General features: G+C 60.8%; 800 protein-coding genes, 10 tRNA genes, 1 other RNA gene, 20 pseudogenes and 1 riboswitch (1 of these 832 running past the window's edge). Of the genes and pseudogenes, 439 read left to right on the top strand and 392 right to left on the bottom strand.

Annotated features, from left to right (window positions below; all coding sequences use genetic code 11):
* The first annotated feature begins 154 nt into the window (after positions 1-154).
* From ACYCFC_RS10390 to ACYCFC_RS10360, 7 genes are all read left to right on the top strand, one after another.
* Positions 155-940: a response regulator gene (locus ACYCFC_RS10390; protein ID WP_459653927.1), complete on the top strand. Its 786-nt coding sequence runs from the start codon at positions 155-157 to the stop codon at positions 938-940.
* A gap of 3 nt (positions 941-943) precedes the next feature.
* Positions 944-3,379 (top strand): hybrid sensor histidine kinase/response regulator, encoded by a 2,436-nt coding sequence (locus ACYCFC_RS10385; protein ID WP_459653926.1) that lies wholly within the window; start codon positions 944-946, stop codon positions 3,377-3,379.
* The gene (locus ACYCFC_RS10380) at positions 3,373-5,727 is read left to right on the top strand and encodes a TonB-dependent receptor (protein WP_459653925.1); all 2,355 of its coding nucleotides are present in this window, start codon (positions 3,373-3,375) and stop codon (positions 5,725-5,727) included. Before ACYCFC_RS10385 ends, ACYCFC_RS10380 begins: the two co-directional genes overlap by 7 nt.
* A gap of 694 nt (positions 5,728-6,421) precedes the next feature.
* Positions 6,422-8,203, top strand: a complete 1,782-nt coding sequence (locus tag ACYCFC_RS10375) for a TolC family outer membrane protein (RefSeq protein WP_459653924.1) — start codon at positions 6,422-6,424, stop codon at positions 8,201-8,203.
* A 69-nt stretch (positions 8,204-8,272) separates the two neighbouring features.
* Complete coding sequence (locus ACYCFC_RS10370; RefSeq protein ID WP_459653923.1) at positions 8,273-10,408, top strand: type I secretion system permease/ATPase; 2,136 nt, start codon at positions 8,273-8,275, stop codon at positions 10,406-10,408.
* Complete coding sequence (locus ACYCFC_RS10365) at positions 10,405-11,844, top strand: HlyD family type I secretion periplasmic adaptor subunit (RefSeq protein WP_219852713.1); 1,440 nt, start codon at positions 10,405-10,407, stop codon at positions 11,842-11,844. The genes ACYCFC_RS10370 and ACYCFC_RS10365 overlap by 4 nt, the downstream gene beginning before the upstream one ends.
* 52 nt (positions 11,845-11,896) lie before the next feature.
* Positions 11,897-22,762 (top strand): T1SS-143 repeat domain-containing protein, encoded by a 10,866-nt coding sequence (locus tag ACYCFC_RS10360; protein ID WP_459653922.1) that lies wholly within the window; start codon positions 11,897-11,899, stop codon positions 22,760-22,762.
* Between the two features lie 163 nt (positions 22,763-22,925).
* Here ACYCFC_RS10360 and ACYCFC_RS10355 read toward each other — a convergent pair.
* The 3 genes from ACYCFC_RS10355 to ACYCFC_RS10345 form a co-directional block, all read right to left on the bottom strand.
* Positions 22,926-24,145, bottom strand: a protein-coding gene (locus ACYCFC_RS10355) for an IS3 family transposase (protein ID WP_181087218.1) whose coding sequence is annotated in 2 segments (ribosomal slippage) — positions 22,926-23,797 and positions 23,797-24,145 — 1,221 coding nt in all. Because the reading frame shifts where the segments join, the coding sequence is not laid out codon by codon here.
* 531 nt (positions 24,146-24,676) lie between these two features.
* Positions 24,677-24,752 (bottom strand) — tRNA-Asn (locus ACYCFC_RS10350).
* A gap of 53 nt (positions 24,753-24,805) precedes the next feature.
* A complete protein-coding gene (locus ACYCFC_RS10345; RefSeq protein ID WP_459653921.1) occupies positions 24,806-26,002 on the bottom strand; it encodes an amino acid aminotransferase in 1,197 nt (398 codons plus the stop codon).
* Positions 26,003-26,239: 237 nt separating this feature from the next.
* Here ACYCFC_RS10345 and uvrB point away from each other — a divergent pair, with 237 nt between their 5' ends.
* Positions 26,240-28,255 (top strand): excinuclease ABC subunit UvrB, encoded by a 2,016-nt coding sequence (gene uvrB / locus ACYCFC_RS10340; protein ID WP_459653920.1) that lies wholly within the window; start codon positions 26,240-26,242, stop codon positions 28,253-28,255.
* 11 nt (positions 28,256-28,266) lie between these two features.
* Here uvrB and ACYCFC_RS10335 read toward each other — a convergent pair whose 3' ends face one another.
* The 6 genes from ACYCFC_RS10335 to ACYCFC_RS10310 all read right to left on the bottom strand — a co-directional run bounded on the left by ACYCFC_RS10335 (position 28,267) and on the right by ACYCFC_RS10310 (position 35,426).
* Positions 28,267-28,644, bottom strand: coding sequence for a MerR family transcriptional regulator (locus ACYCFC_RS10335; protein ID WP_459653919.1), 378 nt, complete (start codon positions 28,642-28,644; stop codon positions 28,267-28,269).
* A 22-nt stretch (positions 28,645-28,666) separates the two neighbouring features.
* Positions 28,667-29,569: a hydroxymethylglutaryl-CoA lyase gene (locus tag ACYCFC_RS10330; RefSeq protein WP_459653918.1), complete on the bottom strand. Its 903-nt coding sequence runs from the start codon at positions 29,567-29,569 to the stop codon at positions 28,667-28,669.
* Positions 29,570-29,677: 108 nt separating this feature from the next.
* Positions 29,678-31,585 carry an acetyl/propionyl/methylcrotonyl-CoA carboxylase subunit alpha gene (locus ACYCFC_RS10325; RefSeq protein ID WP_459653917.1) on the bottom strand — a complete coding sequence of 636 codons (1,908 nt, stop codon included), beginning with the start codon at positions 31,583-31,585 and terminating at the stop codon, positions 29,678-29,680.
* Positions 31,582-32,388: a gamma-carboxygeranoyl-CoA hydratase gene (locus ACYCFC_RS10320; RefSeq protein ID WP_459653916.1), complete on the bottom strand. Its 807-nt coding sequence runs from the start codon at positions 32,386-32,388 to the stop codon at positions 31,582-31,584. The genes ACYCFC_RS10325 and ACYCFC_RS10320 overlap by 4 nt, the downstream gene beginning before the upstream one ends.
* A gap of 96 nt (positions 32,389-32,484) precedes the next feature.
* A complete protein-coding gene (locus ACYCFC_RS10315; protein ID WP_459653915.1) occupies positions 32,485-34,092 on the bottom strand; it encodes a carboxyl transferase domain-containing protein in 1,608 nt (535 codons plus the stop codon).
* Between the two features lie 170 nt (positions 34,093-34,262).
* Positions 34,263-35,426: an isovaleryl-CoA dehydrogenase gene (locus ACYCFC_RS10310; protein WP_459653914.1), complete on the bottom strand. Its 1,164-nt coding sequence runs from the start codon at positions 35,424-35,426 to the stop codon at positions 34,263-34,265.
* A gap of 313 nt (positions 35,427-35,739) precedes the next feature.
* Here ACYCFC_RS10310 and ACYCFC_RS10305 point away from each other — a divergent pair, with 313 nt between their 5' ends.
* On the top strand, positions 35,740-36,927 hold the full coding sequence (locus ACYCFC_RS10305) for an acetyl-CoA C-acyltransferase (protein WP_459653913.1): 1,188 nt from the start codon (positions 35,740-35,742) through the stop codon (positions 36,925-36,927).
* A 289-nt stretch (positions 36,928-37,216) separates the two neighbouring features.
* Here the strand turns inward: ACYCFC_RS10305 and ACYCFC_RS10300 are convergent, their stop codons facing one another.
* The gene (locus tag ACYCFC_RS10300) at positions 37,217-37,600 is read right to left on the bottom strand and encodes an ArsR/SmtB family transcription factor (RefSeq protein ID WP_459653912.1); all 384 of its coding nucleotides are present in this window, start codon (positions 37,598-37,600) and stop codon (positions 37,217-37,219) included.
* 152 nt (positions 37,601-37,752) lie between these two features.
* On the opposite strand from ACYCFC_RS10300, the gene ACYCFC_RS10295 reads away from it, so the two are divergent.
* From ACYCFC_RS10295 to ACYCFC_RS10280, 4 genes are read left to right on the top strand one after another with little or no spacing between them, the layout of a single operon-like run.
* Entirely contained in the window at positions 37,753-38,172 is a 420-nt protein-coding gene (locus ACYCFC_RS10295) for a rhodanese-like domain-containing protein (protein ID WP_459653911.1), read from the top strand.
* 46 nt (positions 38,173-38,218) lie between these two features.
* Positions 38,219-39,190 carry an aliphatic sulfonate ABC transporter substrate-binding protein gene (locus tag ACYCFC_RS10290; RefSeq protein WP_459653910.1) on the top strand — a complete coding sequence of 324 codons (972 nt, stop codon included), beginning with the start codon at positions 38,219-38,221 and terminating at the stop codon, positions 39,188-39,190.
* A gap of 10 nt (positions 39,191-39,200) precedes the next feature.
* Entirely contained in the window at positions 39,201-39,992 is a 792-nt protein-coding gene (locus tag ACYCFC_RS10285) for an ABC transporter permease (RefSeq protein ID WP_459653909.1), read from the top strand.
* A 9-nt stretch (positions 39,993-40,001) separates the two neighbouring features.
* Positions 40,002-40,790, top strand: a complete 789-nt coding sequence (locus ACYCFC_RS10280; protein ID WP_459653908.1) for an ABC transporter ATP-binding protein — start codon at positions 40,002-40,004, stop codon at positions 40,788-40,790.
* A gap of 39 nt (positions 40,791-40,829) precedes the next feature.
* On the opposite strand, the gene ACYCFC_RS10275 is transcribed toward ACYCFC_RS10280, so the two are convergent.
* The gene (locus ACYCFC_RS10275) at positions 40,830-42,068 is read right to left on the bottom strand and encodes an ABC transporter substrate-binding protein (RefSeq protein WP_459653907.1); all 1,239 of its coding nucleotides are present in this window, start codon (positions 42,066-42,068) and stop codon (positions 40,830-40,832) included.
* Positions 42,069-42,339: 271 nt separating this feature from the next.
* Here ACYCFC_RS10275 and ACYCFC_RS10270 point away from each other — a divergent pair, with 271 nt between their 5' ends.
* Positions 42,340-44,115 (top strand): PQQ-dependent methanol/ethanol family dehydrogenase, encoded by a 1,776-nt coding sequence (locus ACYCFC_RS10270; RefSeq protein WP_459653906.1) that lies wholly within the window; start codon positions 42,340-42,342, stop codon positions 44,113-44,115.
* Positions 44,116-44,205: 90 nt separating this feature from the next.
* On the opposite strand, the gene ACYCFC_RS10265 is transcribed toward ACYCFC_RS10270, so the two are convergent.
* The 6 genes from ACYCFC_RS10265 to pqqA (ACYCFC_RS10240) form a co-directional block, all read right to left on the bottom strand.
* Complete coding sequence (locus tag ACYCFC_RS10265; protein WP_459653905.1) at positions 44,206-44,967, bottom strand: beta/alpha barrel domain-containing protein; 762 nt, start codon at positions 44,965-44,967, stop codon at positions 44,206-44,208.
* Positions 44,960-46,069 carry a 3-phosphoserine/phosphohydroxythreonine transaminase gene (gene serC, locus ACYCFC_RS10260; RefSeq protein ID WP_181087182.1) on the bottom strand — a complete coding sequence of 370 codons (1,110 nt, stop codon included), beginning with the start codon at positions 46,067-46,069 and terminating at the stop codon, positions 44,960-44,962. Before serC (ACYCFC_RS10260) ends, ACYCFC_RS10265 begins: the two co-directional genes overlap by 8 nt.
* Entirely contained in the window at positions 46,050-46,547 is a 498-nt protein-coding gene (locus tag ACYCFC_RS10255) for a urate hydroxylase PuuD (protein WP_459653904.1), read from the bottom strand. Before ACYCFC_RS10255 ends, serC (ACYCFC_RS10260) begins: the two co-directional genes overlap by 20 nt.
* A gap of 84 nt (positions 46,548-46,631) precedes the next feature.
* Positions 46,632-47,777, bottom strand: coding sequence for a pyrroloquinoline quinone biosynthesis protein PqqE (gene pqqE, locus ACYCFC_RS10250; protein WP_459653903.1), 1,146 nt, complete (start codon positions 47,775-47,777; stop codon positions 46,632-46,634).
* The gene (gene pqqD, locus ACYCFC_RS10245) at positions 47,746-48,039 is read right to left on the bottom strand and encodes a pyrroloquinoline quinone biosynthesis peptide chaperone PqqD (protein ID WP_459653902.1); all 294 of its coding nucleotides are present in this window, start codon (positions 48,037-48,039) and stop codon (positions 47,746-47,748) included. Before pqqD (ACYCFC_RS10245) ends, pqqE (ACYCFC_RS10250) begins: the two co-directional genes overlap by 32 nt.
* Positions 48,040-48,098: 59 nt before the next feature.
* Positions 48,099-48,173 (bottom strand): pyrroloquinoline quinone precursor peptide PqqA, encoded by a 75-nt coding sequence (gene pqqA / locus ACYCFC_RS10240; RefSeq protein WP_181087187.1) that lies wholly within the window; start codon positions 48,171-48,173, stop codon positions 48,099-48,101.
* Between the two features lie 415 nt (positions 48,174-48,588).
* Here pqqA (ACYCFC_RS10240) and exaC point away from each other — a divergent pair, with 415 nt between their 5' ends.
* The 21 genes from exaC to queF all read left to right on the top strand — a co-directional run bounded on the left by exaC (position 48,589) and on the right by queF (position 72,348).
* On the top strand, positions 48,589-50,109 hold the full coding sequence (exaC, locus tag ACYCFC_RS10235; RefSeq protein WP_459653901.1) for an acetaldehyde dehydrogenase ExaC: 1,521 nt from the start codon (positions 48,589-48,591) through the stop codon (positions 50,107-50,109).
* A 627-nt stretch (positions 50,110-50,736) separates the two neighbouring features.
* The gene (gene pqqA / locus ACYCFC_RS10230) at positions 50,737-50,808 is read left to right on the top strand and encodes a pyrroloquinoline quinone precursor peptide PqqA (protein WP_074436856.1); all 72 of its coding nucleotides are present in this window, start codon (positions 50,737-50,739) and stop codon (positions 50,806-50,808) included.
* Positions 50,809-50,857: 49 nt separating this feature from the next.
* On the top strand, positions 50,858-51,769 hold the full coding sequence (pqqB, locus tag ACYCFC_RS10225; protein WP_181083932.1) for a pyrroloquinoline quinone biosynthesis protein PqqB: 912 nt from the start codon (positions 50,858-50,860) through the stop codon (positions 51,767-51,769).
* A gap of 81 nt (positions 51,770-51,850) precedes the next feature.
* Positions 51,851-52,603: a pyrroloquinoline-quinone synthase PqqC gene (pqqC, locus tag ACYCFC_RS10220; RefSeq protein WP_459653900.1), complete on the top strand. Its 753-nt coding sequence runs from the start codon at positions 51,851-51,853 to the stop codon at positions 52,601-52,603.
* Positions 52,600-52,881 carry a pyrroloquinoline quinone biosynthesis peptide chaperone PqqD gene (gene pqqD / locus ACYCFC_RS10215; RefSeq protein ID WP_181083927.1) on the top strand — a complete coding sequence of 94 codons (282 nt, stop codon included), beginning with the start codon at positions 52,600-52,602 and terminating at the stop codon, positions 52,879-52,881. The genes pqqC and pqqD (ACYCFC_RS10215) overlap by 4 nt, the downstream gene beginning before the upstream one ends.
* Entirely contained in the window at positions 52,853-54,004 is a 1,152-nt protein-coding gene (gene pqqE, locus ACYCFC_RS10210) for a pyrroloquinoline quinone biosynthesis protein PqqE (protein ID WP_459653899.1), read from the top strand. Before pqqD (ACYCFC_RS10215) ends, pqqE (ACYCFC_RS10210) begins: the two co-directional genes overlap by 29 nt.
* Positions 54,001-55,914, top strand: coding sequence for an alpha/beta hydrolase family protein (locus ACYCFC_RS10205; RefSeq protein ID WP_459653898.1), 1,914 nt, complete (start codon positions 54,001-54,003; stop codon positions 55,912-55,914). The genes pqqE (ACYCFC_RS10210) and ACYCFC_RS10205 overlap by 4 nt, the downstream gene beginning before the upstream one ends.
* A gap of 40 nt (positions 55,915-55,954) precedes the next feature.
* Positions 55,955-57,118, top strand: coding sequence for an alcohol dehydrogenase-like regulatory protein ErcA (ercA, locus tag ACYCFC_RS10200; protein ID WP_459653897.1), 1,164 nt, complete (start codon positions 55,955-55,957; stop codon positions 57,116-57,118).
* The gene (locus ACYCFC_RS10195; protein WP_459653896.1) at positions 57,102-58,787 is read left to right on the top strand and encodes a PAS domain-containing hybrid sensor histidine kinase/response regulator; all 1,686 of its coding nucleotides are present in this window, start codon (positions 57,102-57,104) and stop codon (positions 58,785-58,787) included. The genes ercA and ACYCFC_RS10195 overlap by 17 nt, the downstream gene beginning before the upstream one ends.
* A 57-nt stretch (positions 58,788-58,844) precedes the next feature.
* Complete coding sequence (locus ACYCFC_RS10190) at positions 58,845-59,201, top strand: hypothetical protein (RefSeq protein ID WP_459653895.1); 357 nt, start codon at positions 58,845-58,847, stop codon at positions 59,199-59,201.
* An 89-nt stretch (positions 59,202-59,290) separates the two neighbouring features.
* Entirely contained in the window at positions 59,291-60,541 is a 1,251-nt protein-coding gene (locus tag ACYCFC_RS10185) for a TolC family protein (RefSeq protein ID WP_459653894.1), read from the top strand.
* The gene (locus tag ACYCFC_RS10180; RefSeq protein WP_459653893.1) at positions 60,538-62,058 is read left to right on the top strand and encodes an efflux RND transporter periplasmic adaptor subunit; all 1,521 of its coding nucleotides are present in this window, start codon (positions 60,538-60,540) and stop codon (positions 62,056-62,058) included. The genes ACYCFC_RS10185 and ACYCFC_RS10180 overlap by 4 nt, the downstream gene beginning before the upstream one ends.
* Entirely contained in the window at positions 62,055-65,183 is a 3,129-nt protein-coding gene (locus tag ACYCFC_RS10175; RefSeq protein ID WP_459653892.1) for an efflux RND transporter permease subunit, read from the top strand. Before ACYCFC_RS10180 ends, ACYCFC_RS10175 begins: the two co-directional genes overlap by 4 nt.
* A gap of 277 nt (positions 65,184-65,460) precedes the next feature.
* Positions 65,461-66,105 (top strand): response regulator transcription factor GacA, encoded by a 645-nt coding sequence (gene gacA / locus ACYCFC_RS10170; RefSeq protein WP_181083910.1) that lies wholly within the window; start codon positions 65,461-65,463, stop codon positions 66,103-66,105.
* Complete coding sequence (gene uvrC, locus ACYCFC_RS10165; protein ID WP_181083942.1) at positions 66,102-67,925, top strand: excinuclease ABC subunit UvrC; 1,824 nt, start codon at positions 66,102-66,104, stop codon at positions 67,923-67,925. The genes gacA and uvrC overlap by 4 nt, the downstream gene beginning before the upstream one ends.
* 33 nt (positions 67,926-67,958) lie before the next feature.
* The gene (gene pgsA, locus ACYCFC_RS10160) at positions 67,959-68,516 is read left to right on the top strand and encodes a CDP-diacylglycerol--glycerol-3-phosphate 3-phosphatidyltransferase (RefSeq protein WP_181083908.1); all 558 of its coding nucleotides are present in this window, start codon (positions 67,959-67,961) and stop codon (positions 68,514-68,516) included.
* Between the two features lie 69 nt (positions 68,517-68,585).
* Positions 68,586-68,661, top strand: a tRNA-Gly gene (locus ACYCFC_RS10155).
* A gap of 249 nt (positions 68,662-68,910) precedes the next feature.
* Positions 68,911-69,318 (top strand): PA2817 family protein, encoded by a 408-nt coding sequence (locus tag ACYCFC_RS10150; RefSeq protein ID WP_181082288.1) that lies wholly within the window; start codon positions 68,911-68,913, stop codon positions 69,316-69,318.
* A 413-nt stretch (positions 69,319-69,731) separates the two neighbouring features.
* Positions 69,732-70,661 carry an ABC transporter ATP-binding protein gene (locus ACYCFC_RS10145; RefSeq protein ID WP_181082287.1) on the top strand — a complete coding sequence of 310 codons (930 nt, stop codon included), beginning with the start codon at positions 69,732-69,734 and terminating at the stop codon, positions 70,659-70,661.
* Positions 70,658-71,437, top strand: a complete 780-nt coding sequence (locus tag ACYCFC_RS10140) for an ABC transporter permease (RefSeq protein ID WP_181082286.1) — start codon at positions 70,658-70,660, stop codon at positions 71,435-71,437. The genes ACYCFC_RS10145 and ACYCFC_RS10140 overlap by 4 nt, the downstream gene beginning before the upstream one ends.
* Before the next feature lie 80 nt (positions 71,438-71,517).
* Positions 71,518-72,348: an NADPH-dependent 7-cyano-7-deazaguanine reductase QueF gene (gene queF, locus ACYCFC_RS10135; protein WP_459653891.1), complete on the top strand. Its 831-nt coding sequence runs from the start codon at positions 71,518-71,520 to the stop codon at positions 72,346-72,348.
* A 54-nt stretch (positions 72,349-72,402) separates the two neighbouring features.
* On the opposite strand, the gene ACYCFC_RS10130 is transcribed toward queF, so the two are convergent.
* Positions 72,403-72,669, bottom strand: coding sequence for a DUF4404 family protein (locus tag ACYCFC_RS10130; protein ID WP_181082284.1), 267 nt, complete (start codon positions 72,667-72,669; stop codon positions 72,403-72,405).
* Positions 72,670-72,859: 190 nt separating this feature from the next.
* On the opposite strand from ACYCFC_RS10130, the gene ACYCFC_RS10125 reads away from it, so the two are divergent.
* Positions 72,860-73,561 (top strand): MlaA family lipoprotein, encoded by a 702-nt coding sequence (locus ACYCFC_RS10125; protein WP_459653890.1) that lies wholly within the window; start codon positions 72,860-72,862, stop codon positions 73,559-73,561.
* Between the two features lie 19 nt (positions 73,562-73,580).
* On the opposite strand, the gene ACYCFC_RS10120 is transcribed toward ACYCFC_RS10125, so the two are convergent.
* Positions 73,581-73,880: a PilZ domain-containing protein gene (locus tag ACYCFC_RS10120; protein ID WP_181082282.1), complete on the bottom strand. Its 300-nt coding sequence runs from the start codon at positions 73,878-73,880 to the stop codon at positions 73,581-73,583.
* A 204-nt stretch (positions 73,881-74,084) separates the two neighbouring features.
* On the opposite strand from ACYCFC_RS10120, the gene rssB reads away from it, so the two are divergent.
* Together rssB and rssC are read left to right on the top strand one after the other, a co-directional pair.
* A complete protein-coding gene (rssB, locus tag ACYCFC_RS10115; RefSeq protein WP_459653889.1) occupies positions 74,085-75,269 on the top strand; it encodes a two-component system response regulator RssB in 1,185 nt (394 codons plus the stop codon).
* Positions 75,266-75,748 carry an anti-sigma factor antagonist RssC gene (gene rssC, locus ACYCFC_RS10110; protein ID WP_181082280.1) on the top strand — a complete coding sequence of 161 codons (483 nt, stop codon included), beginning with the start codon at positions 75,266-75,268 and terminating at the stop codon, positions 75,746-75,748. The genes rssB and rssC overlap by 4 nt, the downstream gene beginning before the upstream one ends.
* A 27-nt stretch (positions 75,749-75,775) precedes the next feature.
* On the opposite strand, the gene tal is transcribed toward rssC, so the two are convergent.
* From tal to dusA, 3 genes are all read right to left on the bottom strand, one after another.
* A complete protein-coding gene (gene tal, locus ACYCFC_RS10105) occupies positions 75,776-76,702 on the bottom strand; it encodes a transaldolase (RefSeq protein ID WP_181082279.1) in 927 nt (308 codons plus the stop codon).
* Positions 76,703-77,072: 370 nt separating this feature from the next.
* Entirely contained in the window at positions 77,073-78,023 is a 951-nt protein-coding gene (locus ACYCFC_RS10100) for an IS110 family RNA-guided transposase (RefSeq protein WP_181082092.1), read from the bottom strand.
* Positions 78,024-78,392: 369 nt separating this feature from the next.
* On the bottom strand, positions 78,393-79,418 hold the full coding sequence (gene dusA / locus ACYCFC_RS10095; RefSeq protein WP_459653888.1) for a tRNA dihydrouridine(20/20a) synthase DusA: 1,026 nt from the start codon (positions 79,416-79,418) through the stop codon (positions 78,393-78,395).
* A gap of 86 nt (positions 79,419-79,504) precedes the next feature.
* Between dusA and ACYCFC_RS10090 the strand changes: the two genes are divergently transcribed.
* Positions 79,505-80,611, top strand: a complete 1,107-nt coding sequence (locus ACYCFC_RS10090; RefSeq protein ID WP_459653887.1) for a tyrosine-type recombinase/integrase — start codon at positions 79,505-79,507, stop codon at positions 80,609-80,611.
* Positions 80,612-80,613: 2 nt separating this feature from the next.
* Here ACYCFC_RS10090 and ACYCFC_RS10085 read toward each other — a convergent pair whose 3' ends face one another.
* From ACYCFC_RS10085 to ACYCFC_RS10075, 3 genes are read right to left on the bottom strand one after another with little or no spacing between them, the layout of a single operon-like run.
* The gene (locus ACYCFC_RS10085; protein ID WP_459653886.1) at positions 80,614-80,895 is read right to left on the bottom strand and encodes a pyocin activator PrtN family protein; all 282 of its coding nucleotides are present in this window, start codon (positions 80,893-80,895) and stop codon (positions 80,614-80,616) included.
* Positions 80,896-80,897: 2 nt separating this feature from the next.
* Positions 80,898-81,200, bottom strand: a complete 303-nt coding sequence (locus ACYCFC_RS10080) for a hypothetical protein (protein ID WP_459653885.1) — start codon at positions 81,198-81,200, stop codon at positions 80,898-80,900.
* Positions 81,201-81,224: 24 nt separating this feature from the next.
* On the bottom strand, positions 81,225-82,040 hold the full coding sequence (locus tag ACYCFC_RS10075) for a DNA cytosine methyltransferase (RefSeq protein WP_459653975.1): 816 nt from the start codon (positions 82,038-82,040) through the stop codon (positions 81,225-81,227).
* Positions 82,041-82,317: 277 nt separating this feature from the next.
* Here ACYCFC_RS10075 and ACYCFC_RS10070 point away from each other — a divergent pair, with 277 nt between their 5' ends.
* From ACYCFC_RS10070 to ACYCFC_RS10035, 8 genes are all read left to right on the top strand, one after another.
* Complete coding sequence (locus ACYCFC_RS10070) at positions 82,318-82,614, top strand: hypothetical protein (RefSeq protein WP_459653884.1); 297 nt, start codon at positions 82,318-82,320, stop codon at positions 82,612-82,614.
* A gap of 45 nt (positions 82,615-82,659) precedes the next feature.
* Positions 82,660-83,040 carry a helix-turn-helix transcriptional regulator gene (locus ACYCFC_RS10065; protein WP_459653883.1) on the top strand — a complete coding sequence of 127 codons (381 nt, stop codon included), beginning with the start codon at positions 82,660-82,662 and terminating at the stop codon, positions 83,038-83,040.
* A 27-nt stretch (positions 83,041-83,067) separates the two neighbouring features.
* Positions 83,068-83,868: a hypothetical protein gene (locus tag ACYCFC_RS10060; protein WP_459653882.1), complete on the top strand. Its 801-nt coding sequence runs from the start codon at positions 83,068-83,070 to the stop codon at positions 83,866-83,868.
* A gap of 103 nt (positions 83,869-83,971) precedes the next feature.
* A protein-coding gene (locus ACYCFC_RS10055) for an IS3 family transposase (RefSeq protein WP_459652135.1) occupies positions 83,972-85,134 on the top strand; the annotation gives its coding sequence in 2 pieces (ribosomal slippage) (positions 83,972-84,227 and positions 84,227-85,134; 1,164 coding nt in all).
* Positions 85,135-85,235: 101 nt separating this feature from the next.
* Complete coding sequence (locus tag ACYCFC_RS10050; RefSeq protein WP_459653881.1) at positions 85,236-85,472, top strand: DUF551 domain-containing protein; 237 nt, start codon at positions 85,236-85,238, stop codon at positions 85,470-85,472.
* Between the two features lie 224 nt (positions 85,473-85,696).
* Positions 85,697-86,014 (top strand): hypothetical protein, encoded by a 318-nt coding sequence (locus tag ACYCFC_RS10045; protein ID WP_459653880.1) that lies wholly within the window; start codon positions 85,697-85,699, stop codon positions 86,012-86,014.
* Entirely contained in the window at positions 85,996-86,184 is a 189-nt protein-coding gene (locus ACYCFC_RS10040) for a hypothetical protein (RefSeq protein ID WP_459653879.1), read from the top strand. Before ACYCFC_RS10045 ends, ACYCFC_RS10040 begins: the two co-directional genes overlap by 19 nt.
* Before the next feature lie 118 nt (positions 86,185-86,302).
* Positions 86,303-86,938 (top strand): ERF family protein, encoded by a 636-nt coding sequence (locus ACYCFC_RS10035; protein WP_459653878.1) that lies wholly within the window; start codon positions 86,303-86,305, stop codon positions 86,936-86,938.
* On the opposite strand, the gene ACYCFC_RS10030 is transcribed toward ACYCFC_RS10035, so the two are convergent.
* Together ACYCFC_RS10030 and ACYCFC_RS10025 are read right to left on the bottom strand one after the other, a co-directional pair.
* Positions 86,919-87,203, bottom strand: coding sequence for a hypothetical protein (locus ACYCFC_RS10030; RefSeq protein ID WP_459653877.1), 285 nt, complete (start codon positions 87,201-87,203; stop codon positions 86,919-86,921). The genes ACYCFC_RS10035 and ACYCFC_RS10030 overlap by 20 nt on opposite strands.
* Before the next feature lie 36 nt (positions 87,204-87,239).
* On the bottom strand, positions 87,240-87,476 hold the full coding sequence (locus tag ACYCFC_RS10025) for a hypothetical protein (protein ID WP_459653876.1): 237 nt from the start codon (positions 87,474-87,476) through the stop codon (positions 87,240-87,242).
* A gap of 1,058 nt (positions 87,477-88,534) precedes the next feature.
* Between ACYCFC_RS10025 and ACYCFC_RS10020 the strand changes: the two genes are divergently transcribed.
* The 15 genes from ACYCFC_RS10020 to rpsA all read left to right on the top strand — a co-directional run bounded on the left by ACYCFC_RS10020 (position 88,535) and on the right by rpsA (position 109,935).
* Complete coding sequence (locus ACYCFC_RS10020; RefSeq protein WP_181082277.1) at positions 88,535-90,337, top strand: thiamine pyrophosphate-requiring protein; 1,803 nt, start codon at positions 88,535-88,537, stop codon at positions 90,335-90,337.
* On the top strand, positions 90,334-91,443 hold the full coding sequence (locus ACYCFC_RS10015) for an enolase C-terminal domain-like protein (RefSeq protein ID WP_459653875.1): 1,110 nt from the start codon (positions 90,334-90,336) through the stop codon (positions 91,441-91,443). Before ACYCFC_RS10020 ends, ACYCFC_RS10015 begins: the two co-directional genes overlap by 4 nt.
* 10 nt (positions 91,444-91,453) lie before the next feature.
* Positions 91,454-92,425 carry a hypothetical protein gene (locus ACYCFC_RS10010; RefSeq protein ID WP_459653874.1) on the top strand — a complete coding sequence of 324 codons (972 nt, stop codon included), beginning with the start codon at positions 91,454-91,456 and terminating at the stop codon, positions 92,423-92,425.
* Complete coding sequence (locus ACYCFC_RS10005; RefSeq protein ID WP_459653873.1) at positions 92,425-93,066, top strand: gluconate 2-dehydrogenase subunit 3 family protein; 642 nt, start codon at positions 92,425-92,427, stop codon at positions 93,064-93,066. The genes ACYCFC_RS10010 and ACYCFC_RS10005 overlap by 1 nt, the downstream gene beginning before the upstream one ends.
* Positions 93,056-94,714 carry a GMC family oxidoreductase gene (locus ACYCFC_RS10000; protein ID WP_459653872.1) on the top strand — a complete coding sequence of 553 codons (1,659 nt, stop codon included), beginning with the start codon at positions 93,056-93,058 and terminating at the stop codon, positions 94,712-94,714. The genes ACYCFC_RS10005 and ACYCFC_RS10000 overlap by 11 nt, the downstream gene beginning before the upstream one ends.
* Positions 94,715-94,826: 112 nt before the next feature.
* Positions 94,827-95,471: a glutaredoxin 2 gene (grxB, locus tag ACYCFC_RS09995; protein ID WP_459653871.1), complete on the top strand. Its 645-nt coding sequence runs from the start codon at positions 94,827-94,829 to the stop codon at positions 95,469-95,471.
* Positions 95,472-95,771: 300 nt separating this feature from the next.
* Positions 95,772-97,217, top strand: a complete 1,446-nt coding sequence (gene ccoN, locus ACYCFC_RS09990; RefSeq protein ID WP_181086754.1) for a cytochrome-c oxidase, cbb3-type subunit I — start codon at positions 95,772-95,774, stop codon at positions 97,215-97,217.
* 293 nt (positions 97,218-97,510) lie between these two features.
* Positions 97,511-98,587: an S-methyl-5-thioribose-1-phosphate isomerase gene (mtnA, locus tag ACYCFC_RS09985; protein WP_459653870.1), complete on the top strand. Its 1,077-nt coding sequence runs from the start codon at positions 97,511-97,513 to the stop codon at positions 98,585-98,587.
* Positions 98,588-98,752: 165 nt separating this feature from the next.
* The gene (gene gyrA, locus ACYCFC_RS09980; protein WP_459653869.1) at positions 98,753-101,557 is read left to right on the top strand and encodes a DNA gyrase subunit A; all 2,805 of its coding nucleotides are present in this window, start codon (positions 98,753-98,755) and stop codon (positions 101,555-101,557) included.
* 144 nt (positions 101,558-101,701) lie between these two features.
* A complete protein-coding gene (gene serC, locus ACYCFC_RS09975) occupies positions 101,702-102,787 on the top strand; it encodes a 3-phosphoserine/phosphohydroxythreonine transaminase (protein WP_459653868.1) in 1,086 nt (361 codons plus the stop codon).
* Entirely contained in the window at positions 102,787-103,884 is a 1,098-nt protein-coding gene (gene pheA, locus ACYCFC_RS09970) for a prephenate dehydratase (RefSeq protein WP_181086728.1), read from the top strand. Before serC (ACYCFC_RS09975) ends, pheA begins: the two co-directional genes overlap by 1 nt.
* A gap of 165 nt (positions 103,885-104,049) precedes the next feature.
* The gene (gene hisC, locus ACYCFC_RS09965; RefSeq protein ID WP_459653867.1) at positions 104,050-105,159 is read left to right on the top strand and encodes a histidinol-phosphate transaminase; all 1,110 of its coding nucleotides are present in this window, start codon (positions 104,050-104,052) and stop codon (positions 105,157-105,159) included.
* Between the two features lie 14 nt (positions 105,160-105,173).
* On the top strand, positions 105,174-107,399 hold the full coding sequence (locus ACYCFC_RS09960) for a bifunctional prephenate dehydrogenase/3-phosphoshikimate 1-carboxyvinyltransferase (RefSeq protein ID WP_459653866.1): 2,226 nt from the start codon (positions 105,174-105,176) through the stop codon (positions 107,397-107,399).
* Complete coding sequence (gene cmk / locus ACYCFC_RS09955; protein WP_459653865.1) at positions 107,396-108,082, top strand: (d)CMP kinase; 687 nt, start codon at positions 107,396-107,398, stop codon at positions 108,080-108,082. Before ACYCFC_RS09960 ends, cmk begins: the two co-directional genes overlap by 4 nt.
* Before the next feature lie 167 nt (positions 108,083-108,249).
* On the top strand, positions 108,250-109,935 hold the full coding sequence (gene rpsA, locus ACYCFC_RS09950; RefSeq protein WP_181086732.1) for a 30S ribosomal protein S1: 1,686 nt from the start codon (positions 108,250-108,252) through the stop codon (positions 109,933-109,935).
* 83 nt (positions 109,936-110,018) lie between these two features.
* Here the strand turns inward: rpsA and ACYCFC_RS09945 are convergent, their stop codons facing one another.
* Positions 110,019-110,462, bottom strand: coding sequence for a MarR family winged helix-turn-helix transcriptional regulator (locus tag ACYCFC_RS09945; RefSeq protein ID WP_058074906.1), 444 nt, complete (start codon positions 110,460-110,462; stop codon positions 110,019-110,021).
* Between the two features lie 80 nt (positions 110,463-110,542).
* Between ACYCFC_RS09945 and ACYCFC_RS09940 the strand changes: the two genes are divergently transcribed.
* Both ACYCFC_RS09940 and ACYCFC_RS09935 read left to right on the top strand, forming a co-directional pair.
* Positions 110,543-111,709, top strand: a complete 1,167-nt coding sequence (locus ACYCFC_RS09940) for an aminotransferase-like domain-containing protein (protein ID WP_459653864.1) — start codon at positions 110,543-110,545, stop codon at positions 111,707-111,709.
* 30 nt (positions 111,710-111,739) lie between these two features.
* A complete protein-coding gene (locus ACYCFC_RS09935; RefSeq protein ID WP_181086735.1) occupies positions 111,740-112,342 on the top strand; it encodes a glutathione S-transferase family protein in 603 nt (200 codons plus the stop codon).
* 198 nt (positions 112,343-112,540) lie between these two features.
* Here the strand turns inward: ACYCFC_RS09935 and folE (ACYCFC_RS09930) are convergent, their stop codons facing one another.
* From folE (ACYCFC_RS09930) to ACYCFC_RS09915, 4 genes are all read right to left on the bottom strand, one after another.
* A complete protein-coding gene (gene folE, locus ACYCFC_RS09930) occupies positions 112,541-113,086 on the bottom strand; it encodes a GTP cyclohydrolase I FolE (RefSeq protein WP_459653863.1) in 546 nt (181 codons plus the stop codon).
* Between the two features lie 146 nt (positions 113,087-113,232).
* The gene (locus tag ACYCFC_RS09925) at positions 113,233-113,790 is read right to left on the bottom strand and encodes a Smr/MutS family protein (RefSeq protein WP_459653862.1); all 558 of its coding nucleotides are present in this window, start codon (positions 113,788-113,790) and stop codon (positions 113,233-113,235) included.
* A 98-nt stretch (positions 113,791-113,888) separates the two neighbouring features.
* Positions 113,889-114,206 (bottom strand): hypothetical protein, encoded by a 318-nt coding sequence (locus tag ACYCFC_RS09920; protein ID WP_459653861.1) that lies wholly within the window; start codon positions 114,204-114,206, stop codon positions 113,889-113,891.
* Between the two features lie 84 nt (positions 114,207-114,290).
* Complete coding sequence (locus ACYCFC_RS09915; protein WP_181086739.1) at positions 114,291-114,884, bottom strand: cysteine hydrolase family protein; 594 nt, start codon at positions 114,882-114,884, stop codon at positions 114,291-114,293.
* Between the two features lie 191 nt (positions 114,885-115,075).
* Here ACYCFC_RS09915 and prmB point away from each other — a divergent pair, with 191 nt between their 5' ends.
* Positions 115,076-115,996 (top strand): 50S ribosomal protein L3 N(5)-glutamine methyltransferase, encoded by a 921-nt coding sequence (prmB, locus tag ACYCFC_RS09910; RefSeq protein WP_459653860.1) that lies wholly within the window; start codon positions 115,076-115,078, stop codon positions 115,994-115,996.
* 12 nt (positions 115,997-116,008) lie between these two features.
* Here prmB and ACYCFC_RS09905 read toward each other — a convergent pair whose 3' ends face one another.
* The gene (locus ACYCFC_RS09905) at positions 116,009-116,794 is read right to left on the bottom strand and encodes a hypothetical protein (RefSeq protein ID WP_459653859.1); all 786 of its coding nucleotides are present in this window, start codon (positions 116,792-116,794) and stop codon (positions 116,009-116,011) included.
* Between the two features lie 253 nt (positions 116,795-117,047).
* Between ACYCFC_RS09905 and aroC the strand changes: the two genes are divergently transcribed.
* The 8 genes from aroC (at position 117,048) to ACYCFC_RS09865 (ending at position 122,560) form a co-directional block, all read left to right on the top strand.
* On the top strand, positions 117,048-118,139 hold the full coding sequence (aroC, locus tag ACYCFC_RS09900; protein WP_459653858.1) for a chorismate synthase: 1,092 nt from the start codon (positions 117,048-117,050) through the stop codon (positions 118,137-118,139).
* A gap of 106 nt (positions 118,140-118,245) precedes the next feature.
* Positions 118,246-119,397 carry an MFS transporter gene (locus tag ACYCFC_RS09895; protein ID WP_459653857.1) on the top strand — a complete coding sequence of 384 codons (1,152 nt, stop codon included), beginning with the start codon at positions 118,246-118,248 and terminating at the stop codon, positions 119,395-119,397.
* A gap of 79 nt (positions 119,398-119,476) precedes the next feature.
* Positions 119,477-120,022, top strand: a complete 546-nt coding sequence (locus tag ACYCFC_RS09890; RefSeq protein WP_459653856.1) for a 1,2-dihydroxy-3-keto-5-methylthiopentene dioxygenase — start codon at positions 119,477-119,479, stop codon at positions 120,020-120,022.
* A gap of 133 nt (positions 120,023-120,155) precedes the next feature.
* Positions 120,156-120,464 carry a hexameric tyrosine-coordinated heme protein gene (locus ACYCFC_RS09885; protein ID WP_459653855.1) on the top strand — a complete coding sequence of 103 codons (309 nt, stop codon included), beginning with the start codon at positions 120,156-120,158 and terminating at the stop codon, positions 120,462-120,464.
* Between the two features lie 158 nt (positions 120,465-120,622).
* Positions 120,623-120,832 carry a PLD nuclease N-terminal domain-containing protein gene (locus ACYCFC_RS09880; RefSeq protein ID WP_181086746.1) on the top strand — a complete coding sequence of 70 codons (210 nt, stop codon included), beginning with the start codon at positions 120,623-120,625 and terminating at the stop codon, positions 120,830-120,832.
* A gap of 3 nt (positions 120,833-120,835) precedes the next feature.
* Entirely contained in the window at positions 120,836-121,024 is a 189-nt protein-coding gene (locus ACYCFC_RS09875; protein ID WP_181086747.1) for a PLDc N-terminal domain-containing protein, read from the top strand.
* A 117-nt stretch (positions 121,025-121,141) separates the two neighbouring features.
* On the top strand, positions 121,142-121,993 hold the full coding sequence (gene speE, locus ACYCFC_RS09870; protein ID WP_459653854.1) for a polyamine aminopropyltransferase: 852 nt from the start codon (positions 121,142-121,144) through the stop codon (positions 121,991-121,993).
* Between the two features lie 225 nt (positions 121,994-122,218).
* The gene (locus ACYCFC_RS09865) at positions 122,219-122,560 is read left to right on the top strand and encodes a ribonuclease E inhibitor RraB (RefSeq protein WP_459653853.1); all 342 of its coding nucleotides are present in this window, start codon (positions 122,219-122,221) and stop codon (positions 122,558-122,560) included.
* Between the two features lie 5 nt (positions 122,561-122,565).
* On the opposite strand, the gene ACYCFC_RS09860 is transcribed toward ACYCFC_RS09865, so the two are convergent.
* Positions 122,566-123,522, bottom strand: a complete 957-nt coding sequence (locus ACYCFC_RS09860; protein ID WP_181086750.1) for a LysR family transcriptional regulator — start codon at positions 123,520-123,522, stop codon at positions 122,566-122,568.
* A 109-nt stretch (positions 123,523-123,631) separates the two neighbouring features.
* Here ACYCFC_RS09860 and ACYCFC_RS09855 point away from each other — a divergent pair, with 109 nt between their 5' ends.
* Positions 123,632-124,387 carry a sulfite exporter TauE/SafE family protein gene (locus tag ACYCFC_RS09855; protein ID WP_459653852.1) on the top strand — a complete coding sequence of 252 codons (756 nt, stop codon included), beginning with the start codon at positions 123,632-123,634 and terminating at the stop codon, positions 124,385-124,387.
* Here ACYCFC_RS09855 and ACYCFC_RS09850 read toward each other — a convergent pair.
* Entirely contained in the window at positions 124,356-125,756 is a 1,401-nt protein-coding gene (locus ACYCFC_RS09850) for an MATE family efflux transporter (protein WP_459653851.1), read from the bottom strand. The two genes, ACYCFC_RS09855 and ACYCFC_RS09850, sit on opposite strands and share 32 nt — an antisense overlap.
* Positions 125,757-125,865: 109 nt before the next feature.
* On the opposite strand from ACYCFC_RS09850, the gene pdxB reads away from it, so the two are divergent.
* The 8 genes from pdxB to ACYCFC_RS09810 all read left to right on the top strand — a co-directional run bounded on the left by pdxB (position 125,866) and on the right by ACYCFC_RS09810 (position 133,871).
* A complete protein-coding gene (gene pdxB, locus ACYCFC_RS09845; RefSeq protein WP_459653850.1) occupies positions 125,866-127,008 on the top strand; it encodes a 4-phosphoerythronate dehydrogenase PdxB in 1,143 nt (380 codons plus the stop codon).
* An 85-nt stretch (positions 127,009-127,093) separates the two neighbouring features.
* Positions 127,094-129,115 carry a DNA polymerase III subunit gamma/tau gene (gene dnaX, locus ACYCFC_RS09840; RefSeq protein ID WP_459653849.1) on the top strand — a complete coding sequence of 674 codons (2,022 nt, stop codon included), beginning with the start codon at positions 127,094-127,096 and terminating at the stop codon, positions 129,113-129,115.
* A 19-nt stretch (positions 129,116-129,134) separates the two neighbouring features.
* A complete protein-coding gene (locus tag ACYCFC_RS09835) occupies positions 129,135-129,461 on the top strand; it encodes a YbaB/EbfC family nucleoid-associated protein (RefSeq protein WP_459653848.1) in 327 nt (108 codons plus the stop codon).
* A gap of 164 nt (positions 129,462-129,625) precedes the next feature.
* Positions 129,626-130,225, top strand: a complete 600-nt coding sequence (gene recR / locus ACYCFC_RS09830) for a recombination mediator RecR (protein ID WP_181086285.1) — start codon at positions 129,626-129,628, stop codon at positions 130,223-130,225.
* 313 nt (positions 130,226-130,538) lie between these two features.
* Entirely contained in the window at positions 130,539-131,528 is a 990-nt protein-coding gene (locus ACYCFC_RS09825; protein ID WP_459653847.1) for an ABC transporter substrate-binding protein, read from the top strand.
* 119 nt (positions 131,529-131,647) lie between these two features.
* Entirely contained in the window at positions 131,648-132,394 is a 747-nt protein-coding gene (locus tag ACYCFC_RS09820; protein ID WP_459653846.1) for an ABC transporter ATP-binding protein, read from the top strand.
* Positions 132,391-133,164: an ABC transporter permease gene (locus tag ACYCFC_RS09815; RefSeq protein WP_181086288.1), complete on the top strand. Its 774-nt coding sequence runs from the start codon at positions 132,391-132,393 to the stop codon at positions 133,162-133,164. The genes ACYCFC_RS09820 and ACYCFC_RS09815 overlap by 4 nt, the downstream gene beginning before the upstream one ends.
* An 11-nt stretch (positions 133,165-133,175) precedes the next feature.
* Positions 133,176-133,871 carry a type 2 periplasmic-binding domain-containing protein gene (locus tag ACYCFC_RS09810; RefSeq protein WP_459653845.1) on the top strand — a complete coding sequence of 232 codons (696 nt, stop codon included), beginning with the start codon at positions 133,176-133,178 and terminating at the stop codon, positions 133,869-133,871.
* A gap of 8 nt (positions 133,872-133,879) precedes the next feature.
* Here ACYCFC_RS09810 and ACYCFC_RS09805 read toward each other — a convergent pair whose 3' ends face one another.
* From ACYCFC_RS09805 to hemN, 4 genes are all read right to left on the bottom strand, one after another.
* Positions 133,880-134,488 carry an SCO family protein gene (locus tag ACYCFC_RS09805; protein ID WP_459653844.1) on the bottom strand — a complete coding sequence of 203 codons (609 nt, stop codon included), beginning with the start codon at positions 134,486-134,488 and terminating at the stop codon, positions 133,880-133,882.
* Positions 134,489-134,822: 334 nt separating this feature from the next.
* Positions 134,823-135,371 carry an adenine phosphoribosyltransferase gene (locus ACYCFC_RS09800; RefSeq protein ID WP_459653843.1) on the bottom strand — a complete coding sequence of 183 codons (549 nt, stop codon included), beginning with the start codon at positions 135,369-135,371 and terminating at the stop codon, positions 134,823-134,825.
* 11 nt (positions 135,372-135,382) lie between these two features.
* Entirely contained in the window at positions 135,383-136,117 is a 735-nt protein-coding gene (gene fnr / locus ACYCFC_RS09795; protein WP_181086292.1) for a fumarate/nitrate reduction transcriptional regulator Fnr, read from the bottom strand.
* 103 nt (positions 136,118-136,220) lie between these two features.
* Complete coding sequence (gene hemN, locus ACYCFC_RS09790; RefSeq protein ID WP_459653842.1) at positions 136,221-137,606, bottom strand: oxygen-independent coproporphyrinogen III oxidase; 1,386 nt, start codon at positions 137,604-137,606, stop codon at positions 136,221-136,223.
* A 456-nt stretch (positions 137,607-138,062) separates the two neighbouring features.
* On the opposite strand from hemN, the gene nadE reads away from it, so the two are divergent.
* Positions 138,063-138,899 carry an ammonia-dependent NAD(+) synthetase gene (gene nadE, locus ACYCFC_RS09785; protein ID WP_181086294.1) on the top strand — a complete coding sequence of 279 codons (837 nt, stop codon included), beginning with the start codon at positions 138,063-138,065 and terminating at the stop codon, positions 138,897-138,899.
* A gap of 181 nt (positions 138,900-139,080) precedes the next feature.
* On the opposite strand, the gene ACYCFC_RS09780 is transcribed toward nadE, so the two are convergent.
* From ACYCFC_RS09780 to ccoN (ACYCFC_RS09725), 12 genes are all read right to left on the bottom strand, one after another.
* Positions 139,081-139,764 carry a sulfite exporter TauE/SafE family protein gene (locus ACYCFC_RS09780; RefSeq protein WP_459653841.1) on the bottom strand — a complete coding sequence of 228 codons (684 nt, stop codon included), beginning with the start codon at positions 139,762-139,764 and terminating at the stop codon, positions 139,081-139,083.
* Positions 139,757-139,963, bottom strand: a complete 207-nt coding sequence (gene ccoS / locus ACYCFC_RS09775) for a cbb3-type cytochrome oxidase assembly protein CcoS (RefSeq protein WP_181086296.1) — start codon at positions 139,961-139,963, stop codon at positions 139,757-139,759. Before ccoS ends, ACYCFC_RS09780 begins: the two co-directional genes overlap by 8 nt.
* Positions 139,964-140,012: 49 nt before the next feature.
* Positions 140,013-142,451 carry a heavy metal translocating P-type ATPase gene (locus tag ACYCFC_RS09770; protein WP_459653840.1) on the bottom strand — a complete coding sequence of 813 codons (2,439 nt, stop codon included), beginning with the start codon at positions 142,449-142,451 and terminating at the stop codon, positions 140,013-140,015.
* 8 nt (positions 142,452-142,459) lie between these two features.
* Positions 142,460-142,963 (bottom strand): FixH family protein, encoded by a 504-nt coding sequence (locus ACYCFC_RS09765; RefSeq protein WP_459653839.1) that lies wholly within the window; start codon positions 142,961-142,963, stop codon positions 142,460-142,462.
* An 11-nt stretch (positions 142,964-142,974) separates the two neighbouring features.
* Positions 142,975-144,387 (bottom strand): cytochrome c oxidase accessory protein CcoG, encoded by a 1,413-nt coding sequence (gene ccoG / locus ACYCFC_RS09760; RefSeq protein WP_459653838.1) that lies wholly within the window; start codon positions 144,385-144,387, stop codon positions 142,975-142,977.
* Between the two features lie 136 nt (positions 144,388-144,523).
* Entirely contained in the window at positions 144,524-145,441 is a 918-nt protein-coding gene (gene ccoP / locus ACYCFC_RS09755; RefSeq protein ID WP_459653837.1) for a cytochrome-c oxidase, cbb3-type subunit III, read from the bottom strand.
* Positions 145,442-145,624, bottom strand: a complete 183-nt coding sequence (locus tag ACYCFC_RS09750; RefSeq protein WP_103454524.1) for a cbb3-type cytochrome oxidase subunit 3 — start codon at positions 145,622-145,624, stop codon at positions 145,442-145,444.
* A 6-nt stretch (positions 145,625-145,630) separates the two neighbouring features.
* A complete protein-coding gene (gene ccoO / locus ACYCFC_RS09745; RefSeq protein ID WP_181086301.1) occupies positions 145,631-146,242 on the bottom strand; it encodes a cytochrome-c oxidase, cbb3-type subunit II in 612 nt (203 codons plus the stop codon).
* Between the two features lie 11 nt (positions 146,243-146,253).
* Complete coding sequence (gene ccoN, locus ACYCFC_RS09740; protein WP_459653836.1) at positions 146,254-147,681, bottom strand: cytochrome-c oxidase, cbb3-type subunit I; 1,428 nt, start codon at positions 147,679-147,681, stop codon at positions 146,254-146,256.
* A gap of 395 nt (positions 147,682-148,076) precedes the next feature.
* Positions 148,077-149,012: a cytochrome-c oxidase, cbb3-type subunit III gene (ccoP, locus tag ACYCFC_RS09735; protein WP_181086303.1), complete on the bottom strand. Its 936-nt coding sequence runs from the start codon at positions 149,010-149,012 to the stop codon at positions 148,077-148,079.
* Between the two features lie 100 nt (positions 149,013-149,112).
* Positions 149,113-149,724 (bottom strand): cytochrome-c oxidase, cbb3-type subunit II, encoded by a 612-nt coding sequence (gene ccoO / locus ACYCFC_RS09730; RefSeq protein ID WP_459653835.1) that lies wholly within the window; start codon positions 149,722-149,724, stop codon positions 149,113-149,115.
* Between the two features lie 11 nt (positions 149,725-149,735).
* Positions 149,736-151,160 carry a cytochrome-c oxidase, cbb3-type subunit I gene (ccoN, locus tag ACYCFC_RS09725; protein WP_459653834.1) on the bottom strand — a complete coding sequence of 475 codons (1,425 nt, stop codon included), beginning with the start codon at positions 151,158-151,160 and terminating at the stop codon, positions 149,736-149,738.
* An 82-nt stretch (positions 151,161-151,242) separates the two neighbouring features.
* Between ccoN (ACYCFC_RS09725) and ACYCFC_RS09720 the strand changes: the two genes are divergently transcribed.
* Entirely contained in the window at positions 151,243-151,920 is a 678-nt protein-coding gene (locus ACYCFC_RS09720) for an alpha/beta family hydrolase (RefSeq protein ID WP_181086306.1), read from the top strand.
* A gap of 41 nt (positions 151,921-151,961) precedes the next feature.
* Here ACYCFC_RS09720 and ACYCFC_RS09715 read toward each other — a convergent pair whose 3' ends face one another.
* The 3 genes from ACYCFC_RS09715 to ACYCFC_RS09705 all read right to left on the bottom strand — a co-directional run bounded on the left by ACYCFC_RS09715 (position 151,962) and on the right by ACYCFC_RS09705 (position 157,016).
* Positions 151,962-153,530 carry a methyl-accepting chemotaxis protein gene (locus ACYCFC_RS09715; RefSeq protein ID WP_459653833.1) on the bottom strand — a complete coding sequence of 523 codons (1,569 nt, stop codon included), beginning with the start codon at positions 153,528-153,530 and terminating at the stop codon, positions 151,962-151,964.
* 227 nt (positions 153,531-153,757) lie between these two features.
* Entirely contained in the window at positions 153,758-156,433 is a 2,676-nt protein-coding gene (gene acnA, locus ACYCFC_RS09710; protein WP_459653832.1) for an aconitate hydratase AcnA, read from the bottom strand.
* A 232-nt stretch (positions 156,434-156,665) separates the two neighbouring features.
* Positions 156,666-157,016 carry a helix-turn-helix domain-containing protein gene (locus ACYCFC_RS09705; protein ID WP_459653831.1) on the bottom strand — a complete coding sequence of 117 codons (351 nt, stop codon included), beginning with the start codon at positions 157,014-157,016 and terminating at the stop codon, positions 156,666-156,668.
* Positions 157,017-157,246: 230 nt separating this feature from the next.
* Between ACYCFC_RS09705 and ACYCFC_RS09700 the strand changes: the two genes are divergently transcribed.
* The 3 genes from ACYCFC_RS09700 (at position 157,247) to tusA (ending at position 158,878) form a co-directional block, all read left to right on the top strand.
* Positions 157,247-157,960: a hypothetical protein gene (locus ACYCFC_RS09700; protein WP_459653830.1), complete on the top strand. Its 714-nt coding sequence runs from the start codon at positions 157,247-157,249 to the stop codon at positions 157,958-157,960.
* Positions 157,957-158,496, top strand: a complete 540-nt coding sequence (locus tag ACYCFC_RS09695; protein ID WP_459653829.1) for a FlgO family outer membrane protein — start codon at positions 157,957-157,959, stop codon at positions 158,494-158,496. Before ACYCFC_RS09700 ends, ACYCFC_RS09695 begins: the two co-directional genes overlap by 4 nt.
* 130 nt (positions 158,497-158,626) lie before the next feature.
* Positions 158,627-158,878 (top strand): sulfurtransferase TusA, encoded by a 252-nt coding sequence (gene tusA / locus ACYCFC_RS09690; RefSeq protein ID WP_459653828.1) that lies wholly within the window; start codon positions 158,627-158,629, stop codon positions 158,876-158,878.
* 156 nt (positions 158,879-159,034) lie between these two features.
* Here the strand turns inward: tusA and ACYCFC_RS09685 are convergent, their stop codons facing one another.
* From ACYCFC_RS09685 to coxB, 4 genes are read right to left on the bottom strand one after another with little or no spacing between them, the layout of a single operon-like run.
* Positions 159,035-159,862 (bottom strand): cytochrome c oxidase assembly protein, encoded by an 828-nt coding sequence (locus ACYCFC_RS09685; RefSeq protein ID WP_459653974.1) that lies wholly within the window; start codon positions 159,860-159,862, stop codon positions 159,035-159,037.
* Entirely contained in the window at positions 159,859-160,218 is a 360-nt protein-coding gene (locus ACYCFC_RS09680; RefSeq protein ID WP_459653827.1) for a hypothetical protein, read from the bottom strand. Before ACYCFC_RS09680 ends, ACYCFC_RS09685 begins: the two co-directional genes overlap by 4 nt.
* A complete protein-coding gene (gene ctaD / locus ACYCFC_RS09675) occupies positions 160,218-162,749 on the bottom strand; it encodes a cytochrome c oxidase subunit I (protein ID WP_459653826.1) in 2,532 nt (843 codons plus the stop codon). Before ctaD ends, ACYCFC_RS09680 begins: the two co-directional genes overlap by 1 nt.
* Positions 162,746-163,639: a cytochrome c oxidase subunit II gene (gene coxB, locus ACYCFC_RS09670; RefSeq protein WP_459653825.1), complete on the bottom strand. Its 894-nt coding sequence runs from the start codon at positions 163,637-163,639 to the stop codon at positions 162,746-162,748. The genes ctaD and coxB overlap by 4 nt, the downstream gene beginning before the upstream one ends.
* Before the next feature lie 279 nt (positions 163,640-163,918).
* Between coxB and ACYCFC_RS09665 the strand changes: the two genes are divergently transcribed.
* The gene (locus ACYCFC_RS09665; RefSeq protein WP_181086314.1) at positions 163,919-164,383 is read left to right on the top strand and encodes a DUF2231 domain-containing protein; all 465 of its coding nucleotides are present in this window, start codon (positions 163,919-163,921) and stop codon (positions 164,381-164,383) included.
* A gap of 52 nt (positions 164,384-164,435) precedes the next feature.
* On the opposite strand, the gene ACYCFC_RS09660 is transcribed toward ACYCFC_RS09665, so the two are convergent.
* On the bottom strand, positions 164,436-164,849 hold the full coding sequence (locus ACYCFC_RS09660) for a CopD family protein (protein ID WP_181086315.1): 414 nt from the start codon (positions 164,847-164,849) through the stop codon (positions 164,436-164,438).
* A 184-nt stretch (positions 164,850-165,033) separates the two neighbouring features.
* On the opposite strand from ACYCFC_RS09660, the gene moaA reads away from it, so the two are divergent.
* The 4 genes from moaA to ligA all read left to right on the top strand — a co-directional run bounded on the left by moaA (position 165,034) and on the right by ligA (position 173,498).
* On the top strand, positions 165,034-166,029 hold the full coding sequence (moaA, locus tag ACYCFC_RS09655; protein WP_459653824.1) for a GTP 3',8-cyclase MoaA: 996 nt from the start codon (positions 165,034-165,036) through the stop codon (positions 166,027-166,029).
* A 366-nt stretch (positions 166,030-166,395) separates the two neighbouring features.
* Complete coding sequence (gene smc / locus ACYCFC_RS09650) at positions 166,396-169,881, top strand: chromosome segregation protein SMC (RefSeq protein ID WP_459653823.1); 3,486 nt, start codon at positions 166,396-166,398, stop codon at positions 169,879-169,881.
* A 178-nt stretch (positions 169,882-170,059) separates the two neighbouring features.
* Positions 170,060-170,881: a cell division protein ZipA gene (gene zipA, locus ACYCFC_RS09645; protein WP_459653822.1), complete on the top strand. Its 822-nt coding sequence runs from the start codon at positions 170,060-170,062 to the stop codon at positions 170,879-170,881.
* A gap of 247 nt (positions 170,882-171,128) precedes the next feature.
* Complete coding sequence (gene ligA / locus ACYCFC_RS09640; protein ID WP_459653821.1) at positions 171,129-173,498, top strand: NAD-dependent DNA ligase LigA; 2,370 nt, start codon at positions 171,129-171,131, stop codon at positions 173,496-173,498.
* 134 nt (positions 173,499-173,632) lie between these two features.
* Here ligA and mntA read toward each other — a convergent pair whose 3' ends face one another.
* Entirely contained in the window at positions 173,633-173,929 is a 297-nt protein-coding gene (mntA, locus tag ACYCFC_RS09635) for a type VII toxin-antitoxin system MntA family adenylyltransferase antitoxin (protein ID WP_459653820.1), read from the bottom strand.
* Positions 173,930-174,100: 171 nt separating this feature from the next.
* Here mntA and ACYCFC_RS09630 point away from each other — a divergent pair, with 171 nt between their 5' ends.
* From ACYCFC_RS09630 to ACYCFC_RS09540, 19 genes are all read left to right on the top strand, one after another.
* The gene (locus ACYCFC_RS09630; RefSeq protein WP_459653819.1) at positions 174,101-175,048 is read left to right on the top strand and encodes a DUF4351 domain-containing protein; all 948 of its coding nucleotides are present in this window, start codon (positions 174,101-174,103) and stop codon (positions 175,046-175,048) included.
* Positions 175,049-175,168: 120 nt separating this feature from the next.
* Positions 175,169-175,507, top strand: coding sequence for a hypothetical protein (locus tag ACYCFC_RS09625; RefSeq protein ID WP_459653818.1), 339 nt, complete (start codon positions 175,169-175,171; stop codon positions 175,505-175,507).
* A 446-nt stretch (positions 175,508-175,953) separates the two neighbouring features.
* Positions 175,954-176,601, top strand: coding sequence for a PDDEXK-like family protein (locus ACYCFC_RS09620; RefSeq protein ID WP_459653817.1), 648 nt, complete (start codon positions 175,954-175,956; stop codon positions 176,599-176,601).
* On the top strand, positions 176,598-177,134 hold the full coding sequence (locus ACYCFC_RS09615; protein WP_459653816.1) for a hypothetical protein: 537 nt from the start codon (positions 176,598-176,600) through the stop codon (positions 177,132-177,134). Before ACYCFC_RS09620 ends, ACYCFC_RS09615 begins: the two co-directional genes overlap by 4 nt.
* Before the next feature lie 113 nt (positions 177,135-177,247).
* The gene (locus ACYCFC_RS09610) at positions 177,248-178,903 is read left to right on the top strand and encodes a hypothetical protein (protein WP_459653815.1); all 1,656 of its coding nucleotides are present in this window, start codon (positions 177,248-177,250) and stop codon (positions 178,901-178,903) included.
* Between the two features lie 10 nt (positions 178,904-178,913).
* Positions 178,914-180,083 (top strand): polysaccharide pyruvyl transferase family protein, encoded by a 1,170-nt coding sequence (locus tag ACYCFC_RS09605; protein ID WP_459653814.1) that lies wholly within the window; start codon positions 178,914-178,916, stop codon positions 180,081-180,083.
* Between the two features lie 21 nt (positions 180,084-180,104).
* On the top strand, positions 180,105-180,998 hold the full coding sequence (locus tag ACYCFC_RS09600; RefSeq protein ID WP_459653813.1) for an N-acetylneuraminate synthase family protein: 894 nt from the start codon (positions 180,105-180,107) through the stop codon (positions 180,996-180,998).
* A gap of 3 nt (positions 180,999-181,001) precedes the next feature.
* Positions 181,002-182,228: a cytidylyltransferase domain-containing protein gene (locus ACYCFC_RS09595; RefSeq protein WP_459653812.1), complete on the top strand. Its 1,227-nt coding sequence runs from the start codon at positions 181,002-181,004 to the stop codon at positions 182,226-182,228.
* Between the two features lie 93 nt (positions 182,229-182,321).
* Positions 182,322-183,017: a TylF/MycF/NovP-related O-methyltransferase gene (locus ACYCFC_RS09590; RefSeq protein ID WP_459653811.1), complete on the top strand. Its 696-nt coding sequence runs from the start codon at positions 182,322-182,324 to the stop codon at positions 183,015-183,017.
* Positions 183,018-183,048: 31 nt separating this feature from the next.
* Positions 183,049-183,507: an adenylyltransferase/cytidyltransferase family protein gene (locus ACYCFC_RS09585; protein ID WP_459653810.1), complete on the top strand. Its 459-nt coding sequence runs from the start codon at positions 183,049-183,051 to the stop codon at positions 183,505-183,507.
* Positions 183,508-183,558: 51 nt separating this feature from the next.
* The gene (locus tag ACYCFC_RS09580) at positions 183,559-184,857 is read left to right on the top strand and encodes an RraA family protein (RefSeq protein ID WP_459653809.1); all 1,299 of its coding nucleotides are present in this window, start codon (positions 183,559-183,561) and stop codon (positions 184,855-184,857) included.
* A gap of 10 nt (positions 184,858-184,867) precedes the next feature.
* A complete protein-coding gene (locus ACYCFC_RS09575) occupies positions 184,868-186,505 on the top strand; it encodes a hypothetical protein (RefSeq protein ID WP_459653808.1) in 1,638 nt (545 codons plus the stop codon).
* 9 nt (positions 186,506-186,514) lie between these two features.
* Positions 186,515-187,630, top strand: coding sequence for a DegT/DnrJ/EryC1/StrS family aminotransferase (locus ACYCFC_RS09570; protein ID WP_459653807.1), 1,116 nt, complete (start codon positions 186,515-186,517; stop codon positions 187,628-187,630).
* Positions 187,631-187,641: 11 nt separating this feature from the next.
* Positions 187,642-188,325, top strand: a complete 684-nt coding sequence (locus ACYCFC_RS09565; protein WP_459653806.1) for a WbqC family protein — start codon at positions 187,642-187,644, stop codon at positions 188,323-188,325.
* On the top strand, positions 188,322-189,593 hold the full coding sequence (locus tag ACYCFC_RS09560) for an ATP-grasp domain-containing protein (RefSeq protein WP_459653805.1): 1,272 nt from the start codon (positions 188,322-188,324) through the stop codon (positions 189,591-189,593). The genes ACYCFC_RS09565 and ACYCFC_RS09560 overlap by 4 nt, the downstream gene beginning before the upstream one ends.
* Positions 189,590-190,876 (top strand): CDP-glycerol glycerophosphotransferase family protein, encoded by a 1,287-nt coding sequence (locus ACYCFC_RS09555; protein WP_459653804.1) that lies wholly within the window; start codon positions 189,590-189,592, stop codon positions 190,874-190,876. Before ACYCFC_RS09560 ends, ACYCFC_RS09555 begins: the two co-directional genes overlap by 4 nt.
* 44 nt (positions 190,877-190,920) lie before the next feature.
* Positions 190,921-194,412 (top strand): glycosyltransferase, encoded by a 3,492-nt coding sequence (locus ACYCFC_RS09550; RefSeq protein WP_459653973.1) that lies wholly within the window; start codon positions 190,921-190,923, stop codon positions 194,410-194,412.
* A 271-nt stretch (positions 194,413-194,683) separates the two neighbouring features.
* Entirely contained in the window at positions 194,684-195,055 is a 372-nt protein-coding gene (locus ACYCFC_RS09545) for an MbcA/ParS/Xre antitoxin family protein (RefSeq protein WP_459653803.1), read from the top strand.
* Positions 195,052-195,570 carry an RES family NAD+ phosphorylase gene (locus tag ACYCFC_RS09540; protein ID WP_459653802.1) on the top strand — a complete coding sequence of 173 codons (519 nt, stop codon included), beginning with the start codon at positions 195,052-195,054 and terminating at the stop codon, positions 195,568-195,570. Before ACYCFC_RS09545 ends, ACYCFC_RS09540 begins: the two co-directional genes overlap by 4 nt.
* A gap of 144 nt (positions 195,571-195,714) precedes the next feature.
* Here ACYCFC_RS09540 and ACYCFC_RS09535 read toward each other — a convergent pair whose 3' ends face one another.
* Together ACYCFC_RS09535 and ACYCFC_RS09530 are read right to left on the bottom strand one after the other, a co-directional pair.
* Entirely contained in the window at positions 195,715-196,209 is a 495-nt protein-coding gene (locus ACYCFC_RS09535) for a hypothetical protein (RefSeq protein ID WP_459653801.1), read from the bottom strand.
* 74 nt (positions 196,210-196,283) lie between these two features.
* Positions 196,284-197,831, bottom strand: coding sequence for a Fic family protein (locus ACYCFC_RS09530; RefSeq protein WP_459653800.1), 1,548 nt, complete (start codon positions 197,829-197,831; stop codon positions 196,284-196,286).
* A gap of 586 nt (positions 197,832-198,417) precedes the next feature.
* Between ACYCFC_RS09530 and ACYCFC_RS09525 the strand changes: the two genes are divergently transcribed.
* From ACYCFC_RS09525 to fliT, 5 genes are all read left to right on the top strand, one after another.
* The gene (locus tag ACYCFC_RS09525; protein WP_459653799.1) at positions 198,418-199,599 is read left to right on the top strand and encodes a flagellin; all 1,182 of its coding nucleotides are present in this window, start codon (positions 198,418-198,420) and stop codon (positions 199,597-199,599) included.
* A gap of 35 nt (positions 199,600-199,634) precedes the next feature.
* A complete protein-coding gene (locus ACYCFC_RS09520) occupies positions 199,635-200,048 on the top strand; it encodes a flagellar protein FlaG (RefSeq protein ID WP_459653798.1) in 414 nt (137 codons plus the stop codon).
* A gap of 66 nt (positions 200,049-200,114) precedes the next feature.
* Positions 200,115-201,500, top strand: a complete 1,386-nt coding sequence (gene fliD, locus ACYCFC_RS09515) for a flagellar filament capping protein FliD (RefSeq protein ID WP_181086489.1) — start codon at positions 200,115-200,117, stop codon at positions 201,498-201,500.
* A 607-nt stretch (positions 201,501-202,107) separates the two neighbouring features.
* A complete protein-coding gene (gene fliS, locus ACYCFC_RS09510; RefSeq protein WP_181086490.1) occupies positions 202,108-202,488 on the top strand; it encodes a flagellar export chaperone FliS in 381 nt (126 codons plus the stop codon).
* A 66-nt stretch (positions 202,489-202,554) separates the two neighbouring features.
* Positions 202,555-202,842 (top strand): flagellar protein FliT, encoded by a 288-nt coding sequence (fliT, locus tag ACYCFC_RS09505; protein ID WP_459653797.1) that lies wholly within the window; start codon positions 202,555-202,557, stop codon positions 202,840-202,842.
* A gap of 84 nt (positions 202,843-202,926) precedes the next feature.
* Here the strand turns inward: fliT and ACYCFC_RS09500 are convergent, their stop codons facing one another.
* The 4 genes from ACYCFC_RS09500 to ACYCFC_RS09485 all read right to left on the bottom strand — a co-directional run bounded on the left by ACYCFC_RS09500 (position 202,927) and on the right by ACYCFC_RS09485 (position 204,478).
* On the bottom strand, positions 202,927-203,625 hold the full coding sequence (locus ACYCFC_RS09500) for an RES family NAD+ phosphorylase (RefSeq protein WP_459653796.1): 699 nt from the start codon (positions 203,623-203,625) through the stop codon (positions 202,927-202,929).
* A complete protein-coding gene (locus ACYCFC_RS09495) occupies positions 203,619-204,023 on the bottom strand; it encodes an antitoxin Xre-like helix-turn-helix domain-containing protein (protein ID WP_459653795.1) in 405 nt (134 codons plus the stop codon). Before ACYCFC_RS09495 ends, ACYCFC_RS09500 begins: the two co-directional genes overlap by 7 nt.
* Before the next feature lie 131 nt (positions 204,024-204,154).
* Positions 204,155-204,231, bottom strand: a tRNA-Met gene (locus ACYCFC_RS09490).
* A gap of 170 nt (positions 204,232-204,401) precedes the next feature.
* Positions 204,402-204,478, bottom strand: a tRNA-Met gene (locus ACYCFC_RS09485).
* A 201-nt stretch (positions 204,479-204,679) separates the two neighbouring features.
* On the opposite strand from ACYCFC_RS09485, the gene ACYCFC_RS09480 reads away from it, so the two are divergent.
* On the top strand, positions 204,680-204,982 hold the full coding sequence (locus ACYCFC_RS09480) for a hypothetical protein (protein WP_181086494.1): 303 nt from the start codon (positions 204,680-204,682) through the stop codon (positions 204,980-204,982).
* Positions 204,983-205,050: 68 nt separating this feature from the next.
* Positions 205,051-206,019, top strand: coding sequence for a tRNA dihydrouridine synthase (locus tag ACYCFC_RS09475; protein WP_459653794.1), 969 nt, complete (start codon positions 205,051-205,053; stop codon positions 206,017-206,019).
* A gap of 82 nt (positions 206,020-206,101) precedes the next feature.
* Here ACYCFC_RS09475 and ACYCFC_RS09470 read toward each other — a convergent pair whose 3' ends face one another.
* Positions 206,102-206,848 (bottom strand): SDR family oxidoreductase, encoded by a 747-nt coding sequence (locus tag ACYCFC_RS09470; RefSeq protein ID WP_459653793.1) that lies wholly within the window; start codon positions 206,846-206,848, stop codon positions 206,102-206,104.
* 115 nt (positions 206,849-206,963) lie between these two features.
* Here ACYCFC_RS09470 and ACYCFC_RS09465 point away from each other — a divergent pair, with 115 nt between their 5' ends.
* On the top strand, positions 206,964-207,413 hold the full coding sequence (locus tag ACYCFC_RS09465; protein ID WP_181086497.1) for an Hsp20 family protein: 450 nt from the start codon (positions 206,964-206,966) through the stop codon (positions 207,411-207,413).
* A gap of 30 nt (positions 207,414-207,443) precedes the next feature.
* Here the strand turns inward: ACYCFC_RS09465 and ACYCFC_RS09460 are convergent, their stop codons facing one another.
* Together ACYCFC_RS09460 and ACYCFC_RS09455 are read right to left on the bottom strand one after the other, a co-directional pair.
* Positions 207,444-210,350, bottom strand: coding sequence for an EAL domain-containing protein (locus ACYCFC_RS09460; protein WP_459653792.1), 2,907 nt, complete (start codon positions 210,348-210,350; stop codon positions 207,444-207,446).
* 72 nt (positions 210,351-210,422) lie between these two features.
* Positions 210,423-211,334, bottom strand: a complete 912-nt coding sequence (locus ACYCFC_RS09455) for a LysR family transcriptional regulator (RefSeq protein WP_181086499.1) — start codon at positions 211,332-211,334, stop codon at positions 210,423-210,425.
* Positions 211,335-211,555: 221 nt separating this feature from the next.
* Here ACYCFC_RS09455 and leuC point away from each other — a divergent pair, with 221 nt between their 5' ends.
* From leuC to ACYCFC_RS09385, 14 genes and pseudogenes are all read left to right on the top strand, one after another.
* Entirely contained in the window at positions 211,556-212,983 is a 1,428-nt protein-coding gene (leuC, locus tag ACYCFC_RS09450) for a 3-isopropylmalate dehydratase large subunit (protein WP_459653791.1), read from the top strand.
* An 11-nt stretch (positions 212,984-212,994) separates the two neighbouring features.
* Positions 212,995-213,645 (top strand): 3-isopropylmalate dehydratase small subunit, encoded by a 651-nt coding sequence (leuD, locus tag ACYCFC_RS09445; protein ID WP_181086501.1) that lies wholly within the window; start codon positions 212,995-212,997, stop codon positions 213,643-213,645.
* A 125-nt stretch (positions 213,646-213,770) separates the two neighbouring features.
* On the top strand, positions 213,771-214,853 hold the full coding sequence (gene leuB / locus ACYCFC_RS09440) for a 3-isopropylmalate dehydrogenase (RefSeq protein ID WP_181086502.1): 1,083 nt from the start codon (positions 213,771-213,773) through the stop codon (positions 214,851-214,853).
* 64 nt (positions 214,854-214,917) lie between these two features.
* On the top strand, positions 214,918-216,030 hold the full coding sequence (asd, locus tag ACYCFC_RS09435; protein ID WP_181086503.1) for an aspartate-semialdehyde dehydrogenase: 1,113 nt from the start codon (positions 214,918-214,920) through the stop codon (positions 216,028-216,030).
* A gap of 138 nt (positions 216,031-216,168) precedes the next feature.
* A pseudogene (locus ACYCFC_RS09430) lies at positions 216,169-216,264 on the top strand (aspartate-semialdehyde dehydrogenase); the annotation flags it as partial.
* 131 nt (positions 216,265-216,395) lie between these two features.
* Complete coding sequence (locus tag ACYCFC_RS09425) at positions 216,396-219,170, top strand: FimV/HubP family polar landmark protein (protein ID WP_459653790.1); 2,775 nt, start codon at positions 216,396-216,398, stop codon at positions 219,168-219,170.
* Positions 219,171-219,172: 2 nt separating this feature from the next.
* Positions 219,173-220,033, top strand: coding sequence for a tRNA pseudouridine(38-40) synthase TruA (gene truA / locus ACYCFC_RS09420; protein ID WP_459653789.1), 861 nt, complete (start codon positions 219,173-219,175; stop codon positions 220,031-220,033).
* A gap of 76 nt (positions 220,034-220,109) precedes the next feature.
* Positions 220,110-220,733 carry a phosphoribosylanthranilate isomerase gene (locus tag ACYCFC_RS09415; protein ID WP_459653788.1) on the top strand — a complete coding sequence of 208 codons (624 nt, stop codon included), beginning with the start codon at positions 220,110-220,112 and terminating at the stop codon, positions 220,731-220,733.
* Positions 220,734-220,958: 225 nt separating this feature from the next.
* Positions 220,959-221,852, top strand: a complete 894-nt coding sequence (accD, locus tag ACYCFC_RS09410) for an acetyl-CoA carboxylase, carboxyltransferase subunit beta (RefSeq protein ID WP_181086507.1) — start codon at positions 220,959-220,961, stop codon at positions 221,850-221,852.
* On the top strand, positions 221,849-223,153 hold the full coding sequence (gene folC, locus ACYCFC_RS09405; RefSeq protein WP_459653787.1) for a bifunctional tetrahydrofolate synthase/dihydrofolate synthase: 1,305 nt from the start codon (positions 221,849-221,851) through the stop codon (positions 223,151-223,153). The genes accD and folC overlap by 4 nt, the downstream gene beginning before the upstream one ends.
* Entirely contained in the window at positions 223,119-223,769 is a 651-nt protein-coding gene (locus ACYCFC_RS09400; RefSeq protein WP_459653786.1) for an SPOR domain-containing protein, read from the top strand. The genes folC and ACYCFC_RS09400 overlap by 35 nt, the downstream gene beginning before the upstream one ends.
* 716 nt (positions 223,770-224,485) lie before the next feature.
* Positions 224,486-224,998 (top strand): CvpA family protein, encoded by a 513-nt coding sequence (locus ACYCFC_RS09395; protein ID WP_181086510.1) that lies wholly within the window; start codon positions 224,486-224,488, stop codon positions 224,996-224,998.
* Between the two features lie 88 nt (positions 224,999-225,086).
* Entirely contained in the window at positions 225,087-226,592 is a 1,506-nt protein-coding gene (gene purF, locus ACYCFC_RS09390; protein ID WP_459653785.1) for an amidophosphoribosyltransferase, read from the top strand.
* Between the two features lie 46 nt (positions 226,593-226,638).
* Positions 226,639-227,850: an O-succinylhomoserine sulfhydrylase gene (locus tag ACYCFC_RS09385; RefSeq protein ID WP_459653784.1), complete on the top strand. Its 1,212-nt coding sequence runs from the start codon at positions 226,639-226,641 to the stop codon at positions 227,848-227,850.
* 13 nt (positions 227,851-227,863) lie between these two features.
* Here ACYCFC_RS09385 and gspD read toward each other — a convergent pair whose 3' ends face one another.
* Together gspD and ACYCFC_RS09375 are read right to left on the bottom strand one after the other, a co-directional pair.
* On the bottom strand, positions 227,864-230,131 hold the full coding sequence (gspD, locus tag ACYCFC_RS09380; RefSeq protein ID WP_459653783.1) for a type II secretion system secretin GspD: 2,268 nt from the start codon (positions 230,129-230,131) through the stop codon (positions 227,864-227,866).
* Between the two features lie 4 nt (positions 230,132-230,135).
* Positions 230,136-230,744 carry a type II secretion system protein N gene (locus ACYCFC_RS09375; RefSeq protein ID WP_459653782.1) on the bottom strand — a complete coding sequence of 203 codons (609 nt, stop codon included), beginning with the start codon at positions 230,742-230,744 and terminating at the stop codon, positions 230,136-230,138.
* Positions 230,745-231,090: 346 nt separating this feature from the next.
* Between ACYCFC_RS09375 and ACYCFC_RS09370 the strand changes: the two genes are divergently transcribed.
* The 5 genes from ACYCFC_RS09370 (at position 231,091) to ACYCFC_RS09350 (ending at position 234,142) form a co-directional block, all read left to right on the top strand.
* Positions 231,091-231,167, top strand: a tRNA-Asp gene (locus tag ACYCFC_RS09370).
* A gap of 181 nt (positions 231,168-231,348) precedes the next feature.
* On the top strand, positions 231,349-232,788 hold the full coding sequence (locus tag ACYCFC_RS09365) for a cytochrome ubiquinol oxidase subunit I (protein WP_459653781.1): 1,440 nt from the start codon (positions 231,349-231,351) through the stop codon (positions 232,786-232,788).
* Positions 232,789-232,790: 2 nt separating this feature from the next.
* Positions 232,791-233,798 (top strand): cytochrome d ubiquinol oxidase subunit II, encoded by a 1,008-nt coding sequence (cydB, locus tag ACYCFC_RS09360; RefSeq protein WP_181086515.1) that lies wholly within the window; start codon positions 232,791-232,793, stop codon positions 233,796-233,798.
* Positions 233,799-233,821: 23 nt separating this feature from the next.
* A complete protein-coding gene (locus ACYCFC_RS09355) occupies positions 233,822-233,971 on the top strand; it encodes a DUF2474 domain-containing protein (RefSeq protein ID WP_459653780.1) in 150 nt (49 codons plus the stop codon).
* Between the two features lie 18 nt (positions 233,972-233,989).
* Positions 233,990-234,142 (top strand): hypothetical protein, encoded by a 153-nt coding sequence (locus ACYCFC_RS09350; RefSeq protein ID WP_181086534.1) that lies wholly within the window; start codon positions 233,990-233,992, stop codon positions 234,140-234,142.
* A gap of 2 nt (positions 234,143-234,144) precedes the next feature.
* Here the strand turns inward: ACYCFC_RS09350 and ACYCFC_RS09345 are convergent, their stop codons facing one another.
* Positions 234,145-235,182 carry an AraC family transcriptional regulator gene (locus ACYCFC_RS09345; RefSeq protein ID WP_459653779.1) on the bottom strand — a complete coding sequence of 346 codons (1,038 nt, stop codon included), beginning with the start codon at positions 235,180-235,182 and terminating at the stop codon, positions 234,145-234,147.
* Positions 235,179-236,189, bottom strand: a complete 1,011-nt coding sequence (locus ACYCFC_RS09340; RefSeq protein WP_459653778.1) for a carbon-nitrogen hydrolase family protein — start codon at positions 236,187-236,189, stop codon at positions 235,179-235,181. Before ACYCFC_RS09340 ends, ACYCFC_RS09345 begins: the two co-directional genes overlap by 4 nt.
* A 221-nt stretch (positions 236,190-236,410) precedes the next feature.
* Between ACYCFC_RS09340 and ACYCFC_RS09335 the strand changes: the two genes are divergently transcribed.
* The 3 genes from ACYCFC_RS09335 to ACYCFC_RS09325 all read left to right on the top strand — a co-directional run bounded on the left by ACYCFC_RS09335 (position 236,411) and on the right by ACYCFC_RS09325 (position 241,021).
* On the top strand, positions 236,411-238,441 hold the full coding sequence (locus ACYCFC_RS09335) for an oxidoreductase (RefSeq protein ID WP_459653777.1): 2,031 nt from the start codon (positions 236,411-236,413) through the stop codon (positions 238,439-238,441).
* A gap of 273 nt (positions 238,442-238,714) precedes the next feature.
* Positions 238,715-240,067 (top strand): chromosome partitioning protein ParA, encoded by a 1,353-nt coding sequence (locus tag ACYCFC_RS09330; RefSeq protein WP_459653776.1) that lies wholly within the window; start codon positions 238,715-238,717, stop codon positions 240,065-240,067.
* Positions 240,068-240,070: 3 nt separating this feature from the next.
* Entirely contained in the window at positions 240,071-241,021 is a 951-nt protein-coding gene (locus tag ACYCFC_RS09325) for a 1-aminocyclopropane-1-carboxylate deaminase/D-cysteine desulfhydrase (RefSeq protein WP_459653775.1), read from the top strand.
* A 41-nt stretch (positions 241,022-241,062) separates the two neighbouring features.
* Here ACYCFC_RS09325 and chrA read toward each other — a convergent pair whose 3' ends face one another.
* On the bottom strand, positions 241,063-242,274 hold the full coding sequence (gene chrA, locus ACYCFC_RS09320; protein ID WP_459653774.1) for a chromate efflux transporter: 1,212 nt from the start codon (positions 242,272-242,274) through the stop codon (positions 241,063-241,065).
* A 67-nt stretch (positions 242,275-242,341) separates the two neighbouring features.
* A complete protein-coding gene (locus tag ACYCFC_RS09315; RefSeq protein ID WP_459653773.1) occupies positions 242,342-243,286 on the bottom strand; it encodes a DUF1853 family protein in 945 nt (314 codons plus the stop codon).
* A gap of 165 nt (positions 243,287-243,451) precedes the next feature.
* Between ACYCFC_RS09315 and ACYCFC_RS09310 the strand changes: the two genes are divergently transcribed.
* The 8 genes from ACYCFC_RS09310 (at position 243,452) to ACYCFC_RS09275 (ending at position 253,918) form a co-directional block, all read left to right on the top strand.
* Entirely contained in the window at positions 243,452-244,339 is an 888-nt protein-coding gene (locus ACYCFC_RS09310; protein ID WP_181086524.1) for an NAD(+) kinase, read from the top strand.
* Entirely contained in the window at positions 244,339-245,298 is a 960-nt protein-coding gene (locus tag ACYCFC_RS09305; protein WP_181086525.1) for a metallophosphoesterase, read from the top strand. The genes ACYCFC_RS09310 and ACYCFC_RS09305 overlap by 1 nt, the downstream gene beginning before the upstream one ends.
* Positions 245,299-246,153, top strand: coding sequence for a rhomboid family intramembrane serine protease (locus ACYCFC_RS09300; RefSeq protein ID WP_181086526.1), 855 nt, complete (start codon positions 245,299-245,301; stop codon positions 246,151-246,153). It begins immediately after the preceding gene.
* A 209-nt stretch (positions 246,154-246,362) separates the two neighbouring features.
* Positions 246,363-246,638 carry a YeaC family protein gene (locus ACYCFC_RS09295; RefSeq protein ID WP_181086527.1) on the top strand — a complete coding sequence of 92 codons (276 nt, stop codon included), beginning with the start codon at positions 246,363-246,365 and terminating at the stop codon, positions 246,636-246,638.
* Positions 246,638-247,477, top strand: coding sequence for a DUF2797 domain-containing protein (locus ACYCFC_RS09290; RefSeq protein WP_459653772.1), 840 nt, complete (start codon positions 246,638-246,640; stop codon positions 247,475-247,477). Before ACYCFC_RS09295 ends, ACYCFC_RS09290 begins: the two co-directional genes overlap by 1 nt.
* Before the next feature lie 72 nt (positions 247,478-247,549).
* Positions 247,550-250,207, top strand: a complete 2,658-nt coding sequence (gene pepN, locus ACYCFC_RS09285) for an aminopeptidase N (protein WP_459653771.1) — start codon at positions 247,550-247,552, stop codon at positions 250,205-250,207.
* Positions 250,208-250,442: 235 nt separating this feature from the next.
* Entirely contained in the window at positions 250,443-251,546 is a 1,104-nt protein-coding gene (locus ACYCFC_RS09280) for a YCF48-related protein (protein ID WP_181086530.1), read from the top strand.
* Positions 251,543-253,918, top strand: a complete 2,376-nt coding sequence (locus tag ACYCFC_RS09275; protein ID WP_459653770.1) for an efflux RND transporter permease subunit — start codon at positions 251,543-251,545, stop codon at positions 253,916-253,918. Before ACYCFC_RS09280 ends, ACYCFC_RS09275 begins: the two co-directional genes overlap by 4 nt.
* A 458-nt stretch (positions 253,919-254,376) precedes the next feature.
* On the opposite strand, the gene nuoN is transcribed toward ACYCFC_RS09275, so the two are convergent.
* From nuoN to ACYCFC_RS09210, 13 genes are all read right to left on the bottom strand, one after another.
* Positions 254,377-255,846 (bottom strand): NADH-quinone oxidoreductase subunit NuoN, encoded by a 1,470-nt coding sequence (gene nuoN, locus ACYCFC_RS09270; protein WP_459653769.1) that lies wholly within the window; start codon positions 255,844-255,846, stop codon positions 254,377-254,379.
* Positions 255,847-255,853: 7 nt separating this feature from the next.
* Positions 255,854-257,383 (bottom strand): NADH-quinone oxidoreductase subunit M, encoded by a 1,530-nt coding sequence (gene nuoM, locus ACYCFC_RS09265; RefSeq protein ID WP_459653768.1) that lies wholly within the window; start codon positions 257,381-257,383, stop codon positions 255,854-255,856.
* Between the two features lie 21 nt (positions 257,384-257,404).
* Entirely contained in the window at positions 257,405-259,249 is a 1,845-nt protein-coding gene (gene nuoL, locus ACYCFC_RS09260) for an NADH-quinone oxidoreductase subunit L (RefSeq protein WP_459653767.1), read from the bottom strand.
* Positions 259,246-259,554, bottom strand: coding sequence for an NADH-quinone oxidoreductase subunit NuoK (gene nuoK / locus ACYCFC_RS09255; protein ID WP_181085916.1), 309 nt, complete (start codon positions 259,552-259,554; stop codon positions 259,246-259,248). Before nuoK ends, nuoL begins: the two co-directional genes overlap by 4 nt.
* 3 nt (positions 259,555-259,557) lie before the next feature.
* The gene (nuoJ, locus tag ACYCFC_RS09250) at positions 259,558-260,058 is read right to left on the bottom strand and encodes an NADH-quinone oxidoreductase subunit J (protein ID WP_459653766.1); all 501 of its coding nucleotides are present in this window, start codon (positions 260,056-260,058) and stop codon (positions 259,558-259,560) included.
* 103 nt (positions 260,059-260,161) lie between these two features.
* Positions 260,162-260,710, bottom strand: coding sequence for an NADH-quinone oxidoreductase subunit NuoI (nuoI, locus tag ACYCFC_RS09245; RefSeq protein ID WP_181085920.1), 549 nt, complete (start codon positions 260,708-260,710; stop codon positions 260,162-260,164).
* A 12-nt stretch (positions 260,711-260,722) separates the two neighbouring features.
* The gene (gene nuoH / locus ACYCFC_RS09240; protein ID WP_459653765.1) at positions 260,723-261,718 is read right to left on the bottom strand and encodes an NADH-quinone oxidoreductase subunit NuoH; all 996 of its coding nucleotides are present in this window, start codon (positions 261,716-261,718) and stop codon (positions 260,723-260,725) included.
* Positions 261,715-264,438: an NADH-quinone oxidoreductase subunit NuoG gene (nuoG, locus tag ACYCFC_RS09235; RefSeq protein ID WP_459653764.1), complete on the bottom strand. Its 2,724-nt coding sequence runs from the start codon at positions 264,436-264,438 to the stop codon at positions 261,715-261,717. Before nuoG ends, nuoH begins: the two co-directional genes overlap by 4 nt.
* A gap of 132 nt (positions 264,439-264,570) precedes the next feature.
* Entirely contained in the window at positions 264,571-265,917 is a 1,347-nt protein-coding gene (gene nuoF / locus ACYCFC_RS09230; RefSeq protein ID WP_459653972.1) for an NADH-quinone oxidoreductase subunit NuoF, read from the bottom strand.
* Positions 265,918-265,919: 2 nt separating this feature from the next.
* On the bottom strand, positions 265,920-266,414 hold the full coding sequence (gene nuoE / locus ACYCFC_RS09225) for an NADH-quinone oxidoreductase subunit NuoE (RefSeq protein ID WP_459653763.1): 495 nt from the start codon (positions 266,412-266,414) through the stop codon (positions 265,920-265,922).
* A 1-nt stretch (position 266,415) separates the two neighbouring features.
* Positions 266,416-268,197 (bottom strand): NADH-quinone oxidoreductase subunit C/D, encoded by a 1,782-nt coding sequence (gene nuoC, locus ACYCFC_RS09220; RefSeq protein ID WP_459653762.1) that lies wholly within the window; start codon positions 268,195-268,197, stop codon positions 266,416-266,418.
* A gap of 64 nt (positions 268,198-268,261) precedes the next feature.
* Positions 268,262-268,936, bottom strand: a complete 675-nt coding sequence (locus ACYCFC_RS09215; protein WP_014852512.1) for a NuoB/complex I 20 kDa subunit family protein — start codon at positions 268,934-268,936, stop codon at positions 268,262-268,264.
* Between the two features lie 10 nt (positions 268,937-268,946).
* Positions 268,947-269,354: an NADH-quinone oxidoreductase subunit A gene (locus ACYCFC_RS09210; RefSeq protein WP_459653761.1), complete on the bottom strand. Its 408-nt coding sequence runs from the start codon at positions 269,352-269,354 to the stop codon at positions 268,947-268,949.
* Between the two features lie 479 nt (positions 269,355-269,833).
* Between ACYCFC_RS09210 and ACYCFC_RS09205 the strand changes: the two genes are divergently transcribed.
* Complete coding sequence (locus ACYCFC_RS09205) at positions 269,834-270,142, top strand: class I SAM-dependent methyltransferase (RefSeq protein ID WP_459653760.1); 309 nt, start codon at positions 269,834-269,836, stop codon at positions 270,140-270,142.
* Positions 270,143-270,221: 79 nt separating this feature from the next.
* Here the strand turns inward: ACYCFC_RS09205 and ACYCFC_RS09200 are convergent, their stop codons facing one another.
* On the bottom strand, positions 270,222-270,602 hold the full coding sequence (locus ACYCFC_RS09200) for a helix-turn-helix domain-containing protein (RefSeq protein WP_181085936.1): 381 nt from the start codon (positions 270,600-270,602) through the stop codon (positions 270,222-270,224).
* Positions 270,603-270,801: 199 nt separating this feature from the next.
* Between ACYCFC_RS09200 and ACYCFC_RS09195 the strand changes: the two genes are divergently transcribed.
* The gene (locus ACYCFC_RS09195; protein WP_459653759.1) at positions 270,802-272,430 is read left to right on the top strand and encodes a methyl-accepting chemotaxis protein; all 1,629 of its coding nucleotides are present in this window, start codon (positions 270,802-270,804) and stop codon (positions 272,428-272,430) included.
* A gap of 103 nt (positions 272,431-272,533) precedes the next feature.
* The gene (locus ACYCFC_RS09190) at positions 272,534-274,321 is read left to right on the top strand and encodes a putative bifunctional diguanylate cyclase/phosphodiesterase (protein ID WP_459653758.1); all 1,788 of its coding nucleotides are present in this window, start codon (positions 272,534-272,536) and stop codon (positions 274,319-274,321) included.
* A gap of 59 nt (positions 274,322-274,380) precedes the next feature.
* On the opposite strand, the gene ACYCFC_RS09185 is transcribed toward ACYCFC_RS09190, so the two are convergent.
* From ACYCFC_RS09185 to ACYCFC_RS09160, 6 genes and pseudogenes are all read right to left on the bottom strand, one after another.
* On the bottom strand, positions 274,381-276,000 hold the full coding sequence (locus ACYCFC_RS09185) for a BatD family protein (RefSeq protein WP_459653757.1): 1,620 nt from the start codon (positions 275,998-276,000) through the stop codon (positions 274,381-274,383).
* A 7-nt stretch (positions 276,001-276,007) separates the two neighbouring features.
* The gene (locus ACYCFC_RS09180; RefSeq protein WP_459653756.1) at positions 276,008-277,714 is read right to left on the bottom strand and encodes a VWA domain-containing protein; all 1,707 of its coding nucleotides are present in this window, start codon (positions 277,712-277,714) and stop codon (positions 276,008-276,010) included.
* Complete coding sequence (locus tag ACYCFC_RS09175; RefSeq protein WP_459653755.1) at positions 277,711-278,721, bottom strand: VWA domain-containing protein; 1,011 nt, start codon at positions 278,719-278,721, stop codon at positions 277,711-277,713. Before ACYCFC_RS09175 ends, ACYCFC_RS09180 begins: the two co-directional genes overlap by 4 nt.
* A complete protein-coding gene (locus ACYCFC_RS09170; RefSeq protein ID WP_181085944.1) occupies positions 278,714-279,208 on the bottom strand; it encodes a DUF4381 domain-containing protein in 495 nt (164 codons plus the stop codon). The genes ACYCFC_RS09175 and ACYCFC_RS09170 overlap by 8 nt, the downstream gene beginning before the upstream one ends.
* A complete protein-coding gene (locus tag ACYCFC_RS09165; RefSeq protein WP_181085947.1) occupies positions 279,205-280,176 on the bottom strand; it encodes a DUF58 domain-containing protein in 972 nt (323 codons plus the stop codon). Before ACYCFC_RS09165 ends, ACYCFC_RS09170 begins: the two co-directional genes overlap by 4 nt.
* Positions 280,176-281,160 (bottom strand): annotated as a pseudogene (locus ACYCFC_RS09160) (AAA family ATPase). The gene ACYCFC_RS09165 and the pseudogene ACYCFC_RS09160 overlap by 1 nt, the downstream one beginning before the upstream one ends.
* A 196-nt stretch (positions 281,161-281,356) precedes the next feature.
* On the opposite strand from ACYCFC_RS09160, the gene ACYCFC_RS09155 reads away from it, so the two are divergent.
* The gene (locus ACYCFC_RS09155) at positions 281,357-286,201 is read left to right on the top strand and encodes an NAD-glutamate dehydrogenase (RefSeq protein WP_459653754.1); all 4,845 of its coding nucleotides are present in this window, start codon (positions 281,357-281,359) and stop codon (positions 286,199-286,201) included.
* Between the two features lie 632 nt (positions 286,202-286,833).
* Here the strand turns inward: ACYCFC_RS09155 and ACYCFC_RS09150 are convergent.
* A complete protein-coding gene (locus ACYCFC_RS09150) occupies positions 286,834-287,754 on the bottom strand; it encodes a DUF6685 family protein (RefSeq protein ID WP_459653753.1) in 921 nt (306 codons plus the stop codon).
* Between the two features lie 158 nt (positions 287,755-287,912).
* On the opposite strand from ACYCFC_RS09150, the gene ACYCFC_RS09145 reads away from it, so the two are divergent.
* Both ACYCFC_RS09145 and ACYCFC_RS09140 read left to right on the top strand, forming a co-directional pair.
* The gene (locus tag ACYCFC_RS09145; RefSeq protein ID WP_459653752.1) at positions 287,913-288,152 is read left to right on the top strand and encodes a DUF2835 domain-containing protein; all 240 of its coding nucleotides are present in this window, start codon (positions 287,913-287,915) and stop codon (positions 288,150-288,152) included.
* A 72-nt stretch (positions 288,153-288,224) separates the two neighbouring features.
* Entirely contained in the window at positions 288,225-289,265 is a 1,041-nt protein-coding gene (locus ACYCFC_RS09140) for a quinone-dependent dihydroorotate dehydrogenase (protein ID WP_181085957.1), read from the top strand.
* A 98-nt stretch (positions 289,266-289,363) separates the two neighbouring features.
* Here ACYCFC_RS09140 and rmf read toward each other — a convergent pair whose 3' ends face one another.
* Positions 289,364-289,579 carry a ribosome modulation factor gene (gene rmf, locus ACYCFC_RS09135; RefSeq protein WP_037022861.1) on the bottom strand — a complete coding sequence of 72 codons (216 nt, stop codon included), beginning with the start codon at positions 289,577-289,579 and terminating at the stop codon, positions 289,364-289,366.
* A gap of 318 nt (positions 289,580-289,897) precedes the next feature.
* On the opposite strand from rmf, the gene rlmKL reads away from it, so the two are divergent.
* Entirely contained in the window at positions 289,898-292,078 is a 2,181-nt protein-coding gene (gene rlmKL / locus ACYCFC_RS09130; protein WP_459653751.1) for a bifunctional 23S rRNA (guanine(2069)-N(7))-methyltransferase RlmK/23S rRNA (guanine(2445)-N(2))-methyltransferase RlmL, read from the top strand.
* A 220-nt stretch (positions 292,079-292,298) separates the two neighbouring features.
* On the opposite strand, the gene ACYCFC_RS09125 is transcribed toward rlmKL, so the two are convergent.
* Positions 292,299-292,583, bottom strand: coding sequence for a metal-sensing transcriptional repressor (locus ACYCFC_RS09125; protein ID WP_181085973.1), 285 nt, complete (start codon positions 292,581-292,583; stop codon positions 292,299-292,301).
* A gap of 179 nt (positions 292,584-292,762) precedes the next feature.
* Between ACYCFC_RS09125 and ACYCFC_RS09120 the strand changes: the two genes are divergently transcribed.
* Entirely contained in the window at positions 292,763-293,692 is a 930-nt protein-coding gene (locus ACYCFC_RS09120) for a ZIP family metal transporter (protein ID WP_181085975.1), read from the top strand.
* Positions 293,693-293,694: 2 nt separating this feature from the next.
* Here ACYCFC_RS09120 and ACYCFC_RS09115 read toward each other — a convergent pair whose 3' ends face one another.
* The 3 genes from ACYCFC_RS09115 to ACYCFC_RS09105 all read right to left on the bottom strand — a co-directional run bounded on the left by ACYCFC_RS09115 (position 293,695) and on the right by ACYCFC_RS09105 (position 296,321).
* Entirely contained in the window at positions 293,695-294,432 is a 738-nt protein-coding gene (locus tag ACYCFC_RS09115) for an OmpA/MotB family protein (RefSeq protein WP_459653750.1), read from the bottom strand.
* Position 294,433: 1 nt separating this feature from the next.
* The gene (locus ACYCFC_RS09110; RefSeq protein WP_181085979.1) at positions 294,434-295,243 is read right to left on the bottom strand and encodes a motility protein A; all 810 of its coding nucleotides are present in this window, start codon (positions 295,241-295,243) and stop codon (positions 294,434-294,436) included.
* Between the two features lie 91 nt (positions 295,244-295,334).
* Complete coding sequence (locus tag ACYCFC_RS09105; RefSeq protein WP_459653749.1) at positions 295,335-296,321, bottom strand: NAD(P)/FAD-dependent oxidoreductase; 987 nt, start codon at positions 296,319-296,321, stop codon at positions 295,335-295,337.
* Between ACYCFC_RS09105 and ACYCFC_RS09100 the strand changes: the two genes are divergently transcribed.
* Positions 296,320-296,523 (top strand): hypothetical protein, encoded by a 204-nt coding sequence (locus tag ACYCFC_RS09100; RefSeq protein ID WP_181085982.1) that lies wholly within the window; start codon positions 296,320-296,322, stop codon positions 296,521-296,523. The two genes, ACYCFC_RS09105 and ACYCFC_RS09100, sit on opposite strands and share 2 nt — an antisense overlap.
* A gap of 177 nt (positions 296,524-296,700) precedes the next feature.
* An RNA gene (gene ffs / locus ACYCFC_RS09095) (signal recognition particle sRNA small type) lies at positions 296,701-296,797 on the top strand.
* Position 296,798: 1 nt separating this feature from the next.
* Here ffs and ACYCFC_RS09090 read toward each other — a convergent pair.
* On the bottom strand, positions 296,799-297,023 hold the full coding sequence (locus ACYCFC_RS09090) for a hypothetical protein (protein WP_181085984.1): 225 nt from the start codon (positions 297,021-297,023) through the stop codon (positions 296,799-296,801).
* Here ACYCFC_RS09090 and earP point away from each other — a divergent pair.
* The 5 genes from earP (at position 296,998) to ACYCFC_RS09065 (ending at position 301,058) form a co-directional block, all read left to right on the top strand.
* Positions 296,998-298,137, top strand: a complete 1,140-nt coding sequence (earP, locus tag ACYCFC_RS09085) for an elongation factor P maturation arginine rhamnosyltransferase EarP (RefSeq protein WP_459653748.1) — start codon at positions 296,998-297,000, stop codon at positions 298,135-298,137. The genes ACYCFC_RS09090 and earP overlap by 26 nt on opposite strands.
* A gap of 43 nt (positions 298,138-298,180) precedes the next feature.
* Positions 298,181-298,747 carry an elongation factor P gene (efp, locus tag ACYCFC_RS09080; protein WP_181085988.1) on the top strand — a complete coding sequence of 189 codons (567 nt, stop codon included), beginning with the start codon at positions 298,181-298,183 and terminating at the stop codon, positions 298,745-298,747.
* A gap of 261 nt (positions 298,748-299,008) precedes the next feature.
* Positions 299,009-299,680 carry a DNA-3-methyladenine glycosylase I gene (locus ACYCFC_RS09075; RefSeq protein ID WP_181085990.1) on the top strand — a complete coding sequence of 224 codons (672 nt, stop codon included), beginning with the start codon at positions 299,009-299,011 and terminating at the stop codon, positions 299,678-299,680.
* A gap of 118 nt (positions 299,681-299,798) precedes the next feature.
* Entirely contained in the window at positions 299,799-300,455 is a 657-nt protein-coding gene (locus ACYCFC_RS09070; RefSeq protein ID WP_459653747.1) for a C40 family peptidase, read from the top strand.
* Positions 300,456-300,530: 75 nt separating this feature from the next.
* Positions 300,531-301,058 carry a C40 family peptidase gene (locus ACYCFC_RS09065; RefSeq protein ID WP_459653746.1) on the top strand — a complete coding sequence of 176 codons (528 nt, stop codon included), beginning with the start codon at positions 300,531-300,533 and terminating at the stop codon, positions 301,056-301,058.
* A gap of 20 nt (positions 301,059-301,078) precedes the next feature.
* On the opposite strand, the gene ACYCFC_RS09060 is transcribed toward ACYCFC_RS09065, so the two are convergent.
* The 6 genes from ACYCFC_RS09060 to ACYCFC_RS09035 all read right to left on the bottom strand — a co-directional run bounded on the left by ACYCFC_RS09060 (position 301,079) and on the right by ACYCFC_RS09035 (position 309,374).
* Positions 301,079-301,882, bottom strand: a complete 804-nt coding sequence (locus ACYCFC_RS09060) for a metallophosphoesterase family protein (protein ID WP_459653745.1) — start codon at positions 301,880-301,882, stop codon at positions 301,079-301,081.
* A 222-nt stretch (positions 301,883-302,104) separates the two neighbouring features.
* Complete coding sequence (locus ACYCFC_RS09055; protein ID WP_459653744.1) at positions 302,105-302,440, bottom strand: DUF2149 domain-containing protein; 336 nt, start codon at positions 302,438-302,440, stop codon at positions 302,105-302,107.
* Positions 302,440-302,916: a MotA/TolQ/ExbB proton channel family protein gene (locus tag ACYCFC_RS09050; RefSeq protein ID WP_459653743.1), complete on the bottom strand. Its 477-nt coding sequence runs from the start codon at positions 302,914-302,916 to the stop codon at positions 302,440-302,442. Before ACYCFC_RS09050 ends, ACYCFC_RS09055 begins: the two co-directional genes overlap by 1 nt.
* Positions 302,917-303,129: 213 nt before the next feature.
* Complete coding sequence (gene cobN, locus ACYCFC_RS09045) at positions 303,130-307,071, bottom strand: cobaltochelatase subunit CobN (RefSeq protein WP_459653742.1); 3,942 nt, start codon at positions 307,069-307,071, stop codon at positions 303,130-303,132.
* Between the two features lies 1 nt (position 307,072).
* Positions 307,073-309,034: a TonB-dependent receptor domain-containing protein gene (locus ACYCFC_RS09040; protein ID WP_459653741.1), complete on the bottom strand. Its 1,962-nt coding sequence runs from the start codon at positions 309,032-309,034 to the stop codon at positions 307,073-307,075.
* 82 nt (positions 309,035-309,116) lie between these two features.
* Entirely contained in the window at positions 309,117-309,374 is a 258-nt protein-coding gene (locus ACYCFC_RS09035) for a type B 50S ribosomal protein L31 (RefSeq protein WP_058075932.1), read from the bottom strand.
* A 272-nt stretch (positions 309,375-309,646) separates the two neighbouring features.
* A riboswitch (cobalamin riboswitch) is annotated at positions 309,647-309,865 on the top strand.
* A gap of 119 nt (positions 309,866-309,984) precedes the next feature.
* Here ACYCFC_RS09035 and btuB point away from each other — a divergent pair.
* The 10 genes from btuB (at position 309,985) to ACYCFC_RS08985 (ending at position 320,026) form a co-directional block, all read left to right on the top strand.
* Entirely contained in the window at positions 309,985-311,850 is a 1,866-nt protein-coding gene (gene btuB, locus ACYCFC_RS09030; RefSeq protein ID WP_459653740.1) for a TonB-dependent vitamin B12 receptor, read from the top strand.
* A gap of 30 nt (positions 311,851-311,880) precedes the next feature.
* Positions 311,881-312,453 carry a hypothetical protein gene (locus ACYCFC_RS09025; RefSeq protein WP_459653739.1) on the top strand — a complete coding sequence of 191 codons (573 nt, stop codon included), beginning with the start codon at positions 311,881-311,883 and terminating at the stop codon, positions 312,451-312,453.
* Positions 312,453-313,055, top strand: a complete 603-nt coding sequence (cobO, locus tag ACYCFC_RS09020; protein WP_058075929.1) for a cob(I)yrinic acid a,c-diamide adenosyltransferase — start codon at positions 312,453-312,455, stop codon at positions 313,053-313,055. The genes ACYCFC_RS09025 and cobO overlap by 1 nt, the downstream gene beginning before the upstream one ends.
* Before the next feature lie 166 nt (positions 313,056-313,221).
* On the top strand, positions 313,222-314,514 hold the full coding sequence (locus tag ACYCFC_RS09015; protein WP_459653738.1) for a cobyrinate a,c-diamide synthase: 1,293 nt from the start codon (positions 313,222-313,224) through the stop codon (positions 314,512-314,514).
* Positions 314,511-315,161 (top strand): 5,6-dimethylbenzimidazole synthase, encoded by a 651-nt coding sequence (gene bluB, locus ACYCFC_RS09010; RefSeq protein WP_459653737.1) that lies wholly within the window; start codon positions 314,511-314,513, stop codon positions 315,159-315,161. Before ACYCFC_RS09015 ends, bluB begins: the two co-directional genes overlap by 4 nt.
* The gene (gene cbiB, locus ACYCFC_RS09005; protein ID WP_459653736.1) at positions 315,158-316,069 is read left to right on the top strand and encodes an adenosylcobinamide-phosphate synthase CbiB; all 912 of its coding nucleotides are present in this window, start codon (positions 315,158-315,160) and stop codon (positions 316,067-316,069) included. The genes bluB and cbiB overlap by 4 nt, the downstream gene beginning before the upstream one ends.
* Positions 316,062-317,054 carry a threonine-phosphate decarboxylase CobD gene (gene cobD / locus ACYCFC_RS09000; RefSeq protein ID WP_459653735.1) on the top strand — a complete coding sequence of 331 codons (993 nt, stop codon included), beginning with the start codon at positions 316,062-316,064 and terminating at the stop codon, positions 317,052-317,054. The genes cbiB and cobD overlap by 8 nt, the downstream gene beginning before the upstream one ends.
* Complete coding sequence (locus ACYCFC_RS08995) at positions 317,051-318,502, top strand: cobyric acid synthase (protein ID WP_459653734.1); 1,452 nt, start codon at positions 317,051-317,053, stop codon at positions 318,500-318,502. The genes cobD and ACYCFC_RS08995 overlap by 4 nt, the downstream gene beginning before the upstream one ends.
* 111 nt (positions 318,503-318,613) lie before the next feature.
* On the top strand, positions 318,614-319,135 hold the full coding sequence (cobU, locus tag ACYCFC_RS08990; RefSeq protein WP_459653733.1) for a bifunctional adenosylcobinamide kinase/adenosylcobinamide-phosphate guanylyltransferase: 522 nt from the start codon (positions 318,614-318,616) through the stop codon (positions 319,133-319,135).
* A 342-nt stretch (positions 319,136-319,477) separates the two neighbouring features.
* Entirely contained in the window at positions 319,478-320,026 is a 549-nt protein-coding gene (locus ACYCFC_RS08985) for a glutathione peroxidase (RefSeq protein ID WP_459653732.1), read from the top strand.
* A 36-nt stretch (positions 320,027-320,062) separates the two neighbouring features.
* Here the strand turns inward: ACYCFC_RS08985 and ACYCFC_RS08980 are convergent, their stop codons facing one another.
* The 3 genes from ACYCFC_RS08980 to ACYCFC_RS08970 all read right to left on the bottom strand — a co-directional run bounded on the left by ACYCFC_RS08980 (position 320,063) and on the right by ACYCFC_RS08970 (position 322,587).
* Positions 320,063-321,382 carry an OmpP1/FadL family transporter gene (locus ACYCFC_RS08980; RefSeq protein ID WP_459653731.1) on the bottom strand — a complete coding sequence of 440 codons (1,320 nt, stop codon included), beginning with the start codon at positions 321,380-321,382 and terminating at the stop codon, positions 320,063-320,065.
* 211 nt (positions 321,383-321,593) lie between these two features.
* Positions 321,594-321,980, bottom strand: a complete 387-nt coding sequence (locus ACYCFC_RS08975) for a hypothetical protein (RefSeq protein ID WP_459653730.1) — start codon at positions 321,978-321,980, stop codon at positions 321,594-321,596.
* Between the two features lie 139 nt (positions 321,981-322,119).
* Positions 322,120-322,587 carry an RNA methyltransferase gene (locus ACYCFC_RS08970; protein WP_459653729.1) on the bottom strand — a complete coding sequence of 156 codons (468 nt, stop codon included), beginning with the start codon at positions 322,585-322,587 and terminating at the stop codon, positions 322,120-322,122.
* Between the two features lie 160 nt (positions 322,588-322,747).
* Between ACYCFC_RS08970 and ACYCFC_RS08965 the strand changes: the two genes are divergently transcribed.
* Positions 322,748-323,491 carry a class I SAM-dependent DNA methyltransferase gene (locus ACYCFC_RS08965; protein ID WP_459653728.1) on the top strand — a complete coding sequence of 248 codons (744 nt, stop codon included), beginning with the start codon at positions 322,748-322,750 and terminating at the stop codon, positions 323,489-323,491.
* Between the two features lie 72 nt (positions 323,492-323,563).
* On the opposite strand, the gene ACYCFC_RS08960 is transcribed toward ACYCFC_RS08965, so the two are convergent.
* The gene (locus tag ACYCFC_RS08960) at positions 323,564-324,259 is read right to left on the bottom strand and encodes a GNAT family N-acetyltransferase (protein ID WP_459653727.1); all 696 of its coding nucleotides are present in this window, start codon (positions 324,257-324,259) and stop codon (positions 323,564-323,566) included.
* Positions 324,260-324,406: 147 nt separating this feature from the next.
* Between ACYCFC_RS08960 and ACYCFC_RS08955 the strand changes: the two genes are divergently transcribed.
* The 5 genes from ACYCFC_RS08955 (at position 324,407) to ACYCFC_RS08935 (ending at position 327,953) form a co-directional block, all read left to right on the top strand.
* Positions 324,407-324,865 carry a c-type cytochrome gene (locus ACYCFC_RS08955; protein WP_312299924.1) on the top strand — a complete coding sequence of 153 codons (459 nt, stop codon included), beginning with the start codon at positions 324,407-324,409 and terminating at the stop codon, positions 324,863-324,865.
* A 29-nt stretch (positions 324,866-324,894) separates the two neighbouring features.
* Positions 324,895-325,335 (top strand): hypothetical protein, encoded by a 441-nt coding sequence (locus ACYCFC_RS08950; protein WP_125863494.1) that lies wholly within the window; start codon positions 324,895-324,897, stop codon positions 325,333-325,335.
* A 97-nt stretch (positions 325,336-325,432) separates the two neighbouring features.
* A complete protein-coding gene (locus tag ACYCFC_RS08945; RefSeq protein ID WP_459653726.1) occupies positions 325,433-325,897 on the top strand; it encodes a Spy/CpxP family protein refolding chaperone in 465 nt (154 codons plus the stop codon).
* 20 nt (positions 325,898-325,917) lie between these two features.
* Complete coding sequence (locus tag ACYCFC_RS08940) at positions 325,918-326,613, top strand: response regulator transcription factor (protein WP_125863492.1); 696 nt, start codon at positions 325,918-325,920, stop codon at positions 326,611-326,613.
* Positions 326,610-327,953: a HAMP domain-containing sensor histidine kinase gene (locus tag ACYCFC_RS08935; RefSeq protein WP_125863491.1), complete on the top strand. Its 1,344-nt coding sequence runs from the start codon at positions 326,610-326,612 to the stop codon at positions 327,951-327,953. The genes ACYCFC_RS08940 and ACYCFC_RS08935 overlap by 4 nt, the downstream gene beginning before the upstream one ends.
* A gap of 181 nt (positions 327,954-328,134) precedes the next feature.
* On the opposite strand, the gene eco is transcribed toward ACYCFC_RS08935, so the two are convergent.
* From eco to ACYCFC_RS08915, 4 genes and pseudogenes are all read right to left on the bottom strand, one after another.
* Positions 328,135-328,611: a serine protease inhibitor ecotin gene (eco, locus tag ACYCFC_RS08930; RefSeq protein ID WP_125863490.1), complete on the bottom strand. Its 477-nt coding sequence runs from the start codon at positions 328,609-328,611 to the stop codon at positions 328,135-328,137.
* A 257-nt stretch (positions 328,612-328,868) separates the two neighbouring features.
* A pseudogene (locus tag ACYCFC_RS08925) lies at positions 328,869-329,392 on the bottom strand (REP-associated tyrosine transposase).
* Positions 329,393-329,605: 213 nt separating this feature from the next.
* A complete protein-coding gene (locus ACYCFC_RS08920; RefSeq protein ID WP_459653725.1) occupies positions 329,606-330,016 on the bottom strand; it encodes a BRO-N domain-containing protein in 411 nt (136 codons plus the stop codon).
* A gap of 466 nt (positions 330,017-330,482) precedes the next feature.
* Positions 330,483-331,208, bottom strand: a complete 726-nt coding sequence (locus tag ACYCFC_RS08915) for an FMN-dependent NADH-azoreductase (protein ID WP_459653724.1) — start codon at positions 331,206-331,208, stop codon at positions 330,483-330,485.
* Between the two features lie 117 nt (positions 331,209-331,325).
* Between ACYCFC_RS08915 and ACYCFC_RS08910 the strand changes: the two genes are divergently transcribed.
* The 5 genes from ACYCFC_RS08910 to ACYCFC_RS08890 all read left to right on the top strand — a co-directional run bounded on the left by ACYCFC_RS08910 (position 331,326) and on the right by ACYCFC_RS08890 (position 335,159).
* On the top strand, positions 331,326-332,231 hold the full coding sequence (locus tag ACYCFC_RS08910; protein ID WP_459653723.1) for a LysR substrate-binding domain-containing protein: 906 nt from the start codon (positions 331,326-331,328) through the stop codon (positions 332,229-332,231).
* Positions 332,232-332,452: 221 nt separating this feature from the next.
* Positions 332,453-332,689, top strand: coding sequence for a hypothetical protein (locus ACYCFC_RS08905; RefSeq protein ID WP_459653722.1), 237 nt, complete (start codon positions 332,453-332,455; stop codon positions 332,687-332,689).
* Between the two features lie 20 nt (positions 332,690-332,709).
* Positions 332,710-333,267, top strand: coding sequence for a hypothetical protein (locus tag ACYCFC_RS08900; protein ID WP_459653721.1), 558 nt, complete (start codon positions 332,710-332,712; stop codon positions 333,265-333,267).
* On the top strand, positions 333,257-333,490 hold the full coding sequence (locus ACYCFC_RS08895) for an ABC-three component system middle component 6 (RefSeq protein ID WP_459653720.1): 234 nt from the start codon (positions 333,257-333,259) through the stop codon (positions 333,488-333,490). Before ACYCFC_RS08900 ends, ACYCFC_RS08895 begins: the two co-directional genes overlap by 11 nt.
* Positions 333,471-335,159, top strand: a complete 1,689-nt coding sequence (locus tag ACYCFC_RS08890; RefSeq protein WP_459653719.1) for a DUF2326 domain-containing protein — start codon at positions 333,471-333,473, stop codon at positions 335,157-335,159. The genes ACYCFC_RS08895 and ACYCFC_RS08890 overlap by 20 nt, the downstream gene beginning before the upstream one ends.
* A 57-nt stretch (positions 335,160-335,216) precedes the next feature.
* On the opposite strand, the gene ACYCFC_RS08885 is transcribed toward ACYCFC_RS08890, so the two are convergent.
* A complete protein-coding gene (locus tag ACYCFC_RS08885) occupies positions 335,217-336,464 on the bottom strand; it encodes a ribonucleotide-diphosphate reductase subunit beta (protein WP_459653718.1) in 1,248 nt (415 codons plus the stop codon).
* A gap of 451 nt (positions 336,465-336,915) precedes the next feature.
* A complete protein-coding gene (locus ACYCFC_RS08880) occupies positions 336,916-339,810 on the bottom strand; it encodes a ribonucleoside-diphosphate reductase subunit alpha (protein WP_459653717.1) in 2,895 nt (964 codons plus the stop codon).
* A gap of 734 nt (positions 339,811-340,544) precedes the next feature.
* Between ACYCFC_RS08880 and ACYCFC_RS08875 the strand changes: the two genes are divergently transcribed.
* Both ACYCFC_RS08875 and ACYCFC_RS08870 read left to right on the top strand, forming a co-directional pair.
* Complete coding sequence (locus ACYCFC_RS08875) at positions 340,545-341,264, top strand: response regulator (protein WP_459653971.1); 720 nt, start codon at positions 340,545-340,547, stop codon at positions 341,262-341,264.
* Positions 341,261-342,862 (top strand): ATP-binding protein, encoded by a 1,602-nt coding sequence (locus tag ACYCFC_RS08870; protein ID WP_459653716.1) that lies wholly within the window; start codon positions 341,261-341,263, stop codon positions 342,860-342,862. The genes ACYCFC_RS08875 and ACYCFC_RS08870 overlap by 4 nt, the downstream gene beginning before the upstream one ends.
* A gap of 82 nt (positions 342,863-342,944) precedes the next feature.
* On the opposite strand, the gene ACYCFC_RS08865 is transcribed toward ACYCFC_RS08870, so the two are convergent.
* Positions 342,945-343,658, bottom strand: a complete 714-nt coding sequence (locus tag ACYCFC_RS08865; protein WP_459653715.1) for a 4'-phosphopantetheinyl transferase family protein — start codon at positions 343,656-343,658, stop codon at positions 342,945-342,947.
* Positions 343,659-343,663: 5 nt separating this feature from the next.
* Positions 343,664-344,584: an HTH-type transcriptional regulator ArgP gene (locus ACYCFC_RS08860; protein ID WP_459653714.1), complete on the bottom strand. Its 921-nt coding sequence runs from the start codon at positions 344,582-344,584 to the stop codon at positions 343,664-343,666.
* 119 nt (positions 344,585-344,703) lie between these two features.
* Here ACYCFC_RS08860 and ACYCFC_RS08855 point away from each other — a divergent pair, with 119 nt between their 5' ends.
* Positions 344,704-345,330, top strand: a complete 627-nt coding sequence (locus ACYCFC_RS08855; RefSeq protein ID WP_181082610.1) for a TRIC cation channel family protein — start codon at positions 344,704-344,706, stop codon at positions 345,328-345,330.
* A gap of 94 nt (positions 345,331-345,424) precedes the next feature.
* The gene (locus ACYCFC_RS08850) at positions 345,425-348,178 is read left to right on the top strand and encodes a response regulator (protein WP_459653713.1); all 2,754 of its coding nucleotides are present in this window, start codon (positions 345,425-345,427) and stop codon (positions 348,176-348,178) included.
* A 445-nt stretch (positions 348,179-348,623) separates the two neighbouring features.
* On the opposite strand, the gene ACYCFC_RS08845 is transcribed toward ACYCFC_RS08850, so the two are convergent.
* A complete protein-coding gene (locus ACYCFC_RS08845) occupies positions 348,624-350,420 on the bottom strand; it encodes a gamma-glutamyltransferase family protein (protein WP_459653712.1) in 1,797 nt (598 codons plus the stop codon).
* Positions 350,421-350,594: 174 nt separating this feature from the next.
* Between ACYCFC_RS08845 and cysM the strand changes: the two genes are divergently transcribed.
* The 6 genes from cysM to ACYCFC_RS08815 all read left to right on the top strand — a co-directional run bounded on the left by cysM (position 350,595) and on the right by ACYCFC_RS08815 (position 357,176).
* Complete coding sequence (gene cysM, locus ACYCFC_RS08840; protein ID WP_459653711.1) at positions 350,595-351,497, top strand: cysteine synthase CysM; 903 nt, start codon at positions 350,595-350,597, stop codon at positions 351,495-351,497.
* 46 nt (positions 351,498-351,543) lie between these two features.
* Positions 351,544-352,899: a 23S rRNA (uracil(1939)-C(5))-methyltransferase RlmD gene (gene rlmD, locus ACYCFC_RS08835; protein WP_459653710.1), complete on the top strand. Its 1,356-nt coding sequence runs from the start codon at positions 351,544-351,546 to the stop codon at positions 352,897-352,899.
* 100 nt (positions 352,900-352,999) lie between these two features.
* Positions 353,000-355,243 (top strand): GTP diphosphokinase, encoded by a 2,244-nt coding sequence (gene relA / locus ACYCFC_RS08830; protein WP_459653709.1) that lies wholly within the window; start codon positions 353,000-353,002, stop codon positions 355,241-355,243.
* A gap of 112 nt (positions 355,244-355,355) precedes the next feature.
* On the top strand, positions 355,356-356,177 hold the full coding sequence (gene mazG / locus ACYCFC_RS08825; RefSeq protein ID WP_181082616.1) for a nucleoside triphosphate pyrophosphohydrolase: 822 nt from the start codon (positions 355,356-355,358) through the stop codon (positions 356,175-356,177).
* Between the two features lie 207 nt (positions 356,178-356,384).
* The gene (locus tag ACYCFC_RS08820) at positions 356,385-356,924 is read left to right on the top strand and encodes a DUF2058 domain-containing protein (RefSeq protein WP_181082617.1); all 540 of its coding nucleotides are present in this window, start codon (positions 356,385-356,387) and stop codon (positions 356,922-356,924) included.
* 93 nt (positions 356,925-357,017) lie between these two features.
* Positions 357,018-357,176, top strand: a complete 159-nt coding sequence (locus ACYCFC_RS08815) for a hypothetical protein (protein WP_181082618.1) — start codon at positions 357,018-357,020, stop codon at positions 357,174-357,176.
* Between the two features lie 135 nt (positions 357,177-357,311).
* On the opposite strand, the gene ACYCFC_RS08810 is transcribed toward ACYCFC_RS08815, so the two are convergent.
* Positions 357,312-358,001, bottom strand: coding sequence for a phosphoribosyltransferase (locus ACYCFC_RS08810; RefSeq protein ID WP_181082619.1), 690 nt, complete (start codon positions 357,999-358,001; stop codon positions 357,312-357,314).
* A 3-nt stretch (positions 358,002-358,004) separates the two neighbouring features.
* Entirely contained in the window at positions 358,005-359,345 is a 1,341-nt protein-coding gene (locus tag ACYCFC_RS08805) for an erythromycin esterase family protein (RefSeq protein WP_459653708.1), read from the bottom strand.
* 189 nt (positions 359,346-359,534) lie between these two features.
* Here ACYCFC_RS08805 and ACYCFC_RS08800 point away from each other — a divergent pair, with 189 nt between their 5' ends.
* Positions 359,535-359,768: a hypothetical protein gene (locus tag ACYCFC_RS08800; protein ID WP_459653707.1), complete on the top strand. Its 234-nt coding sequence runs from the start codon at positions 359,535-359,537 to the stop codon at positions 359,766-359,768.
* Positions 359,769-359,799: 31 nt separating this feature from the next.
* On the opposite strand, the gene pdeM is transcribed toward ACYCFC_RS08800, so the two are convergent.
* From pdeM to ureE, 11 genes are all read right to left on the bottom strand, one after another.
* The gene (pdeM, locus tag ACYCFC_RS08795; RefSeq protein WP_459653706.1) at positions 359,800-360,456 is read right to left on the bottom strand and encodes a ligase-associated DNA damage response endonuclease PdeM; all 657 of its coding nucleotides are present in this window, start codon (positions 360,454-360,456) and stop codon (positions 359,800-359,802) included.
* A gap of 134 nt (positions 360,457-360,590) precedes the next feature.
* Positions 360,591-363,188, bottom strand: coding sequence for a ligase-associated DNA damage response DEXH box helicase (locus tag ACYCFC_RS08790; RefSeq protein ID WP_459653705.1), 2,598 nt, complete (start codon positions 363,186-363,188; stop codon positions 360,591-360,593).
* Between the two features lie 138 nt (positions 363,189-363,326).
* Positions 363,327-364,025, bottom strand: coding sequence for an urea ABC transporter ATP-binding subunit UrtE (urtE, locus tag ACYCFC_RS08785; protein WP_459653704.1), 699 nt, complete (start codon positions 364,023-364,025; stop codon positions 363,327-363,329).
* A gap of 93 nt (positions 364,026-364,118) precedes the next feature.
* Complete coding sequence (urtD, locus tag ACYCFC_RS08780) at positions 364,119-364,931, bottom strand: urea ABC transporter ATP-binding protein UrtD (protein WP_181082625.1); 813 nt, start codon at positions 364,929-364,931, stop codon at positions 364,119-364,121.
* Complete coding sequence (gene urtC / locus ACYCFC_RS08775) at positions 364,928-366,007, bottom strand: urea ABC transporter permease subunit UrtC (RefSeq protein WP_181082626.1); 1,080 nt, start codon at positions 366,005-366,007, stop codon at positions 364,928-364,930. Before urtC ends, urtD begins: the two co-directional genes overlap by 4 nt.
* Positions 366,004-367,575 (bottom strand): urea ABC transporter permease subunit UrtB, encoded by a 1,572-nt coding sequence (gene urtB / locus ACYCFC_RS08770; RefSeq protein ID WP_459653703.1) that lies wholly within the window; start codon positions 367,573-367,575, stop codon positions 366,004-366,006. Before urtB ends, urtC begins: the two co-directional genes overlap by 4 nt.
* A gap of 130 nt (positions 367,576-367,705) precedes the next feature.
* Positions 367,706-368,974 carry an urea ABC transporter substrate-binding protein gene (gene urtA, locus ACYCFC_RS08765; protein WP_459653702.1) on the bottom strand — a complete coding sequence of 423 codons (1,269 nt, stop codon included), beginning with the start codon at positions 368,972-368,974 and terminating at the stop codon, positions 367,706-367,708.
* 236 nt (positions 368,975-369,210) lie between these two features.
* Positions 369,211-369,783, bottom strand: coding sequence for a HupE/UreJ family protein (locus ACYCFC_RS08760; protein WP_181082629.1), 573 nt, complete (start codon positions 369,781-369,783; stop codon positions 369,211-369,213).
* Positions 369,784-369,813: 30 nt separating this feature from the next.
* Positions 369,814-370,428, bottom strand: coding sequence for an urease accessory protein UreG (gene ureG / locus ACYCFC_RS08755; protein WP_181082630.1), 615 nt, complete (start codon positions 370,426-370,428; stop codon positions 369,814-369,816).
* A gap of 62 nt (positions 370,429-370,490) precedes the next feature.
* Positions 370,491-371,168: an urease accessory protein UreF gene (locus ACYCFC_RS08750; protein WP_459653701.1), complete on the bottom strand. Its 678-nt coding sequence runs from the start codon at positions 371,166-371,168 to the stop codon at positions 370,491-370,493.
* Positions 371,165-371,665 (bottom strand): urease accessory protein UreE, encoded by a 501-nt coding sequence (ureE, locus tag ACYCFC_RS08745; RefSeq protein WP_181082632.1) that lies wholly within the window; start codon positions 371,663-371,665, stop codon positions 371,165-371,167. The genes ACYCFC_RS08750 and ureE overlap by 4 nt, the downstream gene beginning before the upstream one ends.
* Positions 371,666-371,959: 294 nt before the next feature.
* Between ureE and ACYCFC_RS08740 the strand changes: the two genes are divergently transcribed.
* Positions 371,960-372,226, top strand: coding sequence for a DksA/TraR family C4-type zinc finger protein (locus ACYCFC_RS08740; RefSeq protein ID WP_181082633.1), 267 nt, complete (start codon positions 371,960-371,962; stop codon positions 372,224-372,226).
* Positions 372,227-372,363: 137 nt separating this feature from the next.
* Here the strand turns inward: ACYCFC_RS08740 and ureC are convergent, their stop codons facing one another.
* From ureC to ACYCFC_RS08715, 5 genes are all read right to left on the bottom strand, one after another.
* Positions 372,364-374,064 carry an urease subunit alpha gene (ureC, locus tag ACYCFC_RS08735; RefSeq protein WP_181082634.1) on the bottom strand — a complete coding sequence of 567 codons (1,701 nt, stop codon included), beginning with the start codon at positions 374,062-374,064 and terminating at the stop codon, positions 372,364-372,366.
* A 103-nt stretch (positions 374,065-374,167) separates the two neighbouring features.
* Complete coding sequence (locus ACYCFC_RS08730; RefSeq protein ID WP_181082635.1) at positions 374,168-374,473, bottom strand: urease subunit beta; 306 nt, start codon at positions 374,471-374,473, stop codon at positions 374,168-374,170.
* Positions 374,470-374,979 (bottom strand): GNAT family N-acetyltransferase, encoded by a 510-nt coding sequence (locus tag ACYCFC_RS08725; protein WP_336509700.1) that lies wholly within the window; start codon positions 374,977-374,979, stop codon positions 374,470-374,472. Before ACYCFC_RS08725 ends, ACYCFC_RS08730 begins: the two co-directional genes overlap by 4 nt.
* Positions 374,980-375,033: 54 nt before the next feature.
* Positions 375,034-375,336 (bottom strand): urease subunit gamma, encoded by a 303-nt coding sequence (locus ACYCFC_RS08720; protein WP_459653700.1) that lies wholly within the window; start codon positions 375,334-375,336, stop codon positions 375,034-375,036.
* Positions 375,337-375,388: 52 nt separating this feature from the next.
* Entirely contained in the window at positions 375,389-376,222 is an 834-nt protein-coding gene (locus ACYCFC_RS08715) for an urease accessory protein UreD (protein ID WP_459653699.1), read from the bottom strand.
* Between the two features lie 357 nt (positions 376,223-376,579).
* Between ACYCFC_RS08715 and ACYCFC_RS08710 the strand changes: the two are divergent.
* Positions 376,580-377,026: pseudogene (locus ACYCFC_RS08710) on the top strand (REP-associated tyrosine transposase); the annotation flags it as partial.
* 94 nt (positions 377,027-377,120) lie between these two features.
* Here ACYCFC_RS08710 and ACYCFC_RS08705 read toward each other — a convergent pair.
* Positions 377,121-378,860 carry an ATP-dependent DNA ligase gene (locus ACYCFC_RS08705; RefSeq protein WP_459653698.1) on the bottom strand — a complete coding sequence of 580 codons (1,740 nt, stop codon included), beginning with the start codon at positions 378,858-378,860 and terminating at the stop codon, positions 377,121-377,123.
* Positions 378,861-379,009: 149 nt separating this feature from the next.
* Here ACYCFC_RS08705 and leuA (ACYCFC_RS08700) point away from each other — a divergent pair, with 149 nt between their 5' ends.
* Positions 379,010-380,683, top strand: coding sequence for a 2-isopropylmalate synthase (gene leuA / locus ACYCFC_RS08700; protein WP_459653697.1), 1,674 nt, complete (start codon positions 379,010-379,012; stop codon positions 380,681-380,683).
* On the opposite strand, the gene ACYCFC_RS08695 is transcribed toward leuA (ACYCFC_RS08700), so the two are convergent.
* From ACYCFC_RS08695 to mfd, 5 genes are all read right to left on the bottom strand, one after another.
* Positions 380,680-381,468, bottom strand: coding sequence for an AraC family transcriptional regulator (locus ACYCFC_RS08695; protein WP_459653696.1), 789 nt, complete (start codon positions 381,466-381,468; stop codon positions 380,680-380,682). The genes leuA (ACYCFC_RS08700) and ACYCFC_RS08695 overlap by 4 nt on opposite strands.
* A 47-nt stretch (positions 381,469-381,515) precedes the next feature.
* The gene (locus tag ACYCFC_RS08690) at positions 381,516-382,547 is read right to left on the bottom strand and encodes a ligase-associated DNA damage response exonuclease (RefSeq protein WP_459653695.1); all 1,032 of its coding nucleotides are present in this window, start codon (positions 382,545-382,547) and stop codon (positions 381,516-381,518) included.
* Positions 382,548-382,736: 189 nt separating this feature from the next.
* On the bottom strand, positions 382,737-383,288 hold the full coding sequence (locus ACYCFC_RS08685; RefSeq protein WP_459653694.1) for a hypothetical protein: 552 nt from the start codon (positions 383,286-383,288) through the stop codon (positions 382,737-382,739).
* Positions 383,289-383,389: 101 nt separating this feature from the next.
* A complete protein-coding gene (locus ACYCFC_RS08680) occupies positions 383,390-385,747 on the bottom strand; it encodes a DEAD/DEAH box helicase (protein ID WP_459653693.1) in 2,358 nt (785 codons plus the stop codon).
* Complete coding sequence (gene mfd, locus ACYCFC_RS08675; RefSeq protein ID WP_459653692.1) at positions 385,744-389,193, bottom strand: transcription-repair coupling factor; 3,450 nt, start codon at positions 389,191-389,193, stop codon at positions 385,744-385,746. The genes ACYCFC_RS08680 and mfd overlap by 4 nt, the downstream gene beginning before the upstream one ends.
* A gap of 158 nt (positions 389,194-389,351) precedes the next feature.
* On the opposite strand from mfd, the gene ACYCFC_RS08670 reads away from it, so the two are divergent.
* On the top strand, positions 389,352-390,803 hold the full coding sequence (locus tag ACYCFC_RS08670) for a glyceraldehyde-3-phosphate dehydrogenase (RefSeq protein WP_459653691.1): 1,452 nt from the start codon (positions 389,352-389,354) through the stop codon (positions 390,801-390,803).
* A gap of 218 nt (positions 390,804-391,021) precedes the next feature.
* Here ACYCFC_RS08670 and dapC read toward each other — a convergent pair whose 3' ends face one another.
* The 5 genes from dapC to purM form a co-directional block, all read right to left on the bottom strand.
* Complete coding sequence (dapC, locus tag ACYCFC_RS08665) at positions 391,022-392,230, bottom strand: succinyldiaminopimelate transaminase (protein ID WP_459653690.1); 1,209 nt, start codon at positions 392,228-392,230, stop codon at positions 391,022-391,024.
* A 192-nt stretch (positions 392,231-392,422) separates the two neighbouring features.
* Positions 392,423-393,091 carry a COG3650 family protein gene (locus ACYCFC_RS08660; protein WP_459653689.1) on the bottom strand — a complete coding sequence of 223 codons (669 nt, stop codon included), beginning with the start codon at positions 393,089-393,091 and terminating at the stop codon, positions 392,423-392,425.
* Positions 393,092-393,137: 46 nt separating this feature from the next.
* Positions 393,138-393,848 carry a DUF3108 domain-containing protein gene (locus tag ACYCFC_RS08655; protein ID WP_459653688.1) on the bottom strand — a complete coding sequence of 237 codons (711 nt, stop codon included), beginning with the start codon at positions 393,846-393,848 and terminating at the stop codon, positions 393,138-393,140.
* A gap of 9 nt (positions 393,849-393,857) precedes the next feature.
* A complete protein-coding gene (purN, locus tag ACYCFC_RS08650) occupies positions 393,858-394,505 on the bottom strand; it encodes a phosphoribosylglycinamide formyltransferase (protein ID WP_459653687.1) in 648 nt (215 codons plus the stop codon).
* On the bottom strand, positions 394,505-395,563 hold the full coding sequence (gene purM / locus ACYCFC_RS08645; RefSeq protein WP_459653686.1) for a phosphoribosylformylglycinamidine cyclo-ligase: 1,059 nt from the start codon (positions 395,561-395,563) through the stop codon (positions 394,505-394,507). Before purM ends, purN begins: the two co-directional genes overlap by 1 nt.
* A 308-nt stretch (positions 395,564-395,871) precedes the next feature.
* Between purM and ACYCFC_RS08640 the strand changes: the two genes are divergently transcribed.
* The 3 genes from ACYCFC_RS08640 (at position 395,872) to hda (ending at position 398,889) form a co-directional block, all read left to right on the top strand.
* Positions 395,872-396,969 (top strand): DUF2066 domain-containing protein, encoded by a 1,098-nt coding sequence (locus ACYCFC_RS08640; RefSeq protein ID WP_459653685.1) that lies wholly within the window; start codon positions 395,872-395,874, stop codon positions 396,967-396,969.
* Between the two features lie 112 nt (positions 396,970-397,081).
* A complete protein-coding gene (locus tag ACYCFC_RS08635; RefSeq protein ID WP_459653684.1) occupies positions 397,082-398,188 on the top strand; it encodes an AI-2E family transporter in 1,107 nt (368 codons plus the stop codon).
* Entirely contained in the window at positions 398,185-398,889 is a 705-nt protein-coding gene (gene hda, locus ACYCFC_RS08630) for a DnaA regulatory inactivator Hda (RefSeq protein ID WP_181082652.1), read from the top strand. Before ACYCFC_RS08635 ends, hda begins: the two co-directional genes overlap by 4 nt.
* Before the next feature lie 83 nt (positions 398,890-398,972).
* On the opposite strand, the gene ACYCFC_RS08625 is transcribed toward hda, so the two are convergent.
* From ACYCFC_RS08625 to arsC, 5 genes are all read right to left on the bottom strand, one after another.
* Positions 398,973-399,809 (bottom strand): hypothetical protein, encoded by an 837-nt coding sequence (locus ACYCFC_RS08625; protein WP_459653683.1) that lies wholly within the window; start codon positions 399,807-399,809, stop codon positions 398,973-398,975.
* A 280-nt stretch (positions 399,810-400,089) separates the two neighbouring features.
* Positions 400,090-401,601: a succinate CoA transferase gene (locus ACYCFC_RS08620; RefSeq protein ID WP_181082654.1), complete on the bottom strand. Its 1,512-nt coding sequence runs from the start codon at positions 401,599-401,601 to the stop codon at positions 400,090-400,092.
* A gap of 318 nt (positions 401,602-401,919) precedes the next feature.
* Complete coding sequence (locus tag ACYCFC_RS08615; RefSeq protein WP_181082655.1) at positions 401,920-402,330, bottom strand: DUF2069 domain-containing protein; 411 nt, start codon at positions 402,328-402,330, stop codon at positions 401,920-401,922.
* Positions 402,323-402,928 (bottom strand): NAD(P)H:quinone oxidoreductase, encoded by a 606-nt coding sequence (gene wrbA, locus ACYCFC_RS08610; RefSeq protein WP_181082656.1) that lies wholly within the window; start codon positions 402,926-402,928, stop codon positions 402,323-402,325. Before wrbA ends, ACYCFC_RS08615 begins: the two co-directional genes overlap by 8 nt.
* Complete coding sequence (arsC, locus tag ACYCFC_RS08605; protein WP_459653682.1) at positions 402,925-403,278, bottom strand: arsenate reductase (glutaredoxin); 354 nt, start codon at positions 403,276-403,278, stop codon at positions 402,925-402,927. The genes wrbA and arsC overlap by 4 nt, the downstream gene beginning before the upstream one ends.
* A 101-nt stretch (positions 403,279-403,379) precedes the next feature.
* Between arsC and ACYCFC_RS08600 the strand changes: the two genes are divergently transcribed.
* On the top strand, positions 403,380-404,636 hold the full coding sequence (locus ACYCFC_RS08600; protein WP_459653681.1) for a virulence factor BrkB family protein: 1,257 nt from the start codon (positions 403,380-403,382) through the stop codon (positions 404,634-404,636).
* A complete protein-coding gene (locus tag ACYCFC_RS08595) occupies positions 404,633-405,091 on the top strand; it encodes a TlpA family protein disulfide reductase (RefSeq protein WP_459653680.1) in 459 nt (152 codons plus the stop codon). The genes ACYCFC_RS08600 and ACYCFC_RS08595 overlap by 4 nt, the downstream gene beginning before the upstream one ends.
* 86 nt (positions 405,092-405,177) lie before the next feature.
* Here ACYCFC_RS08595 and ACYCFC_RS08590 read toward each other — a convergent pair whose 3' ends face one another.
* The 4 genes from ACYCFC_RS08590 to ACYCFC_RS08575 form a co-directional block, all read right to left on the bottom strand.
* Positions 405,178-405,750, bottom strand: coding sequence for a transglycosylase SLT domain-containing protein (locus ACYCFC_RS08590; protein ID WP_459653679.1), 573 nt, complete (start codon positions 405,748-405,750; stop codon positions 405,178-405,180).
* Positions 405,751-405,755: 5 nt separating this feature from the next.
* Entirely contained in the window at positions 405,756-406,709 is a 954-nt protein-coding gene (locus ACYCFC_RS08585) for a hypothetical protein (RefSeq protein ID WP_459653678.1), read from the bottom strand.
* A gap of 8 nt (positions 406,710-406,717) precedes the next feature.
* Positions 406,718-408,433, bottom strand: coding sequence for a proline--tRNA ligase (locus ACYCFC_RS08580; RefSeq protein ID WP_459653677.1), 1,716 nt, complete (start codon positions 408,431-408,433; stop codon positions 406,718-406,720).
* Between the two features lie 163 nt (positions 408,434-408,596).
* Positions 408,597-409,838, bottom strand: coding sequence for an OprD family porin (locus ACYCFC_RS08575; protein WP_459653676.1), 1,242 nt, complete (start codon positions 409,836-409,838; stop codon positions 408,597-408,599).
* Positions 409,839-410,272: 434 nt separating this feature from the next.
* Here ACYCFC_RS08575 and ACYCFC_RS08570 point away from each other — a divergent pair, with 434 nt between their 5' ends.
* Both ACYCFC_RS08570 and ACYCFC_RS08565 read left to right on the top strand, forming a co-directional pair.
* The gene (locus ACYCFC_RS08570; RefSeq protein ID WP_459653675.1) at positions 410,273-410,698 is read left to right on the top strand and encodes an HIT family protein; all 426 of its coding nucleotides are present in this window, start codon (positions 410,273-410,275) and stop codon (positions 410,696-410,698) included.
* Position 410,699: 1 nt separating this feature from the next.
* Complete coding sequence (locus ACYCFC_RS08565; RefSeq protein WP_181082665.1) at positions 410,700-410,906, top strand: SlyX family protein; 207 nt, start codon at positions 410,700-410,702, stop codon at positions 410,904-410,906.
* A 26-nt stretch (positions 410,907-410,932) separates the two neighbouring features.
* Here ACYCFC_RS08565 and ACYCFC_RS08560 read toward each other — a convergent pair whose 3' ends face one another.
* Together ACYCFC_RS08560 and ACYCFC_RS08555 are read right to left on the bottom strand one after the other, a co-directional pair.
* Complete coding sequence (locus tag ACYCFC_RS08560; RefSeq protein ID WP_459653674.1) at positions 410,933-411,568, bottom strand: cold-shock protein; 636 nt, start codon at positions 411,566-411,568, stop codon at positions 410,933-410,935.
* Positions 411,569-411,850: 282 nt separating this feature from the next.
* Positions 411,851-412,321 (bottom strand): Dps family protein, encoded by a 471-nt coding sequence (locus tag ACYCFC_RS08555; RefSeq protein ID WP_181082667.1) that lies wholly within the window; start codon positions 412,319-412,321, stop codon positions 411,851-411,853.
* Positions 412,322-412,683: 362 nt separating this feature from the next.
* Between ACYCFC_RS08555 and aspS the strand changes: the two genes are divergently transcribed.
* From aspS to nadA, 16 genes are all read left to right on the top strand, one after another.
* Positions 412,684-414,459, top strand: coding sequence for an aspartate--tRNA ligase (gene aspS / locus ACYCFC_RS08550; protein WP_125864625.1), 1,776 nt, complete (start codon positions 412,684-412,686; stop codon positions 414,457-414,459).
* Between the two features lie 77 nt (positions 414,460-414,536).
* A complete protein-coding gene (locus ACYCFC_RS08545) occupies positions 414,537-415,283 on the top strand; it encodes a YebC/PmpR family DNA-binding transcriptional regulator (RefSeq protein WP_181082668.1) in 747 nt (248 codons plus the stop codon).
* A 226-nt stretch (positions 415,284-415,509) separates the two neighbouring features.
* A complete protein-coding gene (gene ruvC / locus ACYCFC_RS08540) occupies positions 415,510-416,034 on the top strand; it encodes a crossover junction endodeoxyribonuclease RuvC (protein ID WP_181082669.1) in 525 nt (174 codons plus the stop codon).
* Positions 416,035-416,090: 56 nt separating this feature from the next.
* Positions 416,091-416,696, top strand: a complete 606-nt coding sequence (gene ruvA / locus ACYCFC_RS08535; RefSeq protein ID WP_181082670.1) for a Holliday junction branch migration protein RuvA — start codon at positions 416,091-416,093, stop codon at positions 416,694-416,696.
* 4 nt (positions 416,697-416,700) lie between these two features.
* Positions 416,701-417,753: a Holliday junction branch migration DNA helicase RuvB gene (ruvB, locus tag ACYCFC_RS08530; RefSeq protein ID WP_181082671.1), complete on the top strand. Its 1,053-nt coding sequence runs from the start codon at positions 416,701-416,703 to the stop codon at positions 417,751-417,753.
* Between the two features lie 51 nt (positions 417,754-417,804).
* Complete coding sequence (gene ybgC, locus ACYCFC_RS08525; protein ID WP_459653970.1) at positions 417,805-418,248, top strand: tol-pal system-associated acyl-CoA thioesterase; 444 nt, start codon at positions 417,805-417,807, stop codon at positions 418,246-418,248.
* A gap of 2 nt (positions 418,249-418,250) precedes the next feature.
* A complete protein-coding gene (gene tolQ / locus ACYCFC_RS08520) occupies positions 418,251-418,943 on the top strand; it encodes a protein TolQ (RefSeq protein WP_181082672.1) in 693 nt (230 codons plus the stop codon).
* A gap of 12 nt (positions 418,944-418,955) precedes the next feature.
* Complete coding sequence (tolR, locus tag ACYCFC_RS08515; RefSeq protein WP_181082673.1) at positions 418,956-419,408, top strand: protein TolR; 453 nt, start codon at positions 418,956-418,958, stop codon at positions 419,406-419,408.
* A complete protein-coding gene (gene tolA, locus ACYCFC_RS08510) occupies positions 419,408-420,391 on the top strand; it encodes a cell envelope integrity protein TolA (RefSeq protein WP_459653673.1) in 984 nt (327 codons plus the stop codon). Before tolR ends, tolA begins: the two co-directional genes overlap by 1 nt.
* On the top strand, positions 420,388-421,689 hold the full coding sequence (gene tolB / locus ACYCFC_RS08505; RefSeq protein WP_181082675.1) for a Tol-Pal system beta propeller repeat protein TolB: 1,302 nt from the start codon (positions 420,388-420,390) through the stop codon (positions 421,687-421,689). Before tolA ends, tolB begins: the two co-directional genes overlap by 4 nt.
* Positions 421,690-421,740: 51 nt before the next feature.
* Positions 421,741-422,241 carry a peptidoglycan-associated lipoprotein Pal gene (gene pal / locus ACYCFC_RS08500; protein WP_181082676.1) on the top strand — a complete coding sequence of 167 codons (501 nt, stop codon included), beginning with the start codon at positions 421,741-421,743 and terminating at the stop codon, positions 422,239-422,241.
* Positions 422,242-422,247: 6 nt separating this feature from the next.
* Complete coding sequence (gene ybgF, locus ACYCFC_RS08495) at positions 422,248-423,066, top strand: tol-pal system protein YbgF (protein ID WP_459653672.1); 819 nt, start codon at positions 422,248-422,250, stop codon at positions 423,064-423,066.
* A 119-nt stretch (positions 423,067-423,185) separates the two neighbouring features.
* Positions 423,186-423,833: a 7-carboxy-7-deazaguanine synthase QueE gene (gene queE / locus ACYCFC_RS08490; protein ID WP_181082678.1), complete on the top strand. Its 648-nt coding sequence runs from the start codon at positions 423,186-423,188 to the stop codon at positions 423,831-423,833.
* Positions 423,834-423,877: 44 nt separating this feature from the next.
* Positions 423,878-424,552: a 7-cyano-7-deazaguanine synthase QueC gene (gene queC / locus ACYCFC_RS08485; protein WP_459653671.1), complete on the top strand. Its 675-nt coding sequence runs from the start codon at positions 423,878-423,880 to the stop codon at positions 424,550-424,552.
* A gap of 57 nt (positions 424,553-424,609) precedes the next feature.
* Positions 424,610-424,685 (top strand) — tRNA-Lys (locus ACYCFC_RS08480).
* Between the two features lie 303 nt (positions 424,686-424,988).
* Entirely contained in the window at positions 424,989-426,047 is a 1,059-nt protein-coding gene (gene nadA, locus ACYCFC_RS08475) for a quinolinate synthase NadA (protein WP_181082680.1), read from the top strand.
* Between the two features lie 36 nt (positions 426,048-426,083).
* Here the strand turns inward: nadA and ACYCFC_RS08470 are convergent, their stop codons facing one another.
* Entirely contained in the window at positions 426,084-427,514 is a 1,431-nt protein-coding gene (locus tag ACYCFC_RS08470; protein WP_459653670.1) for a M48 family metalloprotease, read from the bottom strand.
* Positions 427,515-427,623: 109 nt separating this feature from the next.
* Between ACYCFC_RS08470 and ACYCFC_RS08465 the strand changes: the two genes are divergently transcribed.
* The gene (locus ACYCFC_RS08465; RefSeq protein ID WP_459653669.1) at positions 427,624-427,875 is read left to right on the top strand and encodes a sulfurtransferase TusA family protein; all 252 of its coding nucleotides are present in this window, start codon (positions 427,624-427,626) and stop codon (positions 427,873-427,875) included.
* A gap of 51 nt (positions 427,876-427,926) precedes the next feature.
* Here ACYCFC_RS08465 and ACYCFC_RS08460 read toward each other — a convergent pair whose 3' ends face one another.
* Both ACYCFC_RS08460 and ACYCFC_RS08455 read right to left on the bottom strand, forming a co-directional pair.
* Complete coding sequence (locus ACYCFC_RS08460) at positions 427,927-428,400, bottom strand: peroxiredoxin (RefSeq protein ID WP_459653668.1); 474 nt, start codon at positions 428,398-428,400, stop codon at positions 427,927-427,929.
* Between the two features lie 14 nt (positions 428,401-428,414).
* Entirely contained in the window at positions 428,415-428,975 is a 561-nt protein-coding gene (locus ACYCFC_RS08455) for a glycine cleavage system transcriptional repressor (protein ID WP_459653667.1), read from the bottom strand.
* A gap of 218 nt (positions 428,976-429,193) precedes the next feature.
* Here ACYCFC_RS08455 and dapA point away from each other — a divergent pair, with 218 nt between their 5' ends.
* From dapA to ACYCFC_RS08420, 7 genes are all read left to right on the top strand, one after another.
* Positions 429,194-430,072 carry a 4-hydroxy-tetrahydrodipicolinate synthase gene (gene dapA / locus ACYCFC_RS08450; protein WP_181082685.1) on the top strand — a complete coding sequence of 293 codons (879 nt, stop codon included), beginning with the start codon at positions 429,194-429,196 and terminating at the stop codon, positions 430,070-430,072.
* 40 nt (positions 430,073-430,112) lie between these two features.
* Positions 430,113-431,213: an outer membrane protein assembly factor BamC gene (gene bamC, locus ACYCFC_RS08445; protein WP_459653666.1), complete on the top strand. Its 1,101-nt coding sequence runs from the start codon at positions 430,113-430,115 to the stop codon at positions 431,211-431,213.
* 124 nt (positions 431,214-431,337) lie between these two features.
* Positions 431,338-432,207, top strand: a complete 870-nt coding sequence (locus ACYCFC_RS08440) for a phosphoribosylaminoimidazolesuccinocarboxamide synthase (protein ID WP_459653665.1) — start codon at positions 431,338-431,340, stop codon at positions 432,205-432,207.
* Positions 432,208-432,320: 113 nt separating this feature from the next.
* A tRNA-Ser gene (locus tag ACYCFC_RS08435) sits at positions 432,321-432,410 on the top strand.
* A gap of 407 nt (positions 432,411-432,817) precedes the next feature.
* Positions 432,818-433,222 (top strand): RNA polymerase-binding protein DksA, encoded by a 405-nt coding sequence (dksA, locus tag ACYCFC_RS08430; RefSeq protein WP_459653664.1) that lies wholly within the window; start codon positions 432,818-432,820, stop codon positions 433,220-433,222.
* Between the two features lie 10 nt (positions 433,223-433,232).
* Complete coding sequence (gene zigA, locus ACYCFC_RS08425) at positions 433,233-434,438, top strand: zinc metallochaperone GTPase ZigA (protein ID WP_459653663.1); 1,206 nt, start codon at positions 433,233-433,235, stop codon at positions 434,436-434,438.
* A complete protein-coding gene (locus ACYCFC_RS08420) occupies positions 434,438-435,076 on the top strand; it encodes a DUF1826 domain-containing protein (RefSeq protein WP_459653662.1) in 639 nt (212 codons plus the stop codon). Before zigA ends, ACYCFC_RS08420 begins: the two co-directional genes overlap by 1 nt.
* Positions 435,077-435,389: 313 nt before the next feature.
* On the opposite strand, the gene gltA is transcribed toward ACYCFC_RS08420, so the two are convergent.
* Positions 435,390-436,661, bottom strand: a complete 1,272-nt coding sequence (gltA, locus tag ACYCFC_RS08415) for a citrate synthase (RefSeq protein ID WP_181082691.1) — start codon at positions 436,659-436,661, stop codon at positions 435,390-435,392.
* 345 nt (positions 436,662-437,006) lie between these two features.
* On the opposite strand from gltA, the gene sdhC reads away from it, so the two are divergent.
* The 15 genes from sdhC (at position 437,007) to htpG (ending at position 454,916) form a co-directional block, all read left to right on the top strand.
* A complete protein-coding gene (gene sdhC, locus ACYCFC_RS08410; protein WP_181082692.1) occupies positions 437,007-437,393 on the top strand; it encodes a succinate dehydrogenase, cytochrome b556 subunit in 387 nt (128 codons plus the stop codon).
* Positions 437,387-437,755: a succinate dehydrogenase, hydrophobic membrane anchor protein gene (gene sdhD, locus ACYCFC_RS08405; RefSeq protein ID WP_181082693.1), complete on the top strand. Its 369-nt coding sequence runs from the start codon at positions 437,387-437,389 to the stop codon at positions 437,753-437,755. The genes sdhC and sdhD overlap by 7 nt, the downstream gene beginning before the upstream one ends.
* A 3-nt stretch (positions 437,756-437,758) precedes the next feature.
* Positions 437,759-439,531: a succinate dehydrogenase flavoprotein subunit gene (sdhA, locus tag ACYCFC_RS08400; RefSeq protein WP_181082694.1), complete on the top strand. Its 1,773-nt coding sequence runs from the start codon at positions 437,759-437,761 to the stop codon at positions 439,529-439,531.
* Between the two features lie 10 nt (positions 439,532-439,541).
* On the top strand, positions 439,542-440,246 hold the full coding sequence (locus ACYCFC_RS08395; protein ID WP_181082695.1) for a succinate dehydrogenase iron-sulfur subunit: 705 nt from the start codon (positions 439,542-439,544) through the stop codon (positions 440,244-440,246).
* A gap of 286 nt (positions 440,247-440,532) precedes the next feature.
* The gene (locus ACYCFC_RS08390; protein WP_181082696.1) at positions 440,533-443,364 is read left to right on the top strand and encodes a 2-oxoglutarate dehydrogenase E1 component; all 2,832 of its coding nucleotides are present in this window, start codon (positions 440,533-440,535) and stop codon (positions 443,362-443,364) included.
* 68 nt (positions 443,365-443,432) lie between these two features.
* Entirely contained in the window at positions 443,433-444,641 is a 1,209-nt protein-coding gene (sucB, locus tag ACYCFC_RS08385; RefSeq protein WP_181082697.1) for a dihydrolipoyllysine-residue succinyltransferase, read from the top strand.
* 91 nt (positions 444,642-444,732) lie between these two features.
* Entirely contained in the window at positions 444,733-446,169 is a 1,437-nt protein-coding gene (gene lpdA, locus ACYCFC_RS08380; RefSeq protein WP_181082698.1) for a dihydrolipoyl dehydrogenase, read from the top strand.
* 223 nt (positions 446,170-446,392) lie between these two features.
* On the top strand, positions 446,393-447,559 hold the full coding sequence (sucC, locus tag ACYCFC_RS08375) for an ADP-forming succinate--CoA ligase subunit beta (RefSeq protein WP_459653661.1): 1,167 nt from the start codon (positions 446,393-446,395) through the stop codon (positions 447,557-447,559).
* Entirely contained in the window at positions 447,559-448,446 is an 888-nt protein-coding gene (sucD, locus tag ACYCFC_RS08370) for a succinate--CoA ligase subunit alpha (protein ID WP_181082700.1), read from the top strand. Before sucC ends, sucD begins: the two co-directional genes overlap by 1 nt.
* A gap of 309 nt (positions 448,447-448,755) precedes the next feature.
* Positions 448,756-450,063, top strand: coding sequence for a branched-chain amino acid transport system II carrier protein (brnQ, locus tag ACYCFC_RS08365; RefSeq protein WP_459653660.1), 1,308 nt, complete (start codon positions 448,756-448,758; stop codon positions 450,061-450,063).
* A gap of 98 nt (positions 450,064-450,161) precedes the next feature.
* Positions 450,162-450,887 carry a DUF599 domain-containing protein gene (locus tag ACYCFC_RS08360; protein ID WP_181082702.1) on the top strand — a complete coding sequence of 242 codons (726 nt, stop codon included), beginning with the start codon at positions 450,162-450,164 and terminating at the stop codon, positions 450,885-450,887.
* 59 nt (positions 450,888-450,946) lie between these two features.
* Positions 450,947-451,405: a PaaI family thioesterase gene (locus ACYCFC_RS08355; protein ID WP_459653659.1), complete on the top strand. Its 459-nt coding sequence runs from the start codon at positions 450,947-450,949 to the stop codon at positions 451,403-451,405.
* Positions 451,402-451,848 carry a PaaI family thioesterase gene (locus tag ACYCFC_RS08350; RefSeq protein WP_181082704.1) on the top strand — a complete coding sequence of 149 codons (447 nt, stop codon included), beginning with the start codon at positions 451,402-451,404 and terminating at the stop codon, positions 451,846-451,848. The genes ACYCFC_RS08355 and ACYCFC_RS08350 overlap by 4 nt, the downstream gene beginning before the upstream one ends.
* Positions 451,849-451,890: 42 nt before the next feature.
* Complete coding sequence (locus ACYCFC_RS08345; protein WP_459653658.1) at positions 451,891-452,892, top strand: MFS transporter; 1,002 nt, start codon at positions 451,891-451,893, stop codon at positions 452,890-452,892.
* Between the two features lie 116 nt (positions 452,893-453,008).
* Positions 453,009-454,916, top strand: coding sequence for a molecular chaperone HtpG (htpG, locus tag ACYCFC_RS08340; protein ID WP_181082706.1), 1,908 nt, complete (start codon positions 453,009-453,011; stop codon positions 454,914-454,916).
* A gap of 51 nt (positions 454,917-454,967) precedes the next feature.
* Here the strand turns inward: htpG and ACYCFC_RS08335 are convergent, their stop codons facing one another.
* Positions 454,968-455,402 (bottom strand): OsmC family protein, encoded by a 435-nt coding sequence (locus ACYCFC_RS08335; RefSeq protein ID WP_459653657.1) that lies wholly within the window; start codon positions 455,400-455,402, stop codon positions 454,968-454,970.
* A gap of 168 nt (positions 455,403-455,570) precedes the next feature.
* Here ACYCFC_RS08335 and ACYCFC_RS08330 point away from each other — a divergent pair, with 168 nt between their 5' ends.
* The 3 genes from ACYCFC_RS08330 (at position 455,571) to sstT (ending at position 459,801) form a co-directional block, all read left to right on the top strand.
* On the top strand, positions 455,571-456,593 hold the full coding sequence (locus tag ACYCFC_RS08330) for an amidohydrolase family protein (protein WP_181082708.1): 1,023 nt from the start codon (positions 455,571-455,573) through the stop codon (positions 456,591-456,593).
* A 154-nt stretch (positions 456,594-456,747) separates the two neighbouring features.
* Positions 456,748-458,367 carry a methyl-accepting chemotaxis protein gene (locus ACYCFC_RS08325; protein WP_181082709.1) on the top strand — a complete coding sequence of 540 codons (1,620 nt, stop codon included), beginning with the start codon at positions 456,748-456,750 and terminating at the stop codon, positions 458,365-458,367.
* A 189-nt stretch (positions 458,368-458,556) separates the two neighbouring features.
* On the top strand, positions 458,557-459,801 hold the full coding sequence (gene sstT, locus ACYCFC_RS08320; RefSeq protein WP_181082710.1) for a serine/threonine transporter SstT: 1,245 nt from the start codon (positions 458,557-458,559) through the stop codon (positions 459,799-459,801).
* A gap of 77 nt (positions 459,802-459,878) precedes the next feature.
* Here sstT and fabB read toward each other — a convergent pair whose 3' ends face one another.
* Positions 459,879-461,096, bottom strand: coding sequence for a beta-ketoacyl-ACP synthase I (gene fabB / locus ACYCFC_RS08315; RefSeq protein ID WP_181082711.1), 1,218 nt, complete (start codon positions 461,094-461,096; stop codon positions 459,879-459,881).
* Between the two features lie 11 nt (positions 461,097-461,107).
* Complete coding sequence (gene fabA, locus ACYCFC_RS08310) at positions 461,108-461,623, bottom strand: 3-hydroxyacyl-[acyl-carrier-protein] dehydratase FabA (protein ID WP_037022674.1); 516 nt, start codon at positions 461,621-461,623, stop codon at positions 461,108-461,110.
* A 404-nt stretch (positions 461,624-462,027) separates the two neighbouring features.
* Between fabA and ACYCFC_RS08305 the strand changes: the two genes are divergently transcribed.
* From ACYCFC_RS08305 to ACYCFC_RS08265, 9 genes are all read left to right on the top strand, one after another.
* On the top strand, positions 462,028-463,050 hold the full coding sequence (locus ACYCFC_RS08305; RefSeq protein WP_181082712.1) for an NAD(P)H-dependent glycerol-3-phosphate dehydrogenase: 1,023 nt from the start codon (positions 462,028-462,030) through the stop codon (positions 463,048-463,050).
* 21 nt (positions 463,051-463,071) lie between these two features.
* Complete coding sequence (locus ACYCFC_RS08300) at positions 463,072-463,410, top strand: DUF4389 domain-containing protein (RefSeq protein ID WP_181082713.1); 339 nt, start codon at positions 463,072-463,074, stop codon at positions 463,408-463,410.
* Positions 463,407-463,868 (top strand): phosphohistidine phosphatase SixA, encoded by a 462-nt coding sequence (gene sixA, locus ACYCFC_RS08295; RefSeq protein ID WP_181082714.1) that lies wholly within the window; start codon positions 463,407-463,409, stop codon positions 463,866-463,868. Before ACYCFC_RS08300 ends, sixA begins: the two co-directional genes overlap by 4 nt.
* 19 nt (positions 463,869-463,887) lie before the next feature.
* Positions 463,888-464,331 carry a hotdog fold thioesterase gene (locus ACYCFC_RS08290; RefSeq protein ID WP_181082715.1) on the top strand — a complete coding sequence of 148 codons (444 nt, stop codon included), beginning with the start codon at positions 463,888-463,890 and terminating at the stop codon, positions 464,329-464,331.
* 121 nt (positions 464,332-464,452) lie between these two features.
* Positions 464,453-465,262 (top strand): alpha/beta fold hydrolase, encoded by an 810-nt coding sequence (locus tag ACYCFC_RS08285; RefSeq protein WP_459653656.1) that lies wholly within the window; start codon positions 464,453-464,455, stop codon positions 465,260-465,262.
* Positions 465,259-466,125, top strand: coding sequence for an alpha/beta fold hydrolase (locus tag ACYCFC_RS08280; RefSeq protein WP_459653655.1), 867 nt, complete (start codon positions 465,259-465,261; stop codon positions 466,123-466,125). The genes ACYCFC_RS08285 and ACYCFC_RS08280 overlap by 4 nt, the downstream gene beginning before the upstream one ends.
* A gap of 98 nt (positions 466,126-466,223) precedes the next feature.
* Complete coding sequence (locus ACYCFC_RS08275) at positions 466,224-467,072, top strand: DUF4892 domain-containing protein (protein ID WP_459653654.1); 849 nt, start codon at positions 466,224-466,226, stop codon at positions 467,070-467,072.
* 220 nt (positions 467,073-467,292) lie between these two features.
* Positions 467,293-468,369, top strand: a complete 1,077-nt coding sequence (locus ACYCFC_RS08270; RefSeq protein ID WP_181082718.1) for an AI-2E family transporter — start codon at positions 467,293-467,295, stop codon at positions 468,367-468,369.
* A gap of 417 nt (positions 468,370-468,786) precedes the next feature.
* Positions 468,787-469,737, top strand: coding sequence for an IS110 family RNA-guided transposase (locus tag ACYCFC_RS08265; protein WP_181082092.1), 951 nt, complete (start codon positions 468,787-468,789; stop codon positions 469,735-469,737).
* A gap of 152 nt (positions 469,738-469,889) precedes the next feature.
* Here the strand turns inward: ACYCFC_RS08265 and ACYCFC_RS08260 are convergent, their stop codons facing one another.
* Complete coding sequence (locus ACYCFC_RS08260) at positions 469,890-470,882, bottom strand: patatin-like phospholipase family protein (RefSeq protein ID WP_181082719.1); 993 nt, start codon at positions 470,880-470,882, stop codon at positions 469,890-469,892.
* Positions 470,883-471,080: 198 nt separating this feature from the next.
* Between ACYCFC_RS08260 and selD the strand changes: the two genes are divergently transcribed.
* From selD to ACYCFC_RS08225, 7 genes are all read left to right on the top strand, one after another.
* Positions 471,081-472,115 carry a selenide, water dikinase SelD gene (gene selD / locus ACYCFC_RS08255; protein WP_181082720.1) on the top strand — a complete coding sequence of 345 codons (1,035 nt, stop codon included), beginning with the start codon at positions 471,081-471,083 and terminating at the stop codon, positions 472,113-472,115.
* Positions 472,115-473,230: a tRNA 2-selenouridine(34) synthase MnmH gene (gene mnmH, locus ACYCFC_RS08250; RefSeq protein ID WP_459653653.1), complete on the top strand. Its 1,116-nt coding sequence runs from the start codon at positions 472,115-472,117 to the stop codon at positions 473,228-473,230. Before selD ends, mnmH begins: the two co-directional genes overlap by 1 nt.
* A 14-nt stretch (positions 473,231-473,244) precedes the next feature.
* Positions 473,245-473,523, top strand: a complete 279-nt coding sequence (locus ACYCFC_RS08245) for a hypothetical protein (protein WP_459653652.1) — start codon at positions 473,245-473,247, stop codon at positions 473,521-473,523.
* Between the two features lie 157 nt (positions 473,524-473,680).
* Positions 473,681-474,598, top strand: coding sequence for an AAA family ATPase (locus ACYCFC_RS08240; protein ID WP_459653651.1), 918 nt, complete (start codon positions 473,681-473,683; stop codon positions 474,596-474,598).
* 16 nt (positions 474,599-474,614) lie between these two features.
* Positions 474,615-475,568, top strand: a complete 954-nt coding sequence (locus ACYCFC_RS08235) for a DUF58 domain-containing protein (protein ID WP_459653650.1) — start codon at positions 474,615-474,617, stop codon at positions 475,566-475,568.
* Positions 475,568-477,565 (top strand): transglutaminase TgpA family protein, encoded by a 1,998-nt coding sequence (locus tag ACYCFC_RS08230; protein ID WP_459653649.1) that lies wholly within the window; start codon positions 475,568-475,570, stop codon positions 477,563-477,565. Before ACYCFC_RS08235 ends, ACYCFC_RS08230 begins: the two co-directional genes overlap by 1 nt.
* A 118-nt stretch (positions 477,566-477,683) precedes the next feature.
* Complete coding sequence (locus ACYCFC_RS08225; protein ID WP_459653648.1) at positions 477,684-478,481, top strand: acyl-CoA thioesterase; 798 nt, start codon at positions 477,684-477,686, stop codon at positions 478,479-478,481.
* Here the strand turns inward: ACYCFC_RS08225 and ACYCFC_RS08220 are convergent, their stop codons facing one another.
* A complete protein-coding gene (locus ACYCFC_RS08220) occupies positions 478,482-479,279 on the bottom strand; it encodes a TatD family hydrolase (protein ID WP_459653647.1) in 798 nt (265 codons plus the stop codon).
* A gap of 178 nt (positions 479,280-479,457) precedes the next feature.
* Between ACYCFC_RS08220 and ACYCFC_RS08215 the strand changes: the two genes are divergently transcribed.
* Positions 479,458-480,870: an MltF family protein gene (locus tag ACYCFC_RS08215; RefSeq protein WP_459653646.1), complete on the top strand. Its 1,413-nt coding sequence runs from the start codon at positions 479,458-479,460 to the stop codon at positions 480,868-480,870.
* Between the two features lie 92 nt (positions 480,871-480,962).
* On the opposite strand, the gene greB is transcribed toward ACYCFC_RS08215, so the two are convergent.
* The 3 genes from greB to ACYCFC_RS08200 form a co-directional block, all read right to left on the bottom strand.
* Positions 480,963-481,463, bottom strand: a complete 501-nt coding sequence (greB, locus tag ACYCFC_RS08210; protein ID WP_181082729.1) for a transcription elongation factor GreB — start codon at positions 481,461-481,463, stop codon at positions 480,963-480,965.
* Positions 481,464-481,551: 88 nt separating this feature from the next.
* Positions 481,552-484,056, bottom strand: coding sequence for an ABC transporter permease (locus ACYCFC_RS08205; RefSeq protein ID WP_459653645.1), 2,505 nt, complete (start codon positions 484,054-484,056; stop codon positions 481,552-481,554).
* Positions 484,053-484,739: an ABC transporter ATP-binding protein gene (locus ACYCFC_RS08200; RefSeq protein WP_181082731.1), complete on the bottom strand. Its 687-nt coding sequence runs from the start codon at positions 484,737-484,739 to the stop codon at positions 484,053-484,055. Before ACYCFC_RS08200 ends, ACYCFC_RS08205 begins: the two co-directional genes overlap by 4 nt.
* A gap of 10 nt (positions 484,740-484,749) precedes the next feature.
* Between ACYCFC_RS08200 and ACYCFC_RS08195 the strand changes: the two genes are divergently transcribed.
* Positions 484,750-485,355 carry an arylesterase gene (locus tag ACYCFC_RS08195; RefSeq protein ID WP_459653644.1) on the top strand — a complete coding sequence of 202 codons (606 nt, stop codon included), beginning with the start codon at positions 484,750-484,752 and terminating at the stop codon, positions 485,353-485,355.
* 504 nt (positions 485,356-485,859) lie between these two features.
* On the opposite strand, the gene ACYCFC_RS08190 is transcribed toward ACYCFC_RS08195, so the two are convergent.
* The 5 genes from ACYCFC_RS08190 to ACYCFC_RS08170 form a co-directional block, all read right to left on the bottom strand.
* The gene (locus ACYCFC_RS08190; RefSeq protein WP_459653643.1) at positions 485,860-486,879 is read right to left on the bottom strand and encodes a hypothetical protein; all 1,020 of its coding nucleotides are present in this window, start codon (positions 486,877-486,879) and stop codon (positions 485,860-485,862) included.
* 68 nt (positions 486,880-486,947) lie between these two features.
* Positions 486,948-487,334 (bottom strand): hypothetical protein, encoded by a 387-nt coding sequence (locus tag ACYCFC_RS08185; protein ID WP_459653642.1) that lies wholly within the window; start codon positions 487,332-487,334, stop codon positions 486,948-486,950.
* 617 nt (positions 487,335-487,951) lie between these two features.
* On the bottom strand, positions 487,952-488,500 hold the full coding sequence (locus ACYCFC_RS08180) for a hypothetical protein (RefSeq protein WP_459653641.1): 549 nt from the start codon (positions 488,498-488,500) through the stop codon (positions 487,952-487,954).
* Positions 488,501-489,305: 805 nt separating this feature from the next.
* Positions 489,306-489,815 carry a BRO-N domain-containing protein gene (locus ACYCFC_RS08175; RefSeq protein ID WP_459653969.1) on the bottom strand — a complete coding sequence of 170 codons (510 nt, stop codon included), beginning with the start codon at positions 489,813-489,815 and terminating at the stop codon, positions 489,306-489,308.
* A gap of 28 nt (positions 489,816-489,843) precedes the next feature.
* Positions 489,844-491,160: a tyrosine-type recombinase/integrase gene (locus ACYCFC_RS08170; RefSeq protein WP_459653640.1), complete on the bottom strand. Its 1,317-nt coding sequence runs from the start codon at positions 491,158-491,160 to the stop codon at positions 489,844-489,846.
* Between the two features lie 209 nt (positions 491,161-491,369).
* Here ACYCFC_RS08170 and ACYCFC_RS08165 point away from each other — a divergent pair.
* The 3 genes and pseudogenes from ACYCFC_RS08165 to ACYCFC_RS08155 form a co-directional block, all read left to right on the top strand.
* A pseudogene (locus ACYCFC_RS08165) lies at positions 491,370-491,660 on the top strand (SGNH/GDSL hydrolase family protein); the annotation flags it as partial.
* A 44-nt stretch (positions 491,661-491,704) separates the two neighbouring features.
* The gene (locus ACYCFC_RS08160; RefSeq protein ID WP_459653639.1) at positions 491,705-491,986 is read left to right on the top strand and encodes a hypothetical protein; all 282 of its coding nucleotides are present in this window, start codon (positions 491,705-491,707) and stop codon (positions 491,984-491,986) included.
* Between the two features lie 68 nt (positions 491,987-492,054).
* Positions 492,055-493,017 (top strand): L,D-transpeptidase family protein, encoded by a 963-nt coding sequence (locus ACYCFC_RS08155; RefSeq protein ID WP_181082734.1) that lies wholly within the window; start codon positions 492,055-492,057, stop codon positions 493,015-493,017.
* A 110-nt stretch (positions 493,018-493,127) separates the two neighbouring features.
* Here ACYCFC_RS08155 and ACYCFC_RS08150 read toward each other — a convergent pair whose 3' ends face one another.
* Entirely contained in the window at positions 493,128-493,382 is a 255-nt protein-coding gene (locus tag ACYCFC_RS08150; protein ID WP_037022633.1) for an Lpp/OprI family alanine-zipper lipoprotein, read from the bottom strand.
* A gap of 443 nt (positions 493,383-493,825) precedes the next feature.
* Here ACYCFC_RS08150 and ACYCFC_RS08145 point away from each other — a divergent pair, with 443 nt between their 5' ends.
* Positions 493,826-494,113 carry a GNAT family N-acetyltransferase gene (locus tag ACYCFC_RS08145; protein ID WP_181082735.1) on the top strand — a complete coding sequence of 96 codons (288 nt, stop codon included), beginning with the start codon at positions 493,826-493,828 and terminating at the stop codon, positions 494,111-494,113.
* A gap of 53 nt (positions 494,114-494,166) precedes the next feature.
* Here ACYCFC_RS08145 and ACYCFC_RS08140 read toward each other — a convergent pair whose 3' ends face one another.
* On the bottom strand, positions 494,167-495,243 hold the full coding sequence (locus tag ACYCFC_RS08140) for a 3-deoxy-7-phosphoheptulonate synthase (RefSeq protein ID WP_181082736.1): 1,077 nt from the start codon (positions 495,241-495,243) through the stop codon (positions 494,167-494,169).
* Positions 495,244-495,575: 332 nt separating this feature from the next.
* Here ACYCFC_RS08140 and cysB point away from each other — a divergent pair, with 332 nt between their 5' ends.
* On the top strand, positions 495,576-496,550 hold the full coding sequence (cysB, locus tag ACYCFC_RS08135; protein ID WP_459653638.1) for an HTH-type transcriptional regulator CysB: 975 nt from the start codon (positions 495,576-495,578) through the stop codon (positions 496,548-496,550).
* A 92-nt stretch (positions 496,551-496,642) separates the two neighbouring features.
* Here cysB and ACYCFC_RS08130 read toward each other — a convergent pair whose 3' ends face one another.
* Positions 496,643-497,377: a phosphoadenylyl-sulfate reductase gene (locus ACYCFC_RS08130; protein WP_459653637.1), complete on the bottom strand. Its 735-nt coding sequence runs from the start codon at positions 497,375-497,377 to the stop codon at positions 496,643-496,645.
* A gap of 185 nt (positions 497,378-497,562) precedes the next feature.
* Between ACYCFC_RS08130 and thrH the strand changes: the two genes are divergently transcribed.
* Positions 497,563-498,180 carry a bifunctional phosphoserine phosphatase/homoserine phosphotransferase ThrH gene (thrH, locus tag ACYCFC_RS08125; RefSeq protein WP_181082739.1) on the top strand — a complete coding sequence of 206 codons (618 nt, stop codon included), beginning with the start codon at positions 497,563-497,565 and terminating at the stop codon, positions 498,178-498,180.
* Positions 498,181-498,434: 254 nt separating this feature from the next.
* On the opposite strand, the gene pabB is transcribed toward thrH, so the two are convergent.
* The 4 genes from pabB to rloA form a co-directional block, all read right to left on the bottom strand.
* On the bottom strand, positions 498,435-499,781 hold the full coding sequence (gene pabB, locus ACYCFC_RS08120) for an aminodeoxychorismate synthase component I (protein WP_459653636.1): 1,347 nt from the start codon (positions 499,779-499,781) through the stop codon (positions 498,435-498,437).
* A 108-nt stretch (positions 499,782-499,889) separates the two neighbouring features.
* Positions 499,890-500,876, bottom strand: coding sequence for an alpha-L-glutamate ligase-like protein (locus tag ACYCFC_RS08115; RefSeq protein ID WP_459653635.1), 987 nt, complete (start codon positions 500,874-500,876; stop codon positions 499,890-499,892).
* 4 nt (positions 500,877-500,880) lie between these two features.
* Complete coding sequence (gene rloB / locus ACYCFC_RS08110) at positions 500,881-502,407, bottom strand: osmotic stress tolerance membrane protein RloB (RefSeq protein WP_181082742.1); 1,527 nt, start codon at positions 502,405-502,407, stop codon at positions 500,881-500,883.
* Between the two features lie 4 nt (positions 502,408-502,411).
* On the bottom strand, positions 502,412-502,948 hold the full coding sequence (rloA, locus tag ACYCFC_RS08105; RefSeq protein WP_181082743.1) for a retropepsin-like aspartic peptidase RloA: 537 nt from the start codon (positions 502,946-502,948) through the stop codon (positions 502,412-502,414).
* Positions 502,949-503,216: 268 nt separating this feature from the next.
* On the opposite strand from rloA, the gene ACYCFC_RS08100 reads away from it, so the two are divergent.
* The 5 genes from ACYCFC_RS08100 (at position 503,217) to prpF (ending at position 510,087) form a co-directional block, all read left to right on the top strand.
* Positions 503,217-503,942: a GntR family transcriptional regulator gene (locus ACYCFC_RS08100; protein WP_181082744.1), complete on the top strand. Its 726-nt coding sequence runs from the start codon at positions 503,217-503,219 to the stop codon at positions 503,940-503,942.
* The gene (gene prpB, locus ACYCFC_RS08095; protein ID WP_181082745.1) at positions 503,939-504,826 is read left to right on the top strand and encodes a methylisocitrate lyase; all 888 of its coding nucleotides are present in this window, start codon (positions 503,939-503,941) and stop codon (positions 504,824-504,826) included. Before ACYCFC_RS08100 ends, prpB begins: the two co-directional genes overlap by 4 nt.
* 97 nt (positions 504,827-504,923) lie before the next feature.
* On the top strand, positions 504,924-506,051 hold the full coding sequence (prpC, locus tag ACYCFC_RS08090; RefSeq protein WP_181082746.1) for a bifunctional 2-methylcitrate synthase/citrate synthase: 1,128 nt from the start codon (positions 504,924-504,926) through the stop codon (positions 506,049-506,051).
* Between the two features lie 74 nt (positions 506,052-506,125).
* On the top strand, positions 506,126-508,729 hold the full coding sequence (gene acnD / locus ACYCFC_RS08085; protein WP_459653634.1) for a Fe/S-dependent 2-methylisocitrate dehydratase AcnD: 2,604 nt from the start codon (positions 506,126-506,128) through the stop codon (positions 508,727-508,729).
* Between the two features lie 170 nt (positions 508,730-508,899).
* Entirely contained in the window at positions 508,900-510,087 is a 1,188-nt protein-coding gene (prpF, locus tag ACYCFC_RS08080; RefSeq protein ID WP_459653633.1) for a 2-methylaconitate cis-trans isomerase PrpF, read from the top strand.
* 90 nt (positions 510,088-510,177) lie between these two features.
* On the opposite strand, the gene ppsR is transcribed toward prpF, so the two are convergent.
* Positions 510,178-510,996 (bottom strand): posphoenolpyruvate synthetase regulatory kinase/phosphorylase PpsR, encoded by an 819-nt coding sequence (ppsR, locus tag ACYCFC_RS08075; RefSeq protein ID WP_181082749.1) that lies wholly within the window; start codon positions 510,994-510,996, stop codon positions 510,178-510,180.
* Positions 510,997-511,151: 155 nt separating this feature from the next.
* Here ppsR and ppsA point away from each other — a divergent pair, with 155 nt between their 5' ends.
* The 7 genes from ppsA to ACYCFC_RS08040 all read left to right on the top strand — a co-directional run bounded on the left by ppsA (position 511,152) and on the right by ACYCFC_RS08040 (position 518,069).
* Entirely contained in the window at positions 511,152-513,524 is a 2,373-nt protein-coding gene (ppsA, locus tag ACYCFC_RS08070; protein WP_459653632.1) for a phosphoenolpyruvate synthase, read from the top strand.
* Positions 513,525-513,588: 64 nt separating this feature from the next.
* Positions 513,589-514,077: a ribonuclease E activity regulator RraA gene (gene rraA, locus ACYCFC_RS08065; protein ID WP_181082751.1), complete on the top strand. Its 489-nt coding sequence runs from the start codon at positions 513,589-513,591 to the stop codon at positions 514,075-514,077.
* A 64-nt stretch (positions 514,078-514,141) separates the two neighbouring features.
* A complete protein-coding gene (locus tag ACYCFC_RS08060; protein ID WP_459653631.1) occupies positions 514,142-515,131 on the top strand; it encodes a zinc transporter ZntB in 990 nt (329 codons plus the stop codon).
* A 100-nt stretch (positions 515,132-515,231) separates the two neighbouring features.
* Complete coding sequence (locus ACYCFC_RS08055) at positions 515,232-515,477, top strand: CrfX protein (protein ID WP_181082753.1); 246 nt, start codon at positions 515,232-515,234, stop codon at positions 515,475-515,477.
* Positions 515,478-515,479: 2 nt separating this feature from the next.
* Positions 515,480-516,310 carry a mechanosensitive ion channel family protein gene (locus tag ACYCFC_RS08050; RefSeq protein ID WP_181082754.1) on the top strand — a complete coding sequence of 277 codons (831 nt, stop codon included), beginning with the start codon at positions 515,480-515,482 and terminating at the stop codon, positions 516,308-516,310.
* A gap of 101 nt (positions 516,311-516,411) precedes the next feature.
* A complete protein-coding gene (gene sigX / locus ACYCFC_RS08045; RefSeq protein WP_181082765.1) occupies positions 516,412-516,978 on the top strand; it encodes an RNA polymerase sigma factor SigX in 567 nt (188 codons plus the stop codon).
* A gap of 101 nt (positions 516,979-517,079) precedes the next feature.
* A complete protein-coding gene (locus ACYCFC_RS08040) occupies positions 517,080-518,069 on the top strand; it encodes an OmpA family protein (protein WP_181082755.1) in 990 nt (329 codons plus the stop codon).
* Positions 518,070-518,251: 182 nt separating this feature from the next.
* On the opposite strand, the gene acnB (ACYCFC_RS08035) is transcribed toward ACYCFC_RS08040, so the two are convergent.
* Positions 518,252-520,861: a bifunctional aconitate hydratase 2/2-methylisocitrate dehydratase gene (acnB, locus tag ACYCFC_RS08035; RefSeq protein WP_459653630.1), complete on the bottom strand. Its 2,610-nt coding sequence runs from the start codon at positions 520,859-520,861 to the stop codon at positions 518,252-518,254.
* 392 nt (positions 520,862-521,253) lie between these two features.
* Between acnB (ACYCFC_RS08035) and ACYCFC_RS08030 the strand changes: the two genes are divergently transcribed.
* The gene (locus ACYCFC_RS08030) at positions 521,254-521,721 is read left to right on the top strand and encodes a DUF1289 domain-containing protein (RefSeq protein ID WP_459653629.1); all 468 of its coding nucleotides are present in this window, start codon (positions 521,254-521,256) and stop codon (positions 521,719-521,721) included.
* Positions 521,722-521,788: 67 nt separating this feature from the next.
* Here ACYCFC_RS08030 and ACYCFC_RS08025 read toward each other — a convergent pair whose 3' ends face one another.
* Positions 521,789-522,652, bottom strand: coding sequence for a universal stress protein (locus ACYCFC_RS08025; RefSeq protein ID WP_459653628.1), 864 nt, complete (start codon positions 522,650-522,652; stop codon positions 521,789-521,791).
* A 436-nt stretch (positions 522,653-523,088) separates the two neighbouring features.
* Between ACYCFC_RS08025 and ACYCFC_RS08020 the strand changes: the two genes are divergently transcribed.
* The gene (locus tag ACYCFC_RS08020; protein ID WP_181082767.1) at positions 523,089-523,694 is read left to right on the top strand and encodes a MiaE family protein; all 606 of its coding nucleotides are present in this window, start codon (positions 523,089-523,091) and stop codon (positions 523,692-523,694) included.
* Here ACYCFC_RS08020 and lpxH read toward each other — a convergent pair whose 3' ends face one another.
* Both lpxH and ACYCFC_RS08010 read right to left on the bottom strand, forming a co-directional pair.
* Positions 523,695-524,417 (bottom strand): UDP-2,3-diacylglucosamine diphosphatase, encoded by a 723-nt coding sequence (gene lpxH, locus ACYCFC_RS08015; protein WP_459653627.1) that lies wholly within the window; start codon positions 524,415-524,417, stop codon positions 523,695-523,697.
* A gap of 6 nt (positions 524,418-524,423) precedes the next feature.
* Positions 524,424-524,918, bottom strand: a complete 495-nt coding sequence (locus ACYCFC_RS08010) for a peptidylprolyl isomerase (RefSeq protein ID WP_459653626.1) — start codon at positions 524,916-524,918, stop codon at positions 524,424-524,426.
* A 1,154-nt stretch (positions 524,919-526,072) separates the two neighbouring features.
* On the opposite strand from ACYCFC_RS08010, the gene ltrA reads away from it, so the two are divergent.
* The 3 genes from ltrA to cysS all read left to right on the top strand — a co-directional run bounded on the left by ltrA (position 526,073) and on the right by cysS (position 531,058).
* Positions 526,073-527,812: a group II intron reverse transcriptase/maturase gene (ltrA, locus tag ACYCFC_RS08005; protein WP_459653625.1), complete on the top strand. Its 1,740-nt coding sequence runs from the start codon at positions 526,073-526,075 to the stop codon at positions 527,810-527,812.
* Between the two features lie 174 nt (positions 527,813-527,986).
* A complete protein-coding gene (locus ACYCFC_RS08000; protein WP_459653624.1) occupies positions 527,987-529,669 on the top strand; it encodes a glutamine--tRNA ligase/YqeY domain fusion protein in 1,683 nt (560 codons plus the stop codon).
* Positions 529,670-529,672: 3 nt separating this feature from the next.
* Positions 529,673-531,058: a cysteine--tRNA ligase gene (cysS, locus tag ACYCFC_RS07995; protein ID WP_459653623.1), complete on the top strand. Its 1,386-nt coding sequence runs from the start codon at positions 529,673-529,675 to the stop codon at positions 531,056-531,058.
* Positions 531,059-531,118: 60 nt separating this feature from the next.
* On the opposite strand, the gene folD is transcribed toward cysS, so the two are convergent.
* Positions 531,119-531,973, bottom strand: a complete 855-nt coding sequence (gene folD, locus ACYCFC_RS07990; protein ID WP_459653622.1) for a bifunctional methylenetetrahydrofolate dehydrogenase/methenyltetrahydrofolate cyclohydrolase FolD — start codon at positions 531,971-531,973, stop codon at positions 531,119-531,121.
* 268 nt (positions 531,974-532,241) lie between these two features.
* Between folD and ACYCFC_RS07985 the strand changes: the two genes are divergently transcribed.
* The 9 genes from ACYCFC_RS07985 (at position 532,242) to ACYCFC_RS07945 (ending at position 541,354) form a co-directional block, all read left to right on the top strand.
* Positions 532,242-532,318, top strand: a tRNA-Arg gene (locus tag ACYCFC_RS07985).
* A 34-nt stretch (positions 532,319-532,352) separates the two neighbouring features.
* Positions 532,353-532,428, top strand: a tRNA-His gene (locus ACYCFC_RS07980).
* A gap of 47 nt (positions 532,429-532,475) precedes the next feature.
* Positions 532,476-532,560 (top strand) — tRNA-Leu (locus ACYCFC_RS07975).
* Positions 532,561-532,946: 386 nt separating this feature from the next.
* Entirely contained in the window at positions 532,947-534,257 is a 1,311-nt protein-coding gene (gene tig / locus ACYCFC_RS07970) for a trigger factor (RefSeq protein ID WP_181085301.1), read from the top strand.
* A gap of 89 nt (positions 534,258-534,346) precedes the next feature.
* A complete protein-coding gene (clpP, locus tag ACYCFC_RS07965; RefSeq protein WP_181085303.1) occupies positions 534,347-534,985 on the top strand; it encodes an ATP-dependent Clp endopeptidase proteolytic subunit ClpP in 639 nt (212 codons plus the stop codon).
* 98 nt (positions 534,986-535,083) lie between these two features.
* The gene (gene clpX / locus ACYCFC_RS07960; RefSeq protein WP_181085305.1) at positions 535,084-536,364 is read left to right on the top strand and encodes an ATP-dependent Clp protease ATP-binding subunit ClpX; all 1,281 of its coding nucleotides are present in this window, start codon (positions 535,084-535,086) and stop codon (positions 536,362-536,364) included.
* Between the two features lie 129 nt (positions 536,365-536,493).
* On the top strand, positions 536,494-538,890 hold the full coding sequence (gene lon / locus ACYCFC_RS07955) for an endopeptidase La (protein ID WP_181085306.1): 2,397 nt from the start codon (positions 536,494-536,496) through the stop codon (positions 538,888-538,890).
* Between the two features lie 132 nt (positions 538,891-539,022).
* Complete coding sequence (hupB, locus tag ACYCFC_RS07950) at positions 539,023-539,295, top strand: nucleoid-associated protein HU-beta (protein ID WP_003282502.1); 273 nt, start codon at positions 539,023-539,025, stop codon at positions 539,293-539,295.
* Between the two features lie 205 nt (positions 539,296-539,500).
* Positions 539,501-541,354 (top strand): SurA N-terminal domain-containing protein, encoded by a 1,854-nt coding sequence (locus ACYCFC_RS07945; RefSeq protein ID WP_459653621.1) that lies wholly within the window; start codon positions 539,501-539,503, stop codon positions 541,352-541,354.
* 107 nt (positions 541,355-541,461) lie between these two features.
* Here ACYCFC_RS07945 and fabI read toward each other — a convergent pair whose 3' ends face one another.
* From fabI to gloB, 8 genes are all read right to left on the bottom strand, one after another.
* A complete protein-coding gene (fabI, locus tag ACYCFC_RS07940) occupies positions 541,462-542,256 on the bottom strand; it encodes an enoyl-ACP reductase FabI (protein WP_181085310.1) in 795 nt (264 codons plus the stop codon).
* Positions 542,243-543,880 carry an ABC transporter ATP-binding protein gene (locus ACYCFC_RS07935; protein WP_459653620.1) on the bottom strand — a complete coding sequence of 546 codons (1,638 nt, stop codon included), beginning with the start codon at positions 543,878-543,880 and terminating at the stop codon, positions 542,243-542,245. Before ACYCFC_RS07935 ends, fabI begins: the two co-directional genes overlap by 14 nt.
* A 1-nt stretch (position 543,881) precedes the next feature.
* Positions 543,882-544,901, bottom strand: a complete 1,020-nt coding sequence (locus tag ACYCFC_RS07930) for an ABC transporter permease (protein WP_181085314.1) — start codon at positions 544,899-544,901, stop codon at positions 543,882-543,884.
* Complete coding sequence (locus tag ACYCFC_RS07925) at positions 544,901-545,974, bottom strand: microcin C ABC transporter permease YejB (RefSeq protein WP_181085316.1); 1,074 nt, start codon at positions 545,972-545,974, stop codon at positions 544,901-544,903. Before ACYCFC_RS07925 ends, ACYCFC_RS07930 begins: the two co-directional genes overlap by 1 nt.
* 2 nt (positions 545,975-545,976) lie before the next feature.
* On the bottom strand, positions 545,977-547,860 hold the full coding sequence (locus ACYCFC_RS07920; protein WP_459653619.1) for an extracellular solute-binding protein: 1,884 nt from the start codon (positions 547,858-547,860) through the stop codon (positions 545,977-545,979).
* Entirely contained in the window at positions 547,857-549,686 is a 1,830-nt protein-coding gene (locus tag ACYCFC_RS07915) for an extracellular solute-binding protein (RefSeq protein WP_459653968.1), read from the bottom strand. Before ACYCFC_RS07915 ends, ACYCFC_RS07920 begins: the two co-directional genes overlap by 4 nt.
* A gap of 139 nt (positions 549,687-549,825) precedes the next feature.
* On the bottom strand, positions 549,826-551,373 hold the full coding sequence (locus ACYCFC_RS07910; RefSeq protein ID WP_459653618.1) for a lytic transglycosylase domain-containing protein: 1,548 nt from the start codon (positions 551,371-551,373) through the stop codon (positions 549,826-549,828).
* A gap of 293 nt (positions 551,374-551,666) precedes the next feature.
* Entirely contained in the window at positions 551,667-552,443 is a 777-nt protein-coding gene (gene gloB, locus ACYCFC_RS07905; protein WP_459653617.1) for a hydroxyacylglutathione hydrolase, read from the bottom strand.
* 112 nt (positions 552,444-552,555) lie between these two features.
* On the opposite strand from gloB, the gene ACYCFC_RS07900 reads away from it, so the two are divergent.
* The 7 genes from ACYCFC_RS07900 (at position 552,556) to nudC (ending at position 560,383) form a co-directional block, all read left to right on the top strand.
* Positions 552,556-553,314, top strand: a complete 759-nt coding sequence (locus ACYCFC_RS07900; RefSeq protein ID WP_459653616.1) for a class I SAM-dependent methyltransferase — start codon at positions 552,556-552,558, stop codon at positions 553,312-553,314.
* A 14-nt stretch (positions 553,315-553,328) separates the two neighbouring features.
* The gene (gene rnhA, locus ACYCFC_RS07895) at positions 553,329-553,781 is read left to right on the top strand and encodes a ribonuclease HI (RefSeq protein ID WP_181085326.1); all 453 of its coding nucleotides are present in this window, start codon (positions 553,329-553,331) and stop codon (positions 553,779-553,781) included.
* A gap of 11 nt (positions 553,782-553,792) precedes the next feature.
* Positions 553,793-554,539 carry a DNA polymerase III subunit epsilon gene (gene dnaQ, locus ACYCFC_RS07890; protein ID WP_459653615.1) on the top strand — a complete coding sequence of 249 codons (747 nt, stop codon included), beginning with the start codon at positions 553,793-553,795 and terminating at the stop codon, positions 554,537-554,539.
* Positions 554,540-554,617: 78 nt separating this feature from the next.
* Positions 554,618-556,870 (top strand): Orn/Lys/Arg family decarboxylase, encoded by a 2,253-nt coding sequence (locus ACYCFC_RS07885; RefSeq protein WP_181085330.1) that lies wholly within the window; start codon positions 554,618-554,620, stop codon positions 556,868-556,870.
* Between the two features lie 146 nt (positions 556,871-557,016).
* Positions 557,017-557,829, top strand: coding sequence for a crotonase/enoyl-CoA hydratase family protein (locus ACYCFC_RS07880; protein WP_459653614.1), 813 nt, complete (start codon positions 557,017-557,019; stop codon positions 557,827-557,829).
* 37 nt (positions 557,830-557,866) lie between these two features.
* Positions 557,867-559,549: a ferrous iron transporter B gene (locus ACYCFC_RS07875; protein WP_181085334.1), complete on the top strand. Its 1,683-nt coding sequence runs from the start codon at positions 557,867-557,869 to the stop codon at positions 559,547-559,549.
* Positions 559,550-560,383: an NAD(+) diphosphatase gene (gene nudC / locus ACYCFC_RS07870; protein WP_459653613.1), complete on the top strand. Its 834-nt coding sequence runs from the start codon at positions 559,550-559,552 to the stop codon at positions 560,381-560,383.
* Here nudC and ACYCFC_RS07865 read toward each other — a convergent pair.
* The gene (locus ACYCFC_RS07865) at positions 560,351-561,133 is read right to left on the bottom strand and encodes a TSUP family transporter (protein ID WP_181085337.1); all 783 of its coding nucleotides are present in this window, start codon (positions 561,131-561,133) and stop codon (positions 560,351-560,353) included. The genes nudC and ACYCFC_RS07865 overlap by 33 nt on opposite strands.
* Before the next feature lie 40 nt (positions 561,134-561,173).
* On the opposite strand from ACYCFC_RS07865, the gene ACYCFC_RS07860 reads away from it, so the two are divergent.
* Both ACYCFC_RS07860 and ACYCFC_RS07855 read left to right on the top strand, forming a co-directional pair.
* On the top strand, positions 561,174-561,323 hold the full coding sequence (locus tag ACYCFC_RS07860) for a hypothetical protein (protein ID WP_459653612.1): 150 nt from the start codon (positions 561,174-561,176) through the stop codon (positions 561,321-561,323).
* Complete coding sequence (locus ACYCFC_RS07855; RefSeq protein ID WP_459653611.1) at positions 561,323-561,970, top strand: hypothetical protein; 648 nt, start codon at positions 561,323-561,325, stop codon at positions 561,968-561,970. Before ACYCFC_RS07860 ends, ACYCFC_RS07855 begins: the two co-directional genes overlap by 1 nt.
* 52 nt (positions 561,971-562,022) lie before the next feature.
* Here ACYCFC_RS07855 and ACYCFC_RS07850 read toward each other — a convergent pair whose 3' ends face one another.
* Both ACYCFC_RS07850 and ACYCFC_RS07845 read right to left on the bottom strand, forming a co-directional pair.
* On the bottom strand, positions 562,023-562,790 hold the full coding sequence (locus ACYCFC_RS07850) for an SDR family oxidoreductase (RefSeq protein ID WP_181085341.1): 768 nt from the start codon (positions 562,788-562,790) through the stop codon (positions 562,023-562,025).
* Positions 562,791-562,819: 29 nt separating this feature from the next.
* On the bottom strand, positions 562,820-563,887 hold the full coding sequence (locus tag ACYCFC_RS07845) for a phosphotransferase family protein (RefSeq protein WP_459653610.1): 1,068 nt from the start codon (positions 563,885-563,887) through the stop codon (positions 562,820-562,822).
* Positions 563,888-564,065: 178 nt separating this feature from the next.
* On the opposite strand from ACYCFC_RS07845, the gene alkB reads away from it, so the two are divergent.
* The 3 genes and pseudogenes from alkB to ACYCFC_RS07830 form a co-directional block, all read left to right on the top strand.
* Positions 564,066-564,716: a DNA oxidative demethylase AlkB gene (gene alkB, locus ACYCFC_RS07840; protein WP_459653609.1), complete on the top strand. Its 651-nt coding sequence runs from the start codon at positions 564,066-564,068 to the stop codon at positions 564,714-564,716.
* 163 nt (positions 564,717-564,879) lie between these two features.
* A complete protein-coding gene (locus ACYCFC_RS07835; RefSeq protein WP_459653967.1) occupies positions 564,880-565,176 on the top strand; it encodes an Ada metal-binding domain-containing protein in 297 nt (98 codons plus the stop codon).
* A pseudogene (locus tag ACYCFC_RS07830) lies at positions 565,082-565,390 on the top strand (methylated-DNA--[protein]-cysteine S-methyltransferase); the annotation flags it as partial. The gene ACYCFC_RS07835 and the pseudogene ACYCFC_RS07830, both read left to right, overlap by 95 nt.
* Positions 565,391-565,586: 196 nt before the next feature.
* On the opposite strand, the gene ACYCFC_RS07825 reads toward ACYCFC_RS07830, so the two are convergent.
* Both ACYCFC_RS07825 and ACYCFC_RS07820 read right to left on the bottom strand, forming a co-directional pair.
* Positions 565,587-565,901, bottom strand: coding sequence for an SCP2 sterol-binding domain-containing protein (locus tag ACYCFC_RS07825; RefSeq protein ID WP_181085347.1), 315 nt, complete (start codon positions 565,899-565,901; stop codon positions 565,587-565,589).
* Positions 565,902-565,960: 59 nt separating this feature from the next.
* Entirely contained in the window at positions 565,961-566,674 is a 714-nt protein-coding gene (locus tag ACYCFC_RS07820) for a histidine phosphatase family protein (protein WP_459653608.1), read from the bottom strand.
* 177 nt (positions 566,675-566,851) lie between these two features.
* On the opposite strand from ACYCFC_RS07820, the pseudogene sohB reads away from it, so the two are divergent.
* Positions 566,852-567,878, top strand: a pseudogene (gene sohB / locus ACYCFC_RS07815) (protease SohB).
* Positions 567,879-567,889: 11 nt separating this feature from the next.
* Positions 567,890-568,882 carry a YhdH/YhfP family quinone oxidoreductase gene (locus tag ACYCFC_RS07810; protein ID WP_459653607.1) on the top strand — a complete coding sequence of 331 codons (993 nt, stop codon included), beginning with the start codon at positions 567,890-567,892 and terminating at the stop codon, positions 568,880-568,882.
* A 381-nt stretch (positions 568,883-569,263) separates the two neighbouring features.
* On the opposite strand, the gene ACYCFC_RS07805 is transcribed toward ACYCFC_RS07810, so the two are convergent.
* From ACYCFC_RS07805 to ACYCFC_RS07795, 3 genes are all read right to left on the bottom strand, one after another.
* The gene (locus ACYCFC_RS07805; RefSeq protein WP_459653606.1) at positions 569,264-569,764 is read right to left on the bottom strand and encodes a DUF934 domain-containing protein; all 501 of its coding nucleotides are present in this window, start codon (positions 569,762-569,764) and stop codon (positions 569,264-569,266) included.
* Entirely contained in the window at positions 569,748-571,406 is a 1,659-nt protein-coding gene (locus tag ACYCFC_RS07800; RefSeq protein WP_459653605.1) for a nitrite/sulfite reductase, read from the bottom strand. The genes ACYCFC_RS07805 and ACYCFC_RS07800 overlap by 17 nt, the downstream gene beginning before the upstream one ends.
* Positions 571,407-571,749: 343 nt before the next feature.
* Positions 571,750-571,968, bottom strand: coding sequence for a DUF2970 domain-containing protein (locus ACYCFC_RS07795; RefSeq protein ID WP_181085358.1), 219 nt, complete (start codon positions 571,966-571,968; stop codon positions 571,750-571,752).
* Between the two features lie 169 nt (positions 571,969-572,137).
* Between ACYCFC_RS07795 and ACYCFC_RS07790 the strand changes: the two genes are divergently transcribed.
* The gene (locus ACYCFC_RS07790) at positions 572,138-573,205 is read left to right on the top strand and encodes a methyltransferase (RefSeq protein WP_459653604.1); all 1,068 of its coding nucleotides are present in this window, start codon (positions 572,138-572,140) and stop codon (positions 573,203-573,205) included.
* 9 nt (positions 573,206-573,214) lie between these two features.
* Here ACYCFC_RS07790 and ACYCFC_RS07785 read toward each other — a convergent pair whose 3' ends face one another.
* Positions 573,215-573,637: a 3-phosphoshikimate 1-carboxyvinyltransferase gene (locus ACYCFC_RS07785; RefSeq protein WP_459653966.1), complete on the bottom strand. Its 423-nt coding sequence runs from the start codon at positions 573,635-573,637 to the stop codon at positions 573,215-573,217.
* Positions 573,638-573,819: 182 nt separating this feature from the next.
* Between ACYCFC_RS07785 and rloA2 the strand changes: the two genes are divergently transcribed.
* Positions 573,820-574,329 (top strand): retropepsin-like aspartic peptidase RloA2, encoded by a 510-nt coding sequence (rloA2, locus tag ACYCFC_RS07780; protein WP_181085362.1) that lies wholly within the window; start codon positions 573,820-573,822, stop codon positions 574,327-574,329.
* A gap of 60 nt (positions 574,330-574,389) precedes the next feature.
* Here rloA2 and ACYCFC_RS07775 read toward each other — a convergent pair whose 3' ends face one another.
* The 3 genes from ACYCFC_RS07775 to ACYCFC_RS07765 form a co-directional block, all read right to left on the bottom strand.
* A complete protein-coding gene (locus ACYCFC_RS07775; protein WP_459653603.1) occupies positions 574,390-575,706 on the bottom strand; it encodes a leucine-rich repeat-containing protein kinase family protein in 1,317 nt (438 codons plus the stop codon).
* A 118-nt stretch (positions 575,707-575,824) separates the two neighbouring features.
* The gene (locus tag ACYCFC_RS07770; protein WP_459653602.1) at positions 575,825-576,862 is read right to left on the bottom strand and encodes an RNA methyltransferase; all 1,038 of its coding nucleotides are present in this window, start codon (positions 576,860-576,862) and stop codon (positions 575,825-575,827) included.
* A gap of 42 nt (positions 576,863-576,904) precedes the next feature.
* Positions 576,905-578,053 (bottom strand): MFS transporter, encoded by a 1,149-nt coding sequence (locus tag ACYCFC_RS07765; RefSeq protein ID WP_459653601.1) that lies wholly within the window; start codon positions 578,051-578,053, stop codon positions 576,905-576,907.
* A 108-nt stretch (positions 578,054-578,161) separates the two neighbouring features.
* Here ACYCFC_RS07765 and ACYCFC_RS07760 point away from each other — a divergent pair, with 108 nt between their 5' ends.
* Positions 578,162-578,509, top strand: coding sequence for a DUF1883 domain-containing protein (locus ACYCFC_RS07760; protein WP_459653600.1), 348 nt, complete (start codon positions 578,162-578,164; stop codon positions 578,507-578,509).
* 27 nt (positions 578,510-578,536) lie between these two features.
* Positions 578,537-579,439, top strand: coding sequence for a DMT family transporter (locus ACYCFC_RS07755; protein WP_459653599.1), 903 nt, complete (start codon positions 578,537-578,539; stop codon positions 579,437-579,439).
* 130 nt (positions 579,440-579,569) lie between these two features.
* Here the strand turns inward: ACYCFC_RS07755 and ACYCFC_RS07750 are convergent, their stop codons facing one another.
* Both ACYCFC_RS07750 and metH read right to left on the bottom strand, forming a co-directional pair.
* On the bottom strand, positions 579,570-579,896 hold the full coding sequence (locus ACYCFC_RS07750) for a DUF5629 family protein (RefSeq protein ID WP_459653598.1): 327 nt from the start codon (positions 579,894-579,896) through the stop codon (positions 579,570-579,572).
* Positions 579,893-583,603: a methionine synthase gene (gene metH, locus ACYCFC_RS07745; RefSeq protein ID WP_459653597.1), complete on the bottom strand. Its 3,711-nt coding sequence runs from the start codon at positions 583,601-583,603 to the stop codon at positions 579,893-579,895. The genes ACYCFC_RS07750 and metH overlap by 4 nt, the downstream gene beginning before the upstream one ends.
* A 268-nt stretch (positions 583,604-583,871) precedes the next feature.
* Between metH and ACYCFC_RS07740 the strand changes: the two genes are divergently transcribed.
* Entirely contained in the window at positions 583,872-586,148 is a 2,277-nt protein-coding gene (locus ACYCFC_RS07740) for a fatty acid cis/trans isomerase (protein WP_459653596.1), read from the top strand.
* A 111-nt stretch (positions 586,149-586,259) separates the two neighbouring features.
* Here ACYCFC_RS07740 and glgX read toward each other — a convergent pair whose 3' ends face one another.
* From glgX to glgA, 6 genes are read right to left on the bottom strand one after another with little or no spacing between them, the layout of a single operon-like run.
* Positions 586,260-588,422, bottom strand: a complete 2,163-nt coding sequence (gene glgX, locus ACYCFC_RS07735) for a glycogen debranching protein GlgX (protein ID WP_459653595.1) — start codon at positions 588,420-588,422, stop codon at positions 586,260-586,262.
* Positions 588,423-588,474: 52 nt separating this feature from the next.
* Positions 588,475-588,738: a DUF2934 domain-containing protein gene (locus ACYCFC_RS07730; RefSeq protein ID WP_181085391.1), complete on the bottom strand. Its 264-nt coding sequence runs from the start codon at positions 588,736-588,738 to the stop codon at positions 588,475-588,477.
* Positions 588,735-591,548 carry a malto-oligosyltrehalose synthase gene (locus ACYCFC_RS07725; RefSeq protein ID WP_459653594.1) on the bottom strand — a complete coding sequence of 938 codons (2,814 nt, stop codon included), beginning with the start codon at positions 591,546-591,548 and terminating at the stop codon, positions 588,735-588,737. Before ACYCFC_RS07725 ends, ACYCFC_RS07730 begins: the two co-directional genes overlap by 4 nt.
* A complete protein-coding gene (malQ, locus tag ACYCFC_RS07720) occupies positions 591,545-593,632 on the bottom strand; it encodes a 4-alpha-glucanotransferase (RefSeq protein WP_459653593.1) in 2,088 nt (695 codons plus the stop codon). The genes ACYCFC_RS07725 and malQ overlap by 4 nt, the downstream gene beginning before the upstream one ends.
* Entirely contained in the window at positions 593,625-595,361 is a 1,737-nt protein-coding gene (gene treZ / locus ACYCFC_RS07715) for a malto-oligosyltrehalose trehalohydrolase (protein ID WP_459653592.1), read from the bottom strand. The genes malQ and treZ overlap by 8 nt, the downstream gene beginning before the upstream one ends.
* Before the next feature lie 10 nt (positions 595,362-595,371).
* Positions 595,372-596,922, bottom strand: coding sequence for a glycogen synthase GlgA (gene glgA, locus ACYCFC_RS07710; protein WP_459653591.1), 1,551 nt, complete (start codon positions 596,920-596,922; stop codon positions 595,372-595,374).
* Positions 596,923-597,193: 271 nt separating this feature from the next.
* Here glgA and ACYCFC_RS07705 point away from each other — a divergent pair, with 271 nt between their 5' ends.
* Positions 597,194-597,694: a CinA family protein gene (locus tag ACYCFC_RS07705; protein WP_181085406.1), complete on the top strand. Its 501-nt coding sequence runs from the start codon at positions 597,194-597,196 to the stop codon at positions 597,692-597,694.
* Positions 597,695-597,773: 79 nt separating this feature from the next.
* The gene (locus tag ACYCFC_RS07700) at positions 597,774-598,304 is read left to right on the top strand and encodes a ferritin-like domain-containing protein (RefSeq protein WP_181085408.1); all 531 of its coding nucleotides are present in this window, start codon (positions 597,774-597,776) and stop codon (positions 598,302-598,304) included.
* Between the two features lie 16 nt (positions 598,305-598,320).
* On the opposite strand, the gene ACYCFC_RS07695 is transcribed toward ACYCFC_RS07700, so the two are convergent.
* Entirely contained in the window at positions 598,321-598,587 is a 267-nt protein-coding gene (locus ACYCFC_RS07695) for a DUF1652 domain-containing protein (protein WP_181085409.1), read from the bottom strand.
* A gap of 140 nt (positions 598,588-598,727) precedes the next feature.
* Between ACYCFC_RS07695 and ACYCFC_RS07690 the strand changes: the two genes are divergently transcribed.
* Positions 598,728-599,030, top strand: a complete 303-nt coding sequence (locus tag ACYCFC_RS07690) for a hypothetical protein (RefSeq protein ID WP_459653590.1) — start codon at positions 598,728-598,730, stop codon at positions 599,028-599,030.
* Between the two features lie 52 nt (positions 599,031-599,082).
* On the opposite strand, the gene ACYCFC_RS07685 is transcribed toward ACYCFC_RS07690, so the two are convergent.
* From ACYCFC_RS07685 to ACYCFC_RS07675, 3 genes are all read right to left on the bottom strand, one after another.
* The gene (locus ACYCFC_RS07685; RefSeq protein WP_459653589.1) at positions 599,083-599,319 is read right to left on the bottom strand and encodes a DUF2790 domain-containing protein; all 237 of its coding nucleotides are present in this window, start codon (positions 599,317-599,319) and stop codon (positions 599,083-599,085) included.
* 492 nt (positions 599,320-599,811) lie between these two features.
* Complete coding sequence (locus ACYCFC_RS07680) at positions 599,812-601,266, bottom strand: Fic family protein (protein ID WP_459653588.1); 1,455 nt, start codon at positions 601,264-601,266, stop codon at positions 599,812-599,814.
* Complete coding sequence (locus ACYCFC_RS07675) at positions 601,256-601,519, bottom strand: hypothetical protein (RefSeq protein WP_459653587.1); 264 nt, start codon at positions 601,517-601,519, stop codon at positions 601,256-601,258. Before ACYCFC_RS07675 ends, ACYCFC_RS07680 begins: the two co-directional genes overlap by 11 nt.
* On the opposite strand from ACYCFC_RS07675, the gene ACYCFC_RS07670 reads away from it, so the two are divergent.
* From ACYCFC_RS07670 to ACYCFC_RS07620, 11 genes are all read left to right on the top strand, one after another.
* Positions 601,512-603,950: a helicase-related protein gene (locus ACYCFC_RS07670; protein ID WP_459653586.1), complete on the top strand. Its 2,439-nt coding sequence runs from the start codon at positions 601,512-601,514 to the stop codon at positions 603,948-603,950. The genes ACYCFC_RS07675 and ACYCFC_RS07670 overlap by 8 nt on opposite strands.
* Positions 603,951-604,563: 613 nt before the next feature.
* Positions 604,564-605,028, top strand: coding sequence for a GNAT family N-acetyltransferase (locus ACYCFC_RS07665; RefSeq protein WP_459653585.1), 465 nt, complete (start codon positions 604,564-604,566; stop codon positions 605,026-605,028).
* A gap of 300 nt (positions 605,029-605,328) precedes the next feature.
* On the top strand, positions 605,329-605,970 hold the full coding sequence (locus ACYCFC_RS07660) for an HNH endonuclease (protein ID WP_459653584.1): 642 nt from the start codon (positions 605,329-605,331) through the stop codon (positions 605,968-605,970).
* Between the two features lie 100 nt (positions 605,971-606,070).
* On the top strand, positions 606,071-606,406 hold the full coding sequence (locus ACYCFC_RS07655) for a hypothetical protein (RefSeq protein WP_459653583.1): 336 nt from the start codon (positions 606,071-606,073) through the stop codon (positions 606,404-606,406).
* Positions 606,407-606,532: 126 nt separating this feature from the next.
* Positions 606,533-606,958, top strand: coding sequence for a DUF1810 domain-containing protein (locus ACYCFC_RS07650; RefSeq protein ID WP_459653582.1), 426 nt, complete (start codon positions 606,533-606,535; stop codon positions 606,956-606,958).
* A gap of 287 nt (positions 606,959-607,245) precedes the next feature.
* Positions 607,246-608,757: a glycerol kinase GlpK gene (glpK, locus tag ACYCFC_RS07645; RefSeq protein ID WP_459653581.1), complete on the top strand. Its 1,512-nt coding sequence runs from the start codon at positions 607,246-607,248 to the stop codon at positions 608,755-608,757.
* A gap of 46 nt (positions 608,758-608,803) precedes the next feature.
* On the top strand, positions 608,804-610,315 hold the full coding sequence (gene glpD, locus ACYCFC_RS07640; RefSeq protein ID WP_459653580.1) for a glycerol-3-phosphate dehydrogenase: 1,512 nt from the start codon (positions 608,804-608,806) through the stop codon (positions 610,313-610,315).
* Between the two features lie 76 nt (positions 610,316-610,391).
* Entirely contained in the window at positions 610,392-610,673 is a 282-nt protein-coding gene (locus ACYCFC_RS07635) for a peptidylprolyl isomerase (RefSeq protein WP_181084130.1), read from the top strand.
* Positions 610,674-610,925: 252 nt separating this feature from the next.
* Positions 610,926-611,297 (top strand): SpoIIAA family protein, encoded by a 372-nt coding sequence (locus ACYCFC_RS07630; RefSeq protein WP_459653579.1) that lies wholly within the window; start codon positions 610,926-610,928, stop codon positions 611,295-611,297.
* Between the two features lie 75 nt (positions 611,298-611,372).
* Entirely contained in the window at positions 611,373-611,459 is an 87-nt protein-coding gene (locus ACYCFC_RS07625) for a small membrane protein YohP (protein WP_459653965.1), read from the top strand.
* Between the two features lie 77 nt (positions 611,460-611,536).
* Complete coding sequence (locus tag ACYCFC_RS07620) at positions 611,537-611,992, top strand: DUF3597 domain-containing protein (RefSeq protein WP_459653578.1); 456 nt, start codon at positions 611,537-611,539, stop codon at positions 611,990-611,992.
* A gap of 133 nt (positions 611,993-612,125) precedes the next feature.
* On the opposite strand, the gene ACYCFC_RS07615 is transcribed toward ACYCFC_RS07620, so the two are convergent.
* The 10 genes from ACYCFC_RS07615 to ppc form a co-directional block, all read right to left on the bottom strand.
* Positions 612,126-612,941 (bottom strand): inositol monophosphatase family protein, encoded by an 816-nt coding sequence (locus ACYCFC_RS07615; RefSeq protein ID WP_459653577.1) that lies wholly within the window; start codon positions 612,939-612,941, stop codon positions 612,126-612,128.
* A gap of 79 nt (positions 612,942-613,020) precedes the next feature.
* Positions 613,021-613,278, bottom strand: coding sequence for a DUF2789 domain-containing protein (locus ACYCFC_RS07610; RefSeq protein ID WP_181084119.1), 258 nt, complete (start codon positions 613,276-613,278; stop codon positions 613,021-613,023).
* A gap of 179 nt (positions 613,279-613,457) precedes the next feature.
* A complete protein-coding gene (locus tag ACYCFC_RS07605) occupies positions 613,458-613,877 on the bottom strand; it encodes an HPF/RaiA family ribosome-associated protein (RefSeq protein WP_181084118.1) in 420 nt (139 codons plus the stop codon).
* Between the two features lie 153 nt (positions 613,878-614,030).
* Entirely contained in the window at positions 614,031-614,813 is a 783-nt protein-coding gene (locus tag ACYCFC_RS07600; RefSeq protein WP_459653576.1) for a class I SAM-dependent methyltransferase, read from the bottom strand.
* A gap of 43 nt (positions 614,814-614,856) precedes the next feature.
* The gene (locus tag ACYCFC_RS07595; RefSeq protein ID WP_459653575.1) at positions 614,857-615,549 is read right to left on the bottom strand and encodes an extensin-like domain-containing protein; all 693 of its coding nucleotides are present in this window, start codon (positions 615,547-615,549) and stop codon (positions 614,857-614,859) included.
* A 55-nt stretch (positions 615,550-615,604) separates the two neighbouring features.
* A complete protein-coding gene (locus tag ACYCFC_RS07590) occupies positions 615,605-616,402 on the bottom strand; it encodes a DUF72 domain-containing protein (protein ID WP_459653964.1) in 798 nt (265 codons plus the stop codon).
* Positions 616,403-616,476: 74 nt separating this feature from the next.
* Complete coding sequence (locus ACYCFC_RS07585; RefSeq protein ID WP_181084110.1) at positions 616,477-616,827, bottom strand: hypothetical protein; 351 nt, start codon at positions 616,825-616,827, stop codon at positions 616,477-616,479.
* A 63-nt stretch (positions 616,828-616,890) separates the two neighbouring features.
* Positions 616,891-617,562: a tRNA (adenosine(37)-N6)-threonylcarbamoyltransferase complex dimerization subunit type 1 TsaB gene (gene tsaB / locus ACYCFC_RS07580; protein WP_459653574.1), complete on the bottom strand. Its 672-nt coding sequence runs from the start codon at positions 617,560-617,562 to the stop codon at positions 616,891-616,893.
* Positions 617,563-617,690: 128 nt separating this feature from the next.
* The gene (adk, locus tag ACYCFC_RS07575) at positions 617,691-618,338 is read right to left on the bottom strand and encodes an adenylate kinase (RefSeq protein WP_459653573.1); all 648 of its coding nucleotides are present in this window, start codon (positions 618,336-618,338) and stop codon (positions 617,691-617,693) included.
* Positions 618,339-618,604: 266 nt separating this feature from the next.
* Positions 618,605-621,241 (bottom strand): phosphoenolpyruvate carboxylase, encoded by a 2,637-nt coding sequence (ppc, locus tag ACYCFC_RS07570; RefSeq protein ID WP_459653572.1) that lies wholly within the window; start codon positions 621,239-621,241, stop codon positions 618,605-618,607.
* 265 nt (positions 621,242-621,506) lie between these two features.
* Between ppc and ACYCFC_RS07565 the strand changes: the two genes are divergently transcribed.
* Positions 621,507-621,893 carry a DUF4398 domain-containing protein gene (locus ACYCFC_RS07565; RefSeq protein ID WP_181084103.1) on the top strand — a complete coding sequence of 129 codons (387 nt, stop codon included), beginning with the start codon at positions 621,507-621,509 and terminating at the stop codon, positions 621,891-621,893.
* 43 nt (positions 621,894-621,936) lie between these two features.
* Positions 621,937-622,740 carry an OmpA family protein gene (locus ACYCFC_RS07560; RefSeq protein ID WP_459653571.1) on the top strand — a complete coding sequence of 268 codons (804 nt, stop codon included), beginning with the start codon at positions 621,937-621,939 and terminating at the stop codon, positions 622,738-622,740.
* Positions 622,741-622,886: 146 nt separating this feature from the next.
* On the opposite strand, the gene ACYCFC_RS07555 is transcribed toward ACYCFC_RS07560, so the two are convergent.
* The gene (locus ACYCFC_RS07555) at positions 622,887-623,357 is read right to left on the bottom strand and encodes an XRE family transcriptional regulator (RefSeq protein ID WP_181084099.1); all 471 of its coding nucleotides are present in this window, start codon (positions 623,355-623,357) and stop codon (positions 622,887-622,889) included.
* A gap of 126 nt (positions 623,358-623,483) precedes the next feature.
* Here ACYCFC_RS07555 and ACYCFC_RS07550 point away from each other — a divergent pair, with 126 nt between their 5' ends.
* Positions 623,484-625,088, top strand: coding sequence for a methyl-accepting chemotaxis protein (locus ACYCFC_RS07550; protein WP_459653570.1), 1,605 nt, complete (start codon positions 623,484-623,486; stop codon positions 625,086-625,088).
* A complete protein-coding gene (locus ACYCFC_RS07545; RefSeq protein ID WP_459653569.1) occupies positions 625,085-626,854 on the top strand; it encodes a putative bifunctional diguanylate cyclase/phosphodiesterase in 1,770 nt (589 codons plus the stop codon). The genes ACYCFC_RS07550 and ACYCFC_RS07545 overlap by 4 nt, the downstream gene beginning before the upstream one ends.
* A gap of 100 nt (positions 626,855-626,954) precedes the next feature.
* Here the strand turns inward: ACYCFC_RS07545 and ACYCFC_RS07540 are convergent, their stop codons facing one another.
* The 9 genes from ACYCFC_RS07540 to ACYCFC_RS07500 all read right to left on the bottom strand — a co-directional run bounded on the left by ACYCFC_RS07540 (position 626,955) and on the right by ACYCFC_RS07500 (position 636,985).
* On the bottom strand, positions 626,955-627,269 hold the full coding sequence (locus tag ACYCFC_RS07540) for a hypothetical protein (protein WP_181084093.1): 315 nt from the start codon (positions 627,267-627,269) through the stop codon (positions 626,955-626,957).
* A 36-nt stretch (positions 627,270-627,305) separates the two neighbouring features.
* Positions 627,306-628,601 carry a flavohemoglobin expression-modulating QEGLA motif protein gene (locus ACYCFC_RS07535; protein WP_181084091.1) on the bottom strand — a complete coding sequence of 432 codons (1,296 nt, stop codon included), beginning with the start codon at positions 628,599-628,601 and terminating at the stop codon, positions 627,306-627,308.
* Between the two features lie 68 nt (positions 628,602-628,669).
* Positions 628,670-630,172 (bottom strand): lysine--tRNA ligase, encoded by a 1,503-nt coding sequence (gene lysS, locus ACYCFC_RS07530; RefSeq protein ID WP_459653568.1) that lies wholly within the window; start codon positions 630,170-630,172, stop codon positions 628,670-628,672.
* 115 nt (positions 630,173-630,287) lie between these two features.
* Positions 630,288-631,383 (bottom strand): peptide chain release factor 2 gene (gene prfB, locus ACYCFC_RS07525; RefSeq protein WP_181084087.1). Its coding sequence is split into 2 segments (ribosomal slippage): positions 630,288-631,310 and positions 631,312-631,383, totalling 1,095 coding nucleotides; the frame shifts between segments, so codons are not numbered across the junction.
* 119 nt (positions 631,384-631,502) lie between these two features.
* On the bottom strand, positions 631,503-632,231 hold the full coding sequence (locus tag ACYCFC_RS07520; RefSeq protein ID WP_459653567.1) for a tellurite resistance TerB family protein: 729 nt from the start codon (positions 632,229-632,231) through the stop codon (positions 631,503-631,505).
* Between the two features lie 28 nt (positions 632,232-632,259).
* Positions 632,260-633,369: an NADH:flavin oxidoreductase/NADH oxidase gene (locus tag ACYCFC_RS07515; RefSeq protein ID WP_459653566.1), complete on the bottom strand. Its 1,110-nt coding sequence runs from the start codon at positions 633,367-633,369 to the stop codon at positions 632,260-632,262.
* 102 nt (positions 633,370-633,471) lie between these two features.
* A complete protein-coding gene (gene recJ / locus ACYCFC_RS07510) occupies positions 633,472-635,187 on the bottom strand; it encodes a single-stranded-DNA-specific exonuclease RecJ (RefSeq protein ID WP_459653565.1) in 1,716 nt (571 codons plus the stop codon).
* 59 nt (positions 635,188-635,246) lie between these two features.
* Positions 635,247-635,786 (bottom strand): YaeQ family protein, encoded by a 540-nt coding sequence (locus ACYCFC_RS07505; protein ID WP_459653564.1) that lies wholly within the window; start codon positions 635,784-635,786, stop codon positions 635,247-635,249.
* A 59-nt stretch (positions 635,787-635,845) separates the two neighbouring features.
* On the bottom strand, positions 635,846-636,985 hold the full coding sequence (locus tag ACYCFC_RS07500; protein WP_459653563.1) for a GGDEF domain-containing protein: 1,140 nt from the start codon (positions 636,983-636,985) through the stop codon (positions 635,846-635,848).
* Between the two features lie 215 nt (positions 636,986-637,200).
* On the opposite strand from ACYCFC_RS07500, the gene ACYCFC_RS07495 reads away from it, so the two are divergent.
* Positions 637,201-637,419, top strand: a complete 219-nt coding sequence (locus ACYCFC_RS07495; RefSeq protein WP_459653963.1) for a bacterioferritin-associated ferredoxin — start codon at positions 637,201-637,203, stop codon at positions 637,417-637,419.
* 43 nt (positions 637,420-637,462) lie between these two features.
* Here ACYCFC_RS07495 and ACYCFC_RS07490 read toward each other — a convergent pair whose 3' ends face one another.
* Positions 637,463-638,794 (bottom strand): IS4 family transposase, encoded by a 1,332-nt coding sequence (locus ACYCFC_RS07490; protein ID WP_459652377.1) that lies wholly within the window; start codon positions 638,792-638,794, stop codon positions 637,463-637,465.
* Positions 638,795-639,049: 255 nt separating this feature from the next.
* On the opposite strand from ACYCFC_RS07490, the gene bfr reads away from it, so the two are divergent.
* Positions 639,050-639,520 (top strand): bacterioferritin, encoded by a 471-nt coding sequence (bfr, locus tag ACYCFC_RS07485; RefSeq protein WP_459653562.1) that lies wholly within the window; start codon positions 639,050-639,052, stop codon positions 639,518-639,520.
* A gap of 110 nt (positions 639,521-639,630) precedes the next feature.
* Here bfr and grxD read toward each other — a convergent pair whose 3' ends face one another.
* Complete coding sequence (gene grxD, locus ACYCFC_RS07480; RefSeq protein WP_181084071.1) at positions 639,631-639,957, bottom strand: Grx4 family monothiol glutaredoxin; 327 nt, start codon at positions 639,955-639,957, stop codon at positions 639,631-639,633.
* Between the two features lie 286 nt (positions 639,958-640,243).
* Here grxD and argF (ACYCFC_RS07475) point away from each other — a divergent pair, with 286 nt between their 5' ends.
* Both argF (ACYCFC_RS07475) and ACYCFC_RS07470 read left to right on the top strand, forming a co-directional pair.
* A complete protein-coding gene (gene argF, locus ACYCFC_RS07475; protein ID WP_181084069.1) occupies positions 640,244-641,164 on the top strand; it encodes an ornithine carbamoyltransferase in 921 nt (306 codons plus the stop codon).
* Complete coding sequence (locus tag ACYCFC_RS07470) at positions 641,161-642,270, top strand: ABC transporter ATP-binding protein (protein ID WP_459653561.1); 1,110 nt, start codon at positions 641,161-641,163, stop codon at positions 642,268-642,270. Before argF (ACYCFC_RS07475) ends, ACYCFC_RS07470 begins: the two co-directional genes overlap by 4 nt.
* A gap of 154 nt (positions 642,271-642,424) precedes the next feature.
* Here ACYCFC_RS07470 and ACYCFC_RS07465 read toward each other — a convergent pair whose 3' ends face one another.
* Entirely contained in the window at positions 642,425-642,736 is a 312-nt protein-coding gene (locus tag ACYCFC_RS07465; protein WP_459653560.1) for a hypothetical protein, read from the bottom strand.
* 787 nt (positions 642,737-643,523) lie between these two features.
* On the opposite strand from ACYCFC_RS07465, the gene ACYCFC_RS07460 reads away from it, so the two are divergent.
* The 3 genes from ACYCFC_RS07460 to ACYCFC_RS07450 are packed head-to-tail and all read left to right on the top strand — an operon-like array spanning position 643,524 to position 646,848.
* Positions 643,524-645,041 carry a recombinase family protein gene (locus tag ACYCFC_RS07460; RefSeq protein ID WP_459653962.1) on the top strand — a complete coding sequence of 506 codons (1,518 nt, stop codon included), beginning with the start codon at positions 643,524-643,526 and terminating at the stop codon, positions 645,039-645,041.
* On the top strand, positions 645,038-645,943 hold the full coding sequence (locus ACYCFC_RS07455; RefSeq protein WP_459653559.1) for a ParB/RepB/Spo0J family partition protein: 906 nt from the start codon (positions 645,038-645,040) through the stop codon (positions 645,941-645,943). The genes ACYCFC_RS07460 and ACYCFC_RS07455 overlap by 4 nt, the downstream gene beginning before the upstream one ends.
* A complete protein-coding gene (locus tag ACYCFC_RS07450; RefSeq protein WP_459653558.1) occupies positions 645,940-646,848 on the top strand; it encodes a plasmid partitioning protein RepB C-terminal domain-containing protein in 909 nt (302 codons plus the stop codon). The genes ACYCFC_RS07455 and ACYCFC_RS07450 overlap by 4 nt, the downstream gene beginning before the upstream one ends.
* Before the next feature lie 616 nt (positions 646,849-647,464).
* Here ACYCFC_RS07450 and tadA read toward each other — a convergent pair.
* From tadA to ACYCFC_RS07415, 7 genes and pseudogenes are all read right to left on the bottom strand, one after another.
* Positions 647,465-647,956, bottom strand: coding sequence for a tRNA adenosine(34) deaminase TadA (gene tadA, locus ACYCFC_RS07445; protein WP_459653557.1), 492 nt, complete (start codon positions 647,954-647,956; stop codon positions 647,465-647,467).
* Positions 647,957-647,969: 13 nt separating this feature from the next.
* Positions 647,970-649,340 (bottom strand): multicopper oxidase family protein, encoded by a 1,371-nt coding sequence (locus ACYCFC_RS07440; protein ID WP_459653556.1) that lies wholly within the window; start codon positions 649,338-649,340, stop codon positions 647,970-647,972.
* 129 nt (positions 649,341-649,469) lie between these two features.
* The gene (locus ACYCFC_RS07435; RefSeq protein WP_459653555.1) at positions 649,470-651,656 is read right to left on the bottom strand and encodes a xanthine dehydrogenase family protein molybdopterin-binding subunit; all 2,187 of its coding nucleotides are present in this window, start codon (positions 651,654-651,656) and stop codon (positions 649,470-649,472) included.
* A gap of 1 nt (position 651,657) precedes the next feature.
* A complete protein-coding gene (locus ACYCFC_RS07430; protein ID WP_459653554.1) occupies positions 651,658-652,137 on the bottom strand; it encodes a (2Fe-2S)-binding protein in 480 nt (159 codons plus the stop codon).
* Positions 652,138-652,193: 56 nt separating this feature from the next.
* Positions 652,194-653,213, bottom strand: coding sequence for an XdhC family protein (locus ACYCFC_RS07425; protein WP_459653553.1), 1,020 nt, complete (start codon positions 653,211-653,213; stop codon positions 652,194-652,196).
* 12 nt (positions 653,214-653,225) lie between these two features.
* On the bottom strand, positions 653,226-653,801 hold the full coding sequence (locus ACYCFC_RS07420) for a nucleotidyltransferase family protein (protein WP_459653552.1): 576 nt from the start codon (positions 653,799-653,801) through the stop codon (positions 653,226-653,228).
* Between the two features lie 447 nt (positions 653,802-654,248).
* Positions 654,249-655,392 (bottom strand): annotated as a pseudogene (locus ACYCFC_RS07415) (MFS transporter).
* Positions 655,393-655,616: 224 nt separating this feature from the next.
* On the opposite strand from ACYCFC_RS07415, the gene ACYCFC_RS07410 reads away from it, so the two are divergent.
* Positions 655,617-656,531 carry a LysR family transcriptional regulator gene (locus ACYCFC_RS07410; protein WP_459653551.1) on the top strand — a complete coding sequence of 305 codons (915 nt, stop codon included), beginning with the start codon at positions 655,617-655,619 and terminating at the stop codon, positions 656,529-656,531.
* A gap of 275 nt (positions 656,532-656,806) precedes the next feature.
* Here ACYCFC_RS07410 and ACYCFC_RS07405 read toward each other — a convergent pair whose 3' ends face one another.
* The 3 genes from ACYCFC_RS07405 to ACYCFC_RS07395 form a co-directional block, all read right to left on the bottom strand.
* Positions 656,807-657,109: a hypothetical protein gene (locus ACYCFC_RS07405; protein ID WP_181084049.1), complete on the bottom strand. Its 303-nt coding sequence runs from the start codon at positions 657,107-657,109 to the stop codon at positions 656,807-656,809.
* The gene (locus ACYCFC_RS07400; protein WP_336509716.1) at positions 657,106-657,768 is read right to left on the bottom strand and encodes an AzlC family ABC transporter permease; all 663 of its coding nucleotides are present in this window, start codon (positions 657,766-657,768) and stop codon (positions 657,106-657,108) included. Before ACYCFC_RS07400 ends, ACYCFC_RS07405 begins: the two co-directional genes overlap by 4 nt.
* Before the next feature lie 397 nt (positions 657,769-658,165).
* A complete protein-coding gene (locus ACYCFC_RS07395; RefSeq protein ID WP_459653550.1) occupies positions 658,166-658,957 on the bottom strand; it encodes an AraC family transcriptional regulator in 792 nt (263 codons plus the stop codon).
* A gap of 573 nt (positions 658,958-659,530) precedes the next feature.
* Here ACYCFC_RS07395 and ACYCFC_RS07390 point away from each other — a divergent pair.
* Positions 659,531-660,693 (top strand): IS3 family transposase gene (locus ACYCFC_RS07390; protein WP_459652135.1). Its coding sequence is split into 2 segments (ribosomal slippage): positions 659,531-659,786 and positions 659,786-660,693, totalling 1,164 coding nucleotides; the frame shifts between segments, so codons are not numbered across the junction.
* On the opposite strand, the gene ACYCFC_RS07385 is transcribed toward ACYCFC_RS07390, so the two are convergent.
* Positions 660,624-661,160 (bottom strand): hypothetical protein, encoded by a 537-nt coding sequence (locus ACYCFC_RS07385; protein ID WP_459653549.1) that lies wholly within the window; start codon positions 661,158-661,160, stop codon positions 660,624-660,626. The two genes, ACYCFC_RS07390 and ACYCFC_RS07385, sit on opposite strands and share 70 nt — an antisense overlap.
* Before the next feature lie 368 nt (positions 661,161-661,528).
* Here ACYCFC_RS07385 and ACYCFC_RS07380 point away from each other — a divergent pair, with 368 nt between their 5' ends.
* Together ACYCFC_RS07380 and ACYCFC_RS07375 are read left to right on the top strand one after the other, a co-directional pair.
* Entirely contained in the window at positions 661,529-662,140 is a 612-nt protein-coding gene (locus ACYCFC_RS07380; protein WP_459653548.1) for a porin, read from the top strand.
* A gap of 11 nt (positions 662,141-662,151) precedes the next feature.
* Complete coding sequence (locus tag ACYCFC_RS07375) at positions 662,152-662,559, top strand: hypothetical protein (protein ID WP_042928819.1); 408 nt, start codon at positions 662,152-662,154, stop codon at positions 662,557-662,559.
* Positions 662,560-662,890: 331 nt separating this feature from the next.
* On the opposite strand, the gene ACYCFC_RS07370 is transcribed toward ACYCFC_RS07375, so the two are convergent.
* Positions 662,891-663,553: a TetR/AcrR family transcriptional regulator gene (locus tag ACYCFC_RS07370; protein ID WP_212619711.1), complete on the bottom strand. Its 663-nt coding sequence runs from the start codon at positions 663,551-663,553 to the stop codon at positions 662,891-662,893.
* Positions 663,554-664,045: 492 nt separating this feature from the next.
* Between ACYCFC_RS07370 and ACYCFC_RS07365 the strand changes: the two genes are divergently transcribed.
* The 8 genes from ACYCFC_RS07365 to arcC all read left to right on the top strand — a co-directional run bounded on the left by ACYCFC_RS07365 (position 664,046) and on the right by arcC (position 675,888).
* Complete coding sequence (locus tag ACYCFC_RS07365; protein WP_230697611.1) at positions 664,046-665,671, top strand: efflux transporter outer membrane subunit; 1,626 nt, start codon at positions 664,046-664,048, stop codon at positions 665,669-665,671.
* A gap of 14 nt (positions 665,672-665,685) precedes the next feature.
* Entirely contained in the window at positions 665,686-666,765 is a 1,080-nt protein-coding gene (locus tag ACYCFC_RS07360) for an HlyD family secretion protein (RefSeq protein ID WP_042928816.1), read from the top strand.
* Positions 666,766-666,768: 3 nt separating this feature from the next.
* Positions 666,769-669,540 (top strand): ribosome-associated ATPase/putative transporter RbbA, encoded by a 2,772-nt coding sequence (gene rbbA / locus ACYCFC_RS07355; RefSeq protein ID WP_301636293.1) that lies wholly within the window; start codon positions 666,769-666,771, stop codon positions 669,538-669,540.
* 1 nt (position 669,541) lies between these two features.
* On the top strand, positions 669,542-670,672 hold the full coding sequence (locus ACYCFC_RS07350; RefSeq protein WP_126190555.1) for an ABC transporter permease: 1,131 nt from the start codon (positions 669,542-669,544) through the stop codon (positions 670,670-670,672).
* A 561-nt stretch (positions 670,673-671,233) separates the two neighbouring features.
* Positions 671,234-672,679: a YfcC family protein gene (locus ACYCFC_RS07345; RefSeq protein WP_042928813.1), complete on the top strand. Its 1,446-nt coding sequence runs from the start codon at positions 671,234-671,236 to the stop codon at positions 672,677-672,679.
* A gap of 23 nt (positions 672,680-672,702) precedes the next feature.
* Complete coding sequence (locus tag ACYCFC_RS07340; protein WP_042928812.1) at positions 672,703-673,932, top strand: arginine deiminase; 1,230 nt, start codon at positions 672,703-672,705, stop codon at positions 673,930-673,932.
* 17 nt (positions 673,933-673,949) lie between these two features.
* On the top strand, positions 673,950-674,951 hold the full coding sequence (argF, locus tag ACYCFC_RS07335) for an ornithine carbamoyltransferase (RefSeq protein WP_459653547.1): 1,002 nt from the start codon (positions 673,950-673,952) through the stop codon (positions 674,949-674,951).
* A 1-nt stretch (position 674,952) separates the two neighbouring features.
* Entirely contained in the window at positions 674,953-675,888 is a 936-nt protein-coding gene (gene arcC, locus ACYCFC_RS07330) for a carbamate kinase (protein WP_044316085.1), read from the top strand.
* Between the two features lie 290 nt (positions 675,889-676,178).
* Here the strand turns inward: arcC and ACYCFC_RS07325 are convergent, their stop codons facing one another.
* From ACYCFC_RS07325 to ACYCFC_RS07295, 7 genes are all read right to left on the bottom strand, one after another.
* Positions 676,179-677,171, bottom strand: a complete 993-nt coding sequence (locus tag ACYCFC_RS07325; protein WP_044316086.1) for an Lnb N-terminal periplasmic domain-containing protein — start codon at positions 677,169-677,171, stop codon at positions 676,179-676,181.
* Positions 677,168-679,069, bottom strand: a complete 1,902-nt coding sequence (locus ACYCFC_RS07320) for an esterase/lipase family protein (RefSeq protein WP_459653546.1) — start codon at positions 679,067-679,069, stop codon at positions 677,168-677,170. The genes ACYCFC_RS07325 and ACYCFC_RS07320 overlap by 4 nt, the downstream gene beginning before the upstream one ends.
* 166 nt (positions 679,070-679,235) lie before the next feature.
* Positions 679,236-679,406 carry a hypothetical protein gene (locus tag ACYCFC_RS07315; RefSeq protein ID WP_180982717.1) on the bottom strand — a complete coding sequence of 57 codons (171 nt, stop codon included), beginning with the start codon at positions 679,404-679,406 and terminating at the stop codon, positions 679,236-679,238.
* Positions 679,407-679,464: 58 nt separating this feature from the next.
* Positions 679,465-680,448, bottom strand: a complete 984-nt coding sequence (locus ACYCFC_RS07310; RefSeq protein WP_042928803.1) for a lipid A deacylase LpxR family protein — start codon at positions 680,446-680,448, stop codon at positions 679,465-679,467.
* Positions 680,448-681,884 (bottom strand): efflux transporter outer membrane subunit, encoded by a 1,437-nt coding sequence (locus tag ACYCFC_RS07305; RefSeq protein ID WP_459653545.1) that lies wholly within the window; start codon positions 681,882-681,884, stop codon positions 680,448-680,450. The genes ACYCFC_RS07310 and ACYCFC_RS07305 overlap by 1 nt, the downstream gene beginning before the upstream one ends.
* The gene (locus ACYCFC_RS07300) at positions 681,881-683,041 is read right to left on the bottom strand and encodes an HlyD family secretion protein (RefSeq protein WP_459653544.1); all 1,161 of its coding nucleotides are present in this window, start codon (positions 683,039-683,041) and stop codon (positions 681,881-681,883) included. Before ACYCFC_RS07300 ends, ACYCFC_RS07305 begins: the two co-directional genes overlap by 4 nt.
* 3 nt (positions 683,042-683,044) lie before the next feature.
* Positions 683,045-684,655, bottom strand: a complete 1,611-nt coding sequence (locus ACYCFC_RS07295; protein WP_042928800.1) for an MFS transporter — start codon at positions 684,653-684,655, stop codon at positions 683,045-683,047.
* A 157-nt stretch (positions 684,656-684,812) separates the two neighbouring features.
* Here ACYCFC_RS07295 and ACYCFC_RS07290 point away from each other — a divergent pair, with 157 nt between their 5' ends.
* A complete protein-coding gene (locus ACYCFC_RS07290) occupies positions 684,813-685,466 on the top strand; it encodes a TetR/AcrR family transcriptional regulator (RefSeq protein WP_044316090.1) in 654 nt (217 codons plus the stop codon).
* Between the two features lie 128 nt (positions 685,467-685,594).
* On the opposite strand, the pseudogene ACYCFC_RS07285 reads toward ACYCFC_RS07290, so the two are convergent.
* From ACYCFC_RS07285 to ACYCFC_RS07215, 15 genes and pseudogenes are all read right to left on the bottom strand, one after another.
* A pseudogene (locus tag ACYCFC_RS07285) lies at positions 685,595-686,434 on the bottom strand (helix-turn-helix transcriptional regulator); the annotation flags it as partial.
* A gap of 744 nt (positions 686,435-687,178) precedes the next feature.
* Positions 687,179-687,925 (bottom strand): alpha/beta fold hydrolase, encoded by a 747-nt coding sequence (locus tag ACYCFC_RS07280; protein ID WP_264590194.1) that lies wholly within the window; start codon positions 687,923-687,925, stop codon positions 687,179-687,181.
* 43 nt (positions 687,926-687,968) lie between these two features.
* Positions 687,969-688,841, bottom strand: a complete 873-nt coding sequence (locus ACYCFC_RS07275) for a cache domain-containing protein (RefSeq protein ID WP_459653543.1) — start codon at positions 688,839-688,841, stop codon at positions 687,969-687,971.
* 44 nt (positions 688,842-688,885) lie between these two features.
* Entirely contained in the window at positions 688,886-690,010 is a 1,125-nt protein-coding gene (locus ACYCFC_RS07270) for an acyl-CoA dehydrogenase family protein (protein ID WP_102832537.1), read from the bottom strand.
* Positions 690,011-690,055: 45 nt separating this feature from the next.
* Entirely contained in the window at positions 690,056-690,856 is an 801-nt protein-coding gene (locus ACYCFC_RS07265) for a crotonase/enoyl-CoA hydratase family protein (RefSeq protein ID WP_459653542.1), read from the bottom strand.
* The gene (locus ACYCFC_RS07260; protein ID WP_459653541.1) at positions 690,853-691,926 is read right to left on the bottom strand and encodes an acyl-CoA dehydrogenase family protein; all 1,074 of its coding nucleotides are present in this window, start codon (positions 691,924-691,926) and stop codon (positions 690,853-690,855) included. The genes ACYCFC_RS07265 and ACYCFC_RS07260 overlap by 4 nt, the downstream gene beginning before the upstream one ends.
* A 2-nt stretch (positions 691,927-691,928) precedes the next feature.
* Positions 691,929-693,077: an acyl-CoA dehydrogenase family protein gene (locus ACYCFC_RS07255; protein ID WP_312903735.1), complete on the bottom strand. Its 1,149-nt coding sequence runs from the start codon at positions 693,075-693,077 to the stop codon at positions 691,929-691,931.
* A 137-nt stretch (positions 693,078-693,214) separates the two neighbouring features.
* Complete coding sequence (locus ACYCFC_RS07250; RefSeq protein ID WP_042928790.1) at positions 693,215-694,522, bottom strand: amidohydrolase family protein; 1,308 nt, start codon at positions 694,520-694,522, stop codon at positions 693,215-693,217.
* Between the two features lie 232 nt (positions 694,523-694,754).
* Complete coding sequence (locus tag ACYCFC_RS07245) at positions 694,755-696,029, bottom strand: cytochrome P450 (protein ID WP_042928789.1); 1,275 nt, start codon at positions 696,027-696,029, stop codon at positions 694,755-694,757.
* Between the two features lie 162 nt (positions 696,030-696,191).
* Positions 696,192-696,695, bottom strand: a complete 504-nt coding sequence (locus ACYCFC_RS07240; RefSeq protein WP_042928787.1) for a carboxymuconolactone decarboxylase family protein — start codon at positions 696,693-696,695, stop codon at positions 696,192-696,194.
* Positions 696,696-696,719: 24 nt separating this feature from the next.
* On the bottom strand, positions 696,720-697,895 hold the full coding sequence (locus ACYCFC_RS07235) for a thiolase family protein (protein ID WP_459653540.1): 1,176 nt from the start codon (positions 697,893-697,895) through the stop codon (positions 696,720-696,722).
* The gene (locus tag ACYCFC_RS07230) at positions 697,892-698,797 is read right to left on the bottom strand and encodes a 3-hydroxyacyl-CoA dehydrogenase (protein WP_459653539.1); all 906 of its coding nucleotides are present in this window, start codon (positions 698,795-698,797) and stop codon (positions 697,892-697,894) included. The genes ACYCFC_RS07235 and ACYCFC_RS07230 overlap by 4 nt, the downstream gene beginning before the upstream one ends.
* Before the next feature lie 16 nt (positions 698,798-698,813).
* On the bottom strand, positions 698,814-699,668 hold the full coding sequence (locus tag ACYCFC_RS07225) for a fumarylacetoacetate hydrolase family protein (protein WP_459653538.1): 855 nt from the start codon (positions 699,666-699,668) through the stop codon (positions 698,814-698,816).
* Positions 699,668-700,744, bottom strand: coding sequence for an amidohydrolase family protein (locus tag ACYCFC_RS07220; RefSeq protein WP_131648035.1), 1,077 nt, complete (start codon positions 700,742-700,744; stop codon positions 699,668-699,670). Before ACYCFC_RS07220 ends, ACYCFC_RS07225 begins: the two co-directional genes overlap by 1 nt.
* A 342-nt stretch (positions 700,745-701,086) precedes the next feature.
* Entirely contained in the window at positions 701,087-701,815 is a 729-nt protein-coding gene (locus ACYCFC_RS07215; protein ID WP_255962031.1) for a TetR/AcrR family transcriptional regulator, read from the bottom strand.
* 182 nt (positions 701,816-701,997) lie between these two features.
* Between ACYCFC_RS07215 and ACYCFC_RS07210 the strand changes: the two genes are divergently transcribed.
* Positions 701,998-703,629: an ATP-dependent acyl-CoA ligase gene (locus ACYCFC_RS07210; RefSeq protein ID WP_042928782.1), complete on the top strand. Its 1,632-nt coding sequence runs from the start codon at positions 701,998-702,000 to the stop codon at positions 703,627-703,629.
* Between the two features lie 112 nt (positions 703,630-703,741).
* Here ACYCFC_RS07210 and ACYCFC_RS07205 read toward each other — a convergent pair whose 3' ends face one another.
* Complete coding sequence (locus ACYCFC_RS07205) at positions 703,742-704,542, bottom strand: SDR family NAD(P)-dependent oxidoreductase (protein WP_042928781.1); 801 nt, start codon at positions 704,540-704,542, stop codon at positions 703,742-703,744.
* Between the two features lie 103 nt (positions 704,543-704,645).
* Between ACYCFC_RS07205 and ACYCFC_RS07200 the strand changes: the two genes are divergently transcribed.
* Complete coding sequence (locus tag ACYCFC_RS07200; RefSeq protein ID WP_042928780.1) at positions 704,646-705,389, top strand: DUF2889 domain-containing protein; 744 nt, start codon at positions 704,646-704,648, stop codon at positions 705,387-705,389.
* A 57-nt stretch (positions 705,390-705,446) separates the two neighbouring features.
* Here ACYCFC_RS07200 and ACYCFC_RS07195 read toward each other — a convergent pair whose 3' ends face one another.
* The 4 genes from ACYCFC_RS07195 to ACYCFC_RS07180 form a co-directional block, all read right to left on the bottom strand.
* On the bottom strand, positions 705,447-706,022 hold the full coding sequence (locus ACYCFC_RS07195) for an aromatic-ring-hydroxylating dioxygenase subunit beta (RefSeq protein ID WP_042928779.1): 576 nt from the start codon (positions 706,020-706,022) through the stop codon (positions 705,447-705,449).
* 46 nt (positions 706,023-706,068) lie between these two features.
* Positions 706,069-707,475, bottom strand: a complete 1,407-nt coding sequence (locus ACYCFC_RS07190) for an aromatic ring-hydroxylating dioxygenase subunit alpha (protein ID WP_459653537.1) — start codon at positions 707,473-707,475, stop codon at positions 706,069-706,071.
* 184 nt (positions 707,476-707,659) lie between these two features.
* Positions 707,660-708,658, bottom strand: a complete 999-nt coding sequence (locus tag ACYCFC_RS07185; RefSeq protein ID WP_459653536.1) for a fumarylacetoacetate hydrolase family protein — start codon at positions 708,656-708,658, stop codon at positions 707,660-707,662.
* The gene (locus tag ACYCFC_RS07180) at positions 708,655-709,356 is read right to left on the bottom strand and encodes an SDR family NAD(P)-dependent oxidoreductase (protein WP_459653535.1); all 702 of its coding nucleotides are present in this window, start codon (positions 709,354-709,356) and stop codon (positions 708,655-708,657) included. Before ACYCFC_RS07180 ends, ACYCFC_RS07185 begins: the two co-directional genes overlap by 4 nt.
* A gap of 132 nt (positions 709,357-709,488) precedes the next feature.
* On the opposite strand from ACYCFC_RS07180, the gene ACYCFC_RS07175 reads away from it, so the two are divergent.
* Positions 709,489-709,887 carry a Zn-ribbon domain-containing OB-fold protein gene (locus tag ACYCFC_RS07175; RefSeq protein WP_031310968.1) on the top strand — a complete coding sequence of 133 codons (399 nt, stop codon included), beginning with the start codon at positions 709,489-709,491 and terminating at the stop codon, positions 709,885-709,887.
* Entirely contained in the window at positions 709,888-711,078 is a 1,191-nt protein-coding gene (locus tag ACYCFC_RS07170; RefSeq protein WP_021207966.1) for a thiolase family protein, read from the top strand.
* A 4-nt stretch (positions 711,079-711,082) separates the two neighbouring features.
* Here ACYCFC_RS07170 and ACYCFC_RS07165 read toward each other — a convergent pair whose 3' ends face one another.
* The 7 genes from ACYCFC_RS07165 to ACYCFC_RS07135 form a co-directional block, all read right to left on the bottom strand.
* Positions 711,083-711,877 (bottom strand): IclR family transcriptional regulator, encoded by a 795-nt coding sequence (locus tag ACYCFC_RS07165; RefSeq protein ID WP_021207967.1) that lies wholly within the window; start codon positions 711,875-711,877, stop codon positions 711,083-711,085.
* A 90-nt stretch (positions 711,878-711,967) separates the two neighbouring features.
* On the bottom strand, positions 711,968-713,554 hold the full coding sequence (locus ACYCFC_RS07160; protein WP_459653534.1) for an MFS transporter: 1,587 nt from the start codon (positions 713,552-713,554) through the stop codon (positions 711,968-711,970).
* 40 nt (positions 713,555-713,594) lie between these two features.
* Positions 713,595-714,491 (bottom strand): fumarylacetoacetate hydrolase family protein, encoded by an 897-nt coding sequence (locus tag ACYCFC_RS07155; RefSeq protein WP_459653533.1) that lies wholly within the window; start codon positions 714,489-714,491, stop codon positions 713,595-713,597.
* Position 714,492: 1 nt separating this feature from the next.
* Positions 714,493-715,434: a VOC family protein gene (locus ACYCFC_RS07150; RefSeq protein ID WP_212619689.1), complete on the bottom strand. Its 942-nt coding sequence runs from the start codon at positions 715,432-715,434 to the stop codon at positions 714,493-714,495.
* Positions 715,435-715,495: 61 nt separating this feature from the next.
* Positions 715,496-716,254, bottom strand: coding sequence for an SDR family NAD(P)-dependent oxidoreductase (locus ACYCFC_RS07145; RefSeq protein WP_459653532.1), 759 nt, complete (start codon positions 716,252-716,254; stop codon positions 715,496-715,498).
* A 67-nt stretch (positions 716,255-716,321) separates the two neighbouring features.
* Positions 716,322-716,540, bottom strand: coding sequence for a ferredoxin (locus ACYCFC_RS07140; RefSeq protein ID WP_021207972.1), 219 nt, complete (start codon positions 716,538-716,540; stop codon positions 716,322-716,324).
* A gap of 65 nt (positions 716,541-716,605) precedes the next feature.
* Positions 716,606-718,279, bottom strand: coding sequence for a methyl-accepting chemotaxis protein (locus ACYCFC_RS07135; RefSeq protein ID WP_459653531.1), 1,674 nt, complete (start codon positions 718,277-718,279; stop codon positions 716,606-716,608).
* A gap of 158 nt (positions 718,280-718,437) precedes the next feature.
* Here ACYCFC_RS07135 and ACYCFC_RS07130 point away from each other — a divergent pair, with 158 nt between their 5' ends.
* The 5 genes from ACYCFC_RS07130 to ACYCFC_RS07110 all read left to right on the top strand — a co-directional run bounded on the left by ACYCFC_RS07130 (position 718,438) and on the right by ACYCFC_RS07110 (position 723,501).
* Positions 718,438-719,706: an MFS transporter gene (locus ACYCFC_RS07130; RefSeq protein ID WP_459653530.1), complete on the top strand. Its 1,269-nt coding sequence runs from the start codon at positions 718,438-718,440 to the stop codon at positions 719,704-719,706.
* A gap of 24 nt (positions 719,707-719,730) precedes the next feature.
* Positions 719,731-720,051: a 2Fe-2S iron-sulfur cluster-binding protein gene (locus tag ACYCFC_RS07125; protein ID WP_021207975.1), complete on the top strand. Its 321-nt coding sequence runs from the start codon at positions 719,731-719,733 to the stop codon at positions 720,049-720,051.
* Positions 720,052-720,084: 33 nt separating this feature from the next.
* Positions 720,085-721,320 carry an NAD(P)/FAD-dependent oxidoreductase gene (locus ACYCFC_RS07120; protein ID WP_313240987.1) on the top strand — a complete coding sequence of 412 codons (1,236 nt, stop codon included), beginning with the start codon at positions 720,085-720,087 and terminating at the stop codon, positions 721,318-721,320.
* A gap of 45 nt (positions 721,321-721,365) precedes the next feature.
* Positions 721,366-722,202, top strand: coding sequence for an oxidoreductase (locus ACYCFC_RS07115; protein ID WP_459653529.1), 837 nt, complete (start codon positions 721,366-721,368; stop codon positions 722,200-722,202).
* Positions 722,203-722,304: 102 nt separating this feature from the next.
* Complete coding sequence (locus ACYCFC_RS07110; protein ID WP_459653528.1) at positions 722,305-723,501, top strand: MFS transporter; 1,197 nt, start codon at positions 722,305-722,307, stop codon at positions 723,499-723,501.
* Positions 723,502-723,533: 32 nt separating this feature from the next.
* Here the strand turns inward: ACYCFC_RS07110 and ACYCFC_RS07105 are convergent.
* Positions 723,534-724,250: pseudogene (locus ACYCFC_RS07105) on the bottom strand (SDR family NAD(P)-dependent oxidoreductase); the annotation flags it as partial.
* 490 nt (positions 724,251-724,740) lie between these two features.
* On the opposite strand from ACYCFC_RS07105, the gene ACYCFC_RS07100 reads away from it, so the two are divergent.
* The 6 genes from ACYCFC_RS07100 (at position 724,741) to ACYCFC_RS07075 (ending at position 731,027) form a co-directional block, all read left to right on the top strand.
* Positions 724,741-726,135 carry an aromatic ring-hydroxylating dioxygenase subunit alpha gene (locus ACYCFC_RS07100; RefSeq protein WP_459653527.1) on the top strand — a complete coding sequence of 465 codons (1,395 nt, stop codon included), beginning with the start codon at positions 724,741-724,743 and terminating at the stop codon, positions 726,133-726,135.
* Positions 726,136-726,207: 72 nt separating this feature from the next.
* A complete protein-coding gene (locus ACYCFC_RS07095; RefSeq protein WP_459653526.1) occupies positions 726,208-726,783 on the top strand; it encodes a 3-phenylpropionate/cinnamic acid dioxygenase subunit beta in 576 nt (191 codons plus the stop codon).
* A gap of 58 nt (positions 726,784-726,841) precedes the next feature.
* The gene (locus ACYCFC_RS07090; RefSeq protein WP_459653525.1) at positions 726,842-728,149 is read left to right on the top strand and encodes an amidohydrolase family protein; all 1,308 of its coding nucleotides are present in this window, start codon (positions 726,842-726,844) and stop codon (positions 728,147-728,149) included.
* A gap of 70 nt (positions 728,150-728,219) precedes the next feature.
* Positions 728,220-729,140 carry a VOC family protein gene (locus tag ACYCFC_RS07085; protein ID WP_459653524.1) on the top strand — a complete coding sequence of 307 codons (921 nt, stop codon included), beginning with the start codon at positions 728,220-728,222 and terminating at the stop codon, positions 729,138-729,140.
* A 44-nt stretch (positions 729,141-729,184) separates the two neighbouring features.
* Positions 729,185-730,768: a phytoene desaturase family protein gene (locus tag ACYCFC_RS07080; protein ID WP_459653523.1), complete on the top strand. Its 1,584-nt coding sequence runs from the start codon at positions 729,185-729,187 to the stop codon at positions 730,766-730,768.
* 25 nt (positions 730,769-730,793) lie between these two features.
* Positions 730,794-731,027 carry a hypothetical protein gene (locus ACYCFC_RS07075; RefSeq protein WP_312170170.1) on the top strand — a complete coding sequence of 78 codons (234 nt, stop codon included), beginning with the start codon at positions 730,794-730,796 and terminating at the stop codon, positions 731,025-731,027.
* A 116-nt stretch (positions 731,028-731,143) separates the two neighbouring features.
* On the opposite strand, the gene ACYCFC_RS07070 is transcribed toward ACYCFC_RS07075, so the two are convergent.
* The 5 genes from ACYCFC_RS07070 to ACYCFC_RS07050 form a co-directional block, all read right to left on the bottom strand.
* Positions 731,144-731,500: a nuclear transport factor 2 family protein gene (locus ACYCFC_RS07070; protein WP_312170168.1), complete on the bottom strand. Its 357-nt coding sequence runs from the start codon at positions 731,498-731,500 to the stop codon at positions 731,144-731,146.
* A gap of 66 nt (positions 731,501-731,566) precedes the next feature.
* Entirely contained in the window at positions 731,567-732,841 is a 1,275-nt protein-coding gene (locus tag ACYCFC_RS07065; protein ID WP_459653522.1) for an MFS transporter, read from the bottom strand.
* 93 nt (positions 732,842-732,934) lie between these two features.
* The gene (locus ACYCFC_RS07060; RefSeq protein ID WP_312842113.1) at positions 732,935-733,720 is read right to left on the bottom strand and encodes an SDR family NAD(P)-dependent oxidoreductase; all 786 of its coding nucleotides are present in this window, start codon (positions 733,718-733,720) and stop codon (positions 732,935-732,937) included.
* A 67-nt stretch (positions 733,721-733,787) separates the two neighbouring features.
* Positions 733,788-734,816 carry a hypothetical protein gene (locus ACYCFC_RS07055; protein WP_312842112.1) on the bottom strand — a complete coding sequence of 343 codons (1,029 nt, stop codon included), beginning with the start codon at positions 734,814-734,816 and terminating at the stop codon, positions 733,788-733,790.
* Positions 734,817-734,864: 48 nt separating this feature from the next.
* The gene (locus tag ACYCFC_RS07050; protein WP_312842111.1) at positions 734,865-736,142 is read right to left on the bottom strand and encodes a cytochrome P450; all 1,278 of its coding nucleotides are present in this window, start codon (positions 736,140-736,142) and stop codon (positions 734,865-734,867) included.
* A gap of 429 nt (positions 736,143-736,571) precedes the next feature.
* Here ACYCFC_RS07050 and ACYCFC_RS07045 point away from each other — a divergent pair, with 429 nt between their 5' ends.
* A complete protein-coding gene (locus tag ACYCFC_RS07045; RefSeq protein WP_312842110.1) occupies positions 736,572-737,234 on the top strand; it encodes a TetR/AcrR family transcriptional regulator in 663 nt (220 codons plus the stop codon).
* A 56-nt stretch (positions 737,235-737,290) separates the two neighbouring features.
* Here the strand turns inward: ACYCFC_RS07045 and ACYCFC_RS07040 are convergent, their stop codons facing one another.
* Positions 737,291-738,883, bottom strand: a complete 1,593-nt coding sequence (locus ACYCFC_RS07040; RefSeq protein ID WP_312842109.1) for a phytoene desaturase family protein — start codon at positions 738,881-738,883, stop codon at positions 737,291-737,293.
* Between the two features lie 359 nt (positions 738,884-739,242).
* On the opposite strand from ACYCFC_RS07040, the pseudogene ACYCFC_RS07035 reads away from it, so the two are divergent.
* Positions 739,243-740,222: pseudogene (locus ACYCFC_RS07035) on the top strand (IS3 family transposase); the annotation flags it as partial.
* 128 nt (positions 740,223-740,350) lie between these two features.
* Here the strand turns inward: ACYCFC_RS07035 and ACYCFC_RS07030 are convergent.
* The 7 genes from ACYCFC_RS07030 to ACYCFC_RS07000 all read right to left on the bottom strand — a co-directional run bounded on the left by ACYCFC_RS07030 (position 740,351) and on the right by ACYCFC_RS07000 (position 749,923).
* On the bottom strand, positions 740,351-741,169 hold the full coding sequence (locus tag ACYCFC_RS07030) for an SDR family NAD(P)-dependent oxidoreductase (RefSeq protein WP_459653521.1): 819 nt from the start codon (positions 741,167-741,169) through the stop codon (positions 740,351-740,353).
* A gap of 36 nt (positions 741,170-741,205) precedes the next feature.
* Positions 741,206-742,024, bottom strand: a complete 819-nt coding sequence (locus tag ACYCFC_RS07025) for an enoyl-CoA hydratase/isomerase family protein (protein ID WP_459653520.1) — start codon at positions 742,022-742,024, stop codon at positions 741,206-741,208.
* Positions 742,021-742,992 (bottom strand): VOC family protein, encoded by a 972-nt coding sequence (locus ACYCFC_RS07020; RefSeq protein WP_459653519.1) that lies wholly within the window; start codon positions 742,990-742,992, stop codon positions 742,021-742,023. The genes ACYCFC_RS07025 and ACYCFC_RS07020 overlap by 4 nt, the downstream gene beginning before the upstream one ends.
* Before the next feature lie 79 nt (positions 742,993-743,071).
* Complete coding sequence (locus ACYCFC_RS07015) at positions 743,072-745,573, bottom strand: efflux RND transporter permease subunit (protein WP_459653518.1); 2,502 nt, start codon at positions 745,571-745,573, stop codon at positions 743,072-743,074.
* A 30-nt stretch (positions 745,574-745,603) separates the two neighbouring features.
* Entirely contained in the window at positions 745,604-746,743 is a 1,140-nt protein-coding gene (locus ACYCFC_RS07010) for a WD40/YVTN/BNR-like repeat-containing protein (RefSeq protein ID WP_459653517.1), read from the bottom strand.
* A gap of 135 nt (positions 746,744-746,878) precedes the next feature.
* On the bottom strand, positions 746,879-748,237 hold the full coding sequence (locus ACYCFC_RS07005; protein ID WP_459653516.1) for a DUF1329 domain-containing protein: 1,359 nt from the start codon (positions 748,235-748,237) through the stop codon (positions 746,879-746,881).
* A gap of 24 nt (positions 748,238-748,261) precedes the next feature.
* The gene (locus ACYCFC_RS07000) at positions 748,262-749,923 is read right to left on the bottom strand and encodes a DUF1302 domain-containing protein (RefSeq protein ID WP_459653515.1); all 1,662 of its coding nucleotides are present in this window, start codon (positions 749,921-749,923) and stop codon (positions 748,262-748,264) included.
* 363 nt (positions 749,924-750,286) lie between these two features.
* Between ACYCFC_RS07000 and ACYCFC_RS06995 the strand changes: the two genes are divergently transcribed.
* Complete coding sequence (locus ACYCFC_RS06995) at positions 750,287-751,129, top strand: SDR family oxidoreductase (protein ID WP_459653514.1); 843 nt, start codon at positions 750,287-750,289, stop codon at positions 751,127-751,129.
* A 108-nt stretch (positions 751,130-751,237) separates the two neighbouring features.
* The gene (locus ACYCFC_RS06990) at positions 751,238-752,227 is read left to right on the top strand and encodes a DMT family transporter (RefSeq protein ID WP_459653513.1); all 990 of its coding nucleotides are present in this window, start codon (positions 751,238-751,240) and stop codon (positions 752,225-752,227) included.
* Here ACYCFC_RS06990 and ACYCFC_RS06985 read toward each other — a convergent pair.
* Positions 752,131-753,153, bottom strand: a complete 1,023-nt coding sequence (locus ACYCFC_RS06985; protein ID WP_102847600.1) for an amidohydrolase family protein — start codon at positions 753,151-753,153, stop codon at positions 752,131-752,133. The two genes, ACYCFC_RS06990 and ACYCFC_RS06985, sit on opposite strands and share 97 nt — an antisense overlap.
* Positions 753,154-753,389: 236 nt before the next feature.
* On the opposite strand from ACYCFC_RS06985, the gene ACYCFC_RS06980 reads away from it, so the two are divergent.
* Positions 753,390-754,244, top strand: coding sequence for a patatin-like phospholipase family protein (locus ACYCFC_RS06980; RefSeq protein WP_459653512.1), 855 nt, complete (start codon positions 753,390-753,392; stop codon positions 754,242-754,244).
* A 17-nt stretch (positions 754,245-754,261) separates the two neighbouring features.
* Here ACYCFC_RS06980 and ACYCFC_RS06975 read toward each other — a convergent pair whose 3' ends face one another.
* Together ACYCFC_RS06975 and ACYCFC_RS06970 are read right to left on the bottom strand one after the other, a co-directional pair.
* Complete coding sequence (locus ACYCFC_RS06975; RefSeq protein WP_459653511.1) at positions 754,262-755,173, bottom strand: LysR family transcriptional regulator; 912 nt, start codon at positions 755,171-755,173, stop codon at positions 754,262-754,264.
* 206 nt (positions 755,174-755,379) lie between these two features.
* Positions 755,380-756,048 carry a TetR/AcrR family transcriptional regulator gene (locus ACYCFC_RS06970; protein ID WP_459653510.1) on the bottom strand — a complete coding sequence of 223 codons (669 nt, stop codon included), beginning with the start codon at positions 756,046-756,048 and terminating at the stop codon, positions 755,380-755,382.
* A 162-nt stretch (positions 756,049-756,210) separates the two neighbouring features.
* Between ACYCFC_RS06970 and ACYCFC_RS06965 the strand changes: the two genes are divergently transcribed.
* The 3 genes from ACYCFC_RS06965 to ACYCFC_RS06955 are packed head-to-tail and all read left to right on the top strand — an operon-like array spanning position 756,211 to position 758,927.
* Complete coding sequence (locus tag ACYCFC_RS06965; RefSeq protein WP_459653509.1) at positions 756,211-757,647, top strand: phosphotransferase; 1,437 nt, start codon at positions 756,211-756,213, stop codon at positions 757,645-757,647.
* A gap of 52 nt (positions 757,648-757,699) precedes the next feature.
* Positions 757,700-758,110, top strand: a complete 411-nt coding sequence (locus ACYCFC_RS06960; RefSeq protein WP_459653508.1) for a nuclear transport factor 2 family protein — start codon at positions 757,700-757,702, stop codon at positions 758,108-758,110.
* A gap of 31 nt (positions 758,111-758,141) precedes the next feature.
* On the top strand, positions 758,142-758,927 hold the full coding sequence (locus tag ACYCFC_RS06955) for a tyrosine-protein phosphatase (protein ID WP_459653507.1): 786 nt from the start codon (positions 758,142-758,144) through the stop codon (positions 758,925-758,927).
* A 541-nt stretch (positions 758,928-759,468) separates the two neighbouring features.
* Here the strand turns inward: ACYCFC_RS06955 and ACYCFC_RS06950 are convergent.
* A complete protein-coding gene (locus ACYCFC_RS06950) occupies positions 759,469-759,873 on the bottom strand; it encodes a hypothetical protein (protein WP_459653506.1) in 405 nt (134 codons plus the stop codon).
* Positions 759,874-759,881: 8 nt separating this feature from the next.
* Positions 759,882-760,493: a hypothetical protein gene (locus ACYCFC_RS06945; protein ID WP_459653505.1), complete on the bottom strand. Its 612-nt coding sequence runs from the start codon at positions 760,491-760,493 to the stop codon at positions 759,882-759,884.
* A gap of 370 nt (positions 760,494-760,863) precedes the next feature.
* Here ACYCFC_RS06945 and ACYCFC_RS06940 point away from each other — a divergent pair.
* The 4 genes and pseudogenes from ACYCFC_RS06940 to ACYCFC_RS06925 all read left to right on the top strand — a co-directional run bounded on the left by ACYCFC_RS06940 (position 760,864) and on the right by ACYCFC_RS06925 (position 766,346).
* Positions 760,864-762,224, top strand: a pseudogene (locus tag ACYCFC_RS06940) (DUF1329 domain-containing protein).
* Between the two features lie 123 nt (positions 762,225-762,347).
* Positions 762,348-763,151, top strand: coding sequence for an SDR family NAD(P)-dependent oxidoreductase (locus ACYCFC_RS06935; protein WP_021208010.1), 804 nt, complete (start codon positions 762,348-762,350; stop codon positions 763,149-763,151).
* Between the two features lie 60 nt (positions 763,152-763,211).
* On the top strand, positions 763,212-764,942 hold the full coding sequence (locus ACYCFC_RS06930; RefSeq protein WP_021208011.1) for an FAD-dependent oxidoreductase: 1,731 nt from the start codon (positions 763,212-763,214) through the stop codon (positions 764,940-764,942).
* A 75-nt stretch (positions 764,943-765,017) separates the two neighbouring features.
* Complete coding sequence (locus tag ACYCFC_RS06925) at positions 765,018-766,346, top strand: MFS transporter (RefSeq protein ID WP_021208012.1); 1,329 nt, start codon at positions 765,018-765,020, stop codon at positions 766,344-766,346.
* 185 nt (positions 766,347-766,531) lie between these two features.
* Here the strand turns inward: ACYCFC_RS06925 and ACYCFC_RS06920 are convergent, their stop codons facing one another.
* Complete coding sequence (locus tag ACYCFC_RS06920; protein ID WP_021208013.1) at positions 766,532-766,912, bottom strand: nuclear transport factor 2 family protein; 381 nt, start codon at positions 766,910-766,912, stop codon at positions 766,532-766,534.
* Positions 766,913-767,300: 388 nt separating this feature from the next.
* Here ACYCFC_RS06920 and ACYCFC_RS06915 point away from each other — a divergent pair, with 388 nt between their 5' ends.
* Positions 767,301-768,233, top strand: coding sequence for a helix-turn-helix domain-containing protein (locus ACYCFC_RS06915; protein ID WP_102832410.1), 933 nt, complete (start codon positions 767,301-767,303; stop codon positions 768,231-768,233).
* Here the strand turns inward: ACYCFC_RS06915 and ACYCFC_RS06910 are convergent.
* The 13 genes and pseudogenes from ACYCFC_RS06910 to ACYCFC_RS06850 all read right to left on the bottom strand — a co-directional run bounded on the left by ACYCFC_RS06910 (position 768,230) and on the right by ACYCFC_RS06850 (position 784,560).
* Positions 768,230-769,480, bottom strand: a complete 1,251-nt coding sequence (locus tag ACYCFC_RS06910; protein WP_021208015.1) for an MFS transporter — start codon at positions 769,478-769,480, stop codon at positions 768,230-768,232. The genes ACYCFC_RS06915 and ACYCFC_RS06910 overlap by 4 nt on opposite strands.
* Before the next feature lie 130 nt (positions 769,481-769,610).
* Positions 769,611-770,435 carry an SDR family NAD(P)-dependent oxidoreductase gene (locus tag ACYCFC_RS06905; protein ID WP_459653504.1) on the bottom strand — a complete coding sequence of 275 codons (825 nt, stop codon included), beginning with the start codon at positions 770,433-770,435 and terminating at the stop codon, positions 769,611-769,613.
* Positions 770,436-770,493: 58 nt separating this feature from the next.
* Positions 770,494-771,873 carry a phosphotransferase family protein gene (locus ACYCFC_RS06900; protein ID WP_021208017.1) on the bottom strand — a complete coding sequence of 460 codons (1,380 nt, stop codon included), beginning with the start codon at positions 771,871-771,873 and terminating at the stop codon, positions 770,494-770,496.
* Between the two features lie 24 nt (positions 771,874-771,897).
* A complete protein-coding gene (locus tag ACYCFC_RS06895) occupies positions 771,898-772,344 on the bottom strand; it encodes a nuclear transport factor 2 family protein (RefSeq protein ID WP_313405851.1) in 447 nt (148 codons plus the stop codon).
* Positions 772,345-772,396: 52 nt separating this feature from the next.
* The gene (locus ACYCFC_RS06890; RefSeq protein ID WP_459653503.1) at positions 772,397-773,197 is read right to left on the bottom strand and encodes an SDR family NAD(P)-dependent oxidoreductase; all 801 of its coding nucleotides are present in this window, start codon (positions 773,195-773,197) and stop codon (positions 772,397-772,399) included.
* A gap of 110 nt (positions 773,198-773,307) precedes the next feature.
* On the bottom strand, positions 773,308-774,657 hold the full coding sequence (locus ACYCFC_RS06885) for a DUF1329 domain-containing protein (RefSeq protein ID WP_312923769.1): 1,350 nt from the start codon (positions 774,655-774,657) through the stop codon (positions 773,308-773,310).
* A gap of 132 nt (positions 774,658-774,789) precedes the next feature.
* Positions 774,790-776,451 (bottom strand): DUF1302 domain-containing protein, encoded by a 1,662-nt coding sequence (locus ACYCFC_RS06880; RefSeq protein WP_459653502.1) that lies wholly within the window; start codon positions 776,449-776,451, stop codon positions 774,790-774,792.
* A gap of 262 nt (positions 776,452-776,713) precedes the next feature.
* Positions 776,714-778,081 (bottom strand): annotated as a pseudogene (locus tag ACYCFC_RS06875) (DUF1329 domain-containing protein).
* A gap of 25 nt (positions 778,082-778,106) precedes the next feature.
* On the bottom strand, positions 778,107-779,762 hold the full coding sequence (locus ACYCFC_RS06870) for a DUF1302 domain-containing protein (RefSeq protein ID WP_459653501.1): 1,656 nt from the start codon (positions 779,760-779,762) through the stop codon (positions 778,107-778,109).
* Positions 779,763-779,877: 115 nt separating this feature from the next.
* Positions 779,878-781,368, bottom strand: coding sequence for an aldehyde dehydrogenase family protein (locus tag ACYCFC_RS06865; protein WP_459653500.1), 1,491 nt, complete (start codon positions 781,366-781,368; stop codon positions 779,878-779,880).
* Entirely contained in the window at positions 781,365-782,999 is a 1,635-nt protein-coding gene (locus ACYCFC_RS06860) for a GMC family oxidoreductase (RefSeq protein WP_312170108.1), read from the bottom strand. The genes ACYCFC_RS06865 and ACYCFC_RS06860 overlap by 4 nt, the downstream gene beginning before the upstream one ends.
* A complete protein-coding gene (locus ACYCFC_RS06855; protein ID WP_312170106.1) occupies positions 782,996-783,283 on the bottom strand; it encodes a ferredoxin in 288 nt (95 codons plus the stop codon). Before ACYCFC_RS06855 ends, ACYCFC_RS06860 begins: the two co-directional genes overlap by 4 nt.
* Positions 783,280-784,560 carry a cytochrome P450 gene (locus ACYCFC_RS06850; protein WP_459653499.1) on the bottom strand — a complete coding sequence of 427 codons (1,281 nt, stop codon included), beginning with the start codon at positions 784,558-784,560 and terminating at the stop codon, positions 783,280-783,282. Before ACYCFC_RS06850 ends, ACYCFC_RS06855 begins: the two co-directional genes overlap by 4 nt.
* A gap of 236 nt (positions 784,561-784,796) precedes the next feature.
* On the opposite strand from ACYCFC_RS06850, the gene ACYCFC_RS06845 reads away from it, so the two are divergent.
* Positions 784,797-785,423, top strand: coding sequence for a TetR/AcrR family transcriptional regulator (locus ACYCFC_RS06845; RefSeq protein WP_313241010.1), 627 nt, complete (start codon positions 784,797-784,799; stop codon positions 785,421-785,423).
* Positions 785,424-785,488: 65 nt separating this feature from the next.
* On the opposite strand, the gene ACYCFC_RS06840 is transcribed toward ACYCFC_RS06845, so the two are convergent.
* The gene (locus ACYCFC_RS06840; RefSeq protein ID WP_312170100.1) at positions 785,489-786,268 is read right to left on the bottom strand and encodes a hypothetical protein; all 780 of its coding nucleotides are present in this window, start codon (positions 786,266-786,268) and stop codon (positions 785,489-785,491) included.
* 202 nt (positions 786,269-786,470) lie between these two features.
* Positions 786,471-787,397 (bottom strand): quinone oxidoreductase family protein, encoded by a 927-nt coding sequence (locus ACYCFC_RS06835; protein WP_312170098.1) that lies wholly within the window; start codon positions 787,395-787,397, stop codon positions 786,471-786,473.
* Between the two features lie 259 nt (positions 787,398-787,656).
* Here ACYCFC_RS06835 and ACYCFC_RS06830 point away from each other — a divergent pair, with 259 nt between their 5' ends.
* The 14 genes from ACYCFC_RS06830 to ACYCFC_RS06765 all read left to right on the top strand — a co-directional run bounded on the left by ACYCFC_RS06830 (position 787,657) and on the right by ACYCFC_RS06765 (position 804,948).
* Positions 787,657-788,199 (top strand): glutathione peroxidase, encoded by a 543-nt coding sequence (locus ACYCFC_RS06830; RefSeq protein ID WP_459653498.1) that lies wholly within the window; start codon positions 787,657-787,659, stop codon positions 788,197-788,199.
* Positions 788,200-788,438: 239 nt separating this feature from the next.
* Positions 788,439-792,002 (top strand): indolepyruvate ferredoxin oxidoreductase family protein, encoded by a 3,564-nt coding sequence (locus ACYCFC_RS06825; protein WP_459653497.1) that lies wholly within the window; start codon positions 788,439-788,441, stop codon positions 792,000-792,002.
* A 131-nt stretch (positions 792,003-792,133) separates the two neighbouring features.
* Positions 792,134-792,556, top strand: coding sequence for a MerR family transcriptional regulator (locus ACYCFC_RS06820; protein WP_042928733.1), 423 nt, complete (start codon positions 792,134-792,136; stop codon positions 792,554-792,556).
* Positions 792,553-793,734: an isovaleryl-CoA dehydrogenase gene (locus ACYCFC_RS06815; RefSeq protein ID WP_459653496.1), complete on the top strand. Its 1,182-nt coding sequence runs from the start codon at positions 792,553-792,555 to the stop codon at positions 793,732-793,734. The genes ACYCFC_RS06820 and ACYCFC_RS06815 overlap by 4 nt, the downstream gene beginning before the upstream one ends.
* Positions 793,735-793,830: 96 nt before the next feature.
* Positions 793,831-795,438, top strand: coding sequence for a carboxyl transferase domain-containing protein (locus ACYCFC_RS06810; protein WP_459653495.1), 1,608 nt, complete (start codon positions 793,831-793,833; stop codon positions 795,436-795,438).
* Between the two features lie 94 nt (positions 795,439-795,532).
* Positions 795,533-796,339: a gamma-carboxygeranoyl-CoA hydratase gene (locus tag ACYCFC_RS06805; RefSeq protein ID WP_459653494.1), complete on the top strand. Its 807-nt coding sequence runs from the start codon at positions 795,533-795,535 to the stop codon at positions 796,337-796,339.
* Positions 796,336-798,255 (top strand): acetyl/propionyl/methylcrotonyl-CoA carboxylase subunit alpha, encoded by a 1,920-nt coding sequence (locus tag ACYCFC_RS06800; RefSeq protein ID WP_459653493.1) that lies wholly within the window; start codon positions 796,336-796,338, stop codon positions 798,253-798,255. Before ACYCFC_RS06805 ends, ACYCFC_RS06800 begins: the two co-directional genes overlap by 4 nt.
* Positions 798,256-798,488: 233 nt before the next feature.
* Positions 798,489-799,391, top strand: coding sequence for a hydroxymethylglutaryl-CoA lyase (locus tag ACYCFC_RS06795; RefSeq protein ID WP_459653492.1), 903 nt, complete (start codon positions 798,489-798,491; stop codon positions 799,389-799,391).
* Between the two features lie 286 nt (positions 799,392-799,677).
* A complete protein-coding gene (locus ACYCFC_RS06790) occupies positions 799,678-800,859 on the top strand; it encodes an acetyl-CoA C-acetyltransferase (RefSeq protein ID WP_459653491.1) in 1,182 nt (393 codons plus the stop codon).
* Between the two features lie 2 nt (positions 800,860-800,861).
* Positions 800,862-801,557, top strand: coding sequence for a TetR/AcrR family transcriptional regulator (locus tag ACYCFC_RS06785; RefSeq protein WP_459653490.1), 696 nt, complete (start codon positions 800,862-800,864; stop codon positions 801,555-801,557).
* Between the two features lie 90 nt (positions 801,558-801,647).
* Positions 801,648-802,205 carry a GTP cyclohydrolase I FolE gene (gene folE / locus ACYCFC_RS06780; protein ID WP_459653489.1) on the top strand — a complete coding sequence of 186 codons (558 nt, stop codon included), beginning with the start codon at positions 801,648-801,650 and terminating at the stop codon, positions 802,203-802,205.
* 1 nt (position 802,206) lies between these two features.
* The gene (folX, locus tag ACYCFC_RS06775) at positions 802,207-802,581 is read left to right on the top strand and encodes a dihydroneopterin triphosphate 2'-epimerase (RefSeq protein ID WP_102833023.1); all 375 of its coding nucleotides are present in this window, start codon (positions 802,207-802,209) and stop codon (positions 802,579-802,581) included.
* Between the two features lie 415 nt (positions 802,582-802,996).
* Complete coding sequence (locus tag ACYCFC_RS06770) at positions 802,997-804,364, top strand: DUF1329 domain-containing protein (protein ID WP_131647891.1); 1,368 nt, start codon at positions 802,997-802,999, stop codon at positions 804,362-804,364.
* Positions 804,365-804,438: 74 nt separating this feature from the next.
* Positions 804,439-804,948 (top strand): DUF1993 domain-containing protein, encoded by a 510-nt coding sequence (locus ACYCFC_RS06765; protein WP_131648933.1) that lies wholly within the window; start codon positions 804,439-804,441, stop codon positions 804,946-804,948.
* 117 nt (positions 804,949-805,065) lie between these two features.
* Here ACYCFC_RS06765 and ACYCFC_RS06760 read toward each other — a convergent pair whose 3' ends face one another.
* Positions 805,066-805,422: a hypothetical protein gene (locus tag ACYCFC_RS06760; RefSeq protein WP_131647889.1), complete on the bottom strand. Its 357-nt coding sequence runs from the start codon at positions 805,420-805,422 to the stop codon at positions 805,066-805,068.
* Positions 805,423-805,503: 81 nt separating this feature from the next.
* Entirely contained in the window at positions 805,504-806,262 is a 759-nt protein-coding gene (locus ACYCFC_RS06755) for an SDR family NAD(P)-dependent oxidoreductase (protein ID WP_131647887.1), read from the bottom strand.
* Between the two features lie 589 nt (positions 806,263-806,851).
* On the opposite strand from ACYCFC_RS06755, the gene ACYCFC_RS06750 reads away from it, so the two are divergent.
* The 3 genes from ACYCFC_RS06750 to ACYCFC_RS06740 all read left to right on the top strand — a co-directional run bounded on the left by ACYCFC_RS06750 (position 806,852) and on the right by ACYCFC_RS06740 (position 809,404).
* The gene (locus tag ACYCFC_RS06750; RefSeq protein WP_021208043.1) at positions 806,852-808,126 is read left to right on the top strand and encodes a cytochrome P450; all 1,275 of its coding nucleotides are present in this window, start codon (positions 806,852-806,854) and stop codon (positions 808,124-808,126) included.
* 204 nt (positions 808,127-808,330) lie between these two features.
* Positions 808,331-808,552 carry a ferredoxin gene (locus ACYCFC_RS06745; protein WP_021208044.1) on the top strand — a complete coding sequence of 74 codons (222 nt, stop codon included), beginning with the start codon at positions 808,331-808,333 and terminating at the stop codon, positions 808,550-808,552.
* Between the two features lie 171 nt (positions 808,553-808,723).
* Positions 808,724-809,404, top strand: coding sequence for a TetR/AcrR family transcriptional regulator (locus ACYCFC_RS06740; protein ID WP_048512685.1), 681 nt, complete (start codon positions 808,724-808,726; stop codon positions 809,402-809,404).
* Between the two features lie 27 nt (positions 809,405-809,431).
* Here the strand turns inward: ACYCFC_RS06740 and ACYCFC_RS06735 are convergent, their stop codons facing one another.
* The 5 genes from ACYCFC_RS06735 to ACYCFC_RS06715 form a co-directional block, all read right to left on the bottom strand.
* The gene (locus ACYCFC_RS06735; protein WP_230697618.1) at positions 809,432-810,484 is read right to left on the bottom strand and encodes a phosphotransferase family protein; all 1,053 of its coding nucleotides are present in this window, start codon (positions 810,482-810,484) and stop codon (positions 809,432-809,434) included.
* Entirely contained in the window at positions 810,481-811,782 is a 1,302-nt protein-coding gene (locus ACYCFC_RS06730; protein WP_459653488.1) for an acyl-CoA dehydrogenase family protein, read from the bottom strand. The genes ACYCFC_RS06735 and ACYCFC_RS06730 overlap by 4 nt, the downstream gene beginning before the upstream one ends.
* A gap of 28 nt (positions 811,783-811,810) precedes the next feature.
* Positions 811,811-812,548 carry an SDR family NAD(P)-dependent oxidoreductase gene (locus ACYCFC_RS06725; RefSeq protein ID WP_459653487.1) on the bottom strand — a complete coding sequence of 246 codons (738 nt, stop codon included), beginning with the start codon at positions 812,546-812,548 and terminating at the stop codon, positions 811,811-811,813.
* 99 nt (positions 812,549-812,647) lie between these two features.
* Positions 812,648-814,888: a CoA transferase gene (locus ACYCFC_RS06720; RefSeq protein ID WP_459653486.1), complete on the bottom strand. Its 2,241-nt coding sequence runs from the start codon at positions 814,886-814,888 to the stop codon at positions 812,648-812,650.
* A 274-nt stretch (positions 814,889-815,162) separates the two neighbouring features.
* Entirely contained in the window at positions 815,163-816,227 is a 1,065-nt protein-coding gene (locus ACYCFC_RS06715; protein ID WP_459653485.1) for an MFS transporter, read from the bottom strand.
* Positions 816,228-816,521: 294 nt separating this feature from the next.
* Here ACYCFC_RS06715 and ACYCFC_RS06710 point away from each other — a divergent pair, with 294 nt between their 5' ends.
* Positions 816,522-816,947: a VOC family protein gene (locus tag ACYCFC_RS06710; protein ID WP_042926807.1), complete on the top strand. Its 426-nt coding sequence runs from the start codon at positions 816,522-816,524 to the stop codon at positions 816,945-816,947.
* On the opposite strand, the gene ACYCFC_RS06705 is transcribed toward ACYCFC_RS06710, so the two are convergent.
* The 3 genes from ACYCFC_RS06705 to ACYCFC_RS06695 all read right to left on the bottom strand — a co-directional run bounded on the left by ACYCFC_RS06705 (position 816,929) and on the right by ACYCFC_RS06695 (position 819,793).
* Positions 816,929-817,708 (bottom strand): SDR family oxidoreductase, encoded by a 780-nt coding sequence (locus ACYCFC_RS06705; RefSeq protein ID WP_042926808.1) that lies wholly within the window; start codon positions 817,706-817,708, stop codon positions 816,929-816,931. The genes ACYCFC_RS06710 and ACYCFC_RS06705 overlap by 19 nt on opposite strands.
* 70 nt (positions 817,709-817,778) lie before the next feature.
* Positions 817,779-818,822 (bottom strand): aromatic ring-hydroxylating dioxygenase subunit alpha, encoded by a 1,044-nt coding sequence (locus ACYCFC_RS06700; protein WP_042926810.1) that lies wholly within the window; start codon positions 818,820-818,822, stop codon positions 817,779-817,781.
* Positions 818,823-818,851: 29 nt separating this feature from the next.
* A complete protein-coding gene (locus ACYCFC_RS06695) occupies positions 818,852-819,793 on the bottom strand; it encodes a Rieske 2Fe-2S domain-containing protein (protein ID WP_131647870.1) in 942 nt (313 codons plus the stop codon).
* 214 nt (positions 819,794-820,007) lie between these two features.
* Between ACYCFC_RS06695 and ACYCFC_RS06690 the strand changes: the two genes are divergently transcribed.
* The 10 genes and pseudogenes from ACYCFC_RS06690 (at position 820,008) to ACYCFC_RS06645 (ending at position 833,338) form a co-directional block, all read left to right on the top strand.
* Positions 820,008-820,907 (top strand): LysR family transcriptional regulator, encoded by a 900-nt coding sequence (locus tag ACYCFC_RS06690; RefSeq protein WP_459653484.1) that lies wholly within the window; start codon positions 820,008-820,010, stop codon positions 820,905-820,907.
* Positions 820,908-821,074: 167 nt separating this feature from the next.
* The gene (locus ACYCFC_RS06685) at positions 821,075-823,420 is read left to right on the top strand and encodes an FdhF/YdeP family oxidoreductase (RefSeq protein ID WP_181101640.1); all 2,346 of its coding nucleotides are present in this window, start codon (positions 821,075-821,077) and stop codon (positions 823,418-823,420) included.
* A 623-nt stretch (positions 823,421-824,043) separates the two neighbouring features.
* Entirely contained in the window at positions 824,044-826,653 is a 2,610-nt protein-coding gene (gene acnB / locus ACYCFC_RS06680; protein WP_459653483.1) for a bifunctional aconitate hydratase 2/2-methylisocitrate dehydratase, read from the top strand.
* A 27-nt stretch (positions 826,654-826,680) separates the two neighbouring features.
* Positions 826,681-826,929: an OadG family protein gene (locus ACYCFC_RS06675; RefSeq protein WP_131647862.1), complete on the top strand. Its 249-nt coding sequence runs from the start codon at positions 826,681-826,683 to the stop codon at positions 826,927-826,929.
* Positions 826,930-826,948: 19 nt separating this feature from the next.
* Complete coding sequence (gene oadA / locus ACYCFC_RS06670; RefSeq protein ID WP_459653482.1) at positions 826,949-828,730, top strand: sodium-extruding oxaloacetate decarboxylase subunit alpha; 1,782 nt, start codon at positions 826,949-826,951, stop codon at positions 828,728-828,730.
* Positions 828,731-828,740: 10 nt separating this feature from the next.
* Positions 828,741-829,877 (top strand): sodium ion-translocating decarboxylase subunit beta, encoded by a 1,137-nt coding sequence (locus tag ACYCFC_RS06665; protein ID WP_313314363.1) that lies wholly within the window; start codon positions 828,741-828,743, stop codon positions 829,875-829,877.
* A gap of 121 nt (positions 829,878-829,998) precedes the next feature.
* Positions 829,999-830,805, top strand: a pseudogene (locus ACYCFC_RS06660) (IS5-like element ISPst7 family transposase); the annotation flags it as partial.
* 79 nt (positions 830,806-830,884) lie between these two features.
* Positions 830,885-831,034 (top strand): hypothetical protein, encoded by a 150-nt coding sequence (locus ACYCFC_RS06655; protein WP_459654038.1) that lies wholly within the window; start codon positions 830,885-830,887, stop codon positions 831,032-831,034.
* Positions 831,035-831,091: 57 nt separating this feature from the next.
* A complete protein-coding gene (locus ACYCFC_RS06650; RefSeq protein ID WP_459653481.1) occupies positions 831,092-832,300 on the top strand; it encodes an MFS transporter in 1,209 nt (402 codons plus the stop codon).
* Between the two features lie 18 nt (positions 832,301-832,318).
* Positions 832,319-833,338: a LysR family transcriptional regulator gene (locus ACYCFC_RS06645; RefSeq protein ID WP_459653480.1), complete on the top strand. Its 1,020-nt coding sequence runs from the start codon at positions 832,319-832,321 to the stop codon at positions 833,336-833,338.
* On the opposite strand, the pseudogene ACYCFC_RS06640 reads toward ACYCFC_RS06645, so the two are convergent.
* From ACYCFC_RS06640 to ACYCFC_RS06560, 17 genes and pseudogenes are all read right to left on the bottom strand, one after another.
* A pseudogene (locus ACYCFC_RS06640) lies at positions 833,258-833,422 on the bottom strand (TrbI/VirB10 family protein); the annotation flags it as partial. The gene ACYCFC_RS06645 and the pseudogene ACYCFC_RS06640 overlap by 81 nt on opposite strands.
* Positions 833,423-834,027: 605 nt before the next feature.
* Positions 834,028-835,020 carry a P-type conjugative transfer protein TrbG gene (trbG, locus tag ACYCFC_RS06635; protein WP_126190226.1) on the bottom strand — a complete coding sequence of 331 codons (993 nt, stop codon included), beginning with the start codon at positions 835,018-835,020 and terminating at the stop codon, positions 834,028-834,030.
* Positions 835,017-835,721, bottom strand: a complete 705-nt coding sequence (trbF, locus tag ACYCFC_RS06630; RefSeq protein WP_126190225.1) for a conjugal transfer protein TrbF — start codon at positions 835,719-835,721, stop codon at positions 835,017-835,019. The genes trbG and trbF overlap by 4 nt, the downstream gene beginning before the upstream one ends.
* A gap of 9 nt (positions 835,722-835,730) precedes the next feature.
* Complete coding sequence (gene trbL / locus ACYCFC_RS06625; protein ID WP_126190224.1) at positions 835,731-836,915, bottom strand: P-type conjugative transfer protein TrbL; 1,185 nt, start codon at positions 836,913-836,915, stop codon at positions 835,731-835,733.
* Between the two features lie 309 nt (positions 836,916-837,224).
* Positions 837,225-837,956 (bottom strand): P-type conjugative transfer protein TrbJ, encoded by a 732-nt coding sequence (gene trbJ / locus ACYCFC_RS06620; RefSeq protein WP_126190223.1) that lies wholly within the window; start codon positions 837,954-837,956, stop codon positions 837,225-837,227.
* On the bottom strand, positions 837,956-840,397 hold the full coding sequence (gene trbE, locus ACYCFC_RS06615; RefSeq protein WP_459653479.1) for a conjugal transfer protein TrbE: 2,442 nt from the start codon (positions 840,395-840,397) through the stop codon (positions 837,956-837,958). The genes trbJ and trbE overlap by 1 nt, the downstream gene beginning before the upstream one ends.
* A 16-nt stretch (positions 840,398-840,413) precedes the next feature.
* Positions 840,414-840,683, bottom strand: a complete 270-nt coding sequence (locus tag ACYCFC_RS06610) for a VirB3 family type IV secretion system protein (protein ID WP_126190222.1) — start codon at positions 840,681-840,683, stop codon at positions 840,414-840,416.
* Positions 840,680-840,859, bottom strand: a pseudogene (locus ACYCFC_RS06605) (TrbC/VirB2 family protein); the annotation flags it as partial. The gene ACYCFC_RS06610 and the pseudogene ACYCFC_RS06605, both read right to left, overlap by 4 nt.
* A 1-nt stretch (position 840,860) precedes the next feature.
* A pseudogene (locus tag ACYCFC_RS06600) lies at positions 840,861-841,382 on the bottom strand (type IV secretory system conjugative DNA transfer family protein); the annotation flags it as partial.
* A gap of 214 nt (positions 841,383-841,596) precedes the next feature.
* A complete protein-coding gene (locus ACYCFC_RS06595) occupies positions 841,597-841,857 on the bottom strand; it encodes an EexN family lipoprotein (protein WP_255962133.1) in 261 nt (86 codons plus the stop codon).
* Between the two features lie 145 nt (positions 841,858-842,002).
* Complete coding sequence (locus ACYCFC_RS06590) at positions 842,003-842,152, bottom strand: DUF3363 domain-containing protein (RefSeq protein WP_459653961.1); 150 nt, start codon at positions 842,150-842,152, stop codon at positions 842,003-842,005.
* A pseudogene (locus tag ACYCFC_RS06585) lies at positions 842,135-843,445 on the bottom strand (relaxase/mobilization nuclease domain-containing protein); the annotation flags it as partial. The gene ACYCFC_RS06590 and the pseudogene ACYCFC_RS06585, both read right to left, overlap by 18 nt.
* 433 nt (positions 843,446-843,878) lie before the next feature.
* Positions 843,879-844,439, bottom strand: a complete 561-nt coding sequence (locus tag ACYCFC_RS06580; RefSeq protein ID WP_459653478.1) for a S26 family signal peptidase — start codon at positions 844,437-844,439, stop codon at positions 843,879-843,881.
* A gap of 61 nt (positions 844,440-844,500) precedes the next feature.
* Positions 844,501-845,145: pseudogene (locus tag ACYCFC_RS06575) on the bottom strand (replication initiator protein A); the annotation flags it as partial.
* A gap of 11 nt (positions 845,146-845,156) precedes the next feature.
* Positions 845,157-845,450, bottom strand: a complete 294-nt coding sequence (locus ACYCFC_RS06570; RefSeq protein ID WP_399866503.1) for a helix-turn-helix domain-containing protein — start codon at positions 845,448-845,450, stop codon at positions 845,157-845,159.
* Positions 845,451-845,511: 61 nt separating this feature from the next.
* Positions 845,512-846,330, bottom strand: a complete 819-nt coding sequence (locus ACYCFC_RS06565) for a DNA -binding domain-containing protein (RefSeq protein WP_459653477.1) — start codon at positions 846,328-846,330, stop codon at positions 845,512-845,514.
* Positions 846,331-847,007: 677 nt separating this feature from the next.
* A complete protein-coding gene (locus tag ACYCFC_RS06560; protein WP_313304922.1) occupies positions 847,008-847,319 on the bottom strand; it encodes a DUF736 domain-containing protein in 312 nt (103 codons plus the stop codon).
* A gap of 573 nt (positions 847,320-847,892) precedes the next feature.
* Here ACYCFC_RS06560 and ACYCFC_RS06555 point away from each other — a divergent pair.
* The 3 genes from ACYCFC_RS06555 to ACYCFC_RS06545 all read left to right on the top strand — a co-directional run bounded on the left by ACYCFC_RS06555 (position 847,893) and on the right by ACYCFC_RS06545 (position 850,252).
* Entirely contained in the window at positions 847,893-849,173 is a 1,281-nt protein-coding gene (locus tag ACYCFC_RS06555; protein ID WP_459653476.1) for a hypothetical protein, read from the top strand.
* A 511-nt stretch (positions 849,174-849,684) separates the two neighbouring features.
* Positions 849,685-849,864, top strand: coding sequence for a hypothetical protein (locus tag ACYCFC_RS06550; RefSeq protein WP_301636251.1), 180 nt, complete (start codon positions 849,685-849,687; stop codon positions 849,862-849,864).
* Between the two features lie 193 nt (positions 849,865-850,057).
* Positions 850,058-850,252, top strand: coding sequence for a DUF7740 domain-containing protein (locus tag ACYCFC_RS06545; protein WP_021209445.1), 195 nt, complete (start codon positions 850,058-850,060; stop codon positions 850,250-850,252).
* 128 nt (positions 850,253-850,380) lie between these two features.
* On the opposite strand, the gene ACYCFC_RS06540 is transcribed toward ACYCFC_RS06545, so the two are convergent.
* Complete coding sequence (locus tag ACYCFC_RS06540; protein WP_459653475.1) at positions 850,381-851,211, bottom strand: DUF932 domain-containing protein; 831 nt, start codon at positions 851,209-851,211, stop codon at positions 850,381-850,383.
* 587 nt (positions 851,212-851,798) lie between these two features.
* On the opposite strand from ACYCFC_RS06540, the gene ACYCFC_RS06535 reads away from it, so the two are divergent.
* Positions 851,799-852,602, top strand: coding sequence for a hypothetical protein (locus ACYCFC_RS06535; RefSeq protein WP_459653474.1), 804 nt, complete (start codon positions 851,799-851,801; stop codon positions 852,600-852,602).
* 176 nt (positions 852,603-852,778) lie between these two features.
* Entirely contained in the window at positions 852,779-853,288 is a 510-nt protein-coding gene (locus tag ACYCFC_RS06530) for a ProQ/FinO family protein (protein ID WP_131651231.1), read from the top strand.
* Positions 853,289-853,356: 68 nt separating this feature from the next.
* On the opposite strand, the gene radC (ACYCFC_RS06525) is transcribed toward ACYCFC_RS06530, so the two are convergent.
* Complete coding sequence (gene radC / locus ACYCFC_RS06525; RefSeq protein ID WP_044316094.1) at positions 853,357-853,866, bottom strand: RadC family protein; 510 nt, start codon at positions 853,864-853,866, stop codon at positions 853,357-853,359.
* Positions 853,867-854,479: 613 nt separating this feature from the next.
* Here radC (ACYCFC_RS06525) and ACYCFC_RS06520 point away from each other — a divergent pair.
* Positions 854,480-855,076, top strand: coding sequence for a hypothetical protein (locus ACYCFC_RS06520; protein WP_009616212.1), 597 nt, complete (start codon positions 854,480-854,482; stop codon positions 855,074-855,076).
* 97 nt (positions 855,077-855,173) lie between these two features.
* On the opposite strand, the gene ACYCFC_RS06515 is transcribed toward ACYCFC_RS06520, so the two are convergent.
* The 7 genes from ACYCFC_RS06515 to ACYCFC_RS06485 all read right to left on the bottom strand — a co-directional run bounded on the left by ACYCFC_RS06515 (position 855,174) and on the right by ACYCFC_RS06485 (position 865,705).
* A complete protein-coding gene (locus ACYCFC_RS06515; RefSeq protein ID WP_044316095.1) occupies positions 855,174-855,983 on the bottom strand; it encodes a hypothetical protein in 810 nt (269 codons plus the stop codon).
* Positions 855,984-856,066: 83 nt separating this feature from the next.
* Entirely contained in the window at positions 856,067-858,991 is a 2,925-nt protein-coding gene (locus tag ACYCFC_RS06510; protein WP_459653473.1) for a hypothetical protein, read from the bottom strand.
* A gap of 2 nt (positions 858,992-858,993) precedes the next feature.
* The gene (locus ACYCFC_RS06505; protein WP_044316097.1) at positions 858,994-859,743 is read right to left on the bottom strand and encodes a condensin complex protein MksE; all 750 of its coding nucleotides are present in this window, start codon (positions 859,741-859,743) and stop codon (positions 858,994-858,996) included.
* Positions 859,736-861,061: a hypothetical protein gene (locus tag ACYCFC_RS06500; RefSeq protein ID WP_459653472.1), complete on the bottom strand. Its 1,326-nt coding sequence runs from the start codon at positions 861,059-861,061 to the stop codon at positions 859,736-859,738. Before ACYCFC_RS06500 ends, ACYCFC_RS06505 begins: the two co-directional genes overlap by 8 nt.
* 85 nt (positions 861,062-861,146) lie before the next feature.
* Positions 861,147-862,217 (bottom strand): ComEC/Rec2 family competence protein, encoded by a 1,071-nt coding sequence (locus ACYCFC_RS06495; RefSeq protein ID WP_459653471.1) that lies wholly within the window; start codon positions 862,215-862,217, stop codon positions 861,147-861,149.
* Between the two features lie 45 nt (positions 862,218-862,262).
* Positions 862,263-864,512: a Mov34/MPN/PAD-1 family protein gene (locus tag ACYCFC_RS06490; protein WP_459653470.1), complete on the bottom strand. Its 2,250-nt coding sequence runs from the start codon at positions 864,510-864,512 to the stop codon at positions 862,263-862,265.
* Positions 864,512-865,705 (bottom strand): ComEC/Rec2 family competence protein, encoded by a 1,194-nt coding sequence (locus ACYCFC_RS06485; RefSeq protein ID WP_044316101.1) that lies wholly within the window; start codon positions 865,703-865,705, stop codon positions 864,512-864,514. The genes ACYCFC_RS06490 and ACYCFC_RS06485 overlap by 1 nt, the downstream gene beginning before the upstream one ends.
* Positions 865,706-865,868: 163 nt before the next feature.
* On the opposite strand from ACYCFC_RS06485, the gene ACYCFC_RS06480 reads away from it, so the two are divergent.
* The 3 genes from ACYCFC_RS06480 to ACYCFC_RS06470 all read left to right on the top strand — a co-directional run bounded on the left by ACYCFC_RS06480 (position 865,869) and on the right by ACYCFC_RS06470 (position 868,094).
* Positions 865,869-866,699 (top strand): helix-turn-helix transcriptional regulator, encoded by an 831-nt coding sequence (locus ACYCFC_RS06480; RefSeq protein ID WP_459653469.1) that lies wholly within the window; start codon positions 865,869-865,871, stop codon positions 866,697-866,699.
* 6 nt (positions 866,700-866,705) lie between these two features.
* Entirely contained in the window at positions 866,706-867,497 is a 792-nt protein-coding gene (locus tag ACYCFC_RS06475) for a hypothetical protein (RefSeq protein WP_009616203.1), read from the top strand.
* A gap of 225 nt (positions 867,498-867,722) precedes the next feature.
* A complete protein-coding gene (locus tag ACYCFC_RS06470) occupies positions 867,723-868,094 on the top strand; it encodes a helix-turn-helix transcriptional regulator (protein WP_256663218.1) in 372 nt (123 codons plus the stop codon).
* Between the two features lie 14 nt (positions 868,095-868,108).
* On the opposite strand, the gene ACYCFC_RS06465 is transcribed toward ACYCFC_RS06470, so the two are convergent.
* The 7 genes from ACYCFC_RS06465 to ACYCFC_RS06435 form a co-directional block, all read right to left on the bottom strand.
* Positions 868,109-868,633, bottom strand: coding sequence for a helix-turn-helix transcriptional regulator (locus tag ACYCFC_RS06465; protein ID WP_459653468.1), 525 nt, complete (start codon positions 868,631-868,633; stop codon positions 868,109-868,111).
* A 4-nt stretch (positions 868,634-868,637) separates the two neighbouring features.
* Positions 868,638-868,913, bottom strand: coding sequence for a hypothetical protein (locus tag ACYCFC_RS06460; RefSeq protein WP_023087033.1), 276 nt, complete (start codon positions 868,911-868,913; stop codon positions 868,638-868,640).
* 60 nt (positions 868,914-868,973) lie between these two features.
* On the bottom strand, positions 868,974-870,230 hold the full coding sequence (locus tag ACYCFC_RS06455; protein WP_009616197.1) for a tyrosine-type recombinase/integrase: 1,257 nt from the start codon (positions 870,228-870,230) through the stop codon (positions 868,974-868,976).
* A 301-nt stretch (positions 870,231-870,531) separates the two neighbouring features.
* The gene (gene guaA / locus ACYCFC_RS06450; RefSeq protein WP_459653467.1) at positions 870,532-872,112 is read right to left on the bottom strand and encodes a glutamine-hydrolyzing GMP synthase; all 1,581 of its coding nucleotides are present in this window, start codon (positions 872,110-872,112) and stop codon (positions 870,532-870,534) included.
* A 104-nt stretch (positions 872,113-872,216) separates the two neighbouring features.
* Positions 872,217-873,686 (bottom strand): IMP dehydrogenase, encoded by a 1,470-nt coding sequence (guaB, locus tag ACYCFC_RS06445; protein WP_459653466.1) that lies wholly within the window; start codon positions 873,684-873,686, stop codon positions 872,217-872,219.
* Positions 873,687-873,767: 81 nt separating this feature from the next.
* Entirely contained in the window at positions 873,768-874,316 is a 549-nt protein-coding gene (locus ACYCFC_RS06440; protein ID WP_181086898.1) for a sugar ABC transporter ATPase, read from the bottom strand.
* A gap of 71 nt (positions 874,317-874,387) precedes the next feature.
* Positions 874,388-874,846, bottom strand: coding sequence for a multidrug/biocide efflux PACE transporter (locus ACYCFC_RS06435; RefSeq protein WP_459653465.1), 459 nt, complete (start codon positions 874,844-874,846; stop codon positions 874,388-874,390).
* 85 nt (positions 874,847-874,931) lie between these two features.
* Between ACYCFC_RS06435 and ACYCFC_RS06430 the strand changes: the two genes are divergently transcribed.
* Positions 874,932-875,810, top strand: a complete 879-nt coding sequence (locus ACYCFC_RS06430; RefSeq protein WP_459653464.1) for a LysR family transcriptional regulator — start codon at positions 874,932-874,934, stop codon at positions 875,808-875,810.
* A gap of 103 nt (positions 875,811-875,913) precedes the next feature.
* Here ACYCFC_RS06430 and ACYCFC_RS06425 read toward each other — a convergent pair whose 3' ends face one another.
* The gene (locus ACYCFC_RS06425) at positions 875,914-876,900 is read right to left on the bottom strand and encodes a diaminopimelate dehydrogenase (RefSeq protein ID WP_459653463.1); all 987 of its coding nucleotides are present in this window, start codon (positions 876,898-876,900) and stop codon (positions 875,914-875,916) included.
* Positions 876,901-877,054: 154 nt separating this feature from the next.
* On the opposite strand from ACYCFC_RS06425, the gene xseA reads away from it, so the two are divergent.
* From xseA to ACYCFC_RS06405, 4 genes are all read left to right on the top strand, one after another.
* Positions 877,055-878,431 carry an exodeoxyribonuclease VII large subunit gene (gene xseA / locus ACYCFC_RS06420; RefSeq protein WP_459653462.1) on the top strand — a complete coding sequence of 459 codons (1,377 nt, stop codon included), beginning with the start codon at positions 877,055-877,057 and terminating at the stop codon, positions 878,429-878,431.
* A 117-nt stretch (positions 878,432-878,548) separates the two neighbouring features.
* Positions 878,549-879,373, top strand: a complete 825-nt coding sequence (locus ACYCFC_RS06415) for a peptidoglycan DD-metalloendopeptidase family protein (protein WP_459653461.1) — start codon at positions 878,549-878,551, stop codon at positions 879,371-879,373.
* Positions 879,374-879,391: 18 nt separating this feature from the next.
* Complete coding sequence (locus tag ACYCFC_RS06410) at positions 879,392-879,934, top strand: hydrolase (RefSeq protein WP_459653460.1); 543 nt, start codon at positions 879,392-879,394, stop codon at positions 879,932-879,934.
* 104 nt (positions 879,935-880,038) lie between these two features.
* Positions 880,039-881,322 (top strand): mechanosensitive ion channel family protein, encoded by a 1,284-nt coding sequence (locus tag ACYCFC_RS06405; RefSeq protein WP_181086904.1) that lies wholly within the window; start codon positions 880,039-880,041, stop codon positions 881,320-881,322.
* A gap of 173 nt (positions 881,323-881,495) precedes the next feature.
* Here the strand turns inward: ACYCFC_RS06405 and ACYCFC_RS06400 are convergent, their stop codons facing one another.
* Both ACYCFC_RS06400 and ACYCFC_RS06395 read right to left on the bottom strand, forming a co-directional pair.
* Positions 881,496-883,604, bottom strand: coding sequence for a TonB-dependent copper receptor (locus ACYCFC_RS06400; protein ID WP_181086905.1), 2,109 nt, complete (start codon positions 883,602-883,604; stop codon positions 881,496-881,498).
* Positions 883,605-883,658: 54 nt separating this feature from the next.
* Positions 883,659-884,033 (bottom strand): DUF2946 domain-containing protein, encoded by a 375-nt coding sequence (locus ACYCFC_RS06395; protein WP_181086917.1) that lies wholly within the window; start codon positions 884,031-884,033, stop codon positions 883,659-883,661.
* 322 nt (positions 884,034-884,355) lie between these two features.
* Between ACYCFC_RS06395 and leuA (ACYCFC_RS06390) the strand changes: the two genes are divergently transcribed.
* Positions 884,356-886,026: a 2-isopropylmalate synthase gene (gene leuA / locus ACYCFC_RS06390; RefSeq protein WP_181086906.1), complete on the top strand. Its 1,671-nt coding sequence runs from the start codon at positions 884,356-884,358 to the stop codon at positions 886,024-886,026.
* Between the two features lie 393 nt (positions 886,027-886,419).
* Here the strand turns inward: leuA (ACYCFC_RS06390) and ACYCFC_RS06385 are convergent, their stop codons facing one another.
* The 11 genes from ACYCFC_RS06385 to ACYCFC_RS06335 are packed head-to-tail and all read right to left on the bottom strand — an operon-like array spanning position 886,420 to position 902,712.
* Entirely contained in the window at positions 886,420-887,892 is a 1,473-nt protein-coding gene (locus ACYCFC_RS06385; RefSeq protein WP_459653459.1) for a protein kinase domain-containing protein, read from the bottom strand.
* Positions 887,889-888,467, bottom strand: coding sequence for a hypothetical protein (locus tag ACYCFC_RS06380; protein WP_256519001.1), 579 nt, complete (start codon positions 888,465-888,467; stop codon positions 887,889-887,891). Before ACYCFC_RS06380 ends, ACYCFC_RS06385 begins: the two co-directional genes overlap by 4 nt.
* Positions 888,460-890,145 (bottom strand): ATP-binding protein, encoded by a 1,686-nt coding sequence (locus ACYCFC_RS06375; protein ID WP_256519000.1) that lies wholly within the window; start codon positions 890,143-890,145, stop codon positions 888,460-888,462. Before ACYCFC_RS06375 ends, ACYCFC_RS06380 begins: the two co-directional genes overlap by 8 nt.
* A complete protein-coding gene (locus ACYCFC_RS06370; protein WP_256518999.1) occupies positions 890,142-891,284 on the bottom strand; it encodes a hypothetical protein in 1,143 nt (380 codons plus the stop codon). The genes ACYCFC_RS06375 and ACYCFC_RS06370 overlap by 4 nt, the downstream gene beginning before the upstream one ends.
* Before the next feature lie 3 nt (positions 891,285-891,287).
* On the bottom strand, positions 891,288-892,115 hold the full coding sequence (locus tag ACYCFC_RS06365; RefSeq protein ID WP_459653458.1) for a hypothetical protein: 828 nt from the start codon (positions 892,113-892,115) through the stop codon (positions 891,288-891,290).
* The gene (locus tag ACYCFC_RS06360; RefSeq protein WP_312592211.1) at positions 892,112-896,398 is read right to left on the bottom strand and encodes a hypothetical protein; all 4,287 of its coding nucleotides are present in this window, start codon (positions 896,396-896,398) and stop codon (positions 892,112-892,114) included. Before ACYCFC_RS06360 ends, ACYCFC_RS06365 begins: the two co-directional genes overlap by 4 nt.
* Complete coding sequence (locus ACYCFC_RS06355) at positions 896,395-897,711, bottom strand: hypothetical protein (protein ID WP_053069164.1); 1,317 nt, start codon at positions 897,709-897,711, stop codon at positions 896,395-896,397. The genes ACYCFC_RS06360 and ACYCFC_RS06355 overlap by 4 nt, the downstream gene beginning before the upstream one ends.
* Positions 897,711-899,252 carry a restriction endonuclease subunit S domain-containing protein gene (locus ACYCFC_RS06350; protein ID WP_312592210.1) on the bottom strand — a complete coding sequence of 514 codons (1,542 nt, stop codon included), beginning with the start codon at positions 899,250-899,252 and terminating at the stop codon, positions 897,711-897,713. The genes ACYCFC_RS06355 and ACYCFC_RS06350 overlap by 1 nt, the downstream gene beginning before the upstream one ends.
* The gene (locus tag ACYCFC_RS06345) at positions 899,252-901,378 is read right to left on the bottom strand and encodes an HsdM family class I SAM-dependent methyltransferase (protein WP_048329048.1); all 2,127 of its coding nucleotides are present in this window, start codon (positions 901,376-901,378) and stop codon (positions 899,252-899,254) included. Before ACYCFC_RS06345 ends, ACYCFC_RS06350 begins: the two co-directional genes overlap by 1 nt.
* Positions 901,379-901,402: 24 nt before the next feature.
* Complete coding sequence (locus tag ACYCFC_RS06340) at positions 901,403-901,801, bottom strand: hypothetical protein (protein ID WP_048329047.1); 399 nt, start codon at positions 901,799-901,801, stop codon at positions 901,403-901,405.
* Positions 901,798-902,712: a WYL domain-containing protein gene (locus ACYCFC_RS06335; RefSeq protein WP_256518993.1), complete on the bottom strand. Its 915-nt coding sequence runs from the start codon at positions 902,710-902,712 to the stop codon at positions 901,798-901,800. The genes ACYCFC_RS06340 and ACYCFC_RS06335 overlap by 4 nt, the downstream gene beginning before the upstream one ends.
* A 634-nt stretch (positions 902,713-903,346) precedes the next feature.
* Here ACYCFC_RS06335 and ACYCFC_RS06330 point away from each other — a divergent pair.
* Both ACYCFC_RS06330 and ACYCFC_RS06325 read left to right on the top strand, forming a co-directional pair.
* Complete coding sequence (locus ACYCFC_RS06330) at positions 903,347-903,616, top strand: hypothetical protein (RefSeq protein WP_080965143.1); 270 nt, start codon at positions 903,347-903,349, stop codon at positions 903,614-903,616.
* Positions 903,613-903,802, top strand: a pseudogene (locus ACYCFC_RS06325) (LasR-specific antiactivator QslA); the annotation flags it as partial. The gene ACYCFC_RS06330 and the pseudogene ACYCFC_RS06325, both read left to right, overlap by 4 nt.
* Before the next feature lie 94 nt (positions 903,803-903,896).
* Here ACYCFC_RS06325 and ACYCFC_RS06320 read toward each other — a convergent pair.
* From ACYCFC_RS06320 to ACYCFC_RS06300, 5 genes are all read right to left on the bottom strand, one after another.
* Positions 903,897-905,693 carry a UvrD-helicase domain-containing protein gene (locus ACYCFC_RS06320; RefSeq protein WP_256518992.1) on the bottom strand — a complete coding sequence of 599 codons (1,797 nt, stop codon included), beginning with the start codon at positions 905,691-905,693 and terminating at the stop codon, positions 903,897-903,899.
* Between the two features lie 10 nt (positions 905,694-905,703).
* Positions 905,704-907,845, bottom strand: coding sequence for an ATP-dependent nuclease (locus ACYCFC_RS06315; protein ID WP_048329045.1), 2,142 nt, complete (start codon positions 907,843-907,845; stop codon positions 905,704-905,706).
* 287 nt (positions 907,846-908,132) lie between these two features.
* The gene (locus tag ACYCFC_RS06310) at positions 908,133-909,563 is read right to left on the bottom strand and encodes an IS1182 family transposase (RefSeq protein WP_459653457.1); all 1,431 of its coding nucleotides are present in this window, start codon (positions 909,561-909,563) and stop codon (positions 908,133-908,135) included.
* A gap of 180 nt (positions 909,564-909,743) precedes the next feature.
* On the bottom strand, positions 909,744-910,100 hold the full coding sequence (locus ACYCFC_RS06305) for a hypothetical protein (RefSeq protein ID WP_053069162.1): 357 nt from the start codon (positions 910,098-910,100) through the stop codon (positions 909,744-909,746).
* A 25-nt stretch (positions 910,101-910,125) separates the two neighbouring features.
* A complete protein-coding gene (locus ACYCFC_RS06300; RefSeq protein ID WP_459653456.1) occupies positions 910,126-910,911 on the bottom strand; it encodes a GIY-YIG nuclease family protein in 786 nt (261 codons plus the stop codon).
* Between ACYCFC_RS06300 and ACYCFC_RS06295 the strand changes: the two genes are divergently transcribed.
* Positions 910,900-912,062 (top strand): IS3 family transposase gene (locus tag ACYCFC_RS06295; RefSeq protein ID WP_459652135.1). Its coding sequence is split into 2 segments (ribosomal slippage): positions 910,900-911,155 and positions 911,155-912,062, totalling 1,164 coding nucleotides; the frame shifts between segments, so codons are not numbered across the junction. The genes ACYCFC_RS06300 and ACYCFC_RS06295 overlap by 12 nt on opposite strands.
* Positions 912,063-912,065: 3 nt before the next feature.
* On the opposite strand, the gene ACYCFC_RS06290 is transcribed toward ACYCFC_RS06295, so the two are convergent.
* Entirely contained in the window at positions 912,066-913,043 is a 978-nt protein-coding gene (locus ACYCFC_RS06290) for a DUF4041 domain-containing protein (RefSeq protein WP_459653455.1), read from the bottom strand.
* A 346-nt stretch (positions 913,044-913,389) separates the two neighbouring features.
* Here ACYCFC_RS06290 and radC (ACYCFC_RS06285) point away from each other — a divergent pair, with 346 nt between their 5' ends.
* Positions 913,390-913,896 carry a RadC family protein gene (radC, locus tag ACYCFC_RS06285; protein ID WP_256518991.1) on the top strand — a complete coding sequence of 169 codons (507 nt, stop codon included), beginning with the start codon at positions 913,390-913,392 and terminating at the stop codon, positions 913,894-913,896.
* A gap of 36 nt (positions 913,897-913,932) precedes the next feature.
* Here radC (ACYCFC_RS06285) and ACYCFC_RS06280 read toward each other — a convergent pair whose 3' ends face one another.
* Both ACYCFC_RS06280 and ACYCFC_RS06275 read right to left on the bottom strand, forming a co-directional pair.
* A complete protein-coding gene (locus tag ACYCFC_RS06280; RefSeq protein ID WP_459653454.1) occupies positions 913,933-914,745 on the bottom strand; it encodes an NYN domain-containing protein in 813 nt (270 codons plus the stop codon).
* Positions 914,746-915,128: 383 nt separating this feature from the next.
* Complete coding sequence (locus tag ACYCFC_RS06275) at positions 915,129-916,043, bottom strand: viperin family antiviral radical SAM protein (protein WP_256518989.1); 915 nt, start codon at positions 916,041-916,043, stop codon at positions 915,129-915,131.
* A gap of 183 nt (positions 916,044-916,226) precedes the next feature.
* Here ACYCFC_RS06275 and ACYCFC_RS06270 point away from each other — a divergent pair, with 183 nt between their 5' ends.
* From ACYCFC_RS06270 to ACYCFC_RS06240, 7 genes are all read left to right on the top strand, one after another.
* Positions 916,227-918,941, top strand: a complete 2,715-nt coding sequence (locus ACYCFC_RS06270) for an ankyrin repeat domain-containing protein (protein WP_459653453.1) — start codon at positions 916,227-916,229, stop codon at positions 918,939-918,941.
* A gap of 263 nt (positions 918,942-919,204) precedes the next feature.
* The gene (locus ACYCFC_RS06265) at positions 919,205-919,717 is read left to right on the top strand and encodes an antirestriction protein ArdA (RefSeq protein ID WP_459653452.1); all 513 of its coding nucleotides are present in this window, start codon (positions 919,205-919,207) and stop codon (positions 919,715-919,717) included.
* A 504-nt stretch (positions 919,718-920,221) separates the two neighbouring features.
* The gene (locus ACYCFC_RS06260; protein ID WP_459653451.1) at positions 920,222-920,593 is read left to right on the top strand and encodes a helix-turn-helix domain-containing protein; all 372 of its coding nucleotides are present in this window, start codon (positions 920,222-920,224) and stop codon (positions 920,591-920,593) included.
* A gap of 11 nt (positions 920,594-920,604) precedes the next feature.
* Positions 920,605-921,432 carry a replication initiator protein A gene (locus ACYCFC_RS06255; RefSeq protein ID WP_459653450.1) on the top strand — a complete coding sequence of 276 codons (828 nt, stop codon included), beginning with the start codon at positions 920,605-920,607 and terminating at the stop codon, positions 921,430-921,432.
* 244 nt (positions 921,433-921,676) lie between these two features.
* A complete protein-coding gene (parA, locus tag ACYCFC_RS06250) occupies positions 921,677-922,315 on the top strand; it encodes a ParA family partition ATPase (protein WP_459653449.1) in 639 nt (212 codons plus the stop codon).
* Positions 922,312-922,554, top strand: a complete 243-nt coding sequence (locus ACYCFC_RS06245) for a hypothetical protein (protein ID WP_459653448.1) — start codon at positions 922,312-922,314, stop codon at positions 922,552-922,554. The genes parA and ACYCFC_RS06245 overlap by 4 nt, the downstream gene beginning before the upstream one ends.
* Positions 922,551-922,746 carry the start of a S26 family signal peptidase gene (locus ACYCFC_RS06240; RefSeq protein WP_459653447.1) on the top strand. The gene runs 329 nt beyond the window's last position, so only the first 196 of its 525 coding nucleotides appear in the window; it begins with the start codon at positions 922,551-922,553; the stop codon falls past the right edge of the window. Before ACYCFC_RS06245 ends, ACYCFC_RS06240 begins: the two co-directional genes overlap by 4 nt.

Below are 922,746 nucleotides of genomic sequence, written 5' to 3'. Positions count from 1 at the left end.
GGCTCATCATGTCTTCCCTGTTTTGATTGCGCTATCTTGTTGCCCCCTTGCCAGCGAAGCTTTTGCCCGGGCGGATATCGTGTTTGCTTGAAGGGATTAGCATGAATAAAAGAACAGCCACTAACCATTGGGTGGGCATAGGAGCTTCAGATTGATGCGAGATTGCATCCCGCCCGTTGATCATGCCCCGCATATTCTGGTTATCGACGACACCACCGAAGATATCCGTTCATTGCTGGCGCTGTTGCGTGTGCAGTCCTGGCGATTATCGATCGCCAGTGAAGCCAGGCAGGGCTACCAGCGCGCCCTGGCACTGCGTCCCGACCTGATCCTGCTGGATGTGAGAATGCCGGACATGGACGGTTTCACCCTGGCGCGACTGCTGCGCGAGGCTCCGGTTACCCGGCAGGTACCGATCATTTTTCTGACCTCCGCCGGGGCGGTGGATGAACGTCTGGAGGGGTTGTCGCTGGGCGGTGTCGATTACGTGCTGAAGTCCTGCGCACCCGAAGAAGTGCTGGCGCGTATCCGCATCCACCTGCAACTGGCGTGGCGCGAGACGCCGGCGCCCGCTGGAGTGGTCAACGAGGTGCCGGATGCCGAGCAGATGATCCTGCGCGCCGCCATGCGCTTGATCGGCCAGCACCTGGACGAGCTGCCATCCCTGGCCGAGATAGCGCGCAAGGTAGGTACCTATGACAAGCGCCTGTCGAGCATTTTTCGTGAGCGCCTGGGCATGACGGTCTTCGCCTATGTTCGCGAAGCCCGCCTGCGACGTGGACAGGAACTGCTGGCCGACAGCGAAATGGAGATTCAGGATATTTCCGTGTTGGTGGGCTTTCGCAGCGCCTGCAACTTCACCACCGCCTTCCGTGAGCGCCTGGGCATGACCCCGAGCCAGTTCCGTCAGCAGGCACGGGAGCAGTCCGACAGGCTGTAGGGGATGGCATTGAAGCGGGTCTGGCCTGGTGTCATCTGGCGTATCGCCGTAACCATTCTCGCTTTGCTGGGCGCCGCCACGGCACTGGCCGCGAATGACTGTCGGGTACCCGAGCAGGATCTCGCGCCTCGCCTGCAGATCCTCGAAGACCCTGGCAGAAGCCTGGCCGCGGACCAGGTACTGGCCATGCCTGAGCGGCATTTTCAGGCGGCGACACGCGAGAATCTGCTCAGGGAATACAGCAGTTCGGCGTTCTGGCTGCGTTTCGAACTGCACAACAAGGATGAACGGGCCTGTCTGCGCTGGCTGACGGTCGGTGAGCCGCGCCTGGAAGATGTCCGGGTGTATGTCCTGCAGGGTGATGGCTGGCTTGTGCAGCGGGCTGGTAGCGCTCATGCCCTGAAGGATTGGGCGATAGCCGAGCGTCACCCGATTTTCCCGCTGGAACTCCCCGCGCACGAAAGCACCACGGTTCTGGTCCGGGTAGTGAGCAGTACTCTGCTGCTTCTGCAACCGATGCTCTGGGATGAGCTGGTCTTGTTGCAGGAGCGCCAGTGGGCCTCCATGATCGACGGCATCGCCCTGGGCATCGTGCTTTTGGTCGTGCCCTTCAGTCTGATCGTCGGCAGGATTGTGCGTTCGCGGCTGTTGGTGGTGCATGCCGGTGCAGTGCTCAGCTATATCCTCTACACCTGTGCCGTGAATGGCTATCTGATCTTTTTGCCGCAGTTGCTGCCCTGGGCTCAGTTGCTGCAGCTGCTGCTCGGCGGCGTATCGTTGTTGTGCGTTCTTGGCTATCTGCGCGTGTTGCTCAAGGTTCGCCAACTGCCCGATATCTGGGGCCGGCTGTTCACGCTGTTCATGCTCAGTTATGTAGCCGGGCAGTTGTGGGGGCTGGTGGAGCCGGAGCAGGGCAGGCCCTTTGCCGAATTGTCCATGCGCATAGCCCTTTACCTGCTCCTGCCGGCTACCCTGTTGGCGGGTTGGCGGCGCGGGCTCACCTACAACTGGATGGTCTGGCTGGTGCCTGGGCTGTACCTGCTGCAGTTTCTGGTGCGTTATGTGCTGCCTCTGGGGCATGTGCTGCCCTGGCAATCGCGGCAGAACTTCCTCAGCCTGTCATCGACCTTGCCTGGCGTGCTGTTGCTGGTCTGCACCCTGGTCATCGAGGTCAGCCGCAGCCGCCGTCGCGAAAAGCATGCCCTGACCGCTCTGGATCAACAGCGCAAGGCCGAACAGGAGCGCCTGGAAAGCATGGTGGCGTTGCGCACCGGCCAGTTGCGCGAGTCGCTGCAGGCTCGCAGTGCCTTGATGGCCCGGATCAGCCATGACCTGCGCTCGCCTCTGGTGAGCATCATCGACTATGCGGGACGTTCGCAAGGTGCTTCCGGCGACGGTGGCTTCGGCCAGAAGATCGAGCGCAATGCGCGGCATCAACTGGAGCTGATCGACGAGCTGCTGGAGTTCTCGCGCAGCGAGATGCAGCCGCTGGAGCTGATCATTGCGCCCGGTTACCTGTATGGCTTCCTGCGCGAGATAGAAGGAGAGGCCGGCTTTCTCGCCGACAGGCAGAACAACCGCTTCGAGAGTGAGATTGCCGAGGACCTGCCCTTGCTGGTGCGAGCCGATTTCCGCCGGCTTCGCCAGGTTCTGATCAATCTGCTGTCCAACGCCGCCAAGTTCACCCACGACGGCACCTTGAGCCTGAAAGTGAGCTGCATGAGCCGCGATGAGCAACAGGTGCGCCTGCAGTTTTGCATCAGCGATACCGGTATCGGCATCGATCCGAGCGAGCGCGAGCGTCTGTTGCGGCCCTTCCAGCGCGGGAACGACGTCGAGCGCTACGATGGTAGCGGGCTGGGGCTGTCCATCGTCAGCCAATTGCTTGGTCATATGGCGAGCGAACTCGAACTGGAACGCCTCGAACCATGCGGCAGCCGCTTCAGCTTTCAACTCCAGCTCCAGCTCGCAGCAGAGGAGGACATGGACACGACCTTCATCGAAACCCATGCCGTGCAGGTCGAGGGCGCCGGGCGGCGCGTGCTGCTGGTCGATGACATGGAGCAGAACCGCGAATGGCTCGATGATCTGCTGTCGGGTTACGGCTTCGAGGTAGAGACCGCGGAGGATGGCCTGTACGCCCTGGCCTGTCTGCGGAGCCAGCCGGTGGATCTGCTGATCACCGATCAGATGATGCCGGAAATGGACGGTTGGGAACTGCTGCAGAACGTGCGCGAACACTGGCCGAAGATGCCCGTTCTGCTGCTTTCCGCCGCCCCCGCGTTACGCCCGCGGGACACGGCGACGGAGCTGGATTTCGATGCCGCATTGCTCAAGCCGGCTGCCAGTGGCGAGCTGCTGGCCTGTGTCGATGCGCTTATCCAGAGAGCACGGAGCAATCAATCCAATTCTCTGGCGGATGATCCCTTGCAATGCTGAAATTCGTCCACGCTTTGCCACCTACAGGCTGGCTGCTGCTTGGCTGGCTGCTGTGCTCCCAGGCACTGGCCGAGCAGCCGACGAGTGTCGATGGCGAGAAGGGCGTGGTGCTGGAGGCGATGACCGTCACCGCGCGTCACCGCGAGGAGGTCTCGCAGCAGGTGCCCATCGCGCTCAGCGTGTTGGATGGTGACGCACTGGAAGAGGCCGGTTTGCATCGTCTGCAGGACATCCAGCAAAGGGTGCCTGGCCTGGTGGTGTCCGGGCATGGCGCTCGCTACGCGGGCTTCGGGCTGCGTGGTTTCGGGGCGACAGCCTATAACGACGGGCTGGACGGCAGCGTTGGGGTTTTTGTCGATGGCGTCTACCTGGGGCGCCAGGGCATGGCGTTCGTGGAGCTGCTCGATGTAGAGCGTGTGGAAGTGCTACGCGGCCCCCAGGGTACGCTGTTCGGCAAGAACACCAGTGCCGGGGTGGTGAATATCGTGACACGCCCGCCGACGCCGTTTTTCGAGGCGGCGGGCGAGATGACGCTGGGCGAGCGCGGTACGCGCGAGTATCGCGGCAATATTTCAGGGCCGCTGCTGGAGGGCGAGCTGGCGGGCCGCCTGAGCGCTTTTCACAGTGGCCGCGATGGACAGGTGGACAACCTGCATGATGGCTCTTCACTCAACGATCTGGATAGCCAAGGCCTGCGCGGACAACTGTTGTGGACGCCCAATGATCGCTTCAGCGTACGCCTGAGCGGCGAGAACGCCTGGCAGGAAAATCACGGCCCCGTGCTGATGAGCAACCACTACAGCACCCAGACCCGGCAGCGTGCCGACTTCGTCGGCTATCGCCTTTCACCGTCCGCCCCTTACCGGCGGGAGGTGCGCCAGAATTCACCGACCCGCTCACGCACGGAACAGAACGCAACCGCCCTCGAACTCAACTGGGATATGCGCGACGACCTGCGCCTGACCAGTATCACCGCCTACCGCGACTGGGACTTCACCGACCAGCGCGAGGCTGACGGCACCGCCCTGGCCGTGGCGCGGTCAGGCAGCCGTCTCGAGCACAGCCAGTTCAGCCAGGAGTTCCGGCTGTCCGGGGCGGCCAGTGAGCAGCTGGATTATGTGCTGGGCCTTTATTATCTGCGCCAGCGCCTGGGGCGCGATATCGGCGTGCGTTTCGGCGACGAGGCCGCCGCCTGGTTCCTGGGTGACAGGCCCGAGCTTGCATTGTTGGGTATCACCGATCCTGCGCAAATCCCCAGCGAGCTGCTGGCAGGCACGTCCCAGGCATTCGACGGCGAGCAGAAGAGCGACAGCCGCGCCCTGTTCGGTCAGCTCGCATGGAGTCCCTACGAGCAACTGGAGCTGACGGCGGGGCTGCGTTACACCCGTGAGCGCAAGGATGGCTGGATTTCCCGCGAGGTTACGGGTGAGCGCCCGCTTGGTCCCGACATGGTGTCCCAGATCGGTGGGCCGCTGCTGCGCCAGGTGGCGCTGGGCGGCAGCTACTACCGGCGTGACTCCATCGGGGAGAGCAATCTCTCCGGTCTGCTGGGCGCCAGCTACCGTTTCACCGACCAGATGCTGGGCTATGTCAGCTGGTCGCGTGGTCACAAGGCCGGCGGTATCAACTTCGACGTGACTGGCACGCATGTGGGGCCAACCTACGGCGCGGAACGTGCCACCTCGCTGGAAGCCGGTCTCAAGACCCGGCTGTGGGGCCAGCGCGCCACCCTGGACCTTGCCGTCTACCAGACCGATGTCGATGATTACCAGGCGCTGACCTACAGCCCTCCGGCCAATTCCCTGGCGCCGCCGTTGCGTGACAACCTGCTGAACGTGGGCAGGGTGCGGCTGCGCGGCGTCGAGCTGGATTCGCTGTGGCGCCTGCACGAGCAACTCGATCTGCGCCTGGGCGCGGCCTGGAGCGATGCGCGCTACAAGCGCTTCCCCAATGGGCCCTGTGCTCCAGGCAGTGACGCCTATGTCTGCGACCTCGGGGGCAAGCGGCTCTATAACGCGCCCGAGTGGAATGCCAGCGCCGGGCTCGATTATCGTCAACCGCTGACGACGAGGCATGAGGCTTTCGGGGTTCTGGACTACAGCTTTCGCAGCGGCTACTACGGCACGCTCGAAGGCGGAGAGGGCAGCTGGCAGCCGGCCTTCGGACTGACTCATCTGCGTTTGGGGTTGCGTCGTATCGACCGCCGCTGGGAGGTCGAGGCCTGGGTGCGCAACCTGTTCGACAGTGAGTCCATCACCGCCGTCTATGCGCTGCTCGGTGCTGGCGACTATGGCGTCCTGCCGGGCGATCCGCGCACGTTCGGCATGACGCTGAGGGCGCGTTACTAGCGTCCGTTCCATTGCGTCGTGGTCGCGCCGGAGCGACATGCGCAGGCCGGCTGTTTGTTGATGCTGCTGCCCGTTGCATGTCTGGAACGATGAAGTGTGCCCCTATTCCGACGTGCATGGGCCGTCGTTGTGCGACGAAAGGTTCAGACTTTAGGCCCATAGGCCTGTTTTAGAAGCGCTTGCGTTTCCGCCCAGGCAAAAGCAGGGATTAATCCCGTGGCCTTTTGGCATCTTTGTTTGCCGTGATTCCTCCCAATCTTGCTTTTGTTCAAGCGCAAGACCGTTCCCTGTGTGAAACGCTGTTTTCCTTTTGCCGGGCTTCTTACTGCTGCCCTCACTCCCTACATTGCCCACGGCCCGTACAGGGTGGACGGGCACAGGACACCATGACCACAGGGAAGCAGCAATGATTCAAGACGGGATACAGCCGGCGTGTTCGAGGGAAGCGGCGGCTGGTCCTGGGGAGCGCACGGGCTCTCGTCGCCAGCCAGATAGCGCAAGCAGCACCTGTATCCCATTGCGCGTACCGAGATTGCCTGGTGCTGTCCGCTTCAGTGCGCGTGGTTTTCCTGCCTGCTGCTGGCTTCGCAGACGGCCTGGCCATGCCGACGGCAGCCGCTCCAGCCCCAGCCCCAAAGATAATTCCAAGCCCTGCCGGGCACAGCATTGAGCATCAGATTGCTTAGAGGACCTTATGCACGTTGAATTTCCGTTCCGCAAACTCGCGCTTGCCATGTTTTTCGGCCTTGCGCCCGTCGTCGTCAGCGCCTCGGAGCCCAGGGACGACCTGCTGGGTGTCGTCAAGGAAACGCTCGCGTTCAATCCCGAGCTGCAAACGCGACTGGAGGCGTTTCATGCGGCCACGGAAGATCGCCGTGAGGTCTTCGGCGGCTACCTGCCTTCCATTGACATAAGTGCCTCTGCCGGCCAGGCGAACCGCCAGTTCGATGGCCGCAGCGACTATTCGCGCAACTACGCCGAAATATCCCTGACGCAGATGCTGTTCGACGGTTTCCGTGTGCGTAACAGCCTGGCCAGGGCTGATCACACCAGCCGGGTGCGCTATTACGAGCTGCTGGACGAGGCCGAAACCAAGGCGCTGGAAGCGAGCGAAGCCTACCTGAGCGTGCTTCGTCATCGCGAGCTGGTCGCACTGGCGCAGCGCAACCTGGCCAACCACCAGCGTGTGCAGGATCAGATCGGGCAGCGGGCGCAGCGTGGCGTCAGCAACCGTGCGGATCTGGAACAGATCAATGGGCGCCTGTCGCTGGCGCGCTCCAACCTGATGACCGAAATTGCCAACCTGCAAAGCGTTACCGCGCGTTTCCAGCGCCTGGTTGGCCGTACACCGGCTAGCACCCTGGAACCCGTCGATGCGGCGGGTGTTCCGGCTGAGCTGCGGGATGTATTGAAAGAGGGCTATCTCAACAATCCCGCGCTGTATGCCGCGTTTGAAAATATCCAGACGGCGGAAGCCGCCCTGGCGCAAACCAAGGCCAATCGCTACCCGACTCTGGAGCTTGGCCTGCGCCACGGGCTGTACAAGAACAACAACAGCTTCGACAACCGCACCGACCCCGATCCTTACGGCAACGAAAGCATCGTCGAGCTGCGCGCCCGCTATAACCTGTTCCGTGGCGGCAGCGATCGCGCGGCGGAGCGTGCCGCGTTCCGCCGTATCAACCAGGCCGAAAGCCTGCGTGACAAGGCCTGTGTCGATCTGCGCCAGACCGCGACCATCGCCTACGGCGATGTGATGAATCTGCAGGAAAAGCGTGCCTTCCTCGAAGCGCATCGTGACGGTTCGGCCAATGTCGTGGTGGCCTACCGGGAGCAGTTCGATATCGGGCGACGTTCGCTGCTCGATGTTCTCGACTCTGAAAACGAAGCCTTCCAGGCCGAACGTGCCTATGTCGATGGCAATTTCGACCTGCAAACGGCCCGCTTCCGTACGTTGCACAGCATGGGGCGTCTGTTGCAGACCCTGTCGCTCTCCAGCGAAGCGATCCCGACCCTGGACGACCTCTACGCATCCCCGGCTTCCCCGGCCTCCAGCCCGTTCTGCCAGATCTCGCCGGACGCCGGGCTGGACCTGAATCTGTATCTGCCCTCGGTCAAACTGGCAGAAACCATCGATCTCAGTGGCGATGCCCTGTTCGATACCGCCAGCGCTGAAATCAAGCCGGCCTCGATTGTCCGTCTGCAGCACCTGATCCAGCGCGTGGCCGGGCAGGGCGATCTGCTGGCGATCAGCATCGTTGGCCATACCGACAGCACGGGCTCCGCCGCGCTCAATCGCGAGCTGTCCCTCGCCCGCGCGGTTGCAGTGCGTGACTTGCTGGTTTCCAAGGGTGTTGACAGCGCCATTATCGCCGTCTCCGGGGTGGGTGCGGACCAGCCCATCGCCAGCAACGAGACGGCAGAGGGGCGTGCGGAAAACCGCCGGGTCGAACTGAAAATCGACCGCGCGCCGTAACCCCGAACCGACCGGCGCAACCGCCAGCGGTTGCGCCGCGCCCTCAGTTGCACCCGTACAGGACAACCCATGCAAGCCTTGCCAGACGACCCCTTGAGCGCCTGCCTGCTGTGGCTGGCGAACGCCAACGGCACAACGACCAGCCGTGACGCGATCACCGACGGCCTGCCGTTGGTGCAGGGGCGCCTGACACCTTCGGTTTTCCCCAGGGCCGCAGAGCGTGTTGGCATGAACGCCAGCCTGTCGCGGCAGCCGCTGGAAAGCATCAACGGTCTGCTGCTTCCCTGCATTCTCCTGCTCAAGGACGACAAGGCCTGCCTGCTGCAGGAGATGGATCTGGACAAGCAGAAGGTCCGGGTGATCTTTCCCGAGCTGGGCATGCAAGCCCAGGAGCTGGAACTTGAAGCGTTCAGGCCATGCTGTTCGGGTGTCGTCCTCTATTGCCGCCCCGGCTTTCGTCTGGAGGAAGGGCGCAAGAAGAGTGAAGCACGCCAGGATCCGGACGGGCACTGGTTCTGGAGCGTGATCCGCGCCAATCGTCCGGTGTATCGCGACATTCTCATCGCGGCCTTCGTCATCAACCTGTTCGCTCTGGCCATGCCGTTGTTCGTGATGAATGTCTACGACCGCGTCGTGCCCAACCATGCCACCGACACCCTGTGGGTGCTGGCCCTGGGCGCGGCCATTATCGTCTGTGCCGACCTGGCGCTGCGCATGTTGCGCAGCTGGTTCGTCGAGCTGGCGGCCAGTCGTGCCGATATCACGCTTTCGGCGCGCATCATGGAGCGCATCCTCGGGATGCGTCTGGAGCACAGCCCGTCCTCGGTCGGCTCTTTCGCCTCCAACGTGCAGTCTTTCGAGTCGGTGCGCTCGTTCATCGGCTCGATGACCGTCACGGCGCTGATCGACCTGCCGTTCTTCCTGCTGTTCGCGCTGATCATCATGCTGATCTCCTGGGTGATGGCGATCCCGGTGCTGCTCGGCGCGGCGCTGATCATTCTTTACGCACTGTCCGTTCAGGCCAGGATGCGACAGCTGTCCGAAGTTATGAGCCAGGCCAGTTCCCAGCGCAGTTCGGGGCTGATCGAAAGCCTGGCGGCGGCGCAGACCCTGAAGAGCTTCAACGCCACCAGCAGAATGCAGAGCCGCTGGGAGCAGGCGACCCGTTTTCTTTCCGGCTGCTCGGCGAAGTTGCGCCTGCTGGGGGCTTCGGTGGGCTCGGGGGCGTCCTGGATTCAGCAATTGGTCGCCGTGTCGATGATCATCGTCGGCGTCTATCTGGTCATCGACGGGCAGATGAGTCAGGGCGCGCTGATCGCCGCCTATATGCTCTCGTCCCGTGCCATGGCGCCGGTGGCGCAGACCGCCTCGCTGCTGACGCAGTACTACCAGGCGGCAACCGCGCTGGCCTCGCTGGAACAGATCATGGCCAACGAGCAGGAGCGCACGCCCGGCAGGCAACTGATCAGCCGGCCCCGCCTGCGTGGCGAGATCGAGCTGAGGGATGTTTCGTTCAGGTATCCCGACGAGCAACGCGATGCTCTGTCCAGCGTCTCTCTGCATATCCGCGCTGGCGAGCGGGTCGGGATTCTGGGACGTGTCGGCTCCGGCAAGAGCACCCTGGAAAAGCTCGTGCTCGGTCTCTATCGGCCCAGCGCCGGCACTCTTCTGGTGGACGGCGTGCATATCGAGCAGATCGATCCGGCGGAGCTGCGGCGCAACATCGGTTATATCCCGCAGGACGTGCAGCTGCTCAGCGGCACGGTCTACGACAACATCACCCTGGGCGTGGAGAACCTCAGCAACGAAAAGCTGTTGGAAGCCATTCATATCTCCGGCCTCAAATCTCTGATCGGTAGCCATGCCGACGGCCTTTCGATGCCGGTGGGCGAGGGTGGCAGCCGGCTCTCGGGCGGGCAGCGACAAACCATCGCCGTCGCCCGAGCGGTCATGGCCGACAGCAGCATCCTGCTGCTGGATGAACCCACCAGCGCCATGGACAGCGCTCTGGAGAACCATGTCGCCAAGGCGCTGGGGCAATACAGCCAGGGCAAGACACTGCTGCTGGTAACCCACCGCACCAGCCTGCTGGCATTGGTGGATCGGCTGATCGTCGTCGATGGCGGGCAGATCATCGCTGACGGCCCCAAGCATAGTGTGCTGAAAGCCCTGGAGAGCGGTTCCATGCAGAAGGTGGCGCCGTGATCAGCAAGGACGTGACACAAAAACAGACCGAGCAGCTGGCCTTCGAGCACCTGAGCCGGATGGATTCCGTCGGTGTACATGGGCGTCGCGGCATCGACCGGCTATTTCGCCCGTTCTTCTCGGCCTTGCGCAACGGCTCGCATGACTGGCAGCAGGATGCCGAGCAGGCGCTGGAAGGGCAGCGGGTGTTGCGCGCCCGCGGCCTGCTCTACGCAATTGCCCTGACCTTCGTGCTGTTGCTGCTGTGGTCGGCTTTCGCCAGCGTCGATGAAGTCTCCCGAGGGGAAGGCAAGATCATCCCTTCGCGGCAATTGCAGATCGTCCAGTCGGTGGACGGCGGGGTGGTCGAGGAAGTCTTCGTCGAGGAAGGTGACGCGGTGCGCAAGGATGACCTGCTGGTGCGCATAGACCCTACTCGCTTCGTCGCCAGTTACCAGGAAGGCAGCGTTCGGGCCTTTGCCCTCGGGGTCAAGGTCGAGCGTCTGCAGGCGCTGATCGACGATAAGCCGTACCAGCCGCTGACGCCGGAGGATATGAGTGCGACCCAGGCACAGGTCATCGCCCGGGAGCACAACTACTACCAGGAAAGCCTGAAGGAACTCGGCCAGCGGCTGTCCATCGCCCGTGAGCAGCGCACCCAGCGGCAACAGGAACTCAACGAGGTGAAGGCGCGCCTGCGCGCAGCGGAGCAGGCCTGGCAGATGTCCAGCCAGGAGCTGCGAGTGACCCGGCCCTTGCTCAACTCCGGCGCCGTATCGGAGATGGATATCCTGCGCCTTGAGCGCGACCAGGCCAGTGCCGATGGCGAACGGCGTCAGGCCGCCGCGCGGGCGCGGCAGATCGAGGCCAGTATCCAGGAGGCCGATGCGCGCCTGAGCGAAGTGGAGCTGACTGCCCGCAATCAGTGGCGGGCTGAACTGAGCGAGGCCTCCGCGCAGCTCAACAGCCTGGATAAAAACGTCGATGGGCTGGCCGATCGGGTGAAATTCTCGGAAATCCGCTCGCCCGTCAACGGCACCGTGCAGCGCGTACTGTTCAACACCATCGGTGGTGTGGTGCAGCCGGGACATGCGGTCATCGAAGTCGTGCCCAACGACGACCGGCTTCTGGTCGAGGCCAAGATATCGCCCAAGGACATCGCCTTCCTCCGTCCGGGGCTGCCCGCCACGATCAAGCTGCATGCCTACGACTTTTCCATCTACGGCGGCATCGAGGCGACGCTGCAGCACATCAGCGCCGACACCATTACCGATGAACGCGACAACACCTTCTATCTGGTACGTGCCGTCACTACCGACAGTGATTTCGCCCGGCGGTTGTCCGTCATTCCGGGCATGACCGCCCAGCTGGACATCATGACCGGCAAAAAAAGCATTCTGTCCTACCTGCTCAAACCCGTACTGCGCGCCAAGGCCAATGCCTTGAGCGAGCGTTGATCATTTACGTGCCTGACATCATTCAGCATAGAAAACCCGTATCGAGGTCCATATGAACACTCTGGCAATTGTTGTCTCTCTCGTTGGCCAGGCCTGGGCCCAGGCCGCCAATGGCGATCGCCGTGAACTTAGGGTTGGTGACCGCCTGCGCGGCGATGAAGTGCTGATCACAGCGCCGGGCGCCCAGGTGGATCTCGACTTCGGTGACAACCAGCTGCTGAGTTTCATCGGCGAGCAGAATGCCCTGGTCGATGACGCCATCGCCCTGACCACCATGCAGGTTCCGGCGCCTGCCCCGCTGAATATTCGTCAACAGGCCGAACGGCCACTCGATTCGAACGCCCGCGATGATGAGCCGAGGGCCGAAGGCCATAACTTCGTCCAGCTGGTACGCATCGGCGAGATCATCGAAGCCGACGGCATCACCCCGCTTACTGTCGCCCGCATTCAGGAATTGCTGCGCCCGATGGGCATGAGCCTGCCTGATCGTGTATTCGAGCCGGAAGAATGGCGGGAGCATCGGGGCGGCTCTCTGCGTCACGAAGATGATCCCGAGCCGCGCACTCCCGGCGTATCCATCGAGCTGCAGGGCGCTGGTCCTGATGGGATCTATAACGAGGCTGAAATCGGCCCGGACGGCACCGTTGCGGCGCTGATAATCCTGGATGACAAGGTTCGGGTTGGTGACACGCTGGTGGTCACCGACAGGAACGGCAACGAACTGCTCAATCGTCCAGTGACTCAGGACGATCTGGACAATGGGATCATCGTTCAGGTGCCGGTGTCACCGGGTGACACCGATGTGCCGGTTACCGCCACGATCACCGAGCCTTCCGGCAACAGCGGCAGTGCCACTGACAACAGGCCAGTGAATGCCACGCCGCCTTCGGGCATGGTGCCGGACCGGAGCGACGTGGATGCGGATATCATCGATCTGGATCTCTCGCCCCTCGTCAGCGACAACAGCGGCGGTCCGTTGAAGTATGAGGCCACGGGACTCCCGGATGGCCTGACCATCGACCCCGATACCGGCAAAATCACAGGCTCCATCGATCGCTCCGCCAGTCAGAATGGCCCGAATGACGATGGCCGTTACCCGGTCACCCTGACCGTTACCGACCCGTCGGGCAACAGCACCGAGATCACTTTTATCTGGACCGTGACCAATCCCGGGCCAGCAGCCAGGGATGACGATGCGACGACCCCAGAGAGTACTCCGGTCAGTGGCAATGTGCTCACGGGCGCTGGCTCGACCGTTCCGGGTGCCTCTGCCGACAGCGATCCCGACGGCGATCCGCTGACGGTGACGACCTTCGTCGTGGCCGGCGATCCTACACAACATACGGCTGGCAGTACGGCGACGATTCCCGGCATCGGTACGCTGATCATCAATGGCGATGGCAGCTACACCTTCACGCCCGTGCCGGGCTGGAACGGCACGGTGCCGACCGTTACCTACGGCATCAGCGATGGTGAGGGTGGCAGCGACAGGGCGAATCTGGTCATCGAGGTCACGCCGGTGGATGATCCGGTCATCGTCGATGTGCCGGTCGTACACCCCGTCAATCCTCAGGCGGGGAACGTCGAGGACCATGTGGTGTTCGAGAGCGGTCTCGTAGACGGTTCCAATCCGAATACGCCCGATACCCAGGTCATCTCCAGTTTCACCATCAGTGCGCTGGATGGCCTCGATTCGACCGTAGCGCTCACCATCGGCTACAAGGATGCCAGCGGCACCGGTCAGACCCTGACCTTGAACAAGGCTCAGGTGGAAGCGCTTGGCACGACTCCGCAGACTATCACCACCGAATACGGTGAATTGGTACTGGATGGCTACAGCAAAGGCGCCGATGGCCTTGTCCGCATCGACTACAGCTATACGCTGAAAAACGCGCCCGACGTGTCGGCTACTGACATCAGCGATGTATTCGACATTTCGGCTAACGACAGCGATGACGACAGCGACAGCAATATCCTGAATATCAAGATCGTCGATGATGTGCCGGTAGCGGTCGATGACGTCAACAGCATCTGGGAGGACAGTACTCCGAACCCGATCAGCGGCAATGTCCTGGGCGGCAGTGGGGCGAGTGCCGGTGATATGGCAGACAGCCAGGGCGCGGATGGCGCAGCTATTTCGGGTGTGCAGGCCGGCAGAGTAGCCGAGGGTACGCATGTGGCCGATGGAGGCCTGGCCACGGTCATTACCGGCAAGTACGGCACGCTGACGCTCGACGCCAATGGCAGCTACACCTATGAACTGGACAACAGCAATCCGATCGTCAACGCACTCAGGACCGACGAAAGCCTGAACGACGAAGTGTTCAGCTACACCCTTACTGACAATGACGGCGACAAATCCACCGCCACCCTCACCATCACCATCCATGGCCATACCGATGGCATCCCCGTCGTTACCGTCACCGACCATAACGGGCTCGAGGCAGGGGTCAACAGCATTGCCGAGGATGCCGCCACACCGGTGACCGGCGAGTTCCAGATCAGCGCGCCGGATGGTCTCAAGCACATCATTGTCGGCGGGCAGACTGTCACGGCCAGCGAACTGGCGGCGCTGGACACCACGCCCAGAGTGATCCCCGGCTCCGAGGGCACCCTGAGGCTGACGGGCTACGACCCGGCAACAGGAACGGTGAATTACAGCTACCAGCAGACCGGCACCAGCAAGGATCATGGCGGCGGCGATGTGACCGATCGCTTTCCCATTACCGTGACCGACAATGCCGATCAGACCTCCGCTCCTGTGGACCTGATCGTCCTGATCACCGACACCGTGCCTGTAGCCCACCCGGACACCGGAAGCATCACTGAAGATGCCGCAGGGCCGCTGCGAGGCAACGTCGTCACTGACGCGGGCAGCGGAGAGGACGAGCTGGGCGCAGATGCAACGTTTGTTGTAGGCGTCGCCGCAGGCATCGAAACCAGCGAGCTTGCTGGCGGTATTGCGGGCGCCGGGGTGAGCGGGCAGTACGGTCTTCTGGTCCTGAACAGCGATGGCAGCTACAGCTACACGCTCGATAACAGCAACCCTGCGGTCAATGCGCTGAAGGATGAGGATCATTTGATCGAGACGTTCAGCTATACCATCAGGGACAGCGATGGTGACTGGAGCACTACCACCCTCACCATCACCATCGATGGCGTAACCGATGGTTCGCCGAGCATCGTGCCGCAGGATACCAATGGCGCGGCGATCAGCGGCCACGTCACGGTCATGGAAAGCGGCCTGGCGAACGGCAGCGATAGTATGGCTGACAGTGAAATAGCCAGTGGCACCATCAGCATCAATGCCGCTGATGGTTTGCAAAGCATCAGCGTTGGCGGTCAAGTCTTTACGGTGGCCGAGCTCCAGGCGCTTGCAGCCAACCCGTCGGCTCCCATCAACGTCACCGGCGGCACTCTGGTTCTGACCGGTTTTACCGCCACTGCCAGCGTGGGCGAAGTGCCCACTGCTGGCAATCTGAGCTACACCTACACCCTCACCGAGCAGCGTACCCACGGCAGCCCGGGCAATGACACGCTGACGCTGGATATCCCGCTGAGCGTGACGGATGCAGGCAATATCACCAGCAACGGTACCTTGACTGTCCAAGTGGAAGATGACGTGCCGCAGGTGAGTACGGATGCGGCGCAACTCGGCCATCTGGTGGTGGATGAAACGGATTTTGTAGCTGGCTCCGTCAGTGCGATCGATACCGATTTCGTGCAAGACGTATTCGCTATCCACTACGGCGCCGATGGCGCAGCAACCAACAATGCGCTCATCTATGCCTTGGACGTCGCCAGCCCAGGCGTGGCCAGCGGTGTCGTCGATACCGCCACCGGTCAAGGTGTGTACCTGTACAAGGAGGGTAGCGATATTGTCGGTTTGGTCGGCAGTGGCGGTGTGGCCAACGCCTCGGGGACGGAAGCCTTTCGTATTGCCATCGACAGTGAAACAGGCGCGGTGACCCTGACCCAGAAGCGTCCCCTGCAGCATCCGAACGTAAATGATCATGATGATTCGCTGACTCTCGCTTCCGACGCTATCACCCTGACGGCAACGGCCACCGATGGCGATGGCGATGTCGCCTCCAGCACAGCGGTCGAAGTGGGAGGGCGGTTTACCTTCAAGGACGATGGCCCCCGCATCAGCGCCCAGCCCGCGTCGGCGACTGTCGATGAGGCCAACCTGGCCAACGGCAGTGATCCGGATGTGCCGCAGACCACCGTCAGCGCTTCGTTGAATGTGCAGTTCGGCAGCGACGGTGCTGGCGATGCCCAGTTCACACCAGCTACTGCGGCAGCGCTGGAGGCTCTTGACCTGGAATCGAACGGCCAGACGCTGAGCTATGTCGTCAGCGCCGACGGTCACACCTTGACGGCCTATCGTGGTGGCGAGAGCGTGGGTAATGAGGTCTTTACCGTCGTCATCACCAACCCGGCGACCAATCCGGGCTACGAGTTCAGGCTGCACAAACCGCTGGATCACGTCGATGGATCGAATGCTCCGGTTGATGAGTTCGATCTTGTATTCGGCCAGGTGCGTATCACTGATCGGGATGGCGACCAGGTGCATACAAGCTTTACCGTCACTGTCCTCGATGACACACCCGACGCGACTCAGCCACGCCGTGTCGAAGTGGACGAAGACGATGCGATTACCTTCAACACCAACGCCGATGCCGTCGGACCTGTAGGCGGCGTGGGCGGCAATACCACCATCGGTGATGGCAGCAGCGGGACGGTCGCACCTTCCCATGGCACCGCCACGGTCAACCCCGATGGCACCATCACCTACGTTCCGCATGGCAATTACAGCGGCACGGATACCTTCACCTACACCACGGTGACGGATAACGAGACCAAGACCTTCACCATCGAGGTGACGGTCAACCCGGTAGCCGATGCGCCGGATATGGACGGTACGGGGCCCTCGACAGGAGGTGACGTTACCCTTGCCGATGTCAGCACTCTGGAAGATACAGCCGTAGCGCTGGGCCTGAAGGCGCCCATCATCACTGATGCCACCGACCAGAACGTTGCAGCGGTCGGCGATGCAGCCGAACGCCTGGGCGCAATCACCCTGGAGTTGACCGGTGCGCAGGTCAATGGCGTGAAGCTGACGGCGGCAGCTGATGGCTCTTCGGGTGCGGTGGATATCACGTACAGCGGTCCCGTCACCATCTGGCTGACGGACGCGCCGCATCCTGCCGATATGACACCACCGGTTGGCGCCGTGCAGATGACCTCGGCTCAGTTCGAGGCGTTGCAGCTGCTGCCGGTTGTACACCGCGGCGACAATATCGACGTCAGCGTGAAGGCCACCAGCCATGAAGTGGATGATGCAGGCAATATCGCCGTGGTGAACGGTACGCCGGTGCCCGGCGCAACATCCGAGGCCACCTTCAAGGTGTGGGTGCAGGCTGTGACCGATGATGCTGAGCTGGTGTTCGACACTGGCGTGGTTAGCGGCACTGACATCGACAGCGTGACCTATACCGACAATACGCAAGCCACCGTCACGCTCAAGGAAGACACCACCTTCCGCCTCAACGACATCCTGCAAGCGCAGTTTGCCGACCTGGACGGCTCCGAGGTGCGCTCGATCACCATCACCAACACTACCGGGCAGGCGGTCCTGGTCGATGGCACGCAGCTGGCGACGGGTGGTGTCCGGACGATCAACGCTAGGAGCGGCGCCAATGGCCAGACGGGAGACCTCGACAGCTTCCCGGATATCCGCATCGGTGCGGTCGGCGACTTCAGTGGCGATCTGAATGGCATCGTGATTGCCATCAATGCCCAGGACAAGGACGCAGATGGCTTCCAAGGCACTGCGGGCAACGCATCCAATCCGCCGGATGGCGTTGCCGAGGCAGATACCAGCAATAATAGCGTTACGCTGAACCTGCGTGTCGATCCCGTGGCCGGCGATGCCGAGATCCAGGATGTTATCGGCTCGGAAGACACCGCCATCGCATTCCTCAGCGGCATAGCAGTAACGGACAGCAGCACTGGCAGCGGTGGCGAAATCATCACGGCAGTCAGCTTCAGGGTGCCGGCGGGCTGGACGGTCAGCGCCGATGGAGCGAGCTGGACGCATGACACGTTGGGCACCTGGACAGTGAATGTTCCGGCGGATACAGCGGACTGGTCGCTCAGCGTGGATACCGGCACCGGCACCTATACCGTTAGCGCCGATACCGCTGGCTTCGACCTCAAACCGATACTCGATACGTTCACCACCACACCACCGGCCCACAGCAGCCGTGACCTTACGCTGCAAGACGTGACCGTGACCACGGTGGACAGCAACATGGTCGATGGCGCACCTGTCACCAGTGCCCCTGCAACCACATCTCCAGTTACCTTGCGGATCGAAGTCACCCCGGTGGCCGAGCAGGAAGATAAGGACAGCGCCGGGCCGTTTGGCAACGATGTCACACACAACAGCAGTCATCTCTATACGACTGAAGGTGCGGAAGACACTTGGTTCGTCCTGGGGCAGGAAGGTGCTTTCAACCTTAAAACGGGCTGGAGCAACGAGGACGGGGACGAAGAAACCTATGCCTTGCTGACGCCAAGGTTGATTTTTGGTGATGATCTGGCTGAAGCCAAGGGCTCGCAATTCCGGTTCTCCACCAACGGTGACATGACAGAGAATGGCGGTGCCTGGGAAACACGCACCTTCGATGGCACCACGCCGGTAGAAATCCCGGCGCAGTACCTGGATACCCTGCAGTTCAAGGCCGCGAAGAACTTCTCCGGCAAGTTCGAGATCGATGTCCGGGTCAAGACGGTCGACTACGACGATGACAGCGAGGGCAGTGGCACGCCTTCCGTGTACACCAGCGATGTCGTCGCAACGCTGGAAAACATCCTCATCCTGCCGGTGGCCGACCAGGTTACCCTGGCCGTTCACGGTCTTGCCAAGGGTGACGAAGACACCCGTATTCCGTTGACGATCGAGCCACGCAGCGATGATGAGTCGGAAACCTACACCGTCATCATCGAGGATATTCCGACGGGTGCCAGGCTCTTCTATGGCAATGATCCGGACACTGCCATCGAACTGGCTGTCTCGGGCGGTGCGGCCACCATTGCGAACTTCGATAGCAATATCCTGCTGACGGTACTGCCACCGCTCGACAGCAACAGCGACTTTACCCTCACGGTGACTGCGAAGTCGGTGGATACCATGCCCAATCCGGATGATCCGAGTAATCCGTATATCAATGAGTCCCCGATCGAGACCAAGACCATCCAGGTTCAGGTCAAGGGCGTGGCTGATGGTTTCGATCTGCAAACGGACTCAGGCAATACTTACGCCGAATCCGCAGTGGATGGTGTCATGAACAACCTGGTGCCGTTGAGGGAGCTGATCACCGGGCAAGTGGCTCGCGATACGGATGTTTCGGAAACCCTCAACCTGAAGATCACCCTACCGGACGGCTTCTCGCTGGAGGGCGGCACATGGCTTGGCGATGGCTGGTTGCTGAATGAAAGCCAATTGGCCACCGCCTCGATTCGTGTGCCCGAGCATTTCAGCGGGGAGGTCATCGTCGGGGTGGCCATCATCAGCACGGAAATCGATGGTCACAGCATCAGCGAGCCGACCTCGGTGACCTTCACCATCACACCCGAGGTCGAGAAGACCATGCAGGACTCCAGCGCGTTGCTGGAAGACACGCGCGGCCAGGTGCAGTTCGCGATTCCGGGGGGCGGCGATACCAAGGAGACGCTGACCTCAGTATGGGTCGATGTCGACGATGTTGCCAGCGGTAGCGCTGACTATACGCTGTACTACGGCAGCAGCGGCACCATGACGCTGGCCGAAGCTGCGAACGATCCGGGCATCACGGATGTGGTACTGGACGCTGGCTGGTACAAGCTGAGTGGCAGCGCCATCGGTAATGTCTACGCGCAGGGCGCAGCCAACAGCACGGGCACTTATGACTTTGGGGTGGAATACACCATCGTCAACACCGCCACCAACGGCACGGCGACGGATAGCAGTACCGTTGCCGACAGTCATACCCTGACCATCGATCCGGTCACCGATCCGGCAACTCTGGTCATCACGGGCATCACTTCCAGCAGTGTCGGCCATACCGTCATAACTGGTGGCACGGATGTCGAGGTCACCGGCAACACCGTCCTGACCATTGACTTCCAATTGAGCAAGAACCCGGATGCTAAGGCAGGTGGCGCGCAGGATCACGACGGCAGCGAACGCCTGACCAGCGTGGTGATCGATGGCGTACCGCAGGGCGTCACCATCGTCGGCGCCAGCTACATCGGCAACGTACCGGGAGGTGCAGGCTCCGAAAATACCGGGCGCTGGCTGTTGCCGATCAATCAAGCCATTGACCAGGCTGAGGATGGCACGACGTTCTCCATCGAGTTCGAGCTACTGGCCGCAGCCGACATTTTGGCCGGCCTGAACGATACCCTGACGGTGACCGCTATTACCCAGGATGGCAGCGCGGAGGAGGTAAGCGCTTCTGCTAGCTGGACGCTGACCACTCCGGTCGACGCCTCTGATTTCGAGGATGAGGATGTCTCCGCGACCGAGCCGGTCGAGATCACCGGCTGGACGGTGGACAATATGGCCGCTCCTGGCGTCGAAGATACCGGGTTCCAACTGGGGAACGTCGTGCAGGGTACGCTGGACGGCAGTGGTTCGTTCGCCATCACCATCACCGGTTTCAGCGGCGGCTCGATCGACGGCATGAGCGAAACCATGGTCAATGGCGTACCGACCTGGACGCTGTATGGTTCTGGCGACAGCGTGGCACTGCAGGCGCTACTGGACGCCATCACCATCACGCCGCCGGACGACCGTAACGACAACGGCAGTACCCCCTGGACCTTCGACGTTACCCTGACCACCTATGCCCCCAACGGGGAGCGCAATGTGGAGACGCAGGCGGTAACGCCGCCGCTCGCACCCGCCACCGACCCGGCAGCTGTGACGGTGATGACCAGCGACGTAACCGAGGGCGATGCGGTAACCTTCACGGTGAAAGTGGAACCCGGGGTCGATGGCGCTTTCAGCCAGGTGGTGGATGGCAAGTTGTACCTGCGATTGAACGAGGCGGGCGGGCTGGCTTCGGGCACTCTTACCGGACCTGACGGCGAACTAGCTTTGCAACCGGTGACTGGAGTTGATGGTTTGCCTGACGGTGATTACTACGTCATCGAGAACGTCGGCTTTGGCGACGAGGTTATCCTGACTTATCAAGGGGACGAGCATGCCGCCGGCCAGGTCAGCCTGAGCGCGGCATTCCTGACACGGGAGCAGGGCGCCGAAACAAATGACATCCGGTCTGGTTCCGGCAGTGCCACGGCTGTGGTGGCGCCGGAGAACAGCGGTATCGACTTCACCGATGAGCAGGGCGATTCGATCACCGCACTGACCGCGACCGGTATCGAGGATCAGCGGGTGGAACTGAAGGTATCCGCTGGGCTGAACGATCAGGACGGCTCCGAGGCGATGCTGGCGGCCTTCCTGCGCAATGTGCCGTCCGACTTCCTGGTCTTCATCGGCAACGATGCGGGCAGTGCGACGCTGGCCAATAACGCCGGAGACGGCACCTGGTCCATTCCGCTCACGGGCGGGGCATTGCCGGATTACATTGCCGTGCAGCCGCCACGCAACTGGAGCGGTACGGAATCGGATCTGGAGTTGGTGATTCAGGCCACTGATCAGGGATTGGCGGTCGAGGATTCCACCCTACCAGTCACCCTGGTGGTCGAGTCGGTGGCGGATGGCATCAGCATCTCACCGACCCTTACTTTTGGCGCCGAGGGCGACATCATCCCGATCAACCTCAACGCCGCCATGCCCGACAATGACGGTTCTGAGCTTGCCACCCTGACATTCAAGGGGCTGGGCCTGTACGCTGCCTTCTATGCCGGGACGACCCTGTTGGATGCGAATAGTGGAGTCACCATCAGTTACGCTGAGGGAACCGACACTTACACCGTGATCGGCCTGACGCCGGCGCAGGTGAATACCTTGGGCTTCGTTCAGGCAGCGGACAGTGTGGCGTCGACGGTGCAGGTAAGCGCCTACACCGTTGACGGAGGGGCCGATATGAGCGCTACGTCCTCTGGCAGCTTCGACGTGACGATCCAGGCGAAGGAGGCTACCGGCGGCGCTGATGTGCTGCTCTATGGCGGTATGCCAATCGACGGCCTGGCTGGCAATGACACCATTCAACTGCGCTATGGAGAGAGCCTGAGTGGCAGTCAACTGGCCGCCCACCTGAGCAATATCGAGGTGATTGATCTGAGTGTCGCGGGGGCCAACAGCATCACTGATCTAAGCGTCGAGGATGTGTTCGGGATGACCGATCAGGGCAACACGCTGCACATTCTCGGTGATAGTGAGGACTCGGTAACGCTGGGCGAGGGCTGGACGCAGCAGGGAAGCTCCTGGGTTGGCAATCACAGCGGAACCGAAGTGAAACTCGAGGTTCAAGGCATAGCCGTTGGCCTGAGCCCCAGCGGAGCCGACAGCATTTTTGCTCTAAGCGTCGAGGAGATGACCGGTGAGGACGAGGACAGCGCCCTGAGTATTCTTCATGACAATGAAGACCTGGTGCCGCTGGGTGAGGATTTGATACAGGACGAAGACTTCGGAATAAGTGATCACAATGGAACCGAGGTGGAGCTGCCAGTGCAGGACAGCGTCAGCGATGACCCAAGTACCAGCAGCGACAATGACATCCTGGTTCTGAGTGCTGAAGATGTATTCGAGATGCCCGATCAGGGCGACATCCTGAGCATTCTCGGTGATAACGAGGACTCGGCGGCGCTGGGCATGGATTGGGCGCAGCAAGGAAATTCCTGGGTGAGTGGTCACAACGGAACGGAAGTGAAGCTGGAGGCACAAGGCATAGTGATCGACTGATCCTGTCCGGCTGCGATCTAACCCCGTTCCCCATCAGGGGAGCGGGGTTAGATTGTGCCTGCAAGCAAGCTCAGCATTCGGCCCACCCATCATATGCACTTGGGTGGTTTCCATCGTGTCTAGTCCTGAAATAGGTTTACACCGATTCAGCTAGATTTCGGTACTAAAACGCCCGATGCACGGCATCGGGCGTTTTGTATTTCAGAGACAGATGCGGTCGTTCCGTGTTGTAGACCTCGATGGCTTCCCTGACCATTGCTCTTGCCTGCTTCAGGTCACCGGGGCTACGCAGCATCAGTTCATTCTTGAGTGTTCCGTTTACTCGCTCGGCGAGCGCGTTCTGGTAGCAGTCGTATCCGTCGGTCATCGAGCATTGGACGTTGTGGTGCATGTGAAGGGCTTGATACAGCGCTGAGCAATACTGGATCCCGCGATCAGAGTGATGGATCAACACCTGATTGCTGCGGCGCTGCCTCAGGGCATGCCTGAAGGCCATGGCCACGGATTCGGCATGGAGGCTCTCGTGCACGTGATGGCCAACGATCTTGCGTGAGTAGGCATCGGTAACCAAACTCAGATAGAGCGGACCGCTGCGGCTGGGAAGGTAAGTGATATCGGCCACCCAGACATGTTCGGGCGCCGCTGCAGTGATCTGGTCGGGACCAGGTTTGAGCAGATTCGGGTGGCGGTAGAAGCGGTGAAAACTATGGGTTGTCTTGTGGTACGCACGTTTGGGCAGCACCAGTAGACGATGCTCAGTCAGGATCCCGAACAGCCTGTCACGGCCCACTTTCAGGTCATCATTCGATTGGTTGCTCAGCAGATAATGCAGCTTGCGCGTGCCTATGCGCGGCTGACGTAGCCTTACACGCCGGACGTAGCAGGCCACCTGCTCGCTCTGCAGGCGACGCTGATCGGCGCTACGATTACGCTTGTAGTAAGCCTGGCGGCTGATGGACAGAAACTGGCAAGCCCTGACGATGCTCAGTCCTTCAACTTGCTTTTGCGAGAGGACTTGCCGGGTCGCTTTTTTACGATCGAAACACCGTAGTCATTTTTCAGCACATCGACCACGGACTCGAAGAACTGGGCCTTTTGCCTCATGACCTGCAGTTGCTGTTCGAGCTCTTTGATCCGCTGCTCAGGCGTCAGGTTTGCTGGATCGGTCATGACTTCGCTCCTGCCGGGTCGAACCGAAGCCCCCTGACTCCAATCTTGCCGACCATGCTTGCGCAACCATACCAAAACCGTAGACCTGCCCTGGATCCCGTACTGAGCCTGGGCCTGCTTGTAGGTCAGCTCGCCTTTTTCGATCTGGTCGACCACAGCCAATTTAAAAGTCAGTGAGTAATCACGCTGGGTTCGCTTAACACCTTGATCCATCGAGGTCTCCAGGTTCTCGGGGGAAAGGTGTAAACCTTATTCAGGACGGGACATCGCTTACAAAAAAGCCCCAGATTTTCATCTGAGGCTTTCAAATCTCTGGACTCGACTGCGCAGCAGAACGCGCTTCAGCGCGGCCCCGGAGGGGTGAGCGAAGCGAACCACCTGGGACGTAGTCCCTGGTGAGAGTCCTGCAGCCACAAAAAAGCCCGGTATTACCCGAGGCTTTGAATTTGGCTCCGCGACCTGGACTCGACTGCGCAGCAGAACGCGCTTCAGCGCGGCCCCGGAGGGGTGAGCGAAGCGAATCACCTGGGACGTAGTCCCTGGTGAGAGTCCTGCAGCCACAAAAAAGCCCCGGTATTACCCGAGGCTTTGAATTTGGCTCCGCGACTTGGACTCGACTGCGCAGCAGAACGCGCTTCAGCGCGGCCCCGGAGGGGTGAGCGAAGCGAATCACCTGGGACGTAGTCCCTGGTGAGAGTCCTGCAGCCACAAAAAAGCCCCGGTATTACCCGAGGCTTCTGAATTTGGCTCCGCGACCTGGACTCGAACCAGGGACCCAATGATTAACAGTCATTTGCTCTACCGACTGAGCTATCGCGGAACTGCGGTGCGTATCCTACTGTTTATCAAGGGGAAGTCAACCCTGAGCCTGGCTCAAATTACCTGCACGATGGCGTCGGTGACGTGGTCCAGGTTGTTGTGGTTCAGCGCGGCGGCGCAGATGCGTCCGGTGCCGATGGCGTAGACGCCGAATTCCACGCGCAGGCGCTCGACCTGTGCGGCCGTCAGCCCGGAGTAGGAGAACATGCCGCGCTGCTTGGCGACGAAGCTGAAGTCCTGCCGGGCGCCTTTCTCGGCCAGCTGGCGGACCATGCTCAGGCGCATTTCCTGGATGCGGGTGCGCATCTCGCCCAGCTCGGTTTCCCACATGGCGCGCAGTTCGGCGTTGTTGAGCACGGCAGAAACCACGGTGGCGCCATGGGTCGGCGGGTTGGAGTAGTTGGTGCGGATCACGCGCTTGATCTGTGACAGCACGCGGGTCGATTCTTCCTGGCTCTGGGTGACCATCGACAGCGCGCCGACGCGCTCGCCATACAGCGAGAAGGATTTGGAGAAGGAGCTGGAAACGAAGAAGCTCATGCCGGATTCGGCGAACAGGCGCACGGCGGCGGCGTCTTCCTCGATGCCGTCACCGAAACCCTGGTAGGCGATGTCGATGAAGGGCACGTGATCCCTGGCGCGCAGGACTTCCAGCACCTGCTTCCAGTCTTCGGGCAGCAGGTCGACGCCAGTGGGGTTGTGGCAGCAGGCGTGCAGCACGACGATGGAGCGCGGCGGAAGATTGTTCAGGTCTTCGAGCATGGCCGCGCGGTCGACGTCATGGCTGCTTGCGTTGTAGTAGCTGTAGTTCTGCACGGCGAAACCGGCGGATTCGAACAGTGCGCGGTGGTTTTCCCAGCTCGGGTTGCTGATGGCGACCACGGCGTCCGGCAGGAGGCGCTTGAGGAAGTCGGCACCGATTTTCAGCGCGCCGGTTCCGCCCAGGGCCTGGGTGGTGACGACGCGACCCTCGGCGACCAGCGCCGAATCCGCGCCGAACAGCAGGCCCTGGACCGCCATGTCGTAGCTGGCGATACCCTCGATGGGCAGGTAGCCGCGTGGTGCGTTCAGCTCCAGGCGCGCCATTTCCGCCGCAGCGACTGCGCGCAGGAGGGGAATGCGACCTTCTTCGTTGTAATAGACGCCAACGCCGAGATTGACCTTGTTCGCCCGCGTGTCGGCGTTGAAGGCTTCATTGAGGCCGAGAATCGGATCGCGCGGCGCCATTTCGACAGCAGAGAACAAACTCATGGTGGGGAGGCTCGAAGAGAAGAAGGTGAGTGATACAGCACCCTCGCTTCACGCTGAGGGCTGCGGGCAAACGGGCAGGATTATAGCCATCCTGGGCTTTCGTTGCGAATGCCGGGATGGTTTTTCTGCCAGAATCGGTCCGTTCACATGGGCGCACTGCCGACCGTCTTCACTGCCGTGCGGCGCATGAAATGGCACAATCGATACCCCAGCAGGTCCGTCAACCAAGAGGTCCATATGTCGCAGTTCGAATTGGTCACGCGTTTCAAGCCCGCCGGTGACCAGCCCGAAGCCATTCGGCAGATGATCGAAGGCATCGAGGCCGGGTTGTCGCACCAGACGCTGCTGGGCGTGACGGGCTCGGGCAAGACCTTCAGCATCGCCAACGTGATCGCCCACGTACAGCGCCCGACCCTGGTGCTGGCGCCGAACAAGACCCTGGCGGCGCAGCTCTACGGCGAATTCAAGTCCTTCTTCCCACGCAACGCGGTGGAATATTTCGTTTCCTATTACGACTACTACCAGCCCGAAGCCTACGTGCCGTCGTCGGATACCTTCATCGAGAAGGATGCCTCGATCAATGACCATATCGAACAGATGCGCCTGTCGGCGACCAAGGCGCTGCTGGAGCGCAAGGACGCCATCATCGTCACCACGGTGTCGTGCATCTACGGCCTGGGCGATCCGCAGTCGTACCTGAAGATGGTGTTGCACGTCGATCGCGGCGACCGCCTCGATCAGCGTGAGTTGCTGCGCCGCCTGACCGGCCTGCAATACACCCGCAACGACATGGATTTCGCCCGCGCGACCTTCCGCGTGCGTGGCGACGTGATCGACATCTTCCCCGCCGAATCCGACCTGGAAGCGGTGCGCATCGAGCTGTTCGACGACGAGGTGGAAAGCCTGTCGGCCTTCGATCCGCTGACCGGCGAGGTGATCCGCAAGCTGCCGCGCTTCACCTTCTATCCCAAGAGCCACTACGTGACGCCGCGCGAAACCCTGCTGGAGGCGGTGGAGAAGATCAAGGTCGAGCTCAAGGACCGGCTGGATTACCTGCGCAGCCAGAACAAGCTGGTGGAGGCGCAGCGGCTGGAGCAGCGCACGCGCTTCGATCTGGAAATGATCATGGAGCTGGGCTACTGCAACGGCATCGAGAACTACTCGCGCTATCTTTCGGGGCGCGACAGTGGCGAGGCGCCGCCAACCCTGTACGACTACCTGCCGGCCGATGCGCTGCTGGTGATCGACGAGTCCCACGTCAGCGTGCCGCAGGTCGGCGCCATGTACAAAGGCGACCGCTCGCGCAAGGAAACACTGGTGGAATATGGCTTCCGCCTGCCGTCGGCGCTGGACAACCGGCCCATGCGCTTCGATGAATGGGAGGCGATCAGCCCGCAGACCATCTTCGTTTCCGCCACGCCGGGGCCTTACGAGGCCGAGCACGCCGGGCGCGTGGTCGAGCAGGTAGTGCGGCCCACGGGGCTGGTCGATCCGCAGATCGAAGTGCGTCCGGCGCTGACCCAGGTCGATGATCTGCTCTCGGAAATCACCAGGAGTGTGGCCAAGGAAGAGCGCGTGCTGGTCACCACCCTGACCAAGCGCATGGCCGAGGACCTGACCGATTACCTCGGCGACCATGGCGTGCGGGTGCGCTATCTGCATTCGGATATCGACACCGTGGAGCGGGTCGAGATCATTCGCGACCTGCGCCTGGGCGTGTTCGACGTGCTGGTGGGCATCAACCTGCTGCGCGAAGGGCTGGACATGCCCGAGGTGTCGCTGGTGGCGATCCTCGATGCGGACAAGGAAGGCTTCCTGCGTTCCGAGCGTTCACTGATCCAGACCATTGGCCGGGCGGCGCGCAACCTCAACGGGCGAGCGATTCTCTACGCCGACAACATGACCGGCTCGATGCAGCGCGCCATCGACGAGACCGAGCGCCGGCGCAACAAGCAGATCGCCTTCAACGAGGCCCACGGCATCGTGCCGCAGGGCGTGGTCAAGGACGTCCAGGACATTCTCGAAGGCGCCACCGTGCCGGGTTCGCGCAGCAAGAAACGGCGTGGCGAGGCCAAGGCGGCGGAGGAAGCGGCACGCTACGAGAATGAGCTGCGTTCACCCAGCGAGATCACCAAACGCATCCGTCAGCTGGAGGAAAGGATGCTCGCCCATGCCCGTGATCTGGAGTTCGAAGCCGCAGCGCAGACGCGCGACGAGATCCACAAACTGCGCGAGCGACTGTTGCAGGTGTAGGCCCGTCTGTTTCAGCGGCCCGCCAGGGCCTTCAGGCAGCGTTCCTCGGCGGTATCGAGTTCCCGTTGTATCTGCTGGATATCCAGCAGCTGCTGTTCGAGTTGCTGGCGGCGTTCGGCAATCATGTCGAGCATGATCTGCAGTTGTTTCCGGTTGCCGGCCCTGGGGTCGTAGAGCTCGATCAGCGTCTTGCATTCAGCCAGGGAAAAGCCGATGCGCTTGCCGCGCAGGATCAGCTTCAGGGCAACGCGGTCCCTGGGGCTGTAGATGCGTTCCTGGCCACGCCGTGTGGGGGCGAGCATGCCCTGTTCTTCATAGAAGCGAATGGCGCGGGTGGTGACGTCCAGCTCGTTGGCCAGATCGGAAATGCTGTAGGTCTGCTGTGCCATGGCTGTCTTCCTCGAACGCCCGTCAGACCGCGTTCTGCCGCGCCCGCGCGACCCGCGATGCGTTGGTCCGGCCCAGCACATCGCTGATGCGCTGCCCGGCGGCAACCAGCGCATCCAGGTCGATGCCGGTGTCGATACCCAGCCCGTCGAGCATGTACAGCACGTCCTCGCTGGCCACATTGCCGCTGGCACCTCTGGCATAGGGGCAGCCGCCGAGCCCGGCGACCGAGCTGTCGAATACGCAGAGGCCTTCGAGCAGGCTCGCATAGATGTTCGCCAGCGCCTGGCCGTAGGTGTCGTGGAAATGTCCGGCGAGCTTGTCGCGCGGTACGCCGTGGCTGACGGTTTCGATCAGCTGGCGGGTCTTGCCGGGGGTGCCGGTGCCGATGGTGTCGCCCAGGGATATCTCGTAGCAGCCCATGGCGAACAGCTCGCGCGCGACATGGGCAACCTGTGCCGGATCGACCTCACCTTCGTAGGGGCAGCCCAGCACGCAGGAGACATAGCCGCGCACCTGCACGCCATTGGCGCGTGCCATTTCCAGCAGGGGAGCGAAGCGCGCCAGGCTCTCGTCGATGGAGCAGTTGATGTTCTTCTGCGAAAAGGCTTCCGATGCGGCAGCGAACACCGCGACTTCGCTGACGCCCGCTTCGAGGGCCGCTTCCAGCCCCTTGAGGTTGGGCGTCAACGCCGCGTAGGTCACGCCGGGCATCTGTTCGATCCGGGCGAACACCTCGGCGGAACCGGCCATCTGCGGTACCCATTTGGGCGAGACGAAACTGCCGACCTCGATGTACTGCACACCGGCAGCGGAGAGGTCGTTCACCAGCCGCACCTTGTCGGCGATGCTGATCGGCTGCTTCTCGTTCTGCAGACCATCGCGCGGGCCGACTTCGACCAGGCGAACGTGTTTGGGCAGGGTCATACAGACTCCAAATGATTGTTTAACAAGCGTAGGGTGGACAACGGCGCAGCCTTGTCCACCGAGCGGTGATTGGTGGAAAAGCCTTCGGCGTTTTCCACCCTACGATATTCAGGACTCGTCCATCTCCAGCAATAGCGCGCCTTCACTGACCATCTCGCCTTCGCTGCAGAGCAACTGCCTGACCACGCCGGCCTGGGCGCTGCGGATGCTGTGTTCCATCTTCATTGCCTCCAGCACGATCAGCGCGGTGCCGGCTTCCACCGCCTGGCCTTCCTCGACCAGCATGCGGACGATGCTGCCGTTCATGGGGGCGGTCAGCCCGCCCTGATGAGAGTGGTCGGCTTGCGCCTCGGCAATGGGGTCGAAGGCAGTGACCGCCTGCATTTCGCCGTTCCATTGCAGATACAGGACATGACCCTGGCGAATGGCCTTTGGCTGGCGCGAGACCCTTGTGGACGCTGCCCCGAGGCGTACCCGACGGCTTTCACCGTTGCACATCAAATGCATATGGCTTTGCGCAGGCATGCCCAAGCGCAAGCCTTCACGTTTCGCCCAAGGTGAATGCACATCATCGCTGCGTACCCGAGCCGGTTCGGTTTCGACGAACAGCTCGGCAGCCAGCGGCCAGAACTCATCCGTCAGCTCGCCGGCTGTGCGCAGCAATTCATCCGCATGGCGCGGGATGAAGCCGGTGTCCAGCTCGGCGGCGGCAAACGCCGGATGGCCGAGCACGCGCCGCAGGAAGGCGAGGTTGGTGCGAATCCCGCCAATATGGGTTTCAGCGAGCATCGCCAGCAGGCGCAGGCGCGCTTGCTCGCGGTTCTCGCCCCAGGCGATCAGCTTGCCGAGCATGGGGTCGTAGAAGGGCGAGATGCTGTCGCCCTCGCTCACGCCGCTGTCTACGCGCCGACCGGCTCCGGCCTGGGGTTCGCGGTACAGATCAAGGCTACCGGTGGCAGGGAGAAAATCCCTGTCCGGGTCTTCGGCGTACAGCCGCACCTCGATGGCATGGCCGTTCAGCGGCACCTGCTCCTGGTTGATGGGCAATGGCTCGCCACGGGCGATGCGGATTTGCCAGGCCACCAGATCCAGCCCGGTGATCATCTCCGTGACCGGATGCTCCACCTGCAGGCGGGTGTTCATCTCCATGAAGAAGAATTCGCCAGTGGCATCGAGGAGGAACTCCACGGTGCCGGCGCCGACATAACCGATGGCCTGCGCCGCCTTGACCGCCGCTTCACCCATGGCGCGGCGCAGCTCCGGCGTCAGGCCGGGCGCGGGCGCCTCCTCGACGACCTTCTGGTGGCGTCGCTGGATCGAGCAGTCGCGCTCGTTGAGGTAGAGGCAGTTGCCATGCTGGTCGGCGAACACCTGGATTTCCACGTGGCGCGGCTTGAGCAGGTATTTTTCCACCAGCATGTGTGAATCGCCGAACGCCGACTGCGCTTCGCGCCGGGCGGACTGCAAGGCTTCGGCCAGATCGGCCTCGCGCTCGACCACCTTCATGCCTTTGCCGCCACCCCCGGCAGTGGCCTTGAGCAGCAGCGGATAGCCGATGTTTTCTGCGGCGGCGCGGAAGCGCTCCAGCGCCTGATCGTCGCCGTGATAACCGGGCACCAGCGGCACGCCGGCCTGTTCCATCAGTGCCTTGGCGGCGGACTTGCTGCCCATGGCGTCGATGGCGGAGGCGGGCGGGCCGAGAAAGATCAGGCCGGCGTTTTCCACGGCGCGGGCGAAAGCGGCGTTCTCGGACAGAAAGCCATAGCCGGGGTGAATCGCCTGGGCACCGCTGCTGTGCGCGGCGGCAATGATCCTGTCGATCAGCAGATAACTCTCAGCCGGTTTAGCGCCGCCGAGGTCGATACGGATATCGGCTTCGCGGGCATGCCGGGCGTCGCGGTCGATGGCGCTGTGCACCGCCACCGTGGTCAGGCCCATGGTTCTGGCGGTGCGCATCACGCGGCAGGCGATCTCGCCCCGGTTGGCCACCAGCAGGGTGTCGAGGGGGCGGCTCATGACTGTGTCTCCTGCCAGGCGGGGCGGCGCTTTTCCAGAAAGGCATTCAGTCCTTCCTGACCCTCGGGGCTGACGCGAATCTGCGCGATGGCGTTTTCGGTGTAGCGGCGCAGGGCAGGGCTGAGCGATGCGCTGGCCGTTTCGCGCAGCAGGTCCTTGCAGGCGCGCATGGCGTGCGGGCCGTTGCGCAGCAGGTTGTCTGTCCAGCCGCTCAGGCGCTCGTCCAGTTCTTCGTCTGCGTAGATATCCGACAGCAGGCCCAGCTCGCCGGCCTTTTCAGCGCTGAAGCGCTCGCCGGTCAGGGCGTAGCGGCGTGTCGCGCGTTCGCCGATGGCCTTGAACAGCAGCGGGCTGATCACCGCCGGGGCGAGGCCGATACGCACTTCCGACAGCGAAAACTCCGCGCTGCTCGCGCCGATGGCCATGTCGCAGGCGGCAATCAGCCCCAACGCACCGCCGAACGCCGCGCCCTGCACCACGGCCAGCGTCGGCAGTTTCAAATGGTAGAGGCTGTACATCAGTTGGCCCAGCTGGCGCGCATCGCTGAGATTGGCCTCGAAGTCCAGCGCCGCACACTGCCGCATCCAGGCTAGGTCGGCGCCGGCGCAGAAGTGCCGCCCGCGTCCGCGCAGCAGTAGAAAGCGCAGGGACGGGTCCGCCTGCACCTGATCGATGGCGAGCACCAGTTCGCGAATCATTTCGGCATTGAAGGCGTTGTGCTTTTCCGGGCGATTCAGCCAGAGGGTGGCGAAGCCCTGGGCGGAGCGTTCAAGTTCGATGGTCTGAAATGGGGGCGTATTCATATTCGATTTCCTACAGGCGAAGGCCTGCGGCCCTTGGCTTGAGGCTGAAGGCTGGACGTAAAGCCTCCAGCCTCAAGCGCCGTTGTCGGTTTTTTCTTACATACGGAACACGCCGAAGCGCGTCGGCTCGATGGGCGCATTGAGGCTGGCCGAGATTGCCAGGCCCAGCACGTCGCGCGTCTGCGCCGGATCGATCACGCCGTCATCCCACAATCTCGCGCTGGAATACCAGGGATGACCCTGGCGCTCGTACTGTTCGAGGATTGGCTGTTTGATGGCCGCCACTTCATCATCGCCGAGCCTGTTGCCGGCGCGCTCGCTCTGTTCCTGCTTGACCTGCGCCAGTACGCCGGCGGCCTGTTCGCCGCCCATCACGGCGATGCGGGCGTTGGGCCACATCCACAGGAAGCGCGGGTCGTAGGCGCGCCCGCACATGCCGTAATTCCCCGCGCCGAAGCTGCCGCCGATGATCACCGTGAACTTCGGCACCCGCGCGCAGGCCACGGCGGTGACCAGCTTGGCGCCATGCTTCGCAATTCCCCCCGCTTCATACTTTTGCCCGACCATGAAGCCGGTGATGTTCTGCAGGAACAGCAGCGCAATGCCGCGCTGGCAGGCCAGCTCGATGAAGTGCGCGCCTTTCTGCGCCGCCTCGGAAAACAGGATGCCGTTGTTGGCGAGGATGGCGACGGGGTAGCCGTGCAGATGGGCGAAACCGCATACCAGGGTGGTGCCGAATAGTGCCTTGAATTCATCGAACTCGCTGTCATCCACCAGCCGCGCGATCACTTCGCGTACGTCGAAGGGTTGCTTGCTCTGGGCTGGAATGACGCTGTACAGCTCATCGGCCGGATACAGTGGTGCACGTGGCTCGCGTACCTGCAGTTGACCGTGCTTGCGCCAATTGAGATTGGCCACGCAGCGGCGGGCGAGGGCCAGGGCGTGTTCGTCGTTCTCGGCGTAATGATCGGCAACGCCGCTGGTCTTGCAGTGCACCTCGGCGCCGCCCAGTTCCTCGGCCGTCACCACTTCGCCGGTGGCGGCTTTGACCAGCGGTGGGCCGGCGAGAAAAATGGTCGCCTGTTCGCGCACCATGATGGTTTCGTCGGCCATCGCCGGGACATAGGCGCCGCCGGCGGTGCAGGAGCCCATCACCACGGCGATCTGCGCAATGCCCAGGGCGCTCATATTGGCCTGGTTGAAGAAGATCCGGCCAAAGTGCTCGCGGTCCGGGAATACCTCGTCCTGACGGGGCAGGTTGGCACCGCCGGAATCCACCAGATAAATGCACGGCAGGCGGTTTTCCTGGGCGATGGTCTGGGCGCGCAGATGCTTTTTCACCGTCAGCGGATAGTAGGTGCCGCCTTTAACCGTGGCGTCGTTGGCGATGATCATGCATTCGATACCTTCGACCCGGCCTATCCCCGCCACCACGCCAGCAGCGGCTACTTCTTCGGCATAGACCTCGTGCGCGGCCAGGGGCGACAGCTCCAAAAACGCCGAGCCGGGGTCGAGCAGGGCGTCGATGCGTTCACGCACCAGCAGTTTGCCGCGTGACACATGGCGTTGTTGGGCAGTTTCGCCGCCGCCTTTGGCGATGCGCTCAAGCAGGGCAGTCAGCTCGCCCACCTGGGCCCGCATCGCCTCGCTGTTGGTGATGAATTCCGCTGAGCGGGTATTGATCTGGCTGTGCAGGATGGCCATTGCGAGGCTCCGTAGGGTGGAAAACCCGTGAAGCGGTTTTCCACGTGTCCGTGTCCTGGTGGAAAAGGCCTGTGGCCGTTTTCCACCCTACGGTTCGTTCGATTGCTCCACGCTACCGCGTGGGGGCCGGCTCTGGTGGAAAACGCTTCGCGGTTTTCCACCCTACGGCTTTATTTCGTTTCATTGAACAACTCGCGGCCGATCAGCATACGGCGAATTTCGCTGGTGCCGGCGCCGATCTCGTAGAGCTTGGCGTCGCGCAGCAGGCGGCCGGTGGGAAACTCGTTGATATAGCCGTTGCCACCGAGAATCTGGATCGCCTGCAGTGCCATCTGCGTGGCGGCTTCGGCGGTGTAGAGAATCACCCCGGCGGCATCCTTGCGGGTGGTTTCGCCCCGGTCGCAGGCTTGCGCAACGGTGTAGAGATAGGCCCGGCTGGCGTTGAGCTGGGTGTACATGTCGGCGACCTTGCCCTGGATAAACTGGAATTCGCCGATGCTCTGGCCGAACTGCTGGCGGTCGTGAATATAGGGCAGCACCACGTCCAGGCAGGCCTGCATGATGCCGACCGGGCCACCGGCCAGCACCACGCGCTCGTAATCCAGGCCGCTCATCAGCACCTTGACGCCGCCGTTCTCGGCGCCGAGCAGGTTGTCTTCCGGAACCTCGACGTCATCGAAGAACAGCTCGCAGGTGTTGGAGCCGCGCATGCCGAGCTTGTCGAACTTGTTGCCACGGGAAAAGCCCTTCCAGTCGCGCTCGACGATAAAGGCGCTGATGCCGTGGGCGCCCGCGTCCGGGACCGTGCGGGCGTAGATCACGTAGGTGTTGGCGTCGGGACCGTTGGTGATCCAGGTCTTGCTGCCGTTGAGGATGAAACGGTCGCCCTTGCGTTCAGCACGCAGCTTCATCGAGACCACGTCGGAGCCGGCGTTGGGTTCGCTCATGGCCAGCGCGCCGATATGTTCGCCGCTGATCAGTTTCGGCAGGTACTTGGCCTTCTGTTCGGTACTGCCGTTGCGGTTGATCTGGTTGACGCACAGATTCGAGTGCGCACCGTAGGACAGTGCCACCGAGGCCGAGCCCCGACTGATTTCCTCCATCGCCAGCACATGCGCCAGATAGCCGAGGCCGGCGCCGCCGTATTCCTCGGAAACGGTCACACCGAGCAGGCCCATGTCGCCGAACTTGCGCCACATGTCATGGGGGAAGGCGTTGTCGCGGTCGATAGCTGCGGCGCGCGGCGCCAGTTCGCTGGCAACGAAGTGCGCCACCTGGTTGCGCAACATGTCGAGGGTTTCGCCAAGGGCGAAATTGAGACCGGAAGGGTTCATGGGGCGACCTGACTATTGTTGTTCTGATCATTGGATGTCACGCGACTGGCAATAATCGGCGAGCCGTGCTTTACCTTTACGTCAACGAAAGCCGAATGGGGCGGGATTGTCAAATTGCCGTGAGGGCTGTCGGATTACGCCTGCGGCTAATCCAACCTACGAAACGTGACGAGGGTGTAGGTCGGGTCACGCTTCACCGACCCGACGAGCGGAGGCGAGGTTATGTATCGGGCTGTCGGATTACGCCTTCGACACCCGGATTACGCCTTCGGCTAATCCAGGCTACGGTTTGCATAGCGTCGGGAGATAAATGATGGACAGTGATTCGATCGTGATTCTGGGCAGCGCCCGCACGCCCATGGGTGGCTTCCAGGGTGATTTGCACAGCCTGTCCGCGCCGCAACTGGGCGCTGCCGCCATTCGGGCGGCGGTGGAGCGTAGCGGCGTTGCTGCCGACAGCGTGCAGCAGGTGCTGATGGGCTGCGTGTTGGCGGCCGGTGTCGGTCAGGCGCCCGCGCGGCAAGCGGCGCTGGCCGCCGGGTTGGGGCAGGGCACCGCTTGCACCACGCTGAATAAGATGTGCGGTTCCGGCATGCAGGCGCTGATCATGGCCCACGACGCGCTGCGTGCCGGTAGCGTCGAGCGGGTGGTCGCGGGCGGCATGGAAAGCATGTCCAACGCACCCTATCTGCTGGAGAAGGCCCGTGGCGGTTATCGCATGGGGCACGGCAAGGTGCTCGATCACATGTTTCTCGACGGCCTCGAAGACGCCTACGACAAGGGACGGCTGATGGGCACCTTTGCCGAGGATTGCGCGCAGCACCATGGCTTTACCCGCGAGGCGCAGGACGCCTATGCGCTGACCTCGCTGCAGCGCGCCCGCGATGCCATCGCCAGTGGTCGTTTCAGTGGCGAAATCGTTCCGCTCCAGGTTACCCAGGGGCGCGAGCAGCGCGAGATTCGTGACGATGAACAGCCGCCCAAGGCTCTGCCGGAGAAGATTGCCACGCTCAAGCCGGCCTTCCGCGAGGGCGGCAGCGTCACGGCGGCGAACTCCAGCTCCATTTCCGATGGCGCGGCGGCGCTGGTGCTGAGCCGCCATGCCGAAGCCGAGCGGCTGGGCCTGACGCCGCAGGCGGTAATTCGTGGCCATGCGGCATTCGCCGATGCACCGGGCCTGTTTCCGACCGCGCCCATCGGCGCCATCCGCCGCTTGCTGGAGCGTACCGGCTGGCAGCTCGACGAGGTGGATCTGTTCGAGATCAACGAGGCGTTTGCCGTGGTCAGCATGGTGACCATGCGCGAGCTGGGGCTGGATCACGCGAAGGTCAACGTCAACGGCGGCGCCTGTGCCCTTGGCCACCCGATCGGGGCGTCCGGTGCACGCATCCTTGTCACCCTGATCGCGGCATTGCGCCAGCGCGGTTTGCGCAAGGGCATCGCGGCCATCTGCATCGGTGGTGGCGAAGCGACCGCCATGGCCATCGAACGGGTTGGCTGACAGAAGCTATAGCGAGAACTCGTAGGGCCGAACTTGTTCGGCCTTTGACGAATCCGTGGCCGAATGAATTCGGCCCTACGACCGGTGTAGTCCGTAGCCTGGATTAGCCGAAGGCGTAATCCGGGTTTCCGAAGGCGTAATCCGACAACCCGGGGCCTAACCCAAGCGATTACTGCAACGTCAGTTCTTCACCTCGCTCCTGCTGCCAGTCGTCCAGGCTGGGGGCGGCGAAGCGGGTGGCAGAACGGATTGATGGGAAGGACAGCGTTTGAATGCCGCCATTGGTCGATCAGCGTAATGCAAGCAGTTGCTTGCAGCGCTCGACCTCGATCTCAAAACCGACCGCCGGAATCTCCCGTACTGCTGCCAACAGCTGCAGGACGAAACCATTGCCTGCCTTGTTCAGCGTATAGAAAACCCGTGTGCCTTCCCGCTGCGCAACGACTAACTGCGCCTTCTTGAGAATGGTCAGATGTCGCGAGGCGTTGTAGTGCGATGTGCCAAGCACCTTCATGGCCTCGGCAACACAGATGCGCTCGTTGATATGGGCAAGCAGCCAGAAAATCCGCAACCGGCTGGTATCTGCGAGCGCTTTGAACGCCCCCGCGTAGCCGGCAACCGCCACTGGTTGGATCTGACAAATCATTTCACCCCCCTGTTCATAAGCCGCCAAGAACATAACTCGCGAATGAGCACGCTTCCTGTGTAGGTCACTCGACGTCAAGGAATAATCTTATAAAAAAATAATATTTTCGAATTAAAAGATATATGCATAAATTTGCATACATAGACAGCCAATGCCCAACCTTTCTACACGGATATTTTATGGCACACACAGGCTTTAAAGGGGATATCGCTCCGCAAGATGCGTGGTCGGCACTTGTCGCAACGACAGGCGCCGTACTGATTGACGTGCGTACGGCTGCCGAATGGTTCTTTGTCGGTGGCCCGGATGTAACCAGTCTGGACAAGCAGGTTGTGCAAGTCGAATGGCAAACATTCCCCGGGATGGCGCGCAACGAAGGCTTTGTCGACAGCGTCCTGGCCCTCGATCTCGACAAGAACCGCCCGCTGTATTTCATCTGCCGCAGCGGTGTCCGCTCGAAGTTCGCCGCCGAGGCGCTCGCCGAACAGGGTTACACGACCTACAACATCGCTGATGGCTTTGAAGGGCAGCTCAGCGAGGACGGGCGTCGAACGCGCGGCGGCTGGCGTGCGCTTGGCTTGCCGTGGCGACAAACCTGAAGCAACTCCCCATTCACTCCCCCCACTTTGGACAAGGAACGCCCTTATGAAGCGCCCGTCTCATCTTCTCCGTTTGCTCGTCGCCACATTGGCGATTGGCAGCTCCCTGCAGGCTTTGGCAGCGGATGTCCGCATCGGCTACGCCCCGAATACCTTCTATGCTCCCATTCTGATCGCAAAGCAGAAAAAGTGGCTGGAAGAAGAACTGTCGACTGTAGGCAACGGTGCACACACCGTCGAATGGCGATCCTTCTCGGCTGGCCCGATGATGAACGAGGCTATCGCCGCAGGACAGCTCGATGTGATCTTCACCGGCGATTTTCCGGCCATTCTCGGCAAGTCCACTGGCTTCGATGTACGACTGATCGGCATTTCGTCATCGGGTTACCTCTCCCAGGCCGGCGTGGTAGCCGCCAACTCGCCGATCAGCTCCGTTTCTGAGCTCAAAGGCAAGAAAGTCGCGACGTTCAAGGGCACCACAGCACACCATCTTCTGGTGCTCGCGCTCAAGGAGGTCAATTTAAAACCCTCCGATATCGAGTTGGTCAACCTGACCCCGCCGGACATGAACAACGCGCTGCAGCGGGGCGATGTGGATGCCGTCTTTCTGTGGGAACCGTTACTTAGCAAACTCGAGCTTGAGCATTCGGTGAAGGTGCTGCGTGATGGCAAGGGACTGAAAAACGCGATTGCCGTGATTGAGGCAACCGACCGTTTTGCCACCCATCACCCTGCCGAAGCCAAGGCGGTGTTGAAGGCCTACCAGCGAGGCGCCGAACTGATTGCTCGCCATCCTGACGAAGCCGCCAGACTGGTGGCGGCAGAGCTGAACCAGCCGGAGCCGATCATCCGCCGCTCGCTGGACAAATTCATCTACAGCCCAGAGTTCACCGTTGAGGTGGTTGACGCGCTGGTGGCGGCAGAGTCCTTTCTGCAAGAACAGGGCATGATTCGCCAACCAGTAGATATCAACCGCTTCGTCGATCGCGATCTGCTGCGCGACCTGAACGAGCAGTAACGGATATCTCATGGCTCTGCAACACGACACTGTGATCTGCCGCACCCGTTCCATCGCCATGTATTTGTCGATACCGGTCTTGCTTGTCGGGGGGTGGCAGTTGCTATCCACGCTGGGCGTGATACGACCCATGCTGCTGCCCTCTCCGACGCAGGTTGCCGAGATAGTCTGGCAACTTGCGTACAGTGGAGAGTTGGCCAAACACGTCCTGAGCAGCGGTCTCCGGGTACTGCAAGGCTTCTTGCTGGCGGCCCTGTGCGGGTTGATTCTCGGCATAGGTATCGGCTTGTCGCGCACGATGAGGCGCCTGGCCGAGCTGCCTATCCAGTTGATCAAGCCCATACCGCCGATTGCCTGGATTCCGTTGGCCATTCTCTGGTTCGGAATCGGTGAGGGCGCCAAGATCTACATCATCTTTATCGGCGCCTTTTTCCCGATTCTGATCAATACCATTGATGGCATCCGCCAAACTGATGGTCGCTTCGTCGAGCTGGCCCAGATTCTCGAAGTGCCGCGCGGGCGCTTCATTCGCCAAGTGATCCTGCCCGGCGCACTGCCGCAGATTATGACCGGGCTGCGCATCGGCCTGAACATCTCCTGGATGTGCGTCGTGGCAGCCGAGCTGATCGCGGCCTCTAGCGGGGTCGGCTTCCTGATCATGGATGCCCGGCAGCTGTCGCAAACCGATGTCATCCTCGCCGGGATGATCACCATGGGTTTTCTGGGCAAGCTCACAGACGATCTACTGAGCGCTCTCGAACGTCGCTTGATCACCTGGCGCAGCGCGTTTTCAGGTCAATAAGGAAGCCGTATGTCAGACCCCAACGCGAACGAGGCCGGTGCACTGGTCATCCGCGGACTATCCAAGTCCTTTACCCAGCAAGGCGACACAGTACAGGCCCTTTCCAGCATTGATTTGACGATTGCCAAAGGGCAGTTCATCACCATTGTCGGTGGCTCAGGCTGTGGCAAAAGCACACTGCTGCGCATCCTGGCCGGTTTTGAAACCGAGTACACCGGTACGGTCACGCTGGGCGGAAAACCAATCGAAAAGCCGGGTCTGGACCGCGGAATGGTCTTCCAGGAACATCGTCTGCTCCCGTGGCTGACCGTGGAGCAGAACATTGCACTGGGTCTGAACAACATGCCTGCTGACGAAGTCCGACGGCGGATTGACGAGCACCTCGATCTGGTCGGGCTGACCGGCTTTGCCAAGTATTATCCCGGACAACTCTCGGGCGGGATGTCGCAGCGTGTCGCGATTGCCCGCGCACTCGCCAACCAGCCGGACATTCTGCTGCTGGATGAGCCGTTCGGTGCGCTGGACGCGCTGACCAAGATCCAGATGCAGAATGAAGCCCTGCGCATCTGGCAGGCTGAACAGATGACTATGATCCTGGTCACCCACGACATTGATGAGGCCATATTTCTAGGGGATATGGTCGTCGTCATGTCCAGCCGACCCGGTACGATAAAAACGCTTATCCCCGTGCATCTGCCGCGCCCACGCGATCGCTCCAGTCTTGAGTTCATGGCCTTGCGTCGCAGAATCTACGCCGAGTTTTTCACTCAGACCGAAGTGGAAGAGTGTGCGGTCTGAAACTGCTGCTTCGACTGGGGGAAGGCCTAACCCAAGCGATTACTGCAACGTCAGTTCTTCACCTCGCTCCTGCTGCCAGTCGTCCAGGCTGGGGGCGGCTTCTTCGCCATCCAGGCGGTGGATGATGGTGAAGTAATCCTGCTTGAAGCGGTCCTGCATGATTTCGCTGCGCGAGCGCACGCGCACGGCATAGATGCCTTGCACATTCTGGTGATCGAAACCGCGCCAGTACTGCTCGTCCTTGAGCAGGCTGTAGCGATGGTTCTCCAGGGCCTTGATGACCGCCTCGCTGTCGCTGCTGCCCGCCCGCCGCACGGCATCGGCCCACTGCCGGACGATGGCGTAGGCCGAGGCGGCGGTGCTGCCGGGGTAGCCCTGGTGCTGACGGGTATAGGCCTCGACGAACGCCTGGCCTTCGACGCTGCCCGTCTGCGCCGGTACGCGCCAGGTCCAGGCCTTGGTGCCGATGACATGCTCCATGACCTGCGGGCCGGCCTGCTCGATCAGGCTGGCGGTCAGGTTGGGCACGATCACCTGCAGGCGTTTGTCCAGTTGCAGGTCGTTGGCCAGGCGCATGGTCTGTACCAGGTTCTGCCCCAGCAGGATGACCACCAGCACATCGGCGCTGCTGGCCTCGGCTTTTTTCAGCGCCGCCAAGTAATCGTCATGGCGCGCACCGTGGGCCGGGACACGGGCATAGCCGTGGCGCGCACGGTCGCGGCTTTTAGTTGCCTCGCGCAGGGCCTGCTCCATGCTGTGGCCCCAGGCATCGTCGAGGCTGATATAGAAGTAGCGGCGATTGGGCAGGTGCCAACTGAGGTATTCGCCCAGTACCCGCGCGCTCATCCAGGCGCTGTTGGTTTCGCGAAACAGATAGCGATGGCCCTCGCGGCCGGTGATCTCGTTGGCATAGCCCAGCGTCGGGAAATACAGCAGCCCCAGCTCGCGGGCGCGTTTGCCGGCGGCGATGGCCTCTTCGCTGGTGGCCCCGCCGAGCACCATGCGCACTCCCTGCTCGTCGAAGCGCTCGATGTTGGCCTGGGCCTTCTCCTCACGCGCGGCGGAATTGCGGCTGATCAGTTCCAGCGGCAGGCCCAGCACGCCGCCCCGGCGGTTGATCTCTTCGATTGCGAGCAGCGCGCCCCGGCGCAGCTCCAGGCCTTCGGACTTGTAATTGCCGGTCGTCGGGGCGTTGAGCCCCAGGCGGATCGTGTCGCTGGCCTGGGCACTGGCGGCAAGCAGGGCCAGCAACAGGCAATGCAGGAGCGTACGGAGCATGGCTCGTGTCCTTGTGAGCGGAAGAAGGGGCTGTTGTACGGCCTGTGTGTGGTGTGGGAAATACTCTTTTAAGGCAGGAAGGCCGAGACTTCGGAGGCATCTGCCCCGTGAAATGCAGGCTTTTCGCGCCCTTGGGCGGGGTATTGCTACCAAGGAAGGAGATAAATCGGTACTGCGGGCAATTGTTGCGATGGCGGCTTGATCGAAGAATCCCAGCAGACCGGGAAATCTTCCCGGCGACGATAACAATGAACCCGCAGAGGTAGCCGCAATGAAGCACACCGGTCTTCGCAAACCCTTCGCCCTGACAGCCTTGTGCGCCAGCATCGCGCTGTCGAGCGTATCGGCTTGGGCCGTCACCGATAAGGACATCCTTGCTGACGCCAAGACTACCAATCAGATCGTGACCAACGGGCTGGGGCTGCAAGGGCAGCGTTACAGCTCGCTGGATACACTCAATACCCAAAACGTCCAGCAACTGCGCCCGGTCTGGGGCTTTTCCCTGGGGGGTGAAAAGCAGCGCGGCCAGGAATCGCAGCCGATGATCAAGGACGGTGTGATGTACGTCACCGGTTCCTACTCGCGCGTGTTCGCCGTGGACGCCCGCACCGGCAAGGAACTCTGGCAGTACGACGCGCGCCTGCCCGACGGCATCATGCCGTGCTGTGACGTGATCAACCGTGGCGTCGCGCTGTACGGCGACCTGGTGATTTTCGGCACCCTGGACGCCAAGCTGGTTGCGCTGAACAAGGACACCGGCAAGGTCGTCTGGCGCAAGACGGTCGCCGACTACAAGGCCGGCTACTCCATCACGGCGGCACCGACCGTGGTCAAGGGCAAGGTCATCACGGGCGTTGCCGGTGGCGAATTCGGCGTGGTCGGCAAGATCGAAGCCTACGATGCCAAGAATGGTGAGCTGGTGTGGAGCCGTCCGACCGTCGAAGGCCACATGGGCTTCGTGATGAAGGATGGCAAGAAGGTTGACAACGGCATCTCTGGCGGCGAAGCCGGCAAGACCTGGCCGGGCGACCTGTGGAAGACTGGCGGTGCGGCACCGTGGCTAGGCGGTACCTATGACGCGGACACCGACTCGCTGCTGTTCGGTACCGGTAACCCGGCGCCGTGGAACTCGCACCTGCGTCCTGGCGACAACCTGTACTCCTCGTCGCGCCTGGCGCTGAACCCGGACGATGGCTCGATCAAATGGCACTTCCAGACCACCCCGCATGACGGCTGGGACTATGACGGTGTCAACGAGTTGGTGTCCTTCGACTACCAGGAAGGCGGCAAGACCATCAAGGCCGCTGCTACTGCGGACCGTAACGGCTTCTTCTACGTCCTGGATCGCACCAACGGCAAGTTCATCCGTGGCTTCCCCTTCGTGGACAAGATCACCTGGGCCAAGGGCCTGGATAAGAACGGTCGTCCGGTCTATGACGACAGCAACCGCCCCGGTTCGCCGAGCGCAGATGACAAGGGCAAGTCGGTATTCGTCGCGCCGTCGTTCCTGGGCGGCAAGAACTGGATGCCGATGGCGTATAGCCAGGACACCGGCCTGTTCTATGTACCTTCCAACGAATGGGGCATGGATATCTGGAACGAAGGCGTCGCCTACAAGAAAGGTGCGGCCTACCTGGGTGCTGGCTTCACCATCACCCCGCTCAACGAGGAATACATCGGTGTGCTGCGCGCCATCGATCCGAAAACGGGCAAGGAAGTCTGGCGCTACAAGAACTACGCGCCGCTCTGGGGCGGCGTGCTGACCACCAAGGGCAACCTGGTGTTCACCGGCAACCCGGAAGGCTTCCTGATGGCGTTCGATGCCAAGACCGGCAAGAAACTCTATGAGTTCAACACCGGCTCGGGCATCGTCGGCTCCCCGGTCACCTGGGAGATGGACGGCGAGCAGTACGTCTCCGTGCTGTCCGGCTGGGGTGGTGCCGTTCCGCTGTGGGGTGGCGAAGTGGCCAAGCGCGTGAAGGACTTCAACCAGGGCGGTATGGTCTGGACCTTCAAGCTGCCGAAGGATCTTGTCGGCAAGCGTTGATGGCAAGCGTGCGGTAAGTGCAAAAGGCCGGCTGATTCAGCCGGCCTTTTGCCGTTCAGACTCGGCGAATGGCTTGCCGCTGGTCGTTTTTCAGCGGCCTGTCAGCAGCTTGCCGGCAACCTCCAGGCCCTGCTGCAGCACGCTGTGTACCTGCACCAGCTCGGCGCCGGCGGCAAGGCGTGCCTGGAGATGCTCGCGGGTCTGGATGCCGCCCACCGATATCAGCGCCATATCCTGCACACACAGCCGCCGCAGCGCCTCGATCTGCCGGCAGGCCTGTTCCTGATGTGCGGGGGTTTGCCAGTCCAGGTAGCGCTGGCGAGTGGCCGGTGGGCCGGGGTCATGGGCGGCGAGCAGGCCGTCGAAACCCAGTTCGAGGAGCAGCTGCGCCAGCTCCAGCGGAATCTGCCCCGGCAGGCTGCGCACCTTTACGGCCAGCGGTACATGGCGTGTCGTGGTTTGCTCCAGATCGTGCCGCTGAAGTAGAAGTTCACTCAACAGGCGGCGCAGGCGAGGGCGCTCCCGGCTATCGAGCAGCACCTCGCTACCGGGGCCGATCAGGTTGAGCATCAGGTAGTCGGCGTGCGCCCAGGCGCGGGCCAGTCCCTGGCACAGCTGCGCATCGGAGCGGCTGGGGTCGAGTCTCAGGTTGATGCCCAGGCGTGCGCTGCCTTGCTGGTTGAAGGCCAATTCGCTTGGCAGCGCTGCCGCATCCAGGCTGCCGATCTCCGTGAAACCGAAACCTGCCGCCGAAACGCTTCTGCCCAACTGGCCGAGCGGGTCGAAACCGGCGGCGATGCCCAGTACGGACGGAAACGCCAGGCCCATGACATGGATCGCCGGCTCAGCCATGGCGGCGTTCGAATTCGGCCATGAAGTCTCGCAGGCGCTCGACGCCTGCCAGTGGCATGGCGTTGTAGAGGCTGGCGCGAATACCACCGACGACCGTATGCCCGCGCAGGTTGTGTAGGCCCTCGCGTTCGGCCTGGGCGAGAAAGGGCTCCAGCAGGCGCTCATCGCGCAGATGAACGCAGAGATTGATCCGCGAACGATCGTCCACGCGCTGCCTGCATCGATAGAGCCGGCTGGCGTCGATGAAGTCGTAGAGGCGTGCGCTTTTTTCCAGGCTGGCGGTAGTTATCCGTTCCAGCCCGCCCTGGTCCTGAATCCAGCGAAGCATCAGCGCCATGCAGTAGAGGGCGAACGTCGGCGGTGTATTCAGGCGGCTGTGCTGCTGTGCCTGCAAGGCGTAAGAGAAAGGTGATGGCAGTCCCGCTCTGGCCGGCCTGAGCAGGTCGTCGCGAATGATCACCAGGCAGAGCCCGGCGACGCCCAGGTTCTTCTGGGCGCTGGCGTAGATCACCCCGAAGCGTTCGACAGGTATCGGTCGGGTGAGAAAGTCCGAGGTCATGTCCGCCACCAGTGGCACCGACAGTTCGGGGAAATGCTGCATTTGCAGACCATTGGCGGTTTCGTTGCTGGTGACGTGGCAATAACCCGCCTGCGGATCGAGACGCCACTGGTGGCGAGAAGGGATGGTCTGAAAACCACTATCGGCACTGCTGGCAATGACATTCACCGGGGCGTGGCGGCGCGCTTCCGCGATCGCCTTGCGTGACCAGTGGCCGCTTTCCAGATAGTCGGCACTCTGCCCGGGGGCGAGCAGGTTCATGGGCAGCAGGGCGAAATGGGCGCTTGCACCGCCCTGCAGGAACAGCACCCGATAGTTCGCCGGGATCGCCAGCAACTGGCGCAGATCCGCCTCGGTTTGTGCCATCAGAGTCTTGAAGGCATCACTGGTAAAGGGCTGCTCCAGGATCGACTGGCCGCTGCCTTGCCAGTCGGGCAGCTCCCGGCGGATCTGCTCGATAACGGCTTTTGGCAGCATCGCCGGGCCGGCGGCGAAGTTGTAGGCCTCGGCCTGTGCAGGGGCCTTATAGAAGATGCAGGCCATGACCGGAGAGCGCCATCAGGAACAACACGGGAAAGGACAGGATGGTGTTGGTGCGCGAGGACAGAAAGGTGATTCGCGAACAGCGAATGCGTTCCTCCAGGGGCGCCGGGACGAAGCCGAGCAGCTTCTTCTGGTGCGGCCAGAGCACCAGCCACAGGTTCAGCAGCATCAGGGTGCCGAGCCAGGCGCCCAGACCGATGGCCGCCAGCGGGCCTTGCAGCAGCAGCGCATCGACCAGCCAGCCGCGCTGCCAGAGCATGAACAGGCCGCTGAGCCAGACCACCAGCGAGGCGTAGCGGAAGATGCCATGTTCGCGCTTCATGCGTGCTTCAAGATCGCGGTTCAGGGTCTCGACGTCTATGCCGTTGTGCAGGGGGGTGAACCTGGGGTTCTGCACGAAATTGGCGTAGTTGTGCCCGACCCAGACCAGCGCGAAGAGCAGGTGGGCATAGCGGGCCAGCAGATCGGGGAAAGACATGTTGGCTCCTAGACCAAGTAACGCAGCAGCAGATAGCAGAGCAGTGTCAGGCCGATGCCAGCGCTTAGCGTGCCGGCAAAGGAGTCATGGGGTAGTTTCAACATCCACCCCCTGGCTGGCATGCCGTGGTATCAGGGTTTCATCCGGGCGTGCCGGACGCTGTGCCAGCTCCACCGCCTGGCGAATCAGATGGTGGTGGGGCGATTTGCTGCAGGCCGGGTCGGTGTTGTCGCCGGAGCCGGTCAGCAGCAGCGCCTGGCAACGGCAGCCGCCAAAGTCCTTTTCCTTCTCGTCGCAACTGCGGCAGGGTTCCGGCATCCAGGCGTCACCGCGATACAGGTCGAATACGGGCGAGTCGTGCCAGATCTTCTCCAGCGGCTGCCGGCGCACATTGGGAAACGTCAGATTCTTGAAGTTGGCGGCCTGGGAGCAGGGCAGCGCATCGCCATTGGGCGAGATGGTCAGGTGGATCGCTCCCCAGCCGTTCATGCAGGCCTTGGGGCGGCCTTCGTAGTAATCGGGAATCACGAAGAAAATGGTCAGTCGATCGCCGAGGCGCTGACGGGCTTCGCGGACTTGTGCCTCGGCCCGTTCGAGTTCGGCGCGGGTGGGCATCAACTGTTCGCGGTTGAGCAGCGCCCAGTTGTAGTACTGCACGTTGGCCAGCTCCAGGTATTCGATACCCAGCTCGGCGGCGAAGGCGATGATGTCGGGTACCTGTGCGATGTTCTGCCGGGTGATGGGCACGTTGAGCACCATCGGAAAATCCATGGCCTTGATCAGCCGCGCCATGTCGCGCTTGCGTTGCCAGACATCGACCCCCGCCAGCTGCTTCGCGACGCCCGGATCGGTGGACTGGAATCCCAGCTGGATATGCCGCAAGCCGGCCGCTTTCAACGCGCGCAGGCGCGCTTCGGTCAGGCCGAGGCCGGAGGTGATCAGGTTGGTGTAGTAGCCCATGCGGTCGGCTTCGGCAACCAGGGTTTCCAGATCCTTGCGCAACGTCGGCTCGCCGCCGGAGAAGCCGATCTGCAGAGCGCCCAGGGCACGCGCCTGGCTCATCACGTCGATCCATTCGGCGGTGCTCAGCTCGTCCTTGCGATAGTCGGCAAAATTCCTGGGGTTGCTGCAGAACACGCACTGCAACGGGCACTGGTAGGTCAGTTCCAGCAACAGCCAGACCGGGTTGCCGCTGCCATCAAGCCTTAATTCGGATCCAGCCTTTGCCATGGGATACCTCCAGAAAATTCATGACGCCGCTGCGTACTGCGGTCAGGTCCGATGCGCAATACATCACTGCAAGTTTGCCAATCAACTCTTCGACGCTTGTCTGTCCGTCGCAGAAATTGAGAATCTGCCCGCCGGTCTCATTCAACTTCACGATGCCTTCTGGATATAGAAGGACATAAGCCTGCTGAGACGCTTCCCAGCGAAACATGAAGGGTGGACGTATCTCGTAGAGATCCTGGGAACAGATGCGTATTTCTTTCATGGCTGCTCTCCCGAGAGAGCCTGCATGGCCGTAATTGCTGGACATGCAGGCCTTTTCATTTAGCGAACGTAGACGTACGCCGTTACTTCAAAGCCCAGGCGCAGATCGCAAAATTCAGGATTGATCCACTGCATGTCGTATCTCCTTCAATAAGTTCCGGATGGGATGTTGCAACTGGAAGCTAGAACGCTTGAAGGCATTGACTAATACAACTTTGGAAGTGTTTTCGTGCTCAGTTGGTAGTGTGTGGCTTGATTTTGTTAATTATTTTCATGCTTGACGGGCGTTCTTGTCGTTGGTCAATTGCGTCTGGGTAATTGGCGTTAAATTGCTCGGTTTTTTTCAGGCGGATAAGAAGAAGTGGGGCTATCTTTCAGTTTGCCTGGGTTGCTTTTGCGCGCCGGGCCAAAGCCTTCGCGTCTACTACCAAATGAGGACGGCATCTGGTCCTAGGGTGCATTCCGGTGAGAGACTCGGGCTGCCTAAGATCGCTCCATGCCCTGTCCATATCCCGGTCAGGCTCCAACAAGTGAAAGAGAGAGGCCGCTCATGATTTACGCCCAACCCGGTACCGAAGGCGCCATCGTTTCCCTCAAGCCTCGCTACGGCAACTACATCGCAGGTGAGTTCGTGCCACCCGTGAAGGGTGAGTACTTCGCCAACACCAGCCCGGTGGATGGCTCCTTGATCGGCGAATTCCCGCGTTCCGGTGCCGAGGATATCGACAAGGCCCTGGATGCCGCCCACGCCGCCGCCGATGCCTGGGGCAAGACGTCCGTTCAGGAGCGTTCGCTGATCCTGCTGAAGATCGCCGACCGCATCGAAGCCAACCTGGAAAAGCTCGCCGTTACCGAGACCTGGGACAACGGCAAGGCCGTGCGTGAAACCCTCAACGCCGACATCCCGCTGGCCGCCGACCATTTTCGCTACTTCGCCGGCTGCCTGCGCGCCCAGGAGGGCAGCGCCGCCGAGATCAACGAGCACACCGCCGCGTACCACTTCCACGAGCCGCTGGGTGTGGTCGGGCAGATCATTCCGTGGAACTTCCCCTTCCTGATGGCCGCCTGGAAGCTGGCCCCGGCGCTGGCCGCAGGCAACTGCGTGGTATTGAAGCCCGCCGAGCAAACCCCGCTGTCGATCACCGTCTTCGCGGAAATCATCGGCGACCTGCTGCCGGCTGGCGTGCTGAACATCGTCCAGGGCTTCGGTCGTGAAGCGGGCCAGGCGCTGGCCACCAGCACCCGTATCGCCAAGATCGCCTTCACCGGCTCGACCCCGGTCGGTTCGCACATCATGAAGTGCGCCGCCGAGAACATCATCCCGAGCACCGTGGAGCTGGGCGGCAAGAGCCCGAACATCTTCTTCGAAGACATCATGAAGGCCGAGCCGGAATTCATTGAGAAAGCCGCAGAAGGCATGGTGCTGGCGTTCTTCAACCAGGGCGAGGTGTGCACCTGCCCGTCGCGCGCGGTGATCCAGGAGTCGATCTTCGAGCCCTTCATGGAAGTGGTGATGAAGAAGATCCTGCAGATCAAGCGTGGCAACCCGCTGGACACCGAGACCATGGTCGGCGCCCAGGCGTCCGAGCAGCAGTTCGACAAGATCCTCTCCTACATGGACATCGCCCGTGGCGAAGGCGCCGAGATTCTTACCGGCGGCGCCGCCGAGAAGCTCGAAGGCGGCCTGGCGACCGGTTACTACGTGCAGCCGACCCTGATCAAGGGCCACAACAAGATGCGCGTGTTCCAAGAAGAGATCTTCGGGCCGGTGGTCGCCGTGACCACCTTCAAGGACGAGGCCGAAGCCCTGGCCATCGCCAACGACAGCGAGTTCGGCCTGGGCGCCGGCGTCTGGACCCGCGACATCAACCGCGCCTATCGCATGGGCCGCGGGATCAAGGCCGGTCGCGTGTGGACCAACTGCTACCACCTGTACCCGGCGCACGCCGCGTTCGGTGGCTACAAGAAGTCCGGCGTCGGTCGCGAAAACCACAAGATGATGCTCGACCATTACCAGCAGACCAAGAACCTGCTGGTCAGCTACGACATCAATCCGTTGGGCTTCTTTTAAATGAAGCGTTTTTAAACGAAGAGCTTCTAAACCAGCTCGGTGGACCCGGCGCGCTCAGCTCCCGCGCGCCGGTTGACTTGCAGAGCGCCCCGAGGGGCGCGGACATTCCGGCCAGCGGTATCCCACGAGCACGGATGTCCATTGTTGCAGCGCGGCCCAGGCCGCGTTTTTTTTTGTCTGCAAAACGCCTTTGTCCCCGTTATGCCCCCGTTACGTGCTGGTGGAGCAACCCTGCTTTTGTGGGGCGGACTTGTCCGCGAATCGATGCCCGGGCATCGGCGTGGCTCCGTTCGCGGCCAAGGCTCCTCCCACGATAGGCATGTGCATAGGCAGTTCGTAGGCCGGGTCACGCTCCACCGACCCGACGAGCGGTGCCGAGGTTGTTCGCCATATTACGCCTCGTCTTGTCGGATTACGTCTTCGGCTGATCCGACCTACAACAGCCTGCATCCGCCCCGCAACACGTAACGGGGACATGGGCCGCTTGCGGCCCCTCTGGTCAATGCCGAAGGCACTACCAATGCAGGTTGCTGTCTCCTTCCAAAGTACCATTCTGTTTGCAAAGGCATAGGGTGCTTAATGAAGTTGTCGGAATAACTCCGGCATCAACGACAAGAGGAATAAGCCATGTGGACCAAGCCTGCTTTCAGCGACCTGCGCATCGGTTTTGAAGTCACCATGTACTTCGCTAACCGCTGATCGACTAGCCCCGGCCTGGTCGGGGCTTCATCTTTTTCGGGAGCTGCCCATGTTCATCCAGATTCTCGGTTCTGCTGCTGGCGGCGGCTTTCCACAATGGAACTGCAATTGCGCCAACTGTGCCGGCGTGCGTGCCGGTACCTTGCGTGCACAGCCGCGCACCCAGTCCTCCATTGCCATCAGCGACAACGGTGTCGACTGGATTCTGTGCAACGCCTCGCCGGACATCCGCGCCCAGCTGGAGGCTTTTCCCACACTGCAACCGGCACGCAGACCGCGCGACACGGCCATTGCCGCGATCATCCTGCTCGACAGCCAGATCGACCACACCACCGGTCTGCTGACCCTGCGCGAGGGCTGCCCCCATGAAGTCTGGTGCACCGAGATGGTCCATCAGGACCTGACCAGTGGTTTTCCGCTGTTCAACATGCTCGAGCACTGGAACGGCGGGCTGAAGTGGAATCCCATCGCCCTGCAGGGCAGCTTCGTCATTCCGGCATGCCCGAACCTGCTGATCACGCCAATTCCGCTACGCAGTTCGGCGCCGCCGTATTCGCCGCACCGCAACGACCCGCATCCGGGCGACAACATCGGTCTGCTGATCGAGGACCGCCAGAGCGGTGGCAAGCTCTTCTATGCGCCGGGTCTGGGCCAGGTCAGCCCCGAGTTGCTGGAGATCATGCGCGGCGCCGATTGCCTGTTGGTGGACGGCACCCTCTGGCGCGATGACGAGATGCGTGTGCGCGAGGTGGGCGACAAGCTCGGCAGCGAGATGGGGCATCTGCCGCAGAGCGGTCCTGGCGGCATGATCGAAGTGCTCGACGGGTTGCCGGCGACGCGCAAGATCCTCATCCATATCAACAACACCAATCCGATCCTCGACGAGGATTCCGCCGAGCGCGAAATACTCGGCGAACAGGGCATCGAAGTGGCGTTCGACGGCATGAGCATCGAGCTCTGACGCTCGCCCATACGCCCTCCATACGATCATCAGCGCGCCTGTGCGAGCGGCCTGGCGGCGCATAACCAAGGAAGTCCCGTGATGACCCAGCCAGCCATGACCCCTGCCGAGTTCGAGCAGGCCCTGCGCGCCAAGGGCGAGTACTACCATATCCACCACCCTTTCCACCGCGCCATGTATGAAGGTCGTTCGACCCGCGAGCAGATCCAGGGCTGGGTCGCCAACCGCTTCTACTATCAGGTCTGCATTCCGGTGAAGGATGCGGCGATCATGGCCAACTGTCCGGACCGGGATACGCGCCGCGAGTGGATCCAGCGCATCATCGATCACGATGGCAGGCCCGGTGAGGAGGGCGGCATCGAGGCCTGGCTGCGCCTGGCCGAGGCGGTGGGGCTGGATCGCGAGCAGGTGCTGTCGCAGGAACTGGTGCTGCCCGGCGTGCGCTTCGCGGTGGATGCCTACGTCAATTTCGCGCGTCGCGCGGTGTGGCAGGAGGCGGCCAGCAGCTCGCTGACCGAACTCTTCGCGCCCACCATCCATCAGTCGCGCCTCGATGCCTGGCCGCAGCATTACAACTGGATCGACACCTCCGGCTACGACTACTTCCGCAAACGCCTCAAGGAAGCCCGCCGGGATGTCGAGCACGGCCTGCGCATCACCCTCGAGCACTACACGACCTTCGAGGCCCAGCAGCGCATGCTGAACATCCTCCAGTTCAAGCTGGACGTACTCTGGAGCATGCTCGACGCCATGAGCATGGCCTACGAGCTGGATCGCCCGCCCTATCACACGGTTACCCGTGAGCGCATCTGGCACAGGGGTATCGCATCATGACCCATGAAGACGTGCTGCCCCGCGTTCCCGTGCTGCGTCGCGGCTATCGCTTCCAGTTCGAGCCGGCGCAGGGCTGCCACGTGCTGCTCTACCCGGAGGGGATGATCAAGCTCAACGACAGTGCCAGCGAAATCCTCAAGCGGGTCGATGGCGCGCGGACGGTAGGCGGCATCGTTGCCGACCTGCAATCGAGTTTCCCCGGTGCCGAAGGGATCGAGGACGATATCCTGGCGTTTCTGGAGGTGGCCGTTGAACGGTTCTGGATCGAGCTTCGCTAAGCCGGGTGTGGTTGTCGGCCCGCCGTTGTGGTTGCTGGCCGAGCTGACCTACCGTTGCCCGCTGCAATGCCCGTATTGCTCGAATCCGCTGGATTTCGCCCGTAGCCATGAAGAGTTGAGCACCGCCGAGTGGATCGAGGTGTTCCGTCAGGCGCGAGAGATGGGTGCGGCACAGCTGGGCTTCTCAGGTGGCGAGCCACTGGTGCGTGAGGACCTGGTGGAACTGATCGCCGCCGCGCGCGAGCTGGGCTACTACACCAACCTGATCACCTCCGGTATCGGCCTGACCGAAGCCAAGATCGCCGCCTTTGCCGAGGCCGGGCTCGACCATATCCAGATCAGCTTCCAGGCCGCCGACGAGGAAGTGAACAACCTGCTGGCCGGTTCCAAGAAGGCCTTTGCGCAGAAACTGGCCATGGCCCGTGCGGTCAAGGCGCATGGCTATCCGATGGTGCTCAACTTCGTCACCCATCGGCACAACATCGACAATATCGAGCGCATCATCCAGTTGTGCCTGGAGCTGGAGGCGGACTTCGTCGAGTTGGCCACCTGCCAGTTCTACGGCTGGGCCGAGCTCAATCGTGCCGGCCTGCTGCCCAGCAAGGAACAGCTGGTGCGTGCCGAGCGCATCACCAATGAATGGCGCGAAAAGCTGGCCGCCGAAAACCACCCCTGCAAGCTGATTTTCGTCACTCCGGACTATTACGAAGAGCGCCCCAAAGGCTGCATGAATGGCTGGGGCAATCTGTTTCTCGACATCACGCCGGACGGCACCGCCTTGCCCTGCCACAGCGCGCGCCAGTTGCCGGTGCAGTTCCCCAGCGTGCGCGAGCACAGCATCGAGCACATCTGGAAGCACTCGTTCGGCTTCAACAAATACCGCGGCTATGACTGGATGCCCGAACCCTGCCGCAGTTGTGATGAAAAGGAACAGGATTTCGGCGGCTGCCGCTGCCAGGCGTTCATGCTCACCGGCGATGCCGCCAACGCCGACCCGGTCTGCAGCAAGTCGGCCCACCACGGCAAGATTCTCGCGGCGCGCGAGCAGGCCGAGCAGGGCGCACCGCTCGAACAGCTGCAACATCGCAACGAAAAGGCCTCGAAGCTGATCATCCGCGCATGAATACGGGCTCTGTGCTTCCCCACGGCTTCTGGCCCAGCGACTGGAGCGCGGAGAAGGCTGCCTGCGCCAGCCGCGATTTCGCCGAGTTGCGCGCTGGCCACGGCGGGCTGCTGTGGGTCGAATACGACCCGGCGGACGCTCGCTGCACGCTCTGGCACTGGCGTGACGGCACGACCCGTTGTCTGACGCCGCCAGGCATCTCGCTGCGCAGCCGGGTCTACGAATATGGCGGCGGCGCCTTCTGCCTGACCGACGATGGTGTGGCCTATGTCGACGAGCAGGACCAGCAGATTTATCTGCAACGGATCGAAGGGGACGGCACGCCGACCGTGCTGACGCGGTATCCGAACTGCCGTTATGGCGATCTGCAATTCGATGAACGCCACCGCTCCATCCTGGCCGTGGAGGAGAAGAGGGCGGGCGACGGCGTGGAGCATCGCCTGGTCAGCCTTTCGCTCGCCGATGGCCGGCGCGGGGTGCTGGCCGAAGGGGCCGACTTCTATGCATCGCCTACGCTGGATGCCAATAGTGGACGTTTGGCCTGGGTTCAGTGGCAGCGGCCCGAACAGCCTTGGACGGCGACCAGCCTCTGGGTTGCCGAGCGCACAGCGGAGGGGGGCTGCCAAACGCCCTGGTGCCTGGCTGGCGCGCAGGGCGGCGAGTCGTTGCAGCAACCGCGCTTCGCCGCGGATGGCACCCTGTATTGTCTGAGCGATCTCGATGGCTGGTGGCAGCCTTGGCGGGAGCAGGGTGACGGCCTTGTGCCGGTGTTCGGTTCGGCAGAATGCGATCATGCTCCGGCGCCCTGGCAACTGGGTACGGTCAGCTATCTGCCTCTGCCCGAAGGCTCTGTGCTGCTGACGCGCATGCTGGAGGGGCACGGCTTGCTGTTCGAGCAGCACAGCCAAAACGGCGAGCGCCATCTGGCGAGGGAATTCAGCCGTTGCCGCCAACTGGCAGCCGACGAACATCGTTTCTATTGCATTGCCGGCTCGCCAGGTCGGATGCCGGGCGTGCTGTCGATCGATCGAAGCAGCGGCCAGACCCGATTGCTTGCCGGAGGCGAGCAGCCACTGGCGGCTGAACAGCTGTCCAGGCCGCAACCGTTTAGCTTTCCCGGCGGCGATGGCGAGACCGCCCACGGTTTTTTCTATCCGCCGGGCAATGCCCGCTATCGTGCTCCTGCAGGTGAGAAGTCACCGCTGGTGGTGTTTATCCACGGCGGCCCGACGTCGGCCTGCTATCCGGTCTTCGATCCGCGTATCCAGTACTGGACCCAGCGCGGCTTTGCCGTGGCGGATATCAATTACCGTGGCAGCAGCGGCTTCGGGCGTGCCTATCGCCAGCGCTTGCGTGGCCAGTGGGGCGTGCTGGACGTGGAGGATGCCTGCGCCGCCGTGGCCGAACTTGCCCGGCGTGGGCAGATCGACCCGGCGCGTACCTTTATCCGAGGCTCCAGCGCTGGCGGCTATACCGCGCTCGGCGCCCTCGTGGCTGATGCCGGTTTCCGTGGCGGGGCCAGCCTCTATGGCGTCAGCGATCCCCTGGCGTTACGTCGGGTCACGCACAAGTTCGAGGCCGACTACCTGGACTGGCTGATCGGCGACCCGCAGGCCGATGCCGAACGCTACCGGCAGCGCACGCCGCTGTACCATGCCGAGCGGATTCGCGTGCCGGTGATCTTCTTCCAGGGCGGGCAGGATGCGGTGGTGCTGCCGGAGCAGACCGAAACCATGGTGGCGGCATTGCGCGAGCAGGGCGTTGCCGTCGAGTACCGACTTTATCCCGAGGAGCGCCACGGCTTTCGCCAGGCGTACCATCTGGCCGATGCGCTGGAGCGGGAATTTCGTTTCTACCAGTGCCTGCTGAGCGTGGAGGCGACTGATTGCTTTAACAGTGGAAAGCAGTAGTCTTACCGGTCGTAACAAAAAATAACTATAGGCCGTAGTAATGAGCCCCAATCTTAGCCTGCAGCGCAAATTCGTTTCTCCCGAGATCGTCTTCGGTGCGGGTTGCCGACATAGCGCGGGCAACTATGCGAAGAACTTTGGCGCCCGCAAGGTGCTGCTGGTATCTGATCCAGGCGTGGTTGCCGCCGGTTGGGTCTTGGATATCCAGATGAGCCTGGCGCGGCAGAATATCGAGCATCATCTGTTTACCCAGGTCTCGGCCAATCCGCGTGCCGAAGAAGTGATGCTGGGCGCCGAGGTGTATCGCAGCCAGGCCTGCGATGCCATCGTTGCGGTGGGCGGCGGCAGCCCGATGGATTGTGCCAAGGGCATCGGCATTTCAGTCGCGCATGGGCGCAACATCATCGAGTTCGAGGGCGTCGACACCCTGCGCGTACCGAGCCCGCCGCTGATTCTGATCCCGACCACGGCAGGCACCTCGGCGGATGTTTCGCAATTCGTGATCATTTCCAATCAGGACGAGCGGATGAAGTTTTCCATCGTCAGCAAGGGCGCGGTGCCCGACGTGTCGCTGATCGACCCGGAAACCACCCTGAGCATGGACCCTTTTCTTTCCGCCTGCACCGGCATCGACGCACTGGTGCATGCGATAGAGGCCTTCGTGTCCACCGGCAACGGGCCGCTCACCGATCCCCACGCACTGGAGGCGATGCGCCTGATCAACGGCCACCTGGTACAGATGATCGCCAATCCGGCGGATATCGAGCTGCGCGAGAAGATCATGCTCGGCAGCATGCAGGCGGGGCTGGCCTTCTCCAATGCGATTCTTGGCGCGGTACACGCCATGTCCCACAGCCTGGGCGGCTATCTCGATCTGCCGCATGGCCTGTGCAACGCGGTGCTGATCGAGCATGTGGTGGCGTTCAACTACAGCGCCGCGCCCGAGCGCTTCAAGATCGTCGCACAGACCTTCGGTATCGATACCCGTGGCCTGACCCACCCACAGATTCGTGATCGCCTGGTGGCCCATCTGATCCAGCTCAAGCAGGCCATCGGCTTCAGCGAAACCCTGGGGCTGCACGGGGTGAATATCTCGGACATTCCGTTCCTCTCCCGGCATGCCATGCAGGACCCGTGCATCCTTACCAACCCGCGTTCGTCGACCCAGCGTGACGTCGAAGTGGTCTATGCCGAAGCACTCTGAGCCTAACGATGCGCTGGCCGGATTGCTTGGCTTGGGCACCCACTCGGCGCGCAAGAGCCACTATCCGGAATTGCTCAGCCGGCTCGAAGAGCTGGAGGCCGAGCGCAATCGCTACAAGTGGCTGTTCGAGCATGCGGTGCATGGCATCTTCCAGGCCAGTCTGCGCGAAGGCATACGCGCCGCCAACCCGGCCCTGGCGCGCATGCTCGGCTATGACAGCCCGGAGGATGCGCTCTGGGGGCTGACCGATCTTTCCCACCATCTGTTCATTGGCGGGGAAGAGGAGCTGCAGCAGGTTCGCCATGTGCTGAGCACCCAGCTGGGGCTGTTCGGTTATGAAACCCGGCTGCGCCGCAAGGATGGCAGCGCCATCGACGTGATGATGAATCTGCTGCTCAAACCGGACGAGGACGGTCTGGTCGAGGGCTTCGTCGCCGATATCACCGAGCGCAAGTTGGCGCAGTTGCATCTGCAGCATCTCAACGAGCAGCTTGAACAGCGTGTCGCCGAACGCACCCTGGAACTGCGTCAGGCGCGCGATTCCGCCGAGGCGGCCAACCGCAGCAAGGATAAGTATCTGGCGGCGGCCAGTCATGATCTGTTGCAGCCGCTGAATGCCGCGCGCCTGCTGATTTCCACCCTGCGCGAACGGAGCCTGCCGGAGGCGGAGCAGACCCTTGTCGAGCGCGCGAATCAGGCCTTGGAAGGTGCCGAAGACCTGCTCACCGACCTGCTGGATATTTCCAAGCTCGATCAGCAGGCGATCAAGCCTGACATCTATGCTTACCGCCTCGATGAAGTGCTGTTGCCGCTGGTGTCCGAATTCGAGTCGGTGGCGCAAGCGAAAGGGCTTGGTTTTGAGCACTACATCCCGGCCTACGCGCTGCACAGCGATTTCCGGCTTCTGACGCGCATCCTGCGCAACTTTCTCAGCAACGCCTGTCGTTATACCGACCAGGGTCGTGTGCTGCTGGGCGCGCGCAAGCGCGGTGACAACCTGCGCATCGAGGTATGGGACACCGGGCGTGGCATCGCGGCGGATCAGATGCAGTCGATATTCCTTGAATTCAACCAGCTGGGCGTGCAGCGCGCCGCCGAACGCACCGGAGTCGGCCTGGGCCTTGCCATCGTCGACCGTATTGCAGCGATGCTGGACTATCGGGTGCAGGTCCGTTCGCAGCCGGGGCGCGGTTCGGTATTCAGTATCGATGTGCCGCTGGCCGATGCTCCATCGCCAGTGGCAGGTGAAGCGCCAATGCTGTCACTGCCGGGCGATCCTCTGCCGGGACGGCGCTTGCTGGTGCTGGACAACGAGCTGAGCATCCTGCACAGCATGGCCGCACTGCTCGGTCAGTGGGGCTGCGAAGTGCTGATTGCGACCGATGAGGCTGAAGCGAGCCACGTGCTGGCCGGATCGCCGCCGGAATTGATCCTGGCGGACTATCACCTGGATCAGGGGATGACCGGCTGGCAGGCGGTCCAGAAGCTGCGCGCACGTTTCGGCTACTCGATCCCGGCGGTTATGATCACCGCCGACCGCAGCGACCAGTGCCGCCGCGAGTTGCAGGGTGTCGGGGTGCCGGTGCTTAACAAACCGGTCAAGGCCGGCAAACTGCGCTCGGTCCTGAGTCATTTGCTCCATAACAAGGGCCATGGTGGTCCTGAATGATCCAAAGCCGATTCGGATCAAGTATCCGGGCACGATTGAGCAGCTAGAATCCCTGCCATGAAACCTTACCTGCGGCTCTGTCTGATTCTATTGATCAGCTTCTCGCTTCCCGTTAACGGGATGGCGGCTGTTGGGCTGGTTATTGAGGCCTGCCAGATGCAGGACGGCGAAGTAATGATTTCCGCGCCGACAGACCATGCGGCGCACGATACGGGTGTCGGGAACGGGGCAGAGCATTCACATGGGCAGAACCCGCTCTGCAAGAGCGACCACCAATGCAAGACAAGCTGTATGTTGCAGGTGGCTGTAACCAAATCGGTGCTGACAACCACCGCACATCTGCTGATCACCTATATACCCGAGCATATTCCCTCCGGCTCGGGTAACGACCTCTGGCGTCCACCACGCTTCTGATTTCCGCTGACCTGATGCATCCATTGCCGAAACGCTGATGGGTGCCGTGTGCGTGCCTGCATGGCACGCAGGATCTGCAAGGAATCAGAATGATGTTCCCAATCTTGCGCATTATCCGGCCATGCGAGGCCGTGATGTGTTGTGCGTTGGCGTTGCCGGGCCTGGCCAATGCACTGACCTTCGATGACGCGCTGCGGCTCGCCGAGCAGCAGGCGCCTTCTCTACAGGCTGAAGCTGCCAAGCTGCAAGCCGCCCGTAGCGACTCCATACCGGCTGGCGAGCTGCCCGACCCGAAACTGCTGCTCGGCGTGCAGAGCGTACCGATCGAAGGCGCCGAGCGCTGGAGCCTGGATCGGGACGGCATGACCATGAGCATGGTCGGACTGATGCAGGACATGCCCAACCGTGACAAGCGACGTGCCCGTGTCGAAGTGGCGCGCGCCGGAATCGAGCGTGCCGCGGCCGAGCGTGAAATAGAAGCGCTGAATGTTCGCCAGTCCACTGCCCAGGCGTGGATTGTCAGCCATGCCATCGAACGCAAGCTGGAGGCATTCGACGGGCTGTATGCAGAGAACCGCCTGCTCGCCGAGATTGTGCGGGCGCGTATTGCTGGTGGTCGTGGACAGGTCGTCGAGAGCGTCCTGCCGCGCCAGGAAGCGGCGCTGCTCGCCGAGCGCGCCGACGAGTTGCAGCAGCAGCGCCAGCAGGCGCGGGCCACGCTCGAGCGCTGGGTCGGCGATGCGGCGCGTGAACCACTGGATGGCGGCCTGCCGCACTGGCAGATCGATGTCCAGAAGCTGCAGCATCAGCTGCGCAATCATCCTCAGCTGCAGGCCTATGCGCCGATGACGCAGCAGGCGCAGGCGCGTATTCGCGAGGCAACAGCGGAGCGGAAGCCGGACTGGAGCTGGGAAGTCGATTACCTGCGGCGCGGACGCGAGTTCGGTGACATGGTCACTCTGCAAGTCAGCTTCGATCTGCCGATTTTCCAGCGCTCGCGGCAGAACCCGCGCATCGCCGCCCGGCATGCCGAACTCAACCAGCTGGAGGCCGAACGTGAGGCGCTGGAGCGTCAGTTTGCAGAGCAACTGGGCAGCGAACTGGCCGAGCTCGAACGTTTGCAGCGTGCCCTGGCGCGCACCCGTGAAGTGTTCCTGCCTCTGGCGCGCGAACGCGCCGAGCTCAGCCTGGCCGACTACCGTGCCGGCAGCGGCGAGCTGGATAGGGTACTGACGGCGCGTCGCGAACTGATCGAAACCCACCTCAAACAGATTGACCTCGAAGGCCTGCAGGCGATTGCCGCCAGCCGTCTGTATTTCGCCTATGGAGATGCCCAATGAGCCGGATTTTTCTCAAAACAGGCGCGCTATTCATCGTGACTGCCGCTCTGGGGCTGGCCGGCGGCTACTGGTTCGCTCAGCGCCAAGCGCACGTTACCGTCCAGGCTGCGCCTGTCAGCGTACAGAGCGAGCGTCGGGTGCTGTACTGGTACGATCCGATGGTGCCGCAGCACAGGTTCGATCAGCCGGGCCGATCGCCGTTCATGGATATGGAACTGGTGCCGCGCTACGCCGATGACGACGCGGGCGCCTCCGGCGCGCAGACGATCAGCATCGATGCCGGAATCACCAGCAACCTCGGCATGCGCCTGGCCAGAGTCAGCCGTGGGCAGTTGTCGCGTGCTGTCGAGGCGGTCGGTGTGCTGGGCTTCAATGCCCGTGACGTGGCGCTGGTGCAGGTACGATCGGCGGGCTTCGTCGAGCGCGTCTATCGACTGGCACCCGGCGATGTGCTGGAAGCGGGTGCGCCGCTGGTAGACCTGTTGATGCCGGAGTGGGTGGCCGCGCAGGAGGAGTTTCTCGCATTGCGGCGTGTTGGCGACCGCGCTCTGCTCGAGGGCGCGCGTCAGCGCCTGCGCCTGGTTGGCATGCCGGCGGAAACGATCCGGCAACTGGAGCGTTCCGGTCGGGTGCAGGCGCAGCAGACCGTGCGTGCGCCCATAGGCGGCGTTCTGCAGGAGCTGGAGGTGCGTCAGGGCATGAGCGTCGCCGCCGGAGCGCCGCTGGCGCGGATCAACGGCCTGGAGAGCGTCTGGCTGGAAGTGGCGGTGCCTGAGGGGCAGGCCGGAAACATTCGTGTCGGCCAGGCGGTGACCGCCCACTTGCCGGCGCTGGCCGGCGAGCCGGTGCAGGGAACCATCGCCGCAGTGCTGTCCGAAGCCACTGCGGCCACCCGCACCCTGCGTGTGCGGGTAGAACTGCCCAATACCGACGGGCGCTTGCGTCCGGGCTTAAGTGCGCGGGTCGAACTGGTTGCACAGCGCTCGCACAGCGCGCTGCTGGTGCCCAGCGAGGCGGTGATCCGTACCGGCAAGCGCACCCTGGTGATGCTCGCCGAAGCCGGCGGGCGCTACCGCCCGGTGGAAGTACGGGTCGGTGAGGACAGCGGCAGCCAGACCGCGATTCTGCAGGGCCTGGAGGAGGGCCAGCAGGTGGTCGCCTCGGGGCAATTCCTGATCGACTCCGAAGCCAGCCTGCGCGGCATCACCGCCGTGGCCGAGACGATGGCAGACGCGCCAGGGCACGTGCATGAACCTGAGCATGGGCACGAGCAAGCACTTGCCCCCGCACTGCATGAAGCCGAAGGACGTATCGTCGAAATAACCGAGCAGGGTGTGAAAATCGCCCACGGGCCATTCCGGACGCTGGGCATGCCAGGTATGGCCATGCGTTTCGCCGTCGCCAATCCGCACCTGCTGCACGGGATGCACGTCGATAGCCGGGTGCGCTTCGCCGTGCGCGAAACCGGCAGCGGCCTGGTCATCGAGCAACTACAGCTTCAGGAGCAGCAGCCATGATCGCCGCACTGATTCGCTGGTCGGTATTCAACCGGTTCCTGGTGCTGCTGGTGACGTTGCTGCTGACCGCCGTGGGTGTCTGGTCGCTGCGCACCACGCCGATCGATGCACTGCCGGACCTTTCCGACGTGCAGGTGATCATCCGCACGCCGTATCCAGGCCAGGCGCCGCAGATCGTCGAGAATCAGGTGACCTACCCGCTGACTACCACGATGCTCTCGGTGCCGGGGGCCAGGACCGTGCGTGGCTATTCGTTCTTCGGCGACAGCTATGTCTACGTCCTGTTCGAGGACGGGACCGACCTGTACTGGGCGCGCTCGCGGGTACTGGAATACCTCAGCCAGGTGCAGAACCGGTTGCCGGAGGGTGCCAAGCCGTCGCTTGGCCCGGACGCCACCGGGGTCGGCTGGATCTATCAATACGCGCTGGTCGATCGCAGTGGCAACCACGATCTGGCGCAATTGCGCAGCCTGCAGGATTGGTTCCTCAAGTACGAGCTGGTCACTCTGCCCAATGTGGCCGAAGTCGCCACCATTGGTGGCATGGTCAGGCAGTACCAGGTGGTACTCGACCCGTTGAAGATGGCCAGTCTCGGTGTACCGCAGGTCCAGGTGATCGAAGCCATTGGCAGGGCCAATCAGGAAACCGGCGGCGCGGTGCTGGAGTTGGCGGAAACCGAGTATATGGTGCGCGCTTCGGGCTACCTGAAAACCCTCGATGACTTCCGCCGGATTCCGTTGCAACTCAGTGCTGCCGGAGTGCCGGTAACCCTGGGCGATGTCGCGCATGTCCAGCTTGGCCCGGAGATGCGGCGCGGAATCGCCGAACTGGACGGCGAGGGCGAAACCGTCGGCGGCGTGGTGATCCTGCGCAGCGGCAAGAACGCACGGGAAACCCTTGCCGCCGTGCACGTCAAGCTGGAAGAGTTGAAAGGCAGCCTGCCAACGGGCGTGGAGATCGCCACCACCTACGACCGCAGCCAGTTGATCGACCGTGCGGTGGAGAACCTCAGCTTCAAGCTGCTGGAGGAGTTCATTGTTGTCGCGCTGGTCTGCGGTCTCTTTCTCTGGCACCTGCGCTCATCGCTGGTGGCCATCGTCTCGTTGCCTATCGGTGTGCTGATCGCGTTTGCGGTGATGCGCTACCAGGGGGTCAACGCCAACATCATGTCGCTCGGCGGAATCGCCATCGCCATTGGCGCTATGGTCGATGCGGCGGTGGTGATGATCGAGAATGCCCACAAGAAGGCCGAGGCCTGGCGTCATGCCAACCCGAACAGGACGCTGGAGGGAGAAGAACACTGGCGAGTGATGACCGCTGCCGCCGAGGAGGTCGGCCCGGCGCTGTTCTTCTGTCTTTTGATCATCACGCTGTCGTTCATTCCGGTGTTCACCCTCCAGGCACAGGAAGGCCGTCTGTTCGGCCCGCTGGCATTTACCAAGACGTATGCCATGGCTGCCGCGGCAGGACTGTCAGTGACCCTGGTGCCGGTGCTGATGGGGTACTGGATACGTGGGCGCCTGCCCGATGAGTCGCACAACCCGCTGAACCGCTTGTTGATCCGCATCTATCGTCCGGCGCTGGAGAGGGTGCTTGAGCATCCGAAGGTCACCATTGCTGTTGCGCTGCTGGTACTGGCGACTACGTTCTGGCCGATGGCTCGCCTGGGTGGGGAATTCCTGCCGCCGATGGATGAGGGCGACCTCCTTTACATGCCATCGGCGCTGCCGGGGCTTTCCGCACAGAAGGCCGCGCAGCTGCTGCAGCAGACCGACCGGATGATCCGCACGGTGCCGGAGGTCGCCACGGTGTTCGGCAAGGCCGGGCGTGCCGAATCGGCCACCGATCCAGCGCCGCTGGAGATGTTCGAGACCACCATCCAGTTCAAACCGCGCGAGCAGTGGCGCGCCGGGATGACGCCGGAAAAGCTGGTCGACGAACTGGATCGTGCGGTACAGGTGCCGGGCCTGACCAATATCTGGATTCCGCCGATTCGTAACCGCATCGACATGCTCGCCACGGGCATCAAGAGCCCAATCGGGGTCAAGATCGCGGGTGCGACACTGGAGGAGATCGACCGCGTCAGCCAGCAGGTGGAAGCCGTCGCCAAGGGCGTGCCGGGCGTCAGTTCGGCGTTGGCTGAACGTCTGGTCGGGGGGCGCTACATCGATATCGATATCGATCGACAGGATGCCGCACGCTACGGGCTGAATATCGCCGATGTGCAGTCTATCGTCGCCAATGCCATCGGTGGCGAAACCATCGGCGAGACAGTTGAGGGGCTGGCGCGCTATCCGATCAGCGTGCGTTATCCGCGCGAATGGCGTGACTCGCCCCAGACCCTGGAACAACTGCCGATTCTCACCCCGCAGGGCAGCCAGATCACTCTGGGCAGTGTGGCACGGGTGCGCGTCAGCGACGGCCCGCCGATGCTGCGCAGCGAGAACGCGAGGCTGTCCGGCTGGGTGTACGTCGATGTGCGTGGGCGCGACATCGCCTCGGTGGTCGCCGATCTGCGCCAGGCGGTCAGCGACCAGGTTCCATTGCTGCCGGGGATGAGCCTGAGCTATTCGGGGCAGTTCGAATACCTCGAACGTGCCAATGCGCGGCTCAAGCTGGCGGTGCCGGCTACATTGCTGATCATCTTCGTGCTGCTCTACCTGACGTTCGGGCGCTTCGACGAGGCGCTGCTGATCATGCTCACCCTGCCGTTCGCCCTCACCGGCGGCGTCTGGTTCCTCTATCTGATGGGCTACAACCTCTCGGTGGCCACCGGCGTCGGTTTCATTGCCCTGGCCGGTGTGGCGGCGGAGTTCGGTGTGATCATGCTGCTGTACCTGAAGAATGCCTGGAACGAACGACAACAGGCTGGCCGGCACGATGAGACCGCGCTCTGCGAAGCCATCCGTGAAGGTGCGGTGCAGCGTGTGCGGCCCAAGGCGATGACGGTGGCGGTGATCGTTGCCAGCCTGCTGCCGATCCTGCTCGGTGCCGGCACCGGCAGTGAGGTGATGAGTCGCATTGCCGCACCGATGGTTGGTGGCATGCTCAGCGCGCCGTTGCTGTCACTGTTCGTGCTTCCGGCGGCCTACAGGCTGATGCGTCGCGGCAGGGCAAAGCCGTAGCAGCGGTGATGGATGCGCCATGAGGCCACTGCCTCGCAACGTTCGGCGCGCTTCGATGTCTCCCGTCCTGACGGTGCCTTGAAATTACAAGACACCGTCCTCCCCTTGGGCTTGAGTGCGAGAACAACCGATATTCATGCTGCAACCTTCTCCGATTGCTTACGGTTGTGATGCTATATGGCCATATACAGACGTGTGGTCTGGGTATATGGGTCATTTTTTGGTAATGTCTGGCGCTTGTGAAGCGAGCCTTCAATACCAGCAATGAGGTGTCTGATTGATTAGGGTGCTGGTGGTCGATGACCATGACCTGGTACGCACAGGCATTTCCCGGATGCTCGCCGACATAGATGGCCTGCAGGTGATTGGGCAAGCCGACTCCGGTGAGGCGGCGATCAGGAAGTCGCGCGAGCTGAAACCGGATGTCGTTCTGATGGACATCAAGATGCCCGGAATCGGCGGTCTTGAAGCGACCCGCAAACTGTTGCGCAGCCATCCGGACATCAAGGTCATCGCCGTGACCATCTGTGAAGAAGATCCTTTCCCGACGCGCCTGCTGCAAGCCGGAGCCGCCGGCTACCTGACCAAGGGCGCGGCGCTGGAAGAAATGATCCAGGCCATTCGGATGGTGTTTGCCGGCCAGCGCTACATCAGCCCGCAGATCGCGCAGCAGCTGGCGCTCAAATCCTTCCAGCCGAAACTCAATGGCTCGCCTTTCGATCTGCTCTCGGAGCGGGAAATACAGATTGCCCTGATGATTTCCAATTGCCAGAAGGTCCAGGCCATTTCCGACAAGCTTTGCCTGTCGCCCAAGACCGTCAATACCTATCGCTACAGGATCTACGAAAAACTCTCGATTACCAGTGACGTCGAGCTGGCCCTGCTCGCGGTGCGACATGGCATGGTCGACACCATCAACTGATGAGCGCTTTCGACTCTTCGGCATTTCTCGCTTCCTGCAGTGTGCGGCCCGGTGTCTACCGGATGTTCGATGGCGAGGCCAAGCTGCTGTATGTCGGCAAGGCGAAGAACCTCAAGAAGCGCCTGTCGAGCTATTTCCGCAAGACCGGGCAGGCCCCCAAGACGGCGGCGCTGGTGGCCCGGATCGCCCAGATCGAAATCACCATCACGGCGAACGAGACCGAGGCGCTGCTGCTGGAGCAGACGCTGATCAAGCAGTGGCGACCGCCTTACAATATCCTGCTGCGCGACGATAAATCCTACCCTTACGTCTTTCTGTCCAGCGGCGATTTCCCACGCCTGAGCATTCATCGCGGCGCGAAAAAGGAATCCGGGCGCTACTTCGGCCCGTACCCGAGCGCCGGAGCGATCCGCGAAAGCCTGAGTCTGTTGCAAAAGGCCTTTTTCGTCCGCCAGTGCGAAGACAGCTTCTACCGCAACCGGACCCGTCCCTGCCTGCAATACCAGATCAAGCGCTGCAAGGCGCCTTGCGTGGGGCTGGTCGCTGCCGAGGAATATGCCCAGGACGTGCGCCATTCAGTGATGTTCCTCGAAGGGCGCAGCAATGCCTTGGCCGAAGAGCTTTCCGCCAGCATGGAAGCCGCCGCGATGGCGCTTGATTTCGAGCGTGCCGCGGAAATTCGCGACCAGATCGCGCTTCTTCGTCGCGTTCAGGACCAGCAGAGCATGGAAGGCGGCAGTGGCAATGTCGATATCGTCGCGGCGGTGGTAAGCCCCGGCGGCGCCTGTGTCCATCTGATCAGCGTGCGTGGCGGCAGGGTGCTGGGCAGCAAGAACTTCTTTCCCCAAGTGGCCATCGAGGAAAGCGTCAGCGACGTGCTGCAGGCTTTTCTCGAACAGTATTATCTGGGCTCGATGGAGCGGGAGCTGCCTGCCGAGCTGATCGTCAACAGCATCCATGAAGGCTTCGCCACCCTGATCAGCGCCATTATCGAGTTACGCGGCGAGGAGCTTGCCATTACCCATCGCGTCCGTGGAACGCGCGCGCGCTGGCAGCAGCTGGCACTGACCAATGCCGAGCAGGCGCTGGCTGCGCGGCTGGCGAGTCGTCAGCATCTGGCCGCACGTTTTCAGGCGCTGGCCGAAGCGCTGGAGCTTGACGAACCGCCGACGCGGCTGGAGTGTTTCGATATCAGCCATTCCAGTGGCGAGGCGACAGTGGCGTCCTGTGTGGTCTTCGGCCCGGAAGGACCGCTGAAATCGGATTATCGTCGCTACAACATCGAAGGCGTGACGGCGGGCGATGACTACGCGGCGATGCATCAGGCCCTGTCGCGTCGTTTCAAAAAGGCTGCCGAAGGGACGGGCAAGCTGCCGGACATATTGCTCGTCGATGGCGGCAAGGGACAGCTCAACATGGCCCGCGAGGTGTTGCAGGAGCTGGCCGTGCCCGATCTGATCCTGCTGGGCGTGGCCAAGGGCGTCACCCGCAAGCCGGGGCTGGAAACGCTCTACCTCAATGATGCCGAACACGAATTCACTCTGCCGGGAGATTCGCCGGCGCTGCATCTGATCCAGCAGGTGCGCGATGAGGCGCATCGCTTCGCCATTACCGGCCACCGTGCGCGACGCGGCAAGGCACGCACCACGTCAACGCTGGAAGAGGTTCCGGGTATCGGGCCGAAACGGCGTCGCGAGCTGCTCAAGCATTTCGGCGGTCTGCAGGAATTGAACCGCGCCAGCCTTCCGGAAATCGCCAAGGCGCCCGGTATCAGTAAAAAGCTTGCCGAGTTGATTTATGCCACCCTGCACAGTGAGTAGAATCCCCTTCAAATTCGCGGATCGCTGGTATCAATGAACATTCCAAACATTCTCACCGTGTTGCGTGTGCTGCTGATACCAATCATCGTCCTGCTGTTCTATCTCCCCTTCAAATGGAGCTATCTGGCAGCCAGCGCAGTGTTTGCAATTGCCGCCGTGACGGACTGGCTGGATGGCTATCTGGCGCGACGGCTGAAGCAGAGCACCCCCTTTGGCGCCTTTCTCGATCCGGTTGCCGACAAGCTGATGGTGGCGGTGGCTCTGGTGTTGCTGGTCGAGGAGCATGCGAACCTCTGGCTGACCTTGCCGGCGGCGATCATCATCGGTCGCGAGATCGTCGTCTCGGCCCTGCGCGAGTGGATGGCCGAACTGGGCGCGCGAGCGCAGGTGGCGGTGTCCAGCCTGGGTAAATGGAAAACCGCCGCACAGATGGTGGCGCTCATCATCCTGCTGGCAAATCCGCCGCTGATGACGATCTGGGTGGGTGCCGGCTATGCCTTGCTGATCATTGCGGCGGGGCTGACGCTGTGGTCGATGGTCAACTACCTGATGGCGGCATGGCCTCATCTGAGCCCGACAGAAAAGAAATAAAGACTTTTTTAATCAAGGGCTTGACGGCTGGCGCCGAAGATATAAAATGGCGCCCGTCACCAAGACGATGCGGGAATAGCTCAGTTGGTAGAGCACGACCTTGCCAAGGTCGGGGTCGCGAGTTCGAGTCTCGTTTCCCGCTCCAGATACAGGTGCAAAAGATTTAACGTCTTTTACATCCTTGAAAAAGGGACCTTCGGGTCCCTTTTTTCGTTTCGTTATTCCACTTGCCGATCGCCTCCATGCGGATGACTGTTCGGGTCGCCGGCCCTTTTGCCATTGCGCAATCGACGCTCGGGGGCGAACCCGGGCCTTGCCAACGAGTCAACTAGACAAGTCCCACTCGCTGGTGCGTGCACCTATAATCGCGTGCCCACATCAAGACAGGTGAAGCATGGCCAACGCATATCACGATCACAATCTGGCACTCCTGGCCCATTTGCGCGGCATCCTGCTCGCCATGGGTGAAACCGGGCAGGTCTCCGACGAGAGTCATGCGTTGTTTCTCGAGCGCTTCGATGAGCTGGTGATGAATCTGCGCGACATCCCCGAGGAGCGGCATCTGGGGCAGGACCTGATCTGTCAGGTCTTCCACCGTTATCCGCAGATCGCTCATCTGGTGCCGCGCGACCTGCTGTGGTTCTTTGGTGGTGATTGCCTGCATTTCATGCCGGACGAAGAGATTGAAGTGTTCCAGAGGCTGGAGGAGCGCCGCTACGAAGCCGAGAGCAGTGGCGAGCCGTTCGACTGGAACATGGAAAAGCAGCTGCTCAGCATGTCCGAGCACAGCGTCAGGCATTGACAAGGCTATGTCCCCGTACCCCCAGAGGCGGCTTATCACATTGGGTAGGTCGGGTCACGCTTCACCGACCCGACAGGCGGAGTCGAGAACATTTGCCTGGTTGTGCCCCGTATCGTCGGATTACGCCTGCGGCTAATTCGACCTACAACTGCGGATATTCGCGGCTGAAGCCGCTCCCGCAAAGCAGAATGCTTCGCCAATACATGGCCGTTAACGAACTCCGCTATTGCTGGATTGGGCTGAGCGACCGAGTCTGGCCGTCGGCTTATGCGATCAGTATCCGATTGGTGCGACCGTGGCTGAAACGGGCGCGCGGTTGAAAATGCCTGCGCGCGCCCTTATCTAGCTTGTTTCGCCGTTTCGCTCCGCTTGCGAGCGAAAGGCCTTCACTTCCTGCGTTGTGTGCATTTTCTATGAGTACTGCTCTGTCCATTCGGCAGCTGACCAAGACCTATGGCAATGGCTTTCAGGCCCTCAAGGGCATCGACCTGGATGTCGCTGAGGGTGATTTCTATGCCTTGCTCGGACCCAACGGGGCCGGCAAGTCCACCACCATCGGCATTCTCTCGACGCTGGTGAACAAGAGCGGCGGCACGGTGAACGTGTTCGGTCATGATCTGGATCGAGATCCCGCCGGACTCAAGCGTTGCCTGGGCGTGGTGCCGCAGGAATTCAACTTCAACCAGTTCGAGAAGGCCTTCGACATTCTTGTCACCCAGGCCGGCTACTACGGCATTCCGGCGAAGGTCGCCAAGGAGCGTGCCGAGCGTTATCTGAACCAGCTGGGGCTGTGGGATAAGCGTGATGTGTCGTCGCGGATGCTGTCCGGCGGGATGAAGCGGCGGCTGATGATCGCCCGTGCGCTGATCCATCAGCCGCGCCTGCTGATCCTCGACGAGCCCACGGCGGGTGTGGATATCGAGCTGCGTCGCTCGATGTGGTCGTTCCTCACCGAACTCAACCGCGAAGGCATCACCATCATCCTCACCACCCATTATCTGGAAGAGGCCGAGCAGCTGTGCCGCAACATCGGCATCATCGACCACGGCCAGATCGTCAGGAACACCAGCATGCGCGAGCTGCTCAAGCAGTTGCATGTGGAAACCTTCCTGCTCGATCTGAAGGAGTCGCAGCTGGTGCCGCCGGAGTTGGGCAGTTATCCGGCCAGGCTGGTCGATCATCACACACTGGAAGTGCAGGTGGACAAGAGCCAGGGCGTTACCGACCTGTTTCGCCTGCTGTCGGCGCAGGGCATCGAAGTGGTGAGCCTGCGCAACAAGACCAACCGGCTGGAGGAATTGTTCGTTTCGATGGTGGAAAGCAACCTGAAGGAGGCCCAATGAACACGGAGTTTCAGGCCAATCTTGTTGCGCTGCAGACCATCGTGCATCGTGAAATTCGCCGCTACATGCGGATATGGCCGCAGACCCTGTTGCCGCCGGCGATCACTATGGTCTTGTACTTCGTCATCTTCGGCAATCTGATCGGTGCGCGGATCGGCGAGATGGATGGTTTCAGCTATATGGAGTACATCGTGCCGGGGCTGATCATGATGTCGGTGATCACCAATTCCTACAGCAACGTTGTGTCCAGCTTTTTCAGCAGCAAGTTCCAGCGCTCCATCGAGGAATTGCTGGTTTCGCCGGTCTCGCCCCATGTGATTCTCATCGGTTTCGCACTGGGCGGCATCACCCGCGGACTGGCGGTGGCGCTGATCGTCACGCTGTTGTCGATGTTCTTCACCGACCTGCAGGTGCATCACCTGGGCATCACGCTGCTGGTGATCGCCCTGACCTCTGCGATCTTCGCTCTGGGCGGCTTTCTCAATGCGATTTTTGCACGCAACTTCGATGATATTTCCATCATCCCGACCTTCGTGCTGACCCCTTTGACCTATCTGGGCGGGGTGTTCTATTCGATCAACCTGCTGTCGCCGTTCTGGCAGACGCTGTCGCTGGCCAACCCGGTGCTGCACATGGTCAATGCGTTCCGCTACGGCATTCTCGGGGTCTCGGATATCAGCATCGGCATTGCCATCGGTTTCATGGCTGCTGCAGCGGTACTGATGTACCTGTGGTGCATTCGTCTGTTGAAAAGCGGTCGCGGCATGCGCCAGTAATCGCGATAGCGCCACAGCCGCTGGAAAAAACGCCGCGAAGCGTTAAACTTCGCGGCGTTTTCGTTCAGGTTCTTCTCAATATGCAGCATCCCGCCGAACTCTCGCCGCTGGGCAAGTCCAGTGCCTATGTCGCGACCTACAGTCCCGAGCAGCTGTTTCCCATTGCGCGTGCGCCCAAATGGGCCGAGCTGGGACTGACGGTCGAGACGCTGCCCTATCGGGGCGTCGATATCTGGAACTGCTACGAGCTGTCTTGGCTGCTGCCGTCCGGCAAGCCGGTGGTGGCCATCGGCGAGTTCAGGATTCCTGCCGATTCGCCGAACATCATCGAGTCCAAGTCCTTCAAGCTCTACCTCAACTCGCTGAACCAGTCGGTCTTCGAGAGCCGTGAAGCGTTGCTGACGGTGATGGTGAAGGACCTTTCGGCGGCGGCTGGCAAACCGGTCGAGGTGCGTTTGCGCACGCTGGATGACGTCGCCACAGAGGGCGTCGCGCCCTTGCCGGGGCGTTGCATCGATGATCTGGACGTGACGATAGAGCACTACGATTCGCCACAGGCCGAACTGCTGCGTTGCGATGCGTCACGCCAGGTCGAGGAGTGCCTGCACAGCCATCTGCTCAGGTCCAACTGCCCGGTCACGGGGCAGCCGGACTGGGGTTCGCTGGTGGTCGACTATCGCGGCGCGGCGCTGGAGCCGTCGAGTCTGCTGGCATATCTGGTGAGCTTTCGCCAGCATGCCGACTTCCACGAGCAGTGCGTGGAGCGCATCTTCCTCGACTTGCAGCGTCTGCTGAAGCCGGAGCGGCTGAGTGTTTATGCGCGCTATCTGCGCCGTGGCGGGCTGGATATCAATCCGTATCGCAGCACCGAGGCCGTTGCGACCGATAACGGACGTCTCGTCAGACAGTGAGTGGCAGCTGGAGACCGGCGGGGCAATTGCGTCCAGCCTCCAGTACCGTTTTTGCTAGATGCCCATGTTCGCCAGGGTCTGCATGATGTTGCGCAGCGTCATGGCAGTATTCGGATGGCTGACCTCGAAGCGTTCCACGGCGAGGTGAACGCCATCGACCAGTGAATCGTTCTGATCGACGACGCCCTGATTGGCCAGGCGCAGTTCGATGTCCTGGGCAATGGCGTGCAGTGCGGCGCGTTCTTCTTCGCTCAGCGGGGTGTCCTGGGCCAGGTGGCTGCGCAGCTCCGCAAGCTGTGACTGCAGATCATGTTCCGGCATGGTGCTTCCCTCTCGTATGGCCTGTTCGATGAAGGAAGGTTAAACCAGCGGCCTGGGCTTGTCTGTCTCTTTAATGTCGAGCGGCTCGGCAGTGGCCGCATATCTGCCGGCTGCCGACAAAAGCCGGAATGGATTTATACTGCTGCGCCTGTCAGGCGGCGGCGTCATTGGAATAATGAGGGTGTTCAGCATGCAAGTGATTGGCAAGGACTGGGTCGGATACTGCAAGGTTGCGCTGCTCGCTGCGCTGGCCGCGTTGGCTGCGTCGCCCGTGCAGGCCGCCGAGGAAGATCCCTGGGAGGACGTCAACCGTGTGGTGTTCCGTTTCAACGACACCCTGGACACCTACACCCTCAAGCCGCTCGCCAAGGGCTATCAGAAGGTGACCCCGGACTTTCTCGAAGATGGCATCGGCAATGTGTTCAGCAATCTCGGCGACGTTGTCGTGCTGACCAACGACCTGCTACAGGGCAAGATCCGCGATGCCGGCATCGACACCAGCCGCATTCTGTTCAACAGCACCTTTGGCGTGCTGGGCTTCTTCGACGTGGCCACGCGCATGGGGTTGCAGAAGAACGATGAGGACTTCGGCCAGACGCTGGGCGCCTGGGGCCTGGGCAGTGGCCCTTATGTGGTGCTGCCGCTGCTGGGGCCGAGTACGGTGCGCGATGCAGCGGGGCGCGTACCCGACGCCTTCCTGCAGCCTTATCCCTATATGGATCACGTGCCGACCCGCAATGTGACCTACGGAACGGGTGTGGTCGACATGCGCGCCGGCCTGCTTTCTGCGGAGAGGATGATCACCGGCGACAAATATATCTTCGTGCGCAACGCCTATCTGCAGAATCGTGAATTTCGCACCATGGATGGGCAGGTCGAAGACGATTTCTGACCGGTCCGAGCCGCCCGGCTCAGCTCATGGACAGGATGGCCAGCCCGAGAGCCTGGCGGCCATCCTCCTGGACTCCGACACGCACGACTTCGGTCTCTGCATCCAGCCCCTTCAGTTCGCTGTGCGGCGAGGGGATATGGACATGGACCCTGTCACCCAGTTGCAGTGCGGTTTCGGCCAGCACCTGCATGCCCGTGCTTGAAAGGTCCAGACAAACGCCGTTGCAGGTCTGCCCACCATGGGTAAGGCTGATGGCAGTTTCGACCTGCATGCGGATGAAGTCGCGTTTTTCGCTGTAATAGCGGTCACTCTGGGTCATGTTTCTATCCTTTGAATGAGGCTGTACGCGCTCTTATAGCCCCCGTCTGTCGGGCCTGTAAAGCGCGGGCGGGGCTGTCGCGCCCGGCTTGAAACGCTTGTCGTATGGGAGTACCGTCTGCGCCTTGAAAAGATCCCTTTGCCCAGCGCCTGCGCGGGGCCGATGCTTTCGCCAGTAGCCCTGGCGATACAGCCTGGTAGGAACATGCACAACCCAAGCACGACGCTACTGATCATAGATGACGACGATGTAGTACGGGCCAGCCTGGCGGCCTATCTGGATGACAGTGGTTTCAAGGTCCTGCAGGCACAGAACGGGCCTCAAGGGCTGGAGCTGTTCGACGCCGAGCAGCCTGACCTGGTGATTTGCGATCTGCGCATGCCGCAAATGGATGGCCTGGAGCTGATCCGCTTGATCAGTGAGCGTCAGGCCGATCTTCCGGTCATCGTCGTGTCGGGTGCCGGCGTCATGAGCGATGCCGTCGAGGCGCTACGCCTGGGCGCTGCGGACTACCTGATAAAGCCTCTCGAAGACCTGGCGATGCTCGAACATGCGGTTCGGCGAGCCCTGGACCGTTCCCGCCTGCGCCTGGAAAACCGTCGTTATCGCGAGCAGCTGGAAGCAGCCAATCGTGACCTGCAGGCCAGCCTGCATCTGCTCCAGGAAGATCAGGACGCCGGTCGCCAGGTGCAGATGAACATGCTGCCGATCACGCCTTACGCCCTCGACGATTTTTACTTCGATCATCAGATCATTCCGTCGCTGTACCTCTCGGGTGATTTCGTCGATTACTTCAGAATCGATGATCACCGCATCGGCTTTTACCTGGCGGATGTGTCCGGCCATGGTGCGTCCTCGGCATTCGTTACGGTACTGCTGAAATTCATGACGACGCGGCTGTTGTATGAATCGCGGCGTGGTGGCGCCCTGCGCGAGTTCAAGCCCTCGGAAGTGCTCGATCACATCAACCGCGGGCTGATCAATTGCAAGCTGGGCAAGCATGTCACGATGCTCGGCGGGGTCATCGATCAGGAGCGCAATGTGCTGCACTACAGCATCGGCGGACATCTGCCGCTGCCGGTGCTCTATACCGGCGGTTCGGCCAGCTACCTGGAGGGGCGGGGCCTGCCGGTTGGACTCTTTGTCGAAGCGACCTACGATAATCATGAGATCGCACTGCCCGAATCCTTCAGCCTGACGCTATTGTCGGATGGCATTCTGGACCTTTTGCCAGGGGAGACCCTCAAAGAAAAGGAGGCGCAGCTGCCCGGGCTGATTTCCGAGGCGGGTGGCACCCTTGATGGCCTTCGCCAGGCATTCGGTCTGGCCGAGCTGGAGGATATGCCTGATGACATCGCATTGCTGGTATTGAGCAGGAACCTGGCATGAGCACCGGTAAAATCCAGTTCGCCGAGCAGGACGGTACCTTCGTCCTCAAGTTCGTCGGTGAAATACGTCTGACGCTGTGTTCGGCGCTGGATGCGACCATCGAACAGATCTTCTCGTCGCTGAACTTCTCTTCGATCGTCATCGACCTCACCGAGAGCAGCAGCGTTGACAGCACGACCCTCGGCCTGCTGGCCAAACTCTCGATTCTCTCCCGGCAGAAGGTCGGCCTCTTGCCGACGCTGGTTACCACCCACGCCGACATCACCCGCCTGCTGCACTCCATGGGCTTCGATCAGGTCTTCAACATCGTCGATCAGCCGTTGCCGTCACCCGAGCAACTGGCAGACCTGCCGAATCAGGATCAGTCCGAGGATGTGGTCAAGGCCAAGGTGCTCGAGGCTCACCGCATTCTGATGAGCCTCAATGAATCCAACCGCGAAGTCTTTCGGGACTTGGTTATGGCGCTGGAGCGCTCCTAGGGTCTGTTGCCGCCACGTCTGAGCCTGTTAGCGTCTGGCCTGGAGCAGGGCTTCCAGCTTTTCCTGATCCCGTGCGAATTGGCGAATGCCCTCGGCCAGTTTCTCAGTGGCCATGGCATCTTCGTTCAGGCCCCAGCGGAAAGCCCCTTCATCCATCGCCAGGCGCGGCTCGGAAGCACGGCCCGGCACCAGCTGGCGTTCCAGCGGACCTTCTGCCTGGGCCAGCTGGCCGAGCAGCTCAGGGCTGATGGTCAGGCGATCACAGCCTGCCAGCGCTTCGATCTGGCCGATGTTGCGGAAGCTTGCGCCCATCACCACCGTCTTGTAGCCGTGGGCCTTGTAGTAGTCATAGATGCGGCTGACCGATTGCACGCCAGGGTCTTCAGCACCCGCGTAGTCACGGCCTTCATGCTTCTTGTACCAGTCGTAGATACGGCCCACGAAAGGTGAAATCAGGAACACGCCGGCCTGCGCGCAGGCAACGGCCTGGGTGAAGGAAAACAGCAGCGTCAGATTGGTCTGGATGCCGGCCTTTTCCAGCTGCTCGGCGGCGCGTATGCCTTCCCAGGTCGAGGCCAGCTTGATCAGCACGCGCTCGCGGGAGACGCCCACCTGCTCATACAGCTCGATCAGGCGTTCACCGCGCTGGACCATCGCCTGGGCATCGAAGGAAAGCCGTGCATCGACTTCCGTCGAGATGCGCCCGGGAATCAGCTTGAGTATTTCCCCGCCGACCGCGACCGCGAACAGATCGCAACCCAGCCCGATATCGCCGCCGCAACGCGACATGGCCGCCTGCAGATGGTCAGCGTAGCGGGGCAGGGCTGCCGCCTTGAGAAGCAGCGACGGGTTGGTTGTGGCATCCACCGGTTGCAGGTTGGCGATGGCGTCGAGGTCGCCGGTATCGGCGACAACGGTGGTGAATTGCTTGAGTTGTTCCAGCTTTGATGTCATGTGAGCGCTCTGTCTTCTGAGTAGCATGGTCCTGGCCCGAAGCTGACAAGCAGGGGCGGGCGGCCATCATTTGGATTGAAAAGGGTCCCGCGTGTTCCTTTTTCAGTGATGCATGTTTCAGTGAAGCCGGTTTAACAGGTGATTTTTCAATGGCTGTGTCCCCGTTACGTGTTGCTGGAGCACTCCCACAGGTGGTCATCACATCGGGTAGGTCGGGTCACGCTTCACCGACCCGACAGGCGAGCGACCGGACACGTTAAATGCCGAGCGGTCAGGCATGGATGGTCGCATTACACCTTCGGATCGTCGGATTACGCCTTCGGCTAATTCGACCTACAACTGAGCGATGGGTATTCGCTCGTAGGAGATTCTATGTCAACGACGGCCTCACCTCCTGTGGTTGGTAGGCCGTCTGCGTCTGCATGAGGGCAAAGGCAATTCGGGCGAGTTTGCGGGCCAGGATGGTCAAAGCTTCGGTTTTCTTCAGTCCGCGTGCTAGATAGCCCAGATAGATTTCCTTCCATCGTTTGGTGCGGGCTGCAGACATGGCGGCGTTGTGCAGTAGCCGGCGGATCTCCGGATCACCTTGCTTGGTCAGCTTCCGTCGACCGCTGTAACGGCCAGACTCCTTGAGCCGCACGTCCAGTCCCAGAAATGCGATGAAGGCGTCGCTGTTGCGAAAGTACCCTCGCAGAAACGCCAGGTTCAGCGCTGCAGCAGTCAGAGGCCCAATACCCTCGATGGCTTGGCAGCGCTTGCTCTGTTCCTTCAGGCCGGCCTCGTCCAGAGTTGTCTGAATCGCCTTCTCCAAACGCCGCTCCAGGACGGCCATACGCTTGAGGACCGGCTTCAGTGCATTGGCCAGTGTGCGGTCCTGAGAGAAGCTCTGACGCAGCGATGTCGCGCTACGAACGAGCGTTGCCCGACGATGTAACAACGTCTGCAAGCGGCAGTACGCCTTGCTCGGCGGTTGCCAGGGATCCAGTTGAGTCTGCTCATGAGACAGGTAACGGGCCAACAGTTGGGCGTCGCTACGGTCGTCCTTGTTTCGCCCACCAATGCCCTTGCGATAGTTGCTCAGGCGGAAGCCGTTAATGACGTAAATCCGGTGCCCCTTGGTATGAGCCAGGGTCGCAACATCCATGTGGTAGATGCCTGTGGCTTCGATAGCGATGGCGCAGCACCCAGGTAGAGTCTTGAGCCAGGCCTTGATCGTGCGACGGTCATTGGCTAGCTCGAACACCTCACCAGACCGCGTATCGCAGACGCTCAGCGTCTCCTTGGCCACATCGATTCCGATAACTGCAACTTGGCTTGTCATGGCGCTCTCCGACGGGGAAGATGAAGATCACCTGTCGGGGCTCACAATGGCGCAGGCTTGCCGGTATTGTCGGTATGAGCAGCCACTCAATCCGATGGATTCCTTATCGGCGCTTGTCGTGAGCGCGTGGATGGGGGAAGTCTCCCACCGTCTGGCTTGCAGAAGCGGACTTTGTCCCTCCACCCCCGACAGGTTCCTACCCTAACGCCATACAAGCGGGCCATGCCCGCGAACAAGGCCCATGCTTCGGTGTGGAAACACTTCACGGGCATGGCCCGTTCCCACGAGGCGCTACAACTCAACCGCTTCTGCGGTTTTCAGAACTCGAATAATACGTAACCTGGAAAGGAAGCTGTTTTCAATAGCCTGTCAGCGTCCTTCCAGCAGACTGCCCGCCTGATCGAGCAGCGCCAGCGGATCTTTGCACTTGTGGATGTCGACCGAAAGCAGCTGACGGAAACGCCGCGCACCGGGAAAGCCCTGGCCCAGTCCGAGCATGTGCCGGGTGATATGGTGCATTGCGCCGCCAGCCTCCACGTGTCGCTGAATATAGGGCCGCATCCGTGCCAGCGCTTCGGCGCGGCTGATGATCGGCTCAGTTCCGCCGAACAGCCGGGCGTCCACCTGCGCCAGCAGATAGGGATTGTGATAGGCCTCGCGTCCGAGCATCACGCCATCGAAACGCTGCAGATGGGTTTCGCACTCGTCCAGGGTCTTGATGCCGCCATTGAGGATGATCTCCAGCTGCGGAAAATCCTCCTTCAGTTGCGCCGCGACTTCGTAGCGCAAGGGCGGCACATCGCGATTCTCCTTGGGCGAGAGGCCTTCGAGAATGGCGATCCGCGCATGCACGGTAAAGCTGCGGCAACCGGCTTCGGCCACCTGGCCGACGAAATCGCACAGCTCGCCATAACTGTCGCGCCCGTTGATGCCGATGCGATGCTTGACCGTCACCTCGATGTCCACCGTGTCGCGCATGGCCTTCACGCAGTCGGCCACCAGCGCCGGATGTGCCATCAGGCACGCACCGATCATATTGTTCTGCACGCGATCGCTGGGGCAGCCGACATTCAGGTTCACCTCGTCATAGCCGGCGCCTTCAGCCATCTTCGCGCAGGCTGCAAGATCGGCTGGCACACTGCCGCCGAGCTGCAACGCCAGCGGATGTTCGACCTCGTCATAGGCCAGATAGCGCGCCGCATCGCCATGGATCAGGGCGCCGGTGGTGACCATCTCGGTATAAAGCAGGGCGTGGCGGGAAAGCTGACGCAGGAAGAAGCGGCAATGCCTGTCGGTCCAGTCCAACATCGGCGCGACAGAAAACCTCCTATCTACCGTGGTGCCTGTGTTTGCGGCTTTCGTGGCCTGAATTGCCGGCTTTGTCGCTTCGCTCATTTGATACCGTTTCCTGCCGTTTTCGCTTGTTTCTGAAAGTGCGTTGCTACAATGTAGCAAGCCGTCCAGTTCATGTAGCAAAATCAATGGGCACTATCACGACACGTAAGCGCAAGGACGGGGCGACCCGGTATACCGCGCAGATACGCATCATGCAGAAGGGCGCGACAGTTTATACCGAAAGCCAGACCTTTGACCGCAAGGCGACGGCGCAGGCGTGGATAAAGAAGCGCGAGACCGAGCTTGCAGAGCCTGGTGCGATTGCTAAAGCAAAACGCAGCGGCGTGACGGTCAAGGAGATGATCGACAAGTACCTTGAGGAGTACGAGAAGATCCGCCCACTGGGCAAGACCAAGCGCGCCACGCTCAAGGCAATCAGCGAAACCTGGCTCGGCTCGCTGAAGGATATCGAGGTTACGAGTCAGGCGTTGGTCGAGTACGGCAATCGGCGCATGCAGGAGGACGGCATTCAGGCGCAGACGGTCGGCAATGATCTGGCGCACCTTGGGGCTGTCTTGGCTGTGGCGCGGCCAGCATGGGGTTATGAGATTGACCCAATGGCAATGCCTGACGCCCGGCGCGTGCTGCGGAAGATGGGCGCGGTCAGCAAGAGCAAGGAGCGGGCACGGCGCCCGACAAAGGATGAACTTGACCGCCTGCTGAGCTACTTCTGCGAGATGCGCGACAGACGCCAGCAGCAGATCGATATGGTGCGCGTCGTGGTCTTTGCCTTGTTCAGCACCCGCCGACAGGAAGAGATAACGCGCATTCGCTGGGATGCTATGCGCGATGAAGATCAATCAGTTCTGATTACGGACATGAAGAACCCCGGCCAGAAGCTCGGCAATGACGTGTGGTGCCATGTGCCGGATGAAGCGTGGCGCATCCTGCAGTCGATGCCGAAGGTGTCTGAGTTCGTGTTTCCGTACAACGCCCGGTCAGTGTCTGCGTCGTTTACACGAGCGTGCCGGTTCCTTGAAATCGAGGATCTGCATTTCCACGACCTGCGCCACGATGGCGTGAGCCGATTGTTCGAACTGGGTTGGGATATTCCGCGCGCGGCCAGCGTTTCGGGCCACCGGGATTGGAACTCGATGCGGCGCTATACGCACCTGCGGGGGAAGGGCGACCCATACGAAAATTGGGCCTGGCTGGAGCGGGTAATAACGGGCCCCGTGATTGAGGCCCGGTAGGGTCAAGAGACGCGGCGCAAGCCTCGCCCCATCAGCTTGTCGTGCTCGGCGCGCGCCCGGCTGTGCTGGCTATCCAGATACGATGCCAGGTCGCTCAAGTGCACGCCACGGGCTGACTTCTGGCTGCGCTCCATCTGCACCAAAGGAAGGTCGATCTGCCCGGAGGCGACCTTCAGCTTCATCTTCTCCGGCGTCAAGTGGCTGAAGTAATCCGCACAAACTCGCTCAAGCGGAATGATCGCGGCGCCGCTGTACTGCGCCATCAGTAGAAATGCTGTGTTCATTGTCACTCCTTCACTTTCACGCCGACTGCTTCGAGTCGGTCAACCGCTTCATCCCGCATGTCGTTCCAGCCACCCTCATAGCAGGCGTATGGCGGGCAGTCGGCATAGGCGTCCGGCAGTTCAATCGCCAGCGTTGCGCGTGCCGCTTGCCAGACTTGCCATGCAGCATGCAGTCGCTCTGCCTTCAATAGCGCCCATCCGTCTTGCAGACGGCGCGCCTTCAAGAACCCAGGCTCGACGCTTGGTATATGCGTTTTCTCAAACCACGCCTCGAACTCCGCTATCGCCTTGTCTGTGTGCTGCATGTCTATCTCCTCCCGTGTGCGGGGTTAGGCGGTCATCGCGGCTCGGATGAAGACTTCCGCCGCTTTAGCATTGATGGCGTTTCCGTAGGCGCGCAGTCGTCCCACTCGGCTGGCAGCCCCATGAGCCAGCGGGAATGTGCCGGGTTCAACTGGCCGCCACTTTCCATCCCGGCAGAAGATCCAGTCAGCATCTGCCCAGAGGCCGTTAACCGGGCCGGTTGATCCGTCTTGCGGCTGCTGTCGTTGTTGCCCGCTGCGTTGTTCCCGTTCTGCGCTGGCGTCCCAGCCATCGGTGTTGGCCGTCCCGCCAGCTGCACTCGGTCGTTCAAATTCGCCATTCCATGCCCTTGGGCCATCTTGGCAGCAATGTACTGCGGCGAGTGCGCCGGGAAGTGGTCGCGAGCCATCGGAGTTGGCCAACCCGTCAGGCAGGCTGCCGCCGCCAAGTCCGGGCCGTGATTTCGCATTGCCTCGAGCAACCCGCCCTCGAATGTCCTTACACCCTTGTCCGCTAGCGCCGCTGTCGGAGTTGGCCACCCAGAAGAGTCGATCCCTGACGTGCGGAGCACCGACGCCCGCAGACGGGAACGGGACGGCCCCGAAGGCGTACTCCATGGCTTCCAGGTCAGCTTGTACAAGGTCGAGCCAAGGGCCTGCATCGCTGCTTGCAACCTGCTCTCCAAAGACGACTGGAGGGCGGCACTGCTCGATAAGCCAATGGAAAGACGGCCAGAGGTGCCGCTCGTCAGCAAACCCAGCTCCTTTGCCTGCCGCGCTGAAAGGCTGGCATGGGCAACTCCCGGTCCATACAGGAACGTCAACCGGAAGTTCTTTAAGAATTCAAGATCAGCGCGGCGGGGTCTGCTTCGGCATACAGCGCGCTCAACAAATTCCCCGCCCCATGCCAGCTCTGGAACTGGCCTCGGCTCCACATGTAGTCGAGCGAAGTTGCGAAATGTCACCCGGTGCGACGCCAGTAGCGGCAGCGGGAAAGAGACGACTCAGACAAGGAATCGCAGCGGAGAACGGAAATCATCACTGAGCAGCCTTCCAGCGAGGGCTGCTTGGGATGACAACCGAGAGCCCGAGAGCCGGGCATCACTCAAGAGGAAAGGACATGAATAAGATTTTCTGCTTCATCAACGGGGGAGCCCCTGGCCTCTACAGCGCGGTGGCCGTGGCTGAGGACGGCACCTGCTTGGCCGGCCATGCATCCAGCAGTGACGGTTGGGCTCGCCACGATCTCGGCATCGGCTCCAACTGGAAGCACGAACACTACGACGCCCACTACGGCGTCGGAAACTGGGAGCTGGAATGGGTCGATAACCCGCGCGACCACGCCGGCATGGCAGAAGCACTACGCCTCAACCGCCTTCAGGGAGAAGCCGCTGAGAAGGAAGAGCGAGCAGAGTAACCCACCGCCCCGCCGGCACCAAAACACCAACCAAAGGAGCCTCACATGGACACGATCCAGATAGAAGGATGGCAAGGACGCCTAGGCCAAGGCCTGGCTCCTAGGCAGCTGCTGGCAACGATCTACGCGGCGAAGGATATGACGATGAAGGAGATAGCTCGCTGCATGGATTGCGCGCCTTCGACGGCCAAAAAGACTCTCGATCGAGCGAGATTCAATCTAAGCGAAGACGATCGCCCAATTCGCACGGTCCGCGGGCTGTGCCTTGAGGCTGTTAAGCGCGGAATCATCGCCCCGCTAATGGTTGCCCTGCTGATCGGTGGCGGCAACGTCCAACAGATTCAACCGGTTCGCCGTCCCGATGCACCAAGAGCGCAGACGGTAGTGCGGATTCAGCGGCTGGATGAGGTGCAGTTGGCGGCTTGATGAATCACAACCGAAAAGGAATACGGAATGAACAACATTAAGTACACAAGCGACGGCAAGAAGGTTCTTGTAGTCGGGAAGTTGAACGCCGAGCAGACGATCGTTCAGGAGATTTTCGTCAGCAACGGGCAGGAGATACCGAGCGGCGAGAACTTCGTGGTCAAGAGCCTTCACGATCAGCCGGCCGAGTCGTGGAAGGAGAAGAGCCTTCGTGATCTCGAATCGCGCTACGCAGCGCAGAAGGTAAAGCTTGAGCGGGAAATGGACGAACAAGCCCGCCGGCTGCGCATGGCAATGGATAAAGCCAAGGCCAAGACGGATTGCTTGTTGCGCTTCGCCGCCAACTCTGACGACAGCCAGCTGGATACCTTGAAGAAATTCATGTCGGGCGAAATCACCCATCTGTTCGTGGGCGGTTATTCGCCGCAGATAGTCGACTTCACTGATAGCAACGAGCCGTTCGACGTTGATAGCTGGGGCGGTCGCGTCAAGGTCGAAGGCATGAAGCTGGTCTCGTTGCTGGGTCGCTCTGATGGCTCGCTTAGCTACAGGCTTTCCCACTACAGCGATGGAAGTGGCGGCGGAAAGGATGTGAAGCCAGCCGCCGGTTACGAAGAGGCGCTAGCGATGGCGCAGGCTGAGTTTGAAGAGCAATGCGCCGCATATCTGGAAGCCAAGCGCAGCAGTATCGACCTTGCAAGCTGGCAGAAGATCAAGGGCATCGTCGTTCCTGATGACGTTATGGCTAAGTATCAGGAAGAAGCCGACGCCAACCGCAAGGCTCGAATCAAGCAGCTACGCGATGAGTTGGCAAAGCTCGAAGCCTAACCCATGCCCACCCTCCCCGAGCTGTACCTAATGGAAGCCTGTAGTGGTCTACTGATCCCGGACACCGATTTAGGCGAAAATCCTCGCCATTAAGAGGTGTTCGATGAGCAAGCAACGACGTACGTTTTCCGCCGAGTTCAAACGAGAGGCAGCTGCCTTGGTACTAGATCAGGGCTACAGCCATATCGAGGCCTGCCGTTCGCTGGGCGTCGTGGACTCGGCTTTGCGGCGATGGGTGAAACAACTCCAAGACGAGCGCCAGGGCGTTACCCCAAAAAGCAAAGCGCTGACACCCGAGCAGCAGAAGATCCAGGAGCTAGAGGCTAGGATCAACCGGCTGGAGCGGGAGAAAGCGATATTAAAAAAGGCTACCGCTCTCTTGATGTCGGACGAACTCGATCGTACGCGCTGATAGACCAGTTGAGTGAGCGGGAACCGGTAGAAGTGGTCTGTTCAGCCTTCGATGTGACGCGATCTTGCTACTACGCCCATCGCCTTCGACGTCGCCGTGTAGATGCTCGTCGCGTCGCGCTACGTAGCCGGGTCAACGAGTTGTTTAACCAAAGCCGGGGCTCGGCTGGCAGCCGAAGCATCCTGGGTATGCTGCGCGAGGACGGCGTGGAGATCGGCCATTTCCGTGTGCGTCGACTGATGCGTGAGTTGGGGCTGGTCAGCAAGCAGCCGGGCTCGCACGCCTACAAGCAGGCCACGGTTGAGCGCCCGGATATCCCGAATCGACTGAACCGTGAGTTCGCAGTCCAGCGCCCGAACCAAGTGTGGTGCGGCGACATCACCTACGTCTGGGCGCAAGGTCGTTGGCATTACCTGGCCGCGGTGCTGGATCTGCACACGCGTCGGGTGGTTGGCTGGGCGTTCTCCGCCAAACCGGATGCCGAGCTGGTAATCAAAGCCCTCGATATGGCCTATGAGCAGCGCGGCAAGCCACAGCAGGTGCTGTTCCATTCGGATCAGGGTAGCCAGTACGCCAGCCGCTTGTTCCGGCAGCGGCTGTGGCGCTACCGAATGCAGCAGAGCATGAGCCGCCGGGGTAATTGTTGGGACAATTCGCCGATGGAACGCCTATTCCGCAGCCTGAAGTCGGAGTGGATACCGCAGACCGGTTACCTGACGGCACAGGAAGCTCAGCGGGATATCAGCCACTACCTGATGCACCGCTACAACTGGGTCAGGCCGCATCAATTCAACGACGGGTTACCGCCTGCGGTGGCCGAAGAAAAACTTAACCCACTGTCCGGGATGGGTTGACCACTACAGCCGTCCTTCTAGCCACCCTGGCTTATGACTGGCGCCGGGAACGTAAATAACCCAATGCCCCATGGGCACCTATAAGCACATAGGAGGATGAGATGAGCGAATGGATAAGCGTTGAGGATCGGCTGCCCGGCGAACAAGGCCAAGACAGTGAGGAAGTGCTCTGCTTCCTAAACGGTCACTGCAGCTTGTTCGACAGTGAATGCCGCCAGGGCGGTGGCTGGGGGATAAGGCTCGGTTACTTCGACGCAGAGAAACAGATGTTCCGGGTGCACGGCCGACCTGATCAGTTCGTAACCCACTGGCAACCACTCCCCCCGCCCCCGCAATGACCCTCTGGCAAGCACTCATATCCCTCACCGCTATCTGGATCGTATGGATTGTCAGGGAGTGGTGGGGGAGGAATTGGAAAGGAGAGGATGAATGAACGATAAAACAGGCGGGCCGGCGTTTCCGCTGCCGCTAGGAACCGAAACAGCAGCGGGCTCCGAGGGCATGACCCTTCGCGATTACTTCGCAGCTAAGGCGATGCAGGGGATGCTCGGAAACACCAGCCATGACACGAATGACAGCAGATCAAGCGCGCGACAAGGCAAAGGCAAAAGACCCGTCCGCCACGGTTGACGAAATCCTGGCAATGATCGACGCGGCAGCCGGCGACGGAAAGTATGAAATTCAGGTTCGCCAGTTTGGTTTCGGAGATGGTGCCTACTACTCGAATGAGGACAAGTGGCCGGAGTTTGGTAAGGCAATCATCAAGCAACTGACTGCGCTCGGCTATCAGTGCCGGATTCGCTGCCATGAAGGCCAATTCGTCGACATGTGGCTAGAGGTCAGCTGGAAAGGAGCGCAGCCATGGGCGCAGCACCCGTAACCAGCCTGATCGATGAGCAGCTGGCAGAGATCCGAACCCGCTTTCAGGCCTGCAACGTCGGCAACATGTGGCACATCCACGACAGGCTAACCGGCAAGACGGCGGGGTTTTGCGTCAGCCACAAGGCAGCGCTGATTCGCGCCCGGCAGCTTGAGCGGGCACATGGCTAAGACCGCATTCATCCTCGCATCATGCGCCGCGCATTTGGCCTGCTGGGTTTACTGGCTGGCTTGATTCATTACCCAATCAATTCAAAGGCTGCGCGTGGCGCGGCAGGAGAATTATATCGTGAACAAATCCGAGCAAATCAACGAGCTGGCCACCGCGCTAGCCAAGGCTCAGGGCGAGCTGGAGAACGCCAGCAAGTCGAGCAGCAACCCGCACTTCAAAAGCAAATATGCGGACCTCGCCGAGATATTGAACACGGTTCGCCCGGTCTTCGCGAATCACGGCCTGCATGTTCACGCCGACCATGACTGGCTGGCAGCATCGCCGGACGGGCTGGTCGGGCATGACGGGCTGATTGAGGTTAAGTGCCCGTTCCGCGCCACCTACACCAGCATTGCAGAGGTGCCGCACTACGCCGCGCAGATCCAGCTTCAGCTGGCCTGCACGATGCGCGACTGGTGTGACTTCGTGATCTGGCGCGATGGCGAAATCATCGTCGAGCGTGTCGATGCCGATCCAGCCAGCGCGGCAGATTGCCGATCAACCGCCGTGGTTGTCTGGCCGAATTTCTTAAGATCGGCATCAGCCCGGCCAACTTGTGTGCTGTCGACCGCAATTACTAGCCGCGCTGTTTCGGTCATTTCGGATCTCCAGAAACGACGAAGCCCGCACAATGGCGGGCTTTCCGTGGGCAATAAAAAACCGCCCGAAGGCGGCTATGTGGTAGCGACTTCCGTCAGTCGCTCTTCTGCTTGATTCTGAGTTCTAGGGCGGTACGAGAATTTATCGCAGCAATCCGCGCAATGCTCATCAGTGCGGCAAAGAGAAAGCCATAAACCGCACTGGCAGTGCCTCCTAAAATGACGGGCCACACTACTGTGGATTCAGTTATCGGCACATAGCGCCCAACATCAATCTCGGCCGTTCCGAAAGCAATCATCGCAGCGATAGACGCAATGGCGTTGATGAAAGCCATAACCCAGGCCGCGCCAGACCAGAAGTTTATTGCTGAATTACTCACCCCTTTCCCCCTGAACACTTGCCCCGAATCACGGGCTTACTGAATGGAAAGACCTTCGGCCCGCCACTTCTTTTCGTCCGGCAGGTAGATCATGGTCACGCTGTAGCTGCCGCGAAGCATGGCGCCAAACGAGTTCTGCGACTCGAACGTACCGACAATTGAATGCCGGCAATCACCTGCGTAGGTCTGCGTCGTCGGCTTGTATGGAAACTTGGCGCTCGATGGCGCCTTGAGCCGCTGCTTGACGAAGTTTTGAGACATGACGTAGGCCATCCCCTCGCTTCCGCACACTTCAGCCTTCGTTGACTTCGGTGGCGCGTCATCGCTGCTGAAATCCGCCCCGAGCAGTGTGAAGATGCCCCAAGTTGCTAGGCCGATAAAAAGCAGACCGGGAATGGTTCCGATGTGTTTCGGCGGAGGTGGCGCCCCACAGCCAGGGCACCTTTCCGCCTTCGAGGAAACCTGCCCACCGCACTCCTTGCATTTAACTACCGCCATCTCCCCACCCCCGCTTAGTAAAGGGGCGAGAGTACCAAAACGCCAGCACAAACACCCAGCGCTTGGCGGGCCTCTCCTGTCATCCTCGGCGGTTATTGCGCCCCATCACAGGCGGACATGGCTCGTAGGCGCAGCGCACTGTCCGAGATACGCATGACCCTCGCCATGCAGCTATCGTAGACCGATCCTGAAAGTCTCGCAGGAGCCGGCGCAGCAGCTTTACCATCTCTTGCGAGAGGCCCTCCGCCCACGAGCGCTGATTTAACCTTTTCGTCATTTATCGCCGAGCCCAAGGCCTCGCTGCCGGCGGTTAGAAAGTTCGCGATTGGGCCGCTTCCTTTCCTGCGGCTTGAGCCGAGAACCTTGCCTTTTTCATCATAGACTGCAGCTGAGATATCGTAATCGAAGCGAGTGCGCATGTAGGTGTCGCTCTTCCACTCCCCTACTTTTATAAGCAACAGCCGCTGTGTGCACGAGATGGCTTGCGCACTGAGCCTCCCGTCGTCTCATTGTCTGAGTCCGTCTGGCAGATGGGTGGAACTTCACCTGCTTTACCGGCATCGCACAAAAAACGCCCCATCTCGGCGTTCTGGAGTGCCGAGGCACGGCAGCCTGGGCTACTGCGGACCGCGCGCCCACCCAAAGGCGACTCCGCGTACCCAGGTGTTCGCACTGGATCGCGTTCTGGATGTGCCTCCATGGCGCAAGCCGCGCCGACTTGCTGAAAGCCATGCGCAGTCATGCTGGCGAGCGATGGGGATAGGCCGCTTTTCGCGATGAGCTTGGCGGGCTTGTCCTGCCCCAAGCGCATCGATCAACGAGAGGAGTACACGATGAGTGGAATGACAGTCGGAGATTACTTTGTCGAGCGGCTCTACCAATGGGGCGTGCGCCGTATCTACGGCTATCCCGGTGACGGCATCAACGGCGTGCTCGGCGCCTTGAACCGGGCCGGTGGCAAGATCCGCTTTATCCAGGCCCGCCACGAAGAAATGGCGGCCTTCATGGCCTCGGCTGATGCCAAATTCAGTGGCGGCCTCGGTGTCTGCCTGGCGACCTCAGGCCCCGGTGCCTCGCACCTGCTCACCGGCCTCTACGACGCACGCCTCGACCATATGCCCGTGCTCGCCATCTGCGGCCAACAGGCCTGCACTGCGCTGGGCGCCCATTACCAGCAGGAAATCGATTTGCCGGCGATGTTCAAGGATGTCGCAGGTGCCTTCGTCCAGCAGGCCTGCGCTCCGGCCCAGGTGCGTCATCTGGTCGACCGGGGGATTCGCGCTGCCTATGGCGAGCGCAAGGTGGCGGTCATCATTCTGCCCAATGACCTGCAGGAAGCCGAGTACAGCGAACCGCCACGCACGCATGGTGCTGTGCTGTCCGGTATCGGCTACACCCGACCGAAGACGGTGCCTTACGAAGTCGACCTGCAACGTGCAGCCGCAGTGCTCAACGCGGGCAAGAAAGTCGCCATCCTGGTCGGTGCCGGTGCGCTGGATGCGACCGACGAGGTCATCGCCGTGGCTGAGAAGCTGGGCGCTGGCGTTGCCAAGGCGCTGCTCGGCAAGGCAGCGCTCCCGGACGACCTGCCCTGGGTCACCGGTTCGATCGGTCTGCTCGGGACCGAGCCAAGCTACAAGCTGATGACCGAATGCGACACCTTTCTGATGATCGGCTCGGGCTTTCCCTATTCCGAGTTTCTGCCCGAGGAAGGCCAGGCGCGCGGCGTGCAAATCGACATCAAGGCCGACATGCTGAGCATCCGCTACCCGATGGAGGTCAATCTTCAGGGCCAGTCTTCGGAGACCCTTCGCGCGCTACTGCCGCTGCTCGAAGAGAAGACCGACCGCAGCTGGCGTCAGCAGGTCGAGAAGTGGCGCGGCAAGTGGGAAGAGAAGCTGGAAGAGCGGGCCATGGCCACGGCCAATCCGATCAACCCGCAACGCGTGGCCTGGGAGCTGTCGCCACGTCTGCCGGACCAGGCGATCATCACCAGCGACTCGGGGTCCTGTGCCAACTGGTTCGCGCGCGACATCAAGATCCGCCGCGGCATGATGTGCTCGCTATCGGGCGGTCTGGCCTCGATGGGCGCCGCCGTGCCCTATGCCATCGCCGCCAAGTTCGCCTATCCGGACCGCCCGGTGGTGGCGCTGGTCGGCGACGGCGCCATGCAGATGAACAACATGGCCGAGCTGATTACCGTAGCCAAGTACTGGAAGGAATGGGCCAGCCCGCAGCTGATCTGCTGTGTCTTCAACAACGAGGACCTCAACCAGGTGACGTGGGAACAGCGCGTGATGGAAGGCGATCCGAAGTTCGAGGCTTCGCAGAACATTCCCGATGTGCCCTATCACCGCTTCGCCGAATCGATCGGTCTGAAAGGTATCTTCTGCGACCGCGAGGATCAGGTGGCTGCCGCCTGGGAACAAGCGCTCGCAGCAGACCGACCGGTGCTGCTCGAATTCAAGACCGACCCGAACGTGCCGCCGCTGCCGCCGCACATCAAACTGGAGCAGGCCAAGGCCTACGCCTCGGTGTTGCTGCAGGGCGATCCTGACCAGCGCGGAATCATCAAGCAGACCGCCAAGCAGGTGCTCGGCTCGATCATGCCGGGGCACCACAAGGACGAAAAGTGACGCTGTGGTCGGCTGCCGCCATCCGTGCCTTGCGGGTGGCGGCCTACCGAATTCCAACCGACGCGCCAGAGGCTGACGGTACCTTTGCCTGGAACGCCACGACGCTGGTAGTGGTCGAGCTGGACGCTGCCGGTGAGACCGGGCTCGGCTATACCTATGCCGATGCGTCTCTGGTGCGGCTGATCGAGGGGCGCCTTCGCGAGCGAGTCGAAGGCGAGGATGCCTTCGCCATCGGTCGGCTCAACGATCAACTCTGGGCCAGCGTACGCAACCTCGGTCGCTCGGGGCTGGCGGCCTGCGCCATCTCCGCGGTCGACTGTGCGCTCTGGGACCTCAAGGCGCGCCTGCTTGGCTTGCCACTGGCGCGCCTGCTCGATGCACGCCGCGAGCGTATCGCGGTGTATGGCAGCGGCGGATTCACCACCTGCGACGATACCCGTCTGTGCAAGCAGTTCGAACGCTGGGTCCACGAGGACGGCTGTCGCTGGGTGAAGATGAAAATCGGTGCCGATGTGCTGCGCGATGCCGAACGTGTCCGGGCTGCGCGCGAAGCGATCGGCGAGGCTGGACTGTTCATCGACGCCAATGGTGCCCATACGCCGCGCAGCGCCATCGCCTTCGCTCATCGGGTGGCCGAGCAGCAGGTCGGCTGGTTCGAGGAGCCGGTCAGCTCGGATGATCTCGCGGGTATGCGCGAGGTGCATGCGGCGCTGAGTGCCAGCGGTCAGGCAATGGACGTGGCGGCCGGTGAGTACGCCTACACGACGGATGATTTTCGCCGCCTCGTCGAACATGAAACGGTGGATGTGCTTCAGGCGGACCTGACCCGCTGCGGCGGCATAACCGGATTCCTGCAGGCGGCGGCCTTGTGTGAGGCATTCCATCTGGATCTTTCCGCACACTGCGCACCGGCGTTGCACCTGCATGCCTGTTGCGCCGCGTCTCGCTTTCGTCACCTGGAGTGGTTCCACGATCACGTGCGGCTGGAGTCGATGCTGTTCGAGGGGGCGCCGCAGCTCAAGGACGGTCATGTAGCGCCGGACCTGATGCGCCCCGGCCATGGCTTGCGGCTGCGCAAGGCGGATGCCCGACGATACGCCATCTGATGGGGGAAGCATGGTTTCACGTACGCAACTCCGGCTGCTGGCTGTCGGCGCCACTACCGCGCTGGGCATGGCGGCGCTGAGCTGGCAGAAATACGAGAAGCGCGATCACGACCTGTCGTTCCACCCGAGCGAAGGCACTTTGGTCGACGCCGCACGCTCGCTGGACCGCGGCGCCGGATTGCTGGCCACCTCGGTGGCCCTGGACAGCGCCATGGAGCACTACCGCGGAGATTTCCAGAACCGCGCCATGTATACGCCGCTGATCACCTCGATGTTGTCGTTGCTGGCCAGCGGGCAAGGGCAGCAGGCTCCGACCGCTATCGCCAGCAAGGTGCGTACCCCCCTTTACCTGCTGGTCGGACTGACCGGCCTGATGGGTACCGGGTTTCACCTTTACAACGTCAGCAAGCGACCGGGTGGCGTCGGCTGGAGCAACCTCTTTTATGGAGCGCCGCTGGGCGCGCCCTCAGCGTTAGTGCTCTCCGGATTGCTGGGCTACTACGCCGAGAGTTTGCGCAATGCCAGTGGTGATGTCGTGCCGAGAGTGTTCGGCCTGCCAGCGGGCAAGTCAGTGGCGCTGATGGCTGCAGGCGGCCTGATCGGCTCCACCGCCGAAGCCGCCCTGCTGCATTTTCGCGGTTCGTTCCAGAACCCCGCCATGTACCTGCCAGTGACCGTGCCGCCACTCGCCGCCGGTCTGCTGGCCGTCAGTGCCCTGACCAGCCCACACCGTCGGCGGCTGCGCTGGCTGTCGCGCCTGGCCCTGCGCTTCACCGCCATCATGGGGTTCGCCGGTGCCGGCTTCCATGCCTTCGGCATCGCTCGCAACAACGGTGGCTGGCGCAATTGGCGACAGAATCTGCAGGCCGGCCCGCCACTGCCGGCGCCGCCGAGCTTTACCGGCCTCGCACTGGCCGGGCTCGTGGCGCACTCGTTGCTGGATGAGGAAAGGGAACTGGCCCAATACCGATGGTGGAAATAATGACCAACCGTTATCCGGACTATGATGTGTTGCGCAAACGCCAGGGGCCGTCCTGGGACGAGCCGAGCCGTCAGGTCGTCGATCAACGTCTGGCCGTGCCGCGCGAGGCCATGTACTTCGGCGCGGCGCAGTGGCGTACCTTGCAGGCGGTCTGCGCGCGCATCGTGCCGCAACCGGCAGACCGCCCACCGATTCCCGTCGCTGCCCTGGTGCAAATCAAGGTTGCCGAGGGCGCCGGTGACGGCTATCGCGACGCGCGGCTGCCGCCGCTGCAGCAGGCCTGGAAGATCGGCCTCGAAGCGCTCGATCAGGAGTCGAATAAGCGTTATCAACAACCATTCGCCGAGTTGCCCGCCGTGCTGCAGGACGAGCTGCTCGCCGCCATGCAGCGCGATGAACTGAAAGGCCCGGCTTGGCAGGGCATGCCGACCGCTGTCTTTTTCAGCCAACGACTGGTGCATGACATCACCAGCGCTTATTACAGCCATCCGACCTCCTGGAACGAACTCGGCTTTGGCGGCCCGGCCAGCCCGCGCGGCTATGTGCGGCTGGCCGAAGATGCCCGCGACAGCTGGGAAGCGGCCGAAGCCCATGCCGGCAAGGAAGCCAAAGCACGGAAGCTGAACCGTCGTGTCCGCTGATCGCTGGCTCGATGCCCTGCATACCCCGCGTGGCCGCCACGGGCAGGCACCGAATGTCTTCCTCCGTGGCGGCTGGGTACCGATGCGTGAGTACCCGGAGCACGAGTCGGTGGATTTCGCCATCGTCGGTACCGGCGCTGGTGGCGGCACGCTCGCCTGCAAGTTGGCTGAAGCCGGTTTTTCCGTCGTCGCCTTCGATGCCGGCGCCTGGTGGCGCCCACTGGAGGAATTCGCCTCGGACGAAGCGCACCAGGAAAAACTGTTCTGGACCGATGAACGCCTGTGCGATGGAGAAAACCCGCTCAAGCTCGGCACCAATAACAGCGGAAAATCGGTCGGCGGCAGCACGGTGCACTTTGCCATGGTTTCCCTGCGGATGCGCCCGGAGTGGTTCAGGGCGCGCTCGCTGCTTGGCTACGGCTTCGACTGGCCGCTCGATTGGCAGGAAATGTGGCGCTTCTACAAAGAGGTCGAACAGGCGCTGAAAATCTCCGGCCCGGTGCGCTATCCCTGGGGACCGAAGCGGCCACGCTACCCGTATCGCCAGCACGAAATCAACGCCTCCGGCATGGCCCTGGTCAAGGCCTGCGAAGCGATGGGCGTGGCCTGGGCGCCGACGCCCCTGGCGACCCTTTCGGCGCCACGCGACAACGCGCCGCCATGCGTCTACCGTGGCTTTTGCGTCGCGGGTTGTTCGACCAACGCCAAGCAGAGCGTGCTCAATACCTGGATTCCGAGGGCGCTGGCAGCCGGCGCGGAGGTTCGTGATCTCGCCATGGTCGGTCGCATCGAAACGGCCAGCGACGGCCTGGCCAGCGGCGTGCACTACCAGCGTGACGGCCAGTGGCGTTTCCAGCGTGCGCGCAACGTGGTGGTTGCCGGCTATGCCATCGAGACGCCGCGGCTGCTGCTCAACTCGGCTAACGCGCGTTACCCCGACGGCCTGGCCAACAGCAGCGGGCTGCTGGGCAAAAACCTGATGGTGCACACCAACCAGGCGGTATGGGGCGAGGTCGACGAAGAAATCCGCTGGTACAAGGGGCCGCCCTCGCTTGCGGTGTGTGAGCACTGGAACTACGAAGACCGCGGCAAGGATTTTCACGGCGGATACTCGATCATGAGCCAGGGCCCGCTGCCAGCCGCCTGGGCTGCCACCCAGACCGGTAACCACGGTCTCTGGGGCCAGGTGCTTGTCGATGAGATGCAGAAGTACAACCATCAGGTCGGGCTGAAAATCGTCGGCGAGACACTGCCGCAGGAGCGCAACCGGGTGACCCTGGCGGACGAAAAGGACCAATACGGCCTGCCGATTGCCCGCGTCACCTGGTCGATGGGCGATAACGATCGGTACCTGGTCGATCATGCGGTCGACTTCATGCGTCGCGGCCTCGACGGCATGGGCGCGCGCAACCTCTGGAGCGAAGCGGACGGCACCGCGCACCTGATGGGCACCGCGCGCATGGGCTGCGACCCGGCGACCAGCGTGGTGAACGGCGACTGCCGCAGTTGGGACATTTCCAACCTGTGGGTTTGCGACGGCTCGGTGTTTCCGACATCTGGCGGGGTGAACCCGTCGCTGACCATCCAGGCGATCGCCTGCCGCACCGCCGATCGCATTCGTGCGCTGGCGGCACGTGGCGAGTTATGAAGCGGATGACCGCCAACCCGCAGTGCCGCCCCTCTCGTCGGTTCATGGCTGAAAGACAAAACCGCAAACGCTTGTTCCGGTCATTTTCTTTAACCCTGTGCGGAGGTGAACGATGAAGCTCTATTACTACGACCACTGTCCATTCAGTGCCCGAGTACGCATGGCATTGAATCTGAAGGGGATCGAAGCCGAGTGCGTGGTGCTACCAGCCGATGACGAGCAGACCATCACCCATCTGATCGGCAAGCACCAGATACCGGTGCTGGTGCGCGATGACGACACGCCCATGGCCGACAGCATGGGCATCGTCAAATACCTCGATTATCTCGACGGCCAGCCCATGATCCAGGACCCGGATACCGCCGCAGTGAAGCAGTGGCTCGAGCCCTTTGTGCCGAACCTGCAATACCTCGGTTACCCGCGCTGGACGCAGATCGGTCTGGAGGAGTTCGCAAGCCCCTCGGCATACGCACATTTCCGCGAAAAGAAAACCGAAACCATCGGCGACTTCGACGAGGCGATGGCCAACACCGAGGCCAAGGCTCGCGAGGTCGAAGCACAACTGAAGCGCTTGCCGGAGATCATCGACCTGACACCGACCCTCGAGCATCCGCGCTGGGACGACGTCACGCTATTTCCCATGCTACGCAGCCTGAGCGTGGTGAAAGCCATCGAGTGGCCCGAGAAGGTGCGCGCCTACACCGTGGCCCAGGCCCAGCGCTGCGGACTCGACACCTTTTTCGACCGGGCGCTCTGAACACGTGCGACTGAGGGCGCGAACGGCTGCCGGGTGCGGAAAAAGGAGGCGCGCATTTACCGGGTTCGGCTCTTAATGATTTATCGCGCGTGCAGTACGGTGATTTGCACGAAGGCAAGATCATGCCAGACGAATATTTACATGAATATTAATGAGTTAAATGTTCATTAATATTCGTTGGTTTTATTAAAATCTAGGTTGCACACTTTCCAGGCTTGTTTGGTCGTCATTTCACGTGCCTGGCGTTTCCGGTCAGGAATGAGGTGACGAAGGATGATCTTCAACCTGCCTGGAATCGCCATGGTCGACGCTGCTTTTGATGAAACCGCCCCGACATACAACTACGAGGTCGTTCGGCGCTTCACGCTGATGACCCTGTTCTGGGGTGTTGTCGGGATGGGCATGGGCGCGGTCATCGCGGCCCAGCTGGTATGGCCCGAACTCAATTTGGGACTGCCCTGGACCAGTTTCGGACGCATTCGTCCGGTTCATACCAACCTGGTGATATTCGCCTTTGGCGGCGGTGCGCTGTTCGCCACCTCGTTTTACGTGGTGCAGCGCACCTGCAAGGCGCGGCTGATCTCCGATGGGCTGGCGAATTTCGTCTTCTGGGGCTGGCAGATCGCGATCGTGGCGATGCTGGTCAGCTATCCGCTGGGTTTCACCTCGTCCAAGGAGTACGCCGAAATGGAGTGGCCCATCGCCCTGTGGGTCACGCTGGTCTGGGTGGCTTATGCGTACCTTTTCTTCGGGACCATTGCGCGGCGCCGGATGCGACATATCTATGTCGCCAACTGGTTCTATGGCGCTTTCATCGTCGTCACGGCGATGGTGCATGTGATCAATCACGTCGCCATTCCGGTGACGCTGCTCAAGTCCTATTCTTACTATTCCGGGGCGACGGACGCGATGATCCAGTGGTGGTACGGGCACAGCGTGGTGGGCTTCATCCTGTCGGTGGGGTTCCTCGGGATGATGTATTACTTCGTGCCCAAACAGGCCGAACGCCCGGTGTATTCCTATCGTCTGTCCATCGTGCATTTCTGGGCGATCATCAGCCTTTATATCTGGGCCGGACCGCACCATCTGCATTACACCGCGCTGCCGGACTGGGCGCAGAGCCTGGGCATGGCGATGTCCGTCGTGCTGCTGGCGCCGAGCTGGGGCGGCATGATCAACGGCATGATGACGCTGTCCGGCGCCTGGCATAAGTTGCGCACCGATCCGATCCTGCGCTTCCTGGTGGTATCGCTGGCGTTCTACGGCATGTCCACCTTCGAGGGGCCGATGATGGCGATCAAGACCGTCAACGCGCTGTCCCACTACACCGACTGGACCATCGGTCACGTGCACGCCGGCGCGCTGGGTTGGGTGGCGATGATTTCCATCGGGACGCTCTATCACATGGTTCCCGCGCTCTGGGGGCAGGAGCGGATGTACAGCGTCCGGCTGATCAATGCGCATTTCTGGCTGGCGACCATCGGCACCGTCCTTTATATCGCCTCGATGTGGGTCAACGGCATCGCCCAGGGCCTGATGTGGCGGGCGGTCAATGATGACGGCACCCTGACCTATTCATTCGTCGAGGCGCTGGACGCCAGCCATCCAGGGTATGTGGTGCGGCTGGTCGGCGGCGGCACCTTCGTTCTGGGGATGCTGCTGATGGCCTACAACACCTGGCGGACTGTGCGCCAGGCGGCTCCCCGGCAGGTTCTAGAACCTCTGGAAGCGGGTGCGGCGGTATAGATAGAACGTTATCGGCACTGGACAGGCTTTGAGCGGGTCCCGGGATGCGCTGTGCGAAGCCTGCAGCGCAGCGGTGAGCGCCCATCGTGTGCTTTCCTTGTGCCAGGAAAATCAGTCGATTAGGATTCGCCGCCTGTCTGGCGCGTGAGTGTTCGAGTCGCGCGCCATCATCTCTGAAACGCACAAGCCCGGTCCGCGAATGGCCGGGCTTTTCTGTGCGGTTCGCATATTCCGGGCGGCTGGCCGCTTCCACTCCCGATCGTCAGGACGCCAATTTGAAAAGAAGTATTGTCATGCGCGAGCGTTTGCTGAGCGCGGAAAAGGTGAAGGCCATCGAGTGGCGGGACGGCCAGCTGAGCCTGATCGACCAGCGCCGGTTGCCGTTGGCCGAGGTGTGGCATACCTGTGAGTGCGCAGCCGCTGTGGCGACCGCCATTGACGAAGGGGTCGTGCGTGGCGCTGCATCAAGCGAGATCACGGCGGCCTATGGACTGCTGCTGGGGTTGCGTGCGCGGCTGGCCACAGGTGGCGATTGGCGTGCGGCGCTGGAAGAGGATGTTCAGGTGCTGGCTGCTGCGTGCCCGGCGTCGGTCGGTCCCTTCGGCGCGCTGAGCCGGATGCGCGAGCGGCTGGATCGTCTCAAGCCTGGCGAGGACCCTTTTGCCATCGCCGAGGAACAGGCGGCATCCATGCTGGCCAGTGATCGCGAAATCAACCTCGGCATGGCGCAGCAGGGGGGCGAGCTGATCCGCCGGCACCAGGGCAATCTGCAGAACCTGCTGACCCATTGCGGCAACGGTGCGCTGGCCACCGGCGGTTTCGGCACGGCGCTCGGCGTGATCCGCGCAGCGCATCTGGAAGGGCTGGTCGAACGGGTCTATGTCGATGAAACCCGCCCCGATCTGCAGGGCGCTCGGCTGACGGCCTGGGAGCTGGATGCCGAAGGCGTGCCGGTAACGCTGACTGTCGATTCATGCGCGGCACACCTGATGAAGACCCGTGGCATCACCTGGGTCATCGTCGGGGCGGAACGGATCGCCGCCAATGGCGACATTCTCGGCATGATTGGCACCTATCAGCTTTCCGTGCTCGCCATGCACCATGGGACGCGCTTCATGGTGGTGGCGCCGAGTTCGATCATCGACCTGGCACTGGAAAGCGGCGAGGAAATTGCCATCGAAGAGCGGGCTGGCAGCGAGTTGCTGGCGCTCGACGGTCAGCGTTTCGCCGCGGATGTCGAGGCATTCAACCCGGCCTTCGATGTGACACCCGCCGACCTGATCGACGCCATCATCACCGAAAAAGGCCTCGTCGAACGTCCCAATGCGGCGAAGATAGCGGCGTTGATGAGCCACAAGCGGCTGCATTAGCAGGCAAAAAAGCCGGGAAAAGCGGCTGGAGGCTGGGAAGCTGGACGAGTAGCGTCGATCGAGTGCTTTCTTCGTTAAGCCTCCAGCCTCCAGCGCCTCTCTGCCTTGTGATAACATTCCGCGCTTAATCGCAGGACCCTGCTGACTATAAGGAACCAGGCTTCCATGGGCGAACTGGCCAAAGAAATCCTCCCGGTCAATATCGAAGACGAACTCAAGCAGTCCTACCTCGATTACGCAATGAGCGTAATCGTCGGGCGGGCGCTGCCCGATGCGCGCGACGGCTTGAAGCCCGTGCATCGTCGTGTGCTTTTTGCCATGAGCGAGCTGGGTAACGACTGGAACAAGCCGTACAAGAAATCGGCCCGTGTGGTCGGTGACGTGATCGGTAAATACCACCCTCACGGCGACTCGGCGGTTTACGACACCATCGTCCGTATGGCTCAGCCGTTCTCGCTGCGCTACCTGCTGGTCGACGGCCAGGGCAACTTCGGTTCGGTAGATGGCGACAGCGCCGCGGCCATGCGTTACACCGAAGTGCGCATGGCCAAGCTGGCTCACGAGCTGCTGGCCGACCTGCACAAGGAAACCGTGGATTGGGTGCCGAACTACGACGGCACCGAGCAGATTCCGGCGGTCATGCCGACCAAGATCCCGAACCTGCTGGTCAACGGTTCCAGCGGTATCGCGGTGGGCATGGCGACCAACATCCCGCCGCACAACCTGGGTGAAGTCATCGACGGTTGCCTGGCGTTGATCGCCAATCCGGATATCAGCATCGACGAACTGATGGCCCATATTCCCGGTCCGGATTTCCCCACCGCCGGCATCATCAATGGTCGCGCCGGCATCATTGAGGCCTACCGCACCGGTCGCGGTCGCATCTACATGCGCGCCCGCTCGACCATCGAGGACATCGACAAGGTGGGTGGCCGTCAGCAGATCGTCATCACCGAGCTGCCGTACCAGCTGAACAAGGCGCGGCTGATCGAGAAGATCGCCGAGCTGGTGAAAGAGAAGAAGCTCGAAGGCATCACCGAGCTGCGCGACGAGTCCGACAAGGACGGCATGCGCGTCGTCATCGAGCTGCGCCGCGGCGAAGTGCCGGAAGTCATTCTCAACAACCTCTATGCGCAGACCCAACTGCAGAGCGTGTTCGGCATCAACGTGGTGGCGCTGGTCGATGGCCAGCCGCGTACGCTGAACCTCAAGGAGCTGCTGGAAGCCTTCGTTCGCCACCGCCGTGAGGTGGTGACGCGGCGTACGGTATTCGAGCTGCGCAAGGCGCGTGAGCGTGGGCACATCCTCGAAGGGCAGGCGGTTGCGCTGTCCAATATCGATCCGGTCATCGCCCTGATCAAGGCCTCGCCGACCCCGGCCGAAGCCAAGGATGCGCTGATCGCCACGGCCTGGGAGTCCAGTGCGGTGGAGTCGATGGTCGAGCGTGCCGGCGCCGACTCCTGCCGTCCCGAAGACCTCGATCCGCAGTACGGGCTGCGCGACGGTCGCTACTACCTGTCGCCGGAGCAGGCTCAGGCCATCCTCGATCTGCGCCTGCACCGCCTGACCGGTCTCGAGCACGAGAAGCTGCTGAGCGAATACCAGGAAATCCTGACCCAGATCGGCGAGCTGATTCGCATCCTGACCAGCCCTGTGCGTCTGATGGAAGTCATCTGCGAGGAGCTGGAAGGCGTCAAGGCCGAGTTCGGCGATGCACGTCGCACCGAGATTCTCGAAGCGCGTCTGGATCTGACCCTGGCCGACCTGATCACCGAAGAAGAGCGCGTCGTCACCATTTCCCACGGTGGCTATGCCAAGTCGCAACCCCTGGCGGCCTATCAGGCGCAGCGCCGGGGCGGTCGCGGCAAGGCGGCAACCGGCGTCAAGGAAGAGGATTACGTCGAGCATCTGCTGGTCGCCAACAGCCACGCCACGCTGTTGCTGTTTTCCAGCAAGGGCAAGGTGTACTGGCTCAAGACCTACGAAATCCCCGAGGCGTCGCGTACTTCGCGTGGCCGTCCGCTGGTGAATCTGCTGCCACTGGATGACGGCGAAAGCATCACCGCGATGCTGCAGATCGACATCGAGGCGGCGCGTCAGCAGTTGCATGAGGACGATGACGTCGAAGATGCGGAAATCATCGGCGAAAGCGATGAGACGCAAGAGTCGCTCGACGGCGAGGAAGCCGATGATTCGGTGGACGAGCCTACCGGCACCTATATCTTCATGGCGACCGCCAAGGGCACCGTGAAGAAGACCCCGCTGTCGCAGTTCAGCCGTCCGCGCAGCGTCGGCCTGATCGCGCTCGGCCTGGAAGAGGGCGACACCCTGATCGCCGCTGCGATTACCGATGGCGCCCGCGAAGTCATGCTGTTCTCCGATGGCGGCAAGGTCATCCGCTTCAAGGAAAAACACGTGCGCACCATGGGCCGTACCGCCCGTGGCGTCCGCGGCATGCGCCTGCCGGAAGGTCAGCGCCTGATTTCCATGCTGATTCCGGAACCCGAGGCGCAGATTCTTACTGCCAGCCTCAATGGCTATGGCAAGCGCACGGTGATCGACGAGTTCCCGCGGCGCGGTCGTGGTGGTCAGGGCGTGATCGCCATGGTCACCAATGAGCGCAACGGGCCTCTGGTCGGCGCGGTGCAGGTGCAGTCTGGCGAGGAAATCATGCTGATTTCCGACCAGGGCACGCTGGTGCGTACCCGTGTCGATGAGGTCTCATCGCTGGGCCGCAATACCCAGGGCGTGACACTGATCAAGCTGGCCAAGAACGAGCATCTGGTCAGTCTCGAGCGTGTTCAGGAACCTTCCGAGGAGGAGGTGCTTGAAGAGATCGAGGCGAGTCTGGATGACGAGGCGCTAGAAAAGGAAATGCCTGTCGTCAGCACCGAACCCGATGAAGACGAACTGCTCGGTGGTGGCGGTGATGTGCCGCCTGATGTAGTGCCGACCGACGACGAGAACTGATTCGCGCGAAGGCGAGGTCGCAAGGCCTCGCCTTCGTTGCGGATTGCCCGTGCCGCTGGGCCGAAAGCATTGCAAGCGCTGGCCCTTGGCCTTCAGGCGACGGGCGGAGCGAACATGGTATCGACCGTTTTTGAGAGAACGAAGATGAGCAAACGCGCCTTTAACTTCTGCGCCGGCCCCGCCGCGCTGCCCGAAGCGGTGTTGCAACGCGCCCAGGCCGAACTGCTGGACTGGCAGGGTCGTGGTCTGTCGGTGATGGAAATGAGTCATCGCAGCGACGCATACGTAGCGATAGCCGAGAAGGCCGAGCAGGACCTGCGCGACCTGCTGGCGATCCCGTCGAACTACAAGGTGCTGTTCCTGCAGGGCGGCGCGAGCCAGCAGTTCGCCGAGATTCCGTTGAACCTGCTGCCCGAGGACGGCATCGCCGATTACGTCGACACCGGCATCTGGTCGCGCAAGAGCATCGAGGAAGCGCGGCGCTTCGGCAACGTCAACCTGGCCGCCAGCGCCAAGCCTTACGACTACTTCGCCATTCCGGGGCAGAACGAGTGGCAACTGAGCGACAACGCCGCCTACCTGCATTACGCCAGCAACGAGACCATCGGCGGGCTGCAGTTCGACTGGGTGCCGGACCTCGGTGACACGCCACTGGTGGTCGACATGTCCTCGGACATCCTGTCGCGTCCCATCGACGTCTCGAAGTTCGGCCTGATCTACGCCGGCGCGCAGAAGAACATCGGCCCTTCCGGGCTGGTGGTGGTGATCGTCCGTGAAGACCTGCTCGGCAAGGCGCGCTCCAGTTGCCCGACGATGCTCGATTACAAGATCGCCGCCGACAACGGCTCGATGTACAACACGCCGGCGACCTTTTCCTGGTATCTGTCGGGACTGGTCTTCGAGTGGCTCAAGGAGCAGGGTGGCGTCGAAGCGATGGAGCAGCGCAACCGCGCCAAGAAGGAGCTGCTCTACGGTGTCATCGACGCCAGCGAGTTCTACACCAACCCGATTGCCGTGAATGCCCGCTCCTGGATGAACGTGCCGTTCCGTCTGGCTGACGAGCGTCTGGACAAGACCTTCCTGGCTGGCGCCGATGCGCGCGGTCTGCTCAACCTGAAAGGCCATCGTTCGGTCGGCGGCATGCGTGCTTCCATCTATAACGCGGTGGGTCTGGATGCCGTCGAAGCGCTGGTCGCCTACATGGCCGAATTCGAGAAGGAGCACGGCTGATGAGTGAAGCCGATCAGCTCAAGGCCCTGCGCGTACGCATCGACAATCTGGACGAGCGGATTCTCGACCTGATCAGCGAACGTGCGCGTTGTGCCCAGGATGTGGCGCGGGTCAAGACCGCGTCGCTGGCCGAGGGTGAGGAGGTGGTGTTCTATCGCCCCGAGCGCGAGGCGCAGGTGCTCAAGCGCATCATGGAGCTGAACAGGGGGCCGCTGGACAATGAAGAAATGGCGCGTCTGTTCCGCGAGATAATGTCCTCCTGTCTGGCCCTGGAGCAGCCGTTGCGAGTCGCCTATCTCGGTCCGGAGGGCACCTTCTCGCAAGCGGCGGCGCTCAAGCATTTCGGTCAGTCTGTGGTCAGCAAGCCGATGGCGGCCATCGACGAGGTGTTCCGCGAAGTGGTCGCCGGCGCGGTGAACTTCGGCGTGGTGCCGGTGGAAAACTCCACCGAGGGTGCGGTCAACCACACCCTGGACAGCTTCCTCGAACATGACATCGTCATCTGCGGTGAAGTCGAGCTGCGCATCCACCACCACCTGCTGGTGGGCGAAACGACCAAGACCGATCGCATCACCCGCATCTATTCCCACGCACAATCACTCGCGCAGTGCCGCAAGTGGCTGGACGCGCACTACCCGAATGTCGAGCGCGTGGCGGTATCGAGCAATGCCGACGCCGCCAGACGGGTAAAGAGCGAGTGGAACTCGGCGGCCATCGCCGGCGACATGGCGGCACAGCTGTACGGGCTGACCAAGCTGGCGGAAAAGATCGAGGATCGCCCGGACAACTCCACGCGCTTTCTGATCATCGGCAGCCAGGAAGTGCCGCCGACCGGCGACGACAAGACCTCGATCATCGTCTCCATGCGCAACAAGCCGGGCGCGCTGCATGAACTGCTGATGCCGTTCCATGCCAACGGCATCGACCTGACCCGCATCGAAACCCGCCCGTCGCGCAGCGGCAAGTGGACCTATGTGTTCTTCATCGACTGCATCGGCCATCACCAGGACCCGCTGATCAGGGACGTGCTGGAAAAGATCGGCAACGAAGCCGTGGCGCTCAAGGTGCTGGGGTCGTACCCGAAAGCCGTGCTGTAAGCACGGCTTTGGCTGGAGGCTTGAGGCTGAAGGCTCGACGATAAGTATGGTGCGCTGTTGAAGGCAAGCGTGCCGATGAACATGAGGGTGGGCTTGAGGCTGATCGTCCAGCCTCAAGCCTACAGCCTCAAGCGCCGGCTCAGCCGGCTGTGAGCGGAGCTGAACATGAGTGCCGATTTCCTCGCCCTGGCCGTACCGGGCGTACAAAAACTGTCTCCTTACGTGATCGGCAAGCCGATCGATGAGCTGGCGCGTGAGTTGGGTATCGATCCGGCGCAGATCGTCAAACTGGCCAGCAATGAAAATCCGCTTGGCCCGAATCCTCGCGTGCTGGAAGCGATTGCCGCCGAGCTGCCCGAGCTGACGCGTTATCCCGATGGCAGTGGCTACCGGCTGAAAGCCAAGCTGGCCGAGCGTTTCGGCCTCAAGCCCGAGCAGATCACCCTGGGCAATGGTTCCAACGATATCCTCGATCTGGTCGCGCGCTGCTGGCTGGCACCGGGCCGCAATGCGGTGTTCAGTGCTCATGCCTTTGCTGCCTATCCGCTGTGCACGCAAGCCGCGGGTGCCGAAAGCCGCGTGGTGTCGGCCATCGACTACGGTCACGACCTGAACGGCATGCTCGACGCCATCGACGAGCAGACCGGCGTGGTCTTCGTCGCCAATCCGAACAACCCCACGGGCACCTGGTTCGGCCCGCAGGCGCTGGAGGCTTTCCTCGACCGCGTTCCTGCGAGCGTTCTGGTGGTGCTGGACGAGGCCTATATCGAGTTCACCGAGGGCGACGAATTGCCCAACGGCCTAAACTACCTGGATCGCTATCCCAACCTGCTGGTGTCGCGCACGTTGTGCAAGGCCTACGGCCTGGCGGGGCTGCGGGTCGGTTACTCGGCCTCGTCGCCGCAGATTGCCGATGTGCTCAACCGGGTGCGCCTGCCATTCAACGTCAACAGCCTCGCCCTGACGGCGGCCTGCGTTGCGCTGGACGATGAGGACTATCTGGCCGAAGGGCGGCGGGTGAACCGTGCCGGCATGGCGCAGCTGGAAAACGGCCTGCGCGAGCTGGGGCTGGAGTGGATTCCTTCGCGGGGCAATTTCCTGGCAGTCGATCTGGGGCGCGATGCGGCGCCTATCAATGCCGGACTGCTGCGCGAGGGTGTCATCGTCCGACCGATTGCCGGTTACGGCATGCCGACCTTCCTGCGGGTTTCCATCGGCACCGAAACGGAAAATGCCCGCTTCCTCGAAGCCTTGCGTGTAGTGCTCGATCAGTGACCCGGGGCCTCAGCTTGCAACAACAGAAACCTGTCGTCGATCGCCTGGTGGTGATCGGGCTTGGCCTGATTGGCGGCTCGTTCGCCAAGGGGCTGCGCGAGCAGAGGCTGTGCAACGAGGTGGTGGGTTTCGATCCGAATGCCAACAGCCGCCAGCTGGCCGTCGAGCTGGGTGTGGTGGATCGTTGCGCCGAGACGCTGGAGGAGGCGTGCCGTGGCGCCAGCGTGATCCAGCTGGCCGCGCCGATCCTGGCGATGGAAAAACTGCTGGAACAGTTGTCGCAACTGGAGCTGGGCGATGCGGTCCTGACCGATGTCGGCAGCGCCAAGGGCAATCTGGTGCGCTGTGCGACGCGAGCGTTCGGCGCCATGCCGGCGCGTTTCGTGCCGGGCCATCCCATCGCGGGTTCCGAGCGCAGTGGCATCAGCGCCGCCGATGCTTCGCTGTTCCGGCGGCACAAGGTAATCCTGACGCCCGTGGCCGGCACCGATCCGCAGGCGCTGGCGCTGGTCGATCAATTATGGACGGCGCTGGGCGCGTCTGTCGAGCACATGGAAGTCGCCCACCATGACGAGGTGCTGGCGGCCACCAGTCATCTGCCGCACCTGCTGGCGTTCGGGCTGGTGGATTCGCTGGCCAAACGTCATGAGAATCTGGAGATCTTTCGTTATGCTGCCGGCGGTTTTCGCGATTTCACCCGCATAGCGGGCAGCGATCCGGTGATGTGGCACGACATCTTCCTGGCCAATCGTGAAGCGGTGCTGGCTACCCTGGATGATTTTCGTACCGACCTCGACGCCCTGCGCGCCGCAGTCGATGAAGGAGACGGGCATACACTGCTGGGCGTATTCACGCGCGCCAGGGCTGCCCGGGAACATTTCAGCAAAATACTGGCTCGCAGAGCCTATGTGGACGTTATGCATTCCAATGACCTGATCTTCCTCGCCAACCCTGGCGGCAGCCTGACTGGCCAGTTGCGTGTGCCAGGCGACAAATCCATTTCCCACCGCTCGATCATGCTCGGCTCGCTGGCCGAAGGCACCACCGAGGTCGAGGGCTTTCTCGAAGGCGAAGACGCGCTGGCCACCATCCAGGCCTTCCGCGACATGGGCGTGGTCATCGAAGGGCCGCACCAGGGCCGCGTGACCGTGCATGGCGTCGGCCTGCACGGCCTGAAGACGCCGCCCGGTCCGATCTATCTGGGCAACTCCGGCACCTCCATGCGCCTGCTGGCCGGCTTGCTCGCCGCGCAGCCGTTCGATACCACGCTGACCGGCGATGCCTCGCTCTCCAAGCGACCGATGAACCGCGTCGCCAACCCCTTGCGCGAGATGGGCGCGATCATCGAAACCGCCGCCGAGGGCCGTCCGCCGCTGACCATCCGTGGTGGCCAGAAGCTGTCCGGCATGCATTACGACATGCCCATGGCCAGCGCCCAGGTCAAATCCTGCCTGCTGCTCGCCGGGCTCTATGCTGCAGGCCGGACGTCAGTGACCGAGCCTGCGCCCACCCGCGACCACACCGAGCGTATGCTCCAGGGCTTCGGCTATCCGGTTCTGGTGGAAGGCAGCACCGCAACCGTCGAACCGGGCCACACGCTGAGCGCCACGCAGATCGAAGTACCGGCCGATATCTCGTCCGCCGCCTTCTTCATGGTCGCTGCCAGTATTGCCGAGGGGTCGGATGTCACTCTGGAACATGTGGGCATCAACCCCACGCGCACCGGCGTGATCGACATCCTCAAGCTGATGGGCGCCAACATCGAGCTGACCAATCAGCGTGAAGTGGGTGGCGAGCCGGTGGCCGACATTCGTGTGCGGGCCGCGCAGCTCAGGGGCATCGAGATTCCCGAAGCGCTGGTGCCGCTGGCCATCGACGAATTCCCGGTGCTGTTCATCGCCGCCGCCTGCGCCGAAGGCCGCACGCTGCTGCGTGGCGCCGAGGAACTGCGGGTCAAGGAATCGGATCGTATCCAGGTGATGGCCGACGGTTTGCAGACCCTGGGCGTCAAGGCCGAGCCGACGCCCGACGGCATCGTCATCGACGGTGGCCCCATGGGCGGCGGTGAAGTCTGGGCGCATGGCGACCATCGCATCGCCATGTCATTCAGCGTTGCGGCACTGCGCGCCAGTGCGCCGATCCGCATCCACGATTGCGCCAACGTCGCGACTTCGTTCCCCAATTTCCTGGTACTGGCCGGGCGCGCGGGCATGCGGGTTGCCGTGGAGGAGGCTTCATGATCAGGCAGGTTCCGGTCATTACCATCGACGGCCCGAGCGGTTCGGGCAAAGGCACGGTCGCGGCTTTGCTTGCCGGCAAGCTGGGCTGGAATTTTCTCGATTCCGGCGCGCTGTATCGCTTGCTTGCCTTCGCCGCTCGCAACCACTGCGTCGATCTGACCAACGAGGAAGCCCTCAAGGCACTGGCCGCCCATCTGGATGTGCAGTTCGGTGCGGCGCAGGATGGGCATGGCATGCGCATCGTGCTCGAAGGCGAAGACGTCACCGAGGCCATCCGCAACGAGGTCGTCGGTGCCGGGGCTTCCCAGGTCGCAGCCCTGCCGGTGGTGCGTGAAGCCCTGCTGCAGCGGCAGAAGGCTTTTCGTGAGGCACCCGGGCTGGTGGCCGATGGTCGGGACATGGGAACGGTGGTTTTCCCCGATGCTACGCTGAAGATATTCCTCACCGCCAGCGCCGAGGAAAGGGCGCGTCGGCGCTTCCTGCAGTTGAAGGCCAAGGGCGATGATGTTAACCTCGCGAGTCTTCTCGACGAGATACGGGCGCGCGATGAGCGCGATACCCAGCGTGCAGTGGCGCCGCTGAAGCCGGCAGACGATGCCATCCAGCTGGATTCCACTGCACTGTCCATCGAGCAGGTATTGGGACAGATTCTGAGCGAAGTCGACAAGCGCGATTTCGCCTGATGATCAGGCGTCGAAAGGCGTCTCAGCGGCCTGATTCAGGGCCGTCAACAAGGAGGCATGTGGGAGACCAGGTCCAGTCCCGCAGGCCTTTTTTTATATGAATGAACCCACGTTATCTGGGGCGTGGAGATTGGGCGGATTCTCGCCTGAAAACAGCAGGAATAAACATGAGCGAAAGCTTTGCAGAACTTTTTGAAGAAAGCCTGAAATCCCTCGACATGCAGCCGGGCGCCATCATCACCGGCATCGTGGTCGACATCGATGGTGACTGGGTCACCGTCCATGCCGGTCTGAAGTCCGAGGGCGTCATCCCGGTCGAGCAGTTCTACAACGAGCAGGGCGAGCTGACCATCAGCGTGGGTGACGAAGTTCACGTTGCGCTGGACGCGGTTGAAGATGGCTTCGGTGAGACCAAGCTGTCCCGCGAGAAAGCCAAGCGTGCCGAGTGCTGGATTGTTCTGGAAGCGGCTTTCGCAGCTGAGGAAGTGGTCAAGGGCGTTATCAACGGTAAGGTTAAGGGCGGCTTCACGGTCGACGTTAACGGCATCCGTGCGTTCCTGCCAGGTTCCCTGGTCGATGTCCGTCCGGTGCGTGATACCACTCACCTGGAAGGCAAGGAACTCGAGTTCAAGGTCATCAAGCTCGACCAGAAGCGCAACAACGTTGTCGTTTCCCGTCGCAGCGTCCTGGAAGCCGAGAACAGCGCCGAGCGCGAAGCGCTGCTGGAATCGCTGCAGGAAGGCCAGCAGGTCAAGGGTATCGTCAAGAACCTCACCGACTACGGCGCATTCGTCGATCTGGGCGGCGTGGACGGCCTGCTGCACATCACCGACATGGCCTGGAAGCGCATCAAGCATCCTTCCGAGATCGTCAACGTCGGCGACGAGATCGACGTCAAGGTGCTGAAGTTCGACCGCGAGCGCAACCGCGTCTCCCTGGGTCTGAAGCAGTTGGGCGAAGATCCATGGGTTGCCATCAAGGCCCGTTACCCGGAAAACACCCGCGTCATGGCCAAGGTCACCAACCTCACCGACTACGGCTGCTTCGCCGAGCTGGAAGAGGGCGTGGAAGGCCTGGTGCACGTCTCCGAAATGGACTGGACCAACAAGAACATCCACCCGTCGAAGGTCGTACAGGTCGGCGACGAAGTGGAAGTCATGGTTCTGGACATCGACGAAGAACGTCGTCGTATCTCCCTGGGCATCAAGCAGTGCAAGTCCAACCCATGGGAAGACTTCTCCGGCCAGTTCAACAAGGGCGACCGTATCTCCGGCACCATCAAGTCGATCACCGATTTCGGTATCTTCATTGGTCTGGACGGCGGCATCGACGGTCTGGTTCACCTGTCCGACATCTCCTGGAACGAAGTCGGTGAAGAAGCCGTGCGTCGCTTCAAGAAGGGCGACGAGCTGGATACCGTCATCCTGTCGGTCGATCCGGAGCGCGAGCGCATCTCCCTGGGCATCAAGCAGCTGGAAGACGATCCGTTCTCCAACTACGCCGCCGTCAACGACAAGGGCAGCATCGTTCGTGGCACCGTGAAGGAAGTTGACGCCAAAGGCGCCATCATCGATCTGGGCAACGATATCGAAGCCACGCTGAAAGCCTCCGAAATCAGCCGCGACCGCGTTGAAGATGCGCGCAACGTGCTGAAGGAAGGCGAAGAAGTCGAAGCCAAGATCATCAGCATCGACCGCAAGAGCCGCGTCATCAGCCTGTCCATCAAGTCGAAAGACGTCGAGGACGAGAAAGACGCAATGAAGGAACTGCGTACCAAGCAGGACGTAGAACCTTCCGCCGGCCCGACCACCATTGGTGATCTGATCCGCGCACAGATGGAAAACCAGAACTGAGTTCTGATTCCAGCTGAATGAAAAAGGGCGAACTTCGGTTCGCCCTTTTTTGTGCCTGGGATTTCTTGCGTGCGCAGTGGTCTTTAGTTGCGGTGGGCGAGGTTGGTTAGGGCCTGATTGACCGCCAGCCAGCCGCTGACGGCTTCTTCGCCCACCTCGTTGAAGGCCTTCTCGATAAGGCGTATCTGTTCCCGGCGCAGCGCCTGCTCCAGTTTTGCGCCTTCCCTGGTGAAGCGCAGCATGCGTTTGCGCTTGTCGTCCTCGGCAGTGAGACTCTCCACCAGATGCATCTCGATGAGTTGGCGCAGCGGGGTGTTCAACGCCTGTTTGCTGACCCCCAGGTAGCCGAGCAACTGCTTGACGCTCAGGTCGGGGTAGCTGGCGATGAAGAACAGGATGCGGTGGTGCACGCGGGACAGGCCGCGGCGTGCGAGCATCTCGTCCGGCTTGGCGGTGAACGCCTGATAGCCGAGAAAGAAACGCTCCATGATCAGGCGCTGATCGCTGCTTTTTTTTAGGTCAGGCATATTGACGTATTTGTTGGAGTGGGCGTAATTTCGGTCAAGTAGTTTGACTTATTTCTCTCGCCTTCGCATCCGGTACCCCAATGGCCTTCTCCGAACGCATCGACCGCCTGAAAAGCTCGCTCATCCGTGAAATCCTCGCTGCGGCGCAGCGCCCCGAGGTGATGTCTTTCGCCGGTGGCTTGCCGGCTGCGGCGATGCTGCCCAGCATCGAGTGGACGGATATGCCGGTGGACATGGGGCAATACGGGATGAGCGAGGGCGAGCCGGCACTGCGCGAAGCCATCGCCGCCGAGGCACGCGAGCGAGGCGTACCCTGTAGTGCGGAGCAGGTGCTGATCGTCAGTGGCTCGCAGCAGACGCTCGATCTGGCGGCCAAGCTGTTCATCGATCCGGGCACCGAAGTGCTGCTCGAGGCACCGACCTACCTGGCGGCGCTGCAGGCGTTCCAGCTGTTCGGCGCCGACTGCCTGGCGGTGCCGCAAGAGGACGATGGTCCGCAGTTGCAGGTCTTGCGCGAGCGACTGGAGCGTCACAAGCCGGCCTTCGCCTATCTGATCCCGACGTTTCAGAATCCGTCCGGGGTGCGTTACAGCGAAGAGAAGCGCGATGTCGTTGCGGCCTTGCTCGACGAGTTCGGTGTGACCTTGATCGAGGACGAGCCCTACCGTGAGCTGGTTTTCGATGAGGAACTCGCACGGCCTATTGCAGGCCGCTTGCGAAGCGCCAGCTGGATCTATACCGGCACGGTGTCCAAGACGCTGCTGCCGGGGCTGCGCGTCGGTTACCTGATCGCAACGCCCGACCTGTTTCCCTATCTGTTGCGCCTGAAGCAGTCGGCGGATCTGCATACCAACCGTGTTGGCCAGTGGCAGGCCCTGCAGTGGCTGGGCAGTGAGCGCTACCGCGAGCATCTGGCCGAGCTGCGCGGCTTCTACCGGTTACGCCGCGATGCCATGCAGGCAGCGCTGAGCGAGCATTTCGTCGATCTTGCCCAGTGGCAGCTTCCCCAGGGTGGCTTGTTCTTCTGGTTGAAATTGAATCAGCCCGTGGATACGCGCACGCTGCTCGATGCAGCGTTGGAGCAGGATGTGGTGTTCATGCCCGGCGAGCCTTTCTTCGTGAATCCTGACTGCAACCTGGGCTATTTGCGGCTTAACTTCAGCCACGTGGCACCGGAGCGGCTGGCTGAAGGGATATGCCGCCTGGCAGCTGTGGTTCGTCAGGCATCTACCGCCGAAGCGGCCTAGCTTCGACGTGCACTCATAGGGGCGAATGAAATGTACAAGGTTTACGGCGACTATCGTTCCGGCAACTGCTACAAGGTCAAGCTCATGCTGCACTTGCTTGAGCAACCTTATGAGTGGGTGCCGGTGAATATCCTGCGCGGTGAAACGCGCGAAGAGGCGTTTCTCAAGCTTAACCCCAACGGCAAGATACCGGTTTTGCAATTGGAGGATGGCTCCTGCCTCTGGGAGTCGAACGCCATCCTCAACTTTCTCGCTGAGGGCAGCGAATTTCTACCGGGCGAGGCGCGACTGCGTACCCAGGTGCTGCAGTGGCAGTTTTTCGAGCAGTACAGTCACGAGCCGTTTCTGGCGGTTGCCAGGTACATCAAAGTGCATCTCGGTATGCCGGAAGAGCGTCGTGAAGAATATGAGGCCAAGCGCTACGATGGCTATCACGCGCTGAACGTGATGGAGCAGCAATTGCTGCGCACCCCGTACCTGGTGGGTGAGCACTATTCGATTGCAGATGTGGCGTTGTATGCCTATACCCACGTCGCCGAGGAGGGTGGTTTCGAACTGGAAGGCTATCCGGCAATCCGCACCTGGTTGCAGCGAGTTGCGAGCCATCCGCGACATGTGGGCATGTTCGATTAAAGGTAAAAGACGATAAAAGCGCTGGAGGCTGGAAGGCTGGACGAGAAAAGCCGATTAAGAGCGCTGGAAGCTGGAAGGCTGGACGGAAAAGCTTGACGGAGTTTTGGCATTAGGCCGCACGCTGTCCAGCCTCCAGCCTCCAGCCTCCAGCCTCCAGCCTCCAGCCTCCAGCCTCCAGCCTCCAGCCTCCAGCCTCCATTATCTGACCAGGCCGAGAAACTCGCTGCGGGTGGCGGGGTTTTCGCGGAACTGGCCGAGCATCACCGAGGTGACCATCGAGGAGTTCTGCTTTTCCACGCCGCGCATCATCATGCACATGTGCTGTGCTTCGATCACCACGGCAACGCCCCAGGCGCCGGTTACTTGCTGAATTGCTTCGGCGATTTCGCGGGTGAGGTTTTCCTGAATCTGCAGGCGTCGGGCATACATGTCGACGATCCGCGCAACCTTGGACAGGCCCAGCACCTTGCCGTTGGGCAGATAGGCGACATGTGCCTTGCCAATGAACGGCAGCATGTGATGTTCGCACAGCGAGTACAGCTCGATGTTCTTCACCAACACCATTTCGCTGTTGTCGGAGCTGAACAGGGCGTCGTTGGTGACTTCCTCCAGCGTCTGCTGGTAGCCCTTGCAAAGGTACTGCATGGCTTTGGCGGCGCGCTTGGGTGTATCGAGCAGCCCCTCGCGGTTGACGTCCTCGCCGAGTTGACCAAGGATCGCGGTGTAATGTTGTTCCAGTGACATTGAGCTACCTGTGGGCTTCATGTGAGCGCAAGCGCGAAGGGTAGGACGCACCCGCCGCGCTGGCAAGGGGAAAAACCAGCGGCGGGCCGCAAGCCATATGCCGCAAGAGGAGACATGAGGCTCATTCACTGGAAGCTTGAGAGTCTTTACTCGTCTCGTCCGTCGAGCATGGTTCGCTTGAGCAACAGGTAGATCGCGCCAGTACCGCCGTGGCGGGGCAGGCATGAGGTGAAGCCGAGCACCTGGGGATGCTGACGAAGCCAGGTATTCACATGGCTTTTGATGAGAGGCCGCCTGCCATCGATGCGTGCGGCCTTGCCGTGCGTGACGCGCACGCAACGGATTTCGAACTTGCCGGCTTCGGCGAGAAAATCCCAGAGCAGCTCGCGCGCCTTTTCCACGCTCAGCCCATGCAGGTCGAGGCTGCCCTCGAAGGGGATCTGACCGGCCTTGAGCTTGCGTATCTGGCTTTCCTGCACGCCGTCGCGCGCCCAGTAGAGCTCGTCTTCAGCGGCCACGTCGATGACAAATTGATCGGACAGACCATCGATGCGGGTTTCATCGTTGCTGATGCTGGCATTCGCTCGACGGGTGGCGATCTGGGCCTTGTTGCTGCGTGGTTTGCCGGTGTCGGCCCGATCGTGTTCGATGGGTTTGACGCCGCGAACTGCTGCTTTGAAAAGGGAAAAATCGTCTTCTTGCATGCTGCCTCCGCATTTGCCGGCAATTTTATCCCAGGGGTTGGCCGTATGGCACTTGAGATTCGGTCGTTGGCCTTTGCAGATGCAGAAGGTGGACGCTCTCAGCGTTTCCTGCCGAGGCGAGGCGACAGGCTGATGCTGCCCGGGCCGTAGAAGCGGCGGCGTACCCGACGCCTGACAAGCAATCCAATCCAGAGCATAACCAGCCCCGGTAGCAGCGAGGCGATCGCCGTTTCAGGATCAAGCGTCAGACTGCCAAGGGTATCGTTGTTGCCAAGCAGGGATGCGGCACCCGCAAGTGCCAGAAGCATGCCGAGAATGATCAGCAGCAGACCGAGAAGCATGCCGATGCGTGAGCGCCATCGCCGTGGTTCGCGTGGCCGGAGGCGGCGCGCATCGAAGCTATCGGTCAGTTTCATTTCGGTTACCTCTCAGGGGCAGGGCTGTGACCGAGGAAGCCCGGCCAGGTTCACTTGCCCGTCAGGTACGTTTTCCGATTCGATTCAGGCCAACGCTCCGGCATCGGCCACGCAGACAGCGAAATTGTCGGCAAGGATGGTCATTTCCATGCGGTGCACCTGTTCGGCATCGATCGAGCCATCGCCCATTGGCAGGTCGCGGGTGGCGCAGGCCTTGTCGACCAGGGTGCAGCGGTAGCCGTAGTCCTTGGCGGCGCGGACGGTGGTGCTGACGCTGGAGTGAGTCATGAAACCGCAAACGACAAGATCGAGGCGGCCATGCTGCTGCAGCAGTTCATGCAACTGCGTGCCGGCAAAGGCATTGGGGAGCGTTTTGCCTATCACGCCTTCGCCGGCCAGAGGGGCTGCTTCCGGCATGATCTGGCCGCGCAGGCCTTGAGGATCGAACAGGCCGCCAGTGATGCCCAGGTGGTGGACATGCACGATGGGCGTGCCGTTTTTACGGGCAAGCGCCAGCAAGCGGGTAATTTCCTCGAGCGCCGGCGCCAGGTTCGGCAGGGCCATCGCTCCAGTGCGATATTCCTCTTGCGCGTCGATAACCACGAGCGTCGCGTTGGCCAGAGTCGCCGGTGCATAACTGCGGCCACTGAGCTGTAGCAAGGTCTGTGGCTTGGACATGACTGACTCCTTGTTGTGTGAGGGGCCTGATTGTGGCCTCAGATGACGGATATGTGAACCGTCGAAACCCATGATTCGCTCGCTGAATGGATCTTATCCTGGCGATAGGCCAGCGCCGATGGCGAGCAGAAGGCTGAGAAACCTTGCACACTATCGGCTAAACTTTCGCACTTTTGACCGGAGATGCCGACGTGACCGCTTCGCCTTCCCGATTGCGTACGCTGCGCGATTACATACGCTGGGCCGTCAGCCATTTTCATGCCGAACAGCTGTTCCACGGTCATGGCACTGACAATGCCTGGGATGAGGCGCGTCAGTTGGTACTGGGTGCGCTGCATTTGCCTTGGGAAATTGCCGACAGTTACCTCGATTGCCGCCTGGAGGATGATGAACGCGAGCACCTCCAGAACCTGCTGCGACGGCGTATCGAGGAGCGCGTGCCCACCGCCTACCTGCTTGGGCAAACCTGGTTCTGTGGCCTGCCGTTCATCGTCGATGAGCGTGTGCTGATTCCCCGTTCACCCATCGGCGAGCTGATCGAGCGGCGTTTCGAGCCCTGGCTGGCGCAGAAACCGGCGCGCATTCTGGATATGTGCACCGGCTCGGGTTGCATCGGCATTGCCTGCGCCTATGAGTTCCTCGATGCCGAAGTGGTGCTGGCGGATATTTCCTTCGAAGCGCTCGAAGTGGCCAACCGCAACATCGAGCATCATGGTCTGGACGAGCGTGTCTATACGGTGCAGGGCGATGGTTTCGAGGGCTTGCCTGGGCAACGCTTCGATCTGATCGTGTCCAACCCGCCCTATGTGGATGCGGAGGACTTCGCCGATATGCCCGATGAATATCATCATGAGCCTGTGCTGGGGCTGGCCTGCGGTAGCGATGGTCTGGATCTGGTGCGGCGGATGCTGGCCGAGGCGGCGGATCACCTGACCGATAGCGGCAGCCTGATCGTCGAGGTTGGCAATAGCCAGGTGCACGTCAAGGCGCTTTACCCGGAGGTGGACTTCACCTGGCTGGAATTCGCCGAGGGCGGGCATGGGGTGTTTCTACTGGCGGCAAGCCAGTGTCGTGAGCATCAGGCGCTATTTCGCGAACGCAGCAGGCCCTGAGCGGCAGTGCTTTCAGCGGGTCGCGATCCAGATCAGCAGGCCCGCCTGAAACAGTGAAAAGGCGATCAGGCAGGCGATGGTGAAGCGTAGCGTGCCGTCTTCGCGACGAAACCGGTTGAGCCGTTCCTGAATGTCGCGAATGGTGTTTTCCTGTTCGAGCAGGTTGCGGTCGGCCTGTTCGAGCATGGCCGCGGCATCGGTCAGCTCGATGATCTGTACTTTCTCGGCGTTCCAGTCGGGGCGCAGCGTGCTGACGCGCGGCACGCTGTAGAGCGCCTTGAGCTGCTGTGAATCGGGGTAGGTCACGTCGAGGCCCTGGCTCTGTAGGCAATGATCCCGCCGCAGACGCATATCGTCGTTGGCTACATCCCCCGCAGGCAGGACGCCCTCTTTGACCAGGTAGTGCGCCCAGCGTTTCTGCGCCCAGAGCGCGCCCTGGGCCAGCAGAAAGCGTCCGAGGCCACGATTGCTCGGCTCAAGATGCAGACCCGAGTCCGGGCCGAAGCGCAGCTCCTTGGCTTCATGATCCACCCAGATTTCCAGCACATTGTACTTTTTAGACAGGACCTGGCCTGGAAGCCTGATGCTGAGCTTCAGCAGGCTCAGTTGCCGTGAATGCCGTTCGATCTGCCCCAGTTCGACGAAGCGTAGCGGGCGTGCACCGCTGTCACTGTCGGTCGGCAACGGCGCCAGGCGCAGCAGGCGAAAGCGATCCGGTGCGAGTTCTTCCCAGGGATGAGATTGCGGCGAATCAGGCGCCTTGGCGTCGCTATCGGTCGGTGCTGTGCTGTCGGTCATTATGGCGTCCGTGGCCTTGTGGGTATCAGTCGTTACTGACGGGTTAAAGGCCGTAGAAAAACTACCTGCGTGGCAAGACTTCATTTTTCAACGGCTTGTTAAAGTGCGTGTCGGCTGTCGACCTGTCAACTGAAGGGTAGCGATGTGCCATAAACGCTTGCGGAAAGTGGCGTCGGCATCGGACACGACGAAATACGCAGCGGCTCGGGTATACTTTGCGCCCTTTGTTCAGGTCGATCGCGGAGCTCCCTGCATGTCCGGCAACACATACGGCAAGCTGTTCACCGTCACCACCGCTGGCGAGAGCCATGGGCCGGCGCTGGTCGCCATCGTCGATGGCTGCCCGCCGGGGCTGGAGCTGTCTGTGCAAGACCTGCAGCGTGACCTCGACCGGCGCAAGCCCGGCACCAGTCGTCACACCACCCAGCGCCAGGAAGCCGATGAAGTCGAAATCCTGTCGGGGGTTTTCGAGGGGCGTACCACGGGTTGCCCGATTGGCCTGTTGATCCGCAATACCGACCAGAAGTCCAAGGACTATTCGGCGATCAAGGATCAGTTCCGCCCGGCCCATGCCGATTACAGCTACCACCACAAATATGGCGTTCGCGACTACCGTGGTGGCGGTCGCAGCTCCGCGCGCGAGACGGCCATGCGCGTCGCCGCCGGTGCAATCGCCAAGAAATACCTGGCGAGCCTGGGCATCCAGGTGCGTGGCTACATGAGCCAGCTGGGGCCAATCGAGATTCCGTTCAAGACATGGGATTCGGTGGAGCAGAACGCCTTCTTCAGCCCTGATCCGGACAAGGTGCCCGAGCTGGAGACCTACATGGATCAGCTGCGCCGTGACCAGGATTCGGTCGGCGCGAAGATCACCGTGGTGGCCGAGGGCGTACCGCCGGGGCTGGGTGAGCCGATCTTCGATCGCCTGGATGCCGAGCTGGCCCATGCGCTGATGAGCATCAATGCGGTCAAGGGCGTGGAGATCGGCGCCGGTTTCGCCAGCATCGCCCAGCGCGGCACCGAACATCGTGACGAACTGACGCCGGAAGGCTTTCTGTCCAACCAGGCCGGTGGCATTCTCGGCGGGATTTCGTCCGGCCAGCCGATCATTGCCCACCTGGCGCTCAAGCCCACGTCGAGCATCACCACGCCGGGCCGTTCCATCGACACCCAAGGTAATCCGGTGGAGGTCATCACCAAGGGCCGTCACGACCCCTGCGTCGGCATCCGCGCCACGCCTATCGCCGAGGCGATGATGGCCATCGTGCTGCTGGATCATCTACTGCGCCACCGTGGGCAGAATGCCGATGTGCAGGTAACGACGCCGGTGTTGGGGCAGGCCTGACGGTCGACGCCTGTGGCGTGAAGGCTGGACGCTGGAGGGCTGGACAGTACAAGCCGCTTTTTCGTCCAGCGTTCAGCCTCCAGCTTTCAGCGAAATGGCAGATCGCATGTCCTTACAGCTACCCTACTGGCGCCTCTCGGGCTTCTACTTCTTCTATTTCGCGCTGCTTGGCGCGGCGGCGCCGTTTTTCGGTTTGTATTTCGCCCACCTCGGCTTTTCCGCCGAGCGCATCGGCGAGCTGGTGGCGATTCCCATGCTGATGCGCTGCCTGGCGCCGAACCTGTGGGGCTGGCTGGGGGATGCGACGGGGCAGCGGCTGGCTATCGTGCGCCTCGGGGCGCTGTGCACGCTGCTGTCGTTCGGGCTGATCTTCTTCGACAAGAGCAACGCTTGGCTGGTACTGGTGATGGCCCTACATGCGTTCTTCTGGCATGCGGTGCTGCCGCAGTTCGAGGTGATCACTCTGGCGCATCTGCGCGAACAGGCGGCGCGCTACAGCCAGATTCGCCTGTGGGGCAGCATCGGTTTCATCGTTACGGTGGTGGGGCTGGGCATGCTGTTCGAGCGACTCAGCCTGGATGTTTACCCGGTGGCGATCATGGTGATCATGGCAGGCATCGTCCTCAGCAGCGTCTGGGTGCCCAATGCGCAGCCCGAACAGCGACCGGAAGCCGCCGGGCAGGGCGGTTTCCTGCGTCAGCTGCGCCGCCCCGGCGTGCTGGCGTTCTATGCCTGTGTCGGTCTGATGCAGGTCAGCCACGGACCTTACTACACCTTTTTCAGCATCCACCTGGAAGCGCTCGGCTATGATCGAGGCACCATCGGCCTGCTCTGGGCCTTGGGCGTGATCGCCGAGATTCTGGTGTTCCTGGTGATGACGGCATTGCTCAAGCGCTTTTCCCTGCGCCAGGTGCTGGTGGCGAGCTTCCTGCTGGCGGCGCTGCGCTGGCTGCTGCTGGGAACGCTGGCCGATCACCTCGTCGTGCTGCTGCTCGCGCAACTGATGCATGCAGCCACCTTCGGCAGCTTCCATGCCGCCGCGGTGCATTTCGTCCAGCGCAGTTTCGGTCATCGCCAGCAGGGGCAGGGCCAGGCCCTGTATGCGACGCTGGCCGGTATCGGTGGCGCGCTGGGGGCGTTGTATTCAGGTTACAGCTGGACCAGTCTGGGGCCGGTCTGGGTCTTTGCCATCGCCAGTCTGGCGGCCCTGGCCGCAGCCGTTATCATGGCCACCCCTGTGCAGGGCAGTCGGGCATGACCGCCAACGGCTGCCGCCCTGCCAACGAATCATCGATCAGATACCGGGTCAGTCATCGCCCGGCCCGGAGACAGCGACCATGAGCATCCTCAGTGTCTATCACCACAGCACGCCCGAACAGCCCTTCAAGGTGCTCACGCATCACGAGGACGTTGCCGCCACGCTGGCCGAGGTGGGTGTACACCTGGAACGCTGGCAAGCCAGCACAGCCATCGGCCCGGATGCCAGTGATGAAGAGCTGGTCGCCGCTTATCAACCGCAGATCGACCTTTTGAAGAACGAGTACGGCCATGCCGGTGTGGAAGTGCTCAGGTTGACCCAGGAGCGTTACGGGCTGGGCGATTCGCGCGCACAGGAACTGGAAGAGTACGTTCAGTCCGGGGACGAGGTGCGTCTTTTCATTGCCGGAAGGGGGCTGTTCAATTTGCATATCGTAGATCGGGTCTATGCCGTGCTGTGTGAGAAAGGCGACCTGATCCTGATACCAGCGGGCGTTCGTCACTGGTTCGACAGGGGTGAAAACCCGCATCTGGTTGCCATTTGCCTGTTCGTTAATCCGGCAGGTCGTGCTCCGCAGTTCACCGGCGACGATATCGCGAGTCGTTTTCCGCGACTGGAAGATTGATCCAAAGTCGTCACTCCAAAGAGGCATTGAGCTACCCGACGTTTTAGGCCCTTAATGCGACGGCTCCAGCAAGTGCTGGAGCAAACCGCAACCACGAAGCCTCTTTCGTCTGCCAGGGAAATTGGAGAAAACGATGTCCATCAAACGTACTGCCGCAATTGGGTTCGCTGTGCTTGTTCTGGGCTTGCCCTTTTCACTTCAGGCGCAGGACAAGGCGCCTCAGAGCTGGTTGCCCAGCCTGATCACCGAAACGCCGCAAGAGGGCTTCGAGCTGGCCGTCAAGTTGTCCAGAATGGGCGTCAAAAGTACCCAGCCAGACAAGGAAGTGCTGTTCCGGGAACGTGAGAAGTACGCTCAGAAGGGCGAGGCGTTGATGCATGCTTCTGAAGTGGTCGCCATTCACTTCCAGACCGTCGCAGCAGCGAACAATTACTGGAAATAATCCGGTTTCCACCAGTTGAACGCTGTCCACAGGCATGGCCAAAGGACAGGGTGCCGCTCTTTGCGGCGGGCAGATACAGGCCGCTTCGGTCTGCATGCCTGAACCCTCGGGCTTGCCAGGCATCCAAACTGCGAACCCATCGTAATGAGGAGCCACCCATGACCGATGCCTTCGGCGGTATTTTCGGCCTGATCATCCTGCTGCTGGATATCTGGGCCATTGTCAGTGTGGTGCGAAGTGATGCCGCCAGCGGGAAGAAAGTGCTTTGGGTTCTGCTCATCTTCTTCCTGCCGGTGCTGGGCCTGATCCTCTGGGCTCTCATGGGCCCGCGCGGTAACCGGCCAGACGACATGAGCCTGAGGCGCTGATAGATGGAGCTGACTCCATTGTTGGCCGTTCTGGTGCTGATCGCGGACTTTCTGGCGATTCTTCACGTCTGGTTCAGCCGTATCGAGTATGGCCGCAAGATCATCTGGAGCCTGGTGATCGCGCTTCTGCCAGTGGTCGGGTTGATCATGTGGGTCATCGCAGTCGGGCGTTTCGCCAAGGTCAGGTTGTAGCGAAAGCGCCCCGTGGTTTAGCCTGCATTGGACCAAAGTAGAATACGGTGCTTTCCTGAAGGCGAAGGCAGCTTGCCGCTGCGCCTTCTGCAACGCTATCCATCACGGGAGACACCCATGAGTGACTATCAGGAAGCTCTCTATGAGGGATACGGCCAACGCTTCAGCATCGACCGGATGCTGCATGACGCCCGCACCGAGCATCAGCATCTTGCCATCTTCGAGAATGCGCGCATGGGTCGTGTCATGGCGCTGGATGGGGTGATTCAGACCACTGAGGCCGATGAGTTCATTCCTCACGAAATGCTTGTTCACGTACCGATCCTAGCCCATGGCCTGGCGCGGCGGGTGCTGATCATCGGCGGCGCAGATGGTGGCATCGTGCGCGAGGTCGCCAGGCACCGTGAGGTCGAAAGCATCACCATGGTTGCGGCTGATGCCGCCCTGGTGGAAGCGTGCAAGACCTTCCTGCCGGAGCATTCCAGAGGCGCTTTCACCGATTCTCGCCTGAATCTGCTGATCGATGACGGGCTGCACGTTCTCAATACCTGTGAAGAGAAGTTCGATGTGATCATCTGCAGCGCCGATAACGGCGCTGCAGATGAGGCCTTGGAGGGCTTCTATCAGGCCTGCCGGCGCTGCCTGAACAATGGCGGCATTCTGGTCGCCCGCACCGGTACCCCGTTCATGCAGCTCACGCAGGTGCAGGCAGCGGCCAGACGGATGAATGGCCTGTTTGCAGACTGGCATTTCTACCAGGCGGCGGCGCCCACTTGCAGCGGTGGAGCGATGACCTTCGCCTGGGGTGCTTGCGATTCAGCCAGTCGTCGGTTGCCGCTGGAAACCCTTTCCCAGCGTTTTGCCGGCAGCGGGGTTGTGACGCGCTACTACAATCCGCATGTCCATCTCGCGGCCTTTGCGCTGCCCCAGTACGTTTTGCAGGCCATCGGCAAAGCCAGTAACGACTGACTCAGCAGCCTGGCAGGGGGCTTGCGGCATGCACCAAGCGGCAAGTTCATTGCGACACTGATCCAGATACCCTATGTTCGAACCTGTCGGTTGGGCTCCATAACGTTCCGGGCCTGACCGAGCAAATCATCCACACACTCGATTCATCCCTTCAACACCCGCAACGAGGCTCGACAAGAAGGCTTTCTCTGCGAAAGCCATTCCATCCATAAAGGAGGTTGAAAGATGAGTGCCACCTTCCATGAGGATGTCAGCAGCAACGTGCTCTTGAGGATGAAGGAAGGCGGTTTCGATTTCGCCCGCGTTCATCCCATCGAGTTTTATGCCGTGTTTTCCGACCGTGAACAGGCATGCGCAGCCGCCAGCAATTTTCGTGGCGAATGCGTCAATACACAGGTTTTTCCCCGTAACGATGGCGCCTGGAATCTTCAGGTGAGCAAAGTCATGTACGCCACTTTCGATGGCATCGGTGATTTCGAGCAGGATCTGGAGAATCTTGTCGAACCGCTGGGCGGTGTGGTCGATGGCTGGGGCGTGACTCAGGAGCTATCCGGCTGCACTGTCTGACAGCTTCATCCGAAACCCAATCCCCCTTGCAGTGCCTGGTCCCATGGTGGGACCGGGCCGAAGCGGCTCTTCAGGAACTCCAGCAGCAGACGACTGCGCGAATCGGCTTCCCGTGTCAGGCGCAGGGCATAGATGCCGCTGGGCTCGGGCTGGGGTAGCCCGCTTTCGCAGAACAGGGGCAACAACTCGCCGCGCAACAGGTGGTCGGCAATCAGCCAGGTCGGCAGATGTGCGATACCCAGGCCCGCCAGCGTGCCGCTGAGCAAGGCTTCGGCGTTGTTGGCGACCATCCGCATGCGACCGGGGCGCAGCAGTTGCCGCTTGCCGTCATGCTCGAAACGCCATGCATGAGGCGGTGCCAGGGCATCCCAGTCCAGGCCGTCATGCGCTGGCAATTGATTGGCATCCAGTGGTGCCCCGCGCCGCGCCAGATAGTCGGGGCTGGCGCAAACGATGCGCACCAACGGGGCCAGAGGCGTGGCGACCAGTCGGGTATCGGCCATCGGGCCGATGCGCAGCACCAGATCCACTTCGCCCAGGTGTTCACCACGTAGATCGACGAAGCTGTCGATCAGACGCAGCTGGATATCCACCTCGGGATAACTCTGGAGAAATTCTGCCAACGCAGGGGCCAGGTGCCGGCGACCGAAGGGGGCGGGTGCGTCTATGCGAATCCGACCGCGCGGCGCGTTTTGCAGTGAAGTGACTTCAGCACGGGCCAGCTGCAGTTCCTGCACGATACGCCTGGCCCGTTCGGCGAACACCTGGCCTGCCGTGGTGGGCTTGATGGTGTGGGTACTGCGGCTGACCAGTTGGCAGCCCAGGCTGTTCTCCAGAGCATCGATGCGCCGGGCGACGGTGGAGGGCGTCAGGCCATGCAGGCGGCCAGCGGCAGAGAAGCTGCCACTGTCGAGGATATCGAGAAACAGCCTGAACTGATCGGAAAGCGGGTCTGATTGCATACGGGTATCACTGGCTTTGCAAGAATTGCATAGTCATTGTGCATGGCTGTGCATATCCGTAACAGCCTGAGCGCTATAGCATCGTTTTTTTTGACGGAAAAACTAAGAGATGGACTTGCTCAGCATCGCGTTGAATATTGCACTGGGCTTGATGCTGGGCGCATTGGGGGGGCTGTTCGGCATCGGTGGTGGGCTGATCGCGATTCCGGTGCTGGGCGTGCTGTTCGGCCTGGATCAGCACCTGGCGCAAGGTACGGCGCTGGTCATGGTGGTGCCCAACGTGCTGTTGGCGATCTGGCGTTATCACCAGCGCAATCGTATCGATGTCCGCCATGCGGCAGCGCTGGGAATCTCCAGTTTCTGCTTCGCCATCGCCGGTGCGGCACTGGCGGTATCGCTGGATGCGGGGCGAATGCGCATCGCCTTTGTCGGCTTCCTGCTGGCCCTGGCCATCTATACCTTGCTGCGCGTCTTTCTCAGGCCGCAGACCGGTGCTACCGAACTGCGCCACCCCTGGCCCTGGCTGGGTGCCCTGGGGGCCGGCGCGGGCGCTCTGGGCGGATTGTTCGGGGTGGGCGGCGCGGTGCTGGCCACGCCGGTTCTCACTTCGATATTCGGCACTTCGCAAGTCGTTGCGCAGGGCTTGTCATTGTCCTTGGCAGCGCCCAGCACCGGGGTGACGCTGGCGACTTATGCACTCCACGGGCAGGTCGACTGGGCGCTGGGGGTGCCGCTGGCCATCGGCGGACTGCTCAGCATCAGCCTGGGCGTGAAGCTGGCGCACGCCCTGCCGGAGCGCCTGCTGCGCCTGCTGTTCAGCGGCTTTTTGTTACTCAGTGCTGCGTTGCTGGCGCTTGAGGTTTAGGCGCGCGACGTATCTCCTTGCGCGCGCTACGTACCAGACGAATGCTTAACAGCAGCGCCGCGCAACTCAGGCCCGCGATCAGCCCCTGCCAGAGTCCAACCGGCCCGCTGGCGGTGCCGAAGGTATCGGTCAGCCCGAGGGTGTAACCCAGCGGCAGGCCGATTCCCCAGTAGGCGACCAGGGTGAAGACCATCGTCATGCGGGTGTCCTGATAGCCGCGCAGGGCGCCGGCTGCCGTGACCTGGACGACATCGGAGAACTGGAACAGCGCCGCATAGAAGAACAATCCTGCCGCGACCTGGATGACCACCGGATCGGTGGTGTAGATGCGAGCGATCTGTTCGCTGAACAGCAGCATGGCCGTGGCCGAGAAGCAGGCAAAAAGCAGACCGGTAGCGATGCCCAGGCCTGCCACGAAGCGCGCATCGCGCGGCGCGTTGCGGCCCAGCGCCTGGCCGATGCGCACCGTGATCGCCATGCCCAGCGACAGTGGAATCATGAAGATCAGCGAGGTGAAGTTGAGGGCGATCTGATGGCCGGCGACCACGGTCGCGCCGAGCGCGCCGATCAGCAGGGCGATCACCGAGAAGATGCTCGCCTCGGCGAATACCGCGATGCCGATGGGGATACCGACGGCCAGCAGGTGGCTGAGCTCCGGCCAGGATGGCGCGTCGAAACGCTCGAACAGCCGGCTTGGCTGGTAATACCCGGCGCGACGTACCCAGAACAGCATGGCCAGGCACATGAACAGCATCACCAGCGCCGTGGCCCAGCCGCAACCGACGCCGCCCATGGCCGGCACGCCCAGCTTGCCGTAGATGAAGATGTAGTTCAGCGGAATGTTCAGCAGCAGGCCGAGCAGGCCGATCACCATGCTTGGCCGGCTGTGCCCCAGGCCATCGCTGTAGCAGCGCAGTACCAGATACAGCGCCATCGCCGGAAAACCGCAGGCCACGGCGCGCAGATAGGCCATGCTGGGTTCGATCAGATCCGTTTCGACCTGCAACAGATGCAGCAGCGGCTCGGCATTCCACATCAGCACGGCGGAGAAGCCGCCGATCCCCAGCCCCATCCACAACGCCTGGCGCACCACTGGCCCGATCTGCCCGTGCTCGCCGGCACCGAAACGCTTCGCCACGTTCGGCGTGGTCGCCAGGATCACGCCACTGGTCAGCAGGAACATCGGCACCCAGACCGAATTGCCCAGGGCGACGGCAGCCAGATCGCGAGGGCTGACGCGCCCGGCCATCATGGTGTCGACGAAACCCATGGCGGTATTGGCCAGTTGCCCGATCATCATGGGCAGGGCGATGGCGAAGAGCGCACGCAGTTCGCTGCGCACGCGCCTGAGTCTTGGCTCAGCAGGCATTTCCGGGTAATCCGAGTTGTATACAAGAGGCGGCGTAGTCTACGCCCGGCGAAGCGCCCCCGGAAGGTGCGGGCGGTCTAGAATAGGCCTATCACTGATGGAGCCGCACATGCGTATTCTTGCTGACGAAAACATCCCTCTGGTTGAATCCTTCTTCGCCGAATGCGGCGAGATCCGGCGCATGCCAGGGCGCCGCATCAACCGGGCCGCGCTGGAGCAGGTGGACGTGCTCCTGGTGCGCTCGGTGACGCGGGTCGATCGCGAACTGCTGGAAGGCAGTCAGGTGAGCTTCGTCGGCACCTGCACCATCGGCACCGATCATCTGGACCTGGATTACTTTGCGCAAGCCGGCATCGCCTGGGCCAGCGCACCGGGCTGCAACGCCCGTGGCGTGGTGGATTATGTGCTTGGCAGCCTGTTGACGCTGGCCGAAGGTGAGGGCGTCGAGCTGGCCAGCCGGCGTTATGGCGTGGTCGGCGCCGGTGAGGTCGGCGGGCGGCTGGTGGAGGTGTTGCGTGGCCTGGGCTGGGATGTGCGGGTTTGTGATCCGCCGCGTCAGGCGCGGGAGGCCGGTGATTTCGCCAGTCTCGACGAAGTCATCGAGACCTGCGACGTCATCAGCCTGCATGTGCCGCTGACGCTGGAGGGCGAAGATGCCACCTTGCATCTGCTCGACCAGACGCGCCTCGAACAGCTGCGCCCTGGCAGTTGGCTGATCAACGCCAGCCGAGGCGCGGTAGTGGACAACGCGGCACTGCGCGGCCAGCTGGCCCTGCGCCAGGATATCCAGGCCGTGCTGGACGTCTGGGAAAGCGAGCCACAGGTGGATGTCGGGCTGGCCGAACTGTGCTGGATCGCGACACCGCACATCGCCGGCTACAGCCTGGATGGCAAGTTGCGCGGCACCGCACAGATCTATCAGGCGTTCTGCGCCAGCAAAGGGCTGGAACCGACGGTAGCGCTGGCCAAACTGATGCCGCAGGCGCCGCTTCGCGGGCTGTCCTTCGCGAGCAGCGCTACCCCGGAAGAGGTGCTGACGACCCTCTGCCGAGCGGTCTACGACCCGCGTCGGGACGATGCGGCCTTCCGCCGAAGCCTCGGTGGCGATGACGAACAGCGCCGGATGGCTTTCGATCAGTTGCGCAAGGACTATCCGCCACGCCGGGAAATCGATGGGCTGCAGGTCGATGTCGACGGCCAGGCACAGCTTCAGCAGATCGTCCGGGCGCTGGGCTGTAGTCTGAAAGGCTAGCGCGCAGGGTGTGACAGGCCGGATGCAATTTACAGCCTGCTCCGCTAGCATTGCCCGTCTTCCTGCTTTATCCCGCGATGGTGTTATGAGTTATCAGGTTCTAGCCCGCAAATGGCGTCCACGCTCGTTCCGCGAAATGGTCGGGCAGACGCACGTGCTCAAGGCCCTGATCAATGCGCTGGACAGTCAGCGTCTGCACCATGCCTATCTGTTCACCGGCACCCGTGGCGTCGGCAAGACCACCATCGCGCGGATCATCGCCAAGTGCCTGAACTGCGAAACCGGCGTCAGCTCCATGCCTTGTGGCGAATGTTCGGTGTGTCGCGAGATCGATGAGGGGCGTTTCGTCGACCTGATCGAAGTCGATGCCGCGAGTCGCACCAAGGTCGAAGATACCCGTGAGCTGCTGGACAACGTGCAGTACGCACCCAGCCGGGGTCGCTTCAAGGTCTATCTGATCGACGAAGTGCACATGCTTTCGTCGCATTCGTTCAATGCGCTGCTGAAGACGCTCGAAGAGCCGCCGCCGCACGTCAAGTTCCTGCTGGCCACCACCGATCCGCAGAAGTTGCCCGTCACCATTCTTTCGCGCTGCCTGCAGTTCTCGCTGAAGAACATGCCGCCGGAAAGGGTGGTGGAGCACCTGACCCATGTGCTGGGTGCGGAAAACGTACCCTTCGAGCCCGATGCGCTCTGGCTGTTGGGGCGTGCCGCCGACGGTTCGATGCGCGATGCCATGAGCCTGACCGACCAGGCGATCGCCTTCGGTGAAGGCAAGGTGCTGGCCGAGGATGTGCGCAGCATGCTCGGCGCCCTGGATCATGGTCAGGTCTACGGCGTGTTGCAGGCGCTGCTGGAAGGCGATGCCCGTGCGTTGCTGGAGGCGGTTCGCCATCTGGCCGAGCAAGGCCCTGACTGGGGCGGTGTGCTGGCGGAAATACTCAACGTGCTGCACCGCGTGGCTATTGCCCAGGCGTTGCCCGAGGCGGTGGACAACGGCCAGGGTGATCGTGAGCGGGTGCTGGCGCTGGCCCAGGCGCTGCCTGCCGAGGATGTGCAGTTCTATTACCAGATGGGCTTGATCGGTCGGCGCGATCTGCCGTTGGCGCCGGACCCGCGCAGTGGCTTCGAGATGGTCCTGCTGCGCATGCTGGCGTTTCGCCCGGCGGGTAGTGAAAACGCGCCGCGAACACTCTTAAAGAATCAGGGAATCAGTCCGGCCACGACTGATTCCCAGGCGGCGCCGGTGGCCGCCACGATGCTTGCAGCTGCGCCCGCGGTGCCTGTCGCCGCTGCACCTGTGCCATCCAGTGTTGCCGTCGAGCCTGAAGTTCTGGCGCAGCCTGCTTCTGATGCTGTCGCTGAGTCGGCTTTCGAAGAGCCCTCAGATGAGCCTGCGCAGGCGCCCGTTGCCGAGGAACCGGCGGCACAGTTCACGCCCGCAGCGCCGCCCATCGATCCGCCCTGGGAAGAGCGTCCAGCCCCGGCTGTTATGGAGCCGCCCGCCCGCAGCGAACCGGCGCAGGCCGTTACCGAGCCGGTTGAGCCCGCCACTGCGCCGGTTCCGGTCGAAGAGGTGGACGATGACGAGCCACCGTTGAGCGATGAGGATTATTTCGAGGCTGAAACCCAGGCCGAAGCCTATCTGGACACGCTGGAATCATTCGAGCCCGCTGCCGAAATCGCCGAGCCTGCGCTTGCCATGGAGCCGGCCACGGGCCTGGCTGCGGAGTGGCAGAGCATCTATCTCAAGCTGGGCTTGTCTGGCCTGACTGGCAGCATCGCCTCCAACTGCACGCTGATTTCGGTCGAGGATGATCGCTGGCTGATGCACCTGGATCCGGCGCAGAGCGCACTGTTCAATGCAACCCAGCAACGGCGCCTGAACGAGGCGCTCGATCAGTATCATGGCCGGCCCCTGAAGCTGGTGATCGAACTGCAGACACCGCAACAGGAAACCCCGGCTCAGGCGGCGGCCCGGTATCGTACGCAGCGGCAGCAGGCCGCCGAGCAGTCGATCCAGTCCGATCCGCTGGTCCAACAACTGATGCAGCAATTTGCGGCGGTGATCCGCGAGGGCACCATCGAACCCCTGGAACAACCCTGATCGACCCGAGGAAATCCCCATGATGAAAGGTGGCATGGCCGGCCTGATGAAGCAGGCGCAGCAGATGCAGGAAAAGATGCAGAAAATGCAGGAAGAGCTGGCGAACGCTGAAGTGACCGGCCAATCCGGCGCTGGCCTGGTCAGTGTGGTGATGAATGGTCGTCATGACGTCAAGCGCGTCAGCCTTGATGACAGTCTGATGCAGGAAGACAAGGACATCCTCGAAGACCTGATTGCCGCCGCCGTGAACGATGCGGTACGCAAGATCGAGGCGAACAGCCAGGAAAAAATGTCCGGTATGACCGCCGGCATGCAACTCCCTCCCGGCTTCAAGATGCCTTTTTAACCGGGCCGCCCAGCCGACGCGCATAGCTGCGTTGCTAGAAGGCGCGGGCATCCTCATTTACGCGCAGTAAACTCCGGTGCCCACGCCTTCTAGCGCCTTGCTCTGCACGCCGCCTGAACGCCCCTTGCCCCGTGCAGCCTCTCTCCAATAGCGACACTTATCTTATGAGCTTCAGCCCCCTGATTCGCCAACTCATCGACGCATTGCGCATTCTTCCCGGCGTCGGGCAGAAGACGGCACAACGCATGGCCCTGCAGATGCTCGAGCGTGATCGCAGTGGTGGTTTGCGTCTGGCCCAGGCGCTGACGCGGGCGATGGAGAATGTCGCTTATTGCCAGCAGTGCCGCACCCTCAGCGAAGAGGCGCTGTGCGCGCAGTGTGCTGATCCGCGCCGGGACGATAGCCTGCTGTGCATCGTGCAGAGTCCGGTGGATGTCTTCGCGGTCGAGCAGACCGGCTTTCGCGGGCGCTATTTCGTGCTCAAGGGGCATCTGTCGCCCCTCGATGGCCTGGGGCCGGAAGCCATTGGTATTCCCGAATTGCTGACACGTGTTGCTGCAGGCAGTTTCAGCGAAGTGATCCTGGCCACCAACCCGACCGTGGAAGGCGAGGCCACCGCCCATTACATCGCGCAGCTGTTGATCCCCAAGGGGCTGACCCTCAGCCGGATCGCGCATGGTGTGCCGTTGGGCGGCGAATTGGACCTAGTGGATGGCGGCACTCTGGCCCACGCGCTGGCCGGGCGCAAGACCATCCATCTGTAGGCCGGGTCACGCTTCACCGACCCGACGAGAACGATCAGACGGCATAGGGCGAAAGCCTTGCTTGCGGTTGCCTGTGCATCAGTTTGTCGGATCAGGTATCCGGATCGTCGGATTACGCTTCGCTAGCCGACCTACATCAGTGCCAATCACTGCATCGATATAACTTTCCGTCTGGAGCATATGGCCAGTCAAGAGGTGCAGGCTATGCATCAGATCGTGTAAAGTTCTAAGCCAATGAAGATATATAACCAAGTCGAATAATAAGCTTTCTTTTGGTTATATATCGCAAGCGTGCACAGCGTTGAGGTCGAAGATGAAGGCAAGGTACTGGCTGGTCCCCGCTCTGTTGCTGGTGAGCGCATTCGCGCAGGCACAGGAAACATTCAAGGTTGGCTACATCCGCGTCATGGATGATGCCCAGGCGATGGTTGCCCATGAGGCGCAGCTGTACAAGAAGCATGGCCTGGATGTCGAGCTGGTCGAATTCAGTTCCGGTACCGATCTGATCAAGGCCATCGTCGGTGGGCAGCTGGACACCGGGGTGCTGGGTTTCACCAATGCCGTTGCCTGGGCCTCCAAGGGCGCCGATCTGAAGGTGGTTGGCGGAGCCCAGCAGGGCTATCACTCGATTCTGGTGCGCAACGAAACCGGTATCGAGGATGTTGCTGGTCTCAAGGGGCACCGTCTGGCTTCGCAGCGCGAGGGCAGCACTGCCGATTCGGTACTGCGCGGCGTGACGCTGAAGGCTGCCGGGCTGGCGCCCAGCGATGTGAACATCATGGGTGTCAGCCCGGCAGTTGCCGTGCAGTCGCTGGTGTCCGGGCGGGTCGATGCAGCCTTCCTGTTCGAACCCTATGACCGCATCGCCCAACTGGTGGCTCCGGTCAAGCAGATCTACGAGATCGGTGAAGTCTGGCCTTTCCCCTGCATGGTGGTCATCACCTCCGGCGAAACCCTGAGCAAGCGCAAGGAGGCCGTGTGGAAATCCCTCGATGCCCAGCGCGAAGCCATCGAATTGCTGGAGAACCAACCTGCCGAAGCCGCCAGGCTGATCGCCGGCTATTTCATCGCCGAGCCGACGCTCAAGACCCTGGAGCGTGGCGAGCTGCCGCGTGAAGTGGTGATCGAGGAAGCCATCGCCACCCAGGATTTCACTGCGAAACTGGATGAGGCTGATCTGGCGCGCATTCAGGAACTGGCCGATATTCTGCAGGAGCTGGGTTCGCTGAAGACCCGCGACGGCAAGCCGTTCGATACCCGCGCGATCCTGGACCTGTCCTGGCAAGAAGCACGCGAACTCTGATCGCTTCATCAGCGCCCTGTTGACAGGCCGTTGATGCTGCTGATGGCTCATTGCCCGGCCACGTGCCGGGCAGTTTTCATTCTGCCGGCTGTCGCCGGCGAAGTTCTTTCAGGTTTTTCATGCAACTCAGATTCGAAGAAGTAGACAAGCGGTTCGGGCAGCTTGAGGTCATCAAAGGCTTCAATGCCGAGTTCGCCCAGGGCGAACTGGTGGCGTTGGTCGGACCTTCCGGCTGCGGCAAATCGACCCTGCTGCACTTGGTGGCCGGACTGGAAAATCCCACCGCTGGCCGTGTGCTGGCCGATGGCGAGAAGATTCCCGGCCCGAGCCCCCGTCGCACGCTGGTGTTCCAGGAGCACGCGCTTTACCCGTGGCTGAGCCTGCAAGGCAACGTCGCCATGGCGCTGGAGCTGCAGGGCGTGGCCAAGGCCAGCGCTTTCGAGCAGGCAGCGGGCTGGCTGGCGCGGGTGAGTCTGGATGGTTTCGAGCATTACTACCCGCACCAGGTCTCCGGCGGCATGCGTCAGCGCACGGCCTTGGCGCGTGCCTTTATCGCCAAGCCCGAAGTGCTGCTGCTCGATGAGCCCTTCGGTGCACTGGATGCGCTGACCCGTATGGCACTGCAGGACGTGTTGCTGGAACTGATCAAGCAGCACCAGCCCACCGTGCTGCTGGTGACCCATGATGTCGATGAGGCGCTGTACCTGGCCGACCATGTGCTGGTATTCAGTGCGCGCCCGGCGCAGGTGCTGAAAACCTTCAACTTCACCCATTGCGAAAAGAGCCATGATCTGACCGCGTTCGCCGCCGAGCGAACCGAGATCCTGCGCTTGCTGGGCATCAAGACGGAGGTCGGCCAGCCATGAGTCAGCCACGTCGTCTAACCGGCCCGAAAAAATACCTCGCCGTGGTGCTGGCGGTTCTGTTCATCCTGCTGATCTGGCAGGCGGCGGCCTGGAGCCTGCCGTCATTCCTGATGCCGGGAATTCCCACGGTGCTTGAGCGGCTGTTCACCACGGTACAGGAGCCAGCATTTCGCGAAGGCCTGTACGGCAGCATGAGTCGTCTCGGAAGTGGCTACAGCTTTGCCTTGCTGTTCGGTATCGGCTTTGGCCTGGTCGGCGGGGTGCTGTTCTTCTTCCGTGAAATCCTGCGCTCGGCCATCGTCATCCTGCAGTCGATTCCCTCGATTGCCTGGGTACCGCTGTTCCTGATCGTCATGGGCTTTGGCAACCTGCCGATCATCGTGGTGGTGGCGCTGGCCGCATTCTTCCCCATGGCGTTGTCGGTGATGAATGCCACCGAAAGCGTGCAGCCGGTACATGTCGCCGCCGCGCGGGTGATGGGGGCGTCACGCTGGCAGTTGCTGCGCCGTGTCTACCTGCCGGCGGTAATGCCGGAGTTGATCACCGGTGCCCAGCTGGCGTTCGGCAACGCCTGGCGTGCGCTGATTTCCGCTGAAATGCTGATCGGTTTCGGCCAGGGCCTGGGACGTTCGCTGGCGTATTCAGGTGAGATCGCCGACATGAGCGGCGTGATGATGAATATTCTGGTGATCGCCATCCTCGCCACCCTGATCGATCAGGTGGTGCTGGAAAAATTCAAGCAGAGGATGCTGCGCTACCAATACGTCTGAGGTCGCTTGCCGTGCGCGTATTACCGTTTCTAGTCTTGTTGCCGGCCCTGCTGGGGCCGGTCCTGGCATCTGCACAGCCGCTGCAGGCGACGCTGCCGGAATACCGCATCTTGTCGAGCACCGAAACGGACAGCTTCGAGTCGGCACTGCTGGAGGTTTTAGGTGAGGCGCTGGGGCAGGCGGTAACCATTACGCATCAGCCTGACAGCGCCAACCTGCGGCTGGGGCCGGTAGACGCTGGCCAGCTCTACTACCAGTCGGTCCCCGCCGCCCTGACGGCCAACGAAGGCGGTGTCGCCGATTGGCAGCATCTTCGCAACCAGCCGGTCTGTCTCGTTGCGGCCAGCCCTTACGCGCAGTTGGTTACGCAGCGCTTCGGCGCACAGCCGCGTGAATACCCCAGCACCGCACATGCCCTGATCGGCCTCAAGCTTGGTGAATGCCGCTCGGTGGTTGACGACCAGCGCCTGCTTGCGGAAATAGCGAAGCTGCCCGAGTGGCGTCGTTACGACAGCCTGCTGGCGGCTCTGCCCGAAGGCGAGCAGCAGCTGCGTATCAGCACGCCGGATGCCGTGCTGCAGGCGCGCATCGACGGGTTGCTGGCGCAGTGGAAGGAAGAGGGGACGCTGGAAGAACTGATCCGCTTCTGGATCGATGAAGTAGCGTTTCAAGCCTATGTGCTGGCCGATACTCTGGATTGCCACTGAGCTGCCCGTCAGGGTTGTCTCAGGACCTGAGCCAAAGCCTTGGGCAACCCTTCGAGCTTGAACGGCGCTCGGATATGTCCACGCAGGGTGCCGTCGGGGGCGATCAGTGCGAGGTTGCCGCTATGGGCGACACTGTAGTCGCCTTCGGTCATGCTGGCTGGAACGAACGGCAGGCCCAGTGCCTTGGATAACCTTTGCAGTTGCGTCATCTCGCCGGTCAGACCGGTAAAGCCCGCGCGGTAGTAGCCCAGATAGGTTTTCAGCTGGCTGGGCGTGTCGCGTGCCGGGTCGGCGGTGACCATCACCAGTTGCACTTGTTCGCGCAGCTCGTTCGGTAGCTGGGCGAACACCCGACGCATGTCGCTGAGCGTGGTGGGGCAGATATCCGGGCAGGCGGTGAAACCGAAGAAGACAATGTGCCAACGGTTGCGTAGCGCCTGGGTTTCGAAGGGCTGGCCGTCCTGGTCGATCAGTTCGATGTTGGGCAGGGGGCGTTCACGCGGCAGCAGCAACAGATTGGCCTCGTCCAGCAGGGCGTTGCGATCCAGGGCGAATGCCGGGAGGGTGAAGGCGAGCGTGCCGATCAGCAGGCAGCGCAAAAGCAGGGAAGCAAGCATGGCGATCTTGTTCGTCAGAGGGCTTGGCTCGATTGTAGCCCGCCGCAGTGACGGGCCATCACTATTGCCAACGCAGCAGCTTTGCAATAATCGTTAAAAACGTAGGCGAGGCAGGCAAGACAAGGCAAAAACAGGCGAGAAACGTAGCGCAGCGAAGTAACAGCCGCAGGCTGGCCCGCAGGGTGAGCGCAGCGAATCACGCGGAGTTTAGTGGTCTAAATGAGCAGTACTCACTTCGTTCGCCCTTCGGGCCGCGCTGAAGCGCGTTAGCCACAAGCGGCTTGCTGAGCCTGTTTTTAACGCAGTATTGCCAACGCAGCCAGTTTTTAAGCTGTTAACGCTCTTTGAGCTCGAAAGCCGTCAGAGTAAAGGTCGGGATGCCCATATCCTGAAGTTTTTGCGAGCCGCCCAGTTCGGGCAGGTCGATGATCGCTGCGGCTTCGTATATCTGTGCGCCCATGCGCCGCACCAGTTGGGCCGCGGCGATGAAGGTGCCGCCCGTGGCGATCAGGTCATCGAGCAGCAGTACCGAGTCACCTTCGCAGAAGCTGTCGGCATGGACCTCGAGAAAGGCTTCGCCGTACTCGCTCTGGTAGGACTCGACCAGTACATCAGCGGGGAGCTTGCCTTTCTTGCGGAATAGAATCAGCGGCTTGTTCAACTCGTAGGCGATGATCGAGCCGATGATGAAGCCGCGCGCATCCAGGGCGCCGACGTGGCTGAAATCGGTTTCGACGTAGCGCTGGATCAGGCTGTCGGCGACCATGCGCAGGGCCTTGGGCGACTGCAGCAGTGGGGTGATATCCCGAAACACCACACCGGGCCCTGGGAAGTCGGGAACGGGACGAATCAGTTTCTTGATCGTGAATTCATCGAAAATCATGGTGGGCTCCTTCAGGCGTCCATGTTTCCGCCAGCCAGCGCGCACAAGCGGATGGAGTCGAGGATACGCACTTCCTTGCCTTCCGCCTCCAGCAGCCCGCTTGCCTGGCAACGGGTGAAAACCCTGGAAACGGTTTCGACTGCCAGCCCCAGATAGCTGCCGATTTCGTTGCGTGACATGGGCAGGCGGAAGTGGTTGGCAGAGAAGCCACGTGCGCTGAAGCGGGCCGACAGATTGATCAGAAAGGTGGCGATGCGCTCATCGGCGGTTTTCTTCGAGAGCAGCAGCATCATTTGCTGATCGTCGCGGATTTCGCGGCTCATGATACGCATCAGCTGACGGCGCAGCTGTGGCAACAGGACGCTGAGTTCATCGAGACGCTCGAAAGGAATTTCGCAAACCGAAGTGGTTTCCAGCGCCTGTGCCGAGACCGGGTAGGTTTCGGTGTCCATGCCGGAAAGCCCGACCATTTCGCTGGGCAGATGAAAGCCGGTGATCTGCTCTTCTCCGGTGTCGGTGACGCTGAAGGTGCGCAGAGCGCCGGAGCGGATCGCGAACACGGAGTTGAACGTATCCCCCTGGCGAAACAGCATTTCCCCCTTCTTCAAAGGACGTCCACGCTTGACGATCTCATCCAGAGCGTCCATGTCCTGCATGTTCAGCGAAAGCGGCAGGCACAGGCCGGACAGGCTGCAATCCTTGCAATGAGCTTGCCGCTGTGTGCGGGCCTTGATCGACTCGGACATAGGTAATCCTGAAAAACCTTACGAGATTTGCGCAAGGTTAACTCAGGCAGCCGGCTTAGGCCAATTGCACAACAGTCGCAGGGTTATCGATCGGCAATCAGACTCAGAAAGCCTGGGAAAGGCGTTTGGGATGGTGTTCGGGCAGCAGGTAATGATCGAACTGCATGCACAGCGCACGGACCAGCAGGCGACCCGCGGGCAGCACGGCGATGGTGTCTTTGCTCAACTGGATGAGACCGTCGCTGGCCATCTGTTCCAGGGTTGGCCAGGCTGACTTGAAGTAATCCCTGAAGTTGATGTTGAACGTGCGTTCGATCACTTCGAAGCGCAGCTCGAACTCGCAGATGAAGCTCTGAATCACTTGCCGCCGGATGCGGTCGTCTTCGTTGCAGCGCAGGCCTCGGTTGGTGGCGAGCTGCTGCTGATCCAGCGACTGCTGGTAGAGGCTTATGTCAGTGTTGTTCTGGCAGTACAGGTCGCCGATCTGGCTGATGGCCGAGACGCCCAGTCCGATCAGGTCGCAATGGCCATGCGTGGTGTAACCTTGGAAATTGCGGGTAAGGGTGCCGTCTTCCTGGGCCATCGCCAGCTCGTCATCTGGCAGGGCGAAATGATCCATGCCGATGTAGCGATAGCCGGAATGGGTGAGCCCTTCCACGCCGACTTGCAGCATCGCCAGCTTCTCTGCCTCGCCAGGTAGCTCTGCGGCATTGATTCGACGCTGCCCCTGAAAACGTTCGGGATCATGGCTATAGCTGAACAGCGATACGCGGTCCGGCTGCATCGCCATGACGTTCTTCACGGTTTGCGCGAAGCGTTCGGGTGTCTGCAGGGGCAGGCCGTAGAGCAGGTCGATGTTGATCGAACGGTATTGCAGGGTTCGGGCGGCTTCGATGATCGCCTGGGTCTGCTCCAGCGTCTGCATTCGATTGATTGCGCGCTGGACCTCGGGGTCCAGTGCCTGCACGCCGACGCTGATGCGGTTGAAGCCCAGTTCACGGAGCAGGCCCATGGTCGACCAGTCGGCCTCGCGCGGGTCGATTTCGATGCTGAAGTCACCGTGGTCGTCGTCCTGCAGATTGAAATGGGCACGCAGATGCGCCATCAGGCGCCGCAGTTCGTCATGGCTGAGGAAAGTTGGCGTGCCACCGCCAAAGTGCAGCTGTTCGACCACCTGATCAGGCCCAAGGTGGCGGGCGATCATTTCGATCTCCCTTTCCAGGCGTTGCAGATAGGGCAGTGCGCAGCCACGGTCCTTGGTGATGACTTTGTTGCGCACACAGTAGTGGCATGCGTTAGCGCAAAACGGCAGGTGCACATACAGCGAGAGCGGGCGTTTGGCATGGCGACTGCTACGCAGGGCATGCAGAAGGTCGAAGGAGCCGACCTTGTCATTGAACTGGAGGGCAGTCGGATACGAGGTATAGCGCGGCCCGGTCTGATCGTAGTTACGGATCAGGTCGGTATTCCAGCGAATGACGTCGAGCATCGTGCGTTCTCGGATTGACTGCAGTGGCCGGATTCTAGGGGGGGCACACAGGTACAGACTTGACCTGTATCAAGCCAGCCCGGACCCCGTCCGGAGCCTTGTGACGAGTGGCATGAAGGAGGGAGATTTATTGGCGCGTATGGGGTCGGATTGTCAAACTGCGGTCCACAGACCGCAACAGGCCGTTGAAAAACGTAGGCGAGGCAGGCAAGACAAGGCAAAAACAGGCGAGAAACGTAGCGCAGCGAAGTAACAGCCGCAGGCTGGCCCGCAGCGAATCACGCGAAGTTTAGTAGTCTAAATGAGCAGTACTCACTTCGTTCGCCCTTCGGGCCGCGCTGAAGCGCGTTAGCCGCAAGCGGCTTGCCGGGCCTGTTTTTAACGCAGTATTGCCAACGCAGATAGTTTTTCAACAGCCTGTTAACTGAATTGTTCGTTTATCGAAGGAGTAAGCCAATGCAAGGTCGTCAGCAGCAGATCGCTGCCGCACTCGATGTGTGTCCGCCTTTTGACGGGCCCGAGGCTGTTCAGGCTGAAATCAACCGGCGGGTGGCTTTCATCCAGGCATGCCTGCGCGAGTCCGGATTGAAAACTCTGGTGCTTGGCATCAGCGGCGGGGTCGATTCGACCACCGCAGGGCTGCTCGCGCAACGGGCGGTGGAAGGCATGCGTGCGGCGGGTGAAGGCGATGATTATCGATTCATCGCGGTGCGACTGCCTTATCAGGTGCAGCACGACGAGGACGAAGCGCAGCTAGCGGTGGATAGCATCGGGCCGGATGAATGCCATACGGTGAATATCGGCGCGGCGGTCCTGGGGCTTTCGCGCGCGACAGAGGCGCTGGAGCCCCTGGCGGATGCTGCGCGGGATTTTGTGCTGGGTAATACCAAGGCGAGGATGCGCATGGTGGCGCAGTACACCATCGCCAATGCGCGTCAGGGCCTGGTCATCGGTACCGACCATGCGGCCGAGGCGGTGATGGGCTTTTTCACCAAGTTCGGCGACGGCGCCTGCGACCTGACGCCCCTGGCAGGGTTGGTCAAAGGCCAGGTCCGGGAGCTTGCCGCAGCGCTGGGGGCTCCGTCACAACTGGTACACAAGGTGCCCACCGCCGATCTGGAAGAACTCAAGCCCGGCAGGCCGGACGAAGACGCCTACGGCGTGAGCTACGAGCAGATCGACGCCTTCCTGCAGGGCTTCGAGGTCTCGGACGAGGCCGCGCGAATCATTATCGAGACCTATGACAAGTCGCAGCACAAGCGGGAAATGCCGAAAGAGCCGGAGAGGCGATAAAGGCACTGGGGAGTGGATGATCTGACCTCTAGAAGCTGAGGTCTTCTCGTCGGATTACGCCTTCAAGCCGTCGGATTACGCCTTCGGCTAATCCGACCTACAAAATGGCTGGGTTTCGTAGATCGGGTCACGCTTCATCGACCCGACGAGCGGATCGGAAAACAGCGACAAGCTGCAAGCCTCAGTGCCCCATCAGCCACTGCTGATGCGGGCCGGGGAGGGTCCAGAGGCCGAAGAGAATGACCATGATGCCGCCGGCCATGCGCACACCACGCTTGCGCAGCAGTGCGGTCATGCGTTCGGCGGCCAGGCCGGTGGCCAGCAGGACCGGCCAGGTGCCGATACCGAAGGCCAGCATCAGCAGGGCGCTGTCGAGTGCATCGCCCTGGCTCGCGCTCCAGAGCAGGGTGCTGTAGACCAGGCCGCAGGGCAGCCAGCCCCAGAGCGCACCAAGAAACAGCGCCTGCGGCAGGTTACGCACCGGCATGAGGCGACTGGCGATGGGCTGCAGGTGTCGCCACAGGCCGCGTCCCATGGCTTCGATGCGCGTCAGGCCACTCCACCAGCCTGCCAGATACAGGCCCATGGCAATCAGCAGCAGCGCCGCCACGACCCGCAGCGCCATCGCCGCCGGGCTTTTGGCAACCGCCCAGCCGGCCAGACCGACAATCAGGCCGGCGGCGGCGTAGCTCAGTATCCGGCCAAGGTTGTAGGCAATCAGCAAACGCAGGCGCTTGCCGCGCTGTTCGGCAGGAATGGCCATGGTCAGAGCACCCATCAGGCCGCCGCACATGCCCAGGCAGTGTCCACCGCCGAGCAGGCCGAGAACAAAGGCGGACAGCAGCAAGGGCAACAGCTCAGTCACGCTTGGTTTTCTCGTCGTCGTTTTGTGCGGCCTGGTCGATGCCGGCCCGGTGCTTGGGATCTTCGTCGTCGAATAGAATGCTGTGTGCCGGGCTATCGAGGTCCTCGTACTGGCCGGCATCGACGGCCCAGAAGAATACCCAGATGGCCAGAGCCACCAGCACGACCGCGACGGGGATCAGGATATAGAGCGCGGCCATGGAGCCTCCGGAAAATGCTGTGACGCAGGGCAAGCGAGTGTCGCTCATCCTACTTCAGGCTGGTCGGGTTCGGCGCGTCAGGCGCCTTCGGTAGCCGGGTCAGTCTCAGTGCGTTGAGCACCACCAGGAGCGAGCTGGCGGACATACCCAGCGCAGCCCATAGCGGCGTCACCCAACCAATAGCGGCAAACGGCAGGATCAGGCCGTTGTAAAGGGTCGCCCAGCTCAGGTTTTCGACAATGATACGCCGGCTGCGGCGCGCCAGGCTGAAAGCCTGCACCAGGCTGTCGAGGCGGTTGGAGAGCAATACCGCATCGGCGCTGGTCTTGGCCAGGTCGGTGGCAGAACCCATCGCCACGCTGATGTCGGCGGCGGCGAGAACCGGTACATCGTTGACCCCGTCACCGAGCATCAGCACGCGATGGCCTTCGCTCTGCAAGCGCTGCAGATGGTCGAGTTTGTCGGCGGGGGTCAGCCCGCTGCGGGCCTCGTCGATGCCCAGCTGGCGTGCGATATCGGCGACCATCGGCGAGCTGTCGCCAGACAGCAGCAGCGTGCGCCAGCCACGACGATGGCAGGCTTGCACCAGGGCCGGGGCGTCGTCGCGCAGGCGGTCATCGAGTACCAGCCAGGCCAGCGGCCCCCGTGTGTCACCCAATAGCAACCATTGGCCCTGATTGCCGGGAATCTCGGGCGTAGCTCCGGCATAGCCGGCAGCGACGAAGCCGGGCTGGCCGATGCGCAGCAGTCGCCCGCCCACCGAGCCCTGCAGGCCAAGGCCGGGCACGCTGTCCACCGTGTCTGCCGCTTGCGGGGCGCGGCCAAAGGCTTTCGATATCGGGTGTTCGGAGCGGTTTTCCAATGCGGCCGCCAGGGCCAGGCAGGCGTCGGCATCCAGATCGGTCAGGGGACGAATCTCGCTCAGGGTCAGACGGCCTTCGGTGAGGGTGCCGGTTTTGTCGAAGATCACCGTATCGATGTGATTGAGGCCTTCCAGAACGTGCCCACGGGTGAGCAGCAGGCCGAGCTTGTGCAGCGTGCCGGTGGCGGCGGTGAGCGCAGTCGGTGTGGCCAGAGACAGGGCGCAGGGGCAAGTGGCGACCAGCAGTGCGAGCACTACCCAGAAGGCCCGTTGCGGATCGATCTGCCACCAGACGATGCCGACGACGGCGGCAGTCAGCAGTACTACCAGCAGGAACCATTGCGCGACGCGGTCGGCCAGTTCGGCGAGGCGAGGCTTGTCCGACTGGGCGCGTTCCAGCAGGCGGACAATGGCGGACAGCCGGGTATCGTCGCCGAGCGCCTGCACCTGGACCGTCAATGGACCTTCGACGTTCAGTGTGCCGGCGGTGACCAGATCGCCGATGCCGCGCGCCTGCGGCAGGTACTCGCCGGTCAGGACCGATTCGTCGATGCTCGATTGTCCGTTGAGAATACGGCCATCGGCCGGGACGAGGGCGCCAGGTTGCACCAGTATCCGATCACCCACGCACAGCTCGCTGAGCAGGATACGGGCGGTTTGCTCGTCTGCATCCAGTTTCAGGCAGGATGCCGGCAGCAGGTTGACCAGTTGCGCGGTCGCCGCCGCCGTGCGCTCGCGTGCGCGGCGCTCCAGATAGCGTCCGGTGAGCAGGAACAGGGCGAACATGCCCACGGCGTCAAAATACAGCTCGCCCTGGCCGGTCACGGTGGACCAGATGCCGGCCAGGTAGGCGCCGCCGATGGCCAGTGAAACCGAGACGTCCATGGTCAGGTGGCGCGTGCGCAGGTCGCGCAGGGCACCCTTGAAGAAATCGGTACAGCAATAGAACACGATGGGCGTGGTGAGCAGCAGCGCGGTCCAGCGCAGGGTAACGAAGAAGCTTTCCGAAAGGTCCAGGTTGAATTCGGGCCAGGTGGCCATGGTCGCCATCATCACCTGCATCCAGAGCAATCCCGTCACGCCGATCTGGCGCAGGCTGCGGCGATTCTCGCTGGCCAGCCGTTCCGCGACCTGGTCGGCCCGGTAGGGATGCGCGGCATAGCCGATACGTCGAAGCTCGGCGAGCAACTCGCTGAGTGGCAGACGGCTATCGCTCCAGCGCACCTGCAGTCGGTGATTGGACAGGTTCAGGTTCGCCTCGGCGATGCCGTCGAGGCCGAGCAGATGCCGCTCGATCAGCCAGCCGCAGGCGGCGCAGCTGATGCCTTCGATCATCAGCGCGGTGCTGGCGAGATCACCTTCATGTTGCACGAAGGGTTGCTGGACGTCTTTACGGTCGTACAGCGCCAGCTCATCGGACAATGCTTGGGGGAGAGCGCCTGGGTTGGTCGAGGTGTCGCTGCGGTGCAGGTAATAGCTTTCCAGGCCGGCGCTGACGATGGCCTCGGCGACTGCCTGGCAACCGGGGCAGCACATGGCCCGCGTCTCGTCGAGTACGCGGGCGTGCCAGGTGCTGCCGGCGGGAACCGGCAGACCACAGTGATAGCAGGGAAGAGGATTTGCCATCGAATCGGTCAGTGGTTCAGTTCGTAGGTCTGACCGCTGCTGATTTCCATTTCCTCGAACAGGCGCCAGTCCTGTTCTCCTTCACGACCGATCAGTTCAATGAAGCGTCGGCCAGTCACTGAGTCCTGCATCTGCCCCTGGTAAAAGCCTTCTCCCTGGGGTTGCAGGATGATGCGACGGTCACGCTCGGGTTGCGTCGGCGAAAGCAGGTTGAGTACCAGCTGCTGCGGACGGCTGTTGCCACTGAGCTGCAGTTCGGCCAGCCCGCGCTCATCGTTGAGCCTCAGTTGCGCCTGCACCTGAAGGCTCTCGGCGAGCTTCTCGCGCTCCAGCGACTGGTTGATGCCTTTGCCGGCATCGTAGTAGTTGTCCGATACCAGGGTGTCGGCATTGCGGATGGCGATGGTCAGCAGCGAGGTGCCGAGGATCACCGACATCGCCAGGATGCCGATGACGAACCAGGCCCAGAACTGGGTGTACCAACGGGTTTTTTCGTTATCGGATGCGCTCATGTACTACCTGTTCAACGAATGCTCGGGCCGATGAAGCGGCTCTCTGCATCGTCTTTGATTGAGGAATCGTTAGCCGACCTGACATGGAATACGATGTCATTGGTGCTGGAGGGCAGTTTTTCCGGGGAGATGGACAGCTCCACCGGAATGGTGATCAGCTCACCGGCTGCCGCGTGGATTTCGTTGCGACCTTCATAGCGCAGGCCGTCGATGCCGCTGGCCTCGATGATGAAGGTCTGCTCGCTCTGAGCCTTGTTCATCACCTTCAGGGTATAGACGTTTTCCACCATGCCCTGCTCGTTCTCGCGGTACAGCACGCGGTCCTTGAGGACGTCGAGCTTGACCAGTGAGCGGTCGACCACGGCATAGGTGAAGAGGCCCATCATCGCCACCAGCGCCAAGGCGTAGCCAAGCAGGCGCGGGCGGGCCAGGTGCGTCTTCTGTCCGGAAAGGTTGTGCTCGGTGGTGTAGCTGATCAGCCCGCGAGGGTAGTTCATCTTGTCCATGATGGTGTCGCAGGCATCGATACAGGCGGCGCAGCCGATGCATTCGATCTGCAAACCGTCGCGGATGTCGATACCGGTCGGGCAGACCTGTACGCACATGGTGCAGTCGATGCAGTCGCCCAGACCCATGGCCTTGTAGTCGGCATCCTTCTTGCGCGGACCACGTTTTTCGCCACGGCGCGGATCATAGGAGACGATCAGGGTGTCCTTGTCGAACATTACGCTTTGGAAGCGCGCATAGGGGCACATGTAGATGCACACCTGCTCGCGGAGGAAACCGGCGTTGCCATAGGTGGCGAGGGTGAAGAAACCGACCCAGAACAGAGCCCAGCCGCCGACTTGCAGGGTGAGCAGGTCGGGTACCAGTTCGCGGATCGGTGTGAAGTAACCGACAAAGGTGATACCGATGGCCAGGGATACGCCAAGCCAGATGCTGTGCTTGGCCAGCCTGCGGAGGAATTTGTTGGCGCTCATCGGCGCCTTGTCGAGTTTCATGCGCTGGTTGCGGTCACCTTCGGTGACCTTTTCCGCCCACATGAAGACCCAGGTGAAGACGCTCTGCGGGCAGGTATAGCCGCACCACACACGCCCTGCGAATACGGTGATGAAGAACAGGCCGAAGGCGCAGATGATCAGCAGCGCCGAGAGCAGGATGAAGTCCTGTGGCCAGAAGGTGGCGCCAAAGATGTAGAACTTGCGCTCGGGCAGATCCCACCAGACCGCCTGGCGACCATTCCAGTTCAGCCAGGCCGTGCCGAAGTAGAGAATGAAAAGCAGGCCGCCGCCCACAAGACGCAGGTTGCGGAAAAGGCCGGTAAACGAGCGGGTGTAGATCTTTTCGCGAGCAGCGTAAAGGTCCGTTGAGGCCTGGACCTTGGTTGGAGGGGTTACATCATGAACGGGGATTTGCTCAGTCATCGAGTGCGTACCACGGCGGAGGGTGAGTGACCCGGTCGATGCGTGCCGACCGGGTTCATTTGCTGACCTGCTGCGAATGTTACGCCCCGATAGTCGGAGTCAGGTGCGGCGGGAGGTCGCGCCCAGACTCACTGGATCAGTTCTCCGACTGTTGCGAGAGGCTGTACACATAAGCTGCCAGCAGGTGCACCTTGTCATTGCCAAGAATTTCTTCCTGGGCAGGCATGCGACCGTTACGGCCGTAGCGCAGGGTTTGCTGGATCTGACCGAAACTCGAACCGTACAGCCAGACATTGTCCGTCAGGTCCGGTGCGCCCATTGCCTGGAGGCCTTTGCCTTCAGGACCATGACAGGCTACACAGGTGCTGGCGAAGATCTTTTGACCCTGCTCAATGTCGACGTTGATACCCTCCGGCGTATCACGTCCGGACAGGCTGAGCACGTAACCGGCGACATTGCGGATGCCGTCTTCGCCAATCACATTCAGCCAGCCCGGCATGGTGGCCTGACGGCCTGCCAGAATGGTGGTCTTGATGGTTTCAGGCTCGCCGCCCCACAGCCAGTCATGGTCGGTGAGGTTGGGGAAGCCGTAGGCGCCCTTGGCGTCCGAACCGTGGCAGACCGAGCAGTTGGAGGCGAACAGGCGTCCGCCCATTTTCAGGGCCTGCGGGTCCTTGGCGACTTCTTCGACCGGCATGGCGGCGAACTTGGCATAGAGCGGGCCATATTGTTCGTTGGCACGATCCATCTCGCGTTGCCATTCCTTGACCTGGGTCCAGCCACCTTCGTAGCCGGGCAGGATGCCTTTCCAGTTGCCCAGGCCTGGATACAGGACCAGATAGCCGAGGGCGAATACCACCGTGGCGACGAACAGCATGAACCACCAGCGCGGCAGCGGATTGTCATATTCCTCGATACCGTCATAGGAATGGCCGACTGTTTCTTCGGTGCTTTCGTGGCGCTGTCCCTTGCGAGTCGCCAGCAGCAGCCAGACCAGGGCTGCAATGGTCCCCAGACTCAGCAGGGTGATGTACCAACTCCAAAACGAGGTCATTTATTTCTTACTCCTGGACGCTTCTTCATCACGCTTCTTGGCGTCGGGCTCGTCTGCGAAGGGCAGGTTGGCGGCTTCATCGAAGCTGTTCTTGCGTTTGCTGCTATAGGCCCAGAGCACGACGCCAATGAAGGCGACGACAACCAAAATAGTGCCCAGACCGCGAAGAGTCCCGATATCCATGGTGCGTTACCGTTTGTTGGTGAGTGCAGTGCCAAGGACCTGCAGGTAGGCCACCATGGCATCCATTTCGGTCTTGCCCCTTACCGTGTCTCTCGCACCGGCGATGTCTTCATCGGTGTAAGGCACGCCCAGGGTGCGCAAGGCTTTCATCTTCTTGGCAGTGTCGCGACCATCGAGAGTGTTCTCCACCAGCCATGGGTAGGAGGGCATCTTCGATTCCGGTACGACGTTGCGCGGGTTGTACAGGTGCGCGCGGTGCCAATCATCGGAGTAGCGGCCACCGACACGGGCCAGGTCCGGGCCGGTACGCTTGGAACCCCACAGGAACGGATGGTCGTAGACGCTTTCACCAGCGACGGAGTAGTGGCCGTAGCGCTCGGTTTCGGCGCGGAACGGACGGATCATCTGCGAGTGGCAGCCGACGCAGCCTTCGCGGATGTACAGATCGCGGCCTTCCAGTTGCAGCGCGGTGTAGGGCTTCATGCCTTCCACCGGCTCGTTGACTACATCCTGGAAGAACAGCGGGACGATCTGGGTCAGGCCGCCGATGCTCACCGCGAGGATCATGAACAGGGTCAGCAGACCGACGTTCTTTTCCAGTATTTCGTGATTCTTCATTGCTCGGTTCCTCAGGCGATCTGTGCGGCAGCGTTAAAGTCGGCGGCCTTGGCGTGACGCACGGTGCGCCAGGTGTTGTAAGCCATCAACAGCATGCCGATGAGGAAGAATGCACCGCCGATCATGCGAATCACGAAGCCTGGGTGGCTGGCTTCAAGTGCTTCGACGAAGGAGTAGGTGAGGGTGCCGTCTTCGTTGATCGCACGCCACATCAGGCCCTGGGCGATGCCGTTGACCCACATCGAGGCGATGTAGAGCACGGTGCCGATGGTGGCCAGCCAGAAGTGCGCGTTGATCAGGCCGATGCTGTGCATCTGCTCGCGAGCGAAGACTTTCGGAATCAGGTGATACATCGAGCCGATAGTGATCATCGCCACCCAGCCGAGGGCGCCGGCGTGAACGTGGCCGATGGTCCAGTCGGTGTAGTGGGACAGGGCGTTGACGGTCTTGATGGCCATCATCGGACCTTCGAAGGTCGACATGCCGTAGAACGCCAGGGAGACCACCAGGAAGCGCAGGATCGGGTCGGTGCGCAACTTATGCCAGGCGCCCGAGAGGGTCATCATGCCGTTGATCATGCCACCCCAGCTCGGCGCCAGCAGGATGATCGACATCACCATGCCCAGGCTCTGAGCCCAGTCCGGCAGTGCGGTGTAATGCAGGTGGTGCGGGCCGGCCCAGATGTAGAGGGTGATCAGCGCCCAGAAGTGCACGATCGACAGGCGGTAGGAATACACCGGACGCTCGGCCTGCTTGGGCACGAAGTAGTACATCATGCCAAGGAAGCCTGTGGTCAGGAAGAAGCCCACGGCGTTGTGGCCGTACCACCACTGCACCATGGCGTCGGTCGCGCCGGCGTAGATCGAGTAGGACTTGAACCAGCTGACCGGGATTTCCAGGTTGTTGACGATATGCAGCATCGCCGTCACCAGGATGAAGGCCCCGAAGAACCAGTTGCCGACATAGATGTGCTTGGACTTGCGCTTCATGATGGTGCCGAAGAACACCAGAGCATAGGAAATCCAGACCACAGCCAGCAGGATATCGATCGGCCATTCCAGCTCGGCGTATTCCTTGGAGCTGGTGAAGCCTTGCGGCAGCGTGATCACCGCCAGCACGATCACTGCCTGCCAACCCCAGAAGGTGAAGGAGGCCAGGCTGTCGGAGAACAGCCGCGCCTGACAGGTACGCTGCACCACGTAAAAGGATGTGGCCATCAGGGCGCAACCGCCGAAGGCGAAGATCACCGCGTTGGTGTGCAGCGGTCGCAGACGACCGAAGCTGGTCCAGGGCAGGTCGAAGTTGAGTCCCGGCCACACCAGTTGCGCGGCGATAAAGACTCCCAGACCCATTCCAATGATTCCCCACACCACCGTCATGATGGCGAACTGGCGAACCACCTTATAGTTATATGCAGTCTCACTTATTGCTGTGCTCATGCAAGGCTTCCACGCTAAATGGCATATCAAGGGGGGCAAAAACGGCGGCAAGTATGGAGAAAGGAGGGGGGTAATGCAAACGAGCTCCGACCCCATCAGTACCGTTCCGACCCTGATTTCAAGCGTCTTCCCTGCCTGTTACAGGTGCGCCTGGCACACCGCGTCGGCGTGCTGAATCGAGGGCTTCGCCTTGTAGTTCTGCGGGATATTGGCGAGTAGCAGGGAGTATGGAAGCGGTTTGACCGTACGGCAAAGAGGGATGTATCGAGCGGTGTGCGACAGAGCGTCGCATGGGGGCTTTGAGGCGGTGGACTTGATTGGAGACAGGGCGGTTTGGACCGCCCTGTACTAGGCCGCTGAAAATTCTGCATTACATTTTCAGGGCCTTGAAGGTGTTACTGCTTCGCCAGTTGCTCCGGCTTTTGCGACAGGCTGTAGACGTAAGCCGCCAGCAGATGCACCTTGTCGTTGCCGAGGTACTGTTCCTGTGCCGGCATCTGACCGTTGCGACCGTGGCGGATGGTCTGCTGCAGTTGCGGCAGGTTTGAACCGTAGATCCAGGCGGCAGGGTTGGTCAGTTGTGGTGCGCCAAGGGCGGCCATGCCTTCACCGGTGGCACCGTGGCAGACGGAGCAGGTTTGTCCGTACACCTCGGAACCTTTGGCCAGATCGGCCTCGTGCCCTTCGGGCAGCGGCAGGCCAGCCAGTTGGTTGCGCACGTAAGCGGCAACGTTCTTCACGCCCTCATCGCCAATCACCTGGCCCCAGGCCGGCATCGCCGCAATGCGTCCGTGAAGGATGCTCTCCTTGATCGTTTCCGGTGCGCCACCCCAGCGCCATTCGTTATCGGCCAGGTTGGGGAAACCGTTGGAACCCTTGGCGTCGGAGCCGTGGCAGATGGCGCAGTAGTTGGCGTACAGGCGTGCGCCGATTTTCAATGCGCGCTCGTCCTGAGCAACCTGCTCAACACTCATGGCCGAGTATTTGGCGAAGATCGGACCGAACTTGGCGTCGGCCTGATCCACTTCGCGCTGCCATTCCTTTTCTTGGGTCCAGCCGCCCTCATAACCCGGCAGGACGCCTTTCCAGTTACCCAGGCCGGGGTACAGGATCAGGTAGAAGATGCCGAACAGCAGCGTGCCGATAAACAGCATGAACCACCACTTGGGCAGCGGGTTGTCGTACTCCTCGATGCCGTCGAACGAATGCCCCATGGTCTTGTCGGTCGTGCCGGCTGATTCGCCCTTGCGGGTGGCGAAGATCAGCCAGAACAGAGCGACGATGGTGCCCAGCGTCAGCAGGGCGATGTATCCACTCCAGAAAGTGCTCATGTGCTACTCCTGGACAGCCCGAGCCACTCTGGCTGTCCGCGATTGAAGTCCCTGACGGTCGCCGCCACGGCAGACCGTCATCTCTCTAAGGCGTATCGGATCAACGCTTGTTGGTCAGGGCCGTGCCAAGAACCTGCAGGTAAGCCACCATGGCATCCATTTCAGTCTTGCCCTTGACGGCATCCCGGGCACCGACGATGTCTTCCTCGGTGTAAGGCACGCCCAGGGTGCGCAAGGCTTTCATCTTCTTGGCGGTATCCTGTCCATCGAGGGTGTTCTCCACCAGCCACGGGTAGGACGGCATCTTCGATTCCGGTACCACGTTGCGCGGGTTGTACAGGTGCGCGCGGTGCCAGTCATCGGAGTAGCGGCCACCGACACGGGCCAGATCCGGACCGGTACGCTTGGAGCCCCACAGGAACGGATGGTCGTAAACACTTTCACCGGCGACGGAGTAGTGGCCATAACGCTCGGTTTCGGCGCGGAACGGACGGATCATCTGTGAATGGCAACCGACGCAGCCTTCCTTGATATAGATGTCACGACCTTCCAGCTGCAGTGCGGTGTAGGGCTTCATGCCTTCCACCGGCTCGTTGACCGAGTCCTGGAAGAACAGCGGGACGATCTGGGTCAGGCCGCCGATGCTCACTGCGAGGATCATGAACAGGGTCAGCAGACCGACGTTCTTTTCTAGTTTTTCATGACTCTTCATTGCTCGGCTCCTCAGGCGATCTGCGCGGCGGCGTCGTATTCGGCCGGCTTGGCTGCACGCACGGTGCGCCAGGTGTTGTAGGCCATCAGCAGCATGCCGGCGAAGAAGATCGCACCGCCGATCATGCGGATCACGAAGCCTGGGTGGCTGGCTTCAAGTGCTTCGACGAAGGAGTAGGTGAGGGTGCCGTCTTCGTTGATCGCACGCCACATCAGGCCCTGGGCGATGCCGTTGACCCACATCGAGGCGATGTAGAGCACGGTGCCGATGGTGGCCAGCCAGAAGTGACCGTTGATCAGGCCGATGCTGTACATCTGCTCGCGCCCGAACACCTTCGGAATCAGGTGATACAGGGCGCCGATGGATACCATGGCAACCCAGCCGAGAGCGCCGGCGTGAACGTGGCCGATGGTCCAGTCGGTGTAGTGGGACAGGGCGTTGACGGTCTTGATGGCCATCATCGGACCTTCGAAGGTCGACATGCCGTAGAACGCCAGGGAGACCACCAGGAAGCGCAGGATCGGGTCGCTGCGCAGCTTATGCCAGGCGCCCGAGAGGGTCATCATGCCGTTGATCATGCCGCCCCAGCTCGGTGCGAGCAGAATCAGCGACATCACCATGCCCAGGCTCTGAGCCCAGTCCGGCAGGGCGGTGTAATGCAGGTGGTGCGGACCAGCCCAGATGTACACGGTGATCAGCGCCCAGAAGTGGACGATCGACAGGCGATAGGAATACACCGGACGCTCGGCCTGCTTGGGCACGAAGTAGTACATGATGCCGAGGAAGCCGGCAGTCAGGAAGAAGCCCACGGCGTTGTGACCGTACCACCACTGCACCATGGCGTCGGTTGCACCGGCATAGACCGAATAGGACTTCATCGCGGTGACCGGGATTTCCAGGTTGTTGACGACATGCAGAATCGCCACGGTCAGGATGAAGGCCCCGAAGAACCAGTTACCGACATAGATGTGCTTGACCTTGCGTGTGGCCAGCGTGCCGAAGAAGACGACCGCATAGGCTACCCAGACAATAGTGATCAGGATGTCGATCGGCCATTCCAGCTCGGCGTATTCCTTGGAACTGGTAAAGCCCAGCGGCAGGGAGATTGCGGCCAGCAGGATGACCAGTTGCCAGCCCCAGAAGGTGAACGCGGCCAGCTTGGGCGCGAACAGGGTGGTCTGGCAGGTGCGCTGGACGGAGTAGTAGGAAGTCGCGAACAATGCGCAGCCACCGAAGGCGAAAATCACCGCGTTGGTGTGCAAGGGTCGCAAACGCCCGAAACTGGTCCAGGGCAGGTCGAAGTTGAGTCCGGGCCACGCCAGCTGTGCTGCGATGAAAACGCCGAGCCCCATCCCGACGATTCCCCACACCACCGTCATGATGGCGAATTGGCGGACCACCTTGTATTGGTAGGCGGTACTGGTTGCTGTGTTCATGTATGGGCTTCCATCCACGGTAATGAGCGTTTTTTTGTTGCGTGTAAGCAGTTGTTTCTTTCAGTAGAAAGCGGGGGCAAGCATGGGGAAAGGGCAAGTGGCCGGTATTGACGCGGGTCAATACACGCAGGGGGGAGAAATTCCGCTTGTCTGGACTGACCGCCCGCATGGCGCGGCTTCGGCCAGCCTGATACTCGCTCATGGCGCCGGTGCGCCGATGGACAGTCCGTTCATGCAGGCGATGACCGAGCGCCTTGTGGCGCGTGGGATCGAGGTGGTTCGCTTCGAGTTCGCCTATATGGCCGAGCGGCGACTCGATGGTCGCAGGCGGCCACCGAATCCGCAGCCTCGGCTGCTGGAGCGGTGGCGCGAGGTGTATAGGCTGGTGCGACAGCAGACCGCAGGCCGGCTGGCTCTCGGAGGCAAGTCGATGGGCGGAAGAATGGCCAGCCTGCTGGCCGATGAATTGAAGGCTGATGCGCTGATCTGTCTGGGTTATCCCTTCCATGCGGCAGGCAAGCCGGAGAAGCCGCGCGTGGTGCATCTGGCCGAACTGCGCACGCCCACCCTTATCGTACAGGGTGAGCGCGACGCGCTCGGTGACCGCCATACCGTTGCCGGCTACGCATTGTCGCCAGCGGTCGAGGTGCACTGGCTGGCCGCCGCCGACCATGACCTGAAACCTCTGAAGCGCTCAGGGCTGACCCATGAGCAGCACCTGGATAGCGCTGCGGACAGGATTGCCGAGTTTCTGCAATGATCGCAGGCCGTTGAAAAATGTAGGTAGTTTTCAATGGCCTGTCAGCGGTTGAAACGCTCCACCAGTGAATACTGTGCCTGCGCAGTTGCCGCCAGATCCTCGGACAGCAGCGCCGTGCTCTGGGCATCGCCCGAGGTCTGGTCGGCAAGGCGGGCGATATTGCTGACGTTGCGGCTGATCTCGTCGGCTACGGCGCTCTGCTGCTCGGTGGCCGAAGCGATCTGGGTGGTCATGTCGATGACGCTTTCCATCGCAGCGCCAATACCTGCGAGCGCCTTGTCGGCATCGATGACCCGTTCGACACCGGCGCTTGCCTGGGCTTTGCCCTGTCCGGTGGCTTCTACAGCCTGGCGAGCCTGCAGCTGGAGTTTTTCGATCAGCTGATGGATCTGACCAGTGGCTGCGGCGGTACGCTGGGCCAGTTGGCGGACTTCGTCAGCGACCACTGCGAAGCCGCGGCCAGATTCTCCGGCGCGTGCTGCCTCGATGGCGGCGTTGAGCGCGAGCAGATTGGTCTGGTCGGCGATACTCTTGATCACATCCACCACGCTGCCGATCTCGTTGCTGTTGCGGGCCAGTTCGGTAACGGCATCGCCGGTTTCGCTCACGGTGCTGGCCAGCAGCTCGATGGCCTGGCGGGTTTGCGCACTGATCTCGCGACCCTGGGTCGTCAGTCTGTTGGCTTGCCCGGTTGCATCGGCAGCCAGCGCCACATTGCCTGCCACCTCCTGTGTGGTAGCGGCCATCTGATTGATCGCAGTGGCCACCTGTTCGGTTTCATGATGCTGTCGTGCCAGGCCACCGGAGCTACTCTGCGCCAGTTCTTCGGCGCGTTTTGCCTGTTGCTGCAGTTGCACGGCGCTGTCCTGCAGGCGCGTCAGGCAGGTTTTAAGGCGTGCCTGTTCGCTGAGCATGGCCATTTCCAGCCGGGCTTCACTGCCGTGACTGTCCGTATACATCTGTGCGATCAGCGGATCACTCAGTGACTGCTCGGCCAGTTGCAGCAGGCGATTGGTACCGCGCATCTGCCAGTGGCGGCCAGCGAGGCCAAGGGGAATGGAAAGCCCCGCAGCCAGTACAAAGCCCCAGGCGTGATCGAGCCAGGCGCCAACTGCGAAGCCGGCCAGACTGGTCAGGATAAAGGGCAGCCAGCCGACGACCAGAGGCATCCAGGTATCACGCAATGGCACGCCACGCTTGCCGGTGTTGAGCCGTGCATAGAGGGCTTCGGCGCGCTTTATCTGTTCGGAGGTCGGCTTGGTGCGTACCGACTCGTAGCCGATGATCTGGCGCTGTGGATCGAGTACCGGCGTCACATAGGCGTTGACCCAGTAATGGTCGCCATTCTTGCGGCGATTCTTGACGATGCCCATCCAGGGGCGGCCATCCTTGAGCGTCATCCAAAGATGGTTGAATACGGCGGCGGGCACATCAGGATGCCGGATCAGATTGTGTGGCGCGCCTATCAGTTCGCCGCGTTCGAAACCGCTGACTTGGGCAAAGATATCGTTGCAGTAGGTGATTCGGCCTTTCAGGTCTGTAGTGGAAATCAGCCTCTGCTGGTCAGGAAACGGGTAATCGCGTTGCGTGATGGGAAGATTCTTTCGCATGCGTGAGGTGCGCCTGGCAATTGGGATGATTTTTTATATTTATGAATAGCGTACAAGCGCTCTTGCAGAGCATTTATAGAGCGCTTGAGGTTTGACGTCAAAATATAAAGGTTGGTTGTAGCGAAAATTAACGGCTGGAAAACCAAAGGCTTAAGGAAAAAACTGACCAGTGGTTCATAAAAAAACGCCCGCAGCTTCAGCTGCGGGCGTTGTACGGGACGAAGGCGCTAAGCCTTGATCAGTTGTCTCAGCACATAATGCAGAATCCCGCCGGCTTTGAAGTACTGAACTTCATTGAGCGTATCGATGCGACACAGGGCCTGGAACGAATCCCGGGAACCATCGCTGCGTTGCACCTCGACGGTGAGCATTTGGCGCGGCTTGATATTCTCGTCCAGGCCACGGATCGAAAGCGTCTCGCTGCCGTCCAGGCCCAGCGACTGGCGCGTCTGGCCATCGGTGAATTGCAGTGCCAGTACGCCCATGCCGATCAGGTTGGAGCGATGGATACGCTCGAAACTTTCGGCGATCACCGCCTTGATCCCCAGCAGGTTGGTGCCCTTGGCCGCCCAGTCGCGGCTGGAGCCGGTGCCGTATTCCTTGCCGGCGATCACCACCAGCGGCACGCCTTCGCTCTGGTAGCGCATGGCCGCATCGTAGATCGAGAGCTTTTCGCCGCCGGGCTGATACAGGGTATTGCCGCCTTCCTCGTCGCCGAGCATTTCGTTGCGGATGCGGATGTTGGCGAAGGTGCCGCGCATCATCACTTCATGGTTGCCTCGGCGCGAGCCGTAGGAGTTGAAGTCTTCCGGTTGTACGCCCAGTGACTGCAGGTACAACCCTGCCGGCGAGCTGGCCTTGATGTTGCCCGCCGGGGAGATGTGGTCGGTGGTGATGGAGTCGCCGAACAGCGCCAGGATGCGCGCGTTCTCGACATCGGCAGGCGGCGCGGGTGGCTGGCCGATGTTCTCGAAGAACGGCGGATTCTGTACATAGCTGGAGGCGGCGTTCCACTGATAGGTATCACCGGCACTGACCGGGATTTTCTGCCAGTGCTGGTCGCCGCTGAATACGTCGGCATAGCGACTGCGGAACATCTCGCCATCGATACGGCTGACGGCTTCGGCGATCTCCGCGCTGCTCGGCCAGATATCCTTCAGATAGACCGGCTGGTTTTGTGTGTCGTATCCCAGTGGCTCGCGATCCATATCGATACGCGTGGTGCCGGCCAGGGCGAACGCCACTACCAGCGGCGGTGAAGCCAGCCAGTTGGCTTTGACCAGCGGATGCACACGCCCCTCGAAGTTGCGGTTGCCGGAGAGTACCGAGGAGACGATCAGGTCGTTGTCGGTGACGGTCTGGGCGATGGCATTCGGCAGCGGTCCCGAGTTGCCGATACAGGTGGTACAGCCATAACCCACCAGGTTGAAACCGAGCCGATCCAGATATTGCGTCAGTCCGGCGCGTTCCAGGTAATCGGTGACCACCTTGGAGCCGGGCGCCAGCGAGGACTTGACCCAGGGCTGGCGGGTGAGACCGCGCTCCAGCGCTTTTTTCGCCACCAGACCGGCCGCCATCAGCACGCTGGGGTTGGAGGTGTTGGTGCAGGAAGTGATCGCAGCAATGACCACGGCGCCGTGCCTGAGGGCAAAGTCTTCGCCAGCGACGGCAAAGGGCGTATCGGATTGCTGCTTGCGGCCACTGGTCTCCAGCAGCAGATCGAAGCTGGCACCGATATCGCCCAGTGACACCCGGTCCTGTGGGCGCTTGGGGCCGGCGAGAGAAGGCTGTACCTGACTCAGATCCAGTTCCAGGGTGGTGGTGAACAGCGGGTCCGGCGAGTCGCTGTCGCGCCACATGCCCTGGGCCTTGCTGTAAGCCTCGACCAGAGCGATACGCTCTTCGCTGCGACCTGTCAGGCGCAGGTAATCGATGGTGATCCGGTCCACCGGGAAGAAGCCGCAGGTGGCGCCATATTCCGGGGCCATGTTGCCGATGGTGGCGCGGTCGGCCAGTGGCAGATGATCCAGCCCAGGCCCGTAGAATTCGACGAACTTGCCCACCACACCCTGCTTGCGCAGCATCTGCGTCACGGTCAGTACCAGATCGGTGGCGGTGATGCCTTCGTTGAGTTTGCCGCTCAGGCGGAAGCCCACCACTTCCGGTATCAACATGGAAACCGGCTGGCCGAGCATCGCTGCCTCGGCCTCGATACCGCCGACACCCCAGCCCAGCACGCCCAGGCCATTGATCATGGTGGTGTGCGAGTCGGTGCCGACCAGGGTGTCGGGATAAGCGTAGGTCTCGTTGTTTTCATCGCGGGTCCAGACCACCTGGCCGAGGTATTCCAGATTGACCTGGTGGCAGATGCCGGTGCCTGGCGGCACTACCCGAAAGTTGTCGAAGGCCTGCTGACCCCAGCGCAGAAACTCGTAGCGCTCGCCATTGCGCTGCATCTCGATCTCGACGTTCTGCTCGAATGCCTGATCGCTGCCGAAGCGGTCGACCATCACCGAGTGGTCGATCACCAGATCCACCGGCGACAGCGGATTGATCTGCTGTGGATCGGCCCCGGCGCGAGACACCGCATCGCGCATGGCGGTCAGGTCCACCACCGCCGGCACGCCGGTGAAATCCTGCATCAATACGCGGGCAGGGCGGTACTGGATTTCGCGCTCCGAAGTGCGCGCTTGCAGCCAGCTTGCCAGCGAGTTGAAGTCATCGGCACGCACCGTGACGTCATCTTCCCAGCGCAGCAAATTCTCCAGCAGCACCTTGAGCGAGGTCGGCAGGCGGCTGATATCGCCCAGCGTTTTCGCCGCCTCGGGCAGGCTGTAATAAAGGTAGGTCTTGCCGTGCACATCCAGGCTTCGACGGCAATTGAGGCTGTCCAGGGATCGCATTCGTCTCTCCTTGCGCCCGCACGGTCGGGCTGGCTGAGGTCGGGGATCTGGGTTGAATCTAGTCCCTGACGAGGTGTTTGGCCATGTGGCGGGTCGCCAGCGCGCAATGCAGTCTTCAGATAGCGCAGGCGATGCCGGCTGCATGCCAACTGTTCACTGGACAGGGGACATACGCCTGGGTTCCCGAGCGGATTTGGCGGGCGGTGTGAGGCGGGATGCGGAGGAGTTGTCGTTACTTGCGCCGTCTGGCCGCCAGGCGGCAAAAGCGCTTCAGCGTGTCGATGGCGAAGGCGCGCTCCTCTTCGTGCAGGGAGCCGAGCATCACCAGCAGGGCGGTGGAGTCGTCACTGGCTGCTGTTGGCGGCTCCGCATCTTCGGTGAAGAACTGGCTGAGGCTGACGCCGAAGACCTCGCACAGGCGCTGGATGGTGAGCAGCGAGGGCAGGGTAACGCCGCGTTCGAATCGGGAAACGGTAATCGGGTCCACGTCCAGTGCCAGTGACAGCTGGTCCTGGGTGATACCCAGCGCGGTGCGGTGGCGGGCAATGATCCTGCCTACGGTTGCAGCGAGTTCCTGACGCACGGCTAAACCTAAATTGTCATGGCGGAATCCATGCGCGAAATGATTGGGCGTTCACGTTCTGCTCGTTAGGTTCTAATTTGTTTAGATAATGATTTGATCTAATATGCCTAGTTCATGCCGGGAAGAACTGCCGGTCGGGGCTGCGGGGATATGGGCGGCCCGTCGACGGGCATCCGGACATGGCACTGAATGGCCAAGCGGGATTTTTTCCGCGTCTCCAGGGATCGACTATGCGTAAGAAAATAATCATGGGTCTGCTCGCGGGCAGCACGGTATTGGGCGGTTGCGTACAGATCGCGGAAGCACCGCGACCAAGCGGTTTTCCGCTGCAGGATCAGCAGCACGTGCGGGCGGCATCGCACTGGCAGTTGATCGCTGAAGACACTGCTCGCCAGCTGATCGCGGCCCTGCCCGAGAAGCGTCCGCTGCATGTGGTGCGCCAGGACGGCACCGCCAGTCCTTTCGAGGAAACCTTCACTTCACAGCTCGTCACCGAACTGACCCGCGCCGGCTATCCGGTGATGAAACATGCCGACCGCCAGGGAACCCTGCTGGTCGAGGTTTCCGCCAACCCGGTGCGATTCTCCGAAGATCGACGCTATCAGGATTCCTTCCTCGGCTCGAAGACACTGGGCGCCAGCCTGCTGACGGGTGGCCTGCTGGCCGTCTACAAGGTCACCGACAACATCTATGGCAGCGTCAGCAAGACCGGCGCTGCGGCGGGGGCGGTCATCAGGGTGGCAGCCCTGGCCGAGGCGCTGGAGCTGTACCAGGATCAGCAAGGCCGGCACGTCGTGCCACAGACCGAGCTGATCGTTACCACCAGCGTTTCCACTGCCGATCGCTACTTCGCCCAGGTCAGCAGCGCCTACTACACCACCCAGACCGACTGGGGCCTGTATGCCCGCAATGCGCGCCTGCCGCTCAGGGGGGCAGCCCAATGAAGCGTCTTGCCCATTCCCTGCTGGCCCTGTTGCTGGTCGTCGTTGTGTCCGGCTGTGTGCGCAATGCGGCTCCGAACTATGAGAATGCCCGCAATTCGCCGTTCATCCGCGCCAATCACCAGGCCGCCGACGCGCTGTTGCAACAGCTGCCGGGCGGCGGCAGCACCATGATCATCGCGACCCTGGTCAACATCGACGCACTGGAGCGCTCCTCGACCATGGGGCGGCTGGTCTCCGAACAGGTTTCGGCGCGTTTCACCCAGGCTGGCAATCGCATGGTGGAGATGAAGTTCCGCAACAGCGTGTACATCTCGCGAAGCCAGGGCGAGCTGATACTGACACGTGAAATCCACGAGTTGGCCAGTGCCCACAATGCCCAAGCGGTGATCGTCGGCAGCTACGGTGAGAGCAAGGACTATGTGTTCATCAACCTGAAAGTGATCCAGCCGAACACCAATCTGGTGCTCGCGGTGCATGACTATGCGCTGCCGATCGACGAGAACATGCGCACCATGCTGCGCAACAAGCGTTATTGACTACCTTGTACCGCATGAGGCGCGGATGGCCCGGTTGGCTGCCGGGTTGTTCGCCGTCTCTTGCGTCGTCACAGGTGACCGCAAGGGCAGGGGTGCGCGACAATGCCCGTCTGTTTTGCGGAGCCTATTCATGACCGACCCGAACAACCTGTCCCACGATGCCTTGCTCGACGCCACCGGCCTCAACTGCCCGGAGCCGGTGATGATGCTGCACAACAAGGTGCGTGCCCTGAGCGGCGGTGAGCTGCTCAAGGTCATCGCCACCGACCCGTCCACCCAACGTGACATTCCCAAGTTCTGCGTCTTTCTCGGCCACGAGCTGATCGAGCAACAGACACAGGAAGGCGCCTACCTGTACTGGATTCGCAAGAAAAGCGATTGAGGCTTGGGGTTTGGGCTCTGGGGCGCCCGGTAGGAGCGGGCCATGCCCGCGAACCGACATGAGCGCGGACCGACTCCGGCCATCGGTGCGGCTCCGTTCGTGGCCAAGGCCCCTTCTACAATAACCCCACAGCTCGCTGCGGCAGGTTCGGCAATATCACCGCGACAATGCGTTCGCCTCCTGCCGCCGCCACATCCGCGTCAGCCAGCGCCAGGTGATCCAGCCGGCGCCCAGCAGGTAGATCAGACCGCCCGGCACCCACATGATCAGACCGGCCAGTTGCTGGTCGGCCACATCCCGCGATTCGCCATAAAAGGGCGTGCTGGCGAACGTCAGCAGGGCGCCCAGCAGGCCGGTGTGCATCAGTGTCAGGAGGTTGGCCATCAGTGCCTGCGGCACCTGTTTCGGGTTTGCGCGCAGGGTGGACCACCAGAACAGCCAGGCGCTGAATAGAAAGCAGGCATGTTCGACGGCATGCCACCAGAGGTTGTCCAGTGCGAGTTGATACAGCCTGGGCGTGTGCCAGATCCAGATGATCGCACCATGCAGCATCGCCAGCGCCACCGGATATCGACCCCAGCGCAGAATGGCGTTCCACACCGGCTGTGCCACCCGTCCGGTGACCGCGCGCCATTGCGGCAGCGGGCGCGCCAGTGCCCACATGGGGGCGATCACCACGATGAACAGCATGTGCTGGGTCATATGCCAACTGGTGCTGGTTTCCGCCCAGTCGTCGATGGGGCCGAATACGGCGAAGGCCACCAGCAGCATGGCGCCGTGAAACCAGGCGGCTTCGCTACGCCGGGTCGGGATGCGCCGGGCGCCTAGGATATACAACCCCCAGGCCACGGCCAGGACGAGGGCCGTGATGAACAGCGGTGCACGCTCGACAAAATGGCCATCGAACAGGCCGTGGGCCAGCGCCGGTTGCGGCAGTAAGCCCATCAGGAGCAGCGTCAGGGGCCAACGGAGGGTGGAAGTCATACGCATGGTGGTAAAAACGCCAGTTGCAGCCCGATGAACAGGGTGGCCAGGGCCGCGATAAGGTGAATGCCCGCCGCAACCCGGCTGACGAACAACTGGCGTTCGTCCAGCTGGTGCGGCGGGCGTGTCAGCTGCCAGGCGCGATATCCGAGCCACAACAGCAACGCGACCACTGCCAGCGTGACAATGGCGAAGCTCGCGTTCAGCCAGTTGGCGATGCCCTGCGCCGGATCGGGCGGGTTGACCACGCAGGCCACGCCGTGAGCGCCGTAGATGCCGGCGAACCAGACGCTCCAGATGATCAGCCCAAGGACGATCTGTATCGGGTGCAGGGCAGAGAACCAACGCGGCTTCATCAGGCGCCTCCCCAGGTGCTCGGGAACAGGACGATGGCCGCATAAGCGCTCCATAGCACGCCGAGGTTGTAATACCAGAGCTGTTCCACCACGACGGGTTCGTAGGGTGCATGCAGCCCGACGTAACCTTTCACCACCCGCCAGCTCTGCAGGACAGTCAGAATGCTCGCCAGGACGCAGTGGATCAGGCTGTAGCTCAGCATCACGAAGATCACCGCGTCATGCGCGGTTTCGGTTATGGCGAGGCTGGCATCCAGCAGCAGCCACAGCAGTGCCGCACATTGCACCAGACCCAGGCCCGTGGTGATGCACAGGTCGCGCAGCACATGCGTGGAGGTGCCCCGGCGCAACTGTGCCGGCACCCGGCGCATCCACAGGGTGGCGGCTGTCAGCAGCAAGGCGCTGGCGAGCATCAGCCAGCCATTGAGATCGGACCGCTGCGGCACTTGCCACTCGGGCGCAACCGTCCACAGGTAGAACCAGCCGAACAGCAGGCACAGGTACAGCGCGCCATTGGCCAGCAGCGTCACGCCCATGCCCCAGAGGCCGGGGCCGTCGAAAGTGCGAGAATGCAGCGGCGGCTCGCCGGGCTGGGTGCGGGCGTCCGGTGCGGCATTGGGATGCGTGCCGTTTTCCCAGGACCAGCGAAACAGCACCACCAGGGTTGCCAGAGTGGCGGCAAGGGCGATCCAGTACGCCTTGTTCAGCAGGCTCAGGCAGAGCGCGGTGAGAAACAGCGAGGCGATGAAGGGCAGCCAGCTGTTGCCGGGTAGGTGAACGATTTCGCGCACCCTGCCGGTCAGGGGATCGACGCCCCAGGTTTCCCGCCGGCCATGGTCGATCACCGTCAGTGCGTGTTCACCACGGGCGATGCTGTCGGGAAGGTTCGGGTCCTTCCATAGCGGATGACGATCATCGATATCCGGCAGGCTGACGAAATTGTACGGGCTGGGCGGCAGGCTGGTGGCCCATTCCAGGGTGTCGGCATTCCAGGGGTTCTTCTTCGCTGGCTGGCCGAAGCGGAAGTGCAGCAGGATATCCAGCAGAATGGTGCCGATGCCGATGGCCATGATGAAACTGCCGATGGACGACACCAGGTTCGGCATGTCCCAGCCCAGCCCCGTGTCGTAGGTGTAGACCCGCCGCGGCATGCCGATCAGTCCCGTCCAGTGCATGATCAGGAAGGTCGTGTTGAAACCGATGAACACCAGCCAGAAGCCCCAGCGCCCCAGCCGCACCGAAGGCATGCGCCCGGAGAAGTGCGGCAGCCAGTAATAGAGCCCGGCCATCAGCGGGAAGAACATGCCGCCCACCAGCACGTAGTGCATGTGCGCGACCACGAAATGGGTGTCATGCACCTGCCAGTCGAAGGGCACCAGCGCCACCATCACGCCGGTCAGACCGCCGGCGACGAACACGATGAGAAAGCCCACCAGCCACAGCATCGGCACATGATAGACCGGCCTGCCCAGCCATAGCGTGGCGATCCAGGCGAAGATCTGCACCCCCGTGGGGATCGCCACCAGCATGCTCGCAGCCGAGAAAAAGCCCAGCGCCAGCGCCGGAATGCCCACTGTGAACATATGGTGGACCCACAAGCCGAAGCTCAGGAAGCCCGTGCTCAGCACGCCCAGCACCACCCAGCGATAGCCCACCAGCGGCCTTTGGCAGAACACCGGCAACAGCGTCGAGACGATGCCCGCGCCGGGCAGGAAGATGATGTACACCTCGGGGTGGCCGAACAGCCAGAACAGATGCTGCCACAGCAATGGATCGCCGCCCCTGGCGGTATCGAAAAAGGGCAGGCCGGCGGCGCGTTCCAGCTCCAGCAGGATGCTGCCCAGAATCAGCGGCGGGAAACCGATGACGATCATCATCGCCATCACCAGGATGTACCAGGCGTAAATCGGCATCTTGTGCAGCGCCATGCCGTTGGCGCGGGTGCGCAGGATCGACACCACCAGCTCGACCCCGGCGCTCACCGCCGAAATCTCTACGAAGGTGATGCCCAGCAGCCAGAAATCCGAATTGATCCCCGGCATGTGCGCGGCGCTCGACAGCGGCGTGTACATGAACCAGCCGGCCTTGGGCGCCACTTCGAGAAACACGCTCGACAGCAGGATGATGCCGCCGAACAGGTAGCAGAAATAGCCCAGCGCCGACAGCCGCGGAAAGGCCAGGTCCCGCGCACCGAGCATCTTCGGAATCAGGTAGACGGCCAGGCCTTCCATCATCGGTACGGCGAAGAGGAACATCATCACCGTGCCGTGCATGGTGAAGACCTGATTGTAGATGTCCGGCTCCATCAGCACATAGCCGGGCAGCGCCAGCTGGGTGCGGATCAGCATGGCCATCAGGCCACCGATCAGGAAGAACACCCCGCCGGTGATCATGAAGCGCAGGCCGATGCTGGTGTGGTTGACGATGGTCAGCGCCCGCCAGCCACGCGGGTTGCCCCAGACTTCGTTGAACTGGTCGTGCAACTGCTCCGGGTCGGTGGAAGGCGCTTTGCTTCGGTCGAAATAACTCATGGTGCAAGCGTCTCCAGCCAGGCGGCAATCTCGTCGAGAGTTTCTGGCGGCACGTCGTCATGGACCGGCATGGCGTTGCCGAATTTCAGCGTCTTGTGCTCACGCAGCCAGCGGCGCAGGCCCTGTGCATCGTTGTCGATGACCCCGGCGCCGAGGCTGGGGCGGCTCGCCAGGTCGGTCAGGTCCGGTGCGCGGTTCCCTTCGCTGATGCCTGCCACGCGGTGGCATTGCCCGCAACGGTTGGCGAAGACTTCGCCACCTGCGCCAGACGCGGGCTGCTGCACGCTGAAATCCTCCCGCGCCGCGATCCAGTCATCGAAGGCGTCAGCTGTCATCGCCTCGACGTGCAGCTTCATGTGCGTGTGCTGAAGTCCGCAGAATTCCGAGCACTGGCCATGAAATATGCCGGTGTGCCCGGCCTCGATACGGATGACGTTGGTCCGCCCCGGCAGCATGTCCATCTTGCCGCCCAGGCGCGGGACCCAGAACGAATGCACCACGTCGGCACTGGTCACGTGCACGTCGATCAGGCGCTCGGCGGGAATGATCAACTGATTGGCGGTGGTGACGCCGCTGTCGGGATAGTGGACCTCCCACCACCACTGATGGCCGGTGACTTCCACTTTCAGGGGCTGCTCGCCGTCGACCGGCAGCGGGATCATGCCGCGCCCGGTGGGAATGCCGAAGACCAGCAGCACGATGATGCTGACACTTGGCAGTACGATCCCACCGCCGATGATCCAGCGTCGATTGATCCGGCTCGCCTGTTCCTCGCTGACCGTGCGCGGCTTGCGCAGCATGGCGTAGATCCACAGCGCGCTCACCGCCAGCAGCACCAGCGTGGCGAAGGCAAACATGCCCCACCAGACAGTGGCCACCTGATGGGCCATCGGGCTGGCCGGATCGAGCGTGGACAGCGGGCCACCACAGGCACTCAGCCAAGGAACTGCCAGCGTCAGCGTGGTCCATTTAACAGGCCGTTGAAAAACTACCTGCGTTGGCAATACCGCGTTAAAAACAGGCTCAGAATGCTCATTTAGAACACCTAAACTCCGCTTCCTCGCCTGTTTTTGCCTTGTCTTGCCTGCCTCGCCTACGTTTCTCAACGGCCTGTTACAGAGGCCACCGGTTCGCATGGCCCCTTTTTCCGTCTGCCACTGGAGGGCCGAATGGCCAACTACCGAGACTCCATCCATAGCCGCGCCGCGATTGCCGGGCATCCCCTGCATCCGATGCTGATTCATTTCCCGGTCGCCGCATTGACTGCATTGCTGCCGGTCGACCTGGCCCACTTGTGGACGCTGGATGATTTCTGGTGGCGTGCCGGCCTGTGGCTGGCTGGTGTCGGCGCGCTGGGGGGCTGGGTCGCCAGCCTTTTCGGCCTGATCGATCTGCTCACGGTGAACGAGATTCGCCAGAAGATCACCGCCTGGTGCCACGCCATCCTCGCCGTGATGATGCTCTCGCTCGCCTCGCTCAACTGGCTGCTGCGCTACCAGAACGACGGGCAGAACATTTACCTCTGGGGCCTGTACCTGTCGGCCATCACCGCCGTGCTGATCGCCCTGGCGGCCTATCTTGGCGGGCGCCTGGTCTACGAGCATGCGGTAGGCGTCGATCTGGACAAGGTCTGAGGAATGATGTGCCTTGGGTTCGGTCATGAGTGCTTGCCGAGTCATTCGTGAATTAGAAAGGCTTGGCCAGGACCAGCCAGAGCGTCGCCGTGATAAAGGTCGCGATGAACACGCCAAGAATTCGGCACTGGATGCTGGCGCTCTGTTCTGGCGAGCGCTCGATGCGTAACACCAGTACGCCGCACAAGGCATGACACATGACCATGCCGGCGACCGTGGTGAGCTTGACGATCAGCCAACCGGCAACGAGCCCGTCACGCAGGAAGATCGCGCTGCCCGAGCCAATGGCGATCAGCGCCGCTGGCGTCGCAATCAGGTTGAACACCGTGCGCGTCAGATGTGCGTGGTCTCGGTAGAAAAGCGGTTCGCTGCGCCGGGTGCCGGCAGCGATCAGCGCCGGCAGGTACAGCAGGGCGCCGCACCAGCACAACAGGCTCGCGAAGTGCAGCAGTTTGAGCAAGGGCATTCACGTCTCCATCCGGCCCACGGCAAGTCAGAGGTTGTGACAGCCCTGTGTCCCGGCGGTTCGGCTAAGCTCTGGAAGTGGCTCTATGAGTGCCATTCGGCTCCAGGCTTTGCCCTATGCCTCGTTTAGGCATAGCCTTGGCGGTATTGGAAAGCTCATGCGCATCAAGCAGTTGGAGAGCGACATGCCTGAATCACAGTTGGTCGATCCGTTCGGTCGACGCATCACCTATCTGAGACTGTCGGTCACGGATCGCTGCGACTTCCGCTGCACCTATTGCATGAGCGAGGACATGGTGTTTGCGCCGCGCGCGCAGATTCTGACTCTGGAAGAGCTTTATGCGGTGGCCGATGCCTTTATCGGCCTGGGTGTCAAACGCATTCGTGTGACCGGCGGCGAGCCGCTGGTGCGCAAGGGGCTGCCTGATCTGCTGGCGCGCCTGGGCGCCCGTGAGGAGCTGGAAGACCTGGCGATCACCACCAATGGTTCGCAACTGCCGACGCTGGCGCCGATATTGAAAGCCGCTGGCGTCAAGCGGCTGAACATCAGTCTTGATTCCCTCAAGCATGAGCGCTTCGCTGAGCTGACCCGCCGCGACAAGCTCGACCAGGTGCTCGAAGGCATCGACGCTGCACGCCAGGCGGGCTTCCGTCGGATCAAGATCAACAGCGTGATCCAGAAGGGCCGCAACGACGACGAAGTGCTGGATCTGGTGAATTTCGTTGTCGAGCGCGGGCTGGACATCAGCTTTATCGAAGAAATGCCCCTGGGAAGCATTTCCAGCCATCAGCGCGAGATCACCTTTTGCTCCAGCGACGAAGTGCGCGAGCGTATCGAAGTGGGTCACACGCTGGTGCGCAGCAGCCACACCACTGGCGGCCCGTCGCGCTACTGGCAGGTGGCGGGCAGTGAAACCCAGGTGGGCTTCATCTCGCCGCACAGCAACAACTTCTGCGGCAGCTGCAATCGTGTGCGCGTCACCGCTGAAGGCAAACTGGTGCTTTGCCTCGGGCATGAAGGCGCGCTGGACCTCAAGAGCCTGATGCGCCGTCATCCCGGCGACAGCGAACGCCTGCGCCAGGCACTGGTCGATGCGCTGCAGCTCAAGCCGGAAAAGCATGAATTCCGCACCGACGAGCAGGTACAGGTGGTGCGCTTCATGAGCATGACCGGCGGCTGATGCCGTGGCGGCGGGGCGCTGCTGTTTCCGTAGGCCTTGGCCGCGAATGGCTTGCATGATCGGGTTCGCGAGCATGGCTCGAAGGTGGGTGTGCTGTCGCTTTTGTGGGAAGGGCTGGGATGCCGAGTCCATGCCCGCGAAGGACCCAGCGGCATGGTGTCGGCCTTTTTCGCGGGCATGGCCCGCTCCTACAAGGTAATGGCAAACCTATCCGTGAGACCCTGATAACCCTCCTGCAAGACGGCTCGATCAGCGTGATAAACTCCGCCGTTTTCGCGCTCGCGTCCACTCGATGCCAGGAATTGCGATGCTCACGGCGACCCTGCTTGTTCATCTTCCCGCTGACCGCCACGGATAAGGCCCCGCATGCGTCTGAAAAGCATCAAACTTGCTGGCTTCAAGTCCTTCGTCGATCCCACCACGGTCAGTTTCCCGAACAACATGTCGGCGGTGGTCGGGCCGAATGGTTGTGGCAAATCCAACATCATCGATGCCGTACGCTGGGTGATGGGCGAGAGTTCTGCGAAGAACCTGCGTGGCGAGTCGATGACCGACGTCATCTTCAATGGCTCCAACACGCGCAAGCCGGTGACCCAGGCCAGCATCGAGCTGATCTTCGACAACTCCGACGGCAGCCTGACCGGCGAATACGCGGCCTTCGCGGAAATCTCCATCCGTCGCCGCGTCACCCGTGATTCGCAGAACACCTATTTCCTCAACGGTGTGAAATGCCGTCGTCGCGACATCACCGATATCTTCCTTGGCACGGGCCTGGGGCCGCGCAGCTACTCGATCATCGAGCAGGGCATGATCTCCAAGCTGATCGAGGCCCGGCCCGAAGACCTGCGCAACTTCATCGAGGAAGCCGCCGGCATCTCCAAGTACAAGGAGCGCCGCCGCGAAACCGAGAACCGCATCCGCCGCACCCATGAGAACCTGGCGCGCCTGACCGACCTGCGCGAAGAGCTGGAACGCCAGCTTGAGCGCCTGCATCGCCAGGCGCAGTCGGCGGAGAAGTACCAGCAATACAAGGCCGAAGAGCGTCAGCTCAAGGCACAGCTATCGGCGCTGCGCTGGCAGACGCTGAACGAGCAGGTCGGCCAGCGCGAGCAGGTGATCGGCGATCAGGACGTGGCCTTCGAGGCGCTGGTGGCCGAGCAGCGTAATGCCGATGCCAGCATCGAGCGCCTGCGCGATGGCCACCACGAACTGTCCGAACGCTTCAATCAGGTCCAGGGCCGATTTTATTCCGTGGGCGGCGATATCGCGCGGGTCGAGCAGAGCATCCAGCACGGCCAACAGCGCTTGCGCCAGCTGCAGGACGACCTGCGCGAGGCCGAGCAGGCGCGCCTGGAAACCGAATCCCACCTGGGCCACGACCGCACCCTGCTGGCCACCCTCGGCGAAGAGCTGGCGATGCTGGAGCCCGAGCAGGAACTGGCGGGCGCGGCGGCGGAAGAAACCGCCGCGCAGCTGGAAGAAGCGGAAACCGCCATGCAGCACTGGCAGGAGCAGTGGGAGCACTTCAACCTGCAGAGCGCCGAGCCGCGCCGCGCGTCCGAGGTGCAGCAGTCGCGTATTCAGCAGCTCGAACAGAGCCTGGAGCGGCTGGCCGAGCGTCAGCGGCGCCTGGAGGATGAGCGCACCTCGCTGGCCAGCGACCCGGAAGATGCCGCGATGCTGGAGGTGGGCGAGCAACTGGCCATCAGCGAGCTGAATCTGGAAGAGCTGACCGCCGCCCAGGAACACACTGAACAACAGCTGGAGCAACTGCGCGAGCAACTGCAGGGCGCCACTCGGGCGCAGCAGCAGGCGCAGGGCGAACTGCAGCGCCTGAATGGCCGCATCACCTCGCTGGAAGCCTTGCAGCAGGCGGCGCTGGATCCCGGCAAGGGCGTGTCCGAATGGCTGCGTGAGCAACAACTCGACCAGCGCCCGCGACTGGCCGAAGGGCTTCGCGTCGAGCCGGGCTGGGAACTGGCGGTCGAAACCGTGCTGGGCGCGGACCTGCAGGCGGTATTGCTGGACGGCTTCGACGGTCTCGACATGAGTGGCTTCGAACAGGGTGATTTGCGCCTGGTCAGTGCGGCGCATGGCGAGCGCGTTGCCGGCTGTCTGCTGGACAAGGTCGAGTCTGCGACGGACCTTTCGCCCTGGCTGGGTCGAGTACGCCCCGTGGAAACCCTCGACCAGGCGCTGGCCGGTCGTGCTGAGCTGGGCGATGGCGAAAGCCTGATCAGCCGTGATGGTTACTGGGTCAGTCGGCATTTTTTGCGGGTGCGGCGTGCCGCTGAAGCCGAGTCCGGGGTACTGGCGCGCGGACAGGAGCTGGAGCGCCTGCAGGCCGAACGTGATCAGCGTGAAACGGATCTTGAACTACTGGACGAGCGTCTCGACCAGCTGCGCGATGCCCAGCGCCAGCAGGAAGAGGAGCGCGAGCAGCAGCGCCGCCGTCAGCAGGACGAAGCCCGTCAGCAGGCCGAGCTCAAGGCGCGCCTCTCGGCCGGTCAGGCCCGACTGGAACAGCTGAATCTGCGTCGTGGCCGTCTCGATGAAGAGCTGATCGAACTGGCCGCGCAGCGCGTTCTGGAAACCGAACAGCTGGCCGAGGCGCGGCTGCAACTGCAGGACGCCCTCGATGCCATGGCGCTGGACACCGAACGGCGCGAGGTGCTGCTGGCGAGCCGCGATGGCCTGCGCGAACGGCTTGATCAGGTGCGCCAGGAAGCCCGTCAGCGCAAGGATCAGGCGCATCAACTGGCGGTTCGCGTGGGCTCGCTCAAGGCTCAGCATGACTCGACGCGCCAGGCGCTTGAACGCCTGGAGCAACAATTCGAGCGTGCCGTGGAGCGTCGCGAGCAGCTCAGCCTGAACCTGGAAGAGGGCGAGGCGCCGCTGGAGGAGCTGCGCATGAAGCTGGAGGAACTGCTCGAACGGCGCATGGGTGTGGAGGATGAACTCAAGCTGGCCCGGCTTGCGCTCGAGGATGCCGACCGCGAGTTGCGCGAGGCGGAGAAGCGCCGGACCCAGGCCGAACAGCAGGCGCACCTGTTGCGTGGCCAGCTCGAACAGCAACGCCTGGAATGGCAGGCGCTGGATGTTCGGCGCAAGGCGCTGCAGGATCAACTGCAGGAAGAAGGGTTCGATCTGCATGGCGTGCTCGCGACTCTGCCGGATGGCGCGAGCGAGGCGGAGTGGGCGGCGGAGCTGGAGCGTCTGGACACACGCATCCAGCGCCTTGGCCCGATCAATCTGGCGGCCATCGATGAATATCAGCAGCAGTCCGAGCGCAAGCGCTATCTGGACGCGCAGGATGCCGATCTCAGCGAGGCGCTGGAAACGCTGGAAAACGTCATCCGCAAGATCGACAGGGAAACCCGCAATCGCTTCAAGGAAACCTTCGACCAGATCAATGCCGGCCTGCAGGCGCTCTTTCCCAAGGTTTTCGGTGGCGGTAGCGCTTATCTGGAACTTACCGGGGAAGATTTACTCGATACCGGGGTAGCGATCATGGCGCGTCCACCGGGCAAGAAGAACAGCACCATTCACCTGTTGTCGGGCGGCGAGAAGGCGCTGACGGCATTGGCGCTGGTGTTTGCGATCTTCCAGCTCAACCCTGCGCCGTTCTGCATGCTCGATGAAGTGGATGCGCCGCTCGATGATGCCAACGTTGGCCGCTATGCGCGGCTGGTCAAGGAAATGTCGGAGACCGTGCAATTCATCTACATCACGCACAACAAGATTGCGATGGAAATGGCCGACCAGTTGATGGGCGTGACCATGCACGAGCCGGGTTGCTCGCGTCTGGTCGCGGTTGATGTCGAGCAGGCGGTGGCACTGGTGGAAGCATGAAGACGTGCTGCTCTGCCAAGACGGTGTGTAACGGCAGCTTATAAAAGAGAGGCGGCAGCGGTGCACATCTACCGTTCGTCGTGCTAGTTTAGAGCGCAATTTTTACGATGCGCAGATCGGCCTGTTCAGCGGCGGTGAATCTGCGTTTTTATCATCGATTTCAGGGGTTTACGCATTAATGGATATCGGTCTGCGCGAGTGGCTGATCGTCATCGGCATCATTGTCATCGCCGGCATTCTCTTCGATGGCTGGCGGCGGATGCGCGGCAGCAAGGGCAAGTTGAAATTCAAGCTGGACCGCAATATTGCCAATAGTTTCCCCGACGACGATGACAACCATGAAGTGCTCGGCCCGCCGCGCGTCGTCAATCGCGACAGCGAGCCAGCACTGGACGAGGACGATCTGCCATCGATCAGCGCGCGGGACAGCGGCAATCGCCGCAGCAGCGAGCCTCAGCAGGGCGACCTGCATTTTCCCGGTGACGAGCCGGTTCCGACGCTGCTCAATCCCGTTGCCGACGCAGACGACGAAGCGGAAAACAGTGACCCTGAGCAGGAGCTGCCGCCTGTCGAGGAAGTACTGGTGATCAACGTCATCGCCCGCGATTCTTCCGGTTTCCGTGGCCCGGCGCTGCTGCAGAACATCCTGGAAAGCGGCCTGCGTTTCGGCGAAATGGATATCTTCCATCGCCACGAAAGCATGGCCGGCAACGGCGAAGTGCTGTTCTCCATGGCCAATGCGGTCAAGCCCGGCACCTTCGATCTGGACGACATCGACCACTTCACCACGCCTGCCGTGAGCTTCTTCCTCGGTCTGCCAGGCCCGCGTCATCCGAAACAGGCCTTCGACGTGATGGTCGCCGCCGCGCGTAAATTGTCCGCCGAATTGAACGGCGAGCTGAAAGACGACCAGCGCAGCGTCCTGACCGCACAGACCATCGAACACTACCGCCAGCGCATCGTCGAATACGAACGCCGGAAGATGACGGTCAAGCGTTAGGTTCCGTGAGGGATTCCATGCGGCGCGGCTTTTGGTAGGAGCGGGCCACGCCCGCGAACAAAGCCCACACCCTGGCGCGGAATCTTTCGCGGGCATGGCCCGCTCCCACAGAAAGCACACTCTTGGCTGGCGACATGGCCGTAGCCCAGATTAGCTGAAGGCGTAATCCGGGTTTCGAAGACATAATCCGACGTTTCCCGATCGGCTAAAATCCTCACCCTTCATCACCTCGCTACGGCTCCGTCATATGCCTTCCGCCCAAACCGCTGCCGAGCGCATCGCCGAACTGCGCAGCGAAATCGACGCCCACAACTACCGCTACTACGTCCTCGATGAACCCAGCGTTCCCGATGCCGAATACGACCGCCTGTTCAATGAACTGAAAGCGCTGGAAGCCGAGCATCCGGAGCTGGTGACGCCCGAATCGCCGACTCAGCGTGTTGGCGGTGAGGCGCTGGCGGCGTTCGGTCAGGTGCGCCATGAGATGCCGATGCTCAGCCTCGGCAATGCCTTCGAGGAACAGCACCTGCTCGACTTCGACCGCCGCGTTCGTGAAGGGCTGGATCTGCCAGGTGGAGATCTGTTCGGCGATGGTGCAGAGGTCGAATACAGTTGCGAGCCCAAGCTAGATGGTCTGGCCGTGAGCCTGCTCTACGAGAACGGCCATCTGGTGCGCGGCGCCACTCGCGGTGATGGCAGCACTGGCGAGGACATCAGCGCCAACGTGCGTACGGTGCGCAATATCCCGCTCAAGCTGCACGGCACTGGCTGGCCGGCGGTGCTGGAGGTGCGCGGCGAAATCTACATGCCCAGGGCCGGTTTCGAGGCGCTCAATGCACGGCAGCTGGAAAGCGGTGCCAAGCCCTTTGCCAACCCGCGCAATGCCGCCGCCGGCAGCCTGCGCCAGCTGGACTCGAAGATCACCGCCAGCCGTCCGCTGGAGCTCTGCGCCTATGGCGTGGGACGTAGTGACGGCAATTTGCCGGATACCCATATCGGCATTCTCAATGCGCTGAAAGGCTGGGGGCTGCCCGTCAGCCGCGAGCTGAAACTGGCCAAGGGCATTGCCGAATGCCGGGCCTACTACGACGCCATCGCCGAAAAACGCGATGCGCTGCCTTATGAGATCGACGGCGTTGTGTTCAAGGTCAATTCCGTGGCGCAGCAGCGCGAACTGGGCTTTCGTGCACGCGAACCGCGCTGGGCCATCGCTCACAAGTTTCCGGCACGCGAGGAAATCACCGAGCTGCTGGACGTGGAATTCCAGGTCGGTCGCACTGGCGCCATCACGCCCGTGGCGCGGCTCAAGCCGGTGCAGGTGGCGGGCGTCACTGTCTCCAACGCGACCCTGCACAACATGGATGAGGTCGCGCGCCTGGGTGTGATGATCGGCGACACCGTGATAGTGCGTCGCGCTGGCGACGTGATTCCACAGATCCTCGGCCTTATTCCCGAACGCCGCCCAGCGGATGCCCGCGCCGTGCAGGTACCCGAACAATGCCCGGTTTGCGGCTCGGCAGTCGAGCGCACCCAGCTGATCAAGCGCAGCAAGGGCCGTGAGTCGGTCAGCGAAGGGTCGATCTACCGCTGCGTCGGTCGCCTGGCCTGCCAGGCGCAGCTCAAGCAGGCAATCATCCATTTCGTCTCGCGCCGCGCACTGGAAATCGACGGCCTGGGCGACAAGATCGTCGAACAGCTGGTAGACAAGGGCCTGGTCAATTCACCGGCGGACCTCTACTGCCTGACCTATGAACAGATCATCGAACTGGAAGGCTTCGCCGAGGTTTCCACACGCAACCTGCTCAAGGCCATCGATGCCAGCCGCAAACCGACGCTCGCGCGTTTCGTCTATGCGCTGGGCATTCCCGATGTCGGCGAAGAAACCGCCAAGCTGCTGGCGCGCGCCCTGGGCTCGTTGGAGCGTATCGCTCAGGCGTTACCGGATGTGCTTGTCTACCTGCCAGAAGTGGGCCTCGAAGTCGCCCACGAAATCCACAGCTTCTTTCAGGATGGGCACAACCGCACGGTGATCGCCCAACTGCGTGAGCGCGGTGTTGAACTGCAGGAGGAAGGTGAACTGCATCCCGAGTTTGCTGCCTGCGCAACCCTTTCCGGGCTGATCGACAAGCTGAACATTCCCTTTATCGCCAGCACCGGCGCGCAACGTCTGGCCGACCGTTTCGGCAGTCTGGAGGCCATCATCGCCGCTGACTGGCTCGATCTGCGCCAGGTCGAACGCTTCACCGAAAAGGCCGCCCGGTCACTGCGCGATTACTTCGACAATCCTGAAAACGCCACTCGCGCCCGCCTGATCGAGGCGCAACTGCGTGACTTCGGCATGCACTGGCAAAGCGAGCGCAAGGAAGCCGCAGGCCTGCCACTCGCCGGCCAGACCTGGGTTCTGACCGGCACCCTCGAAACCATGAGCCGTGACGAAGGCAAAGCCCGCCTTGAAGTGCTGGGTGCCAAGGTCGCCGGCTCCGTATCGGCCAAGACCAGCTGCGTGGTGGCAGGGCCGGGTGCCGGCTCGAAGCTGACCAAGGCCAATGAGCTGGGGCTGACCGTGCTGGATGAAGAGGCGTTTCTGAAGCGGCTGGCGCAGTTGGAAGGGGGGTAGGTGCTGGGGGGAGCCGGCCAGTTCGGCAATCGGCTAACGCTTGATAATCAACCTATCCACCGCTGCCTCCGCTCGGCGAGCATGCGTTTGATATAGGGCATGAAGTCCTCATTATTGAAAATATGGCGGGTAACTCAATGCGCATGCAGAGCCGCATCGCCACGTATACGGACTCCGTAGCGAAGAATCCAGCCCAGCAGAGGCTCACCGACGGTAGCGAGATCAATCAGGTCAACCGGACGGCCTGTCGCTGAAGCGATCTCCGAAATCAACCGGACCTTGAGTTTCATATCCAGAGGCGCGGCTCCCAGAACGGCAATATCCACGTCGCTATCCGGTCCGGCAGTGTTGTCGGCGATCAAGCCAAAGACATAGGCCAGCTTGATTTCCGGATACTGTGCCAACGCTGCTTCAACTTCGTTGATGGTCATAAAAAACCTGCTTCGATGACTTGGCCAGCAATGGTACAGAAGCCCTGCAATTAGGAGCGTTTACAGTTGCAAGGGCTTCGACAGGATTTGTTATCTGGATGGATATCCAGTATTTTGGGCTGAATGGAGCTAACAGAGCCCCGTGTTCGTACAGGCAATCAGGACGCACTTATGACAAGGAAGAACAGTCATGATCAGAATTTCAAGAACCTCATTCTCGACTATCCTCGCCAGGCCCTGGCTTTCTTCGCTGCCACCGAAGCCGTGGATATCGATGCCTCGACCAGCATCACACCGATTCGCCAGGAGCAACTGAAAAAGCGGCTGAGTGATCGTTTCCACGAGCTGGACATACCGCTGCTGGTGGAGTGGCCCGATGGCCGACGTGAAGCGCTGCTGTTCATCCTCGAAGAGGAAAGTGATCCGGCACGCTTTTCCATCCACCGTCTGGCGCATTACTGCCTGGATCTGGCTGAACTGTGCCAGACACGGCGAGTGGTTCCGGTAGTGATTTTCCTGAAGGGTAATGAGCGCATTCCTGATCGGCTCGAACTGGGTAGCGAGCGCCACATCTATCTCGGATTCAACTACCTGCGCTGCCTGCTGGCCTGCACCCCGGCTGCGGATTATCTGCACAGCGACAACCTGGTGGCCCGGCTCAACCTGCCGAACATGCATTGGGCGGCCCGGCACAAAGTAGATATCTACGCTCAGGCCATTCGTGGCCTGCTGAAACTGGAGCCGGACCCGGAGAAACAGCTCAAGTACATCGACTTCATCGACATCTATTCGGCCCTGGACGACAATGAACGACGTATCTACCGGGATCGCTACCCTCAGGAGGAGCAAGGTATGACTCGACTGACGGAACGCCTGCTGGAGCAGGGCAAGCAGCAGGGGCTTCATCAAGGCATGCAGCAAGGTATGCAACAGGGCATGCAACAGGGCATGCAACAGGGTGAGGTGACTGTATTGAGCCGACTGCTGGTGCGCCGCTTCGGCACCTTGACGCCCGAGATAGAGCAACGCCTGCAACAGGCGGATACCAAGGAGCTGGAGCGCTGGGCAGAGAACATCCTCGATGCCGAAACCCTTGACGACGTCTTCAGCCTGCATTGAAAAAGGCCATGTTCCCGCTACCGGCTGCTGAGCGCTCCTGCTTTTTGCAGGCGCGGATTTATCCGCGCGTTTCGTGGCGCTAATGAGCTGAGGCTTGAAAACCTGCAGGAGGTTGAAACCATGCTGGCCGATCGCATCATCAAGAAATGGGAGCGGGACTTCGAGCGTGCAGGCATGCAGAAATGGATGCAGGAAGGCAGGCAGCAAGGCCAAGCCTCATTGCTGGGCCGTCAACTGAGCGTCCGCTTCGGCCCCTTGCCGGAATGGATAGTGAAGCACCTCGACAGGCCACTCCGGAGCAGATCAACCATTGGGCCGAAGCGATATTCGAGGCGCAAAGCCTGGAAGAGCTGTTTGGTCAGTCAGATACCGCGCCATAGCGATAGGCTACAAGCTGTTGTCGTATTGGCTTTGCCTGTCGCCAATGGTTTTGCGGTAAACGACGGAAGCCCCTGCTAAGGTTCTGGACAGAATCTCTTCGCTACCGGCTACTGAGCGCTCCTGCTTTTGTGGCGGATTCCATGTCCCCCTTCAAGTAACTTCAGCAACTACAGTGGGAGAACGCAGTGCCTGTGGGAGTGGCTTTCAGCCACGAAGCTTTTGCAAGCGCTCGTAGCGGCTCACTGCAGTACACCCTTCTTGAAAGCCTGCCGGCCATGGAAACTCACATGCCAGCCTTGGGGGCGCCATCAAATTGATGGCATTCTTGCGAGCGGAGAAGGCCAAGTTGCTGATTTGGTCTGATCCTTGCTCATGGCTTTAAAGCGACGGCTAACTGACACAGTCGGGAGCAGGCGCAGCCACTTATCTCGTCCCGCCGATCTGCAACAACGTGGCTCATGGCTCCATGGGTGCGGCGTGATGCGATATAAATACAGCGACTGGCCTGGCCGGCAGGACTCTTTATGACAGTGATGACCTGCGACAGCCTCTCACAATTGTTGGATGCCATTGCCCGCCTGCCGGAAAAGCCCCAAGGCGAGCTCAATTTCTTTTCCAGCGGTGGCCGTGGCTATCTGGAAAACCCCACCTCCGACCTGCTGGCCCTGTTCATGGGTGCTACTTCACAGGTGCCCTGCTGGCTGAGCAAAGCCTTGCTGTACTGCCTGGTAGGGCGTGGCCTGATGGAAACCTCGGACCTTGAACAGGTCGATTGGCACAGCGTCACTGCCGAACGTGAAGTCGCCTATAAGGCCGACCAAGCTGAGGTCAGCAAGCGCCTCGATCTACTGGTCGAGGGTAACAACTTCGTCCTTGGCATCGAAAACAAGGTATATGCCAGTGCGACCTCGAATCCTTTCGAGGTTTACCAATCACTGCTCCAGGCCCGCTCGGATAACCGACGAATATTCCAATGCGTCCTGCGCCCCGAAGCGAGGACCGGCGATATACCGCCTAACTGGCCAGTAGTTACCTACGACGAACTGGTGACGCAGGCACTGGCTTTGTACGGAGCGGAGGTTGCCGTTCAGCCTTTCAGCAAATGGCAGGTTTTCTACAGTGAATTCCTGCAACACCTCAGAACACTGGGTCCGCAAGGAGTCGTGTCATGAATCCGGAGACGCGCACACTGGTTCTGCAGAACTTCCAGCTGCTGAAGCAGGCCGGCGAGCTATTGCAGCAGTTCGAGGAAGAGTTGCTGAAGGAAGGTGTGAGCCGGGTGACCAGCGCACTGGCCGGTGACGGAATCGACACCGCCGTAGCCACGCGTAGCCAGACCTGGAGCAATGGCTATCGTGCGCTGCGTTTCTTCCCGGCCAACTGGGCGCAAACGATACCGGAAGCCAACATCACGCTTGCCTATTTTCAGGATATGGACGCAGCGGATGGCGCGGTGGGGTTCGAGATTTTCCTGTATCTGAATCGAGCGTTTATACAGGAAAGGCAGGAGGCGATAGAGAATGCTTTCCATGAGGCTGGAGCTTCGAACCGATATGCCTGGTCCTGTGCCGAAAAGCCTTGGGTCGAAGGAGGCAAGACGTCTTACCTTGGATTCAAGGTATGGGCCAATTCATACACGAGAGAAGGTGCTTTGCAGGCATTGGGAGAGTTTGCGCAGTGGGCTCAGGTAACGGCATTTGGATAGACATTGAGCTTGTTGTTTGTAGCTTGTTTGGTAAAGAGTTCGAGGTATGGTTCATTTGATAAAGATTTTGGTTGTAGATCAACATTTTTAGATTGGTTCCATAAGGAGTATGCATGGAGGGTCTAGAGTCACAAGCAGCGATCTTGGCCATGCAGGAAGGTCGCTGGTATGAAGCGGCACAGCTATGGAATAGCTACATGGAGCATGAACCTTCGCCAGCGGCTAGTGATTACAATGCCTGTGCTCGTGTTTATGAGCGCCTAGCTTGCTGGGACTTGCACTCTGCTCTAGTGGCTCAAGGGGTTAAAGAATTTCCTACTGATAAGGAATTGAAGTTTCGGCAGCAGCATGGATATGCAATGAATTGTATCAGTCATGGTGACTGGGATGGCGCATGGAGTATCTTAGAATCTCAACGGCTTAATAGGATGCAGTGGGAATGGCCATGTGCTACGAACTATTACTGGCATCATGTGCAGCTGTCAAGATGCTTGATGAATACAAAAAACAGAGAGGAGAAACTGAAAAAGATAGAGGAGTTATCTTTTTTCAAGAGTAGTGATGTATTGCCACAGGGTATTGTCGGAATCATGTTGGCCGTTGATTGCTTGGATTGGGGTGAAGATCTGCGAGTGGCTTTCGATGCTCGGCTAAGCCCGTTGATTGCTTGTCTAAGCAGTTATGATCTGCCTGTCAGACTTATTGTTGATGAAACCCTGAGCATAGAAGTGGCGAATGTGGCTGCTTTCTGGCACGAGAATTCTGAAGAACTGACTGGGCTGCCTGCTGGCTATTATGAGTTTTTCTCTCGTTTATTTTTGGCGTTTGGTTATCTAGATCTTTATTTTAAGTTGCGTAGCCATTTCGTGGGGCTGCTTTCGTTATTTCGTACTGAGCCCAAGAGAGTTTTGGCATTTTCTTATCAGGTTTCCTTGGCTAATGAGTTGGGTGATGCTGAACACTATGCGCAACTGGAGAAGCGTGTAGCGAAGCTTGAGGCTAGAAAGAAAGGCGTGCAGCATTATTTTGATTTGTCTGCATTTTATTATGCGGATGAACGTTATTCTGGGTTTGTGTCAGAACAAGATAAGGATTTTTCTGATTACATTAAAAATAGAAGTATTGCTGTCGTCGGCCCGGTTGATGTGGGGTTAGACAGTGGTGCTGAAATTGATAGCTTCGATGTGGTTGTGCGCTTCAATTTTCGTAAGGGGCTGGAATATGCCCCGGTAGTGTTTGGTGAAAGAACTAACATTTCGTACTATTTGCACCCTGTATTGATGAAGGGTGGGATTGATCTGATAGAAGGAATGTCAGCTTTAGACTACATTGTAGTTGATGGTATTTCTTGGCGTGAGTGCCAATGGCTGTCTATGATTGATTGTCGAAAAAGAGAACGGCTGGGGCTGAGGGGATATTTGAAGAACCCCATGCTTGTTGGCTATCCTTGTGCTATACAACGGGCTTTGCTTGATATCTTGCGATTTTCTCCGGCTCGCGTAAAGGTTTTTTCCTCTGATCTCTTTACAAGTATGCGCTATTGCACTGAATATCTGCGGCATTCAACCTTGGGGCGTAATGGAGGAAATGTATTTCCTGGCTTGAGTTTACATGATCCAGTCAGTAATTTTGTTTTTATGCAGCGGCTTGTTTGTGTCGGTAGAATTGAAGTGGATAAAGTTATGGAGGGTATAGTTTCTCTAACGGTTTCAGAGTATATAGAGAGTCTACGGAGTAGTCATACCTGCTTTCTGGCTAAAATAGACTGAGGATATGCATGTGGATCATGAAGGTAACGTAGTTAAAGTCTTGCATGTGGCCTCTTTCCAGGGAAATCTCGGCGATAGTGCCATGCACGATGGTGCCTACCGGACTCGTGCTGAAGATTGCTCAGTGGAATTTATCTATACGCCTCTGGAAATTCGTGAATTCTTTCACTGGGGGCGGCGGTATTTTGATGAAGAATTCATTGATTATTTGAATACCTTCGATCTTGCAATTTTTGGTGGGCTTGGTGGTTATCAGTTATGGCGTGCAGATACTGCTACAGGGACATGTTTTGATTTTTCTCCTGAGTTGTTGAAGCGTATTGAGCGTCCCGTTGCATTCTATGGCCTAGGCTGCGATGCGAGTCGAGGAGTAGATGAAGCGGCTATGCTGAAATTTAGACGCTTCATAGATGTCGCATATCAAAAAAACTTTTTGTTATCTTTGAGGAATGATGGAAGCCAGAAAATATTGAGTCAGGCTGTTGGGGTGAAATATATAGAGCCTATGAGAGTTATTGCCGATGGTGGGTTGTTTTGTAAAATTCAGCCAAGTGGTAATGCGAATTTTTTTCTTGGGGAATCCCTAATTGCTGTGAATCTTGCTGGTGATATGCCGGACTGTCGATTTGATATTTCTGGAAATTTCTTGTCAACTCAGGATGAGTTCGTTCAGGGCATAGCTGATGTGGCAAGCGGGTTGTTGAGTAGAGGGACTACGGTTAGGTTGGTCTTTGTCCCTCATATTTATTCAGATATGGGTATAATTTCTAAGGTCTTGGAAAAAATGCCCGATGAGTATAGGCGAAAGCAAGTAAGTGTGGCGCCATATGTCAATGGAAGTCCGGGTTGGCATGAGGTTTTCGATATTTACCAGAAGGCTGACCTGGTTATTGGTATGCGTTTTCATTCCTGCGTCGTGCCATTGGGGCAGGGTACGCCTGTGATAGGAATTGCAACGCACCATAAGGTTAATGGTTTGTTTGAGGATATGCAGTTATTGGATGATTGTATTTCCCTAACACCCGGCTGGCAGGCTCGCCTAATGGAATGTGCGGAGCGCGTTCTGAACCGTCGTGAGCAAGGTAATAAAGTGACTGTTCAGCGATTGTCGCAGCGGCGGAAGGAGTTAAGGGATTTTCATAGGGATTTTTCATCATGGTATGCAAGCTGGTCAAATTAATTGAGTTGCGTTGGAGCGTTTATGAATAGTGTTCGTGGATTTGATTTCGAGTATATCCAGACTTCACCTTGGCCGATCGTGCGGCGACCTATTGTGATTGCGGAAATTGGCATTAATCATAACGGCTCTATTGAAATTGCCAAACAGTTGATTGATATGGCCGCCGATGCTGGCTGCGACTATGTAAAATTTCAAAAGCGTACTATTGATGTTGTCTATACACAGGAGCAACTAGAGCAGCCGCGTCAAAGCCCGTGGGGTGATACGCAACGTGAACAGAAGGAAGGTCTTGAGTTTGACGAGGAGGCATACAATGAGATCAATGGTTACTGTAAAAGTAAGGGGATTGGCTGGTTTGCATCCGCTTGGGATATTGAAAGTCTGAAATTTCTACGGAAGTACGACCTTCCTTACAATAAAGTGGCCTCGGCAATGCTGACCCATCTGCCTTTCATTGAGGAGATAGCTGGCGAAGGTAAGCCCACCTTCGTTTCTACGGGTATGTCCACCTATGAGCAGATTGATAAAGCGGTGGAGATTTTTGCCAAACATCAATGTCCCATCGTGCTAATGCACTCGGTTTCCGAGTATCCCGCGCCGGTTGAGAGACTTAATCTACTAGTGATCAATTCCTTACGTGAGCGTTACGGTCTGCCGGTGGGATATAGCGGCCATGAAACTGTTATGGCTAACGTGGTGAACTTCGCTACCTTGCTGGGAGCTGTTGCTCTAGAGCGTCATATTACCTTGGATCGTAAGATGTATGGTACGGATCAGTCTGCCTCGCTGGAACGTATCGGCCTGAAGAAAATGCAGACCTACGTTGAGTTCTTGCCATTGATCTTGGGCGATGGCGTGAAGAGAGTGACCGAAGAAGAAGAAAAGGTTGCCAAGAAGCTGCGCTATTGGGAGTAAGGAATGGACGACCGTTCTGCGCATACTGCTACGCATGTGGTTGATGCCGGCGAGGTGGTTGCAATTATCCCTGCCCGTGGCGGCTCCAAGGGAATCCCACGCAAGAATCTGCTGCGGCTCTGCGGGCATCCTCTGGTGGCCTGGAGTATTTGGGCAGCCCGTAATGCAAGGCATGTAACACGGGTGATCGTCAGCACAGATGATGACGAAATAGCCGAGGTGTCTCGCCAGCATGGGGCCGATGTCCTCATGCGTCCGGTAGAGATCAGCGGGGACAAGGCGTCTTCGGAGTCTGCATTGTTGCATGCGTTGGAACAGTTGCAGCAGCAGGGCTGTAATCCTGAATTACTTGTGTTTCTGCAGGCCACTTCTCCGATTCGTCATGCGCGAGATGTGGATGGTGCCGTTGAACGGCTTCTGAACGAGCAGGCCGATTCATGCTTCAGTGTCTGTTCAGAGCACTTCACCGGGCGTTGGCGGTATAGCGGCGGTGATGGAGTCGTTCCCGTCAACTTCCAGCCCGGTGCGCGTCCGATGCGTCAGGACTACCCGATCGAATACCTGGAAAACGGCAGTATCTACGTCATGCGCCCGGATATATTACGCAGGCAACGCAGCCGAATGGGTGGAAAAGTGACGGTGTATCCTATGAACGCCGTGCAGTCACTGCAATTGGATGAGCCAGAAGATGTTTCCCTAATCGAGGCATGCATGAGTGCTTTGTCCATGCGTGAACCGCAATCTTGCGCAGTGAGCAGGCTGCGCAAGATGAAACTATTGGTGTTCGACTTTGATGGTGTGTTTACCGACAACCGAGTGTATGTCAGCAGCACTGGTGAAGAGTCGGTGTGCTGTAGCCGGTCTGATAGTCTGGGATTGGATTATCTGAAAAAAGCCGGGTTGGAAATGTTGGTGCTTTCTACTGAAACCAGTTCGGTGGTGGCCCAGCGCTGTCGGAAGCTGCGGCTGGAGTGTTTACCTGGACAAGGTGACAAGCTGGATGCATTACAGTCCGTACTGATCGAGCGAGGGCTGCAATGGGATCAGATAGCCTACATGGGTAATGACCTGAATGATCTGGAATGCTTGCGTCGGGTGGGGCTGGCCATTGCTCCCAGCGATGCTCACCCTGAAGTGCTGCGTACCGCCGACTTGCTGACCGAGCAGGCCGGCGGTCATGGCGCCATCCGCCAAGTGGCGGACTGGTATCTGGGTGACAAGAGGGAATAGCGATGAGCCAGAACTGTTTATACGCCGTGAACTCCAGCAGGTGCTTCGTAAAGGAGTACTGGAGCACCAGGATGAGCTTCGGCAAGGAGAGTTATGAAACGTATAAGTGATTTTGACCGACCGCACCCGACTGATGTGGATGAGCGTTTTCATGTATTGGACACATCGGCTGTTGGAAGGGTGTTGTATTGGAATTTCTTCTTTAAGTTGGTGAGTAATGTTCCAGGAGCTATTGTTGAGTGTGGTGTTGGGCGCGGGCGTTCACTCTTGATTATTGCAGCACTTAATGCTTTGTATGAACAGGCTGAAGGAGGTCAGCGAGATATCTGGGCTTTTGACAGCTTTGCCGGATTCGATAGTCCGAGCTTACAAGATGATTCTTGGCGCAAGCCTCGCAAAGGCGAATGGGCGAGTTCACCATCGGGCGCTTACGACTATACTCCGGAATTCATTGGGCGAGTGCTCCAAGAAGCTAGTGCGAATCTTACGAAAATTCATTTGGTTAAAGGATATTTGAAAGAAACACTGCCTGGGTATCAGGGAGGGGGAATAGCACTGTTGAACATTGACTGTGACCTCTACGAGCCTTATAAAAATGCTTTGGACTATCTATATGATCAGGTGGTACCTGGCGGTATTATCGTTTTCGATGATTTTAAGATAGAAGCCGATGCCGATGAGCGTTTTCCTGGTGCCCGGAAAGCTGTCTATGAGTTTTTAGGTGACAGGATCGGGGAGCTTCGGGAGAGTATTAAAGGTAGCCCTTATTACGTTAAACCAACGATCTAATTTCTCATTGGTGAAATTGATGGAGGCTGACTTGCCCAGAACCATTATTACCTACGGCACCTTCGATATGTTCCATATCGGGCATCTACGCCTGTTCAAGCGTATGCGTGAGCTGGCGGATCGGGTAATCGTCGGGGTATCCACCGATGAGTTTAATGCTCTGAAGGGAAAGCAGGCGCTAATGCCCTATGCCGAGCGTCATGAGATCGTCGAGGCGTTGAAGTATGTGGATCTGGTAATTCCTGAAAGTTCTTGGGAACAAAAAGTAGAAGATATTTGCCGGCACAAAGTTGATGTTTTTGTAATGGGCAGTGATTGGAGAGGCGAGTTCGACTACTTGGGCGATTTATGCGAGGTGGTCTATCTAGACAGGACTCTTGGAGTATCTTCTACAGAGCTGCGAGGGACGCTTGATAAGTTTGTTTCTAGTGAAATTGATGTTGTAAATGCTTTAGAGTTATTAAGAGCCATTCATCGTGGGCTGAATTGAATCAGGCGCGCCAAGGTTTGGCGATAGCTGTTTTACGATTGCGAGGTGGATATGAAGGTTGTTGCTTTTGTTCCTGCAAAAGGTAGTAGTTCAAGAGTTGAGAATAAAAACACTAAACTGCTGGATGGAAAGCCTCTTTTTTTACATACTTTAGAGAAATTAATATCATGTGATTTTATTGATGAGGTGTATCTCGATACGGAGAGTGAGGATATTATATCTCTCGCGGCTCATTCGGGAGCAAAAATTTTGCGGAGAGATGTCAGTCTAGCTTCTAATGCTACTGATGGAAATAAGTTATTTATGAATGAGGTTTCCCATGTGGAGGCCGATATATATATACAGGTTTTGGGTACTAGTCCTTTTATTAGTCCGCTCAAGATAAAGGAGGGTGTGGATGCATTGCGTGAGTCGGATATTTTCGACTCTGCAGTTTTGGTCCGGCGTGAGAAACAATATGCTTGGGATGAACAGGGGCCTAAGTATGACATAAATAATATTCCAAATAGCGTAGACTTGTCTGATGCTATCGTTGAGACGATGGGGTTGTATGTTGTGAAGCGGGATGCGGCTCTGCGTACTGGGAGGCGTATTGGTGATAAGCCATATCTCATCAATGCTTCGGTGCAAGATGCATTTGATGTGAACTATCCTGATGATTTTGAGATGGCTAACCTACTAGCTGCTGGATTGAGGGAGCGTGATAGACGTCTACTTAACAATATAAAAAGTTTTATGACGTCGCCTATATTGTCGGATATCCTTGATGACCTTGGGTATTGCGGGCAAATTATCTCTGGGTTAACTCCTAATATCTCTGGTGGAAAGCTTCTGGGGCGTGCCAAAACCTTAAAGCTGCGTGAGCTACGTCCCGGAGAGGACTTCAAAGGTATTTATTCTGCCTTGCGTTCCTATGATACTGTCGTTCCTAATGACATTATCATGGTTGAAAATTGCATGGGTGAATATGCTTATTTTGGTGAGCTAAATGCTAATCTGGCTTTGCGAGCTGGTGCTATAGGAACGATAGTTGGCGGAAAGACTAGGGATGGTAATGAAGTCTTGACTCTGGGATATCCTGTTTTTTCTACAGGATACACTTGCCAAGATGTAAGGAGACGTGCAACCGTTGATTCAATTAATGAGCCAATACAGATGTCAGGGGTTCGGGTTGTCGTTGGCGATTTGGTTTTTGCAGATAATGAAGGTGTCATAGTTATCCCTAAGAAAATTGAAAGTAAAGTTATTGAGGCGGTTTATAATAGGGCGGCAAGTGAGAAAAAGATACTGAATGAGATCGCAATGGGGGTTGATGTTGATGTGCTAACTGAGAAGTACGGTTTTTTTTAAAGGTGCCTCTATGAAGAGTATGGCTATCGAGTTGATGTGCCGGCACCATTGGAGGGAGGCAGGTTTGCTCTGGGCGGAGCTAGATGCCGCTGGCGGGCTTGCTGAGCGAGAGGATTATCATGCATATGCCCGTTGCTGTGAGGTTCTGAAAGATTGGGCCGTACACGTAGATATTGTAAATCGCGGGTATGCCTTTTATCCTGATGATAAAAGTTTTTTGTCACGCTCTTCGTTTCGAGAAGCAATGCTGGCCTATGAGGCTGGTTGCTGGAGAGAGACGATGAATTTGTTAGGCGAGGCAAATGCGCTTAAGCCTGATTGCTGGCTATATTCTTCCAGTTATTTTCGTTGGCATGCTTTTTTGATGTCGAATGTCTCTGTGTGTTCCAGTGATAATGAAAAGATTAGCGTTCTTACTTATTGGGCTTATTTCAAGAATGCAAATTTGTTTTCCCGTCAAGCTGCAGGGCTTGATGAGGTGATTTCTCTTACATGGCATGAAGATGCTTGTGACGATTTTCTTGCCGTTCTTTCTCCAGTTATTGAGTTTTTAAAGTTAGTAGATTTTCCTCTTGCTGATATAGAGCAGGATTTGATTGCTGTGCCCGTAGATGAGTTAGCAAATAGGGCAATGTTCTATATCGCAGAAATTTCCAAATTGCCTGGTGGGTACCTGGCTTTTCTATCAAGATTTTTTTTGATGTTTGGCTATGCAGAACTTTATTACTTTCTGCGAACGGCTTTCATTCAGAAGTTACCAGCGGAAATTCATGACAATCGAGACGACTTGAGAGATGTGGAATTATTCTACCGGATCGCTTATGAGTGTGAATTTTCGAATAAATCTGATATATCTGAATTTGCTAAGGTGGCATTAGAGAAAGGTGTAGTCGACCATGAAGTTGCAAGCAAGGTTGTCTCGCTTGGTGGATTATATTCGGGAAGTGTCACGCCCCGGCGAAACCAGCCCTGGATAAATAGTGTAGTTGATGAGGCTTTTGGGGACTACATTAAGGGTAAGCGAGTAGCTATTGTTGGGCCGGTTGATGTGGGTTTACTGAACGGAGCAGAGATTGACGAATTTGATGTTGTAATAAGATTTAATCATCGCCAGTCGTTGATGTTGGATGCGGAAAAATTTGGTACTCGTACTGACGTAAGTTATTATATATATAAAAATCTTGCTCGAGAATGTGACGTAGATTATTTTGATACAATGAACAAGCTGGGTTTTGTGGTTGTGGATGAAGTCAGCATATCTACATATAGCTGGCTTTCTGAGTTGAAGACTCCTGTTAGAACTCGATTGGCGGTTTGGCGGTTTGATAGTTGTCCTTTCCTGTTTGGCAGCCCCAATGCTATCCAGCGTGTGCTGATGGATGTGTTGCGATTTTTTCCCCAGATGGTCAAGGTGTTTAATGTCAATTTCTTTCTAAACCTTAATTTTTCTGGGGGCTATAGGTCTTCTCAGATGAATTTATTTCCTGATTTTTCCATGCATGACCCGTTCAGTAATTTTATTTTTACTAAAAAGGTGGTTGAACATGGCTTGGTTCAGGTAGATGATGAGCTTGGGAAAATATTAAGACTTTCCCCTGATCAATATTTTTCTGAATTGATGAAAGCTCATAGTCAGTATTCTAAATAAGATATCTTGATGAAGAAAGATATAACCGTCACCAGCCCACTGCTCCCGCCACTAGAGGAGTTCATCCCCTATCTTGAGCAGATCTGGACGAGCCGCATTCTTACCAACGGCGGTGCGATGCATCAGCAACTGGAGCAAGCGTTGTGCGACTATCTGGGGCTCGAACACATCGCTTTGTTCGCCAATGGCACTCTGGCGTTGGTTACTGCCTTGCAGTCACTACGCATTACCGGCGAGGTCATTACCACCCCTTACTCATTCGTTGCTACCGCTCATTCGTTGCTGTGGAATGGCATCAAGCCGGTGTTTGTTGATATTGATCCAGCGACTCTCAATCTCGATCCGTTAAAGATTGAAGCGGCCATCACACCTTCCACCACGGCGATCATGCCGGTGCACTGTTATGGCAATCCCTGTGATATCGCGGCTATCGAACGAATTGCGGAAATCTACAACCTGCGTGTGATCTACGATGCAGCTCATGCCTTCGGCGTGCGGGACGAGGGCGGCAGCATTCTGCGCCATGGCGACCTGAGCGTGCTCAGCTTCCACGCCACCAAGGTGTTCAATACCTTCGAGGGCGGCGCCATCATCTGTCCGGATGCGAAAACCTATCGGCGCATCGGTCATCTGAAGAACTTTGGCTTCGTCAACGAAACCACCGTGATTGCGCCGGGAATCAACGGAAAGATGAACGAGGTCAGCGCGGCATTCGGTTTGTTGCAGTTGCAGCATATCGATCAGGCGCTGGCTCGTCGTCGTGAAATTGACCGGCTATACCGAGTCCTGCTCGATGGGTTGTCGGGGGTGCGGTGCGTGGAGAGCCTGGCTTATGAGCACACCAACCATGCCTATTTCCCGATATTGGTCGAGCCTGAGTTCCCCTTGGCGCGCGATGAGCTGTATCAGCGTTTGCGCGAAAATAACATTCTGGCGCGTCGTTATTTTTATCCGCTGATCAGCGATTTCCCCATGTACCGTGCTTTGCCTTCGGCTGAGCCGGCGAATCTGCCGGTGGCGCGTTCGGTTGCCAGCAAGGTGATTTGCCTGCCGATCTACCCTGATCTGGCCGATGAGGATGTCGAGACCATCTGCAACCTGATCATTGAGTCGGGGACGCGGTGATTCTTGCGGTGATGCAACCTTACCTGTTCCCATACCTGGGTTATTTCCAGTTGGCGAGCGGTGTCGATCACTTCGTATTTCTGGACGACGTGGCCTTTATCAAGAAGGGCTTCATCAACCGCAATCGCATTCTGCTGGATGGCCAGCCGTTTGCGTTCAGCATTCCGGTTGGGCGTATCAGCCAGAACCGGCGAATCAATGAGCATTATTTTACTGGCGAGTTCGATACTTTCCTTACGCAGTTGCGCCATGCCTATTCCAAAGCACCCTTTTTCGAGCCTGTATTCACGCTGGTCGAATCGGTCTGTCTGGCTCCCGAACAGAATGTGGCGCAAAAAAATGCGGCTTCGATACAGGCTGTGTTCGATTATTTGCAACTGCCTTTTTCCTGTTCCCTGGCGTCATCCTTACCGAATGAGGGTGTAGGCGGACAGCAGCGTATTCTCGATCTTTGCCGGCATTTTTCTGCAGATACTTATCACAATGCGGCAGGTGGACAAGGCTTGTATGACAGTGAGGACTTTGCAATCTGTGGCGTTCGCCTGCGCTTTTTGCAAAATCACTTTCCTGTTTATGCCCAGCGTGGTGGCAGGTCTTTCGTACCCGGTTTATCCATCATCGATGTGTTGATGAACAATGCCCCCGAACAGGTGCTGGCTATGCTGCGGGACTACGATTTACTGGAGGCCGCATGAGTCGGGTCAATGTCCTGGTCTTTCCCTGTGGCTCCGAAATCGGCCTGGAGATTGCCCAGGCGCTTGGCCTGTCCGTGCATGTGCGTTTACATGGTGCTTCCAGTCGAGAGGATCATGGACGCCTGGCCTTTGCCCGTTACGCCGAAGTACCCAATATCGCCGAGGCAGCTTTCGACCTTCGCTTTGGCGAATTGCTGGCGGAGTGGGGCATCGATCTGATATTCGCCACCCATGACTCGGTAATGGACTATCTGGCGATGCATGTTGCCCGTTGGGGAGTGCATCTGGTCAATGGTGATCCACAGGCCACTCGTATTGCGCGCAGCAAGTCCGCTACTTATAACCTGTTCGAGGGTGAGTTCTGGGTGCCCAGGTGTTTTGCCAGTCTTGATCAGGTAGCCACCTGGCCGGTCCTGATCAAGCCCGATCAGGGGCAGGGGGGGCAAGGGGTGATGCTTGTAGCGGATCGTGTTCAGGCTGAGGCGGCATTGACGCATATGGAGCAGCCGCTGATCTGCGAATACCTGCCGGGAGAGGAACTGACGGTGGACTGTTTCAGCGACTGGCGCGGGCAGTTGCTCCATATCGGTCCGCGTAGTCGTGAGCGCGTTCTGGGGGGGATTGCCATGCGTTCGCAGCGGCGTACCGTCGAGGAAGCTATCCGTCATATTGCCGATCGGATCAATGAGCGCCTGACCTTGCGCGGCCCCTGGTTTTTCCAGGTTAAACGGGATGCCGAGGGGCACTGGAAGTTGTTGGAGATCAGCTGCCGACTGTCCAGCAGTTCCGTTGCGCAGCGGGTGGCAGGGGTCAATTTGCCATTGATGGCGGTGCAGGACTTTATGGGCCGTGATCTCAAGGTGCTGGACGATGCCAGGATCACCTTGATCGAGCGTCGCCTGAAGAGTGTCGCGGTGCTGGACTACGCTTTCGATACGGCCTATCTGGATTTCGACGACACCCTGGTTTGCGATGGACGGGCCAATCCCCAGGCGATGCGTTTCGTTTATCGGCTGCTCGAGATGGGGAAGCGCCTGGTATTGGTGACACGGCATGAGGGTGACGTGCGTACCACCCTGGCAGGCGCTCGGATTGCAGCAGAACTGTTCGATGAGATCATTCATCTGCGCTTCGGCGAGTCGAAGTCCTCAGTCATCCAGGGTGCGGCCATCTTCATTGACAACCATTTTCCCGAGCGTCTGGAGGTGTCGCGTAGTTGCGCTATCCCGGTGTTTGACGTGGATGCGCTGGAGTTGCTGTTTCAATGAAGAGGGTGTGGCACTTGCCGATTCGGCACAAATGGCTGGCGCACTGGCTGATCCTGCCGCTATGGCGTGTCTATGACTGTCTGGCACCGAAAAACCGTCAGCACTGGGCCTTCTTCGTTCATCCGCTCAAAGCGAGCCAGTTCGTGGAAAATTCACGCGCGCTGTTCGAGGCGGTAAAGGCCGATCCGAATATCCATAAACGGGTTTTCACACGTGATCTGCATGCCGATCTGCGGATCGAGGGCGCTTGCAATACCGAGGTGGTCGATGTGCAGAGCCTGCGCGGCCTGGCTGAGTTAGCGCGCTGTGGGGTTTACCTGCTGACCAATGCCATTGCGCTGGATATGTCCTGGCGCTGGCCAAACGGCTCTTTCAGTGTGGTCAAGCCCAGCCTGCGGCGGCGCATTCTGATCAATCTCTGGCATGGCATACCCTTGAAACGACTGTTCGCTCTGGCCAATCCTGAACAACGCCAGCGAGCTGACAGGGTTGCATTCCGCCGCAAGGAGCGGCGCCATTACCACGGTCTGATCGCTTCCTCCGATATTGATAGCTATGCGATGGCGGCAATTTTTCACCCCATCGATTACGAGCGGATCTGGATCACCGGGCTACCACGCAACGATTTCCTCCGTATGCCGGAGCGGACGCTACCGCATTTTCTTCATGAAGAAGTCGAACATATTCGTCGGCTGAAGAAAAACAAACGTTTGGTGGTTTATGCACCAACATTTCGCGAGACTGATTTGCCAGGAGCGGGATGCTACCAATTCAGTGAAGAGCAAGTGAGGCGACTCAAGGAGCTGCTACGCCGGAATGGTGCCGTCCTGGGCTTTCGTATGCACTATTTCCGAAAAGGCGATCAGCTATTCAATCTGGAGCGTTATGTCGATGATGAATCGATCATCGACCTGGGACATGCCGTGATCAGTGAAATCGCACCGGTATTGCGAGAAGCGGACCTTGTATTGACCGACTACTCGTCGGTGTATATCGATGCGCTTTATCTTGATAGGCCGGTGATCAGCTTTGCCTATGATCTGGAACACTATCGCAGCAAGCAAAATGGCTTGTTGTATGACATGGATATCGTATTTCCCGGACCGGTCGTGACCGATTTTGAAGCGTTAATGCTAGCGCTGGAGAAAGAGTTGGTCGAGGGGGATCAGGTATCTTGCGAGCGTTACCAAATCTGCAAGAAGTTCTTTTTCAACCATCTGGATGATCAAAACGCTCAGCGAGTCGTCGAGAGATTGCGCATGCTGAATACGTACGAGGAATGACAGTGATCCAAACGAATGAAGTCAGGCCCCTGGTTAGCGTGGTGATGCCAGCCTACAAGGCTACCTATCTGGAAGAGGCTCTGGAAAGTGTGCTACGCCAGACCTATCGCCCATTGGAGCTGGTGATCTGTGATGATTGCCGCGACGATGATGTGCGCCAGGTTGTGAAGCGTTTTGCCGAGCGTGCGGATTTCAAAGTTAAATATAAACACAACCCGAAGCGTCTGAATGAGATAAAGAATCTGGCCCGCTGCATTCGGGTGGCTACAGGGGAATATATAAAGTTCCTCTATGATGATGATGTGCTTCAACCGAACTGTATAGCGTCGTTGCTGGAACTTATGCAAGGTGATCCTGATGTTTCGCTTGCCAGCTCCCGACGCCGGCGTATCGATGCTCAAGGTGTTCCTATTCTTGACATATATGCCACAGCCTATCCTTTTGACACTGATGTACTGATCGATGGTGAGCAACTCGTTTCATTCTTGGTCGACCATACGATCAACTTCATTGGCGAGCCCAGCTCTGTTATGTGTAGGCGTGCCGATGTATTGCCTATGGGCAAACAGCTAAGCACATTGAATGATGTGAGAGTAAAGTGGGTTGGTGATCTGGCCATCTATGCCAAGTTGTTGCGTAGTGGAAATCTGGCCATGCGCTGCGAGGCCCTATCCGATTTCAGGGTTTCAGAGGAGCAATTCAGCCAACAAGGCCGCGACCAGCCAGGTATCGGCGAAAAAGGCCACGCTGATTTCCGCCAGGCCATTCGCGATCTGGGCTGGTATCGCGCCGACGAGGACAACCGTTTTGTGCGAGTGGCTCCGATCACGCAGCTCAAAGCGCGGGTATTCAAGTCAGTCAATGTGCTCGCAGCCATTCAGCGAGCTGGAGGCCTGGGCAGTGTGCCGTTGTCTGCCTGGCTGGGCGAGCGGTGGCCCAGGGATGTACAGCAGGGGCTGATCGACCAGCGTCTGCAAGCCAATGCTGGCGGACCGCGTATTGCGGTAGTGGTGCTCGATGGCAAAGGCGAGGTGGAGGCGGTCGAGCGGACGCTGCTCAGCCTGGAAAACAAGAACCGATACCGCAATCTGGACGTTCGGGTGCTCTCGCCATTGGCTTTGCCGGGCGTCGAAGGGCGGGCCGAAGTGTTGCCGCTTGCCGATGGCCAGGAGGTGGCGGCACTCAATGCGGCGGCTGTCTCCAGCATGGCTGATTGGCTGCTGAGCGTGGAGGCGGGGGTTGAATTTACTACCAGCGGCCTGCTTATTGCCGCGCTGGATTTGCTAGGCGCGCCAGACTCCTGCCTGGCGGTGTATGCCGATGAGCTGATGCGCCTGGAGGATGGTGAGCACGGGATTGCCCTGCGCCCGGATCTGAACCTGGACTTGTTGCTCAGCTTCCCGGCGGGGCTTTCCCGGCACTGGCTGCTGCGGCGTGACGTTCTGTTGGAGCAAGGCGGTTTTGCAGCGGAGTGTGGCGAGGCGTTCGAGCTGGACTATCAGTTACGCCTGATCGAGCGCCATGGCCTGGCTTGTATCGGCCATATCAGTGAGCCTCTTCTGGCCAGTGACGCCTTCGCGCTACGGGATAGTCTGCAGGAGCGAGCGGTGATCGAGCGCCATCTGCAGGCTCGTGGTTATCAGCAGGCCCGAGTGGGCAGTCGTCTTCCGGGGCGTTACGAGCTGGACTACGGGCATGCACAGTTGGGCTCGGTGAGCATCCTGATCGTAGTCCAGGATCGTTTGCCGCAGATACAGCGCTGTATGGAAACCCTGCTGGAGCATACCGGGTACACCAATTACGAAGTGTTGTTGCTCGATCATGGCAACCAAGCTCCGGAGATGCGCGAGTGGCTGGCGGGTGTGGAGGCAATGGGAGCGGATCAACTGCGGGTGTTGCGCTTCGACTCCGCCTTGTCGCGTTCTGCCCTGTGCAATCAGGCAGCCCAACAGGCGAGGGGGGATTTTCTCCTGTGGTTGGGCGATGGCGCAGGGGTCATGGACAAGGACTGGTTGCAGCAATTGCTCAATCACGGCCAGCGTTCGGAAGTCGGTGCCGTGGGCGGCAAGCTGCTCTCGGCGGATGGCAAGGTGCGCCACGCCGGATTTTTGCTCGGTCTTTGTGGGCCAGCAGGGCGTGCCTTCGAGGGTGCCTCGTTCGACGATCCCGGCTATATGCAGCGTTTACAGGTCGAACAGAACTATTCGGCCCTCAGTGGTGAGTGCCTGATGATTCATCGCGAGGTTTTCCAGCAGGTCGGTGGTTTCGACGAAGCGCCTCTGCTGGCACGCTGGGCGGATGTGGACCTCTGCCTACGGCTGCAACAGGCAGGCTATCTGAATGTCTGGACGCCACGGGTACAGTTGCTGATGGTTGCACCTGCAGAAGTTGCGCCGACGGTGGCGGAAGACGATGCGATGTATGAGCGCTGGTTGCCTGTTATCGCGCGCGACCCGGCCTATAACCCTGGTTTCAGTTTGCAGGTCGAGCAGGGCTTCAAGCTGGCCGATCCGCAATTGTCCTGGCAGCCCTTGCAATCCTGGCGGCCTTTGCCGGTCGTACTGGGCCATCACGCGGATCGACAAGGGTGTGGCCATTACCGGATGATCCAGCCGTTCAACGCCATGCGAGATGCCGGATTGATCGAGGGGCATCTCTCGACGGGCCTGCTGTCGCCTGCAGAGTTGGCCCGTTATGCGCCGGATGTCGTTGTGTTGCAGCGAGCGGTGCTCGATGAGCAACTGGAAAAGATGCGCCGGATGCAGGCGTTCTCTGGGGCCTTCAAGGTTTTCGAGCTGGACGATTACCTGCCGAACCTGCCGATCAAAAGCATCCACCGTCTGCATATGCCCAAGGATATTCTCCGCAGCTTGCGGCGAGGGCTGGGGTATGTCGATCGTTTCGTGGTATCCACCCAGCCGCTGGCCGAGGCCTTCTCCGGGCTGCATGGCGATATCCGGGTGATCGAGAACCGCCTGCCTGCCGGTTGGTGGAAGGGCTTGCAGAGTGAGCGCCGCGTGGGTACGAAGCCCCGTGTCGGCTGGGCTGGAGGGGCAGGTCACACGGGCGATCTGGAGTTGATTGCCGATGTGGTCAAGGAGCTGGCTGATGAGGTCGAGTGGGTGTTCCTGGGTATGTGCCCGGACAAGCTTCGACCCTACATCCATGAATTCCACGCGGGTGTGTTCATCCATCAATACCCATCGGCGCTGGCCAGTCTGAATCTGGATTTGGCCCTTGCGCCGTTGGAGCAGAACCTGTTCAACGAATGCAAGAGTAATCTGCGCCTTTTGGAATACGGCGCCTGTGGTTTCCCGGTGATCTGCAGCGATGTGCGCTGTTTTCAGAGTGATGGCTTGCCGGTCACCCGGGTCAAGAACCGCTTCAAGGATTGGGTGGAAGCGATCCGGGCGCATATTAACGACCTCGATGCCGCCGCCAGGGCGGGGGATGAACTACGCACCGCTGTACTGAACGGCTGGATGCTTGAGGGTGAAAACCTCGAGGCGTGGCGCAAGGCGTGGTTGCCGGATTGAGCTGAGGTCTCGCTGAAGAAAACGCCATATGGGTTTGCTAATTGATATGGCGTTTGAGGATGAAGGAGCAGGTCTATCCCATCGTCCAGGGTAAAAATGAATCCTCAAGATCGTGTGGATTACGAGGCGGTCAGATTGTTTTCTTGCGCAATCCTTACAAGCGTGAGGATTTTTATGAGTTGACTGTCCTCCTTTCAGCCGTAGCATCGTTTGTATAAAGAGTATTTTGAGTGCAAAATAAGTGCGTGCTCTTTGTGCCAGGTGATACATCATGAATACCGTCCTGCAAGAACCCTTCGTTGAGCGGTTTCGCGAACCCAATACCCCATACTTGTCGCCGGCCAAGGTAGGTGACTTCTTCGGCTTTCGGGTACAGGAGCTGGCCGAGCGCGCTCATGTGCATCGCAACACCCCGACTGCCCGGCCCCAGGCCCCGCAGTTGCAGAAGTACCTGCAGGAGATGGTGAAGGTGCTGGCCGTTGCCACCGAGATGACTGGAAACCTGGAGCGGGCTGCCTTCCTGCTCCGCAATGAGCCGCTGCGGGCCTTCGGCTACAAGACTGCCGATGACTTGATTCAAGAAGGGCGGGCCGATGCGGTGATCGCCTATCTGGAGTCCCTCGCTGGCGGTGCTGCTGGATGATTTCGAGAACCCTTGGTGCGGACGAGGCCTGTTACCGGGTCATCGTGCCGGCCTACGCCAGCTCGCCGTTATCCGGTATGGGCGCGGCGCGCCAGGGTGGCCGTTTCAATCGCCCCAAGCAGGAGGCGCTGTACCTATCGCTGGATGAGGCGACGGCGCTGGCGGAGTACAAGCAGGACAATTCATGGCTGCGCCCAGGTACGATCTGCACCTTCTTCGTCAGTGGGCTGCGCGTGGCCGATTTGAGCGCTGGTTTCGATCCCGAGCACTGGTCATCGCTGTGGGCCGATTTCGCAGTGGACTGGCGGGCGGAATGGTTCGGCAGGTACGTCGAGCCGCCGACCTGGTATATGGCCGACGACGTGGTGGCGGTCGGTCTGGACGGCATCCTGTTTCCCTCCCAGGCGCGGCCAGGGGGGACCAACCTGGTGATCTACAGCAGTTCGGCCAGACCACCGGCGCAATTGCGCGTTTACGACCCGGATGGGGCGTTGCATAGGCTCGCTCAGCTCTGAGTAAGCCTTCTTCTGTGTGGCTTCAGCCGCGAAATTCGCGGATAAATCCGCTCCCACAAAAGCAGGATTACTCCACCAACACGTAACGGGGATATAGCCAAACACAAAGCCCCTCGCGGGAGAGCTTTCTTCTTCACGAACGCCTCAGCGGTCAGCGCCAATCTGCTTTTGTATTTGGATGTCCATTTCTTCCATGGCTTTTAAGAGTCCATTTTTCTCCTTGCTCGTGGCAGTAGATGTTGCTAACGCATGCCCCACGGTGTCTTTCGGTATTGTCAGTATGTTCTTGAATGTGACTGTCACCGAATTAGACCTTTTCGATTCTTGCTGAGAATTAACCTCTCCACCAATTCCAGCCCCCTCGCTGATAATCGGGGCTGATAGATCCACTTTCAGTTTGCCGCCATAGCTACTGTCTGCCGAAATATTGAACGTCACAGTCGCTGTATCAGCTATAAGTCCGGTTTTCACGCCACCTTGAGCATTGCGCATCTCGGTCAGCCCTTTTCCCACCTGCCGCATCGCTTCGACTAGGTCAATTGATGAAGCGTCTGTTTTCGTGTTCACGTTCTCCTTGGCTGTATGGTGAAAGCATCCAGTCAGTGGAACCAAGAGCAGCATCCAGATGATTTTTTTCATGACTTGCTCCTTGTGCTATTGAGTGACGATGGCCACACAAAGCAGCGTAGTAGCAAAACAATTTCAATGCTGATTCAGCTTCTCACACGCACCAACCTTCGATGGATTGCTGATGACGCAGGCGGACTCGGCCTCTCCGCCGCTTGCTCGGCCAGCACCTCCCGTGCTCGGTCCTCGATGAAGTCGAACACTTCCTGCGGCACGCTGTACTGGAACTGCTTGCGGCGGTTGCGCGAGACACTGCCGTTGTTGCTCAGGCACATCATTACCAGTTGCGTCAGGTCGCTGCCACGTACGTCGTAGCGTGCGTCGACGGCTTTGAATACCCGGTCGTAGACTTGGAGGAATTCGGTTTCCTCATGCAGTTCGACTTCCAACGCCTGCCTGGCCATTTCCAAGGTGAAAGCCACGCATGCGGTGGCATCCCAGTAGCGATAGATGCCCTCAGCCCCGGTGAACTCGAAGCTCAGGTTGTCTGCATCGAGCCAGAGCACTCGCCAGAACTCGCGGGCTGGTCGCGAAAAGCTTTGCAGGGCGTCGAGATACCGCTGTTCCTCGCGCTTCATCGCGACCGACACGGGCAACAGCAGGCCGTGGCTCATGGCACCGCTTCGGCATAGTGCCTGGTGGATCAGAAAGCGGGACAGGCGACCGTTACCGTCCATGAACGGGTGCAGGAAGACGAAGCCGAAGGCGGTGATGCCGGCGGCGACCAGTGGGTCGATCTGCAAGGGCGCTTCATTGGCGAAGCGCATCAGCTCTTCCATCAGCTCCCGGCAGAGTTCGGCAGGCGGTGGAACGTAGGTCACACCCGCTGCGCCGCGCAGGCCGTTGTTCAAGTGGTTCTGTTCGTGGCGGAAGGCTGCCGCCCGGTCGAACGGATTGCTGATCGTGCCGTTCTGCAGGGCGACCAGATAGACCTCGCTCAGGGGCTGGCGCTCATGGGCCTGCTTCAGGAGCTGGACGAAGCGCTCGGCCTTGTCGGCACTGGGCGCTTCTCGTTCGATGGCGAACGAGTCGTGGGTTTCGTGCAGATAGGCCCAACTCAGGGTCCTGTCCATCATGCCCGTGGGCAGGGCGCCGATGAAGTCCCGAGACTTGCCGAGAATGTCCAGCGCCAGCAGCGCCTCGATCTCGGGTGTCCGCTTCACCGTGGCGCAGTAGCGGAGTGTGCCGAGGCCATTGAAGTCCACCCGCCAGCGGGCATCGCGCCGTGTAGGACCGGTGATGTAGCGAATCGGATCGAACAGCGGCGTCGTGGCACCCCGCGGGCTGGCGTCGTGCTGCAGGCGGGTTCCGTTGAATGCTTCCCAGAGAAAGCAGGCCTTGCGGATATAGGCACCGCCAGGTGCCTTGCGCAGCTCGGTCAGCATGGCATCGGCTGGGATGCGCGGCAGCGCCTGGGCCAGCACGCCCAGGTTGACTCCTTCATGCTTGAGTGCGAACAGGATATGGGCGCAGTAGTCGCCTGATGGTGGCGCAAGGCGCTGGGGCACCGCGAGTTCGCCGCCCAGCAGCTCGATCCGCGTGACGGGCCTGATCACCGCGGGGCAGCGGATTGAGAAGACCTTCAGTTTCATGGCCTCGACCAGAAAGGCGTAGCCGACGAGCTGGCTCTTCATCCGCTGCTCCAGGACAGGATTATTTGAACAGGACGAACATTATTTGAAATATTGGAATCTGGGTATACAAAATTTAGGTCATGCCCTGTTGCGTGCTGGTGGGGTAATCCTGCTTTTGTGTGTGGCTTGAGCCACGAAGCCTTTGCTTGCCAGGTCAGCAGCACGAAGGCATGTGAAATGTGGCCTGTTTCAGCCCTGGCGCCGGTTTTATTCGCAACTGAAATTGCCTACAGGGGGACCAGACACTGTACCGGGCCATCGTGGGAGTGGACTTGTCCACGAGCTTTTAGGCGGGGCGCCATGAAAAGCTCGCGAATGAATTCGCTCCCACAAGGTCGGTGCAATGCCTGTGTAGCTCAAGCCCACCGCTCAGGTTTTCTGCATGCCTGCCGAAATGCTGTATGCATGGCCGGCAGTCATGGGGAAGTCAAGCGAGCAGGAAAATTTTTCTCGCCACTCCCCTAAAGCTTTCGAGGTCAGCGCCGAAATAGAGATTGAATGCGAACTTTATGGGTGCCTGGGTAAGTTCCCTCCCCAAGGTCGCACACTCAGGCAAACAAGCTAGGTCCGATGGAGGACACACATCATGGCTTTGACCGTCAATACTAACGTTGCTTCCCTGAACACTCAGCGCAACCTCAGCAATTCTTCCAGTGCACTGCAGACCACCATGCAGCGCCTGTCCACCGGTAGCCGTATCAACAGCGCCAAGGACGATGCCGCCGGCCTGCAGATATCCAACCGCCTGGGTAGCCAGATCAGCGGCCTGAATGTTGCGGTGAAGAACTCCAACGATGGTATTTCCATGGCGCAGACCGCTGAAGGCGCTCTGCAGCAGTCCACCAATATCCTGCAGCGTATGCGTGACCTGTCCCTGCAGGCGGCCAACGGCTCCAACAGCGACTCTGAGCGTACCGCACTTAACGATGAAGTCACCCAGTTGAAGAAAGAGCTGGATCGTATCAGCAACACTACTACTTTCGGTGGTCGTCAGTTGCTCAATGGCGACTTCGGAACTGCCAGCTTCCAGGTCGGTGCGGCTGCCAACGAGATGATCAGTGTATCCATCGGCGAGATGAGTTCTAAATCGCTTGAGGCCACGCACTTCGAAACGACGCTCGAAGCTGCGACGATTAGCGATACAGGCGGGAAACTGGCTGCAAGTGGTTCAGTCACGGTAGGGTTCTCGGTCAACGGTAAAACGTATAGTGTAGATGCCAATTTGAAGGCCGGTGATACTGCCAAAGACGTCAATCAGAAGATTGCTGCGGCAATCAACGATACCAACTCGGGCGTGGGTGCTTTCGTCAGTGATGCTGGCGAGATAACTATTGTCTCCAAAGGCAGCGATGCAGATGCTACTCAAGCAGCAGTAAGCGGTGTGACCGTTACCACTACCGGAGCTGCAACGGTTACAGCGGGTACCGCGACTGACCCGGTTGACGGTACTCAGACTACGATAAAGGAAATCAATCTGACGACTGCTCAGGGGGCTCAGATTGCCGTATTGGCGATCGACGAGGCGATCAAGTCCATCGACTCACAGCGTGCCGAGCTCGGTGCGGTGCAGAACCGCTTCGAGAACACCATTGCCAACCTGCAGAACATCGGCGAAAACGTCTCGGCAGCGAAAGGTCGTATCCAGGATACCGACTACGCCGCTGAAACTGCTGCGCTGAGCAAGAACCAGATCCTGCAGCAGGCCGGTACGGCGATTCTGGCCCAGGCCAACCAGCTGCCGCAGGCGGTGCTCAGCCTCCTGCAGTAAGCGAACAGGTAGGTCTGCAATAACTGCGGGAGGAAGTGCTTGAGCGCTTCCTCCCGTTTTGCCGTTGCGAGGTGATAAAAATGGATATTGCGATTTCAACCCGGCTACCGACCCAAACGGCACAGGCGCAGGGGCAGCAGGAGGCGCCGCGAGGTGTTACGGGCAGGCAGAGCGATTCCGCGGTTGCCGGTAATGCTGCTTCAGCCGAACAGCAGCAGGCGGTTAGCGTCGAATCGCTTGGTGAAGCCGTTGCGAGCATCAAGGATTTCGTACAGACCATTCGCCGTGATCTGAGTTTCGATCTGGATGATTCCAGTGGCAAGATGGTCGTCAAGGTGACGGATCGTTCTACGGGCGAGGTGGTGCGGCAAATTCCCACTGAAGAAGCGCTGCGTCTGGCCGAAAACCTGGAAGAGGCACGCAGTCTGTTGTTCAAGGCCCAAGCGTAGCGGCGCGATTCTTGCTGTTGCTGGGCTTTGGCTTTAAAACGTCAACCCTATGACGAGGTGATGGAAATGGCAGGTATCACAGGTATTGGCTCAGGCATGGACATCGATGCGATGGTCGGTGCTTTGGTTGCAGCGGAGAAGGCGCCAAAAGAGGCGCAGTTGGCCCGCCTGGAGACTGCCAACACCACCAAGATTTCCGCATTGGGTACGCTGCGTACGGCCTTGAGCAGCTTCCAGACGGCGCTCAAGGATCTGAACGACATCAAACTGTTCGAGAACCGTTCCGCCAAATCGTCCAATACCGATCTGCTGACCGCTACGGCCAGCAAGACTGCCCAGTCGGGCACCTACAACGTCAAGATCGAACAGTTGGCCACAGGTAGCAAAACGGCTACTTCCGCGCTGGCCAGTGATTTCGAAACGTCCGCCGCCGGCACTTTGACGGTCAAGGTGGGTGACGGACAAGGCATTGATGTTGCAATCGGCGAAGGTGCTTCGCTGACGCAAGTGAAGGATGCGCTGAATGCGGCGCTCAAGGATTCGGGCGTTACCGCCAATCTGCTGACCGATCCCAGTTCGGGGGAGACGCGTCTGGTGATGTCTTCCACCAATACGGGGGTGGGCAAGGACGTTTCCATCAGCGCCAGCGAAGGGCTGGAAGAACTGGACATTGATACATCTGAAGGGTCGGCTCATGTGCTGGAGCGCGCGCAGAACGCCAAATTCAGCATTGACGGTTTGGCGATGCAAAGCGCGGCCAACAAGATTGAAAACGCCATTCCCGACGTGACGCTGAATCTGGTTGCGGCGGATGATAAAAAGACGATTAAGGTCACGGTTGCACAGGACAAGGATGGTGTGACCGCCAACATCAAGAAGTTCGTCGATGCCTACAACAATCTGATCAAGACAACCAACTCGCTGACCAGGGTGACCAAGATCGGTGAGGACGGTATACCGTCGACTGGGGGGCTGGTGGGTGACTCCAGCGTTCGCAGCATACTTTCCGGCATCCAGAACGAGCTGATTTCGGTTGGAGGGGAGAATGGCGGCGTGCGGATTTTGTCCGATCTCGGCATCACCACCCAGAAGGATGGTACGCTGGCGATCGATGACAAGAAGTTGAAGACTGCGCTCGAGAATAATTTCGATGCCGTCGGGAGCTTCTTTACCGGTGAAGCAGGGTTGATGAGCCGTCTGAATAATCGGGTCGATGGTTTCAATCAGACCGGGGGTATTCTGGCGCAGCGGGTTTCCGGCCTGGAGGCAACCAAATCCGATATCGCTGCCCAGCGCGAGAAGCTGACGCTGCGGATCGAGTCGATGACTGCTCGTCTCTATTCCCAATTCAACGCCATGGACAGCATGGTCGCGCAGCTTTCCAATACCAGCAGTTGGTTGGAATCTACTCTTTCCAGCCTGCCAGGCGTGGTCAAGAAGAGCAGTAAATAAGCGCTCTCGACCGTAAGGCGTAGCGCCGCTCTTGCCCTTGTAGGCGCGAGCTGGACCGTTCCCACGAAGCCCTGCGCACACCGCACATCCTGTGCAAGCGGAGGCCACTGGGTGCTTGGGCTTTTTATTGTCGCCGCGCAATCTTCGGGTTTTCTGTAGGGCCGAATTCATTCGGCTATGTCCCCGTTACGTGTTGGTGGAGCAATCCTGCTTTTGTGGGAGCGGACTTGTCCGCGAATCGATGCCCGAGCATCGGCGTGGCTCCATTCGCGGCCAAGGCCCCTCCCACGATGGCCGCGTGCATACCGATCCTGTGGCAGCCCGGTAGGGTGGATCACGCTTTACCGATCCACCGAGGCGGAGTCGCGGTGGATGTAAAAAGCGACATCCACCCTACGCGTTTTGTAGGAGCGAGCCATGCTCGCGAACAAAAGCCCATACTTCGATACGGAATCACTTCGCGGGCATGGCCCGCTCCCACGAAGGCAAGAGCCCAGCATGTCTGTAGCGTGAAACCTGCTCCGGAACTTTATTGACCGCCCCGTTAAAGCTACGGTGAGGCATGCCGATAAAGGGTTATTCCCGCCACAAATGGAGCGCAATTCCCATGTATGCAATGGCAGCCATGAAGCAGTATCAATCGGTCAATACCAATGCGCAGCTTGTGGATGCGAGCCCGCACCGTCTCATTCAGATGTTGATGGAGGGTGGCCTTACTCGTCTTGCCCAGGCGCGTGGCGCGATGGAGCGGGGCGATGTGGCGCTGAAGGGCACACTGATCGGCAAAGCAGTGGATATCGTTGGAGGGCTGCGTGAGGCCCTGAACCAGGAGGCGGGCGGCGAAGTGGCGGCTAATCTGGATAACCTCTACGCTTACATGACTGCTCGCTTGCTCGAAGCGAACCTGAAAAACGATTCGACAATTCTCGATGAGGTAGCCGGGTTGTTGCGCGAAGTCAAAGCCGGCTGGGACGGTATCGCCCAGTAGGGCTGGGTATCAGCGACCTGTTAATGACGAGCGCATCGTCAACTGTTGGACTCTCGGAAGGCACGTATGCAACCCATTATTCAGTCACTTGAAGCGCTCCAGGCAGATTTGCGTGAAGCGCTGGCTCAGCTGGACTGGGAAGCGATAGGCGCGCTGGATGTGCAGTGCCGCGAGCTGGTTGGCGAAGTAGGTGACAATGGCGACCCTGCACTGCGCGAGCAGGTCGAGGCCCTGTCGAAACTCTATGCCGAGCTGCAGCACGCAGCTCGGGAAGAGCGTGAAAGAATCGCCGCCGATCTGACCAGGCTCAATCAGTCAAAGCAGGTCAATCGGGCATACGAGAGCCTTGGCTGAAGGCTGCCGAAACTATCGTCCCTGTAGCTCGGATTAGCCGTAGGCGTAATCCGACAGCTATGCCGACTTCAGAGAGATGAAGGTCTACAGGGTCAGTGTCGTGATTTGATTGACACTGATGATTTGGCCACTCCAGATCATCTCGTAATGGGCGGTCTGAATCATCGATGTCACAGACCTTGGGGTCATCAGAGCCCAGCAGACGTTGCCTGGAGAGCGGACCGAGTTGTAGCGCAAGCCAGGGCATCCTTCCCGTTTTGTTTCGTGCCCCAGTCGTCGAGAGTGACTGTAGTCATCCGGGGCGTATACCGGATCGGTCAGCGGTATCACCGTGGCGTCTCTCATCCGGGCATCGCTAAAGCTGCAGCTCAGGCCTCTGAAGGTAAATCTCTCGTAATTCAGACCCTGCACCTTCGACCAGTAGCGCCCTTGGTGATGACGCACCTCGGCAATCGCGGTGTCCATCCTGTCGGCCAGATAGAGTATGCCGAAGCTGCCATCGCTGAAGCGTGACCCGTCCGGGTTTACGTGGGTGAAAGGGGCTGTTGCATAGGAGCAGCCAGGAATGCCGAAAGGGATTTCGTCGCGAGCAACCAGCTCCAGTCGGCCAATTTCGTTCTGCAGCCTTGGGTTCGTGATTGCCTGCAGCTGGTATATCGCGTCGAAGTCCCTGGCATCAGCGACATCATCGAACAAGGCAATGGGCGGAAATCTGGAGTTGACCAGGCGGTAAGCCTGAAGGCTCTCGCCGCTTGAAACGGCGAGGCTGCCAAGAGTCACCATTGAGCGCTCCTCAGGGCGTCGATCCGCCTGAACGTTTCGTACAGGGAGATCATGTCGCCCTGAGCCATGATGTCCAGCGGCGTGCGCCCATTGAAGAATTCATTGTGGTTTTCCATCGTAGGGAAACCATAGACATTTTCGGGATTGTCGAAAATGAGGCGAAGCGCTGCATGGATATTCAACACCATGCTGATGCGCTGCAGTTGGTCGGCGTCCAGTCCGACGGACCACTCGGAATCACGTTGCCTGGCGCGGGTGTAAGTGCTGCGTGAAATACGCAGGATCCGGCAGGCCTGCTCGGAGGAGGCGGTCCATTTGTCCAGGATATGCAGTGCTGCACGCAGGCCGGCAACACATTGCTCTTTTGAAAAGTCGAGAGCTTGAATGGCTGTTGTCATGGCTGCCCCTTGGTAATGCTCTGTAGACTCGAAAGTATATTAAATGAGTCTATAGATCAATTGCCGGGGTGCTCTAGAGTATTCATTGCCCAATAAAAAAGGCCACCCATTTCTGAGTGGCCTTTCGTATTTGGTTGCGGGAGCCGGATTTGAACCGACGACCTTCGGGTTATGAGCCCGACGAGCTACCAGACTGCTCCATCCCGCGTCTGTGGGCCGGCATTTTACAGGCTGCCGTGCTTCTGTCAACTCACTTTCGCCGGAAAGCGTTTCTTCAGGCGCTTAAGCTTAGCGTTCAGTCGGGATGCAGGTGCACTGTTCGACCTGGTGCACCCCAAAATGCAAAAGGCCACTCATTTCTGAGTGGCCTTTCGTATTTGGTTGCGGGAGCCGGATTTGAACCGACGACCTTCGGGTTATGAGCCCGACGAGCTACCAGACTGCTCCATCCCGCGTCTGTGGCCGGCATTCTACAGCTTTCCGAACTGTTGTCACGGTTTATGTTTGGAAAAGTATTTAGCCATCAAATGCTTGGATGATTGCCGAGCCTTCGCTACGGCAAAGTGCTGCGTCGATCAGCCATCCGATCTGGTGCGTGGCGCACTTGCTGGCCGTTTGCTTGCCTAAGCATTCAGGTGAATGGTGGAGGTGTGCTCATGCGACGCTTTCTTGTATGTACGTTTGGCTGTGCAGCGATGCTTGCGGCCATGGGGATAAGCGCTCAGGAGTCTGTGGCCCAGAATACTGGCCCGGTCGACCGTGGGGCAGGCAATGGTTCGATGGGGATGGGGGACGGTATCGGTTATCCCGCCGAATCTTCCAGGGATGCAGATGCCCCTGACAGACAGAAGCCTAAATGGATCGATGCGCAGAATCCTGACCCCAAGGCCGAGACGGGCCATGGTGGTAATGAGACGGATATGGAACATCGTCGTCGCCCGAGATTGGGCGATGACTGAGCGGATGAATTCAATCGTACAGGCAGACCCCGTACAATGCCGCTCTTTTTCGGCGAGCATCGTGACCCATGCAGATTGCCCTGGCGCCCATGGAGGGGCTGGTTGATGAGATCCTGCGCGACGTGCTGACCCGTGTGGGCGGTGTGGACTGGTGCGTAACCGAGTTTATCCGCGTGTCGGATCGGCTGTTGCCGAACTCAAGCTTTCGCAAGCTGGCAGCGGAACTCGATAGCGGTGCGCGAACACGCGCCGGTACGCCAGTGCGGGTACAGTTGCTGGGCTCCGATCCGGCCTGCGTTGCCGATAATGCGGCGCGCGCATGCAGCCTTGGCGCCCCGGCTATCGATCTCAATTTCGGCTGCCCGGCCAGAACGGTGAACAAGTCCCGTGGTGGCGCCGTGTTGCTCAACGAGCCCGAGCTGTTGCATGCGATCCTGCGCGAAGTGCGGCGGGCCGTGCCGGCGGATATTCCGGTTACGGCCAAGATGCGCCTGGGTTTCGACAGCCCGGACGGTGCACTGGATTGCGCGCGTGCCCTGGTTGCCGGGGGCGCCGAGCAACTGGTGGTGCATGCGCGCACCAAGACCGATGGCTACAAGCCGCCGGCGCACTGGGAGTGGGTGGCGAAGGTGCAGGAGGCGGTTGCGGTGCCGGTGTTCGCCAATGGCGATATCTGGTCGCTGGATGACTGGCGGCGTTGCCGGGAAGTGAGCGGCGTGGAGGACATCATGCTGGGGCGCGGGCTGGTCTGTCGGCCTGATCTGGCGCGACAGATCAACGCCGCCAGAAACGGTTTGGAAGTCGAGCCCATGAGCTGGACCTGCCTTCAGCCTTTACTGGCCGATTTCTGGCTGCAGGCGCGGCGCAAGATGTCCCCGCGCTATGCGCCGGGCCGGTTGAAGCAATGGGTTTCCATGTTGACGCGCAGTTATCCGCAGGCCGTTGCGCTGTTCGATCAGTTGCGCCGCGAGAGCGATTGCGAGCGAATCGACCGGCTGCTGGGGCTGGAGGAGAGTCCTGTGGGGCATTACCCGTAGGGTTGAATTCATTCGACCGCAGAGGCGAAGGCCGAACAAGTTCGGCCCTGCGAGCCCTGCCTTAGTCTGCCTTCGGAATCACTTAGCGCCCACCGCTGACATCTAGCAATGCTCCACTGGTGTAGCTGGCCTTTTCGCTGGCCAGCCAGAGAATCGCTTCGGCCACTTCTTCAGCGCTGCCACCGCGACCCATGGGCACGCTGGTGCTGACGCGCGCAACGCGGCCCGGTTCGCCACCGCTGGCGTGAATGTCGGTGTCGATGACCCCCGGTCGCACGGCATTGACGCGGATGCCCTCGGCGGCGACTTCCTTGGCCAGGCCCAGGGTCATGCTGTCGATGGCGCCTTTGGCAGCGGCGTAGTCGATGTATTCGTTGGGTGCGCCAAGCCTGGCGGCGATGGAGGACACATTGACGATGGCGCCGCCGTTGCCGCCATGCCGGCTGGACATGCGTTTGACGGCTTCACGGGCGCAGAGAAAACTGCCGGTGACGTTGACGGCGAAGACACGCGCCAGGCGTGCGGCGTCCATTTCGTCCAGGCGCATCTGGCGCTCCAGCATGCCGGCGTTGTTGACCAGGACGTCGAGCCTGCCGAATTCGGCGTCCAGGGTGGCGAAGAGCCGGATGACCTGAGCTTCGTCTGCCACGTCGGCGGCTACCGCGATGGCGGGTGCGCCGGTGCTTTTCAGCTCTTCGAGCAATTGCTGTGCGGCATCCTGGCGATGATGGAAGTTCAGGCACAGCGCATAACCTTCAGCGGCAGCGCGCCTGGCGGTGGCGGCGCCAATCCCGCGGCTGGCACCTGTGATCAGCATGACTCTGGGCATAAAAAGCTCCGACGAACGGTCTTGAAATGAACCGGGCAGTTCCTATCTAGGGCAACACAGGATGCCGAATTCGGGTTCTGTGGCAACCACTCGCTGAATATCAGGAGATCGCAAAATGACCAGTTTTTCCATGGCTCCACTGTTTCGCCAATCCATCGGCTTTGATCGTTTCAACGATCTGTTCGAGTCTGCCCTGCGCAACGATGCGAACAGCTCATTCCCGCCCTACAACGTGGAGAAGCACGGTGACGACCAGTACCGCATCATCGTAGCAGCTGCAGGCTTTCAGGAGTCCGATCTGGACCTGCAGGTCGAGCGGGGCGTGCTTACCATCAGTGGCGGCAAGCGTGAGAGCGGTGCGGAAAATGTCACCTATCTGCACCAGGGCATCGCCCAGCGAGCCTTCAAGCTGTCGTTCCGCCTGGCCGATCACATAGAAGTCAAAGGCGCAGCGCTCGACAATGGCCTGCTGAGCATCGACCTCGAACGCATCGTGCCGGAAGAGGCCAAGCCCAAGCGCATTCCGATCAGCGCCGCTGGCAAGCGTCCTGCGCTCGAAGGCTGAACTGTCGAAAGGGCGTCGCAAGACGCCCTTTCAGTTTTGAATGTCTGACTGCGTACGCAGCAACTCCGCGAATTGTGTGTATGGCAGCGGGTGGCTGAACAGATAGCCTTGATACAGATGGCAGTCCTGCAATTGCAGCAGGTCCAGTTGCCCCTGCTGCTCGACGCCTTCGGCAATCACTTCCAGCCCCAGGCTTTTGGCCATGCTTACAATGGCGCGGATGATCTCGGCGTCGTTGCCATTGTCCAGTGCGTCACGCACGAAGGATTGGTCGATCTTCAGCAAATCAACCGGCAGCCGTTTGAGGTAGGTAAGGGAGGAATAGCCCGTGCCGAAGTCGTCCATGGCAAAGCTCACGCCGTGCCTGCGCAGGCGATGCATCTTGATGATGGTGTCGTCCAGATTCTCGATGACGATGCCTTCGGTGATTTCCAGTTTGATCATCTGCACCGGCAGGGCGGTTTCATTGATTGCTGCGAGAATCCGTTCAACGAAGTCGTTCTGACGGAACTGGCGCGGGCTGATGTTGATGCACAGGCTGAACGCATCGGCGCGGACCAGACCAGACGCCAATAGCGAGGCCGTCATCCGACAGACTTCGCCGATGACCCAGGCGCCGACCTCGATGATCAGGCCGCTGTCTTCCAGCACATCGATGAAATGCGCAGGTGAGCGCAGACCCTGCTCGGGATGCTGCCAGCGCAACAGTGCCTCGGCTCCGATGATCGTTCCTGAGCGCGAATCGACCTGTGGTTGCAGGAACAGCTCGAACTCGTTGTGCAGCAGCGCCAGGCGCAGTTCTCCTTCCAGCTGCAGACGGGTGCTGGCGGCTTCCTGCATGGTGCTCTGGAACAGTTGAATGGCGTTGCGCCCGGCATCCTTGGCCCGATACAGCGCGATATCGGCTCGTTTGAGCAGGTCAGCCGGCGTCTCGCCGTGATCAGGAATCAGGGCGATGCCGATGCTGGGCGTGACCTGCAGCCGGTTGCCCTCGCAGACCATGGGGTCGGCCAGCAGTTTTCGCAGCTTTTCGGCGACCTCGCGTACGTAGCGAGTGATTTCTGCGCGTTTACCGCTGAGGCCGGTCAGTAGAATCACGAATTCGTCGCCACCGAGGCGGGCAACGGTATCTTCCTGGCGAATGCTGGTTTGGAGGCGTGCGGTAATGGTCTTCAGCACTGCATCGCCAACCGGATGGCCGAGCGAATCGTTGATGTGCTTGAAATGATCGAGATCGAGGAATAGCAGTGCGCCGCGCAGGCTGTGGCGTTTGTGCAGTGCGATCTGCTGCACCAGGCGATCCATGAGCAGCGCACGGTTGGGGAGGTTGGTCAGTGGGTCGTGATAGGCCAGGTGATGAATCTGCGCGTGGGCGGCCTTCAGTTGGCTGGTGTCACGTGCCGTCAGCAGGATGCATTCGGTGCCGTTGAGCTCGATGACTTCTACCGATACCTCGATGTGCTTGAGCTGGCCATGACGGTCCTGGGCATGTATTTCCTGGTTGCATACGCGACCGTCACGCTCAAGCACTTCGAGAATCTGCTGGCGCTGCTCGCCGGGCCAGATGGCGAGTTCGGCGGCGGTGCGTCCGATGACTTCGTGCGGACGGTAGCCGGTGAGGCGATGAAAGCCTTCGTTGACTTCGATGAAACGCCCGCTGCTGCGCTCGCTGATGGTGATGGCGTCGGGGCTGGAATGAAACGCCTTGGCGAATTTGGTCTCGCTGGCCCTGAGCGCTGCCTCAGCCCGTTGCCGCGTGGTGATATCACGAAAAGTGGTGATGATGCAGAGCCGCCGCTCGATGCGAATGAAGCGGCTGGATACCACACAGGTGACGGCAGTCCCATCGCGGGTGCGGAACTGGGCCTCGACGCTGTCCAGATGCTGGTCGCGGCTGAGCTGTTGGTAGAGGACCTGCCGTTGCTCGTCGTCCTGCCAGAAACCGATCTGTGGCGCGTCGAGCCCGATGATTTCGCTGGCTGGCCAGCCGAAGGTCCGGGTGAAGCTGGGGTTGACCTCAAGGAAAATGCCATCGCGAATGCGCGACAGACTGATGGCGTCCGGGCTGCCCTGGAATAGGGTCGCGAACTTGGCTTCCGAGGCTGCCGCTTGCTGTTCGCGCAACACCCGCTCGGTGATGTCCATGACGATACCGGCCATGCGCAGAGGCGCGCCGTGCTCGTCATAGTAGAGTTTGGCGATACTCTCCAGGTGGCGCACCGTACCGTCGCACAGCTGTGCCTGATAGATGACCTGGTAATCCCGGCGCTGACCGGCCAGCAGCTCGCGATAGGTCTGGCGCATGGTCTGACGGTCTTCGGGAAGAATGCAGGCGAAAAAATCCCTGAAAGGCCCGTGATAGGGGCCTTCGATAACACCCTGCAGTTCGGAGGCGCGGGCTGAGGCATAAAGGGTATCGCTGGGAATGTGCCAGTCCCAGGTGCCCAGTTCGACCGAGTTGAGCGCCAGGCTGAGGCGCTCCTGGCTGTCTTCCAGTTCTTGCGCCTGGTGAATTTCTTCGCTGATGTCGCGCACTACACCGACCAGTATGGGCTGGCCAGTTTCGTTGCTCTGACGTTGTCCGCGCAGCTCCAGCCAGCGCTGTGAGGCATCGGGCCAGTGGATGCGGTGACGGATGATGAAATGTGCGTTCTGCTCGCTCAGCGCCATGCGAAAGCGCTCGCGGACCATCGGGCGATCCTCCGCAGCTACCAGGTGTGAATATTCGGTGTCGATGGGGATCTGCCGCTCGGCACCAAACCCGAAGAGCCTCTGGGTGCCTTCAGACCACAACACCGACCCGGTATACGGGTCCCATGACCAGACACCGAGATTGGCCCCATTGAGTACGCTGGCAAGGTGAGCGGTATTCTGAAAAGCCTCGCTTGATCCGGTCGTGCAGAGGTAAGAGCGGGGCGAGCGTTTGTCGAGGGACATGAGTAACGATTCCGTGATGTGCCGCACCAACGCATCCCGGCGGCTACGGCGCGGCCATACGCCATATTTATTCTAGTGCGCGACGTTAGCCGTAGATGATGGCAATATGCAAGCATCCCGTTCAGAGTCGAGCAACGCCATGAATGCTCTGGCAGCATTGGACAGGGTTCGTTCGGTATGAACGATGTAGCCGAGCTGGCGCTCAAGCTGCACGCTGGGGACAGACAGGCGCACCACCTGTTCGTCCAGCATGGTACGCGGCAGCACGCTCCAGGCGATGCCGATGGAGACCATCATCTTGATGGTCTCCAGATAATTGGTGCTCATGGTGATATTCGGTTGCAGCTCTTCGCGCTCGAAAAGTCGTTGAGCGATATGGTGGGTAAAGGTGTTGTCGCCCGGGAAAACCGCTGGATGGTTGGCCACGTCTGCAAGCGAGACCTCGGGCATCCGCGCCAATGGATGTTCGGGCGCCACGACGAAATCCAGCGGATCGTCCCATACCCGGCTCGCACGTACTGGTGGTGCGGTGTGTGGCGCTAGGGTAATGACCGCCAGTTCGGCGCGGCCATGCAGCACGTCCTCATAGGCGATTTCCGAGTCGAGAAAGCGAATGTCCAGCGTCACTGCAGGATGGGCGCGGGTGAAGGTACGCAGCAAGGGTGGCAGGCGATGCAGGCCGATGTGATGGCTGGTCGCCAGGCACAGCCGACCGCTGACGTCACCGTTGAGGTTGGTCAAGGCACGCCGCGTGTCGTCCAGTACGCTGAGAATCCGGTAGGCGCGCGGCAGCAGGGCGCGCCCGGCTTCGGTCAGGCCGATCTCCCGGCCCAGGCGATCGAACAGGCGCACGCCGAGTTGGGATTCCAGGGCCGCAAGACGTTTGCTCACGGCGGGCTGAGTCAGGTGCAGGCGCTCGCCGGCCAGGGAAAAGCTGCCGGTTTCGGCGATGGCGATAAAGGCGTTGAGGTTGGCCAGGTCCATGATTTCCTCGTAAAAACCGATAAAAGCGCTGGAGGCTGGACGATAGTGTTCAGGCCGGGCTTGTTCGTTCAGCCTCAAGCCTATAGCGCTTTTTTCGATTCCTCAAAGGAATGCATCGGATAAAAAATATGAATTTGAGTAATCGCGTGTAAACCCATAGCATCACCCCATAAGCGAAAGGGCTATTTGCCCCGCATAAAAAAGCAGATGAGGAAAGTCCGATGGCCGGCAAAACGCTCTACGACAAGCTCTGGGAAATGCACGAAGTGAAGCGGCGTGACGATGGTTCGTCGCTGATCTATATCGATCGTCACATCCTCCATGAAGTGACTTCGCCGCAGGCGTTCGAGGGGTTGCGTCTGGCCGGGCGCAAGCCGTGGCGCATCGACGCCAACATCGCCACCCCCGACCACAACGTCCCGACCACCAGGGGCGAGCGCCAAGGCGGCCTGGAAGCCATTGCCGATGAGGTTTCGCGTATTCAGGTGCAGACCCTGGACGAGAACTGCGACGAGTTCGGCATTCTCGAATTCAAGATGAACGACGTGCGCCAGGGCATCGTCCACGTGATCGGCCCGGAGCAGGGCGCAACGCTGCCCGGCATGACCGTGGTCTGCGGTGACTCGCACACCTCCACCCACGGCGCCTTCGGTGCGCTGGCCCACGGCATCGGCACGTCCGAAGTCGAGCATGTGCTCGCGACCCAGTGCCTGGTGGCCAAGAAGATGAAGAACATGCAGGTGCGCGTCGAAGGCAAACTGCCATTCGGCGTCACTGCCAAGGACATCGTGCTCGCCGTGATCGGCAAGATCGGCACCGCTGGCGGCAACGGTCATGCCCTGGAGTTCGCCGGTAGCGCCATCCGCGAGCTGTCCATGGAAGGCCGCATGACCATCTGCAACATGTCCATCGAGGCCGGTGCCCGCGTGGGCATGGTGGCCTGTGACGAGAAGACCGTCGCCTATGTCGAAGGCCGTCCTTATGCGCCCAAGGGCGCGGACTGGCAAAAGGCGGTCGAGGCCTGGAAGGATCTGGTGTCCGACGAAGACGCGGTGTTCGACACCGTCATCGAACTGAAGGCCGAGGACATCAAGCCGCAGGTCAGCTGGGGCACGTCCCCTGAAATGGTTCTGGCCGTCGATCAGCAGGTGCCGGACCCGGCTGCCGAAGCCGATCCGGTCAAGCGCGATTCCATCGAGCGCGCCCTGAAGTACATGGGCCTGCGTGCCAGCCAGCCGATCACCGAGATCCAGCTGGATCGCGTGTTCATCGGTTCCTGCACCAACTCGCGCATCGAGGATTTGCGTGCGGCTGCCGAGGTGGCCAAAGGTCGCAAAGTGGCCGCTACGGTCAAGCAGGCGATGGTGGTGCCGGGCTCGGGTCTGGTCAAGCAGCAGGCCGAAGCCGAAGGGCTGGACAGAATTTTCCTCGAAGCGGGCTTCGAGTGGCGCGAGCCGGGCTGCTCCATGTGCCTGGCGATGAACCCTGACAAGCTGGGCAGTGGTGAGCATTGTGCGTCCACTTCAAACCGCAACTTCGAAGGCCGCCAGGGCGCTGGTGGGCGTACCCACCTGGTCAGCCCGGCCATGGCTGCGGCGGCGGCGGTGACCGGCCATTTCATCGACGTTCGCGAACTGATCCAGGCCTGAGGAGCAACAGCATGAAAGCATTCACCCAACACACCGGCCTGGTCTGTCCGCTGGATCGCGCCAACGTCGACACCGACCAGATCATTCCCAAGCAGTTTCTCAAATCCATCAAGCGCACCGGTTTCGGTCCGAACCTGTTCGACGAGTGGCGCTATCTGGATGTCGGCCAGCCGAACCAGGACTGCTCCAACCGCCCGGTGAACAAGGAGTTCGTGCTGAACTTCCCGCGCTACCAGGGTGCCAGCGTGCTGCTGGCACGTGAGAATTTCGGCTGCGGCTCGTCGCGTGAACATGCGCCCTGGGCACTGGATGAATACGGCTTCCGCGCGATCATCGCGCCGAGCTTCGCCGACATCTTCTACAACAACAGCTTCAAGAACGGTCTGCTGCCGATCATCCTCGCCGAAGCCGAGATGGATGAGCTGTTCGAGCAGGCCGAGGCGACCGAGGGTTATCAGCTCACCGTTGACCTCGCCGCCCAGACCGTGACCCGCCCGGACGGCAAGCAGTACGGCTTCGAAGTCGACGCTTTCCGCAAGCACTGCCTGCTCAACGGTCTGGACGACATCGGCCTGACCCTGCAGGACGCCGACGAGATCCGCGCGTTCGAGGAAAAACACCGTCAGAACCAGCCCTGGCTGTTCGGCGCAATCAAGGCGTGAAGCCGAAGCCTTCGGCTTTTAGGGCTGAAGGCTGGAGGCTGGACGAGAACGCGGACAGCTCTTTCGTTCAGCCTCCAGCCTTCCAGCCTCCAGCGACATAACTCATCGAGATGACGGATAGCGATATGGCAAAACAGATTCTGATCTTCCCCGGCGACGGTATCGGCCCGGAAATCATGGCCGAGGCGGTCAAGGTGCTGCAGCTGGCCAACGACAAGTTCCAGCTCGATTTCGAACTGAGCTATGACGAGCTGGGCGGGGCGGCCATCGACAAATATGGCGTGCCGCTGGCTGATGAAACCCTGGAGCGTGCGCGTGCCGCCGATGCCATTCTACTGGGGGCTGTCGGCGGCCCGAAATGGGACACTATCGACCCGGCCATTCGCCCGGAGCGCGGCCTGCTGAAGATTCGATCGCAGCTGGGGCTGTTCGGCAACCTGCGTCCGGCGCTGCTGTATCCGCAATTGGCCGAAGCGTCGAGCCTGAAGCCGGAGATCGTTGCCGGCCTGGACATCCTCATCGTGCGTGAGCTGACCGGCGGCATCTATTTCGGTCAGCCGCGCGAGAGCAAAGTGTTGGAAAATGGCGAGCGCATGGCCTACGACACGCTGCCCTATAGCGAGAGCGAAGTTCGGCGCATCGCCAAGGTCGGTTTCGACATGGCCATGGTGCGCAACAAGAAGCTCTGCTCGGTGGACAAGGCCAACGTGCTGGCGTCCAGCCAGTTGTGGCGTGCGGTGGTCGAAGAAGTCGCCCGGGACTACCCGGAGGTGGAGCTGAGCCACATGTACGTGGACAACGCCGCCATGCAACTGGTCCGTGCACCCAAGCAGTTCGACGTGATGGTCACCGACAACATGTTCGGCGACATCCTCTCGGATGAGGCTTCCATGCTTACCGGTTCCATCGGCATGCTGCCGTCCGCTTCGCTGGATGCCAGCAACAAGGGTATGTACGAGCCATGCCACGGCTCGGCGCCGGACATTGCCGGTCAGGGCGTCGCGAATCCGCTGGCGACCATCCTCTCGGTGTCGATGATGTTGCGTTACAGCTTCAGTCAGGCGGCTGCAGCGGACGCCATCGAGCGGGCAGTCAGCGATGTGCTCGACCAGGGCCTGCGTACCGGAGATATCTGGTCCGAAGGTTGCACCAAGGTCGGTACCCAGGCGATGGGCGATGCAGTAGTCGCGGCGCTCGCGAAGTTGTAATCTCTTGGCCCGCCTCGACGGTCTGTGAAGTGGGCGGGCCACTTTTTATATAGGTGTAGTTGCGATGAAACGTGTAGGTCTGATCGGTTGGCGCGGCATGGTCGGTTCCGTGCTCATGCAGCGGATGCTGGAAGAGCGGGATTTCGACCTGATCGAGCCGGTGTTCTTTACCACTTCCAACGTGGGCGGTCAGGGACCTTCCATTGGCAAGGACATCGCGCCGCTGAAGGATGCCTACAGCATCGAAGAGCTGAAAGGCCTCGACGTTATCCTGACCTGTCAGGGGGGCGACTACACCAATGAAGTCTTCCCCAAGCTGCGTGAAGCCGGCTGGAAAGGCTACTGGATCGATGCGGCTTCCGCCCTGCGCATGCAGGATGACGCAGTAATCGTGCTCGATCCGGTCAACCGCAAGGTCATCGACCAGCAGCTCGATGCCGGTACTCTCAATTATATCGGTGGCAACTGCACCGTCAGCCTGATGCTGATGGGGTTGGGTGGTCTGTTCGAGAATGGCCTGGTCGAGTGGATGAGCGCCATGACCTATCAGGCCGCATCCGGTGCCGGTGCGCAGAACATGCGTGAGCTGATCCGGCAGATGGGCAGTATCAACGCGGCGGTGGCCGACGAACTGGCCGATCCGGCCAGTGCGATTCTGGAGATCGACCGCAAGGTTGCCGAGTGCCAGCGCTCGGAAGCCTTCCCGGTGGACAATTTTGGCGTGCCGCTGGCCGGCAGCCTGATTCCCTACATCGACAAGGAACTGCCGAACGGCCAGAGCCGTGAAGAGTGGAAGGCGCAGGCTGAAACCAACAAGATTCTGGGACGCTTCAAGAACCCGATTCCGGTCGATGGCATCTGCGTACGCATCGGCGCCATGCGCTGCCACAGCCAGGCGCTGACCATCAAGCTGAACAAGGATGTGCCGATCTCGGATATCGAGGGAATGATCAGCCAGCACAACCCCTGGGTGAAGCTCGTTTCGAACCATCGGGACACCAGCATGCAGGAGCTGAGCCCGACTGCCGTGACCGGTACCCTGAGCGTACCGGTAGGGCGTTTGCGCAAGCTCAACATGGGTTCGCATTATCTGGGTGCCTTCACCGTCGGTGATCAATTGCTGTGGGGAGCGGCCGAACCGCTACGCCGCATGTTGCGCATTCTGCTGGAACGATAAAAAACAGTGGTTAACAGAAAAGCGCCCTGGCTTTGCCATGGCGCTTTTTTTATGTGAAGCCGGTCGATAGTTTTTTGCAACCTTGGGGCAGAATGCCATCCCGTAGGGGGCAATGCCTTCCAGTGGTTGTCAGGGCGTGAACTCAATTTGTGGATTGTGTCTGATAACGTGGCAAAAGGCGCAGCGGGCAACGCCGTGCGGTCCGGGCAGTTGTTGATAAAACACTATCTGTAAAAGATACTTGCTGGAAATTCGAAGAAATTTTCTAGCTGACATACTGTTCAGGCTTGTCGCTGGCGGGGACCGTCTCTGGCAGTACAAGGCCCCTCTCGAAAGTCCGAGAAAGCAAAACAAGGGATTACATAATGGTTCGGGTTCGCAATCTGGTGCTGGCAATCGCGGCTGCTACCGCACTGACATCCGAAATGGCATATGCGCTGGGAGTGGGGGAGGTCACGCTGAAGTCGGCGCTGAACCAACCCTTGGTTGCTGAAATCGAGCTGCTGGATGCGAAAACATTGGCCCCAGGCGAAGTGATTCCGGGGCTGGCATCCGTCGAGGAGTTCAATCGGGCGGGTATCGATCGTCCGTATTTCCTGACCGACCTGACCTTTACCCCTGTTTTGCGTCCGGATGGCAAGAATATCATCCGGGTTTCATCGACCAAGCCGGTTCGCGAACCCTATCTGAATTTCCTGGTTGAGGTCCTCTGGCCAAGTGGCCGTCTGCTGCGCGAATACACGCTGTTGCTGGATCCACCGCTCTATTCACCCGAAACGGCTGCAGCTGTCGCGCCCCAGTTGCCTACTGCTGCACCGGTTGCCCGGCCAACAGCAGCGCCGCGGGCAGCGTCTCAGCCAGCTCCGGTCCGCTCATCTGCTGGGGCTTCTTCGCCAACCGGCAATGAGTACCGGGTCACCCCGAATGACACGCTCTGGGAAATAGCCGAACGCACGCGGCAGGGCGGCACGGTCCATCAGGCCATGCTGGCCATCCAGGACCTGAACCCGGACGCTTTCATTGGCGGCAACATCAACCGGATGAAGAATGGCCAGGTGCTGCGCCTGCCCAGTGCCGAGCAGATCGCCAATCGCTCCCAGGCGGAAGCTGTCGAGCAGGTCGCTCGGCAGAATGCCAGCTGGCGTCAGGGGCGTGCCCAGCCTGCTGGCAGTGAACGTCAGCTCGATGCCAGGCAGCGCAGCGCAGCGGGTGCGGCACCAACGCGCAGCGAGACAGGCGACAGCCTGCGCCTGGTGGCACCGGAAACCGGCAGGTCTACTACTGGCAGCGATACCGGCACCGCCGATGATGCCAGGGCACTGCGAGACCGGCTCGCAGGTGCGGAAGAGAGCCTCGATTCCAGCCGTCGCGAGAATCTTGATCTCAAGGATCGCTTGAACGATCTCGAAGGCCAGCTGGAAAAACTGCAACGACTCATGCAGCTCAAGGACGACCAGCTTGCCAAATTGCAGGCACAGCTGGCCGGCGGTGGCGAGCCCGGTGCCGAAGCCGCCATGCCGGAAAATACTGTACCCGACGCTGCCGAAGAGGCCGGAGTGCCATCGGCAGACGGCGCAGCCGAGTCTGAAGCCGCAGCTGAGCCCGAGGCCGGCGTTACCCCTCCCGCGGCAGAGCCGGAGCCAGCCGCCAGGCCCGCACCCGCCGCTACACCAGCCCCGACCACGCCTGTCAGCCCCTCCGCAGAGTCAGCGTCTGACAGTTATCTCCAGCAACTGATGGCCAACCCCTTGCTGCTTGCCGCTCTGGGTGGAGGCGCCCTGCTGCTGTTGCTGGTCGCTTTGATGGCCCTGTCGCGCCGTAACGCCATGAAGGAAGCCGAGCTTCAGGAGAGCCTGCTGGTCGAAAGTGAGCCGGATAACCTTTTTGTAGACAAACCGGCCCTTTCCGTTACTGATCACGAAGTTGCCGCTCAGAGTGCTGTGCCTGCTGCTGATGATGATGATGATGATGATGATGATGCGATGGACTCCATTGCCGGCCTGGCCAATGACCCGATTGCCGAGGCGGATATCTACATTGCCTACGGTCGTTTCAACCAGGCTGCCGACTTGCTGCAGAGCGCACTGAACGACGAGCCACAGCGTAGCGATCTGCGTCTGAAACTGATGGAAGTCTACGCAGAGCTTGGTGATCGCGACGGGTTCGCCCGGCAGGAAGCGGAGTTGCGTGATATCGGTGGCTCTTCCGCAAGTATCGATCAACTGAAAGCCCGCTACCCAGCGATGGGCTTCGCGGCAGTGGCAGGTGTGGCGGCGGCAGCCGCGACCGACAATACCGATTTCGACAGCTTCAATCTGGATGATCTTGAACTTGATCAGCCTGCGCCAGCCGCAGGCCAGGACCTCGATGATTCGTTTGATCTGAGCCTGGATGATCTGGAGCTCAGCGATGACTTTGCAGCGCCGGCTGCACCGCTGGCCGAGACCCGCGACGAGACGCTGGATGCGCTGGACGAACTGAGTTTCGACGAGCTGAATCTTGAAACTGCGGCAGACGAGCAGGCTGCGGACGATTTCTCCTTTGATCTGGACGAGCTTTCCAGTCCCGCCGGTAACGCTTCCCTTGCAGACGAACTGGCCAGCTACTCGCTGGAGCTGGATGAAGACCTGCCGGCTGCATCGGACAGCGATTTCAATCTGGATGATGTTGCTGCTGAGCCTGCTCCGGTGGTATCTGAGCCGGTCGACTCCCTTGACTTCGATCTGCCCGAGCCTGAACAGCCCCAGAGCATGCCCGAGGAGTTCGATCTTTCTCTGGAAGAGGAGTTGAGCGAAGATGCGCAGTCAGAAACTTTCGTCTCCGAGTTCGACGAGATAGAGGCTGAACTTGAGGATATCTCTCGCGATCTGGAAGTGCCGCTCCAGCCGGAAGTCAGTGCCGAACCGGCCCCGATGAATCTGGCTGACGAGCCTGCGAGCGAGCCGCTCGAAGAAATGGGCGACGATGATTTCGACTTCTTCGCTGAAACCGACGAAACCACGACCAAGCTGGACCTGGCTCGCGCCTATATCGATATGGGTGATGCCGAAGGCGCACGCGATATCCTCGATGAGGTGATGGCCGAGGGCAGCGACACACAACAACAGGAGGCGCGCGAGATGCTCGCCAAACTCGCCTGATCATGACTGAAGCAGTACCTGAAGCGGCAGCCACATCGGCTGCCGCTGGCGTTTCCAGAATCGCTCTGGGCGTCGAATACAAAGGCTCGCGCTATCGTGGCTTTCAGCGCCAGCGCGATGGTGTGCCTTCCATCCAGCTGTCGCTGGAAAATGCGCTGAGCAAGGTTGCCGGTGGTCATCCGGTCACCCTGAGCTGCGCCGGGCGCACCGATGCACTGGTGCATGCCTGCGCGCAGGTCGTGCACTTCGATACCCCGGTGACGCGCTCCATGCATGCCTGGGTGATGGGTGCGAACATGAACCTGCCCGGCGACATCAGTGTGACCTGGGCCAAGGAGATGCCGAAGCATTTCGATGCGCGCTTCAGCGCCATGGCCCGACGCTATCGCTATGTCATCTACAACGACCAGATCAGGCCGGCGCACCTGGCCGAAGAAGTGACCTGGAACCATCGCCCGCTGGATGTCGCGCGTATGCGCGAGGCGTCCAGAGCGTTCGTCGGTACCCATGACTTCAGTGCATTCCGTGCGCGCCAGTGCCAGGCGAAGTCGCCGATCAAGACCATCCACCATCTGGAATTGCTGGAGTTCGGGCGGCTGATCGTTCTCGACGTGCGGGCCAATGCCTTTCTGCACCATATGGTGCGCAACTTCGCCGGCGTGCTGATGACCATCGGCGCGGGCGAGCGCCCGGTGGAGTGGGCGCGGGAAGTGCTGGAGACACGCATCAGGCGTACAGGCGGGGTCACGGCGCATCCTTACGGGCTGTATCTGGTCCAGGTGGATTATCCCGAGGAGTTCGAGTTGCCCGAACGCTACCTGGGGCCGCATTTCTTGTCGGGACTACCTGATGTGCGCGGCTGACAGCGGCTGATGATGCCACTTGCAGCAGGCGACGCTTTTGTTACCATCCGGGGTCTTTTCTCGCAGGTATCTGCCGTTGCCTATCGTCCGTAGCAAGATATGTGGAATCACCAGCGTTGCAGACGCGCTTGTGGCTGCCGAAGCCGGTGCCGATGCCATCGGCCTGGTGTTCTACGGCAAAAGCCCGCGTGCCGTGAGCATCGCCCAGGCGCGAGAAATCATCGCCGCGCTGCCTCCCTTTGTGACTACCGTCGGATTGTTCGTCAACGCATCGCGTTGTGAAATCAACGAAACCCTCGATGCCGTTGCGCTGGATTTGCTTCAGTTTCACGGTGATGAAACGCCAGCCGATTGCGAGGGCTTTCACCGGCCCTGGTACAAGGCGCTGCGGGTTCGGGCCGGTGACGATATCCGCGCTGAGGCTGCGCGTTATGCCGGAGCCCGTGCGGTTTTGCTGGATACCTTCGTTGCCGGCGTTCCGGGTGGGACAGGCGAGATGTTCGACTGGTCGCTGGTGCCTGCCGATCTGCCCAGGCCGCTGATTCTGGCCGGTGGGCTGACCCCGCAGAATGTGCAGCAGGCCATCGAGCGGGTGCGCCCGTTCGCGGTGGATGTCAGTGGTGGGGTGGAGTTGCGCAAGGGAGTGAAGGATGCCGCCCGCGTGCGTGAATTTGTTGGCCAGGTTCGCGCCAGTATGTGACGAGCAGGGAGTCCTTGCCGTCCAGTTACCATTCGCTGGTTGGCGAAGCCCTCTGTTTGATTGATACCCGTCATATCCGGCGGGGTCGAGTTTCAGCGATAGCGCCTTCTGGCGTATCGCCCAGGCGACGCAGTGAGCTCCGGTTGGAGGCTGGTCGCGATGATGAATCCGCCTGATGCGTGCAGTGACTACGCGCGGGACTGACAAGCTGTGGAGAATAAGAGCATGAGCAACTGGCTGGTAGACAAGCTGATCCCTTCGATCATGCGTTCGGAAACGCAGAAGAGCTCGGTACCTGAGGGGCTGTGGCACAAGTGTCCATCCTGCGAGGCGGTCCTGTATCGCCCGGAGCTGGAGAAAACCCTGGATGTCTGCCCCAAGTGCGAACATCACATGCGTATCGATGCGCGCGCGCGCCTGGATATCTTTCTCGACAAGGAAGGCCGTGAAGAGATCGCCGCCGACCTTGAGCCGGTGGATCGCCTGAAATTCCGCGACAGCAAGAAGTACAAGGATCGTCTGTCCGCCGCACAGAAGCAGACCGGAGAAAAGGACGCGCTGATCGCCATGCGCGGCACCCTGATGAACAACCCGGTGGTGGCCTGTGCCTTTGAATTTTCCTTCATGGGTGGCTCCATGGGGGCGATCGTCGGTGAGCGTTTCGTGCGTGCGGCGAACGTCGCCCTTGAGCAGCGCTGTCCGCTGGTCTGTTTCTCGGCATCCGGCGGTGCGAGAATGCAGGAAGCACTGATTTCCCTGATGCAGATGGCCAAGACCTCGGCGGTACTGGCACGTATGCGTGAGGAAGGTCTGCCGTTCATTTCGGTGCTTACCGATCCTGTTTACGGTGGTGTGTCGGCCAGTCTGGCGATGCTCGGCGATGTCATCGTGGCCGAGCCCAAGGCGCTGATCGGCTTTGCCGGCCCACGTGTGATCGAGCAGACCGTGCGTGAAAAACTTCCGGAAGGTTTCCAGCGCAGCGAGTTTCTGCTCGACCACGGCGCCATCGACCTGATCATTCCGCGTGCCGAGCTGCGTGCTCGCCTGTCCCGTCTTCTCGCTCAGTTGCAGCGGCTGCCGGCCATCGCCGAACCGGCTCTGGTAACGGCTGACGCATGACCTCCCGGCGTTTGCAGGACTGGCTCGACTATCTCGAGCAGCTGCATCCCACGGCCATCGACATGGGCCTCGATCGCTGTCGCGAGGTGGCGACAAGGCTTGGTCTGACGAGGCCGGCGCCACACGTCGTGACGGTCACCGGTACCAATGGCAAAGGTTCGACCTGTGCCTTCATCGCGCAGATGCTGGCAGGGCAGGGCAAGACCGTCGGTCTCTACAGCTCGCCGCATCTGCTGCGTTATAACGAACGCGTGCGTATCAATGGCGCCGAAGCCGCCGATGAGGCGCTGTGCGAAGCTTTTGCCGCGGTCGAGGCCGCGCGCGGCGAAACCTCTCTGACCTATTTCGAGATGGGCACGCTGGCGGCATTCTGGCTGTTCGAGCGCGCGAGGCTGGATGCCGTGGTGCTGGAAGTCGGCCTTGGCGGACGTCTCGATGCGGTGAATCTGGTCGATGCCGATGTGGCGGTGGTGACCAATATCGGCCTGGATCATGCTGACTGGCTGGGTGACAGCCGCGAAAGCGTCGGTTTCGAGAAGGCGGGGATCTTCCGCTCGGCGAGGCCTGCCGTGTGTGGTGACCTTGAACCGCCTGCAACCCTGATCGACGCTGCGGCCCGTCTGGAAGCACCCTTGCTGCTGCGCGGTCGTGATTTCGATCTGCTGGTCGAGTCGGATCGCTGGCATTGGCATGGCCGTGATCGTTCCGCTCAGCCACTGGAATTGCGTGACTTGCCTCTGCTCGATCTGCCCCTGGAAAATGCCGCGCTGGCGCTGCAGGCCTTTGCCCTGCTCGACATGCCCTGGCAGCCGGGCTCGCTGGCTGCGGCGCTGCTTGCTACGCGGGTTGTCGGCAGGCTCGATCGCCGGGTGATTCAGCACAGGGGCCGCGAGCTGTCGATCCTGCTGGATGTCGGACACAACCCGCATGCAGCGACCTATCTGGCCCACGCTCTGCAAAGACAACCACTGGGCGGGCGGCGGCTTGCGGTGTTCGGCCTGCTGGCGGACAAGGATCTGCACGGCGTGATCGGGCCATTGCTGCCTGTCGTCGATGACTGGGCCGTTGCGCCCCTGTCCACGTCGCGTACGCGCTCTGGCGTGCAATTGAGCGGGGCATTGATGGAACACGGAGCCTCGGTCACTATCTACTCCTCAGTATGCGAGGCGCTCGACGCGCAGTGCGACCGGGCGGTTGCCGGGGACGAAATACTGTTGTTCGGGTCTTTTTATTGCGTGGCCGAAGCGCTGGACTGGCTTGATCGGCATGCGACGGAGCGAGGGCAGGGCATTGGTGGATAAAGGGCTGTTGCAACGTATCGTGGGGGCGCTGGTGCTGTTGGCGCTGGCGGTGATCTTCGTACCGATGTTGCTCAATCGTGAGGATGACGGTCCCCAGGTGAGCATGGATGCTCCGGCGATGCCCGATACGCCCGCAGCCCCGGTTATCGAACCGCAGCCAGTCGAGGTGCCGATACCCGATAGCGAGCCGTTCCCGGAGGAGTTTGAAATCATCGAAGAGGCGCCGGTAGCGGCTGTTGAAGCTCCGACAGCCCCGATTGAGCCGGCTCCGACTCTTGCCGAGCCGCCGGTTGCGCCTGCCGAGCCGCAAGCCACTCCGGCTCCGAGTACTCCGCCAGCGGCCACGACACAGGAGCAGCGGCTGGATGCGGCCAATCTGCCAGTCAGCTGGTCGGTGCAACTGGCCAGCCTGTCCAGCCGCGAGAATGCCGAAAAGCTGCAGACCACCCTGCGCTCCCAGGGCTATAACGCCTACATACGCACAGCAGGTGGGATGAACCGGGTATTCGTCGGCCCGCTGGTCGAGCGCGCCGAAGCCAATCGATTGCGTGATGTGCTGCAGCGCCAGCAGAAACTGGATGGGTTCGTCGTGCGCTTCGAGCCAGAAAAGGGCTGAAGAGCGCTTGTTTTCAAGGCTGCGTCGGCATGTGAGTGTGCACCCCTGTAGGAGCGGGCCATGCCCGCGAATCGATACTCTTCACCGGCCCGACGGGCGGAGTCGAGGTCATTCGCCGGGTTGTGCCCCGCAACGTCGGATTACGCCTGCGGCTAATTCGACCTACAAAGCCAAAGCGGGCTCTGCGCTGTTGTAGGTCGGGTCACGCTTCACCGACCCGACGGGCGGAGTCGAGGTCATTCGCCGGGTTGTGCCCCGCAACGTCGGATTACGCCTGCGGCTAATTCGACCTACAAAGCCAAAGCGGGCTCTGCGTTGTCGTAGGTCGGGTCACGCCTTATCGACCCGACGGGCGGAGTCGAGGTCATTCGCCGGATTGTGCTACGCAACGTCGGATTACGCCTTCGGCTAATTCGACCTACAAAGCCAAAGCGGGCTCTGCGTTGTCGTAGGTCGGGTCACGCCTTATCGACCCGACGGGCGGAGTCGAGGTCATTTGCCGGGTTGTGCCCCCGCAACGTCGGATTACGCCTTCGGCTAATTCGACCTACAGGAGTCTGCACCTCGGATATTCGCGCTTGAAGCCGTTTCCACAAAGAACTCCTCCCTCACAGGCCCGCATCACATCATCGGGACATAGCCTTTTTCAACGACCTGTTACTCCTCGGCAATCGCTCTGCTAAAATGCGCCGCTTTTCCCCTGTGCAGGAAACCCCGTGACGTTCACCTGGGTCGATTGGGCGTTTGTCGCCGTTGTAGTCATCTCCAGCCTGATCAGTTTGAAACGCGGTTTCATCAAGGAAGCGCTTTCCCTGCTCACCTGGATTGTCGCTGGTGTGGTTGCCTGGATGTTCGGTGGTGCGCTGTCTCACCATCTCGCCGCATACATCAGCACGCCTTCGTTCCAGGTCATCGCGGCTTGCGCGATTCTGTTCGTGGTGACACTGCTGGTAGGGGCGCTGATCAATTTTCTCATTGGTGAACTGGTTCGAGTGACCGGGCTGTCCGGCACGGATCGTTTTCTTGGAATGGTTTTTGGCGCGGCCCGAGGCGGGCTGCTGATCGTGGTGCTGGTGGGCCTGCTGAGTCTTGCACCTGTACAGCAGGATCCCTGGTGGCGCGAGTCGGTGCTGCTGCCGCATTTTCTGTTGATTGCCGACTGGTCGAAGAACCTGATTCTCGGGTTCGGTAGCCAGTGGATGACCGGCTCGCTCGATACCTCCGGTTGAGACGAGCATCTTTTTTACCACGGCCTGCCGCCGGGTTTGCGCCCGGCGTCCTGTCCGGATCAGCCTGTAATAACTGAGAGGTCCCTGCATGTGTGGCATTGTCGGCATTGTCGGTAAGTCGAACGTCAACCAGGCGTTGTACGACGCACTCACCGTATTGCAACACCGCGGACAGGATGCCGCCGGCATCGTGACGAGTGACGGCGACAAACTGTTCCTGCGCAAGGACAACGGGCTGGTCCGCGATGTCTTCCAGCAGCGTCATATGCAGCGCCTGGTCGGCAACATGGGCATTGGCCATGTCCGCTATCCCACCGCTGGCAGCTCTACCTCGGCGGAGGCGCAGCCCTTCTACGTGAACTCGCCCTACGGCATCACCCTGGCGCACAACGGCAATCTGACCAATGTCGATCAGCTGACCAAGGAGATCTACGAGTCGGACCTGCGGCATGTCAATACCAATTCCGACTCGGAAGTGCTGCTCAACGTCTTCGCCCATGAACTGGCGGTGCGCGGCAAGCTGCAGCCCACCGAGGAAGACGTGTTCGCCGCCGTGGCCAAGGTGCATGAGCGCTGTGTCGGCGGCTATGCCGTGGTGGCCATGATTACCGGCTATGGCATCGTCGGCTTCCGTGATCCTCATGCGATCCGCCCGATCGTGTTCGGCCAGCGCCACACCGATCAGGGCGTCGAATACATGATCGCCTCCGAAAGCGTCTCGCTGGATGTGCTGGGCTTCTCCCTGATTCGCGACCTGGCGCCCGGCGAGGCGGTCTATATCACCGCCGATGGCAAGCTCCATACGCGCCAGTGCGCGGCCAACCCGCAGTATGCGCCGTGCATTTTCGAGCACGTCTACCTGGCGCGCCCGGACTCTCTGATGGATGGCGTCTCGGTCTACAAGGCGCGCCTGCGCATGGGCGAGAAGCTGGCCGACAAGATTCTGCGCGAGCGCCCCGAGCACGCTATCGACGTGGTGATCCCGATTCCCGATACCAGCCGCACCGCAGCCCTGGAACTGGCCAACCGTCTGGGCGTCAAGTTCCGCGAAGGCTTCGTGAAGAATCGCTATATCGGTCGGACTTTCATCATGCCCGGTCAGGCGGCGCGCAAGAAGTCGGTGCGGCAGAAGCTCAATGCCATCGACCTCGAGTTCCGTGGCAAGAACGTGATGCTGGTGGACGACTCCATCGTGCGCGGCACCACCTGCAAGCAGATCATCCAGATGGCGCGCGAGGCCGGGGCGAAGAATGTCTATTTCTGTTCCGCGGCGCCTGCCGTGCGCTATCCGAACGTGTACGGTATCGACATGCCAAGCGCCCACGAGCTGATCGCCCATGAGCGCAGCACCGAGCAGGTAGCCGAGCTGATCGGTGCCGACTGGCTGGTCTATCAGGATCTGGAGGATCTGGTGGATGCAGTGGGCGGCGGTAAGGTGAAGATCGAGCACTTCGACTGCGCGGTATTCGATGGCAAATACGTGACGGGTGATATCGACGATGCTTACCTGCACCGGATCGAACAGGCCCGCAACGACCTGAGCAAGAGCCAGGCGGCGGTCAGCAGTGCCATCATCGACCTGTACAACAACTGAATGCGAGCGGGCGGTAACCGCGCTCGCTCCTGAGTGGAATGAAATCATGACTGACGAATGGGACGCGGGTCGGCTGGACAGTGACCTGTCGGGCGTCGGCCTCGACACGCTGGCGGTGCGCGCCGGCCAGCATCGCTCGCCCGAGGGCGAACATGGAGAGCCGCTGTTCTTCACCTCCAGCTACGTCTTTCGCAGTGCTGCCGATGCGGCGGCACGCTTTGCCGGCGAGGTTCCGGGCAACGTCTATTCCCGTTACACCAACCCCACCGTGCGCGCCTTCGAAGAGCGCATTGCCGCCATGGAAGGGGCCGAGCAGGCCGTTGCCACGGCATCCGGCATGGCGGCGATCATGGCGATGGTGATGAGCCTGTGTTCGGCGGGCGACCATGTGCTGGTGTCACGCAGTGTCTTCGGCGCCACTGTTTCGCTGTTCGAGAAATACCTGAAACGTTTCGGGCTCGAAGTCGATTACGTGCCGCTGATCGATGTGGATGCCTGGGAACCGGCCTTCAAGGCCAATACCAGGCTTGTCTTCGTCGAGTCGCCTTCCAACCCCCTGGCCGAGCTGGTGGACATCGAGGCGCTGGCGCAGCTGTGCCATGCCAAGGGCGCCATGCTGGCGGTGGACAACTGCTTCTGCACGCCGGCCCTGCAGCAGCCGCTGGCGCTGGGTGCCGACATCGTCATTCATTCGGCGACCAAGTATATCGATGGTCAGGGTCGCTGCCTGGGTGGCGTGGTTGCCGGTCGTGCCGAGCAAATGAAGGAAGTGGTGGGTTTCCTGCGCACCGCCGGACCGACCCTGAGCCCGTTCAACGCCTGGGTGTTTCTCAAGGGGCTGGAAACCCTGCGTCTGCGCATGCAGGCTCATTGCGCCAGCGCGCAGGCACTGGCGCAGTGGCTGGAACAGCAGCCAGGCATCGAAAAGGTCTATTACGCCGGCCTGCCTAGCCACCCGCAGCATGAACTGGCCAAGCGGCAGCAAAAAGGCTTCGGCGCCGTGTTGAGTTTCGACGTGGTCGGCGGCAAGGAAGGGGCCTGGCGTTTCATCGACGCGACCCGGCTGATCTCCATCACGGCCAACCTGGGGGACAGCAAGACGACCATCACCCATCCGGGTTCGACCACCCACGGTCGTCTCTCGCCGGAAGAGCGTGCCACGGCGGGAATTCGCGACAGTCTGATCCGTGTCGCCGTGGGCCTGGAAGACCTGGCCGATCTCAAGGCCGACCTGGCCAGGGGATTGGCTGCGCTCTGATCCCCGGGGTCCGTCAGTCGCTGGCGGGCCCTAGCTTTACGACAAACCCATCCAGCCTCTGCTCGTCAGATAGTTGCGTGCGCAGGCGATTGGCCTCGGCACGTTCGCTGAAGGGGCCGACGAATACGCGATACAGGCCCAGGGATGTCTGGATATAGGCATCGAAGCCCTCTGCGGTCAGCTTGTCCCGAAGCGCTGTCGCATTATCGCGATTCCTCAGGCTTGCCAGTTGTACGGCCCATCCGCTCCGCGCAGCCGCAGGCTCCGCAGAGCGGGCCGGTGGCGGTGGGCTGAAGGCTGGCGCTGCCGGTTGCGTTGCGGGTGCAACGCTGCGGCGCTCGGGCTCGCTGGAACGCAGGTCGATGGCGGGCGCCGGCTGGCCCTGTCCGTCGAAGAGCCTTTCGGGTGTCGCGGGCAGGATGCTCGGGCTGCCGGAATCGGTCTCGATGACCCGTATGTCGCTGTATTTCTTTCCGGACAGCGCCGCCAGTCCTGCGCGGTCGCGGATGACGGTTGGCCGCAGGAACACCATCAGATTGCGTTTGACGTGGGTTTCCTGGGTCGAGCGAAACAGTGCGCCCAGCAGCGGAATGTCACCCAGCAGCGGCACCTTGGAATTGGTCTGGGTCACGTCGTCCTGAATCAGCCCGCCGAGCACGATCACCTGGCCGTCTTCGGCAAGAATGGTGCTCTTGATCGAGCGCTTGTTGGTGACCAGATCGACCGCCTGCGCCGTCAGGCTGGCGCTGGGGGCGATGGATGAGATTTCCTGTTCGATCTGCAGGCGCAGCGTGGCGCCCTCGTTGATATGCGGGGTGACCTTGAGCGTGACGCCGATATCCTGCCGCTCGATGGTGGTGAAGGGGTTGTTCGCTCCGGAGGCGTCGGTGGTGTAGCTGCCCGTCTGGAAGGGGACGTTCTGGCCGACGAGGATTTCCGCCTCCTGGTTGTCCAGCGTCAGCAGGCTTGGGGTGGAGAGCAGGTTGCTTTTGCTGTTGGCCGACAGCGCGGTGATCAGCGCGCCGAAGCTGCGTGTGCCGATGCCGATGATGGCGCCGTCGGGCAGGTTGCTGGGAATCTCGTTGTCGTTGATCGCATTGAGCACGCGCCCGATGGAGAGCCCGGTGTTGCCGAAGCTGACGCCGCCGGCGCCGCCCGTGCCGCCGCGTGCATCCACCGCCCACTGTACGCCGAGGGCGTCGGTGATGTCGCCGGAGACCTCGACGATGGCCGCTTCGACCATGACCTGCGCGCGCGGAATGTCGAGCTGGCGGACGATGGACTCGAGCATGCCGAGCAGCTCCGGTTCGGCCAGCATCACCAGCGCATTGAGGCTTTCATCGGCGCGAATGAGGGTGTTCTGGATGCGTCCACTGGTCATCTCGCCTTCTGCGGGCGCGGCGAGGCTTTCAGAGAAGTCACCGAGGGTTTCCGCCAGCGCCTTCGCATCATTGTGACGCAGGCGGATCACCCGTGTGTTGGCCGAGCGGGTGCTGGGTGTGTCCAGTGTCTGCGCCAGGCTGGCGAGCTTCTGCCGGGCCTGTTCCGGGCCGGTAAAGACCAGCCGGTTGGTGCGTGAGTCCGCGATGATCTGCGCGCCCGCCGTATCCTGGGCCTCGCCGCGCGCCAGGGTGTTGCGCAGCACTTCGGCAATGTCCGTAGCCCAGCCGTATTGCAGGTCGACAATGCTGTGTTCGCCGCTCTGGGCGCGATCCAGTTGGCGAATCAGCTCTTCCAGACGGGCAATGTTCGCGCTGCGGTCGCTGATGATCAGTGCATTGGCGGAGCTGACGGCCGCCAGATGGCCGTATTGCGGAACCAGGGGACGTATCAGCGGTAACAATTCCGCTGCGGAGGAGTGCTGCACCTGGATGACGCGGGTTTCCAGCAGGTCGCCACCGCTTGGCCCGCCGCCCGCTTCGGTCTTGGCCTCGGCATTGGGCAGGATGCGCGCCACGTTGCCCTGGGTCAGCACGCTGTAGCCGTGCGTGGCCATCACCGAAAGAAACAGCTGGTAGACCTCGGCCAGCGACAGCGTGGTCGATGACACCACGCTGACCTGCCCTCTGACACGCGGATCGACAATGAACGTTTGTCCGGTGAGTTGGCTGATATGGTCCACGAAGGCGCGAATATCGGCGTCCTTGAGGTTGATCGTCCAGCCATCCTGCTGTGCTTCGGCAGCCTCGATGCCGGGCTCGGCGGCCAGCGACGGCAGGGGCGCGCAGAGCAGCCCGGCGGCGATCAATGCGATGAGCGAGCGAGAGGAAAAAGGCGGCATCAGTTCAGTCATCTTCCGTGGAGAGTTGATCGGCGGGCGCGTTCTCTGTCGGTGTGGCAACGCCTTCCATCTGCTGGCGAAGGGAATCCAGCAACTGCGCTTGCGGATCCGGTTGCTCCACTGGCATGGCCTCTTCACTGTAGTCCGTCATGGCGGAGGCGGAGCGCGTGCTGGGGAAATGCAAGCTCTCGATTCGACCCTCGCGCAGCACCTCGATCCTGTCTGGATGAACGCTGTGCAGACTCAGGCCGGGTTCAAGTTCTTCGCCGATCCTGTAGAGCTGCGGTGGCTGGCCCGCCCGCTGGATGATGGCTGTGGAGCGCTGAGGGTCGGCATGCACGAAGCTGCCATGCAGGGCGAGTTCGGAGCCGGAAAAGGTGCTGGTGTGGGCCTGTTCGGCTGGTGCTCCGAACAGGCTTTCCATACGCTGGATATCCGGCGCGACGCCTGCTGGCTGGCTGTTGCCGGCGACCGGTGCGGGTGGTGTGCGTTCAAGCTGCAGCCAGTCATTGATGCGGCCTGCGAGGTAGAGGCCGAACAGCACGACGATAACCGCGCTCGCGATCAGCGGCGCGTGCCGGTTTGCCTTGTGCAGTGCCGTAGGGAAAGCCAAGCCGGGCGCTCCGTAAGCCGGATTGTGACAACCCATGCCAGGCAGCCGGGTGCGAGACCGCGCTGACGCTGGAAGAGGCGTGCGGGCATTGCTGGCAATCGAGAGCGAATAGAGGGAACGCTGAAGGTGCTGGCCATGCCAGTGCAACTGACTGTTTTTCCGGCAAAAGGTGCCCGATACAGGGTGAATCCCGGCGGTGATTGCAAAAGGCCGTTGTTTTGAATAAAAAAAACGGTCGGGCTGTTGACTTGGTTCGGGTGGATGCGTACATTGCGCGCCTCACAAGGTGATAGCCAGTTGCAACAGCTGACTGGTCTTGTGAAACGGACGCAAGTCCGACCGACGCGCAGCGGTAGTTCAGTCGGTTAGAATACCGGCCTGTCACGCCGGGGGTCGCGGGTTCGAGTCCCGTCCGCTGCGCCATATTCGCTTTCTCACGCAAGTGTTGGAAGCTACGAAAAAAGCGACCTTCGGGTCGCTTTTTTCGTTTTCCACTTCCCCCATTCATTCCTCTCTGCCTTCGACGGATCGGCGCCTGCGACGCACCCTTGCCGTTTTCCGCTGTCAGTAATGCCTAGATGGCTCACTGACGAGGGGGATGGCAATGTTTGGTTTGGAAGCGCTTGAGCTTGCGCGTGTCCAGTTCGCGTTCACCATTTCCTTTCACATCATTTTTCCGGCGATCACCATCGGGCTGGCGAGTTTTCTCGCCGTGCTGGAGGGGTTGTGGCTCAAGACCCGGCGTGAGGTGTACCGCGACCTCTATCACTTCTGGCTGAAGATTTTTGCCGTCAACTTCGGTATGGGTGTGGTGTCCGGCATCGTCATGGCGTACCAGTTCGGAACCAACTGGAGTGCTTTTTCGGAGTTCGCCGGCAGTGTGACCGGGCCGCTGCTGGCGTATGAAGTGCTGACGGCGTTCTTTCTCGAAGCAGGTTTTCTGGGTGTCATGCTGTTCGGCTGGAATCGCGTGGGGCCGGGACTGCATTTCTTTTCCACGGTGATGGTGGCGGTCGGGACGCTGATCTCCACCTTCTGGATTCTGGCCTCCAACAGCTGGATGCATACGCCGCAGGGGCACGAGATCATTGATGGCATCGTGGTGCCGGTGGACTGGTTCGCGATCATCTTCAACCCCTCGTTTCCGTATCGCCTGACGCACATGGCGATTGCCGCGTTCCTCGCCACGGCCTTCATGGTGGGCGCTTCGGCGGCCTGGCATCTGTTGCGTGGCAACGACAACCCGGCCATCCGCAAGATGCTCTCGATGGCGATGTGGATGGCGCTGATCGTGGCACCGATTCAGGCCTTGGTCGGCGATTTCCACGGCCTCAATACGCTGGAGCACCAGCCGGCGAAGATCGCTGCGATGGAGGGGCACTGGGATAACTCCTCGGGTGAGCCGACCCCCCTGTTGCTGTTTGGCTGGCCGGACATGGAGCGGGAAGAGACCCGCTTCAAGGTGGAGATTCCTTACCTGGGCAGCCTGATTCTCAAACACAGCCTGACCGAGCCGATTCCTGCCCTGAAGGATTTTCCTCCCGAAGACCGGCCCAATTCGACCATCGTGTTCTGGACGTTCCGGATCATGGTCGCGCTGGGTCTGTTGATGATCGTGACCGGCGTGTGGAGCTTCTGGCTACGGCGGCGCGGCAGGCTGTTCGAGTCGCGACCCTTCCTGCGGTTGGCGCTGTACATGGGGCCGTCCGGGCTTATCGCGATACTGGCCGGCTGGTTCACCACCGAGATCGGGCGACAGCCCTGGGTGATCTATGGGCTGATGCGCACTGCCGATGGCGTTTCCAGCCACAGTGCCGAACAGCTGGGACTGACGCTGGCGCTGTTCGTGCTGATCTACTTCGCGGTGTTTGGCGTCGGTTTCGTCTATGTGCTGCGCCTGATCGGCAAGGGGCCGGTGCCACACCAAGGCAAGAGCACGGGCACTGGCGGACCGGGTGAACAACGCACACCGGCCAGGCCTATCTCGGCTGCGGATGAGGCGATTGGCCATGAGCAGGGCGACCAACTGGGCGAGAGGAATTGAGCATGGGTATCGATCTTTCGCTGATCTGGGCCGTGATCATCATCTTCGGCATCATGATGTACGTGGTGATGGATGGCTTCGACCTGGGCATCGGCATTCTTTTTCCCTTTCTGGCCGACAGCTCCGAACGCGATGTGGCCATGAATACCGTGGCGCCGGTCTGGGACGGTAACGAAACCTGGCTGGTACTTGGTGGGGCGGGGCTGTTCGCGGCCTTCCCGCTGGCTTACTCGGTGGTGTTGTCGGCGCTCTACCTGCCGATCATCTTCATGCTCATGGGGCTGATCTTTCGCGGGGTCGCCTTCGAGTTCCGTTTCAAGGCGAGTGCCGCCCGCCAGCATGTCTGGGACAAGGCATTTGTCGGTGGCTCGCTGGTGGCGACGTTCTTTCAGGGGGTCGCGCTGGGAGCCTTCATTCACGGTTTTCCGGTCGTGGATCGCGCCTATGCCGGCGGCCCGCTGGACTGGCTGACGCCGTTCTCGGTGTTCTGCGGCATTGCGCTGATCGTCGCCTACGCCTTGCTGGGCTGTACCTGGTTGATCATGAAGACCGCCGGTGACCTGCAGAAGCGCATGCACGATATCGGCATTCCGCTGGTCTGGGCGGTGCTGGCCGTGACCGGGGTGGTGAGCCTGTGGACGCCCCTGACGCATCCAGACATCGCCGAGCGCTGGTTCAGCATGCCGAACCTGATCTTCTTCATGCCGGTGCCGATCCTGGTGCTGCTCTGTACCTTCGGGCTGCTGCGCTCTATCGCGCGCTACGCTCACTATTCGCCGTTCCTGTACACCCTGGCGCTGATCTTCCTGGGCTACAGCGGGCTTGGCATCAGCCTCTGGCCGAACATCATCCCGCCCTCGGTGAGCATCTGGGAAGCCGCCGCGCCGCCCCAGAGCCAGGGCTTCACGCTGGTGGGGGCGTTGCTGATCATTCCGCTGATCCTGATGTACACCGCATGGAGCTATTACGTGTTTCGCGGCAAGGTCAGCGCCGAGGATGGCTATCACTGATCTGCCTCGTGATGGAGCCTCGTATGTCTGAAAAGCCCCCGAAGAGTGCAAAGCCGCTATGGCAGCGCATGGCCTGGCTGGTAACGATCTGGTGCGCCAGTGTGCTGGCGCTGGGTGTGCTGGCCTGGTTGCTGCGTCAGTTCATGACGGCTGCCGGGCTGACTGCGCCGTGAGCGAATCATGTTTCTGTCATGAAGGTTGGTCAGGATGGCATGGACCTTGTTAGTACCAAGACGACCAACTTGGAGGAATCCACTATGGATGATTATCTTGACGAACTTCTCGAATGGCACGCGGCTGAGCAGGATGGGCCGGAGCCGGCTGAGGATGCCTTCGAGCTGTGAGTTCACTCGGCGCGCCGCTGTGTGCGTCGATAGTCACCGGGCGTCTGCCCGCTCCAGCGCTTGAAGGCGCGCTGGAAGGCTTCGGCTGAAGAGAAGCCGAGCAACCAGGCGATTTCGCCGAATGCCAGTTCGGTATCGCGAATGTAGGCCATCGCCAGGTCGCGGCGGGTGTCGTTGAGAATGGCGCGGTAGCTGCTGCCTTCCTCGGTCAGCCGGCGGCGCAGCGTCCAGGGCGGCAATTGCAGGCGCTGGGCGATCTGCTGCAGATCCGGCTCCTGTCCCTTGAGCATCTGCGCCAGCATCTGTGCGACTCGCTCGCGCAGGCTGGTGGTGCGGGTGCGTTGCTCCAGGGCCGCTTCGCACAGCTCCAGCAGCTGCTGCCAGGTGCCGGGGCAGTGTTCCGGGTTGCGTCGGGCGAGGGCAGCCTTGTCCAGCCGCAGCTGGTTGTGTTCGCTGGCGAAGAGCACGGGCTGCGCGAAAAAGGCCTCGTGGCGGGCGGCGTAATCGGGGCGCTCGAACTCGATCTGTACCGCACTCGGCTGCAGCGGGCAGTCTGCCACAGCACTCAGCTGGGTGATCCAACTGGCCAGTACGGTATCCACCACGAAGCGGTTGTAGCTGTTGTAGGGGCTGATGGAATAGAAGCGCAGCCAGGCACCTTCGGCATCCTCGTGTAACTCCGATGCGCCGCGATAGTTGGAGGCATACAGCAGCTCGTAGCGGATCAGGGCTCGCGCCGCTTCACGCACGGTGGGTGCCTGGGTCGCGGCGATGCCGGCCAGCCCCAGGTGGCCGGCCTTGCGCAGTCGGCCCATTTCCAGTCCCAGCGCCGGGTCGCCGGTCAGTTGCATGGCGGCATGACCGAGGCGCATGTAGCGCGGGATGGATAGCCGCGCATGAGGCTCGGCCAGCCGTGCGGGGTCCAGGCCATAGGCTTCCAGCAATGGCCGCGGGTCGATCTGCCTTTCCCGTAGGGCGCTGTCCAGGCTATGCACGAAACCCACCGAGAGATCGCCGAGGCGTATGCGTGGCTGCTTCATGGCCGCTCCGGCAGCCAGAGGTTGTGCAACTGGACCGGCTCGCCAGAGGTACGCTGTGCCGGCTTTCGCGGTGAACCGAGCAGGTTCCAGGGCAGCCCAAGGGTGCGCACGGCCATGCGCGGCAGGTTCGTATCCTGCGGTTCTAGGGGCACGCAGGCGTTCGCTTCCCGCTCATCGACGCCCGGCAGGGCGAGCAGTTCGGTGGTGGCGGGCAGGCTGCGCGTGTAGCCGTCGCAACCGAGCAGTACCGCCAGGCGCCCCGCCGGGGTATGCAGCAGCGTGACCTCCTGGCTTTCGGGGGCCTGGCTGTAGCGGCGTTCATAACGGCTGAGGGCCGTCTTGTAGTGCAGTGGCCCGATGGGCTCGCCAGCAGGCGTAAAGACCAGGCTGACCTGCCGCAGCGGGCCTGTACCGGCCTTCAGTCGGCCCGCTTGCAGCTGGGGTTCGGGCAGCACGATGGAGCCGGCCACCAGCGTTACACCGTATTCCCTTGCCAGACCGGCGAAGATGCGCTGGTAGTCCTCGGCCATCTGTGGCGCCTTGATACGCAACACCGCTTCGGTGCGGCGATCTTCGCTGGTGTTGTCGAACAGGGCACGCAAGTAGTCCCAGGGATTGCTCAGGGCCATCCATTGCATCGCGTCGCGCAGGGTTCGTGCCTGCTGGACTTCGGGTTTTTCACCCAGGGCGAACAGACCCGTGCCCACATGCTCGGGCAGTACGACGATGGTCCGGGGGCCGAGCAGGCCGGCGTCGCGGGCCTGATCGAGGTAGGTGGCGAACTTCATATGCAGGCGTTCGCGGCTCTGGTAATCGGCGGGCAGCAGACGGGTTTCGATCCCCAGCAGGTTGCCCGCTGCTCCCGGCAGCCCCTGGCTGCTGATCGGCAGGGTGCGCAGGTCCGATAACAGCGGCCCGCTGCGCCGGTCGTCAGTCCAGTTCAGATAGACCATCAGCGCGGCTAAGGCGAGTACGGTCAGGATAAGCAGCTTGGTACGCAGACGCATTGGATCAGGGCTTTTCAGTGAAGGGGATACGGCGAGCCTAGGCACTTGCCTGGCGATTGCCAAGCCTTCCGGCTCGATTGGGTCAGGCAGTTGTCAGTTTCGATCATTGAGCCTGTGGCTGTGGCTGTTTATCTTCGCTGCATGGCGACCATGCCCCGAGAGTCTGGCGCCCAACCGTTGGCTTCTGGCACGAGAGCACGTGCCCTTGATGAGGAATGAACATGAGTGCCTTCCCGCACCTGCTGGCCCCGCTGGACCTGGGCTTCACCACGCTGCGCAACCGCGTTCTGATGGGCTCGATGCACACCGGCCTCGAGGAAATGCCCAATGGCTTCGAGCGCATGGCGGCGTTTTTTGCCGAGCGCGCGCGGGGTGGTGTCGGCCTCATCGTCACTGGCGGCGTTGGCCCCAACGAGGAAGGTTCGGTCCGGGCCGGCGCGGCCAAACTCTCCACCCCGCAGGAGGCCGAAGAACACAGGGTCGTTACCCAGGCGGTACACGAAGCCGGCGGCAAGATTTGTCTGCAGATTCTTCATGCCGGTCGCTACGCCTACAGCCCCAAGCTCGTCGCGCCCAGTGCCATCCAGGCGCCGATCAACCCCTTCAAGCCGCGCGAGCTGGACGAGGCGGGTATCGAGAAGCAGATCCAGGACTTCGTCAATTGCGCCAGCCTGGCGAAGGAGGCCGGCTATGACGGCGTCGAGATCATGGGCTCGGAAGGCTACTTCATCAACCAGTTCCTGGTCGTCCACACCAACCATCGCACCGACCGCTGGGGCGGTAGCTACGAGAACCGCATGCGCCTGCCGCTGGAAATCGTGCGCCGCGTGCGTGAAGCGGTAGGCCCCGAGTTCATCATCATCTATCGCCTGTCGATGCTCGATCTGGTGGAAACCGGTAGCACTTGGGATGAGGTGGTGGTGCTGGCCAAGGCCATCGAGCAGGCCGGCGCGACCATCATCAACACCGGTATCGGCTGGCATGAGGCGCGTATCCCGACCATCGCCACCAAGGTGCCGCGCGCGGCATTCACCAAGGTGACGGCCAGGCTGCGTGGCGAGGTCGGCATTCCGCTGATCACCACCAACCGCATCAATACCCCGGAAGTCGCCGAGCAGGTGCTGGCCGAAGGCGATGCCGACATGGTGTCCATGGCACGGCCCTTCCTTGCCGACCCGGAGTTTGTCAACAAGGCCGCCGCCGGTCGCAGCGATGCCATCAACACCTGCATCGGCTGCAACCAGGCCTGCCTGGATCACACCTTCAGCGGCAAGCTGACCAGCTGCCTGGTCAACCCCCGCGCCTGTCATGAAACCGAGCTGAACTACATCCCTGTCGCTGCAGCGAAGAAGATCGCCGTCGTCGGCGCTGGCCCGGCCGGGCTGTCGGCGGCCAGTGTCGCTGCCGAACGTGGCCATCAGGTGACCCTGTTCGACTCGGCCAGCGAGATCGGCGGCCAGTTCAATGTCGCCAAGCGTGTGCCGGGCAAGGAAGAGTTCTTCGAGACCCTGCGCTATTTCGACGGCAAGCTCGAGCGATCCGGCGTCGATCTGCGCCTGAACACCCGCGTCGGCGCAGGTGATCTGCTGGCCGGCGGCTACGACGAAATCATCCTCGCCACCGGCATCGTGCCGCGCACACCGGAGATACCGGGTATCGGGCATCCGAAGGTGATCAGCTACCTCGATGCGATTCTCCAGCGCAAGCCCGTGGGCCAGCGCGTGGCGGTGATCGGCGCCGGTGGTATCGGTTTCGATGTCAGCGAATTCATCACCCACGATGGCCAGTCCACCAGCCTGGACCGTGAGGCGTTCTGGAAGGAGTGGGGGATCGACCTGGGCCTGCAGGCCCGGGGCGGCGTTGCGGGCGTCAAGCCGATGCTGCAGGCTCCGGCGCGTCAGGTATATCTGCTGCAGCGCAAGAAATCCAAGGTTGGCAGCGGCTTGGGCAAGACCACCGGCTGGATTCACCGCACCGGACTGAAAAACAAGCAGGTACAGATGATCAACTCGGTGGAGTACCTGAAGATCGATGACGAGGGCCTGCATATTTCCATCGCCGGTGGCGAACCGCAGGTATTGCCGGTGGACACCGTCATTGTCTGCGCCGGCCAGGACCCCTTGCGTGAGCTGCAGGCCGAGCTTGAGCAGGGCGGCCTCAAGGTGCATTTGATCGGCGGTGCGGATGTCGCCGCAGAACTGGATGCCAAGCGTGCGATCGACCAGGGCTCGCGTCTGGCCGCTGCCTTGTAGAAGCCACTTCAAGCCACGAGCTTCATGCCTGCGCGGCCTTCAATCGAAGGCGGCAGGCACTGGTTTGCCGGTTGTTGGCAGGCTGGCATCCCGATTCGATCACAGTTTGTGACCGTCCATCTGCCGGCAGCCCCCGTTGCCCGGGTGCCTGCCAACCCAGTCACATTGCCGGTTGCGGCTTTTCCCCTACACTTGTCGGGCATGGGATGGCGACCGTACGCAGTCGCTGCCTCACATATTCACTGCCCCACCGAGCTGTTGAGGATGCCAAGCATGCAGAACAAACCGCAGACGGTCGAAGCCGTTCTGTTCTTCAACGATGCCGGTGTCTGCAAGGAAATGCTCTATCCCGAATTCGAGGCCATGCTCGATGGTGTGGTGACCATGCCCGAATTCGCCGACCAGCAGATGCGTGTCGTCTATGCGCTGGTCAATGCACGCCTGCAGATACGCGCGGCAGTGTTCTTTTATCTCGATTTCAACGAAGACGGTTCGGCGGACAGTGGCTGGAACATTCCACTGCGCAGCCTGGCCGAGCGCACCGGGCGCGGGCCGGACCTGGGTGCCGGGCCGATTCGCCTGGCCTGTCGCAGCCAGTGTCCGGTTGCCTGGCACCAGATGCACCTGTGGGACCCCGAACTGACTCAGGCGCGAAATCATCTGCTCATGCTGCGTGATCGCATCAGGCGCAACCAGCTGGGTTTGCTGGTCGAGGAGGAAACACCGCAGGCGGTTGCCGCCGAGCGCCTGCAGGTGGTCGCCGAGGAAACCTGGTACGCCGCAGATTCCGCCAAGGTGCGGCGGGACGAAAAACTCGAACAGGAACAGCGCCTCAAGGCTGCGCAACTGATCAAGCAGCAGCGGTTGCGTATCGCCAGCCTCGAACGCCAGCGTGAAATGGAACTCGGCAAGCTGCGTGAGCTGGCCGTTCAGCAGCAAGGCAAGCTGCAGCAGGAAAACGCCCGGTTGCGCCATGACCTGCTCGAACAGGAACAGGTCGTCGCCCGCCTGCGTGCGGAACTCGCGGCGCAGGCCGAGGGTTTCCAGAGTACGCGTGAGGAAATGAGCCGACAATTGCGCGCTCTGGAGCGCAACAGTCGGGCTGAAGCCGAGGATGCGCGGATGCAGTTCGACAGCGAGATGCAGGCTCAGGTGGCGGCAGCCGTGGCCGAGGCTCAGGAACAGATCGCCATACGCGATGTCGAACTGGCCTATCGCAATGAGCTCGATGCCCAGTTGCAGGAAGAAATCGAACAGTTGCGCAAGCTATGCCAGACGCTCACCGAAAGCGGCAGCGAGCGGGTGCTGGCGCGGCTGTCGAAGCTTGGTGTGCTGTTCGTCGCCTATCATCCGGGCGCCGGTCACCTGACCATCCCGCTGCAGGATCTGACGCGTTATCAGCACAGTCCGCTGGCCTATGCCGCCGCCAAGTGTGGTGTCTCAGAGGAGCAGTACCGCCAGTGGGTGGAGCATTATCAGCAGCCGAGCTGCGTGGCGATGCTACCAAGCGGCGAGCGTTGCAACATGCCGCTGGACAAGGTGGATTCGCCCAGCCGCTTTGCCATCGGCGAGTCCAACTGCTGCGCCAGGCATCGCTCGCAGGAGCGCTTGCGTACCGGTAGCTGAGTCTTGTTATCCATACCATCCCTTGCCGATTTCCCTGATGCGCCACTGCAGCCAGTCGAGCTGCCCTGGCTGCATCAAGCGGGCGTGCAACTGGCCATTCTGCGTCTGGACCAGATCGACCCGGAGCTTTCCGGCAACAAGTGGTTCAAGCTTGCCCATCATCTGAAGGCGGCGCGTGACGCCGGCGCGTGCGGCCTGATCAGCCTCGGCGGGCCTCACTCCAATCACCTGCATGCCCTGGCTGCCGCTGGCAAGCGCTTCGGTCTGGCTACGGTCGGCCTGTTGCGCGGCACTGCGCAGACGACTCCGACTATCGATGATCTGCAAGGCTTCGGCATGCAGCTGCACTGGCTGGGGTATGGCGGTTATCGCGAGCGTCACCGGTCTGACTTTTTCGAACCCTGGCTGGAGCGCTACCCCGGTTACTACTGTGTGCCCGAAGGCGGCGGCGGGTTGTCCGGCGCCCTGGGCTGCACGCCGCTGGTGTCTTATGTACAGAAGCAGCTGATGGCGCTGGGCTGGGATGACTATGACGGCTGGTGGCTTGCTGCGGGCACCGGCACGACTCTGGCCGGGCTGGTGATCGGTGAACAGGGACGGGGCGAGCATCCGGTTCACGGTGCTCTGGCGGGGCCTGCTGCGCACGGTGTTGCAGAGGAAGTCGGCAGGCTGCTGGGCGACGCGGGGATGACGAATCACGGCTACCGGCTGATCGATGCGAGTCGCGGCGGCTTCGGGTGTTTTGATGCGGAACTTGCGCACTTCATGACCGAAACCGAACACGCGACCGGCCTGCCGCTGGAGCCGGTCTATACGGCGAAAGCGATGATGGCGTTACGCCGTTGCGTGCTGGACGATTACTTCGCCAGGGGGGCGCGAATCATCTTCGTGCACACCGGTGGCCTGCAGGGCCGGAGGGCCGCTCAGGCATCGCTGGACAAGCTGTTGCGCTGATCTGAAAACCCCATGGCTGTGCCGGGCGCAGCGGTCGGGTCTCAGCCCAGCACCCAGCCCATGATCCCGCCGGCCAGTACCACCAGCCAGGGCGGTAGCTTCCAGAGCATCAGCGCCGCCAGGGCGATCAGGCCCAGGGTAAAGTCCTTCAGGCCGTGAATGGCGCTGGTCCAGACCGGATCGTAGAGGGCCGCCAATAGTAAGCCGACGACCGCGGCATTCACGCCGGCCAGGGCCGCCTGTATGCGCCGGTTGGCGCGCAGCCGCTCCCAGAATGGCATGACGCCGAAGACCAGCAGGAATGAAGGCACGAAGATGGCGAAGAGGCACAGGGCTGCGTTCAGCACAGGTCCGTTGCCGCCAGCCATGGAGCCGCCGAGGAAGGCCGAAAAGGTGAATAAGGGACCCGGTACGGCCTGGGCCGCACCATAACCGGCGAGGAAGACGTCATTGCCGACCCAGCCACTGGGTACCACTTCGGCCTGCAGCAGCGGCAGCACCACGTGACCGCCACCGAACACCAGCGCGCCGGCGCGGTAGAAGGCATCCAGCAGAGCCAGTGCCTGGCTGCTCGAAGCGGCGGCCAGCATGGGCAGGACAGCCAGCAGAGCAAAGAACGAAGCCAGCGCCATTACGCCGATCAGGTTGCGGGTACGCGGCTGCAAGGGTGTGGCGGTGACGGGCGCTGCGGGACGAAACAGCATCAGGCCGATGAGTCCGGCCAGGGCGATCACGCCCAGCTGTGCCCATGCACCGGGCAGGGCAAGAATTGCGAGGGCGGCGATCAGCGCCATCGCGATACGCAGAGCGTCTGTGCAGAGGCTGCGTGCCATGCCCCATACCGCCTGGGCCACGACCGCCACCGCGACGATCTTCAGGCCGTGCAGGACGCCTTGCGGCAGGCCATTGCCCCAGCTGGCGATGCCCAGTGCGAACAATAGAAGCGCTATTGCCGAGGGTAGGGTGAAACCGGCCCAGGCGGCTATGGAACCACCGTAACCGCCGCGCAGCAGGCCGATGGCGATGCCCACCTGGCTGCTGGATGGGCCGGGCAGGAACTGGCAGAGCGCGACCAGATCGGCATAGTTGCGTTCGTCGAGCCATTGGCGGCGGTGGACTAACTCCTCGCGAAAATAGCCAATATGGGCAACCGGGCCACCAAAGGAGGTCAGGCCCAGGCGCAGGAAGACCAGAAAGATGCTCCAGGCGCTTGAAGAGTGAAGGCTGTGCGAGGTGTTGGTGAGCGGGGGCATCTGTAGACCGGTGCAGTGGCAGGTGTCCAGTATGCAACAGGCAGATGACAGGCGTATTTGGGCCAGTTCAATCAGGCCAGTCATCAGGTACCAGAAACAGGCGCTCCCGCTCAGTCCAGTACGCCTCGGCATTGACTTCGAGGCGCACCAGCAGCCAGGGCTGCGAGCGGGTCGGGGTGGCATTGACCCAGTTGTCGAAGTCCGACGGCTGCCAGACCGCAGCGCTCTCCAGATGTGCCGGCGCCAGCCAGGCATGGCGAGGCAGCGGCTGCCAGCGTGTTTCCTGATCGCGCTGCGGGTGGTTGCGGGCAAAATCGGGCCAGTCGCGCTGGCGCAACCAGCGCCCGCTCAGGTGCGTGGTATTGGCGCCTACGGGTGAGACCCGGACTTCGCCACAGGGCTGGAACAGATAACCGCCGAGCCAGAACGCACTGTCGATTGCGCAACAGGTGAGCTCGCTGAGGATGCTGCGGGCGCAGGGGGTGGAGCACAGCTGCAGTTGATGCGCGCAGAGGCGCTGCAGCTTGATGGACAGCCGATCATGGCTGCCGGGGCCGAGCCAGTGTTCGTGTCGGCTGCGGTCGCTGTTTTCCAGCCCCAGGTAGAACTTCACCGCCAGTTCCAGATGATGCACACCTTCGGCGTCGCGGAAGATCAGGTCGAGTTCGCCAAGCGTCTGGCCGTCCTGGCGGATCGGCAGGTTGGCGCCCAGCAATTCGATATCTGGCGCCTGGCTCAGCGCGAATTGCCAGAGGCGCTCGTAATACAGCCCCAGCCGACGATTGCTGCGCTGTTCGAGCCAGGCGTACAGCACCGCCGGCTGAGCGTCCAGCAGGTGCAGCCAGCCGGCCAGCTCATCGGGATTGCTGGCCCAGCGGCTGGCCGTCAGCGGATGTCGCTGCGGTGCAGGCGTGTTGCTCAGCAGCGGTGGTGAGAGCAGCGTCCAGGCGAGATCCCGCACCTGCGGGTGCAAGAGTCCGGGCAGCAGTTCGGCAAGGCTGGGCAGGTTCATGCAGCAAGCATAGCCCAGGGTGGGTCGATGCTCCGGCGCACGCAATCGGCAGATAGACTCTGGGTCCGTTTGCCGCCCCTTGCGCCTTTCACCCATAATCGTTCACCGCACTGCGGCGCGAGCAGCCCGCCACCACCCGCCACCTCTGTCCGTCAGGGAGCCTCAATGGATCAGTTCCGCAATATCGGCATCATCGGCCGCCTGGGCAGCTCCCAGGTGCTGGATACCATCCGCCGGCTGAAGAAATTTCTCGTGGAGCGCCATCTGCACGTGATTCTCGAAGAGAACATTGCCGAGGTGCTGCCGGGGCACGGCATGCAGACTTCCTCACGGCAGCGGCTGGGCGAATCCTGCGACCTGGTGATTGTGGTGGGCGGCGACGGCAGCCTGCTCGGTGCGGCGCGGGCCATGGCCAAGCATCGCGTGCCGGTGCTGGGAATCAACCGGGGCAGCCTGGGCTTTCTCACCGATATCCGTCCTGACGAGCTGGAAGAGAAGGTGGCCGAAGTGCTCAGCGGGCAGTACACGCTGGAGAACCGCTTCCTGCTGGAAGCCCAGGTGCGACGCTTCGAGGAGTCCATCGGCGAGGGCGATGCGCTCAATGACGTGGTGCTGCATCCGGGCAAGTCGACTCGGATGATCGAATTCGAACTGTATATCGACGGTCAGTTCGTCTGCTCGCAGAAGGCCGACGGCCTGATCGTCGCGACGCCCACCGGCTCCACGGCCTACTCGCTTTCCGCTGGCGGGCCGATCATGCATCCGCGCCTGGATGCCATCGTCATCGTGCCGATGTATCCGCATACGCTGTCCAGTCGGCCCATCGTGGTCGATGGCAACAGCGAGCTGAAGATCGTGGTGTCGCCGAACATGCAGATCTACCCGCAGGTCTCCTGTGATGGGCAGAACCATTTCACCTGTGCCCCCGGTGACACCGTGACGGTGCGCAAGAAGCCGCAGAAGCTGCACTTGATCCACCCGCTGGGCCACAACTACTACGAGGTCTGCCGCACCAAACTGGGCTGGGGCAGTCGCCTCGGTGGAGGCGAATAGTGATTGTCGATCCGGACCGTAGCTACGACCTGATCGGGGACGTACACGGTTGCGCCCGTACCCTGGCGCGCCTGCTCGATCAGCTCGGCTATCGGCAGCAAGGCGGTATCTGGCGGCACAGGCGTCGGCAGGTGATCTTTCTCGGCGACATCATCGACCGTGGCCCGCGCATCCGTGAGGCATTGCATCTGGTGCATGGCATGGTCGAGGGGGGGCAGGCCCATTGCATCATGGGCAATCATGAGTTCAACGCGCTGGGCTGGTATGCCGAGGCGCCAGCGGAAAGCGGCCAGAAATTCGTGCGTGAACACACGCCGCGCTATGCCATGCTGCTGCAACAGACCTTCGAGCAGTTCGAGCGTTATCCAGAAGAGTGGCAGGCTTTTCGCGAGTGGTTCATGGAGTTGCCGTTGTTCCTGCACAGCGAGCGCTTCCGCGTGGTGCATGCATGCTGGGACAACGCGGTGATCGATCAGCTGCGCCAGCGCCTGCCGCAGGGCCGGATCGATGCCGAGTTTCTGCGGGAGGCGGCCTTCTCCAAGGGGTTCGCCGCCAAGGCGCTGGATCGCCTGTTGCGCGGCACCGACATGCCGCTGCCGGAGGGCCTGACACTGACCAGCGCCGAGGGCTTTACGCGCAATTTCTTTCGCACCAAGTTCTGGGAAGAAAATCCCAAGACCTATGGCGACATTGTCTTCCAGCCCGATGGCCTGCCGGAAAAGGCGGCCTGTCTGCCACTCAGCGAGAGTCAGAAGAGCCGCCTGTTTCTCTATGGCCCCGATGAGCCGCTGCTGTTCGTCGGTCACTACTGGCGCAGCGGGCAGCCGGCGCCGATCCGTCACAACCTGGCCTGCCTGGACTACAGCGCGGTGAAGAACGACAAGCTGGTGGCTTATCGGCTCGATCAGGAAACCCTGCTCGATCCGGCGAAATTCTTCTGGGTGAACGTGGAGCGCTAGATGTCCGCAGTCGAGGCCTTGCGCCTGCCGTTGTCGGTTGATTTGAGCGGTTTCGTCGCGCTGCTGCGACGGCTGCAGGTGCCGTGTCGCGTCAGCGAAGAAGCGGGCGAGCAGGTGCTGCGCGTGCCGGCGGAAACCGCCGAGCAGGTGCGCGAGTTGTACCAGCGTTATCCCCAGGGCGATCAGACCGTGGTGCTCGAACAGCCGCCAAGCCGGCGCGGTGGCTTCGTTGCGAGCCTGCGCCGCAGCCCTCTGACCGCGGCGATGCTACTGCTCACGCTGGTGGCGGCGGCGGTGACGATGCTGGGCGACAACTTCGCTGCCATCCGTTGGCTCAATTTCAGCGATTTTCATATCGAGGGCGAGTACGCCTATTTCGCCACCCTGGAACAGACCCTGGCGACGCATCAGTGGTGGCGGCTGATCACACCGATCTTCGTCCACTTCGGCTTTCTGCATCTGGCGATGAACTCGATGTGGTACTGGGAGCTGGGACGGCGCATCGAGTATCGCCAGGGCGCGCTGATGCTGCTCGGGCTGACGCTGCTCTTCGCGCTGGTGTCCAACACCAGCCAGTATGTGTTCGGCGGCCCCGGCATCTTCGGCGGCCTGTCCGGCGTGCTTTATGGGCTGCTGGGCCATTGCTGGCTGTTCCAGAAACTGGCACCGGACGAAGCCTACCGTCTGCCTTCGGGCGTGGTGGTGCTGATGCTGATCTGGCTGGTGGTGTGCCTGACCGGAGCCATCGAGGTGCTCAGCTTCGGTACTCTGGCCATCGCCAATGCGGCGCATGTCGGTGGGCTGGTAGCGGGTTGCGTCACCGGCATCATCGGCGGCTTGCTGACGCGTAAATAAAACGATGCTGGCATCCACCGTCGTGCGCTTCCGTAGGTCGAATTAGCCGAAGGCGTAATCCGACGATCCGCAGGCGTAATCCGACGATGCGTGGCACAAATCCTTGCGAACGACCTCGACCCCGCCTGCTAAAGCATGACCCGACGGCCTGGCTTCCAGCTTCCGGCTGCCAGTTCCGCTAGAATGCCCATTTTCACCGGGAGCAGGCCATGTCGTCCTTTATCGAAGCCATCGAAAACATCACCCCCGAAATCTATGAAAACCTCAAGCTTGCCGTCGAACTGGGCAAGTGGGGCGATGGGCGCAAGCTGACCGTCGAGCAGAAGGAAACCTGCCTGGCGGCAATGATCGCCTGGGAAATGCAGAACCTTCCCGAAGAGCAGCGCACCGGCTACCTGGGTGGCCAGGAGTGCGGCTCCAAGAGCAAGAACAAGGCGCCCATCGACACCAGCCTGTTCGCCCCCGCTTCAGGGACCCGTCACTGATGGTTGAATTGGGACGCGGCGCACTGAGCAAGATGTCCGTGCAGCTCGAAACCGGCGTGCCGGCGCAGTACGCCTTTCGCCTGAACGACGAACAGGTGCCGGTCAATCCTCTGCTCGGCAAGGCCCTGCGACTGGAATATCTCGGCGCGATCAACTGCACCCATTGCGGGCGCAAGACCAACAAGAGCTTCAGCCAGGGCTACTGCTACCCCTGTTTCAAGAAGCTGCCGCAGTGCGACGTCTGCATCATGAGCCCGGAAAAGTGCCATCATGATTTCGGCACCTGCCGCGACCCGCAGTGGGGCATGGACTTCTGCATGACCGACCATGTGGTCTACCTGGCCAATTCGTCCGGCATCAAGGTGGGCATCACCCGCGCCACGCAGTTGCCAACCCGCTGGCTCGACCAGGGCGCCAGCCAGGCGCTGCCGATCATGCGCGTTGCCACGCGCCAGCAGTCGGGTCTGGTGGAAGACCTGCTGCGTAGCCAGGTCGCCGACCGCACCAACTGGCGTGCGCTGCTCAAGGGTGATGCCGAGGCGATGGATCTGGTGCAGACCCGCGAGAACATTTTCGATGCCTGTGCCGAGGGTTTGCAGGCGTTGCAGCAGCGCTTCGGTCTGCAGGCGATCCAGCCAGTGGCCGATGCCGAAGTCGTTGAGATCCGTTATCCGGTGGACGCCTATCCGACCAAGATCGTCAGCCTGGACCTGGAGAAGACTCCGATGGTCGAGGGCACGCTCAAGGGCATCAAGGGTCAATATCTGATCCTCGATACCGGCGTGATCAACATCCGCAAGTTCACCGCTTATCAGTTAGCCATCAGCTGCACGGCATAAGCTGCAAGCTGACGCAATCCTACTTGCAGCCTGAAGCTCGCCGCTTGCCGCTGCCCAGAAGAGGTCCAACCCATGCGTACCGAACAACCGAAAGTCATTCATCTCAAGGATTATCAGGTACCGGCGTACCTGATCGATGAAACCCACCTGACCTTCGAGCTGTATGAGGACCGTACTCTGGTGCATGCCCAGTTGGTGATGCGCCGCAACCCGGAAGCCGGTGCCGGCTTGCCGCCGCTGGAGCTGCATGGTCAGGATCTGGAGCTGCTGTCGCTGTCGCTCAACGACCGTCAGCTGGAGGCGGGCGATTATCAGATCGGCGAAGAAAGCCTGACGCTGCAACCCGACAGTGAACAGTTCACCCTCGACAGCAGCGTGGTCATCCACCCGGAAACCAATACCGCGCTGGAGGGCCTCTACAAATCCGGCAAGATGTTCTGCACCCAGTGCGAGGCCGAGGGCTTTCGCAAGATCACCTGGTACCTCGACCGCCCGGACGTGATGAGCATCTTCACCACCACGGTCAGCGCCGACAAGCAGCGCTATCCGATCCTGCTGTCCAACGGCAACCCGATTGCCAGCGGCAGCGAAGACGATGGCCGCCACTGGGCGACCTGGGAAGACCCGTTCAAGAAGCCGGCCTATCTGTTTGCGCTGGTGGCTGGCGATCTCTGGTGCGTCGAGGACAGCTTCACCACCCTGAGCGGGCGTGACGTGGCGCTGCGCATTTATGTCGAGCCGGAAAACATCGACAAGTGCCAGCACGCCATGGACAGCCTGAAGAAGTCGATGAAATGGGACGAGGAGGCCTATGGTCGTGAATACGATCTGGACATCTTCATGATCGTCGCCGTCAACGACTTCAACATGGGGGCGATGGAAAACAAGGGCCTCAACATCTTCAACTCCAGCGCCGTGCTGGCCCGCGCCGAAACCGCCACCGACGCCGCGCACCAGCGTGTCGAAGCCATCGTTGCCCACGAGTACTTCCACAACTGGTCGGGCAACCGCGTGACCTGCCGCGACTGGTTCCAGCTGTCGCTCAAGGAAGGCTTCACCGTCCTGCGCGATGCACAGTTCAGCGCCGACATGAACTCGGCGACCGTCAAGCGCATCGAGGACGTGGCCTACCTGCGCACCCACCAATTCGCCGAAGATGCCGGCCCCATGGCCCATTCGGTGCGCCCCGAATCCTTCATGGAAATTTCCAACTTCTACACCCTGACCGTCTACGAGAAGGGCGCGGAAGTGGTGCGCATGATCCAGACGCTGCTGGGCAAGGAAGGCTTCCGCAAGGGCTGCGACCTGTATTTCGAGCGTCACGATGGCCAGGCGGTGACGGTGGATGACTTCGTCAAGGCCATGGAAGACGCCAACGGCGCCGACCTCAGCCAGTTCAAGCGCTGGTACAGCCAGGCCGGCACGCCGCGCCTGACGGTCAGCGAGCGTTATGACGAGGCCGCGCACACCTACACCCTGAACTTCCGCCAGAGCTGCCCGCCGACACCCGGCCAGGACAGCAAGGAACCCTTCGTCATTCCGGTGGGACTGGGTCTGCTGTCCGCCGACGGTTCCGAGATGCCGCTGCGCCTGCACGGCGAGGCTGCACCGGTCGGCACCAGCCGTGTGCTGGCCGTGACCGAAGCCGAGCAGAGCTTCACGTTCGTCGATATCGCCGAGCGCCCGCTGCCGTCGCTGCTGCGCGACTTCTCGGCCCCGGTGAAGCTGGAGTTTCCCTACAGCCGCGACCAGCTGATGTTCCTCATGCAGCATGATTCCGACGGCTTCAACCGCTGGGAGGCCGGCCAGCAACTGTCGGTGCAGGTGCTGCAGGAACTGATCGGCCAGCATCAGCGCGGCGAGCCGCTGGCGATGGACGAGCGCCTGACCGGGGCGTTGCGCAGCCTGCTGCAGGACGAAACCCTCGACCCGGCGATGGTGGCCGAAATGCTCTCGCTGCCCAGCGAAGCCTATCTCACCGAAATCAGCGAAGTGGCCGATGTCGACGCCATCCACGCCGCACGCGAATTCGCCCGGCGCGAACTGGGCAGCCGACTGTTCGAGCCGCTCTACCAGCGCTACATGACTCATCGCGAAGTATCGCGGCAGACGCCCTACGTAGCCTCGGCGGAACACTTCGCCCGCCGCGCGCTGCAGAACATCGCGCTGGCCTACCTGATGTTCAGCGAGCGTTCGGACATCCTCTCGCTGTGCTTGGACCAGTTCGACACCGCCGACAACATGACCGAGCGCCTGTCGGCGCTGGCCTCGCTGATCAACTCGCCGTTCGAAGAGAAGCGCGCGCTGGCGCTGCAGACCTTCGCCGAGCACTTCAAGGACAACCCGCTGGTGATGGACCAGTGGTTCAGCGTGCAGGCGGCCAGTCCGTTGCCCGGCGGCCTGGAGCGCGTGCAGGCGCTGATGCAGCATCCGGCCTTCACCCTGAAGAACCCCAACAAGGTACGCGCGCTGATCGGCGCCTTCGCCGGCCAGAACCTGGTCAACTTCCACCGCGCCGATGGCAGCGGCTACCGCTTCCTGGCCGATCAGGTCATCACGCTGAATGCCATGAACCCGCAAATCGCCTCGCGCCTGCTCGGGCCGCTGACCCGCTGGCGCAAGTACGACAGCAGCCGCCAGGCGCTGATGAAGGCCGAACTGGAGCGCATCCTGGCCTCCGGCGAGCTGTCCAGCGATGTCTATGAAGTGGTGAGCAAGAGCCTGGCTTGAGGTATCGAGCCGGCTTTTCCAGAAGCCAGTGGATCATGGCGATGGCTTGCGCAGCATCGCCAGCCGGTGGGTTTCTGGAGCCGGCACCGTCAACCTGATCCGGTCCTGTGATCAGGTCTCGAGAGTTAACAAAAGATAACGTCCCGTCGATTGTAAGTGCTTTCCAAAGCTGGCTAGGATGGCTGCGCCCGTCGTTGGTTACGGGCCCTTGCTAATAAGAACAAAGGGGATTGTTATGACTGAGCCCGTCTTCTGGCGTGGCCAGGCTGGCCCTGTGCCTGCCGCGTCCTGTAGGCCGAAGCGCAACTGCTTCTCGTCCTTGGTCCGTTTATTTTCGGCATGCAGCCTGTTTGCACTGCTGTGTGGCGGTGCTTCGCTTCATGCACAGCCTGGCGATCCCCAGATTCGCTATTCCATCGAGTCCCCGAAAGCGGCTTCCAGCCTGCTCCTGGACGTAACCCATGCAGGGTCTCGTCTGGTAGTTGCGGGTGACCGGGGCCATATCCTCTACTCCGACGATGGTGGTGCCAGCTGGACCCAGGCGAAGGTGCCCACCCGGCAACTGCTTACCGCCGTCTATTTCACTGATGATCGGCATGGCTGGGCCGTCGGCCACGATGCGCTGATCCTGGCAACCACCGATGGCGGGGAGACCTGGGCACCCCAGTACGAGGATCGTGAGGGCGAAGTGCCTCTGCTTGACGTCTGGTTCGAGAATGCCGAACACGGGCTGGCGGTGGGTGCCTACGGGACGTTGCTGGAAACCCATGACGGTGGTCAGCACTGGGAGGACATCAGGGATCGGCTCGACAATGAAGACGGCTACCACCTGAACGCCATCACCGCGATCAAGGACTCCGGTCTGTTCGTCGTCGGCGAGATGGGTGGAATGTTCCGCTCTCCGGATATGGGGCAGACCTGGGAGCGAGTCGAGTCACCTTATCAGGGCTCGCTGTTCGGCGTGATCAGTGGCAGCGAAGCGGGCCTTGTGGTTGCCTTCGGACTGCGTGGGCACCTGTTCCGTTCGATGGATTTCGGCAGCAGCTGGGAAACGATATCCCTGGGCAACCGCGATAATCCGCTGGAAGCCGGCCTTGCCGACGGCAACGTTCTCGGCGATGGCCGCATGGTGGTTATCGGTCACGGTGGTGTGGTCCTGAGCAGCGATGATCAGGGGCGTTCGTTCGAGATTTACAACCGCCCTGATCGACGCTCCCTGTCCGGTGTCGTGGCCAATGCCCACGGCAACCTGATCCTGGTAGGGCAGAGTGGTGTACGCATCGCTTCGCCGTCGGGCGCGGATCTGCCCAACAAAAACAATAAGCCGGAGCAGCCATGACCAAGCATCAACAGAAACCAGCTTCCTTCCTGGAACGTCTGATTTTCAACAATCGGCCGCTTGTGGTCCTGATCTGCCTGCTTATCAGCGTATTCCTGTTTTATCAGGCCGCGCAGGTACGGCCTTCGACCAGCTTCGAAAAGATGATTCCGCTGGGGCACCCTTATATCCAGAACATGCTCGAGCATCGTGATGATCTGGCCAACCTCGGCAATACGGTGCGTATTTCGGTGGCGGCCAAGGATGGCGACATCTTTTCCAGGGAGTACATGGAAACGCTTCGCCAGATCCATGACGAAATCTTCTATATCCAGGGTGTCGATCGCTCGAACATGAAGTCGCTCTGGAGCTCCAGTGTTCGCTGGACCGAAGTGACCGAGCAGGGCTTCGCTGGCGGTGAAGTGATCCCCCAGACCTACGATGGCTCTGAGGAGAGCCTGGAAGACCTGCGCAATAACATTCTCAAGTCGGGACAGGTCGGGCGTCTGGTCGCTAACAACTTCAAGTCGAGCATCATCGATGTGCCGCTGATGGAGTCCTATTCCGATCCTGAAGATCGCAGCAGACTGATCAACCTCGACTATCAGCAGTTCTCCCATGAACTCGAGGAGAAAATCCGCGACAAGTACCAGACACAGAATCCCAACGTGGAAATCCACATTATCGGTTTCGCCAAGAAGGTTGGCGATCTGATCGATGGGCTGGCGGGCGTGGTGCTGTTCTTCTTCGTCGCCATCGGCATCACGCTGGCGCTGTTGCTGTGGTTCACCCGCTGCGTGAAGAGCACCATCGCGGTGGTGGTGACGACGCTGATCGCGGTGGCATGGCAGCTCGGCCTGCTGCACACCCTGGGTTTCGGTTTGGATCCGTACTCGATGCTGGTGCCGTTCCTGGTGTTCGCCATCGGTATTTCCCACGGCGTGCAGAAAATCAACGGCATTGCCATGGCGTCGGGCGAAACCGACGATCCCCTGATTGCGGCGCGCCTGGCGTTCCGCCAGCTGTTCGTGCCCGGCATGGTGGCGCTGGCTTCCGATGCCGTGGGCTTCGTGACACTCCTGCTGATCGACATCGGGGTGATCCGCGAGCTGGCCATCGGTGCGTCGCTCGGCGTGGCGGTGATCATCCTGACCAACCTGATCCTGCTTCCGGTGGCGATTTCCTACATGGGAATCAGCCAGCGCGCGGTCAAGCAGGCGCGTGAAGACGCCTCGCGCGAACATCCGTTCTGGCGGCTGCTGTCCAATTTCGCCAATCCGGTTGTCGCACCGGTTTCCATCGTGATTGCCCTGCTCGCTGTCGGCGGCGGCCTCTGGTACGGGCAGAACCTGAAGATCGGCGATCTCGACCAGGGTGCCCCGGAACTGCACCCGGACTCGCGCTACAACCTGGATAACGATTTCATCATCAACAATTACTCGACCAGCTCCGATGTGCTGGTGATCATGGTAAAGACGGCGCCCGAGGGCTGTGCCCACTACGACACGCTCGCCGCCATGGATGAGTTGATGTGGAAGATGGAAAACACCGCAGGCGTACAGTCGGCGGTATCGATGGTGACCGTGGCTCGTCAGAGCATCAAGGGTATGAACGAGGGCAGCCTGAAATGGGAAACGCTGTCGCGTAATCAGTTTGTGCTCAACAATTCCATTGCCCGCGCCGAAGGCATGTACAACGGTGATTGCTCGCTGGCTCCGGTATTGGTGTTCCTTAACGACCACAAGGCGGAAACCCTGGATCATGTGGTTTCTGCTGCCAGTGAATTTGCCGAAGCGAACAATCGCGAAGGGCTGGAATTCGTGCTCGCAGCAGGCAACGCTGGTATCGAGGCGGCGACCAATGAGGTTATCGCGGCATCGGAAACCACCATGTTGATTGCCGTCTATGCGGCGGTGAGCTTCATGTGTCTGCTGACCTTCCGATCAGTCGCGGCAACCCTGTGTGTCATTCTGCCGCTGGTGCTGACGTCCATTCTGGGCAATGCGCTGATGGCGTATATGGGTATCGGGGTGAAAGTGGCGACGCTGCCGGTAATCGCCCTGGGCGTGGGTATCGGCGTGGATTACGGCATCTATATCTACAGCCGTCTCGAAACCTACCTGCGTCAGGGTATGACGCTGCAGGAAGCCTACTACCAGACACTCAAATCGACCGGCAAGGCTGTCATGTTCACCGGTGTGTGCCTGGCAATCGGCGTCTTTACCTGGGTGTTCTCGGCGATCAAGTTCCAGGCGGACATGGGCCTGATGCTGACCTTCATGTTCATCGTCAACATGTTCGGTGCCCTGTGGCTGTTGCCGGCGCTGGCGCGCTTCCTGATCAAGCCACAGAAGCTGGAAGGCAAGACGGGAGGGTCGCTGATAGCGCACTGACCCTTTCAGTGATTGGTTGCAACAGAGGCCCGCATCGAAGGATGCGGGCCTTGTTTTTTTACAGGCGGGACCTGTCGTCGTTAGACCGTAGCCTGGATTAGTCGAAGGGGTAATCCGGGTTTCCGAAGGTGGATTCCGACGATGCGTGGCGTACTCCTGCGAACGACCTTGATCTTGCTCGTCGGGTCGGTGAAGCGCGACCCGACCTACGGATTGCGTGTGGACGCCGCTTTCGTAGGTCGGATTAGCCGTAGGCGTAATCCGACGATGCGTGGCGTACTCCAGCGAACGACCTTGACCTCGCTCGTCGGGTCGGTGAAGCGCGACCCGACCTACGGATTGCGTGTGGACGCCGCTTTCGTAGGTCGGATTAGCCGTAGGCGTAATCCGACCTTCGGAGAGCACAATCCACGCGTAACACTTCGGTATTTACCGCGTCTGGCTGTTTGCCGGCGGACTTAGCCGGCGACAAGACCCGCCTGCTGCACCATTTCCAGCAGCGGCTGAGGATAGACGCCCAGCAGGAACACCAGCAGCGCAATCACCAGCAGCATGATGCCGCCCGCCCGCTGGCTCCAATCGAAGGGGGCGTCGTGGCGACGCAGGCCGGGTTCGAGCAGGAACAGGGTGACCATCACCCGCAGGTAGTAGTACAGGCCGATGGCGCTGCCGATGATCAGCGTGCCCAGCAGCCACCACAGCTGTGACTGCACACCGCTGGCGACCACGTAGAACTTGCCGATGAAGCCCGCCGTCAGCGGGATGCCGGCCAGCGACAGCATCATCGTCGCCAGCACCGCCGTCAGGTAGGGGCGCCGCCAGAACAGGCCACGGTACTCATACAGCGCATCCGCATCGCGGCCCTTGAAGGGGCTGGACATCAGGCTGATCACGCCGAACGCGCCGAGGCTGGTCAGCACGTAGGCCGCCAGGTAGACCCCGACGGCTTCTACCGCCAGGCCATCGCTGGCGATCAGCGCCACCAGCAGGTAGCCGAAATGGGCGATGGAGGAATAACCCAGCAGACGCTTGAGGTTGCTCTGGTTCAGCGCCAGCAGGTTGCCGGCCAGGATCGATGCGATGGCGATCAGGCCCAGTGCATCGTCGAGCCAGCCGCCGGCGGTGGCCGGTGACAGCTGGTAGAGCCGCAGCAGCACCACGAATACCGCGACCTTGCTGGCAGTGGCGAGATAGGCCGTCACCGGTGCGGGGGCGCCTTCGTAGACGTCCGGGGTCCACAGGTGGAAGGGCACCAGCGACAGCTTGAAGCCCAGCCCGACCAGCATCATGCCGATCCCGGCCTGCACCAGCAGCGATGAGCCCTGGCTGGCCAGGCTGACGCCGATCTCGCTGAACAGCAGGCTGCCGGATTCGGCATAGAGCAGGGCGATGCCGAACAGCAGGAAGGCGCTGCCGGCGGCGGACAGCACCATGTACTTGATGCCGGCTTCCAGTGAGCGCCTGTTGAAGAAGGCATAGGCCACCAGCCCGTAGACCGGCACCGAGAGCAGCTCCAGGCCGATGAACAGGCTGGCCAGGTGCTGTGCGCTGACCAGCACCAGGCCACCGGCTGCGGACAGCAGCATCAACAGGTACAGCTCTTCGCGGTTGCCGGGGAAGCCGCTGCCCGTCGAACTTTCGCCCAGGTAGGCGTGGGCCAGGGTGACGCAGGCCAGGGTCGCGATCAGGACCAGCGCCGTGTAGAGGTAAGCGAAGTTGTCCATCCGCAGCAGCGCGGTCACGCCGAGCCCGCCGGGCGGGTGGGCCAGCGGAATCGACAGCAGCGCGAGAACCAGACCGATGGCGCTGAGGATGAAACTCTGCTCGTGATTGCGCCGCCAGGCGATCGCCAGCATCACTACGATGGCGGTGGTGCAGACGATCAGCAGCGGCAGCAGGGCGATGAAGTGTTGTTGAGTGAATTCCATGGTGCGGCTACCGGACTGAAGCGAATGGGGAGAAAGCGGCGCCGACCCACTGCTGCACGCCGCTCATGGTCGCCAGCGAGGTGTCGAACACCGGCTGCGGATAGACGCCGAGCAGGACCAGCAGCAGCGCCAGCAGCAGGATCATGCTGACTTCGCGGGCATCCAGTCCTTTCAGTGTCCTCTCGATACGGTTCGCTCCGAAATGCGCGCGGTGGATCATGATCAGCGAGTAGACCGAGGAGAACACCAGGCCGAAGGTGGCGATCACCACGACCCAGGGCCACTGGCCGAAGGCACCGAACAGCACCACGAACTCGCCGACGAAGTTGCCGGTGCCGGGCAGGCCCAGGGAGGCGGCGGCGAAGAACAGGCTCAGCGCCGGCAGCCACGGCAGGCACGACCAGAGGCCGCCCATTTCGCGCATGTCACGGGTATGCAGGCGTTCGTAGAGCTGGCCGCAGAGGATGAACAGCCCGGCGGCGGAAATGCCGTGGGCGATCATCAGCACCACCGCGCCCTGCAGCGCCAGCTCGCTGCCGGCGTAGATGCCGATCAGCACGAAGCCCATGTGCGAGATGCTCGAATAGGCCACCAGGCGCTTGATGTCGGTCTGGGCGAAGGCCAGGAGGGCGCCGTAGAAAATGCCGATCAGGCCCAGCGCCATGGCAATCGGCGCGAACTCCACCGAGGCGTTGGGAAACAGCGGCAGGGCAAAGCGGATCATGCCGTAGGCGGCGGTTTTCAGCAGGATGCCGGCCAGGTCCACCGAGCCGGCGGTAGGCGCTTGGGCGTGGGCGTCGGGCAGCCAGGAGTGCAGCGGCACGATGGGAAACTTGACCGCGAAGGCGATGAAGAAGCCCAGCATCAGCAGCCATTCGATGGCCGGGTCCAGCTCTGCGTTGAGCAGCAGTTCGTAGTCGAAGGTCAGCACGCCAGTGTTGTGGTAGTTCACCAGCACCAGGCCGAGGATGGCCACCAGCATGATCAGGCCGCTGGCCTGGGTGTAGATGAAGAACTTGGTGGCGGCGTGGATCCGCGAGCGCTTGCCTTCGGCGCTGTGCCCCCAGAGCGCGATGAGGAAGTACATCGGCACCAGCATCATTTCCCAGAAAAAGAAGAACAGGAACAGGTCCAGGGCGAGGAACACGCCGACCACACCGCCGAGAATCCACATCAGGTTGAGGTGGAAGAAGCCGACGTGGCGCTGGATTTCTTTCCACGAGCAGAGCACCGAGAGCACGCCGAGCAGGCCGGTGAGCAGGATCATCAGCAGCGACAGGCCATCGAGCGCCAGGTGCAGGTTGATGCCGAAACGCTCGATCCAGACGTGCTTGAACTCCAGTGCCCAGGTCGAGGCGGCGTCGGGCGAGGGCGCCAGGCTGTAGTCGCCGGTGCTCCACAGCCAGAGGCCCAGGCCCAGCAGCAGGCCCATGGTGAACAGGGCGATCCAGCGCGGCAGGGTCTGGTCGAAATGCTCGACCACCCAGCAGAGCAAGCCGCCGATGAAGGGAATCAGGATTAGCCAGGGCAGAATCACGATATCGAATCCTTGGACAAGTCAGAGCAGAACGATGCCGAGCAGCAGCACGGCTCCGCCAACGATGGACAGAGCGTACCAGCGCAACTGGCCGGTTTCGCTGCGACTCAGCAGGGCATGGCTGCCGCGTGCGGTGCGCGGCACCAGGCCGATGCCGGCGTCGATGGGGTCACGCGCAAGCAGGCGGCAGATCAGCAGGTAGGGCTGCACGAAGAGCTTGTCGTAGAGCCAGTCGAAGCCCCAGGCGGCGAACCACCAGGCCGACAGGAAACGTCCCGGCGCGCTCTGTGCGATGGCCGTGGCCAGACTGCGCTTGCCGAGGAACAGCAGCGCGGCGAGCAGGATGCCGGCCACCGCGACCACGCCGGAGAAGATCTCCAGGCCGATCCGACCGTCGCCACCGGCATGCCCGATGCTTTGCGGCAGCACACCGGCCAGCGGCGGCACGATCAGCGCGCCGACGAAGGTGGACAGCACGATCAGCACCAGCAGCGGTAGGTTGTGGGCCAGACCACGCCCGGCATGGGCTTCGGTCTGCGCTTCGCCGTGGAAGGCGATGAAGATCAGCCGGAAGGTGTACAGCGAGGTCAGGAAGGCACCGATCAGGCCCGCATAGAGCAGCCCGCTATGGCCACTGGCGAAGGCCTCCCAGAGAATCTCGTCCTTGGAATAGAAACCGGCGGTGATCAGCGGCAGGGCGGCCAGCGCGGCGCCGCCGACGATGAAGCTGGCATAGGCCAGCGGCAGTTTCTTCCACAGGCCGCCCATCCTGAAGATGTTCTGCTCGTGGTGGCAGGCGTGGATCACGCTGCCTGAGGCGAGGAACAGCAGCGCCTTGAAGAAGGCGTGGGTCATCAGGTGGAAGATCGCCGCGTCCCAGGCGCCCACGCCCAGCGCCAGGAACATGTAGCCGATCTGGCTCATGGTCGAGTAGGCGAGGATGCGCTTGATGTCGGTCTGCACCAGCGCGGCGCAGCCGGCCAGTACCAGGGTCACGCCGCCGACGATGCCGACCAGCTCGTGCACGTCCGGTGCGAGCAGGAACAGACCGTGGGCACGGGCGATCAGGTAGACCCCGGCGGTGACCATGGTCGCGGCGTGGATCAGCGCCGAGACCGGGGTCGGGCCGGCCATGGCGTCGGCCAGCCAGGTCTGCAGCGGCAACTGGGCGGACTTGCCCACCGCGCCGCCGAGCAGCGCCAGGGTCGCCAGGGTGATCCAGAGATCGCCTTCGGCGAATTTCTGCGGCGCCAGGCTCAGCAGTTCCTGGATGTTCAGGGTGCCGAGCTGGACGAACAGGATGAACAGGCCGAAAGCCATCAGCACGTCGCCGACGCGGGTGACGAGAAAGGCCTTGAGCGCGGCGTTGCCGTTCTTGCGCTCCTTGAAGTAGAAGCCGATCAGCAGGTAGGAGCACAGCCCTACGCCTTCCCAGCCGAAGTACAGCAGCAGCAGGTTGTCGCCCAGTACCAGCAGGACCATGCTGAAGATGAACAGGTTGGTGTAGGCGAAGAAGCGCGAATAGCCTTCCTCGCCGCGCATGTACCAGCTGGCGAACAGGTGGATCAGAAAGCCGACGCCGGTGACCACGCCGAGCATGGTCAGCGACAGGCCATCCAGATGCAGGCCGAAGTCCGCCTGGAAGCCGGAGACGTTCAGCCATTGCCAGAGCACCTGGGTGTAGACGCCGCCTTGCGGTGGCGCGGCATTGAACTGCCAGATGATCCAGGCGCTGGTCAGAGCCGACAGGCCGATCGAGCCCACGCCGATGGTCGCGGCGAGGTTTTCCGACAGGCGTCCGCGCGAGAAGGCCAGCAGCAGATAGCCCAGCAGCGGAAAGACGAAGGTGAGCAGTAGTAGGTTCATCCGTGCATCTCGCTTGCGGCATCGACATCGAGGGTGTTGAAGCGGCGGTACAGCTGCAGCAGGATCGCCAGGCCGATGGCGGCTTCGGCGGCGGCCAGGGTGATCACCAGGATGAACATGATCTGCCCATCAGGCTGGCCCCAGCGGCTGCCGGCGACCACGAAAGCCAGGCCGGCGGAATTCATCATGATTTCCAGGCTCATCAGCATGAACAGGATGTTGCGCCGCACCATCAGGCCGACCAGGCCCAGGCTGAACAGCAGGGCGGCGACGGCCAGGCCGTGTTCGAGGGGAATGGCGTGCATGGGTTACTCCTTCGCCTCGTGACGGCCCAGGTGGAAGGCTGCGACCAGCGCGCCGAGCAGCAGCAGCGAGGCCAGCTCGACGATCAGCAGGTAGGGGCCGAACAGCGCGATGCCGACTTCCTTCGGGCCGACCTCGGTCTGCCCCAGCGTCGCGCCCGAAGGTTCGCTGAACAGGGCGTAAAGCAGCTGGGCGAGCAGGGCGGCGGCCAGCAGCGATGGCCCGATCCACAGGCGCGGGGCCATCCAGGCGCGTTCCTGGCTGACCGTGTTGCGCCCCAGGTTGAGCATCATCACCACGAACACGAACAGCACCATGATGGCGCCGGCATAGACGATGATTTCCAGAGCGCCGGCGAAGGGCGCACCGAGGGCGAAGAAGCACATGGCCACCGCCAGCAGCGAGATGACCAGGTAAAGCAGTGCGTGCACCGGATTGCTGCCGGTGACGACCCGCAGCGTGGACACCACGGCCACGCCGGAGGAGAAGTAGAAGGCGAATTCCATCACAAGCTCCTAGAGCGCTGGAAGGCTGAAGGCTGAAGGCTGAACGAAAAAGCCGGGGAACTCGTCCAGCTTTCCAGCCTCCAGCGCTTTTTATCGAAAGGCTTCATGGCAGCAACCCCTTGACGTTGATCGGCTCGGCTTCGTTCTGCGCCGCCCCCTTGGGCTTGCCGGCGATGGCCAGGCCCGAGACGCGGTAGAAGTTGTAGTCCGGGTATTTGCCGGGGCCGGAGATCAGCAGGTCTTCCTTCTCGTACACCAGGTCCTGGCGCTTGTATTCGCCCATCTCGAAATCCGGGGTGAGCTGGATGGCGTTGGTCGGGCAGGCTTCCTCGCACAGGCCGCAGAAGATGCAGCGCGAGAAGTTGATGCGAAAGAACTCCGGATACCAGCGGCCTTCGTCGGTCTCGGCCTTCTGCAAGGAGATGCAGCCTACCGGGCAGGCCACCGCGCAGAGGTTGCAGGCCACGCAGCGCTCTTCGCCGTCTGGATCGCGGGTCAGGACGATGCGACCGCGGTAGCGTGGCGGCAGGTAGACCTGCTCCTCGGGGTATTGCAGGGTGTCGCGCTTGCGAAAGCCATGGCTGAAAACCATTATCAGGCTGCGCAGCTGGGTATAGGTACCGTGCAGTACCGAGCCTATATATCTGAACATCGTATTTTCTCCTTACTGGGCCGCGGCCAGCACGAGCGCGCCGGTCACCAGCAGGTTGATCAGGGTCAGCGGCAGACAGAACTTCCAGCCGAAGGCCATTACCTGGTCGTAGCGCGGTCGGGGCAGCGATGCGCGCAGCAGGATGAAGATCATGATGAAAAAGCCGGTCTTGATCGCGAAATAGAAGAACGACAGCCACGGCAGCGTGTCGAGGAACGGGCCGTGCCAGCCGCCGAAGAACAGCGTGGTCAGCAGCGCCGAGATGGTCACCACTCCGATGTACTCGCCGACGAAGAACATGCCCCATTTCATCCCGGCATATTCGACGTGGTAGCCGTCGGCAATCTCCTGCTCGGCTTCCGGCTGGTCGAAGGGATGGCGGTGGGTAACCGCGACACCAGCGATAAAGAAGGTACAGAAGCCCAGGAACTGCGGAATGATGAACCACAGGTTCTGCTGCTGATACTCGACGATGTCGCGCATGTTGAACGAGCCGGCCTGCGCGACGATGCCCATCAGCGACAGGCCGAGGAACACTTCGTAGGACACCGTCTGCGCCGAGGCGCGCAGGGCGCCGAGCAGGGCGAACTTGTTGTTGCTCGCCCAGCCGGCGAAGAGCACCGCATACACCGTGAGACCGGCCATGGCGAAGAAGAACAGCAGGCCGATGTTCAGGTCCGCCACGCCCCAGGTCGGCGTCACCGGCACGATGGCGAAGGCGATCAGCAGCGAACTCATCGCCACCACCGGCGCCAGGGTGAAGATCAGGCGGTCGGAGAACGGCGGGTTCCAGTCCTCCTTGAAGAACATCTTCAGCATGTCCGCGCCGAGCTGGAACAGGCCGTAGGGGCCGACCCGGTTGGGACCGTGACGGTCCTGCCACCAGCCGAGCAGGCGCCGCTCGACGAAGCTCAGCAGCGCCCCGGCAACCACCACGGCGAGCATGATGACGAGGGATTTGATCACCTGGATGATCACGTCGAGGATTTCGGGCGTCAGCCAGCTCATGCCGTGATCTCCTTCAGTGCAGTGACCGCAGCGCCGGCGATCAGCGCCGGAATGCCGGGCAGGCCGACCGGCAGTCCCACCAGCCCTTCGCCCAGTTCCGGCAGGATGCGCAGCGGCAGGCGCAGGAACTGGCCGTCGACTTCAAGCCCGAGCAGCGTGCCTTCGGCAAGGGCCAGGCGCCGCGCCTCGTCTTCACCCAGGGCGACGTAGGGCGCGGGAATGCGCTGCTGGATCGGCGCGGCGAGCGCGGTGGTTTCCTCGCTGCCGAACAGGTGATGCAGCGGCACCGCCAGCCACTGGCCCGGAGTGGGCGCAGTGGCGCTGTTGGCGGCGAACCAGGGCAACCCTGCATGGGTCGGGTGGATTAGGCGAACGCCGGGATCGCCTGCGCGCAGATGACCGCCCACTTCGTCCTGAAGCTTGTTCCAGGCCTGCGGCGAGTTCCAGCCGGGCGACCAGGCGAAGGGCACCTGCTGACGATCCTCGACGGTGCCGCCATAGCCTTCCATGGAGTAGGCGAAGGGCGAATCCTGATCCTGCGGCTGGCGCGGCTCGTGCACGCTGACGTTGGCGCGCATGGCGGTACGTCCGCTGTAGCGCAGCGGCTGGCGCGCCAGTTTGAGGCCCTTGATGCGGAACGAGGCCAGCGGTGCGGCATCGACGATGGCCGCCAGTGACGGGTTGGCTGCGGCGCAGGCGGCGCTGGCCTGGTCCAGATCGGTCCAGTCCACGGGCTTGTTCTGCAGGGTGCTGTGCAGCGCGTGCAGCCAGCGCCAGCCTTCGCGCACGAGGATCTTGCCGTCGTAGTAGCTGGGCTCGAACACCTGGAAGAAGCGCTGTGCACGACCTTCCTGGCTGACCAGGGTGCCGTCGGCTTCGGCGAAGCTGGCCACCGGCAGCAGCAGATGGGCCTTGGCGCTGGTCTCGGTGCGCTGGTGGTCGGCGACGATCACGGTTTGTGCAGCGGCCAGGGCGGCATCCACCCGGCTGCGTTCGGCACGGCGGTAGAGGTCGTTTTCCAGCACCAGCACGGCATTGGCGCTGCCGGCTTCGAGTGCCTGCAGGGCGGCGTCTGCGGAGTGGTCACGGCTTTCGCCTTCGAGCATCAGGGCCAGGCCCATGCTGTTGGCTTCAGGCACGATCAGGCTGATGGAAGCGTTCTTCTCGCGACTCTTCAGGGACTGGGCGATGTTGGCCGCCGCTTCGATCAGGGCGCGCGAGCCCAGGGAAGCACCGGAGACGATCAGCGGGCGCTTGCCGGCCAGCAGGGCGGCGGCGATGCGTTGCGCCAGCTGCGCGGCTTCGGCGTCCAGGCCGGTCACTGCCGGAGCGCCGGGGTCGATGGCGTGGGCAACGGCGAAGCCGAGGCGGGCCAGATCCTCCGGCGCGGCCTGCGCGCATTCCTCGGCGACATCGTCGAGGCGGGTGGCAGCAAGGCTGGCGATGAATAGCGGGCTGCGGGCATTCTGTGCGACGTTCTGTACCGCCGCCTGGTGCCACTCGGGAATCCTCGCCTGGGCAGCGATCTCGATGGCGCGGCCCTTGACCGACTGGCGCAGGGCCAGGGCCATGCGGGCGGCGGTCTGGGTCAGGTCTTCGCCGAGGACGAACACCGCGTCGTGCTCTTCGATCTCGCGCAGCGCGGGCACCGGCAGCGGGCCGTTGCGCAGGATGTCGCGGATCAGCAGCAGGTTTTCCAGCTCGGCGGCGGCGATGCCGCTGTAGAAGTTGTCCGCACCGACCAGCTCGCGCAGGGCATGGTTGCTCTCCAGGCTGGCGCGCGGCGAGCCGATGCCGATCAGGCGCTTGCCCCTGAGCAGCTCGGCGGCGTCGTCGAGGGCAGCGTCGATACCCAGGGTTTCACCGCCCAGCAGCGGCTGGCGCGGGCGGTCGTCGCGGTTGACGTAGCCGTAGCCGAAACGACCGCGGTCGCAGAGAAAATAGTGGTTCACTTCGCCATTGAAGCGGTTTTCGATGCGCCGAATCTCGCCGTAGCGCTCGCCCGGGCTGATGTTGCAGCCCAGCGAGCAGCCGTGGCAGATGCTCGGAGCGAACTGCATGTCCCACTTGCGGTTGTAGCGCTCGGAATGGGTTTTGTCGGTGAACACGCCGGTGGGGCAGACCTCGGTGAGGTTGCCGGAGAACTCGCTTTCCAGCACGCCATCCTCGACGCGACCGAAATAGACATTGTCGTGGGCGCCGAACACGCCCAGATCGGTGCCGCCAGCGTAATCCTTGTAGTAGCGCGTGCAGCGGTAGCACGCGATGCAGCGGTTCATCTCGTGGGCGATGAAGGGGCCGAGTTCCTGGTTCTGGTGGGTGCGCTTGGTGAAACGGTAGCGGCGCTTGTTGTGGCCGGTCATCACCGTCATGTCCTGCAGATGACAGTGGCCGCCTTCCTCGCACACCGGGCAGTCGTGCGGGTGGTTGAGCATCAGCCACTCGACGACGCTGGCGCGGAAGGCCTTGGCCTCCTCGTCGTCGATGGAAATCCAGCTGTTGTCGGTGGCCGGCGTCATGCAGGACATGACCAGCCGTCCGCGCGTGTCGTTCTCGTCGGAATACTGCTTGACCGCGCACTGGCGGCAGGCGCCGACGCTGCCCAGCGCCGGGTGCCAGCAGAAATAGGGAACGTCGAGGCCGAGGGACAGACAGGCCTGCAAGAGGTTGTCCGCCCCATCGACTTCGTAGTCTTTGCCGTCTACGTGGATAGTGGCCATTTCTAGGTCTTCTCATCCCGCTTGCGCGGGTCTGGCTAAGGAAAAATCTTCGCTAGAGGCTGAAGGCTTGAGGCTGGACGAGGATCGAGTCGCTTTTTCGTCAAGCGTCCAGCCTTTAGCCTCCAGCGTCTTTTAATTCGTCAGCGCCGGCTGTGGCGGTGTGGCGCTCACCTGGGCCACGCCCGCCTCGAACTCCGAGCGGAAGTACTTGATCGCGGCGCCCAGCGGCTCCACCGCGCCGGGCGCATGGGCACAGAAGGTCTTGCCGGGACCGAGGAAGTCCACCAGTTGCAGCAGGATGTCCAGGTCCTGGGAGGTGCCTTGGCCGCGCTCCAGCGCGCGCAGGGTCTTCACGCTCCAGGGCAGGCCGTCACGGCATGGCGTGCACCAGCCGCAGGACTCGCGGGCGAAGAACTCTTCCATGTTGCGCAGCAGCGAGACCATGCTGACGGTGTGGTCGACGGCCAGCGCCAGGCCGGTGCCCATGCGCGTGCCGAACTTGGCGACGCCGCCGGCGTACATCTGCGCCTCGAGGTGTTCGGGCAGCAGGAAGCCGGTGCCGGCGCCGCCGGGCTGCCAGCATTTGAGGGTGTAGCCATCCTTCATGCCGCCGGCATAGTCCTCGAACAGTTCACGCGCGCTGATGCCGAAGGGCAGTTCCCAGATGCCGGGGTTCTTCACCTTGCCGGAGAAGCCCATCAGCTTGCTGCCGTGGTCTTCGCTGCCGCTGCGCGCCAGGGATTTGTACCAGGGCACGCCGTTGCCGATGATCGCCGGCACGTTGCACAGGGTTTCGACGTTGTTGACACAGGTCGGTTTGCCCCAGACGCCGACGGCGGCGGGGAAGGGCGGCTTGGCGCGCGGGTTGGCGCGGCGGCCTTCCAGCGAGTTGATCAGCGCGGTTTCCTCGCCGCAGATGTAGCGGCCGGCGCCGGTGTGCACGAACAGTTCGAAATCGAAGCCGCTGCCGAGGATGTTCTTGCCCAACAGGCCGGCGGCCTTGGCTTCGTCGATGGCGCGGTTGAGGTTGCGCGCCGCATCGACGTATTCGCCGCGCAGGAAGATGTAGCCCCGATACGCCTTGAGCGCGCGCGCGCTGATGATCATGCCTTCCACCAGCAGGTGCGGCAGCTGCTCCATCAGCAGGCGGTCCTTCCAGGTGTTGGGCTCCATCTCGTCCGCGTTGCACAGCAGGTAGCGGATGTTCAGTGATTCGTCGGCGGGCATCAGGCCCCATTTCACGCCCGTGGGGAAGCCCGCGCCGCCACGGCCCTTGAGGCCGGATTCCTTCACCGTCTTCACGATGTCCGCCTGGGCCATTTCGGCCAGCGCTTTGCGCAGCGCGGCGTAGCCGTTCTTCTGGCGATATTCGTCGAGCCAGACCGGCTGGCCGTCGTCGCGCAGGCGCCAGGTCAGCGGATGGGTTTCTTCGCTGCGGGCGATGCGGTTGGCCGGACCGAAGGATGCCAATTGCTTCATGCTCATTGATAGGCCTCCAGCAACTGGGCGACGCCGCCGGGCTGAACGTCACCGAAGGTGTCGTCGTCGATCATCAGGGCCGGGGCCTTGTCGCAGTTGCCCAGGCAGCACACCGGAATCAGCGTGAAGCGGCCATCGCTGGAAGTCTGGCCGGGTTCGATGCCGATTTCGTTACGGATGCTGTCCAGCACGCTTTCATGGCCGCCGATGTAGCAGGTCATGCTGTCGCATACGCGGATGATGTGGCGGCCCACCGGCACGCGGAAGATCTGACTATAGAAGGTGGCCACGCCTTCGACGTCGCTGGCGGGGATGCCGAGAATCTCGCCGATGGCATCGCAGGCGCCGTCCGGCACCCAGCCGCGGGCCTTCTGCACGATCTTCAGGGCTTCGATGCTGGCCGCGCGCGGGTCTTCGTAATGGTGCATTTCGTACTCGATGGCCGAGCGTTCGGTTTCGCTGAGGACGAAACGGTCAGTCTTGATCAGAGTGCTCATATCAGCGGTCCACGTCGGCCATAACGAAATCGATGCTGCCCAGGTAGGCGATCAGGTCCGGGATCATGCTGCCGCGGATCACCGAGGGGATCTGCTGCAGATGCGGGAAGCTGGGCGTCCGAATGCGCGTGCGGTAACTCATGGTGCTGCCGTCGCTGGTCAGGTAGTAGCTGTTGATGCCCTTGGTCGCTTCGATCATCTGGAAGCTCTCGTTGGCCGGCATCACCGGGCCCCAGGAGACTTGCAGGAAGTGCGTGATCAGGGTCTCGATGTGCTGCAGCGTGCGCTCTTTCGGTGGCGGCGTGGTCAGCGGGTGATCGGCCTTGTAGGGGCCTTCGGGCATGTGCTTGAGGCACTGCTCGATGATCTTCAGGCTCTCGCGCATCTCGCCCATCTTGACCATGCAGCGGTCGTAGGCGTCACCGTTGACCGCCAGCGGAACCTCGAACTCGAAGTGCTGGTAGCCGGAGTAGGGGCGTGCCTTGCGAATGTCGAAGTCGCAGCCGGTGGCGCGCAGGCCGGCGCCGGTGGTGCCCCATTCCAGCGCCTGCTTGGTGTTGTAGGCGGCGACGCCCTTGGTACGGCCGATGAGGATGCTGTTCTTCAGCGCGGCCTTTTCGTACTCGTTGAGGCGCTTGGGCATCCAGTCGAGGAATTCACGCACCAGCTTGTCCCAGCCGCGCGGCAGGTCGTGGGCGACGCCGCCGATGCGGTACCAGGCCGGGTGCATGCGGAAACCGGTGATGGCCTCGATCACCTGGTAGGCGCGCTGGCGGTCGGTGAAGGTGAAGAACACCGGTGTCATGGCACCGACGTCCTGGATGTAGGTGCCCAGGTACAGCAGGTGATTCTGGATGCGGAAGAACTCCGCCATCATCACGCGGATGAAGTCGACGCGGTCCGGCACGGTGATGCCGGCCAGTTTCTCCACCGCCAGCACGTAGGGCAGGTTGTTCATCACCCCGCCGAGGTAGTCGATGCGGTCGGTGTAGGGGATGAAGCTGTGCCAGCTCTGGCGCTCGGCCATCTTCTCGGCGCCGCGATGGTGGTAGCCGATCTCCGGCACGCAATCGAGGATTTCCTCGCCATCGAGCTGCAGGATGATGCGGAAGGCACCGTGGGCCGAAGGGTGGTTCGGGCCGAGGTTGAGGAACATGTAGTCCTCGTGCTCGCTGTGGCGCTGCATGCCCCAGTCCTCGGGCTTGAAGCGCAGGGCTTCCTGCTCCAGGTCCTGCTTGGCGGCGTTCAGGCTGTAGGGATCGAATTCGGTGGCGCGTGCCGGATAGTCCTTGCGCAGCGGATGGCCTTCCCAGGTCGGTGGCATCAGCATGCGGGTGAGGAACGGGTGGCCATCGAAGGTGATGCCGAACATGTCCCAGATCTCGCGCTCGTACCAGTTGGCGTTGGGCCAGACGGAGACGGCGGTGGGCAGGTTCAGATCGCCTTCTCGGAGCGCGACCTTGATCATCACGTCACTGTTTCGCTCCAGCGACATCAGATGATAGAAGACGCTGAAGTCGGCGGCGGGCAGGCCCTGGCGCTGGGTGCGCAGGCGCTCGTCGGTGGCGCTCAGGTCGTAGAGCATTACATAGGGCTTGCTCACCTGGCGCAGGAAGCCCAGCACCTCGATGAGCTTTTCGCGGGGCACCCAGAGCACAGGCATGCCGGTCAGGCTGGGTTGCAGCGTGAAGGTTTCGGCGCCGAAGCGCGCGTTCAGTTCGACGACGATATCCTGGTCGTCAGCCTTGTAGGGCGGGATGTACAGAGCATTGCCTGCAGTCATGATCTCGGTCGCTTTCGGTCAACGTTTGGGTGTGCGAAGGCCTTCCGGTCGGGAAAGCCGGAATTCACACGTCGTCGGGGCTGCGCAGGTTGGTGACCTGGATACGCTGTTCGCGTCGCTGTTCCTTCTGCGACGGCATCTCGGCGCGATAGACGCCTTGATCGCCGACGACCCAGGAAAGCGGGCGGCGCTCCTTGCCGATGGATTCCTGCAGCAGTTGCAAGCCTTGCAGGAACGCCTCGGGGCGGGGCGGGCAGCCGGGTATGTACACGTCCACGGGGAGGAACTTGTCGACCCCCTGAACGACCGAGTAGATGTCGTACATACCACCGGAATTGGCGCACGAACCCATGGAGATGACCCACTTGGGTTCGAGCATCTGTTCGTAGAGGCGCTGGATGATGGGCGCCATCTTGATGAAGCAGGTGCCGGCAATGACCATGAAGTCGGCCTGGCGCGGCGAAGCACGGATTACTTCGGCGCCGAAGCGGGCGATGTCATGAGGCGCGGTGAAGGCGGTGGTCATCTCCACATAGCAGCACGACAGACCGAAGTTGTACGGCCAGAGGGAATTCTTGCGCCCCCAGTTGACCGCGCCACTCAGCACGTCTTCCAGCTTGCCCATGTAGATGTTGCGATGAACCTGGTCTTCTAATGGATCGGCAACAGTCTCCTGCTGGCCGATCGGATAACGGTCATTGACCGCATCCGGATCGATCCGGGTAAGTTTGTATTGCATGTGAAGAGCCTCATTGTTTTAGCTTCGCCTGTCGCTCGCGACGGCTGGATGGCGCCCAATCGAGCGCACCCACCCGCCAAAGGTAGACAAGACCCGCCAACAGAATTGCTATGAATACGGTAGCTTCAATGAGGCCCGCCCAGCCGCTTTCGCGCACCGAGACAGCCCAGGCAAAGAGATATAGGGCTTCAACGTCGAAGATCACGAAGAGCATCGCGACCAGATAGAATTTTGCGGAGAAGCGCAGTCGTGCGCTGCCCGTGGGAAGAATGCCGGACTCGAAGGGCTCGTTCTTGGCGCGACCCCAGGCCTTGCTGCCGAGCAGGCTGGAGGCGCCGAGCATGAATGCGCAGAGCGCTGCGACGCCCAGAAGGAATATTGCAAAGCCCCAGTTGTGGGACAGGGACAAATCAGGCATGCCGGACTCCTTGTCGGAACGGCTCGAAGGCTTTACGACGTGTCGCATGTGTGACAACACGTCGCATGTATACAATGTCGCAGCATTCTAGGCCCATCGCTTGAGCAAGTACATGGGCTTATGAAACTTTTTGAAATGTTTTTGCGGCGAATACGACTCGGTCTCAGTTGTGACGTATCGTCGCAGCAAACGTTCAGACTCGCCTTGACCGGCATCATCGCCGGGTCGCCTTTCGCGAGAGTCGAGGGAAACGAATACCAACAGTCTGTCGGGGCGTTTGGCGACGGAAGGAATTGCGAATGCAGTTCTGTCGGTTGACAGAGGCAATACGGCTTCCCTACAGTTTCGTTCATGCGCCGATTTAGTCAGCTACTTGCGGGGCGCCGGGAACCGGGAGGTTCCGAAATACCGCTAAAGCGCTGGTTCCGGTGAAGCCTCCCACCGCTGCCCAGCGGAACAGGTGAGGCGGAATCCCGTATATGAATGCAACTCGCGCACGCTTATCTCTGGCTCCGATCCTCTGCGGGCCGGTTCGCTCCAATCCCAGAGTCCTTCTCGCAGGCATCCATCAGCCATCACTGCTGCGCTATCTCGATGGCTGGCCACGCCGCAACGGCAAGTCCCGTGCCATGCTTGTCCAGTTCGCCGCTGCCGGTGAGTCCCTGACTCGCTTCGCGGATAACAGCTTCGATCTTGCGGTGATCCAGTCGCCTACGGTCGATTGCCTCGAAAGCTGCATTCGCGAACTGACACGGGTTGCACGCCAGGGGTTGATCACCCGTCGCTGAGTGGTTGGGTTGTAGGTTCTAGCGTGCTTTGCCCCTTCGAGGGGCCTGTGTTGGACAGACAAGATTGCGCCCCTCCGTATCACAGGTCGGGCGCATTGCCATCATCTGCACCGCCTGCCGATGCCCTGGCCTTGAATACCTTGACCACCTCGCTGACGAAACTCACTACCAGCATCCGCTCGTTGTCGGGCAGGCCCTGAATCATTTCCCCTATGGACTGGGCATGCTCGGCGGCGTTGGCGGGGGCGGCGCGGAAAAGGTCGCTCGGCGAGCACTCCAGAATATCGGCGATCTGCTGTAGTCGGGGCAGAGTCGGCGATATCACTCCGTTTTCCATACGGCTGATCGTTTCTTTCTCGACGCCCATGATTTCTGCCACCTGTGCCTGAGTCATTCCTTTGGTCTTGCGACGGGCGGCAATCGCCATGCCCACCTCGTACACCAGTCCTTTGCCTTTCATTCGCTTAGCCTCTCACGTCATTGGGTGTGACGTTTTGAGTCATTCTCTAAGCGTCCGTTCGAGAAAAGAATGGCGTTTAACGTTAACAATATAGGCTTTAAACATCATTTTTCATTGACGTTCATCATGCACGCAAGCGATAGTTGTGGCATCAGAGTGCTATCTAGAGCGCTGCCGGAGATTTGCGCGGGGAAATGGAATGCTGGCCAACTTGAAAATACGCACAGGAATATCGATCGTCCTTTTCACTTTGATCGCAGCTCTGCTGGTGTCGACTTTCACCGCCTGGAGAGGTGCCAAGATCAGCATGGAGCAGATTCAGAACCTGCATCTGCAAGGAATCGAACGCGGTGGTCAGTTGCAGAAAGCCTATGCTCGTCTGTTGCGCGCCCGCATCGGTATGGCTGGGGCTTTTCTGGAAACCAGCGCCGGCGATATGGACAAGGCACAGGCCACCCTGGTCATCACCGAAAGATTGATCGACGAGGCGGACACCGCCTTCGCTGCATTCATCCACGACAGCGCCGGGGATTCCTGGCGGAGCCTGGAACAGAACCTGCAACAGGCGTTCACTGTCTATTACGTGGCGCTGGAGGAGCAACTGCAGGTGCTGCACGCCGGGTCTCTGAGTCGCTACATCGAGGTCAACCTGACGGCCCGTGCGGCGAACGACAGCTTCGACAAGGCGTTGCAGGACTATGAGCAGCGCATGGACGCCTATACCACCGCAGTCATGCAGGACGCCCATGACCGTTATGCGCTGGCCTTGACCGAGGCCATTGTGCTGACCCTCATGACCCTGCTGCTGGCGGCTGGCTGCTGGTGGTTCGTCACAACCCGTGTGCTCGCTCCGCTACGTGAAGTCGGAAGCATCTTCGGTCGCATCGCCGAAGGCGACCTGACCAGCCGGATCGAAGTGCGCTCGACCAACGAGATCGGCGTGTTGTTCGCCTCACTCGCAAGCATGCAGGAAAGCCAGCGCGAAACGATCGGCAGGATTTCCACTTCGTCGAGCCAGCTTGCTTCCGCTGCCGAAGAGCTCAGCGCGGTCACCGAGGAATCCAATCGCGGTCTGCATCAGCAACACCAGGAGCTGGAGCAGGCAGCGACGGCGGTGAACGAGATGACCACCGCGGTGGACGAAGTTGCACGCAACGCGGTGTCCACGGCTCAAGCTTCCAATGACTCCAATCAGTTGGCGCAGCAGAGCCGCGTCCAGGTCCAGAGCACCCTCGCCGAGGTGGAGGCCATGACCCAGGATATCGAGCTCACTTCGCAATTGGTGCGGGAACTGGCCGAACAGGCGCACAGCATCGGCAAGGTGCTCGATGTGATTCGGGCCGTATCGGAGCAGACCAACCTGCTGGCACTCAACGCCGCCATCGAAGCCGCACGCGCCGGCGAGGCCGGACGTGGCTTCGCCGTGGTCGCCGACGAAGTGCGTACCCTGGCCCAGCGCACTCAGGAATCGACCGGTGAGATCGAACTGATGATCGGGAGCATCCGCAACGGTACCGACCAGGCCGTCGAGTCGATGGCTGTCAGCACCCGCAGGGCGAAGTCCTCGCTGGATTCGACCCGCAACGCCGGCCAGGTGCTGGAGGATATCTTCCAGCGCGTGATGCAGATCAGCGAGCGCAACCTGGTGATCGCCAGCGCGGCAGAAGAGCAGGCTCAGGTGACGCGCGAGGTGGATCGCAACCTGATCAACATCCGCGACCTTTCCACCAGTGCTGCGACCGGTGCCAACCAGACCAGCGCGGCCAGCAACGAGCTGTCGCGTCTGGCGGTTGGGCTCCATGAAATGGTAAGGCGCTTCACACTCTAGTTTCGTAGCGATCTGCATTGCCGGCCAGGTGATCCAAGGCAAGCCACGCCCCTTAGAACCCCCGACTACTGGCGAACTGTCTATGCCAAGTGCAAGCAATCTCATGGACCTTACCCGGAAGGCGCTCGACAGTCTGCTGACGGACTCCCTGCAAGGGCTGATGGCGCTGATCTGCCAGGAAATAGAACGGATTGCACCGGATGCGCTGGTCTTCATCATGCGCGTCGACGAGCAGGGGGTATTGCGGCTGCTGGTGGGCTCCGGCTTGTCTGTCCGGCAGGTCCAAGTGCTGGAAGAACTGCTCGCCACTACGATGACCGGCTGCAGTGCCATGCAATCCGTGGATACTGCTGGTGTTTCGGTGGCGCAAGGCTTGCGCGCCATCGTCGTGCCCTGGGGTACAAGCTGCTGGGCAAAGACCATTCATTCCGGAAATGGCCGGATGCTCGGGGCTCTCGCCGTTCAGTTGCGTGAAACGTCCACACCCAGCCCGCTGCACCGGAGCCTGATCGATACCTGCGTTCCACTCTGTGCCCTGGCTCTGGAGCGGGAGGAAAGCCGCGCCCGCCTGCACCGCATGGCCTTTTACGATGAGCTCACTGGGCTGCCCAACCGCAGCCTGCTGCTGGTCAGGGCGGGACAGGCAGTCGTCCAGGCGCAGTGCGACAAGGGCACGCTTGCTGTGCTGTTCATCGACCTTGACCGTTTCAAGCGAGTCAATAATTCCCTTGGCCGGACCGGCGGTGACGAACTGCTGTGCCTGGTTGCCCGTTGTCTCGAACAGGGCCGGCGCCGCTCGGACATCGTCGCTCGCCTGTCCGGTGACGAGTTCGTTCTGGTATTGCCACAGTGCAGTGGTCAACAGGCCGCCATGCTGGCCCGGCAACTGCTGGTCACTCTTGGCAAACCCTGCAGGGTTGCCGACGTCCCCCTTGTACCCTCGGCCAGCATCGGCATCAGCCTGTTCCCCGGCGACGGCTATGATATCGACACGCTGATCCATCGTGCCGATATGGCGATGTGCCGGGCGAAAATCGTCGGATCGGGTCGATTCTGCTTCTTCAGCGAGGAGTTGAAGCGGTCAGCCCTGGAGTTGCCCCTGGAAAACGCTCTGCGCGCAGCCATCGAGCAAAACCAGCTGCAATTGTATTACCAGCCGCAGATTTTTTTACGTGAGGGGCTGTTGCATGGCGTGGAGGCTCTGGCTCGCTGGCGGCACCCGCAACTGGGTGATATTTCCCCGGCAAGCTTCGTTCCTCTGGCGGAGCAGTGTGGGCTGATAGACGCGCTTGGGCGATGGGTATTGCATGAAGCCTGCCGCCAACTCGCTGTCTGGCGCCAGCGGGGGTTGGAGATTCCGGCAGTATCGATCAATCTGTCGCCCTCCAATTTTCATGACCTCGACCTGCCAGCGGTGATCGCCAGCACTTTGGCGCAATACGGACTCAAGGGCACTGACCTGACGCTGGAAATAACTGAAAGCGTGCTGATGGATAACACTCCCGGTTTTCGCAAGACCCTCCATCAGATTCATGCCCAGGGCGTCTCGCTGGCGATGGATGATTTTGGTACCGGCTTCTCCAGCCTCAGTCATCTGCATCGCCTGCCCATCGGTGAGCTCAAGCTGGATCGTAGCTTCGTCTACGATCTGGAGCGTGATAACACCAGCCGGACCCTGAGCCGTGCGGTAATCGGCCTTGGTGAAAGCCTGCACTTGACGGTGGTAGCCGAAGGCATCGAAACTGAAGGGCAGCGCCGTATTCTCAAGCAGCTGGGTTATCACGTGGGGCAAGGCTATCTGTTCTCACCGCCGTTGCCTCCTGATGAGCTTGAGATATGGCTGGCTGAGAGGCCGCTCCGGTGTGTTTCTTCGCTCGCTCCGCAAGACTGACTCTGACCCGTTCGCAGGAATCCTATCGGGCGCGCACTCTGATCATTGCGCTGAACTGTTCAGCGGGGGTACAGGGGCGGCAGGGTGATCGTATCCGGTTGGGCGTCAGGGGGATGCGCCGCCGGAAGGTCTTGAATGGCTTGCCACAGTGCTTCGCCCTGCCAGCGTTGACCGGTTTCGCTGTAGAGCGCGCCGTTGAGACCGTCGAGCGCGTCGGACAGCGGTACGAAACGCGCGGCCATGTCGGCCAGGGTTTCCGGCTGTTGCCGCGCCCAGGCGTCGATGGCGTGACGGGTCGCCTGGGTGTCGTTGGCCTGACAGGCGCGTTTGAGGTCATCGAGCAGGCTGCGAGGTGTCGGCCCGGCCTGCACGGTACGAACGATGGCCGGCTGGCTGCGTGCATGCAGCCAGAGGCCGAAGCCGAGCAGGGTGGTCAGGGCCAGCAGCAAACTGCTCAGTTGCCAGGGCCAGAGCAGCTGGGTAGCAGTCGGCGTCGAGTTGGCCGGGGCTTCGATGGCAGGCTGCTGCAGCTCAGGATTGTCCGCCACCTGCAAGGAACGGGCGGGCAGCGAGGTGCGTTCCAGGCGGTCTTCAATGGTGTTCCACCAGACCAGCTCGATGGCGGGCAATTGGAAGTCACCGGGCTGCGTCGCCACCAGCGCCTCGCGCTGTTCACGGCTGCCACTGACGCCATGGGCGGCGACTTCGTTGCGCAGGCCGGGTTGATCGGGGTAGCCACGCAGGCCCGGCACCTGTGTCGAGGGTAGTGGCGGCAACTGGGCGCTGGTCAGGCCGTCGGCCTTGAGCAGCAGGCTGCGCGTCAGGGCTTCGCCGATCCGGGCTTCGGCAGGCTCCGGGCTCCAGGCTTCGACCAGGGTCAGGTTGGTTGCCGGCAGCCAGGGTGCATCCGCCGGGTATTCGGCTGGCTTGGGTTTGACCTGCAGCGGGATGGCCGGCGATTTGACCTGGGTCGAGCGGCCAAAGCGCGAGCCGAAGCGATCACCCGTGGCCGGGGCAACCGCCGTGGCGCTGAACAGTTGCGAGGGAATGGTCAGCGCTCCGCTTTTCTGCGGAAACAGGGCATAGCGGATTTCGATCACGCCGTGGCGGATGCCGTTGATGTCCTTTTCGTAGGTGCGTGGCTCGTCGAGCCGCTCCACCAGCGCATCGCTCATCTGCAGCGGCGAGAGGGTGCTGTCGTCATAGAGCGAAACCGAGTGGTAGATGCGCAGGGTGAGCAGCACCTGGGCCTGCACGTAGACGCTGTCCTGGTCGAGGCTGGCATCGATGAAGATCGGTGCCAGCCGGTCGCCGTCTTCGGCGCTAGTCTCGCGCACGTGCAGGGTGATGGGTTCGCTGTGCAGCTCGCCGACCTGCAAGGGGGGGATCACCACGTAACCGCTCTGCTGGGGCTGCAAGGTGATCAGCCACTGGGTGATGGCGCGTGTCTGGCCGTTGATGCTCGCTAGCTGGTTGAGCTGGCGGCTGCCGAACACCTTGAACAGGCCGTCGAGCGGTTGCAGGTCCGGCTTGCCGAAGATCGTCGCATCGTCGGTTTCCAGGGTGAGCTCCAGCGTCTCATCCAGGCTCAGCTGGGTGCGGTCGACACGTGCCGTCAGGCTCGCCGCGCTCGCCTGCAGGCCGAGCAGCATGAGAAGTAGCAGTGTCAGCAGACGCATGATGGATTCATTCCCGATTCATTTCCTGACGCTTGCGATGTTCATGGAGAAACTTGCGCCGCAGCAGCTCGCCGGGGTTGTCCGGCACCTTGCGCAGCCACTGCTCCAGCGCCTGATCCTGTTCCGGATCGGCGAAGGCGTCCCCGGCCTGGGCAGGCTGTGCATCGGCTTCGGCCTGGGCGGTTTCGTCGCTTGCTTCAGCCGCTGGCGGAGTGGTCGCATTCTGCTCGTCGCCGGCTGCGGCGGGTTCTCCCGGCGCGGTGGCGGCGTCACGGGTCGAGGCTGACTGCTCCGACGATGGGCCACCGTCAGCAGCGTCCTGCGGAGGCTGGTGTTGTTGCGCCTGCTGTTCGCGCTGGCGCAGCAGTTCTTCGACCAGGGTTTTGTTGTGCTGTGCCGCCTGCAAACCGGGGGCCTGTTCCAGCGCCTGGTCATAGGCTTCGATGGCCGATTCGAGCTGTTCGTTGCGTGCCAGTGCATTGCCGCGGTTGTAGTGATCGCTGGCGCTATCGCCCTGGGCGAAGCGCTCGGCGGCGCCAGCGAAGTCACCGGCCTGGTAGCGGGCAAAACCCTGCCAGCGGTAATCCTCGAAGCGTTCGGCGGCCTCGGCGGGACGCCGTTGCTCGAGCAGGCGCATGCCTTGCTGGTCCGGGCGCTGCCAGAGGTCATCCATGTCGAGGGCGCTGGCCGGCGGCGGCAGGACGATCAGCAAAGGCAGACAGAGCAGCCAGCCGCGCCGCCCGGCACAGGCTGCCAGCAGCAGGAGTGGCAGCAACAGCCAGTGGCCCTGATCCAGCCAGATGTCGAGTTGCGTGGTCTCGTCGTCACGCGCCTGCAGGGCGCCGCCGCGTTCCAGCAGGCCCAGGCTGCGCAGGTCCTGATCATCGAGGCGTGCCTGCTGGTAGCGGCCACCGCTGTCGTTGGCGAAGCGCCGCAGGGCGCTGTCGTCCAGGCGTGGAATCAGGATTGCGCCCTTGTCGTCCTTGAGAAAGCTGCCGTCCTCACTGGCGATGGGCGCGCCCTGGCGGGTGCCGATGCCGAGGATCAGCAGGCGCAGGCCGGCAGCCTTCAGCTGTGCCTGGATGTCGTTGCGCTCGTGCTCGTCCAGGCTGCTGCCGATCAGCAGCAGGCGCCCACGGCCACGTGCGCCCTGTTCGAGCAGTGCGATACCTTGGGCGACCGCCAGATCGGCGCGCTGGCCGGTCGCGGGCATCAGGTCGGGGTGCAGGGCATCGAGCAGGTTCTGTGTCGTGGCCAGATCCCGGGTCAGCGGCACCAGGGTATGGGCGCTGCCGGCAAACACCACCACGGCGGTCTGGGCATCCTGGCGCGCCTGCAGCAGATCGAGAATCTTGTGTTTGGCCTGCTCCAGACGGCTGGGCCGTACGTCTGCGGCGAGCATGGCCGGCGTCAGGTCGAGCAGTATCACCAGCGGGTCATCGCGCGACAGGCCGGGCTGTTCGGCCTGCTGCCAGCTCGGGCCGAGCAGCGCCAGGCAGGCCAGCAGCCAGGCGCAGCCGAGCAGCAGCCAGGGCAGCCGGCTGTTGCGCAGCTTGCCGCTCGTCAGCAGTACCGCATGAAAGGCTTCGGGCAGCAGGCGTTGCCAGCGCCCGGTCTGCCGACGGCGATGCCAGAGACGCCACAGCAGCCAGAGCGGCAGCGGCACGAGCAACAGCCAGAAGGGTCTGAGCAGATGCGGCCAGAAGTCGATCACGGCTGTTTCCCGGGCAAGAGCCGCTGCAACGGTGTCGGCCAGAGGCGGCTTGCCACCAGCAACAGGCTGAGCAGCAGGGCCGCCGCCAATGGCCAGACGTACAGGGCATCGGCGACGTGTGCCTGCGCTGGTTGCTGAGCGGTCGGTTCGAGCTGGTCGAGGGCGGCGCCGATGGCTTTCAGCTCGTCGCTGGAGCGGGCGCGGAAATACTCGCCGCCGGTCTGTTCGGCGATGGCGCGCAGGGTCGGCTCGTCGAGGTCGGAGGCGTTGAAGCCGAAATGACCGAGTGCACCATCTGCCGGGACGACGGCGCCGATGCCGATGGTATGCACCTTTACATTCTGCGCGGCTGCCAGGCGTGCCGCGAGCAGGGGCTCTATCTCGCCGCCGTTGTTGGCGCCGTCGGTGATCAGCACCAGCACGCGGCTTTCCGCCGGGCGCTCGCGCAGGCGCTTGACCGCCAGCCCGATGGCGTCGCCGATGGCCGTGTTGTTGCCGGCGATGCCCGGGCTGGCATCGTCGAGCCAGGTGCGTACGGTCTGCCGGTCGAAGGTCAGCGGTGCCTGCAGGTAGGCCTTGCTGCCGAACAGGATCAGCCCGACGCGATCGCCATGACGCTCGATGATGAAGTCGCCGAACAACTGCTTGACCAGTTCCAGACGACTGACTTCATGGCCTTGCCACTGCATGTCGGGGTAGTCCATCGAACCGGACACATCCACCGCCAGCAGCAGGTCGCGACCGCTGGTGGGCAAGGGCAGCGGTTCGCCGAGCCATTGCGGGCGGGCGGCGGCGCACAGCAGCAGCAGCCAGACCAGCGCGTAGGGTATCTGCTGGCGCCAGGCGGGCAGGGCGATGCTGGCGCGGCGACCGGACAGGGCCTGGAGGTCGTCGAGAAAGCTGACCTTCAGCGCGGCATCGCCGCTGTCGGCGGCGGGCAGCAACCCGCGCATGACCCAGGGCAGGGGCAGCAGGAGGAATATCCAGGGCCAGGCCAGCTCAAACATGCTTGCGAATCCAGATCTGCACGGCCTGTTCCAGGCCTGCGATGGCCTTGTCGTCCAGCCGGCACTCGGCGCGATAACCACCCTCGACCAGCACCATCCAGCGTGTCAGCCCCGCTGCCGGGCAGCGGTTGTCGAGAAATGCCAGCCAGGCGCGCCCGCTGAGCGTATGCGAATTGTCATCGGGGTAGCGGATGCGGCAGAGGCGCTTGAGCAGGGCGTTGAGTTGCTGCAACCACTGGTTGGCGGGTTGGCCGTCGTAGGGCTTGCTCAACCGGGCCAGCTCGGCCAGGGCGATATGCCGGTGCGGCTCGATCTCGGTTTCGTGCTCGCTGCTGTCGTTTCGCTGCAGATAGCGCCAGGGGCGCAGACGCACTGCCAGCAGGATGGCGAGCGCCAGCGCAGCGAGAAACCACCAGCCCGGTGCGGGTGGCCACCAGGCAATCGGCGGCGGTGCGATCAGCGGCTGAAGGTCCTCGATGCTGTTCATCGCCTGGCACCGGGTTGTTGCACGCTCAGGTGTTCGCGCAGCTGTTCCACCAGTTCACGCTGGGTGCCCAGCGGCATCAGCGGCGAGCGCAGACGGTCGGCCAGGCGCTGCCAGCGGTCGCTACGCGCCTGGGCCTGCTGACGCCAGGTCTGGCGCAGCGCGGCATCATGGGTATCGAGCTCCAGGCGCGCGTTGCCCTGGGCGAAGCGCAGGTGGCCGGCGGCAGGCAGGGCGTGGTCCAGCGGGTCGGAAAGCGGCATGAGCAGCAGATCGACGTGGCGCGCGAGCAGGGTCAGTTGTTGTTCGGCGCTGTCGCTCAGGGTGCGTTCATCGCAGATGATCACCGCCAGGCTGCCGGGGCGCAGCACTTCGCGGGCTCTTCTCAGGGCCATGCCGAACGCTTCGGGGGTGCTGAACTGGTCGGCGGCCAGTGCGGCGTTGGCACGGGCCAGTCGGTCGAGCAGCTGCAGCAGGCTCTGTTTGCTCCGTCGTGGCTTGATCTCGCGCTGTTCGCCCTGACCGAAGACCAGTCCGCCAACGCGATCATTGTGGCTCAGCGCGGCCCAGCCGATCAGGCTGGCAGTCTGCGCCGCGAGCACTGACTTGAGTGCCAGGCCGCTGCCGAAGAACAGTCGCGGGCTCTGTTCGACGAGGATATAGATGGGCCGCTCGCGTTCCTCGTGAAACAGCTTGGTGTGAGGCTCCTGGGTGCGCGCCGTGACACGCCAGTCGATGGTGCGCACATCATCGCCGGCCTGGTAGATGCGTACCTGATCGAAATCCACGCCGCGCCCGCGCAGCTTGGAATGGTGCAGGCCAACCAGCGGCGCGCGCCGCTGCGGGCTGGAAAACAGCGGGACTTCACGGACCCGGTGGCGCATGTCGATCAGCTCGGCCAGGCTCACGCGAATGCCGGCGCCAGAGGTGCGGGCCGTCTGGGCAGCAGTGTCGGGCGCCGAAGCATGCATCACGCCACCGCGACCACGTCGAGGATGCGCTGCAGGACACGGTCCTGGTCGATGCCGGAGGCCTCGGCCTCGAATGACAGGATCAGGCGATGGCGCAGCACATCGAACAGCATGGCCTGGATATCCTCGGGGCTGACGAAATCGCGGCCCGCCAGCCAGGCGTGGGCGCGTGCGCAGCGGTCCAGCGCAATCGAGCCACGCGGGCTGGCGCCATAGGCGATCCAGCTGGCCAGCTCGGCATCGAATTTGGCCGGCGTACGGGTCGCCATGACCAGTTGCACCAGGTATTCCTCCACCGCATCGGCCATGTACAGGTCGAGGACTTCCTTGCGCGCGGCGAAAATCGCTTGCTGCGAGACGCGATGTTCCGGCGTGGTTTCGCCGTTGATGGCTTCGCCCCGGGCCTGCTGCAGGATGCGCCGCTCCACTGACGCGTCGGGAAAGCCGAGCCGCACGTGCAGCAGGAAACGGTCCAGTTGCGCCTCGGGTAGCGGGTAGGTGCCTTCATGCTCGATAGGGTTCTGCGTGGCCATTACCAGAAAAAGTGGCGACAGGTCGTAGGTGCTGCGACCGACGCTGACCTGGCGCTCGGCCATCGCTTCGAGCAGTGCGGACTGGACCTTCGCCGGTGCGCGGTTGATTTCGTCGGCCAGCACCAGGTTGTGGAAAATCGGCCCCTGCTGGAAGACGAAGCTGCCGGTTTCCGGACGATAGATTTCGGTACCGGTGATGTCGGCGGGCAGCAGGTCCGGGGTGAACTGGATGCGGTGGAATTCGGCTTCCAGGCCGCCTGCAAGCTCCTTGATGGCGCGGGTCTTGGCCAGGCCGGGCGCGCCTTCGACCAGTAGATGACCGTCGGCCAGCAGTGCGATCAGCAGCCGCTCGATCAGGCGTTCCTGGCCAAGAATCTGGGTAGAAAGGAACTGTCGCAAGGCGACCATTGCTTCACGGTGGTCCATCTTCGGGCTCTTCTGAAAAGGGCAGGGCGCGCCGGGTCAGACTTTAATTCATTGGCGGGTTCGAGGCTATGTGCGGCTCGGCAACTTGCTCACACCAGGCAAGCGTTTTATGTGGCCGCGACGAAATGGGGGCAGACCCAGGCCTGGGGTTGAACTAAGGTGTTTCGTCATCAGTCATGTCCGCAAGGGTGTGTCGAACCCTGCCAGAATGGAGCTAACCCATGGCGTTCTTTACCGCAGCCAGCAAAGCCGACTTCCAGCAACAACTGCAAGCGGCGCTGGCGCAGCATGTCGATGAAAAACTCCTGCCACAAGTGGGACTTTTCGCCGAACAGTTTTTTGGAATCGTCGCGCTGTCCGAGCTTGCCGAGCGGCGCATGAGCGACCTGGTCGGCTCGACGCTGGCCAGTTGGCGGCTGCTGGAGCGCTTCGATCCGGCGCAGCCGCAGGTTCAGGTCTTCAACCCCGATTACGAGAAGCACGGCTGGCAATCGACCCATAGCCTGGTCGAGGTGCTGCACCCGGACATGCCGTTCCTGGTCGACTCGGTGCGCATGGAACTGATGCGCCGCGGCTATGCCATCCATACCCTGCAGAACAGTGTGCTGCAGGTACGCCGTGGTGCCGATGGCGAGTTCCTGGAGTTGCTGCCCAGGGGCCAGAGCACCGCTGACAGCCGTGCGGAGTCGCTGATCTTCGTCGAGGTGGACAGGTGTGCCAGTGCCAGCGCCCTGCGTGAGCTGGAGCAGTCTTTGCACGCCGTGCTGGCCGATGTGCGTCTGGCGGTGAGCGACTTTGCCGCGATGAAGGCCAAGGCCGAGGAGCATCACCAGCGCCTGAGCGGGCTGCAGGGGCAGGCCGGCACCGGCCAGCTGGGCGAGATCATGGATTTCGTGCGCTGGCTGGTCGATGACCACTTCACCTTCCTCGGCTACGAGGAATTCACCCTCGATGATCAGGGTGAAAGCGGACGTCTGATCTACGACGAATCATCGCTGCTGGGCCTGTCGCGGCATCTGCGCACCGGTCAGGATGAGGACCAGCTGCCGATGCCGGCGGCGCTGAGTTACCTGCGTGAGCCGCTGCTGCTGTCGTTCGCCAAGGCGGCGACGCCCAGCCGGGTGCATCGCCCGGCCTACCCTGATTATGTCTCCCTGCGCGAGATCGACGAGCAGGGACGGGTGACCAGAGAGTGCCGCTTCCTCGGCCTGTTCACCTCTTCGGTCTACACCCAGAGCGTGCGACGCATTCCCTATATCCGCAGCAAGGTCGCGCAGGTGGTCGAGCGTTCGCAGTTCGATGACTCGGCGCATCTGGCCAAGGAGCTGGTCCAGGTACTCGAAGTGCTACCGCGCGACGAGCTGTTCCAGATGACCCTCGACCAGCTCTTCGAGACCGCCATTGCCATCGTGCAGATCCAGGAGCGCAACAGGCTGCGGCTGTTCCTGCGTACCGACCCCTATGGCCGTTTCTGTTACTGCCTGGCCTACGTTCCGCGCGATATCTACTCGACCGAGACGCGCCTGCGCATCCAGCAGGTGCTGATCGATCGGCTGGGCGCCAGCGGTTGCGAGTTCTCCACCTATTTTTCCGAGTCGGTGCTGATCCGCGTGCAGTTCCTGCTGCGGCTGGACCCGGAAAAACCGCTGCAGATCGATCCGCTGCAACTGGAAAAGGAAGTGGTGCAGGCCTGCCGCACCTGGCAGGACGACTATTCCGGCCTGATCATCGAGCGTTTTGGCGAGGCCCGGGGCACCCGCATTCTCAGTGATTTTCCGAAAGGCTTTCCGGCGGGCTATCGCGAGCGCTTCGATCCGCTTTCGGCGGCTGTGGACATCCAGCATGTGCTGGGCCTGAGCGAAGAGCGCCCGCTGGCGATGAGCTTCTACCAGCCGATCACGACCCTCGAGAATCGCCTGCATTGCAAGCTCTATCATCTGGATACGCCGCTGCCCCTGTCGGACATGCTGCCGATTCTGGAAAATCTCGGTTTGCGCGTGCTGGGTGAATTTCCCTTCCATTTGAAGGGCAAGGATGGTCGCCGGTTCTGGATTCACGACTTCGCCTTTACCTATGCCGAAGGCCTGCACATTGATCTGATGGAGATCAACGAGTCGCTGCAGGATGCCTTCATTCATATCCACAATGGCCTGGCGGAAAACGACTCCTTCAACCGACTGGTGCTGACCGCCGGGTTGACCTGGCGCGAAGTTGCGCTGCTGCGCGCCTATGGGCGTTACCTCAAGCAGATTCGCATAGGTTTCGATCTGGGCTATATCGCCAGTGCCCTGCTCAATCATGTCGATATCGCACGCGAGCTGGTGCGGCTGTTCAAGATACGTTTCTACTTGGCGCGCAAGCTGGGCGAGGAGGACCTGGCCGACAAGCAGGAGCGGCTGCAGCAGGCGATCCTGAGCGCGCTCGATGAAGTGGCAGTCCTCAATGAAGACCGCATCCTGCGCCGTTATCTGGCACTGATCCAGGCCACCCTGCGGACCAACTTCTATCAGGCCGACGCCAACGGCAAGCCGAAGCGTTATTTCAGCTTCAAGCTCGACCCGCGCGCGATCCCGGAGATGCCTCGCCCGGTGCCGAAGTTCGAGATTTTCGTCTACTCGCCACGGGTCGAAGGGGTGCACCTGCGTGGCGGCAAGGTGGCGCGTGGCGGGTTGCGCTGGTCGGACCGTGAAGAGGATTACCGTACCGAAGTGCTCGGCCTGGTGAAGGCCCAGCAGGTGAAGAACGCGATCATCGTGCCCGGCGGCGCCAAGGGTGGCTTCGTACCGCGCCGGCTGCCCAATGGTACGCGCGATGAGGTATTCGCCGAGGGCATCGCCTGCTATCGGATCTTTATCAGTGGCCTGCTGGATATCACTGACAACCTCAAGGACGGTCAGGTGGTGCCGCCGGCCAACGTCCTGCGCTACGACGAGGATGATCCCTATCTGGTCGTCGCCGCCGACAAGGGTACGGCGACCTTCTCCGATACGGCCAACGGCATCGCCGCCGAATACGATTTCTGGCTCGGCGATGCCTTCGCTTCCGGTGGCTCGGCCGGTTATGACCACAAGAAGATGGGCATCACCGCCAGGGGCGCCTGGGTGTCGGTGCAGCGACATTTCCGCGAGCGCGGCATCGATGTGCAGCGCGAAAGTATCAGCGTGATCGGCATCGGCGACATGGCCGGCGACGTGTTCGGCAACGGCATGCTCAGGTCCGAGGCCTTGCACCTGGTGGCCGCCTTCAACCATCAGCACATCTTCATCGACCCCGAGCCGGATGCCGCCCGCAGCTTTGTCGAGCGCCAGCGCCTGTTCGATCTGCCGCGCTCATCCTGGACCGATTACGACACCTCGCTTATTTCCGCAGGCGGCGGTGTCTTCGCGCGTTCGGCCAAGCGCATCGAGATCACTCCGCAGATGAAGGCGCGTTTCGATATCGCGGCGGACCAGTTGACCCCCGCCGAACTCATCCATGCCTTGCTCAAGGCGCCGGTGGACCTGCTCTGGAACGGTGGCATCGGCACCTATATCAAGAGCACGGCGGAAAGCCATGCGGATGTCGGCGACAAGGCCAACGACGGAGTGCGGGTCAACGGTTGCGAAGTACGCGCCAGGGTCATCGGTGAGGGCGGCAACCTGGGCGTGACCCAGCTGGGTCGCGTCGAGTACGGCCTGCATGGCGGCGCCTCGAACACCGATTTCATCGACAACGCCGGCGGCGTCAACTGCTCCGACCATGAGGTCAATATCAAGATCCTGCTCAACGAAATCGTCAGTGCCGGAGACATGACCGGGAAACAGCGCAACCAGCTGTTGTTCCAGATGACCGATGCCGTCGCCGCGCTGGTGCTGCACGACAACTACAAGCAGACCCAGGCGCTGTCTCAGGCCGAGCGCCGGGCCCGCACGGGCGGCGGTGAATATCGGCGCCTGATCGGCGCGCTCGAAGCCGAAGGGCTGCTGGACCGTGCGCTGGAATTCCTGCCGAGCGACGAGGCGCTGGACGAGCGGGCGGCCCAGGGCAAGGGGCTGACGCGCGCGGAGCTGTCGGTACTGATTTCCTACAGCAAGATCGACCTGAAGGAGGCATTGCTGCAATCACGGGTGCCGGATGATGCCTATCTGGCGCGGGAGATGGAGAGCGCCTTCCCACAGGCGCTGGCCGAAGACTATCGCGACGCGATGCTGCAGCATCGGTTGAAGCGTGAAATCGTCAGTACGCAGATCGCCAACGACCTGATCAACAACATGGGCATCACCTTCGTTCAGCGTCTGCGCGAGGCCACCGGCCTGAGCTCGGCAAATATCGCCGGGCTCTATGTGGTCGTGCGTGACATCTTCCACCTGCCGCATTGGTTCCGTCAGATCGAGGCGCTGGATTACCGGGTGTCAGCTGAGCTGCAGCTGCACCTGATGGAAGAGCTGATGCGTCTGGGTCGCCGCGCGACGCGCTGGTTCCTGCGCAATCGGCGCCACGAGCTGGATGCGGCGCGTGATGTGGGACATTTCGGCCCACGGGTGGCGGCGCTCGGGCTCAAGCTCGATACGCTGCTGCAAGGCGGTACGCGCGAGCTGTGGCAGGCGCGCTACGAGCGCTACACCGAGGCGGGCGTGCCGGAATTGCTGGCGCGGATGGTCGCCGGTACGCATCACCTGTACACACTGTTGCCGATTCTGGAGGCCGCTGACGAAACCGGACGGTTGCCGACCGAGGTGGCCGCGGCCTATTTCGCGGTGGGTGGCGCACTGGAGCTGCCTTGGTATCTGCAGCAACTGACCGCACTGCCGGTGGAGAATAACTGGCAGGCGCTGGCGCGCGAGAGCTTTCGTGATGACCTGGACAGCCAGCAACGCGCGATTACCGTATCGGTGTTGCAGATGGACGGAGCGCCGGAAGATATCGATGCGCTGGTGCAGTCTTGGCTGGCACAGCGCCAGTATCAGGTCGAACGCTGGCGGAAGATGCTCGCCGAGCTGCGCAGTGCCAGCAGCGTCGATTACGCGATGTACGCTGTGGCCGGTCGCGAATTGCAGGATCTGGCGCTGGAAAAGCCCCAGCAGTAGGTCGGATCGCGTTTCATCGACCCGATGAGCGAACGGGCAGACGTCTCCAAAGGTCTGCCTCGTTCGTTGGTTTGCGCCTTCAGACCTTCGATTGCGCCTGCGGATCGTCGGATTACGCCTTGGGCTAATCCGACCTACAAATGGCTGGGGTTCGTAGGTCGGGTCACGCTTTATCGACCCGACGGGTGGAGTCGAGGTTGTTCGCCGGGTTACACCGTCTTGTCGGATCACGCCTTCAAGCCGTCGGATTATGCCTGCGGATCGTCGGATTACGCCTTTGGCTAATCCGACCTACAAATGGCTGGGGCTCGTAGGTCGGGTCGCGCTTCACCGACCCGACGGGCGGAGTCGAAGTTATTCGCCGGGTTATGTCCTGACTTGTCGAATTACGCCTTCAGACCGTCTATTGCGCCTGCGGATCGTCGGATTACGCCTTGGGCTAATCCGACCTACAAATGGCTGGGGTTCGTAGGTCGGGTCACGCTTTATCGACCCGACGGGCGGAGTCGAGGTTGTTTGCCGGGTTACGCCCGTCTTGTCGGATCACGCCTTCAAGCCGTCGGATCACGCCTTTGGCTAATCCACCTACAAAAATGGCTGAGGCTGTCGGGTCACGCTTCACCAGGCAAAGGTCAGGCGTCCTGTGTTCGATGGCCGAGGCGAAAGCGGGTGATCTGCGGCAGGTCGCGCAGGTAACGGACCATGTCCGGCGCGCCGGCGAGCTTGAGCCCTTCACCGAGGGCGTTGGCGGCGCTTACGTGCCTGTCGAGCAGGAGCAGTTCGGAGTTGTTGGCATCGCGCAGCAGTTGCAGACGTGCATAAGGCACCTTTGCATCGAGCAGCAGCCTCATGAAGTTGCGATCACTCCAGGCCTGGGCGGGCATGGCGATGGCATGGTAGTCGTCATCCAGCGCCTGCAGGCCGGCGCTATCGAGACGGTAGTCGGTCAGTTCGCACGGCAGCAGGACCTCCAGGCCCCTGAGCCGTGCATAGGCGATGGCGCAGGCGAAGGCCTCGGCGTGATATTCGCCCGCCCAGTAGATCCGCTCGCCAAGCCAGCTGGCCTGACGCAGTTCTATCGGTGCCTGTTTCTCAAAACCGGGCAGGGCGGTGCCGAGGGTGCGCACGAAGTCCTTGTAGCTGATCACGCGAAGCTGGCGACAGGCCGGAGTAGCGGCGAAGGCCTCGAAAGTCGGATAGATGTTGCCGTCTGCGCTCTGACTGCTGATGCCGTCGATCTGACGCAGATCCAGTGCTGGATAAGCGCTGACGTCCTTGCGCACCAGGCGTGTCAGGGCGGCATGGGCCTTGGCCTTGTCTTCCTGGATCGGGCCGGAAAGTGCGCCGCGGGGCAGATCGACGACCCTTTGCAGGCAGGGGCCGTCCTGCCAGAAAATGCTCGGGGCCGGTTCGGCAAGGGGTGCAAAGGGCAAGCGGATCTGACTGGCGTACTCAAGCGTCTGACGCGGCGGTTTTCCGGTCAGTCCAATGTGCTGGGCAAATCTGGCAAGTCGGGAAATCACTGACGGCATCGGCTCGGATTGGCTCATCATCGTGGATGGGCTCGTTGTACTGGAGGCGAAGTGTGCCAGAGCCAGGAAGAACCTGTAATGATTTCAGGGCGTTCATGGCTGCAAGCGAGGCCCGCATGTGCTGGTAGCGAGTCGGGTTGTGGCACTATTGCCGGCGCACTGATCATTGAGGAGCCTCCATGCCAAACCTCGTGCTGGATATCGCATTGCCTGCAGAACGGCTGCTGGCAGTCTATCAAGGGCGGGCCAATCGCATTCTGGTCAGAAGCAGGGATGGAACACGTGTCAGTTTGCCAGCCCACCATTTGCGTCCGTTTACGACAACGGCTGGGGTGTATGGTTCATTCGAGATGGAATTTTCCGATGACGGCAAGCTGGTCTGTCTGCGTCGGCTCGATGGGGCGGGGCGGTTATCGTGATGGGCAAACAGGCGCTGGCGGCATCCTGCCTGCTATACTTTCGCGTCACCCTTTCCCAGGATCTAGCTGCGTATGTATAACCTGGCTCGCCGGCTGCTGTTCAAGTTAACCCCTGAAAATTCCCATGAGTTGTCGCTGGACCTTATCGGGGCGGGTGGCCGGCTGGGGCTGAACGCCATGCTCAGCAAGGCTCCGGCAAGCCTGCCAGTGCGGGTGATGGGGCTGGATTTTCCCAACCCGGTCGGGCTGGCAGCTGGCCTGGACAAGAATGGCGAGGCGATCTGTGGCCTGTCCCAGCTGGGCTTCGGCTTTGTCGAAGTGGGCACCGTGACGCCCAGGCCGCAGCCTGGCAATCCCAAGCCGCGCATCTTCCGCCTGCCGGAAGCGGAAGCGATCATCAACCGCATGGGTTTCAACAACCATGGCGTCGACGCCTTGCTGGAGCGGGTCGATGCGGCACGCTTCAAAGGCATTCTGGGCATCAATATCGGCAAGAACTTCGATACCCCGGTCGAGCGCGCCCAGGACGACTATCTGCTGTGCCTGGACAAGGTCTACCACCAGGCCAGCTACGTCACGGTTAACGTCAGCTCGCCCAACACGCCAGGGTTGCGCAGCCTGCAGTTCGGTGACTCGCTCAAGCAGCTGCTAGACGCGCTGCGCCTGCGTCGCGAGGATCTGGAAGTGCTGCATGGCAAGCGCGTGCCGCTGGCCATCAAGATCGCCCCCGACATGACCGACGAGGAAATCGTGCTGGTGGCCGATACGGTCTTCCAGGCCGGAATGGATGCCATCATCGCCACCAATACCACGCTGGGTCGCGAGGGAGTCGCCGGGCTGGCCCATGGCGACGAGGCCGGTGGTCTTTCCGGCGCGCCGGTTCGTGACAAGAGCACCCACACCGTCAAGGTGCTGGCCGAAACCCTGGGCGGTCGCCTGCCGATCATCGCGGTGGGTGGCATCACCGAAGGGCGTCATGCGGCGGAGAAGATCGAGGCGGGTGCGAGCCTGGTGCAGCTGTACACGGGCTTTATCTACAAAGGCCCGGCATTGATTCGCGAGTCGGTGGACGCCATCGCCGCCATTCGCTCGCGCAAGGATGTGAATTTCTAAGCGGTATGGATTACCCGGTGGGGCTCCATTAAGGAGCCCCTGGGCTTCAGCCCGCCGCCCGGGTGGGGCGTGCCTGTTGAAGTCGGTGTGATCCTGTGTCAGCCGACTGCGTTGAGTTCGTTCAGTCGATGAAGACCGGCGGTGCCGGTCAGACCATCCCAGTTGTCGCCGCGACCCTCCCGCCAGCCGTTAATCCAGGCTTGGCGCACTTCGGGATGGTAGAAGGGGCACAGATCGCGAGATTTGCCGTGTATGCCATGCTGATAACCGCGTAGAAATGCTCGTTCCATCGGATCACGCTTGAGTCTTCTCATTGGGTATTGCCCTCAGTGGTTGACTGGTGTTCCTGTTGACCTCATGGCGAGGTCGGGCAGTTAGACTGCCATCGAAGTCCGCTGCCGGCGTGGCGGAGTTCTTCCGGCAGCATTGCGCTGCCGGACTGAGTCGAGTTCTAACCTAATGGGTCCAAAGCTGGAATGATCGTTTTGTCATAAGGAAGTAACCGAACCCTGATCTCCCCCATAAGGCGCGCCAATCGTGGATTACACGAGGCTCGCCTCCGACGCCTGCCTGAGCCGGTGCAAAAAAGCTGCAGCCCGACTGTCAACGAATCGTATTTTTCTGGACCTACCATGACCGACCGCCACGAACTTATCCTCACCTGCCCCAAGGGCCTCGAAGGCTTGTTGCTCGACGAAGCCATAGGCCTCGGGCTTGAAGAGGCTCGCGAGCAGACCGCAGCCATTCGTGGCTTCGGCTCGATGGAGGTGGCGTATCGGCTATGCCTCTGGTCACGGCTCGCCAACCGTGTGCTGCTGGTGCTCGACCGCTTCGCCACTGAAAATGCCGAAACGCTCTATGACGGCGTTTACCAGATCGACTGGGCTGAGCATCTGGAGGCGACCGGCACGCTGGCGGTGGAGTTCAGTGGCCATGGTTCGGGAATCGACAACACCCATTTCGGCGCGCTGAAGGTCAAGGACGCCATCGTCGATCGGCTGCGCACGTCTGCCGGTGAGCGGCCAGGTGTGGACAAGCTGAACCCGGATCTGCGCGTGCACCTGCGCCTGGATCGTGGCCAGGCGGTGCTGTCACTGGATCTTTCCGGGCATAGCCTGCACCAGCGCGGTTATCGCCTGCAGCAGGGCGCCGCGCCGCTCAAGGAAAACCTCGCCGCCGCCGTGCTGATTCGTGCCGGCTGGCCGCGTATCGCCGCTGCCGGTGGCGCGCTGACCGACCCCATGTGCGGCGTCGGCACCTTTCTCGTCGAAGGCGCGATGATCGCCGCTGATATCGCACCGAACCTGCGCCGTGAGCGCTGGGGCTTCAGCGCCTGGCTCGGACACGTGCCGGCGCTGTGGAACCGCCTGCATGACGAGGCGCAGGCGCGGGCCGAGGCGGGCCTGAGCCGGCAGCCACTGTGGATACGCGGCTACGAGGCCGATCCGCGGCTGATCCAGCCGGCGAGGAACAATATCGGGCGGGCCGGGCTGGCGAACTGGATTCGTGTCTACCAGGGCGATGTGGCGACCTTCGAGCCACGCCCCGATCAGAACCAGAAAGGCCTGGTGATCTGCAATCCGCCCTATGGCGAGCGCCTGGGCGACGAGGCGAGTCTGGTCTATCTCTACCAGAACCTCGGTGAACGCCTGCGCCAGGCCTGTCTCGGCTGGGAGGCGGCGGTGCTGACGTCGGCGCCGGACCTGGGCAAGCGCATGGGCATTCGCAGCCACAAGCAGTACGCCTTCTGGAACGGCGCCTTGCCCTGCAAGCTGTTGCTGATCAAGGTCGAACTGGATCAGTTCGTCACCGGCCAGCGTGCGGCGCCCGCTGCCGGTAATGCCGCTCCGCAACCCGTGGCGGAACTGGCGCGTCTCAGTGAAGGCGGGCAGATGTTCGCCAATCGTCTGCAGAAGAATCTCCGCCAGTTGGGCAAGTGGGCGCGCCGGGAAGGCATCCAGTGTTACCGCCTGTATGACGCCGACATGCCCGAATATGCCCTTGCCATCGACCTCTATGGTGATTGGGTGCATGTACAGGAATATGCGCCGCCACGCTCGATCGATCCGCAGAAGGCCCAGGAGCGTCTGTTCGATGCGTTGAGCGCGATTCCCCAGGCGCTGGGCATTTCCCGCGACAGAGTGGTGGTCAAGCGCCGCGAGCGTCAGAGCGGCACGCGCCAGTACGAGCGCCAGGCCAGTCAGGGCGAGTTTCTTGAAGTGAACGAGGGCGGCGTCAAGCTACTGGTGAACCTCACCGACTACCTGGACACGGGGCTGTTCCTCGATCACCGACCGTTGCGCCTGCGTATCCAGCGCGAAGCGAGCGGCAAGCGTTTTCTCAATCTCTACTGCTACACGGCGACGGCGACCGTGCATGCGGCCAAGGGCGGTGCGCGCAGCACCACCAGCGTCGATCTGTCGAAAACCTATCTGGACTGGGCGCGACGCAACCTGGCGCTGAACGGCCTGTCGGATCGGCAGCGTCTGGAACAAGCGGATGTGATGGCGTGGCTGGAGGAAGACCGTGGGGAATATGACCTGATCTTCATCGATCCGCCGACCTTTTCCAACTCCAAGCGCATGGAAGGTGTGTTCGATGTTCAGCGTGATCATGTCGCCCTGCTGGATCTGGCCATGGCGCGCCTGGCAGCGGGCGGCACCCTGTATTTCTCCAACAACTTCCGCAAGTTCGTGCTCGATCCGGGGCTGAGCGAGCGTTATGCGGTGGAGGAAATCAGCAGCGCCACGCTGGATGAGGATTTCCGTCGCAACAGCAGGATCCATCGTGCCTGGAAGTTGCAGGCGCGCTGACGGGCACCTCTAAAAACTACCTGCGTTGCCATCGCTGCGTTGAAAACAGGCTCGTGCGCGAGTCCGATCAAAATGCTCATTTACAACTCGTAAACTGCGCTTGATTCGCTGTGCTCACCCTTCGGGCCAGCCTGCGGCTGTTACTTCGCTGCGCTACGTTTCTCGCCTGTTTTCGCCTTGCGCTGGCTGCCTCGCCTACGTTTTTAGAAGTGCCCGGAAATCAGGTGTACTTGGTGAAAATCTCGCGCACACGCGCCAGGGCTTCGGCAGTGTCCTGCTCGTTGTCATGCAGGGCCTCTTCGAGCAGGCAGGTGAGCAAAAGTCGATAGGTCTTGTCCAGCGCGCTGCGTGAGGCGGAGAACTGCTGGGCAATCGACTCGCAATCTTCGCCGCGCTTGATCATCGCCTGGATGCCACGAATCTGGCCTTCGATGCGCGCCAGTCGCCGGAGCATTGCCTGTTGCTGATCCTGCATATTGATCGGGGCGGGAGTGTCGTCTTTCATTCGAGTCCTTGGGATCGAGGGTCCGCGATGCATCCTACCGGCGAGTGTTCCCACTGGCTACAGGGCAGCTGGGCAAGCCTGGGCAAAACTCAGCGAGCCGGTTAGGGTCGTAGCAATAGTTGTTCGTCGCGCTTCTGAGCGCGATGACAGCAACAGACCTCCCTTGCAAGGGCCGCATGATGGCAAGTACTCAAAGTGCAACAGCTACGCTGCGCGCGGCATGGCTTGCCCATGCCCAGGCAAACCCGCTCATCGCGCTGGGGCTCGTTGGCACCCTGCTGGTCGTACTGATTCTGCTGGGGACGAGCGGTTACAGCGCCTTCGAGAACAACGAACAGAGCAATATTCGCTACGCCCTGCTGGGGGGGACTGCCGGTTTTGTGGCCACCTCGCTCGGTGCGCTGATGGCTATCGTGCTGCGTAATATTTCCGTGCGCACCCAGGACAGCATGCTGGGTTTCGCTGCAGGGATGATGCTTGCGGCCAGTTCCTTCTCGCTGATTCTTCCGGGGCTGGAGGCGGCCCGTGAGCTTTGGGGTAATGGCCCTGCCGCGGCGGCGACCGTGGTGGTGGGCCTGGGTTTCGGCGTACTGCTGATGCTCGGGCTGGATTATTTCACCCCGCACGAACACGTGAGCGCCGGAGCCTTCGGGCCGGAGCATCGGCGCATAAGCCGGGTCTGGCTGTTCGTCTTCGCGATCATCCTGCACAACATTCCCGAGGGCATGGCGATCGGTGTGGGCTTCGCCGAAGGTGACATGAGCGTGGGTCTGCCGCTGGCCATGGCGATTGCCATTCAGGACATCCCCGAGGGGCTGGCCGTGGCGCTGGCGTTGCGTACCATCGGCGTTTCCGCCTGGCGAGCGGTGCTGATCGCCGCCGCCTCCGGATTGATGGAGCCGCTGGGTGCATTGGTCGGTCTGGGGATTTCCAGCGGGCTCGCCATCGCTTATCCGGTCAGTCTGGGGCTGGCCGCCGGGGCGATGATCTTCGTGGTGTCTCACGAGGTCATCCCGGAAACCCACCGCAACGGCCACCAGACCCCGGCAACCGTCGGGCTGATGGGCGGCTTTGCGGTGATGATGTTTCTGGATACAGCGCTGGGTTGAGGCTATTGTGGCTGGGTCTGCATGACCAGTTCGACGCGGCGATTGCTGGCGCGGCCCTGGTCGCTGGCGTTGTCGCCGAGCGGGCGGGTATCGGCGTAGCCGGTGGCGCTCATGCGTGCGGCCTCGATGCCGGTCAGTTGCAGGTAGCGCACCACGCTGCTGGCGCGGCTGGCCGAGAGTTCCCAGTTGGAAGGGAATCGCTCGGTCTGGATCGGCAGGTTGTCGGTATGGCCCTCGACGAGAATTCGATGCCTGCCCGCTGCCAGTGTCGGGATCAGGCGATCGATCACGTCAAGCCCGGCGTTTTCCAGCTCGGCCTGGCCGGAGTTGAAAAGGATCTCGCTGTTGATACGAAAGCTGATGCTGCCCTCATTGACGATCACTTCGATGTCTTCTCCCAGATCCATTGCCAGCGCCTGCTGGCCAGTCGTATCTGTCGGCGCGTCGGCAGGAACTTCGGTTGGCGGTGCGGCAATGATCGGGGCGATGGGCAGGTGCGAACCCGGCAGTTGCAGCGGGTCGCCGCCCGTGATCGGGGCGGCGAATACGGGTTCGGCTGGTGTGTCGGAATAGCCCTCACTATCGGCCTTGCCCGCGAGGGTGAGCAAGATGACCATCATCACCAGCAGCAGGGTGAGCATGTCGAGGTAGGTCAGCAGCCAGGCGTCCTGTTCCTCTTCCTGGCGCGGCTCGATATGCCATTTGGCGAAGCGACCACCAGGTGCTGATTGCCCATTCATCTCAGGCATCCTGCTGCCTGGCGCGCTTCACGGCGTTGCCGTTTTCGCGAATATCGTCGTCGTGATGGGCGATGAATGATTTCAGCGTCTCGCGCATGTAGGCCGGGCTGCGGCGGTTGCACATCATTGAGATGCCCTGCATCACCAGATTCATCAGGGCGACGCGCTGTTCGGTGCGGCGTTCGAGCTTCACCGCCACCGGCTTGAGCAGTAGGTTGGCCAGCAGGATGCCATAGAAGGTGGTCATCAGCGCCACGGCGAGGCTGCGACCAATCTGCTCCATGTCGCCGCTGCCGAGCATGAACATCAGGTTGATCAGCCCGACCAGGGTGCCGATCATGCCGAACGCGGGCGCATAGCTGGCCATGGCGCGAAACAGTTGCGCCTCGGCATTTTCCCGTGCACGCAGGCGAGCGATGCGCCACTGCAGCACGTCGATGATGTCCTCTTCAGGCGTGTTGTCGATCACCAGCTGCACGCCGGTGCGCAGAAAGGGATTGCTGACCTTTTCCACCGCGCGTTCGACCGCAGGCAGGTCGCCGCTGATCCACAGTCGGGAAATCTGCACCAGCTCTTCGAGATCCTGGTGGGTATATAGGCGCTCGTTGCGCATCACCGTCCAGATCAGCCCGAACACCCGCATGACTTCCCGTAGCGGATAGCTGATGAAGGTTGCAGCCAGGGTACCGACCACGACGATACCGAGGCTGGGCAGGTCGATGAACAGTGACGGATCTTCCGCCGCGAACAGCATCACGACAGCCAGCAGGCCGATGCTCGCGACCATGCCGATCAGGGTTGAGGGATTCATCGAAGCTCCGAACAGGGCAGGGCGAGGAACGCGGCATGATAGCACCGTGCTAGTTGGCCCTGCAGCCTGGTGGGTAGAGCCCGATCTTGCCTCAGAGATTTTCCAGCAATCGGCGCGCGGCTTCGTGGCCGCTCAGCCAGGCGCCTTCGACGCGCCCGGACAGGCACCAGTCGCCGCAGGCATACAGGCCCAGATGCGCATCGGCCAGCGCGCCCCACTCGTGGGACTGGCTCGGGCGGGCGTAGAGCCAGCGGTGGGCAAGGGTGAACTCCGGTGCGGGCACGACGCAGTCGATCAGTTCGGCGAATGCGCCGTGCAACTGCTCGATCACCAATTCTCTGGAAAGGTCCAGATGCTGCCGGCTCCAGGCGCTGGTCGCGTGCAGCACCCAGGTGTCGAGGCGGCCATCGCGTCCGGGTTTGCTGTTGTGGCGGGCGAGCCAGTCGAGGGCGTCATCCTGCACGAAACAGGCGTCGAGCGCCGTCTGTAGTGGTGTGGCAAAGCCCAGTGCGACCGCCCAGGTCGGCTCCATCGCAACGCTGGCGGCGACGGCGGCCAGCTTTGGCGCCGAGGCCAGCAGCGCACTGGCCTGAGGCGCCGGAAGGGCGATGATCACTTGGCTGAAGGGGCCATGGCTGGTGCCCGTGGCATCGACCAGCGTCCAGAATTCCTCGCCGCGAAAGACTTCAGTGATTCGGCAGGAGAGGGTGACCGGTATGTCGCCGAGCAGGCCGCGGGCAATCGAACTCATCTGCGGGACGCCAACCCAGCGCAGCTGCTCATCGGCAGAGGGCGACAACTGCCCACCTCGGGCCTGGTAAAGATTCGGTGACCATTCGGCGGCCCAGCCTTGTGCCTGCCATTGACGCACGGCCTCGGTGAATCGCCGGTCGCGGCTGGTGAAATACTGCGCGCCCAGATCCAGGTGGCCGGCGTCGCTGCGCTTGCTGGACATGCGTCCGCCAAGGCCGCGGCTCTTGTCGAAAAGCTGTACCGACTGCCCGGCGGCATGCAGTATTTGCGCGGCGCAAAGGCCTGCAATGCCGGTCCCGATAATGGCGATTGGAGCTGTGCTCATGCTTACCTCTTCACAGGGGCGCTGTCAGCCTCGGTTGCCCGGCTACTGCGCCGTTTGGTTCGGTTCTGCTGGGGCTCAACAGCAGATTTTGCAGAAGAGCAAAACGCTGATGATTGATGCGTGTTCCATCCACCAACAGACTGTTGCTTCTGCCTGGGGGTTCGGGGTGATTGGAGTTCAAGAAGATTTTTTCAATGGCTGACAGACGGGGCGGGCTGGCCTGTTCGTCATGCATCCGCATCATGCGTTGCCCGTGCGGGCGGCTGCAATCAGCCATTGCGATTGTTATGCCAATCAAGTGATGAAGCAGTTGTAAGTTGGGATCAAGCCGGTACAATGGCGCCGCTCGCCGCCAGGTGGGCTTTGTTATGGTGGGCCCTGCCGGTCCCCTCGCAACGATCAGCCGTGAACCCGGTCAGGCCCGGAAGGGAGCAGCCGCAGCGGTGACATTGTGTGCCGGGGTGTGGCTGGTAGGGTTCACCTCCATAACGAATCGTCATCCCCCTCGCAAGACCTTGCGGATTCAACCCGCTCCTCAAGCAGCACGTTGCTGAACAGCTGCCACGAAAACAATCGCATCGCTTCAAGATCATCCCATTGGGTGAGCCTGTATTCTTCTTTCTTCAGCATGCGGGGCTGGTGCAAGCCTTCCTGAATTTTTGCAGGAGCAATCGATTTGTCCGTCAAGGCGAATTGGGACATTTTCTGCGTCGTGGTGGACAACTACGGCGATATCGGCGTGACTTGGCGTCTGGCTCGGCAACTGGTGGCCGAGCATGGTCAGCAGGTACGTCTGTGGATCGATGACCTGCAGACTTTTGTCCGACTGCAGCCCGGCGCCAGCGCCACGGCCAGCCAGCAGTGGCATGAAGGCGTCGAGATCCGCCACTGGTCGCCCCAATGGCCGGACGCCGAACCCGCCGATGTGGTGATCGAAGCCTTTGCCTGCAACCTGCCGGATGACTACATCGCGGCCATGGCCGCCAACCAGCGGCGCATCCTCTGGCTCAATCTCGAATACCTGAGCGCCGAAGACTGGGTGGTGGGTTGCCATGCGCTGCCTTCGATGCAGTCCGAAGGCCTGCAGAAGTATTTCTTCTTCCCCGGCTTCGAGCAGGGCACTGGCGGGTTGATCCGCGAGGGTGACCTGATTGCCCGGCGTGAGGCGTTCCAGAATGATCCGCTGCTGTGCGAAGCCTTTTTGCAGAGCTTCGATCTCAATGTGCAGCCCGGCACGACGCTGCTATCGCTGTTCGCCTACGAGAACCCGGCCATTGCTGGCTGGCTCGATGCCCTGGCGGCTCAGGCACGACCGTCGCAGTTGCTGGTGCCGGAAGGGCGCGTGCTTGGGGACGTGGCGCGCTGGCTGGAGCTTGAGCAGCTGCGCGCAGGTGATCGGCATCAGCGCGGCAACCTGCAGATCGCAGTGCTGCCCTTCATGACCCAGCACCAGTACGACATGCTGCTGTGGTGCTGTGATTTCAATGCGGTACGTGGAGAGGAATCCTTTATCCGCGCGCAATGGGCCGGGCGGCCACTGGTCTGGCATATCTATCCCCAGGAAGAGGATGCCCATTGGGACAAGCTCAATGCTTTCCTAGAGCTCTATCTGCGCGACCTGTCGCCTGCTGCCAGTGCTGCGCTACGCGGCTTCTGGAATGCCTGGAACAGTGGTGAGGGCAGTGGCGAAGCCTGGTCGGCGATGCTCGAACATGAGGTGGAGCTGAAGGCTCATGCCGAGCGCTGGACTCACAAACAGGTCGCCAATGGCGATCTGGCCGGAAAGCTGGTCTTTTTTTACGCGGATTGGCTATGATACGCGGCCTGTTTTTTGTCTCTAATCCCATTCGGACATTCGTATGAAAACCGCACAAGAATTTCGTGCCGGCCAAGTGGCCGTGATCAACGGCGCACCCTGGATTATCCAGAAAGCCGAATTCAACAAGTCCGGCCGCAACAGTGCCGTAGTCAAGATGAAGCTGAAGAACCTGCTCAATGGTTCTGCTACCGAAACTGTCTACAAAGCCGACGACAAGCTTGAGCCGGTCATCCTCGAGCGCAAGGAAGTGACCTACTCCTACTTCGCCGACCCGCTGTATGTGTTCATGGACGCCGAGTTCAACCAGTACGAAATCGAAAAGGATGACCTCGAAGGCGTCATGACCTTTATCGAAGACGGCATGAGCGACGTCTGCGAAGCCACCTTCTACAACGACAAGGTGATCTCGGTTGAACTGCCGACCACCATCGTTCGCGAAATCGTCTACACCGAGCCGTCCGTACGTGGCGACACTTCCGGTAAGGTCATGAAGACCGCTCGCCTGAAGAGCGGTGCAGAGCTGCAGGTTTCCGCTTTCTGCGAAATCGGCGACTCGATCGAGATCGATACCCGCACCGGCGAATACAAGTCCCGCATCAAGGCCTGATCGCCTCAGCAGGGCTGAAGAAACTTCGGAGCGTGGGTTGTTGTAGGTCGAATTAGCCGAAGGCGTAATCCGACAATCCGAAGACACAACGGCTGTCGGGTCGCTGAAGCGTGACCCGACCCACCAGCCGAAGATGAGTTGAAAACAATGCCTGTATCGACCGATACGGGCATTGTCGTTTATGGCAATCTCTGCGGCTTTCTTCAGTGTGGCTGCCGGGCGCCCGGCAGCGATCCAGAATCCTTTCGGACCGACATGAGCATGCGTGACTACAAATGGCTGCATGAGTACTGCCTCAACCGTTTTGGCTCGGCGGCTGCGCTGGAGAGCCTGTTGCCGCAGCCCCGCAGTGCCGATGAACTGCGAGCGATTCCCGATGACCGCTACCTTTCGCTGCTTGCCCTGCGGATCTTCCGCGCGGGCCTGAAGCACAGTCTGGTGGACGCCAAGTGGCCGGCTTTCGAGCAGGCTTTCTTTGGTTTCGACCCGGAAAAAGTGGTGCTGATGGGCGGCGAGCATATCGAGCGAATGATGCAGAACACGCAACTGATCCGGCATCTGGGCAAGCTCAGGAGCGTGCCGCGCAATGCTCAGTTCGTACTGGATGTGGCGAAGGAGAAGGGCGGGTTCGGCCATCTGCTTGCCGACTGGCCGGTGGAGGATATCGTCGGCCTCTGGCGCTACCTGGCCAAACACGGCTCCCAGCTTGGTGGCCTGTCCGCGCCGGCATTCCTGCGCATGGCTGGCAAGGACACCTTCATCCCCAGCAACGACGGCGTCGTCGCGCTCAAGGCCCAGGGGATCGTCGATCGGGCGCCGAGCAGTCAGCGCGATCAGGCTGCGGTACAGGCCGCCTTCAATCAGTGGAGAGCGGAAAGCGGTCGGCCCTTGTGCCAACTGTCGGCCATGCTGGCATTCACGGTCAATCATTAGGCCGGCGCACCAGACGATTCATCGCGGCCAGTCCGTCACATTTCCTGCGATTGAATTTGCTCATCGGCCTCATAAAAGGCATAGTTGCGCCCACTTTTTTGACTTCCCGTGTTCAGTCATGCGCCAACGTCTCATACCTCTGCTGCCTCTATCGCTCGTCCTGCTGCTGTCGGCCTGTGCCGGACAACCGGAACGACAGGAGCGCATCTCGGCGTCTGACGATTTCAAGTTCGATTTTGCGCCGCTGGTTACAGGCATGAGCGATATCGCGCAAGAGGCGCAAGCCGAGGCGAGCGAACCCAGCGAGCAGCAGCTGCGTGAGCTTGCCGACGAGCAGAGCTATGAACTGCCGCCGCTTGCCGACAGTATTCTCGAGCGTGGCTTTACCCTGGTCGGTACGCCTTACCGCTATGGCGGCAAGTCCATCAGAACCGGTTTCGATTGCAGCGGTTTCGTCGGTTATCTGTTCAGCAAGGAAGCCGGCATCGACCTGCCGCGTTCCACTCGCGAAATGATCGGCCTCGATGCACCGAAGATCAAACGCAGCGAGCTGGAACCGGGCGACCTGGTGTTCTTCAACAATCGTGGCCGTGGCCGTGTCAGTCATGCCGGCATCTATATCGGCGACGACCAGTTCATTCATTCCTCCAGCAGCCGTAGTGGCGGCGTGCGCGTGGACAGCCTGGACGACGCCTATTGGCGTGCCAGTTTCATGCAGGCCAAGCGCGTACTGGCGCTGGCTTCCGCTGCGAGCGACGTGGCTTCACGTCACTGAAGACAACCTTTTCAGGGTTGCATCACGCAGCACATACCGGCAGAGTGATGGCTTCTTTGCCCGGACAGCTCTGCCATGCCCTTTCTGGCCCGCCTCTCGATCCTTCTGCTGACGGCCCTGCTGCTGGGTGCCTGTGCGGGGCGGCAACCTGTCGAGCCACAGGTCATTGCGCCGGCACTGCAGCCTGTATCAGGCGCAGCCGAGGATGTACTGTTTACCGCGCTGGGTCTGGTTGGAACGCCTTATCGCTATGGCGGCAACACGCCCGACAGCGGTTTCGATTGCAGTGGCCTGATCGGCTATGTCTACCGCGGCGCGGCAGGTATCGCTCTGCCACGCACCACACGCGAAATGAATGCCATGCGCAGTGCCAGCCCCGTCAGGCGTGAAGCCCTGCAGGCGGGTGATCTGCTGTTCTTCGCCACCAGCGGCGGGCAGCGTGTCAGCCATGCGGCGATCTATGTAGGAGAGGGGCGTTTCGTGCATGCGCCGTCCAGCGGTGGCACGGTCCGCCTGGACAGTCTTTCCAACAGTTACTGGCAAAAAAACTACCTCAACGCGCGACGCGTGCTTAATGAGGATCAACTGGCACTCAATCCCTGACGAGTGCGCGTGGCTGTCTGCTACCAGTGCAGATTGAAATGCGAAGCCGGCGCAAAGTGATCGCCCAGCAGATCCCAACGCTCCACACAGACCTTCTTGTCCGCGCCCGAATGCAACTTCAATCGGTTGAATGAATTGGGCGAAGTGCCGCGCAGGCGCGACGACAGCGCAGTGCCCGCCTGAACCATCCAGATTTCCCGCGACAGGCCGCTGTACTGCCCGGAAAGCGGCAGCACGTAGGGCAGGTGGATATGCCCGCCCATGACCAGGTCCAATCCATCGTCGGCCCAGCAATGCAGGGCGGCGTCGGCACCGTGCTGCAGGTTGCTCAGGTCGCTCTGCACCATCGCACCGAATGGCTGATGCGCGACCAGAATGCGTACCTTGCCAGGGGCGCAGCCTTTCAGGCGGCGACTCACGGCCTGAACCTGCTCGGTGGTGACCACGCCGTCCTTGTGCCGTCGCGGGTGCGTCGTGTTGAGCCCGATGACCAGCATCTCGTCGCTCTCGAAGATCGGCTCCAGATCGTCTCCGAAATGACGCCGGTAGTTGCGATAGGGCGTGAAGGCACGGGCGAAAAGGTTGTACAGCGGAATATCGTGATTGCCCGGAATCACCAGCGTTTCAGGAATGCCCAGCTCCTGAAGGCGCTGGACGAATGCCTGCGCGGCGGCGAATTGCCCAGCCCTGGCTCGCTGCGTGATATCCCCGGAGAGAATCAGCAGATCAGCGCCATGCGCGCGTACATGCTCTTCCAGGGCGTGTATTACAAGAGGCTGTTCAGTGCCGAAATGGGTATCGGAGATCTGCACGATGGTCGTCATGGGCGGGCGTTTTCTCCAGAGATGGCTGGATGGCGAGTGAGGCTGGTCTGGTATTCGAAGCGGGCAAAGCTCTGCGGGTTCCGCCCGTTGCCTGCAAGATACCCACATTGAGTGCCGTTGCGCCAAGCCCGTTTGGCTTTCGGTTGCGCGGCGCGGAGCCTGAACCAACCTCCGCGTCGCCTCAGGTGCCCTTGGCAAAAGCCGCGTAACGTGACACCTGGGTCATGCCTCGTCTGACGACTGATCGGGCGCTACCTCCGGCACGTAGATCATCCGCCCGTCGTTCAGGCGGTAGGTGACGCCGGCCTTGGCGCCCTGGCCTTCGCCGATCTCGCCGCTGGACTCGTACTGCTTCAGCTCCTGGCCGTCCTTGATCAGCATGCGCATGTTGGCTTCGCCGGGGTTCTGCACGACCACGACCTTGTCCTGGCTGAACGGATTGAGCGGGTTCTGCACGATGACGATGAGCAGGATGCCGATCACCACCAGAAACAGATCGATCAGGTTGACCACCGCGAGCAGCGGATCGTCGTCATCGTCATGATCGAGAAAACGCATCAGTGCATCTCTCCGGCGCGTTCGATGGCGCGCAGCTCCTGCAGCAGCCAGCGGCGGCGCACGGTGAGGACGAAGAAGCTGATGCTGGACGCCACCAGCGCCAGGATCACCGCCGAGAACGCAACGACCAGGTTATTGCCGATGCCCTGGGCATCGCTTTCGGTCAGCGCGAGCAGGGCCGGACCCATGGGAATCATGGTGGCGACCAGGCCCAGCATCGGCGCGCTGCGCGAGGTCACGCGCAGCCATTCCAGGCGCTGCATGATCCACAGTTCGAGATCGTCGCTGGTGCCGCCATGGGCGGCCTGGCGGGCGGCGAGGGCGGACTGGTAGCGACCCCGGCGCCGCTGCCAGCCCTCCATCACGAAGCTGCCCAAGGCGAAAAAGGCATACAGCAGCGCAGCCAGGATCAGCAGCAAGACGGGTACGAGGAAAACACGGGTGAGTTCGTAGAGACTGGTTTCGAGTGCGTTCATTGGGTTCGTTCGTTCGATTCAGGAAAGGAGAGCGACACGGCGGTTGTTAGGGTCTGTTGACGTTTCAGCGCACCCCGCGTTGCAGCGCCAAATGTCGCCAGGCAAGGCGCGGGACGCAGGCAATGGTGGTTCCCTTGCCAAGTTCCGCAACGCCGCATGGCGACATTTGCCGCGCAACCCTTCGGGCCGGGCCTGTTTTTGCGCGATGCGGCGTTATTCGTCGTTCATTTGGAATGCCAAACTTCTCTCCTCATGCCTTGCCTCGCGCAAAAACAGGCTCCGGCGCGGACGCGCTGAAACGTCAACAGACCCTACCGCCTGTCGCAAGGCGCCGAGCAGCAGGCAGACGAGCAGGGCGGTGATGCCGAGCAGGAGTCGCAGCCGGCTCGGCGTTTCGACCGGTTGCTCGACAACCTCCTGCATCACCTGGCCGCGCACCGCTTCGCCAGCGGTCGCGTTCGAAGCGGCAGGCTCGGTAGCGCCAGGTGCCGTGCTGTGGGCGAGGCCGAAACCGCCGGCCATCTGCTCGATGAATTCGCGGGTGAGCGCCTCGCCCTTGTCGGCGCCATGCTCGCTCGTCAGTGCCTGCCAGCGTTCGGCCAGTTCGCGGCGGGTTTCGTCGGAGGCATCCCAGTAGCCCTTGCGGATCGCCTCGGCCATGCGCTCGATCAGCTGCGCCTGGGCGGTGGGGTTGTGCGCTTCGAACCAGCGGTCGAGGCCGAGTTCGCGCTGGTCGTTGACGAAGGTGTCATGCAATGCCTGCCACTGGTCGGCGCGTACCATGCTGCGATCGACCGCCTGCCAGCCCCAGAGGTTGTTGGCCACGTTCAGTATTTCCAGGGTGCCGGCGTAGCCTTCCTGCTGCATGGCGCCGATCCATTGCGGATTCAGGTAGCGGCTGCGCAGCTCGCTGGCCAGGTAGCTCGCCGCGCCGGTGGTGCGCGGCTCGGTCTTGCGCAGGTCGGAGATATAGAGCGACGGACTGGCGCCGTCGAGATGGCGAATGGCGAGCGAAAGGCCACCGAGGAACTCGAAGGGATGGTCGGTCGACAAGACGCCGTTGAGTTCGCTGGAGCGGGCCATGACCGCCACCTGCACGCCCCTGAGCTGTTCGGCGAACAGATTCTGGCCTTCGATCCTTTCGCCCCAGCTGCCACTGCCGTAGCCATATTGCAGCCGCGAGAGAAACTGCTCGGCCAGTTCGGCGTCGTTGTCCCAGCGCGTCGAGTCGAGGGTGAGCTGCGAGACACCGGTGCCGTAGTCACCCGGTTCGTTGCCGAACAGCCGCAGCTGCGACAGGCGCTCGGCGCGCTCGGCATCGAAGCCCTGTTCCTGCAATCGCCGGGCGAGGGCGTGGCTATTAGCGGCGATCAGGTTGCCGGGCTCATCCAGTGCCGCAAGGCGTTCCACCACATCGGCCAGCTGGCGCATGAAGCCGTCGAACTGGTCGCGGTAGACGCTGGTGACCTGGACCACGACGTCGATACGCGGCCGACCGAGTTCAGCTGCCGGAATGATCTCCAGCGAACGCACCCGTCCGCCTGCATCCCACACCGGGCGCACGCCAAGCGCATGCAGGACCTGGCTTTCGAGGATGCCGAGGTGGCGCATGGCTTCGGACGACCAGAGGCTGAAGGCGAGCTTTTCCGGCGGATCGCCGTCATGCTCGTCACGATAGCGGGCGATCAACTGCTCCAGCGCCTTGCCACCCGCCTCGTAAGCTGCGCGGGTCGGCAGTTTGTCCGCCTCGAAGGCGTACAGGTTGCGACCGCTGGGGACTTCCGGGTTGCGCACCGGGTCGCCGCCGGGGCCGGGCGCGACGAAGCCACCGGCAAGACCGGCCAACAGCGCCTCGATTTCGCCGGGTTCGCTTAGATGGGCGTCCAGCAGCCGGGCGCGTTCGAGCTGTTCGCGCAGGCCGGCATCATCGATCGAGTCGAGGCTTTCGCCGTCGCGCAGATAGCGTTGCAGGATGCGATAGGGAAGGCTTGCCTGCAGCCCGGCGAAGTCTTCGGCCAGGGGTTCGTCCCCGGTCAGGTCCAGCGCTTGCAGATAGGGCTCGCCCAGCTGTTGCAACACCGTGGCCAGGCGGTGTTCGGGTGAGGCCGGTTCGCCGAAGGTGTGCAGGCCCAGCGGCATGTTCGCTTCGGCCAGTTCGTGCAGGTGGTCGTGCAGGGCCTGCAGGAATCCCGTCGGCTCGGCGCGCATGCGGGCTTCGTCCCAGCCGATATCCGGCAGCATTGAATTTTGCAGCGCCGCCTGGCGGATGCGTTCGGCGGTGGTTTCGCGCACCGCGCCTTCATCGAGCTGCTGGTATTCGTGGATGAGCGCATGCAGATCGCGCAGTTCGGCGTAGAGGCCGGCAGGCGCAAAGGGCGGCGTCTGGTGGCTGACGATCACGGCGCGGCCACGGCGGCGCGCCTGGATGGCCTCGCCGATGTTGTCCTGGATGTAGGGATAGAACACCGGCAGATCGCCCAGCGCGAGGAAGGGGTAATCGCCCGTGGCCAGACCCCGATCCTTGCCGGGCAGCCATTCCTGGGTGCCGTGGGTGCCGAAGTGGATCAGGGCATCGGCCTCGAACTCCTCGCGAAGTGTCTGGTAGGCCGCCAGATAAAGATGATCGGGCGGGACCTTGCTATCGTGATAGGCCTCGCCCGGACGACCGGCACGGGGTGGTTGCGGCATCAGCAGCAGCTTGCCGAGGCGCGCGGCGGGAATGACGAACTGCGGCTGCCCGTCGATCTCGCGCAAGGCCCAGTGCTCGGCGGGCTCGCCCCAGCGTTCGAGCAACGCCTGTCGGCTCGTATCGGGCAGGGTCGCCAGCCAGCGCTGGTAGGCCGTCAGCGGCAGGGTTTCGGCCAGGTCATCGGCCAGCAATTGGTCGAGCGTGTCCGGTCGGTGGTAGCCGCCGAGCAGGCGCTGGGCCGTTTCGATCAACTGGCTCTCGTCGGTTGCGGGCACCTGGTAACCGGCCTGCTGCAACGCGGCGATCAGATGCGCCAGGCTGCGTGGCACGTTGAGATTGGAGGCGGCGACATTCCTTTCGCCATCGGGATGGTTCCAGAACATCACGGCCAGGCGCTTTTCGGCTGGAGCCAGCCGACGCAGCCGCGTCAGACGGTCGACCTTGGCCAGCAACGCGTCGAGCTGCTGCGGGATCGAAACCGGTTCGCCATTCTCGATGGCGGCAATCACCAGCGGATCGGTCATGCCCCAGCTTTCCGGCACCGTCAGCAGGGTGGCGGCGGTGCGCGGCGAGACGCCGCTGCTGGAGGCTTGCCAGTGTTCTCGGTTCCCGTCGCGCCAGGTGAGGGTCGACAGCACGGGGATGCCCAGTGCGAGAAATTCAGCCTGCCGCGCCGGGCCGTTCTGCATGTGCTGCAGGTTGACCAGCACATCGGTGCGGGCGGGGCCGAGCAGTTTGCCCAGCGCTTGCGGGTCCCGGTCGTCCATCCAGAACGCCATCGGCGCCTGGCCGCGTGCCTCACTGCGGTCGATCAACTCATCGATCAGTTGCAGCTGACCGTCCACCAGTGCGCCGCGGTGAATGGCGAAGGCCACGCGCGGTGCGTCTGCGGCCCAGCGGTCGGCAGCCCAGGCGAGGTAATCCGCGAGGTGCTCGAAGGGTTCTGGCGCAGCAGGGTGGTAGATGCCGGCATGGGCGAGTTCCGCCGGGGGGGGAATCGCATCGGTGGCGATGCCGTCATGCCAGGCACGCAGGTAGGTGAACAGGTGAAGCAGGTTGCGCTCGCCGCCGTTGCCGTAATAGCCGATCAGGCTCTTGGCGACCGCTGCCGGCAGGTTGCCGAAGGCTGGGGGACCGCCGCCGACACGTATCCAGGGCGTGTCGGCAGCTTTGAATCGGTCGCCGAGAAGCTGCTGCACCTGCGCGAGGTCGGCGGGGCGCGGCGTATCCAGGATCAGCAAATCCGGATCGTCGTGCGCGACCTGATCGGTGGCCGATGCGATGCGCACACCATCCAGCGTGACGTTCGACTCGGCTGCCCACGCCGCAAGCCGGTCGAGTTTGCCCTGCAGCACGAACTCGGTCGTCAGCACCCGTACTTGGACGGCGTCTTGTCGTGCGGGATCGGCCGCCGCCGTGTCGTACCCGAACAGCGCCAGCAGCACCAGAAGGCTCAGCTTGCGCATGTCAGAACCTCAGGCTCACGCCGATGTGGTAGGTGCGGCCTGGCTCGGCGAAGGTGAAGTTGTCGGAGGCGTCGCTGAAGTCCTCGTCGGTGAGGTTTTCGATGCCGCCGCGAAGACTGATGTCGTCGGTGATGCGCTGGGTCAGCTCCAGGTGCCAGAGGCTGTAGGCAGGTACTCCATAGGCCGTGTTGCTGGAGTAGGTCAGCTGGCTACCGACGTACTCGCCACGCAGCTGGGCGCTGAAGGCGGCGCTTGGCGACCATTGCAGCCGGGTGTTGGCCAGGTGGCGGGCGCGGTCGCCCAGACGCCGGTCGGCACTGCGGTCGATGGCGTCGAGATAGGTGTAGTTCAGGTCCCAGCGCAGGTTGGCTGGCAGGTCCACGCCGCCGCCCAGCTCGAGGCCGCGAATGCGTGCCTTGTCGACATTGTCGTAGTTGCGCACCTCGCGGCCGCGCTGGCCGCAGTCGGACACGCATACGGTCTGGATCAGGCCACGCACGTTGTTCTGGAACAACCCGGCGTTCAGCGACCAGCCGTCTGCCTGATAGTCCGCGCTGATTTCGTAAGTGGTGTTGGTTTCGGGCTCGAGGTCGGGGTTGCCGTAGATGGTGAACATGCCGCCGCCACCGATGGCCGAGTAGCCCGGTGAAAGCTGTTTGAGCGACGGCGCTTTGAAGCCTCGACCGCCACCGCCCTTGATGGTCAGTGCATCGTTGACATGATGGACGAGGTAGGCGCGCGGGCTGTTGTGCCAACCGTATTGCTCATGCTGATCGAAGCGATTGCCCAGTACCAGCGACCAGGACGGATCGAACTGGATTTCATCCTGCAGAAACAGGGCGCGGTGAATGCTCTGGGCATCGCCGGTGACGAAACCGCCATCCTCCAGCTGTTCTTTGCGCCATTCGCCGCCAAAGGTGACGAGATGGATGTCTGCCAGTGGCAGGCTCAGGCTGCCATCGATGATGTCGTCGGTGAGCTCCTGACGTGGGGACGTCGGAACGACACCGTTGGTGTAGCGCTGGGTGCGCTCCAGCGTGTTGCGGTAGGCGCGCAGGGTGCTGCTGCCCCAAGACCAGTCGCCGCTGTGGGCGATGGAGAAACGCTCACGCTCGATGCGGTCGCTGGACTCATATTCCACCGGTGCGCGGCCTGCGCTGCGGGTGTTGCGCCAGCGATCCTCCAGGCCGTTGGCGTAGCTGAAGTCGATACGCTGCGCCGTGTCCGGGGTCCAGCTGAGGGTGGCGCTGGCGCTTTGCGCGTCTCGGCCTTCGATTTCCGATTGGGAAGCGTCGGCGTGCAGAGGCGTGTCCTGGCGTCGTCGCGTCTCCCCGCTCAGCGACAGCCCGAGCACGCCCGGCACCAGCGGGCCGCCGGCATAGACACCCAGCTGATGTGTCTGACCGCCCCGGTCATCCTCGCGAACGCCACCGTTGAGCTGGGCCGCACCGTGCCATGCGTCGGTGCCGCGCCGCGTAATGACGTTGACCACCCCGCCCAGCGCCTCGGAGCCGTATAGCGACGACATGGGCCCGCGTATGACTTCGATTCGCTCGATAGCCTCCACCGGCACCCAGCCCAGGTCGAAATCGGCATGCGCCACGGCGCCGGCCGCGCTGTTGATGCGTTGTCCGTTCACCAGAATCAACGTGTGCTCGCTGCCCATCCCCCGGATGCTCACCCCACGGCGCGCCATGCCGATGCCGGTGAATTGCAGGCCCGGCGTGCCACGCAGGGCGTCTTCCAGATCCTGTACGGGTCGCAGGGCCAATTCCTCACGGCTGATGACCGTAACGCTCGCCGGTGCGTCGTTCAGCTGACGTTCGGTGGAGGTGGCCGTAACGACCGTGGGTTCGAGATTTATCCGCTCTGCAGCACCGAGCGCCGACAGCGGCAGCAAGGCGAGGGCGGTGATCATTCGTGCGGGCTTGGGCAGGACGTGAAGGCGGGTGCAGCGGGACATCATCATCTTCCTTGGCTGAAAGGGCTGGCCACAAGCGAGCCGCCCGGGCTTCGGGCCGACTCGCTTGTGGCGGTGAGGGAGATCACTTCTTCGCGGTAAACCCGGCGAAGCGTTTGTTGAAACCGGCGATGCGCCCTTCGGCAGTGGTCTTGCGTTGCTTGCCGGTGTAGATCGGATGCGATGCGCTGGACACATCGAGTGCGATGTACGGGTAGGTGTTGCCATCGCTGTGCTGGTGCGTACGGGTGGTTTCGGCTGTCGAGCCGATCAGGAAATACACATCCGCCGCCGTGTCGTGGAAGAGCACGGGGCGGTAATGGGGATGAATGCCTGGCTTCATGACGGGACCTCGCAGTTGATGTGATTAAAGATGTTATATCATAACAATTCAATTGGGCGAGACGATTCTGTGTGGATACAGGGCAATTGCACCCCGGCCTGATTGTTCGATGAAAAGCGCTGGAGGCTGGAAGCTGAACGAGGACACGGGGGCTTGACTCAGGAGCAGGCGGCTATCCGTCGAACGGACCCGGTCCGCCTTCTCGCGATTTACCGATGTTCGTCGCGATCCGGCGCCGTAACTCGCGGTTGCGCGACGCCCGGCCTTGGACTAACCTCCGCGTCGCCTCAGGTGCCCTTGGCAAAAAGCCACATGGGTGAAACAGGGAAGCCGGTCCATTCTCACGAAGATTCCGGCGCTGCCCCCGCAACGGTAGGCGAGTCGAGAAACCGCAACGGCCACTGTGCTCCACGCACGGGAAGGCGCGGTTTCGGGATGCCATGACGCATTCGCTCGCAAGCCCGGAGACCGGCCTGTCGCATTTCACTGACAGTGCGGCGGGCGCTGAGCGGGTGCGTACCTTTGCGGTACTCCCTTCTTTCAAGTTCTTCCGTCTGTCTCCACCGACATTTTGGTCGTGCGGGTGGGCACGACGGAGAACCTCGATCCAATGCGTAATTCCCTTCCCCTGGCCGCGGTGCTGCTGGGCCTTCCTTCCTGTGTCCTGGCCGATCACGGCGATGCCTTGCTGCTGGGCCAGCAGGTGATCACCGCCAGCCGGACCGGCCATTCGCCGGTGTCCATCGCTTCCAGCAGCCTCATCACCCGTGACGAGATCGAACGCCAGCAGGCCGGCAGCGTGCCGGAGCTGCTGCAGCGCCTGGCCGGGGTCAGCGTCACCAGCAACGGCGGGCGCGGCAAGAGCACCTCGGTGTCGATTCGCGGCACCAGCGACAAGCACGTGCTGGTGCTGATCGACGGCGTCCGGGTTGGCTCGGCCACCTCCGGCAGCGCCGCGTTGCAGAGCATCCCGGTGGAGCAGATCGAGCGTATAGAGATCGTCCGTGGGCCGCGCTCCAGCCTGTACGGTTCGGAGGCGATGGGCGGAGTGATCCAGATCTTCACCCGCCGTGGCGGCGCCGAGGGCTTCAAGCCTTATTTCTCGGTGGGCGCCGGTTCGCGCTCGAGCTACAGCGGGTCGGCCGGTGTGGCCGGCAGCCACGGCAACGGCTGGTTCAACCTCGGCGTGGCCAGCGAGTCCACCGACGGCATCAATGCCCGCGCCTATCGCAGTACCGCACCCAATGCCTATGAGCCGGATGCCGACGGCTACCGCGAACTGTCGGCCCAGCTGCGCGCCGGCTATCGCTTCGACAACGGTCTGGAGCTCGACGGCAGCTGGTTGCAGAGCGAAAACCACAGCGACTTCGACTCCCGTTCAAGCAGCGGAGCCACCGGCCGCAATGCCTACAGCGACGGCTCCCTGCAAGCGATCAGCGGCCGTGCGCGCTTCTCGCCGCTGGCCTTCTGGGACGTCACCTTGCAGGCCGGGCACAGCGAAGACCTGGGCGACAACTTCCAGGACGGTCGTTTCTATTCACGCTTCGATACCCGCCGCGACAGCGCCACCTGGCAGAACGATTTCAATTTCGGCGAGGCGCAGGTGCTGAGCCTCGGTATGGACTATCAGACGGACCGCATCGACAGCGACGGCGACTATGCCGAGAACAGCCGCTACAACAAGGGCTACTTCGTTCAGTACCAGGCCGCCTTCGGTCGTCATGGCGTGCAGGCCGGGCTGCGTCGCGACAAGGATGAGTTCTTCGGTTCGCACGACACCGGCAGCCTGGGTTACAGCTTCGACCTGAGCGACGCGCTGACGCTGACCGCCGCCTTCGGCACCGCCTACCGTGCGCCGACCTTCAACGACCTGTACTACCCGGCAAGCGCCTCCACCGCCGGCAACCCGGACGTCAAGCCGGAAGAATCGGAAAGCTACGAGATCGGTATCCGTGGCAGCCACGGCTGGGGCGAGTGGAGCGTCAATGCCTACGAGAACCAGATCGAGGACCTGATCGTCTGGGCGGGCAGCAGCCCCATGCGCCCGGAAAATGTCGACGTGGCGCGCATCCGCGGCATCGAGACCAGCGTCGCCACCGTGCTGGCCGGCTGGGATGTGAACGCCAATCTGACCTTCATGGACCCGCAGGACCGTAGCAAGGCCAACCACGGCCATCTGCTGCAACGCCGCGCCAAGCGCCAGTTCAATCTGGACCTGGATCGCCAGTTCGGCGCCGTCGGCCTGGGCGCGTCGCTGTACGCGGCGAGCGAGCGCTTCGACAAGGCGAGCAACGCCGAGGATTCGCGCATGCCGGGCTATGCCCTGGTGGACCTGCGCAGCGAGTACCGTTTCGACGAGGCCTGGCGCCTGCAGGTCAAGCTGTCGAACCTGTTCGACCGCGACTACGAAACTACCCAGACCTACGAACAGCCCGGTCGCGCGGTGTATTTCACCGTCCGCTACCAGGCTCTGTAACCGGCAACCCCCACAAAGGAGCACCCCCCCATGCACGTCCTGTCCATGCGCGCCCAACTGGCAATAGGCGCCGCGCTGATCCTGCTGATGGCCATGACCCGTGGCCAACACTTCGCCAGCGTCCAGAATCTGCCCAGCGCCAGCTGGTCGATCTTCTTCCTCGCCGGCTTCTACCTGCGCCCGCGCTGGATGTTCGTGCTGCTGTTCGCCCTGGCATCCGTGCTGGACTTCGGCTCCCTGGCCAGCGGCACCATCAGCGACTGGTGCCTGTCGCCGGCCTACTGGGCGCTGGTGCCGGCCTACGGCAGCCTGTGGCTGGCCGGGCGGCTGTTCGCCGGCTGGCAGCGCGACGACCTGCGCAGCCTGGCCATGCTGGCGCTGACGCTGGTGGTGGCGGCTTTCGTGGCCTACCTGTTCTCCGGCGGTGGTTTCTACTTCTTCTCCGGTCGCTACCCCGAACCGACCCTGGCGGGCTTCCTGGCGCGTATCGCCCAGTACGTGCCGCGTCATCTGGGTAACCTGGCGTTCTACGTCGGTACGGCGCTGGTGCTGCATGTGGGTATTCTCTCGGCGCTACGCCTGCGCGCGCGGGAGGTGCACTGATGGACGGGCGCGACGAGCGACACAAGGCGCGCATGCAGCGCAAGAAGGCGGTGGTCGACGCGAAGATCGCCGAGGCCCAGGACGAGTACGGCCTGCTGCTGGTGCACAGCGGCAACGGCAAGGGCAAGAGCAGCTCGGCTTTCGGCATGGTCGCCCGCGCGTTGGGCCACGGCATCAAGGTCGGCGTGGTGCAGTTCATCAAGGGTGCGGCCAGCACTGGCGAGGAAAACTTCTTCCGACGTTTCCCCGAGGAAGTGCGCTATCACGTGATGGGCGAAGGCTTCACCTGGGAAACCCAGGACCGCCAGCGCGACATCGCCAAGGCGCAGGAGGCCTGGGCGGTGGCGCGTGAGCTGCTGGCCGATGAAAGCATCGGTCTGGTGGTGCTGGACGAGCTGAACATCGCGCTGAAATACGGCTATCTGGAGCTGGAGCCGGTATTGGCCGATATCGAGTCGCGGCCAATGCTGCAGCACGTGGTGGTCACCGGTCGCGGGGCACCGCCCGGGCTGATCGAGGCGGCGGATACCGTCACCGAAATGAACCTGGTCAAGCATGCGTTCAAGGCGGGCGTGAAGGCGCAGAAGGGTGTGGAGTTCTGATGCCGGCACTTACAGGGCGGGTAAGGTGGATGACGTCTTTTTTATCCACCGTCCGCGTTGTCGGTGGATGGGTGAAGCGACATCCACCCTACGCCAGACCTCGGAACCGTAGGGTGGATGTCGCTCTTTACATTCACCATGACTCGACTCGCCCTGCGAGGCTGCGATGAATAGCCGAAGCTGCCCGGCATTGCTGATCGCCGCGCCTGCGTCCGGCCAGGGCAAGACCACCGTCACCGCTGCCCTGGCGCGGCTGCATGCGCGCCAGGGCAAGCGCGTGCGGGTATTCAAGTGCGGGCCGGACTTTCTCGACCCGATGATTCTCGCCCGCGCCAGCGGCCAGCCTGTCTATCAGCTCGACCTGTGGATGGTCGGCGAGGAGGAATCGCGCCGGCTGCTCTGGCAAGCCGCTGGCGAAGCCGATCTGATCCTCATCGAAGGCGTGATGGGGCTGTTCGATGGCAACCCCAGCGCCGCCGACCTGGCGCGGCGTTTCGGCGTGCCGGTGCTGGCGGTGATCGACGGCTCGGCCATGGCGCAGACCTTCGGTGCCCTGGCCCACGGGCTGGCGAGCTTCCAGCCGGACCTGCCGTTTTCCGGGGTGCTGGCCAACCGGGTCGGCAGCACGCGGCACGGCGAGATCCTGCGCGACAGCCTACCGGAGGCGATTCGCTGGTACGGCGCGTTGCCGCGCAGCACCAATATCGAACTGCCGAGCCGCCATCTGGGGCTGGTGCAGGCCAGCGAACTGACCGACCTGGATGCACGCCTGGATGCCGCCGCCGATGCCCTGGCGACCAGCGCCGATGTGGCGCTGCCGCCTACGGTGAACTTTGCCGCGCCGCTATCGCGCACGTTCGAGCCGTTGTTGCAGGGCGTGCGCATCGGCGTGGCACGCGATGCGGCCTTCGCCTTTCTCTACCAGGCCAACCTCGACCTGTTGCGCCAGCTGGGCGCCGAGCTGGTGTTCTTCTCGCCGCTCGCCGATACAGCGCTACCGCTGGTGGACAGCCTCTACCTGCCCGGCGGCTATCCCGAGTTGCACCTGCGCGCGCTGGCCGACAACCGGGGAATGACCGAGGCGATCCGCGCCCATCATGCCGCCGGCAAGCCGATCCTCGCCGAATGCGGCGGCATGCTCTATCTGCTCGACGGCCTCACCGACAAGGCGGGCACACACGGCGCCATGCTTGGTTTACTGTCCGGCGAGGCGCGGCTGCAGCCGCGGCTGACGGCGCTGGCGTTGCAGGCAGTTGAACTGCCGGAAGGGCGCTTGCGCGGGCATACCTACCACCATTCGGCGCTGGAAACATCGCTGCAACCGCTTGCGCTTGGCGAATGCCCGAACTATAAGCGCACCGCCGAGGCGGTCTACCGCCAGGGGCGCCTTACGGCGTCCTACATCCATTTCTACCTGCCGTCCGATCCGACCGCAGCCGCGGAGTTGTTGCGTCCATGAGTGAACATGCCTTCAGTCCCGAGGAGCGCGCGGCGGTCTACCGCGCCATTGCCGAGCGCCGCGACATGCGTCATTTCGCGGGCGGCGAGGTGGCACCGGAGCTGCTGGCAAGGTTGCTGGAAGCCGCGCACCAGGCGCCCAGCGTCGGCCTGATGCAGCCCTGGCGCTTTATCCGTATTACCCGCAGTGAGCTGCGCACGGCCATTGCCGGGCTGGTCGAGCAGGAGCGCCTGCTCACCGCCGAGGCACTGGGCGAGCGCGGCGGCGAGTTCATGCAACTGAAGGTCGAAGGCATTCAGGACTGCGCCGAGCTGCTGGTGGTGGCGTTGATGGAGGGGCGCGAAGCGCACGTATTCGGACGGCGCACGTTGCCGCAGATGGATCTCGCCTCGGCGGCCTGTGCGATCCAGAACCTCTGGCTGGCGGCGCGCGGTGAAGGGCTGGGGATGGGCTGGGTATCGCTGTTCGACCCCCAGGCGCTGGCGGAACTCTTGCAGATGCCCAGCGGCGCCATGCCCGTGGCGGTGATCTGCCTCGGCCCGGTCGACGAGTTCTATCCGGCGCCGATGCTGGCGCTGGAAGGCTGGACCCAGCCGCGCCCGCTGGAAGAGTTGCTGTTCAATGACCGCTGGGGGCAGCGCGAGTGAGCCTGGCGCTGACTTGCCTGGCCGGAGTCGGCCTGGATGCATGGCTGGGTGAGCTGCGACGCGGTCATCCGCTGGTGGCCTTCGGGCAACTGGCCGATCGCCTGGAGCGGCATTTCAACGGCCCGGATGGGCGTGGCTGGCGCAGCCACGGCGTGACGGCCTGGTGCATTGCCGTGCTGCCGCTGACAGTGATGGCCTGGCTGCTCAGCCTGTTGCCGGGTGTCGGCTGGCTGGTGGAGATCGCCTTGCTGTACCTCGCATTGGGATTGCGCAGCCTCGGCGAGCACTTGCTGCCGGTGGTGAGCGCCTTGCGCAGCGGCAACCTGCCCGAGGCGCGCCGGCGTGTCGGTTTTATCGTCAGCCGCGATACCTCCGAACTGGACGAAGCGGGCATAGCCCGCGCCGCCACCGAGTCGGCGCTGGAAAACGGCAGCGACGCGGTATTTGCTGCGCTGTTCTGGTTCGCCATTGCCGGTGCGCCGGGTGTCGTGCTCTATCGCCTGAGCAACACCCTGGATGCCATGTGGGGCTACCGCAATGAGCGTTTCGAGCGCTTCGGCTGGGCCGCGGCGCGCATCGATGACGTGCTCAATTTCATCCCTGCCCGGCTGGTGGCGCTGACCTACGCCGTGCTCGGACAGACGCGCAAGGCCTGGCGTTGCTGGCGCCTGCAGGCGCCACTCTGGGATAGCCCCAACGCGGGGCCGGTGATGGCCGCCGGGGCCGGGACGCTGGGCGTGCTACTCGGTGGTTCGGCGATCTACCACGGTGAGCGGCACGAGCGACCGGCGCTGGGCGAGGGCGAAGCGCCGCAGGCGCGTGATATCGAACGGGCGCTGGATCTGGTCTGGGCTGGCGTCGGCCTCTGGCTGCTGGTGATGCTGCTGGGGAGCGGGTTGCATGCTTGAGCATGGCGGACGGTTGCGCGCGGCGGCGCATGACTTCGGCATTCCGCTGACGGATTGGCTCGACCTGTCCACCGGGATCGCGCCTTACGGGTTCGACTTGCCGCCGATCCCGCCGCATGCCTGGAGTCGACTGCCGGAAACCGAAGATGAGCTGGAGACCGTCGCCCGCGATTATTACGGTGTTTCTTCACTGCTGCCGGTCGCCGGCTCGCAAGCGGCGATCCAGATGCTGCCCAGGTTGCGACGGCGGTTGCAGGTCGGCATTGTCTCGCCCTGTTACGCCGAGCATGCCGAGGCCTGGCGCCGTGAAGGGCATCACCTGAGCGAGTTCAGCGAGGGCGGCGTACCACGTGTGCTCGATCGACTCGACGTGCTGGTGGTGGTCAATCCGAACAACCCCACAGGGCGCCTGCTGCCGCCCGCGCAGTTGCTCGACTGGCATGCGCGATTGGCGGAGCTGGGTGGCTGGCTGGTGGTCGATGAAGCCTTTATCGACCCAACACCCGAATACAGCCTGGCGCCATACAGCCACCTGCCGGGGCTGATTGTGCTGCGTTCGTTCGGCAAGTTTTTCGCCATGGCCGGTGCCCGGCTGGGCTTTGTGCTGGCTGAAGACGAGCTGTTGCGTGCCCTGGGTGATGCCCTGGGGCCTTGGCCCATCAGCGGGCCGTCGAGGTTGATCGGCATGGCTTTGCTCGCTGACCGCGAAGGGCAGCGTCGGCAGCGCGAGCAGCTTCTGGCCGATGGCAAGCGACTGATGCATCTGCTGACAGCCCATGGTTTGCCGTCTGCCGGTGGCTGTGCGCTGTTCCAATGGGTCTTGAGCGAAGAGGCCGACCCGTTGTACGAATTTCTCGCCGGTCTGGGCATTCTCGTTCGCCGTTTTCACGCTCCGTCGAGCCTGCGTTTCGGCCTGCCGGCGGATGAGCGGGGCTGGAGCCGGCTGGCAAGCGCGCTGGCGCATTACAGGGAAAGGGCTTCATGAGCACCTTGATGGTTCAGGGCACCACTTCCGATGCCGGCAAGAGCACCCTGGTGACCGCGCTGTGCCGCTGGCTGGCACGCCAGGGCGTGGCGGTGGCGCCGTTCAAGCCGCAGAACATGGCGCTCAACAGCGCGGTGACCGCCGACGGCGGCGAGATCGGTCGTGCCCAGGCCGTGCAGGCACAGGCCGCCGGGCTCGCGCCGCATACCGATATGAACCCGGTGCTGCTCAAGCCCAACAGCGATACCGGCGCCCAGGTGATCATTCATGGTCGGGCCGTCACCCAGATGGATGCCGCCGGCTATCACGATTACAAACGTGTGGCGATGAATGCGGTACTGGAGTCCCATCGGCGCTTGAGCAAGGCGTATTCCGTGGTAATGGTCGAGGGTGCAGGCTCGCCCGCCGAGATCAATCTGCGCGCCAATGACATTGCCAACATGGGCTTTGCCGAGGCGGTGGATTGCCCGGTGATCCTTATCGCCGATATCGACAAGGGTGGTGTCTTCGCCCATCTGGTCGGCACCCTGGCTCTGCTTTCGGAAAGCGAGCAGGCGCGGGTGCGGGGGTTTGTGATCAACCGCTTTCGCGGCGATATCGCGTTGCTGCAACCGGGGCTGGACTGGTTGGAGCGACGCACCGGCAAGCCGGTGCTGGGCGTGCTGCCGTATCTGATGGACTTTCATCTGGAAGCCGAGGATGCCGTCGACGTGCGCCAGTCAGCCAAGGGCGAGCGCACGCTGAAAGTCGTGGTGCCGGTGTTGCCGCGCATCAGCAATCACACCGATTTCGACCCGCTGCGCCTGCATCCGCAGGTGGATCTGCGTTTCGTCGGCCCCGGACAGCCCATTCCGAGCGCCGATCTGATCATTCTGCCCGGCTCGAAAAGCGTCCGCGCCGACCTTGCATGGTTGCGTGAGCAGGGCTGGGCGACGGCCATCCAACGTCATCTGCGCTATGGCGGCAAGGTATTGGGCATCTGCGGCGGATTGCAGATGCTCGGTGAAGGTATCGACGATCCCCACGGGCTGGAAGGCGCGGCGGGGCATAGCGATGGGCTTGGTCTGCTGGCTCTGTCCACGCGACTGGAACGCGAAAAACAGCTGCGCAACGTCCGTGGCCGCCTGACGTTTGCCGATGCCTGTGTCAGCGGCTACGAGATCCATGCCGGGATCAGTCACGGGCCGGCGCTCGGGCGAGCCGCCGTATGCCTTGACGATGGCCGCTGTGATGGCGCCATCAGCGAGGACAATCAGGTGCTGGGCACTTATCTGCACGGCCTGTTCGAGTCACCCGCCGCCTGTGAGGCGCTGTTGCGCTGGGCCGGGCTCGATGACGTCCAGGCAGTCGATTATCACGCCCTGCGCGAGCGCGATATCGAACGCCTCGCCGATCTGGTCGAGATGCATCTGGATACCCGCCTGTTGCGAGAACTGTGTGATGTCTAGCCGTGTCCGCACCAGGCGTAGGAGCGGGCCATGCCCGCGAACAAGACCCACACCCCCGGCGCGGAATCCTTCACAGGCATGGCTCGCTCCTAGAGGATGCTGGAGATCAACATGCTTGAACTGATTCTCGGCGGTGCGCGCTCTGGCAAAAGTCGCCTGGCCGAACGCCTCGCCATGGAAAGCGGGTTGCTCGTGACTTATATCGCCACCAGCCAGCCGCTGGACGCTGAAATGGCCGAACGCATTGCTCATCACCGCGCCCGTCGGCCAGCCGATTGGGGGCTGCTGGAAGAGCCCCTGGCGCTGGCGCGGGTGCTGCGTGAAATCGCGCGTGACGATCACTGCATCCTGGTCGATTGCCTGACGCTGTGGCTGACCAATCTGCTGATGCAGGATGATCCGGCGCGCCTGGTCGAAGAACGTGATGCTTTGCTCGATTGCCTGGCGACACTGCCGGGGCGCGTGCTGCTGGTGAGCAATGAAACCGGCCTTGGCGTGGTACCGCTGGGCGAGCTGAGCCGGCGCTATGTGGATGAGGCCGGCTGGCTGCACCAGGCGGTGGCCGAGCGTTGCCAGCGTGTGACCTTCACCGTGGCGGGCCTGCCAATGGTGCTGAAGGGAGCGCCCATCTGAATGAATACAGCCCCCGACGAGCAGGGCCGAAGTTATTCGCCGGATTACGCCCTGTCTGTCGGATTACGCCTTCGGCTAATCCGACCTACAAATGGTTAGGGTTCGTAGGTCGGGTCACGCTTTATCGACCCGACGAGCGGGGCTGAGGTTATTCGCCGGATTACGCCCTGTCTTGTCGGATTACGCCTTCGGCTAATCCGACCTACAACAGCCTGCACTTCGGGTATTCGCGCCTGAGGTCGTTCCCATCAGGGATTCCTCACCTCTTTCAAAGGCCGGAAGGTGTTGTCGGTCTGCCGTCTCGGGAGTAGCGTAAAGGCGATCCCGCTCGGAGTAGTCGCCATGAAGAACCACCTGCTCGCTGGCTCACTGGCCCTGGTGCTGCTGTCCGGCACTGCGCTGGCGGATTCCTGCCCGGCACTGCTGCAGCATGAGTTGCCGAAGCTTCGCTCCAGGGAAACCATCGATCTTTGCCAGCAGTTTCAGGGGCAGGCGCTGGTAGTGGTCAATACCGCGAGCTTCTGTGGCTTTGCACCACAGTTCGAGGGCCTGGAAAGCCTCTATCAACGTTACAAGGATGAGGGCCTGGTGGTGCTTGGTGTGCCATCCGATGACTTCTTTCAGGAATCCGATGACGCTGCTGAAACGGCTGAGGTCTGTTACGTGAATTACGGCGTGACCTTTCCCATGGCACAGACGCAGCCGGTCAGGGGTAGCGATGCGATACCGCTGTTCAAGGAGTTGGCCAGGCAGGCCGGAGGGGCGCCGCGCTGGAACTTCTACAAGTACGTAGTCGATCGCAACGGGCAGGTGGTCGATTACTTTTCCAGCAAGGTCAAGCCGGATGATCCGAAGTTGATCGCGGCGGTGGAAAAGGCGTTGGCCAAGTAGAGAGGACGCCCCGGCACAAGGCCGGGGCGCTTTTGCTTAGAAGCGGTAGCTCAGAGCAGCGCCGAAGCCGTGGGCGCTGTTTTCGAAGGTCGCGTCATAGTCGGCTGTGAGCATGCCGCCCTGGTAAGACCGGCTCCTGCTCACATCGACTTCTTCCTCCCGCAGGTAGGTATAGGCAAGATCGACGGTGACGTCCTCGGTGGGGTTCCAAGCCAGACCGAAACTGATCGCCGTGCGGTCGCCGGATGGGATGCGCGGCGAACGATGCACATTGTTGGTTGGGCTCTGGTCGAAGGCCAGGCCGGTTCGCAGGGTCCATTCGCGGTTCAGCTTGTAGGCCGCTCCGATGGCGTAGGACCAAGTGTCATGCCAGTCCTGATCTTCGACGATTGGCGCGAGGTTGCCTTGCAAATTGGCGGGAATGCCATCGTTCTCGATGATAATCGCCTCGAAACGGCTCCAGCGCGTCCACATGGCACCCGCGTAGAGGGTCCACTGATCGTTGAGCTCGTGAGTCACGGAGACGTCGATGGACTCGGGGGTATCGAGTTCAAGGGAAGCATCGTATTTGCCGGAAGCGCCTGCGACATCGAAACCGCCGCCGGAAAGTCTGGTGTCGCCCTTGAGTTTGTACTTGACCTTGGAGTGATAGGTCAGGCCCGCACGGGTTTGCGGTGAAAACTCGTAGAGAATGCCGGCGTTGAAGCCCAGCGCCGTATCGTCGCCAGTCACCTTGATTCGGCCATCATTGGCGCCAAGGCTGGTGGGGTTGGGTGATGCGCTCTGCAGTTCGCCTTCGATGTGGTTGAGGGTCGGGCCGAAACCAACGGACAGTTTTTCGTTGAAACGGTAGCTGACGGTGGGCTGCACGGTAATGACGGCTACTTCGCTGTAGTCACCGAAGTAGCGACCCTGATACCCGCTTTCATAGTCGGTCGCCAGGCCAAATGGCACGTAGATGCCGACGCCTACCGCCCATTTGTCGTCAATGGGCTTCACGTAATAGCCCATGGGGACTGCGGTGAAGGGGACCATGTCGCCATCGTTGCTTCCGCCGTAGGGCAGGCTCGCCCCCCCCAGGGCCGGTCCGGAAAATGAGCCGGAACTGTTCTTGATATCCGTTTTGGCATAGATCGCCGCCGCGCCAAAGCTGACTTCCTCGCGCTTGAGGCGGGACATGCCGGCAGGGTTGCCGAACAGGGTGGTGGCGTCTTCGGCAGCAGAGGAGCGACCGGCGAAAGAAGTACCCATGCCGCTGATGCTTTGTTCGTTGAGGGCGAAACCTGCAGCCAGGGCCTGAGTGGAAAGGGCACCTGCTGCAACTGCGATCACGGTCTTCAACCATGTTGTTTTCATTGTTGTCTCCTGGGTAAAAAGCGGTTCGGACCCTAGCAAGCTTTTCTGATTCCCAGCAAACGAAAGAGTGCAGTTTTTCGTAAATATCACGACGATTGGTAGGGATATGCCAGTGATAATCGTGAAAAATGCATGAGCATGGCCCCGTGTTGCGGAAGGGATTAGCTGGTGGAAATCCGCGCCTCAATCAAAGTCCTATTTTGTGCGCCGATCATTTGCCCACCTTGACAAGGTTCTGCAAGCGGCTGCGCACGGGCAGGAGAAGAGCATAAAAGACTGCCATCATGCTCAGGAGCATCTGCGGGATATGCCACCAACTGGCTTCGATCGTGAGGGTTCTGACAACCGGCAGGCAGACAGCCTGAAACGCCAGCAGGGCAATCAGCCAGGCCAGGTCGAGGCGACTGCGAAAAACCCATAACGAGAGGAGCAACAACCAGAGCCCCAGTGCTGCCCCGCCGACCAGAATGTCCTGCGACGGCCAGTGGCCCAGCAGGCTCACCGTCAGCAAGCCAAGTACCCATGCAAAATGGCGACCGCTGTGCTCCAGCAGGTGGATGAAGCGCTTGCGTTGGCGTCTGATCACGACATTCATCATGACGGCTCCTTGCTGATGTCGTCGTTTCCGATCGGGGCCGGCGACGCAGCGGTTTTCCCTGAGCACCGTGGGTATCCGACGTTGCATCGATTGATCATCCCGGACATTCGGCATTCTGGCGTGGCGGTATCCCCATGATTCAGAACCGTGGACCGGAGCGGGTGTTGTTGCCCTTGGCCAGGCGGTCGTAAAGCACCACATTGACCGTTGCCGCGAGGTTCATGCAGCCCTTGGTGGGGATGTAGACCACGTCCTCGCACCAGTCACGGATTTCCTTGCTGAGCGAGCCGTCTTCGGCACCGAAAATGTACAGCGCACGATCGGGGTGGGTGTACTCCGGCAAGGCGCGGGCATTCTCGACCAGCTCCACGGCCACCGGCACGCAGCCGAGCGGCAGGATCTTGCGCAGGTCGTCGATATTGATCAGCGGGATGTCCTGGTGGACCTTCTTGGTATCGGTGATGAAATCCTTGGCGCGGTCATAGCGGGTGCCGGTGTAGAACACCGAGGCGGCGCCATAGCAGCCCGCCGCACGCATGATCGCCCCCACGTTGGAAGGTGATTTCGGGTTGCTCAGGCCGATGCAGGCATATCGTTTGTTGCTCACGGAAAGGACTCGCGGGGAAATGGCGATTATACGGGGCGGAGCTCGCTCGCGGTCGTCTGAGCACCGCAGGCGTGAAAAACGGCTAAGCCTTTTCCACGCCTTGCCTCGGACTCGCTTATGATGCGCCGCCTCAACAGCCCCGCTTAATCGTCAGGTCACCATGTCCGTCAATGCCCTCTATACCGACCTGTCCGGTTATTACGACCTGATGTGCGCCGACATCGACTATCAGGCGCAGAGCCACTGCGTTCATCGGCTGCAGCAGCTTTTCGGTAACGGTGGCTCCAGGCATCTCGATCTGGCCTGTGGAACTGGGCCGCATGTTCGTCATTTCATCGATAACGGCTATGACAGCGCCGGGCTCGACATCAACCAGCCCATGCTGGACAGGGCGGCCATTCGCTGCCCCGAAGCGCGCTTTTCCCTGCAGGATATGTGCGAGTTCAGGTTGAGCGAGCCGGTGGACCTGATTACCTGCTTCCTGTATTCCATCCACTACAGCGCCGGGATCGAGCGGCTGAAAGCCTGCATCGCCAGCGTGCATGGCGCGCTCGCAACCCAAGGGGTCTTCTGCTTCAACGCCGTCGACAAGCACAAGATCGACAACCATCTATTCGTGAAACATACCGCCCAGCATGAGGGCAGCCGATTCACCTTCAGCTCCGGCTGGAATTATTGCGGCGTTGGCGAGAAACAGTCGCTGAGGCTCAGTATTGAAAAGGCGAGCGCGGAGCAGACCCAGGTATGGCACGACGAGCATCCCATGGTCGCGGTGGGTTTTGGCGAACTGATTGGGCTGTTGGAGCCGTACTTCGAAGTGCATGTGCTCGAGCACGACTACGGGAAGATCGTTCCTTGGAACGAAACGTCGGGGAATGCGCTGTTTGTCTGTGTGAAGATCTGATCCGCGCGGCTTCAGCTGCCGAGGCGTCGGGGAATGCGCAGCAGGATCCGTTGGTGCCCGTCCGTCGGGCGATCAATGTAAATGCTTGGCTACCGCATAGGTCTCGGTGAGGTGCAGTGCCTGTCGGGCCAGTTGGTCGAGCAGGCGATCACGCTCTTTCTCCGCGTCGCTCATGGCTTTTTCGCCGTGTTGTTTCACGAGGTAGCCGTGAATCTGCCGGACTTCCTTGGAGTGGAAGATCGGCTCCAGATCCTGCACCGCCAACGCGCCGTTCGAAGCCTGGCTGCGGGTGTTCATCACCACCTGGGGGCCGCGAGCCGCCAGCGGCAGGAAACCCAGGGCTTCGAAGTACGGCACCTTGCCGGCTACGCAGGCCACTTCCGCGTGGGGGTAACGCGCCACCATCTCTTCGACCATGGCCCGACCGATGCCTTGCCGGCGATGGCTTTCCTGCACGGCCAGATAGATCAGCGAGCAGGCGTCGGGATCATCGACGTAGGGCAGGTATAGCGCGAAGCCGAGCAGGCGAGCCGGGTCGTCGGCATCCAGTGCCATGATCAGTTCGGGCTTGCCTGCCTGCGCGCCATCCATGCTATCGAGGTAGCGATGCACCTCGAACCCCACTACGTACTGATACAGCGGGTACAGCGGGTTGCCGGACGTGAGCGAAACCGCGCTGATGTCGCCGAGGTAGTCCACCACCATCTGCAGCACCTGACTTTTCATCGACTCGGGCGGCGGGGTGTCCAGGTGGGTGAGGGTGAACATGCAAAAGCTCCGGTGCGGCGGGGTGGGCATTGTAGCGGGCGGGCCCGGTGTTGAAACGAAACGAAAAGAATCGCTACCTGTTCGAGACCCAATGCGGGGTGCCTACTGGCACGCTGACGGCCAGTTCATATCGCTAAGGAATCTCCTATGACGACGTACCTCCGGCCGATTGCCACTGCTTTAGCCCTGATGGCCGTCGGCCTGTCAGGTCTGGCCTACGCGGCCTCGAACGACCCGGTTGATGAACGCAAGCAGGGTTACAAGGCCGCCAAGAAGTCCGTCGAGCGGATAGCTGAGGCCATCGACGCCGGCGACTGGGTAACGCTGGCATCCTCCGCGCAATCTTTGGCCACGTTTGCCGAGCGTATTCCCGAGCTGTATCCGGCCGGCAGCACCGGCGGTTTTTTCAACCGAGCCAAGGGCGCCATCTGGACAAACTTCCCCGATTTCGTGGAGAAGTCGCAGGCCTTCAAGCAGGCGGCGGACAATCTCCAGCAGTTGGCCGCCCTTCCGCAGTCCGACCGCGAACAGCTGAGCCAGGCGCACCGGGAGTTGGGCGACACCTGCGTGGCCTGCCATCGCGCCTATCGCAGTGGTCCGAACTAACCCCGACAACATCCAAGGGAGCGCACAACGTGAAATCGATACTGCATGGTGTGGCGGGTGCCATCGCGCTCGTCTGTATAGCGACCTTCTGGACCTCGACGATCGTCGCGGAACTGTTTCTGGCGCCGCATGATGTGGCGGCGGTAAAGAACGCCGTACTGACCGGCATGTGGTTGCTGATCCCGGCCATGGCCATGACTGGAGCCAGTGGCTTCGTTAATGCTCGTGGGCGGCGTGGTGGCCTCATCGAGGCCAAGGGTCGGCGCATGAAGGTCATCGCCGCGAACGGCCTGCTGGTATTGCTGCCCAGCGCCTTCGTGCTCGCGGCCTGGGCCAATGACGGCCGCTTCGACACTGGTTTCTATGCCTTGCAAGTTGTGGAACTGCTGGCCGGCGCCGTCAACGTCACCCTGCTGGTCCGCAGCATGCGGGACGGTTTACGGCTGACTGGCCGAGTGGCCGCACGCTGATTCCCTAGATTCTGTTGATTTGCATCAGACGCTGGAAGTCGCTTGCCCGGGTATGTTGGTGGGTAGCGGCTTCGAGCCCAACCGAAGGAGTAGCACCATGAGCCTCAAACGAACCCTGATCGGCCTGGCCGGCACCGCCCTGCTGCTTGGAGGTCTGACCGCCTGCGGCACGCATGGCCCGGGTTACTGGAACGCAGAGCGCAGCGCCGAACGCCACGCCAAGATGATCGAGCGCATCAGCGACAAGCTGGAGCTGAGCGCCGAGCAACGCCTCAAGCTGAACGCCCTGTGCGATGAGCTGAACGCCCAGCGCAAGGCCATGCGCGGGGAGGGCGCCGATATGCAGGCCGAATTCGCCATGCTGATCGCCACCGAGCGGTTCGACCGTGACAAGGCGCAGGCGATGCTGACACAACGCACTGAGGCCCTGCAGACCCAGGGCCCACGGGTGCTGATCGCACTCGCGGACTTCTACGACAGCCTGACTGCGGAGCAACAGCAGCAGGTGCGCGAGCGCCTAGAACGTCGCCGTGGCTGGGGCTGGGGCGGCCCCGGTTTCTGACCGGCGCGACGAGTATCGGCATGAACAGTATTCTTCTGATCGACGATGACGAGCAGCTCGGCCCACCGCTGAGCGCCTACTTTCAGCGCTTCGAACTGCAACTGACGCAGGCGGTGACCCCCAGCGAAGCGCTGGAGCGCCTGCGCGGCGGTGACTTCGATGCGGTGATCCTGGACGTCATGCTGCCGGAAATGGACGGCTTCGAGGTCTGCCGCACCATCCGGCGCGACAGCGATATCCCGGTGATCATGCTGACCGCGCGCGGCGAGGTGATGGACCGTGTGGTGGGGCTTGAGCTGGGCGCCGACGACTACCTGCCCAAACCTTTCGAGCCGCGCGAGCTGGTCGCGCGGCTGCAGACGGTTTTGCGCCGGCTCAAACCGTCACGGCATAGGGAAATCGGCGGCGAAACGCTGGGCTACGAGGGACTGTCGATCGATACCGCCTGCCACAGGGTGTCGCGTTTCGGTGCCGAGGTGGAACTTACCGGCACCGAGTACCAACTGCTGGTGCTGCTGGCCCGCGAACCCGGCCGAGTGTTCAGCCGCGACGAAATCCTCAACCGCCTGCGCGGCAAGGACGCCGAGCTGTTCACTCGTGCGGTGGATATCGTCATCAGCCGGCTGCGCAAGAAGCTCGAACCGCTGGATTGCATCAAGACTTTGCGCGGCGCCGGCTACACGCTGGCGCTGCGTGCACGGACGCCCCAGCCATGAACATCGCACGCCTGCATCAGGCGCGGCGGCGCATCGCGCATTCGATCAAGATGCGTATGGTGTTGGTATTCCTGCTGCTGGCCGCCGCCTTCACCCTGGTGTTCCTGGCCGGTGCGCGCCAGGCAGTGTCCGAAGGCTGGCGCGGAGCCGCGCGTCCGCTGCTGGTCGAATACATCGACCGACTGGCCAGCGATGTCGCCCCTGACGGAAGACCCGACCTTGCCCGAGCGCAGGCGCTGGTCGAGCGGCTGCCGTTGACGCTGTCCATCCGCGGCCCGGCGATCAACTGGGCCTCGTATGATCTTGAAGCGCCTGCGCCGCACCGTGTTGGCCCGCTTGAAGAGATCAACTTGCTGCTGCAACGCAACACGGCCGATGGCCACATTCTGACCTTTGGTATCGACGGATCGGCGGTGGATAGCGGGGCGCAGTGGCGCTGCTACGGGCTGAGCGCCTTGCTATTGTTGACCCTGCTGGCCTGGTTGTACGTGCGGCGTCTTCTCCGGCCGCTGGATATCATCGGCGATGGCGCGCGGCGCTTCGGGGCTGGCGACTTCTCCCAGCCGATAGCCGCACGCTATGCGGACCAGCCCGGCGAGCTGGGCGAGCTGGCCGCCACGCTCAATCACATGGGGCGTGAAATCCACCAGATGCTCGAAGCCAAGCGCGCCCTGTTGCTGGCCATCAGTCATGAACTGCGCAGCCCGCTGACCCGGGCGCGCCTGAATGCCGAGCTGCTGCCCGAGACGGCCGAGATACTGCCGCAACGTGATGCCTTGCTGCGAGATTGTCAGGTTATGGCCCGGCTGATCGAGGACCTGTTGGAGAGCGAACGCCTGGTCGGGCACGTGGCCCTGCAGCGCGAGCCGGTCGATATCGCCGCGCTGACCCGGGGTGTGCTTCAGGAACTGTCAGTGAGCTACGCGGCGGCCGAACAGGTGCGCCTGCACAGTGACGCGGATCTGCCCCGCCTGGAACTGGACTCCAACCGCATACGCGTTCTGCTGCGCAACCTGCTGGACAACGCGTTGCGGCATGGCGCCAGTGGGGCTCAGGCCCCCGAGGTCACGCTGCATCGCAGCTTGCAAGGCGGTCTGGAAATCGAGGTGCGCGACCATGGCCCCGGCGTCCCGGAGCCGCAGCGCTCGCAGCTCGCCCAGGCGTTCTACCGTCCTGACAGTGCACGAACGCGCGCCGCTGGTGGTGTGGGCCTAGGGCTGTACTTGTCTCGCCTGGTGGCGCAGGCGCATGGTGGGACTTTAGAGATACGTGCCGCCCGGCCGGGTCTTGCGGTTCTGGTGGCTCTGCCCGCACCGGTAGAAGAGCCTGCTGGACCGTAGGCCTGCTGAAAACGGCGGGGCGACATGCCCGTCACGCGGTTATTACGGACCGAAATCGTCTCTGGATCGAATGACTCTTCCTACATGGCCGGAATGACAAAGGCGCCCTGATAGTCGATGTAATCCCATTCTTATTGATTCGCACGATAGTCCCCCAGTGGAAAACCGAGGTTCGAACTCTTTACTGGCGCGGGGCGGGGGTGGCGTCTTGCGCCGCGGACCAGATGCGGTAGCGCACTTCCATGTCGGCGGGCGCATAGATCACCAGTGGCAGCTTGCTGTTGTAGCGCACCAGCTGGGGCTCGCCGCCCACCTGCACGAAGGCCTGCTTGCGGCTGTCATCGGGGCAGGCCATCAGGGTGCTGACGGCCGGGCCGACCTGGCCCAGTTCGTAATAGGTATAGCCCCAGCCTTGCACGGTCTTTTCCTGCCATTGGCCACCGAGGCGCTGTTGGTTGCAGTCCACTTCCAGGGTCTTGCCGGCAATGATTTCCACCTTGTGCTCGGCTTCGTTGGCCTGGGGCGGCAGATCGATCACGTGGCGCTGGTAGCCCTCGGCAGCGGTCGGGTAGGGCTTGAGCGCTTCGGGCGTGGCGGCGCAGGCTGCCAGCGGTAGGGTGCAGAGAAGGGCGATCAGAGGCAGTTTGGGCGAGGTCATGAGGAGTCCTTATCGTAGGCCTTGTGGGCCTTCCGTTGATGGCTGTGGCCGGGTTGGCTGAAGCCAGTGACTGTTGTGAGCAATTCCTGAGCCCGGCAAGGCTGCGGTCGTCGGTAGGACACTCGGCACTTGCGGGTGTTCAGGCGCTGATGCGCGATTTCACACGCTTCACTGTGGCAATGCAAGGCGCGGTCATGCCCGGCGTCCTGTAGGGTGGAAAACGGCGAAGCCTTTTCCACGCGTTGCTCAGCATCCACCTACGCATCCTGTCCCGTACCGTCGTCGCCGCACCAACCCCCGGAATAGAAACCAGCCCTGACGGCTCGATGGAAACTGGAATAAGGCCAATCGGCAACGCGGTCCACCAAGCGGTGCTTGCGTGGATTCAAATGCACATAGTCGACGTGATGCCGGTAATCGCGTTCATCCTGGATCAGGTGCTCCCAATAGCGTCGTTGCCAGATGCCTCGCTCACCGCGGGCGTGTTGGGTTGCCGTCAGCACCTCGGTTTTCGGCAACCTCTTGGCGAAACCGAACTTGATCACCTTCCAGCGCAGAGCGAAATCGGCGTCACCGTCCGGTAACGTCCATACGCAATGCATGTGGTCGGGCAGCACGACCCAGGCGTCGATATGAAAAGGATGGCGCGCCAGGGGGGAGCGCGTACCGTATCGCGCAGCAGATCGATATGGCGCACAAGCAGATCGCTTCTGCGGTTCAGCAGATTGACCGTGAAGAAATAGGTTGCACCCGGCACCCGTGCGCGGCGGTATCGAGACATGGCAGCTCATCCTTGAGCGTGGCGTGGTCGGTTGATGCGTATCGGTGGTTAAGCAAAGCGTTATCCACCCTACGTCATGCACACCCCTGATTCCGTCGACGCATCCGCATGTAGGGTGGAAAACGGCGAAGCCTTTTCCACGCGTCCCTTCCAGGCTCCTTTATCGGGTAAATCTCTGCCCCGATACCGATCTAACGCAAACTGAATGTGGGCTCAGCCCCCGTCGTCATGGTCGCTCAGGCTTATCCAGTGCTTGCCTTGCCACCACAACACTTCCACGTAGCGTTTTTCCAGCTTCGGCCCGTCGCTCTGCGATGGCCGCGCGAAATCGACGAAGTGCGGCAAGCAATCCTGGCGTAGCCAGCTCTCGAAGCGTTCCGCCTGGGCGGTTGGGCTGTTGACGATCAGACGGTACACGTTGCCCAGGTCGATCAGGCGTAACGGACGCGTCCCGCTGCCGAAGTTCAGGCCCTGTTGATTGCAGTGACGATGCAGTGCTTCGATAGCGTCCGCATAGCCCAGGAACAGCGCGAGATCGCTGCCGTCGAACCAGGGTTGACCGTCGACGAAATGATGGATGCGAACAGGCTTGCCTTCAAAATGAAGGGTATGAGTGGTAGGCATTTCCTTTACCTCTGTGTGATTGGTCAGCTTTCTTAGGGCTGGCTGGTGCCGGGAGCTAAGAAACCCCACACAGAGGGCCGGACGTATTTCCCTTTCGGGTCTTTTATTAGCCCACTCCCGACGTCGCAGAGGTGTTTTTCTTGCGCGCACGGGCGGGCCGTAGGCACAAAAAAGCCGCGATGTCGGAAGCGGGCAGGCCGCTGTGTGAGGCGTTTCTTAGGCGCCAGCGGCTAGGGTAGGGGGCGTGTGGGAGGTGGTCAAGCTACGAGCCCAGGAACAAGACGTTCGGGGGGAGCGATACTGATGGCTCCCACGCCGGAGCGGCTGATGGCTCCCATGCTCCTGCGTGGGAGCCAATTCGCGGTGCTCTGCGCCAGTAAGTGTTCCAGACCATCCGGTAGCGGGGAGCGCCGGGCAACAAGGCTGCGTTCCCACGCCGGAGCGTGGGAACGATCGATGATCGCTACTAGCAAATGAGTTCGGCCTGCGTCTGGTGGGCCAAGGCCGGAGCGGTGCGCTCAAGTTCCGCCTGCAGCTCTGCCACCAAGACATCAACCCGACGTTGCGCCTGGGCTACCGAGGCAGCCAACAGTTCGCCACCGACTTCCTGGCCTTCGATCGCGATCTGGTGGATGCGAGTGATCCCGATAAACTCAAGCGCTGTCGCCAGGCTGGATTCCAGATGGTTCATATGTGCCATCTCCCCTCCGGCGCCAAAGCCTACGCCGCCCCTGGCGGTGAGGATGACCGCATGCCGTGGCCGCTCTGCGAGCAAGGGGACGTAGGGATCGATTGGTTTGGATTCGTCGACCTCAACCGTCCGGCCCAGACGCACCACCTGATCGACCCAGGCCTTGAGCGCCGCGGGCATGCTGAAGTTGTAAAGCGGCGTCCCGATTACCAGCACATCGGCTGCTATCAGCTCATCCACCAGTTGGTCGCTTTCCGCCAGCGCGTCCTTCATCCAAGGCTCACGGCGCTCTACCGGCGTGAAGGCCGAGGCGATCCAGTCATGGTCGATGAACGAGGGCGGGTTCTGGCCGATGTCTCGATAGGTCACGCTGTCCTGCGTATTGCGGGACAGCCATTGGCTGACGAAACGCTGGCTGAGATTGCGGCTGTGGGAGCCGTGGGCGTCCTTGCCGGCAAGGCCGGGGCGGGCGCTGGCATCGAGGTGCAGAAGGTGCGTCATGGTGGGTCTCCTCTGTAGATGAATTCATCTGTCATTCGCGGTAGACCCAGGCTAGGTTTAGGCTCTGTAAGCGACAAACGATCATTATTTCCGGGTACAGATGAGGAAAACTCAGCCATGGCGAACCGCCGCTTGCCCTCGCTTTCCGCCTTGCGCGCCTTCGAAGCGGCCGCCCGCCATGAGAGCGCCAAGCAGGCGGCGGAAGAACTGTCCGTCACCGCCACGGCCATCAGCCACCAGATTCGCTTGCTGGAAGAGTCGCTCGGCGTGGCGCTGTTCCTGCGCAAGCCCCGTAAGCTGGAACTGACCGACGCAGGGCGCGAACTGCATCAGGTGCTGGAAACGTCGTTCGACTCCATCGCCACAACCGTCGACCGCCTCAGCGCGGGGCCCTGCCGCCAGGCGATCACGCTCAGCACCACACCGGCGATAGCGGTCCGCTGGCTGGTGCCCTGGGTGTGCATGCTGCGCGATTCCCACCCGGAGATTGATCTGCGCTTTCATACCTCCCACGAACCGGTAGCGCTGGATGGCGTCACGGCCGATATCGCCGTCCGCTATGGCGACGGCCGCTGGCCGGGGCTGGTGGCGGAGAAGCTGTTCGACAACACCTTCGTCCCGACCTGCAGCCCGCTGCTTGGCTTGCATGACGTGGCAGAGCTGCCCAAGCACTCCCTGATCCATTTCCGCGCCCAGGGCGCGACGTCCGCCCCGATACATTGGGCGTCGTGGCAGAAACTGGCCAACGTGCCGGGTTTGGACGTCAGCGCCGGGCTGGTCTTCTCCGACGAAACCCACGCCATTTCAGCCGCCATCGGCGCGCAGGGCGTGGCCTTGATGAGTCGCCAGTTGATCGAGGATGAGTTGAGGGAAGGGCGGCTGGTGCAGCCCTTTGGGCCGGTGATGGAGGGGAAGCCGTTTCATCTCGTATATCCGGAGGGCCGGCGGGATGATCCGACGGTTTTGGCGGTGAGGGATTGGGTGATGAAGGTGCCGGGTGGGTTGTGTGAGCTGACTGGCTAGTTCGCCGCAGCGTAGGGTGGAAACGGCGAAGCCTTTTCCTCGCGTCGCTTCCAGGCTGCTCGCTTTTATTCAAAGGGTTATATGATGTCACTGTAGTGGCACAAGGAGGTTTCCCGAGGTATTCTCGCCAAAGTGAAAAATACATAGAAATATGTTGCTAATTGAATTTTGAAAAGTGTCTCCAACTATTGTGTGGTTCTATTTTTAGTAAGGGTGAGCGTATGGATATGATCGTCGAATTTTTTAAGTCTGATGTTGGTGTTTCTATTTCTTGGCTGTGTACCGTAATCGGAACAGTTTTCGGAATTTTGAAGGCTAAAGAGAATAAAGAACTAAGAGTTAAACTTGGAGCTTTAGAGGTTAAATTGGAGAGCATGGGGAACGATAACGTTGCTCTCTCGGGTGATGGGAATGTTTATACTAAGAGGAATTCTGGTGGAATGACAATAAATATGTAGGTTGGACTTTGGGGGTGGTGATGAATGGTGTTACGAAGACAGTAACTATAGAAAATTTAGCCGGTAACGTTAATATAGGTGATTCGCCTGAATACCAGGTCAATTCAGCTATTAGCGAGCTGCTTGTATGTCTTGCAAGTAAAGCATCTTCGTATGTTCGGCTTAATCGAAGGCCGACAGCGGAGACGGTACAAAAAATCCAACATAATAATCTTCGGGCGAGATCAAATATAATAAAGCAGTATCTTGAGCACTCCTCAAAAATAGAAGAGGCTTATAAAGATATGGATGTGCAAGTTCCTTTTGGGAAGGACTTGATTCTGCAGAATCTAAATGGGTTCTATTGCTCGGCTCTGGATGAGTTGGGTATAGATTACGTATGCGGCGCTGTTGATATTGAAAAGATCCGTGAAAACTCTATTTTTATTATTGATTTTGTAATCACGAGGTTGCGGAATTTTGTCTACGAATCGATGAATAAGCCGGCTTATAAAGAAAGCATAGAATTAGGAGTTAATGTGGTTGTGGCGCACGCTTTTATTGAGTGCGTGGTCATGGAGAATCCAGATGCTCCCTAGTCCAGGCTGTGATCCAGAAATAAACGTGTTAGTGCTTGGTGCAAGAATTCTGGAAAAAATTTTATCTGGAAAGGTTGAAATTGACTGGTTGTTAAATGTTTTTCCTTCAGAGGTTGGGGTTTCAGTTGATCATATTATTTTAAGTTTGGACTGGCTTTACATGATTGGTGCAGTTTATATTGAGGGTGAAAGGATTCGCGCATATGAAATTAATCAGTATTGAAATAAAGGTTGATGGCGAGTCGAGGCGTATAGTTGGTTTTCATGATGGACTCAACCTAGTGACAAATCGAAGAGGGGTAGGGCGGTCGGGGAATAGTGTGGGTAAGTCCACCCTCTCGAGAGTTTTTGACTTTTTGCTTTTGGGTTCGATTGACTCGATATATATAGATGAGGAATTTAAACGTCCAAACCAAGAGATTGAGGGTTTGTTTATCTCTCATGATGTTATTGCAGAGTTGGTGTTTTTAGGTGTAGATGGAAAGCTTCATCAATTGGCGCGAAATTTTGCCATAGGTGATAGAAAGCCGCGCTTTGTCTTTGATGGAAGCTTAGTGGAAGAAAGGGAATACGAAAGCAATATACAGAAATTTTGTTTTGATATATCTACGCGTAGGCCAACTGTGCGTTCTGTTGCTGCTAAGTTTGTCAGAAATGACAGTCATCGCATGCTCAATACAACGCACTTTTTAGATGTGCGTGCTGCAGCTAAAGAATACAGCGAATTGTACTTGTATTTGTTTGGGTTTCAGAATACTGAGTTGCTTACTCAGAAGCGAGATGCAAGTAATGCGGTCGGCCGACGTAAGAGGCAATCCCAAGCCCTCAACGCATTAGTTAAAGAGCAAAAGCCGGCGACCGAAATTGGAAATATTAAAAGGCAAGCGATTAAACTTGAGAATGATCTTCTTAAGTTTGATTATTCTCCGGAGTATTCGAATCCTGTGAGTCTTTTGCAGGAAATCCAAAAGGCTGAAGACGATGCTATAGGTCGCCTGCTGGCGGTTGAAAGGAAATTGCTGAACATCGAAAAGACCGTCGAAATTCTCAATGCTGAAAAAGGAGAGTATCTAGGCTCTGAATTAAGATCGATCTATAAGTACGCTGGTGTTAATGTTGATGGTGCTATCAGGGATCTTAATTCTGTACTCGGTCTACATAAAACACTGATCAGTCGGAAAAAGCAGTTCTTAGAAACTGGTTTGTCCGGCTTGGTAAATGAAAAAAATGAATATGGTGATCTATTAAAAAACCTTCAAGAAAAGAAATTGTCGATATTTTCCGATATGAGGTCTACAAGAAGCATAGAGAGTATTACAGAAAAATTGCGGGAGCTGGGGAAAGTAAAGGTTGAACTCGGCAAGCTGGAGGGTTTGCTGCTTCAGCAAAGTAAAGCGAAAAGCGAGTTGACGTCGGCTGAGAGCGTGTTGTCCGAAATTGTTGAGGAGATTGTTAAGGAACTCAAGATTGTCTACGAGTTTGAGGCTGTTTTGAATTCACAGTTTAAGGCTATTACCCGAGCAGTTCATGGGGAAGAGTACGGTGTTGACTTCAGTTTTGATGAGGCGTCGGGTTCTAGCTCTGTAGTTATAGAGAATGAAGTGACGAATCCAGAAGGGGGTAAAAAGAAGGCGGAGGTTATTGCTTTTGATTTTGCTTACATCAAGTCTGTGAGCTTATTGGATATACGTCGTCCTAAGTTTGTTTTTCATGACAGTATAGAAGATATTGATCATAAGCAGATTGATGAAATATTTACCTTCTCGAAGGGCTTGCCGGGTCAGCAGATAATTTCTTTGCTTTCTGACAAGTTTAGCGATGAGATATATAAAAAATATGAAGGAGATGTGGTGCTTTTTTTGGATGATGAAGATAAGTTTTTTAAAATATAGTGCTTTTTTTAAAAAAGGGGCTCTAGAAGAGCCCCTTTTTTAAGAGTTTGTCTGTTTTCAATCCCAGCTCAAAGCCCCACCCGTCTGATACTCAATAACCCGCGTCTCAAAGAAGTTCTTCTCTTTCTTGAGGTCCATGATCTCGCTCATCCACGGGAACGGATTGGTGGTGCCGGGATACTCCTCTTTTAGACCAATCTGCGTCAACCGACGGTTGGCGATGAACTTGAGGTAGTCCTCCATCATCGCGGCGTTCATGCCGAGCACACCGCGGGGCATGGTGTCGCGGGCGTATTCGATTTCCAGTTGGGTGCCCTGGAGGATCATCTGGGTCGCTTCGTCCTTCATGTCGGCGTCCCACAGGTGGGGGTTCTCGATCTTGATCTGGTTGATCACGTCGATGCCGAAGTTCAGGTGCATGGACTCGTCGCGCAGGATGTACTGGAACTGCTCGGCGGTGCCGGTCATCTTGTTGCGGCGGCCCATGGAGAGGATTTGGGTGAAGCCGCAGTAGAAGAAGATGCCTTCCAGCACGCAGTAGTAGGCGATGAGGTTGCGCAGGAATTCCTTGTCGGTCTCGACGGTGCCGGTCTGGAAGGTCGGGTCGGAGATCGAGCGGGTGTACTTGAGGCCCCAGGAGGCTTTCTTCGCGACGCTCGGAATCTCGTGGTACATGTTGAAGATCTCGCCTTCATCCATGCCCAGCGATTCGATGCAGTACTGGTAGGCGTGTGTGTGAATCGCCTCTTCGAAGGCCTGGCGCAGGATGTACTGGCGGCACTCGGGGTTGGTGATCAGGCGGTACACGGCCAGCACGAGATTGTTGGCGACCAGGCTGTCGGCGGTGGAGAAGAAGCCGAGGTTGCGCTTGACAATGCGGCGCTCGTCCTCGGAGAGGCCGTCCGGGCTCTTCCACAGGGCGATGTCGGCGTTCATGTTCACTTCCTGCGGCATCCAGTGGTTGGCGCAACCATCCAGATACTTCTGCCAGGCCCAGTCGTACTTGAAGGGTACGAGCTGGTTGAGGTCGGCGCGGGCGTTGATCATGCGCTTCTCGTCGACCTGGACGCGAGCGGATTCGCCTTCCAGTTCGTTGAGGCCTTCCTGGATGTCGAGGTCGTTCAGGGCCTGCTTGGCGCGGGCGATGGCAGCGGAGTCGTCAGCGGTGACGGCGCGGGCTTCTTCGACGGAGCCGGCGGCTTCGTTGTCCAGCTTGACGGTGTTTTGTTGCGCGGGCTGTGCGGCAGCGGCGGTCGGCGCGGCAGTGGTGGTTTCTTCTTCGTCGAATTCGTCCCAGCTCAGCATGGCGGTTTCTCCTGATTGGGGACCGGTGGTGGCCGGTCGGAAGTGTTCGGGTGGCTTTTGGTTTGCACGCAAAAGCGGGTGTTTTGTCGGGGGGGAGTGGTGCCCTGGTCCCGGTGTTCTGTATTAGGTCGGGGTTTAGGGCCGGCCTTTTGGTTGTCTGGTGGGGCTGCCCCTCACCCTGGCCCTCTCCCCGGAGGAGCGAGGGGATGGGTTTTGAGGTGGCTTCGGCTATGCGTTAACTCAGGTTGTGAGTTGGTGGATAGCGTTTCGCGAACAAGTTCGCTCCTACTGAAGAGCACGCTTATCAGCGGCAGCTCCGTGCGAGCGCGAAACTGAGCGAGTGAGCGCTAGGCGCCGGGTTGCTTTGGCCCCGGAGCGTACTGTTGTACGTGAGGAGCCGAAGCGGCCCGGCAACAACGCGGGCGCCGCTCAGGTTCGTGCGCCAGTTAACTCACTGGCAGGCTTCGCAGTCGGGTTCATCGATCGCACAAGCTTTTGGTACTGGTGCCGGGCCGGCGGACAGTTCAGGTGCCGGAGCCGCTTTTGCCGGACTGCCGCTGAAGCCGTCGCCGCTGCCGTTGGATACGGCATTGAGCTTGCCAGTGTTGACGGTGGATTTCTCGGTGCTGGTCGCGGCCAGGGCACGGAGGTAGTAGGTGGTTTTCAGGCCACGGTACCAGGCCATGCGGTAGGTCACGTCGAGCTTCTTGCCGCTGGCGCCGGCGATGTAGAGGTTCAGCGACTGCGCCTGGTCGATCCACTTCTGGCGGCGGCTGGCGGCATCGACGATCCACTTGGTTTCCACTTCGAAGGCGGTCGCGTAGAGGTCTTTGAGCTCCTGCGGGATGCGCTCGATCTGCTGCACGGAACCGTCGTAGTACTTGAGGTCGTTGATCATCACCGCGTCCCACAGGCCGCGCGCCTTGAGGTCGCGTACCAGGTAGGGGTTGATCACGGTGAATTCGCCAGACAGGTTCGATTTCACGTACAGGTTCTGGTAGGTCGGCTCGATGGACTGCGACACGCCGGTGATGTTGGCGATGGTCGCGGTCGGCGCGATGGCCATGATGTTCGAGTTGCGGATACCGTTCTTGACGCGGGCACGTACCGGGGCCCAGTCCAGGGACTCGGAAAGGTCGACGTCGATGTACTTCTGGCCACGGGCCTCGATGAGGATCTGCTGCGAATCCAGCGGCAGGATGCCCTGGCTCCACAGCGAACCCTGGAAGGTCTCGTAGGCGCCGCGCTCGTCGGCCAGGTCGCAGGAGGCCTGGATGGCGTAGTAGCTGACCGCTTCCATGGACTTGTCGGCGAAATCGATGGCGGCATCGGAGCCGTAGGGGATGTGCTGCAGGTACAGCGCGTCCTGGAAGCCCATGATGCCCAGGCCTACCGGGCGGTGCTTGAAGTTGGAATTGCGCGCCTGCGGCACCGAGTAGTAGTTGATGTCGATGACGTTATCGAGCATCCGCACGGCGGTGCGCACGGTGCGCGCAAGCTTTTCGGTGTCGAGCTTGCCATCGACGATGTGGTTCGGCAGGTTGACCGAGCCCAGGTTGCAGACGGCGATTTCGTCCTTGTTGGTGTTCAGGGTGATCTCGGTGCAGAGGTTGGAGCTGTGCACCACGCCGACGTGCTGCTGCGGGCTGCGCAGGTTGCACGGGTCCTTGAAGGTCAGCCAGGGGTGGCCGGTCTCGAACAGCATGGAGAGCATCTTGCGCCACAGGTCCTTGGCCTGCAGGGTCTTGTGGTTCTTGATCTTGCCGTACTCGATCAGGGCCTCGTAGTACTCGTAGCGCTCCTCGAAGGCCTTGCCGGTGAGGTCGTGCAGGTCGGGTACTTCGCTTGGCGAGAACAGGGTCCACTTGCCGTCGTCGAACACGCGCTTCATGAACAGGTCCGGAATCCAGTTGGCGGTGTTCATGTCGTGGGTGCGGCGGCGGTCGTCACCGGTGTTCTTGCGCAGTTCGAGGAATTCCTCGATGTCCAGGTGCCAGGTTTCCAGATAGGCGCAGACCGCGCCCTTGCGCTTGCCGCCCTGGTTCACGGCCACGGCGGTGTCGTTGACCACTTTCAGGAAGGGCACGACGCCCTGGGACTTGCCGTTGGTGCCCTTGATGTAGGCGCCCAAGGCGCGCACCGGGGTCCAGTCGTTGCCCAGGCCGCCGGCGAACTTGGAGAGCAGGGCGTTATCGCGGATGGAATCGTAGATGCCGCCCAGGTCGTCCGGCACGGTGGTCAGGTAGCAGGAGGACAGCTGCGGACGCAGGGTGCCGGCGTTGAACAGGGTCGGCGTGGAGGCCATGTAGTCGAAGCTTGAGAGCAGGTTGTAGAACTCGATGGCGCGGGCTTCTTTTTGCGACTCATCAATCGCAAGCCCCATCGCTACGCGCATAAAGAAGATCTGCGGCAGCTCGAAGCGGATGTTGTCCTTGTGGATGAAGTAGCGGTCGTAGAGCGTCTGCAGGCCGAGGTAGGTGAACTGCTGGTCCTGCTCGTGGTTGATCGCGGCGCCCAGCTTGGCCAGGTCGAATTCCTTCAGGCGCGGGTCGAGCAGCTCGAACTCCACACCTTTTTCCACGTAGGCCGGCAGCGCCTTGGCGTAGAGGTCGGCCATCTCGTGGTGGGTGGCGGCTTCGGCGACGTCGAGGAAGCCCAGCGCTTCGGCGCGCAGGGTGTCCATCAGCAGGCGGGCGGTGACGTAGGAGTAGTTCGGCTCGCGCTCGACCAGGGTGCGCGCGGTCATCACCAGGGCGGTGTTGACGTCGCTTTGGGCCACACCGTCATACAGGTTCTTCAGGGTTTCCTTCTGGATCAGCGCACCGTCGACTTCGGCGAGACCTTCGCAGGCTTCGTTGATGATGGTGTTCAGGCGGCCCAGGTCCAGCGGCGCCAGGCTGCCGTCGGTACGCTTGATGCGGATGCTCGGGTGGGCGTCGACCGGAGTATCGACGGCACCACGCTTGCGCTCCTGGCTACGCGCTTCGCGGTAGATCACGTAGTCGCGGGCGACCTTCTGCTCGCCGGCACGCATCAGGGCCAGTTCGACCTGGTCCTGGATTTCCTCGATGTGGATGGTGCCGCCCGAGGGCATGCGGCGCTTGAAGGTGGCGGTGACCTGCTCGGTCAGGCGCGCGACGGTATCGTGGATGCGCTTTGATGCGGCGGCGTTGCCGCCTTCCACGGCGAGAAAGGCCTTGGTGATGGCCACGGTGATCTTGTCATCGGTGTAGGCGACGACAGTGCCGTTGCGCTTGATCACGCGCAACTGGCCCGGCGCGGTGGCGGCCAGATCCAGCGTGGTCTCGGCTGCCTGCGGGTTCTCGCGAATGGAATCGTTCTGCATGGGGTCTCCGGATTCTCTCTGTCTCGATGGCACGTAAGGTTCGTACTTGCAATGAATACGCGCCGGCTTGCCGGCGCGGGACAACAAAAGGGAATTTCTCACCTGTCTGGGTGTGGCGAATCGATTGTCCCGAAGGATAGTCATCAGTCGTGAAGTTCACAACCTCAAAACACTACATGTAGTGTGAGCTGGTCCTCGGGTACACCATTTCTGGAATTGAGCACAATCAAGGGCGTTGGCGTCGGGAGCGCAGCCCGAAAGTGGTTTACCGGGTCTTCGAAAGGAGGATTTGGGCGGAAAGGCCGGGCTAAAATTATTTCGCTTGCTTTTGTCGTCAGTTGTGCTTGATGGCTCTTCTCAACCCAACATATGGGGTCTTTATCGTCAGGAGCGACACGATAATGCCGGGTTTCGCTTTGTGCAAGGCGCCAGGATTGAACAAGCTGTGGATAACATGTGGGTCGTTTGTGGGTTAAAAATCACCGGCCCGCACCACTGCCGGGTTAGCCGCCAACCGGACGAAATGCCCTTCGCCGGTGCCCGGTTCGCGGTTGGGAGTGTTTCCGGCCAAACACTACATATAGTGTTTTGTCAAAGTGGGTGGCGTGCCTGCCAAGGCGTTTAAAATGAGGGCTGGCTGGAAATGGGCAAGCCTGGTGCGACGGTTGCGGCGCTGCCCTGCGGTGCCGACGTGACGCTACAATGCCGCCGATGCTTCAGGGGGAGGGCGCATGGTGGATCAAGAGTCGTGGAACATCCTGATTGTCGAAGATGACCGGCGGTTGGCCGAGCTGACCCTGGAGTATCTCGAAGGCAACGGCTTGCAGGTATCGATCGAGGCCGATGGCGCCCAAGCGGTCGAACGCATCATCAACGAGCGGCCCGATCTGGTGGTGCTCGACCTGATGCTGCCGGGCGAAGACGGCCTGAGCGTCTGCCGCAAGGTGCGCGAGCGCTACGAGGGTCCGATCCTGATGCTGACCGCCCGCGCCGACGACCTCGATCAGGTACTGGGCCTGGAAACCGGCGCCGACGATTATGTCTGCAAACCGGTGCGTCCCCGGCTGCTGCTGGCGCGAATTCGCGCCCTGTTGCGGCGCCGCGAACATCTTGAAGCGCCAACCACGCACAGCAAGCGGCTGCAGTATGGCCCGCTGGTGATCGACAGTGCCCTGCGCGAGGCCTGGTTGCGCGGCGAGGGCATCGAACTGACCGGGGCGGAGTTCGACCTGCTCTGGCTGCTGACGTCCAATCCGGGGCGGATCATGTCCCGCGAGGAAATCTTTGCCGAACTGCGCGGTATCGAATACGACGGCCAGGATCGCTCAATCGATGTACGCATTTCGCGCATCCGGCCCCGCATCGGTGACGATCCCGAGCACCCGCGGTTGATCAAGACGGTGCGCGGCAAGGGCTACCTTTTCGTCTCCGAAGCGGCGCAAGCGCTGCAGTGAACTCCATCTTCCTGCGTATCTACGGCGGCATGCTCGCCGTACTGGTGCTGGTCGCGCTGCTGGGCGCGGGCGGTCTGCAGTTGCTCAACGAGGTACGTGCCGACCGCCATCGGGAGACGCTGGCCAGTGGCACCTTCCGCCTGATGGCGCACAACATGCAGAGCATGACGCCCATCGAGCGGCGCCAGGCGGCCAACCTCTGGGGCCGTCTGCTGGGCGTGCCATTGCGGGTGCGTACCCTGGATGACGTCAATCTGGAAAGCCGCCTGGAGGCGCGACTGCTGCGTGGGCAGGTGCTGGTGGAGAAACTGCGCCCGCACAGTACGACCGTCTTTGCGCTGGTCAGCGACACCGACAGGCTGGTGCTGACCGCCGAAGTCGAACAGATCAGCGAGCAACTGGCGCGTGCAACCATCTATCTGCTGATCGACGAACTGATCCGCTTTCCCGAAGACGAACAGCCGCAGCGCCTGGCCGAACTCAAGCAGACCCACGGTTTCGGCTATGCCCTCGAACTGCTCACGCGCGACAGCGCCAGCCTGGATGATGACCAGCGTCGTCGCCTTGACGAGGGTGATACGGTGATGGCACTGGACCGGGGCGGCGAGGCGATTCGCGTATTCGCGGCGGTATCCGGCACCTCCCGGATCATGGCGCTGGGACCGCTGTACCCGTTCAACCCCTATCCGCCGCACCTGTTGCTGCTGATCGGTGCGCTCGGGCTGACGCTGATCGGGCTGACGGTCTATCTGCTGGTGCGCCAGCTGGAGCGGCGTCTGCGCGAGGTGGAAAGTGCCGCCACACGCATCGCCAATGGCAACCTGGCCACGCGCGTGCCGGACGCCGGCACCGATTCGGTGGGGCAGCTGGCGAGGGCCTTCAATGGCATGGCCGTTCACCTGCAACGACTGCTGGCAGTGCAGCGCGAGATGGTCAGCGCGGTGGCCCACGAGCTGCGCACGCCGGTGGCGCGCCTGCGCTTCGGCCTGGAGATGACCGCCGAGGCGCAGAATGCCCAGGCGCGGGATAAATACCTGCAGGGCATGGACGCCGACATCGACGACCTCGACCGGCTGGTGGATGAAATGCTGGTCTATACCCGGCTTGAACGCGGCTCGCCAGCGCTGAATTTCCAGAACATCGACCTGGGCACGCTGGTCGATCAGGTGATCGTCGAGCTGGCGCCGTTGCGCACGGATATCCGGATCGAGTGTGGCGTTCGTGTGACGCTCGGTGATGACAGCCAGGTCGAGGCCGAGCCGCATTATCTGCGTCGGGCGTTGATCAATCTGGTCAGTAACGCCATGCGTCATGCCGAAACGCGGGTGCTGGTGAGCTTTGCACTGGATGCTGAACGGGCGAGTCTGAGCGTCGACGATGACGGGCCGGGCGTGCCGGAGGCGGATTGGGAGAAGGTATTCACGCCCTTCCTGCGCCTGGACGACAGTCGCACGCGGGCCTCCGGCGGGCATGGGCTGGGGTTGTCCATCGTGCGGCGGATTGCCTACTGGCACGGTGGCCGCGCGCAGATCAGCCGCAGTGAGCTGGGTGGCGCCTGCTTCAGCCTGGCCTGGCCGCGCAAACAGATTGTCCCGTAGGGCCGAATTCATTCGACCGCAGGGGGGCACACAGGCCGAACACGTTCGGCGTTGCGGTGTGATCCTCTTGCGAAGCGACGGCCTATCTCGGGATGCTGACGAGGCTCAGCAGGTAATCCTCGAACTGTACGAACTGCCCCTCCAGTTCGGTGCCGCTTTTCCACTCTTGCGAAAGGTCATTCAACAGACGCAGGCATACATGGCCGCTGCTGTCGTGGTGGAGCAACTCGGCTTCCTGGAAATAGAAGCGCTTGTGCACCAGGGGATAGAGCGCCTTGAACAGGCTTTCCTTGATCGAGAAGGTCAGGGTCACCCGCAGCGCACGCTGCGTGTCATCCAGCGCGGCGTAGCCTTCCTGCTCGCGGGGGGTGAGGATTTCGCCGACCAGGCGGTCGGCGCGTGCCACCGGCAGCAGCCTTTCCACATCCAGCCCCAGCCCGCGCCACTGCTCGTTGCGCGCGGCCACCGCTGCCGCCCAGCCAGCACCGTGGGTGATGGAGCCGACCACGCCTGTGGGCCAGCAGGGCGCGCGGTCTTCGCCAATGGCGGGTATGCCCGCTACGCCGGTGACCCTGCGCAGCGCTTCGTGGGCGCAGAGGCGTCCGGCGAGAAATTCGGTCTGGCGCTTGCTCACCGCGTCCGGTATCGGAATGTCCCAACGGCTGAAATCCTCGGCCTCCAGCAGGCTTGGGTCGAAACGGGTGCTGAGCAACCGCACGCCGGGCAGGGCGCGTGGCAGGGGCCAGTGCTCGAGCAGCGGCGAGCAGCAGGCGGGATGGGACGGTTGAGGGCTCATCGGGCTCATGTCTCCGAGGCCACGGCGGCTTCGTCGGGCCGGGCGAGGATCTTCGGGGCGGCTGCGAGAATCTGCCGCGAGAGGTTTTCCATTCTGGGTGATTGCACCTTCCAGGTGTGCCAGTACAGCGAGATGTCCAGCGGCGCAGCGCCGGCCAGATCGACCAGGGTGCCCTGGGTCAGGGCCTCGTGCAGCAGCAGTTCCGGCACCATGCCGTAACCCAGGCCAAAGCGGATGGCATTGAAGCGCGCTTCGGTGCCGGGCACGTAGTGGCAGGGATAGGCGCCTTCCGGCAGGCCCAGCTGGCGCAGCAGGAAGGATGAGGTGAGGCGGTCCTTGCGGGTATAGGCGACCACCGGGGCCTTGCGCGCCGCGTTGCGGGTCAGGCCGTTGGCGAAGTACTGCTGGCGAAATTCGCTTGAGGCCACCAGGCGATAGCGCATGCTGCCCAGCGGGCTTGCGCTGCAGCCACGCATGGGTTTGGGCTCGGTGCTGATGCAGCCGATGGCCAGGCCGGTTTCCAGCAGGCTGTAGGTGTGGTCCTGGTCTTCGACGGTCAGGTCGAGCAGCACCCGTTCGCGCATCAGCACCTCGGCCAGGGCCGGGAAGAACCAGGTGCCGAGGCTGTCGGCATTCAGCGCTGCGACCACCACCAGCGGTGCGTCGCTGCGCTCGGCCAGGTCGGCCAACAGATCGGCCTCCAGCAGGGTGGCGCGCTTGAGGTATTGCAGCAGCCGCTGGCCGATCTCGGTCGGGCGACAGGGACGGCTGCGTACCACCAGGGCGTTGCCCAGGGTGCTTTCCAGGGCGCGCACGCGCTGCGAAATCGCCGGTGGCGTCAGGTGCAGGTGCACAGCGGCCTGCTCGAAGCTGCCAGTCCTGATGACGGCGCGGAAGGCCTCGGTCTGTCGGGGGTCGAGATGCACGGCGCGCTGCTCCGGTTAAGTAAATATTTGTATTGCCTAAATTTGCTTAGCTACAACAGTTCAGGCGCAGTGTGCCTCATAATCGCGCCGCCTTTCACCCTGCCCGTTCTGGAGTTGCCGTGACCCTGTTGCACACTATCTATCTGATCGCGATCACGGCCGAGGCCATGTCCGGGGCCATCATGGGCATGCGGCGCGGCATGGACCTGTTCGGCATCTGCCTGCTGGGCACCGTCACCGCGCTTGGCGGCGGCACGGCGCGTGACGTGTTGCTGGGGCACTATCCGGTGGGCTGGATCGCCAATCCCGAATACCTCAGCTTCACCATCGGCGCGGCCATCGTCACCGCCATGATCGCGCGGCATATGCATCACCTGCGCCAGGTGTTTCTGCTGGTCGATGGCCTGGGGCTGGTGGCTTTCACGGTCATCGGCTGCGGCGTGGCGATGGAAATGGAGGCGCACCCGTCCATCGTGGTGCTGGCCGGGGTGATCACCGGTATCTTCGGCGGTCTGCTGCGCGACATCCTCTGCAACCAGGTGCCGCTGGTGCTGCAGCGCGAACTCTATGCCACGGTGGCGCTGTTCACTGGCGTGTTCTACGTGGGCATGCTCTGGCTGGAGGTCAACAGCTCGGTCGCGACATTACTGGCCCTGGGCAGCGGTTTCCTGTTCCGCGTGCTGGCCATGAGTTTTGGCTGGAAACTGCCGGACTTCAACGGCAAGGACATTCGCGGCCTGGACTGATTCAGCTGACTCCAGCCGTTCGGTCAGGTGACAGGGCAGATTCCCCTTCGTCGAGCCGCTACACTGCCAAGCTGGCAATCATGGGAATGGATCCATGCTCAAGGACCTGGGAATAAAGAGTCGTGTAGTGCTGCTGACGTTGCTGCCGGGGACCGCGCTGGCGCTGGTGCTCGGGGCGTATTTCTCCTGGATGCAGCTGAGCGAGATGCGTCACCAGCTCGATGAACGCGGCCAGCTGATTGCCACGCAGCTGGCACCGCTGGCCGCGCCGGCCATGGCGCAGGGCTATGGTCGGCGCCTGCAGCGTATTCTCAACCAGGTGCTCGACCAGCCGGATGTGCGTGCGGTAACGGTGCTTGGTATCGAGCGCAACCTGCTCGCCCACGCCGGGCCGAACATGGTCACGCCCTCGCCGCCAGCCGACCCCGAAGCCCTGACCCAGGTCAGCAGCCTCGACACCACACGTATTCTGCTGCCGATACTGGGCAAGCATCTGAACCTTGCCGGGGACACCCAGAACAGCGATTTGCGACAGATTGGCTGGCTGGAGCTGGAGTTGTCGCACGAGGGTACGCTGTTGCGTGGCTACCGCAGCATGTTCACCAGCCTGCTGCTGATCAGCGCCGGGCTGGTCATTACCGCAATGCTGGCGCTACGCATGAGCACCGCCATCAGCAAGCCGCTGCATCGGGTCAAGGTGGCTGTGGCGCAACTTCGGGACGGCCATCTTGAAACCCGCCTGCCGGCATTGGGCAGTCACGAGATGGACGAGCTGGCCGCCGGCATCAACCGCATGGCCGAGGCCCTGCTCAGCGCTCGCGAGGAATTGCAGCAGAGCATCGATCAGGCCACCGAGGATGTACGGCAGAACCTGGAAACCATTGAAATCCAGAACATCGAACTCGATCTGGCGCGCAAGGAAGCCCTGGAGGCGAGCCGGATCAAGTCCGAGTTCCTCGCCAACATGAGCCACGAAATCCGCACGCCGCTCAACGGCATTCTCGGCTTCACCCATCTGTTGCAAAAAAGCGACCTGACGCCGCGTCAGCAGGATTACCTGGCGACCATCGAACAGTCCGCCGACAGCCTGCTGGGCATCATCAACGAGATTCTCGACTTCTCCAAGATCGAAGCCGGCAAGCTGATACTGGAAAACGTACCCTTCAATCTGCGTGACCTGATCGAGGAAACCCTGACCATCCTCGGCCCGGCGGCGCATGCCAAGCAGCTGGAACTGGTCAGCCTGGTCTATCGCGACACGCCGCTGTCGCTGGTGGGCGATCCGCAGCGGCTCAAGCAGATATTGACCAACCTGGTCAGCAATGCCATCAAGTTCACCAATGAAGGCACCATCGTGGTTCGCGCCATGGTCGAGGACGAGCGTGCGGATCGTGCGCAATTGCGCATCAGCGTGCAGGACACCGGCATCGGTTTGACCGATCAGGACCTGCGGGCGCTGTTCCAGGCCTTCAGCCAGGCGGACAACTCGCTGTCGCGCCAGCCGGGCGGTACCGGCCTGGGGCTGGTGATTTCCAAGCGCCTGGTGGAACAGATGGGTGGTGAGATCGGGGTCGACAGCATTCCCGATGAGGGCTCCGAATTCTGGATCAGCCTGAGCCTGCCCAGAGCTCACGACGATATTGAAGACTTGCCGCGTCCGGCCCTGCTGGGGCGTCGGGTCGCGCTGCTCGAACAGCACCCGCTGGCCCGCGAGGCGCTGCGGCACCAGCTGGAAAGCTGTGGCCTGAAAGTGCTGCCGTTCGACAGTCTGGATCAGTTGCAGGAAGCGGTAGCCGCGCAGCGAGCAGGCGAACAGCCGGTCGAAGCTGCCGTGCTTGGCGTGACCGGTCGCGAAATTGCGCCTGCGCAACTGCGTCAGCGCCTGTGGGAGTTCGAAGGGCTCGGCTGCAAGTGCATCGTGCTATGCCCGACCAGCGAGCAGGCGCAGTTTCATGAAGCGCTGCCCGAATCCCACACCCATGCCCAGTTGCAGGGCAAGCCTGCCTGCACGCGCAAACTGCAGCGGATACTGCTCGATCTGTTGCATCCGCAGCAGGGCTTGGTCGAATCTCCGCTGGTGAGTACAAGCCGTCCGCCACGGGTACTCTGTGTCGACGACAACCCCGCCAATCTGCTGCTGCTGGAAACCCTGCTGATCCATATGGGTGGTGAGGCTGAGGCGGTGAGCAGTGGGCAGGAAGCGCTTGAGGCCGTCAGGCGCAAAACCTTCGACATGGTGTTCATGGATATGCAGATGCCTGGCATGGACGGTCGCCAGGCCACCGAGGCGATCCGCCAATGGGAGGCCGATAGCGGTCAACCGCCCCTTCCGGTTGTTGCGCTCACCGCACACGCGCTGTCCAGCGAGAAGCGTTCGCTGCTGCAGAGCGGACTGGATGACTATCTGACCAAGCCGATCAGCGAACGGCAGCTGGCGCAGGTGGTGCTGAAGTGGACCGGCTTGCCATTGCCTCGCAGCGTTGGTGTTGCGCCTGTCGAGCAGGCACCACCCGAAAACAACCTCAAGGTGCTGGATACAGAAGAGGGTTTGCGCCTGGCGGCGGGCAAGCCTGATCTGGCGGCAGAAATGATCAGCATGTTGCTGGCCTCTCTGGAGAGTGATCGCCTGTCCATCCGTGAGGCGCGGTTAGGGGATGACCGCCAGGCATTGATCGACCGTGTGCATCGGCTGCATGGTGCTACGCGCTATTGCGGAGTTCCGCAGCTGCGTGCGGCTTGCGAGCGCAGCGAGATCCTGCTCAAGCAGGATCACCCCAACGCCGCCCATGCCCTGGATGAACTGGATATGGCCATTGACCGGCTGCAGCAGGAAACCCGGATCGCCTAGCGCTCAACACGGCATGGGCTGTTCGATCGGGCGCGGACCTTGGCCCAACCTCCATTCGCGGCTTCAGGGCCGTAGGTCGGTCACGCTTCACCGACCCGACAGGTGGGGCCGAGGTGATTCGCCGGATTACGCCTCGCTTTGTCGGATTAGGCCTTCGGAAACCCGGATTACGCCTTCGGCTAATCCAGGCTACGGTCTGTATCCCCACACGTAAGGTGATCCCGGACGTAGGTCGGGTCACGCTTTATCGACCCGACGGACGGGGCCGAGGTCATTCGCCGGATTACGCCTCGCCCTGTGGGATTAGGCCTTCGGAAACCCGGATTACGCCTTCGGCTAATCCAGGCTACGGTCGGTATCCCCACACGTAACGTGATGCCGGATGTAGTTTCGTAGGTCGGGTTACGCTTCACCAACCCGACGAGCGGGCTCTCAGGCACTAGCGCTATTCCCCCATCACCACGCCTTCGCGGCGTGGGTCGGCGCCGCCGAACCAGCCGTTTTCCGTGCGCTGGATGGCTTGCAGGCCGCTGGTCAATGGCGTTTCCGTGACCTTGTGACCGCGTGCTTCAAGCGCTTTGACGGTGCTTGCCGGAAAACGACCGGCCTCCAGCACCGTCGGCCCGTTGAAGCTGCCGAAGTTCGGCAGGTCGATTGCCCGCTGTGCATCCAGCCCCCAGCCATACAGGCCCAGCAGCGTTTTCGCGGTGAAGTGGATGATCGCCGAGCCGCCGGGTGAGCCCACGCTGGCCAGTAGTCGATTATCCTCGGCATCGAAGACCAGCGTCGGGTTCATGCTTGAACGCGGGCGCTTGTTCGCTTCGACGCGGTTGGCCACGGGCCGGCCTTCGGCATCACGCGGGATGAAGGCGAAATCGGTGAGTTCGTTGTTCATCAGATAGCCGCCCGGCAGGCCGGTGCCGCCGTCGTTGAGCAGGCGCGAGCCGAAGGCCTGCTCGATGCTGGCGGTCATCGCCAGCGCATTGCCTTGCGCATCGACGATACTGATATGGCTGGTGCCGTACTCGGGCTGTTCGGGTTGCGCGGCGAACGCGATGGGCATCGATCCCGGCTTGCCGGCTTTGGCCGTTTTCATGCTGCGTTCGCCGATCAGGGCGGCGCGTTGTTGCAGATAGCCGGGTGCGAGCAGGCTGTTCCAGTCACCGCCGGGAGGCGGCACGAAATCCGGGTCGGCCAGATAGTGCGCACGGTCGGCGTAGGCCAGCCGTGCCGCTTCGGTGTAGCGATGCAGAAAGTCGGCGGAAGGCACGCCATGCTCAAGCGCCGGGAGCGGTGACAGCTGCTCCAGCATCCCCAGAATCTGCATTTGGGTGATGTGCCCCGAGGAAGGCGGCGGGAAACCGCAGACCCGGTAACGCTGTTGCCAGAGGGTGCAGATGGCGTCGAGTTGACGGGGCGTGTAGTCGTTCAGGTCAGCAAGCGTCAGGTATCCCGGGTTGTCTGGGTGCTGCCTCACTTGAGCAATCAGTGCTTCGGCGCTGCGCCCACTGTAGAAAGCTGCGCTGCCCTGATCGGCAATCTCTCGGAGTAGCGCGGCGAGAGCGGGATTGCGCAGGCGGTGACCGACCGGCAATGGTGAGCCATCCGCCTGGTAATAGAAGCTGGCAGCCTGCGGGTTGTTGCGCAGTGCCGGGTCGCGTGCGAGCAGGGCGTGCAGGCGCGGACTGATTTCGAAGCCGTTTTCAGCGAGGTCTATGGCGCTCTGGAACAGGTCTTTCCAGGGCAGCCTGCCATGCTCCCCGTGGGCCAGTTCGAGCATCTTCAGAACGCCGGGAACCCCCACCGAGCGGCCACCCGCCACAGCCTGGAGAAAGCCCATCGGCGTGCCATCGGCGCTGATGAAGAGATTTTCATCCACGCCTGCCGGTGCCGTTTCACGGCCATCGAAGGCGGCGACCCGTTCGCCATCCCAGTGCAGCAGGTAGGCACCGCCGCCAATGCCGCTCGATTGCGGCTCGACCAGGGTCAGCACCATCTGCACAGCGATGGCGGCATCCAGTGCGCTGCCACCGGCCTTGAGGATCTCGTAGCCCGCTTCGGTGGCCAGCGGGTTGGCGGCGGCCACTGCGAAACGCTCGACGGCCCAACCGGGCTTGTGGGTGAAGCCGCTGGCGGCTTCAGGGGCAATCCTGGGCGTTTCAGGGGAATGCCGCGGAACATGGCAGGCACTCGCACCGATCAGCAGCAGGCCTGAAAGAAGTGCGATGCGTGCGTTGAACATGGCGATTCACCCATTGGCGATAAGGTCGGCTCGACAGCTTACAGAAAAGCCGCCGGTGTGATCGTTCCCGGCCGGCGGGTGCCGTCGAGCGCTCTCCCGCCTCAAAGCAATGCCCGTTGGCGGTCGTTGCCGGTATCATGTGCGCCTTTTCACGCCGTGCGGTTCTACCACGCCATGACTATTCAGTACGCGACCATTGCCGATTGCGTCGGCAACACACCGCTGGTGCGCCTGCAGCGCCTGCCCGGTGAAACCAGCAACACGCTGCTGGTCAAGCTCGAAGGCAACAACCCGGCCGGTTCGGTGAAGGACCGCCCTGCGCTGTCGATGATTGCCCGCGCCGAAGCACGGGGCGACATCAGCCCCGGCGATACCCTGATCGAGGCGACCTCCGGCAATACCGGCATTGCCCTGGCCATGGCGGCGGCGATCAAGGGTTACAAATTCATCCTGATCATGCCGGACAACTCCAGTGCCGAGCGCAAGGCGGCGATGACCGCCTATGGCGCCGAGCTGATTCTGGTGAGCAAGGAAGAGGGCATGGAAGGTGCCCGCGACCTGGCGCTGAAGATGCAGGCCGAAGGCCGTGGCAAGGTGCTCGACCAGTTTGCCAATGGCGACAATCCCGAGGCGCATTACAGCAGCACCGGCCCGGAAATCTGGCAGCAGACCGGCGGCAGCATCACCCATTTTGTCAGCTCCATGGGCACCACAGGCACCATCATGGGTGTTTCGCGCTACCTCAAGGAACAGAACCCGGCGATCCAGATCGTCGGCCTGCAACCCATGGAAGGCGCGGCGATTCCCGGCATCCGCCGTTGGCCGCAGGAATACCTGCCGAAGATCTATCAGGCCGAGCGGGTTGATCGAGTGGTCGACATGTCCCAGGCCGAGGCCGAGCAGGTGATGCGTCGGCTCGCGCGCGAGGAAGGTATCTTCTGCGGCGTGTCCTCGGGCGGTGCGGTGGCGGCGGCGTTGCGCCTTTCGCAGGAAGTTGAAAATGCGGTGATCGTCGCGATCATTTGCGACCGGGGCGACCGTTATCTGTCGACCGGCGTCTACGACGAACCCCAATGAGCAGCGCTGTCTTGAGTAACGTAAGCCTGATTGGCTGGAGCAACTGATGGCCAGACACGGCGGCGGCTTACGCTTCCAACCCAGCGGTGGCGAGAGAAAGCTGCAGATTCCGGTGGGCAAAAAACAGCGCCTGAACGTCGAACGCCTGTCCAACGATGGGCGCGGCATTGCCTTTGTCGAGGGACGAACCTGGTTTGTCGAGGGCGCCTTGCCCGGTGAAGAGGTCGAGGCGCGTGTGCTGGCGGCGCGCAGCAAGGTGGTCGAGGCGCGTAGCGAGCGGGTGTTGAGCCCCAGCACGCAGCGTCGTGCCGAGCCCTGTGTCCATGCGCGAACTTGTGGCGGCTGCAACCTGCAGCATTTGCCGGCCAGTGATCAGCTGGCGCTCAAGCAGCGCAGCCTCGCAGATCAACTCGCGCGCCAGGCCGGGATCGAGCCGAAGGCCTGGGCGCCTGCGCTGAGCGGTCCCGAGTTCGGTTATCGCCGGCGAGCCCGGCTGGCGGTGCGCTGGGATGCAGGTTCGCAGCGGCTGGACGTAGGTTTTCGTGCCGCTGCCAGCCAGGATATCGTTTCCATCCGTGAATGCCTTGTACTGGTACAACCCTTGCAGGCGCTGTTGCCCGCTTTGCTGGCGACGCTGCGCGCTCTGGAAAACCCCCAGGTGCTGGGGCATGTAGAACTGTTCAGTGGCTTCGCCGATGCCGTGCTGGTTCGCCACACGGCGGCGCTGGCGTCGGCGGATCTGCAACGCTTGACGGACTTTGCGCGGGAGCAGGGTGTTCAGCTCTGGCTGCAGGGTAAAGGTCTGCCGCAGCCGCTTGAGCCGGACTCTGCGCTGGGGTATCACCTGCCTGAATGGGATGTGCAGCTGGACTGGCGACCCGGTGATTTTGTCCAGGTCAACGCCCCGGTGAACGAGGCGATGATCGCCCAGGCGCTCGACTGGCTGGCGCCCGAAGCCGGGGAGCGGGTGCTGGATCTGTTTTGTGGTCTGGGCAATTTTGCTTTGCCGCTGGCACGCAACGGCGCGGAAGTCGTGGCGGTCGAAGGGGTGGGTGAAATGGTCGAACGTGCCCGCACCAATGCGGTGCGTAACGGCCTGCCCAGTGCGCACTTTTACCAGGCGGATCTGTCGAAGCCGCTGCTCGAGGCAGAATGGTCGAATGGCGGCTTTGCTGCAGTACTGCTGGACCCGCCACGTGACGGTGCCTTGGAGCTGGTCAGGCAGATGTCTACTTTAGGCGCACGGCGCGTGGTTTATGTTTCGTGCAACCCTGCGACGTTGGCGCGTGATGCAGCCGAGCTGGTCCGTCAGGGTTATCTACTCGAACGGGCCGGTGTGCTGGACATGTTTCCGCAAACAGCGCATGTAGAGGCGATGGCGCTTTTCGTGCGACCCGTGTAGCGGGTATTTTCGGCGGGCGAGTAGCCTGCCAGTTCAACCGACCGATTCCTAGAAATTCGGCGTATTCGACGCAGATACTGCGTAGAGGGAAGGTAAACAGATGGTTCAGGTCAGAGCACTTCAGCCGATCAATACCGACGGCAGCATCAATCTCGAAGGCTGGCTCGATCATGTGCTGGGCATGGTCCCGGCGCTCGACCGTGACGCACTGAGGAAAGCCTGCGACTACGCCCGCGTGGCTGAGCAGCAGGCCAACGCGGCACAGAACCTGTGGAGCGAAGGCACGTCCAGTTACCAGACAGGGCTTGAGATTGCCGAAATTCTCGCCGACCTCAAGCTCGACCAGGAAAGCCTGGTCGCCGCCGTGATCTATCGCGGCGTGCGCGAGGGCAAGATCCAGCTGGCCGATGTCCATCGGCAATTCGGGCCGGTGGTCGCCAAACTCATCGCCGGCGTGCTGCGCATGGCGGCGATCAGCACCAGCCTGAACCCGCGCGAATCCCTGGTGCTGGGTTCCCAGACCCAGGTTGAAAACCTGCGCAAAATGCTTGTGGCCATGGTCGATGACGTGCGCGTCGCGCTGATCAAGCTGGCCGAGCGCACCTGCGCCATCCGCGCGGTAAAGAATGCCGATGACGACAAGCGCCACCGTGTCGCCCGTGAGGTGTTCGATATCTACGCGCCGCTGGCCCATCGTCTGGGTATCGGCCATATCAAGTGGGAGCTGGAGGACCTGTCCTTTCGCTACCTGGAGCCGGAGCAGTACAAGCAGATCGCCCAACTGCTGCACGAGCGGCGCCTGGATCGCGAGCAATACATCGAAAGCGTGGTACAGCAACTGCGCGACGAACTGACCGCGGCGGGCATTGAACCCGATATAGATGGCCGTGCCAAACATATCTATTCCATCTGGCGGAAAATGCAGAAGAAAGGCCTGCAATTCAGCCAGATCTACGACGTTCGCGCGGTGCGCGTGCTGGTGCCCGAAGTGCGCGACTGCTACACCGCGCTGGGTATCGTGCACACCCTGTGGCGGCACATTCCCAAGGAATTCGACGACTACATCGCCAACCCCAAGGAGAACGGCTACCGCTCGCTGCACACCGCCGTGCTTGGCCCGGAAGGCAAGGTGCTGGAAGTGCAGATCCGTACCAAGGCCATGCACGAGGAGGCCGAGCTGGGCGTATGCGCCCACTGGCGCTACAAGGGCACCGACGTCAATTCCGGTTCTGATCACTATGAGGAAAAGATCGCCTGGTTGCGCCAGGTGCTCGAGTGGCACGAGGAACTGGGCGATATCGGTGGCCTGGCCGAGCAGCTGCGGGTCGATATCGAGCCTGACCGGGTCTACGTCTTCACCCCCGACGGCCACGCCATCGATCTGCCCAAGGGCGCCACGCCGCTGGACTTCGCCTACCGCGTGCACACCGAGATCGGCCACAACTGCCGTGGCGCCAAGGTCAACGGGCGCATCGTGCCGCTCAACTACAGCCTGCAGACCGGCGAGCAGGTGGAGATCATCACCAGCAAGCAGGGCTCGCCGAGCCGCGACTGGCTGAACCCCAACCTGGGCTACATCACCAGCTCGCGCTCGCGGGCGAAGATCGTCCACTGGTTCAAGTTGCAGGCGCGCGACCAGAACGTCGCTGCCGGCAAGGCAATGCTCGAACGTGAACTGGGTCGCCTGGATTTGCCGCCGGTGGATTTCGACAAGCTGGCGGAAAAGGCCAACCTGAAGATTGCCGAAGACATGTACGCCGCGCTGGGCGCCGGCGACCTGCGCCTGGCCCATCTGGTCAACCTGGCGCAGCAACTGGTGGAGCCGGAGCGCGGCTATGACCAGCTTGAGCTGATTCCCCGGCGCTCGGCGCCTCACAAGCCGGGCAAGCGTGGCGACGTGCAGATCCAGGGCGTCGGCAACCTGCTGACGCAGATGGCCGGCTGCTGCCAGCCGCTGCCGGGCGATCCCATCGTCGGTTACATCACCGTTGGGCGTGGCGTCAGCATCCACCGTCAGGATTGCGCCTCGGTACTGCAACTGGCTGGCCGCGAGCCGGAGCGGATCATTCAGGTCAGCTGGGGACCGATCCCGGAGAAAACCTATCCGGTGGATATCATCATCCGTGCCTACGACCGCTCCGGTCTGCTGCGTGATATTTCGCAGATGCTGCTCAACGAACGGATCAACGTACTGTCGATGAACACCCGCTCCAACAAGGAAGACAGCACCGCGCAGATGCAGCTGACCATCGAGATCCCGGGTCTGAACGCTCTGGGCCGCTTGCTGGGACGGATATCGCAGTTGCCCAATATTATCGAGGCCAAGCGGCAAAGGGCCTCGTAGGTGAAGACGATAAAAGCGCTGGAGGCTTGAAAGCTGGACGATAAAGCGCGACGTTCAGCCTCCAGCCTCCAGCCTCCAGCCTCCAGCCTCCAGCCTCCAGCCGAGAATTCCCATGTACCAACTCAACGATCTCTTGCATCTGATGGCCCGGCTGCGCGATCCGCAGCATGGCTGTCCCTGGGATCTGCAGCAGGATTACGCCAGCATCGTCCCGCATACCCTCGAAGAGGCCTATGAAGTGGCCGATGCCATCGAGAGCGGCGATTTCGAGCACCTGCCTGGCGAGCTGGGTGATCTGCTGTTCCAGGTCGTCTACTACAGCCAGCTGGGCCAGGAAGAGGGGCGTTTCGATTTCGCCACCGTGGTCGATGCGATCACCCGCAAGCTGGTGCGACGGCATCCCCATGTCTTTCCCGACGGCGACCTGTACGGCTCGTTCGATCTGCCGCGCCTCGACGAGGCGGCCATCAAGCAGCGCTGGGAAGAGATCAAGGCCGAGGAACGCGCCGAGAAATCCGCCGCGCCCGAGCAGTTGTCCCTGCTCGATGACGTTCCCGGCGCGCTGCCGGCATTGAGCCGCGCCGCCAAGCTGCAGAAACGCACGGCCCAGGTCGGTTTCGACTGGCCGGACGCACTGCCGGTGGTCGATAAGGTGCGCGAGGAACTGGATGAAGTGCTCGTGGCCATGAGCGAGAACGACGCCGAGGCCATGGCCGAGGAGATCGGCGATCTGCTGTTCGTCACCGTCAACCTGGCGCGGCACCTGAAGGTGGACCCGGAAAACGCCCTGCGCGCAGCCAACCGCAAGTTCGAACGGCGCTTCCGTTATATCGAGCAGGCCTTGCGGGAAGCGGGGCGGCCCCTCGACAGCTGCAACCTGGCTGAGCTGGATGAGCTGTGGGAGCAGGCCAAGAAGCAGCTGGACGCTCCGTAGGGTGGATGTCGCTTTTCACATCCACCACAATCCCTTCATGCCTGTAGGGCCGAATTCATTCGGCCACGGTGCCCCAAAGGTCGAACAAGTTAGGCCCTACGCAGGTCCAGCAGCCACGGGGCCGCAGGTAACTGGTGGATGTTGCTTCGCACATCCACGACAATCGACCCTTCGCTTAATTTGAATTCACGACAGACGAGCCGAAACATGAGTCTTTCCCTTCGCGATCAGCTGCTCAAAGCCGGGCTGGTCAATGAGAAGCAGGTCAAACAGGCCGGCAAGCAGCAAAAGAAACAGCAGCGTCTGGTGCACAAAGGCCAAGCCGAGAAAGATGACTCGCAGCGCGAGGCGGCGCTCAAGGCGCAGGCCGAGAAGCAGGCGCGCGATCAGGAGCTCAACCGCCAGCAGCAGCAAAAGGCCGAGCAGAAGGCGCGTACCGCACAGATCAAGCAGCTGATCGAAACCAGCCGCCTGCCCAAGCTGACCACCGAGGATTACTACAACTTCGTCGACGACAAGAAGGTCAAGCGCCTGTCGGTGAACAAGCTGATGCGCGACAAGCTCTCCAGCGGCTCGCTGGCGATCGTCCGTCATGGCGGTGGTTACGAGGTGATTCCGCGCGAGGCCGCCTTGAAGATCCAGGAGCGCGACCCGCGCCGGATCGTGCAGCTCAACGTGCAGACCGAAGCACCGGATGCTGACGACCCCTACGCCGCCTATCAGATTCCCGACGACCTGATGTGGTGAGTCGCCGACGGAAGGAGGGATAGAAAGCGGCCCTCAGCCCTCTACCCATAGACTCGATCGGATCGTCCGATTGCCGCAGTGGAGACTCACGCTATGGGTAACGAATCCATCCGTCATTACGTATTCGACAGGCTCGACCTGCAAGCCGGCGGTGTACCGGGCGATCCGGAAGAGCCCGGTGTACCGGACCTGCCCACCGAGCCGGGTGTGCCAACGGTGCCGGATCAGCCGCCACCCGCACCGGTGGCCTGAGAAGGACACCAGGCACCTTAGGCATCGCATCAGGCCGAACGAGTTCGGCCCTACGGTTTGGCAAGCTCCACCCGTAGGGCCGAGTTCATTCGGCCAGCCGTTGCCCAAGGGCGGACAGGTTCAGCCCACGCAGCCCTAGTCCGCCGCGGTATTCGCTGCCAGGCCCTCGGCCTGCCGCAGCAGTTCGGTCACTTCCTCGTCGCGGGTCTGGTCGAAATTGGCGTAATGCCGGCCGACGCCGATGAAGGGCTCGGGCATGGCCAGGCAGATCAGCTCATCCACTTCACCTTGCAGCACTTCGATGACGTCACGTGGACCCACGGGGGTTGCCAGCACCATTCGCCGTGGGCCGGCCTGGCGCAGGCCCTTGAGCGCTGCCCGCACGGTCGCGCCGGTGGCAATGCCGTCATCGATGACGATCACGCAGCGACCTGCCACCGAAGGTGCCGGACGATCGCCGCAATAATGCTGGCGCCGCCGCTCCAGTTCGGTCAGCTGGCGCTGCATCTCTTCCTCGAACCAGCTCGGCGGCGGGTTTATCTGCTGCAGCAACGCCTGGTTGACCACCCATTGCGGATCGGCACCGTCGATCACCGCGCCCAGCGCCAGTTCCTCATTGCCCGGCGCGCCGATCTTGCGCACCAGCACCAGATCCAGTGGCGCCTTGAGCAGGCTGGCTACCTCGAAGGCGACCGGCACGCCGCCGCGCGGCAGGGCGAGCACCAGCGGCTGTTCGCTCGCCAGGTGCAGGAGGGCTTCGGCCAGTTCCTGACCGGCGTGGACACGGTCGCGGAACAGGCTCGATTCAGGAACGAACATGCGCATGGCTCATTCTCCGAACGGGTAGGTGTCGGGCACGGTGGTTTCGTCGATACGGCGCGGGCCGATGGGTGTAACTGCCGTGGTCTGTTCCAGCCAGAGCAGCGCGTCGAATTGCTCGGCCAGGATCGCCTGGAAGTAGTGGCTCTGGCGTTCGGTCTGGGGCCGGTAGATGACGCCGATCGCCCGTTCCAGGCGTGGCCGCGCCAGTGCCTGGCGCAGCTCGCGATGGTTGTCGCCGCGCCACTCGGTCAGCGAGGCGGGATGGCCGGCCTGCAGGAACAGCTGCTCCCAGCTGTCCGGTCGGGACGGGCGCACCTGCTTGAGCTGCATGGGTTCGTCCCAGTTGTCGGCGGCGGCGACTTCGCCGCGGTCCGTGGCCATGCCGATCAGCACCGCCTCACGACCGAAGGCGGTGCGACAGAGCTCGCCGATGTTGAACTCGCCGCCCCAGCCCATGGAAGTCGCGGCGGCATTACCGATGTGCGAATTGTGCGCCCAGACCACCGCACGGGCGTCCGCGCCGCGATGCTCCAGCAGTGCGCGCAAGGTGTCGAACATGTGCCGGTCGCGCAGGTTCCAGGACTCGGTGGAGCCGCGATACATGGCGCGGTAATAGTGCTCGGCGGCCATCACCACCCGGGCGTTGCGCTCGGCATCGAAAAAGTCGCCGTCGTCGCGGCCCATGTATTCCAGGCGCTGCGCCAGCAGTGCGCTGAGCTGCTCGGTCACCGCCTGTTCGCAGGATGGCTGGCCGAGCATCACGTTGTGGCCGTAGCCGGCCGGTTCTTCGTGCCAGGGGCTCAGACAGCCGTAGCGTCGGCGGGCGGCGCTTGCCGCCGCCGGGTCGACCTGATCGAGATAGCTCAGCACCTCGCGTATCGAGGCGCCCAGGCTGTAGACGTCCAGCCCGCGAAACTCCACGCGCCGCTCGGTCGGCAGCGCATCGTTGTGCTGGCGCAGCCAGCGGGTGAAGTCCGCCACCTCGCGGTTGCGCCACATCCAGGCGGGGAAGCGCTTGAAGGAGTCCTCGACCCAGGTGGCGGGCTGGCGCTGGCGCACGTGGCTGTCGATCTGCGCGGCGTCCGGCCAGTCCGCTTCGGCGGCGACGATGTTGAAACCGTGGCGCTCGATCAGGCGCCGGGTGATGGCGGCGCGGGCGCGATAGAACTCCGAGGTGCCATGGCTGGCCTCGCCGATCAATACCACGCGGGCGTCGGCGAAGCGCTCGAAATGGTCGGCAAAATGCGGGTTGTCGATCGACGGAAGCGCGATTGCATGGGCACGCAGCAGGGCTACCAGTTGTTTTTCGCTGACCTCGGCAGAGGCTCTAAGGCGGGGTTCGCTCATGGCCTCGCTCCTCTTGGTGGGGTGTCTATCAATGACCCGGCCCCACAGGGCCTGTTCATTCGGCTCGACGGAAGGCGGATGTAACCCGAGCCGCCGAACTGAAGCAGGTGACCAGGCCTCTAACAGGCAGACGTCGATGTCGGCGGGCTTTATTCCGGCCGAAGGCGCTTTTTAGAGAGAGGGCTGCCCATGACCACCTGGATCATCGCTTATAACAAGGACGGCAATACCGCCACCCTGAAAACCGAGTCCGATCACCAGCCGGATATCGACGAGGCGGTCGAACTGGTCACCCAGATGGCCCGGCGCGAATTTGGCGAAGGGGATCTGGATCACGAACATGACCCGGACCTGGAGGACACGCCTGCCACCCGCCTGGCCGAGCGCTACGGCATCACCATCACGGGGATTTCCCAGGCCTGAGGCGCGACTCGCGACGAAACGGGAACGGACCCTAGCGCACTCTCCAGACGCTGTCCTCGCCCACCACATAGATGCGCTGAGCGTCTTCGGCGCCGACTTCCAGCATGCCGGTGAAGGCGCCGAAGGCGGGCAACAGGCTGATTCGCTCGCCGATGCAGAAGCATGGCAGGCGCAGGCTTTGCCGGCCGCGCCCCTGCAGGCGAAAGGCAGGATGCAGGTGGCCGGCCAACACGTGGTGGCTGGGATGCGGCTCGGGTTCGTGCTGCAGGGCAAAGGGGCCGAGCAGCAGCGGTTCGGGCACGACGCCGATGTCCAGTTCCTTGGGTGGATCGCCCGCGCGGCGGTCATGGTTGCCGCGTATCAGGGTGATCTCCAGCCGCGGATGTCGTTGGCGCCAGGCGAGCAATTGTGCGTGCGTCGCCGGCGTGCGGGATTCGGGGGCGTGCAGGAAGTCACCGAGGAAGATCAACCGGCAGCTGGGATACTGCGCCAGCAGTGCGTCGAGGCGTTGCAGGTTGGCCTGGGTGGTGCCCTGGGGCACCGGTTGGCCGAGCCTGCGATAGGCCGCGGCCTTGCCGAAGTGAATGTCGGCGATCAACAGCGCCCGTTCGCCCGGCCAGTAGACAGCCTTGTCGGCGAGCAGCCAGAGTTCGGTCTGTTCCAGCTCGATGGGAAGATAGGGGTTCATCGTTGTCCTGTCGCTGGCCGTTTTCGTCACCTATCGGGTCGAACCCGTTCGGTCGGTCGTTGCGTGAGGCTTGTAGGGCCGAATTCATTCGGCCAGCGGTTGTGCCAGGCCGAACAAGTTCGGCCCTACGGTCATCATCTTCGCGGTCTCGGTGTGCCGTCCTTGCGCGTGCGGGGTTTGCGTTTCGGGCCGGTCTCCTTTTCGACGGCGATGGCGGCGTTCCGTTCGGGCTGATAGCCGCCGGGGCCGGCGGCCTTATCCAGCTCGGCGACCATGCGCCGGATGCGGTCGGCCAGCTTTTCCGAAGTCAGGCTTTCGCGAAAACGCTCGACCATCAGCGGGAAGGCCAGCGGGGTGGTGCGTTTGACCTGATGCACGTCCAGCCGGCGCTGCTGCAGGCGCGTCAGGGTCTGTTCCAGCCGCTCCACATCCAGCTCCTGGCGCAGCACTTCTTCCTCGGCCTGGGTCAGCAGCAGGTTGGCCGGGTCGTACTGGCGGAACACGTCGAAGAACAGCCCGCTGGAAGCCTGCAACTGTCGCGCGCTCTTCTGCGCACCGGGATAACCGGAAAAGACCAGCCCGGCGATGCGCGCGATCTCGCGAAAGCGCCGGCGCGCCAGCTCGCCGGCATTGAGGCTGGCCAGCACGTCGTGCAGCAGGTTGCCCGTGTCGAACAGCGCCGGGGTCAGCCCTTGCAGCCAGTCCACTTCGGTGGCCGAGAGCAGTTCCAGGCCGTAGTCGTTCACCGCGATGGAAAAGGTCAGCGGCTGGCGCTGGCCCATGCGCCAGGCCAGCAGGCTGGCCAGACCGAGGTGCACGTGGCGCCCGGCGAAGGGGTAGAGGAACAGGTGCCAGCCCTCGCGAGATTTCAGCACCTCGGCCAGCAGCGTGGTTTCGCTGGGCAGCGCCGACCAGTTCATCTGCACCTGCAACAGCGGTTGCACCAGACGCATCTCCTGGCTGTCGAAGCGTCCCCGCGCGGCGGCGCCCAGCTGCTCCACCACGGCATCGGCCAGTTCGCTGGAAAGCGGCATGCGCCCGCCGTTCCAGCGTGGCACAGCCGCCTTCCTGCCGCTGGCGCGGTTGACGTAGACGGTCATGTTCTCCACCCGCACCAGCTCCAGCAGGCGTCCGGCGAAGAGGAAGTTGTCACCCGGCCGCAGGCGCGCGATGAAACCTTCCTCGACTGAGCCCAACGAACGCCCGGTGCCGCCTCGGGCCCAGAATTTCACCGTCAGGCTGGCATCGCTGACGATGGTGCCGATGCTCATGCGATGGCGCAGCGCCACGCGTTTGCTCGGCACTTTCCACAGGCCGGTTTCGTCCGGCTCGACGCGTTGATAATCGGGGTAGGCCGTCAGCGAATGGCCGCCGTGGCGCACGAACGCCAGCGCCCATTGCCACTGGTCGTCGTCCAGCTGGCGATAGGACCAGGCCTGGCGCACTTCGACGAAGAGTTCTTCGGGGCGGAAACCGCCACCCAGCGCCATGCTGACCAGATGCTGCACCAGCACATCCAGCGGTCGCTGCGGGGCGCTGCGGGTCTCGATCCGGCGTTCGGCGACCGCCACCTGCGCCGCGGCGGCTTCGATCACTTCCAGGCTGTGGGTGGGCACCAGCGTCACCCGTGAGGTACGTCCCGGGGCGTGACCGGAACGCCCGGCGCGCTGCATCAAGCGGGCGACGCCCTTGGGCGATCCGATCTGCAGCACGCGTTCGACCGGCAGGAAATCCACCCCCAGGTCCAGGCTGGACGTGCAGACCACGGCCTTCAGCGCACCCTGTTTCAGGCCCAGCTCGACCCAGTCGCGCACCTCGCGGGCCAGCGAGCCGTGGTGCAGCGCGATCAGCCCGGCCCAATCCGGGCGCGCATCGAGAATCGCCTGATACCAGAGCTCCGACTGCGAGCGGGTGTTGGTGAACACCAGTGAGGTGGCGGCCGATTCGATCTCCTCGACCACCTGCGGCAACATGCGCAGACCCAGGTGCCCGGCCCAGGGAAAGCGTTCGAGGCTGGGAGGCAGCAGGGTGTCGACCCTGAGCGCTTTGTCGATGCGCCCCTGGATCAACCGCCCCTGCCCGGGGTGCAGTAGTACGTCGAGCGCGTGGGGCTGGTTGCCCAGGGTGGCGGACAGGCCCCAGACGATCAGCTCCGGTATCCAGCGGCGCAGCCGCGCCAGCGCCAGTTGCAGTTGCACGCCACGCTTGTTGCCCAGCAGCTCGTGCCACTCGTCCACCACCAGCATGCGCAGGCTGCCGAAGGCCTGGCGGGCATCGGCGCGGGTCAGCAGCAGCGTCAGGCTTTCCGGCGTGGTGATCAGCGCGCTGGGCAGGCGTCGGCTCTGGCGTGCGCGTTCGGCACTGCCGGTGTCGCCGGTGCGCAGGCCGACGCTCCAGGCGATGCCGAGATCGTCCAGTGGCGCCTGCAATGCGCGGGCGGTGTCGGCGGCCAGGGCGCGCATGGGCGTGATCCAGAGGACGCTGAGTGGGGCGGGTTTGGCGGTAGTTTGCGGCTTCTTCTCGGGCAAGCCCGCTCCTACGGAAGCAAAACGATCGAGCGCGCCGAGCCAGACGGCATAGGTCTTGCCCGAGCCGGTGGTGGCGTGGAGCAGACCGGACTCGCCGTTCTGCACGGCTTGCCAGACGTCCCGCTGGAACGCAAAGGGTTGCCAGCCACGGCGGGCGAACCAGGTTTCGGCGAGAGGGCCGGCTTTCAGCGGGGACTGCGTCATGTGCCATTCCGTCTGGTGGGATCTTGCCTGCCGGTCGTTCAGGCCCTCGCAGGGCCTGGCCGGCCATGACGGGCCGGCCTTCCGTAAGCACCACCTGGTCTGACAGCGCGCGGCGCCGCCTGGCTCGACCGCGCTGTCTCAGATTGCCACCAGCCCTCGCACGCCGTCGGCTTCCATGGTTTCGCCCCGGCCCTGCTGGACGATCTCGCCGCGGCTCATCACCAGGTACTGGTCGGCCAGTTCCGCGGCGAAGTCGTAGAACTGCTCGACCAGCAGGATGCTCATGTCGCCGCGGGCTGCGAGCTTTTTGATCACCACGCCGATTTCCTTGATCACCGAGGGCTGGATGCCTTCGGTGGGTTCGTCGAGGATCAGCAGGCGCGGCTTGCTGGCCAGCGCCCGGCCAATGGCCAGTTGCTGTTGCTGGCCACCGGAGAGATCGCCACCACGGCGGTGTTTCATTTCGTCGAGCACTGGAAAGAGTTCGTAGATGAATTCCGGTACTTCCCTGGCCTCCTTGGCGCTGAACCGCGACAGCCCCATCAGCAGATTTTCCTCCACGGTCAGACGCGGGAATATTTCCCTTCCCTGGGGCACGTAGGCGATGCCGGCCTGCACCCGCTGGTGCGGTTTCAGCCCGGTGATCGGCTTGCCTTCCCAGCTCACCGAACCTTCCCTGGCCGGGATCAGGCCCATCAGGCACTTGAGCAGCGTGGTCTTGCCAACCCCGTTGCGCCCGAGCAGGCAGGTGACTTCGCCGATCCTGGCCTCGAACGACAGGCCGCGCAGGATATGACTGCCGCTGTAGTATTGATGCAGATTTTCGATATTGAGCATGCTTTGAATCCTTATAAGCCGCTGAAGACTTTGAGGCTGGAGGCTGAACGAAAAGCAGCTTTTCCGTTCAGCCTCCAGCGCTTTTTCCGGTTTTTAACGCCCTAGGTACACCTCGATCACCCGCTCGTCAGCCTGGACCTTTTCCAGCGACCCTTCGGCCAGCACCTGGCCCTGGTGCAGCACGGTGACGTGATCGGCGATGGAGCCGACGAAGCCCATATCGTGCTCGACCACGATCAGCGAGTGCTTGCGCGCCAGCGATTTGAACAGCGTGGCGGTGAATTCGGTTTCGGCATCGGTCATGCCGGCCACCGGCTCGTCGAGCAGCAGCAGGTGCGGCTGCTGCATCAGCAGCATGCCGATCTCCAGGAACTGTTTCTGGCCGTGCGAGAGCAGCCCGGCAGGGCGGCGCCGCGCACCCTCCAGGCGGATGGTGGCCAGCACCTCGTCGATGCGGTCCTTCTGCTCGCCGGAGAGCTTCGCTTTCAGGCTGGCCCACACTGATTTGTCGGTCTTCTGGGTCAGCTCAAGGTTCTCGAACACCGAAAGCGCCTCGAATACCGTCGGTTTCTGGAACTTGCGGCCAATGCCGGCCTGAGCGATCTCGGCTTCGCTCATGCGGGTCAGGTCGAACTGCTCGCCAAACCAGGCCTTGCCAGTGTCGGGGCGGGTCTTGCCGGTGATCACGTCCATCAGGGTGGTCTTGCCGGCGCCGTTGGGACCGATGATGCAACGCAGTTCGCCGATACCGATGTACAGGTTGAGATCGGTCAGCGCCCTGAAGCCATCGAAGCTGACGTTGATCTCCTCCAGGGTGAGGATGGTGCCGTGGCGGACATTGACGGTCTTGCCGATCAGCTGGCCTTTGTCCGGCGACAGCTCGGCCTGGCAAGTGGTAGCGTTCATTGTTCTTTCTCCTTGCGCAGCAGCCCGATCACGCCCTTGGGCAGGTACAGGGTGACGATGATGAACAGTGCGCCGAGGGCGAACAGCCAGTATTCGGGGAAGGCCACGGTGAACCAGCTCTTCATGCCGTTGACCAGACCGGCGCCCAGCAGCGGCCCGATCAGCGTGCCGCGCCCGCCCAGGGCGACCCAGACGGCGGCCTCGATGGATTGCGTCGGCGCCATCTCGCTGGGGTTGATGATCCCGACCTGCGGCACGTAGAGCGCGCCGGCCAGGCCGCACAACACTGCGCTCAATACCCAGATAAACAGCTTGTAGCTGCGCGGGTCGTAGCCGCAGAACATCAGGCGATTTTCCGCATCGCGCAGCGCCGTCAGCACCCGGCCGAATTTGCTGCGCGCCAGCCGCCAGCCGAGGTACAGGCTGCCGACGAGCAGGGTGACGGTGGCCAGGAACAGCGTGGCGCGGGTGGCGGGCGCCGAGATCGAGAAGCCGAGGATGGTCCTGAAATCGGTGAAGCCGTTGTTGCCACCGAAGCCGGTTTCGTTGCGGAAGAACAACAGCATGCCGGCGAAGGTCAGCGCCTGGGTCATGATCGAGAAATACACACCCTTGATCCGCGAGCGGAAGGCGAAGTAACCGAACACGAAGGCCAGCACGCCCGGCACCAGCACCACCAGGCACATGGCCCAGAGAAAACTGGAGGTGCCGTACCAGTACCAGGGCAACTCGTTCCAGGCGAGGAAGCTCATGAATGCCGGTAGACCATCACCCGCGCTCTGGCGCATCAGGTACATGCCCATGGCATAGCCGCCGAGGGCGAAGAACAGGCCGTGGCCCAGCGACAGCAGCCCGGCGTAGCCCCAGACCAGATCCAGCGCCAGGGCGACGATGGCGTAGCAGAGGATCTTGCCGACCAGCGTCAGGGTGTAGGCCGAGACATGGAACGCGTGGTCAGCCGGCAGCAGGTGCAGCAGCGGCATGGCGATCAGGATGGCGAGCACCGTGCCGAGGGCGGCGGCGGTGAGTGTCGGGCCGGCTTTCTGCGCGGCAGTGATCGTGAGTGGCTGGTTCAATCGATGACCCTCCCCTTGAGGGCGAACAGTCCCTGCGGACGTTTCTGGATGAAGAGGATGATCAGCGCGAGGATGAGGATCTTGCCCAGCACGGCGCCGATCTGCGGTTCGAGGATCTTGTTGGCGATGCCTAAGCCAAACGCGGCGAAGATGCTGCCGGCCAGCTGGCCGACGCCGCCGAGCACCACCACCAGGAAGGAGTCGATGATGTAGCCCTGGCCAAGGTCCGGGCCGACGTTGCCGATCTGGCTCAACGCCACGCCGCCCAGCCCGGCGATCCCCGAACCCAGTCCGAACGCCATCATGTCGATGCGCCCGGTCGGCACGCCGCAGCAGGCGGCCATGTTGCGGTTCTGGGTGACTGCGCGCACGTTCAGGCCCAGGCGGGTCCTGTTCAGCAGCAGCCAGGTCAGCAGCACCACGAACAGTGCGAAGCCGATGATCACCATGCGGTTGTAGGGCAGCACCAGGTTCGGCAGCACCTGCAGCCCGCCGGACAGCCAGGCGGGGTTGGCGACTTCGACGTTCTGCGCGCCGAACACCACCCGCACCAGCTGGATCAGGATCAGGCTGATGCCCCAGGTCGCCAGCAGGGTTTCCAGCGGGCGGCCATAGAGATGGCGAATCACCGTGCGCTCCAGCGCCATGCCGATCGCGGCGGTGACGAAAAAGGCCACCGGCAGCGCCACCAGCGGGTAGAACGCCAGCGCTTCCGGGGCGAGCCGCGCCATCAGCACCTGCACCATGTAGGTGGTGTAGGCGCCGAGCATCAGCATCTCGCCGTGGGCCATGTTGATCACACCCAGCAGGCCGAAGGTGATGGCCAGGCCCAGGGCGGCGAGCAGCAGGATCGAACCCAGCGACAGGCCACTGAAGGCCTGACCGAGCAGTTCGCCGATCAGCAGCTTGCGCTTGACCTGGGCCAGGCTGGCCTCCGCGGCCTTGCGCACCTCGGCGTCGGTTTCCGCTGCGTCGGCCAGCAGGTTTTCCAGGCGTACCCGCGCCAGCGGCGCACCGGTTTCGCCGAGCAGGCGCACGGCGGCCAGACGGATCGCCGGGTCGGTCGCGGTCAGTTGCAGATTGGCCAGCGCCAGGGTCAGGGCTTCGCTCACTGCCGGGTCTTCTTCAGCTTCAAGGCGTTCTTCCAGCAGCCTCAACTGGTCCGGTGTGGCGCTACGCTGCAGGCGTTTGGCGGCGCTCAGGCGTTGCGCCGGATCTTCGGCGAACAGCTGGTGGCTGGCCAGCGCGGTATTCAGCAGGCCGCGCAGGCGGTTGTTCAGGCGCAGCTTCTTCAGCGTGCCGACGGGTTCGGCGGCGCCTTGCAGGGCGCGAAAGCCAGCGTTCTCTTCGATGAAGGGGGCGTTGTCGGCGTCGATAACCACGCGGTTGGCGCGTAGCGCTTCGATCAGCGCCAGCCGCTCGGGGGCGGGCGCGGCGGCCCAGGTTTCCAGCAGTTTTGCCTGTTTGGCCGGGCTGGCCTTGGCGTAATCGGCTGCGTCTCCGGCCTGGGCTGCCCAGGGCAGCGCAAGCAGGAGCAACAGCAATAATCGGTGCAGGGCAGTGGGCATGGCGGTGTCCTGGAAGAGGGGCACTGTAGGAGCGAGCTTGCTCGCGATCACGGTCTACCAGGATGATCGCGCCGCTTCGATCGCCAGCGAGCTGGCTCCTACAGGGTGGATGGGGGCAGGCCCCGAGGGATCAGTTGCTCTTCACCGCGTAATCCGGCTTCTTGTCGTTACCCGGGATATACGGACTCCACGGCTGCGCGCGGACCGGGCTTTCGGTCTCCCAGACCACCGAGAACTGGCCGTCTTCCTGGACCTCGCCGATCATCACCGGCTTGTGCAGGTGATGGTTTTTCTCGTCCATGGTCAGGGTGTAGCCGCTCGGCGCCGCGAAGGTCTGCCCGGCCAGGGCGTCACGCACCTTGTCCACCTCGGTGGTGCCCGCCTGCCCGACCGCCTGTGCCCACATGTGGATGCCGACATAGGTGGCTTCCATCGGGTCGTTGGTCACGGCCTTGTCGGCGCCCGGCAGGTTCTTGGCCTTGGCATAGGCCTTCCACTTGGCGACGAACTGCTCGTTGACCGGGTTTTCCACCGACTGGAAGTAGTTCCAGGCGGCCAGATGGCCGACCAGCGGTTTGGTGTCGATGCCGCGCAGTTCTTCTTCGCCCACCGAGAAGGCCACGACCGGGACTTCGGTGGCTTCCAGGCCCTGATTGGCCAGTTCCTTGTAGAAGGGCACGTTGGAGTCGCCGTTGATGGTGGAGACCACCGCGGTCTTGCCGCCGGCGGAGAACTTCTTGATGTTGGCGACGATGGTCTGGTAATCGCTGTGGCCGAAGGGCGTGTAGACCTCTTCGATCGACGACTCCGGCACGCCCTTGCTGATCAGGAAGGCGCGCAGAATCTTGTTGGTGGTGCGCGGGTAGACGTAGTCGGTGCCCAGCAGGAAGAAGCGCTCGGCGCTGCCGCCGTCCTCGCTCATCAGGTATTCCACGGCGGGGATGGCCTGCTGGTTCGGCGCGGCGCCGGTGTAGAAGACGTTGGGCGACAGCTCCTCGCCTTCGTACTGCACCGGGTAGAACAGCAGGCCGTTCAGTTCTTCGTAGACCGGCAGCACGGATTTGCGAGAAACGGAGGTCCAGCAACCGAAGGTCACCGCGACCTTGTCCTGGGTCAGCAGCTGACGGCCACGCTCGGCGAACAGCGGCCAGTTCGAGGCGGGATCGACCACCACCGGCTCCAGCTGCTTGCCGAGCACGCCGCCCTTGGCGTTGATCTCGTCGATGGCCATCAGCGCCATGTCTTTCAGGGAGGTTTCCGAAATGGCCATGGTGCCGGACAGCGAATGCAGGATGCCGACCTTGATGGTTTCGGCGGCCTGCAGGGTGAAGGGGAACAGGCCGGACAGCATCAGCGCGCTGGCGGCGAGGGTGGACTTCAGTAGAGGACGGCGTTTCATGGTGGGCGGCTCCTTGGCTGTCCATGCGTAACTGTGGGTTGGGTCCATCGGGACGCAAGGAGCAATGGCAGCATCCGTGCCAATTTCCTGAAAGCCTTGTGTGGCAGGGCTTTGCGGGCTTTTTTCGGGTCTGCGCCGCGAGGGGCGGCGCGTTGCTGCAGGGCGAAAACGGGGCGGTGTGAAAGGCTGTGGCAGGGTGCTGCACGTTCATGGTGCGAGAGCGGATGCCGCTTCGCTCAGCCCGCCAGCAGCCAGGCGCCGGCCAGTGCCGAGGCGATCCCGGCGATGCGCACCAGGGGTGCGGCAGCGTCCGGCAGGCTGCGGGCAGCGACATAGCCGGCGGCATGCAGGGCGGTCGTGGCGGCGATGAATCCGGCGGCATAAGCCCAGGGGCTGGCCAGTTCCGGCAGTTCCAGACCGTGGGCCATGCCGTGACCGAGCGCGAACAATGCGGTCAGGCCGGCTGCCAGCGGCAATGCCGGGCGCACCGCCAGCGCCACCAGCAGGCCGAGCGCAAGGACTGAACCGGCGATGCCTGTTTCCATCAATGGCAGCTGAATGCCGGCGAAACCCAGCAGGCCGCCGATAAGCATGGTGACAACGAAGCTCAACGGCAGCGCCAGGCGCGCATTGCCCTGCTGTTGAGAGGCCCACAGGCCGACGGCGAGCATGGCCAGCAGATGATCGAGGCCCAGAATCGGGTGGGCAATGCCGGATATCAGGCCTGAATGGTCGTGTCCCGGATGGGCAAAGGCCAGGGCCGGAGTCAGTAGCAGGGCGCTCATGGCGAGGGGCAGGCGAAGCTTCATCGATGGATCTCCTTGGTTTGGATTGGGGTGTCAGGCTGCGCGGAGCATTCCCTGTTTTTCGATAAAGGCGATGATCTCGTCGAGGCCCTGGCCAACCTTCTGGTTGCTGAACACGAAGGGCTTGTCGCCGCGCATCTTGCGGGTGTCGCGGTCCATGACTTCCAGTGAGGCGCCGACCATCGGCGCCAGGTCGATCTTGTTGATCACCAGCAGATCGGATTTGCAGATGCCCGGCCCGCCCTTGCGCGGCAGCTTGTCGCCGGCAGAAACGTCGATGACGTAGAGGGTCAGGTCGGACAGTTCCGGGCTGAAGGTGGCCGAGAGGTTGTCGCCGCCGGATTCGACGATGATCAGGTCCAGCCCCGGAAAGCGCCGATTGAGCTGCTCCACGGCCTCCAGATTGATCGAGGCGTCTTCGCGGATTGCCGTGTGCGGGCAGCCGCCGGTTTCCACGCCGATGATGCGCTCGGGTGCCAGGGCTTCGTTGCGCACCAGAAACTGGGCGTCTTCCTGGGTGTAGATGTCGTTGGTGACCACGGCCAGGTTGTAGCGCTCGCGCAGCGCCAGGCACAGGGCGAGGGTTAGGGCTGTCTTGCCGGAGCCGACCGGGCCGCCGATGCCGACACGCAGGGGTTGGGTGTTCATGGTGAGGTCCTCTGTAATGGGAGCGGATGCGTGGGTAGCGTTCTAGGCGCTGTCTGCCTCGCTTATGAACGGAACAGGCGGCTGTACTGGCGCTCATGGGCCATGCTGGCCAGCATCAGGCCAAAGGAAGCGCTGCCCCAGTGTTCGGGGGTAATCTCGGTCGCGGTGTGCTGGGCTTGCCGCAGTGTCGGCAAAAGCCCGGACGTCAGGCGCTGTGCGGCCTGCTGGCCCAGCGGCAGGGTCTTCATCAGCACCGCCAGCTGGTTCTCCAGCCAGCCCCAGAGCCAGGCCGTGAGCGCATCTTCGGGCGAGATGCCCCAGGCGCGTGCGGCCAGCCCCCAGCCCAGGGCGAGGCTGGGTTCTTCAATGCGTGCAAACAGGGTGCGGGCAGGCTCGTCCAGTTCCGGCAGATTGCTCAGCAGTTGCTTGAGCGAGTAGCCCATCTGCCGGCTTTCCTGGCGCAATTCCCGGGTTTCGCGGCTGGCGCGATGGCGGGCGGCCAGACGCTCCAGTTCGGCCCAGTCTTCGGCGGCGGCTGTCTCGCAATGGGCCAGCAGGAACGGCATCTCGAAACGCGCCAGGTTCAGCAGCATCTGGTCGGCGAGCCAGTTTCCGGCACTGGTCTCGTCTTGCACGAGGCCCTGTTCCACCGCCATTTCCAGGCCCTGGGAATAGCTGTAGCCGCCGATGGGCAGTTGCGGGCTGGCCAGCCGCAGCAATGCGAACGCCGTGTGATTCACCTGCGCGCACCGAACTGATGCAGGCGTGGCGCATAGCTGAACTCGGCTTCGCCGGCATGGGAGTGATGATGGCCGCCGCCGTAGGCGCCATGCTCCGGCTGAAAGGGTGCTTCGATGGCTTCGACCCGCGCGCCGAGTTGCAGCAGCATGTCCTTGAGTACGTAGTCGTCGAGCAGGCGCAGCCAGCCATCGCCCACCTGCAGGGCCACATGGCGATTGCCCAGATGGTAGGCCGCCCGCGTCAGCTCGAAGCTGTTGGCGCAGGTCACGTGAAGCAACTTTTCGGCGCGGGCGCGCACGATAACGATGCGACCGTCCTGGGCCAGCAAGGCTTCGCCATCCTGCAGCGGCGGCTGGCCGCGTTCGAGAAACAGGCCAACCTCTTCGCCAGCCGTGGAGAAACAGCGCAACCGCGATTTGCTGCGCGCCTCGCAGGTCAGTTCCAGCTCGGCGTCGCCGGTGGCCTGCGCGGTGATACGTTGATGAATGACCAGCATGGGCAGTTCCGCTTGTGTGATGGAACAAGCAGAGCAAGGCCCTTGCCAACCTTGAGGGCGGAAGCGTCGCGCGGGTTTCTCAGGCGGATGTGCCTTGAAAGGGGGATCGGCCCGTTTCGTCATGGTGCGCAGAACGGCTCTGCGCCTAACTTTGGTGCAATGCTTCCGCCATGTGCAGGTTGTGAGTATCTTCAACGCAGCGGCTGGCGACGTGTCCGGCACTGAACGGCCTGTCGCTCCGCGGTTCCAATGTCTTGAATACCCATGGGCTGCCCGAGCAGGCAGGAGGTTGCAATGGCGACTGGTTGGGCGAAGGAAGGTGCGGTGCAGGAACAGATCGACAGCACCATCGATGATGCGGTGCAGCGTGCCCGCAGCAGGCTGGGGCAGGGCGAAAGCCTGACGCACTGCGAGGAATGCGATGCGAAGATTCCCGAGGCGCGGCGCCAGGCGGTGCCGGGCGTACGGCTCTGCGTGGTGTGCCAGGCCGAGCAGGATAAGCAGGACGCACAGTTCAGCGGCTATAACCGCCGCGGCAGCAAGGATAGCCAGCTGCGCTGATATCTTTTGCTGTCTGCCGTGGGCATTGAAAGCGCAGCGATGGGGTCCTGCGTATCTGGACGAATACGCCACGCTCAAGGAGCGTTTCCAAGATACGACCGCCGTACCATGCGGTACGGTTCCTGCGAAGCAGCCCTTCAGAAGAGAAAATAGCGCTGCGCCATCGGCAGCACCTCGACCGGCTCGCACCAGAGCAACTGGCCGTCTGCCCTGACCTGATAATTCTGCGGATCGACCTCGATGTCCGGGGTGTAGTCGTTGTGGATCAGGTCTTTCTTCTGCACCGAACGACAGCCCTTCACCACGCCGATCTTCTTCTTCAGGCCGAGCTGCCCGGGCACGCCGGCGTCGAATGCCGCCTGGCTGATGAAAGTGAAGCTCGACGCATGCAGCGAGCCGCCGTAGCTGCCGAACATCGGTCGGTAGTGCACCGGCTGCGGAGTCGGAATCGAGGCGTTGGCATCACCCATCAAACTGGCGGCGATAACGCCGCCCTTGAGGATCAGCGTGGGCTTGACGCCGAAGAAGGCCGGGCGCCAGAGCACCAGGTCGGCCCACTTGCCGACTTCGATGGAACCCACTTCGTGGCTGATGCCGTGGGTGATCGCCGGGTTGATGGTGTATTTCGCGATGTAGCGTTTGACGCGGAAATTGTCATTGCCCGGCCCGTCACCGGGTAAAGCGCCGCGCTGTTTCTTCATCTTGTCGGCGGTCTGCCAGGTGCGGATGATCACCTCGCCGACGCGGCCCATGGCCTGGCTGTCGGAACTGATCATGGAGAAGGCGCCGAGGTCATGCAGGATGTCCTCGGCGGCGATGGTCTCGCGGCGGATGCGGCTCTCGGCGAAGGCCACGTCCTCGGCGATGCTCGGGTCCAGATGGTGGCAGACCATGAGCATGTCCAGATGCTCGTCGATGGTGTTGCGGGTAAAGGGCCGGGTCGGGTTGGTCGAGCTGGGCAGCACGTTGGGCAAGCCGCAGGCCCTGATGATGTCCGGTGCGTGGCCGCCGCCGGCGCCCTCGGTGTGGTAGGTGTGGATGGTGCGGCCCTTGAATGCGCCGAGGGTGGTTTCGACGAAGCCGGATTCGTTCAAGGTGTCGGTGTGGATCGCCACCTGCACGTCGTACTGGTCCGCGACTGACAGGCAATTGTCGATGGCGGCCGGGGTGGTGCCCCAGTCTTCGTGCAGCTTGAGTCCGATGGCGCCGGCTTTCACCTGTTCGATCAGCGGCTCGGGCAGCGAGACATTGCCCTTGCCGGTGAAACCGATGTTCATCGCAAAGGCTTCGGCAGCCAGGAGCATCCGCGCCATGTGCCACGGGCCGGGCGTCACGGTGGTGGCACAGGTGCCGGTGGCAGGCCCGGTGCCGCCGCCAATCAGGGTGGTGGTGCCACTCATCAGGGCTTCTTCGATCTGCTGCGGGCAGATGAAGTGGATGTGCGAATCGATGCCGCCGGCGGTGAGGATCATGCCTTCACCCGCGATGACTTCTGTCGCCGCGCCGATGGCGATGGTCACGTCTGGTTGAATGTCCGGGTTGCCGGCCTTGCCGATGGCGGCGATGCGCCCGTCCTTGAGGCCCACGTCGGCCTTGACGATGCCCCAGTGATCGATGATCAGCGCATTGGTGATCAGCGTATCGACCACCTCGGTTGCGCACAGCTGACTCTGCCCCATGCCGTCGCGGATCACCTTGCCGCCACCGAACTTCACTTCCTCGCCATAGGTGGTGAAGTCCTTTTCGACCTCGATCCACAGCTCGGTGTCGGCCAGGCGCACCTTGTCGCCAACGGTGGGGCCGAACATGTCGGCGTAGGCCAGACGGGAAATCTTCATGCTTTGAGTTCCTTCCAATTCGCTGGAGGCTAAAGGCTGGAGGCTGGACGAAAAAGCAGATCATCCGTCCAGCTTCTAGCCTCCAGCCGCTCTTGTCGTCTTTTCAGATATTTCCCATCACCCGCCCGGCGAAGCCGAACACCCGGCGCTCTCCGGCCAGCTCGACCAGCTCCACCTCGCGGCTCTGGCCCGGTTCGAAGCGCACTGCGGTGCCGGCGGGGATGTTCAGGCGCATGCCTCGCGCGGCGGCACGGTCGAAGGCCAGCGCATCGTTGGCCTCGAAGAAGTGGTAGTGCGAACCGACCTGGATGGGCCGGTCGCCACTGTTGGCCACGGTCAGGCTCAGGCTGCGGCGCCCGGCATTGAGTTCGATCTCGCCATCCTGGATCTGGTATTCGCCTGGAATCATGGGGCGGACGTCCTGTTCAGGTTCAGTTGCATGAGGGTCAGGTCCAGCCAGCGACCGAATTTGCAGCCGACCTGGCGCATCTGCCCCACGTGAATGAAGCCGAGCTGCTGATGCATATGCACCGAAGCGCGGTTTTCGCTCTCGATTGCCGCGACCATCACATGTTTGTCCAACCGCCGGGCGCGCTCGATCAGGGCTTCCATCAGGCTGCGTCCGACGCCGCTGCCGCGCTGGCCGGGGCGCACATAGACGGAATTTTCCACCGTATGGCGAAAGCCGTCGTGCGGGCGCCAGGGTGCGAAGGAGGCGTAGCCGATCACTTGTTGCCGCTCATCGACGGCAACCAGTACCGGGTAGCCCTGTGCGCGGCGTTCGGCCAGCCAGGCGCGGCGTTCGTCGAGATCGACAAGCCGGTCGTTCCAGATTGCGGTACTGTTCTGCACCGCGTCGTTGTAGATCAGCAGGATGCCTTCAAGGTCGGTGTCCAGGGCGTCACGTAGCTGCACGGTCAAATCCTTCAATACGGTTGGCGATAGGGCGCAGTAGACATCGACCCGTTTTCAGGGAATTGGTTGATGAACGGTGACCAGTTTGGTGCCGTCAGGAAAGGTCGCTTCCACCTGGATTTCCGGAATCATCTCCGGTACGCCCTGCATAACCTGTTCGCGGCTGAGCAGGGTGGTCCCGTAGTGCATCAGCTCGGCGACGGTCTGGCCATCGCGGGCGCCTTCGAGCAGCGCCGCCGAGATATAGGCCATCGCCTCGGGATGGTTGAGCTTCAGGCCACGCGCCAGGCGGCGCTCGGCGACCAGGCCTGCGGTGAAGATCAGCAGCTTGTCCTTCTCTCTGGGTGTGAGGTCCATCGCTTGCTCCATTCGTAGGGTCGGCAACGGCAAAGCCTTGCCCACCAGGGTGTCAGGTATTCCAGATCCGTGGCGGCACGGCCTTGCGCCCCAGCAGTGCCGGGCGCAGCAGGCGCCACAGCTCGATCAGCCAGGCACGCGCATGCAGGGCTTCGCTGGCCAGGCAGCGCCCGATGATCAGCCCCGGCAACTGACTCAGATCGCCGCGAACCCGGCTCGGCAGTGTTCGGCAGCGTTCCAGCAGCTCGCCATCGATCTCGCCGCTGGCGATCAGCGTGGCGAATACGGGTTGGCCATCGAGACCAATCGGTGAATCCAGCAGGCCGTCGTCGCCTGTTATCCGCTGGCATTCGTGCCAGAGCAGCTTGGCGTCACGGCGGATATCCAGTCGCGCCTGGAAGTGTCCGGCGTCGAAGCGCTCGTTCGCCGCCGGGCGGCCCAGTGCGACCATGTCCCAGTAGAACAGCCGGGCGTCAGCTTCCAGTTCGATGGCGGTAGTGAGCTCGGCCTGCGCAGCGGAATAGACGATGGTTTCCTGGGGCAACCATTCCAGCGTGGCGCCGGCTTCGACATGCAAGCGCACCTGCTGAAACGCCGGGCCAGCGGCGCGGTACCACTTGGCCGCGCCGGGGCTGGTCAGCTGCGCCCAGGCGTTGGCGCCTACCTGCGCGCTGATATCCAGACGATCCCCGCCGGCAATCCCGCCGGGTGGATGCACGATGATGTGCTGGCAGACTTCAGGCCCTTCGGCATACAGATGCTTCTGCACCCGCAGGGGGCCGCTGTGCCGCCGCTGTACCGGGCGCGTCGATTCACCGAAACGCGCATAACCGAGTTCCAGCTCGGCGTGCCAGTGAGGGGTGAACAGGGGCGTCAGTGCGGTCATCGCAAACAGAGTTCTTTGATCGTTTGATCGCCATCCAGCAATAGTCGTGCCTTGGTGGGTTTCAGGGCGGTACGGTCGCTATGTAGGATTTTGGGAATTAAACGATTGCACCAGGGTGGTGCTTGATACGTGCAGCTTCCCCATCGCGCGCGCCGGAGTGGTGCGCTAGAGCGACCGAATGAATTCGGCCCTACGGTCGGGGGCGGGGCGGCAGATATGTGCCGTAGTGCCGAACGTGTTCGGTCAAGTCAGGCATGCACGGATGTGGCAGCGATCACAGGCTTGTAGGGTCGAACTTGTTCGGCCAACACGGCCTCCCTATGGTTTGTCTTCCTCCACCGTACGGGACATAAGGACATGTCGCGCGACGCTTTGCGGTTGGGTCGCTATTCCGCGCCCGGTCAGCTTTACCACGTCACCACCTGCACGAAAAACCGCCAGCCATTGTTCTCGGACCCGTCTTGCGCCTGCCTGGTCATTGGCCAGATGCGCGTCTTGAACGACGATGCTTGGGTTTCCACGCTTGCCTGGGTTCTGATGCCCGATCACCTGCACTGGTTGTTCGAGCTTGGCGAGCGGCATGCGCTCGATCAGGTGTTGAAATGCTTCAAGGGGCGCAGCGGGCAAGTCCTCAGTCGAGCGTTGCAACGACCGGGTTCGGTGTGGCAGCCGGGTTATCACGATCATGCCTTGCGCTGCGAAGAAGACGTCCAGGCGATTGCACGCTATATCGTCGCCAACCCGCTACGTGCCGGGTTGGTGGAGCGTATCGGCGATTATCCGTGGTGGGATGCGGTGTGGTTGGCTGGCCGAATGAATTCGGCCCTACGGTCGGGGGCGAGTTGTGGCTGTATTGTAGGGCCGAACGTGTTCGGCCAGGTGTGTCGGTCTGCAGATATTAGGGCGGGGCAGGTTGGCCGAATGAATTCGGCCCTACGCCCAGCAGTTCCTTGAGCGTCTCCAGCGTATCGGCCTCTTCCACTGGCTTGTCATGACGCCAGCGCAGCATCCGCGGGAATCTCACCGCGATGCCGCTCTTGTGACGGCTGCTGGCGGCGATGCCTTCGAAGCCCAGCTCGAACACCAGTGTCGGCGTCACGCTGCGCACCGGGCCGAATTTTTCCACGGTGGTCTTGCGCACGATGGCATCCACCTTGCGCATTTCCTCGTCGGTGAGGCCCGAATAGGCCTTGGCGAAGGGCACCAGCTTGCGTTCGTGATCGCCCGGTTCGCCGTCCCATACGGCGAAGGTGAAGTCGGTATAGAGGCTGGCGCGGCGGCCGTGGCCGCGCTGGGCGTAGATCAGCACGGCATCCACCGAATAAGGGTCGATCTTCCATTTCCACCAGAGACCCACGTCCTTGGTGCGACCGACGCCATACTGGGCAGCGCGCGCCTTGATCATCATGCCCTCGACGCCCAAGGCGCGGGAGGCTTCGCGCTGGCGGGCCAGGTCCCGCCAGCCGGAGCCCGTGACCTGCGGCGAAATCATCAGGCGCGGGTTGGGACATTGCGCGACCACCGCTTCGAGCCGTTGCCGGCGCTCGTGGTGCGGGCGTTGCCGCCAGTCTTCGCCCTGCCATTCCAGCAGGTCGTAGGCGAGCACGGAGACGGGTGCGTCCTGTAGCACCCTGGCGCTGAGGTTCTTGCGCCCGATGCGCTGTTGCAGCAGGGCGAAGGGCTGCACGCCGAAACTTTCGAGGGCGGGCGCCACGGTATCGATGCCGGGCAGCGCGGCGGGTGGTTGCTCGGGCGGGTGTCTCCAGACCAGGATCTCGCCATCGATCACCGTGCCGTCCGCCAGGCAGCCGGCCAGTTCGCACAGCTCGGGAAAGCGCTCGCTGACCAGCTCCTCGCCACGCGACCAGATCCAGATCTGCCCGTCACGCTTGACCAGTTGCGCGCGGATGCCGTCCCACTTCCATTCGACCATCCAGTGCTCCGGCGCTCCGAGCAGCGTGTCGAACTCATCCACCGGCGCCTGCAACGAGTGGGCGAGAAAGAAGGGATAAGGTTGGCCGCCGCGCTGGGCGTGTTCGTGTTCCGATTCGTCGGCGATCAGCGCCAGGTAGCCTTCGGCGCTGGGCCGGTGGGAGAGGTCGGTGTAGCCCACCAGGCGCTGCGCTACCCGTTTCGGGTCGAGGTCGGCCAGCGCGGCCAGGGCACGGGTGACCAGCAGCTTCGAAACCCCGACCCGGAAGGCGCCGGTGATCAGCTTGATGCTGACCATCAGGCTGAGCCGGTCCAGTTGCGCCCAGAGCGCGGGCAGGCGCGCTGCCTGCTCGTCGGGTGGCAGGCCGCGCAGGGGCAGCAGCCTGTCCTGCAGCCAGACGGCCAGGCCTTCGTCGGAGCTGTGGCTAACCTCGGGCACCAGCAGGGAAATGGTTTCGGCCAGGTCGCCGACGGCCTGGTAACTCTCCTCGAACAGCCATTCGGGCAGCTGCGCAACTGTTATGGCTGTCGCGCGCAGCACCTTCGCCGGCACCAGCTGGCGTGGCCGGCCGCCGGCCAGGAAGTACACCGCCCAAGCCGCATCGGCGGGGTCGGCTGCGCGGAAGTAGTCGCGCATGGCGGCCAGCTTGGCGTTGTTCGAGGTGGTGGCATCGAGACGGCTGTAGAGGGTGGCGAAGGCTTTCATCGGATTCTCTGACGATGCAGCGTTGCTATTCAGACGCCCGGGCCCGGGAGGCGTTCGTGTCCGTTTCGCGACGGCGACCGTCCGCTGCGCCTGCGCAGCGAGGCGTCATCCGCGGCGATGCTGTGCTGCCAGCCACTTGGAGCACGCTCATGCTGAAACGACCGCAAGACAAATACCGTCCCTTTCCCGCTGTATCCCTGCCGGACCGCCAGTGGCCGTCCCGTACCCTGACGCACGCCCCGCGCTGGTGTTCCACCGACCTGCGCGACGGCAACCAGGCCCTGATCGAACCCATGAACGCCGAGCGCAAGGCGCGCTTCTTCGATCTGCTGGTCGCGCTCGGCTTCAAGGAGATCGAGGTGGCGTTCCCCTCGGCCTCGCAGACGGACTTCGACTTCGTTCGCCAGCTCATCGAGCAGCGGCGCATCCCCGAGGACGTCTGCATCCAGGTCATCACCCAGGCCCGGGAGGACCTGATCCGCCGGACCTTCGAGTCCTTGCGTGGGGCACCGCAGGCCATCGTCCATCTCTACAACGCCACGGCGCCGCTGTTCCGCGAAGTGGTCTTCCGCCAGGACAAGGCCGCGACCATCGATCTGGCGGTCAGGGGCACGCAGCTGATCCGCCAGTTGTGCGAGGCGCAACCGCAGACCCGCTGGACCTACGAGTATTCGCCGGAAACCTTCTGCTTCACCGAACTGGAGTTCGCCCTGGAAATCTGCGAGGCGGTGGCCGAAGCCTGGCAGCCCGATGCACAACGGCCGCTGATCCTCAACCTGCCGGCGACCGTGGAAGTGTCGCTGCCCAACGTCTATGCCGACCAGATCGAATGGTTCTGCCGTCGGTTCGGCGCCCGCGAGGCGGTGACCATCAGCGTGCATCCGCACAACGACCGGGGCACGGGAGTGGCCTGTGCCGAGCAGGCTCAACTGGCCGGGGCGCAGCGGGTGGAAGGCTGCCTGTTCGGCAATGGCGAGCGTACCGGTAACGTCGACCTGGTGACGCTGGCGATGAACCTCTACACCCAGGGGATCGATCCGGGGCTGGATTTTTCCGATATGCGCGAAGTGGTGCGGCTGGTGGAGGCCTGCAACCAGTTGCCGGTGCATCCTCGTCATCCCTATGCGGGCGAGCTGGTGTTCACCGCCTTTTCCGGCTCGCACCAGGACGCGATCAAGAAGGGCTTCGCGGCGCAGGCCGAACGCAGCGACGGGCTCTGGTGCGTGCCCTATCTGCCGCTGGACCCGGCCGATGTCGGCTGCAGCTATGAGGCGGTCATCCGGGTCAACAGCCAGTCGGGCAAGGGCGGCATCGCCTGGCTGCTAGAGCAGGATCACGGCCTGCGGCTGCCACGCCGGTTGCAGATGGAGTTCAGCCGCATCGTCCAGCTGCGGGCCGACGAGACCGGCCGGGAACAGTCCTCGGCGCAGCTCTGGCAGCTGTTCCGCCAGACCTATGGCTTGCATGGGCAGGCCGAGCTGAGCCTGCTGGATTATCGGATCAGCGGGTCCGGAGACGCCGACCGGCTGCATGGCTTTTCCGGCCAGGTGCGCCGCTGCGACGAGGTCATCTCGCTGCAAGGGCAGGGTAACGGCGCGCTGAGCGCCGCGGTCGATGCCTTGCGCGGCGCCTTCGACCTGCAGCTGGAAATCCTCGATTATCAGGAGCACAGCCTCGGTCGCGAGACCGCCAGCCGGGCGGTGAGCTATGTCGAGTGCCGGGGGCCGGAGGGCCGGAGCCTGTTCGGCGTGGGCATCGATAGCGATGCCACGGCGTCCGCGATTCGTGCGCTGATCAGCGCCACCGCGCGGTTGTTGTCCTAGTCACCCTCGGCGCCATGCGCCGGGGTGTCGCCGAAGTACTGGCTGGGTGGCAAGCCCAGGGTGCGTCGGAACATGGCGCTGAAGGCGCTGGGGCTGTCGTAGCCGAGATCCAGCGCCACCTCGATGATCGGGTGCCCGGCGGCCAGCGCATCGAGACCGGCCAGCAGGCGGGCCCGCTGCAGCCACTGGCTGAAGCTCAGCCCGGTTTCGCGCTGGAACTGCCGGGTCAGGGTGCGTCCGCTGATACCCAGCTGCTCGGCGCTTCGCTGCAGGCTCCAGTCGTCCGCCGGCCGGCGGCGTATGGTCCGGCACAGTTCGGCCAGCGCCGGGTCGATCGGCAGCGGGACGTGCAGCGCGAGGATCGGCAGCACGCGCAGCTCATCGAGGATCAGCTCCATGATCCGTTCGTCCCGACCGCCGGGCGGGTAATGGTGCGCGACCCGCATGGCGGCGATGATCAACTGGCGCAGTAGAGGCGTGATGTCCACCACCCGGCAGGCGGATGGAAGGTCGGCCCTGGCCAGGCTGTCGACGAACAGGGTACGCATGCGCACCCGCCCGGCGAATTTCAGATCGTGCTCCACCTGCGCCGGCAACCAGACGCCGCGACCCGGTGGCACCACCCAGCTGCCCTGCGTGGTATTCACCGTGACCACGCCACTCAACGCATGGACCAACTGCGCCCGGGAGTGCCGGTGTGCCGGCACGCGCTCGCCATGGACATAGTCCTGGGCGATGGCGCAAACCGGACTGGCGAAAGGATCATCGAAGGGATCATGGAGCATCGGGGGAGGGCTTCTCTTGGAACGAGCGCCCATTGTGGACCAAGTGCCTATCGGGCATCACCCGCAGAGGTTCCTTCGTCGGCCTCGGACTCGTCCTCGTCGCCGTACTCGGTCTCGAATGCCTGCGCATCGAGGCCCTGTTCGCGCAAGTAACGCACCAGTATCGGTACCGAACCATGGGTGACCATCACCCGTTCGGCGCCGGTCTGCTCGATGGCCCAGAGCAGGCCCGGCCAGTCGGCGTGGTCGGACAGCACGAAGCCGCGATCCACGCCACGCCGGCGACGGGTGCCGCGCAGCATCATCCAGCCGCTGGCGAAGGCGTCGGCATAGTCGCCGAAGCGACGCATCCAGGTGCTGCCGCCCGCCGAAGGCGGGGCGAGAATGATCGCCTGTTTCAGGCGCGGATCGCCTTTCTTCAGATCGCCGGCATAGACCGTGGGAGGCAGATACACACCGGCCTCACGATAGACGCGGTTCAGTGGCTCGACCGCACCGTGCACCACCACGCTGCCAATGCTTTCGTCGAGACCGTGGAGAATCCGCTGCGCCTTGCCGAAGGCGTAGCAGAACAGCACGCTGGCGCGCCCTGTAGCGGCATTGGCGCGCCACCAGTCGTTGATGTCGCGGAACACTTCGCTTTGCGCGGGCCATTTGTAGATCGGCAGACCGAAGGTCGATTCTGTGATGAAGGTATGGCAGCGCACCGGCTCGAAGGGTGCGCAGGTGCCGTCGGGCTCAACCTTGTAATCGCCCGAGGCGACCCAGATCTCGCCCTTGTATTCCAGGCGCACCTGGGCCGAGCCGAGCACGTGGCCGGCGGGATGGAAGCTGAGCGTTACGCCGTGATGAGTGATGGTTTCGCCGTAGGCCAGCGTCTGCAGCGGCATGTCGGCGGCGATGCGCGAGCGCAGGATGCCTTCGCTGTCGGCGGCGGCAAGGTAATGCCCCATGCCCCAGCGCGCATGGTCGCCGTGGGCGTGGGTGATGACGGCACGCTCCACCGGGCGCCAGGGATCGATGTAGAAATCACCGGGCGGGCAATAGAGGCCTTCGGGGCGGGCGACGACAAGGTCCATGGCTACAGGCAGGTTGAGGGCTTGTAGTCTTGGAACCTGCCGGAACAGCGCGAGTTCGGCGAATCCGTAAGACGGAAATCTTTCCGCCACCGCGAAACATCGCCGGACCGCGCAACCAGGCGGATTGAAATCCGCCCTACGCCTGCAGGCAAGCGGCGGAAACTTTTCCGCCGTTGCCCGAGGCGGCGGTCAGTCCACCAGCTTCAGATGCGAGGTGTCCGGCGCGGGTGCGTCGCTGGCGCGGCGGCGCTCGCTCATGTCGCTGCCCACGGGCGCCAGGCTGAACTGTGACAGGTCCAGCGCCGGTGGCTGGGTCGAGGGGCGGACGTCCTGCAGATCGGCGCCGATGGGTGCGATACCGAAGTCCGGTGCCTCGACATCGACGAAGGCGGCCATGTATTCATCGCGCGGTGCGACTTTCAATGGCTTGGGCGTTGTGCCGGGCTCATGGGTTGGCGGGGTGGCAGGCGCTTCGACAGGCGGCGGCGCCAGTTCGATTTCCTCGACCTCCACCGGCATGGGCCGCACCTCGGCAACCGCCCCGGCGCGGGTCATGGCCTGGCGGTATTTCTCGACGCTGTCGTAGTCCAGGTCCTGCTTGATGACGATGCGGCGACCGGAAAACAGCAGGGCGATGCGCTGGGCGTCGGCCTGGAACAGCCGCGCCAGATTGGCCTCGACCTGCTCCAGCGTGGCACCGGGCGCCAGCTCCCCGGAAAAGGCGATTTCGTAGCGGCTCATGGATATCTCCTTTGTACGGGTAACAGTGTAGGTCGGATCACGCTTCACCGATCCGACGTGCGGAGCCCGGTGGATGTAAAAAAGCGACATCCACCCTACGCTCAACCTTCAATCGGCCCCAGCAGCGCCTCGATATCATGTTCGTCCAGCGCCCAGTCCGTACCCGTCGTGCCTTGCAGCACGCTGGCGGCCAGCTCGGCCTTGCGCACTTGCAGTTGCTGGATCTTTTCCTCCACCGTGCCACGGGCGATCAGCTTGTAGACGAATACCGGCTTGTCCTGGCCGATGCGGTAGGCGCGGTCGGTGGCCTGGTTCTCCACAGCCGGGTTCCACCAGGGATCGTAATGGATCACGGTGTCGGCGGCTGTGAGGTTGAGCCCGGTTCCGCCGGCCTTGAGGCTGATCAGGAACACCGGCACCTCGCCGTTCTGGAAGCGCCGCACCGGGGTGCGGCGGTCACGGGTGTCGCCGGTGATCTGCACGTAGTCGATGCCGCGCTGCCGCAGGCTTTCCTCGATCAGCGCGAGCATCGAGGTGAACTGCGAGAACAGCAGCACCCGGCGACCTTCGGCCAGCAGTTCCTGCAGCATCTCCAGCAGGCTGTCGAGCTTGCCCGAGTTGCCGCCGCGAGCCGCACGTGCGCTTTCGCCCTTGACCAGGCGCAGATCGCAACAGACCTGGCGCAGCTTGAGCAGGGCTTCGAGGACGATGATCTGGCTGCGCGCCAGGCCCCTGCGGTCGATCTCCTCGCGCACCTTGCGATCCATGGCCAGACGCACCGTCTCGTAGAGGTCGCGTTGCGCCGGGCTCAGCTCTACCCAGTGAATGATTTCGTTCTTCGGCGGCAACTCGTGCGCTACTTCTTCCTTGTGCCGGCGCAGGAGGAAGGGGCGGATGCGCTCGTTCAGGTGCTGCAAGCGCAGCGGGTCGCCATGCTTTTCGATGGGCGTGCGATAGGTGCGGGTGAACTCCCTGGCGCTGCCCAGCCAGCCGGGCATGAGGAAATGGAACAGCGCCCAGAGTTCGCCCAGGTTGTTTTCCATGGGGGTGCCGCTCAGGCACAGGCGTTGTCGTGCCTGCAAACGGCTGGCGGCCTGGGCGGCCTTGCTGGTGGCGTTCTTGATGTTCTGCGCCTCGTCGAGGACCAGCACGTGCAGCGGTTGTTCGACCAGCTGTTCGATATCCCTGGGCAGCAGCGCATAGGTGGTCAGCAGCAGGTCGTAGTTGGCCAGTTCGTCGAAGTGCTTCTGCCGGTTCGGGCCATGCAGGGTGAGCACGCGCAGGTCGGGGGTGAAGCGCGCCGCCTCGTCCTGCCAGTTGGGAATCAGGCTGGTGGGCAGAACCACCAGCGCAGGATGATCAAGGCGACCGGCGTTTTTTTCGGTAAGCAGGTGGGCCAGGGTCTGCAGGGTTTTGCCCAGGCCCATGTCGTCGCCGAGAATGCCACCCACTTCCAGTTCACGCAGGGTCTGCATCCAGCACAGGCCCTGCAGCTGATAGGGCCGCAATTCGGCGCGCAGCCCCGCAGGTGGCAGGCAGGGGCGCTGCTGATAGTCGCGCAGGCGCTGGGCGAAATCACGCAGGTGTTCGCCGCCGCGCCATTGCAGGGGCACTGCGTCGAGCTGGGCCAGGCGGGCGGCATCGGCCTGGCCCAGGCGCAGGCTGTCGCCCAGGGACGGTTGCAGATAGAGATCGCCGAGGGTGGCGAGAATCGGCTTGAGCCGGCCAAAGGGCAGCAGCACCTGCAGCGGATATTCGCTGTCGCGGCGTTTGAGGCTGATGCGTAGCACTTCGTCGTCGCCGCGCAGGCTCAGTTGTTCCGGGGCCAGCAGCATCGGCGTCTTGCGGATCACGTCCAGCAGCACCGGCAGCAGACTGATGCGCTCGCCTGCGACGACGATACCCAGTTCCAGCTCGAACCAGCTGTGCTCCGGCGATTCCTCGACCTCGGCGTACCACTGTTCGACCTCGCGCAGATCGTAGGCGAACCCCGGCTGGATCAGGATTTCCCAGCCTTCGTCACGCAATATCGGCAGCTGCACCTGCACGAACTGCAGCCAGGCGCTTTCATTGTGCAGTTCGTACATCTCGGCGGAGTCTTTCGGCAGCGCCAGGCTCTGGCGCAGGGCAGGGCGCAGCCCCAGGTGCTGCAAGCGCTGACGCAAGGCCTGCTCGGCGGCGGGCTGGCGGGCAATGCTGAGGATTTCCCGCTCACCGGGCTGGCGCAGGCGCTCGTCGGCCTTGCCCTTGCCGTGGGTCGCGGTGCGGTCGTAGACGAAGCTGAGCCCGGCGCGGTGCTGCTGCTCGCTGATCATCCGCCCGCTGCCAAGGTGGTAGTTCAGCGACTGATGGCTGCCCAGCGCCAGACGCGGGCGGGGCGCCAGATCATCGATACGCCTTGTCTGCGGGCGGCCCGGTGTGCCGGGCTGTGCCGCGGCATCCCCGGCGACCGGCTTCACGGCTCGGGCGCCGGCGCAAGGCGTTCGAGCAGCGCTTCCAGCGTGTTGAAGCGCTCTTCGGGCCGCTCCATGGGCACCTGGAATTTGAACACCGTCGCTCCCTCGAACTTGTAGCGCTTGGGCTGGGACTGGATCAGCTTGATCAGCGCCATCGGGTCCACCGGCGTATCGGCGGCGAACTCGATGCGCCCGCCCTGTGGGCCGGCGTCGATCTTGGTGATGCCGAGCTTCTCGGCCTGCAGCTTGAGCAGCGTCAGGCGGATCAGGTGCTTGGCGGCATCGGGCAGCAGGCCGAAGCGGTCGATCATCTCCACCTGCAGCTCGTTCAGGCCGTCCTCGTCGGCGGCGTTGGCGATGCGCTTGTAGAGGATCAACCGGGCATGCACGTCCGGTAGATAATCTTCGGGGATCAGCGCTGGAATGCGCAGGTTGATCTCCGGACCGCCGCCCAGTGGCTGGTCCAGGTTCGGCTGTTCGCCTTTCTGGATGGCCTTGACCGCACGTTCGAGCATTTCCATATAAAGGGTGAAGCCCACCGCCTGGATCTGCCCGCTCTGGCCGTCGCCGAGCAGCTCGCCGGCGCCGCGGATTTCCAGGTCATGAGTGGCCAGCACGAAGCCGGCACCCAGGTCCTGGGCATTGGCGATGGCTTCCAGACGCTTTTCGGCGTCCGGTGTCATCTGCTTGCGCGGCGGTGTGAGCAGGTAGGCGTAGGCCTGGTGGTGGCTGCGCCCGACGCGACCGCGCAGCTGATGCAGCTGGGCCAGGCCGAACTTGTCGGCGCGCTCGATGATGATGGTGTTGGCGCTGGGCACGTCGATGCCGGTCTCGATGATGGTCGAGGCCACCAGCACGTTGAAGCGCTTGTGGTAGAAGTCGCCCATCACCTGTTCCAGCTCGCGTTCGCGCATCTGCCCGTGGCCGATGCCGATGCGCGCCTCGGGCACCAGTTCGGCGAGGTCGGCGGCGCATTTCTCGATGGTCTTCACGTCGTTGTGCAGGTAGTAGACCTGGCCACCGCGCAGCAGCTCGCGCAGCAGCGCCTCCTTGATGGTCGGCTTGTTGGCCTCCATGACGAAGGTGCGTACCGACAGCCGGCGTGCCGGCGGGGTGGCGATGATCGACAGGTCGCGCATGCCCGCCACGGCCATGTTCAGGGTGCGCGGGATCGGCGTGGCGGTGAGGGTGAGGATATCTACCTCGCTGCGCAGCGCCTTGAGCTGCTCCTTCTGGCGCACGCCGAAACGGTGCTCTTCGTCGATGATCACCAGGCCCAGGTTGGTGAATTTCACGTCGTCCTGCAGCAGCTTGTGGGTGCCGATGAGGATGTCCACCTTGCCTTCGGCCAGTTGGTCCACCGCCGCCTGGATTTCCTTGCTGGATTTGAAGCGGCTCATCACCTCGACCCGTACCGGCCAGTCGGCGAAGCGGTCGCGGAAGCTGTTGTAGTGCTGCTGGGCGAGCAGGGTGGTGGGCACCAGCACGGCGACCTGGCGGCCACTGTGGACGGCGATGAAAGCCGCGCGCATGGCCACTTCGGTCTTGCCGAAGCCGACGTCGCCGCAGATCAGCCGGTCCATGGGCTTGGGCGCGAGCATGTCGGCGCGCACGGCCTCGATGGCCGCCTGCTGGTCCGGGGTTTCCTCGAAGGGGAAGCCGGCGCTGAAGGTGTCGTAGTCCAGCTGCGGGTCCTGGAAGGCGTAGCCTTCGCGGGCGGCGCGGCGGGCATAGATGTCGAGCAGTTCGGCGGCGACGTCGCGCACCTGCTCGGCGGCCTTGCGCTTGGCCTTCTGCCAGCTTTCCGAGCCCAGCCGGTGCAGCGGCGCCAGGGCGTCGTCGCTGCCGGTGTAGCGGGCGATCAGGTGCAGGCTGGCCACCGGCACGTAGAGCTTGGCTTCCTCGGCGTACTGCAGCTGGAGGAATTCCGCCGACTGGCCTTCGATCTCCAGGGTGATCAGGCCCTGATAGCGGCCCACGCCGTGGTCGATGTGCACCACCGGCGCGCCTTCGCGCAGTTCGGTGAGGTTCTTGATGACGTTGTCGCCGGCATCGCGGATCTTCTCGCGGCGGCGGCGCTGCATGATGCGCTGGCCGAACAGCGGGCTTTCGGCGATCAGCGCCAGCTGCGGCTGTTGCAGCAGCAGACCGTCGTCCAGCGGGGCGATGCTGATCGCCAGGCGCTCCTCGCTCTGCAGGAATGCCGGCCAGCCATCGACTTCCTGCGGGCGCAGTTTCAGCCGGGCCAGCAGTTCCAGCAGTACTTCGCGGCGACCGGCCGATTCGGCGGTGAACAGCACGCGACCGGGGAATTCGTCGAGAAAGCGTCGCAGCGCCCCCAGCGGCTCGCTGGCCTTGGCTTCGATGGCCAGCTCCGGCAGCGGGCTGGCGGGGAAGCGCTCACGGCCGATGCCGGTTTCCACATCCTCCTGGCTGGCGACCACGCGCGGCCACAACTTGAGACGGGCGAAGCAGTCTTCGACCGGGACGAACAGGTCGGCGGGCGGCAGCAAAGGGCGCTCGGGATCGACGCGGCGTTCCTCGTAGCGGTTGCGCACATCCTTCCAGAACTGCTCGGCGGCCTGCTCGATGCCCGGCAGGGAAAACACCTGGGTGTCCTCGGGCAGGTAGTCGAACAGCGTCGAGGTCTCGTCGAAGAACAGCGGCAGGTAGTACTCGATGCCCGCTGGGGTGATGCCGGTGGAGAGGTCCTGATAGACCGGGCAGCGGCGGAAATCCACGTCGAAGCGTTCACGGAAGCGCGCGCGAAAGCCGGTGACCGATTCCTTCTTCAGCGGGAACTCGCGGGCCGGCAGCAGGCGCACGGAGTCTACTTTCTCGATGGAGCGTTGGTTCTCCGGGTCGAAGGTGCGCAGCGTCTCGATCTCGTCATCGAACAGGTCGATGCGGTAGGGCAGGGTGCTGCCCATGGGATAAAGGTCGATCAGCGCGCCGCGCACGGCGAATTCGCCATGTTCGTACACCGTGTCCACGCAGCGGTAGCCGGCGGCTTCCAGGCGCAGACGCATCTGTTCGACGTCGAGCTTCTGGCCGACGTCCAGCACCAGGCTCGATCCCAGCAGAAAGCGCTTGGGCGCCAGGCGGTGTAGCGCGGTGGTGATCGGAACTACCAGTACGCCATGGGTCAGTTCGGGCAGTTGATAGAGCGCCGCGATGCGCTGGGAAATGATGTCCTGGTGCGGCGAGAACACGTCGTAGGGCAGCGTTTCCCAGTCGGGGAAATGCAGCACCGGCAGTTCGGGGGCGAAGAAGGCGAGTTCTTCCTTGAGGCGCTCGGCGCTCTGGCTGTCGGCGGTGAGAAGAAGGGTGAAGCACTCTGCGTGGCTGGCCGATTCGGCGATGGCCAGGCTCAGCGCGGCTCCGGGAAGGTTGCCCCAGGTTTGCTTGCCGCTGGCGGCAGGCATGGGCGGAAGGCGCAATACGGACACGAGTGGACGTGACTCCGGACGGGGAAAAAGATCTCCGGGATTGTAACTATCGTGGAGCGCGGCTGTCAGTGTTTCGTCCGTTGCAATTGCCCGAGTTGGGGCGCGACGGCATAATGTAGCCCTTTTTCTCTGCCCCTACATGTTGGAAGGAACTGCCCGTGACTCAGAAGCCCGACCAGTGTCTTGGTGAATGGATTGACCGCGAAGCGCTCGCTGAAGCGATGATTCCGCTGATTGGCCAGCTGTACCGCAACAACAACGTGGTGACCTCCATCTATGGTCGTGGCCTGATCAATCGCTCGGTGATCGCCATTCTCAAGGCACATCGCTTCGCTCGCCACCGCCAGGCCGATGAGGCGGAACTGTCCGTCCACGAAACCCACCAGATCCTCACCACCATGACCGACATGAACCTGGGCGCCGCTTCGGTCGACCTGGGCAAGCTGGTGGGCAAGTTCAAGGCCGAAGGCAATGGCCGTACTCTGGACCAGTTCGTGCGTGACGAGCTGGCCGAGGTCGCGGGCAAGCGCACCGCAGCCACCGAGCGCAAGGGCACCGACGTGGTGCTTTACGGTTTTGGCCGTATTGGCCGCTTGCTGGCGCGTATCCTGATCGAGAAGACCGGTGGCGGCGATGGCCTGCGTCTGCGCGCCATCGTCGTGCGCAAGGGTGCCGAGAACGATCTGGTCAAGCGTGCCAGCCTGCTGCGCCGCGATTCGGTACACGGCCCGTTCGACGGCACTATCCATATCGATGCCGAGAACAACACCATCACCGCCAACGGCAACCTGATCCAGGTGATCTACTCCAACGATCCGGCCTCGGTGGACTACACCCAGTACGGCATCGAGAACGCGCTGCTGGTCGACAATACCGGCAAGTGGCGTGACGCCGAAGGCCTGAGTCAGCACCTCAAGTGCCCAGGCGTTGCACGCGTGGTGCTGACCGCGCCAGGCAAGGGCGAACTGAAGAACATCGTGCATGGCATCAACCATGGCGACATCACCGCCGATGACAAGATCATCTCCGCGGCTTCCTGTACTACCAACGCCATCGTGCCGGTGCTCAAGGCGGTCAATGACCAGTACGGCATCGTCAACGGCCACGTGGAAACCGTGCATTCCTACACCAACGACCAGAACCTGATCGACAACTTCCACAAGGGCAGCCGTCGTGGTCGTAGCGCCGCGCTGAACATGGTCATCACCGAGACCGGCGCCGCCACTGCTGCCGCCAAGGCGCTGCCGGTGCTCAAGGGCAAGCTGACCGGCAACGCCATTCGTGTGCCAACGCCCAACGTCTCGATGGCGATTCTCAACCTGAACCTGGAGAAGGCCACCACCCGCGAAGAAATCAACGAGTACCTGCGCCAGATGGCCATGCACTCGGATCTGCAGAAGCAGATCGACTTCGTCAACTCGCAGGAAGTGGTGTCGACCGACTTCGTCGGCTCGCGCCATGCCGGTGTCGTCGATGCCGAGGCGACCATCAGCTGCGACAACCGTGTCGTGCTCTACGTCTGGTACGACAACGAGTTCGGCTACAGCTGCCAGGTCGTGCGCGTCATGGAAGACATGGCCGGGGTCAACCCGCCGGCCTTCCCGCGCTGAGGCGACACTGAATGAAAGACGGGAGCTTCGGCTCCCGTTTTTTTTAGCAAAAGCTTCGTGGCTTCAGGGACGATTAATCCGGCGAATAACGTTGACTCCGCCCGTCGGGTCGGTGAAGCGTGACCCGGCCTACGAAGCCCAGCATTTGTAGGTCGGATTAGCCGAAGGCGTAATCCGGCGATTTGAAGGCGTAATCCGACGATCCGCAGGTGTAACCCCTACCTTTCGCTATCCAGGGAAAGGACGAACGCGCGAATCCGTTCGGCGGCTTCGATGCACTCGGCCAGCGGCGCGACCAGCGCTAGGCGCACGCGGCCCGCGCCGGGGTTGAAGCCATCGACTTCGCGCGACAGGTAGGAGCCCGGTACTACGGTCACGTGTTCACGAGCATAAAGTTCGCGGGTAAAGCACTGGTCGTCGATGGGTGTTTTCGGCCACAGGTAGAAGCCGCCATCGGGGCGCTGTACGTCCAGAACCGGTGCGAGGATATCCAGCACGGCAGCGAATTTTTCCCGGTACATCCGGCGATTGGCCTGGACGTGGGCTTCGTCGTTCCAGGCGGCGATGCTGGCCAGTTGCGTCGGCACCGACATGGCGCAGCCGTGGTAGGTACGGTAGAGCAGGAAGGCCTTGAGGATGCGCGCATCGCCAGCGACGAAGCCCGAGCGCAGGCCCGGCAGGTTGGAGCGTTTGGACAGGCTGTGAAAGGCCACGCAGCGGCTGAAGTCATCGCGACCCAGGGCTGCGCAGGCAGACAGCAGGCCGGGCGGTGGCTGGTCTTCGTCGAAATACAGCTCGCTGTAGCACTCGTCGGCAGCGATGACGAAATCATGTTCGTCGGCCAGCGCGATCAGCTTCTTCAGCGTTTCCAGCGGCACCAGGGCGCCGGTGGGGTTGCCGGGCGAGCAGAGAAAGAGAATCTGGGTGCGCTTCCAGATATCGTCCGAAACCTGGTCGAAATCCGGGTTGAAACCGTTCTCCGCCGTGCAGGGCAGGTAATGCGGCGTGGCGCCGGCCAGCAGCGTGGCGCCCTCGTAAATCTGGTAGAAGGGGTTGGGGCTGATCACCAGGGCGTCGGGCTGGCGGTTGACCACGGCCTGGGTAAAGGAGAACAGCGCTTCGCGGGTGCCGTTGACCGGCAGCACATGTTGCGCCGGGTCGAGTGCGCCCTGGTTCAGGCCAAAGCGGCGCTCACACCAGCCGGCGATGGAATCGCGCAGTGCAGGAATGCCGAGAGTGGTCGGGTACACGGCCAGTTGGTCGAGGTTGTCCGCCAGCGCTTGGGCGACGAAGTCTGGTGAGCGATGCTTCGGCTCGCCGATGGACAGCGCGATGGGGCGCTTGTCGCCGGGCGGCTGGGCATCGGCAAGCAGGGCGCGGAGTTTTTCGAAGGGGTAGGGCTGCAGCAGGTTCAGGGCGTCATTCATTGTTGGAGTCTTCGACACGTCGGGAAATAATCTCAAGGGTGCTTCTAAAAACGTAGGCGAGGCAGTCAGCGCAAGGCGAAAACAGGCGAAAAAGCGCAGTTTACAGCTGTAAATGAGCATTTTGATCGGACTCGCGCACGAGGCTTTTTTCAACGCAGCGATGGCAACGCAGGTAGTTTTTAGAGGTGCTCTTCAGTCGTTGCGCGCGCCGCCATAATAGGCGCAGCCGCGAAGGGTCTGGCCGTCGTCGAGGCGCAGTTCGGCGCTCAGGTGGCTGATGGCGCCCGAGGCGCTGTCCACGCAGCGCTGCGGTGCGACCCAGAGATTGAGTCGCTGATTGTCGGCTTCGCTGCTGAAACTGGCCTGCCCACCGGGCAGTTGCTCTTCGAGATAGGGCAGCGCCAGCGGGGGATGATCGGGGCGCTCGAACAGCATGCCCTGGCGGGTGATGCGCAGGCTCCAGAAGGGTTCGTTGCCACTTGCGCGCAGCATCAGGTGCTGGAAATTGTCGGCATTGCAACCGTGACCTTCGCTCTGCAGGCGATAGACGCGGGTCAGTTGCAGCTGGCCTGTGCCGTCAGCTCTGGAAACCAGTTTGCCGCGCACGTCGGCGAACAGGGCCTGACCGCCGTCGCTCCACAGGGCCTGGGCATCGTCCGACAGGTCGGTTGCGGCGGTATCGACGAGTTCCAGCTGGCGCTGACCCTGACAGGTACGCAGCAGGAACTGGCCTTCGCTGCGGGTGATCTCGCCTTGCAGGCGTTCCGTCGGCTGGACCGTGGCGCGCTCATTCCAGCCGAGCATCTGACAGCCGGCGAAGAGTGGCAGCAAGGCAAACAGCAGAGTGCGATGGCTGATCATGGCGTAGCTCGAGGTAGATGAGCGCCAGCGGGCTGGCGCAGAAGGATCAGTTGCCCTTTACGGTTTTGCCGCCGACGATGCCGTCTTCGAGCATGATCTGGTATTCCTTGCCGTCCTTTTCCACCTGATGCAGGCGCACCAGCAGGTAGTCCCAGTCGGTGGCGAACCAGAGAATGGTCTGGCGCTTGCTCTGCGTGGGATCGCGCACGCGCTCGACCTTGATCGCATCGACCTGGCCAGCCTTGGTGCTGACCTGTTCCTCGCCCAGCACGCGGAAGTCGTAGGTTTCGATTTCATCGCCATCGACGACCTGGTAACTCATGCTCCGCTCGCCAGCCGCCACGGCATGTTGCAGCGCAATTTGGTAGGTGGACTTGTCCAGCAGCCCGCGATTGAGCGGCAGCTTGACCGGATCGCCGCGATCCTCGCCGACTACCTGTTTGGCATCCCAGTCGAAGGTGTGCTTGACCGCCTTGCCCTTGCCCAGACCGCTGCGCTTGAGGCGGTAGCTCTGAGGCAGGAAGGTTTCGCCTTCGAGCGCAAAGGTGCTGCGCTCGTTGAGACTGGCGACCAGCATGGAGGCTTCGAAATCGAGCCGCCAGTTGCCATCGTCGAGTTTTTCCAGGCTGCGCTGGGCCGTGCCGCTGACGGGCACCTGTTTCCAGTCCGCCGTGTAGGTGGCGGAGAAGGGCTTGAGGTCCAGGGCGTGGGCCGGCAGGGCCAGTACGGCAAGAGCGAGCAGCAGGGCGCGGCGCATTGGAGTCTCCTAGATTCGTATCAGGTGGCCGGTGACCGGCAGCGGAACGTCGTCCAGCATCGCGCCCTGGGCTGCGAGACGCAAGCGGCCTTCGGCGAACCAGCGAACGGCCAGCGGGTAGATGACATGTTCGGCGGCGTGTACCCGGCTGGTCAGGGCGTCGACGCTGTTATCGCTGCCGATGGTGAAGGCGGCCTGTAGTGCCACGGGGCCACCATCAAGCTCTTCGGTGACGAAGTGCACGCTGCAACCATGCTCACTGTCGCCGGCTTCGAGGGCGCGGCGATGCGTATCCAGTCCCTTGTGCCGGGGCAGCAGAGAGGGATGGATATTGAGCAGACGGCCCTGGTAATGGCGCACGAATGCGGGTGTGAGAATGCGCATGAAGCCGGCCAGCAGCACCAGTTGCGGCGAATACTGGTCGATGATCGCCATCAGCGCGGTATCGAAGGCCTCGCGATCACTGAAGTCCTTGTGCTGCACCACATGGGCGGGAATACCGGCAGCCTGCGCGCGGTGCAGTCCGAATGCTTCGGCGCGATTGGAGATCACCGCGCGGATGCAGGTAGGGTTTTCGTCACCCAGGCTGTCGATCAGGGCCTGGAGGTTGCTGCCAGACCCGGAAATCAGTACGACGACATTGCAGGGTGCGCTCATCAGCGGTTTTTCAGATTGTTCAGCACGACACGCTCGGCATCAGCGCCAGCGGTTGCGATCTCGCCGATGACCCAGGGCGACTCGCCGCTTGCGCGCAGGTTACCGAGAACGCTTTCGACCTGTTCCTGCGCCACGCAGATGACCATGCCGACGCCGCAGTTGAGCACGCGATGCATCTCGTGCTCGTCGACGTTGCCCTGCTGCTGCAGCCAGTCGAACACTGCCGGACGCTGCCAGCTGGCGACGTCGATGACCGCCTGGCTGCCCTCGGGCAGGACGCGCGGGATATTGTCCAGCAGACCGCCGCCGGTGATATGGGCCATGGCCTTGACCGCGCCGGTGTCCTTGATCAGCTTGAGCAGCGGCTTGATGTAGATGCGTGTCGGCGCCATCAGCAGTTCGGTCAGCGGCTTGCCGTCGAGCTGGATCTGCTCGATATCGGCGCCGGCGACTTCGATGATCTTGCGGATCAGCGAGTAACCATTGGAATGCGGGCCGGAAGAGGGCAGCGCGATCAGCGCATCGCCGGCGGCGACTTTCGAGCCATCGATGATTTCGCTCTTTTCCACCACGCCGACGCAGAAGCCGGCCAGGTCGTAGTCTTCGCCCTCGTACATGCCGGGCATTTCGGCGGTTTCACCACCGACCAGCGAACAGCCGGCCAGCTCGCAGCCGGCGCCGATGCCGGTGACCACGGTGGCGGCGATGTCGACGTTGAGTTTGCCGGTGGCGTAGTAATCGAGGAAGAACAGCGGCTCGGCGCCGCACACCACCAGGTCGTTGACGCACATGGCGACCAGGTCCTGGCCGATGCTGTCGTGACGGTTCAGGTTCAGCGCCAGGCGCAGCTTGGTGCCCACGCCGTCGGTGCCGGAAACCAGTACCGGCTGCCTGTAGCCGGCGGGAATTTCACAGAGCGCGCCGAAGCCGCCCAGGCCGCCCATGACTTCAGGGCGCGCGGTGCGCTTGGCGACGCCCTTGATGCGTTCGACCAGCGCTTCGCCCGCATCGATATCGACGCCAGCGTCCTTGTAGCTGATGGAGGGTTGCTTGCTCATAGAGAATCCGGACCTGTGAAGGGAATGCGGGGCGACCAGGTCGGAACGAGGCTGAGCCTCGACGTGGCGAGGGCGCCAGACCGGTCTGCGGAAAGCGCGCGATTTTATCAGGCTTGCCGCATAGCGGCCATCCCGCGCATGATTCCTGACCGGTGAAGTTTTGCCTATCCATCTTTGTTTGTCGCCCAACATGCAGCGCAGCGGTTGCCCTGATTCAGGGGCCTGTTTAAGGTGTGAGCCTGATTCCCGATGGCCTGATGGGCCGTTGCCACCGGGCTTTCCCGTCTGCCCAGCCAGCGAGTACTTTCATGCGTCTTATTCCCCGTCTTTTGACCCTCTGCTGCGCGCTGCTGGCCACTTCTTCAGCCATGGCCGCGCCGCTTGCCGATCTGTACAAGGTGCGTGAAGCGGTTGCCACGCAGCGGTCGGATGAGCGCGAGCATGCGTTGCGCCAGGCATTCGACACATTGCTGCTGCGCCTGACGGGCGATGCGGATACGCCGAGCGAGGCCGTTGCGCAACTGCGCCAGGACCCGCAGCAGCTGGTCAGCCGATATGCCTATGATGAAGGCGCGCTGGTGGTGGACTTCGACCCACTCACGACCGAACGTGCGCTGCGCTCCGCCGGGCTGTCGCTGTGGGGCGCGGAGCGTCCCGGTATTCTGGCCTGGTGGCTGATCGAATCGATCGAGGGTTCCCGGCTCGTGGGTGACGCGCAGGAAGGTACCGCCGATCTGCAGGCTGCCGCCCAGCACCGTGGCCTGCCGCTGCGCCTGCCGCTCGCCGATCTGAGCGAACAGCTCGCCATCACCGCTGAAACCCTGGCCGCGAAAGATCCGCAGGCCCTTCGCGAGCTGTCCGAACGCTACGATGCGGATGGCTTGCTGGCCGTGAGGGCGCGCCAGTCCGGCGAGCGCTGGGAGGCGGACTGGATATTCTGGCTGGCCGACAAGCAGACCCAGGGCAAGGCGAGTGACGATGATCGCGCCGAGCTGGCCGATGCGGTGATGCGGGCGGTCAGCGCATTCCTCGCACCCCACTACCGTGTCGCGCCGGGTGCGACTGCGGAGATCACCCTTGAGGTGCTGGGGGCCGATGTCGAGCGCTTTGCCGAGCTGGACCGTCTGCTGGAGCCCTTCGGCGCGCGTCTGCTGCGGGTGGAAAGTGACCGGCTGGTCTATCAGCTCAACGCCAGCCCGGAGCAGTTGCGAGCGCAGCTTGCCCTGGCGCGACTGCGGGAAGTGCCAGCCGACGAGGTTGCGGCCCCGCTGCCGCTGGACGCCGGAGTATCGGCGGATGTCGAAACGCCGCTGGATGCCGAGGCTGCGCTGGCAGAGCCGGATCAGCCTGCCGCTGAGCAACCGCAGCAGCCCGACGAAGGCGACGTGTTGCGCTATCGCTGGTGATGGACGTTCACTTTTTGGCCGGCGCATGGCGCGCCGCATTCCGATGCGCATGCTGGATTCGCGGCTGCAGCCACCCTGCAGTCTGCGGATATCTGAACAAGGCATACTGAACATGACGATTACACATACCAACCGCTGGCTATGGCTGGCGGCACTCGTATTGCTCGGCTGGCTGATTTATCGGCTTTCGCCGATTCTTTCGCCGTTTCTGGTGGGTATTCTGCTGGCCTATCTGGGCGACCCGCTGGTGGATCGTCTGGAGCGCAGGAACCTTTCCCGTACCTGGGGCGTGATCGTGGTGTTCACGCTGTTTACCTTGCTCTGCATGCTGCTGCTATTGGTGCTGCTGCCGATGCTCGGCAAGCAATTGATGCATTTGTACGAGCTGGCGCCGCAGGGGCTCGACTGGCTGCAGGTCACGGCGTTGCCTTGGGTGCAGACGCGGTTCGGCCTCGAAGAAGACTTCTGGCGCCTCGACCAGCTCAAGAGCGCATTCTCAGGCAACCTCGGCAGCACAAAGGATGTGCTGGCGGTGATTCTCAGCCAGGCGACGGCTTCGAGCCTGGCACTGCTGGCCTGGCTGGCGAATCTGCTGCTGGTGCCGGTGGTCTGCTTCTACCTGCTGCGTGACTGGGACCTGATCATGGCCAAGCTGCGTGGGCTGCTGCCGCGCCGGCGCGAGCAGACCGTCATGCAGCTGATGCGTGAATGCCATGAGGTGATCGGCGCCTTTCTGCGTGGACAGCTGTTGGTGATGCTGGCGCTGGCGGTGGTTTATTCCGTTGGTCTGATGCTGATCGGCGTCGAGCTGGGACTGTTGATCGGGGTGCTGGCCGGGCTCGCCAGCATCGTGCCCTACATGGGCTTCGTGGTCGGCATCGGTGCGGCAATCGTCGCGGTACTGTTCCAGTTCGGCCTCGCTCCCTATCCCTTGTTGGGCGTTGTGGCGGTATTCACGGTGGGGCAGATGCTCGAAGGCATGTTGCTGACGCCGCTGCTGGTGGGGGATCGGATCGGCCTGCATCCTGTGGCTGTGATCTTTGCGGTGCTGGCCGGAGGACAGTTGTTCGGTTTTGCTGGCATTCTGCTGGCATTGCCGGTGGCGGCGGTGATCATGGTTCTGCTGCGTCATGTGCATGATCTCTATAAACTCTCCGATTTGTACGCCGAGCCCGTCGTCGAAGCGCCTGCACCCATCGAGCCGCCAAGTCAGCCATGAAACCCATCCAGCTCCCTTTGGGCATCCGTCTTCGTGACGATGCAACCTTCGCCAACTTCTATCCGGGCGCCAATGCTGCTGCGATGGGCTATGTCGAGCGTGTCTGTTCGCCCGAGGCCGGCTGGTCGGATGAGCTGATCTATCTCTGGGGCAATCTTGGCGTCGGGCGCAGTCACCTGTTACAGGCTGCCTGCCTGCGTGTCGAACAGCGTGGTGAGCGGGCTGTCTATCTGCCGCTGGCTGAGGTAGCCGAGTATGGTCCGGCGCTGCTGGATAATCTGGAGCAATGCGAGCTGGTGTGCCTGGATGACCTGGATGCGGTCGCCGCTGACCCGCTTTGGGAAGAGGCGCTGTTCCATCTGTTCAATCGCCTGCGCGACAGCGGGCGCCGTCTGCTGCTCGCGGCAGATGCCTCGCCGCGTGAAATCGCCGTGCAGCTGCCCGATCTCAAGTCCCGGCTGAGCCTGGCGCTGGTGTTCCAGCTGCAGCAGCTCTCTGATGAGGACAAGCTGCGCGCGCTTCAGTTGCGTGCCTCGCGGCGTGGCCTGAACCTGCCGGATGATGTGGGTCGTTTCATCCTCACACGCGGCGCAAGGAGCATGAACGCACTGTTCGAACTCCTCGACCGCCTCGATCAGGCCTCATTGCAGGCCCAGCGCAAACTGACCATTCCCTTCCTCAAGGAAACGCTCGGCTGGTAAACGCCAAGCCGATCTGAAGGCAGGCTGCTCCACGGGGCGGAGCATTCGTGGAAGCGACTTCAGGCGCGAAGGGTTGTGCCAGCCTATGCGTGGATGGAGAGGCTGCCAGGCATGGGTGCTGTCGTTGCGTTCAGGCTGCTTATGGACTGCTCAACCTGTTTCAGGTCTCTATCAATTTTACTGAGATCTTTCTGGTCTTCGCGGTCGGGTTTGCGCTGGGCTGCCTTGGCGGCAGCCACCAGGGCCTTGAGTTCGCGCAGGGCCTCTGCGAGCAGTTTGGCGTCGGAATGGCGTTGAGATTGCCGGCTTCCTGCAGGGGGCTGGGCGTCGAACGAGGTGGGCTGCGGGTGGGGCGCTTCTTCGTCTTCGTTTTCTTCTTCGGCGCTGGCTTGCTGATCGGTAAGTTCTTGCTGGACTTGTGCGGTGAGCGTCTGGGCTTGCTGTTGTTCGTTGCTCTCCGGCATGGATGAGGTGTCAGGGCTGTCGGTCGGCATGCCGGGCTGGCTGGGCAGGGTGCCTGTCTCGCTGTAGGTAAATGTCGGCGTATTCATGCCGTTGCCGCCTTCGTTCAGCACTTTGGCCGCTGTGGCGAGTGTGCCGGCCAGTTGCTTGAGCTCACGCAGCAGGGCCTTGGAACCGCCAAAGAGCAAAATCATCCGCTTGAGCATCTGGATGCGTTGATGAACCTGCGACACCTGCTCGCGAGCGCTGTTTTTGCGGGCTTCATCGAAGCGGGTGGAGAGTGCGCTGCCAAAGGCGTGGGCGGCTTCGCCTGTTTTCTTCAAGGCTGCGCCGAGGGTCTGGCGTACATCAGGCGTGGACTCATCGGACTCGACAGCGGCCTGGGCGATACGTGACGTGCTCGCATCGGCACGCTGGATGAAAGATGCTCTGGAAGCGGTATCGAGAAAGAGGGTCATGCCTGCACTCCTTGCGCTATCCAACCCTATCGGCTGAACGCCTGGAAAGTTGAAGGGCGGCGGCAAGTTTCGCAGGTCGTGTTAGCCGAAGGCGTAACCCGACGAGGGCGAGCTGCAACTCTCAAGGAAAGTACTTCCTTGCTCGCGAGATACCCACAAAAAATCGCCGGGAGCGATTTTTGACGTCGCGCCAGCGACGGCCCGCAGGGTGGCTGCCAGGGATGGCAGGCCACAAAAAAGGGTCCCTCGCGGGACCCTTTTCAGTTGCTGGCAGTGCCGATTACTTCTTCAGATGCATGGTGCCATGCTCAGCCAGGTTGGCGTGCCAGGAGAAGGCTTTTTCCAGTACGTGCGGAGTGTGGCCGCCGCGCGCCTTGGCCTCTTCCAGATAGTCATAGGCTTGCTGCTTGTAATCGGGATGCATGCAGTTTTCGATGATGCGCTGAGCCGCTTCGACGGGCGCGAGGCCGCGCAGATCGGCATAGCCCTGTTCGGTGATGATGCAGTCCACATCGTGGTTGGTATGGTCGATGTGGGTTGCGAACGGCACGATCGAAGAGATCTTGCCCTGCTTCGCCGTGGAGGTGGTCACGAAGATGCTGATGCGTGCGTTACGGGCGAAGTCACCCGAACCGCCGATACCGTTCATCATGTGGGTACCGCTGACGTGAGTGGAGTTCACGTTGCCGTAGATATCGGCTTCCAGCGCAGTGTTGAAGGAAATGATACCCAGGCGGCGGATGACTTCAGGATGGTTGGAGATTTCCTGCGGACGGAATACCACCTTGCCTGCGTACTTGGCCATGTCGGAAGCCAGGTTGTCGACGCGCTTCTTGGACAGCGAGAAGGCGGTGCCGGCAGCGAACTTCACCACGCCAGCGTCGATCAGGTCGAATACGCCGTCCTGCAGTACTTCCGAAGCCACCACCAGGTCTTTGAACTCGGAGGTGCGCATGCCGTTCAGTACGGCGTTGGCTACGGAACCCACACCGGACTGCAGCGGAGCCAGGCTGTTGGTCAGGCGACCGGCTTTTACTTCTGCGCGGAGGAAGTCCAGCAGGTTGTCGGCGATCTGCTGGGTTTCTTCGTTCGGTTCGAACAGCGGCGACGGGATGTCCGGCTGGCTGGACAGGACGATGCCGCGAACCTTGGCCGGATCAACCGGGATGCCCACGGTGCCGATACGGGTACTGATGTCATAGACAGGGATGTCTTTACGAGCGTTTTCACCGGCAGGGCCAGGCACATAGATATCGTGCATGCCCTCGTACTCGCGCGGAGCGGAGGTGTTCAGCTCGATGATCACGTGCTTGGCGGTCTGTACGAAGATCGGCGAGTTACCCACGGAGCCGGTCGGAATGATCTGGCCGTCTTCGGTAATGGCTGCCGCTTCGATGATCGCGTAGTCGACCTGAGGCAGGACGCCCTGGCGGATCAGCTCTGCCATGTGGGACAGATGCTGGTCGATATAGAGGACTTCACCGGCGTTGATTTTCTTGCGCTGGACCGGGTTGCCCTGATAGGGAATGCGCTTGTTGATGATGCCGGCTTCAGCCATGGATTGGTCAGCGGCAGGCCCCATGGAGGCGCCGGTGAACAGGTTGACCTTGAACTTCTCTTTTTGGCCGCGCTCAGACAATGCTCTGGGGAATTCTTTTGGCTCACCGAACAGAGTGAAGCCACTCATGCCCAGTGTCATGCCGTCTTCGATCCACGATGCAGCTTCTTCTGCGGAAACGACTTTATCCAGGAATGCAGCATTGCGAATGTATTTGTTCAAATCCGTTGTCATGAAGTCACCGTAGAATTCGTCTCATGAATGTCTGTCGAGGTTCTGCATCCGTGATTTACCTGGCGCCCTGAAAGGCGCTGGATGCAGCTGTCTTCCAAACCGGAAGGCAAAAACCCGACTCTTTTACCACCCGCACTTGCGGAAGTCCATTGAGGGTGGCGTGCATGCAATTTTACATTCCCCAAGGGGCTATTCCCGTTTCGTCGAATCACGAGGGAACGGGAGCAGGCCCTACTTGCTCGCCCCATTCTAGGGTTCCCTGCTTTTTTGGCAGTTATACGAAAGTCGATGGTTCAGGTTGCATCGAAATGCTCCCGATCAGCTCTCGCCAGCGGCTTTTCGCTCGTACTGGTAGCCCCAGCGGGTGTAGAGCAGGGCACTGATGAACAAGGTCAGACTGATACTCGCTTCCAGCCAGCCATAGATCATTCGTGCCGGGTCGATGGCAGCAAGTACACCCTGGATAAAGTACAGATTGACGATAAAGCAGGTCCAGGCATGCGCGCGGGGGCTGCCGCCTATCATTCCGGGCGCGACCAGCAGCAAGGGAATCAGCTGAATGCTGATCACCACCCAGGTACGCGCGCCGTAGAGTTCGGCAAATGCCAGATTCCAGACCAGCAGTAATGCGGCGAGGGCGACAAAGCTGACCATGCTGATCGTCCGGCTGATCTTGACTCGCGGTTTCAGCCATTCGAGCGTCGGCAACGGCTTTTTCTTTCTAGCCACGTTTGCACTCCAGTGCGGTTGCTGTGCGGGCCAGGCGTTCGCCGAGAGCACGACACAGAGTAATTTCATGCTCGTCCAGCGGGCGCTTGCCATCCGCTCCGGCGAAATGACTGGGGCCGTAGGGTGTGCCGCCGCCACGTGTTTCCAGCAGTGCGCTTTCGCTGTACGGCAGGCCCATCAACAACATGCCGTGATGCAACAGTGGCAGCAGCATGGAGAGCAGGGTGCTCTCCTGGCCACCGTGCAGGCTGGCGGTGGACGTGAAGGCGCCGGCTGGCTTGCCGACCAGTTCACCGGTCAGCCAGAGACCGCTGGTGCCGTCGAGAAAGTATTTCAGCGGGGCGGCCATGTTGCCGAATCGGGTCGGGCTACCGAGCGCCAGGCCTGCGCAGTTCTTCAGGTCGTCGAGCGTTGCGTATATTGCGCCCTGTTCCGGGATGCTCGGCGCAACGGCCTCACACTCGGTGGAAACGGCAGGCACGGTGCGCAGTCGTGCTTCGAGCCCGACCTGTTCCACGCCACGGGCAATCTGCCGGGCCATTTCCTCCGTGGCGCCGTGGCGGCTGTAATACAGCACCAGAATATAGGGCGCGCTCATGGCAGGATCTCCAGTACCTTTTCCGGCGGTCGACCAATTACTGCTACATCGCCAGCAGTCAGGATCGGACGCTCGATAAGGCGGGGATGAGCGGCCATCGCTGCAATGAGCTGTGCGTCGCTGAGCGCAGGGTCAGACAGGTTGAGGTTGCTGTATTCCTCTTCGCCGCTGCGCAGCAACTGTCGCGGGGTGATGCCCAGGCTGGCAAGGAGCACCCGGAGTTCGCTCGCTGTGGGCGGCGCTTCCAGATAGTGGACGATGGTCGGCTGCAGACCACGCTCTTCGAGCAATTCCAGGGCCTGTCGTGATTTCGAGCAGCGTGGATTGTGGTAAAGGGTGAGTTCGGTCATTTGAGGTTGCTTCGCGCCAATGTAGTTGGTCATTCTAACCTTCAAAGCGGCGATGACTGAAACGCTGGCAGGCAGCAGCAGGCGTTCACCGAGGAGATGGAATGCAGCAACGGATCAACGATTTCGTGGAGTTCTGCCGTTTTCTGGTGCAGCGTTTTCTCGTGGATCACGGGCCTCAGAGCGCGGCGGCGCTGACCTACACCACGCTGTTCGCGGTGGTGCCGATGATGACCGTCACCTTCGCCATGCTTTCGGCCATTCCGGCCTTCCAGGGCGTGGGCGAGCAGATTCAGATGTATATCTTCAACAACTTCATTCCCTCGACGGGCGCAACCATTCAGGAATACCTGGTCGCCTTCACCAATCAGGCGCGGCAACTGACCTGGTTTGGTGTGGGTTTTCTGATGGCGACGGCGCTGATGATGTTGCTGACCATCGAAAAGGCTTTCAACCTTATCTGGCGTGTGCGCCAGCCGCGCCGGGGAATGTCGAGCTTCCTGCTGTACTGGGCGATTCTCAGCCTCGGCCCGCTGTTGCTTGGCGCGGGTTTCGCCATGAGCACCTATATCGCCTCGTTGTCGCTGCTGTCCGGCCCCTACGCGCTGATTGGCGCTGGCACCATGCTCAAGGCGATGCCGCTGCTGCTGAGCATTGCCGCCTTCACGCTGATCTACGCCGCCGTGCCCAATACCCGTGTGCCGCTGCGGCATGCGCTGGTCGGCGGTATTTTCACGGCGGTGCTGTTCGAGGCGGCCAAGCAGGTGTTCGGCCTGTACGTCAGTTACTTTCCCAGCTATCAGCTGATCTACGGCGCTTTTGCCGCCGTGCCGTTGTTTCTGCTGTGGATTTACCTGTCCTGGATGATCGTGCTGTTCGGGGCCGAGCTGGTCTGCGGCCTGTCGTCTTCGCAACAATGGCGGCGTCAGCCGGCGCCTCGCTTGCTGGTGATGCTGGCGCTGCTGAGGATTTTCTACCAGCATCAGCAGGCCGGGCGCGCAGTGCGGCTCAGAGATGCCCATCGCAACGGCTGGTTGTTGCCTGAGGATGAGTGGGACGAGATACTGGAATTCTTCGAGCGCGAGCGTCTGGTCTGTCGCACTGGTTCGTCCGGTTGGGTCATGTCTCGGGATCTGCATCATTACAGCTTCGATCAGTTGCTGCGCAGTAATCCCTGGCCGCTTTCGGGCATGCACGCGCTGCCTGAGCAGTTGGATGAGCCTTGGTACCCGGCTTTGCGTCAGGCCATGGAGTCGCTGCAGGAAGAACGGTCGAAGCTATTCGGCGGTAGTGTTGCCGATTGGCTGCAGGCGGAGTCGACAAGCGCGCCTGCGGGTGATGATGCAAGGAGTCGAGAATGATCAAGCGATCCCTGATGGGGTTGAGTCTGCTGGCTTGCCTGGCGTTGGCGGGCTGCAGTGAAGACTGGGGCCTGGACCAGCATGGTGCGCAAGTGACGGCGCAGCAACTCGACGGCCAGTGGCTGGTGATCAACTACTGGGCGGAGTGGTGTGGACCGTGCCGCACCGAGATTCCCGAGTTGAATGCACTGGATGATGCGCACGGCGACATCACCGTACTGGGCGTCAATTTCGATGGGCTGCAGGGGGAAGAGTTGGCGGCGGCGGCAACTGATCTGGGGATCGATTTCCGCGTGCTCAGCCTCGATCCCGCCGAGCGCCTGGATCTGCCACGCAGTGCGGTACTGCCGGTGACCTATCTCGTCGATAGCGCCGGAAAGGTACGCCAACGGCTGGTGGGTGAACAGACCGCCGAAGGGTTGCAGGCGCAACTGCAAGAGTTAAGGCAGCGTTAAGCGCGGCAAGCCTCAAGCTACAAGTAAAAGCGCCACTCTAGCTCTTGCTCTTAACTTGCAGCTTGTAGCTTGCGGCTTACAGCTGCTTAAGGTCTCACGTACCAGAAGTCCTGCCAGAAGCCGATGACCTTGCTGGGATAGCGGGTCTGGCCGAGGCTGCCGTTGTAGCGGGCGAGGGCGCGGTTGATGTCGCCTTTTTCGCGCTTGAGGTAGTAGCTGAGGATGGTGCAGCCATAGCGCAGGTTGGTCGCGTTGTCGGTGAGGTTGTCCTGCGGGCGACCGAGCTCGGCTTTCCAGAAGGGCATGACCTGCATCATGCCCTGCGCGCCCACGCTGGAGATGGCGAAGCGGTCGAAATGGCTTTCGGCATGGATCAGCGCCAGCACCAGTTCGGGTCTGAGCCCGGCCTTGCTGGCTTCCTGGTGCACCAGGCGCAGCAGGGACAGGCGTTCTTGGGCGTCGGGCAGATAGCGTTTGAGCCGGGCGGACATGTCCACCAGCCAGACTTCGGCCTCGAAGCGATCCTGAAAGCTGTCCGCCTCGGCGACGGTTTTCTGCAGCAGGTCGCGCAGTTCCGGCTCGGGCGCCTGGCGCAGATTCGCCGAGGTTGGCGGCACGAACGCCAGCCACAGCAACAGCAGGCAGGCGCGCAGCTTCATCGTTCTCAGTCGTCTTCGCCGAGGTCGCTGGCCTGGCGACCGGCGTCCTGCAGCAGGCTGCGCAGAAACTCCTGCTGCAGCTCGGGGTCATTGCGCGTCAGCTCCACCAGGCTCTGTTCGAGTTCGCTGGCTTCCTCTTCCAGCCCCAGCTCCGAGAGGCGCTTGACGCGATGCACCCACTGGCCCACATCGTCGCCTTCGAGGTCGTTGAAGATCAGCTCGTGGGCTTCGAGGAGCTTGCTGCGCAGGCTGCGGCTGACCAGCAGCGTGGCATCGGCGTGAGTGGCGTCCTGCGGGTCTTCGACCTGCAGTTGCAATTTGCCGATCAGGCTGATGTCCTGCTCGGCGAAGGGGCCGTCGAGCAGGTTCAGGCGCAGCAGGCCGTTGCGGTCGGTGCTCAATTCATGCGTCTCGGCGCCTGCCGTGACCAGCACCGGGCGTTCGGCCCAGGGCAGGCTGGAGTATTCCAGGCGTGCATCCCGGCGTTGTTCTTCCAGGCTGGCCAGGTTCTGTTGCGAGCGGCCATTGGATTCGACGTTGAGAAAGGGGTTGAGCCCTGCAAAGCCATAGTTGATCCAGCCGCGTGTGGCGCTTTCCGGCAGTTTGCCGAGCATCACCACGTTGAGCACGTTGGCGCCCACACCAGCGACTACGGCAACGGCGCCCAGGGGGATTTCGTAAAGCTTGCGCCATGCCTGGTACGGCGTATAGCGGTCGTAGCGGCGCGTTACCTCGAAGTCGGTGACTTCCCAGGTTTTCTGATCGAGAATGCGGATGCGCCGCTGCGGCAGCTCCAGCAGGGGTTCGCCTACCTCGATACGCAGGCTGTGATCGAGCAGCTTGCGCTCGGTGCGCGCCTCATGTTCGCTGCGTTGCGGCAGATGATTGGCGCAGCCGCCAAGCAGAAGCGCCACGCAAAGCGTGGCGCTGGTGGAAGCCAGAATACTTCGGTTGAGCATGATGTCCGTCAGCGATTGACACGCGAATTGATGAACTCAAGGATGTCGGCGACAGGAACGGCCTGGCTCTGGGCATCGCGACGATGCTTGTATTCCAGGGTGCCTTCAGCCAGCCCGCGATCACCGATGACAATGCGATGCGGGATGCCCACCAACTCCATATCCGCGAATTTGACGCCCGGACTGGTCTTCTTGTCACGGTCATCGAGCAGAACGTCGAAACCGGCGGCGGTGAGCTCGGCATAGAGCTTGTCGGTCGCTTCGCGAACCGCCTCGTTCTCGTACTTCATCGGCACCAGGGCGATCTGGAAGGGCGCCAGGGCCTCCGGCCAGAGAATGCCGCGCTCGTCGTAATTCTGCTCGATGGCGGCGGCGACCACGCGCGATACACCGATGCCGTAGCAACCCATGGTCAGGGTGACCGGCTTGCCGTTTTCACCCATCACGCTGCAGTTCATGGCCTCGCTGTACTTGGTGCCGAGCTGGAAGATATGCCCGACCTCGATGCCGCGCTTGATCACCAGAGTACCCTGGCCATCCGGGCTCGGATCTCCGGCCACCACGTTGCGCAGGTCGGCGATTTCCGGCAGCGGCAGGTCGCGCTCCCAGTTGAGGCCGAAATAGTGTTTGTCATCATTGTTGGCGCCAGCGGCGAAGTCGCTCATCAGCGCCACGGAACGGTCGATGACGCAATCGATCGGCAGGTTCAGCGGGCCGAGCGAACCCGGACCGGCACCGATGGCGGCGCGGATCTCGGCTTCGGAAGCGAACACCAGCGGGCTCGCTACCTGGGCCAGGTTCGCCGCCTTGATCTCGTTCAGCTCATGGTCGCCACGGACGATCAGCGCCACCAGCTGGCCTTCTTCCGCGCCGTGCACCACCAGGGTCTTGATGGTTTTTTCGATGGCGAGTTGGAACTGTTCGACCAGGTCGGCAATGGTGCGGGTGTCGGGTGTATCGACCAGGCGCAGCCCCTCGGTCGCGGCGCCGCGTTCGGATTCGCGTGGAATGGCCTCGGCCTTTTCGATATTGGCGGCATAGTCGGAGCTGTCGCTGAAGGCGATATCGTCTTCGCCGGATTCGGCCAGTACATGGAACTCATGGGAGCCGGTACCGCCGATGGAGCCGGTGTCGGCCTGCACCGGGCGGAAATTCAGGCCCAGGCGCGTGAAGATATTGCAGTAAGCCTGGTGCATGCGGTCGTAGGTTTCCTGCAGCGACGGCTGGTCGGCATGGAAGGAGTAGGCGTCCTTCATCAGGAACTCGCGCCCGCGCATCAGACCGAAGCGCGGGCGGATCTCGTCGCGGAACTTGGTCTGGATCTGGAAGAAGTTGATCGGCAGCTGCTTGTAGCTGTTGAGCTCGTTGCGGGCCAGATCGGTGATGACTTCCTCGTGGGTCGGGCCCACGCAGAAGGCGCGGTCATGGCGGTCGTTCAGGCGCAGCAGTTCCGGGCCGTACTGCTCCCAGCGACCGGACTCCTGCCACAGCTCCGCCGGCTGGATGGCGGGCATCAGCACTTCCAGGGCACCGGCCTTGTTCATCTCGTCACGCACGATGGCTTCGGCCTTGCGCAGCGCGCGCAGGCCCATCGGCATCCAGGTGTACAGGCCCGAAGCCAGCCTGCGGATCATTCCGGCACGCAACATCAGCTGGTGGCTGATGACCACTGCATCGGATGGAGTTTCTTTCAGGGTCGAAAGCAGGAACTGACTGGTGCGCATGAGGGCCGTGGTGTCCTTGCAAGAGCGAAAATTTGGCTGGGCATTGTACGGTGCGGGGAATGCGGCGTACAGAATGCGGGGCTGGATTGGAAAGCTTTGCCGAAACGAAAGAGCCCGGCTTTCGCCGGGCTCCATTTTGCTTCGAATAGCTGAGGCGCCTGGGTTACAGGATGCTCAGGGGGTATTCGATGAACAGACGCCACTCGTTCAGGTCGTTCCAGTATCCGTTGCTGGTACGCAGGATAGAGTTTCGTGCTCTCAGGCTCAGGTCCTTCGCTGCACCGCTCTGTACGGTGTAAGAAACCTGGTTGAAGATTTCCCTGTTGGTTCCTTCGCCAGTGCCGCCGTAGTACTCCATATCGATGTTGCTGCCGCGCAGATAAGCGGTTTTCCAGAACAGGCCCGGCACGCCATACCCGGTGAAGTCCAGCTCATAGCTGGCTTGCCAGGAACGCTCATCCTTGGCATTGAAGTCGGAAAGGAAGGAGTTGGCGACCCAGATCGCGCCGCCGCCGTCACCGTTGTCGTACAGGTAGCCAGTGTCACCCGAAACGCGCTGGTGAGCGACGATGAAAGCGTGTGATCCGACAGAATACTTGGCCGACAGGCTCCAGATGGTGTTGTCGTCCACGCTCTCGCCGGTCGCACCTGCGAAGCGCTGATCGATATCATCTGTTTTGTAATAGTTGAAGTCGAATGCCAGCGATTGATCATCGGACAGCGGCATGACGTAGTTGATGTTGGCGTACTTCTTGTCGTAGGTGTCTTCGACATCGGAGAAGTACAGAGAGGCGCTCAGGTTTTCATTGAAGGCATAGGTGCCGCCAAAAACGTCGAGGCTTTTCAGGCGACCATCATCGCGAGCAGGAGAGCCCATGGGGCTGTCTGCGGTGAAACGACCGGCATTCAGTTCCAGGCCTTCGATTTCGTTGCTGGTGACCAGGGTGCCGGTGAATGCTTGCGGAAGCAGGCGGGAATCATCGGATGCGATTACCGGTAGCCCCACGAACTGATTGCCATACTTGGCAGTGGTATTGGAGAGGCGAAGTTTGATGGCTGCTCCGGCTTCCGAAAGGTCATCTTCCCAGTTTTTCGGTTCGCCTGGGAACATATCGCCCTGGCCGCCATCAAGTTTTACACCCAACAGACCGTAAGCATCGATGCCTACGCCAATGGTGCCTTGAGTGAAGCCAGACTCAAAGGTAGCGATGAAGCCCTGACCCCAAGTATTGACGTCGTCGTTGCCGTCTTTATGGTCGCGATTCCAGTAGGTATTACGCAGCAACAGATCCAGCTTCGCATCTTCGACGAAGCCCTTGGATTCGGATTGCTGGCTGGCGAAAGCCATTTGGGAAGTGCCCGCGGCGACTGCCAGGGCGATTACGCTCCACTTCATCACGCTCATTGTGATTGCTCCTCGGTTTCAAACGGCTGCCTGCTTTCGAGAGAAAGAGACATCTTTTTTGCTATTCGATTTCGGTTCCTGTTGACCCGGCTGATTGCTGTCACGACAGAATCAGAAAAATATTTCCTGAAATTACTGTGTAGCCGGGGAAGCTCGTGACGGCAAGTGTAACCCGGCTCTTCTGCTTTTCTCCTGCCTGTTTTCAGCCTTTACTGACCTACAGCAATAATCATGCACAAAGTCTTAAAAGGTGATTTTGTGCCTCGCACGTGTTGCTGTCCATCCTCTGATCGCGCCAAAGCAGAGCGCTTTTGAGCCATCCGTGCGCTCGTCTGGTGCGAGCCGCTGTGGTGGCTGGTGGAGTATTCTTCACCCGACGATACGGCGCGGCACTCGATGTTGCGTCGATTCCCGACATGAGCAGGAGTGCGATTATGTTCGTTCTTGATTCGCGCCTGGAGCAGGACACTCTGCCGCTGGGTGATTTTCCGTTGTGCCGACTGCTGTTGATGAATGATTCCAGCTATCCCTGGTTCATCCTCGTGCCACGCCGCGAAGAGGTCAGTGAACTGTTTCAACTCGATGGTGCCGATCAGCAATCGCTATGGCGTGAAGCGACGGCGCTGGCCGAGACGCTGAAAGACACCTTCGGCGCCGACAAGATGAATGTTGCGACGCTTGGCAATATGGTCAGCCAGTTGCACATGCACGTCATCGCCCGCCGCCGGGACGATGCGGCCTGGCCGGCGCCCGTCTGGGGGCATCAGCCTGCGCGGCCCTACACTGACGAACAGGTTGAGGCCATCCGGCAGAAGCTCAGGCTTGTGTTGACCGATGATTTTCGTTTTGCGGAGTCATAAGATGGAGCTGGAGCGACGTATCGCCGATCTTGAAACGCGCCTGGCCTTCCAGGACGACACGATTCAGGCGCTGAACGATGTGCTGGTTGCCCAGCAGGCGGCTGTCGAGCGGCTGCAGGCACAATTGAAGATGCTGGCCAGGCGCCAGGAGGATATGCAGAGCGGGATCGGGATAGAGGGGGATGAGGCGCCTCCGCCGCATTACTGAGGTTTCGCGGCGGAGGTGACGAGGGGTCAGTGGTTGGTCTGCACTACGTCTTCGGCTTGCAATCCCTTGTCGCGCATCATGATGGTGAATTCCACGCGCTGGCCTTCAACCAGAATGCGGTGGCCATCGCCGCGAATGGCGCGAAAGTGGACGAATACATCGTCACCGCTGTCGCGTGAGATAAAGCCAAACCCCTTCGAAGTGTTGAACCATTTGACCGTCCCGGTCTCGCGACCGGCGGAAGGTGCGGCAGTGTTCATTGGGGCGCTTTTTGTACGTGCAGCCGTTACGGGAGCGTGGCGCACAGGCTGTACCTGGCCGGTCTGGGCGGTGGCCAGATGCAGTACGACGGCGATAAATGCCGGCAGCAGGCTGGCAAGCGTAGCAGGCTGGCCTGCAATGGCGGCTATCGGGGCCAGCAGCACCAGGGCCTGAATCACGACAGCTGCAATCAGCAATGCGGACACGGCAAGGATGATAGGACGGGTACGATTATTGCTGTCTGGTTGCGCAAACGAAGCGAACTGTGCGTTCAGCAGGCCCAGCAGCAGCAGGCAAAGCGCCTCGGGTTGTATAAGGGGTGACAAGCCGCTGGAAAGGCTGGGAACGAATGACAGCACAAGGGCGGCAACGCCCGTCAATACATGAACGATCTTAAGCATTGTTATGACTCACAGTTGAATAGCACGATGGAAAAAGCGGCAGGAACCGGGCGAAAGGAATGTGCAGACAGACGATAAATCGTTTGCCTGGCTTTGAGGTGCCCAGGCTGCGGCGCGGGCGTATTTAACAGTAAAGGGGAGCGCTGCTCAAATCGCGTGCCTGGTGGGGCGGGGTGGTTCCGGCGGGTGGGGTGGCAAGCCGTATCGTGATCGGGACATTGCCGGCAGGCTCTGGACAGTCGCTTGCGCAACTGTCCAGGATGAACGAGGCGATGCCTTGCCTCAGGCGGCCAGCAGGCTGCGCAGCATCCACGCTGTTTTTTCGTGAATCTGCATGCGTTGGGTCAGAAGGTCTGCAGTCGGCTCGTCGCTGACTTTTTCCAGCAAGGGGAAAATGCCGCGTGCGGTGCGCACGACCGCTTCCTGGCCTTCTACCAGTAGCTTGATCATTTCTTCGGCGGAGGGGACGCCTTCCTGCTCCTTGATCGAGGACAGCTTGGCGTATGCGGCATAGGTGCCGGGAGCCGGAAAGCCCAGGGCGCGAATGCGCTCGGCAATGTCATCCACGGCCAAGGCCAGTTCGGTGTACTGCGTCTCGAACATGGTGTGCAGGGTGTTGAACATCGGGCCTGTCACATTCCAGTGGAAGTTGTGTGTTTTCAGGTACAGCGTGTAGGTGTCCGCGAGCAGTCGGGACAAGCCTTCTGCGATGGCGGCGCGATCCTGTTCGCCAATACCGATGTCGATTTTCATGATTTTTCTCCTGATCGATGAAGTAGCTGTAGTTATGCCAGAAAACATGGCGTGCTGCATATGCGTGTGGCGAGTTCGTTCTTTGAAGTCGCCCGGGGGAATCGGTTTCATTTTCTTGCACATGCTCTCGACGAGGCTAGGGTGTCGCCAGCGGCTGCGTCGGAGCGATTATGTGGATATAATCTCGCGCTTGTGCCCGGCGACCCGCTTTCCTGTGGGCGACGCCAGCGCTTGATCACGATTGCCTGCATCAGTCCGTATAGCGAGTGATGCGGTTCGACAGGATGCTTGTGCGGTGTCCTGTGACCAGTCGCACCTTGCGCGACCCGATGAATTTCAAGATACGAGAAGCGAACCCCACCATGATGCGCAGCCACTATTGCGGCCAGTTGAACGAAAGCCTGGACGGCCAGGAAATCACTCTTTGCGGTTGGGTCCATCGCCGCCGCGACCACGGCGGGGTCATTTTCCTCGACGTGCGTGATCGCGAAGGCATGGCCCAGGTGGTGTTCGATCCCGACCGCGCCGAGACGTTCGCAGCGGCTGACCGGGTGCGCAGCGAGTATGTCGTGAAGATCACCGGCAAGGTCCGCCTGCGCCCGGAAGGCGCGCGCAACCCGAACATGGCCTCCGGCGCGATCGAAGTGCTGGGTTATGAGCTGGAGGTATTGAACGAGGCGGAGACCCCGCCGTTCCCGCTCAACGAATACAGCGACGTGGGCGAGGAAACTCGTCTGCGCTACCGCTTCATCGACCTGCGCCGCCCGGAAATGGCCGAGAAGCTCAAGTTGCGCTCCAGTATCACGACCAGCATCCGTCGTTATCTGGATGAAAACGGTTTCCTCGATGTCGAGACGCCGATCCTGACCCGCGCCACCCCTGAAGGCGCCCGCGATTACCTGGTGCCCAGCCGCACTCATCCCGGCAGCTTCTTTGCTCTGCCGCAGTCGCCTCAGCTGTTCAAGCAGTTGCTGATGGTGGCCGGCTTCGATCGCTACTACCAGATCGCCAAGTGCTTCCGCGACGAAGACCTGCGCGCCGACCGCCAGCCGGAATTCACCCAGATCGACATCGAGACCAGCTTCCTCGACGAATCCGACATCATCGGCATCACCGAAGGCATGGTGCGCAAGCTGTTCAAGGAAGTGCTGGGCGTCGAGTTCGGCGAGTTCCCGCACATGCCGTTCGAGGAAGCCATGCGTCGCTACGGCTCGGACAAGCCGGACCTGCGTATCCCGCTGGAGTTGGTCGATGTCGAAGACCAGCTCAAGGATGTCGAATTCAAGGTATTCGCCGGCCCGGCCAACGATCCCAAGTGCCGCGTTGCCGCGTTGCGCGTGCCGGGCGGGGCGAGCATGCCGCGCAAGCAGATCGACGACTACACCAAGTTCGTCGGCATCTATGGCGCGAAGGGTCTGGCCTACATCAAGGTCAACGAGCGCGCCAAGGGCGTCGAAGGTCTGCAGTCGCCGATCGTCAAGAACATCCCGGAAGCCAATCTCAATGCGATCCTCGATCGTGTGGGTGCGGTCGATGGAGACATCGTTTTCTTCGGCGCCGACAAGGCCAAGATCGTCTCCGAGGCGCTGGGTGCGCTGCGCATCAAGCTGGGGCATGACCTGAACCTGCTGACCTGCGAGTGGGCACCGATGTGGGTGGTGGACTTCCCGATGTTCGAGGAAAACGACGACGGTTCGCTGTCGGCGTTGCACCATCCCTTCACCGCGCCCAAGTGCTCCCCCGAGGAACTGGAAGCCAATCCGGGCGCCGCACTGTCGCGCGCCTACGACATGGTGCTCAACGGCACCGAGCTCGGTGGCGGCTCCATCCGTATTCATCGCAAGGACATGCAGCAGACCGTATTCCGCATCCTCGGCATCGACGAGGCGGAGCAGAACGAGAAGTTCGGCTTCCTGCTCGATGCATTGAAGTACGGTGCGCCGCCGCACGGTGGCCTGGCCTTCGGCCTGGACCGTCTGGTGATGCTGATGACCGGCGCGCAGTCGATCCGTGAAGTGATCGCCTTCCCGAAAACCCAGAGCGCGGCGGACGTCATGACCCAGGCGCCGGGTGCGGTGGACAGCAAGGCACTGCGCGAATTGCATATTCGCCTGCGCGAGCAGCCCAAAGCCGAATAACGGCAAAGCCGGAGCCCAGGGAAACCTGGGCTTCTGCGTTATACCAAGTAGAAAGTTGATCAAAGAGGGGGACAGTTATGGCTGGTCATTCCAAATGGGCCAACATCAAGCACCGCAAGGGGCGCCAGGACGCCAAGCGCGGCAAGATCTTCACCAAGATCATTCGTGAGCTGACCGTTGCCGCCAAGAGCGGCCCGATCCCGGCGGACAACCCGCGCCTGCGCCTGGCCGTGGACAAGGCGCTGGTCGCCAACATGTCGCGAGACGTGATCGACCGCGCCATCGCCCGCGGCGCCGGCAACAACGAGGCCGACAATGTCGTCGAGCTGAGCTATGAAGGTTACGCACCCAGCGGCGTGGCGATCATCGTCGAGGCCATGACCGACAACCGCAACCGCACTGCTGCCGAAGTGCGTCATGCCTTCAGCAAGCATGGCGGCAACCTGGGCACCGACGGCTCGGTCGCCTACATGTTCGACCGCAAGGGGCAGATCAGTTTTGCCGCGGGCGTTGACGAAGATGCGCTGATGGAAGCGGCATTGGAAGCGGGTGCCGATGATGTGGAAATGGGTGATGACGGCTCGGCGCTGGTCTCCACCAGCTTCGCCGATTTCCATGCCGTCAACGAGGCGCTGAGTGCTGCCGGCTTCAAGGGCGAGGAGGCGGAGATCGCGATGATTCCTTCGATTGCCGCACCGCTCGCCGATCTGGAAACCGCACAGAAGGTGCTGCGCCTGATCGACGCGCTGGAAGATCTGGACGACGTGCAGAATGTCTACCACAACGCCGAGATTCCGGACGAGATCGTGGAACAGCTGGATTGAGGCCTTAGGTGAGTCGAAACCGGAAGTACCTCGGTGCTTCCGGCTTTTTGTTGTCGCCGTGCAGTCTTCGGGTTCTGTAGGGCCGAATTCATTCGGTCATGGATTCGAGAAGGCCGAACAGGTTCGGCCCTGCGGGCTCCGTCGCGAGCGCGGAGTTATGTGGCTAGCCGCCGCGCCATGAGCTCCCTATACTTGCCGCTGGATAAATAGACAGTATGGCGGCGGCATGACGCTTATCCTCGGGATAGACCCAGGTTCACGAATTACTGGCTACGGCGTCGTCCGTGATACCGGTCGCAGCTGCGAATACGTGGCTTCCGGTTGCATTCGCACCGGCAGTGGCGAATTGCCCGAACGCCTGCGCGCGGTGTTCGTCGGCGTCAGTGAGGTGATTCGCTTGCATGGGCCGGTAACCATGGGCATCGAGCAGGTGTTCATGGCGCGCAACGCCGATTCCGCACTCAAGCTCGGCCAGGCCCGTGGTGCTGCGATTGTGGCTGCTGCAGAGCTGGGTCTGGAAATCGCCGAATACACCGCCACCCAGGTCAAGCAGGCGATTGCCGGAACTGGTGGCGCCGACAAGCAGCAGGTGCAGATGATGGTGATGCACCTGCTGAAGCTGGTGAAGAAGCCGCAGATCGATGCCTCCGACGCGCTGGCGATTGCCCTGTGTCATGCGCATCATCGGCAGAGCCTGATTCCGCACGGCCTGGCCGGCGCCAAGCGCAGAGGCGGTCGCTTGCGTTTGTAAAAGCGAGCATGCAGGTCATTCGGGCCGCTCGATCGGTCAAGAGAGGAAGCGATACTGTGATTGGACGTTTGCGTGGCACCCTGGCGGAGAAACAGCCGCCGCATCTGATACTGGATGTAAATGGCGTCGGCTATGAAGTCGAAGTGCCGATGACGACGCTTTACCGTCTGCCGGCGCTTGGCGAGCCGGTGACGCTGCACACCCACCTGGTTGTGCGTGAAGATGCGCAACTGCTCTACGGCTTTTCCGAAAAGCGCGACCGCGAGCTGTTTCGCGAGCTGATCCGCCTCAATGGCGTCGGACCCAAGCTGGCGCTGGCACTGATGTCCGGACTCGAAGTGGACGAACTGGTGCGCTGCGTTCAGGCGCAGGACACGTCCGTGCTGGTGAAGATTCCGGGTGTCGGCAAGAAGACAGCCGAACGCCTGTTGGTCGAACTCAAGGATCGCTTCAAGGCCTGGGAAAGCATGCCGTCCATTGCTCCTCTGGTAATGGAACCCCGTGCGAGTATGGCAGTCTCAAGCGCCGAGAATGATGCGGTCAGTGCGCTGATTTCCCTCGGTTTCAAGCCACAAGAAGCCAGCCGTGCCGTATCCGCCGTACAGGAAGACGATTTGAGCAGTGAAGATCTGATTCGCCGTGCCCTCAAGGGAATGGTGTAAGCCCATGATTGAAGCTGATCGTCTGATTACCGCCACCGGTCGTGATCGCGAAGAACAGTTCGACCGCGCCATTCGTCCGCTGAGCCTGGCCGAATATATTGGCCAACCGGTCGTACGCGAGCAGATGGATCTGTTCATCCGCGCCGCGCGTGGGCGCAGTGAAGCGCTGGATCACACCCTGATCTTCGGTCCTCCCGGTCTGGGCAAGACCACGCTGGCCAACATCATCGCTCAGGAAATGGGCGTCTCGATCAAGAGCACTTCCGGTCCGGTGCTGGAGCGGCCTGGTGATCTTGCCGCGCTGCTGACCAACCTGGAGGAAGGCGATGTGCTCTTCGTCGATGAGATTCATCGACTTTCGCCCATCGTCGAGGAGGTGCTGTATCCGGCGATGGAGGATTTTCAGCTGGACATCATGATCGGCGAAGGTCCGGCGGCGCGCTCGATCAAGCTCGACCTGCCGCCCTTCACCCTCGTCGGTGCCACTACCCGAGCGGGCATGCTGACCAATCCGTTGCGTGATCGCTTCGGCATCGTGCAGCGCCTCGAGTTCTATTCCACAGCTGATCTGGCAACCATCGTCAGTCGTTCCGCCGGCATTCTCGGCCTGCCCATCGAGAGCGAGGGCGCATTCGAGATCGCCCGCCGTGCGCGGGGTACGCCACGTATCGCCAATCGCCTGTTGCGACGGGTGCGCGATTTTGCCGAAGTGCGGGGCAATGGCGAGATTACCAGAGCCACCGCCGATCTTGCCTTGAACATGCTCGATGTCGACGAGAGGGGCCTGGACCACCAGGATCGGCGGCTGCTGCTGACATTGATCGAGAAGTTCGACGGTGGGCCGGTCGGTATTGACAGTCTTGCCGCGGCAATCAGCGAGGAGCGACATACCATCGAGGATGTGCTTGAGCCTTACCTGATCCAGCAGGGCTACGTCATGCGCACACCACGCGGGCGTGTGGTCACCCGTCATGCCTATCTGCACTTCGGCCTGAACCTGCCCAAACGCCTGGGCGATTCGCCAGTAGCGGACCTCTTCGACGGCGACACAATGTGATGAAAATATTCTTGTTTCAGCCAATTGGAATTTGCAGTGTCTGGCACTAGTATGCGCGCGGAATCACCTGTTCGGCCGTTCACTCATCGTTGTCGCGTCTATTACGAAGATACCGATGCGGGCGGCATCGTTTATTACGTCAACTACCTCAAGTTCATGGAGCGGGCCCGTACCGAGCGGTTGCGCAGCCTGGGTTTTGCCCAGTCGCAGCTGGCGGGCGAAGACCTGCTGTTCGTCGTGCACTCCAGCGAGGCGCGTTATCACGCACCGGCGCGGTTGGACGATGAATTACTGGTGACTGCCGAGGTAGTCGAGATAAAGCGCGCAAGCCTGCGTTTCAGGCAGCAGGTGAGGCGTGCCAAGGATGATCTGCTGCTCTGCGAAGGGCAGTTTCTGGTGGCCTGTGTACGCGCCGAGAGTTTGAAACCCCGCCCCATTCCCGAAGCGCTGCGGTCAGCCTTCGCCGGGTCGGGTCTACCCCCTGCAGGAGAGTAAGCGTGGAACCCAACGTCGATCATATGTCCATGTGGAGCCTGATCAGCAATGCCAGCTTTGTGGTTCAGCTGGTCATGCTGATCCTGGTGGCGGCCTCGGTGATGTCCTGGATCATCATCTTCCAGCGCGGCAATATGCTGCGTGCCGCCAAGCGCTCGCTGGATACCTTCGAGGAGCGTTTCTGGTCGGGTATCGACTTGTCCAAGCTGTATCGCCAGTCCGGCAGCAACCCGGACCCGGATTCGGGCGTCGAGCAGATCTTCCGTGCCGGTTTCAAGGAGTTTTCCCGTCTGCGTCAGCAGCCGGGCGTCGATCCCGATGCGGTGATGGATGCGGTGAACCGGGCCATGCGCGTCGCCATCTCCCGTGAAGAGGAAAAACTCGAGCAAAGCCTGCCGTTCCTTGCGACCGTTGGCTCCACCAGCCCCTATATCGGCCTGTTCGGCACGGTCTGGGGCATCATGAACTCCTTCCGCGGTTTGGCCCAGGTACAACAGGCGACGCTGGCCACCGTCGCGCCGGGTATCGCTGAAGCGCTGATCGCCACGGCAATCGGCCTGTTCGCGGCGATTCCGGCGGTCATCGCCTACAACCGCTTCTCGGCGCGTGGCGAGCTGCTCATCGGTCGTTACTACACCTTTGCCGACGAGTTCCAGGCGATTCTCCATCGCAAAGTCCACACCACCGAAGATTGAGGCCCCCAGGCCATGGCCAGAATTCGCAATAGACGCAAGCCGGTCGCCGAGATGAACGTGGTGCCCTACATCGACGTGATGCTGGTGCTGCTGGTGATTTTCATGGTGACCGCGCCGATGCTCAATCAGGGCGTCAAGGTCGATCTGCCGCAGGTCAGCAGTGAGGTGTTGCCGCAGGATAACGATGCCCAGGTACTGACCATTTCGATCAAGGCCGACAAGACCTACTTCTGGAACATGGGGACGGAGGTCGACACCGAAACGGTGCAGGACCAGGCGCTGACGCTGGAGGAGATGACCCGGGCGGTCACGGCGATCATGAACCAGAATCGCAGTCAGGGTAAGCAGGTGCAGGTGTTCGTGCGTGGCGACAAGGCTGTGGACTATGGATCGGTCATGTCCGCCATGGGCGGGCTGCAGGAAGCGGGTGTCGGTAACGTCGGCCTGATCACCGAGGCACCTTGATGCGCCAGTCTGATCGTTCGCGCTCGGAGAGCTATTACTGGCCCACGATTCTCGCGGTGGGCCTGCACGTCATCATTTTCGGTACGTTGTTCGTCAGCTTCGCCATGACGCCTGAGCTGCCGCCGTCCAAGCCGATCGTTCAGGCGACTTTGTATCAGCTCAAGTCGCAGAGTCAGGCGACGACCCAGACCAACCAGAAAATCGCTGGCGAAGCACAGAAGACCTCTGCCAAACAGTACGAAGCCGAGCAGATGGAGCAGCGCAAGGTCGAGCAGCAGAAGCAGGCGGCTGCCAGGGCTGCGGAACAAAAGAAGGCCGAGGATGCTCGAAAGGCCGAAGCGGCCAAGGCTGACGCGGCAAAGAAGGCCGCCGATGCGAAAAAGGCCGAAGAAGCCAGGAAAATAGCTGAACAGAAAAAACAGGCGGAAGTCGCCAGGAAAGCGGCTGATGAGGCGGCGAAGAAGAAAGCCGCCGAAGAAGCGAAAAAGAAAGCCGCTGCCGAGGCCGCCAAGAAAAAAGCAGCTGAAGAGGCGAAGAAAAAGGCGGCGGCTGCCGAAGCTGCGAAGAAAAAAGCCGCGGCTGATGCTGCACGCAAGGCGGCGGAAGATAAAAAAGCCCAGGCGCTGGCTGAATTGTTGTCGGAAGATACCCAGCGACAGCAGGCCTTGGCCGATACCCAGGGCGATCAGGTGGCTGGCGACTTCGATGACCTGATCCGTATGCGTGCGGCAGAAAACTGGACCCGGCCACCCTCTGCGCGCAACAACATGTCGGTATCGCTGCGGGTCAATATGCTGCCGGATGGCACCATCACGGCTGTGAGCGTTTCCCGCTCGAGTGGTGATGCACCATTCGACAATTCCGCAGTGGCTGCGGTAAAGAATATCGGTCGGCTGACCGAGATGCAGGGATTGTCTGCACAGGATTTTCAGCCGTACCGCTCGTTCATGATGACATTTACGCCTGAGGATCTTGCGTTGTGATCAATTACCTTCGAGGTTTTATCGTCCTTTCCCTGCTGGTAATGGGCAGTGCCGTTGCCCAGGAAAAGAACATTGTGGTCACCAGCGGTACCGATCGTGCCATTCCCATCGCCGTCGTGCCCTTTGGCTGGCAGGGCGGCAGTGTGCTGCCGGACGACATGGCTGAGATCATCGGTAATGACATGCGCAACACCGGCGTATTCGAGCCCATTCCCAAGCAGAACATGATCAGCCTGCCGACCCGTGGCAGTGAAATCATCTTTCGTGACTGGAAAGCACTGGGTGCACAGTACGTGATGGTGGGCAATATCGAGCCATCGGCCGGCAAGCTGCAGATTCGCTATGAAGTCTTCAACGTCACCACCGAGCAGCAGGTCATGAACGGTACGGTGGGTGGCAGCCAGGATCAAATCCGCGACATGGCGCATTTTGCGGCGGACCAGGCCTTCGAGAAGCTCACCGGAATCAAGGGTGCGTTTTCAACGCGGCTGCTCTATGTCACCGCCGAACGCCTCGGCAGCGCCAATACCCGCTATACACTCCAGCGTTCCGATTATGACGGTGCGCGGGCCGTGACGCTGCTGCAATCGCGTGAGCCGATCCTGTCGCCGCGCTACTCGCCGGATGGCCGTCGCATCGCTTATGTGTCGTTCGAGCAGAAGCGCCCGCGCATCTTTATCCAGCACATCGATACCGGTCGCCGTGAGCAGGTCACCAATTTCGAGGGGCTCAATGGCGCGCCGGCATTTTCGCCTGATGGCAACCGTCTGGCGTTTGTGCTGTCCAAGGACGGCAACCCGGAAGTCTACGTGATGGACCTCAATTCGCGTCAGCTGCAGCGGCTGACCAATCATTACGCCATCGATACGGAGCCTTTCTGGGGAGCCGATGGACAGACCATCTATTTCACTTCCGATCGCGCCGGCAAGCCGCAGATATACAAGCAGCGTCTGGGTAGCAACAACGCCGAGCGGGTGACCTTCGTAGGCAACTACAACGCGAATCCCAAGCTTTCGGCAGATGAAAAGACGCTGGTGATGATCCATCGCCAGGAGGGCTATACCAATTTCAAGGTGGCGGCACAGGACCTGCAGCGCGGCAATTTGCGACTACTCTCTGACACAAGTTTAGATGAGTCGCCCACTGTTGCGCCTAATGGCACCATGCTAATCTATGCGACCCGCCAGCAGGGCCGGGGAGTCTTGATGCTCGTATCAATCAATGGTCGAGTTAGGCTCCCGCTTCCTACTGCTCAAGGCGAAGTCCGTGAGCCATCGTGGTCCCCTTACCTGAACTGATGCGGTATCAACGCTTAACCTAACCAATAAACACACCTGGGGTTGTTACACATGGAAATGCTGAAATTCGGTAAGTTTGCTGCTCTGGCACTGGCTATGGCCGTAGCTGTTGGTTGTTCGTCCAAAGGCGGCGATGACTCCGGCGAAGGCTCTGCCATCGATCCGAACGCCGGTTATGGCGCTGATAGCGGTGCCGTTGACGGCAGCATGAGCGAAGAAGCTGCTCTGCGCGCCATCACCACCTTCTACTTCGAGTACGACAGCTCCGACCTGAAGCCGGAAGCCATGCGCGCTCTGGACGTTCACGCCAAGGATCTGCAGTCCGCTGGCAACCGTGTCGTTCTGGAAGGTCACACCGACGAGCGTGGCACCCGCGAGTACAACATGGCTCTGGGCGAGCGTCGTTCCAAGGCCGTTCAGCGCTACCTGGTTCTGCAGGGCGTGTCTCCTGCACAGCTGGAACTGGTTTCCTACGGTGAGGAGCGTCCGGTTGCCATGGGCAACGACGAGCAGTCCTGGGCTCAGAACCGTCGCGTAGAACTGCGCAAGTAATAAGCCATGCTCAAGTACCGTCATGCTCTGATGCTTCTCGCGCTTGGGCTGCCGCTTGCCGCGGTGGCTCAGGTCCCGATCGTGGAATATGACTCGCGCAGCGGAAATGCTGCGCCTGAGTCGGGATATTCTGCGGGCTCGGATACTGGCGGTGCCTATGCCGGAGGCGGAGCGGTTGCTCCGTCCTCGGCACAGGGCATGCTCTTCGTCCAATTGCAGCAGATGCAGGAAGAAATCGCGCAACTGCGTGGCATGCTCGAAGTGCAGCAGAATGATATCCAGCGCCTGCAACAGGAAGGGCTGGAGCGTTACCAGGATCTGGATCGTCGCTTGTCGCAAGGTGCGTCAGGTAGCCAGGCCAGTCAGAATTCTTCAACCGTTGGCGCCAATAACGCCGGTGGAGCCGCCCAGGCACCCGCAGGTGCTCCGGCGCAAGGGACGGCGAGTGCCGATCCGGAAAAGGAAAAGCTGTATTACGATGCCGCCTTCGATCTGATCAAGGCCAAGGATTTCGACAAGGCCAGTCAGGCCTTTGCTGCGTTTTTGCGCAGGTATCCCGAGAGCGTTTATGCCGGTAATGCCCAGTACTGGCTGGGCGAGGTGAATCTTGCCAAGGGTGATCTGCAGGCTGCCGGCCAGGCTTTTGCCAAGGTCAGCCAGGCCTATCCGCAGCACAGCAAGGTACCGGATTCGCTGTACAAGCTTGCCGATGTCGAATTGCGTCTGGGTAATCGTGACAGGGCTCACGGGATTTTCCGTCAGGTCATCGCCGACTACCCCAGCAGTTCGGCTGCACAGCTGGCCCAGCGTCAATTGAATCGATAGGCAATCAATGGCACGGCTGACAAAACCCGCCTGACAGCGGGTTTTTTCGTTAGAATCGCTGCCTCTAATTCCCGCAACGGAGGCGGACGGCCTGTTTAGCCGTTACGCCCGTGGCTGATATGCACCATACCCTGCGAATATCCGAGATTTTTTACTCGCTGCAGGGCGAGACGCGTACCAGTGGCCTGCCCACGGTATTTGTCCGCCTGACCGGCTGTCCCCTGCGTTGCCAGTATTGTGATACCGCCTATGCCTTCACTGGCGGCGAGATCATGACGCTCGAAGCGATTCTGCAGCGCGTTGCATCCTTCAATCCCCGCTACATCTGCGTCACAGGCGGCGAGCCACTTGCCCAGCCGGGCTGTGTGCCGTTGCTGCGGCAGCTGTGTGATGCCGGTTATGAGGTGTCGCTCGAAACCAGCGGTGCGCTGGATATTTCCGCTGTCGATGAGCGCGTGAGTCGGGTCGTCGATCTGAAGACGCCAGGCTCGGCTGAAATGGGGCGCAATCTCTACGAGAACATCCGCTGGCTGACTCCCAACGACCAGGTGAAATTCGTCATCTGTTCACGGGAGGATTATGACTGGGCAGTATCCAAGCTGATCGAGTACCGGCTGGATGCGCGTGCAGGTGAAGTGCTGTTCTCGCCCAGTCACGGCCAGGTCGATGCACGAGCACTGGCTGACTGGATCGTCAGCGACAACCTCCCGGTGCGCCTGCAACTCCAGTTGCACAAGATTCTCTGGAACGATGCTCCCGGGCACTGATCACTCGGCATCCATCGTCGATGGCATTTGTGAAGGTAATTGCAATGACTGATAAGAAAGCCGTAATCCTGCTCTCGGGCGGGCTCGATTCCGCGACCGTGGTCGCAATGGCCAAGACGCAGGGCTATGCCTGCTACAGCATGAGTTTCGATTATGGCCAGAGGCATCGTGCAGAGCTGCATGCTGCCGAACGGGTTGCCCGGCAGTTGGGTGTGGTCGAGCACAAGGTGATCGGCATGAACCTCAACGGCATTGGTGGCTCGGCACTCACCGACAGCAGTATGGATGTGCCTGAGGAGCTGGCTGACGGCATTCCTGTGACTTATGTGCCTGCTCGCAACACTCTGTTCCTTTCCCTGGCGCTGGGCTGGGCTGAAGTGCTGGGTGCGCGAGACATCTTCATTGGCGTGAATGCTGTCGATTATTCGGGTTATCCCGATTGTCGTCCGGAGTTCGTCGAGGCCTTCGAGCGACTGGCCAATCTTGCGACCAAGGCTGGCGTCGAGGGGCAGGGGTTCACCATTCGCGCGCCTCTGCAGAATCTCAGCAAGGCGCAGATCATCCAGGAAGGTGTCCGCCTGGGTGTCGATTACGCGATGACGGTGTCCTGCTATCAGGCCGATGACATGGGGCGCGCATGTGGCAAATGCGACAGCTGTCGCCTGCGCGCGGCTGGCTTCGAGGCAGCAGGTATCGAGGACCCGACTCGATATCACTGATTTTTTTCAAAAAAACTTTGATTTACTCAATCAAATCAGTATCATGCGCTCCGCATCGGGTCGTTAGCTCAGTTGGTAGAGCAGTTGGCTTTTAACCAATTGGTCGTAGGTTCGAGTCCCACACGACCCACCATATTCTCCTTGTGAGATGCGAAGCCGGATACCGCAAGGTATCCGGCTTTTTTAATGCCTCTGGTTTTCTCAGGGGTATCGGTTTGTCATACGCTGGCAGCTTGCAGGCGCCGACAAAACGCTGATGGAATCGCCTCGCTTTCCCTTTTGTGAATGCTTCGGCTAGTATTCCTGCCCCTTTGACCGGCCAGAGCACGCAAGCCTGCGCGTGGCGCTTGCTTACCGTGTTCTGCCCAGGGTCGACTTCATCGCTCGGGTTATACTCGGCACTTCATGCAATAACGTGCTTGCAGGACCTGTGAACATGACGGACATCCCCGAACGCATTCTGGTGCAGGCTCATCTGGCGGCCAGGCAGGCTGTACCGTTGACGCCCGAACAGGAAGCGCACTTGTGTAACGAGATCACCGCTGAGCTGAAACGGCAGAATGCGGTCCTCGTGGCGCATTACTACACCGATCCGGTGGTTCAGGCGCTGGCCGAGCAGACCGGAGGCTGCGTCTCCGACTCGCTGGAAATGGCACGCTTCGGCAATGAGCATCCGGCGCAAACCGTGGTGGTTGCTGGTGTCAAGTTCATGGGCGAAACCGCGAAGATCCTCAACCCGGAAAAGCGCGTGCTGATGCCGACGCTGGAGGCGACCTGTTCGTTGGATCTCGGCTGTCCGGTCGAAGAGTTCTCGGCGTTCTGCGATCAGCACCCCGAGCGCACGGTGGTGGTGTATGCCAATACCTCGGCTGCGGTGAAGGCGAGGGCAGACTGGGTCGTTACTTCCAGTTGTGCGCTGGAAATCGTCGAGAGCCTGATGGATAACGGCGAGACGATCATCTGGGCGCCGGACAAGCATCTGGGCAGTTATGTGCAGCGCGAAACCGGTGTGGACATGCTGCTCTGGGATGGCGCCTGTATCGTCCATGAAGAGTTCAAGGCGAAACAGCTCGAAGACATGAAGGCGCTTTACCCCGAGGCGGCCGTGCTGGTGCATCCCGAGTCGCCGGAAGCGGTGATTGCCCTGGCCGATGCGGTCGGTTCCACCAGCCAGTTGATCAAGGCGGCGCAAACCCTGCCCAACTCGACCTTCATCGTCGCTACCGACCGCGGCATCTTCTACAAGATGCAGCAGCTGTGCCCGGAAAAGAGCTTTATCGAGGCGCCTACAGCCGGCAGCGGCGCCACCTGCCGCAGTTGTGCGCATTGCCCCTGGATGGCGATGAATACCCTTGAGCGCATCCTGCAGAGCCTGCGTACGGGCAGCAATGAAATACTCGTTGATCCCGTGTTGATTCCGCGAGCGGTCAAACCGCTCAAGCGCATGCTGGATTTCACCAGGGCAGCGCGCCTCAAGCAGGCTGGCAACGCCTGATGCCACCCACGAAGCCCATGCTGCGCGGGTGAGCAATCAGCGTAGCATGTCTTCGATCATGCGCTTTTCATCGGCCAGTTGTTGCTGGCGCGCGTCGATACGGGCGGATGTCTGGAAGGTGCTGGAGCGACGTTTGGCGAAGTCCAGCTGCTCGATGGCCTGGGTGTAGTCGCCAACCAGTGCGAAGAACTCTGCACGGGCCTGGTGCAGGCCGAGGATGTTGCCGGTCAGGCCGCGAACTTCCGATACCTGATACCAGACGTCAGGATCCCTGGGGCGTGCTTCGACCAGCCTGTCCAACTCGTGTTCTGCCCCCTGCAAAAGGCCCTGCTTGATCAGCAAGTCGATGTGCGTCTGACGCACTGGGTAGCTGCCGGGATAGAGTTCGAGTAACTGCTTGGTTCGTTTCTGCGCTTCGCCCATGCGGTTGGCGGTGATGTCGAGCTCGACCTGTGCCAGGTTGTAGGTGATTTCGTTGGGTGCTTTCAGCAGCAGAGGCTGCAGAGTGGCTGCAGCCTCCTGGAGCTGAGCGCTCCTGATCTGCGCCAATGCCAGGCCATAGCGGGCGGAATCCAGGCCTTCATTTTCGCTGAGCATGGCGCGAAAACGCTTGGCGCTGAGGCCGGGCGTGCTCTCGAACTGCAAGTCCACGCGCGCGCGCATCAGTTGATAACGCAAGCTGTCCTGCACGCCGCCCTGAGGGTACTGCTCGGCCCGGTTGCGGGTGTCGGCGATACGCGATTCGCTGACCGGGTGGGTCAGCAGGAATTCCGGCGGTTTCTGATCGTAGCGATACTGGCGCATCAAGCGACCGAACATCTCCGGCATCGCACGCGGGTCATAGCCGGCGCGTTCCAGATTGAGAAGACCGATACGGTCGGCTTCCTGTTCGTTCTGACGGGAAAAGCGTCGTTGCGCCTGGATGGCGGCAGCCTGGGTCGAGACGATGGCGGCGATACCTGCATCGCCAGCACCGGCGGCTGCGGCCACCACCCCGGCGAGCATGGCTGCCATCAACGGCAGTTGCATGCGTTTCTGCGCTTCCAGGCCGCGTGCGAAGTGGCGTTGGGAAAGGTGCGCCAGTTCGTGCGCCATCACGGAAGCATATTCGGCCTCGGTCTGGGCATGAATGAACAGCCCGCCATTGACCCCGATAATCCCGCCAGGGGCTGCGAATGCGTTCAGCTGAGGGCTTTTCAGCAGCACGAACTCCAGGCGTCGATCCTGCAATTGGCTGGTTTCGGCCAGACGGTAGACGCTGCGCTCCAGATAGTCCTTGAGCAGGGGATCGGACAGCTGTGGAACCTGCCCGCGCAACAGGCTGAGCCAGGCGCGCCCCAGCTGGTATTCCTGCTCCGGCGAGACGATCCCCGAGCTGGAGTCGCCCAGGGAAGGCAGGTCGTTGGCCATTGCCGGCTGCCCGATCAGAACGGCCAGTGTCAGCAGGGTAGGGCGCAGCAGTTTCATCCGGACGGGCTCATCGATTCGGGGGATCGCTACTGTAGCCTTGTGCTCGGGTGGCTGGCCAGAGCTGCTTGCGGCTCGGTATCCTGCAGTCCTTTCGAGGAGATGATCAATGACTGAACAGGACGCTTGCGTCACGACTCATGACGCCGAGCTGGACGCCAGCGGGCTTGCCTGTCCGATGCCGTTGCTCAAGGCCAAGCTGGCGCTCAACGGGCTGACCAGCGGCCAGGTGCTGAAGGTGACGGCGACCGATCCGGGCTCGCAACGGGATTTTCGCAGCTTCGCCAGGCTTGCAGGTCATGCGTTGCTGCATGAAGAAATGGAAGAGGGTGTTTATCGCTACTGGCTGCGCAAGACCTGACGGGGGCGCCGGCAAGAGAGACAGGGCCGGATTTTTCCGGCCCGTCGTTCGTTATTGCGGGTTCAGTGCCTGGGCGGCCTGCAATACGGCTTCGACATGGCCTGGGACCTTCACGCCGCGCCATTGCTGGCGAAGAATGCCTGCGCTGTCGATGAGGAAGGTGCTGCGGTCAACGCCCATGTATTTCTTGCCGTACAGCTTCTTCAGCTTGATGACGTCGAACAGCTGGCAGAGCTGCTCGTCCTTGTCGGAAATGAGTTCGAAGGGGAACCCCTGCTTGGCCTTGAAGTTCTCGTGGGTTCTCAGGCTGTCGCGTGAAACGCCGAATACCAGCGTGTTGGCCGCTGCGAATGCTTCGTGCAGATCACGAAAGCCCTGGCCTTCGGTGGTGCAACCCGGCGTGTTGTCCTTGGGGTAGAAGTAAAGCACCACCTGCTTGCCCTGCAGCGCTTCGAGGTTGATCAGCTGGCCGCTGGTAGCCTGGGCCTGGAAAGCGGGTAGCGGTTGGTCGATCTCGACGGACATGATGGTTTCCTCTTTTATGGGTTCTGCGGGCGCCAGGGTTCGATCAGGGCATCCAGATTCAACGCATCGGCGAAGTCGAGGAACTGGTCGCGCAGCCAGCTGATCTGCGTACCGGCCGGCAGGGTGACGGTCAGCGTGGCGTTGAGCATGGTGCCGCCGGTTTGTGGCGCCTGATAGGTGTCACAGGTCAGGCTTTCCAGCTCGACACGATGGTCGATGAAGAACTGGCACAGCTCATTGAGAATGTCCGGACGGTAGACAGAGCTGACGTAAGCCACGTATGGCAGTGCCTGGGGACGGACTTCCAGCGCTTCGCTGCGTACCACGTGGGTGGTGAAGTCATGCTTTTTCGCCAGACCCGGCAGTGCCGTTTCCATGCGTGCGAGGGCGTCCCAGGTCCCGGTGATCTCCAGTACCAGCGCGCAGTATTCGCCATGCCGGGTCAGTCGGGTGTTGACTACGGCGCAGCGATTCTCGTTGCTGGCCCTGCAGAGCACGTTGGTGAGCTCCATTGGGCTGCGGCCCATGGCGCTGATGACGAGAAACTGTTCACGGGGTACGGGAGGGGTGGACATGCAGCATTCCTGGCGGTAATGAATCGGGCGGCCAGCCAAGCCGAAAACGAGCAAGAGTAGCGAAAAGCGCCGCCAGAGGGAAATCTACAGCGATGGCGCAGCCCGGATGGCATCGAATCGAACAGGATTTTCATTGCGCCGGATGCCTCCGGCGTACTCGCAAAGCGCAAAGGAGCCTTGTACCATTACGCCTCTCTTTTTCCGGCAGGAGCGGTTGCATGATTGCGGGCAGTATGGTGGCACTGGTCACGCCCATGGATGCGCAGGGTGGCCTCGATTGGGACAGCCTGAGCAAACTGGTGGACTTCCATTTGCAGGAAGGCACCGACGCAATCGTGGCGGTTGGTACTTCGGGCGAATCGGCGACCCTCGATTACAGCGAAAACATCGAAGTGATCCGCCGTGTGGTCGATCAGGTCAATGGCCGTATCCCGGTGATCGCCGGCACGGGAGCCAACTCCACCCGTGAGGCGCTGGAACTGACCGAAAAGGCCAAGGCCGTGGGTGCCGATGCCTGCCTGCTGGTTACCCCGTACTACAACAAGCCGACCCAGGAAGGTCTGTACCTGCACTTCCGACACATCGCCGAAGCCGTGGCGATTCCGCAGATTCTCTATAACGTACCCGGTCGCACCGCTTGCGACATGCTGCCGGAAACCGTGGAACGGCTGTCCAAGGTGCCGAATATCATCGGCATCAAGGAAGCCACCGGCGACCTCAAGCGCGGCCAGGAAGTGCTCGATCGGGTCAGCAAGGATTTCCTCGTCTATTCCGGTGATGATGCCACCGCCGTGGAACTGATGCTGATGGGCGGCAAGGGCAATATTTCCGTCACCGCCAACGTCGCGCCACGTGCAATGAGCGATCTGTGCATCGCCGCGCTCGCTGGTGAGGCGGAAAAGGCGCGTGCGATCAACGCTCAACTGATGCCTCTGCACCAGGCGCTGTTCATCGAAGCCAACCCGATACCGGTGAAATGGGCGTTGCACGAAATGGGCCTGATACCCGACGGCATTCGCCTGCCCCTGACCTGGCTCAGCCAGCGTTGCCATGATCCCCTGCGTCAGGCCATGCGGCAGTCCGGTGTGCTGGTTTGAACCATTCCGGTGTACCGGTTTTAACAATGAAGGAACACGCATGAAGCGACTGGCCGGACTCTCGACCCTTGCCCTGATCATCTCTGGAACCAGCGGCTGTGGCTGGTTGTGGGGTGAAGAGGGATATTTCCGCGACCGTGGCAGCGATTATCTGCAAGCGCATCAGGTCGCGCCCATGCAAATCCCGGCCAGCGCCGAGCTGCGTTCGGTCGAGTCATTGTTGCCAATTCCCCAGCATATCGCCGACACCCGCTCGACAGGCGAATATGAGGTGCCACGACCACAACGGCTGGTCGTCACCGAAGAAGCCAGTGAATTCAGTCTGCAAACATCTGAAGATGCGCGCTGGCTGGTTGCGCTCCGTGCACCGACGCAAGTCTGGGCTGCGGCGCGGCAGTTCTTTACCGACAACGGTTTCCAGATTGCCGATGAACGTCCGCAGACCGGAGAATTCACCACTGCTTGGCAGACCCGGGATCAACTGACTCCGGCTCTGGTGCGTAACCTTGGCCTGGGCGAAGGCGAAACCCGTGTTCGGGTGCGCGTAGAGCCTGGTGTTCAGCGCAACACCAGCGAAATCTTCCTGCTCAGCGTCCAGCGTCCAGCCGGCAGCACGGCTGATATCGGCTGGCCTGAAAAAACCGTCAATGCCGAGCTTGACCGGGTCCTTCTCGATGAGCTGCAGGCCGATTTGACCAGCAGTGCGGAGCAGGGCGGTTCTACCTCGCTGTTGGCTGAGCGAGCATTTGACGCGCCGAGCCGGGTGACACTCAGCGAAGCCGGCAGCGGCAGCCCGGTGTTGCAGCTCGACACCGACTTCAACCGTGCCTGGTCCAGTGTTGGTCGTGCGCTGGCCGCCAGCGACATTCTTGTTGAAGACCTGGATCGAAGCCTGGGTGTGTACTACATCAACCTGGCCGAAGGCGCAGCGAATCCGGACGACAAACCGGGCTTCTTCTCCAGGCTGTTCGGCGGAGCCCCGGACCGCAAGGAAATCGAAGCCCGCGCCGAGCGCTATCAGGTTCGCGTGACGGAAGTGAGCGGAAACGTTCAGATCACTCTCGACAAGGACCTTGACACAGTAGCTCCGGCCGATGTTGCGCGGCGCGTACTGAACATGCTCAAGGACAGTCTGGGCTGATCGACGCGGCGGCCCGGAATGCCGAAACAGGCGAAACCATTGGTTTCGCCTGTTTCGTTTGATGACAGACCTTCTTTGCTACGGTTGCCGGTTTCGGCAGCGTATCGGAATCCAGAGAATCGACATGACTACTCCAAGTGCCCTCAGCCTGAAGAAAATCTACTCCGGCAAGGTTCGCGACCTTTACGAAATCGATGACAGACGCATGCTCATGGTCGCCACCGACCGGCTCTCGGCATTCGATGTGATTCTCGCCGAACCGATTCCGGAGAAAGGCAAGATTCTCACCGCCATCTCCAACTTCTGGTTCGACAAGCTCAATCACTTGGTGCCCAACCATTTCACCGGCGACAGGGTCGAGGATGTGGTGAGTCCCAATGAGTTGCCGCTAGTGGAAGGCCGAGCGGTGGTTGCCAAGCGTCTCAAGCCGGTTGCGGTCGAAGCCATCGTGCGCGGTTATATCGCCGGCTCTGGCTGGAAGGAATACCAGAAGAGCGGCACCGTCTGCGGGATACAATTACCCGCTGGCCTGAAGGAAGCGGCCAAGCTGCCGCAACCGATCTTCACCCCCTCGACCAAGGCCGCCGTGGGCGATCACGATGAAAACATCTCCTTCGAGCAGTGTGAGGCCATCATCGGCAAGGAGTTGGCTGCGCAGGTGCGCGACGTCTCCATCGCGCTCTATAGTGCCGCCGTGGAATACGCCGCAACTCGCGGCATCATCATCGCCGACACCAAGTTCGAGTTCGGTCTCGATGAAGACGGTAACCTGACGCTCATGGATGAAGTGCTGACACCTGACTCCAGTCGTTTCTGGCCAGCAGACAGCTACCGTGAAGGCAGCAATCCACCCAGCTTCGACAAGCAGTTCGTACGCGATTGGCTCGAATCCACTGGCTGGAACAAGGAGCCACCCGCTCCAGCGGTACCGGCTGATGTCGCCCGGAAAACGGCCGACAAATACCGCGAAGCCCTGACCCGCCTTACGGCTTGAGGCTGCTGTACCTGCGAAAAGCCTTGCGGGCGTGCAATACACTGAAAAACAGGCAAAAAAGCCCTGTCGCAGGGTTCGACAAAAGCGCATGAACTGATATCATGCGCGCCGCTGGAGAGATGCCGGAGTGGCCGAACGGGACGGATTCGAAATCCGTTGAACAGGCAACTGTTCCTAGGGTTCAAATCCCTATCTCTCCGCCACTATTGTAAAATCCCTGTAAATCAAGCATTTACAAGGAAGTCGAAACGGCGATTTGTAGCAACGGTTTGTAGCGTTTTTTGTAGCACAAGCCCGAACCTATGGATCGCCGTTTTCTTTTGCCTGACTGCTCAGGCTTTCCAAGCATTTCTAGGCCGTTCTGGCTAATCCCATAACTTTGTTGCCTGGTCGCTGCTTCTGCGGGCTGGTGGCTTTCTCGGCCTCGTGCGCCCAAGTGGCGCGTGGGCTGCTGGGCAGCGTCGATCATCACCTGTTGCTGCCGACACTCGGGCTGGCGACCGATCTGCTCATGCACTTGCCTTGGAGTCCCCTGAATATTGACGAAAAGCTGTAAGCAGTTTTCAATTCAAATGTTATGTTATAACTTTTGAATTCAATGGTGCTGTCCATGACTGAGCAAGAGCTTCTTCGGCAACCCTCCGATGCCTACATGAACGGGCAGCAGCAGATATTTTTCCGTGAGTTGCTGCTGAACCAGCGATGCAAGCTACAGGAGCGGATATCAGGTGAGCTCGATGCGTTGCGTCAGCTCGAACCGAACAGCGACCCCGTGGATATCGGCTGTGCCGAAGAGCAGCGCCAGTGGCAGCTGCGACTGCTTGAGCGGGAGAAGAAGCTGCTCGACAAGATTGACCAAGCCCTCGAACGCCTGGCCTGTGGCGAATACGGCTGGTGTGAGGAGACGGGCGAGCCGATCGGCCTGCGTCGCCTGCTGCTGCGACCTACCGCGAGCCTGTGCATCGAGGCCAAGGAGCGGCAGGAAAAGAAAGAAAAACACCTACGTGATAGCTGAGGTTTCCCTTATGAGTGTTCAACTTCCCGTCACCGTACTGTCCGGCTTTCTTGGCGCCGGCAAGAGCACGCTGCTCAACCATGTGCTGAAGAACCGCGATAACCGTCGCGTCGCGGTGATCGTCAACGACATGAGCGAAATCAACATCGACGGCAGCGAGGTGCAGCGCGATGTCAGTCTCAACCGGGCCGAAGAGAAGCTTGTAGAGATGAGCAACGGCTGCATCTGCTGCACCCTGCGCGAGGACCTGCTGGAGGAAGTCAGCCGGCTGGCCCGCGAAGGCCGTTTCGACTACCTGCTGATCGAGTCCACCGGCATCGCCGAGCCCTTGCCGGTGGCCGAGACTTTCACTTTCCGCGACGAGCAGGGGCGCAGCCTGTCCGACCTGGCGCGCCTGGACACCATGGTCACGGTGGTCGACGGGGTCAACTTTCTCCGCGACTTCCACGAATCGGAAAGTCTGGCCAGCCGCGGCGAGACCTTGGGTGAGGAGGATGAGCGCTCGATTACCGACCTGCTGATCGAGCAGGTGGAATTCGCCGACGTCATTCTGATCAGCAAGATCGATTTGATCAGCAGTGCCGACCGCGAGGAACTGTCGGCAATCCTGCGCAGCCTCAACACCCATGCCGAGATCCTGCCGATGAGCATGGGGCAGGTAACGCTCGACAAGATCCTCAGCACTGGCCGTTTCGACTTCGAGCGTGCAGCCATGGCGCCGGGATGGTTGAAGGAGTTGCGTGGCGAGCATGTGCCGGAGACCGAAGAATACGGCATCGCCTCGACCGCCTACCGTGCTCGCCGGCCATTCCACCCGCAGCGCTTTCACGAGTTCCTCAATCGCCCCTGGAATAACGGCAAACTGCTGCGCTCAAAAGGCTTTTTCTGGCTGGCAAGCAGGCACCGGGATGCTGGAAGCTGGTCTCAGGCCGGCGGCCTGATGCGTCATGGCCTGGCGGGGCGCTGGTGGCGTTTCGTACCCAAGACTCAATGGCCGACGGATGACGAGGGTCTGCAGGAAATTCTCAGGCACTGGGACGGCCAGATCGGCGATTGCCGGCAGGAACTGGTGTTTATCGGGCAGAACATCGATTTCGAACGGCTGAGCACCGAACTGGATGCCTGCCTGCTCGACGACCAGGAGCTGGCCGCGGGGGTGGAAGCCTGGGAGTGGCTTCCTGATCCGTTCGACGAATGGCAAGAGGTCGTTGCCTGATGCTGGCGATCAAGCCTGGGCTGCTTGCGAGACAGGTTTCCGGGCCTACACCCGAAGTGCTGGCCACAGCGCTGGAGGAGGGAGTCAACCTCTCCGTCTGGGAGCGGCGTTTGCCTGCTTCAGTGAAGGCATTTACCTCGACCTTGATCAATACAGTCACTCATCTGGCTGAAAGCCTTGCCGTGGAGCTGCCTACCGAGGATGCGCAACCCGGCCTGCAAGGCCTGGTTGCAGGCTACCGGCATATCGATGGGTGCGCGGATTTCATGGCGGATGTCGGTTGGCTGGTGCAAGCCTACAGTTGTCTGCTGGGGGCGAGGAGAGTTGGACTACAGCTGCGAGTCCTGGAGCGCACCATGTGTCCTCGCTTTCACGTCGACTATGTGCCCTTGCGCTTGATTACCACCTACGTGGGCGCCGGCAGCCAGTGGCTGGAAGAGGGGGCGATGTGTCGCTCCCAACTGGGCAATCCTGCAGAAGAGCCACGGCACTCCATCCATCAGCTCGGATGTGGCCATGTGGCCTTGTTCAAAGGGGAAAAGTGGTTGGGTAACGAAGGGAGGGGGCTTATTCATCGCTCTCCGCAAATGGAGATGAGCGAGAAACGGCTGGTCTTGACCTTGGATTGGCTTAGCTAGTGACGTTTGCCTGTGCTGCCAGTACGGGCAGCTACGCCGTGGATATGGGCCTGGGCGCTGGTGTGGAAGTGATCATCGAGCGTTCCCCCGGCACAAGCTGGCCAGGAAGCGCCTCGATGCGTTCACGCATGCTCACTCAATACAGCCCTGAAGCATTCTCATCGCCGCTGCACACCTTACCGGCCTTTGGAGCGACCACAATATCGCGACGCTTCAAACCCGGTAGCTCTAAAATCAAAAACCCCGACGAAAGTCGGGGTTTTGGGGGTGATCTGAAAGGCTTTTGGAGAAGCCCTTCATATCGGCGGACGGATCAGAATGGCAGATCGCGCTTGGTGTGGCCGGTGTAGAGCTGGCGTGGGCGACCGATCTTCTGGCCGCTGGCGATCATTTCCTTCCAGTGGGAAATCCAGCCGACAGTCCGCGCCAGGGCGAAGATGACGGTGAACATGCTGGTCGGAATGCCGATGGCCTTGAGAATGATGCCCGAATAGAAGTCTACGTTCGGGTACAGGTTGCGCTCGGCGAAGTACGGATCGTTGAGAGCGATCTCTTCCAGCTTCATCGCCAGATCCAGTTGCGGATCGTTGATGCCCAGTTCGCCCAGGACTTCGTCACAGGTCTGCTTCATGACCTTGGCACGCGGATCGAAGTTCTTGTAGACGCGATGGCCGAAGCCCATCAGTTTGAACGGGTCGTTCTTGTCCTTGGCTTTGGCCAGGAATTTCTCGACGTTCGAAACGTCACCGATCTCGTCCAGCATGGTGAGCACGGCTTCGTTGGCGCCGCCATGAGCCGGACCCCATAGTGCTGCGATGCCGGCGGCAATACAGGCGAAGGGGTTGGCGCCGGTGGAACCAGCCAGGCGTACGGTGGAAGTGGAAGCGTTCTGCTCGTGATCGGCATGGAGGATGAAGATGCGATCCATGGCCTTGGCCAACACCGGGCTGATCGGTTTGATCTCGCAGGGGGTGTTGAACATCATGTGCAGGAAGTTTTCCGAGTAGCTCAGGTCGTTGCGCGGATACATCAGCGGCTGACCCATGGAGTACTTGTAAACCATGGCGGCGATGGTCGGCATTTTCGCGACCAGTCGCACTGCCGAGATTTCACGATGCTTCGGATCGTTGATGTCCAGCGAGTCGTGATAGAAGGCTGACAGCGCGCCGACAACGCCGCACATGATGGCCATCGGGTGAGCATCGCGGCGGAAGCCATTGAGGAAGGACTTCAGCTGTTCATGGACCATGGTGTGGTTCTGGACGGTGCTGAGGAACTTGGCTTTTTCCTCGGGAGTAGGGAGCTCACCGTGCAGCAACAGATAGCAGGTCTCTAGATAATCGCTTTTGGCGGCCAGTTGCTCGATAGGGTAGCCGCGATGCAGCAGGATGCCTTTGTCGCCATCAATGAAGGTGATCTGGGACTCACAAGAGGCTGTAGACATGAAGCCAGGATCGAAGGTAAAGCGACCCGTGGAGGTCAGGCCTCGTACGTCGATTACGTCAGGTCCCATGGTACCGGTTAGAACGGGCAGTTCGACGGCATCTGAGCCCTCGATGATCAACTGCGCTTTGTTGTCAGCCATGTATGGCCTCCTGTTTTATGCTTGGAATCATCATGGCCCCCCACGCAGGGCCCGCATCACTATAGTGAGATAAATCACAAAGTCAATTTGCGCGGAACCCCATCGCAGAGGGGGTTGCGGGGTGAATTCACAATACAGGAAGCCTGTTTACGGCATTTATATAAGGGTCGCTATCCACCTTTAGTGGCACTTCACCACATTGTCATTAGCGACCTAACTGTTTATACTCGGAAACCGACCGGCAGGGGCCTAACAGGCAGTTTCCTGTGGGTTGTCACTCGTGGGTGGCGGGTGCCGCTGAGTACTCTTCCCAACAACTTTGCCCTGCGCCTTGGGGCCTCAAGTGTGAAAAAAGCCGTGAAAAGCCAACGACCTGTAAACCTAGATCTTAGGACAATAAAACTCCCAATCACTGCCTACACGTCGATCCTTCACCGTATCTCCGGCGTCATTCTGTTCGTCGGTGTGGCCGTTCTGCTGTTTGCGCTGGACTCCTCGCTTTCTTCTGCCGAAGGCTTTGAAGAGGTGAAGGCGTGCTTCGGCAGTCCGTTGGCCAAGCTGGTGGTTTGGGCGTTGCTGTCTGCGCTGCTGTATCACCTGGTGGCCGGTACGCGTCACCTGATTATGGATGCGGGGCATGGCGAGACGCTGGAAGGCGGCAAGCTGGGCTCGAAAATCGTTCTGGCCGTTTCGGCGGTGCTGATCGTTCTGGCGGGAGTGTGGATATGGTAACCAACGTCACGAACTTTTCGCGTTCGGGCCTCTATGACTGGATGGCTCAGCGCGTTTCCGCGGTTGTTCTGGCGGTTTATTTCCTCTTTCTGATCGGATACCTGGTTGTCAATCCGGGGCTGGAATATGAGCAGTGGCATGCCCTGTTCTCGGCCAACTGGATGCGCATCTTCAGTCTGCTGGCACTGGTTTCCCTGAGTGTCCATGCATGGGTCGGCATGTGGACCATTTCCACTGACTACCTGACCAACATGGCCATCGGCAAGTGGGCTACCAGCGTACGTTTCCTGTTCCAGGCAGTGTGTGGCATCGCCATGTTCACTTTCTTCGTCTGGGGCGTGCAGATTCTTTGGGGTATCTGATTCATGGCTAGCATTCGTACTCTTTCTTATGATGCCATCATCATCGGTGGCGGTGGCGCAGGCATGCGCGCAGCACTACAGCTGGCCCAAGGTGGCCACAAGACCGCTGTAGTCACCAAGGTATTCCCGACTCGTTCGCATACCGTTTCCGCCCAGGGTGGCATCACCTGTGCCATCGCTTCGGCCGACCCGAACGATGACTGGCGCTGGCATATGTACGATACCGTCAAGGGTTCCGACTATATCGGTGACCAGGACGCTATCGAATACATGTGTTCCGTTGGCCCCGAAGCTGTATTCGAACTCGAGCACATGGGGCTGCCGTTCTCCCGTACCGAGCAGGGCCGCATCTATCAGCGTCCGTTTGGCGGCCAGTCCAAGGACTACGGCAAGGGCGGGCAGGCCGCTCGTACCTGCGCCGCTGCCGACCGTACCGGTCACGCGCTGCTGCATACGCTTTACCAGGCCAACCTGAAGGCCGGTACCTCGTTCCTCAACGAGTGGTACGCCGTCGATCTGGTAAAGAACCAGGATGGCGCCATCGTCGGTGTGATCGCGATCTGCATCGAGAACGGCGAAACCGTCTATATCCGCTCCAAGGCCGTGGTTCTGGCCACTGGCGGCGCGGGTCGCATCTACGCCTCGACCACCAACGCCCTGATCAACACCGGTGACGGCATTGGTATGGCGCTGCGCGCCGGCGTGCCGGTGCAGGACATCGAAATGTGGCAGTTCCACCCGACCGGTATCGCCGGCGCGGGCGTGCTGGTGACCGAAGGTTGCCGTGGCGAGGGTGGCTACCTGATCAACAAGCATGGCGAGCGCTTCATGGAGCGTTATGCGCCGAACGCCAAGGATCTTGCTGGCCGTGACGTGGTTGCACGTTCCATGGTCAAGGAAATCCTGGCGGGCAATGGCTGTGGTCCGAATGGCGACCACGTCATGCTCAAGCTCGATCACCTGGGCGAGGAAGTGCTGCACAGCCGCCTGCCCGGTATCTGTGAGCTGTCCAAGACCTTTGCGCACGTCGATCCGGTCACCGCTCCGGTTCCGGTTGTTCCGACCTGCCACTACATGATGGGTGGTGTCGCCACCAACATTCATGGTCAGGCGATCAGCCAGGATGCCAACGGCAACGACAAGATCATCGAGGGTCTGTTCGCCGTGGGCGAAGTGGCCTGCGTATCGGTGCATGGCGCCAACCGCCTGGGCGGCAACTCGCTGCTTGACCTGGTGGTCTTCGGTCGTGCTGCCGGCCTGCATCTGGAAAAGGCCCTCAAGGACGGCGTCGAGCATCGCGGTGCGACCGAAACCGATCTGGACGTGGCACTCAACCGTCTGGCCAGCCTGAACGAGCGCACCAGCGGCGAAGACGTTGCACCGCTGCGCAAGGAACTGCAGAACTGCATGCAGAACTACTTCGGCGTGTTCCGTACCGGCGAGTACATGCAGAAGGGTATCGCTCAGCTGTCCGATCTGCGCGAGCGTATCGCCAACGTGAAGATTTCCGACAAGAGCCAGGCGTTCAATACCGCACGTATCGAAGCGCTGGAGCTGCAGAATCTGCTGGAAGTCGCCGAAGCTACCGCCATTGCCGCCGAGACCCGCAAGGAGTCGCGCGGCGCGCATGCGCGTGAAGATTTCGAAGAGCGTGACGATGAGAACTGGCTGTGCCACACCCTGTATTTCCCAGGTGAGAAGCGCGTAGCCAAGCGTGGCGTCAATTTCTCTCCGAAGACAGTTCCGACTTTCGAACCTAAGGTTCGGACTTACTGAGGTCGTCGTTATGTTGCAAGTGAGCGTTTATCGCTACAACCCGGAAAAAGACGAAAAGCCCTACATGCAGGACTTCCAGGTCAATACCGACGGTAAGGATCTGATGGTTCTGGACGTGCTGGCGCTCATCAAGGAGCAGGACGAAGGTTTCTCCTATCGTCGCTCCTGCCGTGAAGGCGTCTGCGGTTCCGATGGCATGAACATGAACGGCAAGAATGGCCTGGCCTGCATCACGCCGCTGTCGGCTGTTGTCGCAGGCGGCAAGCTGGTGGTTCGCCCGCTGCCGGGTCTGCCGGTGATCCGTGACCTGGCCGTCGATATGAGCATCTTCTACAAGCAGTACGAGAAGGTTCGCCCTTATCTGATGAACGATACACCGGCACCGGCTATCGAACGTTTGCAGAGCCCGGAAGATCGCGAGAAGCTGGATGGCCTGTACGAGTGCATCCTGTGCGCTTGCTGCTCGACCAGCTGCCCGTCCTTCTGGTGGAATCCGGACAAGTTTCTCGGTCCGGCGGCGTTGCTGCAGGCCTATCGTTTCCTGGCCGATAGCCGTGACACCGAAACCGAAGAGCGTCTGGCTGCTCTGGATGACCCGTTCAGTGTGTTCCGCTGCCGTGGCATCATGAACTGCGTAAGCGTTTGTCCGAAGGGGCTGAACCCTACCAAGGCAATCGGGCATGTGCGCAACATGTTGCTGCAGAGCGCGACTTGATGAGCAAGGGCCTGTGGCTATTCGTGTAGCTATGGGTCCGTAATGTTTTACCGCGATACCTACGGCGCTGAGTTCAACCTCGGCGCCGTAGTTTTAGTAGGAATCCCAGCTTACAAAGCCAGGGTTCCGCTCTGAAAATTTGATGACCAGCAGGAGCATCCGGGGTGGTTCTCGGAAACTATCTGCGCGGTCCGTAGTGGCTTTACCTGGGTCGCTGCTTCAGAACTGGGAAAGTCATGCTGCGGTCTCCACGCTGGTGGTGTCTCCTTATCGAAGGTGACCAGACATGCAAGAAAGCGTAATGCAGCGCATGTGGGACAGTGCCCACCTATCCGGTGGTAACGCTGCCTATGTGGAAGAACTCTACGAGCTCTACCTGCACGATCCCAACGCTGTGCCCGAAGAGTGGCGCACCTACTTCCAGAAGCTGCCCGTCAGCGGCGGCAATACGGCTGATGTTTCGCACGCTACGATTCGCGATCATTTCGTGCTGCTGGCCAGGAATCAGCGTCGTACACAGCCTGTGTCCGCAGGCAGTGTCAGCAGCGAGCACGAGAAAAAGCAGGTTGAAGTCCTGCGTCTGATCCAGGCCTTCCGGATGCGTGGTCATCAGGCTGCACAGCTCGATCCGCTTGGGCTGCAGTCGCGCAAGGCTCCAGCCGACCTGTCGATCAATCACTACAATCTGACTGATGCCGATCTGGATACGGTTTTCCGTACCGGCGATCTCGCCCTGGGCCGGGACGAGGCAACCTTGCGTGAAATTCACCAGGCGTTGCAAGAGACCTACTGCCGCACCATCGGCGCCGAGTTCACCCATATCGTTGATTCCGAGCAGCGCAACTGGTTTATCCAGCGCCTGGAAAGTGTGCGCGGGCGCCCTGAATTCTCGCCGGAAATCAAAAGCCATCTGCTCGAGCGTCTGACGGCTGCCGAGGGGCTGGAAAAGTACCTGGGCACCAAGTACCCAGGCACCAAGCGCTTCGGTCTGGAGGGCGGCGAGAGTCTGATTCCGCTGCTGGACGAGATCATCCAGCGCTCCGGTTCCTACGGCACCAAGGAAATCGTCATCGGCATGGCCCACCGTGGCCGTCTGAACGTGCTGGTGAACACCTTCGGCAAGAACCCGCGTGACCTGTTCGACGAGTTCGAAGGCAAGAAGGTCGAAGGCTTGAGCTCGGGTGACGTGAAGTATCACCAGGGCTTTTCCTCCAACGTGATGACGCCCGGTGGCGAGATTCATCTGGCCATGGCATTCAACCCATCCCACCTGGAAATCGTTTCCCCGGTGGTCGAGGGGTCGGTGCGTGCGCGTCAGGATCGTCGTTGCGACCCGATTGGCGACAAGGTGCTGCCAGTGACCATCCATGGCGACGCGGCTGTCGCCGGCCAGGGTGTGGTCATGGAAACCTTCCAGATGTCGCAGACCCGTGCCTATCGGACCGGCGGCACCATTCGTATCGTGGTCAACAACCAGGTTGGTTTCACCACCAACAAGCAGGAAGACGCGCGCTCCACGGAGTACGCCACCGACGTGGCGAAGATGATCCAGGCGCCGATCTTCCATGTGAACGCGGACGATCCCGAGGCCGTGCTGTTCGTCACTCAGCTCGCTGTCGATTACCGCATGCAGTTCAAGCGCGACATCGTCATTGATCTGATTTGTTACCGTCGTCGTGGCCACAACGAGGCTGACGAACCGAGCGGTACCCAGCCGCTGATGTATCAGAAGATCGCCAAGCAGCGCACCACGCGCGAGCTGTATGCCGATTCGCTGATGCAGTCGAGCGTGCTCGATGAGACGGGCGTGCAGGCGAAGGTCGATGAATATCGCACCGCGCTGGATAACGGCCTGCACGTGGTCAAGAGCCTGGTCAAGGAGCCCAACAAGGAGCTGTTCGTTGACTGGCGTCCTTACCTGGGACATGCCTGGACCGCGCGCCACGATACCCGTTTCGATCTGAAAACTCTGCAGGAACTGTCGAGCAAGATGCTCGCTGTACCCGAAGGCTTCGTGGTTCAGCGGCAGGTGTCGAAGATCCTCGAAGACCGGCAGAAAATGGGTGCCGGCGCCCTGGCCATCAACTGGGGTTATGCCGAGACACTGGCGTACGCCACCTTGCTGTTCGAAGGCCACCCAATCCGTATCAGTGGCCAGGACGTGGGTCGCGGTACCTTCTCGCATCGCCATGCTGCGCTGCACAACCAGAAGGATGGCAGCACCCATATTCCGCTGCAGCACCTGTACGAAGGTCAGCCGCGCTTCGATTTGTACGATTCCTTCCTCTCCGAGGAGGCCGTGCTGGCGTTCGAATACGGCTATGCCACCACCATGCCTAACGCATTGGTGGTATGGGAAGCGCAGTTCGGCGATTTTGCCAACGGTGCCCAGGTCGTGATCGACCAGTTCATCACCAGTGGCGAGCACAAGTGGGGGCGTCTGTGCGGCCTGACCATGCTGTTGCCGCATGGCTATGAAGGGCAGGGGCCTGAGCACTCGTCCGCGCGTCTGGAGCGTTACCTGCAACTCTGTGCCGAGCAGAACATTCAGGTGTGCGTGCCGACCACCCCGGCACAGGTCTACCATATGCTGCGTCGCCAGGCGATTCGCCCGCTGCGCAAGCCGCTGGTAGCGCTTACGCCGAAGTCGCTGCTGCGTCACAAACTGGCCATCTCCACGCTGGAAGATCTGACCGAAGGCTCGTTCCAGACCGTGATCGGAGAAATCGATCAAATCGATCCGGCCAAGGTCGAACGGCTCATCATGTGCAGCGGCAAGGTCTATTACGATCTGCTGGACAAGCGTCGCAACGAAGGCCGCGAAGATATCGCCATCGTGCGTATCGAGCAGTTGTATCCGTTCCCTGAAGAGGATCTGGCCGAGGTGCTTGCGCCTTACCAGAACCTCAAGAACATCATCTGGTGTCAGGAAGAGCCGATGAACCAGGGCGCGTGGTACTGCAGTCAGCACCATATGCGTCGTGTCGCCGTCGCGCACAAGAAAGAGTTGTTCCTGCAGTACGCGGGCCGTGAAGCCTCTGCCGCACCTGCCGTCGGCTATGCCTCCATGCATGCCGAACAGCAGGAAAAACTGCTGCAGGACGCGTTCACCGTTTAATCATTCGAGCAAGAGGCCGCGAAACATCGCGGCCTCGCCGTAGAAACCGAATCAATAGGACCCAGCTAATGGCTATCGAGATCAAAGCCCCTCAATTTCCCGAATCGGTCGCTGACGGCACCGTTGCCACCTGGCACAAGCAGCCGGGCGATGCGGTCAAACGCGATGAGCTGATCGTCGACATCGAGACCGATAAGGTCGTGATGGAAGTTCTTGCCGAAGCCGATGGCGTGCTCACTGAAATCGTCAAGAACGAAGGCGATACTGTCCTCAGCGGTGAGCTGCTTGGCAAGCTTGAAGCCGGTGCCACCGCTGCAGCCGCGCCTGCACCTGCCGCTGAACCAGCCGTCGCTGCTGCTGCCGCTCCTGCTGCCAGCGCCGAAGACGCGATCCTTGCGCCGGCTGCGCGCAAGCTTGCCGAGGAAAACGGCATCGATCCCAACAGCGTGAAGGGCACCGGCAAGGATGGTCGTGTCACCAAGGAAGACCTGGTTGCCGCCATTGAAGCCAAGAAATCCGCGCCGGCTGCCAAGCCTGCCGCCGCTGCCGCCGCACCTGTAGCTGCCGTTGGTGATCGCGTCGAGAAGCGCGTGCCCATGACCCGCCTGCGTGCCAAGGTTGCAGAGCGTCTGGTTGAAGCACAGTCGTCCATGGCGATGCTGACCACCTTCAACGAAGTCAACATGAAGCCGATCATGGAGCTTCGTGCCAAGTACAAGGATCTGTTCGAGAAGACCCACAACGGCGTGCGCCTGGGCTTCATGTCCTTCTTCGTCAAGGCTGCGGTCGAGGCTCTGAAGCGCCAGCCGGGCGTCAACGCCTCCATCGATGGCAACGATATCGTCTACCATGGTTATCAGGACATCGGTGTCGCCGTGTCCAGCGATCGTGGTCTGGTGGTGCCGGTGCTGCGCAACGCCGAGCACATGAGCCTGGCCGAGATCGAAGGTGGCATCAACAACTATGGTAAGAAGGCCAAGGCCGGCAAGCTGACCATCGAAGAGATGACTGGCGGCACCTTCACCATCTCCAACGGTGGTGTGTTCGGTTCGCTGCTGTCGACTCCGATCGTCAACCCGCCGCAGACCGCCATTCTCGGTATGCACAAGATCCAGGAACGCCCGATGGCCGTTAATGGTCAGGTCGTCATTCTGCCGATGATGTACCTGGCGCTGTCCTATGACCACCGTCTGATTGATGGCAAGGAAGCCGTGACCTTCCTGGTCACCATGAAGGACCTGCTGGAAGATCCGGCTCGCCTGCTGCTGGATATCTAAAAAAGCAGCGGCAAGCTGCAAGCGGGAGCTGCTACGAGGCAGCCTCGCTTGTGGCTTGCCGCTTTTCGCTTGAAGCTAGAGAGGATTTGCAATGAGTCAGAAATTCGACGTCGTCGTCATCGGTGCCGGTCCCGGCGGCTATGTGGCTGCCATCCGTGCGGCGCAACTGGGCCTGAAGACCGCCTGCATCGAAAAATACCAGGGCAAGGACGGCAAGACCGCGCTGGGCGGTACCTGCCTGAACGTGGGTTGCATCCCGTCCAAGGCCCTGCTGGACAGCTCCTACAAGTTCCATGAAGCCCAAGAGAGCTTCAATGTGCATGGCATCAGCACTGGCGACGTCAAGATGGACGTGCCGACCATGGTGGCGCGCAAGGACCAGATCGTCAAAAACCTCACCGGTGGTGTTGCCGGGCTGCTGAAGGCCAATGGCGTCACCGTGTTCGAGGGGCATGGCAAGCTGCTGGCCGGCAAGCAGGTCGAAGTCACCAAACTAGACGGCAGCACCGAAACCCTGGCTGCCGAGAACGTCATTCTGGCGTCGGGCTCCAAGCCGGTGGATATTCCGCCCGCTCCGGTCAATCAGAACACCATCGTCGATTCCACTGGCGCACTGGACTTCCAGAGCGTTCCGGCGCGCCTGGGTGTGATCGGCGCAGGTGTCATCGGTCTGGAGTTGGGTTCGGTCTGGGCGCGTCTGGGCGCCGAAGTGACCGTCATCGAAGCGATGGACAAGTTCCTGCCGGCTGCCGATGAGCAAATCTCCAAGGAAGCCTTCAAGGTGCTGTCCAAGCAGGGCCTGAAGATTCTGCTGGGCGCGCGTCTGACCGCTTCTGAAGTCAAGGGCGACGAAGTTACCGTCAGCTTCACGACTGCCGAAGGCGAGCAGCAGCAGACCTTCGACAAGCTGATCGTCGCGGTTGGCCGTCGTCCGGTCACCACCGACCTGCTGGCTGCCGATGCCGGCGTGGACATGGACGAGCGCGGCTTCATCTTCGTCAATGATCAGTGTGCGACCAGCGTTCCGGGCGTCTATGCCATCGGTGACGTGGTGCGCGGCGCGATGCTCGCCCACAAGGCTTCCGAAGAAGGCGTGATGGTTGCCGAGCGCATCGCCGGGCACAAGTCGCAAATGAACTACGACCTGATTCCGTCGGTCATCTACACCCATCCGGAAATCGCATGGGTCGGCAAGACCGAGCAGGCGCTGAAAGGCGAGGGCGTGGAAATCAACGTCGGCACCTTTCCGTTCGCCGCCAGCGGTCGCGCCATGGCAGCCAACGACACTGCCGGCCTGGTCAAGGTCATCGCCGATGCCAAGACCGACCGTGTCCTGGGTGTCCACGTGATGGGGCCGGCGGCAGCCGAGCTGGTTCAGCAGGGCGCCATCGGCATGGAATTCGGCACCAGTGCCGAAGACTTGGGCATGATGGTGTTCTCGCACCCAACCATGTCCGAAGCGCTGCACGAAGCGGCGCTGGCGGTAAATGGCCATGCAATTCACATCGCCAACCGCAAGAAGCGCTAATGGCCATGTGAATGACGAAGCCCGCCTTGTTCTCGCGAACACTGCGGGCTTTTGTCTATCTGGGCGTCTATACCGTTTCGCTGCGCGGCGCGCCGATACGGCTACGGCACCAGATGCATTGAAACATCAGGTCTTTGAAAGGTATCCACGATAGTTTTCAGTGACTTGGGGTGGCGAGGCAGAGATGCCTCGTCTGATGCATATCAACCAATGGTAGCCAAGCATGAATCTCCACGAGTATCAGGGTAAGCAACTCTTTGCCGAATACGGTCTGCCGGTTTCGGCGGGTTACGCGGTAGACAATCCCCGGGAAGCGGCCGAGGCCTGCGACAAGATTGGCGGCACTGAATGGGTGGTCAAGGCCCAGGTGCATGCGGGCGGTCGCGGCAAGGCCGGCGGGGTCAAGCTGGTGCGCAGCAAGGACGAGGCACGTGCATTCGCCCAGCAATGGCTCGGCGAGCGACTGGTGACCTACCAGACCGATGCCAATGGCCAGCCGGTCAGCAAGGTTCTGGTCGAAGCCTGTACCGAGATTGCCAAGGAGCTTTACCTGGGCGCGGTGGTCGATCGCGCCTCGCGCCGGATCGTATTCATGGCCTCCACCGAAGGCGGCGTGGATATCGAGAAAGTCGCCCACGACACCCCTGAAAAGATCCTCAAGGCCACCGTCGATCCACTGGTCGGCGCGCAGCCGTTCCAGGGGCGTGAACTGGCCTTCCAGCTGGGGCTCAAGGGTGATCAGGTCAAGCAGTTCGTGCACATCTTCGTCGGACTGGCCAAGCTGTTCGTCGATTACGACCTGGCGCTGCTGGAAGTCAATCCGCTGGTGATCAAGAAGGATGGCAACCTGCATTGCCTCGACGCCAAGATCAATATCGACAGCAACGCCATCTACCGCCAGCCCAAGCTGCGCGACATGGCCGACCCGTCCCAGGATGACCCGCGCGAAGCCCACGCGGCACGTTGGGAACTCAACTATGTAGCACTCGATGGCAACATCGGCTGCATGGTCAACGGTGCCGGCCTGGCCATGGGCACCATGGACATCGTCAACCTGCACGGCGGCAAGCCCGCCAACTTCCTCGACGTCGGCGGTGGTGCGACCGAGGAGCGGGTTGCCGAAGCCTTCAAGATCATCCTCTCCGATCCTAACGTGGCGGCGGTGCTGGTGAATATCTTTGGCGGCATCGTGCGCTGCGACATGATTGCCGAAGGCATCATCGGCGCGGTGAAGGAAGTGGGTGTGAAGGTGCCGGTGGTGGTACGTCTCGAAGGCAACAATGCCGACCTGGGCGCCAGGATGTTGAGCGAAAGTGGGCTGAACATCATCGGTGCGAACAGCCTCACCGATGCAGCCGTTCAGGTCGTCAAAGCTGCGGAGGGCAAGTAATGAGCATCCTGATCAACAAAGACACCAAGGTTATCTGCCAGGGCTTCACCGGCTCGCAAGGTACCTTCCACTCCGAGCAGGCCATCGAATACGGCACTCAGATGGTCGGCGGCGTGACGCCCGGCAAGGGCGGCAGCACCCATCTGGGCCTGCCGGTCTTCAACACCGTGCGCGAAGCGGTGGAAGCCACCGGCGCCGATGCATCGGTCATCTACGTGCCGGCTCCCTTCTGCAAGGATTCGATCATCGAAGCGGCGATGAGCGGCATCAAGCTGATCGTCTGCATCACCGAAGGCATCCCGACGCTGGATATGCTGGAAGTGAAGATCAAGTGCGACGAACTGGGCGTACGCCTGATCGGGCCGAACTGCCCGGGCGTGATCACACCTGGCGAGTGCAAGATCGGCATTCAGCCGGGTCATATTCATCAGCCGGGCAGGGTGGGCATCGTTTCGCGCTCGGGAACCCTGACCTACGAAGCGGTCAAGCAGACCACCGACGCAGGCTTCGGCCAGTCGACCTGCGTGGGTATCGGTGGCGACCCGATTCCGGGTTCCAGCTTCATCGATATCCTGGCTATGTTCCAGGAAGACCCGCAGACCGAGGCGATCGTGATGATCGGCGAAATCGGCGGTTCCGCCGAGGAAGAGGCGGCGGCCTACATCAAGGCCAACGTCACCAAGCCGGTGGTGTCCTACATTGCCGGTGTGACCGCTCCGCCCGGCAAGCGTATGGGCCATGCCGGCGCGATCATTTCCGGCGGCAAGGGTACGGCGGATGAGAAATTCGCCGCGTTGCAGGATGCCGGAGTGACCACCGTGCGCTCCCTTGCCGATATCGGCAAGGCGCTGGCCGAGGTGACAGGCTGGGAAAGCAAGCAGGCCTGAAACCGTCCTGCCGCGAAAATACCAGTCAGGTTACTGACTGGTATTTCCAGCCATTTGCCGTTGAAGTCGTTCCTACAAGTTCGTTACGAGCATTCCCGTGGAATACAAGCGGCTTCAGCCGCGAAGCTTTCAGCATATTCGGAGTGAAAGTCGTCAGGACCTGACCGCCTGGTCACTAATTCTGTCGCGATAAACTCGTCTGAAGACGGCAATTCCAGTAAGGTGCGACGTCTTTTTTGCGTGCGTTTCTTGCCGCAATTGAACCGAATAGCCTTGGACGCGCTCGCGTCTCCTGCAGTGGTAACTCCAATGACTCGATTGAAAGGCCAGGATCTTCTGGCACTTGGCTTCATGACGTTCGCGCTGTTCCTGGGGGCGGGCAACATTATCTTTCCACCCAGTGCCGGCATGGCCGCCGGCGAGCGGATTGTGCCGGGTGCCATTGGCTTTCTGCTGACCGCTGTCGGCTTGCCATTGTTGACGGTGGTGGCGCTGGCCCGCGTAGGGGGTGGCATGGACCGCCTGACTGCGCCGTTGGGCCGCTGGGCAGGCCTGGGGCTGGCCGTTGCAGTATATCTGGCAATCGGTCCGTTGTTCGCAACACCGCGTACTGCAACAGTGTCGTTCGAAATGGGAATCGCGCCCTTTACGGGTAACTCGGCCGGTCCGTTGTTTGCCTATACCTCGATGTTCTTCGTCGCAGTCCTGCTGCTGGTACTGAACCCCGGACGACTGATCGACCGGATCGGCAAATTCATCACGCCGGTTCTGCTGGCGGCCCTGCTGGTTCTTGGAGGGGCTGCGCTCTTCGCGCCAGCCGGGCCGATTGGCGAGACGGCGGAAAGCTATCGCACCAGCCCGTTGCTCAAGGGGTTCCTCGACGGCTATCTGACCATGGACACCCTCGGCGCGCTGGTATTCGGCATCGTGATCGCCACCGCCATCCGTGACCGCGGCGTAACGGAGCCGGCACTGGTGACCCGTTACTCCATGATCGCAGGGGTGATTGCCGCAACCGGTCTGTCGCTGGTGTATCTGACGCTGTTCTACCTCGGCGCCACCAGCCAGGGTATCGCCGGGGATGCATCCAATGGCGTGCAGATCCTGACGACCTATGTGCAGCACACCTTTGGCAGCACCGGCAGCCTGCTCCTGGCTGTGGTCATTACGCTGGCCTGCCTGACGACTGCCGTTGGCCTGACAGCGGCCTGTGGCGAGTTTTTCAGTGGTGTACTGCCCGTCAGCTATCGCACCGTGGTGGTGGTGTTCACGGGGTTCAGTCTGCTGGTTTCCAATCAGGGTCTGACCCAGCTGATCAGTGTCTCGGTGCCCGTGCTGGTGGGCCTCTATCCGCTGGCGATCGTGCTGGTTGCCCTCAGCCTGCTGGATCGCTTGTGGTTATCGCAGCAGCGGATCTTCATTCCGACGATGGCGGTTACGCTGATCTTCGGTGTGGTGGACGGCTTTGCGGCGGCTGGCTTCGATCAGCTGGTTCCAGAACTGTTCAAGCAACTGCCACTGGCCGCGCAGAGCATGGGCTGGGTGCTGCCGGTGCTGCTCACCTTGTTGGCCACGATCATCGTGGACCGGCTAATGGGCGTGCGCCCGGCGAAGTGAGTTCTGCGCCAGCCGGACCTTTCAGGTTCGGCTGGCAGGCCTCGACAGCCCGGTATCCGTGCTGGCTATAATGCGGCGCAGTGTCGGAGGGAGGCCCGATGTCCATTCCTGAGCATTTGCTGCCGCATCTGATCGCCGTCGTCTGGTTTGTCGTCTGCTGGGTCGGTTATACCCGTTATGCCATCTGGCGCGGACGGGATACGGCCTGTCTGGCCAGTGTGTTGCATCTGTATCGCAAGGACTGGATGCGCCGCCTGATGTTGCGCGACAACCGTATTGCCGATGCCAACGTGATCGGCAATCTGGAGCGCAACGCTTCCTTCTTCGCTTCCAGCACGCTGATTATCCTGGCCGGTATTCTCACGGCATTGGGTGCCTCCGATCGTGCCGTGTCGCTGCTGGCCGACCTGCCTTTCGCCCAGCCGGTGAGCCGCGAGCTTTCCGAAGTCAAGCTGCTCGCACTGGCGGTAGTCTTCGTCTATGCCTTCTTCACTTTCAGCTGGTGCATGCGTCAGTACAACTTTGCTGCCGTGCTGGTGGCGTCTGCGCCTATGGTGGGAGAGCGCAACGTCAGTGACCAGGAACGCAAGTCGTTCGCCGAGCGGGCGGCCAGGGTCATGTCAATGGCCGCCAATCAGTTCAATTTCGGCCTGCGCGCCTATTATTTCGGTATGGCGACCCTGTCCTGGTTCATCAACCCCTGGTTCTTCATGGCGGTGACGACGGGTGTCGTGCTGATTCTCTACCGTCGCGAATTCCATTCCGATGTGCTCAAGGTGATGGTATTCACGCCAACCTTGCCGAGCGAACTGCCCGGGGAATAGGTCGTCCTGCAGTGAGGCGTTACCATGTGCGGCTTGTTTGATTGTCGAGACATCGCCCCATGAGCGACCCCGTGATTCTGGAGCGTACCCAGCGCTTCTTATCCTTCCTGCGGCATTGCCAGGTGCTGGGCATGAGCGTCGAGCGGGCCGACCGAACCGGCCTGACACTGCGCCTGCCTTGCAGCGAAAATATCGTCAGCGATCCTGAAACCGGCATCATTCATGGTGGCGCCATCACCACGTTGATGGATACCACCTGCGGCATCTCCACGGCCTGCGCGTTGCCCGAACTGGAAATCTGCCCGACCTTGGATCTGCGCATCGACTACATGCACTCCGCCGAGCCGGGGCACGATGTATTCGGTTTCGCCGAATGCTACCGAGTTACCCCGACCGTGATCTTTGCCCGTGGCGTGGCCTATCAGCGCGACATCAACGAACCCATTGCCCATGTGGTCGGTGCGTTCATGCGGATGGGCAAGGGGACGGTGATGAGCGAGCGGGGCGCATCTGCATGAGCGACAGGAACCTGAACGAATGGGTGCGTCAGGCCCACGAAAGCAACGACTACGATCCGCTTTTGCAGATGGTGCCCTATGCCCGGCTGATCGGTATCGAGTGCCTGCGCCTGGGTGATGAGATGGTATTCCGCCTGCCCAGCAGCCAGGACAATATCGGTAATCCCACGCTGCCGGCGTTGCATGGCGGGGTCATCGCCGGCTTCATGGAACATGCGGCGATGCTGCATCTGCTGATGTTCATGGGCAGCCCACATTTGCCCAAAATCATCGACTTCTCGATAGATTATCTGCGTGCCGGTCTCTATCGTGACACCTTTGCCGCCTGCCAGGTGTGGCGCCAGGGCCGTCGTGTCGCCAACGTTGCGGTCACTGCCTGGCAGACCAACCAGGCCGAGCCCATTGCTACCGCACGTTGTCATTTCAAGGTCGATGAGCCCTGAAGCGTCAGGCGGTTACCACCGTAGAAGCCTCAAGGAAGTTGAATGGATGCGTTGCTGATACTCGGCGGATTGCTGCTGATCGTTGTCTCTGGCATCTGGCTGGTGGTGCTGGCCTTCGGCACCAGCCTGTTGTGGGGAGTGGGATCCATGATCCCGCCGATCACGCTCATTTATGTCATCGCTCACTGGAAGACCGCACGCAAGGCGGTCGGGCTTTGCGGGTTGGGCATCATCCCGTTGGTGGTGGGGTTCTCGCTGCTGGCCAGCCAGGCACCGGAGCGATTCGAAACCATTGTCGGCCTCAAATGGCTTGAGCCGGACGAGGATATCCAGGGCAGCAGGCTGGCGTTCAACCTGCATGGCCAGTTGTATGGGCGATCTTTCACCCCGAGCGTCGGGACGCTTGTCGATGGTGTGCTGACGTTGCGTGAAGGCCATGATCCCTTTGCCCGGCAGGAGCTGGTCATTCGTCTCGGCAACATTCAGCCCGGCGCCGTGCGCCTCGATGTCCTGCCAGAAGACGCCCATCCTTCAACTGCAATCGAAATCAGCTGGACACGACCGGAGCAGGAGCTGCCCGAGGCGCGGAGAGTCCAGAGTGGTTACACACTGCATCTGGATCTACAGCCGGTGTCGCCCAACAAACTGGCCGGTGATTTTCATCTGGTTCTACCCCTGCATTTGCGCACCAGTATCAGCGGCAGCATCGAATTGCTTACGGATGGCCTGCATGCTCATGACGAGCAGGCCGACCCGCCCCGCGAAGATCAGGCAAGCCGCGAGCAGGCAGTTTCTGCGCAGGGTCCGTCACTCAACGACCGCCGTCATGGTTTTACCTTGCAGCATCTGCTGGGTGATCCGGCGCGCTATGTACAGCTGCGGGTGCGCGCGCATACAGAGCGGGGCGCAATGGCCGAGGGGCGCTTCATCGGTATCGATCCGGAAGGCAACCTGGCCATCAGGCACTTGCTCAAAGGCTCGGGTGAAGCGGTCTACAACCTTACGCCAGACGATATCGTGCTGCTCGAATTGCTTGAGCCTTAGCGTGGGTTTTTCAATGGTCTGTCAGGCGCAGGCTTGAATTTCTCCCCATAGCCCCCATCTGCCTGACATCGCCGCGATCGCGGCCCGTGCCATTGACGATGTGGAGTTCGTAGACGATGAGTGTGGAGACTCAAAACAAAGAAACCCTGGGCTTCCAGACCGAAGTGAAGCAACTGCTTCACCTGATGATTCATTCGCTGTATTCGAACAAGGAGATCTTTCTTCGCGAGCTGATCTCCAACGCTTCCGACGCCGCCGACAAGCTGCGCTTCGAGGCGCTGGCCAAGCCTGAGCTGCTCGAAGGCAGCGGTGATCTACGGATTCGCGTCAGCTTCGACAAGGACGCCAAGACCGTTACCCTCGATGACAACGGCATCGGCATGAACCGCGACGACGTGGTGACCCACCTGGGCACCATCGCCAAGTCCGGCACCGCCGATTTCATGAAGCACCTGACCGGCGACCAGAAGAAGGATTCGCACCTGATCGGCCAGTTCGGCGTCGGCTTCTACTCGGCGTTCATCGTCGCCGACCAGGTGGAAGTGTTCAGCCGCCGCGCCGGTACGCCAGCAGAAGAGGGTGTCTACTGGTCCTCGAAGGGCGAGGGCGAATTCGAGGTCGCCACCGTCGAGAAGGCCGAGCGCGGCACCCGTATCGTCCTGCATCTGAAGGCCGGCGAAGAAGAGTTCGCCGATGGTTGGCGTCTGCGCAACGTCATCAAGAAGTACTCCGACCATATCGCGCTGCCCATCGAGTTGCCGAAGGAATTCCATGGCGAAGAGAAGGACAAGCCCGCCGAGCCGGAGTGGGAAACGGTCAACCGCGCCAGCGCGCTCTGGACCCGTCCGCGCACCGAGGTGAAGGACGAGGAATACCAGGAGTTCTACAAGCACGTCGCCCACGACTTCGAGAACCCGCTGGCCTGGAGCCACAACAAGGTCGAAGGCAAGCTGGAATACACTTCCTTGCTCTATGTGCCAGGCCGCGCGCCGTTCGACCTGTACCAGCGCGAAGCGCCCAAGGGTCTCAAGCTCTACGTGCAGCGCGTGTTCATCATGGACCAGGCCGACGAGTTCCTGCCGCTGTACCTGCGCTTCATCAAGGGCGTGGTCGATTCCAACGACCTGTCGCTGAACGTCTCGCGCGAGATTCTGCAGAAGGACCCGGTGATCGACTCCATGAAGTCGGCGCTGACCAAGCGCGTGCTGGACATGCTGGAGAAACTGGCGAAGAACGAGCCCGAGCAGTACGCCTCCTTCTGGAAGCAGTTCGGCCAGGTGCTCAAGGAAGGTCCCGCCGAAGACTTCGCCAACAAGGAGAAGATCGCCAGCCTGCTGCGCTTTGCCTCCACCCAGGATGCCTCCGGCGAGCAGACGGTTTCGCTGGCCGATTACCTGGGCCGCGTGAAGGAAGGCCAGGACAAGATCTACTTCCTCACCGGCGAGTCCCATGCGCAGGTCAAGAACAGCCCGCACCTGGAAGTCTTCCGCAAGAAGGGCATCGAAGTGCTGCTGCTCACCGACCGCATCGACGAGTGGCTGATGAGCTACCTGACCGAGTTCGACGGCAAGCAGTTCGTCGACGTGGCGCGTGGCGACCTGGATCTCGGCAAGCTGGATTCGGAAGAGGACAAGAAGGCCCAGGAAGAAATCGCCAAGACGAAGGAAGGCCTGGTGGAGCGCCTCAAGGGAGCGCTGGGTGACGCGGTGGCCGAGGTGCGGGTTTCCCATCGCCTCACCGACTCGCCGGCGATCCTCGCCATCGGCGAGCAGGACCTGGGCCTGCAGATGCGCCAGATCCTCGAAGCCAGCGGGCAGAAGGTGCCGGAGTCCAAGCCGATCTTCGAGTTCAATCCGCAGCATCCGCTGGTCGAGAAGCTGGATGCCGAGCCGGACGAAGACCGCTTCGCCGACCTTTCGCACATCCTCTTCGACCAGGCGGCACTGGCGGCGGGCGACAGCCTCAAGGACCCTGCGGCCTATGTGCAGCGTCTGAACAAGTTGCTGGTTGAGCTTTCCGCTTGATCGATCCGCTATAGAAATGCAGAAAGCCCGTCATCGACGGGCTTTCTGCGTTCAGGCCAGCACGCTGACCAGCCGCGTGCCATAAGTCAGGTTGTCTGCGACCGGGCAGCGTTTTTCGATCTGTTCGAGCAGGGCCTGCTTTTCTTCGCGGCTGAGATCCGCATCGATCTCGACCTTGATCCGCAGCTCCTGAAAGCCTGGCCGCACATCTGGATCGCGACCGAGCAGGCCAGCCGGATCGTAGTCGGCTTCAACTTCGAAACGCATGCTGCGTAATTCGATTTTCTTCTGATGCGCGATAAAGCGTCCGATAGTGCCGAAGCAGCCGGCCACCGCCGCGAGAATCGCTTCCAGTGGCGTGGGGCCAAGGTCCTGGCCGGCGGCGTTTTTCGGCTGGTCCATGACCAGGCGATGGTTGCCGCATTGCACCTCGATACTCATGCCGGCATTCATTTCGCCCTTGGCACTGATGGTCTTGATGGCCATGTCTGATTCCGCTCCTGATTGAATAAGTGTCGAGGCCCTAGCCTAACGGTGGGATCGAGGCGCGGCGTTGATCATCATCAATATACCCAGCGGGGTATTTGTGGGACTGAAACCTGAACCCGTCTACCAGGTTGGTGGTCTATCCGCTTGGCTGTCAGGAGGACAACAGTGCTCAACGTTCAGAAATACCTTGCTGCGATCTGTCTGGTCGCATCCATTGCGCCGGCCCAGGCGCGTGATTACCGCTACAGCGATGCGCACTTGCATCTGGTGGATTTCTTCCAGGAAAGTGCCGGCATCGAGAAACTCATCGAGGCGATGGATGAGGGTGGCATCGACCATGTGATGGTCAGTGGCATTCCGGTGGCGAAGAAGTGGCATGAAAACGAGCCGAAAAGACCACGTTATTACGCCGGCGACGATGCTCCCGTGTACTGGTACAGCGCAACTGACATGATCGTCGCGGCTGCCATGGAGGAACTGGATGAACAACAGCGCCTGCGCTTCCATCCCTTCCTGTCCGGATTCAACCCCAACGACAAGAATGCCGCCACGCATATCCGCCGCATGCTCGAACTCAACCCCGGCCTCTGGCAGGGCATCGGCGAGGTCTTTACTCGTCACGACGACATCACCGCGCTGACCGAAGGCGACACGCCGCGCGCCAACAACGAGGCGCTGGCGAAGGTCTATCACCTGGCCGCCGAATTCGACCTGCCGGTGATGCTGCATTCCAACATCACCTCCAAGCGCGAACGCAATCCGCTGTATCTGGGCGAGCTGGAGGAGCCGCTGCGCAACCATCCGCATACCCGTTTCATCTGGGCACATGCCGGTACCAGCATGGAGCTGCATCGTCATCAGGAGCAGCTTGATTTTCTGCTGCCAACGGTTTCACGCCTGCTCGATGATTACCCCAACCTGCATATCGATCTGTCCTGGACCATGCTTAAGCCCTACCTGCTGAATGCTGAAGGAACCCCTCGAAAGGAGTGGCTGGAGCTGGTCGAGCGTCACCCGACTCGATTCATGCTAGGCAGCGATGTGGTGGGGCGTTTTGACAGCCTTGCTGAAGGCATGCAGGCGTTTGTGCCCTTTCTCGATGCCCTGCCGAAGAAGGTTGCCAACCAAGTAGCGCTCGACAACTTCCTCGCCATCCTGCCACGCAAACGTCAGGCTCAGGTGCGCTGAGCCATCCTTCGCGTACCGTCGGTCAGGGTGCGAAGCTAAATAACGTTAATTTGACGTCAATCATTCAAGTAATTAGCCGCCGGTGACGATACTGCGCTCAAGTTGCTGTAAACGTTCGGATACAGCATTTTGTTCCATGGAGTGAGGTTGTCCCATGCTTGTGCGCAATATGAATGTTTCTCGGCGATCAGCGCTGGGATTCGGCCTGATAGGTACTATTCTGGTTCTGCTGGGGCTGTTCGCGCTGCAGAAAATGTCGCAGATGCACAGCGAAGCGAAGGGGCTGAGTGAACACTGGTTGCCGAGCATCGTAGCTTTGGGAGAGCTGAACCAACATACGCTGCGTACCCGTATTTATACTCTGCGCTTGGTACTCGACCCTGCTCGGGCCGAAGCGAATCGCGCAGCTCTTGATGAGTTCCGAAATGGGCTACGTCACTATGAAGAGGCGTATCAGCGCAACATAGTGCTGGCGCGCGAACAGGAACTTTTTGACAACTATCGGAGTACGCGGGAAGCCTACGAAGAGGTCCTCGCAGAGGTCACCAGTCTGGAGCGGCAGGGCCAGACCGGGGCGGCGATTGAAGTGATCGGCTCGAAACTGAATGTGACCGGCAACGCGCTAAACGATTCGTTGCATAAGCTGGTTGTATTCAGTTCTGAACAGTCATCACTTTCGGTCCAGAACTCGGAGAAGATCTTTCAGACCTCTCGGCTGTGGATGATTGCAACATTTGTGGTGTCGGCATTTCTGACAGCGCTGCTCGCCTGGGTATTCACCCGCAGTATCGTCCAGCCTCTGAATGAGGCGGTTGCCATCGCTGAAGTGGTCGCAGCCGGGAACCTGACGCAGCACGTCGAAGTGCTCGGACGTGATGAGCCGGCACGTCTTCTGGCAGCCTTGAAAGTCATGCAGGAAACCCTGCGCAGCACCATCCAGGGTATTTCCGATTCCTCGAATCAGCTGGCATCAGCTGCTGAAGAGCTGAATGTGGTCACTGAGGATTCGACCCGTGGCCTGCATCAGCAGAACCATGAGATCGAGCAGGCGGCGACGGCGGTGAACGAGATGACCGCGGCGGTCGACGAAGTAGCGCGCAATGCCGTGGCGACTTCCGAAGCCTCGCGCGAGTCGGACGCAACTGCGCAGCAGGGTCGCCAGCAGGTCATCAGAACGGTCGACTCGATCAATCTTCTGGACGCTGATGTGAGCGCGACGGCTGAGCAGGTCGAGCGGCTGGCGGGGCAAGTGCGTGATATCAGCCAGGTGCTGGATGTGATTCGCTCGATTGCCGATCAGACTAATCTGCTGGCTCTGAACGCCGCCATCGAGGCCGCACGCGCTGGCGATGCCGGTCGTGGCTTCGCCGTCGTGGCCGATGAGGTGCGGGCACTGGCGCATCGCACGCAGCAGTCCACGCAGGAAATCGAGCAGATGATCGCTGCTGTCCATCAGGGCACAGACAAAGCGGTACAGGCCATGCAGACCAGCAGTGATCGTGCCCACACCACACTGGAGCTTGCGCAGGCCGCTGGCGAGGCGTTGGAAGGCATCACGGCGGCCATCAGCCAGATCAGCGAACGTAACCTGGTGATTGCCAGCGCGTCGGAGGAGCAGGCTCAGGTCGCACGCGAAGTGGACCGCAACCTGGTCAATATTCGTGACCTGTCGCTGCAATCCGCCGCCGGCGCCAACCAGACCAGTGCGGCGAGCCAGGAACTGTCCCGGCTCGCCATCGATCTGAACAACCTGGTCGCGCGTTTCCGTATCTGAACAGGCAGCTGACGCCTCGGGCCAGTCGAGGCGTCACGCACGCTGCAATATCGTTCAGACGTTGCATTGCAAGTGCTGGGCAGATGGGCCGCGGGTGCGTACCATCCGGCGTTTTATCCGGTCGCCCAGCGTGCTCGTGTTGTCCGCCACGCGCCAGTATCCGTAGCCTCTTACGCCGAGACTCTCTTCATGTCCAACCTGTCCACTCGTGTTTTCAGAGCCTATAGCCGTATCAGTCTGGTGGCGCAGATCGTCACGGGGCTGGTTGCCGGCTGCCTGTTGGCCTGGCTGTTTCCCGAAGCCGCGCGTTCGGTCAGCTTGCTGGGTGATCTCTTCGTGGCGGGCCTGAAGGCCGTGGCGCCGGTGCTGGTCTTCGTGCTGGTAACCGCTTCGCTGGCCAACCACAAGCAGGGACAACCCACGCATATTCGCCCGATCCTGCTTTTATATGCCCTTGGAACCCTGAGTGCGGCGGTGGTGGCCGTAATTGCCAGTAGTCTGTTCCCGACGACCCTGACCCTCGTCAACGAGGCAAGCGATGTAGTGGCGCCATCTGGCGTCGGTGCCGTGCTCAAGACGCTGCTGTTCAATATTGCCGACAACCCTGTACATGCACTTATCGAGGGGAACTACATCGGCATTCTGGCATGGGCGATTGGGCTGGGATTTGCCTTTCGCCATGCGCGGGAAACCACGCGCGAGCTGGTCAGCGATATTTCCGAGGGCGTGATGCTTATCGTCAAGGTGGTGATCCGCTTCGCTCCTCTGGGCGTTTTCGGGCTGGTCGCCGGAACGCTGGCGCAATCCGGGTTCGCGGTGCTCGCCAGCTATTTTCAGCTGTTGCTGGTACTGGTTGGCAGCATGCTGTTCGTGGCGCTGCTGATGAATCCATTGATCGTGTACTGGAAGCTTCGCCGCAATCCCTACCCACTGGTTTTCACCTGCCTGCGAGAAAGCGGGATCACTGCATTCTTCACCCGCAGCTCGGCAGCGAACATTCCGGTCAATATGCAGCTGTGCGAACGTCTGGGGCTGCACAAGGACACCTATTCGGTGTCGATTCCGCTCGGGGCAACCATCAACATGGCCGGCGCGGCCATCACCATCACGGTGCTGACCCTGGCTGCAGTCAATACGCTGGGCATCGTGGTGGATGTGCCGACCGCGATTCTGCTCAGCCTGCTGGCGTCAATCTCTGCCTGCGGCGCCTCGGGTGTGGCGGGGGGATCGTTGTTGCTGATCCCGTTGGCGTGCAGCCTGTTCGGAATTCCCAATGACCTGGCGATGCAGGTGGTGGCGGTCGGGTTCATCATCGGCATCGTGCAGGATTCGGCGGAGACCGCACTGAATTCGTCCACCGATGCGCTGTTCACGGCAGCGTCCTGTATCGCCCATGGCGATACCGTCGAGCTGCCGAATGAACCCTGGAGCTGATGATTCCCGCAATTGAAGCCGGAAACGAAAACGCCCCGAACCGGTCGGGGCGTTTTCGTTGGTGCGCTTGAAGCGGATCAGCCTTTCCAGCGCTTGAGCACCAGGGTGGCGTTGGTGCCACCGAAGCCGAAACTGTTGCTCATGACGGTGTCGAACTGTGCGTTCTCGCGCGTCTCGCGGACGATCGGCATGTCGGCGACTTCCGGGTCCAGCTCGTCGATGTTGGCCGAGCCGGCAATGAAGTTGCCCTGCATCATCAGCATGCAGTAGATCGCCTCGTGAACGCCGGCGGCGCCCAGCGAGTGGCCGGACAGGCTCTTGGTCGAACTGATTGCCGGAACCTTGTCGCCGAACATGTTGCGTACGGCCTTGATTTCCGCGACGTCGCCCACCGGAGTGGACGTGCCGTGGGTATTGAGGTAGTCGATCGGACCTTCGACAGTGGCCATCGCCTGCTGCATGCAACGCAGTGCGCCTTCGCCGCTCGGGGCGACCATGTCGTAGCCATCGGACGTGGCGCCGTAGCCGACGATTTCCGCGTAGATCTTGGCGCCGCGCTTGAGCGCGTGCTCCAACTCCTCGACCACCACCATGCCGCCACCGCCGGCGATGACGAAGCCGTCACGCTTGGCATCGTAGGCGCGCGAGGCTTTTTCCGGCGTGTCGTTGTACTGGCTGGAGAGAGCGCCCATGGCGTCGAACAGGCAGCTCTGGCTGTAGTGTTCTTCTTCACCGCCACCGGCAAAGACCACGTCCTGCTTGCCCATCTGGATCTGTTCCATGGCATGACCGATGCAATGCGCGCTGGTGGCGCAGGCCGATGCGATGGAATAGTTGATGCCCTTGATACGGAACGGCGTGGCCAGGCAGGCCGACACGGTGCTGCTCATGGTGCGCGGCACGCGATATGGGCCAATGCGCTTGACGCCCTTGTCGCGCAGGATGTCGATGGCTTCCATCTGATTGATGGTCGAGGCGCCACCGGAACCGGCGATCAGGCCGATGCGCGGGTTGGAGATGTCATCGGCGCTGAGGCCCGAGTCTTCCAGGGCCTGTTGCATGGCCAGATAGGCGTAGGCCGCCGCATCGCCCATGAAACGCAGGATCTTGCGGTCGATCAGTTCTTCCAGATTCAGGTTGACTGAACCGGAAACCTGACTGCGCAAGCCCATGTCCGCGTAGGCCTGGTTGAAGCGAATGCCGGGGCGGCTGGCGCGCAGGTTGGCGGAGACGGTGTCTTTGTCATTGCCGAGGCAGGAAACGATACCCAGGCCGGTGATCACGACGCGACGCATGCGGAAGTCCTTCAGAAGCTATCGGTAGAGGTAAACAGGCCGACACGCAAACCTTCGGCACTGTAGATCTCGCGGCCATCGACGCTGACTGTGCCGTCGGCGATGCCGAGGATCAGCGAGCGGCTGATGGTGCGCTTGATATGAATGTTATAGGTGACTTTCTTGGCGGTCGGCAGGACCTGGCCGAAGAACTTCACTTCGCCAGAACCCAGTGCACGACCACGACCGGGGTTGCCCTGCCAGCCAAGGTAGAAACCGACGAGCTGCCACATGGCATCCAGGCCCAGGCAGCCGGGCATGACCGGATCGCCTTCGAAATGGCAGCCAAAGAACCAGAGGTCCGGATTGATATCCAGCTCGGCGACCAATTCGCCCTTGCCGTACTTGCCGCCCACCTCGCTGATATGAACGATGCGATCGACCATCAGCATGTTCGGTGCGGGCAGTTGCGCATTACCGGGGCCAAACAGCTCGCCGCGGCTGCAACGGAGCAGATCTTCCCGAGTAAAGGCCTGTTGTTTGGTCATGCGTATTCCTCAATGGTCCCTTTTATGGAGGGCTTGCTGCTTTTCATTCGACTCGAAAATCAAGAGTACGATCATAAAAGACTAGTAATAGACTGCCACCCTGCGCCTAAAGTCACAGCGCAAGAACAAGGGCGTCTTCCGTTTCCATCTGGCCACGAGAGGTTACATGACAGAAACGGGGCGCTACTTTACCACTCCTGCGTTGTGACAACGACCTTATGACAAACTGTCCCCCATAGACTATGGGGTAATAGCTGCGTGAGACAGGCGCAAGGGGTTTGTTCGTATAGGCTGGATCTGTAACCTGATGATTCCGTACCCCGGCAGCCTTTGTTCTGGCTGTGCGCCGATGGCTACGTAATAATGCCGGGCATCGCCAGCCGATGGCTCGAAACGGATACCCCATGACTGAACAGCAACCCATCGCGGTGCTTGGCGGCGGCAGCTTCGGTACCGCCATTGCGAATCTTCTGGCCGAGAATGGCCACAGCGTGCGTCTGTGGATGCGCGATCCCGAGCAAGCCGAGAGCATGCGCACCCAGCGCCAGAATCCGCGCTATCTCAAGGGCGTGACCTTACTGGCTCAGATCGATCCGGTCACGGACCTCGGCCAGACGCTCGATGACTGCGAATTGATCTTTGTGGCGCTGCCCTCGGCAGCCCTGCGTCAGGCGCTGTCGCCGTTCGCCGACCGGCTGGCGGGCAAGATGCTGGTCAGCACCACCAAGGGCATCGAGGCCCAGGGCTTTCTGCTGATGAGCCAGATTCTCGAAGAGATCGCTCCGCAGGCCCGTATCGGTGTGATTTCCGGTCCTAATCTGGCGCGTGAAGTCGCCGAGCATGCACTGACCGCCACCGTGGTCGCAAGCCATGACGAAGCGCTCTGCCGGCAGGTGCAGGCCGTGCTGCACGGGCGTACCTTCCGCGTCTATGCCAGCGCCGACCGCTTCGGCGTCGAACTGGGTGGCGCGCTGAAGAACGTCTACGCGATCATGGCCGGCATGGCCGCAGCCCTGGGCATGGGCGAGAACACCCGCAGCATGCTGATTACCCGCGCCCTGGCCGAAATGACTCGTTTTGCCGTCAGGTTGGGCGCCAATCCGATGACCTTTCTCGGCCTTGCCGGTGTCGGCGACCTGATCGTTACCTGTACTTCGGCAAAAAGCCGTAATTTCCAGGTAGGCCAGGCGCTCGGCCAAGGCTTGAGTCTCGATGAGGCCGTCTCGCGCCTGGGCGAAGTAGCCGAGGGCGTCAATACCATTCGGGTGCTGAAGACCAAGGCAGAGGAGTTGCAGGTTTACATGCCGCTGGTCGCAGGGCTGCATGCCATCCTGTTCGAGGGTCGTACGCTGGAACAGGTCATTGGCTTGTTGATGCGTGGTGAGCCCAAGACCGATGTGGATTTCATTTCGACCGACGGCTTTTGAGCCAAGAAAGCGGAGATACAGATGAACTCATCACACAATAATGCCGAGCGCCAGTCGCTGATCATGCGCGCGGTCTGGATGCTGCTGTTCTTTTTCGTCTGGCAGATCGCCGAGGTAGTGCTGCTGATAGTCGTGGTTGCGCAGCTGGTCATGCGGGCGTTGAACGGCAAGCCCAACGAGAGCCTGCGTGGCTTTGGCGACAGTCTAAGTCAGTACGTGGCGCAGATTGGTCGTTTCGGCACCTTCAACACCGACCGCAAGCCATGGCCGATGTCCGACTGGCCGGTGCCGCGTCCTGCCGACATCGAAACGCCCCCGCCGGTTGCGCCCGAAGCGCCGCAGCAGGGGCAGCAGCCATGAGGCTGTGGCTGCTGCGTCACGGCGAGGCCGAACCCAGGGCGCGTACCGATGCTGAGCGCAACCTGACTGATGCCGGCAGGCTTGAAGTGAACAACAGTGCGGCTCATCTGCGCGGACGCCACTTGCAGGCCATTCTGGCCAGCCCTTACAGCCGCGCCCAGCAGACTGCCGAGATCGTCCGGCAGGCGCTTGGCTTCAGCGGCGCGGTGGAGACCGTGCCCTGGCTCACGCCCGAATCCGATCCGGGCGATGCGCTGCTTTATCTCGGTCGCCGCAGCGAAGAGGAAATCCTCCTGGTGACGCACCAGCCGCTGGTCGGCGCGCTGGGTGACCTGCTGGTCAGTGGGCGTCGTGATACGCCGCTGCCCATGGCAACGGGAAGCCTGGCTGAACTGGAAGGCGAGTACCTGGCGGCTGGGCTGATGCAGCTTGTCTTGCTTCGTCATCCGAGCAGATAGTGACCATGAGGAAGCCCCTTTGAGCATCTGGCAGCGCCAACCTGATCTCGAACAGCTCAACGTCAGCGGCAAGCACTCCATCGTCGAGCTGCTCGATATCCGCTTCGAAGCACTCGACGAACAGTCCATTACCGCCAGCATGCCGGTGGATTCGCGCACGCATCAGCCCTATGGGCTGCTGCATGGCGGTGCCTCGGTGGTGCTGGCCGAGACTCTGGGCTCGATGGCCAGTCACTACTGTATCGATCCCGAGCGTTTCTATTGCGTAGGGCTGGAGGTCAACGCCAACCATTTGCGCGGCCTGCGCAGCGGGCGTGTCACGGCGGTGTGCCGCCCGGTGCACCTGGGGCGTTCGACTCATGTCTGGGATATTCGCCTGAGCGGCGAGGATGGCAAACCCAGTTGTATCTCAAGATTGACGGTTGCGGTGGTGCCGCTTGGGTCCGTGCGACCAGGCCGATAGTCAACCGGCGTCGCTGGCGCCTTGTTTGGCGTGACTGCCTTTCATTCTGCCGCCTGGGTCGATTGCCGCATAGGGAAGGGCTGCCAGACAATGGACGTCTTTCCCTTGGCACCTGGAATCCATGACGCAGCGCATTTTCTTCGCCCACGCCAACGGCTTCCCGTCAGGCACTTACCGTAAGCTGTTCGAGTTACTGGCACCTGATTACAGCGTCACCCATCTTGAGCAGCACGGTCACGATCCGCGCTTTCCAGTGGATGACAACTGGCACAATCTGGTGCGTGAACTACTGGAGCAGTTGGAACGTATCGGTGAGCCAGTCTGGGGTGTCGGGCATTCGCTGGGCGGCATGCTGCATTATCACGCGGCGCTGCAGCGGCCCGAGCTCTACCGTGGCGTGGTCATGCTCGATTCGCCCATGCCGACCTGGTTCGACCAGACAGTTATCTGGGTCGCCAAGCGCTGCGGCTTCATCGATCGCCTGACGCCGGCAGGGCGCACCCTGGGACGGCGTGAAGAATTCGCCAACACTGACGAGGCGCGGCAGTATTTTGCCAGTCGGGCATTGTTTCGCAGCTTCGATCCCGAATGCCTGGATGCCTATGTCGAGCACGGTCTGGAGCCGACGGCGCAGGGCGTGCGCCTGCGCTTCGATCCCGATACGGAGATCCGCATCTACCGCAGCGTGCCGCATATCACGCCTGGCTGGCCGCATGCCCTGAAAATCCCGCTGGCAGTCGTGCGAGGCCGGCAAAGTCGAGTCGTGCTGCCGCATCATCTGTATCTGTTGCGTCTGGTTGCGCACGGCGAGGGGCATACATTGCCCGGCGGGCATATGTTTCCGCTGGAGCATCCGCAGGATACGGCAGTCCTGCTCGGGGAGCTGTTCATGCGCTGGGGCGAGGCGAATCAGAAAAGAGGTGTCGCATGACCGTCGCTTTCGAAGAGGTCCGTCTGAGCCTGCCGCATATCGAAGTAGCGGCTCATCTTTATGGCCCGGAAAACGGTCAGCCGGTCATTGCCCTGCATGGCTGGCTCGACAATGCGGCGACCTTCAGCCGACTCGCGCCGCTGCTCGACGGCCTGCGCATCGTCGCGCTGGATCTGCCCGGTCATGGCCATTCCGATCATCGCCCCATGGGGGCCGCCTACAACATCTGGGATTACGCCCATGACGTGCTGCAGACGGCGGAGCAGTTCGGCTGGCAGCGATTCTCGCTGCTGGGGCATTCCATGGGCGCCATCGTTGCGGTCTTGCTGGCCGGCGCCATGCCAGAGCGGGTCGAGCGTCTGGCGCTCATCGATGGCGTGGTTCCCTTTACCGGCGAAGCCGCTGGCGCCCCGCAAAAGCTCGGTGAATCGCTGCGGGCGCTGCTTAAAGTGAAGAACAAGCGCAAGCCGGTCTATGCCACGTTCGAGCAGGCGGTTGCGGCACGCATGAAAGGTGTCGGTGCGGTCAGTTGGGAAGCGGCTGAATTACTGGCCCAGCGTGGCCTGATGCCGGTGCCGGGCGGTTACACCTGGCGTACCGATGCGCGCTTGATGCTGCCGTCGCCGCTGCGTCTGAGCCAGGCCCATGCGCAGGCCTTTATCCAGGCTGTAACCTGTCCGGCAAGCCTGGTGCTTGCCGAGCAGGGCCTGTTGGTCGATCCGGGCCTGCGTGAGCGGGTGCAATCCCTGCCGTTCGACCTGCATCACTTGCCTGGCGGACACCATTTGCATCTGGATGATCAGGCGGGTGCGGCAGCGATTGCGGCTGTTTTCAATCCTTTCTTCGCGACTGTGGCCGGGTAACGGACGACCCGCGCAAGAATCTGTCGCAAAGCCTCGCTTGACACGCTTTTGCCAACTGGTGAGGCTGGGGCATTCGTCTCAGCAGGAAACACAGTGCAATGATCGATTTTCACAGGGCCGCCATGGTCAGGGAGTGCAGACTTTACAGAGCCATAGGGATACTGGGCCTGACCCTGTTTGTCGGTGTGGCAAATGCCGCGGACCTTTCTGCCAGCAGGGGTGTCGAGGTATTGGCGAACTACCCGCAGGCGAAAATCGTCTCCGCCAGGGAACAGCCGACGGTGGAGCGGAGCTATCCGCTGGATGCCATACGCCGTATCAGCGGGCGCCTGAGAGTGAGCGATCAGATCAGTGCCACTGGCCAGCTGGCGGCCATCACTTATCAGTTGCCGGAGACGCATACCGGCATCGAAGCATTCGAGACGACCCGCAATCAGCTGATCGAGACGGGGGCCGAGCTGCTTTTCTGGTGTGAAGGCCGTGAGTGTGGTTCCAGCAGTCTCTGGGCCAACGATATCTTTCAGCGCGCCACGCTCTATGGCCCCGAAGCCCAGCAGGCCTACCTGCTGGCACGCCTGGCGGATGATGCCGGCAGTCTCGTGGCGCTCTACGGCATCACACGTGGCAATGGCCGGCCCTATCTGCACGTGGAGCAGTTCAGCCCGGAACAGCCGCTGGGCGATATTCTGCCGAACCCGGCAACGCTGCTGCGCCAGCTGAAAAGCGCGGGAACCCTGTGGCTACCCCGTTTGCCCGACGCGCCCAGCCAGGAGTGGGCGGCGCTGCTGGCCAATGTCCTGCGGCTCGACAGCACGATACGGGTAGTGCTGGAAGGTCAGGGCGCCGCTGCCTGGCATGAAGCCCTGCTGGCCGAGCGCATTGCGGCTCATCGCCTCGATGGCGAGGCCTCTGCTGAAGAAGGTCTGCGCATCAGACTATTGCGCTGAGAACCTGTTCAACGTCTGCTGCGCGTCGGCACTGCCGCGTTAAAAACAGGCTCGGACTACTCATTTACAGCTGTAAACTCCGTGTCCTCGCCTGTTTTTGCCTTGCATTGCTCTAGCTCGCGAGACTTTGAACAGGTTCTGAGGTGCGTTTCAGACTGCAATAGCCGCCTGATTCAGGCGTGCTGCAGTCGCACCACGTTTTTTCCGGATAGGTAGTCTGATGCTTAACAATGATCGTCTGCTGGTGCAGATCCTGCTTCTGGTGCTGCTCGGTGCCTGTCTCTGGGTGCTGGCGCCATTTGCCTCCGCACTGTTCTGGGCGGCGGTACTGGCGTTTGCCAGTTGGCCGGTCATGCGCCTGTTGACGCGCTGGCTCAATGGTAATTCGACCCTGGCCGCGACGCTGCTGACGTTCAGCTGGATGGTACTGGTCGCCGTGCCTTTGGTCTGGCTGGGGCTGAACATTGCCGATCAGATTCGGGAGGTCAACGTCCTGGTCCACAGCCTTCAGGTCGAAGGGCTGCCGGAGCCGCCGACCTGGCTCGGTGAGTTTCCGCTGATAGGCGACAACCTTCTGGATCTGTGGCACACGCTGGACGAGCAGGGCACGGCATTCTTCGCCACCATCCGCCCCTACGTCGGCCAGGTTGGCAACTGGTTGCTGGTGCGCAGTGCGCGTATCGGTGGCGGCATGCTGGAACTGGCTCTGAGCCTGGTGCTGGTGTTCTTCTTCTATCGCGATGGCCCCAAGCTTGCGGCATTCGTCCATAGCCTGCTGCATCGACTGATCGGAGGCCGTGCCGATCACTATCTGGAACTGGTGGCCGGCACGGTACAGCGCGTGGTCAACGGCGTGATCGGCACGGCGGCGGCGCAGGCGATCCTGGCCTATATCGGCTTCAGCATTGCCGGTGTGCCGGGGGCACTGGTCCTCGGACTGCTGACTTTCGCGTTCAGCTTCCTGATGGTGCCACCGCTGATCTGGGGGCCTGCGGTCGCCTGGCTGATCTGGCAGGGGCAGTACGGCATGGCCGTATTCCTCGGCGTGTGGGGCATGTTCATCATCAGTGGCGTGGATAACGTCCTCAAACCCTACCTCATCAGCCGCGGTGGCAACCTGCCGCTGGTGGTGGTGCTGCTGGGTGTGTTCGGTGGCGTGCTGGCGTTCGGCTTCATGGGACTTTTCCTCGGCCCAACGCTGCTGGCAGTCGCCTACAGCCTGCTGGGTGACTGGGTAGCCAAGGAAGTCCCGGAAATCGCCGCACCGCCGAAAGCGCCGAGGAAGCGCTCCGAGTGATGGCCGAAGGGGCTGCAGCCTGATAAAAGCGCCGGAAGAAAAAACCTAATGCCAGTCAGCTAAGCGGGTTGGCATTTCCACTTGGTTATGTACCCGTAACCTGTTGCGCGAGGTAGGCGCTTTGTAGGAGGGGGCTTGCCCGCGAGCTTTTGGCGGGGGCTGCGTGCCAAGGCAGAAAAGCAAAGCTCGCGGACAAGTCCGCTTGTATGGCGTTAGGGTAGGAACCTGTCGGGGGTGGAGGGACAAAGTCCGCTTCTGCAAGCCAGACGGTGGGAGACTTCCCCCATCCACGCGCTCACGACAAGCGCCGATAAGGAATCCATCGGATTGAGTGGCTGCTCATACCGACAATACCGGCAAGCCTGCGCCATTGTGAGCCCCGACAGGTGATCTTCATCTTCCCCGTCGGAGAGCGCCATGACAAGCCAAGTTGCAGTTATCGGAATCGATGTGGCCAAGGAGACGCTGAGCGTCTGCGATACGCGGTCTGGTGAGGTGTTCGAGCTAGCCAATGACCGTCGCACGATCAAGGCCTGGCTCAAGACTCTACCTGGGTGCTGCGCCATCGCTATCGAAGCCACAGGCATCTACCACATGGATGTTGCGACCCTGGCTCATACCAAGGGGCACCGGATTTACGTCATTAACGGCTTCCGCCTGAGCAACTATCGCAAGGGCATTGGTGGGCGAAACAAGGACGACCGTAGCGACGCCCAACTGTTGGCCCGTTACCTGTCTCATGAGCAGACTCAACTGGATCCCTGGCAACCGCCGAGCAAGGCGTACTGCCGCTTGCAGACGTTGTTACATCGTCGGGCAACGCTCGTTCGTAGCGCGACATCGCTGCGTCAGAGCTTCTCTCAGGACCGCACACTGGCCAATGCACTGAAGCCGGTCCTCAAGCGTATGGCCGTCCTGGAGCGGCGTTTGGAGAAGGCGATTCAGACAACTCTGGACGAGGCCGGCCTGAAGGAACAGAGCAAGCGCTGCCAAGCCATCGAGGGTATTGGGCCTCTGACTGCTGCAGCGCTGAACCTGGCGTTTCTGCGAGGGTACTTTCGCAACAGCGACGCCTTCATCGCATTTCTGGGACTGGACGTGCGGCTCAAGGAGTCTGGCCGTTACAGCGGTCGACGGAAGCTGACCAAGCAAGGTGATCCGGAGATCCGCCGGCTACTGCACAACGCCGCCATGTCTGCAGCCCGCACCAAACGATGGAAGGAAATCTATCTGGGCTATCTAGCACGCGGACTGAAGAAAACCGAAGCTTTGACCATCCTGGCCCGCAAACTCGCCCGAATTGCCTTTGCCCTCATGCAGACGCAGACGGCCTACCAACCACAGGAGGTGAGGCCGTCGTTGACATAGAATCTCCCACAGAGCATCGGCGTGGTTGTTTAGCTTGTACGCGACCCCTCCGACTGCAGCCTTATCTGACCGGCATTATGGCTCGGCCCCGCTTCGTAGGTCGAATTAGCCGAAGGCGTAATCCGACGTAGCAAGCGTTATTCAGCGGCTTGCTAGCACTGGTCCTTCTCGTACTTGTCCAGGGCATCGCTGGCGACGATTCGCCCCAGCTTGATCAGTTCCGGCGCCTTGTAGAACTCGTAGAAGCGGCAGGCGCGCTTGGGGATATTGATCAGGACGTTGGGCGGGTAACCGGCGATCTTGTATTGCGTCAGGGAGGATTGCATCACCTCGAAGCTCTGGTTGATCAGTTCGAGCAGCGACGCCGGGCCGCTCACATCCACCACCATCGAGCCTTCAGCCGATTTCGGCGGGCAACGCCCGGTCGGCGCCGCAGGCGGCTGACCTGCACGGGCTTCTTCGCCGGACTGAAGCTCGGCAAGCTGTTCATCCAGCCCATTATTGTTCTTGCGCCAGAACGGGATATGCGAGCTGATCGAGCTCATCATGCTGTCGAAACGACCCGGTCGGAATATCTCCGGCAAGGGGTACTGACGATGATTGTTGGCGTTGAGGTTGACCGCGATGATGATGTCGCTGTGGCTGGATACTACGGGCACGATCGGTAGCGGGTTGAGTATGCCGCCATCGACCAGCACCCGGTTACCCTGTATGACCGGTGTGAACAGGCTTGGTATCGCCGCGGAGGCGCGCATGGCCAGTTCCAGGTTGCCTTCCTGGAACCAGATTTCCTGCTGGTTGGTCAGGTCGGCGGCGACGGCGGTAAAGGGAATCGGCAGGTCTTCGATATTGATCGAGCCGAGCATGTCGCGAATGCGTCCGAAAATCTTCTCGCCGCGAATGGCGCCGAGGCTGAAGCTCGGATCCACCAGGCGCAGCATGTCGAAATAGTCGAGGCTTTCGATCCAGGCGCGGTATTCGTCCAGCTTGCCCGCCGCGTAGATGCCCCCGACCACTGCGCCCATCGAGCAGCCGGCGATGCACTCGATCTCGTAGCCTCGCAGCGTGAGCTCCTCGATGACGCCGATATGCGCATAACCTCGCGCACCTCCGGAACCCAGAACCAGTGCGACCTTGTTGCCCATGCAATTCTCCCTGTGGCAGGAACGTTAGCATCAAGCCTGCGTGGCTGAGCTTCAAGCGCGGGACAACAATATTTAGTCTGACAAGGCTCTGGATGGAGCCCGCCGCTGAGCGCTTGCTGCTCGATACGGCATGCGCCAGCCTTTCTGCCTTCTTGCTACAATCGGCGCCCATTTTGCGACCGTCATGAGGCTTTCCAGATGAGCGAACCCATCCGCCTTACCCAGTACAGCCATGGTGCCGGTTGCGGCTGCAAGATTTCCCCGAAGGTGCTGGATGTGATTCTCGCTGGCAGCGGCGCGCAGAACCTCGATCCGCGCCTGTGGGTCGGTAATGCCTCGCGCGACGATGCGGCGGTGTATGGCATCGACGGCGAGCGCGGTGTGGTTTCAACCACCGATTTCTTCATGCCCATCGTCGACGATCCTTTTGATTTCGGTCGTATTGCCGCGACCAACGCCATCAGCGACATCTACGCCATGGGCGGCGATCCGCTGATGGCCATCGCCATTCTGGGTTGGCCGGTCAACGTGCTGTCGCCGGAAGTGGCGCGCGAGGTGATCGCCGGCGGTCGCGCGGTCTGCGATGCAGCGGGTATTCCGCTGGCAGGCGGGCATTCCATCGACGCGCCCGAGCCGATCTTCGGCCTGGCCGTGACCGGGCTGGTCAACAAGAGCCAGATGAAGCGCAACGATACAGCCACGGTGGGTTGCAAGCTTTACCTGACCAAGCCGCTGGGCATCGGCATCCTGACCACGGCGGAAAAGCAGGCCAAGCTGCGTGCCGAGGACGTGGGCCGCGCACGAGACTGGATGTGTACGCTGAACACGCCCGGCAGCCGTTTTGGCAAGCTTGCCGGGGTGCATGCCATGACCGATGTCACCGGCTTCGGCCTGCTTGGGCACCTGGTCGAGATGGCTGATGGCAGCGGCGTCACAGCGCGCATCGACTACGCACGGGTGCCGCGCCTCGAAGGCGTCGAATATTACCTTGAGCAGGGCTGCGTGCCGGGCGGCACCGGGCGTAACTTCGACAGTTATGGCGAGCGCATCGCCGCGCTGAACGAGGCGCACAAGCAGCTGCTCTGTGATCCGCAGACCAGTGGTGGCCTGCTGGTCGCCGTGACGCCCGAAGGCGAGACGGAGTTCCTGGCGGTTGCGACCGAGCTGGGTCTGACGCTCGAGCCGATTGGCGAGCTGGTCGAAGCCGGTGCTTTTGCGGTCGAGGTTCGTTGATGCGCGGTGATACCGATAACTACCGAGCGTTGTTTCTTGACGATATTCCGCTGATGGATGCGCGGGCACCGGTGGAATTCGCCAAAGGCGCCTTTCCTGGCGTAGTCAATTTGCCCCTGATGAATGACCTTGAGCGGCAGAAGGTCGGCACCTGCTTCAAGCAGCACGGGCAACAGGCGGCCATCGAGCTTGGCAATCGGCTGGTCAGCGGGCAGATAAAGGCCGAGCGAATGGGAGCCTGGGTCGATTTCGTCCGGAATAATCCGCACGGTTACATCTACTGTTTTCGTGGTGGCTTGCGTTCGCAAATCGTGCAGCAATGGCTCAAGAGCGAGGCGGGCATCGACTACCCGCGCGTGACCGGCGGCTACAAGGCGATGCGCCATTTCCTGCTGGATACGCTCGAACAGGCAGCGACCGGCCTGGATTTCGTGCTGGTCGGCGGCATGACCGGTACCGGCAAGACCGAAGTGCTGGCACGCCTGGGCAACAGCGTGGACCTCGAAGGTCTGGCCAATCATCGCGGTTCGAGCTTCGGCAAGCGTGCCACGCCGCAGCCGGCACAGATCGACTTCGAAAATGCGCTGGCGGTCCGCCTGCTGAAAATGCAGGCGGCAAATGTCAGCCAGTTCGTACTTGAGGATGAGGCGCGCCTGGTGGGGCGCTGCTCGATCCCGCTGCCGCTGTTCCAGGGCATGCAGCATTATCCCCTGGTATGGCTGGAAGACAGCCTTGAGGGGCGTGTCGAGCGGATTCTGAAAGACTATGTGGTCGATCTGTGTGCCGAGTTCATAGCCGGGCAGGGTGATGCCGGCTTTGCTGCCTTCGCCGAGCGTTTGCAGCAGAGTCTGGTCAATATCAGCAGGCGACTGGGCGGCGAGCACTACAGGAAACTGGCTCTGATCATGGATCAGGCGCTGGCCGAGCAGGCCCGCAGTGGCGCGGTGGACCTTCACCGCGACTGGATCGAAGCCCTGCTCACAGACTATTACGACCCGATGTACGTCTATCAGCGTGAGAGCAAGGCGTCCCGAATCGAATTTGCTGGTGAGCAGGACGCGGTGGTCGAGTTTCTTCGCGAGCGTGCTGCACGCAAACACGATGAAAGCCTTTGAAGAAGGAGTTGGTGATGAAGAACCTGATCTGTCTGTCCTTGCTGATGCTGACCCTGAGCGGTTGCGCTGCTAAAACCGCCTATCGCGACAGTTGCGCATCCCTGCTGGATGCGGCTTGGGAGGAGCAGAGCCTGGCCGAAGCGGAAGGTTTCGCCGGCACCGTGAGCTACTCCAAGGCGATGGCCCTGCTGACCGGCGCCAAGACCCAGCAGCAGTTCGAGGCCTATCGAGGCTGTACCCAGAAAGCCAAGAAGGCGCGCTTCTACCTGCGCGAGTCGCGCGCGGGGCGCTAGTTGCCGCTCGCAGGGCCGAACGTGTTCGGCCCTGCGACGACGCTTTTGCGGCTACAGCTCGGTCGCACCCTGGAACTTCATCACAACAGTTTCCCGTGCTTTTGCCTGTGGCTCCCGGTGTCAGTAGCATCAGGGCTGACGAATGAAGGAGAGTGGCATGCGCGCACGATTGGAAGTCTGTCTACGAGCGGTCAATGAAGTCCTGCTCGGCAAGCAATCACAGGTGCAACTGGCAATGGCCTGCCTGCTGGCGCGGGGGCATTTGCTGATCGAGGACCTGCCGGGCATGGGCAAGACCACTCTGAGCCACACCCTGGCCAGGGTCATGGGGCTGGAATTCCAGCGTATTCAGTTCACTTCCGATCTGTTGCCGGGCGATATTCTTGGCACCTCGGTGTTCGACAAGGACAGCGGACAGTTCGTCTTTCATCCGGGGCCGATCTTCGCCGAACTGGTGCTGGCCGATGAAATCAATCGGGCCACACCGAAAAGCCAGAGCGCCCTGCTCGAAGCCATGGAGGAAGGCCAGGTCACTATCGAGGGCGCCACGCGGCCCCTACCTGAACCCTTTTTCGTCATCGCCACGCAGAATCCGGTCAGTTCAGGTGGCACCTTCACCTTGCCGGAATCGCAGCTGGACCGTTTTCTTATGCGCCTGTCGCTGGGTTATCCGGCGAAGGCGGCGGAAAAGGCTCTGTTGCTGGGCGATTCGCGGCGCGATCTGCTGGCACGGCTGGAGCCCGTACTCGACCGCGCCACGCTGGTGGCGATTCAGGAGACCGTGGCCCAGGTCCGCGTCAGCGATGCGCTGGTCGATTATGTGCTGCGACTGGTCGAAGCGACGCGCACGCAGCCGCAGTTCGCCTGGGGATTGTCGCCGCGTGGCAGCCTTGCGTTGCTGGCGGCGGCGCGAGCCTGGGCCTATCTGGATGATCGGGATTACGTGATCCCCGAGGATGTGCAGGCGGTGCTGCCCTCGGTGACAGGGCATCGGCTGCGCGAGCGCGCCGATGCCGGTGGCCATGGTGGCGGTGCACTGGTGCAGTGGCTGCTGCGCGAAGTACCGGCGCTCTGATGGTCTCCTGGGTCCCATGAGGCTGCTACCGCGAACTCGTGAGCGCTGGCTGCTCAAGCGCATCCCGCCAGGGCCGAGCGTACGCCTCGATCAGCGACGAATCTTCATCATGCCCAGCGCGGTCGGCATGGCCTTCATGATTGCTCTGCTGCTGATGCTGGTAGCGGCCATCAACTACCAGAACAGCCTGGCCTATGCGCTGACCTTCCTGCTCGGCTCGGTGTTCGTGGTAACCATCCTGCATACCTGGCGCAACCTGGCCGGCCTGGTGCTGCAGGCGGGTGGTTCGGATGCGGTATTTCTCGGCGAACAGGCGCGCCTGCGCGTCAGGCTGGAAAGCCGTGGCCGTCTGTATCAGGCCGTCGCGCTGGGGTGGCCGGGCGGTGATTTACAACGAGTCGATGTGCCCGTTGGCGGCATCTGCGAGGTCGAACTCAGTCTGCCGAGCGAGCGCCGTGGCTGGCTGCGCCCCGGTCGGTTGCGGGTGGAAAGCCGTTTCCCGCTGGGGTTGCTGGTGGCCTGGAGCTGGGTCGATCTGCAACTGGCGGCGCTGGTCTATCCCCGGCCCGAAGCCGGCGGGCTGCCGCAAACCGCCGGCCTTGACGATGAGGATGAAGGCAGTCGCGCGCTGGGTCATGGGGTAGATGATTATCAGGGATTGCGTGACTGGCAGCCGGGGGATTCGCGGCGGCGGCTGCACTGGAAGGCTTTTTCACGTGGCCAAGGGTTGTTGGTGAAGGAGTTTTCGGCGTTGGTTGGGCAGGAGCCGCTGCTCGATCTGGATGCCCTCGACGGTGAGCTGGAGGCGCGGCTGTCGCGGCTCTGCCATTGGGTCGTCGAGTTGTCGGCCCGACAGCAACCCTTCGCCTTGCGTCTTGCGGAGTTGACGATTGGCCCGGCTGGCGGAGCCGATCATCGCAACCGTTGTCTGCGTGCGTTGGCGCTGTTTGGTCAGCGGGAGAGCGAGTGATGAGTGGCATCCAGCCGATACCCCGCAACGGCCTGGTCTGGCTGCTGGTGGCCCAGGTGCTGGTGATCCTGCCGCATCTGGACCATCTGCCGCTGTGGATCATCGGTCTCTGGCTGGGCTGCGCGGCATGGCGGGTACGGATATTTCGCATGCAGGCGCGTTATCCGCGCGGCTGGATGAAAGCGCTGATGATGATCGGCGCGGGGTTTGGCGTGTATCTGTCTCGCGGCAGCCTGATCGGCCTGGAAGCCGGCGTGGTGCTGCTGATCGCCGCGTTCATCCTGAAACTGGTGGAAATGCGCAGTCGCCGCGATGCGCTGGTGCTGATCTTCCTCGGCTTCTTCACCGTCGTTACCAGCTACCTGTTCAACGACAGCCTGCTGGCCGGGCTCTACAGCCTGTTGCCGATCATCGCGCTGCTGGCGGCGATGATCGGCCTGCAGCAGAGCAGCGCCAGAACCCATCCCTGGCCGACGCTGCGGCTGGCCGGTTCGCTGCTGTTGCAGGCGGCGCCGCTGATGCTGCTGCTGTTCGTGCTGTTCCCACGCTTCGGTCCGCTATGGTCATTGCCACAGCCCAAGGACCGGGCGATTTCCGGGTTGGCCGACAGTATGTCGCCGGGCGATATCGCCGAACTGAGCCGCTCTCCCGCGCTGGCCTTCAGGGCCAGCTTCGAAGGACCGATGCCCGAGCGGGATCGTCTGTACTGGCGCGCCGTCACGTTCGAACGTTTCGATGGCCGACGCTGGTCGCAGTCCTTCGCGGCGCAGGTGCCCCAAGCGCCGGAGTGGAATCCGCAGGGCGCGGCGCTGAACTACAGCATCGTCATGCAGCCCAGTGGTCGTCCCTGGCTGTACGCGCTGGACGTGGGGGAGGTCGATGCGGACGATGTACGCCTGATGACCGACTTTCATCTGCAGCGTCGGCATCCGGTGGACAAGCCGCTGCTCTACGAGGTGACTTCCTGGCCTGACGCCCTGCGTGAACCCAGGCCTGCGCCGGCCACCCTGGAGCGCTCCCTGCAGCTGCCCGCCGAAGGCAATCCACGCGCCCGCAACTGGGCGACACAATTGCGCCGCGAGCATCAGGACCCCGAAGCGCTGGTGCAGGCGCTGCTGCGCCATTTCAACCGGCAGCCCTACGGCTACACGCTGCGACCGCCGCCGGTGGGCAGTGACATCGTCGATGATTTCCTGTTCGAGACCCTCAACGGCTTCTGCATCCACTATGCCGGAGCGATGACTTTTGTGCTGCGCGCCGCAGGAGTACCCGCACGGGTGGTGGCGGGTTATCAGGGCGGAGAGGTCAATCCTGCCGGCAACTACCTGTCGGTGCGTCAGCTCGATGCTCATGCCTGGGTCGAATACTGGGTCACGGAACGCGGCTGGGTCAGCGTGGATCCGACCTTTCAGGTTGCGCCGGAACGCATCGAGTTGGGGCTGGAAGAAGCGTTGGTCGATGAACAGAGCCTGCTTCAGGAATCTCCGATGAACCTGCGCCGCTACCGTGATATTGGCTGGTTGAACGAACTGCGCTTTGGTTGGGACAACCTCAACTACGGCTGGCAGCGCTGGGTGCTCGATTACCAGGGCGAGCGTCAGCTGCGAACCCTGAAGGGGTGGTTTGGTGACATCGATACGCGTCAGCTCGGATTGTTGCTGCTCGTCTGCGCCGCCGTGCTGATTGCGCTGCTGACCCTGTTGCTGCTCAAGCCCTGGCAGTACGAGCGTGATCCGCAACTGCGCCTGTTCCGCCGCTTCGAGCGTTTGCTGGCGCGGCGTGGCGTCATCCGCGAGGATGGTGAGGGCGCGCGTGACTTCGCCGAGCGTGCGGCGCGCGAGTTGCCGGCGCAGGCCGAGGCCATTGGCGATTTTGCCCGCCTGTACGAGCGTGCACGCTATGCCGGCGAGGCGCCGGACAAGGCTGCGATACAGAGCGCGCTGGCGCGGCTCGGGCGACGCCTGCCGTGGCGTACCGGGGGGCGCGGGAAGCCGTAGGACGAGCTCATTCGGCTTCTTCGGCCCTGCAGATTGGCTAATCTCCCCTGTCAGGCCGTGCGCCCGTGTCTCCGGGCAAGGCTAAGATAGCGGCCCATCACCGGCTTTCGAGGCAAGCATGACCCTTTCCGAACTGATACAAGCCGTGCGCGACAACCCACAGGAACTCGTCGTACCCGCCAGCTGGGGGCAGGGCCGGGCGGGCTTTGGCGGGCTGGCGGCGGCGCTGGTGTACGAGGCGATGCGGGCGCAGGTGCCGGAAGATCGCCCGGTACGCTCGCTGGCCATCACCTTCGTCGGCCCGCTGCTGGTGGATACGCCGGTCAGCTTCGAGGCCGAGGTGCTGCGTGAAGGCAAGGCGGTCAGCCAGGTGCTCGGTCGGGCCATGCAGAACGGCCAGGTGGTGACACTGGTGCAGGGCAGTTTCGGCGCCTCGCGTGCGTCCGTCGTCGCGGTAGAGGCGGAGCCGGCACCAAGCATGCCTGCGCTGGAGGCCTGCCAGGAGTTGCCCTACATACCCGGTGTCGCGCCGGAGTTCACTCGGCACCTGGCCATGCGCTGGGGCATTGGTGGCTTGCCGTTCAGCGGCAACACCTCGCGGGAAATGGGCGGCTGGGTGCGCCAGCGTGGCGAGGTCGCGCGCGAACCGCTGACCATTGCCCATGTACTGGCGCTGGTGGACGCCTGGCCGCCTGCCGTGCTGTCGCACCTCAAAGGCTTCGCTCCCGGGAGTTCGCTGACCTGGACCATCGAGTTCATTCAGCCGCAGCCACACGTCGATACCCATGACTGGTGCCAGTACCGCGCCGTGATCGAGCACGCCCGCGATGGCTACGGCCACTGCGCCGCCGCGCTCTGGAGCCCCCAGGGCGAACTGCTGGCCTTGAGTCGGCAGACGGTAACGGTGTTCGGCTGACTACAGCGCTGGAATACGGAAAAACCGCTGCGCGCAGGCTGTGCTGCTTGCAGCCAGTTCCTGTTCGCTCACTTCTCGATGCCGTGCGACTTCGCGCAGGACCTCAGGAAGATACGCCGGCTCGTTGTGCCTGGGCCGGGGACGCAGCGTGCGCGGCAGCAGGTAGGGTGCATCGCTTTCAAGCATCAGACGTTCGCTGGGTATTTCGCGCACCAGCGAATGCAGATGCGTCCCGCGGCGTTCGTCACAGATCCAGCCGGTAATGCCAATATGCAGATCGAGGTCGAGATAGCTGTAAAGAGCACGTTTTTCACCAGTGAAACAGTGCACCACGGCAGCACTGAGCTGATCACGAAAGGACCGGACGATGTCTGCCAGACGCTGATCGGCCTCGCGCTCATGAAGAAAAACCGGCAGACCGGTTTCCACTGCCAGTTGCAGCTGTTCTTCGAGGACTCGCTCCTGCTGCGTGCGCGGCGAAAGATCACGATTGAAGTCCAGCCCGCATTCACCGACTGCGCGTACCTCGGGCTCGTCGAGCAACTGCCGGAGTGCTGCCGCACTCTGCGATGACCACTGGCTTGCCTCGTGTGGATGAATGCCGGCAGTGCAGAACAGTCGCTGGCCACTTTCGTCCAGGTCGCGGCAGAGCGCCAGGGCCGCTTCGCTTTCGCTGAGGCTGGTGCCGGTCAGCACCATCTGCATGACGCCGGCGGCATGGGCGCGGTCGAGAACGGCGCGTGGGTCACGGCTGAAGGTCGGATGTGTCAGATTGACGCCAATATCGACAAGCTGCATGAATAAGCTCACTTATAAGATGAAAATATAACTATATAATTCAATTGGTTAAGGCTGATAGCTAAGGTCATGTGTCGGTAGTTGCTGGCGACTGCTTCTCTGCTGTGAGAACCTTCGCCGCCTTGCGCCAGGGCTGGCCGCACGGCATCTTGTTCCATTCGAGTCGATACCTTCGCCGATGACCCGTTTACTGCCTCTGTTGCTCTGTCTGCTGGTGCTGTTTGCGCCCTGGCCGGCGGTTGCCCGCGTGGTTGGTCCGCAGGCTTGGCAGGCGGCGGATACGGTACGCGATCTGGCGCAGATTCGCCGCAGCGGAGTGTTGCGCGTGCTGGTGAATCAGAGCCGCAACAGCTCCGGTGAGGTGAAGGGGGAGGCGATCGGCGTCGAGTATGTGCGCTTGCGCGCATTCGAGCAGTTTCTCAATCGCGACTCGCAGGGACACACGATCACCCTGAAAGTCATCCCTAAGGCAAAGGATCAGTTGCTCGCCGCCCTGCAGAGGGGAGAAGGCGACCTGGTTGCGCCGGGCGAGTTGCTCGAACGAGGCACCATGCGCCAGGTGAGCCGTACCCGTGCCGTTGTGGAACAGGTTCCGATGGTACTGGTCACGCGTCAGGGCAGTCGACGTTATACGCAACTGCAACAGCTCTCTGGCCGCAGCCTGGCATTGCCGGCAGGCAGTGTCGCCGGCACCACGCTGGAAAAGATCAACCGTGAGCTGATGCAGGCCGGACGGGCACCCATCGTTGTCGAGTGGGTCGACTCGACGCTCGCCGTGGAGGATGTGCTGGAAATGGTCCAGGCCGGCATTTATCCGGCGACCCTCGTTGAGCGGACGATTGCCGAGCGCTGGGCGAAGGTGTTGCCGAAACTTCGTATCGAATCGCAACTGACGCTGGGTAAACACGCGGACATGCACTGGTTCGTGCACAAGGACGCGAGCATGTTGCGCGCCAGCGCTGATCGCTTTCTGACGAGTTATCGTGTCCCGGACAATCAGGATGCCGCTTTCGTGCGAGTGTACCGGCGTCTGTATCGGGTGCAGTATCCGCTGGATTCCATTGGCCGGCAGCGTCTGGAAAAGGTCCGCTCGACCCTGCAGCGTCATGCCCGGCAGCAGGACATCGACTGGCTGAACCTGGCAGCGCTGGCCTTCAAGGAGTCGACCCTCGACCCGGCGGCCCGTGGCGCTTCAGGCGCCACCGGGCTGATGCAGGTGACACCCGCCACGGCTCGCAGTATGGGCGTCACCGATATCGGCAAGCTGGACGACAATGTACTGGCCAGTGCCAGGTATCTGGCCAGTATCCGCCGGGATTTCTTCGCCAGCCCCAGGCTCAACGAGCGTGAGCGCATGGCCTTTATCCTCGCCGCATACAACCTGGGGCCGCAACGGGTGCAGAGCATGCGTGCCGAAGCCCGCCGCCGAGGCCTCAATCCGGATCAGTGGTTCTTCCAGGTCGAACGAATCGCCATGGAAACCATGGGCATGGGCGTGGTGAGTTACGTCAATGCAGTGAACAAGTATTACCTGGCCTACAACCGGGAGCGCAATCTGCTGGAGGCGGGGCCGCAGAGTGCGGCCAGGTAGCCGGGCAGGCAAGACAAGGCGAAAACAGGCGAGAAACGCGCGTCAGTCACAAGCGGCTTGCCGAGCCTGTTATTGCCAACGCAGGTAGTTTTTCATGTCTGATAGTCGATGGCGACGATATACCAGAGCCTCGCCCCGGTCGGCGTCTGTACCTGCACTTCGGCATCCAGTGGCTTGCCTACCAGGGCTCTGGCCAGGGGCGAGTCGATACTGATCAGGCCCTGCCTGAGATCCAGCTCATCCGGACCGACGATGCGATAGCGGGCCTGTTCGCCATCCTCGTCCTCGACGGTCACCCAGGCGCCGAAGTACACCTTGCCTGGATCGCCTGGCCGCTCGCTGACGACCTTGAGCTTCTCCAGCCGCTTGGTGAGAAAACGTACGCGGCTATCGATCTCGCGCAGCATTTTCTTGCCGTAGGTGTATTCGGCGTTTTCCGAGCGATCGCCTTGCGCGGCGGCTTCACTGACCGACTGGGTCACCTGCGGGCGCCTGACGTGCCAGAGTTCGTGCAGTTCGGCACGCAGGCGCGCTTCACCTTCGGGCGTGATCAGCGGGGTGCCGGCAGGGCGCGGCGGACGGTAACGACTCATGGACTATCCGGATCGGCTATCGGGGCCGCACATTGTAAGCTGGTGGCCAGTTTCAGCCAGCAGCATCTGCGGCAGGGCCGATACGGGCTCAATTCTCGCGCAGCACATTGAGCGGGCTGGCGTTCAGCGCACGACGTGTACCTATCACGCCCGCGCCGCCGACCAGCAAGGCGCCGATCACCGGCAAGAGCAGCAGCCAGGGATGCGGCTGCCAGCGCAGGTCGAAGACGAAGTGATAGAGCAGGGCGCTGACCAGTTCGCAGCCCAGCGCGGCCAGCAGGCCGCTGGCCGCGCCGAGTACGCCGAATTCGGCGCGCCGGGCCTTGAGCAGCAGCTTGCGCTCGGCGCCCAGTGCCCGCAACAGCGCACCCTGGCGGATGCGTTCATCGAGGGTCGCCTGCAGGCCGGCGAACAGCACGGCAAGACCCGCTGCCAGCACGAACATCAGCACGTATTCCACCGCCAGAGAGACCTGCGCGAGGATGCTGCGCAGTTGGCCGAGCAGGGCCTCGACCTGCAGGATCGTCGCGGAGGGGAAATCGCGGGCGAGCTGCACCAGTTCGCGATCCTTGCCGGGCGGCAGGTGGAAGCTGGTCATATAGGTGGCCGGGACGTCCTGTAGGGTCTGTGGCTCGAAGATCATGTAGAAATTGGGCTGGAAACTGTCCCAGTTCACTTCGCGCAGGCTGGTGACGCTGACGTCACGGGTAATGCCGCCCACGGTGAAGGTCAGACGGTCACCCAGTCCTACCCTCAGGCTCTCAGCCAGCTCCGCTTCCACTGATACGCCGGGTAGTTCGCCCGGCTTTTCGCTCCACCAGTGGCCTGCCGTCAGGCGGTTGTCCGCAGGCAGTTCCTGCGCCCAGGTCAGGCTCAGGTCGCGGCGGACCGCCCGTTCGCCCTGGCTTTCCTTGCTGACGATCTGCCGTACCGGCTCGCCATTGATGGCCACCAGCCGTCCCGGCACCACCGGATACAGCGGGGCGGCGTGATCGGACAGGACCGTGATGCGCTCACCGAAGGCGGCACTGTCCGCCGGCAGCACGTTCAGCACGAAGTGGTTGGGGGCGTTTTCCGGCAACTGCTCCTGCCAGGTGTCCAGCAGTTCGCCGCGCAGCAGTGCGATCAGCGCCATGGCCAGCAGGATCAGGCCGAAGGCCAGGGATTGGCCGGCAGCGGCCAGCGGATGGCGCAGCAACTGGCCTAGGCCCAGCCGCCAGGGCAGGGAGGCGCCGGACAGCGTCCGGCGCAGTCCCTGCAAAGTCAGTAACAGCAGGCCGCCCAGGACCAGCGTGGCGAGCAACCCGCCGCCGAGCAGGGCCAGAGTGATTTTCAGGTCCAGGCTCAGGCGCCACATGATCAGCCCCAGGGCGACGATGGCCGTGCCGTAGACCAGCCAGGTGCTGGGCGGCACCGGCAGCATGTCGCGGCGCAGCACACGCAGCGGTGGCACGCGGCCCAGTGCGGCCAGCGGCGGCAGGGCGAAACCGGCCAGGGCCACGAGACCCGTGGCGATGCCGGCCAGCGCCGGCCAGAGTGTTGCGGGAGGAATTTCGCTGACCACCAGATCACGCAGCAGAAAAAACAGCCCGTGCTGCGCCGCCCAGCCCAGCAGCGCGCCGGTCATGCTGGCCAGTGCGCCGAGATAGGTCAGTTGCAGGGTATAAAGCAGCAGCGCTTCGCGCCGGGACAGCCCGAGGCAGCGCAGCAGCGCGCTGGCGTCGAAACGACGTGAGGCAAAGCGTGCGGCGGACAGGGCCACGGCAACCCCGGCGAGTAATACCGCCGCCAGGCTGGCCAGGTTCAGGTAGCGCTCGGCGCGACCCAGGGCACCGCCGATCTGGCGATTGCCGTCCTTTGCGGTCTCGATGCGCTGGTGTGGTTGAAGATCCGCCTGGATGGCCTGCTGATAAGCCTGCAACTGTGCCGCCGGGCCGCGCCAGAGTTCGCGGTAGCTCACGCGACTGCCGGGCTGGACGACACCGGTTGCCTGCAGATCGTCAAGGTGCATCAGCACCCGTGGCGTCAGGCTGTAGAAGTCACCCACACGATCCGGCTCGTAGGTCAGTACGCGGGTCAGCTTCAGCTGTTTGTTACCGACTTCGATCAGATCGCCAATCTGCAAATCCAGGGCGGCGAACAGCCGTGCCTCGGCCCAGGCTTCGCCGGGTTGCGGTCCGTCGTCACTGATCTGCTCGGGTTGATAGGGCGCGGCGGCGCTGCGCAGTTCGCCACGCAACGGATAATGGCTGTCGGCGGCCTTGACGCTGGCCAGTTGCAGGTTTTCATCGGTGGCGATGACGCTGGAGAACTCAACCACTCGGGCATGATCGAGCTGCAAGAGGCTGCCCGCTTCGATCTGTTCCGGCGCTGCGGGGGCGCTGCCGCGCACGACCAGGTCGGCGCCGAGGAATTCGGTGGCGCGCAGAAGCATGGCATCGTTCAGGCGCGCGCCGAAATAACCGATGGCGGTACTGGCCGCCACGGCGATCAGCAGCGCAAAGAAGAGTATGCGCAATTCGCCCGCGCGGGCATCGCGCATGAGTTGTCGCAGGGCGAGGGTGGCCAGCCGGCCAATGGTCATGCGCCTCATCGAGTCTGCTCGGCGTCGATCCTGCGGCCACCTTCAAGGCGCAGTAAATGCTGGCAGCGCTGCGCAAGCTGCTCATCATGGGTTACCAGAATCAGCGTGGTCGTGCGCTCGCGGTTCAGCTCGAAAAGCAGTTCCGTGATGTTCGCGCCGGTGTGGCTGTCGAGATTGCCGGTCGGTTCGTCGGCAAACAGCACCTCGGGTTCGGCGGCGAACGCACGGGCGACGGCAACGCGCTGTTGCTCGCCGCCGGACAGTTGCCGTGGATAGTGGTGCAGGCGCGCACCCAGACCGACACGTTCGAGCAGTTCGCTGGCCTTTGCCTGGGCATCGCGACGACCATGCAACTCCAGCGGCAGCATGACGTTTTCCAATGCATTGAGGCTGTCCAGCAGCTGGAAAGACTGGAAAACGAAACCGACATGCTCGGCACGGACCCTGGCGCGCTGATCCTCGTCCAGCTCCCCAAGCCGATGGCCAGCCAGGGTTACTTCACCGGAGGTGGGCAGGTCGAGCCCGGCGAGCAGACCGAGCAGGGTGGATTTCCCCGAGCCGGAAGTGCCGACGATGGCCAGGCTGTCGCCCTTGTCCAGGGTCAGTGACACCGCGTCGAGGATGGCCAGTTCACCTTCCGCGCTGGGTACCACTTTGCTAAGGTTCCGGGCATTGAGAATGCTGTCGCTCATGGAGATTCCGATGCGAATGTGGCTGAAAGGTGGGGTTCTGGTCTTGCTGTGCTGGACCCAGGGCGCCCTGGGCGGGACGGTCCTGGTGGTCGGGGATAGTATCAGCGCCGCTTTCGGCCTGGAAACCAGCCAGGGCTGGGTGCATATGCTTCAACAACGACTGGATTCACAGGCTCTGGAGTATCAGGTGGTAAATGCCTCGATCAGTGGTGACACCACGGCGGGCGGGCGTTCCAGGCTGCCGGCGCTGCTCGATGAGCATGCACCTGAAGTCGTGATTCTGGAGTTGGGCGGCAACGATGGCCTGCGCGGTCAATCACCGCTGCAATTGAAACAGAATCTTGCGGCGATGATTGAAATGTCGCAGGAAGCGGGAGCCAAGGTGCTCATTTTAGGGATGCTTATGCCCCCTAATTTGGGCAAGAGATACACCGAGGCGTTCGCCAAAGTGTTCCCTGAAGTGGCCTCTGAGTACGATGTCCCACTGGTCCCGTTTCTGCTGGAGGGCGTGGCTGGCGTGCCTTCCATGATGCAGGGTGACCAAATCCATCCGACTGCTGAAGCCCAATCGAAACTGCTGGATAACGTCTGGCCTGCTCTCGAACCGCTGCTCTGATTCAACCGTAAGGATTGAGCGAGAGACGCCAAGCGTAGCGGCTTTACGCCCCGAATGTCTAACAGTGTTCTAACAAACTTCTAACACCGAAGGACCTTCACGTGCCTCAGCGATCCAAGGGGACCGAGGGCGGCACGGGGGAATGTGGCTGGTCTTCTTTATTGAGATGAGGTCTCAGATTTTTCTCCCAGATTCTCAAGGCAGACCGAGCGACCAGCGAGACGACCCAAGGAGCAACCACCAGCAGCCAATAAGCAGCCTGTAGCTTGCCCATGTGAGTCTCCTACTGATTTAGTCAGGTATTGCAAAAAGAAGCCCCAAGACCCATTCAGGTCGAGGAGCTTTAAACCGAATCTCAAGGAGACCCAGTGACAGCCAGTTGTCGGCAGAGGATGGCCCCAGGTTTACCCAGGGCTCATTCCTTTGGATTGGAAGGAGGATGGTTATCACAACCACGCCAGCTTACTGGCCACCTCCCGTCCTCTTGGTGCGACTCCCAGGGCCTTACGGCTGCGCTGAGAGGACCAGTTGCTTGATGATCGGCAGGGCTACCGGGGTGGTTTCCCACTCGGAACCACCCAGCTTCACTTCGACCATAGCGGTTGCCATCACGTCCACCACAGCGGAGACCTCAAGGTCCCAGCTCTGGGTCGAAGCATTACGGCTCAGTTCCACCCGCCAGACATCGCCGTTCTGGTCTTCACGGAACGACAACAGGGCGAACGCCTTGGGCACCAGAAAGATGCCACGGTCTGGACCGCTGTAGACCTGAACACGGGTCCCCACCAGCTCGTCGATGTCCTCAAGGCCAGCCCGTTGAGCGGCACGGTTGAGGGTCGGACGAAGAGCCACGGGGATCAGAACGCCGAACTCGGAGACATCACGGCCCCAGAAGGTGTCGAGGTTGACCGCCAGGATGTCCAGTAGGTCCTCAGCCTGGGCAGCAGGGCTACCGCTCAGGGCTCCCGCATATGCCTTGGTGACCGAAGGTTGACCCTCAAGGCTCTGGGCAATCTTACCGGCCAGGGTCAGCTCAAGGTCATCCAGCAGTTTCTCCCCGGTCTGCGCCATGCTGCGCTCAGTGAAGCCGAACTGGACGGTGTGGTCGAAGATCGACACACGACCCGATACCAGAATGCCGACCTCAGGGGCCTCCATCGAGACCAGGGAGCCTGCTTTGGCATCGCCGTGGGTCATCGTTTGCCCATCATAGGTCTGGCGGGGATCGAAGGTAACGGAGCGGTCAGCCATTAGGGCGACCTGGGGAGCGGTCGGCTGGGAGCCGTAGGGGCGAACCTCAGAAGGAAACGCCGTGTTCATGTTGTCGCGCCACTCGTCACCGTTGAGGTGGTCATCAGCAGCCTCATACATGGCCTGGGCATAGACCAGAGGGTCCGTAGCAGCCATGTGATCCGCTCGGATGTCGGAGGTGTGGAAGGTTGCCTGGGTGGCCGTTGAGCCGTGGGCAGTGGTGACGGTCTGGGAGTAGACGCTATCGGGTTTCTTGTACTGGAAAGGTTTCATTGTTGGTAACTCCTTAGAAAAAGTATTGGCGAGTGGTAATCAGGACGAGGACCAGAAGGTCCATAGCGTTAACGTCCACGGGCAGCACGCAGGCGTTCGCCATGCTCACGAATCTCTCGGGCCTTGCGCTCACGCTCAGCGATCTGCTGGGCAATCTCTTGGGGCGTCGGGACGTGGCAACGGCGGGCATGTTCCTGGGCTTCAGCCTTCAGGCGTTCCTGCTCGACTCGCTGCTGGTGCTGGTGGCTCCGATGGAGTCGGGTTGCCTCAGGGGAGCCCTCAAGGCTCAGCCCAGCGGTAGCGAACGCCTCGGCTACCTTTACGATTGCCGGATGGTTCTGGCCTTCAGCCGCGACCAACAGAGGCAGGAGGACCAGCTCGGCATACTCTCGGGCCAGGGTTTGGCCGTGGATGCTTACGGTCTCGGGAGTTACGTTGCTAACGGTAATTTTCATTTGGGTAGGTCTCCTATCCCATAGAGCAAACCCCCAGTCCGCACGGCAGGCGCGACAAGACGCAAGGAGACGTAAACACGCCGACCCTGGGGGTTTGCTCTATGGATTCTTGATTTCAGTGTGTCGCCCGTGGGATGGGCGTTTGGGGGACTTCAGGTGGGGAACTGAAGGGCGTAGCGTTAGTTCGCTACTGGTGTGAGCTTGTAGGGCTTCCAGGTGAGTCGCTGGAGTGGGCGCCAATGGCTGGCGGTTGTCGATAACGGATGATGAAACCTTAAAGACGAAACCCAGCGACTCCCTGGGAGCCCTACAGGCGCTCAATGTGTGGCGTTAAGCGGCTGCTGGTCGCGCTGTGAGGTCGAACCGGACAGGCAACAGCATTGCTTCCTGAAACGTCATAGCGGCTCGCTCAAGGATGCCGTCCAGCTCTCCCAAGGGGAGCCTGAGGGTTTCCTGGAGGTCGGCCTGAAAGGACGCCAGGGTGTGGTCCGTGTGGAGCCTGTAGGCGCTCCGAGCGGCATGATAGACACGGCGGGCGCTTGGGGTTGCCAGAGCGTCGTTGAGTCGGTCACAGAGGGCCTGAGGGCACCCTGGGCCTGGGATCAGTCGATAGCGCATTAGATGCCCTCCCGGCTGACGTTGCGACGAATCCGAGCGGCCAGCTTGGCTTCCTGAGCCTTACGCTGACGGTGGGCCTTGGCGGCTGGGGTCTGGGACTGAGGACCTCGCTTGAGGGCCTTCCAGTCGCACTTATCGTTGAAGGCACTGCGCGCCAGCAGCTCAGCGGACTTCTCTCGCCCCATCTCGGCCATCTTTTGGATGACTACCGTGGCGACCTCAGGCATCTCAAGGATAGCCTCGAAGGCATCGAAGACCATATCCTCGAACTCAGAGGAAACCCAGGCGGCATAGCGGATAACTGCCTGCTTTGCTGCGAGAGTTTGGGAGCCTGCCCGACCACGATTTAACGAGCCGATTTTTCCGGCTTGTTCCAATCGCTGAGCCTCTTTGCGTTCAACGAAGCGTTTCGGCTGCTTACCCTTGGCAAGTTTCAAGGTCTGCCAGATTTCGGTCAGGTCCCATTGGCCCGCATCGTTTGCCTTAAAGGGGTGCCCTTCGATGACGATCAGGTGCCCAGCGTGCTTGTGCTTAATGTCGATATTCATTGTCTGTTTTCCTTTTGATAGCGCCCTTCAGGTCGCACCCACAGCCGGTCATCCAGACCCCAGACAAGGGAACCGGCGTGGCATGAAAGGCGCTATCAGAAAGACTGGATTGGGATTGCCAGAGGAACTGGCGTTTGTGCCCAGCGACGGGCAATGAGGGACAACCGAGGGGTGTGTCCTATTAGTGAGGGTTTTTAACTGAGGTGGACCTATGCAGCTTTTGCACAGGTTGACCGAGAGCCAGACTCAAGGACATTAGGTTGCCTCAAAGGATCAGGATCATGGTCTGGCAAGACCTGTCCCAAACTTGAAGACAACCATGGTTCTCCGAGAGGGAAACCTAAGGACCCAAAGAAAACCTAAGGTTTAGAAGATTATTAAAAGAGTAATAAGAAGATGACCCTTTAGAATCTTTAAGTAACAGCCACCCTTGTGTCTATGAACGAATCAGGGGCCACCACCTCCCTGAGACGACCGAGGAACACTCGGCTTAATTCATAGCTCACCCCGGCTCGACTACCGGGCCCACGGCTGGGTCCCTGTGCTGTAGTCAGCGGCGGGTCATTCCAGTGGAAACAAAAGGGTCACCCTGGTGAGCTGCTTTAAGAGCAACCGCAGGGAAGTCGAATGGGTCGAGGAGGACCCTGAGAATTATTTTCTCTCAGAATCATCGTCTGTCCTATTAGTGAGGGTTTTTAAATAGAAGTTGACCAAGGGGCACCAGCTATGCTTAAGGATTGCCCTTGGTGCCGCCTCGCAGCCCGTCGCTACGCCAAATCCCCAAGGTCAGGACCCAGCGAGCCCTTCAGATTTCACGTAGGAGCGCGAGTATTGCTCCGAAAGATTGACCAGCATCCCCCCTTTGTCTCCTTCGGAGCATCCCCAGGATCGTAGAGTTCTGCTTCAGGAGGCCCGATACAGCGTCACTCAGCGCGGCCAGCTCCCCGGCGAACTGCTGGCCGGTCTCAGTGGTGGACTCATTGACGTTGTACTGGCCGGTCTTGCGGATGGACGGGAGGACCTCCTCGGTGACCCACTTGCGGAATGGCTCGCTGGCCGGTGCGTGGCCCCTGAGGAGCATCTGGTAGGTCTCGGGTTCGGTCATTATTGCTGTTGTGGTGCGGAACGCCCGCCCCAGGTCATCCACTGGGAGACTAATGCAAGAATCTTGTATCAGTGCCCCCAGCGTCAGCTTGAGTCCCGTACCCTGTTTCGTCTTGCGGTACGACGCCACGGAACCGGCAGGGTTCTTCAGGCCAGCCGCTCGGGCGACCTGAGTAGCGATGAACAGGAGGTCATGCTCGGGGTGGCCGATCAGAACGTCCAGCTCGGCAGTAGCTACGCTACCGATCCCCAGTCTTATAGACCTCCCTCAGAACCTCAGCGAGCGCCTTGACTGGGACGCTGTTGCCGTAGGTGTCATACGAGATTGACCCGGAGGCGTGCCCAAGAATCGCCTGGGTATAGATGACCGGCGTGCCTTTGGACTGGAGCCTGGAGGCCATTGAGTGGCGCAGAGAGTGGAGGGTCTGGTTCTGCTCCCGGTCCTCCCCAAGCGCCTCTTTGAGCAAGGCCCCAAGGCCACGACTGGCGTTCATTGCGTTGATCCCATTGTCAGACGGCAGGGCTCCCGCTTTGACTGCCTCAAGGAAGGCCGTTAGGTCGAATCCTAAGGCTCCATCGGTCAACGGGACCAGACGGGTGCTGTAGCGGTTCTTGAGGCTTTTCCCTGGGCCATCCTCGTTAATGTCGATACACCAGCAACCATCGACCTGCTTGATGTCCGCCTTGGTCAACTGAGCGATTTCCCCCACGCGAGCCCCGGTGATTGCCAGGAGGGACAGCCCCCATCGTTGCCAGGAGGTCGCAGGGAGTCCGTTGGCGTGACTCATGGCCTTCGCTACCTGGGACTCGGTGAAGCCCCCCCGCTTGCTCGTGGTGTTCTTGGTGAGCTTGAGCTTAGCGGTGTATGCCTTCTTGATTAGATCATTCGCTTCGGCCCACTTTAGGACCGTCGAGAGGGTGGCGAGTAGGTTATTCACGGTGGACGGCTCTCGGGACTCCAGCAGGCTCGCCCGAACGGCTATCAGGTCCTCCCGCTTGTGCTTGGAGAGGTCAGAGACGCCGACAGCTTCAAAGGCCCTTCCGATGACCGTGTGTTGTGTCCGAAGGGCTCCCAGGGTCGATACCTTCACGTTAACTGAGTGTTCGGCCATGTAGCTGTCCGATAGGTCCTCCCAAGACAAGGGCTTGGGTTCCTCAATGATTGCAGGGTTGGCCGGAGGTGGACTTACAGATAGGGAAACAGAAGCACGCCTGTGTCTATCATAATCCTCATCGTGATTGAGTTCGTCTATGATATCAGCCAATCCCTTGGGGTGCCCTTCGAGCCTTCTCTCCGATTCCCACATGATCCGCTTGCCCATCTCCACGGCTTTCGCTTGGGGCGGTGTCAGCGAGGTGCGGGCGATCCGCTGTAGGTCCCCTCGGATATCTGAGTAAGTCATCCCCACTGCGTCCAGCTCCTCCCAGTCGGTTGAGGTCGCCAGGGTGTCCTCAGCGATTGACCTGAGGTGGTCGCGCAGTTCGTCCCAGGTTGCGTCCGGCTTGTCGAGATGGAAGGCCCTGAGGGTCGATAGGAGCTGTTTGCTGGTGGTCATTGCGGTTGGTCTATCAGTAGAGCGGAGGGAGAGCGTACAGGTGCCCTTGGAGCGCAGAGGGCGGACCCTGAGGTAGTAGACCCCAGATCGGCGGTAATGCCACGGCTTGGCGAGCAAAACTTCTAACACACTTCTAACAGTTGGCTGAATGACCTGAGCGTCCATCGGCTGAAACCCTTGAAATTACTGGGGTCTCGCTTCTTTTCAAACGATTGAAACAGAATCTTGCGGCGATGGTCGAGATGTCGCAGGAAGCGGGAGCCCAAGTAGTGCTGCTGGGCATGCGCATGCCGCCGAATCTGGGCCAGCGTTACACCACGGCATTCGCCAATGCCTTCGACTCACTCGCCGGTGAGCAGGATCTGCCCTACGTTCCGTTCTTTCTCGAAGGGGTAGGTGGCGTCGCGAACATGATGCAGTCCGATGGCATTCACCCCACGGCCATCGCTCAGGAACGGTTGCTGAACAACCTCTGGTCGGTGCTCGAACCCTTGCTTTGAGGCAGCGGCGCGGATAGTGTCGCGCCCCTTGATTGGAGCCTCGAATGCCTCGCCCAGCCTGGTCCCTTTTTGCCTACCGTCTTATCGTCCCGGATGAGCAGTTCGATCTGTTCGCCTGCCGTGAGAATCGCCTGCATCTGGCCCTGCGCCAATTGGAGCTGAACGGCCAGGCTGATCGCACCCTGTGCGGTGGTTTTCTGCCGGCGCAGCCGCGCTGGCAGGATCTGGAGCAGGGCCTGCTGAAGGATCGTCGGCTCTGTCCGGTCTGTCGTGACACGCTCAGCGCACAGCGCCGGCGTCTACCATCGGCTCTCAGTGCCTGGTAGGTGACTCGGAGTTCTTCCTTCCTTCACGTACAATCGCCGACAGCACCACTCACCCCAAGGAACCCTGAATGCTCTCGCGTGCCTCTGCAGTCGCCTCCTGTGTGTCACTCACTGCCTTGCTGCTGGCCGGACAATCGGCGGCGCTCGAATTGCCGCTGCCGCCCGAAGGCGAGGATGTGGTGGGCGAGATTCAGGTCATCAAGGCCAAATACGAAGATACCTTCGCGGCCCTCGGCGAGACCTATGACCTGGGTTACCTGGAGCTTGTCGCAGCGAATCCGGGGGTCGATCCCTGGCTTCCGGGTGAAGGCACCGACATCATTTTACCGACACGCTTCATCCTGCCGCCGGGTCCACGCGAAGGCATCGTGATCAACCTCGCCGAGTACCGTCTGTACTACTACCCGGAAGGTCAGTCCGTGGTGCATACCTATCCGCTGGGCATCGGGAGGGAAGGCTGGGGATCGCCGGTGGGCAATACACGCATTTCAGCCATGACCAGCAATCCGGCCTGGTATCCGCCACAGTCGATTCGTGACGAGCACGCCGCTGATGGCGATCCACTGCCTAAGGTGGTCCCCCCAGGCCCGGACAACCCGCTGGGGCCATACAAGATGACCCTGGCGATGCCGGGCTATCTCATTCATGGGTCGAACAAGAAGTTCGGCATTGGCATGCGTGTCAGCCATGGCTGTTTCCGTATGCTCAATCACAACGTTCTTGAGCTGTCAGGGCGAGTCAAGGTAGGCACGCCGGTGCGTATCATCGACGAGCCATACAAGTTTGGTGTCAGCCAGGGCAAGGTCTACCTGGAAGCGCATACGCCGCTGGAGGAGGAGGACCGGCCCATGACGCTCATGGACAAGCATGCCGTGGTGGTCAATACGTTGCTCAAGCGGGACGATGATGCGGGGACGTTACGGCTGGATTGGGAGATGGTACGCGAGATCATCGCGGGAGAAGATGGCCTGCCCATTCAGATTGCCGAGCAGGGCCAGACCCTGGTGAGCCATGAAGAGCCGGTTTTCTAAGATGTTGAAAAATCTTCGCGCATAAAAAAGCCGACCTGTTTACAGGTCGGCTTTTTAACGCCTGTAATCCGCCCTGAATGGCTTTTCGGCTTTCAGGGCGGCACAGAGACTCACTTGCGGCTGGCGCGTTCCAGCATGCGCAGTGCGCGCTCGTTGGCTTCGTCAGCAGTCTGCTGAGCCTTCTGAGCGGCCTGCAGAGCTTCGTCAGCCTTGCTGTACGCTTCGTCGGCACGAGCCTGGGCGCGAGCAGCAGCGTCTTCGGTGGCGGTCAGACGAGCTTCGCCTTCTTGAGTCATGCTGTTGCTGCAACCAGTAGCCAGAACGGCAGCGAAAGCCAGAGCAGAAAGTTTCAGAACGTTGTTCATCGTGTTCCCCTTGAAATGAAATCCATGGCAACTTCCATTATGGAAAGTTGGCGGGCACATACTACCGATAAGTTTCGCCAAGTAAACTGAGGCAGACACCTGCCAGCACAGTTTTTATGCGAACTCGCCTGTTTTTCAATGGCGGCTGAGCTGTCTGGCTGAAAAACAGCCAAAGCCAGCACTTTTATCCGTTGTATTGACTCTGGCGGAAACTCAAAGTTGCACCATCGTGCCAGTTTGAGCGGCAAGTAACCGATGCTTTTCGAGACTGTGGTTTGTGGCGTCTGGCGGTTGGTTGAACAGCGCAGGCAGGTTTCAGGGGCAAGCAGCAGAGCACTGGCACGCGAGACTGCACAGAGAGATGGCGCGCGCTGTTCGCTGAAGGCATTATCAGCGTTGTACGAGGCAGGCGAGCATGCAGAACTCACATTGAAGGAGGCGTGATGAGCGACACACTGACCATCCACCATGATCGGGCAGGCCACCAGTTCGAGACGACCGTGGATGGTCATCGTGCTTATCTGGCCTATATGGATCTGGGCAAGCAAACCCTAGATATCTATCGAACCTTCGTTCCCGATGCGCTACGTGGTCGAGGCGTCGCGGCTGTTCTGGCCCGGCATGCGCTGGAATACGCCGAACGCGAGGGTTATACGGTGATTCCTTCCTGCTCGTACGTCGAGCGCTACATAGAAAAGCAGGGCAAATCGCAAGGCGGTTCCGACAGTTAGGTTCCCGAATGAAAAAACGCCGCAAGCGGCGTTTTTTCATTCGATTCTTTCAGTCAACCGCGCGCCCGTCTCGGCAGTGCCTCGGCGAGCTTGGCATGCATGCCGAGTATGGCTTTCTCGGTGGTGTCCCAGTCGATGCAGGCATCGGTAATGGATACGCCGTATTTCAAGTCCGCCAGATCCTTGGGAATCGACTGGTTTCCCCAGCCCAGGTGGCTTTCGACCATCAGTCCGACGATGGAGTTGTTGCCTTCCAGAATCTGGTTGGCGACGTTGTCCATGACCAGTGGTTGTAGCGCCGGGTCCTTGTTGGAATTGGCATGGCTGCAATCGACCATGATGTTGTGGCTGATGCCCCCCTTGCTCAGTTCCTGCTCGCATACCGCGACACTGACCGAATCGTAGTTGGGCTTGCCGTTGCCGCCGCGCAGCACCACATGGCCGTAGTTGTTGCCTTTGGTGGTGACGATGGAGACACCGCCCGCCTGGTTGATGCCGAGGAAGCGGTGCGGGCTGGACACCGATTGCAGCGCATTGATCGCCACGGTCAGGCTGCCATCGGTGCCGTTCTTGAAGCCGACCGCCGAGGACAGGCCCGAGGCCATTTCGCGGTGCGTCTGGGATTCGGTAGTACGTGCGCCGATGGCCGACCAGCTGATCAGGTCCTGCAGATACTGCGGAGAGATCGGGTCCAGGGCTTCGGTAGCAGTGGGCAGCCCCATCTCGGCCAGGTCGAGCAGCAGCTTGCGACCAATGTGCAGGCCGTCCTGGATCTTGAACGAGTCGTCCATATAGGGATCGTTGATCAGGCCCTTCCAGCCGACGGTGGTGCGCGGCTTCTCGAAGTAGACCCGCATGATCAGAAACAGGCTGTCGGACACTTTCTCGGCCAGCACCTTGAGGCGTTCGGCATATTCATGCGCGGCCTTGAGATCGTGGATCGAGCAGGGGCCGATCACGATGAACAGGCGATGATCCTTGCCATCGAGGATGTCACGAACGACCTGTCGCCCTTCGGAAACGGTCTTCAATGCGGAGGCGGTGAGCGGGAGTTCCCGTTTCAACTGCTCCGGTGTGATCAGGGTTTCGTTGGAGAAAACGTTAAGGTCGTCGATCGGTAAATCAGCCATCGTGTTACTCGTCAGGGTCACGGTTGCCGTCCGCCAGCCATCCCGGTGCGGCGGAGCAGGGCTTGGGGGCGCAGCGGGGAGGCGGAACCTTATCGCGTATCGAGTCGTTTCGACAATCACCTTGAAGTCGCAAGAGCTGGTCGGACAGCCCGCTTGGTAGTGGTTTCGTACCGGACTGCTAAGATCAAACCAAGCTATCGAATCCTGCTGTGCTTGCGGGCAAAGCGGGCAGGCAGCACATGGATAAATGATCTAGAATCGCGTGCTATCTATGCGCAAGCGTTATAAGAAGTGATGGCTATCGGATGTCACTGCTTTTTTGAGGGATTTCTATGAAGCTTCAGCAACTGCGTTACATCTGGGAGGTGGCGCATCATGACCTCAATGTCTCGGCCACCGCGCAAAGCCTGTTCACTTCGCAGCCGGGTATCAGCAAGCAGATTCGCCTGCTCGAAGATGAACTGGGTGTCGAGGTGTTTGCCCGTAGCGGCAAGCATCTGACGCGAGTCACGCCCGCTGGCGAGCGGATCATCACCACGGCTGGCGAAATTCTTCGCAAGTGCGAAAGCATCAAGCAGATTGCCCAGGAGTTTTCCAACGAAAAGAAGGGCACGCTGAGCATTGCCACTACCCATACCCAGGCCCGTTACGCCTTGCCGAGGGTCATCAGCCGGTTCATCAGTCAGTACCCCGACGTTTCCCTGCACATGCATCAGGGCACACCGCTGCAGATCGCGGAAATGGCCGCCGATGGTACCGTGGATTTCGCCATTGCCACCGAAGGGCTTGAGCTGTTCGGCGACCTGGTGATGATGCCATGCTACCGCTGGAATCGTTGCGTGGTGGTGCCGCAGGGGCATCCCTTGGCGAAACTGGAAAAGCTCACCCTGGAAGCACTCGCCGAACACCCCATCGTCACCTATGTGTTCGGCTTTACAGGGCGCTCCAAGCTCGATGAGGCCTTCAGCCATCAAGGGCTGTCACCCAAGGTTGTGTTCACGGCGGCGGATGCCGATGTCATCAAGACCTACGTGCGGCTGGGGCTGGGAGTCGGCATCGTGGCGCAGATGGCGGTAGATGCCAAGCTCGATCCCGATCTGGTCGTGCTCGACGCCAGCGAACTCTTTGAGGCCAGCGTCACCAAGATCGGCTTTCGGCGCGGTACCTTTCTGCGGGGCTTCATGTGCGATTTCATCGAAGCCTTCGCACCGCATCTGGATCGGGAAATGCTCGACAAGGCCGTGAAGTGCCGCAACAAGCTCGAACTGGAAGAGCTGTTTCAGGACGTCGAGCTGCCGACCTACTGAGCAGAGTATCGCTGTGCTTTTCCGTAGGGCCGAATTCATTCGGCCAAGGCTGCAGCAGGTGTAACGGGTTCGGCTCTGCGAACCCCGCAACCTTATTCCCTGGCGATCAGGTTGCCGGCGTGTAACCCGCATTCCTTCTGCGTGGACTCTTCCCACCACCAACGACCTTCGCGTTCGTGTTGGTTGGGCAGCACCGGGCGTGTGCAGGGTTCGCAGCCGATGCTGATGAAACCGCGCTCATGCAGGCTGTTGTAGGGAATCTCCAGCATGCGGATATAACCCCAGACTTCCTCGCTGGTCATCTGCGCCAGCGGGTTGAACTTGTACAGGGTGTTGTCTGGCGTAGAGAACGCGGTATCGATCTCCAGCACCGAAACCTGACTGCGGGTGCCGGGGCTCTGGTCGCGACGCTGGCCCGTGGCCCAGGCGCGAACGGTGGCCAGTTTGCGCCGCAGCGGTTCGATCTTGCGGATGCCGCAGCATTCGCCATGACCGTCGCGGTAGAAACTGAACAGCCCTTTCTCGTTGACCATCGTCTCCAGCAGCTTCGAATCCGGAGTCATGATCTGGATAGGGATCTTGTAATGGTCGCGCACCTGCTCGATGAAACGGTAGGTTTCGCTGTGCAGGCGACCGGTATCGAGGGTGAAGACCCGGACGTTCCTGTTCAGCTTCCAGGCCATGTCGAGCAGGACCACGTCCTCGGCGCCGCTGAAGGAAATCCACAAGTCATCGCCGAACAGGTCGAAGGCCAGCTTGAGGATCTCTTGGGGTGATTTGCCGGCGTAGGCTTCGGCCAACACGGTAACGTCAATGGATGGGCTCATCGGGCGGCTTCCTTCTATGCGGCGCTTCGGCGCTCTGAGGGCGCGGATGGTATCAAAAGGGTTTTATATCGCTAAATAACCTTTAACTACCAAGATCAAGCATTTCGAATATAAGCCTCGCATTGCTTCGCCCGTGCCGTGCCGTTAGAGTGCCGCCTTCAATTTTATGCATTGAGGAGTGGCCCGTGGAAATAGCCTGTCTCGACCTGGAAGGTGTGCTGGTTCCGGAAATCTGGATCGCCTTTGCCGAGGCCACCGGAATCGAATCGCTGCGGGCGACCACGCGGGACATTCCCGACTACGACGTGCTGATGAAGCAGCGTCTGCGCATTCTCGATGAGCACGGCCTGAAGCTGGCCGACATCCAGAAGGTTATCGCCACCCTGAAACCGCTGGATGGCGCGGTGGAGTTCGTCGACTGGCTGCGCGAACGCTTCCAGGTGGTGATCCTCTCGGACACTTTCTACGAATTCTCCCAGCCGCTGATGCGCCAGCTGGGCTTCCCCACGCTGCTGTGCCATCGCCTGATCACCGACGAATCCGATCGTGTGGTGGATTATCAGCTGCGCCAGAAGGATCCCAAGCGCCAGTCGGTCCTGGCCTTCAAGAGCCTTTACTACCGCGTCATCGCGGCGGGTGATTCGTACAACGACACCACCATGCTCAGCGAAGCCCATGCCGGCATCCTCTTTCACGCGCCGGACAACGTCATCGCCGAATTCCCACAATTCCCGGCGGTGCATACCTTCGACGAGCTGAAGCAGGAATTCATCAAGGCTTCGAACCGCAAGTTGGCGCTTTAACGGCAAGAGCCGATAAGAGCGCTTGAGGCTGGAAAGCTGGATGAGAAAAGCCGATAAGAGCGCTTGAAGCTGGAAAGCTGGACGGAAAAGCTTGATGGGGTTTTGGCATTAGGCTACACGCTGTCCAGCCTCCAGCCTCCAGCCTCCAGCCTCCAGCCTCTGTAGGTCGGCTCACGCTTCACCGAGCCGACGAGCGGAGCCAGGTGGATGTAAAAAGCGGCATCCACCCTACATTGCAGCTTGCAGCTTGCAGCTTATAGCCCCTCCAGCGTCCCCAGCAGCACCTTCACCTTGTCGATCGACTCCTGATATTCGGCTTGCCATTCGGAGTCGGCGACGATGCCGCCACCGCCCCAGCAATTGATCTGTCCGTCCTGGACGAGCAGGGTGCGAATGGCGATGGAGCTGTCCATTTCCCCGCGCACATCGATATACAGCAACGAGCCGCAGTAGATGGCACGACGGGTGGCTTCCAGTTCGTCGATGATCTGCATGGCGCGGATTTTCGGTGCGCCAGTGATCGAGCCACCGGGAAAGCTGCCGGCCAGCAGGTCGAAGGCGTCCTTGTCTTCGGCAAGACGACCGCTGACGCAACTGACCAGATGGTGCACGTTGGGATAGCTTTCCAGCGCGAACAGCTCCGGCGTCTGCACGCTGCCGGTTCGGCAACTGCGGCCCAGATCGTTGCGCAGCAGGTCGACGATCATCAGGTTTTCGGCACGATCCTTCTGGCTGTCGAGCAGCGCTTGCGCCTGTGCGGCGTCGCTTGGCGCGTCCTGTCCGCGAGGGCGCGTACCCTTGATCGGGCGCGTCTCCACCTCGCCCTGGCTCAGGCGCAGAAAGCGTTCCGGTGACAGGCTGGCGATGGCGCCGTGCTCCAGCGCCACAAAGCCCGAATAAGGTGTCGGACAGGCTGCACGCAGCGCCCGGTAGGCGACCCAGGCATCGCCCTGGCAAGCGGCGCGAAAACGCTGGGCGAAATTCACCTGATAGCAGTCGCCGGCCTGGATGTATTGCTGGATGCGTTCGATGGCCTGGCGATAGCCGTCCACCTCCAGATCGGCGGTAAAGGGACCGAGCAGGGCAAAGCCTGTGTTGTCGACAGCGCTCGAAGCGGGTGCGCCGAAGAGGTCGATCAGCCGTTCACGCTCATTGCCTGCCAGCGAAGGATGGAAGACCAACTGACTGCTGCGCTGCTGGTGATCGGTTATCAGCGCCCAGGGATAAAGCCCGAAGCGGGCGGCGGGAAAGTCGATATCAGCCTGCGCCTGCTGCGGCAACCTTTCCAGCAGCCTGCCGAAGTCGTAGCTGAGCAAGCCGAGCAGGCCGCCGATGAAGGGCAGTTCGCAACCCTCGGGTGCGCTGGCCGCGCCCAGTTGCCGCAAGGCCTGGCGTAAACGCTGGAAAAAGTCTGCTGCGGATTCTTCGGCAGTGGGTTGGAGAATCCGCTGCGGCCAGGCGCTCAGCAGATCGTAGCGTCCGCGCTCGGCGACCGGGCGGCCCGAGTCCAGCAGTACCGCGCCGGGGGCGTGGCGAATGCGCTCGAACCAAGACGCGGGGTCGGCTTGATAAGGCAGTGGGTGCAGCGTGCAGATGGGCATGGGCTGGGTCGGTGTGGGGCCGCTCGCAGGCCGTTGGAAAACTACCTGCGTTGGCAATACTTCGTTAAAAACAGCCTGCTGGTCATGGCGCGAGCGGCCCGGTGTGGATCAGTCAGCGTGGGGCGGAACGTGTCCGAACAGCTCCTGGGCGAATTTCACCCGCTCTTCGGGCGTTTCCTTGATGCCTTTTTCCTTGAGTTCCGCCAGCCGGGTTTCCACCGCCTGTGCCCGGTGGGTCAGGCCGCAATCGTTGGCGATCTGGATGTTCAGACCGGGGCGGGCGTTGAGTTCGAGGATCAGGGGGCCTTTTTCCTCATCGAGCACCATGTCGACGCCGATGTAGCCCAGGCCGCACAACTCATGGCAGCCGGCGGCGAGCGTCATGAAACCGTCCCAGTTGGGCAGTTGCACACCGTCCACCGCATTGGTGGTGTCGGGGTGCTTGGTGATCTTGTTGTTCAGCCAGGTGCCGCGCAGGGTGATGCCGGTGGCCAGGTCCACGCCGACGCCGATGGCGCCCTGGTGCAGGTTGGCCTTGCCGCCCGACTGGCGTGTGGGCAGACGCAGCATGGCCATCACCGGGTAGCCCATCAGCACGATGATGCGGATGTCCGGCACGCCTTCGTAGCTGATGCTCTTGAAGATCGGGTCGGGCGTCACGCGGTACTCGATCAGCGCGCGGTCGCGCAGGCCACCCAGCGAGTAGAGGCCGGTGAGTATGTTGGAGATCTGATGCTCGATCTCCTCGTGGGTGATGATCTTGCCCGACACCGTCCGGTAGCGGCCCTCGAAGCGATCGGCGATCACCAGGATGCCGTCGCCGCCGGCACCCTGGGCCGGCTTGACGACGAAGTCGGGGTGATCCTTGACGATCTCCTTGAGCTTCTCGATGTCCTTTTCGGTCTCGATGATGCCGTACATCTCCGGCACATCGATGCCGGCCTCGATGGCGCGCTCCTTGGTGATGATCTTGTCATCGACGATCGGATACAGGTTGCGCTTGTTGTACTTGAGCACGTAGTCCGCGTTGCGGCGGTTGATGCCCATGATCCCTTTGGCTTCCAGCGCCTTCCACGTCTTGATCAGACCGAACATGGGCTCAATCCTTCAGAAAGGCTTTGAAACGAAACAGCTCGGTCAGGCGGTAGCCGCGGTAGCGACCCATCGCCAGCATGAAGCCCACCATGATCAGCAGCACCGCCGGGAAGGTGAAGATGAAGTAGGTCAGCTCTGGAATGTTCATCAGCATGAACGACAGGCTGGCCGCGATCAGAGTACCGACCGCCACCTTGAAGGCGTGGCCGCCGCCGCGTTCTTCCCAGGTGATGGACAGGCGTTCGATGGTCATGGTCAGGATCACCATCGGGAACAGCGATACCGAGAGGCCGCGTTCCAGCCCGAGCTTGTGACTGAACAGGCTGATCACCGCAATCAGCACCACGACGAAGGTCAGCACCACCGACAGGCGCGGCAGCATCTGCAGCTTGAGGTGTTCCAGATACGAGCGCAGCGACAGGCCCAGCGCGGTGATCACGGTAAACAGGATGATGCCGAAACCGATCTGGGTTTCGCGGAAGGCGAGGGCGATCAGTACCGGGGTGAAGGTGCCGAGGGTCTGCAGGCCGCCGAGGTTGCGCAGAATCAGGATCACCAGCACGCCGATGGGGATCATGATCATGATCTGGTAGGTCTGCTGGGTCTGCAGCGGCAGGCCGTAGAGCGAGTATTCGAGGAAATCCGCGTCGGTGTTCTCGTCGGTCAGCTTGGCCAGGCGAATCGCGTTCATCTCGCTGCTGTTGAGGGTGAAGGTCACCTGCGGGTTGCGTCCGCCTTCCAGGGTGACCAGCGGCTCGTCGCCGGTCCACCAGACCAGGCGGTCCTGCGGCAGGCCCTGTTCGCCGGTTTCGGGGTTGAAGTACAGCCACCTGTCGCCATTGAAACTGCGCAGCCACAGCTCCGGCGTTTGCGCCACGTCGGACAGCAGTCGCACCGTATGCACGCGCTCCATGGGCACGTGGGCGATGGACAGCAGCAATTCGATCACGCGGGCCTTGTTCGCCGTGGCCGAGTCGCCGCCGAGGAGCAGTTTCACGTTGTCATCATTGGCATTGTTGACACGCTTGATGGCTTCACTGATGAAGGTTTCGACGTCCGCCGAGTGCTGGCGAATCGGCGAGAGCAGGGCCTCGGCGGCGATTTTCTCCGCGCCTTCGACCGGAATGCTGTCGCGGAAGATCGGGCCGCTGGCCTTGGTCTGTTCGCCGCTATAGCGCTTGGTCAGCACCAGGCGGTAATAGAGTGTCTGCTTGCCCGTGACGCGGCGCGCCGACCAGGTGACCCGGCGGTTGCCATCGGCGCGGTTGATGCTGACGCCATAGTTGTTGGAGATGAAACTCTCGTTGAGGCTGACGAATTCCTGATTCAGCGGCGGCACGTACATCTGCAGCTTGACCGGCTCGCGCGGATTGGCCTGGAACTCGACCTTGGCATCGATATTCCACAGATCATCGGTTTCGTCTTCGGTCACCGGAATGCCGAGAATGAAGATCTGGTAGGCCGTTATCGCAATGCCCAGCGTGACAAGCAGGAAGATCAGAACTTTCAGATGCAGGGTTAGCGCGCGCATGGGGTCACTCGTCAGCGTCGGATTCGGTGATGCAGCCGGGCTTGCCGGCGACGTAAGTAAGGCTTGGATCGACCAGCGCACCGAAGCGGGTCAGGGCATCGGAACCAATCAGAAGTGGGTATTGGAAAGCGCTGCGGTCCGTGAGGTTCACTTCAATGGTGCGCAGTGCCTTGCCCATGCACAGCTCAAGCTCGATGACGGGACGCGCCGTGTAGGTTTTTTCTTCTTCCGGGTCGAAGTCTCCGGCACGCCGCTTGATCTTGCTGATACGCGCCAACGGACGTTCGATGGGGTGGCTGTGCGCGCTGTCGATGGCCAGATAAAAGCGTACCCAGGACTCTCCGTTGCGCTTGAAACGAGTGATGTCGCTTGCGCTGAGCGAAGCCGTCTGGGCGCCGGTGTCGAGCTTGGCGGGCACTTCCAGACCGAAGTCGGGCAGCGCCACATGTTCGTTCAGTCCATAAATGGTCTTGTCGGCGGCCAGGCCAATCGAGGGCGAGAAACATGCGCAGAGCAGCAGGGAGTAGGCTTTGACTCTCATGGAACCTGTGGTCTTCGAGATTGGAAACGAATGGCCGGAACCGGCCCATGCTTTTGTCATTGTTGCCGCAGGCGGGCGCCGACACTGCGAAGGCCAGCATTCTAGCATGCTGGTTTCAGGGTCGCGACAGCGTAACCGGACGGCTCGAACAGCACCTGTGCCATCTCCGACTTTAGTCATATTGTTGACAATTATCCCTGTGCTGATTTGACTGCCGGGCAATCGCGGCGTAATTTGCGGGCATTGAAATGGTCAAGTGTTGACAATCATGCTCGATACACTGGAATTTCCCACGGCAATACAGCAAGCGGACAGCGGCACGCTGTCCGAGCACGTGTTCCGGCTGATCCAGGCGGCCATCGTCAAGGGCGATATTGCGCCGGGCAGCAAGATTTCCGAACCGGAATTGGCGCGTACCTACGGCATCAGTCGCGGTCCGCTGCGTGAGGCGATTCACCGCCTCGAAGGGCAGAAGCTGCTGGTGCGCATTCCCCATGTGGGCGCCCGCGTGGTCTCGCTCAGCCATGCCGAACTGATCGAACTCTATGAAATCCGCGAGTCACTGGAAGGCATGGCCTGCCGGCTGGCTGCCGAGCGCATGAGCGACGCCGAGATCGAAGAGCTGCGCCGCGTGCTGGGTACGCACGAACGCGACGAGGCCTTCCAGGCGGGCGTCGGTTATTACCAGCAGGAAGGCGATTTCGATTTCCATTACCGGATCATCCAGGGCAGCGGCAACCGCACCCTGGCCAAGCTGTTGTGCGACGAGCTTTACCAGCTGGTGCGCATGTACCGCATCCAGTTTTCCACCACGCCGAACCGTCCGCATCAGGCCTTCGCCGAACACCACCGCATCCTCGATGCCATCGCCGAACGCGATGGCGAGCTGGCGGAGCTGCTGATGCGCCGCCATATCGCCGCTTCCAAGCGCAATGTTGAGCGCCACTTCAAGGGCGTTCTCGAACACACACCATATAAAAGGGGTAATGCATGACTCTTCCTTCTGCCGGTCAGCGTTTCCGCGACGCCGTGGCCAGTGAACATCCGCTGCAGGTCGTCGGCGCCATCAACGCCAACCATGCCCTGCTGGCCAAGCGCGCCGGCTTCAAGGCCATCTACCTGTCCGGTGGCGGTGTCGCCGCCGGTTCGCTGGGGCTGCCGGATCTGGGCATCACCGGGCTCGACGACGTGCTGACCGACGTGCGTCGCATCACCGATGTCTGCGATCTGCCTCTGCTGGTGGATGTGGACACCGGCTTCGGTTCCTCGGCCTTCAACGTGGCGCGTACCGTCAAGTCGATGATCAAGTTCGGTGCGGCGGCGATCCACATCGAGGATCAGGTCGGCGCCAAGCGCTGCGGCCACCGTCCCAACAAGGAAATCGTCTCCCAGCAGGAAATGGTCGACCGCATCAAGGCCGCCGTCGATGCCCGTACCGATGACAGCTTCGTGATCATGGCGCGTACCGATGCGCTGGCCGTCGAAGGCCTGAATGCCGCTCTGGATCGCGCCGCTGCCTGCATCGAGGCCGGCGCCGACATGATCTTCCCGGAAGCCATCACCGAACTGGCCATGTACAAGACCTTCGCCGACCGCGTGAAAGCGCCGATCCTGGCCAACATCACCGAATTCGGCGCCACGCCGCTGTACACCACCGAAGAACTGGCCAGCGTCGACGTGTCCCTGGTGCTGTACCCCTTGTCGGCGTTCCGCGCCATGAACAAGGCGGCGGAGAATGTCTACACCGCGCTGCGCCGCGACGGCACGCAGAAGAATGTGGTCGACACCATGCAGACCCGGATGGAGCTGTACGACCGCATCAACTACCACGCCTTCGAGCAAAGCCTCGATGCGCTGTTCGCCCAGAAGAAGAGCTGAGTGGTGGCTGGCTCCGACCGTCATGACGCTCGGAGTCGGCGGGTCTTCATCGATGCAAGTTGAAATATCCCGAATAAATCCAATAAGGAGATAACCCATGGCTGAAGCAAAAGTATTGACCGGGGCAGGCCTTCGCGGCCAGATCGCAGGTCAGACTGCACTGTGCACCGTCGGCAAGACCGGCGCCGGGCTGACCTACCGCGGCTACGACGTGCGCGACCTGGCTGCTGAATGCGATTTCGAGGAAGTGGCCTACCTGCTGTTCTACGGTGAACTGCCCACCGGCGAGCAACTGGTTGCCTACAAGAACCGCCTGAAGACCCTGCGTGACCTGCCGCAGACCCTCAAGGAAGTGCTGGAGCGCATCCCGGCCAGCGCTCACCCGATGGATGTCATGCGTACCGGCACCTCGATGCTGGGCAACCTGGAACCTGAAGTCAGCTTCGAGCAGCAGCGCGATGTCGCCGAGCGCCTGATGGCCGCTTACCCGGCGATCATGTGCTACTGGTACCGCTACAGCCATGAAGGCGTACGCATCAACTGCACCAGCGACGAAGACACCCTGGGCGGCCACTTCCTCGCGCTGCTGCACGGCAAGAAGCCGAGCGACCTGCACGTCAAGGTGATGAACGTTTCGCTGATCCTCTACGCGGAGCATGAGTTCAACGCCTCGACCTTCACCGCGCGCGTCTGTGCCTCGACGCTGTCCGACCTCTACTCCTGCGTGACCGGCGCCATCGGTTCGCTGCGTGGCCCGCTGCACGGCGGCGCCAACGAGGCGGCAATGGACATGATCGAGCAGTGGAAGAGCCCCGAAGAGGCCCGCGAAGCCATCCTCGGCATGCTCGAGCGCAAGGACAAGATCATGGGCTTCGGTCACGCCATCTATAGCGTTTCCGACCCGCGCAACGAGGTCATCAAGGTCTGGGCCAAGCAGCTGGCCGACGAAGTTGGCGACACCGTGCTCTATCCGGTATCGGTAGCCGTCGACGAGACCATGTGGGAGCAGAAGAAGCTCTTCCCCAACGCCGACTTCTACCATGCCTCGGCTTACCACTTCATGGGCATTCCCACCAAGCTGTTCACGCCGATCTTTGTCTGCTCGCGTGTAACCGGCTGGGCCTCCCATGTGTTCGAACAGCGCGGCAACAACCGGATCATTCGGCCAAGCGCCGATTACATCGGTCCGGAACAGCGCAAGGTCGTACCGATCGCCGAGCGTTGATCGGATAAGGGGGAGACCGCGAGGGCTCCCCTTTCCTTGCTTCACGGAACATTACTGGATTGAGTTCTTCCGGCATGAATACAGAACACCGCAAACCTCTGCCTGGCACCCTGCTTGATTATTTCGATACCCGCGCGGCGGTCGAAGCCATCCAGCCCGGCGCCTATGACAAACTGCCCTATACCTCCCGCGTGCTGGCCGAACAGCTGGTGCGCCGTTGCGATCCGGCGATGCTGAGCGATTCGCTGAAGCAGCTCGTCGAGCGCAGGCAGGACCTGGATTTCCCTTGGTACCCGGCACGTGTGGTGTGCCATGACATCCTCGGCCAGACCGCGCTGGTGGACCTTGCCGGCCTGCGTGATGCGATTGCCGAGCAGGGGGGCGATCCGTCCAAGGTCAATCCAGTGGTGCCGACCCAGCTGATCGTCGATCACTCGCTGGCGGTGGAGCATGCCGGCTTCGATCCGGATGCCTTCGAGAAGAACCGCTCCGTTGAAGAGCGTCGCAACGAAGACCGCTTTCACTTTATCGAGTGGACCAAGACAGCATTCAAGAACGTCGATGTGATCCCTGCCGGCAACGGGATCATGCACCAGATCAACCTTGAGAAAATGAGTCCGGTGATCCAGGCGCGCGGCGGCGTGGCTTTCCCTGACACTTGCGTTGGCACTGACAGCCACACGCCACACGTCGATGCCCTGGGCGTGATCGCCATCGGCGTCGGTGGCCTGGAAGCTGAAACCGTCATGCTTGGCCGTCCGTCGATGATGCGCCTGCCCGATATCGTCGGCGTGCGCCTGACCGGCAAGCGCCAGCCCGGCATCACCGCCACCGATATCGTCCTGGCCCTGACCGAGTTCCTGCGTCAGGAGCGCGTGGTCGGTGCCTGGGTCGAGTTCTTCGGCGAGGGCGCCGACAGCCTGTCCATCGGCGACCGCGCCACCATCTCCAATATGTGCCCGGAATACGGTGCGACGGCGGCGATGTTCTACATCGACCAGCAGACCATCGAATACCTCAAGCTGACCGGTCGCGAGTCGGAGCAGGTCGCGCTGGTCGAGAACTACGCCCGGACCACCGGCCTCTGGGCCGATGCGCTGAAGACCGCCGAGTACGAGCGCGTGCTGTCGTTCGACCTGTCCAGCGTCGTGCGCAACATGGCTGGTCCGAGCAACCCGCACCGTCGCCTGCCGACCTCGGCACTGCACGAACGCGGCATCGCCGACGAGGCCAAGCTGGAAGCCGGTAAAGCCGAGGAAGCGGAAGGGCTGATGCCCGATGGCGCCGTGATCATCGCGGCCATCACCAGCTGCACCAACACCTCCAACCCGCGCAACGTGGTCGCTGCAGGCCTGGTGGCGAAAAAGGCCAACGAACTCGGCCTGCTGCGCAAGCCCTGGGTCAAGACTTCCTTCGCTCCGGGTTCCAAGGTCGCCAGGCTCTATCTGGAAGAGGCCGGCCTGCTGCCCGAGCTGGAAAAGCTCGGCTTCGGCATCGTCGGCTACGCCTGCACCACCTGCAACGGCATGTCCGGCGCGCTGGACCCGGTGATCCAGCAGGAAATCATCGACCGCGACCTGTACGCCACTGCCGTATTGTCCGGCAACCGCAACTTCGATGGCCGTATTCACCCCTATGCCAAGCAGGCCTTCCTTGCCTCGCCGCCGCTGGTGGTCGCCTATGCCATCGCCGGCACCGTGCGCTTCGACATCGAGCAGGATGTGCTGGGCCATGACGCCCAGGGCAACCCCGTCACCCTCAAGGATCTGTGGCCGAGCGACGAGGAAATCGACGCTATCGTCGCCGCCTCGGTGAAGCCGGAGCAGTTCCATCAGGTCTACATTCCGATGTTCGACCTCGGCGCAGTGCAGGAGGCCGAAAGCCCGCTGTACGACTGGCGACCGATGTCCACCTATATCCGTCGTCCGCCTTACTGGGAAGGCGCGCTGGCCGGCGAACGCACGCTCAAGGGCATGCGCCCGCTGGCGGTGCTGCCGGACAACATCACCACCGACCACCTGTCGCCATCCAACGCCATCCTGCTGGACAGCGCCGCGGGTGAATACCTGCACAAGATGGGCCTGCCGGAAGAGGACTTCAACTCCTACGCCACCCACCGTGGTGATCACCTCACGGCGCAGCGCGCCACCTTCGCCAACCCGCAGCTGGTCAACGAAATGGCCGTGGTCGAGGGTCAGGTGAAGAAGGGTTCGCTGGCGCGCGTCGAGCCGGAAGGCACCGTCATGCGCATGTGGGAAGCCATCGAAACCTACATGAACCGCAAGCAGCCGCTGATCATCATCGCCGGCGCCGACTATGGTCAGGGTTCGTCCCGTGACTGGGCGGCCAAGGGCGTGCGCCTGGCAGGTGTGGAAGCCATCGTCGCCGAAGGTTTCGAGCGCATCCACCGCACCAACCTGGTGGGCATGGGCGTGTTGCCGCTGGAGTTCAAGCCGGGCACCGACCGCAAGACCCTGGGTATCGACGGCACCGAGACTTTCGATGTGATCGGTGAGCGCACGCCGCGTGCCGAGCTGACGCTGGTGATCCGCCGCCGGAATGGCGAAACCCTCGAGGTGCCGGTGATCTGCCGTCTGGATACCGCCGACGAAGTCTCCGTCTACGAGGCGGGTGGCGTACTGCAGCGCTTCGCCAAGGATTTCCTCGGGCAGGCCTGACGTCGCGATGTAGGGTGGATGTCGCTTCTTACATCCACCGCGCCACCGCTCGGTGGTTCGCCACCCGGTGGATCGCCACCCGGTGAATCGGTAAAGCGTGATCCACCCTACGTCTGCATTCCATTCCCGCTGCCGCCCTCTGGCGGCAACGTTCATGAGGACTCGTTTTCATGGCTCATGCACCCCAGATCAAGATTCCCGCTACCTATATGCGTGGCGGCACCAGCAAGGGCGTGTTTTTCCGCCTGCAGGACCTGCCCGAGCGCTGCCAGGTGCCGGGCAAGGCCCGCGACAAGCTGTTCATGCGCGTGATCGGCGGCCCCGACCCTTATGCCGCGCATATCGACGGCATGGGCGGCGCCACCTCCAGCACCAGCAAGTGCGTGATCCTGTCGAAAAGCAGCCAGCCGGACCACGACGTGGACTACCTCTACGGCCAGGTTTCCATCGACAAGCCCTTCGTCGACTGGAGCGGCAACTGCGGCAACCTGTCCACCGGTGCCGGCGCCTTCGCCATCCACGCAGGCCTGGTCGACCCATCGCGGATTCCCGAGAATGGCACCTGCGTGGTGCGTATCTGGCAGGCCAATATCCAGAAAACCATCATCGCCCATGTACCGGTCAGCAATGGCCAGGTACAGGAAACCGGTGATTTCGAGCTGGATGGCGTGACCTTCCCAGCGGCGGAAATCGTGCTGGAATTTCTCGATCCGTCCGATGACGGCGAAGAGGGCGGTTCGATGTTCCCCACCGGCAGCCTGGTCGATGTGCTCGACGTTCCCGGCATCGGTACGCTCAAGGCGACCATGATCAGCGCCGGCATTCCTACCGTGTTCGTCAATGCCGAAGACATCGGCTATCAGGGCACCGAACTGCGCGAAGACATCAACGGCAATCCCGAGGCGCTGGCACGTCTGGAGGCTATTCGCGTGGCGGGCGCGCTGCGCATGGGACTGATCAAGACGGCAGAAGAGGCATTGACCCGCCAACACACGCCGAAGGTCGCCTTCGTTTCCAGCCCGAAAACCTACGCGGCGTCCAGCGGCAAGAGCATCGAGGCCGGCGAAGTGGACCTGCTGGTCCGCGCGCTGTCCATGGGCAAGCTGCACCACGCCATGATGGGCACCTGCGCGGTGGCCATCGGCACGGCGGCGGCGGTACCCGGCACGCTGGTCAACCTGGCAGCGGGCGGCGGTGAGCGTGAGGCGGTACGTTTCGGACATCCGTCCGGCACGTTGCGTGTCGGCGCCGAGGCGAAGCAGATCGATGATCAGTGGACGGTGACCAAGGCCATCATGAGCCGCAGTGCGCGGATACTGATGGAAGGCTGGGTGCGTGTTCCCGAGGATGCGTTCTGAGGGGCGTCGAGCCCCGAAGCGGATTTATCGCGGCGTGAAAAGCAAAAAGTCCGCACCTGGCGGACTTTTTGTTGTCTAGCGAAGCGGCATTTATTTGAATCGCCGCTCGACGCCTTTTTCCACCAGGATCTTGGCGGAGATTTCCTCGACGGAGAAGTGCGTCGAGTTGATGTAATTGATGTTTTCGCGGCGGAACAGGCTTTCGACTTCGCGCACCTCGAATTCGCACTGGGCGAAACTGGCGTAGCGGCTGTTGGGCTTGCGCTCGTTGCGGATGGCGGCCAGCCGCTCGGGGTCGATGGTGAGGCCGAACAGCTTGTCCTTGTAGGTCTTGAGGGCGCTGGGCAGTTGCAGGCGCTCCATGTCCTCTTCGGTCAGCGGGTAGTTGGCAGCGCGGATGCCGTACTGCATGGCCATATAGAGGCAGGTCGGGGTTTTGCCGCAGCGTGATACGCCGACCAGGATCAGGTCGGCCTTGTCGTAGTAGCGGGTGCGGGCGCCATCGTCATTGTCGAGGGCGAAGTTCACCGCCTCGATGCGCTCCATGTAGTTGCTGCTGTGACCGATGGAGTGGGATTTGCCCACGGAATACGAGGAGCGTGACATCAGTTCATGTTCCAGTGGTGAGAGGAACGAGGAAAAGATATCGATCATGAAGCCGTTGGATTCGGCGAGGATGTCGCGAATTTCCTGATTGACCAGGGTGTCGAATATGATCGGACGCGCACCATCGCTTTCCGCTGCTTTATTGATTTGCTGTACCATTGCCCGCGCTTTTTCGGTCGTATCGATGTATGGCCGGGTCAGCTTGGTGAAGTTGATGGTTTCGAACTGTGCCAGCAGGCTCTGGCCGAGTGTTTCGGCCGTGATCCCGGTACCGTCGGAGATGAAAAAAGCAGTTCGTTTCATTGCCCTTGGAGCCTTAAGTCGAGAACGCTTCTCAGCTATAGTGAAGGCCCCTTGAAGAGCCTCGATTGGCTGGCATTGTCACTTATTTTGCAGAGCCGGGCCACCGTGCCACCTGGGCGCGAACCGAGTTTCCAATACAACGTGGAGAGATCACCTTGGTAGAGTACGTAGTTTCCCTCGATAAGCTCGGCAATCATGATGTTGAGCGTGTAGGGGGCAAGAACGCCTCCCTGGGCGAGATGATCAGCAACCTCGCAGGCGCGGGTGTTTCAGTACCTGGTGGTTTCGCCACTACGGCGCAGGCCTATCGCGATTTCATGGAACTCAGCGGTCTGAACGAGCAGATCCATACGTTGCTCGATGCGCTGGATGTGGATGACGTCAACGCCCTGGCCAAGGCCGGTGCGCAGATTCGCGGCTGGGTCATGGCCGCCGAGTTTCCGCCGCAACTGGATGCCGATATCCGTGCAGCCTTTGCCGAGATGTCCGCCGGTAACGACAACCTGGCGGTTGCGGTGCGCTCTTCGGCAACCGCAGAAGACCTGCCGGATGCCTCCTTTGCCGGCCAGCAGGAAACCTTCCTCAATATTCGTGGCGTGGACAATGTGATCCGTGCTGCCAAGGAGGTGTTCGCCTCCCTGTTCAACGACCGCGCCATCGCCTATCGCGTGCACCAGGGCTTCGACCACAAACTGGTCGCCCTGTCCGCTGGCGTGCAACGCATGGTGCGCTCCGAAACCGGTACTGCCGGTGTGATGTTCACCCTGGATACCGAATCCGGCTTCCGTGACGTGGTGTTCATCACCGGCGCCTACGGCCTGGGCGAGACCGTGGTTCAGGGTGCGGTCAACCCTGACGAGTTCTACGTACACAAGCACACCCTTGAAGCGGGTCGCCCGGCCATCCTGCGCCGCAACCTGGGCAGCAAGGCGATCAAGATGATCTACGGCGAAGAAGCCAGCGCCGGCAAGTCGGTCAAGACCGTCGATGTCGATCAGGCCGAGCGCATGCGCTTCTGCCTCACCGACGAGGAAGTCAGCAACCTGGCGCGCCAGGCGATGATCATCGAAAAGCACTACGAGCGCCCGATGGACATCGAGTGGGCCAAGGACGGTGACGACGGCCAGCTGTATATCGTCCAGGCACGTCCGGAAACCGTCAAAAGCCGCAGCAGCGCCAATGTCATGGAGCGCTACCTGCTGAAGGAAAAGGGCACCGTGCTGGTCGAAGGCCGCGCCATTGGCCAGCGTATCGGCGCCGGTCCGGTGAAGATCATTCGCGACGTCTCGGAGATGGACAAGGTCCAGCCGGGCGACGTGCTGGTATCGGACATGACCGACCCCGACTGGGAGCCGGTGATGAAGCGCGCCAGCGCCATCGTCACCAACCGTGGTGGCCGTACCTGCCACGCGGCGATCATCGCGCGCGAGCTGGGCATTCCGGCTGTCGTCGGCTGCGGCAACGCCACCGAGCTGCTCAAGGATGGCCAGCGCGTCACCGTGACCTGTGCCGAAGGCGACACCGGCCTGATCTTCGAAGGCGAACTGGGCTTCGATATCCGCCAGAACTCCATCGACGCCATGCCCGAACTGCCGTTCAAGATCATGATGAACGTCGGTAACCCCGACCGCGCATTCGACTTCGCCCAACTGCCCAACGAAGGCGTTGGCCTGGCTCGCCTGGAATTCATCATCAATCGCATGATCGGCGTGCATCCCAAGGCGCTGCTGAATTTCGACGGCCTGCCGAGCGATGTGAAGAACAGTGTCGAGAAACGCATCGCAGGTTATGGCGATCCGGTCGACTTCTATGTCGAGAAACTGGTCGAGGGCGTCAGTACCCTGGCTGCAGCCTTCTGGCCGAAGAAGGTCATCGTGCGCCTGTCGGACTTCAAGTCCAACGAATATGCCAACCTGATCGGCGGCAGGCTCTACGAGCCGGAAGAAGAAAACCCGATGCTCGGCTTCCGTGGCGCCTCGCGCTATATCAGCGAATCCTTCCGTGACTGCTTCGAGCTCGAATGCCGTGCCATGCGCAAGGTGCGCGACGAGATGGGGCTGACCAACGTCGAGCTGATGGTGCCCTTCGTGCGCACCCTCGGCGAGGCCTCGCAGGTCATCGACATCCTTGCTCAGTTCGGACTCAAGCGTGGCGAGAACGGTCTGCGCATCATCATGATGTGCGAGCTGCCATCCAACGCACTGCTGGCCGACGAGTTCCTGGAGTTCTTCGATGGTTTCTCTATCGGCTCCAATGACATGACGCAGCTGACGCTGGGTCTGGACCGTGACTCGGGCATCATTGCGCACCTGTTCGACGAGCGTAACCCGGCGGTCAAGAAGCTGCTGGCAAGCGCTATCGAAGCCTGCAACAAGGCCGGCAAGTACGTCGGCATCTGCGGCCAGGGGCCGTCCGACCACCCGGATCTGGCCAAGTGGCTGATGGAGCAGGGCATCGAGAGCGTTTCGCTGAACCCTGACTCGGTACTCGATACCTGGTTCTTCCTGGCGGATGCCGAGATCAACTGATCGCTCACAGGTAAAAAGGGCGAAATTCGCCCTTTTTCGTACCAACAAAACAAGGGGAACACTCATGCAATACGTCACGCCAGATCTGTGCGATGCCTACCCTGAGCTGATTCAGGTCGTGGAACCGATCTTCAGCAACTTCGGTGGTCGTGATTCCTTCGGCGGGCAGATCGTCACGGTCAAGTGCTTCGAGGACAACTCGCTGGTCAAGGAGCAGGTCGAGCTCGATGGTGCCGGCAAGGTGATGGTGGTCGATGGTGGTGGCTCGCTGCGTTGCGCCCTGTTGGGCGACATGCTGGCCGAGAAGGCTGCGCGCAATGGCTGGCAGGGGCTGGTCATCTATGGCTGCATCCGTGATGTGGATATCGTCGCGCAAACCGACCTGGGCGTGCAGGCGCTGGCCAGCCATCCGCTGAAGAGCAACAAGCGGGGTGTCGGCGAACTGAACATCCCGGTGACCTTCTGCGGCGTGACCTTCCGCCCGGGTGAATACCTCTATGCCGACAACAACGGCATCGTGGTTTCGCCAGAAGCGTTGAAAATGCCTGATTGAGTCATGCTTTCGGTTACACGAGCCCGGTCAAGCCGGGCTTTTTTGCAGTCTGAGCGGGGAAGCCATGCTGGCTGATGAGGAAATGGGCCTGTTGCATGCCCTGGTGCTGGATGGGCGGGGTGGCGCCCGTCAACTCACTTATGCGGACATTGCCTCGCTGGAGCTGGTCGAGAGCGAAAGCCTGTGGCTGCACTGGGATCGCAGCCAGCCTCAGGCCCAGGCCTGGTTGCGCGAACGGAGTGGCTTGAGCGGTTTTACCTGTGATGTGCTGCTTGAGGAAAACACGCGCCCACGACTGCTGCCCTTGCCGGCTGACGAGCTGTTGCTGTTTTTGCGAGGGGTGAACCTCAATCCGGATGCCGAACCTGAGGACATGGTTTCACTGCGGGTTTTCGCCGATGCGCGCAGAGTATTTTCGCTGCGCCTGCGACCACTGCGCTCCACCGAGGCGGTTATCCAGCAACTGGCTGCAGGCGTAGGCCCGAAAACGGCTTCCGAGGTGTTGATCAGTCTCGCCGAAGCATTGACCGACCGCGTGGATGATCTGGTTGCGCTGCTCGCCGAGAAAGTGGATGACGAAGAGGATCGCCTCGAAACCGAGCCGCGCTATGCGCCACCGCAGGACAAGTTGCTTGCGTTGCGGCGCCAAGCTGCAAGCCTGCGCCGGTTTCTGCTGCCTCAGAACGAGATCTACGGACAACTGGCGCGCAAACGGCTTCCCTGGTTCGTCGATGACGATACCGTGTACTGGAACGAGCTGAGCAACCGCCTGATCCGCTACCTCGAAGAGCTGGAGCTGGTCCGTGAACGGGCCAATCTGGTACTGGAGGCCGAGGAGCGGCGCATGCGCGAGCGAATGAATCGAACCATGTATCTGCTTGGCATCATCACCGGTTTCTTTCTTCCGATGAGTTTTCTCACCGGGCTGCTGGGTATCAATGTCGGGGGTATTCCGGGCTCGGAGAATCCCTATGGTTTTGCGCTGGCATGTGCGCTTATCGCTGCGGTAGCGGTTTTTCAATGGTGGATATTCCGTCGCCTGAAATGGGTATGAATGTGACTTTTTCATACAGCTGCCGTCTAGGCACTGAAACGTTTCCTCGGTGTGCTGTGAAACGTAAAAGGTTCCCGAGTTGGAGTGTAACGAGGTGAGCATGGGTGATCCCTTTGAAGAATCCCTGCGCGATATGCTCAAGGCGCAGTCCGGGCATGACGATGACGCCTGTCTGGACCGAGTCTTGAAAACGGCCAACCGTCAGGTGGGCGCGGGTGATCTGTTCGGCTTGATGGGACACTGGCTGCAAACGCTGCTGGTTGTGCTCAGCAGCGGCGCTTCCCGCTCTTCAGCTGTCACCCCGCGCCACACGACCCATCCAACCTCTTTCGACAAGGCTGATTGATCATGGAGTGGAGCCAAAGTCTGCTCGCTGCAATGAGTGCGCTCTGGGCACCCATTGCAGCTTTTATCCCACGTCTGTTTGGAGCATTGCTGGTTGTCGCAATTGGCTTTCTCGTTGCCAAATTGCTTGATGCCCTGCTGTCCAAGGGGTTGGCAAAAATAGGCCTCGACCGACTGGTCGCCGGCACGGGTACAACCAAGCTTCTGGGTCGTGCCGGTATTCGTGCGTCGGTATCCACCCTGATCGGTAGAGTCGTCTACTGGTTCGTGCTGCTGATTTTCCTTGTCTCGGCTGCCGAGTCGCTTGGGCTGGCCCGCGTCTCGGCAACCCTCGACATGCTGGCGCTCTATGTGCCGAAGGTTTTTGGCGCGGGACTGATCCTGCTTGCTGGCGTGCTGCTGGCTCAGTTGGTCAGCGGCCTGGTTCGCGGCGCTGCGGAAGGCGTCGGGCTTGAATATGCCAGCGGGCTGGGACGCATTGCCCAGGGGCTGGTAATCATCATCAGCATTTCGGTCGCGATCGGTCAGCTCGAGGTGAAAACCGAGCTGCTCAACTATGTTATCGCCATTGCCCTGATCTCCGTCGGACTTGCCGTCGCGCTGGCGCTGGGGCTGGGTAGTCGCGAACTGGTCAGCCAGATTCTCGCCGGCATCTATGTGCGGGAGCTGTATGGGGTAGGGCAGCGCGTTCGCCTTGACGGATTGGAACTGGAGGGCGAAATCGAGGAAATCGGAACAGCCAAGACCCAGTTGCTGACGGATGATGGCGAGCGGGTCTCGATTGCAAACAGAGTGCTGCTGGAGCAGCGCGTGGACAGCCGCCTGAGCCGATAATCTGTTAAAGTACGCCGCTAATTTTGTTGGTCTTCCATGAATGCTGGCCATGACTTTGACAGCCGGTTCGAAGCGTCTTGACTACAGTCCATCCGCCAACCATGAGCTATGACCCACGCCAGCTTTCCGATGAAGAGTTGGTGCAGCGTGCCCATGGCGAGTTGTTTCATATAACCCGTGCATATGAAGAGCTGATGCGGCGATATCAACGCACTCTTTTCAACGTGTGTGCTCGTTATCTCGGAAACGAACGAGACGCCGATGACGTGTGTCAAGAGGTGATGTTGAAGGTCTTGTATGGCCTCAAGAACTTCGAAGGGAAGTCAAAGTTCAAAACATGGCTATATAGCATTACTTATAATGAGTGTATTACGCAGTATCGCAAGGAGCGACGCAAGCGACGGTTGCTGGATGCTTTGAGTCTCGACCCGGTCGAGGAAGCTTCCGACGACAGCGCGCCTGTCGTGACTGAGAAGAGCGGTCTTGAGCATTGGCTTGTGCATGTGAATCAGATTGATCGGGAGATTCTTGTTTTGCGCTTTGTTGCAGAGCTGGAGTTCCAGGAGATTGCTGACATCATGCACATGGGGCTAAGCGCAACGAAGATGCGTTACAAGCGTGCTCTTGATAAACTTCGCGAAAAATTTTCCGGGATAATTGAAACTTGATGGCTCAAAGTTGTCATAGAGACAGCGAACAGCTTGGGTTTTCAGTTAGCCGGGGTTTCCTTAGATTGTTCTGATACTAACCACCAGATGGGGATTTACGGATGAAGCTTAAAAACACCTTGGGCGTTGCAATTGGTTCCCTGATTGCCGCCACTTCTGTTAGCGCGCTGGCTCAGGGCCAAGGCGCCGTTGAGGTGGAGGCATTCGGCAAGCACTACTTCACCGACAGCTCGCGTGATGTGCAGCGCGACGGTGAGCTCTATGGCGCTGGCGTCAGTTACTTCCTGACCGACGATGTATCGCTTGGTCTGTCCTATGGTGAATACCACGATCTGACGTCCCAGGATCCGTTGGGCGCCGGTGGTCACAAGAACATCAAGGGCAGCCTGACTTCACTTGATGCCACTTATCACTTCGGTCAGCCAGGTGTTGGTCTGCGTCCCTATGTTTCCGCTGGCGCTGCTCACCAGAGCATCGGTCAGGCTGATCGTGGTGGTCGTGACCGCAGCACCTTCGCCAACGTCGGTACTGGTCTGAAGTACTACTTCACCGAGAACTTCTTCGCCAAGGCCAGCGTTGATGGCATGTACAACATCGATGCTGACGAAGCCGAGTGGATGGCTGGCATGGGTGTTGGTCTGAACTTTGGCGGCGGCACCCGCCAGGTTGCACAGGTCGAGCCGACTCCAGAGCCCGCACCGGCGCCCATCGTCGACACCGAGCCGGAGCCAGAGCCGGAACTGGTCCGTGTCGAGCTGGACGTGAAGTTCGACTTCGACAAGTCCCGTGTGCGTGAAGAAAGCTACAGCGACATCAAGAACCTGGCTGACTTCATGCAGCAGTACCCGCAGACCAGCACCACCGTCGAAGGTCACACTGACTCCGTGGGTACCGACCAATACAACCAGCGTCTGTCCGAGCGTCGTGCTCAGGCCGTTCGCGAAGTGCTGGTCAATCAGTATGGCGTAGAAAGCCAGCGCGTCGACTCGGTCGGCTACGGCGAGTCCCGTCCGGTTGCTGACAACAGCACCGAGGAAGGCCGTCAGATCAACCGTCGCGTTGAAGCTGAAGTGGAAGCTCAGGTTCGCTGATACCTGGCTGAACTACTGAACCCGGTCCTGCAGAACATGCAGGACCGGGTTTTTTATTGGCAACAGATAAGTGGGGATGCGTAACCGATCAAGGGCGCATAAAAATGCCCGCATCTTTCGATGCGGGCATTTTCGTCCCTTTGAGCTACCTGTTCAGATAGTTCACCTTGGGAGGTTCAGCCTCAGACTTCAACAACCTGGATCTTGGCCTTTTCCGCAGACTCGCGGAACTCGGCGATCTGGTCGAAGCTCAGGTAGCGATAGACATCAGCAGCCATGGTGTCGATCTCTTTCGCGTACTGCATGTACTCCTCGACGGTCGGCAGCTTGCCGATGATCGAGGCGACCGATGCCAGTTCGGCAGAGGACAGGTACACGTTGGTCGCATCGCCCAGACGGTTCGGGAAGTTACGGGTTGAGGTGGAGACCACGGTCGAACCGGTCTGCACGCGCGCCTGGTTACCCATGCACAGCGAGCAACCCGGCATTTCCATGCGCGCACCGGCCTTGCCGTAGATGCCGTAGTAGCCTTCCTCGGTCAGCTGGTGGGCGTCCATCTTGGTCGGCGGAGCCAGCCACAGACGGGTCGGAATACCGCCCTTGACCTTCTCCAGCAGCTTCCCGGCAGCACGGAAGTGACCGATGTTGGTCATGCACGAACCGATGAAGACTTCGTCGATCTTCTCACCAGCAACGGTGGAGAGCAGACGAGCGTCGTCCGGGTCGTTCGGGGCGCAGAGGATAGGTTCCTTCACGTCTGCCAGATCGATTTCGATCACGGCGGCGTATTCGGCGTCCTTGTCGGCTTCCAGCAGCTCAGGTCTGGCCAGCCAGGCTTCCATGGCCTGGGCGCGACGCTCCAGGGTGCGTGGATCGCCGTAACCTTCGCTGATCATCCAGCGCAGCAGGGTGATGTTGGAGCGCAGGTACTCGGCGATCGCCTCTTCCGGCAGCTTGATGGTGCAACCGGCGGCGGAGCGTTCGGCGGAAGCGTCGGACAGCTCGAACGCCTGCTCGACAGTCAACCCGCTCAGACCTTCGATTTCGAGAATGCGACCGGAGAAGATGTTCTTCTTGCCCTTCTTCTCGACGGTCAGCAGGCCTTCCTGGATGGCGTAGTAGGGGATGGCATGGACCAGGTCACGCAGGGTGATGCCTGGCTGCATTTCGCCCTTGAAGCGCACCAGTACGGATTCCGGCATGTCCAGCGGCATGACGCCGGTGGCGGCGGCGAAGGCCACCAGGCCGGAACCGGCCGGGAAGGAAATACCCATCGGGAAGCGGGTGTGCGAGTCGCCGCCGGTGCCGACGGTGTCGGGCAGCAGCATGCGGTTCAGCCAGCTGTGGATGATGCCGTCGCCCGGACGCAGGGAGACGCCGCCACGGTTCTGGATGAAGTCCGGCAGGGTGTGGTGGGTATTGACGTCGATCGGCTTCGGATAGGCCGCGGTGTGGCAGAAGGACTGCATGACCAGGTCGGCGGAGAAGCCCAGGCAAGCCAGGTCCTTCAGCTCGTCACGGGTCATCGGGCCGGTGGTGTCCTGGGAGCCGACGGTGGTCATCTTCGGTTCGCAATAGGTACCGGGGCGAATGCCCTTGCCTTCCGGCAGACCGCAGGCGCGACCGACCATTTTTTGCGCCAGGGTGAAGCCCTTGCCACTGTCAGCCGGCGCGACCGGCATCTTGAACAGATCAACCGGACCCAGGCCCAGTTCGGCGCGGGCCTTGTCGGTCAGGCCGCGACCGATGATCAGCGGGATACGACCACCGGCGCGGACTTCGTCCAGCAATACGTCAGTCTTCAGCTCGAAGGTGGTGACCAGCTCGTCGCTGCCGTGACGGCGCACTTCACCCTTGTAGGGGTACACGTCGATGACGTCGCCCATGGCCAGGTTGGTGCAGTCGAATTCGATCGGCAGGGCGCCGGCATCTTCCATGGTGTTGTAGAAGATCGGGGCGATCTTGGTGCCGAAGCAGAAGCCGCCGGCGCGCTTGTTCGGCACGTTCGGGATGTCGTCGCCGAAGAACCACAGCACCGAGTTGGTGGCGGACTTGCGGGAAGAGCCGGTGCCGACCACGTCACCGACGTAGGCAACCGGGAAGCCCTTGGCTTTCAGTGCTTCCATCTGCTTGATCGGGCCGACCGAGCCGGGAGCGTCGGGTTCGATACCGTCGCGGGCCATCTTCAGCATGGCCAGGGCGTGCAGTGGGATATCGGGGCGCGACCAGGCGTCTGGAGCGGGGGACAGGTCGTCGGTGTTGGTTTCGCCAGTGACCTTGAACACGGACAGGGTGATCTTCTCGGCCAGCGCAGGGCGGCTCTGGAACCACTCGCCGTCAGCCCAGGACTGCAGCACGGCCTTGGCGTTGGCGTTGCCGGCCTTGGCTTTTCCGGCGACGTCGTGGAAAGCGTCGAACATCAGCAGGGTGTGCTTGAGTTGCTCGGCGGTCGTGGCAGCCAGTTCGGCATCGTCCAGCAACTCGACCAGCGTGGCGATGTTGTAGCCGCCCTGCATGGTGCCCAGCAACTCGACGGCGCGTTGCTTGCTGATCAGCGGGGAAGTCGCTTCGCCCTTGGCGATAGCGGAGAGGAAACCGGCCTTGACGTAGGCGGCTTCGTCGACGCCTGCGGGCACACGGTTGGTGATCAGGTCAACCAGGAAGGCTTCTTCGCCGGCTGGCGGGTTTTTCAGCAGCTCGACCAGGCCTGCGGTCTGCTCGGCGTTCAGCGGCTGGGGCACGACGCCCTGGGCGGCACGCTCTTCTACATGTTTGCGATAGGCTTCAAGCACAGTTTATTACCCTCATCATTGGTCCCTTGGATGTTTCGGGACGCGCATCCGGAAGCTGTTTTCAAAGTTTTACGTCGGCTTGAGGTGCTGGATGCGCTGGTTAGAGGGATCTGCGCATCCAGCAATGGCCGGTTCAACTGTGCTCGTGACGCTTTGAAAACAGCTTCGTACGGATTGTGGCGCCGAAAACGGCGGGCCGATTCTACTGGAACGGGGCCATAAAGTTAAGTGAAGGGCTGCGGCGACTGTGTCTTCCAAGCAGATTCAGGATGTTCTAAAAAGACGCCGAGAGCAGGTCTGGCGCGGCTTCCGGCCTGCTGCGAACGATTCAACGGTGACCCGCCTAGGACAAAAGTCTAAGATATGGGGCTGTTCTTCGATTCATGTCCATCATGTCAAATCAGCGCATCAAAACTCCCTGTGTTGGCCTCTGCTCGACCGTTTATGGCGATCTGGTCTGTCGTGGCTGCAAGCGCTTCAATCATGAGGTGGTGGGCTGGAACGCTTATGCGGAGGATGAAAAGCGCGCCGTCTGGCTGCGCCTGGAGCAGCTTCTGACGCAAGTGATGGCGGCGAAGTTGGAAGTCTTCGATGCCGGCTTGCTACGACAGCAGTTGCTGGCTCGACAGATCCGTTTTGTTGACGGGCAATCACCTTATGGCTGGGCATATCAGCTGATTGCGCGAGGTGCGCGGGTTATCCAGCAACTTGAGGCCTATGGCGTTGTGCTGTTGCCGGAATTTCGCAATTGGTCATTGCCTGAACTGCGCGATGCCATTGATCAAGAGTTCTTTCTGCTCTCGCAGGCTCATTACGAGCGCTACATCGCTCCGCGATTCATTGCCGGGGATATCCGCTGACTGATTACTGGGTACAGGCAACTTTGCCTGCACCCGACTCAGCGCGCCGGGGCGGTGCGCCCGAGGATTATCGCTGCGCTACCAGGTTTTCGAGGTGCTCGATGATATCGTCCGGCTTCAATACCAGAACATCGCTTTCCAGCGCATCGAGCACCACTTCGGCGGTATTGCCCATCAATGCGCCGGAAAGGCCGGTACGGGCGACGGTGCCGATGACGGTCACTACGGCTTGAAGCTGCTTGCAGACATGCGGAATCAGCGCATCAGCCGGACCTTCCTTGATATGCAGCTGGCTGTCGGGGATGTCGAACTCGGCCTGGAACTGCTTGCAGGCATCACGGTAGCGGGCCTCGATGGTTTCCTTCAACTGAAACGCCGGATCTGCCGCGGAGAGCATGGCCGAAGGGTGGGCGCTGATGACATGCAGATTGCCGCCAGCCAGAGAGGCGATTTCGTAACCGTGATTGATGATGCTGGCATGCAGGGTGCGATGTTCGATATCAGCGTTGCCGACATCCACCGCAGCCAGTACTTTGCCGCCGGTCCAGGGGGTTTCCGTCTTGACCATTAGCACGGGGCAGGGGCAGTAACGCAGCAGTTTCCAGTCATCAGGAGTCAGCAGCGCCCGCTTGAGAGGGTTGTCGGGGATATGCTGCTTGATCACCAGGCCACAGCCTTCGGCTTGCTGCACGCTGATGATGGTCTGGTAGATGTTCTCGAGCCACGCCTGTGCAGTACTGACCGTGTGGCCCTGAGTTTCCGTTTCTTCGCGCAGGCGGTCCAGGTATTCGCTGTGATCCTGCTTGCCATCACAGATCAGCAGGTGCAGTCGTGACTGGCTGACACTGGCAATCAGGCAGGCGCGTTTCAGTGCGAGGTTTTCTGGCTGTTTGGGATCGATTATCACGAGAATACAGCGAATGGCTTGCATGATCGGCTCCGTTTCCTGTTCGAGTCACTGGACTATAGACAAGGGGCCGGCGCTGGTCAGTGATGCAAATCAATCAGCGCTGGTCGTGTAGGGTCTGTTGACGTTTCGCTCGCGACCGCGACGGAACCAGTTTTTGCGCGGGGCTAGGCGCGAGACGCGAAGTTTGGTCGTCCAAATGAGCCGTTGAGCAACAACGCTCCGCGCAAAAAACTGGCCCGTCCCTTTGGGTTGCGCGGCAAATGTCGCCATGCGGCGTTGCGGGACTTGGCAAGGGAGCGACCATTACCTGCGTCCCGCGCCTTGCCTGGCGACATTTGACGCTGCAACGCGGCTTGCGCCGAAACGTCAACAGACCCTAGAGAATGCCTCGTATAATGCATCGCCGGCGATGACTAATACGCCATTTTCATTACTTGCCACTATCAAGACGCTCATCATGCTTGCTGAATTGAATGAATTTCTCGGCTGCGCGACTCCCGCGGCCTGGGTCGATGTTGCCTTGCAGAATCAGGACGTGATGCTCATCGATCACGGCAACTGCGAGAAGAAGGCCGCCGGCGCTGCTTTCCAGTTGATGTTTCGTTACATCGACAAACCGGATCTGCAGCACAAGATGTCGCGATTGGCGCGAGAGGAGTTACGGCATTTCGAGCAGGTGCTGTCGATCATCCGCAAGCGGGAAATCGCCCTGCGCAATGTGGGTTCGTCGAGATATGCGGCTGGCTTACGTGAGCTGGTGCGCAACCACGAGCCTTATCGACTGACCGATACGCTGGTGATCGGTGCCTTTATCGAGGCGCGTTCCTGCGAACGCTTCGCCATGCTGGTCCCGCATCTGGACGAGGAACTGGGCAAGTTCTATCACGGCCTGCTCAAATCCGAGGCCAGGCATTTCCAGGATTATCTGAAACTGGCCTATCTCTACGGCGACGCTGCCGATATCGATGCGACCATCGTCCGGGTGCGAGAGCGTGAGCGCGAGCTGATCGAAAGCCCCGATTCCGAGTTCCGCTTCCACAGCGGCATCCCCGAAGCGGCCTGATCAGTCGAGATCGAAAGGTGCCTGGTGCCGGCCCGACTCGTCGATCTGCAAGGCCCAACCCTGCCGATCCCAGTCGCCCAGGACGATACGCTGCGCGACCTGGCCGTCGAGTTGCAGTGAATGTATTGCCGGGCGGTGCGTGTGGCCGTGGATCAGGGTGCGGACCTTGTGCTTGTGCATCATCCGGATCACCTCGTCAGGCGTCACGTCGACGATATCGCTGGCTTTCATTCGGGTTTCTGCTTTGCTGGTCGAACGCAGTTTCTGCGCCAGCTTTTGCCGTTTGGCAAGGGAGAGGTGGTGCAGGATGAACAGGCTGAGCGGGTTGCGCAGCCAGCGGCGCAGGCGCATATAGCCTTCGTCTCGGGTACACAGGCTGTCGCCATGCATCAGCAAAACGCGCTCGCCGCCGAGCATGGCGACATGCGGGTCGGACAGCAGCGTGCAGCCGGCCTCTTTGCAGAACGCCTGGCCGATCATGAAGTCGCGGTTGCCATGCATCAGATAGATGCGTGTGCCGCTTTCGCTCAGGGTGCGCAGCGCGCTGGCGATGCTGCGCTGGTAGGGTGTCATGCCATCGTCGCCGACCCAGACCTCGAAGAAGTCGCCGAGAATATAGAGTGCCTCGGCCTGGGGGGCACGGGTTTCAAGAAAACGAAGAAACGCCCGGCTGATATCCGGGCGTTGCTCTTCCAGATGCAGATCTGAAATCAGCAGGATCAACGAGGCTTACTCGACGATCTCGGCCTTTTCGATGATGACGTCATCCACCGGAACGTCCTGATGACCGGATTTCATGGTGGTGGAAACACCTTTGATCTTCTCGACCACATCCATGCCTTCGACGACTTCGCCGAAAACGGCATAGCCCCAACCCTGGACGGTGGGGGCGGTGTGGTCGAGGAAGTCGTTATCCTTGACGTTGATGAAGAACTGCGCGGACGCCGAGTGCGGCTCCATGGTGCGTGCCATGGCCAGGGTGCCGGTCTTGTTGGAAAGGCCGTTGTTGGCTTCGTTCTTGATCTGGGCGCGGGTGGCTTTCTGCTTCATGCCCGGCTCGAAGCCGCCGCCCTGGATCATGAAGTTGCCGATCACGCGGTGAAAGATGGTGCCGTCGTAATGGCCGCTCTTGACGTATTCCTTGAAATTGGCCGTGGTTTCAGGAGCCTTGTCTTCGAACAGCTTGACGGTGATGACGCCGTGATTGGTATGGAGCAGGATCATGGAAGGCTTCCTTGTATCAAGAAGAGGGATGTCGTTGCTGCAGAGGGCAAGCGCCTGGCTCTGTCAGGGGGTTGACGGGTCCGCTATCATAAGCGCTTTGGTGCGACACGTATGTACGTGTCGTGCTTGGTTTGGTTCACTGCACCATGGCTCCAAACCCTTTGTTTCAAGGGGTTAATGCTTAAAACAGCAGTCAATGTACCCGGCTCAGCCTGGTAATCCTACGCTTCGGACGCTCTGCGTTTTTACGAGGCTAGGCAATGAATCTGCATCAATTCGCACCCAAAATGGGTCCGCAATGGGGTGTAGAAACCAGAAAGTTGCAATCTAGCCTAGCTCGATTGTTACAAATAATGTCTAACCCAGAGGGTGAATTCCGCCCTCTGGGCAGATTTCGTCCCTCACGTTGGGCATCGAGCCTTTATCACCGTCGTGAGACGTTGGGGGACGTTGAACCAAGCACGGAGCGTCAGCTCCGAATCGCATTGCTCAGCTCCGCTTGTTTCAGGGAGTATCGAGCCTGGCGTGTACCCGCCAGTTCATTAGACCGGCATGCGTCAGGGGCCAACCCTGGGGTGTGAAGCCCGGTTAACAATGTCTCGCTCGCAAGAGGGTGTTATCCGGTGACGGAGAACGCCATACGTCCGAATTGCACGGACGTGCTGAGGCTAATGACCCAACCCGCATGGCTAACTCATGTGAATCGTCGCCAGAACCCTCGTAAATATGGACGGGCCTACGGCAATTATCGGCCTCAGCCAAAACGGCAGCGCAGTTGGACATCACAGTCAAAGCTTGTGATGCGGTACCACACAACTGCCGGGGGATAGACGAAGCCTAAACGGGAAATAGATGCGACTCGGGGAACGTGGCAATCCCGACCACTCGCCTGGCCAGTAGCTCGGTCAGGCAGGCAAACCGCAAGGGGCGCTGATGGGTGTGGGGAATGGGAGGATGCAACAAGCGAAGGGCTGCCTGTAATGGGTGGCATACCGGTTGAAACATCACCGGCAGGGGCAACCCTGGCTGACGTGCATCTGGTTTACGAGCGCAAAACATAGCCGCTGATTCCAGCGATAACAAACGACCCTATGGGCGACTACTGCCCATAGGGGAGTAGTCCGTCCTGAATGTCGTGATTTCAGGAGGACAGTATGAAAACGCAACCAGCAGCACCGGTCGCGTCTGCGTCCTTCGACGGGATGAAGAGCTGGCACGATCTTGATTGGGCCAGGGTTCAACAAACCGTTCGGAAAACGCAGCTAAAGATTGCGCAGGCAACTGGGGAAGGCAACTGGCGCAGGGTTAAACGCCTGCAACGACTGCTGACCCACTCGTTCTATGGCCGCTGTCTGGCTGTAAGGCGAGTCACGGAGAACCGGGGTCGCAAGACGCCGGGTGTCGATGGAGAAACCTGGGGAACGCCTCAGGCCAAGCTCCAAGCCGTGGGACGTCTGTCGAAAAAGCGAGGCTATCGGCCCAAGCCGCTACGGCGGGTATGGATACCGAAGCCCGGCAAGCCAGAGAAACGCCCACTGGGTATCCCGACGATGTTGGATCGGGCCATGCAGGCGCTGTATCTGCAAGCGTTGGAACCTGTAATCGAAAGCACCAGCGATCCGAAATCCTATGGGTTTCGCCCGGATCGTTCGACTGCTGATGCGATGGTTGAGCTGTTCCACCTGCTGTCGCCGCAAACGGCGCCGGTCTGGATTCTGGAAGGCGACATCAAAGGGTTCTTCGACAACATCAACCACGAGTGGCTGTGTCGGAATGTCCCGATGGACAGGAGGGTGCTGCGCAAATGGTTGAAAGCCGGGGTTATTGACCGGCGACAACTCATGGCTACGGAGGCCGGGACGCCGCAGGGAGGGATCATCTCGCCTTGTCTGGCAAACGCCACCTTGAATGGCTTGGAGACTCAACTAAAACGCCATCTGGCGCAGAAGTTAGGGGTTAAAAAAGCCAAGACAGCCAAGGTCCAATGTGTTCGTTATGCGGACGATTTCGTCATCACGGCAGCCTCGAAAGAGCTGTTGGAGGAAGAGGTCAAACCCTGGGTAGAGCAATTTCTGTCGGTACGAGGGGTTGCGCTGTCACGGGAGAAAACGCAGATCACGCATATCCACCAAGGCTTCGATTTTCTGGGGTGGAATTTCAGGAAGTACGTGCCGAAATCGCCGTATAGGAAGGCCAAGCTGCTGATCAAGCCCTCGAAGAAGAACGCCTCGGCGTTCTATCGGAAAGTACGTGAGATCATCAAAAGCAGTGGAGCATTGACGCAGGATGCGTTGATCGGCCAGCTGAACCCGGTACTGAAGGGGTGGGCGCAATACCACTCCCCGGTCGTGGCAAAACAAACCTTCAGCAAGCTTGATCACTTGGTGTTCTGGCGGCTCTGGAGGTGGGCGAAGCGCAGGCATCCAAGGAAATCGGCTGACTGGATCAGGAATAAATACTTCCGATCCATAGGCGGACAGAACTGGGTGTTTGCGTATCCCTACAAAAATGGCAAAGGAGAAAAGCAGTACCGACGGCTGTACAAGCTGGCGGAAACCGCAATCGTGTGTCACAAACGTCTACCGGGGGAATATCAGCCCTACGACGTGGCGCATGAGCTGAAGTGGGAGGTTCTGAGGGTTCAACGGATGCAGCACAAGCTGCGTTATCGGGGACAAATACTCAGTATCTTTCGCAGACAGAAGGGGCTTTGTGCCCTGTGCGGGCATGCGATCAGCAAGGAAACCGGTTGGCACGACCATCACGTCATCAAGCGTGTGGACGGCGGGCCGGATACTTTGAGGAACCGCGTGCTGCTTCATCCCAACTGCCATGCGCTAGTGCATAGCCGGCGTGAAAAGGTAACTCTGCGATACGGTGGTCTGGAATGCTAAGATCACGCGTCATTATTGCCGGTCAGCCAGTAGCTGACTTTTCGTAAACTTGAGCCGTATGCGGTGAAAGCCGCACGTACGGTTCTTAGGGGGGGACGGGCCAGTAATGGCCTGTCCCTGCCCGACATTTGGCCGGCCTACCCTGAGCCGCACTCGCTGATCGTTAAGGACACCATGAGCAAGCCTGAGACTACCGTCGCCACCAATTTTCTCCGCCCGATCGTCCAGGCCGACCTGGATTCGGGCAAGCATGCCAGCATCGTCACGCGCTTTCCGCCCGAGCCCAACGGCTACCTGCACATTGGCCATGCCAAGTCGATCTGCCTAAACTTCGGCCTGGCCAAGGAATTCAGCGGCGTATGCAACCTGCGTTTCGACGACACCAACCCGGCCAAGGAAGACCAGGAATACATCGACGCGATCAAGAGCGACGTGCAGTGGCTGGGCTTCCAGTGGGCCGGTGAAGAGCGCTATGCCTCCGACTATTTCGACCAGTTGCATGCATGGGCCATCCACCTGATCGAGGCGGGCAAGGCCTACGTCTGCGACCTGACGCCCGAGCAGGCGCGTGAATACCGCGGCAGCCTGACCGAACCGGGCCAGAACAGCCCGTTCCGCGAGCGTTCGGTCTCCGAGAACCTGGATCTGTTCGCACGTATGAAGGCCGGCGAATTCCCCGACGGCGCTCGTGCGCTGCGGGCGAAGATCGACATGGCTTCGCCGAACATGAACCTGCGCGACCCGATCCTGTACCGCATCCGTCACGCCCATCATCACCAGACCGGCGACAAGTGGTGCATCTACCCCAGCTATGACTTCACCCATGGCCAGTCGGACGCCATCGAGGGCATCACCCACTCGATCTGCACCCTGGAGTTCGAGGATCATCGTCCGCTCTACGAATGGTTCCTGGACAACCTGCCGGTGCCGGCCAAACCGCGCCAATACGAATTCGCCCGTCTCAACCTGAACTACACCATCACCAGCAAGCGCAAGCTCAAGCAACTGGTCGACGAGAAGCACGTGAGTGGCTGGGACGATCCACGCATGTCGACGCTGTCGGGCTTCCGTCGCCGCGGCTATACGCCGGCGTCGATCCGCAACTTCTGCGACATGATCGGCGTGAACCGCGCTGGCGGCGTGGTGGATATCGGCATGCTGGAATTCGCCATCCGCGAGGATCTGGATGCTAACGCGGCGCGGGCCATGTGCGTACTCAAGCCGCTGAAGGTGGTGATCACCAACTACCCGGAAGGCCAGGTCGAAAACCTCGAATTGCCGCGCCATCCCAAGCAGGACATGGGTGTGCGCGTCCTGCCGTTCAGCCGCGAAATCTATATCGACGCCAGCGACTTCGAAGAAGTCCCGCCGGCCGGCTTCAAGCGCCTGATTCCCGGTGGCGAAGTGCGCCTGCGCGGCAGCTACGTGATCCGCGCCGACGAGGCGGTGAAGGATGAACAAGGCAATATCGTCGAACTGCGTTGCTCCTATGACGAGAACACCCTGGGCAAGAACCCCGAGGGCCGCAAGGTCAAGGGCGTGATCCACTGGGTGCCGGCTGCCGAAAGCGTCGAGTGCGAGGTGCGCCTGTACGACCGCCTGTTCCGCTCCGCCAATCCGGAGAAGGCGTCCGTTGAAGATGAAGAGCAGGGCGGCAGCTTCCTCGACAACATCAACCCCGGATCGCTGGTGGTGCTCACCGGTTGCCGCGTCGAGCCGGCGCTGGCCAATGTCGCCCCAGAAGAACGCTTCCAGTTCGAGCGCGAAGGCTACTTCGTCGCCGACCTGAAGGATTCGCAGCCCGGCAAGCCGGTGTTCAACCGTACCGTTACCCTGCGCGATTCCTGGGGAGCCTGATACATGGCCTTGTCGATCTACAACACCCTGAGTAAGACCAAGGAAGCCTTCCAGCCGCTGGAAGGCAACCAGGTGCGCATGTACGTGTGCGGCATGACCGTCTATGACTTCTGCCACATCGGCCATGCACGAGTGATGGTGGCCTTCGACGTGGTCACCCGCTGGCTGCGCCAGTGTGGCTACGAGGTCACTTACGTGCGCAACATCACCGATATCGACGACAAGATCATCCGCCGTGCCAATGAAAACGGCGAGCCGTTCGAGGCGCTGGTGGAGCGCATGATCGCCGCGATGCACGAGGACGAGGCGCGCCTCAACGTACTGCGCCCGGATGTCGAGCCGCGCGCCACCCAGCATATCGACGGCATGTTCGCGATGATCCAGACCCTGATCGACAAGGGCTACGCCTATGCGCCGGGTAACGGCGACGTCTACTACCGCGTCGGCAAGTTCGTCGGCTACGGCAAGCTTTCGCGGCGCAGGATCGAAGACCTGAAGATCGGCGCACGCATCGAGGTCGATGAAGCCAAGGAAGACCCGCTGGACTTCGTCCTGTGGAAGGCCGCCAAGCCGGGCGAGCCCAGCTGGCAGTCGCCCTGGGGCGCCGGGCGGCCGGGCTGGCACATCGAGTGCTCGGTGATGTCCACCTGCTGCCTGGGCGAGACCTTCGATATCCATGGCGGCGGCCCGGATCTGGTGTTCCCCCACCACGAGAACGAGATCGCCCAGAGCGAGGCGGCCACCGGCAAGCAGTACGCCAATGCCTGGATGCACGCCGGTGCGGTGCGTGTGGACGGCGAGAAGATGTCCAAGTCCCTGGGCAACTTCTTCACCATTCGTGAGGTGCTGGAAAAGTATCAGCCCGAAGTGGTGCGCTATCTGCTGGTGTCCAGCCATTACCGCAGCCCGATCAACTATTCCGAAGACAGTCTCAAGGAAGCCAAGGGCGCGCTGGAGCGTTTCTACACCGCGCTCCGGGGCTTGCCCGGGGTGGCCGCAGCCGGTGGCGAAAGCTTCGTCGAGCGCTTCGGTGCGGCGATGGACGATGATTTCAACTCGCCGGAAGCCTGCGCGGTGCTGTTCGACATGGCGCGCGAAATCAACCGCCTGCGCGATGCCGACCCACAGGCGGCCGCGGCGCTGGCCGCTCGCCTGAGGGAGTTGGGTAACGTACTCGGCGTGCTGCAGATGAACCCGGATGTCTTCCTGCAGGCCGGTGCCGAAGGCAAGGTCGATGCTGCCGAGGTCGAAACCTTGATCGCAGCGCGCCTGCAGGCTCGCGCCGAAAAGAACTGGGCGGAGTCCGACCGCATTCGCGATCAGCTCACCGCGATGGGCGTGGTGCTGGAAGACGGCAAAGGTGGCACCACCTGGCGTCTGAGTGAATAACCTGGGCTGAAACAAAAAACGGCACCCGCGAGGTGCCGTTCTTGTTTTGAGTGCCGTGGGTCAATCGTGCAGGTGTTCCGCCGCATGCAGGGTGTTTTCCAGCAGGCAGGCACGCGTCATCGGGCCAACGCCGCCGGGCACGGGTGTAATCCAGCCGGCGCGCTGTACGGCAACATCGAATTCGACGTCTCCGAGCAGCTTGCCATCGGCCTGTCGATTAATCCCGACATCGATGACGATGGCGCCTTCCTTGATCCACTCGCCCTTGACCAGGCCGGTAATACCCGTGGCCACCACGATCAGATCGGCACGCTTGACATGCTCGCTGAGGTCGTGGGTGAAGCGATGGGTAACGGTCGTGGTGCAGCCGGCCAGCAGCAGCTCCAGAGCCATCGGGCGACCGACGATGTTGGATGCGCCGACAACGACAGCATTGAGCCCGTGCAGATCGACGCCGGTGCTTTCCAGCAGCGCCATGATGCCTTTCGGTGTGCAGGGGCGCAGTAGAGGCATGCGCTGGGCAAGCCGGCCAATGTTGTAGGGATGGAAGCCATCCACGTCCTTGTCCGGACGAATGCGCTCGAGCAACTGCGAAGCATCCAGATGCCGGGGCAGCGGCAGCTGCACGAGGATGCCGTCAACAAGCGGGTCATCGTTGAGCTGATCGATAAGCTTCAACAGCTCGTCCTGACCGGTCTCGGCAGGCAGGTCATGAGCGGTGGATTTGAAACCGACTTCCTCGCAGTCCTTGCGCTTGTGCGCAACGTAGACTTGAGAGGCCGGGTCCGTGCCCACGAGAATCACGGCCAGCCCCGGAACCCTGAGGCCTTGCCTGGTGCGCTCGGCAACTTTGCCGGCGATCTGCTGGCGGATGTTGGCAGCGATCGTTTTACCGTCGATCAGTTTTGCGGTCATGACGCTTGATTAACCATCGGAGAGGACTGAAAAAGGACGCGCATTCTCGCACGACGACACGGCCCGGCAAAGACGCTGCGTCAATGAGTTCGCGTAACTCCTTTACCCTGCTGAACTTTTTTTCATTTTGCTGTTGACGGCCTGCCGGCAGAGCCTTAAGATTCGCCCCGCTTGTCGAGCACAGCCTGCTGCTGGGTAAGACGGCTTTTGAAGGTGACTTCAATAGCCGGAGCTTGAAGTCTGCGCTCCGAATCGAATGCAGATAAAAGCGCCCGTAGCTCAGTTGGATAGAGCATCCGCCTTCTAAGCGGATGGTCGCAGGTTCGAATCCTGCCGGGTGCGCCATTCATTTGGTCTCTGGCACAAGCAAAGCAATATGGTGGGCGTAGCTCAGTTGGTAGAGCACAGGATTGTGGCTCCTGCGGTCGTGGGTTCGAACCCCATCGTCCACCCCATATTCCGAAGCGCCAGGCACTGCCTGGCGTTTTCGTTTGAAGCACTCGCGGACGTGGTGAAATTGGTAGACACACCAGATTTAGGTTCTGGCGCCGCAAGGTGTGAGAGTTCGAGTCTCTCCGTCCGCACCATCCGAATGGTTCCCCATGCCCATGCATGAGTCGGAACGCTAGAAAGCCGGCCCTTGAGCCGGTTTTTTTGTGGCTGTCTTTTCTTGAATACTCCCTGCCTATGTCCAGCGCATAAACTCGATTTCCGGAACCTCCTTTCATTTCGTCATGCGCGAAACCCGGATTGCTCTTCGCTGCGCGAACGGGCTTGATGTCGCGCTGCGCCTATCTCCTTATATATAGGCAGTGAGCAGTTTCTCGCATGCTGCAGTCGACCACGCACCGTATGCCCACTTTATACGCACGCATCGTCAGAGCAGGGTGACTTCTGTCATTCGAGCCACTAGAATGCTTGCCCATTCTGGGGCCGGAACGCCCGGCTTATGTCTGTGCAACGAGGAAAATCCATGCAAGTTTCTGTTGAAAGCACCTCCGCTCTTGAGCGCCGCATGACCATTGGCGTGCCGGTCGAGCGCATCGAGACCGAAGTCAACAAGCGTCTGCAACAGACCGCCAGCCGTGCCAAGATCCCAGGTTTCCGCCCCGGCAAGGTGCCGATGAGCGTGATCCGTCAGCGCTACGAAGCCGCGGCTCGCCAGGAAGCGCTGGGCGACCTGATTCAGTCGACCTTTTATGAGGCCGTGGTGGCCGAGAAGCTGAATCCGGCTGGCGCACCCGCTGTCGAGCCGAAAGTGTTCGAGAAGGGCAAGGATCTGGAATACGTAGCGACTTTCGAAGTCTTCCCCGAGTTCAAGGTTGAAGGTTTCGAGGCTATCGAAATCGAGCGCCAGCAGGCTGAAGTAGGCGATGCTGATGTCGACAACATGCTGGATATCCTGCGCAAGCAGAACACCCGTTACGAAAGCGTCGAGCGTGCTGCCGAGGACGGTGATCAGTTGACGATCGACTTCGTCGGCAAGATCGATGGTGAAATCTTCGCCGGCGGTTCGGCCAAGGGAACCCAACTGGTATTGGGTTCGGGCCGCATGATTCCGGGCTTCGAGGATGCACTGCTGGGCGCCAAGGCCGGCGAAGAGCGCGTGATCACGCCAACCTTCCCGGAGGACTATCAGAATCTCGATCTGGCCGGCAAGGCCGCCGAGTTCACGGTTACCGTCAACAGCGTCGCGGCCCCGCAGCTGCCGGAGCTGAACGACGAATTCTTCACTCAGTTCGGCGTTCAGGAAGGTGGCCTCGAAGGCTTCCGCGCCGAAGTGAAGAAGAACATGGAGCGCGAGCTGCGCCAAGCCATCAAGGCCAAGGTCAAGAACCAGGTGATGGAAGGGCTGGTCGCCAGCAACCCGATCGAAGTGCCCAAGGCCCTGATCGACAACGAAGTGGATCGTCTGCGCGTCCAGGCCGTTCAGCAGTTCGGTGGCAACATCAAGCCCGAGCAACTGCCAGCCGAGATGTTCCAGGAGCAGGCCAAGCGCCGTGTGGTTCTCGGTCTGATCGTTGCCGAAGTGGTCAAGCAGTACGAGCTCAAGCCTGATGATGCGCGCGTTCGCGAGCTGATTGAGGAGATGGCTTCGGCCTATCAGGAGCCCGAGCAGGTTGTGTCCTGGTACTACAAGAACGCCGAACAACTGAACGAAGTGCGTTCGGTTGTGCTCGAAGAACAAGTTGTAGATACTGTTCTGCAACAGGCCAAGGTGACCGATAAATCGGTCTCTTACGAGGAAGCGGTCAAGCCAGCGGAGGCACCGCAAGCGGCCTGATCTTCTTCAACCGATCAAGCACAACACTCATAAGCCAGCCTCGTGCTGGCTTATGTATTTTAGGCATGACATAGGGAGTATCGCTGGACATGTCCCGTAATTCATTTATGCAAGCTCCGGATATCCAGGCCGCTGGCGGTCTGGTGCCGATGGTCATCGAGCAGTCGGCACGCGGCGAGCGCGCCTATGACATCTATTCCCGTCTGCTCAAGGAGCGGGTGATTTTCATGGTCGGTCAGGTCGAAGACTACATGGCCAACCTGATCGTCGCACAGATGCTGTTTCTCGAGGCGGAAAATCCCGAGAAGGACATTCACCTGTACATCAACTCTCCGGGTGGTTCGGTGACTGCCGGCATGTCGATCTACGACACCATGCAGTTCATCAAGCCGGACGTCTCGACCATCTGCATCGGCCAGGCCTGCAGCATGGGCGCGCTGCTGCTGACCGGCGGCGCGGCAGGCAAGCGTTACTGCCTGCCGCACTCGCGGATGATGATTCACCAGCCGCTGGGCGGCTTCCAGGGCCAGGCCTCGGACATCGAGATTCACGCGCGCGAGATCCTCACCATCCGCGAACGTCTGAACAAGGTCATGGCCGACCATACCGGTCAACCCATGGAAGTGATCGCACGCGACACCGACCGCGACAATTTCATGAGCGGCGAGGAAGCCGTCAAGTACGGGCTGATCGACCAGGTTCTGAGCCAGCGCCAGCTGGCAGTCTGAACTTCTGATCTGGCGATATCCGGCTAATGCGTGGGCTTGAAAAAGCCCACGATTGCCTTCATCTTGTGTTTCAAGCCTTCCCCGATTGGATCGATCGAATGACTGATACCCGTAACGGCGAGGATTCCGGCAAGCTGCTCTATTGCTCTTTCTGCGGCAAAAGCCAGCATGAAGTGCGCAAATTGATTGCCGGCCCCTCGGTCTTTATCTGCGACGAGTGCGTCGACCTGTGCAACGACATCATCCGTGAGGAGGTGCAGGAAGCCCAGGCCGAAAGCAGCGCGCAAAAACTGCCTGCGCCCAAGGAAATCAGCGGCATTCTCGACCAGTACGTCATTGGTCAGGAGCGCGCGAAGAAAATCCTCGCAGTGGCTGTGTACAACCATTACAAGCGTTTGAACCAGCGCGACAAGAAGGAAGAGATCGAACTGGGCAAGAGCAACATCCTGCTGATCGGTCCTACCGGTTCCGGCAAGACACTGCTGGCCGAAACACTGGCGCGCTTGCTCAACGTACCTTTCACCATCGCCGATGCGACCACTCTGACCGAAGCCGGTTATGTCGGAGAAGATGTCGAAAACATCATCCAGAAACTGCTGCAGAAGTGCGATTACGATGTGGAAAAGGCCCAGATGGGCATCGTCTATATCGATGAAATCGACAAGATTTCGCGCAAATCCGACAACCCCTCCATCACCCGCGACGTGTCGGGCGAGGGTGTGCAGCAGGCATTGCTCAAACTGATCGAGGGCACGGTTGCCTCTGTTCCGCCTCAGGGCGGTCGCAAGCATCCGCAGCAGGAATTCCTGCAGGTCGATACGCGCAACATCCTGTTCATCTGTGGCGGCGCCTTCGCCGGTCTGGAAAAGGTTATCCAGGCGCGTTCGACCCAGGGCGGCATCGGTTTTAATGCCGAAGTGCGCAGCAAGGATGTCGGCAAGAAGATCGGTGAATCGCTGCGCGTGGTCGAGCCGGATGATCTGGTCAAGTTCGGCCTGATTCCGGAATTCGTGGGCCGCCTGCCGGTTATCGCGACGCTCGATGAGCTGGATGAGGCGGCACTGGTGCAGATTCTCACCGAGCCGAAGAACGCACTGACCAAACAGTACGCCAAGCTGTTCGAGCTTGAAGGTGTGGAGCTTGAGTTCCGTCCGGACGCCCTCAAGGCAGTGGCTACGCGCGCACTGGAGCGCAAGACCGGAGCACGCGGTCTGCGTTCGATTCTCGAAGGCATTCTACTCGACACCATGTACGAGATTCCTTCGCAGAAGGATGTCGGCAAGGTAGTGATCGATGAGAGTGTCATCGAGGGGACCTCGCAGCCGTTGCTGATTTACGAAAACAACGAGCCACCCGCCAAGGCTGCGCCGGACGCGTAACGAACAAAGGGGCCTTTTCGGCCCCTTTGCTTTTCTGTCCCATCCTTGTTTTTTGCCCAGCGTGCCCTCATCTTAGCCGGCATGGTGTTTCCCGTTTACCGCCGTATGGCCGTCGTAGAGCTGAATTTTATGAAGACAACCATCGAATTGCCCCTTTTGCCGCTGCGCGATGTCGTGGTCTACCCGCACATGGTGATACCGCTGTTCGTTGGCCGTGAAAAATCCATCGAAGCGCTCGAATCGGCGATGGCAGGCGACAAGCAGATCCTGCTGGTGGCTCAGAAGAACCCGGCGGACGATGATCCAACTGAGGAAGGCCTCTACCGTGTAGGTACGGTGGCAACCGTACTGCAGCTGCTCAAGCTGCCGGATGGGACCGTCAAGGTGCTGGTTGAAGGCGAGCAGCGTGGCGCCATGGAGCGTTTTATCGAGCTCGAAGATCACTGCCGTGCCGATGTATCGCTGATCGATGAGGCGGACATCGAAGCGCGCGAAGCGGAAGTCTTTACTCGCAGCCTGCTGAGTCAGTTCGAGCAGTACGTTCAGCTCGGCAAGAAGGTGCCTTCCGAGGTGCTGTCGTCTCTGGCGAGCATTGTCGAGCCGGCGCGCCTGGTCGATACCATGGCCGCCCATATGGCACTCAGGATCGAGCAGAAGCAGGCCATTCTGGAAGTGACCGATCTGCCGGCCCGGGTCGAGCATGTCATGGCGCTGCTGGATGCCGAGATCGACCTGCTGCAGGTCGAAAAGCGTATTCGCGGTCGCGTCAAGAAACAGATGGAGCGTAGCCAGCGCGAGTACTATCTGAATGAGCAGATGAAGGCCATTCAGAAAGAGCTGGGCGATATCGACGAAGGACACAACGAAATCGATGACCTGAAAAAGCGCATCGAGAATGCAGGCCTGAGCAAGGACGCCCATGCCAAGGCGACGACCGAGCTGAACAAGCTCAAGCAGATGTCGCCGATGTCAGCCGAGGCCACGGTGGTGCGGACCTACATCGACTGGCTGGTCAATGTGCCGTGGAAGGCCGCCAGCAAGGTGCGCCTGGATCTGGCCAAGGCCGAGGAAGTGCTCGATGCCGATCACTACGGGCTGGAGGAGGTCAAGGACCGCATCCTCGAATACCTGGCCGTGCAGAAGCGCGTGAAGAAGCTCAAGGGCCCGGTGCTCTGCCTGGTCGGGCCGCCTGGTGTCGGTAAAACCTCTCTGGCCGAGTCCATTGCCCGTTCCACCAACCGCAAGTTCGTCCGGATGGCGCTGGGCGGGGTGCGTGACGAGGCGGAAATTCGCGGTCATCGGCGTACCTATATCGGTTCGATGCCGGGGCGCCTGATCCAGAAGATGACCAAGGTAGGCGTGCGCAACCCGCTGTTCCTGCTCGATGAAATCGACAAGATGGGCAACGACATGCGTGGCGATCCGGCCTCGGCGCTGCTTGAGGTGCTGGACCCGGAACAGAACCATAATTTCAATGACCACTACCTTGAGGTCGATTACGACCTGTCGGATGTGATGTTCCTCTGTACCGCCAACTCGATGAACATCCCTCCGGCCTTGCTCGACCGCATGGAGGTGATTCGTCTTCCCGGCTACACCGAGGACGAAAAGATCAACATCGCCATCCGTTATCTGGTGCCCAAGCAGGTCCAGGCCAACGGACTGAAGAAGTCCGAACTGCAGTTCGACGAAGACGCGATTCGCGACATCATCCGCTACTACACCCGCGAGGCCGGCGTTCGTGGTCTGGAGCGCCAAGTGGCGAAGGTCTGCCGCAAGGTGGTCAAGGAACATGCTGCCCAGAAGAGCTTCGCGGTAACGGTCACCTGCGAGACGCTTGAGCACTTTCTGGGCGTGCGCAAGTTCCGTTATGGCCTCGCCGAACTGGAGGATCAGGTCGGCCAGGTAACCGGGTTGGCCTGGACCCAGGTCGGGGGCGAACTGCTCACGATCGAAGCGGCGGTGGTGCCTGGCAAGGGCCGGCTGACCAAGACCGGCTCTCTGGGGGACGTGATGGGCGAATCCATTACCGCAGCGCTGACCGTGGTCCGCAGCCGTGCCGCCAGTATGGGCATTGCGCCGGATTTCCATGAAAAACAGGATATCCATATTCATGTTCCGGAAGGGGCAACGCCGAAGGACGGCCCAAGCGCCGGTATTGGCATGTGTACGGCGCTGGTGTCGGCCCTGACACAAATTCCGGTACGCGCGGAGGTCGCCATGACCGGCGAAATCACTCTGCGCGGACAGGTGCTGGCCATCGGCGGGCTGAAAGAGAAACTGCTGGCTGCGCACCGGGGCGGCATCAGAACAGTGATCATCCCTGAAGAGAATCAGCGTGATCTGAAAGAGATTCCCGAGAATATTAAGCAGGACCTGCAGATTAAACCTGTGAAGTGGATTGACGAAGTCCTCCAAATTGCGCTGCAATACGCGCCGGAGCCCTTGCCTGACGCGGCTCCCGATATCGTTGCGAAGGAAGACAAGCGCGAGTCTGATTCCAAGGAGCGAATCAGCACGCATTAGCCTGAAAGGCTTTGTTGACATATTTTCGGCGCCCTTGATATAAACCGGCCCTTCGTGTCGCTGGCGTTTCAGCACCGTTTTGCCTACACCCAAAATTAAAGATACGACTCAACAGAAATAAGGGGACTTAGAGTGAACAAGTCGGAACTGATCGATGCCATCGCTGCATCTGCTGATATCCCGAAAGCTGTTGCTGGCCGCGCGCTGGATGCAGTGATTGAATCCGTCACTGGCGCTCTGAAGGCTGGTGATTCCGTGGTGCTGGTTGGTTTCGGTACTTTCGCTGTCAAGGAGCGCGCCGCACGCACTGGCCGCAACCCTCAGACTGGCAAGCCGATCAACATTGCCGCGGCCAAGATTCCGGGCTTCAAGGCTGGCAAGGCTCTGAAAGACGCGGTCAACTAAGCGCTTTCGATCCGGCCGGTTGTCAGCTCGTTCTGACCCTGCCATGGAGCGGTTACCTGTAGGCCATGCCTGTTGCAGTCGGGCTTGAAACCAAGTCCAACCGCTCCAAAAGCTCCGAGAAGGCGCATCCCCGGATGCGCCTTTCTTTTTATCCGGATTCCACCCGTGCTGCAGTGACTTTGCGCAGCTGACTCCTGGGGGATGCATGCTTCAGAATATCAGGGACAATTCACAAGGCTGGATTGCCAAGACCATCATCGGCATTATCGTCATGCTACTGGCGCTGACGGGCTTCGAAGCCATTTTCAACACATCGGGCAGCAGCCGTAATGCCGCTGAGGTGAATGGCGAGGAAATCTCGCTGGACAATCTCAATCAGGCGATGAATATGCAGCGCCGGCAGCTGGTCCAGCAACTGGGTGGCGATTTCGATCCTTCGCTGCTGGATGATCGACTGGTTCGTGAATCCTCCCTGCGCGGTCTGATCGACCAGACCCTGCTGTTGCAGGGCGCACGCAAGGCTGATTTCGCCTTCTCCGATACAGCACTCGACCAGTTGATTCTGCAAACGCCCGAATTTGCCGTCGATGGCGTGTTCAACGCTGGCCGCTTCGACCAGTTCATTCAGCAACTGGGCTACACAAGGCTTCAGTTCCGCGATCTGCTCCGCCAGGAAATGCTGGTAGGCCAGCTCCAGGCGGGTATCGGCGCTTCCGGTTTCGTTACCGATGAGCAGATCCAGCACTTCGCACGCCTTGAGCAGCAAACCCGTGACTTCGCAATCGTTACAGTGCCTGCAGATAACACTGCGGTCGAGGTGAGCGAGGAGCAGGCACGTGAATACTACGAGCAGAATACGGACCGTTTCCGTTCACCCGAACAGGTTGTGCTGGACTACATCGAGCTGAACAAGGAGTCTTTCTTCGATCAGGTCGATGTCACCGATGAGCAGGTGCAAAGCCTGTATCAGCAGCGTATCGCGAACCTGGCGGAGCAGCGCCGCGCGGCACATATCCTGATCGAGTCGGATGGTTCAGGCGACACCGAGGCAAAGGCGAAAATCGATGAAATCGCCCAGCGCCTGGCTGCTGGTGAAGATTTCGCGGCGCTGGCCAAGGAAGTCTCCGAGGACCCCGGCTCCGCTGGCGAGGGTGGGGATCTGGGCTTTGCCGGTCCTGGCGTTTACGATCCTGACTTCGAGGATGCGCTCTATGCGCTGGCACAGGATCAGGTGTCGGAGCCCGTACGTTCGGAGTTCGGCTGGCATCTGATCAAGCTGCTGGGCATTCAGTCGCCCGAAGTACCGGCACTGGAAAGCCTGAGGCCCGAACTGGTGCGTGAGCTCAAGGCGCAACAGGTCGAACAGCGCTTCGTGGAAGTCAGCAAGCAACTGGAAGACTATGCCTTCGAGTCTTCCGATCTGGCCCAGCCAGCGCAGGAGTTGGCGCTGACCGTGCAGACCACCGAGGCCTTCGGTCGCGAAGGGGGCAACGGCATCGCCGCCAATCGTCAGGTTATTCAGACGGCATTCAGCGATGAAATTCTGGTTGATGGTGCCAACAGCGGCATTATCGAACTGGACCCGGATACCGCCGTCGTCGTGCGGGTCAAGCAGCATCTGCAGCCTGAAGTTATGGCGTTCGATGCGGTGAAGGAGGGTATCATTGCCCAGTTGCAGCAGAGCGAGGCAGCCCAGAAAGCCAGCGAGGAAGGCCAGCGCCTGCTGAACGCACTGCGTGACGGCGAGCAGGTTGAAGGGCAGTGGCAGGCGACAGAGGCCGCCTCACGCAGTCAGGAAGGCGTTGAACCTGCCGTGCTGCAGCAAGCGTTCCGTATGCCACGCCCGGAAGCGAGCGACAAGCCAAGCTATGGCAGCGTTCGTCTCGGTAACGGTGATTTCGTCGTCATTCGCCTGGAGGGCGTCAGCGAACCGAATGCCGAGCTTTCCGAGCAGGACAAGCAGAGCTATCGCCGCTTCCTGGCCTCACGCAGCGGCCAGCAGGATTTCGCGGCCTACCGTGAAATGCAGCATGCCGAGGCCAAGATCGAGACCTTCTGATCCGTATCGGCTGGCCGGGCGCTTACAAGTTCGTAAGCGCTTGGATTGCACAAACAAAAAACCGCACCTGGGTGCGGTTTTTTTACGACTTTTTCCGGCGTGCAGAATCAGTCTTCGATGGCACCCATGGCAGTGGTGTTGAAGCCGCCATCGACATAGAGGATTTCACCGCTGATGCCGGAAGCGAGATCCGAGCAGAGGAAGGCGCCAGCGTTACCAACTTCCTCGATGGTCACGTTGCGACGCAGCGGAGTCTGCTTCTCGTTGGCGGCGAGCATCTTGCGGAAGCTCTTGATGCCGGATGCTGCGAGCGTGCGGATCGGGCCGGCGGAAACCGCATTGACGCGGGTGCCTTCCGGGCCAAGGCTGCCGGCCAGGTAGCGGACGCCGGCTTCAAGACTGGCCTTGGCCATACCCATGACGTTGTAGTTGGGCATGGTGCGCTCGGCACCGAGGTAGGACAGGGTGAGGATGGAGCCGTTGCGGCCCTTCATCATCGGACGCCCGGCCTTGGCCAGGGCCACCAGGCTGTAGGCGCTGATGTCGTGGGCGATCTTGAAGCCGTCACGGGTGGTGACGTCGGTGAAGTCGCCATCGAGCTGGTCGCCCGGCGCGAAGCCCACGGAATGGACGATGCCGTCCAGGCCATCCCACTTCTTGCCCAGTTCGCTAAAGACCTGGGCGATTTCATCGTCGTTGGCCACATCGCAGGGGAAGCACAGTTCCGGACCCGAGCCCCAGCTCGCGGCGAACTCTTCGACACGGCCCTTGAGCTTCTCGTTCTGATAGGTGAACGCCAGCTCGGCGCCTTCGCGGTGCATGGCCGCCGCGATGCCCGAGGCGATCGAAAGTTTGCTGGCAACGCCAACGATCAGTACGCGCTTGCCGCTAAGAAAACCCATGTGCTTGTCCCTCTTCTGGTTGTTCAGCCGCTGGCGCCATGAAGGCGGACTCCAGCAACTGCTGTGTATATGGATGTTGGGGCGCGGCGAAGATGGTCCTGGCCGCACCCTGTTCAACTACCTTGCCTTGCTTGACCACCATCATCTGGTGGCTCAGCGCCCGTACCACCGCCAGATCGTGGCTGATGAACAGGTAGGTCAGGTTGTACTTGGCCTGAAGCGAGCGCAGTAGCTCCACAACCTGCCGTTGTACGGTTCTATCCAGGGCAGAGGTCGGCTCGTCGAGCAGAATCAGCTCGGGTTTGAGCACCAGGGCCCTGGCAATGGCGATACGCTGTCGCTGGCCCCCGGAAAATTCGTGGGGATAGCGATGGCGAGTCTCCGGGTCGAGCCCTACCTCGACCAGCGCATCGATGATCGCCTGCGCCTGTTCCTCGGCGTTGCCCATTCCATGAATGTCGAGGCCTTCGCCAACGATCTGGCCGACGGACATTCGTGGGCTGAGGCTGCCGAAAGGGTCCTGGAACACCACCTGCATCTGCCGCCGCAGGGGGCGTACCGCGCGCTGGGACATCTTCTCCAGCGCCTGGTCCTGAAAACGTATCTCGCCGCGACTGGACAGCAAACGCAGTATCGCGAGCCCCAATGTTGACTTGCCGGAGCCGCTTTCGCCAACAATTCCCAGTGTCTGCCCTCTGGGCAGGCTGAAGGTGACGCCATCGACAGCCTTGATATGGTCCACCGTGCGCCGCAGCAAGCCCTTCTTGATCGGGAACCAGACCCGCAGGTCCTGCACTTCCAGCAGGGGTGGCGCAGGCTCGGCTGGTGCCGGGTCGCCGCTGGGCTCGGCTGCGAGCAATTCCTGGGTATAGGGATGCTGCGGTTTGTGAAACAACTCCTCGCACGACGCCTGTTCGACGATGCGACCGCGCTGCATGACACATACGCGATGCGCAATGCGCCGAACCAGATTGAGATCATGGCTGATCAGCAGCAAGGACATGCCCAGGCGTGCCTGCAATTCCTTGAGCAGCTCAAGGATTTTCAGCTGTACCGTGACATCCAGCGCCGTGGTGGGTTCGTCGGCGATCAGCAGTTCGGGTTCGTTGGCCAGCGCCATGGCGATTACCACGCGCTGGCGCTGACCGCCGGAAAGCTCGTGTGGATAGGCGCGAATGCGTTTTTTCGGTTCCGGTATGCCCACCAGTTCCAGCAGTTCCAGGGTGCGGGCGCTGGCCGCCTTGCCCCTCAGCCCCTTGTGCAGCTGCAGCACCTCGTTGATCTGGGTACCGACCGTGTGCAGCGGATTCAGCGAAGTCATGGGCTCCTGAAACACCATGGCGATGCGATTGCCGCGTATCTGCCGCATGCGTTTCTCGTCCGCCTTGAGCAGGTCCTCGCCCGCATAACGGATTTCTCCGGCTGGGTGCCTGGCAAGCGGGTAGGGCAGCAGTCGCAGTATCGAATGGGCCGTGACGGATTTGCCCGAGCCGCTTTCACCCACCAGCGCCAGGGTTTCGCCCTTGCGAATGTCGAAACTGACGCCTTCGACGACGCGTTGCGCTCTGTCCACGTTGACGAACTCGACGGCCAGGTCGCGCACTTCTATCAGATTCTCAGCCATGCTATTTCCTGGGGTCGAAGGCATCGCGAGCGGCCTCGCCGATGAATACCAGCAGGCTCAGCATGATCGCCAGCACCATAAAGGCACTGATGCCCAGCCAGGGCGCCTGCAGGTTCGACTTGCCCTGGGCTACCAGCTCACCGAGCGAGGGTGCTCCGGGCGGCAGGCCGAAGCCGAGAAAATCCAGGGCCGTCAGCGTGCCGATGGCGCCGGTGAGGATGAAGGGCATGAAGGTCATGGTCGAGACCATGGCGTTGGGCAGGATATGGCGGAACATGATGGCGCCATTGCCCATGCCCAGTGCCCGCGCGGCACGCACGTATTCGAGATTGCGTCCGCGCAGGAACTCGGCGCGCACCACATCGACCAGGCTCATCCAGGAGAACAGCAGCATGATGCCCAGCAGCCACCAGAAGTTCGGCTGCACGAAGCTGGCGAGGATGATCAGCAGATAGAGCACCGGCAACCCGGACCAGATTTCCAGCACCCGCTGGCCGAGCAGATCGACCCAGCCGCCGTAGAAGCCCTGCAGGGCGCCAGCGATCACGCCGATGACCGAACTGATCAGGGTCAGGGTCAGCGCAAACAGCACCGAGATGCGAAAGCCGTAGATGATGCGGGCGAGCACGTCGCGGCCCTGGTCGTCGGTGCCCAGCCAGTTGGTTGTCGAGGGCGGGCCGGGCGCGGGCACCTGCAGATCATAGTTGATGCTGGAATAGCTGAACGGAATCGGCGGCCAGATCATCCAGCCATCCTTCTCCTCGATCAGTTCCTGTATGTATGGGCTCTTGTAGTTGGCCTGCATGGGAAACTCGCCACCGAAGCGGGTTTCCGGGTAGCGCTTGAACACCGGGAAAAACCATTCACCGTCGTAGCGCACTACGATGGGCTTGTCATTGGCGACCAGTTCAGCACCGAGACTGAGAATGAACAATGCGAGAAACAGCCACAGTGACCACCAGCCGCGCTTATGCGATTTGAACAGGGCAAAACGGCGCTGATTGAGGGGGGACAGTGTCATCAGGCCTCCCTGCTTTCGAAATCGATGCGTGGATCGACCAGGGTGTAGGTCAGGTCACCGATCAGCTTCACTACCAGTCCCAGCAGGGTAAAAAGAAAGAGGGTGCCGAACACCACCGGGTAGTCACGGTTGATCGCCGCCTCGAAGCTGAGCAGTCCCAGGCCATCGAGGGAGAAGATCACCTCGATCAGCAGCGAGCCAGTGAAGAACATGCCGATGAAGGCTGCCGGAAAGCCGGCGATGATGATCAGCATCGCATTGCGGAACACGTGCCCGTAGAGCACCCGGTTCTTGCTCAGGCCCTTGGCGCGGGCGGTGATGACGTACTGCTTGTTGATCTCGTCGAGAAAGCTGTTCTTGGTCAGCAGCGTCAGGGTCGCGAAGTTACCGATGACCAGGGCGGTGACGGGCAGCGCCAGGTGCCAGAAGTAGTCGAGGATCTTGCCGCCCAGCGTCAGCTCGTCGAAGTTGCCCGAGGTCAGCCCTCGGAGTGGAAACCAGTTCCAGTAGCTGCCACCGGCGAACAGCACGATCAGCAGGATGGCGAACAGGAAGGCCGGGATGGCATAGCCGATAATGATCGCCGAGCTGGTCCAGACGTCGAACGGGCTGCCGTGGCGCGTGGCCTTGGCGATGCCCAGGGGGATCGAGGCCAGGTACATGATCAGGGTGCTCCACAGACCCAGGGAGATCGACACCGGCATTTTTTCGATGATCAGGTCGGTCACCTTGGCATCGCGAAAGAAACTTTCGCCGAAATCCAGCCGCAGGTAGTTGCTGAGCATGATCCAGAAGCGTTCCGCAGGCGGTTTGTCGAAGCCGTAGAGGCGCTCGATCTCCGCGATCAGGTCGGGGTCGAGGCCCTGGGCACCGCGATAGTTGTTGCCGGCGGCGGCCACTTCCGAGCCGCCGCCGGCGATGCGGCTGGTGGCGCCTTCGAAGCCTTCCAGCTTGGCGATGGCCTGTTCGACCGGGCCGCCGGGTGCGGCCTGGATGATGAGGAAATTGATCAGCAGAATGCCGAACAGGGTCGGGATGACCAGCAGCAGCCGGCGAAAGATATAGGCGAGCATTCCTAGCGCTCCGCGTCTGGTTGGGCAGGATTGCTGGCCTGCGCTTCAGTGAGCGGCTGCTCGTCGCTGGCGTTCGGATCGGGTGCCGCGCTATCGGGCTTGTGCCACCAGGTCATCAGGCCGATATCGCTGCGGGGCGTGATTGCCGGATGCGCCAGATGATTCCAGTAGGCGACCCGCCAGGTCTTGATGTGCCAGTTGGGCACGACATAGTGGCCCCAGAGCAGCAGGCGATCCAGCGCGCGGGTGCGGGTGATCAGCTCTTCGCGCGAGTCGGCGGCGATCAGCTTTTCCACCAGGGTGTCGATTGCCGGGTCCTTCAGGCCGATGAAGTTGCGGCTGCCGGGGTTGTCGGCACTGGCCGAATGCCAATATTCACGCTGCTCGTTGCCCGGCGAGCTGGACTGGCCGAAGCCACTGACGATCATGTCGTAGTCGCGTGAGCGCAAGCGGTTGATGTATTGCGAGACATCCACACGGCGGATTTCCAGATCGATGCCCAGATCGGCCAGGTTGCGCTTGTAGGGCAGCAGCACGCGTTCGAATTCAGCCTGCACCAGCAGAAACTCAAGCTTGACCGGTTTGCCGAGGTTGTCGACCATCCGGTCATCCTGAATCTTCCAGCCTGCGTCGGTCAGCAGCTTGTAGGCTTTGCGCTGCTGTTCGCGAATCACGCCATCGGCGCTGGAACGCGGCAGCTCGAAAGGTCTTTCGAAGAGTTCTGCAGGTATCTGATTTCGCAGGGGTTCGAGCAGGGCCAGTTCCTTCTCGTCCGGCAGTCCCGAGGAGGCCAGTTCGGAGTTGTCGAAATAGCTCCGGGTGCGGTTATAAGCGCCGTTGAACAACTGGCGGTTGGTCCATTCGAAATCGAACAGCAGGGCGATGGCTTCCCGAACCCGAACGTCCTGCAGGCGTTCCCGGCGGATGTTGAAGATGAAGCCCTGCATGCCCTGCGGGTTGTGATTGGCGATCTCGTCCCTGACGATGCGCCCGCTGCGCACCGCTTCGATGTTGTAGGCGGTCGCCCAGTTCTTCGCGGTGCGCTCTTCCCAGAAGTCGAAATGCCCGGCCTTGAAGGCCTGCAACGCCACGGTATTGTCGCGGTAGTAGTCCAGGCTTATCCGATCGAAGTTGTAGAAACCGCGGTTGACCGGCAGGTCCTTGCCCCAGTAGTCCTCGACGCGGGCATAGCGGATCGAACGCCCCGCCTGCACCCGCTCCACGCGGTAGGGGCCGCTGCCCAGCGGTGGCTCCAGGCTGGTGGCGGCGAAATCGCGCTCGGCCCACCAGTGTTTCGGCAGGACCGGCAACTGCCCGAGAATCAACGGCAGTTCACGGTTGCCGGCGTGCTTGAAATCGAAGCGAACCCGGCGTGGCGTCTCGGCGACCACTTTTTCGACGTCGGCATAGTAGCCGCGATAATGTGGCGCACCCTGGCTGATCAGGGTTTCGAAGGTGAATACGACGTCTTCGGCCTTGACCGGCTCACCGTCATGGAAACGCGCTTCGGGGCGCAGGTGAAAGCGTACCCACTGGTTGTTGGGGCCTTTTTCGATCTTTTCCGCCAGCAGGCCATAGACGGTGAAGGGTTCGTCGAGGCTGCTGGTGGCCAGGGTATCGTAGATCAGCCCGATGTCGTCGGCGGCAACGCCCTTGTTGATGAAGGGATTGAGCGAATCGAAACTGCCGAAACCTGCCTGGCGCAGCACGCCGCCTTTGGGTGCATCGGGATTGGTGTACTCGAAATGGCTGAAGTCAGCGGCATATTTCGGTTTTTCGCCATACAGGGTCAGTGCGTGCTGTGGCGCTGCCGTGGCGAAGCTGGCCAGGCAGCAGAGGCTAAGAATGCCTGCTTGCAGGGATGGCCAACGTAAGCTGTTTGTCATTGAGCCTTCTCCAAATCCTTCAACCACCACGCGCGCAACCCGAGGGTGTAGGGCGGTGTGGTGAGATGGGCGAACCGGTTGCGGTACGCCAGACGGTGATTGCTGATGAACCAGTTGGGGATGCTGTAGTGGTTCCACAACAGCACACGATCGATGGCGCGGGCAGCGGCAACTTGCTCCTCGCGCGTTTTTGCGGCGATCAGCCTGTCGAGCAACTGATCGATAACCGGATTGGCGATCCCCGCATAGTTGCGGCCTCCCTTGATATTCACCTGGCTCGAATGAAAGTAGAGCCACTGTTCCAGGCCGGGGCTGAGGCTCTGGCCCAGGGTGGCCAGGATCATATCGTAGTCGTACTGATCCAGCCGCTGCTTGTACTGGGCGGCATCGACGGTGCGCAGGCGCGCCTGGATGCCGATGCGGGCGAGATTGCCGGTATAAGGCTGAAGAATACGCTCAAGACGCGGGTTGACCAGCAGGATCTCGAATTGCAGCGGGCGGCCATTCTTATCGCGCAGGCCTTCGGGCTTCAGTTTCCAGCCGGCGTCCTTGAGCAGTGCCAGGGCCTGGCGCAAGGTATCGCGTGGGATGCCGCGCCCCTCCGTCCTTGGCAGTTCGAAGGGTTCGGTAAAGAGCGCGGCAGGGAGCTGCTCGCGAAACGGTGAAAGCAACAGCCATTCACCGCCTTCCGGGCGGCCTGTCGCGGCAAAATCGCTATTGGGATAGTAACTTTCGCTGCGTTGGTAGGCGCTGTAGAACAGGGCTCGGTTGGTCCACTCGAAATCGAACAGCATGCCCAGTGCCTGGCGAACCCTGATATCGGCAAACAATGGTCTGCGACCATTCATGAACAGGGCCTGGGTCTGGGTTGGGATCTGATGCGGGATCTCGGCGCGCACCACCTCGCCTCTGGACAGCGCCGGAAACTGATAGCCGTTGGCCCAGTTTTTCGCCTGGTGTTCGATATAGAAGTCGAACTCGCCCACCTTGAACGCCTCGAAGGCCACGGTGCTGTCGCGGTAGAACTCGACCTCGACCCGGTCGAAATTGTACTTGCCGCGATTGACTGCGAGCTCCGCGCCCCACCAGTTCTTTACCCGCTCGAACTGGATGCGACGTCCGGGCTGGACGTTGCTGATGCGGTAAGGGCCGCTACCCAGCGGGGGCTCGAACGTCGTGGCGCGAAAATCGCGGTCCTTCCAGTAATGCTGGGGCAGTACCGGCAGCTCGCCAAGCCGCATGATCAGCTGCGTATTGTCGGGCTTGTCGAACACGAAGCGAATCTTGTGGCGGTTGAGGATGTCGACCCGCCTGACGCCTTGCAGGTCGGTGCGATAGCGGGGATGGCCGTCCCTGAGCAGCAGGCGATAGGAAAAGGCGACATCGTAGGCAGTGATGGGATGACCATCATGAAAGCGCGCCGAATCGCGCAGATTGAACACGACCCAGCTCTGGTCGTCGCTGTATTCGATGGTTTCGGCGATCAGCCCGTATACCGAGGCTGGCTCGTCGCCCGAAGGATCATAGAGGCCCGATCCCACCATCAGTGTCTCGTTCAGCTCGCTGATGCCGTATTGAAAGAAGCCCGGTGTGGCGATAGGGCTGGTGCCCTTGAAGGTGTAGGGGTTGAGCGTGTCGAAGCTGCCTGCGGCCATCAACCGTAGCCGCCCACCTTTGGGCGCATCGGGATTCGCCCAGTCGAAGTGGGTAAAGTTCTCGGGATACTTGAGTGTGCCGAACTGGGCATAACCATGACTTTCGCTGATGGCGGCGAAAGATGGGAAGCTCAATCCCAGGCAGATCAATAGCAGCAGGGTGAGGCGCATCAAACGGAAAATCCGATCCATGGCACTTGCGGGCTTTTCGGTCGGCTACAGTAACAGCTTGTATCCGCTGGAAAAAGCTCGCTATCCATCACTCTTTGCGTCAATAGATGACAGCCGCCAGCCACCGCTGCAGCGCCATTCAGGGCGCAAGATACAGCGTCAGTGTCTGGCCGGGCTTGAGCAGGGTGCTGTCCTCGGGATTCCAGCTCTTCAGATGATTGAGCCGCACGTTGAAGCGTTTGGCGATTTCATAAAGCGAATCGCCTTTTCTGACCTTGTAGTAGGTCGGTTCGGAGTTACTGCCACGGCTTTCTTCAACGGCCTGGATGGCCAAGACCTGGCCCACCTTGAGGCTGCTGCCGGAAAGCTTGTTCCAGCGTTGCAGATCGCGAACCGAAACCTTCTGTGCCTTGGCAATTTCCCAGAGATTGTCGCCCTTGCGGACCTGGTAGCTTCCAGATGCCGGCTGGCTTCGGGCAACGGCGTGCAGTAGCTCGCGTGGGCGCGCGTCACGGGGTTGCGGAAGGCTGAGCACCTGGCCGATGCGCAGACGATCATTCTTGAGGTGATTGATATCGCGGATGATGTTGACGGACAGATGATGGCGGTTGGCGATCGCTCCGAGGGTATCGCCGGGCTTTACCCTGTACTGCTGCCAATCGACGGCATCCTGTGGCTTCATCAGTGCCAGGTTGGCAGCCAGCATTTCTGCCTTTGCACTTGGCACCAGCAGATGCTGCGGGCCGTCCAGGGTGATGCGGCGGGTGAAGGCCGGATTCAGCTGGTAGAGTTCATCTTCATCGAGGTCCACCATTTGCGCGACGGTGGCCAGATTCATCCGCTGCTTCAGGGCAACCACTTCGAAGTAGGGCTCATTGGCGATAGGGCTCAGATTGAGTCCGTAGGCTTCGGGGCTCTGGACCATCTGCGAGAGCGCCAGCAGCTTGGGCACGTAATCACGGGTTTCCTTGGGCAGCGGCAGATTCCAGTAGTCGGTTGGCAAATCGAGTTTCTGATTGCGCTCGATGGCGCGGCTGACCGTTCCCTCGCCGGCGTTGTAAGCCGCCAGCGCAAGAAGCCAGTCATCGTTGAACAGCCCGTGCAGATAGGACAGGTAGCGCAGCGCGGCAGCGGTCGAAGCCGTGATGTCGCGTCTGCCGTCGTACCAGTTGGTCTGCTGCAGATTGAAGTGGCGGCCCGTCGAGGGAATGAACTGCCACAGGCCCATCGCCTGGGCCGGCGAATAGGCGAACGGGTTGTAGGCGCTCTCGATGATGGGCAACAAGGCCAGTTCGAGCGGCATGTTGCGCTCTTCCAGCTGCTCGACGATGTAATGGATATAAAGGCTGCCGCGCTCGCCGGCGATCTCGATGGACTGGGGACGACCGGCAAACAGCAGGCGCTGTTGCTCGATGCGTGGATTGCTGTCCAGATGTTCCTGGAGCTTGAAGCCGTCCCTGATACGACCCCAGATGTCCGGGTACTGGAGCTCGGCAGGCTGTGGCTCCAGCCACAGGGTTTTCTGTGTCAGCGATGGGGCCGGGAGGGGCTCGGCACTGATTGCCGGTGCTCGCGAAACAGTGGTGCTCTGGCAACCGGTTATAGCGAGACAGATGGCCAGCGCCAGGACCCGACCGGAGGCTGCCAAGGCGTCCGGAGATGGGCGATTCGAAGAGTCGGACGACATTGGCTGAAGGCTTCCCCTGGCGCAAAATTCGGGGGAGTGTAGAAATGCCGTTCCGGTGGGTCAAGTAAAGGCTGCGGTTTTGCGGACTGGTGCAGGATCTGCTGCCAGGGTGATCGCGCCATGCGCTCAAAGAGCCGAAAACAGCGCTGGAAAGCTGGCGGCTGAACGACAAGCGGTCCAGGTTCGAGCGCAAATGGCGTTTTTTCAGCGTTTTATCGAACCACCATCGCAGAATGGCGCCATAGCGCGATCGCCAGGGATCTGCTGCGAAGCGCAGCAGATCCCTGCCTTTCTCAGAAGTTGTCTTTCCAGGCTCTCAGCGCTGCGAATACGGCTTCGGGGTTTTCGCTTCGATGGCCCTTGTGCTGGCAGGCCGTCACTACGCTCGGTTCGCCGCAGCGCAGGAAGGGATTGGTCGCCCGTTCGGTCAGCAGGTCAGAGGGCAGCGAGATCTGGCCGGCTTCGCGCAGCAGGGTGACCTGTTCGAAGCGCCTGGCGATGTCCCGATTGTCGGGTTCCACGGCCTGGGCGAAGCGCAGGTTGCTCAGGGTGTATTCATGGGTGCAGTACACCAGGGTGCGTGCAGGCAGTGCTGTCAGCCGCTGCAACGATGCGAACATCTGTGCCGCAGTCCCCTCGAACAGGCGTCCGCAACCGGCGGCGAACAGGGTGTCGCCGCTCAGCAGCCAGGGTGTATCGGTATCGTCATGGAAGTAGGCGATATGGCCCAGGGTATGCCCCGGAACTTCGATCACCTCCAGGTCGTGCTCCAGAATGCGGATGCGCTGGCCGTCAGCGAGCCCCTGATCCAGTGCGGGGATCTTCTCGGCGGCGGGACCGTAAACCTTGGCGCCGTACTGCGCCTTGAGCTGCTGCACACCACCGACATGGTCATGGTGATGGTGGGTAACGAGGATATCCGTCAGTTGCCAGCCTGGATGGGCATCCAGCCAGAGCTGAACGGGAGTGGCATCGCCGGGGTCCACCACGGCACAGCGTTGTCGTTGCGTATCCTGCAGCAGCCAGATGTAGTTATCGGTGAAAGCGGGCAGAGCATCTATTTTCAACATGAGTGCGGGTCGCCAAGTCAATCGCAAAAGCGCATCCTAACAGCCAGATTCGAAAGTGGAACCGACCGCAAGTTGCGGCCCTGACGACCGAAGCGATCAATGGAGCCGAGCCATGAGTGATGAGCCGTGCGCCGGGGCCGATAGCCCCTGGCTGGCGCTGATGAGCGAGACCAGCGCCTGGTTTGACGGTCCCGCAGGCCGACAGCTGCTGGAACATGAACAGTATGTGCTGGCTCAGGAGCTCGGACGCTTTTTCGGCAGTTACCTGGTGCATTACGGGCCTTTCGCCAATACCCCCATCGAACCGCAGAAGCTCAAGCGCAGTGTACGACTGGGGCCGCCGCTGCCAGGCGTCGAAATCGTCTGCGAGGAGCAATCCTGGCCGATTGGCGAACATGCGGCTGATGTCGTGGTGGTGCAGCATGGTCTCGATTTCAGCCTGTCACCACACGCCTTGTTGCGTGAAGCGGCACGCAGCGTCAGGCCGGGCGGTCATCTGCTGATAATCGGCGTCAACCCCTGGAGCCCCTGGGGGGCCTCGCACCTGTTGTCACGCAAGGCTTTTCGTCAGGCGCGCTGCATCCGTCCGACGCGGGTCGGCGACTGGCTGAACCTGCTTGGCTTCGCACTGGAGAAACGCCGGTTCGGATGCTATTGTCCGCCGCTTTCTTCGAGCCAATGGCAGGCGCGACTGTCCGCACTGGAAACTATCGGCCAGCGGTTGCAGGCGCCCACGGGCGGTTTCTATCTGCTGGTGGCGCGCAAGCTGATGGTGGGCCTGCGACCCCTGCGGGAAAGTCGTCGCGAGCGCATGGGCCAGCTGTTGCCGATGCCCGTGGCGAAGGTCAGTCGGCGCGATGCCGAACACTAGGGTCTGTAATCTTCATGAGTGATGACGCGGTCGAGATCTATACCGATGGTGCCTGCAAGGGCAATCCTGGCCCCGGCGGCTGGGGCGCGTTGCTGATCTACAAGGGCGTGAGGCGCGAGCTCTGGGGCGGCGAGGCGCAGACCACCAACAACCGTATGGAGCTGATGGCAGCCATTCGTGCGCTGGAAGAGCTGAAAAGACCCTGCCAGGTGCGCCTGGTCACCGATTCCCAGTACGTCATGCAGGGTATCAACGACTGGATGCCCAACTGGAAGAAGCGCGGCTGGAAAACCGCCGCCAAACAGCCGGTAAAGAATGCCGATCTCTGGATGCTGCTCGACGAGCAGGTCAACCGCCATCAGGTGACCTGGCAATGGGTGCGCGGGCATACCGGCCATCCCGGAAATGAACAGGCCGACCTGCTGGCCAATCGCGGCGTGGTACAAGCCAAACGACAAACTGCCTGAGAGAAGGGAACATGCGTAGCGTAGTGCTGGATACAGAAACCACCGGCATGCCGGTGACCGACGGCCACCGCATCATCGAGATCGGCTGCGTCGAGGTCATCGGTCGACGCCTGACGGGCCGGCATTACCATGTCTATCTGCAGCCGGACCGGGAAGTGGACGAGGGCGCCATCGCGGTGCACGGCATCAACAATGAGTTTCTGGTCGATAAACCGCGCTTCAGGGATGTCGCCGATGAGTTCTTCGAGTTCATCAAGGGCGCACAGCTGATCATCCACAATGCAGCGTTCGACGTTGGCTTCATCAACAACGAATTCGCCCTGCTCGGCCAGCGCGAGCGTGCCGAGCTGAGCGATCACTGCAGCATTCTCGATACCCTGCTGATGGCCCGTGAGCGCCATCCCGGCCAGCGCAACAGTCTCGACGCCCTGTGCAAACGTTACGGCGTGGACAACTCCGGTCGCGAGCTGCACGGCGCCTTGCTCGATGCCGAGATCCTCGCCGACGTCTGGCTGACCATGACCGGCGGGCAGACCAACCTGTCCCTGGCCGGAGACGGGGCGGAGGGTGACAACGGCGGCAGGCAGCAGGCCACGCCGATTCGCCGCCTGCCAGCGGGGCGCCCGCTGACTCAGGTGCTGCGCGCCAATGCCGAGGAAATCGCCGCACACTCGGCACGCATGCAGGCCATCGAGAAGGCGGCAGGGGCTCAACCCCTGTGGTTGCAGTTGGAACAGGCAGGCGAGAGGCAGACTTGAGCCAGCACGCATTATTCAGGCTTGGTGCTTGAGGGGCGAAGCTTCTACCCTGAAGGAACGCTCCTTCAGGAAACCCTCATGCACAAAGACCTGAAATTTCCCATTCTCATCGTTCACCGAGACATCAAGGCCGATACGGTAGCCGGTGAACGGGTCCGCGAAATTGCCGCCGAACTGGAGCAGGACGGTTTTCATATCCTGCCCACCGGCAGCGCCGCCGAAGGACGCATCGTGGCGTCCACCCATCATGGTCTGGCCTGCATCCTGGTGGCGGCGGAAGGTGCCGGGGAAAACCAGCGGTTGCTGCAGGACGTGGTCGGCCTGATCCGCGTGGCGCGACGGCGGGCGCCAAAGCTGCCGATCTTCGCCCTCGGCGAGCAGATCACCATCGAGAACGCCCCCGCCGAAGCGATGGCCGATCTCAACGAACTACGCGGGTTGCTCTACTTGTTCGAGGATACGGTGCCTTTTCTGGCCCGGCAGGTGGCACGGGCCGCGCGCAACTACCTGGACGGGTTGCTGCCGCCGTTCTTCCGCGCGCTGGTGCAGCATACCGGCGACTCCAACTACTCCTGGCACACACCGGGCCACGGCGGTGGCGTGGCCTACCGCAAGAGCCCGGTGGGGCAGGCCTTCCACCAGTTCTTCGGCGAGAACACCCTGCGGTCGGATCTTTCGGTGTCCGTGCCGGAACTGGGTTCGCTGCTCGATCACACCGGGCCGCTGGCCGCCGCCGAAGCCCGCGCGGCGCGCAACTTCGGTGCCGACCACACCTTTTTCGTGATCAATGGCACCTCGACCGCCAACAAGATCGTCTGGCATTCGATGGTGGCGCGGGACGACCTGGTGCTGGTGGATCGCAACTGCCACAAGTCCATCCTGCATTCGATCATCATGACCGGCGCGATTCCGCTCTACCTCACGCCGTCGCGCAATGAGCTGGGCATCATCGGGCCGATTCCGCTGGAAGAGTTCACGCCGGCTTCCATTCAGGCCAAGATCGATGCCAACCCGCTGGCGCGTGGGCGACCGCCACGGGTAAAGCTGGCAGTAGTGACCAATTCGACCTACGACGGCCTCTGTTACAACGCCAACCTGATCAAGCGCACCCTGGGCAACAGCGTCGACGTGCTGCATTTCGACGAGGCCTGGTACGCCTACGCGGCCTTTCACGAGTTCTACGATGGCCGCTACGGCATGGATACCCGTGAGCAGGGGCCGCTGGTATTCACCACCCACTCGCCGCACAAGGTACTGGCGGCCTTCAGCCAGGCCTCGATGATCCATGTGCTCGACAGCCAGCAGCGCCAGCTGGATCTCGACCGCTTCAACGAAGCCTTCATGATGCATACCTCCACCTCGCCGCAGTACGGCATCCTCGCCTCGCTGGATGTGGCCTCGGCGATGATGGAAGGTCCGGCGGGACGCTCGCTGATCCAGGAAACCTTCGATGAGGCGCTGAGCTTCCGCCGCGCGCTGGCCAATCTGCGCAGCCATCTGGCGGCGGATGACTGGTGGTTCAGCATCTGGCAACCGGAAACCGCGGATGGCGCGGAGACCCTGGCCACTGCCGACTGGCTGCTGCAGCCGGAGGCGGACTGGCACGGCTTCGGTGATGTCGCTGCGGATTACGTACTGCTTGACCCGATCAAGGTGACCCTGACCACGCCCGGCCTGACCGCCCATGGCAAACTCAGTGAACGCGGCATTCCGGCGGCGGTGGTCAGCCGGTTTCTCTGGGAGCGTGGCCTGGTGGTAGAGAAGACCGGGCTCTACTCGATGCTGGTCCTGTTCACCATGGGCATCACCAAGGGTAAATGGAGCACGCTGCTGACCGAGTTGCTGGAATTCAAGCGGCACTACGACGACAACGTTCCGCTCTGCGATGCATTGCCCAGCGTGGCCCTCGTCGGTGGCAGCCTCTATGCCGGCATGGGCTTGCGCGATCTGTGCGATGCACTGCATGGCTGCTATCGGGAAAATGCCACCGCAAAAGCCATGCGGCGCATGTATACCGCGTTGCCGGAGCAGGTACTGAAGCCGGCTGACGCCTACGACAAGCTGGTGCGCGGCGAGGTCGAGGCCGTACCGATCGATGCCCTGGAAGGGCGCATCGCAGCCGTGATGCTGGTGCCGTATCCGCCGGGTATACCGCTGATCATGCCAGGCGAACGCTTTACCGCCGAGACGCGCTCGATTCTCGACTACCTCGATTTCGCCCAGCGCTTTGCCCTGCGCTTTCCCGGCTTCGATGCCGATGTGCATGGGCTGCAGCGCGAGGATCATCCCGAGGGCCATCGTTATACGGTGGACTGCATCATGCAGGGTTGAACCGGCAATACGGGCTTATGATGTGCCAGGGCGTGGGCTGCATCACACGCTCTCGCATCGACTTTCAGCCGGCTGTTGTTATAGTTGTGCGGCTTGAAACAGGTCCCCGAGAAGGCCTGACAATCTGCCCAGCCGAGGAAGATAGCGTGACTGAATACCAATCCTTTCGTGTGGAGCTGAAGGACAGGATCGCCCATGTGGCGATCAACCGGCCCGAAAAGGTCAATGCCATGAATGCTGCCTTCTGGAGCGAGATCGTCGACATCTTCCAGTGGGTCGACGATACCGACGAGGTGCGGGTGGTGGTGCTGACCGGCGAGGGCAAGCACTTCTCGGCGGGCATCGATCTGCAATTGCTGGCTCAGGCCGCGAGTGGCATGGGCAGCGACATCGGGCGCAATGCCGACCGTCTGCGCCGGCAGATACTCAAGCTGCAGGCCTCCTTCAACGCCGTGGACAACTGCCGCAAGCCGGTAATCGCCGCCATCCAGGGGCATTGCATCGGTGGCGCCATCGACCTGGTCTCGGCCTGTGACATGCGTTACAGCACCTTCGACGCACAATTCTCCATCAAGGAAATCGACATGGGGATGGCCGCCGATGTCGGCACCCTGCAGCGTCTGCCGCGCATCATCGGCGACGGTATCATGCGTGAGCTGGCTTATACCGGGCGCGCGGTCGATGGGCAGGAAGCGCAGGCGATCGGCCTCGTCAACCGGGCCTACCCGGACCAGCCGGCCATGATGGCGGCGGTGCTCGAGCTGGCGACACAGATCGCCGACAAATCGCCCGTGGCCATCCGTGGTACCAAGGAAATGATTCGCTACATGCGTGATCACCGCGTCGATGACGGCCTCGAATATGTCGCGACCTGGAATGCGGCCATGCTCCAGTCGGCAGACCTCAAGGTGGCCATGGCCGCGCACATGAGCAAACAGAAGCCGGACTTCGCCGATTGATGCATCAGCCAAACATTGCGCGGGGGGTGCGCCAGGCATGGTAACCGGAGCGACTTCACTCAGCCTGGTTCGCGATGAACTGTTCGCCACCATGGAAGAGGCCGAGCAGAGCCTCGAACATTTCATCATCGACCGCAATAACGGTGGCTTGCTGCAGCAGGCGGTCGAGAACCTCAAGCAGGTTCGCGGCACCCTCAGCCTTATCGAGCTGACCGGTGCCGAGCTGCTGGCGCAGGAAATTCTGCAACTGGCCACGGATATTCCCGTTGGTGCAGGAGAAGATCGCGACACGCAACTGACGGCGCTGAGCAATGCGCTGTACGTGCTTGCGCGCTATCTGGAAAGTGTCGATGCCAGTCGCCAGGAAATGCCCGAACTGCTTTTGCCCCCGATCAATGCGTTGCGTCTGGCCGGTGCCCAGCCACCGCTGCCGGAAAGCTTTTTCTTCAGCGTCCGTCTCGACCATGCGCGTCCAGCACTAACAGCGCCGGTGCGTGAGCCCGCTGCGCGCACTGCCGAGGCGCGTCGACTGCGGCAGATGTATCAGCTTGGTCTGCTCGGTTTCATCCGTGAACCCAATGCGGCGGCCAGCCTCAAACTCATGGGCCGGGCGCTCAGCCGGTTGGACATGCTCTACGCCAATACGCCAGCTGGGCGCCTGTGCTGGCTGGGCAGCGCCGCGCTGGAAGCGCAGCTCGATGGTCAGCTGCTGCCACGCCAGTCACGCAAACGGCTGTTTTCCAGAGTCGACCGGGAGCTTCGGCAACTGATCGTCAACAGTGGCCATGAGCCGCCGCGCAGCCTGCTCAAGGAGTTGCTGTATCTGGTTGCGCTGGCTGAAAGTGGCGGGCCGATCGCAAGTCAGGTTCGGGAAATATTTTCCCTGGGCCCGTTGCCCTTCACCGATCATCTTCTCGAAGATGAATCCCAGCGCCTGGCCGGCCCCGGTCAGGCCGTGATGCGCTCGCTGTCCGCGGCGATCCGCGAGGAGCTTGCAAGCCTCAAGGACCTGCTGGACCTGATCGAGCGTCAGACCGCGGCAGCGGAATCCTATGCCAATCTGCACAGCCTGCTCGGCAAGCTGGCCAAGACCCTTGGCATGGTAGGCTTATCGTCTGCCTCCAGCGCCCTGCATGCACAGTTGAGTCAGGCCTCGGGCTGGACTGCCGAAAACCCTCCGGCCTCTGAAGCACTGCTCAAACTGGCCGATGCGGTGCTCTATGTCGAAAGCATGGTGGCCAGCCTCGAACGGGGTGAGCGGCGTGATACTCGCCCGCAGACCATTCAATCCGGCCATGAGGCGCAAGCCTTCGCCAACCACCAGCTCACCGAGGCCTGTATCGTGGTGATCGGCGAGGCGACGGCGGGACTGGCCCTGGCCAAGCGGGCCATCACCGCCTATCTGGAGTCCAATGGCGAGAAACTGCATCTGGCCAATGTCCCGTTCAGCCTGATGGCGGTTCGCGGCGGGCTGCGCTTTCTCGAACAGGATCGCGCTGCCGAGCTGATCGGCGCGTGCGCAGACTTCATTCAGAAGCAGATGCTCGAAGGTGTGCAGATGCCTTCGGAGCAGATGCTCGAAACCCTTGCCGATGCCCTGACCAGCCTGGAGTACTACCTCGAAGGGGGTGCGATCCTGCGTCGTGACGATTCGCGCATCAGCGTTCTGGACCTCGCCGCCGACAGTGTGCGCGCGCTGGGCCTGCCGGTAGCCGCCTGAGTGAGTTTGCGCTGGCAACCCGCACGACTCGATCCGAGCGGTGAAAGCGGATGGGCGCTCGTGCATTGCCAGCAGGGCTTTCTTCATGACGACAGCGGCGTACTGTTTCCCAGGGCCTGGCTCAAGCGTCTGGACCTGCCGCTGATCAGCGAGCAGGGCCTCGGCTACTTCGAGGGCGATCCGGTATTCCTGTTCGAGTTGGCCCATCAGGCCGAAGTGCCTGGCGCATCCTGGCAGGGCCTGCGCCAGTTCATGATGCAGGATGAGGATGTCGACCGGTTTCGCATGCTCGGTTTTGCCGCGCAGATCGGTACCTGGGCCAACCAGCATCGCTTCTGCGGTCGCTGTGGCCAGCCGATGCGCCAGCATCCATCAGAGCGTGCGATGCAGTGCGCCGCATGCGGCATCCATCACTATCCACGCATCTCGCCGAGCATGATCGTGCTGGTGACCCGTGGCGACGAGTTGCTGCTCGCACGCTCGCCGCGTTTCGCCCCTGGGGTCTACAGCACCCTGGCCGGGTTCGTCGAGCCGGGTGAGTCGGTGGAGCAGTGCGTGATACGTGAAGTACATGAAGAGGTCGGGGTGGCGATCCACAGGCCGCAGTACATCTGCAGCCAGGGCTGGCCCTTTCCGCACTCGTTGATGCTGGGCTTTCATGCCGAGTACGCGGCAGGGGAAATCGTCATGCAACCGGAGGAAATCGAGGACGCCGGCTGGTTTCATATCGACCGGCTACCGGCCTTGCCGGCGCCGAAATCCATCGCCCGTTACCTGATCGAACTCTATCTGGCCCGGCGTTCAGGCCACGCCGAACCAGTGCTGCCAGGCTAGGCGCAGGCTCAACAGCAACACCACGAAAATGAAGATTGGCCGGATGAATTTCGAGCCGCCACGAATTGCCGTTCGTGCGCCAAGGTAGGCGCCGGCCATCAGCGCCAGCCCCATGCCGAGGCCCAGCACCCAGGCAACCTGACCGCTGATGATGAAAACAGCCAGCGCCGTACCGTTGCTGACGAAGTTCATGCTGCGCGCCACGCCGCTTGCCCTGAGCAAGTCCAGCGGATACAGCAGCAGACTGCTGACTGTCCAGAAGGCGCCTGTACCCGGCCCGGCAATGCCGTCATAGAAGCCGAGCCCCAGTCCCTGTGGCCATTGGCGGTGCTTGCCAATCGGCGCGGTGTTTTCCCTGGGTGTCACCGGAACGGGGTTGAACAGTAGATACAGCCCACAGACGAAAACCACCAGCGGCAGCAGCTGATTAAGCCATTGCGCAGGAATCAGGTGCGCCAGTCCGGCGCCAAGCGCCGCACCGATGGCCGTGGCGACCAGCGCACGTCCCCACTGCCGGGGGTCGAAAAGCTTGCGCCGATAAAAGGTGAAGCTGGCCGTGGCCGAGCCGAAGGTCGCGCACAGCTTGTTCGTACCCAGCACCAGATGCGGCGGCAGGCCGGCAGTGAGCAGAGCAGGCAGGGTCAGCAGGCCGCCGCCACCGGCAATGGCATCGATAAAGCCGGCGAGAAAGGCAACGACCAGCAAGGCTGCCAGTACGGGTAGATCCAGGGTTAATTCGAGAAAGGGCATGGGACACTTGCTAAAGGGAGAGGGCGGAGAAGAATGGCGCATGATGCCGCTTGCATCACGCCAAGCCAACGGCCTGGCAACCGGAAGCAGCGACATAATGTCGACTCGTAATCAGTGTTCCAAGCTGATGCTGGATGCCATGCAGGGTGCCACCGATAATGCTTCACCGATTTTTCAGGAAGGCATGTGATGCAATATCTGGGACTTGCAGTAGGGGTCGGCTTCCTTGCACTGGTAACCGCACTGCTCGCGTTGCGTGTGCTGCTGGGCGGCAACTGGCTGCTGGGATGGTTGCGCGGCACCTTCGGCCTGCTATTGCTCGCACTGGGCGGCGTGATCGCATTGATCGCCTGGGACGTCACGACCTATCGCCCGCTGCCACAGGACAAGCCCCTGGCCCGGCTGGCCTTCCAGGCCGAAGGGCCGCAGCGCTATCAGGCAAGGCTTGAGCAGCATGGGCAGACCCGTTTCGTCACCCTGGAGGGCGACCTCTGGCAGCTCGATCTGCGCGTGCTGCAGTGGAAAGGCCTGGCGTCATTGATCGGCCTTGAAAGCGGCTTTCGACTGCAAAGGCTTTCAGGCCGCTACCTGGCGGTAGAACAGCAGGAGCAGGCACGCAATGTACGGGTCGTGCTGGAGCAGAGCCGGCTGGGGCTGGATTTCTGGGCCTGGCTGCAGCGTTGTCAGTGTGGCTCGCTACTGGTCGAGGCGCAGCAGCACCGGGTCAGTTTCCTGCCCGTCGCGGATGGAGCCGAGTACGCCATCGAGATGACACCGACAGGACCGCTGGCACAGCCAGTGAATGCCGCCGCCGAGCAGGCGATGAAGGATTGGTAACGTACAGGAGCGGTACGTATGGGGAGCCTGAATGGCTCCCTTCCTATTATGATCAGGCCAGATAGCCACCATCCACATTGAGCGACAGGCCCGTGGTGTAGCTGGAGGCATCACTGGCCAGGTAGAGCACAGCGCCGGCCATTTCCTCGGGATTGGCCACGCGATGCAGGGGAATATGGCGCAGCGCTTCTTCACGGATGGCATCGTTGCTGACCAGTGCGGAGGCGAACCGGGTGTCGGTCAAACCCGGCAGCAAGGCGTTGCAGCGGATGCCCAGCGGCGCGCATTCCTTGGCGAAGGCCTTGGTCATGTTGATCACGGCGGCCTTGGTGACGGAGTAAATTCCCTGGAAATGCCCCGGTGTGACGCCATTGATCGAGGCGACATTGATGATGCTGCCGCCACCGTGCTCGCGCATGAGCTTGCCGGCTTCGACGGACATGAAGAAGTAGCCGCGAATGTTCACGTCCACGGTTTTCTGAAAGGCCGAGACGTCGGTGTCGAGGATGTGGCAGAACTGCGGGTTGGTCGCTGCGTTGTTGACCAGGATGTCGAGGTGCCCGAACTGTTCGCGAATATGGGCGAAAACAGCCTGGATCTGCTCCAGTTCGCCAATGTGGCAGGCCATCGCCGTCGCCTTGCCGCCCTCGGCATTGATGGCGTCGGCCACCGTCTGGCAGCCCTCGATCCTGCGGCTGGACACGATGACATGGGCGCCTTGCCGGGCGAGCAGGCGGGCAATGGCCTCGCCAATGCCACGGCTGGCGCCGGAGACGAAGGCGATCTTGCCATCCAGGTCGAAAAGGGTGGTTTTGCTCATGATGAGATTTCCTGTAAGGGCGGGCTGTTCTACAGCTTCGATTTGTGGATGACCTGCAAACACATCTGCTCAAGCAGGGCGTTGAGTTGCACGAACCGGGCGAATCGCTTGTCCTGGGTCTGACCGTGGAAATAGCGGTAGTAGATCTGCTGGATGATGCCGGCCAGGCGGAACAGACCATAGGTGTAGTAGTAATCGAAGTTGTCGATGCGGATGCCGGCGCGTTCGGCGTAGTAGTCAACGAACTGCTGGCGCGTGAGCATGCCCGGCGCGTTGCTCGGCTGCTTGCGCATCAGTTGCACGGGAGGCGGGTCGTCGGCCTCGATCCAGTAGGCCAGGGTGTTGCCCAGGTCCATCAGAGGGTCGCCGAGGGTGGTCATTTCCCAGTCGAGCACGCCGATGATCTGCATCGGGTTGTCCGGGTCGAGAATGACGTTATCGAAGCGGTAATCGTTGTGGATGATTCCGGGCTTGGGGTGATCAGCCGGCATCTTGTCGCGCAGCCAGGCCTTGACCGGCTCCCAAGTCGGCGTATCGGGGGTGATGGCGCGCTCGTAGCGCTCGATCCAGCCGCTGATCTGGCGCTGGACGTAACCCCCGGGCTTGCCCAGGTCACCCAAGCCGCACGCTTGGTAATCGACGTTGTGCAGATCGACGAATTTGTCGATGAAGCTCTTGCACAGGGCACGGGTCTGCTCCGGCGTGAAACCCAGTTCGGGCGGCATGTCTTCGCGCAGGATGATGCCTCTGACGCGCTCCATGACATAAAACTCGGCACCGATAAGGCTCTCGTCGGTGCAATGGACATAAGCTTTCGGGCAGTAGGGAAAACCGGCGTTGAGCTGATTGAGGATGCGGTATTCGCGGCCCATGTCGTGTGCCGATCTGGCCTTCTGGCCGAACGGCGGGCGGCGCAGCACCAGCTCCCGGTCGGGATACTCCAGCAGGTAGGTCAGGTTGGATGCGCCACCGGGAAACTGCGAAATGCGCGGCGTGCCTTCAAGGCCTGGAATATGGGCCTTCAGATACGGGTCGATTGCCTCGGCGGGCAGCTCCTCGCCCTCCCGGATTCGGCTGGTCTGGTCTGTAAGCGCCATGCGTGTCCCTTTTTATGATCGATGCGGCGACGATGCCTGCGAGTGAAGCGCTAATCTAAAGGCTGTGCCCTGACTTCACCAAGTGAAGCGGCTCGTTATTGGCAAAGGTGTTGCCAAGCAATCAAGGGGCCTGATGCCAGGTATTTGCTGACAGCTGTCGCCCGGGAGTCCAGCCGCCATGACAACCCTCGATCTTTTCGCTGACTACCTCATCGGGCAGCGTGAATCCCTCGGACCTTCGGCTTTTATTCTTCGAGGGTTTGCGCTGCCGTATGTCGACGATTTGCTACCTGAAATTGCCAATATCGAAGCGCAATCGCCGTTTCGCAACATGCTCACCCCGGGTGGCTTCACGATGTCGGTCGCGCTCACCAATTGTGGTGAGCTGGGCTGGGTGAGCGATCGACGGGGCTATCGCTATACGCGTACAGACCCCGACAACCAGCGCCCCTGGCCAGCCATGCCGCCAGTCTTTGCACGGTTGGCGCACAAGGCCGCCTTGGCGGCAGGTTTCGCGGAGTTCGAGCCCGATGCATGCCTGATCAACCAGTATCTTCCCGGCTCGCGATTGTCCCTCCACCAGGACAAGAACGAGCGGGATTTCCAGGCGCCCATCGTTTCGGTATCACTGGGCATGACGGCGACTTTTCTGTTCGGTGGGCACAAGCGAACGGACAAGACCGTAAAGGTGGCGCTCCAACACGGTGACGTCGTGGTTTGGGGGGCTGAGGATCGCCTGCGATATCATGCGGTGATGCCTCTCATGGACGCGCCGCATCCACTGCTTGGCAGCAGGCGCATCAACTTCACCTTTCGCAAGGCTGGTTAGTTTTTCAGTCGCCAGAGGCGTGCAGGTCAAGCGGATGACAATTCAACCGCAAGATTCGGAGTGCTTGCGACTGGGATTCTGGCTCAGATTGCCGGCATCACTTGAACAGTCAGGACATTGCCCATGAACACGAGTGTTCCTTCCCTTGCCGGGTACGCAACGGATGAGGCCCGCTGGCAGGCCGTTCAGACACGCGACTGCGCCGCCGACGGCCAGTTCGTCCGCGCGTCTGCCCAGGCGCGAGAACGTCGAGTTCTTCGATAATGCCGAGGCAGCCGAAGCCGCGGGTTACCGAACGAGCCGACGCGTCCAGGGCGATCAGAGCAGCGCGGCTGCCGGGCGTGCGAATCTGGTACTGCTGGCGTGTCGGCTTCATCGAAACGCCATCCCTCGGCCTGAATCTGCCGCTGGATGTACGCGGCACCGCCTTCCAGGAACGTGTCTGGCAGGCATTGCGTGAAATTCCGCCAGGCGGCACGGCAAGTTACACCGAGATTGCCGAGCATATCGGGGCGCCCAAAGCTGTACGCGCCGTCGCGCAAGCCTGCGCAGCCAACCACATCGCCGTCGCCATTCCCTGTCACCGCGTCGTGCGCCGCGACGGTGATATTTCCGGCTATCGCTGGGGCGTGGAGCGCAAGCGTGAACTGCTCCGCCGCAAAGCTGGCGTCTGATTGTGAAGGCCCGTATGGCGCATTCCAGGTGGGAATCACAGCCCTGACCCGCAGCCGTAGGGCCGAATTCATTCAGCCAGGAATTTGCCTGCAAAGGCTGAACAAGTTCGGCCCTACGGTTCAGTTGGAGCGGGGTATGCGGAAATAAAAAACCGAAATCTCTCGATTTCGGTTTTCGTCACATCCGCTCTGGCGATCAGGCCGGGAACAGCTCGCTCAGCTTCAGCGCCAGCATCATGTCGCCTTCGGCGCGCAGCTTGCCTGCCATGAAGGCCTGCATGCCGTCGGTTTCGCCGCTGATCACGCCCTGCATGGTTTCGCTGTCCATGATCAGGGTGACGTTGGCATCAGCCGATTCGCCCTTGTGGAAGTCGCAGGCGCCGTCCTTGACGATGAGGTAATAGTTTTCCGCATCGGTGATGTTGAACTGGAAAACCAGATCCAGACCGGTGGCGGCGCTGGCGTTGAACTTGGCTTTCATGCCCTGAATGGTTTCGTCGACGGTGCTCATGGGTATGTCCTTTATTATCGTGAAAAACATGCGATCTCTGATCGCCGTTGGAATGGAGCCTATCGCCAGGTGATGAGCTCCGGATTCTTTAACAGTTCCAAGTGTGCGTGACTGTTGAAGGACGCCAGGGAAACCTCCCGTTGGCGAAACTTCAGTTGACTGAGAGAAGTGTTGACGATCTGCCAGTTCAATTCGAAAGCCTTGATCGGTTGTACCCCGATGATCAGTTGAAGCAGCGCGGTGATGGTCCCGCCCGAGGTAAAGATCGCGATACGGTCTTTCTGGCCAGCCTGCTCGAGCAGACGGCTCAGGCCACCCTGGACGCGGTCGATAAAACTCTGCCAGCTTTCCAGACCTTCCTTTTCATGCTCGCCCGAGACCCACCGGTGAATCACGTGATTGAACAGACGCTGGAATTCGGCCCGATGATTGGCCGCGTTGCGCAGGATTTGCACGGCGTCGGGTTCGATGCTCAGCAGGTCGTCCATGTGTGCCCGAATCACCTCATCGGCAAGGAATTCATTGAATGCCGGGTCGATTTCGATTTCAGGCTGGCTGTTTTCGCTGCGGGTGGTCAGTCGTTCGAGCGTTGCCTGTGCCGTATCCTGCTGACGCTTCAGTTCGCCGCTGATACAGCGGTCGAAGCGCAGCTCCAGCTGAGCGAAATAATCGCCCAGGGCAGCTGACTGGCGAAAGCCGAGCGGTGACAGGACGTCATAGTTTTTCGCGCCAAAAGACGCCTGACCGTGTCTGATCAGGTAGATACTACCCATGCTCTGCTCCGAACCCCGATTTTCGCGAGGGTAGGGAGAACCACAGGGAGTGTCAACGAAAAATCATACGTTTGTTTGAATTGCTCGGCACTGGCTCCATCGGCCTGACGGTCGGTATGCTTGGCCGGTTTTAGCCATGCCGGAGTTCCGCTGGCGACTGTAATCCGAGGAGGATCTGTGGAGTTTCTTGCTGACTATGCAAGCTTTCTGGCGAAGACCGTGACGCTGGTGGTCGCCATTGTGGTGGTGCTTATCGCACTGGCTTCGCTGCGGCGCGGACGGGGCAGGCCGTCGGGCGGGCATCTTGAGGTGCACAAGCTCAACGATTTCTACAAGGCAATGCGCGAGCGCCTCGAGCAATCGCTGATCGACAAGGATCAGCTCAAGCAGCAGCGCAAAGGCGAAGCAAAAGCTGCGAAGCTGGCCAGAAAAAACCCGCAGGACCGACCGCGCGTGTTCGTGCTGGATTTCGACGGCGACATCAAGGCGTCCGCCGTGGAGAACATGCGCCACGAAATCACCGCATTGCTGACCCTGGCCACACCGCAGGACGAAGTGGTGCTGCGCCTGGAAAGCGGTGGCGGCATGGTGCATGGCTACGGCCTGGCGGCCTCGCAGCTGGTGCGCATTCGCGACGCCGGCGTGCCGCTGACGGTCTGCGTGGACAAGGTGGCGGCAAGCGGCGGCTACATGATGGCCTGCATCGGCCAGAAGATTCTCAGCGCACCCTTCGCCATACTCGGCTCCATCGGCGTGGTGGCGCAGTTGCCCAACCTCCATCGTCTGCTGAAGAAGCATGACATCGACTATGAGATGCTGACCGCGGGTGAGTACAAGCGGACCCTGGTCGGTATTCGGTGAGAATACCGACCAGGGCCGGGAGAAGTTCCAGGAAGATCTGGAAACCACCCATGAACTGTTCAAGAACTTTGTCTCGCGCTACCGTCAGCAGTTGTCCATCGACGAGGTGGCCACCGGCGAGGTCTGGCTGGGTATCGCCGCCCTCGGCAAGAATCTGGTCGACGAACTCAAGACCAGCGATGAATACCTGGCCGCACGCTCGCACGAAGCGGACCTGTTCCAATTGCATTACGCAGAGAAAAAAAGCCTGCCCGAGCGATTCGGCATGGCGGTGGGCTCAGTGATGGAGCACGGTTTGCTCAAGGGCTGGAGCCGGCTGAACGAACAACGATTCTGGCAATAAGGGGATATCACATGACAGCTTTCAAAGCACTGCAGGCCAGCGAGAACGCTGAGGGTCGCTTCCACACACAGGTGGTCGAGCGCAGCACGGCGGACCTGCCGGAAGGCGAGGTGCTGATTCGCGTCAGCTATTCCTCGCTCAACTACAAGGATGCGCTCTCGGCCAGCGGCAACCGTGGCGTGACCCGCAACTATCCGCACACGCCAGGTATCGATGCCGCCGGCACTGTGGCCGAATCCAGCGTCTCGGAGTTCGCGCCGGGCGATGAGGTGATCGTCACCGGCTACGACCTGGGCATGAATACCGCCGGCGGTTTCGGCCAGTACATCCGCGTCCCCGCCGCCTGGGTGATCAAGCGCCCCAGCGGTCTTTCGCTACGTGAGGCGATGGTTCTGGGCACGGCAGGCCTGACCGCCGCGTTGTGCGTCGACAAGCTGGAGCAGGCAGGGCTCGAACCCGGCGAGGCGCCCGTGCTGGTGACGGGCGCTACCGGCGGTGTCGGCAGCATCGCGGTGATGCTGCTGGCCAGCCTCGGTTACAAGGTCGCGGCGGTGACTGGCAAGGCCGATCAGGTTGAGTTTCTGCAAGGCCTTGGTGCCACTCAGGTCGTCGAGCGTGGGGCGTTGCAGAGCGGTGTGGAGAAACCGCTGCTCAAGGAGCAGTGGGCGGGCGCGGTGGATACGGTCGGTGGCGATATCCTGTTCAACGCGGTCAAGTCGTTGCAGCGTGGCGGTAGTGTCGCCTGTTGTGGGCTGACCGCCGGTGTCGGCTTCCAGGCCAGCGTTCTGCCGTTCATCCTGCGTGGCGTCAACCTGCTGGGTGTCGACTCGGTGGAAATCCCGCTGGTGGTCAAGGCTTCCATGTGGGACAAACTGTCCCTGCAATGGAAGCTGCCGAATCTGGACAGCCTGGTGCAGGAGATTGCGCTGGAGGAACTGCCAGAGGCCATCGAACGCATTCTTGCCGGCCAGCAGGTAGGGCGTATGCTGGTTCGTCTGGACTGAGTGCTATCAGCCACATAGTCAGCTTCGCAGGATGGAATCGCCGCAGGCACTTCCAGCATTGGGTTGGCGCAAGAGCTTGGCGTGGGCATGGCGATGGATTATGCCTTCGACCCCGGATTACGCCTTCGGCTAATCCAGGCTACGGTCTATCAGTCACATAGGCAGAATCGATTTCGCTGGCGCGTTCGATTGAGGGAAGCTAAGGCAACTCTTGAACGCAACAGCAGGAATCGATCATGAAAGCACTGGCCAGAAAAATCAGGGAAACCTTCGCCCGCAAGCATTCAGACGACATGACGCCGAACGAGCATCCGAACTTCTGGATGTATCAATAAGAAAAAACCCGCACGCTGCGGGTTTTTTCTTTTGTACGGAAGGCAATCAGCCCTGGCGGCGGCGAAACAGCGGCAGCGGTTCATCGACAGCCGACTGGTAGGTCACCGAGAAGTCCTTCAGACTTTCCAGCGCGTCGTAGGGATCGCGGTCCGGGCGCACGGCAAAGGCATCGAAGCCGCAACGGCGCATGTAGAACAGCTGGTCGCGCAGCACGTCGCCAATTGCCCGAATCTCGCCCTTGTAGCCATAGCGCTCGCGTAGCAGGCGCGCGCTGGAGTAGTGGCGACCATCGGTAAATACCGGGAAGTTGAGCGCGATGACCTGGAAATGCTGCAGATCATCGGCAATCTCTTCCACGGCCTGATCGGCATCCAGCCAGATACCGAGCCCGCCATCGCGGGCTTTCAGTGCGTGAGCATGTTCGAGCCATAGCTGGAAAGGCACGATCAGATCGTCGCAATTGCTCAGCTCGGCCAGGGTCACGTTGCTGGGCAGCAGGTGCCAGCTTTCATCGATGACCTGATCGCCCTTAATGATTCGCTGCATAGACACGCTCCTTGAAGGGGTCGATGCCGATACGGCGGTAGGTGTCGAGAAACTGTTCATCTTCGGTACGTTGCTCCACATAGACACCGATGAGCTTTTCGATCACGTCGGGCATCGCATCCTGGGCAAAGGATGGGCCGAGGATCTGTCCCAGGCTTGCGTTGCGCCCCGAGCTGCCACCAAGGGAAACCTGGTAGAACTCGGCGCCTTTCTTGTCCACCCCGAGGATGCCGATATGGCCCACGTGGTGGTGACCGCAGGCATTCATGCAGCCGGAAATGTTCAGGTCCAGATCACCGATGTCGAACAGGTAATCCAGATCCTCGAAGCGGCGCTGGATGGCCTCGGCGATGGGGATCGACTTGGCGTTGGCCAGCGAGCAGAAATCACCGCCGGGGCAGCAGATGATGTCGGTCAGCAGACCGATGTTCGGGGTGGCCACGCCCAGCTCGCGCAGTTCGTTCCACAGCTCGAACAGACGCGCCTGCTCGACGTCGGCGAGGATCATGTTCTGCTCGTGGGAGTTGCGCACTTCACCGAAGCTGTAGCGATCGGCCAGGTCGGCGATGGTGTCCAGCTGCTTGTCGGTGACATCGCCGGGCGCGACGCCGGTGCTTTTCAGCGACAGGGTGACGGCGGCATAGCCGGGCTTCTTGTGCGCCACCACGTTGCGCTGGCGCCAGCGGGCGAAGCCAGGATGCTCGGCATCGAGCCGGGCGAGGGCGGCACTCTGGTCTTCCAGCGCCTTGTAGGCCGGATCGATGAAGAACTTGCCGACACGCTCGACTTCCGCGTCGGTCAGCGTATTGGGGCCGTCCTTGAGGTATTCCCACTCGGCCTGGACACGTTCGGCGAAAACTTCAGGTGTGAGCGCCTTGACCAGGATCTTGATGCGCGCCTTGAACTTGTTGTCGCGGCGGCCATAGCGGTTGTACACCCGCAGGATGGCGTCGAGATAGGTGAGCAGGTGTTGCCAGGGCAGAAACTCATTGATGAAGCTGCCCACGATGGGCGTACGACCCAGGCCACCGCCGACCGATACACGGAAGCCCAGTTCGCCGGCGTCGTTCTGCACCGCTTCGAGGCCGATGTCGTGGACTTCGATGGCAGCCCGATCACTCACGGCGCCGTTGATGGCAATCTTGAACTTGCGCGGCAGGAAGGCGAATTCCGGATGAAAGGTCGACCACTGGCGGATGATCTCGCACCAGGGGCGAGGATCGACCAGCTCATCCTTGGCCACACCGGCGAACTGGTCGGTGGTGGTGTTGCGGATGCAGTTGCCGCTGGTCTGGATCGCGTGCATCTGCACGGTGGCCAGCTCGGCGAGGATATCCGGTACGTCTTCCAGTTCGGGCCAGTTGAGCTGCACGTTGGTCCGGGTGCTGATGTGGGCGTAACCCTTGTCGTAGTTGCGGGTGATTTCCGCCAGCTTGCGAATCTGGGTAGAGGACAGCAGCCCGTAGGGCACGGCAATGCGCAGCATTGGCGCATAACGCTGGATGTACAGGCCATTCTGCAGGCGCAGTGGCAGGAGCTCGGCATCGGTGAGTTCGCCCGCTAGATAGCGGCGAATCTGGTCGCGGAACTGATGTACGCGATCTTCGATGATGTGTTGGTCGTACTGGTCATAAACGTACATGGAGTGTCCTGTTCTCAGGGCTGTCTACAGCTTGTCGCGCGCACGGTCGCGCACCCATTGAGGGAAGGGCGGCAAGATACCAGTTAGCGGTTATGCGCAAAAGTGATGTTTGGGAATATGTTTAGAACGAAATAGTGCTTTTAGGTATTTGAACCGCCGGGGGGTGGAGAGCCTCGCCTGGGTGGTCTTAACTGCCTTGCAGGTGAGTTTCGACAAAAGGAAAAGAATATGAGCGAACACTCCAATCATGGCAACGACAGCCGGGCTGATGCCACCGCCATTCTCGTGCTGATCATCCTGGCGGTCGCGACGGCGGTTTTCTGGGTCAGCCAGCAGTAGCTGCTTATAGACCAGCCAGATACAGCACCAGTTTGACGATGCCCAGAATCGTCAGAATGAAAAGCAGGGTAAAGCCCACCCCCAGCAGAATGAAATGACTGGGCTTGCCCTGGCCGAAGTCGCGCGCGCGATTCTTGCCACTCTGCACGCCCAGTGCACCCGCCAGGACGCTTTGCAGCATCTGCCTCAAGGTGAGCGTCTTGCGTTCCTGCTTGTCAGCCATGGTCAACCTCGCAAGCATTATGTGCAGTTTGCAGGAAGTCTAGTCGTGGAATGCGGCATCATGCCCGGCGGCTGCCGGCGATCATTTTTTTCAGCAACCGCCGGGCATGGCATGCGCGCGTTCTGCGGTCGCTTATGCGCAGGCTTTCATTCAGGCAAGGAGATGCGATTTGAGTCATTACGATCTGGACCCCCTGACAGCCCTGCAAGCCAAGGAGCAGGCGCAGAAGCTGGCCTTTGCACCGGTGGCCTTCCAGGCGGCACGCTGCCTTCAGGAACTGGGCATCCTGGCGATTCTGGACGAGGCCGGGCCTGCCGGCCTCGGGGTCACGGAGATCGCCGAACAGAGCGGGGTGTCCGAATACGGCGTCAAGGTGCTGCTGGACATGGGCCTGAGTGCGCTGATCGTCACTTTCCAGGCCGGCACCTACCGGCTCGCGCGCGTCGGGCATTTCCTGCTGCACGATGCGATGACGCGCATCAACATGGATTTCACCGCGGACGTCTGCTATCGGGCCATGTCGCACCTGAGCGCGGCGATTCGCAATGGCCGTCCCGAAGGGCTGAAAGAGCTGGGCGACTGGCCCACCATCTACGAAGGTCTGGCGCAACTGCCCGAGCCGGCGCGGCAAAGCTGGTTCGCCTTCGATCATTATTACAGCGACCGGGCCTTTCCCGAGCTGCTCAAGCACGTGTTCGCCCACAGACCGAGGCGGATCGTCGATATCGGCGGCAATACCGGTCGCTGGTCGCTGCAGTGCTGCGCCCACGATAGCGAGGTTGAAGTCACCATCGTCGACCTGCCGCGTCAGCTGGCCCTGGCGATGGAGAACGCCCGCGAACGCGGGTTCGCCGAGAGGATTCACGGGCATCCGATGAATATTCTCGACGAAAGCCAGCCGTTGCCCCAACAGGCGGATGTCTGGTGGATGAGCCAGTTCCTGGACTGCTTCTCGCCCATGGAGATCCTGCACATCCTGCGCAGGGTTCGCGCCGCCATGCAGCCGGATGCCAGCGTCTACATTCTGGAGCTGTTCTGGGATCGCCAGCAGTTCGAGGCGGCGGCCTACAGCCTCAACGCCACTTCGCTGTATTTCACCTGCCTGGCCAATGGCAACAGCCGCTTCTATCGCAGTGATGACTTCCTGGCCATTGTCGAGGAAGCGGGTTTCGTCATTGACGAGCAGGTCGACGATATCGGCCTGGGCCACACACTGCTGAGGCTTGGAGCAGGCTGATGGCTCCGCTCAACGGTTGCCCTTGAACCAATCCCATAATCCAAGGGAGTAATTGGGCAGCAGGTCGATGCCGAGCGCAGACTTCAGCACATAGAGCATGACGAGCCCCAGCAGCGCCGAGAAGAACAGGAACAAGGTGATCGCACCGGCCTTGGCTGCCAGCGACAGCTTCTGCTGCGCGCGTGACAGACCACGTTTGTTGCGCCCTGCGACGATCACGAAATAGTACTGGGTGCGCCAGATGTTGAAGGTCCCGCGCAGATCCAGCTTGTGGCGCGCCCATGAGCGAGTGGCGAGTGCGCTGCGCAAGCCTTGCAATTGTTCATCGGAGAAGCTTTCACGCAACTCTTCGGGGAGCCGCTGCTTCAACCCGATGACGAAGGGATCATGTTCCAGAGGCGTGGCGCTGTGAGTCGAATAGGATGCGGGCATGGTGGGGCCGATGGTGAAGAATGGATGAATGATAGCCGTGCATGCCATGTGTTTGGCCCCGTTACGTCATAAATCACGTGCTGTGCACCCAATGGGCGAAACGTTTTGTAAAGGGGCCGGATGGAACGCTGTGGCTGGGAGGCCATCGATAGTTTTCCACTATCAAAACACAGGAGCTTGTTTTGTCTCGCGTTCTTTTCCTTACGGGGCTGTTGGCGCTTCCAGCGTTTGCGACCGACCCCGTCCTCTATGGTCGTTACGAACATATCAAGATCGAAGAAATCGGCAAGATTCTGCCCGCCAAGATGGACACCGGTGCCATGACCGCATCGCTGTCGGCGCGTGATATCGAACGGTTCCAGCGCGACGGTGAAGACTGGATTCGCTTCCGTCTGGCCGTCAAAGGCGCCGACGACACTCTTTATGAGAGGCCTCTGGTCGGTATCAGCCAGATCAAGTCGCGCGCCGAAGAGGTGGATGAAATTGACCTCGATGACGAGCCGCCACGGGTCGAGCGCCCGGTCATCGGCATGCAACTGTGTATCGGCAGCGAGCTACACGAGGCCGAGGTGAACCTTACTGATCGCAGGCATTTCAGCTATCCACTTCTGATTGGGGCTAAAACCATTCGCGATCTGGGCGCCGCGATCGATCCTGCGGACAAATACACGGCAGGTCAGCCAGCCTGCTGAGATGAGACTGCCAGGTGGAGGCTCCGGGCTCGTGATCGGCCCTTCCAGCCACCTTGAATGCTAGTCAATAGCCGGCAGCTCTTGGACCAGGGTCGTGAAATCGGGGCGTTGCTGCGGGCTGTCCAGGCATTGCCGCTTGAGGCTGGCCATTTGCTGCAGGCGCGGGTCGTGTGCGCTGTCATCACAACGCTCCAGCAACTCTTCCAGCAGATAGCCGAACGCCCTGGCTTCGAGCCGTTGCAGCATTCGGCCCTCATCACTGAGCGGATCATGGAAGGAGGCCGCGCCGAAGTCGCTCAGCAGGCCTTTGCCGGCTGGGTCGACCAGCAGGTTGTGGCCGTAGAGGTCGCCATGAAGAATGCCGCGCTCGTGCAGATGCCCGATGGCGCTGGCCACGCTGGTGGCGATCTTAAGCACCTGCTCGGTGGAATAGCGTTGCTGCGCTGGGTAACAGTCGCGCGTACAGCTGGCGAGCGATGGCGGGCCAGCCAGCACCCTGAAGGACGGATCGATCAGCTCCATCAGCAATCCTGGCGGGGCATCCCCATGAGGGGCCAGCGGCCCGGCGACACGAATCAGGCTGGGATGCTCGCCCGCTGCGATACACGCGGCCATCTCGCTGTGGGGCAGACCGTCGCTGGTCAGGCTGCCCTTGAACAGCTTGGCGGCCATGGGTCTGGTGACCTGTGCGGGAGGCTGCCAGTCGGCACGATGGATAACGCCCGAGGCGCCCTGGCCGAGGATCTCACCCAGAACGAGGTGCTCACGCTCGATTGGCGGCAACGGATGCTGTGCCAGCACTTCGGCCTCGATGGCATCGCTGAACGGATTGCCGGCAAAGGCTAGCCAGCTCAGGCGCGGCATTGTCAGCAGCCAGGCAGGCAGATCGGGCAACTGGTTGGCGGCAATGCGCAGTAATTCCAGCCGATGACAGTTGGCGAGCGATACGGGCAATGATTGCAGACGGTTGCCGGCCAGCATCAGCTTCTGCAACTGCTCGCAACGACCGATTTCTGCAGGCAATTCTTCGAGTTGGTTGTCGGTGAGGATCAGCCAGCGCAGTTTCGGCGGCAGGGCTGCGGCGGGCAGGCGGCGGATGCGATTGGCCTTGAAACCCACCATTTCCAGCACCGGGCACTGGCCCAGAACGGCTGGCACTTCAGTAAAAGCATTGTCCGAGCAGAACAGGATGCGCAGCTTGCGCAACCGTGGCAGGTCGTCCGGCAGGCCGGAGAGCCGATTACCGGAGAGGTTGAGCACTTCCAGGCTGTCGGCCAGGGTGAAGATTTCCTGCGGGAACTCCGTCAGGTCTTCCGAAAGATCGAGCCGGGTGATGCCTGCCAGTTCGCCGCGTCTGAGGCGCTCCAATGTATGCATATCTGTCCTGGTCCTGCCGCTGTTTGCTGCGCGTTCTATGACCTGCAACTGCGCAGGTCGTGCCTTAGAACCTGTTTTGCCTTGCATTGCTCTAGCTCGCGAGACTTTGAACAGGTTCTTAGCCAACAGCGATTTTTCTCGGTGCCTTGAGTGCGTGCTCGGCGCGGGCACGCAGCTGGCCGCAACCGCCGTCGATGTCCTGGCCGGCGGAATTGCGCACCTTGGTCAGCACGCCGTTTTCGTGCAGGTAACGCATGATCTGGTGGATGCGCTCGGCGGCGGGGCGGCGGAAGGCGTCATCGTCCAGGCTGTTGTAGGGAATGACGTTCATGATGGCGAACTTGCCCTTGAGCAGACGAATGATGCCGTCCATCTCCGCCTGGCTGTCGTTGATGCCTTCGAGCAGCGTCCACTGGTACTGGATCGGATAGTCCACCAATCGTGCATAGGTTTCACCCAGCTCGACCAGCTCGGCGGGATCGAACTGCGACGCACGAGGCAACAATACCTGCCGCAGCGCCGCATCGGTGCTATGCAGCGAAAGCGCCAGAGCAGGTTTGACCTTCTGCTGCGGCAGGCGCGCGAAAATCCTCGGATCGCCGACGCTGGAGAACACCAGATTCTTGTGCGCGATACCACCCTCGGTGCCCAGCAGGTCGATGGCTTCGAGCACGTTATCGAGGTTGTGCGCCGGCTCGCCCATGCCCATGAACACCACTTTCTTCACCGGGCGAAAGCGCCGGGCGAGGGCGACCTGGGCCACGATTTCGGCGCTGCCGAGCTGGCGCAGCAGGCCGCTCTTGCCGGTCATGCAGAACACACAGCCCACCGCACAGCCAATCTGGCTGGAAACGCACAGGCCTCCGCGAGGGAGCAGCACGCTCTCCACGAGCTGACCATCGGCCAGCGCCACCAGCAGACGGGCGGAACCATCGGCTGCCGGATGCTCAGCGCTCAGGCTGGCCAGGTTCTCGACGATCTTGCTGATGGCAGGCAGACCGTTGCGTACCGCCAGAGGCAGAAAATCTTCACTTTTCTGATGGCGAATACCGGCATCCAGCGGCTGGCCCTTGAGCCAGGCACGGGTCATCCGACCGATGTGCACGGGCTTGGCGCCGATGTCGGCAAGCTGCTGTTGAACATCTGAAATACGCATAGGGCGCGCATTCTATGCGGGCAACAGGCGCGCCGCCAGAGATCATGACTGGAAGCGACGGCTGCCCAGTACCAGCCCGGCCAACATCAAAGCGACCAGGCCGAAGGCAAAGGTCAGCGATGCGTAATGAGCGATCACCCCCATCAGTGCCGGGCCGGCCAGCACACCGGCAAAGCCGATGGTGGTTGCGGCGGTCACAGCCTGATGCACCGGTACGACCTGTTGCCGGCTCAGTGAGGAAATCAGTACCGGCGAGACGTTGGCGCAGCCCAGCCCGCACAGGCCATAACCCAGCAGCGCAAAGGCCCAGTGCTCGGTGACAAGGCCGATGGCGATGCCGAGGGCTGCCAGCAAGCCGCCGAAGCCGATCACACGCGCCGCGCCCAGGGCATTGACCAGCGGAGCACCGGCGAAACGACCAATGGTCACCATCAGCGCAAAGCTTGCGTAGCCCAGGCCGCCCATCGTCGTATCCAGCGCCTTGCGCTCGGTGAGGTAAAGCGCGCTCCAGTCCAGCACTGCACCTTCGGCCAGATAGACCACGAAACACATGATGCCGACCAGCAGCACCATGCCCGTGGGGCGGACGAAGGCCATGCCACCCGCCGGCCCCCGGTCGCGCAGAAAACCGGGAGCCACCAGCAGGTTCGCCAGCACGATCAGGGTAATCATCAGCAGCGTTGCGGTCTCTGGTGCCAGCCCCAGTGTCAGGGCGAGGGTCAGCGCCAGTGCGCCACAGATCGAACCGAGGCTGAACATGCCGTGAAAATTCGACATGTGACGCCTGCCGGTCTCGCGCTCGATCAGCACGCCCTGGATATTGAGCACCACGTCGATGACGCCCAGGCTGCCGCCGAAACAGAACAGCGCCAGGGCCAGGACCCAGAGCGAATCCGTCAGTGCCACCCCTGCGAGTGCCAGCGCCAGCAGCAGTACGCTGGCGAGCACCACAGGGCGTATCCCGCGACGATTCACCAGCATGCCGGAGAGCGGCATCCAGGTCAGCGAACCGACGCCGATGCACAGCAACAGCGAGCCGAAGAGGGCATCACTCATTTCGATGCGCCCACGCACATAAGGCACCAGCGGCGCCCATATGGACAGCCCGAAACCGGCCATGAAAAAGCCGACACGGGCGGCGCGGCGGGCTGCAGGCAATGCCGCATCGACGGAGCAGGGTGCCGCAGGCATGGGTGACCTCGAAGAAGTGAGCGGGGGGGCATTATCGCAAAGAACCGATGCAACCCGCCGTTTCATCACGGGTCACAGAATGGCAAGCCGCCGAGCCATCCCCGGCGCATGTTAACCTTCCGCCTTGACCAGCAATGCGGCCCGGAGCGGTACATGAAGTTCATTCACCAACGCGAACACCTCAACGAAGATGACTTCGTGATCATCGAGTGCTCGCAGCCCTGCAATATCCGCCTGATGAACGACAAGAATTTTCGCAGCTTCAGAAATGGCGGACGTCACGCCTACCACGGCGGGGCATTCGACAAGTTCCCGGCGAAGATCAAAGTCCCCAACACCGGCTTCTGGAACATCACCATCGACACCGTGACGCGCCGGGCGATCAGCGTGACCCGCAAGCCTGCGCTCACCCATAGCATCAGGATCGTGCGCAACTCACCCTCGCAATTGAAATAGCCCTACGCCCAACCACCGAGCAGGACAATGCCTGAGCAGAAATCGCGCACCACGCTGGCCCACCTCGGCATGCTGCTGTGGGCGCTGTTCGTCGGCCTGTCGTTTCCGGCGGTTGGCCTGCTCAGTGAAGGCCTGCCGCCGCTGCTGCTGACGGCCATGCGCTTTGGCATCGCGGCGCTGGTGCTGGCGCCGCTGGCCTGGCGGCAGAGTGAAGGCAGGCCGGGGCTGGCGACCTTGCTGCTCTATGCGCTGATGGGGCTGTGCCTGGCGGGCTTCTTCGGCACCATGTTCTGGGCTGCCCACCGGGTCAGTGCATTGTCGATGGCGACCCTGTTCGTCAGCGTGCCGCTATTGGCCTACTGCCTTGGAAGAGGGCTGGGCGTCGAGCAGCCGGCAGGGCTGCTGCTGGCCATTCTTGCGCTTGGGGCCAGCGGTGCGCTGGGGCTGGCCTGGGCAGAGAATGGCGGAAGTTTCGCCGGCATGCAGCTGGGGTTGGGAGAGCTTGGGTTTTTTCTAGGCTGCGTGGCGTCGGCGTTGTATCCAGTCCTCAGCAAATGGGGGCTGGCGCGCGGTGTGCTGCCCAGGCAAGCCGGGCTGCGCACCTTCTGGAGCCTGGTCTGCGGCGCTGTCCTGATCGGCTTGATGGGAATGATGTGGGAAGCACCACAAGCGTTGCTGAGAATGAACCTGCTCGACCTGCTGTTGGTGATTTACCTGGGTGTCTTCTCCAGTGCCATGACCTTTTTCCTGCAACAGCGCGCGACGGCAGTGCTCACGCCGGGCGCCGTCACCGCCTACAGCTATCTGGTGCCCTTCGTCTCGATGTTGCTGCTGTTCTTCGACCAGCCCGGGCGCATGGGCTGGCAGTGGATGCCGGGCAGCCTGCTGGTCGTGCTGGCCATCGGTTTGCTGCTGCGGCGCGAGAGATGAGGTTTGTGGCCGGGATCGTCGGATTACACCTTCGAATCCAACGGTCTGCCCGTAGGGCCGAACTTGTTCGGCCAACGAGCCTCGCAAATGGCCGAACGAGTTCGACCCTGCAAAAGTGGAAAGTTGGTGGTTATTCGTCTTCGCTGCTGGCACGGGTGGCGGCGAGGCATTTCAGGCGATGCGGGCCGAGTTGCCAGCTGTCGTCCCCGGCCTGGTATTCGGCTTCCATTACGTCGTTGTAGCTGAAGCGCCAGCGTTTGCGCTCGCGTCCGTCGAGCGCCTCCAGGGTCACGACGATCTCTTCGCTAGCAAACGGCTCGTCGGCTTCGGCAGCGGCGTCGGCCTGATCGAGCAGGGCGTCGTCGAGGCTGAAGTCGAATACGTGCAGGTCATCGATCAGCAGCATGTCGGCGGCTTCGAGCTGGTCGAGCAGGCAGGGCGTCATGGCTTCGCTCATACGTCGTACCCCAGGTTCGGCATCAGCCAGCGCTCGCTGGTTTCGACGTCCTGGCCCTTGCGCTGCGAGTAGCTTTCGATCTGGTCCTTGTCGACCTTGCCGACCGCAAAATATTGCGCCTTGGGATGGGCGAAATACCAACCACTGACGGCGGCGGTGGGGAACATCGCGAAGTGCTCGGTAAGGAACACGCCACTCCGACCGGCCTTGTTGAACTCCGCTTGCGGATCGAGCAGGCGGAACAGCGTGGCCTTTTCGGTGTGATCGGGGCAGGCCGGGTAGCCGGGCGCAGGGCGGATGCCCTTGTACTGCTCGCGGATCAGGTCCTCGTTGCTCAGTTGCTCATCCTTGTCGTAGCCCCAGTATTCGGTGCGCACGCGCTGGTGCAGCCACTCGGCGCAGGCTTCGGCCAGGCGGTCGGCCAGGGCCTTGACCATGATCGAGTTGTAGTCGTCGCCGGCGTCCTGATAGGACTTGGCCACTTCCTCGGCACCGATGCCGGCGGTACAGATAAAGCCGCCCACATAGTCAGTGATGCCGCTGTCCTTGGGTGCGACGAAATCGGCCAGGCTGAAATTCGGCTTGCCGTCGGTCTTCACCGTCTGCTGGCGCAGGTGATGCAGGGTGGCGAGCTGTTCGCCGTTGTCGCCATAGACTTCCAGATCGTCATGGGCCACCTGGTTGGCGGGCCAGAAGCCGAACACGGCGCGCGCCCTGATCAGTTTTTCATCGATCAGCTTGTTCAGGATCGCCTGGGCGTCGCTGAACAGCGAGGTAGCGGCTTCGCCCACCACTTCGTCCTGAAGGATGCGCGGATACTTGCCTGCCAGGTCCCAGGAGATGAAGAACGGCGTCCAGTCGATGAAGTCCACCAGCGTGCGCAGGTCGATATCTTCCAGCACCTTGCAGCCGGTGAAGGTCGGTTTCACCGGGGCATATTCGGACCAGTCGAACTGCGGCCTGGCAGCGATGGCCTGTTCGTAGCTCAGGCGCTCGGTGCGGGCGGCGCGGTTGGCGGTGCGTTCACGGATCATCGCGTACTCTTCGCGAGTCCTGATTGCGTAATCCGGCTTCATTTCCTTGGACAGCAGGGTGGTGGCCACGCCCACGGCGCGCGAGGCGTCGGTGACGTACACCACAGCGTCGTTCTTGTAGTGCGGGTCGATCTTCACCGCCGTGTGCGCCTTGGAGGTGGTGGCGCCGCCGATCATCAGCGGCAGGCTGAAGCCCTGGCGCTGCATTTCGCGGGCGACGTGGACCATTTCATCCAGCGACGGGGTAATCAGGCCGGAGAGGCCGATGATGTCGCACTTCTCCTCGATGGCGGTCTTGAGGATCTTGTCCGCCGGCACCATCACGCCCAGATCGACGATGTCGTAGCCGTTGCAGCCGAGCACCACGCCGACGATGTTCTTGCCGATGTCGTGTACATCGCCCTTGACCGTGGCCATGAGGATCTTGCCCTTGGCTTCCGGCTTGTCGCCTTTTTCCGCCTCGATAAAGGGGATCAGGTGCGCCACCGCCTGTTTCATCACGCGCGCGGATTTGACCACCTGCGGCAGGAACATCTTGCCCGAGCCGAACAGGTCGCCGACCACGTTCATGCCGGCCATCAGCGGGCCTTCGATGACCTCGATGGGGCGCGCGCACTGCTGGCGGCATTCTTCGGTGTCCTCGACGATGTGCGAGGTGATGCCCTTGACCAGCGCATGCTTGAGCCGTTCGACCACGTCCAGGCTACGCCACTCCTCGGTTTCAGCCTCCTTGACGCTGCCGTCGCCGCGGTAGTTGTCGGCGATGGCCAGCAGGGCTTCGGTGCCATTGGCGTTGCGATTGAGCACCACGTCTTCGACCGCTTCACGCAGCTCCTTGGGAATCTCGTCGTAGATTTCCAGCTGACCGGCGTTGACGATGCCCATGCTCAGGCCGTTGCGGATGGCATGGAGCAGGAACACCGAGTGGATCGCCTCGCGCACCGGGTTGTTGCCGCGAAACGAGAAGGACACGTTGGACACGCCGCCGGACGTGAGCGCATGGGGCAGCTCGTCGCGGATATAGGCGCAGGCCTCGATGAAGTCCACCGCGTAGTTGTTGTGTTCCTCGATGCCGGTGGCGATGGCGAAGATGTTCGGGTCGAAGATGATGTCTTCCGGCGGGAAGCCCACTTCATTGACCAGAATGTCGTAGCTGCGCTGGCAGATTTCCTTCTTGCGCGCGGCGGTGTCGGCCTGGCCGGCTTCATCGAAGGCCATCACCACCACGGCGGCGCCGTAGCGCTTGCACAGGCGGGCCTGCTGCTTGAACTGCTCGACGCCTTCCTTCATGGAGATGGAGTTGACGATGCCCTTGCCCTGGATGCATTTCAGGCCGGCTTCGATCACCTCCCACTTGGAGGAGTCGATCATGATCGGCACGCGGGAAATGTCCGGCTCGCCGGCGATCAGGTTGAGAAAGCGCACCATCGCCGCCTTGGAGTCGAGCATGCCCTCGTCCATGTTGATGTCGATCACCTGGGCGCCGGCTTCCACCTGCTGCAGGGCGACTTCCAGCGCCTCGGTGTAGTTTTCCTCGCGGATCAGCCGGGCGAAGCGTGCCGAGCCGGTGATGTTGGTGCGTTCGCCGACGTTGACGAACAGCGAGCTGCGGTCGATGGTGAAGGGCTCCAGGCCCGACAGCCGGCAGGCCTTGGGGATGTCCGGGATAGTACGCGGCGGGTACTTGGCCACAGCTTCGGCGATGGCCTGGATATGCGCCGGGGTGGTGCCGCAGCAACCGCCGATGATGTTGAGGAAACCGCTGGCGGCGAATTCTTCGACCACGACTGCCATTTCTGCCGGGCTTTCATCGTATTCACCGAAGGCATTCGGCAAGCCGGCATTGGGGTGGGCGGAAACGTGAGTCTCGGCCTTGGCGGACAGTTCTTCCAGATAAGGCCGCAGCTCCTTGGCGCCCAGCGCGCAGTTCAAACCGACCGAGATGGGTTTGGCGTGGCGTACCGAGTTCCAGAAGGCTTCGGTGGTCTGGCCCGACAGGGTGCGGCCCGAAGCGTCGGTGATGGTTCCGGAAATCATGATCGGCAATTCGATGCCGGTTTCCTCGAACACGCCCTGCACGGCGAAGATCGCCGCCTTGGCATTGAGGGTATCGAAGATGGTCTCGATCAGGATCAGGTCGGCGCCGCCCTCGATCAGGCCGCGTGTGGCTTCGCTGTAGTTGTCCACCAGTTCGTCGAAGGTAACGTTGCGAAAGCCCGGATCGTTGACGTCCGGCGACAGCGAGCAGGTCCGGCTGGTCGGGCCGAGCACGCCGGCGACGAAGCGCGGTCGGTCCGGGGTCTCGGCGGTCTTGGCGTCGCAGACCTGGCGGGCCAGGCGCGCGCCCTCGACGTTCAGCTCGTAGGCCAGCGCTTCCATGCCGTAGTCGGCTTGGGAAATACGAGTGGCGTTGAAGGTGTTGGTTTCGAGAATGTCCGCGCCGGCATCCAGGTAAGCCTTCTCGATATTGCCAATGACGTCCGGGCGGCTGAGGATCAGCAGGTCGTTGTTGCCCTTCACATCCTGCGGCCAGTCGGCGAAGCGCTCGCCGCGATAATCGGCTTCCTGCAGCCTGTAGCTCTGGATCATGGTGCCCATGCCGCCGTCGAGAATCAGGATGCGCTCCCTGAGCGCTTGCTGGAGGGCCTGGAGACGGTCGTTGCGATTGGACATGGGACTACCTGAAAAAGCGGAATACGAAGGGGTGCGAATGATAGCAAGGCTGCATGTTTTTTGATCGCTCGCGATTTTGCATGAGCAGAATTCATATTGACCAAGCTAAAAAGCTCGCGGGCGAATTCGCTTCGTAGGGCCGAACGTGTTCGACCATCTCGCTGGCCCGTGGCCGAACACGTTCGGCCCTACAATGAAGCCTTTATGCGCCGTTAGCCTGAACGCGACAGGTTTGGCTACCATGCCGCCTGTCATCAAGGAGCTGTCCATGAAGCGTCGCGCCATTTTTGCCGGGCTGTTGCTGGTTGCCTGTGGTTTTGCCCGTGCCGAGCCGCTGTCCTATCAGCGCGACGTACAGCCGATCTTCACGGCCAAGTGCGTAGCCTGCCATGCCTGTTACGACGCGCCCTGTCAGCTCAACCTGGGCAGCGACGCGGGCGTGCTGCGCGGCGCACACAAACAGCCGGTCTACAACGGGACACGCAATGAAGCCCAGATAACCACTCGCCTGTACCTGGATGCCCACGGCGAAGCGGCTTGGCGTCGACGTGACTTCCATTCGGTGCTGGCACCGGCGCACGGGCAGGCGGCGCTGCTGGCACGGATGCTCGAACTGGGCCGCAACGAGCCTTGGCCAGCCAACACCAAGCTGCCGGCCAGCCTGGAGATCGGCATCAACCGCGACAACCAGTGCCCGCAACCTGGCGAATTCGCCGATTACGCGAAGAAGAACCCCCACGGCGGCATGCCCTTTGCCGCAACCGGCCTGACGGACAGCGAATACGCTACCTTGCAGGCCTGGGTCGAGCAGGGCGCACCGACTGACCAGCAGTCGGCACAGCTCTCGCCCAGCGAGGCAGCACAGATTGCCCAGTGGGAAGCGATGCTCAATGCTCCCGGCGAGCGTCAGGCGCTGGTCAGCCGCTGGCTGTATGAACATCTGTTCATCGCCCATCTGTATTTCGATAGCGGCAACAGCGGGCGCTTCTTCCAGCTGGTGCGTTCACGCACGCCAGCCGGCCAGCCGGTCGATCCGATTGCCACGCGCCGGCCCAACGACGATCCGGGTACCCGTTTCTTCTATCGTATCCGCCCCGTGGAAGGGGTAATCGTGCACAAGACACATATCACCTATCCCCTCAACGGGCAGAAACTGGCGCGCATCGACGAGCTGTTTTTCGGCGAGAACTGGACCCTAGACGCCTTGCCAGGCTATGGCACTTACCACCGCGCCAATCCGTTCGATACCTTCCAGGCGATTCCGGCGCGGGCGCGCTATCAGTTCATGCTGGATAACGCCGAATACTTCGTGCGCACCTTCATACGCGGGCCGGTGTGCCGGGGACAGATCGCCACGGACGTTATCCGCGACAACTTCTGGGTGCTGTTTCAGGACCCGCAGCATGACCTTTACCTCACCGACGCCGATTACCAGCGCCAGACCACGCCGCTGCTGGCGATGCCGGGGCAGATCGATAACCTCGGCGGGTTGATGGACTTCTGGCGCATCTATCAGGAAAAACGCAATCAGTACGAGACACTACGCTTGCAGGCCTACACGCAGATGCCCGCGCGCTGGGAGCATATCTGGCGCGGCAACGACAACGCGCTGCTGAGCGTCTTTCGCCAGCACGACAGCGCTTCGGTGCGCAAAGGCCTGATCGGGGAAATTCCGCAGACACTCTGGTGGATGGATTTCCCGCTGCTGGAGCGCACCTACTATCAACTGGTGGTGAATTTCGACGTATTCGGCAACGTCTCGCATCAAGGCCAGACCCGGCTGTATTTCGATCTGATCCGCAATGGCGCTGAATTGAATTTCCTGCGCCTGCTGCCCGCCGACTCGCGTCAGGGCATTCTCGATGACTGGTACGACAAGAGCGGCCAGCTCAAGCTGTGGTTGGCTTATACGAAAATCGATACGGCCACCCCGACGGCCCTGTCACTTGAACGCGATGCGCCGAAAAAGAGTTTCGCCTGGCAATTGCTGGAGCGCCACGCGGCCATCAATGCCAGCCCCGACCCGATCAATCGCTGTCGCACCAGCCATTGCTATCGCGACGGGCAGAGTGCCGCCCGACAAGCCTCCGAACAGGCGCTGAGCCGGCTGACCAACCGGGTTGCGGCGAGCCTGAAGGTGATCGAGTGGTTGCCCGAAGCGACCCTGCTGCGCGTCGAGCATGACGGCGAGCCGCGCGAGGTCTACAGCCTGCTGCGCAATCGCGCCCATACCAATGTGGCCTTCATGTTCGGCGAGGCTTATCGCTACAAACCGCGTATGGACACCCTGACGGTCTATCCGGGTGTGTTAAGCAGCTACCCGAACTTCCTGTTCAGCCTGCCGGCCCATGAGGTGCCTGCTTTTGTCGTCGCCATGGAGCAGGCGAAGGACCAGGCCGCCTTCGAGCACATCGTCGAGCGCTGGGGCATCCGCCGCACCCATCCTGATTTCTGGGCGCATTTCAACGATCTCACGCGCTACCTGTACGAAACCGATCCGGTAGAGGCGGGCGTGCTCGACATGAATCGCTATCAGAATCTCTGAGCGGATCGTGCCCGGATTGTCGGATTACGCCTTCAAGCCGTCGGATTACGCCTTCGGCTAATCCGACCTACGAATGGTTGGGGTTCGTACTTCATCGTCCCGACAAGCGGACTACCAGAGAGAAGAGGGCACATCCTTGATCAGCTCCAGCATCAGCAGCGAACGCCCGGTGACGGCATATTCGTCGCCGAAATCGAAACGTTCCGGGCGGGCGGTGGGGTTGTTGGTGTCCACCAGGCGGTTCCAGTAGACGCCCTGCGGGACCTCCGGCAGGCTGAAATCAATCTGGTCATGGTGTGCGTTGATGACGATCAGCAGGGTCGCATCCGAGCCAGCTCGACGGATCCCGGTAGGCTGCGCGCGTCCATCGAGCAGCATGCCCATGCAGCGATTGTTGACGTCCTCCCATTGCTCGACGGACATCTCCTCGGCGTTGGGCGCCAGCCAGGTGACATCCTTCACGCCCAGCTCCTCGTTGAAGGCACCGACCAGGAAACGGCTGCGGCGCAGCATCGGAAAGCGCTGGCGCAGGCGCACGAGCTTGCGCACGAAGGACAGCAGTTCCTGGCTGTCTTCGCTGATGTCCCAGTTCACCCAGCCAATTTCACTGTCCTGACAGTAGGCGTTGTTGTTGCCATTCTGGGTGCGAGCGAATTCGTCACCGGCGACGATCATTGGCGTGCCCTGGGAGAACAGCAGGGTGGCGAAGAAGTTGCGCATCTGCCGGTAACGCAGGTCATTGATCTGCGGGTCGTCGGTGGGTCCTTCAACGCCATGGTTCCAGGACAGGTTGTTGTCGCTACCGTCGCGGTTGTCTTCGTCGTTGGCCTCGTTGTGCTTGTGGTCGTAGGACACCAGGTCCTTGAGAGTGAAGCCGTCGTGCGCGGTAACGAAGTTGACCGAAGTGAAGGGGCGTCGGCCACGCTGGTTGTACAGGTCGCCGGAACCGGTCAGGCGTGAAGCGAAGTCCGCCAGCTGGCCTTCGTCGCCTTTCCAGAAGGCGCGCACCGTATCGCGGAACTGGTCGTTCCACTCCGCCCAGCCAGGCGGGAAGCCGCCGACCTGGTAGCCGCCGGGGCCGCAATCCCAGGGTTCGGCGATCAGCTTGGTCTTGGCCAGTACCGGGTCCTGGCGGCAGGCGACGAGAAAACCGTGACGTTCATCGAAGCCCTCGTGTTCGCGACCGAGAATGGTCGCCAGGTCGAAGCGGAAGCCGTCCACATGCATCTCGGTGGCCCAGTAGCGCAGCGAGTCGGTAACCATCTGCAGCACGCAGGGATGGCTCATGTCCAGGGTGTTGCCGGTGCCGGAATCGTTGATGTAGTAACGTTTGTCATCCGGCATCAAGCGATAGTAGGAGGCGTTGTCGATGCCGCGCATGGACAGTGTCGGGCCGAGTTCGTTGCCCTCGGCGGTGTGGTTGTAGACCACGTCGAGAATGACTTCCAGGCCGGCATTGTGCAGGTGCGCGACCGTTTCCTTGAATTCGCTGATCTTGCCGCTGGCCAGGTATTTAGGGTGCGGTGCAAAGAAGGCGATGCTGTTGTAGCCCCAGTAGTTGCTCATGCCTTTTTCCAGCAGGTGCTGATCCTGGACGAAGGCATGGATGGGCAGGAACTCGATGCTGGAGACGCCCAGCTTGCGGATGTAATCGATCACTTCCGGTGTCTTGAACGCCTCGAAAGTACCACGCTCCTCATCGGCCACTGCCGGGTGGAGCATGGTATAGCCGCGTGCGTGGGTTTCGTAGATGATCGTCTGGTCCCAGGGCACCTGCACCGGATGATCCCGCCCCCAGGTGAACGCTGGATCGATGACCTTGCACTTGGGCACGAAGGGCGCGCTGTCGCGCTCATCGAAACTCAGGTCGCCATCGGGATGGCCAATGGTGTAACCGAACAGCGCCTCGGACCAACGCAGCTCACCCACCAGCTGCTTGGCATAGGGGTCGATCAGCAGCTTGTTGGGATTGAAACGATGGCCGGCTTCCGGCTCGTAAGGACCATGCACCCGGTAGCCGTAGACCTGGCCGGGATGGGCATCGGGCAGGTAGCCATGCCAGATTTCATCGGTGTATTCGGGCAATTCGATACGCTCCAGTTCGGTTTCACCGCTGGCATCGAACAGGCACAACTCAACCTTGGTGGCATGCGCCGAGAAGATGGCGAAGTTGACGCCCAGGCCGTCCCAGGTCGCCCCCAAGGGAAAGGGAAGCCCTTCGTGAACGCGCGAAATCTGCTGGGGCCGAGGTGCGGAAGGTTTTTGTTTGCTCATGAATACTCCGATGAACGAGTCGCGACATGGCTGGGCTTATGGCCAGGCCTGTTCAGCTATCTGTTGGTTTGGCTGAGCGCGGCGTCCGAGGCTTGCGGGCTGCGGCAGCTTTTACCGGCTTCTCGACCGGTGTCGCATCGACCGGCTTGGTGGCCGTCTTGCGGGGACGTGCCGGTTTTGCGGGAGGAACGCTACCCTGGGTTTCGACCAGCTTGCGGGCCATTTCCCAGTGGCGGGCATCCTGTCCTTCCGGGCAGCCCTCGGACTGCCAGATTTCATAGGCGAATTCGCGAATGCGTTGTTCTTGTTGATTCATCGTTCCTCTTCTCCTGACGATTTGATTGTTATTTGCAAAACGGTCACAGGCAGCGATTCCAGGGCGTGCTGAAGGTGCAGGCTCGTTTGTCTGGGTCTGACTGCATCCACGCCGAAAAGTCGCATGAGCGGCAGACCGCTCAGCACCTCGGGTAGCTTCACCAAGGTGTCTTTCCACTGCTCGGGAGCAATATGTGGCGTGCGGCTGTCCCCCAGAAGTCCGCTGGCCAGCCTGGCGGCGATGACGATGATCCAGGTGCCTTCCCACTCCCGGGCAAAGGCAATCACCTGATCGGCATGGGTGCCTTCAACCTTCAGCGGCAGGTAAGCGCCCCCGCTGAACAGTCCTGGCTGGACGCTGCGCAGGTTCAGGCTGCGTGCGATCAACCATTGCTTGATGCGACCGTCTTTCCAGCTCGCCAGCAGTTCGGCGGGCTGAGCCTGCGGATCGAAGGAGGCGCGCCGCCGGGCGAAGTCCACCGGCTGACGATTGTCGGGGTCGACCAGGCTGAAATCCCAGTAATCGGTCCCCTGATAAAGGTCCGGCACGCCCGGCGTAGTCATACGCAGCAGCGTCTGGGTCAGGCTGTTCAGCGCACCAGCTGGCGCCAGTTCGGCTGCCGCTTCGGCTATTTCGCTGCGCAAGGCCCGGCCTTCATCGCCGAGCAGCAGGATGCGCAGATACTGCTGGCAAGCGCTTTCGTATTCGCTGTGGGGATCGGTCCAGCTGGTGCGCAACTTGGCTTCGCGCAGAGCCTTTTCCTGCCACTGGATGATCCGCTCGCAATAGGCTTCGACGCCCTGACGGTCTTCCGGGACCAGCTCCAGCGGCCAGCTGCCGAGCAGGACCTGGTACAGGAGCAACTCGTCACCGGCAGAGGGCGCTGATCCGTCAGCCAGCTGCTGGCGCCACCCATAGGCAAGCTGACGCCAATGGCGCACTTTGCTGGCGAACCAGTCGGCGCGCTCGCTGATCACGGCCATGCGCGCGCGGGTGTCTTCGCCGCGCTTGTGGTCGTGGGTGGCGGTGGTCAGCAGGTTTCGCGGAAAGTGTTCGGCGCGAGCCAGGCACTCGCCATGGAAGGCATCCACCGGTGCACTGAAATGCTGCGGGTCGAAACCGACGTCGTTGCGTGAAAGCAGGGCTCCGGAGCGATAGCAGGCGGTGTCTTCCACAGCCTTGGCGGCGGCGGGTGAGGTGAGCTGCTGGAAGCGTGTGCAGGCGTAGCGGCGAATGCGTCGTGCAGGTCCTGGTGGCAGGGAGCGCAAGGGTTCGCCGCCAAGCCAGCGGTCGAGATGATCGAGCAGCGGCCAGTCCGCCTCGCCGAGGGTAGTACGCGCACCGGCCAATGCCTGCTGAAAGAAGGGCTCATCGGCCTCTCGACGCCCCTGGGCAGCGATGTAGGTGCGGTACACCGGAAAATGCACGATCAGCTCCAGCAGCGCCCGGCGGATCGCCCCGAGAGTGATGTCGCGGGTCATCAGGTCATACCGCGCCACCTGCAGCAGCGCCTGGGCGACGCTCTCGAAGTCGCCGGCCAGCGGCCCGGTGAGCACCAGCTGTCGCGCCTGGCGCACTTCTTCCATGAAATCCTCGGGGCGCTCTGCGGTTTCGCTCCACAAACCGCAAAGGACGGATTTACCGAGCGGGTCATGCTGCAGCAGCGACACCTGGTTCATGAACTCATAACCTGTGGTGCCGTCCACACCCCAGTCATCATGCAGACGTTCGTTACCGGCAAGGATCTTTTCGACGTAAATCGGCACATGATCCTGGGCCGCTTCGGAAGGGCGCGCAGCATTCAGGCGATCCACCCGGCGACGCAGGCGACGGCAATAGCCGCGCGGATTGGCCAGTCCGTCGATATGGTCGATGCGCAGGCCGTCCACCAGACCGTCGCTGATCAGCTGGAAGATTTTTGCGTGGGTTTCCTCGAAAACTATCGGTCGTTCAACGCGCAAGCCGCCCAGTTCGTTGATATCGAAAAAGCGCCGCCAGTTGATGTCGTCACCGGCGGTACGCCAGCTGGCCAGGCGATAGTTCTGCCGTTCGAGCAGGGCATGCAGGCGCCGGAAGCCTTCCTCGTGGGTGGAGTCGTAGCGTTTGAGCGCTTCTTCGAGAGGCTGTAGGATGCTGTGATTTTCCAGGACACGGGCCAGTTCGGAGCGCAGCTGGCGGGCGGTCTGCCAGGGCGCCGGTTCGGTTTTCAGGGCGTCGAAGTGCTGCGCCAGGGTACGCAGCGGCGGCTGCTCGGCCAGACGCAGCACCTCGCCGTAGCTGGGCGGAGTGATGGGGAAGCGGTGTTCGTAATGCTCGGCATAGAGAGCGCCTTCTTCCGCATCCAGGCGCAGGACGATGCTGCCCTGCTGCAGGGCTTCGCCGTAGTCGCTGCCAAGGAAAGGCACCAGCAGCTGACCTTCGAGTAGCGGGTCGGGGGAATTCCATTCGATATCGAAGAACAGCGCATAGGGGCTGCGCCGTCCCCATTCCAGCACGTCCAGCCACCAGGGATTACCGGAACCTCCAACGGCCATGTGGTTGGAAACGATATCCAGAATCAGTCCCATGCCCCTGGCGCGCAGGGCTTCGACCAGCCGATGCAGGGCCTCTTCGCCGCCGAGTTCCGGATTGATGCAAGTCGGGTCTATGACGTCGTAGCCGTGCATGGAACCGGGGCGGGCGGTGAGCAGGGGCGATGCGTAGAGATGGCTGATGCCCAGATCGGCGAAGTAATCGACCAGGATAGTGGCGTCGTCGAGGGTGAAGCCGCGGTGGAATTGCAGCCGCAACGTCGCACTGAGGGGCTTCATCGTTGTTCGTCTCCGCTGGCCTTGCGCCGCGCGTCTGCCAGGCAACGCAGGCGGCGGGAGCCGTCAGGATGGTCAAGCTGGCTGGCGCTGTCACCGGGGTAGCGTCGCCGCCAGTTGGGATGCTCATCGACGATGCCGGGCAGGTTGGGCTGTTCCTCCAGGCCAAGCGCGTCTTCCAGGGGCAACAGCACCAGCGGTGCCGGGGTATGGCCGATAAAGCAGGCGCTGGCCTGGATGGCGCTTTCGACGTCGAGCAATTCACCCGGTGATTCACGGGGCACGTCTGGCACATAGGGGCGCAACACGGCATCAAGGCCGCGACGCTCGTGCTCGCGCTCGGCAGTTTGCTGCGGACGCTCGGCCTCGCTGTTCTGTCCGGTACGGATGCGCCAGTCGATATCCTCTCCACGCCACCAGCCACCGAGGGTGGGCAGGTCGTGCGTGGTGGTGATGGCCAGCGCATCCTTCGACCATTCGTGGGCCGGTCTGAAACGGGCATTGTCCTGCTCGAAGAGCAGCACGCGCATGCCGAGGATGTTCCGCGCCGCAAGCTTTTCCCGCAGGCCCGCCGGCACGGTGCCGAGGTCTTCGCCGAGGATCACCGCGTCGTGCCGCCAGGCTTCGAGCGTCAGCAGTCGCAGCAGGTCGTCGAAAGGGTAGTTGAGGTAGGCGCCCTGGTCAGGGCCGGCGCCTTCGGGCATGACCCACAGGCGCATCAGTCCCATCACATGGTCGATACGCATGCCGCCGGCATGGGCCAGGTTGGCGCGCAGCATTTCGATGAAGGCGCGGTAGCCATTGGCCCTGAGCCCCCAGGGAGAAAAGGCGCAGATGCCCCAATTCTGCCCGGCCCGGTTGAGGATGTCCGGCGGTGCGCCGACGCTCAACGTGGCCAGCACTTCTTCCTGCCGGCTCCAGGCCTGGCTGCCGCCACCATCGGCACCCACGGCCAGATCGCTGAGCAGGCCTATCTTCATGCCGGCGCTACGCGCGGCGATCTGCGCACGCTCCAGCCCGCGCGCGACCAGCCACTGGCAGAAGGCGTGGTAGCTGACCTCATCGGCCTGCGCCCGTGCGAAGCGTTCGACCGCCGGACTCTGCGGCGTGCGGTACTCCTGCGGCCAGTCGCGCCAGTGCTGCGGGTGGCCGGAAGGGCTGAGCAGGCTGTCGTGCAGCACCTCGAAACGACAGTGATTTTCCAGCGCCTGGCCGCCGGCTGCGCGGAAGCTGTCGAAGTCCGCCTGCTGGGCATTGCCGCCTCTGCAGAAGTTCTCGAACAGCTGGCGCAGCAGACACCGGCGGGTTTCGTTCACGGCGGGCCAGTCGATCAGCTCCAGTCCTTCCAGGCGCCGCAGTTCCTCGCCCAGGCCGCAGGCCTCGATGGCGATACGCAGTGGCGTTTCCCCCAGAATCGCCTCGGGCGCACAGTACAGCACGTTGTAGAACAGCCGGCTGGAGGGCGAGTAGGGGCTGTAATGACCGCTGTTGGCGGCAAACATCGCATGGACCGGGCTGATGCCCAGGGCATCGGCGCCGTGGTCGGCGGCATTGCGGGCGAAGGCTTCCAGGGCCAGGGTATCGCCCAGGCCGCCATCGCCGGCACGGCGCAATCCATACAGCTGGACGGTCAGCCCCCAGGCACTAGGGCCGGCCAGGTCCTGCACGGCGGGGCAGGCCGGCGGCGCAACGGCGAGGGTCAGCTGGCGCCCGGTGATTTCCAGGCGGTGATAGCCGGGGATGTCGATGGGTGCCAGGCGCGCCTGTTCGTCGAGTGTGCCCTCACAGCGCTGACCACCTTCCAGCTCCAGGCTGTAGCGGGCGCCTGGCTCGCAATGGCGTGCCAGCTCCAGCGCTGCGCCCTGGTCGAGAGTCAGCAGCGGCGGCAGGTCGCTGGCGCCGCCATCGACATGCAGTTTTTCCAGGCTGCGCTCGACGGCCTCATCACTGTCGGCATCCAGGCCCAGGCCATGCAGTACGGCGCGCAGGACCTCGGGCGCCACTCGCTGGTCGCGCCCATCGGCATCGACCCAGTCGATGGACAGGCCTGCCGCTTCGGCCAGGCGTTTCAGGCGCTCGTCACTCATTGATGTCTTCCAAATGGATTCTGGCGGTGTGCGGCGGCAGCGAACCTGCGTCTGTGGTGTCCTTCCGGTTGCTGTACAGCAAGCGAGATTTGGCAGGTGCGGATGTCAGTGCCACCTGATGAGTGCCCAGATTGAGTTCCAGGCGCAACCGGCTGCCATCGCCCAGTCGCCAATGCGCCAGGGCGGCGGCTTCGCCCAACGCCGTGGCACCGAGAAAGGCGGCACCCTGCAGGCGCGGCACGATTTCCCGATGGCGGATATCCAGAAGTTGCCGGTAGAGCCCGGCCCACTGGCTGTCGATCCGGGCGAAATCCGGCCTGGAAGTCGCGAAGGTTTCCGCTGCATTCGGGTCGGGAATGCGCGCGCGCGTCGCTTCGTCGGCAAACTCCGTGAACTCGGCGAATTCGCCCCGGCGACCTTCGCGCACGGCATCGGCCAGTTCGCCATGGTGGCTGGTGAAGAACAGGAAGGGTTCACGCGCACCCCATTCCTCGCCCATGAACAGCAACGGGATCATCGGCGAAAGCAGCAGCAGGGCGGTGGCGGCGCGCAGAGCGTCGGGTTCGGCCAGGGCGATCAGACGTTCGCCGAAGGCGCGGTTGCCAATCTGGTCGTGGTTCTGCAGAAAGAGTACGAAGGCGGTGGGCGACAGGTGCCCGCTCGGCTCGCCCCGCGCATGCCCGCGCCGATCCTGCTGGCCCTGGTAGATGAAGCCCTCGCCGAGAAAGCGCACCAGCTTACGGGTCGACTCCTGGTGAAAGTCGGCGTAGTAGCCCTGGCTTTCTCCGGTCAGCAGGCTATGCAACACGTTGTGGCCGTCATCGTTCCACTGCGCGGTAAAGCCCTGCTCAAGCAGGCTGACGCGGTTGTCCTCGTTTTCCAGAACCAGATGCACATGCCGCCCCGGCTCGGTGTCGGCGCGTACGCGCTCGGCCAGCTCGACCAGGAAGCCCCGCTCGGGAATGGCGTGGACGGCATCCAGGCGCAGGCCATCGAAGCGGTACTCGTTGAGCCACATCAGCGCGCTGTCGATAAAGAAATCGCGCACCTCGCGCCGGCGAAAGTCGATGGCGTCGCCCCAGGGCGTCTGCTGGTCGTGGCGAAAGAAATGTTTGGCGTAGTAGCCCAGGTAGTTGCCGTCCGGCCCGAAGTGGTTGTAGACCACATCGAGAAACACCATCAGGCCGTGGCCGTGGGCAGCGTCGATCAGCCGTTTGAGGTCATCGGGGCTGCCGTAGGAGGCTTCTGGCGCATAGGGCAGCACGCCGTCGTAGCCCCAGTTGCGCGCACCGGGAAATTCCGCCAGCGGCATCAGCTCGATGGCCGTCACGCCGAGTTCGGCCAGCGCGGCGAGCCGCTGTTCGATCTGTGCGTAGCCACCGCAGGCGCCCACATGCAATTCATAGAGCACAGTCTCGTGCCAGGGCCGCCCGCGCCATTGCTGATTGCGCCAGACATAAGCGTTGGGATCGGTGACCAGGCTGGGCTCATGAACATCGCCTGCCTGGGCGCGGGAGGCCGGGTCCGGCACCTGCAGCTCGCCGTCGATCAGGAAGCGGTAGGCCGTACCCGCGCCGACCTCGACATCCAGGCTGTACCAGCCTTCGTCAAGACGCGGCATGGGCAGCGTGTCACCACTGACCAGCACCAGGCTGACATTTTGCGCGTCGGGCGCCCAGAGTCTGAAACGGGTGCGGGAATCATCCAGCAGTAACGGCCCATGTTGCATCGATAACCTCTTAAGCAGTGGCGCTAGCCTCGCTCCGCTGATGCAGCAGGCGCTGATACAGCCGGTCATAGGGCTCGACCGCATGACTCCAGAAAAAACCGGCGCTCATGGCGCGGCAGCGCATGGCGTTGAGCAGATGCGGCTTGTCGTACACCGCCAGGGCGCGTTCCACGGCATGGCGATAGCTCTGCACCGTGGGTTCATCGAAGAGAAAGCCCGTCACGCCATTGTCGATGCTGTCAGCCAGGCCCCCGGTGCGATGGGCAATGGGCAGCGAGGCGAAGCGCTGCGCGTACATCTGACTCAATCCGCAGGGCTCGTAGCGCGACGGCATAAGGAGGAAGTCACTGCCGGCGAACAGACGCCGGGCATCGGTCTCGTTGAAGCCGATATGCGCACCGATCCGACCGGGGAAACGTTCCGCCAACCGCCGTACCCGTTCTTCGATAGCGGCTTCGCCACGCCCGAGAATGGCCAGTTGGCCGCCGCGTTCGACGATGGCTTCGGCCACCTCGATGCTCAGGTCGATGCCTTTCTGCTGTACCAGGCGGGACACCACGGCAAACAGGGGACCTTCGCCAGGCTCAAGGCCGAACAGCTGGCGGACGTGGGTGGCGTTGGCGCGCTTGCCGTTCCAGTCCTGTGGCCCGAACGGGCTGATCAGGTGCGGGCAGCTTTGCGGATCCCAGCTTTCATCTATCCCGTTGAGCAGCCCGCTGAGCAGGCCCTGACGCGCCTTCATGGCGAGAAAACCTTCCATGCCGCAGCCGAAGGCCGGCGTGGTGATCTCCCGTGCATAGGTGGCGCTGACGGTGGTGACCTGGTCGGCATAGGCGATACCGGCCTTGAGCAGCGACAGCGAGCCGTAGAACTCCATCCGTTCCGGCCCGCAGGCTTCCAACGGAATGCCCAGCTTGCGCCGCAGCTGCATGCTGATATTGCCCTGGTAGGCCAGGTTGTGAATGGTGAAGACGCTGGGCGTGGTCAAACCGCGCCAATGCATGTAGGCCGGCGTCAGGCCGGTCGGCCAGTCGTGGGCATGCACCAGGTCCGGGCTCCAGCTCATGCAGGCGGCGCCTGCGGCGATATCCGCTGCCGTCATGCACAGGCGCGCGAAGCGCAGCGGATTGTCCGGCCAGTCCTGCCCCTGCTCGTCACCATAGGGCAGGCCGTCGCGTTCGTAGAGTTCCGGACAGATCACCACATAGATGATCAGCCCATCAGGCATGTCGAGTCGCCCGATTCGGCATGACGGAATGTCGCCATGTGACAGAACACTGCCCACCACGCGGATCGGCATACCGCACTGCATCACTTGCGAGTAGCCGGGAATCAGCACACGCACATCGTGCAGCGCACCCAGCGCGCGGGGCAGGGCGGCGGACACGTCGGCAAGGCCGCCCGTCTTGACCAGATCGGTCAGTTCAGAGGTCACGAACAGTATTTTCTTCTTCTGCTCCTGCGTACTGCGCAACTGCAGTACGGGCCGCTCCGACGGTGGCGATGGACGCTCGGTGAGCTTCACAGGGACAGGCGCATTCTCAACAGCAGCAATACTCATAAGCACTTTTCCCAAGGACCGGCATGGGCGCCAGGTCGGTTACGAGCACGTTTCCCCAACACAGCCACCATTTGTGGCGCTGTAACCAATGAGCACGGCAAGACTGAACTGCTTTGGTATGCGGCATAGAGCTTCTATGGCTCCACTTTGAGAAAGACCGGATGAGCGCGAATTGGTTCTCGATTTCTGACGAAACTCACCTGTGGAACTTTGCCTGTGCGTGCCGGCTCCGAAAACTGAGCCAACAGGGCATTTCAGCGGAGCCAGGACCATGCGAGACCTTGCCGAAATCGTGCGCTTTCTAAGTGACGTCCGGATGACGCTGACCACTGCCGAATCCTGCACCTGCGGCCTGATGGCTTCCCTGCTGGGGGATATCCCAGGCTGCGGTCAGGTACTGGACAGCGGATTCGTCGTGTATTCGCCCAACGCAAAGAACCGGCTGCTGCACGTCAGCTTCGACACCATCGAGACTTTTGGCCTGACCAGCGAGGAAGTCGCGACCGAAATGGCGCTCGGTGCGCTGAATGCCAGTGCTGCCGACATTGCCATTGCCAACACCGGAGTGGCCGACGACAGCGAAGAGGATCGTGGCGGTACCCAGTGCTACGCCTTTGCACTGAAGCAGGACGAGCGGCAGGTAAGCATCAGTGAGACGCGGCATTTCGAGGGGGATCGTGTGTCGATTCGTGAACAGGCCGCACGCTACGCCCTGGAGTGCCTGCCGGAGCGCTATGCGGAGCTGATGGACAGATTGCGCGCCACACGTTGATGCAGCCAGTCGGCCCCGGGGAACTCTGCCGGATGCCTTCTTTCACACAAGAAAGAGAACGCCAAATCTGGAGATGCACATGCAAAGCGCACAAACCGGCAACGACATCCGTATCGAACGCCTGATCGAGTGGCTGCGTGACGCCCATGCCATGGAAGCCCAGGCCGAAACCATGCTCACCAGACAGGCCAGCCGCATCGAGCACTATCCCGAGCTGAAGGCACGCATCGAACAGCACATCAGCGAAACCCAGAACCAGGCCAGGCTGATCGAAAGCTGCCTGCAGCGCTACGACAAGTCCTATTCCGGGCTCAAGGACCTGGGCGGCAAGATGATGGCGATGGGGCAGGCCATGGGCGGCATGATGATCAACGACGAGATCGTCAAGGGCGCAATGATGGGCTACGTCTTCGAGAATCTGGAGATCGCTTCTTACGAAATCCTGATCGCAGCTGCCGAGGCAGTAGGCGATACCCAGACCCAGGAAATCTGTACCCGCATCCTGGCAGAGGAGGTTGCGATGGCGGAGTGGATGCGCAGCCATCTCGCGCAACTGACTCAGGCCTATCTGACACGAGCCGAGGCACCTGGTGTCGAAGCCAAGCGCTGAGTCAGCAAGCGGCAGGCTAATGCTCGGTGGACTTGGAACCCTTCGAGCCACCCCGGGTTGCGTAAAGCTCGAAACGCAGCTCCTGGGCGAGACGCACCAGATTGGCGGCATCACGACACTGCTCGTCGGTGATGCCGAAAACCGTCAGTTCTTCATCGTGGTGTTCTTTATACAGACGAACGGTAACACGGCTGTCTTCCTGAGCATGGCAGTCGCAGTGATAGGGGTGAAGATGGTTGCGAAGGATGCTTTCTATCGTCAGCAGGGGTAGGCGCGTAGCCATATTCCTTCCTCTCACCGTTTGTCCGAGCGCCGGGTCGTGGTCCGTCCCGGAGGGTGGCTGTCTTGCCTACTGAAACGCTAGCAGGGCCTCGCGCGTTGTAAACCACCGTCCGGCGCCATGGCGTCTACCGAGGAGGTTGCATGAGCACATTCAAGATAGTGGCATTGGCAAGCCTGATGGCATCGTCCGCCGCATTCGCCCAGTGGCCTGCAGGCACACCCGAAGATAAACGTGGCTCCCCGCCAAGCACCATGGGCAACCCGACACCCCAGGAAACCCTGGAGACGCAGCGGGACAGCCAGGGCCGACTCGTGACCGAAGATGGCCTGCCCGTGGAGACCATGCCTGAGGACGACAAGGATGACCCGGCCCTGGCACCGGATCGCTACTCCAATCCCGGCGTGCCGAACGACCCGGCGTCCGATCCGGGCACACTGGAATAGCCGGACGATTTTCAGCGACCGGATAGGCGACTTACGGGCTGCCGCTCGCTTATCAAAAGTCGTGGCAGCCTGAGCCTTGGCGCAGGTAACGCATCACATGCGTTTCGCCCTTGGAATCAAGATAGGTCATAGTGGCTTCAACCACTTCGCATCCGCCCACCGGAATGGTCAGCGATAAGACCTTGGCGATATCGAGTTGATCGCCGTACTGATAGTCAGATAACTGCGGCTCAGCGCTGGCCAGCGGTGCGGCGATGACAAGGCCGGCAATCCATAAGATTTTTTCCATGCGTGATCACTCTGGGCAGGACGACTTGGGAGATGAACAGGGTAACGCCTGCCCATGACTAGCCTAAAGGCTGACGGAAGCGGGAAAAACACTGTTCAGATGAAAGGCTATTACATAATCAGCTGCAGATCGGGCTGGCAACGCCAGCCTGGAAAAGCTTGGGTAGTGAGGTTTTTGTTTGCTGTGCAGCCGTGAAGCTCCCTGTATCCACGACACGTACAAAGAGGCGCATTGCGTGCGGCATATTCATCCATCAACACCTCTAAAATCAGGCAGAGACGATAGCACAGAATAAATCAGAAGTTCGTATAATCTATATTATGTTAAACCAGTAATATGGTAGAGAGACAGTGCCTGTCTAAAACTCTGCCAGCACTGACCTGCTCAGCTCTTCACATAGCACACGCCATTGCGGCAGATGCCAAGACGCAGAGCTTTCTCGATCTCGTCTCGGGATTGATGTACGCCCCCAAGAGAATGCTGTCTGAGCATTTACTCGCCAAGCTGCAACAAGCGGCCCTTGGCCGTGAGGCGGTATTTCTGCAGGCGGCTGCGGGGTTTGTCCGGGATGGTCATCTCGATCAGGCCGGCTTTCAGCGCAGGCTTCAGGTAGGCCTCGCGCAGGTGTTTCTCGTCTTTAAGCCCCAGTGCGGCGTGGATATCACTGCGGGCCATCGCGCCGTGTAATACGCTCAAGAGCCGTGCGACTTCGGGGGTGACTTCGGGGGTGACTTGATCGATCCCCTCGCCTTTGCTCTGATCAGTCGCACTCACCCACTCCGGTTTCGACCGCCACACCACAGCGCTGAACTGGTTGCCCCTCACGTAGTCGATCAGGTCGATACGCGGCCATTCCTCCAGCGCACGCGGGATACCGCTGCTCAGACCACGGTACGGAAGCACTTTGAAGGCATGCTCCGTCAGCGTCGGATTGCGGCGGTTGGTTTTACCCTGGCGCACATCCTCTATGCTCAGGCTGTCGGGAAGGTGGCCGGGGCTGATGATCTCCACCCGGTCGGCAAACACCAGGATGCGGATCGACGCGCTGGTGAAGTAGTCGCGGTGTACCAGCGCATTGACCAGCAGTTCCTCCAGAGCCGCTTCGGGTATCTCCAGCTCGCCCAGGGTATTGAAGCCGCGCCCGTGCTGCACGTGGTGCAGGTTGCGTTTGAGGAAGGCGAACGCGGCCTTGAACTGCTCGACCAGCGTGCCGCTGAAGTCTTCGCTATCCAGATAGCGCGTATCCCAGATCACCGTGCCGCGAAAGGCCACTGCCTTGATCGTGAATGCCGGGCACCGGCGCAACGGATTGCGACCGAACAACATCAGTCCGGCCAGATTCAGCTCACGCCCGTCGCCCCGGCCGACGTTCTGTAGCACTTGATCCAAGGTTGCGCCCGTGCCCTCAATGCTCTGGCCGTAACGGCGTTCAAAGTACGCAGCAAATGCCTTGTCCTCCAGATCAGCCGTCGTCGAGCCTGCCACCGGCACCCGGTCGGCGCGCACCAGCCCGGAGCGCTGGAACATGCGCTGCATTTCCTCACGCGACGTCACATGGCGCTTGTCCGCGCCCTGCTTGACCCACAAACGCCCCTGAGCATCCAGATACGGCTTGGACAGACCGTCGGCCACAGTTACCACCATCACGATGCCGTTGGCCGTCGGCACGTTTTCCGTGATCGGATGCACCGGCGGGCGCACATGCTGCGACGCCGCATTGCCTAGCAACTGATTCAAACGCCGCACGGCGACAGCATCCAATCCGGCCACGGAGCCATCGTCATTGACTCCAAGGAGCAGCGTCCCACCACCACTGTTGGCAAAAGCGGCCAACTCCGCCGCCAGTGCATCTACGTTGCTGGCATCACGTTTGAACTGCTGGCGGCTGTCTTCGCCACGAACGAGAGTTTGCAAGAGGTCGGCTTCGGTCATGGACTTATTGCTCATCCGCTGAGTCGGTATTGTCGGTCAGTTCCACTCGATGATCTGTTCGATGCTCGGCAGGCTGGTCTGCAATTCCTTCTGCCGCGCCGCGCGTCGCAGGATTCCACCGGGATACATAGAGTTCGGATTTCTTGATGGCCATCGCCGTCGAGATTACCAGAAACGCCCCCCGCCCCCCTGCTCCTGTTGACTTTGCACAAGCAGGCAGGCTGTATTCGCCGCACCACTGATCAGGAAAGGCGTCGATCATGCGCAAGGGTGAAGTCAGGCATCGCAACACCATCGGTCTGGAGCGGCTGCATCGCTTTCTCGGCTGGGCTGCCGAGCGCCATCCCGGGTTCGTGCAGAAGAAGAAGCATCAGGATGCATGGTTCGCCACCTATATCGGTCATCAGCCGCCGGAGATTGGTCGCGCCGCCCGGCTGTTCTGGCTGGGGCTGGATGAGACGGCGGTCGAGTCCGCCCTGCAAGCGGTCGATCCGGCCAGTCTGATCGGTCGCCTGCTCAATCGCGATCTCAACGATTTCAGTTGCAGCGTCGATATCCACGGGATCGAAAAACACTTCGACTGTGGCCCGGTGCAAAACCTGCTTGAGCCCGATATCGCCCTGCGCATCGACACCAGCAGCTCCAGCGACGAATTCGAAACCCATGTGCGCAGCGCCATTCAGGATCTGGTGCTGAGTCGGCTGCGCGTGCTGGAAAAGCCCTTCGCCAGCATGAGCGAGGAACAGAAAGCGCAAAGCCTGGAGCGGCTGCAGCCGAAGATTTCCCGGGTCGAAGACTTCGCCCACAAGGCCGTGGATATCCTCAACGAGGTGAAGCACGAACTGCGCTACGTGGTTGAACTACGCCATGGCGACGTCGCACTGGACCTGCAGCGACGCATCCCAGCTGGCCAGGGCCATGTGCTGAGTGAGCGCGAAGTGGCCGAGCGCAAGGAGGAGGATCGCCAGGCGCTGATCGCCAAGTTCGAAATGATGATCGAGGAAGCCGGCGACTTCGACCTGCAGGTGCTGGGCGAGAAGCGTCTGACCGAAGTCTTCATGATGGAGCCGAAGAAGCTGCGCCGCACCATCCGCTTCGCCCGCCAGGACCACAAGGAAAAAATGACTTTCGCGGTGCTGCTGGAAAGCGATCCGCGCTTCATGCACTACCACAAGCTCTACGCGGCGCGGCGCCTGACGCGAACCTGGACTGCCCTCCTCGGCCCCACCAACAGCGGCAAGACGCACCGCGCCATCGAAGCGATGACGGCGGTCACCCATGCCATCTACCTGTCGCCGCTGCGGCTGATGGCGCTGGAGAACCAGGAACGCATCGAGTCCATGGGCGTGCCCTGCTCGCTGGTCACCGGTGAGGAAGAGATCATTCGCGAAGGAGCCACCCATTTCTGCTGCACCGTCGAGGAGTTCGCGCGTTTTCGCCACCAGCACTGGGATGTGGTGGTGATCGACGAAGTGCAGATGATGGCCGACTCGCAGCGCGGCTGGGCCTGGGTCGATGCGCTGGTGAGTGCCTACACGCCGGAGCTGATCATGACCGGGCCGATGCTGATCCAGCCCTCGCTGAAGACGCTGTGCGACCTTTGCGAAGACCATCTGGTGGTCAAGCGCACCAAGCGCCTGTCGCCGGTGGAAGTGGCCCGCCGCGCCACCTCGCTCAAGCAACTGGACGAAGGCTCGATGCTGGTGGCCTTCAGCCGCAAGACCGTGCTGGAACTCAAGGCGCTGCTGGAGATGACTGGCAAGAGCGTCTCGGTGGTCTACGGCGCGTTGTCGCCGGAAGTGCGCCGCGAGCAGGCCCGACGTTTTCGCGAAGGCGAAGCGGACCTGATGGTGGCCACCGATGCGGTGGGCATGGGCCTCAACCTGCCGGCGCATACCCTGTGTTTCTACACGGATGAAAAATACGACGGCATCCAGAACCGCCAGCTCAGGGTGCAGGAAGTCAAGCAGATCGGCGGGCGCGCCGGGCGCTTCGGCCATCACGACAGCGGCACCATCACCGCGCTGGACGGCCAGACGCTGCAAGCGATCCGGCAGCTGTTCCATAGTCCGGACCAGCCGGTGGACCTCGCGCAGTTCCAGGTACGGCCTTCCATCGAGCACCTGCAGGCCATCGCCGAACTGATGGGCGACCCCAGCCTGCTACGCGCCTGGCTGACCTTCAACCGCAACATCAACTATGGCGCGGAATTCATCTCCATCCTGCCGGACGAGCTGGCCGAGTGGATCAAGCTGATCGACGACCCGCAGATCGACCTGCGCCTGCGCTGGATATTCGCCTGCACGCCGATCCGCGGCGGCCTCGACAGCCCGGCTGCCAGCCACGCCCAGCAATGGCTGAAGAAGGTCGCGCAGGACAAGCCGGTCGAGCTACCGCGCCTGTTCATCGAGGCCGACCTGGCCACCCTGGAAAGCACGCTGCACGTCATCGAAACCTACCTGCACCTGGCCCGCACGCTGCCGGCGCACTTCCCCGCCCTGGAACAGGCCGAAGGGCACCGCAGCCTGCTCAACGAGGCCATCACCCGCGAGCTGTCGCGGCGGCGCAAACCGCGCAGCTCGGACCGCCGGCGCGTATCGGGGGAAACGAGCAAGTGTCAGCAATGCGGCAAGGCGATGCCGGTGCTCAGCCGCCAGTTTCGGCTTTGTCAGAGCTGTTTTCGTAATCAGCGGCAGTAGGGTTGGGGATCGAGCCAAGGCGGTGCCTACGAAGAGCCAAGGAACCACTGTAGTTCCCAGAAGTTCAGGTCAGGCTCTTTATGGGTGGACAGCGGCGAGTGATAAATAGTAGCGTTCTGCCATTGCTGGGTATGCCCTACCGTGGGTTAGATAGCGTTCGGTCTAACCCACATCAAGGCTCGTAGGTCATTGATTTTAAAGGGCAGGCGTAGAAATCGTGACTGTTAATTTTTGTGATTATATAGATTACTGCCTTACGCCATTATGAAGAATTCCGTCTAATCACTGTTAGAAATCACAAGGGGTAAATATCGTGTCATTCGAATCACGTACTACTGCCGACCTAGTCCGTATCGCTGCTGCGGGTGGTGGCTTTCGGTTAAACGCTGGACCTCGTACGACTGCAGATCTTGTTCGCATTGCTGCAGCTGCGTCGAGTACTGGCGCGAATCTGACTTTTGCTGGTCTGGCGGCTCGGACCACTGCTGACCTTGTCAGGATCGGCGCGGCCGGGAAAGGTGCCGTTGTTCTGGAAGACTAGTGCTTTCTAACCTGTCATTCCAGCGGACTGGCTACGCCAGCCGCTGAATTTCGACGTTAAGAGGCAAAGACTGTGGAAATCATTCCTCTGGCTGATAAGAAGGAATTCATTGCGGAGTTGGCGGAGCTTCATCATGCAGAGTGGAAGCATTTGAACTCGTCGCTTACTCTGGAAGGACGAGCCGAAGCCATTGCTAAAGCTTCGAGGCATGAGGGTGTCCCTTCAATCTTTATTGCAGTGTCAGGGGGTCAGCTTGTTGGTTCGGCTGCTCTAGTACAGAACGATATGCACACTAGGCCAGATTTATCTCCTTGGCTGGCTGCCGTTTATGTAAAAGAGGCTTTCCGGCATCAAGGAATAGCTACCGAATTGGTCGCTCGGTGCGAAGCTGAAGCAGCTCGCTCAAATGCTAATGCCTGGTATCTTTACACTGAGTTCGCCTCGAAATTTTATGAGAAGCTCGGCTGGCGCTATTTGGAGCGGTGCGAATATAAGGGGGTAACGGTTGATGTCATGTGCAAGCGGATCGCCTCTTAACAAGCGCAGGCACAGCGACGGCTTTTCCGTTGCGGCTTCGCCTACACTAAAAAGCCGCGCGTGCTGCGAACGTTAGCCGCCAAAAGGAGATATCGTGCCAATCAGCTTTGAGAAACTGGAAATTGGGCAGGAATATGAACGTCCATTTTTAGCCGATATTTAGGGATACAAAGGATTCCAGGCTATTTCGAGGGGAGTGGTCACACCTTCTGGAACCAATTACATCATTCTATTTGTTACAAAAGAAAAGCAGCAAGCGCTTACTCAATACAAAGATTACTTGGATGGCGACTTGCTTCATTGGGAAGGAGAAAAAAGCATTCATCAGATACTAGGATCGTAAATGCTGGATCTACTAATGACGAAATACACTTATTTTATAGAGAAATCCATCATACGCCATTCGTTTACTATGGGCAGATCCATTTAAAAAAATATTCCCTGCTTACTGAGGATTCAAGTCAATTCATTTTTAGTGTTGGAAACGAAACCCATGACCCTGACATATTTGATGACATTGAATCACACAAAGACGAATACAAAACACTGGATAAAACAGAGAGGGATTCAATTGTAAAAAGCCGTATTGGGCAAGGCTTATTTAGGGATAACGTGATAGCATTTTGGGGAGGTTGTGCTGTTACTGGCCTAAGCAATCTTTCTTTGCTTCGAGCATCGCATATAAAACCATGGCGGGATTCATCTAATCATGAACGGTTAGATCCAATAAACGGTCTTCTCTTACAGCCAACGCTAGACCACTTGTTTGATATGGGGTTAATTTCTTTTGACAAAAATGGAAAAGTAATATTTTCTCCAGCTCTATCTAAAGATGATATCGAAAAGCTTGAGTTAACTGATGCAATTAGGTTGAGAAAGCTCCCTGTAAAAATGGTCGGTTACTTGAAGTATCACCGGAGTCATGTATTCAAAAAATGCTAACAATGGAAAAGTGTTGGAAAAGGGGACAGATTTATTTAGGAGAAACTGTTGGGTATTTAAAAATCTGCCCCTTTTTTGGCCAGCTTCGTTAGGTAAAGTCATGTACGAGCACAAAAACAAGCCGCTAATCTCCAGGCAACACTTTCGCAAGCGCATGCTGAACCACGTCTTGCTGGCGCTGACCCTGGTCGGGCTTTCCCTGTCCGTGGGCGTGGTCGGGCATATCTATTTCGACGACATGTCGTTCATCACGGCTCTAGTGGCTTCCACGACGCTGATGAGCGGCCAGGGCCTGTCGGTCCTGCCAGAATCGGATCACCGGCCAGCTGTTTGCCAGCCTGTATGGCATCCTCTGTGGCTATGTCTACGTCGCCACCAGCAGCATCGTCATCGCCCCTGTTCCGCATCGGGTTTTTCACAAGTTTCATCTGGATGACGATGACTAACCGGCACCGGGCCATCGCCAATAAACCGAGCCGGCCATGCCGGCGCCCGCTCGGTTGCGGCCATGCTTCCTGCTGAACCAGGCACGCGCAGCAGCCGCTGCATATATGGAGGCTCCATGCCCGATAGCCATGATCTGAAGCGTTTCGTCGATGCCCAGCATTCCCACTATCAGGATGCGCTGGCCGAGCTGGAAGCCGGGCACAAGCAAAGTCACTGGATGTGGTTCGTCTTTCCGCAGATTGCGGGGCTTGGTCGCAGTGCAATGGCGGAGCGCTACGCCATCGCCGACCTTAACGAAGCGGTCGCTTATCTACAGCATCCCCTACTAGGCCGCCGGCTGGAGGAATGTGCTCAGGCACTGCTGCAACACACTGGCCGCACGGCGCGGCAGATACTCGGCTCGCCTGACGATCTGAAACTGCGCTCGAGCATGACGCTGTTCGCCTCAGCTGCCCCTGAGAATCCGATTTTCCGGCAGGTATTGGATGCCTTCTACGACGGCAAGGCGGACCCGGAAACACTGAAAAGAGTGCCTGGCTGACGACGATTTCAAGCACCCGGAGGCAAAGCCGGTTACGGTATCGAGCACGGAGTGTCTAGCGCTCGAATAGCTCTAACAGGCCGCTGAAAAACTACCTGCGTTGGCAATCCTGCGTTAAAAACAGGCTCGGAAAGTCGCTTGCGGCTAACGCGCTTCAGCGCGGCCCGAAGGGCGAACGAAGTGAGTACTGCTCATTTAGACCACTAAACTCCGCGTCCTCGCCTGTTTTTGCCTTGTCTTGCCTGCCTCGCCTACGTTTTTCAACGGCCTGCTAAGGAGTCATCACCATGAGCAACCAGAACAACAAGCAATTTATCGTCGCCCTCGACCAGGGCACCACCAGTTCTCGTGCCATCGTGCTGGACCACAATGCCAACGTGGTGAGCATCGCCCAGCGCGAGTTCGCGCAGATCTATCCGCAACCGGGCTGGGTCGAACATGATCCCATGGAAATCTGGGCCACCCAGAGCGCCGTGTTCGTCGAGGCGCTGGCACAGGTCGGCATCACCAATGAGCAAGTGGCCGCAATCGGGATCACCAACCAGCGCGAAACCACCATCGTCTGGGATAAGGCCAGCGGACGACCGATCCACAACGCCATCGTCTGGCAGAGCCGCCAGAGCATGCCGATCTGCGATCAGCTCGAGCGCGACGGCATGCAGGAGCATATCCGCAGCACCACCGGCCTGGTCATCGATCCCTATTTTTCGGGCACCAAGATCAAGTGGATTCTCGATCACGTCGAAGGCAGCCGCGAACGCGCGCGCCGGGGCGAACTGCTGTTCGGCACCGTCGATTGCTGGCTGGTCTGGAAGATGACCCAGGGCAAGGCACACGTCACCGACTACACCAACGCCTCGCGCACCCTGCTCTACGACATCCATAAACTGGACTGGGACCCGGCGCTGTTGGAGGCGCTGGATATCCCGCGCCAGATGCTGCCTGAGGTTCGCTCTTCGTCCGAGGTCTACGGCCATGCCTATCTGGGCACGGGCCAGAGCACCGGCATTCCCATCGCCGGGATCGCCGGCGACCAGCAGGCCGCGCTGTTCGGGCAGATGTGCGTCGAACCGGGCCAGGCCAAGAACACCTATGGCACGGGCTGCTTCCTGCTGATGAACACGGGCACCCAAGCCGTGCAATCCGGGCATGGCCTGCTCACCACCCTCGCCTGCGGTCCGCGCGGTGAGGTCAGCTATGCGCTGGAAGGGGCGATCTTCAATGGCGGTTCGACCGTGCAATGGCTGCGCGACGAGCTGAAGGTGATCAACGATTCGCTGGATTCCGAATACTTCGCCAGCAAGGTCAGGGACAGCAACGGCGTCTATCTGGTGCCGGCCTTCACCGGGCTCGGCGCGCCCTACTGGGACCCGCGTGCCCGAGGCGCGCTGTTCGGCCTGACGCGCGGGGTGAAGATGGACCACATCATTCGCGCCGCCCTGGAGTCCATCGCCTACCAGACCCGTGATGTACTCGACGCCATGCAGAAGGACGCCGGCGCGCCCCTGCGTTCGCTGCGGGTGGATGGCGGCGCGGTCGCCAACAACTTCCTTATGCAGTTCCAGGCCGACCTGCTCGGCACTCCGGTCGAGCGCCCCGGGATGAAGGAAACCACCGCCCTCGGCGCCGCTTATCTGGCGGGGCTGGCGAGCGGTTTCTGGTGCAGTCTGGATGAATTGCGCAGCAAGGCCAGCGTCGAGCGCATATTCGAGCCGGCCCTTGATGAGGGGCGGCGTGAAGCGCTGTACAGCGGCTGGCGGAAGGCGGTCAGCCGCACCCGCGACTGGGATGAGGGCTGATCCAGGGTGATACGATGCGCGCCTGTTCATTCGGCATGAGAGCACCGTGACTGACCCTGCCCGCATCGTCTCCGAGATTTACGACATCGCCGTGATCGGCGGAGGCATCAATGGCGTGGGTATCGCCGCCGATGCGGCAGGTCGCGGGCTATCGGTGTTTCTCTGCGAGCGCGACGATCTCGCCAGCCATACGTCTTCGGCGAGCAGCAAGCTGATCCACGGTGGCCTGCGTTATCTCGAACACTACGAGTTCCGTCTGGTGCGCGAATCACTGGCGGAACGCGAAGTGCTGCTCGCCAAGGCGCCGCATATCATCAGGCCGTTGCGTTTCGTGCTGCCGCACCGCCCGCATCTGCGCCCGGCCTGGGTGATCCGCGCCGGCCTGTTTCTTTACGATCATCTCGGCAGACGCAAACGGCTCCCCGCCTCGCGCAGCCTGCATTTCGGCGCCGACAGCCCGCTCAAGCCGGACATCCGGCGTGGCTTCGAATACGCGGATTGCCAGGTGGACGATGCGCGTCTGGTCGTGCTCAATGCCATGGCGGCACGGGAAAAAGGCGCGCACATCCATACGCGCACCCGCTGCCTGAGCGCCCGGCGGGACGATGGTCTCTGGCATCTCGAGTTGCAGCAGGCGGACGGCACTCGTCTTTCCCTTTGCGCCAAGGCGCTGGTGAATGCCACTGGCCCCTGGGTGGCGCAATTTCTCGGGGAAAACCTGCAACAGCGTTCGCCCTATCGCATCCGGCTCGTGCAGGGCAGCCATCTCATCGTACCCAGGCTATATGAGGGCGAGCAGGCGTATATCCTGCAGAGCGAGGATCAGCGCATTGTCTTCGTGATTCCCTATCTGGAGCACTACACCCTGATCGGCACCACGGATCGTGAATACCGGGGCGACCCGGCGAAGGTCGCTATCAGCGAGGACGAGATCCGCTACCTGCTGGAAGTCAGCAACGCCCATTTTCGCCGGCAACTGACGGCCCGGGACATCCTGCACAGCTTCGCTGGCGTCCGTCCGTTGCGCGATGATCAGGCCAACAACCCCGCCGTGGTCACGCGCGACTACAGCCTGTCCCTGACGACCGCGCAGCAGGCGCCCCTGCTCTCGGTATTCGGCGGCAAGCTGACCACCTATCGCCGGCTGGCCGAGGCGGTACTGACGCAACTAGGCCCCTATTTCGTGGGTATGGGCATGCCCTGGACGGCCAGCGAAAGCCTGCCCGGCGGCGAAGACATGAGCACGCCGCAGGCCCTGGCCGAAGAGCTGAAAGCAAAGGTCCAGGGTATCGATGAGTCGCTGGCGCAGCGCTGGGCAAGCCTTTATGGCAATCGCGTCTGGCGCATGCTGGGTGAGGCTCGTGCGATTGCCGACCTGGGTGAATGCCTCGGCCAGGACCTGTATGCACAGGAAGTGGATTATCTGTGCCGAGAAGAATGGGCGACCCAGGCCGAAGACATTCTCTGGCGGCGAACCAAACTCGGCCTGACCTTCACGCCGCGGGAGCAGGAGCGTTTGCGGCGTTATCTGAAGCTGGCTGCTCCGGCTCCTTCCTGAAAGCACACGCCCGTGTATTTGAAACAGCTGGCAACTAGGCTAGTCTCAGCGTCTTCTCAAGACGGAGTAACTCCCCATGGCCCGAGCCACTGCCCGCCACATCCTGGTCCCCACTGAAGACAAGTGCAACGAACTGAAAGCAGCCATCGAAGGCGGCGCCGATTTCGCTCAGGTTGCCAAGGACAACTCCACCTGCCCGTCCAGCCGTCAGGGCGGCGACCTGGGCTCGTTCGGCCCCGGCCAGATGGTGAGGGAATTCGATACCGTGGTATTCAGCGCGCCGCTCAACGTCGTGCAAGGCCCGGTCAAGACCCAGTTCGGTTACCACCTGCTGGAAGTGACCAGCCGCCAGGACTGATCACTCGCCCCCGCACCTGAGCGTGCGGGGATTTCTCGCGTTAGCCCCCGCCTCTCCCCTCCAGTCGTAGGTCGAATTAGCCGAAGGTGTAATCCGACGGACGAATTCACAGACAACCATTGCTCTCTTGTGGCATTCGATTGTCTGCTCGTCGGGTTGGTGAAGCGCAATGTCGAACAACCCCAGCGCGCCATACGGGCTATCGTCAAGGGAACAGGACCACTCAACTCCAAGCATCGAGAGGGTATCCACATGTTCCATGTAACCCGCATTGGCGACACACGCATCGACGTGGACTTTTCCGGCAAGCTCGACAGCAGCGAAATGCGCTTCGCCCTCGACGAGCTGATGAGAAAATCCGAAGGCATCGAGCACGGGCAGATGCTCTACCGGGTCGGCGACTTCGACTGGCCGACACTGGGCGCGGTAGCCGTCGAACTGTCACGCATTCCCGAGGTGTTTCGCTTTATCCGCCGCTTCGACCGTTGCGCAGTGGTCTGCGCACGTGAATGGGTTCGTAAGGCCAGCACGCTGGAAGGCACCCTAATACCGGGTCTGGCGGTCAAGGCATTCGATACGCACCAGGTGACCGAAGCGCACAACTGGCTGGAAGGCAAAGGGTAACCCAGCGGTTTTTGGGAACGATCAGGGACGGTGCCAGTCGGAAATAGTGAACCCACTGCAACAGGAGTCCTCCTCATGCTGAAGTTTCTGGGCAGCACTGTCGGCATCATTTTCCTGATCGGTCTGTTGGTGGTTATCGGCCTGTTCATGCTGATTTTCTGACGCGAACACCCTCGAACGGGATCGCAGCGCTTCGCTGTCCCCGTTCGTTATCACTCGAATCAAGCGAGGAACCTTCAATGAGCCTGTTCGACCGGATAAAGGACAAACTGGGCTTAGGCGTGGGCAACGAGGCGCACAAGTCTGCGGCTCCCGACTCTGGCATCGGCCAGCACCCCACTGATACGGTTGTCGATTCAGAACGACCGGATACAGTCAGCAACGCCACCAGCACTCCATCCACGACTACCACTGCTTCAGCAGCTCCTGTCACCGCTGTGGATGTATCGGCGAAGCTCGATGGCATGGCCACGACCCATCCTGAACAGTTGAACTGGCGCACCTCCATCGTCGATCTGCTCAAGCTGCTCGGTCTGGACAGCAGCCTCCAGGCACGCAAGGAGCTGGCCAGCGAACTGGGGTGTCCTGCGGAGAAAATGGCTGATTCGGCGCAGATGAATATCTGGCTGCATCGCACCGTGATGCACAAGCTGGCCGAGCATGGTGGCAACGTACCGCCAGAGCTACGTAACTGAAGCCTTCTGTGGGAGCGGCCTTGGCCGCGATTGGAACCGTACCGATGCTCGGGCATCGATTCGCGGGCATGGCCCGCTCCCACGGCGGGCAAGAGTTGCCGGAGTGCCTCGCCAATAGCTGACGCCGTGCCGGTCAGCCGTCCAGCGACGGGCCAATCATGGCGGCCAGTTGCCCATAGACACCCGGACAGGCCACCAGATAGGGATTGCCACGCAACAACCCGTCGTCACGGAAAAAGTCGTTCACCTGCCCGCCCGCCTCCTTCAGCAGCACCAGTCCCGCCAGACAATCCCAGCTCTTGAGTTCGGTTTCGTAGTAGCCGAGCAAGCGTCCTGCCGCGACGTAAGCCGTCATCAGCGCGCCGGAGCCATTGCGAAAGAACATTCCACCTTCGGCCAGCAGCTTTTCCAGAAACGGGATGAAGTGCTCCTTGCCGCGTGGATGAAAAGTGCCGGTGCCGGTCAGGCCCTGCGCTACATGCGTGGCTGCGCTGACCTGCAGTGGCGTGTCGTTGACAAAGGCCCCCTGCCCTAGACAGCCATGGAAGAGCTCATCGTGATTGGGATCGGCAATCGCGCCCAGGTACGGCTCACCATCGATCAGCAGACCGATGGACACACACCAGTTGTGCAGGCCGTTGACGAAGCAGGCCGTACCATCGATAGGATCGATCACCCACACGCAGCGGGCGGCGAGATCGGAGCTGCCGCTCTCTTCGCCGAGAAAGCCATCTTCCGGAAAGCGCTCGGCAAGCCGTGCGCGAATGAAGTCTTCGATCTGCCTGTCGGCGATGCTGACGACATCCTGCAGATCATTGCCCTTGTGCTCGACAAGCAGTTTGTTGCGCTGGCGGTAATGACCCATTCCCAGTTGCGCCGCCTCCAGCGCGAGATTTCTGGCACAGGTGTAACGCGCCTCGACATCGAGGGCCGGAGGTACGGAATTCATGGTTTCCCTTGCGAAGCGGCGCGCTGCAGGTGCGCTGGAGTGCGGATTCTAACAGCCAGGTCCGGCGGCCTGAATGTATTCAATCCTGCGGAGCGTCGTCGACCTGCTCATGCAGGCGCACGTTGAGCTCATCGACCACAGGCGCCCATTCGGCATCATCCAGCAGTTGTTCCTTGAGAAATGAGCCCTGAGCTTCATTCCAGAACGGTGCCTCGGACACCTTTATGTGATTGGGCAGCGGTCGATGGGTGGCGATGAATTCATCGATGCTGGCTGGATCTGAGGGCAAACCGAGTTGTGCGAACAGGGTGCCAAGGTCTTTGTTGGGCAATTCCATGGTGCAGGCTCCAGAACTATCGGGACGGTTCATTCAGTAGAGGGAGCCCGCCGCGTACAGTTCAACCGCAGGCGAATCGAGACGATGACAGGGCGTTGCGAGGGGCAGGCATCGTCTGCCGATGCCTGCCTGTTTCGGGGGTTGTTCAACCAGCGCACTGGCTGGTGTTACGTATCGAGTCAGGACGAGCGCAGTTGCTCATCGGCAAGAAAATCTTCCTCCAGTAGTGCGTCCCGACCTTCGACTTCAAGGGTCTCGCCTTCCAGCGGCACCGGTGCCGCCGCGCGCTTGCTGCGCAGTTTGCCGAACTGATGTTGCAGGGCGTTGTTCAGCTTGATGATGGCGCCATCGACCGCCAATTCCAGCGATTCGGCCTTGTGTGTGACCGAGATGGGTTGCAGCCCCTTGGGTCGTGCTTCGATCTGGCAACGCTTGTCCTGTGCGCCAGCCTTGACCCCGTTCTCGTCGTTCAGATGGACCACTACCCGAGTGACTTCGTCGTCGAACCGATCCAGCTTGTCGGCAACGCTGGCACTGACCCACTCAGCAAGGCGGGCGCTTCCGTCGATGTGGTTATCGCTGTGAACTTGGATCTGCATACGCTATTCCTTCTAAACGCTCTAGGTAACCACCGCTCAGCCTCGAACGGCCTGACCTAGAAATGCCATTGTTGGCGGTATTAAGCAAGGGCATCACGGAAACAAAGACCGCCAGAGCGCTGTAACTTGCTCGCCGTCAAGAGAACGATCCGCTCAGCCGTCGGGCTGCAGCTTCTTCCTGGGATAAATGTCGTAGCGGCTGGATTTGCCCTCCAGGCTATAGCCCGGTTTGACACCCTCGATGGCCGGCGCCTTGCGCGGGCGCTTCACCACCACGCGATGACTGGCCAGCGTCAGCGCCTGGGCCAGCAGAGAGGCCGCATCCAGATCGTCACCCACGAAAGGCCGGAACAGACGCATTTCCTTTTTCACCAGCGCGCTCTTTTCCCGGTGCGGAAACATCGGGTCCAGGTAGATGACCTGTGGTGGCTCGCCCTGCCACTGGCGCATCAGTTCGATGGCATCACCCTGCCGCAGTTGCATGCGGGCAACGATGGGCGCAACTTCAGAGTCCTGCCGGGCACGCGCCAAGCCGTCTTCCAGCAGTGCAGCAATCAGCGGTTGCCGCTCGCACAACTTCATCTCGCAGCCCAGAGACGCCAGCACGAAAGCATCCCGCCCCAGGCCTGCCGTGGCGTCCAGCACGCTGGGACGAATGCCGGGCTGAATGCCCACGGCCTTGGCGATCATCTGCCCGCTACCGCCGCCGAACTGGCGCCTGTGAGCCGCACCGCCCTCGACGAAATCCACCCGCACTGGCCCCGGCGCCTGATCACCGAGCTGCTGCAGTTGCAGGCCGTTTTCGCCCAGCTGTAGCACGAATTCGGCCTCGTCCGCTTGTAAGGGCAGTTCCAGGCGCAGCGCCCAGGCTTGTGCCTGCTCGGCGAATACCGATGCCAGCGCTTCTACGCGAACCTGGGGAATGGAGGTGGACATGGGTGAACCTGTGTTGGAAAAACCGGCATTTTGCCAGAGCCTGTCAGCGGCACATACCGAAACCACCCATATCCACATGGAAGTGATCATGATGTGCGGCGTTGTATTCCGGGCTCAGGGTCACCCCGAAGACATCGCAGGCCGCCGCCTTTACCTGGCGTAGAAAGCGCGCCTTGTCGTTATCGCCTGCCCAGTCACGCGCTACGGTGATGCGAGTGCCGTCCTGAAGATAAAAGCCGGCCAGGTCCAGCGCATTGGCCGAAGCATGCTGGCTGCGCCTGTTGCTGCGGGCGATGTTGCGACAGGCGAAGCTGCCGAAATGGTCGATGCGTACCACTGGCTGACCGAACACCTGCTGCGCCGCCGGTTGCAGCCCATGCCGCTCGAACAGAGCATAAGCCGCCGCCAGCGAGCAGGTGGCCAGAAAGGCGCCATTGAAACGCACTGCCGAACCGTTCACCCGCACCGCGTTTTCCACCGGGCAGCCTGCTTGCGGCGTGCTATCCGGCACCGCCACATAAGTCAGGTCGGAGGTTGCCAGCGCTTTCTCACACAGCTCGCGGTCTTCCTGCAGGCGACGCAGCTTGAAGGCTGTCAGTACGTTGGGTGTCGCCTGGATATCCAGCGGCGCCCAGGGGTTCCATTGCGGCGGCACGTCGATATGGCCGCGCCAGACGCCATAAGCGAAGCCTGTCAGTAATAGAAGCAACAGTAGAAAAAAGCGTCCGAAAGTCATGCCTTATAGGCAACATAGCGAGACGGAAGTTGGATTCGATGTTTTACAAGGCTGGTCAGTCGCCCAGCAGGGACAACTGCGGCGCGCGGTAAAAAGATGGCAGCGGCGGCAACCCTGGCAGGCGCTCAGCCAACTGTAAATGGAAGCGTTGGGCCAGCTCTGGCGCGCGGTGATTGTCCGGTGTGTGTAGATAGACATGGGGCTTCTTGCCGGCTTCGATCCAGCCCGCCACCTTGTCCAGCCAGGGCGCCATGAAGCTGTCGTTCGCCTCCAGCTCCGGATGGCCGATAAAGCGCAGCTGCGGGGATTCACTGAACGCGGTCGGGCGCACCGGAAGGCGTGGTTTCTTGCTCTGCGCGTGCAGTACGGCTGGGTCCTGCGAGCGACAACTGAACAAGGCACGGGAATCCAGGCAGATGCGCTCGACACCGCGGTCGAGCAGCAGGCGGTTCAGTGCGCGCTCCTCCTCGCCACGCTCGAAGAACGCCCGATGCCGCACCTCCACCGCCAGTGGCGCGCCAAAGCTGTCGATCAGCCCGGCCAGTTCACCGAGACGGCCTGGGCCGAAGCTCGCCGGCAATTGCAACCAGAACGGCGTGACCCGCGCGCCCAAAGGTGCCAGTAGCTGCCGAAAAGCCAGCGCCAGCTCCAGCACACCATGCAGGTTGTCCGCCTGGCTGATTTCGCGCGGCAACTTGGCACAGAAGCGGAATCCTTCGGGCATCAGACTGGCCCAACGCTCGACCTTCGCTTGCGAGGGCCAGGCGTAAAGCGTGGTGTTGCCTTCGACGCTATTGAACATCGCGCAGTAGCGGGCAAGGAATTCGGAGGCAGGCGTAGCCGCCGGGTACAGTGAATCCAGCCAGGCGCTTTCGCTCCAAGACGGACAGCCAAGAAAATAAGGAAGGTTCAACGCAAGTGCCCGTCTCAGACGTAGAGATCGAGGCCCAGCACCTCGTAGCCACCGAAATCGCTGTTGTTGAAGCTGGCAGTGCTGACGTAACTGGCCAACGCCTGGGCGACATGGGTTGGAAGAGTGCGATCCGCCTGAGGCGGTGCGTCGCGGAATGCCGCATAGCGTTCGATCAGCGCGCTTTCGTTGACCCGCTGCTGGGGCCGCGCAGCCTGCGGCTGGTAATCCTGCCCTGCCGCTCGGCTGTCGATCTGGCGATCAGCCTCGGCGGCGCGCTGGGTTTCGCCATAACCATCCCTCGCGCTGCCGATACGGGCAGTACGATCCGTGGAATAAGGGACAGGAAAGGAACCTTCGACGCGCATCTTTCAACTCGATCGGGAGTGCGGCGACTTTAACGGCCCATCACAACTTTGGCAACGGTCGCGTCAGCTCTTGGGCGTGGCGACATTATCGCGCAGATAGACCGGCTGGGCCTGATCGGCCTCCACCGCCTCACCCCGTTGCCAGGCATGGCTGGCCAGCAGCAGCAGATCTTCGGCGTGGGGCAGCAGTGTGGCATCGAGGGCTGCCGGCTTGACTGCAAGGCGTTCGCCATAGCCCCAGCCGGTGCCTGCACCAAACCATTGGCCGGCGCTGTCACGCGGCAGGCTTGCCTGCTCTGGTGGCAATACCGCTTCGAGGCCCGCCAGGCGCATCTCGCCCTGTTGCAGGCGATAGCAGCCCCAGTAAACCTCGTCCATGCGCGCATCGATGGCTACCGCCACCTGCTCCGCGCCGTGTTCGCGATGGGCACGCTGGGCGATGGTCGCCAGGGTCGAAACCGGCAGAACCGGACGTTCGAGCGCGAAGGCCAGCCCCTGCACCACGCCAACGGCAATTCGCACGCCGGTAAAGGCGCCTGGGCCGCGACCGAAGGCCAGCGCATCGACCGCCGACAAGGCGATACCGGCCTCGGCCAGCAGTGCCTGGATCATCGGCAACAGTCGTTGCGCATGCAACCGTGGAATCACCTCGTACTGGCTCAGCACCCGGCCTTCATGCAGCAGCGCAACGGAACAGGCTTCAGTGGCGGTATCGAGGGCCAGCAGGGTGGTCATTGCAACGTCCGGTGAAAAAAGGGGGCCGGCATTATAAGCCCGTCCGCCGATGACCGGGCACGGGAATTACCGAACCGCAGAAATGACAACTACCCGCAAGCGGGCCGTGGTTTGCAGCCAAAAGCCAATCAGCTGAGGGCAGCGAACACCTTGGCGGTGATCTCGTCCACCGAGCCGATACCCGGCACCAGGCTGTATTTCGGCGTGCCTTCGACAGCGGACAGCTTCTGATAGAAATCCACCAGCGGCTTGGTCTGCGAATGATAGACGGACAGGCGATGACGCACGGTTTCTTCCTTGTCGTCTTCACGCTGAACCAATTCGTCACCGGTCTCGTTGTCCTTGCCGGCCACTTTCGGCGGATTGTACTCGACGTGGTAGGTGCGACCGGAAGCCTGGTGGAAACGACGACCCGCTATGCGCTTGACGATTTCTTCGTCTTCCACTGCGATTTCCACCACATGGTCGATGGTCACGCCGGCGGCTTTCAGTGCTTCTGCCTGGGGAATGGTGCGTGGGAAACCGTCGAACAGGAAGCCGTTGGCGCAATCGGACTGGGTGATGCGCTCCTTGATCAGGTCGATGATGATTTCATCGGAGACCAGGCCACCGCTGGCCATCACGTCCTTGACCTTCAGGCCCAACGGGCTGCCAGCCCTGACTGCTGCACGCAACATGTCGCCGGTGGAAATTTGCGGGATGCCGAACTTCTCGGTAATGAAGGCTGCCTGTGTGCCTTTTCCGGCACCCGGTGCTCCCAGCAGAATCACGCGCATGGATGAGTCCTCAAGTTTTAGCAAGGGGGATACCGCCAGGAACGATTGCTGCAATCCCAACTCTGGCGATCAAAGAATCTGGTTTGCCGCCATGCGACAAAAGGTTGAACACGATACACAGCGCATGGAACCCAGACAAGCAGCATGCGCAACATCATCCCATGGGCATGATGGCCAATCGGCACGAGCGCAAAACGACGCTGAAAGACTGTGCGGTGACGGCTGCGACAGCCACCCCGGCCTGCCGCAGCCCTCCTTGAAAAGGCCTAGCCGGTATTGCGCAGACCGGCGGCGATTCCCGCGACGCTGACCAGCAGAGCCTGTTCCAGCGGGCTTTCTGCCGGGTTTTCCTGATGTCGCGAGCGGGCCAGCAACTCGACCTGCATCAGGTGCAAGGGATCAAGGTAGGTGTTGCGCAAGCTGAACGCCTCAAGCGTTTCCGGGCTGTGGGCAAGCAATTCGGACTGCCCGGTCAGCCCGAGCACAGCGTCTATCGCCTGCGACAATCGGTCACGCAAATCGCCGCCCAGTGGTTGCAGCGGTGCAGCGACCAGACGCTCGTCGTAGCGTGCGGCGATCTGCGCATCGGCCTTGGCCAGGACCATTTCCAGCATATCGATGCGCGTACTGAAGAACGGCCAGCGCTGACGCATGGTTCTCAGTCGCTCGTCTTCGCCACCCTCCAGCGCAACCTGCAACGCCCGCTCCCAGCCGAGCCAGGCGGGCAGCATCAGGCGGGTCTGGGTCCAGGCGAAGATCCAGGGAATCGCCCGCAGGCTTTCCACGCCCCCTTCACGCCGCTTGGAAGGCCGGCTGCCCAGGGGCAGACGACCAAGCTCCTGCTCGGGCGTGGCCTGGCGAAAATACTCGACAAACCCCGGATGGTCGCGCACCACGCCCCGGTAGGCTTCGACGCCCTCCCCGGCCAGTCGCTCCATCAGCGCACGCCAGTCAGGCTCCGGCATCGGCGGCGGCAACAGGGTGGCTTCCAGCACCGCGGCCAGATAGAGGTTGAGGTTCTGCTCGGCAATGTCCGGCAGGCCGAACTTGAAGCGGATCATTTCGCCCTGCTCGGTGGTGCGGAAGCGCCCCGCGACCGATCCGGGCGGTTGCGAAAGAATGGCCGCATGGGCCGGGCCGCCACCACGACCCACGGTGCCACCGCGACCGTGGAACAACAGCAGTTCGACCTCATGCGCGCGGCAGATTTCGACCAGGCTTTCCTGGGCGCGATACTGCGCCCAGGCCGCCGCCGTGGTGCCGGCATCCTTGGCCGAATCGGAATAGCCGATCATCACTTCCTGCGGGCCGTTCAGGCGCTGGCGATAGCCGGGCAAGCCCAGCAGCCGCTCGATGCTGGGACCGGCGTTGTTCAGATCGTCGAGCGTCTCGAACAGTGGCACCACGCGCATCGAGCGTTGCAGGCCGGACTCCTTGAGCAGCAGCTGCACCGCCAGCACATCGGATGCCTGCCTGGCCATGGAGATGACATAGGAGCCCAGCGACTCCGCCGCCGCCTGGGCGGCGACACGGCAGGTAGCCAGCACCTCGGCAGTCTCGGCTGAAGGCTGGAAATGCGGCGGCAGCAAGGGACGCCGGCTATCCAGCTCGCGCTGGAGGAAATCCAGGCGCTGTCCTTCGTCCCATTGTTCATACTGGCCGAGGCCCAGGTAGTCGGTGATTTCCGACAGGGCCGCGCTGTGCCTGGCCGAATCCTGGCGAATATCAAGACGCACCAGGAACAGCCCAAAGGCTGCGGCACGCCGCAACGTATCGAGCAGGGCGCCATCGGCGATCACGCCCATGCCGCAGGCGTGCAGCGAGCGGTAGCAGAGTTCCAGCGGCTGGCGCAACTCGCGGTTGTCCCGCAGCACCGCCGCAGGCTCGGGATTGCCCCGTTCGCGCGCGCTACTCGCCCAGTCCCGCGTGGCCTGCAGGCGCTCGCGCAAACCCTTGAGCAGAACGCGATAGGGTTCGGCGGATTCCCCACTGTGTTGCAGCAGTTCGTCGCTGGCGGTCTGCATGGACAGCGCCGTGATCAGGCCCTCGACATCGCGCAGAAACAGATCCGCCGCCATCCAGCGCGCCAACAGCAGCACCTCGCGGGTCACCGCCGCCGTCACATTGGGATTGCCATCGCGGTCGCCGCCCATCCATGAGGCGAAGCGGATCGGTGCGGCATCGAGCGGCAGGTGCAGGCCGCTGCTGCCTGCGAGCACCTTGTCGGTGTGCCGCAACACGTTCGGCAGCGCCTGCCAGAGCGAATTCTCGATGACGGCAAAGCCCCATTTGGCCTCTTCCACCGGCGTGGGCCGGATGCGCCGGATTTCTTCGGTGTGCCAGGCCTCGGCGATCAACCGCTGCAGGTTCAGCTCGATATCGGCCAGTTCCGCCGCACTGAGATCGGCATGGTCACGCGCGGCGAGCTGGGCGGCGATGGCATCGTATTTCTGGATCAGGGTACGCCGTGAAACCTCGGTCGGGTGCGCAGTCAGCACCAGTTCGATATTCAGTTGCGCCACTTGGCGGGCAATGAACGCCTGATCGAATCCTTCGACCTTCAGCCGTTCGAGCAACTCCGCCAAAACGCCAGCCTCGAAAGGCGGCGACTCCTCGGGGCGACGGCGGCGCATGCGATGATGCTGCTCGGCGATATTGGCCAGATTGAGGAAGTGATTGAAGGCACGGGTCATCGGCAAAAGCTCGTCGTCGGTCAGCCCGCCAAGGGTTTCCTCCAGTTGCCTGGCCCCCTCCACCGAACCGCGCCGCGCCCCCTTGGCCCCCTTGCGGATTCGCTCGATCTTCTCGAAGAAGACATCGCCGTGCTGCGCGCGGATGGTGTCGCCCAGCAACTCTCCGAGCAGATGAACATTCTCGCGCAATCGCGCATCGATTTTCGCCATGAACCCTTCCCCACCAGCCGCATCGTTGATCACTGGCAACCGCTCTGCAGCAGGTGAGCGGTGCCTGGAAGAAACACTTCGAACAGAGTGCCCACCACACTCGCCAATGACAAGGTTACGGCCATTCCTTTAGCCATTCATCGGAACGATTACGGTTCTGCGGCCTCACAAAAACATACCCCACCCCATCCGGCCCCACAGGAGCGGGACAGGGATTGCGGGCACTTCGCGAAATCCTCAGGTAAACACGCACTGGAGACTGGCCATGAAAACAAACACCCTCGAACGATTCCAGCTGCCCAAGCTGGCGGCTGTTGCATTGGGAGGGCTATTGCTGGCTGGCTGCGCCGGCAATCCACCCACCGAACAGTTTGCCGTTACCGAATCCGCAGTACGTAGCGCGGTCAGTGCTGGCGGCACCGAATATGCGGCGGTGGAAATGCGCAACGCACAGGAAAAGTGGAAGCAGGCCGAGTTGGCCATGCAGAAGGAAAAGTACGATGAAGCCCGTCTGCTGGCCGAGCAGGCCGAGTGGGACGCACGTGTCGCCGAACGCAAGGCTCAGGCAGCCAAGGCACAGAAGGCCGTGGAAGACGCCAAGCAGGGTATCGATGAGCTGCGCGAAGAAAGCATGCGCAGCGTCGTTCAATAACCCCCCTTCCGCCTCTCAAGCCTGCAACAAAGGATGATTTGCCATGAATAAACTACTGACACTGCCCACCGTTCTGGCCATGACCATCGGCCTGGCGGCATGCTCCTCGCAACCCAATCAGAACCTCGAACAGGCTCGTGGCCAGTTTGCCCTGTTGCAGAGCGATGCTCGCTCCAGCCAGCTTGCGGCTCTGGAAACCGAAGATGCGGCGCGGATGCTGGAGAAGGCCAATAAAGCCTATCTGGATGATGCGGACAAAGAGAAGGTCGACCAACTGGCCTATCTGACCCAGCGTCGAGTTGAGCTTGCCGAACAGACCATCGCCCTGCGCACCGCCGAACAGGATATCGAGAAGGCTTCGGCCAAACGTGCCGAGGCGCGCCTGGAATCACGCGAAGCGCAGTTACAGCGACAGCAGGATGAAATTCGCCGCCTGCAACAGGACCTTCAGGCCAAGCAGACCGAACGGGGAACCCTCGTGACCTTCGGTGATGTTCTGTTCGACCTGGACAAGTCCGACCTGAAACCCTCCGGCATGCGCGGCATTCAGAAGCTGGCCGATTTCCTCAACGAGAATCCGGAGCGCAAGGTAGTCGTCGAGGGCTATACCGACAGCACAGGCTCCGACTCCTATAACCAGCAGCTGTCAGAACGCCGTGCCGAATCCGTGCGCCGCGCCCTGACCCGCGCCGGTGTCGACATGCAACGGATCCAGGCCGTCGGCTACGGCGAGCAGTATCCAGTCGCGAGCAACGACTCGACCTCGGGCCGCGCAATGAACCGCCGCGTGGAAGTCACGATTTCCAACGACAATCAGCGCGTCGCGCCGCGTTCGTCGATGCGCTAGACAAGCCGGAACGAAACGAGAGGTTGAGATACAGGCTGGGACCGCTCCCAGCCTCGCTCGCCGGGCTACACCTTCTGATCGACGGGTGACGCCTTCAGCTAATTCTGACTTACGGAAAACGATGACACGGAGTCACGCTGGAAACATCAAGCCTGGGTGGGGTTGGAGCGTGTTTGATCGACTGCACGCTCCGTCCTTTTCTTGCGGACAGTTTCCGAAGCCTGATCCTGCTGCTCGGCGTGCGCACAGGTCATGATCACCTCGCGCACCAGACGCCGGCGAGCCGGCGAAAGTCCGAGAAATATCTCGATTGCTTCCCGCTCCTGACGGGCAGCGGATTCATACAACGTCTTTTCCTGTTCTATCTGATGGGCAGCTTCTTCCCCGAATCGCAGCGTGCGGGGGTCGACCCGCAGCCACTGCGCCAGCACCAGCATCTTGTCGTCCGTTGGCAGTACTTCACCTCTGAGCCAACGGCGAACGCCGTGCAAAGTCATGGGTTTCCCCCAATAACGCAAATTGAACTCACGCTCCAGAATGGCCGGCTTTGCCTCATAGCCAGCCTCTTGCAGAGCGTGACACAAGCGTTTGGCGAATTTTTCGCGAGTGTTTTCCATGCCCGCACACTACGGAGAGTGCGGCAGGCGCGGCGTAACACGATAGAAAATGCTAATTAAGCCAGTTACGTAACTTTTAGTTAACATAGCCAGTGCAATCCATTTCAGCGTCAAGTAATCAAGCCCATGCGCCTCCATACCCCAGCTAGCCAGCAGGAACGCCTTCTCCCGACGGGAATTCGACTGATTACCGTCACCGACCCCCAAGGCACCATTACCTACTGCAACGACGAGTTCGCCACTATCAGTGGTTTCGACCGCGAGACACTGCTGGGCAGCCCGCATAACATCGTGCGCCACCCGGATATGCCGGGAGCGGTGTTCGCTCAAATGTGGCATTACCTCAAGGCTGGCAAACCCTGGATGGGCATCGTCAAGAACCGTTGCCAGAACGGTGACTTCTACTGGGTCGATGCCTATGTGACACCGATATTTGCCGATGGTCGCATCAGTGGTTACGAATCGGTACGCGTAAAGCCGCAGGCCGAGCAGGTGCGCCGCGCCAGCCAGCTCTATGCGCAGATGCACAAGGGGGGCGCGAAGGATGCTTCGGCGCTGTCTCCGTGGCGCATTGCTTCGCTTTGTGCCTGGCCCCTCGTAGCCGCCCTGCTGGCGCTGGCCGCCTACCACTACGCTTCGCCCCTGGCCGGAGTCGGCTGCGCGCTGGCGGCGCTGCCCGCCCTGCAGGGCTGGAACAACTGGCGTCAGACACGACTGCTGCAGCACGTGCAGAGCAGCCTGGAAGGCGCTTTCGACGATACGCTCAGCGCTCGCGCCTATACCGATGCCAGAGGCAGGCAGGCACGCTTGCAGATGAGTCTGATCAGCGAGCGAGCCCGCTTGCGCACCCTGCTCGGTCGCCTGACCGATTTCGCCAGGCAGAGCATGGCGCTGGCCCAGCGCAGCGCCCGGCTGACCAGCGAGTCGGAAACCTCCCTGCATGAACAGCGCAAGGAAGCGGACATGACGGCGACCGCCATCCATGAAATGGCTGCATCGATATCCGAAGTGGCGACCCATGTGCAGCAAACCGCCGACGAAGCCAGCCGGATCGCCGCGCTGGCCCACAACGGCTCGGCGGAAGCCGGCAAGACCCGCGAGGTGATCGAGCGGCTGGCGAACAGCGTGGCGGGAATCAGCGCCTCGGTGGAAGAGCTGGCGCAGGATACCCAGTCCATCCAGCAGGCCGCCGACATGATCCGCGCGATCGCCGAGCAGACCAACCTGCTGGCGCTGAACGCCGCCATCGAGGCCGCGCGGGCCGGCGACCAGGGTCGCGGCTTCGCCGTGGTTGCCGATGAGGTGCGAGCACTGGCCTCGAAAACCCGCGATTCCACCGCCATCATCCAACAGATCATCGAAACACTGCAGGAACGTGCAGCGAAGGCAGTGGAAATTGCCCGCACCGGCACGCAGGAAGCCGACGATGGCGTTCGTCAGGTCATTACCACCCAGCAGGCCTTGCAGGAGGTCGGTGACGCCATCGAGCTGATCCACGACATGAGTCAGCAAATGGCGGTCGCATCCGAACAGCAGGCACATGTGGCCGAAGACATCTCCCGGCAGATCACCCGCATCGCCGACGCCTCGGACGTCAATGCCGGCTTGGCCGAAGAGTCAGCCCAGGCCGGTGAGGAACTTGAACAGACCGCGCACGACATGTACGCCCTGGTCGAGCGCTTCAGCAGTCAGCAAGCCCGCAAGACAGAGCCTGGCGGTGAAAGATCATGACCCTTGGGCAGAGCGCGGTATCACTCATCGCTAACGGCAAGCCGATAGATTCAGCACTGGCCACGGCCATCTTCGCGGCGGCGGTGGACGGCATTCTGGTCATCGATGCACAAGGCATCGTCCAGGCGGTCAACCGTGCGATGCTGGAACAATTCGGCTTTAGCGAAGATGAGTTGATCGGCAGCAACGTCTCGCTGCTGATGCCCGAATCCCATGCGCGGGCCCACAACGGGTACATGGAAAGTTACCGCCGCAGCGGCAGGTCCGAGATCATCGGCAAGGGGCGGGAGGTCATGGGCCGGCGCAAGAATGGCAGCTGTTTTCCGCTGCATCTGAGCGTAAACGAGTTCGATCAGGACGGACGGCGGCTGTTCGTCGGCATCTGCCACGACATCAGCGCGCGGCGGCGCCTCACCGAACGCATCACGTTTCTGGCGACCTACGATGCCCTGACCGAATGCGTCAGTCGAAATCCCTTCATCCAGGCACTCGGCCAGGCCATACGCACCTGCAGTGCCAACGGTCGACAGCTGGCAGTACTGTTCATCGACCTGGATGGTTTCAAGCTGATCAACGACAACCATGGTCACCCGCTCGGCGATCGGTTGCTCAAGGCAGTGGCCGGGCGTCTGCGCAACTGCCTGCGCGAAACCGATGTACTGGGGCGCATGGGCGGCGACGAGTTCGTCGCCATCGTTACGCTCGACGGTGAGCCGGCAATGGCTGAGCAGATCTGTACGCGCCTGCTCGAAAGCCTTGCGGAGCCCTTCGACATGGGAGTCATCATGCTTTCGGTGCGCGCCAGTATCGGCATCGCCCTGTTCCCCGAGCATGGCCAGGCTGCCGACGAGCTGATCAATGCCGCGGACCTCGCCATGTACCAGGCCAAGCTGATCGGCGGCAACCGGATGCAACTATTCGACCGGGAACAGCGCGAGAAGGACGAGCAGACCTACCAAATGCTCAAGCGCCTGCGCGAAGCCATCTCTCTCGGTCGGTTCGAATTGCATTACCAGCTGCAGTTCGACATGCAGACCCTGCAGCCCTCTGGTCTGGAAGCCCTGTTGCGCTGGCCCGACGACGAACATGGATTGATTCAGCCAGACCAGTTCATTCCACTTGCGGCGAAATACGGGCTGATGCCCGATATCAGCCGCTGGGTCATCCGCCAGGCCTGTGCTGACAATGCGAGACTGATCGAACGAGGACTGTTGGATGTAGTGGTGGCGGTCAATGTCTGCGCGCCTTTTTTCGGCCAGACGGAATTTGTCGGGCAGGTTCTGCAGGTCCTTGACGACACCGGCTTGCCACCCAACCGGCTGGAACTGGAGATCACCGAGGAAACCGCCATGAGCCATTCAGACTCGGTCCTGCAGAACGCCCGCGATCTGAAAAAGACCGGCATCGGCCTGGTCATGGACGATTTCGGTATCGGTTTCTCTTCACTGGGGCGCCTGAAGCAGCTTCAATTCGATAAATTGAAGATAGATCGCTCCTTCATCGCCGGGCTCCCGGACAATGACGACGACCGTGCCATTGTTTGCATGGTTCTCGCTCTCGCTCGCAGCCTGAACATGCAGACTGTCGCCGAAGGCATCGAGAAGCGCATGCAACTGGTCTGCCTGCAGGAAAGCGGCTGCGATCAGGGCCAAGGATTCTGGTTCGCCAGGCCGATACCGCTGGATGAGTTGATCGACAGGCTCGACAGAGACTTGCCCTCCTCGGCCCCCGGTCGCGACGCTCACCGATTAAAGCCTCCCAGGTAAACAACGGAAGCGTCTTCGGCGATTCCATCCTACGAGACCGTAGCCTGGATTAGCCGAAGGCGTAATCCGACATGACCTGGCGCTTGCTGCGCCAGGTCCGTTAGCGGCCTACGCCTTCCTCCATGCAGCGCACGGCACGCTTCTTGTTATCCACCAGCACGCCGGTCAGGCCTTTCTGCTCGGTATCGAACAACACCAGTACGCCATCGATGCACTGCGCGACCTGGGTGGCCGGTTTCAGCGATACCCGATAATCCTCGCCAGGCACGGTCTTGAGCATGGTGTAGTCGGCCAGCAGCAGCGCATCCTCGGGTTTGGCGATATGCACGTAGCCGTAATAGCTCAGCACGGCGATGGTGCCGAAGACGCTGCCAATGGCGGTGAGAATCAGTGGGATGGGGTTGCGTTCGGACATCTGTAGTCTCGTCTGGAAAGGGCGTTGTGCGGGCACTCAGAGAATATTGGCGTAATCGGCTTCGATACGATCCAGGCTCAGGTGGTTGAGGAAGTTGGAGAAGCACATCCAGGCTGACAGCGCATTGAGGTCCTGGAACTGCTGCGGCAGATAGCGCGGCGGTGCCACCATGCCCTCGTCTACCAGTTGGCGCAGGGTGCGCATGTCTTCCAGGGTGGTCTTGCCGCAGAACAGCAGCGGGATCTGCTCCAGCTTGCCCTTGCGCACCGCCAGCTGAATGTAGTTGTAGACCATGATGAAACCCTTCAGATAGGACAGGTCCTTGGTGAAGGGCAAGCCATTGGGCAGCGAGCCACGGAACACGCGGTTGGCGTTGCTGTAGCACTCGTCCTCGTCGTAACCCTGCTCGCGGAAGAAGGCGAACACATCGAGGAAATCCGCGCCCTCCTCGGCCATGTGGATGGCGCGGGTACGGTTGGTCAGCTTGCGCAGGCGTGTTGGATAGGAGGCGAAAGCGATCACCTCCATCAGGATCGCCAGGCCTTCCTGAGTCACCGTCGAGGACGGCGGCCCCTTGGCGAGGAAGGTGCAGATCGGCTGGTTCTGGCCATTGAGCGTGGTGCCAACGTGCACCAGCCCCTCATGCACTTCCAGGGCACGCACGTCGCGCGCGTTGAACATGGCGTCACTGCGGATCTTGATGTAGTCGGCGCCGGCTGCCGCATCGGCGAGGATGCCGTCGGACTCGAACACCCGGATCACGCCCTCGCCTTCACCGAATACCAGGTCCAGCCTTCGCTGCAGCATGTCCACGGCCTGCTGGGCATTGAGTGTCTTGGCTTCGTCCTTGAGGTCGCCCCGGTCGGCGATGTTGTTCAGGTAGTCGGAGAGCATCAGGCCGAGATCGGACAACGTCGGATCGCCGGCATGGAAGGCGTCCGAGGCCGCGCCGTAGAGTTCCTGGGAGATCAACCCGAAGTCGGCGGTGCCACGCGCTTCAAGCATGCGGATCACCATGCGATATTCGCGGCACATGCGCCGCATGATCTGCCCGACCGGGTTGAACTGGCCCAGCTGGCGGGTGATGTCGCGTTCGATGTTCTGGAATTCTTCCTTCTTGGCGCTGGAGTCGAAGGCCAGCGGTCGGCCTTCGTACCAGGCGCGATCGATCCTGGGCAGCTCGCGACAGCCAGAGGCGAAGAAGCCCTGACGGATGCTGTCGTCCCACTTCACCGCATCGAGCACCCGCACCGGGGCCTGCGCCTCGACGATACGGTCGGACAGCGCGCGCACCGTGAGCTGATAGTCGTCCAGTGTGTGGGAAGTGTTCATCGCTACCTCTCTGGATCGCAGGGGTCTCCTGTGCCGGGCCGGCTGGGCCTGACCCGGCACGGGGTTCGTCAGACTTCCGGACGCATGTGCGGGAACAGGATCACGTCGCGAATCGACGGCGAGTTGGTCAGCAGCATCACCAGACGGTCGATACCAATGCCCTCGCCGGCGGTGGGCGGCATGCCGTATTCCAGCGCGCGGACGAAGTCAGCATCGAAGTGCATGGCCTCGTCGTCACCGGCGTCCTTCTCCGCTACTTGAGCGTGGAAGCGCTCGGCCTGATCCTCGGCGTCGTTGAGCTCGGAATAGGCATTGGCGATCTCGCGGCCACCAATGAACAGCTCGAAGCGGTCGGTGACGTTCGGGTTCTTGTCGTTGCGGCGCGCCAGCGGCGAGACCTCGAAGGGGTACTCGGTGATGAAGGTCGGCTGCTCCAGGCGGTGCTCGACCAGTTCTTCGAAGATCATCACCTGCAGCTTGCCCAGACCTTCATGGCCCAGCAGCTTGACGCCGGCCTTTTTGGCGATGGCGCGGGCTTTTTCCAGATCGTTGAGATCGTCGGCGCTGATGTCCGGGTTGTACTTGAGGATCGAGTCGAACACCGACAGCCGCGCGAACGGCTCGCCGAAGTGGAACACCTTGTCGCCGTAGGGCACGTCGGTGCTGCCGAGCACGGCCTGGGCCAGCTCGCGGAACAGCTCCTCGGTCAGGTCCATGTTATCTTCGTAATCGGCGTAGGCCTGGTAGAACTCCAGCATGGTGAACTCGGGGTTGTGCCGGGTCGAGACACCTTCGTTGCGGAAGTTGCGGTTGATCTCGAACACACGCTCGAAACCGCCCACTACCAGGCGCTTGAGATACAGCTCCGGCGCGATGCGCAGGAACATCGGCAGATCCAGCGCGTTGTGGTGCGTCTCAAACGGCTTGGCCGCGGCACCACCGGGGATGGTCTGCAGCATCGGCGTTTCCACTTCGAGGAAGTCGCGCTCGGCGAGGAACTTGCGGATATGCGCGATGACCTGGGAGCGCACGCGGAAGGTGTGGCGGGTTTCCTCGTTGACGATCAGGTCGACGTAGCGCTGGCGGTAGCGCTGCTCGGTGTCGGTCAGACCGTGGTGCTTGTCCGGCAGCGGACGCAGGGATTTGGTCAACAGGCGCACGGCGCTCATGTTGACGTACAGGTCGCCCTTGCCCGAACGCGCCAGGGTGCCTTCAGCGGCTACGATGTCGCCCAGGTCCCAAGTCTTGATCGCTTCCAGGGTTTCGGCTGGCAGGCCCTTGCGGTCGACATAGACCTGCAGGCGTCCGGTCATGTCCTGCAGCACCATGAAGGCGCCCCGGTTGAGCATGATGCGCCCGGCGACCTTTACCGGAATGGCCGCTGCTTCCAGCTCTTCCTTGCTCTTGTCGGCGTATTTCTGCTGCAGGTCGTTGCAGTAGCTGTCGCGACGGAAGTCGTTGGGGAAGACATTGCCCCTGGCGCGCTCGGCGGCCAGTTTTTCCTTGCGCTGAAGGATCAGGCTGTTTTCTTCTTCTTGAAGGGCGTGCTGGTTCAGCGGTTGTTCGCTCATGTCGGCGGGTCGTTCCGGTCAAAGATGAAATTAAGTTGCAAGCCTCAAGCCTCAAGCCTCAAGCCGGAGAGGTCGCGCCAGGCTTGTCGCTTGAGGCTTGCAGCTTGCCGCTGCTCTAGAGGCCTTGTTTGAGGCTGGCTTCGAGGTACTCGTCAATATCCCCATCCAGCACCTTGTCGCAATCGCTGCGCTCGACGCCGGTACGCAGATCCTTGATGCGAGAGGCATCGAGTACGTAGGAGCGGATCTGGTGGCCCCAGCCGATATCCGACTTGGTATCTTCCAGCGCCTGCGAGGCCGCGTTGCGCTTCTGCATCTCCTGCTCGTACAACTTGGCCCGCAGCATCTTCATGGCGGTGTCCTTGTTGGCGTGCTGGGAGCGCTCGTTCTGGCAGCTGACCACGGTGTTGGTCGGTACGTGGGTGATACGCACCGCCGAGTCGGTGGTGTTGACGTGCTGACCACCGGCACCGGAGGAGCGGTAGGTGTCGATACGCAGGTCCGCCGGGTTGATCTCGATCTCGATGTTGTCGTCGATTTCCGGCGAAACGAATACAGCCGTGAACGAGGTGTGGCGGCGGTTGCCGGAGTCATACGGACTCTTGCGTACCAGGCGATGCACACCGATCTCGGTGCGCAGCCAACCGAAAGCGTACTCGCCCTTGATGTGCAGGGTTGCGCCCTTGATGCCAGCCACTTCGCCTTCGGACAGTTCCATGATGGTCGCGTCGAAACCGTGCTTGTCGGCCCAGCGCAGATACATGCGCAGCAGCATGTTGGCCCAGTCCTGGGCTTCGGTGCCGCCGGAACCGGCCTGGATATCGAGGTAGGCGTTGTTGGGGTCCATCTCGCCGCTGAACATGCGGCGGAACTCCAGCCCTTCGAGAATGGCGCGCAGGCGATCCAGTTCGACAGCCACATCATCTACTGCGCCCTGGTCGTCCTCTTCGACCGCCATGTCGAGCAGGTCGCGGGAATCAGCCAGACCGCCTTCGAGTTCGTCAAGGGTTTCGACGATCTGCGCCAGGGTGGCGCGCTCACGCCCCAGGTTCTGGGCGTACTCGGGATTGTTCCAGACGTTGGGGTCTTCGAGTTCGCGGTTTACTTCGACGAGACGATCATGCTTCTGATCGTAGTCAAAGATACCCCCGAATCGACAGGGTGCGCTCGGACAGGTCCTTGATGCTGTTGAGGATCGGGTTGATTTCCATAGGTAGGCAGCTCTCAAACGGACGTTTTGAAAAGCCGACGATTATAAACCCAGCGGGCCATCACTGACAGCCCGGACTGGATCGATGGCGCGAATGAGCGAAGTGGATAAACAGGCGCTTCAGGCCGATATGCCGCGAACCTGATGCTCAAGCTCCGCCTTGAGCGCCTCGTCGAGCTTGAGCTGGCGGGCCAATTCGTCCAGGTAGGCGCGCTCCATGAAGTGCTCTTCGTCCACCATCAGCACGCTGGCCAGATACATTTCCGCCGCCATCTCGGGCGAGGTGGCGGCTGCGGCCACTTCGACCGGATCCAGCGGCTTGTTCAACTCCGCGTCGCACCAGCGCTGCAAGTCCACATCGGTGGTCAGCTTGGCCAGTTCCGCATCGATCATCTGACGCTCCTGATCATCCACATGGCCGTCGGCCTTGGCCGCTGCAATCAGCGCCCTGAGGATGGCCTGGCTGTGCTCTTCGGCCTGCGCCGGAGGCAGGCGGTCAATCGTCATGGGCGTCCGCGTGGCTTGCGGTGATGCGCCGTTCTGCTGCGCCTGCCAGTTGCCATAAGCCTTGTAGGCCAGCACGCCAAGCGCTGTCAGGCCGCCATACGTGATGACCTTGCCACCCAGTTTGCGCGCCTTGCGATTACCCAGCAGCAATCCCATGGCACCCGCTGCCAATGCGCCACCGCCAGCGCCCGACAGCAGACTGCCGAGGCCTCCGTCACCGCGACCGGAAAGCAGATCGCCCAAGCCACCACCAGCGCCGGGAGCGGGATTTGATGTTTGTTTCTTCTGCAGCAATTCCTGGCCGGATTTCAGAAGCTGATCGAGCAAACCACTGGTTTTCATAAACAACCCTCGAAAAGGAACAGATGGATCAATCGGGGATACCGGAAGCCGACCGAAGCGGCGTGTCCCGATGCGCAGCACGTACATATTGTGGCGGCCAGGCGACCGAACTCTCACGCAAGTCTTCTGCCGCGTGCAGCGGCCAATAGGGATCACGCAACAGCTCGCGCGCCAGCAGGATGAGATCGGCCTGGCCGGTGCGCAGGATGTGCTCGGCCTGCACGGCCTCGGTAATCATGCCCACGGTGCCGGTGGCGATTCCGGCTTCACGGCGTACCCGCTCGGCGAATTGCGTCTGGTAGCCCGGTCCGACAGGGATCTCCGCATTGGCGGCGGTACCGCCGGAGGACACATCGATCAGATCGACCCCTAGCGCTTTCAGGCGCCGCGCCAGCTCGACGGTTTCGTCGGAGTTCCAGCCATCCTCGACCCAGTCGGTGGCCGACAGGCGCACGAACAACGGCAGCTCATCCGGCCACACGGCCCGCACGGCCTGGGTCACCTCCAGCAGCAGGCGGATGCGATTCTCGAACGAGCCGCCATAAGCGTCCTGACGCTGATTGGACAGCGGCGAGAGGAACTGATGCAGCAGATAACCATGTGCGGCATGCACTTCAGCCACTTTGAAGCCCGCCGCCAGCGCACGCTCGGCTGCGCGCACGAAAGCCTTCACCACGGCAGCGATACCGGCTTCGTCCAGCATTTCGGGAATGGCGTGCTGTGGATCGAAGGCAATGCTCGACGGCCCCACCGGCATCCAGCCGCCTTCGGCGACGGGCACGCTGCCATGCTTGCCGAGCCAGGGTTTCCAGGTGCTGGCCTTGCGTCCGGCATGGGCCAGCTGGATACCAGCCACCGAGCCCTGGGCCTCGATGAAGTTAGTGATGCGGCGCAATGGCTCGATCTGCTCATCGTTCCAGAGCCCCAGATCCTGAGGCGAGATCCGTCCGTTGGCGGCCACGGCAGTGGCTTCGATGATGACCAGCCCGGCGCCGCCTACGGCGCGACTGCCCAGGTGGACCAGGTGCCAGTCGTTGGCCATGCCTTCCCTGGCCGAGTACTGGCACATGGGCGAGACGGCGATACGGTTGGGCAAGGTCAGCTGGCGCAAGGTCAGCGATGCGAACAGTTGGGTCATGGTCGGCCTCTTCTACTGCAACGAATGCGATATGGACACCTTGCAGTAAAGACCATTCGCACGCCAGAGAGGCTGGGCAGTAATCACCCGTGCATCACCGCTTCAGCGTGCCTCGATATGGGCAACCAGCAACTGCACACTTTCGCGACCACGAAATTCGTTGACGTCCAGTTTGTAGGCCAGGTTGGCCCAGCGCACACCGGCATTGGGCCAGAGCCCGCGGTCGATATTGAAGGCGATGCCGTCAAGTGTCAGCGAGCCGCACTCGCTCCTGACCACCATCTTCAGGTGCTTCTCGCCGACCAGACGCTGCTGCACCAGCTGGAACACGCCGTGGAACATGGGTTCTGGAAAGTGCTGGCCCCACGGGCCGGCATTACGCAGCGCCTTGGCCAGCTCCAGATGAAACTCCTCGATGCTGAGCTGGCCGTCAGTCAACAGGCGTCCGGTGAGATCGTCCTCGCACAGCTGGCGGCGAACCTCGGCGTCGAACGCCGAGGCGAAGGCACCGAAGTTTTCCTGCGGCAGCGACAGCCCCGCAGCCATGGCATGGCCACCGAACTTGCTGATCAAGCCCGGATGACGGGCGGCCACGGCGTCCAGCGCATCACGTACATGAAAGCCCGGCACCGAACGCGCCGAGCCCTTCAGCACGCCATCACCGGCGTCGGCAAAGGCGATGGTGGGTCGGTGATAGCGTTCCTTCAGGCGCGAAGCGAGGATACCGATAACGCCCTGATGCCAATCCGGCTCGAACAGGCAGAGGCCGAACGGCAGATCGTCCAGCGGCAGGTCCTTGAGTTGCGCCAGGGCCTCGCGCTGCATGCCCTGCTCGATGCCCTTACGGTCCTGATTGAGCTGATCGAGCTGTACTGCCATGTCGCGTGCCAGCGCTTCGTCTTCGCAGAGCAGGCATTCGATGCCCAGCGCCATGTCGTCCAGGCGTCCCGCCGCGTTCAGGCGCGGCCCGAGGATGAAGCCCAGGTCGGTGGAGGTGATGCGCTTATGGTCGCGCCCGGCCACTTCGAGGATCGCCCGCAGACCCGGTCGCGCCCGCCCCGCACGAATCCGCGCCAGCCCCTGATGCACCAGGATGCGGTTGTTGGCATCCAGCGGCACCACATCGGCAACACTGCCCAGCGCTACCAGATCCAACAGCTCGGCCAGGTTCGGCTCGCTCCAGCCATTGCGGACAAACCAGCCCGACTCGCGCAGCCGCGCCCGCAGCGCCAGCAATACGTAGAAAATCACCCCAACGCCGGCGATGCACTTGCTCGGGAAAGCGCATTCGGGCTGATTGGGATTGACGATGGCATCGGCTGCCGGCAGATCATGACCGGGCAGATGGTGATCGGTCACCAGCACCATCAAGCCGGCAGCCTTGGCCGCAGCGACACCGTCCACGCTGGAGATGCCGTTATCCACGGTGATCAATAGGTCGGGCTGGCGTTCGAGCGCCACAGCGACGATTTCAGGCGTCAGGCCATAACCATATTCAAAGCGGTTGGGCACCAGATAATCGACATGCGCCGCGCCGAGCTGGCGCAGGCCCAGCACGCCGACCGCGCTGGCGGTGGCGCCATCGGCGTCGAAATCGCCGACGAAGAGAATGCGCTGGCGTTTTTCCAGCGCCTCCACCAGCAGCTCCACAGCCGCCTCGATGCCCTTGAGCTGGCCGTAGGGAATCAGCCGCGCCAGCCCCTTGTCCAGCTCGGCCACGGACTGCACGCCACGCGCGGCATACAGGCGCCTCAGCAAGGGTGGCAGGTCGCCCAGGTCGGGCAGCTGTGCGGGAAGAGGACGGGGTTCGATACGCATGAAGTTCGACAGTCTCGGGATTTGCTTGCTGCTCGGAAAGCGGGAAATAGATCGGCCTGCTAGCGCTCGCCCATCAGCCAGCTCAGCGCCACCTCGAACTGCCCTCGCTCGTCGGTGATGAACAGGGTGCCATCGCTGATCATCACGCCCCACTGGATGCTGCGTGGCAGGTCCGTGACCAGGTCGGCCAACGTCTCCGACTCGATGACTGCAATGGACAGATTCTTCAGACCCTTGACCGCATCGGGTACCTTGCCCTGCCAGCCGCGCAGATTACCGTAAGCCACCAGGCTGGTGCGCTCGGCACGTCGGGAGCACCAGGTCAGACGCTCGGCATCCGGTTGTCCGACCTCGATCCAGTGCAACACGCGACCGTCCAGGCTCTTCTCCCACAGGGCCGGCTCGTCGATATCCGACAGCCCGCGACCGAAGGCCAGTTGTTCGCTGTACCACAGCGCATAGGCGATCAGGCGGATACCCAGGCGCTCTTCGGTTTCGGACGGATGGCGCGCCACAGTGAAACGGACGTTTTCATAAACGCCGCGATCGAGGTCGGTGAGATTGAGTTCGACTTTATAGGGAGTCGCTTGCAAGGCCATGGGAGCGTCGCCTGGAAAAAGGGGCGCAGTCTAGCAAATCAGTGCAGCGGGTCGCTGGCTTATCCAGCCACCCGAACGCAATTGCGCCCCGCTGCCTTCGCTTCGTAGAGTGCCCGATCGGCCTCGCCCATCAGGCGGTCGAGGTCATAGCCGGCGCACGCCGTATCACTCACACCAATGCTGACGCTGAGCATTCCGGACGGACGGAACGGCAAGTTGGCAAACTCAGCGCGAATGCGCTCGGCCACATCGCGGGCGACCCCCGCGTCGGCATCGGCCAGCAGGCAGGCGAACTCTTCGCCACCGATGCGTCCGAAAACATCCTGCCGCCGCATGCGCGACTTCATCACCTGGCAAAAACTGATCAACGCATGGTCGCCGGCCTTGTGGCCAAGGGTGTCATTGAGGCGCTTGAACTGATCCAGGTCACAGAGCAGCAGTGTCGCCTGCTGCCCGGCGGCGCGACAGCGCAGCAACAGCCGCTCGCCATATTCGATGAAGGCCCGGCGGTTGCCGATGCCGGTCAACGGATCGCTGAGCGACGCCTGGCGGTACTCCAACTCGGCTCGCTCGCGCACCATCGCCAGCGTCACGAAGGCGATGCCAACCGCGTAGAGCATGGTTTCGAAGATCACCAGGGCGAAGAAGTCGAACTGCCCGGACACCTCGAAGGGCCGACCGTGGTCGAAGGGAATGCGCAAGACATAGACCGTGACATGCACCGCCATCAGCACCAGTGCAGGGCGCAGGGATACCCGAATCACCTGGCGGCTACGCCATAGTTCCGCCATGGCCATGCCGATATAGATGATGGTGAGCAGCGACAGCGTGGCGATACGCACCCGCAACGCATCCGCATCGAAAAAGGCCGGAAACAAACAGAGACCCGCCCAGATCAGCGGAGCGGCAACGATCCCTCGCCAGTGCGGCTGACGTCCGGCGAATACGCGCATCGCCGTCCAGTTGAAGGCCAGCGCCAGCGCCAGCAACGAGTTGCCCAGGATAATGGGCACCCAGTCGATACCCATGTTGCGCAGCGCGCCCAGGGCCGTGGCCACGACACCGAGAAAAAGCCCCAGACAGAGATAGCCGAGCGTCGGCTCCCGACGCCCGCTACGCCAGGACAGGAACATCAGAAGCGCCACCAGTAGCATCACATAGATGTCGGTGACGATGAGGGTTGGGACGCTTAATTGCATAGAGGCACCGACCCGCGCGCCCATCCGGTCGATCGACCCGGATTCTCAAAGCGCCAAGAGCATCACAACTTTAGCGATTCGCCATCGCAATGTCCTGCGTTCCGAGAGGTAAAAGCTGACCGTTCGGAAAAAGACCATTCGATCAGGATGTTTTGACAATCATTCTCATTCTGTTTAGCATCGCCGTCATCAAACAGGCTCAACGGGTAGTTCTTATGTACGTCTGTCTTTGCCAGGGTGTTACCGACGGTCAGATTCGCGAAGCCATCTATGAAGGCTGCTGCAGTTATGGGGAAGTACGCGCGACGACCGGTGTCGGCACCCAGTGCGGAAAATGCGCCTGTGTCGCCAAGCAAGTAGTGCGTGAAACCTTGGGCGATATCCAATCGGCCCAGGCCGCTCTCGCCTATCCCGCGAGTTTCGCCATCGCCTGAGCGCATCAGACTTTCCGAAAGCCGGGCATTGCCCTAATGCCAGTCAGTTAAGCTGACTGGCATTTTTATTTCTGGTCGGATACTTGGACGGCTTGGGTTTGACCGCTCGCGGATAACTGCGATCCTCACGACGATGAGGTAGGACGTAGTGCATGGCTGAGGCCTGTAGTTCAGCCAGGTAGCGAGGGATGTTGCCTGGATGATTCAAAGAGACCCCGTTCAAGAAGCCCAGAATCGCCCAGGTGCAAGCGGTGAAACTCATTTCGCAGGGGTAGATGCCAGGGCAGTGGCGACTCATTTCCAGCATTTGATAACGCAGCAGGTTGTACCCCAGTAGTACGCCCCACAGTTCTTGTTCAATCATCTCCGGCGTTTTACTACGCAGTGTGTAGTGACCCGCGAGCATGCCTTGCTTCATTTCTCGATAGCCCAGTTCGATTTCCCAACGCTGGCTGTACAGATCCACGATTTCGTCTGGAGGGAAGCGCAGAGGATCGATCATTGAGGTCAGTACCTGCCGCACTTTGCCCTTGATGGTCTTGCTTAATAACCGAGCCTGTAGCGTGTCTGGCAGGTCGGGCCATTGTTTACGCGCCTGCGGCGAGGTCTTTAGTGAGACGATGGCATCGTGGCGCCCTAACTTACGCAGCACCTCGTATTGAGCATCCTTTCGCAGCGGCAGTAACCAATGGCGCTGAGTGCCTGTCTGTTGCCAGCGATGAAGTAACCCCAGTGAATAGAAGCCACGGTCGAACAAGGTCAGCGAGTGATCGGGTGTGCTGTCGATCAGTTGTTCGGCCAGTTTCATCTCGTTGCTGTGGTAGCCGGCAAAAGCACTATTCACCAGCATGTGGCTGGTCAGCTCCATCTGGCAGACCATGCGAACTTGGGGATAGCCGGTATCGCCATGCTGATTACTGGCGCTGCCATAGTGCTTGCGGTTGTCGGCCGTATCCGGTGTGCGCCAGACCACGCCATCGACACTGAGCAGGCGCAAACCGGCCCAAGTGGGGTGATTGGCGCTGGCATGCCAGCGTTGTTGAGTCAGGGAAAAGACCTCTCGCACCGCAGCGCTGCCCAAACGCTGGCGACCTTGCACGATTGCACTGGGTGCTACCAATGGCTTCTGCCCAGGCAGCATGATGCCCATACGGCTCGCGGCATCCCAGGCCGACATCCGGCGAAACAACGCCATGGCGATCACGCACCAGATCATGGCTTCAAGAGGGAGACGTCGCTTACGCAGGGTCGCCACTCCCGCCGTTTCCAGTGCGGTGCTAACTAGGTCTGGATCAAGCAGCGCCCCTAGTTCGTCAAGGGAGTAAGTAGCAGATGCCACTTCGTGAGTCAGTGCCAAAGCGCGGGAAAGTCGCATAAAAAATCCGATGCTCAAAACAAGCATCGGATTTTCGTTTCAGCGCGCAGAAGGTCAAGCTGTAGCGCTTAACTGACTGGCATTAGGCATTGCCCGGCTTTTTTATGTCCGCAAATCAAGGCTTTGGCCACAACCGTGGAACGGAAGCATTCTTATTGCGTTTTACCTTTTGCATTCAATGACTTAGGTTTGACAGTCCCGCGCTTCGTGGCCAGACTTCTCAGTCACCACGGTTGATCGAGACAGGACACAGACATGAAAGGCGACAAGTTGGTCATTCAGCATCTCAACAAGATCCTTGGCAATGAGCTGGTCGCCATCAACCAGTACTTCCTGCATGCGCGCATGTACGAAGACTGGGGTCTGGGTAAGCTCGGCAAGCACGAGTACGAAGAATCCATCGACGAGATGAAGCATGCGGACAAGCTGATCAAGCGCATCCTCTTTCTCGAAGGCCTGCCCAACCTGCAGGACCTGGGCAAGCTGCAGATCGGCGAAAACACCCGCGAGATGCTCGATTGCGATCTCAGGCTGGAACACAGCGGCGTGCAGGATCTCAAGGTCGCCATCGCCTACTGCGAAAGCGTCGGCGACTACGGCAGCCGCGAATTACTGGAAGATATCCTCGAAGCCGAGGAAGAACACATCGACTGGCTGGAGACCCAGCTGGGGCTGATCGACAAGGTAGGACTGGAAAACTACCTGCAGTCGCAGATGGACGAATAACCTCTTCCGCAATGCAAAAAAACGCCATGGCCCGAAAGGAACATGGCGTTTTTTATGGCTCAATGGGCGGCAAAGCCTGGAGACCTTAGCGCTTGCCGCTTATGGCTGCCTCAGGCGTCAGTCGTGCCGACCGCCGACTTGATCAACGTCTGCAGCTCACCCTTTTCGAACATTTCCAGAATGATGTCGCTGCCGCCGACCAGCTCGCCGGCAACCCACAGCTGTGGGAAAGTTGGCCAGTTGGCGTACTTCGGCAGCTCCGAGCGAATTTCCGGATTCTGCAGGATGTCGACATAGGCGAATTTTTCGCCACAGCCCATCACGGCCTGGCTGGCGCGGGAGGAAAACCCACACTGCGGCGCGTTGGGCGAGCCTTTCATGTACAGCAGCACCGGGTTCTTTTCGATCTGCTCTTTGATGGTTTCGATAATTTCCACGGGGCACCTCGGCTAGTCACGGATGGCGCGCATTGTACAGAACGACGACCTAAAAGCCGAGTCGCGGAGTCGGCTTTTGTCGCCGATCATCGAGCTACCGCCTCGTCCGGCCATGCACCGGACCATGTAAGGCAGGTGCATTGAGGCCGATTTGCGCCTGTGAAGCCTTTCTGGATAAGATCGCGCCTTTCCCGTTTCGTCGCTTTCCGTGCGACCCCCTGTCGTAAGGCCCTCTTTTTCCTGTAAAACCTCCGGCCTTCGACTGCGGCAACACAAGGTAGTTGATATGAGCGCAAGGCATTTTCTCTCACTGATGGACTGCACGCCCAAGGAACTCAACAGCCTGGTTCGTCGCGGCATCGAGCTGAAGGATCTGCGCAAGCGCGGCATTCTGTTCGAGCCGCTGAAAAGCCGCGTACTGGGGATGATCTTCGAGAAGGCTTCGACCCGTACCCGGCTGTCCTTCGAGGCGGGAATGATCCAGCTCGGCGGCCAGGCGATCTTTCTCTCGCCACGCGACACCCAACTGGGACGCGGCGAGCCCATCGGGGATTCGGCCATCGTCATGTCGCGCATGCTCGATGCCGTGATGATCCGCACCTTCGCTCACTCCACGCTGACCGAGTTCGCCGCCCACTCATCGGTGCCGTTGATCAATGGCCTGTCGGACGACCTGCATCCCTGTCAGTTGCTGGCCGACATGCAGACCTTCCACGAACATCGCGGCAGCATCGCCGGCAAGACGGTCGCCTGGATCGGTGACGGTAACAACATGTGCAACACCTATATGGAAGCCGCCGTCCAGTTCGACTTCCAATTGCGCATCGCCTGCCCCGAAGGTTACGAACCCAAGGCAGAGCTGCTGGCCCAGGCCGGTGATCGCGTACAGATTTTCCGTGATCCACGCGAAGCGGTCGCCGGGGCGCATCTGGTCAGCACCGATGTCTGGGCTTCCATGGGCCAGGAAGATGAAACGGCGGCACGCCTTGCGACTTTCCGTCCCTATCAGGTCGATCGCGCCCTGCTCGATGCCGCGGCGGATGACGTCCTGTTCATGCACTGCCTGCCGGCACACCGCGGCGAGGAGATCAGCCAGGACCTGCTCGACGACCCGCGCTCGGTTGCCTGGGATCAGGCCGAGAATCGCCTGCATGCGCAGAAGGCCCTGCTGGAATTCCTGGTCGAACCGGCGTTCAATCACGCATGAGCGACCAGCCTCTGCTGAACCTGCGCGGCCTGGATTGCGGCTATGCGGAGCAACTCATCGTGCAGAACCTCAGTCTGCACCTCAATCGTGGCGACATAGGCTGCCTGCTGGGTCCCTCCGGCTGCGGCAAGACCACGACCCTGCGGGCCATCGCCGGTTTCGAGCATCTCAGTGCCGGCGAGATCCAACTGGGCGATACCGTACTGTCACGCGCCGGCTTCACCCTCGCCCCCGAAAAGCGCCGTATCGGCATGGTATTCCAGGATTACGCACTGTTCCCCCATCTGACCGTGGCGGACAACATTGCCTTCGGGATCCGCAAGCATCCCCAGGCGCCACGCATCGTCGGCGAGATGCTGGAGTTGGTGAACCTGACACAGCTGGGCAAGCGCTACCCTCATGAATTGTCAGGCGGCCAGCAGCAACGCGTCGCCCTCGCCCGCGCCCTCGCGCCGGAACCGGAGCTGCTGCTGCTCGACGAGCCCTTTTCCAATCTCGACGTCGATCTGCGCCGGCGCCTCAGTCATGAAGTGCGGGACATCCTCAAGGCACGCGGCACCAGCGCAATTCTGGTCACTCACGATCAGGAGGAAGCCTTTGCCGTCAGCGATCAGATCGGGGTATTGAAGGATGGCTGCCTGGAGCAGTGGGACACGCCCTTCAACCTCTATCACGAACCACTGACGCCCTTCGTCGCGAGCTTCATCGGCCAGGGCTATTTCATTCGTGGCCAGCTCATCGACCCTGAAACGGTACAGACCGAGCTGGGCGTGATTCACGGCGACCGCGCCTACATCATGCCCGATGGCAGTTCGGTGGACGTCCTGCTGCGCCCGGACGATATCGTTTACGCGCCGCAAAGCGAACTCAAGGCACTGATCGTCGGCAAGACCTTCCTCGGGGCTTCGACGTTGTACCGTCTGCAACTGCCCACCGGCAACCAGCTGGAAGGCATCTTCCCCAGCCATACCGACTACCCCACCGGGCAGCAGATCGGCATCGCCATCGCCGCCGATCATCTGGTGGTGTTCCCCGCCCAGGGCAGCGTCGCCGCCCATGAAACCCTGCCCAAGAGCGGCGTGCGTCGTTACAGCGGCGGATTCTGACGAACTCACGCCCCTCAGTGAGGGAGGGGCCTTGGCCGCGAGCTCTGTTTTCTGCCTGTGCAGGCTTGAGAAAAACCAGAGGGAAAAGCGCAATAATTCCGAGATATAGCAATGGATAGAGGGCTATACCGGGATGGCGTTTGGTAACGGTGCTTCACTCTCGGAAAAAGGATTCAACCGGAAGTCGAGCCGTATCTGTTTGCTGAATCCAGTCCAACAGGTCCTCAGCTATGCTTATCATCTCTTTGGGATCGTCGCCCTTATAGAGAGCAGAGGCCAGCTCCAAGCAGCGCTTGCGGGTCGACATCTCATTGGCAAGAGCCTTGTCCTTCTCTGCCTGAGCTTGTAGCAGCGTTTCCTTTCTGCCGAAGAGGTATCGGTGCAGAGTCCATTCAGGATGATCCAGGTACTGTTGGACCAAGGAGTCCAGGATATCGAGGGAGTCAATGGATGAGCTTCTAGCCATGCAAGTATCTATCTGCGGTCGATAGCTGTTGCCGAGGGAGATACGGCGGCGGCCAGTACAACAGGCCGCCGAAGAAGTCGATTTTGCGCTACTTCCTGCCCTACATTCGCTCGAGCAGCCTGTAGATCGCATTCTCAGTCAAGCTGACCGGTTTCCAATTGGCGTGCGGGTTGGTTCGGCAGCAATAAGGATCTACCGCCACTTTCCAAGCCGCTATTTTAACAATGCAGCAAGAGGACTGACCCCAGAAGAGGCTTTTCATATTTCATGCCGGATCGCTCTCTTCTCCCCTGCTACAAGGCACTCATCTATCAAGCCAACCGCCTGGATCAGGTTTGCCCTTATCGAGGGTAGTGAGCTACCAATCAAATAGCTCTGCCTCTCCGACAAACTGAGAAAGGCTTGCAGCACAATATCCGAATGCCTAACCAGCGCGATCAAATGGTGTCCGCTAGGTCCATGAGTACCAGCTAGCCAGTGCTTCGCAGTGCGCTCACTCGCATCAGTCCATTGTCGGAGTGTCTTTACCGCCCGGTGGGATGTCCCCAGTTCAAGCCTCAGTGCATTTGCCAGGATACCCGCATACTCTGAACTCGTATGAGTCGGAAACTCATTACCCATTTTAGTGACCATTTTTCCGGCACCTCTCTTCTATATTCAATGCTTACCGATGGGCTCTCCATAAGCCTGAGTACAGCCTGGCTAGGCTTGAGGGAGAACTGCGTTCCGAGGCATTCGCGTGAGTAGCCTGAATCGCACACCAAATAGCGACTCCCCACCCAGCTCAATAAGTGCTGCAGCCTATGTGCGGATGTCCACCGAGCATCAGCAGTATTCGACGGAAAATCAGCTAGACACAATCAAGGCATACGCTAACGACAATGGTCTAGAGATCGTCCGCATCTATACCGATTTTGGAAAAAGCGGCCTGAGTCTAGACGGCAGAGATGCACTGCAGCGGTTACTCAGAGACATCGAAAGCGGCTCGACCGACTTCACCATCGTTCTGGTCTACGACGTCAGCCGTTGGGGGCGTTTTCAAGATCCTGATGTCAGTGCCAGCTACGAAGTCCGCTGCCGCCAAGCTGGGGTGGCAATCGAATACTGCGCGGAGCAATTCAGAAACGATGGAAGCCTCAGTTCTGCCATCGTCAAGCAGGTCAAACGCTCCATGGCTGCCGAATACAGCCGGGAGCTTTCTGTAAAGGTTTTTGCAGGTCAGTCGAGATTGATTGGGTTGGGTTTTCGCCAGGGAGGTCCCGCAGGCTATGGCCTGCGCCGTCAGCTAGTTGACCAACACGGTAACCTAAAGACTGTGCTCGAACTTGGCGAACACAAGAGCCTTCACACGGATCGAGTTGTGTTAGTTCCGGGGCCTGAGTCAGAGCAACAGGTTGTCCGGGAGATCTATCGGATGTTCGTTGAGGAGGGTCGCGCCGAAAGGGAGGTGGCGCAGATACTCAACGATCGTGGGCAACTCCCTAGCCCCGGTCATCAATGGACGCGGGGCGCAGTACATCAGATCCTCATTAATGAGAAGTATGCAGGGCACAATGTCTGGAACAGAACGTCTGGCAAGCTGAACGAACGGCGTGTCAGTAACCCTGAGACGTTCTGGATCAGAGCCGACAATGCCTTTCCGGCTCTGGTTGAACCCCTGTTGTTCAACGCGGCTCAGCTCATTATCCAATCACGCACCACGCATCTAACAGACGATCAAATCCTAGATGCTCTACGTGGTTTGCTTGTCAGGAAAGGCTATCTATCAGGGCTCCTCATCGACGAAGAAGAGAAATGCCCCTCCACTAGCACCTTTCGATCTCGATTTGGCAGCCTGCTACGCAGCTATTCACTCATCGGTTATACGCCTGCCCGTGACTATGCCTACATCGAAGCCAATCAGCGCTTACGTAAGCTATATCCCCAAGTGCTGACGGCCACCATTCAACGCATACAAGAAGTCGGGGCTCAGGTCGAGGTTGAAGAAAGCACTCAGATACTTTGGATCAGCCAAGAGGTCAGAGCCTCAGTCGTACTCTGTCGCTGCCAGGAGCTGCCATCTGGCAGCTTGCGCTGGAAGATTCGCTTCGATGCTGGGCTCTCTCCGGACCTGACCATTGCCGTGCGCATGCAGCCCGGCGAATTAGAGGCCCGTGACTACTACGTTTTCCCCGCCATGGATCAGTTCGCTTCAAAGATTCGCTTGGCCGAGGCGAACCCTCGCGAGCTGGAGCTATATCGTTTCGATACCTTGGACATTCTCTCCACGCTGACTCGTCGCGTGGCACTACCAGGAGCCGCGTGATGGCCACAGTGCTTGTATCCAACTCAGCGCTACACGTAGCGGATGCAGCCCCCATCAGAATGATCGCCATCAGTCGTATACGTGTTCTGAACCCGCGAACCAGAAACCAAAAGGTCTTTGCGAGCCTGGTGGAGAACATCGCTAGCCTAGGCCTGAAACGCCCTATTACGGTCGCTGAAAATGGTGATAACTATGACTTAGTGTGTGGGCAGGGACGTTTCGAGGCATTCAAAATACTCGACGAAACAGAGATGCCCTGTGTCGTGGTATCCGCTACTCAGGCTGAGCGCTATCTGATCAGCCTTGTAGAGAATCTGGCACGCCGAAAACACTCGAACAAAGACCTCTTGAGTGCCATAAACATCCTCTCTGAGCGTGGCTACTCGCCTAAGCTGATTGCTCAAAAGACCTGCCTGGATATCACCTACATTCGAGGCATTCTTATCCTTCTCAGGCAGGGTGAGGAACGGATGATCGCAGCTGTCGAGAAAGGGTGGCTGCCGATCACTGTCGCAACAGAACTGGCCCGTGCAGATGACGCACAGACGCAAGAAGCGATGCTGGATGCCTATGAAAGTGGCTTGCTCAAAGGGGATCAGCTGATACGCGTTCGGCGCCTTATTGATCGGCGCCGGACGATGGGCAAAGGCTACGGGCGATGGCAGAAATCGGACGAGAAGCCCACACCGAGCAAGCTGTTGAAGGCATATCAAAACGAGGTGCGGCGCCAGAAGCTAATGATCAAAAAAGCGGACGTCAGCGAACAGCGGCTCCTATTCGTAGTTTCTGCTTTCCGAAAACTCCTAGCTGACGACTACTTCTGCACCCTTCTTCGCAGTGAGGAGATCGGTGATATGCCGCAAGTTTTAGCCGACCGCATCTACGGGAAGGGTCGAAAATGACAGCGGTAAAGCACGCGTTCGAACCAGTTGTTGTATCTATTCCACTGACGCAAATCTTGCCTACGTACCGGGCTACCAAGGATCAACTGCATTCCCCTAAGTTCACATCTATTTTGGCCTCGATCCGTGAGCTTGGTGTAATCGAGCCATTGGCTGTACACCCATCAACTACTGCTGATGCGGGCGGAAATCCTTGCTACATCCTGCTTGACGGCCACTTACGCATAGAGGCCCTACGTCAACTGGGGGCCACCGAGGCCCTTTGTTTGATGGCGACAGACGACGAAGGCTTCACCTACAACAGGCAGATCAATCGCCTCACACCCATCCAGGAACACAAGATGATCTTGGAAACAATCAGCAAGGGGGTATCTGCGGAGAGAATTGCCCAGACCCTCAACGTCAATGTGGATCGTATTCGCGCGAGGGAACGGCTTCTTGATGGAGTTGCGCTAGAAGTTACAGAGATGCTTAAAAACCGCATGGTCAGCCAGAGCGTCTTCCAGACACTCCGTAAGATGAAACCAATACGGCAGATAGAAACGGCGGAGATGATGATCTCCGCAAACTGTTTCACCGCTCGCTATGCTGAGATGGTGCTGGTTGCAACCAGGCCTGAGCTTCTGGTCAGTGCCAAGAAGAAAACCAACGGAGAAGCAAGCGCTGAAGATATCGCCCGAATGGAGCGGGAAATGGAGAAGCTGTACCACGACTACCGCCTTGTCGAGGACACGCTGGGGGAGACAATGTTGGTACTCGTCGTGACCAAAGGGTACATCGCCAAACTGATGCGTAACGCCGCAATTGCCGCCTACTTCAAGCGCTATGAGCCTGATCTGGCGAGCGAACTGAGCGCAGTAATGGATGCAGTTACAGCGGATGCTCGAAACCTGGAAAGAGAGTAGCCACGACTGGAATCTCGCGCAGTGCGGAGTTTTGGCTGAAGGTAGTCTTCAATTACATATACGCCAACGCTTCGTAGCGCACGGAAAAACCAAATAGTTTGGCGTTCTCGGAGAAATCAGCAAGCCGACCGGAATGGACTGCCGACGTCGGCAATTTCCGAATTGTTTGGACTTTTTATTTTGGTGGCGCCTTGATTTTACAAGGGGTGGAAGGGTTAACTCACTCGGAGCCGTTCGGAGTTTTTGCCAATGGCAGCTCATCATCCGGACTCCCCGGATTTTACTCGCTGGCGCGGAAGAGATCGTTGAATGCAGGGAGTACCATCTCGACGGCCCCTCCCAAATGCCCCAGCGTGCCCTGTTATAGTTCTCCAGAGTGGCTGCACCCGACGCTGGTCGCTAATTGTGCGGCCAGTACAAAATCAACTTATTTGAATTCCGTTACGCCCACGGCAACAAGTAGTGAAATGGCGTTTATCGCGCGAGCGGGCTTCAAATTTCGCGCGGCGCTACATCTGCCGGCACGGAGTCACCCGGCGAAAGCTCGCGGGCAAGCCCTCTCCCACAAAGCACCTGCCTCGCGCAACAGGTTATCGGCACACGGCCTTGAAACGCCTCAGGACCGCGAAGCCTGCTGACGTCGCTGACGAAAGAAATCGCTCAGCACTGCGCCGCACTCATCCGCCAGCACACCGCCTTCGACGAGTACGCGGTGGTTGAGAAAATCCTGGGCAAAGAACTGCCCGCGACTGAGCGCAACGCCGGCCTTGGGTTCTGTCGCGCCATACACCACGCGCCGAATGCGTGAATGCACGATCAGCCCGGCGCACATGCTGCAAGGCTCCAGCGTGACGTACAGGGTGCTGCCGGGCAGGCGATAGTTTTCCAGCTGCGATGCGGCATCGCGGATCGCCACCATTTCCGCATGGGCGCTGGGGTCATGGCGGGAAATCGGGCAATTGTAGCCGCGCCCGATGATGCGCCCATCCTGCACCAGCACGGCGCCCACGGGCACTTCCCCCAGCACCGCCCCTTCGGCGGCCAGTGCCAGCGCTTCACGCATGAAATACTCGTCGTGACTGCGATCGATGATCTGTGGTTTTTTCATGATTCAGCTTCGCCTATACCACCTCGATCGCCGCCATCAGCCCGGTTTCCATATGGTCGATGACGTGGCAGTGGAACATCCAGACACCGGGATTATCCGCCACCAGCGCGATGCGGGCGGTTTCGTTCTTGCCCAGCAGATAGGTGTCGGTGAACCAGGGCTCGATCTGGCGGCGGTTGGACGAGATGACCTTGAAGGTCATGCCGTGCAGATGGATCGGATGCTGGTATTGGCTGAGGTTGCGCAACTCGAAGATGTAGTGCCCGTCCTTTTTCAGGGTGGCAATGGGCCGATCCGCACAGGTCTTGTCATTGATATCCCAGGCCTGGCCGTTGACCTGCCAGAAGCTGTACGCACCGCCCTGTTCAATGTTCTGCGACAGCGCGCCCGCCCATTCGAAATTGAAACGCAGCGTTTCAGCACGCTGCAGATCGGGCTCAGCAATGGGGTTGGCCGGCAAGGACGCGGGCCAGCTGCCCTCCGCCTCACTGCTCGCCACCGAATGAAGGGTTGCCAGCCGCAGCGGCCCGTTGCGCAGCGACAGCTGCTCGCCGGCAGCCGGCACTTTCAGCGCCAGATCGATACGCATGCCCGGCCCCAGCCAGTACTCCTTGCCCATTGGCCGGGGCGTCACCGGATTGCCGTCCAGGGCATAGATACGCGCCTCGCCACTGGACAGGTTGAGGCGGTAGGTCAGGGTATTGTCGAGATTGAGAATACGCAGCCGCACGATCTGCCCGGCCGGCAATTCCAGCGTCGGCGCATGCTCACCATTGACTGTCGACAACACGCCCGGCGTACCGCCACGCGCCGCTTCACGGGGCACGCTGAAATCGGTGAAGGCGCCCTGTTTGTCGACGTGCCAGCTTTTCAGGCTCAGGGTGCGCTCATGCTGGAAGCCGCTGGGCTCGCGTTCCTCGACGATCAACGGTCCCACCAGCCCACGCCCGAGCTGCTCGGCGCTGGCGGTGTGCGGGTGATACCAGAAGCTGCCGGCATCGTGCACGATGAAGTCGTAATCGAAATACTCACCCGGCAAGACCGGCAGCTGCGACACATAGGGCACACCATCCATCGCCAACGGCAGGCGGATGCCATGCCAGTGGATGGTGGTCGGCACCTCCAGATGATTGATGAAACGCACCCGCAAGCGTTCGCCCTGACGCGCTCGCAACTCCAGGCCGGGCGCCTGCCCGCCATAGGCCCAGGCGGGTGTCTTGTGTCCCGCCACCAGTTCGACATCGAGCGGCGCAGCAATCAGCTCGTAGTCATGGCTGGCCACGTCCTGCGGTCGCCCCAGCCAGTAGCGTATGCCAGTCGCACCGAAACCGGCCACGCCAAGGCCGGCCAGGCCGGCAAGAATTTGTCTGCGGGTAAACGTCATGAGATACCAGTTCGCCAGCCAAAAAGATGAGAGATTTTCTCACTTGCTGGCCGGTTCCGCGAGCCGGCTTTGACCTCACCGGCCCTCGGATGCGCGACATGATGTCTCGCCAGGCACCGAGCCTCGCCGTCATGCCAGTCCGATACCGCTTGAGGCGAGAGGCAGCTCACGGATGCGCTGGCCTGTAGCGTCGTGCACGGCATTGAGCAACGCCGGAGTGATGAGCACCGTGGCAATCTCGCCGATACCGGTAGGCGCTTCGCTACTGGGCAGGATATACGTCTCCATCACCGGCGTTTCGTTCATGCGCAGCACGCGGTAATCATGGAAGTTGGATTGCTCGATGCGCCCGCCCTCGATCGTGATATTGCCGAACAGCGCTGCAGACAGGCCGAACAGGGTTCCACCCTGCACCTGTGCTTCCACGGTCGCCGGCGATACCACCCGACCACAGTCGACCACCGTGACCACGCGCTCCGTGCGCACCTTGCCCGCCGCATCGAGGCTGACTTCCACGACCTGGGCGGCATAGGTCTGGAACGCGAAGGTCAGCGCGATGCCGCGTCCGCGCCCTTCCGGCAGAGGATTGTTCCAACCGGCCTTCTCGGCCACCGCCTCCAGCACCCGCAGCGCGCGGGGATGGGCCTGGAGCAACGGCTTACGGAAGGCAATCGCATCCTGCCCCGCCGCCTGCGCCAGTTCGTCGATAAAGCACTCCACTGGAATGGCGTTCTGCATATGCCCCACGCCGCGCCACCAACTGGTCAGCAGCCCCTCGGGCGGCTCCTGGCGCACGAACTGAACCAGCAGGTTGGGGAATTCATAAGGGCCTGCCGCATCACGGATGGCGTCGACATCGATGCCATCGGTAAACGCTCCAGGCGCAAAGCGAGCCATGATCGACGAGCCGGTAACGCGGTGATGCCAGGCCAGTGGGCGCCCCTGTTCGTCGAGCGTGGCGCTCAGACGATTGTAGTGATAGGGCCGATAGGAGCTGTGCTGCATATCTTCCTCGCGGCTCCAGACCACCTTGATCGGACCCTCGACTTCACGGGCGATACGCACTGCCTGTATCACATAGTCGACTTCGAGTCGCCGCCCGAAACCACCGCCCAGATACTGGTTATGAACCTGCACCTTCTCCGTGGGCAGGCCCGCCACCTGCGCAGCCGCCGCCTGCGCGCGCGTCGGCACCTGGGTGCCCAGCCAGATTTCGCAGCTTTCAGGGCTCAGACGCACGGTGCAGTTCATCGGCTCCATCGTGGCGTGGGCCAGCAACGGCTGCTGGTAGACCGCCTCGAAGGTACGGTGCCCCTTGGCCTCTGCAGCAGCGCGCACCTGCGCCACATCCCCCTCCTGGCGGGCCGTCACCCCTTCGCGCAGCGATGCCGCCGCCAGCTCATCCAGCATGGTCCGGGTCGAATAACCACTGGCTGGCCCTTCTTCCCACTGCACCTGGGCCACCGCCAGGCCTTTTTGCGCAGCGCCCATGTGATCGGCCACGATGGCGACCACATCGTCGAGCTGCACCACCTGGCGCACACCACGCACGGCCAGCGCCTTGTCCTGCGCCAGGCTTTTCACCCGTCCGCCGAAGAATGGGCTGGCGGCCACCGTGACCACGCGCAGCCCCGGCAGTTTGACGTCTATGCCGAATTGCGCACTGCCATCGACCTTGGCCGGGCCGTCCAGCCGCTTCAGGTCGCTGCCGATCAGGCGGAACTGCTTCGGGTCTTTAAGGGCAATCTGTTCGGGCACGAACAACCTGGCTGCTTCTGCGGCCAGCGCGCCGTAACGCAGTTGCCTGCCGGAGGGTTCATGCACGACGCTGCCGTCCCGGGCAATGCAGGCCTCCACCGGCACGTTCCAGGCGTTTGCCGCAGCAGCCACCAGCATCATGCGGGCGGCGGCGCCGGCCTCACGCATCGGCAACCAGGCCATGCGCACCGAATCGGAGCCGCCGGTGATCTGCTGCCCGCCTGGAGCGGAGGCATAGAGCAGATCGTCAGCCGGCGCATGCTCCAGATGCACACTGGCCGGGTCGACTTCCAGTTCTTCAGCAATCAGCATCGATAATGATGTGTAGGTGCCCTGCCCCATCTCGACGCGGGGCATCACCAGGGTCACGGTGTTATCGGTGTCGATGCGCACAAAGGCGTTGAAGGTGGCGTTGGCCGGGCTGGTTGTCTCCAGCGCCTTGGCAATCGCCAGCGGCACCTCGACGCTCAGCAGCAACGCGCCACCCACGCCCGCCGCCTTGAGAAAGGCGCGTCGTGACAGGCCTGCCGGGCTGGAAAGAGAATTATCCGTGCGCATCTCACGCCTCCTTTGCATTGGCTTGAACGAGGCGTGACGCCTGCTTGACCGCCGTATGGATTCGCTCATAGGTCCCGCAGCGGCAGATATTGCCGGCCATGCCGTCGCGAATCTGCTCGTCGCTTGGCACGGGCGTTTGCCTCAGCAGCGCAGCAGCCGACATGATCTGCCCCGGTTGGCAATAACCGCACTGCACCACGTCCACTTCCAGCCAGGCCTGTTGGAGCGCCCGTCCTTCATCCGATGCGGTCACGCCCTCGATCGTCGTGATGGCTTTGCCTGCGGCCTCTGTCACCGGGGTGACGCAGGAGCGAATGGCCGCGCCATCAACATGCACGGTACAGGCCCCACACAACGCCGCGCCGCAGCCGTATTTGGTGCCTGTCAGGCCCAGCACGTCCCGCAGCACCCACAACAAGGGCGTATCGCTGTCGACGTCAGCACTATGCTGGTTTCCATTGATCGTGAGAGTGAAGCTCATGGTCTGTCCCTACAAAATGAAAGTCGAATCGAGGCCGGGCTGCCGCCATGCGCCGTTTATGTCTCCAGCTGGGCATCAAGCCGTAATTTTGCATTGGCCACGGAGAGCGTCCGAGGCAGTTCGACGCCATTCTTGACCGCCAGCACCTCGGCCATCACGCTCACCGCGATCTCGGCGGGCGTCTTGCTGGCGATGTAGATGCCGACGGGTGCGTGAAGATGTGCCAGAGATTGTTCGGTCTCGCCGAAGTGCTCGATGAAGCGCTGCCTGCGGCTGTCGGTATTGCGCCGCGAACCAATGGCCCCGACATAGAAGGCCGGGCTGTGCAGCGCCGCCAGCAGGGCCAGGTCGTCGAGCCTGGGGTCGTGGCTCAACGCCACGATGCAGGTGCGCGTATCCGGCTGCAGCGCCTGCACCGCATCGTCGGGCATTTGCCTGTCGAGCGTTACTCCCGGCACGGACCAGCCGCCCAGGTATTCCTGGCGCGGATCGCAAACCGTTACCGCGAAATCATTGAACAGCGCCATCGTGGCCAGGTATTCGGCCAGCGCCCCGGCGCCGATCAGCAGCATGCGGTATTGCGGCCCCAGGGTGCAGATCAGGCTTGTGCCATCGAAGTGCAGCGTCTCGGGCTCCGTCACTGGCGTCAGCGTCACCGCACCGGTCGCACAATCGACCTTGCGCTGGACGAGGACTCCGGTCTTCAGCTGCCGCACCAGCGCATCGAGGGTGGTCAAGTCAGGATCACTCTCCAGCAACAACTCCAGGGTGCCGCCACAGGGCAATCCGAAACGATGGGCCTCGTCCGCCGTGACGCCATAGCGCTCCAGCATAGGCGTGCCCCGTGGAATTTCTCCCTCGCCGAAAGCGCGGGTATAGCGGTGGATCAGGTCGTCTTCGATGCAGCCGCCGGAAACCGAGCCTGCGCAACGACCGTCCTCGCGCAGGGCCATCATCGAGCCCACCGGGCGCGGCGACGAACCCCAGGTTCGGACAACCGTCACCAGCATCACTCGCTGCCCGGCGGCACACCAGTCGCGAGCGGCGCGCAGCACCTGGACATCAACGCTTTCCATACAGGTTTCCCATCAATGATTGCCCGTGGCGAGCAGTTTTTCGGCCCGCGCCAGATCGTCCAGTGTGTCGATATCCGTCACGATGCCCGGATCGTTCAGATGCAGCACCCGCACCGTACCGGCCTGCCGATGCGCACGTACCACGGCAGCTGCGCCCCTGTCGCCGCCGAGCATGCTCAGCGCAGCGAAACAGCCTGGACCGAACCCGACCGGATGCCCCTGTTGCTGCCGATACAACGGCAACACCAGCGCATGCGTCGCCAGTTCCCGAGCCACCTTGAGCAGGCTGTCCACGCCGATCAGCGGCAGGTCACCGGGCAGAATGAGCCAGCCGGCGGCATCGGCTGTCGCCCTGACTCCGCGCGCGATGGAATCGCCCATCCCCGCAGCCTCTGCGGCGGCGCCCTCCTCGGGCCGCACCAGATGCCAGGGCAGCCCCGACGAAGCCACGGTGCGCAGTACCCGCTGCAATACCGGCACGCCGCCCAGCGGCGCATCGAGCTTGTGCGTCGCCCCGCCGGACTGCGCGAAACGCTCGCCTCGCCCGGCAGCCAGGACGATCACGGTGGGGTGTTGCTGTACAGACATACGCTCTATCCCACCCAATGCAGGCGCATCGGTGAGGCATTAGAAAACCCGCGCCTGCGCCTTGGCTGAAGCCATGTCATGGGCAGCGCCTCACGTGCAAAGACATAGCCCATGTCTGCACTGCCTATATTCATGAATGATCTACGCATCCTACTACACACTATCCAAACGATTGATTAGCCTAGCTAATAGGCGCAATAAGCTCATACTTTCGCTCCAGTCTCGACACTCCTCTGATTCGGATAGGGACTGACCGTGCAAATTCCCACCGCGCGCCAACTATTTCTCCCGGCCATCGTGCAGTGCTGGCAGCGTGTTCAAGACAGCGCTTTATCTCAGTCGGCAACAGGCTCATCGGAAAGAATCACCCGCACCCCGCCACGCCCAAGCACCTGGGCCAACACGGCGGGCTCATCGACATGGCCGATGCGCGTGTAGGAGCCTGTCTCAGGCGGTCTTTGCCGCTTGCGAACGCGCGGTCAGCAGCGTCAGGAACGCTGCGATCAACAGCAGCACGGCACTCGCCACGAAGGCGCTCTGGTAGCCGCTCATGTCGAACAGCAGACCGCCCACGGTCGAACCCAGCGCAATGGACAGTTGAATCACCGCGACCATCAGGCCACCACCGGCTTCGGCATTCCTGGGGAAGGTCATGGGCACCCAGGCCCACCAGCCCACCGGCGCTGCCGTGGCGATCAGCCCCCAGAAGCCCAGCAGCGCCACGGCGGCGGCTGTCGCGCTGCCAAAGACGACCAGGGTCACGGCGATGGCGGCCATCAACAGCGGTATGCCGATCAGCGTCTGGTAAAAACCGCGCCTGAGTACCGCGCTGACAAGGGTTGTGCCGATAAAGCCTGCGATGCCGATCACCAGCAGAACCAGTGACAGCGTGCCCACGTCCACCTGCGTCACTGTTTCCAGAAACGGTCTTACTTACATAGGTGAACAGGGTGAACTGCCCCATGAAGAAGCAGCCGATTGCCAACATGCCGATGACCACGACCCGCCTGCGCAGCAGTGTGAGGGCGCTGAAGGCACTGGCCGAACCGGCGGCGCGCGCCTCAACCGGCATGGAGGGCAGGCTGAACCATTGCCAGACCAGGGCAATCAGCGCCACCGGTACCAGACAGAAAAAGGCGCCACGCCAGCCGATGATCGCGCCCAGATAAGCACCCAGCGGCGCGGCCAGCACCATCGCCAACGCATTGCCGCCGTTGAAGATGGCCAGCGCGCGAGGCACCTGACTGGCTGGAACCAGGCGCATGGCGGTGGCCGCCGACATCGACCAGAACCCGCCGACGACGATACCGATCAGCGCACGACCCACCATATAGGTGAAATAATTCGGTGCCAGCCCGATGACCGCACCAGATAATCCCATCACCCCGGTCAGCCCCAGCAGCACTACCTTGCGGTTCAGGCCGCCGGCCAGCACGGAAATGAACAGGCTGGTCACCACGGCAAAGGCACCGGAAATCGCGATACCCTGCCCGGCCATGCCCTCGGTGACGCGCAGTTCGCCAGCGATGGGCGTCAGCAGACTGACGGGCATGAACTCCGATGCGATCAGCGCGAACACGCACAGGGTCATGGCGAATACACCGCCCCAGCAGGCCGGTTGATTTTCCGAACTGCATTGACGTTGCGTGTCGCCTGCCGGGGCGTCGGATGCGGTAGAAGTCATGCCGGTCTCTAGGTGACGGAGAGGTTTTTCTGGTGGCAAATTCTCACGCAAGCCGGGCACCCTTACTATCTAATGAATGCTTAATGAGTATGTAAGTTTTACTAATCAATGCTTCATGGGAAACTGCTGCCATGATTAAGCGAAACCTCAATGATCTGCTGTCGTTCGTGACCGTAGCCCGCGAAGGCAGTTTCACCCGTGCCGCTGCGGTGCTCGGCGTCACCCAGTCGGCGCTGAGCCAGGCCATCAGTGGTCTCGAAAACCGGCTGGAGATACGCCTGCTCACCCGCACCACGCGCAGCGTTTCGCCTACCGCAGCCGGAGAGCGCCTGTTGCAGGCCATCGGTCATCGCTTCGACGAGATCGAGACGGAACTCGATGCGCTGACGGAATTGCGCGACAAGCCCGCCGGCACGGTGCGCATCACCTGTGGCGATCACGTCCTGCGCACCACACTGCTACCCAAGCTCGCGCCCGTGCTGCTCGACTATCCCGATATCAAGGTGGAGTTCGATGTGAGCTATGGCTTGCGCGACATTGCCGCGGATCGTTTCGATGCCGGGGTGCGCCTGGGCGAGGCCATCGACAAGGACATGATCGCCGTTCCCATCGGGCCAAAGCTGCGCATGGCCGCCGTGGCTTCACCGGCTTATTTCACCACTCACCCCAGCCCCGGGAACCCGCGTGATCTGGTGAATCACAATTGCATCAACATGCGCATGCAGTCATCGGGCGGGCTGTACGTCTGGGAATTCGAGCGGCGCGGCCAACAGCTGAACGTGCGTGTGGACGGGCAGCTGGTTTTCAACACCTCGCCCAATATCGTGGATGCCGCCGTGGCGGGACTGGGCATCGCCTTTCTGCCCGAGGAAGAATTCACCCCTCACCTCGAAGAAGGCCGGCTCATGCGGGTACTGGAAGACTGGTGCGAACCGTTCGACGGCTACTACCTCTACTACCCCAGCCGTCGGCAGCCATCGCCGGCCTTTTCCCTGGTTGTCGATGCGTTGCGCATCACCCGAGCTGACGACCTGAAGCGCCACTGAGGAAGCTGCCACCCATTGCAGCCGCCACCGCCAAAACAACTGAACATCCACGTTCAAACGCAACGGCCTGCAGCCTGACAGGGCTGCTGTAGTCAGCCATACGGCTTCCCACAAGAAGCCGTATGGCCCAAGCTTTCCCGGGAGAAATTTGTCGTACGATGCCAGCCCAACAGCTCTTGCCTAGACAGCTGAGCCAGGCGGCATGTCGTTTGCCGAACTCGGACTGCTCTAGCGCAAACCGGGGCTTCGGCCCCCTCCTTCAGTTCGGAAGGCACTCAAATCGTCAGATAAAAATAGAGCGCGGTCCCCATTGCTGCTGCACTGATCAGTCCGAGCGCATTCAGGAAAGCGATAGCAGCTACCACCGCCAGCGAGACTGACGCCGCCAAGGGTTCTCGCACCGCCTCGGAATAGGCGATATAGACGGCAAAGTTAATGAAGACTGCTGCTGGCAGGACTCGCTCCACGTAACGCCGACTCTCAGGCCCCATCCGAACCGATACGAACGCAGGAAGGATTCGGACCAGGCAACTGGTGAGGAACAATGCGCCGATCGCGACGGCCACCGACTGGCTCATATTCTGGTCCTTCCCAGGATTACGGTGGCGGCAAGAACACTCGGTATCCAGAAATAAAGCGGGCCAAGCAGATTGATCAGCAGGAGCGACACACCTGCGCACAACCCCGCTGCCGCAAGCAGCCCGGAACGATTGTTGCCATCATCCCGCGCCAGCCAGAGCCGGGCGCGCAGCTGCGACGCTGAAAGGTACATCAGCACCACGCTCGCCGGAAAACCAAGATTCACGCCCTCCCCGATCCAGGCAGCCGGAATGAATTGGCCAAGCACAGCCCCCAGCAGGCCCGCACCAACCCAGGCGCCGAATATCGTCCCGCGTATCAGAATGACGGTTCGCCTGCTGTCCGACTCATGCTCTGTGGCGTAGGCTTCGTCACCCAGCATGTGTGCGACGATGGCTCGCCGGGTGAACGATGCCGGCAGACGCCCCGACGAAGCATAGGCGATGGGCACATAGCGGCTATTGATCGATGCCGTGACCAACAGCATGGTGAAGAAGCCGGCGTCGACTTCTGCAAGAGGCAGCAAGGCAAACTGGCCACTACCGGAGAAGCCAAGCGCACCCACCGCCAGAATCTCGAGCAACGACCAGTCGGCTCGTGCGGCAAGTGCGCCAAACAGCACGCTGACGGGAACGATCGCAAGCGCAGTCGGCGCCACGCGACCAAGCGTGCGACGTATCGCACCGGTTTGCAGCAGAGTGGCGCCCTGGCCAAGGATTCGCGCGACGTTCCTCATTCAACCCTCGACCGTCATGACCAATCTTTCATGAGTGCGCCCATACGCCCGATTCTCCCAGCGGTTGATTTCGATCACCCGGATGTCCCGGTAGAACGTGGGGTCGAAATCGACGACAGCGCCAATCATTGTCTACGGGATCGATTGTTTCGAGCGCCCTGACGACGCACTCCGTGAGTGCATGCCCTGGCCTGGCCAGGCCATGAGGACATGCAGCGGCATGCGAAGAGACGAAGCTCTTCGGCAAGCGCAACGCAAACGAGTCTGGAGAGAAGTGTTTCGAAGGTCTTGAACGATCGTGCAGGTTTGCGGCTCAGCTTCAGCGCAACATCTGCAGCCACCGAGCCGGCGATATTCCATAGGTCTTCTTGAAATGCCGTGCCATGTGGCTCTGATCTGCAAAACCGGTATTCAGCGCAGCATCGATCAGCGACTGTCCCGACAGAAGCTGTAGTTTCACCTGGTCGAGCCGGCGCATCGTCAGATATCGATAGGGGCTGGTTCCATATAGCGCCCTGAAATCCCGGGAAAGACTCCACCGGTCCCGACCACTGGCTCCCTCAAGCTCTTCAAGCGTGATGGTGCTGTCCAGAGCACTATGGATGTACTGGCGCGCACGTTCGGCAGCTGCGTAGTTCAGGGTGCGGCGGCGTTTGCGGACACCGGTGACGGCGGCGAGCGCCTGTGCCAGATCGTAGGTCGCATCCTCTTCCTCGAGCGGATCGATCTTACAATCCATTCCCTGCATGAGCGTTTGGGTCGCAGCGAACAGTCGTGGGTCGCGTGAAAGGCCATCCGGGACGAAGGGCAACGTGATGCCACCCAGCGCCTGCTGAAGCAGAGCGGGCTCTATGTACAGGATGCGGTAGTGGAATCCTTCGCTGCTTCCGGCTTCGCCATCATGCAGCTCATCCGGATGGATGACGATCGTCCCACCCGGAAGGCTGTGCTTCATGCCGTCGCGATAGCGAAAGCTGTGCACGCCGGCGAGTGTGCGACCCACAGCGTAGGTATCGTGCCTATGGGGCTCGAATCCAAAGCCGCCGAAGTACGCTTCCATGCGTTCCAGCTTCGTTTTTGGGGCGCGTACCGCCCAATCTTTGTGGGCCATGAACTTTTCTTCCCCGCTACAGCCCCAGCTTGCCTTCAGAAAGGACTTGCTGCCTTGTTGGGTTCAGCTTGATGCGGTAGCGCCAAAGCATTTGGCAGAACTCAATGCCGCTGCCCCTTACTGCCAGAGCTTTTTGCTGCCCGGCGAAAGCCGCCGATAGATGCCGCAACGTATTCCTTATCAATCAATACGTTACAGCATCTTATTGACAGGAAGCGACAGCTCCCGCAGGGACTGATTTCACTCCCACTCAATCATCAATAGGTCGCCTAAACCCGCATGGTTAAAGGGACAAATTTAATCGATATAGGTTTTACCGTCACATTTACCGCCATTCCGCCAGCATCTATATTGCGCGGTGATGGAGCTATTCGAACAGTGAAGACTTAGCGGTCGCCGGCAATTTTAGCCGTCTTTAGCATCCTTGACCAATGCCGTCGGATGCGGCAAAACCAGAGCCTTTACGCACAATCCGGGGTTGGGCGGGTTTATTGAAGTTTGTTGACGCATGTAGTGGTCTACTGATCCCGGACACCGATTTAGGCGAAAATCCTCGCCATTAAGAGGTGTTCGATGAGCAAGCAACGACGTACGTTTTCCGCCGAGTTCAAACGAGAGGCAGCTGCCTTGGTACTAGATCAGGGCTACAGCCATATCGAGGCCTGCCGTTCGCTGGGCGTCGTGGACTCGGCTTTGCGGCGATGGGTGAAACAACTCCAAGACGAGCGCCAGGGCGTTACCCCAAAAAGCAAAGCGCTGACACCCGAGCAGCAGAAGATCCAGGAGCTAGAGGCTAGGATCAACCGGCTGGAGCGGGAGAAAGCGATATTAAAAAAGGCTACCGCTCTCTTGATGTCGGACGAACTCGATCGTACGCGCTGATAGACCAGTTGAGTGAGCGGGAACCGGTAGAAGTGGTCTGTTCAGCCTTCGATGTGACGCGATCTTGCTACTACGCCCATCGCCTTCGACGTCGCCGTGTAGATGCTCGTCGCGTCGCGCTACGTAGCCGGGTCAACGAGTTGTTTAACCAAAGCCGGGGCTCGGCTGGCAGCCGAAGCATCCTGGGTATGCTGCGCGAGGACGGCGTGGAGATCGGCCATTTCCGTGTGCGTCGACTGATGCGTGAGTTGGGGCTGGTCAGCAAGCAGCCGGGCTCGCACGCCTACAAGCAGGCCACGGTTGAGCGCCCGGATATCCCGAATCGACTGAACCGTGAGTTCGCAGTCCAGCGCCCGAACCAAGTGTGGTGCGGCGACATCACCTACGTCTGGGCGCAAGGTCGTTGGCATTACCTGGCCGCGGTGCTGGATCTGCACACGCGTCGGGTGGTTGGCTGGGCGTTCTCCGCCAAACCGGATGCCGAGCTGGTAATCAAAGCCCTCGATATGGCCTATGAGCAGCGCGGCAAGCCACAGCAGGTGCTGTTCCATTCGGATCAGGGTAGCCAGTACGCCAGCCGCTTGTTCCGGCAGCGGCTGTGGCGCTACCGAATGCAGCAGAGCATGAGCCGCCGGGGTAATTGTTGGGACAATTCGCCGATGGAACGCCTATTCCGCAGCCTGAAGTCGGAGTGGATACCGCAGACCGGTTACCTGACGGCACAGGAAGCTCAGCGGGATATCAGCCACTACCTGATGCACCGCTACAACTGGGTCAGGCCGCATCAATTCAACGACGGGTTACCGCCTGCGGTGGCCGAAGAAAAACTTAACCCACTGTCCGGGATGGGTTGACCACTACAGTCATCGAGCCGCAGAATTCCACCTGTCAACGCATCGGGGCCACCCCGCCGGGCTTGCTCTAACAGCCCATCCAACCCAACGCCGAGCCGCTGAAGCAGATCGCTGTCCCGCACTGCCTCGGAAGTGAGCGCCTGAGTTTTTTCGACGCCGGAGCCAAACACCATAAGGGCATCGAAATCGAGGCTGTAAAAAAGCACGTCTGGAGCCGCCATCTTAGCTCGCGATTGCGGATCGGTTGAGGCGTTATTGAGCGTGACGAATGCGGCCATTCCCTGCCGAAGCATGGCCTGTCTGTGACTTAACGCCTTCTCTATCAAGAAATGGCTGTGCTCGATCACGTTACGGTCAAGCGTATCGGTCATTCGCTTAACGGAATAGGAGATAACAGACGATACAACCAGGAGCACGGCGAGCAGCAAAGGAAGCGAGCGGCGAAGGATTATCTGGCTAACACCCATGAAATACCTGTTGTTTTTATTAGTGCTGGCGGAGCGGAGCGCTTCAATTGCCGCAACGGAATGACAGCAAGGTTATCGGCACACGATAGAAGAATTCGACCCCAGACAAGCAGGATTAGCTTGCTACAGAGATTAAATGAGGATGCGTAGCGAAAGGCCACCCCAAAAATATGGTTCATCGCGGATTAGCGGGAAAGCGAGGGGAGACGGCGGCGAGAAGGGCTAAGGTGGTGTTCGCCAAAACATTTCCGACCCCACCACCGCCGTCGCCATGGATGCTAGTTTGCTCGCCCTGTTCTGGGAAGGCTTCGAGCTGGATAGCTATGAGCCTCTCGGTACCCATTGCCTGCTGATAAGGCTCAAGCCCGATGCCTCAAGGCTGCCTTGTTGCAGCACTATACAGCCTTCCGCTTTCCTTCGGTACGCTGAATTTTCAAGCCAGTTACGGCCAAGCAGTAAACCGCAATATCTTCATTCATGGTCTCGATGCCCGTCTAGACGTGGATTACAAAAAGCTGCTGACCGGCAGCGTGAGCCTGGCGACCAACGACATCGGGACGTTCCGATACAGTTATACCGAGTCCACTCTGAGCGGGGATCAAAGCGACGAGTTCAAGGGCAAATTCATGTCCTTTGGCCATCAGTACGACAACGGCAGCTGGGTCACTAACGCAGAAATCATCAACCGCCGCAGCCCGCTGGGCGAGCACGACGCGTTCTACATCATGGCCGGTCACCGCTTCGGTGACCTTTTGCCTCACGTTACCTATGCCCAGCATGACGAAAGCGACGCTGGCCGCGACTCGTCATGGGCGTTTGGCCTGAACTACAGCCTGAACGCCAACGTTACGCTGAAGAGCGAATACAAACGCGTCGAATCCACCCGGAACTACAACGGCAACTTTGTGCCGGCGTATAACACTGCCGAGCCAACGTTCGACGGCGACATCTTCAGCATCGGCGCTGACTTCGTATTCTAAGAGGAGCCAACATGAATCGTTTCACTCAAAAGACTCTCGCCGCCGCTCTGCTAAGCCTGGCTTCTGCCATGGCGCACGCCGAGGTGGCCGTGATCGTCAATCCGGGCGCAACCAAAGCGCCCTCACAGGCAGAAGTGGCAAATATCTTTCTCGGCAGGGACAAAACCTTAAGCGGCATCGACCAGAAAGACTGGAATCCCACCAAGGAAAAATTCTACTCCGCCGTCACCAGCAAGAACGAAGCCCAGCTGAAGTCCTACTGGTCGGGCCTGGTATTCACCGGTAAGGGCCAGCCCCTGCCGGCCGAAGCCGGCGACTCGGCGGTTGTGGCCAAAGTCGCCGCCGAAGCCGACGCTATCGGCTATGTCGACAGCGCCGCGGTCAATGATTCAGTGAAGGTGCTGTTCACCCTGCCCTGACACATTTTGTGTTTTGATTTGCGGCCCTGAGACTCTGGCGCGATGTAGCACTTAATGGCTGCAGCGTTTCCCCCAGCCCCAATCTTTAAGACGCCCGGTGCAGCGCATCGGGCGGTTTGTGTATTCAGAACGAGGTCGAGGCTGCTCTAACTTTGGGGATGCCGCGATTAGCAATGTCTGGACGCCGTCAGCATGTTTCATTCAATTTAGCGAGGCAGCCGCTTGTTCGCTTTGATCGCCGTTGCGCTATGCAGCCTCCAGTCGCTTCGGTTGTATGGCATGCCAGTGCGGTCCCGACGATGGTAATGGCAATACTATGGCAAACCGACATCTAATTCAGCCCGCTGCCCCTACTCACCTCTGGCTGCAGAAGCTCAAGCAGCAGTTGCCTATGCGCCTCCCGCAACTGTACAAGCGATATTGACGGGTCGCCTCTGGATAACATTGAAGAGTTCAGCCATAGCAATGCGGGAGCGAGCGCCAGCGGGAAAAAGTGCTCGGTCAAGACACCTGGGCGAATGACCCCGCGTTCTATGTTGCGCTGGATGATGAGCTGCGCCCGCTCCCGTAATCCGCGCGCAACTTCCTCTCGCCAATGCCGGACCAGTGCAGGTGCTCTGGCACTTTCGGCTAGGAGCAGTCGGTAGACCGATATGGTAGCGGGGGAGTCAAACGTCGCGTACAGGCGATCAAGGTACACGTCTACTAGCTCCGGCAAAGTCAAATCTTCGTCCGGGAGCCAGCCTTGGAAATCGCAAAGCTGCTTGGTCATACGTTCGAGCAAGGCATGAAAGATCTCTTCCTTGCTTTTAAAGTGCGCGTAAATTCCTGCCTTTGACATTCCCGCGCATTCCGCTAGACGCTCCATCGACACGGCGTTGTATGTCCGATCCGAGAATTCAACCAGAGCCGCGTCCAATATTTCCTCTTTCCTAGCTGCCGAGGACAAGTAGCGGCGCTTCTCTGTGACGACGTCTTCTTTCCTGGCTGGCATTCAAAGCCCCTTTCCAAATTTGAAAAATGTTCTCACGGGATGGCCACCGACTCCACCGAAAACAACCTTGATCCCGCCCAGACAATTTCCGTCAACCGGTATCAACGAGCCGCCCCAGGGGTTGCGGAGGAGGAATTGTAACGCACTGTTAAAAACAACCGTCTGGTCGTTTTTTTTAAAAAAACCTATAATGATGAGAAATACGACCAAAAGAGCGCCTCGTCGACCAGCCGCTAAGACCCGGATGCATACACAATTAACGGAGATGCCGTGGGTTTTATCAAACTTGCGAGAAAGAAAAGCTGGTGGCGGGCGTGAGCCACACTCCGTGCAAGGGTGAACCTACATGCCATGCAATAGGCTGCACTGGCCCTTCGGCGAATCCAACACCAACAAACCTCCTTTTTCACCGTGTTCTGAACGTTGGTGTCGACAGGCGTAATACAAGGTGCGCACAGCCATCAAGGCCCCGCTCGATTGCGGCAGACCTTCATGATCGAAGTGCCGAATTACTGCATGCGCGCTCATCGATGCCAAAGCGAGCGCCGCCATCAGCACGCCTCTACACATGGACGCCTGCCGCTCTACAACCAGACCCCATTAGGCCCGATACCCGTACGGAACATGACCATGCCTCCAGCTTCTCTCTTGTTTCCTGAGTTCAGATTGCGCACTGCCACGCTGGCACTGAGCGCCGTCGCACTAACCGGCTGCATGTCGCTCGCTCCTGCTCCTAATACGCCACCGCTGCCAGCACCCAAGGTTTGGCCTAGTCATCTTGAATCGAGCACAGACGGCGCCCATGCGGGAGAACTGGCCTGGCAGGCGTACTTCACGGATCCCTTGCTGCAACGCCTTATCGAGACTGCACTGGAGAACAACCGCGATCTGCGCCTGGCCGCGCTGCGTGTCGAGGAAGCCAGCGCCGCATTCCGCATTCAGCGCTCGGATCGATTTCCTGCCGTGGGCGTGGGCGCCCAGGGTGGACGCGCCCGCGTCCCTGGCGATCTGAACATGTCGGGCAGATCGCATGTGGGTGGCGAGTATCGGGCCGAGGTGGGTTTAAGCACTTGGGAGTTGGATCTGTGGGGCCGAGTTCGTAATCTGGAAGACGCCGCCCTGCAAACCTGGCTGGCTACCGATGCAGCGCGCCGGGCTGTCCACCTAGCGTTGATCGCCCAAGTGGCGGACGGTTATCTTGGCTTGCGCGAGATCGACGAGCGCGTGGCTATCGCGCGGAAAACCGTGACAACCCGCGAGGAGTCCTATCGCATTTTCCGGCGTCGTGTCGAAGTCGGCTCGACCTCGACGCTGGATCTCACCCAAGTCCAGACCCTCCTGAACCAGGCTCAGGCGCTACTAACCCAGCTTGAGCAAGCTCGCGCCACGCAACTGCACGCGTTGGCGCTGCTGGTGGGCGCCGATCCTGGCTCGCTGCCTGCTAAGGCTCTCTTCGATGAAACGACGGTGCTGGCCGAACTTCGGGCTGGTTTGCCCTCGGAGCTGCTGGTCAGTCGCCCGGACATCATTTCCGCCGAACACCAATTGCGTGCTGGCGATGCCAACATCGGCGCGGCCCGTGCAGCGTTCTTACCGCGCATCGCGCTGACTGGCAGCTTCGGCACGGCCAGCAGCGATCTCAATGGCCTGTTCGATTCAGGTAGTCGTGCCTGGACCTTCATGCCCACGTTGTCGATGCCCATCTTCGATGGCGGCCGGCGGCGCGCCAACCTGGAACTGAGCGAAGTGCGTCGCGATATCGCCGTGGCCGGATACGAGAAGACCATTCAAACGGCCTTTCGCGAGGTGGCTGATGCCCTAAGCGCCAAGTACTGGTTGGCTGAACAGTTGACAATCCAGGGAGCCAACCTGGAAACGCAAAGCGAACGCGCACGACTAGCCCAGTTGCGCTATGACAACGGCTCGGCTGCTTTCCTAGAGGTGCTGGACGCCCAACGCGATCTGCTGGGTGCCCAGCAACAACTGGTACAGGCGCGCCGCGCGCTGCTGTCCAGCCAGGTAGCGCTGTATGCCGCGCTCGGCGGCGGCACCCTCGCCGCATCCAACGAGGTAGACGGTGCAACCTCGACTCCCGCCTCCATCCCATCAACCCGCTAAGGCACGCCGAACCCATGACCTTCTCACCCTCTCTCAAGAAAAAACTCCTGGTCGTTGCCGCTGCAGCGGTTGTCGTCGCGCTGGCCTGGTGGGGCTGGACGAAGTTTGCCGACAGCGGACCCGGCGAAGGCTTTGTCAGCGGTAACGGCCGAATCGAAGCCACCGAAATCGACATCGCTACCAAGCTTCCCGGACGTATCGAAGACATCCTGGTACGTGAAGGCGATTTCGTCACAGCTGGCCAGCCATTGGCCAGGATGCAACTGGAAACGCTTGAGGCACAGCGCGACGAAGCCTTCGCCATGCGTCAACAGGCCGAGCACGCGGTGACCGCAGCGCAGGCACAGGTCGCATTGCGCGAAGCCGACGTTGCTGCGGCGCAGGCACTCGTCGGTCAGCGCGAGTCGGAGCTCGACGCCGCACAGCGGCGTCTGGCACGTTCGGAGACACTGTCCCGAGAGGGCGCCGCCTCGATACAGGAGCTGGACGATGACCGGGCGCGCGTACGGGGCGCACAGGCGACGCTCGCGGCCAGCAAAGCGCAGACTGCCGCTGCCCGCGCCGCAGTCGAGGCAGCCAAAGCACAACTGGTCGGCGCCCGCTCCAGCGTGACCGCCGCCACGGCCAGCATCATTCGCATCGAAGCCGACATCCGCGACAGTGAACTGCGCGCGCCGCGTGACGGGCGGGTTCAGGTGCGCGTGGCGCAACCTGGCGAGGTGCTTGGGTCGGGCGGACGCGTCCTGAACCTGATCGACCTGTCGGACGTATACCTCACCTTCTTCCTGCCCGAGACCGTGGCCGGGCGCGTCGGGCTCGCCTCAGAGGTGCGCATCGTTCTGGATGCCGCGCCGGAGTACGTGATACCAGCCACCGTTTCCTTCGTCGCCAGCGCGGCACAGTTCACCCCCAAAACGGTCGAAACCGCCAGCGAACGGCAAAAACTGATGTTTCGTGTGCGCGCGCAGATTTCGCCGGAGTTGCTGCGTGAACACCTGAATCAGGTCAAGACCGGGCTGCCCGGCGTGGCCTGGATCAAGCTCGACGCAAATGCCGAATGGCCTCAAAACCTGTCCCTTCGCGTGCCGGAGTAAGGTATGAGCCACAGTGGGAGCGCGCAGCTCACGACCGTTGCAAGCGTCCGTCAGGTGCGCTTGCGTTACGGCGATGTCATCGCCCTGGATGGCATCGATCTGGACATTCCCGCCGGGAGGATGGTTGGCCTGATCGGCCCCGACGGCGTCGGTAAATCCAGTCTGCTCTCATTGCTGGCTGGCGTACGTATCATCCAGAAGGGCACGGTCGAGGTACTGGGTGGCGACATGGCCAGCAAGGCCCATCGCAAGCAAGTGTGCCCTCGCATCGCCTACATGCCGCAGGGACTGGGCAAGAACCTGTATCCGACGCTCTCGGTCGAGGAAAATCTGCAATTCTTTGCGCGCCTGTTCGGTCATGGTGCCGCAGAGCGCCGCCAGCGCATCAATGAGCTGACCCAGGCCACCGGCCTGTTCAAATTCCTGTCGCGCCCGGCAGGCAAGCTCTCAGGGGGCATGAAGCAAAAACTCGGCCTGTGCTGCGCGCTGATTCACGACCCGGACTTCCTGATTCTCGATGAGCCGACGACCGGCGTGGACCCGCTGGCGCGCGCGCAGTTCTGGGATCTAATTGACCGGATCCGCGCTGATCGTCCCGGCATGAGCGTGATTGTGGCCACCGCCTACATGGATGAGGCCCAGCGCTTCGACTGGCTGGCGGCCATCGACGACGGCAATGTCCTCGCCACCGGCACACCGCAGGAGTTGCTCGAAAGAACAAGCAGCCTGAACCTGGAAGAGGCATTCATCCGCCTGCTCCCGGAAGAGAAAAAGCGCGGACACCAAGCGGTAGTCATTCCCCCTTTGCCGGATGACGGCGCGGACGATATCGCCATCGAAGCCGAGGAGCTGACCATGCGCTTTGGCGACTTCATCGCCGTCGATAGCGTCTCCTTTCGCATCCGGCGCGGCGAAATCTTCGGCTTCCTCGGCTCCAACGGTTGTGGCAAGTCCACCACCATGAAGATGCTCACCGGCCTGCTGCCGGCGAGCGCGGGTCGGGCCTGGCTGTTCGGTCACGAAGTCGATCCGCATGATCTGGACACCCGTCGCCGCGTCGGCTACATGTCGCAAGCGTTCTCGCTCTATAGCGAAATCACGGTACGGCAAAACCTGGAATTGCACGCCAAGCTCTTCAGCGTGCCCCCGAAGGACATTCCCGGCCGCGTGGATGAGATGGTGGAGCGCTTCGGGCTGGTGGACGTCCTCGACAGCCTGCCGGCCAGCCTGCCTTTGGGCATACGGCAGCGTTTATCGCTGGCCGTTGCCATGGTGCACAAGCCCGAGCTGCTGATCTTGGATGAACCGACCTCCGGCGTCGATCCGGTGGCGCGCGATGCGTTCTGGCGGCTGCTTATCGAGCTGTCGCGGCGCGACCGGGTAACGGTCTTCATTTCCACACACTTCATGAACGAGGCCGAACGCTGCGACCGCATGTCGATGATGCATGCGGGTAAGGTGCTGGACAGCGACGTGCCCGCAAGACTGGTCGAGAAGCGCGGCGCCAAATCCCTTGAAGAGGCCTTCATCGGCTACCTCCTCGAAGCCGAGGGCGGCGGCCCAGTCACCCCGCTCAGCCAGCCGGAGGCCGCTAATCACGAGAATCAACCCTCTGCGGCGCCTGCTGAGCACGGCGGGAACGGCGCCGGCGGTTTCAGTCTGCAGCGCATGTTTAGCTATCTGTGGCGTGAGACGCTCGAACTGCAGCGGGACCCTGTACGTGCCACACTGGCGTTGGGCGGTTCACTGCTGCTGATGTTTGTGATTGGCTTCGGCATCACCATGGACGTAGAGGACCTGAGCTATGCGGTACTCGATCGCGACCAGACCACCCTAAGCCAAAGCTACACGCTGAACCTCGCCGGCTCGCGCTACTTCACCGAGCACGCACCGATCGTCGACTACGAGGACCTCGACCGGCGTATGCGCAGCGGGGAGCTGTCGCTGGCCATCGAAATCCCCCCTGGCTTCAGCCGCGATGTGTTGCGGGGCCAGAACGTACAGATAGGCGCCTGGATCGACGGCGCTATGCCGCAACGCGCGGAGACCGTCCAAGGCTACGTCCAGGGCATGCACCAGCACTGGCTGCTAGCTCAGGCTAGCGAACGCGGCGGCGCCAGTGCAGCCAGTAATGCGAGCGTCGAGACACGCTTTCGCTACAACCCCGATGTCAAGAGCCTGCCGGCTATGGTGCCGGCGGTAATCCCTCTGCTGCTGCTCATGTTGCCGGCGATGCTGACTGCGCTGGCGGTGGTGCGCGAGAAGGAGACGGGCTCGATCACCAATCTGTACGTGACGCCGGTCACGCGTCTCGAGTTTCTGCTTGGCAAGCAACTGCCCTATGTCGGCCTGGCGATGGTGAACTTCCTACTGATGACGCTGCTCGCGGTCACCATCTTTGGCGTGCCAGTCACGGGCAGCTTCTTCACTCTCGCGCTGGCCGCGCTGATCTTCTCCTTTGCCGCGACCGGCATGGGGCTGCTGGCCTCGGCCGTCACTCGCAGCCAGATCGCTGCCATGTTCTTTGCCATGATCGGCACGCTTATACCGGCCACCCAGTTTGCCGGTCTGATCGATCCGGTGTCCTCGCTCGAGGGCTCCAGCAAGTTCATCGGGCAGATCTATCCCGCCACGCACATGATCTCCATCAGCCGCGGCGTTTTCAGCAAAGCGCTCGGCCTGGCCGATCTGACGGGGCCGCTGTGGTCGATGCTTTTGTCGGTCCCGGTCATTCTGGGCGCAGCCGTTTTGCTACTCAAGAAGCAGGAGCGCTGAGATGAGCAGAAGAACCCTGGCCAATATCTACGACCTCGGTGTCAAGGAGCTGTGGAGTCTGTGGCGCGATCCGATGATGCTCGTGCTCATCCTCTATGTGTTCACGGCGTCGGTCTACACCTCTGCCACATCCATGCCGGAGACGCTGCACAACGCGCCCATCGCCATCGTCGACGAGGATAATTCGGCGCTGTCTCAGCGGATTGCCTCGGCATTCTACCCGCCGCAATTCACCCAGCCGGCCATGATCGACTATGGGGACGTGGACCCGGGCATGGATGCCGGGCAGTACACGTTCGCCCTGGTCATTCCGCCCAACTTCCAGCGCGACGTGCTGGCGCGGCGTTCGCCCGCCGTGCAGCTCAATGTCGACGCCACCCGCATGAGCCAGGCGTTCACCGGCAGTGGCTACGTTCAACAGATCTTCACGGGTGAAGTCAACGAGTTCGTCAAGCGTTATCGTGGAACCGACGCGCCCCCCGTTGATCTGGCGATGCGCGCGCGCTTCAACCCCGCGCTGGACAAGGCCTGGTTCGGCTCCGTGGTGCAGATCATCAACCACATCACGCTGCTGTCTATTATCCTGACTGGCGCGGCGCTCATCCGGGAGCGCGAGCACGGCACCATCGAGCACCTGCTAGTGATGCCGGTTACCCCTGCGCAGATCATGCTCTCCAAGGTCTGGTCGATGGCCCTGGTCGTGCTGATCGCCTCCTTCCTGTCCCTGAATCTCATGGTGCGCGGCATCCTGGGCGTGCCCATCGAGGGCTCGATTGCGTTGTTCTTCGCCGGCGCGGCCCTCAGCCTGTTCACCACCACCTCGATGGGCATTTTCATCGCCACGCTGGCGCGCAATATGCCGCAGTTCGGCATGTTGATGATGCTCACGATCATGCCGCTGCAGATGCTCTCGGGTGGCACCACGCCGCGCGAAAGCATGCCCGAGATCGTGCAGAACATCATGCTGATCGCGCCCACCACCCATTTCGTGGAATTGAGCCAGGCCATTCTCTACCGGGGTGCGGGCCTGGAGACGGTATGGCAGCCGTTCCTGGCGCTGGCCCTGATCGGCACGGTGCTGTTTTTCCTGTCGTTGGCACGCTTTCGCAAAACCATCGGCCAGATGGCGTGACTGGCTGCCGCGTGTACTCGTAAACAAATGCTCGTATCGTGCGAAGCAAGTGTTGACTGATAGGATCTGATCGCCCCGATCAGAACTTGGCTCGCCAGTTTCTGCGGGGCATTCAATAACGCTGTCGTGTGCGCTCCAGATCCAGTTCCGAAAAACGTCGACCTTCCAGGTTAACCCTCCAGCCCTTGCCGCTGAATTCAAACCGATGCGGTCACCTCAGTCAACGGTATACACCTCTCCCCTTAGTACCTCTGGCGGAGAGCTAGGCACGCCGACGGCGATGGTGCGGTTGTCCTCACCTCTGCTATCAATCGCCATTGGCTAGGCGCCCCAATGCTCACAGTAAAGCTGGGGATGCATAAAGGAATGCTACTCCCGCATTTGTTGCTCAATAGATAGATCTTAATCAACTCCAACGCATTTAAATCGCTCACAAAAACAAACGACTGGACGGTTTTTTATTGCCCCGCTACCGTTGATCGAAGGATCACTGCCAATCTACCGGCACCACTAGCTGCGCTATCGCAGTCTTCAGTGAGGCCACAGAGAAGGAGAGCCACCATGGCTGAAGAAAACACTACCGCGCAAAACCCGGAAGAGGATCTGACAAGCCGCTTTCCAACGGCCTATACCATCCTGCTGCTACTGATCGTTCTAGTTGCTGCGCTGAGCTGGGTTATTCCCGCCGGAAAGTATGAGCGGGTGATGAATGAAGAGGTCGGTCGTGAAGTGGCTGTGCCAGGTACTTACCAAGTGGTCGAGCCCATCCCCCAGGGCTTTATGGACGTCATGCTGGCTCCCATTGCGGGTTTTTATGATCCAGAAAGCTATGTCGCCAACGCCATCGACGTGGCGCTGTTCGTGCTGTTTCTGGGCGGCTTTCTCGGGGTGATAAATGCCACCGGTGCGATCGACACCGGTATACGCAGCGTCATGCAACATCTGGAAGGCCGAGAGATATGGATGATTCCGATCCTGATGACGCTGTTCGCGCTTGGCGGCACGACTTACGGCATGGCCGAGGAAACCCTTGCGTTCTACGGCATTCTGATTCCGATCGTCATTGCCGCCGGCTACGATGCGGTGACCGGGGTAGCGGTGATTCTGATCGGCGCCGGAGTCGGCGTGCTGGGCTCGACCATCAATCCATTCGCCACCGTCATCGCCTCCAATGCGGCGAGCATTCCCTTTACGGACGGCATGCTGCTGCGTCTAGTGCTGCTGGTAGGTGGGCTGGTGATCTGTGCCGCCTACGTGATGCGCTATGCCAAACGAGTCAAGGCCGACCCTTCGCGCTCCGTGGTAGCCAAACAGCGCGATGCCCACCGCAAAATTTTTCTACAGGGGCATGACGATTTAGACGACGTCAAGCTGAGCCTGACCCAGAAACTGGTCCTGTCGATCTTTGCACTGACCTTTGTGGTCATGATCTGGGGTGTTTCCTCCCAGGGCTGGTGGATGGACAAGATGGGCGCACTGTTCCTAGGTGCTGCGATCGTCGCTGGCCTTGTCGCCCGCCTAGGCGAGAAAAAGCTGACCGGCAGCTTCGTAGACGGTGCCCGCGATCTGCTTGGGGTGGCTCTGGTCGTTGGTCTGGCGCGAGGCATCGTTGTCATCATGGAGCAGGGCATGATTGCCGACACGATTCTGCACAGCGCTGAATTGCGCCTGGCCGACATGTCGGAACTGGGCTTCATCAACCTGATGTTCTGGATCGAGACAGGCATGAGCTTCCTCGTGCCTTCGTCATCCGGTCTTGCCGTACTGTCGATGCCCATTCTTGCCCCCCTGGCGGACTTTGCCAATGTCAGCCGCGACCTGGTGGTGACGGCTTATCAATCAGCCAACGGCCTGGTGAATCTAATCAACCCGACCTTCGCGGTGGTGATCGGCGGCCTGGCCATAGGTCGGGTCTCCTATGACCGCTGGCTCGTATTCATCTGGCCCTTGCTGGCGATCCTGACCGTGTTCATCACCTTGGTGATCAGCATCGGTGTCTTCCTGTAATTCCCTGATAAATGAGGTGGCACATGTCTGAACATGCTCTTGGTGTTCACTCCGAGACAGGTATTCTGCGGCAAGTCATCGTTTGTCGACCCGGCCTTGCCCATCGCAGGCTAACGCCCAGCAATTGCGACGCCCTGTTGTTTGATGATGTGTTCTGGGTCAAGCAGGCGCAAAAGGATCACGATGTATTCGCGAACCTGATGCGTGCCCGAGGGGTGGAGGTGCTGGACGTCAATCAACTGCTGGCCGAAATCCTCGACATCGCCGAAGCGCGAAGCTGGATTCTTGACCACCGGATCAGCTGGAATCATATTGGTGTCGGTATGGTCTCTGACTTGCGGGCCTGGATGGAAGAACTACCGGGACACACCCTGGCCGAATTCTTGATCGGTGGCTTGCAAGTGAACGATCTGCCGTTCGATCCGAGCGGTCTGTTCGGCAACCACTTGGGGCCTTATGGCTTTGTCCTGCCGCCCCTGCCGAACTTCCTCTTTACCCGCGACAACAGCGCCTGGATCTACGGTGGCGTCACCCTGAACCCCATGTACTGGGCCGCACGTAAACCCGAAACGCTGCTGACGGCGGCAATCTACCGGTTTCATCCAAAATTTTCTGGCAAGGTCGAGGTGCTCTGGGGGGATCCGCTCAAGGATCATGCGCTGGCCACCCTGGAGGGCGGCGACATCATGCCGGTCGGCAATGGCACCGTGCTGGTCGGCATGGGCGAGCGCTCATCACCCCAGGCGATCGGGCAAATGGCCAATGCACTGTTTGAACGCGGCACGGTCAATCGCGTGGTGGCCTGCCATATCCCCAAAAGCCGAGCGTCCATGCACCTGGATACGGTGTTCACCTTCTGCGGCGGCAATGTTGTTACCGCCTTCAAGGAAGTCGCCGATCAAATGGTTTGTTATGACTTGCGTCCCGGTACGAGCGGCAAGCACCTGACGTTCAGTCAGGATCCTCGCCCGATGTTCGACGTGGTCGCCGACGTGCTCGGCTATGAATCCCTGACCGTGATCCCCACCGGAGGCGATACGCCCGCCGAGCGTGAACGCGAGCAATGGAATGATGGTAACAACGTTCTGGCCTTGAGTCCGGGCGTGGTCATTGGCTATGACCGCAATGACGACACTAACGCCGCTCTGGAAGCGGCCGGAATCGAAGTCCTGAAAGTTCCCGGCGCAGAGCTGGGCCGAGGCCGCGGCGGTGGACGTTGCATGAGCTGCCCGACCATACGCGACGCCATCTGACACTCGAGGAGCATGCAATGGCCTTCAATCTGAAAAGCCGACACTTTCTCACGCTGCGGGATTTCAGCCCGCGCGAAATCAGTTTCCTGCTGAAACTGGCAGCCGACCTGAAAGCAGCCAAATATGCTGGTACCGAAGTGCCACAGTTGTGTGGCAAGGAAATCGCCCTGATCTTCGAGAAAGACTCCACCCGCACGCGGGTAGGTTTCGAGGTGGCGGCCTTTGATCAGGGCGCCAAAGTCACCTATCTGGGGCCGACTGGCACTCATATTGGCCACAAGGAATCGGTCAAGGATACCGCCCGGGTGTTGGGGCGCGTCTATGATGCCATCGAATACCGGGGCTTCGGCCAGACCGTGGTTGAGGAGTTAGCCGAGCATGCTGGTGTGCCGGTCTACAACGGCTTGACGGATGAATTCCACCCAACGCAGATACTGGCTGACTTTCTGACCATGCAGGAGCATGTGGAAAAACCATTGCGTGACATAGCCTATGTTTTTATTGGCGATGCCGCCAACAATATAGGGGACAGCCTGCTGATCGGCGGCGCCAAAATGGGCATGGACGTTCGTCTGTGTGCTCCAAAGGTCTGCTGGCCGCATACTAATATCCAGCAGGAAGCACAGCGAATTGCCAGCACCACCGGCGCCCGGATCATGATCACAGAGGATATCGATAGCGCGGTCGCCGGTGTGGATTTCGTCTATACCGATGTTTGGGTGTCGATGGGCGAGCCCGAGGAAAAATGGGCCGAGCGGATCAAGCTGTTGCTGCCTTATCAGGTCAATACCGCACTTATGGAAAAAACCGGCAATCCGCGGGCGCACTTCATGCACTGCCTGCCGGCCTTCCACAACACCGAGACGACGATTGGTAAGGAGATTCAGCAAAAATTCGGTATCGACGCCATGGAAGTCACGGACGAGGTTTTCGAAAGCCCCGCCTCGATCGTTTTTGATCAGGCGGAAAACCGCATGCACACCATCAAGGCGGTGCTGGTCGCCACCCTGGGAGCCTGACATGCTGGTAGTAGCAGCCCTGGGCGGCAACGCCCTATTGAAGCGGGGCGAACCTCTGACCGCGCGTACCCAACGATCCAATGTGCGGATCGCCGCCCAGGGGCTAGCGGCCATCGTACGGGCTGGCCATGATCTGGTCATTACCCATGGCAACGGCCCTCAGGTGGGGCTTCTGGCTTTGCAGGGCGCTGCCTACAAACCGGACGAGGCCTATCCTCTGGATATGTTGGGGGCTGAAACCGAAGGCATGATTGGCTACGTCATCGAACAGGAGCTGGAGAATGCGCTGAATCACGACCGACCAGTAGCTACGTTGCTGACACAAGTCGTGGTGGATCAGCATGACCCAGCGTTCGATAACCCGACCAAATTCATCGGACCCGTGTATGAACGGGCCGAAGCCGAATCCCGGGCCAAAACCGCCGGTTGGCATATCGCTCAAGATGGCGACAGATGGCGAAGAGTGGTGCCCTCTCCCAAGCCGCTTGAAATCCCTGACATGCGGGTGATCAAGTTGCTGTTGGAACAAGGCGTAGTCGTGATCTGCGGCGGTGGTGGGGGCATTCCGATACTACGCAACGAAGACGGTAGTACCGTCGGCGTTGAGGCGGTCATCGACAAAGACGCAGCCAGCGCCCTGCTGGCGCAACAGCTCCAGGCCGATGCCCTATTGCTGCTGACTGATGTCGATGCGATCTATCGGGATTTCGGCACGGACAGCGCAGCGGCGATCAGGAGTTTGAGCGTGGAGGAAGGGCGTGCGCTCGATCTGCCGGCCGGTTCTATGGGGCCCAAACTGGCCGCTGCAGCCGACTTTGCTGAATTCGGAGGATTCAGCGGCATCGGCAGATTGGACGATGCGGTGGGTATGCTGCAGGGTTGCGTCGGGACTAGAATCCAGAGGAGGTTGAACCTGAGACATTCAAGCAGAAACTGAGCGGTCCTATCCTCATTCAATTCTGCAGCCGTTACCTGTGCGCGGACGAAACAGCGACTCCTCAAGACCGCGCTCATGGTATCGACTGCGACCCGGATCGTCGTCAAACATCACAGAATATCAGCGACGAATACGTTCACGTCATGACTATGATTGTGCTAGAACGATGAAACTTAGCCATTCCGAAGTTCGCCTCGTCAGCGGGGAGCCGGCATTTTCCTTGCGTCGGCCACTGGCAGAACTAGCACAGAGGTTTGTGCTCTAGTGCGAAATCAATACTGGACCTTCCCTTACCAGCCGGGCACACCATCGCGTATTACCCGAGAAAAGTCCATATTGTTACCTGCCCGCCGAGCCCGTTCGGTGATTCGTCCCTGCTGACGCAACTCCTCTAGTTTAAGATTCTGCTCTAAACCGCCTACATCCTGGACATATCCGGGTAGATAGCCGGTGAGCAGCAGCCTGTAATCTAGCGGCAACCCGCGGATGATCTGGCGCATCATCTCAAAGACGATGGTGGTGCAGTTGGCGGTAATGGTGTTGTAGAAACGAGGTTCTTGCTGCAGCTGATTTGTCTGCTGGATGTAGGACAGGAAGAGCGCCCGCATCGCCTCTTCGGACATATTTACCCGATACAGATAGACATCTTCGTTGCGAACGTTGGTGCGCACCCGCAACGCGTCTCGCTCGTCGGCGGCAACGATGCTCAGTTCGAACTGTTTGAAGAAGCCGCCAATTTCCGAATAGCTTTCGCCACGCTCTTTGCGGATTTCCACCGTGAATACCACGAACTGGCCATCATCGAAGCCGAACGAAACCAGAACGTGAGCGATGGCCGGCATCCCCCAGTAAGAGGTCGCCAAATCGACCGACGTCAGCTGATCCAGATCGTAGCGGCGGGTTTCCCAACGTGGGTCATAGTCCTCGTCGCTGCGCCAGTCGAAATTGCGCACGTTGTGCAAGGTTACCTGACTGCCCTCCGCACGTCCGTGGGTCATTCCCATCAGATCATCGGTCCAGACCCGATGGTTCGAGGGCTCTAGGGAGTTCCACCAGACCTGCAACAGCGCGAACAGCGACAGGTAGCCGCAAATCGCTATCCAGGGCCGAAGCCGCCAGAGCGCGATGAGCAGCGCCGAGGCGAGGATGCACCACAGGGCTATCGACGCGCTCTTGCCCGCAGCCATCATCGGCAACTGATACCACAGCGCCATGCCCCCCCAGGCTGTCGCCAGCAGCATTGCCAGCGAAGCCAGCACCTGCAGGAAAACACGCAGGGTCATGGTACCGGTCCCGCGAACCGGTCGCCGTCGGACTCGTGCAGATGAACGTGCAGAATGCGGCGGATTTCCATGATGGCCTCGGGCGTCTCCTGCACGCTGTGGCCGAAAGGAATCACGATTTCCGACTCTGCCGCGGCCAGATGGGCACTGGAATACGGCACCACACCATCGCTGGAATCCAGCAGTGACAACGCGGGGGTGTAGTTGCCGATGATCGAGTGGTAGCGCACCGCAGGCGAGATGGGCAGGTCGGCGCTCAGCCTGACAAAGGGGTCGTTGCTGCTGAGATTGTCGATGCTGTTGAGTGGCCGGGTCAACACCTCGGCATTGGCCGAGCCCGGGACGATCAGCAATTGCGCAACATCGGTGATCCGCCCAAGCACCGAGGCCGGCAGCTTGACGAGGCCAGCGGCCCAGCGGGAAATGCGGTTCTCAGCGAATGGCGTGCCGCGGTGCGGGGCCGCGACGAAGATCGCGCGGCTGACATCGGGCAAGGGCTCGAACCTCACATAGGGGCCGACCTCCTTCTGCACCCGCTCGAGCCTACGCCCCTGAAGCGGATACCTCTCAAGCAGGGCGGCCCACAGACGATCTCCGGAAGACGACAGCATCAACCGCGACAGCACCCCACCCATGCTATGCCCGATTACCACCATATCCCGAGAGGCCTGGGCCGTTCCGCTCGGATCGAAGTGCTCAAGGGTCTGCTCAAGGGCCGTACGGATCGCCTTGTTGTTGAATGCCAGAGGGGCGTTTGTCGGGTAATAGACTTGCCAGATCTGGTAGTTTTGCCGCAGGGCTTCGTCGCCCAGCACCTCGTTGGCGACATTGATCCAGGCTTCCGGACTGCTGGCCAGGCCATGCAGCATGATGATGATGCGGCGGTTCGGATCGTAGGGCTGCATCAGATAGACGTGTGGCTTTTCCAGTACCTCGCCCTTGCCCACTAGTGTCAGCAATGACTGGGAGGCAAATCCCGAACGAGCCAGCCAGAGCCCGTAGCCAGAGGTGAAGCTAGCCGCCAGTGGGATCTCTCGCCCGGCCATCGTGATGCTGTCCTGGCGAAATGGGTCGTAGCCGACGATATGCACCCTTTGCGTGCTCAGAACCTCGTCCAGGGTCGCTCCTGGAAAACTCGCCACTGCAGTGACGGCCGGGAACGGCGTCTCGCTCCAGGCCAGCTCCGCACTGTCCTTTCTCACCACTCTGCGGTCAGTCATGGCGACCAGTTCTGCTCCCAACCCGTCCCGCCGATACTGGTTACGCAAGCCCTTAAAGGAAAGCGAAGCCGCTGGAATCAGCGCCTCCGGCAGGTCCCGGCCGCCAGCCAGACGGACATCGCCCACCGTACCCTGAATCTGCCAGCGGCCGCTATGCAGCACGAAGTTGCCCTGGCCTTCGCCAGCCTGTGGCGGGTTGCCTTGATAGCGCGCAAAGAGCCCAGTCAACGCCTTTTGCACGGAGAAGTTGTAATAGTCGCGCACCTGGGTCTGCCTATCGTCCAGGGCCCTCTGCCCCACCGTGCGCTCGGTCATGAACAGGTAAGCGTAAGCGTGCCGGGCGCTTTCCAGGTAAGCATCCAGCATGGCGTCGGTCTGCGCATCGGTCTGCGCCGATCGATCCAGCCGCAACGCTTCCTGCAGCCAGAGTTCGGCCAATACCGACAGCCGTTGCTCGTCGCCCAGCGCTTTCGACTCGCCCAGCGTTCGAAGGCAGACGGCAGCGGCTGCCTTGCATTCGTCCTGGCCGATGCCGACCACCTGCAGCGCGGTCCCCACCGAAGAGCTGAGTTGCCCTGTGCTCAGCACATCCCCGCGGCGCAGGGAGATGTAGTCCCTGGTTTCGAGGGCGGACACCTTGACCCCGGCGCAACCGCCCAGCATCAGCAGCAGAAGCACGAGGAACGCTCCCCGCCGGAGGATGGAGCCATATAACTGTCCGCGGAGCGGAGCTGGTTGACGATTCAAACTGAGGAACTCGAATGCGAATAAAGGAAGCGGCCACCGGCACTCGCAGTACCGGCGCCATGCATGGCTTTTTCGGCCGCCAAGAATACGGAGCCTGTCACGCACCGCCGAAAGTGATGTACATCTTGTATCCCAGCACCGAAAACACACCGACGATGCCCAGTCCGATCAATGCAACCCCCCAGTTCCTCTCGCGCGCGGCGAACCCGACAGTCATCGTCAGGAACGCCACCAGCAGTATGGAAATCATTACATTCAATTCATCCATTTCCAGTTTCTTCCTGTTGAGATGGTTTGCTTAGGCCGCGCAGAGCCCCTCGTCAGCATTACAACCAGGTCGAGAGCGTGATCGAGCCGAACTGGTCGTGCTCCTGTTGTCCCTCGAACTCGCGGGTGCGCCAGACGCTGGCGAACGCCAGTTGCCAGCGGCTCCAGGTCAGCACGCCGCCGAGCGTGGCGTCGCCGACCCATTCGCGGCGATCCACCGAATGGCTGTCCTCGAAGGTGTTGCCGTCGAGGAGCATGTTCTGCGCCATGTAGCGTCCCTCGAGATTGGCGAAGCCGTACCAACCGAACCCGCTGCCCGCGTGGAAGAACTGGTTGCCGCTTTGCCCAGGAGTGACCGAAGGAATGCTGAAGCTACGCTGCAGGTTCTGCCCGAGCCGCGCCCCCAGGCCTGTCGATGCGTAGGTGTACAGATTGCCGAGCGAGAAGCCCAGGCTGGGGCCGTATTCCAGCTCCAGCCCGCCCATGCGCTTCTGCAGCCACCAGCGGTGCTGATAGGCCAGATTGACGAAGGGCTCGTTCTCCAATTGATGTTCCCAGCCGTTGGGCTCGTCGCTGCCGGTGGCCTTGTGCACGGCGCGCTGCAATCGCTTGCCGCCCGCAGCCGGGCCGACGATGCCGACGTCAAGGTGCAATTCCTCGGCCGAACGCCAGCCCTCGTGCGGGGTGTCGGAGAACATCGACACCCCGGCGAACATCAGTCCCGCATACGGACGATCGTCCTCGATCAGTCCATTGTTTTCGATTTCCTCAGGGGTATAGATCTGATGGCCAAAGCGATAGGCGACATTGTCCACCGCACTGCCCGACCAGCCCGGCAGGAGATCTGCGAGACTACGGCTCCAGTGATCCTGTTCGGGCTCGAAGCCCCAGATTACTTCCAGCCCGTTGCTGTAATGACCATCGCTTCCCGAGGAGATGATGTCGTTTTCCGCCTTGATCGACAGCGTATCGGCTTCCGCCGCGGCACAAGCGACCAGCAGCATGACCAGCAGGCCTGGCCGGAGTTGGGTGCGGTATTTCATCAATGATCCCTCTTAATATGTTTCAAAGGAACGGGGTGCTCCTCGCTCGCGTGGATCGCATCCGCCTGCCAGCCCCCCCCCAGCGCCTGGTAGAGGTTGATCAGGTTGCCGATGCGGTTTTCTTCGATCTGGATCACCGCCAGTTCGGTGTTGAACAGGTTGCGCTGGGCGTCGAGTTCTTCGAGGTAGGAGGAGTAGCCACCGCGGTAGCGGTCGCGGGCGATTTCCAGCGACCGCGCCAGAATCTCGCGCCGCGCCTCGACGCGCTCTGCCTGCGCGGCGAACTGGTGGATGCCGGAAAGGGCGCTCTCTACTTCGCTGAAGGCGTTCAGCGCAGAGGCTCGATAACGGTAAGCGGCCTGATCGCGCTGAGCGGTAGCGATCGCAACCCCCGCTTCCAGCCGTCGGCCATTGAACAAAGGCGCCAGTACGCTGCCGCCCAGCCCCCAGACCCGCTCTGGATCGTAGTCCAGCGCGTTGACGAACAACTGGCCGATGTTCGCGGAAAGCTGAACCTGCGGCAGAAAACGATCACGCTCGGCGTCGAGGCTGAGATCGCTCGCGGCCAACAGCAGTTCGGCCTGACGGATGTCGGGCCGGCGCCGCAACAGCTCCGACGGCAGAGCCGCGGGCACTGCTGGGAGGGCGATGGTGTCGAAATGGCTGCCGCGCGTGACCGCACCGGGCAGCGTGCCGGTCAGCAGACGGATGGCATTCTCCTGCTGGCGGATCGCCTGTTCCAGTTCGGGAATAAGTTGTGCGGCGGCCTCGTATTCAGACTGCGCCTGGGTCAGCTCCAGTTGCGAGGTGTAGCCGAGGCTCGCCCGGTCGCCGGCGATGCGCAGAGCCTCCTGGCGGGATTCGGCGGTCTGGCGGGTCACCTGCAACTGGTAGTCCAGCGATAGCAGTGAGGCCCTGGCCAGGGTGCTGACCACCGCGAGGCGCACCGCATCGTGATCCGCTTCGCTGGCCTGGTAACCCAGCTCGGCCGCTTCCCGCAGCTTGCCCAGACGGCCCCAGACATCCACCTCGTAGGATACCTGCAACTCCGGCTGAAAGGCCGTGGTGTGCTGGATTCCCGTCGTGCCGAGATCACGGACGCGCTGCCCGCCGATCACGGCATCGACCCTGGGCAGCAGGGACGAGCGCGCCAGCCGAACCTGCTCGCGCGCCTCGTCGATCCGGGACATCGCCGTGAGGATGTCGGTGTTCGAGGCCAGTGCGGTTTCGATCAGGCGGTTCAGTTGCGGATCGGCGAAACCCGGCCACCAGCGCAGTTGGATGGCCGACCTGGCTGCCGTGCCGTCGCGCCAGGCATCCGGCACCTCGACCTGCGCCGCCAGCGGTATCGCCTGCCGAGCCGGCGCGCAAGCGGTCAGGGCCATGGCCAGCAGCAGGGGGGACAACGCCCGGCTGACCCTGTCGGGCCGCGTCATTGCACGCCCTCCTCGTCATCGGCGCTGGTATCGACATGGACGACCACCGAGAGGCCCGGACGCAGGCGCTCGGCCAGCGGCTGCTCGGCATTGATGGCGATGCGCACCGGCAGCCGCTGAACCACCTTGGTGAAGTTGCCGGTGGCGTTGTCGGGCGCCAGCACGCTGAACTCTGAACCGGTGGCAGGCGCCAGCCGCTCGACCCGTCCGGTGAGCGTGGCGCCGTCCAGCGCATCGATATCGAAGGTGACCGGCTGGCCGACGCGCATGTGGTGGATCTGGGTTTCCTTGTAGTTGGCGATGATCCAGAGTTGCCGCGGCACCAGATAGAGCAGTTGCGAACCCGCCGAGACGTACTGTCCGAGGCGCACCGTGACCTGGCTGACCTGGCCGCCTCTCGGTGCCTTGATCAGGGTGTTGGCGAGATCGATTTCGGCCAGGCGCAGGGACGCTTCGGCCAACGCGACCTGGGCCTGGAGCCCGCCCTTGGAGACGCCGGTGGCCTTGAGGCTTTCCTCGGCGATCTGGATCGCGGCTTCCGAGCGCTTCACATTGGCGGCGGCCGAGCGCGCGGTGGCGCGAATCTGGTCGCGCTCGCGAACCGAAACTGAGCCCCGCTCGGACAGCTCGTTGACGCGCAGTTCATCGGCCCGCGCACGGTCAAACTCAGCTTTCGCCGCGCCGATTTCGGCGCGTCGGGAAGCCAGCGTCGCCTGATCGGAGGCCAGCGCCTGCACCACGTTATCCAGTTCGAATTGGCGCGCGGCCAGCTCCGCCCTTGCCTGCGCCACCTTCTGACGATAGATGCGGTCGTCGATCCGGATCAGCGCCTGTCCCTGCTCCACCGCTTGGAAATCCTCGACCAGGACTTCAGAGACATAGCCGTTGACCTGCGGTGCCAGCACGGTGATCTGGCCCCGGACATAGGCGTTTTCCGTGGTGACGATGCCGCTGGTAAACGGCGGCAGCCGCCAGGCGTAGAGTATTGCGAGAATCCCGACCAGGGCGACGCCCAGCATCAGAACCACGGTGCGGGCCCTGGGCCTGATCGTCTTCGGCAGCTCGCTCTCGACCGGCCCGGCATCGGCCGGCGCGGCGGATTCCTCGACGACCGGGGCAGCGGGCAGATCTTCGCGGGGCTTCTTTTTGTCGGTCATGGCTCAGGTATCTTGGATATCGGTAGGGGGAGTCACGCTGGCCAGGCTCTCGCGCTTCTTTTGCCGGGCCGCGCGCAGAATGTGGAAGAGCGACCAGCTCAGTACGCTGATGGCCACCAGCCCGATCAGGCGAAACACATCATTGAAGGCCAGCACGTTGGCTTCGCGGCGCACCACCTGGCTCAACTGCGCGGAACCCTGCGCCTGCCTCAGCAGTGGATCGCTAATCAGCGGCGCATAGAGTTGCCCCTGCAGTTGCAGGCGCTGCGCCACGATCGGGTCGGCCGGGTTGATCTGTTCGGTCAGATAACTGGAATGGGCCTTCTCACGCACCACCTGGAAGGTGCCGAATACCGCCGGGCCGGCGAGACCGCCGAGGCTCTGGGTGATCGAGAACAGCACGGCGAAGCTCACCAGATAATTCGGCCCGTTCTTCAGCGCCTTCATGACCCCCGTCAACATCAGCGGCCCCATGAACAGGCCGCCGGCGAAGGACAGCATGCCCTGGCTGAGAAACATATCGTGGGGGCGGGTCAGGTTGGTCGCATCGGTATCCAGAAAGCTGCCCGTCGCGATCAGTACGATGGACAGGACGATCTGCGCGACGATGGTTCTGGGGCCGAAGGTCAGCGCACTGACGACGATGCCGAGCACCAGTCCGATCAGCATCACGGTATAGAGCCCCCGCAACTGATCAGCCCCCATGCCGAGCGTCTGCAGCAACCCGACCGCGCCGTAGTTCTGCTCTGTCAGGACGAAGCGCAGGGCGATCGCGCCGATGGCGAAACGCAGGGTGTCGGCCATACCCAGCCAGCGCGTCTGCACCAGAGGATTTTTCCGATGATGCTCGATCGTCAGGGCGGCGATCATCAGCACCAGCCCGGCGATCAGCGCATAGGCGATCCAGGGCTGCTCGAACCACCACTGCACCCGCCCCTGGGCCAGCACGGCGGCGAACAGCGCCAGCGCCGGAGCGATGAGGAGGAACGTGAGAAAATCCAGCGGTTCGAATGCCTTGATGTGTTCGCCCGGCGGCAGCTTGAGCACCACCACCGCCGCCAACGAGCACAGGGCGAGGCCCGCCTCGAATACGTACAGGCGATGCCACTCCCCCAGATCCAGCAAGGCCGGGGACAGCAGCCAGGCCAGCGGCGTCGCCAGTTGGGATATGCCGATGCCGATGATCAGCCCCTTGGGCATGTCGGCCTTGCGAAACGCCTGCAGCATGTAGAGCACGGCCAAGGTGCTGACCGTGGCACCGGCGAAACCGCTGACCGCCCGAACGAATACGGCCATGCCGAAGCCTTCGACGAAGATATGAGTAACGGTCACGAGCGCGTAGATCGTCAGGCCGATCTCCGCGAAACGGCGCAATCCGTATTGCTGCCGAAACTTGATCAGCAGGAGATTAGTGGAAACGTTGACCATCAGGTAGGCGGCGGGCAGCCAGGCGCCCTGCTCGGGCGTCAGCCCCAGCTCCCCCTGGATGGCGGCGAGATTGGCGCTAAACAACGCATTGCCCAGGCCGCCGGTGATGCCAACCAGCATCGCGACGAGCGCATAGGCGAGCCTGACCGGATTGCTGTGCAATGGCGTCGACGGCGAACCCGGCATAGATGGTCGCTCGTGAGGCTCCCAATTCGGATTGGGCTTCAAATACTGGGGCTGGGCCATGCGAATCGATCTGGGATGAAGCTGCGCATGTTACTTAACTAGAAGTTTCTGTCTAGTATTACTGCACTCTTCGCTGCGTTCCGCTAGCATTCAGGCCATGACCCCAGAACTAGCGCCCACCACGCGTCCATCTGTGAAAGCAGGCCGGACGCCCCGCAAGCCACAGCAGGACCGTGGACACGAGCGTGTCGCCGCCATTCTGGATGCCTGCGCGAAGGTGTTGCAGCGCGATGGCGAAGCGGGCCTGACGATGCATCGTCTCGCCAAGGAGTCGGGCACCTCCATTGGCTCGCTCTATCACTTCTTCCCCGACAAGCACAGCGTCCTCGCCGCCCTCAATCAGCGTCACACCGACGCGCTGTGTACCATCACCAAGCGACTGGAGCAGATCGACGATCACGTCTGGAAGCGCCTTTCTACAGCGCAGATGGTGGAACGGCTCATCGTTCCCTTTCTTGAATACATTGCTCGTCACCGGGATATCCAGTTGCTGCTCAGCCCGACCCTAGGCGATCGGCAGCTTCATTCGCCAGCGCTTCGCGCCGCAGTGCGTTCCATCTACGAAAAGGTTCTCCACATGAGGTTGCCCGACGCAAGTGCCGAAGATTTGCGCGCCTATAGTGCGGTTCTGTTATCCATACCATCCGGGATGTTCCATTCGGCTCCTGAGACGAACGAAAGCCTGGAGCGGATCTGGCTACAGGAGATTCCGCGCGCCCTGATTGGCTATCTCAATGCGCTTGGGGACTGAAGCGAGAGCACCATCTCACCAGCAGAGGAAGACGCCGCAGATAGCGCGGACAGGTCTCCTGGCACCTCGGGCGCTCGCGGGCCACGGTCATTGGTGAGCGGCTCATTCCCCATGCTGGTGACGCCGACCTCGTCGGTCAGCCATTGTTCAAATAGCCGGCTTGCGGCTTGCCCTTCCCTCGCCGCGTAATAAACCAGACGTAGATCGCGGTCGACATCGATCGTAAGAGACGTATGGTCGAACACTACCAGCCCAATGTCCGGGATTCGCAAGTGCCGTACACCCTGGCAAGGACCGTGGATGTCGTGCTGACGCCACCAGGTCCTGAATTCCGTATCGACCTTTTCCAGATCCTTGACCAGCGTGCCGATGTCCGGATCGAGCGGCGCCCTGACGAAGTCGCGGCGGAAACTTGAAAGGATCTGCAGTGCCTGATCGTCCCAAGGATCAAACAGGGTCCGAATCGTAGGTGCGGTGAACAGCAGCCAGAGCAGGTTGCGGCGCTCGACTGGAAAACTAGAGAAGCTGAACACCCTGTCGGCCGCCGCATTCCAGGCGAGTACGTCCCAGCGCAGGTTCAAAACATACGCTGGGCGCATCGGCAGATCGGCTATCAATCTGTGAATCAGCGGCGGCACCACGCACCAAGTTTTACCAGGCTCCGGTGGCAATCGCTGGTGGGCCAATAGAAACAGATGGCGACGCTCTGTCGCATCCAGTTTGAGCGTCCTAGAGAGATTCTCGAGAAATGCTGCCGAAACGCCGATCTCCCGCCCCTGCTCGAGCCAGGTGTACCAGGACAAACCCACCCCAGCCAGAGCCGCGACCTCCTCACGTCGAAGTCCCGGCGTGCGTCGCCTGCCGCCCGACGGAAGCCCCACTTCCTCGGGCGTAATGCGTTCGCGGCGGCTGCGCAGGAAGTCCGCAAGCTCGGCCCGGTTTCGTTCGAGGCTGCGTGGCGCGCTCATCTGGTGACCCTCAGTAACCCCTTAACGCCGCACTTAGACTAGCCAACGTCGCGCAAAACCCATTTCAGAGCGCTCAATCATGGGTGAGGCGGCTTGATCGATAGGAGATAAACGGATTGTCATTTATTGCTTCACGAATAGCTGGAGTCATTGAAGTCGCCCAACCAATACCGCACTTTCACGACACTCATCCGCATCTGTGACTAACACCCCCGGCCCAAGCCCCACGACAATGACCAGCAACCGGTCGATTGTCTAATGCAGCAACGACTAATGGGCATGTTTCACGGTGACCCGATGGCGACCGCACCGACCCCCGATCGTCTGTGAGACGGATAGGCTTAGGATGGATGATTACGCCATAGTGCAGCAAAATGCGAGCTACTAGAAAAACAGGCCTGAAAGGGAGACTACTGTTGGTAGTGCATAAAAGCATGGGTGCTCGTTCGAACATCCAACACCCGCCGTTATCTCAACGGAAGTATGCACTTGCCGGCCTACCTGGGATGAAGTGACAAAAAAGCAGAAAGTGCTAAACATCGCAATACGCAACATTTTCATGGCTCATGCCCCTTTTATTCTGTGTGAGGGTGAATGTCCAAGACTCAAGATAGGCTTTAGCTGGCCCTAGCGCCACTACCATTCGGAGCTTTTTTAGGCGCTATCAACAAAAACGTTTAAATAATGCCGTCGCTTTAGCTGATCAAGGCTAAGGGGGCCAGCGAAAACGATCTAAGCCCACAATCAGGATCGTCGACTCATCATCCAGTCAGCCAGCGTCGCGCCGAGCAATTCAGGGTCAGTTACAAACGGTTCATGTGGCGTATCGATTTCGATGAGGTGCTCACAGCCTAATCTTTCAGCGAACCGGCGCTGCCATTCCGGCGGCAAAATGCCATCCCTGGACGTTAGGATGTAAACCGAAGGTACGGAATTTGCGTAGCCTTTTCGGGTTGCCGGCTGGGTGGCTACTGCAGGAGGCGTAACGTCATCGGCTGCTTCTCCCAGTAACCAAACAAGCTGAGCGTCGCTCATATCAGCACCAAACATTGCTTTCTGCATGTCAGCTGGCGGGGTAGTAAGAGGATTCAGCGGCCAACCAACCTCTTCCGAATTCTGGCCATGCAAGGACGAACCGAGCAGTTGCATGATCGATTGACCTTCGGCCGGTATCGCAGTTGCGAGGTAGACAAGCCCCGAGTAGAGCGACTGATCTTCGAGGACCATCATTGGCAGCAAAACACCTGCAATCGAGTGGCCAAGCAGCACCGCGTCGCGAACGTTCGCAGCTCTCAACTCATCGTTGAGTTCTTTGACAATGTCGCCCAGGGTCAGCGTCGTTACATCCCGCCCACGCTTCGTGCCGCAACCAGGCATATCAAGGCAGATGACCCGCTCGAACAAGGCCTCGCGCTGCTTGACCGCATCGACCAAAAACTTCCAGCACCAAGACCCGTGTTGCCCGCCATGAAGCAATACTAGGTCGGTCATCGATACACCCTCCTTTAGCACCCTGTCCTACGCCGGTCGGCCATTAATCCAGTTTCATTGATTTCTCATACAAACCGACCGCGACGGCATAACCATCGACCTTTCTTAAAAGGGTCTTCTTATACTCGGTTTGGCCGGTTACAGGGTTGCGCCATATATATGAGACTTCCCCGGTATCGCCCTGCGCCATAGCCCGCAGCATCTGCTTCCCTATCGGCTGGCCGTCGGCAGAGCGTAACGCCTGGAAATCGGTGCCTACCAAGCGGCGTATGAAGCCATGAGCAATAAACTTCTGAGTGTTCAAATCAACCACGAATGCGTACAGGTCATCCTGACTCAGCGCCTTGTCGTGCCTGTTGATTCGGTCGAAAGTCGTCTTCGGATCGGCTTTTACTTCGCTGGCGACTTTCTCGAGCAACTTTTCTGCCGCTTCACTGCTGGAACGAGGCATGTAGTAGCCGACTGAGATGATGCGGTCGCCAACTCGCTGATAGAACACCTGCTTGCGTTCGACCTTGCCATGCTGCCAGTTCCACCAGCGGTAATCCGCGCTGCGAACCGTACCGTCTTCAGGCGCTTTTAATGCGGCTTCGAACGCAGCCTTCAGATCCTCGTCCAGAACATTGGTAACCTGCTTGCCAATCAGCGTCGCTGAAGGGCCACCACTGGCGAGCATCACCCCCGAAGTATCGACAACATAGATGTAGAGCTCACCATCGATGTAGTCGCCTTGTCGGCTGAACTTGGCCAACGCTTTGTCGCCTTCCGCCTGGTAAGCCGTCACGGCTTTGCCCAACAGCGCACTGGCGCGTTCGGCCTCAGCGCTATAGTCGTCCGCCTGACTGACGGGCAGGGCAACGCTCAGCAACGAAACCGCACTCAGGCACAAAGCAAGAAAGACTCGATAGAAGCCCATGGGTGTCATTCTCCTAGCTCCCGCTGGCTGGCATTTTGGAAATGTCACAAAGCGCGGCCAATAATTTCTTTCATGATTTCCGAGGTGCCGCCATATATACGCGCCACTCGGGCATCGACCCAGGCACGGCTAATCTTATATTCGCTCATGAACCCATAGCCGCCATGAAGCTGAAGGAACTCGTCGAGCAATTTGCCCTGCATTTCGGAGCCCAGCAATTTCGCCATTGCTGCGACGTCGGGTGTAAGCTCGCCACGCATGACCTTTTCCAGGCAATCATCAACGAATACACGCAGCATGGTCGCCTGCGCCTTGGCCTCCGCCAGCTTGAAGCGAGTGTTTTGGAACTCCAGCACCGGCTTGCCGAATACTTTGCGCTCGCGCGTGTAATCAATGGTTTCCTGCAACAAGGTTTCAATTGACTGCGCTGCGCGGATCGCAATAATCAGCCGCTCCCAGGCAAGCTGATGGGTGAGGTACTTAAAACCCATGCCTTCTTCGCCCAAGCGATTAGCGGCCGGGACTCGCACCTCATCGAAAAACAGCTCAGCGGTATCCTGGCCTTTAAGGCCGATCTTTTCCAGCCGCCGCCCTTTTGAAAAGCCCTCGCGCTCTTCTTCGATACAGATCAGCGTCAGCTCTTTAGCGGCTGGATCGAGCTTGGTTGCCGTGACTATCAGCCCAGCATTGCTACCGTTGGTAATGAAGGTTTTTTGTCCGGAAACGATGTAGTCATCGCCATCATGCCGGGCCGAGGTGCGCATCGAACGCAGATCGCTGCCGATGCCCGGCTCGCTCATGGCGATGACCCCAATCAGCTCACCGCTGACCATCCGGGGAAGCCACTTCTGTTTCTGCTCTTCACTGCCATAAGCAACGATATAAGGCGCGACTATTTCCGAATGAGTGGTGAACCCGACGGCGGTCGCATTGGCCCGCGCAAGCTCCTCGATCATGACGGCGGAGTGGCCGAAGTCGCCACCGGAGCCACCGTACTCTTCAGGAACGGTCGAACAGAGCAGCCCCAATTCGCCGGCCTTGAGCCAGACCTCCTTGGGCACAATGCCGTTCTTTTCCCACTCATGCAGGTTCGGCACGATTTCGCGATCGACGAAACGCCGGGCCATTTCGCGGAACATATTGTGATCTTCGCGGAAAACGCCACGCATCATTACTACTCCTAAATTCTTCGTTGCTTCTGCAAACGGCGCTGATCAGCGATCCAGGTAGTCAGGGTTACGCTTCTCGACGAAGGCAGCCACCGCTTCCTGATGATCTTCGGTGTGATGCGCCAAAGACTGGTACGCCGCGGACAGCTCCAGCAATGAGTCGAGTCGCATATGTTGGCCTTCGCGCAACAGGCGCTTGCACAGCCGTAGCGCATGCCCAGGATTGGCGGCGATTTGCTGAGCCAACGCCTGCGCTTCCGCCTGCAGCGTTTCATGTGTGCAGACTTGCTCCACCAAACCCCACTCCAATGCTTTCGCAGCATTGATGGTGTCGCCGGTGAACGCCATCAGGCTGGCCTTGGGGATTCCGATGATCCGCGGCAGCAACCAGGCGCCGCCATCTCCCGGCACGATGCCCAAGCGCACGAAACTTTCAGCAAAGAGTGCCGAGCTCGCAGCCAGACGGATGTCGCACATACAAGCCAAATCGAGGCCCGCACCGATCGCCGGGCCGTTGACCGCGGCGATTATGGGTATATCCAGCTCATACAGCGCCAGCGGGATCCTTTGAATACCGTCACGATAGGTGTTGCGCAGCTCATACGGCGAACCGGCGAAGATACCCGCGCGGTCGCGCATGTCCTTCACGTTGCCACCGGCGCAGAAAGCACTGCCATTGCCGGTCAGCACCATTACCCGCGCAGTGCGGTCGCTCCGCAACTGAGCACAGAGATCGACGAACTCCTGAATCTGCTCGGGGGAAGTTAACGCATTGCGGGTTTCGGGATGGTTCATGCGAACGGTGACGATGCCGCCATCACGCTCGATTTGCAGAAATGCACTCATAACGGTTTCTCCGCGAGGGTTGATAGCGACTGACTGGCATGCCCAGTGATCAGCGGCCAATAGCCTCCACTACCTGCTGCGCAGACCATCTGGCCGATGCGCTGGCTCCAGACGCTGGCCGAGCCGAACTCGCTGCGCCAGGCCCACAGCCGGCGGGAAAACAGATGCAGCGAATATTCCTGGGTAAAGCCGATGGCACCGTGCACCGAATGGGCAATGCCTGCGCCAGCGCTGGCCGCCTCGGCACAGCTGACCTTCGCAGCCGCAATGGTCAGCCCCGCAAGTCCGGCATCCGACTCAGCAAAGGCTGCCTCGGCAGCGACGTTCGCGGCTGCCGTCTGTTCGGCGAACACCGCAAGCTGCTGTTGAATGGCCTGAAATGCGCCGATTGGCCGCCCGAACTGTGAGCGCTCGGTGGCGTAGCCCGATGTCATGTCCAGCAGCGTATGCAAGGCACCTGCGATCTGCGCCGAGCGCAGCATGGCGCCACCCAACAACAACACATCGGCGGACAGCTCGCCAGGCAACGGAGCGCAAGCCAGTACCTGGGCTTTGTTGAAATGCAGGGAGTCGCGAGGCTCGCCCGCGACGTTCAAGCTGAGCGTCTGACCGGCCGCGCTGGCTACCGACAGCAACACGACGCTGGGCGTCTCGCTACCCGCGTCGGCTATAGCGACCAGCGACTCGACATGACGGCCCCACGGCACGTCTCGCACGGTGCCGTGTACCACCCCGCCATTCAGGCTCAGCTGCGCATTGGCTGAAAAGCTGATGGCCGCGGTCCTCGGCTCAAGCCCGGCCTTACCCAGCAACCAGTTAGCCAATAGCGCTTCGCCCAGCGGCACAGACGCGGCGTACCGTCCAGCAGCGCGCGCCAAGACATACACATCACCCCATCCCGCTTGTGCTCCGCCAAGGGATTCTGGAACAGCAGCCAGCGCAAACCCGGACTCTTCCACCGCAGCCCAAAGCTGCGCAGGCCACTCGCCGCCTTCGCAGCCTTGTACGTATTCAGGTGTCGCCAGATCAGCGAGCAGGCGCTCGATAGTCGATTCGAATAGTTCTCGCATGATTATCGCAACCCCAATCCGCGCGCGATGATCCCGCGCAGGATTTCGCGGGTGCCTCCGCGCAGTGAGAAAGACGGTGCCATTTGAGTCAGGTAGGCAAGAACCTGCGCGTGTTCGCTACCGCCGTTCTGACGAGGCTCAGCTTCGAGCAGCAATTGGGCGATCTCGGGTATTTCCTGTTCGAACTGGTTACCCAGGTCTTTCACGCATGACGCAGCCCAGGCTGGATGTTCGCCGGCAGCCAATTGTGCGGTCACTGCCAGCGACATGTTGCGCAACGTCAGCAGCTTCGCGGTCAGTCGCCCAATTTCGCGGCTTTGCAAAGCGTCCGGCGCTGTGCCCATCCCGGCGATCAACGTTTTGAGCAGCTCTATACAGCTGAGAAAACGCTCCGGGCCGCTGCGCTCGAAAGCCAATTCGGCCGTTACCTGATCCCAGCCTTTGCCCTCGGTCCCAATCAGCGCGTCTGCATCGAGTTGCACATTGTCGAAGAACACCTCATTGAAATGCTCGCCGCCAGCAAGATCGCGGATTGGCCGAATGGTGATGCCCGGCAACTTAAGATCGACGATGAACTGCGACATGCCTTCGTGACGCGCCGCTTGTTTTTCACCGGTGCGCACCAAGGCGATCATGTAGTGCGAGTGCTGCGCGTTGGTCGTCCAGACCTTCTGCCCATTGAGCAGCCAGCCGGCGTCATTACGCACAGCTGAGGTCTTGATCGAAGCGAGATCGGAGCCGGAGTTCGGTTCGCTCATGCCGATGCAGAAATAACTCTCACCACAGCAAATCGGCGGCAAATAGCGCTCTCTCTGCGCCTCGGTGCCGAATCGGTTGATCAGCGGTCCGCTCTGCCGGTCAGCAATCCAATGCGCCGAAACCGGCGCGCCGGCTGCGAGCAACTCTTCGATGATCACGTAACGCGCAAACGGACCTGCCGCGGCGCCGCCGTACTGCTCGGGCAACGCCATGCCAACCCAGCCCTGGGCGCCTAGCTTGCGACTGAAGGCAGCATCGAAACCCATCCAGGACTGCGCTCTGGCTGTTGCCGGATAGTCGGCAAGATTGCTTTTTAGAAACTCCCGCACTTCCGCCCGAAGAGACTCGGCCTCGGCGGGAATCCTGCTGTAACTGAACTGAGTGATAGACATGTGCACGCTCATCAACTGGGCGCAAGGCTCAAGAACTAGCCCCAGGGCAGGCGCACTCGCGAGGCGTCAATACCTATCGCAAATGAACCTGCCCCAACGGGGAATTGCCGCGCCTTGCCGCTACTTTTTACGGCCTGTTAGAGAGCAGTTCCGGCATCAGCCTTCTCGAACATCGCGTTGATGTCCCCCGACGTGACCGGCTTGCCGTCATTGCGACCGTGGTCGGCGCCGCCGAGCCCCAATGCGGGCTCGATCTTGACGTGCGTCGCTTTCTTGCGAAGCTCGCCTACGGTGCAGTTCTCGCGTCCATGAATGGAGAATGGATCGAAGGAGAACTCACGCATGGCATTGAGATGGGTGACCTTGTCGATGGTTTCCTTGGACAGGTGCTGCAGCCCTTCCCATGCGGACTCCGGCGAGTTCGGCCAGGTGCAATCCGAGTGCGGGTAGTCGCTTTCCCAGGTAACCATGTCTTCGTTCATGAATTTCAGGTTCTGCAGACCGAAGTTATCCTCAATGAAGCAGGTGATGAAATGCTTGTGGAAGATGTCGCTGGGCATCTGCCCGCCGAAGTTCGAGTTGGTCCACGCGTTGTGGTGACGGTGGGTGAAATCGGCGCGCTCGAGCAGATAAGGAATCCAGCCGATGCTGCCTTCAGACAGCGCCATGCGCAGGTTGGGGAATTTCTTCCACATCGGTGCCCAGATCCAATCGGCCGCGGAGTTGGCGATGGAAATAGGCATGGACGTGATCCAGGCATCGATTGGCGAAAGGTCGGAGGCATGGTTGGCCTTTACACCAGTACCGATGTGGCAGCAGATCACGACGTTATTGTCCGAGCAGGCCTGCCAGAGCGGATCCCAGTAATCGCTGTGGATCGACGGGTAGCCGTGGATCGCCGGATTGTCCGACAGTGACAGCGCATGCACACCCTGTTTCGCCAGGCGCGTAACCTCGGCGGCGGCGGCCTGCATGTCCCACCATGGCACCAGCATCAGCGGAATGAAGCGGCCCGGCGCAGCGTTGCACCAGTCGTGTAGATGCCAGTCGTTGTAGGCCTGGATCGCGGCCAGGGACACGGCGCGATCCGGATGATTCTGGAAACGCTGACCGGCAAAACCTGGGAACGTCGGGAAGCACAGCGAGCCGAGCACGCCGTTGGCGTTCATGTCGTCGACACGATCAGCCACGCTCCAAGTACCGCGACGCATCTGGTCATAACCCAACGGCTCCATGCCGTACTCTTCCTTCGGTCGGCCCACTACCGAGTTCAGGCCCATGTAGCCGGTGGCCTGCTCTTCGAAAACCCATACATCGCGGTCGCCGCGTTTGACGACATGAGGCTCGCGCCCTTTGAAGCGCTCAGGCATGTGGCGAGCAAAGGCGTTTGGTGGCTCGATGGCATGGTCATCAACGCTGACGAGAATGAGATCTTCAACCTTCATTGTTCTTCCCCTTCGCAAATGGGTTTGTTGTTGTGTCCAAAGCATAGAACACGTTGCGATCAAATTAAACACATATTTCAATTGTGTTCAAATCCAATCTTGAGAGCGAACACATTCATTTACCGGTACCAAGCACCGCAAAATTCAACGAGGGAAAAACAACAAGGGCAGGCGCCCTTCCCTGCGGGGCAGGAAAGGGCTGGACGTGGCGTGAGGGCAGTAAGCCGATGCCTCAATCCCAGAGGACGTGGAGATAGTGCGGTCCGCGCAACTGGGCGCCGATAATCTCTGGTGCAGGCTTGGAAGGATCCAGGCGGATATTCGGCATAAGGTCGAGAATCGCGTTTAGCGCGCAGTTGAGTTCCGTCTTCGCGACGAATTGCCCGATGCACATATGCGGCCCGAAACCAAAGCCGAACGAGGGTTTCGGTCGTCTGTCGATGTCGAATACGTCACCGTGCTCGAATGCATCCTCATCACGGTTCGCCGAGGTGACGATGCACTGCACCATAGCGCCCTTGGGAATCTGCACACCGCGGATTTCCATATCCTTTGCAGCCTGGCGCACCTTAAAGGTGGCGACAGGCTCCAGACGTACGGCTTCGTCGATGGCCTTGGAGACCAGGCTGCGATCGTTGCGCACCCGCTCCAGTACCTCAGGGTTCTCGAGCAACAATGTCATTAACGTACCGAAAGTGCGCGTAGTGGTTTCGCTGGCGGCCGGCAGCAACGAACGCACAAAGGTCGCGATTTCATGATCATCAAGCGAACGGCCTTCATACTCGGCTCGGATCAACCGACTGATCAGGTCATCCCCTTCGGCACCGGTTGCGCGGCGCTCGGCTACGACAACCTTTACGACGTCATAGAGCGCTTTGGCAGCTTCCATCGCGGCACCACGCGCGGCGGCGGCTTTTTCAGGATCAACTTGCGGGCCGGCAAGGATCGCCAGCGCCCAGGCAGCATATTGTTCGATCTCGTCCGGACGATCCTCAGGAAAGCCGATCAGGGAATAGATAACCCGAATCGGAAAATACAGGGCAAAGTCCATCAGATCGCCGCCTTTGCTCGGCACCAGCGGCTTGATGTATTCCTCGCGAATAACCCGATCGATCTTGGTTTCTTTCCAGCGGTTGACAGTTTCAGGCATGAACACCGGCTGCAGCAGGTTGCGAATGTTCTTGTGCGCGTCTCCATCCATCGCAGTGAGGATCAGCCCGTCAAAAAAAGCGCCCAGGCCTTCAGCGATAAAACCACTGGTGAAGTTGCTGGCATCGCGCATTACTGCCATGACATCGTTGTATTTGAACAAGGTGAACGTAGGACGGTTGGCGTCCAGGCCGGCGATGCTCGGCACCCCCAGACGCGCCATGAAGTTCTCTTCAAGAACCGGCGAATTCATGCGCATCTCGCGGTATACCGCATGAAGGTCCACATCGCTTCCACGATAGTTGCTGGCGACGTCCGCGAACGCCTTGCCCAGATTGTCCCGCGCCTGTGTAGACATTGTTCTTCTCCTTGTTATTGTTCAGGCATACGCCATTGCGTCTAAAAACTGACTGCATGGGCGAGATACTAGGCCCAACTGCGCACTTATTGAACGGCTTTTTACATTTCGATCAAATTTATCGGGCGGTCTGCTCCACATCCATGCAGGGCGTCGACCCGCTCAATACGCCTGCTGCACATAGGTCATCCGACCGCCCGCCAGCATCAGCGCGCAGTACATGTTCAGCTCGACCACTTGAGCCTCGGAGAAGAACTCGGCGAGACGCGCATAGTGTTCGTCGCTGATGGCCATGTAATCGCTGGCGAACAATTCAGCGAAGATCAAAGCAGCTCGTTCAGACGGTTCGAAACGATCGCTATTTGAAGAAAGGCAGGCGATGTCATCTTCCGTCACGTGGTCGGATTTACGAGCGAGTTGGCACGCTTGGCAGGTGGTGATGCTGGCGATTTTCAGGCGCACCAATTCACGCAGGCGCTCATCGAGCAGGCTGTCCTGATGCAGGCTTTCCAGCAAACCAAGCCAGGCTAATGCTGCACCGGGCCGATGCGCCCAGACCTGAACAGGTCTGGGCGAGCTCAGCATCCGACTTTGCTGGCCGCGCGCAACGGCGCTACGTAACTCTTTCGGCATTTCATCCAGCGGAACGAAAGACACGCGCGCCATAACCGCTACCTCACTGTCGGAAGATCAGTCGAGCCGCTCGATAATCGTTGCAGTACCCAGGCCGCCAGCGCAACAGATCGTCTGCAGGCCATAGCGGGCGCCCCGCCGCTCAAGTTCATTGAGCAGCGTAGTCATCAGCCGCGCGCCACTGGCACCCAGCGGGTGACCCAACGCAATGGCTCCGCCGTTGACGTTGAGCTTGTCATGCGGCACACCGGTTTCCTGCATCCAGGCAAGCGGTACCGACGCGAAGGCTTCGTTGACCTCGAAAAGGTCGATGTCATCGATGGACAAACCAGCCTTGTCCAGCACCTTTTTGGTCGCCTCGATAGGGCCGGTCAACATCAGCGTTGGGTCTGCACCTACGGTCGCGAAGGCGCGGATGCGCGCGCGAGCCTTAAGGCCCAGCTGCTTGGCGGTGTCCCCGGACATCAACAGCAGCGCAGCGGCGCCATCGGATATCTGCGATGAATTACCTGCAGTGATCCGTCCATTCTCCGGGCGGAAACTGGTTTTCAGCGTCGAGAGCTTTTCCCTTGAGGTATCGCGACGGATGGTTTCGTCCGCCGCCAGATCAGCTGCTGGTTCGGTCAGCGCGTGCTCACGCAACAACTCGACCGGTACCGGAACGATCTGGCTGTCGAAATAACCCGCATCAGCTGCCTTCGCGGCACGCTGATGACTTTTGAAAGCGTAGTCGTCCAACGCTTCGCGACTGAGTGACCATTTGTCAGCCATCCGCTCGGAGGCCTCGCCCTGGCTGGTCAGCTCGTAACGCTCCGCCGCCATCCAGCCAAAGGCTTCACCGTGGATCTCACGGTTACTGCCCATGGGCACGCGGCTCATGTTCTCCGCCCCGCCAGCAACAATGATGTCCGCCATTCCAGACGCGATAGCGCCTGCGGCCGCATGGACCGCAGCTTCGCCCGAGCCACACTTGCGGTCTAGCGTCAGCCCCGGAATCGTTACCGGCCAGCCCGCGCCGAGGAGCGCGGTGCGGGCAATGTTTGCCGACTGTTCGCCGATTTGCGTAACACAGCCAAAAATCACGTCGTCGACCTGAGATGGCGACAGGTCGACACGCTCAAGCAGCTTGCCGATGACCAGCGAACCCAGGTGGTCGGCTCGTACGCCGGCGAGACTTCCACGGAAACGACCGACCGGTGTCCGCACCGCATCAACAATTACGATGTCTTTCATAGCGCACTCGCCTTCAGACCGGAGCCCGGCACTCGATTACCGTCCTCGTAACGATAGACGCCATGCCCCGTCTTGCGACCCAGACGTCCGGCGGCAACCATCTTGATGATCAGCGGACAGGGTCGGAACTTCTCTCCCAGTGTCTGGTGCAAGTACCGCAGCACCGACAGACGAGTATCCCAACCTGTCAGATCGCCGAGTTCCAGCGGCCCCATCGGATGGTTGAAACCCATGCGCAGCGCAGTGTCGATATCTTCGGCCGTCGCTGTGCCTTCCTGCAGCATGTACATGGCTTCGTTACCAAGTAGCGCGGACATGCGGCTGGTAGTAAGGCCGGGCGACTCGTTGACGGTGATCGAAGTCTTGCCGATCGCATCGCACAGGGCCTTGGTACGCACGACGACCTCGTCAGTGGTGGCTAGGCCGCGCACCAGTTCGACCAACTTCATCTTGTGCACTGGATTGAAGAAATGCATGCCAACGACCCGGTCGGCAAAGTCGGGTACCGATGCGGCAATCTCGGTGACGCTCAGCGCTGACGTATTGGTCGCGATGATCGCGTTCGGAGCCAGCAGAGGCGCAGCCTGACCGAGAACGGACTTCTTCACGGCCAGCTGTTCGGAAACGGTTTCGACCAGCCAGTTGGCGCCAAGCGCCGCCTCGCTCAAATCACCACAGGTAATCAAATTCGCCAGCGAAGATTGGGCGACCTCATCGGTAATCTTTCCCAGCTTGACGCCGGTGCTGAGGATACTTTCGATGTTGCCTTTGGCACGAGTGAGCGACTCGGCGTTGGTGTCCACCAACAAAGTGGCAAATCCTGAGCTAGCGAATGCATGCGCAATGCCGGTGCCCATCAAGCCGGCACCAACCACTACAATTTTGTCTTCTTTATTAGTCATTTAATTCGCTCTCGATTTAGACGCTGGGCTTTTCGCCAACTACGTTACGTAGCGTACCTATGCCTTCCACGGTCGCCTCGACCACATCGCCAGGGTTGAGGAACACGCCAGTTCCCATCCCTACTCCGGCCGGCGACCCCGTGAACAGCACGTCACCGCAGGCAAAGCTGGAGCGCTGCTGGACGAAGTTGATCAACTCGCCCACGTTCCACGTCATTTCACTGGTAGAGCTGTCCTGGCGGGTTTCACCATTCACCTTCAAGGTCAGCCCCAGGGCTGGAGACCCTGCGGGGAACTCATCCTTGGTGACGATCCACGGACCAAGTCCGGTGGTCTTGTCCTGGCTTTTGGCGGCGAACAGATCCATTCCGATTCCCGGTGGACCGCTGAGCTGCAGGTCGCGGGCGCTTACATCATTGCCAACGGTATATCCGAGGACGCAACCCAAGGGGTCAGCCAGGTCGATCTCGCTGCTGCCAATGACCACCACCAGCTCGACCTCGTGATCGAGCTTTTCTGTCAGCGGCGGAAAGCGAATCGGATCGTGGGCTCCGATGAGTGCGCCGTAGGCCTTGAGAAAGGCCACAGGCTGCGCCGGTGCGCTGAGGCCAAAATCCTCGGCGAGGTGCTTGGTGTAATTCGCCCCAGCGACAACCACTCGATTTACGGGCTCGATTGGCGGTAACAGGCGAACCTGGGAAAGCGGCACTGGCCGCCCCAGGAAACGCAACGCACTGATGCCCTTGCCTTGGGCGATGGCGGGAGCCCACTCGGAAAACAGGCCGACGATGGGCGTGACTTCATCCTGCTGGATGTCGACTACCGCCCAGAAGGGTTCGCCATCTTTATGGGAACAACGCGCCAGTTTCATCAGACACCAACCTTGCCGACTTTAGCGGGATCGAGGCGCAGCAGTTCGCAGGCGTTCTTCCAGCGAATTTTCTGCAGGTCTTCGTCCGACAGGCGAAGCCCCTCGGTCAGATCGTGACGGACTGCGTCGCTGCCGCCGAAGTTCGATCCATAAAGAACCCGATCCGCGCCGATGACATCGACCATGGCCTGACGCATGGGAAGCTCGTGCAGCTCCACGTCGAAATAGAAGTTGGGCAGGTAATCTAGGAATGGCTTTTTGTTGTGGAAAACGTCTAGGTTCGGGTTGGTCTGGGCAAGCCGACCCAGCTGATAAGGAACGAAGCCGCCACCGTGGGTGATGTAAATCTTCAGTTTCGGGAAGCGATCGAGCACTCCGCCGTTAATGAGGTACCACAGGCATTTGGTTTCGTCGTAATTCATGCCGAGGATCGCGGTCGTTTCATACCTATCGGTATTGGCGTCCTTGCCCCAGGTCACGGACTGGTTGTATCCGTGAACGAAAATCGGCAGGTCCACTTCGCACAACGCTTCCCAGACCGGATCAAGCTCTGGCGAGTCATATTCCAGCCCGCCGAAGTTAGAGCCACCGGCGCTCAGGCCTTTCGCTCCCAGTTCGTTGCAGGCACGGCGGATTTCCTTGGCCGCTTCAAGGGGTACGTTCAGCGGAGCGTGCGCCCAGAACATCAGCCGGTTGGGCGCTGCCGAGCAATACTCAGCCATCACGTCGTTGACCTTGCGAGCGAACGGGACAGCGAACTCGGCTTCGGTCCAATACATGTAGCAATGGCTTGGAACGGACAGAACCTGAGCATCCTGCCCCGCCGCATCCATAGCCGCGAGGCGGTTGCTCGGGTCGCGCCATTTGGCCATGTACTCTTCGACGTTCAAGGTCTCGCCGCGGGCATGGGCCTCGCGCAGGGCTTTCTTACGTTCTGGTGCGCCTAGAGAAAGAATCCACTCACCAACACGCAACTTGATATCGCCATCGGGCTGCGACTCAAAAGCCGGCCCCCAATGGGGATGCTGGTCGTAGTAATCAGGGTGTGGCGCGTGGGCGTGAAGATCAATAAGCATGTCCGGTTACCTCAGAAATTGGCACTTTTTAAAATTATGTGTAGCGCAGTGCAGCTGCGCCGTATAACCGGGGTCTACTGCCCCTGAACGGCAGCGTGCAAGCCCCATGGACAGATCATAAAATTAATCTGGTCATAAATCAAAAAACTGTTCAATTTATTTTTATAGCTACGCCGGAAGCAGTGTTCTAGAGCGCCTCCCTGCGGAAGCCATCACCACACAGGAACGTAAAAGCGCTCGAATCGCGGTTCCGTTCGCATTTCGGCTGAAAAAATGGCGCGCAAAAAAAAGCAGAACCCTCGGGAGGAGAGCTCTGCTTTAGGTGTAGCGGGTAGTGACGGACTAGCGGCGCGAGCGCGAGGTCGATCCGATTGTCAGGGCCGCGATCAGCTTCTTCACACGAACGGGAAGCATGCGACGGTTCGCCGACTCGGACACCAGCGTCTCGCTCATCACATAGCGGATGATCAGTTCGCTGATCAATTCGCGATCAAGCCTGACGCCAAGTCGCTCGTCCCACTCGTCGAAAACGATGTCGAGCACATCTTGGAAACGAACAATGGAGTCATGGAAAATTCGGCGGAAGAACCCCAGCGCATATTCAGGCGCGACCGTCAGCAGGCGCTGCGCGCGACTTTGCTCGAGGTAATTGTCCAAATAGACGATAAGCGCGTTGAGCCGCGCATCCGGATCGGCGATATCTCCCAACGCCTGGGTCAGCGATGTATGGAAACTGTCGCGCTTGTGTCTGGAGAAGGTATCGAGCAGGTCGTCTTGCGACGAGAAGTATCGATAGAACGTCCCACGGGAAACACCGGCGACCTGGCACACGTCAAGGATCGAAATGCGATCAGCACCTGATCGCAGCACTACTTCTTCGGTGGCCGCGAGGATATTGGAGATTGTCTCTTCCGACCGGCGGTTGGGTTTTACCTTGGCGCCAGAAGATGAAACGCCAATGCCCTGACGAACGGTTTTCTTGACGGTACTCACAGGTTTCACACGGGGTGCGGCCTTCTTTTTCGACGGAGGTGACGCTGCTTCAGCAAGCTGATTTGCGCGCTTTGGCATGGGTGCACGGGCTCATAACAAGAAAGATACGCAACACTAGCATATGAAATAGGCAACATAATCTAGATTTGTTCAACTTTTGCCTAAAGACATTCTGTGAATTTGTATTTAGAATCGAATTCTCCCTTCAAAATAACATCGGGCGATCCAGCGACTGGCGGCGCCCCACAAGGAGAAGAGCCATGAGCGGCACGGGAAATTCAGACACCTGGGCAGTAGGCGAAAGAGACACTGTTATCGCAGCGCTTGAGCGCGCTGTGGCGCGGCATCCAGACAAGGTTCTGCTTGATTTTAGTGGTGAGTTATACACATACAGAGAAACTGATCTACTTTCCACCAAAATGGCTCATTCACTGGCTTCGTTAGGTGTGCAGGCAGGCGAAACGGTACTGACGATGCTGAACAACAACATCGACGCCGTCGTGACATGGCTCGCGATCAACAAGCTTCGCGCCGTTAGCGTGCCGATCAATACCGCCTTGAAGGGCGAGTTTTTGCGCCACCAGATAGCCGACACCAATACCAAGGTGGTGATCTGCGAGGCGGCCTATCTGGATCGTATAGTGCCGCTTGCATCGAAATTGTCTGAGGTGCAGAGCATTCTTTACCGTGGCCAGCTGGAATCGCTTCCTGAATGCGCCATTTCGGTCGCTTCGCTGGATGAGTTCCGCGGCCATGACGAAACGCCCTTCGAGACCAAGCCTCAGCCATCCGATCTCTCCTGCCTCATCTACACATCGGGAACTACGGGACCATCGAAAGGCTGCATGATCAGCTACAACTTCATGTGCAACCTTGCCCGCCTGCAATTGCGGGCCGGACCTGCGAACGAGAACGACGTAACCATCACGCCGCTGCCGCTGTTTCATATGAACGCCCTGTGCGTGTCGATCATCGCCAGTATTCTGGTGGGCGCGCGGGCAGCGATACTGCCGCGTTTCTCGGTTTCTAACTTCTGGCAGGAAGTCGAACGCTCCGGCGCCACCATTGCATCGATCCTCGGTGGCATGGGCGGACTCCTGGCAAAGGCGCCTGAGAACGACGCAATGAAGCGGTGTTATGGCCAGATTCATACGGCTCGCGGCAATCCATATACCGAGGAAACCAAGAAGATCTGGCGTGAGCGCTTTGGTACGAAGCTAGTGGGCGGCAATGGCTATGGTCTCACCGAGGCCTGCGTGATTACCTCGCTTGCAGGCGGCGAATATGCTGCGCCTGGCTCATCCGGCAAGCGCATCCCGGACTTCGATGTACGCATTGTCGATGACGAAGATCGTGAAGTACCTGCGAACACGTCCGGTGAGATTGTGGTGCGCCCGCTGCGCCCGGACATCATGTTTCAGGGCTACTGGCAACGTCCGGAGGACACGCTGAAGCTGATGCGCAACATGTGGTTCCACACCGGAGATATCGGCAAGTTCGATGACGACGGCTTCTTCTATTTCGTCGATCGGAAAAAGGATTATCTGCGCAGGCGTGGCGAGAACATCTCCAGCTTTGAGATGGAGGCCGCCTTCGCCGTGCACCCGGACATTTCCGAGGTCGCGGTACACGCCGTTCCGTCGGACAAGGGTGAAGATGACGTCAAGGTCACCGCGGTCTTGCATGATGGCGCGTCGCTTCAGCCAGAAGAGCTATTCAGGTGGGCTACCGACTCGGTGCCTTACTACGCGCTGCCACGGTACATCGAATTCCGCGAGACGCTGCCGAAGAACCCGCAGGGCCGTGTGTTGAAATATCTCCTGCGAGACGAAGGTAAAACAGCCTCGACCTGGGACTGGGAAGATACGGATATCAAGGTCGACAAGCGCTAAGGCTGCTGCGAGGGGCTGGGCACAGTCCCTTTCCCGCCTCGCAAAGCAACCGTGGCGGGCTAAGGAATGGGAATGGCATGTGGGCGCAGCGAGAGCTGCGCCCACAATTGTTTCAGTACTCCCGAACGGGAACGTCTTTAGGGCGGGAGTTGTAGCCCGGCAAGTGCAGGCCGCCATCCACGTGAATGGTCTCGCCAGTAATGAAACGCGACATCTCCGAGGCCAGAAAGACAACCACCGGGCCGATGTCCTCCTCAGGATCGCCACAGCGCCCCAATGGCCGCATCGACGCCGACATTTCCGCGAACCCCGGGTTTTCCGCCGCCAGCTTATGAAAGGTAGCGCCCATGGCTGTGGGCGCTACAGCATTGACGCAAATGTTGAACCGCCCCCACTCCGACGCAGCGCTGCGGGTCAGGCCGACGATGGCTGATTTAGCGGTGTTGTAATCGCCATGCAGCCACGCACCGATCTCGGTGTCGATGGAGTAGAAGTTGACGATCTTTCCACCGCCACGCGCCTTCATATGAGGCAGCGCAGCCTTCATGGCCCACCAGGCCGCCCAAACCGTGGAGTTGAGCGTTTGGGCCAGCATCTCATCGGTCTTATCTTCAAGCAGGACGTTGGGCGTAGGCGCGAAGGCGTTGTTCACCAGGACATCGAGCCCACCGAATTCATCCACGGAAGCCTGAATAGCCGCCTCGATATCTTCCTTGCTGGAAACATCGGTCTTCACAAAGAGCGCTCTGGCGCCCAACGCTTTCAGCTCTTGCGCAACGGCCGTGCCGCTTTGTTCGTCCAGCTCTGCAACTACCACCGCAGCGCCCGCCTTGGCGAAGCTCAACGCCACACCTCGACCTATACCACCGCCCGCGCCAGTAATAAGCGCCACACGCTCTCGTAACAGTTTCATACCCCCCTCCTCTCTTGTTGTTAGATAGACATTTTTTACTATAGTGTTCAAATATACTCTTGTCCGCATCATCGGGCATTATTCAGCAAAAAAGGATATCGAGATGAGTACGTTTCGCCGCCGAGTAGACATAGTGACCTGCGAAGGACACGGCGAAGGTGAAGTTCGCGCGGCGCTCGAAGATGACTTTCACCACTTTCGCGTATGGGCAAAATACCAAGCAGGCGCACTGATTGCTGTCGGTGGCGAAGCGATACGATACCCCTACACCGCTTGCCTGCAGGCAACTGAGCCCCTTGAGCGCTTGGTCGGCATGCAGCTCAGCCGGGTCGCCCATTCGGTAACACGCCAGACGGACGCAACGCACCAGTGCACGCATCTACTCGATCTGGCAGGGCTGGCGATTGCCGCAGCTGCCCGTCAGAGTCGCAAGCGTCGTTACGATATCGAGATTCCTGGCCGAGTCGACAATCGAACAATCGCGAGATTGACGCGAGATCAGGACTGGAAACTGAACTGGTCCGTAAATGGTCCGCTTATCGAGGCTCCCGAGACTTACGCCGGAGTCAATCTACGCGAGGGGATGGCGCGCTGGGCGTTGCAAACATTGTCGGAAGAGGAAGCGGAAGCTGCTTTGATACTGCGCCGCTGTACGCTCATTTCGTTGGGACGGGAACGTGACCTGGACAGGCAGATACATGCAGTCCCAAGCGGCCTCTGCTATAGCCAGCAACCCAAGCGAGCGGAACAAGCCATACGCATGAAGGGTTCGACGTGGGATTTCGAATCGTCGCAAGAACAACTGTGTGCTAGTGATCAGGATTGGCTGAACAGCCGAGGATCATAGCGAAGGACGAATTGCGCATAAGACGGCCCGCACCCCGAAAGAGGTGCGGGCTCGTCATCAGAGGAATACAGCGAGGTTTGGAGTGCCCAGAACGGCCTGGTCGATAATGACTTCGCGCCGCGCCAGCTTGAAGCCGTCTTCGCGCATACGCAGCACGTCGCGACGTTCACCACTGATGATGTCGACGTGGTGGTCCTTGAACCGGCTGCGCGTCAACAGCAGATAACTGGTCACCACATACTCATCAGGGTTGGCGGTTTCCTCGACGAACACATTCGTCACCAGCCGCCGGGTACGCGACGGCGGATCTTCCGCCCAGGCACTCTTGCCGGAAAGGCGAAGCACACGCCCCATGATCGACCGATAGTCATCGTGGTAATGCTGAACGGTACGCACGATGCTCGCCGACAGCTCGGACTGGGTGCGGGTATGCCGCAGCGGCACGGTATAGATCAGATCGGTATCAAGCCGTGCTGCCCATTCCTGCAGACGAATCTGATCCAGTAGCGTTGCTTCCTCGTAAAGGAAGGTCACGGCCTGGTTGTAAATATCCGCCCCGACCGGCACACGCTTGATACCGACCGGAGAGCCCGGCTGGATCTGGTCCTCGCCGCGTTGTTGAACTTCTGCCATGGAAATCTCCATTACTTTTTATTGTCGTGACCCGGCCAGCGAGCGCTTATTTTTCGTCTGAAGCGGTCATCAGCTCATGCCAGTACTGCCACCAGTGCCACTGGGTATCGTCTTTGGTAAAGCCTTCATTGACGATGCCAGGGCCAGGCCATCCTTCCGGGGCGCCGGTTTCGAAGCAGGCTTGATACTTCAGAGTGCTCTTGCGCCCCATCGCGCCCTTCGCGGCGTGAGTCATGTGTGGCCAAGTATCGGAGTCGTCCTGCTCAACCATGCCGGATGTGCCGAAAAGCTGGATAGTCTGCTTGAGCATTTTTTCACGAAGCTCTGGCGGCGCATCCTTCTCGGCGAACACCCAGTTGACGAACTCAAGCTTATCCGGCCCTTGAGGAACATAGGCGTGTAGGGTCATGGAGCCAACTACGCTGCCATCCGGCTGCGGGATATATACGAAGCCAAACAGGATATTCGGGAACATGCCTCCCACCTGCGGCGGCATGCTGGTCAGCACCTTGAGCTGATCTTCACTCAAATTACGCGCCAGCTGCTCGACCATGTCACACGTCATGCCGGCAGGTGGCAGCGCGTTCAGTTTTTCCTCGACCGACAAGGTCGCTGGATCCAGGCCCGTCAGGCGCTTGATCTTGCGCGCCAGATCGATACAACGGAGTGCATGGCCGTGGGGAGAGCTGATCTCAACGCCGATCATTTCCGGACTTAGGTCGGTACCCTCGCCCTCGCCTTCGCCTTTCTTGGCGTAGTTGCCCACTTCACCCAGCCAGCGATGCAAGGTGAGAGTATGGAAACCATCGGCAGCGGACTGCTCGCCAGCGGTCTTCCAGTTCGCGTTCACAATGAACCGCTGCGGTGGGCCCAACACCTCCATGCCCTTGTCGCTGCGGCAGAAGAGCATGTCGTAATACCATTTGGCATCGCCCAGGAACTCATCGAAAGAGGGGCCGTCGACGTTCCAGGTTGCGAAGATCAGACCGCCATAAAGCGTTACGCGCGCCTTTTTCAGACCCAGCTCTTCCTTAGCCATCATTTTGCCATGCATACACTCGCGCTCGACCGGCGAGCCGATGAAGTCACCGTTTGGCCGGAACGCCCAACCATGGTAGATGCACTTGTGAATCTGGGTATTACCGCAATCGGCGGTGCTGATGCGCATGCCGCGGTGTGGGCAAACATTGAGCGATACGTGAATTTCGCCGTCTTTAGTTCGGGCGGCGATCACCGAATCCGAGCCCATGTCGCGCACGATGAAATCGCCAGAGTCAGGGATTTCAGATTCGTGGCCGAGCAGGACCCAGATCTTGCCGAAGATCTTTTCCATCTCCAGCTCATAGATTTCCCGGTCGCTCAGGACGCGCATCTGTACTTCACGTGTCGCTGGGTAGATAAGATCCGAGACCTTGGTTCCGTCGGACAATACGGGGCTCGTTGTTGTTAGCATGATTGCCTCCTGTTTATAGGGCATAGCCGCCGAGGGCGATTGAGACAAGCTGAATATAAGACACTTTTCACTAATATGTATACTAGATGCCCATGTTCTTTATGTGACATCTTGCTGCTGAAATAAACCGGCATGGCTAGCTTGAGGTTCTGAGCCAGGCCAACTGGCCAAACAGGCCACTGCCTCAGGCGTCGTTCGTGGCGGTGCCGACACGGGTTCGCAGCACGCCGATGCCCTGCACTTCCAGCTCCACCAAGTCTCCTGGCTTGAGATAACGCAACTGCTCCAACCCGCAACCATTGCCCACGGTGCCAGAACCGAGAAATTCGCCGGGATACAGGGTTTCCGAACGTGAAACATGAGCGATGACATCTTCGAACTGCCAGCGCATGTCTCGCGTGTTACCGCGCCCCCATTCTTCGCCATTCACCCGCGCCACCATGTCCAGATCATAGGGATCGCCTAGTTCATCAGAGGTGACCAGGCAGGGCCCCATGATATTGGCCGTGTCGAAATCCTTGCTCTTGGCAGGGCCGAGCATTCCGGACATTTCTTTCGCCTGGGCGTCGCGCGCGCTCATGTCGTTGAAAATGGTGTAGCCGACAATATGCGAGCGGGCTGCGTCACGGCTTATGTCCTTGCCCCGCTTACCGATGTAGCAGCCGAATTCCAGTTCGAAATCCAGTGCCTTGCTAAAGCTCGGCCACTGAAACTCATCGTCGATACCGACTACCGCAAAGCGGTTGCATTTGTAATAGATCGGCTGTCGATTGAAGGTCTCGATTACCCGGTCATCGGCACCCGTGTTCATCGCTTTCAGTGTCGCTTCCGGGTCCGGCGTACGTAGGGCACGCGCTCGTCTGGCGGCGGCGAAACTCTGTTTCAAGTGCAGCTCGAAGCATGAACAGTCACGCATCTGCGGCGGTGGCTGGATCGGCGCGCGCAGCTTGACGGTGGCGCGTTCGATGACAGCTGCGGAGGGCGCCTTGGCTACCAGCGTCCGAGCTTGTTCGAGGGCCTGTTCGCCGCCTTCAATCAACGCCAGAACGCTCGCGAATTCAGGGCTCTCGCGACCTTGCAAGCTGCGATAGGCAATCTGCAGGTCGACAATCAGTCCATCGTTTTCGATCAATGCCCCGGCGCGCTCGAAGCCAGCACCATCGATATAGGTTACGAGTCTCATACGCGACCACACACAGGCAGACAGGCGCCGGTTACGGGGGCTGCGTCATTCGACAGGAGAAACGCGATTACCGACGCCAGAGCCGCTGGCGATACCCAGCGGCCCGGATCGGCGTCCGGCATGTCGGCGCGATTAGTCGGCGTATCGATGATACTCGGCAGTACGGCATTGACAGTGACGCCCCGATCCTTGACCTCCTCTGCCAGCGCCTCGGTCAGACGAACCACGCCAGCCTTGGACGCAGCGTAAGCACCCATACCCATGCCAGCCTTGAGTGCGGCCAATGCGCCGACATTTACGATCCGCCCCGAGCCAGTCGCGGCGAGATGGGACAGTGCCGCCTGGGAGGCTACCACCGCCGTGCGCACGTTCATTTGATACATGCGATCCCAGGTATCGAGGCTTCCGGATTCAAGCGTTTCCCAAGCGAAACCGCCGGCTACGTTGACCAATCCATCGATGCGCCCGAAGTGCTCGACTACCCTGTTAAATGCCTCCGCTGCCGCGTCGACGGACGTCAGGTCAACGCCGCCGATGGCATGCAATTTTGCAGCTTCAGGTAATGAGCCGGACAGCTCGGCGCGATCGAGTAGCGCTACTCGGGCACCTCGGGCCAGAAGCAGATCGCCAAGGGTTCTACCAAGCACGCCGAAGCCGCCCGTGACGACAATGGTCTTGTCTTGCAAAGACTGGGACATACTGAAAGCCTCTTGTTTTTTTCTACGACGCACCGCTCGGGGCAGTGCCAACTCGAAACGAAATATGACACTTTTCGATTTTATGTACAAATGATAACGTAACTGAAAGATGCGCACCTGGATGAAATGTCGATGCCTAGAAAACTACCCGCGCTGAACGCCGATACCCTCGCCTTCTGGCAGGGCGGCAAGCGAGGTGAACTGCTGATTCACCATTGCGAAGCATGTTCTCGGTTCTTTCATCCTCCCGGTCCCATATGTCCTCGCTGTGCCAGCTTCGAGGTCGGCCCACGCTCAGTCTCCGGTAAAGGTACGGTGGTGAGCTACACGCTTAACTACCAGCCATGGACCGCCGAACTCGACGTGCCGTACGTCGTAGCGATCATTGAATTGATCGAGCAGTCGGGTCTGCGCTTTGTCAGTAACGTTATCGGCATGGATCCGCAACAGGTGCATATCGACATGCCGGTCCGAGTCAGCTTCCTGAACGTCGAGGACGTCTGGCTGCCCATGTTCGAAAGGGATCAATGAATGTTCGATCGTCGATACGATAAACAAGTAGCCATCACCGGCATCGGACAGTCCGAAATCGGGCGGCCATCTTCGCTGTCAGCAATGCGTCTGACGCTTGACGCCTGCCTGGAAGCCATTACCGACGCAGGCCTAGAGCGTAGCGACATAGACGGCGTCGCGTGCTGGCCGGGGGACAACAATAACGGCGACCCCTTTTCTCCCGTTGGCCCCAGCGCGCTCAAAAGCGCACTGGGCCTGAACGTAAACTGGTTCGGTGCAGGCTATGAAGGCCCCGGCCCGCTTGCTGGCGTAATCAACGCAGCCATGGCCATCGAAGCAGGCCTGTGCAAACATGTGCTGGTATTTCGCACCATCACCGAAGCATCCGCCCGCATGTCGAACAAGCAGGCTGGCGCGCTCACCAACAAGACTCAGGGCCGCGACAGCAGCTTCGCATGGCAATGGTTCACGCCGTTCAACGTAATGTCCGGCATCAATCTAATGGCGCTCTATGCGCAGCGCCATTTTCATGAGTACGGCACACGACCCGAACAGCTGGCTCAGATAGCCCTGACCTGTCGCCGAAATGCGATGCGCAATCCCAAAGCGCTTTATCGAACGCCGATGACCATGGACGACTACATGGCATCGCGGATGATCTCGACTCCACTGCGTATGTTCGATTGCGACGTACATTGCGACGCATCCACCGCGATCGTGCTGTCACGGCGGGATGCCGCGCGCGACACCCGCAACTCTCCAATTCGCATCGAATCCATTGGTGCGGCCTTAAATCAGCCGTGGTCGTGGGATCAGATCTCGCTAACCCAGATGGCGGCCTTCGACGTAGGCCGGATGATGTGGGACCGCACCGACTATCGGCCACAGGATGTCGACTCCGTGCAGCTATACGACGGGTTTTCCATCCTCACCATGATCTGGCTGGAGGCGCTGGGACTTTGTCCGACCGGCGAAAGCGGCGCTTTCGTCGAAGGCGGTAAGCGTATCGCCCTGGACGGCGAGCTGCCCATCAATACCAACGGCGGCCAGCTCTCCGGCGGTCGCACCCACGGCCTGGGCTATGTGCATGAGGCCTGCCTGCAGCTTTGGGGGCGAGCCGAAGGGCGGCAAACTACGGAGAACCGCGTCTGTGCAGTGGCGGCTGGCGGTGGACCATTGGGCGGCAGCCTTTTGCTGGTCCGGGAGTAGTTACTTAGAAAAGAACGCCGGTCAGTTCGCTGCAGAATTCGACGAGAGCATCGCCCAATTCGGCGATGCCCTCTTCATCACGCTGACCGCGGAACATCACTGCCGAAACCGTAAAGTCAATGCTGCCGCCGGGGGAAAAAACAGGCGCGGCAACGGCCAGAATGCCCACGGAAAAATGGCCATCGTCTGTTGCCCAGCCTCGCTTCTGAGCCTCGCGTACCTCTTCCCGGTACATATCGAAAGGCAACGGTCGAGCCCAGCGGATGCTGTCGTACGTCGCGCGTATTTCGGGGCTGTCGAGATCGATCTGCGTAGCGAACAATCTGCCGCTGGCACCCATCAGCATCGGCAGACGTTGCCCTTCGGCCATATCGATTCGAACGTCCGTGGGGCTTGCCGCGGAACTGACGATCACAATGCGGTCCGCACCCAGGCGCCGCCACAACGTGACAGTGATGCTCTGCCTCGCAGCCAGGCTTTGCAATAACGGCTTCGCCAGTTGCACCCGCTGCCCCTGGGTGACCAACTGCTCAACGAGACGCGCCAGCCCTATCCCCGCCGAATAGCGCTTTGACATGAGATTGAAATCCACCACGTCTTCAGCGACCAATGTGCGCAGGATGTTAAAGCATGTGCTTGGATTGATTGAAAGCTGGCGTGCGATATCAACGGAGCGCTCAGGCGTACCGACTTGGCTCAGATGTCGTAAGATACGAATCGCATTAGACACCGGTTTGACAAGGACGGCACCGTTGGCCTTCTGCTGTTCACCTAGGTCTAAAATTTCATTGCTATTCATCAGATCCCTAACTCATGCTCGATTTAGATCTGCATTCTATACTGAGAATAAAACGCCGCAACTAATTCAGCATACGGATGCCTAGCGGTATTACTGATCGTTTACCGAAGGGGCTTGGTAGATGTAGCGGCGCGTTGCCAAAGTGTCACATCGGAATCGCTGCAAGCTATTTTCTCTAGACTCGTCACCTTTGGTGACTCTAGCCTGCTGGCGCAGATATTCGAGCCAGGACTCGACGATAAAACGCTCAACGTAAAGGTTTTTTTCACTCAGATCGCGGTAAAGCCGCCAGTTCTGTGCCCCGTTTCGCCGTCTGGATTGGCCGACCTCATAGGCCGTGCGCACGAAAATGCCATGTTCGGCATCATTGACTCGGTAGCTGATTTCCACAGACACCGGACCATCGGAGTGAGAAACATCGCGTGCCAGCACCAGCTTGTCGGTCTGCTGTGCTTCAGCGAAATCAGCTTCGTTACCCAACTCGATTGGGCCATTACGGGTGATGAGAAGCCCCAACAGAATAGTCGCGGCAGAAATGATGAGCGCGTTATTGAGTCCTATATATTCTGCCAACGCCCCCCACAAAACCCCGCCCAGCGCCATGGCTCCCATAAGCATTAGCAGGTACACCGAAGCGACCCGGGCGCGCACCCAGTTCGCCGCGTAGGTTTGCACGACCGTGGAGATGGTCGCATTCACGGCCATCCAGCCCATGCCAGCGAAGATCAGCATCGCGCACACGACGTAACGGTTATGCGTTAGGGCAGCAGCAAGTGTTGCAGCTGCAAAAGCGATCGCGCCTGAGGCAATGAGCGTGCGCAACGTAAATCGGCGATACAGCTTCGTTAGATTGAGAGCAGCTACCACTGCTCCTCCGCCCATGAATGCCATGAGCAAGCCATAGCCGCCAGCGTCCATGTCGAGCTCTTCCTTGGCTACCAGAGGCATCAGCGCCCAAAGTGCGCTGGCGCAACTGGTAAAAACGAACACCTGTTTCAAAGCATTGAACAAGACTGACGAGTGCCGGATATAGCGCAAACCGCTGCGCATGCCGCCGCTAAAGGTTTCCGGTGGCAGGTCATGCGCCTGCCGGCTCGATTTCAAGGTGAGAATAAACAGGATCACGGCCGTCATGCACAGTGCAATCACCAGAAACACCGATGCCGCGTTCCAGTATGCGATCAGCACGCCGGCAATGGCCGGCCCCAATGCCCTAGCGGCATTGGTCGCGATGCCATTCAGCGATACTGCGGCCGGAACCTCACTTCGCGGCAACACATCAACGATGGTCACCATCCACGCGGACATTCCCAACGCGCTGCCAGTACCCAGAACAAATGTCAGCAAAAGCAGCGTCCAGGCACCCAGTAGGCCACTGTAGGCAAGCAGACATAGCACTGCGGCCGCGCCGAGCATCGTCGCCTGCGTTACGATCAGCCAGCGGCGGCGATCCACCAGATCGGCGATCACTCCACCTGGCAGGCCGAACAAAAAGACCGGTAGCGTCATCGCCGTCTGTACCAGCGAGACCATCAGCGGTGACGACGACAGCGTCGTCATGATCCAGGCCGCACCGACCGTTTGCATCCAGATGGCCAGGTTTACGACAGCAGCAGCAAACCAGAGGCCTCGGAATACTCGGTGACGGAACGGAATCCAGGGTGATCCCTCTTTCATTGCTGCTCCTTCACACAAGGCTGCGAACGATGGGCGCCACTTAGCCTATAACGGCACCACCCGCAGGCAGCCCAAGCCGGCCCACCTTGCGTGCAGCATGCAGCTCGCGCCGCTCACCGACGCGGTTGCACAGTTGCCCAACGCCCTCGATTCGGGCATCGATCGCATCGCCGGGTTTTAGGAAGTTGCCCGTTTCCAGCGCCACGCCATGCGTCGAGCCAGTAAAAACCATATCCCCTGGGCGAAGCGTTATTCGTGCATCGAGGTAATTCAGAAGCTCGTCCACCAGGAAAATCATGTTTCCGGTGTTGTCCTGCTGACGCTGTTCACCATTAACGCTCAGTTGCAGATTCAGTGCCGGCTGACCGGGACCACCGAGCTCATCGAGCGTAACTATCCAAGGACCTATCGGAGTAGTGCGATCCATGGCCTTTTGCGTAAGCAGGTCGAGACGACCGATCTGCCGGCCCGCATCTCGCGCACTGATGTCGTTGCCAACCGTATAGCCGAGCAAGCACGCGCTCGCCTGCGGCTCGTCCAGTAGAGGACGGGCGACCACGGCGACCAGCTCGACTTCATAGTCGAGCTCACCCGTCACGGCCGGAAACTGAATGTCTTCACCCGCGCCAACCAGAGCTGATTCCGGAATCAAATACGCCAGGGTATGTGCCGGCGCTTTGCTACCTAGCCGCTCGAGATGGCTCAGATAGTTGAGGCCAACGCCGAAAATCCGCCCGCCAGGCTGAAGTGGCGGTAGCAGGCGGCACGCTGCTAGAGGAATCCACTCAGCGTCGAGGTCCAGCGCCGCTTCCCCTTGCTCGCCAAGCGACGGTGCCCATTCGCTGAAAGGCGCCCGAATGGCCCGCAGGCAAACGCTATTGGCATCCAGCAAGGCCCAAAAGGCCTCGCCGGCAACTTCCACGCGCGCGATGCGCATCTCAGCGCTTGCTGGCCAAGTATTCCGGATCGAGTACCTCTTCAGGCGTTTTCACGCTCGGCCCGAGGATGGGGCCAACCATTTCATGCCCCCATACGCTCAATACTTCTGGATTGAGTTCGAACGGATCGCCCTGCCACGGCTCGATCTCGGCAATGGTCTCGATGGCAAAGCCCGAAGGCGTGAAATGGTAGAAGGACACGTGCGGGTCCTGGGTATGCTGGCCGAGCGTCATCATCATTGGCAGCTCACGTTTACGCACGATGTCGTAGGTCTCGCCAACGTCGCGGATGCTGCTGACAACGATGCCGACATGCTGTACACCCATACGCCCCGGCCCGAAACCATATGCGATGTCATGGCTGGTGTGATGGTTCAGCTTGGAACGGAAAAAGCCGGTGCGACCCTTGCCAGCGCCTGCGCCATACCAGCTGAAGCCCATCACGTTGATCAGGAAATTCTCGAGTTCGGGGCCGTATTCCGGCGTGATCACCACGACGTGCCCAGCACCGCGCTCGTTGGCAACGAAGCCACCATGGCAGCGCCCCGGCATGAAGGAGCGTGGCGTCCATTTTTGTGCGTAAAATAGTTCATGCTGATAGCCGACCGGATCGCGAAAACGGATCAGCTCGCGCACGCCGCGCTTCTCGCAAAGCTCCGCGTCGCCGCGGGTGAACTCAACGCCGGCAGCGGTGAATTTCTTCAACGCATCCTCGAAGGCCATCCGTCCTATCGCTTCCCAGCCTATATAGGCGAGACGGTCGACCTTACCGGGGTGGAAGGCAAAACGATGGCGGCGATCGTCGATCTTGAAATAAAGCGAATCGGGGTCGCTCTCGGGACTGCGGCCGATTCCGAAGCCCATGACGTTTGGACCATAGTCACGCCACTCATCGAGTTTAGTGGTTTCGAAGCCCATGTAACCGATGCCGATTATATCCACGAGAATTCACCTCTTTGTTGTTCTAGGTTCACGGGCGCCACCGGTGCCCGCACGGGCGCTGCTAGATTGCAAGCAGACCGCCGTCTATGACGAAATCCGACCCGGTAATGAACGAGGCCTCACTAGAAGCCACAAACAGTGCCATGGCGACCACCTCTTCAGGCTCACCGGGACGATCCATTAGTACGCCATCTAGCAACGCTGCACGCGCTTCCGGATTTTCCAGAAATGCTCGGGTACCAGGCGTCGCAACGAATCCGGGGCTGAGGCTGACAGCTCGTATGCCAACCGGCGCACCTTCCACCGCGAGCTGGCGGGTAAAGGACACCACCGCACCCTTCGCAGCCGAATGCGCCGATATACCGGCGACCTTGGAGCCGCCCCAAGCTGCAGTGGATGAAATATTGATAATCACGCCACGCTGCTCGGCAAGATGATGCCAAGCGTATTTGGTGGTGTAGAACAGCAGGTCCAACTCGTTCCGGATGGTGTAGTGCCAGTCATCGATCGACATCTCGTTAACCGCACCAAAACGCGCGGCCGAAGCGTTGTTATATAGGATGTCGATGCGACCGTGCTCGGCCACGGCGGCGTCGATCCAGGCCTTGGCCTGTTCGTGGTCGCCAAGATCCAGCGGAGCCATGCCATATAAGCGCAAACCCTGCTCCTGCATCAGCGCAGCGGTTTCCTCATGCGCCGGCCCATTGAAGTCGCAGCCGACCACAATGGCGCCTTCTTGAGCGAAACGCAGTGCGGCTGCCCTGCCCTGCCCACCACCAGTACCGGTGATCAGCGCAACCTTGTTCTGTAAGCGACCCACCATTGCTGTCCTCCCGATACCCCGTTCTGCCTAGTCCTAACTACCAGCGCCTAGGCCGATTCGTAGTTCATTTGATTTCTTCGAGCCAAATCGCTTCGGCGGGGCAAGCGGCCGCACCCTCGCGGGCTTCTTCTTCGAGCTCTACGGGAACAAGATCACTATCGAGATACACAAGACCATCTGCATCGAGCTTGTAGATGCTCGGGCAGACTGACGCGCACAGACCATATCCACAGCAGCGGCTACGGTCAGCAACCACTTTGAATTGTACTTTTTCTGAACTCATTTCTTGTCTCCTTATCAGGTCCAGCTACCACCGATAATGAACACTTATCGATTTTTTGTACATTATTATTTTGAACATTCCATCGCTTCAGATTCGAAGCTGAAACGGCCCACCGCAAGGTTGAGTTCCTGTGAAAGCTCGCGAAGCCCCGCAACAGCGCTTGCAACACTGTGAGTGATCGCATCCCCCTCGCCAGCCATACGCGCTATGCGCTCAACATTCGAGGCTATATCACGCCCACCCTCACTTTGAGCCTTGACTGCCCTTGCGATCTCATCGACGCCGCGCGTGGAATCCCCTACCAGCGCAGCTGCCTGTTGCAGCGTGCTCTCAAGTTCCATGAGAAGCTTGCTGCTATCATCCAGCGCGACAGTACCAGCCTGCAGCGCTTGGTCGACCACTCCAGACTGATCATCCAGCTTCAAGGTGAGGTCATTGATCGAATTCGCTGCCAAAGCAGAGCGTTGCGCTAGATTCCTCACCTCATCGGCAACCACGCTGAAGCCGCGTCCGCTCTCGCCTGCACGAGCCGCCTCTATCGCCGCGTTCAATGCAAGAAGGTTGGTCTGAGCCGACAATTCCTTTACCTGCGTGATGCTCGCAGTGATTGCCGATGTGCTCTCAACGAAATCACCCACCGATCCGCGGATGGCGGCGAAGGCCTGGCGCACGCTCTCTATTTCTCGAAGCAGTCGCGTCAGGGTAGAGTGCCCCGCCTCGGCCCCCTTCAGGCTGGCATCGGCGGAACTGCGCAGTTCCTGCGCATGAGACGATATCGAGGCGATGCCAGTGCTCATTTGCTCGACCGTAGCGGACACCTCCGTCACAGCGGAGGATTGACTGGCCGAACTCTGCGCGACCTGCGTTGACGTCACAACCAGCTCCTCCGCCGAAGCCCCCACTGCTGCTGCCACGCTCGCCACGCGGCGCACCGCCTGCTGAAAGCTCTCGATCAGCTCGTTGAACGCTTGGCCTGTATGGGCGATTTCATCACGACCGATGATTCGTACACGCTGAGTCAGATCGCCATCGCGCAGCTTTATCGACGCGTGCTCGATTACACGGATGGATCGGACAATTTGGCCCCGTAACATGACGCTCGCAAGCAAGGAAACCGCGATTGCAGCCAACAGCACGCCGGCGAGCACTTCCACTACGGTTTTTACCCGGTCGCTGGCACCGGTAAACGCTGCAGAGGTGAGCTCCTCCTGCAGGGTCAGCAAACGGCTGAACTGCCCGGAAAGACTGTTGAAATCCGCACGTACAATCCCAAGAAGCGATACCGCTTGCGGTGGGTAGCTCAGGGCAGCCTGTTTCATGTCCGCCAAACCGTGCGCATAAATTTCCGCTTGTTCCCGCAAGGTCTGGTAAGCAGTCTGCTCATCCTCGACAAGCCGTGTTTCTTTCGCCGCCGTGTCAAGCAGGCTTAGCATCTCAGCGGAACTCAAATCCATCTCTACCAGATAGAACTCCAGCTCCTCACTTGAAGCCTGCCCATTGGACTCGAGAATTCGGACCACCATGGCGTACGCGTTGATCATCGCCGCCTGGGAAGCCGCAGACGTTTCAAGAACCCGTTTGTATTGTTGAAATCGCAACTGGTCTATTTCATCTATCACGGCCTGCTGCTTTTCCAGCCCCTGGTAGGCGACGCCCGAGAGGACGACTAGCGAGACGATGAAAAAAAGCGGAAGCAACAGGAGCTTCGCTCCAATGGTGAAGCGGCCCAGGGTTGGCATGATGATTCCCATCTTGTTGTTTTAAGTTTGAGGCTCTCTATGGCTAGACAGGCTGCCACAGTCGCTTTATTCTCAATACAGTATTTGATTTCATATTAAGAATTCAACAGTGCGACGCGTTTCGCTTGGCTCAACAAAATCTATAAGGAAGCCAAACCATGCCCCCTTCGAAGAACGAAGTGGCGATCGATACCCTCGAATTTCGCCAGAGCTGGAAAATACTGATTCTCGCCGTGGCGGGCGTCGCAATCAGTATCAACGCGGCACTTCTCTATGGCTTCGGTACCCTCGTCGTACCGCTGGGCGATGCCTTTGGCTGGAGCAAGAGTGAGCTTCAAGCAAGCATCACCTTTCTGTTCGGTGGCGCGGTCATTTCGCTGCAGCTAGTCGGCTGGTTCAACCTTCGCTACGGCATGAAGCGGGTCACCGTCGCTTCCCTGCTGCTGCTCTCTCTCGGCTACCTAGCAACCACGTTGCTCACTGGATCTATCTGGTCGCTGTATTTCGCTTTCGCCGCACTACCCATTCTTGGCATGGGTGCGCTGGCAGTCACCTGGACCCAATTGCTCAGCCTGTGGTACGACCGCAACCGTGGGCTGGCTCTGGCGATCGGGTTGTCCGGCACAGGCATCACGGCCGCAACCATTCCCCCATTGATGGCCTGGGGGATCGGCCAATGGGACTGGCGCGCCGCGTTCATAATTCTAGCTTTGCTCAATCTGCTGGTACTGCTTCCGCTTATCCTACTGTGGTTAAAGGTTCCAGGCGCTGCCGGGGCCCAGCCAGACAAAAGGGAGGCCGATCTACAGAAACTGCCCGGCATGTCCTTCCGCAAAGGTATGACCTCGCGAAAGTTCTGGACCTGCAACCTCGCGCTCGGGCTGGTGATTTCCTCGATCGTGGGAATGGTCACCAGCACGGTACCGATGCTGCAGTCCAGAGGGTTGTCGGCAAGCGATGCGAATTTGATCTTCAGCGGCTTTGGCTTTTCGCTTATTTTCGGTCGCATGCTGATCGGCTATTTACTCGACCGTGTGTGGCCGCCCGGAATATCGGCCATCAGCCTGGCGCTTCCAGCCATCGGATGTGCGATCTATCTCAGCGGAACGGGGGAGTTTTCTTCACTGCTGCTGGCCGCGGTGCTCGTCGGCTTTGGCGCCGGGGCGGAGTTCGATATAGCCGCATTCCTGATCGCACGCTATTTCGGTCTGCGCGAATACGGCCGGCTGTTCGGCGTGCATCAAGGCTTGAACACCGTGGCCTCTGCTCTCGCCCCGTTGCTGTTCGCGTACATGCTGAGCACCACCGGAAATTACAACGCCATGCTGCTCTATTCAGCCGCCTGTTGCCTCGTTGGCCCGCTGTTGCTGCTTACATTGGGGCGAACACCGCGCTTTGCCGCGTTGCCCATGCTGACCCATCCCTGACCCACAATAAAAACGGAGCAGACCATGCCTACCTTGATCTTTATCGAACACAACGGCACGCAACATCAGGTTAGCGGTGCCATCGGTCAGTCGGTGATGCAGGCCGCAACCTTTGCCTCGGTTCCCGGACTTCCGGCGGACTGCGGTGGAGCCTGCGCATGCGCGACGTGTCACGCTTACGTCGAAGAAGCGTGGATGCAAAGACTTCCTGCCGCCGAAGGCATGGAGTCGGACATGCTGGACTATGCGTTCGAGCGGCGCGAGAACAGCCGGTTGACCTGTCAGCTGGTGATCAGCGAAGCCATGGACGGGTTGGTTATCCACCTGCCCGAGTCCCAATTCTAAGCGCCGAATGCTAGCGTAATTCAAGGAGGTCTTATGTCACTCGCCTCGGTAGTGATCATCGGTGCCGGCCACGCCGGCTTTCAGGTAGCTGCCTCGCTGCGTCAGGAAGGCTATGACGGAAAAATCACCCTAATCGGTGATGAGCCAGGCCTGCCCTATCAGCGGCCGCCTCTGTCCAAGGCCTACCTGCTCGGCAAGATCACCGAGACGAGTCTGCTCTTCCGTCCTGCCGAATTCTTCGACACTCAACGTATCGAGCTGTTGCATGACCAGGCCACGGCGATAGACCGTTTGAACCGCAGGGTATTGCTCGCTTCCGGCGCCGTTGCCACCTACGACCATCTGGTGCTTGCCACCGGCGCGCACAATCGTCCGCTGCCCGTTCCTGGTGCCGAACTGGAGGGTGTTTTCGGCATCAAGGCCAAGGCCGATGCTGATGTGCTGGCGCCGCTGGTAAAGGAAGCGCGAAATGTCGTCGTGGTTGGCGCCGGCTTTATCGGCCTCGAATTCGCAGCAGTCGCAGCAGCCCTAGGCGCTACCGTGCATGTGCTGGAACTGGGGGATCGTCCCATGGCTCGCGCGCTGTCGCGAGAAATGTCGGAGGTATTCCGGGATGCGCATGAGAATTGGGGTGTCCATTTTGACTTTCGTCAGGGCTTGGCACGCGTCGTCGGGGACAACGGACGGGTATGCGCGGTAGAAACCTCCGATGGCCGTACGCTGCCGGCCGACCTCGTGGTCTTCGGCATCGGCGTGATCCCCAACGTTCAACTGGCGACCGAAGCAGGCTTGCAGATCGAAAACGGCATCAAGGTCGACGCCAACCTGCTCACCGTAGACCCGCAGATTTCCGCCCTTGGCGATGCCGCTTGCTTCCCCTGCCTGCACAACGATGAACAGCCGACCCGGCTCGAGTCGGTGCAGAACGCCGTCGATCAGGGTCGCTGCATTGCGGCGCGACTGATGGGCAAGCCCGCGCCCTACTCCGCCTTACCGTGGTTCTGGACAGATCAGGGCAACCTAAAGTTGCAGATCGCCGGGCTCTCGACCGGTTATGACAGCACTGTGGTTCTAGGCTCGATCGAGGCGCGTGAAGTATCGGTGCTGTGTTTCCGCAATCAACATCTGGTCGCAGTTGAGTCCTGCAATCGCATGGGCGATCACATGGCGGCACGCAAGATTCTTGCCCGGCCGCCCAAGCTCACCCCACAGACAGCAGCTGCCGAAGGCTTCGATCTGAAAGCCTGGGAAGCGGCCAATCGCGACTGAGCCGGGATGGCGCACAGACGCTGACCATTACTCAAGGAATATGAAATGAGCAGAACCTGGTTCATTACCGGCGCTTCTCGCGGCCTCGGCGCGGCGATTGCTCAGGCCACGCTCACTGCTGGCGATAATGTAGTGGTCTGCGCACGCCGGCTCGAACAGCTGGATAAGTTCGTCGCGCAAGCCCCCGAAAGAGCGCTTGCGGTGGAGCTTGACGTTACCCGGGAGGACCAAGCGATAGCGGCGGTTGAGGCTGCCGTTACGCGTTTTGGACGCATCGATGTGCTGGTCAACAATGCCGGTTATGGGCAACTTGCACCCTTCGAAGAAAATACACCTGGCGATGCCGAGCGGCAGTTCGCCACCAATGTCTTTGGCGTGTTCAACGTATGCCGAGCCGCTTTGCCGATCATGCGTGAGCAGCGCAGCGGCCATATCTTCAATGTGTCGTCAGTCGCTGGTTTGGTCGCCATGGGAGGCGCGGCGTTGTACTGCGCCTCCAAGTTCGCAGTGGAAGGATTTTCCGAATCGCTGGCTCAAGAAGTCAGCCAGTTTGGCATCAAGGTTACGCTGGTCGAGCCTGGCGTATTCCGTACGGATTTCCTTGACCCAAGCTCCGCGGCTTTCGGCGCCAATGGGCTTGAGGACTACGCAACGTTTACCGCGAAGATCAAGGCAGGCTCAGCCGCCAACAACCATCGCCAGACAGGCAATCCAGCCAAGCTGGGCGAAGCGCTCGTGCAGCTGGCAAGCGCGGAAAAGCCGCCGCTCCGCTACGTCGCGGGATCCGGCGCTTATGAAGCGTTCACCAGCAAGCTCGACAAGGTGAAAGAAGAAATCGAACAATGGCGTGACTTGTCCGCTTCATCTGACGGCGCTTCCTAGCCGAAACGGAGCCAGCATGCTCGAGCGGACGCACAGGTTCGCTCGGTACCCTTCTTCCTCAGGGGTAAAGGCCAGCGTCGTCCACCTCAGGAGCAAGCCGCTTTGGATACCGGAACTACAACCTCCACGCGGCTCAACTTGTCGATCATTTTCATTGTCTGCTTCAACTTCATGTCCTACGTAGCCAATGGACTGCCTCTGGCCGTGCTGCCCGGCTTCGTTCTCAACGACCTGGGATTTGGTACTGTCTGGGCAGGCATCGTCATCGGCACGCAGTACGTGTCAACTCTGCTGTCACGACCACTGGCCGGAGTGCTGGCCGATCGCTTCGGCGCGAAATGGGCTGTCATCGTCGGGCTGACCGGCCTTGCGCTTTGCGGCGTACTGACCACGCTGGCGATTGTTATGCACGCCTCGCCCTCGCTCAGTGTCTCGATCCTGATCGGCGCTCGCATTATCCAGGGCATCGTTTCAGCCATGATTTCCACGCCCTGCTGCACTTGGGCCATCGGTTTGCATGGCAAGGCGCATACCGCACGGGTGATGTCCTGGAACGGCATCGCCGCCTATGGCGGTATCGCCGTCGGCGCGCCTTTGGGAGTATTGATCAGCGATCAATTCAATCTGGCCAGCATCGGGCTGTGCATTGTCATGCTCGGCCTGCTTGCGCTGCTCCTGGCGGCAGTTAGACGCCCAGCGCCGCTGTTGCGTGGCGAACGGCTGCCCTTTTTCGACGTGTTCTGGTCGGTGACGCCCAACGGCTTGGCATTGGCATGCAGTTCGGCCGGCTTTGGCAGCCTGACCGCCTTCATCGCCCTGTATTTCGACAGCCTCGGCTGGGCCAATGCCGCCTGGTGCCTGACTGGCTTCGGTGCCGCTTTCATCGTCGCCCGGCTCATCACGCCCAACGTGGTGGTACGTTTCGGTGGCTACCCAGTCGTGACGGTTTGTCTGCTGGTACAGGGGTTGGGGCTACTGCTCGTCTGGTTGGCTTCGTCGCCCGAGCTAGCTATTTTTGGAGCCTCGCTGACCGGCGTGGGAGTGTCCTGGGTTTATCCCGGACTGGCCGTAGAAACCCTGGCGCGTACGCCAGACGCCAATCGCAACTCCGCATTGAGCGCGCTTTCGTTGTTCTTCGACCTGGCTGTCGGGTTGGCAGGTCCCTTGATGGGCCTCGCTGCAGCCAGCTTGGGCCTTGGCCAAGTGTTTCTCGGCTCCGCGCTGCTTTCAGGTATCGGATTCATGCTGGTGGTATTCCTTCGCAGGCGACACCAGTGTCGGCCGCTACTGGTGCGCTGAGCCGCTGAATCTCGCTGAATCAGAAAGCCACCATCGACAGCGAGTGTGTGTCCATTGACATAGCCAGCACTCGGCGAGCACAACCAGACGATCGCACCGGCCACTTCCTTCAGGCGACCCCAACGCTTCATCGGATTGGTTTGTGCCACGGCATCGTATTTACCCTCTCCTGGAAACAACCGGTCAGACATCTCGGTAGCGAATATACCCGGCGCAATGGCATTGACGCGCAGACCCTTGGCGCCATATTCGATGGCTGCACAGCGGGTGATTCCGAGAATGCCATGCTTACTAGCATGGTAGGCAACTCCCAGCGAGCCGCCATTGACCCCGCCAACGGAAGAGATATTCACGATCGCCGCGCCTTCCTGTTTGAGTAGAAAAGGAATCGCATGCTTCATGCAAAGCCAGGTGCCTTTCAGATTGACGTCGATGACTCGATCCCAGTCCGCCTCGGCATAGTCCGCTACCGGAACGAAGGGCGTACCTTCGATGCCGGCACAGTTGACCAGCACATCCAGACGTCCCCACAGCGCCAGCGTCCGCTCAATTAGCGCCTGCACCTCGGTACTGCGGCTGACATCGGCCTGAACGAATTCCGCCTCGCCGCCAGCCTCACGAATTCTCGCCACGGCATGTTCGCCAACCTCCACCCGCCGTCCGGAAACCACCACTCTCGCGCCTTCTCCAGCTAACCCCAGCGCGCCCGCCAGACCGATGCCGGTCGTCCCGCCCGTCACCAACGCCACCTTTCCATCCAATTTGAGTTCCACGCAGTCCGCCTTCTTATTGTTGTGGTCGATTTAACTGTAGCCGAAAAATAGGCACACAATTATAAAAACCGTCCAACTTTGTGTTGGCAGCGGCGCTTAACCCGCCCTTCACGCTCGGATTGTCAGTCTGCCGGAGATAGTCGGCAAACAATGCATTGGCGACAGCCACCGGGTCAGGCGCAAGGGCTGTGATAAGCCCTGTTTCTTTGGGTACGAGAGAGGTCTAGCCGTCCAAGCGAACGATTTGCACAGCGCAAACCAAGCCTGGACCGACTGCTGCCGGTGGCGTTCCAGGGAGTTGGCGAAATGAACAGCGGCTCCAATCGAGCGCTCGCCAACAGCCGACACGTTTATTGATCCAGGTCAATTCAAAAATCGGATTCGACGAGGATACTCACGAACAAGTTGCACACTTTTATGCATTTCTGTGCAGCCAAGAATAAAAACAAACTATGGGAGAGCACGCATGACCAACACGAACCCCATCCTGAGCGACGGTACGAAAATCTCGGACCTCATCGATCTCGAAAAGCATGAAGTGAAAATGCGGACCCTGTCCGACCCCGAGCTTTATGCCCTTGAAATGAAGAAAATCTTCGCCAAGACCTGGGTCTTTCTCGGCCACGAAACCGAGATCCCGAACAAGGGCGACTTCATCGTCCGCGACATGGGCTCCGACTCGGTGATCGTCGCCCGCTCCAGTGACGAGCAGATCCATGTCTCCTTGAACGTCTGCCCCCACCGCGGTATGAGGATTTCCACCCTCGACGGCGGTAATGCCGCAGCCCATGTATGTATCTACCACGGTTGGACCTTCAGGCCCAACGGCGACTTCATCGCCGCACCGATGGAGAAAGAGTGCATGCACGGCAAAATGCGCACGAAGGCCGAACTCGGTTTGCATAAGGCTCGTGTGTCCGTCTACGGTGGTCTGATCTTCGCCACTTTCAATATCGACGGTCCGTCGTTCGAGGACTTTCTCGGCGATGCCAAGTGGTATTTCGACACCCTTTGGTGCCGCACCACCGCCGGCATGGAAGTGCTAGGCCCGCCGCAGCGCTTCACTATTCGTGCCAATTGGAAGACCGCTTGCGAGCAGTCTGCCTCGGACGGCTTTCACGTCCTGACCCTGCACCGCTGGCTCGCCGAGGTCGGCCCCTACACCAAAAAACCGGATGCAGACGGCAAAAGCGGCGACCTCAGCCCGGAGATGTATGGCACCGAAGTCTGGACCGAACACGGGCATACCATGCGCTGCATCGAACTGGACCGCAAAATCCAGCGCCTCACCGGGCGCGACCCGTCAACCATGAGCGCCGAAGAAAAACTCACCCTGCTGCCACCGCCAGGCATTACCCGGGAAATGGTGCCGGAGCTGCTCAAGCGCTTCAGCCCGGAGCAGTTGCACGTCATGAGCTGGCGTCCGCCGCAGGTGGGCAACTTCTTCCCCAATGGCCTGTTCGAGTTTATCTACCTGCCGCAGCCGGACGGCACCGTGCTCGGTGCCATGGCGCTGCACGCCTACGTGCCCAAGGGACCGGACAAGCTGGAATTCGTCAACTGGATCCTCGCCGAGAAGGATACCCCGCCGGAAATCAAGGCGCGCATGCTGCGCCAGTCGATCCAGTTGCTCGGCACCTCCGGCATGGTCGAACAGGATGACTCCGACACCTGGCCACACATGACGCTGGCGGCCAAGGGGGCGATGAGCGAGGACATCACCCTCAAGTATCAGGCCTTGTACGAAGACGACGCCAAGCCCGCCGACTGGCCCGGCCCCGGTTATGTCGGCGAGGGTTTTACCAAGGACGATACCCAGTGGCAGTGGTGGAAATACTGGCACGCGCTGATGACGGCCTGACCACCCACCCTTGTACACCCTGCCCGGCTGCACAGCGCGGCCGATGGCACGCACAGCTTCACGGAGACCACCATGAACGATTTACAGACCCTGCTCGCCCCCACCCCCCTGCCGCCGACCGACCGCAGCAAGCGCATCGCCAGCGGCAGCCCGCTCCATAGCGAGATCGTCGACTTCCTCTACGACGAAGCGGAGCTGCTGGACACCCTGCAACTCAAGGAGTGGAGCGAAATCCTGACCCAGGATATCGAGTACAACGCACCGCTGCGCCTGACCCGTCCCAACCGTCAGCAACAGCAGACCGTGGTGCGCAACGTCCAGCACCTGCACGAGAACCATGCCTCGCTAATGGTGCGCATCATGCGCATCACCGACACCCGCAGCGCCTGGGGCGAGGATCCGCCGTCGCGCACCAAACGCCTGGTCAGCAATATCCGCGTGTTCGGCACCGACAAGGCCGATGAATACAAGGTGCTGAGCTACCTGCTGGTGACCCGCAGCCGCTTCGATTTCGACACGTTCAACCTGATTCCCTGCGAACGCCAGGACATCCTGCGCCGCGAGAGCGGCCAACTGAAACTGGCGCGGCGGGAAATCATGCTGGATCAGGTAGTAATCGGCACACCGAACCTCGGCATCTTCCTTTGATCGACCCACTTGGACAATGGCCGCAGTGACTGCGGCCAACCATGGAGAACAACAACAGATGAAACTCGAAGACATGATCCTCGTCAGCGTGGACGACCACGCCATCGAACCGGCCGGGGCTTTCGACCGCCACATGCCGGAGCGCTTCAAGGGTCGCCAGCCGCGCGTCGAGCAGCACGGCGGTCGCGACGTCTGGGTATTCGAAGGCCAGGCCACCGGCTACATGGGCCTCAACTCGGTGGTCGGCCGGCCCAAGGAGGAATACGGCATGGAGCCGCTGGGCTACGAGCACATGCGCCGCGGCACCTGGGACATCAAGGCCCGGGTCGACGACATGAGCGCCAACGGCATCCTCGGCTCGATCTGCTTCCCGACCTTCCCCGGCTTCGCCGGCCAGCGCTTCCAGAACCACCCGGACCGCGCCGTGTCCCTGGCGGCGATCCAGGCCTACAACGACTGGCACCTGCACGACTGGTGCAACGTCGCGCCGGGACGCTTCATCCCGCTGATGCTGGTGCCCTGGTGGGACATGCAGGCCGCCGCCGCCGAGGTCAGGCGCCTGGCGAAGCTCGGCGTGCATGCCCTGTCGCTGTCCGACAACCCCGCGCTGCACGGCTTCCCGTCGATCCACAGCGACTACTGGGACCCGCTGTGGAAAGCCTGCGCCGACAACAAGGTGGTGATCTGCTGCCACATCGGCACCGGCATCAAGGCCGAGCACGCCTCCGAGCTGTCGCCGATCGACGCCTGGATCACCTCCATGCCGATATCTATCGCCAACTCGGCGGCCGACTGGATCTGGGCGCCGATGTGGAAGAAGTTCCCCGACCTGCGCATGGCCCTGTCCGAAGGCGGCATCGGCTGGATTCCCTACCTGCTGGAACGCGCGGACTTCACCCACCGCCACCACCACGCCTGGACCAACGCCGACTTCGGCGGCAAGAAGCCCAGCGACATCTTCCGCAAGCACATCATCACCTGCTTCATCGAGGACGATTTCGGCCTGCGCAACCTGCCGGACGTGGGCGAGGACATGGTCACCTGGGAATGCGACTACCCGCACTCCGACTGCACCTGGCCGAATTCGCCGGAAGTGGCCTGGGAAAGCCTGCGCAAGCTGCCCGAGGCGACCATCCACAAGGTCACCCACCTCAACGCCATGCGTGAGTTCTCCTACGACCCGTTCCCCCTGCTCGGCCGGGAAAACTGCACGGTCGGCGCGCTGCGCGCCCAGGCCACGCACGTCAATATAGAGCCCGCACTGGGCATGGGCGGGGCTGCGCCCAAGCGCGAGAAAGGCAAGCCGGTGACCTCCGGCGACATCAACGCGATGTTCGCCCAGGCGGACGCCCAGACCGCGTTGTAGGAAAGGCCAAGGCGCCCCTCCCGGGCAAAGGCCGGGAGGGCACGGTTCAAGACAACGACACGAGGCCAGCATGGACATCATCGGCATTGGCTACCTGGGCTTCGAAAGCCCGAACCTGAACGCCTGGCACGAGTACGCACCGCAGGTGCTCGGCCTGGGGCTGGGCAACACCCCGGCGGGCGACCCCGACTCACTGTACCTGCGCAGCGACGACCGCCGTCACCGCATCGCCTTTCACCCCGGTCCCATCGACCGCATCGCCTATATCGGCTGGGAAGCCCGCGGACGGCAGGCCTTCGACGCCGCCGTGGCGCGCTTTCGCGCAGCCGGGGTGGCCCTGGAAATCGGCGATGACGCCTTGCGCGAGATACGCGGGGTGCGCGAACTGGTGCGCTTCCGCTGCCCGGCGGGCTACCAGCACGAACTCTTCTACGGACAGAAATGGACGCCGCGCTCGTTCGTTCCCGGCCGCCTTCACGGCGGTTTCGTCGCCGACGAGCGTGGCGTCGGCCATATCGTCCTGATGACGCCGGACTACGGTCCCGAGCTGGAAGCCTTCTTCATCCAGCTGATGGGCTTCCACTGGTACGGCGCGGGCGCCGGCAAGGGCCGTACCGGCTTCTTCCGCGCCAAGCTGAACAACAAGACCAGCCACGACATCGCCTTCGGCCATGCCCCCGGCATGAAGGGCGTGCAGCACATCGGCCTGTTCGTCAAGAGCCTGCGCGACCTCGGCGAAACCTACGACATCGTGCGCCAGCGCGAGTTGCCGATGCAGATGACCCTCGGCCAGCACTGTCAGGACCCGCACGTTTCCTTCTACCACTTCAGCCCCTCCGGGTTCGCGGTGGAGTGCATCCACGAACTGGAACCCTGGCACCACGACGGCTTCGAGCTGAACCCCGAGCACCTGAGCGTCTGGGGCCATGAGCGGGTCGGACCGATCCTTGGCCCCAGCGTCATGCCCGTGGAGCGCTACCCCGACGACTGAGCGCGCGAATCCAACACCAACATCGACAGAAAAAGGACAAAAAGATGAGCAAGACCTACGACATCGTCATCGCCGGTGGCGGCCACAACGGCCTGGTCGCCGCCTGCTACCTGGCCAAGGCCGGGCGCAGCGTGTGCGTGGTGGAGAAGAACGACAAGGTCGGCGGCGGGGTCATGACCCGCGAACTGACCATTCCCGGCTTCAAGCACGACGTCTGCTCGGTGGCGCACACCCTGCTGCAGGCCAACCCGCTGCTGCGCAACGACGAGCTGGAGCTGAAGGCGAAGTTCGGCCTGCAGTACATCAACCCCGACCGCATGACCGCGATCTTCTATGACGACGGCAGCACCCTGGAGTTCTATACTGACCTGGAGCGCACCTGCCAGGCCATCGCCAAGTTCTCCGAGCGTGACGCCGACGCCTACCGCCGCTTCAACCACCAGGTGTTCCAGAACCTCGACATGCTGGTCATGGGCATGTTCAACACGCCACCGAGCGCCTCGCACCAGGCGCTGATGATGGAGCAGAGCCAGGTCGGCCAGGAACTGATGCGTACCCAGGCGATGAGCGCCTGGGACTACATTTGCGAATGGTTCGAGAACGACAAGGTCAAGATCGCCCTGGCCCGCTACGCCTCCGAGGCGATGATGAACCCGTTCGACAACGGCACCGGCTTCGGCTTCTACATCATCCTGCCGCTGATGCACCGCTACGGCGTGGGCATCCCGGTCGGCGGTTCCGGCGCCTTCGCCGACGCCCTGCGCGCCTGCCTGGAACACCATGGCGGCGAGGTGCGTACCGAGGCGCCGATCAAAGAGTTCAAGATCGAAGGCGGCAAGGCGACCGGCGTGATCCTCGACAGCGGCGAGCAAATCCTCGCCCGCCAGGGCGTGATCTCCACCCTGCACGCCAAGCAGGTGTTCCCCGCCATGGTCCCCGGCTGCGAATTGCCCGAAGGCTTCGAGCAGCGCATCCGCACCCTCAAGCACAGCAGCTTCCAGCCGTTCAACATGCACGTCGCCCTGCGCGAGGCACCGCGCTACAAAGTCGGCCCGGCGGTGGACGACTTCTTCTGGGTGGAGCGCTCGCATTCCGACCCCGAGGAGTTCGCCCGGGCCTTCCGCGACCTGGAATATGGCATCCCACGCCGCGACTTCATCGCCTATGTGACCCAGGACACCTACGACAAGACCCGCGCCCCGGAAGGCAGTCGCGTGCTCAACATGTACGCCTTCTGCCCCTACCACCTCAAGGGCGGCGCCCAGCGCTGGGACGAGATCGGCGAAGAGGTGGCCCACGCCTTCCTCGACGACCTGCGCAAGCTCACCACCAACATGGACGATGACAACATCCTCGGCTTCTCCTGGATGACCCCGTTGGACATCGAACGCCACAACAACGCCATGATCGGCGCCGATATCCTGCATTTCGGCTCCTATTCCTGGCAGATCGCCGGCAACCGCCCCGCCCCCGGCTACGCCCAGTACAAATCGCCAGTGGAAGGTCTGTACCTGGCCGGCGCCAGCACCCACCCCGGCGGCGGCGTCACCGCGGCTTCCGGGCGCAACGTGGCGCGGGTGCTGCTGGAGGAATCCGGCTTGGACTTCGACGAACTGGTCGGTGCCTGAGCCCACTGGCAGGAGCGAGCGCAGCATGAAAATGTTCAGCAAAGAAGGCGTGGAGATGATGGACGTCAAATCCATCACGCGGGACGGTGAGCGACTGGTGATCAAGGGCAAGGTCATGGGCGCCATGACCACCACCATCCTAGTCAACCCGGAAGACTGCTGGCAGGCCGCCCGGCTGCTCGGATTGCGCGTCATCCTTTGCCTGCCACTGCTACTGGCAAAAGGCTTTTGGGCTTCGCGCAAAAAGACTGAAGACTGAAGACTGAAGCTAGCGTACCGGCCTTCATCGCTGGACCCGAAAACACCTCACCGGACGTGGAAAGATGCAAAAAGGGTGCGACGTATCGCACCCTTTTTGCATCCGGAAACACTCCATCAATTCTTGATGAAATAACGCACCCAAAGCCTGCCGCCATCGAAACGGTACAGCTCAATGGTTTCGATACCACCATCGCCGTTACGCATTGCGTTGTAGTGGTAGCACGCGGCCTCTTCACCGTTGATGATGGTCTCCCTGACTTCGATGCGGCAGCGCGGCTGTTGCTGCGCCCACATGCCTTCGAGGATTTCCCAGGAATCTGTTGGCAGCGGTCGTCCGACGAATTCGATGCTCAGACCGCTACGAGTCACACTGCGGTAATGTTCGAAAAAACCTTCCTTGTCGCCATTGTTCCAGCACTCCACCTGACCATGCAGGAAGTGTTCGATAGCTTGTTTTGCCTCGTCACTCATTTGATTTCCTCGTTTCGATGAAGGGCGGTTTTACCCGCGGTAATGGTTCAAGCTCGGGCAGTCGCTTCAGGCGGTTTGCTGCTGCCGGCCGCGGTATGCCGGCTCCATCCTCAAGCAGAGCAAAATCGACGGGCCAACAATCGCAAAGACCAGGCAGCTCGTCAGCACAGCGGAGTAACCACCATAAAGCTCGAACAGGTAACCAAAAAACATTGGCACCAGGCCTGAGGCAATAGTGATCAACCCAAGGTGCAAGCCGAATATGCGAGCGTAGTCTTTGAGCCCGAAATAGCGGGCCATCAGGAACGCCGCCAGGTCGAACTCAGCTCCGGCGCTCGCCCCGATGGTCAGCGTGGCCAGCACCAATAGCGGTACGTTCTGGACATCGGCAAACAGAAAAATGGCGCAGCCAACCGCCGGCAGGGCCAAGCTGATCGCGGCCACGAGCGATGGCGAATAGCGGTCCAGCAGATAGCCGACCAGCAGCCGCCCGACGATGATCGCGATGCCGAAGGTGCCGAATACCTGAGCAGCCGTCTGTGCGCTCAAGCCTGTGCTTTGCAACATCGGCACGATATTGGTGACCATGCCGACCGTAAGCGACACCGACATAATCAACGCGACGTTGAAGCCCCAATAGGTTCTGGAGCGCAGGGCTTGCTTGTATGACATACCGGACAGTTCAGTGCTTTTCTTCTCGCCAGTCTGATTTCGGGCGGTGGTTTCCGAGGGTAAGCGCAACCAAAGCAGCGACAGTGGTAAGGTCGCCAGCAGCGGCATGGCACCCAGCGCGAAAAAGCCGGCCTGCCAGCCGTACTCCGCAATGAGCCGCGCCAGCAACGGTGGCAGAACCATTGCCATCAATCCAGTCCCGCAAAGAATGACGGCCAGCGCCAGCCCCCGGTTACGCTCAAACCACAGATTGACCAACTGAGTCCAGGTGATCGCGATGGTGCCCGCACACACGATCGGCATCAGGAAAAAAGCCAGGTACAACCAGCCGATCGAACCCTCGATTTGGGTGATCGCGAAATAGCCGATGATTTGCAGCACGATAGAAATGATGGCGACCCGTCGAAGCCCGAAGCGCCGATACAGCGGGCCAACCAGTTGAGTGGAAATGGCGACCCCGGCAAACAGGAATGTAATGGATGCCTGCAGATCACCCCGGCTCCAGCCAAAGGCCTGCTCTAGCGGAATGACCATGGTGCCAAAACCATAGAGCAATGCGGCGGTGATACTGGTGCAGATACCTACCAGACCGAGCAGCACGATGCGCCAACCCTGCTTGAATTCATTGGTATCGGTTGTCGAGCTCTGCGAACGGGATTCGGCTGTCATGACGAGACTCCTGGCGCACTCAGCGCACACCGAATGCGCGGCATGGGTTAGCGGATTGTTGAAAATTACTGCGCTACCTTATTCACCGGCTTGTCAGTGCCCTTTGAGTATTTCATCGATCGGCAGTGAGACCATGGTCGCACCGCCGTCGACCAACAGCGACGTGCCGGTGATGTAAGAGGCCTCGTTGGAGGTCAGAAAAAGCACCGCGTTGGCGATGTCCAGGGACTGCCCGAGGCGCGCCACTGGAAAGTGTTCGGCCAGTTTATGGGGCAAGTCTTCGCCCAGCGCTTCGGTCATCCGATCGGTGCCGACCAGGCCGGGTTCGACCACGTTGACCAGGATATTCAACGACCCGAACTCCACCGCCAGGCCGCGCGCGAAGGCGTTCATGAACGCCTTGCTCGAACCGTAGCCGATCAACATTGGCGTGTATTTTCGGTTGGCTTCGCCGGAAGAAATGAAAATGAGGCGGCCTTTATCCTTCGCCTTGGAAAGATACGGTGCGGCATCCTTCGCCAGCCAGAACAGGGACTGAACATTGCTGCGCACGAGACGGTCGATGCTGTCGTCAGTCATCTCGGCGATGAGTCCATGAGGGGCATCAGCCGCGCAGTGCACCACGATATCCAGCGAGCCAAATGCGTCTACGCCGCCCTCGACCATCGATCTGATCGCCGCTCGATCCGCAATGTCGCCACCCACCAGGCAGGCACTGCCGCCCAGCGCGTTGATCTGCTTGACGGTTTCTTCGCCATACCTTGCGGTCCGGGCCGATACCACGACCTTGGCGCCCTGCTTGGCGTATTCAAGGGCAATGGCGCGTCCCATGCCGCGTCCGGCGCCAGTGATCAACACTACTTTGTCGCGAAATTTCATCGTGGTTCCTCATTATTGTTGTTCTCGCGCAATCCGCGACGTCTACGTCGCGGATACCCGGTTCCTATCAGAGATCAGCGCCAAAGACGTTACGCGCCGAGCCATTGCGCCGGTCCGATTCGCCCCAGCCCAGCCAGTGCGACGGCTCGCGAGTATCGCCTACCCGCCGCCAGCGCCCTTCCTGCTGCGCGGTAACCGGAAAACCGCCAACGAAGTCGGTCATTTCGCCCTTCTCGTCCGGCAGAAACTCCCACTCTTCCGTGCCCTCTAGAATGACCTTGGCTGACTTGAGAAAGTAGCTACCGTCCTTGTGTACGGCCAAGCCTTCGATGTCGGTGGTGACCCGTACTTCACCCTTCTCATTGCTGAAAATGGCGTAGCCGAGGTGATCATGACCAACCATGAACGAGCCGGCATCCCATCTGCCGTCCTTGTACACCGTGACGAAGGACCACCAGATCACATGCTTGTTGTTGTTTACCACCAAGTCTTTCTTGAAGTGGATCGCGCCGCCTTCGGCCAGGTAAAACTGATCGAGCGCGATGGCACCTTTCACCGGCCGGCCCTCGACTACGCCAGCCACATCCCACAGTTGCGAGACATAGAATGTGCCCCACTCCACGCCTGGCAGATACCACTGCAGCCCGGTGAGCAGGCGGCCTTCGAGCTGGAACAGCCCATCTTCCTTCCAGGTCATTCGTTCGCTGTTGGCGGTAATTTCCCAGTGATTGCCCTGCTCTCCCGGCTGGTTGGTCCAGCGCACGGTGTCGCCTTCCAGTGTCTGGACCGGAATGGGCGTAAGGGCCTGCAGCGCCATCTTGTCGAAATCCATGCGCAGGTTCTTACCGTCCACGTGGTTGTTCAGGTAGAGGAACTTTGTCGGATTCGGTGTACCGTTTGGCGCCATCAGCGAGCGGACAAACGAATAGATATTGCCCTCTTGGTCACGGACCGAGCCGAACGGCGAACTCTTGCTCAGTTGCAATCCAAAGAAACCGCGGGTACCGGCCATCGCCGCACCCGTCACCTTGTGCGGACCCACCAACTGCTGAAAGCCGAAATCGCCGCGTTCTGGAATAGACTTAAACGTTCTCATGGGTTCCCTCTTTTTATTGTTTGCTGAAGTGATATGCGCAGTCGGCGGTCAGTCCCAGATCACCGGGATAGAAGAGACGCCACGTAGCTGCGCACCGCTGATCACAGGCACAGGTTTGCTTGGGTCGAGGCGGATATTGGGGAAAAGATCAAGAATCGCATTGATCGCACAGGTCAGCTCGAGCTTGGCCACGAACTGCCCAATGCACATGTGCGGGCCGAACCCGAAGCCAAATGACGGCTTGGTTTTGCGATCGATATCGAACACATCAGGGTTCTCGAAAGCATCTTCGTCACGATTGGCCGACACGACCATGCACTGAACGAACGAGCCCTTGGGAATCCGCACACCACCGATTTCGACGTCCTTGGACGTCTCGCGAACCTTGAAGGTAGCCACCGGTTCATAGCGCACGGTTTCGTCGATCAGCTTGGGTATCAGGTTGCGGTCCGCGCGGATGCGGTCGATCAGCCCCGGAGTGGTCATCATTAGCGTGATCACCGAGCTGAAAGTGCGCGTCGTGGTCTCCCCCGCGGCCGGCAACAATGAGCGGACAAAGGTGGTGACCTCATGGTCGTCCAGCATCCGGCCCTCGTGCTCGGCGCGCAGCAACTGACCGATCAGGTCATCGCCCACGCTACCGGCGGCGCGGCGCTGGACGACTACTTCCATGATCGCATCGTATAGCGCCTTTACCGCGATGCCGGCCTGGCGGCGGGCCTCAGGGGCTTTTGCGGGGTCGATCTGGTTGCCACCGACCATGGCCAATGCCCAGGCGGCGTACTGGCGGTACTTCTCGGGATCGCCATCAGGGAAGCCCATCAAGGAGTACATCTCGCGGATCGGAAAGTTGAGACCAAAGTCCATCAAATCGGCGCGCTTGTGTTCGACCATGGGCTCCAGAAAATGATGGCGGATCACGTAGTCGATCTTGTCGCGCCATTTGTTCACTGTTTGCGGCATGAAGGCTGGCTGCAACAGCGCGCGGACCCGACGATGCTGCTCACCGTCCATTGCGAGAATGATCAGGCCATCAAAGAACGCGCCCAATCCTTCAGCGATGAATCCGCTGGTGAAACTGACCCCGTCCCGCAGGACGGCCATCACGTCGTTGTACTTGAACAAGGCGAATGTAGGGCGTGTGCCCTGTTGCATCCCGGCGTTCGTCGGCACACCAAACTGAGCCACGAAATCACCCTCGTATACGGGAGAGTTGTGGCGCATCTCCCGGCTGAGGGCGTGGATGTCCAGATCCGCGCCGCGGTACATTTCGGATACCGCCGAGTATGCGGTTTCCAGGTCCATCGCGGTATTTTCGGTGCTCATCAAAACTCTCCTTTTACATCGAATCAATAGGGAAGCGAGTCGCCGCGATGTGTTCCAATCCACCGGCAATCCGGACAGCGATACGCAAGACCAGCGCAGACCGCCGAGCTGATCGCGAGCGTGAAAACATACTGTCTGGTTTCGCTGCAACCAATTCGACTGAACCTGCAAAGGCTCCGGTCAACACTGGTCGGATGGGGTTCGAATGGCATGACGCGTCTCTTGTTTTTATTGTCCACCGCACCAAAAATGTCCGGTTCGGAAGCCACGCGGCTAGTCGCTCACTCGGATCAGCATCAAGCCAAACCACGAGACGAGCACTGCAATCGATGGTAGGCGCCTTCGCCGCGATACGTCCTTCGATTCGTTTGACCCATGGTCAAACGAACGCACATCCTCATGTAGCGTCACGATAAGGAGAACAAGAACGTGAAGAGTTCGGAGCCGGCCGAGTCAGGCAAGCGCAACACGATGAACAAACTGTTGGCTGCCGCGCGCAACGAGTTCGGCAGCAAAGGGCTTGGCGGCGCGAGAGTGGAGAACATTGCACAGGAGGCCGGTGTCACCAAGCAACTGGTCTATCACTACTACGGCTCCAAGGAGAACCTGTTCGTCGCGGTGCTCGATGAATCGTCTGAAAGCATCATGTCCGAGTTGGTAGCCCTCGAAATCGAGCAATTGACGCCGCCCGCTGCGCTGCGAACGATGCTCAACCGATTCTTTGACCAGTACTGCCACGACCCCCTTCTCGGCGCGCTGGCACTGGAGGGCATTCGGTATCACCATGCCCACGAAACACCGCGCAACCGTTTCCTTGAGCTGGCCCCTGGGCTAATTGCGAAACTCGATGACATCCTCCAACGCGGCGCCGCTACAGGACATTTCAGGAAGGGAATCAATCCAAGGCTGCTTCTGGCAACAGCGGCGCTGGTCACCACCGGCTGGTTCACCAATCGTTACTCGATGTCGACCCTGACCGGGCTGGATACCGCCTCACCCGACGGCATGGCGATCTGGAGACAACATTCGGCGGATTTCATCTTGGCGAGCATATCGGTTGCACCTGGCGGTGAAGGCCTGGCGCCCCAGTAGCGACCCGGCGAAGCCGGCAGCGCCGTAAGACTCCCGGCATATCGACGAGATGACCGCTACTTGCTTACCTTAGCCAGGTATTTGGCGACACGTTTGGCCGCGAGACGCCCGGCCATTCCGTTTACACCGCCACCCGGATGGATGCCGGCGCTGCCAAGGTATAGCCCCGCCACCGGCAAGGTATTGCCGCCGAGCCCATGGGCAGGGCGCATGGTGCTGGAGCGCATGGTGGTGGTATCGATATGCACGACGCAGCCATTCACCGTATTCAAACGCGCAGTGAAGTCAGGCGCTGCCTCGATTCGCCGACCGATGATCTGGTCCTTGAGCCCCTCGACATATTCCGAAGCCTGATCGATGACCTGATCTGCCACCCGCTCTCGGATTGCGTCCCATCCTTGCAGGGGATTGACCGGCATCACCGGCGGATAGATGTATAGAACGTCCTGACCGGCGGGTGCCTGGGACGGATCCGCCGCGCTGGGAGCTGCCATGGTGATGTAGGGAAGCGTCGGCACTTCACCCCGCATGCACGCTGCGAAGTTCTCCAGCACAGCCTCCTCGGTTCCTATCAGTAGGCAGGTCTTGCGCAGGTCGACATCGTCACCCCTGACAGCTTCAAACCGAGGCACAGATATTTGCCCGCTCAAGGCGACGTCCACTTTCAAAGGACCTGAGCCTTTGGCGTTGGCCGGTGCCATCGCGATACGTGTCAACAGGTAGGACGGAATCTCACCCGTGCTGACCATTTCCAGCGCCACTTTGGGATGACAGCCGGCAATCACCGCGCGCGCCGTGAATTCGCGGCCATCAGTCAGGCGCACACCCTTGACCTGCCCACCAACCGATACGATCTCGGCAACCGATGCGTTGACCAGTACTTGACCGCCGAGCTCTTCAAGCCGTGCCTGCATAGCGTTGCTCAGTTGCTGCATGCCACCCAGAACACGACCGACGCCGAAGCGATGAAGGAAGCCAAGCAAAGCGTAATAGATACCGCCACCGTCGGCGCTAATGTCACCAGCGAGGCCGGTCAGCGCGCACATCGCGGATATGGTCACGGGATGCTCGAAGCGTTCACGGGCGGCTTGATGGGCCGAGCCGGTCATCAGCGCCATCAGCTCGGGTTTGAGTTTGCGGTTCTTCAACGCTGAGCCAAGCACCTGAAACTTGGCACCCAAATTCAGTTCGGCTGGGTCGGCGCGCATCATCGGCAGCGCGATGTCGAGGAACATGTCGATGACATCCATGAACTTGAGAAAAGCCGCTGCGTCGGCCTCGCTGTAACGCTTGATCTCCGCAGCGGTCTTGTTACGGTCTCGCCAGAAGATCAGCGACGTGCCGTCCGGATGCAGGTAAACATAACCCGGCGCCAGCTCTATCGACCTGAATCCATGCCGCTCGAGATCAAGTTCCTTCGGAACATGGGCGTGAACCCGCATCGACATCATGTCCAGCGCACAGGGATGGACGAGATGCTGTGGCGCCTCGGGGATCAGGTATCCCGAGGAAGCCATGCCGCCGACTTTGTCCAGGGCTTCAAGCACTAAGACCTTCTTGCCTTCCAGCCCCAGATAGCAGCCCGCTGACAAGCCGTTCGTGCCGCCGCCGACAATGATTACGTCGAAATCTGTATTTTTATTATTCATTCTTTGTTGGTCCTATCGGACTTCAACAACATTTGCCCAACGCAAAAGCCGCTGCAATCCGCTTGCAAGAGTTCGGTTCAAAGCCGCAACACCAGGCAATACGAGCGCAATCAACCGATCCGGCAAAAGCCAGAGATATCGCTTTGTAGGAGACGGTTAAGGGTTTTGTCTGTTGCCCGTGTCTTGGCGCTGAGCAGCACCCTAGCAATAAACGCCACCGGGCAACCCGGCATCCGTTTTACCAACGGTAAAAGAGTCGTGTGGTTCGGGCAGAGCAGTAATACGGGGCGCGTCTTCAGTGGAGCGTAAGGGCGAACCGAGCGCGCTATAAAAAGCCGAAGGCGCGCCTGCCCCCGTTTCCCGAGCAAGCTCGCTCCTACCAAAGCGGCAAAGCCCGCATCAGCCGGCTGGAGCTTGAGAAGAAAATCTTAAAGGAGGCCACTGCGCTCTTGATGGCCGAGGAGCGCGGGCGCAGACGTTGAAGTCGATTCGGCAGTTAGCAGCACGCTATCCCGTTCAACTGCTGTGTTCAGTGTTTGAACTGCCCCGTTCCTGTTACTACGCCCATATGGTTCGGCGCCGCCGCATTGATGTCCGGCGGGTGGGTTTACGCAGCCGCATCACCGAGCTTTTCAGCCAAAGCCGTAGCTCAGCTGGCAGCCGCAGTATCGTTGCCATGCTCAGGGATGAGGGCATCAAAGTGGGCCGCTTCAAGGTCAGAGGCCTGATGAAGGAGCAGGGTTTGATCAGTAAGCAGCCTGGTTCCCATGCGTACAAGAGCGCCACTGTTGAACGGCCCGACATTCCCAACCACCTTGAGCGCCAATTCACTGTTGCAGCGCCGAATACGGTTTGGTGCGGCGATATCACGTACATCTGGGCGCAGGGTCGATGGTATTACCTGGCTGCCGTGCTGGACTTGTATGGCCGTCGGGTAGTGAGCTGGGCTATGTCAGAAAGACCAGACGCAGACTTGGTTATCAAGGCGCTCGACAAGGCCTACGAAGTGCGCGGCAGACCGAGCGGGCTTCTGTTTCACAGCGACCAGGGTAGCCAATATGCCAGCCGTCGTTTTCGCCAGCGACTTTGGCGCTATCGCATGACGCAGAGCATGAGCCGACGAGGAAATTGCCATGACAACGCACCGATGGAGCGACTGTTTCGTAGCTTGAAAACCGAGTGGGTGCCGGCGGTGGGCTATATGACGAAGGCAACGGCCGAGCAGGATATCGGCCGTTACTTCATGCGGTACAACTGGGTCAGACCCCATCAGCACAATGGCTTCGTGCCGCCGGCTGTAGCGGAGGAAAAACTCAATTCTGTGTCCGGGGATTGTTGACCACTACAGTGTGCGTACCTTCTGCCATGTGCCGCGCATACTGGTAAGAGCGAAGCTTGCGTGCGAACCAGGTATGAGGTTGGCAATAAAAGGGGGCATCCGGCTCCGCTTTCGCGGGCCGGCATTACTTACATGCCTGTGCGACCCATTTTTTCAAACAGGGCGCGCATGGCAACAAGAGATGGCGTGTGGCTGCTGAATCCTCCATCTGCCACCAGCGTAGTGCCGGTCACGAACGAGGACTCATCTGAAGCCAGGAACGCGACCACATCGGCAATCTGCCTTGGCGTACCCAGTTCGGCTGTGCAGTGGTTGTCGCGCATGATTTCCAATAACGGCGCCGGCATTTCATGCTGTGGTGCGAGGCCGATCTGCACTGCATTGCCACGGATCCCTTGCTTACCGTATTGAGACGCGACCAGGCGCGGAAGCATCATCAGCGCCGCTTTGGAGGTCGCATAGCCAGTCAGCGACATGTCGCCCTGCATCCCCAACCCGGAGGTGGCGAAAATGATCGAGCCTTTGCCCTGCTCCAGCATCACCGGAATGACGTATTTGGTGCAGAGCACGGAGCCACGCAGATTTACCGCTATAGCGCGGTCGAACGCTTCCATATCCAGGTTGGCCAGATCACGGTCCCGCTGGCGTTGGTCGGCGTTCAGCACGGCCGCATTGTTGTGCAGTACATCGATCCGACCAAATTTCTCCATTACCTGGGCAATCACCGCCTTGACGTCTTCCTCGGAAGAGACATCGGCGCGAAAGCCTTGGGTTGGCATGCCTTGCGCCGATATGGACTCTGCCACCCGGTTGGCGGCGTCGCCGTCGACATCTACTACCGCGACAGAAGCGCCGTGCTCGGCCAGCACCCGAGCACATTCGGCGCCCAGCCCGTTGCCACCACCGGTGACGATCGCAACCCGCCCTGCCAGCTTGCCCATACTCATCTGGTGTTCCTTATTTTGTTGTTAGCCATGCCAATCCTACTCGCCCGTGAAGCGCGGCTCGCGTCGCTCACTAAAAGCTTGCGCTGCTTCGCGCACATCCTTTGTTGGCGCTAGAAGGGCAAACAGGTCGAGTTCGAGATTGAGTCCGCTTTTCAGGTCCAGTTCCAGTGCAGCCCGAGCGGCCTGCTTGACGAAGGCCGACGCCGCTGGCGGCTTACTGGCGATGCGCTCGGCAAAAATCCTGACCTCCTCGACCAGAGTCGCGTTGTCGGCGGCCAGGCGACTGACCAGGCCGATCTGCAATGCCTGGTCCGCATTCATGCGGTCGCCCGTCAGCAACATATCGAGGGCGCGCCCCGGCGCCACGACCCGCGAAAGCCGTTGAGTACCGCCACCGCCGGGAATCAGCCCAAGGCCGGTTTCCGGCAATGCGAAAATCGCATTGGGAGCGGCGAATCGAATATCGCAAGCCAATGCAAACTCCAGTCCGCCACCCATGCAGTAACCCTGGATAGCAGCGATGACCGGCTTGGCAATTCCGTCAAGCGATTCGATCCAGCGCGAACGCTCCATCCGCTGACGCACCTGCAGGGAGGTTTCTTCACCACGACGCTCCTTGATGTCGGCGCCAGCGCAAAATCCACGCTCGCCTTCACCGCGGATGACGATGACTCGCACCTGCGGGTCGTTGTCGAGCAACTGAAGCGCCCGGGGTACGCCCTGACGGATGCTGTCATTGATCGCATTGATCTGGCCTGGTCGAGTCAACACAACCCAGCCAACCGAGGCGCCGCGCTCTATCCGAACTGACTCGTTGATAACCAGTGGCGCCTGCTGATTTTCTTCGGCGCTCATACCGGACACTCCTCGAACTCAAACACTTGGCCATCCAACTCTTTCGGATCAACCTTGATCAGCGATTTGCCACCTACTGCCGCGGACGACTCGATCCACTCGAAGGCCGTCCCGCGAGCGCGCAAATCTTCAGCCTTGGCGGCCAGATCATTAACGCCGATACGGATGTAGTACGGACCAGGGCCCCAGTTGTTCACATAATGGCCGGCGTCGGTATTCCAGTAAGTCGCCTCAAGCACGTCGAGCGTGGCGCTATTGGCGACAGTGAAGCCCATGCGCGCACGGCGATAACCTTCACTGGCGATATTCTCCACCGGGCAGGACGGCTCCCAGTCAAGATTGGTGGAAAGCTTGCGCAGCGTTTCATCGAGATCGCGCACCAGGAAGCCACGCGCCGTGACACGAACCATGTCGCCCGGCTTCTGCTCACGTGGCTGCGCCGGCGGCGTTGCGTAGGTTTCCGGCGGCATTTGCAACGGCTCGGTGGGCATGATTTCGATGCACAGGCCGCCGTCCACGGATGGCTCGTAGTAAGGTTTTTCCGGAGTCGCGCCCAACCACAGGCGGTCGAACGGCATCTCCGGTGTGCGCTGGGCCATACGAAACGGCAGGCGACGGCGCATCAGCTTGCTGACCAGAGCATCGAACTTGTCGCCATGCAGCGCGAGCACGATCGAGTGGGTGATCATGGGGCGATGATGCCCCTGATAATCCTTCAGGCTTTCCAAAAAATCATGAAACAGCGGATCGCCTGGATTTGGACGATCCAGGTGCCACTGCGGCTCGATACGGGTAGGTGAAACTGCCAGCGACTTGTGCACGCGCAAAAAGTGCGCAATGTACGGATGGTTATCGAACGCCTGGCGCCAGCGCTCATGCTTGAAGATGCCGAGTTTATCCACCAGCTTTTCCGTCATCCCGTCTGGATCCGGAACCATCATGTCGGCACTCATCAACAACTCGAACATAACCCTCTCCCTTCAATATCGCGCCATGGCTCTGGGCCCGGCTTTACAGTCAGTGGAAGCGCCAACCGGGCGCGTCCGATCAATGAGCGGCAGCCGCGTCAGTTAGTTTTTTTTTCTGGGCAGCCTTTTCAACCGGCGTATCAAGCATGGCCGGCGATTCCGGTGAGGCCGAAGTAGTCTTTGGGTTCAGCAGAAAATGCGACAGAGCCGGGATCAGTACCAATGCGCCAAGCATGTTCCACAAGAACATGAACGTCAGAAGGATGCCCATGTCGGCCTGGAACTTGATTGGCGACCAAGCCCAGGTGATCACGCCAGCCGCCATAGTCAAGCCGATCAGAGCCACCACTCTGCCGGTGAAGTCCAGCGACCGGCGATAGGCAACCGCAAGCGAGCCGCCCCGTTCCTGCACGGCAATCTGCACACTGAGCAAATACAGCGCGTAATCCACACCTACCCCCACGCCAACTGCGATGACCGGCAGGGTCGCGACTTTCAGGCCAATACCGAGCCAGACCATCAACGCTTTGCAGATAATGGTGGTCATGATCAGAGGAATGAGCGCGACGATGGTGGCGCGAATGCTGCGGAACGTCAGCAGACAGAGCAAAGCAGTAGCGCCATATACCGCCAGGTACATGGTGATGATGCCTTTCTCCACCTCGATGTTGGTCGCCGCTTCGATACCCGCGTTGCCTGCGGCCAGCAGGAACTCGACCGGTCGTTCTGAATCGGCCGCGGTGTTGTATTCGACGGCAAAGGTCTCGACCACCCCCATCACGCGACGCAGCGTGTCGGCCTTGTGATCGGTCAGATAGGCGATCAGCGGTGTAATCGAGCATTGCTGGTTGGTGATGCCGGGCGAAGAAATCATCGCGGCATCGACCGACGCGTTGGTGATGGCCTGGTCGCGGCTGATGGTCAGCCACTTACCGCTGCCTTCCGCCATACCTGAGGTCACGAAACGAGTCGACTCGGCAAGCGAACTGGTGGTCTGCACACCAGGTGTCTGACGCAGCTGCCATGCAAGCCGGTCCATGGTCTGCAGCGTCTGGTACAACCGACAGCTGTCCGGATCGGTTTTCATAATCACGACGAACTGGTCGCTGGACAGACCATAGTGGCTGGTGATGTAAGCGTTGTCCTGGTTGTAGCGCGAGTCGGCGCGTAGCTCTGGCGCACCTGGATCCAGATCACCGATCTTGAGATCGAGCATGACGATGCTGCAGATGACAGTGACGACAACCGATATCGAAATCACCGCAATCGCCCAGCGCCGCTCGGTGAAACGGTCAAGGCCGTGCCAGATATGACCGAGCCAGTTGCGGTTTTCGGCTCCGGCACGCTCTTTCTCGAGAGCGATCAACGCCGCTTTTTTGCTCACGCCGATATAGGACAGCGCGACGGGTATCAATAGTAGTTTAGTAAAAATCAGTACCGCGACACCGATGCTGGTGGTTATCGCCAGGTCGCGGATAACCGGAATGTCGATGATCACCAATACCGCGAAACCGACAATGTTGCACAGCAGCGCGGTAAGCCCGGTGAGGAAGAGACGGCGGAAGGTATAGCGCGCCGCCACATACTTATGCGTACCGCGGCCAATATCCTGGAGAATACCGTTCATTTTCTGTGTGCCATGGGAGACACCAATGGCGAAGATCAGAAACGGTACCAGGATCGAATATGGATCGAGATCATATCCAAGCAGCTGCATCAGACCGAGAAGCCATACGACCCCGGCCACTGCTACGCCGATCAACAATATGGTGCTGCGCAGACAACGCATGTAGAGGTAGACGAAGATCCCGGCGATCAGGACGGAGATGGCAAAGAAAACCATCACGCTGTACAGGCCGTCGATCAAATCGCCGACCAGCTTACTGAAACCGACGATATGAATGCCGATCTTGTCGCTCTCGAAGGAGCGGATCTTCTCTTCCAACTGGTCGGAGAATTCACCGTAACTGAGCGGCTCTCCGGTCTGAGGATGCAAGTCGAGCAACGGCGCGACAATCATGCTCGACTGTCCATCATTGGCGACCAGACTCCCGATGATTCCGGCACGAGAAATGTTGTGCCGTAGTTTCGTTATCGACGTCTCGCTGCCGTCATAGTCGGATGGCATTACCGCACCGCCACTGATTCCATCCTCGGTGACTTCCTTCCAGCGGACAATCGGCATCCACAGCGATTTCATCCAAGAGCGGTCGACGCCCGGAATGAGATACAGCGTATCGTTCACTTCCTGCAGAACCGTCAGGTATTCCGGGTCGTAGATATCGCCCTGCTTGTTTTCCACGACTATACGAATGCTGTTGCCCAATCCGGGAAGCTGATCCTTGTATGCAAAGTAGTTCTTGATATAGGGACTGCTGCTCGGAATCATTCTTTCGAAGCTGGCATTGACGTCTATACGAGCCGCGAAGTAACCAAGCACGACGGTGGCCAGCAGGCAGACCACGAGCACAAGTACGCGGTTATTGAAAATAACCCGCTCGAAAAACCCTCCGGACGACTTGTCGAAATCGCCTACATCCGGAACTACGGGCATTCCACTATTGTACTTTTGATCTACCATTTTCTTATTCTCACTAACATGTCGCGTTTATTAGTTCGCCTTGGCTATCTTGACGAGTTTTGCACCCGAGAAAAAAGTCACGGCCATCTCGCCATCTCTTCCAGTATCACTGGCTGCGAACACTTCACCCACGCGTGGTGCTTGCAAAGGTGTGACGCTCAAACTTTGTTTGTCGAGCGCGATCATCGCGCCGCTCTGGCTAACCATGATCAGCTGCTGTCCTGAATCCACTGCGCTGATCAGACTTGCATTGAGGCCGGTGTCTATCTGCTGCCATTGCTCTCCATCGTCCCGGCTCGCATACAGGTTTCCGCGCAGGCCGTAGGCCAGAAGCAGGTGGGGAAGCGCACGCACACCGAAATATGTGCCGTTATAGGGCGTCTCGATCGTTGTGAACTGTTGAGTCTGGGGATCCTGACGCATGAGCAAGCCCTGTTCGCCAACGATATAGAAAACGCCTTCGCGTTCCTCCAGGCCATACAGGTGCATACGGCGAGTATTGTCGGTTTGCTCGACCCAAGGCTCCCAGGTTGCACCGTCGTCCGTGCTTCTCAGGATCATCCCGAACGCACCCACGACGTAGCCAATCTTGTCCTCATTGAACATGACGTCGAGAAACGGTGACGCCAGCACATCGGGCGTCGCCGACGTGTTCATGGCAAACTCCACTTCTTGGAGCATGTCTGCAGCGCCCTCGATGCCACGTTCCGCACGCTCACCGTAGAACGCGTTGAGACGCGCAAGCACCGTGCGACCGTCGAGTTGAACGGACCAGGTCAGACCACCATCGGTGGTATTCAGCAGCACAGAATCGTGACCGACGGCCCATCCGTTCATAGGGTCACGAAAGCGCACCTGGACCAAGTCCGTGGAAACAGGGCTCTGCACTTGCTGCCAGGTTGTCCCGCCATCGGTGGAGCGCTTGATCATGCCGTGCAACCCGACGCCAACAAGCACATCACCCGCACGGTCCATACCCAGGAGCGGCGCCGGAGCGCTGATCGGCTTCGATGGCTCGCGCAAGGGATCGAGCCCCTCCGCCGCAACAGACGCTTCCACACCAAATGGCAACAGCAGGACCAATAGCATCACGCTGAGCCATTTCCCGGAGAAGCGGGTGATGGTCGCCGAAGAAGCGTTTGGCACAGCAAGCGGGACCGGGAATATCATTATTTTTATCCTCAACCAGCGTAATCAGTATGCGCGCGATGCCTATCGCCACGATCTAACATCGCTTGCAAACCTAGAATGAAACCAGGATCGACAGGTCTGCACCTACAAGCGCACGTGCAGACCTGAAACTGATCAGCGCTGGGTTTCCCTCGTTACAATCGCTTCCGGATTCAACGAACGCTCGGAACGCGGCTCGGTCAGAACTCGATAACCACCATCCAAGCCATCGTTGATCACGCCATACATGCCTTTGTTGAAGTCATAGATGGAGTGTTTGACGATATAAGGAATGTCGTGGTCGTAGAACTGAACACCACCAAGCATCATTGCGCGATAGAGCTGACCGCTCTGATCCCATGCATCGTACAGACCCGCGCCATAGGTATCTTCGTCGAGATAGTAGGTGCGCTTACTGTAAACGTGGCGCATGCCGGGCTTCAAAGTCGCTTCAACTTCCCATACTCGGTGCAATTCCCAACGCTCGCAGGCGGGATTGGGATGCGAGTTCTGGAGTTGGTCTTCACAGTTGAAGTAGAACTTGTAGGCGTTATAAGGGATATACATCTCCTTTTTACCCACCAGCTTGAAGTCGAAGCGATCTTGAACACCCGAGAACATGAACAGCTCATCGAATAATTCAAGACCACCCATGCTCGCGACTGGGGTGTCATAGGCAAACTCGGGAGCCAGCTTCACGCGGCGCTGCCCTGGGGTGTAGCTCCAAGCTCGACGCGGTTTAACGGTTGGGTCGAGGTAGTCATTGAGGCCGGTCAGTTCACCGGCCTTCCGGGCAGGTGCCTTGGTCACCGAGTAAACCCGATACGCCATCTCCGGATCGCGACCCGCTACATCGGTCTGGTAATAAGGACGCTCTACAAAAGTAGATTGCGTGGCGGTTTTGGTTACGCCGCCGTTGCTGTCCACAACCCAGGTATTAGAGGAAGCCGTCGTGGTTCCAAATTTGCCGTCGTTATAGCGAAGCAATTGGTTCCACATGACCTCATTGCCGGTCTGGGGGATCGGAAATGGAATACCGCCCCGGCAGTCGGTCTCTACGGCCAAACCATCCTTTCTGGTTTCGCATCCGGTCGCGTTACGCACCGTGGCCTGCAGGACCTCTTCCGGGTATGCCGCTGTGCGATGTGTCGGGTAGATGTCCATGTAATAGTCAGGGTTGCGCTTGAGCACCTCCTTTTGACCATCACTCAGCTTGTCGGCGTGTTCAGCCATATTTGCGGCAGTGATACGAAACAGAGGCTTTTCGTTAGCGAAGGGATCGGCCCATACACCGCTGTCGGGTTCGAATCCCGGCGGTGCAGTACGCAGACCGCCATCATAAGTAGGGATGGTGCCGGCTTCGTTACCTGCTGCTATGGCACCAACGCGAGTGAGCGTATCGCCCAGTTTCGCAGCTTCCTCAGCAGAGACCGCAGCCATCGATAGAGAAGAAATACCGCTGAGCATCAGACCAAGAGCGACTTGGAGTTTCATTGAATTCCCCTTTATTTATATGTCTTAGAAGGAAGTTTTGTAGGTAAACGCAAGCCAACCGCGATCGGTGGTACCCACAGCACCGTTGCCGCCTACCCCGCCGTTGAGCAGATTCTTTTCCTGGGCAGAAGTGTCTGCGTAACGCAGGCTGAATTCGTGGCGCTGGATATAAGTCATTTTTGCACCTACGGACCAAGCCAGGGCTCCTTCGCTACCGCCGCCCGCGCTTGCCGCGTTTCCGCTAATCCCGTAGTTGACGGTAAACGGAACCTCAAGGTCCCAGGACGGGAAGATCGAAAGGTATTGAGGGGTATAGTTCACAGCTACAGCGTAGTAGTCATCGGTGGAGCAGCCGTCTTCCTTGCCTCCTGCAAGGGCTGAACTGCGCGCATCACGACACGCCGCGTAACCATCGCCCTTGTAGAGCTCTTCATGCTTGGTCACCTTGTCCAGGTGGCTGTATGCAAATTCGCCAACCAAGGTCGCGTTGTTGGCGATGAAGTTACGTGGAACGCCATATACCGCGTTGGCTACGAAGTGAATGGTGTTACCACGAGGGCCTTCTTCGTCAACAGGACTTACGCCTGTAGCGTTCAATGCACCGTTTTTGCGATAAGAGAGATCCATGCCCACCGCGACGGAGTTGAAGACACGGGAAAAGCTCAGTCCCGCCAGCTTCACATCTCGAGGATGGACGAGCCGGTAATAGCCATCGGGAGCAGCGACCAGCTCGGGGGCGAGCCAAGGCTGATAGTCATCGAACTCGCGATAATAGGCGCCGACCGTGGACTCGATCTGTTCCAGGTTGAGCTTACCCATCACGCCCCAGTTAGCAGTGTCGCGCCCGCGCTTGGTGCTTCGCTTTTCAAGGTTGAAGCCCGGCGCAAGCGGGAAGCGATCTGGCCCCTCGAAGAACGGATCTGCTGGACCGAAATAGGTACCGCCATAGGGCATGCGAGTGTTGTCCCACTCGAAGAATTGCTGCACCGCCACCGAAAGGGTGTCTGTCAGCTGGGCCTTGATCGAAACCTGCCCTAACGGCAAGAACACTTCTTTCGTCTCGATGCCAGGGCTGGTGACGGCCTTCACAGCGTCGCTAGGTGCCTGCGAATAAGACACGGCATGCGCACCGAACAACAGGCCCTCGCCCCAGTAGTTGGTATGCCGACCCACTTTGAGGTTGACCGGCACCGGCCCAATGTTGAAGTTGGTCCAGATGAATGCATCGAGGATCTCACCGGAAGGACCATGAACGTAGCGATCGACTTCCGAGCTGTAATGGTCGTTGTCATAGCTGGTCGAATATCCGGGGATATTGCTGTCGACGCCGCCGTCCTTGTAGGCGTCGTCATACCAGGCTGCCGCGCTTACGCGAGCGCCCCACAGATACTTATAAGCAAAATCGACTTCAGTCAGCAGATCGACGCGATTTGTCACGATATCGCCTTTATCGAACTTGCCATTCGACTCGTCCGTCGTCGGCGTGTTCATGATGCGATCGTCCTGATCCTCCATCCGAACACCCAGGTTGTATCGGACAGTGTTATCGAAGCGCAGACGGTAATCAGGATTACCTAAATCGATTTCCATTGCGAAAGCGCTCCCTGCGCCACCGAGCATAGCGACCGCCAAGGCGATGCCGGTTAGCTGCGAGGGCTGAGTTCTGAAGCGGCGGCATTCTTTCATCGTTGTGATCCTTTTATTTTTATTTTCAGTGGCTTACACCGAAACGTGTTCAACCTGAGAAGCCTTCCTACGCCTGGCGAAACCGTTATGATCGCTGTGCGTATATAGCATGGGTCGATTAGCTCCCGATGCTTAGGCCAACCCTAGCGGAAATCTCCCCGAAATTCCACATGGAGATTTAGATTCTTTATCCAGAATTTCACGTTTGCCTTACTACCAAATTCACAGTCGGCAGCCGGGCTTACGACCATGAATATAGACATTTATCATAATTTCGTTCATTTTTCTTCATGACGGATGATTTTTTCATCGCTCGAAACAGCAAGCCATCCACCAGGCGGCCATGCAGAGGCAGGAATCCAAATGAACATCGATTTGAGCGACAAACGCGTCATCGTTACCGGCGCGTCCAGGGGCATCGGGTTGGCCATCGCACGTGCATTTGCTGCTGAAGGCGCGCGCGTCGCGATCTGTGCGAGATCTCTGGAAGCAGTCGAAGCAGCTAGTCAGGAGCTTGCCGAGACAGCCGCTGGCGTGATCGCACGCGCGGTCGACGTCACCGACACGGACGGCGTGCGCCGCTTCGTCGATGAAGTGGCCAAGACCTGGGGCGGCGTGGATGTACTGGTGAACAACGCCGGTCAAGGCCGTAGCGGGAATATCGATACCCTTACCCCTGAGGCGATTCTCGAACATGCCAATGTCTTACAGATGGGGCATTTCCGTTTCGTTCAGGCCGTGGTACCCCATATGCGTAAGCAGAATTGGGGGCGAATCGTCGAGATCAACGCGCTGGCCGGGACTATTCCCACGCCCGACGGCATCCCATCGGTGATCAACCGCGCATCCTGCGTCGCGCTGTCCAAGTCGCTGGGGATGTCGCTGGCGAAAGAAAATATTCTTGTGAACAGCCTGAACATGGGCTGGATCGATACCGGGCAGTGGGACCGTCATTACAAGGAGATGGGCCCCGGCGTAAGCCGCGAAGAGTTTGACGAGATGGTCATGAAAGTGGTGCCGGTTGGCCGTTACGGTAAACCCGAGGACGTATCCGGTATGGTGCTGTTCCTATCCAGTGAATATGCGAGCTTCATCAGTGCCGCATCGATCGATATTGCCGGCGGCATGGGTGGACAGATTGCCTACTTCCCTACCCTCAAGCGCGATTTTGCCGCCGCCATCAAGGAACGAAACGCCGCCAAGTGACACAGCGGCCAGTCGCCCTTCGCGGTTTGGTTGGTACTCCGTTACGCGGTACAGCTGGCGCCAGCATCTCGCTGGCGCCACTGGCGCTTACAATCTCAGGAACCTTCCATGCCAGGCCTGATGAATCTGTTGTTGCCCATTCTTGCCACGCTGATATGGGCAGCCAGCACAGTGGTAAATCGATTGGCCGTTGGCGTGATAGACCCAGCGGCCATTTCGTTCTACCGCTGGCTCTTCGCAGCTCTGGTGATAACACCCTTCGTGCTGACGAACGCCTGGAGCGCGCGGCAGGTTATTCGGACACATTTTCTACAATTGTTCGTGCTTGGTTGCCTCGGCATGTCGCTGTATCAATCGCTGGCTTATTTCGCCGCCCACAGCGTCACCGCCACGTCCATGGGACTGATCCTGGCCACCATGCCGATGCTGACAATCCTTCTGGCCATTCCATTGCTACACGCCAGACCCACGGCGGGAATGCTTGCAGGCGCACTCATATCCTTTCTCGGGCTGGCCTGGTTGATCAGCACCGGCGACCTGGCTGCACTCTTTCGCCAAGGCATGGGCAAAGGCGAGTTCATGATGCTGATGGCGTCGCTGTCTTATGCGCTCTATTGCGTGCTGGTCAAACGATGGCAAATTCCATTGCCCACCTGGGTGTCGCTGTATGTACAAATACTTTGCGGTACGTTGGTACTGGTGCCGCCTTTCATACTGGCGCCTTCGGCGGCGTTGACCCGCGATAATCTGCCATTGGTTCTCTTCGCCGGCCTGTTCGCGTCCGCCATGGCGCCTGGGTTATGGATGCGCGGGCTCGTCTCGTTAGGTGCGGAAAAAACCGCCGCGCTGATGAATCTGGTGCCACTATTCACGGCTATGCTGGCAATCATGCTGCTCGGCGAGACGCTGCATCTCTACCACGCGGTGGGCGGCGGCCTGATCCTGTTCGGCATAGCCCTGGGGCAGATGAGCCAGCGACGCGTCGCTGACTCACCGCTGCCTCAAGCGACCGGCACGGAGACGTCCAGCTTGAGCAGCTCGATGGCATTGCCGCTGCGGATGCGCTCCCGTTCATCCTCGGACAAACCCAGGCCATGAGTCAGGTCGCCATGATCGTAGGCGCCGCCGAAATTGGTGCCGTATAGCAGGCGATCCGCGCCGACTACTTCCGCTACCCCACGCCGCAAGCCCGGCGCATGCACGTCCAGATCGAAATAGAAATTGGGCATGTATTCCATCAAGGGCCGCTTGTTTCGGCTGTCCGGCGCCATGGCGCGGTTGAGCTCGCTCAGCCGGCCGAGCTGAAACACTGCCATGCCGCCGGCGTGGGTGATGTAGGTCTTCAGGTTGGGAAATACATCCAGCGCGCCGCCGCAGATCAGATACCAGAAGAACAATGTCTCATCGACGCAATCGCCAATGATCGAGGTGGTTTCGAACTTGTCATCGGTATGCTTTTCGCCCCAGTAGATCGACTGGTTGAAGCCATGCACCATGATCGGCACGTCGAGCTGAGAGAGCTTCTCCCAAACCGGGAATAGCTGCTCGTCATACGCTTGCAGTCCATTGAAATTGGCCCCGCCTACGCAGACGCCGCGTGCGCCCAGCTGACGCACGGCGCGATCGATTTCCTTCGCTGCCGCCTCCGGGTCCGCCAGGTTGGCGTGGCACCAGAAATCGAAATGCTCCGGGTCCTTGCGACAGAACGCAGACAATTCGTCATTACAAACACGCGCATATTCGTTTGCGAAGTCGCCCGCCCAGTACATGAAGCAATGGGACGGGGTGGACATGACGAGTTTGTCGACGCCCCGCTCAGCCATCAGCTTGCGTCGGCTTTCGTGGGTCATTCGGGCAAGGAGGTTGGCCTGAGCTTCCTCATCCGAAGACGCTTTGGCGGGCTGCTTGGTACCGAGCGCAAAGTGCCCCACCGTAAGCCCCTGGACCTTCATGAAAGGTCCCCAGAATTCGTGGCGGTTGAACATTCCTTCGGTCAACAAATGAGCGTGGACATCGATCAGCATGGCATTCCAATCCTTTTCTTGTTTGAGGGTCCCCTTAGGGATTTCTCGGTTCTGATTACGCCTGCACTAGAACATGCGCATCAGCAGAATATAGACATATACTCAATATATGTTCACAAGAATAGATACCAGAGGCAGAACATCCGCACTGTCACCCGAACATCACCCGCGTGATGGCATGTTCTGATGACGCTCTGGTAATGCCTACCTACCTCTGTATGCAAGGACAAACAGCCATGTTTACCGACCATTCCCTGGTTTTAGGTGGCGGCGGAATCACCGGTATCGCCTGGATGACCGGCCTGCTGCTTGGCTTGGACGAAATGGGCGTTGACCTGCGTGAGTGCGGCAAGATGCTTGGGACATCAGCCGGCGCCACGGTCGCGGCGCAGATCCGCGAAGATAGCGATCTCTGGGAACTGTACGAGCGTCAGGTCAACGCATCGAAACAGGTTCAGGAACTCGCGCCTCAAATACGACTGCTGCGATTACTGCCTTTGGCAATTTCCGTATTGCCAAAGCTGAATGCTCCCACCGAGCGCATCAAGCGAATCGGCCAGCTGGCGCTACGAGCCGAGGCTGGGAATGCACAAGCCAGGCAGTCCGTCATTGCTGCCCGGCAGCATCCTCGACAGGACTGGCCAGTCAAACCTCTGGCCGTCGTCGCTGTCGATGCACTGACTGGCGAAACCAGAATGTTCGACCGAGATTCCGGCGTGGGATTGGCCGATGCGGTCGCCGCCAGCTGTGCCGTGCCTGGTATCTGGCCGCCCGTTAACATCGGCGGACGGCAATACATGGATGGCGGAATCCGAAGCTCGAGTAATGCCGATCTGGCCGAGCGTTCATCAGGAGTGATCATCCTATCGCCCCTTGGTGTGCGCCAAGGAATTCCTGGTCGCACGCTGACCAGGCAAATAGAGAAACTCGAACAGGCCGGGACGCGAGTCCAGGTTATCGGCCCCGACAGCGCATCGGCAGCGGCGATGGGCAGGAACCCGCTGAATCCAGCGCGGCGCGCCATCGCTGCGCAGGCCGGCAGAGCGCAAGGCCATCTGATCGCGACCGCATTCGAGCAATATTGGCGTTGAGCCGACATGCGGATCACTCAGGATGCGCACGCCATGATGAGGAACTGGCGAAACGCTTCAGCGGTTTGCGGCAACTCCGTCTCGCGGCGCCAGATCAAGCCCAGTTCCATGGGTGGGATGGCGTCAACCAGGGGCCGCGCCTCAATCTTCTTGCCTTCCAGCGACCAGGCCCGATAGAGCATGTCGGAGAGAATCGTAACGCCGAAGCCATGGGCGACCAGCCCTCGCAATCCTTCCATCGAAGACGTCCGGAACGCCACATTCGGCTCCAGGCTGCGAGAATTCCAGTAGCGATACGTGGAACTCTCCCCTTCATCCACGGTGGGCAGAATGTAAGGGTGACGCGCCACATCTTCGAGTGTAATGACCGAGGCCCGCATCAGTGGATGCTCACTGGAAAGCCACAACTGACGGCGCGAACGGATCAATACCTGATGCTCGAAACGCTGCGGGTTTTCGGTATTGGAGACGATGGAAAGCCCCATATCCAGCCTTCCCGCAGCGATGGCATCTTCGATGACAGGCCGATCCATATCGACCAGATCGATTTCCACCTGCGGATAGCTCCGCTTGAACCGCGCCAGCAGCGACGGCAGAAAATAGCCGAGCACCGTGTAAGAAGCCCCGACGCGAATCACTCCCTGGATCGAATGGCTCAGAAAAAGCGGCTCGCTGAGCGCGTCCTGTAGTGTGTCAAGAATATGGCCCGCATGCTGGGCGAACTTATGCCCCTCTGCGGTCAGGGTGACGCCGTAAGGCAGCCGGTCGAACAACCGAACGCCCAATGTCTGTTCAAGTTGCAGAACGGCGGCGGTAATGGCCGATTGCGACACATGCACCTTCACCGCTGCCTGGGAAAGCTGCCCTGCCTCAGCCGCGGCCATGAAGTAGCGCAGCTGGCGCATCGATATGTCTTTGCCCTTCGCCATCCCGTTACCCTTCACCAACTCAGTGCGACCACTTCAGGCTAGTCGCGCACCATACAGCGAACGCAAGATTCGGTCACGGTGTCGAGCAGGCGTTATAAGCGCAGCCCACGTTACGCGCTATGACGTAACGGTGAGATGACCATGAGCGCTCCAATGAATCGAGCGCCCCTAACGAGACCTGCGCGAGACCCGGCAGAACGCGATGATCAATCGGCGCGAGGGCTGCGCGGTTCTCCTCCATGCGTCGCGACGATGCTGGCCAGAATGAAATCGGCACAGTGTTTGCGCCAGGTTTCCATACCTTCCTCGGAAGCAGTATCGAGGCCGACCAGCGCTGAGGTGGAGTAAGCGTTGGTAAACCAGCCGGTAGCGATGAGAGCCGCGGTGGCAAGCAGCAGCCGAGGCTGGGTGTCCGGCTTGAAACTACGGCATTCAATGCCTCGCTGGACGATCCTGCCAACCTTATCGACCAGGGCCGGTGCCAGTTCCAGGAAGCGGTTGCGCGGCGTTTGATTGTAATCGTGATAGCGAACGCCCTCCTGCGCCAACCTGGCGAGCAAGGGATCGTTGCGATATTGATCGAAGATGTGGTTGAGCAAGGCTCGAAGCGCTTGCGTCGGGGTCAGCTGCTCGACATCGAAATCGACCCACCCGGTCATGAGTCTGTCAGAGGTTTCGTCAAGCACCGCGACAAACAGGCCTTCCTTCGATCCGTAATAGTGGAAGATCAGCTGTTTGGTAACGCCAGCATTGCGGGCAATTTCGTCAATACGCCCGCCAGCCAGTCCCTTGTTGCAAAACTCCTGATGCGCGGCGGCAAGCATTCGGCTCATTGTCTGACGTTTATCGGACTTCGAGCGGATCTGTGTTTGCATTTGCAACGCCTTTGCCGCGACATCAAGCGGTTTTATATATAAGCAACACGTTGCCATGTTGACTATGCGCGAGCCGTCTTTTTGTTTTACCAATAGTCAACCGCCAGTGCTTCCGGTTTTGGTAAATCTTGATATAGCTCCGGCGCCCTCGAGCAGGTCCGATTGACCCACGCCCTCAAGTATCAACAGCTATTTTCCGATGAGCATTTCGACTCCAGAACAAAAACGCATTTGACCGCCGGTCAAACAACTCAAGCGTATCGAGAGCGTGTTTGCCTTGTTGACGCAGCGCGCCTGATCAACACTCGGGTTTACGCCGAATACGTGAGTAAGCGCGTTTCCGCTGTCGTACGGTTTCTACAGGAAGCCGCTTATATTTCGCCTTCAGAGATAAAAACAACAATGACCAGTATCGAAGAGTTGCGGACGAAGCGCCCTTATCCTGCTCGCCAGGGCCAGCTTCCTCGCCACCTGCAAGACGTCACACCCCAATGGTTGACTAGCCTGCTTCAGAACCGCTACCCCGGGATCGCGGTGAATGATTTCGAGCAGGTAGAGGTGCGTAACGGGCACACCACCAAGCTACGGCTCGCGCTGGACCTCAATGAGGTTGGCCAGGCGGCTGGCATTCCGCGCAACGTTTGCCTCAAGTCCAACTGGTCGGAAGGGTTCGAAAGCGGCGAGATCTGCGAGTTGGAGGCGCGCTTCTACCACTTCATGCGCGAGCGTCTGCACACGCCGGTGCCGGACAGCTATTTTTCCGACTGGGATGGCGATGGTGGCGGTCGGGGCGTCGTCGTGATGGAAGACCTCGGAATGGCGCCAGGCCAGTTCGGTCACAGTACCCATCACCTCGGCGTCGATGGCGTGGCCCAGGGGCTGGAGTCGCTGGCGATGTTGCATGCCGCACTGTGGGGAAGTTCTGAACTCAAGGTGCAGAGCTGGCTGCCCACCTCCATGGATCACCCGGTCGACTACGATCAGTTTTTACGCATGTACGACTACATTCGGCTGAATCTGCGCAAGCCTGAGTACCAAGCCATCCTGCCGAAGTGGATGTATGAAACACCGGAGCTGTTTGGGCATGCCTTTGACGAGTTGCGCGCTTATGAACTTGAGCAGGAGACACCCATCTGTCTCGTTCATGGCGATTCTCACCAGGGCAACAGCTTTCTGCGCGACAGCGGCGAGCGGGTCTGGCTTGATTGGCAGCTTGTGCGCAAGGGGCGGCCATGGCGCGATATTGCCTATTTCATGCTCGGGGCGCTGACAATCGAGGAGCGGCGGGCTTCGGCCTGGGATCTGGTCAAGGTCTACCGCGAGAAGCTGATCAGCCTGGGCGCCGAAGGCGTACTTGGACAGGACGCCGCCTGGGAACAATTTCGCCGCTGGCCCATGTATGGCATGCAGGCATGGCTGGCCAATGTCGATGAGTGGGGCCAGGACGGGCGCATCATGGTGGAGCGATTCTTCGCCGCCGCGGAGGATTTCGAAACCGTGAAAACGCTGACCGCCGGCAAAGCGCCACGCCGTAACGTGAAGTTGGGCGAGGGTGCTCGTCAGGTTCTCCCGCAGTTTCGGCATTTGCTGGACGATTGATGGCTTGGATCATGGTGTAACGAACAAAAACAATAAACGGAGTGCAATCGAAATGACGTCGCAACTGAATGCTGAAAGTATCCAACGTTTTATGAAGGGCCAGGTCTCGGCATGGAACGCCCACGATCGCGAGGCCTTTCTTGACTGTTATCGCCAAATTGCGCCTGAGTCGCTGGTCATCGAATATGCTGGTCGCACTGACACGCGTGATGGCTGGTTTATCCTCGAAGAGATGTTCGACAAGCACAATGCGGACATCTCTCTGGAAGTGGTGGAGACCATCTACAACGGCAACGACGTTGCGGCTCATCATCGCAATTGCCTGAATGGTACCGGGCTGGCCATTGAAAGCATCGAAACCTACCGTTTCTCACCAGGCAAACTTCAGGTGTGCTATTTCCTTAAACCGCCGGTGACCGACAATCTGGATCTCACGCAATTTCGGGGATTCGCCTCCGCTTGATCACATTAGGCGAACGTTCGAGCATTCAGATATGAGAGCCCCGATAAATCTGCAGTTAGCAGGCACCGATAATTTTCGTAGTTTCAAAGGCTTGCCGGCCCATGACGGCCGGCGCATCGCCGGGCATACGTTGCTACGGTCCGACCAGCTGCACATGCTTGGCGCCGAGGGCTGGGAAACCCTCAGGACCCTTGGCGTAAAGACCGTATGTGACCTGCGCAGCGAGGGTGAGCGCCAGCGGACGCCCAACAATCTGCCTGTTGAACTTGAGCAGCTGGCACTTGAGGTCACCGGCGACATGCGCGCCGACAAAAGCGTGTCGAGCCTGTTGGTTGAAAGCCCGGATCTTGCCGGCGCCGAGGCCATGATGTTCGAGGTATACCGGCGTCTGCCGGGCATGCTGGCGCCGCATCTGCCGAAACTGTTCGGGTTGTTCGAGACGGGTAAGGTGCCCGTGCTGGTTCATTGCGCAGCGGGCAAGGACCGCACCGGTTTTGCCGTCGCGGTCATTCTTCACGCGCTCGGCGTAGCGCGGGACGTCATTGTCGCTGACTATCAGCTGTCGGCCCGCCGAATGGCCGACGCCAGCGACGACCGGCGAGAGCTGATGAGTACGCTGGTCAGCAACATGATCGGCAAGCCCTGTCCTGACGAAGCGGTCGACGCGATCATGGATGCCCGGCCCGAGTACCTGCAAACGGCCTACGACTGCGTGGACAAGCACTATGGATCGATGGACGCCTACATCGAGACGTGCGTCGGCCTCGATGCGGCGAGCTTGAATCGTCTACGGGACCGTTATCTAACCGCAGGCTGATGTCCGGCTGTTCCGTTCGTGGCAGATCTATCTGACCTTGGGTCTGCTGACGTTTCGTCGCGGCCGCGACGGCCCCGTCCCTGCGGGTTGTGCGTCAAATGGCGCCACGCGGAGATGCGGGACTTGTCAAGGGAATAACCGTTGCCTGCGTCCCGAGCAATCCACATGGATGTGGTGAATGCAGCAGCAAGCCCGCCGGGCGCTGCCTTGCGGAACGCCGCCCGGCCTGGCGCCATTTGTCGCAGCAACGCGGCTTGCTGCGAAACGTCAACAGACCTTAATTCCCAAAGCAAACGCCCCGATGGCTTTTCGGGGTGTTTGCTTTGGGATTCGCCCCTGGGACGTCTTCGCCCGAGGGCTTCCGCGCTGTATGTAAGCGGGCTAGTAATGCAAAAAAAAGCTGCTCGCCTCCAAGGGGTTGAGCAGCGAAACACCAGTCGCTCCTGGTTCATTGGGCTCGCTCACTACTTCGGGCAAGTCGAGCCGCTGACTCGTACCGCTTCATCAGCCATCGCAGCAGGCCGCTCCGCCCGCTGCGCGATTAGTTGATATCGCTGCCAGGGACATTGCGTGCCGCGCCATTGCGCCGGTCCGATTCACCCCAGGCCACCCAGTGATCCGGCTCGCGAGTATCACCCACTCGCCGCCAGCGGCCTTCCTGCTGTGCTGTGACGGGAAAGCCGCCAACGAAGTCGATCATTTCGCCGCGGGGATCGGGCAAAAATTCCCATTCTTCACTGCCGTCCAGCGTGATTTTGGCAGCCTCCAGAAAGTAGCTCCCGTCCTTGTGCTTAGTTACGCATTCGATGGCGGTGGTGGTACGCACTTCGCCCTTTTCATTCTGGAAAATCGCGTAGCCGAGGTGGTCATGGCCAACCATGAATGAGCCGACATCGTAGGTGCCGTCCTTGTAGACCGTGGCAAACGACCACCACAGCACGTGCATCTTGTTGTTCACCACCTGAAGTGAATCGCACCGCCTTCCGCCATATACACCTGGTCGAGCAGGATGGCGCCCTTGACCGGACGCCCTTCGCAGACGCCGCTGACATCCCAAATCTGGGAAACGTAAAAGGTGCCCCACTCGACGCCCGGCAAGTACCACTGCATACCGTTGCCGAGCAGGCGGCCTTCGAGCTGGAACAGGTTGTCTTCTTTCCAGGTGAAGGTTTCGCTGTTGGCGGTCAATTCCCATGGATGCCCGGTGTCATCAGGCTGGTTGGTCCAGCGAACGGTATCGCCTTGCAGCGACAACGCCGGAGCCGGCGTCACTCCGCGTTCCGCCATGCGTGCCTGGTCCATGCGGATGTTCTTGCCATCGATGCGGGTGGACAGATAGAAGAATTTGGTCGGGTTCGGCGTGCCGGTTGGCGCCATGACCGAACGGGTGAACGAATAGATATGTCCTTCTTCGTCACGAACCGAGCCGAACGGCATGCTCTTGCTCAACTGCAAGCCGAAAAAGCCACGGCCACCATGCATCGACTCGCCGGTCACCTTATAGGGCGCGACCAGGGTTTGATAGGCGAAATCGCCTCGCTCGGGGATCTTGGAAAAAGTCTTCATCTTTTATCTCTTGTTATTGAGTCGTTGAACGGAGGGTTACGCAGAGGCCTGACCCGTTCGAATTTAGATACAGACGCCTGAAGAACCAGCTTGCAATAAGGGAAAAATGGAAACATGGGCATGGCTTTAGCGTTTGCTCTTATTAAATTCAACGTAACGTCGGCTTCAAATCATCAGGCGCTTCGTGGTTTCGGCTGACGGGCTTCAGGTTAGGACCAACTGCCGGTTTTAACACCACTAAATATCCGCTTTCGTTTTACCGTGGGTGAAACGGTATGAACGGCATGTAAACGCGTATTGGCTAAGTTAGAGGGGCGATGCATCACGTCTTCTTACGGCTCCATATAAATCCAATAAGCGGAGACTGCTCATGATTTCCCGATTCGCGTTAAGCATTGTCTTGACCGGCATTTCCACATTTGCCTGCGCTGCGGTTTCGCCAGAAGAGGCGCAGAAACTGGGTAATACGCTCACCCTGTTCGGGGCGATAAAAGCCGGAAACGCCGAAGGCACTATTCCGCCCTACCAAGGCGGTTTGCGGACCGCTCCAGTGGACTTCGAACCCGGCAAAGCCTGGGCCGATCCTTTCCGGGATGAAAAACCGCTGTACCGGATCACCGCACAAAACGTGGATCAGTACGCAGACAAATTGAGCGCGGGGCAGCAAGCCCTGCTGAAAAAATATCCGGACACCTGGTACATGGATGTGTACCCGAGCCATCGCACCGCTGCCTATCCGGATAACGTGCTGAAGGCAACGGTTCGCAACGCCACCGGATGTGAAACCTTCAACGGAGGCTTATCGCTTGAAACCGATTGCCGGGGCGGCCTGCCGTTTCCCATCGCCAAGACTGGTAACGAGATGATGTGGAACCAGCTGTTGCGCTACAAAAACGGACCGACTGGCGTCCTGGACGAGCACACCAGTTGGGTTGTCGACTCCAACGGCAACATCACTAAGACGGCGCAACAGCGAGCTTATGAGGAATTTCCTTTCTATCAGACGCATCTGGAGGACCGTGATCCACAGGTATACGGTCGTGCCGGGTCGATCAACAACGAGCCGGCGCGCCGGGCGGGGGAGATGACCGGTATTTCCGATTTTCTGGACCCGACCGAGAAACCGCGTCGCGCCTGGAGCTATTCGCCAGGTCAGCGCCGCGTCAAGTTGGCGCCGGAGTTCGCCTATGACACGCCGGTAGCGAGCCAGGGCGGCATTTCCCTGTTCGACGAGCTGCAAATGTTTGCCGGCAAGCAGGATCGCTTCGATTTCAAGCTGATAGGACGCCAGGAGATGTACATCCCCTACAACGCCTACAAGTGGTACTTCGGAATCGAAGCGCCCGAGCAGTTCATGAAGAATCACGTTAACCCGGCGGTGGAGCGCTGGGAATTGCACCGCGTCTATGTGGTGGAGGCGACGCTCAAGCCTGGCCAACGCCATGTGTACAGCAAGCGGCGCTATTACATGACGAGGACACCTTCGGCGCGGGCCTGTACGACGCCTGGGACCAGGAAGGCAATCTGTACCGGACCGTGTACATGGCCGGGGTGCAGATCTATGACAAGAACATTCCCTACGCGACCAAGCTGGCGATCTTCGATTTCAACAAAAACATGTATGGCGTGCTCAACGACTTCCTGACCGGACGCCTGGAGTTTACGCAGGAGGCACCGTCCAACGGCACGCAGAATCCGGAAGCCATCGTATCCAAGTACACGCAGCGCTGATCGCACCGGTATCGCCGGGCTGGCTGGCGCGTAGCCAGGCCTCGTCGATACATGGCGCGGCTGTTGCGATCCGCGAGGCGCTTCATGCCACACCCGAAAACAACAATGACAGGAGATAAACGGATGCAACGTCTGGCAGGCAAAGTGGCAATCGTAACCGGCGGCGGCGGTGGTATCGGCTCGGCGACCGCGTTGCGCCTGGCGCGTGAAGGCGCGAAAGTCGTGTGCGCCGATATCAATCTGGAAACGGCGCAACACGCCGCCGATGCGCTGGAGGGCAACGGCTTGGCGCTGCGGTTCGATGCCGCCGATGCCGACAGCATCGAGGCGATGGTGACCCAGACGGTCGAGCACTTCGGTCGGCTGGACATTCTGCACAACAACACCGCGATCACCGACCCGCAGACTCACGGCCAGGACCTCAGTCTGCTGGAAATACCCATGGAGGTATGGCGTAAAACCCTGGACGTGAACCTGACCGGTTACATGCTGGCCTGCCGGTTCGCCATTCCCCACATGATCGAAGCGGGCGGCGGGTCGATCATCAACACCGCCTCCGGCTCCGGCACCAAGGGCGATCTGGTGCGAATCGCTTACGGCACCAGCAAGGCCGCGATCATCAATATGACGCGCCACATCGCGACGCAATATGGCCGCCAAGGCGTGCGCTGCAACGCCATCGCACCGGGGGTCATCGTGACGCCTGCAATGGAGGCGACGGCTCCGCAGATCCTTGCCTTTGCGAGCAAGTACGTCCTGACCAAACGCCTCGGCACGCCTGAAGACATAGCGGCGCTGACCGCTTTTCTCGCGTCCGACGAGTCCGGCTACATCACAGGCGAATGCATCGAGATCAACGGTGGCAAGAACAGCTGTCAGCCGCATTTTGCCGAGCTGTATCAACAGACCCAGCAGACATCGGACTGACCAGCGTACGGGGCAGCACCCTCATCTCGATCAGTTTCAGAAACGACGGAACCTACAAGAATGAATGACAATCCGGTGATTGAAAAAGACGTAGTCGTCGTCGGCTCTGGCGGCAGCGGCATGACGGCCGCGATAGTCGCCGCAACCCACGGCCTCGACGTTCTGCTGGTAGAAAAGACCGGGCTGTTCGGCGGCACCACCGCGCTTTCCGGCGGCGGCATCTGGGTGCCGTGCAATACCCAGGCGGCCGAGGCCGGTTTGAAAGATGATCCAGAGCAAGCCTTCGCTTACGTTCAGGAAGTGGTGGGGCCGACACTGCGTACCGATCTGCTGCGGGCTTTTCTCGATGCCGCGCCGCGCATGGTCGATTACCTGCACGCGCGTACCTCGGTACGTTTCGCCGTGCAGCGCGGTTTTGCCGACTGGCATCCGCAGGCCAAGGGCTTTTCCGCCGATGGCCGTTTGCTTTGCCCGGTGGAATATGACGGTCGTGAGCTGGGCGAATACTTCGACCAATTACGGCCCCCGCTGACTGAATTCAACGCGCCGGGCGGCATGATGTTCGGCATTGGCGACATGCCGCACATCGCCAAGGTCACCAAGTCGTTCACCTCGTTCAAACACATCGCCAAGTTGGCGGTGCGCTTTGGCTTGGATCGGCTGAGCTATTCGCGCGGTACGCGGCTGACCATGGGCAATGCCATGGCCGCCCGGCTGCTGCGCTCGGCGATCGATGCCGGGGTGGAGCTGTGGAAAGACACGCCCATGCGCAGCCTGATCCACGAGCATGGGGCGATCAAAGGCGTGGTTGTCGAGCGCGACGGCAAGCTGATGGAAATTCGCACACGCCGTGGCGTCGTGCTGGCCACCGGCGGTTTTTCCGCCAATCCGGACATGCGCAAACAGTACATTCCGTTTGCCGAACACCATGTGTCGCTGGTGCCGGAGGGCAATACCGGCGACGGTTTGCAGCAAGCCCGCGACGCTGGCGGCCGCTTCGATGGCGAAAACCTGAGCAATGCCGGCTGGGTGGTGGTCTCGCTGCTGAGGAAGCCCGACGGCGCAATACGCAAATTTCCGCACCTTTATATGGATCGCGGCAAGCCAGGCTGCATTGCGGTCAACCGGGACGGTAGGCGTTTCGGTAACGAGGCGGCGACCAACCTGGTGGAGCCCATGCACCGCACCGGCTCGGTGCCGGCGCACCTTGTCTGCGACCACCCGTTCATCAAGAAATACGGCCTGGGCCTGGTGCGCCCGGGCGGCTTTGGGCTGAAAGGGCTGATTGCCGCCGGCTATATCCTCACCGAGCCGACCCTCGATGCGCTTGCCGCGCGTATCGGCGTCAATCCCGGCAACCTCGCCGACACTGTCGCGCGCTTCAACCAGCAAGCCGCCCGGGGTGTGGATAATGACTTCGGGCGTGGACGGGACAAGGCCGATATGCCTCTGGGCGATCCCAACCACAAACCCAATCCCTGCCTCGGGCCGATTCAGCAAGGGCCGTTCTATGCCGTGCAGATATTTCCCGGCGACTCCACCACCACGGTCGGCCTGCGCATAGACGGCAAGGCGCGCGTGCTGGACGGGAACGACCAGCCGATTCCCGGTCTGCACGCGGTGGGTCTGGACATGAACTCGCTATGGCGGGGCCGCGCGCCGGGCAACGGCGCGAACAATACGCTCAGCCTGACCTTTGGCTATCTCGCCGGGCTGGCCCTGGCTCAGGACGATGTCCCGCAACCGGCTATCGAGCCTGCCGCGCAGATAGGCGCTGAGCAGCTGAATTGACCCTGTGACATGACCCGCCGGGCGCTTGAAAGCCGGGCTGAGGGTATCGCCATGACAACAATAAGAGGACGCCACATGGCCGTTTCCGCCGCTAAGCCCCACACCTCTCTGGCTATCGACTGGACAGAGTTCCGCCAGGGATGGCGGGTGCTGCTTCTGGCGCTGCTGGGCATCGCCACTTCGGTCGCCGTCGCGCCCATCTATGCGTTCGGCACGCTGGTGCTGCCGTTACAGGAGGCCTTTGGTTGGTCGCGAGGCGAAATCCAGACGGCGGCGGCCTTTCAGTACGGCAGTTCCATCATCGCCTTTCAGGTCGCCGGCTGGCTGAACAAACGCTACGGGCCGCGTCGCGTGACCCTTTGCTCGCTGATCGCGCTGCCGCTCGCCTACTTCGCCATGGCCCTCAACACCGGCCACTTGTGGCAATTGAATCTGGGCTTTGGTCTGCTGGCGTTTGCCGGGGTGGGCACGCTACACGTGACCTGGACGCAGCTGACCTGCCTCTGGTTCGACAAGAACCGCGGCCTGGCGCTGGCGATCATCCTGTGTGGCACGGGCCTGGCCGCCCTGGTGCTGCCCTCGTTGCTGAGCTGGGCAATCATCCGCTGGGATTGGCGCGCCTGGTTCTGGGGCTTGGCGCTGTTGCCATTGCTGGTGACCTTGCCGCTTTCGTTGCGCTGGTTGAGCACCCGAGGGGCCGTGGAACAGGCGACACAACGATCATCTCTCCCTGCGCAGCCGGACGTCGGACTGACGGGCTTCTCGCTTCGCCAGGCGTTGCACTCGCGGCGCTTCTGGGTCATCAACTGCGCGTTGTTCCTCGCGATCATGGGCATGATGGGCATGATCATCAACGCTGTGCCGATGATGCAGGACAGCGGCCTTTCAGCAACCGAGGCGGCCAAGGTGTTCGGTGCGTTCGGCGTATCGCTGATTTTCGGACGGCTGTTCATCGGCTATCTGATCGACCGGGTGTGGGCGCCTGGGGTGGCCTTTTTCGTCTTGCTGCTTCCCGGCGTCGGCTGCCTGTTGTTCAGCACGGTTGGCGCGCATGTTCCCCTGTTGGTGCTCGCCTGTGTCTTCGCCGGGCTGGGCGCCGGCGCCGAGATGGATATTGCGTCGTATCTGATCGCGCGCTATTTCGGGCTGCGCGACTACAGCCGGATTTTCGCCTTCCAGATGAGCTTTGGTGCGATCGGCAGCACCATGGCTCCGGCGTTCTTCGGCGCGCTGTTCGAGGCAACCGGCTCCTATCACGCGATGCTGATGTTCTGCATGGTCAGTTTTGGTATCGGTGCGCTGCTGCTTTTGACGTTGGGGCGTTACCCCACCCTTCCCACGGCTCCTGGGGAAGTGGCGACAGCCACCGTTACGGATGGGGCGATAACCGAGCCGGCAACTTGAAGCGATGACTGGGGACGGGCGCGCTATCGGTACTGGCGTTCGCGCAGTGGGCAAGGGGTTGTTGCCTGCTCGCCGCAACACCGCATGACTGCACCAGCCGCCGCCAGACGGGGCGGCGCTTGGCCAGGCAGACCACCCTTCAGTCAGCCCGCCTTCGTTCGATTTACAGTTTTGAGAATGGCCGGCTATGCAAGGCGCGCCTCGGTGGAGGCCTTGGTATCCATGTATTCGCGGCCCTCGACGATCAAGCCGTCGCGGATCACCAGCAGGTTGTGGTAACTGTTGCGATAGACGCGGTCGGCAAACACCATCTCGCCCTGCGCTTCATAGGCGACGCGATCGCCTTCAGCGGTCAATCCGGTGATTACCACCGAGCGCTTATCGGCACTTAGCAGGCCGCTGCGTACCGCGGTATTGAACGCTTCGCGGCTCATGTCGCCTCGGGTCAACGTCCACCATTTGACATCTGGATGCTGCAACGCCTCGAAGGTATCCATGTCGCCGTCAATAACGGCCTGTACATATCGACGCACCAGCGCTTTGTTGTCCTCGATCGTGTTACTCACGGTTCTCTCCGTTGTCTGTTGTCCGCAAAATCGGGTCGGGCAGGCTTTTCAGCCGTTGCGGTATGGAAAACTAGGCCGAGCCTGCACCCTTGTCCATCGGTCAGCTTTGACTGCGGGACAAACGAGAACCCGATATTGAGCTGGGTAAAACATCCGCCGTCTGAGAAGCTGCCCAGCAGGTGCCGCCACGACTAGCGCGGCTGGCGCAGCGAGTGGCTGGCGCCCTTTACCATGAAAATTTCAAATCCGGCTCCGAACGCTATCAATCGCCAAGCTTGATCTGAAAGTACACTCGGAGACGGTCCTCATTTCGTAAACCTGCATCTGGCATGTCTGTCAGCGACAGGAAAGCTCAGCATCAACAATAAGAACGGCTGAAGGAAGCGACATGAATGTCATCGAATATCGGGAATACGAGTCCCCCCATGCGGGCAATTTTTCCACCGAAGCCGGCTTGTCCAACAAGGGCTTTGAGGTTCGCGTCGAGCATGCACATTGGTCCAGCTCGGGAGCCGCGCTGATTCACCTGACCGATCACTGTCTGATCAGGCTACTGCTGGCCGAAGCTCCCGAAAACGCGCCGTTGTCAAATCGTGGCACCCTGTCGGGCAACCGCGGAAGCTGCCAGCCGCTCGGCCAGACGATCTTCATCCCACCGGGAAGCGACTTTCACTTCAAGCATCGGGCTTGTCAGCAAAAAGCGGTGATCTGCCTGTTCGACCCCGCTGCCATCGCGCCGCTCGCGGCTTACCGCTGGGACTGGGAACACTGCATCACGGACGCCATGTTGAACCTCCAAAGCAACTATCTGCAGGCCTCGCTGCGCAGGCTTGGCGAAGAGGTTGCATTCCCCGGGTTTGCCAGCGAGCTCCATATCGAATGCCTGATGACCGGTATCGCGCTGGAACTGCGCAAGGAATTTCTTGGCAAACAGCGCGATGACGACGAACCCGGCAAGCTGAGTCGCCGTCAGCTGCAGCACTTGAGGGAAGCACTGGACGCCGATGCAAACGATATTTCGCTGCGCAAGCTGGCCGATCTGTGTGCCTTGCCGGAACGAAAGCTGTCGGTTTATTTCAAGAACACCACGGGCAAGACCCTGCGCCAGTACTCGGCCGAAGCACGGGTCAACCGGGCAATGAGGCTCCTCGGCGACCCTTCCCTGTTGATCAAGCAGATCGCCTACATGACCGGGTTCCAGAGCGCCGCCGCCTTTTCCGCGGCGTTTCGAAAAGCGGTCGGCTGGACGCCCGAGGAGTTCCGTCGACAGCGCTCACCAGGCCAACGCGAGGCCTGGCCTGATGAGCAGAACGCCAGCTAGACCGGTGCGGCCTCCGCCTCGCGCTCGAACACCGGGTAGCCGCCTAATCCAAGCAGCAACAATGGCCCCACGGTAAAGCAGATGCAGCAGAAGGCCAGCAGGCCGGTATAGCTGCCGCTCGCGCCATACAGGGCGCCGAACAGCAAAGGCGCGGCAGCGGCCCCGGCAGTGATCAGGCCCAGATGCACGGCGAACAGGCGGCCGTAGTCACGCATACCGAAATAGCGGGCGATCAGGAAAGCGGCGATGTCGAATTCCGCACCTGCGCCAAGGCCGACCAACAGGGTTGCAAGAACGAACAACCAGATGCTGGCATCTGCATAGAGAAACACCAGACAGGCCAAGGCGGGCATCAGCAAGGCCACAGCCGCGACGCCAGGTGCCCACAATCGATCAATCAGGTAACCCACCACTAGGCGACCAAGGATCAGCGATATCCCGAAGGTGCTGAAGATCTGGCTGGCCTGCTCCGCCGCGATGCCCTTGTCCCGCAAAAGCGGAATGATGTTGGTCACCATGCCAACCACGCAGGACACCACCAGCGTCATCGAAAGATTGCAGATCCAGAAGCGCCACGAACGCAGCGCATCACGCAGCAGCATTCCCGGATGGCTTCGCTCGGCGCCGCTCTGCATCGAGTGTGACGCGTGGCCCTTGGCCACCGGCAACAACCAGCGCAGCGTCAGTGGCAACGCCAGCAGCACCGGCAACGCACCCAGCGCAATGAAACCCGCCCGCCAGTCCCAGCGCGAGATCGCCCAGGTCGTGATGAGCGGAAGCATGATCGCCGCCAGCCCGGAGCCGCTCAGGATGATCGCCAGGGCAAAGCCTCGGTTCTCCTCGAACCAGAGATTGACCAGATGCGACCAGGTCACCTGCAGGGTCCCCAAACCGGCCAGCGGAACCAGGAAAAACCCCAGATAAAGCATCCAGATCGATCCCGAAGCACGCGACAAGGCGAACATACTGAGTGCCAGCGTCACCAGGGAGATCAGCGTGACCAGCCGCAAACCGTAACGCAGGTTTAGCCAGCCGGCCATTTGCGCGGCAATGATGGTCCCCAGCGAAAGCGCGGTGATCGAAGCCTGGAGGTCGGCGCGCGGCCAGCCCATCGCCTCCTCGAGCGGAATCACCATCGAGCTGAAGCTGTACAACAGCAGGGAACTCGAGCTGGTGGCCACCCCGACGATTGCAAGGATGAGAATCCGCCAGCCCCGTTTGAACTCCGTATTGTCGAAATTTTTCATGTTTCGGGACTCTGCCTGGTGTATGGAAAACCCACTGCATTTACTGCCGAGCACGGCACTGCGCCGCCCCATATCTGATGAGTGCTAACCCATCGCTGCATACTCGACCGGCCGCCCTCGCTCCACGGTTTCAATCACCAACAAAGAGCGCAGACTCTGCGCTGATCCGCTGTACATGTTCGCGCCGCGCCTGCCCCGAATGCGACCCGGTGGGCGACTCGGCCAGATCGTCGGGATGGATAAGCGTCGGCCCGTTGGGCAGTTCGCGTAGCGCGATCGCAGCGATGTCCTCGGCCTTGGCCAGTTGCATGGTCAGGGCGCCTGCGATTCCTTGCCTGACCATCGCGTCGCGCATGGTTGGCGTATCGACCGTGCCGATCAGCAGGTTCAACACATCGACGCCCTGCCCCTTCCATTCGGCCCAGAGCCCTTCGCCCAGCGTCATGGCGAAAGACTTGGTGGCCGCGTACATAGCCAGCTTGCGCACGCCACCCAGCGCAGCCTGGGAGCCAACCAGCAAGACCCCACCGGCGCCACGCGCAACCATTCGGCCACCGAACGCATGGCAGCAGCGCATGATCGTCCGGGTATTGAGGTGCAGCAATTTGCACCAGTCTTCAACCGGCGTGTCGAGGAAGCGGGTGATGTATGGATCGCCGCCGGCGTTATAGATCAGCAGCCCGACTTCCCTGTCCGCCACCGCTGCCACCAGCCGGTCGGCGGCATCGTCCAGCGTCAGGTCCAGTGTGACGACCAGCACCTCGACGCCATAACGGTCGACAAGCTGGTTCTTCAGGTCGGTCAGGGCTTCTTCGCGCCGGGCAACCAGCACGCAGTGCAGGCCCTTTGCAGCCACCTGGTCGGCAAGCGCGGCACCAACACCGTGGGAAGCACCTGCGATGACGGCCCAAGGGCCATATTTTTTCGTGAAGGCGAGAGTGTCTTGCTCGGACATGGGACAACTTCCTTTCTAACTGAACGGGTGGCTTGGCTACGGCAATGATTGGCCGGTTTCAGCGGGGCTCGATCGGCGGCAGATCGATATGGCTCGCCGAGCCACCAATCGCGGTGCCGCCGAACACCAGCACGCGCCGCTCGATCTGTTTCATGAACAGTTTCAACAAGGGCTCGTCATATTCCGGGCCGGCGCTGCGCACGAAGTCCTCCAATGCCGCGTCGATCTCGCTGTAATGGTCGAATGTGCGGCCGAGCAGCGCTTCGGCGTCCGCCTGTTCCAATGCCTGTAATCGCAACGTCATGGCGTCTCCCTTGAAGAGATACTCGACCAGCTTGCTCACCGACTTGAGCTTGGATTGCTGAAACTCATCACTCACCTTCACCTGCGCGACGGCATCCTCGAGCATCATCAGCAATGCCGTGTTCGGCCCTTGCGTGGCGATGTCCAGTGCCGGGGTTTCCAGGGGAACACCCATCGCCTCGGCCAGCGCATGCACCACTACACGACGCAAGGCGATGTCGAACTCGGTGTAGGTATCGTGCGGGTCCCCCGGTTGCGGCGTCGCCACCGTGCAGGAAAACTGCATGGCACTCACGGTGGAAAACAGGGCAGTGTGGAAGCGCACCACGTCCGGCTCCGGCCGCTCGCCCGTGACGTCCTGGTAGTAGCGATAAAGATCACTGAAGGTGTCGCCCAGCGGTTCATAGTTGTCGCGCATGCGCGCCGAGGCGAGGTCGGCCAGCGGGTCACCGATCATCGCGAACTCGAAATCATAGAGCGCGTTCAACTGTCCGTTCTCGAACAGGTACTGGCCCGAGTCGTATTGCACGAACCGCGCCTCGGTGCGGTGCATGGGTACGTTGCGGCGCAGCCAGCCGAGAGCGAATTCCACCAGCGGTTGCGGTCGGGTCTTGTTGCGTTCGTAGAGCGGGTAATACGCTTCCAACCCCGCCAGCGAGATGGCCTCGGCGCCCTGGGGCCGGTCGATGCCCTGCGCCACGAAGGGCTCGACGGGCAACTGGTGCATGGCGGCCATTGCCCGCACATACTGGCGAGCCAGATCGCGCCGTTCTTCGTCGCTGCGAGCAGCGGAAAGATCGCGCGTCCCGCGCACCAGCTCCATGACGATGGCCGGCGGGTCTTCGCAGAACCCGTGAATCCGCGGCACGGGAATGCCCTGCTGGCCAAGCAACATGAGTATCTCGGCTTCGCGGCGCAGGTCAGGAAAGGGGCTGACGTCGCCGCCGCGTTCGCCTCGCAGGTGCAGGCACAGCGTCTGGCCATTGATGTCGACTTCGAGATTCCACGCCGGACGCCAGCGAACCAGCCGCTGCATGTTCGTGATCCGCCCACCCGTGAGCTGCTCGACGAATGCCTTCAACTTGCTTTCGCTGGTTGCAGCGGCGCTTTCTTGTTCTTTTACTGCCGTATCCATTCCACACTCCTAAACAATGGGGGCTCAGCGCTCAGCCGCTTGAAGGCTCAGCCCGCCGACGTCGGCGACCGATACACCGAGCTTCTTGGCCAGATCCGCGGTATCGAGATATTCGCGCCAGGCCTTGATCAGGCCCTGCTCGTCGAGTTCGTAAACGGCCACCATCGAATGCGGCATCGGTTTGCCGCTGGACACGGCATAGTCGTCGCGCTCGGTCATGACCACGTCATCCGAAGACACGATCTGGCGGATCGTGCATTTGTTGTGGGTGACGTAGCTCATCTGCCGTTCGATCTCGCGCCTGAGCGCCTCGCGCCCCCGAATGACGGGCCCGCCCGGCACCCACAGTTGCCAGACGGCGTCCTCGGCCATCATCGAAATGATCCTGTCGAGCTGCGGGCGCGATTCGGCCGTGCCGTCGCCCCAGGCGTCGAGGAATTCGCGGATAAACGTTTCTTGTCGTATGCCCATGTTTGCTTCCCAGGAAAGGTGATGACGTCTCCCGCCGGAGGACGGGTGACGCTCAGAGATAGGCGCGTACCACCGGCACCATCGGCGTGGTACAACTCATGCCACCGTCGACTCGCATGAGCGCGCCGTTGACGTAGCTCGATTCGTCAGAGGCGAGGTAAACGGCCATCGCGCCGATGTCTTCGGGCAGGCCGAGGCGCGGCACGTTCTGGATATCCACAAAGCCCTGCACCATCTTGTCGTTGGCCCAGCCGTCGAGGGCGGCGGTGCGAATCACGCCCGGCAGGATTGCGTTGCAGCGCACGCCGCGCTTGCCGAAGGTTGCCGCCAGCGTTTGCACGTACCAGTTCACTGCGGCCTTCGAAGCGCCATAGCTGAACTGGGCAACTTCACCGGCAATCGAGCTGGTGGACGAGGTGAAGATGATCGAGCCCTGCCCCTGCTCGAGCATGTGTGGCAGAGCGTGTTTGCAGGCGAGCACGCCGCCCAATACGTTGACGCGCATGTTGTCGTGGAACAGATCCTCGTTGAAATTGAGGAAGTCCACGTCTCTTGCGGTGTCGGGGTTCTTGTTCACGGCGTTGTTGAACAGCACGTCGAGACGGCCGAAGGTTGTCATCGCAGCCTCGACCATCTGGGCCAGATCTTCTTCATGGCCCACATCGACCTTCATCCCTATCGCCTTGCCTCCCGCCTGAGAGATGTCTTCAGCGACGCGCTCGGCCGCGTCGGCGTAGAGGTCGGTCACCACGACCTGAGCGCCCTGCTTCGCGAACATCTGAGCGCATGCGCGGCCGATGCCGCTGCCCGCGCCGGTGATCAGCGCCACTTTGTTTTCCAGTCGATTGCTCATCAACAACGCCCCTCTTCTTTAATTCATCTAGGCCACCCGTGACTCCAGCGGCGGCAGCGATCGCCTGCCCCGCTTTCAGCGACAGACACGGCGCTCGCCGCGTGCAGTGCTCAGCGCGTCTGGCCGCCGGCTATGGTTTGTGGATTGGCTTCGCGCTCGGCGATCGGTTTGTCGCGATAGCGCGTCGGGCCGTTGCCGAACATGCCGTACTGGCTGCGGGTGAAGTCGTACAGCGAGTAGGCGTCCTGCTGAGGATTGTTGGGAATGCCGTAGGCCTGGATGTTGTATTGGGCGCCGGCCCGGAACATTTCGCCGCTGTCGTCCCAGGCGTCGTAAACCGCTGCGCCAAAGGTGTCCTCGTCGATGTAGTAGCGGCGTTTGCTCTGCGCGTGGCGCACGCCCTCCTTGCGGGTTGCCTCGACCACCCAGACGCGATGCAGCTCCCAGCGCTCGCAGTCAGGATTGATGTGGTTGGGCATCAGTTTGGTATCCATGTCGCAGCCCCACTTCAGCTTGTAATTGCTGTAGGGAATGAACATTTCCTTCTTGCCGACCAGCTTCCAGTCGAAGCGATCCATCTTTCCCGAGAACAGGAAAATCTCGTCATAGAACGCCACGCCGCCAAAGGCCGAGTTGGGCGTGTCGTAGTTGAATTCGGGTGCCTGGCGGACTCGGCGCTGGCCGGTGGAGTAGCTCCAGGCGTAGCGCGAGTTCTCCACGGGGTCGAGGTAATCCCAGTAACCGGATGCCTGCCCTGCGGTGCGTGCTGGCGCAACGACCCGCGACCATATGCGCTGGGCTATCGCCGGGTCACGACCGTCTACGCCGATCTGGTAATACGGTTTTTCACCGGTGGATTGATTGGTATTGGTCAGCGTGGCGTGGCCCTGATTGACGACATAAGCGCTGTGGTTCCAGTCCCAACCGTTGATGCCTTGGTAATTGAGAATGTAGTTCCACATCACCTGCTCACCGCTTTCGGGCAGCGGAAAGGGTAAGCCTCCCCGACAGGCTTCGGCGATCGAAAGGCCGTCGTTAATGGTCTTGCACTCCGAACTTTTGGCATTGCGCTCGGTGGCCGCCAGAAACGCCTCTGGAAATGCCGCCGTGCGGTGCGTCGGGTAGATATCCATGTAATAGGTGTCGGGGTACTGCTTGAGCAGTTTCATCTGCCCCGATGAAAGCTGCTCGGCATATTCATCGGCGTTGGCTGCCGTTACCCGAAGCCTAGGCTTCTCGCCCTCGAACGGATTCGACCATTGACCGTCGCCGGGCTTCAGGCCTGCCGGTACTTTGAAGCCGCCGTCATAGGGCGGGATGGTGCCCGCTTCGTTGCCTGCGGCTATTGCCCCGAATCGGGTCAGCTCATTGCCAAGGTCAGCGGGCGTATAAGACGCTGCGCACACTGACGCTGCGCTCATGGCCGCCAGCAACCCGGTCAAAGATCGGTTGAAGAACATGTATACCTCCAGTCATCGTTGTTTTTGTCATCGCCTGGAAAGCGCGCCTGCCCGTCGAGCAAGTCTCGGCGATACCGGAAAGCGCGCAGATTCGCGGCGGGCCTGCATGCAGGCCGACGCGTGGTGATCTGCTCAGAATGCCGTGCTGAATGTGAGCGATAGCCAGTTACGGTCGGACAGGCCGATGTCGCCGCTGCCGCCGACGACGGTCTTGCCGACGCCGGCGATATAGTCGTAGTCGCGCTGGCTGCCATAGCCGATGTAAGCCAGGGTGAAGTCGTAGCGCTCGTCGAACAGCGCCTTCACGCCGACCTTGTAGGTGTAGCGGCCTTCGTTGCCGCCACCTGTCGCGGCGTTGCCGGAGATGCCGTAATCCACACTCATGGGCATGGACAGGTTCCAGCCGGGGAACACACCCAGCCACTGCGGCGTGAAACTGAGCGCCGCGCCGACATAGTTGCGCGTGGCGCAACCCCATTCCTTGTCCTGCCCCGTTGCGCAGCCGCCGTAGCCTTCGCCGCGGAACAGGCCCTCGTTATGGGTGACCTTGTCCAGATGGCTGTAAGCCATTTCGGCGATCAGGGTGCCAGTGTCGAAATAGTCCGTGCGCGGCAACAGCCACAACCCGTTGACCACCATATGCAGGGTGTCGCCACGCGCGCCCTGGTTGTCCGCCAGGCTGATGCCACTGGATATCAAGGGCGCATCCTTGCGGTAGGAAAGATCGATACCTACCGAAGCGCCGCCCAGCACAGGCCCCATTGACCAACCCAGGCCGTAAAGCTTGGTGTTTTCGGCGTACACGTAGCGAGCGAAATCCGGCCCGACCTGTAGGCCCCACGGCGTGTAATCATCGAATTCACGGTAATAGGCGCTGATCTCGGAATGCATGAAGTCCAGCCCGTAACTGGCCATTACGCCCCAATTGCCGCTGTCGCCCGGCTCCAGCGCATCGACGATGGGACGCGCGAAACCCGGTGCAACCGGCAATTGATTTGGGCCTTCAAGGGCAACATCGGCCGAGGCCAGATAGGTCCCGCCTTCCGGCGCCCGGGTACTGTCCCACTCGAAGAAATATTGGCCGGCGACGGATAGTCGGTCGGTGACCTGTGCCTGGGCCGAAACCTGAGCCAGCGGCAGGAAGATTTCCCGTGTTTCGGTGCCCGGATTGGCGAGCGCCTTGCGGCCATCCAGCGGTGCCTGGGAATACGACAACGCATGTCCCGCGATCAGGAGTCCGTTGCCCCAGTACACCGTATGCCGACCGGCCCGCACGCTGACGGGGGCGTCACCCAGGTAGAAGCGGGTAAACGCGAAGGCATCCAGCAGCTCGCCGCTGGGGCCATGGTGATAACGCTTGGTATGGCTCGAATATTCCCCACCGCGATAGCTCGGAACGCTCGCACCGGGAAACGCGCCTGGGTAGTACACCGCGCCCGAACCGGTTTCGACATCGGTATCGGAATAAGCCTGGTCATACCAGGCTGCGCCGCTGATGCGAAAACCGTGGTAGCGCTTGTAGGCCAACTCGAATTCGCTCATCAGGTCGACGCGATTGGTCACCACATCGCCGCGGTCGAACTTGGAGTCGGATTCGTCATAGGTGGCGTTGTTGGCCAATGCGTCATCACGACTCTCGGCACGAATGCCCAGGTTGTAGCGCAAGGTGTTGTCCCAACGCATCGAGAGGTCGGGGTTGCCGAGATCGTATTGAGCCGCCTGCGCCTGACTGCCGCAGACGAGAACCGCCGCCAGGCTCAGCGCCGAATTGGCAATTACCTTGGTCTTGAACATCACATTCTCCGTCGCGCCCATTGTTTTTATTGTCAGCTGACTTCCCTGCCCCTCTATCCAGGGGCAGCGGCTTCAGTAGACGGGACGGCTGACGGGGACACAACGAAACCGGCTATCGCTCAACTGCATAGCGATATCGCTGAAATGCATCGCCCATATTTGCAAGCGCCACAGACGGCCAACGACGGGACAGCCTGTTTGCTGACCCAAAAAAAACGGCCCGCGAAGGGCCGTAAACGATGACGCTCCAGACTCTCATCAATCAGCGCTGGGTCTCCATGGAAACGATCGCTTCGGGGTTCATGTCACGCTCGGACTTGGGTTTGTCATGGAACCTGTAGCCGCCCTACAGCGCATCGTTAACCAGCGCATACATGTTCTTGTTGAAGTCGTAGCTGACGTTTTTCACGTTGTAGGGAATGGTCTTGTCGTAGATCTGTACGCCGCTGAGGAATAACGAGCGATACAGTGCATCGGCCTGATCCCAAGCGTCGTACAGGCCGCTACCAAAAGTATCCTCGTCGAGATAGTAGGTACGCTTGCTGTAGACGTGACGCTGGCCTGGCTTGAGCGTGGCTTCGACTTCCCAGACACGATGCAACTCCCACCGTTCGCATGCCGGGTTGGCGTGGTTTTTCATGAATTGCTCTTCCTGCCCGCAACCGAAATAGAACTTGTAGGCGTTGTACGGGATGTACATTTCTTTCCTACCCACCAGTTTGTAGTCGAAGCGGTCCTGGCTGCCGGAGAACATCTGCAGCTCGTCGAACAGGTTCACGCCACCCTGGTTCGGCACCGGCGTGTCATAGGCAAACTCCGGAGCCAGCTTGATCCGACGCATTCCGGGCGTATAGCTCCAGGCCCGTCTCGGTTTGGCCTGCGGATCAAGGTAGTCGGCAAGAATGATCAGCTGGCCGGCACTGCGCGCGGGATAGGTGTCCATCGCCCATACGCGGGCATACATCGTGGGGTCGCGATCGGCCTGGTCGACTTGGTAGTACGGCATTTCCTCGAAGGTCACGGACTCGGCGGTTTTGGTGACACTGCCGTTGCTATCTACCACCCAACTGTTGGACGAAGACGTCGTCGAATAGCCAGGGCCTATCTTGTAGCGCAATTGCTGGTTCCACATGGCTTCATTGCCGGTTTTCGGAATCGGGAACGGCAGGCCGCCACGACAGACCGGATCGACAGCCAAACCATCACTTTGCGTGGTGCAGCCGGTCGCGTTGCGCACCGTCGCATCCAGAATTTCCTGCGGATAGGCGGTGGTGCGGTGACTCGGATAGACATCCATGTACCAGGTATCCGGGTATTTTTTCATCAGGGTCTTCTGCCCTTCGCTGAGCTTGTCGGCGTACTGTTCGTCGTTGCTGGCATCGATGCGGAACAGGGGCTTTTCGTCCTTGAAGGGATCGACCCAGAAGCCGCTGTCGGGTTTGTGTCCGGCCGGGCTAGTGCGCAGCCCACCCTCGTACGGGGGAATGCTGCCATCGGCATTGCCGGCCTGGATCGCGCCGAAGGACGTCAGGCTCTTGCCTAGCTCCTGGGCCTCTTCGGCAGTAACCGCAGCCATACTGTTGAAGGTGGCGCTCATCAGGGCGCAGGCAAAGGCGATTTGCTTTTTCATCGAATGCTCTCCGTTCTTGGATTTGTTAGATGGAGGTTTTGAATGTCAAGGCCAGCCAGCCACGGTCAGTACCGCCAACCGGGCCGTTGCCGCCGACGCTACCGTCAGCCAACGTCTTGGGTTTCGCCCCGCTATCGGCATAGCGCAAACCGAACTCGTAACGCTGCGCATACGTCAGTTGCACCCCGCCCGACCACGTCAGCGCGCCCTCGTTGCCGCCGCCGGCCGTGGCCGCATTGCCATGAATCCCGTAGTTGACGGTCACTGGCACACGTAGATCCCAGGACGGGAACACCGACAGGTACTCGGGCGTGTAGTTGACGGCCACGGCGTAGTAATTGCGCGTCGAACAATTGTCCGACTTGTCGCCGGAGCCCGGCGCGCCGATGCGCGGATCAATGCAGTTAGCGCTGCCTTCGCCGAGGTACAGCTCTTCATGACTGGTCACGTCGCGCAGGTGGCTATAGGCGAACTCACCCACCAGAGAGGCGCTTTTGGCAATGAAGTTTGGCGGCATCAGCGTCACGGCGTTGGCGATGAAGTGGATCGAATCGCCGCGCGGGCCTTCGTGATCGGTCGCATCCACGGCAACGGCGTTCAGGGCGCCATCTTTGCGGTAGGACAACTCACCAGCGAACGAAACCGCGTTGAACACCCGCGAAAAGCTAACGCCGATCAGCTTTACATCACGCGCATAAGCCAGGCGATAGCTTGGGCTCGTGGTACTGATCTCTGGCGCGAACCAAGGCTGGTAGTCGTCGAATTCGCGGTAGTAGACGCCGACCGTGGAATCTATGGCTTGGGCGTCGTACTTGGCCATTACGCCCCAGTTGGCGGTATCGCGACCATACCGGGACTTCTCGCGCCGTAATGCAAATCCCTCGAAAACCGGCAGGCGATCCGGTCCTTCGAAAAAGGGGTCGGCCGCGCCGAAGTACGTACCGCCATAAGGGATGCGGGTGTAATCCCATTCGTAGAAGTACTGGCCCGCAACGGAGAGCTTATCGGTGACCTGAGCCTTGGCCGAAATCTGCCCAATGGGACGAAAGACTTCCTTGATTGCGATACCGGGACTGGTGACTGCCTTGACCCCATCTGTCGGGGCCTGCGAATAGGAAATGGCATGCGCGCCGAACAGCAGACCCTCGCCCCAGAAGTTGGTATGCCGCCCCACCTTGACGTTGACCAGCGACTCGCCGAGCCTGAAGTTGCCCCAGACGAAGGCATCCAGGATTTCCCCCGAAGGCCCGTGAACGAAACGGTCCACTTCCGAGCTATAGCGGTTGTCGTCGTAGCTGCTGTCCGGGTTCTGGACGTAGCTTTGAACGTCGTCGTCGCGATAGGCATGGTCGTACCATGCCGATGCACTTACTCGCGCGCCCATAACCCTGCGGTAGGAAAAATCGATCTCGCTCAACAGATCGAGGCGATTGGTCACGATATCGCCCTTGTCGAATTTTCCGTCGGACTCGTCGTAGCTCGGGTTGCGCATTATCCGACTGTCCTGCTCTTCGGTACGCATGCCGAGGGTGTAGCGAACGGTGTTGTCCCAGCGCAGGCGTAAATCGGGGTTCGGTAACTCTATGGCGGCGCCCAGTGCGTTTCCCGCAACGCCCAGCATTAGCAACGTCGTCATTCCTTGGGTAGCGCTCAGCATTCCCCGTTTGGCCACTTCTCTCATTCAAACCACCTTTTTGTTTTTATTTTTCCAGCCGTTTTCATGTGATTTCGACGAAATGCAGGCGTCGAGAACCCATTGGCGCCGCCATTGACGGCACCATTTGGTATCGAAGGCGTTAGCGCCCTATGGGATAAATGATGGATTTTTCCTGGGTGAACTCTTTCAGCCAGTCCGGGCCGAACTCGCGACCGATGCCCGAGCGCTTGAAGCCGCCGATTGGCGCGTAGGGCATCTTGCCGCCGCCTCCGTTGATATAAACGCTGCCTGCGCGGATGCGCCGAGCCATCTGGTAGGCAACCGCGGCGTCCGCCGTGGCGACCGCGCCGTTGAGGCCGTAGCGCGAATCGTTGGCGAGGGCGATGGCCTCTTCATCGGTATCGAAACCGATGACCACTCCCACCGGCCCGAAGATTTCCTCCTGAGCGATGGCCATGTCGTTGCGCACGTCGTTGAACAGGGTGATGTCGCTGAAGAAGCCCTTGTCCAACCCCTGAGGCCGACCACCGCCGCATACCAGCGTGGCACCCGAATCGCGGCCACTGGCAACGAAATGCTCGACCTTGGCCCGCTGCGATTCACGAATCAGCGGACCCATCACCACGCTCGGGTCGGCCGGGTTGCCAATCTTCATCTGGCTGGCCACCGCTTTGGCGACTTGCACGAACTGCTCTCGGATCGAGTTGTGCACCAGGAAGCGCGTGAGCAAGGCGCAGCCTTGCCCGGCATTGACCGTCAGACCGGCAATGGCGCCCAAGGCCGTACCCTGGATGTCAGCATCGGGCCGCACGATCAAGGCAGATTTACCGCCCAGTTCCAGGTGCACGCGCTTCAGCGTCGGCGCAGCCTGGGACATGATGCTCACGCCCACCGCTTCGGAACCGGTGAACGACACCATGTCCACCCGCGGATCGCTGCTCAGCAGGCTGCCGACCTCGACACCGCCGGTGACGATGTTGAGCACGCCCTTGGGCAAACCGATTTGCTCGGCGATTTCACCGAACAGCAGTGCCGAGTAAGGCGTGAACGGGGACGGCTTGAGCACCAGCGTGTTGCCCGCCAGCAACGCCGGGAAGATCTTCGCCAGGTTGAGCAGAAACGGGAAGTTATAGCCGGTGATGCCTGAAACCACGCCGATCGGTTCGCGCTCGATGCTCCCGCTGCCGAGGATCATCGGCCCACCCGGGTTGAATGGATTGGGCGTTGCTTCCACGGGAATCTGCTGCGCCCCATCATGCAGCGACTGGTCGATGGCTGTGAGTACATGGGCCAGCGGCATGTCGACCTGCATTGCATAGGTGACCCCTTGCGCGCAGCCGACCTCGGCGATGATCAGCGCGGCGATTTCCTCCCGGCGCGCCACCAGCGCGCTGTGCATGCGGCGCATGTAACCGGCACGTTCGGCCATGCTCAGCCACGGCCAGGGGCCGCTGTCGAACGCACGGCGCGCGGCGTCAATGGCGGCGTCGGCACTGGCGGTATCGCCCACCGGCGCTTGGCCGATCACTTCCTCGGTGGCGGGGTTGAGCACGGCTTCGGTCGCGCCGTTTGCCGAAACCCAGGCGCCGTCGATATAGAGTTTGTTCAGCTGCGTAAATGGAATGCTCATGCCGCTACAGCTCCTTTTGGTTTTCCGGTGGCAAATTTGCCCAAGATGATTTCCGCTGCGCGCATGGCGATGACCATCGCCGGCGCATTGGTGTTGCCCGAGACAAGGCTCGGCATGATCGAGGTATCAACGACGCGGACGCCCTCAACCCCGCGTACCTTCAGCTCGGGATCAAGCACCGAATCGCTGTCCGCGCCCATCCGGCAGGTTCCGGAAACGTGAAAGGCGGTCTGGCCGAAACGGCGGAACGCGGCGAGGATTTCCTCATCGCTTTGCACCTGCGTACCCGGCGTCAGCTCCTGAACGATGAAGGGTTTAAGCACCGGCTCGGCCGCCAGACGGCGAATCCAGCGCAGCAGCGAGATGGCGGCGACCCGGTCGGCCTCGGCGGTGAGGTAGTTGGCGACGATCTTCGGCGGCACGGCTGGATCGGCCGACTGAATGGTGATTTCGCCCTGGCTTTCGGGATGCATGAAATAACCGCCGATGGTCAGACCGGGATGCTTGTCGATCATCACCGTCTTGCCGTCGCCATCCATGGAATACAGGCTGACGCCGATCTGCGCGTCCGGGCGTTCCAGTCCTGGCCGGGTCTTCACGAAACCGCCCGCTTCGTGCGCGGCATGGGTCATCGGGCCTTTCTTGCTGAAAAAATACTGCGCCACCGAACGCAGCAGGCCCAGGCCTGCGAAACAATGATTCAGGCTGCCGCTGGTAACCCGATACTGCACCGCCATATAGACGTGCTCGCGCAGGTTGCGACCCACGTTCGGAGAATCCAGCACGAGCGGGATGCCATGCTGTTTCAGCAATTCTGCCGGCCCGATGCCGGACAACTGCAACAGCTTTGGCGACTCGATGGCGCCCGCGCACAACACCACTTCCCGGCGAACGCCAAACGACTGCGCGCCGCCCTTCCCAGCTATATGCACAGCAACCGCGCGGCGCTGGCTGAACTCGATTCGCTGCACGCTAGTGCCAGTCATCACGGTCAGGTTCGGGCGATCCCGCACCGGGTCGAGAAACGCCTTGGCGGCGCTGAAGCGCTGCCCGTTCCAGGTAGTCTGCGGCTGGTAACCGAAGCCGCCGCTGCTGACTGAATCCACATGATTGGTGTCGGCAACCCGCGCAGTGCCTATCGAGCCGGCGGCGTTGATGATGGCTTCGCATAGCGGATCGCCCGATGGATGTATGGTGACCTTGAGCGGCCCGCCAGCGCCACGCCACTGGGATGCGCCAAGCTGATGGTCCTCCAGCGCGACGAACTGCCGGCCAATGTCCGCCCAACCCCAGCCGTAGCAACCCTGCGCTTCCCAGCCATCGTAATCGGCCGGCGCGCCGCGCACGTAGACCATGCCATTGACCGAACTGGAGCCGCCGATCGCCTTGCCCTTGAGCCACAATTCGGTGGCCATGCCTTTACCGCGCGAGGCCTGGTAGTCGTAAACATGCGGGTTTCCGGGTATCAGCAGTTTGCCGATGCCGCGCGGCATTGCGATCAACGGGCTGGTGTGGTCGGGGCCGCTTTCAATAAGCAGTACCGAGACGCTGGGGTCGGCGGACAGCCGGTTGGCCATCACACAACCGGCAGAGCCGGCACCGACAATGATGTAATCGTAGGATTGGCTCATGGTTGTTCTTCTGATGTTTGGATGGGTTGAATGTCGCGACTTTCTCCAGCGGCTCCATCCCTCAGGCCTAGCGTACAGGTGCTTGCCGATGCGTCTTCGAGCACTTGGATCGCCCGCTCCGGACAGGCCCGCGCGCCGCGCAGAGCAAGCCCCTCCTGGCCCGCTTCGACCGTGAAATCGGCGCTGGCGATGTAACCGTTCTCATCCAGTTCGTAGAGGCCGGGTGCTACGTGGTTGCAACGGGCATGGCCGGCGCAGGCCTTGCTGTCGACGACAACCTTCATGCGCTCGCCTCGGCTGCCTGGTTCGTGTAGATGCTGGCGCTCGAGTCAGGCAGGTCCCACTCCAGGTGCAAGTCATCCATGCCGAATACACCGAAGGCGTTGAACAGCGGCTCGGTGCCAGCGGCGATGCGGAACGGCGGAATCAGCTTCAGCCACAACTCCAGGGCAATGCGTAATTCGCGGCGCGCCAGGTGGGAGCCGACACAACGGTGAACCCCATAGGAAAACGCCATGTGCGGTGCATTGCCTGCACTGCGCTGGAAATCCACCGTGCCCGCATCGTCGAATACCTCCGGGTCGAGGTTGGCCAGTTCGGTACTGATTAGCACAATGTCGCCCGCTTTCATCGTCGCCTCGCCAATCTGCACATCGCGAGTCACGGTGCGGCGCATGTTGACGATGGAATAGGAACGCAGCAGCTCCTCCACCGCATCCGGGATGAGTTCCGGGTTGGCGCGCAGCTGCGCCTGCTGTTCGGGGTTGCGCGCCAAGTGGCGGAAGAACAATCCGATGCTGGAGGTGACGGTATCCAGCCCGCCGATGAAAATCAGAAAGTTGATACCGAGCATCTCGTCATCGGTCAGCGGCCGCCCGTCGATCTGGCTGGCCAGCAGATAACTGGTGAAATCGTCGCCCGGGTCTTTGCGTCGCTCGGCGATATAGGCTCGAATCCTGCCGGTGATCGCCCGCGCATTTTCGGTGACGACCTGCATGTCGAAGCTCTTGATCAGCGTCTGCGTCCAATGCTGGAACAGCGGGCGCTCTTCCAGCGGCCATCCCATCAGCTTGAGGAAAATCAGGGTCGGAAAGGGTTTGGCGAAATCCTCGTTGAAATCGCAGCGGCCTTTGTCAGTGACCGCTTCGATCAGTTGGGTCGCGAGACCGCGGATATCCTGTTCCAACGCGTCGACTTTTTTGGGCGTGAACAGAGGGTTGAGCAATGCACGGTATTTGGCGTGATCGGGTGGATCGACCTCCAGCGGCGCAAGACGCCAGCTTTCGCCGAGCAACATGGGATACGGGGTCAAGCCGACACTGCTGAACGTTTCCGGATCTTGCAGGATGCGTCGTAGATCTTCGGAACGGCGCGGTATCCAAGCGCCGGGAAGAAACCCCAAACGGGGCACCCAGAAAATGGGCGGCATGCTCTGGTGCAACTCGGCAGCCCAGGCGTAAGCGTTCTCTCCCTGGGTGGTTAACTCAGCCCACAGATCGAAGTCCCGAATCAGGTGTTGCGGGATATGATCGGGCACGGGTGCGGCTTGATCGACATTCATTATTATTCTCCGTCGGCGCTTGTGAACGGAGAGAAAGGTAGGTCCCGACTGGAGAATCCACAACGGACAGAATTTGTGATCTGTTCGATTTCGACGCTGAAACACGGCTATTGCGAGTGGACAGCCGGACAAGCCTTGTCTGGTATGGAGCGCGTGTGCCAGTCTCAATGCTCACCGCCAGCTACGCTCTTGCATAACTGGCATCACGACTGACAAACACCTTGCAGAGGCACAGGATGAACCAGCAAAACTCTGCCCTGCCGGAACGGCCGGACAACGATGACATGGCCAGCAAGCGCCACGCGTTGCGTGCACAGCGCACCCGTGACCTGCTTCTGGACGGCATGTATCGGCTGGCATTGAAAAAGGATTTCCGGGAAATCTCGGTGCAGGACCTGCTCAGCCATACCGGGGTGGCTCGCTCAACGTTCTATGCACATTTTCGCGACAAGGAAGATTTGCTGGTGGCCGGCTATGAATGCATCGGCGTGCCGCCAACCCGCGTTTGCAATGTAGCTGGGGAGGATCGGATCGTGCTCGACGTTTCGGCATGGTTGTTCAATGCCACCGAGCGGCATGCAGCCCTGACTACCTCATTCTTCAATAGCCCGTCACACGCGATCATTCTTGCTCACCTGGAGAATCTGCTGCTGATTCTGGTACGTGAGCATTACCGCAAACATGGCATCCATAAGGATCAGGTACTGCGGGGCGAAGTAGCGGTACGCTGCTTTGTCGGTGCGCTGTTAGGGCTTTGGCTATGGTGGGTACGCCACGACTACCCCTGCTCGGCACGCGAAGCCACGGAGGCGTTCGACTCACTGCTGAATGATGGCAAATGGCCGCCAACCGCCGGGCAATAAAAGCGCAGTGACGCGAAACAGCTTTGCCGCCGCAAGCGGCACACCGGAAGCGGCGAGCGGAAAATCTACTTGAGCAACCCTCTGGCGATCTGGTCGACTTCGGTAATCGTCAGTTGCATATAGCGTTCAACGCCATTTGGCGACCAGTTACCGTCCTGCTGGAGCACCACGCCCCTGACGAACACATACTGGCGTGCAGAACGCTTGAGCGCTTCAGCATGTTCAGGATGCTCGGCCGACAAACGCTCAAAAGCTTCGGTGACCTGCTGATCGCGTTCGCGGATCTGCTCGTCGCGCATCACCCAGGTTTCGGCGCCGAGGCGACTGAATGAGGCGATTTGGTAGCCCACCATCAGTTGGCCGATAGCACGACTAAGAGCATGCAGTTCGCCTTGCTCGCGCAGGGGCTCGCCACTCTGAGCTTGAGCATAGTGCTTGTCCAGCAAGACCTGCAGATGCGCGTGCGATTCGATCACCGGCAACAAGACGCGCGAGTAGGACGGTTCCGTTGCGCGCAGGACTGAGCTCTCCTGGGGCAATTTGTCGGTATCGTCGAGGCGGGTTTGCAGGCGCTCCAACTCAGCAACGACATCCGGCACCTCCGTGCTCGTGGCCAGGCTTCGCAAGCGGACCATCTGCTGTTGATAGCCTTGCTTGTTACGCACCTCATAAGGGCTGCCGTTCTGGTTGAAATACACCAGCACATTGGCGCAGGTCAAAAACGCAAGGGAGCGCATTTCTTGGATCGCCTGCAACTTCGCTTGCGCCTGCTCAGCGTAGGCCGGCGCAGCGATAACCATGTACAGCACGAACAGTGACGCCCATTTCTTCCTGTTGTTATGCATTGTCACTTCCTGAATCTTCTTATCATCGCTTTGTCTGACCACCAGGCAGCGCCCGCCCCAAAGCGTGTCTGTCGAGTTGGTTGGGGCGCGGCGCGATAACCCGCGAGCAGGTCGAACTCGCCGCTCAGCCAGAGCTATCGGCCGTATCCGGCGGGCCGCGACCGAAATAATCCCAGACGCCTGGCCGGCACCGTTCGTAGGTTCAGCGGCGAATGCTCGCGGTTATCTTCGCGTGCGGACCGGACACCTGTGCAGCCCACGCCTCGGCGGCCTGGTCGAGGGTGTAATCGACGTAGTCGATCTGGACTTCCTGCTCCCTCGCGATCTTCAGCAGACGCAGCCAGATTTGCTCGCGGTCGGCGGGCGGGCGCTGGCCGGTGCCGATGCACGACAGCGAACGGAACAGCAGATCGGCAATGTCGAGATCGAGCTTGCGCCCTGCCCCGGTGCCGATGGTCATGATCCGTGCCCCCCAGTTGGTAGCCTTCAGGGAGCTAAGCATGGGTTGGCCGCAAACCAGATCCAGCACCACGTCGAACCCACCGTCGCCTGCGTCTTTCAGTGCCGCAACATCATCGGCGCCGCCCAGCGTCACCACGTCATCGGCGATGCCTCGCGACTTCAAGCGCGTCAGTGCCTCAGCAGAGCGTGCCGCACCCACGACCTTTCCGGCGCCCATGCCACGAGCCAGTTGCAAAGCGATCTGCCCAAGGGTGCCGGTAGCGCCGAGCACGAGCACTTTTTCGCCTTTCTGGATTTGCGCCTTTTCCAGCGGCACGATGGCGCCGGTCCCGGCGATACCCATGCTGATCGCGGTCTTGTCATCTACGTCGTCCGGAACGTTCCAGACCTCCGCAGTCGGTACCAGCGTGCGCTCGGCCCAAGCACCAAAAGGCAGAACCGAACGCTCGCCAAAATACACTCGACGACCGTCTTCCGCGCGACCAACACCTTCGCCACGAATGACGCAGGGATACTCGACCCCAAGTCGATAAGCGCCGAGCACGTCCCAACCGCCCAGGCCGGCAGTGTCGACGTCGATCATGACGGAGCCTTGCTGCGGCTCAGGTTCGCGAAAATTGCCTACTACCGGTGGAGCATTGCGCTCGGAAATGATGGCTGCACGCATGCCAATCTCCTCTTGTCTGTCTTGTTGTCGGGGTTGAAGTCAGGTCATTAGTTGAACATTTTATCGAATTTTGTCCAGTAATAATTGTTGTTGAACCGTGGCGCCGGCTTCGCGCTATCCATCGATGGACCACCAAGCGGGCAGACGCACTACGACCACCAGATAATCTATTCACTTTTCGTAAGTTTGTATCGTTATTCTGCTTATCCTCTGTAATCTTCGTCTAGGCTGGAAATTTCATAACAGAAGGAGGACATCCATGGCTTCAATCTTCGATATCCCGGTTCAATCCAATGACGGCCAGTCGCTTACGCTGGAGCGCTACAAAGGCAAGGTATTGCTGGTCGTCAATGTGGCCTCCAAATGCGGGCTGACGCCGCAGTACGAAGGGCTTGAAAAGCTCTACGAAGATAAGCGCGAACAAGGCTTGGAGGTGCTGGCGTTCCCCGCCAATAACTTCAAGGAGCAGGAGCCGGGCAGCGACCAGGAGATCAAGGAGTTCTGTACCTTGACCTATAACGTGCAGTTCCCGCTTTTCGCCAAGGTGTCCGTCGCTGGGGAGGATCGTCATCCGCTCTATGGGGAATTGACCGCCGCCAAGCCAGACGCTACCGGTGAAGGTCCCATGCGTGAGCGGCTCGCCGGTTATGGCATCCAGACCAACGCTGCCCCGGAGGTGCTCTGGAACTTCGAGAAGTTCGTCATCGGTCGCGACGGCCAGGTGGTGGCGCGTTTCTCGCCGGATGTCAGCCCGGATGACCCGCGCCTGCAACAGATGATAGAAGCCGAACTGGCCAAGTAATAGCGAATTGGGTGATCGCCGCAACGGCGGTCACTCGTTATCCAGGCGGTTCCACTCAGCCAGTCGCGCCATCGCTGCGGCTTCGTTATCTCTCCTCCCCTGCGCCGCCTGATATCTGTTTATCTGATACCAGATAGCTAATTTTATCGTTTTACGATATTTACACGTAAACAGATAATCTGTTCAAATAATCCATGCCGCCATGTGCCGCGTAAACAAGAACAATCTGGAGGTTGGCCATGAGCAAAACCCCATCGCTGGACGACAAATACGTCCAGCAGACCGGCAAAGTCCTGATGACGGGCATCCAGGCGCTGGTGCGTCTGCCATTGATGCAGCGCCAGCGCGACCTCGAGAATGGGCTCAATACTGCAGGCTTCATCTCTGGCTATCGCGGCTCGCCTCTTGGCGGGTTCGATCAGGCGCTATGGAAGGCTCGCGACCATCTGAAGGAATACCACGTTCACTTCCAGCCGGGCGTCAACGAAGACCTGGCGGCAACCTCGCTGTGGGGCACCCAGCAGGTCAACATCTTTGAAGGCGCCAAGTACGACGGTGTGTTCGGCATGTGGTATGGCAAGGGTCCGGGTGTGGACCGCTGTGGCGACGTATTCCGCCACGCCAACGCCGCCGGCACATCGCGCTTCGGCGGTGTGCTGGCAATCGCCGGTGACGATCACGGCGCCAAGTCTTCATCCCTGCCGCACCAGACCGAACACATTTTCAAAGCTGTAATGATGCCCGTGCTGGCACCGTCCGGCGTGCAGGAATACCTGGACTACGGCATGCATGGCTGGGCCATGTCGCGTTTTTCCGGCTGCTGGGTTGCCCTCAAGGCGGTTGCCGATACCGTAGAAAGCGCCGCCATCGTCGACGTAGATCCACACCGCGTGCAGCCGATCATCCCCGACGTACCGATGCCGGAAGGCGGGATGAACATTCGTTGGCCAGACCCGCCACTGGATCAGGAAAAGCGGCTGTTCGAACACAAGGTTTACGCCGCTCTGGCCTACGCCCGCGCCAACCGCCTCGACCGTATTGTGGTCGATTCGCCCAAGGCGCGCCTTGGCATCATCACCTCTGGCAAGTCCTATCTGGACGTGTGTCAGGCGCTCAAGATTCTCGGCATCGACGACGCGCTCGCTCAGCAAATCGGGCTGCGTGTCTACAAGGTAGGGATGATCTGGCCGCTCGAGGCCGAAGGCGTGCGGCAGTTCGCCGAAGGCCTGGAAGAAATCGTGGTGGTCGAAGAAAAGCGCCACATGATCGAGTACCAGCTCAAGGAAGAACTTTATAACTGGCGCGAGGACGTGCGCCCCGCCATCGTCGGCAAGTTTGACGACAAAGGCGAATGGGCACGGCCACACACTGATTGGCTGCTGCCTGCAATTGGCGAGCTGACGCCCGCGCAAATCGCCCGTGCGCTGGCGCAGCGGATTCTGCGGGTCTACCAGGGCGGGGAGCTGCAGATGCGCCTGGCCGTACTGGAAGCGCAACTGTGCAGCAAGGGCCATCTGGTCAACCTGATGGATCGCGTGCCGCATTACTGCTCCGGTTGCCCGCACAACACGTCCACCAAGGTTCCGGAAGGCAGCCGAGCGCTGGCGGGAATCGGTTGCCACTACATGGCTGCCTGGATCTACCCGCAAACCCAGACTTTCAGCCAGATGGGCGGCGAAGGCGTCGCCTGGGTCGGCCAGGCGCCCTTCACCGAAACCAGGCATGTGTTCGCCAATCTCGGCGACGGCACCTACTTCCACTCCGGCCTGCTGGCGATCCGCGCGGCTGTGGCTGCCAAGGTTTCGATCACCTACAAGATCCTCTACAACGACGCCGTAGCCATGACGGGCGGCCAGCCTGTCGACGGTACGCTGAGCGTGTCGCAGATCTCTCGCCAGTTGGCCGCCGAAGGCGTGACCAATATCGTGGTGGTCAGCGAAGACACGGACAAATATGAACACGTAAAGGACCTCGCCCCCGGCGTTCCGGTGTATCGCCGGGACCGCATGGACGACGTGCAGAACGAGCTGCGTGAATTCAACGGCGTATCAGCGATCATTTACGACCAGACCTGCGCCGCCGAGAAACGACGCCGACGCAAGCGCGGCAAGTTTCCGGACCCGGCGCGCCGCGTGGTGATCAACGAGGCCGTCTGTGAAGGCTGCGGCGACTGCAGCAGCAAATCCAACTGCATGTCCGTGGTTGCGGTAGAAACCGAATTCGGGCGTAAGCGCGAAATCGACCAGTCTTCCTGCAACAAGGACTTCACTTGTCTGTCTGGCTTCTGCCCGAGCTTCGTCACGGTCGAAGGCGGCAAGCTGCGCAAGCCCAAGGCATTGGCGGAAAACCCCGAGGACCACTGGGAGCTGCCGCAGCCCGCCCCACTGGCGCTGGATGAGCCCTATAGCATTCTGGTCACTGGCGTTGGTGGAACTGGCGTGGTCACTATCGGCGCCCTGCTCGGCATGGCTGCCTTCATCGAAGGCAAGGGCGCGCTAAACCTCGACATGGCCGGCATGGCTCAGAAAGGTGGCGCGGTGTGGTCGCATATCCGCATTGCCGCTCAGCAGGATCAGCTTTTCGCCCCGCGCATCGCCGAAGGCGAAGCCAGCCTGCTGCTGGGCTGCGATCTGGTGGTCAGCGCCAACACCGAAACGCTGTCGAAGATGCGCCAGGGTGTGACCCATGCGGTGGTCAACAGTGAAGAAAGCATCACCAGCGCCTTCGTCCGTACTTTTGCCATGCAGGCGGAGAGCGGCGACCTTGAAGCGCACCCGGACCCGCACTTCCAGACCGGCGACATGGCAGCACAAATTCGCGAAGCAGTAGGCGACGGCCAGGCGACCTTCATAGACGCCAGCAAGCTCGCCACCGCATTGATGGGCGACTCCATCGCCACCAATACCTTCATGCTGGGTTACGCCTATCAGAAGGGTTGGCTGCCGGTGGGCGAAGCGGCCCTGATGCAGGCGATCGAACTGAACGGCACGGCGGTGGAATTCAACCGCAACGCCTTTGTCTGGGGCCGTCGCGCAGCGGTCGATCTGCTTCGCGTGCAGCACAAGTTGGAGTCCGGCAAAGTCCAGACCCGCGATCGGCAACTCTCGCAGACGCTGGAGGAGACTATTGAACGGCGTAGCAGCTACCTCACCGACTACCAGAACACGGCGCTCGCAAAGCGTTATCTGGATCGCGTGAAGCAATTCAGCGCCAAGGAAACGGCCCTTGTCGGCCAGCCTGGCGCGCTCACGGCAGCCGTGGCCCATTACTACTTCAAGGTCCTGGCGATCAAGGATGAGTACGAAGTGGCACGGCTGTTCACCAATGGCGACTTCCTGAAGAAGATTGAGGCGACGTTCGAGGGCGATTACAGCCTGCGCTTCCACCTCGCACCGCCGGTGCTTAACAAGGCCGAGCCCGGCACCGAACCGACCAAGAAGAGCTACGGTCCCTGGATGCTCAAGGGCTTCAGGCTACTGGCCAAGCTGAAATTCGTGCGCAATACCTGGCTTGATCCATTCGGCTACACCCAGGAACGCAAGGTCGAACGTCACTGGCTGCAGAGCTACGAAGCGCTGCTCGACGAACTCCTGACCAAGGTCGCTACGGACAACTTCGATCTGGCTGTGCAACTGGCACAGCTGCCAGATGCGGTGCGTGGTTACGGCCCGGTCAAGGAGCGTTACCTCTCGCACGCCGAAAGCAGGAAGGCGCAGCTACTGGAGCAACTGCGCACCGGCTCGAGTTTTTACGACGCGAGCCAGACCGGTACATCGAAACGCATCGACGCCGTCCAGCTTTGATGTGGTACCCGGCCTTCAAGCGAAGGCCGGGTGACCCAACAATTAGTAACAACCGGACGGCCCAGGCGAACGCCATTTTTCGCCGACACCGGACGGACGTTAACGTGAAGGAGAGGTGGTCGCGAGTGAACATGCCCAACATCTACAGCATTTCCGAACTGGCTCGGGAGATGACGGTGACCACTCGTGCTATTCGCTTCTATGAAGAGCAGGGCCTGCTGCTGCCCGAGCGATGCGGTCAGAAGCGCCTCTACTCGCAGCGCGACCGGGTGACGCTGGAGCTGATCATGCGCGGGAAACGCATCGGGTTGTCGCTGGCCGAATGCAAGGACTTGATCAGCATGTACGACCCAGCCGGCGGCAACAGCATGCAGCTGAGCCGGCTGTTGGAAACGATTGGCGACAGGCGCCAGCAGCTCAAGCGGCAGGTGCTGGACATCCAGAAAATGCAGGCGGAGCTGGACCTTGCGGAACAACGCTGCCGGTTGGCACTGGAGCAGGCCGGCGGTGTCGCCCATGAAACCAATAATGACAACAGGAGAGTTGGACCATGAATGGCTTGCCCGGATTGAATTTCTTCCTCGGTGAGGAAATCGACATGCTGCGCGATTCCGTTGCCGGATTCGCTGCCAAGGAAATCGCCCCGCGTGCGGAGGAAGCGGACCGCGCCGACCAGTTCCCGATGGATCTCTGGCGCAAGTTCGGCGACATGGGCCTGCTTGGCCTGACCGTTGCGGAAGAATACGGCGGCTCCGGCATGGGCTACCTGGCGCACATGATCGCAATGGAAGAAATCTCACGCGCCGCTGGCGGCATCGGCTTGTCGTACGGCGCCCACTCCAACCTTTGCGTCAACCAGATCAACCGCAATGGCAGCGAGGCGCAGAAGCGCAAATTTCTGCCAAAGCTGATTTCGGGGGAGCACATCGGCGCGCTGGCCATGAGCGAGCCCAACGCCGGTTCCGATGTGGTTTCGATGAAGCTACGCGCTGATAAGAAAGGCGACCGCTACGTGCTCAACGGCACCAAGATGTGGATCACCAACGGCCCCGATTGCGATGTGCTGGTGGTCTACGCCAAAACCGATCTGGCTGCCGGCCCCAAGGGCATGACCGCTTTCATCCTCGAGAAAGGCGCCCCGGGGTTCTCGGTGGCGCAGAAGCTCGACAAGCTCGGCATGCGCGGCTCGCACACCGGCGAACTGGTGTTTCAGGATGTCGAGGTGTCGGAAGAGAACGTGCTTGGCGGCGTCGGCGAAGGCGTCAAGGTGCTGATGAGCGGCCTCGACTACGAGCGCGCGGTGCTCAGCGGCGGTCCACTGGGCCTGATGCAGGCGGCGATGGACGTGGTCATTCCTTATATCCACGACCGCAAGCAGTTCGGCCAGAGCATCGGTGAATTCCAGCTGATCCAGGGCAAGATAGCGGACATGTACACCACCCACCAGGCATGCCGCGCCTACCTCTACGCGGTGGGCAAGCACCTCGATGCGCAGGGCAGCGGCCATGTCCGCCAAGTCCGCAAGGACTGCGCCGGCGTCATCCTCTACGCCGCGGAGAAGGCGACCTGGCTTGCCGGTGAAGCGATCCAGATTCTGGGCGGCAACGGCTACATCAACGAGTTTCCGGTCGGCCGCCTGTGGCGCGACGCCAAGTTGTACGAAATTGGCGCAGGCACCAGCGAAATCCGTCGGATGCTGATCGGCCGCGAGCTGTTCAACGAAACGAAATAAAAAATCGCTAGAGGCTAGAAGCTGGAGGCTGGACGCAAGAGCAGCCGTGCTCCTCGTTCAGCCTCCAGCCTTCAGCACTTTTTTCGAGGGCTTTTCATGGCTATCCTGAATACCCAGATCAATACCCGCTCGCCTGAGTTCGCCGCGAATCGCGAGGCGATGCTCGTCCAGGTCAATGACCTGCGCGCCCTGCTCGGTCGCGTCCATGAAGGCGGTGGCGAGAAGGCGCAGCTGCGCCACACCTCGCGCGGCAAATTGCTGCCCCGCGAACGCATCAATCGCTTGCTCGACCCTGGCTCGCCATTTCTCGAAGTCGGCCAGCTGGCCGCCCACGAGGTTTATGGCGAAGAGGTGCCAGCCGCCGGTTTGGTGGCTGGCATCGGCCGGGTCGAAGGCGTCGAGTGCATGATCATTGCCAACGACGCCACGGTAAAAGGCGGCAGCTACTATCCACTAACAGTGAAAAAGCACCTGCGCGCGCAGACCATCGCGCAGCAGAACCGCTTGCCATGCATTTACCTGGTGGATTCCGGCGGCGCCAACCTGCCGCGTCAGGACGAGGTGTTTCCTGATCGCGAACACTTCGGCCGCATCTTCTTCAACCAAGCCAACATGAGCGCTATCGGCATTCCGCAGGTCGCCGTGGTGATGGGCTCCTGTACCGCCGGTGGCGCCTATGTGCCAGCGATGGCGGATGAAGCCATCATGGTGCGCAATCAGGCGACCATCTTTCTCGCCGGCCCGCCGCTGGTAAAAGCCGCTACCGGTGAAGTGGTGACGGCCGAAGACCTGGGCGGCGCCGACGTGCATTGCAAGACCTCCGGCGTCGCCGATCACTACGCCGAAAACGACGAGCACGCCCTAGCCCTGGCCCGTCGTTCGATCGCCAATCTCAACTGGCGCAAGCTTGGTGAAGTAAACAGTCGCGCGCCGATTGCGCCGCTTTTCGATGCCGAGGAGCTGTACGGCGTCATCCCTGCCGATGCCAAGCAGCCATTCGACGTACGCGAGGTGATCGCCCGCCTCGTCGACGGTTCGGTATTCGATGAATTCAAGACATTGTACGGCAGCACGCTGGTCTGCGGCTTCGCACACATCCAGGGCTACCCCATCGCGATTCTGGCCAACAACGGCATCCTGTTCGCTGAGTCCGCGCAGAAGGGCGCGCACTTCATCGAGCTGGCCTGTCAGCGCGGCATCCCGCTGCTGTTCCTGCAGAACATCACAGGCTTCATGGTCGGGCAGAAATACGAGGCCGGCGGCATCGCCAAGCATGGCGCCAAGCTGGTGACCGCAGTGGCCTGCGCCAAGGTACCGAAGTTCACCGTCATCATCGGCGGCAGTTTTGGCGCCGGTAACTACGGCATGTGCGGTCGGGCCTATGACCCACGCTTCCTGTGGATGTGGCCGAACGCGCGGATTGGCGTGATGGGCGCGCAACAGGCGGCCGGTGTGCTGGCGCAGGTCAAACGCGAACAGGCCGAACGCAGCGGGCAAACGTTTTCTGCCGAAGAGGAAGCCCAGCTCAAGCAACCGATTCTCGAGCAGTACGAGCATCAGGGCCACCCCTACTACTCCAGTGCCCGGCTGTGGGATGACGGCGTGATCGATCCCGCGCAGACCCGCGATGTGTTGGGGCTGGCGTTATCGGCTTCCCTCAACGCCCCGATCGAGCCGACCCGCTTTGGCGTGTTCCGGATGTAATGAAAAACCGATAACGGTGCTGAAGGCTAGAGGCTTGTCGCCCGCCTTCAGCCTCAAGCCAAGGGCCGCAGGCCTTCGTCTGCAGGAAGTCAATATGAGCACGTCCCCCTTTCAAACCATTGAACTCGAGCGCTCCGCCAGAGGCTTCGCCACCCTCTGGCTGAATCGCCCCGAAAAGAACAACGCATTCAACGCCGAGATGATCCATGAACTGATCTTGGCGCTCAACGAAGTGCAGAGCGATAAATCGCTGCGCTTCCTGTTGCTGCGCGGTCGCGGCAAGCATTTTTCGGCCGGCGCGGATCTGGCGTGGATGCAAGATTCCGCCCGTCTCGATTACAACGCCAACGTGCGCGACGCCCATGAACTGGGCGAGCTGATGCACAAGCTCTATCACCTGAAAATGCCCACGCTGGCCGTTGTCCAGGGTGCAGCGTTTGGCGGTGCGGTTGGTCTCATTGCCTGCTGCGACATAGCCATCGGGACGGCCGATGCTCAACTGTCGCTGTCCGAGGTGCGCATTGGTTTAGCACCAGCCGTGATCAGCCCCTTCGTCGTCCAGGCGATCGGCGAACGCGCCACCCGTCGTTACGCCCTCACCGCCGAACGTTTCAGCGGTGAATGCGCCCACGAGTTGGGACTGTTCGCCGAAAGCTGCTCGAGCGAACAGCTTGATGAAAAAGTGGATGTGTGGCTTGGCAATCTGCTGCTTAACAGTCCTCAGGCTATGCGGGCGACCAAGGGCTTGCTTCATCAGGTTGGCAGCGGCGCGCTCAAGCCTTCGTTGCGTACCTATACCGAAAGTGTCATCGCTAGAGTGCGAACCAGCCCGGAAGGCCAAGAAGGGCTACGCGCGTTCCTCGAAAAACGTCAACCGGCCTGGCAGGAACAGTATTCATGAGCAAACAACACATCACCACCCTGTTGGTGGCCAACCGCGGTGAGATCGCCTGCCGCGTGATGCGCACGGCCAAAGCCATGGGTCTGACCACGGTAGCAGTCCACAGCGCCATCGATGCCAACGCGCGACATGCGCGCGAAGCCGATATCCGCATCGACCTCGGCGGCGCCAAGCCGGCCGACAGTTATCTGCGCGTGGACAAGCTGATCGAAGCCGCCAGGGCCAGCGGCGCCCAGGCTATCCACCCTGGCTACGGCTTCCTCTCTGAGAATGCCGATTTCGCCCGCGCCATCGAAGACGCCGGGCTGATCTTCCTCGGGCCGCCCGCCTCGGCCATCGACGCTATGGGCAGCAAATCCGCCGCCAAGGCGCTGATGGAAAAAGCCGGTGTGCCGCTGGTGCCTGGCTATCACGGCGAAGCGCAGGATGTGGAAACCTTCCGCACGGCCGCGGAAAAGATCGGCTATCCGGTACTGCTCAAGGCCACAGCAGGCGGCGGCGGCAAAGGGATGAAGGTCGTCGAGCGCGAAGCCGATCTCGCCGAAGCGCTGCAATCGGCCCAGCGCGAGGCGCAATCCTCATTCGGTGACTCGCGGATGCTGGTCGAGAAGTACGTGCTCAAGCCGCGCCATGTGGAAATTCAGGTGTTCGCCGATCAGCACGGCAACTGCCTGTACCTCAACGAGCGCGACTGCTCGATTCAGCGTCGCCACCAGAAAGTTGTCGAGGAAGCGCCTGCACCGGGCCTTTCGCAAGCGCTGCGCCGTTCAATGGGCGAAGCGGCGGTCAAGGCTGCTCAGGCCATCGGTTACGTCGGTGCAGGCACGGTCGAATTCCTGCTCGATGCGCGCGGCGAATTCTTCTTCATGGAAATGAACACCCGCCTTCAGGTCGAGCATCCGGTGACCGAGGCCATCACCGGCCTCGACCTGGTGGCCTGGCAGATCCGTGTCGCCCGTGGCGAACCGCTGCCGATCGCCCAGGATCAGGTGCCACTCAACGGCCACGCCATTGAGGTGCGGCTGTATGCCGAAGACCCGGATAATGACTTTTTGCCCGCCACCGGCACCCTTGATCTGTACCGCGAGTCTGCCGCCGGTCCGGGCCGTCGTGTCGACAGCGGTGTGGCCGAAGGCGATACGGTTTCGCCCTTCTACGATCCGATGCTCGGCAAGCTGATCGCCTGGGGCGAGAACCGCGAGGAAGCGCGTCTGCGGCTGCTGACCATGCTCGATGAAACCTACGTCGGCGGCGTGCGGACCAACTTGGCTTTTCTGCGGCGCGTAATTGGCCACCCTGCTTTTGCCGACGCGGAACTGGACACCGGTTTCATTCCGCGTCACGAAGCGGAGCTGATGCGCAAACCCGGCGAACTGGCGGACGAGTTCTGGCAACTGGCCGGCGAGCTCTTCGTGCAGACCGAGCCGGCCAAGGTCCGTGAAGACGATCTCCACTCGCCATGGGCAAAGCGCTATGGCCTGCGCTTCGGATTACCGGCGCAAACCAGTGTACATCTGATGTGCAATGGCGAGAGCCGTCAGATACGCGTGAGCAGTCGCGCCGCAACCGAGATCAAGCATCTTCCAAAAGCCATCCGCCAGGGCTGCACGCTCTATCTGGAATGGAATGGCGAGCTGCACGCCGTAACCGCGTTCGACCCCATCGCTGAAGTCGAAGCCAGCCACCATCACCACGGCGGCCTGACCGCGCCCATGAATGGCAGCATCGTTCGGGTGCTGGTCGAGGCCGGCCAAAGCGTCGAGGCAGGTGCCACGCTCATCGTGCTCGAAGCGATGAAGATGGAGCACAGCATCCGTGCGCAACAGGCAGGCGTGGTCAAAGGTCTGTTTTATGCCGAAGGCGATATGGTCAGCGAAGGTGCGGTATTGCTGGAGCTGGAGCTGGAGGACGCCTGACGCAGGATGGAAAACGGCGTGATGCGGAAACTTCTGCATGGCATTGGTGAGCTGAAGCGGAGCGCCGCCCGGCCTACCCTGCTGAGATTCTGCACCCCGCTTATATGGGTGGCTCACGCCACAGACTAGCCTTGTAGGGTGGGCTTCAGCCCACCAGGCACGATGAAAAGGTCTCACGATCTCACCCCTAACCCAGGTGACGCTGCAAACATCGCGACACCCATGGAGAACAAATGACTCTGCCCAAACACGTCCGTCTGGTGGAAGTCGGCCCCCGCGACGGCCTGCAGAACGAAAAGCAGCCGATCAGCATCGCCGACAAAGTGCGGCTGGTGGACGACCTCAGCGCCGCCGGCCTGCAGTACATCGAGGTCGGCAGTTTCGTGTCGCCCAAATGGGTGCCACAGATGGCCGGCTCGGCCGAGGTCTTTGCACAAATCCGGCAAAAACCGGGCGTGACCTATGCGGCCCTGACGCCGAACCTGAAAGGCCTCGAAGCGGCCATCGAAGCCGGTGTCAACGAAGTCGCGGTGTTCGGCGCCGCGTCCGAAGCCTTCTCGCAGAAGAACATCAATTGTTCCATCGACGAGAGCCTGGCGCGCTTCGCCCCGCTGATGGAGGCGGCGCGCGAGAACGGCATCCAGGTGCGTGGCTATGTGTCCTGCGTGCTGGGTTGCCCCTACGAAGGTGAGATCGATCCGAAGCGCGTCGCTCATGTGGCTCGCGAATTATTCGCCATGGGCTGCTACGAGGTCTCGCTGGGCGACACCATCGGCACCGGCACGCCGGGCAAGACCCGCCAGCTGATCGAGACGGTCAGTCGTGAAGTCCCGCGCGACAAGCTTGCTGGGCACTTTCACGATACCTACGGCCAGGCATTAGCGAACATCTATGCCAGCCTGCTCGAAGGCCTCTGCGTATTCGACAGCTCGGTCGCCGGGCTCGGCGGCTGCCCCTACGCCAAAGGCGCCAGCGGCAATGTCGCCAGCGAAAACGTGCTTTACCTGCTCAACGGGCTGGGTATCGATACCGGGATAGATCTGGATCTATTGGTCGCTGCCGGGCAACGCATCAGCGATGTTCTCGGGCGGGAAAACGGCTCGCGGGTAGCGCGGGCGCGGCTGAGTGCCTTGTAACAATGAAACGATGAGCTGGCCTGCGGCCGGCTTACAACACAAACATGACTCGTTTGGCTCAATGCAAGAACAAGCTGTCGAGAACAGGCGTCGAGGTAATGCTCAAGCTCGCCAGTGAAGCGGTTGAAATACAGATACAGCAGGCCACTCGCTGCCACATGCAGCGCTAATTACCCAAGCGCCCGCCGTTACGCTCCGCTCCCCTTACCTTTTGACGGCGGGCGCTTTTTTATTCTTTCCCCTGCAGGGTCGCTTCATGGGCGGCATCAGGATCAAGGAGACAGACATGCAAGACGTTGTAATCGTCGCAGCAACACGAACTGCGATCGGTGCGTTCCAAGGCGCACTGGCCAATGTGAGCGCAACAGAACTGGGCAGCACGGTGATCCGTGCGCTATTGGAGAAAACCGGCATCGACCCGGCCACGGTCGACGAAGTGATCATGGGCCAAGTGCTTACCGCTGGCTGCGGGCAGAACCCGGCGCGCCAATCGACGATCAATGCTGGCCTTCCTTATAGCGTGCCAGCTATGACTGTGAACAAGCTCTGTGGATCCGGCCTGAAAACCGTGCATTTGGCTGCCCAGGCAATACGCTGCGGCGATGCCGAAATCGTCATCGCGGGCGGCATGGAAAACATGAGCCTCGCCCCTTATGTGTTACCAAAGGCGCGCACCGGCCTACGTATGGGCCATGCTCAACTGGCCGACTCGCTGCTGCAGGACGGGTTGCTTGACGCTTTTCATAACTATCACATGGGCATCACCGCAGAAAACCTCGTGGCCTGCTACAAAGTAACCCGCGAAGAACAGGACGCCTTCGCTGTGCAATCCCAACAGCGCGCGGCGTCCGCTATAGCTGGCGGTCGCTTCAAGGCGGAAATCACACCCATATCCATCCCGCAGCGCAAAGGCGATCCCCTGCTGTTCGATACCGACGAGCAGCCCCGGACAGACACCACGACCCAGTCTCTGGCCAAACTCAAACCAGCCTTCGATAAGAACGGCAGCGTCACCGCCGGCAACGCCTCGACGCTTAACGATGGTGCGGCAGCGGTGCTGTTGATGAGCGCGTCCAAGGCCAAAGCGCTTGGCCTACCGATTCTGGCCACCATCAAGGGTTACGCCAGCGCTGGCGTAGATCCTGCGATCATGGGGATTGGACCGGTCAGTGCGACTCGCAAGTGCCTGGACAAGTCCGGCTGGACACTCGAAGAAGTCGAGCTCATCGAAGCAAACGAAGCCTTTGCCGCACAGGCACTGTCGGTCGGCAAAGAGCTGGGCTGGGACAGCGACAAGGTAAACGTCAATGGCGGTGCCATCGCTTTGGGCCACCCTATCGGCGCATCCGGTTGTCGTGTGCTAGTTACCCTGCTCCACGAGATGATTAGCCGTGACGCCAAGAAAGGGCTGGCCACGCTATGCATCGGTGGCGGTCAGGGCGTCGCACTGACATTGCAGCGAGACTGACCATGAACCGCTCCTTGCGCGCAGACTGCCAACGGGGCAGGCCTCAACCGCTGATTGACCTCACCCACAGAGACGCCAGTCGGCCATTTCGGGCTGATACACCGCCGGTGCATGAGCGACTACGAATAGTGGCGCTGACGCTATTCGTCGAGCATGGCTTTCAGGCGGTCAGCCTGCGCCAGTTGGCCATGGCACTCGGCATGCAGGCCGGCTCGTTGTACAACCATATGGAGAGCAAGCAAACCCTGCTTTTCGAGCTGATCGAGGAGCACGAAACGGACCTACTGGATCTACTGGAGGCCGAAGATCCCCGTCAGGCGGACGGGCTGGCCCGCCTGCGCTGCTACGTCGACCTGCACATTCGATACAACCTGATGCATCAACATCGGTTGGTGCTGGCTCGCCGGGAGTCCCGCTGCCTGAGCGCCGAGCAACGCGCTTCAATCGAGGCAACTCGACAGGCTCACGTCGATCACTTGGAAAAAATTCTTCGGCAGATACCCTCACCGGCCGCGGCCGGACAAAGGAGTGCTGTCGCGCGCAGCCTGATGTCGATCCTCGAGGATGCGCCCACGTGGTGGTCACCGGACGATGCCTCTGCAGTCGAAGGTTTTATAGCAGTAGTGACGCAGATGGCGGTTGGTGGGCTGGCGGGACCCAGCGCGGAACGATCTTTACCGCTGGCTCGCTCGGCCTGAGCAGCCGACGCAGTTGCTTCAAATACAAAGGTGCTTCACCTCAATGCCAATAGCCTCCGCACAATCGAGGCGAACGTTAAGGAAGCAGTTATGAACGAAGACATGATTCAGCACTATCGCGGCATTCTTGAAGGTGTCGGCGAAAACCCGGAACGCGAAGGTCTGGTGGACACACCCAAGCGGGCCGCAAAAGCCATGCAGTACCTCTGCCAGGGTTATGGCCAGACCGTTGAGCAAGTCGTCAACGGTGCACTTTTCGAGTCGGACAATGATGAAATGGTCATCGTCCGTGATATCGAGCTCTATTCAATGTGCGAACACCACATGCTTCCTTTCATCGGCAAAGCCCACGTAGCCTACATCCCTACCGGCAAAGTCCTCGGGCTGTCCAAGGTGGCGCGAATCGTAGATATGTTCGCCCGGCGTCTTCAGATTCAGGAAAACATGACCAAGCAGATCGCCGACGCGATCATGCAGGTGACCAACGCTGCTGGCGTCGCCGTGGTCATCGAAGCGCAGCACATGTGCATGATGATGCGGGGCTGCGAGAAGCAAAATTCAGTCATGACAACTTCGGTGATGCTCGGTGAGTTCCGAGATTCGTACAACACTCGCCAGGAATTTCTGCAGCTCATTCGAGGCCGCTAACATGCCGAGACTGGAACCGGGATTGGCGCAGATTCGTGTCAAGAATTTGCGCCTGCGTACCTATATCGGCATCAAGGAAGATGAAATCCATAACAAGCAGGACGTGCTGATCAACCTGACCATCCTGTACCCGGCCGCCGATGCCGTGCGCGATAACGACATTGAACAGGCTCTCAACTACCGAACCATCACCAAGGCAATTATCCGGCATGTCGAGGAAAACCGCTTCGCCCTGCTGGAGCGGCTAACCCAGGAGGTGCTGGATCTGGCGATGGCGCCGCAGGCCGTACGCTATGCCGAAGTGGAAATCGACAAGCCGCACGCCCTTCGCTTCGCCGAATCGGTGTCGATCACCCTGGCCGGGCACCGCGATTGAGCGCCCCGCGAGCACTACACCGCGAAGCCTGCATGGTCGTCGGACGTGCGGACAAAAAAAAGCTGCTCACCCGAAGGTAGAGCAGCGAACCACCAGTCGCTCCTGGTTACGGGGATTCGCTCGCGTGGCGAGTCGAATCGGCATCAGTACCTGTTTGTCGGTCGTGAAATCGAGGCTTACGCCTGGCGCCTGCAATGTGTTGATCGATCGGAACCTGCCGTCACGGGCTGCTGTACCTCAGCCTACAACCCCACCATTTATTCGCCAGCGACTCGGCGCTGTTTCGTTTGACCCGAGATAAAACGGTACGCAAGCCGCAAAAACCGTTAACGGCTAGGGTAGGTCCTGATGCACGACCTCGCTCCTGCTCGAAGAAGCTCCATTAATAAATCCAAAAACGGAGACTGACCCCACGATGAAACTCCAACTCGCTCTTTGCGCCGCCCTCAGCGGCATCACGACGTTTTCTATTGCCGCAGTCAGCCCCGAAGAAGCCAAGCAACTGGGCAACGAACTCACCCTCTTTGGCGCGACCAAGGCCGGTAATGCCGAAGGCACGATCCCCGCGTATGAAGGCGGGCTGACCACCGCGCCTGCCGACTTCAAGCCCGACAGTGGCTTCTGGGCCGACCCGTTCAGGGACGAGAAGCCGCTGTACCGTATTGATGCGTCCAACGCGGACCAGTACGCCGACAAGCTCAGCGATGGCCAGAAGCACCTGCTCAAGAAGAATCCGGAAACCTGGTACATGGACGTGTATCCGACCCATCGCACTGCGGCGTATCCGGAAAATGTGATGGAAGCGACTGTGCGTAACGCCACTGCATGCAAGACCTATAACGATGGGCTTTCCATCGAGCCGGCATGCCGCGGCGGCCTGCCGTTTCCGATTCCGAAAACCGGCAACGAAGTGATGTGGAACCAGTTGCTGCGCTACAAGAACGGGCCGACCGCTACCACTACGACCTCCTCCAACAGCTGGGTTATTGACAGCAACGGCACCATCACCAAGGCCGCCGAACAGGCCACTTTCGAGGAATTCCCCTACTACCAGACAGACCGCGATGATCGTGACCCGGAAATGTATGCTCGTGTGTTTTCTCTAAACAAACAGCCTGCGCGCCGAGCCGGCGAAGTAACAGGTATCAGCGATTATCTGGACCCGACCAAGAAGCCACGCCGCGCCTGGAGCTACACGCCAGGCCAGCGCCGCGTCAAGCTCGCGCCTGAGTTCGCCTATGACACGCCTGTGGCGAGCCAGGGTGGCGTGACGTTGTTCGACGAGTTGCAGATGTTCGCTGGCATGCAGGACCGCTTCGATTTCAAGCTGGTGGGCAAGAGGGAAATGTTCATTCCTTACAACGCGTACAAGTTCAACTTCGAAGCCGACCAAATGGACCAGTTCAGCGATCATCACGCCAATCCGAAGTACGAACGCTGGGAGCTACATCGCGTCTACGTAGTGGAAGCCACACTCAAGCCCGGCATGCGCCACGTGTACAGCAAGCGCCACTACTACCTGGACGAAGACACCTTTGGAGCAGGCCTGTATGACGCCTGGGACCAGGACGGAAACCTCTACCGCTCGATGTTCCTGAGTGGCGTTCAGCTGTATGACAAGCAGATTCCATACGCTGTGAAGAACGTCATCTACGACTTCAACAAGGGCATGTACGGCGTGATCAACGACGGGCTGAAGGGTGGCTTCAAGATTCCAAAGGAAGCGTTACCCGAGCGGCAGATGAATGCCGAGGCCATTGTCAGCCGTATCACCCAACGCTGATGTCCGCGCGGTCGCCGGGCGACTCTACAGCCACGCCGACCGTTTCTATTGAACGCCTTAACAGGAGAACAACAATGGCGCTCACTATGCACCAGTCATCTGTTTTTTATTTCACCCGCCTGTTGAACAACCTTTCAGACATCCTCGCCAAGGCGCAGGCCCATGTGGACGAAACGGGCGCCGATCCGAAAGACCTGCTTGAAGCCCGTTTGACCGATGACATGTTCAACCTCAGCCAGCAGATTCAGATGGCATGCTTGCATCCACTGCTGTTTGTCGCAGGCATCACGGGCAAGCCTGCCGAACTCCAAAAGGATGAAGATCGCAGCTTCGCCGAGCTGCGCTCGCGGATTAGCAAAACCGTCTCCCTTCTGGAAAGCGTTCGCCCCGAGGATCTCAACGGCAGCGAAGACCGCGAAATAGTGCTGGCCACACCGCGAGCCGACCTTCCATTCACCGGCCAGGGCAGCCTGCAGATATTTTCGTTGCCGAACTTTTTCTTCCACGTCGTCACCGCCTACGACATTCTGCGGCACCGCGGCGTGTCGCTAGGCAAGATGGACTTCCTCGGCGGCCTGAAGTAGCACGATAGTGCTACACGCGGGGATGTGCTTATAAAGTGCGCGGCCGCACGGGGTGCCAGAAGAACGAAGTCGCCGGGCATATGCCCGGCGATTCTTTATCACTGCATCACTGCAAATTTATTGAGGCTCGCAGACCAACTTGGCTTGCAACGGTGCGCCGGTGTATTTACCCGGCACGGCGAGGCTGGTCTGTTCGCCCGGCTCTATGGTGGTGGGTGGCGGCGCGTCGCTTTGGGCTTCAGCCGGTCCCGGCTGCAGTTCGCACATAACGCTGACATCGGCATTGTTAGTGATCTGCAGCATCTGCGTTGTGCTGGCAGTGGCCGTGCCAGCACTCCCTCCTCCGCTGGAACCAACCACCTCGGTCTCGATGTCGAGACCGTTCAGCTGCTTGTCCAGATCGAGCCCATCAGCCATTGCCGTTACAGGCAGACAGATAGCCAGACCGCAAAAGATCAACATGTTCTTATTCATTGTCGTTACCTCCGGTAAGGCGGGGCGGATGCCCCTGAATGTCAAAGCCGCTCCGTGGCAACTAGTGCTCCGGTCGCTGACTTAACTCAGCATTAACATTCCGCCGTCGATCATTAGAGTCTGGCCTGTTACGAAGCGCGAACCTTCGCCGGCAAGAAAAACCAGAACGGGTGCCAAGTCTTGCGCGGCATCGCCAAGCCGACCTCCCAGCGGGATCAGACTGGCCATGAATGCATCGTGCTGCTCGAGCTGTGCGTCACTCATGCTGGCGCGAGTGGCGTCATACATCGGCGTCCATATCGCCGGAGCGATGGCGTTAACGGTAATGCCGTGCGGACCCCACTCGCGTGCGACGGTGCGCGTCCATGCCAGGACCGCGCCCTTGCTGGCAGCGTAGTGTGCCTTGCCTGGCTGCCCGCCCACGCCAGCGGCTGAGGCGAAGTTGATGATCCTCCCGCCACCTTGGTGCATATGCTCGTAGGCTGCGCGATTGGTCAGAAAGGTGCCGCGAGCATTCACCGCGAACACTTTTTCCCACTCATCCAGGGTGATTTCATCTGCAGTGGCGTTGGGCGCAATTCCGGCAGCATTGACCAATACGTCCAGCCCGCCCAACTGTGCGGCAGCCCAAGCAAAGGCCCTTTTTACCGATTCCGTATCCGAGACATCGCAGATATGCGAACGAGCCCAGCCATTGCCCTCGATTGCCTCCTGCGGGGCGCTTTCGCTTAAGTCGAGACTCGCCACATGGGCGCCTTCGTTTACAAAAGCCGCGACTACCGCGGCGCCAATTCCTCGTGCGCCACCCGTAACGATGACGCGCTTGTTATTCAATTGCATGCCTGTGCTCCAAACTATATGGGCCTTCGTATAAAGGCGGCTTCCTGGCGATCACGTCATGTTTCGCGCAACGGCAACGGGCATGAGTGAATGAAGTTCATCCAGAAGCTTAGTAAGCAACATCGGACGCTGCGGGCGTATCGCCATTTACATACGGTTTTTCGTTTAACCCGAAGTCAAACGGAATGTAGGGAACCTTTCATGTATTGAGTTTTTGCGCACCAGCGCTGCTTGCTCGAAATACTTGGAGAAAACCCAAGCCTCCGTACCCAACGGGGCCTTGGATCGACAAGTCGCAACGCCGCGCTAACGGCGGACCAAGGAGAATTCGCACCCTTGTCCTGAGGCGTTTGGGCACCACGACTTTACGCCGTGTAAACGGCTTCCCGCCCGAGAAATCGCTGTCGCTGTTAGGGTGAGCGCTCTGCTGAACAGACGCCCAAAGCGGACACGCGAATGACTCGGTTATCGCCGCTCGGGAAACGAATGCCACCCGGCTCCAACTTGCCTGGATGCCGGCCACATGCCCAAGTCGCCTGTTCGAGGCATGAGAACAACTACAACAAAACCAAATCGGGAATCGAAGCCAATGAGCCAGTTTGAACAACTCGACATCGTCGCGGCCTATCACGCCGTAAGCGACACATACCTCGGCACCGATGTAGACATTCACGCGCTGTGCCGCCAGTACCGCCATAACGAACCGGTGATGAAGGGCGATTTCGTCGATACCTATTTGAAGGTGCCGACAAACGCTGGCGCCAAAGCGGCCAAGGCGACGGTGACAGTGTTCAAGCACAAGGACATCATGGCCATCATGCGCGACGCCGAAACCTACACCAATGGTTTCATCGCCGAAGGGCTAGGCGCGTTCTTCGACGGCCTGATCATCCTTGCCATGGATGGCGAGCAGCACCGCCGGACCCGGGCGCTGCTGCAACCGGTGTTCATGCCAGAGACGGTCAACAAGTGGCGTCCGGAAATCGACCGGGTTATCCGCGAGGACTATTTGCAACCGATGGTGGCGGATAAGCAAGCCAACCTGATGGACTTCGCACTGGATTTCCCGATACGCGTGATGTATGCCCTGATGGGCTTTCCAACCAGCGACACGGAAAAATACAAGACGTACGCTACTTGGGCGTTAGCCATGGTGGCGGGCAATCAGATCGACCCGGAAAAAGCCAAGATCTACGGCCCACTGGCTGGTCAGGCGGCCAAGCACCTTTATGATGGAATCAAGGAGGTCGTCGTTGCACGGCGAGCCCAAGGCACCCAAGAGACAGACCTGATCAGTCGCCTGATCAACGCCGAAGCCGAAGGCCGCTCACTGGACGACCATGAGATCACAACATTCGTCCGCTCGCTGACCCCGGCAGCTGGGGAAACCACCACTCGCACGTTCAGCTGCATCATGACCAACCTGATGCAACGTCCCGAACTAGTGGAGCGGATACGCAACGACCGCAGCCTCATCGGCAAACTCATCGACGAGGGGATCCGCCACGAGCCTATCTCGACCTTCAAGGTTCGCCAGACCTCGAAGGAAGTGGAAATTGGCGGGATCATCGTGCCGAAAGGCGGCATGGTTCAGTGCATGACCATATCCGGCAACCGCGACGAGGACGTCTTCGAGAACCCGGACGAGTTTGACATCGACCGCAAAGTAAAGCCGTCATTCGGCTTCGGCTTCGGCCCGCATATGTGTATCGGGCAGTTCGTCGCCAAGGTGGAGCTGAACTGCGCGATCAACGCAATGCTCGATCTGTTTCCAAACATGCGCCTGGACCCATCCAAGCCAGCACCCAGAATTTCCGGTGGACAGCTGCGTGGTACCCGCGACATCCATGTGCTGTGGGATTGAGCGCGTGACGAGCCACGTAAACGAGGCGGCCGCAAGGCCGCCCCTCCACCGTTGTCTAACGCCCGCCGGAAATCGCTGCACTACGGGAGGACATCATGCCTGAACCGAGCAAATGGGCAGCGTTACGGAAACGAGCAAGCCTCTGGGGCGTCCTCATTTTCGCCAATCTGCCGCTCTGTCATTAAACCTGGCCGGAGAAACACCATGAGCCTGCACACAACCCAATACCAAGTAATCGCCGACCGCAGCCGTTGCTGCGGTTACGGACTCTGCGCTGCGGTCTGTCCGGAAATCTACAAACTAGACGATGACGGCATTGTCTATCTAACCATCGACCGCGTGCCGCCGGAGTTGGAAGAAGGCGCTCGCGAGGGCGCCGCTGCCTGCCCCGCCGAAGCGATTTGGCTGGAGGCGATCACAGACTGAAACGCACGGGATGCGATTCTGCGCAGCCAAAGTAAATTCCGATATCGAGCCTACATTCCACTTTGAGGGCAGGCAGACCTCAATCATAACGGTATGCATCATTCACTGGCCTGGCTGCCCTGGCCGAGATGGCTTAGGCTCAGATGCTTACCAATAAGATGTCGAGACACCATGCATCCGCCACGCGAGACCGAAGCCTTTTCCCGAAAACGCGCCACTCTGGAGCGTCTACTTGCGGAGGCGCGCAGAATCTTTGCGGAAAAGGGCCTCGCTGGTGCGAGGCTAGAGGAAATTGCGAGCGCGGCAGGCGTCACGCGCCAATTGATCTATCAATACTTCAGCAATAAGGAGACTCTGTTCACCAGCGTGCTGGACGAAAGCACGGCGCAAATTATAAAGGACCTGCTATCAATGGACCTTGATCAGTTGCCGCCACGCCAGGCGCTGACAGCTCTACTGGAATACCTTTTTGATCAATACGGCGCGGATCCTGAGTTGCGATCACTCGCACAGGAGAGCTTTCGCCTCCATGAGCATGGGACGCACAACCAGAATCGCTTCGGCGCCATAGCTGCACCGCTTATAGAGCTGATCGAACGAATCCTCAAACGCGGCGTTAAAAGCGGAGATTTTCTGCCTGACGTAGACGCGCGTATGTTCTGCGGTGCCTCCATGTTACTGACCACCCTCTGGTTCACCAGTCGCCACATCACTTCCACCGCAACGGGATTTGACACCAATACACCCGCAGGTTTGAAAGCGTGGCGCAGCTACGCGATCGATTTCGTGCTTAGCGCCGTGTTGGCAACAAATCGACCCTCGTTGAGTCGACCCAAGGTTAACGCTGGCTAGCTCAGCGAGGCCGGTTCGCTCGAACAGCTAGCCAATACGCTCTAACGCCTTCTCGAAAAGCCGTAGCGCCGAGGCATGGTGTTTTCTGCCGTGTTCTATCGACACTTTGCCCGCGCAGGCCCGGGCGTAACTGACTTCGAGAAATATGCCAAGCTTGAAAGCCGCCAGTACCAGATACCAGGTAAAGGCTTCGAAGCTTCGGGAGCTGCCCACCACGTAGCGCGCCACCAATTCATCCGCTGCGGGAAAGCCGTCCCAGGGATGCACCTCGATCGTGCCGGCGCCATGGCCGCTGGCGTCCGGCCATGTCACCACCAGCCAGGCCAGATCAAGCAGAGGATCGCCAATGGTAGCCAGCTCCCAATCGACGATCGCGCTGAGCGCCGGCCCCTCGCGGCTGAACATCACATTGGACAGGTGATAGTCGCCATGCAGGATGCTGGGGCTGAACCGTTGCGGGCAGTTGTCATTCAGCCAGCGCGCCAGCCGGTCGAGTCCGGGAAGACTGTCTGCGCCCGGCCAACCGGCATAGCCGGCGACGCTTTCGAGCTGATGCAGCCAGCGCGCGACTTGTCGTTGATGGAAACCGTCGGGGCGCCCGAAGCCGTCGAGGCCGATGGCTCGATAGTCCAGCTCATGAAGGCAGAGCAGCGCATCGACCATGGCCAGCCCCATGCGCCGACGCATGTCGCGGTCGGCGGCGTGGGGCAGCGGCAAGCCGGCCGCGGAATTGGGGTTGAAGCCATCCACCGGTTCCATCAGGTAGAACTTCGCGCCCAGAACGGCCTCGTCATCGCAGGCGGCGACCAAGCCCGCATGCGGCACCCGACTGCCCGCCAGCGCTTTTAGCATGCGAGCTTCGCGCGCGATGGTCTTGCCGCCTACTTCTCGTAGCGCCGCCGATGGCCGACGCAGCACGAATTCACGCTCGCCTCGCCGAAAGCGCAGCAACAGATTCTGGGTGCCGCCGGTCAGTCGCACGGCGTTTTCCAGCGGCCCGGACGCGAGCTCCCGCTCATCCATCCAGGCGCCCAAGCGGGCGAGATCGACCAGCTCATGCCAGTCAGCCCCGCCGCTCAACGCTGCTCTCCGCTTTGTTCCAGCGTCGCCAGCGCTTCAGCATATTTTTCACGCGCCAGTGCCGCCGCAGTCGGGCGATGGTAGCTGGGAAACAGGCTGTCGCTTGGCTGATAGTCGCGCAGCAGCTGTCTGGCCACCGTCACCTTGTGCACCTCGGTCGGCCCGTCCGCCAGCCCCATCTGGAAGGAGCGCAGGATGTACCCGGCGAACGGCATCTCTTCGGATACGCCGATCGAGCCATGCACATGCAGCGCGCGGGCGGCAATGTCATGCAGCACCTTGGGCATGGCTGCCTTTACTGCAGCGATGTCTTTACGCACGCGCAGATAGTCCTGGTACTTGTCGATGCGCCAGGCGGTGCGCATCACCAGCAGCCGGAACTGCTCCAGTTCGATCCAGGAGTCGGCAATCTTTTCCTGCACCATTTGTTTTTCGGCCAACAGGCCACCTTGCGTGGTGCGCGACAGGGCGCGCTCGCACAACGCATCGAGCGCTCTCTGCGCCTGGCCGATCACACGCATGGCGTGGTGCACGCGACCACCGCCGAGTCGCACTTGAGCGACGACGAAGGCTTCGCCGGGCTTGCCGAGCAGGTCGGCGGACGATGCCCGCACCTTATCGAAACGCAGGTAGGCGTGCGTCGCCTCCGGATCATCCGCTATGCCGACGTTGCGCACGATGGTCACGCCCTGCGCATTCGCCGGCACGATGAACATGGTGGTGCCCTTGTGCACCGATACGCTCTTGTCGGTCACCGCCATGACGATGAAGAACGCCGCATAGCGTGCATTGGAGCCGAACCACTTCTCGCCGCTGATCAGCCAGTCATCGCCGTCGCGTACGGCCTCGGTGGTGAACACGCTGGGGTCGGCGCCGCCCTGGGGCTCGGTCATGGCGAAGCAGGAGACGATCTCGTTATCGAGCAAGGGTTCGAGGTATTTGCGCTTCTGCTCCTCGCTGCCGTAGTGGGCGAGGATTTCGCCGTTGCCCGAATCCGGCGCGTGACAGCCGAACACGATAGGCGCGAACAGTGCGCGGCCGAGAATTTCGTTGATCAGCGCCAGGCGTACCTGGCCGTATCCCGGCCCGCCCAGCTCCGGACCAAGATGACAGGCCCAGAGCCTGCGCGCCTTGACCTGCGCCTGTAGTGGACGCACCAATTGCTTGAACAGAGGGTCGTGGATGTTCCAGGGGCTGCCCAGTACATGTTCCAGCGGCTCGACCTCTTCGCGGACGAAGCGGTCGATCCAGTCCAGTTCCGTTTGAAAGTCCGGATCGGTTTCGAAATCCCAGGCCATGTCGTGCTCCAAAAAATATGAGTGGCGCTCAAGCGAGCAGCATGCCGCCGTCGACCAACAGGGTCTGACCCAGCATGTAGCCAGCCAGCGGCGAAGCCAGGAACAGCGCAACGTTGGCCATGTCCTGCGGGGTGCCGAGGCGGCCCAGCGGGATACCACGAAGCGCACCTTCGAGACGTTTGGGGTGTTCCGTGGTGATGCGCGTGAGCTTGGTTTCCACCAGGCCCGGCGCGATGCCGTTGACACGGATTCCCTCACGCGCCCAAGCCTCGCCGAGCGTGCGCGTCAAACCGAAAGCGCCGGTCTTGGAGGCGTTGTAGGCCGGATTGCCGCGGGTCGAATGGAAGGCGGCGGCCGAGCTGACGATGAGCATCGCGCCTCGTGATTCCTTCAGCAGTTCGAAGAACTTCTGCGCGCAAACCATCAGGCTGGTGAGGTTGATATCGACGACTTTCTTGAAGCCGTCGGTGAGAAATTCCTGACGGTCGTACAGCACTGTACCTTGCGCCTGAACCAGCACGTCGAGGCGAGTGAACGGCACGATCGCCGCCTCGATCAGGCTGGCGTTGGAGACATCGACCTGCACGTAGTGCAGCCCTTCAAGATGCGAATCCGCCGAGTCGGCGTAATCCTGCGCGCTCGGACGAGTGCCCCAGACGTGCACCTCGGCGCCGCGTTGACGGAAGTTCTGCGCGATGCCGTTACCGATGCCGCTGGAGCCACCGACGACCAGCACCGTCTTGCCGCTGAAATCCAATTCGTTCATGCGTTATTCCTGTGTGTTCAACCCAACCCGCGATCGAACGATCGGGTCGGGTTCATCGTTGACTTCGGCCGGAGTGGGCCGCCTTCGTGCATCAATTGCTTACAGCCGAACCACACCGGCCGCGGCCAGACGTTCCAGTTCGCTGTTTTCCAAGCCAAGCCCGCCGAGTACATCGCGGCTGTGCTGGCCGAGGGCGGGCGGCGGACGATCCAGCGACAACGGCAGATCACCGAAATCCCAGAACGCGCCAATCTGTTGCAGCTCGCCGTACACCGCATGTTGATAGTGGGTATGCAAGCCAGCCGCGGCGTGGTCGGGGTTGTCGAGAAAGGGGTCGAGCTGCGCCTCGAGAACGGCTTCGGCGGGCACGCCTTGTGCGCTCAAGGATGACAGCGCATCGGCCTGGGTCCGCCCGACGAAATACGTTTCGGGGTCCGCTCCGGCCAGCGCACGGAAACGCTGCGCTTCTTCGGGTTCCAGCGCCGCCACGGCGATCCAACCGTCATTGCAGCAAAACAGCCGGTGCGTGTCGCAAAGGCCGGTCTGGCTGGCGTCCAAATGCGCGATGGGCGTGACGCTGCCGTCCTCACGGCCCACCGCTTCGCTCATGGTGAGCAAGGTCGCGCCAAGCAACGACGCGTTCACCATCTGCCCTTCACCGGTCCGCGCGCGCTGGTAAAGCCCCAACAGCAGAACGTACAACGAAGAAAGTCCTGCAAAGAAATCACCAACGCCAAAACGCAGCCACATCGGCGGTTGGCCGGCACCGCCCTGCTCCACTTCCCAACCGCAAGAGGCTTGCATCAACTGGTCGAAGCCGGGCCAATCGGCACGTGGTCCGGTGGGTCCGTAAGCGCTGACGTGGCAATAAATGAGTTGCGGATTGATCCGCTTGAGGCTGTCGTAATCGACCTTCAGCTTGCGTGCCGCCGGCAGGCGCATGTTGTGATGGACCACATCGGCCCAACGCACCAGCGCCTCGACCGCCGGTTGACTCAGCTCATCGCCGAGTTTTAGCGCTACGCCCAGCTTGCCGCGCTGAGTCCCACTGAAAATGCGCTCCAGTCGGCGCATGGCATCGCCGGTCGGGGCCTCGACCTTGATCACCTCCGCGCCCAAATCGGCCAGCATCATGCAGGCGAACGGCCCAGCCAGATAGGCGCCCAAGTCGAGCACCTTGAGACCATGCAAAGGAGGCAACGGCTCGCCCTGACGCCCAGTGCCCGGAACCAGACGCAGCGTTGGCGAGTCCTTGAAGTCGCTGTCATTGTCCGCGCCGGGCTGAGGTGCGGAACGGCCGATGCGTGCCGGTGGGGTGATCATCCAGGCTGGCCCCGGTTGCAGCGTCTTGCCGAGCGTGGCGTCTTCCACTTCGACCACATACCCGTTCAGTCGCGCCTGCTCATCGAAATAGATGTCGCCGAAGGGCGCGGCAATCTGCGCCGAAACATCGTGCTGCCAGAAATGCTCGACCCACTCATGAGCGGGCCGCGTGGCGATGATGGCCCGGTTGGCTCCGAAATTCGGCGCCACGTGGCTCGGCGGCCATTGCGCATTGAGCCGGGCGACTTCCGCCTCGCCCAGTTCTGCCATGGCATTGGCCATCAATGGGGCTTTATCCGGCGAGTAATGCACATGAATCCAGCGGCCGTCGGCGCACTGGTGCAGCGGGATCGGAATGTGCTTGTCCAGCCCCTTGGCGAATACCGGCGTCGGTGTTTGCGCGCGGCTCCAGTGCATGGTCATCGGGACCAGCGCGGCCTGAGCCAGACTGGTGTGCGCGGCGCCGCCACGGCCATCACGATCACGCGCGATCAACCGCGCCATCACGCCCACCACACACAGCCAGCTTGCCAGCCAATTGGCAAAGGGCATGCGCACGAAGACCGGCCCAGGGCGGTGGCCCGGCTGTTCGTCGAGCAGGCCCAGGCGTGCCAGCACCAGCGTTTCACGTGGCACTGCCCCAGCCAGTGGATGCTTCTTCGGCCAGCCGGTAATGGCCGAAACGATCAACGCAGGAAAGCGCTGCGCCAGCTGTGCATCGTCGAGCCCCAGCGTCGCGGCCTGCTTGGGAGTGAATTCGTGAATAAGCACGTCGGCCGCGGCCAGCAGCCGTTCGAGCCGCTGCTGCCCGTCCGGCACGTTGATATCCAGCGTGACACTGCGCTTGCCCCGATTGAGCACCGCGAACAGCGCTTCCTCGCGCCGAGCCGGGTTGTCGGGCGGTTCGACCAGAATCACCTCGGCTCCTGCCTCACATAGCTGCAACCCCGCCGCAGAGCTCGCGATACCAGAACCCAGGTTGACAACACGTAGGCCGTGCAATGTTGAATCACTCATAAGCACCTCTGGGTGTCTTGTTATTGTTCCAATGTTTCACTGTTCTGCTGCTCTGCTGTTCTGCTGTTCTGCTGTTCTGCTGTTCTGCTGTTCTGCTGTTCTACGCCGGAGCGAAACCGTGCCCGGCCTCGTTCGGCGAATTAAGAAGCTAGTGCATGAACCAGGATGATTCCAGTGTCAGACTGATAGTTTTTATACAGAATCCTATAAATTGTTTATTTGCACTAACTTCGTACGATTTTTTGCAGCCTACTTGGCTATCCCCCGGCAGAGCCTAGCCGACGCGCCTGCCAGCTACCCCCGCCAGCAGCACGCCACTCATCAACCAGAACAGTGACGCGGCACCAAGCGCCGCGCCCAGCACGCCGAACAGCAGCGGCATGCTGGCTCCGGAACAATTGATAAATACCGAGCGCACCGCCAGCCCTTCGCCGTGACGCGCACTGGGGGTTACATGGTGCAGTTGTGTCATCAACGCAGGCTGAATGGTGCCCAGCGCAACACCCAGCGTGGCGGTTCCCAGGGCCATCGCCCAGGCGGGGCCGAGCCAGGGGTAGATGGCGTACACCGCTGCGGTGAGCAGCAGGGCACTCAAGATGATCGAGCGCTGCGACAGACGATTGGCCAGTAGCGGTATCAACAGCAGCCGCACCAGTGTCGAGGTTACGGCGTAGGCGGCGAGGATCGCGCCGATCACCGAGGCGCTCATGCCCCGGGCATTGCCCAGAATCGGCAAGGCGAAGGAATGCACATCCCAGCTGGCCGACACCAGCCAGTTGATGAATAACAATCGGCGAAACGACGGCTCGCGCAGCAGATCCCATGCAGGGCGTCGCTGCTCGCGCGATACCGGGGCGGCCATCTGTTCGCGCGGCACCCACTGCGATAGCAGCAGCGTACCGAGGGGCAGTATCGCCAGGGCCGCAAACGCAATGCGAAAACCGTAATGATCGATCAGCAGTCCCGTTCCCAGAGGCCCGATCAGGCTGGCCAGGGCCGGCGCGATAGCGATCCAACCGAATACCTTCATGCGCTCGCCTGCGTTACGCGCCAGGCGCGCCGCCGTGCGCTGAAGCGCGATCAACCCGAAACTGGAGCCGCCGCCACAGAGTGCGGCAGCCAGACAAAGCCACAGGTAATGACTCGTCGAACTGGCGATCACCGCGCCGGCAAAGGACAGGCTCGCGGCGATGCGTGTCGGGCGGTGATAGCCGTGTCGGTCCGCCATACGACCCGCGGTCAGGGCGAGAAATACCGGCGCGGTCGCAAACATCGCCATCACCACGCCGACCGCCCAGACATCCATATCGCGTTGCAGCAGCTGCAGTGGCGCGGCCATGCGCATCCCGGTCAGGCATGAGTGCATGCCGATCTACAGCACCAGGACCCACAGCTTGAAGTAGGAAAGGGCTCAGCGAGCGCTCCGTCAGATGACGCCGACAGGGTCACGAGCGGTGCCGTAAGCGGAAGGGATTGATGCAGGGCGTGAAGCAGAATCGGATGCGTACATTCAAGTCATTCTTATTGTTGGAATCTTGAATATAGACAGATATCAGCTATATGTACAATTACCTAGCGTCGCGATGCCAGCATCTGTTCATATGCGATGCGACCACATCCAAGGGAGAGCTTCGTGATCGAACGAATGGACCACTTCACGATCGTGACGGATCAGCTGCAGGCAACGCGCGAGTTCTACATTGACCTGCTCGGGTTGACCGAAGGCCCGCGCCCGCCTTTTCCGGTGGCTGGCTTGTGGCTCTATGCCAACGGCCACCCGCTGCTGCACGTGGTGCAGGTGCAGCGAATGCCAGAGCCCCGCCGCGGCGTGCTCGACCACATGGCGTTTTGGGCCGAAGGGCTGCGGCAGACATGGCAACTGCTCGAAGATCGCGGCATCGAATTTCGTGTCATCAGAGCGCCGGGGGCGGTCCGTACCTGGCAGCTGTTTTTCCTGGACCCCAATGGCGTGGAAGTGGAGCTGGACTTCGCGGCTGAGGAAACGCCTCCCGAAGACTGGAAAGCCCGCTTGCCGCCGCGTCAGATCAAGCCATCGTAGCTCCCGCCATCCACTTGAAGGTTTTGCCCCGAGATGTAGCTCGCCTGAGCCGAGCAAAGAAATGCACAAGCCGCGGCGAATTCTTCCGGCTTGCCGAACCGCCGCGCCGCTACGGGCCTGAGCATCTCGGTGCGCGCATCTTCCAGGCTCAGCTTTCTGTGCTTGGCCAGCTGCGCGGTCATGTAGCGCAAGCGGTCGGTTTCGATGCGTTCAGGTAGCAGGTTGTTGATGGTCACGTTGTCGCGCACCACTTCGCTGGACAACGCTTTGGAAAACGCCGTCAGCCCTGCCCGAGAGGCGGTGGAAAGTCCCAAGGGCAGGCGCGGCGACTTCACCATGGCCGAGGTGATGTTGATGATCCGTCCGAAGCGCCGCTCGCGCATGCCACCGACCACGCCCTGGATCAGCAAGATTGCCGACAACATGTTTGCCTCGATAGCCCGCAGCCAGGCCGCATGGTCCCAGTCTTCGATCCTGCCCGGCGCGGGGCCGCCGTTGTTGGTGATCAGGATGTCGGGCGCGGGACATGCGGCGATCAGGGCGGCTCGGCCTTCTTCGGTATTCAGATCGCCGCGCACGACAAGCGGCCTGTGACCTGTGGCGGTCTCGACTTCCGCCGCCGTGCGCTCCAACTGCTCGGCATCGCGCCCGTTGATCAATACGCGGCAACCTTCCTGCGCCAACGCCAGCGCGCAGGCCTTGCCGAGGCCACGAGACGAAGCGCAGATAATTGCGCTGCGCCCTGCGATTCCCAAATCCATAACGCTGCTTCCTGTCGTTGCCAACGGTGTCGGCGTATTGCGTGTTCGACGTCCTCGCGCCGGCGAGGTATCAGCCGTCCATACCCAGCAATTGGGTGATGTCCCGACCCGGTTCGGCATCGGAGCCATAGGAAAAATCGCCCTTGCGCTGACGTTCGGCCAGCTGCTCCATCTGAAAGCGATAACGAGTGCCGGGCGCATCGAAGCGCGAATGCAGGTCGATGCGTTCACCCGGCTCGAAATAACGCTGGTTCTGCGGACGCACCACGGAGTTGTCCTGCGGCTGGATGATGTAATTGATGCGCGGCATCAAATAGCGGAACGGTGCAGGTGCCGCCGTGGTGTTGAACGTCACGTCGCAGCGCGAGCGGTGTTTGCCCACCGGCAGGAATGGCTGCAGATTGGGCACGTCGTAACCCGGACGAAAGCGCGGATAGGAGATACACACGTTGCTGCGCAGATGAATATGCAGCACGGCGCGGAAGTCCTGGTACTTCGCTCGCACACCGCCGACCCAACGCATCACTGGCGCGACGGACTTCTGCGCGACCGTGCGGGTACGTGTCACGGTTTCCGACGTCCACTCCACTTCCACCACGTCCGATTCCGATATCCCGTCGCCGATGGTATTGGCATGTAGAAAGTCGGCGTGGGTCAGGTCGATGAGGTTTTCCACCGACAAGGCAGAACTGGCATCGAAACGAACCGTGCGCTGGGTGTAACCAGGAAGACTGCCATCAACCGGCAGAAACGGGATGTGCGGCAGCAGCAAGGAATCGGCCGCATCAGGATTGCCATACCAGGCCCAGATATAACCGTAACGCTCGACAACCGGGTAGTAGCCCATACCGCCGGTAAACTCGGTGAATGATGCACGCTCGGCATGCAGGCGCTCGGGATGAAACTCGGCCGCAAATGGCCGACCGTCCTTTCGCCAGAGGTAATAGCTCTGGGAATGGATGATCCGGCGGATGGGCCGCTCGGTGACATCGCGGCTGTGGGATACCGGGAACCAGGTATCGCGCAGGTCATAGTTGGTCGGTGTCCAGTCTTTGCGAATCCGGCGCGCAGCGGCTTGCGGCTGTGCATCGGAAAGAGGCGTGGCGGCGTGCATGGAATTCTCCGGGTTCAGCTGAATGAAGATCAGACGGCGAGGCGTTGTTCAACGACTATCTGCTGACGCAACTCATGTAAGTCACGCGAGGGTGCGACCAATAACGCGGCGATGGCCGAGCCATCGATCGTGGCATTCACGCTGAACGGCGCTCTGCCTGCAGTCCGTGAGGCGCGCCAGCGCAACGGCGCGCCCGCCATGCTGGTCGTGTGCTGGAAGCCGCGCCAACAGAGGCTGGTGGTGCCTCGTCGGTTGGCGCTCGCACCGATGAAAAGCGTGCTGAGCGGCGTTTCATCCTGGCTCAGCAGGTCCACCCGGATGGTGCCGCCACGCAGCGGAACCGCCGTGCGAACGATCAGCGGGTAGTCAGCCACGAACTGCGACGGCAAGATCTGACTCGACCAGACCGCGCCCCTGTCGAGCACGAGACGGTCGTTCACCAGTTGCGGATCGCCCAGGAAGAAATCCGTTATTTGCACTGAGTCGAAGCCCAACAGGCAGTTGGGCCCATCCAGCATCACGGCGAGGTACTCATCGTGCGTCATGCTGACGACGGCGCTTCCCGTGTACTCACGCCCCGTAGGGGAGTAATCGGCGCTTGGCAGGGTGGCGTCCGGCTCGCCGTCGCCCACCCATACATGCACGAAACCGTTACTTTCTTTTGCCACAAAGGCGCGCGCCGCATGGCGTTGCGGGACGCGTTCGCTGGCGCTCAGGTTCGGGATAGCGGTACAGGCGCCGCTGGCTCCATCGAACGTCCAGCCGTGATAGCCACACTGCAGCCCGGAACCCACGACGCAGCCTAGCGATAACGGCACCCGCCGGTGCGGACAGCGATCTTCCAGGGCGAAGACCTGCCCTTCAGCGTTGCGGAACAGAACCAGTTCTTCCCCGCCGCAGGTCACGGCGAGAGGCTTTACATTATTCACGGATTCGCAAAGGGCCGAAGCCCACCATGAGCTGGTCGCCATCGAATGTTTGCCTCGTATTGTTATTGTAGATGCAGCCAGGCGACGTCCCCGATCCGGGCGCCTCGCCTCAGACCAAAGTAGACCTTGGTGTAAAACGAAACAACATTAAATAGGCATATTTTAATATTTTGTTCATATTTTCTTCGCCGGTACGCGTAGGCGTTTTGATCGCAAATCCTCGCGGATACGGCCACCACTTGTCTGAGACGCACCATTGGATATCAAGCAGCTGAGATTTCTCGTAGCGCTGGACGAAACCCGGCACTTTGGCCAGGCCGCAGCACGCTGCCATGTCACTCAACCTACGCTTTCGATGCGCTTGCGCGGGTTGGAAGATGAGCTGGGCCTGCATCTGGTGACGCGCAGTCAGCGTTTCGAGGGCTTTACCCCGGAGGGTGAACGCATTCTGGCCTGGGCCCGTAGCCTGCTTGCGGCGCAGGACGGTCTCTACGCCGAGGCAGCATCCTGTCGCGGCCAGCTGGTGGGTAGTCTGCGTTTGGGAGTGGTACCGCTGGCGGGTTTCAATCCGATGCAATTGGTGACTCTATTTGCCGAGCGGCATCCAAGCCTGCACTTCCAGCTGTTTGCCTTGAGCAGCGATCAGATTCTGGAGAGGCTGAACCGGAACCAGCTCGACCTGGGTATTTCCTATCTCGAGCGTCTCGACCAGGCGCATTTCGCCAGCCTGCCGCTGGGTGAAACGCGGATGGGGTTGCTGCACGACCGGCGTCACTTTCGCTTTCCAGGTGCCTCTGTCACGTGGGAGGCGCTGGTGACGCTGCCGCTCGGCATGTTGTCGAGCGGCATGCATTTCCGGCAATCAATCGATCATGCGTTGCGCAGTCGCGGCCTGAATCCCGCCCCTAAACTGGAAACCGACGCGGTGCATCATCTGCTGCAAGGGGTCAGCGCAGGCCTGTGCTGCGCGGTGATGCCACTGGACAGTGGGCTCGGTGAATCGGCGGATCATCTGACCCTGACGCCTATTGACGATGCCAGCACGCTCGCCCCGCTTGGCCTGATTCTTCGCCTCGATGCCCCACGTTCGGTACTCGGCGAAGCCTGTTTCGCCGAAGCCGAGGCCATGCTCTGCGCTGTCCACATGCCGGATTGAGCCAAACCGGTGATCAAGCGTGTCGATAACGCAATCGAACATAGCGATTGGACGCTGTTGCCATAGAACTCATAGGCTCCACAGGTCGTGGTGCACATCGCGCACGGCTCGGCCTTACCTGGGTACAGGCAGGTCGATGTGAACCTACGCGCAGATGAGTATTGAGCATGAGCCGCCCGCCCCGTTCCCAGCCTGCCTCTCGTTACCAGCCCTATCACGGTCCCGCTGGTGGCTGGGGCGCGCTGCGCAGCGTGGCGCAATCATGGCTGGGCAGCGGCAACGCGCTGAAGAACATTCGCACCTTGTTGAAAACCAACCAGAACGGCGGCTTCGATTGCCCCGGTTGTGCCTGGGGAGATTCGCCCCATGACGATACGGTGAAGTTTTGCGAGAACGGCGCCAAGGCAGTGAACTGGGAGGCGACCAAAAGACGTGTCGATGCCGAATTCTTCGCCCGTTACAGCGTCAGCCAATTGCGCGAGCAAAGCGACTACTGGCTCGAGTACCAGGGTCGTCTGACCCAGCCCATGCGCTACGACGCCGACACTGATCATTATCTGCCGATCGGCTGGGATGCGGCCTTCGCCCTGATCGGCGAGCAGCTGAAGAGGCTGGAAACGCCTCATCAGGCGGAGTTCTATACCTCCGGACGGGCCAGTAACGAAGCCGCGTTTCTTTATCAGCTGTTCGGCCGCGCGTTCGGCACCAACAATTTTCCCGACTGCTCGAACATGTGCCATGAGGCCAGCGGCGTCGCGCTCGGCGGCAGCATCGGTGTCGGCAAAGGCACGGTTACCTTCGATGATTTCGCTCATGCCGACGCCATCTTCGTGCTCGGCCAGAACCCCGGCACCAACCATCCGCGCATGCTCGAACCGCTTCGCGAGGCAGTGCAGCGCGGTGCTCAGGTCGTTTGTTTCAATCCACTGAAGGAGCGAGGACTGGAGCGTTTCCAACATCCCCAAAAGCCACTGGAGATGCTCGGCAACCAGGATGCACCGACCAATACCGCCTATTTTCGTCCCAACCTCGGCGGCGACCTGGCAGCGTTGCGCGGAATGGCGAAGTTTCTTCTTCAATGGGAGCGCGACGCCCAGCAGCAAGGCACCGACGCGGTGTTCGACCATGCCTTCATTGACGAACACACGCAGGGGCTCGATGACTATCTGAACGTCATCGACGCTACACCCTGGTCGCTGATCGAGGGGCAATCGGGGCTGTCGCGCGCCGATATCGAACAGGCTGCGCGGATGTACCGCCACGCAGAGCGGGCAATCGTCTGCTGGGCCATGGGCATCACCCAGCATCGCCATTCAGTAGCAACCATTCAGGAGATCGCCAACCTCTTGCTGCTGCGCGGCAACCTTGGCAAACCGGGCGCTGGCGCCTGTCCGGTGCGCGGTCACAGCAATGTCCAGGGCGATCGCACCATGGGCATCAATGAGCGGCCGCCAGCGGCGTTGCTGGATGCCATCGAGCAGCGCTTTTCGTTCAGCGTGCCACGCGCACATGGCCACAACACGATCGAAGCGATCAACGCCATGCTTGCCGGCCAGGCGAAGGTGTTCATCGGATTGGGCGGCAATTTCGCTCAGGCGACGCCCGACTCGCCCCGCACCCACGAAGCGCTGCGCAATTGCGAGCTGACGGTACAGATCAGCACCAAACTCAACCGCAGTCATCTGACCAATGGCAAACAGGCGCTTATTCTGCCCTGCCTCGGCCGCACCGACATCGATCTGCAGGCCAGCGGTCCGCAGGCCGTGACGGTCGAAGACTCGTTCAGCATGGTTCACGCCTCCTGGGGCCAGTTGCAGCCGCTATCGCCACAGATGCGCTCGGAGCCGGCGATCGTCGCTGGCATCGCCGCAGCCACACTCGGTAAGCATCCGATGGATTGGCACTGGTTAGTGGAAGATTACGCACGCATTCGGGAACTGATCGAAGCAACCATCCCCGGCTTCGCCGACTTCAATGCCAAACTCAAGCAGCCCGGCGGTTTCTACCTGGGCAACGCAGCCGCACGCCGAACCTGGAATACTGCGAGCGGTCGTGCTCAGTTCAAGCACCACCCGCTGCCCCTGGACTTGGTGCCGGCAGAGGCCAGCCGCGACGGCCAAACGCCGGACCTTATCTTGCAGACGCTGCGTTCGCACGATCAGTACAACACCACGCTGTATGGGCTGAATGATCGCTATCGCGGAGTCAAAGGCATGCGCGAGGTTGTGTTCGTCAACCCAAGCGATCTTCAACGGCTCGGGTTCGAGAACGGAGAAGTCGTTGATCTGATCTCGCTCTGGGACGACGGCATCGAGCGGAAGGTGCGCGGATTTACCCTTCTCGCCTACGACACCCCCTTGGGCCAGGCCGCCGCCTATTACCCGGAGACCAATCCACTGGTGCCGCTAGGAAGCTTCGGTGAAGGAAGCCATACACCTACATCCAAGTTCGTCGCCATCAAGGTGATAAAAAACGGAAAACAGACGGAGCGGGATTTGCTAGCGCATGCATGACGAAGCGATGCACGTGTCCGTGTAGCTAGCCCAACCTGAGATGGGCGACCCAGCAACCTTCGGCGTTGGTGGGAGCGTCTGGGCGCGTCGCAAACGCTTCGGATCGCTGCAGCGTGTCATTGGCCAAACCCAGCGTTCATTGGTCGCTCACAAATGGGGCAAATCGCTTATCGCAGGCTGACAGTAGCGGGTCTGACGGTCATCCACGTCACTGCGGCAAGCAATCCGGCCGCTGAAAAAAGTCCATGAGCTAAGAGTCAGGCACCCCGCCTTGTCCGCGCCATTTCCGATAACAACGGGAGTGTCATCGAATTCATGAGCAGCCGGTCCGCAAATATAAACAACCGCTTCGGCACCACGATGGCTGGGTCGCACGTCAGCCCTCGATTCACGCCGGGTTTGTTTTGACCAATTTGAGTTTGACAACGAACCGTATGCAACTTACTTTCTGTACGTTTATCCATATTTTGTTCATATTTTTGGAATTCGCCTCGACATCTTAAGCGCCGCAGGCTGCAAGATAGGCCCTGTTCGATTCTTAACGCTCGGTTTGCTTTGCCCCCTCGGCTTTACAAATTAACCCGACTATCCGGCCTGCTTTCAGGGCTGCATGAGAAAACATTGTGCTCGAAGCTTATCGAATTCTACTCGGACAACGCGCCAGCCAAGGACTTCCTGGCTTGCCGCTGAACGCCGAACAGACCGCAGGCCTGATCGAACTATTGAAGAACCCGCCAGCCGGCGAAGAAGCCTTCCTGGTCGACCTGATCACCAACCGCGTCCCTGCCGGTGTCGACGAAGCTGCCTACGTCAAGGCAGGCTTTCTCTCCGCCATCGCCAAAGGCGAAGCCACCTCTCCACTGATCAACAAGCAACGCGCCGTTGAACTGCTGGGCACCATGCAGGGCGGCTACAACATCGCCACCCTGGTCGAGCTGCTGGATGATGCCGAGCTGTCCGCGGTGACCGCCGAGCAACTCAAGCACACCCTGCTGATGTTCGACGCCTTCCACGACGTCGCCGAAAAAGCCAAGGCCGGCAATGCCAACGCCAAGGCCGTACTGCAGTCCTGGGCTGATGGCGAGTGGTTCCAGAACCGCCCGGCGCTGGCTGAAAAGATCAGCCTGTCCGTGTTCAAGGTCACCGGCGAAACCAACACCGATGATCTGTCACCAGCTCCAGACGCCTGGTCGCGCCCCGACATCCCACTGCATGCCTTAGCCATGCTGAAAATGGCCCGCGACGGCATCAACCCGGACGTTCCCGGCTCGGTAGGCCCGATCAAGCAGATGGAAGCACTGAAGGCCAAGGGCTTCCCGGTCGCCTACGTCGGCGACGTGGTCGGCACCGGCTCTTCGCGCAAGTCCGCCACCAACTCGGTGCTGTGGTTCTTCGGCGACGACATCCCGAACGTGCCGAACAAGCGCGCGGGTGGCTTCTGCTTCGGCACCAAGATCGCCCCGATCTTCTACAACACCATGGAAGACGCCGGCGCCCTGCCTATCGAGTTCGATTGCTCCAACCTGGCCATGGGCGACGTCATCGACGTGTATCCATACAAGGGCGAAGTGCGCCGCCACGGTAGCGACGAGCTGGTCACCACCTTTGAGCTGAAGACCGACGTACTGCTGGACGAAGTCCGCGCTGGCGGTCGTATTCCGCTGATCATCGGTCGTGGCCTTACCGACAAGGCGCGCGCCGAACTGGGCCTTGGTCCGGCCAACCTGTTCAAGATGCCGATCGCCCCGGCTGACAGCGGCAAGGGTTTCACCCTGGCGCAGAAGATGGTCGGTCGCGCTTGCGGCCTGCCGGAAGGCACGGGCGTGCGCCCAGGCACCTACTGCGAGCCGAAGATGACTACCGTCGGCTCCCAGGACACCACTGGCCCGATGACCCGCGACGAGCTGAAAGACCTGGCGTGCCTGGGCTTCTCTGCAGATCTGGTGATGCAGTCCTTCTGCCATACTGCGGCCTATCCGAAGCCAATCGACGTCAACACCCACCACACCCTGCCTGACTTCATCAAGAACCGTGGCGGTGTCTCTCTGCGCCCGGGCGACGGCATCATCCACAGCTGGCTGAACCGCATGCTGCTACCGGACACCGTCGGCACCGGTGGCGACTCGCACACCCGCTTCCCGATGGGCATCTCCTTCCCGGCCGGTTCCGGTCTGGTAGCCTTCGCTGCCGCCACTGGCGTCATGCCGCTGGACATGCCGGAATCCGTACTGGTGCGCTTCAAGGGCGAAATGCAACCGGGCATCACCCTGCGTGACCTGGTCCATGCCATCCCCTACTACGCCATTCAAGAAGGCATGCTGACCGTCGAGAAGAAGGGTAAGAAGAACATCTTCTCCGGCCGCATCCTGGAAATCGAAGGTCTGAACAACCTGACCGTTGAACAAGCCTTCGAACTGTCCGACGCCTCTGCCGAACGTTCCGCTGCCGGCTGTACCATCAAGCTCCCCGAAGACGCAATCGCCGAGTACCTGCGCTCCAACATCACCCTGCTGCGCTGGATGATCAGCGAAGGCTACGGCGATGCCCGCACCCTGGAGCGTCGTGCCCAGGCGATGGAAGCGTGGCTGGCCAAGCCGAGCCTGCTGGAAGCCGACAAGGACGCCGAATACGCCGCCGTGATCGAGATCGATCTGGCCGACGTGAAAGAGCCAGTCCTCTGCGCCCCGAACGACCCGGACGACGCCCGCCTGCTCTCCAGCGTTGCTGGCGAGCAGATCGACGAAGTGTTCATCGGTTCGTGCATGACCAACATCGGTCACTTCCGCGCTGCCGGTAAGCTGCTGGACAAGGTCAAGGGTGGCATTCCGACCCGTCTGTGGCTGGCTCCGCCGACCAAGATGGACGCTCACCAATTGACCGAAGAAGGCTACTACGGCATCTACGGCAAGGCCGGTGCGCGCATGGAAATGCCAGGCTGCTCGCTGTGCATGGGCAACCAGGCACGTGTCCAGACCGGTTCGACCGTGGTCTCTACCTCGACCCGTAACTTCCCGAACCGCCTGGGTGATGCCACCAACGTGTACCTGGCGTCTGCCGAGCTGGCTGCAGTCGCCTCGATTACCGGCAAGCTGCCGACCGTCGAGGAGTACATGCAGTACGCGAAACAGATCGACACCATGTCTGCCGATGTCTACCGCTACCTGAGCTTCGACCAGATCGCTGAGTTCCGTGAGTCCGCGGCCAAGGCGAAGATTGACGTGGTCGCTGTTTAATTCGAACCTAACAAGGCGGTTTCCGTTATGACTTCTAACCAGCTCCTCTGGGAAGGCGTCGAACTTATGCTGTTCGGCTTAGGTTCTGTCTTCGTATTTCTTGTCCTACTTATCTATTGCATCCGGCTCATGTCGTTCTGCGTGGGTCGCTTCGAGCCAACGCCGACTCCGGTCATGCATGCAGCGCCGAGCCCTTCTGCCTTTATTGAATTGGATGGCGACGAGTTGAGCGCCATCCAGTCCGCTATTCATCAGCACCGCGCGCGCCGCGGTTGATCAGAAAGGGAGTTCGCTCATGAGTTCTGTCAAACAGCCGCTCGGCATTACCGACGTGGTGCTACGTGATGCCCACCAATCCATTCTGGCCACCCGCGTCCGTCTTGAAGACATGCTGCCGATTGCCGGCAAGCTCGATCAGGTGGGGTTCTGGTCGGTTGAATCCTGGGGTGGCGCGACCTTCGACGCGTGCATTCGCTATCTAGGCGAAGACCCGTGGGAGCGCATCCGTGAGCTAAAGAGAGCGATGCCTAACACCCGTCAGCAGATGCTGCTACGCGGTCAGAACCTGCTGGGCTATCGACACTACGCCGACGATGTGGTGGAAAAATTCGTCGAGCGGGCAGCGGTCAACGGCGTCGACGTGTTCCGCGTCTTCGATGCGATGAACGATCCGCGTAACCTCGAAACCGCGCTGCGTGTCGTCAAGCAGCAGGGTAAGCATGCCCAGGGCACTATCTCCTACACTACCAGCCCGGTGCATACCCTGGAGATGTGGGTCGATCTGGCCAAGCGGATCGAAGACATGGGCGCCGATTCGGTCGCGATCAAGGACATGGCCGGTATTCTTACGCCTTATACGGCCTTCGAGCTGGTTTCGCGCCTTAAGACGAACCTGTCGATTCCGATCCATATGCAGTGTCACGCTACGGCGGGCCTGTCGACGGCAGCCATCCTTAAAGCCGTTGAGGCTGGCATCGACAACGTAGACACCGCTATCTCGTCGCTCTCGATGACTTACGGGCATTCGCCGACCGAATCGGTGGTGGCGATTTTCCAGGGCACCGAGCGCGACACCGGGCTCGATCTGGAACTGCTGGAAGAAATCGCCGCCTATTTCCGCGAGGTACGCAAGAAATACGCGAAATTCGAAGGCACGCTCAGGGGCGTTGATTCACGCATCCTCGTCGCGCAGGTGCCTGGCGGCATGCTGACCAATATGGAAGGCCAACTGAAGGAGCAGGGCGCGCTCGACAAATTTGACCAGGTATTGGCCGAGATCCCCCGCGTCCGCGAAGACCTCGGCTTCATCCCGCTGGTGACACCAACTTCGCAGATCGTTGGCACACAGGCTGTCATTAACGTGCTCACCGGCGAGCGCTTCAAGTCCATCACCAAGGAGACCGCCGGCATCCTCAAGGGCGAGTACGGCTCCGCGCCGGCTCCCTTCAATACCGAACTGCAGCAACGCGTGCTCGGCGGCGCGCAAGTCATCACCTGCCGCCCCGCCGACCTGCTACAGCCGGAAATGGACAAGCTGACCGCCGAGCTGAAAGGCCTGGCTCAGGAGAAAGGCATCAAGCTGGCCAAGGACGAGATCGATGACGTCCTCACCTATGCGCTGTTCCCCCAGATCGGCCTCAAGTTTCTCGAGAACCGCGGCAACGCCGCCGCCTTCGAGCCGATGCCGACCGGCAACGAGCAGGCGCCACGCGAAGCGGGCGTATCCGAGCTTTACACCGTCGAGGTCAACGGCAAGTCGTACGTGGTACAGGTCAACGAAGGTGGCGACATCGAGGGACTCAAGCCGATCGGTGACGCTTCTGGCGCAACAGCTGCAACCGCTTCTGCACCGGCCGCTGGCACTGGTGAGCCTCAGCTGGCACCGCTGGCAGGCAATATCTTCAAGGTGCTCGTACAGCCCGGTCAGTCGGTTCAGGAGGGCGATCTGGTGATCATCCTCGAAGCCATGAAAATGGAAACTGAAATCCGTGCATTCAAGGCCGGCACCGTCTCGGGTGTAAACGTCAAGGTCGGCGACGCGGTGTCGGTGGGCGATAGCCTGCTGACCATCGCTTAAGGAGTGCTGCATGGATAAGTTGCTCAAGCTGTGGCACAGCACCGGTCTGTATCACCTGGAGCCCGGCCAGTTGCTGATGATCGTGGTGTGCCTTGCCCTGATCTATCTGGCGATTCGCAAGGGGTTCGAGCCGTTGTTGCTGATCCCGATCGGCTTCGGGGGCCTGCTCGCCAACATTCCGGTCGCCAACATGGCCGAGGGTGCCGGTATCCTGCACCTGCTCTACGAAGTGGGTTTGCCGACCAGCGTGTTCCCCCTGCTGATCTTCATGGGCGTGGGGGCGATGACGGACTTCGGTCCTATGCTGGCCAACCCTAAGACCCTGCTGCTCGGTGCGGCAGCGCAGTTCGGTATCTTCGCCACCTTGCTCGGTGCGTTGGGGCTGGCAGCGATGGGGATTCCGGGTATGGAGTTCAGCATGCGCGAGGCGGCTTCGATCGCCATCATCGGCGGTGCGGACGGCCCGACCTCGATCTTCGTTACCGCCAAGCTCGCACCGCACCTGCTGGGTCCGATTGCCGTGGCGGCCTACTCGTACATGGCGCTGGTTCCGTTGATTCAGCCGCCGATCATGCGAGCACTGACCACCAAGGAAGAGCGCGCCATCGTGATGACGCAGCTGCGCCATGTCGGTCAGGCGGAAAAGATCGTCTTCCCGCTGATGCTTGCCCTGATGATTGGCATGTTATTGCCGGATGCCGCTCCGCTGGTGGGCATGTTCGCCTTCGGTAACCTGCTGCGTGAATGTGGGGTGGTCGATCGACTGGCTGATACCTCGCGTAATGCGCTGATCAACATCGTCACCATCGGCTTGGGTTTGACCGTCGGCTCCAAGCTGTCTGCCGAAGCCTTCCTGCAGATGAAGACCCTGGGAATTCTGGTACTCGGCATGGTTGCGTTTTGTGGCGGAACGGCCGCCGGTGTGCTGATGGCTAAAGTGATGAACATGTTCAGCACGAACAAGATCAACCCACTGATTGGTTCGGCAGGCGTATCGGCCGTACCCATGGCTGCGAGGGTGTCGAACAAGGTGGGGCTCGAGGCGAATCCACAGAACTTCTTGCTCATGCATGCAATGGGACCGAACGTGGCGGGGGTCATCGGCTCCGCTGTTGCTGCGGGCATTTTGCTGAGTTTCGTAGGGTGACTAACCGCTAGGCTAAGGTATCACGTGTCGTCAGGAACACAACTACACCTGCCTAGGGACAGTCTGAAAAAGACTTTCTGATTTTGGCAAAATAGCCGAACGCCACCCACCGAGTTTTCTGATGAAGCAGATGACCTTCGCCGATGCCGAGTACGCCGGCAAGCGCAAGCAGACCCGCAAAGAGCTGTTCCTGATCGAGATGGATCGGGTGGTGCCGTGGAAGGGGTTGATTGCCCTGATCGAGCCGCATTACCCCAAGGGTGAAGGTGGCCGTCCGGCGTACCCGTTGATGGCAATGCTGCGGGTTCATCTAATGCAAAACTGGTTCGGTTATAGCGATCCAGCGATGGAGGAGGCACTGTACGAGACCACCATCCTGCGGCAGTTCGCGGGGCTGAGCCTGGAGCGTATCCCCGACGAAACCACCATCCTCAACTTCCGTCGCCTGCTGGAGAAACACGAACTGGCTGCTGGCATCCTGGCCGTGATCAATGGCTACCTGGGTGACCGTGGCCTGTCGCTGCGCCAAGGCACCATCGTCGATGCCACGCTGATCAATGCGCCGAGTTCGACCAAGAACAAAGACGGCAAGCGCGACCCAGAGATGCACCAGACCAAGAAGGGCAACCAGTATTACTTTGGCATGAAGGCCCACATCGGCGTCGATGACGAATCGGGCCTGGTGCATAGCGTGGTAGGTACGGCGGCTAACGTGGCGGACGTCACCCAGGTCGACAAGTTGCTGCATGGCGAGGAAAACGTGGTCTGCGCCGATGCGGGTTATACCGGCGTCGAGAAGCGTGCCGAGCATGATGGCCGCGAAGTGATTTGGTAGGTGGCAGCACGGCGCAGCACTTACAAAAAGCTGGGCAAGAGCAGCGCGCTGTACAAAGCCAGACGCAAGATCGAGAAATCCAAGGCTCAGGTACCCCTCGACGCAGGATCCTGCTTACGAGCAGGCGCTTCGCACCTCACTCACCCAGATCATGGCCGACAAGGACGCACCTGTGCGAGCCCTTCTCGATGCATCGCAGGTCAAGCGCACCCTGAAGAGACCCGTTGGCGACACCTCGCCCATGTACGACCGAATGGGCATGGAGCTGGCGGTTGGCCTGAACACCTGGCTGACCGAACAGGATGTCAGCCTCGATCTTTAACTCAGCGCGACGCGGTCCAGCGACCGCGTCCAGCCTCCTTCCTGGAGCGGCGATACTATGAATACCCCGTATCCCAACAAGCAACTTCCCATCTACCTGATCGCACTCGGTGCATTTGCGCTGGGCATGGCCTCCTATGTCACAGCAGGCCTGATTCCCCTAATTGAGGCCTCCTTTTCCGTTTCGGTCGCTGTGGCTGCGCAGCTGGTGACCGCCTTTACCCTCGCCTATGGCCTTGGCTCGCCGATATTCGTTGCGCTGACCCCACCCGATCATCAACGCACCGGTTTGCTGTTCGCCCTTGGATTGTTCGTTCTGGCAAACGCGGCCAGCGCCCTCGCAGCAGGCTTTGCCGAACTGGTGATCTGGCGGGCCGTGGCCGGAATAGGCGCCGGCGTCTACCTCGCCATGGGCATCGGCGCCTCAGCAGCGCTCTCATCGCCCGAGCGGCGCGGAAAGTCGATCGCCATCATCATGGGAGGCATGGCGAGCGGCGTTGTGCTGGGAGTTCCAGTGGGTTTGATAACTGCAGACAGCTTCGGCTGGCAAGCTGCACTTTGGCTCGTCACCTTGCTGGGGTTGTTAGCTTTTGCGGGCCTGGCATTGATGTTGCCGAGGCTGCAAGCGGCGCCCACCAGCTCCCTGGGACAAAAGCTCAGGATCCTTGCCGATGGGCACGTGATGACCATACTTCTTATTTCCCTACTAGCTGCCGTTGCCAGTCTGGGCATGTATACCTTTATCGCTCCACTGCTCGCCGACCCGGAACTCGGTGCAGTCCGCTCGGTAACGCCTTATCTCTGGATCTGGGGCATCGGCGGCGTACTCGGCAGCTTTCTGGTGGGCCCGGTTGTCGATCGAGTCAGGGGGCCCGTGCTGGTCTTCGCCATTATGGTGATCCTCTCGGTCTCCTTGTTCCTCTTACCGGTTTCGGCCACGCTCGGCACATGGCTGGTCATGTTGCCGATCATGGCATGGGGCGCCGTAGGCTGGGCCCTGCAGGTACCGCAGAACAACGAACTGATACAGGCCAGGCTGGCACACGGCGATGGCAACCTTGCCATCGCGCTCAACGAATCGGCGCTGTACCTGGGCAGCGCCATAGGTGCGGCCGCCGGAGGCTTCGTCCTGCTGCTACAGATGCCCACCTGGACGCTGGCCGCCTGTGCCGGCTTGATCGCCTTACTCGGCGCACTGCTTCAGATTCTCAACCTTCGTCGTCAGCGAGCCTGGCCGCGCACAGTCCAACCTGAAACCAACCATTGACCTAGCCGGAGGTGCAAGTTGGAGCTTCGTCATCTTCGCTGTTTCGTGGCCGTCGCCGAGGAGCTGCATTTCGCACGGGCTGCCGAACGTTTGCATATGGAGCAATCGCCCTTGTCGCGGACCATCAAGGACTTGGAGTACCGCTTGGGTGTGCAGCTGTTCGAACGCACAACGCGCCGAACGCGTCTCACCTGGGCCGGCACGGTCCTGTTGCAGGAAGCCCGGCGTGTCATTGCGGTCGTAGAACAGGCCAAAGCGAGCGTGAAAGGCGCCGCTTCGGGTTACCAAGGTCAGCTACGTATTGCCCTGTCCGACGGCGTCCCGCAATTGCGGCTGGCGTCCCTGCTCGCGCTGTGCCGCGAGGAAGACCCCGACATCGAAATCTTCCTGCGTGAAGTGCCGTCTGCAATGCAGACCAGAGGCCTGCTGGACGATCTGTTCGATGTCGGTCTGTCGCAAACCGCAAACCAGGCTGACGGGCTGCTGGCCGTGCCCGTATGGCATGACCCGCTTGTCGTTACCCTGCCAGCACGCCACCAGTTGCTCGCCCACCGCGAGATTCCACTGGAGGAACTCGCCGGGCACCCATTGGTGCTCTGTGAGCCTCAAGTCTGCGAAGGGTTCTGGCAGCAGCTACAGCTCGTACTACAGCCTATTGCGCCCAGACTGACCATCGCGGAGAGTGTGCCAACCCTCGATCTGATGATCGCGTTGGTAGCCGCCGGTTACGGTCTGGGGTTCTCCAGCCTGGCGCGAATTTCAGAGCTCCACAATCCGGACATCGCCACCCGTCCCCTGGCGGGCCAGAGCACGCTGACCACCTACTTGGTCCGTCGCAATAGCGAGCCGTCAGCACCATTGGATCGTTTTATCGACCGAGTGGCACGGGTTGCGTGCGGCATGGATGCCCGTTGCCGTGTCGTAGACCGGCTCAGTCACGGTACCGATGATGTCGCCTGGAAGATCGGACTTTATGCCGGTCACCAGCGCGCCGGCGATGACCGTGCCCGCCATAACCTGATAAGGCGATGCCGGTAGCTGCAGGTCCCCTGTGTTGCGTGTGGCCCTGGTGTCCGGACGCAGGAACTGTTCCTTCTGCTGCTGTCGATTCTGCACAGCCATCGGATCGGTTGGCTGCGCCACTTCCGAGCTCGACACCGTCGCCAGCGGATCAAAAGCCGCCAGCATGGACGCTTGCGCCGTTCGCTCTGACGAGGCGTTTGCAGTTGAAGCAGAACGCCGACTGTCGGTTTGAAAAAACAGCGATGAGCCAGCCGCCTCTTCGGCCTCTTTCAATCGCGCCAGTCGCTCGGCCTCGGCGGGATCCTGGCCGGCTGGCGTGTATATGGGTACCGCGGGCCGCTGGAACTTCAAGATGGCTGGCCCGAGGTCGCCCGGAAGCGGAGGCCCCAGTTCAGGAGGGTGCGCCAAAGATGTTGGCGGTAGCTGAGAGTAGTCTGTCGGCAAACTCTCGAGCCCCTCGGAGCGAGAGACGCGATCGACGTTGTATAGCTCGGCCGGGCCGTGACGTTCGCGTCGCTCCGGAGGCCGCAGCGACCAGATCGTGGCACCCAGCACAGCGACAGCGAGTCCACCTACAAGCGCTGCCAGAGTACGCCGGCTCAAGCGTTTGACGGGACGTGGCTGAGCGCGCAACGCCACCGCTTCCGGCGGGACCTTATCAACCGGTGGCGCTAAGCGCTCGGGATTGTCTTCCTGGCTCATGCTTATCGCCCTCGCGGCAGACCGTCGGTACGCTCGATACGCACCACGTCGCCCTTGTCTGCCCCCAGGCGCAGTTCAGCTGCACCGAAAAGCCGGTCGACGATGTAGTACGGCGAGCGGAAGCGGTAGTTGACCAATTGCCCATCGCCCTGCGCGCCAATCACGAACATGGGCGGCAGTTCGCCCTGAGCGATGCCGGCGGGAAACTGGATGTAGACCTTTTCGCCGTCATCAAAGGCCCGCAGCGGCTGCCAGGGTGGGTTGCTCCCGCTGATCACATAGCGAAAGCGGATCCGCTCCAGTGAAAGACCGGCATCGACCGGTGCGCTAACCTGTGCGGCCCGTGCCTGACGCTGCAGCGCCAGCATCCGGTCTTTCGGATAATTCCAGGAAACCGAGGCCATCCAGGCTTTTTCGGTAGAGGTCAGTTCGATCAGGTAGGTCCGCCGGCTGGTTGTAATCACCAGGTTGGTTTTCAGGTTCGAACGTATTGGCTTGACCAACACACTGACGCGCAACGCGTCGCCAGCACCGCTGAACGTATCGCCGACGATCCAGCGTACGGTGTCGCCAGCGGCCACTGTCACCAGCTCCTCTCCTTCCTGCAGCCCGATCACCGTGACCCGCCCCGGCGCGGCATATACCTGATACAGCGCCCCTTCGCTGTACGGCCAGACTTGGATGGCATTGATGTACCCCTCGCGGGTAGGGGGCATTCGGGCCTCGCGGTTCGCCTGGGTAACGCGTCGCTTCTCATCGGCCGGCTCCGGCGAGGTCTGGTTATTGGCAGCGCCCGGTAGAGGTTTCATCTGCGCAGGCATCGGCAACACTTGCGGTACCTCGACGACTGCGATGGGCTTCGGCGGCTCGGGCAGCGGTTGCGCCTGCACGGGCTCGTTGAGCGAGATACGCGGCGCCGGCTTGCCTTGAGTCGCACAACCGGCCAACGCCAGTACGATGGCCGACAGCGTAACCGCGGGGCAGAACAGGTTCATGGCTTTGCTCCTTCAGACGCATCCAGTTCGCGGCTCCAAGACAGCCCGTTGACGTAAATACCCAGCGGGTTTTTGCGCAGACGTTGTTCGGTGCGCGGGGTCTGCTGAACAATGGAAATCACTGCGTTCCAGCGTTCGGTGCCGGCAGACCCACCGTTGACGAAGCGCTGCTCGGTCCAGCGCACGTTGAATGAAGCATCGCTGGCCCGCACTACGCTGATCACCTGCACCGTGACAGACTCCTTGCCGACGCGGGCAAACGGATCCTTGTTGCGTGCGTAGTCGTTGAGCACGGCGGCACCGCGATCAGTGGTGTAGTTGTATGCGTCTAGCCAGTTCTGCCGAACGACAATCGGGTCGATCGACAGTGAGCGCACCAGGGTGACGAAGCACGCCAGGTGGTAGGCCACCTGGGCATCGGATGGCCGGTAGGGCATGGCGGCCTCGCCGACCGTCCGCACCTCGCCGCTGCTAGCGACCTCCACCACATAAGGCGTGACGATGGACTGTGCCGAGCGCCAAACCAAACCACACGCCATTAGCAGGGCAAGCGATAGGCAGCCAAAGGCCATGAGGCGCCAGTTTTTCGCCTGTACGCGCGCCGAGCCAATGCGCTCATCCCAAGCCTGCCCAGCGGCTTGATATGGTGTAGCAGGTTGCGGCGTTTCGGCGTAGCGCACACGTGGTCGTTTGAAGCGCATGACTCCCCCTTATCCATCTGCATCGCGCAGGTTCGGCCCACTGCCGGAGCCACCGCCGTCACCGCCGCGTAACGTGTGCGCAACGGTGGTAGCGGCATGGCTGATTTGCTGACGCTGCTGCAGGCGCCTGGCCCAGGCAGGTTGCGCCTTGGTATTGGTGAAGGCGTTTGCGGTGTTGCTCGGTGCAGCCGCGTGACCTGCGGCTGCTCCTCCGCCTGCTGTTGCAAACTGGCCTTCAAGCGTGCGCGCGCCTGCTGCGAGTTTTGCGCCGGACGCCATACGCGCCCCGGCGGCAACTGCGGTGCCTACACCGGTCGCTGCGGCGCCGACGCCCGCCGCCAGCCCGGCTGTGCCAAGGGCAGCACCGGCCATGGCCCCAGCACCTAATTGTGGTCCTCCGGAGATCAACCCGGTCGCGATGCCAGGGCCGAAAATGCCCAGAGCGAGTAACGCCAGTGACGCCAGCACGACGACCAGCGCATGATCAATGGAAGGCTCGTCGGGATGTACCTGGAACTCGGCGAACAGACCTGTGCCGATGCCAACGATTACGGCCAGCACCAGGACCTTGACGCCCGAGGACACCACATTGCCGAGCACCTTCTCGGCGAGAAACGCCGTTTTGTTCCACAACGCGAACGGCACCAGCACGAACCCGGCAAGCGTGGTCAGCTTGAACTCGATGAGGGTGATGAACAGCTGCACGGCCAAGGTGAAGAAACAGACAATGACCACCAGGTAGGCCAGAAACAGGATAACGATGGGTTCGAGATTGACGAACACCTCGGGGAAGCCGGTCAGTTTGCCGATCTGCTCTAGGATCGGCGCACCGGCATCGATACCCGCCTTAGCCAACTGCCCGGGGTGTAGAAAGCTCTCCATGCTGAGCGAGCCGGTTGCCGTCAGACCCAGCCCGGCAAAGGAGTTGAAGACGATGCCAGCCAGCCGGTTGAAGTTGCCAATGATGTAGGCGAAGGCACCGACGTAGAGCACCTTGCGGATCAGCTTCGCCATGACATCCTCGCCCTGGCCTGAGGCATGGCCGAGCGCCCAGTACAGGCCGGCAATCGTCATGTCGATGGCCACTAGCGTGGCGGTCAGGTAGGCAACTTCTCCTTGCAGCAGCCCGAACCCCGAGTCGATGTAGCGGGAAAACGTATCGAGGAACCGGTCAATGACCGTGACGTCATTCATGGGCAACCCCCTGACGCGCAAGCGGCCTACGGCTCTCATCGGGATAAACCTCAACGGGCCCATCGAATGTCGGCGGAATCGCGGGCAGTTGCCTTAGGGTTCCGAATTCGTCGGGGCCACCCTTACCGCTGAAAAAGCGGTGTCGATACACCTCGGCTGTAGCCATACTCGGCCTGCCGCCGACAGCTATGTGCAGTGCGTGTTGCGTCTCGCGCCGAATTGGATCGCCTGCCAGCCCATCCCAGGGTTGGTCGCAGGCGACCAACAGTCCGGTCCACAACACCAAAACATAGCGCATGGCCATTTCAGTCAGTTCCCGTAAAAACGGACGGGAAAGGGTGTATACGGCGTGCCGTCGCCCAAGAACCGGCGGCGGATTTCGCGGGCACGCTCGGTGGCTGCCGCCTGCCGAGCAAGCTCCAAAGAGGCGGCACGGTCCTGTGTAAGCTGAAGCTGCTGTGCCTGGATCGACTGTTTTGCCTGCAACGCCAACAGCTGGTTGGTGGCCTGCATGGCCTGCAGCGAGCCGCTGGCCGACTGGCTCTGTCCCACCAGGTCGGCTAACGCCCTCTCGTCGTCGGCGAGGTTGCCAGAGACCTGGGCCTGTACACGCATGGCGGTGTGCAGCCCATCGAGCGTGTACGCCCAACGTTTACGCGCGTCCCGGTACATCTGATCGCCGCTGATGGTGGACGCATATTCCTCTGGGTACAGCCGAGCAAGCTCACTGTCGAGGCTCTGCACGTCGTAGGCCAACCCTCGTGCCTCTGCGATCAGCTTCTCGCTTTTCGCCAGTGACGCATGCAGGCGGTTAAGGACGTTGTAATCGAGGCTCGCCAGGTTGCGTGCCTGATTGACCAGCATTTGCGATTCGTTCTGCAGCTGCTCGACCTGGTTATTGATCTGCTCCAGCGTGCGAACCGCTGTCAGCGTGTTCTGCACCAGGTTGGTGGGGTCGATGACCGTCATGGCTGAAATTGGCTGCACTGTCAGCAACGACCATGCAACAGCGAGGGGCCAGAAATGCACGCCTTTGCTCATCAAGCGTCCTCCTCCGGTTCGGTAGAAACAGCCGGCGGTGGTGCAGATGGCAGCAAGTCAGCCGCCCAGTCGAGGCCGCGATGACGCAGCCAGGCGCCGACGAACCCTGGCAGGCTGGCGTCGCGAAGCATCTGATCGATTGCTTGCTGGTCCTGTGGCGACGAGGCGCCGGCAAACGCAAGCGCAACCGGCCCAAGATCGAGGTCGAACAGGCGATTGCCTGCACGGGACTGGTAGTAGTAATCGCGCTTGGGCTGAGCATTAGCGACGATCTCGATCTGCCGTGCATTTAGGCCGAAGCCTTCATAGATGCTGCGAATCTGTGGCTCGGTTGCCTGCGAATTGGGCAGAAAAATGCGGCTCGCACAGCTCTCGATGATCGCCGGGGCGATGCTTGAATCCTTGATGTCGGCCAGAGACTGGGTGGCGAAAATGACGCTGACATTCTTCTTGCGCAGGGTCTTGAGCCACTGGCGGATGCGCGCGGAGAAGATCGGGTCGTCGAGGAACAGCCAGGACTCATCGAGGATCAGCAGCGTCGGCGCGCCATCGAAGCGTTCCTCCAAACGCGCGAACAGGTAGCCCAGCACGGCCAGAACCGCGGCCTTGCTAGGCATCAGCTCCTCCATTTCGAAGCACTGCACATCGGCCGTACTTAGGTAGTCGAGGTCGGAATCGAGCAGCTTGCCGTGCGCGCCACCGAGCACATAAGGCGCCAACGCCTGGCGTAGCGTGTTTGACTGCAGTAGCAGCGACAGACCGGTGAGAGTGCGCTGTTCGACAGGAGCCCCCCCGAGGCTGCCGAGCGCTGACCAGATAGCCACCTTTTCATCGGGGCCGACGGCCACTCCTTCTTGAAGCAGACGCCCTTCGACCCACTCAGCAGCCCGGCTACGACTGCCCTCCTCGTTGACACGTGCGAGCGGTTGGAAGGCGATCGCGCCATTACCGCCCAAGTCGTAGTGTTCGCCGCCCAGACCCAGCACGGTCGCTCGCATCGAGCGCCCCATGTCGAAGGCAAAAATCCGTGAACCCTTGTAGCGACGGAACTGCATCGCCAGTGTGGCGAGTAAAACCGACTTGCCCATGCCGGTCGGACCGACGACCAGCGTATGGCCAACATCGCCGACATGTGTCACGAGCCTGAACGGCGTCGCACCCTCGGTACGGGTCACGATCAGGGGTGGCCCGTCGAGGTGGGCGTTGCGCTCCGGTCCGGCCCATACGGCGGACAAGGGCATCAGGTGCGCGAGGTTCAACGTCGACACAACCGGCTGACGCACGTTGGCGTAGGCGTTGCCCGGGATGGACGAAAGCCACGCTTCCACTGAGTTGAGGCTTTCTGCAATGGTGACGAAGCCTCGTCCCTGTATGACGCGCTCCACCCTGCGAAGCTTCTCGTCGGCCAGGTCGGCGTCTGCATCGAGCACCGTCACGGTGGAAGTCAGGTAGCCAAAGGCAACCTGATCACTGCCCAACGCCTGGAGGGCAGCGTCCGCATCCGCCGCTTTATTACTGGCGTCGGTGTTGAGCAATGGGCTCTCCTGCTGGAATAGGGTCTCGCGCAGCAGCGCCAGCACGCTCTTGCGTTTGGCGAACCATTGGCGACGCAGGCGACCCAGCTCCCCTTCCGCCTCGTCCTTGTCGAGACATACAAAGCGTGTACTCCAGCGATAGGCAAAGCCCAGCCGGTTGAGGTCATCGAGGATCCCCGGCCAAGTTGAGGTCGGGAACCCACGCAGCGTAGTCACACGCAGGTGCTCATCGCCCAGCATCGGCGCCAAGCCACCTAGTAGTGGCACGTCCGTCAGCAGCATGTCGAGGTGGAACGGAACCTCCGGAACCCCGACGCGATGACGCCGTGTCGAGACGGTCGTATGCAGGTAGCTCAGCGTCTCACCATCATCCAACCAGCCGATCTCCGGCATCACGCCCGCGAGCAGGTCGAAAATGCGCTCAGTCTCGACAATGAAAGCCGTGAGGCGCTCGCGCCAGTCCACGCCGGCCGTCGAGGTGTTTTCATAGATCAGCTTGGCAGCGCGGGCACGCGACTCTTCTGGAGGCAGGTACTGCAGCGTGAGGTGGTAGCAGCTCTCGAAGTGGTTGCCACCTTCTTCGAACGCCGCGCGGCGCTCCTCGTCCACCAGCCACGACAACGGCTCGGGGAAGTCGGAGTGCGGATAACTTGCCGCCGGACAACGCTCGGCTTCGACGAACATCGCCCAGCCGGTGCCGAGCCGGCGCAATGCGTTGTTCAGCCGCGCCGTGGTGGCGACCAGCTCGCTCTGCGTCGCGCTGTCGAGATCAGGGCCGCGAAAGCGTGCCGTGCGCTGGAAAGAACCGTCCTTGTTCAGCACGACGCCGGGCGCAACCAGCCCGGCCCAGGGCAGCCAGTCGGCGAGCAGCGCTGGGCGTTGACGGTATTCGGTGAGATTTAGCATTGCAGCGCCTTCCCTTTCACACGTCCAGCAGCGGCTTGTGCTTGAGATGCCGGGCAAACACCTGCATGAACTGTGGATCGACGCGCGCGCCCCAGACCCCCAGCGCGTGGCCAATCAGCCACAGCACCAGCCCCGGCAGCCAGAGCTGCAAACCCAGCCCGACGGCCACCGCCAGCGTACCGTTGGCAATGGCCACGGTCCGCGGCGCCCCACCCAGCAGGATCGGCTCAGTCAGTGCTCGGTGCAGCGGCACCTCGAAGCCCGGCAAGTCGACTTCGGCGCTCATACAACCGCTCCGCCAGCGAAGCTGAAAAACGTCAGGAAAAACGACGACGCGGCGAAGGCAATACTCAGGCCGAACACAATCTGGATCAGCTTGCGGAAACCACCCGAGGTGTCACCGAATGCCAGCGCGAGGCCTGTGGCGATGATGATGATCACCGCCACGATGCGCGCGACCGGTCACCGCCGAGGCAGGCCAACTCAGCAAAGTGGGAACAACCAGACCGACCCCTTTGCCCGAGCGAGTCGGTGCAAAGGCAAGAACATGCTCAGGGCCCTCATGACGCAGGTAATGGTCGTCGTACAGCCCGAGAAGCACACCGGCCGGGCGGGTGAGCCCCGCCTTACGGATGTCTTCAGGTTCGGCCCAACGCGCCGAGCCGTAGGTGGTGACCTGACGCGACTGGCGGGCGCGCCATATCGACATGGCGATGGCGACGCCCACCGCGACCAGGCCGCTTACACCGGCGATGGTACCGCCGATGTCGAACACCTCCGGCGCATAGGCACCGAAGAAAAACCACCAGTCGAACAGTCGCCAGGGGTGATAAATCGGCGTTTCGAAAAGCTCGAACCACGGCAAACCCAAACGAGGCTGATAGCCCAGCGCAGCAGCCGTCCATTGCGTCGCGCTCCACACCCCGGCGATCACGACACCGAACACAACGGCAATTTGTCCGAACAGTACGTTGGTACCGAGCATGACGGCGCTCCCCCTTTTGCATGCAGCACGCTTGAGCTGGCTGCTTGGGGGGGAGCTTCGGTGCCGTTCCGGTGCCGGTCAAAGACCGTTATCGGAACAACAGTGGCCCAAAATGCACCAATGAAGGCTTGGGCTAGTGGCAACGAAACGCCGCAAGCCTGAACGCGTTGCGGCGTATCGGTGGGACCGTTGGAGATTTTGCGAGGGGTAACGCCTAGAATTTGGGCACCTCTTTCGACGGCGTATAAGGCACCCTTCCGTCCCCGATGAAGCGCCGGCGCGTTGCTTCGGCCACTCGATTGCACAAGGCATCACCGAGCTTGGCGCGGTCCAGCTTGCATTGCGGGCGCAGCTCTTCCAGCCGCGCAGGGTCGGCGGCCAGCTCGTCAACTGTCGGCAGCGGCGCCTCAGGTCTCCCGGTTTCGCCGCAGGCGGTGAGTGCCAGTGCACAGAGTATCGGTGTCAGGGTTCTCATGGCTCGTTTCCTCAGGGTTGCGGTTGAAAATTGAAAGGGCCAAGAATGCGTCCAGCCCCGCTAGCTTGAGTGCGTAGGCGACCAGATAGACGGTTGCGGAGGTCGCCCGAGAGCAGCCGACAAACAGAACAGCGTGACGAGGCCTTCAAATCCCAACACCGCGGGACCTTCCAAGCTCCCAAGAAACCGAATTACCCCGTGCCGTTGCGGCAAGCTGCTGACCCAGGCGCGGCTCAATGACAGGTTTCCACGGCACCAAGCTGAACGCCTTACCGTTCGCCTGGCCCTTGGTGATCGCCAGATGATGGTCGCAACGGTACAGACCATCGCCCGCGAGTGCGGCGATGGTACGGTCCGTCTCCCGTATCTTGGCCGAGCCGCGTACGCTCACCACCGAGCCGGTCGGGTAGTTGGCCAGTTCGTCGCTCGCACTGAGGGAGACGTAGTGCGCTTTGCCATCCAGACCATCGACGACCAGATAACCTCGGTCACCGAGCTCATCGGATAAGCCTTTGGCGACCACCCGCCCTGTGACTGCAACCCCGTCCTCTTTTGGCGCGAACACGGCCAACTCGCGCGACCGTCCGCTCATGGCACGCTGCAGGGTGCGAATGATGTCGCCTCGCTCACCCAGGGTGCGCAAGGTTGTCTGCGCGTCGGCCTGAATGGACCATGTCCCGGGCCGGACCTCTTCAGCCAGTCCCATTTGCTGTAGTCGCTGGAGACGGCCAATCAGTGCCAGGCGCTGGCGTTGCAGCGGCGGCTGGTTAAAACGTTCGATTCGCAGCGTCCGCTCAGGCCCGGCTTCCAGGCACAACGTGCGATCCAGGCTCGTCCAACTCTCCTGGTTCACCTCACGTTGCAAGGATTGCTGAAGTTCCAACTCGGTGCGGGGGCCGAGCCATTCGGTGGCCAGTTCGGCGGCCCGACGGCGGAAGCCGTGGGCGATGTAGTCGCTGGCAATGATGAGGTCCTTGCCGGTGTCATCGCGTCCTCGAACGACGAGGTGTGTATGCGGGTTGTCGGTGTTCCAGTGGTCTACCGCCACCCAGTCCAACCGCGTACCCAGGTCAGCCTCCATACGCCCCATCAGCTGTCGGGTGTAGGTGCGCAAGTCGTCCAGTTCGGCCCCGTCCTCCGGTGCGACAATGAAGCGAAAGTGATGGCGATCATCAGCACATCGCTCCCGGAACGCGCCCAAATCAACCTCATCCGTCAGTGTTCCATAGGCTCGGCCTGCTTCGCCGTCGCGTCCCGCGCCATCACGCTCGATATAACGCAGGTGCTTGGCCAACGATTGCGGGCTTGCCTGGCGCTGATTGACCAGCAGGGTTTTGATGGTCACCCGGCGTGAGAACGGTGTGAGCGAGGCGCCTGCGAAGCGCGCTGCCGTGTGCCCTCGCCCGAGGCGCGAGCCCGGCCGCTGACCGGCGTGTTGTCCCTTGCCACCAGCCAGTGCTGGACGCCGCACAGCTGACTTCCCACCGGCCTTGCCGACCTGCTTGAGCACCTTGGAAACGAAGCCCTTATCGCGACTCTTCGGCGCACCAGGGCGAAGGCGAAAGTCATCATCGCGGCGGTCGGTCATGACGGTGACCTCAGCAAGCAGAGGCGAAGCCCGGCGTGTGAGGCACGCAGAAAGGCCAGCATTAGTGCGCCTTGCACGCCATATACGGCACGGCGAAGACGCAGCCGGGTGCCGCACCTCCCCCACGTGCAGACTGGCGTTGCGACCGTCCGGGTGCCGCCCCCTTTTGTCTTGCCTTCCGCCTTTGCCAGCCGCAAGTGCTCCAGGCATCGGTGGTCTGTCGCGGCTGTGTTGCTCGCGGCGAGGTCGCCGATGGACATCGCAACGGCCGCTAGCTGCTTATGCTCAAGGCAAGACGGCTGCACGCAGGTTGGCTGCGCCGGTTGCAATCCGTAGCGCGATGCGAACACGTCCGTGCTCGCACGACGATACGAAGGCAGGCGCAAGTCCTGGGCCCGACTTGATGCGACAGGGGATAGCGAGTCGGCGCGCTTCATTGTTCCGCTCCCAGCCCAAGCGAATGCGCAATACCGAGCACGGCGGAGGTATCAACCGGTCCGAAATAACGACTATCGAACGACGCCGGATTGGTCGGGCTCAGCAGAAACAGCTCACCGGGTCGAAGCCGCCGGCACCCCGACCAAGCCTGCAGATGCCGACCCATCCTGTCAGCATCCAGCGCTACAGCCACGGCAGCGTTGTCGATGTGCACGGTGCGGTCAGCAATGCACACATGCTGTCCTGCCACCGCAGCCACGCGCTTGAGCAAAGGAACGTCTAACGGCAGGTATCCGCGCTGCGCTGCAAGCGTTGCGGCGGCGTCCGGGAGGCGAATCAGCACAATGCGGCCAACAGGCCACGCGTTAACCTGCCGCCCTGCCGAATCGATTCGATACCAACCAACCGGCACGCTGTCCGAGGCGTTGTAGACGAACCGGACATCGGGGCGTATGAAGGCCGACCACGCCAGTGCCGCTAGCCCACAGGCGCTAAGCGCTGCGACCACAAGGCGACCACGGCCTCGTGACGATTGATACAGGTCGGCAATGCTCATCACTGCAGCCCCCGCCTCGTCAGCCAGGCGGAGTGACGCTCGGCGGTGTAGACGGGCATGGCCAGCCGTCCGGCTGCTTCCCACCATGCTTGCGAACCAAGCGATATAACCAACGTTCGATCCCTCCGGTGAGCCGGAAGTAGGCGGGGTCGATGGTCAACACCAACGCTGCATCTAACACACCCGCGAAGAACCAGTCCGGCAGGATCAGTTCGATGCCCAACGGCGTACCTCGAGCGTCGGCCAGTTCCTTCCACTCGTTGATCCAGGAAAAACGATGCAGCCGCCGCCCGGTCGTCTCGCGAATAGACGTGGCCACCGTGGTCGACTGCAGGCGATCCAAAGCCGCCTTTAAGCGCTGATAGTCGCGCAGCGACACACCGCGCCCGATGAAGCGCAAGATCTCGTAGGGCGTCGCGCGCATCAGCCGTGACGGAGCGATGCCGGCATCGCGAGCCGCCACGATCTGGCTGGCCGCCCAGATCAGGATGTCGGCATCCCAGATTGTCGCAATGCCATATTCCTGAGTGCCCTCCACGCGGACCGTGACGCCAGCCGTGCGGAAGTCGATTGGCGTCGTACGCCGCGACTTGGATAGCGAGAAGAACGGATGTGCCATCAAGTCCTGGCTGTCGCGCGGCGCCATGTCGCCTGGCAGCGCGCGGAACAGGTCGAGCTGGGCACGCTCGTGCTCCGAGCTGGCCATACGGCCGCCAGTCAACGCGCACGGCTGTCAGCCGAGTGCTGCTCGGCATATTCAGGATCGGAGGTGGCCTCGAAACTGTGCTGGTCGGCCCAGGCATCGAGGTCGACGATGGCATACATGACACGGCGACCGAACTTGCGAAAGCGCGGGCCACCGCCGATCACACGTTGCTTTTCCAGCGTACGTGGCGACAGGCGAAGGTAGGTGGCCGCCTCTTCGTTCGTGAGGTAGCGCTGCGGCTGGACAGCAGCAAGTTGCATCGATGTGCCGGGCGCAGCAGCAGGCTGCACAGGAGCAGGTCGCATAAGGTAAACCTCCAGCATTCAGGACAGTCGGCCGCACCAGTGCAGCCGGATGGAGCCAGTCTCAGACAGCTGGACTCCCCTGCTCAGGGTCGTTTTGGTGATGGCTCGGAACGGCCCTCCCCTGCAGGTCGAGCCGTGCCAGACGCCGATAATCATCGAGCATTAACCTTCGGCCTCGCCGGACCAAGCGGCGAACCTTCGATCGCAGACTCGCGTCGGCATGCCAGCCCTGTGTTACCGCCGCGGAACCAAAGAGGCACAAGGCGACCTCCCGTAGAGAGGCACCCGCCAGGCTGGCATCCAGCGCTTGCAAAGTGTGCAGTTCAAGCAAGGCGGTGGCGCTCGGCCTAGAAAAAGTCTGTGCGAGTGGCGTGGTATGGGATCCAGCGGCCAGTTCGTTCAGCGCTTCAGTCATGACGCGCGCACGAGCCCCTGGTAGGCGGCCTGGGCGCATGGCGACAACGAACGCGTCGCCATCTTTCAGGCCAGGCGCCATTGCCAGCCTGATCCGGCAGGCGGAAATACTGGTGGCCACGCGCAGACATAGACCGTCATGGACTAGGCCCTTGCGGCCCGGAATGCGCCAGAAATTAAATGCTGCCGCGTCGGGTGTGGCATAAACGTCGGGGTGGAGCTGGACCAGCCTTGGATGGTCGACAAGCCAGAGCGGATGCGCGTCGCGGGCGTCCAACCCCGGATCTTCCAGCACACGCAAACCCCAGCGGTGCGCGGTCGCAGCCCGGCGCACGCAGTCTTGCCAGTCACGCCGGTACTCCGGGTTTCTGCGCAGGTACTCCCAGGCAAGAGCATGCTCATCGAGGTGCAGAAGGTAGAGATAGGCCGCGGTGGGACACTTCTGCTCGGCGTTGCGATGAGCCATCGGCCAACCTCCCTGCTTCGAGATAGCCGCCCCTGGCTCGCAACGGAAAAACGACGGCCGCTATGCGAAGACCAATAACGCCGGAGCGCCAGCCGAACCATCTGTTCGCGACACGAAACAAGGACGTGCAGTGCTGAGCCATCCTGCATCGTTCGGGGGTTAAACAATGACCCGATAGGTCAGGCTTACGTCCGTAGAAGACAGAAACACCGATTCAGACACTGCCGGTCTGACCGCTTACGGTTAGTCACAAATACGCTTTTGCAGGGATGGGTTTGTGCACGAAACCGCCGAGCTGCCGATACGGATTTGTGCATCGTTCCAAGTGCACGAACCCTCATACGGGCGAAACCGTAAAAGAACCAAACCGGAAACCCGGCTTTGCGTGGCTCTGTAAAGATGTAAAAGCACTTTGACATTTCTGTCCGAAACGGCCACCAATACTTTCTGAAAAAGCACGAAAACGTCATTGCAATAGAAAGATTTTCCCCATTCAGGCGCGACCGATCGAGCGAGGCCTGAGCAGAGCCAGCTAAAAAGCGGCCTGAATCGAGTACGCCGGCGTGGCCGAGCTCTGGAACGTATTGCCGCGCTGGATAGCATTGTTCACGACGCCGGCACGTTCGGCTGTAGTTCCGTAACAGTGCCCCGCCACAACGGGCGGGGCGATGAGGTGGTCAGGCCACCGACTTGCTGCGCGACCAGATTAGGTTGTGCGTACCGTTCTCCTCTTCTATCAGACGGGCGTAGATCGTTGCCGGAAACGAAGGATCATCCAGGGTCACGGACAGGTATGCCCGATCGGCCTGGCTGACTTTCTCCCAGGCCGCGCCGATGTCGTAGCCACCGGCCGTCTGGATGCGATAGTCGGGGGCGTTTTCGCTGCTCCTGTCGTTGGGAACGAACTTGACCTTGACGTTGAGCGTCAGGGTGCGAACAGTGCCGGTGAAGCCGTCGTTCTGTGCGGTGAAAGTGCCGATGTTGGCCATGGTGATTTCTCCTTTCGGGGTACCAAGGTCGCGCCCATCGCGTCCTTGTTGTGAACCGGCAGACGGAGGTCGGGCAGGCCGCACCGCACAGCGGCCGCAACAACGTGGAGGACCGAGAGGCGCACAGAATTTGTGGGTGAGGAATCCGCACAGCGGAGGGGAAATTGTTTGCGCCGAACGGTTGCTGCCATGAAGCCCGAGGCACAGCCGTACCACCGTCAGGATTCACGACAAGCCAAGGACGCAGCGGGGCGAACTTTCCCGAAAGGAGTGCGGCCAACTCGGACCTACAGCAGGACGCTTCACCGGTTTGCTCCCTAAAGCGGGCAAAAAAGGCCTGCATCGCAGACGACAAGCGAGAGCGCCTTTGCGCACTGCAGGAACTTGCTTGAGGCGTGATGCCCATGTTGGCTGGCGGGCAAGACGAGGCCACCCCTCCTTCTTGGTTTTTTCGATGAATAATGCGACGCCCCGTCTTCGAAACAAAGGATGCAGATAAATGGCTGATTATAGGAACAGCTGGAAGCAGGAATCGAACCTGGACCCGTATAAAGCGCCCATGGTGTGAATTTAATGAATAATAACCCTAAACATGCCTTGGCAATTTGGGCCAAGCAGTACGAAATCAGCAGGGATGACATTCAGGAGAGAAAAGAGACAGCTTTAAGGTTAGCTATTGAAGGGATCGCTGACGGCTCAATAATTTCACTTGATGGCGTAATATCACCGCTTTCACAAAAAATCAAAGCGCATCATGGAGTTAGTCTCTTTGAGATGAACGGCAATTGGATCGAAACTGCACAGTATTGGACGTGCCCCTGCTGCGCACGAGGGAAGTTTCAAATTTCTAGATTGGGCGGCAAAGGACAAATCCTTGCGAAACTCGTAGAGCATCACGACCATATGTCTGATGCACTAAAAGCCGCATTCAGAAAGGTTTTCATCGAGAGCGGTACCGATAAACCTACTAGTACCGGGTTAGCGCTAATTGAGCGAATGGCACCAGCGTTTTCGGCCTACCCATCCGTTTTGATCTGCGAAGACTGCAACAACGCAGATGCTGCTGCAAAGAAGGTCATTTCGGATACAGGCCGAAAAGTTGATTGGCATTCTTTCTCCATTGGGCAGATTAGCCAGTTCATTATCGCCCGCAACCATGCCCCGCACATTATAGACAAAGTAAAAGTCCTAGAAATTTGGAATCTCGCTCGCCCTGCTTACGTTGCACGAATGAACTTAGTATACGAAGTAGCAAAAGCCGCAGTGCTACATGATTATTGGTTCGAGAGATATCAAGGGGAAACGACCCCGGTACCTACCTTATCTAACGGATTTAGCAGATTCAACGGACTAGAGCTAGTTAATGGCGAAGCGCTAGTTCATGAAATGGCAAGAAGCACCTTTAAACACAAATCCAACTACAGTAGATGGCGCTCAGGAGAACAGAGCATCGGAGACATACCACCTCCTAATTTCTTAGCAATCATACAATCACTGCCGGGATGCACTCGTATGTGGGCTGCACTTCCGGACCAATGGAAATGCCCTATATGTGAGCGTTCCAAGTATCAGATCGTCAATTATAAAAAAGGAAAAGTTAGCTTCCATACCCACGGACCGACTCGATACAGCCCGGCCTGGAAATCTACTGGGCAAATCTGCATAGGATGCTTCAATGTAGTGACGGCTATGAAGCGTGAACTGCAGATAGATTACGGCGTAGAGGTCAACTCTCCTTTTGACTGTATTACACCTGGCGAAATGCGAAGCATCATTCGGGCTAGAGCCCATTCATCACATTTAGTGGATCCGGAAATGGCAGAAACACTCGTGACTAAATGGCAACCGCGTTAATTAAAAGCGACAGAACTGTCTTCAATATGCCTCAATCGCGAGTACGCCCCAGCATGTTTGCCCTCCCTCAACCCTCGCGCTAGACTGGCCCGGTCGCGGTAAATCCCGCGACCGGGCGTGAGAACCCGGCGTGTTTGTCCAAGGCGCGGTTGCGCCGTAGCGCACAGCCAGTGTTTGCACTGTGCTGTAGCGACGCTATGGCGGGCCGTGTGAGGCAGGTTTCGGCCTGGCCGGTTCCCTTGGACGCCGGTTCTCACCCTTGCACGGTCCGCCACCCTTGCTCGTGAGAAGGCTGGATGGCGGCTCCTTAACTGTCCAAGGAGCACCAGCAACATGCGATACGTCCTTTTTATCCCCGCGCTCCACCTCGATTCAGCAGTCCAGTGTTGTGTCACCTACTGGGAGGTGGGCAATGGCTGATCTTGAATCCAGGCTTCTACCCTTCCCTCACCGCCCACGAGCGCCCTCGCCGCTTTCATCCGCTGCGTGCGCCTCTGCACGACAGCCTGTGTTGTCTGAAGCCGAGCTGCGGGCCTATATGGTCAAGGATTTACTGCAGCAGATAGGCGGACCTGATGGATTTTATCCCCAGGACCTGCGGCTAAAGATGACGCTGTATGCCGCCGAATCGCTGCTCGATGAGATGGTGGTGCTGTATCGGCGAGCCGTATCTGGGGTGGCTTTAAGCTGAGTTAGTTGGCAGGCCGCTGTAACAGCGGCCTGCCAACTAGCGTTTCGTTGCGGCTCGTTGGCTGGACTTCCAACACGCCTAATGTTGGCAGTTATGTTTGCTGTTCACGGACCGCTCGAGTTCTTCTTTCCTCCATGGATGTGGCTAGATGTAAAATACGGCCGCGTTACTTCGCAGCTCAAGCGAGATATTTGTGACCCTGACTGATGCGACCATCGCACTTCTTCTTACCGCCAAGCTCCACGGCACGGATGCGGCAGTAAAGGCCACTGCCAAGCGTTGCTCCCAAGCCCTCCCCCGCAGCAAACGCGACCTCATGTTTACCGTGATGAACAGTCGCGAGCCCCTGAAGCTCGTCGGGCACATCGCTCAAAACTTGGACCAATAGCGTCTTCGGTAGCAGTCGGCTGATCCGAGGTCTCGATTCAACTCTCCGTGGCGGAACACCACGCACGGTTACGACAACGTTCGAAATATATGAGGGGCCGACCGCCTGACGGCCCCTCCGGGTGGGCTTCAGGCTTTCAACTGGCGCAGGCCCTCGGCCAGAAGCCACAGGGCACGGTTCAGGCGTAGGTCCTGGTCGATGCCCTGCACGGGGCGGGTACGCTGACGGCGTCCGCTATTGCTGCGCCCGACCAGACCGCCACGAATGAGGTTTTCCTGGGTTCGGTTGAACACGCTCCAGAGGTCGGCGCGGTTGTCGTCGAGACGGCGCGGGGCGAGCACCTGCCGTTCGGTGATCGGTGCCGGTTTTTCTGGGTCGTCGTATTTTAGGGCGAGCGCGGCACGGGCAAAGACTTCGGCCTCGCCGCCGTCCAGGGTGACGGCGCGCATGGCCTCGCGCGACACCTGCGCCTGCTCGAAGCCGTGCAGCACCTCGTAGGCGCCCTCGATCACCTGGGCGGCCACGTCGCCTTTATGCGGCGCGCGCGCGTCCGCCACGGTGTCGCCGCAGACCAGGCCGTTCTGGCAGACGAAACGGAACATGCCAGCCAGCATCTGATAGCTGCTGGTGCCGTCGTGCGAGTTCAGCAGGATGATTTCGTTGGCCTCGCCTCGGGCGTCGATCTGGCTGGCATGGCGCAGGCGGATCATGTGCTTGGTGAAATCACGCCGGTCCTCCCGGCGCACGCGGGTCTGGCACACCATGAAGGGCTCGAAGCCCTCACTGCGCAGCTCCCGCAGCACGCTCGCGGTGGGAATGTAGCTGTAGCGCTCGGAGCGGCTTTCGTGCGGTGCATCGGCGAAGATCGACGGCGCCACCGCGCGAATCTGCTCATCCGACAAGGGGGATTCCGAGCGCAGCAGCGGGGAGCGGTATGAGAAGTTGGAAGCAAGTTGCATGGTCGTTCTCCTGACAAGGTTTGCTGTTCAACCCCCACCGGATTCCTAGATTCGGAGCCCGCTTTCAGCTCTTCCGGTGGGGGCGGCGCGGAGACCTGGGCCGGCCTCGTTGCCACCGTCTTTCCTGAGTTCATCGCCCGCGACGGTCAGGGGCGCGCGGACGGGTGCCGTCAAGGAAGCAAGCGTCGGGAGGGTGCGGCCCGCAGGCGCAGCCGAGGACACGGCCCGGCGCGCCTTGAAGGCGCGAGGCCGCGCGCTACAGTCGCGACAAGGTGATGAAGTCAGGGAAAGACGGATCGACAGGCAATGGCCGCAGCATGGGCGGCGGCCCCACGCAAGCGCAGCGCGCAGGCCCGGAGCAGCCGGGTCGAAGGCATCAGCCGAGCACAGCGAGGGAACGATGGAAGCCCAAAGGGCGAGACTTGCGCAGCGAGGCTCGATGCACAGCACGACAGCGCGCCCGGCCATAGGCGGGGGTGCCCAAACAGCTGAAGTACCTGAGAGCCGGTCAAGCAATGTGGTTTGGGGTACCGACACACCCAACAAGGTCAAATAGGCTGAAGCGACTTCAACATAAGGGATGACACATGCCTACAGCGCAGACCATGACCCCGCAGCAAGCCTGCGAAAACATCCTGATCGGCGGAAAGCGCTACAACACCGAGCGCAGCCTTCTGCGTAGCGAGAACGCCATTATCGATCGACTGCTCACTCGCGGCCTCGAACTGAAATCAGCCTACGGCGAGCTGTACGAGAAGCTGCACTCGCGTCCGCCGGCCCTCAGGGTATTGCTGGGCCTTTTGCTGAGTACCGCAGCCTTTTGGAGCCCGGAAAAGATCGCCAAGTCCCGCGACCGGCGAGACGAACTCATCGAGACCAACCGTCAAATTGGGCGAAAGGCCGCGGAGTTAGCGCAGCTGCTGGAGCAGCGTACCTGGCTGCATGAAACCTCTGGTTTCAGCAGCCGCACCCACTATCACGTTTGCGATGTGATCGAGGCGGCGGCCGGGAACCACTCACTGTTCAATGCCTATGTGAAAGACCGCCTGGACACCCTCTGCGGCCAGTTCGACCTGAAATACTGGCCCTCGCCGGATCAGCTTGTCCGAGCCCTCGCAGCGGACGCAAATAGCGCCACTCTGGAGGCGACCGATCCGCTGACCCGCGCCGCGTCTACAGGAACGCGGCCTTCGCGAACCGACTTCTCCAAGGCATTGTTTGCTGCCATTGAGGAAAACAGCACACAGAGCGGCGGACCTCTGCCCGAAGATTTTCGGCTCAGCGATGGCGCGCTCGCCTCGTTGGCGAATTGCGCGTTGGACTTGGGGCCGGATGAGCTTGCGGACAGCACCTACGTAAAACGACTTCGCCAACGCCTCCGCGACAAGTGATGTGTGCCGTGGCGCAGCACAAAGATGGCCGAAGCCCGCGCCGGTTGTGGCAGCCACAACGATCAGTAGTCAGGCGGGTCAGATGCCGCGCTCACGCACTCTTAAGCAGGCTGTGTAAAACGTTTGCATGGGATACCCTATCGCCACGAATCAACGATGAAGCTGCGAACTGAACGATGGGTTTTGAACAACTAGCAGAGCTACGAGACCGCCTACGAGCAGAAAAGGTGCAGGAAAAGACTGATGGTAAGCAGCAGCGTATGCGGAAGCCTTCTCGGAAGACAGAGCCTCGCGAGCAAGATCCTGCGGTGGAAGCAATCTGGCGGTTGCAGAAGCGTTTTCCATTGGCTTTCCCGGTCAGTCCGGCCCCCAAGGTACCGCTAAAGGAAGGGATTCTCCAAGATGCTGAGCAACACCTGGATCTGCTCGGAATAACCAAGGAACAGCTCAAGCAAGGCGTCGCTATCTGGTGCCGAGGAAGTCGCTACTGGGCATGCATGACGGAGAATGCGCCACGCATGGACCTGAATGGTCAGGCGGTTGGCGTGGTGACGGCGAACCAGGCGCTGCACGCGAAGCAGCAAGCTAAGCGGCAGCGCGGCCAAGCACGACGTAGTCAAAAAAAGCCAAAAGAGCGTATGCCGGATAAGGCCGCCGATTCTGCTGTGGAACGGGTAGCGGATTAAAAACAAGTGACTCCATGCCGCCCGCATTCGACGACCCAGCAAAAAAAGGGGGCCGAAGCCCCCTGCGGCTAGAGCAAGCCCTGCTCTGCGAACGAAACCGTTGCCTCGCCGCCCACGATGATGTGATCCAGCGTGCGTACATCCACCAGCGCCAGCGCCTCCTTGAGGCGCTGGGTCAGCACCTTGTCCGCCTGGCTTGGCTCTGGATTCCCGCTCGGATGGTTATGCGAGAAGATCACCGCGGCAGCGTTAATCCGCAACGCCTCCTTCACAACTTCGCGCGGATACACCGAAGCCTGGTCGATGGTACCGCGGAACAACTCCACGTACTCAAGCAACCGATGTTTGCTGTCCAGGAACAGCGCCGCGAACACCTCGTGCTCGAAACCAACCAGCTTGGTACTCAGGTAATCTTTGACCACGTCCGGTGCGTCAAACAGCGCCCCACGCTGGTACTTCTGATCAATCGCCTGGCGCGCCACGCTCAGGATCTGTTCCACTGATGCCGGTAGGTAGCGCCCTTTTGCGTCACGCACCAGCAGCATGGAATCGAACGAGGAAAAGGAAAGTTGCGACATGGTCGTGCTCCGGTTGCTCGGGCGGAATTGCCCGGAACCGGCGCCAGCACGGCGCAGCGCAGCTGTCAGGGGTCAACGACGACCGCCAGGACGCCAGCGTGCAAGGCACGCGCAGCCCTTGACGGCGAGAACGCCGTGATACGGTGAAGGGAACAGCAAGACCGCCCCCACTCCACCCATGCCACGGATCGGCAAGCGGAGCGCGCAGGCCCGCAAGGGCCGGAGGTGTCAGGGATTAAAGCCGAATGGCCGGGATTCGGCACGAAGCACGGGGCGTAGCCCGCGAGCCCGACGGCGGAACGCCGGGGCACACTAGCGCATAGCGAACACACGAATTTGCAACTTCAATTCAAAAAGAATGAAGTGACAAAACTCATCGGCGAAAGATGAACTATCTCCCATTGAAATTCTAATAAGCACAAGCAGCACGAAGATATTGATCCGTTATAGGGCCGCCGCTAGGATCGGGTCTGGTTCTGGTATCCGCCTTGCTGCCTCGAGGAAAACCAGCTCAAATCGAAGCCCATATTTTTCCCCTTGTGGCCCGCCCGGCAAGCAGCATGCTCAGCAAAGCGAAAGCTTTAATGGCTGCATTTTGTCGAGGAAATTTGTGATGTTCGATTTCGAATGTGTAGCTAACGCGGTTCGAGCCATGGAGCTGGACAGCGTGCCCGACGACCTTTCCCGCTGCCGTCAGCTGGAGCTCAAAGCAAAGCACTTGGGTTACCAAAACTGGAACCATCTGCTCGACACTTTGAAGAACGAGCCCGCAAAAGATCGCCTTCAAAAAAGCACAATGCGCCTGATGCAGCGGATTTGCCAAATGCGCTTGCCGCTCCGCAACAAAGCTTACGTTCAACTGACTGTCCTGCCTGGTGGCGGAGTTGGCCATTACAGCTACTGGATAGGCTGGGACAAGAAAGGCAATGAGGTTCGCGTACCTCGCCCAATTGACGGCAGGGAGCAGGCGCGAAAACTCCGCAAGCTCCAGCCCTCACCAGTTTTTGCTATTGAAACAGAAAGAGAGTTTATAGCTTGGAATCACTTGTGGTTTTCGACCGCCATAGTGCCACCAGACTTAGCCAGAGAATTTTTCCCGGCGTTGTTCAACAAGAAGCACCTTGTGGCAAAAAATCCGCCAATTGATCTCATCAAAGCAAAGTACGAGGCAATGGGTGACATCTATGCTAACAACCTCGAAGAAAACTAAATAAAGCTTCAGCGGCTCTCCTCGGAGCCGCTGAAGCAGCTCATCGAATCGCACCGGACTAATCGGATTGGCCACTGCGACTGGCTAAGTCGGGCGATCAGCCCCTTCTTAGTTCTATGGGTTGAAGTACGGTCGAGGGCACTGCCAGGCAATACTCCTGCTCAACACCTCTACCCTTGCATTTGAGCAGGGCGAACAGATCCCGCAGGGGTGGGTCCTGCTGCTCTAGCCAAGGAAGCAGCGGCGGGACCAGGGCAAAGCTCTCCCGCCAGATGGTTTCGTCTCCATACTGATCGACTATTTCGGGACTCAGAAGTGGTACCAGCATACCCGCACAGGGCAAGGCTTCGGCTATGCGCCGGGCATTGGCTAGGCCAACTGGATCAAGGTCAGGCAGCAGCCAGATCTTCGCGCCCTCCCAAGACACCAACAGCGCCAGCAGCCGATCAGATAGCCAACCTTCGTAATGAGCCACCAGCGCGCCGCTCAATACTGCCGGCAGCCGTGTCGGCAGATGCAGCAGGGTGTCACGGTTTTCCACTAGCACCACATGGCCGGTTGGCTTGGGGGTCGCGTCGGGTCTGCGCTCGTCGTGCCATAGCAACTTCAGAAACGCCGGTGAAGGCGATTCCCACTGCAGGATATTACCCTGTGCATCCTCCCAGCTGACGGCCTCGCCAGCGCTACAACTGATCATGAGCGAGGGCAGTCGCCCCCCGCGCTTGCTCGAGCCGCCGTGGATAATGTTCAAGCCGCGCACCGAACAGCTTTCCAAATCCTTGGGCGGCTGCAACCGGGCAATACGCTGCCCTAGAGAATCGGCATGCTGCACAATCACATGCGGCGATATTCGCCCGGGCACACGGCCCACCGTGACGATGCCGGAGACTCTGAGCTGATCGAGCACAGCCTCAAGTGCCTTCGGCCAACTGCGCACAGGGACAGGCCCTTTGCGCAACCGCTGTAGTATTTCCAGCTCTCTCGGCCGACTCATGACTGAGCTACCGTGTCAGCCTTCGCGGTCGCCACCTGCAAGCTATCACTGAATTGCTCGACGTCTACCTCGGACTTCTCGTCTCTCTCGCTTCGCTGCGGAGCCTGCACCGGCTTGACGTCTTCGTGATGATCGAAGTGCTGCCAGTCCGCCTGGGTCACATAGATACGATTGTCGGCGTTGATACACTCACTGATATTGATGCAATAGCGCACCGTGGTAGTCGGGTCGACAGATGCAAACACAGGGGTGAAACCAAGGTTCTCGCTGAATGCCAAGATTGTGCGCTGATTGTTCGGATCAACCGAAGCGATCTCATCCAAGTAGAACGGCAGGAACGGTTCGACCCGAGCACCACGGTCGGTCAGGTGGCGAATCAGAGAGAAATACAACAACGGTTTGAGCGTCATGGTCGAGCCATTAGAAGCCAGCTCGTCGAGTGTGTTGCAGACAACGACCTTGCCGTTGACCTCTTCCACGGTGAATCCGATGTCGAATAGATCGCCGAGCTCGAGGGTACCGTCACGACCATCTTCAACCAGACGAGACAGCCGATCCATAGCGCGCACCAGCCTCGCCTGGGATGCGCCCCCGCCTTGCTGGCCGAACAGGTCGGTCTCGTTTTCGTCAGCCTGGGCGATGTGTGAGGACAGGGTATTGATGGCTTCAAGTATCGGTTCGTTCCTCTTCAGATCTAACCTGAAGCCACGAAGGTTCGAGACTTTTCGCGCATTGATCCGGCGGTTGAATAGCGTTATCTCGTGTTCCAGCGTCACGTAGTTCTCGGAAAGATCGCGCAGAGCTCCCGAGAGCTGGGCAATGCCCTCCTGATGGTAGCGCTTGAGCATCTCACGCATCTGCGGCAGCGTTTCCAAACGCTCGCGTGCATGCTGCACCAGATCGCTCAGATTCGCATGTCGGGCAAGATCAGGTAGGTCGCCAACGATCGAGTGCTGGTAGTTCTTCATGGTCAGGGATATGCGGTCGAGCGCGTTGCTGATCCACTCCAGCCGATTCAACGTGTCACCGAAGTTGTACCCGGTGAGATCGCGCTCGAAGTCCTCGTTCGGCCCTTCAGCGAGAATGAAAGGACTGTTCTGGATCTGGCGGTGTTGCTGCACGACCTTGAGCTGGCGGGCCTGCTCGAGGGCATCGTTGAGCTTCTGCTCGATAACACTGATGGCCCGGGTGGCCTCCTCGATCCGCTCCTGGTGCCCTTGCAGCCATTCGTCGATCTGGGCGAGACACATCATTACACTCTCGAGCACATGGCGATCAGCGGTCTCGGTGGTTTCCAGAGCCGCGAGCTCGGTCAGTTCCTGCAGGTAGCCCTGCTGGTTGCTCAGCTGCTTTGCCAGCGACTCCAATTCGTTACGCTTGAGCGTCTGGTTCTGGGCAACCTCGAGTTGCCCCTGAAGCTTGGCCAGGTCCTCTTGGTACATGGCGATTGACTGTTGTAGCTGTGCCGCGTCATCGCCATGAAAATCCATTGGAGGCAGATCGGTCAGGTCTAACTCGAAACCCTGTAAATTGAGCAGCCCTTCCTTCGACATGAGTTGGGTGCGTACCCAATTGTTGAAACTGCCCGGGTGGATTTCAGTCAGTGCTGCGGCCTCAAGGCTGAACATGTCGCTGCGAAGCAGCCGCGACAGCTCGGCCTTTTCCGCATCGACAAAGCCTTGGGTATCCAACAGTCCGTCTCCATTGCGGACCTGCTCCAGTCGCTTGTTGAGCTTGCGAATTTCATTTTCAGTGTGGCGCAGTCTGCTACTGACGGTTGCCACATCGTAGATGTCAGCCTGGCGCAACTGATCGCTGAGCGTGGCGTGCTGGGCTGCCAGTGTGCGAATCGATTTCTCGACCGTCTCGCGGCAGGTCATCGCATTGCGCTCACGTAACTCGTCGAGGCGGGTCAGCCGGCCGGCCAAGGTGATGCGCTGCTCGACCGCTCGATCGCGTTCTTGCATGCGGCTATTAAGCTGTTCGTTGAGCTTGGCGCGCTTTTCGATTTCTTCCTTGTGAAGCGCGTTGAGCTCCTCGATGCATAGCGGTGCCCGCTCCACCGCCAGGGTCAGGTTTACCCTCAGCTCGCGCGCCAACCAGCCGCCTTCTTGCGAAAGTTCGGTGTATTCGTCGTATTCCTTGCCGAGGGCGAGGATGTCCTCACGACGGTACGCAAGTCGCTCGACTTCCCGCTCGGCAAGACGAAAGCGCTGGAACGCGCGCTCGCGGACCTCGAGGAAATTCAAATTGGCATTGCTCAGCTTTTCACTGAAGACGTTGAGGATGAGCTCCTTGATCTCGCGGCTCTTGAGTAGCTGCTGAGTGAGCAGGTTGCGATAGATTTGGCGGAACACCTGGTAGCGCCTTTCGTTGGCGTTCGCCAGAGGCACTATGGTCACATCCCAGTCACCGCCTTTGACCCGCCCGCTCTCTCCGTAGAGCATTTGGCGCATCTGTTCGCGGGTCAGGTTGCGCACCTCGATGCCCCGTTCGTACCAGTGCCGGAACAGCTCCTTATAGGGGCGTATGCGGTTGATCGGGTCAACGAAATCACCCATGTCCAGCTCACCTTTAGCCACGAACAGTTCATATTCGTTGCCAGCGGTAGGACCCTTGCCGTGAGCACCAACGATGAACACGCCGTCGGGGGTCAGCACCTCCATCAGTAGGTAGCTGTGGTCGCTGGGAAAGAAGAACGCGCGGCTGGTGTTGGCCTGGTGGGCGCCGAAGTGCATGTGTGCAAGGTGGGTGAAGAAGATAAACTGCATGCTTTGCAGCGCCTGGGTCTTACCCAAGTTGTTGTGTCCGCAGATGCTCAGCGGCCCGTCCATGGGAAAGACCGACATGATGTGGTTGCCGGAGTTGACCATGGCGTAATGGCGCACGCCCCAGCGGGTCTTAAGTGCTTTGCTGCGCATCGTTACTCCGGGGTCTCGTCGTCTTCGTCGGGCTGGGTATTCAGAAAGTCGTCTGCCAGCTCGTTCACCGAGCGGTCGCTGTAGGAATAGTCTTCCCCGCGCTCTTGGGCCTCAAGCTGTTGCTGATGCTGTTCAGCCAGGTTCCGGCAGATGTCGAGGTAGAAGTAGGCCGGCAGGCCCAAGGTGTAGGCGACCTTGTCTTGGGAGAGACGGCGTTCATTCATCACCCCGACGTCGACCAGCCGGCGAATGCCGTTGTCGATGAATGACTCCACACTGCCCAGTCCAAGACGGGTGAGCCGGTCGTGGCACTGGCTGAACATCGCTCCCAGGTCGTCGATGAGGATGGGTTCTTCATGGGTGATCATCGATTCAATCGGCAATCCCTTGTCGCACAGGTGCTCGATCAGGGAGAAGATCGCCGCTGCTGCCATGCGCTCGCGCTGGGGCAGTTGGGCCTGGCTCATCTCGCGCGGCTGCAAATAGTAAAACCCTGTGGTGTGATGTCGCAGCTCATGCCCCATCATGCGCAACAACACCTCGTAGGTGTCCTGAAAGCGCGACAGCTCGCGATATTCCTTAATTCGGTCGGTGCTGCTGATAAAGCGCCCCGCCTCGAGCGCTTCGACAATCCGGGAGAACAGGCGGAGCTCTCGCTCGAGGCGCTGGGCATAGTGTCTGGCATCGCGCACTCGATCTTCGAGCGACAGCTCGAGATCCTCGGCAGACTCGTCCTGAGGCAGATCATCCATCGGCGGGTTCTCGGATAGGCAAGGGTTCGTAATGGCTGTAGAAGGCGATCGGGGCCAATCGCCGCGGGGCCGGTTCGGCATTGTATGAGCGCCGGTTCATGCGGATTTCGAGTTCCTCGAATCGGTAGTGCTGCATGTCGTCGTGGCGTTGGATGAAAGGCGCAGTCTTATCTTCCATCGTCAAGCGGGTCAGCACGCGCAACACCGAGTCAGGCCGGGCCTTGGGGTACTGAGCCATCAGCTTCGCGACGACATCCTCGACAGGCTGCTGACTCTTCAGCCACACGAGCATCTGCGGGGACATCTCCCGCCGCTCGCGGGCTTCGAGCGCTGCGGCCGAGGGGACGCGCACGAGGATCGCGTCGGGGGCAATCGACTGTAGCTCCTTGAGCTGCGCCCACCAGGCCTGCAGCGAATCCTGGTCAGGCTTATGGACGCGTCGCTTGCGCGGCGGCAGGGCCAGAGTGTCGCTGCGCGCCAATTGGCTGCTGTGGTGGCCAAGGTCCTGAAGGCCCAGCGCCGCTCCCTGGGCAATGCGCGCATTAATTTGCGCCTGGCGCACCAGCGGCGCCAGATGGCTCGCCATGTTCTCGATCGAATGATTGAGACTCTCGCGAAAATCGAGCATGCGAAACAGGATGCTGTCGATTTCGTAGCGTGCATCATCCATGCTCAGCAGGTGCAGCGCCGGGTCCTGCTGCCACTCCTGCAGAGTGCGCTTGATGCGCATGAGCGAAAGATCGAACGGCCCACCCATGCTCTTCATCTGTAGTGCCGGTGTTACGTACTCGTCCCAGGCCTTGATCACCTGCTCATAACGCTCGGCCAGCGGCTGGCTCTGATCCGAGCGCTTGGCCTTGTCCACCAGCGCGTAGATAGCACGCGTATTAGATTCGACCATGCGGCGCAACGTCTGGAAGCGCGACTGCATCTCCTGGGACTTGGCGAAAAAACCCGTGCGCCGACTGCTGAGCAGGGCCGCAGCCAGTTCTTCAAGGTGCCCCTCGAGCCTGTTGGCGTTAGCGCTGATCTCCTCGATCAAGCCCAGACTCTGCTCATCAAGCAAAAACTGCACAAAGGGTACGATCTGCAGATTCAGTGAATAGCCCTGCCCACCGCGGGAGAACTCCGAAAGGATGCCGATATCGACCATGCGCTTGACTGCAACCTGCACAGGCTGATCGGTACCGATAGTGAGCGGGCGTACGATATGTAGCAGTTCGCGCTCGGTCAGGGTGCGGGTTTCGTACCGAGACCAGATGGCACTTACGATGTCCCAGTAGTCACCAAGCGCACGAATGAAAGACCGTGGTTTCATTGAGACTCGGACCTACTACAAATAAATGGGCCATAGACTGCCCATGCTCTGGAGCCTAAAAAGCAGGGCCGCGCCTCTACTAGACTCAACTTTCTTGCTCTTCTGGATACGCTGCTTGGGGAATTGATACCCAGCCATCACGGGTAATACCCGCCCCGATGCGTATGTTCTTGCTTTCGGTTGCTGCCCAGTGCCCACCCCGGTGCAGTACAGCGCGAATCACCGATTTCCGTGGATGATCCTCATCCGCCTTAGCGGAGCTGCATATGGCATTCCAGGTATGTTTGTCTGGCATGCTGTCCAACCTTGGGCCAACCAACTGATCCAGAATCTCAGTCGAAACATTGCGTCGCCCGCCATGATGCGGCACCTGGAAATACCGAATGCCGGGCAACGTAAGTCCTGCAAAAGGTGCGTAGTCAATCACCTCTTGCAGCGCCTCACGCCCGGCGTCGCCAGTAAGCATGACGCGATGACCATTCAGGACAGCTGACTGCACTACACTCATTTCGTTTTCACGACTAGTTGGCGCAGACGGAAAATACTCGTCGCCCCACAAGGATTTGATGAAGGAAGTCGCAGCCTTAACTGCCCGAAAAATGCTGCTCAGAGCACTATCCATGGCACCTTCTTCAACAGCTTCAGGTGTCTTCGTGGAATCCACGATTAAGTCCATGTAGCGACCTAGCGTCGGTGCCATCACCGTGAAGGGGCCGATGCTCTGCCCCTGAAGCGGAGCATGAATCGGGATTCCCTTCTCAAGCGCAATGTCCTCAAGAGCTGCAGTGGCATCGTAGACAGAACGTAATTTCCGCCTCAGCGCTTCCACTGATTCATAGGTCTCGAATCGATCTATCAACTGCTCTGCATATATCCACGGCCTATTGATCCAGAGATTCTTGACCGTACATTGCTCCAAGACTTTTCGAAGCCCATTGGCGTGATCACGATCCGGATGCGTGAGGATCACGTGATCGATAACCGTTGTGCCATAGTAGGTTTTCAGGTGCTCAACGATCTGATCACCGGTATCTAGATACCCACCGTCAACCACGTGTATGCCTTCGGTGCCATTTACCGAGTAGCGCAGCGTGATTGCATCCCCGCTCTTCGCTGTTTCGACGCCAAGAAAATCGATCTCAAAGTAGTCAGCCATACATCCCTCTTGCCTAATACCAACGAAGTGCCGGTGGTTCTCCACCTACCAGCGATCCACCGCACATGTGAGTCCTGTCGGAGTCCATACCAACGACACAGCAGGAAGACCACCAGCATCCTCAGCGATGCCGCGCAACGTATGTCGGTCTATACCCGAATGAGCGCCGCCTTTCGGGTGGCTGTGCCAAGTGCCGATAAAGGCGAGATATCCCAAAGAGGCCGAATTTGCAGTACGCAAATCTTGAACAAGCCCATCGGTGCCCAAAACGAAGCGTGCGGCCGCTCGAACGCTGTCTGGCGGTGCGTCAACAAGCCCCGCAATGATGATGGTTCGATTTTCAAACGAGATGCGGCCGACTATGGCACCGCCTGTTTCCAACGCACCCCAGCGCAGCGCATCAGCATGGATCGCTTGCGCGACCGGGTGCAGAATCCGAATGCTCCAACCACCATCGTCCGCCACATCGAGCACAGTGGTAGGACCAAGGCTGGTGCGAGTCCATGCTATGCCGAGGCCTTCAGCATCCGAGATCCCAGCGCAAAGAGTCGCTTCCTTCGGAAGCCCGTCAATGAGCCAGCGTTCCAGTTGCAGCCCAGCCAGTGAAGCAGACCGCGAAACGACGGCATCAGACATTGGCATGGTCAGTGAGCGGCAGTTGTCGCCCACAAAAATACGCGTCGGCTCAGAAGTATCACCGGCAATCGATGCACGCAGTTCCGGCACAAATCGGCAGCACTCGAACAAGAATGCCGTGAGGTCATCAACCCGACCGGCGCGGCGAAGTCCTTCGAGCAAAACTGCAACACAGCGGCCCTGACCGTACATCGCGATCCGTACGAGCCGCGCAGGTGATTGATCCAGCGCTGTCGACTGTGTTTCTGCGGCTAGCACCTTAAGTGAAGCTGTTGCGTCCACGATAAGCGCTGCATCCTGCGGAACAGTTGTCGAGAACTGTACTGGATCGACTAGGAGGCTCACTGCGTCGGCGTCGAACGCGCGCGATTGAAGATGAGACAGCTCCTCAAAGGCCGTCTTCATCAGAGCAGCCTTTCGAGGTGGGACCAGCACTGATGCCCGCTCAATGAGGGCATGCCGTGCTGCGTTGTGAGGCGACATGGATTCGTTGTCGACGAAAGCCATTGAACCGAAACCGGCTCGCCCCAGATGCATCGCGATTTTCGACCCTACACTTCCGCAGCCGAGCATGACCAGCGGCTGAGATATGGTCGCCGCTGGAATGCCGGACGTCCTTGCCAACAGTTCGGGGGACAATGCATGCGCATGAAAGGCTGGGTGAACCGTGGCGCTTCGCTCTAGGAGCGATTGAGCGTTGAGCTCATAGCGCACCACATAGGGCAGTACCTCAATACTTCGCCCTGGTGAGCCCACAAGCGATGCAGGCCTTTGCACAGTCAGAATCACAACCGCGTACAAACCATGCACCCAGCCGCGCGAGTCCTGTTGCACATCCAGGATCGAGTGTCCGTAAAAACCATCCAGACTTCTGGCCAAAGCGTCGCGATCAATGCCGAGCTCCGCAGCTCGATCAAGCAACGTCGCGAGATCGAAAACCGTCTCCGGTTGATAACGGTCGATCACATGAAGGCCGTCGGTTATTGGAGCGCGTGCGATGAAGGCCGCGGTATGGCCGTTTCCCCATTTACCCAGCTTGTCGTTGTGAGCGTCCTGGCAGAACACAGGATCGACTTGGGCGGTCAGTTCGGTATTGATGATGGCGTATAGGCCATCATCAATCGTCACATAGCTAACGGGTACTATCAAAATCGAGCCGTCAGCGGGAGCAGCGGACGCGACCTTCTCGGCGCTGAATGCAATGGTCGAAGGACAACTGTCTCGACGCGTCGGCTCCCACCCCTGCTCAAGATCCAGCAACGCCCCAGCTGCAGCCTTGTGCAGCCAATCGATTAATTGATCGATAATCGCGTCCAGACCAAACCGATGCAGTAGCTCGTCCAATGCCCCCTCGAACAGGCAAGGTGAGACCAACTCGCCTTCGCGATGGGGATTGATGTGCGGCAAGTTGAGCGGAAAGTCCGTACGCAAGAGAGGCTTGGGCGCGGATAGAGGCCAGTCATTGTCGAAGACCAGAATGCATGTCTCGACCGAACGTACGCCGGTTTCGGAAACGCCATAGCGCCGAGACCGGCTCGGTAGCTCAACAGAAACATCGACTTCGATCTGCGTTAATTCACAGCTTACCCTTGGCTCCCCAACGCGGACCAAGCCTCGATGCCGCTGAAGCTGATGCAGTGCATCCGCAATCCTGTCCATCACGATGCGCCGTGCGGCATGGGGGTACGCGCAGAGGTGATCACGGCTGCAGCCTTCGATCCAGCTTCTTTCTTCGAGGGGGGCTGTACACCCTGAGTAGTGACGGTAAACACGAGAGGTTCAGCAGATTTTTCGCTCGGGTATTCGCCCGTGCAGTAAAACTCGCCTTTTGCTTCACCCACGATTGCGGCGTACTCACGCTTTGCACGAATGCAGGGAGGATCACTGTCGTCGTCTGCAATGGGCTTACAACTAGCAACGATGACAGCACCGTCACGAGTCTGCGAAAGCGCCTTACGAGCGTCAGGGTCGAGTTTGGCCTTTTCGCGATGGGTAGACCAGCTGTCTTCGGACAGCGAATGCCAAGAGCAATGATGCGGCGCCTGCATGATGTCGTACTCAAGCACATCGGCTTCAGCCTTGTGGCGCTGCCATTGGCGGTTCCAGATGAACACTTCAGCATCGCCACCAGTAAGAAACTTCGCGCCATCTGGCGTATTTGCATCAGCGGCCAATGTGATGTTTAGGATCACGCTTGACTGGTTTTTGATCAGGCTCTGCTCCTCTTCCTCGTTATCCTGGGCACCCAGGGGCGCCAGAAGAAACGCGGAGAAGTACGCAGAACTCTTGCCATTGATCGTCGAGAAGCTCGTGTCCACTCTCCGCACAATCGGAGTGAGATCGTCAGTTTTTCCTTCGATGTCTTCGCCCATGATCTGAATACGATCACCGCTCCCGGCAGCGAAATTCTTATCGCGATTAATCTGCACCCGCCTACGCGCCTCCGTGCTGAATGCCTTGGCATCGTCACTCAGGGTGTGCGTCTTGCTGGCGCGTCGAAACACGATGGGGGACGACCACATCTCGCGGATCACGATTTTCTTGTCCTTATCGTCCTTTTTGTCATCCGGGTACTTGTCCAGCGGTCCCAGATAGAAATGCCGCGTCAGACCCCTGCAATGATCGTGATCCGGGTGGCTCAGCAAGAATGCATCGACATAAGGCCTTCCGTTCTCATCCCGCTTCAAACGATCGCGAAGATCCTTAGCAACATCGCGTGCCACCCCATCCGGGTCGTCAGCGTCCTGCCGAATGTTTATGTCGATCAGCAGGGTGGTTGCGTCCACATCGCCAAACTTGATGAGGGCCATATCCCCGTTGTCTACAGGAAAGAATGTGATGGTTGTAGGAATCTGGGGTCTCCAGGTAGACGACCAAAGCAGCAGTCACGTACACTTAATGTACGGATATTTTTTATATCCGTCTACTTTTTAGATGGTTACTATGAAGAAAGCCTCGAATACTAATGTCGAACTCTCTGAGCCCAAGAGCTTGAGCTGGGGTCTGGAGAGCAGATTGCAATTCATCGATTTTCGTCTGCGCTGGGAGCGACGCATCAATCGAACGGATCTCACCGAGCATTTCGCCATATCGGTTCCTCAGGCATCGCTGGACATTGCCAAGTACATAGAGCTAGCGCCGAACAATCTGACCTATGACCGTCGCTCCAAGACCTACACCGCCACCTCACACTTTCAACCGCTTTACCAACGAAGCTCGGCTCAACGCTATCTAACGGAACTGCTGGCAACCAAGATGGGCGTTGTCGAACCGAGAGCCAGCTTTATTGGCTCAGCCCCCGAAACAGATTGGGCTCCATCCCCCTGGCGCTCGATCAATGAAGAGACCGTAGAAGCAGTGGTCCGGGCTATTCGGCAGCAGGAAGCTATTCGAGTGAGCTACCAGTCCATGACGTCTCTAGAAGAGTCAATCCGACTGCTTTCGCCGCACGCTCTCGGCAATGATGGTTTTCGCTGGCACGTGCGAGCGTATTGCCACAAGCGTCAGCGCTTCAGCGATTTTGTTCTCGCTCGAATTTTGCACATCGAAGGGTTCGAGCCGAGTCATGTGGACTCCAGCCAGGATGCTCATTGGCACACCGTTCTGACGCTAGTGCTTGCACCGCATCCCGGTTTGCCTGCAGCTAAAAAACGAGTACTGGAACTGGATTACGGCATGGAAGAAGGGCAGGTCAAGCTTCCCTGCCGTCAAGCTTTTCTGTACTACACGCTAAGGCGTTTGGGCTTGCATACCAAGGAAGCCGCAGACCCTCTCGCGCAACAGATCACGCTGAGAAATCGCGATGAAATCCAACCCTACATCGATGCTTTGACAGCCCAGGCCTGACCTCCCATGACAACAATTTTCGAACTAGTTAAAGACCCCTACGAGCGCAAGGCTCGAGTGGTTCCGGGTCTTCTTGTGGCGTTGCCATTGCTCGTCCCTTTGCTATGCGTATACGGAGCAAAGCATCCTGTGCTCACAGGCGTTATCGGTTTACTTGGCGGCTGCGGCGCCATTTACGCGCTTGCGAGCGTGGCACGTGGGCGCGGTAAAAAGCTTGAAGAGCTTTTAGTCAAGAAATGGGGCGGCATGCCTACAACCATAGCCCTGCGGCATCGCGACAATTTTCTCGATAGCGTCAGCAAGCAGAGGTACCACTCTGCGATCACAACTAAACTGGGTATTGACATACCAACGGCAGAAGAAGAATCAGCGAACCCTGACAAAGCGGACGACATCTACATCGGAGCAACCAAGCGACTTCGCGAACTCACGCGTACCAATAAGCAACTCCTACTGAAAGAGAATATTGCCTACGGATTCCACCGCAATATGCTGGCGATGAAGCCTGTAGGCATCCTGTCGAGCCTCCTGGGAATCCTCTACGGATTGCTGATTGCAAAGGTTCTGCAGATCACGCCTCCCCATTTTTACCCCGTGCATTTTGCAGACCCGGGGCTCGCCGCTGGCTTGACGCTGCTTATTTCGATGGCGTTACTCGCGGCCTGGCTGCTGTACTTCGATCAGAGTGCCGTCAGACGTATGGGGTTTGTGTATGCGGAACGTCTGTTTGAGTGCCTGCCGTCGCTGACTTCTTCAGCATCACGAAAGAAGGCACCAAAATCGACATCTACAGAATGATCCCCTCCGGCTGCACTCTCGTGCAGCCGGCTGAGCTGCTGGGATAAGGGGCAGGATCGAATTAACTGGAGAACTGCCACAACTTCAGCGATGAAATAACATCACTGAAAGCTATCTAGCAACTAATAATCGCACCAAAGTCTGCCCCTGTACGCCGCAGCGGGTTGTCCCGATAAGGCACTGAACCGCACGATGCCCCATCCAACCAGACTCATGGAGTCCGAGATGGAACATCTATCGCCTCCGCCCGGCGCGTCAATCTCCGAGACCGGCCAGTCTCTTCCGATGCCTGACACGGAAGCCTACGAGGCACTGCCGCAGTTTCCGAAGCGAAGCCCCCTGCCCTTCCGGCGCACCATTCGGCGACAAGAGCTGAGGCAGATCATCCCGCTATCTGAGACGACCATCTACGAGATGGAGCGGCGTGGCGAGTTCCCTCGACGCTTTAACCTGACACCACGTTGCGTGGTGTGGGACTTGGCCGAGGTGGAAGCATGGATTGAGGAGCGCAAGCAGGCGCCTCGCAGAGACATCAGCGGCCCGGATGTCCGCCTACGGAAAACCCGCCCGGTTCGGGCGGGTTCGGATCAAGCATGAGGCCTATGATTGCCTTAGCCGACCAGAGCCCCCAGTTCCTCAGAAGTCGAACGTGGTAGACGCCGACTTTCCTTGGCCAGATTGACCTGCAAGGCCACACGCGCCACCTCCAGAACATCCCTGGTCAGCGAGTAGCTGCCCTTGGCCTGCAACCAGGCCAGCACGTCCGCCAGGTGCCAGATCGATGCACTACCCTCGTGCACCGGTGCCGGGAAGCTGCCCGGATTGGCCAGCATCAGTTTGCGCATGTTCTGTCGCGAGACCCCGACCATTTCGGCCACGTCGGTCAGGCCGACCAGATCGGGGGCTACCTCGATCAGCCTGGCCGAGGGCACTGCACTGCGTACGTCGGCCAGTGCACTGCGCACAGCCGTATCTGCACTCTCAGCCTCGCGGGTGAACTCCAGCGCCAGCCGCCCCGGCTGACCGATGCCTACCAGGGCATCGTCGCAGCCAGCCTCGCCAAGGCGCTCGACTAGCACATCCGGGTTACGGTCATCATCGGCTAGTTGGTATTTCAGAGTGAAAGTGTATTCCATCGTGCTACTCCTCTGCGCCGTCGGCAGCCTCTTGCGGCTTACGGTGCGTGGTGCAGTTATCCACGACGCGTCGCAAGGCGCGTGCGTGGTTACCAGGGCTCTTCGGCGTGCTCCACACGCTGGTGATGCAGAACTCGCCGCAACGACACTCTTCGTCGTTGTAGGGACAGTAGATCCGTCCCCAGGCGTGACTGCCGCCAACTTCGATGCGCCACCCCTGCCCTTCGGCATGCTTGAGCGCTTCTTCGACCTCTTTCTTCGGATGTGAGGGACGGGCCATTAATGATCTCCAGTATTCCCACGACTCGACAGGTTGTCAACTGACAACCTGTCCATTCCTCTAAACGGCGGCACTCAACACCGGCACGGTCACATTGTCGGGCAGCAGCTTCGGCACATGAGTCCGACCATCGACCCAGGCATCAACCATATCGGCCCACTCTTGCAGCATGTGGCGACGCTGCTCAGCGTACTCGGCCTTGTTGTAGACCGAGCGCGAGGAACGCCCGTCCTCATGCGCCAAGCACTTCTCGATCCAGTCACCATTGAAGCCCACTTCGTTGAGGAGCGTGGAGCCAGTCCTGCGCAGGTCGTGAACCGTGAACGGCTCCAACGGCAGCCCCGCTTCCTTAGCACGTGATGCAATGAGTTGGGTGATCCGGTTCAAGGTGGCGTGTGACATGCAGCGGTGGATGTCATAGCGCGAGGGCAGCACGAACCTCGAGCCAGCAGCACAAGTGTGCAGCGCGACGAAGATGTCCAGAGCCTGGCGCGACAGGTAGACCACATGGGGATTGCGTCCCTTCATCCGCTGTTTGGAGATCGTCCAGGTGGCGTTCTCAAAATCCACTTCATTCCAGGTCGCCTCAATCAGCTCGCTCTTTCGCACCAGGGTCAGAAGCACCAGGCGCAAGGCCAGACGGATAGTAGGGTACGCAGCAATGGACTCCAACTGATGGAATGCCAGTCGTATCTCGGTCGGGGTCAGCGCTCGATCCTTCGGCACGAAGGTGGCGATTGATGCCGCCTTCACATCGTCGGCCGGATTCTCGACCTTCTCGCCATGCAGGATTGCGAACGCAAAGACTTGCTTCACGATGTCGCGAATGTGGACGGCCGTGGCAGGCGCACCACGGCCCTTTACCTTGGCACAGAGCGCGCGTAGATCGTCAGGGGTGATTTCGGTCAGGAGCCGGTTCTCGAAGACCGGCAGGATGTCGCGGTCGATGATGCTTTTGCGCATGGACCGCGTGCTGTCAGCCATACGCGCATCAGCCAGCCAGCTCTTCAACATGTCACCAAACGACTTGGCGGCTGTCAGACGCCGCTTGGCTCGCTGTTTTTCTAGGGAGGGGGATATGCCCTGGGCGACCATCCGCTTGGCATCCAGAAGCTTCTCGCGAGCCATGGCCAGCGAAATCCCCGCTGGACCATACCGTCCTATGGTCAGCGTTTCACGGCGGCCATTGAGACGGTAATCGTAGCGAAAGGTGACGGTACCGCCGGGCGATACCGTCACGTACATGCCATCTCGGTCGGAAGCCTTGTAGGGCTTGGCTTTGGGCTTGAGATTGCGTAGCGCAGTGTCGGTCAGCATCGAGATTTTTTCCTCCTGTTCATGACGGCTTTTACCGTCAAGGGCCAGGAGACCTGCTGATGCCCGGAAAGCCGCATGGTGCAAGCTTTCCCAAGGAGAGATTTACCGTCAAAGACCGGTTTGGTCTCGATAGTAAACGGGAGGGTCTTAATCCGGCTTCCGATTCCTACCGTCACCCTTACCGCCAGAGCGTTCTGCTGCTCGGCGATAGCCACCGATAGATGCCGCAACGTATTCCTTATCAATCAATACGTTACAGCATCTTATTGACAGGAAGCGACAGCTCCCGCAGGGACTGATTTCACTCCCACTCGATCGTCGCCGGCGGCTTGCTCGACACGTCGTAGGTGACGCGGGAGATGCCTTCGATTTCGTTGATGATGCGGTTGGAGACCTTCTCCAGCAGCGCATAGGGCAGGTGCGCCCAGCGGGCGGTCATGAAGTCGATGGTTTCCACCGCGCGCAGGGCGACGACCCAGGCGTAGCGGCGGCCATCGCCGACCACACCCACGGACTTGACCGGCTGGAACACCACGAAGGCCTGACTGGTCTTGTGGTACCAGTCGAAGTTGCGCAGCTCTTCGATGAAGATGTGGTCGGCGCGACGCAGCAGGTCGGCGTATTCCTTCTTCACTTCGCCGAGGATGCGCACGCCCAGACCCGGACCGGGGAAAGGATGACGGTAGACCATGTCGTAAGGCAGGCCGAGTTCGAGGCCGATCTTGCGCACTTCGTCCTTGAACAGTTCGCGCAGCGGCTCGACCAGCTTGAGGTTCATCTCTTCCGGCAGGCCACCGACGTTGTGGTGCGACTTGATCACGTGGGCCTTGCCGCTCTTGGCGCCGGCGGACTCGATCACGTCCGGGTAGATGGTGCCCTGGGCGAGGAACTGGATGTTGTCGAGCTTGCTGGCCTGGGCATCGAAGACGTCGATGAAGGTGCGGCCGATGATCTTGCGCTTCTTCTCCGGGTCGGCTTCGCCGGCGAGGTTCTCGAGGAACTGCGCTTCGGCGTCGGCGCGGATCACCTTGACGCCCATGTTCTCGGCGAACATCGCCATCACCTGGTCGCCTTCGTGCAAGCGCAGCAGGCCGTTGTCGACGAAGACGCAGGTCAGCTGGTCGCCGATGGCCTTGTGCAGCAGAGCGGCAACCACCGAGGAATCGACGCCGCCGGACAGGCCCAGCAGCACGTTGGCGTCACCGACCTGGGTGCGGACCTGCTCGATCAGGTCATCGACGATGTTGGAGGGCGTCCACAGCGCTTCGCAGCCACAGATTTCCAGCAGGAAGCGCGAGAGGATGCGCCCGCCCTGGCGGGTGTGAGTCACTTCGGGATGGAACTGCACGCCGTAGTAGCCGCGCGTGTCGTCGCCCATGGCGGCAATCGGGCAGCTCGGGGTGCTGGCCAGAATACGGAAGCCTTCCGGCAGGTCGGTGACCTTGTCGCCGTGGCTCATCCAGACGTCGAGGGCGAACATGCCATCGTCGTCCATGTGATCCTCGATGCCGTCGAACAGCTTGGACTTGCCGACCAGATCGACACGGGCATAGCCGAATTCGCGCTCATCGGAACCCTGCACCCTGCCGCCAAGCTGCTCGGACAGGGTCTGCATGCCGTAGCAGATGCCGAACAGCGGCACGTTCAGCTCGAACACCGCCTGCGGCGCGCGCGGACTGCCTTCGGCATGCACGGACTCCGGGCCGCCGGCGAGGATGATCCCGCGCGGGTTGAATTCGCGGATGTCCTCATCGCTCATATCGAAGGGATGCAGTTCGCAATACACGCCCAGCTCGCGCACGCGACGCGCGATCAGCTGGGTGTACTGGGAGCCGAAATCGAGGATCAGGATGCGATGGGCGTGAATGTCGGGATGGGCCATTTTTTCTTCACCTGGATTAAATGGCTGAAGGCTGGAGGCTGGAGGCTGAACGAAAAAGCGTACTCGTCCAGCCTCAAGCCTCCAGCCTCCAGCGAAAAGTTCGATTAACCGACGCGGTAGTTCGGCGCTTCCTTGGTGATCTGCACATCATGCACATGCGATTCAGCCATGCCGGCGCCGGTGATGCGCACGAACTGCGGCTGCGTACGCATGTCTTCGATGGTGGCGCTGCCGGTATAACCCATGGAAGCCCGCAGGCCGCCCATCAGCTGATGGATGATCGCCGCCAGTGTGCCCTTGTACGGTACGCGGCCTTCGATGCCTTCGGGCACCAGTTTTTCGGCACCGGCGGAAGAATCCTGGAAATAACGGTCCGAGGAACCCTGGGCCTGGGACATGGCGCCCAGCGAGCCCATGCCGCGATAGGCCTTGTAGGAACGGCCCTGGAACAGTTCGATCTCGCCCGGCGCCTCTTCGGTACCGGCGAACATCGAGCCCATCATCACCGCATTGGCGCCAGCGACGATGGCCTTGGACAGGTCGCCGGAGAAGCGGATACCACCGTCGGCGATCATTGGCACACCGGTGCCTTCCAGCGCTGCGGAAACATTGGCGATAGCGGAAATCTGCGGCACACCGACACCGGCAACGATACGGGTGGTGCAGATCGAGCCTGGGCCGATACCCACCTTGACGCCGTCAGCACCGGCTTCGACCAGCGCCAGGGCCGCTTCGCCGGTGGCGATATTGCCGCCGATCACCTGCAACTGCGGGAAGTTCTGTTTCACCCAGCGCACGCGGTCGAGCACGCCCTTGGAGTGGCCGTGGGCGGTGTCCACCACCACCACATCGACACCCGCAGCCGCCAGGGCCTCGACACGCTCGGCGGTATCGGCGCCAGTACCCACGGCAGCGCCGACGCGCAGGCGACCCTGCTCATCCTTGGAGGCCAGCGGGTAGGTCTTGGCCTTCTCGATATCGCGGAAGGTCACCAAACCGCGCAGATGGAAACTGTCGTCGACCACCAGCATCTTCTCGATGCGGTGCTCGTAGAGCTTGGTCTTGATCTCTTCCAGGCCGGTGCCTTCCTTGACGGTGACCAGCTTGTCCTTGGGCGTCATGATCGCCGCCACGGAGTCGCCGGCATTCGGCGTGAAACGCAGATCACGACCGGTGACGATGCCGACCAGTTCCTTGCCGGAAATCACCGGAAAGCCGGAGAAGCCCAGTTCATGGGCCTTGCGCAGCAGCTCGCTGATCTTGGTTTCCGGCGTGACGGTGACCGGATCATGCACGATGGCCGTTTCATGGCGCTTGACCTTGCGCACCTCGATGGCCTGCTGCTCGATGCTCATGTTCTTGTGAATGATGCCGATGCCGCCTTCCTGCGCCATGGCGATGGCCAGGCGAGCTTCGGTGACGGTATCCATGGCTGCGGAAACCAGGGGGATATTCAGCTCGATCCCACGGGTCAGGCGGGTTTTGAGACTGACATCCTTCGGCAGGACCTCGGAATATCCGGGGATCAGGAGAACATCATCGAATGTCAGGGCTTCTTGGCTGATACGCAGCATGGCGGGGGCTCCCCAGGCGGGAAAAAGGAAGCGCGGCATTATACCTGCCAGAGCGCCCGCACTCAACGCACATCCGCCGCTTCAGAGATCCACCCGGACCTGTGCGCAGGCGAAGCCCAGCCGTTCGGCGAACGCCTCGACGAAGGCCTCGCTCAGCCCTGCTTCGGCCCAGCCGTTGAAGATGAAGCCCAGGTTGGAAAAGCCGCAGGGCTGCAGGAACAGGAAGCCATTGATGTCATCTTCGAAGCCGCATTCCGGGCAGGTGAATACATCGGTCTCCCCTGGCCACCAGGCTTCCAGGCTGTCGAACAGCGGCACGCCCACTTCCTGGCGGCAATCGGGGCAGCCCGCTTCTCCGAGAAAGTCGCGCGTCGGCATATAGATGCAGCGCTGGGTGACAATCTCCAGGCCGTTATGCGCCTGGCCATACGGCAAACGCTCCGGATGCTGCGCGATGCGCCGGGCTCCCGGCCCGATGGCATAGGCCATGCCATCGCCGCCCTGACCGCACGTGGTCGGCAGTTCCTCGACGATCTCGCTCCTGACCAGCCAGCGCAACAGGGCCCGCGCCTTCGCCTCATGCGCGGGCAGGCTGGATATCCGGGGGACGAGGATCAGTTGCGCAGTCATGACGATACAGGGCGATGACCAAAGGGGGGCGGCAGCTTAAGCCTTGTGCCAGGCAAATCAAGCCCGGGCGCTCAAAGCGTTTGCGAAACCGACCGGCTGCCACCCTGCCCTGTCCAGCGCGCCCGCAGCACATCATAGATCCAGTTGAAAGCCATGGTGTAGGGCAGGAAAAACAGGATCAGGCCGATATCCAACACCAGTGCCTCAAGCAGACTAATCGACAACCACCAAGCAGCCAGAGGTACCAGAACCACAATCAGGCCCAGCTCGAACAGCGATGCATGAACCAATCGCGCCCACAAACCTCGGTGAAAGCCCAAGCGACGCTGCGCCCCGTCGAACCAATAGTTGAACAGCATGTTCCAGAGCATGGCGACGGTGGAGAACATCAGCGTCAAAGCCCCCACCTGGACCAACGGCTTGTCCATCAGCAAGGCCAATGCCGGCGCACTGATGGCTACAGCGATAAGCTCGAACGCAAGCGCATGACCGATACGTTCGCGCACAGAACGCTGCGGTGGCTGGTTCATGAAGACACCTCTCGAATGAAAAACTGGCGCTATCATCATCGGCAAAGCGGTTATCAACAAGTTAGCTGCCATCGGGAAAAGCGATATGAACCACTCCCCAGAGTCACTCCAAGCCTTCGTTCTTGCCGCTAGCTGCGGCTCGCTGAGTGCTGCAGCCCGGCGCTTGGGCAAGAGCCAGTCAACGGTCAGCGGAGCTGTTGCACGCCTGGAGCTCGACTTAGGCGTCCAGCTATTCGAACGCGGTCCCCGCCAGCTGATTTTGAGCGAAGCCGGTGCCAATCTACTGATTTATGCCAAGGAGGTACTGGCTGCCAGCGACCGCCTGACGCGCCACGCCGCACGCATGGCCAGCGGCCAGGAGACACGACTGACATTGGCGCTGTCCGACGCCTACCAGCCCAAACAATATGAAGCGCGTCTGCTGGAACTGGATCAGCGCTTCCCTGACCTGCAGTTCGAATGCCTGCTCGCCGAGCACACCGACGTACTCGACCTGGTTTGCCAGGGGCGCGCTCATCTCGGTCTGCTGGCAGCCCAGCCAACCTATTCAGGGGATATCGCCTATGCCCGCGTCCCGGCCAGCGCCGAGTTTGGCCTGTTCGTCGCGCGTTCCCATCCGCTGGCAGCGCTACAGACCGTGGCTATCGAGGACTTGGCGCGCTGGCGAGCCTTGCGACTGAGCAGCGTGACCACCAGCGATACACCCTCGGATGAGCTGTTCGTCAGCGGCGCCCGCTGTTGGACAGCACCCGACTACCTGTTACTGCTGGAAATGGCAGTGCTTGGTTTCGGCTGGGCAGCCCTTCCGCGCCAATTGGTCACATGGTACGACTCCGGGCAGTTGCAGGAGCTGCAATTGCCCGGTTGGCCCAAACACGTCCCGGTTGATGTGGTCTGGTCACGCCAGCACGAACTGCGCCCGGTTGCCGCCTGGCTGCTCGACCGCCTGCTCGAAAGCGTCTGAGTGGCAATCGCGCACGGCGCCAACCCGGCTCATCAAGACGACCTCTCTCCAGTCGGCTCGACAACCCCGGAGAAATTGTCGAGCGGGCCGGAGCGGCAGCCGGTTACAGCAGTTCTTCGCGCAGCTGCTCGGCGGATTTGATCGACAGCAGCCCCGGTGCCACATCGAAGGCCGTCTTCGCGCCGATCTGGCCCTGCTGGTTCAGCCGGTACGCCGCACGCGCATAGGCCACCAGTACGCTGGCGGTGAATTCGGGGTTGCTCTCCAGCTGCAGCGAGTACTCGATGACCTGGGCATGCGCATCGCTGGTGTTGCCGCTGCGAATCACGAAGCCGCCATGCGGCATGCGCTGGTGATCCCGACGCAGTTGCTCCTCGCTGATGAAGTTGACGCTGGTGTCGTAGTCGGCAAAGTAGTTCGGCATGCTGACGATGGCCTGCTCCACGGCAGCGGCATCGGCGCCTTCGGCCAGCACCACGAAACATTCGCGCGTGTGCTTTTCCCGTGTACTCAGCTCGGGGCGCGCGCCGCTGCGCACGCGGTCGATGGCCACCGGCGAAGGCTGTGTGTACTGCACGCCGGCCTTGACGCCCGGCACCCGGCGCACGGCATCGGAATGCCCCTGGCTCAGCCCCTTGCCCCAGAAGGTGTAGGTCACGCCATCGGGCAGCAACGCTTCGCCGTAGAGGCGATTGATGGAGAACATGCCGGGATCCCAGCCAATGGAGATCAGTGCCGTCTTGCCATTGGCCCGCGCAGGCTCGTCCACCGCCGCGAAGTATTCGGGAATCCGCGCGTGGGTATCGAAGCTGTCGACGGTATTGAACATCGCCGCCAGCTGCGGACCTTGCACGGGCAGGTCGTCCTTGGAGCCGCCGCAGAGGATCAGCACATCGATGGCTTCACGATGTTCGTCCAGTGCATCCATGGCATACACCGGCGTGCCGGCGACAAGCGGCGTCAGCTCGCCCGGGGCACGACGGGTGAAGATGCCCACCAGCGTCATGTCCGGGTTCTTGCCGATGGCGGCTTCGACGCCTCGTCCGAGGTTGCCGTAACCGGCGATGCCAATCCGAATCTGCTTGCTCATACACAGCTCCTTGCTGGTTCAATGACCGTTTGTGGCGGCATGGCCACACCGATGAAAGGTGCGAATGGTACGGGCTGCGCCAATTTGGTGCATCCCACTTGCGCAACGAAGGTTTTTGCCCCTGCTCGCCTATCAAGGCCTTATCATGCCGCCCATGCTCAAAGATCCCTTCCAGCGCCTCAATCTCGACCGCGAGGTCCTCAGCGTCAGCCAGCTCAATGGCCGTGCCCGGCTGTTGCTCGAAGACGTGTTCGCCCAGGTCTGGGTCGAGGGTGAGATTTCCAATCTTGCCCGCCCCGCCTCCGGCCACCTCTATTTCACCCTCAAGGACAAGAACGCCCAGGTGCGCTGCGCGCTGTTCCGGCAGAACGCCCTGCGGGTGCGCCAGGCGCTGCGCGACGGGCTGGCGGTCAAGGTGCGCGGCAAGGTTTCGCTGTTCGAGGGGCGCGGCGACTACCAGTTGATTCTCGACTCGCTGGAGCCGGCTGGCGATGGCGCCCTGCGCCTGGCCTTCGAGGCGTTGAAGGAAAAGCTCGCCGCCGAAGGCCTGTTTGACGCCGGCAGCAAACGCGGCCTGCCCGCCCATCCGCAGCGCATCGGTATCGTCAGTTCGCCAACCGGCGCGGTGATACGCGACATCATCTCGGTGTTCCGCCGTCGCGCACCGCATGTGGCGCTGACCCTGGTGCCTAGCGCCGTCCAGGGCCGCGAGGCGACCGCGCAGATCGTGCGCGCCCTGGAGCTGGCCGACCGTGGCGGTTTCGATGCGCTGATCCTGGCGCGCGGCGGCGGTTCGCTGGAAGACCTCTGGTGCTTCAACGAAGAAGCCGTCGCCCGCGCCGTGGCCGCCTGCCAGACACCGATCATCAGCGCTGTCGGCCACGAAACCGACGTATCCATCGCCGATTTCGTCGCCGATGTGCGCGCACCCACACCTTCCGCCGCCGCCGAACTGCTGGCGCCCAGCAGCACGGATATCCGCCAGCGCCTGGAAAGTCTGCGTCAGCGCCTGCTGCTGCGCATGCGCGAACGCCTGCTGCGCGAAGGCGCGCGCCTCGATGGGCTGAGCCAGCGCCTGCGTCATCCCGGTGAGCGTCTGCAACAGCAGGCCCAGCGTATCGACGATCTGGAGCAGCGCCTGTTGCGCGGCATCGACCGTCGTCTCTGTGCGGGCCAGGAGCGTCTGGCTCGCCTCGACACCCGTCTGAGCGCACAGCATCCGGGCCGCACACTGGCATTGCTGCGCCAGCGTCTGGAGCATCTGTCCCAACGCATGCCGCGCGCCATGCAGGAACGGCTGAACAGCCGCCGCCAGCAGTTACAGGGCCTGGCGCAGACGCTCAATGTCGTCAGCCCGCTGGCCACCCTGTCCCGTGGCTACAGCATCCTTCTGGACGAGCGTGGCCAGGCGATCTACCGTGCCAGCCAGACGCACCCCGGCCAGCGCCTCAAGGCCCGCCTCGGCGAAGGGGAACTGGATGTGCGGGTTGAAGACAACCATCTGCAGCCGGTGACGCTGCCGCTGCTCTGAAAAAGCCTATGCGCCCATTACGTGGGCTGCATTCTGAAAGTCCGTAAGCGGCAGGCCGCCCTTCCCCTTGCCTGGCGTTTACGCGAGGATGAGCCGTCCTTTCAAGCGGAACCGCTTATGTCACGCGTCATTGCTCTGCTGCTTTCATTCGCACTCAGCCTTTCCGCCCACGCCGAAGGCTTCATCACGCGCCTGCTGAACAAGCCCGTGCCGGGCGGGGTGGCGGTGGTCGAACTGGGCAACGGCGCCACGCCACCGCAAGTGCGCTATCAGGACAAACCCGCGCTGGTGATTCGCGAGGACGGCCAGCGCTGGATCGCCATCCTCGGCATTCCGCTCACCGTCAAACCCGGCGAGCAGCAGGTGCAGGTCGATGGCAGCCTGCGCAGTTTTCAGGTCCGGCCTCGCGAATATCGCGCACAGCACATCACCCTGAAGAACCAACGTCAGGTCAACCCGAATCCGGATGATCTCAGACGCATCGAGCGCGAACTGGCCGAACAGACCGCGGCCTACCGCCAGTTCAGTCCCGGCCAGCCCAGCAATCTGCTGTTCGACAAGCCCGTCGACGGCCCGCTCTCCTCCCCTTTCGGTTTGCGCCGCTTCTTCAACGGCGAGGAACGCAACCCACATTCGGGGCTGGATTTCGCCGCCAGAACCGGCACGCCGATCAAGGCGCCGGCGGCGGGCCGGGTGATCCTCACCGGCGACTATTTCTTCAACGGCAAGACGGTATTTCTTGACCATGGCCAGGGGCTGATCAGCATGTTCTGCCACCTGTCGGCCGTCGACGTGAAGACCGGCGATCAACTGGGGCGCGGCGACATCCTCGGCAAGGTCGGCGCCACGGGCCGCGCCACCGGACCGCACCTGCACTGGAACGTCAGCCTCAATGATGCCCGCGTCGATCCATCGATATTCATCGGCGCGTTCAAACACTGACCCACAAGGAAAACAGCCATGCGCATCAGAGCCACCCAATCCACCCTGCTCATCGTCGATATCCAGGAACGCCTGCTGCCGGCCATTCTCGATGGCGCCAGCATGATCGAACATACCGCCTGGCTGCAGCAGATCGCGGGGCGTGTCGGCGTGCCAACGCTGATCACCGAGCAGTACAGCAAGGGCCTGGGACCGACCGTTCAGACCCTGCGCGAAGGTGTCGAGGCCAACGCGATTCTGGAAAAGATGGAGTTCTCCAGCGCCGCCGACGGCGAGCTGTTCAAGCACCCCGGTGGCGAACGTCAACAATTCGTGATCTGCGGCTGCGAAACCCATGTCTGCGTCATGCAGACCGTGCTCGACCTGCTGGAGCGAGGCAATCAGGTGTTCGTCGTCGAGGAAGCGGTCAGTTCGCGCCGCGCCTCGGACAAGGCGCTGGCGTTGCAGCGCATGCGCCAAGCCGGTGCCGAGATCGTCTCGCGGGAGATGGTGGCCTTCGAATGGATGGAGCGCGCCGGTACCGATCTGTTCAGGAGCATCAGCCGCGAATTCATTCGCTGAGCCTGTAATTTGCTACCGCTCCGTTTGGGACTGCCTGGCGGATTTGTTAAGGTCCGCCCCCGTGCGGCACGTTCCGCCGCAACGAGAACCGAACGGAGTATCAAATGACTGACGAGTTTGCCGGCTGGCTGGACTGGCTCAGAGCCCACCCTGAACTGCAGACACTGGCCGCCTGCGCCGCGCTGATCTTTGCCGCCTGGCTGTCCAACTGGGTCGTCAAGCGCATCCTGGTGCGCGGCCTTTATCACCTGCTGCGCCATGCCCGCGATGCGCAGCTGCAGGATTTCGGCGTCATCAAGCGGCTGTCCAATATCGTCCCGGCGCTGGTGCTGTCGGTCGGCATCAATGCCGTGCCGGGGCTGCCGGAAGCTGTCGTGACGGTGGTAAAGAACGTCTGCGGCGGTTTTATCGTGCTGACCATCGCACTCGCCCTGGCGGCAGTGCTGGACATCGTCAACCTGCTCTACCAGCGCCGTTCGGATGCCCACCTGCACCCGATCAAGGGCTATCTGCAGGTGGTGAAGATCGTCCTCTACGCCATCGCCACCATCCTGATCATCGCCACCCTGATAGATCGCTCGCCGCTGATCCTGCTGTCCGGTCTCGGCGCCATGGCTGCGGTGCTCATGCTGATCTTCCAAGACACCCTGCTGTCGCTGGTGGCCAGTGTGCAGATCACCTCCAACGACCTGATTCGCGTCGGCGACTGGGTGGAAATGCCGCAACTCAATGCCGATGGCGATGTGATCGACATCGCCCTGCATACGGTCAAGATCCAGAACTGGGATAAGACCATCACCAGCATCCCGACCAAGCGCTTCATTTCCGACTCGTTCAAGAACTGGCGCGGGATGCAGGAAAGCGGCGGTCGCCGTATCAAGCGAGCCATCTACCTGGATCAGCAGAGCGTGCATTTCCTCGATGCCGAAGAACGCAAGCATCTGCATCGTTTCAGCCTGCTGGATGAATACCTGACGGACAAGCGCAAGGAAATCGACGCCTGGAACGAGAAGCTCGCCGAGCGCGGCCAGGAACCGGTCAACACCCGCCGCGTCACCAACATCGGCACTTTCAGGGCCTACGTGGAGCGCTACCTGCGTAGCCATTCCGGTATCCACCAGAACATGACTTTCATCGTGCGCCAGTTGGCCCCCACCGCAGACGGTCTGCCGCTGGAAATATACTGCTTCACCAACACAGTGGCCTGGGTGCAGTACGAAGCGATCCAGTCGGACATCTTCGATCACCTGCTGGCCATCCTCCCGGAGTTCGGCCTGCGCGTATTCCAGCACCCGAGCGGTGCCGATATGCGTGCCTGGTGCGATGTTCTGGATACACGCGGCGAACCTTCACTGCCACGGCTCGAACGAGAGCAGCAACCAGCCTGACAGTCGGGAAGTAATCGTAGGTTGGCGCTGAGGCACGAAGCACATGGGCGACCTCTGGCACTGCCCATTGCCTCATCCCTGATGCCAGCGCCGCGGGCTGCCCCTGCACCCCGCGCCTCAGCGCCAACCTACGTCCGGAGCGGGAATTGCTCCCGCCCCTTGCCACTGTTGAATCAGAAACTCATATCGACGCGAGCCCAGTACGTGCGGCCCGGTTGGTTGATGCGCTCATCGGCGGACAGGCCGATACCGGCGTTGCCGGCCTGGTTGAGGTGCTCGCTGTAGGCCTTGTCGAACAGATTGTCGATGCCGGTAGTGAGCTTGAAGTGCTGGTTCAGGCGATAGGCGCCATTGACCGAGAACACGCCGAAGCCGGAGCTTTCGTCGAAGTCCTTGCTGGTCACGTTGCCTTTGTTCTCGGCTACGCGATTCTGCGCCGCGACCACGCGCCAGAGGCCGGCAGCGCTCCAGTCGCCCTGCTCGTAGGTCAGGCCCAGACGTCCTTCCAGCGGTGGCATCTGCGGCAGCGCCTCGCCATCGGAGCTGTTCTTGCCCCAGGCATAAGCCAGGCTGGCATCGGTCTTCCAGTTGGGGGTCAGGCGATAGCTGGCGCCCAGCTCGCCGCCCATGATGCGTGCATCGATGTTGTCGGCGCTTGAGGAAGACATGCCCATCATGTTGGTCTGGTAGCTGAACAGGATGTAGTCACGCACCTGCCCGACATAAGCCGACGCCCAGGCCTCCAGCGGCCCCTGGCTGTACTGGAGACCGAAATCCAGCTGGGTGGTCTTTTCCGGTTGTACATTCGCGAAGGCGTTGGCACCGCCGGAAAACAGCTCCCAGTAGTCGGGGAAGCGCTGGGTGTGACCCAAGCCTACGTAGGCGGTTGCCGGTAGAGATTGCAGGTCATGCTCGTAGCGCAGGAAGCCGCTCGGCAGATTGTCGCTGCGGCTGTCGCCTGCCGACGGTCCGGTGCTGCGGTAATCCTTGGCTGTCACATGATCCAGGCGCGCGCCGCCGATCAGGCGGCTGTCATCGCCCAAATTGCGAGTCAGCTCGCCGAACAGGCCATAATTGTGAAAGTCGGCGTCCTTGTCCCAGGCGAAGCGGTCATGCTCGATGAGCGTGCCGGTCATCATATCGAACTGGGAATTGCGTTTGCGGTGCTCGTTACGTTGCGCATCCAGGCCGGTTACCAGCTCGTAATCATTCCACTGCCAAGTGGTGGCGAAGCGACCACCCAGGGTGCGCCGGTCGACGTTGCTGGCCATGGGATTGGCCATCATGCCCATGCCCGAGGGTGTGCGCAGGCTGTAATTGTCCATCACATGGTCGGCATAGTTGTAATAAACCCGCGCCTCGATCTTCTGCAGCACCTCGCCGATATTGTCCTGCTCGAAACGCAGGGCCACGCTCTCGCGCTCGAACTGACTACCATCCATCCCGCGCCCGGCATAACGCGCCTCGCCATCACCGCGACCGACCGTCAGCTCCAGAAGCGTGTCTTCGTTCGGCGTCCAGCCAAGCACCAGGTCGGTGCTCCACTTGTCCCAGCGCGAATGCACGTCGTCACCGTTGCCGTCCTGGTAGTCATCGGAATCAGAGCGGTTGGCGAGCAGGCGGATATACCCCTGCTCGCCACCGGCGGCGGCATCGATATTGCGATCGAAGCGACCGTTGGAGCCGACCAGGAAACTGGCATCGATGCGTCCGCCCAGTTCGCTGAAGCTCTCCGGGTCACGCTCGAACAGAATCGTCGCCGCCGAGTTGCCCGGCCCCCAGAGTACGGTCTGCGGCCCCTTGATCACCGTCAGCGAATCGTAGTTCTCCGGCGTGATGTAGGAACTGGGCGAGTCCATACGGCTCGGGCAGGCCCCCAGCATCTCGCCCCCATTGGTCAGCAGCTTCAGCCGCGAACCGAACATGCCGCGAAACACCGGATCGCTGTTGGAGCCACCGCCCCGCACGGCGGAAAAGCCCGGAATGGTCTGCAGGTAATCCCCAGCATCGCTGGCCGGTACGGGTTGGCGTGGAATTTTCGGGTTGGTGGCCACGGTCAGCGGCGATTGCTGGGCGACACCCGTAATGACCATGGGCGCCAACTCCATGGAGTCATGCTCGGCATGGTTGTGATGCGCGCCTTGCTCGGCGGCGATCGCACCGCTGGCCAGCAGCCCCAGCAGAGCCGCATGGGCGAACTGCCAACGCAGGCGCGATGGCTGGATAGAAAAGGTATCGGACAGGCGCACGCGCGCCTGGGAGCCACGAATGATACGGGACATAAGCATTTCCACTTCTAAAGGTGTTGTACAGCCGTGACAGCACGGCTTCGGACATCAGGCGTGGAAATACGGAGGTGCGCGTGCATGGCCACTGCTGCGGCGCAACGCGCGGATCAGCGGCTCGTCGGGCAGCGGCAGGAAATGCGCCGGCTCGTGCCGAGGCAGGGCCAGATCGAGGGAAAGGGTCAACGGCGGGTTGAGCGTCAGCAGCTCGCAATAACCGCACATCTCCAGTGCGCTCAGCCAGGCCGGTTCCTGGCCCGTGGACTGCCTGTGGTGGCCATGCGCGGAAGGAGAATGAGCATCATGGCCGGCATGCTGGTGATGCTCGCCCATCGGCATCGCAGCCGTCTGCGCCGCCTGTATCGCCGAGTACAACGGACCGACATGAATCATCAGCATGGCGAACAGGCCAAGCCAGATGCTCAATGTCGAAAGCCGTTTGTTCTGCACCACTAAATCCTTGCTTAACAATGACATGGGCTCTGCGCAAGCCGTGATCTGGATGATCGCATGAGCGGTTTGACGAAGCGACTGCGACATAGAGCCGCAAAAACCAAGGGCAATCAAGCGCACGAAACGAACAGATAACAAGCATAAAAATGCTTAGATCGACACTCCAAAGACAATTACTGCCAATTTTTAACGAACTATTGCACGAACACCCTCGCAAGCACTAAGTTCGCACCATAACCAACCGGCAAAACCGGTTTCGATTGCCGTCGCCACGAGCGAACTCCAAGGAAACACCATGACCATGCTCAAGAATCCGTCGAAGAAATATCGCGCTTTTGCCCAGATAGACATCCCCGACCGCACCTGGCCATCGAAGGTCATCACCCAGGCGCCGATCTGGCTCAGCTCCGATCTGCGTGACGGCAATCAGTCGCTGATCGAGCCGATGGACGCGGCGAAGAAGATGCGTTTCTTCAAGACGCTGGTCGCGGTGGGCCTCAAGGAAATCGAGGTGGGATTCCCCTCCGCTTCACAGACCGATTTCGACTTCGTGCGCGAGCTGATCGAGGGCGGCCACATCCCCGATGACGTCACCATCCAGGTGCTGACCCAGGCGCGCCAGGATCTGATCGAGCGCACCTTCGAGTCGCTCAAGGGTGCGAAGAAGGCCATCGTCCACTACTACAACGCCACCGCGCCGAGCTTCCGCCGCATCGTCTTCAATCAGGACAAGGCCGGCGTGGTGAACATCGCCGTGAGCGCAGCGCAGATCATCAAGCGCCTGGCCGCCGCCGCGCCTGAGACCGACTGGCGTTTCGAGTACTCGCCCGAGGTGTTCAGTTCCACCGAAACCGACTTTGCCGTCGAGGTGTGCAACGCGGTGATCGACGTATTCCAGCCGACGCCTGCGCAGAAGCTGATCCTCAATCTGCCGGCCACCATCGAGGCGGCCACACCGAACATCTACGCCGACCAGATCGAATGGTTCGGACGCCATATCAACAAGCGCGACAGCGTGTTGATCAGCCTGCACACTCACAACGACCGTGGCACCGGCGTAGCCGCCACCGAACTGGGCCTGATGGCCGGCGCCGATCGCGTCGAAGGCTGCCTGTTCGGCAACGGCGAACGCACCGGCAACGTCGACCTGGTGACCGTGGCATTGAACCTGTACACCCAGGGCGTCGATCCGCAGCTGGACTTTTCCGACATCGACGCCGTGCGCAAGGTGGTCGAGGAATGCAATCAGTTGCCGGTGCATCCACGCCACCCTTATGTTGGCGATCTGGTGCATACCGCCTTCTCCGGCTCGCACCAGGACGCCATCCGCAAGGGCTTCGCCCAGCAAGACCCGAACGGCGTCTGGGAAGTGCCCTACCTGCCCATCGATCCAGCCGACATCGGTCGCAGCTACGAAGCGGTAATCCGCGTCAACAGCCAGTCGGGCAAGGGCGGCATCACCTTCCTGCTTGAGCAGGAATACGGCATCAGCCTGCCCCGGCGCATGCAGATCGAATTCAGCCAAGTGGTACAGAAGGAAACTGATCGCCTCGGCCTGGAAATGAGCGCCACGCAAATCTACGCCCTGCTCGAAGCCGAATACCTGCAAGCGGTCACGCCCTACGCGCTCAAGAACCATCGCCTGCAGGAAGAAAACGGCACCAGCGCACTGGACGTGGAAGTCACCCACGAAGGCAACAGCCTGCACCTGCGCGGCATCGGCAAAGGCCCGCTGGAGGCCCTGGTCTCCGCCCTGCCGGTCAAGCTGGAAATCATGGACTACCACGAACACGCCATCGGCGCCGGCAGCAACGCCAAGGCCGCGGCCTATATCGAAGTACGCCTGAACGGCGAGCGCCCGCTGCATGGCATCGGCATCGACGAAAACATCACCACCGCCAGCATCCGCGCCCTGTTCAGCGCCCTGAACCGAGCCATGCGTGAAGCCGAGGCAAAAGCGGCTTGATCGCCTGGTTGTGAAGACGAAAAAGGGGATGCTTTGGCATCCCCTTTTTCGTGGCAACTAAAAAATCCAAACATTCATCAGTGCTTTGAGCCTTTGGAGCTTTTGGGTTGGGAGGGAGCGAGTTGAATACCCTACCCCTTGCACCCCATGCCGGAGGTCGATCTTATAAGTCATTGATTTTACTAGGGTAATTTTGAGCGCTCGCTGCAGTCACTGCTCTACGCTATCCAACGATTTTCAACGATTCCCCGCAAAAGTCCCTGAGAGAATCTAAGTACCCTGACATCAAACGGTCGTCATGATGAAGAGAGTCGCGCCTCGTCCCGTTTCGCCAGATTCAACGCCATTTTCACCCTCTCGCCACACATATAGCATCAACGCAACGCCATTCCGTTACCATAGCCCTAGTTCTTGGTAACGTTGCCGCTTAGCATTCAACTCCGCCGAGTTACTGACCACACGCAAAGCATGCTTTAAATATCCAACAGCGGCGGAGTAGTCGCGCATCTGCTCACAAACCTGGATCAGTCGGATTAGAACTTGAGGTTTGCTTGGACACTTCCTATTAATCACCTCAAGTGCTGAGCGGGCACCTGGAAAATCAGCCTCTAAACCGAAAAGCGTTGCGCGCAAAAAATCAAGCTCTAACGACTCGCCACCCTGATTTTCAGAATCTTGAATAAGATTTTTTGCAACTCCAGTTTTGCGCAAAGTCAAAAACGCCTTAATACCCAGCAGCCGAATTAACTGCTGGTCTCCCCCCGGCGAATTACCTTTGTATTCTCGGCAAAATACCTCCTCGAACTCGAATAGCCTGTTTGCCCGATATAGCGCATTAAGTTGTTGCAGCAACGCAGCGGAATCGTGGGTACGGGCGAACTCTTCTTCCGCAACTCTTGCCGCCTTTAGGTAGTCTTTTGTCTCCAGAGCTTCGACAACTGATGTCGACCAATCAACCGAAGCCTGCCCGCCAAATGGCGTTATGGAATACTGGGCCGCGTCTAATTGTTGCTGCCTCGCCAGCTCAAAAGCACTGCGAAGCGAAGCAATGTCGTGATATCGAGCGGAGGGGACCCTTTCCATGCACCTAAGGATTAAGGCGTCAACCATGGGTACGATGTTGGCGTTGATTTCGCTGGGGCGCTTAAATGGCGCATGACGACGCACTTGAGATGGCGTGTCGTGAGGGAGCTGTCCCGTTAGCAGTTGATACAAGAGGACACCGAGACTGTAGATGTCGCCTCTCAGCAAGTCATCAAAAGTCCCCTTACGTGAAACACTGTCGGAAAATTCTGGCGCAGCGTACAGAACAGTGCCGCCGTTCTCTCTAGTTCGAACATAAATTTCTTCTGGCAGAGCGGAGCTACCGAAGTCAGTCAACTTCACCAAATCTCCCGCGCCCACAAGAATATTGTGCGGCTTGATATCGCCGTGTGAGATAGGTGTCGGCAAGGTCGCCAAAAAACCAACTGCGTCGAGCACCTGCGCGTAGATGTCAAACAGACGCTCAAACGTGTTTCCAAAATTCTGATTTCTCTGCTCAAGCTTTTGGGCAAGACTTTGGCTCGGGAAGTACTCCATTTCGATGAAGAACCATTCGTTCTCCGGTGGAATTCTCCCCATATCGCAAATCCGAACAATATTGGGATGTGGATCTATTGTCAGTAGTTCTTTCCCTTCAGCCAGCAGACGATCATCCTTTGTCAGATCTTTAGGAATCTTCACTGCGACGATGGTACTGTCCGATAGCCTCTCCGCCCGCCATACCCAACCATGACTGCCGTCACCGAGGCATTCAAGCAAGAGATACCTATCCCCTAAGCGCTTATTAGTTCCCGGCAGAAAGTGTGCGGATTTTATATTCACAACAACCTCTCACAGCGCATCTGTTTGAGAAGCAGCGTTCCACTGCACTCAACCTCAAAAATAAACCGGCTGAAAAGAACTGCTGTATTTCTAAGTGGCGGCACCTGCGCACCAACCGACGATTTGAAACCTTGCCGACATCGCTGTGCAAACACTTCTTTATTTGGCGCGGAGACAACTCCCTTGTTCCATGCCGAAAGGATTAGCACCGAGGGGGCATCACCCCATCTCATCGATGCCTCCAGTAAATTACAAAGCTTCTCGTCAAGCTTTTTTTGCCCCCGATCGGTACCATCGAATCGTTCAAACTCAATCAATACATCAGGTGTGCGTTGCGTTCGACTAAACCAAGTTGAGTCGGCCCGAATATCTGCCCCATGCGTCATTGGTACCGGGCATTCCGCCACTGCCATAAAGCCAAGCTCAGATCCAAGCTCATTCCAGGCACTGCAACCCAAGCTGTGCACTAATACATCCTCGTCACGAACGCCCCAGCTCGACAACATGGGATAGCTGCGATCGACAAATTCCAGAGTGGACATTGCGGAACAAATGCGCACTGGAAGGTCAGCCACCAAAACTCCCCCAAACGCGCAGCACTTCAGGCGACTCACCACCGTGTATTAGTGCCTTGCCACCAACTTTAACTAGTAGCGATGCCGGAATAGATCGACCACAGACCAACGCCTCACCCGTTGATAAGTTTGGCAACTCATCCAGGTCGGCTTTACTTACCATGTCAGATGCTTTTGCAATAAATCGCTGGTCATCGGGGTTCTTCAGACGCATGGTGATCAAGGTATTGCACTGCGACGTCACGTCAGCATCGAGTTTCGATGGGCGCTGGCTAACGATGGCGAAACCAACACCGAACTTGCGACCTTCGCCGGCAATTTTCTTGATGATTCGATGGCTGACGGCATTTCCACCAGCTGGCGCGAAATTATGTCCTTCCTCATAAACCAGGAAACAAGGGCGTAGAGGATCTGTTTTGCTGGAGGCCGCGCGCAAGATTTCACTGGAAAGCAGTGCGCAGATTACCTGTTTGGCCGTATCACTCAGTCCTTGTAGATCGATCACAACGAGTCGCCCTTGCTTATTCGAAGGACGCCCGATCATTTTGTAGATGTCGGTTGGAGCAGACATGGCAGCAGAGTAAAAGCTTTGCGCTTCGTTGAGCACCCGCGACAGCTTCATCGATGTGACAGCGGCACTGCGTCCATTCAATGCTTTGCCTTCTGCCTCGGAAAGGTCATCCCACTCACGCAACTCTTCGATACCATCTCCGAGAAGATGTCGAAGGCGATTGATGTCCCGCGGCTCGGCCTTGTCGGCTGTCCGCCAATAGCGCAACGCAACATCAAGCACCCGCTGTTGAGGTTCGGTCAGCCCAGGCAGAATTTCTGCCACATCATCCATTTCAAAGTGATCGAACTGCAGCGCAAGCTGGACGTTTTTGCCTGCGTACTTGTGTTTGAATGATTCATTTTGTGGCGTGTAAACATGGATGCCTGCTCCAGCTTCCTGCAATCGCTCCAAGGTTTCTCGAATTTTAGGTAGTGCCGCACGATCGCGTCCGTCTTCGATCTCCGCTAGACCTCCCGCGAAATTCAATTGTCCCTTCGCCAGGGCCTTTCCATACTCACCATGCGGATCAAAAACAACTACGGTTCCGTTGTTCAACGCTACCAATCGTTCAATGATGCGGCCAACAGTGTAGGACTTTCCCGATCCCGTCATCGCCAGTACGGCCATGTGCTCAGTGACCAGTTTGTTTACGTCTAAAAAGACTGGCACCGTGTTATCGCCGCGCTCATAGCCAACCAGATTACCCAGGTGCAAACTGGTGTGTTCGTTGAACTCGTAGAAGTCGCTTAGAAATTGGAAGTCCACCGTTTCAACGGCAGCACCTGGGTCTAGCGGGCGGCGTGGAATTTTTATCTGGCGAGAAACCGGATCGCGATAGCCGACCAGTTCGACATTTGCGTAGAGGTTCTCGCCTGTGACACTGGCACCGGGGAGCAACTCAAGTTCAGTTACTCCATCACCAAATCCAGCGTTGAACAGCATATTGGTTCGGGTAATCCTGGTGACTCGCCCAAGCACCGGGACCACGCTTTCATCCGCGCGCTCCTGATGCATGATGCGGACAAACTCTCCACGACGAACGGAAAAGGAATCCTGAACCACCATAGTCAGCTGTGCCGCATCGCCGGTGTTACCGACCAGCTTTCCAAGTACCTTGTGTTTCATGATTCAAACCCCTCATCGAGACCGGATAACCACGTGCTTTCCACGTCGTTACTCCGCAATGCTTCATTTAGCCCCTGCCGGTAGTAGGCAGCGAATTTTTCGAGAATATTGAGTTGCTGCCGACTGAGTAGCTGCGGTAGTGGCATGGATTTTTTCTGGCTTTGCATGTCCAGAATCATCAGTTGAGATGCCACGGTATCTAACAAGGCGGAATCCCAGTCCGACTCTTCGCCAGCCAATTGAGCCATCTTTATTTGACTTGCACGCGCACTGCGGAAGTGAAATCCGATAACGCCTTGGCTTACTTCACTAGCTGGTTCCATTCGGGAGCGATTTTCAGTCATCCGAAAAGCAATAGTCCGGGTGAAGTTACCCAATATTCCATTGATAAAACGCGTATCACCAATGCCGCTCAGTCGAGTCTCTAGGCCTTCGAGCATGGCGGCCGATTTCGGTGCAAAACCATCGTTGATCAAAATGTGCTTGCGGCCGTCTTCAGTTCGTAAGTCCTGACGAGCGATACTGACAATGGCAGAGAATCGCTCAGCCAGAATGCTAACGAGCACAGGACCTTCCGGATTCCATGGAAATAAAGCTTTCCGGTTTTTCTGCCAAAATTTTTCAATTACATCCCTGGTCTTTTCAAACTCGGCCCAATGCCGTGCATTTCGCTTCAGAGGCACCATTTCCCGGTCAATGAACAACGGGGTGTCGATCAAAATCAAGTTGGCAGAACCACCCTGTTTTAACAGTCGCTCGACAAGGGCGTAGCAGTGCCTCATCTCCACCAAGTCCAAGCGCTTTCTCTGGGCTTCGAAATCTATGTCGTCTAACTCTGATACTGAATCGGACCCAGCTGTGCCGACCTTATTTTCCTGAATGGTGAGATCTGTCCGCACAGCTGCGGATGCGTAGATAAAGCCCCCCAGAGCACGGTGAATGCATGAGTGACTCGCAATGCCCGAAACCGTGAGGTTGACGACAGCTGGCCGCTTGACACCCTTAACTAAGCCGGCATCCCGAAATATGGGGGCGACATGTTCAATATCACGAATCTGTTTGAGCAAACGCCCAGCACTGCCCGGCAATCCCAGCTGACTATCAATAGCCAATGCTTGCGCAAGAGTTTTTGCTTTCATTGGCTAGGCCTCATTTCTCAAGCTTTCGGCAAATGCCCAGTATCTACACCCCATCAGATAGACTAATCCCTGCTCAGTTAATCCATGTTCATTGATCAGTCCGGCATTTCTAAGGCGAACCATGCTTTCCGGCAAATCGAAGCTGGCCAAGTTCAACAGCGGCACGGCATATGTCTTCAACCTGCTTAGCATGCCCTCGGCTGTCGCGACATTGAATCCGTAGCAGCACACCAACACGGTGACATCCTCCGGGCGTATCGCATCATTTTCTTGGGGCTTTATTTCTTCGGCACTAAGAGAGGGCAACCCACAATGCCGCTCAATATTGGCCAGAAAGTCATGAACCAACGACGCCTGATCCAACAAACTGATGGACCAAAGCGGTAGCGTTGTGGCAGCGATCAGGCCGCTATTGGAGTGTGCCTTCCAATAGCGTGTATGGCCGGTCAGCTCCCCCGGCGTCATTTCCCCTGTACAAGCGCCATCTATCCCACACAGATTGAACGCCACCTCGCCCTCTAGCATGCTCGCAAGCGATGCCTGTTTGGCGGCTAGTGGATTGGACTGGGCCAACTCAACCATCCAGTCCAGAAAATGAAAAATACTCCCTTCCTGGTATGGCGGCAGCAGCAGCAGTGAACAACCGGGTTGGCGTACCCAGGCAGCACATTCCTCCTGAGTCTCTCTCGAGGCTTGCAAAGCTTCGCCTGTCATCAACACAAAACCGGTCTTCGGCAAGCCAAGCTGAGACGACTGGGAGATTCCCAGCAAGCTGGCCAAGAAACGCCCTCTGCGGTGTGTCTGCAATTCCGGAGTCAAATAAAGCTTCACGCATCCCCCCCGAAATAGAGCTTCATTTTCAGGATGCCCTTGGCCACCAAAGCCTCTTGCGCGGGTTGCGACAGCACTGGGCTTTTACCCTCAGCGATCGCCAACGCCAAATCTTGCCAGCTTGCGAAGTCTAGGCCTGTCCCGCTTAACAACTGAGTCGCTTTGGCTTCCCACTGCGTTTGCTGCACATCTATCGTCACATGCAGGTCATGCAAGGTGAGTAGAGATACGCTACTTAGGCTAATTGCCGCTGGCGCAGCTTCGCTGCAAGCACTGAACAGTGGCATCAGCACTGGAAGGTAGCGCTCATTGGTCTGACTTACCAAGGTTTCGCGATGCGACAGGATGGTGTTTTCAACCTTGCTGATGGCGCCACCAACGCTGTGCAACTGAGAGTGAATGGGGTTGAGCAAACGGTCAGGGATGTCGCGGATGGCACTGAACTGCCCCTTGCGTGCTTGCTCGCGAAACTTTTCACGCTCGTTCTTGGCCAAGTCAGCCAAGTCCTCAAACGCATCGCCAATCAACACCAGTTTTTGAGCGAGCGTTGCTAGCTCTTGTGCGTGTTCTGGCGCCGAGTAATCCGCAGGCATGGGCTCCAAAACGCGTGCAGCCTCTGCACATCGTGTTTGCAATTCCGCGAGGTACCCGGTGATCTCAACAAATTTTTTCTTGCCCGCTCGATAGCTACTGGCAATGCAGCCAAGGTTATCGGCCAGCCCCAAAGCCGTTCCATTGTCGATATTGACGCCCGCTTCCTCGGCGAGCAGGCGCAGGCGATCCGCCGCCTTGTCCAGTTGAAGTGAGCGCAGGTAATGCAGCAAGGTGTCTGAGCTCGCAGTACCCTCTGCCGCCGCAGTGCCGCTGGCGTTGTGTTGCTGCAAAGCCCCATCAAGAATGTTGGTCACCGTCTGTAGCGACAGGGTGAACAAGCTACGCGGGAACAAAGCCAGATTCTTTGCATCAGCTTCGATGTTGGTGATCAGATGATCGATGCCTTGCTTGATTTGAGCTGCCGCCTTCTCCACGTAATCTGCAAACAGCCGGGCCTGTTCGATGCGCTGATAGAGCGATTGGCTCTTATCGTCGAGGCGCAGGGTATTGATATTGCCCAAGGTAATTTCAGGCACGTGCTCCGGCTTGACACCCGCAACGCGCTGCAGCACCTCAAAGCGTCCGGCGAGCAGAGTGGGTATCTCGTCAGCAATAGCAGACAAAGCATCGGCACCTTGCAAGGCGAGCGCTTCTTCGCCGACCTTCAGCGCGTCAAAGGCGGAGCGGGCCGCTTTGAGCAATTCATGCGCCTCCACCGTTTCAGTGCCGGTGGGTGACTTACCCAAGGGTGCGAAGAGCCCAGGGATGCGGTCATAGCCGAAAACACGTTCCAACTTGGCAACCACAGCCTTGTAGCCGTCGGCACCGTTGCCGTTAAACCAGTTCTGCGCCTCGTTGATGGCGTTATCCAGCTTGGCCCGTGGCAGACTTTGCCATTTGGCTGCTGCGGCCGTGGCATCTAGCAGCTGCAACAAATGCAACTCCCCGCACCACCACATCCAATCATCGAACACATTCTTGGCGGTCACGTTGGCATGTTGCAAGTAGCCCCAGTACCAGTCGCGCTTGGCCTTCTCAAGTGTCCATTCCTGTGTGCTGGCCGGGTTTGCTATATGCGCCAAGAAGAAGGGGACCTTGGCTTGCGCCTGCTGCGGGTTGGCCAAATCGCTAAACAAGCCTGCATGCTCATCCTTCGTAAAACCCAGGCTGAGCAGCTTGCTTGGCAAGGCCAGGCGTTGCATCAGCGATGCCACATCTTCAGCATCAATACCGTGCTTGGTTTCCAGGTCATTCAGACCAGAAAGGGTTGGCTCCTTGAACATAAACAAGGTCCAGGCCTGCAGCAGCAGATCGCGGTCCTGCGTGTTGATCTTGCCGGTAGGCTTGAGCGGCCAAGCAATTAAGCCGCGCTCATTCAAGCGGGCACGCCATTGATGGATCGCTTGATAGGCAAAGTCACGCAGAGCGTTGAGCTTGTTCTTGAACTTGCTGGTCAGTCGTGCCTCATCCAGCACCAAGCCCTTGCATTGCTCGACCGAGAGGCCGATGCGTTCCAGCTGGTCCACTTCGCTGGGGTTCAGGTAATAGAGCAGCAGATTGTCTTTGAGCTTTTCACTGACATCGCCCCGGTTGTACTGCTCCATCAAGTGAGTCGATGCCGTGAATGCCATCACCGGGAAGCGTCCTTCATCAGTATGGCGCGTTGCTGCCAATTGATGCAGGCGCTCCAGCTCCTCACGGTTGTTCACCCAGGCAAACCACGCCAGATTGTCCGGGTGCAGCTTCAACCCCTCGCAATACAACAAGCCACCACGCTGGCCTGCGCCTTGCCCACGTGGGCTGGTTTGAATGTGCAGATTCTCTTTGTTGGAGAGACCCGTCTGTGCGTACTGCCAATTCTTGTCCAGCAAACGCATCAACCCCATCAGGCGTGCCGTCCAGCGCAGGCCCGGGTTGTGGCCGCTGGCCTGCAAGAAGGTCTTCATCGCGGCTTCGTGCACAGCCGCATCCGCCGGGTCGCGGAAGATCATCGAGTTGTGTTGCTGGTTGCGGTAGCGCAAGTCCAATCGCAGCAACATGGCCACGCTAGGGCCAATATGCGTGGCCTCTTCATTCGGAATGAACTGGTCACCACCAATCAGCTTTTGCCACAGAGCGTCGGCAGCAAACTCCACCGCAGGGTGGTCGTAGAGCAAACTCAATAGATGCTTGAACTCCCCGCGCGACAGCGGCATCAGCAGCACATCTTTGTCAGCCTCATTGATGGCAAAGGTACGCAGGTTTTGCAGCAAAGCCGTGAGGCTGAGTGCCTGCTCCACCGCTGGGTAAAGCCATTCATCCTTGTCACGTTTGAACTTGGCCTCTTCCAGCGCCTGGCGGCATTGGAGCGCATCAAATGGCATCTTGCGATACAGGCTGGCGACCGGTTCGCCATCCTCATTGGCCAGCTGCAACAGTTCTTTGCAGCGCGCTGGTGCGGCATCCAGGGCTACAGGCAGTTGGCCGTACAGCAACGACTGCGCGATGGCGCGCAGATCGTGATCACCAGTCTTGATGCCCTCGATGGCGTGCTTGTCCAGCACATGCTCAGCGACACGGCCAGAGCTCTCTACCACCGCATCGAACAGCACGCCCATATCGGTGACTTGCTTACCCACTGCCGCGTACTGAGCCAGCACCGCATCCACATTGGCCATGATCACGTTGAACCAACCAAAGTTGGCTCCGCTCATGGCATAGGCGGCTTCAACCAGCCCAGTAGGGTAGTCGTATGCCAACTTGCGCTCGACTTTGAGCTGGGCCACATAGTCAGACACATCGGCAAAGGCATTGTGCTCCAGCTCCACCAGCTCAAAACGGCGAGCGACGGATTGAATCTCGCGCAACTGCTGACCCAGCAAGGGCGAGCACAAAGCCACATAACGCAGCCATGGCAGCTTGCGTCGCGGGTCCTCCTCCTTGATGGCTTTGCCTATCAGGCGGATGGCTTGGCCATCGAGGCGCTTGGCGTCGTCTTGCTCCAATCCAAAGGTGGCCGCCTCGGCCACGGTTTCCAGCTCGTCCAGCACTACCAGCACATAGCCGATGCCAAATTTTTCCAGATAGCTATAGGCGGCCTGCACCAGGCGCACGACCAAGCCTTCTTCTTCGTAGAGTGACTCTTCAGAGTGAGCCTGATCTAGCTCAAGGCATTGCGCCAGCTGTTGAGGGTCGAAGCCCGCTGGATTTAAACGATGCAGTGCCTGCTCGGCAATTTTGCTTTGAATCGAACCATCAAACTTGCCGGTCGCCAGCGGCAGCAGCGCCCTGTAAAGCCCAAAACCAAACCAGTTGTCCGAGTTCTGGTAGTCGGAGGCGACTTGGGAGTATCGGATGTACAGCGCCAGGTACTTATCTTGCGTAGCCTGATCAAACAGCTTTTTATCTTCGAGCCGCGCACCGTCTTCGCGTACAAACCAGCCTTTGGAACAATCGTTGATCTGGGCGATCAGCTCATGGCCAAGGCGCGATTTACCACGCCCCCATTCCGCCTCCACCGCAAACACATGGGCAAAGTTGTCCGCCTCCTGATCCACCGTGTGGATAAAGGTGCGATAGCGTTTGAAGAAACGACTCTGGCCAACCAAGGGATCACGCGGCGGATAATCGGAAACACCGGTGGCCGCCCAGCTATGGAGACGGGCCAGGTCGATAATATCGGCGGCGGAAAGCTGATCGTTTTTATTCATGCAGTAGGTTCCCCCTGAACCACATACGCCGCCTCCGGTTCGCGGACGGAACGGTGTTGATAGACTTTCTTGTAGTCCTGATACAGTGCCTCGGCAGCCAAGCGTGCGGCCTGCCACAACAACTTGCCGGTGCGGTTAAACACCCGGCTCGCGGGCAGGCTGTAACACTGATCAGAAAACTGCGGATGAATCTGGAACTGGCCTAGTTGGCTACTGGCCCCGTCCTGATAACGCCAGACCGCGTGCTTGAGCAACAAGCCCACCAACGGTGACAGTTGCGCATTCAATTCTGCCGCGATGGGCTGCTGCGGAAAGCAGGCCACACCTAGCCTTGCCAGCATGCCCAACAGCAGGTCGGCCAGCGTGCCACAGCGCACCTCGTCGCCCTCAGTGCCAATCACTGTGACGGCAATTTCAGCTGGCGCAAAAGCGTTCTGACCTGCAGGCAATTCCAGTAGTAAACCGCCGCGGTTTTCTGCGCGCCAGGCATCCTGCGCAAACACCAGCATGGCTAGCAGCAGCGTCCAGGGCTGGGCCAACACCCAGTTCATGGTGGTTTGGCCTTCTGGTATTGCAGGCACCAAGCCACCCTGCAAGATCACGTGCGCATCGATGGCTGGCTTTTGATCGGCAAGGTCCAGTACAACGGGCAATGCCAATAGTCGTCCCAGTACCCAATTCTGCTGCGCATGGATGCCGCTGGCGTCCACTTTGGGTAAGGGAGGGAGCGCATCGGCAAACGCGGCCAACTGGGCGGCGACAGCGAGAATACGCACCAGTGCAGGCGTTGCCGCCGCCTGCTCAAAGCTGACGCCCAGCAAATCCCGCTCAAGCGCAGCGTAGGGGCTGGCAGTGAGTCGCGCGCTTTCCAAGGCCGATTCCACCCAAGCAGCGGCTGGCCCCAAGCCAGATACCAACTCCACCAGCGGTGCACTGTTGTTTCCCTGAGCCGCCGTTTGAGCAGCCATCTCCCCCGCCTCTTTACAGCGCGCAGCGGCAATCGCCAGCCATGCAAGGCGCACCTCAGAGTGCTGTGCCAGGAGGGAACAGAGCAACTCGGCGTCAGACGCCAAGGCCGGGCGTACGGCGAGTAGGCGCTGGCTGATAATCCAACCTGTACCAGCGCCCAGATGATCCTGCGCCCCCTTACCATTACCTTGGTCGCCGGTCCCATCTGGCTCTACCGGGTGAGCCAGGTTGCGTAACAGCGCCGAGCCGTCGCACTCATTTGCAATGTCAGGCATAAAGCCCGTTGTGAGCAAGGCGCGCAAGTGCGGGATCAAGGCAACCAAAATAGCATGGGGGCTAGTCATCACTCCCCCTCAGCAAGTGAGAGCAACTGGTAAAGCTCGTCCAGATCGCCAAATAGCGCCGGACCTTGGCCATCGATACCATCAGTATTCAATCGGCTCAGAATAACGCGATCCAGTCGGTCGTTGCCCGCTTGCAGTGCCTTTTCGGCAGTGAGCAATTCAGCTTCGGTGAGTTGGCCTTCGATCAGGGCCTCGACGAGGAGTTTTGCGGCATTGGTTAGCTGCGTTGCGACTTCACAAGCTTTGCCCGCTAGCGCGAGCTTCTCGTCGCAGGCAAACCACTCTTCTTTGTCTTTATCAGCAACTTCTGGGGCATAGATATCCAGTAGCGCCATGTCATCTGGGTAAGAATGCGCTGTAATGCCACGAATGGTCGATTGAATCTGCACATAGCCCAGCTTGGTCAGCAAATAAGCCCGAACGTAAGAGGAAGGAACCTGATTTCGATCGACGCGGATTGCCATCACCTCCGTGGAGGGCAAAATCGCCGCTTCGGAATGAACAAAGGTTAAGTCTTTACCGATGTAACTCTTGTTATGCGCAGCGTTGCACATCAGGATGTCATAGGCTTTGAGGAACTTTTCCTTTTTTACGGGCGCCTCGACATCTCTTGGAGTTCCCCCCAAGAACGAAGAAGAAAGGTTCGTCACCGTGATTTGTTTGCATGAAGCTGACCCGGCCGTCTCAGGCTGCGTTTGACCGTTGTAAATGGTTGCACACAGCTTTCCGAGCTGTTTGAACTTGCCTTGATGCAAACGCAAATATTCATCAACGACGCCTGGGTAAAAATGAGCATCCAAGCGCTCACTCATGCGTGCCGGTGAGACAACTCGCACTCTCTTGGCGAAATCCAGACCCGTTTGCTGCGGGACAAGCTTCTGGTGGTATTGGTTGACGTGAGTCTCAGCCAATTTCGCCCAAGCCCGCAGACGCTCAGCTTGGCGGACTTTGTCGCCGATGTATTTTTGTGCAACTGAGTTCGGAAGGGCGACAAGTAATTCCTTAAATGGGTTGGGCATCACATGCCCTTGCATTCCTCCGCTTACAAGACGAAGAGATTGCTCATAGCCATAGTGGCAATTAAAAAACACTGCAATATAATGAGCATCATACGGAGATTGCTTCGGAATCCGAACCCGAGCTATTGTATTACTGAAGCTAACTGGCATCTCATCATCTGGAATAACACAAGCGTAACCGATGGTTCCGCTCATCGTATAAAGCAGATCACCAGGCCTGGCAATTACGGACTCCCTAAGATCAGACAAGTCTAGATCCTTTGTTCTAAGGACCCTCTCTGCTCTGAAATAGTCTGGGCGAACATCAGACGTTCTAACTAAGCCTAACCCTTCATTTGAGTAAGTAACATCAACTGGAGTGGCGCCGCAATTACACAAGCCTGAAACTTCAATTATTCTTTTCCTGGATAAGCCGCACTGAGCTAAGATTTTTTCATTTTCCAGGAATCGTGGCGCGTAGTAATTTGCGTCCAGCCGCGCTTCGGTCAATTCTTTAATTCCAACCCGTGAGTAATTATTCATCACTCACCCCGCTTATAAGCGCCAACAATCTTATCGAGATCATTCGGCACGCCGGCTGAGTAGTCCTCTATATTGTTTTTCACCACATAGCCCAGCGTTTCTGCCACGGCCATGAACACATCGCCTTGCGGCTCAGGCAGGAACTGCTCCGGGCGTTCTTTGCTGGCGGCGCGTTTTTGCAGGTAGAGTACCGAGGTCTTGGCACCCGTGCCCGAGAGCTTGAAGGTGTCCGCCGGGAGCGAGAGCACCGCCTTGACAATGGCCTTGCCACCCACAAACTGGCCGGTTATTTCATCCTTCTTGCCCATGATGTATTCGCGCACATAGCGGTCGCCGGAGTTACACAGCACACCATCGGGCAACACAATCAATAGGCGGCCACCGGGGCGCAGCAGTTGAAGACAGCGGTCGATAAACAGCACTGCCGGGTCGATGGTGGCCCCCACCGGTTTCCAGTTGCCTTTGCCATCGGGCTTGCTGCCCAGCGCCAGGCCACTGGTGGTGGGGAACAGGTTGTAGACCGCCTTTTTACCGGAGGACATATTCCGCAAGTCGGTGCGGTAGCCTGGCCACTTGGGTTCGCCATCGTCATCCAGATAGAGATCGCCCGTGTCTTCCCACTTCATCCTGAGGTGGTCGTAGTAGGCCACATACTCATCGACCACTTTTTCCGTGGGGCGGAAACCTCCCAACACTTGCTCCATCTGAGCTTCGTAGCGCTCTTTGGATTCTTTACCCTTTTTGTCGCTGGTGAACTTGGGTGTGCCAAAAGGCGGGTTGGTGCAGATCAGGTCGAAGCTGTTGGGTTTGAATGCCTTGGTGGTGAGCGAGTTGTCGGTGTAGAAAATCTTGGCCTTGGGTGCCCCTTGCAGAGCCATGTTGACGCGGGCCAGCATCACCATGCGTGGAGCCGCATCGGCACCGGTGAAGGCGGTGTCGCGCAGGGTTTGCTTGAGCGCCTTTTTCTGCGCGTCGCTCATACCGCCCAGGTGATCGACCACGCTCTCGATGTGGCTGAGCGCCACGGAGCCAAAGCCGAACGAACCGCAGGTGGGGTCGCAAAAGCGAAAGGCACCAGCGGTGAGGCGCTCCATGGCGGCGTTGTCTTGCTGGATATCGTGCATAGCGATTTCCAACATAGCCTGCTTGACCGGGTTGGGTGTGAGGTACACCCCCAGGCCGCCTTTGGATTCAAAGTTTGCACGCAGGAACACATCGAATACCCGGCCCAGCAGATCGCCCGCCACATCGGCCAAGGTGCCTACTTCTTTTCCAGCGATGATACGCCCCTGGTTGTCCGTTACCGGCCCAAGGTCTTGCATAGCTTCCAGCAAGGTACGGTAGTTTTCCGGCTGCGTCAGACGTAGGTGGGAGTCGCTGGGGAAGATGGCGTTGCGAGTACCGTCATCGCTGACCACCACGTAGTCTTCGTGTGCTTTAAAGGCTTCAAAAGCTGCCTTGATTTGCTCGACTGCCTTGGCACCGTGCTTGGCCACATAGCGATGGTCAAACACCTCGCGAAAGCGCTGGGTCTTGCCTTCGTGGTCGGTAAAGCTGAGTTCATCGCCGTGATGGACGCGGAAGGTTTCAAGGAATAGCAGCTTGGCCACTTCCTCAATGATGTCGTTCTTGTCGTTGACGCGATCCTTGACGGTCTGGAAAACCTGCTCATGGAAGGCGTCAAAACGGTGCATAAGACGGGTGTAGATACGCATCGACCAGCGGAAGGTCGGGTCTTTTTCCAGCTTTTCATAATTGCGAATTAGCTCGATGGAAGGCACCTCGTCCACCGAGTGGGTGCCATCACTGCCATCGACGCCAAACAGGCTGTAGCAGCGGGTGTTTTTGTCGTCTTGCAGATGGGCAAACACTGGCCAGTCACCACTGACACTGGCCAACAGTTCGTAAGCAAGTTGATCCAGTTTGTCTTCGCGGGAATAGTCCCAGTGCCCCGGTTCCAGGGCGATCAACAACACTGAGGGAGTCTGATTACCTTGATCCACCCCCCAGACCAGCCCGGCTTTGGCGAATTCGTGATCGCTATTCAGCGGGGTGTGCTCGGTGTAATCACTGTATTTGGCGCGGATGGCTTGGTAGCGTTGATCCAGTGTTTGTTCGGTTGCCATGGGTTCTTTTATCCTGTGTATCCGTTAAGCCAGCTTGAGTAGCGGGCCTTTTAATTCGAGTCGAGCATCTTGTTGAGCTGCACTGCGCAGCATCGGCTCGGTGACCACCAAACCTGTCGGCAATTTGCTGATGAGCTGGGCCAAGGGCATGGGGCGACCCGTCTTGTGCAGTAGCGCCACCATTTCGTCGGCCAGGCTGGGCGCTGCGTGGCCTTGCCCAGCTTTGAGAGACCACGCGAGTTCACCACCGGACAATTCACAGCGTTGCAAGGACGGCGTACAAGCCAGCCATAGGCTCAACTGCGCACGACTCCATCCCAGCTGATGCCATTGCGTGCCATGGTCCACCCACAACTGGTCCAGTGTGACGGGACCGGTTTTCATACCTCGCCGAACGACGTCCAATAGATCAAAGTCGCTCATGCAGCCCCTCCGCCGGAGGGGTGAGGTGTCGGGGCTCGATAACCAGGGGCAAGCGTTGCATTTGCAACGCCATAAAGCGCCAGAGGATCTTTTAGCCAGAGCCGATACTCATGCCCACGCAGGCTATGGTCAGGAGAGCAGTCCACGCTCCATCTACGCAGAATGTATCCGGCTGTCGCGGCACGCAATTTCATCCGCAGGACGCCCTCCTCCATGCTGTAGTCCATCTCGGTGATCTCTGGTCGAGGTTGATCCGGGTGCGGCACCAACTCCAGCTCGACGACCCGAGTCCATTGAATGTCTTGGTCGTTTCTCTCGTGCGGCGCTACCGACAGTCCCTTGAGCACGACAGGGTTCTTGATACGGGTTATGACGAAATCCCGGAACTCCTGAGATTTACGGTCGAAGGCACGTACGTGCCAGCGGAGGCCGTTATCGATCAAGGCGAACGGGACAATCTCTCGCTCTGTGTGGCCACTGGAGATGGAGTGGTACTCAATGCCAAGCGGGCATTCCTGGTGAATTGCCCGGGTCACGCCCGCCAGTACATCCAGATCTGGGTAGGTGAGGCAAAACGGGCGCTCGCTGATCACCCAGGCGCTGATATACATGGGCTCGCCGTCGCCGAAACCTTGAGTCAGCCACGACATTACTCGCTCTGGGGGGAAATCAAAGACCGGCCGGAAAGTCGTGCCCAGACCGTAAGCCTTTGCTTTGGCGTCGTAGTCGATGTTGCCGGGAGCGATCTCTTTGTACAAAGCCAAATCCCGAGTCGCGGCAGCAGACTGGATGCCAAACCGCGACACTAAGTCCTGTCGGCGAATCTCCCCGATGAATCGTATGCGCAACTCTACAAACGCGAGACGGTCGCGTTGTGGCTGGGTTAAGTCGGAAAGTTTCTGTATCGACATGCATCTTGGCTCATAGAGAGAGCAGTGGTGATCAGTATGACGCAACGCACGATAGCATTTTGCTACGCCAACGTGCGCGAACCGACTCTAAAATGATGCGCGCATCCGTCGCATAGTGATCACCATTTAATCAGACTGAGGATAATGGTAGGTGTTTTTTACGTCCCTCCAGCGATTACCGCGAATAGATGCACGACCACCAAGGCACCAGAAATCGCACCCTGCCTGGGTGACTGGAATGCTAACCATCATTCCACTACGCCACACTAGGTTGCCATCCTGAAACCCTCGGGATAGAGTGCGCCCGTCGTGGTCAATCCCACGGCCGGGTGTGGTAGCCCGATTCACACGAAGGCGCGGTTGCGTCATAAACGAGAGCAGGCCCTTCTCAGGATCTGCAGTTTTCTCGTGCATTTATGGCGGGCCGTGTGAGGCAGGCTTCGGCCTGGCCGGCCTTCCTTCGTGGGTCGGTCTACCACCCTTGCACGGTCCGCCTCCATTTGTGTGGTAGCGAATGGCTGCGGCTCCTTAATCTCACGAAGGAGCATAAGGAAAATGCGCTATCCCCTTTTTACCCAAGAGCTCCGCCTTGGTCTTCAGATCCTGCTGTCCACCTCTGATCGGGAGGTGCGCCATGGCTGAGTTCGAATCCTGCGTTGTACCTTTTCCGTTGCAGCGAAGCCCGCTGCATGAATCCGAACGCTCTTCCCTACCCTCTGAAGCTGCAGCTGAATTGCGTGGTGTGATGCTCGGCAATCTGCTCGATCAACTAGCTGAACCTGACGGTTTGCAGCCAGCCGATCTGCGCGTGCGCATAGCTGCTCACTCAGCGCTGGCTCTACTCGATGAGATGGTCGTGCTCTATCGTCGCGCCCTCTCTGACGCTCGAGGAGGTGCCAGATGAGAAAGAGCGTTATCACCTACCTTCCGTAGCGACGGCCATCCAGGCATGGAAATAGCCTGGGCTGCCGACTGCAGAGAAGCATTCAACCAGAGCGTGAGGCTGGCCCAGACCTGGCTCGATAACGTTCGTAGCGGATGGCTCTGGGCAGTAATGATCGCCGAGCGCGGTCTACTACCATGCGCTATTGCTTGTGCCGCTGGCAACGGCCCTTGATTCAAATCGTCTGCGCCAATTGCATGCAACCGAACGCCAGGTCGGGTATCGATACGTGGCAGCGTCTCTATTGGGAGTCATAGGGAAATACACAGGCCTTCAATAGCCTAGTCGCCTCCCAAGTGTCGCCTCGCCGACCTCTTGCGCGACCTGTCTCAGAAAACATGTGTAGATGCCTTCGTGCGCGGGATCCGATGACGTAAAGGAGCTTCTTTGCACTGTCGTCTCCGCCGGCGTCATTGAAATGCGGCACCATCCCCTGGAGCAGAGTGTGAGCGATGACGACATCGAACTCAGCTCCTTTGACGCCGTGAATGGTGGATACCAAAATCCCGGATCGCGCCTGGAACGCCTTTTTGAAAAAGGAGACATCGCTCGCAGCGGCGACTCCATCAGTTTGCAGTCTTTGTAATCGCGCCTCGGAGCTCGCGAAGAACGCCTCGTGGTGTTCTAACAGACTCGCAAAATCAATGTAGGGCACTTGAAGACGATGGAACAGGGTATCGAAGAACCTGCGCAGATAACGAAGGCCGTTCGTCTCATCGATCACGACCGCGTTGCATTCAGCGAGAAACTGCTTTCGGTTGAAAGCGGAAACGTCGACGCCTGCGCTGCTCAGATCCTCGATCACGTCGCCTGCCCATCGCAAGCGACGCAGGTAGCCGCCAGGGGAGGGCTCGGTCAATGCGAGCCGCGCCACTTTATACCAAAAGTTCTCCGTGTCTCGAGCGAATGGGACAATGCCCGGACCGTCAAACCTATACTCCGGCAACCGCACGACAAGCGCGCGCGTCATGGCTGTCAGATAAGGCCACTGAGGGGCGATGACGCAGATCTCATTGGGCGGCACACCCAGCACCTCGATGTTGTGCTGAATCAAGTGCGCGATTTCGTCGGCGAGATCGTCCTTATGGATGGTTGCGTCGTAGGTGATCAGGCTGGCAAAGTCTCGGTCTGGACCCGAAGCCTGGATCTGCATCCCATACAGATTGAAGTTCTCGAAGTAGTCGATGAGTCTCTGGGAAGAGCGATAGTTTCGTGACAACGTTCTCGACTCGATCTCTAACCCCGTTATGGCTCGCAGGCCGTTGAGATCGATAGGGAAACCACCCAGCGAACCAAAAATCGACTGGTTGGGGTCTCCCACCATCAACAACTTGGTGGTACCACCGCCAGCTGACATTATCTTTCCTAGAATCGCATATTGAATCTCTTTGGTGTCTTGATACTCGTCAACCAAGACAAATGAGAAAAGATTGGAAAGATTTCTACTGATCGCAGGATGCGCAGCCACGAGCCTTTGCGCATAGAAGAGGATCAGCTCAAAGTCAATCTGACGCTTATCTTTTAGCGTCGCAAAGAACTCGTCCAGTACATTTCCGATGAACGCATGTTTGCGCGTATCACTACATCCCAGCACACGCTCGCGAGGGGTAAAGTAGTAATCACAATCCCAAAAAGTGACGTATTGAGCTCGGTATGGATCGCACAGCTGCTCCAGCAGCTTTTCGCGCTCGTGCAAATCGATGATTCGAAACCCGTGAGCCAGATCGGGATGGTAAAGACCGTAGGGCTTCAAAATCCATTCAAGGCAAAAAGCATGGATAGTGCCGATCCACAATCGCTCGGTGTTGACTCCCAAATTCTCGATTCGCTCGCGTATCTCATCGGCAGCACGGTTGGTGTAGGTGATTGCGATGACAAACTGGCGGGCGGACGTCAGCCGTGAGAGTTCATAAGCGATCTTATACGTCAACGTTCGTGTCTTACCGCTGCCCGGACAGGCGATTAGGAGCTGACTGCCCGCGAAAAGTACCGCAGCCTCTTGTTCAGGGTTGAGCTCATGTCGGGACCAAGCGAACATCAAAGCCCCCTCAAGCGACATTCGCCAGCAGTCGATGGATCTGATCGTTCGGCAGCATTGCCAGCAGTGTAGCTTTGAGGTCAGCGAGAGGTAGAGCGCCGGAACGGTACTGCTCGATCAACTCATGCAATGCTTCGGCGTCTGGCGCGGCTAGGACACCACTTTGTATGGCCTTGCTAACTCTGTAGCGATAGATGTTCGAGAACAGCTCCGTTGACAGGGTCGGCTGGGCGAAGAAAATTGCGTCTCGAATATATAGCGGGATAACAGTGTTAGAATCCAAGTATCTGCCCAGCTGGATAGCAAACCAACCTTTCCCCTGGTTAGCCGCCATCGTCAGAACGCGCCGTCCGAACTGGGCCTTGTCCCCAGATGCCAGCTCAACGTCGGCCGCCACGAGCGTTTGTGGATCAACATAGATGATCGGCACCAGCGCTCTAACTTTCGCTGCATTTCCAGCTGCGATGAAATCAACCTCGAACGTATGATCTGCATAATGGGAGGACAGCCAAGGGTTGCCCCGGACAAAGAGATCGAGAGCAAGCTTGCGTGCAAGTCCCTTCACGTCCGATCCATGACACTTCCTTTTGTAGCGAACTTCCGCCTCAGAATCGCCCGGCATGTGGGCTGTATCGATAATGGCTGCGTCACGATCAGTGATAATGGCACAGCGCTTGCGGATTCGAGATTGGTGAAAGAGCGTTGCCACATTCTGGAAACCGGTACTACGGATGTTGATGAGGCTGACGCCTATCTCGTCAAGACTGAGCCCCGTCACCTGCTTAAACATCAGCGGTATCAGAATTTCTTCCGCGTCGCCCTCAACTAGGATCACACTCTTGGCGAACAATAGGTTGCTTCGAACTGCATCTAGGTACCGCTGCACCGTATCAATTGCCGTTGGATCGAGACCCGTTGTGGGTTGATATGCTTCGCACGCTGCACCCCGTCGTCCCAGCACATTGACGCTGGAGACCTTGCTGACTTCGGAAATCTGGGTCGAGTGCGTGGAGTAGATGATCTGCGTGTCGGCGTAAGAGATGCGATCGAACAAGGTTTTCTGGATATGGGTGTGGATGTGTGCCTCTGGCTCCTCGATGAGCAGAAAATTGGCAATCGACTGACGTGCTCGTTGATACTGAAATTCAAGCAGTTTCAACGTCAGGAAGATCAGGTTGGCCCCTCCAAGACTAAGCTCATGAATGGCACCCTCATAATTTTCGTCCGACTCACCCACGAAAAGCTTCAACGACTGGAAAAGCTTGTCAGCCTCTTCTGGTAGATCCGAGCGGATTGACAACGAGCTTGGCGAATAGGTCTCGCCCGCAGCCGCCTTAATTGTGCTTCGAATATCAGATCGGACGACCTGCACATCGTTTAGTGCCACGATTGATTCGTTGAGCTCGCGGACTCTGGCGACGATCGGATCCATGTCAGGCGCGGAGATCGAGCCGCTCTTGCTTTTTAGCAGCGTGAGCAGAGGGTTAGTTCGATTGTTATGGAACTCTGCCACGACGTCCCGTAACGCTTTAATGTAAGTAAACGAGACCTCGCTTGCGACCGAAAGAAGCGGAGACACGCGAGCGCCTATACGTGGATCGTCAGTCTCGTAGCTAATTATGCAGTTCTCAAAGTCGCCCACAATCTCGGAGTAAGTCGCGGGACTCCCAAAGTCGGCCGTGCTTCTGCCGGTGATGACCGTTTCATAGTCAGTAATTTCAATGGACTCCCTGACTCTAGCCAACCCAGCTATGTCCCCATTTGCAAGTTTGGCCAACTTGAGTCGGACGTCCTTTTTCGGTCGAAAGATCAGATTATAGGTGGCCCTGCCGATTGGCGCTGCACCAGCTATCACACCTGCTCCATGTAAGAAGAGTGCCTGAATCGCCTCATCGGGACCGACCTCGTCGAATTCAAGGCTAATGATGATCCAATGACCACGCCAATTGTCGAGACCACGGTGAAAGTCAGCCTCCTCCAAGCGAGATGCTGATCGTGACATCGAGTCGTCGAGCAAAAGGCGAATTGCTCGAAACAAATTTGTCTTTCCCGACCCGTTTTCTCCGATGATTGTGTTCACACCTTTCGTGAACATCAGATCTGCACTTGCGAAGTTCCGGTAATTGACGAGCGTCAGTTTTGCGATATGCATCAGAGTCCAGGCCCTAAAGTTTCTGTTGTTGGCATCACACTCGCCAGCCAAGCTCACGATCTATCAAGAGACCACAGCCAAATCTCCGAACAACTAGTACAGATGTCCGTTTCTGGCCCAGACCGTGTAAAAACGCAGCAAGCGATGGCAATCAGCTGCCGGGGGATTTTCTCAGCGTCCAGGAGGCCGCCGGAGGCCCAATCAGGCGCATTCGGTGATTCTGGTTGTTATGGCACTTTAGGCTTCGACGCGTCTGCTGGAGGACGGCAGGACTCGTAAAACAGGCCTCAGGCCTTCATCGCGGCCATCAGGGCACCGCTGCCCAGCAAGTTCAACACGCGTTTGAGATTGTAGGCGAGCACATGCAGGCTCATCTCGGTGCTCACCCGGTCGAGCGTTCTGGTGAGGAAATGGGTGGCACCCATCCAGGATTTCAGCGTGCCGAACGGGTGCTCGACCGTTTGGCGACGGATCCGCATCATCTCGGGCGCTTGATCCAGGCGACTCTGCATCGCCTCGAGCACGGCCTCATGCTCCCAGCGGCTCACCCGGCGCTGTGGGCTCGGCGTACAGTGCTCTTTCAACGCGCAACCTTGGCAGTGCGAACTCCAGTAGCGGTGCAGCTTCAGCCCTTTCTCGACTCTTGCAAAACGCCAGATCAGGCTTTGCCCAGCAGGGCAGCGGTACTCGTTCTTGGCTGCGTCATAGATGAAATCACCTTTGCCGAAGCGGCCAGCCGCTGTCGCACCCGAGGTCAGCGTCTTGGGCACGAAAACGGTGATTCCAGCCTCATGGCACGCCAGGATTTCTTCGCCTTTGAAATACCCTCTGTCTGCGACCGCCGAGAGCTTCTCGACATCCATGGCCTCTCGCGCCTGCTTGGCCATGGAGCTCAGTTGGTCTCGATCGACTCCGTCGTTCGTGACCTCGTGCGTCACGATCAGGTGGTGCTTCGCGTCGACCGCCGCCTGCACGTTGTAGCCGACCATTCCGCTGCCCCGCGTCTTCATTGAGCGGGCATCGGGATCGGTCAGAGAGATCTGTTTATCCGGTGTTTCGTTGAGCTGTACCTCGATTCCCTTGAGCTCCTGCAGCTTAGTTTTCAAGGTTGCGATCTTGTCGTGGAGGCGTTCGGCTTTGACCTTCGCCACGGCTGGTTCCTGACGATCAGCAGTATCCAGTGCGGTCAGGTAGCGATTGATGCTGGACTCGATCTCCTCCATTCGCCGCTGAAGCTTGGCGCTGGTGAAGTTGCGGTCGCGATTGTTGACCGCCTTAAACTTGCTGCCATCGATGGCCACCAGCGCTTCAGAGAACAGGCCAAGCTGCTGGCACAGCACCACGAACTGCCGACAGACGCCGCGGATTGCCTTGCCGTTATCCTTGCGGAAGTTGGCGATGGTCTTGAAGTCCGGCATCAAACGTCCGGTCAGCCACATCAACTCAACGTTGCGCTGAGCCTCGCGTTCGAGACGTCGACTGGACTGGATGCGGTTGAGGTAACCGTAGATGTAGATCTTCAGCAGGTCGGCAGGATGGTAGGCGGGCCGACCTGTTTCAGCCGGGACGACACCCTCGAAACCCAGTTGGCCAAGGTCGAGTTCATCGACGAACACATCGACCACCCGCACCGGGTTGGTGTCCGCTACGTAGTCATCCAGGCTCTCGGGAAGCAGCGCGCTTTGGCCTCGATGCTCTCCCTGGATAAAACGCTTCATCGGCATCCCCCGCTGATTTGAATCCATCAAATCACAGCAAGGTCGATGCCAACGTTTTTACACAGTCTGGGCCGATAACTGCCTTACGAAAGGCAGGCCTTCTTCATGCCGATTCACAATGGCAGCCACGTTGCAAACCCCTGTGTCTCGTAGTACTGCCACCTCAGTTTCACTCGATGCTCAATGCCATCCTTCACGCTTGCCGCCGCACATCTTGCACACGCTGTACGTGCCATAGCGTCCGTCTTTATGGGACATAACCCCACCGCAGCGGTTACAGCCGCCCTGAAGGTCGCCGCGTTCCCAGCGAAGGAGCTGCCAGCAGTTCCAGGCAGTCCAGATGGAGGCGACAAGGGTCAGCGCCGCACTGGCGGGAAAAAGCACCCTCCCAACATTAGCCAGTAAGGCGGAAGCAAGATCACTAGCGGGGGCGGTACCAGAGAACAGCATCACTCCCATGATGCCTATGAGCATGAGAAAAACCGGCAACGCAAAGAGCCTGAAGTAGCGCTCAATAGCCGTGATATCGATGTTCATTGTAGTTTCCCCCTATCCACGCGCATTAACTGACAAGCTCTTCTTCTTCGACCACAGCTTCGACTTCCAACTGGTGCCTTGTCCATTCGCGTTCGATTTCCGGGTTCTCCAGAATCTGCTGCTCAATGCGCAGGCTCTCCCGGTATTCATGAGCCTTGGCCGTCATCGTCCAATGCGTCTCAACCCCCAGGTTTTCCAGCTCTTGTCTAATGTCTTCCAGCCCGAGGCGGAAGAACTCCTTGCGCGGGTTGACTTTGTTCACCTGCTGCCGCAGGAAGTGCCGGTGCAGGCTTTTCTCAAGCCCGGGGGCATCGTCACTGAAGATCATGGCATGCACATCGAACTCAAACGGCACACTGGCGTCACCCAGCTCACGAATACGATCCTGAGGCTCGAGGCGACGCGTCATGCCGATCTTGAATACTTCCTCGCCAAACGAGCCGATATTGGAAATTACATACACATGCCCGGAGCGGGTCTGCTGGGCCATGGAGAGAGCTCGCTGGTTCTTTTCCTCGGCTTCGCGCAGCTTCGCTTCAAGCTCCATCAACTTGGCCTCGAACTCGGCACGCTGAACCTCATTGGCAGCCTCAACCTGCTTCTGCACCTTTTCCATGGCTTTGCGCAGCGTATCTTCTTCCTTGGCCGCATCCTTGATGGCGCGCTCGTATTCCCGGCGAGCTTTCTCCTCCTCCCGGATTTGCTCACGTAGCCGGCGTTGCTCTTCCCTCTCCTTGTAGTGGTCTACTGATCCCGGACACCGATTTAGGCGAAAATCCTCGCCATTAAGAGGTGTTCGATGAGCAAGCAACGACGTACGTTTTCCGCCGAGTTCAAACGAGAGGCAGCTGCCTTGGTACTAGATCAGGGCTACAGCCATATCGAGGCCTGCCGTTCGCTGGGCGTCGTGGACTCGGCTTTGCGGCGATGGGTGAAACAACTCCAAGACGAGCGCCAGGGCGTTACCCCAAAAAGCAAAGCGCTGACACCCGAGCAGCAGAAGATCCAGGAGCTAGAGGCTAGGATCAACCGGCTGGAGCGGGAGAAAGCGATATTAAAAAAGGCTACCGCTCTCTTGATGTCGGACGAACTCGATCGTACGCGCTGATAGACCAGTTGAGTGAGCGGGAACCGGTAGAAGTGGTCTGTTCAGCCTTCGATGTGACGCGATCTTGCTACTACGCCCATCGCCTTCGACGTCGCCGTGTAGATGCTCGTCGCGTCGCGCTACGTAGCCGGGTCAACGAGTTGTTTAACCAAAGCCGGGGCTCGGCTGGCAGCCGAAGCATCCTGGGTATGCTGCGCGAGGACGGCGTGGAGATCGGCCATTTCCGTGTGCGTCGACTGATGCGTGAGTTGGGGCTGGTCAGCAAGCAGCCGGGCTCGCACGCCTACAAGCAGGCCACGGTTGAGCGCCCGGATATCCCGAATCGACTGAACCGTGAGTTCGCAGTCCAGCGCCCGAACCAAGTGTGGTGCGGCGACATCACCTACGTCTGGGCGCAAGGTCGTTGGCATTACCTGGCCGCGGTGCTGGATCTGCACACGCGTCGGGTGGTTGGCTGGGCGTTCTCCGCCAAACCGGATGCCGAGCTGGTAATCAAAGCCCTCGATATGGCCTATGAGCAGCGCGGCAAGCCACAGCAGGTGCTGTTCCATTCGGATCAGGGTAGCCAGTACGCCAGCCGCTTGTTCCGGCAGCGGCTGTGGCGCTACCGAATGCAGCAGAGCATGAGCCGCCGGGGTAATTGTTGGGACAATTCGCCGATGGAACGCCTATTCCGCAGCCTGAAGTCGGAGTGGATACCGCAGACCGGTTACCTGACGGCACAGGAAGCTCAGCGGGATATCAGCCACTACCTGATGCACCGCTACAACTGGGTCAGGCCGCATCAATTCAACGACGGGTTACCGCCTGCGGTGGCCGAAGAAAAACTTAACCCACTGTCCGGGATGGGTTGACCACTACACCTCGTCCTTCAAGGCTTTGGCGGTTACCGCCCACTTCAACTCTTCCAAACGCGCTGCCAAGTAGCTGTCGGTTATACGAGCGCTGCGGAAGGCTGCACCGTTATGGTTGACCAGCGAGAAAGCGTCGCGGATTTCCTGCTCCAGCTTGCCGTGGTTATCGCTCTTGCTACGAGAAAGAATGGAATCGACTTTGCCGTTGAAAGCGTCTACGACAAAGCGAATGGCTGTTTCCTTGCGGTTTGCCTCTACGTAGTCACAGGTGGCCGCAAGTCCGCTCTTTACCATCATGCGGCAGGTGTCGCGAGCGTCTTTGAGCTTCTGCCCTGCCTCAGTAAAACTGAACTCGTCAGCCAGGTCATCGAGCAGGTTGTAGGTGGGTACGATGTAGGCGTCGCCATAGCCCTCAATGATGTTTTTCATCGCTTGAGCGGTGTTGGCAAAGTCCTTGGCGCGGTTCATTGCGGTATAAGCATCACCGGCGATTTCCTCCGCTCGCAGATGGGCGGCGGTGATAATTCTCTCTGCTTCCTGTCCGGCCGCCTCAATACGGCGCTCGGCCTGCTCCAAGGCATTCTGGGACTTTAGATTCGCCTGCTCGACTGTGCTCCTGGCGGCCAGCTCGGCTTCTTGGCGCAAGTTATTGGCGTCTGACTTAGACTGCTCCAGCAAGCGCTGCGCATCAACCACGATGGCCTTAGCAACGGCTTCGACATCCTCGATTGAGGTGTATTTGCTGAGCGCTTCGACCCGTTTTAGCAGAGCATCACGCGCGTCGGTGAGCAGAGATATTTCTAACTGCAGCAGCCTTATCTGAGAGGCCTGCTGAGCCATCACCTGCTCTTGCTCATGGATTCTCGAATCCCTCAACACCTGCTCGGCGATGTGGGCTTTGCGGGCCGCTCTGGAGCCTTGGAAAAGCTTCGCGCACAGCAACAGTGCGACGACGAGCGCGATGGATAGAGGCCATTCCATACATTTTCTTCCCTGGGCAGAGCGGCTTGAGTGCAACCTGAATAGCGGGCGCGTCGATGTGCCAATCATCCGATAAATCAGCACACCGCGATAATGGCCAAATGCCGTCAACAGCTCAATAGCAGTTGTCGTTAGAGCCTGCGCGCTGCGCTTGCTGGTGGCGTCTGTGAGATCGGTGGAATGGTGGTCTTGCTGTTTCCTCTCACCGTATCACGGCGTTCTCGCCGTCAAGGGCTGCATGCGCTTCGCGCATTTGCGGCTGGGCCGGCTATAGCCCCCTGACGGCTGCGCTGCGCCGTGCTGGACCGGTTCCGGGCAATTCCGCCCGAGCAACTGGAGCATGATCATGTCGCAGCTTTCTCTCGTCTTTGACGCTTCCCTGATGATTCGCGACGAGCAAGGTCGCTATCTGCCTGCCACTGCAGAACAGATCCTGGATGCCGCTCGCAAGGTGATCGATCAGAAGGTTCAGCGAGGCGCAGCCTTCACGTCTTCGGAGCTGGTCAAGGAGTACCTGATCACGAAGCTGGGTGGCTTTGAGCACGAGGTTTTCTCAGCACTGTTTCTGGATGCCAAGCATCGCCTGATCCAATACGTCGAGATGTTCCGCGGCACCATCGACAGTGCGTCTGTGTACCCACGCGAGGTGGTCAAGGAGGCACTGCGCCTGAATGCAGCTGCAGTGATCTTCGCGCACAATCATCCAAGCGGAAATCCAGAGCCAAGCCAGGCTGACAAGGTGCTCACTCAGCGTTTGAAAGAAGCCTTGGCGCTGGTCGATGTCCGCTCGCTGGATCACGTCATCGTGGCTGGCCAACGCACGGTGTCTTTCGCCGAGCTTGGGTTGCTATGAACCAAGGGGGCTGAGCCCCCTTTTTGCTGCGGCCTTTCAGGCGTCCGCAGCGTGTTCCGTCGGCTCCTCCTCCTTGGCCGCCAGCCCCACCGTCCAGTGGCCGCCGTTCTCTTGGATCAGATGCAGCAGGTCGTAGGTTTTGATCATGTCCAGTAGACCAGAGTGGCCGTAGGCGTTTGGCGAGAATGCCGGATCGGTACGTTTGAGGTACTGCCCAAGGGCGCTCAGGGTGACCTTGCCTTCGCTGGTTCCACCTGCAAGCAGAGATACGGCATCGACCACGAACCTTGGTCGCCGTTTGACGACAGGCTTGCAGGGCTCCGGCTTGGCGGTTTCCTGCTTGCCGCTCGACTCAGCCTTGGCCGCAAGCTTCTCGGCATGCTCCGCAACAGGTTCCTGGGAATGCTCCTCGCGACGCCACTCGAAGAACTGGTCACTGGCGTTACGCAGTGCGTCGGGGGTCATGGGTTCACCGACGATGCAGACGGTAGCGCCGCGCTCTCTGAGCTTGCGGCACAGGTAGGCGAAATCTGAGTCGCTGGTTACCAGGCAGAACGTATCCGCGCGCTGATCGAATAGCGCCTCCATCGCATCCAAGGCCAGGGCAATGTCGGAAGTATTCTTGCCGGCTGCATACTGATACTGCAGGCATGGCGTGAAGGCCAGTCGAACCAGAGCCTCCTGCCATTTGTTGGCCAAGGTGCCGTGATTGCCATACCCCCGTCTCAGGACGACACGGCCGAACTGGGCGACCACGCGCAGGGCATGCTCCAGAATCTCGGGCGATACGTTGTCGCAATCCACCAGAACAGCTACACGCGTTTCTCCAGCCGGCGTGAAAACTCCCATCCCTGCTCCTTTTGTGATCCCTGTTGAGCCAATAGCCTGACGACTGCTGCAAGCACGACAATTACAGACCGGGTGGTCTACCTCGGGTCTAGATCATTTGGCGAACTTGCGCGTCTTCAGTTCCAAAGTAGAAATACCGTGCTGGACAAGCGATCAGATTGTGAACCAGCAGACCGCTGGCCTCCAGCATCAACCAGTAGCTTTGCGTAAGTCGCGGCGGAAATTTTCCAAACTCCGGAAGTCGCTAGGTGACTTGGCTACGGTCACTGTCGGTCGGCCACTAGGATGAGTAAGCCGTCCATGCTTACCTCCACGATGGAAGCGCCATCCTTGACGAACCAGTTGACGGATGAGCGCATCGATTTCTTTGTTCGAACAATACTTCATGCGCCCTCTCCTGCCTGCAGGATATAGCGTGCGAGGAAACGCTCAATGTCGAAGGACATTTGAGAAAGGGCCGCATCCGCACCTACCTCCAGGATCGGTCTACTGTAGGTGTAGCCGCTCCCCACAATCAGCGGGCTGTTCTGGAAGAAGCGCCCATGTGGATCAACCATCAGATAGGATTCGGCCATGTCCTGGTTGTCTTCCGGACATAAGATATTCGCGAAGGCGCGATGACGTAGGACAAAGGCGGCGAACTGCTCTTCGCTGATGCTCAAGTGCTGGTTGACCACGGGCAGCATGCGCAGGACTTTCCACTTCTGCGGAGCAAAAAGGCCCAAAAGATCGCTCATGTCTTCAGCATGATTGGCCTGGTTGACCACAGTATTGAGCTTGAGCCTCAAACCAGGGTTGAACTGACGAGCACTGTCGAGGGCGCTGGCCAGATCGCTCAGGTTGAGAAGCTTGCCACGACGGTCGACTCGGCCGATTGCACGGTTGGTCTCAGAACTACTCGAATCGATGCTGATACCAAGCCAGGTTAGCTGGGGTGCCAAACGATCCAGTAACTCCCGGGTCAGACTTGCCCCATTGCTGATCATGGAGACTTCAAAGCCAAGCGCCCGGGCCTGACTAACAATGGCAGGGAGCTTCTTGGCATATAGCAGAGGCTCGCCACCGGCCAGATTGAGACGGACGGAGTTCCAGGACATTCGCCTAGCCAGCGGGTTGGCGTGGTTAGTAGGGTGGAAGAATCGATACAGTTCTCTTAACAGCGCTGTGGTTTGATCTGCATCGTGGATCAACTCTCGTGGGCACGCAGATTCTTTCCAGGCTGCATAGCAGTATTGGCAACGGTAATTGCATGCTTCGGTGAGATGCCAGTTCAGGACAAGCTGGGTGGGTGGTTGCATGAAGCGGACTCCGTCTGTTGGGGTCCGCGCAGGATCTCAGTGCACCTGATTACCCGGTATGCAGAACGGCGTACCCCCCTCCTCATCGTTCCTGCGTAGGGGGGGGTACACGATTTTTCAGTGGTAAGGTTGCAACGCTTTGCAAGGATTAACGCACCGTCAACAACACCAAGGACAGGCGCCATGAGCACCCTACCACTGGCCGAAGCTATTCTACTGGAGATTCATCAGAGCCTCGGCTGCTCAAGCTATCCGACCACCAAAAAGAACAAGTTTGCGAACGGGCAAGACAGCCTTGCAGCCCACAAGGCCATGGGCGAAGAAGTCCTGCACGCTATCTTCGATGCTCTGGATATGGATCCTCGGGCTCGCCGCGATGTCCTCGACAACCTTACCGAGTTCGGGAACGCCTACAAATATCTAGAGCTTAATACCTGGACCTTTGCCGCCGATGAGCGCCAGATCCTGTGGATGCTGCTGGGGTACGTCTATATGCCTGGACTGGCTCGCCGCGCCGCATTTTGGAATCTGGGCAAACCATTGGACACGGGCATGCCTGGCGGGCGCTTCTGGTATCTGCCCGAACCCCGCGAGGTGAGCGGAAAACAGAGCCTCTATCTACCCGTTGCCCAGGTAGTGGATTGGCTACTGGATTTACTGGGGATGCCTCTAGAAGAGCTTGCCGATCAGCGCAGTGAGATCACAAGAGGCGGACATGATGGCCTACGGCGCTCCTTGTACAACTGGCGAAAGGATACCAATATCCGCCCCGACTCCTTCCGCAAGTACTTTTCGGACAAAGCGGTGTTGGACTTCAAGGGAGCGTTCACCCTCGACAACAGTCGCTCGCCTGCCGAGCAGTTCGCCGACGCGCAGGCATTCGTAACACGCAAACAACTTACAGCAGACCAACTCCGCCTCGAAATTCCGATGACCCAACCGGGCAGTCTTGAGGCCATTCTGGATGGTGCTGCTGATGAAGATGAAAAGGCTGCTTTCATCGAATGCCTGGCTGATCGTTATGCTATTCCGTCGCTACACACGGTCCGTCAACGCCTGCTCTTTGCCCGAATGGTGCAGGATGGTTATGAGCGTTTGCTCAAATTTCTGTGCCCCGGCGTTAACTCACAATGCACTGACCCTAAGCAGAACAAACTGCTGCAGCCACTCGCTATCTACAAGTTTGTCTACAACATGACTATCGACGCTTGGCGTAACTGCGGGGATAAGGGCGAGGCGGCAGAGAATGCTTGGTTCGAGGAGCACCTGCCCGCCACAGATAGACGTGGGCTATACCTTTCCATCCTGCCGTCACGTCGAGAAACTGCCAATATGGAGCTGGCACACCTGCTGACGCGCTACTTCTCCGAAGTACAGGCAGGCGCAAAGCTTGAGGATCACTTGGGGCTCGATACGGAATCCGCACGACCTATCATCATGCGCAACGCGGAACGTGCTGCTGCCATTGCAGACGAACTGAATACAGAGTTGCATCTGATAGCTCGCATGAAGCGTTCTTCCTCGTGGCGAGCCTTGCAAAGTGAACATCGCTACTGGGTAGTCAGCCAAGTGGTCAATCACTCCGAGCTCAGCACATGCGCCAAAGCGGCCGCGATTCAGCGCCTGCGTGAGCTGGCCCTCACACCGGCACAGACTGTCCAGGCGATTCTGTTCGAGCTCAATGCTTATCTGAACGGCGACCATCAACAACGCCCGAAAGACTGCAGCAAGCGGGTCCAGGCATTGCTCGACGAAGCCGAGGCGAGCGATGGTTACGTTCTGTGGAAGGCCGCAATCTTGCAGTACAAGGCCAAGCATCTGTTGGCCAGCAATGACTTCGAGGGTGCTGGCAAGCTGTTTCGGGAGGCTTTAGACGCTGGACTGGAGCGCAACTGTGGGCCATTGCGTGGTGAAGTGGCACGGGACTGTCTTGCCATAGCGGTGGCTAATCAGAGGCTCGTACCGGAAAACCACGAAAAATATTATCGAGAGATGTTGGCCGGTGGAATGGTCGAGAGTAGTGAGATTCCCAGCATCGAGGATACGGCACGCTGGGCCAGCGATTATTTCTGGAGCACGCTGTACAAACCCTACCCGGGTATTGAGCAGTTGGAGCCTCTGGCTCGTGAAAAAGTGCAAGAGTCCATCAGACTTCTGGTGGCCGGTGACCAGACGGGACTGCTTGACTGGATACAGCGCAATCGCAGCAAACTCAACGCGCCACTTCCGTCGGTGACCGGCGATTCACTGTTGATGCATTGGATAAAGGGACACAGCAATTTTCTTCGCGGACTTCCCCACCTTCGATATATGACACCAAACGAATTGCAAGGCGAATGGAGCCGTCTTGAGATCATGCTTAAACACTGGCATCAAGCCATTGGCATGTTGGCACTGAAGGCACCGAAACAGCTGAATATTGCAGACTTCAAGAAGCAAACCCCGCTCATGCTGATGGCGGAAGTTGGGGATACTGAGATGGTCACGCTAATGCTGGACGCAGGTGCCGACCCTGATATGCAGGATGTGCAGGGCATGACCGCTCTGCACTCTGCGATCAAGTCCGGCGTGGACAGTTGCGTCGATGCCCTGCTCGATCATCCATGCGGGCTCGACAAGACCACTTTTGACGGCCAGTCCCCGCTTCATACTTCAGCCTGGACCGCGAATCTGTATGCGACCGAACGTCTTTTACAACTAGCCCCTGAGCTTGCATGGAAGCGAAACCTTCGCGGCATGACTCCGTTGGAGCAGGTTGAGATCTTGATAGAGCATCCAGAGGCGTTGGCCGCTCTAGCTCATAAACTCGCTCAAGCCGGTAATCGCTGTGCCAGCAGAAATGACTTGTTGCGCATTGCCCACGTGTTGGAGCAAGCGACACCGATGACCTCAAGCTAACAGCTATCAGAGACTGGACGCCTTCTGCGTCCAGTCTCTGTTCTGGTTGCTTTCACCACTCGTGGTGAAGTTCTCCCTGTTTAAAAGCAGGGGTTCTTGCCCCCTCAAAATCAAGAAAAATAGACGGTTTCCACCCGGCCGCTGCGCTGGGTGGAGCCTCCGCGATTTTTCCTGATTTTTTCACGACCGCCTTAGTCGCCCTAGTCGGCAGGGGTTCATGCGCAGCGCAAGCGCAGAACCCTGAAGATGAAGGAGCGAAAGCCATGAGCAAAGAAATCAGGATCTACGTTGCCGACCTGGCCGCCTACAACGCCGGTCATCTGCATGGTGTCTGGATCGACGCCACCCTGGAACTGGAGGACATCCAGACGCAAGTCAGCGTCATGCTGGCGGCCTCGCCGGTCAAGGATGCAGAGGAATACGCCATCCACGATTTCGAGGGCTTCGACGGCTACCGCCTCGGCGAGTACGAGGGCCTCGAAAACGCCCATGAGGTTGCGTGCTTCATCGAGGAGCACCCCGAGTTCGGCGGCGCCCTGCTCGCTCACTTCAACGACCTGGAGCAAGCGCGCAAGACGGCTGAGGAAGATTACTGCGGCTGCTACAGCTCGCTGGCCGACTACGCCCAGCAGCTGACCGAGGAAACCACCGGCATTCCGCAGCACCTGGCCATGTACATCGACTATCGCGCCATGGCCCGCGACATGGAGTACAGCGGTGACCTGTTCACCCTGGAAACCGGTTTCGAGCAGGTGCACGTGTTCTGGAATCGCTAGGCATAGGAAGGCACCGGGGCGATCCGGTGCCTTGTTTTCTGCGCCCCTGCCCTGCCGGTCACCCGCGCGCCCCACCCGGAAGGCTGATGTCCCGGCGGGCACCCCTGGCGATCAGCCTGGAACACCACGTTGTGCCTCCAGTTGATTGGGACCGTTACGGTCTTACGTTTCTGCCCAAATCCTTCGATCCATATCCACGGATTTACGGATTGGTGGGAAAGCGGTTTTACGCTTCTACGGATTTACAGAAATCCGCCGTTGCGGTTTTCCGGTTTTGTGGAAAGCCGTAGCCCCGTAAATCCGTAGGGCTACGCGTGCGGAGCTGGGCGTGCTTGGGCACCGTGGCCGGTGACACGCGTAGATGGGCGTATCCGATCAGCGCTCAGACCTTCCCGGCATCAATTCTCGCGTCTCCTGCCAGCGCATTCGCTCAGACCCAACCCGGCATGATCGAATGCGACGGCTACCGCACGGTGCACCTCCCACGTCAACGGAGGACACACCATGTCGCTCTCAACCAAGCTTTCCCGCCAACCACGTCGCATCGATATCGATGCCCCACTGCACCGCAAGGCCGGGCCAACGGCGCATGCCATGCGGCCCGTTGAGAGTGCTGGCGAGGCGCAAACACCACAGACCTGCTCTGCCCCTCGCTATCTCACCAACAGCGAAGCAGCGGACTTCCTGCGGCTGTCGCCGCGCACGCTGGAGAAGCAGCGGGTGATCGGCGGCGGGCCGCGCTTCCATAAGTTCGGCCGGCGGGTGATGTATGCGCTTGCCGATCTCCACGCCTGGGCCGGTGAGCGCAGCTTCGAGACCACCTTCGATCCCGAGTACATCGACCGCCACCCGGGAGCGCAGCGTGATGATCAGTGAAACCTCCGCCAATGAATCGTCAGCATCTCGATTTGCCTTCGCAGAACGAGCAACTGGATCTGTTCCGTGCCCTGCCGGGGGACATGGCGCCACGCGACGCCCAGGACCTGATGGCGCATCCGTTCTTCTCACTGGCCAAGTCGCGACGCACCGTGCCCATCGACTTTCGCTCGGGAGAAGTGACGGTCCGCGTGGAGGGCACTTTGGAGCATGGCATCGCCACGATCTGGGATGCCGACATCCTGATCTGGGCGGCCAGCCAGCTTGTCGAGGCGCGCGATGCGGGCATCCCCACTTCGCGGCTGATGCGTGCAACGCCCTACCAGATCTTGCGCTTCATCGGTCGTGGCGCCTCGCTGCGCGACTACCAGCGCCTGAAAGCTGCCCTGGACCGGCTGCAGTCAACCAGCGTGGCCACCTCCATCCGCGAGAGCACCGGCCGACGCCTGCATCGTTTTTCGTGGATCAACGAGTGGAAGGAGCTGGCCACGGCGGATGGCCGGTCACTGGGTATCGAGCTGATCCTGCCGGACTGGTTCTACAGTGGGGTACTGGATCAGGCCTTGGTGCTGACCATCGACCCGGCCTACTTCCGGCTTACCGGCGGCATCGAGCGCTGGCTGTACCGCCTGGTGCGCAAGCACGGCGGCAAGCAGGAGGGCGGCTGGCAGTTCGATTTTCGCCATCTGTACCGCAAATCAGGCAGCACCGCGCGCTATTCCGACTTTGCTCTGGATGTACGTGCACTAGTCGCCCGGCAGTCGCTGCCGGGGTATCGCCTGAAGATCATTCACCTGCCCCCATCGACCGAGCTGCTGGCCTTCCGACGCGTGCCGTAGACGGCACGGGGATAACTTGCGTAAAGGCTGTGAATGCAGTCGTGCTATCAGGCGCAAACGGGCGCGTGCTATCAGGCGCATCACCCTCGTGCCATCGGGCGCACGAGTTTCTCTGCAAGCCGCGGCTGGCGTGTCTTTCAGCCGCCCTTAACTTAACTAACTTAAAAGCTCTAACTTGTTATTGGGGCAGCGCCCGCTTGTGGACAGGGGCTGATCGACGCGGTTTGGCCGGGGAGATCCGGTCATGATCATCGCCCTGCTCAACCAGAAAGGCGGGGTGGGCAAGACCACCCTGGCCACACATATCGCCGGTGAGCTGGCCCTGCGCGGACAGAACGTCATCCTGCTCGATGCCGACCCGCAGGGCTCGGCCCTGGACTGGACACAGCGACGCAGCCAGCAGGGCTTGCCCAGACTGTTCAGCGCCGTCGGCCTGGCGCGCGAGACGCTGCACCAAGAAGCCCCGGAACTGGCTTTCCGTGCTGACCACGTGATCATCGACGGACCACCTCGCATCGCCGCCCTCGCCCGCTCGGCGTTGCTGGCAGCGGATCGCGTGTTGATCCCGGTGCAGCCCAGCCCCTACGACCTGTGGGCCAGCGCGGAGATGGTCAACCTGATCCGCGAGGCCCAGGTATTCAGGCCGACGCTGCGCGCGGCCTTTGCCATCAACCGCCGCGTCAGCACCACGGTGATCGGCCGCGAGGCACGCGGCGCACTGGCCGACCAACCGCTACCGGCGCTACAGGCCGAAGTACGCCAGCGCATCGTTTTCGCCGAGAGCGTGGCGGCCGGTCGCCTGGCACGTGAACTGGCACCGGACAGCGCCGCCGCGCGCGAGGTCAGCAGCCTGGTCGATGAGCTGCTGAGGTGGTCGCCATGAGCGGCAAGCGCATCGGTATCGGTGCACGCCCACTGGCTGATCCGCAGGCCGAAACCTGGATACGCCAGGGCGTTGGAATCGACAATGGCAAGGTCGAGCGCTATAGCGCCCGGCTGACGCTGGACGTGACGCCGGCACTGCGCACACGGATCAAGCTGGCGGCCTTCGACCACGGCGTGACGATGGCAGAGATGCTGCGCGAAGTGCTGGAGCAGCAGTTCCCGGACGCGGCCGTATGACGCTGGGCAACCGGAGTTCGCTGTGGTCACTGGCGCTGCTCTCCAGTGGCCTGGTTGGCCTGGGTTGGGCGGCGCTCACAACGTCACCACCACGGCTAGTCTACAACGCGTCCGATAGCGTGCCGGTCGGCTGGTACCGCATTTCGCCGGCCAACTTGTTAGCGCCGGGCGATCTGGTGCTGGTTCATCTGC

Source organism: Stutzerimonas sp. NM35 (assembly GCF_054604355.1).
Note: the sequence above shows the minus strand (reverse complement) of the source record. Positions and strands in the feature narration are given on the sequence as shown.

Excerpts from the sequence above, each read along its gene's own strand:
- ACYCFC_RS10390 (WP_459653927.1), top strand. The coding sequence starts at position 155 with ATGCGAGATTGCATCCCGCCCGTTGATCATGCCCCGCATATTCTGGTT.
- ACYCFC_RS10385 (WP_459653926.1), top strand. The coding sequence starts at position 944 with ATGGCATTGAAGCGGGTCTGGCCTGGTGTCATCTGGCGTATCGCCGTA.
- ACYCFC_RS10380 (WP_459653925.1), top strand. The coding sequence starts at position 3,373 with ATGCTGAAATTCGTCCACGCTTTGCCACCTACAGGCTGGCTGCTGCTT.
- ACYCFC_RS10375 (WP_459653924.1), top strand. The coding sequence starts at position 6,422 with ATGCACGTTGAATTTCCGTTCCGCAAACTCGCGCTTGCCATGTTTTTC.
- ACYCFC_RS10370 (WP_459653923.1), top strand. The coding sequence starts at position 8,273 with ATGCAAGCCTTGCCAGACGACCCCTTGAGCGCCTGCCTGCTGTGGCTG.
- ACYCFC_RS10360 (WP_459653922.1), top strand. The coding sequence starts at position 11,897 with ATGAACACTCTGGCAATTGTTGTCTCTCTCGTTGGCCAGGCCTGGGCC.
- ACYCFC_RS10345 (WP_459653921.1), bottom strand. The coding sequence starts at position 26,002 with ATGAGTTTGTTCTCTGCTGTCGAAATGGCGCCGCGCGATCCGATTCTC.
- uvrB (WP_459653920.1), top strand. The coding sequence starts at position 26,240 with ATGTCGCAGTTCGAATTGGTCACGCGTTTCAAGCCCGCCGGTGACCAG.
- ACYCFC_RS10335 (WP_459653919.1), bottom strand. The coding sequence starts at position 28,644 with ATGGCACAGCAGACCTACAGCATTTCCGATCTGGCCAACGAGCTGGAC.
- ACYCFC_RS10330 (WP_459653918.1), bottom strand. The coding sequence starts at position 29,569 with ATGACCCTGCCCAAACACGTTCGCCTGGTCGAAGTCGGCCCGCGCGAT.
- ACYCFC_RS10325 (WP_459653917.1), bottom strand. The coding sequence starts at position 31,585 with ATGAGCCGCCCCCTCGACACCCTGCTGGTGGCCAACCGGGGCGAGATC.
- ACYCFC_RS10320 (WP_459653916.1), bottom strand. The coding sequence starts at position 32,388 with ATGAATACGCCCCCATTTCAGACCATCGAACTTGAACGCTCCGCCCAG.
- ACYCFC_RS10315 (WP_459653915.1), bottom strand. The coding sequence starts at position 34,092 with ATGGCCATCCTGCACAGCCAGATCAATACCCGCTCAGCGGAATTCATC.
- ACYCFC_RS10310 (WP_459653914.1), bottom strand. The coding sequence starts at position 35,426 with ATGAACCCTTCCGGTCTCAATTTCGCCCTTGGCGAAACCCTCGACATG.
- ACYCFC_RS10305 (WP_459653913.1), top strand. The coding sequence starts at position 35,740 with ATGGACAGTGATTCGATCGTGATTCTGGGCAGCGCCCGCACGCCCATG.
- ACYCFC_RS10295 (WP_459653911.1), top strand. The coding sequence starts at position 37,753 with ATGGCACACACAGGCTTTAAAGGGGATATCGCTCCGCAAGATGCGTGG.
- ACYCFC_RS10290 (WP_459653910.1), top strand. The coding sequence starts at position 38,219 with ATGAAGCGCCCGTCTCATCTTCTCCGTTTGCTCGTCGCCACATTGGCG.
- ACYCFC_RS10285 (WP_459653909.1), top strand. The coding sequence starts at position 39,201 with ATGGCTCTGCAACACGACACTGTGATCTGCCGCACCCGTTCCATCGCC.
- ACYCFC_RS10280 (WP_459653908.1), top strand. The coding sequence starts at position 40,002 with ATGTCAGACCCCAACGCGAACGAGGCCGGTGCACTGGTCATCCGCGGA.
- ACYCFC_RS10275 (WP_459653907.1), bottom strand. The coding sequence starts at position 42,068 with ATGCTCCGTACGCTCCTGCATTGCCTGTTGCTGGCCCTGCTTGCCGCC.
- ACYCFC_RS10270 (WP_459653906.1), top strand. The coding sequence starts at position 42,340 with ATGAAGCACACCGGTCTTCGCAAACCCTTCGCCCTGACAGCCTTGTGC.
- ACYCFC_RS10265 (WP_459653905.1), bottom strand. The coding sequence starts at position 44,967 with ATGGCTGAGCCGGCGATCCATGTCATGGGCCTGGCGTTTCCGTCCGTA.
- serC (WP_181087182.1), bottom strand. The coding sequence starts at position 46,069 with ATGGCCTGCATCTTCTATAAGGCCCCTGCACAGGCCGAGGCCTACAAC.
- ACYCFC_RS10255 (WP_459653904.1), bottom strand. The coding sequence starts at position 46,547 with ATGTCTTTCCCCGATCTGCTGGCCCGCTATGCCCACCTGCTCTTCGCG.
- pqqE (WP_459653903.1), bottom strand. The coding sequence starts at position 47,777 with ATGGCAAAGGCTGGATCCGAATTAAGGCTTGATGGCAGCGGCAACCCG.
- pqqD (WP_459653902.1), bottom strand. The coding sequence starts at position 48,039 with ATGAAAGAAATACGCATCTGTTCCCAGGATCTCTACGAGATACGTCCA.
- exaC (WP_459653901.1), top strand. The coding sequence starts at position 48,589 with ATGATTTACGCCCAACCCGGTACCGAAGGCGCCATCGTTTCCCTCAAG.
- pqqB (WP_181083932.1), top strand. The coding sequence starts at position 50,858 with ATGTTCATCCAGATTCTCGGTTCTGCTGCTGGCGGCGGCTTTCCACAA.
- pqqC (WP_459653900.1), top strand. The coding sequence starts at position 51,851 with ATGACCCAGCCAGCCATGACCCCTGCCGAGTTCGAGCAGGCCCTGCGC.
- pqqD (WP_181083927.1), top strand. The coding sequence starts at position 52,600 with ATGACCCATGAAGACGTGCTGCCCCGCGTTCCCGTGCTGCGTCGCGGC.
- ACYCFC_RS10205 (WP_459653898.1), top strand. The coding sequence starts at position 54,001 with ATGAATACGGGCTCTGTGCTTCCCCACGGCTTCTGGCCCAGCGACTGG.
- ercA (WP_459653897.1), top strand. The coding sequence starts at position 55,955 with ATGAGCCCCAATCTTAGCCTGCAGCGCAAATTCGTTTCTCCCGAGATC.
- ACYCFC_RS10195 (WP_459653896.1), top strand. The coding sequence starts at position 57,102 with ATGCCGAAGCACTCTGAGCCTAACGATGCGCTGGCCGGATTGCTTGGC.
- ACYCFC_RS10190 (WP_459653895.1), top strand. The coding sequence starts at position 58,845 with ATGAAACCTTACCTGCGGCTCTGTCTGATTCTATTGATCAGCTTCTCG.
- ACYCFC_RS10185 (WP_459653894.1), top strand. The coding sequence starts at position 59,291 with ATGATGTTCCCAATCTTGCGCATTATCCGGCCATGCGAGGCCGTGATG.
- ACYCFC_RS10180 (WP_459653893.1), top strand. The coding sequence starts at position 60,538 with ATGAGCCGGATTTTTCTCAAAACAGGCGCGCTATTCATCGTGACTGCC.
- ACYCFC_RS10175 (WP_459653892.1), top strand. The coding sequence starts at position 62,055 with ATGATCGCCGCACTGATTCGCTGGTCGGTATTCAACCGGTTCCTGGTG.
- pgsA (WP_181083908.1), top strand. The coding sequence starts at position 67,959 with ATGAACATTCCAAACATTCTCACCGTGTTGCGTGTGCTGCTGATACCA.
- ACYCFC_RS10150 (WP_181082288.1), top strand. The coding sequence starts at position 68,911 with ATGGCCAACGCATATCACGATCACAATCTGGCACTCCTGGCCCATTTG.
- ACYCFC_RS10145 (WP_181082287.1), top strand. The coding sequence starts at position 69,732 with ATGAGTACTGCTCTGTCCATTCGGCAGCTGACCAAGACCTATGGCAAT.
- ACYCFC_RS10140 (WP_181082286.1), top strand. The coding sequence starts at position 70,658 with ATGAACACGGAGTTTCAGGCCAATCTTGTTGCGCTGCAGACCATCGTG.
- queF (WP_459653891.1), top strand. The coding sequence starts at position 71,518 with ATGCAGCATCCCGCCGAACTCTCGCCGCTGGGCAAGTCCAGTGCCTAT.
- ACYCFC_RS10130 (WP_181082284.1), bottom strand. The coding sequence starts at position 72,669 with ATGCCGGAACATGATCTGCAGTCACAGCTTGCGGAGCTGCGCAGCCAC.
- ACYCFC_RS10125 (WP_459653890.1), top strand. The coding sequence starts at position 72,860 with ATGCAAGTGATTGGCAAGGACTGGGTCGGATACTGCAAGGTTGCGCTG.
- ACYCFC_RS10120 (WP_181082282.1), bottom strand. The coding sequence starts at position 73,880 with ATGACCCAGAGTGACCGCTATTACAGCGAAAAACGCGACTTCATCCGC.
- rssB (WP_459653889.1), top strand. The coding sequence starts at position 74,085 with ATGCACAACCCAAGCACGACGCTACTGATCATAGATGACGACGATGTA.
- rssC (WP_181082280.1), top strand. The coding sequence starts at position 75,266 with ATGAGCACCGGTAAAATCCAGTTCGCCGAGCAGGACGGTACCTTCGTC.
- tal (WP_181082279.1), bottom strand. The coding sequence starts at position 76,702 with ATGACATCAAAGCTGGAACAACTCAAGCAATTCACCACCGTTGTCGCC.
- ACYCFC_RS10100 (WP_181082092.1), bottom strand. The coding sequence starts at position 78,023 with ATGACAAGCCAAGTTGCAGTTATCGGAATCGATGTGGCCAAGGAGACG.
- dusA (WP_459653888.1), bottom strand. The coding sequence starts at position 79,418 with ATGAGCGAAGCGACAAAGCCGGCAATTCAGGCCACGAAAGCCGCAAAC.
- ACYCFC_RS10090 (WP_459653887.1), top strand. The coding sequence starts at position 79,505 with ATGGGCACTATCACGACACGTAAGCGCAAGGACGGGGCGACCCGGTAT.
- ACYCFC_RS10085 (WP_459653886.1), bottom strand. The coding sequence starts at position 80,895 with ATGAACACAGCATTTCTACTGATGGCGCAGTACAGCGGCGCCGCGATC.
- ACYCFC_RS10080 (WP_459653885.1), bottom strand. The coding sequence starts at position 81,200 with ATGCAGCACACAGACAAGGCGATAGCGGAGTTCGAGGCGTGGTTTGAG.
- ACYCFC_RS10070 (WP_459653884.1), top strand. The coding sequence starts at position 82,318 with ATGAATAAGATTTTCTGCTTCATCAACGGGGGAGCCCCTGGCCTCTAC.
- ACYCFC_RS10065 (WP_459653883.1), top strand. The coding sequence starts at position 82,660 with ATGGACACGATCCAGATAGAAGGATGGCAAGGACGCCTAGGCCAAGGC.
- ACYCFC_RS10060 (WP_459653882.1), top strand. The coding sequence starts at position 83,068 with ATGAACAACATTAAGTACACAAGCGACGGCAAGAAGGTTCTTGTAGTC.
- ACYCFC_RS10050 (WP_459653881.1), top strand. The coding sequence starts at position 85,236 with ATGAGCGAATGGATAAGCGTTGAGGATCGGCTGCCCGGCGAACAAGGC.
- ACYCFC_RS10045 (WP_459653880.1), top strand. The coding sequence starts at position 85,697 with ATGACACGAATGACAGCAGATCAAGCGCGCGACAAGGCAAAGGCAAAA.
- ACYCFC_RS10040 (WP_459653879.1), top strand. The coding sequence starts at position 85,996 with ATGGGCGCAGCACCCGTAACCAGCCTGATCGATGAGCAGCTGGCAGAG.
- ACYCFC_RS10025 (WP_459653876.1), bottom strand. The coding sequence starts at position 87,476 with ATGGCCTACGTCATGTCTCAAAACTTCGTCAAGCAGCGGCTCAAGGCG.
- ACYCFC_RS10020 (WP_181082277.1), top strand. The coding sequence starts at position 88,535 with ATGAGTGGAATGACAGTCGGAGATTACTTTGTCGAGCGGCTCTACCAA.
- ACYCFC_RS10010 (WP_459653874.1), top strand. The coding sequence starts at position 91,454 with ATGGTTTCACGTACGCAACTCCGGCTGCTGGCTGTCGGCGCCACTACC.
- ACYCFC_RS10005 (WP_459653873.1), top strand. The coding sequence starts at position 92,425 with ATGACCAACCGTTATCCGGACTATGATGTGTTGCGCAAACGCCAGGGG.
- grxB (WP_459653871.1), top strand. The coding sequence starts at position 94,827 with ATGAAGCTCTATTACTACGACCACTGTCCATTCAGTGCCCGAGTACGC.
- ccoN (WP_181086754.1), top strand. The coding sequence starts at position 95,772 with ATGGTCGACGCTGCTTTTGATGAAACCGCCCCGACATACAACTACGAG.
- mtnA (WP_459653870.1), top strand. The coding sequence starts at position 97,511 with ATGCGCGAGCGTTTGCTGAGCGCGGAAAAGGTGAAGGCCATCGAGTGG.
- gyrA (WP_459653869.1), top strand. The coding sequence starts at position 98,753 with ATGGGCGAACTGGCCAAAGAAATCCTCCCGGTCAATATCGAAGACGAA.
- serC (WP_459653868.1), top strand. The coding sequence starts at position 101,702 with ATGAGCAAACGCGCCTTTAACTTCTGCGCCGGCCCCGCCGCGCTGCCC.
- pheA (WP_181086728.1), top strand. The coding sequence starts at position 102,787 with ATGAGTGAAGCCGATCAGCTCAAGGCCCTGCGCGTACGCATCGACAAT.
- hisC (WP_459653867.1), top strand. The coding sequence starts at position 104,050 with ATGAGTGCCGATTTCCTCGCCCTGGCCGTACCGGGCGTACAAAAACTG.
- cmk (WP_459653865.1), top strand. The coding sequence starts at position 107,396 with ATGATCAGGCAGGTTCCGGTCATTACCATCGACGGCCCGAGCGGTTCG.
- rpsA (WP_181086732.1), top strand. The coding sequence starts at position 108,250 with ATGAGCGAAAGCTTTGCAGAACTTTTTGAAGAAAGCCTGAAATCCCTC.
- ACYCFC_RS09945 (WP_058074906.1), bottom strand. The coding sequence starts at position 110,462 with ATGCCTGACCTAAAAAAAAGCAGCGATCAGCGCCTGATCATGGAGCGT.
- ACYCFC_RS09940 (WP_459653864.1), top strand. The coding sequence starts at position 110,543 with ATGGCCTTCTCCGAACGCATCGACCGCCTGAAAAGCTCGCTCATCCGT.
- ACYCFC_RS09935 (WP_181086735.1), top strand. The coding sequence starts at position 111,740 with ATGTACAAGGTTTACGGCGACTATCGTTCCGGCAACTGCTACAAGGTC.
- folE (WP_459653863.1), bottom strand. The coding sequence starts at position 113,086 with ATGTCACTGGAACAACATTACACCGCGATCCTTGGTCAACTCGGCGAG.
- ACYCFC_RS09925 (WP_459653862.1), bottom strand. The coding sequence starts at position 113,790 with ATGCAAGAAGACGATTTTTCCCTTTTCAAAGCAGCAGTTCGCGGCGTC.
- ACYCFC_RS09920 (WP_459653861.1), bottom strand. The coding sequence starts at position 114,206 with ATGAAACTGACCGATAGCTTCGATGCGCGCCGCCTCCGGCCACGCGAA.
- ACYCFC_RS09915 (WP_181086739.1), bottom strand. The coding sequence starts at position 114,884 with ATGTCCAAGCCACAGACCTTGCTACAGCTCAGTGGCCGCAGTTATGCA.
- ACYCFC_RS09905 (WP_459653859.1), bottom strand. The coding sequence starts at position 116,794 with ATGACCGACAGCACAGCACCGACCGATAGCGACGCCAAGGCGCCTGAT.
- aroC (WP_459653858.1), top strand. The coding sequence starts at position 117,048 with ATGTCCGGCAACACATACGGCAAGCTGTTCACCGTCACCACCGCTGGC.
- ACYCFC_RS09895 (WP_459653857.1), top strand. The coding sequence starts at position 118,246 with ATGTCCTTACAGCTACCCTACTGGCGCCTCTCGGGCTTCTACTTCTTC.
- ACYCFC_RS09890 (WP_459653856.1), top strand. The coding sequence starts at position 119,477 with ATGAGCATCCTCAGTGTCTATCACCACAGCACGCCCGAACAGCCCTTC.
- ACYCFC_RS09885 (WP_459653855.1), top strand. The coding sequence starts at position 120,156 with ATGTCCATCAAACGTACTGCCGCAATTGGGTTCGCTGTGCTTGTTCTG.
- ACYCFC_RS09880 (WP_181086746.1), top strand. The coding sequence starts at position 120,623 with ATGACCGATGCCTTCGGCGGTATTTTCGGCCTGATCATCCTGCTGCTG.
- ACYCFC_RS09875 (WP_181086747.1), top strand. The coding sequence starts at position 120,836 with ATGGAGCTGACTCCATTGTTGGCCGTTCTGGTGCTGATCGCGGACTTT.
- speE (WP_459653854.1), top strand. The coding sequence starts at position 121,142 with ATGAGTGACTATCAGGAAGCTCTCTATGAGGGATACGGCCAACGCTTC.
- ACYCFC_RS09865 (WP_459653853.1), top strand. The coding sequence starts at position 122,219 with ATGAGTGCCACCTTCCATGAGGATGTCAGCAGCAACGTGCTCTTGAGG.
- ACYCFC_RS09860 (WP_181086750.1), bottom strand. The coding sequence starts at position 123,522 with ATGCAATCAGACCCGCTTTCCGATCAGTTCAGGCTGTTTCTCGATATC.
- ACYCFC_RS09855 (WP_459653852.1), top strand. The coding sequence starts at position 123,632 with ATGGACTTGCTCAGCATCGCGTTGAATATTGCACTGGGCTTGATGCTG.
- ACYCFC_RS09850 (WP_459653851.1), bottom strand. The coding sequence starts at position 125,756 with ATGCCTGCTGAGCCAAGACTCAGGCGCGTGCGCAGCGAACTGCGTGCG.
- pdxB (WP_459653850.1), top strand. The coding sequence starts at position 125,866 with ATGCGTATTCTTGCTGACGAAAACATCCCTCTGGTTGAATCCTTCTTC.
- dnaX (WP_459653849.1), top strand. The coding sequence starts at position 127,094 with ATGAGTTATCAGGTTCTAGCCCGCAAATGGCGTCCACGCTCGTTCCGC.
- ACYCFC_RS09835 (WP_459653848.1), top strand. The coding sequence starts at position 129,135 with ATGATGAAAGGTGGCATGGCCGGCCTGATGAAGCAGGCGCAGCAGATG.
- recR (WP_181086285.1), top strand. The coding sequence starts at position 129,626 with ATGAGCTTCAGCCCCCTGATTCGCCAACTCATCGACGCATTGCGCATT.
- ACYCFC_RS09825 (WP_459653847.1), top strand. The coding sequence starts at position 130,539 with ATGAAGGCAAGGTACTGGCTGGTCCCCGCTCTGTTGCTGGTGAGCGCA.
- ACYCFC_RS09820 (WP_459653846.1), top strand. The coding sequence starts at position 131,648 with ATGCAACTCAGATTCGAAGAAGTAGACAAGCGGTTCGGGCAGCTTGAG.
- ACYCFC_RS09815 (WP_181086288.1), top strand. The coding sequence starts at position 132,391 with ATGAGTCAGCCACGTCGTCTAACCGGCCCGAAAAAATACCTCGCCGTG.
- ACYCFC_RS09805 (WP_459653844.1), bottom strand. The coding sequence starts at position 134,488 with ATGCTTGCTTCCCTGCTTTTGCGCTGCCTGCTGATCGGCACGCTCGCC.
- ACYCFC_RS09800 (WP_459653843.1), bottom strand. The coding sequence starts at position 135,371 with ATGATTTTCGATGAATTCACGATCAAGAAACTGATTCGTCCCGTTCCC.
- fnr (WP_181086292.1), bottom strand. The coding sequence starts at position 136,117 with ATGTCCGAGTCGATCAAGGCCCGCACACAGCGGCAAGCTCATTGCAAG.
- hemN (WP_459653842.1), bottom strand. The coding sequence starts at position 137,606 with ATGCTCGACGTCATTCGCTGGAATACCGACCTGATCCGTAACTACGAT.
- nadE (WP_181086294.1), top strand. The coding sequence starts at position 138,063 with ATGCAAGGTCGTCAGCAGCAGATCGCTGCCGCACTCGATGTGTGTCCG.
- ccoS (WP_181086296.1), bottom strand. The coding sequence starts at position 139,963 with ATGGCCGCGCTCTATATCCTGATCCCCGTCGCGGTCGTGCTGGTGGCT.
- ACYCFC_RS09770 (WP_459653840.1), bottom strand. The coding sequence starts at position 142,451 with ATGGCAAATCCTCTTCCCTGCTATCACTGTGGTCTGCCGGTTCCCGCC.
- ACYCFC_RS09765 (WP_459653839.1), bottom strand. The coding sequence starts at position 142,963 with ATGAGCGCATCCGATAACGAAAAAACCCGTTGGTACACCCAGTTCTGG.
- ccoG (WP_459653838.1), bottom strand. The coding sequence starts at position 144,387 with ATGACTGAGCAAATCCCCGTTCATGATGTAACCCCTCCAACCAAGGTC.
- ccoP (WP_459653837.1), bottom strand. The coding sequence starts at position 145,441 with ATGACCTCGTTTTGGAGTTGGTACATCACCCTGCTGAGTCTGGGGACC.
- ACYCFC_RS09750 (WP_103454524.1), bottom strand. The coding sequence starts at position 145,624 with ATGGATATCGGGACTCTTCGCGGTCTGGGCACTATTTTGGTTGTCGTC.
- ccoO (WP_181086301.1), bottom strand. The coding sequence starts at position 146,242 with ATGAAGAATCACGAAATACTGGAAAAGAACGTCGGTCTGCTGACCCTG.
- ccoN (WP_459653836.1), bottom strand. The coding sequence starts at position 147,681 with ATGAGCACAGCAATAAGTGAGACTGCATATAACTATAAGGTGGTTCGC.
- ccoP (WP_181086303.1), bottom strand. The coding sequence starts at position 149,012 with ATGAGCACTTTCTGGAGTGGATACATCGCCCTGCTGACGCTGGGCACC.
- ccoO (WP_459653835.1), bottom strand. The coding sequence starts at position 149,724 with ATGAAGAGTCATGAAAAACTAGAAAAGAACGTCGGTCTGCTGACCCTG.
- ccoN (WP_459653834.1), bottom strand. The coding sequence starts at position 151,160 with ATGAACACAGCAACCAGTACCGCCTACCAATACAAGGTGGTCCGCCAA.
- ACYCFC_RS09720 (WP_181086306.1), top strand. The coding sequence starts at position 151,243 with ATGGGGAAAGGGCAAGTGGCCGGTATTGACGCGGGTCAATACACGCAG.
- ACYCFC_RS09715 (WP_459653833.1), bottom strand. The coding sequence starts at position 153,530 with ATGCGAAAGAATCTTCCCATCACGCAACGCGATTACCCGTTTCCTGAC.
- acnA (WP_459653832.1), bottom strand. The coding sequence starts at position 156,433 with ATGCGATCCCTGGACAGCCTCAATTGCCGTCGAAGCCTGGATGTGCAC.
- ACYCFC_RS09700 (WP_459653830.1), top strand. The coding sequence starts at position 157,247 with ATGCGTAAGAAAATAATCATGGGTCTGCTCGCGGGCAGCACGGTATTG.
- ACYCFC_RS09695 (WP_459653829.1), top strand. The coding sequence starts at position 157,957 with ATGAAGCGTCTTGCCCATTCCCTGCTGGCCCTGTTGCTGGTCGTCGTT.
- tusA (WP_459653828.1), top strand. The coding sequence starts at position 158,627 with ATGACCGACCCGAACAACCTGTCCCACGATGCCTTGCTCGACGCCACC.
- ACYCFC_RS09685 (WP_459653974.1), bottom strand. The coding sequence starts at position 159,862 with ATGACTTCCACCCTCCGTTGGCCCCTGACGCTGCTCCTGATGGGCTTA.
- ACYCFC_RS09680 (WP_459653827.1), bottom strand. The coding sequence starts at position 160,218 with ATGAAGCCGCGTTGGTTCTCTGCCCTGCACCCGATACAGATCGTCCTT.
- ctaD (WP_459653826.1), bottom strand. The coding sequence starts at position 162,749 with ATGAGTTATTTCGACCGAAGCAAAGCGCCTTCCACCGACCCGGAGCAG.
- coxB (WP_459653825.1), bottom strand. The coding sequence starts at position 163,639 with ATGGCCCATCAGGTGGCCACTGTCTGGTGGGGCATGTTTGCCTTCGCC.
- ACYCFC_RS09665 (WP_181086314.1), top strand. The coding sequence starts at position 163,919 with ATGGCCAACTACCGAGACTCCATCCATAGCCGCGCCGCGATTGCCGGG.
- ACYCFC_RS09660 (WP_181086315.1), bottom strand. The coding sequence starts at position 164,849 with ATGCCCTTGCTCAAACTGCTGCACTTCGCGAGCCTGTTGTGCTGGTGC.
- moaA (WP_459653824.1), top strand. The coding sequence starts at position 165,034 with ATGCCTGAATCACAGTTGGTCGATCCGTTCGGTCGACGCATCACCTAT.
- smc (WP_459653823.1), top strand. The coding sequence starts at position 166,396 with ATGCGTCTGAAAAGCATCAAACTTGCTGGCTTCAAGTCCTTCGTCGAT.
- zipA (WP_459653822.1), top strand. The coding sequence starts at position 170,060 with ATGGATATCGGTCTGCGCGAGTGGCTGATCGTCATCGGCATCATTGTC.
- ligA (WP_459653821.1), top strand. The coding sequence starts at position 171,129 with ATGCCTTCCGCCCAAACCGCTGCCGAGCGCATCGCCGAACTGCGCAGC.
- mntA (WP_459653820.1), bottom strand. The coding sequence starts at position 173,929 with ATGACCATCAACGAAGTTGAAGCAGCGTTGGCACAGTATCCGGAAATC.
- ACYCFC_RS09630 (WP_459653819.1), top strand. The coding sequence starts at position 174,101 with ATGACAAGGAAGAACAGTCATGATCAGAATTTCAAGAACCTCATTCTC.
- ACYCFC_RS09625 (WP_459653818.1), top strand. The coding sequence starts at position 175,169 with ATGCTGGCCGATCGCATCATCAAGAAATGGGAGCGGGACTTCGAGCGT.
- ACYCFC_RS09620 (WP_459653817.1), top strand. The coding sequence starts at position 175,954 with ATGACAGTGATGACCTGCGACAGCCTCTCACAATTGTTGGATGCCATT.
- ACYCFC_RS09615 (WP_459653816.1), top strand. The coding sequence starts at position 176,598 with ATGAATCCGGAGACGCGCACACTGGTTCTGCAGAACTTCCAGCTGCTG.
- ACYCFC_RS09610 (WP_459653815.1), top strand. The coding sequence starts at position 177,248 with ATGGAGGGTCTAGAGTCACAAGCAGCGATCTTGGCCATGCAGGAAGGT.
- ACYCFC_RS09600 (WP_459653813.1), top strand. The coding sequence starts at position 180,105 with ATGAATAGTGTTCGTGGATTTGATTTCGAGTATATCCAGACTTCACCT.
- ACYCFC_RS09595 (WP_459653812.1), top strand. The coding sequence starts at position 181,002 with ATGGACGACCGTTCTGCGCATACTGCTACGCATGTGGTTGATGCCGGC.
- ACYCFC_RS09590 (WP_459653811.1), top strand. The coding sequence starts at position 182,322 with ATGAAACGTATAAGTGATTTTGACCGACCGCACCCGACTGATGTGGAT.
- ACYCFC_RS09580 (WP_459653809.1), top strand. The coding sequence starts at position 183,559 with ATGAAGGTTGTTGCTTTTGTTCCTGCAAAAGGTAGTAGTTCAAGAGTT.
- ACYCFC_RS09575 (WP_459653808.1), top strand. The coding sequence starts at position 184,868 with ATGAAGAGTATGGCTATCGAGTTGATGTGCCGGCACCATTGGAGGGAG.
- ACYCFC_RS09570 (WP_459653807.1), top strand. The coding sequence starts at position 186,515 with ATGAAGAAAGATATAACCGTCACCAGCCCACTGCTCCCGCCACTAGAG.
- ACYCFC_RS09565 (WP_459653806.1), top strand. The coding sequence starts at position 187,642 with ATGCAACCTTACCTGTTCCCATACCTGGGTTATTTCCAGTTGGCGAGC.
- ACYCFC_RS09560 (WP_459653805.1), top strand. The coding sequence starts at position 188,322 with ATGAGTCGGGTCAATGTCCTGGTCTTTCCCTGTGGCTCCGAAATCGGC.
- ACYCFC_RS09555 (WP_459653804.1), top strand. The coding sequence starts at position 189,590 with ATGAAGAGGGTGTGGCACTTGCCGATTCGGCACAAATGGCTGGCGCAC.
- ACYCFC_RS09550 (WP_459653973.1), top strand. The coding sequence starts at position 190,921 with ATGCCAGCCTACAAGGCTACCTATCTGGAAGAGGCTCTGGAAAGTGTG.
- ACYCFC_RS09545 (WP_459653803.1), top strand. The coding sequence starts at position 194,684 with ATGAATACCGTCCTGCAAGAACCCTTCGTTGAGCGGTTTCGCGAACCC.
- ACYCFC_RS09540 (WP_459653802.1), top strand. The coding sequence starts at position 195,052 with ATGATTTCGAGAACCCTTGGTGCGGACGAGGCCTGTTACCGGGTCATC.
- ACYCFC_RS09535 (WP_459653801.1), bottom strand. The coding sequence starts at position 196,209 with ATGAAAAAAATCATCTGGATGCTGCTCTTGGTTCCACTGACTGGATGC.
- ACYCFC_RS09530 (WP_459653800.1), bottom strand. The coding sequence starts at position 197,831 with ATGAAGAGCCAGCTCGTCGGCTACGCCTTTCTGGTCGAGGCCATGAAA.
- ACYCFC_RS09525 (WP_459653799.1), top strand. The coding sequence starts at position 198,418 with ATGGCTTTGACCGTCAATACTAACGTTGCTTCCCTGAACACTCAGCGC.
- fliD (WP_181086489.1), top strand. The coding sequence starts at position 200,115 with ATGGCAGGTATCACAGGTATTGGCTCAGGCATGGACATCGATGCGATG.
- fliS (WP_181086490.1), top strand. The coding sequence starts at position 202,108 with ATGTATGCAATGGCAGCCATGAAGCAGTATCAATCGGTCAATACCAAT.
- fliT (WP_459653797.1), top strand. The coding sequence starts at position 202,555 with ATGCAACCCATTATTCAGTCACTTGAAGCGCTCCAGGCAGATTTGCGT.
- ACYCFC_RS09500 (WP_459653796.1), bottom strand. The coding sequence starts at position 203,625 with ATGGTGACTCTTGGCAGCCTCGCCGTTTCAAGCGGCGAGAGCCTTCAG.
- ACYCFC_RS09495 (WP_459653795.1), bottom strand. The coding sequence starts at position 204,023 with ATGACAACAGCCATTCAAGCTCTCGACTTTTCAAAAGAGCAATGTGTT.
- ACYCFC_RS09480 (WP_181086494.1), top strand. The coding sequence starts at position 204,680 with ATGCGACGCTTTCTTGTATGTACGTTTGGCTGTGCAGCGATGCTTGCG.
- ACYCFC_RS09475 (WP_459653794.1), top strand. The coding sequence starts at position 205,051 with ATGCAGATTGCCCTGGCGCCCATGGAGGGGCTGGTTGATGAGATCCTG.
- ACYCFC_RS09470 (WP_459653793.1), bottom strand. The coding sequence starts at position 206,848 with ATGCCCAGAGTCATGCTGATCACAGGTGCCAGCCGCGGGATTGGCGCC.
- ACYCFC_RS09465 (WP_181086497.1), top strand. The coding sequence starts at position 206,964 with ATGACCAGTTTTTCCATGGCTCCACTGTTTCGCCAATCCATCGGCTTT.
- ACYCFC_RS09460 (WP_459653792.1), bottom strand. The coding sequence starts at position 210,350 with ATGTCCCTCGACAAACGCTCGCCCCGCTCTTACCTCTGCACGACCGGA.
- ACYCFC_RS09455 (WP_181086499.1), bottom strand. The coding sequence starts at position 211,334 with ATGGACCTGGCCAACCTCAACGCCTTTATCGCCATCGCCGAAACCGGC.
- leuC (WP_459653791.1), top strand. The coding sequence starts at position 211,556 with ATGGCCGGCAAAACGCTCTACGACAAGCTCTGGGAAATGCACGAAGTG.
- leuD (WP_181086501.1), top strand. The coding sequence starts at position 212,995 with ATGAAAGCATTCACCCAACACACCGGCCTGGTCTGTCCGCTGGATCGC.
- leuB (WP_181086502.1), top strand. The coding sequence starts at position 213,771 with ATGGCAAAACAGATTCTGATCTTCCCCGGCGACGGTATCGGCCCGGAA.
- asd (WP_181086503.1), top strand. The coding sequence starts at position 214,918 with ATGAAACGTGTAGGTCTGATCGGTTGGCGCGGCATGGTCGGTTCCGTG.
- ACYCFC_RS09425 (WP_459653790.1), top strand. The coding sequence starts at position 216,396 with ATGGTTCGGGTTCGCAATCTGGTGCTGGCAATCGCGGCTGCTACCGCA.
- truA (WP_459653789.1), top strand. The coding sequence starts at position 219,173 with ATGACTGAAGCAGTACCTGAAGCGGCAGCCACATCGGCTGCCGCTGGC.
- accD (WP_181086507.1), top strand. The coding sequence starts at position 220,959 with ATGAGCAACTGGCTGGTAGACAAGCTGATCCCTTCGATCATGCGTTCG.
- folC (WP_459653787.1), top strand. The coding sequence starts at position 221,849 with ATGACCTCCCGGCGTTTGCAGGACTGGCTCGACTATCTCGAGCAGCTG.
- ACYCFC_RS09400 (WP_459653786.1), top strand. The coding sequence starts at position 223,119 with ATGCGACGGAGCGAGGGCAGGGCATTGGTGGATAAAGGGCTGTTGCAA.
- purF (WP_459653785.1), top strand. The coding sequence starts at position 225,087 with ATGTGTGGCATTGTCGGCATTGTCGGTAAGTCGAACGTCAACCAGGCG.
- ACYCFC_RS09385 (WP_459653784.1), top strand. The coding sequence starts at position 226,639 with ATGACTGACGAATGGGACGCGGGTCGGCTGGACAGTGACCTGTCGGGC.
- gspD (WP_459653783.1), bottom strand. The coding sequence starts at position 230,131 with ATGCCGCCTTTTTCCTCTCGCTCGCTCATCGCATTGATCGCCGCCGGG.
- ACYCFC_RS09365 (WP_459653781.1), top strand. The coding sequence starts at position 231,349 with ATGTTTGGTTTGGAAGCGCTTGAGCTTGCGCGTGTCCAGTTCGCGTTC.
- cydB (WP_181086515.1), top strand. The coding sequence starts at position 232,791 with ATGGGTATCGATCTTTCGCTGATCTGGGCCGTGATCATCATCTTCGGC.
- ACYCFC_RS09355 (WP_459653780.1), top strand. The coding sequence starts at position 233,822 with ATGTCTGAAAAGCCCCCGAAGAGTGCAAAGCCGCTATGGCAGCGCATG.
- ACYCFC_RS09350 (WP_181086534.1), top strand. The coding sequence starts at position 233,990 with ATGAAGGTTGGTCAGGATGGCATGGACCTTGTTAGTACCAAGACGACC.
- ACYCFC_RS09345 (WP_459653779.1), bottom strand. The coding sequence starts at position 235,182 with ATGAAGCAGCCACGCATACGCCTCGGCGATCTCTCGGTGGGTTTCGTG.
- ACYCFC_RS09340 (WP_459653778.1), bottom strand. The coding sequence starts at position 236,189 with ATGCGTCTGCGTACCAAGCTGCTTATCCTGACCGTACTCGCCTTAGCC.
- ACYCFC_RS09335 (WP_459653777.1), top strand. The coding sequence starts at position 236,411 with ATGAGTGCCTTCCCGCACCTGCTGGCCCCGCTGGACCTGGGCTTCACC.
- ACYCFC_RS09330 (WP_459653776.1), top strand. The coding sequence starts at position 238,715 with ATGCAGAACAAACCGCAGACGGTCGAAGCCGTTCTGTTCTTCAACGAT.
- chrA (WP_459653774.1), bottom strand. The coding sequence starts at position 242,274 with ATGCCCCCGCTCACCAACACCTCGCACAGCCTTCACTCTTCAAGCGCC.
- ACYCFC_RS09315 (WP_459653773.1), bottom strand. The coding sequence starts at position 243,286 with ATGAACCTGCCCAGCCTTGCCGAACTGCTGCCCGGACTCTTGCACCCG.
- ACYCFC_RS09310 (WP_181086524.1), top strand. The coding sequence starts at position 243,452 with ATGGATCAGTTCCGCAATATCGGCATCATCGGCCGCCTGGGCAGCTCC.
- ACYCFC_RS09300 (WP_181086526.1), top strand. The coding sequence starts at position 245,299 with ATGTCCGCAGTCGAGGCCTTGCGCCTGCCGTTGTCGGTTGATTTGAGC.
- ACYCFC_RS09295 (WP_181086527.1), top strand. The coding sequence starts at position 246,363 with ATGTCGTCCTTTATCGAAGCCATCGAAAACATCACCCCCGAAATCTAT.
- ACYCFC_RS09290 (WP_459653772.1), top strand. The coding sequence starts at position 246,638 with ATGGTTGAATTGGGACGCGGCGCACTGAGCAAGATGTCCGTGCAGCTC.
- pepN (WP_459653771.1), top strand. The coding sequence starts at position 247,550 with ATGCGTACCGAACAACCGAAAGTCATTCATCTCAAGGATTATCAGGTA.
- ACYCFC_RS09280 (WP_181086530.1), top strand. The coding sequence starts at position 250,443 with ATGACTGAGCCCGTCTTCTGGCGTGGCCAGGCTGGCCCTGTGCCTGCC.
- ACYCFC_RS09275 (WP_459653770.1), top strand. The coding sequence starts at position 251,543 with ATGACCAAGCATCAACAGAAACCAGCTTCCTTCCTGGAACGTCTGATT.
- nuoN (WP_459653769.1), bottom strand. The coding sequence starts at position 255,846 with ATGGAATTCACTCAACAACACTTCATCGCCCTGCTGCCGCTGCTGATC.
- nuoL (WP_459653767.1), bottom strand. The coding sequence starts at position 259,249 with ATGAACCTACTACTGCTCACCTTCGTCTTTCCGCTGCTGGGCTATCTG.
- nuoK (WP_181085916.1), bottom strand. The coding sequence starts at position 259,554 with ATGCACGCCATTCCCCTCGAACACGGCCTGGCCGTCGCCGCCCTGCTG.
- nuoJ (WP_459653766.1), bottom strand. The coding sequence starts at position 260,058 with ATGGAATTCGCCTTCTACTTCTCCTCCGGCGTGGCCGTGGTGTCCACG.
- nuoI (WP_181085920.1), bottom strand. The coding sequence starts at position 260,710 with ATGTTCAGATATATAGGCTCGGTACTGCACGGTACCTATACCCAGCTG.
- nuoH (WP_459653765.1), bottom strand. The coding sequence starts at position 261,718 with ATGAGCTGGCTGACGCCCGAAATCCTCGACGTGATCATCCAGGTGATC.
- nuoG (WP_459653764.1), bottom strand. The coding sequence starts at position 264,438 with ATGGCCACTATCCACGTAGACGGCAAAGACTACGAAGTCGATGGGGCG.
- nuoF (WP_459653972.1), bottom strand. The coding sequence starts at position 265,917 with ATGAAGCAATTGGCATCCTTCGGTCCGGCCAACCGCATCGCCCGCAGC.
- nuoE (WP_459653763.1), bottom strand. The coding sequence starts at position 266,414 with ATGAGCACTCTGATCAAGACTGACCGTTTCGTCCTCAGCGAAACCGAA.
- nuoC (WP_459653762.1), bottom strand. The coding sequence starts at position 268,197 with ATGACTGCAGGCAATGCTCTGTACATCCCGCCCTACAAGGCTGACGAC.
- ACYCFC_RS09215 (WP_014852512.1), bottom strand. The coding sequence starts at position 268,936 with ATGCAATACAAACTTACCCGGATCGATCCGGATGCGGTCAATGACCGT.
- ACYCFC_RS09210 (WP_459653761.1), bottom strand. The coding sequence starts at position 269,354 with ATGCCTGATTTGTCCCTGTCCCACAACTGGGGCTTTGCAATATTCCTT.
- ACYCFC_RS09205 (WP_459653760.1), top strand. The coding sequence starts at position 269,834 with ATGAATGCAACTCGCGCACGCTTATCTCTGGCTCCGATCCTCTGCGGG.
- ACYCFC_RS09200 (WP_181085936.1), bottom strand. The coding sequence starts at position 270,602 with ATGAAAGGCAAAGGACTGGTGTACGAGGTGGGCATGGCGATTGCCGCC.
- ACYCFC_RS09195 (WP_459653759.1), top strand. The coding sequence starts at position 270,802 with ATGCTGGCCAACTTGAAAATACGCACAGGAATATCGATCGTCCTTTTC.
- ACYCFC_RS09190 (WP_459653758.1), top strand. The coding sequence starts at position 272,534 with ATGGACCTTACCCGGAAGGCGCTCGACAGTCTGCTGACGGACTCCCTG.
- ACYCFC_RS09185 (WP_459653757.1), bottom strand. The coding sequence starts at position 276,000 with ATGCGTCTGCTGACACTGCTACTTCTCATGCTGCTCGGCCTGCAGGCG.
- ACYCFC_RS09175 (WP_459653755.1), bottom strand. The coding sequence starts at position 278,721 with ATGTTTGAGCTGGCCTGGCCCTGGATATTCCTCCTGCTGCCCCTGCCC.
- ACYCFC_RS09170 (WP_181085944.1), bottom strand. The coding sequence starts at position 279,208 with ATGAACAGCATCGAGGACCTTCAGCCGCTGATCGCACCGCCGCCGATT.
- ACYCFC_RS09165 (WP_181085947.1), bottom strand. The coding sequence starts at position 280,176 with ATGCATGCTTCGGCGCCCGACACTGCTGCCCAGACGGCCCGCACCTCT.
- ACYCFC_RS09155 (WP_459653754.1), top strand. The coding sequence starts at position 281,357 with ATGGCGTTCTTTACCGCAGCCAGCAAAGCCGACTTCCAGCAACAACTG.
- ACYCFC_RS09150 (WP_459653753.1), bottom strand. The coding sequence starts at position 287,754 with ATGATGAGCCAATCCGAGCCGATGCCGTCAGTGATTTCCCGACTTGCC.
- ACYCFC_RS09145 (WP_459653752.1), top strand. The coding sequence starts at position 287,913 with ATGCCAAACCTCGTGCTGGATATCGCATTGCCTGCAGAACGGCTGCTG.
- ACYCFC_RS09140 (WP_181085957.1), top strand. The coding sequence starts at position 288,225 with ATGTATAACCTGGCTCGCCGGCTGCTGTTCAAGTTAACCCCTGAAAAT.
- rmf (WP_037022861.1), bottom strand. The coding sequence starts at position 289,579 with ATGAGAAGACTCAAGCGTGATCCGATGGAACGAGCATTTCTACGCGGT.
- rlmKL (WP_459653751.1), top strand. The coding sequence starts at position 289,898 with ATGACCGACCGCCACGAACTTATCCTCACCTGCCCCAAGGGCCTCGAA.
- ACYCFC_RS09125 (WP_181085973.1), bottom strand. The coding sequence starts at position 292,583 with ATGAAAGACGACACTCCCGCCCCGATCAATATGCAGGATCAGCAACAG.
- ACYCFC_RS09120 (WP_181085975.1), top strand. The coding sequence starts at position 292,763 with ATGGCAAGTACTCAAAGTGCAACAGCTACGCTGCGCGCGGCATGGCTT.
- ACYCFC_RS09115 (WP_459653750.1), bottom strand. The coding sequence starts at position 294,432 with ATGAATGGGCAATCAGCACCTGGTGGTCGCTTCGCCAAATGGCATATC.
- ACYCFC_RS09110 (WP_181085979.1), bottom strand. The coding sequence starts at position 295,243 with ATGAATCCCTCAACCCTGATCGGCATGGTCGCGAGCATCGGCCTGCTG.
- ACYCFC_RS09100 (WP_181085982.1), top strand. The coding sequence starts at position 296,320 with ATGCTTACCTCTTCACAGGGGCGCTGTCAGCCTCGGTTGCCCGGCTAC.
- ACYCFC_RS09105 (WP_459653749.1), bottom strand. The coding sequence starts at position 296,321 with ATGAGCACAGCTCCAATCGCCATTATCGGGACCGGCATTGCAGGCCTT.
- ACYCFC_RS09090 (WP_181085984.1), bottom strand. The coding sequence starts at position 297,023 with ATGTCCCAATTCGCCTTGACGGACAAATCGATTGCTCCTGCAAAAATT.
- efp (WP_181085988.1), top strand. The coding sequence starts at position 298,181 with ATGAAAACCGCACAAGAATTTCGTGCCGGCCAAGTGGCCGTGATCAAC.
- ACYCFC_RS09075 (WP_181085990.1), top strand. The coding sequence starts at position 299,009 with ATGCGTGACTACAAATGGCTGCATGAGTACTGCCTCAACCGTTTTGGC.
- ACYCFC_RS09070 (WP_459653747.1), top strand. The coding sequence starts at position 299,799 with ATGCGCCAACGTCTCATACCTCTGCTGCCTCTATCGCTCGTCCTGCTG.
- ACYCFC_RS09065 (WP_459653746.1), top strand. The coding sequence starts at position 300,531 with ATGCCCTTTCTGGCCCGCCTCTCGATCCTTCTGCTGACGGCCCTGCTG.
- ACYCFC_RS09060 (WP_459653745.1), bottom strand. The coding sequence starts at position 301,882 with ATGACGACCATCGTGCAGATCTCCGATACCCATTTCGGCACTGAACAG.
- ACYCFC_RS09055 (WP_459653744.1), bottom strand. The coding sequence starts at position 302,440 with ATGCGTTTTCTCGATCATGACGATGACGACGATCCGCTGCTCGCGGTG.
- ACYCFC_RS09050 (WP_459653743.1), bottom strand. The coding sequence starts at position 302,916 with ATGAACGCACTCGAAACCAGTCTCTACGAACTCACCCGTGTTTTCCTC.
- cobN (WP_459653742.1), bottom strand. The coding sequence starts at position 307,071 with ATGCGCAAGCTGAGCCTTCTGGTGCTGCTGGCGCTGTTCGGGTACGAC.
- ACYCFC_RS09040 (WP_459653741.1), bottom strand. The coding sequence starts at position 309,034 with ATGTCCCGCTGCACCCGCCTTCACGTCCTGCCCAAGCCCGCACGAATG.
- ACYCFC_RS09035 (WP_058075932.1), bottom strand. The coding sequence starts at position 309,374 with ATGAAGCCAGGCATTCATCCCCATTACCGCCCCGTGCTCTTCCACGAC.
- btuB (WP_459653740.1), top strand. The coding sequence starts at position 309,985 with ATGCGTAATTCCCTTCCCCTGGCCGCGGTGCTGCTGGGCCTTCCTTCC.
- ACYCFC_RS09025 (WP_459653739.1), top strand. The coding sequence starts at position 311,881 with ATGCACGTCCTGTCCATGCGCGCCCAACTGGCAATAGGCGCCGCGCTG.
- cobO (WP_058075929.1), top strand. The coding sequence starts at position 312,453 with ATGGACGGGCGCGACGAGCGACACAAGGCGCGCATGCAGCGCAAGAAG.
- ACYCFC_RS09015 (WP_459653738.1), top strand. The coding sequence starts at position 313,222 with ATGAATAGCCGAAGCTGCCCGGCATTGCTGATCGCCGCGCCTGCGTCC.
- bluB (WP_459653737.1), top strand. The coding sequence starts at position 314,511 with ATGAGTGAACATGCCTTCAGTCCCGAGGAGCGCGCGGCGGTCTACCGC.
- cobD (WP_459653735.1), top strand. The coding sequence starts at position 316,062 with ATGCTTGAGCATGGCGGACGGTTGCGCGCGGCGGCGCATGACTTCGGC.
- ACYCFC_RS08995 (WP_459653734.1), top strand. The coding sequence starts at position 317,051 with ATGAGCACCTTGATGGTTCAGGGCACCACTTCCGATGCCGGCAAGAGC.
- cobU (WP_459653733.1), top strand. The coding sequence starts at position 318,614 with ATGCTTGAACTGATTCTCGGCGGTGCGCGCTCTGGCAAAAGTCGCCTG.
- ACYCFC_RS08985 (WP_459653732.1), top strand. The coding sequence starts at position 319,478 with ATGAAGAACCACCTGCTCGCTGGCTCACTGGCCCTGGTGCTGCTGTCC.
- ACYCFC_RS08980 (WP_459653731.1), bottom strand. The coding sequence starts at position 321,382 with ATGAAAACAACATGGTTGAAGACCGTGATCGCAGTTGCAGCAGGTGCC.
- ACYCFC_RS08975 (WP_459653730.1), bottom strand. The coding sequence starts at position 321,980 with ATGATGAATGTCGTGATCAGACGCCAACGCAAGCGCTTCATCCACCTG.
- ACYCFC_RS08965 (WP_459653728.1), top strand. The coding sequence starts at position 322,748 with ATGTCCGTCAATGCCCTCTATACCGACCTGTCCGGTTATTACGACCTG.
- ACYCFC_RS08960 (WP_459653727.1), bottom strand. The coding sequence starts at position 324,259 with ATGTTCACCCTCACCCACCTGGACACCCCGCCGCCCGAGTCGATGAAA.
- ACYCFC_RS08955 (WP_312299924.1), top strand. The coding sequence starts at position 324,407 with ATGACGACGTACCTCCGGCCGATTGCCACTGCTTTAGCCCTGATGGCC.
- ACYCFC_RS08945 (WP_459653726.1), top strand. The coding sequence starts at position 325,433 with ATGAGCCTCAAACGAACCCTGATCGGCCTGGCCGGCACCGCCCTGCTG.
- ACYCFC_RS08940 (WP_125863492.1), top strand. The coding sequence starts at position 325,918 with ATGAACAGTATTCTTCTGATCGACGATGACGAGCAGCTCGGCCCACCG.
- ACYCFC_RS08935 (WP_125863491.1), top strand. The coding sequence starts at position 326,610 with ATGAACATCGCACGCCTGCATCAGGCGCGGCGGCGCATCGCGCATTCG.
- eco (WP_125863490.1), bottom strand. The coding sequence starts at position 328,611 with ATGACCTCGCCCAAACTGCCTCTGATCGCCCTTCTCTGCACCCTACCG.
- ACYCFC_RS08920 (WP_459653725.1), bottom strand. The coding sequence starts at position 330,016 with ATGCCTACCACTCATACCCTTCATTTTGAAGGCAAGCCTGTTCGCATC.
- ACYCFC_RS08915 (WP_459653724.1), bottom strand. The coding sequence starts at position 331,208 with ATGACGCACCTTCTGCACCTCGATGCCAGCGCCCGCCCCGGCCTTGCC.
- ACYCFC_RS08910 (WP_459653723.1), top strand. The coding sequence starts at position 331,326 with ATGGCGAACCGCCGCTTGCCCTCGCTTTCCGCCTTGCGCGCCTTCGAA.
- ACYCFC_RS08905 (WP_459653722.1), top strand. The coding sequence starts at position 332,453 with ATGGATATGATCGTCGAATTTTTTAAGTCTGATGTTGGTGTTTCTATT.
- ACYCFC_RS08900 (WP_459653721.1), top strand. The coding sequence starts at position 332,710 with ATGAATGGTGTTACGAAGACAGTAACTATAGAAAATTTAGCCGGTAAC.
- ACYCFC_RS08895 (WP_459653720.1), top strand. The coding sequence starts at position 333,257 with ATGCTCCCTAGTCCAGGCTGTGATCCAGAAATAAACGTGTTAGTGCTT.
- ACYCFC_RS08890 (WP_459653719.1), top strand. The coding sequence starts at position 333,471 with ATGAAATTAATCAGTATTGAAATAAAGGTTGATGGCGAGTCGAGGCGT.
- ACYCFC_RS08885 (WP_459653718.1), bottom strand. The coding sequence starts at position 336,464 with ATGCTGAGCTGGGACGAATTCGACGAAGAAGAAACCACCACTGCCGCG.
- ACYCFC_RS08880 (WP_459653717.1), bottom strand. The coding sequence starts at position 339,810 with ATGCAGAACGATTCCATTCGCGAGAACCCGCAGGCAGCCGAGACCACG.
- ACYCFC_RS08865 (WP_459653715.1), bottom strand. The coding sequence starts at position 343,658 with ATGAGCCCTCAACCGTCCCATCCCGCCTGCTGCTCGCCGCTGCTCGAG.
- ACYCFC_RS08850 (WP_459653713.1), top strand. The coding sequence starts at position 345,425 with ATGCTCAAGGACCTGGGAATAAAGAGTCGTGTAGTGCTGCTGACGTTG.
- ACYCFC_RS08845 (WP_459653712.1), bottom strand. The coding sequence starts at position 350,420 with ATGTTCAACGCACGCATCGCACTTCTTTCAGGCCTGCTGCTGATCGGT.
- cysM (WP_459653711.1), top strand. The coding sequence starts at position 350,595 with ATGACTATTCAGTACGCGACCATTGCCGATTGCGTCGGCAACACACCG.
- rlmD (WP_459653710.1), top strand. The coding sequence starts at position 351,544 with ATGGCCAGACACGGCGGCGGCTTACGCTTCCAACCCAGCGGTGGCGAG.
- relA (WP_459653709.1), top strand. The coding sequence starts at position 353,000 with ATGGTTCAGGTCAGAGCACTTCAGCCGATCAATACCGACGGCAGCATC.
- mazG (WP_181082616.1), top strand. The coding sequence starts at position 355,356 with ATGTACCAACTCAACGATCTCTTGCATCTGATGGCCCGGCTGCGCGAT.
- ACYCFC_RS08820 (WP_181082617.1), top strand. The coding sequence starts at position 356,385 with ATGAGTCTTTCCCTTCGCGATCAGCTGCTCAAAGCCGGGCTGGTCAAT.
- ACYCFC_RS08815 (WP_181082618.1), top strand. The coding sequence starts at position 357,018 with ATGGGTAACGAATCCATCCGTCATTACGTATTCGACAGGCTCGACCTG.
- ACYCFC_RS08810 (WP_181082619.1), bottom strand. The coding sequence starts at position 358,001 with ATGCGCATGTTCGTTCCTGAATCGAGCCTGTTCCGCGACCGTGTCCAC.
- ACYCFC_RS08805 (WP_459653708.1), bottom strand. The coding sequence starts at position 359,345 with ATGAGCGAACCCCGCCTTAGAGCCTCTGCCGAGGTCAGCGAAAAACAA.
- ACYCFC_RS08800 (WP_459653707.1), top strand. The coding sequence starts at position 359,535 with ATGACCACCTGGATCATCGCTTATAACAAGGACGGCAATACCGCCACC.
- pdeM (WP_459653706.1), bottom strand. The coding sequence starts at position 360,456 with ATGAACCCCTATCTTCCCATCGAGCTGGAACAGACCGAACTCTGGCTG.
- ACYCFC_RS08790 (WP_459653705.1), bottom strand. The coding sequence starts at position 363,188 with ATGACGCAGTCCCCGCTGAAAGCCGGCCCTCTCGCCGAAACCTGGTTC.
- urtE (WP_459653704.1), bottom strand. The coding sequence starts at position 364,025 with ATGCTCAATATCGAAAATCTGCATCAATACTACAGCGGCAGTCATATC.
- urtD (WP_181082625.1), bottom strand. The coding sequence starts at position 364,931 with ATGAACGCTACCACTTGCCAGGCCGAGCTGTCGCCGGACAAAGGCCAG.
- urtB (WP_459653703.1), bottom strand. The coding sequence starts at position 367,575 with ATGCCCACTGCCCTGCACCGATTATTGCTGTTGCTCCTGCTTGCGCTG.
- urtA (WP_459653702.1), bottom strand. The coding sequence starts at position 368,974 with ATGAAACGCCGTCCTCTACTGAAGTCCACCCTCGCCGCCAGCGCGCTG.
- ACYCFC_RS08760 (WP_181082629.1), bottom strand. The coding sequence starts at position 369,783 with ATGAAGCTTCGCCTGCCCCTCGCCATGAGCGCCCTGCTACTGACTCCG.
- ureG (WP_181082630.1), bottom strand. The coding sequence starts at position 370,428 with ATGAACACCCAACCCCTGCGTGTCGGCATCGGCGGCCCGGTCGGCTCC.
- ureE (WP_181082632.1), bottom strand. The coding sequence starts at position 371,665 with ATGCTGGTCATTCATCAACGTATCACCGCGCAGGCCACCGGCGACGCC.
- ACYCFC_RS08740 (WP_181082633.1), top strand. The coding sequence starts at position 371,960 with ATGGCGACTGGTTGGGCGAAGGAAGGTGCGGTGCAGGAACAGATCGAC.
- ureC (WP_181082634.1), bottom strand. The coding sequence starts at position 374,064 with ATGAAGATTTCCCGTCTGGCCTACGCCGACATGTTCGGCCCCACCGTT.
- ACYCFC_RS08730 (WP_181082635.1), bottom strand. The coding sequence starts at position 374,473 with ATGATTCCAGGCGAATACCAGATCCAGGATGGCGAGATCGAACTCAAT.
- ACYCFC_RS08720 (WP_459653700.1), bottom strand. The coding sequence starts at position 375,336 with ATGGACCTCACACCCAGAGAGAAGGACAAGCTGCTGATCTTCACCGCA.
- ACYCFC_RS08715 (WP_459653699.1), bottom strand. The coding sequence starts at position 376,222 with ATGACCGCACTGACGCCCCTGTTCACCCCTCACTGGCACGCCGAGCTG.
- ACYCFC_RS08705 (WP_459653698.1), bottom strand. The coding sequence starts at position 378,860 with ATGAAAGCCTTCGCCACCCTCTACAGCCGTCTCGATGCCACCACCTCG.
- leuA (WP_459653697.1), top strand. The coding sequence starts at position 379,010 with ATGCTGAAACGACCGCAAGACAAATACCGTCCCTTTCCCGCTGTATCC.
- ACYCFC_RS08695 (WP_459653696.1), bottom strand. The coding sequence starts at position 381,468 with ATGCTCCATGATCCCTTCGATGATCCTTTCGCCAGTCCGGTTTGCGCC.
- ACYCFC_RS08690 (WP_459653695.1), bottom strand. The coding sequence starts at position 382,547 with ATGGACCTTGTCGTCGCCCGCCCCGAAGGCCTCTATTGCCCGCCCGGT.
- ACYCFC_RS08685 (WP_459653694.1), bottom strand. The coding sequence starts at position 383,288 with ATGAGCCGCTACGAAATCGCCTTTTCCGGGGAGCTGGCGCCCGGTGCC.
- dapC (WP_459653690.1), bottom strand. The coding sequence starts at position 392,230 with ATGAATGACGCCCTGAACCTGCTGCAGCCCTACCCCTTCGAAAAACTC.
- ACYCFC_RS08660 (WP_459653689.1), bottom strand. The coding sequence starts at position 393,091 with ATGATCAGCCATCGCACTCTGCTGTTTGCCTTGCTGCCACTCTTCGCC.
- ACYCFC_RS08655 (WP_459653688.1), bottom strand. The coding sequence starts at position 393,848 with ATGCGCCGCGCCCTGCTGCTCGCTCTTGCCGTACTGGCCCTGCCGGCC.
- purN (WP_459653687.1), bottom strand. The coding sequence starts at position 394,505 with ATGAGCGCACCCTGCAATGTCGTCGTACTGATTTCCGGGTCTGGCAGC.
- purM (WP_459653686.1), bottom strand. The coding sequence starts at position 395,563 with ATGAGCAAGCAACCCTCCATCAGCTACAAGGACGCTGGCGTCGATATC.
- ACYCFC_RS08640 (WP_459653685.1), top strand. The coding sequence starts at position 395,872 with ATGCGTCTTATTCCCCGTCTTTTGACCCTCTGCTGCGCGCTGCTGGCC.
- ACYCFC_RS08635 (WP_459653684.1), top strand. The coding sequence starts at position 397,082 with ATGACGATTACACATACCAACCGCTGGCTATGGCTGGCGGCACTCGTA.
- hda (WP_181082652.1), top strand. The coding sequence starts at position 398,185 with ATGAAACCCATCCAGCTCCCTTTGGGCATCCGTCTTCGTGACGATGCA.
- ACYCFC_RS08625 (WP_459653683.1), bottom strand. The coding sequence starts at position 399,809 with ATGACCCTCTTTCTCGATACCGCTTCCAGAGCATCTTTCATCCAGCGT.
- ACYCFC_RS08620 (WP_181082654.1), bottom strand. The coding sequence starts at position 401,601 with ATGACAACGGATTTGAACAAATACATTCGCAATGCTGCATTCCTGGAT.
- wrbA (WP_181082656.1), bottom strand. The coding sequence starts at position 402,928 with ATGAGCGCGCCCTATATTCTGGTGCTGTATTACAGCCGCCACGGCGCC.
- arsC (WP_459653682.1), bottom strand. The coding sequence starts at position 403,278 with ATGACCGAACTCACCCTTTACCACAATCCACGCTGCTCGAAATCACGA.
- ACYCFC_RS08600 (WP_459653681.1), top strand. The coding sequence starts at position 403,380 with ATGCAGCAACGGATCAACGATTTCGTGGAGTTCTGCCGTTTTCTGGTG.
- ACYCFC_RS08595 (WP_459653680.1), top strand. The coding sequence starts at position 404,633 with ATGATCAAGCGATCCCTGATGGGGTTGAGTCTGCTGGCTTGCCTGGCG.
- ACYCFC_RS08590 (WP_459653679.1), bottom strand. The coding sequence starts at position 405,750 with ATGAAGCTGCGCGCCTGCCTGCTGTTGCTGTGGCTGGCGTTCGTGCCG.
- ACYCFC_RS08585 (WP_459653678.1), bottom strand. The coding sequence starts at position 406,709 with ATGCTCAACCGAAGTATTCTGGCTTCCACCAGCGCCACGCTTTGCGTG.
- ACYCFC_RS08580 (WP_459653677.1), bottom strand. The coding sequence starts at position 408,433 with ATGCGCACCAGTCAGTTCCTGCTTTCGACCCTGAAAGAAACTCCATCC.
- ACYCFC_RS08575 (WP_459653676.1), bottom strand. The coding sequence starts at position 409,838 with ATGAGCGTGATGAAGTGGAGCGTAATCGCCCTGGCAGTCGCCGCGGGC.
- ACYCFC_RS08570 (WP_459653675.1), top strand. The coding sequence starts at position 410,273 with ATGTTCGTTCTTGATTCGCGCCTGGAGCAGGACACTCTGCCGCTGGGT.
- ACYCFC_RS08565 (WP_181082665.1), top strand. The coding sequence starts at position 410,700 with ATGGAGCTGGAGCGACGTATCGCCGATCTTGAAACGCGCCTGGCCTTC.
- ACYCFC_RS08560 (WP_459653674.1), bottom strand. The coding sequence starts at position 411,568 with ATGCTTAAGATCGTTCATGTATTGACGGGCGTTGCCGCCCTTGTGCTG.
- ACYCFC_RS08555 (WP_181082667.1), bottom strand. The coding sequence starts at position 412,321 with ATGAAAATCGACATCGGTATTGGCGAACAGGATCGCGCCGCCATCGCA.
- aspS (WP_125864625.1), top strand. The coding sequence starts at position 412,684 with ATGATGCGCAGCCACTATTGCGGCCAGTTGAACGAAAGCCTGGACGGC.
- ACYCFC_RS08545 (WP_181082668.1), top strand. The coding sequence starts at position 414,537 with ATGGCTGGTCATTCCAAATGGGCCAACATCAAGCACCGCAAGGGGCGC.
- ruvC (WP_181082669.1), top strand. The coding sequence starts at position 415,510 with ATGACGCTTATCCTCGGGATAGACCCAGGTTCACGAATTACTGGCTAC.
- ruvB (WP_181082671.1), top strand. The coding sequence starts at position 416,701 with ATGATTGAAGCTGATCGTCTGATTACCGCCACCGGTCGTGATCGCGAA.
- ybgC (WP_459653970.1), top strand. The coding sequence starts at position 417,805 with ATGCGCGCGGAATCACCTGTTCGGCCGTTCACTCATCGTTGTCGCGTC.
- tolR (WP_181082673.1), top strand. The coding sequence starts at position 418,956 with ATGGCCAGAATTCGCAATAGACGCAAGCCGGTCGCCGAGATGAACGTG.
- tolA (WP_459653673.1), top strand. The coding sequence starts at position 419,408 with ATGCGCCAGTCTGATCGTTCGCGCTCGGAGAGCTATTACTGGCCCACG.
- pal (WP_181082676.1), top strand. The coding sequence starts at position 421,741 with ATGGAAATGCTGAAATTCGGTAAGTTTGCTGCTCTGGCACTGGCTATG.
- ybgF (WP_459653672.1), top strand. The coding sequence starts at position 422,248 with ATGCTCAAGTACCGTCATGCTCTGATGCTTCTCGCGCTTGGGCTGCCG.
- queE (WP_181082678.1), top strand. The coding sequence starts at position 423,186 with ATGCACCATACCCTGCGAATATCCGAGATTTTTTACTCGCTGCAGGGC.
- queC (WP_459653671.1), top strand. The coding sequence starts at position 423,878 with ATGACTGATAAGAAAGCCGTAATCCTGCTCTCGGGCGGGCTCGATTCC.
- nadA (WP_181082680.1), top strand. The coding sequence starts at position 424,989 with ATGACGGACATCCCCGAACGCATTCTGGTGCAGGCTCATCTGGCGGCC.
- ACYCFC_RS08470 (WP_459653670.1), bottom strand. The coding sequence starts at position 427,514 with ATGAAACTGCTGCGCCCTACCCTGCTGACACTGGCCGTTCTGATCGGG.
- ACYCFC_RS08465 (WP_459653669.1), top strand. The coding sequence starts at position 427,624 with ATGACTGAACAGGACGCTTGCGTCACGACTCATGACGCCGAGCTGGAC.
- ACYCFC_RS08460 (WP_459653668.1), bottom strand. The coding sequence starts at position 428,400 with ATGTCCGTCGAGATCGACCAACCGCTACCCGCTTTCCAGGCCCAGGCT.
- ACYCFC_RS08455 (WP_459653667.1), bottom strand. The coding sequence starts at position 428,975 with ATGTCCACCCCTCCCGTACCCCGTGAACAGTTTCTCGTCATCAGCGCC.
- dapA (WP_181082685.1), top strand. The coding sequence starts at position 429,194 with ATGATTGCGGGCAGTATGGTGGCACTGGTCACGCCCATGGATGCGCAG.
- bamC (WP_459653666.1), top strand. The coding sequence starts at position 430,113 with ATGAAGCGACTGGCCGGACTCTCGACCCTTGCCCTGATCATCTCTGGA.
- ACYCFC_RS08440 (WP_459653665.1), top strand. The coding sequence starts at position 431,338 with ATGACTACTCCAAGTGCCCTCAGCCTGAAGAAAATCTACTCCGGCAAG.
- dksA (WP_459653664.1), top strand. The coding sequence starts at position 432,818 with ATGACTGAGCAAGAGCTTCTTCGGCAACCCTCCGATGCCTACATGAAC.
- zigA (WP_459653663.1), top strand. The coding sequence starts at position 433,233 with ATGAGTGTTCAACTTCCCGTCACCGTACTGTCCGGCTTTCTTGGCGCC.
- ACYCFC_RS08420 (WP_459653662.1), top strand. The coding sequence starts at position 434,438 with ATGCTGGCGATCAAGCCTGGGCTGCTTGCGAGACAGGTTTCCGGGCCT.
- gltA (WP_181082691.1), bottom strand. The coding sequence starts at position 436,661 with ATGGCTGACAACAAAGCGCAGTTGATCATCGAGGGCTCAGATGCCGTC.
- sdhD (WP_181082693.1), top strand. The coding sequence starts at position 437,387 with ATGGTAACCAACGTCACGAACTTTTCGCGTTCGGGCCTCTATGACTGG.
- sdhA (WP_181082694.1), top strand. The coding sequence starts at position 437,759 with ATGGCTAGCATTCGTACTCTTTCTTATGATGCCATCATCATCGGTGGC.
- ACYCFC_RS08395 (WP_181082695.1), top strand. The coding sequence starts at position 439,542 with ATGTTGCAAGTGAGCGTTTATCGCTACAACCCGGAAAAAGACGAAAAG.
- ACYCFC_RS08390 (WP_181082696.1), top strand. The coding sequence starts at position 440,533 with ATGCAAGAAAGCGTAATGCAGCGCATGTGGGACAGTGCCCACCTATCC.
- sucB (WP_181082697.1), top strand. The coding sequence starts at position 443,433 with ATGGCTATCGAGATCAAAGCCCCTCAATTTCCCGAATCGGTCGCTGAC.
- lpdA (WP_181082698.1), top strand. The coding sequence starts at position 444,733 with ATGAGTCAGAAATTCGACGTCGTCGTCATCGGTGCCGGTCCCGGCGGC.
- sucC (WP_459653661.1), top strand. The coding sequence starts at position 446,393 with ATGAATCTCCACGAGTATCAGGGTAAGCAACTCTTTGCCGAATACGGT.
- sucD (WP_181082700.1), top strand. The coding sequence starts at position 447,559 with ATGAGCATCCTGATCAACAAAGACACCAAGGTTATCTGCCAGGGCTTC.
- brnQ (WP_459653660.1), top strand. The coding sequence starts at position 448,756 with ATGACTCGATTGAAAGGCCAGGATCTTCTGGCACTTGGCTTCATGACG.
- ACYCFC_RS08360 (WP_181082702.1), top strand. The coding sequence starts at position 450,162 with ATGTCCATTCCTGAGCATTTGCTGCCGCATCTGATCGCCGTCGTCTGG.
- ACYCFC_RS08355 (WP_459653659.1), top strand. The coding sequence starts at position 450,947 with ATGAGCGACCCCGTGATTCTGGAGCGTACCCAGCGCTTCTTATCCTTC.
- ACYCFC_RS08350 (WP_181082704.1), top strand. The coding sequence starts at position 451,402 with ATGAGCGACAGGAACCTGAACGAATGGGTGCGTCAGGCCCACGAAAGC.
- ACYCFC_RS08345 (WP_459653658.1), top strand. The coding sequence starts at position 451,891 with ATGGATGCGTTGCTGATACTCGGCGGATTGCTGCTGATCGTTGTCTCT.
- htpG (WP_181082706.1), top strand. The coding sequence starts at position 453,009 with ATGAGTGTGGAGACTCAAAACAAAGAAACCCTGGGCTTCCAGACCGAA.
- ACYCFC_RS08335 (WP_459653657.1), bottom strand. The coding sequence starts at position 455,402 with ATGGCCATCAAGACCATCAGTGCCAAGGGCGAAATGAATGCCGGCATG.
- ACYCFC_RS08325 (WP_181082709.1), top strand. The coding sequence starts at position 456,748 with ATGCTTGTGCGCAATATGAATGTTTCTCGGCGATCAGCGCTGGGATTC.
- sstT (WP_181082710.1), top strand. The coding sequence starts at position 458,557 with ATGTCCAACCTGTCCACTCGTGTTTTCAGAGCCTATAGCCGTATCAGT.
- fabB (WP_181082711.1), bottom strand. The coding sequence starts at position 461,096 with ATGCGTCGCGTCGTGATCACCGGCCTGGGTATCGTTTCCTGCCTCGGC.
- fabA (WP_037022674.1), bottom strand. The coding sequence starts at position 461,623 with ATGACCAAACAACAGGCCTTTACTCGGGAAGATCTGCTCCGTTGCAGC.
- ACYCFC_RS08305 (WP_181082712.1), top strand. The coding sequence starts at position 462,028 with ATGACTGAACAGCAACCCATCGCGGTGCTTGGCGGCGGCAGCTTCGGT.
- ACYCFC_RS08300 (WP_181082713.1), top strand. The coding sequence starts at position 463,072 with ATGAACTCATCACACAATAATGCCGAGCGCCAGTCGCTGATCATGCGC.
- sixA (WP_181082714.1), top strand. The coding sequence starts at position 463,407 with ATGAGGCTGTGGCTGCTGCGTCACGGCGAGGCCGAACCCAGGGCGCGT.
- ACYCFC_RS08285 (WP_459653656.1), top strand. The coding sequence starts at position 464,453 with ATGACGCAGCGCATTTTCTTCGCCCACGCCAACGGCTTCCCGTCAGGC.
- ACYCFC_RS08280 (WP_459653655.1), top strand. The coding sequence starts at position 465,259 with ATGACCGTCGCTTTCGAAGAGGTCCGTCTGAGCCTGCCGCATATCGAA.
- ACYCFC_RS08275 (WP_459653654.1), top strand. The coding sequence starts at position 466,224 with ATGATCGATTTTCACAGGGCCGCCATGGTCAGGGAGTGCAGACTTTAC.
- ACYCFC_RS08270 (WP_181082718.1), top strand. The coding sequence starts at position 467,293 with ATGCTTAACAATGATCGTCTGCTGGTGCAGATCCTGCTTCTGGTGCTG.
- ACYCFC_RS08265 (WP_181082092.1), top strand. The coding sequence starts at position 468,787 with ATGACAAGCCAAGTTGCAGTTATCGGAATCGATGTGGCCAAGGAGACG.
- ACYCFC_RS08260 (WP_181082719.1), bottom strand. The coding sequence starts at position 470,882 with ATGGGCAACAAGGTCGCACTGGTTCTGGGTTCCGGAGGTGCGCGAGGT.
- selD (WP_181082720.1), top strand. The coding sequence starts at position 471,081 with ATGAGCGAACCCATCCGCCTTACCCAGTACAGCCATGGTGCCGGTTGC.
- mnmH (WP_459653653.1), top strand. The coding sequence starts at position 472,115 with ATGCGCGGTGATACCGATAACTACCGAGCGTTGTTTCTTGACGATATT.
- ACYCFC_RS08245 (WP_459653652.1), top strand. The coding sequence starts at position 473,245 with ATGAAGAACCTGATCTGTCTGTCCTTGCTGATGCTGACCCTGAGCGGT.
- ACYCFC_RS08240 (WP_459653651.1), top strand. The coding sequence starts at position 473,681 with ATGCGCGCACGATTGGAAGTCTGTCTACGAGCGGTCAATGAAGTCCTG.
- ACYCFC_RS08235 (WP_459653650.1), top strand. The coding sequence starts at position 474,615 with ATGAGGCTGCTACCGCGAACTCGTGAGCGCTGGCTGCTCAAGCGCATC.
- ACYCFC_RS08230 (WP_459653649.1), top strand. The coding sequence starts at position 475,568 with ATGAGTGGCATCCAGCCGATACCCCGCAACGGCCTGGTCTGGCTGCTG.
- ACYCFC_RS08225 (WP_459653648.1), top strand. The coding sequence starts at position 477,684 with ATGACCCTTTCCGAACTGATACAAGCCGTGCGCGACAACCCACAGGAA.
- ACYCFC_RS08220 (WP_459653647.1), bottom strand. The coding sequence starts at position 479,279 with ATGCAGCTTGTCGATATTGGCGTCAATCTGACACATCCGACCTTCAGC.
- ACYCFC_RS08215 (WP_459653646.1), top strand. The coding sequence starts at position 479,458 with ATGACCCGTTTACTGCCTCTGTTGCTCTGTCTGCTGGTGCTGTTTGCG.
- greB (WP_181082729.1), bottom strand. The coding sequence starts at position 481,463 with ATGAGTCGTTACCGTCCGCCGCGCCCTGCCGGCACCCCGCTGATCACG.
- ACYCFC_RS08205 (WP_459653645.1), bottom strand. The coding sequence starts at position 484,056 with ATGAGGCGCATGACCATTGGCCGGCTGGCCACCCTCGCCCTGCGACAA.
- ACYCFC_RS08200 (WP_181082731.1), bottom strand. The coding sequence starts at position 484,739 with ATGAGCGACAGCATTCTCAATGCCCGGAACCTTAGCAAAGTGGTACCC.
- ACYCFC_RS08195 (WP_459653644.1), top strand. The coding sequence starts at position 484,750 with ATGCGAATGTGGCTGAAAGGTGGGGTTCTGGTCTTGCTGTGCTGGACC.
- ACYCFC_RS08190 (WP_459653643.1), bottom strand. The coding sequence starts at position 486,879 with ATGAAACCTTTCCAGTACAAGAAACCCGATAGCGTCTACTCCCAGACC.
- ACYCFC_RS08185 (WP_459653642.1), bottom strand. The coding sequence starts at position 487,334 with ATGAAAATTACCGTTAGCAACGTAACTCCCGAGACCGTAAGCATCCAC.
- ACYCFC_RS08180 (WP_459653641.1), bottom strand. The coding sequence starts at position 488,500 with ATGAATATCGACATTAAGCACAAGCACGCTGGGCACCTGATCGTCATC.
- ACYCFC_RS08170 (WP_459653640.1), bottom strand. The coding sequence starts at position 491,160 with ATGACCACCAGCAAACAGCTCCTATCGACCCTCAGGGCCTTCCATCTC.
- ACYCFC_RS08160 (WP_459653639.1), top strand. The coding sequence starts at position 491,705 with ATGCCTCGCCCAGCCTGGTCCCTTTTTGCCTACCGTCTTATCGTCCCG.
- ACYCFC_RS08155 (WP_181082734.1), top strand. The coding sequence starts at position 492,055 with ATGCTCTCGCGTGCCTCTGCAGTCGCCTCCTGTGTGTCACTCACTGCC.
- ACYCFC_RS08150 (WP_037022633.1), bottom strand. The coding sequence starts at position 493,382 with ATGAACAACGTTCTGAAACTTTCTGCTCTGGCTTTCGCTGCCGTTCTG.
- ACYCFC_RS08145 (WP_181082735.1), top strand. The coding sequence starts at position 493,826 with ATGAGCGACACACTGACCATCCACCATGATCGGGCAGGCCACCAGTTC.
- ACYCFC_RS08140 (WP_181082736.1), bottom strand. The coding sequence starts at position 495,243 with ATGGCTGATTTACCGATCGACGACCTTAACGTTTTCTCCAACGAAACC.
- cysB (WP_459653638.1), top strand. The coding sequence starts at position 495,576 with ATGAAGCTTCAGCAACTGCGTTACATCTGGGAGGTGGCGCATCATGAC.
- ACYCFC_RS08130 (WP_459653637.1), bottom strand. The coding sequence starts at position 497,377 with ATGAGCCCATCCATTGACGTTACCGTGTTGGCCGAAGCCTACGCCGGC.
- pabB (WP_459653636.1), bottom strand. The coding sequence starts at position 499,781 with ATGCCCATCTGCACGCTGCACCCACTGCCTTATCAAGCCGACCCCGCG.
- ACYCFC_RS08115 (WP_459653635.1), bottom strand. The coding sequence starts at position 500,876 with ATGTTCGGTCTGATCAAGACGTGGAAGGCGCTGGAAGCCAAAGGGATC.
- rloB (WP_181082742.1), bottom strand. The coding sequence starts at position 502,407 with ATGCGCGCGCTAACCCTGCATCTGAAAGTTCTGATCTTCCTGCTTGTC.
- rloA (WP_181082743.1), bottom strand. The coding sequence starts at position 502,948 with ATGAGAGTCAAAGCCTACTCCCTGCTGCTCTGCGCATGTTTCTCGCCC.
- ACYCFC_RS08100 (WP_181082744.1), top strand. The coding sequence starts at position 503,217 with ATGCTCGATACACTGGAATTTCCCACGGCAATACAGCAAGCGGACAGC.
- prpB (WP_181082745.1), top strand. The coding sequence starts at position 503,939 with ATGACTCTTCCTTCTGCCGGTCAGCGTTTCCGCGACGCCGTGGCCAGT.
- prpC (WP_181082746.1), top strand. The coding sequence starts at position 504,924 with ATGGCTGAAGCAAAAGTATTGACCGGGGCAGGCCTTCGCGGCCAGATC.
- acnD (WP_459653634.1), top strand. The coding sequence starts at position 506,126 with ATGAATACAGAACACCGCAAACCTCTGCCTGGCACCCTGCTTGATTAT.
- prpF (WP_459653633.1), top strand. The coding sequence starts at position 508,900 with ATGGCTCATGCACCCCAGATCAAGATTCCCGCTACCTATATGCGTGGC.
- ppsR (WP_181082749.1), bottom strand. The coding sequence starts at position 510,996 with ATGAAACGAACTGCTTTTTTCATCTCCGACGGTACCGGGATCACGGCC.
- rraA (WP_181082751.1), top strand. The coding sequence starts at position 513,589 with ATGCAATACGTCACGCCAGATCTGTGCGATGCCTACCCTGAGCTGATT.
- ACYCFC_RS08060 (WP_459653631.1), top strand. The coding sequence starts at position 514,142 with ATGCTGGCTGATGAGGAAATGGGCCTGTTGCATGCCCTGGTGCTGGAT.
- ACYCFC_RS08055 (WP_181082753.1), top strand. The coding sequence starts at position 515,232 with ATGGGTGATCCCTTTGAAGAATCCCTGCGCGATATGCTCAAGGCGCAG.
- ACYCFC_RS08050 (WP_181082754.1), top strand. The coding sequence starts at position 515,480 with ATGGAGTGGAGCCAAAGTCTGCTCGCTGCAATGAGTGCGCTCTGGGCA.
- sigX (WP_181082765.1), top strand. The coding sequence starts at position 516,412 with ATGAGCTATGACCCACGCCAGCTTTCCGATGAAGAGTTGGTGCAGCGT.
- ACYCFC_RS08040 (WP_181082755.1), top strand. The coding sequence starts at position 517,080 with ATGAAGCTTAAAAACACCTTGGGCGTTGCAATTGGTTCCCTGATTGCC.
- ACYCFC_RS08030 (WP_459653629.1), top strand. The coding sequence starts at position 521,254 with ATGTCAAATCAGCGCATCAAAACTCCCTGTGTTGGCCTCTGCTCGACC.
- ACYCFC_RS08025 (WP_459653628.1), bottom strand. The coding sequence starts at position 522,652 with ATGCAAGCCATTCGCTGTATTCTCGTGATAATCGATCCCAAACAGCCA.
- ACYCFC_RS08020 (WP_181082767.1), top strand. The coding sequence starts at position 523,089 with ATGCTTGCTGAATTGAATGAATTTCTCGGCTGCGCGACTCCCGCGGCC.
- ACYCFC_RS08010 (WP_459653626.1), bottom strand. The coding sequence starts at position 524,918 with ATGATCCTGCTCCATACCAATCACGGCGTCATCACCGTCAAGCTGTTC.
- ltrA (WP_459653625.1), top strand. The coding sequence starts at position 526,073 with ATGAAAACGCAACCAGCAGCACCGGTCGCGTCTGCGTCCTTCGACGGG.
- ACYCFC_RS08000 (WP_459653624.1), top strand. The coding sequence starts at position 527,987 with ATGAGCAAGCCTGAGACTACCGTCGCCACCAATTTTCTCCGCCCGATC.
- cysS (WP_459653623.1), top strand. The coding sequence starts at position 529,673 with ATGGCCTTGTCGATCTACAACACCCTGAGTAAGACCAAGGAAGCCTTC.
- folD (WP_459653622.1), bottom strand. The coding sequence starts at position 531,973 with ATGACCGCAAAACTGATCGACGGTAAAACGATCGCTGCCAACATCCGC.
- tig (WP_181085301.1), top strand. The coding sequence starts at position 532,947 with ATGCAAGTTTCTGTTGAAAGCACCTCCGCTCTTGAGCGCCGCATGACC.
- clpP (WP_181085303.1), top strand. The coding sequence starts at position 534,347 with ATGTCCCGTAATTCATTTATGCAAGCTCCGGATATCCAGGCCGCTGGC.
- clpX (WP_181085305.1), top strand. The coding sequence starts at position 535,084 with ATGACTGATACCCGTAACGGCGAGGATTCCGGCAAGCTGCTCTATTGC.
- lon (WP_181085306.1), top strand. The coding sequence starts at position 536,494 with ATGAAGACAACCATCGAATTGCCCCTTTTGCCGCTGCGCGATGTCGTG.
- ACYCFC_RS07945 (WP_459653621.1), top strand. The coding sequence starts at position 539,501 with ATGCTTCAGAATATCAGGGACAATTCACAAGGCTGGATTGCCAAGACC.
- fabI (WP_181085310.1), bottom strand. The coding sequence starts at position 542,256 with ATGGGTTTTCTTAGCGGCAAGCGCGTACTGATCGTTGGCGTTGCCAGC.
- ACYCFC_RS07935 (WP_459653620.1), bottom strand. The coding sequence starts at position 543,880 with ATGGCTGAGAATCTGATAGAAGTGCGCGACCTGGCCGTCGAGTTCGTC.
- ACYCFC_RS07930 (WP_181085314.1), bottom strand. The coding sequence starts at position 544,901 with ATGACACTGTCCCCCCTCAATCAGCGCCGTTTTGCCCTGTTCAAATCG.
- ACYCFC_RS07925 (WP_181085316.1), bottom strand. The coding sequence starts at position 545,974 with ATGCTCGCCTATATCTTTCGCCGGCTGCTGCTGGTCATCCCGACCCTG.
- ACYCFC_RS07920 (WP_459653619.1), bottom strand. The coding sequence starts at position 547,860 with ATGACAAACAGCTTACGTTGGCCATCCCTGCAAGCAGGCATTCTTAGC.
- ACYCFC_RS07915 (WP_459653968.1), bottom strand. The coding sequence starts at position 549,686 with ATGCGCCTCACCCTGCTGCTATTGATCTGCCTGGGATTGAGCTTCCCA.
- ACYCFC_RS07910 (WP_459653618.1), bottom strand. The coding sequence starts at position 551,373 with ATGTCGTCCGACTCTTCGAATCGCCCATCTCCGGACGCCTTGGCAGCC.
- gloB (WP_459653617.1), bottom strand. The coding sequence starts at position 552,443 with ATGTTGAAAATAGATGCTCTGCCCGCTTTCACCGATAACTACATCTGG.
- ACYCFC_RS07900 (WP_459653616.1), top strand. The coding sequence starts at position 552,556 with ATGAGTGATGAGCCGTGCGCCGGGGCCGATAGCCCCTGGCTGGCGCTG.
- rnhA (WP_181085326.1), top strand. The coding sequence starts at position 553,329 with ATGAGTGATGACGCGGTCGAGATCTATACCGATGGTGCCTGCAAGGGC.
- dnaQ (WP_459653615.1), top strand. The coding sequence starts at position 553,793 with ATGCGTAGCGTAGTGCTGGATACAGAAACCACCGGCATGCCGGTGACC.
- ACYCFC_RS07885 (WP_181085330.1), top strand. The coding sequence starts at position 554,618 with ATGCACAAAGACCTGAAATTTCCCATTCTCATCGTTCACCGAGACATC.
- ACYCFC_RS07875 (WP_181085334.1), top strand. The coding sequence starts at position 557,867 with ATGGTAACCGGAGCGACTTCACTCAGCCTGGTTCGCGATGAACTGTTC.
- ACYCFC_RS07865 (WP_181085337.1), bottom strand. The coding sequence starts at position 561,133 with ATGCCCTTTCTCGAATTAACCCTGGATCTACCCGTACTGGCAGCCTTG.
- ACYCFC_RS07860 (WP_459653612.1), top strand. The coding sequence starts at position 561,174 with ATGATGCCGCTTGCATCACGCCAAGCCAACGGCCTGGCAACCGGAAGC.
- ACYCFC_RS07855 (WP_459653611.1), top strand. The coding sequence starts at position 561,323 with ATGCAATATCTGGGACTTGCAGTAGGGGTCGGCTTCCTTGCACTGGTA.
- ACYCFC_RS07850 (WP_181085341.1), bottom strand. The coding sequence starts at position 562,790 with ATGAGCAAAACCACCCTTTTCGACCTGGATGGCAAGATCGCCTTCGTC.
- ACYCFC_RS07845 (WP_459653610.1), bottom strand. The coding sequence starts at position 563,887 with ATGGCGCTTACAGACCAGACCAGCCGAATCCGGGAGGGCGAGGAGCTG.
- alkB (WP_459653609.1), top strand. The coding sequence starts at position 564,066 with ATGACAACCCTCGATCTTTTCGCTGACTACCTCATCGGGCAGCGTGAA.
- ACYCFC_RS07835 (WP_459653967.1), top strand. The coding sequence starts at position 564,880 with ATGAGGCCCGCTGGCAGGCCGTTCAGACACGCGACTGCGCCGCCGACG.
- ACYCFC_RS07825 (WP_181085347.1), bottom strand. The coding sequence starts at position 565,901 with ATGAGCACCGTCGACGAAACCATTCAGGGCATGAAAGCCAAGTTCAAC.
- ACYCFC_RS07820 (WP_459653608.1), bottom strand. The coding sequence starts at position 566,674 with ATGGGTAGTATCTACCTGATCAGACACGGTCAGGCGTCTTTTGGCGCG.
- ACYCFC_RS07810 (WP_459653607.1), top strand. The coding sequence starts at position 567,890 with ATGACAGCTTTCAAAGCACTGCAGGCCAGCGAGAACGCTGAGGGTCGC.
- ACYCFC_RS07805 (WP_459653606.1), bottom strand. The coding sequence starts at position 569,764 with ATGCAGCGAATCATTAAGGGCGATCAGGTCATCGATGAAAGCTGGCAC.
- ACYCFC_RS07800 (WP_459653605.1), bottom strand. The coding sequence starts at position 571,406 with ATGTACGTTTATGACCAGTACGACCAACACATCATCGAAGATCGCGTA.
- ACYCFC_RS07795 (WP_181085358.1), bottom strand. The coding sequence starts at position 571,968 with ATGGCTGACAAGCAGGAACGCAAGACGCTCACCTTGAGGCAGATGCTG.
- ACYCFC_RS07785 (WP_459653966.1), bottom strand. The coding sequence starts at position 573,637 with ATGCCCGCATCCTATTCGACTCACAGCGCCACGCCTCTGGAACATGAT.
- ACYCFC_RS07775 (WP_459653603.1), bottom strand. The coding sequence starts at position 575,706 with ATGCATACATTGGAGCGCCTCAGACGCGGCGAACTGGCAGGCATCACC.
- ACYCFC_RS07770 (WP_459653602.1), bottom strand. The coding sequence starts at position 576,862 with ATGCGTATTTCAGATGTTCAACAGCAGCTTGCCGACATCGGCGCCAAG.
- ACYCFC_RS07765 (WP_459653601.1), bottom strand. The coding sequence starts at position 578,053 with ATGCCTGCGGCACCCTGCTCCGTCGATGCGGCATTGCCTGCAGCCCGC.
- ACYCFC_RS07760 (WP_459653600.1), top strand. The coding sequence starts at position 578,162 with ATGTTAACCTTCCGCCTTGACCAGCAATGCGGCCCGGAGCGGTACATG.
- ACYCFC_RS07755 (WP_459653599.1), top strand. The coding sequence starts at position 578,537 with ATGCCTGAGCAGAAATCGCGCACCACGCTGGCCCACCTCGGCATGCTG.
- ACYCFC_RS07750 (WP_459653598.1), bottom strand. The coding sequence starts at position 579,896 with ATGAGCGAAGCCATGACGCCCTGCCTGCTCGACCAGCTCGAAGCCGCC.
- metH (WP_459653597.1), bottom strand. The coding sequence starts at position 583,603 with ATGTCCAATCGCAACGACCGTCTCCAGGCCCTCCAGCAAGCGCTCAGG.
- ACYCFC_RS07740 (WP_459653596.1), top strand. The coding sequence starts at position 583,872 with ATGAAGCGTCGCGCCATTTTTGCCGGGCTGTTGCTGGTTGCCTGTGGT.
- glgX (WP_459653595.1), bottom strand. The coding sequence starts at position 588,422 with ATGAGCAAACAAAAACCTTCCGCACCTCGGCCCCAGCAGATTTCGCGC.
- ACYCFC_RS07730 (WP_181085391.1), bottom strand. The coding sequence starts at position 588,738 with ATGAATCAACAAGAACAACGCATTCGCGAATTCGCCTATGAAATCTGG.
- ACYCFC_RS07725 (WP_459653594.1), bottom strand. The coding sequence starts at position 591,548 with ATGAAGCCCCTCAGTGCGACGTTGCGGCTGCAATTCCACCGCGGCTTC.
- malQ (WP_459653593.1), bottom strand. The coding sequence starts at position 593,632 with ATGAGTGACGAGCGCCTGAAACGCCTGGCCGAAGCGGCAGGCCTGTCC.
- treZ (WP_459653592.1), bottom strand. The coding sequence starts at position 595,361 with ATGCAACATGGGCCGTTACTGCTGGATGATTCCCGCACCCGTTTCAGA.
- glgA (WP_459653591.1), bottom strand. The coding sequence starts at position 596,922 with ATGAGTATTGCTGCTGTTGAGAATGCGCCTGTCCCTGTGAAGCTCACC.
- ACYCFC_RS07705 (WP_181085406.1), top strand. The coding sequence starts at position 597,194 with ATGCGAGACCTTGCCGAAATCGTGCGCTTTCTAAGTGACGTCCGGATG.
- ACYCFC_RS07700 (WP_181085408.1), top strand. The coding sequence starts at position 597,774 with ATGCAAAGCGCACAAACCGGCAACGACATCCGTATCGAACGCCTGATC.
- ACYCFC_RS07695 (WP_181085409.1), bottom strand. The coding sequence starts at position 598,587 with ATGGCTACGCGCCTACCCCTGCTGACGATAGAAAGCATCCTTCGCAAC.
- ACYCFC_RS07690 (WP_459653590.1), top strand. The coding sequence starts at position 598,728 with ATGAGCACATTCAAGATAGTGGCATTGGCAAGCCTGATGGCATCGTCC.
- ACYCFC_RS07685 (WP_459653589.1), bottom strand. The coding sequence starts at position 599,319 with ATGGAAAAAATCTTATGGATTGCCGGCCTTGTCATCGCCGCACCGCTG.
- ACYCFC_RS07680 (WP_459653588.1), bottom strand. The coding sequence starts at position 601,266 with ATGAGCAATAAGTCCATGACCGAAGCCGACCTCTTGCAAACTCTCGTT.
- ACYCFC_RS07670 (WP_459653586.1), top strand. The coding sequence starts at position 601,512 with ATGCGCAAGGGTGAAGTCAGGCATCGCAACACCATCGGTCTGGAGCGG.
- ACYCFC_RS07655 (WP_459653583.1), top strand. The coding sequence starts at position 606,071 with ATGTACGAGCACAAAAACAAGCCGCTAATCTCCAGGCAACACTTTCGC.
- ACYCFC_RS07650 (WP_459653582.1), top strand. The coding sequence starts at position 606,533 with ATGCCCGATAGCCATGATCTGAAGCGTTTCGTCGATGCCCAGCATTCC.
- glpK (WP_459653581.1), top strand. The coding sequence starts at position 607,246 with ATGAGCAACCAGAACAACAAGCAATTTATCGTCGCCCTCGACCAGGGC.
- ACYCFC_RS07635 (WP_181084130.1), top strand. The coding sequence starts at position 610,392 with ATGGCCCGAGCCACTGCCCGCCACATCCTGGTCCCCACTGAAGACAAG.
- ACYCFC_RS07630 (WP_459653579.1), top strand. The coding sequence starts at position 610,926 with ATGTTCCATGTAACCCGCATTGGCGACACACGCATCGACGTGGACTTT.
- ACYCFC_RS07625 (WP_459653965.1), top strand. The coding sequence starts at position 611,373 with ATGCTGAAGTTTCTGGGCAGCACTGTCGGCATCATTTTCCTGATCGGT.
- ACYCFC_RS07620 (WP_459653578.1), top strand. The coding sequence starts at position 611,537 with ATGAGCCTGTTCGACCGGATAAAGGACAAACTGGGCTTAGGCGTGGGC.
- ACYCFC_RS07615 (WP_459653577.1), bottom strand. The coding sequence starts at position 612,941 with ATGAATTCCGTACCTCCGGCCCTCGATGTCGAGGCGCGTTACACCTGT.
- ACYCFC_RS07610 (WP_181084119.1), bottom strand. The coding sequence starts at position 613,278 with ATGGAATTGCCCAACAAAGACCTTGGCACCCTGTTCGCACAACTCGGT.
- ACYCFC_RS07605 (WP_181084118.1), bottom strand. The coding sequence starts at position 613,877 with ATGCAGATCCAAGTTCACAGCGATAACCACATCGACGGAAGCGCCCGC.
- ACYCFC_RS07600 (WP_459653576.1), bottom strand. The coding sequence starts at position 614,813 with ATGTCCACCTCCATTCCCCAGGTTCGCGTAGAAGCGCTGGCATCGGTA.
- ACYCFC_RS07595 (WP_459653575.1), bottom strand. The coding sequence starts at position 615,549 with ATGACTTTCGGACGCTTTTTTCTACTGTTGCTTCTATTACTGACAGGC.
- ACYCFC_RS07585 (WP_181084110.1), bottom strand. The coding sequence starts at position 616,827 with ATGCGCGTCGAAGGTTCCTTTCCTGTCCCTTATTCCACGGATCGTACT.
- tsaB (WP_459653574.1), bottom strand. The coding sequence starts at position 617,562 with ATGACCACCCTGCTGGCCCTCGATACCGCCACTGAAGCCTGTTCCGTT.
- adk (WP_459653573.1), bottom strand. The coding sequence starts at position 618,338 with ATGCGCGTGATTCTGCTGGGAGCACCGGGTGCCGGAAAAGGCACACAG.
- ppc (WP_459653572.1), bottom strand. The coding sequence starts at position 621,241 with ATGGCGAAAATCGATGCGCGATTGCGCGAGAATGTTCATCTGCTCGGA.
- ACYCFC_RS07565 (WP_181084103.1), top strand. The coding sequence starts at position 621,507 with ATGAAAACAAACACCCTCGAACGATTCCAGCTGCCCAAGCTGGCGGCT.
- ACYCFC_RS07560 (WP_459653571.1), top strand. The coding sequence starts at position 621,937 with ATGAATAAACTACTGACACTGCCCACCGTTCTGGCCATGACCATCGGC.
- ACYCFC_RS07555 (WP_181084099.1), bottom strand. The coding sequence starts at position 623,357 with ATGGAAAACACTCGCGAAAAATTCGCCAAACGCTTGTGTCACGCTCTG.
- ACYCFC_RS07550 (WP_459653570.1), top strand. The coding sequence starts at position 623,484 with ATGCGCCTCCATACCCCAGCTAGCCAGCAGGAACGCCTTCTCCCGACG.
- ACYCFC_RS07545 (WP_459653569.1), top strand. The coding sequence starts at position 625,085 with ATGACCCTTGGGCAGAGCGCGGTATCACTCATCGCTAACGGCAAGCCG.
- ACYCFC_RS07540 (WP_181084093.1), bottom strand. The coding sequence starts at position 627,269 with ATGTCCGAACGCAACCCCATCCCACTGATTCTCACCGCCATTGGCAGC.
- ACYCFC_RS07535 (WP_181084091.1), bottom strand. The coding sequence starts at position 628,601 with ATGAACACTTCCCACACACTGGACGACTATCAGCTCACGGTGCGCGCG.
- lysS (WP_459653568.1), bottom strand. The coding sequence starts at position 630,172 with ATGAGCGAACAACCGCTGAACCAGCACGCCCTTCAAGAAGAAGAAAAC.
- ACYCFC_RS07520 (WP_459653567.1), bottom strand. The coding sequence starts at position 632,231 with ATGAAAACCAGTGGTTTGCTCGATCAGCTTCTGAAATCCGGCCAGGAA.
- ACYCFC_RS07515 (WP_459653566.1), bottom strand. The coding sequence starts at position 633,369 with ATGACCCAACTGTTCGCATCGCTGACCTTGCGCCAGCTGACCTTGCCC.
- recJ (WP_459653565.1), bottom strand. The coding sequence starts at position 635,187 with ATGCGTATCGAACCCCGTCCTCTTCCCGCACAGCTGCCCGACCTGGGC.
- ACYCFC_RS07505 (WP_459653564.1), bottom strand. The coding sequence starts at position 635,786 with ATGGCCTTGCAAGCGACTCCCTATAAAGTCGAACTCAATCTCACCGAC.
- ACYCFC_RS07500 (WP_459653563.1), bottom strand. The coding sequence starts at position 636,985 with ATGCAATTAAGCGTCCCAACCCTCATCGTCACCGACATCTATGTGATG.
- ACYCFC_RS07495 (WP_459653963.1), top strand. The coding sequence starts at position 637,201 with ATGTACGTCTGTCTTTGCCAGGGTGTTACCGACGGTCAGATTCGCGAA.
- ACYCFC_RS07490 (WP_459652377.1), bottom strand. The coding sequence starts at position 638,794 with ATGCGACTTTCCCGCGCTTTGGCACTGACTCACGAAGTGGCATCTGCT.
- bfr (WP_459653562.1), top strand. The coding sequence starts at position 639,050 with ATGAAAGGCGACAAGTTGGTCATTCAGCATCTCAACAAGATCCTTGGC.
- argF (WP_181084069.1), top strand. The coding sequence starts at position 640,244 with ATGAGCGCAAGGCATTTTCTCTCACTGATGGACTGCACGCCCAAGGAA.
- ACYCFC_RS07470 (WP_459653561.1), top strand. The coding sequence starts at position 641,161 with ATGAGCGACCAGCCTCTGCTGAACCTGCGCGGCCTGGATTGCGGCTAT.
- ACYCFC_RS07465 (WP_459653560.1), bottom strand. The coding sequence starts at position 642,736 with ATGGCTAGAAGCTCATCCATTGACTCCCTCGATATCCTGGACTCCTTG.
- ACYCFC_RS07450 (WP_459653558.1), top strand. The coding sequence starts at position 645,940 with ATGACAGCGGTAAAGCACGCGTTCGAACCAGTTGTTGTATCTATTCCA.
- tadA (WP_459653557.1), bottom strand. The coding sequence starts at position 647,956 with ATGAAAAAACCACAGATCATCGATCGCAGTCACGACGAGTATTTCATG.
- ACYCFC_RS07440 (WP_459653556.1), bottom strand. The coding sequence starts at position 649,340 with ATGACGTTTACCCGCAGACAAATTCTTGCCGGCCTGGCCGGCCTTGGC.
- ACYCFC_RS07435 (WP_459653555.1), bottom strand. The coding sequence starts at position 651,656 with ATGCGCACGGATAATTCTCTTTCCAGCCCGGCAGGCCTGTCACGACGC.
- ACYCFC_RS07430 (WP_459653554.1), bottom strand. The coding sequence starts at position 652,137 with ATGAGCTTCACTCTCACGATCAATGGAAACCAGCATAGTGCTGACGTC.
- ACYCFC_RS07425 (WP_459653553.1), bottom strand. The coding sequence starts at position 653,213 with ATGGAAAGCGTTGATGTCCAGGTGCTGCGCGCCGCTCGCGACTGGTGT.
- ACYCFC_RS07420 (WP_459653552.1), bottom strand. The coding sequence starts at position 653,801 with ATGTCTGTACAGCAACACCCCACCGTGATCGTCCTGGCTGCCGGGCGA.
- ACYCFC_RS07410 (WP_459653551.1), top strand. The coding sequence starts at position 655,617 with ATGATTAAGCGAAACCTCAATGATCTGCTGTCGTTCGTGACCGTAGCC.
- ACYCFC_RS07405 (WP_181084049.1), bottom strand. The coding sequence starts at position 657,109 with ATGAGCCAGTCGGTGGCCGTCGCGATCGGCGCATTGTTCCTCACCAGT.
- ACYCFC_RS07395 (WP_459653550.1), bottom strand. The coding sequence starts at position 658,957 with ATGGCCCACAAAGATTGGGCGGTACGCGCCCCAAAAACGAAGCTGGAA.
- ACYCFC_RS07385 (WP_459653549.1), bottom strand. The coding sequence starts at position 661,160 with ATGGGTGTTAGCCAGATAATCCTTCGCCGCTCGCTTCCTTTGCTGCTC.
- ACYCFC_RS07380 (WP_459653548.1), top strand. The coding sequence starts at position 661,529 with ATGCCTCAAGGCTGCCTTGTTGCAGCACTATACAGCCTTCCGCTTTCC.
- ACYCFC_RS07375 (WP_042928819.1), top strand. The coding sequence starts at position 662,152 with ATGAATCGTTTCACTCAAAAGACTCTCGCCGCCGCTCTGCTAAGCCTG.
- ACYCFC_RS07370 (WP_212619711.1), bottom strand. The coding sequence starts at position 663,553 with ATGCCAGCCAGGAAAGAAGACGTCGTCACAGAGAAGCGCCGCTACTTG.
- ACYCFC_RS07365 (WP_230697611.1), top strand. The coding sequence starts at position 664,046 with ATGATCGAAGTGCCGAATTACTGCATGCGCGCTCATCGATGCCAAAGC.
- ACYCFC_RS07360 (WP_042928816.1), top strand. The coding sequence starts at position 665,686 with ATGACCTTCTCACCCTCTCTCAAGAAAAAACTCCTGGTCGTTGCCGCT.
- rbbA (WP_301636293.1), top strand. The coding sequence starts at position 666,769 with ATGAGCCACAGTGGGAGCGCGCAGCTCACGACCGTTGCAAGCGTCCGT.
- ACYCFC_RS07350 (WP_126190555.1), top strand. The coding sequence starts at position 669,542 with ATGAGCAGAAGAACCCTGGCCAATATCTACGACCTCGGTGTCAAGGAG.
- ACYCFC_RS07345 (WP_042928813.1), top strand. The coding sequence starts at position 671,234 with ATGGCTGAAGAAAACACTACCGCGCAAAACCCGGAAGAGGATCTGACA.
- ACYCFC_RS07340 (WP_042928812.1), top strand. The coding sequence starts at position 672,703 with ATGTCTGAACATGCTCTTGGTGTTCACTCCGAGACAGGTATTCTGCGG.
- argF (WP_459653547.1), top strand. The coding sequence starts at position 673,950 with ATGGCCTTCAATCTGAAAAGCCGACACTTTCTCACGCTGCGGGATTTC.
- arcC (WP_044316085.1), top strand. The coding sequence starts at position 674,953 with ATGCTGGTAGTAGCAGCCCTGGGCGGCAACGCCCTATTGAAGCGGGGC.
- ACYCFC_RS07325 (WP_044316086.1), bottom strand. The coding sequence starts at position 677,171 with ATGACCCTGCGTGTTTTCCTGCAGGTGCTGGCTTCGCTGGCAATGCTG.
- ACYCFC_RS07315 (WP_180982717.1), bottom strand. The coding sequence starts at position 679,406 with ATGGATGAATTGAATGTAATGATTTCCATACTGCTGGTGGCGTTCCTG.
- ACYCFC_RS07310 (WP_042928803.1), bottom strand. The coding sequence starts at position 680,448 with ATGAAATACCGCACCCAACTCCGGCCAGGCCTGCTGGTCATGCTGCTG.
- ACYCFC_RS07305 (WP_459653545.1), bottom strand. The coding sequence starts at position 681,884 with ATGACGCGGCCCGACAGGGTCAGCCGGGCGTTGTCCCCCCTGCTGCTG.
- ACYCFC_RS07300 (WP_459653544.1), bottom strand. The coding sequence starts at position 683,041 with ATGACCGACAAAAAGAAGCCCCGCGAAGATCTGCCCGCTGCCCCGGTC.
- ACYCFC_RS07295 (WP_042928800.1), bottom strand. The coding sequence starts at position 684,655 with ATGCCGGGTTCGCCGTCGACGCCATTGCACAGCAATCCGGTCAGGCTC.
- ACYCFC_RS07290 (WP_044316090.1), top strand. The coding sequence starts at position 684,813 with ATGACCCCAGAACTAGCGCCCACCACGCGTCCATCTGTGAAAGCAGGC.
- ACYCFC_RS07280 (WP_264590194.1), bottom strand. The coding sequence starts at position 687,925 with ATGACCGACCTAGTATTGCTTCATGGCGGGCAACACGGGTCTTGGTGC.
- ACYCFC_RS07275 (WP_459653543.1), bottom strand. The coding sequence starts at position 688,841 with ATGGGCTTCTATCGAGTCTTTCTTGCTTTGTGCCTGAGTGCGGTTTCG.
- ACYCFC_RS07270 (WP_102832537.1), bottom strand. The coding sequence starts at position 690,010 with ATGCGTGGCGTTTTCCGCGAAGATCACAATATGTTCCGCGAAATGGCC.
- ACYCFC_RS07265 (WP_459653542.1), bottom strand. The coding sequence starts at position 690,856 with ATGAGTGCATTTCTGCAAATCGAGCGTGATGGCGGCATCGTCACCGTT.
- ACYCFC_RS07260 (WP_459653541.1), bottom strand. The coding sequence starts at position 691,926 with ATGCGAGAACTATTCGAATCGACTATCGAGCGCCTGCTCGCTGATCTG.
- ACYCFC_RS07255 (WP_312903735.1), bottom strand. The coding sequence starts at position 693,077 with ATGTCTATCACTCAGTTCAGTTACAGCAGGATTCCCGCCGAGGCCGAG.
- ACYCFC_RS07250 (WP_042928790.1), bottom strand. The coding sequence starts at position 694,522 with ATGAAGGTTGAAGATCTCATTCTCGTCAGCGTTGATGACCATGCCATC.
- ACYCFC_RS07245 (WP_042928789.1), bottom strand. The coding sequence starts at position 696,029 with ATGTCTACACAGGCGCGGGACAATCTGGGCAAGGCGTTCGCGGACGTC.
- ACYCFC_RS07240 (WP_042928787.1), bottom strand. The coding sequence starts at position 696,695 with ATGGCGCGCGTGTCTTTCGTTCCGCTGGATGAAATGCCGAAAGAGTTA.
- ACYCFC_RS07235 (WP_459653540.1), bottom strand. The coding sequence starts at position 697,895 with ATGAAAGACATCGTAATTGTTGATGCGGTGCGGACACCGGTCGGTCGT.
- ACYCFC_RS07230 (WP_459653539.1), bottom strand. The coding sequence starts at position 698,797 with ATGACTAATAAAGAAGACAAAATTGTAGTGGTTGGTGCCGGCTTGATG.
- ACYCFC_RS07225 (WP_459653538.1), bottom strand. The coding sequence starts at position 699,668 with ATGAAACTGGCGCGTTGTTCCCATAAAGATGGCGAACCCTTCTGGGCG.
- ACYCFC_RS07220 (WP_131648035.1), bottom strand. The coding sequence starts at position 700,744 with ATGCTTATTGATCTTCACGCCCACGCGCCACACCCTGATTACTACGAC.
- ACYCFC_RS07215 (WP_255962031.1), bottom strand. The coding sequence starts at position 701,815 with ATGCCAAAGCGCGCAAATCAGCTTGCTGAAGCAGCGTCACCTCCGTCG.
- ACYCFC_RS07210 (WP_042928782.1), top strand. The coding sequence starts at position 701,998 with ATGAGCGGCACGGGAAATTCAGACACCTGGGCAGTAGGCGAAAGAGAC.
- ACYCFC_RS07205 (WP_042928781.1), bottom strand. The coding sequence starts at position 704,542 with ATGAAACTGTTACGAGAGCGTGTGGCGCTTATTACTGGCGCGGGCGGT.
- ACYCFC_RS07200 (WP_042928780.1), top strand. The coding sequence starts at position 704,646 with ATGAGTACGTTTCGCCGCCGAGTAGACATAGTGACCTGCGAAGGACAC.
- ACYCFC_RS07195 (WP_042928779.1), bottom strand. The coding sequence starts at position 706,022 with ATGGCAGAAGTTCAACAACGCGGCGAGGACCAGATCCAGCCGGGCTCT.
- ACYCFC_RS07190 (WP_459653537.1), bottom strand. The coding sequence starts at position 707,475 with ATGCTAACAACAACGAGCCCCGTATTGTCCGACGGAACCAAGGTCTCG.
- ACYCFC_RS07185 (WP_459653536.1), bottom strand. The coding sequence starts at position 708,658 with ATGAGACTCGTAACCTATATCGATGGTGCTGGCTTCGAGCGCGCCGGG.
- ACYCFC_RS07180 (WP_459653535.1), bottom strand. The coding sequence starts at position 709,356 with ATGTCCCAGTCTTTGCAAGACAAGACCATTGTCGTCACGGGCGGCTTC.
- ACYCFC_RS07175 (WP_031310968.1), top strand. The coding sequence starts at position 709,489 with ATGCCTAGAAAACTACCCGCGCTGAACGCCGATACCCTCGCCTTCTGG.
- ACYCFC_RS07170 (WP_021207966.1), top strand. The coding sequence starts at position 709,888 with ATGTTCGATCGTCGATACGATAAACAAGTAGCCATCACCGGCATCGGA.
- ACYCFC_RS07165 (WP_021207967.1), bottom strand. The coding sequence starts at position 711,877 with ATGAATAGCAATGAAATTTTAGACCTAGGTGAACAGCAGAAGGCCAAC.
- ACYCFC_RS07160 (WP_459653534.1), bottom strand. The coding sequence starts at position 713,554 with ATGAAAGAGGGATCACCCTGGATTCCGTTCCGTCACCGAGTATTCCGA.
- ACYCFC_RS07155 (WP_459653533.1), bottom strand. The coding sequence starts at position 714,491 with ATGCGCATCGCGCGCGTGGAAGTTGCCGGCGAGGCCTTTTGGGCCTTG.
- ACYCFC_RS07140 (WP_021207972.1), bottom strand. The coding sequence starts at position 716,540 with ATGAGTTCAGAAAAAGTACAATTCAAAGTGGTTGCTGACCGTAGCCGC.
- ACYCFC_RS07135 (WP_459653531.1), bottom strand. The coding sequence starts at position 718,279 with ATGCCAACCCTGGGCCGCTTCACCATTGGAGCGAAGCTCCTGTTGCTT.
- ACYCFC_RS07130 (WP_459653530.1), top strand. The coding sequence starts at position 718,438 with ATGCCCCCTTCGAAGAACGAAGTGGCGATCGATACCCTCGAATTTCGC.
- ACYCFC_RS07125 (WP_021207975.1), top strand. The coding sequence starts at position 719,731 with ATGCCTACCTTGATCTTTATCGAACACAACGGCACGCAACATCAGGTT.
- ACYCFC_RS07120 (WP_313240987.1), top strand. The coding sequence starts at position 720,085 with ATGTCACTCGCCTCGGTAGTGATCATCGGTGCCGGCCACGCCGGCTTT.
- ACYCFC_RS07115 (WP_459653529.1), top strand. The coding sequence starts at position 721,366 with ATGAGCAGAACCTGGTTCATTACCGGCGCTTCTCGCGGCCTCGGCGCG.
- ACYCFC_RS07100 (WP_459653527.1), top strand. The coding sequence starts at position 724,741 with ATGACCAACACGAACCCCATCCTGAGCGACGGTACGAAAATCTCGGAC.
- ACYCFC_RS07095 (WP_459653526.1), top strand. The coding sequence starts at position 726,208 with ATGAACGATTTACAGACCCTGCTCGCCCCCACCCCCCTGCCGCCGACC.
- ACYCFC_RS07090 (WP_459653525.1), top strand. The coding sequence starts at position 726,842 with ATGAAACTCGAAGACATGATCCTCGTCAGCGTGGACGACCACGCCATC.
- ACYCFC_RS07085 (WP_459653524.1), top strand. The coding sequence starts at position 728,220 with ATGGACATCATCGGCATTGGCTACCTGGGCTTCGAAAGCCCGAACCTG.
- ACYCFC_RS07080 (WP_459653523.1), top strand. The coding sequence starts at position 729,185 with ATGAGCAAGACCTACGACATCGTCATCGCCGGTGGCGGCCACAACGGC.
- ACYCFC_RS07075 (WP_312170170.1), top strand. The coding sequence starts at position 730,794 with ATGAAAATGTTCAGCAAAGAAGGCGTGGAGATGATGGACGTCAAATCC.
- ACYCFC_RS07070 (WP_312170168.1), bottom strand. The coding sequence starts at position 731,500 with ATGAGTGACGAGGCAAAACAAGCTATCGAACACTTCCTGCATGGTCAG.
- ACYCFC_RS07065 (WP_459653522.1), bottom strand. The coding sequence starts at position 732,841 with ATGACAGCCGAATCCCGTTCGCAGAGCTCGACAACCGATACCAATGAA.
- ACYCFC_RS07060 (WP_312842113.1), bottom strand. The coding sequence starts at position 733,720 with ATGAAATTTCGCGACAAAGTAGTGTTGATCACTGGCGCCGGACGCGGC.
- ACYCFC_RS07055 (WP_312842112.1), bottom strand. The coding sequence starts at position 734,816 with ATGAGAACGTTTAAGTCTATTCCAGAACGCGGCGATTTCGGCTTTCAG.
- ACYCFC_RS07050 (WP_312842111.1), bottom strand. The coding sequence starts at position 736,142 with ATGAGCACCGAAAATACCGCGATGGACCTGGAAACCGCATACTCGGCG.
- ACYCFC_RS07040 (WP_312842109.1), bottom strand. The coding sequence starts at position 738,883 with ATGAATAATAAAAATACAGATTTCGACGTAATCATTGTCGGCGGCGGC.
- ACYCFC_RS07030 (WP_459653521.1), bottom strand. The coding sequence starts at position 741,169 with ATGAGTATGGGCAAGCTGGCAGGGCGGGTTGCGATCGTCACCGGTGGT.
- ACYCFC_RS07025 (WP_459653520.1), bottom strand. The coding sequence starts at position 742,024 with ATGAGCGCCGAAGAAAATCAGCAGGCGCCACTGGTTATCAACGAGTCA.
- ACYCFC_RS07020 (WP_459653519.1), bottom strand. The coding sequence starts at position 742,992 with ATGTTCGAGTTGTTGATGAGTGCCGACATGATGGTTCCGGATCCAGAC.
- ACYCFC_RS07015 (WP_459653518.1), bottom strand. The coding sequence starts at position 745,573 with ATGGTAGATCAAAAGTACAATAGTGGAATGCCCGTAGTTCCGGATGTA.
- ACYCFC_RS07010 (WP_459653517.1), bottom strand. The coding sequence starts at position 746,743 with ATGATATTCCCGGTCCCGCTTGCTGTGCCAAACGCTTCTTCGGCGACC.
- ACYCFC_RS07005 (WP_459653516.1), bottom strand. The coding sequence starts at position 748,237 with ATGAAACTCCAAGTCGCTCTTGGTCTGATGCTCAGCGGTATTTCTTCT.
- ACYCFC_RS07000 (WP_459653515.1), bottom strand. The coding sequence starts at position 749,923 with ATGAAAGAATGCCGCCGCTTCAGAACTCAGCCCTCGCAGCTAACCGGC.
- ACYCFC_RS06995 (WP_459653514.1), top strand. The coding sequence starts at position 750,287 with ATGAACATCGATTTGAGCGACAAACGCGTCATCGTTACCGGCGCGTCC.
- ACYCFC_RS06990 (WP_459653513.1), top strand. The coding sequence starts at position 751,238 with ATGCCAGGCCTGATGAATCTGTTGTTGCCCATTCTTGCCACGCTGATA.
- ACYCFC_RS06985 (WP_102847600.1), bottom strand. The coding sequence starts at position 753,153 with ATGCTGATCGATGTCCACGCTCATTTGTTGACCGAAGGAATGTTCAAC.
- ACYCFC_RS06980 (WP_459653512.1), top strand. The coding sequence starts at position 753,390 with ATGTTTACCGACCATTCCCTGGTTTTAGGTGGCGGCGGAATCACCGGT.
- ACYCFC_RS06975 (WP_459653511.1), bottom strand. The coding sequence starts at position 755,173 with ATGGCGAAGGGCAAAGACATATCGATGCGCCAGCTGCGCTACTTCATG.
- ACYCFC_RS06970 (WP_459653510.1), bottom strand. The coding sequence starts at position 756,048 with ATGCAAACACAGATCCGCTCGAAGTCCGATAAACGTCAGACAATGAGC.
- ACYCFC_RS06960 (WP_459653508.1), top strand. The coding sequence starts at position 757,700 with ATGACGTCGCAACTGAATGCTGAAAGTATCCAACGTTTTATGAAGGGC.
- ACYCFC_RS06955 (WP_459653507.1), top strand. The coding sequence starts at position 758,142 with ATGAGAGCCCCGATAAATCTGCAGTTAGCAGGCACCGATAATTTTCGT.
- ACYCFC_RS06950 (WP_459653506.1), bottom strand. The coding sequence starts at position 759,873 with ATGCACGTGCTGTGGTGGTCGTTTGCCACGGTCTACAAGGACGGCACC.
- ACYCFC_RS06945 (WP_459653505.1), bottom strand. The coding sequence starts at position 760,493 with ATGAAGACTTTTTCCAAGATCCCCGAGCGAGGCGATTTCGCCTATCAA.
- ACYCFC_RS06935 (WP_021208010.1), top strand. The coding sequence starts at position 762,348 with ATGCAACGTCTGGCAGGCAAAGTGGCAATCGTAACCGGCGGCGGCGGT.
- ACYCFC_RS06930 (WP_021208011.1), top strand. The coding sequence starts at position 763,212 with ATGAATGACAATCCGGTGATTGAAAAAGACGTAGTCGTCGTCGGCTCT.
- ACYCFC_RS06925 (WP_021208012.1), top strand. The coding sequence starts at position 765,018 with ATGGCCGTTTCCGCCGCTAAGCCCCACACCTCTCTGGCTATCGACTGG.
- ACYCFC_RS06915 (WP_102832410.1), top strand. The coding sequence starts at position 767,301 with ATGAATGTCATCGAATATCGGGAATACGAGTCCCCCCATGCGGGCAAT.
- ACYCFC_RS06910 (WP_021208015.1), bottom strand. The coding sequence starts at position 769,480 with ATGAAAAATTTCGACAATACGGAGTTCAAACGGGGCTGGCGGATTCTC.
- ACYCFC_RS06905 (WP_459653504.1), bottom strand. The coding sequence starts at position 770,435 with ATGTCCGAGCAAGACACTCTCGCCTTCACGAAAAAATATGGCCCTTGG.
- ACYCFC_RS06900 (WP_021208017.1), bottom strand. The coding sequence starts at position 771,873 with ATGGATACGGCAGTAAAAGAACAAGAAAGCGCCGCTGCAACCAGCGAA.
- ACYCFC_RS06895 (WP_313405851.1), bottom strand. The coding sequence starts at position 772,344 with ATGGGCATACGACAAGAAACGTTTATCCGCGAATTCCTCGACGCCTGG.
- ACYCFC_RS06890 (WP_459653503.1), bottom strand. The coding sequence starts at position 773,197 with ATGAGCAATCGACTGGAAAACAAAGTGGCGCTGATCACCGGCGCGGGC.
- ACYCFC_RS06885 (WP_312923769.1), bottom strand. The coding sequence starts at position 774,657 with ATGTTCTTCAACCGATCTTTGACCGGGTTGCTGGCGGCCATGAGCGCA.
- ACYCFC_RS06880 (WP_459653502.1), bottom strand. The coding sequence starts at position 776,451 with ATGTTCAAGACCAAGGTAATTGCCAATTCGGCGCTGAGCCTGGCGGCG.
- ACYCFC_RS06870 (WP_459653501.1), bottom strand. The coding sequence starts at position 779,762 with ATGAGAGAAGTGGCCAAACGGGGAATGCTGAGCGCTACCCAAGGAATG.
- ACYCFC_RS06865 (WP_459653500.1), bottom strand. The coding sequence starts at position 781,368 with ATGAGCATTCCATTTACGCAGCTGAACAAACTCTATATCGACGGCGCC.
- ACYCFC_RS06860 (WP_312170108.1), bottom strand. The coding sequence starts at position 782,999 with ATGAGCCAATCCTACGATTACATCATTGTCGGTGCCGGCTCTGCCGGT.
- ACYCFC_RS06855 (WP_312170106.1), bottom strand. The coding sequence starts at position 783,283 with ATGAAGGTTGTCGTCGACAGCAAGGCCTGCGCCGGCCATGCCCGTTGC.
- ACYCFC_RS06850 (WP_459653499.1), bottom strand. The coding sequence starts at position 784,560 with ATGAATGTCGATCAAGCCGCACCCGTGCCCGATCATATCCCGCAACAC.
- ACYCFC_RS06845 (WP_313241010.1), top strand. The coding sequence starts at position 784,797 with ATGAACCAGCAAAACTCTGCCCTGCCGGAACGGCCGGACAACGATGAC.
- ACYCFC_RS06840 (WP_312170100.1), bottom strand. The coding sequence starts at position 786,268 with ATGCATAACAACAGGAAGAAATGGGCGTCACTGTTCGTGCTGTACATG.
- ACYCFC_RS06835 (WP_312170098.1), bottom strand. The coding sequence starts at position 787,397 with ATGCGTGCAGCCATCATTTCCGAGCGCAATGCTCCACCGGTAGTAGGC.
- ACYCFC_RS06830 (WP_459653498.1), top strand. The coding sequence starts at position 787,657 with ATGGCTTCAATCTTCGATATCCCGGTTCAATCCAATGACGGCCAGTCG.
- ACYCFC_RS06825 (WP_459653497.1), top strand. The coding sequence starts at position 788,439 with ATGAGCAAAACCCCATCGCTGGACGACAAATACGTCCAGCAGACCGGC.
- ACYCFC_RS06820 (WP_042928733.1), top strand. The coding sequence starts at position 792,134 with ATGCCCAACATCTACAGCATTTCCGAACTGGCTCGGGAGATGACGGTG.
- ACYCFC_RS06815 (WP_459653496.1), top strand. The coding sequence starts at position 792,553 with ATGAATGGCTTGCCCGGATTGAATTTCTTCCTCGGTGAGGAAATCGAC.
- ACYCFC_RS06810 (WP_459653495.1), top strand. The coding sequence starts at position 793,831 with ATGGCTATCCTGAATACCCAGATCAATACCCGCTCGCCTGAGTTCGCC.
- ACYCFC_RS06805 (WP_459653494.1), top strand. The coding sequence starts at position 795,533 with ATGAGCACGTCCCCCTTTCAAACCATTGAACTCGAGCGCTCCGCCAGA.
- ACYCFC_RS06800 (WP_459653493.1), top strand. The coding sequence starts at position 796,336 with ATGAGCAAACAACACATCACCACCCTGTTGGTGGCCAACCGCGGTGAG.
- ACYCFC_RS06795 (WP_459653492.1), top strand. The coding sequence starts at position 798,489 with ATGACTCTGCCCAAACACGTCCGTCTGGTGGAAGTCGGCCCCCGCGAC.
- ACYCFC_RS06790 (WP_459653491.1), top strand. The coding sequence starts at position 799,678 with ATGCAAGACGTTGTAATCGTCGCAGCAACACGAACTGCGATCGGTGCG.
- ACYCFC_RS06785 (WP_459653490.1), top strand. The coding sequence starts at position 800,862 with ATGAACCGCTCCTTGCGCGCAGACTGCCAACGGGGCAGGCCTCAACCG.
- folE (WP_459653489.1), top strand. The coding sequence starts at position 801,648 with ATGAACGAAGACATGATTCAGCACTATCGCGGCATTCTTGAAGGTGTC.
- folX (WP_102833023.1), top strand. The coding sequence starts at position 802,207 with ATGCCGAGACTGGAACCGGGATTGGCGCAGATTCGTGTCAAGAATTTG.
- ACYCFC_RS06770 (WP_131647891.1), top strand. The coding sequence starts at position 802,997 with ATGAAACTCCAACTCGCTCTTTGCGCCGCCCTCAGCGGCATCACGACG.
- ACYCFC_RS06765 (WP_131648933.1), top strand. The coding sequence starts at position 804,439 with ATGGCGCTCACTATGCACCAGTCATCTGTTTTTTATTTCACCCGCCTG.
- ACYCFC_RS06760 (WP_131647889.1), bottom strand. The coding sequence starts at position 805,422 with ATGAATAAGAACATGTTGATCTTTTGCGGTCTGGCTATCTGTCTGCCT.
- ACYCFC_RS06755 (WP_131647887.1), bottom strand. The coding sequence starts at position 806,262 with ATGCAATTGAATAACAAGCGCGTCATCGTTACGGGTGGCGCACGAGGA.
- ACYCFC_RS06750 (WP_021208043.1), top strand. The coding sequence starts at position 806,852 with ATGAGCCAGTTTGAACAACTCGACATCGTCGCGGCCTATCACGCCGTA.
- ACYCFC_RS06745 (WP_021208044.1), top strand. The coding sequence starts at position 808,331 with ATGAGCCTGCACACAACCCAATACCAAGTAATCGCCGACCGCAGCCGT.
- ACYCFC_RS06740 (WP_048512685.1), top strand. The coding sequence starts at position 808,724 with ATGCATCCGCCACGCGAGACCGAAGCCTTTTCCCGAAAACGCGCCACT.
- ACYCFC_RS06730 (WP_459653488.1), bottom strand. The coding sequence starts at position 811,782 with ATGGCCTGGGATTTCGAAACCGATCCGGACTTTCAAACGGAACTGGAC.
- ACYCFC_RS06725 (WP_459653487.1), bottom strand. The coding sequence starts at position 812,548 with ATGAACGAATTGGATTTCAGCGGCAAGACGGTGCTGGTCGTCGGTGGC.
- ACYCFC_RS06720 (WP_459653486.1), bottom strand. The coding sequence starts at position 814,888 with ATGAGTGATTCAACATTGCACGGCCTACGTGTTGTCAACCTGGGTTCT.
- ACYCFC_RS06715 (WP_459653485.1), bottom strand. The coding sequence starts at position 816,227 with ATGGCCGCGCCACTGCAGCTGCTGCAACGCGATATGGATGTCTGGGCG.
- ACYCFC_RS06705 (WP_042926808.1), bottom strand. The coding sequence starts at position 817,708 with ATGGATTTGGGAATCGCAGGGCGCAGCGCAATTATCTGCGCTTCGTCT.
- ACYCFC_RS06700 (WP_042926810.1), bottom strand. The coding sequence starts at position 818,822 with ATGCACGCCGCCACGCCTCTTTCCGATGCACAGCCGCAAGCCGCTGCG.
- ACYCFC_RS06695 (WP_131647870.1), bottom strand. The coding sequence starts at position 819,793 with ATGGCGACCAGCTCATGGTGGGCTTCGGCCCTTTGCGAATCCGTGAAT.
- ACYCFC_RS06685 (WP_181101640.1), top strand. The coding sequence starts at position 821,075 with ATGAGCCGCCCGCCCCGTTCCCAGCCTGCCTCTCGTTACCAGCCCTAT.
- ACYCFC_RS06675 (WP_131647862.1), top strand. The coding sequence starts at position 826,681 with ATGACTTCTAACCAGCTCCTCTGGGAAGGCGTCGAACTTATGCTGTTC.
- oadA (WP_459653482.1), top strand. The coding sequence starts at position 826,949 with ATGAGTTCTGTCAAACAGCCGCTCGGCATTACCGACGTGGTGCTACGT.
- ACYCFC_RS06665 (WP_313314363.1), top strand. The coding sequence starts at position 828,741 with ATGGATAAGTTGCTCAAGCTGTGGCACAGCACCGGTCTGTATCACCTG.
- ACYCFC_RS06650 (WP_459653481.1), top strand. The coding sequence starts at position 831,092 with ATGAATACCCCGTATCCCAACAAGCAACTTCCCATCTACCTGATCGCA.
- trbG (WP_126190226.1), bottom strand. The coding sequence starts at position 835,020 with ATGAACCTGTTCTGCCCCGCGGTTACGCTGTCGGCCATCGTACTGGCG.
- trbF (WP_126190225.1), bottom strand. The coding sequence starts at position 835,721 with ATGCGCTTCAAACGACCACGTGTGCGCTACGCCGAAACGCCGCAACCT.
- trbL (WP_126190224.1), bottom strand. The coding sequence starts at position 836,915 with ATGAATGACGTCACGGTCATTGACCGGTTCCTCGATACGTTTTCCCGC.
- trbJ (WP_126190223.1), bottom strand. The coding sequence starts at position 837,956 with ATGAGCAAAGGCGTGCATTTCTGGCCCCTCGCTGTTGCATGGTCGTTG.
- trbE (WP_459653479.1), bottom strand. The coding sequence starts at position 840,397 with ATGCTAAATCTCACCGAATACCGTCAACGCCCAGCGCTGCTCGCCGAC.
- ACYCFC_RS06610 (WP_126190222.1), bottom strand. The coding sequence starts at position 840,683 with ATGAGCGCCGAAGTCGACTTGCCGGGCTTCGAGGTGCCGCTGCACCGA.
- ACYCFC_RS06595 (WP_255962133.1), bottom strand. The coding sequence starts at position 841,857 with ATGAGAACCCTGACACCGATACTCTGTGCACTGGCACTCACCGCCTGC.
- ACYCFC_RS06580 (WP_459653478.1), bottom strand. The coding sequence starts at position 844,439 with ATGAGCATTGCCGACCTGTATCAATCGTCACGAGGCCGTGGTCGCCTT.
- ACYCFC_RS06570 (WP_399866503.1), bottom strand. The coding sequence starts at position 845,450 with ATGCGACCTGCTCCTGTGCAGCCTGCTGCTGCGCCCGGCACATCGATG.
- ACYCFC_RS06565 (WP_459653477.1), bottom strand. The coding sequence starts at position 846,330 with ATGGCTCATCGCAACGCCGAGCAGAAGTGTCCCACCGCGGCCTATCTC.
- ACYCFC_RS06560 (WP_313304922.1), bottom strand. The coding sequence starts at position 847,319 with ATGGCCAACATCGGCACTTTCACCGCACAGAACGACGGCTTCACCGGC.
- ACYCFC_RS06555 (WP_459653476.1), top strand. The coding sequence starts at position 847,893 with ATGAATAATAACCCTAAACATGCCTTGGCAATTTGGGCCAAGCAGTAC.
- ACYCFC_RS06540 (WP_459653475.1), bottom strand. The coding sequence starts at position 851,211 with ATGCAACTTGCTTCCAACTTCTCATACCGCTCCCCGCTGCTGCGCTCG.
- ACYCFC_RS06535 (WP_459653474.1), top strand. The coding sequence starts at position 851,799 with ATGCCTACAGCGCAGACCATGACCCCGCAGCAAGCCTGCGAAAACATC.
- ACYCFC_RS06530 (WP_131651231.1), top strand. The coding sequence starts at position 852,779 with ATGGGTTTTGAACAACTAGCAGAGCTACGAGACCGCCTACGAGCAGAA.
- radC (WP_044316094.1), bottom strand. The coding sequence starts at position 853,866 with ATGTCGCAACTTTCCTTTTCCTCGTTCGATTCCATGCTGCTGGTGCGT.
- ACYCFC_RS06520 (WP_009616212.1), top strand. The coding sequence starts at position 854,480 with ATGTTCGATTTCGAATGTGTAGCTAACGCGGTTCGAGCCATGGAGCTG.
- ACYCFC_RS06510 (WP_459653473.1), bottom strand. The coding sequence starts at position 858,991 with ATGCGCAGCAAAGCACTTAAGACCCGCTGGGGCGTGCGCCATTACGCC.
- ACYCFC_RS06505 (WP_044316097.1), bottom strand. The coding sequence starts at position 859,743 with ATGGATGATCTGCCTCAGGACGAGTCTGCCGAGGATCTCGAGCTGTCG.
- ACYCFC_RS06500 (WP_459653472.1), bottom strand. The coding sequence starts at position 861,061 with ATGAAACCACGGTCTTTCATTCGTGCGCTTGGTGACTACTGGGACATC.
- ACYCFC_RS06495 (WP_459653471.1), bottom strand. The coding sequence starts at position 862,217 with ATGGCTGACTACTTTGAGATCGATTTTCTTGGCGTCGAAACAGCGAAG.
- ACYCFC_RS06490 (WP_459653470.1), bottom strand. The coding sequence starts at position 864,512 with ATGGACAGGATTGCGGATGCACTGCATCAGCTTCAGCGGCATCGAGGC.
- ACYCFC_RS06475 (WP_009616203.1), top strand. The coding sequence starts at position 866,706 with ATGACAACAATTTTCGAACTAGTTAAAGACCCCTACGAGCGCAAGGCT.
- ACYCFC_RS06470 (WP_256663218.1), top strand. The coding sequence starts at position 867,723 with ATGGAACATCTATCGCCTCCGCCCGGCGCGTCAATCTCCGAGACCGGC.
- ACYCFC_RS06465 (WP_459653468.1), bottom strand. The coding sequence starts at position 868,633 with ATGGAATACACTTTCACTCTGAAATACCAACTAGCCGATGATGACCGT.
- ACYCFC_RS06460 (WP_023087033.1), bottom strand. The coding sequence starts at position 868,913 with ATGGCCCGTCCCTCACATCCGAAGAAAGAGGTCGAAGAAGCGCTCAAG.
- ACYCFC_RS06455 (WP_009616197.1), bottom strand. The coding sequence starts at position 870,230 with ATGCTGACCGACACTGCGCTACGCAATCTCAAGCCCAAAGCCAAGCCC.
- guaA (WP_459653467.1), bottom strand. The coding sequence starts at position 872,112 with ATGGCCCATCCCGACATTCACGCCCATCGCATCCTGATCCTCGATTTC.
- guaB (WP_459653466.1), bottom strand. The coding sequence starts at position 873,686 with ATGCTGCGTATCAGCCAAGAAGCCCTGACATTCGATGATGTTCTCCTG.
- ACYCFC_RS06440 (WP_181086898.1), bottom strand. The coding sequence starts at position 874,316 with ATGACTGCGCAACTGATCCTCGTCCCCCGGATATCCAGCCTGCCCGCG.
- ACYCFC_RS06435 (WP_459653465.1), bottom strand. The coding sequence starts at position 874,846 with ATGAACCAGCCACCGCAGCGTTCTGTGCGCGAACGTATCGGTCATGCG.
- ACYCFC_RS06430 (WP_459653464.1), top strand. The coding sequence starts at position 874,932 with ATGAACCACTCCCCAGAGTCACTCCAAGCCTTCGTTCTTGCCGCTAGC.
- ACYCFC_RS06425 (WP_459653463.1), bottom strand. The coding sequence starts at position 876,900 with ATGAGCAAGCAGATTCGGATTGGCATCGCCGGTTACGGCAACCTCGGA.
- xseA (WP_459653462.1), top strand. The coding sequence starts at position 877,055 with ATGCTCAAAGATCCCTTCCAGCGCCTCAATCTCGACCGCGAGGTCCTC.
- ACYCFC_RS06415 (WP_459653461.1), top strand. The coding sequence starts at position 878,549 with ATGTCACGCGTCATTGCTCTGCTGCTTTCATTCGCACTCAGCCTTTCC.
- ACYCFC_RS06410 (WP_459653460.1), top strand. The coding sequence starts at position 879,392 with ATGCGCATCAGAGCCACCCAATCCACCCTGCTCATCGTCGATATCCAG.
- ACYCFC_RS06405 (WP_181086904.1), top strand. The coding sequence starts at position 880,039 with ATGACTGACGAGTTTGCCGGCTGGCTGGACTGGCTCAGAGCCCACCCT.
- ACYCFC_RS06400 (WP_181086905.1), bottom strand. The coding sequence starts at position 883,604 with ATGTCCCGTATCATTCGTGGCTCCCAGGCGCGCGTGCGCCTGTCCGAT.
- leuA (WP_181086906.1), top strand. The coding sequence starts at position 884,356 with ATGACCATGCTCAAGAATCCGTCGAAGAAATATCGCGCTTTTGCCCAG.
- ACYCFC_RS06375 (WP_256519000.1), bottom strand. The coding sequence starts at position 890,145 with ATGAAACACAAGGTACTTGGAAAGCTGGTCGGTAACACCGGCGATGCG.
- ACYCFC_RS06370 (WP_256518999.1), bottom strand. The coding sequence starts at position 891,284 with ATGAAAGCAAAAACTCTTGCGCAAGCATTGGCTATTGATAGTCAGCTG.
- ACYCFC_RS06360 (WP_312592211.1), bottom strand. The coding sequence starts at position 896,398 with ATGAATAAAAACGATCAGCTTTCCGCCGCCGATATTATCGACCTGGCC.
- ACYCFC_RS06355 (WP_053069164.1), bottom strand. The coding sequence starts at position 897,711 with ATGACTAGCCCCCATGCTATTTTGGTTGCCTTGATCCCGCACTTGCGC.
- ACYCFC_RS06350 (WP_312592210.1), bottom strand. The coding sequence starts at position 899,252 with ATGAATAATTACTCACGGGTTGGAATTAAAGAATTGACCGAAGCGCGG.
- ACYCFC_RS06345 (WP_048329048.1), bottom strand. The coding sequence starts at position 901,378 with ATGGCAACCGAACAAACACTGGATCAACGCTACCAAGCCATCCGCGCC.
- ACYCFC_RS06340 (WP_048329047.1), bottom strand. The coding sequence starts at position 901,801 with ATGAGCGACTTTGATCTATTGGACGTCGTTCGGCGAGGTATGAAAACC.
- ACYCFC_RS06335 (WP_256518993.1), bottom strand. The coding sequence starts at position 902,712 with ATGTCGATACAGAAACTTTCCGACTTAACCCAGCCACAACGCGACCGT.
- ACYCFC_RS06330 (WP_080965143.1), top strand. The coding sequence starts at position 903,347 with ATGGCTGAGTTCGAATCCTGCGTTGTACCTTTTCCGTTGCAGCGAAGC.
- ACYCFC_RS06320 (WP_256518992.1), bottom strand. The coding sequence starts at position 905,693 with ATGTTCGCTTGGTCCCGACATGAGCTCAACCCTGAACAAGAGGCTGCG.
- ACYCFC_RS06315 (WP_048329045.1), bottom strand. The coding sequence starts at position 907,845 with ATGCATATCGCAAAACTGACGCTCGTCAATTACCGGAACTTCGCAAGT.
- ACYCFC_RS06310 (WP_459653457.1), bottom strand. The coding sequence starts at position 909,563 with ATGAAGCGTTTTATCCAGGGAGAGCATCGAGGCCAAAGCGCGCTGCTT.
- ACYCFC_RS06305 (WP_053069162.1), bottom strand. The coding sequence starts at position 910,100 with ATGAACATCGATATCACGGCTATTGAGCGCTACTTCAGGCTCTTTGCG.
- ACYCFC_RS06290 (WP_459653455.1), bottom strand. The coding sequence starts at position 913,043 with ATGGAATGGCCTCTATCCATCGCGCTCGTCGTCGCACTGTTGCTGTGC.
- radC (WP_256518991.1), top strand. The coding sequence starts at position 913,390 with ATGTCGCAGCTTTCTCTCGTCTTTGACGCTTCCCTGATGATTCGCGAC.
- ACYCFC_RS06280 (WP_459653454.1), bottom strand. The coding sequence starts at position 914,745 with ATGGGAGTTTTCACGCCGGCTGGAGAAACGCGTGTAGCTGTTCTGGTG.
- ACYCFC_RS06275 (WP_256518989.1), bottom strand. The coding sequence starts at position 916,043 with ATGCAACCACCCACCCAGCTTGTCCTGAACTGGCATCTCACCGAAGCA.
- ACYCFC_RS06270 (WP_459653453.1), top strand. The coding sequence starts at position 916,227 with ATGAGCACCCTACCACTGGCCGAAGCTATTCTACTGGAGATTCATCAG.
- ACYCFC_RS06265 (WP_459653452.1), top strand. The coding sequence starts at position 919,205 with ATGAGCAAAGAAATCAGGATCTACGTTGCCGACCTGGCCGCCTACAAC.
- ACYCFC_RS06260 (WP_459653451.1), top strand. The coding sequence starts at position 920,222 with ATGTCGCTCTCAACCAAGCTTTCCCGCCAACCACGTCGCATCGATATC.
- ACYCFC_RS06255 (WP_459653450.1), top strand. The coding sequence starts at position 920,605 with ATGAATCGTCAGCATCTCGATTTGCCTTCGCAGAACGAGCAACTGGAT.
- parA (WP_459653449.1), top strand. The coding sequence starts at position 921,677 with ATGATCATCGCCCTGCTCAACCAGAAAGGCGGGGTGGGCAAGACCACC.
- ACYCFC_RS06245 (WP_459653448.1), top strand. The coding sequence starts at position 922,312 with ATGAGCGGCAAGCGCATCGGTATCGGTGCACGCCCACTGGCTGATCCG.